Origin of the sequence: Hymenobacter crusticola (assembly GCF_002154225.1) — a bacterium.
Lineage (GTDB): Bacteria > Bacteroidota > Bacteroidia > Cytophagales > Hymenobacteraceae > Hymenobacter > Hymenobacter crusticola.
This window is the reverse complement of record NZ_MTSE01000003.1, coordinates 57,672-742,075: the sequence shown is the minus strand read 5'-3', so window position 1 is coordinate 742,075 and position 684,404 is coordinate 57,672. Positions and strand designations below refer to the sequence as shown.

Below are 684,404 nucleotides of genomic sequence, written 5' to 3'. Positions count from 1 at the left end.
GCCGTTCCGGGTGGGACGGCTTTTTTTGTGCCATCCCGTAACCTAGGTAGGCATGGTGGTTGGGGTCGTGTTTGGCGGGGCTTGTAGCGGTGGTTCGTCGGCGAGTAGCTCGGCGCTGGTGGCAGCATCGGGGGCTATTGTTTTCCAAGCGGTTTGCTTAAGCTCGTCGAGGCGTTGCAAGGCCTCGGCCACGGTCGCATTGGCTTTGACTTTATCGAAGAAGCCCGTTTTGTTTCCAGCACGCACAAGAGCCTCCAAGGCAAACGGCAGAATCCAGCCGATGACATTGGTGGCGAGTGCACCGCGCAGGCCAAGGCGAAGCAACATGCGAGCCGCCATCCGCTCTAGCAATAGCGCCTTCACCGCGGGTACCGCTTTGTTGGACAGAAAATCAGCTACCAACTGGATATTCCCTTTCTGAACTTCGGCGCGCAACACCTCCTGCGCCGCATCGAGGGCATTCTGCGCAGTTTTGCGGAACAGACGGCCTGTTTGCCAGGCGGCTAGCCCAGTAGCATGAGCCGCAGTGCGCAGGGAAGGCAAAAGAAATGGCTTTTTCATGGATATAGATCGAAAAGCAATAAGCGCTAGGGGCAGCTAGGCTCAGCCCTTATAAACGGGAACGGACAGAGCTAGGCTACATTTTGCTAGGTAAAAGCTCAACTTACTGAAAGAGCAAACGTATTGCTAAAAAAGTGTAACGATTTATGAAACAGCTTCTTCTCTGTTTAATGTCGCTGCTATACATCGCAACCGGCATCAACCACTTTGTGCATCCTTCTTTCTACGAAGCCATCATGCCGTCCTGGATGCCTTGGCACGGGCCGCTGGTGTTGCTGAGTGGCCTCTGCGAAGTGTTTCTGGGGCTGTTTCTATTGCCAATTGCGACCCGGCGTCTTTCGGCGAGTCTAATCATCCTAATGCTGATCGTCTTCCTACCCGTGCACGTTCAAATGCTGGTAGACGCTTGGCACAGCCAGAGCCCTAACCTATGGGTACACATCCTGCGCATTCCTTTGCAGTTTGTCTTGATCTGGTGGGCCAAGCAGTATACGCGGCAAACGGGCGTATTTTATGAAGCAAGCGCCGTGGCCAAGGCCTAGGGAGCAGCTTACTATTCCCCTCATGAAAGCAGTCGTAGTAACGCAGCCGGGCGGGCCGGAAGTCTTGCAGGTGCAAGAAACTCCAATCCTCGCGCCGGCCTCCAACCAGCTAGTGATAAAAGTGCACGCGGCCGGTGTAAATCGGCCGGACGTGTTTTTACGCAAGGGCAAATATGGCGGTGCGCCCACAAAGCCGGGGCTAGTGCTAGGATTAGAAATTGCCGGCGAAGTTGCGGAAATTGGCACGGCCGTGACCCGCTGGCGGCCAGGAGATGCGGTGTGCGCCTTGGTTGCGGAAGGCGGCTACGCCGAATACACGGTGGTCGATGCGCGTCACTGCTTGCCTGTGCCCGCCGGGTGGAGCTTCGAAGAGGCGGCCTCCTTGCCCGAAACGGTATTTACTGTGTGGCACAATGTGTTTCAGAAAGGCCAACTCAAAAGCGGCGAAAATTTCCTGGTGCACGGTGGTAGCAGCGGCATTGGTATCACGGCCATTCAGCTAGCTGTGGCCCTAGGGGCAAAAGTGTTTGCCACGGCGGGCAGCGACGAAAAGTGCCAGGCCTGCGAAAAGCTAGGTGCCACGCGTTGTATCAACTACAACACCCACGACTTTGAGGCGGAGCTAAAAGACGAAGGCCTGGATGTCATTCTGGATATGATTGGCGGCGACTACATCGCCAAAAACATTCGGTTGCTACGCCCTGATGGGCGGCTGGAGTTTATTAATGCTATGCAGGGCCCCACCGCCGAAATTAACGTGATGGATATTATGGCGCGCCGCCTCACGATCAGCGGCAGCACCCTGCGCCCGCGCAGCGCCGACTTTAAAGCCGCGCTAGCTGCTGACATTGAACAGCATGTGTGGCCATTGCTAGCAGCGGGTGCATTTAAACCGATGATTCATAAAGTGTTTCCACTAGCCGAGGCAGCCGAGGCGCACCGCCTCATGGAAAGCAGCGCGCACATTGGCAAGATCATGCTGCGGATATAGCGACCCAGCGTACCACGTCACTCTATCCACAGTGGTCTTCGATTACTTAGCCTACCTAGCCCGTTCGTTCGACGGGATAAGGCAATAAGTTGCGTCCTTACGCAGCCAGGAAATCGGGGATGACCTTCAAGCAAACAGGAGCTTGCAATTCGATGTTAACCCCAGTGGGCGTGAGCTTGCCCGTTTTGCTATCGACGTGGTAAGTGGCGATGTTGTTGGTGTTCTGGTTGCCAACCAAAGCTAGGCGGCCGCTTGGGTCGAGAGTGAAGTTGCGGGGGTATTTCCCTTGCGTATCAGCGTGCTGCACAAGCGTGAGCTTGCCGCTTTTTTGATCGATGGCATAAACCACGATGCTGTTGTGGCCCCGGTTTGAGCCATAGAGGAATTTGCCGTTGGGCGAGACGTGAATATCAGCGCAATAACTCTCGCCTGTATACCCAGCCGGAAGGGCCGATAAGGTTTGTAGCTCAACGAAAGTGCCTTTGGCCGCATCGTAGGCGAGCGCCGTGACGGTGGAGTTGAGCTCATTAATTAGGTACGCCCACCGATTATTGGAGTGGAATGTGAGATGGCGTGGACCGGCACCAGGCGCTGTGGTGAAAGCCGTAATGGCGTTTGTCGAAAATTTGCCATTGGCCGGATCCAATGGATACGCTAGCACCTTATCGATACCTAGGTCGACGGCTAGGCCAAACTTATTGCGCGGGTCGGCGAAGAAGCAGTGAGCGTGCGGATTGCTCTGGTTTTTGTGCGGGCCCGAGCCTGTGTGCTGCACAGTGGTAGCCGGCGCGCCGAGCTGACCATTGGCCTGCACGGGCAACGAGCAAATGCTGCCGCCAGCGTAGTTAGCTACCAGTATCTCTTTATTGGTGTGGTCGAGGCTGATGTAGCAAGGGCCGGGGCCGAAAGATGACTGCTCGTTGAGCAGCGTTAAGCCACCCGTCTTTTTATCAATGCTATAGGCGCGAATGGAGCCGCTTTTGCCACCCTGGTATTCGTTGGTTTCGTTGACCGTGTACAGGAAACGCTGCTGTGGGTCGAGCGTGAAATACGTTGGGTTTGCTCCGGCTTTCGTGGCCCCAACGCGGGTGAGGATACCCGTCGTGGCATTGAGGCGGTAGAGAAAAATGCTTTCAGCGTCGGGTTGGGAAAAGGTGCCCACGTACACCAGATACGTTTGTTCTTGCTTCGCCAAGGCAGCGGCCTGCGCCGCAAATGGCAGAGCTGCCACACCTAGGCCTGTTAATTTTAAAAAGTTGCGGCGCGAATAGGAAGGTTGGCTCATACAGAAGTAGGAAAATTGGCTTGCGTAAGGATTGGCAATATAGCTAGCTCCCTTTTAGAATGCATGTGCCCGTTTCGATGCCCCCAGTGCCTAACTATTGTGTTGCGGCCAGCCACGGCCACGTACCGGCCCGTCGTCCTCGACAGCCAACCAGCTGCTAGTAGAACAAGCTGCTAGAACGGTTCTCGTACCCCTAGCTCGTGCTGCTGAATGCAACAATACCGTTCAGCCGCGCTTAAACGCGGCGTGTTCGACGGCGGGCGAAACATAAGCTTCACCTTGCACCCTATCTAGCTGCGGCCTAATCCTTGTACCTTTGCTCTCAACCGCAACTTTAGCCCGCTGCCGCTGGTTTTTAGCATATGAACAAGACGTATTGCCCTAGCCTCACCGAGTACAAACGCCGCCTCAGCCGGGAAGTTAAAATCGGGGATGTGCCCATGGGCGGACTCAACCCGATTCGGGTGCAGAGCATGACCACCGTTGATACGATGGACACCCTAGGTTCGGTGGAGCAAACCTTGCGCATGGTCGAAGCCGGCTGCGAATACGTGCGCATCACGGCGCCCAGCGTGAAGGAGGCACAGAACCTGCTCGAAATCAAGAAGGAGCTGCGCAAGCGGGGCTGCAACGTGCCGCTTATCGCCGACATTCACTTCACGCCCAACGCCGCCGAACTCGCCGCGCGCATCGTGGAAAAAGTGCGCGTGAACCCCGGCAACTACGCCGACAAGAAGAAGTTCGACATCATTGAGTACACCGATGCTAGCTACGCTGCTGAGGTCGAGCGTATTCGGGAACGGTTTCGGCCACTGGTGCAGATTTGCAAGCAGTACGGCACCGCCATGCGCATCGGCACGAACCACGGCTCCCTGTCCGACCGGATTTTGTCGCGCTACGGCGATACGCCGCTGGGCATGGTGGAGTCGGCGCTGGAGTTTTTGCGGCTGTGCGAGGAAGAAAACTACTACGACGTGGTGTTGAGCATGAAGGCCAGCAACACGCAGGTGATGGTGCAAGCCTACCGCCTGCTGGTGCAAAAGCTTGACGAAGAAGGCCTGCAACCGTACCCGCTGCACTTAGGTGTCACGGAAGCCGGCGAAGCCGAAGACGGCCGCATCAAGAGTGCCGTGGGCATCGGAACGCTGCTGGAAGACGGCATCGGCGACACCGTGCGCGTGTCGCTCACCGAAGCGCCCGAAGCTGAAGCACCCGTGGCCAAAATGCTGATTGACCGCTACACGAACCGCGCCGCCGAAACCAAGCCGATGGCGCCGGTAGTCGGGGAGGAGCCGATTGACCCGTTCCAGTACTTCCGCCGCTACACCCGCGAGGTGCTGAACCTAGGTGGCCAGAACGTGCCGCGCGTCATTGTTGATTTGTCGCGCCTGCCCTCGGTGGAGTACGCCGACCTGCGCTGCGCCGGGCATTTGTATTCGGCCTTCCTGGATAAGTTTCAGATGAACGACCTAGGTGCCGACTACCTGTACAGCGGTCAGCGCCCGGTGCCATTTATGCTGCCCAATGGCCTCAAGGAAATCGTGGATTACAGCGCCTGGCTCGATGCCGGCCAGCGGGCTGAGCACTTTCCGGCCCTCGCGCCCGCTGAGTACGCCGTAGCCGCCGCCCGCCACCCGCAGCTGAACTTCGTGTTTCACACCCTAGGTTCGCTCACGCCCGCGGCCTTGGATCAGCTCCGCGCCGACAGCACCGCCGTGGTGATTCTGCACACCGACAATGCCCACGCCATGCCCGAAATCCGGCGGGCGTTCTTCGAACTGATTAATGCCGGCGTAAGTTGCCCGGTGATTATCAAGCGCGAATACCCGGCGCTGCAAGCCGAGCAAACCCAACTCTACGCCGCCACCGATGTAGGTGGCCTGCTCCTCGACGGCCTCGGCGACGGGGTGGTACTGAGCACCGAGCTGCTCCCCGAGCGCAGCAAAGACGAGTGGCTCATCACCCTCGACCAGCTCAACCAGCTCAGCTTCGGCATCTTGCAAGCCGCCCGCACGCGCATGAGCAAGACCGAGTACATCAGCTGCCCGAGCTGCGGCCGTACCCTGTTCGACCTCCAGGAAACCACCGCCATGATCCGCAAGCGCACCGACCACCTGAAGGGCGTAAAAATCGGCATCATGGGCTGCATCGTGAACGGTCCCGGCGAAATGGCCGACGCCGACTACGGCTACGTGGGCGTGGGCAAAGGCAAAATAGCTCTCTACCGCGGCCAGGAAGTCATCAAGAAATCCGTCCCTGAAGCGCAAGCTGTGGATGACTTAATTGAGCTGATGCGCGAGGATGGCAAGTGGATTGAGCCAGTGAAGTTGGAAGAGCCGGTAGGAGCGTAACTATCTTGAAGAAGATAAAGAAATGGGATTGAACATCACAGTTCAATCCCATTTCTTTGCTTTGTCAAATGTATAATATGTTAGACTTCTTTCTAATTGATGACAGTCAACCTAAGCCAAACCGAAACTCTAAACTAGAGCATATCGGAGGTATTGAGGATGAATTATTTTATCAATTACGGAGTGAGAGTATAATTGACTCTTGGTTTGATTATTACAGCGACTTTCGTTGGGGAAGCGAGATTGTGGCTCGTATATTTTTGAAGTTACAACAGAGGCCCAAATCAGCAACTTTACAGAAAGAAGAGAAGGCGTTTTCTACTATTCTGCAAAAGGCTATTGATGCGAAATCAGGAGTGCTGGCCTTTGGTGATTAGGGCAAATTGTTGATTGATATGTAGAAAATATGGAAGCTAGAGCAATTGATATACTAAAGAAAATAAGTAGCTTAGTCTTTGAAGCAAAGTGCTTTAGTAGGCTTAAAACAATTTATGATTCGGAGCCTGAATCTTGAAAAAAAGAAATAGGATTTCCAAGTTTAAACTACATCGAAATCAATGGTCCAGTTCATATTAGCGAAGTAGAATGGTTTGATATTGATCCGGTCCAAATAGAGCATGTCGGAAGATTAGTAAAGCCTAGAATCGTTAATCATCAAGTTAGTTTGTCTTCTGCTTTGGAGAAAATAGATGTGAATTATATTATTGTTGATGGTTTAATTAGAGTATATGTAAGAGAGCTAGATGGCAATTAAAAGAAATGCTTGTTAAGTAATAAAAACAGTTCATTTTTGCTTTAAGTATACCTGCCATATCCTATAGCTTACATGATACTATTCTTCAACAATTCGATTTCGATCCTACACGTGGTCGTTTGGTGGTGATAGTTTGGGAGAAGATAGTAGATAGTACAAGCATTATTTGGCGGCAACTGACTATTTTAGGTATTAGGAATATTAAAGAAGTTGAGCGATACCCAAAGAGAACTGATGCTACCTTTAGTAAAAGAAAACGCAGAGAGCTAGGCTACCGGATAGAGGGGTTGAAGTACTGTGATAAACCTAAGTCTGAGATAAGGAACTTGTACCTGTCATTAGATATTGACCATTTAGGTATACTGATGATAAACTGTGCAAAGTTTACCCTTCAAGTTATAGATAGTAGAGACGTAGAAGTTAAAACATAACCGCCTCTCATCCGTCTACCAAACTATGAAGATCAAAGCTATTGTAACCGGCGCGACCGGTATGGTGGGAGAGGGAGTGCTGCACGAATGCCTGAACCACCCCGAGGTGGAGCAGGTGCTAGCCATTAGCCGCAAGCCGAGCGGCGTGACACACCCGAAGCTGCGCGAAATCGTGCACGCTGATTTCCAGAATCTGACACCGATTCAGGATCAACTTACCGGCTATGACGCCTGCTTTTTCTGCCTAGGTGTGTCGTCGGTGGGCATGAAGCAGCCGGAGTACCGTCGCCTGACTTACGACCTCACCCTGCACTTTGCCGAAACGCTGCTACCCCGCAACCCCGACCTCACGTTCTGCTACGTGTCGGGCGCTGGCACCGATAGTACGGGGCACGGTCGCAGCATGTGGGCCCGCGTGAAAGGCCAGACGGAGAACAAGTTGCTGGAGCTAGGTTTTCGCCAGGCCTACATGTTCCGACCCGGTTTTATGAAGGCGACGCCGGGCCTAAAGAACGTGCTGCCCATGTATAAGTACATCAACTGGCTGTACCCGATCCTTCGCAAAGTCACGCCGCAATACGTATCTACGCTGCAAGAGCTAGGGTTGGCCATGATCAATGCCGCGCGCAAAGGCTACCCAAAGCCGGTGCTCGAGGTACCAGATATTGTGACGCTGGCCAAAGGCTAGGTGCCTGAGGTACCTAGCCCAAGTGGTAGCTGTTATGGAGTGAAGATTAGTATGAAAGGGCGCTTGCTGACACTGCCAGAGCTAAGCTTAGTGCTCTTTGTGCTGCGCGAAAACCCGGCTGCGGAGAAGTTTCTTACGTGGCTGCCTACCACTGAGGTGCACGACCTAGCCGATGGCGGTATGGGCAGCTTACGGTTTGTGAGCGACAAGGAAGGTCGGCGCTTAGGGCGAAAAATAGCAGAAACCCAGTTCCTGGACGAGGATGGTGTGCCGGTATTAGTGTCGCTTTATCTCGACCAAGAAGGTGCGCTCTATGAGCTAGATAGCTGGAAAACAGATTACTCGCCCTTAAAGCGCATACCGCTTTTCTGAGCTAGCTTCGCGTTACTGGCACTTCTCTTTGCGTCGCGTGTCGATGATGTGGGCGATTTTCCAGCCGTCGGGATACTTCACCAGCTGAAAAGAGTTGTAGCCGCAGTGGCTGAACTTGCTGCCTAGGTAGAACTGGTAGGGCGTCCAGACGCTGGCTAGGTTGGCGTCGAGGAGCACCCGCTCGAAGGTGATGCGCTCGTCCCACACCTCCGCGTGCGGCGTACCGACGGCTTTCAGGAAGGCGTAGGTCTGCTCGACGCCGAGTTGCGTGGTACCGTTGCGGTTGCTGATGGTGTGCAAGACCACCCCCGGAGCTAGGGTACTGCGTACCAATGTACTGTCGCCGCGCCGCATGCCATCGAAGAACGTCGTGACCGTCTTCTTAACTGCTTCGGTTTCGCGGGGAGAGGCTGGCTGCTGGGCAAATGCGGCACTGCATGGAACAAGCACAAGCAGGAGTTTTTTCATAGACCTAGGTGTGGCGCCGGAGGCTAGCGGCAAACAAGTATAATGCAAAAAGCGGAAGCCATTAGGCCTCCGCTTTGCAGTAGAGTGACAAGAACAGGGCGACAGGTTACTGCCGCGCCACCCGGTAGATCACGCCGTTGGTATCATCCGACACGAGCAGCGAACCGTCGCGGTTCACGGCCAGCCCGACTAAGCGGGCGAAGTGGGAGCGGTCATTGTTCACCAAAAAACCCGTCAGAAAATCATCGAAACGAACTGGCTGCCCGTTTTCGAAGTGCACGCGCACCACTTTGTAGCCCGAGGGTTTGCTGCGGTTCCAGGAACCACGCATGGCCACAAAGGCATCGTTCTGATACTCAGCCGGGAATTGGGAGGCCGTGTAGAAGACCATGGCCATGGGGGCAGAGTGAGCTTGGTAGGTTAAGGTAGGTTTGGTGGTTTTGGCCGCGTATTCCGCGTACGTCATGTTGTCGGGCCGGTCGCCGGGGTTATACTTACCCTCGCCGTAGATGTAGGGCCAACCGTAGTCGGCACCCTGCGTGATTTTGTTTAGCTCCTCTTTTTGCTCGTCGTCGCCAAGCCAGTCAATGCCGTGGTCCATGCCCCAGAATTCTCGCGTTTGGGGGTGCCAGCCAAAGCCGATGGTATTGCGCAGCCCTTTGGCAAAAATGCGCCGACCAGAGCCGTCGGGGTTAGCGACCAGCATGGTAGCTAGCTCGGGGTTGGGCTCGGGGCAGGAGTTGCAGGTGCTGCCCACCGACAGGTAAAGCTGTCCGTCGGGGCCGAAGGCTAGGGTGCGGTTGGGGTGCTGGCCGCCGTCTGGGAGGTCATTGAGCAGCTGACGCGGGGCACTCAGGGTGCCATCCATGTTGATGTCGGCTACATACAACTCCTTCACCGCTACAATGTAAAGCTTGCTGCCTTGCACAGCTAGGCCGTGGGCCTGCTTAATCGTCGCCACTACCTGCTTGCGTTCTGCCACACCGTCGTTGTTGGTGTCCTGCAACAGAGTCACCGTGCCCGCATCCCGATCCGAAACGTACACATGACCGGCGCTGGTTACGGCCATAATACGCGGTTTACCAATGCCTTCCGCAAACTTATTCACCGCGAAGCCCGCGGGTACTTTCAACTGCTCCACGTTGGTTGTGGTGGCCGACGTGAGAGCCGGATAGAAGACGTAGCCTTTGATCTGGGCCGACGTAGGCGTTTCATCCGTTTCGGGAATGACGGTTTCAAAGTCGTCCTCGTCGCTGTCTTTGTCGCAGGCAGTCAGGCCGCCCAGCGACAATAGTAAGGCTAGGGTAAGTTTCGTCCAGGTTTTCATAGGCAGGTAAACGGTTTGGATAAGATGGGTTAAGCGGAAGCGTAGATCGGCTAATCAACTTCATCTATTATTCATCTAAACACGTTAACGGCTACTGCTTACTTTGGTTAGAACAAGGTTGGGGCGAAAAGCCGACGCAAACATCTCAACAAATTGTGCCGCCAAGTCCAGTGTGGCTACCCTCGCGGCGGCTGGAATATCATTAAAATTATGGGCTACCATCCGAGAGGAAGGAGACAGAAAGTAAATTTGTACTCTTGGAAGCGGCTGTGAGCCGGTCTTTCGCTTTTGTTTTGCTCGTACCACCCATGGAAATTCGTCGCACGTTCGACATACTGACGCACCTCACCACCCGCGCCCCGCAAGCTAACTGCTTAGTAGCCAAAACAAACGGTAAGTGGCAGCCGCTAAGCGCCCAGCAGGTACAGGAGCAAGCCAACCTCGTGAGCCTAGGTCTGCGCCAGCTCGGCGTAGAGGCTGGCGACAAGGTGGCGATTATCTCCGCCAACCGCCCCGAGTGGATGCTGGCCGATTTTGGCATTGCGCAGCTCGGCGCCGTGAGCGTGCCCATGTACCCCACTATCACGGTGGATGACTACCGCCACATCTTCACCGACGCAGGGGTGAAAGTGGTGCTGGTGTCTGATCAGAAGCTGCTGGCGCGCGTGCACAAGGCCACCGAGGAGCTCCCCGAAGCGCCCGAGCACGTCTTCACCTTCGAAAAGATAGTGGGCACCCGTCACTTCGGCGAACTGTTGTCAATGGGTAAGCTAGGTAGCTTGGAAGAGCTGGAAGCGGAAAAGGCTGCCGTGCAGCCCGATGATCTGCTCACGCTCATCTACACCTCCGGCACCACGGGCCGCCCCAAGGGCGTGATGCTGTCGCACGACAATGTGCTCAGCAACTGCCGCGACCTAACCAGCTATCTGCCGTTGCCGGCGCAATCGAAGGCACTGAGCTTCTTGCCCTTGTCGCACGTGTTTGAGCGCACTGCTACCTTTCTCTACCTCATCCTAGGCTTCTCAATCTACTATGCCGAGAGCGTGGAGCGCATCGCCGACAACTTGCGCGAAGTGCAGCCGCAGGTATTTACCACCGTGCCGCGCCTGCTGGAGAAGATCTACGACAAGATCGTGGCTACGGGCTCGAAGCTGACCGGCGTGAAGAAAAGCCTGTTTTTCTGGGCCTTAAACCTAGGGTTGAAATACGACACGCAGAAGGACCTAGGTTTCTTCTATAACAAACAGCTCGCGCTTGCCAATAAGCTCATCTTCAGCAAGTGGCGCGAGGCGATGGGCGGTAAAGTAGAGTTCATTGTATCGGGGGGCGGGGCGCTGCAACCACGCTTGGCGCGGGTATTCTGGGCGGCGGGCATTCGGGTGATGGAAGGCTACGGCCTCACCGAAACCTCGCCCGTTATTGCTGCTTGTCGCCCTGAGCCGGAGAACAACTACATCGGCACCGTAGGCCCGGTGCTGCCCCACGTGGAAGTGCAGATTGCCCCCGACGGCGAAATTCTGACCCGCTCGGCCTCGGTGATGAAAGGCTACTATAATCGCCCCGACCTTACGGCCGAAGCCATCGACGCCGAGGGCTGGTTCCATACCGGCGACATCGGTGAGTTTGTGGAAGGGCGCTTCCTGAAAATTACCGACCGCAAAAAGGAGATGTTTAAGACGTCGAATGGCAAGTATATCGCCCCGCAAGTCATTGAATCGAAGCTCTCGGAGTCGCCGCTGATTGAGCAGGTGATGGTGGTGGGGGAAAACCAGAAGTTTGCGTCGGCGCTGCTAGTGCCGGCCTTTGCCGAGCTGCGCGCCTGGGCCGAAAGCCACGGCCTGCCCACCAACCTTTCCGACGCGGCCCTGACGGCGCACGCGCAAGTACAGAAGCTATACGAGGGGCTGGTGCAGCAGTACAATGCCAGCTTCGCCACGTGGGAACAGGTTAAAAAGGTAGTGCTACTGCCGAATCTTTGGAGCATCGAAACCGGTGAGCTGACCCCAACAATGAAGGTGAAGCGCAAAGTGGTGACCGCCAATAACTTGCCGCGTATTGAGGCGTTGTACAACTAGCAATAAAAAGCTAGGTCGAGGCTAGAAGCTAAGCTCTCTTCCTTAGTGCAAGCAGGGGTTGGGGTGGTTTCAGTCGTTGGATGAGTAGCCAGCTTTCGTTTCTTAGCTTCAGCTGAACCACCTCAGCTTCTGCTGGCAATAAGGAGGCGGAGCTTGCTCGCTTCAGCTAAAATTAGCTAATAGTAATAGCTAAATTCGGTGATCTATTTAGCTTTCCAGCAAATCTTTCCGACCTTGCTGGTGTTATAAATGCGTACTAAAAGTCAACTGACATGAACGGCCGCAACCTGTTTAACCTCGGTGAAGTGTTTGGCTACTTCTTCCGCAAGCACGACCCAAACCGCAAAACCAACTTCAACCTGCGGACCATGCACTTCATCAACAAGCTCTCCATGAGCATGTTCCTGGTGTGCCTACTGGTGATGCTGTACCGCTTATTCACGCGCTAACAGCTGGTTGAAGCTTTCTGATTGATTATTCCTTGTTTCTAAAACGCCGGCCGCAAGTCGGCGTTCTGTTTATGAACATCGAAGACCTGCGCGACTATTGCCTCCTGAAGCTTGGCGTAACCGAAGACATGCCTTTCGGGGAAAGCACGCTTGTATTCCGGGTGGGCAGTAAGATCTTCTTACTCACCGACGTAAATACCTACGCAAGCGTCAACCTGAAGTGTGACCCGGAGCGCGCCACCCAACTCCGCGACGAGTTTGACTACGTGCTGCCGGGCTTTCACATGAATAAGAAGCACTGGAACACCGTGATCATCGGTACCGGCGTCACCGACCGGCAGCTTAAAGAGTGGGTTGACCACTCCTACGATCTGGTGCTGGCTTCGCTGCCAAAAGCCCAACGGGCTGCACTTGAGCAAGAGCCAGGGTAGTAATATGTTGCGTGCACATAGATAGAGTACTGCTTCAGGACTGGCCCGCGCCAGTCCTGCTTTTTTTCGTGGCCTTATGAGAAGCGCTGCGGGTCACTAATCCTTGACCATTCAAGGCGTTGGAGGGAAGCATAAGGTGGAGCGCTGTAACCTAGCTAAGAGGTTATTTCCTGCGCATAGCACCGCGGTTTTTAAAAATGCAGCATTTTTGGCTATCAACGGCTTACCTACCCAGAAGCGTCGCACCTAGTTAGAAAGCCCATTTGTTGCATCTCCACCGTTTCTTATGAAAAAAAGCATACTCGTGCTGTGGCTTTGTTGTGTTTCACTGCTAGGTTTCTCTCAGTCGCCACAGCGGTTTTTTCCGAAGGAGCTGCTGACGCAGATCGGGGTGTATTACTACCCCGAGCATTGGGATGAAAGCCAGTGGGAACGGGACATCAAAAAGATTGCCGACCTAGGTTTCGAGTACATCCACGTGGGCGAGTTTGCCTGGGTGTTTATGGAACCTCGTAAGGGTAACTATGACTTTCGGTGGTTAGATAAGGTGGTGGACCTAGCGGGTAAGTACAAGCTGAAGGTCATTATGTGCACGCCGACATCTACGCCGCCCGCGTGGCTTACGCAGAAGCACCCCGGGATTTTTATCCGCAACAGCGAAGGGCAGACGGCCTTCCACGGCTCCCGCGACAACTACTCGACTTCCAGCGACGTGTACTGGAAATATACCGCCCAAATCGTGGCAGCGCTGGGCAAGCGCTACGGTCAGGATGCCCGCGTGATGGGCTGGCAGCTCGATAACGAACCTGCTCGTTCCGTGGACTTTAGCCCAGCCTCTCAGAAGAAATTTCGGGGGTGGCTTCAGAAAAAATACGGCAGCATCGGCGCCTTAAATGAGGCGTGGGGCACGAAGTTCTGGAGCATGGTCTACAACGACTTCGACCAAATCAGCATTCCGAATCCGCGGCTACAGTACGGACCTAGCCCGCACGCTGTGCTCGATTCGCGGCGCTTCTCGGCTGATCAACTGGCGGCCTTCCTCGACTTTCAGGCCCAAACTCTGCGCAAGTACATCGGGAAGGAACAGTGGATCATGACCAACTACACCAGCCTCCGCAACGACCCCGACTACGATCCGCAACGCACGAAAAATCTGGACTTTACGTGCTACACGAACTATCCGGTGCACGGTACTGGCGAGATGCTAGGCGACAAGGGCTTTCGGGTGGGCTCGATGGCCACGCTGGCGTTTATGAACGATTACTACCGGATGGTGCGCGGCGTGTACGGCGTGATGGAGTTGCAGCCGGGCCAGGTAAACTGGGGCAGCATCAACCCGCAGCCAGAGCCGGGCGCGGTGCGTATGTGGCTCTGGCACACCTTTATGGGCGGCACAGCCCTGAACTGCACCTACCGTTTCCGGCAGCCTCTCTACGGCTCGGAACTGTACCACTACGGCATTGTGAATACCGACGGCGTGACGCCTACGCGCGGTGGGCTGGAGTTTTCCCAGTACATCAGCGAGGTGAAAGAGCTGCGCAAACTCTACAAACCAAACCAAACGCCGCCCGCTAGCTATACCAACCGCCGCACGGCCGTGCTGATGAGCATAGAGAACCTCTGGGACCAGAATATTCAACGGCAAACTTCGCAGTGGCAGCCCTACGACCACGTCACGAAGTACTTCAAGGTGGTAAAATCCCTGGGGGCGCCCGTTGACTTTGTAACGGAGCAATCGGATTGGTCGGCCTACAAGGTCTTGATAGTGCCTGCTTATCAACTGGTTGACAACGTGCTGATAGCCAAGATTCAGCAATTCGCCGACAACGGTGGTCAGGTGGTGTTGAGCTGCCGCACGGGGCAAAAGGACAAGAACGGCCACCTGTGGCAAGCTAGGTGGGCGGAGCCGATTTATAAGCTAATCGGGGGTGAAGTGGAGTTCTTTGACCTAATGATGCCCGACACCGAAGGCCAAGTTTCCTTCGCCGGTACTTCCTACCAATGGAATAACTGGGGCGACGTGCTCCGCCCTAGCCCCGGCACGCAGGTACTCGCCACCTACACGAATCAGTTTTACAAGGGTAGCGCTGCCGTTTCACAAACCAAGCAAGGGAAAGGTACCGTCACCTACATCGGGGTCGATACCGACAGCGGGGAGCTAGAGAAAGCGGTGCTGCAACAAGTATATCAACGTGTTGGCATTCAGACGACTGACTACCCCGCCGGTGTTAACGTAGAATACCGTGACGGCTTTTGGGTGGCAGTCAATTATTCTTCCAAGCCGTACACGCTGCCGTTGCCCGCAACTAGCCGGATTCTGGTGGGCGAGAAAGTGTTGCCTAGCCCTGGGGTTACGGTTTGGATGGAATAACCTTGTCGTTAGAGGTTTAGCGCTACACTGCCGCGGATAAGCGTCGGCCTAGGTTGCGCAGTGGCTGCTCCAGCAGCTTCCAAGAGAGGCCAGACACCACCAACAAGAGCAGAAACATAGTTGCCAGGGCCGCAAACGAATTTTCCCAAGCCATGATGCGCGCGTATTGGGTGCCATTGGTTATCCGCAAGCCTATCTGATGCAGTGCGCGGTGCAATACGACTGGCATGAAGAGATGGTACAGATACACGGAATAGCTAATGCGCCCTAGGAATACTAGCGGGGGGAAGGTGGCGAATTTTCGCAGCAGCGTGTTTTGCAAACCTAGCAAGGCGCCTAGCAAAGCGGCTGCGCTTAGGGCCAGCAAACTCGGACCGAAAGCAACTGTGGAGAGATAAAAAGTCGAAAAGGCGAGCGTAACATACAGTAGAAAAAGTATGCTGCTGATAACCAAAAGGTAAGGCCCGGAAGAGCGGAAGGATTGAACAACAAGGCTCAGCAAAGCGCCCACGGCAAATAAGTCCAAAGAGGCGGGAAGGAGCACTAGCGCGTAGGAAGTACCACTCATATACACCAGCAACCAGCGGCCCAGAGGACCTAGCACTACTAGCCCGCTTAACAGCCACGCGAGGTACCGTGGTGGCATCAGCATGATCAGGAGCGGCCATATCAGATAGAACTGTTCTTCAACAGCTAGGGTCCAAAAATGGCCGGTTCCTTCTCCCCACGCCTGTTCCCGAAAAACCAGGAAGTTGGTTGCTTGCAGCAAGAACCAAGGTAATTTGCTGCGTACATAGCTCAAGTTGAGCAGCCAAGCAATAAGAACGGCGGCGTAATAGGCGGGAAAGATGCGGAAGGTACGCCGAAGGTAAAAGGTCTTAATACCTGTTGAGAACGTGCTAGTTAGCCGTGCGTGCCTCAAAATAGTAGTAATAAGAAAGCCACTAAGGACAAAAAAGCCGGTAACACCGATGGCGCCCGTATCTAGTCGGCCCGTGAGGCTAGGTTGCCAATGTTGCGCAATGACTAATAAAACGGCAACTGCGCGAAATGAATCAAGCTCCGGCCGATAGGGTAAGGCAGTCTGCCGGGAAGAAGAGGACATCCTAGGTAGAGTAAAGAAAATAGAAACGCCTTGTTGACCCAACGGACGGCATCAAGTCACTTAAAATCAAAAAGCTCAGCTAGCCCGTTCCTGGCTAAGATGGAACGGAATAGCCGAGCTTTTGAAAAGTTAATTCAGACTACAGCACCACGTTCACCATACGGCCGGGTACTACAATCACTTTCTTCGGCGTCTTGCCTTCGCCAAACTTCTCAAATACTTCAGAGGCAAGTACTTCCTTCTCAATTTCGCTCGTAGGAGCATTAGCCGCGAAGGTCATCTTCCCGCGCATCTTGCCGTTGAAGGCAATCGGGTATTCCACCGTGGCTTCTTCCAAGTATTCCTCCTTGAACTCGGGGAAGCTAGCTTCGCTGATGCTGCCCGGTGCGTGACCTAGCTCAGCCCAAAGCTCTTCGGCCAAGTGCGGGGCGTAGGGCGACACGACCACCGTGAGGGGCTCCAGGATGGCGCGCTTGTGGCAGTTCAGGGCTGTTAGCTCGTTCACGCAGATCATGAACGTGCTGACCGACGTGTTAAACGAGAACTTATCAATGTCTTCGGCGGCCTTGCGGATGGCTTTGTGCAAGGCCTTTAGCTCGGCAGGAGCGGGTGCTTCGTCGGTTACGGCTAGGTTGCCGTCTTCGGGGTGGAAGAGACGCCAGAGCTTCTTCAAGAAACCCGACACGCCGCTCATACCGCTGGTATTCCAGGGCTTGAACTGCTCCAGTGGACCTAGGAACATTTCGTAGAGGCGCAGCGCGTCGGCGCCGTATTGACCAACTAGAACGTCAGGGTTAACGACGTTGAACTTGTTCTTCGACATCTTCTCGACTTCGGTGCCGCAAACGTACGTGCCGTTGTCTTCCATGACGAATTCAGCGTTTGTGTAATCAGGACGCCACTTGCGAAAAGCTTCTTGATCGAGCACATCATTATCTACGATGCTGACATCAACGTGAAGCGGCGTAGTGTCATACTGACCTTTTTTGCTCAGCGTCACAAATTGATTGGTGCCGTTGATACGATACACAAAGTTCGACCGACCTAGGATCATTCCCTGATTAATCAGCTTCTGGAATGGCTCGTGGCCACTCACCAGACCTAGGTCTTTCAGGAACAGGTACCAAAAGCGGGAGTACAACAAGTGACCCGTGGCGTGCTCGGCGCCGCCCATGTAGAGGTCTACGGTCTTCCAGTACTCCTCGGCTTCTTGGCCCACAAACCGCTCTTGGTTATGCGGGTCCATATAGCGCAGGTAGTACCACGACGAGCCCGCCCAGCCGGGCATGGTGCTTAGCTCATATTCATACTTGCCCTCGTACTTCCAATCTTGCGCGCGCCCCAGAGGCGGCTCGCCAGTTTCGGTGGGCTTGTACTCATCGATTTCGGGCAACACCAGCGGCAGTTCCGATTCGGGCAAGCCATAGGCGGTGCCGTCTTTGTAATAAATCGGAATAGGCTCGCCCCAGTAGCGCTGGCGCCCAAAGATGGCGTCGCGCACACGGAAGTTCACCTTACCTTTACCTAGGCCGCGCTCTTCGAGCCAGCCAATCAGCTTGGTGGTAGCTTCCTTGTAGCCTAGCCCATCGATGATACCCGAGTTGATAAAGCGGCCTTCCTTAGTAGGGTCGGCTTCTTTTTCGATATCCTTTTGGGCGTCGAGCACCTGGATGATCGGCAAGCCGAAGTGCTTGGCGAAGTTCCAGTCGCGCTGGTCGCCGCTAGGCACGGCCATCACGGCGCCGGTGCCGTAGCCCGCCAATACGTAGTCGGCCAGCCAGATCGGCACGGGTTCGTTAGTAAGCGGGTTGAGGCAGTAGCTGCCCGTAAACACGCCCGATACGGTTTTCACGTCGGCCATCCGGTCGCGCTCCGAGCGGTGCTTGCTCTGCGCAATGTAGGATTCCACAGCTTCGCGCTGCTCCGGTGTGGTGAGCTGCTCGACCAGTTCGTGCTCCGGCGCCAGCACCATAAACGTCGCTCCGTAAATGGTGTCGACGCGGGTGGTGTACACCTTAATATTTTGGCTGGCATCGTTTTGCAGCGGGAACACCACTTCGGCGCCCACCGAGCGGCCGATCCAGTTACGTTGCATTTCCTTAACCGCCTCGGGCCAATCGATGGTGTCGAGGCCCGTGAGCAAGCGGTCGGCGTAGGCAGTGATGCGCAAGTTCCACTGCGGCATCAACCGACGTTCCACGGGGAACCCTCCGCGCTCCGACACGCCGTCTTTCACTTCGTCATTGGAGAGTACCGTACCTAGGGCTGCGCACCAGTTAACGTAAGTATCTGACTGATAAGCTAAACGATAAGCAAGCAGCGTCGCCATTTGCTCCGGCTCCGATTTGGCTTTCCACTCCTCAGCCGTGAAGCTAGGCCGCTCTTCGTCATCACCAGCAGCACGCACACCGGCATTGCCGCTTTGCTCAAACTGGGCGATAAGCGTTTCGATGGGCTCGGCGCGGTCGGTGTCGAGATTGTACCACGCGTTGAATAGCTTCAGGAAAATCCACTGCGTCCATTTATAGTAGGCAGGGTCGGAGGTGCGAACTTCCCGGCTCCAGTCGTAGCTGAAACCTAGGCTGTTCAACTGTTTGATATAGGTGTCAATGTTCTTCTCCGTGGTGAGGGCCGGGTGCTGGCCCGTCTGGATGGCGTACTGCTCAGCGGGGAGGCCAAACGAGTCGAAACCCATGGGATGCAGCACGTGATAGCCTTGTAGGCGCTTGTAGCGCGACACAATATCGGAGGCAATGTAGCCGAGCGGGTGACCCACGTGCAGCCCCGCGCCCGATGGGTAGGGGAACATGTCGAGTACGTAATACTTGGGCTTACCCGACTGGTTGTCAGCTTTAAAGGTATTATGCTCTTTCCAGTGGGCTTGCCACTTTTTCTCAATTTCCTCGGGACGATAACCGGGCATAAGCAATGGGGATAGTGCGACTTTTTGAACGGACGAAATTACAGAAATGCTGGGAAGGACTGTCGATTAGTAAAATCAGGTGCTTCTTGTCAAGCCCAAAAGGCCGAAACGACCAGCTCCCTTATTTAAGGAAAGGAACTAGTCTTCGTTCTTAGCTTGCTAGCGTCAGGGCTTGCAGTGGATTTTTGCCGTCCCAAGTACCTTCGCTCTTTACCACCCGAAACCGCGCAAATAGCTCCTCACTGTACCAGCCTTCCTGCCGAGTGCGCTGAATGACTTCGCGGTGCAGCTCGCCGCGGTAAGCATACTGCTGCATCGCCTGCGCCGATTCCCAAATGCTGAACGTCGCCTGCCGGATGATGGGCAGTTCGCCGAGCCCGATGGAAGCCAGCACACCCGGCGCGTGCGCCACGGCGGCGCTAGTGGGGGCCACGTACTTCCAGAACCTAGGGGTCTTGCGCAAGCGGATGGAAGCTCGCGTGAGCACCGCCACTGGGCCGTCAGCATCGGAAAGGTCTGGTTTATAGTTGAATGGGTTAACGCCGTCCCACAGGCCGTGCGACTTTAGCGGGGCTAGGTCGGCCGTCCAGATTTCGGTGCTGCGCTGCTGGTACTCTTGCCACAGCGAATGCGCACTGAAAAACGCTGCTGCCGCGGCCTCCGATTCCCAAACAGCCATCATGCCGTAGCGGAGCAAGTTAGGGCGCAGGCCAAAGCCATTGTCGGCGCCGCTGCCGAGCAGCTTAAAGAAACCTAGCTCTGGTACCCGGCGCAACGGTTGCTGCGAAGTGCCCATCTGGGCTAGGCCCCAGCGTTTCTGACCCGGTTTAAGGCCGAAAATGGAAAGTGTGGTATGCAAGAGAATACGCTAAAGAAAGAGGTGGAGCGCGAAGCTCCTGCTTTGCGCCTCGTTGAACTATAATCGTCGGGTACTACCTAGGCGAGTCGCTCAGCGATACGCGAAGCAAGAGTTTCGCGCTGTAGCTAGCAACAAAAAAGGGCCGGAATTGCTTCCCGCCCTTTTTAGCTCAAGTGCAACAACCTTATTTAGGTGTCACTTGCACGTGTTCGTCGCCGGTGGGCTGGTACCGCTCGCCGGTGGCTACCGCTTTCACGTAGCCGAAGGCATTTACTAGTACGTTGCTAGGCTGGTCCCATACTTCGCCGCGCTCGATGTCAATTTTGAGCAGCGAGATATTGGGGTCATCGGAGCCCTTAGGAAACCAAGAGCGTAGGCTCTCACTCCATAGGTCTTTGATTTTTGTGCGGTCGTTGACAACAGTGGCCGTGCCCGAAATTGACACGTACAGGTTGTCGCTGGGGCTAGAATAACCTAGGTTCACGTGCCGTTCCTGCTGTACTTCGTCGATTTTAGCGGAATCACGCTCGGTGAAGAACCACAGGGTGCCGTCTTCTTCGGGCTTGTGGGTGTACATCGGGCGGCTATGCAACTGGCCGTTGGTTTCGGCCGTGGTCAGCATGGCAATTTTGATGTCTTTGATTCTATCAATCAGCTTGGTAACATCGTTACTTTGGGCGACTTGCTCTGCCATAGTGGTAGGTGCTAGTAAGGGTTTTAGTGGTAAGGGAGAGTAGACAGAAATACGGTGGAGCCGGCCGAAGGTTCTGTTTTCGGGTTTTCGGCGTACCTTCCGAGTCCATGAATTTCTTAGCGCACCTGTTGCTCTCTGGTTCGCCCGCCGCCCTCGAGTACGCCGATGTCGTGGTGGGGAACTTCGCCGCCGAGGCCGTGCGGGGCCGTGCCGGACTGTTGGCTTACCCGCCCGCCGTGCAGCGCGGCATCCGTTTGCACCGTCTCATCGACTCGTTTACGGACGCGCACCCCGTTGTGCGGCGCACCACCGCCCGCCTGCGCGAAGCGGGCCTCGGGAAGTGGGCCGGCGTGGTGTCCGACGTCGGTTACGACCATCTGCTGGCCCGCAACTTTGCCCGCTACCATGATGATGCTAATGAGCCATTGCCGGCCTTTGCGCAGCGCCTTTACGCCCTATTACAAGCCCGCCGCCACGAGTTGCCGGAGCAGTTGCAATCCATGTTTCAGTACATGCGCCGCGACGATTGGCTGACGGGTTATGCCAAGAAAGAGGGCTTCGAACGAGCCTTGCTAGGTCTGAGCCGCCGCGCACCAAATGGCGCCGTACTAGCAACGGGCGCCGCGGCATTCCTAGCCGAGCTACCCGCGTACGACGCTGATTTTCGGGAGTTCTGGCCGGAGCTGCGGGCGGCAGTAGGGGTTGAGCTAGCCTCGCGCTAGCTCGTGCTCAATTGGAAAGTGGCAAACTCAACAACCATCACCACCAGCTGGCACGAGCATAACCTGGTTGAGCGCCGCTTTGTGTTGGCGCCAGTCGGGCATAAACTGGTCCATAAAGCCCCAAAAACGGGCGTTGTGCAGCCGCTCGTGCAAATGCACTAGTTCGTGTACTACCACGTATTCCAGGCAGGGGAGTGGTTGCTTGATCAGCTCTAGGTTAAGCCAAATGCGCTTGGCTTGGATATTACACGTGCCCCAGCGCGTTTTCATCTGCTTAATAGCCCAAGTCTTTGCCTGCGCCCCAACGATAGGCTCCCATTTAGCAACCAGCGCAGGCAGCTGATCTTTTAATTGCGCCCGATACCAAGTAGCCAGCACTTGCTGACGCTGCCCGGCGGTGCTTTCCGCCGGCACGTACAGGCCCAAACGTTGCTCCGCTTCGCAAAGCTCAACCCTAGGGCGCCCGGCGGTTGAGTGAACTTGCAGCTCGTAGCTGCGGCCTTGATACAAATGCTTTTCGCCCGATTCGTAGCGCAGAGCCGCTGGCTGAGGCCGTGCTGCAAACTTGGCTTGGTGCCGGCGAATCCAAGCTTGGCGGTCCAACACAAACTGCGTGATGGAGGCCGTGGATAGCCGCGTCGGAGCCGCCACGCGTATGCGCCCATCCGGCGCGTACACGGTCAGGCGTAAGGAGCGGATGTTTTTACGAACGACTTCAATGGTTAAGTCTTCGACCTGCAAAATAGGCATGGAACGGGGCGGGTAAGCTAGCGTTAGCCGCACGAAGGTAGGAGAGGTGCAAGAAACAGCGGCGCTTTTTCCGGACCTAGGTTCTGGTGAGTGGCAGTAGCAACAGGCAATATGACCACACTTCAAAGCGCAAAAGAGCCGCTTTACACAAGGATCTGCACCGTTCGAATAATGACAATCGGGCGCAAGCGAGGTGCGAGGCAAGTTTGCACGCACTGGGCAAGAAGCGTTAACCCTAGCTCGCTAGTGGCTAAACGGCTTGCTTCCGGTGAAAAGGCTAAAGTTGAAAAAGAGCGCGCTACGTTAAAGCTGCAACGATAACGGAAGCGGAAAGGGCGTGTTGCTGGTGAACACAGGGCAGTCGGTACTACGTGGTGAGCTGGTGCACAGGCACCCTGGTGCGTTTATTCTTAAACGCACACATGCCTCGGCTCTTTTTCAACAGCCGCATTTGATTGACCTAGGGAGTGTGGTCAGTCGCCAAGGCGCGGATTTTTAGGCGTTGGCAGGGCCGTTTTTCACTTACTATTTAAAACAGAAAACGGGGCTAGGTGGCCCCGTTTTCGTTTCAGCCCGAACGCAGTTTTCGATGATGGCTGCTTTCGTCGTGCATGTGACCGTGGTCGAGCGCTGCCCGCGAGGCGTCGCGTGCGTCTTCTGGTTTGCCGTTGAAGTTCGTCTGCACCGTGTCTGTTCCTGCGACTTCATAAGCAAGCTGTCGAGAGAAGGAACTAGGTAAGCTTTTGTAAATCAGAAACTTTTTCTTGGATAAAAAGACAAGGACGTTATTTTTTATCTTAGATTAATCCCGGGATTATCCCTTGCCGAATCCAGGCTATGACGCTCGAAACGCACTGCTAGTGGCATCCGAGCGGCTAGTAGTTCCGCTGCTTTAGTAGCGCCCTTATCTAACTCGACCGATCCTACACTATTTATTCCTGCTATGGCTGATTTTACCCACTATTTTCCAACGCTGCTCGCCCATGAAGGGGGCTATTGCCACGATCTGCAAGACCCCGGCGGCGAAACTTACAAAGGCATTGCCCGCGTCTCGAACCCGAAATGGTCTGGCTGGCCAACTGTCGACGCGGTAAAAGCCCGTGCAGCCTTGCCGACGCCAGTGCCGCGCGCCGGGTGGCGGGCGTTGAGCAAAGCCCTGGAAGCCGAGGCCACGCTGAACGCGTTGATAATGAGCTTCTACAAAGCGTCGTACTGGAACCCGCTGAGCCTAGATGCGGTCCTTTCGCAGTGCGTGGCCGAACAGCTCGCCGATCATGGCGTGAATGCGGGCACCGCCCGACCAGCCAAAATGCTGCAATACTTGCTCGCCACCGAATTCGGCGTAAAGCTGGTCGTTGATGGGCAGGTGGGGTCGGTTCCCCGAATCGACACCGGTATCGACGTAGTGGGCCAACCAGCTTGCGTTGTCGTTCTTGCGGCGGTTCCACGCTGAGAAGTACGTGTAGGGACCAATTGGCAGCAAGAAGCCTGTGTTTTCATCGTTAGCCTGCCAGCGGTTAGCCTGCTGGATGAAGTCCTGCGCAATGCGCACATCTTCGGCTTCTTGGCTCGCCCATTGGGCTAGGTGACCCCAGTTTCGAATCAGGCTTTCGTGGGTGATGTCCAGCACTGCTTCGGGTGGCAGCACGGCGCTATCGTCCTCATCTTCGCTGATGAAAGGCGAAAGAAACGTGGTGCCAGGCTGGCGGAAAGGCCGCAGAATGCGGCACACCACCGGCCAAGGCAATGCTTCGTCGTTGAGAATGGCGGTGATTTCGGCACCGGTCAGGCGGTTGCGGACCACGCGCTGGCCATCCGTGCGGGTGAGTACGCGGAAGGTCTGTTCAATGACGCGCTCGGCCATGCCCAGCGGCAGCGCGGGCTGAAAAGCCTGGTTGTAACGGTCGTTGGCTTCGTAGTAGAGCTGGTTGGCGTGGGCATCCAGCACGTTGCGCAGGGAAGGGCTCATTAGCAGAAACTCCTGCTGCTGGGACGAAAGGCTAGCCCGCCACTGCTCAAACCTAGCCTGGTCGGCGAGAGGCAATTCGTCGCTCAGACCGCCCACCATGGCGTAGTGAATCAGGTCCATTTCCTCGCGGCCCTGGTCGGCGGCTAGCCAGATGCGGCGCAGGGCGTGCTGCAACACCGGCAGTTGGTCTTGCCCGTAGCGAATATCATAAAGCAGGCGCTGCACGAGCCGCTCGCTGATGCGGTTGCCACTGAGCAACGCCGGCTCCTTGATTACCTCCACAAACTCGTGGCGCAGCAGCCTAGGTACGAAGTACTGACTCGTGCCGATTTGCTCAATCAACCCCTGGAACTCCGCGCACTGCCCCACAAAGTCGGAGCGCATGGTGCAGACGATGTAGATGGGCAAGTTTTCGGCTTGGGCCAGTCGCGTGGTTTCCAACAGCAGGTTCACTACCGTCTGGGCCGCCGTGTTTGGCTCGTCGCCGCTGTAGTTTTCGGGGTTAGTAAAAAACTCCTCAAACTGATCGACAATCAGTAGCAGGTTAGCGGCTTGTAGCTGATGTTGCCGCTGCTCGGCCACGGGAAGGCTAGCGGGCAGCTCTGCCGGGGGGCAAAGAGAAGAGGCCTGGTAGAGCTGCACCAGCGACGAGAAGCCCTGACCTAGCTCCGTTTCGACGGCCGCCGCGCTGCCTTCCAGTTGGAGTGTGGTAGCTAGCGCCTGCGCCATGTTGCGTAGGGGGCTGCGCTCGGGCCGGAAGGTAGCTACGGCCCAGTTGCTGTAGCGTCCCCGCAGAAAGCCAGACCTTACTTCGGGCACCAGGCCCGCAAAAACCAGCGACGATTTACCGTCGCCTGAGGCGCCCGTAATCATCACGAAGCGCTTTTCACTCAGCAAGGCTAAGCATTTCTCCACATGGGTTTCGCGCCCCCGAAAGTAAATAGCTTCTTCCTCGGTGAAGGTACGCAGGCCCGTATAGGGGCAAATGGGTTCGTCAGGGCCGAACAAGAAAGGTTCGGGTTCATAGGGCGGCGCCATCTAGCTACGACCGAGCGTCTACCTGCTGAAAGATGCGCCGGACTTCCTCGCTCACCCCTTGGTGCGGCTGAATGCAGGAAATAACCCGCGGAGCTTTGAAGGTCCGTAATCGGTTGTGCACGGGCTCGTCTTCGCCCACAAACAAGATAGGCGTGGAAGAACCCGCCCCGCCCACTAGGCGCCAGATCTGCTTCACGAAGGGCAGGGCCCAGTCGGCGCTGTGCTTGAAGTACACCACCGCCAGCTTGCTTTTCGGAATCGTTCGAACGGTTATTTCCTTGTATAAATCTTCGCTATTGGGCTCAATAATGAGGAGTTCCAGGGGAATTTCTTCGCTAAGTCGGTCGGTAATCTCGTTGGCCTCTTCACTGTCTAACTGGTTATATACAAAGAAGATATCCGTTTCTTTGTCGAGGTGGAGCGGTGGGGGACTGGCTTGCGAGAGGGTGCTGCGCAGGTCTTGCACCAGCTGCATGGCGCTCAGGGCACTCGTAAACGTGCACCGCTCCGTCAGCTCATTGCGAATGTTGTTCACGAAGGTTTTTTGGGCGGGTTTTACCGCCAAGGCTTCGTCCGGACAGTACCAGATAAATTGCCGAAACGCGGGGCGGGTGGCAGCTAAGCGTCGGGCTTCCTGGTAGGCAAACATGGGAAAAGAGCAATCTTCCTCTTCCTCGAAACGACGGCCGAACTCGTTGCCCAGCAGGTGCACCGCGCACGTGGCCGCCGCCGCTGCTTCCTGCGTACGCACCCGAAATTCTTCCTCATCCAGAGGACAATCGGTGCTGGGCACCACCTGTAAGCCGGCCTTCGTACAGACGAGCGCCAACTCCTCACGCCGGGCAGCTAGCTCTTTGGAGGTCCAGGCCAGAAACACCACGGGCCCCGCTGACGGTGGCGGGGGGAGCGACGGGGCAGCAGCCGGCACTGCCACGGGAAAAGTGGTCGTCGGCGTGGGCAGGGGCAGGATGGAAGGTGCCCCGAAGACCGCCGGGGAAACAAACGGCGCGGGCTGCTTAACAGCCGCTACCAACTCTTTGATGGCGTTGGCTACCTTGTTGATCTGGTTGCGGTAGAGCAGCCCCCCGGTTGGGCGCGGCAGTTCATCGTCTTTGGCGCGCAGCGGCCGGTTCACCCCTAGGTCTTCGTACACAAAATCGATGGTGCGCAGGTGCCCGCCAAGCGTGGTTTCGAGCAGGTGTACGTCGCTCGAATCGAGGTTGTGGATGCGCAGGGGCAGAATGCGGCACCCAACGTTGCCACTAGGCAGGCGCAGGTAGAGCCCCAGCCGGTCGTGGCTGGCCTGCTGGTGAAAGGGCAAAAACTCGTGCTTCCAGGAAAACCGCTCCGTATCGCAGTACGTCTGCGAAATCAGCGGTATCAAGATGAAGGCGCGGAGTCGGTGTTCTAGGCTAGGTGCCACCAGCGCAGTATCGCTCAGCCCGTCGCGCAGATTTTTGTCGAAATAAATGCTTAAGCGTTCCTTGATAGTTGCCGCTAGTTCTTCCTGTAAGCGCGTCACAAACTCGGTTACCCAACCGTCGAAGAGGTTGTCGTTATGCCGGTAGCTAATAAAGATATCGTATTCAAAGTCAGGAAGCAGGGAAGCTATAAGATGGATAGATCGGATGAGAAAGCGGCTGATAAAAATAAGTAACTGCTTAAACCAAATGTACCACCTGTCCAAGATTAAATAGCATTGTTCTGAGCTTAATTAGCGGACAAAGGCAGGCAGTGACATTAGTAAATAGCTAGCAGACGCCCGCACCAGCTAGGCTTGCCGAACTAGCTAAAACAAAAAACGGGGCCATAAAGCCCCGTTTTTTCGTAGAACAACGTGCAAGTGCTTAGTGGTTGTGGCCGCCTTCGCCGTGCACGTGGCCGTGGTCGAGCTCTTCCTGCGTGGCGTCGCGCACGCCTTCTACTTTACCATCAAAGTGCATCACCATGCCGGCCAGGGGGTGGTTGAAGTCCATTTGTACCGTGTCGGCGCCAATTTCCACGATTTTGCCTTGCATGTGGTTGCCTTCGTTATCGGCCATGGGCAGGAAGTTACCCACTTGCAGCATCTCCTCATCAACCTTGCCGTCGATTTCGAATACCTGCTTTGGGATGCTTACCACGGCCTGCTGATCGTAGTCGCCGTAGGCTTGGTCGGGGGTGAGGGAGAAGCTGAACGCGTCGCCGGCACCTTTGCCGTCTAGTTGATTTTCAAACTCCTCGGGTAGGCCGCTGTGGCCAAAGATGAACACCATGGGTGCATCGGCTTCGGCTGATTCTACCAGTACTTTCTCTTGGTTTTCGTCCGTCACGCTCAGGTCGTAAGTGATGGTGACGACTTTGTTGGGGCTGATCTGGGCCATGCTACAGGGGTGGACGGGGTGTCCGTTTTTTGGGTGTCGGATTAGTAATTAGGATAGCTAGTTACGGAAATAACCCGGAAAAGGACGGAAGGAGCTAGCAAAGGTGTACAAATTAAGTGCTTGTGACGAGCCATATGCAAGATTTTGGCATTAGCCTAACTGCTTTACCTTCTATGCGTTAAGCTGAGCATTAAAATTTGGTTAAACCGTTGCCTTGTGTGGCGCCAAACCTCACTTCTACTCGCACACCTGTATGAATCCTAAATTTCTTCCGTTGCTTATCGGCGGCGCATTGCTGGCTAGCTGCCAGCAAAATTCAACCAAGACCGAAGCCAACACTTCCCTTTCCGCCGATTCTACCGCCACCACCAAAGCGGCCGCTGATACCATGGGCGTGCCCGCTGATAGCATCCCGACCGTCGGCAGCCCCAAGCTGCTCTTTAAGCTTCCTGAAAAGTATAATACCCCCGACGGCCTAGCCTTAGCGCCCAACGGTAACGTACTGCTTTCCATACCAAACCTAGCTAATAACAGCTACCCAGCGGCCATCCTAGAAATAGTCGGCGACTCCGCCAAGCCGTACATCACCAACCTGCCCGTGGAGCCCACCACCAAGAAAGCAGCCCCTATGGATCTAGCTTTTGGGCCCGATGGTAACCTGTACTACGCTGAAAACCAATACGAAAACAGTAAGAAATTCGTGTCGCGGCTGATGCGGGTGCGCATGCAAAACGGTAAGCCCGGCCCTATCGAAACGGCCGTAGACAGCTTCGCGCTGGCCAACGCGGTGGTATGGAAGGGCAACAAACTCTACGTGACCGACAGCCAGTGGGATATGGCCGACAACGACAAAGGCAGCGCCGTGCTGGTCTTCACCCTCGACGAGCTGAAAAGAGCGAAAGGCCCTATTCACCTCAAGCCCAAAACCAAAGACCCGCACGTGCTGACCATGTTCACAACGAAGGTGAACGAAACCGGCGTGGACAACGGTGCTGATGGACTTGATTACGACAGCCAAGGCAACTTCTACACCGGCTCCTTCGGCGACGGTACCTTCTATAAAATGACGATGAAGCCCGACGGCACACTGGCGAAACAGGAAGCACTGCCACTCAAAGGCGACAAAATCACCTGTATCGACGGCCTCGTTATCGACCGTGCCTCGGACAAAGCGTACATCACGGGTGCTCGTCAGAACGCCATTTTTGTCGTTAATCTGAAAGACAACACCGTAACGACCCTAGCTCAAAACCCCGATACCGATGGTGCCGGCGGTAAGCTCGATCAACCCGCCGAAGTGCTGCTGAAAGGCAAACGTCTTTACATTTCCGACTACGATAATCCTGTGAAGCACTTCGTAAATACGAAGTCGGACGCACCGCACACGGAGTCGTACATTGATCTGAAGTAAGATTCTTGCTCTTACCAGGAACCAACAAGCCAGCTACGATGAATAGCTGGCTTGTTGGTTTCTGGTTGAAAGACGAATATACTTACTAAGTATTTGACTGCTTGATTCTTTCTAGGCCTATTGAAAGAAGCTTATCTTATTTCTATGCGCATTCCCTCAAGTAATTTGCTATCTATGTTTTTAGGTTTGGTCTTAACACAATGTCATTCCGAGCCCTCCACAACTCCCATTTCCACTGTTGAAGATCGAGCTAGTGCAGTTGAATCTTCGAATAAGGAGACTTTTCCCAGCCCTTGGCAGGATTCTTTTATCGGTCCTTGGCAGGTTGGACGTAGTAGCGAAAACGATGAATCTGAAATGCTTGTCCCGGACCCAAGCACTCCATATCAAGACGTAAAGCTGATAAATGTTGATAGTCAATCAGTTATATATACGGCAACCATGCCCGTCAAAAAAACACCCAACGGCATGTTGAGCTTGCGGGTCGAACTGAATCCGCGAAAACATTCTATCGAAAAGCTCACCTTGCTGCATACAAGACAAAACCAACTGCATACCGTAAAGCAGATTGGCAATGGGGTAGGGCATTACGATGCTACAAATCAGCGCTACTATGTAAATGTAGCCTATCAGGAAATTCTAGAATTTTCAGATAGGCTAAACTATAATAGCTACCTGCAGGAAATTGATTGCTGGGTTTCTACCCAAACCAATACAGCAGCGATTAGGCATGTTAAGTTTATCGAGCAGTGAACCACCCCTGTATCCATTGCTTACATGACAAACCAGAAAAGACTACTGCATTTCCCAAGCCGTACGGTAAGCGCCAATGCTCTCCACATAATCCAGAAATGCCTTGTAGAAATCGTGGCGACCTAGGGTGCTGGAGTCGCCGACGATGAGGAGCTTGCGGCGGGCGCGGGTCATAGCCACGTTCATGCGACGAATGTCGGAGAGGAAGCCGATGTCGCCGGTATCGTTGGAGCGCGTCATGGTGATGCAGATGATGTCGCGCTCTTGACCTTGGAAGGAATCGACCGTACCGACTGAGAGTAGGCGGTGGGTTACCATTTCGGCTAGCTCGGGTACTTCTTCTACTCTGTCTTTCAAGTAGTTGATCTGGGCGCGATACGGTGCAATGACGCCCACCGTGAGTAAGTCGGTGAGGTGGTCTTCGGGTACGTACACGCTCAGCAGTTCCGAGAGGCGGCGCAGCAGCAGGTCGGCTTCCTCGGGGTTGGCCACCGAGCGGCTTTCGGGAATACCTAGCTCCTGGAAGCCGAAACCGGCCGTGTCCAAGAACTCCACGGCTAGGTCGGGGGCGAAGCGCAAGTCGTAGTCGGCTAGGTCGGCGTGGCGCACGCTTTCGTGGGCAATGAGCTTGCCGTCGTAGAACTGCTCGGAGCTAAACTCCATGATCTGCTCGTGCATACGGTATTGCACCGTGAGCATGCGGGCAGAGTCGGGCTGGCGCGTGATGCACTTTTCGAACAGCGTTTCGCGCAGACCGTCGCGGGCGGCTTGCTCACTTTTCACGGTGGGCGGCAGCTGTTGGTGGTCGCCGGCCAGCACCACGCGGTTGCCCTTCGTGATGGGAATCCAGCAGCCGGGCTCCAATGCTTGCGCGGCCTCGTCGATGAACACCGTTTCGTAAGTAAGGTGCCGAATAGCACGGTTGCCGGCGCCCACGAGCGTACAGGTCAGGACCTGCACTTTGTCGAGCAGGTCTTCGGTGATGTAGCGCTCTAGGTTGTCGGAATCTTGCAGTATCTGGTGGGCTTGCTCTTTCAGCATGCGGCGCTGTTCGCGCTCCTCCCAGCCAAAATGGCGCTTGAACTTGCCGGCCATTTCGCGGTACTGCTCAGCCGTTTGCCGCATCGATTTCAGCTCCGGGTAGCTTTTGTGCGCCATAATCTGAGCGTCGAGCGTGTGTTCCAGCAGCAAATCTGACACCCGCGAGGGGTTGCCCATGCGAATCACATTTACGCCGCGCTCGGCTAGCTTCTCGGTGAGCAAATCCACGGCGGTGTTGCTCGGGGCGCACACCAGCACGCGCCGCTCGCGCCGGATGGTTTCCAGAATTGCCTGCACCAGCGTGGTCGTTTTGCCCGTGCCGGGCGGACCGTGGATGATGGCTACGTCCTTGGCCGCCAGCACGTGGCGCACGGCCGCCAATTGCGACTCGTTCAGGGGGCTAGGGTAGTAGAGTGTGGCTTCGCTTTCGTCTTTGAAGCGGGCCGGCTTGCCACCGAGCAGAATGTCGCGCAGCTCGGCGAGGCGGTTTTCGTAGGCGCCCATTACCTTCTGCAAGGCGTGCTCCATCTCGCGGTAGCTCACCTCATCGAACGTCAGGTCGACGCCTAGCTTGCCTTCATCGACCCAATCGGGGAGATCTTCTTTGTTGGTGGCCAGCAGGATCTTATTGCGACGCACGGCCGTAATCACGCCGTTGAGCGTAGGGCGGTCGGTGGCGGCGCGGTTCGGAATGTTGCCGAAGAGGGCGGCGTTGCGGCCAACTTGGAACAAGTGCAGGCTGTTTTGACTGGCCGGGCGCTCTAGCTCTAGCACCAGCTTTCCGCCGAAGCCAATTTCTTCTTTGGTGATTTTAACAGGATACCAGGTCAGGCCGCGGTGCTGCCGCTCGGCAATACTGGTTTTGGCACTCTTGATCTTGAACTGCTCCAGGTCTTCTTGCTGCTCCAGCTTCAGGAGCGCCTGGACTTTGCGCAGTTCTTTCTCTAGCGCGTAGGGGTCGGTATACGTAGGTTGTTCAGGCAAAATGGTACTCGTTATCGGATCGTTGGTAACAACGAAAACGGCAAAAGGGTGGCCGAAGGTCGGGGAGATTTTTAGAATGATAGCTAGTTATCTGCCAACTATGCGTATCAGGTATTTGGTCAACTCGTCCAAGTTCTGGAAGACAGGGCAAGCAGCAGATCTAAATACTTGCAAAGCGGCATCACTATCTACGTGCATATCCAGCTGATAACCCTCTTCGTCAAAATCTAAATGATCAAGTAAAGTCGGTGCTCTTTCCTCAATTATAAAAGCGGTTAAATCAACTAAAGAGAGCAATCCTTCAGCCGCACCGTATTTATCAAATAAAGCTTTGTACGATGAAAAGGCTGGGGAAGAGAAGTCTGCTATGACTTGATACATCTGTTCCGGAGAACCACGCGCTGCACCGTTTACAAAATGTACTTCAAAAGGAAAGCAGTTAATCATATAATTTGTAAAGAATAAAATTTCCGCAAAGCTAGCCTAGCATCTCAGCCGTAGCGTAATGTGCAAAAATGCCTTTCACGGCACGTTTTTGAACAACCATCCCCTCGCTACATGCTTCGTCTTACCTCCGCATTGCCGCTGGCCTTGGTGCTGCTAGCCGCCTGCAACAGCCATCCGGAAAACGCCCAAACCACAACCCAAGCTGCCGCACAAGACTCTTCGGCCGCGGCACCCGCCGATACCACCAATAGCCTCAGCGCGAGCAAGCTGGAAGATGTTTACCAAGCCGATACCATTTGGAACGGCGTGGCCGTGTCCGACAATGGCCGGGCTTTTGTGCTGTTCCCGCACAACGAAGGCAGCGCTGGTACGCGCATCGGAGAGATAAAGAACGGCAAAGCAGTGCCGTACCCAAATCAAAACTGGAACAACTGGAAGCTAGGTGCCGACGCCAAGCAGAAGTTTGTGCGGGCCAATTCCTTACGCTTTGGTCCCGACGGAAACCTGTGGGTTATTGATACGGGCACGCCCAAATCGGATGCCGCGCCGGTACCAAACGGCCCCAAGCTGCTCGCCTTCGACATCAAAACCAACAAGCTGGTGCGCTCCATTCCGCTGGATGCCTATGCCAAGCCTAAGAGCTTCGTGGATGATTTGCGCTTCCACGCCGACAAAATTTACGTGACCGATGCCGGCGCGCCCGCTCTCATCGTGCTCGATACCAAAACCGGCAAAGGCCGCCGCGTGCTCGAAAACGACACCAGCACCACCGCCCGCCGCCCGATGTATGGCGAGGGCAAAAGGATGGTGAAGCCCACCGGCGAAGATGTAGCGCTGCACGCCGACCAGATGGAAGTGTCGCCCGACGGCAACTACTACTACTGGCAAAGCGCGGCCGGACCCATGTACCGCCTCGAAACGCGCCTGCTCGACGACCCAAACGTATCGAGCGCCGACCTAGCCAAGCAAGTGAAGTACTTCTACAACTCGCCCACCACCGGCGGTACCGCCATCGATGCCAACGGCAACATTTACCTCAACGACTGCAACCACAAGCGTCTGCTGAAGATTTCGCCCGAAGGCCAAGCCACCACCCTCCTGCAAGATGACCGCCTCGTTTGGGCCGATGCCATGTGGATTGACAACAAAGGCAACCTCTGGATTCCGGCCGCCCAAATCAACCGCTCCGCCGGCATGCAGCAGGGGAAGGAGACAGTACAGTTCCCAGTGCACATCTACAAGCTAGCCCTAGGGCTGAAGCCACTGCGGAATTAAGAATACGATGGATATAAATCAGCCCGTCATGTCGACCAACGGAGACATGACGGGCTGATTTTTATGCTTTTACAAGAATGGCTGCAACTCCTTCCCCTGAATAGCCGCGGCCATTAGCTCGGGAAACTTATCCGGCGTGCAGGCAAAGCTAGGGATGCCCATGGCTGCTAGCTTCTCGGCCATGTGCCGGTCGAAGCTGGGGGCGCCTTCGTCGCTGAGGGCTAGGAGCACCACGAACGTGACGCCGGCGGCTCTGAGTGCGGCGGCGCGCCTGAGCAGCTCAGCCGAGTTGCCGCCCTCGTATAAGTCGCTGATGAGCACCAGGATGGTATCGGTGGGGCGGGTGATGAGCTGCTGGCAGTAGGTGAGGGCCCGGTTGATGTCGGTGCCGCCGCCGAGTTGGATGCCAAACAGTAAATCCACGGGGTCTTGCAGATCCTGGGTGAGGTCGGCCACGGCCGTGTCGAATACCACCATGTGGGTGCGCACGGCTTTCAGCGACGCCAGCACCGCCCCAAATACGCCCGCGTATACCACCGACGAGGCCATCGAGCCGCTCTGGTCTACGCACAGCACAATCTCCTTGAGCGCCTGCCCGCGCTTGCCGTAGCCGACGAGCTTTTCCGGGATAATCGTCTTGTAGCTAGGTTGGTAGTGCTTCAAGTTGGCCCGGATAGTAGCCGCCCAGTTGATTTCGTGGTAGCGCGGCCTAGGGTTGCGCACGGCCCGGCTCAGGGCACCTTGCACCGCTTGGCGGAGCGGGTTGGCGAGGCGCTTTTCCAAGTCCTGCACCACCCGCTGCACCACCTCGCGGGCTGTGTGCTTCACTTTGGCCGGCATCACGCGCCCCAACGACATCAGCAAGCCCACCAAGTGCACATCGGCCTGCACCGTGCGCAGGATTTCGGGTTCCAGCAGCATCTGGTTCAGGCCGAGCCGCTCCATGGCATCCTTCTGCATCACGGCCACCACTGAGGAGGGAAAGTACTGGCGAATGTCGCCGAGCCAGCGCGACACGCGGGGCGAAGAACCTCCTAACCCCGCGCCGCGCTCCTTGCTTTCCTGGTCGTAGAGGGCGGTGAGCACCTCGTCCATGCGCCCGTAGTCAACCGACATAGCAATTTGATTGTCTGCGTCGGCAGGCGAGCCGAGCACGAGTTTCCAGCGGGCAGGGTTAGACATGAGAATAAGCTAGGTATGAGCGCCTTGTGGCGAAGAAAAACTAAACCGGCAATGTGACGATAAACTCCGTGAAGTGGCCTTCCTGCGTAGTGATGCTGATGGTGCCGCCGTGCCCTTTGGTGATGATGTCGTGGCTCAGCGACAAGCCTAGCCCGGTGCCAACCCCCACGGGCTTGGTAGTGAAAAAGGGCTGAAAGGCTTTCTGTCGCACGGTTTCGCTCATGCCCGTGCCGTTGTCGCGAATACGAATTTCGATTTGCTGGGCTTGTTGCTTGGCGCTCACCCAAACCGTGGGCTCGTAGTCAGGGCTGGCCGTCTGGGCGCGTTGCTGCACGGCGTGGAAGGCGTTCGTGAACAAGTTGAGGAACACGCGTCCCATGTCCTGGGGGACTAAGTTGACCACGGCAAGATCGGGGGCTAGGTCAAGCGTAAGCGTGGCGTGAAACGCCGGGTCATCGCCCTGCACGCCGCGGTACGCTAGCTTGAGGTGCTCGCCGATCAACGAGTTCAGGTCGGTGGGCTGCCGATGGGTGGTGCCGGAGCGCGAGTGTTCGAGCATGTCCTTGATGATAGACGATGCCCGCAAGCCATGCTGACTGATTTCCTGCAAATTCTGCTTCAGCCCCGCCACAATTTCCTGCTCCAGCTCATCAGACTGCGCATTCTTGGTCTTGCCGGTGGGCTGCTGCATGTCGTCGAGCATCTTGGTGCTCACTTCCGCAAAGCGCTTCATGAAGTTGAGCGGATTTTGTAGTTCGTGGGCAATGCCAGCGGAAAGCTCCCCCACAAAGGCCCACTTTTCCGCCGCCACCAGCTGGGTTTGGGCTTGACGGAGCTGCGTGAGCGTGCGGGTATTGGTTCGCAACTGATAATAAAGGACTACGCCTAAGCCCGATATCAAGACCACGGCACCTAGGGCAACCAGCAGAAGGGCGTTGCGCTGTTGTAGGCGCAGCGTCTGGAGGGCATGTGCTTGGCGCAGGCTGACAAACTTTGCGTTTTGGGCCTGTTCTGTTCGTTCGCCCTCATATTGAGCAATGTTGAAGGCATCTTGAACCCGGTTCACCGAGTCCGACAAAGCTAGGTACGTGCGAGTGTAGTGCTGCACCTGGGCGGGCTGCTGACGAGCGTCATAAAAGCGAATGAGCTGCTGCAAACACTTCGGGCGCAGCATGTTCAGGTTGGTGGCCAAGGCTTTTTTGTACGATAACCGCCAGTGTTCTTCGGCCCGCCGGAAGTCCCCGACGGTTTCGTAGTACTGGGCCCACGCTTCATCCAGCATGAATTCGCCCGGCCGGCCGGCAATCAGCAGGTGCAGCGAATCGGAGAGCTGTTGGGCTCGGCGTAGCAAGGGCATTGCCTGCTGGGCCTGCCCCGAGTGAATCAGCACCGTAGCCTTTTGCACGAGGCCATATGCCCTGTACAGCGCCCCATCGGCCGAGTCGCGCTGGGCCGCCTGCAACGCTAGATCGGCGTAATACTGCGCTTGTGCCAGCTTGTTTTGGCGCATATGTAGCTTACAAAGGGAATTGAGCGTGTAAAAACGCCGTAGTCCTTCCAGGTGATAGCGGTTTTCGAGCGCCATGGCCTGGTTCAAATATTCCGTGGCTTTGTGCAGGTTACCCCACTCGCCATAGGTGTCGCCGGCCACCATGAGCTCGTTGGTGTAGAGCGCGCGGTCGAACTGCTTGAACAAGTCTGCCGCATGTAGGTAGTGGCTGATGGCCTGGTTGAAGTTGCCTTGGTGGCGGTATGAACTCGCTAGCACCAGGTAGCAAGCGGCCGCGTTTTCATCGGCGCCGTGCAGGTTATAGTAGGCCAACTTACGCCGAAAGTACGCGAAGCGCGCCTCGGGCTGGTGCATACGGTTGTAGAGTGGCGCTAGGTCGATGAGCAGGCGCGGAATGGGTCGATGCTCTTGGTCGAACATGGTAACTGCCTGGTGCAAAAGCACCATGGCTTCGGGATCGTGCCCAGCTTGCACCCACAAGCCCACGCCCTGGCGCAGCAACTGATACGGCCTGCTGTCGAAGAGTTGGAATTGCTGATTTAAGGTCAGCAGCTCGTCGAGCAACGGCAGGGCCTGTTTGCGGCGGCGCGCTTCGGTGAGTTCGGTGATATCAAGTAGGTGCACCAGCGTGCGCAGGCGGGCTTCCGGCGCGTGCAGCCGCGGCAGGGCGTGATGAAGCGAGTCGTAATCCGTGTTCCAGTAGCGGTTGGCCCGGAGCGGAACGCTCAGGCTCAACGCCAACAGCAACAGAAAAAAGGAGAGCAAATAGGGGCGCACAAGAAACGAAGAACAAGCAACGAGGAGCCTTCCGCAAGGCTCCTGACCGGATGGCATTCCAACGGCCGACATCAAATTTACCAAGTCCTAGGATAGAAGCTGCTTCCTAGGTACTCATCACGGCATTATAAAGTGCTTGCCGTTGAGTTTATTCCTAGTAACTCCCGCAGCACCGGCAGCACGCGCAGTCCACGCGCCAAGTCGAGGTCTAGGTCCTGTTGCCGTACCACGGCCGGACCGCCCACTGCTAGGGCTAGCACCTGTTGGCGCTCGGGGCGGCTAAAATCGGCAAAAGAGCGGCGCAACAGAGGCACAGTTTCCTGAAATACTGTCTCCTCCAACCCGGAGAGCCACGCGTCGAGCAGGTCAAAAAGCACGCGGTTGTGGATGAGCAGCAGGCCGCTGCCGCGCAGAAACCCCTCGATCCAGGCTGTGGCATACTCGGTAGGCTGCGCCGGCGCCAACGCGAGGCCGAGCAACGTAGCGGTGTCGTCGGAGGCTAGCTGCTGGGCGTCGAAGAGCAGGCGGGTGGCCGCCCCGGCGAGCAAGCCGCTGCTAGCGGGCTGCTGGGCAATGGTGTGCAGCGCGGCGTACCAATCGGTTTGTTGGGCTTCGTCGGGCAGCAGGCGAATGGCCTGGTGGGCACCTTCGATGCGCTCCAAAAGCTGCCGGGCCGCGTCGGCATCGAGGCCAGTGCAGGCTAGGGGCAAAGAGATGCACAGGCGCGGCACCAGGTGGTGCACTACCTGCGCCACTTGGGCGCCTTCGGTGCGGCGCACGTTGCCGTAGCGCAGCACGTTCACCAGCGGGGGCAAGGCCGTGAGCAAGTGCACCACGTCGCGGGTGCCGGCGCTCAGGGTTTCGAGGCGGGCTACCAGCGCGGGCAGGGCCGGACCTAGGTCGGCGCGCAAGGCTTCTTCTAGCAGTTGGCTGATCTGGCCTAGGTCGGTAGCTTCCTGGGCACGGTGAGCGGCCGCCCCGCTGGCCGCGGCCAAAATGGTGTTGCCCCAACGGCTGGCTTCCAGCACGCCGAGTACCATTTCGGGGCGCCATTGCAGCTCCCACACTTCGTGGAAAGTGCCGCTCTTGCCCTGCACGCGTTGCGGCTGACCCCACCGAATATTGAGCAGTTGCAAGCGATGCAGCAAGTGGCTCCGACCTAGGTCGAGGTCCTTGCGCAAGTCCAGGGTCAGCGTTTTGCTGACCGCTTCGGGCTTGAGGCGCAGGGACTTTTGTTGCAATGCTAGGTCTTGCTGCAAAGGAGAAGCGGGCAGTTCCTCCGGAACTTCGCCTAGCTTTTCGCCAATCACCAGCCGTTGGTGTACCAAGTGCAGCGCCTCCGCGTAGCCGCCCCCGAAGATGGACACGGCCGCTTCTTCCAACTCCGCAATGCCCGGCAAAGCTAGCCCACGCACGGCGGCCAGCGCTTCCGCCAGCCGTACGCCCTCAATGGCGTGCGCCGACGACGCATCGATTTGTTGCTCCCGCAGTAGGTGCGCCGCCCGCACCATCCAATGCGTCACGACCCGGTCGTGGGGCTCGGCAAACAGCAGCTCGTACCAAGCCGGCGAGAGCACGCCTGCCCCGTAGCCCGACTGAAAAGCCAGCCGCTCGTAGGTCCAGGGGACCCAGGTGGCTTCGGTGGGCACTTTCTTGAGGCCCTTGAGGCGGGCTTTGTCGTCCTTGGCGTAGCGCGGTAGTTCCTCGGCGCGCAGTACGGGCGCGTGCCAGGCCCCGCACACCACGGCCACGCGCTGGTAGCCCTGCTTGATCGTATTGCGCAGGGTTTCGCGCATATAGGCTTCGCGCAGCAAGGTTTCCTCCGATTCGGGCTGGGCCAGCTCCTCGCGCAACGCCGTCATCATCGATAACACCACTTCGAAGGTGTCAGCGTGGCCGGTGCTGTACTCAATGCGGGCTTCCCACCACCGTTCGCCGTCGGCGTAGCCGTCGAGGCGGGCGAGGTGGGCAATGGGGTCGTGCCGGAACTCGGCTTCGGGCTCTTGTTCCTGGTTTTCAGGAGACAACGGGCTAGCCTCCAACGCTTCTGGTTCTGCTTCTTCCTCGCTAGGGCTAGGTGCTCCGTCTTCCCTTTGCAGAAGCTCACGCGGGGCCGCGCCAGGCACGTGCTCCACCGTATCGGGCAGGGCAAAGCGCAAGGCCATCGGCAGATCGAAGCAGCGCAGGTGGGCGCCGTGCTGCGCGCACCACTGCACCGCCTGCCACTCGGGCGAGAAGTGAGCGAAAGGCAGAAAGGTGGCCTGCGCGTGCTGCTTGGGGTTGTAGAGGAGCAGGGCCACGGGCGGTTTTAGCTCCGGGTTGGCCGCTAGGGCTAGGGCTTTCTCGCCGTCGGCGGGGCATTCGAGCAGCACGATATCGGGCTGGTAGGCGTCCAGCGCTTTTAGAAGGCTGGCGGTGCTGCCGGGCCCGTGGTGGCGGATACCGTAGAGGTGGAGGTCGGAAGACAAATTTTTCTAATTTAACTAGTGAAATAATTATGGCCTATTGAATGACAGGTAGATGGTATAACTGAATAGCTAACTTTATTTCTCTGTTTTTATCTTCGTTCACATGAAAACGATAGTTAAACCAATTCTCTTCTGCTCTAGCTAGTGTTTCTAAATAGTTAGAGTGTTTAGGTGTTTCAGTATCAACTTTCTTCAGAATAGAAGAAAAATCTTTTTGTTTGACGAAAACAATAACTGAAGCTTTTGTGTCTCTCCAAGTGAGGTACCCTAGCAGTTGTGAAATAGTCGATAGAAAGTTCTTCTCGCCGCTCCAAAACTTGCATTCAGCAATAAATACAACAGAGCTATTATACCGGAGTTGTATATCTGTTTTTCCTGATTTGTTAAAAGTTTCTCCGCTTGCACTTCCAAATTCGAAATTTGGGTCTAGTGTCATAAGAATGTGGTCCCTCAAATCCTCCTCGCCTTTGTCTTTATAGACGCTAGGCATTCTTTCGAAATTTTTGCCAACATCATTTATTAGCTTTAGAATCTTGATGTAGTTATCATTATCTAAAGTAGGCTCGGGTTTAAAACCTGTTTCATGCACAATAGGTCTAACTATTATCTTTTCCCTGAGTTGTGGGTTGGGTACAGAGAAAGTTGCTGCGACATCGTCTCGTTTCCTTATGGGTATTCCTAACGAAGAAAGAAGATTATTTTTGTTTAAAAATTTCTTCTTTCTTTCACTTAAGTAAGAACGCACTTGTTCCTTAAGTGATAAATTAAATTGCTGTATATTATTCCTTAATAAATTGTAATTAGGATGTATGCCCTCAACTTCTTGGTCGAATTTTCTTCTTATTTCTGCGGGGTCATTCGAGAAATTGATAAATTCTGCAACTATAGCTTCGGTTGTTATACCAAAATGACCACCACTTCCGCCAACATAGTATTCATTTGCTGGTCTATATTTTAACAACGTAGTTTCACCCGTACATGGAATGAAGAATTGAATAACTTCTTTCCTGTACCTTTTTCCTTGTATTACATAATAATCCATCGGAAAATATTCGGCTGGAATATCATCTTCGTAGCTATCAGCATTCACATGGTCAAAGTGTATCTCAGGAGTATCAATTTTGTGATTGTTTGTTAGGTAATCTATGTAGGTGCTTTCATTGACATTTAGAATATATGTTTCGCTTTCATTCTCTATAGTTGATTGTATTCTTTTATAAATCTGTTGAAATAGTTCATTTATGCTTTCTCCTGTAAAAAGTTTGGGTGTTCGGTTATGATGCATATAGATGTCTTAAAAGAGTCTGTATATAAAAAAGAACTTTACTCCACCACCTCCCGGCACGCCCGGTACAAATCCTTCCAGCCATCCCGCTCTTTCACCACGGTTTCGAGGTATTCCAGCCACACCACGCGGTCTTGCACGGGGTCTTTGATCACAGCGCCGGTGAGGCCGGCGGCTAGGTCGGCGGCTTGCAGGGTGCCGTCGCCGAAGTAGGCGGCCAGGGCCAGGCCGCTGTTCAGCACCGAAATAGCCTCGCCGGTGCTGAGCGTGCCGCTGGGGCTTTTGAGCTTGGTTTTGCCGTTTTCGGTCACGCCCGAGCGCAGTTCGCGGAAGATGGTCACGAGGCGGCTGATCTGCTCCAGGGCCGCAGTGGTGGGCGGCAATTGCAGGGCGCGGCCGGTTTTCTCTACTCGCGAGTGCACAATCTGTACTTCCTCAGCCACGGAAGTAGGTAGGGGCAGCACCACCGTGTTGAAGCGACGACGCAGGGCGCTGCTGAGTTCGTTCACGCCTTTGTCGCGGTCGTTGGCGGTGGCTATCACGTTGAAGCCGCGCGTGGCCTGTACCTCGGTCGCTAGCTCGGGCACAGGCAACACCTTCTCGGAGAGCACCGTGATGAGCGTATCCTGCACATCGGAGGGGATGCGCGTGAGTTCTTCCACCCGCACCAGACTGCCTTCCTGCATGCCTTTGAGTAGGGGTGAGGGCACCAGCGCCCCCGCCGACGGCCCTTCGGCAATCAGGCGGGCGTAGTTCCAAGAGTAGCGAATGGCATCTTCGGAAGTACCGGCCGTGCCCTGGATGAGCAGGTTGGAGTGCCCGCTGATGGCCGCCGTCAGGTGCTCCGATACCCAGCTTTTGGCGGTGCCGGGTACGCCGAGCAGCAGCAGGGCGCGGTCGGTGGCGAGAGTGGCCACGGCAATTTCCATGAGGCGCCGCTGCCCGATGTATTTGGGCTCAATCTCGAAGCCGTTATCTAGCTTGCCGCCAAGTAAATAGGTCACCACCGCCCAGGGCGAGAGTTTCCAGTTGGGCGGCTTGGGGCGGTCGTCGAGGGCGGTAAGGGCAGCGAGTTCTTCGGCGTATTGCACCTCAACGTGCGGGCGCAGGATTTCGGAGGAAGGATTGAGCGACATGAAAAAGCTAGGAGAGTGGATATGTTATTATTTGTCATCGTGCTTCATTAGAAGGTCATGTCGACTAACGGGAGACCTCTCGCATGCCATGGTAACTTCTAAAAGCTAGGTTTACTTTGGCAACATCAGCACGCGAGAGGTCTCTCCTTGGTCGACATGACGTTCTCTGTAGTCGTTCAGCGATGAGACTTCAACTATTGCGTCTCTACATCGTTCAACTATCGGGGGCGGGTGATTCGGTGAGGGTTTCGTGGAGCTGTTGGCGAAAGTAGAGGGCGCTGAGGAACTGCTCGGCGGCGGTATTCACCGAAGAATCTAGCTGGCCTAGGCTGCGCAAGGTGGTGGCACAACGGGCGTATTCGCTGGGCGGCACCACGAGCTGCATGTGGCGCAGGAGCTGCGTGAGCCGGTACGTAAGAAGGTACTGCTGATTGCTGGGAGCAACGGTCAGGGTGTTCTCAATGATTTCCAACGCTTTGTGCGTAAGTGCTTCCGGCCAAGGACCGGGCAAATCCAAGAGCAGGCTTTCCCAGCGCGCTTCGGGCTGGGTGAAGCGTGGGTGGCGCGGCAAGTGCGCCATGAGCAGTTGCGTGACTTGCGCGAGGCCAACTACCTCCGTGGCATCGGTGGCAGTGAGGAATGGCATGGAGTCGTGGGTGAGCTGCAAACGGAGGTAGGCTAGGGCCCAGGCCTCGGAGCGGTGCAGCAGCAGCCCTTGCTTCCAGGCCGGCAGCAGCAAGGACGCCCATTCCTTGTCGGTAGCTAATTCTAGCAAGTCGGTGGGGGCGATGTTCCAGTGCGCCGACCACCGCTCGGGCGGAATCAGGGAGAGGAGTTGCCCAAGCCACGCTGCTTTTTCGCCGGCGTATCGGTTATCTTTCTGCTCAATACCATCGGCCTGCCACTCTGCCGACCAGGTATCAGGCAACGAACCTTCCAGCTTCTTGCGACCTAGCAGCGGCTTTTTTAACTCCAAATACGGCACTGCTCGCTGCCATAGCCGCTCCACCAAGGCGTTGCCAGGCGTGCGCACCAACAAGAGTGCTACCGTTTGGCGTACTTCCTTGCTTTTCGACCCTAGGTATTGCTCCAGCAAGGGCGCGTCGGCGGCGCTCAGGGCCGGCGCTAGGGCGGCGAGCAGCGCGGCTTGGGTTTTGGCTGGCTCTTGGGCCAAGGTGGCAGCGAGTAGCGCCCGGGCTTGGTCAGGGTCTTGGCGGTGAAGGGCTTGCAGGTAGTTTTGCCGTTGGCGCAACTTGCCCGTTTCCCAATCTGCAGCATCGGGTGTGGCCGCAGACGCCAGCAACGGTTGCCACTCGGAGTTGAGACGCACCAGCCACAATCCGCGCTGACCTAGCACTGCCGCCGTGGGCGCGTGCAGCTCGGGGCGGGTGCGGGCGTAGTTGAGCAGCGGGACGAGCTGTTGGTGGGGCACGCGGCGCCCGGCCTGCGCCAAGCTTACCAAATAGTCGGCTAGCATCGCCGGGTAGCGGTCATTGAGCAGCTGCCCCAGCGCCTCCCGGCCGTTCAGGCCCAGGGTTGGGATTGTTTCGGGCGGGGCAGGCGACACGTCGGGGGCGGTGGCGTCTAGTGCTTTGAGGCCCGCTTTGCGCACCAAGCCCAAGGAGCCAGCCGCTAACAGGGCGTGTTTTTCAACGGCTTCGGGGGCGGGCAGATCGGCTAAGCTAGGTACGGTTTCGCCGCTTTGGCGCGTGCCGAGCAAGGCCACGCGCAGCAATTGCTGCCAGTCGGTTTGGAGGTTCATACAGAAACGGCGGTTGTGGCCGTCACCGGAGCGGACCAGTACGAAATCGGGAAAAAAGCGCGGCCGTTCCATTCGCCAAAAACTGTTAGCGGGTACCCGCCGCTAATAGCGAGCAACTGCCAGGCGAGCTCAGGGTCGCAGCGCAGGGGCAGCTGTAGCCCTTCGGTGGGGTGGTACAGGATGGGCTGCTCATTGGGGCCAAATTGAGGAACCACGCCGTTCAGCGTCACGGGCCACTCGCGCAGCCAGGGAAGTTGGCTGAGCGCGGTAGCATAGGCATCGAGCAAATCTTGAACAGAACTGCCACCGGGCCTAGCTTGCGGCCGAGTACCGCTGAATGCCCAAGCACCCGTCGAGACGGCGCGGAGCGGGCAGGCGCTCGGGTAAAAAGCTAGGTCGCCTTTGTAGGTGCCAGTCGGTACGAGCGCCGTGGCAAAGGCTTGACCGCCAAAGGAAAACTCCAGCACAAAAGCGTAGCGATTGGTATGCTGCCCCCACAGCCAAGTGCGGCGAGACAGCAGTCGCTCTTCTTCCTTCGTGACCTGTCCCACCACTAGCCACGTATCCGCCACGGGGGGCTGCTGGGCCTGTATATCCTCCTTTTTGAGGTTGATACCGACGAGCTGAAGCACATCTTGTTGAAGCTCAGCAGGTAGTTGTTCGAGTCGCAGGAAGGCGCGCACTAGCAGGTACAGTTCGCCAAGGCGAGCCAGCAGCCGCTCCGGCCAATCGAGGCTGGCATAGCGTAGCGTGGCTAGCTCGCGCAGCACCGCGGCAAGGCCTGGTAATTGGTCGTCGACGAGGCGGGCGGCTTGGTTTTCCCAGAAGGTGCGCGGCTGATTTTCGGTCTGGGCTAGCCCCGCGCTGATGAGGTCTTGCAGCCACACTAGCAGCTCGCTCGCGCCGCGCTGCATGCGTTGCAAGCGCGCCTCGCTAACCAAAGCAGCACTCTCCGGCTCGGCCGCGTTGGCGGGATCAGCGGAGCTAGGTATTGCCGTTTCGGGTGCGGGAGCCTTGGCGGCGGGTGCTGGCGCGGCTTTTTTGCTTTGGGTTTGCTGTCGCTTTTCAAGCCATTCGGCCAACCACGGCGGCGGCGTAGCACCCGTGAAAAGCCCGGTTTGGCGAGCCAATAGCAGAAGCAGCCCTGCGCCGTGCTTGCACGGAAATACCCGGCTTGGGCAAGAGCACTTAAAGGCCGGCTCTGTGAGGTCGATGCCGACTTGGTAGGGCTTGGAGCCGCTGCCGGCGCACTCGCCCCAGGCGGCACTATCGGTCTGGCCTAGGTTGCTCCACTTGGGAGGCTTGGCTAAATCAAGGCCTCGCTTGAGCGTGCCGGCGTCGGTCACCAGCGCACGTACTTGTTCTTCCGTCCAGATCAACTCGAAAGGGCCGCTTGCGGCGTAAGGGTCAGCGATGTTCTCGGCCCTTAAAGTACTGGTTGAGGCTTAAAAAGCAAGCTAAAAATATTAGAAATAAATGCTAAATATTGTAGTAATAAGATGCTCAGTAAGTTAGTTTCTCGCGTGGAAGGTGGCTTGCTAAGTGGGGTAGCTTATTGCGCTAGTTGGGCAAAATGTTAGACGATGCAGCGGCTTAATGATTGAAGTATCCTTCGTGGATAGCTTGAGTTAACATGACCTAGAGCAACTTAAGTAAACAGCGGCAGCAACGTAGAGACGCAACATCTTGCATCTCTACATCGAACGACCTAGGTAAATGACCTCAGCAACGAGCAGACGCGAAGTGTCGCGTCTCTACAAGTGGTTAACGAAACGGTGGATAACAGGCTTATGACGTTACTGTAGACCACACGCTGGGCCTAGGTCGCAAACGTGGCGTTGCAGTTTTGACATTGGTACAAGGTCGTGCCGGCGTAAAACAGACGTTTCCACCACCTCACGCGGACGGCAGGCAAAGTATCCACGGAGCCACAACGCGGACAGCGGTGCGGATTTATGGCGGTGCGCTGACGCTCAAATTCGGCTACAATCGCCTGAGCTGCTTCTACTTCGTCTTCCTCAATGAGTAACTGATAATATAGCCCGTCGCCGAAGGGAAAGGAAGGCGGACCGGCTGTTTTGACTAACGCAATGATTTCCGCTTCGCGCAGGTCGTTGTACAGGGTCACGGCCTCGGCGTACGTCAGGTAATCGGCGGCGGGAATGAGCATACCAAGCTAGGGGAGGTGCTGATAGCCAGAGCGCTAGCCCCGCCGGGCACGGCGCACGGGCAGCTGCTGGCGCAGCCGATACACGTACAACAACAGCCCCGCACTGAGCAAGGCCAACGCTACCGCAATCAGCTCGCGGCTGGTGCGGGTGGCATCGGCGTCGGCGAGCTGCTGCTGCGCGTCCGCTAGTTTCTTTTGGCGCTGTTTGTCGCGTATCTCCAGATTCTGAATCTGGTTTTGCAGGTCGTAAAACCGTTCGCGCGTCGACGATTGGTCGCCGTGGGCTAGGCTGGCTTGGCGCTCGGCCTGCGTTTTCTCGGCCACAATGTTCGCGGTGCGCCGAATGCCGCTTTCTTTCACCGCCTGAATTAGCTCGCTGTCTTTGCGGATAATGCCTTTCAGGGCATCTACTACCTCTTGCAGATCTTTCTTGCTGGGCTTATTGCCGAAGAGACTATTGCGCTGAGCATTAGCTTCTTCGTATTGGTGCACCAAGGTTTCCCGTTCCTGGATAAGGCGGGGCAGCGGGTCGGTAGCGGGCGTGGGTTGCTGAAGCAGAAGGGCGAGAACCAGGAATTTCATACGGCAAAATACGATGGAGAGCTTNCAGAAGGGCGAGAACCAGGAATTTCATACGGCAAAATACGATGGAGAGCTTGTCATTTCGACCAGCGGGAGAAATCTCGCGTGCAATGCTAACTCTATTCAGCCGGAAGTTAGCACCACAACGTCAGCACGCGAGATTTCTCCCGCTGGTCGAAATGACGGGCGTTTTTGGGGTGCCTAGCTTAGATAAGGCTAAGCTCTTCCTTCTCAGTTCTAAGCTCTTAGTTCTAACGTTACCCACCTAGCACTGGCACCTGTTCTCGAATTGCGCGGGGCTTGTGCTTATAGAAGAACAAAATCAGCAGCGGCAACAGCGTCAGCTCGGCCACCACGCCGAAGAGCAGCGTCAGGCCGATGAGCACGCCCACGTAGAAGGTGCCGTCGAAGCGGGAGAAGATGAGCGTGGAAAACCCGCCCACCAGAATCAACGACGTGACAATGACGGCTTTGCCGGCCATGAGGTAGGTTTTGCGCACCGCCCGAAACACGGTCGGCTCCTGCAAGAGCGTGAGTTTCAGCTTGCTGATAAAGTGAATGGTGTCGTCGACGGCAATGCCAAAGGCAATGGTGAAGATGATGCTGGTGCTCACCTTCATGGCCACGCCACAGGCCCCCATCACGCCTGCCACCACGATGATGGGCACGAGGTTGGGCACAATCACGACCACCGTCATGCGCAGCGACCGGAATAAGGCCAGCACAATAAGCACCACCATCACGATGTCGATACTCATGCCCTGGATCATGTTCAGGGTGAGGTTTTCGTTGTTTTTGTCGATCAGGTTGGCCGAGCCGGTCAGGCGGGTGCGCAGCACGGCGGGGTCGATTTGCTGACGCAAGAACTGGCGCAGACCTAGGTTCAGGGCATCGGCGCGGATGCTGCCCACGTCGGGCATGCGGCCAGTAAGGCGACCCTCGCTGCCGTCGGGCACCACCAGCGCCCGAAACTCTGGCTTCTTGCGGAATAGCTTGACTTTGTTAACGATGCGCCGCAGCTCAGCTTCCGAATCGGGCAAGCGGTACTCCTCCACGCCACCACCATTCAGCGCCTTGCGCACCGATTTGATGATGGTGACAGGAGAGGCGGCTACGCGCAAGTCGTACTCTTTCTTCAAGTAATTCTCGGTGCGCTCAATCTGTTGCAGCACGGCTAGGTCGTAGAGGCTGCGGCCTGGCGCGGGCTGCAAGGCTAGCTCGAAGGGGCGCACGCCAGCGAAGCGCTGGTCGAAAAAGCGGAAGTCCTGCTTCACCGGGTCGCCGTCGGAGAGGTCGTCGAGCAGGGCCGAGTTGATGCGGATTTGCATGGCAAAAAAGATCGAGCCCGCCAGGATGAGGCCCGCCGTGGTGAACACTAGCCGGCGCCGCACCAGCACCCACCGAAACAACCGACCTAGCACTCCGTCCCAACTGTGGCCGTCCTCGCGCGGCACCCGCAGCTGGGGTTTGCGCAACAGAATCAGCAACGCCGGCAGCAGCGTAAAGGACAGCACAAAGGCCAGCAGCACCGATATGCCCGTGAACAAACCGAAGTTGTGGATGGGCTTGATCGTGCTGGTCATCAGCGTAAAAAAACCGATGCTAGTGGTCAAAGCCGACAACCCCGAGCCGAAGCCTGATTCCTTGATGGTCGTTATTAGTGCGTCCTTTTTGTTAGCGCCGTAGCCTAGCTCGGTCACGTAGCGCGTGATAATGTGGATGGTATCGGACATGCCCACCACGAACATCATCACCGGCAGTAAGGCCGTCATTAAGTCGATGCTGATGCCGCAGGCCGCCATCAAACCGAGTCCCCACAGAATAGCGCCGAGCACTACCACCAGCGGCAGTACCACGCCCCACCACGTTCGGAAGGTAAACCACAGCAGCCCCGTCACCAGCACCACCGACAGCGACATAAACACGACCAGCTCCCACTGTAAGCGGTCCACAAACACCGATTGGGCGACTAGCCGGCCAGCCAGGTGATAGTCGGTTTCGGCAAAACCTAGCTTTTCGAGCTGCCCTCGGAGGCTGGTGAGCAACGAGTCGCCGGCCGGTTTTTTCAGCTCCGGCGACGTCTGGAGCAATACCGTGACGGCGCGGGCGTCGCGGGCAAACAGGTTGTCGACCAGCCCCGGTGTGCGGTAAATCAGGGCCGAATCGTCGGCTAGCCGCGCGGGCTCGGTGGGGTGGAGGTAGGGGAGGTTGAACACGCCAAGCCCTTCCACCACCGGGTTGGTGGCGGTAGTAGGCGACACCACGTGCAACACGTGGCGCTGGCGCTGCGCAAAACGCGTGAGCGAATCGACGCGCTGCAAAAACGGCGCATTGAACACCGTGCGACCCGCCGGCGCCTCTAGGCCGAGCAGTACAAAGTCGTTGTCGTTGCCGAAGCGCGCCGAGTACTTTTCGTAATAGGCTAGGTCGGGGTCGCCGGCGGGGTAGAAGTCGTTGAAATTATAGTTGAAGCGCAGGTGCGCCACGTGGTACACGCTCACGGCCGAGAGCAGGCCCAAAAGGCAGAGCGTGAGGTAGCTAAGTTTACGAAGCGGCATAGAAGCACGGACGAGCGTCCGCGGGTAGGTTCTGTGTAGCGCGGCCTTTGTCGTCCGCGTCTGATAACGACCAAGCGCGGACGATAAAGTCTGCGCTACTTACCCTAGCTTTTTGTACTTTAGGGCAGCGTGAAGCCAACCACGCCCGTTCCGCTTTTGTTTCACCTCACCTTCTTTGTTATAGTTATGAAAAACGCTTTGCTTGCCCTCACGCTATTCGCCTTTGTTGGCACCGCTTCCGCCCACGATGGCAAAGACGATAAAGCCAAAAAGGCCAAGAAAGAAACCTGCTCTGCCGAAATGAAGGCCCATTGCGCCATGGCTGGCAGCCCCGCCGGCGTACCCGCTTGCTGCGCCAAGAAAAGCACCAAAACCGCCTCGGTGAAAACGACCGCCCCGACGGCTACAGCTGCGCAGAAGTCGTTGTAAGAACCCCACGCTTATTCCTCAAAGGCCCTATCATGTTATTGATAGGGCCTTTCTGTTTCTGCTGAAATCAAAGGAACGGGTACTTCGCTATGCCAATCCAACTCAGCAGCCTTTCGTGCTTGCGGCCGTAACCAAGTGTCGGACTCCGGCGGTGCGTTTAATATGAGCGAATAAACGAATAGCTGGTGCTGGCAAGCAGATTGGTGCTTGACTATCAAGGCAATAAGATGAGTAGACAAGCGCTGATATACCTAGGCCGCAGGTTTTGCTTTAGTTGCTTAATAACACCCCTGTAGCCATTTCTGTACTTTTACCGCATGAGCACTAGCCTTTCTCCCCCCATCGATGTGAAGTTGAACGGCTTTACGGTGTACGAGAAAAACGTTACGCTGCAGGAGATGGCACAGCCACGGCTTGCTGCGCAGGTATTCAGCCGGCGCGACTATTACAAGGTGCTGTTGCTGGAGAGCAAGTGTCTGATTCACTACGCGCACCAAAGCCTGGAGTTGGACGGGCAGTACCTGTTCTTTACTAATCCGCACATTCCGTATTCGCTGGAAATGCGCACGGACCAGCTGCACGCCTACGCCTGCTTGTTTACCGAGGAGTTTGTGAAAGCCGCCGACCGGTCGGAAAGCCTGCAACAGTCGCCGTTGTTCCGAATTGGCAGCACCCCGCTGTTTAAGCTCCCGGCCTCACAAGCGGACTACGTACGGAGTATCTTTCAAAAGATGCTGACCGAACAGGAAGGAGACTATCCATTCAAGGGCGACCTGATTCGCACGTATGTGCAGCTGCTCATTCACGAAGCGCTGCACCTACAGCCAGCAGATACGGTTTTTCAGCCGAAGAATGCCGCGACCCGCATCACGTCGCTCTTTCTGGAATTGCTGGAGCGCCAGTTTCCGATTGAGCCTCCAACGCAGCAGCTGCCGCTGAAAACGCCGCAGGAATTTGCCGACCGGCTGGCCGTGCACGTCAATCACCTCAACAAAGCCGTGAAGGAGGTGACCGGCAAGCCGACTAGCGCCCACATTGCCGGCCGCATCCTGGACGAGGCCAAGGCGCTGCTCCAGCACACCGACTGGAGCGTCGCCAGTATTGGTTATTGCCTAGGCTTCGAGTATCCTACCTACTTCCAGAACTTCTTTAAGAAGCACACTGGCATTACGCCCCTGTCACTCCGCCGCAAGGCTTGAGGAAGGCTAGCGTACCCCGCTGGCCCGCCGACATACGCTAGCCGATTGGGTGAGGGCGGCGGTTGGGAAAGGATGGACATGGCGTGTTTCGTATACTTTTTCGATTGATTTCAGTTACCCGACCGGTGGAAAAGGCCCGGAGCTTTGCGTCTGTCTTTTATCAAGCAAAATGAGTCAGATGGAAAGTAACCACAATCAGTACCAAGACCTCGCCGGCAAAACGGCGTTGGTAACGGGCGGTACCAAAGGCATTGGCAAAGCCATTGCCGACAAGTTAAGTCAAGCAGGAGCCCGGGTGATTATTACCGCCCGCCAGCAGCCCGAGGAAACCAACTTGGCCCATCATTTCATCGAAGCCGATCTAACCCAGCCGCAACAGGTAGACCAGCTAGCCCAAGCCATCCACGAAACGTTTGGCGGCCTTGATATTCTGATCGACAATATTGGCGGCGTGACCGCGCCCGGTGGGGGCTTTAGTAGCTTAACGGACCAAGACTGGGAGCAGGAGTTGCAGTTTAACTTACTAGCTACCATTCGGTTGGACCGCGCGCTGTTACCCCGCATCCTGGAGAAAAAAAGCGGGGTGATCATTCACATTTCGTCGGTGGCTGGGGTAAAGCCCGTGTGGTATCACAATTTGGCGTATGCTGTGTCAAAAGCGGGGCTAAATGCTTATAGCAAAGCTCTGTCGAATGAGCTGGCACCCAAAGGTATACGCGTGCTGACTGTATCCCCCGGGGCAACCAACACGCCCCTGATGCAGGGACTCGTTCAGAATTTTGCGGCCACCTCCGGCCTAAGTGCGGAGGAAGCCTTTCAACGGATGGCGGCGCAAGCAGGCGGCATCCCCATGGGGCGAATGGCAGAACCGGAGGAAGTCGCTTCGCTGGTGCATTTTCTGGTTTCCCCAGCAGCGTCCTACTTGACGGGTGCCAACTATTTGATTGATGGGGGTACTGTGCCCGTGGTATAAAACTGCTTAAGGGACAAACGCAGGAAGGTCGACCTTGGGTCGAGGCGCAGGATTACCACACCATGACCACCTACGCGCAGGTGTTGGCTGAACTCTTTAGTGTCATCGACTTACAATATCTGAAGCAGCACCTCACCTAGCCTAATTACAAAGTCCGCCTGCGCAATCAGGCGGGCTTTTTTGTGCTTGCTCTGCCTGTCGTGTTTCGTTCGCCTACTCCGTATGAGTGGAAGAAAAAGAACCTTAACGAAAGCAGCCCGTTACCGGTAAGAGTACCTAGCCTCCTAGGACCAACTACACTCCGCACCGATCCATGAAAAATACACCACCCGTTCCCGAAAACCTATCCGCCGCTGATGTAGACCGCATCATGGAAATGGGCTGGGAAGATCGGACGCCGTTTGAGGCCATTGAAGCGCAATTTGGCTTACCCGAGAAAGGCGTTATCACGCTGATGCGCAAGATGATGAAGCCTTCCTCTTTCAAGATGTGGCGCGAGCGGATGGCCGGACGCCGGACCAAGCACGTGGCGCTGCGGGCCGAAGGAATGGACGAATTCAAATCGAACCAACAGCGGGCTATTTCCTTGAATAAAATCAGCAAGCGGTAACCTAGCTTGCACAACACGCTTTTTGCGTTGCCGAAAAGCCTTTCCTCCGTCGGAGGAAAGGCTTTTTCTATTTCTCCATTTGCTGCTACCTAGGCCTGTTGGGCTCTAGACAACGCTATATAAGCCACCGCTCCAATGGTATCGGGTTATACAATTAATGCATCTGCTGTAACTTCTGCATCCTGGGTGAGTGTCCCGCTGAAATAACCTAGCTCCACTCCCTTATGAAGCGTCTTGCTACCCTTGCCGGGCTTTTGGCCTTGTTCCTTCAAGTTGCGCTCGGTCAATCGGCCAACGGCGTAGCCAATGCCAAGCGGAACGCCCAAGTTGATACCGTACTTCAACGGTTGGGGCGTGGGTTCATGGCCCAGCCCGCACGAGTCGGACTATCGGTTGGTATCATCAAAGACGGCCAAACGTACTTCTACAATTTCGGCGAGGTCGAAAAAGGGAAAGGCCAGGCCCCAACTCAGCGTACAGTCTACGAAATTGCCTCCATCAGCAAAACCTTCGCTAGCCTGCTCTTGGCGCAGGCCATTATCGAGCAACGGGTAAAAGCGACGGATGACATTCGAAAGTATCTAGGACCTACTTACGCCAACCTAGCCTACCAGGGCCAGCCGATCCGGCTGATTCATTTAGCCAACACCACCTCTGCGCTGCCCGATAACCTGCCGGACTTAACGGCCTTTTACAAGCAGGTAAATCCTGATTCGGTGGCTGTGGTGGCGAACCGGAAGCTGAAGAACTACACCAAGCAAAACTTCTACGAAGATCTGCGTCGCGTGAAGCCCGATACAATTCCGGGCGTGGTGCCGCGTCATTCCAACGTCGCCACGCAACTGTTGGCCTACATTCTGGAAGGCGTGTATCAGGCTCCGTATCAGGAGTTGCTGGCCAAGTACATCGAAAAGCCCTGCGGTATGCAAGATGCCCATGCCTTCGAAACCGAGGCTAGCTTGTTGGCGACGGGCTATAACGAGAACGGGAGCCACATGGCTAATCAGTCGATAGCCACTATGCAAGCGTCGGGTGGCTTGCGCTACAGTGTGGCCAACATGGTAAAATATCTGCACTACCAGCTCAACGAGCGGACGAAAGCAGTAGCCCTAACGCATCAGCCGACGTGGGGAACTCCTGAGGGAGAAGCTATTGGCTATAATTGGAACATCGCCAAAACCGTGGATAGCAAACGCACGCTGTTTCACTCGGGTGGCTCCTTCGGGTTTGCGAGCCATTGCGCCTTCTACCCGGAGCTAGGTTTGGGGATTGTGCTGCTGACAAACGAATCAGACCGCAACACGCAAGCTAGCCTCTACGATTTGTCGGACCAGATCGTGCAGGGCATCTACGGAACCCCCGCGGCGCTAAAAGCTTTTCAGCAACAGCTACTTGCGCAGAAGTATGAGCAAGCCGCCGCCATCTACAAAGCAGTGAAGGCAGAGCACCGCGAATTTTATTTGCCGGAGGAATACGTGAACGAATGGGGCTACAAGCTAGCGCGGGCCGGAAAAACGCAGCCCGCTATTGCGCTGTTTAAGCTGAATGCGGTGCTATACCCCAAGAGCTGGAATACCTACGATAGCCTAGGCGAAGCCTACGAAATAGCTGGTAATAAGCCGCTTGCCGTGGCAAACTACCAACGTTCCTTAACCCTCAATCCGAAGAACGCGGGAGCCGTAGAGCACCTGAAGAAGCTAGGCCAGACGACTAGCAAGTGACAAGTAGGGTAGAGGCTGCTCTAACTTCTTTCTTTACTTTTGGGGCCAGACACCCATCGGCCCATGCAACAATACCTCGACCTCGTCCGCCAGATTCTCGATCATGGCACCCAAAAAACCGACCGCACTGGCACCGGTACGCTCAGCATCTTCGGGCCGCAATTGCGCTTCAACCTAGCCGATGGCTTCCCGCTGGTAACCACCAAAAAGGTGCACCTGAAAAGCATCATCCACGAGCTGCTGTGGTTCCTGAAAGGCGACACCAACATTGCCTACCTGAAAGAGCACGGCGTGAAGATCTGGGACGAGTGGGCCGATGCCAACGGCGAGCTAGGTCCGGTGTACGGCAAGCAGTGGCGCAACTGGCCCAAGCCCGACGGCTCTCACGTTGATCAGATCAGCGAGGTAGTGCGCCAATTGCGGCAGTCGCCCGACTCGCGGCGCATCCTGGTTAGCGCCTGGAATGTGGCCGAGCTCGACCAGATGGCGCTCATGCCCTGCCACGCATTGTTCCAATTTTATGTGGCCGATGGAAAACTTTCTTGCCAGCTCTATCAGCGCTCCGCCGACATCTTTCTGGGCGTGCCGTTCAACATTGCCAGCTACGCCCTGCTCACCCTCATGATGGCTCAAGTGACGGACCTAGCACCTGGCGAATTCATCTGGACGGGCGGCGATACGCATTTGTACTCTAATCACTTAGAGCAGGCCACGCTTCAGCTTACTCGCGAGCCGCGCCCGCTGCCTCAAATGCACCTGAACCCCGCCGTGAAGGATATTTTCGGCTTTCAGTACGACGATTTTAAGCTGGACAATTACGACCCGTGGCCGGCTATTAAGGCGCCAGTAGCGGTGTAAATTAGTACTGTCTATACTTAGGTATAACTTTATTGCGTTAAACTAGTAGGAAAGTAAGTAACCTATGCCCTTCCAAACCACCTTAACGTCTGCTAAAGTTATGCTCTCAGAAGCACTACCAGCAACACCACCCAGCCCTATTCGATTCGTACTCGTCGGCGCTTTGCTGCTTGCTGCGCCGGCATGCTTCGCCCAAAATTCTTTCAACCGCTGGGTGCCACCCACGCCAGCCTCTGCATCTGAGCCCACAACCGTCCGGCGGGGTAGCGTCGCGTTGAAAGCAAAAGCGCGGGAGGAAGAAAAGGCCAAATCTGTGGCCGAGCGTCGCGAGAAAGATTCACTGCAACTAGCGAGCGGTCAATCCGTAACGCTGCGGCGCGGCCTAGGCCAGCGGCTCCGCCAAACTTCTTACAGCAAAGAGGACGCGGGCTTCTACGATTTTACCTGGGAGCACTTGCAGTATCCGCCCACGGCACTGCGAGCCGGCCTGACCGGGCAAGTAATGGTGCGCCTGGAAGTAGGTCCTGATGGTGACGTAACAAATACGGTGATAACGAGCGATGATATCCACCAGAGTGGTAAGCCCGAAAAAGGTGCCTCTGCCACGGCCGGACGGGAAGCCATGCGCAGCAACGCCCAAAAACTGTTGTATGGGTTGCGCTTCGAGCCTGCTCCCTCCACAACGCAAGAAGAAGTGCCCGTTCGCTACGTGATGCAGTAATTTTGAATAACTAGGATGAGCGCCGGCGAGGTAAAAGTGCGTATAAATTACCACATTTACCTCGCCGGCGTTCCTCTGCCTAGCCTAGTGAGGCATTGTCAGGCACGCTGCCGTCCTGCGCTTCTCGAAGAGTAGAATTTTGTCTAAATTTGTAGTAAATTTTTCCGGTAAGAATGCAATCAATGCCTCTAGTTGGCTGTTGTAAACATTCGAAACAGTCATCACCCGGAATGTGTTGGCGTGAGTAGGAGTAGTCCCATTTAGTAAGCGAGAAGGTATGAAAAAGTGGTTTTACGCTCTGGTAACCTTATTACTAGCTGCACCTGCCGTGCAAGCGCAGAATAGCTTTAATATCTGGACGGCTGCACCAGCGGCTCCCATCACCCCACTGCACAAAAAGGCACGGCCCGCGAAGCCAGCGCCGGTAGTTGAAGCGGCGCCAGCACCCGCTAAACCGGCTGCGGAAGAGCCGCTCGTCAAGCAGTCGAAGCTGATCAAGCGCGGCCTGACGCAGCGCATGCACGAGCACAAGCCCTTGGCCGAAGATAGCGTGTCGATGGTGTTCTTTCGGGAGAACAGCCGCTACCCCATAGCCGCGCAAAAAGCTGGTGCAGAGGGTAGTGTGGTCATAAAGCTTGAAATCAAGCCAGACGGGGAAGTAAGCAAGACATCGGTTGTCGTTTTGCAGCCAAAAGTAGTGGCTGGGCGCACAAACGTGGTGCCAGTGGCTGCCATGCAGTCGTTGGCTGACGAGGCGCAGCGCATCTTTCGCATGTTGCGTTTCGAGCCTGCTCAGCGTACCTCAGTGGAAGAGCTGACAGCTAGCTTCTCCCTGAACTAGAACACTTCTGAGTAGTACCTTGCCAAGATCCGGTTGCGATTTCGCAGACGAAGAGTAAAAAATTACTCGCTAATATTCAGTAATTTATATGTTTATATAAATATTTTTTGTTCATACTAAATCCAACCGAGATGGATACAGAGTATGTATAGGAAATATTATTGCTACTCCTATGACGGCCTCTTTCACTTCCGATCCTTCTGCTAAATCATTAGCTACTTCAGCGACAAGCAAGTTATCGCGGCAGCACCGCGCCTGGATTGCTTTGTATTCGCTGTATTCTGGCGAATGGAACCTAGCAGATGCTTTGCGCCTGAATGAAGTGACCGAGGCCGACCTCGCTGAGTTTGAAGCGAGCTGGATGCGCTTGCGCTTCCGCCACATGACCACGTCGATAGTCGCTTAATGACTAGTATACTAGTCTAGTTGCCGCAACGCAACATGGAAGGCTGCATTAACTAGCCTCCCAGCTTTGCAAGGCTTGCAGCAAGGTGTGCTGCTCTGAGTCGAGCGCCACGCCTGCCACGTGAGTTAGTGGGCGTAAAGTAGCCACGTTGGCGGTGAAAGCGGCCTCCGCTTCTAGCAGTGCACGGGGTTGGTAGAAGCCCTCCAAACACGGAAGGCCGTGGGCTTGTGCAACTGCTAGCAGATGGGCTCGCCGCACGCCACCCACGCACCCAGTCGCTAGCGCTGGGGTGTACAGATGCCCATCCCGAAGCCAGAAAATGGCCGCGGCCCCAGCCTCCGCGACATGCCCCGCCGGATCTAGTAGCAATAGTTCATCCAGGCCGCGGCGCTGCCGCTCTTGGCCGGCCAGCACATACATTAGGGCATTAGGACCTTTGCAGAAGGCCCAGGCCGAGGGCTGGGTTCGAACAGTTTGGGCAAAATCTGCTTGGGCAGCAGAACCCGAAGTCGGCGCAAAAGGCTGCGCTGTCACTACATAGTCTGCGGTGTCCGTTTCGGGTGTGTAGAGGCCACTGCCACTGCGCCACACTTGCAGCCGTACGCGTGCTTGCACTAGGGCGCTAGCTGTTATGAGCTGGCTGAGCAAGGCTGTCAGCGAAGCTAGGTCGCGCAACGGGGCGGGCAGATCTAGCCCCAAAACCGCCGCTGCTTGCTGCATCCGGGCCAGGTGGTGCACGCCGTACCGAATGCCGTCACTGGCCCAGATCATGGTTTCGAAAAAGCCGTCGTTGAAATACAAGCCGCGGTTGGGTAGCGTTAAGTTGAACGCTTGCTGCGCCACCAAACGACCATTGTGCAGAACGTACATAGGCTAGCTTAACACGTACTTTTTGCCCGGCAGTGACTTCACCACGCTCTGAAACTCTAACCCGAGCAATAGAGAAGCAACTTGGTGCACGGGCAGTTGGGCCTTCCAAGCGAGGTTGTCAAGGTGCTCTTCACGATTAGGCGCTACTTGCAACACCGTGATGATGGCAAACTCTTCCGCGGTGAAATCGGCGGGGTCATAGGTAGGAGCGGGGCTGAACTTGCCTAGGTGATGCAGCGCTTCATCCCAATTAAGCAGCTCCTCTAGGTCCTTCGGCTCGGCGTAAAGCGCAGCTTTGTTGCTCTTGATGAGGTGGTTACAGCCTTCCGAGGTTGGGTTGCTGAGATTGCCCGGCACAGCCAGCACGTCTTTGTTGTAACTCAGCGCAATTTCGGCCGTGATGAGCGCGCCGCCTTTTTTGGCGGCTTCCACGACCACGGTGCCGTCGGCCAGCCCGGCGATGATGCGGTTACGCGCTGGAAAGTTGTAGCGGTCGGGTTGGGTGCCGAAAGGAAATTCCGTGAGTAAGCCGCCCTGCTCGCGCATCTTTTCGGCGGTTTTACGGTGAGGCGCCGGATAGATAATATCCAGCCCAGTAGCCATAACGCCGATCGTAGCTAGCCCTTCCTGCAAGGCAGCTCGGTGCGCCGCAATGTCGATGCCGTACGCTAGGCCACTGATTACGAGTGGCTGGTGCGGCACCAGTCCTTTCACAATGCGCTCGGTTTGCTCGCGGCCGTAGTCCGTGGCTTGGCGCGTGCCCACGAGCGCTACGGTCTTCGGATAGTTCAGGTCGCTAGTGCCTTGGTAATAGAGTAAGGCAGGTGCATCCGGAATTTGCTTGAGGCGACTCGGGTACGCTTTGCTCGTGTAAAAGAGCAGTTGCACGCCGTCTTTCTCCGCTTTCCTTAGCGTGTCTTCGGCTCTGCGCAAAGCATTAGTGCGCTCGGCTCCCGTGAGATTCGCAACCGTAGTTGGCCCCACGCCTGGGATCTTGCGCAGCTTGCCCGGCGGTAGGTGCAGCACGTTCTTGGCCGAGCCGCCGTAGCTCATGAGTTGCCGCGTGAGCTGCGGTCCGATACCGGGAAATAAGGTGAGGGCGACTTCGTAGAGTAACGTATCGTTGAGGGTAGAAATAGACATTGTAGAACGAAGCGCAGAGAATTCGATGCTTCTTTTAAGGATAGAATAAGAAGGGTAGAGTGTACTTAATTACCCCATGCAAATAATGGCGCAGGTTCGAGCCGATGAAAGCAGCCCGCATTACTTGTTAGTCTTCTTCAATTATCGACTGTCCTTGTGATTGGTCTCCCGAAGTCCACTGCCAGTTTTCATGAAGCCTTATTTTGCCGTTTGGCAATACTTCAGGCCGTGAGTTGCAGGTGCCTGTCATCAAATCACCGCTGACATTTATCTGGTGATAAGCCATCGTAATATTTCCGGCTTCGTCTACTAGGCCGATCAAATGCCCCTGTACTATTTTTCCGCCTGAGTACTCAGAGGTCAGGATATTACCGGCTTGTTTGTACTGAAAGACGGTATCAGCTGACGTTTCTCCGTTTTCAGTATTGCTGATTGCTCGAAATACTCTGTTGTTATAGTTTATCCTCATCCCAGCAGTGTGTGGTTGACGGTGAGTAGCAAGAAGGGGCAAAGGATTCAGTGGAGCCTCTCCGGTAGGCAACCTAGCTTTGCTGCTCCTTGCTGCGCTCGTCAATTTCTTTCTTCAAGCTCACCAAGAAGCCGCGCATCCGTTCCAGGCTCTGAATCACGTCAATCTTCTCCTTGAGCTGCGGGCCTTTCTGCTTGAGCATGTCGCGGGCGCCGGGGATGGTGTAGCCGCGCTCCTTCACCAAGTGGTAGATGGTGCGGAACGTGTCGATGTCCTGCGGGGTGTAGAGGCGGTTGCCCTTCTTGCTTTTGCGGGGGCGTAGCTCATCAAACTCCGTCTCCCAGAAGCGAATCAGCGACGGTGCCACGTTGAACTGCGCTGCTACCTCGCCGATGGTGAAGTACTGCTTTTCAATTTCGTGCTCTTTGTAGGGCATGGAGAGAAGAGGCGTAGAGGAGGAGAAAGGCTCCTCGCAAAGTTAAACTCAAAACACGGGCCTGCTTGCAAGGCGAATGCTAGACTAAGCCCGCACTGCGAACCACTACCCGAACGAGACTACTTGATCTTGAACTTCTTACTGACCTCGTCATAAATCATCAGGAGGTCGTTGGACTTGCCTTGCTTATCAAAAATCTGCTCCCAGGTATTCAGCGGCTCCCAAATGAAAGTACCTAATCCTTTGTTGTTAGGCAGGTTGAAGGCCACCTCATTCACCTCGCGTTTGCGCTCCGAGTATTCGACTACCACCACATCTTGCGGGTAGCGCTCGGCTAGGTCGGTGAGGTTGCGCTGCAAGTCGGGGATAGTGCGGTGCCACTGCGGGTAGTACGATTCCCCGATAACGTCGAACTGCACGCCGCGCTTTTGCATGTTACCCAGCCAGTACACCGATTGCTCGTTCTGGCCACCGAGGGCAATGTGCATCATTACCAAGCTGGTGGGGGTGGTTTCGCGCACGGCGGCCACGCCCGCCTTCAGCAGCTCAGCTAGGTTATCGAGGCGGGCCACACTGTCGGCGCTGTGAATGTCGCCGTCGGGCCAGAGCAGGCCGTGGTTGATTTCGTTGCCCACTTGCACCATGTCGGGCGAGGTGCCCTGGGCCTTCAGCGAGAGCAGCACGTCGCGGGTGTAGTCGTGCACGGCTTGGGTGAGCTGGGCGCCGTGCAGGTCTTTCCACGCCTCGGGCTTGAACTGCTTCTGCGGATCGGCCCAGGTGTCGCTATAGTGGAAGTCGAGCAGGAACTTCAGGCCCGCTTTCTTGATGCGCTTAGCCATCTGCTGGGTGTGGGCTAGGTCGCAAAAGCCTTTCTGGGGCGAGTAGCCACTATCGGCCGCCGGATTGTTGAAGATTCGCAGTCGAATGTAATTGAAGCCATGATCTTTGAGAATTTCAATGGCATCTTTGGGCTTGCCCTTGTCCGAGAAAGTTATGCCCCGTGCTTCTAGTTGCGGCAGAAAGGAAATATCCGCGCCCAGCATTTTGCCGATCTTCTTTTTAGGCTTAGGCACAGGTGTTATTTGCTTATAATGAAGCGGTTGCCTCGCGGCATGCAAGGTGAAGCCGAGCAGCACCAACAGCATACTAAGGAGCAGCTGCGGCCTCCAGCGGGCAAGAATGGCAACGCGGCGCTGGGAAAAAAAAGATTTCATGAACAAGGGCGAAAGTTAGCTAGGCAACCGGGGCATAACTCCGCTCCGACTTCGGAACGAAGTGGCTACCTTTGCAGATATGCCTTTACAGCCTGTTTATTTGGGTTCCTAAAGTCGCAAAGTAGCCAAAATTGCCGTCGGTGCCAATCCGACGCTGCGTTCTTCCCCCTTCCTCATGTCCCGACCGACTGCCGCTCACATTCGCCAGCAATTCCTCGATTTCTTCGCTTCGAAAGGCCACCATATCGTGCCCTCGGCGCCGCTAGTGGTAAAAGACGACCCCACGCTGCTGTTCATCAACAGCGGCATGGCCCCGTTCAAAGACTATTTCCTGGGCAACAAGCCTGCGCCGTACAAGCGTCTCGTTGACACGCAAAAGTGTCTGCGCGTGTCGGGCAAGCACAACGACTTGGAAGAGGTAGGCTACGACACCTACCACCATACCTTGTTCGAGATGCTAGGTAACTGGTCCTTTGGTGATTACTTCAAGAAGGAAGCTATTGCCTGGGCCTGGGAGCTGCTGACCGAAGTGTACAAGCTGCCCAAAGACCGCCTCTACGTAACCTACTTCGAAGGCGACCAAGGCGATAACCTTACGGCTGACACGGAAACGCAAGACCTGTGGCGCCAGTACACCACCGACGACCGGATTCTGCCCGGCAACAAGAAGGACAACTTCTGGGAGATGGGCGACACCGGTCCCTGTGGTCCGTGCACCGAAATCCATATCGACCTGCGCAGCGAGGAAGAAGTAGCCCAGAAGCCTGGCCGCGAGCTGATCAACGCCGACCACCCGCAAGTGGTGGAAATCTGGAACAACGTGTTCATGGAGTTTCAGCGCCTAGCTGATAAGTCGCTCATAAAACTGCCTCAGCAACACGTCGATACCGGCATGGGCTTCGAGCGTTTGATGATGGCCGTGTCGGGCGTGAAGTCGAACTACGACACCGACGTTTTTCAGCCGCTCATTCAGTTCATTGCCCAGGAAGCCGGCGTGGAATACCACGGCACGTCGCCCGCCACGGTGAACGACCAACCTGCCACCGAGGACGAACGCACCGATATTGCCATCCGCGTTATTGCCGACCATATCCGGGCCATCAGCTTTACCATCTCGGATGGGCAGCTGCCGAGCAACGTGAAGGCTGGCTACGTAATTCGTCGCATCCTGCGCCGCGCCGTGCGCTACGCGTTTTCGTCGCTCGCGCAGAAGCAGCCTTTCCTCTACAAGATTGTGCCGGTGCTGGCCGACCAGATGGCCGGTATTTTCCCCGAGTTAAAGCAACAGCAGCAGTTTGTGCAGCGCGTGATTGAGGAAGAGGAAATTGCCTTCCTGAAAACCCTAGAAACGGGCCTGCGCCGCATTGATGCGCTCGAGGAAACCTTTAAAAGCCAAGATAATACCATCGACGGTAAGGCCGCTTTCGAACTTTCCGACACTTTCGGCTTCCCACTTGACCTTACGGCCCTTATTGCCCGCGAAAAGGGCTTGACAGTAGACGAAGAAGGTTTTAAGAAAGAGCTAGAAGCGCAGAAAGCTAGGTCGCGCAACGCCCAAGAGGCCGAGCAGAGCGACTGGACCATCGTGAACGCCGACGACGAGCAGCCAACTTTCGTCGGCTACGACCTCGAAGAAGCGCCGGCCCGCATCCTGCGCTACCGCAAACTGACGCAGAAAGGCAAAACCGAGTACCAAGTGGTGCTCGACCAAACGCCGTTCTACGCTGAGTCGGGCGGACAGATTGGCGACACGGGCTACATCGAGTCGGGCCTGTCGAAAGTGCGCGTGATTGACACGAAGAAGGAAAACAACCTTATCGTGCACACCGTTCTCGACCTGCCCGATGCTGAGGACCTAGGTGGCGAGTTCTTCGCCCGTATCGACCACGCCCGCCGCGAGTTGATTCGCAAGAACCATACGGCCACGCACTTGCTGCAAGCCGCGCTGCGCGAAGTGGTAGGCAGCCACGTGGCCCAGAAAGGCTCGTTGGTGAACGACAAGCTCCTGCGCTTCGACTTCTCGCACTTCACCAAAGTAACCGACGACCAGTTGCGCCAAGTGGAAACGCTCGTGAACCAGCGCATCCGGCAGCAAATCCCGCTCGACGAGCGCCGCAACGTACCGATCGACGAAGCCAAAAACCTAGGTGCTACGGCGTTGTTCGGCGAGAAGTACGGCGAGTTCGTGCGCGTTATCACCTTCGATCCTAACTTCTCGGTGGAGCTCTGCGGTGGTACCCACGTGCGCACTACCGGTGACATTGGCTTCTTCAAAATAACGGCGGAAAGTGCCGTGGGTGCCGGCGTGCGCCGCATCGAAGCCGTGACGGCGGAGGCTGCGGAGAACTTCGTGCAAGCGCAGCTCGACCAACTCACGGCCGTGCGCGAAGCCCTCGGCAACCCACAGCATTTGCTGACGAGCATCCAGAAGCTGAGCGAGGAAAACACCACGTTGCGCAAGCAGCTAGAGCAATTTGAACTGCAAAACGTAACGGCGCAGAAGGAGCAGCTAGCTGCCCAGGCGAAAGACGTGCACGGCGTTAAGTTCTTGGCGGCCAAGGTGAACGTGTCGTCGGCCGACTTGCTCAAGAAGCTAGCCTACGATCTGCGTCAAGCGGTACCTAGCCTCGTGGCCGTACTCGGCGCTGAAATTGACGGCAAGCCGCAACTGGCTGTGATGCTGGACGACGAAGTTGCCAAAGCTGGTAAGCTCAACGCTTCGACGCTAGTGCGCGAGCTGGCGAAGGAAATTCAGGGTGGGGGCGGTGGTCAGCCGTTCTTTGCTACTGCTGGCGGTAAGAACGCGGCTGGCCTGGATGCTGCTATTGCCAAGGCGGAAGAATCAGTGAGCAAGAGCCTTGCATAAATTAAAATAAGATCAAAGTAGAAGGCTAGTTCCTTCATCTAGCAAGCGTTAGGTGAAGAAGCTAGCCTTCTACTTTTTCAAACCTTTGGATAGCTCCTTCACGAGATAGATATTGCTTCTCTAATACTAGATTATTCTATGAATAACTTTGAGAGGTTACTGTTGGGTTTTGGAATGTGCATGCCTCTGTTCTGCAAGGCACAAGTAATACCCCAGTCTAGGGTGGTTTACTATGATAAGAAAGGCGACGAAGTATTATCGCGCCAGCAGGCCGCTCGCTGGTCGCAGCTAGTGTATCGGGACAGCGTAGGTGGCGTAGTACGGAATTATGCCGCCCCCAGCGGGCGTCTCACCGACTCCACACAGTTCGCCCACATTCGCAAGCACATTGAACACGGTACAGCAGTACATTTTCGGGAAAATGGGGCTGTATGGTATCGGGAACAATACAGTAATGATTCTTTGCGCCAACGAGTTGTGTACCACGTAGGTGGCAAGTTGAAGCGGCGAGAGGAGTACGACAAGCGAGGAAACCGCACGGTAGAAGAATGCTTTAAAGAAAATGGAGAGTCAGCCAAATTCTTCGAATTCTCGCAAATGCCTACTTATCCAGGAGGCGTTAATGCGTTATTGCGCGATATTTCCGAAAATACTCGGTACCCAGCAGGCGCTTTACGGGGTGCTACGCAAGGGAAGGTATTGGTAGGTTTTACGGTAGACAAAACAGGACACGTTCGCGATGTGAATACCAAAAGCAACATGCCAGCCTCGTTGCGAAAAGCTGCCGTGCAAGCGGTGGAGAGGTTGCCGAAAACTTTAACTCCAGGTACGCAAGATGGAGAGCCAGTGGAGGTGCATTTTGTCGTGCCCGTAACTTTCTCCATCAGATAGGTTTATGATATGAGAGCCAGCCTATTGAATGCGTGAAGCTAGGCTAACCTCTCTTTTCAAAAAAAAGCCTACCTTTTCCAGTAAAGCCAGGCACTTATGGAACTGCACCGCATCTCCGACGTCGTAACGGCCATCGACACCATTGTGCAAACCTGCGAGCAGACGCAGAACCGAGCGGGGTACTTTGCCGCTTTGTATAAGCGCATGACGATGGCCGTAGCGGAAGGTATTAGGGCTGGGGCATTTGAAGACGGTGCCCGCATGGAACAGCTGGACATCGTGTTTGCCCGGCGCTACCTAGAGGCCTGGCAGGCGTACGGTCAGAAAGCCGCGTGCAGCGCCTCGTGGAAATACGCATTTGACGGCTGCCTTAATCAGTCACTTACCGTCATTCAGCAACTGGTGCTCGGCATCAACACGCATATCAACCTAGACCTAGCTATTGCCGCCGCAGTTGTCGCGCCGGGCTCGCAAATCAAGGCGCTGAAGAACGATTTCGACCGCATCAACGACGTGATTACCTCCTTGATGGACGATATTCAGAAGTGCTTGGAGGAAGTATGGCTGCCTATGCGCTGGCTTACTCGCGTGGCGGCTACCCAACAAGCCAGCGTGCTCAACTTCAGCATCGGGGTGGCCCGCAAAACCGCTTGGGCCAATGCCACGTTGCTGGCCAATATGAACCATCAGCAGCAACGCGCGCACATTGCTACAATGGATACAATGGTGTATAACTTAGCTCGCAAAATCATCAATCCTGGGCTAGGTCCGCAACTAGTATTAAGCCTAATTCGCCGGACGGAGTACGAGGATACCGCCCGCACTATCCGGCTGATTGATACGACGGTGGTTAACTAATCTAGGTGTGCCAATAGTTAAAGCCTCGCTTTTCAATACAGTTATAAAGGCTTATAAACCATTTGCATAACCGTGGCGTTAACTCGGTTAATGTTGCTTATTGATCTTTGGGCACATAGGGTAATTTCTACATACAACGGCCTCGCCTTTTGAAAGGAGTTTGCATATTGGGGTATCTTGCTTTTCTATTAAGAAAAATAAAAGCGCGCTAGCCTTACCTTAGCACCCAAAATCAACGAAATCTGCTGATTCAGCGGAACTCTGTGATTCAAACCATATGGACGAAACGATCAAAGCTAAATACCAGCCCGTTATCGGTCTGGAAGTACACGCGCAATTGCTCACGCACAGCAAAATGTACTCATCGGATGAGAATGAGTACGGCGCCCTGCCTAACAACAACCTGAGTGTAATTACCCTAGGCCACCCCGGCACGCTTCCCCGCGTGAACCGCACGGCCGTGGACTACGCCATTAAGATGGGCCTGGCTACGAACTGCCAGATCACGCGCAACAACATTTTTGCCCGTAAGAATTACTTCTATCCCGACCTTCCCAAGGGGTACCAAATCACGCAGGATAAAACACCAATCTGCACCGCCGGTCACGTCGATATTCGTCTGCCCGATGGCACCGAAAAGAAGATTGGCCTGACGCGCATTCACATGGAGGAAGACGCGGGCAAGTCGATGCACTTGGCCGGCGAGGTGGAAACCCTCGTGGACCTGAACCGCGCCGGTGTGCCGCTCATCGAAATCGTATCGGAGCCGGACATTCGCAACGCCGACGAAGCCTACGCTTATCTGGTAGAAATCAAGAAGTTGGTGGAGTACCTAGGGGTTTGCGACGGCAACATGGAGGAAGGCTCTCTGCGCTGCGACGCCAACATCTCGGTGATGCTGAAGGATGCCAAGCAATTCGGGATGAAAGTGGAGGTGAAAAACATGAACTCCTTCCGCAACGTGCAGCGCGCCATCGACCACGAAATCGAGCGCCAGATTGCTATTTTGGAAGCTGGTGAGGAAATAACGAGCGAAACGCGCGGCTTCGACGCGGCCAGTGGCACTACTAACGGGCAGCGGAGCAAGGAGACGATGAACGATTATCGTTACTTCCCCGAGCCTGACCTCACGCCTGTGATCATCGACGACGCGTGGCTGCACCGCGTGCAGGCGGAGTTGCCAGCGTTGCCTCAGCAGCTCTATGCCCGCTTCACCGGTGAGCTAGGTCTGTCGGACTACGACGCCAACGTGCTCATCGACCAGAAGGAAGTGGCTCTGTTCTTCGACGAGCTCAGCCGCCTGACTACCAACGCTAAGGCCGCGGCCAACTGGGTGCAAGGCCCTCTGAAATCGTACCTGAACGAGCGCGCCGTGACGATGGAAGATTTTCCGCTCACCGCTCAGCACCTAGCTGATATTATTAAGCTCATTGATGAGAACAAAGTAAGCCATTCGGTAGCGGCCAAACAGTTGTTCCCATACTTGCTCGAAAACCCAACGCAAACGGCCGCCGCCGCGGCGGAGTCGCAAGGGTTATTGCAGCAGTCGGATGCCGGCGCGTTGGAGGCCTTGATTCAGCAGGTGCTCGACGCCAACCCAGCAAAGGTAGCCGAGTACCGAGCGGGCAAAAAGTCGCTTACGGGCATGTTTATGGGTGAGCTGATGAAGCTTACGGGTGGTAAAGCCGACCCCAAAGCAGCAAACCAACTACTACGTCAGAAACTAGATGCAGCGTAAGCCAATCAACTAAAAAGGCACTGAATACGAAAGCACAGGTTACTTAAAGTAGCCTGTGCTTTTTATTTATACCTTTCTCAAAACCAAATTATTATACTTATGCTACTAAAAATCTATTCGTCGTTGGCTGCCTTGGGGGCTGGAATGTTTTGTGCTGCTAATGGGCTAGGCAATGTCATGGGTGCGCCCGATGCTAGCTCAGCCACAGGGTATGAGTTACGTGGCACCTTGCTGAATGCGCCCGCAGGAACCAAGGTATTGATAAGCGATACGCGAGAAGGCCACCTTATACATTTAGATTCGGCTTATGCCGATGCGCAAGGCCAGTTTGTACTACGCGGACAAGTAGCGGAACCTGCTCTTTATCGTCTGACTGTAGGCGAAAAGAAGATGCTGTTCCCGCTAATGGTTCCGTTGGAGAACGGCGTGCAGTTGCGGCTAACTGGCGATGTTGTCCAACTGTCTAACTCTTATTGGCTTGAAGGATCAGCAGCAGCGGCGACATTGCTTCAATTTAGGGCTGCGCAAACCCAAGCTAGCTTCTACTATGTCAGTGCGATGCAAGAAAAGCGGCTTAAGGAGGGGATAGCTACGAGCCTAAAATCCAGTGACTTGCCGAAACCCGATGAGGGTTTGATGCAGATCAGCCGGGATGTTGCCACTGCCGCGAGGAAGAAGCTGATTCAGCAGCATCCCGATTCGTATGTTGCTGCTTTCGAGACAACCCTATTGATGCGGGATGGGAAACAGCGGGCGTTTACCGATTCTATGACCACTGCTTTTGAACGGACCTTACCGGCATCGCGCTACACCAAGATGCTAGCTAACTACCAGCAAAAGACGGCAACTACGACAGTTGGTCAGCTAGCGCCGGAAATTAAGCTAGCGGCCCCTGACGGAAAGAAAGTCGCCTTGTCGTCCTTGCGGGGTAAGTATGTGCTGGTTGACTTCTGGGCGAGCTGGTGCGGCCCTTGCCGGCAAGAAAACCCCAACGTCATTAAGCTATACCAGAAATACAAGGACAAGGGCTTTGAAATCTACAGCGTTTCCCTAGATGACTCGCGAGAAAAGTGGGTGAAAGCCATTGCTGCTGATGGCTTGCCCTGGAAGCAAGTGTCTGATTTGCAAGGCTGGAAAAGCGCGGCAGGAACCGCCTACGGGGTGGATGCTATTCCGCAAACCTTTCTACTTGACCCCAAAGGGCACATTGTAGCTAGAAATTTACGTGGCGCTGACCTAGAGGCCAAAATTGCTTCATTGTTGCGTTGACCAACTTAAAACAGCCAGGAACTAAGAGGCATTTTCTGCGTTGTAGAAATAATCATTGGCAAAGCAGAACACTACATTTTTCAGTTCCTGCCAAAATCGGCAACTTGCAACTTTAAATTCTGACCTTTGCACACTGATTTGCCGGTCCCTAGCTGGCCAATCCACCTGAGATGAAGCACAACATGAAAAGCATTCTGCTATTTGGCGCCCTGTTGGGCATGGTCAATGCTTGTAATAAAGCTACCCCGCCTAGTAGCTCAACCAGTGGCGGCTACGAAGTAAGCGGGGAGTTGACCAACGCACCCGCTGGCACGAAAGTGTACCTAGCCGAGCTAGGGGAAAACCAATTTCTCACCCGCGATACTGCGACGGTCGACGACAAAGGCCGCTTTACGCTTAAGGGCACTGCACCTGAGGCCAGCGTGTACCAGGTGAAGCTGAACGATGCTAACCAGGTGCTTTTGATGTTGAGCAATGGCAGCAACATCCAACTTAGTGGTGATGCCCAAAAGCTAGGTACTTCCTACTCGGTGCAAGGGTCCAAGGATTCTGAGCTTATGCAGCAGCTCACGCGTATTATGCAAAGCTCCAAAACGGCTATGAGCAAGCTGGAGCAGCGCTACGAGCAAGCCGCGCAGAGTGGCAAAACCGATTCGCTACAGAAAATTCAGGCAACAGCCTTTGCTATTCAGGCGCAGAACACCAAAGCTACCAAGCAGCTCGTGCGGCAGAACCCCAATTCGGTGGTTTCGGCATTCGTGGTAGGTAATCTATTGAACCCCGACGAAGAATTTACCTTCGCCGACTCGATGGCCACGCAGTTCCGGAAAAACTTGCCCGATTCGCGCTACACCAAGATCTTGGCCGCCAAGCTAGACCCCTTGCGCTCTACGGCCGTGGGGGTGGTAGCACCCGAAATCAAGCTTGCCTCCCCCGATGGCAAAGAAGTCGCCTTATCGTCGCTGCGGGGTAAGTACGTGCTGGTTGACTTCTGGGCGAGCTGGTGCAGACCTTGCCGCCAAGAAAACCCCAACGTGGTGCGCATGTACAACAAGTTCAAGGACAAAGGCTTCGCCATTTACAGTGTCTCCTTTGACCAGGACCGTGATAAGTGGCTCAAAGCCATTGAGAGTGACAAGCTCTCTTGGACTCAGGTATCAGATTTGAAAGGCTGGGAAAGCGCCGCTGGGCAAACCTATGGCGTGAAAGCCATTCCACAGACGGTATTGCTCGACCCACAGGGGCGCATTATCGCTAAGAACCTGCGTGGCCCCGAACTGGAGGCGAAGCTAGCTTCACTGATACCTGGCGCGTAGGTTCCAGAGCTTTCGTTTGTCGGCGCCAACGCCTACTTGTTGAAAGTGGGCGTTAGTAGAACCCCAGCAAGACGATACATCGATAGCTTTCACGATCAAAGTTATAGCCCGAGCCCTAGCGGGGCGACACCGAAGCTAGGTGTTGCCCCACTAGGGCTCGGGTCGTTCTTGCGTAATTTTTCTTCTACTATTCTGCCCTGCTGGGGCTGCCGTCAATAGCCCTAAGTCCTAGAAACCTAGCGCAGAAACATTCGCTGCATGGCTTGCCAGAGCAGCTTCTTGCGGCTGTTATCTTCTTCAATTAGCTCAATCTCCGCGGCCGGCAAATAGGCGACGTCGTTGACCAGCAATACCGGTTCGTAAAGCTGCGTTTTGTAGACGGCTACATCAAGCAGGTTTTTTCCGAAACCAATAATTTGCTTGGCGGCCAACGTTTGGCGTAAGGTGCTGAGTGCTACCGGTAAATGTGACTCCACATTAATCAGTACTACATCTTCTACAATCAGCCGAATAGCTTTTAGAACGTTGTTTAGGAACACGTTCTTGGGCAAGCGCTGAAACCGCACCGGATCTAAGCGCACCAGAATGATCAGTCCATTTGGATTGCTGCCGAGGGTAGAAAATGGCGTGCTAGCTACCGGCGAAGAGGTGGCGGTAGGTTGGCGTGGAGCACTGGGCACCGGCGCTGGCGGAGGCGTGGGCACTGGTGAAGGTTCGGGCGCTTGCTTTGGCGCCGGCGTTGGGCTCGACTGTAGGTTCAAGCCGGCTAGCGAGGGTAGCTTGCTTGGCGCTGGTGGTACGACCGGTGGAGTTGGTTTTGGAGTAGGAGCCGCAACTGTTGCCACAGGGCTAGGTTGCGGGGTGGCTACAACTGGTAGCGGAACAATGGGCGGCACGGCCGCTGCTACCACAGGCGCAACCGGAGCCAATAACTCCGTAGCCGGCTCTTCTACCACGTAGAGCGACGTGTTAGTGTAGAACGTTGAGAAAAAGGCTAAAGCGGCCTGCTGATCCACGGAATACAGAGTTTATTCGAGTTCAAAAAGAGCTTTTAGCTCGTTGGCGTCGCGGGGATGTAGCCGTCCGGCGAGCACTAGGCGCAACTGACGCCGACGTAATGCACCTTCGTATAAGTTGACTTCGTTCTCAGTTTCCGGAACGGCCTCTGGCACATCAATCGGGCGGCCCGACTGATCCACGGCCACGAAGGTAAAGAACGCCTCGTTCGACTTGAACTTGGTGCCATTAGGCACATCCTCCGACCAGGCCTCAATGTGCACTTCCATCGACGAGCTGAACGCCCGTGTAACTTGCGCCTGCAAAGTAATTACGCTACCTAGCTTGATGCCTGCCTGAAAGGACACGTTATCCACGGAAGCCGTAACGACAATGCGGTTGGAATGGCGTTGGGCGGAAATAGCGGCAGCAATGTCCATCAGGTGCATCATGCGGCCGCCCATCAGGTTGTTGAGCGTATTGGTATCGTTGGGCAGCACCAACTCGGTCATAATTACGAACGAGTCTTTAACGGGCTTCTGTTTGCGCATTCAGGTGAGAGTTATTCAGCAGAGAAAAGAGAGGCAAAGATAGGGGAGTTCGGTTTCAGAGAATCGTCTTCTAAAAAGTACTAAGCCGGTAGCAATTAGGAGTAGCTCGTCCAGTTGTATCATATTGGGTGAGCTCTGGTAACACTTGTTGCGTCAATCAGCTTCTCCGTAAAATAGCGTTTTAAGGCACTAGGATGTCCCAAAAAGTATAGTGCAATTCGTTGTCTGTCCATTGCGCAACAGTTGGATCATTAGTTCACTTGGTTCCTGTTCAACCCACAAGAAGAACGCTAGTCTATAGCCGCTGCCATCTTTGCATATACTGACAGTGCCTCGTAAGCAGAAGCTGGCGGAGTAGTTAAATGGCCAGGATATAAACGAACTGCTTCAGCAACTCAAGAGGCTTGTAGCCGATCTTGATGAAAGCTCAGATCAATGACGGCTTGATAGTCTTCAGCAAATCAACACATTACTTGATTGATGAACTAAGATGAAGGTGCTGCATCGCATCGTTCCGAAAAGTTTGAGCGTGTTCAGTAGCCTCACCCTTGCCACCCTGCTTTCCCCAGCAGCGGTACGAAGCGAAACTCCTCAAACACTTCCCGCGAAAACTCCGTCTCGGTTTCGCGCACTACGCGCATCATACGCTGCACCTGCGCATCGCCAACCGGAATAACCAACGCCCCGCCAACACGCAACTGGTGCAGCAGCGTTCGGGGAATGTTGGGCGAGCCGGCCGTAACCAGGATCTTGTCGAAAGGAGCGTGGTTGGGCAGGCCCAAGGAACCGTCGCCGCAGAAGAGGTGGGCCGACTGGTGCATGCCAGCTAACCGGCGCCCGGCGCGCTCAAACAGGACCGGTTGGTACTCAATGCTGTAGACGTGAGGCGTAAGCTGAAGCAACACACAACACTGGTAGCCCGAACCCGTCCCGATTTCTAGCACCCGCTCGTGCCGAGCTAGGTCCAGCAGTTGGGTTTGGTAAGCCACTGTGTAGGGCTGGGAAATGGTCTGACCTTCCCCGATAGGAAACGCTTTGTCCTGGTAAGCGTGCTCTTGAAAAGCAGATTCAAAAAACAAATGGCGCGGTACGGTAGCCAGAGCGGCCAGCACCCGCTCGTCGTGGATGCCTTTGCGGCGAAGCTCGGCCACCAACGTGCGCCGCAACCCGCGGTGGCGGTAACTATCAGCGTGCATGTGGGAAGAGTGGAAAGGGCATTGTCGGGTTCCGGTTTATTGCCCTACCTTTGCGACGGTGCAAGGCGGACGAAAAAGGCCCGCAGCGCAGCACCAGCCGCGAAATTACGGCTTCCATCTCACAAATCAACTTGCCTGCCGGGAGTAGCCGGCCGGGCTGCTACCACCCTTGATCCGTACCTTCCAAAAACTGAAGCTAATAGGCGCCGATTTCGGAGCGGCGCTGTTGGCCTGGATTTGCTTCTTTTTGCTGCGCAAGTACTTGCTCAGCGAATTAATGGACGGGTACCACTTCACGGAAAGCGCCTTCTTCTTCCTGGCGGGCTCGTCCGTGATGATTGCGGTGTTCTGGACGGTGCTGTACGTGCTGATCGGGGAGTACCAGAATATTTTCCGCAAGTCGCGCCTAGCGGAAATCATTCGGCTAGGTCGGGTTTCGGCAATCGGCGCCATCATCATTTTCTTTGTCCTGCTGCTGGATGACGAGGGTGTGAAGAATTACCAGCTTTATTATAAGACCATTACGGCTTATTTTCTGCTGCACTTCTCCATCACGGCTATTTTGCGCACCTGGGCTGTTTCGAGCGTACAGAAACTAGTGTACAGGGGCGACATTTCCTTTAATACGCTGCTAGTGGGCTCCAATGCCCTGGCCCGCGACACCTACCACGAACTACAGCGCACTGGACGCCACCTCGGGCTGAAGCTCATCGGCTTCGCGCCTGTCGGTGACACCGTCGACCCGGAGCTAGCGGCGGAGCTGCCGGCGCGTGGGTCTTACCTACGGCTCCCCGCCCTGATTCGGGTGCTGAAAATTGAGCAGGTCGTCATTAGCATCGAGCCCAGTGAGCACCGCATGATCCAGGAGATCTTAACCTTGCTCGAAGGCACACCCGTGCGCGTAAGTATTCTGCCGGACTTGTATCAGATGCTGCTAGGGTCGGTGAAGGTGAACCATTTGTTTGGAACTCCACTCATCGAGATTAAGCATGATTTGTTACCTCTGTGGCAAGAAGTCACCAAGCGGGTCTTCGACGTGGTGCTGTCGGCGCTGTTTCTGGTTTTCGCCTGGCCTGTCTATGCCTTCACGGCCATCATGGTGAAGCTTTCCTCGCCGGGGCCGGTGTTCTACTCGCAAGAGCGCATTGGACGGCACGGTGTGCCTTTTCGCATCGTTAAGTTTCGCTCGATGTACGTGGATGCTGAGCAAATGGGACCTGCCCTCAGCTCCGACCACGATCCGCGCATTACTTCGTGGGGCCGCTTTATGCGTAAGGTCCGGCTCGATGAATTGCCGCAGTTCTGGAACGTGCTAAAGGGTGACATGAGCCTTGTTGGTCCGCGCCCCGAGCGGCAGTTCTTCATCGACCAGATTGTGAAAGTAGCGCCTCATTATCGCCACCTGCACCGGGTGCGCCCCGGCCTTACGAGCCTAGGTCAGGTGAAATACGGCTACGCCGAGACCGTCCCGCAGATGGTGGAGCGCCTCAAGTTCGACATTCTCTACATCGAGAACATGAGCCTGGCCATGGACTTCCGCGTGTTCCTTTACACGCTGAAAATTATTTTGGAAGGAAGAGGAAAATAGTCATTTACCATCTACCATTTAGCTTCTAACAGTTGTTGTGTTTCCACAAGGAGCAGAAGCCTGTCAGAATTGTTAAATGGTAACTGTTAACTATTAACTGAAAAATGTTCACCGGAATTATAGAAGCCCTAGGTACCGTAACGGACGTGCGCACTGAGGGTACCAACCGCCACTTTACCATTGCTTCGCCTTTCGCGGCGGAGCTGCAAATCGACCAGAGTGTGGCGCATAATGGTGTGTGCCTGACAGTCGTAGCCGTTGACGAAGCGGCTGGAACGCACGTGGTGACGGCTATCGACGAGACGTTGCAGAAAACTAATCTAGGTCATTGGGCGCCCGGCAAGCGCGTGAACTTGGAGCGTTGCCTCTCGGCCAATGGCCGTTTCGATGGGCACATCGTGCAAGGCCACGTCGACCTGACGGCCGTGTGCCAAAGCGTAGAAGATCAAAACGGCAGCTGGCTCTATAGCTTCCGTTATGAGCCGGGCCCCGGTCGCGTGACGGTGGAGAAAGGTTCGATCTGCATCAACGGCACCAGCCTCACCTGCTTCAATAGCACCGACGATAGCTTCTCGGTCGCCATCATTCCCTACACCTACGAGCACACCACCTTCCAGGACCTAGCTCCCGGCGACACGGTGAATTTGGAATTTGATATCGTAGGTAAGTACGTGGCAAAATTGTTGGGTAAATAGCTAAACTGATTGGCAGGAGTTGCGTAGCAAGTAGAAGATCAACTTGTTACTGCCATGTCTAAGTCTAAGCGAGAACTAATCGAGCCCACGCCCGGCGACAAGCGCTACGTGCGGCGCAATGCCCGCGGCCAATTTACTAGCGAAGTAGACCTACACCGCTCTCTCTCGGGCGACGACCGGGTTAACTCTAAGATAACCAGCAAACCAGGCCAGGGTGACCGGGGAGATGGGCACACGGGCGGGCGTAAACCCACGCGCTAACGTATGTCGACTACAGGAAAGCCGCTGCTACGCTACGTAACAGCGGCTTTCTTGTGAATACTTAGCTCAAGTTTGAGTCTGTATCTTTTCAGATGCCAACTAACGTCGATGGGTATTCTAATTTATTACCTCGGCGGATGAAGAGAACAAAACAGGCGCCTTATCGGAAGCCAGTTTCTGCGCAGAGGCTGTTGTAGCTTGCCGAAGCAGGCGAAGAATAGACTGCGTTTCCAGAGTCGTTGGAGCTACGAAATAGAACCTAGGTTCTTGCCGTGCGTGGATTCCACAAGGTTAGGCCACCACCGAGCGGCCCCAAGGCGGTAGAGAGTAGCCGAAAACCAAGCTAGCAAGCTGCCCAATGTGGCGCCAGCTAGCACGTCGGAGGGGTAGTGGGCAGCGAGGTACATGCGGCTGTACGACACCAGAATAGCCCATACCAGCAATAGCACATTCGCTACCCAATAACGGCGTGGCAACACAAGCCACAGGAATACGACCAGCGCAAAAGAATTCGCTGCGTGCGACGACAAAAAGCCAAACTGCCCACCGCAGCCGTTCGCTAAGTTCAGTGAGGCCGATAGCATGGGGTCGTGGCAGGGGCGCAGCCGGGCGAAATATGGCTTAAAGAACCGGCTTGATATAGCGTCGGCTAGGCCCACACTTACACCCAGCAGCGGCAGCAGTAGCAGCGCCCGTTGCCGGTAAAAGTAGCTGAGCACTATTAGGATAACAAAGTACGCTGGAAACCAAACGAAGCGCTCTGAGAAAAACACCATCCACTTATCCAGCAGCGGTGAATGATGGTTGTTGGCAGCTACTAAGAGCCAGCGGTCCAGGGCTTTTAACGACTCAATCAAGGGTAGTGAAATTCTCGGCGGGTAAGGTAGCCCAGTTCACGCCTTTGCGTAGCCAGGCTAGGGTGGTCGCCTCGGGCGAGCCGGGCGCGGGCTGAAGGTTGTAATGCCACTCGCAGCGCGGGGGCAGGCTCATCAGGATACTCTCGGTGCGCCCGCCGGTCTCTAAGCCAAAGCGCGTGCCACGGTCAAATGCTAGGTTAAACTCGGCGTAGCGGGCGCGCCGTACCAACTGCCATTTCTCCTCCGCTTCTCCAAAAGGAAGGGCTTGATTTTGGCGCATCAGCTCCGTATAAATCGGCCCAAATGCGTCGCCCACGTCCCGCACGAAGGCAAATAGCTGCTCGGCAGTTCCTTCTTTGCCAACGGTCAGGCGGTCGAAGAAGATGCCGCCCACGCCGCGGGTTTCCTGGCGATGGGGCAAGAAGAAGTAGTCGTCGGCCCACGCCTTGAAGCGTGGGTAATAGCCAGAATCATGGCGCGCGCACACCGCTTGCAACTGCTCATGGAACCAGCGAGCCTGCCGCTCGTCCACGTAGATGGGCGTCAGGTCGATGCCGCCGCCAAACCACGCTTCCCCGTTGCCGGCCTCGAAGTAGCGCACATTCATATGAACGATTGGCACGCGAGGGCTACGCGGGTGCATCACCACCGACACGCCCGTGGCGAAGAATGCCGGGTTAGGCATCAGCAGCACCTTGGCCGCTTGGGCGCTCATCTCGCCGTGCACAGCCGAAAAACCTACGCCGCCTTTCTCCAGCACGGCGCCGCCTTCCAGCACGCGTGAGGTACCGCCACCGCCACCGGGCCGCTCCCACACATCGGCCTGAAAGCTAGCTTGGCCATCGGCCGCCTCTAGCTGGGCGCACAAGCGACGCTGAAAATCACGCATCCAGTCTTCAACGGTAGCACGCAGGCCAGAAGCAGGAGCGAGGGAAGGCGAGGAGGTAGGGTATTCCACGGCGGGGCTAGTAGGTGTTATGGGAAAGTGCGCGAGCTAAGAGCAACGAAGTTAGGCCAGCATCCAAAAAGACGCAGTACGAACGTTGTAGGGCTCCAAGCCACCCGGTATTAACCGCTCACGCACCGAAGCAGCGTGGCAAGTACCCGCAAAATTACGCAGAAAACGCCGCTGCTCGCTGATAATAGCGGGGAAGCCGTAAATTCGTTCCGTTCTATTTCCGTCGATGTCCACCCCATCTAATCCTCCTTTCGAGTCCAGTTTTACGCCGCAGCCTGCTGCCCGACTCGCCGAAGCACCCGACCGCAACACACTCCTGCGGGCTTATCGCCTCATGCGCACGGCCGCCGAGCTAGCTCATCTTTATGAAGAGAATAAGGCCGTTACGGGCCGCTACGTGCACGCCACCGCCCGGGGCCACGAGGCCATTCAGCTAGCCGCGGCTTTTCACCTGCGCCCCACCGACTACGCCGCGCCCTACTACCGCGACGATGCCTTGCTGCTGGGCCTTGGCCTGACGCCTTACGAGCTCATGCTTCAGCTTATGGCCAAGGGCAATGATCCTTTTTCCGGCGGCCGCACCTACTACGGCCACCCTGCGTTGCGCCGTTCTGGCTTTCCTCTCATTCCGCACCAAAGCTCCGCCACGGGTATGCAAGCCATTCCGGCCACGGGCATGGCGCACGGACTGAAGTATTTGGAAAGCCAGGGGCTGAGAAGTGTTGGGCTGGAAACGCTAAATGCTGAGTTGGATCTTACCTCAAATGCGACACCTAATCATTCACTTAGCGCTTCCTATTCAGCGCCTGCCACTTCCCCCGTGGTGCTGTGTTCCATCGGCGACGGGGCCATGACGGAGGGAGAGGTGTCGGAGGCCTTGCAGATGGCGGTGCTGCATCAGTTGCCCATCATTTATTTGGTGCAGGATAATGACTGGGGTATTTCGGCCACGAGCCGCGAGATGCGCGCCATGGATGCGTATGAGTTTGCTGCGGGGTTCAAAGGCCTGCACCGCTTGCGCGTGGATGGGGCCGACTTCAACAATAGCTACGTGGTACTGGCCAAGGCCTTCGAGTACGTGCGCCGCACCCGTGGACCGGTGCTCGTGCACGCCAAGTGCCCGCTGCTCGGCCACCACACCAGCGGCGTGCGCCGCGAGTGGTACCGCGGCGACAACCTAGCTGCCCACGTGCTGCTCGATCCGCTGCCGCGCCTGCACCAGCATCTGCTGCACCTAGGTATCAGCGAAGCCGAACTGCAACAGCTGACGGAGGAAGTGCGGGCGTTAGTAGCGACCGACTTCCAACGCGCCCAAGCCGCGCCCGGCCCTGACCCTGCCACCTTCGCCGACCACGAGTTTGCCCCGCCCGCCGTTACCGAAGAAGCCGGGGAGCGCACCCCTAATGGCGCGGCGAAAGTGCTCATGGTGGATGCCGCCCTGCACGCCGTGGATGAGATCTTAAGTGAATTTCCAGAGGCGTTGCTCTACGGTCAGGATGTGGGTGGTGAGCTAGGAGGAGTGTTCCGCGAAGCTGCTTTGCTGGCTAAGAAGTACGGCGACACCCGCGTGTTCAACACGCCCATTCAGGAAGCGTACATCGTGGGTTCGACGGCGGGCATGTCGGCGGTGGGAGCCAAGGCCATCGTGGAAATTCAGTTTGCCGATTATATCTGGCCGGGCTTGAACCAGTTGGTGGAAGAACTGAGCAAATCGTGCTACCTAACCAACGGGCAATTTCCGGTGCAGTCCTTGATCCGGGTGCCAGTTGGCGCTTATGGCGGCGGCGGGCCCTACCATTCGGGCTCGGTAGAGAGCACATTGCTCACGATTCGGGGCATTAAGGTGGTATACCCCAGCAACGCCGCCGACATGAAAGGCCTGTTGCGGGCGGCGTTCCTCGACCCAAACCCCGTGGTGCTGCTGGAGCATAAAGGGTTGTATTGGAGCAAAGTACCGGGCACGGAAGACGCCAAAACCATCGAGCCGGCGGCTGGCTACGTGATTCCTCTGGGCAAGGCTGCCATTGCTCAAGCTGCCGACCCAGAGCAACTCCGTCGCGGTGCTACCTGCGTGGTGATTACTTACGGAATGGGCGTCTACTGGGCCAAAACGGCTAGCCGGGCTTTTGCCGGACAAGTGGAGGTTCTGGACTTGCGTACCCTCAACCCGCTCGACTTCGACGCGGTGGAAATGGCTGTACGCATTCACAGCAAAGTGCTGGTGCTCACCGAGGAGCCACTCATGAACTCTTTTGCCGAGTCGCTGGCCGGCCGCATTCAGCGCACTTGCTTCTGGGAACTCGATGCGCCCGTGTTCATGCTTGGGGCAGCCAACCTGCCTGCCATTGCCCTCAACGTTGACCTAGAGCGCCAAATGTTGCCCACAGCTGAAAAAGTAGCTGCCGCCTTGGACGAGCTGTTAAAGTTTTGATAGGTAACTAGCTAATGGCTGACTTGTTGAATAGCTAAATGGTGCGCTAGGAATAGAGCTCAACCATTTAGCTATTCAACAAGTCAGCCATTCAACCTAGAATGGATACCCAATACCTAGGTTGAAAGCCGTGGGGGAGTCCTGGTTGATGTTGTTGGGGTTGCCGCTACGCAAGCTGAACTTACGCAATACCCAGTTGCTGCCTTCGGCGGAGGGGTCGTAGACCTTGGTGGCAATATCCAAGCGCAGAATCAGGAAGGTGAAATCCAGGCGAATGCCGATGCCGGAGCCCACGGCAAACTGCTTGTAGAACTGATTGATCTTGAATTCGGCGCCTTGCCGAAACTCGTTTTTCTGCAAGCTCCACACGTTGCCGAAGTCCGTGAAAAGCGCGCCCTTAATGAAGCTATACACCGGGAACCGGTACTCAAGGTTCCCTTCTAGCAAGACCTCACCAGGCTGCTCTACGTTGTAGTTGCGAAGCAGCACCGACTGTCCATCTTGCTCTACGTTGTACTTGGTCGCATAACTGCCCGGACCTAGGCGTCGGGGCCGCCAAGCGCGTACACTGGAAGCACCGCCGGCAAAAAAGTATTTGTCGTAGGGAATGATGTACTGCTGAATCTTTGTGGTTTCACCTGTTTCCGGATTAGTGCGGTCAACAGTTGTGCTGCTCAGCGCGTGCGCAACGCCCCCGTTGAAGCGATACACGAAGAAGGATTGCGGAGCTAGCTTTATATAACGTCGGTAATCGACGGCCAGCCGCGCGAAGTTGTACACCTGAATATTCCGGTCGTTGAGTATTCCTTGATACAAGGACCGCGTTAATCCTCCTATTTCTGCAAAGAGGCGGTAGTAGCGGGCATCGCGCGTTTGGTTGAAGTCGTTGGAGTTGTAGAGTGAGGTAGCGTTCATACTCGGTACGAACTGCTGCGTGAAGCTACGGATAAGCGGGCTGCCGGTCAGGGCCAGCGAATCAAGTTGCTTCTGAAAATAAGGTGCAATCCGGCTGGCGTTGACCAAGCTCAAATCGACTGGGGTCAGCACGTATTGATGGTAGGCGGAGCGCTGCCAGATATAATCGTAGGTGCCCTCCAGGTTGGTGCGCGTGTACTCGGGGCGCCGCACGTAGGTATAGGTGCCGTTGAAGCGCGTTTTCGGGTTGTAGCGCGTCAGGTAGCGGTTCGGTTGCCACGGCACCAGGAATTGTGGCAGAATCAGGCTGACGTTTGCTCCTAGCTGCGTCGTTAGAACGGGGCTGCCAGTAAGGCGGTTATATTGGCCCTCGAAACCTGCCCTGACCCCTAGCTCTAGTACCTCTGCTCCCCCAAACACGTTACGAATCTTGAGGCGAACGTTCGTAAATGGCCCTAGCAAGGTCGATACGTACGTAGCGCCTAGCTCTGTCGTTTCCTGGTACTTTTTCGTCGGGGAGGCATTGATAAACGCATCAAGCTGCCGAGTGGTGGTGTCGCCTTCGGTGGTGCGTACCCGGCGGTAGCTCACCGTGTTGAAGCGGAAAATGTCGAGGTCGGCGAGCTGACGCTGGGTAAGAATGGTATTCTGAAGATTATAGCGCTGGTTGGGCCGAATCGCAAGCTTGCGGTCCAAGACCTTCGTGCTAAAGCGGTGCTTGTAAGCTAGGTAGCGCACCGAGTCGCGCACAATCGTGTCGCGCGTAACGCCGAAGCGTGTAACCCCGGCATCCGTCAGGAAGTTAACGTCGCGGATCGTATAGATATGGTGGGGCTCATTCGGGCCGGGATTAGTAATGAACGTGCGTAGGCGCACCGTGCCAGGCGTATAGCTGGTATCGGCTTCTAGGGTGATGTATTGGGAGCGAAAATCGTAGTAGCCCGAGTTCTTGAGTAACGTTTCGAGGCGGGAGCGCTCCTGCCCAATTACTTCCTCGTTGTAGCGGTCGTGCAGGCGCAGCAGCGAGGCCGCCTGATTGGCCAGCACGAGGTGGGCCACCGCCGAATCGGCAATGTCGTAGTCGAGGCGCTCGTAGGTGAAGGGTTTCCCTTCCGTTACGTGCAGCGTAACCGTTACCTGTCGATCTTCCACGGTATCGGTGGCCGATACGTGGCTGCGAAAAAAGCCTTGTGATTTTAGAAAAGTGCTGATTTGCTGCACTGTAGCGCGCGTGCGGGCGGTGTCGTATACCACTGGGGCCTCCCCAATACGCATAATGGCGTTGCCCTTGTCCAAGGCGAGCTGGTGGCGCTGCACGTGTTGCTCGCGCTTGGTCAGCAGCTTGCCAACCTTCACCGAATCGGGGCGGGCAGCCTGAATTTTAGCGTCGAACTTGCGCTGGTCTTTGTTGATCTCCCGGCGAATACGAACCGAGTCGTAGAACAGCGTACCAAACTGGTAGATACCTAGCTTGGGCAGCGGAAACTTGGAATTAGGCTTCTGCTGGTACAGGGCTTCGAGGCGTTCCTCACTGGCTTGCTTCACGCCTTCCAGCTTGACTTTGCTCAGCAAGTTCTGCCCCGGCCGAAGCAGGCGAATAGGCGAGCAGCCGACCAGCAACACCAAGGCCAGCCCGGTGAGAAGCCCGCGCCAGTCTGCCTGGGAAGAAATAACCCGCGCCCAACGGATCGAAAAAGGCAAGTTTGGTTTCAAAAGGAGTAGCGAAATACGTGCGCGTGCTGTACCGGCAATGGCACAGGCTCCGACCCGGCGTTTTTCTGCTGAACGCAGCAAGCGCGCTGGGCAGGTGCTAAGTTCCGAGATTTTGTTGAACCCTGCCGCAATACTCTTGCCAGGTGAGCCATGAACTTTCGAGGAGTAAAGCCCCTAGGGTAGTGCAATGGTTATATAGCGTATATTAGGCAGGGCGGCTGGCTAAACGATAGTCAGCGCGATGCCTTGCTCTTCCAGCCGTTTTGCGTCTTGGTCGGCAATGCCTTTGTCGGTAATGACGCGGTGAATCTGATCCAGGCCACAAATACGACCGAAGCCACGCTTGCCAAACTTAGAAGAGTCGGCCAACACGATCGTTTCTTGGGCCGCGCGCATCATGGCCTGGTTTAGGCGAGCCTCGCTGATGTTGGTAGTCGTCAGGCCAAAGTCTAGGTCGAGACCATCCACGCCCAAAAATAACTTGCTGCACGACACATCGGCCAGCACCTGCTCGGCGTGGGGGCCAGTGACGGAAGACGAGCTATGGCGCAGATAACCACCTAGCTGCATTACTTCAATCTCGGGGCGCTGCACGAGTTCCAGTCCCACATTGAGCGCCGAGGTAATGACCGTCAGGGGTAAGTGCGGTGGAATAGCCCGGGCCAGCGCAACCAGCGTAGTGCCTGAGGCCATAATGACGGCCTCTTGCGCGCCGAGTAGCTGCGCCGCCGCGTGCGCAATACCTAGCTTTTCCTCCACGTTGAGTCGCTCTTTCTCATTCACCGGCCGATCCTTGATATACGGATTTTCGAGGGCCGCGCCGCCGTGGGTGCGGAAAAGCAAGCCTTTCTCTTCCAGCAGCCTCAGGTCCTTTCGAATCGTGACGGCCGAGACATTCAGCGCCTCGCAGAGGTCTGGAACTTCTACGTGCTTTTGCTCCTGCAAGCGCTGCAGAATGAGTTGGTGCCGTTTCATGCTAGGAGGATTCATCGGGTAAAAGTATCCAATTCGGCTTTGCCAACACCACTTTACACCTGGCCTATAGTTACTAGAGGTGCATGGAACTAAGCAGCGAGACACTCTTCCGCACGAAACCTGGTGCGAAACAATACGAAACTTATCAGGTGGAGTACCTCCTTCCTAAGAAACATCATTCCATCGTTGTATAATCTTCTAAGTGAGTATTAAGCAGTAGAAAGTGAAAAAAGCAAAATGAAACTTGTTTCGTTTAGTTTCGTTTTACATCTTTATAACAGCAAATGAAATTAATTAAAACAGATTAACGCTATGCGCAACGATAAGCCAACCGTTTCCTTTCGCCGCGAAGCTCTTTTGCAGCAGTTGGAAAGCCAGTTCACGTGGGATCTGATCGTGATTGGGGGCGGCGCAACGGGCCTAGGGGTAGCGCTGGACGCCATCAGCCGGGGCTACAAGACGCTGCTGTTGGAGCAAGTTGACTATGCCAAGGGTACTTCTAGCCGCAGCACCAAGCTGGTGCATGGCGGGGTGCGCTACCTAGCTCAGGGCGACATTGCCTTGGTGCGCGAAGCCTTGTATGAGCGCGGCTTGCTTCTCAAAAATGCGCCACACTTAGTTAAAAACCAAGACTTTATCATTCCGAACTACGAGTGGTGGGGCGGGGCATTCTATACCATTGGCCTCACCATGTACGATTTGCTGGCGGGCAAGCTAAGCCTAGGTTCCTCCGTGCATCTGAGTAAAAAAGAAACCGTGCAGCGCCTCCGCAACATCAAAACGGAAGGGCTCAAAGGGGGCGTGCTCTACCACGATGGACAGTTCGATGATGCGCGCCTAGCCATCAACCTTGCCCAAACGGCCATCGAACAGGGTGGCACGCTGCTCAACCATTTCGACGTACGGGGCTTGCTGAAGGATGCGCACGGCAACATTTCGGGCGTACGAGCGGCCGACCAGGAAACCGGCATCACCTACGAACTGCCCGCCAAAGCAATCGTGAATGCTACTGGTATTTTTGTCGATGAAATCCTGCAGATGGATAAGCCCGGTGCCAAGAAGCTGGTGCGACCAAGCCAGGGCGTGCATATTGTGCTCGACAAGTCCTTTTTGCCCGGCGACGACGCTATCATGATTCCAAAGACCGACGACGGTCGGGTGCTCTTCGCCGTGCCGTGGCACAACCGCGTGGTGCTCGGTACCACCGACACGCCCCTGAACGAGCACAGCCAGGAGCCGAAAGCCTTGGAAGAGGAAATCGAGTTCATCCTGCGCACGGCTGCTCGTTACCTCACCCGTGCCCCGAAGCGTAGCGATGCGCTCAGCATTTTCGCTGGCTTGCGCCCGTTGGCGGCACCACAGGGCGATTCGGCCAAAACCAAGGAGATTTCGCGCAGCCACAAGATTCTGGTTTCGGAAGCAGGGCTCATCACCATCACTGGCGGCAAATGGACCACCTACCGCCGCATGGGCCAAGACACGGTTGATAAGGCTATTGCCCTCGGGAAACTGCCTGCGGCGACAAGCCAAACGGCTCACCTAGCTATCCACGGCGCCCAAGAAACCACCGACCGCAGCAACCACCTCTACGTGTACGGCACCGATCAGCCCGCTTTGCAGCAACTCATGGCCGCCCAGCCGGAGCTAGCCGAGAAGCTAGATGAATCGTTGGAGTTCCTGAAGGCCGAAGTGGTGTGGGCGGCCCGCTACGAAATGGCCCGCACCGTGGAAGACGTGTTAGCGCGCCGGGTACGGGTGCTGTTTCTGGATGCCGAAGCTGCTATTCGGATGGCTCCAGAGGTAGCCGCATTGCTCGCGCAGGAGCTAGGCCACGATGCCCGTTGGGAGCAGGAACAAGTGACGCAGTTTCGCGCTTTGGCGCAAAACTACTTACTCCAGCCGCAGCCCCAACCTGTCCTCGTCACAGAAAAAGCGTAGCCGCTTTTTCTTCCGTGTATATTACCGCAAACGTTTTAGTTTTAAGCCCCACCAAGTAGCTGAGCAGGTGAGTAGCTGAGTAAACCGTTGAACGTCATTACTCATTCACTCACCTGCTCAGCTACTTGGAGCGAAGCTACTTAGCCACTCAGTTACTCTCTATGCAGCAGTTCATCCTCGCCCTCGACCAGGGCACGACCAGCTCCCGCGCCATTCTCTTCGATCAGAAGGGACACATCGTTTCGCAGGCGCAGAAGGAATTCACGCAGATCTTTCCCAAGCCAGGGTGGGTGGAGCATGATCCGCTGGAAATCTGGTCGACGCAGGCAGGTGTGGCGGCGGAGGCCACGGTGAAGACCGGGCACAACGGGAGCAACATCGCCGCCATTGGCATCACCAACCAGCGTGAGACGGTGGTAGTATGGAACCGCAAAACAGGCAAGCCGGTGTACAATGCTATTGTGTGGCAAGACCGTCGCACGGCCGAGTACTGCGACCAGTTGCGGGCGGAAGGGCAAGAGGAAATGATTCGGAACAAGACAGGCTTGTTGCTCGACGCTTATTTCTCGGCCAGCAAAGTGCGCTGGATCCTGGATAACGTGAAGGGCGCCCGCAAGAAGGCCGAAGCTGGTAAGCTAGCTTTTGGCACCGTGGATAGTTGGCTGATCTGGAACTTCACCCAGGGCGAATTGCACGTCACCGACGTGACCAACGCCTCGCGCACCATGCTCTTTAACATTCATTCTTTGACCTGGGACGACGAACTGCTGGCCCTGTTCGACATTCCGCGCAGTATGTTGCCCGAGGTGCGGCAGTCGAGCGAGGTATACGGCGAAACCAAAACAACCATTTTTGCCTCCAAAATCCCGATTGCCGGCATTGCCGGCGACCAGCAGGCGGCCTTGTTCGGGCAACAATGCATTAACCCAGGCATGGTAAAAAGCACCTACGGTACCGGCTGCTTCATGCTGATGAACATCGGTCCGGAACCCAGGGCTTCGCAAAATAACCTGCTGACTACCCTGGCCTGGAAGATTGATGGCAAGGTGCAGTACGCGCTAGAAGGCAGCATTTTCATTGCCGGGGCCGTAGTGCAGTGGCTGCGCGACAACCTCGGGATCATCAAAACCTCATCGCAGGTCGAGCAGCTAGCCAAGCAAGTCAGTAGCTCGGAGGGCGTGTACTTCGTGCCGGCGTTTGCTGGCCTAGGGGCGCCGCACTGGGACCCCTACGCACGCGGCGTGATCTTCGGCATGTCGCGCGCTACCAAAGCGGCGCACATTGCCCGGGCCGCTCTGGAAGCCATTGCCTACCAAACCCGCGACGTGCTCAAAGCCATGGAAGCCGACTCCGGCCTGCCCATCGCCGAGTTGCGCGTCGACGGTGGTGCAACCATCAACGAAATGCTGATGCAGTTTCAGGCCGACGTGCTGAATACCAAAGTAGTACGGCCACGCATGGCCGAAACCACCGCGCTTGGGGCCGCCTACCTAGCGGGCCTAGCTGTCGGCTACTGGAAAAGCTTCGCCGAGATTCAAGCCCTAGGTCATTCAGAAACAACCTACAACCCCAAGGCCAACCGGGCTGGTATTGACGAAGGACTCGAGAACTGGGACCGGGCTGTGCGCGCGTTGCAGGTGTGGTCGAAAGTGCCGCAGCCGGCATCCAAGCTTGCCCCCGTAGCGCCCGAACCCATGGTAGAATCCGCAACGGCCGATGTGCAATGATGAGTCCTGTTGTCGCAGAGTTCATCGGTACGGCAGTGCTGATTTTGTTGGGGGATGGGGTGGTGGCCAACGTGGTGCTGACTGATACGAAAGGTCATAACAGCGGCTGGATGGTAATCACCACGGCTTGGGCCTTGGCGGTTTTTGTGGGCGTAGTGATTGCCGGCCCTGCTAGCGGGGCCCATCTGAGTCCGGCCGTAACGGTGGGGCTGGCCGTGGCGGGTAAGTTCGCCTGGGCGCTGGTACCTAAGTATATAGGCGCGCAGCTTGCGGGCGGTTTCGTAGGTGCCGTGCTCGTGTGGGTGCTCTACAAAGACCACTTCGACCGCACCGCAGAAGCGGGGTTAAAGCTAGCCGTGTTCTGCACTGGCCCTGCCATCCGCAACCATCCGCTCAACTTGCTAAATGAAGTCATTGGCACTTTGGTGCTGGTGCTGGCCGTGTTTTACATTGCTGGAGCCGAAATCACGCCGACCCATACCCCCGTCGGACTGGGCTCAGTAGGGGCCTTGCCGGTGGCCCTGGTGGTGTGGGTGATTGGGCTGGGCTTGGGGGGCACTACGGGCTACGCGATAAACCCCGCCCGCGACCTAGCTCCGCGCCTAGCCCACGCGCTGCTCCCGATCCGCGGGAAAGGCTCGAGTGAATGGGGCTACGCCTGGATACCGGTAGTTGGCCCACTGATGGGAGCCGTGCTGGCGGCGGTGCTATATGGGCAGCTATAAGGCCTCAACCTAAATGCAGGCTCAGTACCTAGGTAGCGCGATGAGCTACTCAGAGTAATGTTTAGCAATGGATTGATAACCTATATGTCAGGAAAGCGAAAGCCCCGCCTAGGATTCCTAGGCGGGGCTTTCGCTTTCCTGACAAGAAGCTTTATCGGGGCGGTTAGTCAGGAAACTGGTTGCGGAAAGCAAATTCAGCTAGCGCCTTGCGTTTGCGTTGTGCCGTTTCGCGGGTGCGGAAAGGCTCATCCAATTGGTCGGGAGTTCCCACATACCCTAGGGCAATGAAGGCAACTGGCTCCAAGCCTTCGGGGAGGTTGAACACCTCGCGGGTACGAGCGATGTCGAAACCGCCTAGTACGTGGCCGTGCAAACCTAGGGCCGTGGCTTCTAGAAACAAGTTGGCGTTGGCGGCCCCCACGTCGTGCATAGCGGTGCGGTTCGGCTGCCCGTTATCGTAGTGCGTTTTCACGAGCGAGAGCATCAACACAGGAGCATGCTTAGCCCAAGCTTGGTTAGCTGGCAACAAGCAGCTTACCAAGCGTTCAAAAGCTTCCGTGTCTGCTTTGTGGGCGTAGATATAACGCCAAGGCTGCTCGTTCATGGCGCTAAAGGCCCAGGAGGCAGCTTCCAACACTTGCTCCAACGCTTCTGGCGCTACCGGTTGCGCCGAAAAGGCACGCGGGCTCCAGCGTTGACGGATCAGTTCGTGCACGGGATATGAAGTGGATGTTTCCATATTAAAAAGAGGCCCCAAATGGTGAAGGGCTGCTAAGTAAACCGTGATTTCTAAAGGAGAAGTGATGCACTAAGGAATCACTAGGCAAATATAATGTATATACATTAAATGTACATACATAGTTTCGTGTTATATGAAATATTTTTCTGGAAACTGCGCTACATGGCTTGTGTTTGCAGAAATCCTAGCCTCTATCGGTCCTTTTCGCGTAGAGAGCAGAAGCAAGTGTTCTGCTTGTCTTGATTCTCTTTTCCTCTTACGTTCATGCTGAAACGAGATTTTCTGAAAAACGGGCTGCTAACCATGGCAGGTGCCTTGTTGAGTCCAGCCATATTTGCTCGCGTCCACGACGAGCAGCTTTTGCGCGAAGCCCGCGCCACACCCATTGCCGACGGTCCATTTACCTTGCCGGCCTTGCCTTATGCCTTTAATGCCCTGGAGCCGCACATCGACGCGCGCACCATGGAAATTCACCACGACGCCCACCACAAAACCTACGTTTCGAAGCTGAACGAGGCCGTGACGGGCAAGCCCGAGGAAAAAATGAGCCTAGCTCAGCTGCTCGCCTCAGCCAGCAAGCAGCCCGATGTCATTCGTAATAATGCTGGGGGCCACTGGAATCACTCGTTTTTTTGGCAGCTACTCGCTCCGAAAGCCGGCGGCAAGCCTACGGGCGAACTAGCCACGGCCATCAACAAGGATTTTGGCTCCTTCGAGAAATTCAACGAAGAATTTACCAAGGCCGCTACGGGGCGCTTCGGCTCCGGTTGGGCCTGGCTCATCTACGATTCCAAAGCCAGCAAGCTAGCCGTTACCAGTACGCCCAACCAGGATAATCCGCTCATGGACCTGCCGGGTATCCAGCGCGGTACGCCGGTGCTTGGCCTTGATGTGTGGGAACACGCCTATTATCTCAAGTACCAAAATAAGCGTCCCGACTACGTGAAAGCCTACTGGAACGTAGTAAACTGGTCGGAGGCTGGCAAGCGCTACGAAGCCGCCAAAAAGGCCTAGCCGCCTTGCCGAAATTCACCAAACCGCTCTGATTAATCTCCTCAGGAGGTAGTCGGGGCGGTTTGTTGTATAAGCCACTAGCGAACTAGAAGGCTTTTGAACGCTATGGCGGACACAAACGTCGTCGTTCTTTAGCTGATCAATAAGGAAGAAATAGTACCTTTAGGCTTACGTCTGGTGTTTTCCTGTTCAATAGGGCAAGGTAAAACGGTAGCCTGCGTTCCTCAGGTTGTTCCGCGTATTCACCTTATCCAGCCTGGTTTGATCGAGGCTATTTCTTGTTTTTTGCCCATGATCCGATCTGTGCTAGTAGCTAGTGGCAGCTGCATTCCTGACCTTATTGTTTCTAACGAAGATTTTAGTGCGACTCGCTTTTTTAGTGCTACTGGCACGCTGATCGAGCAGGCGCCTGCAATAACGCTAGAGCGCTTTCAGGCCATTACTGGCATCCGCGAGCGGCGTTACGCGCGCCCCGAGCAAAACGCCTCCGACCTAGGTTGGCTAGCGGCCGACGAAACATTGCTAAGCTCTGGTATCGACCGCGAAAGCCTCGACTATATCATTGTCGCGCACAATTTTGGCGACGTTGCCGAGGGCAGCAACCGGGTAGATTTGGTGCCTTCGCTGGCGTCGCGCATCAAAGCGCGCCTCGGTATTCAGAATCCCAACTGCGTAGCCTATGACCTCGCTTTTGGCTGTCCCGGCTGGCTAGAGGCTCTCATTCAAGCCAACTATTACATCCGCTCGGGTGATGCGCGCCGCTGCCTAGTGATTGGCACCGAAACCTTGTCGCGCGTGGTAGACCCGCACGACCGCGACACGATGCTATTTAGCGATGGGAGCGGAGCGGTGATTCTGGAAGCTAGCACGGCCGACAACGTCGGCATTTTGGCTCATCACACCCAAACCTACGCCTACGAGTATGCCGGGCTGCTGAGCATGGGCAAATCGTACGCGCCTACGCAGAGCGAGAGCCCCGATCGGTTTATGAAAATGCAGGGCCGCAAGCTGTATGAGTTTGCCCTGCAACACGTGCCGATGGTAGTGAAAACCGCCCTCGACAAAGCGCAAGTTCCGCTCACGCAAGTTAAAAAAGTGCTGCTGCATCAAGCCAACGAGAAGATGGACGTGGCCATCTTGCAGCGCCTGTTTCAGCTCTATGGGGAAGCTAGCCCTAACCTGGACTTAATGCCCATGACCATTGGGTGGCTTGGGAATAGCTCTGTCGCGACGCTGCCTACGCTGATCGACTTACTACAGAAAGAGCAGTTGGCCGACCACCGGTTGGAAGCCGGCGACCTTGTGGTGCTAGCTTCGGTGGGCGCAGGCATGAACATCAACGCAGTTGTATACCAATACTAAGCAACGCGTTGCGGCGGTTCGATTGTAGATTTGCTGGGCTTTGCTTTAGCTGCTCTTTTGCTTGCCCCTTTATTTATGCTCTCCAAAGCTCAGAAAACCCGCGTAGAACAACTAAAACAGAAAAAGTACCGGCTGCGGCATGAGGCCTTCCTGGTGGAAGGAGGCAAAAGCGTGCGCGAGCTGCTGGGTTCGGCCCTCTCCACCGAGCGCCTCTTTCTGACCCCGGAGTTTGCCGAAAAGATCCGGGCTGAAGTGCCCCGGGGAGTGCCGGTGGAGCTGTTATCGGAGGAGGAGCTAACGCGCCTCGGCACACTAAGCACGAACACCACGGCCCTGGCCATTGCCCAGCTGCCGCCAGAAACGCCCCTGACGCCCACTGCAGGTACGCTGCTGCTTGCCCTCGATCAAGTACGCGACCCTGGCAACCTAGGTACGCTGATTCGGCTGGCCGATTGGTATGGCCTGGCTGGGGTAGTGTGCTCTGATACCTGCGCCGACCCCTGGGCCCCCAAAACGGTGGCGGCAACCATGGGCTCCTTCACCCGCGTGCCCGTGTGGCAGCGCGAGCTGCCCGCCTGGCTCGATTCCTTGCCCGCAGAATGGCCGCGCTACGGTGCCCACCTCGAAGGCGACAATGTTCACCGCTTGGACTTGCGCCCGAATGGGGTACTCATCATGGGCAGCGAGTCGCACGGACCTAGGCCCGAGGTACTAGAGCGGCTCACGCAGCGCCTCTTTATTCCTGGCGCGGGTGGCGCTGAAAGCCTAAACGTGGCCGTATCGGCGGCGATTCTACTAGATAACTTTCACCGGACGCTATAAGAAGTTGGGGCTAGCTACTACAGTAGCTAGCCCCAACTTCTTATTCGTGCACGATGCGTCGTTGCTCGCGGTGCGCTCCTTGCTGCACCTCTAGTAAGTAGAGCCCAGCAGGCCAGCGCGCGGCCTCCGGCAAGGAGAAGGTGTTAGTACCGGGCTCCAAAGTAATAGTGCGTTGCAATAGTTGATGGCCCGTCGTATTCACCAGTCGAAGCACGGCTAATTCGGTTTGCTCGGCTTGCACAATAACGGTTAGGCTAGTGGCGAAGGGGCTAGGGTACGCTTGTACGGCGGTGGTGCTTGCCTTCGCTTGCGTGGCCAATGCGCGGATAGGAGAGTAGGTAGTTGTTTCATCTTTGTCAACCTGCCGCAAGCGGTAGTACACGGTAGCGCCTTCGTGCGATGTGAAAAGCGGATCGAGGTACTGATAGGCGTACTGCGTGCTGCTAGTGCCTTGGGCCGCTACCTGACCCGTGGTGGCAAATGTGAGCCCGTCGCGGCTCGTTTCGATGGCAAAGTAAGCGCTATTGTGCTCCGACGCCGTGATCCACGACAAACGTGCCTGTTTACCGCTCACGCGCACGTCAAACGAAACCAGTTCAACGGGCAGGGGCGTTGCCGCGGCAGCATCCCGGTAGTCGGTCAGGTTGTTCTTATTCGCGTCGGGAATATTGGAAACGGCCGCGTAATCATTACCCCCATTGGTTGGGTCCATCAAATCAACTAGGCCGTCCTTGTCCGTATCGTGGTAGTAGCTGGAAGTAACATCCAAGAAATCAGGATAGCGGTTGTTGTTTGCGTCTTGTAGCCATGCGGGTAGCCCTTGGCTATTCAAGTTCGTCCACGGATAATAAGTTGCTACGCCACTGAAGGCCGCTGCTCTCGTCTGGTAGTCGTCTTGCGATTTACCGTTGCTATTGTCATCAAACCCTTCGCTCCAATCCAGAAAAGCGTCGCCATCGGCGTTGGTATCCAGGAAATCGGGCTTCCCATCATTATCTGTGTCAAGCACAGGTGATGCAGTGCTGGCGCTGTTCTGCGGCCGACCTTGCGTATCGACACTGTTGGTCAGCCGCCCGGCTTCGGTGCCGGTGCGTTGGTAGTTCTGGGAGGCTGCTAGCGCCGCCGGGGTCTGGCCACCACTTGCTTCTAATGCATCTGTAATGCCGTCATTATCAGCATCTAGGTCTAGCTGATTGATCAAGCCATCGCCGTCGAGGTCGAGGCTAGCTACCACGCTGTAGGCGTTTAAAGGTCCAAAGTCGCTATCCTGGTAATTAACGATGCCGTCGTTGTCAGCGTCGCCAGTAGCATCCACATTGCTAGCTTCTATCACGTCGGCAATGCCATCATTATCATCGTCTAGGTCCACTGTATCGAGGTAGCCATCGTCGTCTGAGTCGAGCGTAAACGTGAGGTTACAGATGCTATGCTCTTCCCCATATAAGGTGCCTGAGGATGCCGTAAAGCCCCAGTAAACCATTGGGTTGCCAGCAAATAGATTGTTTACCAGGTTGTTTTCTGTGTAGGTTAGGTGCGGCGTAGTTGCCCCGTCAAAATATACCTGTAAGGTCTGAGTACCTTTCGTCCACACAATCTTCACCGGATGATACTTGCCATCCGTAATTTTTGCTCCGTTTGCATACGCTTGCACCGGACCCGCTACGGGCTTGTTGATGTCCTTGCTTCGGCTCTGGTTGATCTCAAAAATAGCGAGGTGATCTTGAGCGATGTCATTTACGGTCGTGCCGTTATTATAGGTGTCAAACTCCACAGCCAACACCGGGGTTGCCCCGCCAATCCCTAGGTTTTGTCCGCCTCCCGCTGCAAGGCTTGTCCCGGCAACATCGCGTTGTAACGCAAATGTCATCCCGTCGCTACCACCGCGCGAACCAAAGTAAGCGTTGAACTGAACGGTGAACGATGTATTGAGGCTAACCAGCTGCTTACGCCACACTGAGCCATCATTTCCATCGTTGATGGGGTTGATGGTAAAACTGCTGCCTACCCCTGAACAACTTGTATTTGCCCTAGCCGTCTTGTTGAATTGGTAATCGGTATCTCCTGGTGGCAACCAGAATAGCGTGGCCGAATTGCGTTGCGAGTCGCTTTGTGGCACTGCTACTAGTTCAGTAGGCCCTACAGCTGGCGTGGCATTTCCCACTACGCTCAGACCGAGCAAAGTGCTGATAAAGGCCAACTTGCGGCCTGATGTAGAAAAAAACATTGTCGATTTGCAAACAGATGTGACAACTTAGTGCAGGAAGGGCGGAGAGGGTTGAGTAGCATTATAGAAGCTACCCTTGTTTTATGTATATACATATATTAACCAATGCAAAAGTACAATACTTCATGTATAATTACATGTACATACATATGATTATGCAGGTATTTGCTGATAACCGCGTTGAACGATTATCGCACTGCGCTGAACAAGATCAATTAATCGATGAACTTCAATAGGACGGAATAGTGCGTTCAGGCTAACCTAGTGAAGTTGCGTGAATAGGAAGAAGGCCAGCAGGCTAGGGTTGGATAAGAGATAAATAAGCTTAGTTGTAAGCTATTTTCATCCATACTCTTTCTAAGCGACCCAACATAGGGTCGGAAATAGAGTTGATAATTTTGATCGTAATTTCCTTTTCTGAACGATTTCTATCGGTCCGGTTTTCTTATACCTTTTACTTGCGTTTTGTAAGCATCGTGTCTTCGCCCTTTCGTATTGACTTGCAAGCACTTATTACTTTCCCACAGCTATGAACCCCGAACCCGAACAACCAAACCACGACGAGGCGCGGCGAACGTTCCTCAAACAGTCGTCGCTGCTCACGGCCCTCGCTTTTACGCCAGGCCCCGTGCTGCAAGCGGCGGCGGCTGAAATAGACGAGAAAGTAGCCGCCGTATTCGAAAAGATACCTGTACGGCTGGATATCAATGGACACAAGCATAAATTGTCCATTGAGCCGCGCACTACACTGCTCGACCTTTTGCGCGAACAGCTTGGCCTAACCGGCACCAAAAAAGGCTGCGACTACGGCCAATGCGGCGCTTGCACCGTGCACATTGACGGCAAGCGTGTAAACTCCTGCCTAACCTTCGCTGTGATGCAGGAAGGCAAGGAAATCACGACCATCGAAGGCCTAGCTAAGGGCGACGACCTGCACCCCATGCAAGAAGCCTTCATCAAGCACGATGGCTTTCAGTGCGGCTACTGCACGCCCGGGCAGATCATGTCGGCTGTGGCTTGCGTGCGCGAAGGCCACGCCGGTTCGGAAGACGAGATTCGGGAGTTTATGAGCGGCAATATCTGCCGGTGCGGGGCTTATTCGAACATCGTGGCGGCCATTCAGGAAGTAAAAGGAGGAGGGCAGAAGGTATGAACCAGTTCCAGTACATGCGGCCTACCAAGCAGAAGGCCGCAATTGATGCCCTCGCCAAAGATCCTAATGCCAAGATCATTGCCGGCGGTACTAACCTGATTGATTTGATGAAGCGCGGGGTGATGACGCCGCTCAAGTTAATTGATATCAACAAGCTGCCGCTCAACAAAATAGAGCACGAAGGCAACAGCACGCGGATCGGGGCGTTGGCGTTGAATGGGGCTGTGGCTGAGGATAAGCTCGTCCTGGAAAAGCAGCCGCTACTTGCGCAGGCGCTCAACGCGGGTGCTTCAGCGCAGCTGCGCAACATGGCTACCGTTGGCGGCAACATGCTGCAACGCACGCGCTGCCATTATTTCTACGACACGGCGTTGCCCTGCAACAAGCGAGAGCCAGGCTCTGGCTGTGGCGCGCTAGAAGGCTATAACCGCATGCACGCCATCTTCGGCTTCTCGGACAAGTGCATTGCCGTGCACCCCTCCGACATGAGCGTGGCCCTTGTAGCCCTCGACGCCACCGTGCTGGTGAGCGGCCCCAAAGGTGACCGGCGGATTCCCTTCGCCGAGTTTCACCGCCTGCCCGGCGACACCCCTCAGCAAGATACAAACCTAGCTCAGGGTGAGTTGGTTACGGCTGTGGAGATTCCGGATGCGGCATTCACCAAGCATGTGCACTACCTAAAAGTGCGTGAGCGGGCTAGCTATGCCTTTGCCTTGGTGTCGGTAGCCGCGGCGCTCAGCATCGACAACAATACTATTAAGGACGCTCGCCTCGCTATGGGCGGGGTTGCGCATAAGCCATGGCGCCTCACGGAAGCCGAAAAGGCCCTGATTGGCAAGCCGGCGACGGAAGAAACGTTCCGCCAAGCCGCCGAGGTGGCCATGCGCGGTGCTAAAGCCTTCAAGTACAACGCGTATAAGCTTAAGTTGGCACCCAACTCTATCGTGCAAGCGCTCAAAACAGCAGCGGCGGTTGCCTAATCCCTACGTTCCAAGACCTTACGATGAGCGAACAACTTCAGAAAAGTCAGAGCGGCGCCATTGGCGAGCCGATGAACCGGGTGGATGGGCGGCTGAAAGTAACGGGGGCCGCTAAGTACTCTGCTGAGTATGAGCTGCCTAACCTGGTACACGCCGTGCTGGTGGGCAGCACCATTGCCAAGGGTAGCATTAAAAATATTGAAACGCGCCAGGCCGAACGGGCGCCAGGCGTGCTAGCCGTTATTACCCACCTAAACTCCCCCAAGGTGCCCGGTTTTGCCGAGCGCGACCACCCCGCCGAGCCACCCACGGCTGGGCAGCCTTTGCGTGTTTTTCACGACAACAAAGTGGTTTTTAACGACCAGCCCATTGCTGTAGTGGTAGCCGACACGCTCGAGCGGGCCCGCTACGCGGCGTCGTTGGTGAAAGCGCAATACGACCAAGACAAACACCAGACGAATCTGGAAGCCAACCTAGGTCAGGGCTACCTGCCTGCCCAAGCCAAAAAGAATCCCAAGTCGCCGCTGGCGGACTACCAGCGCGGCGAGGCTGATGCCTACAAAAACGGTGCTACCAAGCTAGAAGCCGAATATGTGATTCCGTCGGAGATGCACAACCCAATGGAGCTGCAATCCATCATTGCGCACTGGGAAGCCCCCGACCGGCTTACGGTGTACGATAAGACGCAGGCCGTCATTGGTACGCAACGTGCGTTTGCCAAAGATTGGGGCATCCCGGAAGCCAACGTGAAGGTCATTGCCACGTTTGTGGGCGGCGCCTTCGGTAACGGCTTGCACAACTGGCCCCACGAAACAGCCGCCATCATTGCCGCTAAGAAAGTAGGCCGTCCGGTGAAGCTGGTGCTAACGCGGGAGCAGATGTTTACGATGGTAGGCTACCGGCCCTACACGTGGCAGAAGATTGGGATGAGCGCCACGCCCGACGGCAAGCTGACGGCCATCACGCACGAGTCGGTGGGGCAAACCTCTACTTACGAGCAGTTTACGGAATCGACGTTGCAGCAGACGCGGATGATGTACACGGCGCCCAACGTAACCACGCGCTACCGCATTGCCTCCCTCGACGTGAGCACGCCGGTTTGGATGCGCGGCCCTGGCGAAGCAACTGGTGCCTTCGCGCTCGAATCGGCCATGGATGAAATGGCCCACGCGTTGAACCTCGACCCCCTGGAATTTCGCCTACGCAACTACACCGACACGGACCCCGACAACGGCAAGCCTTGGTCGACAAAGTACTTGAAAGAGTGCTTCCAGATGGGGGCGGAGCGCATTGGCTGGAGCAACCGCAAGCAACAACCTGGCTCAGTGAAAAGCGGTGAGTGGCTGGTCGGCTACGGCATGGGCGTGGGCACATTCGGCGCGCACCGCGGCTCGGCCAAGATGAAAGCTATCCTAACCAAAAAAGGCACGGTGGTGCTGCAAAGTGCTACCACTGACATCGGGCCGGGCACGGGCACGGCCATGGTGCAAATTGCCGCTACGACCCTAGGTTTGCCACCGGAAAAGATTACTTTTCAACTGGGCAATTCGACTTTTCCCACGGCACCATCGCAGGGTGGTTCTTCTACCGTGAATACGGTAGGCGCCGCGGTGCAGGATGCCTGTATCGCGTTGCGGGAGAAGCTGCATCAGCTTGCTGCGGCCACGCCCAATGGGCAGGTTTTCAGCGCGGCCAAACCGGAAGACATCGTTATCATGGAAGGCCACCTGAGCCTAGCTAATGACAAGCTAGCCAAAGCCGCCTACTCTGATCTGCTCCGGCAAAACAACGAAGCCGAAGTCGAAGTCACCATCGAGTCGAAGCCGGGCGGCAGCGACCGAGATAAGTATTCGATGTATTCGTACTCGGTGCACTTTGTGCAGGTGCATGTGCAGCCACTGACAGGCGAAGTACGAGTGAAGAAAGTTATTTCCTGCGCCGATGCGGGCACCATTGTTAACCAAAAAACTGCGGGCAACCAGATGATGGGCGGCGCCGTGGGCGGCATTGGCATGGCCCTGACGGAAGGCGCTGTAATCGACGACCGGTATGGCCGCTACGTGACCAAGGACCTAGCCGATTACCACGTGCCCGTTCACGCCGACGCGCCCAACATGGAGTTTGCCTTCGTAAACAAACCGGATCCGCACGTGAATGCGCTCGGCACCAAGGGCATTGGCGAAATCGCCATCATCGGTATGGCGCCCGCCATTGCCAATGCGGTGTTCAACGCCACCGGCAAACGCATTCGTGAGTTGCCCATCACGCCGGATAAGCTGATTTAAAAGCTAGCTTTTAATTTTAGCCCTAGGTATTAAGCAAAAAGCCTTTCCTCAGCAATGAGGAAAGGCTTTTTGCTTTTGTGCTTAACTCCTAAGTTACCAACACTTCATATCGCGCATTACCGGGGCGCCAGCGCGTTTGGCCTTTGCCAAACGCTTGGTACGCTCTTACAAGAAGGTGATGCCGAAGCTCAGCGTTTGAGCCTGAGGGCCGCGGTTTTCTTTAAACAGATCGTTGAGATTATACTTCACGAACAGATCCAAGCCGCGCACGCCGATGATGCCTTGCAGGCCATACTGGAAATCTTCGAGGTTGTAGCTGCCGCGGTCTTTGTCTTTCTTGGTGCTGCCGTCGCGGTCGTACTTGAGTTTGGTGTGGCTGCTGAGGCGGTAGCCCACGAAACCGCCGGCGCTGAGGCGGAACGATTCGTGCCCTTTCTTATCGCGGAAGTACAGTTGAGCCATCAAGGGCAAGTTGAGCGTGGTGGTAGCTAGCTTGCTTTTTTGCAGGTTCAGCGTCGATTCGCGGTTGATGTATGACATAGAGTCGTTCGCAAACAGGCGGGCGTTGTTATCGAACATGTAGTTGTTGAAGGCAATTTCGGGGCCCGACACGAGGTACAGCGGGCTACCCACAGCGCCCAAGCGCCAGGAGTGCCGCCACTGGAAGCTGATGTAGCGGGAGCCAAGGGGCCGCAGTGCATAGTCGTACGTGTTAGGAGCGGTTGCGCCACGGTTCACCAACGTATTCAGGCCTAGGTCCATGGTGAAGTTGCTGTGGTGGACGCGGTTGAAGCGTGCTTCCGACTTGGCTTTGCGCACCGAGTCGCGGTTGCTAGTGTCCATGCGGCCTACGTGCACTTTCACGTTGTCGCTGCTTCCATCCTCGTCGACTACAACCCCAAAAGAAGGCCCGAGGCGCACTTCGACGTGGTCGTTGCTGGAACCCGCTGAACGAGAGTTGCGCACCGTCACCCGGATTTGCTCAGGCATGGCCTTGCCGGGCTGGTCTTTGGCGGGGTAGAACTCCATCGTCACCTGCCCGTTTTTCGAGTTTTTGCCGGCCGTTTCGGCTTGGGTGATGTACGTGTCAAGCAGGATCATGAGCGAATCAAGCTTGTAGTTGCGTAGTTGGCGCAGCTGCTCTTTGTTCTTGACAAATAGGGTCATCACCGCTTGGTTGGGTAGTTTCACAACGATCGTATCGGTGAAGCTAGGTGAGGTCGTCCGGGCAAAGGCGGGCGCGGCCAGCGTGGTCAGAAGCAAAAAAGCCAGCAGCGAGAAAAAGCGTTTCATGACAGAAGTGTTGAGTGTTAAATAGTAAGTGTGAACTGACAAGGCGGCTGTTGGCCGTGAGCCTGTCGCTCGGACTTCTTAGTATGGAAATCAGTTGTTTGCTGCGTAGTTGAGCAAGGCAACCGATTATGGGTGCGGCGCGGTGGTATAAGATTCCACTTGGGCCGTAATGATTTCAGGAATGGCCACCTTGGGTAGGTTGATCTGGCGCCCATCGAGCACCACATTGCCTACTTTTTTGCCAGCCTTCAAAAGCAAGTTGCCAATGCCTTTGCGATGACCAGTTTCCGTGTCGGCGGCGTAGGCCGTGGCACCTGGCATGACATTGTTGTGGCGAACTTCCACAATTATAGGCCCCGATGGCGCGGCCGCAGCCACCAAGGCAGGAGTAGGAGTCGGCTCAGCGGTAGGTAGGGTCGCGGGGACAACCACCGGGCGTTCCGGATGCGCAACGGCGGGTGTCTTAGCGGCCACAGCCTGAACTGGCGCCGAACTGGTAAGAATGGACTTAGGTGTAGTAGAGCGGGCGGGCGGGGTGGTATAAGCCACGGCGCGGCGCGAGCGAGGTGTAGTTTCCGCGGGCCGTTCGGTGTGCACTTCCCGGGTCGGTCCCTGCGTAGAAGCAACCGCGGCGGCTAGCCCTTCCGAACCTGCTTCTGACTCCTTAGATGCGGTTTCTGCGGGGGCGGTTGCCTGAATAGTTAACCGATTGGATGATTTTTTTTCGATTTGTGGCTGGGTGTTCGAAGTGGCTAGCTCTTGGGTTTCGGTGCTTAGGCCAGGGCCGCGCAGTAGCCAGCCGGCACCTACTACAAGCAGCAGCGCTATCACGGCAGCCGCGGCATATAGCCACATCACCGGCCGCTTTTTGGCGGGTTGCAACTCCTCTTCCAGTTGGGCCCAGAGGTGGGCAGGCGGGGTGGGCGCGTGGTGCTGCAGCTTCTCGCGAAACAGCTTATCAATATCTTCCGGTTGCATAATATTCTTTGGGTGAGGAGGTGGAGCCCGACGCCCGCGCGTTGGCGACGGCGAGGCGGCGCTGGAGCATTGCCCGCGCCTTACTCAACTGCGATTTGGAGGTGCCCTCCGAAATGCCTAGCAGCTCGGCAATTTCGGGGTGAGAATAGCCCTCTAGCGCGTAGAGGTTGAACACCGTACGGTAGCCCGCGGGGAGTTCGGCCAAAATAGCCATCATGTCGGCCGCATTGAGCTGACTCTCTGCCTCGGCGGGGGTGATGGCTAGGTCGGTGGGGTAGTCGTCGATGGCTAGGTGCAGGGGCTCCTTGCGGCGGAGCTGTCCCAGCGCCTCGTTGACCATAATCCGGCGAATCCACCCCTCAAAGCTGCCCTCGTGCCGGTATTGGTCCAAGGCCCGAAACACTTTTACGAACCCCCCGAGCATGGCCGCTTCCGCGTCTTCCCGGTGGCGTAAGTAACGCATGCACACACCCAGCATCAAGCCCGCAAACTGCTCGTAAAGCAGCTTTTGAGCCCGCCCGCTGCCTTGGCGGCAAGCAGCAATGAGGTCAGCTTCAGTCACGGGTGTAAAGGTTTTGGCGATAATTGGGCGTTTGGTAGGGTAGATGGAGGAGTTGGGAGAACGGTTGCCTAGAAAGCGAAAATAAATTTCCCGCAGCGGGCGTGGTGTTCGCGCAGAAGGCGCAGAACTCAACGATTCGTACCGTTAGAATTCTGCGCCTTCTGTGCGAACACCGCGTCCGCTGCGGGAACCGGCATTGAAAATAAACTAGTAATTACCTACCGAGAGCATGACCAGCGTGCAGGCCTCCTCAGTGCGGATACCCTTCTCCTGCGCCATCTTTTCCAACTCCTCATTCTCGGTGCCCGGATTGAAGATGATGCGCTTAGGCTTAAGATCCAAAATGTAGTCGTACCAAGCAGGCTGGTTCTGCGGGCCCACGTAGAGCGTCACGGTATCCACGCTCTCTTCGGTTGGGCGGTCGGTATGGATATCTAGGCCTGCTACTTGACCCTTGCGAATACCTACGGGTACCACTTCATGGCCATAGTTCTTGAGCATATTTACGGCGCGGAAGGAGTAGCGGGCAGGATTGTCGCTGGCGCCGATGACAACGGTCTTTTTCATAGGGAGCTATAAGCTGCTAGCTTTTGGCTAGTAGCTTTTTCAGTTAAATTTAAAAACAAGTCTTCAGTACTAGTACGAGAAAACATCAGCTAATAGCTAAAGTTGCCATCGCCTCGGCGCACCGTTCACCATCCATCGCCGCCGACACGATACCGCCGGCGTAGCCGGCGCCTTCTCCGCACGGAAACAGGCCTTTGATTTTGGGGTGTTGCAGCGTATCTCGGTCGCGTGGGATGCGCACAGGGGCAGACGTACGGCTTTCCACGCCCACGATCTGGGCAGCATTGGTGGCGTAGCCGGGAATCTTTTTGCCGAAGTCGCGAAAGCCCTGGCGTAGGCGCTCAGCCAGCCCGGCGCCGAGCACGTCGTCCATACGCACAGGCACGAGGCCAGGCTGGTAGGAAGTTTCGAGCAACTCAGGCGAGATTTTGTTTTTCAGGAAATCACCGAGCCGTTGGGCCGGGGCGAGTTGCGTGTTGCCGGCTATGGCGCAGGCTCGCTGCTCAATTTCTTGCTGCAAGCGCAGCCCCGCGAGTGGGCCGTGCTGGGCTAGGTCCATGTCCTCCAGCTCAATGGCTGCCACAATACCCGAATTGGCAAAGCGCGAGTCGCGGCGGGAGGGCGACATGCCGTTGACCACCACTTCGCCCGGCGCCGTAGCGGCCGGCACGATAAAGCCACCCGGACACATGCAGAACGAAAACACGCCCCGCTGCTTGCCTTTCCACTGGGTTTGGTGTACCAGCGAGTACGAAGCCGCTGGCAGTTGGCCTCGGTCGGCGCGGCGGTACTGAGCCTGATCGATAAGGGCTTGTGGGTGTTCGACCCGGACGCCGAGGGCAAAGGGCTTGGCTTCAATTAGTACACCACGCCGGTGTAGCAGCTCGTAAATGTCGCGGGCCGAGTGACCCGTAGCCAGGATCACGCCGTCAGCCTCAATGGCCTCGCCGCTAGCCGTGACTACGCCCCGCAGGTGCTGTTGCTCTAAAAGTAGGTCCGTCACGCGCGTGTCGAAGCGCACTTCACCGCCTGCCTGCCGCACCGAGTCGCGCAGGGCCGCCACGACGAGCGGCAGCTTGTTGGTGCCAATGTGCGGGTGCGCATCAACCAGAATTTCGGGCGTGGCCCCGTGCTGTACCAGAATGCGCAGAATCCGCTGGATATCGCCGCGCTTCGTGGAGCGGGTGTATAGCTTGCCGTCGGAATACGTGCCCGCGCCGCCTTCCCCGAAACAATAGTTTGAGTCGGGATGCACGATGTGCTCTTTGTTAAGCGCCGCTAGGTCGCGCCGGCGGGTACGTACGTCTTTGCCGCGCTCCACCACAATGGGCTTGATACCTAGCTCGATGGCGCGCAAGGCCGCAAAAAGGCCCGCCGGGCCCGCACCCACAATCAGCACGCTACGCCGGGCCTGACTTACATCGGGGTAGTGAAACCAGGGACCAAAAATATCGCGGGGGGGCGGCGTTAGCCACACGTCGGCGCGGAGGCGTACGAGCGGCTGCCGGCCGCGCGCGTCGATGGAGCGACGCTTCAAGTGAACAAAATCTGCTTGACCAGGCTGGAAGCCGGCCGCGTGTAGCAGCGCCCGGTAGCGGGCAAACTCGTCGTAGGCTACTTCCGGCGGAAGCAGCACTTCAATTTCTTTTTTATCAAACATGTGATGGGTGAAAGGGAGTTAACCTTTAGACCAAGTGCTTACAGGTACTAAGCAGACACAAAAATAGGTGCTGTAGTTCGGCGGCTCCGCTAGGTACGTGGCTTGTATTACTGCACCACGAGCGTATCAACAATGAAGCGTGAAGTATCAGTCAGAAACTGAAGGTAATACGTACCAGCCCGTGTTGCACGGAACGTGTAGTCAGCCTGAATAGTGGGCTTGGTTTGAGCGCAAACACAACCGTCGTAGCTGATCTTAGAGGCAATTTGCACCGTGTCACCTACGCTCGCCTCAACGAAGCTGTCGAACTTGCCGCAGCTATTATCCGCTTGCAAAAGCACAGCAAATTTTGCCTCCTGGTTCACCCGGACTGTTTTGGGCCCATCTACCTGCCTGGCAAATGTAACAGCAGTGACCTTGCAGGAATTTTCAGAATTCAAACTACATCCCCCTAGTAAAAGGCAGCTAAGTAGCAGTGCTGGATACCTCATTTCTATAGAACAAAAGAGTTTATAGATGAGGAGGCAAGGTACGACAGTTTGGTTGCATAGGAGAAGGAAAGCCTAGCCTCAACTGTAAACGACGTGCCTAGGTGGACCATTAAACAATGGCTAAAAAGAGTCATAAAGAAGATACACTTGCTGATTGCAAGGCAGAATTGGTAAGTGACTCAGGATGGAAATGTTGATTTATAAATTTTTGTTTTTCAGATGTTTACAATAAAAATAGACCCTTTTGGCTAAGTATGAAGAATTTTTTTTATAAAAAAAATTAAGATTTAAATTAAAATTATTCAATTTTGGGTTAGTGTAGCAGGAAGTAGAGCAGAAGGCAGATAAAATGAGTTTGTGTCAGCGTGTCAGCAACGGTTTTCTGTGTGCAAATCGGAATTGGTAATTCCCACGCAGAGCGCCGTGGGCAACAGTATTTTATGTTTTACTCCTCCTATGCTTTACGAAAAATTCATACCCGCTAATGGGGTTACTGCGTTTCTGCCGGTAAGTTCACTAACTACCGATGCTACTATAGTAAAAAAAACAACTGTAGATAGCCAGCAGTCAGGACCTAGCACTCAGTCCAAATGGTTTGGCGGCCTCAATAGCATTCGCTTTGTACTGGCGTTTATCGTGGTCTTGTCGCACTTAGGTAATCCTATTGCAATTGCCTTGCGGCACTCCAATCTAAAATTACTTCAATACGTAGGAATGCTACTAGGCGTTTCCTTTGTGGGAGTATCAGCGGTTATTGCTTTTTTTGTTATATCAGGCTTTGTTATTCATTATCCGAATAGGAATGGTATTCGAGATGTGAAACTATTTTATGTAAAAAGGCTTGTTCGTGTTTTAGTGCCACTTCTAGTCATTATGTTAGCAGGAATGCCTTTTGGCAATCCGGAGCGTGCTGTAGTATGGAGTTTATACTGCGAATTAATTTATTATGCTATTTACCCAACGTTGGCCAAGATTAATACAGCTTGGAGAGTTAAGTTGATCTTTGCATTTATAGTAGCGGCTATTTTAATTGGAACGGTAGGTCAGCCAGATCTAGTATCTATGCTTGCGCAGTCAGACCGAGGCTACATGGGAGATCTTTGGCGCTTTGGATTCAAACTTACGTGGTTGGTAGGGCTGCCTTACTGGCTATTAGGCGTAATGATGGCAGAAAAGATAGACTTTGTGCAGCAACGAGTATCGACCCAACGAATATGGTTGTGGCGGATTGGATTGTACGCTGCTACTGTTGTTTGCTGCACGCTGCGTTTCCACAGCTTTGTGCCTTACTCACTGTCTATGCTAATCATGGCGGCTCCAATTGCAAAATGGTTAGAGCAGGAAATAATTTATTATAGAACCAAGCAACCTACAGCTTGGCTGGAGAATTTTGGAAAATTCTCGTATTCGCTTTATTTATGCCATCCATTAATTATAACTGCGTTGTTAACTTTCGTTCCGTTAACTGTTTATTCTTACCTAGGTTATTTAATGGTGTGCGTAGTAGGAGCTTACCTATTTTATCTACTACTAGAAAAGCCCTCGCACTTACTAGCCGAAAAATTAGCGGGCTCCTTAAAGAAAATGTAAGAATTTATAAGCGTGAGGACGCATACAAAGGTGCAGCTTCATGCAGAGGGAAATCTAAATTTCCCGAACGGCCAGGGTATAAACAAACGGGGCTGCACCACTGGTGCAGCCCCGTTTGTTTATACCCTGGGCTGTATATTACTTATTGCGCTTAGCGCGCTGATATTGCACGGGCCATTCCAGGTCGACGCCTAGCTCTTGGGCGGCGTGCAGCGGAAAGTAGGGGTCGCGCAACAGCTCGCGGGCCATCAGAATCAGGTCGGCTTGGTTATTAGCCAGAATATCTTCGGCTTGCTGGGCGGTAGTAATGATGCCCACGGCGCCCGTCGGAATGTTGGCTTCCTGCTTGACGCGCGCGGCAAATTCTACTTGGTAGCCTGGCCCTACGGGAATCTGGGCTTGGGGTACGTTGCCGCCGGTAGACGTGTCGATTAGGTCGATCTGCTTGTCCTTGAGCACCTTTGCGAGCTTAACGGAATCCTCGATGGTCCAGCCGCCTTCCGTCCAGTCGGTGGCTGAGATGCGCACCAGCAGCGGATACTCGGCGGGCCAGGTTTCGCGCACAGCGTCAATGATTTCGAGCAGGAGGCGAATCCGGTTGTCAAAAGAGCCACCGTAGTTATCGGTGCGCTGGTTGCTCAGCGGCGAGTAAAACTCGTGCAGTAAATAGCCGTGGGCCGCGTGAATCTCAATGACTTTAAAGCCAGCCTCCAAAGAACGCCGGGTTGCTTCACGGAAGTCATGGAGCACCTTCTGGATGCCCGCTTGGTCGAGCGCCACCGGCTGCGGATACGTGGGGGAGAAGGGAACCGCGCTCGGCGCGACGGTTTGCCAACCTTGCTCTGCTGGCACGGCGCCCTCACCCTTCCAGGGGCTAAAGGTGCTGGCTTTGCGGCCAGCGTGGGCGAGCTGAATACCGGGCACCGAGCCGTGCGCTTCTAGAAAAGAGGTGATGCGGCGTAGGCCTTCAATGTGCTCATCCTTCCAAATACCTAGGTCGTCGGGGGTGATGCGGGCTTCGGGCGATACGGCTGTTGCTTCGAAAAGGATGAGCCCGGCGCCGCCTACTGCCCGGCTTCCGAGGTGAACCAAATGCCAATCGTTGGCGAAGCCGTCCTGACTGGAATATTCGCACATAGGCGAAACGACGATTCTGTTTTTGAGCTCAAGGCCGCGCAGGCGAAGCGGACTAAAAAGTTGTACTGCCATGAATAGAGTGTCTGGTAAAGGCTGATGGATCGTCGTGCAGACGAACAGCATGCTGCCATGTAGTACCAGTCTGCGCCGCGAAAGTTTCCAGTGCTCAGCTCGCAGCAGGGCCGCGCATTGCTAGGCGCCGCAAAGCCAGTAGAACGATATCCAGCGCAGAAGTGGAGAAAATAAGATACTTTGAGCAATAAAATCAGCCAGTTGGCTTTTTACTCGCACATCCTTCTTTCTCCCAACACCCTTATGAAAAACCTGCTTTCCAAACGCCTCGCTACCAGCCTAGGGTTAGCGTTGTTCCTGTGTGCGGCGGCTACTACTGCGAGCCACGCTCAAAACACCAACATGCAGACCACCAAAGCGCCAGAAGACAAGTCGAAGCGCCCGAGCCCGCCGGCCAAAGCCACGGCTACCGTTGGTGGTGCCACCGTGACCATTGATTACAGTCGCCCTTCGGTAAAAGGCCGCAAGATATTCGGTGAACTAGAGCCGTACGGCAAGGTGTGGCGCACCGGCGCCAACGAAGCCACCATCTTTGAGGTCAGCAAAGACGTGAAGATCGAAGGCCAGACCCTAGCCGCCGGAAAATACGGCCTGTTCACCATTCCCGGCGAAACGGAGTGGACCATCATCTTCAACAAAACCGCCAACCAGTGGGGCGCTTTCAAGTACGACGCTAGCCAAGATGCGCTGCGCGTGAAGGTGAAGCCCAAGAAGACGGCTCAGCCTACGGAAGTCTTCACCATCAACCTCGACAAGTCGGGGAAGGTGGCCATGATGTGGGAGAATACAGAAGTCGACTTTACGGTGAGTAGCAGCGGCAAATCAACCATGTAGCTGCCGCGCTAGCCTAGCTTTTTTCTCTTAGCCCTGGCCACAGTCGTCCTGTTTCGTTAGCGAAGCAGAACGGCTGTGGCTAGGGCTTTTCAATTTGAGAAAGTTGCATGAATTAAAATTACTGGTACTATAAAGGGCTCGAATAGGATATAATACGGAGAAAAATTAGCTTTAAGGTATCTACTTTTTGATGAGTTACCAGCTGATGCAGGCGATGATTTTCGGATATACAATTCCTCAAGCTGGGTGTTCCTCGGTGTCGCTACGGCGGCTTTTTTTATTTCCACCCAACCCGTTCTCCTACCTATTCCCTTTCTACTTATGTTATTACATCGTACCTCTTCTTCCTATCCGTTACCCTTGTCTGCCCGACTTTCGATTGCCGGGCGCGTAGGCGCCTTCTTGCTGTTGCTGGCAACGAGTGCCCAGGCTCAGATGCCGACACTGACGAGTTTTTCGCCTGCGCGCAACGCCCGTGCGGCGGTGCGCACCACCAACGTAACGGCGACGTTCGGGCAAACACTCGGCAATACTGCCAGTACCCAACAAGCGCTGAAAGTCTTTAGCCAGCAGGCTGGGGGGCAAAAATCAGGCGCTACGACGGTGAGCGGTAATACGCTCTCCTTCAACCCAACTACCGATTTTAAGGCGGGTGAAACGGTACTGGCTACCGTGACTACCGGCGTACAGAGTGGCGGCGGGCAAAACCTAGCTACCGCCCAAGTTCTTCAGTTTACCACCGCCGTGACGCCTAGCCCTGGTACCTTCGGAGGCGGCTCCACTGTACCAGTGGGGATTGACACACGAGGCGTGGCGGTGGGCGACATCGACGGCGACGGTGACTTGGACCTAGCCACCCCTAGCTTTGGAGTAGCAAGCGGAAGCGTGAGCGTGCGTCGCAACAACGGCAGCGGTACCTTCTCGGGCAGCGAGGAAGTTACTGTGGGGCCATACGCCCGTAGCGTAGCCTTTGGCGACGTGGATGGCGACGGCGACCTCGACCTTGTAACGGCAAATGGCACCAGCGGCGCGGCTGTGAGTATTCGGCTGAACAATGGCAGCGGCACCTTCTCGGGAAGCCAGAACATTGCCTTGAACCGGGAAATGAACGACGTCGCCCTGGGTGACGTGGATGGCGACGGTGACTTGGATATTGTGGTGGCAGGGCCGGTTGGCATTGTGATTATGATTCGCAACCAAGGTGGGGGCACCTTCACCGGTATCAGCAGCTTTTTATCGACTACTAGTGACATCTACAGCCTCGTTTTAGGCGACGTAGATAGCGACGGGGACCTCGACTTCATTGCCAATGGCTACACTACCGACCGCACCGTTACGCCAGGGCAAGTGCGGATCGGATTCAATGATGGCACTGGCACCTTTGCCCCGGCGGCCCCTATTCTGGTTGGACTGTTTTCGCAAGGCGTAAGTGCTGGCGACCTCGACGGCGATGGTGACCTGGATCTTGCCGTTGCCAACCGGGGGAGCAACACAGTCAGTTTTCTCTTGAATAACGGCAGTGGCACCTTCACGAGCGGGGGCGAAATAGCGGTAGTAGACGTAGGAAGCGTATCGTTAAACGACGTGGACGGCGACGGCGACCTGGACCTACTAGCTGGCAACCTCTTGAGTCCTTACCAGGTAAGTGTGCGCCTCAACAACGGCACGGGTAGTTTCTCGGGCAGTCAGCAGGTGAGTGTTGATAGTAGTTCCTCGCGCCTCGCGCTCGGCGACCTAGATGGCGACGGTGACCTAGATCTGCTGGCGGCCGGTGGCAGCAGCGTGAGCGTGCGCCTAAATCGTAGCCAGCCCGTGCTGGCGAGCTTGTCGGTTAACGCGGGAGCGGTGGGCAGCAGTGTGGTGCTGACTGGCTCAGCTTTCACCGGGGCAACCAGCGTTACCTTCAACGGGGTGGCGGCTACGAGCTTTGTTGTCAATTCGGCCACGCAAATCACCGCCACGGTGCCCGCGGGTGCAACCACGGGGCCTGTGGTGGTCACCACACCGGAAGGAACCAGCAACGGTTTGCCGTTTACGGTGAGTGCGGCACCCATCGTGACGGCTGTGTCGCCCGCGCGCAACGCACCCTCCGCGCCGGGCACGTCGGCAGTTTCGGTAACCTACAACCAAGCCTTGAGTGACAATGCCGCCACTCGGCAGGCTTTGAGAGTGTTCAGTCAGCAGGCTGGTGGCAAAAAGAGTGGTATGGCTACTGTGTCTGGCAACTCCATTGTCTTTGCACCTAGCACGGCGTTCAGACCCGGCGAGACAGTGTTTGCAACGGCGACCGCTGCGGCACGAAGCAGCACAGGCGTAGCCGCCACGCCGCACGTGTTTCAGTTTACGACCGCCACCGCGCCGGCCACGGGCGTATTTCGTGGTTCCGAAGTTAGCGTGGGAACAGGCCCCGAAAACGTCGCCGTAGGCGATGTAGACGGCGACGGTGACCTAGATCTGGTAACTCGCGGCAGTGGCAACACGGCTACGTTACAACTTAATACGGGTGCGGGCGTCTTTGCTACGAGCTCCGTGGTAAACCTAGGGGGTGCGCCCGCTGACCTAGCTTTTGGCGATGTAGACGCCGACGGGGACTTGGACCTGCTCACGTTGAACTCCAACAGAACGGTCAGCGTGCGCCTCAACAATGGCAGCGGGACCTTCTCGGGTACGCAGGAAATTGTCCTCATTGGTAACCCAAGTCCAGAAGCTCTGTCGTTGGCAATCGGCGACGTGGATGGCGACGGTGACCTCGACCTGCTTGCTTCATGCAGCTCGCCGAGCAGCGTAACCGATACGCGCGGCACCGTCTACGTGCGGTTCAACAATGGCACAGGGACGTTTACGGGGGAGGCGGTGCTGGATGTAAATGTGCCCGTGAGTATCGCGCTCGGCGACATCGACGGCGACGGCGACTTAGATCTGCTGGCGCCCTTCTTCGGGAGCGGGCGCGTCTTCGGCAGTTTCGTGGTGCCTCGCCTCAATGACGGGACGGGCAACTTTAGCGAAGTGGGAACCCTGACGAACTTAGACTACTTCCCAGCAGGGGTGGCCCTGGGCGACCTTGACCGCGACGGTGACCTCGATCTGGTAACGGCCAATCGGTCCAGCACCGTCAGTGTCCGCCTCAACAACGGTGGCGGAGTTTTCACGGGTAGCGGAAATCTGCCGAGCAACGAGGCCGCCCGCGTAACGCTGGGCGACGTAGATGGCGACGGCGACCTGGACCTACTCGTAACCAGTTTGGCCAATGCCGTGAACGTGCATCTAAACAACGGTATGGGTGGCTTTGGAGCAGCACAATTGGTGGCAGTTGGCACGAACCCCCTAGGCATTGCTACCGGCGACCTAGATGGCAACAGAACCCTGGATTTTCTGACGGCAAACAGCGTGAGCAATACGGTGAGCGTGCGCCTAAACCAAGCCGCGGCTACATCGGCGCTGGCTGTAACGGCGCTGAGCCCGACCCGCAACGCCCGCTCGGCCCCACGCGCCACCGATGTAGCCGTGACCTTCAACCAAGCCCTGAGCACCGGCGCCGCCACGCAGCAAGCGCTGAAGGTGTTTAGTGCGCAAGCTGGCGGCAAGAAAGTCGGCACCGCGACCGTGAGCGGCAGCACGCTCATACTGAATCCCGCCACCGACTTTAAAGCTGGTGAAACAGTATTTGCTACGCTCACCACGGCCGCGCAGAGCAGCAGTGGGGCTAGCCTAGCCGTACCGCAGGTGTTCCAGTTTACCGCGGCTACCAGCCCGAGCAACGGTAGCTTTGGCGGCGGCTCCGACCCCACGGTTGGCACCACGCCGTTGAACGTAACTACCGGTGATGTGGATGGCGACGGTGACCTAGACTTGTTCACCGCGAACGTGAACACCAATACCGTATCCATTCGCCTCAACAATGGGGCGGCAGGCTTCGCGGGCAGTCAGGAAATAAGTGTGGGACGCGGGCCCTCCCAAGTCGTGCTGGGTGACGTGGACGGTGACGGCGACCTCGACCTAGCTACGGCCAACAGCCGCACCATCTTTCCTGGCACCATCAGCGTGCGCCTGAACAATGGGCAAGGAAGCTTCAGCGGTACTACGGAAGTAGCGGTGGGCGATACGCCGCATGCCGTAGCGCTGGCCGACGTGGATGGCGACGGTGACCTGGACCTGCTCGCCGCGAACTACACGGCTGGCTCTGGCAATACAAGCACCGTGAGCGTACGTCTGAACAATGGGCTAGGTGCATTCAGCGGCACCCAGGACGTAAGCATCGGCACACGCCCCTTAAGTATTGCCGTGGGCGACGTTGACGCTGATGGGGACTTGGATTTCGTAACGGCCAACTCCAATCAACTTACGGCCAGCGTGCGCCTCAACGATGGCAACGGCACCTTCAGCGGCAGCACCGATGTGACGGTGGGGCCAAACCCCGAAGGCGTGGCCTTGGGAGATCTTGACGGTGACGGCGACCTGGATCTAGTCGTTGCTAATGGTGATGCTGGGCGTCTACGCGTGCTGCCGAACGCCGGCAATGGCACGTTTGCTGCCGGGCAGGAAGTCGTTGTTGGAACCTTGCCGCATGGCGTGGTGCTGGGCGACGTAGATGGGGACGGCGACCTAGACCTAGCCACGGCTAACAACGGCTACGACGCGGGTAGCACCGTGAGCGTGCGTCTCAACAATGGCAGTGGCAGCTTTGGCGGCGCGCAGGAAGTGAACCTAGGGGCCGCCCCCTCGGGCTTGGCCCTGGCCGACCTCGATGGCGACGGCGACCTAGACTTGCTCACCGCCAATAGCAGCAGCAACACCGTGAGCGTGCGCCTCAACCAAAATGCGGTTCGTGGTGTGCTGGCGGCATCAGCGGCGCTCATCGAGCAAGTGAGCGTGTTCCCCAACCCGGCCCATGCCACAACGCAATTGCTACTGCCAGCAAGTTTGACGGCCCAACCCATGCAGGTACGCGTGCTCAACTCCATGGGGCAAGTGGTATGGGAGCAGCAGCTGACGGCCCGCCAGACGACTGCCACCACTCAATTGGTATTAGGCAAACTCCCAACGGGCGTGTATAGCCTGCGCCTAGGTACCGCCGCGGGCGTAATTACCAAACGCTTGCTAGTCGAGTAAGCCACAACGAGTACACCAGCAGCCGGTCCCGTCAGCAACCCGCCGACGGGACCGGTTTGTTTAAGCGCCTGACATAACTACAGTTGATTCGTTCAGCAGCTTGCCGGTCAGCCGCAAAAAGGCGCCGAGCTGAGCGAGATTCACAGATGCAAATTGTGCAGTAGATTGCATCAAGGCGCTACCTAGCTTCGACCCCAAAGCCTATCTGAAAAACGTGGCCCTGGTACCTGCCTCTTGCTCACGCTAACTCGCCTTGCGCATGCTTCACATCGTTCGAACCTCGTCCGACAACCCCGATTTTCGCCAACTGGTGCAACTACTCGACCAAGATCTACAGGTACGCGACGGCGCCGAACACACGTTTTACGCGCAGTTTAACAAGGTAGACGCCATTCGGCACGCCATCGTCGCCTACCAGGGAGAGGAGCCCGTTGGCTGCGGGGCCTTCAAGGAATTCACCGAAGAACTCGTCGAAATTAAGCGCATGTTTGTGCTGCCCACGCGGCGCGGCCAAGGCGTTGCTGCTGCCGTGCTGGCCGAGCTGGAAGGCTGGGCGCAGGAGCTCGGCTACCGCGGCTGCGTGCTGGAAACGGGTAAGAAACAGCCCGAAGCTATTCGTCTCTACGAGAAGTCTGGCTACCAATACATTCCAAACTACGGGCAATACATTGGCGTGGAAAACAGCGTGTGTTTGCAGAAAGACCTAGGCCCGTCCGATGCCGCAGGCCGGATGCTGATTTAGCTGTCATTCCGCGTCGTGCGAAGAATGACAGCTAAATTGGTAGTTCGTCATTTGTCCTTAAGAGCAGTATTGCCTTACCGCTTCTCCAAAATACTCTCTACCCAACCCTTACCCCAATCTTCCAGCTCCTGGTCGCTCCAGAGCTGGGGGTAGAAAATGCGCTTCTGAAATTTGGGAGGTAGGTATTTCTTCCAGTTGGTGCCACCCGTAGCGGGCACGTCGTCTGGGTCGCGCTGGAGGTAGCGCACGGCCGATTTGAAGTGCATCAAGGGCCAATTGACGTTCACGTTCACATCCAACTGCTTGAGCTGGCGGAGCAGGCGCGGATGCTGACGCTCTTCGTCGGGCAGGCGCTGCACCACGTTCCAGAGGTTGCGGTTCTTGTATTCGGCGGCGTGAGCTGTAAGTTGGGTCGTGTATTTTTCCTCAAACTGAGTGAGCGTGAGAGCCTTTGCGCCCGTTTCTTCCACCGTCGCGCCGGCTTTCCAGTAGATGCAGCCCATGAGCTCGTCGTAGGCAGCGGCTTCGCCCAGCAAGCGGCGCTTTTCCTTATCAACCAAGTTATCGAGCGAGGTGCTGGCAATTTCGATCATACGATACTGCACGCTCTGGAAGCCCGACGCCGGCATCAGGGCCATGCGAAATTGCAGGAACTGCTGCTTGTCCATGCCGTCCACCATCACGTCGAACGAGTCGATCAGGTTCTCGAAGTAGCGGTTGACGCGGCCCACGCGCAGCACAATTTCGGCCATGGTGGGCTGCTGCAAGGCCCCAAGCTGCTCGTACTCACATAAACAGAGCTTGAAGTACAACTCCGTGATTTGGTGGTACATAATGAAAATGCGCTCGTCGGGAATTTGGGTGAGGGGACGCTGCAAGCTCAGTAGCGTGTCCAGCTCAATGTAGTCCCAATAGTTGACGTAGTCGGCGTAGTAAAGCCCCTCTAAGTAGGCACCTAGGTCCTGCCCATCAGCTGTATATTTTGCCTGCAGGCGACGGAGTTGGGCAAGTACTTCGGGCGAAAATTCGGAAGCAGATTCAGACATGAGCAAGCAAAGCGGAAAAGGAGCTAGTAGCGCGGACCGTAGGCAGGCGGTAATCAAGCGTCAGCTTCGTGCGCCGTTGGGCGAGGAGCCGGCAACCTAGGTGAAAAGGACAACGACGGTACGTAGGCAAGCTGGGTAAAAATAGGGCAGCAATACGCGAAGCTGGCGCTTCGCGCGACAACCACGCTGCAAAGAACGAAAAACCCGCTAAATCGGGCCCAGCAGGCAACCCAAACCCGTCGGCGAGCATCTACAAAACAGCCGTGCTACAGGGCGTTGCCTTTCCCTGCGAATCCAATACCTTTACTGCGTTTATGGCGGAGAAAAGCAGCATTTTTGATATGATCGGGCCGGTGATGATTGGGCCTAGCTCCTCGCACACGGCCGGCGTGGTGCGCATCGCGCGTGCGGCCATCCGCATCCTAGGGTCGCTGCCCACCCATGCCGTTATTACATTCTACAACTCGTTTGCCCGCACCTACGAAGGCCACGGCTCCGACCGCGCCATTGTGGCCGGCCTGCTCGGCTATGCCACCGACGACAAGCGCATCCGCGACGCCTTCGACCACGCTAAGGAAGTCGGCCTCCACTACACGTTTCAGAGCGTAGGCAATGCCTCCACCATGCACCCCAACACCATCAAGCTGCAACTGCGCGATGAGCGCACGGGGCAGACGGCGGAAGTAATTGGGCAGAGCCGGGGTGGGGGCGTCATTCGCATTGTGGAAGTCGACGGCTTTCCGGCCGACTTCTCGGCCTCGCTGCACACACTTATCGTGGATGCCGACGACCGGCGCGGCTCCATTGCCTTTATTGCCTCCGTCATTGCCCACGACGACTGCAACATTGCCACTATGTTTGTCTCGCGCAAAGGCAAGCACGACGTGGCCCGGCAGTTCATCGAAATGGACTCAGGCATCAAAGACATTACCCTAGCTTACTTGCGCCAGCTGAGCTGGGTGCACCGCGTTACCTATATTCCTAACATTGATTTATAGTTGCATTTAGCCCATGAAACAAACTTCTACTTTGCTGGCTCGCTCCCTGGTGAGGGCGAGCATTAGCTTGGGGCTAGGGTTGGCCGTGAGCACGGCCGTCGCCCAAACGGCGCCACCCACGCAGCCACCAGCCGGTACGATGCAAACGGCCCCCGCCGGCGCCTGGACCTTGCAGCGCGCCGTGGACTATGCGCTGGAGCACAACCTGACGGTGCGTCAGAACCAGCTGACGGCGGAAACCAACAGCGCCATCTTGCGTCAGAGCAAGGCGGCCCAACTGCCCACAGCCAACCTCAATGGCTCGCAGACGTGGAACTACGGACGTAGCGTGAACCCGCTGACGTACGAGTTCCAGAACCAGACCACGCGCTCCAACAATTTCTCCGGCATTGCGCAAGTCGTGCTGTTTCAAGGCTTTCAGCTGCGCAATACCATCAAGCGCAACACGCTGGATTACCAGGCTAGCCTCGGTGACATTGAAAAAGCTCGCAACGACTTGTCGCTCAACGTTGCGTCGCAGTTTCTGCAATTGGTACTGAGCGAAGAGCTAGTTCGTACCAATCAGCTAAAAGTCAACAGCGACGTGCAGCAGGTTGAGCGCACGCGCAAATTGCTGAAGGCCGGCAGTGTGGCAGAAAGCAATCTGCTCGATCTTCAGGCGCAGCAGGCTACCGACGAGTTGAATGTCATTACGGCTCAGAACCAGCGCGACATTGCTCGTTTGCAGCTTACCCAGCTCATGAACTTAGATGCTGCTGGACAAGCGGCGTTTCAGGTTGAAGTTCCGAACCTGCCGGACCCCGATGAGCAGGCACCGCTCAGCGAAGACCCCAATGCAACGTATCAAACCGCCCTCACGTTGCTGCCCGAAATCAAAGCCGCCGACCTGCGCGTGAGCAGTGCCAAGTCGACCGTCGACATTGCCCGCGGCGGGTATATGCCGCGTTTGAGCTTCGGGGCCAGCATTTTTTCGGGCTATTCTTCATCCCCAATTACTACTTTTGGTAGTGATTCCACAGCCCGGCGAACTACCTTCTTCGTTGAGAATCCCGCGACGCCCGGCTCCATTACCCCGCTCAATGTGGTGACCTACCAGCGCACTCAAACTGTGACCTCGCGGGGCTACTGGGACCAGCTTAACCAGAACCTAGGTCGGCAGTTGCAGTTCAACCTGAACATTCCGATCCTGAACGGCTTGCAGGTGCGCACCAACGTGCAACGCTCACTCATCAACGTGCAGCAGGCCCAACTCAACGCCGAGCAAACCCGCCTAAACCTGCGCCAGAGCATTCAGCAGGCCTACGCCGACGCCGTTGCCGCCCAGCGCAAGTTTGGAGCTGCCCGCCGGCAAGTAGAAGCGCAAACTACCTCGTACCGTAACGCCGAAATTCGCTTCAACAACGGCTTGTTGAACGGCACTGAGTTCAACATCACCAAGAACAACCTCACGGCCGCCGAGTCGACCATGATTCAAGCCAAGTATGAGTTCATCTTCCGGCGCAAAGTGCTGGACTTCTACCAAGGCAAACCGCTCACTTTGTAAGAAGTAGCCAAGTGATTGTGTAATGGAGGAATGACGTTCATCGACTTACTCCGTTACGCAATCAACTTGGCTACTCCTTATTCAATTACTCTGTTGCTCAGTTACTCTTACGTATGAAAAATAACCGCTTACTCTACATTCTGTTGGGGATTATTATTGTGGGGCTAGGGGGCTTTGTCGTGGCCAAGAAAAAGGGGCTCGTGGGGCGGGCGGCCGGCACGGAAGTGATTGTTGCCAAAGTCGCGCCGGTCAACATCGTAGAGAAGGTAAGTGCGTCGGGGAAGGTGCAGCCGGAAACGGAAGTAAAAATCTCTCCCGACGTATCCGGCGAAATCATTGAACTGTACGTGGCTGAGGGTGACTCCGTCAGGAAAGGGCAGTTGCTGCTGCGCATTCGGCCCGATAACTACCAGGCCATGGTCAGCCAGCAATCGGCGGTGGTGGGTACCCAGCGTGCCAACGTAGGCCAGACCCAAGCCCGCTTGCAGCAGCTGATTGCCAGCGCCAAACAAACCGAGCTGACTTACCGCCGCAATGCCTCGCTCTACAAGCAAAAAGTGATTTCGCAGTCCGACTACGAAGCTAGCCAAGCGGCTTACAACGCCTCGCAAGAAGAGTTGAACAGCGCCCGCGCCAGCATCAAAGCGGCCCAAAGCAGCGTCACCAGCGCCCAAGCCGCCTTGGAGGAAGCCCGTAAGAACTTGAACAAGACCACCATCTACGCACCCGTGAGCGGCACCGTGAGCAAGCTCAACGTGGAGAAAGGTGAGCGGGTAGTAGGCACGTCGCAGATGGCGGGTACCGAAATTATGCGCATCGCCAACCTCAACTCCATGGAGGTGCGCGTGAACGTGAACGAAAACGATATCATCAACGTGCACCTAGGTGACTCGGTCGACGTGGAAGTGGACAGCTATGCCAACCAGGACGAGAAGTTTCGCGGCCTCGTAACCAGCATTGCCAACACCGCCAAAGATGCACTCACCGCCGAAGCCGTAACCGAGTTTGAGGTGCGCATCCGCTTGCTGCCCGAGTCGTACCGCCACTTGCTGCGCACCATTAACGGCCGCACCGTCGTGCCGTTTCGACCCGGCATGACGGCCTCCGTCGACATCATCACCGACCGTAAGAGCAACGTGCTCAGCGTGCCGCTCGCTGCCGTCACGACTCGCTCGGATAGTGCTGCTACCAAGGCGAATCAGCCCGACGGCGGACCGGACGCTAACGCAGGCCCGGCTGCCGCAACCGACAAGGTAGCTCCCAAAGTGCAGGTGCAGGAAGTGGTATTCGTGGTGCGCAACGGCAAAGCGATGATGGTGCCCGTGAAAACCGGCATCAGCGACTTCGCCAACATCGAGATTCGCAGCGGCTTGCAAGCTGGCGAACAAGTGGTAAGCGGACCATTCCGGGCTGTGGCCAAAAGCCTCAAAAACGGCGGCGCTGTGGTGGTAAAAGATGAGAAGACCATCAACAAAGCCGCCCTGAAAGAACAAGACGACGACAATACCTAGGTCTGCGAATAAGTGACAAACAAAAAGCCTTTCTCCCCAAGAGAAAGGCTTTTTGCGTGAAAGGGCTGCTGGCTATTGCTTCGTGTACGTGTAGGTTTCGGTGTACGTAACACCGTTAATCACGCGGTTCGTCTTGAGTTTTAATAGGTTATTGTCAAGGTCCAGCACGTTGTAGGTGTTTTCCTTATAACCAGGAAATTGAGTAGCCAGAACAGTTTCGTCGCTACGAAGCGCCCAGGTGCCTGTGAGCGTCTGTTCGTCGTTGGCGTTGCACTTGGTGGTACCTTCCCCAAACTGGTACACGTTCGGCTTGGCGAAGTGGAGCACGTCGTCGAGGGTGCATTCGTCGACGTAGGGAAATAAGTTGGTGATCTGCTTGCCCTGTATGGTGCGGGCCGGGCTAGTGGTCAGCGCCGACAGCATCCAATCCTTGTCGATAAGCAACTCAGTTTTGGTAGCAGGTTTTACGTCCTCTTTGTCCTTGTTGGTCTCGCAGGACGACAAAAGGAGTGTGGTGGTGAGGAGCGAGCAGAGGGCAATGGAAAACTTATTCATGGAAGGAGGTTGGATAAAAGAGTTGTTGTGACGTGCTGGAAAAGTGATGCAAGTTTACGGGGCAACTATCTGTATAACATAGCTTTAAGTGGACATGAATATGTGATTGATTTTGCCAGAGGCTTGCTGCTTAGTCGCTTTTTGTATTGCGCGCATCACATGTACATGTAGCCTGGGAGGCTGCCCGTTGCGGTCATCCTGGGTGGTAGGGCAAAGCGAATTCCTGTCAACTGCCCACCTAGGTTGAGCAAGTGCTTTTTGGTGAAAGGATAAGCTTGTCGGTCGGTTCGGGAGGGTTCTTCATTCCGCGTTGCTGCGTTCGGGATGACGGGGAAATCGTACTTTAGCCGCCGTATTTTGCCCGCCCTGCCCGTTTTTCCCAAATCCATGCACAAAATCGCCATGCTTGGCGGTGGCTCCTGGGCCACTGCGCTTACCAAAATAGTGTCTGAAAACGGTAGCCACGTGGGCTGGTGGCTGCGCAGCAAAGACGACGTGCAGCACTTGCTGCGCACCCGCCACAACCCGCGCTACTTGTCCTCGGTGGCTTTCGATCTGGCGCGCGTGCAGCCCGCTACCGACCTAGCCGACGTGGTAGCCGAAGCCGATTGGTTGGTGCTGGCCGTGCCAGCCGCATTCGTGCAGCCGGTGCTCGACAAGCTCGACCGCGATGCTCTGAAAAATAAGCGCATCATTTCGGCCATCAAAGGCATGATTCCGGAGAAGAACGTGCTAGTGACTGACTACGTGGCCCAGCGGTTCCGCCTCGCGCCCGAGCAGCTTGGGGTGGTAGCCGGGCCATGCCACGCCGAGGAGGTGGCCCTGGAAAAACAAAGCTACCTGACCATCGGTAGTCCCGATGTGGAGCTAGCCGAGACGTTCTGCCAACTCCTGCGCAACCGCTACGTGAAGGCCCACCCCAGCGCCGACCTGGACGGCATTGAGTATTGCGCCGTTATGAAAAATATCATCGCCTTGACCTGCGGCATTGCCCACGGCCTCGGCTACGGCGACAACTTCCAGGCTGTGCTGGTGAGCAACGCCGTGCAGGAAATACGCCGCTTCTTGCACGCGCTCAGTCCCTTGCCGCGCGACTTGTCGGCCTCGGCGTACCTAGGTGATTTGCTTGTGACGGCCTACTCGCAGTTTTCGCGCAACCGCACCTTCGGCAACATGGTGGGCCGGGGCTACTCCGTGAAGTCGGCGCAGATGGAAATGAACATGGTAGCCGAGGGCTACTACGCCGTCAAGAGCATTCATGATCTGAATAAGAAGCTCAAGGAGTTCATGCCCATCACCGACGCGGCGTATCGGGTGCTGTACGAGAAGGTAGCGCCGGCCGTGGAGATTGAGCTGTTGAAGGAGAAGTTTCGATAGATAATCACAGGGTATTACAATACAACCGCAGTCACAACTATCACACATGCCACAAAAATTATCAAAAAAGGTGCAGCCTTCTCTGCACCAGAATCGAGGTCAAAGTGCTGAGGATTCTGTGCGTCATAAAACAGCGTGACACGCTCACCTACATAAAAGGTAGGTATAGACATGCCGAAATTTCCAGTGACCTTCACAACATCTCCGTCTGTAGTGATGAATTGAATTACTGGTAAGACGACAGAGCGTGTATTGCCGTTAGTCCATGTTTTTCCAACTATTATTCCTTGTGCCTTTATACCTTTCAGAAAGAGCCTGCGCGAACGTCGTATGACCTTTAACGAGTGAATAGTTGCTAATGAAGCTACTAGAATAAACCAGAATACAATAATTAAATCCATCGCATAAATCTAATGTTTACAAGGTAGTATTCTATGCCCTGGATTCTCCTCGCCCTACTCACGGCCTTCTGCCTAGCCCTTTATAACTTCTTCATCAAGCTAGCCTCCAGCCATCTGCCCGCCGCGGTAGGCGCCGTGGTGCTGCAACTCGTAGCCGCTGCCCTAGGTGCGGCGTGGCTGCTGAAGCTGAAGCTGCAAGAGCAGCCGCTGCCCATCACCAACAAGGGCTTGCTGCTGGCGGCGCTGGCTGGGCTGGGAGTGGGGCTAGCGGAGATTCTGACGTTCGTGGTATTTGGCCGCGGTGTGCCGTCGTCGGTGGGCACGCCCGTGATTGTGGGCGGCTCGGTGCTGCTCACGGCCGTGCTGGGGCTTACCGTGGCGCGCGAAACGCTCACGCTGCCACAAGGCCTAGGGTTGCTGCTGATTGTGGCTGGTATTGCGCTGCTAGCGCGTGGGCACTAGTCGCCCGATACTACATTAACAACTTTCGGCACTCCATTGACGATGTGAGGAGTGGGACGCAACGGCCAAACACGCCTAATCGTCTATACATTTGCCAAAACCTAGCCTAGCTCGAACGGGTTGCAACAGGCTCGCGGCCAAAAGTGGCGCGGCTTGTGTGGGTAGGCGCCAGCCAAATTTTCTGTTATATGCTTTCTGTTTCAGCACCAGCGTACGTTCCAAAGCGCACTCATCGGCTTGCCGTGGGCGCCATGTTTTTCCTATTGGGTCTGTGTTTCGCCAGTTGGGCCTCGCGCATCCCCAGCATTCAGCAGAAGCTAGGTTTCTCCGATGCCGTGCTGGGACTGGTGCTATTTGCCATGCCGGTCGGGCTGATGGTGTCGCTGCCCATTGCCGGGTGGCTGATTGCCAAGGAGGGCAGCCGCAAGGTGATTGTTGCGGCGCTGCTGCTCTATTCGGTCACGCTCGTAGGGCTAGGCTGGGCGCAAAACTTGGTGCAGCTAAGCGTTTGCCTGTTCGTGTTTGGCTTTGCCAGCAACACCGCTAACATCTCCGTCAACACCCAGGCGGTGGGCGTGGAGGCGCTGTACGGCAAGTCCATCATGGCGTCGTTTCACGGGCTTTGGAGCTTGGCGGGCTTTGCGGGCGCGGCCATCGGCACGTTTATGAATGGACTGGGCATTGTGCCGGGGCAACACTTCATCCTGATTATGGCGACTGGCGTGGCGGGCGCGGCCATTTGCTCGCGGTACCTATTGTCTGAAGATCATAACGTTAACCCCGATCAGCCCATCTTCGTCAAGCCCGATAAAGGACTACTGACCCTAGGTCTGATTGCTTTTTTCTCCCTGATCTGCGAAGGGGCGATGTTCGACTGGAGCGGGGTGTACTTCAAGAAAATCGTGCAGCCAGGACCGGCGCTGGTGGGAGCCGGCTTCACCGCATTCATGAGCACCATGGCGCTCGGTCGGTTCGGGGCTGATTGGTTTAAAGACCGGTTCGGACTGCGCCGCACCTTGCAGCTGAGTGGCGCCCTCACGGCCGGCGGCTTGTTGCTGGCTGTGGCGGTTCCTGTATTTGCTACGGCGGTGCTAGGCTTCTTTTTGGTAGGCTTCGGGGTGTCGTCGGTGGTGCCGTTGGTGTACAGCGCGGCGGGCAAGAGCAAAACCATGTCGCCGGGCTCGGCGCTGGCAGCCGTTTCGACCATTGGCTTTTTGGGCTTCCTGCTAGGTCCGCCGATGATTGGTTTGGTGGCCGGCGCGACCAGTCTGCGGGTGTCGTTTATCCTGGTGGCTATCATGGGAATGGCTACGGCAACCGTGGCAACGAAAGCAAAGCTGTAACAATTCGCTTCTATCGTTGTCTGTCATCCGGAGTGTGCTGTTGCGTAAGCAGCCCGCTCCGGATGATTTTTTTAGCCATATAGTAACTAGCAAACTCCCACATGAAGCGCATTACCGAGCAGGACATTCAGGGCATGGAGAAAGTATTTCGCCTGAACCTGATCAACTCTATTACCGGCTACAAGCCGGCCAACCTGATCGGAACGGCGGGCACTGATGGGGAGACCAATTTGGCCATTTTCAGTTCCGTGGTGCACCTAGGTTCTAATCCCCCGTTCATCGGCATGTTCACGCGGCCGACTACAGTGCCCCGCCACACCTATGAGAACATTAAAGCCACAGGGCGCTACACCATCAACCACGTGCAGGCTAGCTTCGTGGCGCAGGCGCACTACACCTCCGCCGACTTCCCCCGCGAAGAATCGGAGTTTACCGCCTGTGGCCTCACGCCCGAATACCTAAATGGCTTCTCCGCGCCTTACGTGCAGGAAAGCCAGATCAAAATGGGCTTGGAGCTGGTGGAAGAAGTCTCGGTGCAAGCCACGGGAACCATTATGCTAGTGGGCAAAGTCATCGACCTGTATCTTCCCGAAAACCTGCTGCGCCCCGACGGCACAGTGGATCTGAATGGCGCTGGCGACGTAGCCATTTCTGGGCTGGACGCCTACCATACGGTGCAAGAGCTAGCCGCCTACGAATATGCCCGCGCTGGGCAGGGGCCGCGCGAGAAAACTAAGTGATTGCTAAGTAATTGACAGCGTAACGGTTACTTGGCGGCGGTGCGCACGGCGCGCTTGGTGGCTGCTTGTTGCCAGGTGCCGATGCGGCGCAGCGCAAACTCGCCTTCCTTGCCGGGCACGGCCTGCAGGTTGGGCACGGTCCCTGTTGCTGCTGCGCACTCAACAAAATTGGGCTGGCGAAAACTCGGTCGCAAGTCTAGGCTCGCTTCTCCGGTGACGGTACGGAGGCTGAGCCGCCATGGCCCCGATTGGTGGTGCAAGCGCAACGCCAGCTGCGCGTTAGCCTTCAGGCTATCCTGTGGCACCCCATTAAGCAGCACCAGCGCCGGCAGCCCCACTTTGGCGCCCTCGAAGCGGTACAAAACCACCTTGGCAGAGTCGGCTACCGGGCCGCTCACCTGCGTTAGGTTGGTGGCGTTGAACACGTTGCCATTCGTGATATCCACGGTAAACTCGTGTTCGTACGCGTGCGTCATGGCCGCCGAAAGTGCTATTCCTACGGCCGCGCCAAGCAAGCCACCGGCTCCGATAAAGAGCGGCCCCGGCTGCACGGAATATACGCGGAAAGAGAGCAGGTTGCCGCGTCGCTCTAGCGGAAAATAAGTATTCTGGTAACGAATAAAAACGTGGTTTCCATCCGAAAAGCCCCACGTATCGGCGGGTAGCGGGCGTTGCTTGCCGGTAGCATCCGTGATGTAGGGGCGCACCCGGTAGGTGCCGGCTAGGCTGCCTTCGGTATTGGCTGTCGTTTCCACTTCGAAGGGCAGCGTATGGTCCGGGGTGTTGTCGCGGAAATCGTGAAAGGTGCGGTAGCGGCCCTTATTGATGACTTCGGCTTCCAGCACCGGATACACGGTGCCGCTAGGAGCTAGGGTGGCAGTGCTGGTTAATTGTGCCCAAGTAACTAACGGAGCTTCTGGGTTAGCCGTGCCTGGGAGGCTTAGCTGCTCCAGGCTCTTTTGCATGGCGGCCACCAAGTTACTGGCGTGAAAGCTCGTAACGTCCAGTCCGCCTCGGCTGGCCGAGCCCATGGCACCACCGAGCCGGCGGTAATGCCCGGTGGGTAGGAGCTCATACCACTCAAAAGTGCATTGGGCCTTTCCCACTTCGGAGTTGTAGGTAATGGTTTCGGCAACGCGCATGGCTGTGATACGCAAAACTACCGGCCGATCGGTGGGGCGAGCAGGCAGCTGCCGCGTCAGGTATTCGTGCAGGTAAGGAGCGGCCTGCCCCGCTAATACTACTTCCACGGGGCGGTTTAACACGCCTATATGCACCTGCCCCAGCGTTGTGGTGTCGGGGCGGGCATCTACTACTTTCTGCACGTAGAAGCCGCGGTCGGGAAGTGCCAAGGTTTGCTTGTGCAGCTCGACTACGTGAGCTTTTTGCGCCTTGAGCGGCAGCGCTAGGCCTAGGCTCATAAAAAACAGAAAAGGCAAGCGATATAAAGTAATCATAGTATAGAGATACGCTAACGCCAGCCCACAGCGAAATTAGCGCCAAGAGGTGGCGAAACAGACTGCCTGCGCAGAGAAAGTTGCGTGGCTTGCCAGTGCACTTCTCTTAGCTCTGGTCGTTCATTCTGCCGCCAAGCACGTATCAGGCTTCAAACCATAACCGGAACAATACACTATGGCCGCCTGGGGACCTTACAACTTCGACAACGACGACGCCACCAATTTTGCGGGCGATTTTATGAATACGGGCAGCGAAGTAATGCTGCTGGAAGCCCTCGTGGCAGCGGCCGAAGAGGAAGCACACGTGGAAGCCGAGACGGCGCTACCGGCGCTAGCGGCCGCTGAGATTGTGGCCGCCTGGCGCGGTCATCCCGGCACCGATTTTCTGCCTGGCTTGCTGCCTATGGTGCAGCGCCTAGATATCAGCGACGACGAAGAGTTGGTAGAGCTAGCCCAGCAGGCTGTGGAAGCCATCTTGAAAGACTCGGAGCCCCGCGACATGTGGACTGAAAACAAGCAGCTTGACACTTGGGAAGCCGCTCAAAAGGACTTGCTTGCTAGGTTGGATGCTGAGCCAAACCCGTAACCCAACGTTTGCAAGAGTTTCAGTAGTAAAAAAGGACTACCGAATTCTGTAGTTTAACTAGTTGAGCAGCAGTACTGAGTATATAATAAAGGCTGTCATGCTGAGCTATTCGCAGCATGACAGCCTTTGTCATTTGACCCTGCCCAGATAGCTTCGCTAACCACCCTAGGTTGCTACGCACAGGAGCCTTAGGCGAGTGGCTGGAGCACCTAGCTGCTAGCGTTTTAGGACATTAAACGCAGCAAAATCTCCTTTGCCAGTTTCTTGGTGCGGGAGTACGGGCTGACGTTGGCTCAGAACCCGCTTGCCGTCGACGTAAAAGCAGTACTTCAGCTCTGGCTGATCCGTCTTTAAGTGCAGAACCCAGCCTTGGGGCGTTTTCTGGGCAAAACGCAAGAAATTGTATTCGCCTCTGATTTCTACGACGACGGCTTGCGCGTGCGGGAACCCGGCCAGCGTGAGGCTTACGCCAGCGGGCTCTTGCTCTAGCAAATTACGCAGGAGGGCCGCGGTTTTCCAGCTAGGTTTTTTCACCGCTTCCAGTACGTGGATTGCTGCTTGGTAATGCCCCTGAGTGGCCAAAACTTCTGCCTTCGTAAACTGAAATTCAGTGCTGTCGAGCCGGGGATTAACTGCTCTATACTGCTCCCAGATAGGAAATAGCACGCTTGCCTGTGCGAAATCCTTCTCCATGTAGAAGTAATTCAGGAACGTTAGGCGCAGAGCGGATTCACGTTCTTCATTGCTCAGCTGGCTGGTGCGCAGAAATTGCTCGACAACGGCTGCACGGGGCTGGTTGTGGAGCAGCTTCGTGAGCGTGAGGCTGGCATTTTGCGGGAATTGGTTGGCTAGCAGGATACTTTTTCGACCCTGCTGCAGCAACGTGTGAATGTTAGTGTGCCAAGGCGTACGGTAGTCCTCGGCCAAATAAAACCAGATGTCGCCGGTAGCTAGGTTGTGAATGTTTGTGTAAACCGTGGTGGTGAACTCCCGCCAGGAGGTTTCCTGCGCAATTTGCACGAGGCTCTGCTGACTGACGCCTTGCGCAGCAAGCAGGCGCTGCGCAATGGGGTAGCGCCAGCAGGTTTGTTTTGCGGGGCCCTCGCACACGTTGAAATTAGTGGAAGTGAGCTGCCGCGTAGCCCGCAAGATGGTGTCGGGGGAGATGACGGCTAGGTTGCCCTGCCGATCAGCTAGGTGCACCTGCACGTCGCCCATGTCGGGCATATAGTAGGTATCCCACAAAGCCAGAAACTGCGGTACCGATTGGCAGCGTTGCAGCAGGTACACCAGCATAGAACCGTGCGGAAACGGTTGGCGGCCGCGGCGGAGCTTATACACTTGCGGCGGCAAAGCATTGATGTCGAAAAAAACGCCAGCCTCATTCGCGCCGCCTTGGATGCCACTCTCGGGCGAGCCGTAAGTAAAGGTGATGTAGCCTAGGGTATTTTTATCCGTGGCCGGATAGACGTTTACATAGGTAGAGGCCGTGTGAAAAAAATCTTCGTTGTTCATGGCCCACGTCTGCCCGTGCCGATCTGTGCCGGAAACAATCGTGCAGGCGGCGGCTGGCAGGCACCACAGCAGTGGGATTAGGAACAATAGCCTGGTTCTCATAGAATAAGCGTAAGAAGCTAACCGATCAGCAAAGTACATGATTGATAAGCAGATTGCTACTTGCTGTTATTCTAGGCCAATGCGTTTGGCTAGCTAAATGCTACACGGCGGCTAGGCTTGGCACCTCGTTTAGGCCAAACCCTAGTTTCACCAGCTCTTCCCACACCCGGTGCACGGGCAAGCCCATCACGTTGAAGTAGGAGCCTTCTAACCGCGTCACGGCGACCATGCCGATCCAATCTTGCGCGCCGTAAGCACCGGCTTTATCGAAAGGCTTGTATTGCTGCACGTAAAACTCGATTTCGGCTGGGGAGAGGGCCCGAAAGTAAACGCGAGTTTGATCGGAAAACACCACGCGCTGGCCCTCGCCAGTGAGCAGACACACCCCCGTGTACACGTCGTGGACGCGGCCTTGCAGGCGCGTAAGCATCTGAATGGCTTCGGCCGCGTCAGCAGGTTTGTTCAGCACATCATCGTCGAGGCACACGATGGTGTCGGCGGTGAGCACCACCTCATCGGGGGCTAGGGCGGCGCGGTATGCTTCGGCTTTGTGGGCGGCTAGGTACTCCGCTACTTCGGCGCGCACCAGATGAGCCGGGAAGCTTTCGTCTACTTCCTGCAAACGAATCTCGTAGGGCAGACCTAGGTCGGAGAGGAGCTGCCGCCGGCGCGGGGAGTTAGAAGCCAGAACTAAACGCATTGGAGAAAGGAGTTGTCGGCTTCTGCGTCGCGGATGCTCGTGAACAGGAAGCCAACGATAGTTTTGGGATAAAAGAACGTGGATTTGGGCGGCATCACGGCGCCGGAGTGGCACACGCGCTCCACTTCGTCCATAGTTACTTCGTTGGTAATGAAGGCGGCCCGCGCCGCGCTGCGGTCTACCTGAGCCAGGCATTCGGAGAAACTGCGCACATAAGCTACCCCAGGCCAGTTGCGTTGCGCTTCCGGCCCCACGATGCCCAGCACCCGCTCCAGCACAAAGTAGTGCAGCACCGTCAGATCGAGCGCCTTCACCTGCGCTGTTGTTTCCCAGGTAAGTTGGGCGTGCACCTCAGGCCGTAGTCGCAGCTTATAGGCCTGCCCACCTAGGTACAAGCCGAAGGCCCAGGTCTTGCCTGCAATAACTTCGGGCAAGGCATACGCATCGTCCTGCGCGAGCACCAGGAAGAACTCACCGAGGCGCTGCAAAAAGGCTTCGTCGGTGAGTTGGCCGGGCAGTTCTAGCAGCAGCCGATGCGTCGGTAGAATGCGCAGATCATCGGCTGCCGCATTCGTTAGGTACATCAAGTGGTAATTCCAGGGCTCATAACCAGTAGCCTTTGAATCAGCTGCTTGTCTGGCCTGACGATAGGCTAAAGACGCTTCGTAACGGTGGTGGCCATCGGCTAGAATCACTTGCTTTTCGGCCAGCAGCGCCTGGAATTTGCGGATAACTGTCCGGTCTTGGATCACGGCTAGCACGTCGCGGACGCCTTGGTAGTCTTCCGTTTGGTAGAGCGGGTCCTGCACAGCTTCGTCCATGTAGTACTCCAGCTCGAAGGCTTCGTCGCGGTACAGGCCGTGGGTCGCGCTGCTTTGCATCTGCGTGCGCGCCAGCAGCTCAGCCCGGTCATTGACCGACACCGGCAGCGTATTCTCGTGGCGTAGCACTACGTTTTCCTCCCAGGCATACGCGCGGATGTGGCACATAAAACCCTTTCGACAGTATTCGCGCGCGCTGCCGGGCAGCCGAAAGTATTGATAGTATACGTACAGGCCCGGCAGCGCGTCTTGCAGCAGCACGTCTGCCTTCTGCCACTCGGTGAGGCGGCGTAGGGCGGCGCCTGCCGCGTCTTCTCCCTGCGGCACCGACACGTGAATGCTATTGAGCGGATTATTATAAAGTGCCGCCCGCTGCTTAGATGACACTACATCAAACAAGGGAGAAACGTATGAGTCAATCGTCGGGCTAAGCGCTGGGCTATAGCGCCAGCCGCGTACAGGTCGAATTTCAGCCACAGAAGCTTATTTAGTAAGTAACATTTACCGATCTTCAGCATGGACCATTGGATCAATTAAGCGCAGACGCGAAGCGCACTTGCTTCTGTTCGCCTCTGCCAATCAAGGTGCCATTACCTTGGGACACGATCAATGGTAGAAGGTAAATGACTACGGGGCCAAGCGGCTGCGGCGCCAGCCAGCCCCATCTTTCTCGTACAAAATTCGGTCGTGGAGGCGGCTCGGGCGGCCCTGCCAAAACTCGACGCGGGTGGGGCGCAGGAGGTAGCCGCCCCAGTGCGGCGGGCGGGGAAGTGGGTCTTGCCCAGCAAACTGTGCTTCTAGATCCTTTTCACGCGCTTCTAGCTCCTCGCGGCTGCCGATCACCTGGCTTTGGGGCGAAGCCCAGGCACCTAGCTGACTGCCGCGTGGCCGGCTTTGAAAATACGCGTCTGAGGTAGCGGCGGCGGCTTTTTCCACTTTTCCTTCTACTCGCACCTGCCGCTCCAGGCCCGGCCAGAAGAAGTTGAGCGCTGCCAGCGCATCATGGGCTAGCTCCTGGCCCTTGCGGCTGTCATAATTGGTATAAAACAGAAAGCCCGCATCGTCGGGTAAGCCTTTCAGGAGCACTACACGGGTAGAAGGCTGGCCATCAGCGCCCACGGTCGCTAGGGTCATGGCGGTGGGTTCGTCGAGGTGAGCAGCCAAGGCTTCATCGAGCCAGGTGCGAAACTGCTGGACAGCATCCGGGGCCACCTCGCTTTCAGTGAGCGTCCGCTGCGCGTACGTTTTGCGTAGATCGGCTAGTTGTTGGTCGTTGGTCATGAAGCAAATCGTGTTGAGCAGGTAACCAATAGCCCGTCGTATGGTTTGAGAGCCACTTGCTGGGCCTTTTCCCGCCGTTAGCAAAGCAATAATTGCGCAACGGCAACGGTTGTAGAGCGGACGCAAGGTAGCATAATGTACGGGTGTCGGGAACCTGCAACTACTCAACCGACGTAAGACACTTGTAAAGAAGCTGCGTAAACGACAGAGGGGCAGAGCAGCTAGGCACTTCCCTAGGTCGATGTTATGTAGCTGCTTTGTAGCCCGCGCAAGTGCTCGTGATGCAAGTGGATCATTGGTGTTTGTTAACTGATAAAGAAGAATTGCTCCATGAAATCAGGTAGCCTCCTCATATCACAGCCCTTTCTGGGCGACCCTAATTTTGAGCGCACCGTTATTTTGTTGTGCCGTCATTCCGAAGAAGAAGGATCTTTCGGGCTTGTGCTCAACCGCCCAACCAACCTTCAGCTTGGCGACGTGCTCGAGTTGCCCGACGGCGAGGCTTCGCCTGCCGCTCACCTGCCGCTCGGCCTAGGTGGGCCAGTGCAGCCAGATACGTTGCACTACCTGCACCGTCGCGCCGATATCCCAGATGCAGTAGCTGTTGGGCAAGATGTTTACTGGGGTGGCGACTTCCAAGTGTTACTCGGTTTGCTGCTCAGTGGCGAGCTAGCCGCCGATGATGTGCGTCTGTACGTTGGCTACTCGGGCTGGACGGCCGGGCAGCTCACCGACGAGGTAGGGGAAAATGTTTGGATTGTGCACCCCAATGCTGCGGGGAAAGTATTTACTTTGGATAATGATGCCTTCTGGCAATCCATCCTACGCGAAAAAGGCGGCCGTTACCGTGTTTTGTCCAACTATCCCGTGGACCCACGCCTGAACTAATCATATTTGTCGCCCCGCTTTCCACTGTCCGCTGCTTACCTTGCGGGCCATTCTGCTGAATCATGGTACCTGAAAACGAAAACACTGCCCCCAATCACTCCGATCCCGCCTCGGAGTCGCCGATGAGCATTCTGGAGCGTCGCCTCGCTGAGATCCAATCCAAACAAGATCCGGCGGCCGCTGCTCCAGCTCCGCCCGATCAGGAGCCTGCGCCTGCCAATATTCCGGCCGAAACGACGGCTGCTGCCCCAGCCACGGCTCCTGAGGATATCACGGAGCGCCCGGCCCAAGGTGTCCCGGCTCCTCCTGCTGGCGAGCCTGCCGACGCTGGTACGGCCGAAGCACATGCGGAGCCTTCTAACGCCGTGATTGGGGAGGAGCCTGCCTCCATCAGCGCACCGGCTTCGGAGCCGTTGGCTCGCGCCGAAAACCACTACGGCGCTCAAAACCCGGGGGTACTCAGTGCTCACGCTGAAGAGGGTACGCCCATCACGCCAGAAACCGAAGCCCTGACAGCTAGTTCTCAGTCTGTAACGGAAGAGCAACCAGCAACATCGCCCGAGCCCGAAGCGCTTACCGGCGTTGCGGGTGAAGATACCCCGGCTACGGCTCCTGACGCGCCAGCTACGACCACGCTACCTGCCTATTCATTGGCCTCAGCCGAGGACATCGAAAACGCGCCAGTCGACCTAGCTGCCCTTCCAACTTCCGACAACGAAGGGGCTGCCGAGGCCGCTGCGGAGCTGCACCACGCCCAAGGCGCTGCAGAAGAGGAAGATGATTACGTCCCTGAAACGGCCGCCCCCGACTTCGCAAAGCTGGATGTAGCCGCTCAGGCCGATTACCTGCTAGGTCTGCTTCGTCGGCCCGATGCCCGCCAGAACCGCAAGCAAATTTTTGACTTAAACCGGCAATACGAACAAGCCATCGGCAACGAGCGCAACGCCGCGCGCCAGCGCTTTACGGCCGAAGGAGGCGAAGCTGAAGGGTTTGTTTTTCAAAACCCGAATGGCTACCAGGAGGTAACGAAAGCCCTGCAGGATTTCCGGGAAAGCCGCGCCCGCGACGCTAAAGCGGAGGACGAGCAGCGCGCCCGCAACCTAGCGCACAAGCAGCACTTACTTTCTCAGCTCCGCCTGCTGGTAGAATCGTCCGAAACCAAAGACAGTTCGGCTCGCATCAAGGCCTTGCAGAACGATTGGAAAGTAACGGGGCCCGTTCCGCAGAAGGACGCACAAGAACTGTGGAACAGCTACCACGCTCTGCTCGATATTTATTATAACAACCGCGGTCTATTCTTCGAGATGAAGGAGCTGGACCGCCGCCGCAACCTCGAAGCCAAAGAAGCGCTGATTCAGCGTGCGGAGGCGCTGAATCAGCAAAGCAGCATCAACAAAGCCTTGCAGGAGCTTCGGCAGTTGCACGAGGAGTGGAAACACGTCGGGCCGGTGCCCAACGAGCAGCGGGAGCCAATCTGGAACCGTTTCTTGCAGGCATCGGAGAAGGTGCACAACCGTAAGAAAGAGTTTGTGGATGTGCGCACGGCGCAGGAAAATGCGAACCTGGGTCGTAAATCGGCTTTACTGGAGCAGATCAAGCCCTTTGCCGACTTCCACACCGAGCGCGTGAACGAATGGCGCTCCAAAACCGACGAGTTGCAAAAGCTTAAGGAAGACTGGGATGCCGCCGGCCTCGTGCCCCGCGACAAAGCCGAGCAAATGAACAAGCAGTTCTGGTCGGCTTACAAAGGCTTCTTCCAGCACAAAAACCAGTTCTTTAAAGCGCTTGATGAGGAGAAGAATGCTAACCTAAAGCGCAAGCTAGAGCTGTGCGAGCAAGCTGAAGCAGCGCTGCAAAATCCGAATTGGGAAGAGGGCCGTGAAATCGTAATTCGCTTGCAGAAGGAGTGGAAGCTAATTGGCCGAGTACCCGAGAAGCAGTCTGACAAAGTATGGAACCGCTTCCGCACGGCTTGTGATGCTTTCTTCGACCGGAAAAACCAAGAGGCTAAGCAGCGCGAGCAGCAAGCCCAGCAAGTTTCCAGCGAGCAGGCGGCTCACCTCGACCGTCTGTCAGATGCCCTTTCGGCCCTCGACGCGGACAACCCCGGTACGCTGGAAGGCTTCCGGCAACACGTAGCCGACTGGCGAGCCTTCGAAAGCGCTGCGGCAGCACCCCGCGGTGCTGCTGAGCGAGCCGAAGAGAAGTTCCAGACTTTGATGGGCAAGTACCTCGATACGGTTCCTGGGCTTGCCTACGCCGAGCGCAACGACTTATTGTTCCAGTTGCAGGTGGAGCGCCTGAAAGCTAGCCCTGATTCGCAGCAGCAGCTGTACAAGAAGGAGCAGGGCTTACGGCGAGAAATCAACGAACTCGAAAACGACATTTCTACCCTGCAAACTAACCTCGACTTCTTTGCTCGGTCGAAAAACGCCGATCAGCTCCGTGCTGAATACCAAGGCCGAATCGATGAGGCTAAGACGCGTATCGAAGGGTTGAAAAAGCAGCTAAAGGTAGTTCGCAGCTAAAATTTCATTTGTGCCCAGCGAAAAGAGGCACCTAGCGCAGCTAGGTGCCTCTTTTTTTTAATGTGTTAACCTTTTCAAAATCAGGGCTCAGGCTTCACAAGGCTGTTTATCTGTATAAAAAAAGCACGGTACGAATTGCGAAATAAAATTCCTTCACTAGTTTTGCACCACCAATTCGCCTCCGTAGCTCAGCTGGTAGAGCAACTGACTTGTAATCAGTAGGTCGCTGGTTCGATCCCGGCCGGGGGCTCTTAGGTATTTAAACCCACTGTAAATCAAGTATTTACAGTGGGTTTTTGTTTGTGCGCCAATCGGTGTTGCTTTTTAAGCTCTTTCCTGTTGCTTGCTCAGCGGTATCCTCAAGCAGCAGGAAGCGCCCGGAAATAGGCTTCTGCTTGCGCGTATCCTTTCCGAAGCATGGCTTGCATAGCTGCTGGTTGGAACGTCAACCCGCCTGGGCCACCTTCGTCTAACCTAGCTTGAGGTCGGATGTCGTGAATCTTAGTGACTGCGGTGTGCGCGAAAGGATTGCTAGGCTGCGCTAATGCCTGCTCCACGATGGTTGGTGCTACGCCACGTGCCAGGAGCGTATGACGAACAGCCTGTAGATACTGATTGCCCTGCTCATAGAGCTCAGCCAAGCGGTAGTCGTTGGCGCCTACGTCTTCACTGAACAAATCAACGGTGCGCTCTAGGACCTGAATGGCTTTTGTCTTCTGGGTACTATCAGCTGGTGTCTGCTGAGGATTAAGTGTAATAGCAATGATCGTTTCCGCCCCGTGATCTACGGCCGCCTGCAGGGGGGTAGCTTCCCGTACCCCGCCATCCACGTACTGACGGATGGGTACGGCGCCCGGCCGCACCTCTACAGGCTGCATAAAAACGGGTTGGCAACAAGAAGCTAGCATGGCCCGACGTAAATCCGTTACATTTTGGATCTGCTCCACATCATAATGCGTAGTGCTAGCTACAGGCTGCGTACTCCAGTAAACCAAGCGTTCGGTCTGCAAGCAGACCGTAGCCAAGAACACCGGAATAGTTCGTAAGCGCTCGTAATGCGCTTGCGTCAGCAGCGTGTCAATTTGCTTTTTTAAGGGTGTCGCATCGTGCACGGATATGCCGGTCACTAGATTGGCAATACCTCCTAGCTTAACCAAATCGTCTTGCTTGAGTGTGGTATACAGCCGTTCAAGCAGCGCTAGCTCACCACAAGCCGCTAAGGGAGCGATGAGCGAACCCGTGCTGGTGCCGCAGTAAAGCGCGAACGATTCCAGCGGCTGTACGTGCTGCTGAATATATTGGAGTGCCCCCACAGCGAAGGCTCCTTTTGAACCCCCACCACTAATCACTAAAGCTGTTTTGGCCATAACGCATTTACAAAGTCTGGGGCGGTGATTTATAGAATAGATTGTACGTTAAGGCGAGTTGACCATAGATAGTAGGTGTGCGCACGTCCCGGTGGAGCTTCAGCACAATTCCTAAGAGGTTGCTGGTTTCTAGGCCGACACCCGCACCTACTAACTGCCGCCAATGTTCGGTGGGCGTATAAACTAGAGGTAAATACTCCGCTAGGATATGCAAATGAAAGGAGCTAGCAAGCAGAACTGGGGGGCCTTGGAACACTTTCAACGTCAGCCGGCTGCCAGCTAGCCCACCGAGTTGGTAGCCTGGATGGAATGCACCGACCGGGACGCCCACCCGCAGCCGTCCGGGCACGAGCGTCCACTGCGGAACGAACTGCGCAGTCGCTAGGTAACGTTCGGGGCCTCCTCGCGGTCGATTAAAACCTTGCCCTACTTCAACCATCAGAGCCGTTCCTCTCGGTATATCTTGCCCGATAACGCGAGTGGTAAGTATGCTCAAAAATCCAAGTAGAAGTACGTATCGCATGCTGGTAGGCATTCGGTTTATGGGTTAAACGAGAGCAGTACAAACGCACGGTAGGATCGATGGTTTCCTCAAGGTTGGCCGTATAAAAATGATCTAGGCTTGCCGTTGGTTTGCTCAGGAGGTAAAGTATACGTAAGTGGTAATAGCCTGTAGGGCCAGGCCAAGCTGCATTTGTGGCGTCTTTTAGCTTGAGACTATGAAAAAACTATTCTTTGTTATGGGTTGCCTGCTGGTGCTGAGTAGCCCACCAGTACTGGCGCAAGCTCCACAAGAGCCGGCGGCTATCACTGTACATGTGCAGGAGTACGGAATCCGGCTGTATATTACCACGGCGAGTGGAGGTGTGGTATCAGAGCCCCAAATGCTAATGACCGAAAAAAAGCAGTCGTTTGCCCAACTGGTGGCGCAGGAGTATCAAAAGCTGCTCAGCGCCTACACGCAACGCGGCTACGTGCTGCAAGGCATCATTCCCGGTAAGCAGGATGGTAACGAGAGCAACAGTACCCTGCTCTTTGTCAAGCCACTGAAGCCCTAGCCTTCCAACGATTTGCTATTGATTGGCCTCAATATAGGAGAGGATGTGTAATAAACAACTGACAGCTAGATAGCTAAGCCTTACAAACAGATGAATGTCGTTGAGTAAAATATCATGGGCTATTTCTTTTGTCTTCAAATGCTGAAGCAGAATTAAAACACCTGGCCCACTGCATTATGCTCGAAGTTCAACGACTTCATTTGCAGAATAATTAAGCTGTTTCAGGACGAGGCACGGGCTGAGCGGGTGTAATAACTTAATGTTTTGGTAAACGCCAGCATGGCAAGCAGCCGCGCGTGGTGCGCTTCATTTGTGGACTCGTACGAAGAGACCAGATGATGAGCGCAACCTGCTGGGAAGCCATCCGCAACGATTCCGAGCAGGCCTACAAGGAGCTGTTCGCGGCTTATTGGCAACCTAGCTTCACGGCCGCTTACCGCCTCTTGCGCGACCGAGACGCCGCCGAAGATATCGTGCAGGAAGTGTTTGCCGCCCTCTGGACGCGGCGCAAAACCCTGCTCGTGCACAACCCCGAAGCATTTATCCGGCAGATGGTCAAGAACCAGGTATTCACCGTGTTGTCGCGACGGAAGCTGTCGGAGCACAATGTGGAGGTGCTGGAAAACTGCCTGTTCGACCACTCGCCGGAGGAAAGCTACATGCAGCAGGAAACCTTGGCGGAGCTGGAAAGTGCCGTGGCCGCGCTGCCCGCCAAGTGCCGGGAAGTGTTTGAACTGCGTCGCTTCGACGGGCTGAGCGCCAGCAGCATTGCCGAGCAATTAAACATTTCCATTCGCACCGTCGAAAACCACCTCTACCATGCGCTGAATCTGCTGAAAAAGCAGCTGTACAGCGTTATGATTTTATTATTTATCGACGGTCTTTTTTAACGAATCCATAATGGGTTGCGACTAAGTAGAAACGCCGGGTGCGGATACTTAGAGACGAAGCAACCCCTATGAATCGACAACAGTATTGGCGGCGGCAATTCGCCCGCTACGTGCAAGGCTGGGCTGGCGCCCAGGAGCAGGAAGTGCTCAACCGCTTCTTCGAGCAGCAGGCCGCCGACTCCGCCGGCGTCTGGAGCGAGCTAGGGGAAGAGCCTGCGCACGTGCAAGCCCGCATCCGGACCGCCCTCGACCAACGACTCGCGGCGGAGAAACCTGCCAAGCGTTGGCAGCCGCTTTTGAAGCTAGCTGCCGCCGTAGCGCTACTGGCTGGGGCAACGGTGTGGTTTAGCCAGCGGCGTCCGGCAGCGTCTGGAGAGCTGGCCCAACAAGTAATCAGCGCCGCCAAGGGGCAGCGCAAGCGCATCGTGCTGCCCGACGGCACGCGCATTCTGCTCAACAGTGACAGTCGGTTGCGCTGGCAGCCCACCGCCTACAAGGGGCGGCAGCGCGTGGTGTACCTGGAAGGGGAGGCCTTTTTCGACGTGTACCACGACGAGCGGCGGCCTTTCCGCGTGGTTACGCCGCGCCTGACCACGCGGGTGCTCGGCACCTCATTCAACGTGAACACCCACGACCGGCACTACGCCGTGGCGGTGGCCACCGGGGCGGTGCGCGTGACGGCCCGTCGCTCACACAAGCCGCTGCTCCTACGGGCCCGCGAGCAAGCTAGGTTAGATGTGACTACCAACCAACTGCAACCCGCCCAGCAGTCCGCCACCGACGCCTACGCCTGGGTGAACCACGTGCTCGTGTTCGACAACTCGCCCGTCAGCCAAGTGGCCGCCCGCTTGGAGCGCTGGTATAACGTGCCCATTCACTACGACGCGGCCCTGGGCGGCCAGCACATTCGGGCGCGCTACGAGCGTGAATCGCTGCCGCACGTGCTTCAGAGCCTAGCCTTCAGCCTCGGCTGCACCTGCGCACAGGCGCCCGATGGTTCCTGGCGGCTGCGCTCCACTTCTTCTCGCACCCTCTAACGCACAATACCTTATGCAAAACCAACTACCCAAAAAACGCAGTGGCCGCAGGCGCCAATTGGCCGGGGCGGTGCTGGCACTCAGCTGCGCTGGTCAGGCTCAGGCCCAGGAAGCTAGCGCGCTCAACCTAGCTTTTAATAACGCGAAGTTGCCGCAGGTTTTTCAGGCCATTGAAGCCAAATCTGGCTACCATTTCGCCTACGCCGAAGCCCTCACGCGCCTGCCCGGCACCTACTCCCTGAACGTGCAAAACGCCAACATCGACGGCGTGTTGGCCGACTTGGAGGCCCAAGGCAACGTGAAGTTCCGGCGCGACCACCAGACCATTTCGGTGCAGGTGCGCCCCGAGGTGAAGAAGCCCGCCAAAGTGGCTGAGCGCCCTATCAACGGCAAGGTAAAGGACAAAAGCGGCCAGTCGCTTCCGGGCGTAACAGTGATTTTGAAAGGCACCAACAACGGCACCGTGACCGATACGGAAGGCAACTTCCAACTGACGGTGACCGAGCCGGAGCAGGCCGTGCTGGTGTTTTCCTTCGTGGGCTACGAAACCCGGGAGCTGCGCGTGGCTGACCAAGCTAGCTTCGACATCACCTTGAGCGACGCTGCCCAGGGCCTGGATGAAGTGGTGGTAATCGGCTACGGCACGGCCAAGCGCGAGAACATCACGACGGCCGTGAGCACGCTGCCCAACCCCGAGAAGATTGCCCAGCGCCCCATTTCCAACGTGCAGGACATGCTGCAAGGCAACGTGGCCGGCGTGACGGTGCTGCAAAACGGCGGCGACCCATCGGCCACGGCGCGCGTCGTGATTCGGGGGGCGGGCACGCTCAACAGCGAATCGCCCTTGTATGTGGTGGACGGCATGCCGTACTACGGCGGCCCCTTGAACCCCAACGACATAGCGAGCATCACGGTGCTGAAAGATGCGGCGGCAGCCGCCATCTACGGGGCCCAAGCCGCTTCGGGCGTTATTGTCGTGACGACCAAGAGCGGCAAGTCGGGCACGCCCCGCGTGACCATCGACACGTACCAAGGGTGGCAGACGGCTTACAAGCTGCCGCACGCCCTGAACGCCGCCGAGCAAGCTGCCGCCTACAACCAAGCCGCCGACAACGCCGGCGTTGGTCGCCCCGCCGCCCACGATGCCACCAAGAACCCGTGGGGCCAAGTGACGCGCACCGATTGGATGGACGAAATCTTCCGCACGGGCAGCATTTATAACCTGAACGCCACCGTGAGCGGCGGCAACGACCGGGGCCGCTTCCTGACTTCGTTCGGCTACCACAACCGCGAAGGCCTGCTGCTCAATACCAACCTGAAGCGCTACACGCTGCGCCTGAAGTCGGACTACGACATCAGCCCCAAGATTACGGTGGGCCAGAACGTGTACATCAACCAAACCAACGCCCGCGGCACCAACACCAGCAACAGCTACTCGGGTAGCATCATCAACGCCATTTACATGCCCTCGGCGGCGCCCGTGCGCAACCCCGACGGGACGTTTGGCGGCGTGACGCCGATGGCTCCGGCGCCGGAGTTTCAATTTGCCGGCGCCTACGGCGACGTCTACAACCCGGTGGCTTTGCTGAAGCGCCCCACGGTGAGCAGCCCGCTGCTTAACCTCAATGGCATTGGCTACGTGGAATATAACCCACTGGCTAACCTGAAGTTCCGTAGCAGCTTCAGCCTCGACTTGCAGCGCGAATCCTACAAGCGTTTCGATCCGCGCATTCCGGAGCCGGGCCGCGCCAACACCATGAACTACCTGACCCAGAACCAGACCGACCGCAACCGCTGGATTTGGGACAACCAGGTGAGTTACCAGAAAAGCCTCGGCAAGCACTTTTTCGACCTCACGGCCGTGTACTCGGCCCAACGCACCAACTACGAGTACTACTCGGTGCAGGCCCAGAACTTTGACCGCGAAGACGACTGGTACCAATACATCGGCAACGCTAAGGAGTTTGTGCAGCGCCCCGGCAGCGACGTGTGGCAGGATGCCCTTACCTCGGCTATCGGCCGCCTCACCTACAGCTACGCCGACCGCTACTTCCTGACGGCTAGTTTGCGCCGCGACCAAACCTCGCGTTTGTCGCGCTTCAACTCCGACTACTTCCCGGCCGTATCGGGTGCCTGGAAAATCTCTTCGGAGCCTTTCTTCAACCTAAAAGGCGTGCAGACGCTGAAGCTGCGCGGCTCGTGGGGACAGATCGGCAACATCCAGTCAGTGGCCTACTACGCCTACAACGTGCCGCTCGTGACGGGGCAATCGTACCTAGGCAGCACGCCAGCCTACAGCACCGGCTACTACATCAACAAGCAGTCGAATCCCGATTTGAAGTGGGAGCGTTCGGAGACCTTCGACGCCGGGCTCGACCTAGGTTTGCTGGACAACCGCCTCACCATCACGGCTGATTACTTCCAGAAGTACACCCGCGGACTGATCTTGGCCGTGGCGCCGAACACCAGCGCTGGGGTAGGCGAAGGCGCTACCTCCAACGTGGGCACCGTGCTGAACAAGGGCTTTGAGCTAGGTGTCGGCTACAACGACCAAGTGGGCGACTTGCGCTACCAAGTGAACGGCAACGTTGCCACGCTGAAAAACCGCGTGGAAGACCTCGATGGCTACGGCAGCGACTTTATTCAGCACACGGATAACGTGCGCACCCAGCTGTATCCATATCGCTCGGCGCCGGGGCAGCCGCTGTACGCGTATTACCTGATTCCGAACGAAGGATTGTTCCGCTCGGCGCAGGAAGTGGCGGCTTATACCAACGGCGAAGGCAAGCTAATTCAGCCCAATGCCAAGCCCGGCGACCTGAAGTTCCGCGACGTGAACGGCGACGGCAAAATCGACGACAACGACCGGGTGTATAGGGGCAACGCCATGCCCAAGCTCACCTACGGCCTCACCCTCGGTGGGCAGTGGAAAGGCTTCGATATAAGCATGTTTTGGCAGGGCGTGAGTGGCGTGAAGCTTTTCAACGGCTACAAGTTCTCGACCTACAACGCCGGCCTGCAAGGCTACAACCTCGATAGTCGCGTGCTCGGCACCTGGACGCCCGAAAACCCGAACGCCGACATTCCGCGCCTCTCCACGGCCGACGCAAACCAGAACTTCAGCCGCGTATCGGACTGGTACTTGGAAAACGGCTCCTACCTGCGCCTGAAAAACCTGACCATCGGCTACACGCTGCCCCCTAGCTTCACCGACCGCGTGCGTACCGGCACCAGCCTGCGCTTCTACGCCACCGTGGAGAACCTAGCCACCTTCACCAAGTACTCCGGCCTCGACCCCGAAGTAGGCGGCATCGGCCTCGACGTGGGCTCTTACCCCTTGCCCCGCACCTTTACCGTCGGCCTCAACCTAGGTTTATAATCATTTAACAGTTGTTCTAGCAAGAGCGCCTCACCCCCCGGCCCCCTCTCCGAAAAGGAGAGGGGGAGCCGAACGATTGGTTCTCACTCCTAATCTAGCCTCTAGTCTAGTAAACAAAACACAATGCGCCACCGTGGCTCCCCCTCTCCTTTTCGGAGAGGGGGCCGGGGGGTGAGGCGGCCACCAGAACGATTCTAAAACCGAAAACCCATGAAATCGAAATACACCACCTTGCTGCTGGCGGCTTGGCTGCTCGGCTCGGCTACTAGCTGCCAAGACGACTTCACCGACTTGGAGCCCCAGGGCACCATCACGAATGCCAACTTCTGGAAGTCGGATGCCGACGCGCTGGCGGCTTCCAACGGCCTGTACACCTACATGAAGGACGACGATATGTTTGGGCGCGGCTTTTTCTGGCTCATTAACGCCTCCGACGACATGGTGACGGGGCGCGTGCGCGCCACGGCCGCCAACGTGCGCAACTTCACCGCCACCGGCAACGAGGGCGACACCAACAAGATGTACGGCTACTCGTACCGCGTTATTCGGCGCTGCAACGAAATTCTGAAGAACGTGCCGGCCATGAACATCAGCGAGAGCCTCAAAAACCGGGTGCTGGGCGAAGCCTATTTCATGCGGGCTTTCACGTACTTCCACATTGCCACCCGCTACGGCGACCAGCGCGCCGGCGTGCCCATCGTGACGGTGGCCAACATGGACCAGAACATCTTTCCCCGCCCCGCCAGCGTGGTTGAGAATTACCAGCTGATGGAGGAGGATTTCAAGAAAGCCGCCGAACTGCTGCCCCTCGTCACGACCTACGCCCCCGCCGACCTAGGTCGGGCGCACAAAGACGCGGCCCTGGCGTATCTCACCAAAACCTACGCCTTCTGGGCGCAATACGACAAGAGTAAGTGGGCCGAAGCTGAGAAAGCCGCCGATGCCGTAGCTAGCTCCGGCTCGGGGCGGGCGCTTCTCAACACTGGCAACGCGCAGCAGGACTTCCACAGCGTGTTCACCATCCCGAACAACTGGTCGACGGAGTACATCTGGTCGGTGGTGTCGGGCAAGCAGGATGGCAGCATTCTGCCCGGCGTGCTGCTCGAAAACAAGGGTTGGGGCCTTTACAACGGTTGGGGCTACTTCCAACCCACCCTGGATCTATACGAGGAGTATGAGGCCAATGACCCGCGCCGCAAAGCCACCATCCTCACCTTCGGCGACGAGTTTCAGTACCTAGGGGCCACCAAGCGCTATTCGTCGACTAACTCGCTCACGGGCTTCCAGTTCAGCAAATACATGCAGCCCTACGAAACGCCCGTCACCGACCACCTGAACGCCAACGGCGACAAGCCCACCACCGACCTGAACGTGCCACTCATGCGCTACGCCGAGGTGCTGCTGCTGAAGGCCGAAGCCCAGATTATGCAGGGCAAAAACGGTGACGCGGCCCTGAACGCCGTGCGCCGCCGGGCGGGCCTAGCCCCCAAAACCGGCGCCACCCTCGCCGACCTCAAGCATGAGCGTCGCGTGGAGCTAGCCGGTGAGTTTGCTGACCGCCACGCCGACCTCGTCCGTTGGGGCGATGCCCAAGCTACCTACGCCAAGCCCCAGCGCGGCCGCGACTACGCCGACAAATCCAACCCCAGCTCGACCTTTAAAGTGGTGGAAGTGTGGCCCGCCCGCACCTTCAACCCCGCCATTCACCACGTGTGGCCCATCCCGCCCACTGACCTAGCCAACTCCAAAATCGCCCAAAACCAAGGGTGGTAGGTACCAGAACGATGTAGAGACGCAATACTTTGCGTCTCCCGTTGAACGACTGGCATCAGAATAATTCGATTCTGAATCACGCAAGGTAAACAACGTCAGCAACGAGGAGACGCAAAGTATTGCGTTTCTACATCGTTCAAACTTCATTACGCTTATGACCAAAACCATCCGCGCCACCCTCGCTATTCTGCTGCTGAGCGCCGCCAGCACCCAGGCCCAAACAACCGTCACCCTAGCGCCGCCCTTGGAGCAAGGCCACTCCCACAATGACTACTGGCGCCCGCACCCGCTCACTGACGCCTTGCAGCTAGGTTTTAAAAGCGTGGAAGCGGATGTGTTCTTAGTAGATACCACCTTGCAAGTTGGCCACGACCGAGCCTCGTTGCGGCCCGAGAAGACGCTGCAAGCTATGTATCTGGAGCCCATGCGCCAGGTGTTGCGCGCTAAGAAGACGTTGTACACCAAGCCCGCGGAACTGTGGCTGTACATCGATTTTAAGAACGACGGCCCAGGCACTTACGCCCAGCTGCAACGCGTGCTGGCTCGCTACCAGGCTATTCTTTCCACGCCCAAACAGCCGCGGCAAGGCGGCGTGAAGGTGATTTTGAGCGGTGGCTACCCGCGCCAGGAAGTGCTAGCCGATGCGCAGCGCCTCGTGTACCTTGATGGGTCGTTGCAGGACTTGCAAGCGGGCGCTAGCTCCAAGCAATTCCCGGCGGTGAACGGCGACTGGCAACAGTCTTTCAAATGGAACGGCGAAGGCCCGATACCCGCCGCCGAAGCCGCTCGCCTGCGCCAGTGGAACGACCTAGCCTTGCGCAACGGCCAGAAGATTCGCTTCTGGAACTTACCCGCCAAGAACCCCGCTCACCTGCAAGCCATATGGCGCGAATTGCTGCGCTACCCCGCCGTGCTGGTGGGCGCCGATGAGCTAGCCGAGCTAAAGAAAACCATTGATACCCATGCAAAAAGCTAACCTAGCCCTGGGCTTGCTGCTCGGCGGCTTATGGGCTTGTTCGTCACCTAGGTCGGCCGCGCCCTCCCGGAGCGCCGTCATTGAGGCCATCAAGCACACGCCCGATCCTAGCCCCGCCGCGCCCGTACCCTTGTACAAGACAGAATACCAAGCGCCCACTGCCTACCAAGTGCCGCCCTTGGCGCCGTATAGCGGGCCCAAGAAGCCGCTCAAGAACATCATCCTGATGATCGGGGATGGGATGGGGCCGACGCAGGTAACGGGCGGGCTCATTGCCAATCAAGGCAAGCTGTTTATGCAGCAGGCCCAGGCCACGGGCTTTTCTATCACCCACAACCAGTACGGCAAAATCACCGATTCGGCGGCCAGCGCCACGGCCATGGCGACGGGGCACAAAACTTACAACGGCGCCATCGGCATGGATTCGCTGGGGCACCAGTTTCGCTCCATCATGTGGGATGCGCGGGAGCATGGCAAATCCACGGGCCTCGTGGTAGCTTGTGAGCTGCCCGACGCCACGCCCGCCTGTTTTGCCGTGACGCACCCCGACCGCAACCAGCCCGAAGCCATTGCCGCCAAGTACCTCGACGCACCCATCGACTTTATGTACGCCGGCGGCCTCAAGTTCTTCGCCCAGCGCCAAGACCACGTGAACCTGCTGAAGCAGTGGGAAGCAAAAGGCTACCAAGTAGTTACTTCGCCAGCGGCCGTACCCTCCATTACTAGCCCGAAAGCCGTGGCCCTGCTCGCCGACACCGGTCCGCCCGCCATAGCCGAGCGCACAGCCGCCTACATGAACCTAGGCGTCGATAAGGCCCTGGAGGTGCTGAGCAAAAACAAGCAGGGCTTCTTCCTGATGATTGAAGGCTCACAGATCGACGACGCCGGCCACTTCAACAACACGACCCAAAACGTGCAAGAAGTCCTCGACTTCGACCAACAAGTAGGGAAGGCCTTCCGGTTTGCGGCCGCCAACGGCGAAACCCTCGTCATCGTAACGGCCGACCACGAAACCGGCGGCTACAGCATCATTGATGGGGGTATTCCAGAGAAGAAAGTAGTGGCCAAGTTCGCCACCAATAAGCATTCGGCCGTGATGGTGCCGGTATTTGCCTATGGTAACAGCAGCGAATTATTTACCGGTATGTATGAAAATACCGATATCTATTATCGAATAAAGAAAGCGCTTGGCTGGCCAGAGCAAAAAACGCAGTAATAATAAGTTGGTTGTTATACTTATAGTAGACAGCAACACAAAATACTTTATAGTTTGATAACAACAATTACGTTGTACAAATAATCACTACCTAGATATTTGCGCAAATCTATTATCACCATCATACCTTAAACTATTTTGTATGCGCGTAACTTTTAACCCCTTGATGGCGCTTGCTTGCGCGGGCGTTTTGTTATTTTCCTCCTGTGAAAAGCAGGATGGTATGCAGCCAGAAAATTCAGTCCTAGGTAGCGCAGACAGTACGCACGATGCCGTGGCGTATAGCCTGACCAACTGGATGAGCTCCGTCAGCTCGACGGTGTCGTTGTCGCAGCTCAGCATCCCGGGCACCCACGATTCGGGGGCGCTGTATGAGCCGGTTTCGGGTACGGCTAAGTGCCAAAACCTGACCATCGCCCAGCAGCTCAACGCGGGCGTGCGCTTCCTGGATGTGCGCTGCCGCCACATCGACAACGGCTTTGCCATTCACCACGGCGCCATCTACCAAAACCTGAACTTCGCTGATGTGCGCAACGCTTGCTTGGCGTTCCTGAATGCCAACCCCACGGAGTGTATCATCATGTCAATCAAGGAGGAACACACGCCCAGCAACAACACCCGCACCTTCGAGCAGACGCTGGACACGTACCTGCGCGAAAACCCCGATAAGTGGTACCTAGGTGCCTCGGTGCCGGCCCTGAGCCAGGTGCGCGGCAAGATTGTGCTGCTCCGTCGCTTCAGCGCGGCCGCTACGCCCAAGGGCATCGACGCCACCGCCTGGCTCGACAACACCACCTTCGACATCAACACGGCCGCGGCCACGCTGCGCGTGCAGGACCAGTACAAAGTGTCGGACAACGCGGCGAAGTGGACGGCCATGACCCAGCTGTTCAGCGCCGCCAAGGCCGCCGCCCCCGGCCGCCTGTACATTAACTACGCCAGCGGCTACAAGCCGGGCCTATTCGGCATCCCAAATATTAACACGGTTGCCAACGATATTAATTCGCGGCTTTCTACCTTCTTCGGCGCGCAAACGACTGGTCATTATGGCATCGTGCCGATGGATTTTGCTGATGCTAATCGCAGTAATTTAATTGTGAAAACAAATTATTAGCGCAAGTATCATTTTAAATTATTACCTATTTACTTAAGAGTTAAGCAATAGGATAACTTAGGCGTAACCAACAGATAATATGCTCCTTCTACCTTAGTCGGACTAAACTAAATAGTCCTGGTATGTCGGAGAAAAATACTAAGAAATTAAACCGTCGGGCGTTCCTTAAAAACACGGCGCTGCTTTCCGGCAGTGTCGCGCTGCTGCCCACCGTCCTAACCAGCTGCGACGACGATGGCGACCTGCCCGGCTTGCCAGGTTCCTTTGGCTTCTTGGAAGGCGTAGCGAGCTTCGATCCGTCGCAAAGCAGCGTCATTCTCTGGTCGCGCTACACGCCGCTGCTTACGGAGGCCGGCGATGCTGCCATCCGGTGGGAAGTGGCTGAAAACAGGGCATTTTCGCCGGTGCTTAAAAGCGGCAGCTTATCGGCTTCCGCCGCGAACGACTACACGCTCAGCGTCGACGTGACCGGGCTGACGCCCAATAAAAAGTACTTCTACCGCTTCCAGAACGAACTGAGCCAGGTAAAATCGGTGGTGGGCGAAACACTTACCTTGCCGGCGGCTGGGCAGGTGAGCAGCGTCAAGCTGGCGGTCGTTTCGTGCGCTAACTACCAGACGGGCCTGTTCAATGTGTACGGCGCCGTGGCTGAGTCGGAGGCGGATGTGGTAGTGCACCTAGGGGACTACATCTACGAGTACGGGCGCGGAGAGTACGGCGCCAATCCTGCTACGGCGGCGCTGAACCGGGGCCATTTGCCGACGGTGGAAGTAATTAGCTTGCAGGATTATCGCATCCGCTATAAGCAATATCGCAGCGACAAACAGCTCCAGAAAGCGCACCAGCTCAAGCCGTTCATTTGCGTGTGGGACGACCACGAACTCGCCAATAATGCCTACATCGACGGGGCCGAAAATCACCAACCCAACGAGGGAAGTTTCTCGCAGCGCAAGCAGAACGCCCAGCAAGCGTGGCACGAGTACCTGCCCGCGCGCGTGGCAAGCAAAGACAAGATTTTCCGCCGCTTCGACCTAGGTGGTTTGGCCAACCTGCTCATGCTGGACACCCGCTTGCTGGGGCGCGACAAGCAGCTCGATTATGCCGACTACTACGGATCCGGCAACGTGTTTAACGCGGCTGCCTTCGCCGCGGCTTGGCTCAACCCGAATCGCAGCATGCTCGGCACAGAGCAGCGCGCCTGGCTAGCTTCCGCTTTGGCTAGCAGCTCCGCCAAGTGGCAAGTGCTTGGTTCGCAGGTATTGATGGGCAAGATGTACCTCCCGGCCGAGTTGTTGGCTCTCGTGGCTCAGCTTGCTTCTGGTGGTGCTACGCCGGCACTCCTCGCTCAGTACACGGCCCTCGCTACGGCACTGATCGCCATCAAGATCCGGCTTCAGCAGGGCGACCCCACGGTGACACCCGCTGAGCGCGCCCGCGTCGAGACGGTGCTGCCTTACAACCTAGATGCCTGGGATGGCTACCCCGCCGAGCGCGAGAAGCTCTACGCGGCGGCTACCGGCAAGAAGTTGATTTCTATAGCCGGGGATACGCACAATGCCTGGTACAACGACCTAACTGATGCCAGCGGCCGCAAAGTAGGGGCTGAGTTTGCCTGCTCTTCCGTCACGTCGCCGGGCTTCGAGGCCCTGTTTGGAGGCAACACGGCCGCGGCCCAGAGCTTTGCCCAATCCAATCAGCTGCTGATCAATGACCTCAACTACCTCGATGCTTCTCAGCGGGGCTACGTGCTGGCTGAATTCACGGCGACTACTGCTACCTCGCAGTGGCGCTACGTGGCTAGCATCACGGCCGAAAGTACGACCACAACCACCGGTAAAGTCGTGAGCGAGGCCTAGCGCAGAGCATAGTAGCTCCGCGGGGCGAAACCGTAATGCTTTTTGTCGGACAGCCCAGCATGCCCTGATTTCATCAGCATGCTGGGCTGTTTTATTTAGGCGTCAGCAACTTACGAGAGTGGCTACACGAGCATAATGGAATGATAACTTTTGGTAGATAAGCTCACCTGTTGTGCCCAGTTACCTTTGATGCCGGTTTGCTGCGCAGCGTAGTATTTAGCGCGCTGCGCTTGTTGTTAAAGTCGTCATTTCCCGTGCCTACGCTCGCCAAACGCTTCCTTACCTTTCCTTGTCCTACGCAATGTTCTTTGGTATATGCTCTGCGGTGGACCGTCTTTCCCGAAGGGGCATTTTCACAAGTGCCCGTAAGTGAGTGGCTACGGCTGCTGCGCTTAGTGGATCCATTAATCCAGATTAGTAACAGTGGGCTAGAAACCTGTCAGATTAAAGAAGGCCGCGGGCTGCTACTGCTACTGCTAAATCAGTACTTAGACGTGCGCTAAGCCGGCGCGCAACGCGCCTCATGATGCGATGAGCATCCTTGCCCGAGCGGCCCGATTTACTACCTAGCTCCGCGTTTTCTCGCTAGTTGACTAGGGAAGCGCAGGGCTAGGTGCCACGGGCTGACGGGGTGTTTTAGTATTGCATAGGCCTGCCTACCAAGGCTGTATAAGAGCTAGCTTGTGCTTGAATACCTGATCAATTGCTCCGTAGAATAGGCAAACAAAAAAGGAGCGACACGAGTGTCGCTCCTTTTGAGAAGGGCCAACCTGCTCCAGGCATTAGAGCTTGATTGTCCGTTTAGAAACTACCTGACCATTGATGGTGACCGTAGCGATGTAGAGGCCCGCTTTCAGGTGCGTACCGTCGATGGCTACTGAGTGGGTACCGGTCTTATAGGCTCGCTCCCCGACCACCGTCTGTACTTTCTGGCCCGTTTCGGTGAATAGCTCTACGCTCACGGGCGCGGGCTGCTTCACCTCGAAGGAAACACTGAACTTATCGTTGAACGGTACCGGGAACAATGCCAGTTGGGTATCCGCTTGCGTTTGGGCGCCTGCCCGCACCCCTAGGGGCGTGCCGAAGTCCGTCAGCTTCAGGAAGTCAGCCATGAGTGGCGTCAGGGCCGTGTTGTCGAGTAACCCGCGGCCAACCAGCTGCTGCGCGTGCGTGCCGGTGTTATCGTCGGCGCCCACCCAGATGTCCTGGGGCGTGTGGTTGCCCGCCGTGCCCGACTGCGCGGTGCCGTTGCCATTGGTGAGCGGGTTGGAGGCATACGACACTACAATGCGCTTACCGGTAGGGGAGGCCGGGGTCGGATAATCCTTGCCCTGGAAGCTAGTCATCACGTACTCCGGAAACCAGCCGTTGGCGCCGCCGTCGCCGCGCACGAGGTTGGTGGGGGTAGCGTAGCCTGCTTCAGCCGCCACGGACTTCGTGATCTGGCCGGCGTAGGTGCGGATTTTGGTGCCCGTGCCGCTGGCGTTGGCCTCGTCGTGTAGGCCCGTTACGGCAAAGCCGCCGCATTCGTGGTCGGAGGTCGAAAGCAGCAGCGTGCGGCCGCCGGCGGGGGTAGCCAGCAAAGCGCGGCCCTCGGCTACGGCATAATCAAAGGCCAGTACTTCCTTGATCATGTAGTCGGAGCCGTACACGTTGGTGGTGCGCGGCGAGCTAGGGGTGGCCGCTACGCCCGCGTCGCCGGTGCCTACGTAGGTGGGCCGGTCGGCATCTACCACAAACTGGTTGGTGGCGCCCGTGCCGGCGACTACCGAGATGCCGCCCGTGTTGGAGTGCTCTAGGTGGTCGATGCGCCCGGCCTCTACCATCAGGAAAAAGCCTTTGCCGTTGCTTTTGGCCTGCAACACCTGGATGGCCATTTTCGTCATTTCAGCTAGTGATGGCTCCCAGGCGGCGCTGGTCTGGCGGTCCTGCTCGTAGCTAGCGTGCGACGCATTGAACAGGCCGAGCAGCTTCTTGCCGCCAGGGCCAAATTGCGACAGATCTAGGTTGTTGAGCGCGTCGCGGCTGTTGACGTACTTATAGTTGCGCTGCTGCACGGCGTAGTCAACCAAATCGACATTGTCGGCGCGGGTGCCGCTGAGTGCCACGGCCGTGCCGCCGTTCGTAATAGGGTTGCCCGCGGCATCCACCACCGCTTTGTAAGGGCTGGCGGCGGTGCGGGGCAGGAAGTGGCGCGCACCGCCCCCCAGCAGCACGTCTAGCTCCACGCCCACTTTGGGGGTGGGCAACTGCCAGTCGCGGGTAGCGTTGTAGCGGTAGCTAGCCGTTGGGCTAGCGTTGAAGATGGCCTCGTATTGCGCCTGCGTGGAGGCAATGTACTGTGCCGCAATGTAGTCTTCTAGGTCGCGGAACCAGATGTGGCTGGCGAAGGCGGCCGGCGTTGCGTGCGTGATGCGGGCCGTCGAGACTAACCCTACCGCGTAGCCTTGTTTTTTGGCTGCCTCCAGAATCGTCTCGATGGCCTGCCCATTCGCGGGGTTCAGGGCAATGACCTCGTTGTCTTGCTTGCCATTTTTGCCGCAGGCGTACACCGAAGCGCCGGGCGCCGAGTCCGTAATCCAGGAGTTCAGCGAGTGGGTCGTCACTGTGGCGTTGTACTTAAGCTTGTCGAGGGCGAGCACCTGAAAGCCGGCATCGGAGGTAAAACGCTTACCGTCTTTGCCTTGGCCTAGGGCCATGCGAGTCGCCGTTTTGGGGGCTAGGCCAAATCCATCACCGATGTAGATGATGACGTTGTTGGCCGTAGACGACTGCGCAACCGCCGGCGAGCACCCCGCGACGAACAGGAGGCAATTAATAAGTAAAGGTTTGATTTTCATGTGATTTGGTAGTGTGATGAGGGGTAAGTTTTGACTACCAAATTTGACGGCCTACTATAACTAAGGAGTTATGGGCGGGTTACGCATTTGTTAACGATTGGCACTATCCTGGTAAGTTTGTTAACATAAACATGACAACTCGCTGGCAAGCTAGGTGCTTACCTTTGCGGAAAAGAGGGGAACGTCTGTTCGCGCACTGCATGATGCCACGATTACGTCAATCACTCCGAGCCTTGCGGGTGGGGCTGCTGCTACTCGCGGGAAGCCTACCCCTGCGTGCCCAAACCCGTTACCCCGTCGCGGGCAACGAAAAGCCAGTTGCGCTACTCCAGCAGAAGAAGGACACCTATCTGGTAACCCAGCAAAGCGTGTTTCGGCTTGAGCACAAGCAGTTTGTTCGCAAGTATCAAAGTACGGCACCCATTCAGTGCGCAGTAAGCACCGATACGGTGCTTTGGCTAGGTACCCAGCGCGGGGCCATGCGCTTGAACACGCACCACTTCAAGGCCCGTTCGCAGACGCTACCCACCTCAGCCCCCGACGCAAGCATTACCACGCTCTTCCAGGATGCCACGGGCAGCGTGTGGCTAGGTGCCGCCGGCGAAGGGGCGTTTTGCTACGCGCAAGGAGCTGTGCGCAAAGAGCTTAGCATTCCGTCCGTCAACACTGGCTTGGCTACGGCCGACAGCTCCGTGTGGATCGGAACGAACATCGGCTTGAACCGCTGGCACCGCCAGCAGTGGACGCGCTACAACGAAGAGGGCGTTGCCAACCACGAGATTCCCGACAACATCGTGGAAAAGCTTTTGCTCGATACCAAAGGCAACCTGTGGGTGTTTATGTCGGCCGGCATCAGTGTGTTTTCCGGCGATGCTCAGCAGCAAGCCGCCGAGCATCTGCCTACCGTCACATTTATCGGTAAGCCTGGCAATGAGGTATATAGCGTGGCGTACCTAAATGGGCTAGGACATGTATTTGCCACGGCCATGGGCCTGCTGCTGTTACCCGCTGAGCCCGCCGGCCACTTCGAAAGCCTGGAGCCCACCACCGACCAGGTGGCGCCCAAGCAGTTGCTGGTGCCGCTGCCATCGTCCGTTGCTGGCACGCCCAAAGCATCTTCTGCTCAACTGATTCGGGTAGATGAGAAGCAGCGGGTGTGGTTGGCAAGCGCCGGTGAAGTATCGGTCTGGACGGCCAAGGCATTCCACCATCTCCTGCCGCCGAAAGCGGCGCCGACGCTTCGCGCTCAAAAGTGATGAGCTGCCTAGCTTCTCACTAGGCAGAGAATCTGTTCTTTCCTCACGTTCCGCAGGACGCTCAGCGCTTGTCCGCGCTAGGGTCAGCTTGTATTGCCTTATGTTCCGAAAGTCCCTGCTTGCCGCCGTTGTTTTATTTTCTGCCAATACATTAGGAGTAGCCCAAAGCCGTCAGACCCCGAAGCTCATCGTGGGAATTATGGTCGACCAAATGCGGCCCGACTATCTCACGCGCTTCAACGACCAGTTTGGGGAGGATGGCTTTAAGCGTCTGCTGCGGGAAGGGTTTCAGTGCCGCAACACCCACTACAACTACGTGCCGACGGTGACGGGTCCCGGCCACAGCTCCGTGTACACGGGCACCACGCCCCGTTATCACGGCATCATCGGCAACTCCTGGTACGACCGGCGCCTGCACCGCGACGTGTACTGCACCGACGATACCACTGTGCAGCTCGTGGGCACGCCGAAGGGCATGGGCGTATCGGCGCGCAACCAGCTCAGTACCACTCTCGGCGACGAGATGAAGATGGTGTCGAACGGGCGCAGCAACGTACTAGCGTTGTCGCTGAAAGATCGGGCCTCGGCGCTGCCAGCCGGGCACATGGCCGATGGGGCCTTCTGGTTCGACGTCAGTACCGGCAACTTCATTTCCAGCACGTACTACATGCCCGAGTTGCCGGCCTGGGTGCGCGAGTTCAACGCCCAAAAGAAACCTGACTTCTACCGCCAGCAAACCTGGACGCCCCTGCGCGCCGCGCAAGCCTACCAGAACAGCGTAGCCGATTCTAATAACTACGAGCGGATTTTCAAGGGCAAGACGGCCGCTACGTTTCCCTACGACCTAGCCAAGCTAGCACCCCTGAACCCACCGGCGTACGAAACCGTCTATGCTTCGCCCTTCGGCAACACCTTGCTGACGGACCTCACCCTGGCGGCCCTGGCGCACACCGACCTAGGTCGGGACGACGTGCCGGATTTGCTGGCCCTGAGCTATTCCAGCCCAGATGCCGTGGGGCACACCTTTGGCCCGCTTTCCAAGGAAGAAAACGACTTGTACCTGCGCCTGGACCTCGAGATTGCGCGCCTGCTACAGGCACTCGACAAGACGGTGGGCAAAGGCAACTACACCATCTTCTTAACGGCCGACCATGGCGCCACGGAAGTGCCCAACTATTTGGCGGAGCACCACGCGCCAAGCGGTGCCCAGTCGCACACTACGCTCAACCAAAAGGCCGCCGCTTACCTAAACGAGCAGCTAGGTCCCGACCAATGGATTGAGGTAGAACGCGGCAATATGTACTACCTCAACCGCCCGCTTATTGCGCGGCGGAAGCTGGAGCTAGGCCGGGTGCAGCAATTGCTAGCTGATTTTCTCCGTGACCAAGAAGGGGTTGCTCAGGCCAATACCACCACGCAGCTGCTGGAAAATAGCTACTCAACCTACCTCGAAACCAAGCTGCAAAATGGCCTCTACTACAAGCGTTTCGGTGATGTGCGCTACGAGCTGGAGCCTGGCTGGGGCTGGGATATGGGCGTAGGAGCGGGCCACGGTTCGGCCTACGCCTACGATAGCCACGTCCCTTTGCTGTGGTTTGGGGCTGGCGTCACGCCCGGCGTCAGCTATCAGTACCACGCCATCACCGACATTGCTCCCACGGCGGCCATGCTGGTCAATAGCAAGCTCCCAAGTGCCTGCACGGGTCAGCCCATTGTGGAAGTGCTCAGTACAGCAGCGCCCAAAAAGCGGCGGAAGTAAGCGGCTGCCTAGCTGCAACGAGCAGAACGGCATATAGCTAGGCAGGTTCTTTTACTGAAAAGGCTTCGAGGACGTCATGCTGAGCCGGCCGACGCATCTAACTTCTTCTCTCTTGGAGAAGGTTGGCGGTGAAGTTCAACGAAGCGCTAGAGATGCGTCGGCCGACTCAGCGCGATAAATAGTATAGGGCATAGCACATAATTAATCAGAGTAACTGCACAGTGGTAGTTGAATTAATAATTAATTCAACTAATTGTAATTCATGATGCTCTCTAGTTTGCTAATTAAGTTTATAAAAACCCTCTACCTTGATGGTATCTGCTGTGATAAATTATACAGTTGCAGGAATAATTAAATTATTTATCAATTAAATCAGATTGATAATATGTCATTAATATTTAGGTAATAGCTAGGTCATTGCTTTGCACCAGTATTAAAAATACTAGGCAAAAGCCAATGAAAAAACACTACCCCACTCAACGTTCGACAATTGTCTCGAAGAAGTTGCACCAGCGGCTACTAGTATGGCTGGTGTTGCTGACTTTGTCGACTAGTGCCTATGCACAGCAACTGGTAAAAGGCACGGTAACCGACGACAAAAATGCGCCGCTGCCCGGCGCCACCGTGCGCCTGAAAGACTCCAACAAGGCGGTAGCCGCCGGAGGCGACGGCGCGTACAGCATCGCCGTAAACACTCCGGCGGACGTGCTGGTGTTTTCTGCCATCGGTACCGTCGCGAAAGAAGTGACCGTTGGCAACCAGACGGTGATCAACGTGGCCCTGGCCGGCGATGCCAAGCAGCTCAGCGACGTCGTCGTGATTGGCTACGGCACCTCCACCCGCCAGGACATCACCGGCTCCGTGACGACGATAAAGTCGGAAGATTTCAACCAGGGCGTGCTCACGACCCCGGCCCAACTGCTTCAGGGGAAGGTTGCTGGCCTGAACATAACCAAGAGCGGCGACCCCAACCAGCGCCCGTCAGTGGTGCTGCGCGGCCCCTCTACCATCCGCACGGTGAACGGAGGCGTGACCGAGCCTTTTTACGTAATCGACGGGGTACCAGGCGCTTCCATTGACCTGCTAGCCCCCGACGATATTGCCAGCATCGAGGTGCTGAAAGATGCTTCCTCCACGGCTATTTACGGGGCTCGGGCCGCGAACGGCGTTATTATCATCACGACCAAAAAGTCGAAAGCCGGACAAACTAGGCTCACCTACAGTGCCTACGGCGCGGTGGAGAAAGTATCCAAGCAGATTGATGTGCTGAGCGGGGATGAGCTGCGCAAGTACCTGGCCGACAACAACGTGAAGCCGCTGGCCAACCCCACCGACGACGACGGCTCGAACACAGACTGGCAGGACCTCGTGCAGCGCACCAGCTACTCCATGAACCATAACCTGTCGTTTGGGGCCGCCGCCAACAACACCGACTACGGCGCCAGCGCCAACTACCTGAAGAACAACGGTATTCTGCGCCGTACTTCCTTGGAGCGCATCATCATCCGGGGCTACCTCAACCAGCGCTTCTTCAACAACCGCCTGAAGCTAGGTCTCAACTTCATCAACAGCACCACCAACCAGAATGACATTCCGCAGACGAACGTGCTGGCCGGGATGCTGTTTTACTTGCCCACGGTGAGCCCCTTCAACCCCGATGGCACCTACAAGGAAAACTACACCCGCACGGGCAGTGGCCCCCTGAACCCCCTCTCGCTCGTTGATAACAACACGTACGTAACCAAGGACAACAAAACCTTGATCAACGGGCTCGTTCAGGTCGACATTCTCAAGGGCTTGAAGTTCACGCTATCGGGCTCCACGCAGAAGACCCAGAACAACTTCAGCAGCTACCTCAACAGCAAGTCGGGCCTGGCGGTAAACCTCGGTGGGGTGGCCCGCCGCAACCAGTACATGACGGTGAACGACGTGCTGGAGTCGTACTTCAACTACGACCGCGACCTAGGTAAGCACAGCATTAAGCTGCTAGCCGGCTACTCCTACCAGCAGGACCGCACCAACGACGGGTTTGGCATCACAACCCAGAACTTTGCCAACGACGCGCTCAGCTACAACAACTTATACCTGTCGAACCCGGCTTCGCTGTCGCAGGTTGCCTTCACCAACAACCCCATTTCCACGCTCCGCCTGATCTCGCAGTACGGCCGCGTGCAGTACCAATATGGCGACCGGTACCTAGCCCAGGCCTCGATTCGGCGAGATGGTTCGTCGGCGTTCGGGGTGAATAACCGCTACGGCTACTTCCCGACGGTGGCCGTGGGTTGGCGCCTGATCAACGAGAAGTTCATGCAAGATCTGTCGGCCTTCACCGACTTAAAACTACGGGCGGGTTACGGCGTATCGGGCAACAGCCAGGGCTTCGATGCCTTTTCGGCCCTGCTCATCTACGGCACGCCGCCCGGCAGCAGCAAGTACCTGAACAACGGCACCATCGCCAACGTGGTAAACGCCGTGCGCAACGAAAACCCCAACTTGAAGTGGGAAAGCACCGCCACCACCAACATCGGCGTCGATTTTGGCCTGCTCAATAACCGGGTGAGTGGCTCGGTGGATTACTACATCAAGAAAACCAGCGACTTAATCAACGACGCGCTGCCGGTGTCGTCCACGCAGTTTCAGTACACCACCTACACCGCCAACGTGGGCCGCATGACCAACAAAGGCATTGAGGTGGCCCTGAACGTGGTGCCGGTTCAGACAGGTAGTTTCCGCTGGACTTCTTCGCTCAACTTCTCGCACAACAAAAACAACATCGACAACCTGTCGTCGGGGCAGTTTACCATTCCCTACATCCAAACGGCGCAGCTCGGGGGCAAAGGGCAGTCGGGTAACTACAGCCAGATCGTGCAGCCTGGGTCGCCGCTCGGCACCTTCCTGCTGTGGCACTACATCGGGAAGAACGAGGCCGGGGTGAGCACCTACCAGAAGGCCGACGGCTCCATCACGGCCACCCAGCCGCTCACCACCGACCAGCGCTACGCGGGCAGCGCCCAGCCCACCTTAATTTATGGCTGGAACAACAGCTTCAGCTTTAAAGGCTTCGATTTGAATTTCTTGGTACGCGGCGTAACGGGCAATAAAATTCTGAATGCAACTCTCGCTTCGCTGAATAATCCGGCCGATTCCAAATTTCAAAATATACCTAGGTTTACCCTGGGCGAGTCGTTCAATGACATCAACGGTTATTTAATATCCGACCGTTTTTTGGAAAGCGGCTCTTATTTACGCTTGGATAACGCCACGCTTGGCTACACCATTAAGCCCAAGGTGCAAAGCGTAAAAGCAATTCGCCTGTACGTGACGGGAAATAATATTTTCCTGCTCACAAAATATCGTGGCATCGACCCCGAAATAAATATTGGTGGCTTGACGCCGGGTATCGACAATAATAATTTCTACCCGAAAACCCGGACGTTTATTCTGGGCTTGAACGCTTCGTTCTAAAAACTCGCTGCTTGCTGAACCTAGGTTGTATGAAAAATAAAGTATTGCTTTTCATGGGAAGCTTGCTGGCGCTCGTCAGCAGCTCCTGCGAGTTAGACGTGCCCGTCGAGTCGCAATTTGTAGAAGCCAATTTCCCGAAAACCCTATCGGACTACAATGCGTCGGTGGGCGCCATTTACGCCAACTTGTCGTCGAGCTACGCGGTGCCCTACTGGCGCATGCAGGAGCTAGCGACCGATGAGGCCATCATCCCGGCCCGCGACGGCAACTTCGACGACGGCGGACAGTACCGGCAGCTGCACTACCACACCTGGACGCCCGACCACCCCAACGTGCTCGGCATCTGGCAGTGGGCCTACAGCGGCATCCTGACCTGCAACCGCCTGCTGCCCATCACGAACAATTTCGGATTCAACGCCACTGAGCTGAATGCGAGGGTGGCCGAAATCCGGGCCATGCGGGCCCTGTACTATTACTTTTTGATGGACCTGTACGGCAACGTGCCCATCGTGACGGAGTACCCCGTGAACGATCCGCCGGCCACCCAGCAGCGGGCGGAGGTTTACAAGTTCATCGAAACGGAGTTGCTGGACGTGGTGCAGCTGCTGCCCGCCAAAACGAACTCCCTGGCGACCAACACCCAGCAGTATGGCCGCCCGACCAAAGGGATGGTGTTTGCGCTGCTGGCCAAGATGTACCTCAACTCGGAAGTGTACGTGGGCACGCCGCGCTACCCCGACGTGGTGCGCATGGCCGATAGCGTGCAGAGCAACCGCAACTACAGCCTCGACGCGCGCTACCGCGACATTTTCCTGCCCAACAACGGCCCGCAGATCAACGAGACGATCTTCGCGATTCCGTACGACCAGCAGATTCCTGGCAACCAGTTCACGCGCTTCGGTTTCTTCTACTACATCACGCAGGCCTACGGCTTCAACGTGGGCCTGAGCATTGCCATGAGCAGCACGCCCGAGTTCTACAACCGCTTCAACCTGCCCGGTGACTTCCGCACCAAGACCTGGCTTTCGGGCCCCCAGTTTGCGCCCGACGGCAACGGCGGCTTCACCTCGCAACCGCTCTACTATCCCGGCACAACCAACCAAGTCGTCATCAATCCGGTGCTGACGCTGGTGCCGCCCAAGCCCATGGACCTAGGCAACACCCAAGCTAGCCAAGCCCAAGGCGTGCGCTCCATCAAATTCTACCCGGACCCCACCATCATCCAGTCTACGCGCCTGAACAGCAACGACGTGCCTGTGTTTCGCCTCGCCGACGTGATGCTGATGAAAGCGGAAGCCATTCTGCGCGGGGCCACGGCCACCACGGTGAACGGCGAACTGCAAACGCCCTTGGTGCTGGTCAACAAGATCCGGACGCGCGCCGGGGCGCAAACCGCCGGGGCCATCAGTCTGAATGGAATACTAGACGAGCGGGCCAGGGAGCTGTACTGGGAAGGCTGGCGCCGCAACGACCTAATCCGGTTCGGGCAATTTGAGGTGGAGTATCCGCTGCCCAATGATTTTCTGAAAATGGATAAAAGCACGTCTCGCCGCCTGTACCCTGTGCCCACCAACGAGCTGAAGCTAAACCCAAATCTGAAGCAAAACGAAGGCTATTAAGAAGGCAGAAAGCTAGGTCTAGGACCTAGCTTTCTTTCTAATTATGATTCTAGAATTTACTCAACCAAAAAATGAAGGTTCTGTCGCTTTTCGGGCTACTTGCACTGTCCTCTTTTGTTTCCTCTTCCAAAGAAGATGAGTTGACCATCAATAAGATGCAGGTGATTGGCTCCCACAACAGCTACAAGCAGCCCATTGATCCTAAGCTGTTCAGCCTCTTGCAGAAAAGCGATTCGGCGAGCATGAGCCGGATCGACTACAGCCACGTGTCGCTGACGGAGCAGTTGGCGCTGGGGCTAGGCAACCTGGAAATTGACGTGTACGCCGACGCGCAAGGAGGGAAGTATGCTCACCCCAAAGGCCTCGATTGGGCGCCCGGCCAACCGCCCTACGATGCAGAGGGCGTGATGAAGCAGCCGGGCTTTAAAGTGTTTCACATTCAGGATATTGACTTTCGCAGCAACTGCCCCACGTTTAAGCTGTGCTTGCAGGAGCTCAAGCGCTGGTCGGTAGCGCACCCCGATCATCCGCCCGTGTACATCACCATGAACGCCAAGAGTGAGCCCATCAACAAGCCAGGCTTCACGGTGCCGGAGCCGTTCACCGCCGCCGTATTCGACCAGCTCGACCAGGAAATTTTGGACAACCTAGGGCGGGAGTACGTGCTGATGCCCGACCAGGTCCGGGGCAAGTACGCCACCCTGGAAAGTGCCGTGCTGCACCAGAACTGGCCCACGCTCAAACAGGCGCGGGGCAAGTACGTGTTCATTTTGGATGAAGTGGGGGAGAAAAGAGCTGCTTACATCACCGGGCACCCCTCCTTGAAGGGCCGCGTGCTCTTCACCAATTCGGCGCCCGGCACGCCCGAGGCCGCTATCCATATCCTCAACAACGCCAAGCAAGAGCAGGCCGCCATCCGGGCGCTGGTGCAGAAGGGCTATATCATCCGCACGCGCGCCGACAGCGACACGCAGGAGGCACGCCGCAACGACAAAAGTAGCTTTGAGGCGGCCATGCAATCTGGCGCCCAAATCATCAGCACCGATTTCTACCGCAAAAGCACCCACTTCAAATCCGACTACGCGGTGAGCTTTCCGGGCGGCAAGTACATGCGAGTAGACCCGGTATTTGAGAAAAACAGCGCTGGCAAACAGCAATAGGCAGAGCATGCGAACCGTAGTGCACTGTCTGTTAGCGGGTTTCCTAGGTCTGGCGTTGGCCCGCGGGGCGGCCGCGCAATCCCTTACCATCACGAAGAAAGGCCACATCCCGGCCGATAGCTTGTTTAAGCTGGTGTACGTGCCCATCGACGTGCCAGCCGGCACGGCAGCGCTGCGGGTGAAGGAAACGTACTCGCAGCAAGGCAAAAACGTCTTGAACCTAGGTATCTACGGGCCGGAAGGGCACGCGCTAGGCAACACGGCCGGGTTTCGGGGCTGGTCGGGCGGGGCCAAAACGGAGTTTTTCCTCAACGCCCAGGAGGCCTCCACGGGCTACATACCGGGCAAGATTAAGCCCGGCACTTGGTACATCTTGATTTATCCCTCCACCATTTTGCCCGCGGGAATTGATTGGGAGCTCGCCGTGTCGTTGGTGCCGGGCGCCGACAAGCCGCCTTACCAGCCGCAGTTCGCGCCGGCCGCAGTAAACAACCGACCCGGCTGGTACCGTGGCGACTTGCATATGCACACGCTCCACTCCGACGGCAAGCGCACCCAGCAGGAGCTGGTAAATGAAGCCGTGGCCCAGAAGCTGGATTTCATCATTTCAACGGAGCACAACACCAACAGCGCCAACCTAGGTTGGGGCAAGTACGCGCCCAAAGACCTGCTCATCATCAACGGGGAGGAAGTCACGACCACGGCGTTCGGCCACTGGAATGCCCTTGGCCTAGGTGCCACCACGCTCATCGACTGGCGCTACACGCCCCAACAGCAGGTCGTGACGAAGTACCTCGCGCAGGTGCACGCCGACAGTGGCCTGGCCATTATCAACCACGCTTTCTACACGAAGGATAGCACCAATGGCTTCGGCTTCGACGTGCGGGCATTTGATGGCATAGAAGTGTGGAATGGCAAGTGGGACAACCTAGATGAGCTAGCCCTGCGCTGGTGGGACGGCCTCTTGCGGGCCGGTACCGCCAAGCTCGCCGTGGCCGACAGCGATACGCACACCGCGGCGCCTTCCCCCAACCAGCTGGGCCGGCCGCAAACGGTGGTGAAAGCCAAGAGTTTGTCGCGGAGCGGTATCATGCAAGGACTCAGGGCGGGCAAAGCCTACCTCGTGGCCGATCAGGCTATTACCCTAGCCCTGACGGCCAAAGCCGGCCGAGCAACGGCAGAAATCGGAGACAAGTTGCCGGCGGCCGGCCAGGACGTGCAGCTCACGGTTTCCCTCCGGAATGCGCCGGCCGGAGTCGTTACGCTGCACGGCGATAAGGGCGAAGTAGCGCCCAAGAAAGTGGCCACGGGCAGTACGGCCGTGCTGCGCTGGATTATCAAAGCCGGTGCCACCAAGTACGTGCGGGTGGAAGTACGCACGCCGCAGGGCGACATGATTGCCCTCACAAATCCTATCTGGCTGACCTAGCTTGGCCGCAGGCAAGCCCAAACGAAGTACGGGCGGTTACTCGCCTTCATAACACCATGTTTAAGAACACCCGAAACCTATCCCTGCTGCTGGGCATCGCCTGGACGGCCAGCCTGATGAGTATGACCAGCTGCCGCAGCCCTGCCGTGCTAAGTCAATCGACCAAGCGCCCCGCTGCGGTGGGTGCCCCGCTGCCTATTGCCAGCCTCACCCAAGGCGTGTGGCTCAAGGGCGACTTGCATGTGCATTCCCGGCATAGCACGGAGTCGACCAACAACCCTATTGCCAAGATCATCGCCTTTTCCAAGGCGGTTGGTATCGATTATCTCTGCATCACCGACCACGACAACCACGTCAAGGGCGACGTCGCGCATCATACCTGGGCTGATCCGGAGTTCACCTCCGATGCGGTGCTGCTGCTGTACGGCGCCGAATGGACCACCACGCGCGGCCACGGCAATGTGTTCTCCGCCAAGCCCTATGATCATCAGCGGTTGTATGATGTGCGCGATCAGCGCGACGTAGCAATTGGCGCCGTGAAGAAAGACCTAGGTATTCACCTGTCGGCCAACCATCCGAGCGGGAAAGACCATTTCGGCTATTCTTATGACATGCTCGAATCGCTGGAAGTGTGGAATTCAGTGCTGTGGGCGAACAACGCGAATGCCATCATGATTTGGGACGATATGCTCTCCTCGGGGCGCAAGCTGACGGGCCGGGGCGGTAGCGACGCGCATCATGGCGTCCCCGACACCCCCGACAAAACAACGGAGAACAGCAAGCAAGCGAAGGCAAACTACGTGGGTACCCCAACGACTTGGGTGTTTGCCACCGCCCGTACGTCGCAAGCTGTAGTCGATGCCCTCACGAACGGGCGGGTTTCGGTTAGCACAAACCCCTTTGCCCCGCGGGTCGAGTTCTACGCCGACCTCGACCAAGATGGCACCATGGACATGATGATGGGCGACAACACCAAGGCCACGGGCCAGGCCGTCAAGTTCCGGGTGCAGTTAACCGGCAACACCGTTTCCGAAGGGGCTTATACAGTCAGCGTGGTGAAGAATGGCGGTAAGCTCGGTACCTTCCCCGCAACCGGCCCGACGCCCACTGCCGAGTTCACGGATACGCCCGCAACCGATGGCCGGACCTACTACCGGGTTGTAGTCGAAGGGCCACCAACGGCCTACCCGCAGGTTCCCGAATCAGCCGCGCTAAGCGGCAACATGGTGGGCCTTTCGAACCCGATCTACTTCAATTTCGACCCAAATTTTTGATCACGGCTGCGCACCAAAATACGTGCGCAGTGGCAGCACGAACTACACTGAAAGGCAAGCGCTAAGGACGAAGTTTAGTGAAAACCAACTTGGTACGGCACGCCGGGTTTGATGATGATGGAGGCTTGAGCCGCTGATTGCAGCCAGCAATCAGGGCTAGCTTCTTGTGCTTTCGCTTGGGGAAGGCTTGCTAGGTCGTGTTTTTCAAGGGGCGGTGTAACACCCAGAAAGTGACGAGCCCGAGCGCTCCTACCCCTACGCAGACCCCGAACCAGAGCAGGATATTGTAGTGGTCTGTAAGCGCCCGATAACCCGCTGTGTACAGAAAAAGCACTAGGCCCACCACCTCCCACACGCTGTGTTCAGAAACGGCGGCAGCCGGCAGGCTAAGCACAGGTTGATTGACCACGACGCGCAGTCTGTTCCAGTCCCAGACGAGGAGCCCTAGGGTGGCCAGCAGCATGGCTCCGGTAATGACGTGGGTATAGCCAAACGCGTACGAAATCGTAATCACGTAAATGTTGGCTATAACAGGCAAGAACAGCAGCGCACCCAGCAAGGCGTAGCGCTGGGTCATGAGCAGCAAGCCGGCCACCAGCTGAGCGACGCCCAGAAACTGCCAATACAGCCCCGATTGGTACATCGTCTCGAAGAAGTGCTGCGGGCTATGAAAAGGAGACCCCGCTCCCGGTACCATCGTGAAGCGTTGGCCTTTGATCTTTACCACACTGGCAAACACGAAAGTGCCCCCAAGTAAGTAGCGCGTATAAATAACGGCGAGTTGTAGCCCTATATGTTGCTTCCAAGCCAATAGCTGCCTCATCGTGAATGCGGGGTGGGAAAAGGAGCAGCAAAGTAGCGCTAAAAGGCAGGACAATCAACGGCGCTAGTTACGGCGCCTCACGCTTTACGTAGATACCTGAGCCGTCGAAGAATTGCTTGTTGGTGAGCTGCCCACCGAGCTCCGGGCTTATCAGGGTAAAGGTTTGCGCGAATGCGCTGGTGCTTAGCAAAGCCGATGCAGCCAGGGTTGCTGCCATATTCTTCATCGGTTGGGTTAGCACTGTTGATGCATGGCGTTTGAACAGCACAAAATTACCTGGACCCGTAAGGCCGAATCATCGCAAAAAGGCCAAAAAGTGTTGCTGAAAGTTCAATTGTACTGCCCATTGTTTTGGGCATAATGCTAGGCTGAAAGCAGGCGCAGCACAAGGCTACTGCTTTCTCTATCCCCAAATATTTAGCAGGACAGCGAAGCGCTTATGGCAGTACTGCCGGTTTTTGCGCTAGCAAGTAGGCAATCCGTTCCTGCTGGTGCAAGGTGTCGGCCCGCAGGGTCAGGGCTTTACCCGTGAAGCATTGGTACGTCACGGCAGGGTGGCCGGCAGCTCCCGGCTCTATGCGCAGCAGTTCGAGCGATTGTAGTGCGCCGGGAATGCGGGCCCCAAACCAGTTGGGGTCGGCTTGCTGCCGCCAGGTGACCAGGGCTAGAACTTCGCCCGGCTGCGCGGCGCTGGTGCCCCCTAGGGCAGCTTGGCGGGCTAAGTCGTTGCCGTACAAGGTAGCCGTGGTAGCCTGCCGGCGGTTGACGAATGTGGAAAGAACCCGTAGGTCTAGCTTATTGAAATCGAAGGAGGCAGGTAACGAGGCGGCTTCGTTGAGTTGGCCGGCTGGCACCTGTGGCTGGCTACAGGCGCTCAATGCCAGCAGGCCCACGAGGGCGATGGTCGGGACTTGCATGCGGGCTAGTGCTTGAGGGGTTGGGTAAATACGAAGTCGTTGTTCTTCATCGGCTGGTGGCAATGAATGCACTCGGTGGTGAAGAGGGCGTCTTTGCCGTAGGGCACCAGCTCCGGCGTTTTGAATCGCGCCCAGCCCCAGCCTTTAGTAGCGGCGTACTTCTGGTCATCCTTGAGCATGTATTCTACCTGCTTGAAGGCGCCGGGGCGCACGTTGCCCTGGGCATCGGCTAGCTGGTCCCAGGCCACTTTGGCGAAGGCCGTGCCGTTGGGCCAGGGGTTGATGTGCTTGTCGCGAATGGCTTTGACGGCCACCGCGTTGCCAAATACCACGCGCATCGTGCCGTTGTCAAAACGCTCGGTGGTGCTGATGGCCTGCCAGTTTTTGTAGTCGGGCAGGTAGGCGATGCCGTTGGGTGCGACGGGAACAGTGGCAGGCACGGCCTGAGTTGGTTGCCAGTGCCGGTACTGCCGGTCGGCCGCGTTGCGTTTGGCCGTATCAGCGGGCGGGTTCTTGGCTAGGCTCGCCACGTACTGCTTGAGCACGGTCACGTCCTGGGCCGACAGCTTGGCCGCTGGGTGTACCAGGGTGTAGTCGGTGCGCGGCATGGCCCCCGCAATGATTTGATTGACCGACTCCCAGAGCTTCGCTTTCTGATCGGCAGGAGGTAGGCTTTGCCAGGTGGAAAAATTCAACCCCGCCCGGCCTTCCTGCACGTGGTCGGCGACCTGCCAGGACACGGGCGCGACTTTATCGAACCAGCGCAGGTTGGTTTGGTTGGAGTGGCAGTCGTAACACGCGCGCTGCACGATGCTTTTTACAGCCACCGGCGCCTGAAAATCGCCCGTCACGGGCGGGTTTTCCAGCGGCGGATGTATAAACTGGATGCTCACGAAGGCAGCCCCAAACAGAGCGCCGGCGGGCAACAATAATCGACGGAAGCTGGCCGCTGCGCTCATCTTAAGCTGGCAGGTAAAGTGGTGTTTGACATAGAGTTCCTAGCGTATGGCTGTTAACCAGGTAAGAGGGAGAGCAGCCTAGGGGCAGGCAGAGGTACTGCTCAAAAACGTCAACAGCTTGCTGGATTTCTACCAGTTCCTTTACCTAGATGGTATACGACCGCCTTTGCAACTGCTTGACAGTCAAACTTACGGACAGCGGTAAGGAGCTGCTAGGCCCCGTTGGTCAGTTGGCCTTATGCGGCTCTGAACTGGCCTTACTAGTCCTTTTTGGACGCTGATGCTGGCTAAGCCGATAACAGAAGAATACCCTAGGTGGCTATTAAAAATCCTCGTCGAGCGAGAAGGTATTGGCAGCGCGCGTGCTCATGACGCCGGCTTTCTGGTAGTCGCCCACGCGCTTCTCGAAGAAGTTGGTTTTGCCCTGCACCGAAATCATTTCCATGAAGTCGAAGGGGTTAGCCGCGTTATAAATCTTAGCGCACCCGAGCGACACCAGCAGCCGGTCGGCTACAAACTCGATGTACTGCGACATGGTGCGCGCATTCATGCCGATGAGGCTCACGGGCAGCGCCTCCGTCACAAACTCCTGCTCGATAAGGACTGCATCGCGGATGATTTCCTGCACCTGGGCTTCAGGCAATTTGTTTTGCAAGTAGCTGTAAAGCAAGCAGGCAAAGTCACAGTGGAGCCCTTCATCGCGTGCAATCAGCTCGTTGCTGAACGTGAGGCCGGGCATCAAGCCGCGCTTTTTGAGCCAAAAGATGGAGCAGAACGAGCCCGAGAAGAAGATGCCTTCCACGGCGGCGAAGGCAATGAGGCGCTCGGCAAAGTTCTCGGAGTTAATCCAGGTCAAGGCCCACTGGCCTTTGCGCTGCACGGCGGGCACCGTTTCGAGGGCGTTGAAGAGGTAGTCCTTCTCCTTGGGGTCTTTGATGTAGGTATCAATCAGCAGCGAATAGGTCTCACTGTGAATGTTTTCCATCATAATCTGGAAGCCATAGAAGCAGCGCGCCTCGGGCATCTGCACTTCCTGCATGAAGTTGATGGCCAGGTTTTCATTCACGATGCCATCGGAGGCCGCGAAGAAAGCTAGCACATGCTTGATGAAATGGCGCTCATTGTCATGCAGGCCGTTCCAGTCTTGCTGGTCCTGGCCTAGGTCGATTTCTTCGGCAGCCCAGAACGAGGCTTCAGCTTTCTTGTAGAACTCCCACACCTGCGGGTTTTGGATGGGGAAAAGGACAAAGCGGTTGGGGTTTTCGGCAAGTAGAGGCTCCATTTTGGTCGCTATATAAAGGGGATATTTACTAGGCTGGCAGCCCAGCAATAGGGGTAGTAAAGGTCGAAGCCGTGACCAAGCGTTGAGCGGTGGCCACGGCTTCGCTACCTAGGTTGTGGCGCTACTCGCTCCAGGGGGAGTTGAGCACCAGGTCGCAGAAATTGGAGCTCGTGTAGCCGGGGATGAAGCGCTCGGCCACGTCGGCCTTGATGTTGCCGAAAGTCGTTTCGGGCTTGTGAGCAAAGCCGCCGAAGAACGTTTGTAAGATGTTGTCTTTGAAGCCCGTGCGTGGGAACGCCACCAGCACTTCCTGGCGCTGCTCGGCCGAGAGGTGCTCGTAGCCGTCACCCATCACGTCGAGGCCTACGCCCGAATACAGCAGGGCCACTTCGGGCTCTTTCCACTCGGCCACGCCGATGGTGGTGTGCAGGGCAATGGCGTCCCACACGACCTGCGCATCGTGGGCCGGGATGCCGTGCGACTGCAAGAAGCTGCGCGCCGCGTCGGCCCCGTCGACCTCAAAGCGCTTGTGCTTGCTGCAATAGTGCTTCGTCAGGCCTAGGTCGTGAAAAACGGCACTCACATAGAGCAGTTCCGGGTCAAAACTGACCTTAGCCCGCTCGCCGTTCAGCACGCCGTACACGAACACGCGCAGCGAATGGTTGTAGAGAAACTCGGTGCCGTGGTCGAGCAGCAGCTCGGTGGCCTGCTGAGCCAGGGCAGAATCGGGCAGGCGCACGCCAGCGACGTGCGTTAAAGTGGTCTTAGCCATCAGGTTAAAAGGAAAATGAGGTGAATTGAAAAGGCAAGCAGGTGCCAACCCACTCGTAAGTGGAGCAGGGCGTGGTCGTAAGCTGAGGGGTAGGAGGGGGCGCTACCCTAGGCTGCGCGGCCGAGCAGGCGCTGAAGCTGGCGCGGGTCGCGGAAGCCGCAGCGCTCGGCAATGGCTTGGCGCGTCAGGCTGGAAGTAGCCACGAGCGTGCGGGCTGCCTCGGTACGGATTTTGGTCGAGAAATCGTTGATGGTCAGCCCGGTGTGCTGGCGAAACAGGCGCGTGAGGTTACGTGGGCTGCTGTTGGCTACTTCGGCTAGCACTTCGAGGGTCGGGTTTTCGGCTAGGTGGTCGAGCAGGTAATCCTGGGCTAGGTGCACGCCGGGGTGCAGGTGGTTGCGATGGTCGAGGTACACGCTCACTTGCCCGTGCAGGCCGTTGCGGCGGTAATAGAGCACCAGCCGGCGGCTGACTTTGTAGGTCAAGAGGGGCCCAAAACGCTCTTCGACGAGGGCCAGCGCTAGGTCGATGCCCGCCGCAATGCCGGCGCTGGAGTACACGCCCCGGTCGTGCACAAAGAGCCGGTCGGCCAGCACCCGGCTCTCGGGGAAGGCCTGTTGCAAGGCGCCCACCTGCTGCCAGTGGGTGGTGCAGGACCGCCCATTTAGCAGGCCCGCTGCGCCCAATAAAAAAGCGCCCGTGCACACCGAACACAGTCTTACCCCCCGCTCGGGCAGGGCCTGCAGCCAAGCGTAGAACTCCGGATAATCATCGGCCGTCGTCGGCAATGCCGCATCGGCTAGGCCGGGCACGAGGACCAAGTCACCGGCGTGGAGCATCATCGTCGAAAAGTGAGGCACCGTCGCAAACGCCAGCCCGGCCGAACTGCCCGCCTGCGCTTGGTACTGCACGTAAGCTAGCTCCACGGGGGCTCCTTGGGCGCGGGCTTCCTCAAACACCTGGACGGGCCCGGCCAAATCCAGCAGGGTACATTGATCAGGGATAACAAAGACGATAGTGGCCATAAGCGAGCGATGAGGATACAAATGTCCGATCTTCAGTCGCTGCACCCAAGGTCAATAGTCGGACATTTTCGGCCAACCTCTTCCTAGCTAGCAGCTCTTGAGTTCTTGGGGGTAGTTCCTTCACCTGTTAGCTATGGCGCACGATTCTGTATACAAAAGCCAGCAACTTGGTACTAATCGTGGCCCTTATGGTCGGATGGAACATCCTATCTACGCCAGGCGTAGTAACTGCACCCTCCTCCATCAGTTCGGCGGTCCCAGAGGCACTGGAATTCGCAAATGGGCTAGCTTCATCGGATAACTTTGGGCTTACGGCGGGCACGGTGGATAGGGTATTTTACACCACCAAATCGCCCAAACTCCTTGGTTGTTCCTAGCTTTAGGCAGTGGGGCTAGGCTCATGGTCTTGACCCGCAGCCGCTGGGGGAGTGGCCAACGCCCCGCACTGGCTGCACCTGTACCGAGGGCAGGACCGTTTAATAACTAATTGTCGCATGAAAATAGAAGACGCCATCCAACAGCCCCAGTTCACTAATGCGCAGCAACGGGCGGGGATGAACGTGATTTTTACGGCTAACTGGCTTTCTAACCAGTATGCCGCGGCCCTGAAACCAATTGGCTTATCCTTGCAGCAGCTCAACGTGCTGACTATTCTGAAAGGTCAACCGGGCCACACGGCTCCGGTTAACTTGATCCGAGACCGTCTCATTGACCGCATGCCCAATGTATCGCGGCTGCTAAACAAGCTTATGGAGAAAGGCCTGGTACAAAAAGACCGCACCCTGTCCGACCAGCGGGTGGTCCACATTAGGCTGACTGCCCAGGGGGAGCAGGTTGCCGAGCAAGGCAGGACCCTTTTTCAATCCGTGGCCTATTCGCTGACCGATGACCAGGCTCAGTTGCTCAACGATTTACTGACACAGTTGCAAAGCTGATTTTTTTCGCTAATTATAATCCATGGACTATAAACCCATGGATATGTTTCAACATCACACCAGACACCAGATGCTCCAGACCAACGTGATTATCCTGAAAACCCGGCCCGTTGGGCTGCCGAAGGTGAGTGACTTCCAACTCACAACCGAAGAAGTACCCGCCTTGCGCGCCGGCGAAGTTTTGCTAAAAGCAGTTTATATCTCCGTCGACCCGTACCTGCGCGGTAAGATGTCGGGCACCAAGGTGCCCCGCTTTGAGGTAGGGCAAGCCATTGCTTCTAAGGTAATTGCCGAAGTGGTGGACTCGAACAATGACAACTTTAGTCAGGGAGAATTTGTCAGCCACTACCTCGACTGGAAGGAGTATCAGCTATCTGACGGCATGGGCCTGGTAAAAGTCGATGCAACGGCCGCACCCCTGACTACAGCCCTAGGGGTGTTGGGAATTACGGGCCTCTCTGCCTACTTCGCGCTGCTCGATATTGGCCAGCCCAAAGTCGGCGAGACGCTGGTAGTGTCGGGGGCTGCCGGGGCCGTGGGCAGCATTGCCGGCCAGCTTGGCAAGCTAATGGGCTGCCGCGTGGTAGGCCTGGTAGGCACGGACGAAAAAGCGGCGCTCATCACGAGCAAGTTTGGGTTTGATGAGGCCATCAACTACCGCACTACGCCCGACCTACCAGCCGCCCTCGCCGCGGCGTGCCCCCAAGGCGTCGATATCTACTTTGATAACGTGGGCGGCCCCATTTCTGACGCCGTACTGGCCAGCCTCAACCCCTACGGTCGCGTGGCTGCGTGCGGGGCCATCGCCAACTATAATGATACCGAACCCGCGTTGAGCCCCAGCATGCTACCCCTGGTAGTATACAAGTTTCTAACCATTCGCGGCTTCCTGATTGCCGACTACGCCGCCCGGTTTCCGGAGGGCTTGGCCCAACTGGCCTTATGGCTCAAGCAAGGCAAGCTGACCTATGCCGAAACCATCGTGCAGGGCTTTGACCGGCTGCCGGAGGCCTTTATTGGATTGTTTGCGGGGCAAAACGAAGGCAAAATGATTGTCAAAATCTAGATTCAATCTAGACCTAACCCTGGTGCTACTGCAATGTAGACAAGCGAACTACCCGCTCCTTAAGTAGAATTTCCGGATCCACGCGCCGCGGCTTCATCGGAATGGGCTGGCTAGGCGGCTGGGGCTGCATCCAGGCGGCGTACTGGTCGGTCACAGGTTGGCCGCTCAAGGCGTGTAGCCGCGCCAGCAGGTGGGCGTCGTTTTGGTGAAAATCGTCTAGTGTCAGTTGGCCGGCCTCATAATAGGAGCGTATCAGTCCACGTAAAAAACGGTTGGCCGATTGGCTTTGCGCGCCCGCAAAATAGTGTTCGGTGAGGTAAGCGTACTGTTGGCTAAACCAGCAGGCGTGTTCAGCGCTGCTGACGACGATACGGCCTTCGTGCACACGCAGGCCATCCAAAAACCAGGCAACATCGCCGGCTGAGAGCATACCTAGCTGGCGCAAGTCGCGCAGCGTGTAGTCGATGCGGTCGGCCGCTAGGTCGGGTAGGGGCTGCTCGAGCAGGCTATACTGGTCGAGGTCGAGAAAATCCTGGTAGCGAAAGTGGTAGCGGGCCAGCGCCGCCTGAATCTCAGGGTGCGCCAGTACTGCTTCGTAGCGCTGCTCGTGGTAGTCCTCGCCAGCCAACTCCAGCACGTAGTCAATTAGGTGCGAGAAAGCCGTGTGCGACACATCATGCAGCAAGCCTGCGAGCTGTTCGCGCAAGCTGCCCCCAGGCGCCCAATGAGCAGCATTACGCCCACCGAGTGGTCGAAGCGCGTGTGATGAATAGCGGGATTAGCTAGCACGATGGCCCCACCCTGGCGAATGCCACGCAGCCGCTGAATGGGAGCCGTGTGCAGCAGGTCGGTGATGGCGGCGGGTAGTTCCACGGGGCCATAGAGCGTATCCTCGTAGTGCATCGTTAGCGGAATTAAGAGTTGCCGAGCGGACAAAGGTCTGGATAGTTACCTGTTGGGGTTAGGATTGGGTACGTGAAAACGGTGGTGGCACGTGCTGCCGCGACGTTAATCTGTATCACAACTTCCTCCTTTTGTATCAGACTAGCCCCTGCCTGCTGCCGGAATTTTGTGTCATCACCTCACCCCCTAAAAACTAGATGGCAAAGACAATCTTCATCACCGGCGCTTCCCGCGGATTTGGCAAAATTTGGGCGGAAGCCTTTTTAAAACGTGGCGATAAAGTGGCTGCTACTTCTCGCAACGTAACCGGCCTGCAAGACCTAGCCGATGCGTATGGCGCCGCCTTCCTACCCCTGGCCCTCGACATCACCGACCGCGCGCAGTGCCTGGCTGCCGTGCAGCAAGCCCACAACCAGTTCGGCGCGCTCGACGTGGTGATAAACAACGCAGGCTACGGGTTATTCGGAGCCGTAGAGGAGCTAAGCGAGCAGGCCGTGCACGACATCATCGACGCTAACCTCCTAGGTACGCTCTGGGTAACACAGGCGGCCCTGCCTATCATGCGGGCCCAAGGTAGCGGGCGTATCATTCAGCTGTCCAGCGTGTTAGGTATTACCAGCTCGCCGGGCTCCAGCATCTACAGCGCCACCAAATTTGCTGTGGAGGGCCTGAGTGAAGCCCTCTACCACGAAGTCAAAGGCTTCGGCATTCATGTCACGCTAGTCGAGCCCAACGTCTTCAAAACAGACTTTGGTGGTGCCTCCGCCGTGCACAGCCAAGCTATTGCCGCCTACGACCAGGTGAAAGCCTCGCTCTATGCCCTGCCCGCTTTCCAGCCCGACAACTACGGCGAGCCGCTGGCGACCGTGCCCGCCATCCTGAAGCTGGTTGATGCCGAGAACCCGCCGCTACGCCTGTTTATGGGGCGGGCCGCCTACCCCTGGGCGCAGCAAGTGTACGCCGAGCGCCTCGCCAGTTGGGCCGAGTGGCAGCCCGTGGCCGAGCAGGCGCACGGCTAGGGCAACTAACTCTAGCTGGAGCACTTTGTACGCGCGAAAACGGCTTCTATTCTGACCTAGGGTAGGAGCCGTTTTTGCTATCTTTCATCTATTGGCCTGTTACGGACCCCGACCATGAAGCACTTTAAAAGCATCAGCGAGTTTCACCGCGCCTGTGGGTATCCGCCGCCCGCGCATCCGTTGTTGAGTTTGCTCACGTGCCAGCAGCTGCTCCACTGCTCGTTTGGCGAGGCGCCGCTCACTACGGATTTCTATATGATAAGCTTTCGCAAAATGAAGGCTGGCGGCCGGTTCCTGTACGGCAAAACCAACTACGACCACGAGGCGGGCGCACTCTCCTTTGTAAAGCCTCGGCAGGTAATGGAAATCATGGACTTGCAGCTCATCGAAATGGCCTTCGTGGTCATCATTCACGAAGACTACCTGCTCGGGCACGCCCTGCACGGCGAGATAAAGAAGTACAGCTTCTTCGACTACGAAGTCAACGAGGCCCTGCACCTAGCTCCGCGCGAGGAGCAGATACTCTGGGAACTGTACCACCAAATTGGCTTCGAATACGGCAACAACCAGGACGAGTACAGCCGCGACATCATCCTGACGCACCTAGCGTCGATGCTCAAGTACTCGCAACGCTTCTACAAGCGCCAGTTTCTTAACCGCGCCCACCTCTCGGGCAGCATGGTGGCCCGGTTTACGGACTTGCTGACAGCTTATTTTGAGCAGGGGCAACTCCAAGAACAGGGGTTGCCAACGGTGAAATACCTAGCCGATAAATTGAACACCTCACCCCGCTACCTCACCGACTTGCTCAAGCAGGAAACGGGTAAAACGGCGCTCGACCACCTCCATTTGTTCCTGCTGGGCGAAGCCAAAAACCTGCTCATCAGCACCGACAACACCATTGCCCAAACCGCCTACCAACTTGGCTTCGAAAACCCGCCCTACTTCACGCGGCTCTTCAAAAAGGTAGTCGGCCTCACGCCGCACGAGTACCGTGCCCAGTTCCTGAATTGAATATTCAGCCTTTGCTGACGACCTAGGGTAAGGTTAGGCGTGCAAACACTGCGTGTGATTAAGACACGTTCAGTAAATCTTCACCTGTACTGGCGGACGTTTGCTCGCGTGCTGTATTCGCAGTAAGCACGGCGTTAAACTGGTGGGCTTCCTGCTAGGCTTTCACCGGGCCGACGCGTTGCAGCCGCGCTATTTCATTTCCCAGCTCAACTACCGGGGCCTCAGCCTAGGTAAGAAGTTGATGCAAAAATTTCTCGCCTTTATGTACGCAAAACACGACCAGGAGCCCTACCTCTGGACCGCCCGGGAGCAAAGGACAGCCATTGCCTTACACCACCGCTGTGGGTTTCAGCTAACCGAGGAAAAGAACTCGGTGGCTTTTGATAAAGAACTTGTCGAGCAGCGCTACGACCTGCTGCTAACTGCCTCAAGGGGATTCTAGTCATGCTTAAAACTTGGCATCTTGCGGCCTTCGACGGGTTAGAATTTGTGCAGTCGGCGGGCATCACGCAGGCGCTACCCCCTCATTTTCACGAAGCGTACTCTATTGGCCTAGCCACCCATGGCGTGCAGCGCCTGCACACGGAAGCGCAAAATCTGCTGGCCGGCCCCGGCTCGCTGCTGCTCGCTAGCCCCTACCAAGTGCTAGCGCACGCCCCGCTGCCCGGCACCGAATGGGCGCACAAGATGCTGCACATCAGCCCCGATGCTATCCGTTACTGGCAGCGCCAAGGCTACATCCCGCGCCAGCACGCGCTAACGTTTGCCGCTCCGGTTGCCGACTTTCCGGCCTGGGCAGCCCGCTACGAAGCCCTGCACCAGCAGGCCGGCTCGCTCTCGGAGGCGGCCCTAGGGCAGCTGCTCGGGGCGCTATTTACCGCGTCCTCCGACGACGCGCTGCCCACGCCCGCGCCGCTGCGCCAACTGGTGCAGGACGTGCAGGACTACCTGCACGAAGCTCGCCAGCACAAGCTTTCGCTGGAGGCGCTAGCTCAGCGTTTTGGCCTGGATAAGTATAAGCTGATTCGCTTGTTCAGCCGCTTCACGGGCGTGACACCAAATAAGTACCTCACCATTCTGCGCGTCGAGCAAGCCAAAAATCTGCTTGCAGCCGGCCACCCGCTGGTCGATGTGGCCTTGGAAGCCGGCTTCTACGACCAGAGCCATTTCGCCCGCTATTTCCAAGCCTATACGGGCCTGACGCCGGGCAGCTACCAGGCCAATTGCAATATTGTACAAGACTAAGCGGTCCGTCCGCTCGGAAGTTTGTGCTGCATTAGCCAGTACGCCACGCTAGGTGCTGCCCCGTCAAAAAGGCCCTTCTAGGACCGTGGGCACCCTGGCCGGTGGCCTGGCACTTACGAGCAGTTTAGTAGATATGAAGCAGTCTTTTTGGTTTTTCGGCGCGCACGTCAGCATTCTGGCTGATGAGCAAGCCACCAACGGGTTATACGACCTCGTTGAGGGCGATTTTGCGGCCGGCTCCGCTACCCCCTGGCACGTGCACCAGGCCTACGCCGAGGAAATCTACGCGCTTAGCGGCGAGCTAACGGTACTCACCAAAGGCCGGGCCACGGTGCTGCGGGCAGGGGAGAAGGCCGTGGTGCCGCCCGGCGTGGCGCACCGGGTAGTCGGCTTTTCGGCCGGCACCGCCCGCGCCCTCACCATTGCCTCGCCCAGCGGCTTTGCCCGCCTCATCAAGACCCTGGGCGTGTCCGCCGAAGTGGGCAGCAAGCCCGCCGGCGCCCCCAGCCTAATAAAAGCCGCCCAAGCCATGGCCGCCGTCGGCGACGAAGTGCTAGGCGTGCCTGGCTTCCTAATGGGGGTAGCCAAGTGGTGCGATGACTTCATCGCCAAGGCTGCCTAAGGCCACCCTATCATCAGTTTTCACCATTTATTTTTTACAGACCACCTCATGCAACAGGCATTTTGGCTTCTAGGCACGCATGTGCAAATCTTGGCCGACCACAAAGACACGTCGGGCCGCTACGACCTAATCGAAGGCACGTTCCTACCGAACGTAGCTACCCCCCTGCACCGTCACACCACCTACTCCGAGCAGCTCTACGTGCTGGAAGGCGAGTTTATGGTACACACCGAATCGGGCGTGGTGGTGCTGAAGCCCTGCGACAGTTATTACATCCCACAGGGCACGGCGCATGCCGTGGTAAGCGGACCGGCCGGCGCCCGCGGACTCGTCGTGGCGTCGCCCAGCGGCTTTGCGCGGCTCATTCAGGAGGCCGGCACCCCCGCCGAGTCTAGCAGTGTTCCGCCTACCACCCCGCCCAATATGGAAGCTTTCGGCCGGGCTTCGCAGGAAATAGGCGACGAGCTGGTAGGTCCGCCGCCAGCGGTAGGGTAGTACCCTCGCTAGCCAGTACAAAAAGGGCTGCCGTTGCGTAACGGCAGCCCTTATCTAGGGGTGCACAAAAGCTGGGTGAACTCGTGGCGAGAGAGTACTACGCTTATCTAACTAGCTAGATGGACTTTGCGCGCTGTTTAACAAGGCCGAACCTAGGTGCTATGGGGTACTCAATACGCCGACTTACCTGCAAAATAGCCAACTTACTTCCCAGCGGTCCGCAGCGCCTCTTCGGCTGACCCGTGAGGTAACGGCCCCTGCGTGCGGAAGGCACTCTCGGATAAACCCTAAAGCTGGAGGCGCAAAATGACGCATGACAGCAAATAGGAACGACTGAGTACAATTGAGGTACTATGTGCCGGTTGAAAGCAGTAGACGCTACCAAAATATGTTGTGCTAATACTTTGATAAATAAGTAATTAATTCTTTGGCTGCGCCAGATAAGAGGCTTACTTTTAAGAAGTTCAACTAAGCTGTTTATGCGCCAGCCGACTAGCTTCTCTTATTCTGCCGCTACCAGCCGGGGCAGTGCAGCGCGTGCGGGCACAGGCAGCCTGCGCAACCCGCTACAGGCACAAATAGACCGCAGCCCCCGACAGGTAAGCCAGCGGCAAAAAGTAGCTGGCCTGCACCAGATGACGCTGCAGCGCAAAGGCGGCCTGCCTGATAATCTGCGGGCCTCTATGGAAAAGCTTTCCGGCCTGTCGCTCGATGGCGTGAAGGTGCACTACAACTCCCGCAAGCCGGCGCAAGTAAACGCCCACGCCTACGCCCAAGGCACCGACATCTACCTAGGTCCCGGCCAAGAGCGGCATCTGCCGCACGAAGCCTGGCATGTGGTACAACAAAAGCAGGGCCGCGTGCGCCCCACTATGCAGGTAAATGGCATGGCCGTGAACGACAACCCTAGCCTGGAGCGCGAAGCCGACCTTATGGGCATGCGCGCCAGTCGCTGACCCTGCCCCATATCGGCTTACTTCCTACCCTAGCCCATGCCCCCGATGAAAAAGCAAGCGTCGCCCGTTCCCACTCCCCGCGCCGCCGCGCTGTCGCAGTCGGCTAGCCAGTATGCGGCGGGGGCTGCCTCCGCTTGGCAAAACATTGCCGGCAACAGTTCCCGCTTGGCCGATGCCAACCGCCGTGCTAACGGGCCTGGCTACGCTCCCCTAGCTCCCGGGCAGGCTGCCCCGCCGGAAGCACCCAATCGCCGCCTCACTGCCCCCAGTCGTACTACACGGGCCCCTGGGCAGCGGCCCGAGCCGCAAGAAACCATTCGGCAGGTAGGCTGGCGCGAAGTAGACCGAGCCGTGGGCATGAGTACAAAGCGTAAGTACAACCTGTTTGGTATTGGGTTTGGGCCGAAGGTGCCGGTGTTTGAGACCGAGAAAGTGAAGTTGCCGGTGTACCAGGAAACCGACCGAAACAAGCGCTACTACGCTGCGGTGAAGCAGGAGAACGTGGCCCGCATCAAGCGTGAGGGTTTTGAGCCGGAGTTTGGCGCCATTAGCGCTGCCGCACCAAAAACTGTCGGGCAGTTTAATTCCCAGGGCCACATTTACTTCTTCAGTAATGAAATCAGCGCCAGGGATTATGGGCAGAAAAATATCGATGGAGATTACGCCGTGGTGGAATTCGTGATGCCCGAGTATCAGGAGTGCATGCCTAATTCCGAAGGCGAATTTAGCGCCGCCAAGTTATACACGGCACAAAGCATTGCAGCAGGGTGCATCACACGAATAAAGTAAAGCATAAAGAAAGATGAAAACGTACGCCAAACTAAGCCAGTCTACTACTCGTTCGCAGGCCAGTACACTGCAAGCAAAGCGTAGCCAGAATAGTAACGCTATCATTAACAATCGCCCTGGTAGTGCCCGACAGCGCCAGTTACAAACTATTGTCGCTGGGCAATCAATTCAGCAAAAACAATGGGGTGCCCGCATGAACAAGATGACTGCTCCTGCTCAACTAATGTTATGTGGTGAGGCGGTTACGGATAGCAACGTGGCACCGCTGGCTAAGTGGCAGCATAATGAAAATACTACTGTTCGGCTCGAAGCAGGGAAAGATGATGTAGGTGCTGACAGGAGTTGGAAATTGATTTTAGCAGTGAATGGTACTGATAAGGGCACTATCAGTCTTTTTTATCGCGCAAACGAAAAAACATTCAAGCCTGATAATCTGGAAGTACCAAGCTCTAGTGATAGGGATAAAGGCTATGGGATGATACTAAGTAAGTATGCGATTAAGGCAATAAATGATGTTGATGATATAAAGGCAATTAGAATACAGTCAAGTAAATTAGAGTTGAATTTGATGAATCCCATCAGCGCGTACATATCTATGAAGGAACTGTTTTCCTTCTATAATGGGCCCGAGTCTGAGGAACACGCGTCTGGACTTGACGGACAAGTAGATATTGGGCAAGCGGCACTCGCTACTTTCAAGAGTAGCGGTGAAAAATCAAAAGGATTTGATGTGGAGAAGTTTCCTTTATTCTGGGCTAAACTGGTTTCACTAGCAGAAAACAACAACGTAATATTCCATAATGCGGCGCTTAATGATAGAAATTACACTAAAGAAAACGCATTGGCAATGCTCCAGCTCATGGCAAGGGCCAACATAAGAGCCGTAAAGGGATTTGGTCTCAACGTAGAAGCTAGTATGAACCCATCAACACAGACGGTAAATACTGACATGGTAGATTTGGCGCTAATGTAGAGGCTGGTATGAACAACCTTTGCGTAAAATTCTGATAAGTAATATCAAGCTCACCAGCCGGACTAGGATTAAACAACGCTTACTACCATTGGTGGCTTACTACCGCCTCTCCGTCTCTTTTTCCACTTCCTCTAGGGTCTTTCCTTCCTTATAAAACTCCTTCTTCAACCCCGTCAGAATATCATCTTGCTTAATAGCCCGCTTATTCTGCGCCGCCGCCAGCACGCAAAAGCGTAGCACGTTAACAATAGCCCCACCCGCGATGCTGTACTTCTCGGCCAGGGTCTCAAAGTCGACGTCTTTGGCCAGGTCGTAGGGACCACTAAAGGCTTGCTTCCACAGTCGCGCCCGACGCGTAGCATTAGGAGCCGGGAAGTGAATGATGGATTGAAAGCGCCGAGCAAAGGCGTCGTCGATGTTGTCTTTCAGGTTGGTGGCTAGGATAATGACGCCTGGAAAATCTTCGATGCGCTGGAGCAGGTAGGCTACTTCCTGGTTGGCGTGGCGGTCGTTGGAGGAATTGGTTTCGGAGCGCTTGCCGAATAGGGCGTCGGCCTCGTCGAAGAAGAGTATCCAGCGGCGGTTCTGGGCCATGTCGAATACGCGGCCTAGGTTCTTTTCCGTTTCGCCGATGTACTTCGACACCACCATCGAGAGGTCAATCTTGTAGACATCGAGGCCAGTAGAGTGGCCCAGCAGGCCGGCCGTGAGCGATTTGCCCGTGCCGGGTGGGCCGTAGAACAGCGCGCGGTAGCCGGGCTTAAGGTACTTTTTAAGGTGGGCATCGCCCAGGATGGTATCGCCGTGTTCAATCCAGGCCTTTATTTCCATGATTTCGCTCATAATCTGGAAATCCACTACTAGGTCGTCCCACTGCATGGTGGTGCGCACTAGGCTGGCCGGAAAGTCGGGGCTAAAGTTGGGCTTGCTCTGCTCACCGGTCGTGAGGTAGGCCACGTAGTCGGGGGTGAGGGCCAGCGGGCCGCTGAGGGCGGGCTCTTCCGCCTCGGCCACGCCCAGCTGTAAAATGTTCCGCCGAAACAGGGCCGACTCGTGCAGCAGGTGGGTTTGGAGGCTGATGCGCCGGGGTAGGTCGTCGCCGGCCAGCAGGAACAGGGCTGTTTCGCCGGTGGGCAGAAAGCCGCCGTGGTTCTTGCCTTTTATTCCTCCAAACTCGGTGAAGCCTCGGTCGTAGGCGGTGTTGCGCACGAAGAAGTAGTCCAGCAGCTGCGGCCGCACGTGGGGCGCCAGCGCCAGTATCATCACCAGCCGGTCGGCTAGGTCTAGGCTGTGTTCGCGCACTAGTTGGGCGTAGGGGGAGGTGTCGGCGCTGAGTTCGGGCAGGGGTACTTCCTCAATGCTTTCGTAGTCGCAATCCGTCTGGAAGTACAGCTTGAGGCGGGTATCAATGATGAGCTCTAGCCAGACCAGCTCGGCGTGAATGGTCTGGCTGTTCGCCTCAATAGCCGATGATTCCATAGGGATAGATTTGACAGGTAGTACTGGATGGATGAAACAGTTGCCAGCCTAGTTTTCAACCAGAACGGTCGTGCTTCATCTGGCGTCCGACTATCGGAGCATTGCTACTGCTTCATTGAGCTAGCATCACAACGACTGCACATACCTCGGCATGACAACACCACTGCGGTAGAGATGCTTCAACAAGCCGACGTCAGATGAAGCATGACTCTTATAGAGAAATTTACAACAGGAGTAAGCTAGCTATGCTCAGCGTATTCTATGTTGCTGATAGATCCTTTTGCACCTGTTTGATGTGTTGCTGTAGATGTCGAATGCGGCGACGGTTTTGCCAGTACGCCCAGCCGTAACCTAGGCCGAAGCTAGCTAACAGCAACACCGCTATTTCCGTGATGGCCACGTAAGGGTCGAGCGGATTCATGGGTGTGGGGTGGAGTAGGTTACATGATTAGATCAGTGAGGGCACCCCGGCGCAGTTGTTCCTGAAAGGTGCGCAGGTCCTGCCAGCGGTTGGCCGCCGCTAGGCGGGCCTGTGCAGGCCATGTGGCGGGGTCGTAGAGGTAGTTCACGGGGCCGTTTTCGGTGAGCAGGAGCTGGATGGTCCAGGTAGATACCTGCCCTAGCTGGCTGAACGTGTGAATACCGTTTTGCTGGAGCAGGTGCTTCACCGCCGTCGTGATGCCGAGTATTTCTTCTAGGTCGTTGCTGCCGTTCTGCTCGTTCTGCAGGAGCGGCGCTACCAGCGGCTCCTGCCGTTTGGCCAGTTGCTGCTGTAGCTTCTGCGCTAGCTGTTGCTGCCGCTGCCGGAAAACGGCTTGCCCGACGCCGTAGGCAAATAAGGCGGTGCCAAGTAGCATCAAAACATGCAGTGGCGTAGCGTAGGGAAGGTGATGCGGGTTCAGGTCAAACATGAGCACTAGGGGCGAAGCGCAAGGGAGACGCGCCGATTCGCCAGACGCCCTGCTGGCGTCCGGTTGGGTGCAATGGGGCTTGCGGCCCCGCGCTGTACCATCTGAATTTGCGCGGCCCGAACACCTAGCGTAAGTAGGCGCGCTTTGACCTCAGTGGCCCGGGCCAGCGCCATGTCCAGGTTCCAGGCCATCAATCCGAGCGAATCGGTGTGCGCAGTGGTCAGCAGCAAGGCCTTGGGGTGCGCGCGCAGGTAAGCCGCTGCTGCCGTCACAAAGCGTTCAGTATGCGGTGTGTGTAGGTAATGAATACTGCCTAGGGGAAAATACAACTCCATCGGGCGCCATAGCGTGCTGTAGCGCTGCGCGTTGGCTAGCTGCTGCACCGTAACGGGCGCCGCGGCTAGTGGTAGCGCGCCCGGATCGAGCGAGAATATTAGTGCGTTCGTTGAGTCGTCTGCAAATCGGAGCGCATCGTCGCGTCGGCTGCGGAGGTGCAACTGTCTGGGGAGGGCACCTAGCTTTTGCAGATAAGCTGCCACTGCTCCCGCGCGCGCCCGACCTAGGTCGGGCACAATGGTAGCCACGGCTTCGCTACCGGCATACGCTCCGGTTATGGTTAGCTCATCGCCTGGGTGCGCGCGCAAGTAAGCAGCAGCCCGCGCCAGCGAAGGAACGGCCGACGGCGCTAGCACTAGGTCGTTGCGGGCAAACAAAGCCCCCGGCAGCAGCAACTGCCACCGAGGACCCTTCATGACCTGAACAGGCGCTAATCGGGCCGTTTCGGGCCAGCCGATACGCTTGATGTATACCACGTGCGTCACGACTGACCCGCTTACCCAAAAGCCTAGCAACCACCACAGCAGTGCTTTACTCATGCAAGTGAAAAACCAAGCGAATGGATAGTGGCCACGCTAGCTACCGCCTAGCTCGTTGTAGGCCACTTGTTAATGAGCGTGGCGGCCCCAACGGTTATTTCTTCGGCGGAGATATTAAAGGAGCACGAGAACTCGCTACCGCCTTGCATATCGAAAGCCTCCGAATAACTCGTGATATAGCCCTTCTTGAACGATATCGTCCGAAATACCCCCTCGGTTTGCGCCGTCGTAATCTTGATTGTGCCGTCACCAAACGGCTTATTCTGCGCATTAATCATCGCTTCGACTAGCTTCGACTCAGAGGTTGTGGAGGCAGTAAGTGCGATTTGTCCTCCGTAGACCATGGAGGAGGGCCGGCCGTCGGCGCTGGTGTCGCGGCTAAATGAGATGCTGCAAGAAGTAATTTGATAAGGCTCGCCCGGTACACCTGTCAGTACCGCTTGAAATTTTTCCTGTGCCATGAGCTAAACGTATTCGATTGATTTGGATGAGAGCTTGGAGAGGTAACTGCTTGTTGACGCTACGCGCACAGCGCTTAGGCTTCGCTGTAGTCGGAAGACCACGCTGGGCTGTCTACATCATCGCCCTTGCGTCCATCCAACCGAATGACAAAGCTCTTGGCCGGGAAATAAGGAGTGATGCGGATATCTAGGTAGATCTGGTCCTTGATCTTATCGTCGCGCTCAAAACGCACAATTTTGAACTTCTCAATCAACTTGGAAGGGCCCTTCACGCTATCCAGGAAGTTGACAATCTGCCCGCGCAAGTCGGCCTCTATTTGGGAGTTCCAGTTTTCAAACGCCCGGCGGTTGAGGAAATCAAACAGCACCTTCACGATGTAGTCGAACACGCGCACCACCGAGTACGTCTTTAGGCCAATATTGTCGCCGTTGAACAGCGTTTTGGCCGAGAAGGCCATCACCTTGCCGTACTCGTTAATCATGGGCACTAGCCCAAGCCGCTCTAGGCTCGACAACTCACTTTTCATCAGGGGGAAGCGCACGCCGTCAACTTCGTTCATGCTGCCGTGCTTCTTGCCGGCCGTCACCTGCGACATCAGGGTGTAGTAAATCTTACCACCTAGGGCTGGGGACGGTGGCACGAACAAATCCTCTTCCTCGCCTACGTCGGCCACTTTGCCCCGGCCCGCCAGCCAGTTACAGGCCATAATCACGTTGGAGCGGTACAGGTCGCCGCCAGTGAGGTTGGCCGCGCTGAAGAGCTCAATGGTATCTTCCGAGCTTTCCAGGTCGGCAAAGTCCGTGATGAGCATCACTTTATTAGCGTGCGCCACCTTGGCCCATTTCTCCAGGATGCTGTTGCTGCGCATGAAGCCCGGCACAATCAGCAAGGAATAGTTACCGCGCAGGTCAAGGCGGTCGTAGTTCTGCTTGAACTCCGCCGCGACCTTGTCAATGAAGATTGGGTTATCGAGGTCGGTGAGCTGATCCAACGACGCATTCAAGATGGTCACATTGGGTACTTTCTCCACCTCCGTATTCTTGTAAAACAGCGACAAGGCCCGGTAGCTACGCTCTAGGTTGCGAGAAGTAGTGAGCGCGCGCAGTAGGTTTTTGCGCAACAGCGAATCGGCTAGCTCGGCCTTCTCCTCGGTTTTGGCGAGCATCTCGGTCTGGTCGGCGCTCGATTCAAGTAGGTCAATCCAGAGGTTGAGTTTCTGCTTCAGCATCGACCGGTCGAGCTGCTTCGACTCGTCGGTCATGAAAATATTTTTGCGGGCTTTGCGCTCGGGGCTGATGTTCTGCACCCCATCAATAAAGCTTTCCATGAAGGAAAAGCCGCCGTAGGGAGCTAGGGCACTAAGGCCAGGTAAGGGCGCAGGGGCGGTAAGGGTGGCGAGTTCCGCCCCGTTATTCTTTTGAGTTGCCATGTAAATACGTGAAAAAAGATAGTTCTGCTAGGATAGGATTACGCTTGCTCGTTTTCTTCTAATTCTTGCACAAGGGCCTTTAAAGCTTCTAACAGGGCCGTTTTGGCTTCGGGGTTGTCCAGCGCTGTTTGCAGGATGCGGTGTCCTTTCAGGCGCCGGCTGATTTGGGTGTACTCGTTATACTGCCCATCGAGCAGGCGCAGAAAGGGGCTCTGCATGCTCAGGCTTTTGGCCTTGAAGTCGGCTACGCTGCCAAACTGTAGCGTTTCTTTCACCGACGCGCCATTTTCGTCTTCAAATTCGACTTCTACGCTCGGCTTAAACTGGTCAAAAACTTCCTCTACCGTCTTGAGCTTATAGACGAATTCTGGTGAAACGGGCTCCTTATCAGTGAGCTGGAGCGCCAACAAGGACCGGTTGAAGGCAATGGCGTTGATACCTTCGGAGGCCTCGGGTTTAATTTCATTTCCGCCAATTTCAAATTCAAACATAAATGGTATGGTTAAAAGGTTCGGGGTCAACGAATTAGCAAATAGGAACTAGACACTCGAATCAGGGCGGAGATACTGGATAACAGGGCAATAAATTAAAGTATTTGCGACTAACTAACTACCTAATACATAATTATTTCTGCAAGAAACTGGGTTTATTCAACGCTCCTAAGAAAGTTCAATTTCTTCCAGTGGTTCCTCCCGAATATTCCACGTAAGCTCGTCACTGCTGGACCACTCCACGAGTAGCTCCTGGCCCGCGGCTAGCTCCCCGGCGATGATCATGCGGGAGATGGGCCGCCGCAGCCGATTGCGGATCACGCCGGCCAGGGGACGGGCGCCGTACTGGGGCGAATAACCGCTGTACGCTAGCTGCTGCCGGGCCTCCGCACTCACGCTCAGCTGAATGCCTAGGTGGTGCAGGCTGTCGATAAGATGCTGAAGCTGAATGTCGAAGATGCGAAGCACGTGCTGCTCGCTGATCGGGCCGAACGGGACAATCTCGGTGATGCGCGCCAGAAACTCGGGCCGGAAGCTGCCGCTCATGCGCTCCATGAGCTGCTGAGAGCTAGGAATGTGGCCGCGCCGAAATTGCTCGCTAACCCACTCGCTACCAATGTTAGAGGTGAAGATGAGCAGGGCGTTCGAGAAGTCACCTTCCTTGCCGAGCTTGTCGTGCAGGCGCCCTTCGTCCATGATTTGCAGAAACACGTCGAAGATGGAGGCGTGCGCCTTCTCAATCTCGTCGAACAAGACCACCGCATAGGGTTGCTGACGGATGCGGTTGACCAGCAACCCGCCCTCTTCGTAACCGACGTAGCCGGGCGGGGCGCCGTAGAGCAAGGCGGCAGCGTGCTCTTCTTTGAACTCCGACATGTCGAAGCGAATCATGGCGCGTTCGTCGTTGAACAGAAAGTCGGCTAGGGACTTCGACAGCTCCGTTTTGCCGGTTCCGGTAGGACCTAGCAGGAAGAACGTGCCGATCGGATGCCCCGCCTTTTGCAGCCCACTCCGCGACTCCAGAATTGCATCCGACAGTGCTTTGAGGGCGTGGTCTTGCCCTACAACGCGCTGGCGCAGGTGGTCTTCAATGGCCAGCAGCTTCTCCTTTTCACGCTCCTGCACGCGCCCCATCGGGATGCCGGTTTTGTAAGCCACCACGGCGGCTAAGTCGGTTTTGGTGACGTGTTTCTGGCGGGCGCGGGCTAGGTCGTGCAGAAAGTTTAGCTTCTCGGTCAGATAAGCGAGGTAAGCCTCCGGTGTCACGAGTTCCGCTGGGTCGAGGCTAGGTTGCCACTGGCCCATCAGCACCGGGTTGGTCTGGTGCTGTAGTTGCTGGTCGAGCCACTGGTATTCTTCCAGGCGCTCGGTGGGCGTGAGTTCGGCAATCACGCATTCGTTGAGGGTTTGCCGGAACGTAGTCAGGTCGGTACCCGCAATTTCCGTTACGGTGCGAATGGCGGCCATCGTACGGTCCAGCAGGTCCAGGGCGGCGTCGGGTAGGCGCCGGTCTTTCACGTAGCGCTTGGCCAGCCGCACGCACTCTGGCACTACATCGTCGGCCACGGTGAGTTGGTGGTGCTGCTCGTAGGCCATGACTAAGCCATGCAGCATGCGCTCCGCTACTTTCACGCTAGGCTCCTCAATATCAAGCAGCTCGAAGCGGCGGCTCAGGGCTTGGTCGGGCTCGATCAGCTTGCGGTACTCGTCGCGGGTGGTGGCCCCCAGCAAAATCAGCTCCCCGCGGGCTAGCTCAGGCTTCAGCAGGTTGGCGGCGCCGCTGCCGGCCGTGCCCTTCGGGTCCAGCAACACGTGAATCTCATCGATAAACAAGATGCAGCGCTCGAATTTTTTGACTTCTTTCAGGACGTTCTTGAGCCGGTCTTCTATCTCGCCCTTGTAGGAGGCGCCCGCTACTAATGCGCTGGGGTCGAGTTCGAGCAGCACGGCATCCTTCAGCCAGTAAGGCACTGGTCCGGTAATGAGTTGCTGCGCCAAGCCATCAATTAGGGCGGTTTTGCCCACGCCAGGGTCGCCCGTCAGAATGACGTTGGGCTTGCTGCGGCGACCTAGGATTTCCATGATCAGGCGCAGTTCCCGCTCCCGGCCAATGATGGGGTCGAAGCGACCCTCCCGGGCCAGCGCAGTTTTGTCGCGGCAATATTTCTGCAAGACGCCCTCTAGGCTAGGCCCGGCCGGGGCTGTGCTAGTGCCCGCCGCAGCGGCGTCGGAGAGTTCTTGCGGGGTTGAGTCAGAGCCGGTAGGCGCTAGGTCGCGCAGGAAATTTGCTAGCAGGTCGCGCTCCTGTAAGGGCAAGGACCGGAGCTGCTCGGGCGGAAAGCCCACATTCGGCTTCGTCAGGGCGGCCAGCACGCAAATGGGGTGGAGCTGATCGAGGCCCAGCCGGACCCGAATAAAGTTGGCTTCTTCCAGCACGCGGGCTACCGAGTCATCCCCGAGCAGCTCGGTGGGTGCAAACGCCACGCGCGGCAGGTCTTCGATGCGCACTTCCGCCCATTCGCGCAAATACGCCACGTCTTTGCGCAGAGTCTTGAGCAGGGCGGTGCCCGGCGTATCATTTTGCAGCAGCGCCCGCATCAGGTGCGCGGCGGTGTAACGCTCGTTGCGGTACTCGCGCGCCAGGGCCCGGGCTATGTGCAACGCGTCTTGAATTCCATCGGGCAATAAGACGCTCGGTATCATGGGCTTGAATAAAGTAGCTAAGAATAAGAGTTACCGAAATAGATCCTCCCGCAACCAGTAGTAGGTGTTGCCATTGGAGGTTAAGCGGCAATTCGGCGTGGTCGGTACCCGCTGGTACCTGTCGCGCTGTGCGCGTAGCAGGGCCAGCAATTGCAAAAAGGTTTCCTGGGGCAGGCGGCTCGGTTGGTTTAGGTCCGCCATTCGAAGTTGATTGAGCAGAGGGTGACGGACCGGTAAGCCCAGCAGCTGGCTGATCGGGGAGCTGAGGCGCGCGGTATCGGGCAGAGCGGAGCCGGTGTGCTTGCTCAGCTGCCGAAAGCGGCTTAGCAACTGCCGACGCGCTGCTGCTTGGGTCGGCTTGAGCGCATCTGCTGCTAGCAAGGTAAGCCATTGCCCGAGAACATCATAGGTGTCTGGGGTTACTAATCGTAATTGCCGAAAGCCAGTAGAAGAGCCAGACGAACCAGTGCGAACTTGGTCGAAGAAAGGGTAGGCGCGCAGCTCAAAGGCCGCAGGCGTTAACGTGGGCATTGGTGCTTCCCTTCGGGTCATAAAGGCGCGACTCACCGGCGGGCTGAAGCGGCTACGCAGAGGCAACATGGCCGCAAATGTTCGTTCGAGTGCAACCTGCGTTTGCCGCGTATCAAAGCGCATTTGCACCAGTAAGCTGTCCGTAATCGATTGGAGCAGGCTGATCGGCAAGGTTTTACTTTTGGTGGGGAAAAGCACCCAGCCCGGAACCATGCTCTGCTTGGGAAAAGCGAGACGATACACGTTTTGGGCGCCTAGTTGCAAGTCGTACACGGGCCTAGGCACCACTTGAGTCGGATTGACCAGCCGGTCTTGCTTTGCTTTGGCCTCCTCCAGGGCCGACTGAAAAACAAGTTGTTGCGACTGCAATACGAAGCTGTTGGCGAGGGTGTCGGCTGGCGCGGACACCTGAAAGGAGAGCAGCCTAGCTTCCGAGCGTTGCATACCCGTGCGGATAGCCTTGGCCTGCACCACACTGCTCGCGTCGCCGTTGATGCCAACCAAAAGCACCACGTTGTTTTCGCCGGGATGGTCAGATAGGATCGTCAAGGCTTGTTCGAGCCCCGCACGCATGGGTTGGGAAACACCTGCTGGGGCAGCGGCGTCATCCGGTTTTAAGCGGCTAAATCGATCAACGGCACGACCTAGGTCGTGCGTTAGCGGCTGAGTGGTAATGTGATTGACACGGGCCCCGCCTGGCGTAGCAGCCGGAACCCGATGGTAGAATACAGCACCTAAGCGAATCGGTGCGTCTTGATTTTGTGCTTGCAACCGGCTGATGGTGGCTTGCGCTGTCGCCACTAACTCGCCCCAAAAAGGCCGCATCGCTCGGCTATCCTCCACCACATATAGCAGGTTGTAAGCGCGTGAACGAGTCTGCCAGTTCATCATTTGCTGCTGCGTGATGCGCTGGCCGTTTGCGTTCAGCACGTAGCTATCGGAGGCAAGCAAAGGCGTGAGCAGTCCTAGGTGCCAGAGCGCCAATTGATTCGGGTAAGCTCTGTAGTTGAGCACCGGACATCGGCCAGCACCGGACCACGGCACCGTCGGGAAGGCGGAGGCAAAATCTAGCGAGTCGGGCTTATTGAGCGACGCAGTGGCTGGGGAAGCAGAAAGCGGCCGGGCGGCGCGACTAGCCGCCACGGAATCCGCTTCCACAAACCAGCCCTGACCTAGGCGTTGCAACGCCGCCACCGGCGCCCAACCGAGCAGCGCCGTGGCCGCACTGTCGGCCGCAAACCAGTCGGCTTTGCCCACCAAGGCTTCGGTGCCAGAGTCAGATAGCTTATAGACGTACGCTAGGTCATACAGCTTCAGGCGCGTCGCGAGCGGTGAAGCTAGGTTCGGGCCCGCGAACAGGCGCAGGCTGTCGTGACTTAAATAGTGGGTGACATCCGATAACACTTTCGTACTGGCCAGCGCCGGGCAATAAAGGGCCGGCGTTGTGCCTAAGGAGTCAGCAGGTGCTTGGCTGGCCAGTAGAAAGTGGTTTTGGGGCGCCCACCCAACGTACTGAGCGGCTTTGCGGCTTTTAAGCAAACGACGGGCGTAGAGCGTTCCGACTTTCAGCGCCGGGTCGTAGCGCACCAGCTTCAAGAAACCGTTCCGTTCTGCCAGCACGTAGAAGGCATCCCGGAACTGCACTTTCTGGAAGCGCGTGGCCAAGCTAGCTTGCCGGTACGTGGAGTTGTTGTCGCGGTCGGAGTACACCACCCAGGGCGCCTTCGCCTTAGGGGCTCGTTGGCTAGGTTGGGCCTTAAGGAACGCGAGCAGCGGCACTTGCGCCCAACTAGTACTACTTGGCAGCAAGGCTAGCAACACCCCGAGCAGGCAGATGATCTTGCCCATACCTATTCGCCTTTGTGCTGCGTGACCAGGAGCTTGGTAATGCACTGCGTAACGGTATCAGGTTCTACCGCTACCGCGTCAATAGTCCAGCCAGGGTCGAATTGCAGGTTCATGCAGTAGGAATAAAAATCGTTGGGTGGAAGGCTGCCCGCCACCACCAGCGTGTTGGGCTTGCCGCAGAAATAGCGCTTAAGCAAATAGGCATACTGCTGATTCACTTGATGGCCGTTGGCAATGCGCTGCAAACGCCACTGGATGTCGTGCGTACGCTTTCCGGCCGCCTGATCCACGGGCTTCACAAACGGCCGGAAGTGGGGCAGAATGTGAATCCGCTGCTTTAGCGGCTTCATGGTCGCGTCCGTATTGAGGGTGACCGTGTACCAGCCGGGTTTGGTGTAGGTGTAAAAAGCAGTCGGATCGTGTGAGTCAACCTGATTCGTTTCGCCAAACTCCCACGCAAAGCTCCGGACCGGGGCACCGGTAGTCTGAAACGTTAGGCGTTGTCCCTCGTGGCCAACCGTATCTGCCAGAAGCCGAACGAAAGGCGCGGGCGGTGCCGGGCGGGGAAGAACCTGCACGGTAAACTGGCTCGACACCGAGTCGTGCGAGGCCGTATCGGTTACCGTGAGCCGAATTAGGTGCGTACCGGGTGTCTTGTAATGAAACGTGTCCTGCTGCTGCGCCGAGGTAGAGCCTTGTCCGAATTGCCAATGCCACTTGGTGGCCCCAGCCGTGCTGTCGGCAACGTATAGCGGCTCGCCGACGGCGAGGCCCAGCGGATGAACTTGGGCTTGCAGAACCATCGTACTGCTATGCTGATGAAGCAGCAGGAGCAGCCCACCAGTCAGGGCGAAGGTGCCACCCGTCAGAAGCCATTTGCGTTGCATGCTGCGTGCTTAAGGCTGCGTGGAAGAAGTGGACCGTTGTATCGTTTGGGTAGCCGGTCCAGGGGTAGGCGCGGGTTGCAAGCTGATCAAGCATTCTTCTAACTCTTTGGTAAACAGCTCGGAGTTCGTCTGTTTGCTGGCCAGAATTTTTTTGTCGTCATACATCATCTGGTAAAAGTCAGCCGCCTGCTCGAAGGCTTTGAAAAACAGCAGCGAGTCCTTGGCTACCTTGTCAGCGGCCCGAAACAGTTGCAGAGTGTCGATTGAGTACATCTGGCGAACCTCGGCAATCTGGGTTTTGATGTCACCTTCCACAAAACTGGCCTTGACACCGGGCTGGTAAGCGGCAATAGCGAGGTAGGTCGAATCGAGCAGATACAAATGCTGTTGTTGCTTCTCAAAAAGCTGTTGGTTACGCTTTATTTCAACGGATAAAGACCGCGCGTTTGCTACCGGAAGCCCGTAGGCGTGGTACAAGCCCCAGCTAGCAAGACCCGTGAGCAGCAAGGTGGCCAGCAGCAAGTAGAAGAATAGGATTTGCCGTTCGCTAAAGCGTAGCCCGAGGATCGTGAGCATAAGAAGTTACTTTGTTTGTGCGTGCCTTTTGCAATCCTCTACTTCCTGTTGCTTGTCTTTAATCTGGGCATCCACTTCCCGAATGGAGGCTTTCAGCAGCAGCATCTCATCCACATACCGGGTAAGCTTGCGATACACCTCGTGGGGGCGCCGCTCAAAAAGCTTCGCCGCTAATTCCGCTTTCAATTCTTCGTTTTCACGGACAATTCGCGCTTCCAGGCTCGCCGGGGAGCCAACCAATTTCGGGTTGAGGGCGCGCAGGTCGTGGTAAAGTAGATCGGTTTTTTGCGCCATGGCCCGCTGCGTGAACAGTGCGTCCTGGTACTGGATTTGGTCGGCACGGAGGAGGGCTAGCTGCTTGGCCGCCGTCTGGATGAAGGCAAAGGCGGTGAACACCAAAATACCTAGCAGTAACAGAAAATGCCCTAGGAAGCGCCAGTAAGCCCTAGTAATAGCTTTTGCGTTAAGTAGCTTCATTTATAGATAATTACTAGATCTACTGCTCGGTTTTGCCTAAGTTAGAAGCTTTCCCGACTACCTGTATCTGCTCTGATGTTACCACCCGATTCTGCTGCTTCTCGGCCGGCGTACTTACTCAACCAGCTGGAACTGGATTACCGCTCCGAAGTAGTAGCGGCTGAGCTGCTGGCCAGCGAAAACGGGGAGGCGCTACCGTTGGCTAGGTTTGTTTTCAACCCGCTGGGACCCACTACCCGGCCCTACGCCACTGATTTTACACCGCCCCAATTTCTGGCGGCCGAAGGGAGCGAGGCACCGTATTGGCGCCTCGACATACCCCGCGAGGGGCTGTACGATCAGCTGCCGCCGTTCCTGTTTCACCCCATCCAGCCTACCCAAGGCAATGCTACCGATGCCGAGCTGCTGCTGGAGCAGGTGCAGCAGGCGCACGCAGTGGAGCAGGAAACCCGGCAGTTTTTTCTGCCCTTCGATACCGAGCTGCACTACCTGCGCGTGCTGCGCTGCTGGCAGGAGCGCCAACACGACCACCTCGAATACGCGCCGGCACTGCTAGCGCAGTTTGCCGAAGGGTGGCCTATTTTGCGCCGCCTCGATGCCGCCCGGGCTAGCCTGTTTATCCAGTGCTTGCCTCTTATTCATCAGCTACGCGGCAACTTACCTTGGCTGGAGCAGTTGCTGGCTATCTTCTTCGGCGTACCCGCCCGGTTCGAAACCGAGCGACCTAGCTTGCAGCATACCACCAACGAGCCTACGTTGCGCCTGGGGCAGTCCCGGCTCGGGATTGATGCCATTGCGGGCAGCGCCGTCGATGAGGGCTACGATGCCATTTACCTGCACCTAGGTCCTGTGCCGGAAGCGCGCACGGCTGAGTTTTTACCGCACGGAGCCGCGCGGTCCTTATTAGGGGAAGTGCTGGCTTACTTCGTGCCGGCTACCGCCGAAGTCATTCCGTTCATCACGATCGAACGGGCCACCTCTGCGCACTCGCAGCCAGCGACGAGCTATTTGGGTTATAATAGCTATCTGTAAGCGGGAGCATGCCGGTGCAAAGGCAGTGGGTATCATAGTAAGCACGAGAGATAGGGTTGATAAGGGATGGACCTAGGTTCATTATTCAAATTGTACATGCATACTTAGGCCGGCTCCAACCGAATGATGCGGTAGGGGCTGACTTGGCCAGACCGACTGACTAGCTTGGTTTTCAGGCCTGCGCAGAGTACTTCCCAGTCGGCTTCGCGCAGCATGCAGTCGGGGGCGGGGGTCAGGCACACATCAATCGTGCGGATAAAGCCTTGCTTGGCCGAGTCGCCTACCATCACGCCCCGCCGAATGCTGACGTCCGTAAGCAGATGGCCTAGCTCCACCAGCACAAACGACCGGATGTCCTCACTCGTGACGAGGCGTTCGTGGCTCATCAGCGCGTACCGGTAGGCTTCTAGCTGGCTGGCAGCTCCGCGCCGGTTCTGGCCCCCCGTGCTAGTGGTCAGCAAGATAGACTCGGAACCTAGGAGGTAGGTGATGTCGTAGGGCTGCAAGGCCGTGCCGGCTTGCAGGTTGTTGCCGTATTCGCAATCGGTTGTCCAGTAGCTTACTTCGAGCGTATCAGCTTCCTCATAGGGCTGCACCAAGAGGTAGTGGGGCAGCTCGCGCACGGCCCCTTCTTGCTGCGTGAGTAGGCGCTCCAGTTGGTTGATTTGCTGGGTAAGGCGCTGGGCTTCCAGCTGTACCGTGTCGTGACCGTAGGCCGCAAACGCTACGGATTCGTCCCGCAGTACTTCCAGCAGGTAGTGAAGCTGCTCGCGGGCATCGCGCGCGTCGAAACGCTCGATACCGCTGCGCCGCACCGAGTAAGAGCCGCTAGCCACCTGATCGGCTTGGCGAAGCGGGTGCGCCGTAAACACCCGATTGCGGCTGTCTAGCAGCGTCCGCACCGTCAGGAAGGTTTCCATTTGGCCCACCGGCAAAGGCAGGATGTTGTGCATCACGCGGGTACGGTACGTGAGCCGGCGCAGGCGCCGGTTCATTACGGGCAAGGCATTGAGCCGCACGGTAAGCTGGCTCAAAACCGTTTCGTTGAAGTTGGCGGGCAGCGTTACCTGCAACCACAGCATGGGCTCAGCCCGCAGAAGCTCAAGCGTCTCCGGTGAGAAGTGCTCCGCAAATGTGGCTGGATAGCCACTAGTAAGCGCTGCTAGGTCGATGTTGCCCGTCCGCCGCAGGTGCATAAACCGGTTGTGGTACGTGTTCTTCACGTCTTGCTCCAGCAGCTGGTCGATGCTGTAGCCCGCCAGCAATTGGCGCGGGTCGTCCGCCAGTGGGTTGTTTTCGCCAGGCTGCGGATCGTAGCATAGGCCCGGGCGCATGTCTAGCGGCTGACTGTTGAGCGACCAGTGGCTCAGGTGCAACAGGTTGAACAACGTTTCTGCCTCCAGCACGTGCGGCAGCTCTAGGTAGAATCCGAGCCGATCTAGCGAGGTGATATCGGGGTGCAGCGCTACGCCAAGCCAGAAAGTATGCGCCGGCAGCTTGCGGTCTTGACCGGTGAAGCCTTCGGGTAATTTGCCCAGGGCTGGGTCCAAGCGGAACAGGGTTTCGCCCGCCGCTAGCCACGCCACGCGGCCCTGGAAAAGCTTAACCGTGTCGACGGCACTCAGGAAAAGGTCGTGGCGCGTATCAAGTTCCCCGTAGGGCTTGGAGGCAAACCGCTTCGTGTAGAACAGGCTTTCCGTCGGGGCTATGTAGGCAACTGGGTCGGCGGGTTGCACCTGCACCACCGCGTGCGCCGGGCGAGGCACCGTCAGCAAGTCCGGCGTCAGCAAGCTAGCTAGCCGGTCGAGCAAGCCCGCTTCCGAATCAATGAACTCTTGGCTGAGCTTGTTCAACTCACTGGCCAGAGCATCCATCACCAGGCGCACGAAGGGGTCAAGGCTCTGCAAGTTCTTCACCCCCCACAAGTGCATGATGTGCTGGGCCATTCGCTGCCGAATAGCATCCAGGGTAAACTGCTTGCGCTTGTCTTGGAAGGGCATACGGGCGGTATAAGCCGTTAGGGAGTAAGCTGACCTAGCTGAAGCTGCGTCGCGTAGGCAAAGGCCTCGTCGGTGAGCTGCACAACGCCACGCACGCTGATGTTGGCCCGCCGTCGCGCCGCCGTTGGCTGCGGCCCATTCGGCTGCGGCGTCACCGCAAGGAAGTCGACCTGCACGCTTACCTCGCGCAAGCGCGGCTCGTGCCGGCGAATAGAAGCGAGCAGCGAGCGGGTTAGCGACTCTTCCCAACCAGCTAGGTTGATGTCATTATCGAACTCAATTTCCCAGATAGCACACCCAAAGTCGGGCGCACTCCGCAGCTCGCCAGGCCGCGTGTGCAGCATCAGGTGCAAGAACTGCGCAATGGAGGCCGCCAACGAGCAAGTAGCATGCTCGTCGCCAAGGCGTGCTGCGGGGGCAGGGCGGTTGAAGGGTGCGGCTGCTGGTTGCCGATTCATCAGCTTACCGACCTGCATGGGGTATTTGTAGAACAGATGGCTCATACCGGCGGCTGAACTAGTCGAGTAGGCTCCAGTTGCGCGTGGTCAGGGTGGGGCGACTAGGGGCTTCCTCCCGGATCAGGATGTTTTCTTTGTGCTGCCCGATGTACTCAAGGCCGCTGAGCCGCGCCCACAGCTTGACCATAACCGCCAAGAAGTCCTCCACGGTTTGCATCGACGCGCCGATATTATGGTGGGTGTAGGTCATCTCTACTAGGCTCAGCAATATGCTCTCGAAGTAATTCGGGGTCACATCCGTCCACTCGTAGAAGTAGTTCAGTAGCTCCTCCTTATCCTTGGCGGGCATGCAGTACAAGCCCGTGTACACCATGCTAGCTAGGTTGTTGAAGTAGTCGAGCAGGTGCACCGGCGGGTGCTGGTAGTCGAGGCTGCGGTAGTTGAAAAAGATCTGGCAGAGATAGTCGAGCACCTTCGTGCAAAGCGCTTCGAGGTTGCGACTGATGGTAGACGCCTGCTGGCGGTCGTAGATCTTGCGAACAATCTTGTAAGAGTTGATTTGTAGCTGATTGAGCTGATAGCCAAAGTCCTTGTAGTACTTCATCAGCCGGCTGTGGCTATTCATGGAAGTGCAGGGTGGAATGAAGTTCTCATCCACCACGTAGCGGCCTTCCCGTAGCATGATGCGTCCAATGGTCAGGAAATGAGCCCCTAGCTCATCAGCATTGATCTGGGCGGTATGCACCACCTTCAGATCGTAGTACGAGTCGGTGAAGGGGTGCCGCATAGGCGACTCCTCCGGGTCCGGCGTACCAAGCGGCACTCTTTTGAAAGGGTTTACCGTGAGGATGATGTCATAGCTAGCGCGCTTAGCTTCTTCCACCGTCGCGTCTACCTGAAAAGCGGCTCGCAAGGCGCTGTATTTAGCCGACTCCGGGTTTATCACAATGCGGCAGCCGCCCGCCGTAATGGCATTGCAGCGTGCCAGCCGAACCTCCACGCTATTGCCTATCTTCTCCAGCAGCTCAATTTCGCTGGATACCGTCGCGCCTTTGACGGGCGGCAGCAAGCCAAAATTATAATCCGTCAGAAACAACGACGCGGTGTCGCGCACTAAGTCCTGGACCTGCAAGTCCGTGTCGAGGAAATGCTGCTGGGAGAGCTTCATGCCATCGACCCAGTTCACGGCAAAGTAATTTTTAGCGACTAGCATATAAGTTGGATTTAGCTCTCCTCCACGCGTTTAGCCACGATCAGGCAGCGTTCATTCAAGTAGTTGTGGGCAATGCTCAGGTCTGCGTCGATGTAGCGCCGCAGGCGAAAAGGGGAGGCGCGTACGTAGTAAAACAGCCAGCCGTATTCCGTTGCGTCGGCCGTCGTTGTGAGAATCGGATCGTGGGGAAACTTGTAGTTGTAGTCGTCGATGAACTTCTGAAACCAGACGCCAAAGGGCAGCTCCTGCGCCGCCCGGGCTTTTACTTTCACTGGCGCTTCCGTAATGCCGGGCCGCTTGCGCAGCTCCACTTCCAGAATCATCAAGTGGAAATGATCAATGTCATCCAACACAACTTCCGGCGCTGGCCGTGGGTAGTGCCACACTTTGCGAATCTCATTCGGGATGGCAACGAGCGCCTCAAACGTTTGAAAAAACAGCAGCGGAACAACAAAAGGCAGCACGCAGGTAGCGGCCCACAGCCCGTACGGTAGCGAGCTGAATAGATTGAAAATCAGGCTAAAGCAATAGCCTCCTAGCAAAAGGATTAAGCTCGTTAGTAAGTAGGTAAAAGGGAGTTCGGTGCGCCGGTCCTCGCCGAGCACCTTATCGAGCTGGCGCAAATAGAGTACCCCGATGCCGAAGAAGATGGCTTGCATCAGGACGTAATACCAAGGAATAAACCAGAGGTAGATCAGCCCGAAGAGCCCGGCCAACGCCATCGGCAACGCGAAAACCAGCACCATTACCACCACTTGGCGGCCACTGAGTAAGCCCTTTTTCTGATTAATAGCTACCAGCGCCACTAGCACGACCAAGGCTAGGATAGGCAGCAGCAAGTAGTGCAGGAAGAAATGATCAGGTAGTGTTTTCGGCACTGGAATACGGGATAATAACTAATAGCGTAAATAGAAAGTATCAAGTAATAAGTAGGCTTTTCCCTATTCTCTCGAAAAGGTAAGAAATAAGCCTGCGTAAATACTAATTATTTAGAACCAGCTTTTTACCTAGGTTATCCGCCGATGATAACGGTCGGAAAACCCGCGACAATAGAGCCGCCGTGCGCGGTCAGGTCCCCTAGGCGAGCGGCCGGCATGCCGCCGATTAGCACGGTCGCCGAGCCTTTGATGATGGTGTCGGGCGGACCCACGCAGGTCAGCAAATCCCCCACAATGGCGGCGGGCATTTTGCCAATCAGCACAGTCGGGCAACCGGGTCCCACAATCGGCCCGCCAACGTGCGGAATGGGCGGAACAGCGGGCGTTTGCATGGGGCAAGTATGCATATCAGTGAGGCGGGCGGCAGGTGGCATGGTATAAATGGCTTGACGTAAAGACGGGTAGTGTATTAATGACTAGCCTATTAGCTGGGCAAGACGCAGGCGGAGGGCTTGCCGTTCGGGCGCTGTATTTAGACGCTGGAGGTACACCTTTCCTAGTGCCTGAATGGAAGACCTAGGACGTTGATCGGGTGGCTGGCGTTCGGCAAACTGCAACGCTCGTTGGTAAGAAGCTACTGCCGCCCGGTGCTGCCCCGCTTGCTCGAAGGCTACGCCAAGTTGCCGGGCTGCTTCCACGCCGAGCATGTGGGCACCTAAGTGTTCGGCCCGGTCGACGGCTTGCTGAAGCAGCGCGATACTTTTTGCCGTTTGACCTCGCTGTTGCCAGGTAGCCGCCGCACCTAGCCACGCCTGAATACTCAGCAGCCCCGCCGCCGTGTCGCCGAGGGCAAAAGCAACTTCACTCCGCTCGGAAGCCTGCACGAACCGCAAGCGCGCCTCATCGGGTTGGCGACCAGCGAGAAAGTAATTGGCCACCGTGAGCCACACCGTCATTTCGGCGAACAGCAACCCCTCGCTCTGACAAGTGCGCAGACAAGCAGCCGCGCAGGCTTCAACCGCCTTCGAGTCGAGGTGGGCAACAGCTTCGCTAAGCTGGTGAAATTGCTGCTGAAAAGAAGAATCGGAGCTAGCAGCCTTGGTAGCTAGGTCGGCCAGCAGGTTGTCCATCGACACGGCTGGCGTAGCCGTGTGCACCACACCGGGAAACCAACGCGCGAGCCGCTGCAACGGCACTTTTTCCGCATCTTCCAGCACAATAAAGCGCTGCCGGCCCACGCTGGCAAGGCTCGTGCGCAGGGCGTCTTCGGTGCCTGCCCACGTTTCGGGCGCGCTCAAGTCAAGCCAGATAACGGCCGCTGGTAAGCTAGCTTGCTGCTCGCGTATTGCGGCCCAGTCCCAGGCCAGGGCATTGCAGACCGGTGCTTCCGGCCCGCTACTTAGCCCAAGTAGGTAATCGTGCAGCAGAGGTCGGTTGGCTTCAGTTGTCAGCCAGCGGCTTAGGCGCAGCGACGGGGCCTGGTAGAAGGCTTGCCAGTGGCTGACCAACGGCAGCTGCGCGACGACGATAGGCTGGGGGCTAGGGTGCACGGCCTTCTAATTAATCATAACCACCGAGCCCTTTACCGTCGTGATGCCTGAGCTTTCCAGCGTGGCCATGCCCGTGCCCGCTACCTTCACCGTGGCAGCTGACGCCTTTAGCTCCGCATCGGCCTTCACTTCGACGGCCGCCCCGCTGATGGCCGTTTTGGCGGTTCCTTTGATTGTGACGTTGTCGCCGGTAATCGCAATTTTGGGCGCATCGAGCGTGATTTCCTGGGTGGCTTTCAGGACGAGGCTCTTGCTGGCGTTGAGCGTAATGGTACCTTGCCCATTATCCACTACGATGGTAATCAGGTTTTTGTCGTCAACTTGCAGGTGCAGCTCATGCTTGGTTTGGGTATCCAAAAACGTGATGGTCGTACCGCTGCTGACGCTAAGGTGATGCTCTTTGGCCGGATCAGCTACCGCGGCGTTTTTGCCGTGTGGCATGGCCCCGAATACGAAAGGCCGTTCGGGGTCACCGTTTTGGAAGCCAACCATCACTTGGTCTTCTACCTCCGGTACGAACAGGAAGCCCCGACTTTTCTCCTGTTTTGCGTCCAGGCCATAATGTGGCGCTAGCACGCGTAGCCAGGGCGTCTTTTCTGAGGTTTTCATCCATTGCAGCTGCACCTGGACCCGACCTAGCTTTTTAGGGTCCTTATTGTCCATCACTTTGCCAAGCTGCGGCGCGCACACTGGGCGCTCAAGCGGCCCCGGGGGCATTACCTTCACGGTGGCCGGAATAGCTTGAAAGTGATTCCGGTAGCGTTGTGCTTTGTCAATGTGGTGGGTTACTTCAATGACGTTGAAGTCGCCCAGGGGAGCGCCAGAGCGTTGGTCACTGATGCGCACCGTCGTGCCTACGGAGATACCTGGCACCTCCGAATCGCCGGCTACATAGCTGCTATCGGCCCCGAAGGAAGCACTGCGGTTGCTCGCGAACTGCTTGACATCTGCCGCCGCTAATGACCGCCGGTAGCCAAGTTGTGCGTTTTCTGCCGGGGCCACAAAAAGCGACGCATTGGCCGTACCCTGGGCAGCGGCCTCGGTATCATCAGCGGAGAAATAGTCGTAGTGGCTGACAAACTGTGGGGCGGTCCGTGTGCCCGACCGCAGATTACTCATATCCAACCCGAACGTCAATGGGACGGGAGTACCACCCGGCGTGGTCGTGAAATGCAGCTTTACGCCATCATAATAAAACCAGGCGCCATAGTCGTAGGCTAGGCGGCGCAGAAAATTCCAGTAGGTTTCGCGGTAGCGCACCGCATAGGGGATGACATGGCTAGGCCCGAGGGGTGCGCTTACTTCTTTAGGAGAGGAATAGGCACTTAGGCAATTGGTTACCAAGTCCTTCACGCTCATTTCAGTGTAGAGGCTTATTCCTGGCACGGTGGCTAGCTTGTACGGCAGCCCGTATCCTCGCACGATCATCGAGCCCAAGAAGGCTTGGTCGTGCTGCACCAGCTCTGCTTCCGTGATGACGCCGTTGAAGGTTAGCTTCGCCGTGGCGGAGTCTATGCTTTCAATCTTGATGCTGATGTTCTTACCGGCTAGCTCCTGTATTGCGCTCGATTTGAACGTGAAGCTCGCTTCTACCTGCTCGTACTCAAATGCTACTTCAAACTGGTGCTGCGTGTGAATCGATTGGCTGATAGAAAGCGTTTGGAACGTGGTAAGAGTGGTTCCTTCGATTGAAATAGTAGTCTTGTGGTTGGCATAAGATGGCATAGAACACGGCGAATAGTAGTAGATACTCCTCCCGCAGCCTACCTGACGTGAGGTTGATAAATCCACCATCAAGTACTACTAATTCTACGGCATATACTATGCATTCTGATGACTATCTTCTATTGGACAAAGCAGCTAGTGCTACAATACTTGTTCTTCAGAGCGAGCTACGGAAATGAGTGCGGAATGCGTTGCGGGAAATGATCTTGCCCTAGCTGACTGGCGAATAGGAAAGCAATGCCCGTGAGGCCAGTGTTGTCGGGCGGTTACCGGTCAAATTATACAAGTTATAAGAAAGATTCCGTACCAATTTCGGCCTTTCCCGGTCGTTCCTTTGTTGTAATACGATGTCTCTTTTCGTTGCGCCAGCACGAGGCATCGTATGCTACGGAGAATACCAGTATGGAAGCCCCTTTCAAAACCGAAACCCTGGATATTGAAGGCATGACTTGCGCCTCGTGCGCCGCCTTCGTCGAAAAATCGCTCAGCCGCACGCCTGGCGTGCAGCGCGCCGTGGTCAACTTCGCCACCGAAAAAGCCACCATCGACTACTCGCCTGCGGAAGCTAGCCCGGCAACCCTGAAGGAGGCCGTGGTGCAGGCCGGCTACGGGGTGGTGGAGCGTGCCCCCGATACCAGCGCCGCCGAGCGCAACGCCGAACTTGACCGCCAGAAGGCAGCCGCTTACCAGCAGCTCAAGCGTCGCTTTTGGGTTGCCGCCGGGCTAGCTATGCTAATCATGCCCTTGAGCATGCTCATGCTCTGGCCTGCCCTGGGGCAGCACGTGAACATGCAGTGGCTTAACTACGTGTTGCTAGTGCTGACCCTGCCGGTGCTCTTTTACAGCGGCCGCGAGTTTTATACCTCCGCCTGGAACGGCTTCCGGCACCGCGCCGCCAACATGGATACGCTGATTACCGTGGGCACCGGCGCGGCGTTTCTCTACAGCGTGGCAGCCACGGTAGCCCCTCGCTTTTTCACCAGCCGGGGCCTCATGCCCGAGGTGTACTACGACACCACTGCCACCATCATCGCCCTAATTCTGCTGGGCAAGGTCTTGGAGCTGCGCGCCAAAACGCAGACCTCGGCTGCTATGCGGGCGCTCATGGGCTTGCAAGCCAAAACCGCGCGCGTGGTGCGCCCTGGTGGGCAGGAAGTAGACGTGCCCATCGACCAAGTGCAGCTCGGCGACCTAGTAGTGGTGCGCCCGGGAGAGAAGGTGGCTACCGATGGCATTGTTCAAGAAGGCTACTCTGCCGTCGATGAGGCCATGCTCACGGGCGAAAGCCTGCCGGTGACAAAGAAAACGGGCGACCCGGTTTTTGGCGCTACGCTGAACAAAACGGGCTCTTTTCGCTTCAAGGTGACAAAAGTGGGTGCCGATACTATGCTCGCCCAAATCGTGAAGCTGGTAGAAGATGCCCAAGGTAGCCGCGCCCCCATTCAGCGTCTGGCCGATAAGGTCAGCGCCATCTTCGTGCCTACGGTGGTCGTTATTGCCATCCTCACGTTCGTGCTGTGGTTCGACCTAGCTCCCGTAGAGGTCCGCCTGCCGCTGGCGCTGGTCAATTTCGTGGCGGTGCTAATCATTGCCTGCCCCTGCGCGCTAGGGCTGGCCACGCCCACGGCCATCATGGTCAGCACGGGCAAAGGTGCCGAGCACGGCGTGCTGATTCGCAACGCGGAAGCGCTGGAAAAAGCCTACCAGGTGAATACGGTGCTGCTAGATAAAACGGGCACCATCACCCGCGGCGAACCCGCCGTAACCGACGTACGAGCGCTGGGCCAGGATGAGCGCCAACTCCTGCAGCTAGTAGCCGCCGTGGAGCGGCAGTCGGAGCACCCCTTGGCCGAGGCAGTGGTGCGCCACGCTGCTGCCCAGGGGCTAGCTTCCGTAGCAGCTACTGACTTTCGGGCGGTGGAAGGCAAAGGCGCGGCAGCTACGGTGCAAGGGCAGACGGTGCTCGTCGGCAACCACCGCTTGCTAGCCGACGCGGGCATCCTCCTCTCGGCGGCGCTTACCCAGCAAGCGGAGCAGCTGCTCGCCCAGGCCAAGACCGTGCTCTATGTGGCCGTGGCCGGCCAAGCGGTCGGGCTGATCGGGGTGGCCGATACGGTGCGCGAGACGTCGGCGGCGGCCATCAGGCAACTGCAAGACCTAGGTATTGAGGTCGTAATGATGACCGGCGATAATCCGCAGACGGCCGCGCAAGTGGCCCGGCAAGTGGGCATCACACGTTACTTCGCCGAGGTGTTGCCGCAGGATAAAGCTAGCCAGGTGAAGGCCTTGCAAGCTGAAGGCCGTACCGTGGCCATGGTCGGTGATGGCATCAACGACGCTCCGGCATTGGCCCAGGCAGACGTAGGACTGGCCATTGGTGCCGGCACCGACGTGGCCATGGAAGCGGCCAGCATCACGCTCATGCGCTCTGACCTAGGGGGCGTAGTCACGGCCATTGCGCTTTCCCGCCAAACCATTCGCACCATTAAGCAGAACCTGTTTTTTGCTTTTATCTACAACGCGTTGGGCATTCCGGTCGCGGCCGGCCTGCTGTACCCGCTGTTCGGCGTGCTGCTGTCGCCCATGCTGGCGGCCGCGGCTATGGCACTCAGTTCCGTTTCGGTGTTGACGAACTCGTTGCGTCTGCGCGCTTTTTCTCCCCGTTAATACGTACGCCGCTATGGACACGACCGCAATACTGGTGACGGGGGCAGGGCTAGCTTTGGCCGCCTTCGTTGTGTGGTACTTCTTTTTCTCGGCGCGACCAACGGTCAGCGCAGTAACTGCCGTTGGCGGCGTGCAAGCAGTAGCCATTACCGTGAAAGGTGGCTACTCACCCAACGTAATCGAGGTGGAGCGCGGCAAGCCTGTGCAGCTGAGCTTCTACCGCGCCGAAGAAAACAGCTGCTCAGAAGAACTCTTGTTGCCCGCCTTCAACATCCGCCGGGACTTGCCGGCGTTCAAGACTACCCTGGTAGAGCTGCCGCCGCAGCAGGCGGGTACGTTTGACTTTACCTGTGGCATGGGCATGCTACGCGGGCGTCTGGTCGTTACGTAAACGGCTAATCAACCAAACAACACCCGCCAAGAATACCAGCTTGTGTAGCTCCCGCCCGGCGCGGGCTAGTATTTATCGTGGTAGCAGTACAATAAACTCCAGGCCGCCACGGCAGTACCAACAACAAGCAGCGCTGTAAAGCCAAACAAGTTTGTTAAGAGAAAGAAAATAAATAACCCAAATACAAGCCGTAAATAATACGTCATGCGCTGCCCTAGCCAGTAGAGCAGATTACGAAATAATAAGGTGACGCTTAGTAATAAACACGCCCCGATCAGGCCCGTACTAAATTCGCTCGCTACCAGAAACCATACTAGTTCAGGAAGCAACAATAAGCTACATAAAGCTACCTGTTGGCCGTATACTTGCCACTGGCTATGCGGAAAGTTGCGCGCGAAACGCAGATAGAACAACTCAAACTCACGCGATTGGTAGAGCAGAATTATATGTGCTAGCGCAATACACAGGCTTATAATGCCAAGGAGTCGCAGATCCGAACGGGAATCTGAAAACACGTTGAAAATGAGCGTAATGCTGACTAACGATACGAGTTTGGTGATAGCATAAGCAGCACGCTTTTTTGTGATGACCTCGTATAAAAATAAACTAAACAAAGGCTTTGGCCATCCCTTTATCCACCCTGCTTTAGCCACCCCGGATGGCGTTTCAATTAAATTATTATTAAGTATCTGGGTATAGTACGAAGCATTAGCTACGATAAGAATAAGTAAATAAACAGGTATTGTTAAAGGAATGAGCCAATAGTCAAAAATGAGCCCTACTAGCACCGCATAGAGACCTAAAATAATAATGGGCAAGGATAGGACGAGTTGAACAATAGACCAAGATTGCACCTGCTGCTTGAAACTCAGGGCATTCGTACTGTAAAATAAAAACTGCACATCTACGCCTTTCAGCCGCCTAGCTACGTACCGCCGGCTTTTCAAGCTATAGAGAAAGAAAAGGTTGAAAAGAATTACCACGCCCAGTGGCTCGCTGACCGTAGAGATAACCAGCTTTAATGCCGTCTGAATAAGTTGCTCTGGGGTCAGATGTGTTTGATTCAGAACATTCGTATAAAAGAAATTAATGAATATAAGTACGAACAGCGATAATAATAAGCCCGTGTTTTCCCGGTAAAAACCATTGGCTATTATTTTAAATAGTACTCGGGTGACAGGTTTCTTCACGAGGTGTGCCGGATTGTATTATGCTCAACTACTATTTCCCGCACAATTGGTAAAATATCGCCCTCAAATGCTTGGTGCGACGACAACAAGAACATCGTTTCCTGCTGTTGGTAATGGTTGGCAATCCAGGAATACAAAATAGGAAGGGATGCCGCGTCAAGGGTTGTTAGTGGCTCATCCAGTAGGATACAACTAGGTCGTCCTAGGAAGGCCAAAACCAGGGAAAGTTTCTTAAGCATGCCACTCGAATACGTGCTGATTGGATCGTTTATGTATGCGTTCATCTGCATACTTTCCACGTAATTATCCTCCTGGCGATGCGGGGCGTTTTTAGCTGATTTAAATAATTGAATAAGTTCAGCCCCGGTCAAGAAATCGGGAAATATAGGTTCGGCTTCGGCGAAGTTTACCGCGCTGCGATACGCTACCGACTGTTTTTTACTATTTAGCTGCTGATTTAAAATAATATCGCCCTCATACGAGATTAAACCGGCTGTTGCTTTTAAAAAAGTGCTCTTGCCCGAGCCATTAACGCCGCGAAGCCAATAAACGCCTGGGGTAATTGTGAAGTCGTCGATTTGCAGAATGGGATGATGATTGTATGACTTTCTAAACGCATTAACTTGTAGCATCTACAAAAAGGATAAACGGTCGGCCGATCCGTGCTAACGGAAAACAACAAGGCTTATTTCCTGCTCTATTCTCAAATAACACGAAAAGGATGACCCGTAGCGGTCGGTAAGCCAAGCTGCGCTTGGGACAGCTAGGTGCAGCACACACCCACGGGGCGGCAAATCGACTATTCAATAAGGCAAGAAAGCCCGTTCTACCTAGGGTAAAACGGGCTTTCTTGCAGGAGGAGCGCACGTACGAGCTATAGCTTGTCCATCTGCACGGCGGTAGTGCCGCTTAAGTACGGCGTGTAGCTCACGCCGCTGCCAATACCCTTGGCGTCCAGCGTTACCGATTGGTTGGTTTGCCCATCGATGATGAATACCACCGCTAGGGCGCTGCTCAGTGGCGGGCGCGGGCTGCTTGTGCGCGTAACGTTCTTGAAGGCAATGGTCGCCGTGACGACATCAGCGTTGCTAAAGGTGCCGATGTTGTAGGTTTTATCGGCTGTATCGATGTACTGGTCAGCGGCTTGTGGGCCTTCCTGCGATTTGCCACCCGCCACCAGCTGGGACGTTACCTGAAGCTCAGCACCGAGGCCTGCCAAATCACGCCCGGCTACGCGTACGGATACCACGTGCGTCTTAACCGGGATAGGATCATCGTTTTTATTGTCTTTGCCGCAGCTTGCCAAGACGAGCGAAGACATAACGAGTAGATAGCGAAGAGAAGCAAGTGTTTTCATCCGACTAAGATGGGGAGAAACCACGATTTTTTAAGCCGTACGGGAGGCAGGGCCGCTACCATACCTAGCATAAAGTGCCAACTGGAAGCTTCACGACCGTAGCAGCACGGGCTCTCCCTAGCTGCTTTCGTAGCGGTTGAGCAGGCGCCGGGTGCGCTCGGGCAAGTCGTAGGCGTCGAGAAGCACGAAGCCGTCCAGGGCATTGGTAAACGCTGGGTCTAGGTTGAAGCCCACGAAGCGCGCATTCTGCTGCAAGTAGTGGCGCAACAGCACGGGGACGCCCATCCCGCCGGGCTCCAGACTAGCCACTAGCTTATTGAGAGCCTGCACATCGTCGAGGCCGGTTTGCAGCACTGCCACGGGCTCTTGCTTGTCGAGCGGCTGGTAGCGGAACTGCTTGCGGGGCCGCACATAGGCTGCCGTTTCGGCGTCAAAGCAGTGCCGGCGGATAAAGTCAATCATGACGGCCTTCGAGACCGGCTGAAAGCGGTTGCTAATGCTCACCGGGCCAATTAAATAGCGGTACTCGGGGTGCATACCTAGGTACAGCGCAATGCCCTTCCACAACAAAGCCAGGGGCAAGGGTTGCCGCTGATACTCGGCCCGGATAAAGGACCGACCTAGCTCCAGCGACTGCCGCAACAGCGGGCACAGGGCCCGCTTCAGCTTAAACAGGGAGTGCAGGTAAAAGCCCCGCCGGCCGTGCTGTCGTAAGATGCTCCGCCCGTGCCCTAGCCGGTAGGCACCCACCACGCAGCGCTGCTGCCGGTCGTAGAGAAACAGGTGCCGGTAGTAGGTATCGTACGCGTCTAGGTCGCACGGCTGCTGGGTGCCTTCGCCCTCGCCGCGAAACGTGAGCTCGCGCAAACGGCTGATTTCGCGCAGCACGTTCGGAATTTCCTTGCTCTTGGCCACGTAAACCTCCCACCGTTGGTACTGAAGCAGGTGTCGGCCGGGGCGTAGAGCCGCCAGATCGGCCGCCACCAGGGCGGGGTCGGTTTCGGCAATGACGGGCGGCGCCAATGGCGCTGCCGCGCCGGCGTCGCTCGGGGTGGCGGCGCCGCTGAGGGCGTGCACGCGGGCCCGCAGATACGTCAGGCGCTCGGCGGCTGGGAGGCCGTGCAGCTCAGCGGCCGCTATGGGCGTGCCAATACGCACCCGCACGGTGGTACCGCGTTTGTTGAGCAACTCGGCGGGCAAGCGCGCCGTGCGCAGAAAGCGGTGAACCAGCCCCAGCCAACTGAAGGAAGTGCTGTTTTGCCCACTAAGCCAAACGGGTACCACGGGCAGGCGGGTAGCAGTAAGCAAGCGCCCGGCGGTGGGGTGCCACACCGACTCGGTTACGCCCTGAAAGAGGCCGGGCCGGTGGGCTACTTCGCCCGCCGGAAACAGCAGCAGCGGAATGTCATTGTGCAGAAAGCGAAGCAAGCGCCGCAGGCCCGGTACGTTGCGGCCGGGTTCCTGCGCATCGGGTTGCACCAGCACAAACTGCTCCCCCAGTTGGGGCAGGAGCGGGGCCAAGAGCTCATTGACCGCCACCCGCAGGTCGGGGCGCGCCTGGCCCAGGACGTGCAGAAGCACCAAGCCGTCGAGCAGGCCGCAGGGGTGGTTGGCCAGGGCAAGGAAGGCGCCCATGGGCGGCAAGCGGCGTAGTTCGGCGGGAGTGTACTGAACGCAGATAGCTAGCTTATCGAGAATAGCCGCCACAAACTCCAGCCCCGTGAGGTGCTGGGCTTGCGCGTAGAGTTGGTGCAGCTCCCGCAGCTGCGCAAAGTGCTGCACCGCCGACCGCAGCGGGCCCGCCGAAAGCGCCAAGGCGGAAGGTAAAGGTAAATCGAATTCAGCTAGCCGGTTCATAAGCATGCCCTACAAGAGACGTAGCCAAACATCCTCATCGAATATTACTTCATCATGACCCGGTTGTTATAAAATAGTGTATCGTTGCTGAGCTAAACATTTTAGGCATGAAGTATTACCGCAGTATGTTCGCCGGCGCCCTGGTGCTGCTCGGAGCTAGCTTCCGCGTGAGCACGCCGGGGCAGGCCCAGGTAGCGCCCTATGATCTGGTCATCAACCACGCCAACGTGATAGACGTGGTAGCGGGCCGCGTGCGCCCCGATCAGGTGGTGGCTATCCGCGGCGACGTTATTCGGCTGGTGGAGAAGGCCAGCGCGAAAAAGTACGCGGCCACGCGCTACCTCGACGCTAAAGGCCAGTACCTGATACCTGGCCTTTGGGACATGCACGTGCACTTTCGAGGCGGCGATAGTTTGCGGCAAGCCAACCAGAACCTGCTGCCGCTGTACCTAGCCCACGGCATCACGACGGTGCGCGACGCGGGCGGCGACCTCACGCCCGCCATTTTCCGGTGGCGGCGCGCGATGCAGGCGGGCACGCTGGCCGGGCCGCGCATCTTCACCTCGGGTCCCAAGATCGACGGGATGCAGGCCTACTGGCCCGGTTCCTTAGAGGTCGAAACCCCCGCCCAGATTGCCAAGGCCCTCGATTCGTTGCAGGCGCTGAAGGTAGATTACGTCAAAATTTACGACAGTAAAATCTCGGGCGAGGCGTACCTGAACGTTATTGCCGCCGCCGAAAAGCGCGGAATGAAAACCACGGGCCACATGCCGTATTCCGTGAAGCTAGGCGACGCCGTAGCACGCGGCCTGGATGCCACCGAGCACCTGTACTACGTGTTCAAGGCATGCTCCGGCAAGGAAGACAGCCTGACGAACCTGGTCCGGAAAAGCCTGACGACGAGCAAGCCGCTGGGGCTGTTTGCCATGCTGCCCGCCGTGGAAGCCACCTACGACCCCGCCGCGGCAAACCGCATCTTCAAGCTGATGGCTGATCATAAGACGGCCGCCGTGCCGACCCTTTTCATTGGCAAGACGCTGGCCGAGCTACCCGACACCGACCACTCCCGCGACACGATGCTGGCGTACATCGACCCCAAAATTCAGGCTACGTACACGCGCCGCCTCAGCAGCGCCAAGGGCCAATCGGCGGAAGCCAACCAGTTTCGTAAGAAGTTAGAAACCCGCTTCATGAGCTTGGTACCGCGAATGCAGGCGGCAGGGGTAATGGTGCTAGCCGGCTCGGATAGTGGAGCGTTCAACTCGTTTACGTACCCGGGAGCTTCGCTCGTGGGCGAGCTGGAAATGCTCGTGCAAGCGGGCCTCACCCCGGCGCAGGCGTTGCGAGCCGCTACCATCAACGGGGCTAGGTTTATGGGCGTCGAAGGCACGGCGGGCACCATCGCAACTGGCAAAAATGCCGATCTGGTGCTGCTAGCGCAAAACCCGCTAACCGACATTCGCCACATCCGCACCCTCAACACGGTGGTGTCCCGCGGCAAGCCGTATTCGCGCCAGGACTTGGCGGCCATGCTGCAAGCCATCAAGCACAAATAATAACCGCCGGCAGAGCGCATCTCGTGTGCGATTGAGCTAGAACGTCGTGCTTGCTGAGCTGGCAACCTAGCTTGGCCTAGCTTCTTTGCGCGTAGAAGTCGCGCCGCAGCTGAATCAGCAGCGTCTCGGCGGCTTCGGCATTGGGGGCGTCGGGGAGCGTGGAGGTGGCAAAAGCCGCTTCCACTTGCGCAACTAGTGCTTCGGCTTTGCTCACCAATTCATCGTACTCAAACTCGCCGCGGCGGATCTGGAGCAGAAACTCCCGGTCGGGGCGGCGGACGTGAAGCTGACCGGTGGTGGCAATTTCCAGGGCGGTGTGCAGAAGCCGGAACACGTGCAGCATGTTTTTGGCGTCATAGTTTTTGCCGTGCTGTATGGTGTTCTGGTAGCGCTCGGCATTGCGCTTGGCTACCCAATCCCAGTACTCGCGGTAGGCGCGGCAGTAGGTGCTGTAGCCATTGCGGTTGAAGGACAGATAGGCTACGGGCGCTTCCCCCTTGGGCACGGCCGACAGCTGCACCTCCTGCGACGTATGAGGGTCGCGCACTAGCCCGCGGTATCCTAGCTCGCCCGTTGCCGATGGGTCCACAAACAACGCGTACAGGTCCGGCAGATGGGGCACGTTGGCCAGGCCGCACTGCGCGGCAATGTACCCTTGGCGCGCCAGCCACGTCGCCACCGGCTGCGCCCCGGCCCCGCTGGTGACGTAGCAGAAGTCCAACACCGATTTGCGGGCCGGCGGCTCGGGGTTGTTGATCTTTTTGTTCAAGCCCTTGGCCTTGCGAATTTGCGCTACGGCGTACTCGGCGAAGGTGTGGCGGCAGAGCTTGGAGAGAAATTGCTCGGGCCGCAGGCGCGCAAACAACGGATGACGGTAGCGCACGCAGTCGGCCGGCGACGCTAGGATTTCCAGGGCCGTGGGGTTGTTCTTGAGCAGCAGTTCCACGAAGCGTCGTAGCTCGTAGTACACCTCGTCGTTGGTGGCATTGGCTAGCTGCGGCGTGTAGCTCAGGCCGAAGAAAGCCGGCTCAGGCAGCACAAATACGCCCTTCAGATCGGTGTCGGAGTGGGGCAGCTCGGTGCCATAGGCGCGGCTGCCACTGATGGCTTCGAAGAGAAGAGTGGCGTGATCAATCATAGGGATAAAGGTAGCGCGAAGCGCTGGTTTCGCGCGTTAGCTGAGCGGTTGGTACCTAGGTTGTTTGCGCAGAAGCCCGCTCTTCGTACCTCGTCGAAGAACCAAGCTGAGGGTTCGTGGCCGCCCTTATCGTTCAACGAGAGGCAAGAGCCGGAGCTTCACGCTACTGCGCAAACGACGCCCGTAGCAGCTGCCGGAAGAGCGAGTCCAGGGCAGAATTCGAGCTGGCTTGGTGCGCAACGGGCAGCGTATCACGGGCCGCCAAGCTGGCTTCGTATTCTTGCCGCAGGAAGCCAACCAGCGCCTCCGGCCTAGGTATTGTGGTCTTCTCGTCGGCAGTAGCCTTGCGCGCTAGCAGCTCGTCAACTACGTAGTGAAGTTCTGGCGGCAGCTCTGCGCGCAGCGAGTCAAACTCCATCGGAGGTACTGTGTGGCGCGTTCGAATCCAGTGCGCAGCGAGTGCCGAGCGCAATGCGTAAAACAGCTTTTTGAGCCGCACCTGCTCCGCTAACAACTCCTCTTCCACGCCACGACGTACCAGCCCTAGGTAGTGGTGCAGCCCGGCCCGCGGGTTGAACGCCGCCGGTACCAGGGGCCGCAGGCAGGCCCGGAAATCCAGCGCTTCGTGGTACACGACGGGTGACTGAAGCCACTCCAGCAGCGCCGCATTCGAGTTGCGCAACAGTTTCAGGGCTTTGCGCAGCTCCCAGCCCCCTAGGTCGAGCTCGTTGTCGATAGGGAAATTGAGCGTGTCGGGTCCGTCATCGAGGGCTAGGTACCAGTCGGGCTGGTGCACGTAGATGAAGCGCACATCATAGTCGGAGTCGGGCGAGGGGAAGCCCCACGCCCGACTGCCCGATTCGCAGGTGTACAGAATGCGGATGGGGTGGGTTGCTTCGAGCTGGGTAAGCGCGGCTTGGATGCGGGCGAGCATAAGAGGCAAGAAAGGAGTGTCGCAAAGAAAAGCGCTCTGGGCAGAAGCTAGGCACTACTTTTAGCTTAATTTGTCAGCCCCGACCGACCTACTTCCCCTCAAAAGAATGTCCAAAGGACGCCTCGAAGCCTTCAGTGATGGAGTGTTAGCCATTATCATCACCATTATGGTGCTGGAAATCAAGGTGCCGCACGGTGCCGATTTCCCAGCTCTTAAGCCGCTGCTGCCCATCGTGCTCAGCTACATTCTGAGCTTCATCTACGTGGGCATCTACTGGAATAATCATCACATGATGCTCACGTCCATCGACCGGATCAGCGGCGGTATTCTATGGGCCAACTTGCACCTGTTGTTCTGGCTTTCCCTCACGCCCTTCGCCACCGGCTGGATGGGGGAGAATCATTTTGCTCCCGCTACGCTAGCCGTGTATGGGTTTGTGCTGCTAATGTGCGCGATAGCCTACTGGGTTTTGCAACGAGTTACCATCAACGCCAATGGGCCCGACTGCGTGCTAGCCTACGCCGTGGGGCGCGACGTGAAAGGAAAGATTTCACCGGTGCTCTACAGCCTAGGCATGGCGGCAAGCTTCTGGAATCCGTGGGTTGCGGGCGCCTTTTACGTGGGCGTTGCCTTGATGTGGTTGGTGCCGGATCGGCGCATTGAACGTTCGCTAAGGATGTCAAAGTAAGCGCTTGGAAGTTGGATGAGTAAGAACGTGTTAACGCAGCTGTTTCGAATCAGAAACTACCCCTGGCTCTACCATACGACGCGCGGAATTCATCTGGCAGGTAGCTAGCTCCCTCGCTATAGGATGGGTCACACTAAATAGCGTCAAAGCCAGTTCAACTATTCCACTTAAACTAGCTATACAAAAAAACTTATGAGTAGTCAGGTGTTCCTGAATGTATTTAAGCGTAACTGGCATTTCTTGGTACTCCTTTTTGTGCTTTTAGATAGTAGCTATTCTTACTGGCAGCACTTGCACGTAGCACTGGACGGTGACCTAGCAGCTCTAGTTCTGCCGGCTCCCTGGTATCAGCAGGTGCTACGGGACCCTTTGGGGTTGCATGTGCTGCTCCGACATGAAGTGTATGCTGCGCCTAATCGGTTCTTTGCGCATTTGCTGCTGTCGAGCTATTTCAAGAACGTACCCTTACTGCTACAACGTTGGTTTAGTCCCATTGATAGCGTCTATCAAGCGTGTGCTTGGCTGAAAATAGTTGTTCAGGTCTTGCTTGTTTACCTGCTAGGTGTCTACATCAGTGGCCATAAGAATGTGCTGAACAAGTCCTTCTTGGCCGCTGTGATATTGATTGTGCCCATTTTTCAGACAGCAGGTTTCAATAACCAGATGGGCGTTATTGATAAATCCGTCACCTATACTGTGTTTTACGCAGTACCACTTGGGTTGCTACTAGCCTTCTTTTTGCCGTTTTACCGGGCTGCTTTCAACAAAACGCCTCTCACCATTTCTGCTGTTGGGTTGGGCTTGCTGCTACTACTGGCAGTGGTACTATCCCTAAATGGTCCGTTGGTACCCGGCGTAGTAGTACTGATCTGCCCATGGGCGCTGTGGATGGTGGGGCGTCGCAACGCGGTGGCAAATTCGAACGTGCCCTTGTACGCCAAAATACGTGGCGCAATAAGCAGTATCCCTTGGGCTATGTTGCTGTGTTTCGGACTGATTAGCGCGTTTTGTCTATACTCGCTTTACCTAGGACAGAGCAATGCCGAAAACCTGACCGGTGGCACTATATCCTTGTTGGAGCGATATAGTCGGCTACCCCTAGGTATCTACGAGCAACTGCGCATAAAGCTAGGTTTGCCTCTGTTGCTGCTAATTGTTTGGTTGAATGTCTACCTCATTAAGCGGCAGCCAACTACCCCCGAAGGGCAAAGGCTGCTTACTGTTGCCAAATGGCTGGGATGGTTTGCGCTGGCGTACATCCTGCTACTCCCACTTGGTGGTTACCGTCCGTACCGGTATTACATCCTGCGGCGAGATGTTATCATTCCCATTGTGCTAGGCTTGATCTATTTCTACGGGATATCAACCTATTACTTGATGACTCATCTGTCAGGAGTGTACCGCTCACGTTACCAGATTGGTGTCGTCGCCTACTTGGTAGTTTTTATGATTGCAGATAAGCCTATTGTAAGTGATAATAATGCTTGTGAAAAAGAGATGTTGAGCAAATTGGCGCAGGCACCAGAAAGGATTGTTCGCATGCCCGACAACTGCACTATCATGTCGTGGTCAATTATAACGAACCAGGCTGATTCGGAAGTGAATTCGGACTTGCTCTATTTCTGGCACGTCACGAAGGAAAAAAAGCTGTACTACCAGCAGCCCAATACTTGGTAATTAAGCTTCTGGCGTGTATCATGCCTTTTGCCGTTCGACTCTTTTCTGTTTTCACGCACCTAGCTTTGGTGTGCCTACCGTGCTTATTGCTGCTGGGCATTACCGGCGCAGCAGCGAGGCAACAGAAAGCTAGCTTTCTGCATAATAAAAAACGCCTCCTGCGCACGGCAGGAGGCGTTTTTGTTATGAGTGGAGCTAGGGTACTCTAGCGAACAACGGCCGTGTCGCCGGTTTCGGGAGCCATATCGGCGGCTGCGCTGTCAGTGGCGCTTTCTACAGCGTCGCCAGCTTTCTCAGTAGCGTTGGCAGCATCCGTAGCAGCACTTTCAGCGGTATTTTCAGCGTTTTCTTGCGTCTTCTCGGAGCAAGAAGTCAGGGCCAAAGGAGCGAAAGCAGCAAGAATCACGAGCGATTTGAAAGAGAATTTCATACTAGGTAATTGATTATTGGTGAATGGTTTTGCCTTCTATACACCAGGCGAGAAAAGGTAACCCGCTCGGCGCTATTTAACTGCCAGGGCGCTGGCAACCGTATAACGCTAGCAACACCCTAACTGGGCGTGTGCCTGCGCGTTGCTACTGCCCCGCCAGCAGCGACACGTGCCGGTGCCCCCGTGCGTTTATATGGCTGATTACTTGATAAGTAAGTGGAGCGCCAGTAGCTGGCTCCTGGCAGGAGCATTGCTGCTACCAGCCTGCTCCGATTTTCCCAAAGACCCCGAGAAAACCCTGAAAAGAGTGGAGAACGGCACGCTGGTGGTAGGGTACTCTGAGAATCCACCGTGGGTTGTTCAGGGGAATCCGGAACCGACCGGTATCGAGCCGGCGCTGGTAAAAGCCTTTGCTCAAACCCTGCACGCCCGCGTGCGGTGGCGCAAGGGCACCGAACAAACGCTGTTTGAAGACTTGGAAAAGCGGAAGATCGATCTGCTGATAGCGGGCCTGACCGATGAAAGTCCGTGGAAGAATGAAAAGGCAGGTTTCACCCGCTCGTTTGTGGAACACCGGAAAAAGAAACACGTCATGGCGGCTATCCAAGGCGAAAACGCCTTCGTCATGCGCCTGGAAGAGTTTCTGTACCAGCGGGAAGCCGCTATAGCCCAGCGCACGCAGCCATGAAAAAGCTAGCCCGGTTTGAGTTCCCGCCCGAGTTGGTGCCGGATTTTAAGAAAGCCAAGCGCCTGGAGTGGATTAGCATTGCCTACTTCATCTCGTCGGTCCTGGTGATTTTTCTGACCATGGGCAACTCGCAGACGATGAAAACGGCTTGGTACGACGACGTGCTGAGCCTCACGCCGCCCATTGCCTTTCAGGTGGCGTCGCGGGTGTTCATGAAGACGCCGAACAAGGATTTTCCCTACGGCTACCACCGCGTGGTAAACATTGCCTATTTGTGCAGCGCAGTGGCGTTGTTTGCCCTCGGCGCCTTCCTGGTGATTGACTCTACGATATCACTCGTAAAAACGGAGCACCCTACCATTGGCATCGTCGTCATTGGCGGGCACCCGATTTGGCTTGGGTATCTGATGATTGCGGCCCTAATGTGGAGCACTATTCCCTCGGTGATCCTAGGTCGGAAAAAGCTGCCGCTGGCTCAGCACCTGCACGAGAAGAACCTGTACACCGATGCCGACATGAACAAAGCCGATTGGATGTCGGGCTTCGCTGCGATGCTAGGCATTGTGGGCATTGGGCTGGGCTGGTGGTGGGCCGATTCCGCGGCGGCGCTGCTCATCTCCGTGGATATCGTGCACGATGGCTTCACCAACCTGAAGCAGGCCGTGTTTGATTTGATGGATCAGACCCCGAAAACAGTATCCGGGCAGCAGTCTGATCCGCTGCTGGACCAGGTGCGCGACGTGCTGGCGAGCCAATCCTGGATCAAGGATTTTTCCTTTCGCATGCGCGAAAACGGGCATATCTACCTAGGGGAAGGCTTTGTGGTGCCCGTCCAGGAAGAAAACCTGACCCAGCATATTGCCAATACCGCCCAAACTATTGAGCAGCTAAACTGGCGCATCCAAGAGTTTGTCATTACCCCCGTGCCGGAGTTGCCGGATGACGAAAGTGCCTAGCATGGTGCGGCGATAGTTCAAGGCGAGACAGGTACCTAGCTAGACATCGGGTGCATACAAGCTAGCTGGTATTGGCTGTGTTAAATATCTAATGAGCAACTATTTAGATTTAGCAAGCTAGGTGCTCAAGCCGTTGCTAGTACCTACTTTAAACAGCCAAACTGTGCAGAGCCGATAAAAACGCTGTAGTATTGGAGAACAACTTCTTCTCCATTTGTCGGTCCGAAAGGGATACGACACGGCGATTTTTCTATGATTCTTTCTACGCGTTTTTCGCTCGCCCTAGGGCGAGTGGTTCCCGTTGGGTTGCTCGGCCTAGCATTGGTCGGTTGCCAAAGCCAATCTTCCTCCAAAGCGGCTTCCACGTCAGCTACTACGACCGAAGCTACGGCCACAGCGCCGACTGCCACTGCTGCCTCTACCATCACCGCCGCGACCATCAGCCGGTATTTGCAGGCTGTTTCGTCGGATGAGATGCAAGGCCGTAAGCCATTCACGGTGGGTGAGGAGCGCGCCACCAAGTACCTAGCCGATCAGTTTCAAAAGCTAGGTTTGAAGCCTGGCCCCGACGGCAGTTACTTCCAGCCGGTGCCCATGGTCGAAATCACGGGCACGCCCTCGGCCACGATGCAGATCAGGGGCAACGGCCAGAACCTAGCTTTCCAGTACAAAACCGACTTCGTGGCTTTCACCCAGCGCGAGCAGCCGCAGGTGGCCGTCACCAATTCGCCCTTGGTGTTTGCCGGCTACGGCGTAGTAGCGCCCGAGTACAAGTGGGACGACTACGCCGGCCTCGACGTGAAGGGCAAAACCGTGGTGGTGCTGGTGAATGACCCCGGCAACGCCGGCAACGACACTACGTTCTTCAAGGGCAAGGCCATGACTTACTATGGCCGCTGGACCTACAAATACGAGGAAGCCGCCCGCCACGGGGCCGCCGGTCTGCTCATCGTGCACGATACCAAGCCCGCCGCTTACCCCTGGTCGGTGGTGCTGAGCGGGGCCATCAGCCCGAAGCTGCGCGCCCAACTACCCGACAAAGGGGCCAGCAAGTGCGCCCTAGAAGGCTGGCTGACGCTGGACGCGGCCAAGAAGCTGTTTCAGGCCGCTGGCCAAAACTACGACCAGCTTTACGCCGCGGCTAATAAGCCCGGCTTCAAAGCTAGGCCGCTCGGCGACCTCACGCTGACGGCGAGCATTCAGAACAAGCTCCGCCGCCAAACCTCGAAAAACGTGCTGGCCGTGCTGCCCGGCACCACGCGCGCTAACGAGTACATCATCTACTCGGCCCACTGGGACCACTTTGGCGTGGGCAAAACCATTGCCGGCGACTCCATCTACAACGGCGCCGTGGACGATGGCACCGGCCTAGCCGCCCTGCTCAGCATCGCCGAAGCCTTCCAGAAAGCTAAAGAGAAACCCGCCCGCAGCCTCGTGTTCCTGGCCGTGACGGGCGAGGAGCAGGGCCTGCTCGGCTCGGCCTACTACGCTCAGCATCCGCCATTTCCGCTGAATAAGACCGTGGCCGACTTGAACATGGACATGCTCTGGCCCTACGGCGAGATGAAAGACCTCACGGTTATCGGCTACGGCCAGTCGGAACTGGAGGAGTACGCCCGCGCCGCCGCTAAGGAGCAAGACCGCTACGTGCTGCCCGACCAAACGCCCGAAACCGGCATGTTCTACCGCTCCGACCACTTTAGCTTCGCCCACGTGGGCGTGCCCTCGCTCTACGCCAGCGGTGGCTACGAAAGCCGCACCCGCGGCAAAGAGTACATTGCCCAGCAGCGCCAGCAGTTCACCAGCGAGCATTACCACAAGCCCTCCGACCAGCTAGACCCCAGCTGGGACCTAGCTGGCATCGCCCAAGATGCGCAGCTGTACTACCGCGTGGGCCAGCGCCTAGCGGGCGAAACGACGTTTCCGCAGTGGAAAGCGGGTTCGGAGTTTAAGGAAGCGCGGGACAAGAGTTTGGTGGGGCATTAAGAGCTCACATTATGATAGCCTTGTGTCCGAATCAATAAGTCAGTTTTACCTCTAGCTACTTTCGAGAAACGGTAAAACAAGCTACACCATAGCATCAGGATTAAGCGAGATAAAATATGATCGATTTTACAAGCATTAGTTGTATTATATATAAATTCAGGTAAGTACATGACAAAAACAGAATTAGTAGAAAAACTAAAGGAGCAAGATCTTATTCAACATTGGGAAAGTATCAAGGCGGTAAGTCGTCCTTGTGTACGACTACAGCTTGTTTCCGAAGCTGAGGAAGATATTCCGCTGGGTTGTTCTAAAATAGGGGGTAAGCCTGATCTTCCTGCGCCCTATTCTTGGCAGAATGAACAAGCCAATTTAAACCAACAAGGCGCGCCATTATCATTTGTTGCCCAGATAAACCTAGCTGAGATCTCCACCTATGATGAACAAGCTTTGCTCCCTAAACAGGGTATGTTGTATTTTTTCTTCTCGGCAGATCAGGAGGCGTGGGGATACGATAGCAAGAGCAAAGGCAAGTTCAATGTCATGTATTACGATGGAGAAATAAGTGGCTTGAGACGTTTAGAATTTCCGAAAGAGCTAGAGAATTATGCCCGCTTTGACCCTTGCATAGCAGTGCCGCAACAGGAAATTAGTCTGCCTTCTTGGGAAACTAACTTGCTGGAATTCATGACAGAGGCAGAACAGGATGTATTTTTTGAGATAGAGGAAGAAGACTCTATTAATAAGATGCTAGGCTATGCTGATCCAGTACAAAATGACATGGAGCTGGAATGTGAGCTAGTCACCAACGGGATATACTATGGTGACCCAGCAGGCTATGATGCTGCTAGGGCTGCAGAACTTGAACCTAATGCAGTCGATTGGCGCCTCTTGCTACAAGTTGATAGTAACGAGGAATGCAGTATGATGTGGGGGGATGTGGGGCGGATATATTTCTGGATCAAAGAACAAGATCTATTAGCCAAGAACTTTGATAAGTGTTGGGTCATCCTGCAATGCTGCTAAAAACAGGGCTAAGTGGAATACGCTTAGCCCTGTTTTTAGTGTACTGTTTTACTACCTATCAAGACAACCCTCCGCCCAGAACCAGCATCTGTGCGGCATGAAGAAACTTGGATTACTCGTGCTTTTTCTCGTCGCTTCGCACGCGGCCAACTGCCAAGCTGTTGCTACTTCGCTACCCGATTCTGTTAAGACATTCCTCGATAAAAGCTTGACGCTACTGGAGACGTATTCGCTGGAACGCGCCTCCGTCGACTGGCCCCAGCTGCGCCAGACGGTGTATCAGAAAGCGCAGGGCGCTCAGTCGGTGCGCGACTTGTTGCCGATCTATTCGTATGTGTTTGAGCAGCTGAAAGATGACCACGGCTGGCTTACCTACCAGGGCAAAACGTACAAATGGCGTAACCCGGCGCGCCCTGTTTACCCCAATGCCGTCGTGAAGGCAGCGCTGGCAAAGAAGCCTAGCCTGCAAGTGAAGATGCTGCCGGGTGCTATTGGCTACATTCAACTGCCCGGCATCAACGCTGGTGGTAGCCTCCAACAGATGCGCGACGCGGCCAAGGTGGTGCAAGACTCGCTCTGCCGCATTAACCCAGACAAGGCCCGCGCTTGGGTTATCGACCTGCGCCTCAACGACGGTGGGGCCATGGCGCCCATGCTAGCTGGCCTTGCGCCCTTGCTCGGCGATGGATACCTAGGTGGCTTCGTCGATAAAGATGGCAAGCCCGACCAGCAATGGTATCTGCGCCAGGGTAATTTTTACCTGGACACGCTGCAAGTGACGACCTTGCAAAACCGCTGTCCTGTTCGGAAGACCAACAAACCCATTGCCGTGCTGCTCAGCGGCCTAACGGCTAGCTCCGGCGAAATCGTGGCTATTAGCCTCAAAGGTCGGCCCAGTACGCGCTTCTTTGGTGAGCCCACGTACGGTGCCACCACCGCCAACGAGAGCTACCGCATCAGCGGTACCGCTTACCTCACCATTGCCGGCACGCAGGAAACCGACCGCAACCGGGTCGTGTACCGTTCCAACGTTGCCCCCGACGTGCTTATCACCGGCGGCGACAACTTCAGCGACCTAGGGAAGGATGCCAAAGTAGCCGCCGCTTTAAAGTGGCTAAAGAAAGCAAAGTGACTACAGCTAGGCATGGTAAGCAACTAGCTGGAGCTGTGGGTGCTAGCGTACTTCGGCGAGCGTTCGAAGCTCCGCCAGTGGAAATAACACCTCTTTACTTCTTCACCTAGGTGGCTGGCTTGGCAAAATCAAACGTAGCCTGGGCGTCGTACGTGTCGCTAGATTGCGCATAAGCGCAGCAATAGCTAGGGATAAGGCGGCTGGGAAATGACCAGCTTTTTAGTAATCTTACTTGCTTGTGAAACATTAGCAACTTAAGGTTACCGAAGGGCCGTATGATACTTTATCGGATTAGTGTATGTGCTTTCATATTAAGCTGTATGGCGGTGGCGCCTGCCGCAGCCCAATCGCAGTCCATCACGGAGGAGCTAGGCCGGCTTTATGGGAGCGGGCAGCTAGACGCGGCAATTTCCCTGGGCGATAAGGAGCTCCGTGCTCACGGCGAGCAGAACGGAATCAGCATGTTTGTGGGGCGAGCGTACGCCGACAAACAACAGTTTCAGACGGCCATTCCTTACCTGAGCAAGAGCCTAGCTTCCGCGAGCAGCTCGGCCGATGTGAAGGCTTGGAGTGAAGCCTACCTAGGTACCTGCTACTACGCCTTGCAGGAGTACCCAAAAGCCAAGCAGGCCTTCGAGCAAGTGGTTGCCGCGGCGGCCACCAAAAATGTGACGGCTTATGCGACCAAACGGCTAGGCATGCTGCGCGCCCAGGAAATGGCGGCCGACTGGAAGCTAATCGAGACGGCACACTTTCGCTTTCATGTGCAAGCGCCCGAAAACCTAGGGGTTGCGCCCGAAGCGTATGCAGCGGCGCATGAGCAGGCTTTTGAGACGGAGAATCGCTTTTTTCGGGCGACGCTGCCACGTAAAATAGAGTATTATGTGTGGGATGAGCGCGCCGCCGCCATTCAGGTTTTAAGCCAAAACCTAGGCTTCACCGTGCCAGAGTTGCTTACTACGCATGCCGTAAAGAACCAGACCAAAGGCCACGAAACCGCCCACATGCTCGTGGCGTACGGCCTGCGCCCTAGCCCGCAAAGCCGCCTCATCAACGAAGGCATTGCCGTGTGCTTCGACCAAACCAGCCGCAACCGCTTGCAGGAAGCTCGTCAAGCGACTGGCGGCACCGTCGACATCTGGAAGATGTGGGAGCAGCCCCAGAGTTACTCCGATGAGCAGCTTTACCCCGTTGGCGGCGCGCTGCTGGAATACCTGCTGGCCCACAGCTCCGAAGCCGACGTAAAGCAACTGCTTCGGGAGCAAACCCCGCAACTCGGACGCAAGCTGTTCAGCAAGCAAATTGCGGAATTTGAAAAGGAGCTAGCGAAGCCCGACCCGGCGCTGGCTAAGGCGGCCTCCTTGCCGAACACCACGCTGGCTACCCCTGTAAAGCTCACCGCGGCAGCCGTAAATGCGGCGGTGGAGCGCAACAACACGGCTGATAAGTTCTACAAGGTCTTGATCTTGGTAAACGGTGTGCCCGTGACAGGAACGCAGCTACAGCAGATCAACCCGCAGAAAATTCGCGACGTGAAAGTGCTGAAGACCAAAGAAGAACTGCAAGCCTATACGGAAGTGGAGCTGAACGGTATTGTGCTGGTGCAGGTGGAAAGCTAAGCGCTGTGCATGAGGCTCTGGTAGAAAGAGCATGCAGGACTATATAAACGGTGCTGCCTGCCTGGCGCTACGAAATGAAGCGCCGGACAGGCAGCAAATCAGAAAGAGGGGGCGTTGTAGGGCTACAGTTGGCTGACCAGCTCGCGCCACGCTTCTTGCTCGGGAATGCCGGGCTTCCGCTTGCCGAAGAACAACAGTAAGTTGCGGCCTTGCACGTCGTATAATTCAATAGAGTGCACCAGCCCTTCAGTCGTTGGTTTTTTCACCAGCCACGTTTCGGCTATGTCTTCCAACTTCAGGTGCAGGTTGAAGTCGGGGTCGAGCACGTTGAACCAGGGGCCGGTGGCTACTAAGCGCCTCACCGGGCCGGTGTGAATCTGGATGCAGCCACGGCTGGCGACGAACAGCATAATATTCAGCTCCGAAGCCGCCGCCGCTTCCAACCCGCGCACGATGGCATCGTTGTCGAGGCGCTGCACCAGCTCGGGCGGACCTAGGCGCAGGGCCTGGGTGCGGCTCACCCCAAACTGGCGGAGTAACCCGAAAAAGTCGTGGGTGTCCTGCAAGGCCCGCCAGCCTTCGCGAAAACCGGCTACGTCGATGTCGGCGTCGGGCGTTTCGGGGGCGGAGGTTGGGGTGGGCTGCATAGCTAAGTCGCCGGATTGCTCGGCGGCGCGGTAGCGGCTCACTAGCGCGTCGTGGGCCGCGGCGTTGCTGTCTTCGGTGAGGTAGATTTTATGCACGGCTTCCCCATCGGCGGCGAAAAACTGCAAGCTGCGGCGGCCGTTTTCATCCACAGCAAAGCCGAACTGCCAGTGGCTCATAAACAGGCGCAAGTCAATGTCGTCGCCCAGCACCAGGCCCATGGCGCCTTTGATGGAGACTTTCTGGTAAGGTCCTTTCCGCTCGTGCACCACGCTGTCGTTGCGCGTGAGGGCCATTACCCGACCTAGGGTCGGCACTTCGGCGAGCAGCGCGGCAAAGTCGTCGGTGAGGCGCACCACGGGTGCGTCGGGCTGGCCGGTGCACTGGGTGGCGAGCAACTCGGCCTCGCTGCTGCCAAGCTGGCGGGCGGCGTCGCGGATGCGGGTTTTGGGGTTGTCGAGCTTAAACTGGGTCCAGCGCTCAGCGAGCGAGGTGGCGGTGGAGGGCAGATCGGTGATGGCCATAAGCAAAGGAAGAATGAGAAAGCGAAAGAAGGTACGAAGCCAGCGACTAGAACGCCGCTTAGCGCGGCACGGGCACGATGAGCGGAAAGCCCAGGCTAGGGTGGGCGAGTAGCTCCACCGAGATGTCAAACGCGTGCTGGATGTGGTCGGGCGTGAGCACCTGGGCGGGCGGACCATACGCTACCGTTTCGCCCTGGCGCAGCAGCAGGACTTGGTCGGCGTACTGGGCAGCTAGGTTGAGGTCGTGGAGCACGGCAATTACGCCGAAGCCACGCTTCACAAGGGCTTTGGCCACGGCCAGCGTGTGGTGCTGGTGGTTGAGGTCGAGGCCGGTGAGCGGTTCATCGAGTAGGAGAAAACCACCCTCAGCTTCCCACACTTGAGCCAGTACCCGAGCGAGCTGGGTCCGCTGCTGTTCGCCGCCCGAAAGCGTGGGGTAGCTCCGCTCAGCTAGGTCGCTCAGCCCCACGGTAGCCAGGGCCTGCTGCACCACAGCGTGGTCGTGGGCGCTAGGCTGCCCGCGAAAGTATGGGTAGCGCCCCATCAGCACCAGCTCGCGCACCTTGAACGCCAGCGACAGGGTGTGCTGCTGGGTGAGCACGGCGCGGTGGCGCGCTAGCTCGGCGGCGGGAATATTGGCTAGCAGCTGATTGTCAAACCACAACTCTCCCCAGCTCGGCGTAAGGTCGCCGCTGAGCAGGCGCAGCAGCGTGGATTTGCCGGCGCCATTGGCCCCCACCACGGCGAGCAGCTCACCCGGCCAGGCGGCAAACGACACATCCCGCAGCAACGACTTGCGGCCGACTTGGTAACTCAGGTGTTGGACGTTGAACATGGCTTTTAGTAGGGAGTACTTTGTATTGGGTAATGAGATAAGTGCTGCTGAGCTGGTCGAAGCAGCTTCGTTGCCCGGTGTAGAGACGCAACATGTTGCGTCTCAATCGTTGCTGATGTTGCGTACCTAGGCCGTTCTAGGAGGGTCGTTCAACGAGGAGACGCAACATGTTGCGTCTCTACATTTTCCTGGCGTCCGCAACGAAGCGGTAAAGATGCTTCGACCAGTTCAGCAGGACGCTCTAGAAATCTTAAACACACTCAGGCATTGATTTTTAGAAAGCTTGCCTACATCAGCCGTTGCCGTTTCTCGCGCAGCAGAATCCAAAGGAATACCGGCGTACCAAGCAAGGCCGTCAGGATACCAATAGGCAGCTCGGCCGGCGCGACAACGGTGCGCGCTAGAGTGTCGGCTAGGGTCAAAACCAACGCCCCACCTAGCGCGGCGCCGGGCAGTACCACGCGGTGGTCGGGGCCGGCCGCCAGGCGAACCAGGTGCGGCACCACTAAGCCCAGAAACCCAATGCTGCCCGCCACGGCCACCGATGTGCCCACGGCCAGCGTCGCCAGCACGATGAGCTGACGCTTCAGGCTCGTGACCGGCAAACCTAGGTGCGCGGCTTGATCTTCGCCCAAAGCCAATAAATTCAGTTGTTTACCTAGGCGCGGCAGCAGCAACAAGGGCAATGCAAGCAAGGGCAACACGCCTAGCACCGTAAGCCAACTGGCACCGCCTAGGCTACCCAAACCCCAAAACGTGATGCTGCGCAGCTGCTCGTCGGTGGCGGCGTAGGTGAGTAGGCCCGTTAGGGCGCCGGCGAGGGCGTTGACGGCGATACCGGCGAGCAGCATGGTGGCAACCACGGCCCGGCCCGCTTCCTTCGAGAGTTGATACACCAGTAGCGTCGTGCCGCAAGCCCCGGCGAAAGCGGCCACGGCGAGCGTGTAAAAACCTAGCCATTCGCGCAGCGCCGACAGTAGCGTCACCTCCAGCACAATCGTCGTGACGGCGGCCAGTGAGGCCCCGGCCGACACGCCAATCAGCCCCGGATCAGCCAACGGATTGCGAAACAGCCCCTGCATGGCCGCGCCCGCCAGCCCCAACGCCGCCCCGATGAGCACGCCCAAGCACACCCGCGGCAACCGAATGGCCCACAGCACCGCCTCTTGCTGCGGCTCGAAGGCTAGCCCGCTGCTCAAACCTAGCTTGTGGAGCAGAATGCCTACCACCGCCGGTACCGGAATGCGCACGGCGCCCGCGCCCGCGCTGACCAGCACGGCGACCACCAACAGCCCGACTAAAAGAGGCAGTAACAAGCGTCGGCCCAACTCCACCGGGGGCGGAGCGAGTGGGGCAGTGGTCGTGGGAGAAGGAAGCGCGGCGACAGCAGGCATGGAAAGAAGGAAGAGGGTGGAGCGATGGTGCGCGGACGTTGTCGTTCGCGCCTAGGAATAAATGCGGGTGCGGCGTGTCAAGCGCGGACGACAACGTCCACGCTTGCTAGCTTACTGACTCAGCTGGCGGGCCAGCTCGGAAGTGGCAAGGCCGAGGCGGGGCCCAAAGCCGGAGAGCAGTTGCCCGTCCATTTCCACCACGCGGCCGGTGCGGCCGGCAGTTGTTTGGGCAATGCCGGGCACTTTCAGCAGGCCCGCTTTGCCGCCTAGGCTTTCCAGGCCGCTGTCGAAGAGCAGCAGCACGTCGGGGTTGGCGGCAACCAGGGCTTCGGCCGTGAGCGGCTTGAAGTCGGTGAAACCCGTAGCGGCGTTCTGCCCACCAGCCAGGCCAATAACTTTTTCCAGCGGCGTGCCCTGGCCGGCCACCATCATGGTGCCGGTGCCGCGGGCATAAATGAAGAGGACCTTGGGGGTTTTGGCCGGTTTGTGGGCCTTGGCTAGGTCGGCATCGAGCTGCTTAATCAGCACGGGCACTTTCGCCGACGCCTGAAATGCCGCGGCGACCTGCTGAATCAGCTTTTTGGTGCCCGCCACTGAGTACTCCTGCGCAAACAGCTGCACCGTCACGCCCGCTGACTTCAGCTGGCTAGCCACCTCCGGCTTCAACGATTCGGTGGTGCCCACCACGATGGTTGGGGACAGGGCCAGTACGCCTTCGGCCGAAATGTTGCGGTTGTGGCCCACTTTGGGCAGCTTAGTCAGGGCAGCCGGGTAAGTGCTGGTCACGTCGACGCCCACCACGTGGCTTTGCAGCCCGAGCTGGCAGAGAATTTCGCTGATAGTGCCGTTGAGCGACACGATGCGCGTTGCGGGTGCGGCCATGCTGCGGAGCCCGGTGAGGAGCAAGAGCAGAAGCAGGCCGGCTTTGGGTAGAAAAAAAGAGCGCGTTTTCATACGAGGAAAAAAGAATGGTGACCGGTAGTGCCGGCAGCGGGTAATCGGCGGCGTAGGCTAGGTGTGTCGTAGCGCCGCAGAGTACCCGTGCCGGGCTTTACGGGGGGTTATTGCAGGTTGCGGCTGCCGTCAGCTTGGTACATATAGCGGAAAGAATAGTAGCCGCTAGGCGTGCTGAGCGTCGGCGCGGTGGGCGACTCTTTGTAGTAGCTGGTAACTTCCATCTTGGCGTATTTGCCAGTGGCCGTGCGGATTACCAGCACGCGTCCGGCAATGGGCGTCACGAGGTGGGTGGTTTGGTCGTAGTTGTACCAGCCGTTGCCAGAGCCCGTCGGAACGGCTTTGGTGGTGGCCGCATCCTTGGCAAAATCAGTTTCGGGGACTGTCTTTAGCTCGTTGAAGAGGCCAGAATACACCTGAGCGCCACCTTGGCCGGGGCCGCTGGTGCCTCCGTTGGTCAGGATGGTCGTGCTGCGGAAAGCCACGTCCCACTTGGTGCTGGCCGAGTCGGTGTAGGGCACTTCCTTGTTGTCGGCGAGGCTGTAGAAGGTGTAGTGCTTGGCCGTGCCGGGCTGGCCGGTGCTGGTGGTTGCAGCCGGTTGCGGGGCTAGGCTGCTGACGGTTTTGGTTTCCAGCGCGGGCGTCACGGTTTCCTCGTTATCGTTGTCGTCGTTGCAGGCCGTGAGGCTCAAAGACGAAGCGGCTAGGAAGGCGAGGGCAGGGCGGAGAAACAGGTGTTTCATGGAAGGAGTGAAGAGAAAAGTGATTGACGGATTATTCGTTGCGCTGAGTAGCACGGACGCTGTCGTCCGCGTAGGAGAACCAGTGTGTGAGCCGGAGCCCTCTAGGTGCGGACGACAGCGTCCGCGCTACAGCCGCTTAGCGCGTTTTGCCGAGCGCTAGGGTGAGGCTAGCATAGGCAAGGCGACCGGGCAGGGAGCTGATGTAAGTTGGGTTGGTGTAGCCGAGCACGTTGTCGAGGCCGGCTTGCAGCGTGAGGCGCTGGCGGAAGGTTTTGGCCGCGGCTATGTTCACGAGCCAATAGCCGGGCACGCACTCGTTAGCGGCGTCCAGGATGGCGTTGCCGTTCGTGTCGCCGAAGCCGTAGCGGCCCCGGTAAATCCCCCGCAGGCTAGCCGACCAGCCGGCCTTTGGGTTTTCGTAGAACGCTTTGAGATTGAAGGAGTGACGCGAGCGGTTGTACAGCCCGCCGTAGTCCTGCGGTTGCACGCGCTCGGTTTGCTGCGTGTGCGGGTCTTTGCGAAACACTTCGCCGGCTTCGATGCGGTTGATGACCGACTTATCCTTGGCAAACAGCAGCTGGTAGCCGCCGCTCAGCGTCAGGTCAGGCCGCAATTGGTAGCGAGCGTCTACCTCCGCGCCCTGGGTGAAGGCCCGCGTCACGTTGCGGTAGGAGTACACCGATTGCCCGTTGGTTTTCAGCGCCACCACGGCCGTCTCGATCAGGTGGCGCAGGTCGTTGCGGAAGGCGTTGGCGGTGAATTGCAGCTTCGCCGTCGGGTCGAGTTGCACCCCTAGGTTATAGGCTAGGGAGTTTTCGGCGGTGAGGCCGCTGGCTTGGGCGAGCACCGCGTCGTAGATCACCGGCTGCCCGGTATCGGGGTCGGTTGCGAGTTGCCCTTGCGCGGCAAGCTGGGCTACTTTCGCCTGCACCTGATTAGTGCCGAACACGCTGTAGCCAACCGTCGGATTGGAGAAGTTCAGGTACAGCTGCCGGAAGTCGGGCGCCCGGTAACCCCGCCCCGCTGACCCTCGCACCGCCAGCCACGAGCGCAGCTGATACCGGGCCGAAAGCTTCGGGCTCAGCTGCCCCGCGTACTGGCTGTGGCCATCGTAGCGCACCCCCGTCACCAGGTTCAGGCGCGGCGTGGGCGACCAGTCGTGTTGGGCAAATACGTAGTGCGCGCGTAGCTGCTGGCGCTGGTCGTAGCGCGTGGCTTCCACGGCTTCGAGCACGTAGCCGGCGCCGGTGGTGAGCACCTGAGTGGGCCGAAGCTGCCAATCGAGCTGCACTTCGGGCCGGGTGAAGGTCTGGTTGAAATACGTGGCGTCGTAGGGGCTGCCGTCGGCGCGGTAGGTGTAGTCTTCGCGGGTGCGGTAGCCGCTGTGATAAAAGCGGGCCGTGGCAAATACCTTGTCGGAAAAGCGGTGGGTGAGCACCGGATTTAGGTTGTAGTCGTGCTGACGCGATTGGTAGCGCACCACAGCCGCTTCGCCCGTTTCGCCGGTCACGCGCAGGTCGCTTTGCTGGCTTTCCGTGTAGTAGCGGCCGCTCAGGCTCAGTGTCGTATGTGTACCTAGCTGGTAGCTCAGGCGGCCTTGGGCGGTGTAGCTGGCAAAAGGCGGTACGGTCGGGCTTTCTGCGCTTCTAAGCGTATAGCCGGCTGAGCTGTAGCGGTTCACGAACAGTGTGAAACCTAGCTTTTTGCCTTTCGCGTTGAAGGTGCCCCCTAGGTCGGCCGTGCGGTTGGTGCCGTAGCGCAGGCGGATGTTGCCGCTTGTGCCCGGTTGCGGTTTCTGGGTGATGATGTTCACCACGCCCGCCAGCGCCTCCGAGCCCCACAGCGCCGAGGCCGGGCCCTTCACCACTTCCACCCGCTGAATATTGCCCACCGCCACGCGGGAGAGTTCGAGCGTGCCAGCTGTGCGCCCAATCAGCGGCTCGCCGTCCACCAAAATTAGGGTGTACTCGGGGTTAAGCCCTTGCAACTGAATGCCCTGGCCGTGGTCGTTGACGGTGGTAAGGCCGGTTTGCTCACGCAGCACGTCGCCTAAGCGCAAAGCGCCCATGGCCTTTATCTGCGGCTGACTGACGACCAGCACCGGAATTGGCACCTCGGTAATGCTGCGCTCCGTGCGGGTAGCCGTTACGACCACTTCGCTGAGCTGCCGCGGCTGCAACCGCAACGTGCTGTCCTGCTGGGCTGCCGGCACTTGAGCCAGCGCTTGCGTCAGCACGAAAGTCGGGCAGCTAAGCAGAAAGCAAAAGGAGAAGCGGTACATACAGGGAGGAGCAGGTTTTGGCGTAGAGCGCGGGTGAGGACATACAGGATAGTCTTGCCGTTGCGCTCTTTGTTGTTTAGATAAGTTCTAAACAGTGCTCAAATGTATGAGCTCGTCTCTAGGCTCCAAACTTTATTTAGAATAATTTTAAATAAAATTGCTATTGCTCGATTCTGGCGTTTACCTTCGCCTCACTGATTCTACTTCACCACCTGTTCACGGTTTGCGAATCGCGAATTCTGAACTCCTAGCCCCGTTTTTGCCATGCGCAAGCACAACGGTATGCGGCCTCAGGATGTGGTAGTTCTGCTGAAAATCTCAACACTAGCTACGACTCCTTGGCAGGGCAAAGACCTCGCTGCCGCCTTATTCATCAGCCCCGCCGAAATTTCCGACGCCCTGCGCCGCTGCCAGTACGCCCGACTGCTGCACCCCGACGGGCGCACGGTGCACCAGCGGGCGTTGCTCACCTTTCTATTCTACGGATTGCCGTTTGTGTTTCCGGCGCATCCTGGCGGCATCGTGCAGGGCACGCCCACCGCGCACAGCGCCGTGCCCGCCGTGCAAGGTGAGGGCTCCCGCTTGCCCTACGTGTGGCCGAATCCCGATGGGAAAGACGCCTTGCAGGGCCTAGCCGTTGAGCCGCTTTATCCTAGCCTGCCACAGGTGGCCGCCCACGACGCCGCCTGCCACGAACTGTTTGCGCTGGTTGATGTGCTGCGCTTGGGTGAGCAGCCGCAGCGCCAAGCAGCTAGGCTGCTGCTTCGAGAGCGGCTGCTGGCCACGTAGCGCGAGCTGTGTAGTCCGGGCAGGATACATTAGAGTTAATATCCCATCCTAGATAGGCCAGATCCGCAAAAAAATCGTCATTTCAACCAGCGGGCGAAATCTCGCGTGCGGTTGTTGTAATGGCAACCAGGCGACTACACGCGAGATTTCGCCCGCTGGTCGAAATGACAGCCCAGTAGGAGCAGTGCTTAATAAAGCCCAAGCTAGGTAAGTGCGGGTGCGGACTACATAGTAGTCACTACATCAGTCGCTAGCAGTTCATGGTTGATAAGGGCGCCGGCGGTAGTGCCACCCGCTACAGCAATACTGACAGTTCGCATCATCGTGGTAGCGTCGCCGGCGGCGTAGATGCCTGGTACGCTGGTTTTCTGCATCGCATCGACTACGATACGTCCTACCTCGTTGTGGTCGCAACCCAGAAGACTAGGTAAAGCGCAGTGTTGCTCAAATTCGGGGCGGGCATAAAAGGCGGTGAGCGGCACCTGTCGATCATCGGCTAGCCTGATGTGCGTGAGGTAGCCATTTTGGTGAATGATTTCCTGCACGGGCGTTTCCTCTACGGCAATCTGGCGGGCGACGAGTTGCGCGCGTTGCTCGGGCGAAAAGCTAGCTTCGCCGTTGGTAAAGATGGTCAGCTGATCGGTCCAGTTGCGGATGAGTTGGCTCCACTCCATCGCGACGGGGCCGTTGGTGAGCATGCCGGTTGGTTGGCCGCGGTACTCGTAGCCGTGGCAGTAGGGGCAGTGAATCACCGAGATACCCCAACTTTCCGCAAAACCCGGAATGGCCGGCATCAGGTCGCGCACGCCGGTGGCAAACAGTAGCTTGCGCGCCAGCACCGTCGTGCCCGAGTCAGTCGTGATGGTAAAGTGGTTGTCTTCGCCCGATGCGGCTACGGCGGCTTCGCTACGAAATTGCACGGTAGGATAGGCGAGTACCTGGGCTTTGGCTTGCGCCGCAATCGCGGCCGGCGTGCTGCCGTCCTGGGTTAAGAAGTTGTGGGAGTGCGGCGTCTGGTGGTTGCAAGGCTTGCCCGTATCTAGCACCAGCACCCGTCGAATCGCGCGGCCCAGCGCCATTGCCGCCGACAATCCCGCGTAGCTCCCACCGACGATAACCACATCAAACTGTTCTTGCTTTTCCATAGTAAGGAATCTTTGTATGTCGCAAACGTAAGTCAAATGTCTCAAAAACGAGACAATCTAGGGCAAAAAAATATCAGAGGCCAATGCCTTTGCTAAACGAAAACCACGCGAACTGCTTAAGACTGTTCTTGGCCACCGATCCAAAAGCATCGGCGTTGATGGTAGCCGCTACCACGCCGCTAAACAGCATCATCACCCACTCAGCCGTGATATGGGGGCTGATAGCGCCTTGTTCCTGGAGCTTCGCAATGACGGCTCGGTAACGGCTGAACATGGCATCGTACTCCGCGCACTCAGCATTGTGCGTCGAATGTTGGTGCTCGGGACGAGTGTGCAGCTTGCTGAAAAAGGAATACTTCGCTCCGCACTCCACGCCCGCGTACAGCATGCGTTCGAGCTGCGTGAGTGGGTTATCGGAGCTATCCAGGGCCGCGGTCATGGCGAGGTTGCAGCTGCGCCGCATCTCTTGCTCGCAGCTAGCCAACAATTCTTCGCGTCCTTTGAAGTAGCGGTGCAGGGTCCGCCGGGTGACGTCCGCCTTTTCCGCTACTTTTTCCAGCGGCGCCGAGTAGTCCTCGTTGAACACGAGAATAGCGGCCTCGACGATATGTTGCTGGGTATTTTGCATGCTCTAGTACTGCAAAGCTAGGTAAAAAGTCTCAAATGTGAGACTTTTTCAACGCAAATGTACTGGCAAGTAGTTTCTCCGCATCTCGTTTTTAGCATACCGCTCCCCGCGGTTTGGCGACTGGCCCATGCGGATGCACTAACACCGAGAGCAACCTAGGCTTGTTGCGAGGAGATTACCTTTGCTCGAAACCCTATTTCTCCTTCCCGCCCCATGGAACATGTCCTTGACAATCCTATCTGGAACGCCTTAACGACCGGCAACGAGCACCTAGCTGTGGGCAATGGCCAGGCGCGCTACCTGCCGAAGGACATCGGCGCCTTCGCGGGCCTATCTAATTACTCAGAAAGCGCTTTCGCCAGCTTACATGAAATAGCCCCTGATGGCGCGCCCACCGTCCTTTTCACAGCGGGTGCCGTTAGTATTCCGACAGGTTGGAAGATTCTCGTGCAGAAGGATTTGTTACAGATGGTGTATCCGCAACCGGCTGCCCCCGCGCTTGGCCATTCGGAGCTAGTGGCTTTACACAACCAAGATATACCCGCCATGATAGCCCTCACCGCCCTGACCAATCCCGGCCCGTTTCTGACCCGCACGATCGAGTTTGGGAGCTACTACGGCATCTTCCGAGATGGGCAGCTAGTGGCCATGGCCGGGCAGCGCCTGCAACCGACGCCCTACACCGAAATAAGTGCGGTGTGTACGCACCCCAATTACCTCGGAAAAGGCTATGCTAACCAACTGCTCCGGCACCAGATAGGCCTGATTCTCGCCGCCGGGCGCATTCCGTTTCTGCACGTCTTTGCCGATAACACCAATGCCTGGGGCTTGTACGAAAAGCTAGGTTTTCAAACCCGCAAGCAACTGCAGGTGTACGTGCTCGAAAAGCAGGTGTAGTGATAGCAACACTTACTTAATGCCGGCTTATACATCCACCTCTAGGAGCTAGATCCCGAGCTTGATAAACGCAACAAACAACGCGGTGCTTGGGTATGGACGTAAAAGCATGCTTGCGAATGCCTTGCCTTCAAGGCAAAACGATAACCGACTTCTCCTGCACCTGCTAGAGCATAGTGCGGCTAGGCTTATTTCCATGCCCATGAAAAGATCAACCATCCTTTTGCTTTCAGTCCTTAGCAGCATCGGACAACTTGTGGGTAGTGGGTGTACGCCGCAGCAAAGTGCTGAGGAGAGAAATCAGGACGAGCATAACGAAGATTTTACCAGCACCCCTTCTACAGCCCAAGTACCCAGGAGCACTTCTTCCTCCGAAATGGGGAATTTTGTGGTGGCCTCCAAGGCGGCAACCCCGGCGGTGGTGCACATCAAAACCAGCTACCAAACCGCAGAAGCTGAAGAGGACTATGATCCTTACTATGGGTATCCGACGCAGCGGGGTGTGGCCACGGCTTCTGGCTCGGGAGTGTTGATTTCTAGCAATGGCTACATCGCTACCAATAACCACGTTGTTGAAAACGCGTCAACCATTCAGGTGATTTTGCCCGACAAACGGCAGTTTTCAGCCAAGTTGATTGGCCGTGACCCCAACACAGACCTTGCGCTACTAAAAATTGATTCCGACAAGCTGCCGAGTATTAAACTCGGCAACTCCGATGACGTGCAGGTGGGTGAATGGGTAGTGGCCGTTGGCTATCCTTTCTCGCTGAATACGACCGTGACGGCCGGTATCGTTAGTGCGAAGGCTAGAAGTATCGGGATCATCAACCGACCTAGCAGCAATCAGCTAGGCGGTAGTGCGGAGCCAGCTGGTAATAGGGGAGTGGAATCTTTCATTCAAACCGATGCGGCTATCAACCCAGGCAATAGCGGCGGGGCGCTGGTGAATACCAGTGGCGAGCTGATCGGTATTAACTCGGCTATTGCTTCGCAAACTGGAAGTTATGCCGGTTATGCGTTTGCCATTCCGGTTAACCTAGCCAAGAAGATCTTAGGAGATCTGCGAAAATACGGTTCGGTACAGCGTGGGGTGCTAGGTGTCGCGTTTCCCTCGCCGACCGATGAAGCACAGTATTTACAACAACAAGGTCTGCAGCCGGGAGCCGTGCAGGGCGTGTACATCACGGGGGTGCAGGGCAACAGTGCCGCCGCGGCTGCGGGCTTACGCGCCGGCGATGTTATCCAGCGTATTGATGACGTGACGCTGAATTCGTCGGCCGAGTTTTCGGAACGCATTGCCCGGCACCGACCCGGTGACGTCGTCAAGCTGACTTATTTGCGTAACAACAGCCCGCAATCCGTATCGGTCACCTTGAAAGGCGAAAACACCACGGCCACCGCAAAAAACGAGGTGGCGCTTGAGCGCATCTACGACCAACTCGGGGCTAGCTTTGCGCCGCTGCCTAGCGCGCTGAAGCAACGGCTCAGCTTACGCGCCGGCGTGTTGGTGACGCAGGTGCAGGAGGGCGGCTTCTTTGATCAGGTAGGCGTACCAAGTGGCACCATCATCGCCTTCATCAATGGTAAGCCCGTGAATACACCCCAGGACGTTGACGCGGCCTTGCTCGCTGCCCAGCGAGGTACCATCCAAATTTTGGCTATTGCTCCAGATGGCTCAAGAGTCGCCTTCGATTTTTCGCTGGGTACTTAAAAGCTACCAAGCAAGCAAGTACCTAGCAACACCCTAGTTTCTGGGTGGCAAAAGCTAGGGTGTCGCTAGGTATCTTTATCTTGGGGTAGCGCAGGTACGAGCAGTGCATCTCCGCTTTGAAGAATGCTACATGCTGCTCATAACGAACGCAGGGGTGTGTAGTGCAGCTACAACCTAGGGTCTACTGCCTCACTCTCCAGCGCCAGCACGCCAAATACACACTGGTGCACCGCTCGTAAGGGCTGGCCCGCCACGAAGCGTTCCAGGCCTTCTACGCCCAGGGTGAACTCTCGTAAAGCTAGGTTGCGCTTGGCTTTCACGGACCGTTCGCGTAGGCGCTCTAGGTTGCCAGGGAGCAGGTAATCGGGGCCGTAGATGATGCGCAGGTACTCGCGCCCGCGGCACTTGAGGGCGGGCTGCACAAGGTTGCGGCCACTGGGAATGAAGTCGTAAGGCTTCACGACCATGCCTTCGCCGCCGCTTGCGGTGAGGTCGAGCCACCACTGGGTGGCGGCTTCCACGTCGGCTAGGTCTTGCAGGTGCACTACGCGGTAGGGTGTGGCGCGGAGCAAGCCTTCGTCGGCGAGGCAGATGGCGCGCAGGGTTTCCATGTGCCAGGCATGATCTTTCTCAAAGTAGGTGTGACCTTCAGTGGCGAGCAGGTGGAAGGGAGCCAGGCGCAAATCGGCCAGGCTTTCCACCGGCCAGCAGTAGCGGCGGTATGCGTCGGCGTATTGCTCAGCGGCCGTTTGCCGGGCCGTGGTGCGAGCTAGCAATGTCTCAATACCGTCGAGGCCGCGGGAGCTAGCTTGGGTGAGCACGGCGGCGGCTTCGGGTAGTGCGGCGGTGGCGGCGGCGGCTACGGCGGCGTATTGGTCTTTGATTAGCTGCTGCGCTTTGGCTGACCACGGCAGCAGCTCGGCATCAAGGCAGAGCCAATCGGTATGGAACTGCTCCCAGAAACCAGATTTCGTGAGGGCTTCTTGCAGGCGAGCTAGGAAAGCGGCTTCCAGGGTTGAATCGTTGAAGAAGTTGCGGCCCGTGCGCGTGTAGCAGCGGCCAGGTCCTTCCCCAATGACGCCAAAGCGTCGCTGCGCGGCTTCTTCGTCGCGGGCTAATACCACCACCACGCGGCTGCCCATATGCTTTTCCTCGCACACCACGCGCTCCACGCCCTGGCGGCGAAAGTAGTCGAAGGCTTCAGCGGGATGCTCCAGCATATCAGGCAGGGCGCTGGTTTCTGAGGGCGACATGGTGGGCGGCAGGTACAGCAGCCACTTTGGGTTCAGGGCGAAGCGCGACATCACCTCCAAAGCGGCCACGGCATTTTCCTCCCGGATGGTCACCGATGGCAGCAAGCGCGTCTTGATAATCTGCTTGCCCGTCACGTCGCGAATGTCGAGTACATCATCGTGCTGCTGTTGGGCCGTGAGTTGGCTGTTGGCTTCCTGGCCTTGATTAGCAGCTTCCGCTAATTGACGCAGGTAGTCGAGCGGGCGCACCGGTTCGCAGTATACTTGGGCGGCGGGCACGCTGACTAGCTCGCGCTCGGGGTAGCGCAACGCCGTGAGCCGACCACCAAACACGCAGCCGGTGTCAATGTCAATGGTATTGTTGAGCCATTCGGGCGCGGGCACGGGCGTGTGACCGTACACCACCATGGCGCGGCCGCGGTACTCAGCGGCCCAGTTGTAGCGCACAGGCAGGCCAAACTCGTCGATTTCGCCCGTGGTTTCGCCGTAGAGGGCAAAGGCGCGCACGGCCCCCGACCCGCGCCCCTGCATTTCCTCGCGCATACCAGCGTGAGCCACCACTAGCTTGCTGCCATCGAGCACGTAGTGGCTCACGAGGCCATCGAGGAACTGCCGCACTTGGTTCTTGAACGTGTCCGACTCATTGGCGAGCTGCGCTAGGGTTTCGGCAAAGCCGTGCTGCTCGTTCACGTGCTTGCCGTGGAGGTGGCGCAGCAGCTTGATGTCGTGGTTGCCGGGTACGCACAACGCTAGGCCCTCCTGCACCATGTGCATGACTAGGCGCAGCACGGCGGGCGAATCGGGGCCGCGGTCCACCAAGTCGCCTAGGAACAGCGCCCGGCGGCCAGCGGGTGCCGTCACACGCATGCCTAGGTCGCGGGCATCCTGGGTGGCATCCGTTTCGATGGTGTAGCCCAGGGTGGTGAGCAGCTGTACCAGCTCCTGGTAGCAGCCGTGCACGTCGCCGATGATATCGAACGGGCCGGTGTCTTGTTTGCGGTTGCTGTAGAGCGGGTCGCGCACAATGGCCTGCACCGCGTCGATTTCCTCGGTATTGTGCAGGTGGTAGATGTGGCGGAAGCCTTCCTGCTTCAGAAATTTGAGGCTGCGGCGCAGCTGCTGGCGCTGCTGCGGTACCACGTGCCGCCCTAGGTGCTGGCGCTCAGCACGGGCGCGGTTGCGGTTTTCGGCCACGTAATCGGGCACGTCGAGGATAATGGCGGCGGGCAGCACGTGGTACTCGCGGGCCAACTGGATCAGACTCTTGCGGGCTTCGGGCTGCACGTTGGTGGCATCGACCACGGTGAGCAGGCCGCGCTTGAGGCGCACGCCGACTAGGTAGTGCAGCAACGCAAAGGCATCGGGCGTGGCCGTTTGGTCGTTCTCGTTATCCGAAACCAGCCCCCGGCAGTGGTCCGACGACACGATTTCGGTTAACTTAAATAAACGGCGGGCAAACGTACTCTTCCCCGAGCCGGAAGTGCCGATGAGCAAAACCAGGGAAAGTTCGGGAAGCTTAAGGGTGGTAAGCGGCATAGAAGCGGTAACGTGTAATTTCGCCTAGATGATTAAACTTTATCTGGATATCGACGGGGTACTGCTGACGGCCAAACATACGCAAGCTGCTGTTGGCGTCGACGCGTTTGTTGATTTTGTTACGAGTCAATTTGATTGTTATTGGCTGACAACCCATTGCAAAGGCGACAGCGCCACCGCCTTACGCTATGTCGCGCAGTTTTTAGAACCTACTACTGTTGAGAAGCTCAGAAAAGCAGTTCAGCCAACCAACTGGGATACGCTAAAAACCGAAGCCATTGACATGCGCTCTGCTTTCTACTGGCTAGATGATCGCCCTCTGCCAGTAGAAGTAGCACAGCTGCGCGCGCGTGGTGTCCAAAGCAGATTGCTTTTGTAGAGCTTAATCGGGCGGATGAGCTTCTGCAAGTTCGCTCAAAATTGCGGCGGCTGATCAAAGAACAGTAGTGGCGTTGGGAATCCGTACGAGGGTTTTATTCGTTTGAGAGAAAATAGCTAGCGCATAAACCTCGAATGAATTACACTACGGAAGATTTAGCGGAAATTGTTTGTAAGAAGCTGGAAAATGCTAAAACGGATTATCCGCATCCCAGCGAAGGAATATTAAGGAAATTGTTTGCCGATTTATTTTTCGCCAGTCTCAAAACCGAGGAGGGGCAGCTTACGCGCGTGACCATTACGCTAATTGATCCGAACGACCCAGATCCTAGCCCGCCGGAGCGTATTGTCGCGCATCGCTGGAATTATATCAACTTCGAGGAGCGAATTCCTTTTACGGTTAAGAATTTAGTGAAGCTCTCGAAAGCGGCCGATCCGTTGAGCTCGTCGTTGGCGGTGTATTACGAAAATAACTCGCTTTTTATTTGGGGCATGGTGGATCAGGCAATTCACTACCAGAGCTTCCTCAACTACGAAGGTGACTCCGAGCCAGAACAACCCGGCCTTTTCCAAGCGACTATTGCCGACGTCGGTAATATCTACGTCATGTTTGATTACGAGCTGATTGCAACGCTCAAGCAAAACGTGCTAATTAGTAATTATATTGATGTCTTTCGGCAAGGCCCCGTCAATGGTATTCTGAAGAAAAGCGCGGAACTCTACAAAAAGCAGATTAGAAGCTACCTGCAAAAGGAGTTCCCAAGCGAAAAGCTAGAAGAGTGGGAGAAATACACCGAAGACTCTATCAGTGAGGCCATTTCGCGTATTTTGCTGGTTATGCAAGAGTACCAGCACGGGGGCGCTTTCCTCATAACGAGTAATCCGAAGCGCTCAGAGCTAAGTATTAAACATGCGCTGTCCTATGATCGATTATTTAATACGATTACGAATAATATAAAATTAGAAGCAGCAAATTATATGTACACCAATACTATTGTTACTGACTATCTAGAACCTGAAAAAGATACTATCCCAACGGTACACTACTTAAAAGAAAATATTGCAGACTACGAGAAGAAGGAGGCAAGCGACGAGTTGAAAGGCACCATTCGGTTTATTGGTTCTTTGTCGTGTATCGATGGCTTAGTTGTATTTTCTCCCGACCTGAAAGTAAAAGGCTTCGGCGCGGTTATAAAAGTTAAAACGTTGCCAGAACAAGTATTTGTTTCCAAAACGGCGACTGCCGCTCCAGGTGCGCTAGCCCCTATTACGCCCGATCATTTTGGTACCCGTCACCGCTCGATGTTCTCGTACTGTTGGAATAATAAAGGCAGCTTGGGGTTTGTGGTATCGCAGGATGGCGATATTAGAGCGATTACGCGGGTGGAGGATAAATTAATTATGTGGGAGAATATTAAGGTGCAGCGCTTTATTAAAAGCGAAAAGCTCAGCCGCTCCATGCGGTTTAGCATTCGCAAATAAACCCTTTAGGTATAGGCTAGCTTATTGCTCGAAAATGGCTAGCTGGGAAGGAGCGCCTACCACCGCATCCTCCGGACCTAGGTTGTCTACCCGGGCGCGGTAGCCGTGCCGCTCGGCTACGCCAGCGACCCACTCAGCAAACTGCGCCCGCGTCCACTCGAAGCGGTGGTCGGCGTGGCGGAATTCGCCGGCGGAGAGCTGTTCGTAGCGCTGGTTGTAGTCGGCGTTGGGTGTGGTAACGAGTACGGCGATGGGTCGGGCGCGGGCAAATACCACTTGCTCAAACGCGGCGAGCCGGCTTTCATCGAGGTGCTCAATGACTTCTACCACGGCTGCTACGTCGTAGCCCACCAGGCGCGGGTCGTGGTAGAGCAGGGAGCCTTGCGTGAGGGTGAGCCGTTCGCGCTGGCGCGGGGGCATCTCGGCTACGTGCAATCGCTCTTGGGCCCGTTGCAGCTCCTGCCACGAGACATCCAGGGCTAAAATGTGCTCAATCTGCGGGTTTTTCAGCAGGCGGCGCACCAGCTTCCCTTCCCCGCACCCTAGGTCTAGCACGCGCTTCGCCCCGAGCTGGCTGATGGTTTCGGCCACCCGGTCGAGGCGCAAGTCGTGCAGGTTCTGCTTTTCCCGGGCGGGTGCAGTGGTGCTAGCCGATGGGGCGGCTACATCTAGACCAGTCGTTGCCGTTTCTTCCGAGGTCAGCGGCGGCACGTCATCCGTGAGAGCTTCTTCGCCTTCCAGCAGGCGTTCGAGCGTCGGGTTCACGTACTGAGCTAGGTTGCGTAAGTAGCGGCGCGTAATAAACTCCCGCTCGGGGTGCTGGGGCAGCCAGGTCGCGCCGCGGTGGAGTAGTTTCTCCGCTTCGGCTTCGTTGATCCAGTAGTGCTTGTCGCCGCGGTCGAGCACGGGGATAAGCACGTAGAGGTGGGAGAGCAGGTCGCGCAGGCGCAGGGCCGGGTGGCGCAGGCGCAGGGTAAAATAGCGGCTGTTGCCCCAGGCGGGCACCGTGGGGTCGAGCAGGTGGGCTTCTGTTTCTACGGCGTAGCCCAGGGGCGCAAATAGTTTTTGCAGTTGCTCGGCGCTGGCGGCGGGCATCACGGCCACGGTGGCTTCCAGAGGCAGCAACGTGTCGGGTAGCTCGGGGCGGTCTTTGCACGTGCCGTTCATCGCCGTGTTGAAGGCTTTGCTCATCGCAGTGCTCAGGAAGGAGGAAGCCACGTAGGGCCGGTCATTCACGTACTGCTCCAAGGCAAACCCTTCACCCGCCGGGCCGCGGTGGTTGCGTACCAAGGCAATCGGGTCGATGTCGAGCAGCAGGGCGGCGGTGCAGCGCGCGGGGCTAGCTTCGGGGTAGAAGATATGAGCCTGCCCAGCCGAAATATCGATGGATTGCAGCCGGGCCGGATTCTTGTGTAACAGATACCCTAGGTCGGTAGCGGGCTGGTGGGTAGTGGTGATGGTGAGCAGCATTACTGGATAAAAATAATAGAATAGGAAGTCTTCCGCCTGTGGGTCGCCACAAGATACGGAAGTCGGAAACGTGAAAAGTTGGGCCCGAAGAATACCCGGGCGGCTACCTTTGGCCCAACAACCTTCTGCGAAGGGGCAAGTATATGGCCTTATTTTCTATAGTGTGTGCTCTGAATTTTACTCGATGAAGTTCCCTGTTTCCCTGGCCAAGCTGCTGGTTCTGGGTTTGGGTTTGCGCGTAGCGGCCCCGCAAAGCAGTTACGCGCAAACCACCGATAAGAAAACGGCAATCAGCGTATATGGCAGTACGTTACAGTACCACGGCGACCTAGGTTCGGAGTGGTTTACCCGGAATAAAGTGGAATATGGTGCGGGCATTACCCTTGACCGTTACCTGACCAAGGGGCTGGACCTAGGCCTGGCGCTGAGCTACGGCCAGCTGAAGTTCAACGCTGATCCGCCCAAAAACGAGCAGTTTTACTCGGACGGTAAAGCCCTGCGGGGGTTCGCGGCCGATGTGGTGAACGTGGGGCTGCCCCTTAAACTCAGGTTAAACAACGGCACCTGGGCCCTGAAGGAAGACGCATTTTTTGCCCCGTACCTGCTGGTGCAGCCTGGCGTGTTCCTGGCCCGCACCAGCCGGCGCTTCACCGATCCGGCTGCATCTACCGCTACTGCCGCCGTCGATCTTTACGCCTTCGACGTGATGGGCGCGGCCGGTATCAAGTTGCAGTTCTCGCCTGGCTTCGCCGTCTTTGTGCAAACGGGCCAGCACTATCCGCTCACAGATCGGGTTGATGGCGTGGCCCTGCCCGGGAGCAAGCGTAGCGACCGGTATTTGCAGCACATGGCGGGCCTAGCTTTCAGCCTAGGTAAGGTAAAGGACGAAGACCACGACGGCGTGCCCGACCGCAAAGACAAGTGCGCCGGCACTCCGCAAGGCGTTGCTGTAAACTCAAACGGCTGCCCGCTCGATGGTGACGGCGACGGCGTGCCAGATTACCAGGATAAGTGCCCCACCGAAAAAGGCCTAGCTACTCTGGAGGGCTGCCCCGACCGCGACGGCGACGGTATCACCGATAGCGAAGATAAGTGCCCCGAGTTGCCGGGGCGCATTCAGCGGCAAGGTTGCCCTGATACGGACGGCGACGGCGTCATCGACCCCAACGATAAATGCCCCCGCACGCCCGCTGATACGCCTGTGGATGCCAACGGCTGCCCCCTCGACCGCGACGGCGACGGGGTACCCGACCGCACCGACCGTTGTCCTGACCGGCCCGGTTCGGCGGCCAACCACGGCTGCCCCGACGTGAAAGCCCGTCCTAGGTATGGCCTCCCACCCGGGCGCCCTTGGCCAGTCACGCCGGCTAAGCCTGTTCTCACGCCAGCCGGGCGCGTGCCAGTGGTACCCGGCCGGAAGTTACCCTTGCGTCGGTGGCCCACGGGCAAGGCTGCACCAGCCAAGAAATGGCCGGCCCCAAAAGGGGTAGTCCCGGTGAAAAAAAGCCCGGTGCCGCTTCGCAAGCCGGTTCCGAAGAAGTAGGTAGCGCTTCGCATGTAGCTACGCAAAAGGGCAAGCCGAATAGGCTTGCCCTTTTGCGTGAGGTGCTATTAAAAGTTACTGGCGAAAGTGCTGTCTTCGTGCCAGCAAACAAGAGGGCTAGGTAGCCTACAGCCTACGGGGGCACGCTACCTAGCTTTTGCGAAACTATTGAAAAGGAGATGCTAGCCTAGTTCAACCATACCGTGTACAGCAGTTCGAAGCGGTGCGGAGCGTAAGCATTGTAGTAGGGCGCTTCGCCGTGAAAACCCAGGACGTGGACCAGCGGCATGCCCTCCAAGTGCGATTCAACAACCCGTACCGGGTAGAACTGACCTTCTTCGGGCCAGTCGCCCGCGTGGTTGCCCGGGCGTTGGCTCGCATCCAGGCAGCGGGCATACTCAATAAAAGGCGCGTGGCGCGTGGCTTCTGCGAGCGTGAGGTTGGCTACTTCGTGTGGCATAAGGTGAAGATATAGAATTTCGTCGGATAGCAATGGCAGCGCGAGCGTAGGGGCAACGGCTGGTTTACGGCCTAACAAGCTAGGCCCCCCCGAACGGTTCCCTGCAAGTGGCGAATGCACGAAATACGGAGGTAGCCACTAAGGGCAACGGCGAGGGCATGAGAAAGCGACCCTAGGAGACGCTAAATACGACCGTATTTAGCTGCGAGAGGCTAGAAGATCGGGCTAGGAACTATCCCGGGAGAATCCTTTTTGACCGGAAAAAAGTGGCTCTTATCTGTCGTCTTTACTTATATGACTAAAATCATTTTATTTATTATAATATGGATAGTAGTATACTTAAATTTGATTTTTGGATTAGCTCCTCTATCAGCCCGGTGCCGAGATGGAGGCAGTTTACTGCGCGCGCACCACCCGAGTTCACACCTTTTTGCCCCTTTTCATGCCCTCATTCGAAATAGGCGACTTAGTGCGCCTAAAAGCCGATGACAGTGGTGAGCTATTACAAGTAATGCTCATTGACCCCACTGTCGAAAAATCCATTAAGTGTTTGCCGTATGCACAATTGCACCAAGGCCTTCGCGGATTTCTCTCATTCTCCGACCATTATCCTGATGAGTTGGAGCCCGGAATGCTCCCCGGTAACTAAAAAAGGCCCGTCTGCAAGACGGGCCTTTTTGTTGAGCAGTTGTTTAGGACGTACCTAGAACGCTATAAAAAGAAATCTCGCGCACCATAGTAAGTTCTTACGTTCAGTAGTAAGGCCTAAGGCCCGCGCATTGCACTGATCAACTAAGCCGCACAGAGCAGCCAATAGTGATGAGTTGCGTCAAAAACTTTTAACTTTTTAAAGGGTAATCACTCCTCTAATATAACTAATTAAGGCTCAGTAAATGTCACAAATAGGGCGTTAAAAATATTGTGTTATTAGCTCTAAAAGCTTGATAGTAACTGTTTCGAGAGTTTCATATTGGAATAATCTATAATTAATAGAAGAATAATAGTGGTCACAAATACACATAGCTAGGTATTGATCAGCTTGGCAGGCGGGGCTACATTTGAACACTAATCTAGCTCCTGCCCACTCGATATGACTACTACATACACTACCGCTCCGAGTGCTTTGTCCTCCCAGCAAAGTATGCTCTCCGTGTTGGCGCTCCTGTTAGTTGCGCCCAGCGTACTGAAGCCCACTAAAGCATAACACGTTTTCCCTTTATACTTTATAATAGAAGGCATCGGCGCTGTAGAGCGCACGCCGGAGAATCCTCCCGCTGGCGAACGACCAACGTCTGGTGCTTTGTGATTGACGCCCTGGCTCCGCTATCCGCGAGCCAAAACCTACTTACCATACCACACAAAACCCCGCTGCCCTATAGGATAGCGGGGTTTTGTCGTTTTACTGAAACGTAGCGTTCTAAGCTAGGTCAGGTTAGGGCATCAGCACCTTGTCAATTACATGAATTACGCCGTTGCTTTGGAGCACGTCGTAGGTCGAGATAGTCGATACGTTGCCTTTCTCATCCTGCAGCACAATGTTTTTGGGGCCGTTCATCATGGCTTTCAGCGTGCCGCCGCTCACGGTTTTGAGGGAAGCAGTGCCGCTACCTGCCTTGATAGCCGCCATGATCTTATCTGAGGTCATGTTGCCAGCTACCACGTGGTAAGTTAGGATCTTGGTTAGCGTGGCTTTGCTCTCCGGTTTTACCAGCGTCTCGACCGTGCCGGCAGGCAATGCGCTGAAGGCAGCGTTGGTGGGGGCAAACACGGTGAACGGGCCTTTCCCTTGCAGGGTCTCTACTAAGCCTGCGGCTTTCACGGCGGCTACCAGCGTAGTGTGATCTTTCGAATTAACGGCGTTTTCAACAATCGTTTTGCTCGGGTACATTGCCTCGCCACCCACCATCACGGTGCCGGGTGTCATCTTGGCCTGGGCGCTGGCCGACTGTACTGTGGTGGCGCCGAGCAGGGCAACAAAAGCGAGAGCAGAGAGAGACTTTTTCATAAAAGAGGGGGAAGAAGGATTAGGAGTAAGTTGCCGGCATTTACGCCACAGCTCAACCGTGTGGATTTATAGCGGGCCGAAAATATTTTCGACCCGCTAGATAGCAGTGCTATCATCGGCCTCAGAAAGTCCTCATCTTCATACACCTACCTTGCAACGTGCTGGCGGCTTTTTTTCGAGTATAGGCTAGCCGTAATGACGTTGTAAGAGGGTGTTACCTTTGCTTTGGCACCTTCATGATGGTAAATTTTGGTTCATGCACATAGTCGAGATTACGACCCCGGCGCAGGCTCGAGAATTTTTAGAGTTCCCGGTGCGGCTGTATAGAAAAGACCCGAACTACATTCGTCCGCTTAACCAGGATGTGGAGGCAGTTTTTGATCCGGGCAAGAATAAGTTATTCCAGAAAGGGGAGTGCACGCGCTGGCTATTGCTGGACGAGCAAAACCGCACGATCGGGCGCGTAGCGGCTTTTTACAACCGGGAAACTGCCTTCCCACCCGAAACCGATGTGCCTGCTTCCAGTAAAATCGACGCCTTCCGCGGCGCTGGGGCCATGGGCTTCTTTGAGTGCCTCGACGACCTAGCAGCGGCTACGATGTTATTTGATACGTGCCGCGAGTGGCTGGCGCAGCGCGGCCTTACCATGATGGATGGCCCCGTCAACTTCGGTGACCGGGACCGGTGGTGGGGCTTGGTGACCGAAAACTTCGGTTCTCCTATCTACGGGGCTAACTATAATCCGCCGTATTACGAAAAGCTCTTCCGGAACTACGGATTTGAGACGTTCTACCGGCAGATTTCGTATTACCGAACAGTCAATGAGCAGCTACGCCCGGCTGTGCTAGCGCGGGCAGAGCGCATTGTGAAGGATACACGCTACCATTTTCGGCACATGCGCAAAAGGAAATGGGCCCGTTACGCGGAAGACCTACGCACCATTTACAACAAAGCGTGGGTGAAGCACAGCGGAGTGAAACCGATGACCTCGGAGACGGCCCGCAAAATGATGCGTTCCATGCTCGACATCCTGGATGAGCGCATCATCTGGTTTGGCTATTATGATGGGGAACCAGTGGCCTTTTACATCAATCTCCCTGAAATCAATGAAATTATCCGTCACCTTAATGGCAAGCTAGGTTGGTGGCAGAAGATCAGGTTTAAATACTATCAGTGGCGGGGTACGGTGGAAACCATGTTCGGCGTTGTGTTTGGCGTGGTGCCCGAACATCAGCGTAAAGGGGTAGAGGCCGCGTTGGTGTATGCCACGGCGCAGCTCGTGCAGAAACCAGGGGCCGTGCCCTACAAGCAAACTGTGATGAACTGGATCGGCGACTTTAATCCGAAGATGATGGCGGTGGCGGAATTGGTTGGGGGGCGTCCCTGGCGGACCCACGAAACGTTGCGTTATTTGTTCGACCGCACGCGTGAATTTCAGCGGCATCCGGTTATTGATTAACTTGCCCAAATGTATAATATTACGTATTGCAACAAATGAATAAAAATAGGCAAATCATGCTTAGCAAGTTCTTAAGCAAATACTTACGGCACGAACCGGAAACAATAGGCTTAGAGCTAAGGGAAGGAGGCTGGATACCTGTTGCAGAATTGCTAGAAGCTTGTACGCGTCAGGGTCAGCCGTTGACCCATTTGGAGCTATCTGAAATTGTTACTACTAGCGATAAGAAACGCTTTGCTTTCGATGCTACTGGCACACTCATTCGGGCGCAGCAAGGCCACAGTGTGCCGGTCGATTTGCAGCTAGCCCCGGCAGTGCCACCAGCTGTGTTATATCACGGTACGGTAGCGGCGGCGTTGCCCGCCATTTGGCAAGAGGGGTTGCAGAAGATGAGCCGGCACCATGTGCATCTTTCCCCTGATGTAGAAACTGCGCGGCGGGTAGGAGCACGGCGTGGTAAGCCGGTGCTGTTGGCAATTGATGCGGCGGCTTTGCACAGCGCTGGTTCTGTATTGTACGAGTCAGGCAATGGCGTTTGGCTGGTAGATCAGGTGCCGTCGGCCTTCTTGCGGGAGCTAGCGGACTAACCGAGGTCTAGGTTGGTGTCCCATCTAGTTCTTGAGTCGTGGGTCAAATGGATGAGGCTCCACGGAAATGACTTTGAGTTGGGCATGAGCAGGGTGCAGCGGATTGAACAAGTAATTCCACTCCGTTGGTGAGTGTGCCGATGGCACGCGCATCAGCCAGTACTGCGCTTGCTCGATCCACTCGCGGGTGATAAGCGCTAGCTCCTGCGGATAAGGCATTGCCGCCCAATTTGGTGGCAGATCGGTTACTGCTACTGTCTTTACGGTAGCGTCGGTGGGAACTTCTAGCGTCAGGGCAAAATAGTTTTTGGGTAGCGTCGAGGCATTGGCTAGCACTTCTAACTTGGCTAGCGAAAGGTGCTCGGAAGTGTACAGAATCCGCGTGCCTTGCTCGTGCCAACGGCCGTTGTGAAAGAGGCCGCCCTGGCCCGTTATATCCAGAATATAGGGGTGCTTGCCCAACCGGTATAGGCGCATACGCCGGCGTTAGGAATAAATACCGTACTGAATACGACCTAGCAGGTCGCGTACTTGGTCGCGCCCGATGGCGGAGGTGAGCAGGTCCTTCGGCCGGATACCCCCTAGGGCCACGTTGTCGGTTTCGAGCCAGTGCCGAAAGTCGTCTTCCTCTTCGAATACCTCCAGTCCCTTGGCCATCACGGCGGAAAGCTGGATCGTTTTTTCGGCCTCGTCGCGGGTCAGGGCGCGCTTGTTTTGTTCGCGCCGGGCGAGGGTGCTTTCCGAAATAGCGAGTAGTTCGCTGATTTCCTTATTGGAAAACTGCATACGGCGCTGCAACGTGCGCACCGCCTGCACCGAAAGGCCCTTTACGGCTACCATCAATAGATCCAACTCGTTGTGCACCAATTGGGGAATAACGTTGCCGCCGCCCATCAGCTCGACCATGGTAGCAACTGGCGTTTTACGAATGGCTGTCATTTGCGTGTTTTAAAACTGTCATTTGAAGGCAATATACGGAACAACGTGGAATCTATGACGAAAGATTCCTGCTGGCTTTAAGCGCTTACCCCAAAGGCTGTTATTCTGATAACCAAAAAGCCCTGCGGACTACAGCTAGTCAGACCATGCACCTAGGTTTTAAAAGGAGCAACCCTAGGTCCGTTTCATTTCTATCGCGTTGTTTTGCGGCGTGGCGACTCGCTTGTCTGTTTTATCGTCGTCACTGTATGTACGCTTATGGAAGCTCAAGAACTCATTACGCGCACGGCCGACTTTGTCCGTGAAAAGTTTTTACACGAAGGCTCTGGGCACGACTGGGAGCACATCCGGCGGGTGTGGCAAACAAGCCGGGGCTTGGCCACCCGCGTGCCCGGTGCCGATCCACTCGTGACGGAGCTAGGTGCCCTGCTGCACGACGTGGCCGATTGGAAATTCCACGGCGGCGATGAGGAAGCTGGTCCGCGCGAGGCTCGACGTTGGCTTTTGAGCCTCGGCACGCAGGAAGAAGTCATTCAGCGCGTGGAGACAATCATCCGCGAAATCAGCTTTAAAGGGCTAGGGGTGCCCACGCCCATGAGCACGCCGGAAGGGGAGGTGGTACAGGATGCCGACCGCCTCGATGCTATTGGGGCCATTGGGGTGGCGCGGGCTTTTGCCTACGGCGGGCATAAAGGCCGCCCCCTACACGACCCGAGCGTGCCGCCGGTGCAGCACGATTCTTTTGAGAGCTACAAGAAGAATACTGGCCCGACGATTAATCATTTCTACGAGAAATTGCTGCACCTACGCGACCGGCTGCACACCCCCGCGGCCCGCGAAATAGCTGATGAACGGCAGCAGTTTATGCAGGCATTTCTGGCGCAGTTTCTCCGGGAGTGGGAAGGGGAGGATGTGAGGTGAGTAGAATAGCTATTGAGTGATTTCGATTTATATAACTTTATTTTTATACTAGTGAACTATTACGTTTTAAGAGTACGACTTGCTGACTACTGGTGTTCTTGCCAAGCAAACGCTTCTACAATTGCAATAAACAGCTTCAGGGCTAGGTGAATAGCCTAGCCCTGAAGCTGTTATCCTGCTTCCATGGTGTCTCTCTACGCCATGCTTGACAACGCAAATGACTTACCTTCGGTGGAGCGCTTCCGCCAATACTACAAGGCGATGCCTGTTTCGTTGCAAAAGAGCTTCGACGGTCGGAGATTAGATAAGGCGCTGGCCGTAAACGAGAGCCGCAATCTGAACAACCAGCACTTTGTAGGCAGCTACGTCCGGGGCCTAGCCGGTAAGACGCCAGCAGGTGAGCAACTGGACGCAGAACAAATTTTGAAACGGAACAAGCTAACACTGGTCGAGTTTTGGGCCAGTTGGTGTGGCCCCTGCCGCATGGAAATGCCCAAGTACTACAGCCTGTACAAACAGTATAACAGCCGGGGCTTCGGCATGGTCGGCGTCTCGCTGGATATCAACTATAACAAATGGGTACAAGCCATTGGCGAGGATAGCCTGCGGATCCATCATCTGTCCGAACTGAAAGGAACCAGCGGGGAGGATATAAAACGCTTTGCCATCACCGGCATACCAGCTAATCTGCTCTTGGATGGTAGCGGCAGAATTGTGGCCGTCGATATCTCTTTCCCCAAGCTGCAAAAGAAATTGCAACAAGCCCTGTAATGAAAGGCTTCCTTGGGGCAGACTTTCTTGGTAGGTAGGCTAATCATAACTAGGCAATATTGGACACCCGGCCCGGCTTTTGCGCAGGGTGCGCGTTGCTTCCCTACCTTTGACGCTTGATGAACTTACGCTTACTCCTAACCCGGTTGGTATTGCCGCTTACCGTTCTGCTGACGGCAGCTTCCTGCCGGACGTGCCCCATTGCTTCTTGCCACACACGTAAGGTGCATTTGCACGATGGCGCTAAGTATCGAGGGCAGCCGCTGTGGAAAAAACAGAACCCCGCTATTGGGGAAAAAATCAAAGTACACAGCCAAAAAACGGACCGCCACAAGACGGATAAAAGCAAGTCGTTGAAGTAGCCCAGAGCTAGGCAAAATCGGGGTTTTTTCGTATCTTGCGGGCTTCTCGCAGTACTTAATTCACCGGTGCCGAAAGCTCCTTCGTTGGGGCCTAGGCCGACTCAGATTTCTCTATGGCGGAAGGCGAAAAGATCATTCCGATTAACATTGAAGACGAGATGCGTGGCGCCTACATCGATTACTCGATGTCGGTCATCATCTCCCGGGCCCTGCCCGACGTGCGCGACGGCCTGAAGCCCGTGCACCGGCGCGTGCTCTACGGCATGAGCGAGCTGGGCGTATCTTATAACAAATCTTACAAAAAGAGTGCCCGTATCGTAGGGGAGGTGCTGGGTAAGTATCACCCCCACGGCGATTCCTCGGTGTATGACACCATGGTGCGTATGGCCCAGGATTGGAGCCTACGCTACCCACTTGTTGACGGGCAGGGTAACTTTGGTAGCGTCGACGGCGACTCGCCGGCGGCGATGCGTTACACGGAAGCGCGCCTGAAGCGTCTGGCCGATGAGCTCATGGGCGACCTAGACAAGGAGACGGTTGACTTTCAACCCAACTTTGACGACTCGCTGGAAGAGCCCAGCGTAATGCCCGCTAAGTTTCCGAACCTGCTGGTGAACGGCACCTCCGGCATTGCCGTGGGCATGGCCACCAACATGGCTCCGCATAACCTGACGGAAGTTGTGAACGGTATCATTGCTTACCTCGACAACACTGATATCACCATTCCCGAACTGATGGAGTATATCACCGCGCCGGACTTTCCGACGGGTGGTACGATCTACGGCTACGAGGGAGTAAAGCAAGCCTTTGAAACCGGTCGCGGCCGCATTGTAGTGCGCGCCAAAGCGCACTATGAAACCACGCCCACCGGCAAAGAGCAGATCGTCATCACCGAAATTCCCTACATGGTGAACAAGGCGTCGATGATCGAGAAAACGGCGGCGCTCATCAACGAGAAGCGTATCGAAGGCATCGCCGACTTGCGTGATGAGTCGGACCGCGACGGGATGCGCATCGTGTACGACCTGAAGCGTGACGCCATGCCCAACGTGGTGCTTAACCAGCTCTATAAGTACACGCAGCTGCAATCGTCCTTTGGGGTCAACAACGTGGCGCTGGTGAAAGGCCGGCCCATGACGCTGAACCTGCGCGACTTGATTCAGCACTTCGTGGAGCACCGCGAAGAGGTAGTGGTGCGCCGCACTCGTTTCGAGCTAGCCGAAGCTCAAAAGCGAGCCCACATCCTGGAAGGTCTGCTCATTGCACTCGACCATTTGGACGAGGTAATTGCCTTGATTCGTGGTTCCCGCGACCCAGAAATTGCCCGCACGGAGCTCATCGACCGCTTCAAGCTGAGTGAAGTACAGGCCCGCGCCATTCTGGACATGCGTTTGCAGCGCCTTACCGGCCTGGAGCGCGACAAAATCGTGAAGGAGTACGACGAACTCACGCGCCTGATTGATCACCTCAACGACGTGCTGGCTTCGCCGGAGTTGCAGCGGCAAATTATCAAGGACGAACTGAACGATATTCGGGAGCGCTACGGGGATGCCCGCCGCACAATGATCGAATACGCCGGCGGCGACTTCTCAATGGAAGATATGATCGCCGACGAGAGCATGGTAATTACCATCTCCAGTGAAGGCTACATCAAGCGTACGCCGCTGGATGAGTACCGCTCGCAAGGGCGTGGCGGGGTTGGTTCGCGCGGGGCTTCTTCTAAGCAGGACGACTTTACTGAGCACCTGTTTGTGGCCACCACCCACGAATACTTATTGTTCTTCACTGAGCTAGGTCGAGTATTCTGGCTTAAAGTGTACGAGGTGCCGGAAGGAGGGAAGAACGCCAAAGGCCGCCCGATCCAGAACCTTATCGAGATTCCGCGGGAAGACAATGTGCGTTCCGTCTTGAACGTGCGTGGCCTGCGCGACCCCGATTACTTGGAGAACACCTACCTAATGTTCTGCACTGAGCAAGGCACCGTGAAAAAAACGCCGCTGGAGGCGTATTCACGTCCGCGGACGGCTGGTATCAATGCGATTACCATCAACGAAGGCGACCGGTTGCTCGACGTACAGCTCACGACTGGCAACAGCGAAGTCGTCGTCGCGTTGCGTTCGGGCCGGGCGGTGCGCTTCCCCGAGGGTAAAGTGCGCTCCATGGGCCGCAGTGCCGCCGGGGTACGCGGTATTACCCTGACCGATGACAACGATCGGGTCGTGGGGATGGTTTGCATTTCGGATACGAGCCAGGAACTGCTGGTGGTGTCGGAAAACGGATACGGCAAACGCTCGGAGCTGGAAGAATACCGAATCACCAACCGCGGTGGTAAAGGCGTTCAGGCCATGAAAGTCACGGAGAAAACCGGGGCGCTAGTGGCCATCAAAGACGTAAACGACGGCGATGATCTGATGATCATCAACAAATCGGGGATTATGATTCGCTTGCGGGTGGCCGACCTCCGCACGATTGGCCGGGCTACGCAGGGCGTACGACTTCTCAAGATTAACGAGGGCGATGAAATCTCGTCGGTGGCGAAAGTTGCGGCCGAGGAAAAGGATGCAGACGCGGAAGGTGCGGACCTAGCCCCAACTGGTGACGGCCCGGATGCAACGCCCGACGCCGACGTAGCCGCGCTCACCGACCCAGACGCTCTGAGCGCAAACTAGTAGCGATAAGGAGTATTTCGGGGATTGGTAGTAGTATTGCAGGATCAAACCTGTCGGCTGCCAATCCCCAGCTTCTCCGACGCAACGTTCTATCAGCTGAACTAAACCGGCGATTATTCCCGTTAGAGCAGCAATTTCCACTCACTTCACCTGTTCTTCAGTCACAACCTCATGAAGAAGATTATTCTGACCCTGGCCGCTGCGGCCGCTTTACACACCGCCTCGGCTCAGAACTCAGCCGTCACAAACGCGCAGCTTTTTGAAAAGCAAGGCACCTTGGACAAGGCGCGTACTGAGATTGACAAAGCCATCACCAACGAGAAAACCTCTGGCAAAGCCAAAACCTGGTACACTCGTGGTGAGATTTACGAAGGAATTGCTGGTAGCCCCATCTATAAGAAAACGGTAACGGACGTCGACCCAACTAAGGTTGCTATCGAGTCTTACAAGAAAGCTGTTGAAGTAGAGGGCAAAGACAGTGAGTTTGGCAAGCAAGCAACGACTAAGCTAGAAGGCTTGAACAAAAATGCCTACGGCATGGCGCTCAACGCTGGCGTAGAAAGCTACAATGCCAAGAACTTTGACGAGGCTATTAAGTCGTACCGGCAGGCCCAGGCGTATATGCCACAGGATACCACGGCCTATGTATACGCGGCTTATGCCGCAGAAGGCAAACAAGACTATAGTGTCGCGAAAGAAGAGTACAACAAGCTGCTAGCTATTCCGAACTACAAAGCTTCGCCGCAAGTTTATGAGCGCCTACTACAAATCGCTCGTCAGGAAAAAAACGATGCGGATGCTTCCAAAGTATTGCAGCAAGCTTTGCAGGCTTATCCAAATCGCAAGTCTTTTGTGCTGGAAGATCTGAACCAACTGATCAGCTCGGGCCAGGATAAGCAAGCCATCGACAAGCTTAACCACGCCATTGAGCTGGACCCGCAGAACTCGAATCTTTATACGGTGCGTGGTTCGGTGTATGACAAGCTGAAGCAGCCCGAACAAGCGCTGGCTTCGTACCAGAAAGCTGTTGACGTAGATCCTAAGAATTTTGATGCGCAGTTTAACGTTGGAGTATATTACTTCAACAAAGGCGCAGATATTCTTAAAAGCGTTAACAAAATGAGCCTAGCTACATACCAGAAGCAAGGCAAAGCCAAAGAAACGGAAGCTAAGAAATACGTACAGCAAGCGGTGCCGTACTTCGAAGCAGCTCTGGCCGCTAACCCGAATGATCGCGCGACAATGGGTGCTCTGCAGAAAGCTTACACGCAGCTAGGCCGCACGTCGGAAGCAGAGAAGATGAACGCAAAAATGAGCTCCGCAAAATAATACGGCTGCCAACAGCTAGGAGTGAAGAAAAAGGACCCGTGCAGCTTGCACGGGTCCTTTTTTGAAAAGTCTACTTAACATAATATAAATTATAAGACAAATGGACGGTTTTGGAAAAGCAGGCATCGGTGGCTCTTTTTCATAGTTGAGTTGGTAATAGTAGGTTTGAAGTTTAGTCATACAGTTTGCTACAAAAGTTGTGGACGTCATATAAGGTGATTTACTAAATCATTCATTTCTTAGAAAGAACGTTGTGCTATTTGGTGGCTGGTGTGTAGACACGTTGCTAGAAACTTAGTAGCAGATTCAGTAGCATCTTCAAGTGCAGAACGCCTGAAGCTTGTGGACGTTTCTCTGTAAGCCTCTTCATGCGGTGCGCTATTAGTTAAGTTGGCTGAGCGATCGTCCCAGTTCAGCACAAAGTATTAATGGCTGTTGAAGTGTATTGTGTAGCTCAAATGATGAGACGGGCGAAGAATTATAGACAAAGATTGTCTGCTCAATAACTCAATCAAAAACGGGTGTAGTGCCGATGCCTCTATTGGAAGCGCTATAGAGGCGCTGTGTCTAACGTCTGAAATAAGGCCTTTGTTGGTTCATTAGAGAGCAGCTGGTGAGTTACAGAAGCCTCTACACTTTAAAAAAGGGGCTCCACTCCTGCCCCTAGCCTTCGGTCCCGCCATGTATGATTGGTACTATTTATACTATATAATTAAAGTGGATAGTTAATTATTCATGAGGTAATGAATAAGCAGCAATACAAAGTATAAAAAAGTACAAAAAATATATATACTTTCATACTTTTTTATACTTTTTACCACTAATATGTACTTTTATTATTTATACTCGTATACTTGCATACCCTTTTACCTCTAATACTACTTCACGTATGCCAAAGACAATAGACTACCCACGAACAAGTTATACTGGTGCTTGGGAAGTAGCAGAAATAGTAGATGATACTGGTGGTAAATGCGCTATTGATACTTGCGCACGCAAGCTAAATCGTAAGGTTAGTGGCTCATTCAAGGCCATCATCGGCTCTGCGGTTAAGTTTGGCTTAGTAACCAGTAAGCGTGAACTGCTAACCACAACTAACTTGTTTCGCCGCATCAAACATGCTTATGACAAGCAAGAAGAGAAGATATACCATCGGGAAGCCTTTTTGAATCCTCCCTTATTCACGCAGATCTGTCGGAAGTTTCGTAACCGAGAACTTCCCATCCACATGTTCGACGTGATTCTAATTCGCGAGTTTGGAGTAGAAGAGATAAACGCTCAGACCGTATCGAAAGCATTTGTCGATGGCGCGCGAATGGTAGGCATTCTCGACGAGCGCAATATTGTAGCAGATATTGATCAACTAGCGGCCCAACAAGCACCCCGTCGGGAGCTAGCAAGCACCGAGATGCCGCTGAATGCTTTCAAGCCACCTCTAGCTGCTGCTGGTGTTGGTACAAACGCACTTAACAACGCCAACGACAGTGGCAGTGTATTGCCACCAGACCAGTCATCCCCAATCGTACCTACTTCCTTGCCACCACTCGCGAGCCCTAGTCCTACCACTAACGCTGGTTTTGTACCACCGTTAAGGGGTCGTGATGCGATATCCAGCCTATTTGGCTTAGATACAGACGATATGGATGAAGATGATACATCTAGCAAGCCATCCTCCGATGCAGTAATAACGACTCCACAAGCGCAGTCTGTTTCAAAGGAACTCACGAGTACCTCGGCAAACACAAACATAACTGGAGAAACAACGACTAGCGTCACCAATCCGCCTGTTAGACCATCGGATAGGGCCAGCACCACAGCTGTTACGCGCAGTGAGAACCTAGAGAGCAACAGAACTAGTACCTATTCAGTGCACATTGTGGGTCCTGGTATTGATTCCAACCTCATGATCCAGGACACTGATGACCTGGATATCGTAAATATTTTGCTGGAGAAGATCCGGAAACAATTAAATCGCTGATTAATCAGCACCTAACAACAAAAAGACTGGGTGGTCACTCCTATTACAAGAGCGACCACCCAGTCTTTTTTAAGGTTGTTTAACTATTATGTTAAGCAGAATTTCTACCGTTGCTTCACCAGCGAGATATACCATAGCCCGTCTTTCCGTTCGCGGCCTAGGTAAAAGCTATCTACTAAGTCAACCTGCAACTGCTGCTGCCAGCGGGCGGGCAATTCGTCAAGGCGGCGCTTGTCAGAGAACACGGCGAGCGGTATACGTTGCAGAGGCAACGAATCAGTAGGCAAATGCCAAAGCGGGACTGCCCTACCAGCTGCCCATACCTGCTTTACGTGCATTTCCTGTAGGCTGTACCATGGCCGTCCGGCGATGGACGGGAGTTGCCGCACATCCCGAAAATGGCGTAAGCCAGGCTCCTGGCGCCGGGCTTCCCAAAGCGGATAAGCTGGTAGCAGCAACGTAATCAGCAGTGCTGCCAGCGTAAGCGACCCTGCGACCAGTACGGTGGGCCGTAGTTGCTGCCCGGCTCCTCGGATCGCCCATACGGCTAGGCCGCCACACAAAACGACTCCCGCGCCGAAGCGCGCGGTTGCCGGTCCAAAGCCAGGCAGCTTGGCCGCTAGCATTGCCACGGGTACGGCCACGCAAACCAGCGTAAATATCCCAACCCAAAACCGCAGCACACGCCGGTCGGTGCGGGTTGCTTGCTGCTGCGCGAAAGCCGTTTCCCAATACCGCAGCATCCCAGTTGCCAGCAAAGCCAGTGGAGGCAATAAGGGCAGCATATACCGCTCCTTTTTCTCTGGCACTAGACTCAGCAGCACCAAGGAGGCTAGTAGCCAGCCCAGCGCCAAGGCATAAGGTAAAAACGGCAGCAACCGCCGCCGGGCATACGGCACGGCCAAGGAGGCTAAAGCCGCCACGACCCAGATGCCGCTGAACACAAAGAAATTCCAGTAGTACCATGGCGGCTGCACGTGCCGCTCACGCCAGGCCGTTACTTCGGTTTGTGCCACCGCCAGCGCGGCTGGTTGCACGTGATAAAGAATATAGAGTGGCCAGGCACACCCCACTCCCAAGGCTACTACCGCCGCCAATAATGCTCCACGGCCGTGCGTGCGCACGCTAGCACGGGCCTCATTCAGGCGGGAGGCGTAACACCCTACAAACGGAAGCAAGCCTGCGTAGAGCGCGACGGGGCCTTTACTGAGAATGGACAACCCCAGCAGCAGCCCAGCACCAGCAAAGCTAGCATAACCGGCCCCCATGCTCCGCCAGCCTCGCACCAGCAGCCATAAGGCCCCAACCAAAAAGCTATTAGCAAAAATATCCCACTGCCCTTCACGCCCGGTGGTCATGATGAGCAAACTACTTGCTAGTACCAGGGCACTGAGCCACGCTGTGCGGCCGGGTGCCTCTTGTTCAGCCGCGCGGTCGGCCGTCAATTCGCGCACGAGCCCCCAGAAGAAAAGCACCAACAGCGTCGCCATGATGCCCGCTGGTAAACGCAACCACGCTAGGTTCTCCGTGGGGCCCACCACTGTTTGCACCGCTGCCACGGCCCAGGTTGGTAGTGGCGGCTTAGCCAGACGCAACTCCTGGTTCATGGTGGGGATAAGCCAGGAACCACCCGCCACCATTTCGCGCGCGGCCACAAAGTTGCGCGATTCCATCAGGCTAACCTCGGGGGCCGAGCCGTGCACAAAAAAACTAAAGCCACATACGGCTAGCACCGACGCTAGCCGCGTTAAAGCCCGGTTTCGGGCTAGTAGTTGTCTGAGGAACACAAGAAAAACAGCTAAAACACGCACCGTCGTTACCTAACGACTGCTGGCAGCAAGTAACAATAAAAATCCGCAGGCAAGCCCCCTTCGCTTCATGCCCTACTCCTACTCTTGCGGAAGCCGGCGACCTAGCTGCGCCAGCAACTCGGGCACATTGTCTACTTCAATGGCATCGGGGCGGCAGCTTACTAAACGCGCAACTGCCTTCGGCGAACGCCCCCCAAAGACGATGACTTGAAAGCCAGCCGCCCGGGCTCGCCCCGACCGCTCGGGGGTAATAACATCTTTGCTGACAACTACCGCCTGCACTTTTTGCTGGATAGCCGTTTGTAACCCTTTCTCAAAATCCTTGGTGATTTCCAATCCCAGCGGCACAGCGGGTAGTTGCTGGCGCAAGGCCACAACGGTTTTCTTGTTCATGGACAAGATCAATAATCGCTCCGGCGGCAGCGAAGACGTGCGCAGCAAGCGTGCCAGCGCCCGAACAAGTACCGGCGAGCGGGAGGGTGAAGTAGCCGCGGCGCAGTTATCGTCCTCATGTAAGTCCAGGTGAATGATCGGCGCATTAGGGCCGTGTGGCAGCGCCTCTAGCACGGTTTGCAACCGCATCAGGTGCTCGTCGTGAAAAAGATCATAGACCAGCCCCCCCCGGTAGGCGAGCGTCTCCAGCTCAGCAGCCGTGTACTGACTCACGCAGCCTTCCCCGGTCGACATCGAATTCAAGGTTGGATCGTGGTAGATAAACGGCACACTGTCGCGGCTTAAGCGGACGTCGATTTCGACGCCGTCGGCGCCGCGGGCCAGTGCCCGCTGCAAACCCGCCAGACTACTCGGGGGCAGCGGATTGAAGGGATTGAGGGGCGTAAAAAACCCGGAACCCGCATGTCCAATGACCGTAATAGCCGGTCTTTGCAAGGTAGGGGCTTCAGGGACGGCCCGCGTTAAAACGTGTACATACCCCCCGACCCCAGCCAGTGCCAGCAGTCCTACTGCCCAAAATGTATTCTTTCTTGCCATAAATCACCCCGTTTTAGCTTCGTGTTGCAACGAGGCCAAAGGCTGCATGTGCCTTAAACCAGATCTACCATGAGATGGTTATTTACCATTACCTTTGGCGCCCCGCCCCCGGCGGATTTTCTTTTCCAGTGCTTCCCCTTTGTTTATGCCTTCTGTTCTGGTCACTGGCTGCGCGGGCTTTATTGGCTCGCACGTCTGCCAACGGCTCCTTGCTGATGGGTACCGCGTTGTCGGCTTGGATAACTTTGATCCTTTCTACGACCGTACCCTCAAATTGGCCAACATGGCCGATTTCGCCCAGCATCCTAGGTTCAGCTTCCACGAAGTAGAACTGCAACGCGGTGCCGAGTCGCTAGCCGATGCCCTGCCCGCTGACCCCATTGACCTGGTCGTGCACTTGGCAGCCAAGGCAGGCGTGGGCCCCTCGGTACGACAGCCCATTGCCTACCTAGAAAACAACGTCATTGGCACTACCCACTTGCTGGAGTGGATGCGCCAGCGCGGCATCTCCAAGCTCTTTTTCGCCTCGTCGTCGTCGGTGTACGGCAACACGCCCGAGCGTCCCTTCCGCGAGGATATGCCCCTGCTGCAAGCGTGCATTTCCCCATATGCGGCCTCTAAGCTAGCCGGCGAACAACTCACCGCCACCTACCACCACCTCTACCAGCTCGACGTTATCAACGCGCGCTTTTTTACGGTGTACGGCCCGCGCCAGCGCCCCGACCTAGCTATTCACAAGTTTGTGCGCCTGCTGCGGGCGGGCCAACCCATTCCGGTGTTCGGCGACGGGACGACGGCGCGCGACTATACCTACGTGGCCGACACCGTCGACGGCATTGCCCGGGGCGTGCAGTACTTACTCACCCACACGGACGTGTACCAGACCATCAACCTAGGGAATAACAACCCCGTCACGCTGCTCGACCTGATTCAGGCCATCGGGACGGCCGTGGGTGTGACGCCCGAGCTGCAGTTTCAGCCCATGCAGGCCGGCGACGTCGACGTGACCTACGCCGATATTAGCAAAGCGCACCAACTGCTCGGTTACGCCCCCCAAACGTCGCTGGCCGACGGCCTGGCTCAGTTTGTGGCCTGGGAACGTGCCCACGCGGCTGTAGCGGAATAACGACTAGGTACCTTAAAAAGCAAGGGCCCCGACTTTCATCGGGGCCCTTGCTTTTAGTGCTTTACTTCTTCGTTTTCGATTTCTTCGATCTTCAGCCGCTTAATCTCGCGCCGGAGCAGCACCACGTTGCGGGCGTACACCACAAGGCCCGGCACATTCCCCAGGATCAAGACAATATCGACCGGGCGCCGCAATACCGCATACATCAGAATTAGCGCCGAGCCGACCAGACTCACCCCCCAAAAACCTAGGGGCAGCACCGACTCCCCCTTACGCTCGGAATACAGCCATTGATAGACAAAGCGCAGCAGAAAAATAGTCTGCCCAACGGCGCCGAGGACCAACACCCCCCGCGGAATGCGATTGTTGAGCATGTTTTGCAAGCTAAAAAACGACGTTCCCGTTACAAACCACGCCAGCGTCGCCAGCGGAAACAGGTAGGCCCCGGCGCGAAAGAACCCGTTAAGCTTGCGCCACTCGCCCAGCAGTTGCAGGTTGCGAATGTAGATACCGTAGCTGATGAGCTGTGCCCCTAGGATAATGGGGTCGTGGCGCAGCATGCCGTACACGATCATCAGAAACGACGAGACGAGGCTGATTTGCCAAAACAAGGTGGGTACCAGCACACGCTTGGCCCGCTCGCTCTGAATCCATTGCAGAATGATGCGGCTGGAAAACAGCAGTTGCGAGGTGAGCCCAATGGCATTGGCCACCCAGATACTATCTAGCTTCATATAGTAGCAGCCCTCTCCTTACGCGGCCGGCGTGGCGTTGCCCCCGCGTTGCTGCTCCCCGATTTCGTAGTTTTTCCAGCGCGAGCGAATCCAGCGGAACCCGAACGTATCCACCAGCGGCTTCCAGGCCCGGTTCCAGAGGTTGTACTTGGCCGTGCCGGCAAAGCGCGGGAAGTGCTGCACCGGAATCTGCTTCACCTTGCCGCCTTGCAGCTGCACCAAGGCCCCCAGGAAGCGGTGCATGCCGTGGAAGAGCGGAATACGGCGCGCGTACTCAATTTTGATGATCTTCAGCGGGCAGCCAGTGTCCTGAATGCCGTCGTTGATGAGGGTGCGGCGGACGGTGTTGGCAATCTTCGAGGAGAGTTTCTTGACCACCGTATCCTGGCGCTTGGCCCGGATGCCGTTGACCATGTCGAACTGCGGGAAAAACTCGAAGAAACGCAGAAAATCGAGCGGCGTGGTCTGGATATCGGAGTCGATGTAGCCCAGCAGCGTGGAGCGGCAATGGTCGATGCCCGCCTTGATGGCCGTGCTCAGGCCGCTATTTTTGGCAAGGGAAATAAACTCGTAGCGGCCGTCCTGCCGGCAGATGTCGCGCAGAATGGGCAGGGAGTTATCCGTGGAGCCGTCGTTGACGAACAGCACGGTGGTGGCTACGGGGGTTTTCTCCAGAAACTTATTCATTTCCACCACAAACTGCGGCAGGCTTTCTTCCTCGTTGTACACGGGGACCAGCACAGTGAGGGATTGGGTAGCGAGGTAAGCGTCGGCGGTGGTTGGCGTGGGCATAGAAGCTAGGCAAATCGGGGCGCAAGGTAGCGAGAAAACCCGGCACTGATGGCGTAGGCCTAGCTTCTCATTGGGTGGCACCCTTCGGGCTTGGTTGCCTCGCGGCCAGTGCGGCCGGCGCTAGCTCTGCCAGCACTGGCCGCGAGGCTAGCGCACGTAGCACCAGGCTAGGTGGTGCAAGGCGGGCGAAAGCACAACGGCAAGGCAAGAGCGAAGAAGTTAGTCCAGAAGGTATTCGGTCAATTTATAGCCAGGTATCGCTAGGAACACTCCTGCCCAGGATGCGGAAACGTCACGGTGAACGTGCTGCCTTCCCCAGGTTGGCTGCGCACCTCGATGCGCCCCCCGGCGTGTTCCACCATGCGCTTGACCATGTACAAGCCCACGCCGGCCCCTTCTACGTGCGGATGGTAGCGGCGGAACAAACTAAACAGCTCCGTTTGCCGGGTCAGGTCCATGCCTAGGCCGTTGTCGCGGACGGCCAGTTTTGCTTCCTGCGCTTCGCACCAACAGCGCAGGTGCACAGTGGGCACCCGGTCGGGGGCGCAGTACTTGAGCGCGTTGCTGAGCAGATTATACACCACCGCACGCAGCGTTTTGGCCGGTACCCGCACGGCTGGGCACTCGGCCACATCCACCGTCACCTGTGCCCGGGCCGCGGCCACCAGCGGGGCTAGGTCCAACTCGACGTCCGTCACGATGCTTGTCACTTCCGCGGCGTCGAGCGGTTCGGTTTCGGTGCCGGGCAGCAGGTGAGTGATTTCGGTGAGGTAGCCCAGCGTGGCGCGGAACCGCCCCACCGCCTCCTGCATCAAGCGCAGTACGTGGCGGGCCGTATCGTTCCAGTGGCCAGCGGCGGTTTCTTCCTGCAAGACCGCCAGCAACCCCTCCAGGTTGGTGAGGGGGGCTTTCAGGTCGTGCGAAGCCGTGTACACGAACGTATCCAGGTCGGCGTTGGTGCGCAGGAGCTGGGCGTTGACCTGCTGCAACTCGGCGGCGAGGGCCTCCGTTTGCTGCCGGCTCTCCTCCACGCGTTGCCGCGCTTCCACCTGGTCGGTGACGTCGAGCACCAGCGTGTAGAAGCCGACCACGGCGCCGTCGTGGACGTCGGGGATGTAACTGGTTCGGATGTGCTTGGTAAAATCGGCGCGGTAGCGCATGGTGGCCTCAAAGTCGACCCGCTCGCCGGCCAGCGCCTGCTCCATGTAGCCGCTGGTGGCGGCGTACGCAGCGTCCCCCACGATAGCGCGCACCGGCTGCCCTAGCAGCGTGGACGGGGCGCGGTGGAACCACCCGCGGTAGGCTTCGTTGGCAAACTGGTACCGCCGTTCCCGGTCGAGGTAGCCGATCAGCACCGGCAGCGCATCCGTCACCAGCTGCAACTGCCGGCGGCCGGCTTCCACCGCCTGCCGGGCCTGCACCAGCTCCGTGACTTCGTAGAGGAACACGGCCACGCCAACGATGCGGTTCTGCTCGCGGTAGGCCTGGTAGGTGAAGTTGAAGTACCGTTGCTGCTGGGGGCGGTCTGGGTGCGGGGCCACGGGCAGCGCGACTTCCAGGCCCTGGCGCGTTTCGCCCGTTTGGTACACGTGGTCTAGCCGGCCCATGACCCCGCGGCCAAACGCGTCGGGGTAGGCAGCGGCCACCGTGCGGCCGCGCAGGCTTTCCCCCGGAAACAGGCCCGCGAACGTTGGGTTGAAGTAGTCGATCTGGTGGTCCGGTTCGCGCAGCAGCACAATGGCGGCCGGGTCCTGCTCAAAAATGCGATACAGATCCTGCCGCTGCCGGGCCCGCTGCTCGGCGGCGGCTAGCAGTTGGGCCTGCAAGGCTTCCGTGTGCTGGCGGCGCAGCACCCGTTCTGTCTCGTCAAAGCCGAACAACACCAAGCCGTCGATGGCGCCGCTCTCGTCGTAGCGCGCCTGGTAAATAAAGTCAAAGTAGCGCGCCTGAGGTTGCCCATCCGGGCCCGCGAAGGGAATGGGAAACTCGTAGCCCTCGAAGGTAACGCCCGTCTGGTAGACGTTGCGCAACACCTCACCCAAGCGAGTATGCAACAGCTCGGGCAGGGCTTCCCTCACCGGCCGACCGAGCAGCGCCCGATCGGGAAACAACGCTTGGTAGTTGGCGTTGAGCAGCTGAAAGACCAGTTCCGGCCCGTCGAGCAAGGCAATGGCGGCCGGCGCCTCCTGCACGAGCCGGGCCAAGCGGTGTGTTTGCTGGGCCAGTTGTTGGGTGCGCTCCTGCACGCGCGCGTCGAGCTGCTGCGTTAGTTGCTCTAATTGGCGCCGGGCTTCCACTTGCTCCGTGACTTCCGTACCCACATTAACGACGCCTAGCAGCTCGCCCTGGGAATCGTAGATGGGTTGGCACACGAAATTATAGTAGCGGGCGACCATCTCACCGTCTTGCAGAATGAAGGCGGGGGCCTCCGTGCCAATGTACGCCTCCCGCGTGTGCAGAACGGCGCGGATCATCTCGTCGAAGCCCTGGCCCCGCAGTTCAGGGACGCCTTCCAGCAGCGCCTGGCCGAGCACCTGCTCGGGCGTCCGGCCCCACAACGCCGCCATCCGCTCGTTCACGGCGGCCACGCGTACCGCTTCACCTTGAAACAAGGCAATGCCCACCGGCGCCTGCGTCAACAGCGCCTGCAATTGCGCCCGTTCGCGCTCAGCGACCTGCACGGCAACTGTCAGTTCCTGGTTCAGGCGCTCGGTTTCGGCCTGGGCTTCCCGCTCCCGCGCCTGACTCGCGCGCAAAGCCTGCTCGACGGGCGTGCGCGGGTGGTAGTTGGTGTCGGTAAAATTGACCACTAACAGGTCGCCGCTCCGCTGGGTTGTCAGCAGGAAGTACCCGTCCAGGCCGTCGGCTTGGTAGAGCGTCTCGTTGCGCTGGGCCTCACCGGTGAGGAACGCCTGGCGGCATTTGGCAAATACGCCATCTTCCACGGCAGTAGGAAACAGCGTGAGCAGGGACGCGGTGGGCACTTCGGGCTGCCGCAGCATCTGCTGGCCGGCGGGGTTCAGGTACACCCAGGCAAAGTCGGTCAGGCGGTTGTCGTCCGAGTAGAGCGGCCGCAGCAGTGCCACGGCCGTAAGCGAAATATCGAGCAGCGTATCAAGTAGCGCTACCGACCGTTCAGGCAAGGGAAGTGTAGGCATGGCAGGTAGAAAACGGCCTGCAAAATAAACGCTTCAACCCGCACACACACAAGCTATTTGCCGGCACTAACCGGAAGATGAAGCCAAGCTAGGGTAACGGTTTTCCTCCCACGGCACGGGCCAGCGGCGGCCAGCCAAGCGGCCCTAAACGACGAACGCGCCAGCGGCGCGTTCTATCTTACTTATTTTACTTAGTTCAACCCTACCTGCTTCAGGGCCACCGAGTGCCACTTGGCAAAGGCCTGCCATTGCCGCCGCCAGTAGGTGTAGTCGCCCAGCACGCAAATCACCTTGTCGCCTTTGAAGTAGATGCGGGTCTTGGCTTCCTGGTTTTTCCAGTCGATGGGGCCAGCCTCGTCCGGCTCCATGTCTTCTACATTTTCCCAGAGAAAGGAACGGGGCGTTTCGTGTTGTTGGCCTAGCATATCTTGCCAGAACCGCATAGCATGTGCGACGGGGGAAGGAAACATAGTAGCCGATATGAAAATGAGTAAGCAAGCCAACAGGAGCCTAGACTCAGCTGTAAGCAATATAATTACATCCTTTCAAAAAGCCAACCAATTATAAAACTCTATATGATTTAAGCCCTTCTTTAATGATCTTCTATCTAGTTAAGTATTTCACAGGAAAATCAGCAACATAGTTGATCAATTGGTAGCTATATCATAAAGCTACATCTTGTTTTCGTCAGTTATTTTACTTCAAAAATACCAAAGCATATAACGAATCAACCCGGCAGTACTATGTAGAAAAGAGCCAACGCACCAGACCTAGCTAGGTATCGGGGTGTTGGCGGCAGCTCAGCTGTCTTCCCGCCGCACGCCCGCCGAAATAGTGGTGTGGCGCTGGCGCAACACGGCCACAATATCCTCCAACGTAAGGTTAGAGGCCGCCAGCAACACCAGCAAATGGTACAGCAAATCAGCGGCTTCCCCTTTCAGACCTTCCACGTTGCCCCCAACCGCATCAATCACGGTTTCGACGGCCTCCTCCCCTACTTTCTGGGCGATTTTGGGCATGCCCTTGCGGAACAAGGAAGCCGTGTAGGATTTGGGGTCTTCCTCCGGGAAGTCGCGGCGGCGCTGCACCAGGCGCTCCAGTTCGGCCAGGAAGCCTACCGGGGCTGTGGGTAAAGCCGTTTGCGCGGGCTGCTCGAAGCAGCTGGTCGTGCCGCGGTGGCAGGTAGGCCCGTCGGGAATGGCGCGGATGAGCACGGCGTCGCCGTCGCAATCCTCGTGCGTGCTGACCACCCGCAGGAAGTTGCCAGAGGTTTCACCCTTGGTCCAGAGGCGGTTTTTGGAACGGGAAAAGAACGTGACGCGGCCTTCGCGTTGGGTTTTCTCCCAGGCTTCTTCGTTCACGTAGCCCACCATCAGCACCTGTCCGGTGGCCGCATCCTGCACCACAGCGGGCAGCAGGCCATTCATCTTTTCAAAATCGAGTGTCATCAGACTTCCTTATCGTATTTACTAACTCACCTAGGTTTAGCCATCAGGCGGAGCTGGTCGAAGCATCTCTCCCGCAGTAATAACATCGTTGGCGGCACAGATGCTTCGACCAACTCCGCCTGATGGTTAGACCTAGGTCATTACGCGGCGCTACAGTCGCACCGGGATGCCATCGGCCCGCAGGTGCTGCTTCAGCTCCGCAATGCCGATTTCGCCGAAGTGAAAGATGCTAGCAGCGAGGCCCGCGTCGGCGTTGGCTTGCTGAAAGACGGCCGTGAAATCCTGCTTGCTGCCGGCTCCGCCCGAGGCCACCACGGGCACGGAAACAGCCCGGGACACTGCACCGGTCAGATCCAGCGCAAAGCCGTCTTTGGTGCCGTCGTTGCTCATGGAAGTCAGCAGAATCTCCCCGGCACCGCGCTCGGCCACCTCGCGCGACCATTCTACCGCATCGTGGCCGGTGTTATGGGTGCCGGCGCGGGTGTATACCTGCCAGCCGTTTTCCACAGTGTAGCGCGCATCCACGGCCACCACAATGCACTGTGAGCCGAAACGACGCGCTAGCTCGTCGATCAGCTCCGGGCGGTGCAGCGCGGCCGAATTGATGCTTACTTTATCGGCGCCGTTGAGCAGCAAGGCTTCCACGTCGGCCACCGTGCCGATGCCGCCCCCCACGGTGAAGGGAATATCTAGCTCGCGGGCCACGTCGCGCACCAGCGCCACCAAGGTAGTTCGCTTCTGGTTCGTGGCCGTGATGTCAAGAAACACGAGTTCGTCGGCGCCTTCGCGGGCGTAGCGGGAAGCAAGGGCCACGGGGTCACCGGCGTCGCGCAAGCCTTCAAAGCGCACCCCTTTCACGGTGCGGCCGTCTTTCACGTCGAGGCAGGGAATAATGCGTTTGGTTAGCATTTGATTCGAGATGTAGCGCGAAGCACAGGCTTCGCGCATCGTTGAACGATAATCGCTGCATCGCCTCAAACCCGGCGAGCAACGACGCGCGAAGCACAGGCTAGGCTACTGCCCTCCTGCTGTTCGCGCCGCCTATTTGGCTACAGAAACTTCTTCAGCTCTTCCAGCTTAATGGTGCCCTCGTAGATGGCCTTGCCGATGATAGCGCCGTACAAGCCGGCCTCGGCTAAGGCTTCTACGTCGGCCAGGGTGGTCACGCCGCCGCTGGCGACGAGTTGGGCCGCCGGAAACTGCGCGCGCAGCGCCTGGTAGCTTTCCAGCGCGGGCCCTTGCAACTTGCCATCCTTGCTCACGTCGGTGCACACGAACGTGGTGGCGCCAGCCCCTAGGTACTCGCCAATAAACTCGGCCAGCGTCCGCTCACTTTGCTCGGCCCAGGCATTGATGGAAATATGATTATTCCGAAAGTCAGCGCCCACGATAATCTTCTCCGCCCCGAAGGTTTGGAGCCAGTTACGCACCGTTTCGGGCTCACGCACGGCAATGCTGCCCGCCGTGATTTGGGCGGCACCGGCGTCGAATGCTTGGCGCACCGCGTCCTCACTTTGCAAGCCGCCGCCGAAGTCGATGGTCAGTTGAGTCTGGCGGGCAATGCGCTCCAGCACCGGCAAATTCACTGGGCGCTTGGCCCGGGCACCGTCGAGGTCCACCAGGTGCAAGCGACGCACGCCGTGCTGTTCGAAGCGTTGAGCTACGGCCAGCGGGTCGTTGTCGTAGGTGGTTTGCTGGGCAAAGTCCCCTTCCGTTAGCCGCACGCACTGGCCGTTTATTAGATCAATAGCGGGTATTATTTCCATGTTGATTTAGAACGTAGAGTTTAGATCCTAGAGCTTAGAGAATTTAAGTAAGCCTAGCACAAAGTCTCACTGCTAGGTTCTAAGCTCTAACTTCTAAGCCCTCTACTTACAGCTTCAAAAAGTTCTCTAGAATGCGCGTGCCGACGGGGCCGCTCTTCTCGGTGTGAAACTGCACAGCGTAGAAATTCCGGTGCTGCACGGCGGCGCTGAACGGCGCGGGGTACTCGGCCTCGGCAATGGTGTACTCACCAACCGGGGCGTAGTAGCTGTGCACGAAGTACACGTAATCCTCGGCTTGCAGGCCCTCGAACAGCGGGGACCGGAGGCGCTGCAAGGTGTTCCAGCCCATGTGCGGCACCTTATGCTGAGCGTCGGCGGGGAAGCGTTTCACCTCGAAGGGCAGGATGTTCAGTAGGTCGGTGTCGTTCTCCTCGCTGTGCGTGCCGAGCAGTTGCATGCCCAGGCAAATACCTAGGAAGGGCTGCGTTAGGGTGGGCAGCAATTGGTCGAGACCTTGGGCACGCAGCTCGCTCATAGCAGAGGCCGCTTCGCCTTCACCAGGGAACAAAATCTTATCGGCCCGCCGAATTACTTCCTCGTCGGAGGTCAGGGTAGCCTGTACACCTAGGCGTTCTAGGGCAAACAAAACCGACTGCACATTGCCGCCTTTGTAATCAATAACCGCTATTTCCATTTGAGAAATAATCGATGTTTATTCATTTGTTAATAAGCTCAGCTACCTTTTGCCCTTCTTCTTTGCAAGCATCTAGACGCTGTGCGCAACGCAACAAAGAAACCAATAAGACGAATCAAGGAGCTGGTAATCAGACCAAATAGTCTTTATCCATTTGTTAAAACAAATGGATAAAGACTATAAAATACCTTTGGTACTAGGTATCTCCATCTTCGCCGCATCGCGCACCAGCGCCATCTTAATAGACTTCGCTACTGCTTTGAAAATAGCTTCGATCTTGTGGTGTTCGTTCTGGCCTTCGCACTTAATGTTGAGGTTGCAACGGGCGGCGTCGGAGAAGCTCTTGAAGAAATGGTAAAACAGTTCGGTGGGCATATCGCCTACTCGCTCGCGCTTAAACTCCGCTTCCCACACCAGCCACGGCCGGCCCGAAAAGTCGATGGCAGCTTGGGCCAGGGCGTCGTCCATGGGCAGTAAAAAACCGTAGCGCGCCAGGCCCCGCTTATCGCCGAGGGCTTGCGTGAAGGCTTCGCCCAAGGCTATGGCTGTATCCTCAATGGTGTGGTGCTCGTCGATGTGCAGGTCGCCTTGCACGTCGATTTTCATGTCGACGCCCGAGTGCTTGCTGAGCTGGTCGAGCATGTGGTCGAAGAAACCTAGGCCGGTGTGCATGGCGGGGCGGCCGGCGCCGTCGAGGTTCAGCTCCACGCGGATCTTGGTTTCGTTTGTGTCGCGCTGCACCACGGCCCGGCGAGCGGGCAACCGCAGGAACTGAAAAATGTCAGCCCAACTCGTCGTGGTAAGCGCGGCGCGCGGGTCAGCTTCTTCGCGCAGCAAAATCGACTGGCACCCTAGGTTCTGGGCGAGCTCCACGTCGGTGAGCCGGTCGCCGATGACGAAGGAGTTTTGCAGGTCATAGCCGGCCGCCGAATCTAGGTACTCGGTGAGCATGCCGATGCCGGGCTTGCGGGTTGGCCGGTTCTCGTGGGGGAAGCTGCGGTCGATGTGCTCACGCACAAACTCCACTCCTTCCCCGCGCAGAATGTCGAGCATCAGCTTGTGGGCGGGCCAGAAGGTATCTTCCGGAAAGCTATCGGTACCGAGGCCGTCTTGGTTGCTCACCAGCACCAGCTCATAATCTAGCTCACTGGCAATGCGGGCGAGGTTACAAATGGCGCCCGGCAGAAACTGAAATTTATCCGGCGTCAGCGCGTCAATCTGCTGGCTCGGTTGCGGCTCAATCAGGATGGTGCCGTCGCGGTCTATAAAGAGGACTTTTTTCATAAGAAGCGCGAATGGAATAGTTCGCGTGGTAGGCTGCAAGCGCGAAGCTACGGCTTCGCTTTTTGATAGGCGGCACACGGCCGAATTTTCTCGAAGCAGGTTGTCCTTCCGAACTGCGCGAGGAATCTGAGTTTACATCCCGGAGAATAACCTAGGTTCTTTTACCTAGATTCCTCGCGGCGCTCGGAAGGACAAACGACAAGCTAGCTTTCCTCCTCCTGCTGCTGGTCCAGCAAGGTTTGGATGAACGAAGCATACGTTTCGCCGAACGGCAACTCCAAATCGATTTTCAGCCGGCGGCGAGCGGTATGCACGGTTTCCTGGGTGAGCGGGTTGAAGCCGGGTTTGGCGTAGGTTTCCCAGTACAACCCTACGCCGCGTTTTTGCCAAGCGGGCAAGTTGTTGTAGTTGATACCTTTTGCGAACAACAAATCGTGCTTGGCCGCGGTGCCTAGCCCGAGGACTTGCCCCGTTGCCTCCGCCACCGAATGACCTTGCTTGCGCAGCATCCAGTAACAATGAGCGTTCAGCGCATTGCGGCCGGCATCTTCCTGGCGCCACCGAAAGTAATCGATGACATCTTGCTCGCGCGGCAACTGGGAAATGCGGCAGTCGAACACGCCGATGGCACCTAGCTTCAGGGAAAATGCCGCCGAGGCTTCGCCGGCCAAGATGGAGTTGTACTTGCGCAGCTTCCGGCCGAAGGTATTTTCCTCGGGATGCAACAACAAGGAAATTTCGTCACTCTGCGTGTAGCCGTACAAAATGCGGAAGCCGCAGCCGAGCAAGTGCGTGACGGTGGCCGTCATCAGCTCGCGCATGCGTTCGTCGAACGGCGCTTCAAACGGGTGAACTTCCTTGGTCAGACGCGTGAAGCCGCGCCCATCCAGGCGAGCCACCAGATAAAGGCCCGGCAGAGCACAATGGTCGTGGGCCGTTTCAAACACGCGCATCCGCGTATCTAGCTCGTCAAATTTCATCTTGCCAGTCGGTAACTGTAAATTCCTGATCCGCGCCGATGCGCACGAAGTACAACCGGTCAAATCCTTCCGCGCGGCTTGGCGGCTCCAACCGGTTGCGCGTGCCCTTGATGCCGCGGTCCGGTACCTGTCGCTCGGGTGGGCGCTGCTGGTTGCGCACCAAGGCTTCGGCGGCTATCGACTGAAAGAAGTAGCCGACCACCTCAAACCCCGCCGCCCGCGCCGGCTCGATGTACGCAGCGCGCTCGGCGCGAGTCGGGTTGGTGTTGTCAATGACGCAGCGCATCTTGGTTTCGAGGCACAACTCGAGCATTCGCCGCTCCCGGTGGCGCGTGCGCAACAGGTCCATACTGATGCGCACGTGCGAATGGAAGAACTGGCGCTGGTAAAACGTCGACTTCCCCGTTGCCTGAATGCCGCAGAACACCACGAGTTGCATACCTAGGTTCAGCCCTCGTACTGCTGAAGCGCCGCCAGCAAGGCGTCGTTTTCCTCGGGGCTGCCCACCGTCAGGCGCAAGCAGCCGGCGCAGCCGGGCTGGGTCGTGCGGTTACGCACCACGATGCCTTTTTCCAGCAAGTAGTCGTACACGGCCGTGGCATCGGGACGGAAGCGGGCGAGCAGGAAGTTGGCATCCGAGGGGAAAACTTCTTTCACGATGCTCACCGCCGGCAAACGCTCGGCCAGCCAGTCGCGGCCTTTCAGCAGCTCCGTACGCATGGCTTCGAAACGCTCTGCATCTTGCAAAGCCGCCAGCGCATGCTGCTGCGTGGCCTCCGATATATTATAAGGAGGCTTGATCTTATTGAGGTAACTGATGATTTCGGGCGAGGCGAACGCCATGCCGAGGCGCAAACCGGCGAGGCCCCACGCTTTGGAGAAGGTTTGCATCACCACCAAGTTCGGAAACTCGGCTAGGCGCGTGGTCCAGCTTAGCGCGGTGGTGAAGTCGGCGTAGGCTTCATCCACAATGACCAAGCCGCCGAACCCACGCAGAATTTCTTCCACGGCTTCGGCGTGGAGCAGGTTGCCGGTTGGGTTGTTGGGCGAGCAAATGAACACCAGCTTGGCCTGCGACGCGTTTACTTGCGCGACGATTTCAGACGACAACTGAAAGTCGGCGGTGAGCGGCAGGCGCTCCACGGCCACGTCGTTGAGGTTGGCGGCTACCTCGTACATGCCGTAGGTTGGCGGCAAGATCAGAATGCTGTCTTGACCGGGCACGCAGGTCAGGCGCACGAGCAAATCGATGGCTTCGTCGGAGCCATTACCTAGGAAAATCTGCTCGGTCGCCACGCCTTTCAGCGGCGCCAAGGCCGCTTTCACGGCCCGCTGGTGCGGATCGGGGTACCGGTTGAAGCGCTCCGGGCCGGCGCTGCCGAGGCTATTTTCGTTGGCGTCGAGCATGACGCGGGCTTCCCCCTCAAATTCGTCGCGGGCGGAAGAGTACGGTTTCATGGCCCGTACATTCGGGCGGACTAGGCTTTCAAGATCAAATAACATTTCGTTTCTCATGTAACATCTACCATTTAACAAGGGCTGACGAAGCGGTGGGCAAGCCGCCAAAGCTAGGTCGCGCCTTTTGGAGCGGGACCCTAGCTAGCCCTAGCTATGCAGCATTCTGGTTTTCATTGTACGTTACTTGTTAAATGATCAATGTTAGCGGTTCACCGAAATGGACTCTAAGCGCAAAGTCACGGCGCGGGCGTGGGCGTGCAAGCCTTCGGCTTCGGCCATCGTTTCCACTACCGGCCCCACGTGCAGCAAGCCTTCGGGCGTAATGCGTTGAAAGGTGATTTTCTTCAGAAACGAATCGAGCGACACGCCACTATAGTTGCGGGCGTAACCGCCGGTGGGCAAGGTGTGGTTCGTGCCCGAGGCGTAGTCGCCGGCGGCTTCCGGCGTGAGGTGGCCGAGGAACACGGAGCCGGCGCTGGTCACGCCCCCGGCCAGTGCCTCTGGGTCCTGCACCGACAGAATAAGGTGTTCGGGCGCGTACTGATTAGAGAAGAACAGCATTTCCTCCGGCGTGCGCAGCAAGATGGCGCGGCTCTCGGCCAAGGCGCGGGCGGCAACGTCGCGGCGTGGCAACTCGGCTAGCTGGCGTTCTACCTCGGCTGTTACCAGCGGCAGCAACTCCACCGAATCGGTCAAGAGCAGCACTTGCGAATCCGGGCCGTGTTCGGCTTGGCTAAGCAAATCGGCGGCAACGAAGGCTGGATTGGCCGTGCGGTCGGCAATAACCAGCACCTCCGACGGACCGGCCGGCATGTCGATGGCTACGCCGTGCTGGGTGGCGAGTTGCTTGGCGGCCGTCACGTAGCGGTTGCCGGGCCCGAAGATTTTATCCACGGCCGGCACGCTCTCGGTGCCCCCCGCTAAAGCCGCAACAGCTTGCGCCCCGCCGGCTTTCACAATCGTTTGAATGCCGAGCAGTTGGGCCGTAAACAGAATCACCGGGTTTACCGAGCCATCTTTCTGGGGTGGCGTCGTTAGCACCACTTCCGGACAAGCAGCCAACCGGGCCGGTACCCCGAGCATTAATAAGGTGCTGAACAACGGCGCCGAACCGCCCGGAATGTACAAGCCCACCCGCTGCACCGGTACCGACTTACGCCAGCACGTCACGCCCGGCATGGTTTCAACCCTAGGTTCTTCCGTGCGCTGGGTGGCGTGAAACTTCCACAAGTTGGCGTGGGCCTGCCGGATAGCCGTTTGCAGTTCGGCCGGTACTTGCGCCTCGGCGGCCGCCAGCTCTTCGGGTGTTACGCGCAGCTCGGTGAGCGTGGCGCCGTCGAGTTCGGCGGCGTACTGGCGCAGGGCCTCGTCGCCGCGCTGGCGCACGTCGTCAAAGATCTGGCGCACGCGCTCTTCTACCTGGCGGGCTTCGCCGGCCGCGGCGCGCTGCTGGAGCGCGGGCCACTCAGCTGAAACAGGGTATTGAAAAACTTGCATAAGCGTGACTGCAGGACGGAGCAACTAAGTAAGGGCGTGAATGAGGTCGGTCAACGATAACAACTCACGCAAGCACTCAGCTACTCCGTCATCTCTTAGCTGATCATTTTCTCGATGGGGAGTACTAGGATGCCTTCGGCGCCCACGGCTTTGAGCTGGTCGGTGACATGCCAGAAGTCGTCTTCGTTCACCACGGACTGCACCGACACCCAGCCTTCTTCGGCGAGCTTGGTAACGGTGGGCGACTTGATGCCGGGCAATAAAGCTTTCACCTGGTCGAGGGCCGCAACGGGCGCATTCAATATAATGTACTTGTTGCGGCGGGCGCGGCGCACGGCTTGCATGCGGAAACGCAGTTGCTCCAGCAGGTGCTGCTTTTCAGTGTTCAGATTCTGGTTGGCGATGAGCACGGCTTCGGAGCGAAATACGGTTTCCACCTCGCGCAGCCCGTTGCCCAGCAGCGTGGAGCCCGACGACACGATGTCGCAGATAGCGTCGGCTAGGCCAATGCTGGGGGCAATTTCCACCGAGCCGCTGATGGTGTGCAACTGTGCCTGCACCCCCTCGCCGGTTAGGTAGCGACCTAGGATTTCGGGATAGGAAGTCGCGATGTTCTTACCCTGCAAACTCGCTACGGAGCTGTATTCCGCCCCGCGCGGTACGGCCAGTGACAACCGGCACTTGCTGAACCCAAGGGCTTCGACCTCCAACTTGGGGAAGCCGGCTTCCACCAACACGTTCTGGCCCACAATACCAAGGTCGGCCACGCCGTCCTGCACGTAGCCGGGAATGTCGTCGTCGCGCAGGAACAGGATTTCAAGCGGAAAATTAGTGGCTTCGGTCTTGAGCTTGTAGGTGCTGCTAACGAACGAAATACCGCACTCACGAATCAGATTCAGGGAATCTTCGCTTAGGCGGCCCGACTTCTGGATGGCCAGACGGATCATGGGGTAAGAGTTGAAGGTTGAGGGTTGAATGTTGACTTGGCTTCAGAACCGCTCAACACTCGGAATACAAGAAGGATAATGGGGGAGCGTGTGGCCGTAAGGGCAAAACGGCCGGGGCCGCCTTTTCGGGCGACCAGGGAAGCTAGGTAACTTCCCCGCGGGGGCAATATGATTGTGTGCTTCCTCTAGAAAGAGGAATGATGTCCGTGCTCATGATGGTGCGGCGCGCGCAGGTCGCTGGCAGCCGTGCCCACGGCGGGGGCGGCCCAAAAACCAGGAGTGCGAAAAAGAGGCGCGGCGAGAGACATAGGACTGAATTGCGCAGCAAAAGTAAGCGCTCAGCCGAGGCTAGAAAATTTTTCCTTCAAAAAATTACGCGGAAAGCGGATATTTGTCGTTTTCTAGCCCATCGGGCTGATTTCTGGCGTCCTTGGTTCTTACGAGTTAGCGGCATTGCGCGGCGGCTCATCCTCACCTACTTGCGTTTGCCCATGTTGTTTTCTCGTCTGCTTGCTGGTTGTTGTCTGGGCTTCACGTTAGTTGGCGTGCCGGCCCTCGCGCAGACTCCGGCGCCCCTGCCCACCCAGCAGCCCCAGGGCGTGCAGCTTCCCTTACCCCAGGCGAGTCCCCATGTTGTCTTGCAGCAAAATATTGGCCTAGCTACCGTCACCGTCGACTACCATGCGCCCGGCGTGAAAGGCCGGCCCGTGTGGGGCCAGCTGGTTCCGTGGGAGGAAGTGTGGCGGGCGGGCGCCAACGAAAACACCCTACTGACCTTCTCCGACACGCTCACGGTAAACGGGCAAGTAGTACCGCCCGGAAAATATTCGTTCTACGTACTGCCCCACGCCGAGCGCGATTGGGAGCTGATCCTGAACCGCATCACCACGCACTGGGGCAACGAGGGCTACGACCCCAAGGACGACCTGGTGCGCTTACCCATTGCCTCGGAGCAGGCGCCCTTCCACGAAACCCTCCTGTACTGGTTTTCGGACGTGGTGCCCGCCGGCGGCAAGCTCAACCTAACCTGGGAGAAACGCACGGTGAGCCTGCTCATTGAGAGTGATGTGCACGGCAAAGTACTGACGGGCATCACCCAAACGCTCACCCAGAACCCAAATAACTGGCAGCTCTTAGCCCAAGCGGCCGAGTACCTAGTGCAAAATAACATTCAGGCCGAGCTAGCCCTGCGCTACATTAACGAATCGATCCGCCTGCACGATGTGTACAGCAACAACTGGATCAAGGCCCGACTCTTAGCTTCGCAGAAAGATTACACCACCGCCATCGAATACGGTCGTAAAGCCCTCAAAATGGGTGATAAAAGCGACATCACCTTCAAAAACCAACTCGCTGATATGCGCGTCCGCCTGACGGAGTGGCAAGGCAAAGCGTACTAAAAGAAGCGCTGAAAGAGGAGAGCCGGGAACATTGACTTTGTACGGATTATAGTCCAAACAAAAGTCAACGTTCCCGGCTCTCCTCTTTCAGCGCTTTGCTTTAAAACCTAGCTATTACCCGCAGATTCACGACCCGCTGCGACAAGTAGTTGGGCACGGAATACGTGACGGCGTTGATGTCCTGCACGTAGCTGTAGCCACCCACGTTGTTGGCGGCTAGCACGTTGAGGATTTCCAAACCCAACCACAAGCTTTCGAACTGCCCGGCCCGGCGGCTAGCTTCGGGGCTGTTGCTGAGGGCAATAACCTTGGAGAAACCTAGGTCCACGCGCTTGTAGGAGCGGCTAAGTTTGCTCGTGCCGCGCTGCTCGGGTACGTCGGGGGGCGAGAACGGCAGGCCCGACCCAAACACCAGGTTCACGTAGCCGCGCACCGACGGGTTGTTGGGCAGGTGATCTTGGAAAAACACCCCTAGGTTCACGCGTTGGTCGGTGGGGCGGCGAATGTAGCCCTTGGGCTCCTTCCCGATGGGGTTATTCTGGGCATCAAACCTAGTGATAGAATCTCCCACCAGGTTTTCACGGGTAGACTGCACCCCGAGGCTAAACCACGACTCGGCGCCCTTCACGAACTCCCCCGCCAAGCGGCCTTCGAGCCCGGCGGCGTACGCCTTGGCGTTGTTCTGGGCAAAGTAGCGCAGCCGCACGTTGTCCACGTCGTAGGGCACCACGTCGGTGAGGTACTTGTAGTAGGCTTCACCCGTAAACTTGAAGTCGCGGCCAGCTTTGTTTTTAAAGCGGATTTCATTACCCACAATAAAATGCAGGGAGCGTTGCGCCCGTAGCTCGGGGTTGAGTTGCGCTTGCTGCACAAATACTCCTTGCGCGTCGCGGCTACCAATCTGATTGCGCAGTTCGCGGTAGAACGGCGGCTGGTTGTATACGCCCGTGGCAAACTTATAAGACACATTGGGCCGACGACGCGGCGTGAAGGCATACTGCACCCGCGGACTCACGGTCAGTTGCCGGTTCACGGTCCAGTAGTTGGCCCGCACGCCGTAGGTCAGCGTGTGCAGCGAGTCGAGGTCGATGGTATGCTGCGCGTAGCCTTGGTAGCGGTAGCTCGCCAGATTCAAATCGGAGCGCAGCAACGAGCGCCGACGGTCGGGCACGTAGTCGGCCGAGTCGATGAAGCTGTATTCGTCAAGCGTGTCGTGAATCTTTTCGCGGCCACCTTTCACGCCCCAGCGCACGGTATGCTGGCGACCAGGCGTCCAGCGCCCCCGCGCTTCCAGCGTGGCAATGCGCGCCGTGAGGTTGTTGCGCGAGTGGTCGAAGCGTGACCCTACGTCGCGTTGGCGCACGGCTTGGTTGTAATCCTCGGAATTTGGGTCCCGGTTGATGTCGGCGAAGGTGTAGGCCGCTTCCACATCGCGGTACTCAAACTCGCGCGAAATTAGGGCGCTGGCCAGCAGTTCCCCTTGCAGGTTTGGGGTAAAGTTGTGGCGCAGATTCAGCCCCCCCTGGTAGGTGTCGTACTGCATCCGCTCCCGGCCGGTGTAGCCGATAAACACCCGCGTTAGCTGGTTGGTGGCCGTGCTGAACGTTGCCTGCCCCGTTTCGGGTGTGAAGCGGTAGTCGTTGTGGGCGAAGGTGGTGAGCAGCCCGAGGGTGGTGCGCTCCAGGTTATCCCGCGGGCCGAGGGCTAGGTTGATATTCGCTTGCCCGTCGTAGAACGTCGGGTTGTAGCCGCCGCGCGCCTGCTTCAGCGAGTTGAGCACGTACTGGGCATTCTTGTAGCGAATACCGGCCAGGTAACTCACGCGCTTGTTGGCCGAGGCCGCGCCCACGTGCGCCGTACCGCCCACGAGGCTCGCCGTCGCGGAAGCTTCGAACTTAACCGGGCGCTTATAATCAATGCTCAGCACCGAGGACAGCTTATCGCCATACTTAGGCTGCCAGCCACCCGTCGAAAATTCAATCTTGCTGACGAGGTCCGGGTTCACGAAGCTCAACCCTTCCTGCTGGGCCGCCGTCACGAGGAAGGGCCGGTAGATCTCGAACCCGTTCACGTACACCAGGTTCTCTTCGTAGTTGCCACCCCGCACCGAGTAAGTACTCGTCAGTTCGTTGTTGGCCACCACGCCGGGCAGCGTGGTCAGGATCTTGTTGAAGTCGCCAAAGGCCGAGGGGATTTCCTTGGCCGCGCGCGGATCCAGGTGCGTGACGCTGACTTGCTCGCGGGTGTCGGCCTCGTCGGAGCGACCCCGCACGACTACGTTGTTGAGGCGATTATCAGTGGCTAGGGTAATCACTAGGTTTTGAGCCGCCGCCACGTTCAACGGCAGCCGCTGGCTTTGAAAACCTACGCGCCGTGCAATAAGCACCAGCGGCTTAGCCCCCGCGGGGGGCCGGGCCACGGTGAAAGAAAAACGGCCACCTGCGTCGGTGGTGGCGCCGCCGGGTTGGCCCTCCACGCCTACCACTACCAGCTCCAGCGGCTGGCCGCCCGCATCGCGCACGGCCCCGGCCACGAGCGCCCTGGCTACCTGTTGGGCTACCGCGGCTGGCAGAGGGGCCAGCAAGAACAGCAGGCCGAGCACCGACAACGGCTTTTTCACGCCACTACGATATAGGTGCTGCATTAGCCTTTTCCTTGTTCCGCTGCGCCGATGCTAGCCGACAAGTGGGCCCGCATATTGGCTAAGGTAGCCACTGGTCCTTCGGGCGAGTTGAAGACAAAGCTCCCGGCCACGAGCACATCCGCACCGGCTTCCACCAAGGCGGCCGCGTTATCGAGCGTCACGCCGCCGTCGACCTCAATTAGGGCCGACGAGCCGCAATCGTCGAGCAGTTCCTTCAGGGCCGCCACTTTACGCAGCGTATTGGGAATAAACGTTTGCCCACCAAAGCCGGGGTTTACCGACATAATGAGCACTAGATCTAGATCGGCGGCAATATCTTCTAGCAGCCCCACGGGCGTATGCGGGTTGAGCGCGACGCCGGCCCGGCAACCTAGGTGCTTGATTTGCTGCACCACCCGGTGCAGGTGCGGACAGGCCTCGTAGTGCACAGTGATACTTGCCGCGCCGGCGTCGCGGAAGGCAGCTAGGTAGTTTTGCGGCTCCTCAATCATGAGGTGTACATCAAAGGGTTGCCGGGCGTGCCGGTGCACGGCTTGCAGCACGCCTGGGCCAAAGGAGATATTCGGCACGAAGCGGCCATCCATCACGTCATAATGCAGCCAGTCGGCGGCGCTGTCCGCTAGGCGCTCTACTTCCGCTTGCAGGTTGCCGTAATCGGCAGCGAGCAGCGAAGGAGCGAGCAACGGCGCCATACGGCGAGTAGTAGTATCATTCATAGCACGAAAATAAGCAGTTGCTCGTTGCCGGTTTGCAACAAATTCACGGGCCTTGGCGCGTAGCTACCCTATTGCAAGTTTTGCAGGGGCGCCTAAGTTCTTCAATGGCCATGTCGCTAACGCTGCGTGTCCCCTAGCATTGTGAGCTTTAGCCATAAAAAAGCAGAAGCCTCTTGCGAAGCTTCTGCTTTTAGTAGTCACCCAGGTGCGAGGCACTCCAGCGGCGCCTACAGTTTCAGGAAGCGGGCGGCGCGCGGCGCAGCGTTGGTTGCCTGCACCGTACAGTTGTACACGCCTTGGGTAAGCGTCCCGGTTTGCAGCGTCACGCTGGCCGCGGCGGAAGCCCGTACTTGCTGCTCGGCCACCAGCGCCCCGCGCCCATCATAGATGCGCACGAACAAGGTCTTGCGTTGCAGTTCTGTTGGTAATACCAGCGTTAAGGCCTCGCCGGCGCTCGGGTTGGGGTACACAGCTAGCTGAGGCTGAGCCGAAGCGCGGCCTTTTGTGGCCAGCGGCGTATTGGGGTTCGCCAAATTATAGGCCCGGACAAAATCGGGAATGCCAAAACCTAGGCTGTTATCGGGAGCATTTACCTGCGTGCCGGAGCGCTTCAGATAAAAGATTACTTGCTGAGCCGTGAGCCGCGGGTTGGCCTGCCAAAAGTCGGCGGCCATGCCCGCCAAGATGGGGCACGAGAAAGAAGTGCCGCTGTTGCGCACGGAAGTACCGGTGGCCGAAATAACCGCCGCCGATGTACCGAGCGCCGCCAAATCCGGCTTGATGCGGCCATCGGCCGTGGGGCCGAAGGAGCTGAAAGAAGAGCGCACCATGGCCGATGTTACCGAGCCCACGCTAATAATAGAGTCGGCATCGGCGGGGGCTCCGATGTAGCGCCAGGCACCGGCGCCATCGTTACCGGCCGAATTACACACCAGCATGCCGACGCGGGCGGCAACAGTTGCGGCCCGCGACACGATGGTGGTGCGGCCGTTCATATCAGCGTAGGTATGACTCAGAGCCGTGTTGTCGAAGGTAGTGTAGCCCAAAGACGAGCTGATGACGTCGACCCCGGCCGAATCGGCGTACTCGGCGGCAATCAGCCAGTTAGCTTCTTCCACGGGGCTTTCCGTATCCGTGTCCTCCGTGATGAGCAGCCGGTACGTCGCGTTGGGCGCCGTCCCGATAAACAACCCGGTCTGGTTGGCGCCCATGGTTGACAACGTATTGGTACCGTGGCTACTGCGCGTGTACACCGCGGTGTTCTTCTCCACAAAGTTGAACACACTGGCAATACGGTTTTCGTTGCGGAGCGCCGCGAAGGGTGAAGCCGTGTTCACCCCCGGAAATCCTCCGTCGAACACAGCAATCTGTATGCCTTCTCCCCGGAAGCCCGCGTCGTGCGCACGCACGGCCCCGATCATATTGGCCTGCACGTAGGCATTGCCATAATCAGCGGGAACGGCGGCGACCGACGCCGTTGTAGCGGCTACGCTTTCTTCTAGCTCTTCTTTTATAATACCCGATTCGGTATCGGTGAGGTTCAGCACCTGGCTGCTGCGCACGAAGGGCAGCGCATTCAGGGTGGCTAGCACGCTTTCGTCGCAGGATACCACGGCGGCGTTGAACCACCGCGAGGTGTACCAGAGCTGCACGCCGGCCACGGCCTTCACTTGGGCAGCGTAGCTGGGGTTCACGGGCAGGTCGCGGGGCAGCACGGCGATGCCTTGCTTGGTGCGCCGCGCAATGGCCCGCGCCGACAAGTACGCCTGCGGCTGCGCCGTGCTGTAGGGCGAGTTGGCCTTGTCCTTAAAGTAAATCAAATACTTGTGCACGGCGGTGGGTTCTACCCGCGCAACAGGCGGCGCGGCAGCACCCACAGCAGGCGCCAAAGCCCCCAGCCAGAGTCCGGAGGATACGAGAAGCGTAGAAATTTGCATAAGATGGTGATTGGTTGGCGGTTAAATATAGCTCCCAATTCGAGATTACCTCTACTACGTAGACTTTTAAATCCGCCGCCATGTTTTCCGCCATCAGCACAAAAAAAGTGGCTGGTCATCGCCAGCCACTTTCCTTTCCTATAATACTTCTTTCTGCTGCTTACAAACGCCCGGACTCCACCAGCGTTTCTGAGCGCACCCGACCTAGGTAGATGTAGGCCTTATTGGGAGAACAGTTGCCGGAGGCCGGGCAATACTGGTAGCGCCGCCGCACTCGGTACACCAGGCCCATATCGCGGGCGTATACCTGCCGGTACTTCGCAACCTGCCGGATGCCGTCGTCGATAATTTGCCCGTAGGAATTTACCCCGCTGTCTTCCGTCGTGACGGTTTGCTCGTAGTGCAGCGTCTTGCCGCTGGTGGTTATGTCGAACGGTTGGCCCGCCCGCTTGTAGCTACGGTTTTGAAACGTCACCGTATCCAGCGTGTTGTAAGCATCTCGGTTCCAAGAGGTTCCTTCCTGCACTGGAAACACTAGCTCCACCGTCCGGCGATTGTTGCGGGTCAGCAGCACCGTTTGCACCGAAGGGTTTACCAGCATCACGCTATCATCCTGCCAGGCATCGGTGGTGGCGTTGCGCTTGGAGCGCACCACGCGGTAGGCTAGCTGCCCGGCCGCATCGGTGAAGCTTTCCGCAACTCGCTCCCGAAACTGAAACCGCGTCACCCCAATCACATTGTTGTTCCAGGTGCTATCAATAACGTTGTAAGTGCGGTACGTCCCCACCTCCACGGGGTAATATTCGGTGCCGGCTTCCAGGCCCGGCTCCGTTTCGGTTTTGCACGCCGTCATGGCCAGGGCTAGCAGGCTCGCGCCCACGAAGCCGCCACGCAATACAGAAGAAAAAGTAAACCGTTGGGGCATAGAAGAAATTCTAACTAGAAGGCTCAACGGCCCAGGAGCTACCCCCTAGGCCATTGAGTAATCTATATAAATCAGACCGTCAGCGCAGTAGCGCCCGTCGTGGCAACGGGAACCTCGCCAATAACGTGCCGTTCTATCCAGCCGCCGCCGAGCACGTCGTTGCCCTCGTAGAAGACGGCGGCCTGCCCGGGTGTGATGGCGTGCACGGGCTGCTCGAAGTACACGTGAACTTTGTCGCCGATCTGCTCCAGAAACGCGGGTGCTCCGTCGTGGTTGTAGCGAATCTTGGTGACGCTGGGCACTAAGCCGCGACCTTCCAGCGAAGCGTATTTGCCTAGGTTTAGCTTGCCCACCACGGTTTGGGAGCTTGCTAGCTCGTCGTAGTTGCCGAGCACCACTTGGTTTGTTTCGGGCCGAATCTCCGTTACGTAGACCGGGAAGCCTAGGGCAATACCTAGCCCCTTGCGCTGCCCGATGGTGTAGAATGGGTAGCCTTCGTGCTTGCCCACCACGGTGCCGTCGCGCAGGATGAACTCGCCCCCGGCCACGCGGGCTTCCAGCCCTTCCACGCGGCGGCGCAGGAAGCCGCGGTAGTCGTTATCGGGGATAAAGCAGATTTCGTAACTCTCGGGCTTGTTCACGAGCGCCGTGAAGCCCCGCCGCCGCGCTTCGTCGTAAATTTCCGTTTTGCGCATGCCGCCTAGCGGAAACAAGGTGCGCGCCAAGCTAGCCTGCGAGATGCCCCACAAGGCATAGCTCTGATCTTTGTTTTCGTCGAGGCCTTTGCTAATTACGTAGCGGCCGTCTTCTAGGCGCACGTTGGCGTAGTGGCCCGTGGCAATAAACTCGCAGCCGAGTTGATCAGCGCGGCGCAACAGGGCGTCCCATTTGATGTGGGTGTTGCAGAGCACGCACGGGTTCGGCGTGCGCCCAGCCAGGTACTCGTCGGTGAAGTTGTTGATGACAAAGTCGCCGAACTCGTCGCGGATGTCGATGATGTAGTGCGGGAAGCCTAGCTCCACGGCAATGGCCCGCGCGTCGTTAATGGAATCGAGCGAGCAGCAGCCCGTCTCTTTCTTGGAACCACCCGCCGAAGCGTAGTCCCAGGTTTTCATGGTCATGCCGACTACTTCGTAGCCTTGCTCGTGCAGCAGTACCGCTGCCACCGAGCTGTCGATACCGCCGCTCATCGCGACAAGCACCCGTCCTTTGGTCGTATTCATAGAAGTTGGAAAAACGCCCGGAAGTCCAAAGTTTCCGGCCGCAGTAGAAGACCCACCAAAATTGTTTTAACGCGCAAACCGAAGAAATCCAGCAGAAAGCAATTGCTCTTTCGTGCTTTGTTCAAAACGCTTTTAGTAGGAAGATGACAACGCAACGCCGACTGCGTTGGTGCCCTGTTTACACAGCAAAGTTAACGCAACACCAGCAAATGACTTCACTTAAATACTGCTTGGCCAGGCAAGCACGACTCGCGCCAAGGCGACACGAAACGCAAGCAGCGAACAAGACCTAGGTAGCTGTTCAAAAAAGCTAGGCAGCGTGCCTAACAAGCCGTGCGTAGGCGCCCCGAAGCTGAAACCAGCCGTTTCGCCGGCTGATGCACCCACGCAGCAAAAAGCCCTTGCTGTGGAGCAAGGGCTTTTCGGGTCGATGGTAGTAGCTAGTATTCTTTAGCTAATGGTATCCGTGCTAGAAGCCGTGGCCGGTAGAGCAGGGCTACCGGCGGGCTTGCGCTTAACGAAAGCAGCCGGCCGGTTAGCTCGCGGGCGAGCATGCGTAAGTGCAACGCTTGCCGCAAGTTCTACGGGCGCGGCGTCGGCGGCCAGGGTAGCTTTAAGTTGCTGCTTGCGCTGCTTAATTAGCTCTTTCGCCAAGCGACGCACGGTTTTCGTCAGGGCTTTGGGTGGAGTAGCTTCTGCGTCCAGCACGGGCTCCAGCTGCGGCGCGAGCAACGTCAGAAGCTCTGCGGTGAGGGCCTGGTGCTCGGCTTTCGCGGCGGCTTTGGCCGCTTGCTTAGCCTGCTGACGCTGTTCGCGGGTCAACTGCTTGGCTAGCTTGTCGAGCGTACCGGTCAGGGATTTAGTAGGCGTGTGCTCCGCGAGGTAGGGCTGCAACCGCTCGGTGAGGTCGGCAGCAACGGCTTGCTGGTGAACTTTCGCTTTCATAGAAGTTTGACGAGATTAGAAAAGAGGTAAGCTGTTCAACCTCGGCTTAGGGAGTAGCACAGAACAATTCAGGCTACCAAGCTGGCTAGGCACAATACGCGACAAGCAGATCGTCGCAAAATAGAGTGGCTGCCGGCTCCACCAGGTGAATCAGGTTACCGCAAAGTTAAGACTTCTCGGCAGCAAGCTCGACGAAGACAGCACTTTTCAATGTTAAGTTTTCACCCTGGCAAGTCCGCCGCCGGCAACCTACGCAAACTGGTAGCTCCTTACGTGTCAGGTCGATGCGTAATACAGCGACGCTTAGCACGCTTTGTCCCGAAAACACAAAGGCCCCGGCGTTACAGCGCCGGGGCCTAGCTAGTTGCTAATAATGTGACACAATAGCCTTAGTACTCACACTGTCTTTTGCACTGCAAAATTGCAGCTTAGGTGTTACCTGAATATGACCCAAGAGTTATGATTAAGCATCGGGCCAACTGGTGCTAGAGCCGCTGAAAGATGGGGTACAGCGTCGTGCGCCTAGTCCGTTGGTCGTAGACTGTCACGGGTATTCGCGTGGAAATTCGGGCTGCTAAGCTAGCTCAACCGTGTAGAGTTTACACAGGCTTCATCTTGGACGGGAAGTTGGTCACATTCAAGCAACATACCACTTGTACTTTGCCGCACTTTTCTTTCACGTTCTCTCTACTGTATGAAGGCCAAACATCTACCTATTCTGTGGGCTGCTAACGCGTTGATTGCTAGCACTTTGTTTCTCGTCTCTTGCCAAGACGACGGTGAGTTGCCAAGCCTGTTTTCGTACCCTGCGTTTGCCGAGGCCAGTAACCCCAGAGTACTTTCCACGGCTCCCAACGGCACGACGATTTACGGGGGTGGCTTTGGCTCGTCCCTCGTTGCCGACCCGCGTGACCCCAAAGTCTTTTACTTGCTCACCGACCGCGGCCCCAACACGGCTGGCACGGCGGCCAACTCCATCATCCTGGGCAAAGCTGATTTCACTCCGCAGATTGGCAAGTTTCGGGTGGTGGGCAAAAGCCTGGTCCTGGAGCAAACCATTCTGCTGAAAAATGCGGCTGGTCAGGCGCTTACCGGCTTGCCGAACCCGAGTGGGCAGGGCAGCACCGGCGAAAACGCCTTTGATCTGAATGGGCAGCCGCTGGCTCCCGACCCCGAGGGCCTCGACTCCGAAGGCTTGGTGCTAGCCGCCGACGGCACCTTTTGGGTGAGCGACGAGTATGGTCCCCACCTCACCCACTTCGACGCCACCGGCCGCACCCTAGAGCGCATCAATCCTTTTGGGACTGGCACGGGCGGCCGCACGCTGCCCCGCGTGCTAGCCCGCCGGCGCCCCAACCGCGGTATGGAAGGCCTCACCATCACCCCCGACGGCAAAACCCTGGTGGGCCTGATGCAGTCTCCTTTGTATAACCCCTCTTCGGCCGCGGTTTCTGGCTCGACGGTGCTGCGGGTCGTGACGTTTGACATTGCCACGGGGGCTACCAAGCAGTACGCCTACCTAATGGAAAATGCCAGCCTAACCGGGTGCAGCGAAATTGCGGCCATTACCAACACCACGTTCCTAGCTTTGGAGCGCGATGGCAATTACGGCGGCAGCCCCACGGCGCCGGCCACGTTCAAGCGCGTGTATAAGTTCGACCTAGCCGGCGCCACTGACCTTTCCGACCCAAGCAACGCCGCCACGGGCAAGCTCTATAATGGCCTGACCGTGGAGCAGTTGAAAGACAAAACCGGCTTGCAGAACGCTGGCGTGGTACCAGTCACCAAAACCCTGGTGTTCGACCTGCTAACCGATATTTCGCCCGTGTACCCTCACGATAAAGCCGAAGGCCTCGCCTTGTTGCCCGACAATCAGCTCGCTATATCCAACGACGACGACTTTGGTGTGATCGACAACGGCCAGAACGGTTTTGCCCCGAAAACGCTGCCGGCTACCGGGCAAGTCGACAAAAACCGCATCTACTTTGTGAAGCTGAAAACGCCGCTGAAGTAACTAAAAACCAACGAAGCGAAGCGCGACCGGCGTGAGTTTAACGACTCACTCTGGTCGCGCTTTCTTTTACAAAACGCTTGTTGGCCTTCCCGCAGCTGACGCAGCAGTTTCATAATCAATAGGTAACCTAGGGGCAACACCGCTGTACGCCGAAAAACACACCTTTGTCTTCGGAAAACACCACACTATTCCCGGCCTCCCGAAGCCCCGTACGCAGCGTCGATGCTGCCCGAGCTACTGTCGCGCATTGTCGCCTTTCGCCCCACGCCACGACGGCAAGTTGGTTTTCACCTGTTATTCTTTTCTTGTGCCTGCCCCTTCCACGCACAACACCTTACAACGCTGGCAACTGCAAACAGCCTTGAGCTTGTTTGTGGGCTACAGCGCGTATTACTTGTGCCGCTCCAACCTAGCTATTGCCGCCCCCTTGCTCATTCGTGAGTTTGGCGGGCGCGGCCTGAACAAGGAAGTGCTGGGACAAATTGCCTCGGTGGGCGTTCTGTTCTACGCGGCAGGCAAAGTCGTCAACGGCGTATTAGGCGACTTTTTGGGCGGAAAAAAGGTCTTTTTGCTAGGCATGGTGGGGGCGGTGGCCGCTACGGTAGCCTTTGGCCTAGGGCAGGGCGTAGCTGTGTTTTTTGGAGCTTGGGCCCTCAACCGGCTGGTGCAATCCATGGGGTGGGCCGGGCTAGTCAAGACCACAGCCAACTGGTTTTCCTACCAGTCCTACGGCAAGATTATGGGGCTGCTGAGCCTGAGCTACTTATTCGGAGATATTGTAGCGAAGCTGCTGCTGGGGCAACTGTTGGCGGCGGGGCTCGGGTGGCGCAGCTTGTTCATGGCGGGGGCGGGCCTTCTGGCGCTGGTAGCCTTAGTCAACTGGTTTACCCTAAAACGTAGCCCGGAAAGCGTAGGAGTAGCAGCCCCACCGGTTAGTCCCGAAAACCTCTTTGGCAGCGCCGATCCGACGACCGAACAGCCTGCTTCTCTCCGTGCCTTGCTACGGCCCTACTTTCGCAGCCCGGCCTTCCTGCTGATGCTCGCCATGTCGTTCGGGCTAACGGCCGTGCGGGAAGCGTTCAGTTTTTGGCTGCCCACTTACCTGGTGGAGGCCGCGCACCTTACCGAAAGCACCGCCTCGCGGTGTAGCGCGCTGTACTCCGTGTTCGGCATGGTTTCCATTCTGGGGGCCGGCTACGTCTCTGATGCGTGGCTGCGCGGCCAGCGCGGGCTGCTCATCCTGGTGGCGTGCGTACTTCTGCTCCCGGTGCTGCTCCTGATGACCCAACCCGTGGACAACAGCACTTGGCCACTGCTGCTTACCTCCCTCACCGGCTTGCTCTTGCTCGGCCCCTACTCCTTCCTGGCCGGCGCCATGTCCTTGGATGCTGGTGGGCGGCAAGGCGCCGCTACCGCCTCAGGCCTCGTCGATGCAGTGGGCTACGTGGGCGGCACCCTCGCTTTGTGGCTCACGGGCCGACTGGCGGAGTACCAAGGCTGGGGCAGCGCCTTTCTGGCCCTAGCCCTGCTGGCGGGCGGTACGGCGGTGGCTGCCTTGGTTTTCTACCGCACCCAGGAGCAGCAGCCAACGCCTACGTTAGCCCTAGAATAGCTAGCCAGTTGTTTACTTATATGAAATAGCAGGTCACAATTAGGTAACGATTTTATAACGAATCGGCGATCTGTTTTTACGTGGCAAATAAGTCCTTTGTCAAAGCATTATAGTACAACAGAGCTCCTTATCCTGTTCTGAGCTTCTTAGAGCTTCCTTCCCACCCTTCGCGAAGCCGCCCTTCCTCGCACGCCGCTTTTTTGCCTTCTATGCAACAGTCTGGCCAGTAGCAGCTCGCCTAGCTCGCCGCGCTGGTCGTTGCTTGGCCTCGCACCACCCGCGAGGGCCTAGCCCCCTCACTTACCTTACCCTCAAGCCCTCAGATGACCTCCGGTACTGACAATCCGCGCGATACGGTGGAGCACCTTTTTGCGCTCTATCAGGAGCACGGCAGCGAAGATTACATCGGCGAGCCGGTGTCGCAGCTCGAACACATGTGGCAGGCGGCCGCCCTGGCCGAGGCTGAAGGCTACGACGACGAAGTGGTGCTGGCCGCTTTTTTCCACGACCTAGGCCACCTGTGCGCCGCGCAAGAGGAAGCCGACTCCATGGCAGGCTTTGGGGCCGTGAATCACGAAAAGCTCGGCGCCGACTACCTGCGGGCCTGTGGCTTCTCCGAGCGCATGGCGCAGCTGGTCGAGAGCCACGTGGTAGCCAAGCGCTACTTAACCTTTAAATACCCCCACTACCTGCGTCAGCTTTCCCCGGCTAGCCTAGCCACCCTAGCCTTCCAGGGCGGTGTGATGACACCCAGCGAAGCAGCTGCGTTCGAGCAAAACCCTGACGCCGACATCATTATCCAACTGCGCCGTTGGGACGACTTGGCGAAAGAAGAAGGCTTACCTACCGGCGACCTAGCTCATTTCAAGGACATGGCCCTCAGGCATTTAACTACTCAGCTAGCCTAAGCCCAGGCTCCGAGCCACTGAGCTAACCCCTACCCGATCTTCCACTTCTCTACCTCCTATATGAAACTACTTTACAGGCAGTTCCACGTGCTCTTCCTGGTGCTGATGCTCGGGTTGGTGCCCCAGCTGCTCCTCGCCCAAACAACCATCAGCGGCGTCGTAAAAGACGAGCAGCAACAAGCGTTGCCCGGCGTGAGCGTTATCGTAAAAGGCACCACCAAGGGCACCACGACCGACAGCGACGGGCGGTTTGTGCTCGGGGCTAGCCCCTCTGAGGTGCTGGTGTTCCACTTCGTGGGCTCGGTACCGCAGGAAGTACCCGTAGGCGACCAAAAAACCTTCACCATCACCCTGCGCAACGACAACAAGCAGCTCGACGAAGTGGTGGTGACGGCCCTCGGCGTGAAAAAGGAAACCCGCCGCATCGGGTACGCGGTGCAGGAAGTGAACGGCGAAGACCTCGTGCGAGCCCGCGACCCCAACCCTATTACCGGTCTCACGGGCAAGGTTGCGGGTCTTTCGGTAGGGCCGTCGGCAGAGCTGCTGCGGGCACCGAGCGTGGCTATTCGGGGCAACTCGGTGTCCTTGTACGTGGTGGATGGCTTCCCGATTGATACCGACACCTGGAACATCAGCCCCGACGACATCGAAACCTACACCGTGCTGAAAGGCCCCGCCGCGGCGGCCCTCTACGGCAACCGCGCCCAGAACGGCGCCATCCTGATTACGACCAAGAAAGGCAGCAAAAACAAGAAGGGCTTCACGGTGGAGCTGAACAGCAGCAACGTGCTGCAGACTGGCTTCCTGACCTTCCCCCGCTTGCAGGACCAGTACGGCGCGGGCGAAAACACCCAATATCAATTCGTGGACGGCAAGGGCGGCGCGCCCGGCGGCGTGGACGGTGACTACGACGTGTGGGGCCCCTTCTTCGCGGGCCAGCTGATTCCGCAGTACGATTCGCCCATCGTGAACGGGGTGCGCCAGGGCACGCCCTACGTCGCGCGCGGCAAAGACAACCTGAAAAACTTAATGCGCAACGGTTTTCAGACGAACAACAACATCGCGCTCAGCGCCAACGGCGACAACTACACCACGCGCTTTTCGGTGTCGCAGCAGCACCAGCAGAGCTACATTCCGAACAACGACCTGAACATCGTCAACTTCAACCTGTACGGCGGGTTCAACCCGAGCCCGCGGTTTAAGGTGGAAGCTAATCTGAACTTCAACCGCCAGTTCACCGACAACTTCCCCGACGTCGACTACGGCCCCAATAGCCTGATTTACAGCACCGGCATCTGGACGGGCGCCGACTGGGACGTGAATGCCCCGGATATTCGCGGCATTTGGCAGCCGGGCAAAGTCGGTACGCAGTCGGTGTTTGCTGAGTACCAGCGCTACCACAACCCCTGGCTGATGGTGGAGAAATGGACCCGCGGCCACTACAAAAACGATATCTACGGCTACCTGACCGGCAATTACAAGATCGACGACCACCTCAGCGCCACGCTGCGCACCCAGATCAGCACCTACAACTTGCTGCGCACGGAGAAGATGCCGTATTCAGCCCACCCTTACGGCCGCGAAGGCAACCAGGGCGACTACCGCGAAGACCGTCGCAACTTGTTCGACAACAACGCCGAAGGCTTCCTGAACTTCAACTACGACCTAGGTGCTTCGAAATTCCTGAACCTCTCGGGTCTGGTGGGCGGCAACGTTCGCAACTTCACCTACAACTCCAACTGGACCTCGACCGACTACCTGAACGTGCCCGAAGTGTACGCCTTCAGCAACTCCCAAAACCCGGTGCAGTCCACGAGCTTCGCCTCCCAGATGCGGGTGCTGAGCGCCTACTACTCTCTGGACGCTACCCTAGGTAGGTACGCCACCATTTCCACCACGGGCCGCGTGGATAAGTCCTCGGCGTTCCAGCAACCCACCACGTATTACTACCCCAGCGTGTCGCTGGCCACGGTGGTATCCGACTACGTGGGGCTGCCGACGGCCATTTCCTTCCTGAAGCTGCGCGCTTCTTACGCCAACGTGCGCGCCGATGCTACGTCGGCTACCATCGGGCCGGCACCGTTTAACTCCATCACGGCGCTGGGCGGCAGCACGGGCAACTCCCTCTTTACCAATCCGCTCGGCTACGGCACCACGTATGCGTCGCCCTACAACGGGCCGGATTATTCGCTGCAATCTTTCTACTCCACGAGCAAGCCCTACAACAACCAAACGGCGGGCTACGGCACCAACAACCTGTTTCAGCAGAACCTGAAGACGACAACTCGCGTGAACTACGAGCAAGGGTTTGACATCAAATTCCTGCAGAACCGCCTAGGTCTGAGTGCCACCGCCTTCCAGTACGTGGACGGCCCCCGGGTGCTAGCTAACGCCATTTCATCGGCTACCGGTTACACCATTGAGTATATCAACGCGCTGAAAACCAAGAAGACCGGCTACGAGCTGAGCCTGAGCGGTTCGCCTATTCAGAACGCGAACGGCTTTGGCTGGGACGTGCTCGTGAACTGGGCCACCTACAAGGAAGTGTACAAGGAGCTGCCCGCGGGACAGAGCGTGTACCAAACCTTTTTCGCCGAGGGCGACCGGACCGACAAGCTCTACAGCACCGCCTTTGTGCGCTCCCCCGATGGGCAAATCATCAACGACGCGGCCGGCAAGCCGCTCATCAACCCTGTGCGGCAGAACCTAGGCAACCTGAACGCCGACTTTAACTGGAGCATCTACAACAAGCTGTACTACAAGTCCTTGAGCCTAGGTTTCCAATTCGACGGGGCCGTGGGTGGCGTGACTACCGACTACATGCACAACAAAACCATGCGCGGTGGCCGCAACATCGAAACGGTGCAAGGTGCCCTCGGTGATGCTCGCTACCAAGATTGGGTGAACTACGGCAAAACGGGCTACAACGGCACCTACGTGGGCGAAGGGGTGGTGATTTCGAACGGCGCTAAGATCAACTACGATTCGCAAACGGGTCGCATCCTGAACCCTGACGAGCTGCAATTTGCGCCCAACAAACAAGTCACGTTCGTGCAGCCCTACGTGAGCCAGTACTACAACGCCGACGAAGCCAACCTGATGAGCAAAACCTTCGGCAAGCTCCGCGAGGTGACCATCACCTACGACCTGCCGCGCAAGTGGCTCGAAAACACGTTTGTGCAGCGCATTTCGGTGTCGGCCATCGGGCGCAATCTGCTCTATTTCTATGGCGACAAGCGCTTCAAAGACGTGGACCTCGACCAGTACAACCTAGGTACCTCGGCCACGGGCTTGCAGTCGCCCACGGTGCGCAGCTACGGCCTGAACCTGAACGCTACCTTCTAACGCAAAACCGCCTTTTAGGATGAAAACTATCGTCAAAACGTGTTTCCTGCCGGTTCTGCTCGCCTTGGCCACTACCGGCTGCAACAAGGATTACGAAGAGCTGACCGTCAACGAGAACAAGCCCAACAGCGTGCCCGCTTCGCTGCTGCTTAACGGCATTCTCAACGATGCTTTTGAAGCGCCCAACGGCCAGTACGAAGCCTGGGACCAGTATTACCTGAACAACTACGACTACTACGGCAACAACCGCTACGACTTCGGCGGCGGCACCATCTACTACACCACGCTCAAGAACGTGGGCCTGATGGAAAGCCAGGCGCGCACCGCGGGCCTCGAGGCCGTGAACCCCTATGAGGCGCTGGGCAACTTCTTCCGGGCCTATCTGTTCACCCGCATGAGCCTGGAAATGGGCGACATCCCGCAGTCGCAGGCGCTGCAAGGACTGGCAACCCTCACCCCCGCCTACGACGCCCAGAAAGATATTTTCACCCAGTCTTTCGCGTGGCTGGAAAGCGCCAACACGGACCTAGCTAGCCTTATTGCCGGCGGCACCACCACCGTGACGGGTGACATTTACTTTAACGGTGACCTCAAGAAGTGGCAAAAGGTGGTGAACACCTTGCGCCTGCGCCTGCTACTTTCCTTGAGCAAGAAGACGGGCGATTCAGACCTAGCCCTTGCCTCACAGTTCGCATCCATCGTGAACAACCCCACGAAGTACCCGCTGCTGCAGGGCAACGCCGACAACATGCAGTACGTGTACGTGGCGCCTACAAACCTCTACCCCAACAACAACCGCAACTTCGGGCAGGACGGCTCACGCAAGAACATGTCGGCCACTTACGTGGGTCTGCTCACGCGCCTCAAGGACCCGCGGGTGTACCTGACCTGCGAGCCCGCCCGCTACTACGTGGATAATCTGAAGCAAAGCGCCACCGATTACGCCTCCTTCGTGGGGGCTGATGCGGGCCTCGACCTAGGGGAGATGTACAACAACGCCGGCCAGCAGAAATACTCCTTTTTGAACCGTAAGCGCTATTTCTCCACCCTCACCGGTGAGCCGAGCATTCAGATTGGCTACCCCGAGCTGTGCTTCAACATCGCCGAGGCCATCAACCGCGGCTGGGTGACCGGCAACGCCGAGAGCTACTACACGGCGGGCATTCAGGCGTCGATGCAGTACTACGGCATTCCGGCCAACGGCAACGTAACGGCCTCTTTTTACCGCCCCGGCTCCACCGACGTGACCAGCGCCGCGAACTACGACACCTACACTGTGCCGTTCAGCTTCAGCGACTACTACGCCCAGCCCACCGTGAAATACGCGGGCGGCACCACCGGCCTAACCCAAATTGTGCAGCAGAAATACCTAGCCTTGTTCCGCCACTCGGGCCTGGAGGCGTACTACAACTACCGTCGCACCGGCGTGCCCACCTTCACCACCGGGCCGGGCACCGGTAATAGTGGCCGCATTGCGCTGCGCTTCCAGTATCCGACCTCGGAACGAACGGCTAATACCGCTAATTATCAGAACGCTCTACAGCGGCAGTTCGGCGGAAATGACGATATTAACGGGGTGATGTATCAGCTGAAATAGCCGTTGACTGGTCGTTTTACTCCACCTTTCCAACCTGATTATCTTCTATGTATGCGTCTACTAAAAACCTTGCTGCTACCCCTGCTGGGCGCGGCGTGCCTACAGCAAGCAGCCGCCCAGGCCAGCAAGCCGCGCACCGAGAACGTGGTACTCATTACCCTGGACGGCATGCGCTGGCAGGAAGTATTTGGCGGCGCCGACACTACGCTATTCAAGCAGAGCAAGCACTATTATTCCGATCGAGCGTCGCTGCAAAAGATCTTTGGGCAATCTTCCGCTGAGCAACGCCGCCAGGCTCTCATGCCGTTTCTGTGGAGCATCGTGGCGAAGCAGGGCCAAGTGTACGGCAACCGGAACCTCGGTAGCTTGGTGAACGTGACCAACAACCAGTGGTTTTCCTACCCTGGCTACAACGAAATCTTGACCGGCGCCGCCGACAACGCCCGCATCCACAGCAACGACCCCATCCCGAACCCCAACGAAACGGTGCTGGAAGTGTTGAACAAGCAGCCCGCTTTCAAGGGGAAAGTGGCGGCGTTTGGCTCGTGGCAGGTGTTTCCGGCCATCCTCAACGAGCAGCGCAGCGGCCTGCCCGTCAACGCGGGCCCCGACCAAGCTACGGGTCCTGGCATCTCGGCCCAAGAGCAACTGCTCAACCAGATGATGGCCGCCACCCCGAGCCCATTCGGCGACGAGCGCCTCGACTCATTCACGGGCCAGTACGCGCTGGAATACGTGAAGCGCAAGAAACCTAGGGTGCTGTTCGTGAGCTTCGGCGACACCGACGAGTTTGCCCACGAGGGCGAGTACGGCGCCTACCTACACTCGGCCCACTACACCGATCGGCTCATCCAGCAGCTGTGGGAGTACCTGCAAACCGACCCGCAGTACAAAGGCAAAACGACCCTGCTCATCACCACCGACCACGGTCGCGGGGCCGCCGCGGAGGGCAAGTGGCGCGACCACGGCGCCAAAATCCCCGGCGCCGACCAGATCTGGATGGCGGCCATCGGCCCCGATACTGCGCCCACCGGTGAAGCCCACACGGGTCAGCTCTACCAAAACCAAGTAGCCGCTACCGTGGCCCAGTTGCTCGGGGCCCCATTCACGCCGCCCTCCTCGGGCGGCGCCAGCATCAGCCCGATTGTAGGGAAGAGCAAAGCGGTGGGCAAAAACTAGTAAATCCAAGCTTAGAACTAGAAAACTAGAGCTAGTTCCCCTCCTTTTTTAAGGAGGGGTTAGGGGTGGTCAGACTAGAGCTATAATGCTAGAACTAGTATCGTTCAACGACCTTTACCACCCCTAGCCCCTCCTTAAAAAAGGAGGGGAACTAGCGCCTAGCTTTTAGTACAACATAGTGAGTAACAATTCATGAAAAAGTACTTTTTGCTCCTGCTCAGCACCCTAGGGTCGCACCTGCTGAGCGCGCAGCAACCCAGCCGCAAGGTGGTGTTTATCATCGCCGACGGCATTCCGGCCGACGTAATCGAGAAAGCCGCCACCCCCAACATCAAGAAGATAGCCGCTGACGGCACCTACCTGCGGGCGCACGTGGGCGGCGACCTAGGCACTTATACCGAGACGCCCACCATCTCGGCGCCCGGCTACAACGACCTGCTCACCGGTACCTGGGGCTACAAGCACAACGTGTGGGACAACGCTATTAAAGACCCAAACTACCACTACAAGACCATCTTCCGTCTGCTAAAAGATCAGCAACCGCAGAAGAAGACGGCCATTTTTTCGACTTGGCTCGACAACCGCACCAAGCTCTTGGGCGAAGGCCTGCCCGCCACCGATAATCTGCAAGTAGACTACAAGTTCGACGGCTACGAACTCGACACCGTCGCCTTCCCCCACGACAAGCAGAGCCTTTACACCCACGCCATCGACGATAAAGTGGTCAGCGAAGCCGCCAAGTGCCTCAAAGCCAACGGCCCGGATTTGTCGTGGGTGTACCTAGAGCACACCGACGACATGGGCCACCGCCACGGCGACAGTGAGCAGCTGCAACGGGCCGTCGGCTACCTCGATGAGCAGGTAGGCCAGATCTGGGAGGCGCTCAACTACCGCCAGAAAACCTACAAAGAAGAGTGGCTGCTGATCCTCACCACCGACCACGGCCGCGACGCCCAAACCGGCAAAAACCACGGCCGCCAATCGGAGCGGGAACGCACCACGTGGCTAGTGCTCAGCGATAAAAACACGAATGCCTACGCGCGGAATTTGCAACCTAGCATCGTCGATATTCTGCCGACCATTGCCCGCTTCATGCAGCTGACCTTACCGGCTACCACCAACCGCGAGCTAGACGGGGTGCCGCTCACCGGCCCAATATCCTTGGCCGCCCCGCAAGTGCAGCTGGATGGCGACAAACTACGCGTCAGTTGGAAAGACCTAGCTGCGAGCAAGTCGGAAAAGGTGAAGGTGTGGCTCGCCACGACCAACAACTTTAAGCAAGGCGGCACCGATACTTATACGTTGGTCGGTACCGTGCCAGCAGGCCAACAGTCGTTCACCATCAATCGCAGCGGCAAGCCTTCTGCTTTCTACAAAGTCGTGCTGGAAGGTGAGCACAATATGGTGAACCGTTGGCTGATGCCAAAGTGAAATACAGAGGGAGGAACGCTTTGGCAGTCAAAACGCTCCGCCTTTCTTGGTTTACTTGAACGTCATGCTTCGATAAGCCCCGCATGCCTGACAGAACAGTTGTTTTTACACTAAGGCCAACTGCGCCTGCAAGTGACGCGTTAATTCGACGAGTGAATCGAACAAGCCATCATTCGGATACGGCGCTAGCTGCTCCCGTGTGTGCGTGCCGTTGGTGAGACCTAAGCTGCGGGCGCAGCCCGCGCGGCGGCCCGACTCCAAGTCCGAAGGTGTGTCGCCCACATTCCAGACGTGCTGCAGATCGGTGATACCGAAGACTTGCATGGCTCTCTGAATCATTAATGGGGCGGGCCGGCCTTCGGCTACCTCGTCGCTGGTAATGGATAAGTCAATGATGGATTGCGTATTACCTCTGCGCTGCCCATCTAGTCCTACATCCCACCCCAAGCGACCTAGGATAATATCGGTGACTGCGCGGTAAAAGCCTGTGGTAAGGACAATCCGGATGTTCTGGCTTTTCAGGAAAGCAAACAGCTCCAGGCAACCCTCGGTGGGTACCACCTCCTGGGTGCGATAGTGCGCCTCCAGAATGTCGCGAAACTCCCGGTAGCTGTCCTCCACCCGCACCGGCAGCAGGTTCGCGCCGGCGGCACCTAGCTGCTCCTGCCATAATAGCTCAAACACGGCCCGTTTGGCCTGCCCTTGCACGGCCAAAATACGTTCGGGCGACGCTCGCAAACCAGTGGCGGCGGCAGCTTGCGCGAAGCAAGCTTCTACCTCGTGCAAGTCGCGGACGGTGGTGCCGGCCATATCCAGCACGATGAGTTGTAAAGGAGCCATAACACCTCAAAGAATAGTTAACTTATATGAAACAAATATAAGCTCCTATCTTGCGCGTGGGCATTTCGGCTGTCATGTTTCTGTTATCTTTTCCGTCTGTTCTTTTCCCGCATGAAGCACGATAAGCTAAGTTTAATTGGTCAGCGCATCCAGGAGTTGCGCAAAGCAAAAAAGATGAGCTTGCGCGAGCTAGCCAAGCGCAGCGACCTCTCGGCCGGGCTACTCTCTAAGATTGAGAACTTCCGGACCGTACCTTCGCTTTCGGTGCTCATTGCCATTGCCAACGCCCTGGAAGTCGATGTATCGGTGCTGGTAAAGAACATCAACGGCGAAACGGCGGCGCCTTACTTGCTGGTGCGCGCGGAAGAAGGCCAACTGGAAAAGCGCGAAGACTCTAAGGGCCTGCTGTACAAATACCTGTTGTCGCAAGACCTAGCCACCTACAGCTTGCGCGTCAACGAAGTGCTGATTGGCCCCCACACGTACCGCAAGCCACTCTCCACGAATGCTTTGGAGCTCATTCACGTGCTGGAAGGTACCGTGCAATATGGTTTCAAGGAAGGTGAAGTGCCCCTAGCTCCTGGCGACACGCTCTACTTCGACGGCATTCAGGCGCACTCGGTCCGCAACGACACCGAGCAGACTGCCCGCCTGTTCAAAGTCTACTTACTGCGCCATAACGAGTAAGCCCCTTCAACTAGGCCGTCATGCTGCGCTGGTCGAAGCATGACCGTTCTTTATTCAGCCGATTTGGATAAGATTTTAGCCCCGTTCAGCTAGAGCCCTAGCTTGTTCAGTGGCATGGCTAGCTCTTAAAAATAACGTATTCGTAACCAGCAGCCGTGTTTCATACTGGTTAACATTCTGTAGGTTTAGCGACTGATATAGCTAGCTGGGCAGCCATGAACAACACATACGATCTGATTATCGTGGGGGCAGGAGCCCTAGGTACCTTTCACGCTTATTTCGCCCTGCAACGCGGGCTGCGGGTGCTATTGCTGGAAAAAGACGCTCAACCGATGGAAGCCACGGTGCGCAACTTCGGGCAGATTATTCCGTCGGGCATGTCCGAGGATGAGTGGTTCGACTACGCCCGTGTGAGCCTTGCTACGTACCAAGCCATTCAGGCGGAATACGACATTTCCATACGGCCCAACGGCTCCCTGTACCTGGCTTCCTCACCGATGGAAATGCAGGTACTAGAAGAAAAGCACGACCGCTATAAGGCACTTGGCTATGCCTCGCGAGTGCTCACGGCCGCGCAGTGCCGGCAGCGGCTGCCCGCCGTTCGCGCCGATTATTGCGCCGGCGGCCTCTTGTTCGAGCAGGAAGTCACGGCCGAGCCCGATCAGATGATTCACCGGCTGCTGGCGTACCTAGTAGCACGCTGGAACCTAGCTTATCGGCCTGCCACGCCGGTGCGCGAGGTGACGGCTGGCTCCGCCAGCTGTGAGGTAGTCGACACCCTAGGTCGGCGCTACGCGGCGGCGCAGGTGCTGGTATGCAGCGGCCGCGACTTTAAGTTTCTGTTCCCGGAAGTATTTGCCGCGAGCGACTTGCAACTGTGTAAGTTACAGATGCTGGCTACCTATCCTTTGCCCCAAGTTCACCTACCCGGCTCTATCCTGACGGGCTTATCCATCCGACGCTACTACGCCTTCAAAAGCTGTCCCTCCTTTTCGCTCCTGCGCCCCGAAGAAGTTGACCCGGAGCTGCGCCAATGGGGCATTCACCTGCTGTTCAAGCAGGCCGTTGATGGCTCCATCATCATCGGCGACACCCACGAGTACGCCGACCTAGCAGCCTCCGACTCCCTGGACTTCAACAACCGGGATGCGCTCATCCAGTTGATGCTCAGCGAAGCCCAACGCATCCTCGACCTCCCGGATTGGCGCATGCAGCGCGCCTGGAATGGCTATTATACCCAGAGCAAGTCGCAGGAGATTTTCCTGCATTCCCCCGATCCGCGCATTCAGATCATCACCGGCATCGGCGGCAAAGGGATGACCACGGCTTGCGGTTTTGCCCAGCACAACGTGGGCCAGCTCGGCCTAGGTCGCTTGCAGCCGCTGGTGAACTAACGGCACCTTTATCAACCAAGAAGTACCGATTCCTGACCGCCGCGGCGAAGGCTGGCGAAGCGTGCAGAGACTAGCTAGTTGTCTTGCCAACCAGGGCACGGAAGCGGTGCCCGGCTAGTGCGCGAACGTAGATTCCTCACGCAAATAGAATGACAGCCGTACTTTTCCCCAATATTTGTACCCGCATTCCTTTGCGGTCTGTCACAACCTAGTTTGCGCAGGCTCTACGTTCCTCCGTTTTCTTTTCTCATGGCTCTTATTATTCCCGTGCTCGTGCGCGGCATCAACAACCTTTCAGACGCCCGCTACTGCGCTGGCATGGGCGCCGACGGCCTGATCTTCACCCTCGACCCTAGCTTGCCCGGCGCCGTCGATGTGGCTACCGTGAAAGAGCTAGCCGGCTGGGTCGCCGGCGTGGAGCTGATTGGGGAATTTGGTGCAACGATGCCGGTCTCAGAAATTAACCGGCTTGTGGAAGAGTGCGGCTTGCAGCGGGTAGCTTTGCGGCAACTCCCTGCTAGCCCACTCAGCGTGCCAGTGCTGTTGCACGTGCCATTATATTCTCTGCTCGACAACCGATTGACAGAGGACGTTCTCGCGCAGTACGCCACCTTATTTCCCGCTGGCTTTGGCCTAACTACCACACTCGAGGCTTCCTTACCGGCGGACCTTTTACCAACGCTAGCCTCCCTAAGCCAGCGCGCTATGCTATGGCTCCGCGGCGCCATCACGCCTGACAGCGTGCGTACTTTGCTGGAACAAGTACAGCCCGCCGGCCTCGTACTAGAAGGCGGCGACGAAATCAAAACTGGCCTGCGCGACTTCACGGAGCTAGAAGCCGTGTTTGAAGCGCTGGAGGAAGAATAAGCGCGCACCCTGTGCGCATAGAAAAGCCTGCGGGCGCCAAGCTACAGTGTTTGGCGCCCGCAGGCTTTGTGCTTTCCTAGGTTTTTGAACGCGACCTAGGTCAGCGTGAACTGCACGTATTTAATCGGAATGCCCTCAGCCCGGAAGCGACGCTCGTAGTGCGTCTGGATGTCTTCGGCGTGGGGCAACAGCTCGGGCGTGGCGTACAGGTCTTTTGTGTGCGCCAGCACGGTAGCGCCGGGGCGTTGCTGTACGGTTTCGAGGGTGAAGTCGAACAGCGGCTCGTTGTCAGTTTTGAGGTGCACCAAGCCGCCGGGGCGCAGCACTTGCTGGTAGAGGTTGAGGAAGCGCGGCGAAGTCAGGCGGCGCTTGATGTCCCGGTCGCGGGGGCGCGGGTCGGGGAAGGTAACCCAGATTTCACTCAGCTCGCCGGGCGCAAAATGGTGGAGCAGCGTTTCGGCGCGGGTGCGCACGAAGCCTACGTTGGTCAGCCCTAGCTCCTCGGCGCGGGTGCTGCCAATCCAGATTCGGTCACCCTTAATATCAAGCCCGAGGAAGTTGCGCTCCGGGTAGCGCGCGGCCAGGCCCACGGTGTAGTCGCCTTTGCCGCAGCCCATTTCCAGGGTAATCGGATTCTCGTTATGAAAGAACTCCTGCTGCCAGCGGCCACCTAGCTGCTCGTAGGTGGGCTTGCCGGGCTCTACAATATCGGCGCGCTCCGCGTTGTGGGCAAAGCGCTGCAATTTCACTCGACTCAAGGGTATTAACTGGTTAAATGGTTGATTGTTGATGGCTGACTAGTGAGGTCCTGGGTTTCTGCGTGAACCTTTGCGTCCGCTGCGGGTGAAGTCGTCTTTACGCGTACAGCTCCTCTACTTCGGCTACTACAAAGGTACTACCACCAATAAACACCACATCATCTGGGCCAGCTGCTTCCCGCGCCGCTCGCACCGCCGCCGGCACCGGACCATGCACGTCGCCGTGCAGCCCCACCGCGCCCGCCTGCTTTGCTAGCTCTAGGGCAGGCAAAGCGCGGGGAATATCTGCCTGGCAGAAATAATAAATGGCGTCGGTGGGCAGCAGCGTGAGCATCTTACTCACGTCTTTGTCGTTCACCACGCCCAGCACAAAATGCAGGCGCTGGCGCGGAATCCGGGAGAGTTGCGCCGTCACGAATCGCAAGCCCGCTTCGTTGTGCCCCGTATCGCAGACGACCAACGGCCGCCGACCTAGGATGGTCCAACGACCACGGAATCCGGTGAGGCGGCGCACGTCGCGCAGGCCCACGCGCACGGCCGCCTCCGGCAGTTGGAAGCCTTGCCGCCGCAGCTCATCAATAACGGCTAGCACGCCCGGCAGGTTCAGGCGCTGGTAGTCACCCACCAGACCTAGGTCCACGTCCTCCAAAGACGGCACACCCAAACGCGTGATACGCAGCCGCTGCATGGCTACATCGGGGCGAGTTGGCATGGCTTCTTCGGCGTGGTAGAGCACATCGGCAAATACCAGCGGCGCTCGTTCTGCGCGCGCTTTTTGCTCGAACACCGCCACTACTTCTTCCTGACGCTGGCTTACCACCACGGGCACGCCGGGCTTAATGATACCGGCTTTTTCCGCTGCAATTTCGGGCAGTGTGTTGCCGAGGAGCGCTTGGTGGTCGAAGCTAATATTCGTGATAAGCGACACGAGCGGCGTGATGATATTGGTAGAATCCAGCCTGCCTCCTAGCCCAACCTCCACGATGGCAATGTCCACTTGCTGCTCGGCAAAATACGAATACGCCAGCGCCACGCACATCTCAAAAAACGACGGCTGCACCTGCTCAAACAGCGGGCGCCACTTTGCCACCCATTGTACCAAGTAATCTGGGGCTAGGTCCTGCCCATCTATCTTGATGCGTTCGGTAAACTCGCGTAGATGTGGCGAGGTGTACAAACCTACCCGGTAGCCGGCGGCCTGCAACACGGCGGCTAGCAGGTTGGAGCTACTGCCCTTGCCATTGGTGCCCGCCACGTGCACCGCCCGGAACTTACGTTCTGGGTGCCCCATCGCTTCGGCCAATGCCTCAGTATTAGCCAAGCCGGGCTTGAATCCGGCCGCGCCCACGCGCTGAAACATCGGCAGCTGTTGGTAGAGGTAAGCGAGAGTTTCGGCGTAGTTCATCGGTAGAATTTAGAGCGTAGCTAACGTCTGATCTGACTTGCTGGCTAAGCGCTGGAAGGGAGACCCAGAGCCTAGGTTTTGCGGGATAAGACAACGCCGCCGACCGGAAGACCAGTCGGCGGCGCTGCAAAAGTAAGTAGTCTGCTTTAATGGGAGCCGATTACGTAGACAATGGTGCCCGTAGCACCACCCGACCCAGACGCCACCCGCTTGAAGGTGGCTTTGCGCTGCACCATGTCGCGGTAGAAGTTGGCGACTGGCGGCGAAACCGTGGTGGATACCACCGTTACATTGTCCACGTTGCCTTCCTCATCGATCTTAATGCGGAGCACCACGCGGCCACTTTCGCTGGAAGGGTCTGTGTCGCGCGGGCGGTTTTCAAAGGCCCAACCGGGCATGTTCAAAGCGCCATTGCCCGAGCCAGGACTGCTGCCACTCCCCCCGCTGCCGGGTTTGCCATACAAAGCCTTGGCTTCGAGTGAACCGTTGGGGTCACCTTGGTCGCCCACGGTGCCGGGCCGGTCGCCATTGTTATTGCCGGTAGGCGTGTTGCTGGTACCGTTCACTCCGTTGCCACCACCATTTGCCGTCCCGCGCGGCGTGTACAGCGTGCGGGGTTTCTCCACGGGTTTGGGCGGGGCGGGGGTTTCGGCTACTACGGGCCGAGTTTCGCGCACCACCTCTTTCGGCGGTGCCGATTTCTCCACGGGCGGCACTTTCACGGGAGCTTCCTCCGCTTCGCTGGTCACAACCTTTTCGTCGGCGGGGGGCGTGCGCACTGCTGGCTGCGGCGTAGCAGCTGCCACGGCCTTGGGTTGCGGGTTGGGATTAGCGGCCGGTGGACGACTATCCTCCCGGTTCTTGGAATCGTTGGCGGGCGCTAGGCTCTGGATGTCGCCGGAGCCTGCTTCGTCGACGCCGTAGTTTAACTCCACGCCATCGCCACCTAGAGTATCGAGTGGCGGATCGGGCCCTTTAAAAACTGTAAAAATGAATACCGCCGCCAGCGCCAGGTGGATAATCACCGTGCCGATCATGGCTTCGCGGCGGTGCTCTTCGCGGTATTCCATTCGTTTTTGCTTGGTTGGGTTGGGATATTGGCGTTAGTGTGTCTTGCTTAAGGCCAGTAGCGTAGCGTTGGAAACCTAGGTCGCAACCGTCAGCCCGGAGCCATTCCTTAGGCTTTTTGCTGGGCCTGGGTGGCCATCACCATCTTAATCTTGAGTCGGTTGCCAATTTCCAAGATGTCTACCAGCTTCTGCACGTTCAAGGAAGCATCTACGCGCAGCACGGCGGTAGGGCTTTCCAAGCCTTGTACCTTTTGCGCGAGTGCCGCCTCTAACGATTCGGAGGTCACGGGCTGTTTGTCCAGGAAATACTGCCCTGCCGCATTCACCGAGATAGTGATCGGCTGCTTCATGGCTTGCTTGCCGGAGCGGGCATTTGGCAGCATGAGCTTGATAATATTAGGGTTCACCATCGTCGAAACGATCAGGAAGAACAGCATCAGGAAAAACATGATGTCGTTCATCGAGCTGGTCTCTACGTGCGAGGAAAGCTTACGACGCCGGGAAAGGTTCATGACGAGTAACTAAGTAAGGAAGTAACGGAGTAGCGGAGTAACCGAGTGGTGCCGTTCAGCAATTTACTCAGTTACTCCGCTACTCCGTTACTCGACAACGCTAGTTGTCCTGAAGAATGTCCATGAATTCAATAGCCGAGTTTTCCATGCGAAAAACCAGGCGCTCGACCATGATGCTGAGCCAGTGGTACCCTACGTGGGCAATAATACCAACGATCAGGCCGGCCGCGGAGGTAACCATCTTGGTGTACAAACCGCCCGAAATCTGAGCGATACCGAAGTCGCCGGTAGTGCTGATGGCGTAAAAAATCTTGATAACGCCGATGATGGTACCCACGAACCCAAGCATGGGCGCGATACCAGCAATGATGCCGAGGATGCTGATGTTTTTCTCTAACCTAGCTACCTCCACCTTGCCTACGTTTTCTACGCTAGCCTCAATGTCTTTGAGGGGCAAGCCAATGCGGCGAATGCCTTTCTCGATCATGCGGGCCAGTGGCGAAGGATTCTGAGCGCAGAGTAGCTTGGCTCCTTGCAGATCTCCTTTTACCATCAGCCCGCGAATACCCGCCATGAATGAATCAGGATTTACGGCCGCGCGACGAATGGTGATGTAGCGCTCAATGATAACGTAGATGGAAACAAACGAGAGCAGGAAGATGGGAACCATGATCCAGCCACCCTGCAAAATCAAATCGATAAGCGACAAGCCGGGTGCGGCCGCGGTAGCTTGGGCGTTGGCTGCCGCTGCGGCAGTATCAGCGGGAGCCGTAGTAGCAGCGGTGGTAATCTGCAATAAGAAAGAGGTCATGCTAATACTTGAGAATCCAAATAGAACCTAAGCGCTTCCGCAAAATTTCGGCCTGCCGGTCAGCGGAAGTACGGTCGGGAAAGTCAGCAACGGAAAGCTTGTACTGCCGGCCACCTGGCTTTGGCAAAATAACACGGGCGAGCTTGCCGAGGCGTACCAGCGCCTGACGACCTTTCTCAGCACCAGCCAGGCTTCGGTAGCTGCCCGCAATGATATAATAACGGCCCGTTGGCGCTTTAATTGTCGAGCTAGCATCTTCCTTTATGGTGGAAACTTCTGCCTTCTCCCAACCTGGTGCGGGCTTCTTGGCTTTCGCTGCAGCCTTCGGCACGGATTGCTTCGGGGGAACGGTCGCAATGGTCTTCTCTACGGCAGCAGTTGGTACAACAGCTGGTACCTTTACGGCTGCTGGTGCGGGCGTTTCTACAACGGGCGTGCTTGTCACGTTTGCGGCCGGAGCCACAGTGTTCCAATCATCGTTCGCTAGCGCAGCCTGTTGCCGCGCAATGATTTTCTTGGCAGCCACGGGCGCTAAGTGCGCGGGAGCAGCTTGCTCTTGCCCTGCCCCTAGCGAAAAGTTTTCGGGCAAGTAACCTTGGCGCAGCGCAAACAAATAGTTGGCCCCTACAGCCAGCGCAACAGCTATGACGGCTGCGGCCGCTTTGAATAATTTCGTCTGGCGGCGCGAACGACCAGCGGCGAGCAGCGGCGCGGCGGCTTGTCGCTCGCGGGCTAGCAGCGCATCGGTAGCCCGCACCGGGCGCGAAATTAATTCGGGCAGACCGTAGCTGGCAGGCAGTAGGTTTTGGGTGCCCGTGTACTCGAACTCGACGCCTCGCCCCACTGCCCGGCGCAAATAGCCGACCCCTACTAGCTCCACGCGACGGTTGCTGGCTAGCTCCTCTTCCATGCGCTGCACGGCGGCGTGCACTTGCTCGCGGGCCTGGGCCGTCGTGAGATTGGTGGCGCGGCTAATAGCATCCACCAGCAAGCCATCGTTGCGGGTCAGGGCCTGGTTGAAGGCCACACGCTTGGTAGGCGGAACGAGGGTATGCCGCACGGGATGAATCTGCGCCGGGGCGTACTCGGCAATGAGCCCGCCGAAATCCGGAATGATGACGCAGTCATGGTCCCGAAGTAAGGTGCGGATTGGTTCGGAAAGATTCATTCAGTTGAGTTGCAAGTGGAGCGAAAAGGTAATCTGTCGATGAGCAGCGGCTTGGATGATTAAAAGCTGCGACTGCATGGCCTAGGAGTCAGGCCATTTAGCCGCAGCTTTAGTAGCACTTAGCATGCGTGCGCATGAAACGAGTTTACCGCATCAAAAATCGTAGGTTACGCCCGCTAATACGTTGAATCCTTTCACTGGGTAGTTCAAGAATCGCTCGTACTTACGGCCGAGAAGGTTATTGCCTAAGGCAAAGATGGATAGTTTTTCTAAAATACGGTAATCGGCGCGCAGGTTCAGGTCAATGACGGAGTCCGTGGGACGTATTATTTCCCGGTAAGCTACCAGTTGCGGCTGGTACTGGAAGCCCGTGCCGTAGCTGGCGCTATAGGTGTACAGCTCGGCGCCGAGCAGCAGTTTGCTGTACATATTGTAGCTAGCAAATAGCGTGCTTTGGAAGGCGGGTCGGTGAAAAGCTTTGGCTAGGCTGTGCACTTTGTAGCCGTTATAGTCAGCTTTGAAGCCAATGCGAAACTGTTCGGTAGCGTTATAAATCGCCTCGCCGTGGATATTTAGCAGCTGCGTCGCTTTTCGGTCGTACACCAAATTGAAGCGCGTCGAGTCGCCGCGGTACAACGGGTTGTTCAGGGAGCCCGGCGCCAGGTAGCCGGCATTGTTGTAGAAATACAGGTTTCGGTCGTTGCTCAGGGTCACTTTGGCATTCAGCTCCAGGGCGCGCACCGGTGTGGAGTTGAACCCAAAGTACAGCGTGGGGCCCCGGTGCGTATCGGCTACGCGCTGATTGGAACCTAGCCAGGGGTTCTCCGTGGTCAGGTCGTAGAGGGTAACCCGCTGCAAGCCGCCGCCCAGGCCACCAAAAATCACAAACTTATCTTCCGCTACGGTGTAGCCCAAGCGCACGGCCGGATAGACGTTGAACTGACTTGCCGTGCCCACGGTGTCGCCGGTGTAACCCACGGTTGCCCCAATCGAAACGGCTAGACGGTTGAGCGTTACTTCGTAAGCGGGCGTAAACTGCACAAAAGGCCGGCTCACGGTACCAAACGAATCCTTCTGCGAGATAAAGGACACATCGCCATTAATGGCCACGCGGCCTTTCTCGCCGAGCGCGTAACCGGAACGTAGCGTGGCGTAAATGTTGTTCTCGCGGGCGGCAAACCGATCCTTCCAGAAATTATACCCAATACCTAGGTCGAACTGAAACGGTGCATCGGCAGCCCGGTTACGCACGTACACCTTGGCCGCTACCCGCGTGAACGTTTGCTTGATGCTATCGGCCTCCGGGGGCAAGCGCAAGGTTTCACGGTTGTAGCCGTAAAAGTTGTACCGTTCACGACCAAAGGTAAGCTTGCCGCCAATGGTCACGGGGCCATTGTAGGTTTCGCCGTTCAACCCTAGGCTGGTCTGACTGGAGCCAGAGTTTCGCTTGTCGACGGGCCCATTGGCGGAAGAGATATGGCTGAAATCGAGGCCGTAGGCGCCGGCCGTACTGCGCGTATTGTGCAGGTAAGCTTTGCCGTACAGGGACCCATAATTACCAATTGCGCCCTTCACATAGTTGCCCGTTTGCGGGGCTAGCTCTTCCTGCCGAATGGTCAGGACGCGCACAGATGGGTTGAGCAAGTCGGCGGGCAGGCGGTAATCCGGGTAGGTATACGCTGGCTTTTGGATCTGCTTGGCGGGCGCCTCAACCTTGATTTTATCGAAGTTGCGCGTGGCTTCCGGCAGTTCATTCACCCGCTCTTTCACGATTTCAATTTCGGCATCTTCAATCTTGCCGCCGGTGCGTTGTGCCCACCCCCGATGAGGTGCAGCAGCCAGCAACAGCGCGGCGAAGGCGAGGCAGTGAGGCGAGCGAAATGGTATCATGTAGTGCTTAGTGCTTGGTGCCTAGCTTAGGTGCCGGGCGCCAACTGTTGATTGTCTGTTTTACTTCTAGCTAAGGCGGACGCTCGGTCTACTCCTCCGAGCCTTCCGACGTAGGCGGCGGCGCTACGGGCGTCGCCGTGGAGTCGGCGGGTGCCGTCTGGGTGGGCTCCGCGGGCGTGGGTTGCAGTGAGTTGCGCGGCGTCTTGCTGCCCGCCGGGGTTTTCGGCGTTGTTGCCGGCTTCGTGGTCGAGGCCTTGGGTTGCGCCGGTGTTGCCTTCGGCGTGGTAGCAGGCGTCGCGGGGGCGTCGGCGGGCAAGGCGGCTAGGCGCTGCTTGGCTCCGTCGATTATCTCCGCCACCGGAAACTTGTTGTCGATGATGGAGTTCAGCGTCGCCCGCGCCTGGAACGTCTCGCCCTGCGCTGTGTAGATGTCGGCAATCAGCAGGAACGAGCGACCCTGCCACAAGTCGTAGTTGGACGCATTGTTCTTGAAGGCGGCATCCAAGGCTTCTGGGTACTTCTTCTGCTCGAAAAGTATTTGAGCCAGCAAGTACTGCGCTTCCGCGCCGTTTTCGTCGGTGGCGGCGCTGGCGGCGGTAGTCAGCTCCGTCACGGCCTGGTCGAGGTTAGCGGCTTTGTAACTCGCCTTGCCTAGGTAGAGCAGCGCGGCGTTGGTAGCATTGAGCGAGGCACTACCTAGGGCCCGGAGTTCTTCGGCCACGCGGCGGGTGCCGGCGTAGTCGCCACTCTCGAAGTAGCTCTTCATGAGACCAATACCGGCGTTGGCGACCTCGCGCTTGTTCTGCGACACTTCGCGCAAGCGGGTGTAATACTTGATGGCCTCCGGATAGTTCTTGTTCTCAAACTCAAGGTCGGCCACACGACCTACGGCGCGGTTCACAAACTCACTCTTGCCCTCTTCCACCACGGCGCGCATGCGCGGCAGGGCTTCGGCCTTGTTGCCTAGCTTTAGGTAGGAGTCGGCTAGGTAGTAGCGCCCATCCGTAGCCAGCGCGTTATCGGAGTGCTGCTTGATGTAGGCATCCAGGCGGGGAATGGCTTGCTGATACTTCTCTGCCAAGTACAACGACTTCGCCGACTCAAACTCCACAGTTTCGGTGGCTTTGCTGTCGGGATTCTGCTGCTTGTACTGGGCTAGATACTGGTCGAACTCTTCTGGGCGGCCGAGCGCAGCTAGGCTCTGCTGCAAGCTGTAGATGGCGCTGCTGGCCGACTTAGTGCGCGGATACCGCGTGAGCACCTGCTTGAAGTCAGCCACGGCTTTATCATGTTGATCGAGGTTGGCGTAGGCTACGCCCCGCTTCTGCAACGCCTGCGGAATCAGAGCGCTGTTTGGGCGGTTGTCAATCAGCTTCGTGAAGCCGGCCACGGCGGGTTGAAAGTTGCCGGCCTCAAACTCAAACTGCGCCTGCTGGTACACGGCATCGTCGGCGTAGCGCGACTGTGGGGCCGTTTTCAGTAGGGTGTTCAGCGCATTGGCGGCCTCATCTCGGCGGCCCATCAGTCCGAGGGTGACGCTCTTTTGATAATAAGCATAGTCCTTATCGGGCGCGTTTGCCTGAATGACTTTATCGTACAGCTCCAGGGCCTGCGGGTAGTTCTTGCCGATGTAGTACGTGTCCGCTAGGCGTAGCGTCACATCGTAGTAGTTCGGGTCGGCGGGTTTGGCTACGGGGTCCTTCAGCCAAGCTTGAAATTGAGTGCGGGCGCGGTCGTACTGCTTGGTGTTGTAGTACGCATACCCTAGGCCGTAGCGGGCCTTTTGATCGAAATCCGTTTCGGCTGCGGAGCCGCTGCGGGCCGTGCGCGCGGCCGCCGTGTAGCTCTGAATAGCCTCAGGGTATTTCTGCCCAACACTATAAATCTCCCCTTTTAGCACCTGCGCAGCGGCGCGTAAGGCATCATCCTGCGGGTACTTCAGGCTCTTATCGAGCAAGGGCAGCGCCTGGGTAAACTGGCTGTTGTTGTAGAAAGTAGCCGCCTGCAAATAGGCCACGCGCTGATACGTACCGTTCAGCTTGGTGCTACGGTCGTCCAGGTTATCGAGGTAGGTAAGCGCCTGGGTGTAGTCGGAGGAGTTTAGGAAACTCTCGCTGAGCAGATCATCGGCGGCCGCCCGGTTTTTGGAGCGCGGATACTTTTTGCTGAAGTCTTTCAGGGTCGCAACGACCTCGGGCGTGTTACCTAGATCGGCGTTTACCTGGGCATACTTGAGGGTTGCGTTTTCGCTGATGTTCTTGTCAAACGTCTGCTTGCGGGCCGCGTCGAAGGCATTCAGCGCGGGCTGCTTCTGGCCCGTTTGCAAGTAACTCAGCCCTAGGTGGTAGGCAGCGTTCTGTCCCAGCGAATCGCGGCGAGCGGCTACGGTTTTCAAGCTACCGATGGCGCCTTTGTAGTCGCCCATCTTGTAGTTGGCGTAGCCGATCTTGTACTGCACCGCGGGCTCCATTTTCTTGCGCCCGGCCGCATACTGGTCGAAGTATTTGGCCGCCGACTTATAGTCGTTTTTCTGGTAGTAGGCGTCGCCGACCAGCAGTTGTATCTCGTCGGCACTCTGGGGCGGTGGGATTTGAGCTAGGGCTTTGGTGCCGTAGTCAATCAGCCCATCGAAGTTGCCTTCTTTGTAGTAAATCTGGCTCATCACGGCCGGTACTACGGGGCGGTAAGCATCGTTTTGCTCGGCAATAGTGAGGTCTTGGCGGGCGCCCGTGTAGTCGCCGGCGCGGTAAGCTAGGTAGCCGGCGTAGTAGCTGCTGGCGTAGCGGTACTGGTGCTCACCCTGCTTGTTGCGATCGAAGAGCAGCTTGGCTTTATCGAACTCCTTTTGGGCAAAATAACTGTAGGCTAGCTTGAATTCCGACTCAGCCCGCTGCTCGTTAGAGAGGTTATCGCCCTCCACCCGCTGGAGGTAATCGGTGGCTTTGGCGTAATCCTTTTTGTCGAAGTAAAACTTACCGAGCTCAAAAAAAGCCGCCGCCGCCTTGGGGTGAGTCGGGTTATTGGCGGCAAACGCCAGCACCTCGCCTTCGGCGGCCGGATGCAGCAGGTACAAGCCCGACACGGCGTAGTAATACTCAGCGTCGGGGTTTCGGTCCCGCTCGTCGCCCGTGCGGCGCTGCGTTATTTCCCGGTAGTTCTGAAAGGCTTGCTGGGCGGCGCCGTACTTGCCGCGGTCAAAGAGTTCGAGACCTTCCTGAAACAGGCGTTCATCGCTGGCGAAAACCTGGGTTTGCTGGGCGAGGGCGGCCACGGGAGCCGCGGTGCTAAGCGTGGCGGCCAAGGCGAGCCGGGGAATTAACTTCATTGCGGGGCGTTACGGAAAAGGGCAGCGGAAGCCCAGAATCAACTCAAAAGTAACGAAAAAGCTGTGGCAGTGATGGCAATACCTGCTTTTTACACAGTAGAACGCAGTAAATAGCCGCATTGGTATGTTGCTACCTAGTTTGTAACGCCTGCACTGAAGTATTGCCAACCCCCTACTTTCTGCCTCAACCAGCGCCGGATCATTCCCTACCACCGTGGCTAAACGCAAAAAAGCCGCCGCTGAAGTCAGCGGCGGCTTTTCGCGCTATATATATAAGGAGTAGGCGCTAGCTTTTACTCGTGGCGAAGCGCTTAGTGCTTGATGGATATTTTCTGCACCTGACGCTCACCATTGGCGCCTACCAGTGAGAGCTGATACATCCCATTGGCGGCGTTCTGCATCTCGACGGGCAGCTGATTGAACCCTGCCTGCACCTGTAGCTTCTGCTCCTTCACCACCCGACCTAGGTTGTCGGTGAGCGTGAGCGTAGCAGCCTGGGCTACCGTTGAGGTGAACTCAAGGGTGAAGGCGCCTTCGCTTGGGTTGGGGTACACGCTCAGCGCAGTACCACTACCTTGGGCCGAGTTGGTCGTTAGTACGCCACGGCTGGAGGTTGCCGTCAGGCTGCTGCCGTTGATGCGGCGCATCATGGAGCCCGACACTGCCTGCCGGCCCTGGCCCGGAGCTTCGTAAGCGAGGCTCAACACCTGACCACCACCCTGCTGTAGATACGTAACCGTGAAGGCGTGGGTACCAGCCTGGAGACCAATGGTACCCGACTGCCACTTGCTAGCGTCATGCAGGCCATCGTTGTTCACGACCAGCGTTGAGCCGATCAGCAGCTGCGTGCCATCGTCGGAGCTCGTGTAGAACGTGTACTGACCGTCCGTCGGTACGGTGATGTAACCCGTGTAGCGGATAGCGTAGCCGTAGTCGCGCTGACGAGGATCCAGGCCGGGTGCGCCCAGCGTACCCGATTTCACTACGCTCAGGCCGTCGAAGTTGGGCAGCGAATTCCAGAAGCCCTCGTAGTATTTGTAATCGATACCAGACACCGTACCTGCGGGGTTTTCCGGCACGCGCAAGTTGGAAGTGGTAAGCGTGGGGTTGCTAGACGTCGTGGTCCGCTTCAGCGCCGAGGCCGGAATTACTTGCTTCGCGAAGTTCGGTCCGGCGTAGCTCACGTTCAGGGTTTGCCCCCCAACGCCTTGTGCGTAGGCAATGGTGATGGCGTGCGTACCGGCCTGCAAGCCAATGGTGCCCGACTTTTCGATGTAACCGTGGGTGCCATCGTTATCGACTACTTGCGTGGAGCCGATGTAGAGCTTCGAGCCGTCGTCGGAACCGGTGGTGAAGGTGTACAAACCGTCGGTCGGTACGGTCACGTAGCCCGTGTACTGCAAGCCGTAGTTGAAGTCGCGCTGACGACCGTCTAGGTTTGGAATAGCCGCGGTGCCTGTGCTAACCGGCGTCAGGTTGTTGAAGTTGGGCACCTGGGGCCAGAAGCCTTCGTAGTATTTGAAGTCCAGCCCACTGACCGTATTGGCGGGGTTCTCTGGTGCACGCAGAGACGTGCTAGGGGTTGTCCCGGAAGCCGTCCGAACCAGCGCCGAGCTTGGAATAGCTTGCTTGGTGATGTTCGGACCTAGGTAGCTCACATTCAACGTCTGGTTGCCGGCGCCTTGCAAGAACAGCACCGTGATAGCATGGGTACCAGCTTTGAGACCGATGGTGCCCGACTGCTCGCGGTATTCGTGCAGACCGTCGTTATCGACTACCTGCGTGGAGCCGATGTAGAGTTCGGAGCCGTCGTCGGAACCGGTGAAGAAAGTATAGCGGCCGTCGGTGGGTACGGTGATGTAGCCCGTGTACTGCACTACATAGCTGTAGTCGCGCTGGCGCATGCCTAGGTCGAAGGACGTTGTCACGCCGGCTTTCACGGCATTAACGCTGTTCATATCTGGGAAGCTGCTCCAGTAACCTTCGTAGTACTTATAATCCAACCCGTTGGTAGTGTTGCTCGGGTTTTCTGGATCGCGCAAGTCACCGCTAGAAGCTACGATTGTTGAGCGGCGCAAGGCAGAAGCGGGCACCGCCTGCTTCGAGATGTTCGGTCCTACGTAGCTCACGTCCAGGCTCTGGCCGCCGGTACCTTGTAGGTACGATACGGTGAAGGCGTGGGTACCAGCCTTCAGACCAATGGTGCCCGATTTCTCCACGTAGCCGTGCAATCCGTCGTTATCGACTACCTGCGTCGAGCCGATGTACAGCTTCGAGCCGTCGTCGGAGCCAGTGAAGAAGGTGTACTGACCATCGGTCGGCACCGTGATGAAGCCCGTGTATTGCAGGGCATAGTTTGTATTGCGCTGACGAGGCGTTAGCTCGAAAGCATTTGTTGTGCCCGTCTTAGTAGCCGCCAATGCGCTGAAGTCTGGAATGGTGCTCCAAGAGCCTTCCACGTACTTGTAGTCGAGACCCGCCGTCGTGGCCGTTGGATTTTCAGGGTTACGTAGGCCGCTCGTGCTGCGGCGCAACACGGCTTTAGTCACTAGCTGCTTTTGCACGCCTGGTCCCAGGTAAGACACATCCACTACCTGGCTACCTGCGCTCTGCCAGTACTCCATGCTAAAGGCGTGAGTGCCAGCTTTCAGGCCGATAGTACCCGAAGCTTCTTTCTCCTCGTGCGGACCGTCATTGTCGAGCACCATGGTCGAACCAATGTAAACCCTTGAGCCGTCGTCAGAGTTAGAGAAGAAGGTGTACTGGCCATCGGCCGGTACCGTGATAAAGCCCGAGTAGCGAATGAGGTAGCTGTAGTCGCGCTGCCGCACCCCTAGGTCAAACGAGTTGACCGTGCCGCTCTTCACGGGGCTGATCGAGTTTACGTCTGGCATCCGGTTCCAGAAGCCTTCGTAGTAATTGTAGGTCAAGCCCTCTTCCGTGTTGTCGGGATTTTCGGGCGTGCGCAGCGATGCTACCGTGGAGCCGAGGCAAGAGGCCGTGCCGACCGACGTATGGGTGACGCCCGTGATGCGGTTATCCTGCATCAGGTTGGGCGTATTGATCAGCGTCGTATTGCACACTAGCGTACCGTACGAACCAGAGTTCAGGTACACGGCGTTGGCGCAATTGATGGCCGTGTTATTCTGGAAGATAGAACCCAAAACGGCCGGAATCTTCTCGTCATTGTAACGGCTACCGCCCTGCTGGAACTGGAGGAAGTTCAGGTAACCTTCTGGGTACGAATCGTCTACGATAGCAGGTACGTTGGGCGTATGCGCCGTTAGGGTGTTGCCCCGTACTTCTAGGTTAATTACGGCCGTACCAAAGGTGTTGGCTTGCAAGTGCTGAACGGCGTGCACCCCGATGAATACGCCATTGGAGCCATCGGTACCGCTCACGTTGTTTCCCACAATCTGGTTGTTGAACATGGGCACAAACTGCTGATAACCAGCCGTTCCTTGGAAAGGCGTTAGGTCGATAGAGCCGCTGTTCGTCAGCGTGTTGTTGACGATGGCCACTTGCGACGTAGCATTTTGGTACAGCGTGATTCCCCGGCGGTTGCCTTCGAACGTGTTGCCTTCTACCAGCCAGTTGCGCGAGCCCCAGTTGAAAATAGCGTAGCGGCTGCCCGAGCTAGGTACTACGTCCCACGCCCGGTCGAGCGTCAGGGCGTTGCCGTTGCGGCTTACGATATTGCGAACCTGTCCGGCGCCGTTGCCGCTAACAATAGCCACGACGGGCTTCCGCTGGGCTTGGCCCCACCATTTACCATTGTCCTGGAGCATGTTGCCCCAAGCAGCAGTCACTGTACCAGCATCTTCGTCGGAACGACCGCCGCCGCTGCCGCCACCTTCCGCGATGATGGCTTCTCCGTCGTTGGAGTTCTGCGCCGGGCCGTTGATTACCTTGAACAGGTTGTTCATCACGGCAACGTTCTGGGCAAAGTTGAGGATCAACACGTGGTTGACCAGGTAGCTAGGATAACGGGCGCTACCGTTGCGGTAGATGCGGTTGTTCTCAAATACGCCTTCGTGGACGCCGTTCAGGTTCAAGCCGTCGACGGCGTACGTGAAGTTGTTGTTGGCCACAACGAAGTTGGTGCACCCGTTCAGCTGTATTGGGCCGTGGTAACCGGCTTTGTCGTCAACACCTTGCGTGAAATCCGAGTTGGCAATCACGAGTTTGTTGGAGTTGGCCCACCAGAGCCAGTCGCCCTGACCTAGGTCGAAGCGGATGCGTTGCATAAACACCTCCGTGCCTTGGCCCGTCATATTCTGAATCCAGAAACCCGACTCGTTCACGTTTTGTAGGCTCAAATCGGCCAATCCCCCTTGCTGCGTGTCGCCCCAAATCAGGCCCCACTTATCAGCGCTGGGCCAGCCGTAGCCGTACTTAATCGTTGTCTGGTCTTTGCCCGCACCTCGTACTACCACGCGGTTGCGCATAATCAGGCTACCACCGCCGCCAGGAGCTAGCTTATAGGTGCCTGCTGGCAGGTAAACCACTCCCCCACCGTCGTTCGCCGCTTTGTCGATGGCGCCCTGCACGGCATCCCAGTCGTTGTCGGAGCCATTACCCGACGCTTTTTTGCTCAGGCGACCATCGGTTTTTACGTTATATACGTTGCCGTAATAGTTGATTTTTGGAGCCCAGCCAACGCCGAGGTTGAAGTAGTCGGCACCCCCGTTGATTCCTTTAACGGTCTGCTCAACCGTGGTTTCTGCTCCGCGGCCGTTGCTCACGACTACTTGGTAGGTAACGCCGGCTTGCAGCGAAGTGGGCGCGTTGAATGCTAGCGTATACGCATCACTTTGGCTGGCATCTACTTGGGCGTCGCCGCCGCCTGAGCCGACGAAGCGAACCTGGGCACCACCCCCACCGAGCTGTAGATTTCGCCCGAAGAGGCGCATCCGGCCGCCCGGTGCCACTTCCGGCGAATCGAAATGATGGCCTTGGGCCTGGTTTACGTAAACACGCGGGCTGGTTTGGCCATTGTCGTCTACCCAGACCTGGTACATATTAACGCCTACGTTGCTAGGCACTTGCACCGTAGCCTGTCCTGCCATTTGAGTGAGGATAGGTACGGCTACCGGTGACGACGAGCCCGCCGTGAGGTACACCTTGGCGGTAGCGCTAAAGTTACCTTGCAAACTAATGGCTTCGCCTGGTTGAGCCGAAGGGCTCGCATTGAAAATTACGGTTTGGGCCCACGCACCTGGTGAGAAGCCGTAGCTGCCCAGCAGCGTAAGCCATGATACAAGGAAAGTAAAGCGGTTCTTCATGCAATTTTGGTTACAGATGAGTGTTGCTTCAAAACAAATTGAGCACGCGGCTAAAATTTTCCGCAGTAGGACTCTGTGACCCGAATGTCAAACCGAAATTTTTTAGTACCTAAATTTGAAATATGAAAATATGTGTTATCGGCAACTAAAATAATTCATAAAATTTATGTATTTTATTAGAAAAGTTATATCATAATTTTAATCCAACAGATGTTTGAAATGTGAAATTTAGGTGCAATAATAAGCTGATTAGTAACTAAATATGAATATTTAAATTATATTATTATACCGTATATTCAAGTAAAAACCAGTTAAATGCCAATTAAGTGCAATCAAAAAAAGGGCATATACATTGCATAAGTCATGCCGAAGTTTGGTTTGTTCCGCGACTCTTTTTTTGATAGAAAAAACCCTTCCTACCTACAGTGCAATGCGTTTTTGCACTTTACCAGAATTGATTTTTCCTAGCTCCTTTAGTAGCACGGAAATAGTCAAAACTAATCCGATAGATGCTGCGTATAACCTACGTTTTGCTGCGCCCAATAAAAGCCAAGAGCCTTTAAAACGTTACTTTCTCGCCCTTCTTAGCAGCCTTAGCCCCGCAAACCTTTGCAATGGCGCGCAGATGCTGGAAACTCGGTTCTTAAAGTACCGAGTCGCGAGTTAGCAAGCCCACAGAAGTGCAATTAGTAGCGAATATTCCAGGTTGGGTGCGCTCCTTGAAATCAAAAAAAATGAGCCTGTGCACGGCACCCGAACAACACAAACCTAACGTCTGTTGCTGTTCGGGCACTGTGCACAGGCTTAAAGTCTTATTACCAACCTGGCAATAATTTAACCTTGCATTAATATACTCGGCAGATTATCAGCTAGTAATAGCTTACTCCGACCTTAGAAGGCCCTTTATTCTACAATTAGGCGCTTGACGAGCATTCCTTGGGTAGTACCTAGGCAGATGCTATACGCACCTGGCGCAAGGGCGGTAAGCGTTAGCTCAGGGCTGCTGGCGGCTTGCTGAGCTGTCCAATTTTGCTCGCTAACTAGTTGCCCAAGCGGGTTGAGGACTCGTACGTGTACTCCCTGCCGTGCAAAGCTAGCGGGTATGAGTAGGCGTACGCTCGCGTGCGCTGGGTTGGGGTATAAGCTTACTTGGCTGGCAAGAGCAGTAGTAGTTGCCGTACCTAGGATTTGCTCCTTACGCTGGTTCAGGCGCACACTCACCGTCTTTCCCTCGTAGCTCGCGGCCACCACGTCCAACGTGCCATTGCCATCGAGGTCGGCCAGGGCTAGGTTTTGGGCCGCATAGCTGACACTTACTTCCTGCGTACCATTAAAGACCCCGTGGCTATCGTTGAGGCGCACACTCACGGTACTCATGCTATTACTGGCCGTGAGCAGGTCTAGGTCGCCGTCCCCATCAATGTCGCCGAGAACCAAGCTGTTGGGGTAAGCTCCGACGGCTACAACTTGACCCTCGTCGAAATTTCCGCCCCCCGTATTAAGGCGCACATGTACGTGGCCCTCCTGGATATTAGCCGTGAGTAGATCTAGGTCACCGTCGCCATCCACGTCGCTCAGCTGCACCCGGTAGGGTACGTTTTCGGCTAGCTCCTGCGTGCCGCTGAAAAGGCCTAGGCCATCATTAAAGCGCACACTCACTGAGTTGCTCACCTGGTTGCCCACGAGCAGGTCCAAGTCGCCGTCGGCGTCGATGTCGCCCACGGCCAGGCTGGCGGGGTAGTTCCCTACTGCCACGTCTTGCTTGCGGCTAAAAAACCCGCGGCCGTCGTTGAGCAGCACACTCACCGTGCTGGTCACGTTGGCGCTGGCCCCGTTGGCAACCAGCAGGTCTAGGTCGGCGTCGCCATCCACGTCGCCCAGAGCAATTGCCGTCAGGTTATCTTTTACGTACACCGCCTGTCCGGTGCTGCTAAAGGTGCCGGCCCCGTTGTTGAGGCATACGCTTACGGTACCACTGGCGTAGTTGGTGGTGAGCAGGTCGAGGTCACCATCGCCATCCACATCGCCCAGCACTACACTGTTGGGGTAATCCCCTACCGCAACCCGCTGGGAGCCAGCAAAATGGCCCGTGCCATCGTTCAGGCGTACACTTACCGCGTTGTTGGCGCCTTCAGCCACGAGCAGGTCTAGGTCGCCGTCCCCATCCACGTCGCCCACGGTCTGGGCCGTAACGTTGGTGCCGAGGGTCACTTCAGTACGGCCACTGAATACGCCGGGGCTCGGTATGGTTGCCGTTGTGAACTGAAAAACTTGGGGCGTGGCCGGCGTGTTTGTTGTGCTCTGGGCAGCGGCGGTGAGCGTAGCAAAGACTGTTTCGCCGGCTCTGAATTTTGTGGTAGGCGCAAACGTCAGGGTACTACCGCCTACGTTGGCCGTCCCTGTTTTTACTCCTCCTGCCTGTTGGCTAAACACTTTAAGGGCCGTTTGGGTAGCAAGCGCTTGGCTCAGGGACTGGTTGAAGGCCAGAACGACGGGCGTCGTTAGGGTCGTGGCCAAGGCATTGCGTGCTGGCGCGGTCGGACTCACCGTTAAGCTCACAACAAAAGGCATCTCGTTGCTCACCCCAGCAGCATTGGCTACCCGCACAACACCAGTCGTAGCACCCGCGGGCACAACGGCCGTGAGCTGCGTAGCAGAAACAACAATTACCTGGGTAGCAGTCACGCCTCCAAAGGTAACTGTGCTAGTGGGCGTGAAGTAAGTACCCTTAAGGCTGATACTGCCTCCCACCGGGGCGGCCGCCTTGGGCCCGGCGCTAAGAAGCGTGGGAGCAGGCAAGTGCTGGTTGAAACGCACACTGATGGCACTACTACCGCTAATGGCCGTAGCTAGGTCGAGGTCCCCGTCGCCGTCCAGGTCACCCAATGCAGCCCCAACGGCCCCAGTTCCAACAGCTACTTCCTGCGCACCGCTGAAGCTGCCTAGCCCGTTATTGAGCCGTACGCTTACGGTATTGCCCGTGCCGGCGCCGTAGTTGGCCGTTACCAGATCCAAGTCGCCATCCCCGTCGATGTCGCCGAGCTTCAGGCTAGGTCCCGCCCCTACTATCACTTCTTGCGTGCCGCTGAAAGAGCCAAAGCCATCATTGAGGCGTACGCTCACTGTGCCGTTGAAGTCGCTGCTATTGTTGCTGGTAAGCAAGTCAAGATCCCCGTCGTTATCTAGGTCGCCCAACACCAGAGTTGTCGCCACGCCGCCGACAGTTGCCGTTTGCACGACGGGGAAGCTCGCCTTTCCGTTGTTCAGACGAATGGTTACTACGTCGGCGCGCGTCACCAGCAGATCTAGGTCACCATCCGCGTCCACATCGCCTAGCACCACGTCGTTGGCGGGCCCGCCCACAACAGTACCTGCATTAAAGTGACCCTGTCCATCGTTTAGGTGTACGGTCAAGGTGCCATTGGTGCTGCTGTTGCTGGCCGCTACCAGGTCTAGGTCGCCGTCGCCGTCTAGGTCGCCGGTCGTCAGGCGCGTCAGGTTAGCACTGACGGCCACATCCGAGCCCGCGCTGAAGTGACCTTTGCCATCGTTTAGGCGCACGCTCACGCTGCCGGGCAGCGGCAGCCGCACGCCGTAGTTGGCCGTGAGCAAATCCAGGTCCCCGTCACTATCCACGTCGGCCAGCACGACTTGGTCGGGCTGGTTGCCGACCGCTACCGTCTGGTTGCCACTGAATACACCCCGCCCATCGTTCAGGCGCACACTTACAGTATTGGCGCTCGGGTTGGCCGTGAGCAAATCTAGGTCGCCGTCACTATCCACGTCGCCCATTACCACATTGTGCGGCGCGCTGGGCAGCAACACTTCCTGATTACCGCTGAAAGTGCCTGGCCCGTGGCCCGTGGCCGTCGTAAACTGGAATACCTGCGGCCGGGCAAGGGCTCCACCCGTGCTACTTTGGGCCGCGGTTGTGAGCGTAATTCCTACTGTTTCACCGGGGCTGAAACTCGTGCTAGGTTTGAAGCTGAGCGTGCTGCCGCTCACCACACCTGTCCCCGCCTTCTTACCACTGGCTACTCCGCCAAATACGTGCAGGGCTTGCTGCGTAGCCAAACCCGTATGCAGCGCTTGTTGAAAGCGCACTACAACGGAAGTAGCGCACGGCGCCGCCAAGGCGTTGCGCCCGGGCTCCAAGCCAGCCACGGCCAGCGTCTGCGCCTGTCCCGAATGGATTAGTCCCGCGCTTACGATACCAATTGTGCTTACAGTACGTGCAAACGTGGCACCCACACATAGCAAACGGCGAGTAGTAGTGGCGGCACTCATATCAATGTAGAAATAAACGACTAGGGAAAAGCATTAAATCAGGCTAATGCTAGTGGTCTTCAGCGGAGTAGTACCCTCGGACGAAAATGGAGAAGGCTGGCTGAAAAGGCTGGCAGTAGGATGAATTGATGATACAAATGTAGTAATTACTATATATATACGCATATCGTCTTTGTATTATCATACGTATTTTACAATATTCTTTATAAAGTACCAGTTTCAGTGCTTCATCTGTTGCTACCTATTCCTGATGAGCTATTTTTCACGGCGCTAAGAGCAGATGGTACACGCTGTACTAGCTCTTAGCTACCGCGCCGAAATGCCTCCCCTCGCTAGGTTGCCCGGCACAAAAAAGGCTTACAACCGCTTGTAAGCCTTTTTGAAGCTGGTTTATCTACGCTTTACGCTCACGGATCTACGACTACATCAACCCGCACATTGAGGGCGCTACTAAAGCCGACATTCAGCCGGATCATAACGCCTCCATTGTAAGGAGCAACGTTGTAAACCAGCATGGGCGCATTGCCAATAAACCGGTTCTGGTTCGGATCGGTGTTGTACTCACTGATGGACGCCACCACCCGTGAGCTGGAGCGGATGTTTGGGTGGCCACAGTTCAGAACAACCGTTCCGGACCCGCGCCAGGTATAATAGGTGGAGAACGAGGCGGCGCTTAGTTCGGACGCCCCTTTTTTGGCCGTTTCAGGCTCGCCGGATTTGGCGGTTTCAATTTTTGCGGGCAAGTTGCTCCCAGCCTTAATGACTTCGGGGACAACCGCTTTGGCTTCTAGTGTTTCCATAGAATTCTTACAATGAGAGGATTAAAGATGAGTTGCACTGTGGGCCGGCTGCGGTAACCAAACCCGTTATTCTTCACTTAGCGAGGTAGATAAATCCAACTATAGAGGCAGGAAGCTGGCAGCACCCTACCTGGTAGTGCTATTGTGCAGGCAGAGGCGAGCCGCTTACACTTCCACTATCACTCCTAGGGTGTGGGTCTCGGGGCTAAACCAAGGGTCGCCCATTACCACGTTGACCGTGGCTTGCCCAGGCTGAAGGGCCCGCAGCAGCACGGTGCCGGGAGCCCCCATGGGCGACAAAACGGTGCCGGCCGCCTGCAGCAGGCCAGGCTGATAGGCGCCGAGCATTTCCAGTACGTCATCCCCTGTTTGCACGTAGCCCCCACTCGCTTGCAACACGAGCACGTCGCCGGGGCTAAGCGTGATTTGCGAGGGCAGTTCCGGCAAGCTCTGGGTATCGATCAGTCGGGCCATGGGACGGGAGAAGAGTGGCTTCAATGGTAGCGTCGCGCTCAGCATCCGGTACATCCTCCGCTTCGTCCCAATCCGTTGTATCCACGGCTAGCTCGAGGTGGTCGGCCAGGGCTGGTTCGGGCGTTAAGCCAAGCAACGGCTTGGGATAAATCTTCCCAGCGAAGGCATAATCGGTCGTGTTGATATCCACGCCTCCCGTGATGGGTTTGCCGTCTTTGGTGATGGAGCCCGGCAGCTGATAACACATAATAGAGGTTTGGTCGGCGGGCGTGCCCATGATGGACTGGTCGTTGAGCGGGGTCAGCACCTGTGCATCGACGGTGGCTTTATCCCAGCCCTGGGTTTTTAGGAAGTAGAGGTAGGCTTTCTGCGGGTCGATGCGGCTTACCAGCTCCTTGCGCATGTGTTCGTGCGGAAAGCCCAGGGTGTGCCCCGTCTCGTGACGCACCACGCGTCTGAACTCCGACTCAGGGGTGTTCATGGTGAAGCCTTGCAGGTTCATGGTGGGCCGATTTTTCGGAATCAGCGTGATGTCGGTACCTAGGTACGACCAGTAGCCTCCGGCCCCGCGCGCGATGCGCACCGTGCCCACGCCCGTCGTTTCTACAAAGGAGATGCACGTGGTTTTGGCCCAGGCGTTCATATGGCTCACGATGCGTGCCCGCAGATCAGCCGGCGTGGCTTCCATGAAGCTGACCGTGAGCCGACGCGGAGAGGGGCCCCAGTACTTACTCACTACTATCGTCAGGAATTGCGGGTGAAAATCGGTCGGCGCTTTCAGCTCCGCCAGCCGCCCCAGCACGGGACCATTCACGGGGTTCACCCGCCTGGCCGTTTCGGCGGCTAGCTTTGCCAGCCGCGGCGGCACCGATTTGATGCTGCACCCTAGCTGCTCCGGCGGCAGGCCTTCATCGGCGCTAGGCTCTTCCTTGGGGCTTGCGGCTAACGGGCCCTCCTTGCCGGTGATGCAGCTCAGTACTCCCTCGATTTTTAGGAGAGCCTCGCGCAGCTGCCTTTCATGGTCGTTCTTCTCTTTCATGCTGCTAACTAATAATCGTATTGTTTGCTAATGATTTGATGATGAGAAGTTACCCTTATTTCGAGCCCACGTCAATCGCATATTGATGTGGTTAGCTGCGGCCGGGTTCAGCTTACTAGTCGCTGCAATAGCTGTTACTTGCCTAGGTTTTATTCTGCTTCTTTCCTACCTGCCCCACGTTCTTGGCTCATTCCATTCCTACCTATGTTCCGGAAGGCTATTTGCGGCACTTCATGCCAGCACCCGGACCTTTACAGTCTTTATTATCGGCGCAAGCCGAGCAGTTCTTTATTGTGCCCGTGGAGCAGATGTATCCGCTCTTCCCGCAGGCGTTGCCGCCAGCCCGGTCTACGGCGCACTCATGCGTTTACCTGACCTCTGGCTCTGCTCGCATGAGCATTGGCCCCGATGCGTACACAATCGGGCCGCACGAAGCCTTATTGGTGCGAGCTGGGCAAGTTTATTCCTTTGGGCCGGGCGATGTCAACACGGGGTACGTCTGCCATTTTCACGACGATTTTCTGGTGAGCAGCGAAAGCCGTGAGACGTCCATGGTATTTAGTTTTCTGCACTCCTGGGGCAGCCCCGTTATTTCGCTGGGCCCGGACAATGGCTTGTTTGCCGGGCAAGTGCTGGGGCGGCTGCGCGCCGAATACCAGCTGCATCAGCTCCGCCACCCCGAGCTGGTGCGGGCTTACCTTCTAGCCTTGCTGCACGAGTTGCACCGGGCCTACGCGACCAACGAGCCTGCGTCGCTCAGCACTGCCGCGGTTATCACTAACCGCTTCAAGCAGCTCCTAGCTAGCTCCCTGGCCACGACGCACCGGGTGAGCGACTACGCCGACCAGCTGCACATCACGCCCAATCACCTAAGCAAATGCGTGCGGAGCGTAACGGGAAAGGCCCCAGCGCGGTGGATTGAGGAGAGTATCGTACTGGAAGCCAAGGTGCTGCTGTTTCAAACGGCATGGAGCGTGGGAGAAGTTGCCCTGGCCGTCGGCATCCCCGATGCATCGTACTTCAGCCGGCTGTTCAAAAAGCACGTTGGCGTAACCCCACTGACGTTTCGCAAACGGATAGAATTGTCCTGATTTCGGCTTGGTACGTGCTAACGCTGCACTGCGCCAGGTTGGACCTTTGCCAGCACAATCAACGCCAACCGTATGCTTTCTTATTCTTTTCCTGCTGTGCACTTGCTGGATGCCGCCACGGCCGTAGTTGTGGCAGGTGTTTTCATTGCTCTTGCGTCGTTGCTGCGGGAGCCAGCTCGCCAACGTTTCATGGCCATCCTAGTGGCCGGGGCGGGGGCGGCACATCTCAACGGTGGCCTAGGTGGCTGGGAGTTCGCCTTCGCAGCACTAATGACGTACTGCGCTTACCGCGGTCTGCAGCAGTACGCCTTCATCGGGGTAGCCTGGTTGCTGCACACGGCCTGGGACGTGGCTCATCATTTCTACGGTACGCCCATCATAGCCTTTGTGCCCACCTCTTCGGCACAGTGCGCTATCTGCGACGCCCTGCTTGCCACTTGGTTTTTCAACCAAGCACCGTCCGTCTACGGCTGGTTTCAGCGGGCTCCCCATCGCTTAGCGTAGCAACGATGTATGCGCTTTTACTTACGCTGCACTCCCTGTTTCGGTGGGTGGTGCTAGCGGGCTTGCTGCTCGGCCTAGGTCGGGCGTACCGGGGGTGGCTAGGTCGTCGGGCGTTTACCCGGCTCGACAATACCGTGCGGCACACCGTTGCCACGCTGGCCCACGTGCAGCTGATGCTCGGGTACGGACTCTACTTCGCGAGTCCGCTAGTGCAGGCCTTTCACCTGCGCGACACGGAGCACGCACCTACGGCCCTGTTTTTTGGCTTTCAACACGTAGCCACCATGACGGTAGCCATTGTGGTACTCACTATCGGTTCGGCCCTGGCCAAGCGCCGCACAACCAGCGAGGAGCAATTTCGCACGATGGCCCTGTGGTTCACGGCCGCACTGCTGCTGATACTGCTCGCTATTCCGTGGCCGTTTTCCCCTTTCGCCAGTCGTCCTTATTTCCGCTTCTAACCTGCTGCTATGTTCTCTTCTCCTATCCAGCGCCTCCGCCTGCTTGGCTTTTGCGAGGGTGCCTCCTTGCTGCTGTTGGTCGGTGTGGCCGTACCGCTGAAATATTTTTACAGCGACCCAACGCTTGTGCGGGCTCTCGGGCCTGTACACGGCTTGTTGTTTCTGCTCTTCGTGCTCAATACGCTGCGGGTTGGGGTCGAATACCAGTGGCGCTTTGCCACCACTACTTGGAAAGTCCTGCTGGCCTGCGTTATCCCATTCGGCACCTTCTACGTGGACCGCAAGATTCTGGCGCCCATGCAGCGCAAAGAGCACGACAAGCAAGCCTTTATTAAAAAGCCAAGCTAGGTCACTGGTACGCTTTGCTTCTTCGCCGTAGCCGCCTACCCGGCTACCGCGCTCAGCGGCACCGGATGCAAAATCAAAAACACCAATTCCCGCAGAATCTCACCATCCGTCATGGAGCCGCTCTCGATGCCTTTGCTTTGCAAATCGGCGCGGCGGAGCAGGTGGATAATATCGCGGGTGCGCTCGGCGCTGTAGTTGCGCTGCGCCAGCTGGTAGTCCTTCTGGGCGAAGCTGTTGGCAATACCTAGCTTCTTGTAATCGGCATCGGAGGGGTTAGCATGCTGATGCAGCACCAGCAGCTTCGTAAAAAAGCCGAAGAGCAGCGTCAGGTTCGGGATAAGCGGATTGGCTTTCGGGTTGGCTTCGAAATAGAGCAGGATGCGGTTGGCTTTCAGTACGTCGCGCTGCACGAGGGCCCGCTGTAGCTCAAAGATGTTGTACTCCTTGCTGATGCCCACCAGCCGCTGCACCAAGTCTTCGTCGATGGACTGGCCCGGCTTCAGGTTGAGCAGCAGCTTATCCACCTCATTCGTGAGCCGACCTAGGTCGGAGCCAATGTATTCGGCCAGCATGGCCACGGCCTGCCCCGTGATCTGCTGCTGTCGGCTGCGCACGTAGCTCGTGAGCCAGGCCGGCACCTGGTTGTCATAAATCTTCTTACTGGTGAGCACCACGGCCTTGTCGGCCAGCAGCTTGCCTAGCTTTTTGCGCGAGTCGAGGGTTTTGTTTTTGTAGCCCAACACGAGCACCGTGCTAGTCAGCGGATTTTTGAGGTAAGCTTCCAAAAATGGCCACGCTTTCTCGCTCTCTAGGTCGGCGATACCCTGCGCTTCCTTCACAATGACCACTGAGCGCTCGGCCATCATCGGGAAGCGGCGCGCTTGCCCGAGGATGGTGGCTACGTCCGTATCCTTGCCGTAGAGCACCACCTGGTTGAAGCCCCGTTCGTGCTCGGGCAGCACTGTTTGCTCCAGGGTGCTGGTCACCAAATCAATATAGTAGGGCTCCTCCCCTTGCAGGAAGTACACGGGCGCAAACTGCCGCTGGCGCAGCTGCTGCAGAATTTCGTCGGCGGAAAGAGTCAAGAGAGTAACTGAGTAGCTGAGTAACTGAGTAAGGCGCTGAACAAAGCATCCACACTCCGATAAGCAAAGGTATCATTGCAGCTTTTACCTTTGTTACCGAAAAGGTCTGGCGAATGGTTTCTTTCGCCTACTCAGTTACTCAGTTACTCAGCTACTCAGTGAATTTACTCGACGAACTCCGCTGGCGCGGAATGTTTCACGATATGATGCCCGGCACGGCCGAGCACTTAGCCGCCAACCAGCCAATTACCGGCTATATCGGCTTCGACCCGACAGCACCCTCGTTGCACATTGGCAACCTAGCTACTATTATGCTGCTGGTGCACTTGCAGCGCGCCGGGCACCGCCCGATGGCGCTCGTAGGCGGGGCCACGGGTATGATTGGGGACCCCTCGGGCAAGTCGGCCGAACGTAACCTGCTGGATGAAACCACGCTGCGCGCCAACCAAGAAGGCATCCGCAAGCAGCTGGAGAAGTTTATTGAGTTCAACGACTCGCCCACGGGCGCGCTCATCGTCAACAACTACGACTGGTTCAAGGATTTTGGTTTCCTGCAATTCCTGCGCGATGTGGGCAAGCACCTCACCGTGAACTACATGATGGCCAAGGACTCGGTAAAGCGCCGCATCAGTGGCAATGAGGACTCCGGCGCGGAAGGCTTGAGCTACACCGAGTTTACCTACCAGCTACTGCAAGGCTACGACTTTTTCCACCTCTACCAGAACCTAGGGTGCACCCTGCAAATGGGGGCCTCCGACCAGTGGGGCAACATCACCACCGGTACTGAGCTGATCCGCCGCCTCACCAACGGCGAAGGCAAAGCCTACGCCCTCACCGGCCAGCTTATCACCAAAGCCGACGGCACGAAATACGGCAAGAGCGAAACTGGCACCGTGTGGCTCGACCCCACCATGACCTCGCCCTACCAGTTCTACCAGTTCTTCTTGAATGCCGCCGACGCCGACGTGCCCCGCCTCATCCGGGTATTTACGCTGCGCAGCCAGGAAGAAATTGAAGCCCTAGAAGCCGAGCACGCCCAGGCTCCGCACCTACGCATTCTGCAGAAAGCCCTGGCCCAAGACGTAACGACCCGCGTACACTCCGCCGAAGCCTATGAGGCCGCGTTGGCAGCTTCGCAGGTCTTGTTTGGCGGGGGCGACCTAGCTAGCCTCGACGAAGCGACGCTGCTCGACGTATTTGTCGGCGTGCCGCACCTGCGCTTGCCCCGCGCCGAAACAACCGACCTGAACGTTTCCGTGCTGCTCAGCGAAGCTACCAATCAAGCTATTCTGCCCTCACGGGGAGAGGTTCGCAAGCTCATCAAAGCCAATGGCCTCAGTGTGAACGGCAACAAGCTTACCTCCCCAGAAGCGTCCGTAACGGAGCTGTCCTTGCTCCACGACAAGTATCTGGTCGTCAAGAAGGGCCGCAAAGACTACTACCTAGTCGAGCTTACCTAAACCACGGACTCCGACTACTTTGTCTGGTTTCTGCGAATTTTGTAAACGTACAGAGCATAGCGGTGCATAATAAATAAAAAAGCCTCACCAGTTGGTGAGGCTTTTTGCGTAGATATCGTCCACAAAATCCGCGGAATCCGAAAAATCCGTCGAATCCGTGGTCCCGATTACTTTTTCTTTGCAGCAGGTGCTTTTTTGGCGGCGGCAGGAGCAGCAGCTTTCTTCGCTGGAGCGGCTTTCGGAGCGGCTTCCTCGCCACCCGAGCTGTTCTTCATGTCTTGCACTTCAGCACGGATCTGCTGAGCCATATTCTTCAACTCCTGCATGCCCTTGCGTACACGGGTACCAGCGGCGGAGTTCTGCTTGTCGTAGAACTTCTCGAAGTCGCCTTCCAGTGACATTACAAGGTCCTTGAGTTTACCAAAATTGTTCATTTGCGGGGGGTTGTTGGGTGTGAAACAATGCTTTTGTCGGGGCCTAATATACTGGGATTTCAAATACAAGCAACTCTTAAACTTTTTTTTAAAAGCGCGTATCTAGCCCGTAAAGGGCGATTTTACCCACTTAGCACCTAGCTTACCCCCCGCCCCTTGCTCATTACTCAATTGGAATTATACAAAAAACGCCAGCAACCTAGGCAGGTGCTGGCGTTTGAATACACAGTAGTTCGAGTACGGCGGAGCGCTACACGCTCACCTGGTTTTTGGAGTACAAGCCCTTGTCCAGTTTGGCTGCAATGGCTTCAAAAGCCGTAATTGTTTCCCGCACATCTTCCAAGGTGTGCGAAGCTGTCGGAATCAAGCGGAGCATGATCACGCCCTTCGGAACAACCGGATATACCACGATAGAGCAGAAAATACCGTGATTTTCACGCAAATCGAAGGTAATTTGGGTAGCGTCGGGGATTTCGCCGTTCAAAAACACAGGCGTAACCGGCGACTCGGTAGTACCGATGTTGAAGCCTTTCTCGCGCAAACCGCTCTGCAGGGCCCGCACAACGGTCCAGAGATTTTCCTTTAGCTCCGGCTGAGTGCGTAGCAGTTCTAACCGCTTTAGCGCGCCCACTACTAATGGCATGGGCAACGATTTGGCGAAAATCTGGCTCCGCATATTGTAACGCAAATATTCAATTACGTTTTCCGGGCCAGCGACGAAGGCACCGATGCTCGCCATAGACTTTGCAAACGTCGAAAAATAGAGGTCAATGCCGTCTTGCGCGCCCTGTTCCTCGCCCGTTCCGGCGCCTGTAGCGCCCATGGTGCCGAAGCCGTGGGCATCATCCACGAACAAACGGAACTGATATTTCTCCTTTAAGGCCACAATATCCTTGAGCTTGCCCATGTTGCCCGACATGCCAAACACGCCCTCAGTAATTACCAAGATACCGCCGCCCGTTTCGTTGGTCATACGGGTAGCGCGCTGGAGTTGGGTTTCCAGCTTCTCCATGTCGTTGTGTGGGTACACGAAGCGCTTGCCCGCGTGCAGGCGTACGCCGTCGATGATGCAGGCGTGCGACTCAGCGTCGTACACAATCACATCGTGGCGGTTCACAATGGCGTCAATAATCGATACAACACCTTGGTAGCCGAAATTAAGCAGCATGCACTCTGGCTTCTTCACGAAATCAGCCAGCTCGCTTTCAAGTTGCTCGTGCAGGTTGGAGTTACCGCTCATGATGCGCGCGCCCATGGGCAGCGCCATGCCGTATTGGGCTGCACCGTCTACGTCGGCCTTGCGCACCTCCGGGTGGTTAGCCAGACCTAGGTAATTATTCAGGCTCCAGGTGAGAACCTCTTTACCGCGGAAAATCATGCGGGGCTTAATTTCACCTTCCAGCTTAGGAAATGTGAAATAGCCGTGCGCGTAGTGCGAGTGGCTGCCCAACGGGCCGCGGTTGGAGGCAATCTTGTCAAAAAGATCCACGGAGGAACAAGTTAGATGTGAATGTAAAACGGGCTAGATAGTGAGGCTTCTAACCACTCCGCCAACCATAAGGTTATGCGAAAATGTTTTCAAAGTTATGTAAAAGCCGCAAAGGTAACCGCCCGCTGCGTGGCTTCCAAGTTGCCCTTGGGAGACTAGGTCGATGAAAACGACCGCTCCATCTAATTGCCAGCAGCTCGCGACCCGGCGCCCCAGTTACTGTTCTTGGGGGCGCCTATCGTAGGGCGTACACTTTTCTCTCTTACAAGTACGCATATTTGCGCTTCTACTGCCTAGCTAATTTCCACCCATGAAAGAAATAAAAAAGCTGCTGGTTGCGAATCGGGGCGAAATTGCGCTCCGCGTACTGCGCTCGGCCCGGGAGATGGGCCTGCAAACGGTAGCCATTTACAGCGAGGCCGACCGCAACGCCTTGCACGTGCGCTACGCCGACGAGGCCGTGTGTGTGGGCCCACCCGCCTCTGCCGAGAGCTACTTGCGCGGCGACAAAATCCTTGAAGTGTGTCGCCAGCTTGGCGTCGATGCCATTCACCCCGGCTACGGCTTCCTATCGGAAAATGCCCACTTTGCCCGCCAAGTGCAGCAAGCAGGTCTGGTCTTCGTTGGGCCTTCGCCGGAGGCCATGGAGCTGATGGGCTCGAAGCTCGCGGCCAAGCAGGCCGTTTCGCAGTATGGTATCCCGATGGTTCCGGGTACTGAGGAGGCCATTTCCGACGTGGAGGCCGCCAAGCAGGTTGCCCGCGAAGTAGGCTTTCCAATTCTGATCAAAGCCTCAGCCGGCGGCGGTGGCAAAGGCATGCGCGTCGTGAATGCCGAAACTGAGTTTGAGGAACAGATGCAGCTAGCTGTGTCCGAGGCTACTAGTGCTTTCGGCGATGGTGCTGTCTTTATAGAAAAGTACATCGGCGCGCCACGCCACATCGAGATTCAGGTGCTCGGGGACGAGCACGGCTCAATCCTGCACTTGTTTGAGCGCGAGTGCTCTATTCAGCGGCGCCACCAGAAGGTTATAGAGGAGGCACCCTCCTCGGTGCTTACGCCGGAACTGCGCGCCGCCATGGGCCAGTGTGCCGTTGATGTGGCCCGCGCCTGCAACTACACGGGTGCCGGCACAGTGGAATTTTTGCTGGACGAAAACCACAACTTTTATTTCCTGGAAATGAATACCCGCCTCCAGGTCGAGCACCCCGTTACGGAGCAGATAACGGGCCTCGATCTGGTGAAGGAGCAAATCAAGGTGGCGCAAGGGCTGCCGCTCAGCTTTGGGCAAGCCGACCTCAAGATTCAGGGCCACGCCTTGGAGTTGCGGGTATATGCCGAAGACCCCGCCAACAATTTCCTGCCCGACATTGGCACGCTCACCACGTACGTGCGCCCGCAAGGCCCCGGCGTCCGCGTCGACGACGGGTTTGAGCAGGGCATGGATATTCCCATCTATTACGACCCAATGATTGCCAAGCTCGTCACCTTCGGGCAAGATCGCACCGAGGCCATTGCCCGCATGCTGCGCGCCATCGACGAGTATCAGATTACGGGCATCCAGACGACGCTGCCATTTGGGCGTTTTGTGCTACAACACCCAGCTTTCGTAAGCGGTCAATTTGATACTAACTTTATCCGCGACCATTTCACTCCGGCCGACCTAGCTCCGGCTCCCGACGAAGAAACGCTCAAGCTCGCGGCCGTATTCACGGCGATGCTGCTAGAAACGAAGAAGCCACAAGCCACTCCCGCCGAAAGTGAGCCTGCCGGCACCTCCTCGGCCTGGCGCCGCAATCGGCTTGGTCTGCGCTGATAGCAGGAGCAAGCGAAATACAAAAAGTTACTGTGCTTATTATGAAAACGTTGAGCTAACTTGCTACGCGTAAAGAGCGGCCTTCTTACGTTAAATAAGAAGGTCGTTTTTCGTTATAGGCGCGGCAGGCCCGGGGTAAGTACTCAACAGCAGAACTCCTATTCTTTTTGACAGGACTTTTCCCATTATGATAATGCATTAACCCTAGGCCTATCTGGCGTTACATTTGATACCGTATCACTAAACGCGTTAGCACTTTCACCACTCTAGCGCCGGAATAACTTCTCCGCTGAGTTGCAGCACAGACACGTGAGTAGGCTTGCTGCAACTCAGCGTTCAGGAGTAACACTGGCACCGCACGTCAGTTCGTGAGCTTGTGGCTGTGTGGGGGCAAGTGTCCCTCCCTGGTTCCTGAGTTGAGTAGCTAGGCAGGTACGAACAAAGTGACTATGCTGATTTTTACATGCTTACCAGAGGTTTCCTATGTCTATGCTTCCCGCTGACGATGCTTGTGTCGCGCAGTTAGCAGTTGAAAAATCCCGCCGCGTACAAGCCGAAGCTGCCCTAACGGCCGCCGAAGTTCGCATTGCTGCCCTCGAACAGCAGCTAGCTACTACCAGGAGCGCAGCGCAGCGGCATCACCATCAGTTAGTTGCTTTTGCGCGGCACTCACGTACCGGCTTGGCCTTGGTTGATCAGGAAGGGCGCATTGAGTTTATCAATGAGTCATTTCGGGAATTATTCGACTTGGCACCAGAACCGGCAACGGCAGAAACCTACCCACCTACCCCACCGCACACGGCCTCCATCGCGGATGCTTTGCAAGCCTCTGCTACGTTTGGAACTCGTGGCTACGCGCAACACCAATCCGGCCAAACTGCGCTTCTAGGAGAGCTTACATTAGCCGCTGGCCGCGTGATAGAAATTGACTACCTGGTTCCGAACCAGCCCCAGGCCGGGCGTCTCATTTGCTGCCGGGAAGTGACGGAACATTATCAGCAAGAGACGCAGCTGCGCACGCTAGCCTATATTCTTGAGCAGCACCCGAACCCGATCTTGCGGCTTACCAGCACAGGCGAGGTGCTTTACGCCAATACCGCCGCCGCTCCGCTCACCCACCTCTTGACGGCCGATGAGCAAGATGCTGCCCGCCAGCAGCTATTGACCTTAGTCCGGGAGGCCCTCACGACGGAAGGCTCTCATGAGCGGGAGCTAGCATTAGCGGAGCAGTATTATTTGATTACGGTACTAGCCGAGTCAACCGAAGCATACGTTACGCTCTACCTAACCGATATCACGGCGCGGCGGCAGGCCGAACAAGAACTAGCCAACCAGCGCACCTTCTACGAGATGGTGCTAGAGCAGGTACCGGCGGGCGTGGCCGTCTTCGACGCCGAGCATCGCTACTTGTTCGTGAACCCTGTACTAGAGCCTGATCCGGCGGTACGCGCTTGGCTCATTGGCAAAAATAACTTCGAGGCGTGTGCCTACCGGCAGCGCCCTTACGACATAGCTGAGCAGCGGCAGAATCACTTTTTGCAAACGCTGCGCGAGCGGCAGGAAGTAACGTGGGAGGAAACTATTCCGCATGCCCTGCTAGGTAGGCGGCGTTTGCTGCGTTGCTACCGCCCCATTATGGCCCCCGATGGGGCAGTGCAGCTCATTATCAGTTCGGGACTCGATATTACCGAGAGTCATCAGGCCAAAATGCAGGTGGCCGAACAGCGACTCTTCATGCAGCAATTAGTGGATACCATTCCGAGTATGCTGTGTGTGCTGAACTCGGCAGAGAATATCTCTTTCTCCAACGCTGCCTTCCGCAACTTCTTTCAGCGTAGCCCCTTGAGCTCCGCTGATCAGCATAAGGAGACACCGGAGTACAAGCAATTTGTGGCCTGGAACCGCCAGGTCTTGGAGCAGCAATGCGTTATCACGGCCGAGTTGCCGCTGCCGTTGCAGGGGGGAGAAATTCGGTATTTCCAGATGGACAAACGGCCGTTACGCCAGCCAGACGGCTCGGTGTCTGTACTCACGCTGCACACGGACATCACCGATTTCAAGCGCTTGCGTCAGCAGGCAGAGCGTCGCGAAAAGCAATACTACGACCTCGTCTATTACTCACAAGCCCTGATCTGCACGCACGATCTACAGGGCACTATTCTGTCGGTTAACCCGGCTATCGAACGATTGCTGGGAGCTCCCGCCAACCGTTTGGTTGGCAGAAACCTTCGCGATGCCTTGCCACCAGAGCACCGCGCCGACTTCGACGCCTACCTAAACGGCGCTAGTCAGCCGCAACCAAGCGTGATGACCATTCTGACGACTAAAGGCGAAAAGCGTTACTTACATTACTACACGTATCAAGTTACGGAAGCCGGCCAAGAATCTTATGTAGTTGCCTCGGGCTACGACATCACACCCGGCGTGCGGGCCGAGCGGGCACTCCAACAAGCCAAGAAAGAAGCCGAAGAAAACGCCCGGGCTAAAGAATCCTTCTTGGCCCGTATGAGCCACGAAATCCGAACGCCACTGAATGGGGTGCTAGGTATGGCGGCCCTTCTGGCTAAAACGCCGCTGAGCCAGACGCAGCAGGAGTACCTAACCACCATGGAGCAAGCCGGTCAGCATTTGCTGGCCTTGGTCAACGATGTGCTCGACATGGCCAAAATCACCACCCAACATTTGCAGCTCGAACAAGCGGCTTTCGACCCAAACGTGGTATTGCAAGGCGTGCGGCAAACGTTGGCGAACCTAGCAGAGCACAAAGGGTTGCGCCTGACGACGGAGTACCTGCCCGATAGTTCACCCGCTGTGCTTGGCGACGCGTATCGCCTGCGGCAGGTTTTGCTCAACTTGGTCAGCAACGCTATTAAGTTTACGGAGCAAGGTACTGTGCACCTAGGTGTCGCCATTCAGCAAGAAACACCGCAGGCGCTCATGCTCCGCTTTTGGGTCCAGGACACGGGCATTGGGATTTCCCAGGAGCAGCAAGAATCAATTTTCGATGCCTTCACCCAGGCTAGTAGCGAAATCAGCCGCCGCTTTGGCGGGACGGGGCTAGGCCTGGCCATCAGCCAGCAACTGGTGCAACACATGGGCGGCACGCTGGCCTTGTGCAGCGCGCCGGACCAGGGCAGTACCTTTTCCTTCACCCTTACACTGCCCTGGGCCGACGTCCTGGCCCCAACACTCAAGCAATTGCCCGCCAACGAAGTAGTGAACTACGAAGCATTGCGCGGCCTGCACGTATTGCTGGCGGAAGACAATCTGGTAAACCAGTGGATTGCCGTTGTGATGCTCGAGCACTGGGGCGTGCGCGTGGAGGCCGTTGGCACGGGCACCGATGCCCTAGCCCGGCTTCAAACCACACACTACGATGCGGCTATCCTCGACATTCAAATGCCGGGCCTGAGCGGCGTGGAGGTAGCTACGGCCATTCGGCAGCAACCGAACCCAGCGCACGTTGCCATCCCACTGATTGCCTTAACAGCCAACGCATTCGAAGCTGATCTGACAAAGTACCTGGCGGCTGGCATGAGTGCCTGCCTGACCAAACCCTTCGAGGAGGCGGCGCTCGGCCAACTCCTGATTCAGCTCACAAAAGAGCAATTCAGGGCCAGCGAGTAACAGGCCTAGGTCGATAGAAGGTAAGTAGTGGGCAGTTGTGCGGCCTAGGTTACATCATCAACTTGTAGCCTAGGCCGCGCACATTTACAATTTGTAGCTGCGGATCGTGGCGGAGATACCGCCGCAGCCGGGTGATAAAAACATCGAGGCTTCGGCCGTTGAAGAAATTGTCGTCGCCCCATAGGCTTTGCAGCACGGTGGCCCGCTTTAGCACTTGGTTGCGCTGGTCGTAGAGGCAGCGAAGGAGCTCGGCTTCGCGGTGGGTCAAGACCTTCGCCTGCCCCTGATGGTACAGGCGCTGCTTCGCATGATCAAACTGGTATTGGCCGATAATCAGGATGGCTGGCGCGGCCACTACGGGCGCGGCCTGACCGAGTCGCGCTTTGATGCGCACAATCAGCTCATCAAGGCTGAAAGGCTTCTTCAGATAATCGTTGCCACCTAGCTCGAAGCCGCGCACCACGTCGGCCGACTGCGAGCGGGCCGTGAGGAAAAGAATAGGCACCGTGGTATTTTCCCGCCTAATCAGCTTGGCCAGCGTGAAGCCGTCAAGATGCGGCATCATCACGTCCGTCACCACCATGTCGGGACATTGCTGCTGAAACAGGGCGAAGCCCTCTTGCCCATCGGCAGCGTAGCGCACCGTGAACCCACGCACTTCCAGGCTATCTTTCACAATCATCCCTAGCGCAAGTTCGTCTTCAATAAGTAAGATAGTGGGCATAGAACTCTTAAAGCAAGAATTTAGAAGCCAGGAAGTGCGGCGGGGCGAGTGTTACAACGAATGCGGCTCATGCTAATAGGTTGGCAGCCATAATGAAAACTCGCTGCCGCTGTTCGGGGCACTGCGCACGGCTACTTGGCCGCCGTGGCGCTCTATCACTTGGCGCACATAATACAGCCCGAGGCCAAAGCCTTTGACGGGGTGCAAATTGCCGGTAGGCACGCGGAAAAACTGATCAAAGATGTTAGGCTGATAGCTTTGTGGGATACCGATGCCGTTGTCATGCACAGCAAGCCACCAGCCATTTTCGTCATGGCTGCCACGAATGTCAATTGTTACTTCTTGCTCACCTGAGTACTTAATCGCATTGTCAATCACGTTGTTGATCACATTGCGCACGTGCAGCCTGTCCATCAGCACGGAGTCCGTCGGGGCAATATCTACTGTAAAGTGCACGGGTTTGGTTGCTTTCATTTGATAATGCGTTACCAATTCCTGCACCAGCTCAGCAGGATGCACAGATTCAAGTTTGAGAGCTAGATCCTGCCGCTCCTCTACGGCAATATTGAGCACCTTTTCTACCAAATCGGACAAGCGCTGTAGTTCATTACTAGCTATTTTTAAGTAGGCTTTTCCCCTATTCGGGTCGTTCAGGGCACCGAAGTTCTGCAACGCTTCTACCGCAGCCGACACCGTGGCTAACGGGGTCTTTAGCTCGTGGGTCATGTTGTTGATGAAGTCATTTTTGACGTCGGCTAGCTTTTTCTGGCGGAAAATGGTGTTCAGCATCAGCACGAAGCAGCCGGTAGTGAGACCAAGTAGTGCCACCGAGCCAGCCAGCAGCCCTCCCATACGCCGCAAGATCTGGAAGGAGGGCGTCCGGAAGGCAGCCTGCACATTCCAACCACTGCGCGGATGTAGCATTGTGAGCGGCACTAGTTGTGAACGCAGCCCATACTCGGCCGGGGCCTCCATTTTGGGGCCATAACCATCAGTGGGACGCGCTAAGTCTAGGGTATCTAGTACAAAGTCGGCTTCGGTGTCCCGGCTGTGCAGCTCGGCGTAGTAGTTAGCTTTCAACTGACCTAGGTCGATCGTGGGTACTGGAACAGGACCTGGCTTTAACATCTGGATGCGCCGAATAATGAATTTCTCAAAATTGGCAGCGCTTCGGGTAGCGATATCGTTAGAACTATGCTTTAGTGCACCAAACTGATTTGAAGGGTTTCCTTTAAGTGAATGCTGATCGGTTACGCGTTTCTCATCGGGACGTGCGTCATATGGAAGCCTCGATAGCTGAAGCTGCTGCCGCAGCACCACGGCCCGTAGCGCTTCGTTGGTCGTGCGCACAAATTGGCTGGAGGCTAGCTCGTAGGTGTTATAAAGCCAGTAGACCTGAAACCCATTGATGCCCAAGATACACAGTGCTATCAGCCAGAAAATAGAACGGATGCGTGTTTTCATGAGGCAAGGCGAGTGGGAAGGGATACCTAGGCCGAAAGTACGGCCCAGCTCACGTGCCGACGAATGCGTTAACACTCTTTAACACAATATAACAGTGCTTTACAAGCGGCTTGCGGTGTTTTGGAGCAGTCAATACTCCTAACGCAGCGCCCACATAGAATTACTCTTGCTCCTACTCGCCTACATCGACCTGCTTACCGCTACCGTGGAGCAAGCACTTACTTCCAGCCGCATTCAAGACTAAGTTGCCCCATGGATCTTTCTTAAATGCATATTCTCTAGCGGGCACTAGGTGAAGCCCGACAGCCCCAACTTCCCCGTCGACCTACACTACACGCACAACATCGCCTACACTTACTTCTAGGACATACGTAGTTATGCGCTCATCCTCCATTCTCTGCTGAGCTCTGCCTGTGATCTGCGCCAATTTGATAAATGAATAGATTTTTATAAACTCACAAGCAATATTAATGACATATCATTATAATTAACACAGCATTTATTTACTCAGCTCTTGGGGCTGACCTGAGGCCAAGCTAGGTATCATTATAGTCAGCCTTAAGGCACTCTTCACAAAGGGCAGGCGCGTTCCTTTACACCTATCACAAAAATCAAACACCCTGCTAATTGGCATATACGAATTCGTTCGTATGTTTACCACGAAAGCTTTCGTATTAAGTCAACCTCCCTTTCTCGCCAGCTTGTTGACTCTGCAGAACGAGGATGAAACAAGACTCCAACTACACTTCTACAATTAACTAGCTTCCTTATGGCTCTTGCGCTCATCTGCTCAAGTCTATCATGATGATATATCATCATTATATCCGAAGCTACTCTCGCTCAATTACCTAGCCTCTTGCTCCATTCTTCCACTTACAGCAGTTACATCTCAACCTCTTACGCTCATGAAATGCACCGATTTGACCACTACACAGTGCGGCTTGCTTGTGCTCCTTTTCTTTGCTGCTACGCGAGGCGTGCAGGCGCAGGCCGATGTGCGCGGCGCCGTTCAAACGGACGCGGGTACACCCATTGACTACGCGACCCTCACCCTACACCACGCGGATGACTCAGCGGTGGTAAAAACCGAGTTCAGCGATGCCAAGGGCTTGTTTCAATTTGAGCGCGCGGCCGCTGGGCGCTACCTGCTTTCAGCAGCGCAAGTAGGCTTCCGGCGGCAGTGGTCGAAGCCGTTTGAAGTGGCCGGCACTCCGATCAACCTGCCCGCCCTTACCCTGGCTAGCAACACAGCTACGCAGCTGAAGGAAGTAACCGTGGTCGGGCAGAAACCCGTGTACGAGCGTCTCGCCGACCGCACCGTCGTGAACGTAGAGGGCTCGACGCTAGCGGCCGGCAACACGTCCCTAGATGTGCTGCGTCGCTCGCCGGGCGTGACCATCGACAGCAACGATAACCTAGCTTTGCGGGGCAAACAAGGCTTGCTGGTGCTCATTGACGGCAAGCGCCAGCCCATGACCGGCACCGAGCTAGCCGACTACCTACGTACCCTGCCGGCTGAGCAGCTCAAGAACATCGAGCTCATTACGAACCCGCCCGCCAAGTACGATGCGCAAGGCGGCGCGGGCATCATTGCTATCAACCTTAAGAAAGACCAACGCCAAGGCACCAATGGCACGGCCAACCTGAGCTACGGGCGCAGCCAGTACAACAAGTACACCGCCGGGCTGAGCGTAAATCATCGTAAGGACAAGAGTAACTTATTCAGCTCCTACACCTACTCCGACCGGGAGGGCATTGCCAAGCTTACCATTCACCGCGACTTTTACACTCGTCTGGTGGGTGGCGAGCGGCAGCCCATCAGCATTACAGACCAAGACAACCGCTTGCCCACACACAACATTTCGCACACCGGGCGGCTCGGGTTTGATTACAACCTATCGAAGCGCACGACGGTAGGCGCGGTTGTGAACGGGCAAACGGCGCACATCACGGCGGATGGCACCAACGTTTCGGTGCTGCAAGATCTGCTGCGGGGCTCCACGCAGGCCTATAACTCGACCAACTACCTCAAGCGCAGCTTCCCCAACTTGTCGGGTAACGTCAACTTTCGCCACACATTCGAGGATTCGCTTGGCACCCGCGAGCTCACGGCCGACGCCGATTATGCCCGCTACCGCAGCACCCGCGAGCAGTTACTGCAAACCTACAGCGCTACCCAGCCCACCACGGCGACCAGCAGCGACCAGCTGGGCTGGCTGACTATTCAGTCGGCGAAGGTGGACTACACGCACCCGCTGAGCAAGGCGCTGCGCCTGGAAGCGGGTGCCAAAACCAGCTTGGTGACGGCCGACAACGACTTGCAGTTCTTCACCGATGGGCAGCTCGACCTAGGTCGTTCCAATCGTTTTCGTTACGACGAGAATATTAACGCGGGCTACTTCAACCTGAACTACACCCAACCCAAGCTGACGCTGCAAGTAGGCCTGCGGGGTGAGCAGACCAACGCCGTGGGCAAGCAAGACCGCGAGGTGGAGTTCCAAGACTTTTCGCGCCATTATTTCCAGCTGTTTCCCAGTGCGGCCCTGAAGCGCACCTTCTCGGAGCAACACGAAACCAGCCTCTCGCTCAGCCGCCGCATCGACCGGCCCTCCTACCGCCAGCTCAACCCGTTCCGCGAAATCATTGACAAAACCACCTTCGGCAGCGGCAACCCCACCTTGCGCCCTCAAACCAGCTACAACCTAGAGCTCACGCATACTTTCCAGCAGAAATACAGCCTAGGTCTGAGCTACAGCCTCACCAGCCAGCCGCTCATCGGAGTGGTGCAGCCCGAAACGGACAGCACCGTCGTGTCGACGACCCGCAATTTGCGCCAGCAGCATTACTACGCCCTCACCTTCACGGCGCCGGTGGAAGTGGCCAAGTGGTGGACGATCTACAACAACGCCGTGGTTTTTTACACGCGCTTCAAGGGCGACCTAGCGGGCACGAACCTCAACCGGGGCGGGGCGTCGTTTCAGCTTACGTCCAATCACACATTTACTATTGGCAAAGGCTGGAGCGCCGAGTTAAATGGCAATTATCAGTCGCGGGAAGTGTACGCCTTCTTAGTGCAGCGCCCCTTGGGCGAGGTCAGCGCGGGCGTGCAGAAGAGCTTGTGGAACCGCAAGGCAACGGTGAAGCTGAACGTAACCGACATTTTCTTCACCCAGCCTGCGCGCGCCACTTCCACCTACGACACCTATGTGGAGCGTTTCTACCAACGCCGCGATTCGCGCGTGGCAACCCTAGCGTTTAGCTACCGTTTTGGCAACGAGAAGCTAGCTCCTACCAAACGGCGGCAGAGTGGCGCGGAGGACGAAAAACGCCGCGCGGGCTAAGGTAACTCCCTGCTTTCTAGCATAAATTTCGTACTTTCTGTTATGAAAAGCCCTGCCCTCCTTCCTTTCCGGTTAGTGCCTTGGCTGCTGGGCGGCCTCGGGTTGCTGGCCGCGCCGCGCACGAGCCTAGGGCAGCTAGCGCCCGACCAGCAGCTAGCCAAGCAAGCCTTTGCTGAGCTAGAGGCCGCAAGTCAGCACGACGGCGGCAAGCTCTGGGGCACTCCGCTGTACGGCCCGCTGCTGCTGGTAACGGCGGACTCACGACGGATTGTGGCGAATGCGCCCGATTCGGCGGGGGTGTTGCACGAGGCAGCGGGCTTGTACGAGGGTGAGTTGCCGGCAGCCGTCAACGTGGCCAATACGGCCGTGCAGTGGGCGGGGCGCCGATGGGCGATGGTGCAACTGCCCTTGCCAGCGGACCCCTCTGAGCGGGTAAGCTTGTTGGCGCATGAATCTTTTCACCGGTTGCAGCCCCAACTACAGCTTACGTCACCGGAGGCCGACAACGCGCACCTAGACGAGGCGCCTGCCCGCGCTTACTTGCAGCTAGAGTTAGCCGCTTTGCGCCGGGCCTTGCTGGCGCAGTCACGGCGCTCGACGACTGCGCACCTGCGAGCAGCCCTCGCCTTCCGGGCTTATCGCCGCAGCCTGTACCCAAACGCAACTGCCGCCGAAAACCAGCTGGAGCTCAACGAAGGCTTGGCCGAATATACCGGCTTGGTGCTGAGTGAACGGCCTGCAACTGAGGCAGGAGCCTACTTGCGGCAGAGCTTGCTTGACTTTCCACAGACCCCGTCGTTCGTGCGCTCTTTTGCGTATCAAACGGTACCCGTCTACGGCTACTTATTGCGCAAGCGTACTCCCGACTGGAACCGCGGCATCAGCAACCAGACCGACCTGACCAATCTGTTCACGACGAGCTTGGGCGTGGCAATGCCGCGCAACCTAGCTTCCTGGACGGCCAGCGCGTTGTCGCGCTACGGTGGCAAGGCCATTCTGGCGCAAGAAGCGGAGCGGGAGCAGCAACGGCAGCAGCAGCTCACCGCTTATCGGCGCCAGTTCGTGGAGGAGCCGCACCTGATCATTCCGCTCCGGCAACTGAACATCGCTTTCGACCCGCGCACCGCGCAGCCGCTTGCCGAAGCCGGTACCATCTACTCCACCCTGCGTGTAACCGATTCTTGGGGTATACTAACGGTGGAAGAAGGCGCGTTACTAGGACCTAAGCAGGACCAAGTAAGCGTCGGCTATCCTGCCGCGATGCAGGCTAGGTCGGTGACGGGCCCTGGCTACACGCTACAGCTGAACGAAGGTTGGCAAGTAGTGAAAGAAGCTGATTCGGGAAACTACGTGCTGTTGCCAGTGCCAACGCAGCCATAGTCTGCTTATCACTTAGGGCGCCAGCACAAAAAGGGCTCGGAAACCTTGCCGTCACGTGCTACCTAGCTTCAGCGACCTTGCCCTCAGATTTCAGTTAACAAAAAATAAATCCTTCCTGGCTGTAACGTTTCGACTTTTGAGCGGTACCCACCGCATCGCTGCCCTCTTACACCGACCCAGAAGGCTTTATTCTGGCCGCTCTAGTCTACTCGTGTGAGGCTAATCTGCCTTCGCCGGCACCCTACTCCCGTTCTCAGCCTTTGCCTTGCATTATCTTCATTCCTAGGTACATAGCTTTACATTTTACTTGTACGAATAAATTCGTAAAAAACATGCATCCTTCCGCAACCTTGCTTGTCTTTGTTTTATATAGGCAACCACTCAAGCGAACGAAGCATCTATCCAAGCAGCTGACGCAATAGCACGCCCGTTGCTATTGCATCCTGAACCTCACCAGAGGGATTAACGCGTAAGCACAGCGCATGTGCGGTTTCAAGCAGCAGTTCGGCGCTGTTGCTCGCTCCCACCGGGAGCCACCTTGCAGCAGGTGGAGCCGCGGCCGTATTCTCTTCCTTTCTCTTTTTTTTATTGTTCTCTCAGCGCTCCACCGCATGAGTTACCAGGCTCTTATTGCCGATAGCGAGCTAGCTACGCGCCAATCAATTCGTTTCTACCTGGAGCAAGCTGCTGGCTTCCAGGTAGCCGCAGAAGCCTCTACCGGCCCGGAGGCCCTCACCGCCTTGCTGCACCACCGCCCCGATGTCGTGTTCGTGAACCTGCACCTGCCCCGCCTCGATGGCTTCAGCGTGCTCCGCGAAATCTGGCCGTATTTTCAGCCCCAAGTCGTGTTCCTTTCCGCCTCCGACCAGCCCATGCTACTCGCGCTGGAAGAAAGCGGCGTGCCGTACCTGCCCAAGCCGTTCACCGAATTACAGTTTCATCAAACGCTCTGCCACGTGAAAACAAACCTAGCCCAACCCCAGTCCCAGGAGACCATCGACATGCTCATGCGTTTGCTGGTGAGCGAAGAGCCTCCTACGAAGCCTACCTACCTGAAACGCATGCTGGTGAAGGACAACCATAAGCTGTTCTTTATCAAGGCCGAGGATATTTTATATTTCGACGCCGATGGCAACTATATCACGCTGCACACGCTCAAGCGCAACTACACGCTCTACGAGAGCCTGACGCAGCTAGAGCAGCGCCTCGACCCGGCCGATTTCACGCGCATCAACCGCTCCTACATCGTTAACCTAAACTACGTGGAGGAGCTAGAGTGCTACTTCAACGGCGAGTACTTGGTGAAGCTCACCGGCGGCCACACCTTGAAGTGGACCCGCTTCTACCGCGACAACGTGAAGACCTTCCTGGCAAAAAACCGCTAGCTATTCGTTGGCTAAAGCAACAGCTATAAGCCCTGATTACAACTTAATTGTTCTTACCCAAACTCTCTGGAAATGCCCTACTCTTGCGATTAGGGCATTTCCAGAGAGTTTGGGCATGATGCCTATTGATGAACTCAACTGAAACCTAGCCTATTGCCTACCGGAGGCGGTAGCTGCCGCTTCTTGCAGCAGGTATTCGGCCGTGTAGCGCGGTTGATAGCCAAGTACTCGTTGGGCTTTGTCGATGCTGTACACCCGGTCGATGCTCGCGGGCCAGACCCAACCTAGGCGCGCATACACGTCAGCGGCTTGCGGAAGGCGGTGCCGGATAACGGCGGCCGGGTTGTGGCGCAGCTGCGTTACATCTTCGGGCTGGAACGGACTGCCCGCCGAAATATTGAATGTGTCGAAACCGGCCAAGGCGTGTTCCAGCGCCAGCAGTAGGCCGAGCGCCCCATCCCGCTCGTCTAGCCCCCGGTAGAGGCGATGATTCAGCGTTAGATTTGGGGGTTCGGGCAAGAACCGCGACACGCGCAGCACGGCCGTCTGAACGTTTTCTTTGTCGAAGAAATCTCGGCACAACGCTTCGGCGGCTTGTTTGGTGATATCGTAGATGTCGCGTGGCTGCGGTACCAATTGCTCATCCACCCACACGGCTTGGTCTGGATGCACCATCGCTTGGCCGTAAATAGACGTAGTGCTGGTGTAGAGCAGCTTTGGAATACCGTGGGCCACGCAGGCGTTGAGCAGATGCAGCGTGCCTTCGATGTTGGTACGGACAAACTCCAGACGGGGCACGTGTAGGTCGTAGTGCTTGCCGTGCAACGCGGCGTTGTGAATAATTGCGCCAACCCCGCGGGTGAGTTCCTGCACGGCGTCGGCATCCCGAATATCGAGTAGTGCATCTGTGGTCGGGGCCGGCATAAGGTCCGCGCCGATTACCGTGTACCCTTTCGCGCGCAGCAGCAAAACCGTCTCACGGCCCAGTCGGCCCGACGAGCCGGTGACGAGTACAGGGCGAGTAGTAAACATAGAACAAGAGCACTTGATGGCGGGACAAAGTACCGCAACAACATCCCATAAAAAAGCACCACCTGTTCGGGCGGTGCTTTCCAGTAGATTCAGTCGTTCAAAAAGTGTCTAGAAGCTAAGAAAGAACGTCATGCTGAGCTTGCCGAAGCATCTCGCCTGCCAAAGTAGATTCGGTTACTACTGCGGGCGAGATGCTTCGGCAAGCTCAGCATGACGGTTAAAGGGTTTCCTTAATAGCGTCCATTCGCCCAAACAACTGCTAATTTAATACCCCGGATTTTGGGCTAGGTTGGGGTTGTTTTGCAGATCCACTTGCGGGATGGGCAGCACCACGCGGTTGTCGCCGTACGGGATGGTTGGGGTGGTGCTGTGCGCGGGGATAGGCAGGCGGTTGCGGAGCAGGTCGTAGTAGCGGTGGCCTTCAAAAGCTAGCTCCAGCCGCCGCTCCAACAAAATGGCGTTGATCAAGGCCGGCGCGTCGGTGAAGCTACCGAGGGTGTAAGCGGGCGTGCCAGCCCCTTTGGAGCGGTTGCGCACTTGGTTCAGCAGGTCCACGGCTTCTTGGGTGCGGCCGGTGGTTTTGGCTAGGGCCTCAGCGCGGTTCAGCAGCACCTCGGGGTAGCGCACGATGGGCACCCAGTCGCCGGTGGTTTTGTACTTGCCTGTGTACGGGATGTTGCTGGACACCGTCACCAGATTCGTGCGGCGCTTATCGTCGGTGGGAAATTGCGACGTAGGAATGGCCACGTAGGGCGAGATGGTGATGTCGCCGCGCCCCGTGGGGCTATAATGCTGGCCGATGGCGTTGTTCGTATTGGGGTTATCACTCGTGTTCATGGCCACCGAGAAGATGGACTCCGGCGTGTTATAAGGCGGCAAAAACGTGGTAGCGGGGTCCGGGTTCAGCGCGTACAACCCCGAGCCGATAACGGAGCTAGCTAGCGTAGCGGCCTGCGCGTAGTTGCCTTGGTACAAGTACACCCGCGACAATAAGGCTTGCGCCGCACCCTTTGTAGCCCGGGCCACATTCGCAAAATCGGGGTCGTCGTAAGAGCTAGGCAGTCCGTTGACGGCGTCGGTTAAGTCGCTGACGATTTGCGTGTACACATCGCGCACCGAGGAGCGCGACAGCCGCTGTGAAGCCTCATACGCCGAGGCCGCATTGGGCGCCGTGAGCTGAATCGGGATACCTAGGTGCGAGGCATCGGGCGTAAAGTTGTAGGGCTGGGCGAAGAGGTTCACCAGGTGGAACATGGTCAGGGCGCGGATAAACTTGGCCTCGCCCCGGTACTGCGCTCCTAGCTCTGCCGATACCAGCCCCGCATTCGGCTCGAAATTCTGCAGGAAGAAGTTGGCCGCGTAGATGGTGCGGTAGCCGCCAGTCCAGCCGTTGGTTATCTGAATATCGTTGGCCAGCGCCGAGAAGCTCGCAATGGGATTGAAGTACGGCGACGGATCGGTGTCGTCGGAGCGCACATCGCTGTAAATCAAGGCGCGGCCGCCCAGAAACTCCGGGTTTTGTAGGGCATCGTACATACCCAGGGCCGCCTTTTCGATGCGGTCGGGCGTGCTGAAGGTTTCTTCGGGCGTGAGGCTGGCGGGTGGCTCTTGGTTGAGCACGTCGCAACCTAGGGTGAGGAGCAGCAGCAGGGCCGCCGCCCCTTTCCACACAAAAGTTAGGGTTTTCATCGTCGTCATGGCGGGCTAGAGGCTGAGGTTAAGACCAACGGTGTAGCTGCGGGCTTGTGGCACGGACCGGTTGTCGACGCCAAAAGCGATGTTGCCGTTGGTGCCCTGGGTCGTGTTGTTGCGGTTGGAGTTCACCTCCGGGTCGGTGCCGTTGTAGCCGGTTAGCACAAACACGTTCTGCACCAGCGCGTACACGCGCACGTTGCTGAGCTTGAAGCGCTCCAACACGGGCTTGGGCAGGCTATACCCTAGGCTAAGCTGCCGCAGGCGCAAGAAGTCCCCTTTCTCCAGCCAACGTGTTGAAGCCTGGGTTGATACGTTATCCTGGAGCACCAACTTCTGCACGTTAGTCTGGTCGCCGGGTTTCTGCCAGCGGTCCAGAATTTCGGTGAGGTTATTATTGTAATACGTAGTAAGCAAACCGGCGCGGGTGGCATTGTAGAGCATGTTGCCGCCGCTGTATTGCAGGAAAACACCTAGCTCCAAGCCTTTGTAGGAAAGCGTGTTATCGAAGCCGCCGTACCAGGTCGGGTAGCCGCTCTTGCTGGTGTACTTGTAATCAGAGGTGCTGATGGGCGTGGTAGCCGTGCCATCGGCCGTCAGCCACTGCCGGGCCACGGCGTCGTACTGCTTCACGTTGCCGCCCGCATCCAGAAACTGCGCGTTACCATTGGCGGGGTTCACGCCGGCCCAGCGCGGCAGAAAGAACACGCCTAGCTGCCGACCCACGCTGGCGCGCTGGTTGCTCGCTACTACGTCGTTGGGGTTGGCGGCCTGTCCTTCGGGCACTGGCAAGTTGGTAGCAAGTGTGGTAATGCGGTTTTTTATGGCCGTGAAGTTGAGCGCCGATGTCCAGCGGAAGCCGGTGCTGCTCTGTACGTTGGTGGTGTTCAGCGTAGCTTCTAGGCCGCGGTTGTACATCGAGCCGATGTTCTTGGTCACCACCGTGCGCACGTAGTCCACGGAGTTCGGAATGCCCGTGGTGCGCAGGGCGGGCGCGTCTAGAATCAGGTCGGTGATGTTGTTATTGAAGTAATCTAGGGTCAGGCCAACGCGGTTAGACAGCACCGAGGCATCCAAGCCAATATCGAGCTTCTTCGACTTCTCCCAAGCTAGGTCGGGGTTGCCAACCTGCGTGATGCTCAAGCCATTGATGTCGGCATATTGCCCGGCCCCGATCTGCGTGCGGGCGGCGTAGGGCAGCAAGCCGTTAGAGTTGCCCACCACGCCGTAGCTGGCGCGCAGCTTCAGGTCGTTTATAACCGTGAGGCCTTTCAGAAACTCTTCCTCCGAGAGGCGCCACCCCACCGAGCCGCCGGGGAAGTAGCCGCGCCGGTTGTTTTCACCGAAGCGTGAGTCAGCATCGGCGCGGAAGCTGGCCGAGGCGTAGTACTTATTGCCGAAGGAGTAGTTGACGCGGGCTAGGTAGGAATCAAACCCTTGGGTGTAGCGCGAGCCGTCGGGTTGAAGAGGCTCGGTGAACAAGCCCGACAAGATCTCCCGGAACTTAGGATCGGCGAAATTGGCGGCGTATGAACCGATCTGCCGCTGTTTTTCCAGCTGGTATTCTACCCCCACGGTTACGTCGAGGTTGTGATCGGCGCCGAAGGTGCGGGTGTAGTTGGCGTAGTTGGCCCAGTTCCAGAGGTTTTGCCGCAAGTCATTATCCTGCACCAGCCCCGAGCCGAGCGCCCGACCTAGGCCCGACAGGCGCGGGTCGCTGTACTGGTCCTCGAAGTTCTGGAGGTAGTCGATGCCAAAGCGCGTCGTGATCTTCAGGCCCGTAACCGGCTCAATGGTAGCGTAGCCGTTGGCCAAAAGGCGCTGGGAGGTATTGTCGTTGCGCTGGTAGGCTAGCACGGCGCTGGGGTGGTTCACCGCGTTCAGACGGAAGGTGCGGTAAAATGGGTACGCGGTGCCATCAATGGTGAACACGTCGCCCCCTAGGTTGCCGAACGAATCGAGAAAGTAGTTGCCGCTGGCGTCGCGCACCGGGAAAATGGGCGAGGCATTGTAGCCCGACACCGTCGCGCCAGCTAGGTACCCATCGGTCAGTACGCCGTTGTTCAGCGTTTGCGAGTAGCTGGAGCTGATGCCTGCTTTTAACCATTTGACGGGCTGCAAATCCAGGTTGAGGCGGACGGAGCCGCGGCGCAAGCGGTTGGCGACCAGCACGCCTTTTTGGTCGGTCCAGTCGCCGGAGCCGTAGTAGCTAGCTTTATCCGTACCGCCCGACATCGACACCTGGTAGTTCTGCGAGAAGCCGCGGCGGAATAACTCGTCGAGCCAGTCGGTACGGTCGGGCTGGCCGTCGCCGTTCAAATCCACGTCGCGGGCAATGACGGAGTTGGGCGTGCCCGGCCCGAAGCGGTTCAGCGCCTTCTCGTTCTGGATCAAGATAAACTGGTCACCGTTCAGCAGCTTGGGCCGGCGCACGGTTTCGTTCATGCCCACGTAGGAGTTGAGCGAAATGTGGTTCTGGCCCGACTTGCCGCGTTTGGTGGTCACGATAATCACGCCGTTGGCCGCCCGCGAGCCGTAGATAGCCGCCGCCGACGCATCCTTCAGCACGTCCACCGACTCGATATCGTTGGGGTTGATGTCGGCGAGGGTGTTGTAGCGCGTGCCGTTGCCGGAGTTAAACTGGTTGGCGTTTTCCAGTGAGTTGGTCGGCACGCCATCCACCACGATGAGCGGCTGGGAGCTGTTGCTGATGGAGTTGGCTCCGCGAATCCGAATAGAAACGCCCTCGGCTAGGGTCCCGCTGGCGTTGGTGATCTGCACGCCCGCGGCGCGGCCCGTCAGGGCTTGGTCGAAGCTCTGCACCGGTTGATTCAGCAGCTTTTCCTCCGATATTTTGGCCGCCGAGCCCGTGATATCCTTCACATCCTGAGAGCCGCCGTAGCCCGTCACCACCACTTCTTTCAGTTGCTGGGCGTCGGTGGCGAGCAGCACATTGATTTGGTTGGCTACCCCGATTACCCGCTCTTGGTTCACGTAGCCAATCGAGCTAAAGGCGAGGGTGCCATTCCCCTCGGGCACGGTGAGGCTGTAGCGCCCGTCGGCGTCGGTCGAGACGCCGTTGGTAGTTCCTTTAAGCAGCACCGTAACGCCCGGCAGCCCCTGCCCCGACTGACTGTCGGTGACACGGCCCGTGATAGTTCGGCTTTGCGCCAGTACTTGATGCACCACACTGAAGATGAGCAAGAAGCTCATAAGTAGGCTTGTTTTCATGTAGCAATAGGCAGAGTGAAGGATAGCAGTAGTCCGCCGTTCAGAATTTGACGGTTGGGCAAGGAAGGCACTTGTTTTTCGGGAAGCACGCCTTATTGTACAAGCTGCCTACGCGGCTATGCAAAGCGTTTTTTTTCTGATGCAGAAAGCCAACTAGCTGAACAATAGCACCTAGCTCGTTGGCACTAAGGCGACGCGCCGCCGTCTGGTTTTCGTGGGCTCTTTGGTCCTACTCACTTTCAGCCATCAAACGGGCAGCTCACACCAGGAAACCTTCACTTCACACAATAGCCATTGAAGCAAGCCCTGGCAGCTGATTGTATAGCGACAGATTTCGGCTGTGCGGCGTCGCTTGGGCGTCGGTGGCTCTGGTCTAAGACGCTAAACTTCTGGGTGCTATGAACACGAACGAACACGGGCTAAGCCACTGGGCCGGAGCACCGCAGGTGCTGCTGACTTTCCTTCGAGTGCTACTTCGGCGCAGCCAACAGCTGCGGTGCCGGGCCAGCAGACTGCTCTGCTTGTGCCTGCTACTCAGCGTGCCCGGTCTAGCCGCAGACCCAGACCAGCCGGGCGAGCCAGGGCGCAGCATCAATTACGCCCAGAAGATGCCTTTCCGCTTCAAGCGCGCCAAGTTGCAGCGGGTCACCATCTCGTATGAACTCCAGAACGACCTGATAGTGATTTCGGCTAAGCTCAACGGCCTAGGTCCGTTCAACTTTCTGCTTGACACCGGCGCGGCTTCTTCCCTCATCACCGACCCCAAGGTGAGCGAGCTACTAGGCCTGCAACCCGATTCGAAAGCCTATAGCTTGGCGGGCGTGGGCCAAAAAGCGCCCATCACGGCTTACCGTACCAAGCCGGTACGCGTGGATATTGCAGGTATTGAAGCGCCTACTTTCTCCTTCATTGCCGTCACGGAAGATGTGCTAGACCTAGCTAGCCTGATGGGTACGCCGGTGCACGGCATTTTGGGCTACGACCTATTTCGCAGCTTCGTCGTGACCATTCAGCCGCGGGTCGGGCGCATTACCTTCTCGGATCCTACGCTGCAAGCGCCGCTCAAAGGCGAAGGCTGGACAAGCTTGCCTATCCTGATAGAAGACGCTAAGCCCTATCTCACCACGACCATCCACCTAGCGGATTCGACAACGGTGCCCATTAAGCTGGTGCTGGACACGGGCGCGGGCCACGCCTTGTCGCTGGAAACCTCCTCCGACCCACGCCTGCACCTGCCAACACGCCGGTTGCGCACCGAACTTGGGCGCAGCTTGAGCGGCACCATCACGGGCTACCTAGGTCGCGTGCCAGCCCTGCAGCTTGGCAGCTACCAGATTCAGTCGTTGCTCACGTCGTTTCCTGATTCGAGCAATTTTGCCCACCGTATTCAGATCCCGCGCAACGGCACCCTAGGTTTTGACGCCCTACGCCGGTTCAACATCGTCATTGATTACCCGCACAACCAGTTGTTGCTTCGGCCCAATAGCATGCATAAGCGCGCCTTCGAGTACGACATGAGTGGCGCCCAACTGCTTGCTACTGGCCCTGAGTATCGCAGGTTCCTTATCACGAGCATCGCGCCCAACTCCTCGGCTGCCGCCGCGGGTCTGAAGCCTCATGATGAGCTCGTTTCGATCGGCATTAAGCCCGCTGAAGGCTTCACCCTGGCGCAGATCAACCAACTCTTCCAATCCGGCGACGGCCGAGCCGTTTCCTTGATCGTGCGCCGACCTGATGGCGAGCTGTTTCGCACCTCAATGCGTTTGAAGCGGCGCATCTGACCAAAGCTGCTCACAACTGAAACAAAACGCCCGAGAAACAGGCTATTAGTAGTTTCTCGGGCGTTTTGTTGTAAAATCTTGCCTAACCTAACCTAGCTAACAACTCTTCCACCTGCCGCTCCAGGCGATTTACGCGCTCCTCAATGGTCGAGGGCGGCCGCAGGTGCGTGGTGAAGTTGGCTTTCACCTCCCAAATTTCGAGAGCCTGCTCCAAGGCAAACTCCTCGCTGCCGTAGTCGGGGTTATCGGCGCGCAGCTTCAGCACCTTGTCGGAAAGGCGCTGGGACAGCCGCCGCACCAACAAGCCCCGCTGCGTCACGAAGGCGTATACCCGGTGCACCCGCAAGCTAGGGGCGGCACTATCCACGCCCTGGCACAGCACAACGTCTTGGTGACGCAAGCCTTGCTGCTGATGCTGCATTTCGGCGCCCACAATCTCGAAAGCGCGCGTGCTCGGCCCGAGTTGGCGCGGAAACGTCAGCACCGGCAACGTGCTAAGAAAGGCCGAGTCATGGTGGTGCACGACGTATTCCATGCGCCGGTCGGCCGGCACGAAGAGCGTAGAAATCAATTGCGGCGCCGGCAGCACAGGGGCCGCGACAACCGGTACCTCCGCCGGTTGCTCAGGCTGTTTGAATATGTCGAAGTGATACAGCTCATTTACGGTCAGCTCTTTTGTTATGAGCAAGTCTACAGACAAGCCAAAATGATGAGCAATCTGAATTAGCGTCTCCATCTTGGGTTCCGAACGGCCTTCTTCGTAAGCACCTACGCTAGGTCTAGCCAGGCCAAAAAGCTCCGCAAATGCCGCCTGGCTAAGCTTTTTCACCGTTCTTATCTTACGAATGTTTTTACCGACAAACGACATCGTGCAGATTATTTTTCGCTCAAGCTTTGAGCATATATAGTTTTTACTTACTCTTGTAGAGCAAATCTACAGGATAAATACAGATCATTTTTTGACGGCCGCTATTTTTTTGAGCAACTACCCAAACGCTCTCTTCACAATGTTTTTCAGCGTTGTTTCTTCGCTTCTATAGTATGGCCACATCCTACTTTACTACAATCCAGACCTATTTACTCGAACTAGATTTTGATATCCGCCGTGTGGATGCGGCCAACAACGTGCTGGTAGTGAGCAAGCCGGAGCTCGGCATTGACCATCTGGTGCTAGGGTGCGGCGACCCGCTGCTGATCATGGAGCAGTATTTACTGGACCTGCCGGAGCCTAGCTGCGAGGTGTACCAGCGTTTGCTTCAGAAGAACCGCGACATCATTCACGGGGCTTTCGCACTTGATGAAACGGGCCGCAAAGTCATCTTCCGCGACACACTGCAGCTAGAGCACCTCGACCGGCCCGAATTGGAGGCCGTAATCAATTCCTTGGCGCTTTTGCTTAGCGAGTTCAGCGACGAGCTCATTCAGTTTTCCAAAGGTTAATTCGTCATTCTCACCTAGGCTCGGGGCAGCGGCTGCGGGCTATTTCTACTACCTGCTATGAACCTCTTCAACCGCCTCTTCAAGATTGGGCAAGCGGAAGCCCATTCGGCCGTCAACCAGCTCGAAGACCCGATCAAAATGACGGAGCAAAGCCTGCGCGACCTGCGCCAAGACCTTGACAAAGCTCTGCACGCGTTGGCCGAAGTAAAAGCCCTAGCTATCCGGGCCCGCAACCAAGCCGATGCCGAGCACGCCCGCGCCCTCGACTACGAAAACAAAGCGGTGTTGCTGCTTCAGAAAGCTCAGCGCCAGGAAATTGCCAGCGCCGAAGCCGACCGCCTAGCTGGCGAAGCCCTGCTCAAGAAAACGCAACACGAAGCGCACCACACCCGCGCTACCACTGAGCAGCAGCAGTTTGAAGGCACGGCCCAGCAGCTCGACCAGAACGTGCAGCAGCTCAAGCAGACCATTAGCCAGTGGGAAAACGAGTTGAAAACCCTGAAAGCCCGCGTGACGGTGAGCACCGCCACCAAAACCATCAATCAACAGCTCGCCCAAATCGATTCGTCGGGCACGGTGGCGTTGCTCGAGCGCATGAAGGAGAAGGTTGCCGCCGAAGAAGCGCTAGCCGAATCGTACGGTCAAATCGCCCAGGAAAACCGCAGCGTCGATCAGGAGATTGACAAGGCACTCGGCCTAGAAGGTTCGGGCAAAGCCAGTGATGAACTGAAAGCCCTCAAAGCCAAGCTAGGCTTGGAATAGATTGATAACCAGCACACCACATTACCGTCGCTCGCATCCGACACCCCACTTCTTTTTGTTGGTCGCCTTTCCCGCATGACTGAACTTCTCCGCGCGGCCGTTTTACCTCCCAACCTGCTTCCCACCGGGCTGCTGGTTTTTGTTCTGCTTTACTGGCTCACGGTAATTGTGGGCCTGCTCGATTTCAAAAGTCTCGACCTCGACACCAGCCACGACTTCGACGGGCCGCACCACGGGCACGCCGCCAGCCCCGACGGTATAGGAGTTTCCTGGCTGAACCATGTGCTCGGCTTCTTTAACCTAGGGCGCGTGCCGTTGATGGTATTTGTCAGCTTTGTGGCGCTGCCGCTGTGGGTGGGTAGCATCCTGCTGAACTACTCGCTCGGCAACACGGCCCTGCTCCCAGGGCTGTTGTTGTTAGTGCCGCTTTTTGCAGGAAGCCTACTGCTGGCCAAGGTGCTGACTACGCCTTTTGTGCGCCTGTTCAATGCCTTAGAGAAGAACCACGACTCGGGCGCCCAACCGCTGGGCAAGGTGTGCACGGTACTACTTCCCACCACGCGCGAGCGGCTGGGCCAAGCCAGTGTGAAGTTGCTCAATGGCGCCCCGCTCATACTAAACGTGCGCGCCGCGTCGGCCGCCGCTGAGTTGCGCAAAGGCGACTCGGCCCTAGTTATCGACTACGACGCCGAGCAACGCTGCTACCTTATCGAGCCTTACGAGCTAGCCTAGCCCTTGGCTCCGGTTTGCTATAAAGCTAGCCTCGGCCCGAAACTTGCCTTTCCGTCTGGCCGCCCCTAGCTTCTCTACACGGTCAGTTGGCTCCTAGAACGGCCTTTTACCCCTGCTTTATTTCTTCATTTGATTCTACTCCTACTCCATACTTTCATGTTAGAACAACTATCGTTGGCGGTGATTATCATCCTCGCCGTCCTCCTACTAGGTTTCATTGCCATTGTGGCGCGCATGTACCAAAAAGCCGTGCAAGGCGAGGCGCTGGTGCGCACGGGCATGGGCGATACCAAAGTGTCGTTTAGCGGCATCTTCGTGGTGCCGGTGCTGCACAAGCTAGAGGTAATGGATATTAAGCTCAAAACCATCGTTATTTCTCGGGCCGGCTCCGAAGGCTTGGTTTGCAAAGACAATATGCGCGCCGACGTGAAGGTGAACTTCTTCGTGCGCGTCAACAAAACCCACGACGACGTGCTCAACGTGGCCCAGAGCATCGGCGCTCATCGCGCCTCCGACCCCGCGGCCCTCGAAAATCTCTTCGACGCGAAGTTTTCGGAAGCCCTCAAAACCGTAGGCAAGCACTTCGATTTCATTGAGTTGTACAATTCGCGCGAGCAATTCAAGCAGGAAATACTGCGCATCATCGGCACCGACTTGAACGGCTACGTGCTCGACGACTGCGCCATCGACTACCTAGAGCAAACCCCGCTCACCTCGCTCAACCAAGACAACATCTTGGACGCCGAAGGCATCAAGAAAATCATTGCCCTTACTTCGGAGCAGAAGATTCAGGCCAATTCCATTCAGCGGGAGCAGCAGAAAACGATTAAGAAGCAAGACGTTGAAGCCCAGGAAACCATCTTACAGCTGGAGAAACAGCTGATAGAAAACCAGGAAAAGCAGAAGCGCGAAATTGCCAACATCAAAGCTCGCGAGTTGGCGGAGGCGGAGAAAGTACAGCAGGAAGAACGCCTCAAATCGGAAAAAGCGCGCATTGCCACGGAAGAGGAAGTGCGCATTGCCGAGCAGAACCGCGACCGGCAAGTGCTGGTAGCCGAGCGCAACAAGCAGCGCACCGACGCCGTGGAAACCGAACGCGTTGCGCAGGCCAAAGCTCTCGAAGCCAACGAGCGGGAGCGAATTGTGGCCCTAGCCCAGATCGAGAAAGAGAAGGCGCTGGAGGAAGAGAAAAAGAATATTCAGACGATCATTCGGGAGCGAATCACGGTGGAGAAAGCCACGGTGGTCGAAGAGGAAAGAATTAAAGACACCCGCGCCCAAGCGCAAGCCGACCGCGAAAAGCTGGTGGCCGTTACGGCGGCCAAGCAGCAGGCCGAGGCTGCCACGGTGAGCTTGGTCGGCAATGCCGACATGGAAAAGCAAGCCGCTGAGTTCCGCGCCAAGCAGGCTCTGATTGATGCCGAAGCGGAAAAAGCTGCTTCCGAATTTAAAGCGCAAGCCATTCGCACCCTAGCCGAAGCTGAAGCTAGCAAAGCCGCTGCCGTGGGCCTGGCCGAAGCGCAGGTGATGCAAGCCAAAGCCACTGCCCGCCAGAAAGAAGGCGAAACGCAAGCCACCGTGCTACAGCTCACTGCTGCGGCTGAAGCCCAGGCCATTCAGGCCAAAGCCGGCGCCCAAGCCGAAGCCGACGAGAAGCTAGGTTTGGTAGCGGCGAAAGTAAACCGCGAAAAAGGACTCGCCGACGCCGACATCATTCAGGCCCGCGCCGATGCCGAGCAGAAAAAAGGCTTGGCCGAAGCCGCCGTGTCGGAGCAGAAGTTTGCGGTAGAAGCCAAGGGCATTGAAGCCAAGGCCGACGCCATGAAGAAGCTCGACGGCGTGGGCAAAGACCACGAGGAGTTCAAGCTGCGCCTCGACAAAGAGAAGTCGGTGGAGCTGGCCCAAATCAGCATTCAGAAAGACATTGCCGCCTCGCAAGCCGATGTTATTGGTGAAGCCCTCAAAGCCGCCAAAATTGACATTGTGGGTGGCGAAACGATGTTCTTCGACCAGATCATCGGCTCGATTACCAAGGGCAAGATGGTGGACCGCACCGTGCACAACTCCGAGGTGCTCGGTACCGTGAAGGACGCCTTCTTCTCGCTCGACGGCAACGGCGGGGGTGACTTCAAAACCAACCTGCGCCGCTTCGTGGATCAGTTCGGCCTCAGCAGCGAGGAAGTCAAAAACCTCAGCGTCTCGGCCTTGCTGCTGAAAATGATGAACAAAGCTAGCGACGACGCCACCCGCAGCACCATCACGCAGCTAGCCAGCACTGCCACCGCCCTAGGCATCAGCGACAAGCCCGCGAAGATGCTGGAGCTGAAATAAGGTTAACTATCCTGGCTAGAGCTAGAAAACTAGTTCCCCTCCTCAGATGAGGAGGGGTTGGGGGTGGTTGACCCACGCATCTGAACGACCTACTAACTCTAGTTTTTAGTTCTAGTGTTTCAACCACCTCTAACCCCTCCTCATCTGAGGAGGGGAACTAGCTCTAACACTATACTACTGTGGCCAATACTGCTCATATCCATAACCTAGGCTATCAGAAAGAAACTCGCCGCACACTCCGCAGCAACCTCACTCCTGCTGAAGCACTACTTTGGAAAGCGTTACAGCGCGGTCAGTTAGCCGGTCGCAAGTTTCGGCGCCAGCATGGCATTGGGCCATATATCGTGGATTTTTACTGCTCGGCGGAAAAGCTGGTAATCGAGTTAGATGGTGCTGGGCATTTTACAGCCAGTGGCGAGGCGCAGGATGCGGAGCGGGATGCTGACCTGCAAAAGCTAGGTTTTCAAGTGCTACGGTTTGAAAACAAACTCGTGCTACAGGATATCAACAGCATCCTGGCAGCTATTGAGGCGACTTTTCATTGTATCGTTCGGCCATTATCAACCACCCCTAGCCCCTCCTCATCTGAGGAGAGGAACTAGTTTCTAGTCATAGCTCTAGCGAATGCTCGGGCTGCTTATATGGAACAAACTACCCAACTCGAAACCGGCACCTACGAAATCCTGCGCAACCGTCTGGTCAAGAGTAGTACCGACTTGCGTCAGCGCTTGGATATTCTTAATCAGGAACGTAAGCAGGTGTTTGGGGCCGTCGATACGCGTCTGATCGGTACGGGCCGCATTACCACCGAAAACAACTGTGTGCCCTGGGATATGGTGCCGGTGGGGCAACGGTTCATCTTTGGGTACAACGTGGTGCTCGGGTTGAAGGCAGAGCCGGACCTAGCCGACGTGTTTGGGGTGTACGAGTACCAGGAACATGACTTTCGGCCGCTCGGGCTAGAGCTGTTGCAACACCCGCAGTTCTTGGAGGAGTTTCGCAATCTGTACCGCTACTACAAGAACACGCAGTTTGTGAAGTTTGCCGTCATTGGCGCGCACCTGTTCATGGTGTTTCGGGTGGGCAAGAGCAGCACCGACGTGAAGACGTTTAAGTGGCTCGTGCAGGGCGACCAGCTTACCTATCTCGACAACCGCTCCGACCATGAGTACACCTTCCCGCCCCAGCACGAATTTCAGTGGAAGCGCGCCACGCGTGACATGCAGCGCGGCGGCAAGCACCCCCACATCAGCATCGAAGACAAGGTGTTCGTGGAAACCATCGGCGGCGACCTGACCATCAAAGTTGAGGACAACACCACTACCGGGCAAGGTATTTTGGCTGAGCCTGTCGACGACAAAGATCAGTCGCTCGACGACTCAGAAATCTACTATGCGGTTGTTGGCAACCTCATTCTGCTCAAGATTCGGCCGTACCAAGAGCAGCAGTACCGCTACTTTATTTTCAACTACAAGCTCAAAACGGCCCAGCGCCTCGATGCGCTGGCGGAGGCGTGCGTGCTGCTGCCCGACGGGCAGGGCATCATCTTTCCCCACGGCTTTTACCTGCAAACGGGCGACAACAAGCTCTTCGACAATGCTCTGCGCGACATGCTGTTTGAGAAGCGCCTCGCTTCGCCCAACGGAGAAGATTTCCTTTACGTCTTCTACCAGAAGGAAGCCGGCACGTACCTGCTGCTGAGTTACAACCGCATTGCCCAGCGCGTCGACAACCCGATTGTGTGCCACGGCTACGCGCTGTTTGAAAACGGGGAGCTGTGCTACTTCCGCGCCGACGATGAGCCCAAGAAGCACCACGCCGTCCAGATCTGGCAGACGCCCTACACCGCCCCCGATTTTGAGCTGCCGGTCACGTCCGATTCGTACCTGTATAAGCTAGGCAACAAGGAGATTGTGCGGGCCATGAGTGAGGTGCAGGAGGTGCTAACACTCACCAGCAAAGACGACTCCTACGCCGGGCTCTACCTCGACCTCATCCGCCAAACAACTGCCCTCACGGATGCGTACCACTGGCTGCGCGAGTCAGCGGCCCAAAACCTAGCTGAGCCGCTGAGCGAAATCCGCCAGACGGCCACGGCGGCCGTGGAGGAGTTTGAGAAGGTGCAGCGCATTCGCAAAAACACGGCTCAGCAAACCCAGGAAGTTTTCCAAAAAGCCGATGAGCTGACGGCCCATATTCGCCGGGCCGCGCCCGATACCGTCACGGAGTTTGTGCAACTACTGGGCGAGCTGCGTGCAGTCCGCGGGCAAGTAATTTCCTTGAAGGAGCTGCGCTACGTGGAACTGCCCGCCGTGGAGCAGCACGCCGCCTCGCTCGATACGCTCAGCAAAGAGGTAGCCACCCAAACGGTGGAGTTTCTGCTAAAGCCCGACGCGCTTGCGCCTTACAGCCAGCGCGTGCAGGCCATTGCCGACAGCGTGGAGCAAGTGCAGAAAACGGTGGAAGCCGACCAACGCGAGCAGGAAACTGCCGCCGTAGCGCTGGAGTTGGAGCTGCTGATTGAGGTCGTGAGCAACTTGCCCATCCCCGACCCAACCCAAACCACGGCCATCATCGACAACATTTCCACGGTGTATGCCCGCTTCAACCAGATTCGGGCGGCCCTGAAAAGGCGGCGGCAAGCCCTGGCCGGCACCGAGGCGCAAGCCGAATTTACGGCCCAGCTGAAGCTGCTGGAGCAGGCCCTGACCAACTACCTCGACCTAGCCGACACGCCCGCCAAGTGCGACGAGTACCTCACCAAGCTCATGGTACAGCTAGAGGAGCTGGAAGGAAAATTCCCCGATTTCGACCAGTTTCTGAGCCAGCTAACCAGTCGGCGCGAGCAGGTGGTAGAAGCGTTTGAAGCCAAGAAAGTAGCCTTAATCGCGGCCCGTAACCAACGCGCTACGGCCCTGCTGCAAAGCGCCGAGCGTCTGCTGAAAGCGGTGCAGAGCCGCGTGAGTCGCCTGGAATCGGTGGCCGACATCAACGGATATTTTGCCGCCGATGTAATGGTGGAGAAGGTGCGCCAGACCGCCCAGGAGCTGCTCAACCTAGGTGACTCCGTGAAGGCCGACGACGTGCAGAGCCGCCTAAAAACCGTGCGCGAAGATGCCGTGCGCCAGCTCCGCGACCGGGCCGATTTGTTTGCCGACGGTGGCCAGACGATCAGGTTTGGTCCTCACGCCTTTACCGTCAATACCCAACCCCTGGACCTAACAATAGTGCTGCGCGACGGTGACTTGCACTTTCATCTCACCGGCACCAACTTCTTCCAGAAAGTGGACAACCCAGCCGTGTTGGCGGCTCGCGGGGTGTGGGAGCAAACGGCCGTGTCGGAAAACCAGGAGGTGTACCGGGCTGAATACCTAGCTTGGCGCATCCTGCAAGCGGCGCAGCACCCCGCTCCCGCCGATCTGGATGCGGGTCGGCCCGCCGTGCTGTCCATTTCTGACCTAGCCCATTTGAGCCAGGCGGAGCTGCTCGCGTATGTGCAACAGTTTATGGCTCCGCGCTATCAGGAAGGCTACCTGAAAGGAGTGCACGACCACGATGCGGCGCTGTTGCTTGCGGCCTTGGTGCGCCTCACCCGTAGCGCCGACTTGCTTCGCTACCCCGCCGACACGCGCGCCGCTGCTAGCTTGTTTTGGCTGCGCTTTGCCGACCCCGACCAACGGACGCACTGGGAGCGGCAGTTGCGGGGCATCGGCGTGCTACTCCAGGTTTTTCCCGAGTCGCAGGAGTTTGATGCGCTTAAAGCGGAGCTACAGGCGGCCGTGGAAAGCTTTGCGCAAGCCACGGGCTTGTTTACCCTAGGTCAGGTGCTCGAAGCGGGCGACTATCTGTTTCACGAGCTAACCCACACTGGCAACTTCATTATCGCCGCGGAGGCAGCGGAGTTGTACCAGCAGTTCCAGAAGTCCTTGCAGGGGCGGCAGGCGACGGAGTTGTTTCAGCAGTCAGTCGTTGGCTTGCAAGATCAGCCCGCGGCTCAGCTGCTGCTGATTCGGCAATGGTTGCAAGCGTACTTACGCCAGGCGCCCGCGGCTACTACGTTGGCAGATTTTTGCAACGAATGCGCCGTGTTGCTGCTTACCAACACCTATGAGGCGGCACGGGTGGTGCACACTCCGTTGCGCGAAACGCTAACCGGCTTGCAGGGCACGCACCCACGGATTGCGACAAACAACGAAAACCCCGCGGCAGTCAGCGAATACCACCTTAATTTCCCCGATTTCCGGCGGCGCTTGCTGCACTACGACCAAAGTACGGTTCCGCAATTTGAGGCCTTCCAGGAGCTAAAGAAGCAGATGCTAGCCCAAGCCGCTGCCGACCTGCGCCTCGAAGATTTTCGCCCGCGTGTGCTCACCTCCTTCGTACGCAACCGCCTCATCGACCAAGTATATCTCCCCCTGATCGGGGCGAACCTAGCCAAGCAGATCGGGACAGCCGGCGAGGGCAAGCGCACCGACCTGATGGGCCTGCTGCTGCTCATTTCGCCGCCGGGCTATGGCAAAACCACCTTGCTGGAGTACGTGGCCAACCGCCTAGGGCTCATTTTTATGAAGATCAACGGCCCGGCTATCGGGCACGCCGTCACCAGCGTCGATCCGGCGCAAGCGCCTAATGCGGGTGCACGGCAGGAGCTAGAAAAGCTGAACCTAGCTTTCGAAATGGGCGACAACGTGATGATCTACCTCGACGACATTCAGCATTGCCACCCTGAGTTCTTGCAGAAGTTCATTTCCCTCTGCGACGCCCAGCGCAAGATTGAGGGCGTGTACCAGGGCCGGGCGCGCACCTATGACTTCCGCGGCCGTAAGGTGTGCGTGGTGATGGCCGGCAACCCCTACACGGAGAGCGGCGAGGTATTTCGCATCCCCGACATGCTCGCCAACCGCGCCGACATTTACAACCTAGGGGACATTCTCACGGCGGGTTCCGAAGAAGCGTTCCGCCTCTCCTACCTCGAAAACGCCCTTACCAGCAACACGGCCCTCGCTCGCCTAGCCACCCAGAGTCCCCAAGACGTGCCCGCCCTCATCCGCCTTGCTGAAACTGGCCAAGCCGATGGCCTCAGCTTCGAAGGCAACCACGCTCCCGAGGAGCTGAATGAATACGTGGCCGTGCTGCAAAAACTGGTGCGCCTGCGCGACGTAGTGGCCCGCGTAAACGCCGCCTACATCGCCAGCGCTGCCCAGGCCGACGCCTACCGCACCGAGCCGCCGTTTAAACTCCAAGGCTCCTACCGCAACATGAACAAGCTGGCCGAAAAAGTGCGTCCCGTGATGAATGCACAAGAAATTGAGCAGCTGCTAGCCTCCCACTACGAGGGCGAAGCTCAAACCCTGACCAGCGCCACCGAAGCCAACCTGCTCAAGCTGCGCGAACTGCTTGGCTGGCTCACCCCCGCAGAAGAAAACCGGTGGCAGGAAATTAAAACCACTTTCCGCGAGAACTTGCGCAACTCCGGCGCCGGCCAGCTCCTGCAAATGCTGGACAAGCTAGAAAGCATTGCCGGTGGTTTGAGCGGTATCCGGGAGGCGCTGAAAGGCGAGCGAAAGTAGCGTCAGATTAAGCAATTAGCGCAGTACCGCAGAATTGCGCCCCACAGCGGTACAACAAAAAAAGCCCCGGCAGCTGCCAGGGCTTTTTGCATAAAAGGGAGTCTGCTTGGTTGGGCTAGGTCTGAAACTACACTAAGCCCATCATACCGTGCTATATAAGAAACCTGACTCTTTAATCTCAATCAGAACCGAGGGCCTGCGTGCGACAAAGAAGGCCTGATAGCACTGCTACGGATGGCCATTACCACCGGCGGCCCCGTAGATCTGGCCCGTGGCGTAGCTGGCGCCTGGGTCGGCTAGCTGCACGTAGATGGAGCCTAGCTCGGCGGGTTGGCCGGGTCGACCGAGGGGCGTATCCCCTCCAAATTTTTGCAGCTTTTCGGGCGTAGAGCCGCCTGTTACTTGCAAGGGTGTCCAGATGGGGCCCGGTGCTACACCATTGACCCGGATGCCCTTCGGCCCGAGCTGCTTGGCAAGCGACCGAACAAAGTTGGTCGTGGCGGCCTTTGTTTGGGCGTAGTCGTAGAGGTCAGCCGAGGGGTCGGTGGCCTGCTCGGAGGTCGTGCCAATGATAACGGCGCCGGGCTTCAGGTGCGGTAGCGCGGCTTTGATAATCCAGAACGGCGCGTAGATGTTGGTCTTTATCGTCCAGTCGAATTGCTCGGTAGAGATGTCGAGGATAGACTTGTTACTTTGCTGCCGCGCCGCGTTGCTGACCACAATATCGAGTCCACCTAGCTGACGCACAGCTTCTTCTACCATCCGCTTGCAAAATGCTTCCTCGCGTAAGTCGCCGGGAATAGCCACGGCCTTTTGCCCGGCTGCTTTGATTAGGTCCACCACTTCCTTGGCATCAGCTTCTTCGGCCGGCAAGTAATTGATGGCAACGTCGGCGCCTTCGCGCGCATAGGCAATGGCAGCAGCGCGGCCCATGCCGGAGTCGCCGCCCGTAATTAGCGCTTTGCGGCCCTTCAAGCGGCCCGAGCCTTTGTAGCTTTTTTCGCCGTGGTCGGGGCGCGGTTGCATCTGGCTTGTTAGGCCAGGCCAAGGCTGCTCCTGCACCTTAAAAGGCGGTTTGGGGTAAGCGGTAGTCGGATCTTTCAACGGCTCAGCAGCGGCGGAGTCAACGGCTCCTTCAGCGGATAGTACGGGACTTACGGCAGCAACAGCCAAGCTAGCACCAAGGCCACTAAGCACTTGGCGGCGACTGAATTTATTTTCTTCTTCCATACTGCCATCCAACGCGTCCCATGGCTTTTAGTTAGTATATTTTTCCAGCCAGCGCGTAGGGAGGAGCTTGTTTGCAGGACGCTCCGCAGCCCTCCATTCGTTGCACTTCGACCGGTTGCATAAGGTCTAGCTATCCGCTTGCCTGAAGTAGTGCATTGGGACAGACCAGAAGCTGGGTGAGGGGTGTGAATGAGAACGTTAAATCGATTTAGCAACAGTAGTTGGCGAATTTCTTTATTTGTCGATCTTCGGGACGCTCTACCTACCCTCGCTAGCCTGTCATTGAGATGGATAGCTGCCGACGGTAGTTTCTACTTGCTTGCCTTCCCACCAAAGCCCTTTGTATGGTTGCCCTTGCCCGCTACGTATGGCCGCTCGCCGCGGCGCTGTTTGCCGCTCTCTCCTCCTACTCGACAACCGCCGCGCCGCCTAGCCCTGCTACTGCTACTGCTACTGCTACTGCTACTGCTACTGCTACTGCGCCGGCGGCTTTTCAGGAAGGCGCTTTTCACACCCTTCCCTTGGGCGCTATCAAACCCGCGGGCTGGCTCAAACGTCAACTTCAAATCCAGGCTGATGGGTTGAGCGGGCACCTCGATGAGTTTTGGCCCGACCTAGGTCCGAACAGCGCGTGGCTCGGCGGCTCGGGGGAAGGCTGGGAACGGGGCCCCTACTACCTCGACGGCTTGGTGCCGCTGGCCTACTTGCTCGACGACCCTGGCCTGAAAGCCAAAGCGCAGAAGTGGATCGACTGGACCCTGCAAAGCCAACGCCCCGACGGAGGCATCGGGCCGGCCAAGAACAAGGATTGGTGGCCCAACATGCTGATGCTGAAATGCCTCATGCAGTACCAGGAAGCCACCAACGATGCGCGCGTGCTCCCACTGATGGAGCGCTACTTCGCCTACCAGAACAGTCAGCTGGCCGCTACTCCGCTGCACGAGTGGGCCAAGTACCGCTGGGCCGAAGAGCTACTGCCCATCCGCTGGACGTACGAAAAAACCAAGAACCCGCAGCTGCTCACGCTGGCGGCGCAGCTCGCCCAACAGGGCTACAACTGGCAGCAGCTATACGCCAACTTCCCCTTCACCACCCCTACCAGCACGGAGAGCCTAGGTTTGAAGGGCGGCTTGTCGGAGACGTCGTTGCAGGCCCACGGCGTGAACAATGCAATGGCCCTGAAAATGCCCGTGCTCTGGGGCATGACCGGCGGCACCGAAGCCGACCGGCAGAGCATTTACCAGCAGTTGCGCATGCTCGACCAGTACCACGGGCTGCCCAACGGCATGTACAGCGGCGACGAGCACTTTTCGGGCCGCAACCCCTCGCAGGGCATCGAGCTGTGCGCGGTGGTGGAAGCGCAGTATTCGTACGAGGAGCTGCTAGCGCTGCTCGGCGACCCTAGCTTTGGCGACCGACTGGAGAAAATCACCTTCAACGCCCTGCCCGCCACCTTCGACCCCACGATGTGGGCGCACCAATACGACCAGCAACCCAACCAAGTGCTGGTGAGCAAAGCCAAGCGCCCCTGGTCGACCAACGGCGACGACTCCAACGTGTTTGGGCTGGAGCCGTGGTTTGGCTGCTGCACCGCCAACATGCACCAGGGCTGGCCCAAGTTCACCTCCCACCTCTGGATGGCCTCGCCCGACGGCGGGCTGGTGGCAGCGGCGTACGCGCCCAACAACGTCACGGCGCCTGTGCGCGGCGGCGAGACGATTACCATTCGAGAAGACACCGATTATCCGTTCCGGGAAACCATTCGCTTCACCGTCGAAAAAGCGGCTAAACAGCCTTTTGCGCTACGCTTGCGCATTCCGGCTTGGGCCACGAAGGCGACCGTAACCGTCAACGGCAAACCGGCGAAGGCGCCCAAAGCGGGCACTTTCTATGTAGTGGAGCAAGCCTGGAAAGCCAACGATGTAGTGGAATTGCGCCTGCCCATGGAGGTGCGCGTGCCGGCGGGGTTCAACCAGTCGGTATCGGTGGAGCGCGGGCCGCTGGTGTACTCCCTGAAGCTCGGGGAAAGCTGGTCGAAGCTGCGCGACCGGCCCACCGCCGCCGATGATTACGAGGTGCAGGCCACCACGCCCTGGAACTACGGCTTGCTGCTAGGTGCCAAGCCCACGGCCGCCTTCAAGGTGCAGGAAAAACCGACCACGGGCGTTGTGTTTTCGCCCGCGGAGGCCCCCGTGGAACTGCGCGTATCCGGGGTGCGGCTGCCTCAGTGGGAGCTAGCCCAGAACTCGGCGGGTCCGGTGCCTGCGAGTCCAGTGACGCGGCCCGCCGGAGCCCAGCCCGAAACCCTCACGCTGATTCCGTATGGAGCAGCCAAGCTGCGCGTTACCTCGTTTCCGGTGGTGAAGTGAGCCGCGCAACAATATGCCCGCCCGATAAACAGAAGCGGCCATTCCTTGCTTGGAATGGCCGCTTCTGTTTGTTATGGCTCTACTGCTGATCTAGTACTGAACCTAGCTTTTCTTCGCTGGCTCGGCTTTGCGGGCGGCGCGGACCTGCTCGGCGGCAATGCGTTGTAGGCGCACCGCGTCCTCGGGCGCGATACCTAGGTCGGCGGCGGCTTGCTCCTTAGCGCCAAGCTTGCGTGGGTCTTGGCCGGTGATTTCGGCAAACAGCACGCAGGCATTCAGGTAGGAGCCCCAGTTGCTGGGGTGGTAGTTGTCGGCGCCCCACAGGTTTACTTTGCCGGCTTCGGGGCTATAGGGATTGCGCACAGCCACGCCCTCCTGGATGGCCCGCAGCCACGCATCACCGGCGGGGGCCACGCCGGCGATGTGGCCGTTTCGCTTCGCCAAACTGTAGTAGCCGCGGTGCAGATCTTGGGTCATGGAGTCGACGGGCAGACCGCTGTAGGCTTTGCCCTCGGGGTACGTTTGGTCGGCGCGGGCCCAGGTTTCGTAGAGGTACACCTTGGCCTTGGGGTTGCGCGCGTGCACGGTTTGCTCCAGGCGGGTGCCGTATTCCTGGAACAGATCGGGGTGGCCGGTGCGACGGGCCGGCAGCGTCCACATGCTGTGCTCTTGCAACACCACCGCATCCCAACCTGGCCTATCGACTACGGCGCGGACGCTGTCGTAGTGAAACTTGAGCGGCATGCCACTAATCGATTCTAAATGAACCTCGTATGCCATACCTGCTTCATCCGTAAGTTTCTTGAAAATGGCCGGAATACCACCCCACGGCCCACCCCGCTCGTGGCGCGGACTACGCTCGGGCACGGCCGCGTTTTCGTCAACGATGCTGCCCGTATTATACTTCAGCACCGACTGAAAATGCCCGTGAAAGAAGCTGTTGCCCACGAACAAAATCACGACGGGCTTTTTCGCGGTGGCTTTAGCCGTTGCTTTGGTTGCCGGTGAGGTTTGCGCGGTAGCCAGCGTAGCAAGACCTAGCCCCAGACCTAGCAAGGCTAAGCGTCGTACCGTATTGAGCAAGTGTAGTGGCATTTGCAGGAACAGAAATGGTTGTGTTTGAACTGCATTATTAAGAGGCTATCCGAATAGGCAGAAACAATACCCGGAACGTCATTTCGACCAGCAGGAGAAATGACGATAGAGACCTAGCTCCGTCGAAAACTACTTACCAGCTTCCATCAAGCTGATGGCATAGCCGCCGCCGGGGGCGCAGTACTGGCTCAGCTTGGTCTTGTTGGTCACGTTGGCCTTGCGGATCTGGTAGGCCTGCGGGTTCTTCTCGTAGTGCGCGTTCTTGGCGTCGGCGTAGATGGTGGCCACGTACTTTTTGCCGGGGTCGAGGAAACCTAGGTCAATTTTGGAGGTGCGGCCCTGCTCGTCGCAGGTGCTACCCACAAACCAGCTGCTTTTGCCTTTGGCTTTGCGGGCGTAGGTGATGTAGTCGCCGGGCTCCGCTTCCAGCACTTTCGTGTCATCCCAATCGACGGCCACGTCCTTGATGAACTGGAAGGCATCGAGGTGCTGGTTGTAGGTTTCGGGTAGGTCGGCGGCCATTTGCAGGGGGCTGTACATGGTCACGTACAAGGCGAGCTGTCGAGCTAAGGTACTGTGCACAAAGGAAGTATTCTGCGGATTGTAGGCACTCACCTTGGTTTGAAAGATGCCGGGCGTGTAGTCCATCGGGCCGCCAATGAGGCGGGTGAAAGGCAGAATGGTGGTGTGGTCTGCGTTGTTGCCGCCGAAGGCCTCGTACTCGGTGCCGCGGGCGGCTTCGTTGCCGATCAGGTTAGGGTAGGTGCGCGCCAGGCCCGTGGGGCGCACGGCTTCGTGGCCGTTCACCATGATCTTGTGCTCGGCGGCTTTCTCCAGCACGTACTGGTAGTGGTTGTTCACCCACTGGTCGTAGTGGTGGTGGCCCAGCGGCACGATATCGCCCACGTAGCCGGTTTTCACGGCGTTGTAGCCGTACTTATTCATGAACTGGAACGCATCTTCCAAATGACGCTCGTAGTTGCGCACCGAGCCGGAGGTTTCGTGGTGCATGATGAGCTTCACGTTTTTGCTGGCGGCGTAGCGGTTCAGCTCGGCCACGTCGAAGTCTGGGTAGGGCGTCACGAAGTCGAACACGTAGTCTTTGTGCTTGCCAAACCAGTCTTCCCAGCCCGTGTTCCAGCCTTCCACTAGCACCGCGTCGAAGCCATGTTTAGCGGCAAAGTCGATGTACTCCTTTACGTGGGCAGTGGTGGCGCCGTGCGTGCCGTTAGGCTTCACCTTGGCGTAGTCAACGGAATCGAGCTTGATATTTTCCAAGTTGGTGTACGACCATGTGCTTTTGCCCGTAATCATTTCCCACCACACGCCCACGTACTTCACGGGCTTAATCCAAGACACGTCTTGGTACTTGGTGGGCTCGTTCAGGTTCAGCACCAGCTTCGACTCCAGGATGGCCCCGGCCCGGTCGCTGACGATGAGGGTGCGCCAGGGCGAGTTGGCGGGCGTCTGAATCAGACCCTTGTCGCCCACCGCGTCGGGCGTTAGGTGCGAGGTCAGCACAAAGTTCTTATCATCAAGCTCTAAGTGCATAGCCGAGTAGTCGATCAGGGCGGCTTCGTGGAGGTTGATATAGAGGCCATCCTTGCTCTTGAGCATGAGCGGGGTTTGCACACCGGTGGGCGAGAAGGGCGTCTGCGAGGCGTTCGGCGTGGTGGCTGCCTTCATCAGTCCGCGCACCTGCGAGAGGTTGCTCGTAACGGTGCTGTACTCCTGGGTATCGTAGTCGCCGGGCAGCCAGAAAGCCTTGTGGTCGCCGGTGAGGGCAAACTCGGTGCGCTCTTCCTTGATGGTGAAGTAGTCGAGCTTAGGCTGGCGCGGAAACTCGTAGCGGAACCCGAGGCCATCGTCGTAGAGGCGGAAGCGCACGCGAATGGTACGCTGGGTTTCGGCTTGGGTAAGCGTGACGGCTAGCTCGTTATAGTGGTTGCGGATGCTTTTCACCTCGCCCCACACCGGCTGCCACGTCTCGTCGAAGCTGCGCTGCTGGGTATCGGCCACGGTGAAGCCGCGCAGTAAGGCTGGCGCGTTTTTCAGTTCCAGCCCTAGCTTGCTGGGCTTGAGTACAGGGCGGCCCTTGTAGGTAAGCTGATAGGTAGGCACGCCGCCGTTTTGCAGGGCAAATTGCAGGGCTAGCTGGTTGTTGGGAGATTTGATTTCCTGCGCGTTAGCAACTTGCCAGAGCAAACACAGGCAGAGAAAAGCAAGGGTGCGGCGAGCCTTTTGACGCAGCGGCTCGGTGGAGAATAGGTTGTGCTTCATGGGTGGAACGGGCACGTGATAAAAAACGACAACGGCGCAACCCCGCCTTGCGGCAGGATTGCGCCGTAAACCGCGGCAAGATACTCCAGCGGCAGCGAATAGTACTTAACCCGGCTGCCCTATCACGCCTCGCATACGCATAACGCGCACGCTACCAAACTCCAACCTAGCCTACCACACCAAGCTGAACTTTATGCCTAGCTCCGGCACTGGCCAAAAAGACCGGCGACCAACGTCGGCCATAATCTGCAAATTCCACAGGCCGGCGCCGGCGTACGCATCCAGTAGCCCGTGGCCGCCGAGCCGGCGCTGCATACCCCAGAGGGCAGTTAAGGAGGAATACTGATAGTCGAAAGCCCGGTAATCTCGCTCGTACTACCAGCAACCGACTGTTTGCAGGGCTAGGTAGTTGCCCACAAAAGGCCCCGTGGCGCGGCCGTGCTGCCGGCGCTTGCGCTGGTTATAGTAGTGGCGCACGCCCGCATCATAGCCGAGCGAGTTCAGCCCAATAGGCCGGTCAGGGCGAAATATATCGCGCTCATCCCCAAACAGATAAATTCCACTGAACCCGCTGGCATACAGGCTCCAGCTCCGGCTGAACTGGTACTCCACGCCGGGCACCGCGGGCACTATCAAGCCCCCAGAGCCAATCAAAAAACCCCGGGTTGGGCCCGTACCGAGTTTGAGCATAACCGATCTTTTGGCAGCTGGGGCCTCTAGGGAGTCGGGAGGCGTGGCTGTATTGGTTTGGGCAACCGCGGGAAGGAGCAGGCTCATTACTAGCCCGCTAATCAGCAAGAATAAACGATAAGTCATTGGGTAGGAGAGTATAAAACTGCCGCTTAGCTGGAGTCTCAGGGTTTGTTTACAAGCTTGACTGCAATGCGCTGGTCGCGGTTGGCTAGCTCCCAAGCGGTGTAGAAAATTAGTTGCGTGCGCCGGGCGAGCAGCGGAAACTCAATCTTCGTGAGGTCGTCGGTGGGCTGGTGGTAGTCGGCGTGGTCGCCGGTGGTGTAGAAGATGACCGGAATGCCATGTTTGGCAAAGTGGTAGTGGTCGGAGCGGTAATACACTTGCTCGGGGTCGTCGGGGGCGTTGTAGCGGTAGTCGAGGGCTAGCTTCGTGTACTGCTCGTTGGCGGCTTCGCTGATGGCGTGCAGTTCTGCGGACCGCTTGTTGGAACCCACCACGTCGAGGTAAGGCTGGTCGGGACGGTGCTGGTCGTCGGTGCGGCCGATCATGTCGATGTTCAGGTCAGCGATGGTGCTGGCGAGCGGAAACACCGGGTGCTCCGTATAATATTCCGAACCGAGCAGGCCTTTCTCTTCGCCCGTAAAAGCCAGAAACAACACACTGCGGCGCGGGCCGTGGCCGTCTTTACTGGCTTGAACAAAAGCTTGAGCAATAGTTAGCAAAGCCGCTGTTCCTGAGCCATTATCATCAGCCCCATTATACACCTGGCCTTCCCACGTACCTAGGTGGTCGTAGTGGGCCGACACGACCAGTACTTCTTCTTTCCGGTCGGTGCCTTCTAGGTAGCCGAGCACGTTTTCCGTGGGTACTCGCTGCTGCACCCGCGGCGCCCGGATGCGCAGCGCAGCCACCCGAAACGACGCCGCAACAGGCCCCGTTACCGTGCTGGCAGCCTGCTGATACGCTTGCAGTCCGGCCGCCGTAGTGCCGAGCAAAGCACACCCCACCGCCGGCGACACCAAAAACGAAGCCGTCGTAGTTGCCTCAGTTTGCGCTTCCGCGGTAGGCAGCGTCATGCGGCCCTTCACGATGTAGGGCTTGAAGCGAATCAGGGCCGCCGTGAAATCCGCTTGATCCGGGTAGATGAAGAAAATGCTGCGGGCACCTTTGGCCGCGGCCACGCTAAGTTTGGCCCGCGAGTTAATGCTCCACCGACTCGGTTTGCCAGGTGCGCCAAACCTAGGTTTTCCGGTAATATCCAGCGGCTCACCAAGCAGGGCAATAAGGTCTTTGCCGCGCACGTCGAGGCTGGCGTAATCGGAGTAGCCCGCCTGCTCAATGCCGTAGCCCACGAACACCGGCTGCACCGTAGTTTCCTGGAAAAAAGGCGAGTCGCCGCTGGCGTAGAAGTCTTCGAGCCAGTGGAACGACTGCGCCCCGATTTGCAGCTTCATGTGGCCGGCGTCCCACACGCTGCGCTCCACCCAAAAGCGCTGCACGGGCTCGTTGGGCAATGGGTCATCGAGGCAAGGGTCGTAGAGTCGGTATAGGTTGTCGCGGCCGGGCACGGGGGCACTCAGCCCTAGCTTTTGGAACTGCACGGCTAGGTAGTCGGCGGCTAGGCGGCCGCCCTGCTCGCCGGTTTCGCGGCCCTGGTAGGCATCAGAAGCTAGCTCGGTGAGGTGCCGCCGCAGCACTTCCGGGGTGATGCGGCGGGCGTACTGCGTGGGGAGGTCATCGGCGGGAAGCGCTTGGGCCCGTGCTACGTGACTGAGCACCAACAGCAGCGCCAACGCGCGTAAGACAACGGAAAACATAGCGAATTAGGTGTTGCCCTTTTGCAATGAATTCATGCGCAAGCAGCACGTAGCCTGGCGTGGTGTGCAACACCAAGCTACTTTAGGCTTTGCTTTATATACTTAACTGCGAGTTACTATATATCTGCTACTTATCACGCACGAACCGCACTGGGATATGGGGCATTGTGCCAGTGCTGCTACCCGGCGCATACGACACAATGGCGGCGAGCGTGGTGTTGGTCATCTGCACGATTTTGAAGGTGATGGGCCAGTTAGTGCTCGGGTCGCGGTCGGCGGTCCAGTAGATGCAGTTGGAGCCTTCGCCGTGCGGGTTGGCCGTGGGGTCCGTCACCCGGATATTGGCAGGGATGCCATTGAAGCCGTTCTTGTTGGTGGAGTAGCCGTCCTCGCGCCGCCAGCCGGTGGTGGCCATTAGTTGCCCAAGGGCCTGGGTCGTTTGCAAGTTGTCCGCCGACCAATTGTACTGCAGCGTCACACCTTGCGAGGCAAGCAGCTTTTCGTAGTCGGCTCTGGTGGGGATGCGCCAGCCCGTGGGCACGGGGATGCTACCTAGGTCGGCAGCCTTCACAAACGTACCGTAGTGCGGCTTGTCAGAATCTTTGATGCCGCCGGGGCCGGCGTAGTTCATCGTGGTCCATTCCTGCCCGCCGATGGTGGCGGTGGCGTAGTACAAGTCGCCAATCTTGACGTAGGAGCCGGTAATGGGCGGGGTGGGTGAAGGTACGGAAGGCGGCGCAGGCGCATTGGGATTTACCTTCTCGTACTCGGCGGAAACTGGAATAGAACCATCCAGGCGTTTGCAGGTCAGGTAGTTGGTGCCGGTGGCAAATGACGTGGCCTCGGGGCTTTGCCAGGCGGTGCGGTAGGTGCGCATGTCGCTCTCGGCAATGGGCACTTCCTCGCTCGGTTTGCCCTGGTCGTACACGCGCATCACGCCGCGCTGGGCATAGAAGGTCAGGGTGCGGGGCGTGCTGCTAGGCTTATACTCCACCGTGCCGGTGATTTTGTAGAAGCGCATGCGCGTCTTGCCATTCAGATCCACCGAAAAGGTGTGGTACTCCACGGCGTTCTTGCCGTCTTTGGTGAATACCATGGTGCGGAAGTCGCGGAAACCTAGCTCCCCGAGCACGGTGCCTTCGTCCCAGTAAGTGGTTAGCGGCTTCTTGTTGTCCTTGGCAAACCAGGTGCCCACAAACTCGTTGGGCAGGGTGGAATAAGGCGTTTCGATGGGGGTGCCGGGCGTCGGGGTGGGCGGCGTCGGCTCCTCCACGGGCGGCTTAGGCTCTACGGGGTCTTCTTTGCAACCGGAGAGGGTGTTGGTGAGGCCAAGCGCGAGCAAGGCGCAGGTTAGGAAGGTTTTCATAGCTTGGTTGGGGGCATGAAGGGTTGTTCTAGACTTGAGAAGAGTATCCTTCGTGTCGGGCGGCGCTAGCCGAAGCCTCTCTTGCTTCGTTGCACAAGCGCGCTGATTATCATTGCCGGAGCGCTGCTTCGGCCAGCGCCGCCCGACACGCGAGTTGAAGCCGCAGCTTAGTGGCTGGCGTAGTGAATGTTACTCCACTGCAACCACTCGCCGCTGTTGTCGTCGTAGTAGATGCCGTACCAGTCGCCGCGGCTGGGGCTGTTGGCACTGCCGTTCCCGTTGGAGTCGCCGCCGCGGCTGTCGTCTTTGTAGGAAGTGAAGGTCACGCCGGCCCCGTTACCGTTGATGAGCTGCGCGGGGCTCAGGCGGCAGGTGATTTCGCGCTCGGGCAGCCACTTCACCGTCACGTTGTTGCCGAGGCGCAACGTGTGGCTAGTGGGCAAGTCGATGCTTTGAATGTTCGCGTAAGCCACCTCGGTTTCGCCCCAGCTTACACTCGGCTTCGACACGTTGGTATTCCAGTAGGTGATGATGCCCTGGTACTGGTTCTTCTCACTAGCGTTGGCCGGGTTGTGGAAGGTGTTGGAGTCGTCGAGGTCGAAGCTGGAGGTGATAGAAAGCGCCCGGATGTTGTCGTAGAACACGTTGTTCTGCACCACGGTCCCTTGTTTCGCGTAGCTCGCGTCGAGGGCAGCGGCTTCGAGCACGTTCGTATCGGCCCCGTTGCGGGCGAAGGTGCAGTTCGTCACGCTCGCGGCGCTAAATGGCAAACCGAGCACGACGCCGTTTCGGCCCCCGTAGTAGAATTGGCAATGGTCGAGGGCCGAACCCGAAATTCCGTCGAGCAGCACGGCGTACCAATCCTTTTTGGCTGGGGCCGTGGCGCTGGCGTCGTGGTTCGTATCACCGCCGTGCGCGTCGTCTTTGTAGGAGGTAAATACAATGGGCTGGGCGCTGGTAGCGCGGGCCAGCAGTTCGCTGCCGCCGCCAAAATGCATTTGGGCATCTGGTAGTTGCTTGATAATCACGCCGGCACCTAGGGTCAGGCGCGCGTCCCAGTGCGTCGACTCCAGCACGTACGACACCTCCGTCTCGGCCCAGGTCAGCGCCGTCGACTTGCCTGGCGTGTCGTCAACCCAAATACCTTGGTAGTCATTTTTCTGACTGGCGTTCTGCGGGTTCTGGAAGGAGTTGGAGTTGTCGAGCGAAAACAGGTTGGTGATGCGCAGCGGTACTTCGTTGTCGAAGAAGGTATTGTCTTCGATGATGGTGCCAGCCAGTGCCGCCCCAGCGGCCAGCGCACCTACTTTGCTCGTCGAGCCGCCGCTATTGTGGGCGAAGGTGCAGTTGCGTATGGTGGCCGCGACGCCGTCTACTCCGAGCGTGTAGCTGGCGCTGCCCGTGTCGCTGCCGCCGTACAAAAACTGGCAATAGGCTAGCTGGGCATTGTTGCCGCTGTTCAGGTTGATGTGGCGCCAGTCTTTGCGAGCTGGCGAGGTGGCGCCGCGGTCGGCGTTGGTGTCGCCGCCGTGCGCATCATCCTTGCTGGAGGTGAAGTAAATGGGCTGGGCCATCGTGCCGACGGCGGCTAGGCTCCCTCCGGTGCGCAGTTGCAGCCCGCCGTTGGGGGCAAACTTGACCACCGTGCCCGGCTGGATGGTCAGGGCATCACTCACCCAAACTTCGCCCGTCACGACGTACACGTTGCATGGCTTCCAGGTGGTGGGCACCGTGATGTGGCTGGTTACCTGCACGATCTGGGAAGTGCAGCCCGAAGCCACTCCTACCGTGATGCGCTGGCTGGTCGTGTCGGAAGCGCTGCCGTTGAGGGCCTTGAGCTTCACGCGGTACACGCCGGCTTGGGCGTAGGTATGGGCAAATTCTGCTTCGGCTTGGGCGCCTGTGGTTTGGTCGCCAAAATCCCAGGCGTAGGTGGTGGCGTTCTGGGAGGTATTTTTGAAGGTAACCGGGCAGTTCGTTTGGCAGGCGCCACCCGCGAAGGTGAAAGCCGCCTTGGGCTTGGGTGCCGGGTCTTCATCGTCGTCGTCACAGGAAGCTAGGCTGAGGGTAGCCAGGGCGGCCAGCACGAGCGGTACGCTGTAAAAGGAGCGTTGCATAAGAACAGAATGAAGTGTAGAAAGGACTTGTAGCAGCACAAGCAGCCCGCCATACTCCCGGCGGCACCTAGCACATAGACTTAGCTCTGATAGCTAAGCAGTTGATAGTGCCTTCCGCGCTGAGCAGCGTCGGCTACCGGGGAGCAGCAAGGCTGTTTGTTGCTCCAAAATTGGCGGCCCCTTTCCCTCACCCCAATGCTCACTTACATGAACTGGCAATACCGCTACCCGAACTGCAAGAAGCTCTACCTGAATTGCTAGCCCCTAGCTTCAAAAGCAAAGCGCCGCGCCCTGTGAAAGGACGCGGCGCTTTGCGTAATCTGAAACAGGAGCAACAACAACGTCGCTCTACCAGAAGGTCATGGCTCCCGCTGGTCGACAGGACGTTTTGATTACTATCTATTATTCAATACCTTATACTTATCACCTACCCCTGACTATACTTACGGAGGGCGACAATGAACTGATCGACGGCCTCTTCGGGCGTGGCCCACGAGGTTATCAGGCGGATGGCCGCTTGCTGCGCGTCCACCTGCTTCCAAACGTAAAACCCGAACTCGTCTTTGAGCTGGTCGATAACCGTGTTGGGTAGAATGGGGAAAATCTGGTTGGTTTCGGAAACGGTCAGCATCTCATAGCCTAGCTCCTGCACCACGCGGGCAATTTTCTGGGCCATGGCGTTGGCGTGCGCGGCCAGCTCAAACAGCAATCCGTTCTGCAAAAGCGTGGCGAACTGCACCCCGAGCACCCGGCCTTTGGCGAGCAGGGCGCCGCGCTGCTTGAGATGGTACTTGAAATCGGGCTGTAAGGCGGGGTTGTTTATCACGATGGCCTCGCCGAGCAGGGCGCCGCACTTGGTACCTCCTAGGTAGAACGCATCGGTGAGTTGGGCAATGTCGGCCAGCGTCAGGTCCGGAGTAGCAGCCAGGGCCATGGGCAGGCGGGCGCCGTCGAGGTAGAGCAGCAGGCCGTTGGCTCGGCAGTACTCCGATAGGGTCGTCAGCTCGGCCTTGGTGTAGGTGGTGCCGATTTCGGTGGAATTAGAAATGTACACCACCCGCGGCTTCACCGTGTGGTAGGGCGGCGACTTTTGAAGCAATGGCGCTATATCTTCGGGTCGGAGCTTGCCGTCGGGTGTGGCGGCGACTTCAATCTTGTGCCCGGTAGCCTCAATGGCGCCCGCCTCGTGCACGAAAATATGGCCGGTTTGGGCGGCAATAACCGACTCGTAGGATTTCAGAAAAGCGTTCAGCACGAGCAGGTTGGCGATGGTACCGCCGTGCACGAAATGCACATCCGCCGCTGGGTTGTTGAGTTGGGCGCGCAGCAATTCAATGGCGTGGACGGAATACTCATCGAAGCCGTAGCCCACCTGCTGCGACAAGTTGGTGCGCGTCAGCGCTTCTAGGATGGCGGGGTGGCAGCCTTCGGTGTAATCGTTGGTGAACAGAATCATAGATATTCGCTTGCGAAAGAATAAGCCCTACCGGACTTCGCGGACCGAGCAGGCTAGGTAACAGGTAAGCGGGGTTATGAACAGCGGATTGCTCAAAGAGTTGCGCTCATGTGCTATCTACGCCGGCAAAGCTAGCCTTAACGGCGGCAGCACAATGGTTTTTCGGGCCACGATTCAGCCAGATTTTTCTACAATTCAGTTGGTGTTTTTACCAGTTGATGTATTCCAACCTAGGTGCCGCAGAAGTAAGCGCCGAATTTCAGGTCGTTACTTGATTCGTTTTAACGCTTCAACTACTCTGGCTTATGTTTAGCGCTGCCTCTTTCCTCTTGGTCGTTCGTCGTTTGCTACTCGTGGGAGTACGTCTGGCTTTTCTACAGGTCGTATCGCTCAACTGGCAGTCGGAGCCGGTTCTTACTTGTTCGCCCTACGCGGCCAAGTTGCAGCGGCAGCTTACGTTCGTTACGTGGGTTTTCTGGGGACTAACAGCAATATTCGCGTTGATAATCACCTTTTTACCCGCGACCTAAGATTGTTCTTGCGGGGCGCCTCACTCCCCGCTCCCCTCTCCGAAAAGGTAATGCGCATAAAGCATTTGCGGGGGAGCCATTCGTCTGAGGTGTCGAGTGAAAAGGGTTGCCAGGTTGAGTTGAGAAGATCACTCAACACTGAAAACCTAGCACTTCTCACTTCTTAGGTCAGGCTCCCCCGCAAATGCTTTATGCGCATTACCTTTTCGGAGAGGGCCGGGAGTGAGGCGCTCTTCCGCACAACTATATAAATCCACATGCAATCCATCGACAAAATAGCCTGGCTGCACCTGGAAGAAGGCGAAGTGCTAAGCACGCGCAGCCGCGGCAAAGACCGCTACTACTTCCCCGGCGGCAAACGCGAGCCAGGCGAAACCGACGCTCAAACGCTGCTGCGCGAAATCGAGGAAGAGCTGACCGTAGCACTCGACCCGGCTAGCTTGCTGCACGCGGGCACATTTGAGGCCCAGGCCCACGGGCACCCGGCGGGCGTGATGGTGCGCATGACCTGCTACCTCGCCCGCTACCAAGGCACGCTGCAACCCGCCGCCGAAATCGAAGAGTTGGCCTGGCTGACTTACAAAGACCGCCACCGAGTATCGGCCGTTGATCAAATCATTTTTGACTGGTTGAAGGAACGCGGCTTGCTGACCGACTAGGCTAGGGCTTGCATTTCATACAGGCTTTTTCCCAATTCAGTCGGCACTTGCGGCAATTCACGCGAGGACCATACCGTGCGGCGGCTTCTGCCTTTTATTTTTACAGAACACCTGATAAGCGGCCTGTTGTATGCCCAAGCTCCCGCGTGCTGTATTGGCGTTCTGGAATAAGGTTCGACCGAAAACCGTGCTGGGTCGGATGTACCTGTACACCACGCCGTGGGGCATTCCTTTTTACGGCTACGTGTACTGGGGCGAGACCTACCTGCACTCGGGGCGCGTCTTTGTGCTAGGCACCTGGCTCTTTATAGTGCTCAACGTGCTGTGCGTGGCGGGCGGTTCATACCTCACTACGCTGACCGTGAAGTGGTTCCCCGAGCCCCAGCAGGCGCCCCAGCGCGTCGGCACAAATTTGTTGCTGCTCGTCCTGTTCATTGTGGTGGGCACCCGCCAAACCATGTGGCTTATGGACGCTGTGCACCTGTTTGGCTACCATTACCGACCTAGGCAGGACTTCTGGGTGCTCGTGTCGGTGGCGGTGGTGTACGTGCTAATAGCGGCCCTGGGCGAAGTGGTGTACACGGTTTCGCAGTGGCAGAGCACCCAGCTAGAGGCCCAGCAGCTCGCTAAGCAGCAAGTGCAGGCTCAGCTCGACGAGGTGAAGCAACAGGTGAACCCGCATTTCTTGTTCAACAGCCTCAACTCGCTGTCGGTACTCATTGGCGAAGACCCTAAGCAGGCCGAGCGCTTCGTGGATGAAATGGCTAAGGTGTACCGCTACTTGCTGCAAGCCCACCGCACTACCCAGCTCACCACGCCCGCGGGCCTCACCACGCTCGATGCCGAGCTGCGCTTTCTGCAATCGTACGCCTACCTGCTGCGCACGCGCTACGGCGCTGGCATTGAGCTGACTATTCAGGCCGCGGAGGCGGACCGCACCAGCGGCCTGCTGCCGCTCACGCTCCAAACCTTGGTCGATAACGCCATTCGCCACAACGTCGTCTCGACGGCCAAGCCCTTGCGCATTGATATTCAAACCACCTCGGCGGGCCTCTTGCGAGTGCGCAACACGCGCCAGAAACGCTCGGTGCGGGTGCCCATCAACCGCGAAGGCCTCTCCACGCTTCAGTCGCGCTACCACCTGCTCACGGGTCCCGACCGGATTCGGGTCGAGGCTGATGAGCAGCAGTTTAGTGTCTCCGTGCAACTGGTTCCTCTCTAATGCGCCCCTCCTCTAGCCTAGCTTTTCTGCCCTCGGCGTTGCGCTTTAGCTCCCAAAGCCGGTGGCTGTATATGCTTATTATTCCTTGGCTCGTACCCCTGCTCAGCTACTTTTTGGTAGGCCGCGCCTACTGGCAGCACCTAGGTTCTTTTCTCGGCACCACCTTTCTGGTGTGGTTGCTGGCGAGCCTGTGGCTGTGGAGCCTCGACCAAGCTACCAACGCAGTAACGCGGCGCTTTCCGGGCCTCGACCAAACCGCTATGCGCGTGGTGGTTATTGCCCTCACTAGCGCGGTGCTTTCGGCAGGATTCCTGGCCGGTACGGCCGGGCTGTTTGCGTACGTGCAGCCATTCGGCTCCGCCCTAACCTTTGCAAAAATCACGGCGGGCTTCGGGGTACTGCCGGGGCTCCGCACGTGGTTGTCGGAGGTCATCGGCATTCCTCTTTCTGAGCGTTTTGTTTCGCTGCTGGTGTTTGTCGTCGACTTCGTCATCATTCTGCTGCTGGCCATGGTGTACGAAATCGTCTACTCCCTAAACCGGTGGAAGGAAAGCCGGCTCAACATCGAGCACCTGCGCAAAGTCAGCCTGCAAGGGCAGCTGCAAAGCCTCAAAAACCAGATCAACCCGCACTTCCTCTTCAACAGCCTCAACTCCCTCTCCTCCCTCATTGCCGACGAACCTACTCAGGCCGAGCGGTTTGTGGATGAAATGGCCAAGGTGTACCGCTACTTACTGCAAACCAACGAGCAAGAACTCACCCCGCTGGCCGTTGAGCTGAACTTCATCAATTCGTATTATCACCTGCTCAAAACCCGGCACGGCGCCGGCTTGCAGCTCGACGTGCAAGTTGCCGAGAAGTACCTAGCCCATCAGCTGCCGCCCCTCACCTTGCAGATGCTGGTGGAAAATGCCGTGAAGCACAACGTGATTCTGACCAACCGGCCGCTGCGCATCGAAATCAAAACCACGCCCACCGGCAGCCTGCGGGTGAGCAACAACTTGCAGCGCAAGACCACCCGCGTGGAATCCAACCACGTGGGCTTGCACAACATTACGGCCCGCTACCAGCTGCTGGCCCAAACTGCGCCCGCCATCGAAGCCGGTCCCGAACAGTTCGTCATTCTCCTGCCCCTGCTATCCTAAGTTCCGTCGCGCCCATGAATATCCTAATTGTCGAAGACGAAGAGCTGGCCGTGCGCAAGCTCACGCGTCTCTTGCACGAAGTAGAACCCACCCTCACCATAGCCGGGGTCACGGTCAGTATTCAGCAAACGGTGGAGTGGATGGAACAGCAGCGGGCCGCCCACCAACCCGAGCCCGACCTTATCTTCATGGATATTGAGCTAGCCGATGGGCAGAGCTTCGAGATTTTTGAACGGGTGGAGGTCTACAGCAAGGTCGTGTTTACTACCTCCTACGACGAATACGCCCTGCAAGCCTTTAAGGTCAATAGCATCGACTACCTGCTCAAACCCGTGCAGCGCGAAGACCTCACGCGCAGCCTCAAAAAATACCACGACCTCACCGGCCAGCGCCCCGCCGACCTCGCCCAGCTGCCGATCAACTTGGAGAAAGTGCTGCTGAGTTGGCAGGCCCAGCAGCAGCCCAAGTCGTACCGGAAGCGCTTTTTGGTGCGGCAGGGCCAGCGGCTAGTATCCGTGGAGGTGGGCGACATTGCCTACTTCTACTCCGATGAGCGGTTCAGCTTTTTCCGCTGCCACTCGGGCCAAAAGTACCTGGTCGACTACACCATGGACGAGCTAGCCGACAGCCTCGACCCGGAGCTGTTCAGCCGCATTAGCCGCGGCCTCATCGTGACGCACCAGGCGGTGGAGCAGATGCAGCCCTACTTCGGCAACCGCCTTGCCCTCACGCTCGCGCCCGCCTTCGAGAAGGAAGCCTTGGTGAGCCGCGAGAAAGTGAGCGACTTCAAGAAGTGGATGGGCAGGTAGCCGGGCTAGCTATTTGCCTCCTTCTTAGCCCCGGCACGCGTTGCGTGCCGGGGCTTTTTGTTGCCGGTCCGGCGCGGCGACCTAGGCGTCCGACCGGCAGGCGACTACTTACGATTCAAGCGCGGATTGTCCCAGTTCAGCAAGCGGTATTTGCAGTTCAGCAAGCTGTTCTTTTTCAAGGAGTAAGACGCCCACAACTTTGATCCACCAAACCGGCTGCGCTACCCAACAGACCTAGGTTCAGCCCTAGGCTGCGGCCCTGCCGGGTGCCCGTTTTCTTTCCTAACCTCCTCTTCTTTTCCAAACTATGAAACGCTTGTTTGAAAACCCCCAAATTGGTGACCGGATCTTTTTTAAGAAGTTTGCCCACGAGCCGGGTGAAAACATTACCATTATCGACGTATCCCTGAAGCCTGGCGGCGGCAATGCGTTGCACTATCACTACACCTACGACGAGCACTTCGAATGCTTGGAAGGTGAGCTAAGCTTAGAAGTCGACAAGCAAATCATTGTGCTTCGGCCCGGCGAAAAGGCCGTGGCTCCGAGCAAGTCGGTGCACCGCTTCTTCAATCAAAGCGCCGACTACAACCGCTTCCGTGTGACGGTGGCGCCGGGGCAGCCGGGCCTGGAGCAGATGTTGCAAATTGTGTACGGCCTAGCTTCCGATGGCTTGCTGAAGCCCAATGGGACACCTAGAAAGTTCTGGCACATGGGCACCATTGTGGCACTGTCGGACACCAACTTAGCGGGCATTTTCAGCTTGTTGCAGCCCCTGTTAGCGCGCAGTGCCCGCCGCGCCATGGCCGATGGGCGCTTTGCCCGCGAGTTGCAGCCTTACACCGAGCTAGCGGCTGAGTTGCAAGAAGCGCTGTAAGGAGATCTTTATCACGAAGCCCACCACTCATAGGCCCAGCCAATCCCCTTCAACTTAGCTTATTTATCGGTTACTTAGCCCAATGAAAACGATAGCCGATTTGCTGCTGCTCGGTGACCCGCGGCTTTACGAAACGTGTGCCCCCGTGCTGGAAGCTGACCTCCCGCAGGTGGCTGGCTGGGTAGCCGATTTGCACGCGGTAATGGAGGATATTCGGGCCACGTACCACTTTGGCCGGGGCATCGCCGCCCCGCAGCTAGGTATCATGAAGCGCCTTGTGTACCTGAATGTTGACCGGCCCATGGTGTTGCTTAACCCAGCGTTAGTAGAACTCAGCGACGCTACCTTTACTCTCTGGGACGACTGCATGAGCTTCCCAAACTTACTAGTGCAAGTCCAACGCCACGAGGGCCTCACCGTGCGCTACCGCGACGAACAGTGGCAGGAACAAACCTGGCGGATAGACGATAAAAACCTAGCCGAGCTCCTCCAGCACGAGTGCGACCACCTCGACGGCATCCTGTGCACCATGCGCGCCCTTGATGCCCAGTCCTTTAAGTGGCGCCCAACTCCAAAAGCTGACTAGCCTAGCACAAAACGCCCGCGGCCCAATGCCCAAAAGCTAGCTTATGGCGTACGCATTACGCCCTGCGTTAAGGTTTTGATGCGGCATAGCCACGAGCCGGAAGCTAGGTACAGCGTGTGGCCATCGTCGCCCCAAGCGCAGTTGGCTACCACCTCGCCCGTATCAATCGTACCAAGGTGTTGCCCTTGTGGGGAGAGCACCACTACGCCCCCCACGCCCGCAGCCCACACGTTGCCCTGACGATCAACTTTTAAGCCGTCGGGCACTTCCTTGAACCGTACTTTTGGCAACGTGCTCATGTCGAAGAACACACGACCCGCTCCTAGCTTGCCGTTCGAGCGCACATCATAGGCCATAATCACGGGGCGCAGCGAGTCGGCATTTGAGACGTAAAGCGTACGACCGTCAGAGGTAAAAGCGAGGCCGTTGGCTTTGCTCAGCTCGGTGATTTCTTGCGTTACCTTGCCGTCGGGCGCCAGTCGGTATACGCCGCTCACGCTGATTTCGCGAAGCGGATCTTTGTCTTGCTTAGGCAGGCCAAATGGCGGATCAGTGAAGTAAATATGGGCCGTAGTCGGATGAGCTAGCACATCGTTCGGGCTGTTGTAGCGCTTGCCTTGGTAGTTGTCGGAGAGGGTACGTTTGCCGCTTTTACCGGCAAGCGGTAGGCTCGCTACGCGCCGGTCGCCGTGCTCGCAGATAAGCAAATTGCCGCGGCCATCCAGGGCTAGGCCGTTGCTGCCGGGCTCCTTGCTGTAGGGCATGCGGCCGGTGTAGCCGTTCTGCTCTAAAAACTTTGACAGGCCGTTCTTTGCCGACCACCGGTAAATCGTCTGCTCCTTGGTGTCGGAGAACAATAACATGCTGCTGTCGGATACCCACACGGGCCCTTCGATGTGGTCGAAGCCGGCTGCTACGACTTCGATTTTGGCATCGGGAGCAAGTACCTGGTCTAATGCTGGAGCTTGCCGCACGACGCGACCAGTAGTAGTGAACGAGGCAGTTTGGGCATAACCGGGGCCCGCTACCACACACAGCAAGAAACTAATAAACAGGGCAATAACACGCATAACAGACCTAGGTTAGCGGGCTGCGCCGGTCTGGCTGCCCGGCTATTTTACCCACCGCATAGGGTGAAGGTTGCTTCCGGCTAGCCCAACCTTCGCCGGAACCCGGGCGTAGGCACAGGCTAGCTACCGCACCACTGCGGCAGTTGTTTGGCTGCCAACAGCCTTCTTTCTGCATGAAAAACATCCTTTTATTCTTCTTCGTTGGCGGCATGCTCGCTAATGCACCGGCTTTTGCCCAATCAGCGGAAGTGCCGCTGGAAGAAGTAGCGCAGTTTGGGCGGCACCAGCCCATTGGCGTGGCCGTATCGCAACAGGGGCGCATCTTCGTGACGTTTCCCAAAAAGAAAAAGGACTTCGACTACTCGCTGGCCGAAATCGTGAACGGGCAGCGCCGGCCCTACCCCGATGCCACCTGGAACCAGTGGGACTCGACCCAAGCCTCCACGCGCTTCGTGAACGTGCAGGCTTTGTTTGTGGACCAGAATGACGCCCTCTGGGTACTCGACCCGGCCAACCCCGAGGATGAAGCCCCAGCAATAACCGGCATCAAGCTGCTGAAAATCAACCTAGCTACAAACAAAGTAGAGCGTATCTACCGGTTTGAGGATTTACCCCGGGAGCGGTCGGGCCTCAACGACGTACGCGTGGATGTGAAAGCACAGGTCGCTTACCTCTCCGACCCCAAGCTCGCCGCTATTGTGGTGCTGGACCTGCGCACGGGCAAGAGCCGATTGGTGCTGCAAGGCCACAAATCGGTGATGGCCGCGCCGGGCTTCGTGCTGCGCATTGATGGCAAAGAAGTGAAAGACAAAAATGGCAAGCCCTTTAGCAGCAACGTCAACGGCATTGCCCTCACGCACGATTATCGCTACTTCTACTACCGAGCCATCAATCAAACCAAGCTCTACCGCATCGAAACGCAGTACTTGCGCGACGCGGCGCTGCCGCCCGCCGAAGTAGCCAAGCACGTAGAAGAAGTAGGCGAAACCGGCATTTCGCACGGCATGATTGCCGACCAGGCCGGCAACGTATACCTCACCGACTCACCCAACCACGCCGTGCGCCGCGTGACCCCAGCGGGCAAGCTCGAAACCGTAGCCAAAGATGGCCGCCTGCACTGGCCCGATTCCTTTGGCCTAGGTCCGGATGGCTACCTCTACCTCACAGCCGCCCAAATCAACCGTACGGCTAAGTGGAACAACGGCCAAGATTTAGTCGAATACCCTTTCCGGCTCTACCGCATGAAGCTACGGTAAGCTCTTTTTGACAACTACTCTCTAGCGCCAACGTTCACAACACCTGCTTACCTATTATGCTTTCTGATGCACCGCACCCTTGAACTTTCCATTCCGCCGACGGCCACCGACGCGCTCCAACAAGAGCTAGCTTCGCTGGATGAAGTCATTGGCCTAAGTTTGCAGCGCGGTGCTTCGCTTAAGCCCGTCGGCGACATTCTACTTGTGCACGTGCTCAACCGTGGCGCCGATGAGGTGCTGCGCCGGGCGCGGGCGGCCGTGTCAAAACCGGAGGAGCTGAGTGTGGTGACCAGTGAAGCATCCAGCTTCATTTCGCCCGCCGACCACCACGCCGTCGACGACGACCGCGACGAAGCCATTTGGGAAGAAATGGAAAGTGGCCTCCGCCATCAGGGCCGTATTACTACCAATTATTTACTGCTGATGGGCCTGGGCGGCATTATTGCTGCCATTGGCTTGGTGTCGGAACCGGTGCCACAGGCGGTAGCGTTTGTGGCGTCGGCCATCATCGCGCCCGGCTTCGACCCCATGACGAAAGTACCCCTAGGTTTGGTGCTGCGCCATTGGAAGCTGATTTGGCATGGTCTCAAATCAGCTTTTGTGGGGTATGCCGTTCTTATTGCGGCGGCGGCCGCTACCATGGCTACGCTGGTAGCAACAGGCGAAACTGATGTTACCACACTAACTACCAATAGCGAAGTACAACACTTGCTTCACCCAAAACTACCGGAGCTGCTGGTGGCGGCAGCTGGGGCGTTATCGGGCGTGGTAATGCTGGCGGCCTTTCGAAGGAGCTTCCAAGCCGGTCCGCTGATTGCTATGGCCTTCATTCCAGCGGCGGCACTTATCGGCGCGGGCTTAGTCGTGGGGCGTCCCGACCTAGCCACGGAGGGCCTAGAGCGGTTCGGGGCTGACTGGGGCTTTATCGTAGGGTTGGGTGTACCGTTTTTATGGCTAAAGCAACGCTTTCTGCATCGTCGGCAGCCACTGGTGTAGCGTATTTGCCTCTACTCTGCTAGCCATAAAAAAGGCCCTCACGTGAGGGTCTTTTTTATGTGGAATAGGGTGCACTAGGGCTACGACAGCAAGTCGTGGGCGCTCTTCCAGGCAAGCTGCGGGTAGCGACCATTGTCAAGCGGCTCGTTTTGCACGCTCATCATGCTCAGCATGTACTGCATCTGCTGCCAAACTGGGTAAAGCTCCTGCTCGCCCTCGGGGTGAGCCGCGCGGGCCTGCTGGATGCGCAAACCTAGCTCGTCGCGGCTGCCTAGGCGAACCAGCTCAAACGGCGTTTTGCGCCCCGCAGTGGCCACGGCGGCTAGTTCAGCTGGACTGATTTGAAAGCTAGCAATCCGCAAGAACCGAGGCGTATGCGCATCCAAGGCGGCCGCGGCCGTAAAGGCGGCAGTATCGTCCATGGTGGTGAAGTCGATGCGCCAATCGGCATCCCCCCAATAGCTCACGCACTTTTGTTTGAAGTCGAGCAGCGTCACGCCGTATTGCAGCAAGTCGGCAAAGGCCCCGTTGAGCACCGACGTGCTAGCAATAGGCGCTTGATCCAGTCGCGCCCGAAACTCGCGGCGCAAATCGAAGTTGCGGTTGTCGCCGGCTGGCAGCTTAGTGAAGTCGCTCGAAAAGTCGGAAGGAATGAAGCGCGGCACGCCTGCCGCCACGGCCGCCGTTAACAACGCAGTTTGCGTATCGACAATCACGTCGCGGAGACCTTGCAGCACCGATACCACGCAAGCGGCCCCTTGGCACGCCCGCGTGAGCTGGGCCACATCGGTCATGTCGACGGTGATAAGCTGCGCGCCTTGCTCGGTGAGCTGGGTTACTTTCGCCGGCTCGGCCTCGGCGCGGACCAGTGCGCGGACGGCGGCGCCCTGCGCCAATAAATTCTTGATCAGGCGGCCACCTAGGTTGCCGGTACCGCCCGCGACTACTATTGTCTGTTGCATGCGCTTGCTGCTGAGAATGCTGTGCGTGAAAACTCAACCCATCCGTTGAGTTGAAGTGCAGGCAAAGGTCTGGCAACGGACCGCGACGGGCTCATCAATGCTTGCTCTCTTCTTACAGATTCTTGCTGTCTTCGCCGGGCTTATCCACGCCGGGCAATATGCGCGAGCCTAGCCCCTCTCCGACGGTTTTTGCTTCTGCTTTTACCTCATGCTAGGTCTTCGCTATTGAGAGCGTCGACAGTCTTCAAGAGGCATTCGGAGCCAGCCATACAGGGGCGCTTTAAACGGCCAGATTACGCCAAATGTTCGTTTCAGCCCTGGTTTGGCCCAAATCATAACAGCAACATCGCACAGCCTTAATACTGCCTTTACACCCCGAAGGAACCTTTGCGCATCCAAATTCACCCCTTTTCTATACCAATGCGCAAAAGCTCTATTCTCTTTCCTATTTGTTGCATCGCGCTCAGCCCGCACCTCGGTTTTGGTCAGTCGACCGATGCCTCTATCGCGGGGCGCGTAGTCGACGAAAAAGGCATTATGCTGCCGGGTGTTACCATTGTGGTGCGCAACGAAGCCACCGGTTTCCAGACGAGCACCATTACCAACAACGACGGACAGTATTTCTTGCGGCAGCTGCCTTTGGGCAAGCCGTATACGGTGCGGGCCAGCTACATCGGCTCGACCACGCAGGTCAAGAACGAGCTAGCTCTGAACCTAGGTGATAAGCTGGCCGTCGACTTTAAGATGCAGCCCTCGACCGTGGGGCTGAACGAAGTGGTGGTGCGCGGCAACGCCCTGAACAGCCGCGTCGACCGCCTGGGCAGCAGCACGGCCATCACCGACCAAACCATCCGGCAGATTCCGACCCTGAACCGCAGCTTCACCAACCTAGCTTCGCTGGCGCCCACCTCCAACGGGGGCAGCGTGAGCGGGCAGCTCGCCTCCTCCACCAACTACCTCATCGACGGCGTAAGCGCCCGTAACAACCTGACTTCCGGCGCCGTAGGCAACGGACCATACTCGCTTTCCTTGGAAGCCATTCGTGAGTTTGAGGTGGCCACCAACGTGTACGACGTGACCCAGGGCCGGCAGGGCGGCGGCACCATCAGCGCCGTGACGAAGTCGGGCACCAATACCTTCACGGGCTCCGTGTTCGATTACTACCGCGCCGACTTCCTGGCGAGTCCCTACGACATTCGGGGGAACCGCCGCACCCAGAATTTCACCACCAACCAGTACGGCTTCAGCCTCGGCGGACCGATCATCAAGGACAAGCTCCACTTCTTCACCGCCCTCGACCGGCAGGATCAGTCGGCACCGTTCTTTATTGCCGACATTAAATCGGACGCCGATGCGAATGCCCTCGGCATCAGCAAAGGCGCTTTGGATACGGTGGTAACCATTGCCCGCAACAAATACGGCGTGAGCAATGCCAAGCAAACCGGCGAATTTGGCCGTAAGACGCTCGCCAACACCTTCTTCGCCCGCCTCGATTGGCAGATCAACGAGAAGAACCGCCTAACGCTACGCAACAACTACAGCGACTGGGACAACCCCAACAGCACCGACGACAATTCGGCTATCAACCTCTACGAGGTGTACGGCAATTTTAAGTCGCGGGAGAACAGCACTTTGGCCTCGCTGCGCACCCAGTTCACGCCTAACCTCTTGAACGAGCTGAAGGTGCAGTACCAAACCGTGAAGCGCGACTACACGCCCAACGATGAACTGCCCGCGGCCAACATTCCGCGCGCCATCGTGACGGTGCGCTCCCGCCTGCCCAACGGCCGCCAGGGCAGCACGTCGGTGCAGCTCGGCGGGCAGCGTTTTACGCCCGAAAACAACCTGGAAAACCAGATTCAGCTGGTAAACACCACCTACCTGACCAAGGGCCGCTACAACTTCACCTTCGGTACTGACAATACGCTTACCTACCTCGACACCTACATTTCGAGCGAGCAGAATGGGCGCTTCGTGTTCAACAGCTTGCAGGAGTTCGACAACCTGAACCCCTCGCGCTACGCCCGGGAAGTGCCGCTGCAAGGCATTCCGTCGGTACAACAATGGGTGCTGAACACCTCGTTGTTTGGGCAGATGCAGTACAACCCGCTGCCGCACGTGGAGGCTATCCTAGGGTTGCGCTGGGACATGACCAGTTACCTGACGGCTGGCGCTTACAACCCCGTGGTGCAAGAGGCCCTAGGTCTGCGCACTGATAACAACCCCACCGACTGGAACAACATCCAGCCCCGCGTACAATTGACCTGGGACGTGAAGGGGGAGCGCAAGAGCATTATTCGCCTCGGTGGCGGCATCTTCTCGGCTAACCCCGTGAACTACGCCCAGGTGAACAACATCCAGAACAGCGGCACCAAGGTGGCTTCCATCGACGTGACGCGGCCCTCGACGGGCACGAACCCGGTGCCCCGTCCCGACTTCCCCGCCTACCGCGCCGACCCGAACACAGCGCCCGGCCTGATTCCGGGCGTACCCTATGTGTCGACCATCAACCTGAACAACAAAGACCTGCAGGTTCCGAACATCTACAAAGCCAACCTTAGCTTGAACCAGATGGTGAGCAGCTGGCTGCGGGTGGGCGCGAACTTCCTGGTTTCCTACACCAAGGACAACTACGTGTACCTCGACCGCAACTTGGTCGATCAGCCGTACTTCACGCTCAGCAACGAAGCAGGCCGGGGCGTGTTTGTGCCGGCCAACACCATTACTACGGCGGGTATCACCAACAACGTGCTAGGTCGCAAGACGCAGGCCGTGGGCCGCACGCTGGAGTTCACCAACGGGGCTAAATCGTACCAGGCGGCCGTGGTGGTCGATGCCGAAGCGCGCTACTTCCGCGACGGTTTCTTCAACGCGAGCTACACCTGGAACTCGACCCGCGACAACACGTCCTACAACGGCAACGTGGCCAACACCTCTACGTTCCGCCCCATCAAGTCGGACCCGCGCAGCCTGAGCGAAATCAACTATTCGGACAACCAGTTCCGCCACAAAGTGGTGTTCTTCGGCACCACGCCCACGGTGAAAGGCTTCGCCCTGAGCGGCCGCTTTACCGGCATCGGTGGCACGCGCTACTCGCTCACGGTGGATGCCGATATCAACGGTGATTTCGTGGGCGGCCCCGGCACCGACAACGACCTAGCTTTCGTGTTCGACCCGAACAGCCCCGAAACTGACCCGGCCGTGGCGGCGTCCATGCAGAAGGTGCTCGACAACCCCGACAACCGCGCCAAGGACTATATCCGTCGCAGCCTAGGCTCCATCGCCGACCGCAACGGCGGCGTGAACCCCTTCTCCGGCACCTTCGACGTGCGCCTCCAAAAAACCTTTAAGACGTTCAAAACGCAGGCCCTCACCTTCAGCGTCGACGTGTTCAACTTTGCCAACCTGCTCAATAAGGACTGGGGCGTGAACTACAACCTAGGTCAGCAGAACCTGATGTCCGTCTCGGGTTTCAACCAAAACACGCGCCGCTACACCTACCGCGTGAACGAGAACGTGGGCACTACCAACCAGAACGGCACGCCCTACCAGATTCAGCTCGGCGCCCGCTATTCGTTCTAAATCCGCTTTCTAGAGCGTCATGCTGAGCTTGTCGAAGCATTTCTACCGCAGTGGTAAACATACTACCTAGCACAACGAAGCGGTAGAGATGCTTCGACAAGCTCAGCATGACGCTCTACTGAGTTTCTAACCCTAGCTTCTCCACAACCATGAAATCTTTCCTTACTACCCTAGGCCTAGGTCTGAGCCTCACGCTTTCCTCCTTCGGCCAGGCGGCCAAACACGTCGTACTCATCAGCATTGATGGCTTCCGCCCTGATTTCTACCGCGAAGCCAAGTGGCCCACGCCCAACTTGCAGCGCATGGCTGCGCAGGGCACTTCGGCTAACGGCGTGCGCGGAGTGTTTCCGAGCGTGACGTATCCGTCGCACACGACGCTGATTACGGGCGTCGCGCCGGCCCAGCACGGTATTTACTACAACTCCCCTTTCGAGCCCGACGGCGCTACGGGGCGCTGGTACTGGGAGGAAAGCCTGATCAAAACGCCCACCTTGTGGGACGCCGTGCACCAGGCGGGGCTGAAGTCGGCGTCGGTGCAGTGGCCCGTGTCGGTAGGCGCCCCCATTGACTACAACGTGCCGGAGTTTTGGTCGCTTGATAAGAACGTGGACCGCCTCACGCCGATTCGTCAGCAGACGACGCCCAAGGGCTTGTTCGAGGAAATTGAGCTGAACGCTACGGGCAAGCTCACCGCCCGCGACATGAGCAGCGACTACGTGAGCGAAGACGAAAACGACAGCCGTATTGCCGCCTACCTGCTCGAAACCTACAAGCCGGCCCTGCTGACCTGGCACGTATTCGGCGTCGACCACGCTGAGCACCAGGATGGCCGCGACGGGGAGCACGTGCGCCGGGCCCTCGCCACCGCCGATTGGGCCGTAGGTAACGTGTTAGAAGCACTGGCGAAGGCCGGCATTGACAAAGAAACGGCCGTCATCGTCACCGGCGACCATGGTTTCGTAGACATCAACACCACCCTAGCTCCGAACGTGGTGCTCGCCCAAAACGGTTTGTACAACGCCGAAAAAGGCAACTGGAAGGCGCAGTTTCACACCTCGGGCGCCGCGGCTTTCTTGATGCTAAAAGACAAAAAGGACAAGAAAACCACCGCGCAAGTGCGCGCCCTGCTCGCCAAGCTACCCGCCGACCAGCAGAAGCTATTCCGGGTGGTAGAGCGCGCCGAGCTCGACCAAATCGGCGCCGACCCGAACGCAGTACTGGCCCTCGCCCCGGCCCTGGGCGTGTCGATGAGTGCAGCGCGGGAAGGCAACCTAGTGCGGCCCGGTAAAGGCGGCACCCACGGCTTCTTCCCCGACAACGACCAAATTAAGACCGGCTTCATTGGTTTCGGCCCAGGCTTCGAGGCCGGGAAAGTTATTCCGCAGATGCGTCTGCAAGACGTAGCGCCACGCGCAGCCAGCTTGCTAGGTCTCTCCTGGCCCACAACCAGCAAAGCGGAATCCAAAACTACCACGAGCCAACTTACTGACAATAAAACCAATAGAGACAAATAGCTAGCAAGCCCGACGGAGCGACCGTTTTGCTAATGTAGTGCTGCGCTGAGACTGATTAGTCATGCACCACCACTTCTTAAGTTGATATGCATTGCTTCACTCAACCTGTGGCAGGTAGCTGAGCTTGGCATTGATCTGCAAACTGGCTGAGCTAGGTTTTCACAAGGCCGTCTTCTCTTCTATTGGTTGAGAGGACGGCTTTTTAGTATTGCCACGGTGAGTGCTAGCGCCGTGCTGAGGGTCGTGGCCCTGTGCTACTCACGGTACAGAAAACGCCATCTGTTTCTGGCACGCAGCTGCCTCTTACTTAGGAGGCGAGGAACAGGATAATAATTGAGGCAACTACCAAAAGAAATGCGCATCTTTTTGGCGTTTGTCGCTCTTATCTACTATCTGTTCATGAAAAAACCCACTACCAAAACAACATTTGCCAAGGCAGGAGCTAGTGTGCTGGCGTTGCTAAGCCTAGCCTTCTCCCCTGCCCAAGGTCAAAAACCCACCCTAACCCTAGACCTTACGAAGCCAGGAGTTGCGGTAAGCCCTCTGCTTTACGGCTTAATGACCGAGGAAATCAACCACTCCTACGACGGGGGGTTATACGCCGAGCTTATCAGCAACCGCACTTTTAAGGATAACCCCGCCGCGCCCGATGGCTGGAGTCTCGTGCAGGAAGGCGCAGGCTCGAAAGGCGCCATCAAGCTAATGGCCGCTACCCTAGACAACGTGCCTTACCCCGAACGCCGCCACGCCATCAACGAGGCGTTGACCACTTGCCTGCGCCTGACCGTGGAGAAAGCCGACGGCCGCGTTGGCGTCGCCAACGAAGGGTATTGGGGTATTCCTGTGAAGCCCGCTACTACCTACCAAGCTTCTTTCTACTTGAAAGGCTCCGGCAGCGTCCCCCCACCCCGGCAACGTCCTGGCCAGCCTACGACGCCCACCGAGCCCGTGATTGAAGACCAAACCGCCGGCCCTATCCAAGTAAGGATCGAGAGCAACGACGGCAAAACCGTGTACGCCACCGGCACTGTCAACCTGGAGAAAAGCCTCTATTGGAAAAAGTATAACCTAGCCCTCACCACCGGCGCCAACGTGAAACCCACGAAAGACGCTCGGTTCGTTATTTCCACCAACCGCCCAGGACTCTATTATTTCAACCTCGTTTCGCTGTTTCCGCCCACGTATAATAACCGACCCAACGGCAACCGGTCGGACCTGATGCAGATGATGGTGGACATGAAGCCAAAGTTTTTGCGGTTTCCGGGTGGCAACTACCTGGAAGGCCCTCTAATTACCGACGCCTTTCCCTGGAAAACGACCCTAGGCCCATTGGAAAGCCGGCCGGGCCACCGAGGTTCCTGGGGCTACCGCGCCTCCGATGGCATGGGGCTGCTGGAGTTTCTGACTTGGTGCGAAGACATCAAAGCTGAGCCGTTGCTGGGCGTGTACGCTGGCTATTCCTTGAATGGAGACCATATCGATGCCGGGCCGCTGCTGAAGCCCCACGTGGAAGATGCCCTGAACGAAATCGAGTACGTGATGGGCGACGTCTCTACCTACTGGGGTGCCAAGCGCGCCGCCGACGGTCACCCGGCGCCCTTCAAGCTCACGTACATCGAGATTGGCAACGAAGACTGGTTTGACCGCAGCAACAGCTACGACGGCCGCTTCAACCAGTTCCGGACGGCTATTGAGGCCAAATACCCACAGCTGCATTGCATTTCGACCATCGCCGACGCGCAGTTCCCAAACATGAAGGTAACGAGCGGCAAAAAGCCGGAAATCTTGGACGAGCACTACTACCGCAACTCCTGGGACATGTGGCAAAACGCGTCGCAGTACGACAGCTATGACCGCAGCGGCCCCAAAATCTTCGTAGGCGAGTGGGCCACACGCGAGGGCATTCCGACCACCAACCTCAACGCCGCGCTGGGCGACGCCGCCTGGATGACCGGCATGGAGCGCAACGCCGACCTCATTATTATGTCGTGCTACGCTCCTTTGTTTGTGAACGTTAATACGGCCACTGCCACCGCCAAAAAGGCCTGGCAGTGGGATTCGGACTTGATTGGCTACGATGCCCTGACCAGCTACGGCTCGCCCTCTTACTACGTCCAGAAGCTGTTCAGCGAGTACCTAGGTACCGAAACCGTGCCTACGACGGGAGCCAACATTCCGATGCGTGAGCGGCCCCGCACCAAGCGCGATAGCACCGAGGGCACCACGCCGAAGCCCGTGCCCTCCTTATTCTACGCCGCCACGAAGGACGCTAAAACCGGCGCGGTTTACCTGAAACTAGTGAACACCACGGGCCAGAAGCAACCCATTGACATCAACCTAACGGGCACCGCCAAGGTAGCGCCTTCGGCAACGCTAGTGGTGCTCAAAGGCACTAAGCCAGAAGACACGAACTCCATCACGGAGCCGAAAAAGATTATGCCGGTCACTTCCAAAATCAAGCGAGTAGCGCCCCGCTTCACCCGGACGCTGGATCCGTATTCGGTCACCGTTTTGCAGCTGCAAACCGGTACCTAGGTTCCGCAAGTGCGGCGGCAACATTCTGCCGCTAGTGTACGCCCCGGCTACTAAGTTCATAAACGCCCTATCTAGGTTGAACCTAGGTAGGGCGTTTGTTTAGGTTAATACCTAGCTAGTAAGCTAGGTCACTAACGGCAGTTAGCACAATAGTTATAACATCCTGGCATTTCCATTGAGGCTCAGCACAGTGCAGGAGAGTTCTGCTGAGATGATCTGACTCTTTTACCCTACACACTGCTTGCTGACTGGCGCAACCGGCTCGGTCAATTTCCGCCCTGCTCGCCTCCTCGGCAAGCCTCCGCTCTTCTCAAACCCCACCAAAACAAACTTTTCTAGCAGATGAGAACAAACGTTCTACGCTGTGCGCGTGCCCTAAAGGGGGGTACGCTAGCCCTTGGCTTATTGGCCGGCACCCAGGTGGCTACCCAGGCCCAAACCCTAGCCTTCCCCGGTGCGGGCGGCTTTGGTCGCTTCGCCACCGGCGCGCGGGGCGTCGCGACTCCTACGGTGTGCGTCGTGACCAACCTCAACGACAGTGGCCCAGGCTCCTTTCGCGATGCGGTGAGCAAGCCGGGGCGCTTTGTGGTGTTTGCCGTGGGTGGCATCATCAACCTAGCTTCCAACGTGAGCGTGGCCCCGAACATTACCATTGCGGGGCAAACGGCGCCCGGCGACGGTATCGTCACCTTCAACAAACGCGTGACGTTCACGGGGGCGAGCAACACAATTTGCCGGTTCTTCCGCATTCGGCTGGGTGCCACCGGCAACCAAGGAAATGACGCGTGCGGCCTAGCCAACGGCTCCAACATGATTTTCGACCACATGTCGTTCACCTGGGGCATGGACGAAGTCTTCTCCATTAACTGGGATGGCAACGGCACGGCCCCCGACAACATCACCGTTCAAAACTCCATTATCGGACAGGGCTTGCACCGCGCCAACCACTCCGCCGGCGGCTTGATTCAGACGCCCGACGGCGGCAAGGTCAGCTTAGTGGGCAACCTTTACATCAGCAACAAGACGCGCAACCCCAAAGTGAAGGGCGTCAACGAGTTTGTGAACAACGTGGTGTACGACTGGGGCAACGGCAACCGCCTCGGCGACAATATGAACTACGGCTGGTCGGCCGACGCCTACATCATGGGCGGCTCGGCCGGCGTATCAGAGGTGAACATCATCAATAATTACTTTGTGGGTGGCCCGCTGACGACGCCCACACTGCAAACCCCTTTCTCGCGGGGCACTGGCACGTTCAACCTGTTTGGGGCGGGCAACTACTTCGATAACAACAAGAACGGCGCCCTCGACGGCACTGTGGTGCCCTACGATACCCTAGGGTATCCTGGCATTGCACCTACGGGTTTCAAAACGCAGCCTTTCGCCTACCCCACGGCCCTACCTAAGCTAACGGCCGCACAGGCCTACCAGCACGTCATCGACAGCGTAGGCACCATCTACCCACGCCGCGACCAAGTTGATAACCTCATGATTGAGGAGGTAAAGTCGAAGGGGACCAAGGGTTTGTACGTGTACAACGAAACGGACCTACCCTTCGCCAACGGTGGTTTAGGAGTGGTGTTCAACGCCCCCGCCCGCCAAGATACCGACAACGACGGCCTACCCGACGCGTGGGAAGATGCCAACGGGCTGAACAAGAACAACCCCGCCGACGCGGTAGCCTACAGCAGAACTAGTCCTCAGTACCTCAACATTGAAGTGTATATCAACAGCATTATCAAGACGCCGGCCCCGGACTTTGTGAAGCATCCTACCGGCATCACGCTCACGGCTACCACCGTGGAAGTACCTGCACCGAGCAGCAAAGTAGTGGTGAACTGGACCGATAACTCCGACAACGAGCAGTACTTCGTGCTAGAACGCTCCACTGATGGTATCGCCTTCACCGACCTCAGTCACCCGGCTGCCAACGCCACCACCTACACCGACCAAGCGGGCCTAGTGCCCAACCAGACGTACTACTACCGCCTGAAAGCGGTGGGCGCCACCGGTTCCTCGGCCTTCAGCGCGCCGGTTTCGGTCAAAACGCCCCCCTCACCCTCAGCTCCGACGGTGACCAACACCCCCACGCCCGCCGACAACTTCCAGTATGCCGAGGTGACAGATGGCAAACTGACGCTGAAATGGCTCGGGGCTACCAACACGGTGACCTACGTGGTGAAGTTTGGTACGGACCCGGCCGCGCTAACAACCCGCGCCCAACTGCCCTACTCCGCCGCTCCTTCCTACGAGGTGAGCGGGCTTTCGGAAAATACCACCTACTACTGGCGCGTAGATGCCGTGAATGATCGTGGGACGGCGGAGGGTACGCTCTGGTCCTTCCGTACTACGCAGTACATTGCCCCTCAACTAGTTGGCCACTGGGGCTTCGACGAAGTGGAAGGCACCCAGATTCTAGACCAATCGAGCTACAACAATACCGGCGTGCTAGGTCTGGACGACGATGATGCTAGCATCCGCATTCCGGGCAAGGTATTCAATGCCCTCGACTTTGCCACCGCCCGCCCGGATATGTACGTGGTGCGAATCCCTCACCAAGATCAGCTCTATCTCGACCAGCAGTCTTTCTCCCTGTCTTTTTGGATGAAAGCTAGCGCGGCCCAACTGCCTCAGGACAACAATACTAGCGCTTACCTGCTTTGCAAAGGCTCTATCACGCGCAATGCTACCACCGGCGCCACTGGCAAGCGCTTCAACATCGAGTTCAAGAACAAGCAGCTGCGTTTCGCCATCGACGACGACAAGAACAAGGACGAGTTGCAAGCTACCGGCGCCCCCTTCTTCACCGGCGACTGGGTGCACGTAGCTGCCCTGCGTGACGTGCCCAACAAAAAGCTCCAGCTGTATCTGAATGGCGTATTTGTGAAAGAAACAACTACCAAAGCCCTAGGTATCGGCGAAGCCAGTGCCTTGATCGTGGGCAACATCGGGGAGCTAGAGTTTCTCTCAACCGCTAACCAACCCGCTCCTTATAAAGGCGCATTGGATGAGCTGAAGGTTTTCAACTTCGCCCTTACGCCCGCGCAAATTTCTCAGTTAGCAGCTGGCCTACCGCTCGCTGCGCGCAATGCTAGCAAGGCCAATCAGCAGCTGCTCGAAGCATTTCCTAATCCGTTTGCCGGGCAGGCCACGCTTCGCTTCCGCGCCCCCGCTACGGGTGCGGCTCAGTTGCACGTGTTCAACAGCCTAGGGCAACGCATAGCCACTCTATTCGACGGCACCGTGCAGGCCGGCCGCGACTATAGCTTCACGATGGATGCCGCTAGCCTCGCCAAAGGCCTGTACATCGGCCGCCTGACTACTAATGGCACGGTGGTCACGCAACGCCTCCTACTGAAGTAGCCATCACAAGAAGACTACAACGAGAAAGGAGGCGCTGACGAGAGTCAGCGCCTCCTTTCTCGTTGTAGTAGACTGTATCAGACCTAGCCAGGTCGGCCTGCTTCAGCAAGATGGTAGCCAAGCGCAACGCCACACGGCCGTCCCTACTAAATGGTAATACTCTTGGGCACGCCTAGGGCCGCAGGTATAAACGCCGAAGCTCGTCGCCAACTACTTGGGGGTTGCTTTTCGTGCTGGGGCGGGCGTAGAGGTAGAGTAGGCAGTTGGGACCGGCACCACCGGGGTAACATTCGTGTAGTTAGTTCCCCCAAAAGCTTGCACCATATCCCAATCGACCGTTTCGGTTGTCACCCCGTGCTGGTCCTCGACTAAATAGCTAGACTTGACGTAGCCGGTATAATTCTGGGCTTGTATCTCACTCCAACCGTCGGAACGCACGTCGCGCACTTGCACCCGGCTCGCACCACCTAGCTTGGCAATTGCTGGACTTGTGGCATTCGGTTGCGTCCGTACAGTCAGGGACGAGGCGTTGACATAGCGATAAGGAAGCGTGGATTGCGTCGCCAGCACCAGGTCAGCCTGATCGGCTTGTTGGGCGGGAACGGTAAACGGCAGCAGACACAGCAGCCAGAACAGCACACGGGTTTTCATTTGAACTAAAAGGAAGGAGTGGCGCGTACCCGCCTAACCCAACTGTTGTGCCAACAGGAAGACGACACCAAGAAAGTTCGCTTTGCCTGGGTTGCTCACACCTAGCTTACTTATACCCTAGCGTTATTTACCGGTGACTAGGCTCGGCGCACATCCCTACAGCCCAACGAGTTTCGCATTACTGGCCTTATCTGTATACCGATCCGTCATACTCCCGCTCCCACAGGCTTATCCTATTAGAAGCCCTTTTTCCGGTCGAAAGGGCTACACCTCAAATAGTAAATAAGTAAAGATCAGCAGCAAACGGGCGTAGTGAAATAGCACAGGAATAGGAAAATACAGATTTTGTATATCAATATATAAATCTTACTATTGTAGCTACTTATTTCTAGTCCTGTAACCGATGCTTGTTTCTGTTGTGTCCCCCCTTTCTACCACACCTTTTCTGCCAGCGACCAATCCATTAACCTTAACGGACGCAGCGCCTTCCTTGCAACGTTGGCAACGCAGTCACCTGCGCCGCCAACACGCCCAGCTCCAGGCACAAGCCCCCTCAACTAGAAATGGCCGCGGGCGACTCGCCTGAATAAATGTGGCAGTAAGCACGTAAAATAACTACTCAACAACTTGGCCCTATATACTTCCTGTACAGTCTGCTCACCGCATATTAGCGAAACCTAGGTTAAGCGTTATGACACCATCTTACCCAGTAGAGGAGTCGAAGTTCGCTAGGATGCATGAGATGGCAGTAGTCCTATGGCGAGTTGCGTGTACTAGACAACTACGGCAAAACTGCTCCCCTGTGCAGGTTGCATAATTCCCCAACAACAATTTATAACAGACTAAAAAAGCTCCCTAAGAGGTGGCCGTGTGATACATCAGCACCGAAACAAAAGCCGTGTAGCGGGTAGCATCGCTCCCGAACGGTCCGGGCCGTGCGCCAGCCGCCTCATAGGCAACAATCTGCGTGCTGATGCTAGATATGCGCCAGTGCATGCCTTGCCACGGCTCCAGCAGCTTGTTCAGTGCGATGCTATCTACCGCTGCCCCAGGGGCACTACCCAGTGCCGCTTTCACCGGCACCTGGAATATTTCGATCCGTTGCTCCATTTCCATACTGATCTTACTACTCGTTGTGCCTTGATAAGATACACCTTTCTCAGTAACTCGTTGTAAACTTATGGCTTCCGCTTTCAAGACAACTTCAGCAGAAAAAGCAGCGAACGGGCTGCGAGAACATTGCAAGCTTGATCGTGCTATGTGGTTTTTGATTGCTGTAACGAAGCAAGGAGCTCTGCATTAGGCTATCTGCAAGTACTCTTCTTATCACGCAACACAAGCCCTTGCAACCTTTTTTTCACCAGCAGGCTCTTGCCAGTAGTCCTTCACTTCTATACGTACCTACTTGTGCTGAAACGCTTACTGCTCGCCCCGCTCGCCCTACTGACTATGTACTGTACCACGGGCCCCATAGATGAACCTGAGCCCGAACCAGCTATTTGTCCTATGGCCCCAGGTGTCGTTGGCTTGGTGCGCTACGGGCAAGGGGATTGTATGCCTCTGATTAACGAGCAAGGGCGGGTGTATAGCCCCTACACGGGGGAGCTATACTTTATTCGCAAAGCGGCCTTAGATCAACTTGGCACTGGCAACTTTGAGCAACTGCGCGCCACCAGTCTGCATTATTCGCTGCAGGAGGGTCACTTAGCCGCGGAGGTGCCAGCTGGCACCTATGTGGTGATGCCAACGGGGGTGTACCGCTATGAGCCTGCCAATACCATCACAGTGATAACAGGACAGGTTTTGCAGCAAGACTTCAAATTTTGGAAGTGCTTGGTATATTAGGGAGCACTGCTAGTTGACCGAGTTTCAATTTAGAAAGCCCCTCTACACGGAGGGGCTTTTTGATTGGTAATGTTTTTAGGCGTGCTAGCGGCTGATTTGCGCGCGATTCTCAATATGCACGCGTAGTTGGATAGAAGCTATTACTGCTCCTAGTCTTACTAAATTCGGACACACCTGAAGGCATTGTTGCTGGCGAAACAAACGACTTACAAGCTTAAGTCCACGGTTAGTATAATTGGCAAAGTATTAGCATATACTAATATTAGCCATGAAAAATTTATCTCTACTTCGGTATACCCTCTACTTATTCGTTCTTCCTCTTGTGAGCTGCTCCAACAAGGACGAGGATGCTAGCCCAATGAGCACCTCGCATAATGTTGCAGTGCATGTAACAGGAGAAAATCTATTGCCTAAGCTTGGTGCGAATTTGCAGATTTACGCAACTCAGCGGCGAGATGGGGTCGTCACATCTACCCTTATCGCTCAGAAGAACTACACGGGCAGCATTGATACTACCTATACACTCGGCACGTTGGCGGGTATGAATGCCCTACATACAGATGCTGTTAGCGTGCGCACCTTGTTTCTAGGATGTGGCGCGGGTGGCTATATCCCGCCAGCGGACTCAAAACTCACTGCCAGTATTATAGTGGATGGCAAGACGACGATGAGTGTTACGCTTGATCAAAGCCAAAAAGGCACCTACGTGACCAATGACTTGTTTCTAACGGGCTCTATCTTGCAAGAACTGCACAAGTTGTAGTAAATATCCGGCCCTGAGAGGTAGCAAACTATTTATCAGGTGCTACTACTGGTAACGGGGCTTTTGATCAATATTCATAGTCCTTCACAAACTCCTATAGCGAGACAAAAGCACTAATTTACTTATCTGCTGGCGCCATACATCTACTATGCCTAGCGCCAGCAGATAAGTATAAGGCTATTTACCTCCTTTTTAATTCAGCAATCATCTAAACCAGCTTACCTCGCTGTTGCTAGAATTGGTATCACGACATTATTATTGGCCTTCAAAATGGCAGCGTCGCACTCGCTATGTAAGGCATATAATGTCAACTTCGGCGCTTGGTTGATTTGCTCACGGCCTTGACGTTATTGCTTTTATTAGGATTCCCTTCTGCTTCGTGGCCTCTTCCTCAGAGGTAATACTTAGACTCGGGCTAAATCTCCGAACTGCAGCGCCTTTAGTATACACCAAACGATTCTCACCGTCGTTTGTATCGGTTCATGCTAGGCTGTAAAAAGCTCCCCGCTGGGGCACACGCACCAATACAGCTTTTTTCTAGCTCGTGTACGATACCCGCGCGCTTCAACCACCAACAGCTAGGTCGTCATCAATGTCTCATCGATGCCGCACCATTAAGCGCACCAGCGTAGTGCGCTTTAGGCGGAAAGCTGGCGGTGAAAATGTAATTGTAATAAGTAGTTAACCTTCTCCTCGGTCAAGGGCTTGCTCATCAGCCCATCAATCTCCAACTCATCCAGCCGTAGTAAATCGCGACTGTCCATAGCCGTGGTTAGCATAATCACCACCGTCGGTTGTGGCTGCGCGTGTCGACGTGGCTGGTAAGCTTCCAAGAACTGCATACCGCTCATGCCTGGCATGCTCACGTCTAGCAAGAGCAAAGAGGGAGGAGTATTCGTTTGGTCAAGCCACGCTAGCGACTCGACGCCCGACTCTGCGATGTGGAGTTGCTCAGCTACATGTAAGCGCTCTAAAAGGCGTTTGTTAAGAAAGTTGCCCGCTGCATCGTCATCGACGAGCAGCACACTAGTTAGTTTTTCCATGTGATATAGAACACTTTTCCATGCTGTTGGTGGCCATTTAGCAGCAACTGGGCGACTAGAAAAAGCGTGCCACTCTCCTCTCTACGGCTAAGAATACCTTGTACTCGTCTACTGAAAGCATTGCAGCGGCGCGGCTAGCCGCTCAAGAAAATGGAGCACCCTTACTACCACATTTTCACAAGGCAATGAAGCGATTATCTAAGTATTGGAGCACAGGCCTTTAGATCTTAAAAGTTACTCGACCATACCTAAAACCTGCGACAGCACGGCGAGAATTAGTTCTTGACCATCCACTGTTCTTCTATTGGGTATATGTGCAGGTAGGTTACGCACAACGCTTACCTATATTTCAGTGCTCTCCGTCAGCACAGTTGTCCTACACCAGGCGCGACCATTGCTCTTTAGCGGGTGTAGCACTAGCGTAAGTTAGTATAACCTCTCGGCTTGAGATCAGTATCTCACCTCGTAAATTTTCTAGATAACAACTAGCTTAAACGGTCCCACCATGCACTTCTTCGTCGAATGGTGACTGAGAAGGTGCTTGAAACGGTAGACACCGATAGTAGCGCCTCGTCTGACGGCAGCCATTAGACAGGTGCAATCTACTTCGGCCATAAAATACGTTGCCAAGTCAACGTTTAAACAGGGAAGGATATAGAGAAAAGAAGGGTGCAGAAGAGCCAGCAATACATGTTTTATCAGTCGATGCGAACTAGAATAAACCGGTGTCCGCTGCTTCACTTAGTCAAGTGACTGCTGGGTAGTAGCGCGTCGGGCCTCTAATTGAGCGGCTTGATAGCGGGTCATTTGCGCCTTACTGCGCACAACCAGTCGCAAAACCGGTTCATACTTGGTTTCTCCTTGCACGAGGTTATAGGCCATGTGGACACGCTCCCCGTTCCACTCCACTTCTGTAGGTGCCTCAGCTGAGTGCGTTCCGGGGCCATACACTTCCTGCAGGGACTGACAAAAGGCAGCAATATTCTTGGTGCCTTTGAGCGTCACAGTAATGGCCGCTAACGAGTTCTTGTAGAATGTATACTGAATCGTCTGTAGGGTAGTGGTGCCTAGCGTCAGTCCCTCAATGCTACCGGTGTAGCAACTCACATCTGCTCCTTCAACTGGACTACAATTTAAGCTAGTTAAATGCTGAAACGTGTTCCATTCGCGTTCGAATGTAGCACCCAAAAAGCCATTTTGTTCATCTAAGGTCGCTGGAGTGCCTTGTGCATAGATTCGGCTGTTGAGCAGGAAAAGGAACGTCAACGTTAGAAAATACCGTACAGTAGAGAGTGGCATAGGAAATTGATAATAGACCACTACTCGTGTAAGCAATTCTGTGCCAGTTTTAGCAAGGAAGCTGCTACCCAATCAAGAAACGCGTTCTACTTCGTTCTTTTCTGCGACGTCCGCATGCGACTAGCCTTGGTACGCTCTCAGTAGGCTGGCCACCGTCAAAGCCTCCCATGTGGCTATGGCCGTCAATCAGACGGTAGAAGTTACCAATACCCACTTCTCTTATCTCAAAGCACATATGTAGGCCGCCATAATCAGGAAAATGCCCTCAATACCGCGTAGTTATTCTATCCACTGCGCAAAGCCGGTGAGTTGACACCCTAGCATAAAGTTGCGTGCTCCTAATGACAGTGTCTTTGAAAAGCAATTTATTTTTCTTGGAGAAAGCGCAGCACCTTACCAACAAGTTTCAGAATAAAGGGCTGATACTTCACTCGTAGTAATGCTCCCACTCTGTTCTTAATGGCAATTCTCCCAGGAGCAGACATCTTATCGACTGTTATCTTCATATAGGTCATGAAGCTTTTTGTCCCCTAAAGTGTCCCCTGGAAAAACGAAAACGGCCTTCCTGGATTAGGAAGGCCGTTTCTTGTAGCGGGGACGAGAGTTGAACTCGTGACCTCAGGGTTATGAATCCTGTGCTCTAACCAACTGAGCTACCCCGCCGCGTTTGGTGCCGCAAAGGTAGGCACAAGATTTAACCTTGTGCAAGCGTTGTAGAAAAAAAAGATGTGTATATTGGTTGCAGCCATTAAAAACCCTCCGCTGATGGCTACACCTATTTTGCCTTTTGCCGCACTTGTCGCTTTACTTATGCCGCTCTCTGCTACTCGTACGAAGCACCGTTTCATGGTAGAATATTCGGTCAATGCTTCACCCAAGATATTGTATCCGTACCTAGCTTCGCCTTCTGGACTAGCCCAATGGTTTTGCCAAGAAGTACGCCTCGAAGAAAACCAACGCTACAACTTCATCTGGGACAATCAATCTCACTTCGCCGAGCTTAATTCGCACCGCACTAACCGCTCGGTGCGTTTTGTGTTTTTAGACCAGGAGAAACGGTCAATGCCCGACGCCAACTACCTCGACTTTACTATTGAAGAATCGCAGCTTACGCAGGAAGTATTTTTGCGCGTGCTGGATTATTCAGATGAAACCGATGACATCGAACTTCAGGAAATGTGGGATGGTTTAGTGCAACAGCTACGCGAGCTGGTTGGCGGCTAGGTTTTCTATTAATTCCGCAGAAACGGGCGCGAAACGAACCGTACCTTCGTTTCGCATTTATGCTTAGCACGCCAAGCGCCGCTTACGGGTAACGCGTGTCCGATTCTCATGAAAAAACTTGATAAGTTAATTCTAAAGGCTTTCGCTGGGCCTTTCTTTCTCACCTTCGCGGTCGTGCAGTTCATTCTGCTCACCCAATACATGCTCAAATACTTAGATGATCTGGTCGGCAAAGACTTAGGTATCGGGGTAATTGGGCAGTTGCTATTTTTTTTCAGCGTGCTGATGGTGCCTATCTCGCTCCCATTAGCTGTGCTCCTTTCTTCGCTCATGACCTATGGGCAGCTAGGTGAGCACCACGAGCTAACGGCTATTAAGAGTTCGGGCATCTCACTCACCCGCATCCTGCGCCCGGTGATGATCGTCAGCGTGTTCTTATCCGTGTTTGCATTCTGGTTTAATGATACCATTGTACCCAAAGCTAACCTAGGAGCCTACAGTTTGCTCTGGGATGTGCGTCAGCAGAAGCTAGCTCTGGATATCCGACCGGGTGTGTTCTACAACGGTATACCAGGCTATACCATCAAAGTGAACCAGAAGCTAGGCAAAGATGGTGACATCTTGATGGGGGTCATGATTTATGACCATACCAACGGCCGGGGCAACTCTACCATGATTCTGGCCGACTCCGGGCGCATGTTCACGCGCTTCAATGGGCAGTATTTAGGCTTTGAACTGTTTCGTGGACAAACCTTCGTGGAGCAACCCGATACGCGCGATCGGTCGGGAGCTAGTTTTTACCGCCAGGCTTTCTCGCGCAACATGATTACGTTTTCGCTAGCCTCCTTCGATTTGAATCGTACTAGGACAGAACTCTTTGCGGAAAACCGGATGATGAAAAATATTCCGCAATTAGTGAAAGCGGCTGACTCTTTGCACAGCCGCCTAGCGCTGCAGCGTCGTAGTGTAATCCAGCAGCTAAACCCCTACTATACCTACCTGCGCCTCGATACTACGGGGCAGGCGTCTAATCGCCGAACCGAAAGCTTGCAGGTGCCTATTACCCGTCTACCGGCCTTGCAGGTTGGTATTATTCAGCAAGCCGCCAACCGAGCCCGCAACGTTCGCTCTTTTGTGGGCACATCGGGCGAGCAGCTCAGTAACTTAGGAAAAGACGCGAGTGGCTTCCGAATCGAGATTTTTCGTAAGTACACCCAGTCAGCAGCTATTCTGGTTATGTTCCTTATTGGGGCACCGCTTGGCGCTATCATCAAGAAAGGAGGTCTTGGGGTACCTATCCTCATTGCCATTTTGTTCTTCATCATCTACTACGTCATCTCTATTATCGGGGAGAAGCAAGGCCGAGAAGGCATTATCCCAGTAGGCCTAGGTATGTGGATGGCAGACTGTATCTTACTTCCTATTGGTTTGTTTTTCCTCTACCAAGCTCGCAATGACTCAGGATTGCTGGAAGTGGATTTCTGGCGCCGCCTTCCAGCAAAGATCCGGTGGCCTTTCCGCGGGTACCGCCGGGGGTGATTTTTAATCACCAATTGCCCGCTATCAAATTGCTATAGTAAAGCTGGGTAGATGCGACTAACTGGCAACTGGTAACTAAAAATCTGTTATCTTTGCATCCACCCCGAAATGCGGGTTGTAAATTTTCTTTTTTCACGCTTAATCCAAGACGGGGAAACCTATCTGCCGATGAAACTCACTACCGAAGCAAAACAGGCTATTTTCGAGAAGAACAGCCTGGCTAAATCTGCCAACGATACCGGTTCGGCTGAATCGCAAATTGCACTGTTCACTCACCGTATCAACCACCTGACTGAACACCTCAAGGTGAACAAGAAGGATTTCTCGACTCGTTTGGGCCTGCTCAAACTTGTTGGTAAGCGCCGCCGTCTGCTCGATTACTTGCAGCACCGCGAAATCAACCGCTACCGCGCCATTATCAAGGAGTTGGGCATTCGTAAGTAAGCTCACCCGCTGGAGTAGGGAGCCCTCACTGAGGGTTCCCTACTCTTTTTTTATGCAGAGTAGCCACCTTTTTGGCCTGTTCTGCTGTTCTATTTTTAAAGAAAGTAGAAGTACCTAGAGTAAAGCGGCGCTGCTACAGGCCCGTTTTGTTGGCTGCTCGCCCGCTGTCGCTGTTCCAAGCAAACTGAAGATGCCTAATTACAACGCTATTACCAAATCTATTACCCTACCCGACGGCCGACTTATTACCATCGAGACTGGCAAGCTAGCTAAGCAAGCTGATGGTTCGGTTGTCGTACGCCTGGGTGATGCTATGCTGCTGGCAACGGTGGTGTCGCAACCTAGCCAGCGCGAGGGAGTAGATTTTCTGCCACTTTCGGTAGATTATCAAGAAAAGTTCGGTTCTGCTGGTAAGATCCCTGGTTCTTTCCAACGCCGTGAGGGTCGCCTATCCGACTACGAAATTCTCGTGTCGCGCTTGGTAGACCGTATCCTGCGGCCTATGTTCCCGAAAGACTATCATTACGAAGTGCAAGTAATGATCAGTCTAATTTCGGCTGATAAAGAAGTACAACCTGACGCCTTGGCAGCTTTAGCAGCCTCGGCCGCCCTTTCGATATCGGATATTCCGTTTGCGGGCCCAATTTCGGAAGTACGAGTTGCCCGCATCGACGGTAAACTTCAGATCAATCCTAAAACTGCTGACATCGCTCGCGCTGATATTGATCTGATTGTGGGTGCCACTCTCGACTCGGTAGCTATGGTGGAAGGTGAAATGAGCGAGGTAAGTGAAGAGGAAATGGTGGAAGCCATTGCTGTCGCCCACGAAGCCATTAAAGAGCAGGTTCGCGTACAGCAAGAACTTGCCGCCGCTGTTGAGAAAGCAGCGACAAAACGTGAGTATCCTCAGTACGAAGAAAACGATGAACTGAAGCAGCGCATCACCGAAGGTATCTACCAGAAAGCCTACGAGATTGCCCGTTCTGGCAACGCAAGCAAAGAGGGTCGTAAAGCCGGTTTCAGCGAAGTAAAGAAAGCGTTCTTAACCACGTTGTTGGAAGAGCAGCCTGAGTTGGACATGAAGATGTTCAGCCGCTACTACTCCTCGGCTGAGAAGAAAGCTATTCGTGATATGATGATCAAGGAGCGTGTACGCTTGGATGGTCGTCAGCTCGAGGAAATCCGCCCAATTTGGAGCGAAGTAAACTACTTGCCAGGTGCCCACGGCTCGGCCGTGTTTACCCGCGGTGAAACGCAGTCTTTGACCACGGTAACCCTAGGTACCAAACTCGACGAGCAAATTATTGATTCGGCGATGTTTTCGGGCTACAGCAAATTCATGTTGCATTACAACTTCCCGGCGTTTTCGACGGGTGAAGTAAAGCCTAGCCGTGGTCCTGGTCGTCGTGAAATTGGTCATGGCAACCTAGCCTTGCGTTCGTTAAAGAAAGTGCTACCTGCTGAGGAAGAGAATCCTTATACCATTCGTATCGTGTCAGACATTTTAGAGTCGAATGGCTCTAGCTCGATGGCCACGGTTTGTGCCGGTTCACTGGCGCTGATGGATGCTGGTATCAAGGTGAAATCGGCCGTTGCAGGTATTGCGATGGGGTTGGTGCAAGACAAAGAGACCAAGGAGTATGCCGTATTAAGCGACATCCTTGGTGACGAGGATCATCTAGGTGATATGGACTTCAAGGTAACGGGTACTGAAAAAGGTATCACTGCTTGCCAGATGGACATTAAAATTCAAAACTTGTCGTTTGACATTTTGACCAAAGCGCTGCATCAAGCCCGCGCGGGCCGTTTGCATATCCTAGGTGAAATGGCTAAGACAATCAGCGCTCCTGCTGCCGATTTGAAGCCTCATACGCCTCGCTCGCACAAGATGCTCATCGACAAGGAGTACATCGGTGCCGTAATCGGACCAGGTGGTAAGGTGATCCAGCAGATTCAAAAAGACACGAACGCGACGGTTATCATCGAGGAAAAAGATGAAAAAGGTCACGTAAGTATTTTCGCCTCCAACCAACCCGATATGGAAGCCGCTATCGGCCGCATTCGGGCTATTGCGGCGCAGCCAGAGGTTGGCGAAACTTACAAAGGCAAGGTGCGTAGCATCCAACCTTACGGAGCCTTCGTAGAAATAATGCCTGGCAAGGATGGCTTGTTGCACATCTCGGAAGTTGGCCATGAGCGCCTCAACAGCCTTGAGGGAGTACTTGAAGTCGGCCAGGAAATTGACGTGAAGCTGCTTGACATCGATAAGAAAACCGGCAAATACCGACTCTCGCGGAAAGCGTTGCTCCCTAAACCGGAGCGCACTGCCGCTGACAACGGTGCTGCCTAGGTCTACTAAGTCGAACTTTCGTGGATGCCGGTGCGTTGATTTCAACTGACCGGCATCCATGAGAAGGTTGCTACAGCCAAATGTTTAACTTTTATCGAATTATCATTCTTTCGCGCCCGCAATGAGACAGCTTAAGATCAGCAAGCAGATCACCAACCGCGAAAGCCAATCGCTGGATAAATATTTACAGGAGATTGGCAAGGTAGACCTGCTCACTCCCGACGAGGAGGTAACGCTGGCGCAGCGTATTAAAGAAGGCGACCAACAAGCCCTGGAAAAGCTGACGAAAGCCAACCTACGTTTTGTTGTGTCGGTAGCTAAGCAGTATCAAAACCAAGGTCTTTCGCTGGGCGACTTGATCAATGAAGGCAACCTAGGCCTGATCAAGGCAGCTAAGCGTTTTGACGAAACCCGCGGCTTTAAGTTTATTTCTTATGCCGTATGGTGGATTCGTCAATCGATTCTGCAAGCACTAGCCGAACAGTCGCGTATTGTGCGTCTGCCGTTGAACCGCGTAGGTTCTTTGAATAAGATTTCTAAGTCGTTTTCCGAACTAGAGCAAAAATTCGAGCGGGAACCCTCGCCTGAGGAAATTGCGGAAGTACTGGAGCTTACTACTTCCGAAGTGGTTGATACCCTGAAGATTTCAGGTCGTCACGTTTCAGTCGATGCTCCCTTCGTGCAAGGTGAGGAAAACCGCTTGCTCGACGTACTGGAGAACGAGGACGAAGAATCGCCCGATATGGGCCTGATGAACGACTCGCTCCGGAAGGAAGTACAACGTGCGCTTTCTACGCTCACAAAGCGTGAAGCAGACGTCATTACGCTATACTTCGGTCTGAACGGTGAGCATTCGCTTACGTTAGAGGAAATCGGCGAGAAGTTTAACTTGACCCGTGAGCGAGTACGCCAAATCAAAGAGAAGGCCATCCGCCGTTTGCGTCACACTTCGCGCTCCAAGGCGCTGAAGCCCTACCTCGGATAAGTTTACTACTTGTCCACTCTCAAAAACCCCAGCCCAGTCGTTGGGGTTTTTTATTGCCAAACGGTTATCTATTCTTCGGACACTTCGTCAGGTACTAGCATAGGCATAGTTACTGCTTTGTACCCGGAGAAACAGATTTCCACGCCACTACTTAGTGGCGTTTACCTTTGCACCCTTATTCAAAAGCAACACTGCTTTTACAAAGCAAATGGAGACTACCCCTGAACACGTTAAGTGTCTGATCATTGGCTCGGGCCCAGCTGGCTACACAGCGGCCATTTACGCAGCCCGCGCCAATATGAAACCCGTTATGTACCAGGGTTTGCAGCCTGGTGGCCAATTAACCATCACCAATGACGTTGAAAACTTTCCGGGCTACCCCACCGGCGTGATGGGTCCGGAAATGATGGAAGACCTGAAAAAGCAAGCAGAGCGCTTTGGTACCGACATTCGTTATGGCCTTGCTACGGCCGTCGAATTTTCGGGTCATCCACATAAAGTGACTATTGATGAGCGGAAAGAAATAACAGCGGATACGGTTATTATCGCTACTGGAGCTTCGGCAAAATGGCTAGGCCTAGAGTCGGAAGCGCGGCTGAATGGCTCGGGTGTATCGGCGTGTGCAGTCTGCGACGGGTTCTTCTACCGCGGTCAAGAAGTAGCCATTGTAGGCGCCGGCGATACGGCAGCTGAAGAAGCTACTTATCTCTCCAACCTTTGCGCAAAGGTGTACATGATCGTGCGGAAAGGCGAGATGCGGGCCTCGAAAATCATGCAGAAACGTGTAGTAGATAATCCTAAAATTGAGGTGCTGTGGAATAGTGTCACAGACGAGATTCTGGGCGAACATGCCGTAGAAGCCGTGCGGGTTAAGAACACCTTGAATCACGAGACACGTGATATTCCTGTGAAAGGTTTCTTCGTAGCTATCGGACACGAACCTAACTCGAAGATTTTTCAGCCTTACTTGCATCACGACGAGCAAGGCTATTTGAAAACTATTCCGGGTTCGGCCAAAACGAACGTGGATGGCGTGTTTGCCTGTGGCGACGTGCAGGATTACACCTACCGCCAGGCCGTAACAGCCGCTGGTTCGGGCTGCATGGCGGCCTTGGATGCCGAGCGCTATCTAGCAGCACTTGGCGAACACTAAACTAAGAGTAACTGAGTACTTAAGTAGCTGAGCAATGACGTTTAACGCATTACTCAGCTACTCACTCGCTCTTTACTCAGCTTCTCGATTATTCAATTACTCTTTTTGCCCTTGCTAGATTCGTTGAAATATGGGCTGGTGCTACTGTTGATGGGGTTGTTGCTAGCTCCGAAGCATGTAGAAGCCCAGCGTCGCAAAGCTACCCAACCCAAAGCCAAAGCTGGTGCCGCTGGCAAGCGTTCCGATTTTTTTCGTATCAAATCGCCTTCCATTCGCTACGTGCGGCCGGATACGACTATTCTAATTGAAACGCAGGATTTACCAGATGACAACTCCGACGCGGCAAAGTCTATCTTTTTCAATCCGGCTAAAAAGCTGTCTATTGTGAGCGAAGATACTTCTACGCTCAACGAAGGCGGCCAGCACATTGTAGAGATGTCGGATGAGGTATTGATTGATAGCTCCTGGATTAAAGTAGCAGGCTACTACGCTATTTGGGACACACACAATATCAACCCCTACCGGGTCGATGGGCGCCGCATTCGGGATACGCTCACCTTACACCTTACGGATCCGCCGCGGCAGCGCTATGCCCGCATGCCGCTGAATACCACGCCTACTACCTCCGGCTTTGGCTTTAGAGGCTACCGCTGGCACTATGGCACCGACCTCGACCTAGAAACTGGCGACTCCGTGCGTGCCGCTTTTGACGGCGTAGTGCGCATTTCGAAGTGGGATGGCTCTGGCTATGGCAATTATCTTCTGGTACGCCACTACAATGGTATCGAGACCCTTTATGGGCACTTGAGTAAGCCCCTCGTGACGCCTGGCACCTTCGTGAAGGCTGGGCAGGTCATTGGCTTAGGTGGTAACACAGGTAGGAGTACGGGCTCACACTTGCATTTCGAAGTGCGGTATGAGGGAAATCCAATCAACCCGACGGAGATGTATGACTTTCCCGACTATAAGTTATGGAAAGACAATTTTCAGATTACGTCTTCCCTGTTCAACTACTATAGCCGTGCCCTACGCAGCCGCTCGGGTAGCCGTAATAGCGCGGCAGCCCGTCCATCGGCGGCCCGTCGTACGGTCACGCACCGCATCCGAGGCGGTGATACTTTGTCGGAAATAGCAGAGCGGTATGGTGTGTCGGTTAGTAAGCTAAAACAGCTAAACAAAGGCACCTCTACCCTGCGACCAGGCCGCACATTGCGCATTAAGTAGAAGTAAATAGCTAAGTGGCTAAAGGTTTAGAACTGCTGTTAGCCATTGAACCCAGTAAACTCATCATGAAACTCGACATTCTCGCTATTGCTTCCCACCCCGACGACGCGGAGCTAGGTTGCGTTGGAACCTTGCTAAGTGCGGCGGCACAAGGCAAAAAAATTGGGATTGTTGATCTGACACGAGGTGAGCTTGGCACGCGAGGCACACCCGAGATACGGGCCGCAGAAGCAGCAGCTTCAGCGCAAATCCTAGGCTTACACGCCCGGGAGAACCTAGGGTTACCGGATGGTTTTTTTCGCAACGACCAGGAGCATCAATTGCCTATTATCGCGGCCGTACGCCGCTACCAGCCCGAGATTGTACTGCTTAACGCCCTGCATGACCGCCACCCAGACCATGGCCGGGGTTCGCAGCTAGCTTCGGAAGCTTGCTTTTTAGCTGGCCTGCGCATGATCGAAACCTTGGATACAGATGGGCAGCCCCAGGCGGCTTGGCGACCCAAGCAAGTCTATCATTATATCCAAGACCGCCAGATTGCGCCAGATTTGGTAGTGGATATCACTCCGCACTGGGAAACCAAGCTGGCCTCCATACGTGCTTTCCGCACGCAGTTTCACGATCCGGAAAGTACTAGCAGCGAGCCTCAAACCTATATTTCAGGCGCTAATTTTTTCAACTTTCTGGAAGCGCGCGCGCGGGAGATGGGGCACATCATTGGGGTAGATTTTGGCGAAGGCTTCACCGCAGAACGAGCCCTAGGGGTGCGGGATTTGAGCGCTCTGCTCTAGCTAACCTCTGCCTAGCGCACTTACCCAAGCGGCCACGAAAACCACCTATTACAGGTGCTTTTCGTGGCCGCTTGGGTAAGTGCGCTTATGTGGAATACGCCTAGCCTGACGATAATATATTGAGACACGGACCTAGGAAGTATTTTTGAAGGGTACCCGACCAAACTCCTCGCTGCCTTTTCGCGTACGATTTTGCTAACCATTGTACTTACCTAGCTCTCATGAAAACGCCTTTCCTGCTCGCCAGTTTGCTGGCTTGCTCTACGCTCCTACACGCGCAAACGACGCCCACAAATACGTCTTCTCCCGCTAGCACTACGTCGACTTCAACCTCTGTATCGGGGACTAAGAATGTGCGCGCTGACCGCGCCGATGCGCCAAAAGCTCCCGGCATCGAGGCCCAAACGACAACACCCACCACAACGACGCGGAGTACAACGACAAAGGCAACCTCTACCAAGACGGCTGACAAACGCAAAACGACCTCTTCTGCTCCCAAACCATAACCTTTTAGCGCCAAGCCTATGCCCTTATTCAAAACAGGTGACGTTGTTCACCTAGCTTCCGGCGGACCTAGCATGACCGTGGTAACTGCTGATGAGGAAACAGTACGTTGCACGTACTTTGACCAGGAAGGTAATTTGTACGGCAACCCCGATGGCATTCCTTTTCAATCGGAACTGTTGCGCGCCGGTAGTGCCCCTTCTCCCGATGAAAGCGAGGAACGAGAGAATACCAAGTTTGGCTACGCGTAGTGCTTCATTAGTACTCTCTACGCGCACTCAATCTAACCCAAGAAACCACAGAGGCCCCATTGCACTGTAGCAACGGGGCCTCTGTGGTTTCTTAGTTTTGTTGTAGAGCTCAGCTATTTGCCCGCGCTTTGTAGTTCGACGACCTCTTTGGAATCGTGGCGCACAAGCGGCCGGATGATGATACGCGTACCCCGTTCGTAGGTGAAGAGGCGATACACCCAGTTGCTCAACACAATCAGCTTGCTACGGAAACCGATGAGGTAGTAGATGTGCACGAATAGCCACGCCACCCATGCAATAAAGCCACCTAGGCTCTTGTTGCCAGGCAAGTCGGCGACGGCGCGGGCGCGGCCCACGATAGCCAGCGAACCTTTATCGAAGTAATCGAAATCTTTCCACGCTTCGCCTTTACGCTGGCGTACCAGGTTTTTGGCGAGGTGCGCGCCTTGCTGCAAAGCAGGCTGGGCCACCTGTGGGTGCCCTTTAGGCCACTTATCAGTCTTCATAAGGGCAATATCGCCGATAGCAAAGATGTCCTCGAAGCCGGCGATTTGGTTGTAGGCATTCACCAAGTAACGACCACGCTCTAGCGAACTAGCTGGTAGCCCTTCGATGGTAGCGCCCGTTACCCCGGCTGCCCACACCAAAGTTTGGGTCAGAATCTGCTCGCCGTCTTTGAAGGTTACTACCTCGCCGTCGTAAGTTGACACCAGCTTGTTGAGCTTGATGTTCACCCCTAGCTTTTCCAGATCCTGATGGGCGCGCTTACTGGAAGCAGGCGACAGGGGCGGCAACACCCGGTCGAGGCCATCGACTAGGTAGATGTTCATCTCACTGAAGTCCAGGCCAGGGTAGTCTTTGGGTAGAATGTGCTGCCGCATCTCGGCTAGCGAACCAGCCAATTCAACGCCTGTAGGGCCAGCACCGGCAATTACGATGTTGAGCAGACCTTGACGAGTTTGCTTATCGCGGGTCATGCTTGCTTGCTCGAACGATTGGAGCAGTTGGCTCCGTAGGTTGACGGCATCAGAAAGCTGTTTGAGCGGGAAGGATTTCTGCTCTATTTGCTTGTTGCCGAAGTAGTTAGATTGAGTACCAGTGGCAATTACCAAGTAGTCGTACTTGATGCTACCGATGAGGGTATTTACCGTTTTACCAACTGGGTCGATGTCCGTGACGCGCACGAACCGGAAGTGAAAGTCTTTCCGGTCGTCAAAGAGCTTGCGGATTGGCTCGGCAATCGACTCGGGCTCCAAGCCGGCAGTGGCCACTTGGTAGAGCAGCGGCCAGAATCCATAATAGTTCTGCTTGCTGAGCATCACCACCTGAAAATCTTGTTCCGGCAAATACTTCACGAGGTTCACGCCCCCGAAGCCACCACCAATCACCACAACCCGTGGTTTGATAGTGTCCGGAATATTCAGCGAAAGTTTGTTCATTTCCAGCATAAGCAGCAGGCATCAGCGTCAAGCCAGGCAGCAAGGTCTTGCTGCCACCACCCTAGGGGCGGAAAAATGGCTTTTCAGGTTAAGTAAAAGTTGAGAAGGCGCGAAATTAGTTACGGAATTGATGGGACGAGCCTTTGTCCAAAATACCCCTACGTTTTTTAGGGGGTAATAGGTTAATGTAGACTGAAAATCTGCTTAACCCTAGCTCGGCTGTAACCCTGAATTGTTTATGGTCGCTCTATTTCACACGTTTGCCAGCGCGGCGAAAGTCTTCCAAAGAAAACTACGCCACGCTGGCAAGACAACAAATGATGGAGCGAATTGATTACATCGGCCGCGCTTCCGTTCCGCCCCCGCCCAGGGCCCGGTAGAGGTCAATAAGCAACAAAAACTGCTCGCGGCGGGTGTTCGTCAGGTTTAGCTCAGCTTCTAGCACGCTGCGTTGCGCCGTAATTACTTCCAGATACGATGCATAGCTAGCCCCGTAAAGGTCATTCGAGATGGACACGGCCTTGTTCAGGGCAATTACTTCTTGCTGCTGCAACTCATACATCTGCCGATAATTATCAATGCCGCGCAAATTGGTAACCACTTCCTCAAAGCCCGTCTGCACAGCTTTTTGGTAGTTGAGGTATGCTTCCCGCTGTTCGGCGGCGGAGCGGCGGTAATCGGCTTTCAGCACATTGCGGTTCAGGATGGGGCCAGCGAGCCCTCCTACTAGCCCGTACGTCAGGGAAGCAGGCGTATTAAACAGCACCGAGGCGTTGTAAGAGTTCAGACCTAGGTAGGGCGTGAGCGTGAAAGAAGGCAGAAATGCGGCGCGGGCGGCATCCACATCGGCGCGGGTGGCGAGGAGTTCGCGCTCGGCCTGCTGCACATCGGGCCGACGCAGCAGCATGGAGGCCGGAATACCCGCCGATATTTGCGGCGGCAGGGGCTGCTCACCAATGGGCTTGCCCCGCGTGATAGGCTGCGGGTACCGGCCTAGCAGGCGGTTTAGCTCATTTTCGGTAGCAACGATGCGCTGCTGGGCCTCTACTTGTAAGCTGCGCGTGCGCAATAGCTGGGCCGTGAACTGCTGCACCGCTAGCTCCGTAGCCCGTCCACCTAGCTTCTGGATCTTAATAATCTCGACGGCGCGCTCCTGCAAGGCGCGGTTTTTTCCGAGCACTACCAGCTCGTTGTCGAGAGCTAGCAGGCTGTAGTAGAGCCGGGCCACTTGCGCCACCAAGGACGTCTGCACCAGCTGCCGGCCCTTATCGGAAGCTAGCAGGCGGGCCACGGCGGCCTTGCGGCGGTTGCGCAGCTTGCCCCACAAGTCAATCTCCCAGGAACTGCGCAGGCCCAGGAAGAAGTCGGGCGTGGGCGTGGGAATGCGCTGCTTGCCCTCAATGTTATTGGATAAGTTCGTATCGTAGTTGCCAATGCCGTTCATGGTGTAGTTACCAAACCGGTCGACGCCGGCGGAACCCACCGCATTCACGGTGGGCAGCAGGGCGCCGCGTGCCACCAGCACGTTGGCGCGGGCCATTTCAACGCGCTGCACGGCAATACCTAGGTCGGGGTTCGCCTGCAAGGCCGAGTCTATAAGACTCACCAGATTTGGATCGGCGAAGAAGCGCCGCCAAGATTGATCGGCAATGCTCACAGAATCGGCGGCGCTGCTAAAGCTAGCGGGCATGGGCGCCGCTTTGGGAAGCGCTACGGGCTCCACGGAGCGGCAGCTACTGACCAGCAACAGCCCCGCTACAGCGGCTAGCAGATGACGACGTAATTCCAAGGTCAACCTATTCATAACAGCGTAAATTCTATTGGGAAGCGAGATTCGTGTACCTAGGTCCGACGGCTGAGCGCCATCGGGCTGGCAGGCTAGCCTAGCTTATTGCCTTAAGCCGTGGCGTGCACCGGCTCGTGGGTTTCGATTTCGATTGGTTCTTCTTCGGTTTTCTCCTGCTTGCCGGAGCGCGAAAACAGCACGTAGAGCCCCGGAATAAGCACCACACCGAACAACGTACCGATAAACATGCCCCCCGCCGCGGCCGTCCCGATGGAGCGGTTGCCGAGGGCACCCGCGCCGGAAGCAATGGTCAGCGGAATCAAGCCGGCGATGAAGGCAAAGGAGGTCATCAGGATGGGGCGCAGCCGCGAGTAGCCACCCTGCACCGCCGCTTCCAGCGCCGAAAGGCCCTCTTCCTTGCGCTTGAGCACCGCAAACTCGATGATGAGAATGGCGTTTTTGCCGAGCAAGCCAATGAGCATCACCAGCGACACCTGGGCGTAGATGTTGTTTTCTAGCCCTAGCAATTTCAAGAAGAGGAACGCCCCGAAAATGCCCGTGGGCAAGCTCAGAATAACGGGCAGCGGCAGCAAGAAGCTTTCGTATTGGGCGGCCAGCAGCAAATACACGAACAGCAGCACCACGCCGAACACGTATAGCGCCTGGTCGCCGGAAAGCACCTGCTCCCGCGTCATGCCCGACCACTCGAAGCTGTAGCCGCGGGGTAGTTCCTTGGCCGCCACTTGCTGCACGGTGTTAATCACGTCGCCGGAGCTGTAGCCGGGGGCGGCGTCGCCGTTGAGCATGGCGGAGGTGTACATGTTATAGCGCGTGAGCTGCTCGGGGCCGTACACGCGCTCCAGGCGCACGAAGGTGGAGAACGGCACCATCTCGCCTCGGTCATTTTTCACGTACATCCGCAGCACGTCTTCGGGCTTGGTACGGAAGCTAGGTGCCGCCTGCACCATCACCTTGTACATCTGGCCGAAGCGGATGAAGTTGGAAGCGTAAAACGAGCCCATCAGCGTTTGGAGCGTGCTCATGGCCTTGTCTACCGTCACGCCCTTCTTGGCGGCCTGGTCCTGATCGATGTGGATCATGTACTGCGGAAAGTTAGGGTCGAAGCTGGTGAAGGCGCTACCCACGGCCGGCGTTTTACTCAGCGCTTCGATGAAGTGGTTCGTCACCTCGGCTGTTTTTTGCAAGTCGCCGCGGCCAGTGCGGTCGAGTAAGCGCAGCTCGAAGCCGCTGGAGTTACCAAAACCCGGCACCGTAGGCGGCGGAAAGAATTGGATATCGGCGTCGGTGATGTGCTTGGTTTTGGCTTCGAGTTGGGCAATGAGGTCCGTCACCGATTCTTTGCGGTCGTCCCAGGCTTTCAGGTTGATCATGCCCATGCCGTAGGAAGCACCGGCTACTTCGTTGGTAAGGCTATAGCCCGCCAGCGTCGACACCGACTCGACCGGACCTAGCCCTTTGGCTACTTGGTTGATCTGATCGAGCACGCGCTCGGTACGCTCCACGGTAGCGCCGGGCGGCGTAGTCACGTTCACGTAAATCATGCCCTGGTCTTCCGTTGGGATAAAGCCGCTGGGCAGAATGGTGCTCATGCCATAGGTAGCCGCGAAGAAGAACACCAGCAGACCTAGGGTGATGAGGCGGCGGCTCGCAATGAGGTGCACCAGACGCTGGTAGCCGCTCGCCAACGACTCGTAGCGGCGGTTGAAGCCAGCAAAGAAGCGGCCGACAATACCGTTGTTTTGCTCGCCGGCGTGCACCGGCTTCAGCAGCAAGGCACACAAAGCTGGCGTGAGCGTAAGCGCGTTAATTCCGGAAATGACGATGGAAATAGCTAGGGTCAGGGAGAACTGACGATAGAACACGCCCACTGGACCATCCATGAATGATACCGGCACAAATACTGCCGACATCACCAGCGTAATGGCCACGATGGCGCCCCCGATTTCGCCCATAGCTTCAAGGGTGGCATCCATGGCCGAGAGGTGCTTTTCGTGCATCTTGGCGTGCACCGCTTCCACCACCACAATAGCGTTATCGACCACAATACCGATGGCGAGCACCAGCGCAAACAGCGTGAGCAGATTGATGCTAAACCCTAGCAACTGCATGAAGAACAGCGTCCCGATGAGCGCTACCGGCACCGCCAGCGCCGGAATCAGCGTCGAGCGCCAGTCTTGCAAGAACAGATATACTACGATGAACACCAGCACGAAGGCTTCGAGCAACGTCCGCAGTACTTCGTGGATACTCGCGTCGAGGAAGCGCGACACGTCGTAGGATACGTTGTAGGTCATGCCGGGCGGGAAAGACGTTTGCTTCAGCTCGGCCATGCGGGCTTTCACATTCTTAATAACATCGGAAGCATTGGAGCCGGGGCGCTGCTTGAGCATGATGGCGGCCGACGGACGGCCGTTGATCTTCGACACCATGCCGTAGCTCAGTACGCCGAACTCCACGTTGGCCACGTCTTTCAGGCGCAGCACCGAGCCATCGGGGTTGGCGCGCACCACAATGTTTTCGTACTGCTTCGGCTCAAACAGTTTACCCGTGTAGCGGAGCACGTACTGCAACACTTGCGCTGCCTGGCCCGAGCTTTCCCCCGATTTACCCGGCGCGGCCTCCACGTTTTGGTTGCGAATAGCTTCCACCACTTCGTCGGCCGCCACGTTGTAAGCCACCATGCGGTCGGGCTGAAGCCACACCCGCATCGAGTACTCGCGCGAGCCCATAATTTCGGCGAAGCCCACCCCATCGATGCGCTTGAGCTCCTGCAACACGTTGATGTCGGCGAAGTTGTAGATGAACTTCTCCCCTACTTTCGGGTCGTCGCTCATCACGTTGAGGTATAGCAGCATGCTGTTTACCTCTTTTTCCGTGCTTACACCCGCCTTGATCACTTCTTCGGGCAGCTCGTCAATCACCGTTTGCACGCGGTTCTGCACGTTTACGGCAGCTAGGTCGGGGTCGGTGCCCACCTGGAAGAAGATGGTAATGAGCGTGATACCGCTGTTACTCGATACCGACGACAGGTAGGTCATGCCGGGCACGCCGTTGATGGCGCGCTCCAGGGGCGTGGCCACGGCTTTGGCGCACACTTCAGCGTTGGCGCCCGTGTAGCGCGCCGTCACGGTTACGGAAGGCGGCACAATGTCGGGGAACTGCGTGATGGGCAACGACACCAGCGCCAACAGACCTAGGAAGGTGATGAACAGCGAAATGACCAGCGAAAGCACCGGCCGGCGAATGAACAGGTTAAGCATAACTTATAAGCTGGTAGCCTTTAGCTAGTCGCTATTAGCTTTTGGAAGGAAGGGAAACGGCAGCGGCAGATAGGGGCAAAAGTTAGCAGCTACTAGCCAGTAGCTGGCAGCCGAATACTGCCTACCTAGCATCCGCCAACAGATCATCCATGGTCACGTAGCGGGGCTGGATTTTGGTGCCTTCGCGTAAGTCCTGCACGCCTTCGTACACGATTTTTTGGCCGGGCTTCAGACCGCTTTTCACCACGTAGAAATCGGAAAGGCGTGTTTGGGGCACGAAAGCCTGCATCTTCACCTTGTTGGCGCTATCGACCACGAACACGTAGTTTTTGTCCTGAATCTCGAACACCGCCTTTTGGGGCACCAACACCACATTATGGATGGGATTCGTCAGGCGCACCCGGCCGGTGGCGCCGTGCTTGAGCAGCTTGTCGGGGTTCGGGAATTGTGCCCGGAAGGCTATCGAGCCTGTGCTTTCGTCAAACTCACTTTCCTGGGTTTGGATCTTCCCGGGGTACGAATACGGGGTGCCATCGGCGAGCAACAGTGACACGTCGAGGCTGCCCGGGCGGGTACCGTTCTGCTGGCGCGACTTGGCGTACTCTAGGTATTCCTTTTCAGCCACGTTGAAATAAGCGTACACTGCGCCGGCATCGGAAACGGTGGTGAGCAAGGTGCCATCGGCAATCAGGCTACCCGCTTTCAGCGGCATCCGGTCGACTAGGCCATCAAAAGGCGCCCGCACCATGGTGTAGGATACATTCAGGGCCGCCGTGTTGCGCAACGACTGGGCCTCGGCGACACTGGCTTGCGCGGCCTTCAGCTTCGACTGCGCCACGGCTAGCTCACTGGGCGAGATGATGTCCTTATCGACCAGCATTTTCACCCGGTCGAGCTCCAGTTGAATGACCCGAGCCTGGGCCTGGGCATTGTTGTAGGCGGCCTTGGCCTTCGCTACTTGCGAGCGAAATTCGGCGTCGTTGATGCGAAACAGCAGCTGCCCCTTCTTCACCGCTTGCCCCTCATCCACGTAGATCTGCTCCAGAAAACCAGGTACCCTAGCGCGCAGCTCCACGTTGCGCACCGACTGAATATCAGCCACGTAATCGTGGTGCAGCACAGTGTCGCTGGCAACAAGCTCGGTTACGGGCAGCGCGGGCGCGGCGGCCGTTTTCTGGGTATCAGCTTGGCTTTTCTCGGCGCAGCCCGCCAGGGTGACACCAAAGAGGGAAACGACAACCCAGGCAAGCTGGGAAAAACGAGGGAGGGGCATACAATGTGAAAATGAGCGTGCGTGGCGCATGGCGCGACTTGGTTATGAATTAATTGTACTGCTGATCAGACCCTAGCTTTGTCACTCGATAGAGACGAGCCTATCGGGCGCACGAAGCAGTGGCCGCGCGTTGCGGGCTTGGGTTTGTAGGCTATCGGTGCGCAGGTGGTCCGCTTGGCAGCGGGCGAGCATGGTGCGCATCAGGCGCAGCTCTTCTGCCAAGGAGGCGTCCTCATCGTCGTCTTCCTCATCCTCGTCTCGCACTGCCGCTGACTGCCTCGGCGACACCTCTTTGTAGCGCGAGGCAACCAAGTAGAAGTTGAAGCCCGTGGACAGAAAAAGGGCAACGATTAACAGCCAAATCAGTACCGAGTAGCGGTTGTCTTTTTGCATCGGTTCACGCGTTGGTGTGCTGCAAAGGACCTACCCCGACATTAAAACGGTCTGAGAAGAGGATTAGAAAAGATTAAGAAAACGCTAATAGTGGCGATTAAGACCACCGCTAAAGACAAAGCGCTCCTACTTATTCCAAGGAGGAGCGCTTCTAATTCCAGCGCTAGCTTGTTTCTAGCGCTCTTCCGCCGCTGGCAGCCGAACGGTGGCGGTCGTTCCCTCACCTGGCTTGGATTGCAGGAACAGCTGCCCCGCGTGCAGCTGAATAATCTTGCGGGTGATGGGCAACCCTAGGCCGTAGCCGGGCATTTGCTTGCCGGTTTCACCACGGTACAGCGGCTCAAATACGCGCCGCAGCTCTTCCTCGCTCATTCCCAGGCCCGTGTCTGTAATTTGCAGCACTAGCTTCCGTGGCGTATCGTAGCCAAGCGTAACGCGAACCTCAGCGTGCGAATACTTGCAGGCGTTGTCGAGTAAGTTGAGCACGGCCGTGGTGAGCAGTTGGGCGTTGCCGCGCACCATGAACATATCCTCCACCGACTCGGGTAGAAACCCGAAGTCTAGCCGGATAGCGTAGTGCTGGTATTTGGTAGAGCAGGCCGCAATAGCTTGGGTCACGCACTCATCGAAGCGCACGGGCAGGCGCCGAAAGGAGGTATCATCGGCTTTGGCGAGGGCTAGCAGCCCATTGGTCAGCTCGATAACATGCCGGATTTCCTCGATGGCCGAGTTAATACTATGCTTAGCGTCGGCTAGGTCGGTGTCGTAGGCGGCGGAGGTTTCCAGGGTACCGAGCAAGTTGGCCAGCGGCGTGCGCAGCTCGTGCGAGGCGTGCGACAGAAAGCTTTTCTGCGACTCAAAGGCTAGCTCTAAGCCACTGAGCATCTGATTGAAGGTAATGGCGAGCCGCGCAATTTCGTCGCGGCGGTTGCCCTCGTGCACGCGCAGGCTGAGGTTACTTGCCGTGATACCTTCTACTTCGGTCACGATGCGCGAAATCGGCTGCAACGACTGCTCCACGAAGTACCAGCCAGCCAGGATGATGAGCACCAGCGTACCTAGGTTGCCGACCAGCAGAATCAGCCGCAGCTTTTCAAACTCGCGCCCCCCAAACTCGTCCCAGCCCGACACGAATAGGTAGTAGGATTGTCCTTTGTGGCGATACAGCACCCCAGCCGTTTCGAGCTTCCCTACTTGGAAATGCACGGGCTTTTTACTCGTAATCTTCTCTAAGTAAGCTCCTTCGGGCAAGGTGCGTTTGTCCGATGCGGTGGTGTACAGCAGGCGTCCATCCTGGTTGTAGATGCTGATGCGCTCGTCGTGCATCGTGAGCAGATCTTTGCGATGGAAGCTGCGCAGCTTGTTCTCCGCCAGATTCCCGCGCCTGATCAGAATGCTGCCAATAAGCAAAGCCTTGGCCTCTAGCCGGTGGTAATAGCGCTGCTCCCGCGACAGGGCGCTGTAGTAGTACACAAACGCAGACAGGCACAGTTGAATGGCCACCACCAGCAACGTAAACCGCAAAATCAGCTTGTTCCGAATCAGCACGAAAGAGTAACGGAATAGTTAAGTAACTGCGTAAAAAAGTAGCTGATTAATAACATAACAGAGTACTGACGTTCAACAACTTACTTCAGTATTCAGTTACATTCCACGGTCTAGCCTTCGCGCATCACGTAGCCCATGCCCACCACAGTATGAATGAGCTTGGTATCGTAGCCTTTATCGAGCTTTTTGCGCAAGTAGCTCACGTACACGTCGATGACGTTGGTGTTGGTGTCGAAATTCAGCTCCCACACCTTCTCGGCAATGTCTACGCGTGAAATGACTTTGCCGCGGTTGAGCAACAGGTATTCCAGCAGGGCATACTCCTTGGTGGTCAGGTCGATGCGCTGTCCACCGCGGGTCACTACTTTTGACTCTAGGTTCAACTCTAGGTCGGCGATGCGTAGGATGCGCTTTACGCCGGCCGCTTCCGTCGTGCGCTTGAGCAGCACGCGCACGCGCAGCAGCAACTCCTTGAATTCAAAAGGCTTAACCAGGTAATCGTCGGTACCGGCCTCAAAGCCCGTTACCTTATCATCGAGGCTGTCGAGGGCGGTGAGCAGTAGCACGGGCACCAGCGGGTCGTCGGCCCGAATCTGCCGGCACAGCTCGAAGCCGTTGACGTAAGGCAAGTTCACGTCGAGGATGATCAGCTCGTAGTGGTTCTGGCGCAACAACGATTGGCCCATCCGCCCGTCGAAGGCTACCTCTATTTCGTAGCCTTCGTTTTCAAACCCTTTCTTAATGAAAGACGCCAGCTTGGGCTCGTCCTCAACCAATAGCAATTTCATACTCGACCTCCGGTGATGCTTCTATGTACCGAGAAAAGCTAGGTTAGTTGCGGCGTAGAGGAGACGGAGCAGGCTGCGCTAGTCGAAGCATCTCTTCTGCTTTGTTGCAAAAGCTTTGTGCTTAGCACCATAGAAAAGATACTACGACCAGCTCAGCCTCCTAACACGCATAAGGCGCTCCGGGCCAGACAGCGTGTTATCCAACCCTAGGCCGCAGCTTCTGAACCCAAAATCTCGTTGATGCTGGCGAGCTCTTCGGGGCTGAATTGGGTGTTTTCCAGGCAGCGCAGCGAGTCGGCTAGCTGCTCGGGCTTGCTCGCCCCGATGAGCACAGAAGTCACACGCTCATCTTTCAGGATCCAGGCCAGTGCCATTTGGGCCAGGCTCTGGTTGCGCGCTTTAGCGATGTCATTTAGCCGCTGAATCTGCGAAATACGCTCCGGCGTTAGTTGACTCTCGGGCAGCGAACCTAGGTTTTTAGCCACGCGCGAGTCATTCGGAATGCCGCGCAGGTACTTATCGGTGAGCAGGCCTTGGGCTAGCGGCGAGAAGGGAATGCAGCCTACCCCCTCCTCTTCCAGCAAGTCCAGCAGCCCGCCTTCTACCCAGCGCTCAAACATCGAGTACTTGGGCTGATGGATCAGGCAGGGCGTACCAAGCTCACGCAAAATCCGGAAGGCTTCGGCGGCTTCTTTGGGGCGGTAGTTGGAGAGGCCCACGTACAAGGCCTTGCCCTGCCGCACAATTAGATCCAGGGCGCCCATGGTTTCTGCCAGCGGCGTTTCCGGGTCGGGGCGGTGGTGGTAGAAAATGTCCACGTAGTCCAGGCCCATGCGCTTCAGGCTCTGGTCGAGGCTACTCACCAGGTACTTCTTCGAGCCCCAGTCGCCGTAGGGGCCCTCCCACATCGTGTAGCCCGCCTTGCTGGAGATGATTAGCTCGTCGCGGTGGGCGCGAAACTCTTCTTTTAGCACCTTCCCAAACGTCTCCTCTGCCGAACCCGGCGACGGGCCGTAGTTGTTGGCGAGGTCGAAGTGGGTGATGCCGCTATCGAAGGCTAGGGTAAGAATGCGGCGGGCGTTGGCCAGCACATCCACGTCGCCGAAGTTCTGCCAGAGCCCCAGCGAAACGGCGGGCAATTTTATTCCACTGCGGCCGCAGCGGCGGTATTCCATGTGTTGGTAGCGGGCGGGATTGGCTAAGTAAGTCATCGAGGGGTTTGGGTTGGGGGTTTCCCGGCCCGATGCCGCAGGCGTCGGACTGGGCCGTGACGAATTGGGTGGTAAGATAAGGACCCAAGCCAGATTCAACAGGACCTTGCGCTTTTACTAGCTGCTGGTGCCTTTATCCCTACAGCCTATTTCTTACTTTTGGGAACCTAGCTTTTTCTCAAACCCTCCTTCCACGCATGAGCCTGTTCGACACCTATGCTCATCTGGCTCTGGATAGCAACAACACGCTGGGCTTCTTTCTGTAACCTGTAAGCCGTCGACTCCGGCCCGTGAACGACCCCGAAATTCGCACCCTGCTCTACCCATTACTGCACGACGGCGTGTACGTAGATGAGCTCCCTACTGGCACCACCCGCGCCGATGTCGTGCACATCACATCCACGTTCATGCACTGCTACGAGCTGAAGGGCGACGCCGACACGCTCAAACGGGTGCTGCCCCAGCTCAAGTGCTACGGCGTGGTGTACGACTTCGTAACGTTCGTCGTGACGGAGAAGCACGTGGAGAAACTCCTGCCCATGCTTCCCGAGTGGGTGGGCGTGCTCGTGGCCACCACCGAGGGCGTACGCACCCACCGACCGGCACGCTACAACTCAACCGTGGAGCGGCCCCACTTGGCAGGCTTGCTGCTGCGCGAGGAAGTGCAGCAATACCTTATGGCCCTAGGGCTGAAGGGCGCCAGCCAACTGCGGCGGCGGGAGCTGTTTCGCATCCTCGCCCAGTCGCACTCTATTCCGCTTTCGGGGCTCGCGCAGTTTGTGCGCGAACGGCTAATTGCGCGTATGCCCCAGCGCCTCCAGCACCGCGCTGAGCGCAAGGCCGAGCGGGAACGACTAGCCAAGCGTAGGCGCAAGCGGAAGCACAAAAAGGCTACTCCTCTTACCAAACGCCTGTAGCTACTCGGCTCGTACACTGCCAATTGCTTTCCTGGGCTAGGTTCCCTTATCTTCCCGAGAACTTACACTAGCAGCAACCTAGGCATGCGTAGAAACTATCTGGTATTTCTTCTGCTCCTGCTAGGCGTGGGCGGGCAAGTACAGGCTCAAAGCGGCTGCCCCGACCCTAGGGCAACCAATTATACTGCCGGGGCCGTCGTCAACGATGGCTCGTGCCAATACGCCCTCACCCCGACCACGCTGCTTACCAAGGCGCAGCTGCCGAGAGAAGTGACTGAAAGCTCCGGCCTGCAGTACTCCGACCAGCGCCTGTGGACCTTCAATGACAGCGGCAACGAGCCCCTGCTCTACCGCCTCGACCCCGACCTAGGTACCCTTCAGCAGCAAGTGCGCATCAGCAACTTCAGCAACGTCGATTGGGAAGACATTGCCGCCGACGCGCAGTACCTCTACCTCGGCGACTTCGGCAACAACAACGGCGACCGGCGCGACTTGCGCATCCTACGCGTGCGCAAAGCCAGTATCGGCACCAGCGCCAGCGAAACGGTAACTGCCGAAGCCATCCAGTTCAGCTACCCCGACCAGACGAACTTCACCCCCGGCACCAACAACCACAACTTCGACTGCGAAGCATTTTTCTTTGCCAACGACTCGTTGCACCTGTTCACGAAGAATTGGGCCGACTTGAAGACCACGTACTACACGGTACCCGCCACGCCCGGCACCCACGTTGCCCGCCGCCGGGCTAGCTTCAACGTGAACGGGCTGATAACCGCCGCCGACCTCAACGCCAACGGCACCGAAGCTAGCCTGCTCGGCTACAATGCCACAAACGGCACTACCTTTCTGTGGCTGCTGTTCGATTTTCCCACCAACGGTTTTCTGCGCGGCAACAAGCGGAGAATTGAGCTGCCAAACGCTCTGAGCATTGGGCAAGCAGAAGGGCTAGCTTTCACCAGCCGCTACCAGCTGTTGCTGTCGAATGAGCAGGTGATGGTTGGGGCATTTACCATTCCGGCGCGGCTCTACGAACTGAATGCGATGCAGTGGCTAGCTCCCTCCACCCCAACGGCCAACAAGCAGCCCCTAGAGAGTAGCTTCACGGTCTTCCCCAACCCGGCCGACCACACATTATGGATTCGAAGCGCAGATGCGTTTGCGGCCGGCACGCGCCTTGTGCTGCAAGATCTCCACGGCCGTACTGTTCTTGCCCGGTCGCTGGGCCCAGGGCGCCAGGAGCAGCTTGACCTTCAGGGTATTGCCAGCGGCATTTATCAACTGAGCGTACGGTCCGATAAAGGGGTTGCCTTTCGGAAGGTTATCGTGCAGTAAGGCACCTAGGTGTAGGCGGCTTCTCCCGTATGTAAGCCTTGGTTACCTTCTTATCGATGTCGGCTTGGCTGTAGCCGGCTTCCCGAAACAGGCTAGGGTATACTCCTGTGTAAAAGGCTCCTTTTTGGGCTAACGCCCCTTGCTTGGGGGCTTTGTGCCGGCACGTTTGCAAGGCCAATACATCCTAGGAAGAGCAGCAGGGCCCGCGCTTGCTATGCGAAAGAAGGGTAAGGAGTAGGTTCATTCGTTGAGAAACTGGAGGAATTTGTAGTTGGCGTTCTGCGCTGGTTATTCGCTTGGTGACCAGGTCCGGGAGGTTGTGCGCCTAGGGCTAAGTTTGTGCTATGAAGCTGTGCCGCGCTGGTAGCGGCCAAGCAGGAGAAGTTCAGCTAGGCCGCTCTTCTCCTGCTTGACACGCGAGCATATCCCCGGCAAATGCGGCCGGTGCCGGCACTACTTTTCACAAGCACACGCACTAGTAGGAGGCAGCCTTAACGCTGCCCCACACTGTTTTTTGTCTCGGTTGGGGTCGTCTTACGCCCCGAAGAACTTTCCGGTGGACCTAGGTAGCTCGGCTTTACGCCACCCTGGTCGACCACCAATTTTTCGAGCACCACGGCAGGGTCGACGCGCCAGAACTTCAGCACATGTTCACCGGGCTTGCTGAGCGTGTGTTGCGAGGTTTTCAGGATAATATTTTCCGCTACCGCTTTTTCCCAGGGCCTGTTGCCATTATCAGCGACCATGCCGGTATGCAGATTAATAATCTGTGGGGCCTCATCATCGAAGGATACGGCATAACGTAGCCCTTCCCCACTGGCAAAGTTCAAGGTCGGGGCTAGGTAGGCTTGCACCGTTACGGGGCCAGCCTTGGCGAGCGTGACGCGGTACTCCAGGTGCGGACTCATGCCGCCTGGTGCAGTCGTCGGCCCGACCGTTACCGGGAACGTGGTCACGGCGCCCGCCGTGCGACCCAGGTCGGGCAGACGCTGCCAAGTGATGCCACTGCCATTTACCGGTTGGGCATAGTGCTCGGCGTCAATCGAGACGTACTGGTTACTGGTGGACGAAGCTAGTGCAGTTGGCTCCTTGGTAGCCGTGGTTTTGTCCGCTGCTAAGGTCACCACATCCGGCATTTTATCCGCATTCGGTTGTTGCCAGTAGGTATAGCCGATGTGCGTCTGGTCCATCATGTGGTTCCACTTGCCGCCAGCTAGGGCATGATAACGGTTCTTAATTTCCGTGTCTTTGGCAAATAAAACTTTGACTTTCTCAGCTAGCTCGTTTGTATTGGCTTGGTTGGTTTTGGCAGCCTCACGGTTGCGAGCGACGGTGTAGTACAGCTCGTTGAGATTGGCACAGGCCTGCACGGGGTGCAACACGAGTTCATAATAAGCATCTTGGACAGCAGGAGCTAGCTTCTGGTTAATGGCTTCAGCGCGGCTCAGCAGCTGTTGGTATTCGCTCACAACGGTAGCCCACTCGCCCGTCTCTAAACTGTACGTATTGGCGTCGAGCAGTTCGGGTTTGCGACGGGCGTTGTACTTGGCGTATTTGGCCAGAATGTCGGCAATATCGACGGCGTGCTTCTCCCCAAACTGCTGGTTAGCCCATTGCCGGGTGTAGGCTGCTACCTGATCGGCCTTGATGTTGTCGGGGTTCCAGGCGTAATCCAGGAAGAAGCTGATGGGCAATTCCATTGGCTTCAAGTCGCCCACGTTCACAATCCAGATCTGGTTGACGCCATACTCGTAGGCTAGGTGCATCTGCTCCCAAATGCGTGGCAGCGGGTTTGTGTTCAGCCATTTGTAGTTGCGTGGGCCACCCACATAATCGAAGTGATAGTAGATGCCATAGCCACCTTTGCGCGGCTTGTCACCTAGCTTCGGCAGCTTACGAATATTGCCCCAGTTGTCGTCGCAGAGCAGTAGGGTAACGTCGTCGGGCACGCGCATGCCTTTGTCGTAGTAGTCCTGCACCTCTTTGTAGAGGGCCCACATTTGCGGGGTTTGCTCGGCGGGCTTGCCGGTCGTTTCGGCAATGATCTTGCGCTGATCGGCCACGATTTTTTCTAGCAACGCAATGTTGCTGCCTTCCGACATCGGCTCGTCGCCGTCGCCGCGCATCCCCACGGTCACCACGTTTTCGCGGGTGCCCATGCGCTTCATGCCGCCGCGCCAAAACTCCTGCAACACCTCCGGGTTGGTCTGGTAGTTCCAAGCACCTTTGCCGTAGCGGCGCCACTCGTCGTGGGCGCGCGTCAGGGGCTCGTGGTGCGAGGTGCCCATCACAATGCCGTACTCATCGGCCAGCACCGGGTTTTGCGGGTCGTCGTCGCTGAAGGCATTACCCCACATGGCAGGCCACAGGTAGTTGCCCTTCAGGCGCAGAATCAGCTCGAACATGTGCGTGTACATCTTCGAGTTGACACCGCCAAACTTCTCCTTCGCCCAACCCGATAGGGCCGGCGCTTCGTCGTTGATGAAGATGCCCCGATATTTCACCTTGGGCTCGCCCTGGGTATGCCGCCCCGCCGAAACGTACAGCGCCTTTTGCGGCTGCGTCGGCACGTCGGCCCACCAGTACCACGGCGACACGCCTATTTCTTTGGAAAGGTCATAGATCCCGTAGATGGTGCCGCGCTTGTCGCTGCCGGCAATAACCAACGCGCGCTCAACGCCCGGCATGGGCTTCTCCACGATCTGCTCTACAAACACCTCCCACTTGCCAGCTACGCCTGACACGTCGAGCTTTTTGTCGCGCACCAACTGGTCGATGAGCGGACTCTTGCCGATGGTACCGACCAGCACGATTTCTTTACCGGCAGGAGCTTTATCGGTGGTGAGCGTGGGCGTGACGTTCGTCACGCGGTGGATGTCGGCTTGTAAATCTTTGGCGGCGCGCAGTACGCCGGGCCAGTCGCTGGCGCTAGCGTAGAGGGGCGCGGCTTTGCCGGCAGCTTCCAGCGTGAAGCTAGCTTTTTGCTTTTTCGACGTGACGTACGACGTGCCATCAAGGGCCCACGCCGATTGCCCGGCGCTTATTACAAAGCCTGTGGCCAGGAACAAGGCCACAACCCTAGGCCGGGAGAACAACCGGCCGATACGTAACATAACCATACTGGAAGTGTATTAACGTTTGTTCTTCGCCGTTTGCACGACGGCTTGGAAAGCGGGCTTGGGCTGGTAGTTGCGGTCGAACAACAGCGGATAGCTGGTGCGGCCTCTGATGGGCCAGTCGTTCAGCCAAGAGTCGGCATCGGTCACGCCCCACAGCGTGATGCGGTCGATAACGTCGCGGTGCTTGTGAAACAGAGCGAAGATATCAGCGTAACGCTTGGTGAGTTTCTGCTGTACCGAATCGGGCAGGCCCGTGGTATACACGTTGTATTTGGCGTCGGCTGAGAAGGTCTCAGCAATGTCGGCACCCTGGCGCCGGCTGGGGTTCGGCAGCACGTCGATGTCCAGCTCCGTGAAGTTCACGTGTACCCCTAGGTTTGAGAAGGCCACTAAGCTCGCCTCAATTTGCTCGATGCTCGGCTTGGTCAGGCCATAATGGCCCTGCATACCAATGGCGGCCACTTTGATGCCTTTGGCTTGCAAGCCCTTCACGAGCTTGATTACGCCTTCCCGCTTTTCGGGACGGTAGAGGCTATAGTCGTTGTAGTAGAGCTCGGCCTTGGGGTCAGCTTTGTGGGCGTACTCGAAGGCTTTGGCGGCGAAGTCTTCGCCCAAGATTTCCAGCCACTTGGTTTTGCGCAAGTCGCCTTGTTGGTCATCGATGGCTTCATTTACTACGTCCCAGCCCCCAATCTTGCCTTTGTAACGGCCGACCACCGTGTTGATGTGTTCTTCCAGGCGCTTGAGCAGCACTTCTCGGCTGGCGGGTTTGCCCGTCTCATCCTCAAATACCCACTTGGGTGTTTGCTGGTGCCACATGAGCGTGTGCCCGATGATAAACATCTTGTTCTGCTGCCCGAAGGCCACATAGTCGTCGGCGGGCTTGAAGTTGTACTGGTTCGGCTGCGGGTGCACTGAGCCCCACTTGAGCAAGTTTTCCGGGCTGATGGTGTTGAATTGCTTTTTGATCAGCGCCGTGGACTTAGCATCCTGACCGCTGATCTGGCGGTAGTTGAGCGCCGCGCCCACGTAGAAATCATCCTTAAACGCATCTTTCAACGTGGGCTCGGTCTTCTGTACAAAACCTAGGGCTACGCCAGCCAGCGCAATATAGAGCAGGGAATTTTTTGTTTTCATATGTTGAGTTCGATTACGAAGATCATGACCTAGCTTCTTCGAATAGGCTGCAAAAAACAACTCCCCATAACTGACCGCCTAGCAGCCAATTATGGGGAGTTGCCCTCATCCTAAACCTAGATATATTGGTTGATGATGTTTTCCAACCACTCCTGCTTGCCGCTCTTCTGTTGGGGCTCGCCGTTTTCGAAGGCATACGTGCGCAGGTCTTCCAGCGTCAGTTGGCCGTCTTCGAATGCCTTGCCCTGGCCGCTGTCGAACGAAGCGTAGCGCTGCTGGCGGAACTGCTTGTAGGGCGACTTCTCCAGGATGTCGTTGGCGATTACCAAAGCGCGGGCGAAGGTATCCATGCCGCCGATGTGGGCCACGAAGATGTCCTCTAGGTCGGTCGAGTTACGGCGCGTTTTGGCGTCGAAGTTGATACCACCGGGCTTGATGCCGCCGTGCTCCAGAATAATGAGCATCGACTCGGTCAGCTCGTTAAGGTTGTTGGGGAACTGGTCTGTGTCCCAACCGTTCTGGTAGTCGCCGCGGTTAGCGTCGATTGAGCCGAGCAGGTTGGCATCGGCGGCTACTTGCAGCTCGTGCTGGAAGGTGTGGCCGGCCAAGGTGGCGTGGTTCACTTCCAAGTTCAGTTGGAAATCGTTCTCCAGGCCATGCTCCTTGAGGAAGCCAATGACGGTAGCCGCATCGAAGTCATACTGGTGCTTGGTGGGCTCGGCTGGCTTGGGCTCAATGAAGAACTTGCCTTGGAAGCCTTGCTTGCGCGCATAGTCGCGCGCCATGGTTAGGAAGCGGCCCATGTGAGCGAGTTCACGCTTCATGTTGGTGTTCAGCAGGGTCATGTAACCTTCGCGGCCACCCCAGAACACGTAGTTCTCGCCGCCTAGGGCGATGGTAGCGTCTAGCGCGTTTTTCACCTGCGTACCAGCGAAAGCGAGGGCGCCAAACTCGGGGTTGGTGCTAGCGCCGTTCATATAGCGCGGGTTAGAGAAGACGTTGGCCGTGCCCCATAGAAGCTTCACGCCGCTCTCGGCTTGGTGCTCTTTGAGGTAGTCCACAATCGACTGAAGGTTGCGCTCATACTCCTGTAGCGAGGAGCCTTCGTCCACCAGGTCAATATCGTGGAAGCAATAATACGGCGTGCCGATCTTGGTGAAGAACTCGAACGCCGCATCGGCCTTGTCCTTCGCCCGACCTAGGATGTCGCCTTGTGCGTCCCAGGGGAAAAGCTTGGTGCCGGGGCCGAATGGGTCGCCGCCGGTGCCAGTGAAGGTATGCCAATACGCCGTGGCGAAGCGCAGGTGCTCCTTCATGGTTTTGCCAGCTACGATGCGGTTCTCATCATACCATTTGAACGCCAGCGGGTTGTCCGACTCCCGGCCTTCGAATTGAATAGTACCGATGCCTTTGAAGAACTCGGTTTTGCTCAGAGTGATTGACATAAGTGTATGTAGTTGGGTGAGTTGATTTTTAATGATTGACCTAGGTGTAGCTTACCCCGTATAGACCGCGCTGTGCACGAGCTAGGCGCCGACTACACTTGTTCACACTAGCTTACTAGGCTAGGGTCAGTTTGCTATCCGTTTGCTTCTGCGTAGCTGGGTCGAGTACCGTTTGCGTCAGTACGTCTTTCCAGCGGGCATAGGCTGCTTGATATTTTTCTTGCAGCTCAGGCGTTGGGGCTAGGGTTAGCATACGCTCCAAACCTACGAAGGCTTCGGCCGGGCTAGCGTACACGCCTGCGCCAACGCCCGCACCGCGTGCGGCCCCTTGGGCGGCATCGGTATTATATAGCTCTAGCTCCACGTTGCCACTGTTCACAAACGCCTCGCGGAACAAGGGGCTCAGGAACATATTAGCATTACCGGCGCGCACCTTCTGCACCTGCACTCCCGACTCGCGCATGATGTCCATGCCGTAGTTCAAGGCGTACACAATGCCTTCTTGGGCCGCCCGCAGCACATGCGCCTGCGAGTGAATGTTGAAGTTGATACCCGACAAGCTAGCATCGGTCAACTGATTTTCCAGCACGCGCTCGGCGCCATTGCCGAAGGGCAGGAAGACAAGGCCCTCCGCTCCTACTGGCGCCTGGGCAGCTAGCTCATTCATCTGGTCGTAAGGCATTTCGCCCACCAGTTTGCGCAGCCAACTGTTCAAGATACCGGTGCCATTCACACACAGCAACACGCCGTTGCGCGGCGCTTCGGCCGTATTATTAACGTGTACGAAGGTATTGACGCGCGACTTCGAATCGGCGGTGGCGGTTTCGTTGATGCCATATACTACGCCCGAAGTGCCAGCTGTTGCGGCAATTTCACCGGGCTGCAATACATTCAAGGAGAAGGCATTGTTGGGCTGGTCGCCGGCGCGGTAGCTGATGGGCGTGCCCGCGTGCAGACCTAGCTCCTGCGCCGCTTCCGCTGTCAGTTCGCCTTGCACCGAGAAGGTATCAACTACTTCGGGCAGCAGTTCATTGCTGATACCGTAATAATCGAGCAGATCCTGCGCTACGGCTTGCTGCTTGAAGTTCCAGAACACGCCTTCCGACAACCCCGAGATGGTAGTTTGCAGGTTGCCGGTCATCTTGAAGGCGATGAAGTCACCGGGCAGCTGAATTTTGTAAATCTGAGCAAAAAGCTCGGGCTCGTTGTCTTTCACCCACTTCAGCTTAGAAGCCGTGAAGTTACCGGGCGAGTTGAGGAAGTTGGTTAGGCAAAACTCCTCTCCTAGCTGCGTAAACGCCTGGTTACCTAGGCCTACGGCCCGGCTGTCGCACCAGATGATGGCGGGACGTAGCACTTTGCCTGCCTTGTCAATTAGCACGAGACCGTGCATCTGGTAGGTGATGCCGATGCCGGCTACCAGCGACGTATCAAAGCCATAGCTTTCTTTCAACTGATGTGTAGCATTGATAGCCTCTTGCCACCAGCGTTCCGGGCGTTGCTCGGCCCAGTTGGGAAACGCCACCTCAATTTCCATTTCTTTTTTGGGCGACATGGCCGTGGCGAGGGCTTTGCCGGTTTCAGCCGCGAGCAACGTGACCTTTACCGAGGAGCTACCAATGTCGTACCCGAGCAAGTATTTCATACTAGATTGTAGGGCGCCTCAACGCCAACGGTTAATTGGGTGGTTGGAGTGGATCAGAATTCTCACTTACAAAAGAATTGCATTAAAAAAGTACAATAATAACTCCCTTTAAAAAGCAACATACGGCAGCAGGTGAGTCTATTGTTCTCTCATAATACGCCTTGAAGGTAGCAGGTCTAAGTCATTCCTAAAACCTTTGCAATCGTATATAGATGCATTATTTAAAGCAAAAACTATCGGAAACGGTTTCGGAAACGGTTTCGATAGGTAAGCAGAACAAGTATTCTTTCGTTTTTCCTTCAGTTGATTTTTCTTAGAAAAATCAAACCCAAAACCAACTTCCCCTAAATACCCATATTCTACCTCCAGGGTTCAAGTTTTTTATTCTTCAGCGCAACGAACAGGCTTGCTCTAGGCGCGCGGTGCTCCTTATTTCTGTCCAGTTTTTTCCTTGCACAAGCTTTTTTGCCCTGGCTAAAATTGCCGCCCTAAGTCCCATTACGAGCGCATATAAAAGCAACTCTTGCGCCTGCTCGTTGAAGGACGGACCTAGAACGACCTAGGCAAACAACGTCAGCAACGAGCAGGCGCAAGAGGTTGCGTCGCTCTACCTATCGTGCGGCTAATGTGGCCATGGCAGCTTTGGTAGCACCTAGGTCCTGGCTCCGCTGCGTGGGCAGTGAGCCGCCTACCCATACCTTCACCGGGCCAGATGGCGCCACGGCTTCACCCTTCTCGTTGATGAGGGCAAGCTGCTCGGGCGTAAGCGTAAACTTAACAGTAGTGCTAGCGCCAGGTTGAAGTTTTACCCGCTTAAAGCTTTTTAGAGCGTACAAAGGCGTCTGGCTGCCTTTAGCAGCCGTGTGCGTGAGGTAAAGTTGCACAACCTCTTCGCCTTCCATCTTCCCGGTGTTGGTGATAGTAGCTTCTACTTCTACAGGCTTGTTTTTAACAATCTTCTTAGTGGACAGCTTCACGCTCGGGTACTCAAACTTAGCGTAACTCAAGCCGTAACCAAACGGATACATCGGTTCGGCTTCCAAGTAGCGGTAGGTACGGCCCTTCATACCGTAGCTCTCGTAGGCAGGCAGTTGATCGAGCGACTTGGGGAAGGTGATGGGCAGCTTGCCCGAGGGCGAGGCTTTGCCGAAAATGAGGTCAGCCACGGCATTGCCGCCTTCCTCGCCGGGGTACCAGGTCAGCAATACGGCGTCGGCTAGCTCGTGCACTTCGGCTAGGTTCATAGGGCTGCCACCCGTTACCACGGCAATGATGGGCGTTTTGCTGCCTTGGCGCAGTTTTTTCAAGAAGTCAATTTGGTTCTTCGGGAGGTTATAATCGAGCCGGTCGCCGGCGTGAGCCGAGGCAATAGATTCGCCTTCTTCTCCTTCCAATACGCCTGTAATACCCATCACCACGATGATGGCATTGGTTTGCTTGGCCTCGCCTGTGGTCCAGTCGATGGGGTTAATGTTGGGGCGGTCGAGCAGGGCACCTTGCTTATACTCGATCTGGCTGCCGGGCTGCACCGCCCCTACCAAACCTTCCAAAATGGTGCTCATCTGGCCGTTGACGCCGTAGTAGTTACCTAGCAGCGCCTCCACACTAGTAGCATTGGGGCCCGTCACGAAGTACTTGCCTAAGTCGGGGCGCAGCGGCAGTACCCCGTTGTTCTTGAGCAACACCATTGACTTGAGCGCCACCTCCTTGGCGAGGGCGCGGTGCGCGGTGCTGTTCACCACTTCCGGACCGAGCCGATCATAGGGTGTGGCATTTTGCCCGTCGAACAAACCTAGCTTGAAGCGCGTGCGCAGCAAAATAGCGAGGGCACTATCAATCTGGCTTTCCTTGATCAAGCCCTGGCGTACGGCATCAGGCAGCTTGGTGTAGGTGTCGCCGCAGTTCAACTCTACGCCACGCTGAAGCGCCAGCGCGGCGGCTTCGGTTTTATTCTTGACTACTTTATGCCCTTCGTAAAGGTCGTCGAGGGCACCGCAGTCGCTTACCACGTGCCCCCGAAATTTCCATTCTTTGCGCAGCACATCTTGCAGCAGGAAGGTATTGCCGCAGCACGGCTCGCCATTGGTGCTGTTGTAGGCGCACATGACGGCTTCCACGTTCCCCTCCTTCACCAACGCCTTGAACGCAGGCAAGTAGGTTTCGCGCAAATCCTGGGGAGAGGCTTGGGCGTTGAACTCGTGGCGCAGCTTCTCAGGGCCGCTGTGCACAGCGTAGTGCTTGGCGCAGGCGGCCACTTTCAGGTACTTGGGGTCGTTGCCCTGTAAGCCTTTCACAAATGCCACCCCGATCCGCGAGGTGAGTGTTGGGTCTTCGCCATAGGTTTCCTGGCCCCGTCCCCAGCGCGGATCGCGGAAGATGTTGATGTTAGGCGTCCAGAACGTGAGCCCTCCATATTTCACGTAGTGGTTTTTGGCAATGGCGGCGTTGTACACAGCCCGCGCCTCGTCGGAAATGGCCGTGGCTTCGCGCAGGGCTAGGTCGTCGTCGAACGTTGCCCCTAGCCCAATAGCTTGCGGGAACACCGTGGCGGGCGCCGAGCGACCCACGCCGTGCAGAGCTTCGTTCCACCAGCTATACGCTGGAATGTTCAGTCGTTGGATAGCCGGACTCTGGTCGAGCATCTGGCTTACCTTTTCTTCCAAGGTGAGCTTCGCTATCAAGTCGCTGACGCGCGCATTGAGCGGCTGGTTGGGATTAAGGTACAGCGCTTGTTGTTGTCCCTGAACATTTTGTAGGCTCAGCCAAGCCAAAGCAGACGAAAGCAGTAGGCGTTTGTGCATGCGGAGGTAACTAAAAGAACGCGAATTAAATTGGTTGTGGAGGCAGGAGCAATGATGCGGATAAACGAAAATGACCTAGGGTTAGGTCTCTGAGTAGCCCAGGGAGTTGAACCCTGGGCTAGAGAGGGAAGCGATATTGAAATGACAACCTAGCTTTTTGGCGCCGATACTTCGGCTTGGAAGGTCGAAGCTGGCAGGCCTTCCTTGTTGTAGAGCTTAGTGCCTTCGGGGTTGTCGGCCCAGGCGTAGCGCACAGATACGGGATTTGCTACCTGGTCACTCCAGACGACTACCTTGTTGCCTTCTATCTTGGCATTGGCCCACACGTACTTTTTATCGGCACCGGCTACGGCAAAGTACTTCAACTCGCCATCACCTTTGGCAACCAGACCACTACCGGCACTGGAGAACGTGAGCGTTACTTTATTGCCATTCACCTGCAAGCTTTGATACAAGGGCCCGGAGGCTACTACATTCTTTTCGGCGTACGCCACTTTCTCAGCAGCCAAGGCCAGACGATGCCCGACGGTTTGCTTGTCGAGCGGGTGAATGTCGTTCCACTCGCCCACGTCCAGCAGCACCGCCATACCTGTGTTCGGCACAGCCAGCGTGCGACGCTGCGCGTCGCGCAAGGCCGCCCAGCCACTTTCGCTAGGCTCCTTTTTCACCGCCATGAAGTTCGGCAGTTGCGCATAGATGAAGGGTAGCGCCGGCTTTTGCATTTGCTTCCGCCAATCGTTGATAAGACTGGTGAGCAGCGCCTGGTAATCCTCCGGGTGCCCCGCGTTCGACTCCCCCTGATACCAGAGCACGCCTTTTACGGCGTACGGAATTACCGGTGCAATCATGCCATTGTATAGGCCGCCGGGTTGATACTGGAAGGTGGTAGTGCCCGGCGTGGGCTGCATAGTAGCACCTAGCTTGTACTGCCAAGGGCCGCGCAGATCAATGGTCTGTCCGCCAGCCGTAAGCTGGTAGGTTTTGTCCATAGTAAAGCCGCCACGCCCCCCGTTGCTGATGAGGCGCACCACAATCACGTTTTTGCCCGCCTTGAGCACGCCCGGCTTAAAGTCGTACTTGCGCGGCGGGTATTGGTAACCAGTAGTACCCACCAGCTGGCCGTTGATGTAGGTAGAGTCGGCATCGACCAACGTACCTAGCTCTAGGCGAGCGGGCTGACCTACCATAGCAGCTGGCACGTCTATTTCTTTGCGGAACCATAAAACGCCATTCACGGGCCCAAGCGGCGTCTGGTTGGCCCAGTAGCCAGGCACGTTCATGGTAGCCCAGCCGCTGGCATTGTAGTCAGCCGCCGACCACTTAGGCTGGCCGGGCGCCTCACCTAGGTCGGTTTGATGCAGACGCTTGTACCACTCGGCCACGGCTGCGCCTTCGCGCTGCTTGATACCCGCTACCAGCGTGCTGTCTTTGTACTTGGCGCCCTGCTGCTCATAGGCAGGAAACTGCTTCAGGGCGTCGGCACTCAACCAGGCTTCGGCCGGGGAGCCGCCCACCGCATCCTTGATGATGCCCACGGGCACCTGATACTTGGCGCTGATTTCTTTGGCGAAGAAATAGGCTACGGCCGAAAATTGCAGAATGCTCTGCGGATCGGCGGCCACCCAGGACCCGCCCGTTACGTCGGATTTTGGCCCACTGAAGGCATAGGTCAACGGCACGTTGAACTGCCGGATGCGTGGGTTGTTGGCCTGGGCAACTTCCTGCGGGTACTTATCGCGCACGCGGCTCATGGGCGTTTCCATGTTCGACTGCCCCGAGCACAGCCACACGTCCCCTACTAACACATCTTTAACGGTGAGGCGGTTGGTGCCGGCAATTTCCATCTGGAACGGACCGCCCGCTTTCTGGGCGGGCAAACTAACGCGCCACTTACCATCGGTGCCAGTAGTGGCGTGGTAGGTTTTGCCGTTGAAGGTCAGCGTGACCTTTTCCCCTGGTGCGGCCCAGCCCCAGATACCTAGGTTGGTGTCGCGCTGCAATACCATTCCGTCGCTCACGAGGCGCGGTAGGCGCACATCGGCCGCGCTAGGTTGCGCAGAAAGAAGCAGGCCGCCGGTTATGGCTAATAGAAAAAAACGCGCGGTCCGTACGTTGCGGACTGGCGCTGTGCTATTTAGGTTGTTGTTCATGCGTCCTCTGGCACTAGTAAGCGTAAAGTTTAACTCGCTGAATACTATATTCTTCGCCGGGTATCCGTACGTGGCGGCCCTGGTGGTCCTCGTCGCCGTTCATGCGGCGGCCAGCTACCCACTTCTCCCCTTCAAAATGGCCTTCATCGACACTCACGTAGCCAGCGCGCTTGCCTTTGGCAATCGGCTCGCAGGTCAGCACGATGCCCGTGCCCACGACGTAAAACTCATCGGGCGCCACCGCAATGATGAGGCCGCCGCCCGGCGACCAGCTGGGCTTTTTAGCTCCCAATGACCACCCTAGGGTATATTCGTGCTTGGCGGTGAGGCGATAGTTACCGAGCGTAGTGGTGCGAGCGGCCGAGTCCTTCTCCAACAGGAAGCCGCGCACCTGGTTTTGAGGCTGGTGCTTAGCTACTAGAAAGCTTACTTGCTGTATCAGCTCGTAAGCCTTGCCAATGGGTGCGCCTTTCAGCGTATCGCTCCCTTCAATGGCAAAAGGAGAAAATGAGAGACAGTTGTAGTTGCCAAAGGCAAAGAGTGCCTTCGCCGCTACTCCATCCTCGAAGCGGATTTCAGGAATGAATAGTGGATTTGCACCGCGCGTATAGAGGTCGCACCAGTGCTGAAAGTTTGGGTTGTAGAAGTCTGGAGCTAGGATGTCGATAGCGGGGGCACCAGCTAGCCATACATCCATGATGTGCGGCAGCGGTCCGGCGCTCGGGTATTTGCCGGGCACTACGCCCGGCCGGTTCAGGGCCGCATTCACGTACATAGGCAGCGGGTAAGCCGCTTTGCCGGCTGCGGCCACTGCATTGGTATAGGTGGCGTAGAACCAAGCCATGAAAATCTCGTCGGTAGCTAGGCCTTTGCCGAATACTTCTTCCCAGGTGCCTTTGGTTCTGGAACCCTGGCGCTGCCAAACAGCCGCAAATTCCGGTTTCAGGCTTTTCCGCTCGCGCTGCATGTAGGTAAGCAGTTGGGTCGGTACCTGCTGCTTGAAGGCAGCATTGGCGCGCTCATCGTAGCTGCGGGCCGTGGGCAGCATACCTATCTCGTTTTCCACTTGCACCGTTACCACGGTGTGCTGCTGACCGTCAGCCTCTTTTAAGTGTTGCATGAGGCGCACGAACGCCTTACGGTCGGCTTCTAGGTTGCGCGGCTCGAAAGGCGTCATAATCTCCTGCGCTACGCCTTTATCATCTTCCACCCGTGGAAATCGCTTTAAGTCCGTTTTTACCCAGGCTGGCGCGTAGCACGACATACTGTTCTTCCAAGCGCCGAACCACAGCAGCACCAGCTTCATGTTGTTCTTGCGAGCATCGCGCACTAAGTCGTCGACCAGCGTAAAATCGAACTTGCCTTCTGTGGGTTCCATCAGCTCCCAATACACAGGCGCAATGACGGTATTCAGGTTCATGGCCTTCAGCTTGGGCCAGAAAGGCTGCATGTAAGCAGTACTGGAAGCCGTGGAGTTACCTAGCTCCCCGCCGAGCACAAAGAAGGGTTTGTTATCAACCAGCAGTTGGGTGCTGGTGCCGTTCTTCACGAGGCGCGGCGTGCCGCTAGTGGCAGTTGGCTGCGCCTTGGTCACCACTACGCTTAGAAAAAGCAGATAAAACAGCAGGTATCTGGTTCTCATCAAACTATAATAACTTTTGTACAAAATGACGGTATGTGTGGGCGGAACGAGCTAGCTACTATGATGCAGCCAAAAAGCGGAACGGCCAGCATAACTGGCCGTTCCTGAGGAAATAAGAGCAATTTAGTACCCCGTATTCTGGGTGATTTTGCCACCAGTACGGTCAATTTCCGTCTGTGGAATAGGGCGCAATACGTGGTAATCTTTGATATTTATGGCAGCGTTGGAGCCATAAATACCTGTGGCAAGACGTGTAATAGGCGGGTTGTAAAGCTTTACTCGCTCTATCAGCTTACCGGTGCGCTTTAGGTCATACCAACGCGTCAGTTCACCACATAGCTCGCGTGCACGCTCATCTAGGATAAAGTCGATATTTATCCGGTTGGCAGTGATTTCCATTTGCGTGGCTTTGCCGGGCGCCGCTGCCCGCCGCCGCACTACGTTAATGTAGTCGCGAGCCTGGGCAGAATTGCCGAGGTAAAAGTAGGCTTCGGCCGCAATCAGATACGTTTCAGCTAGGCGATATACGATATTCGGACGAGTCGAGAAACCTTGAAACGACGTACGATTCCGGGAGTCAAACTTGTTGAGGGTAGGAAAGAACTCCGTGGTGTATTGGCTCGGTTGGAAAACCCGGTACGTGACAGGTTTGCGGTTAGCAATGCGCGTTAGGACGGCCGCTGGTAGCTCACGACCAGGATACCAAATAGAGGTATCGCCTACTACTGCGCTAGCGTTTCCCCCGTTGGCACCAGGCGAGTTAACTAGATAAACCGTCGTGAACCACTTGCTATAACGAGCGTCTGTGGTGCGCAACTGGGTTTGTATTTCCAACGCGTTACCATTGGCGTCACGCAGGATATAAGCGTCTTCCAGGTAGTGCGTTAAGCTATGCCGAGCAAATGGACGACCGTAATTAATATCACGGGTCATGTTCGGCAAAATATCATAGCGGCTGCGGAAGTTGAAGGCCGCTATATTCTCTCCACCAAAAGCAAAACCGTCAATGCGAGAAAAGCTGGCGTCCCCGTTGAATTGCGCATTAAAGATAACTTCCTTGCCGTTTTCATTGCCTTCAGTAAATACGGTAGCTGGGTCAGCTTCTAGACCCAAACCGTAGCGGCTTTGGTTGTCAATGAGTTCTTTGGCAAACTTGGCGGCATTTGCGTAGTCGTCGCCTTGCTTAGCCGTCGAGGTAGCCCGCTCCAGATATACCTTCGCCAGCGTGTGCAGGGACGTGGCGCGCGTTACGCGGCCAGGTTGGGCAGGCTTGTCGGCAATGTTATTCATAGCGTCCGTGAGGTCCGCAATAATGGCATTGTACACCTCTGCTTGCGGCGCCCGGCTGATATCTTTGGTGGGTGCGTCAATGAAGCTCAGCATCAGCGGCACGTCGCCGAAGTGCCGTACTAGCAGAAAGTAATAGGTTGCCCGCAACAGTTTTGTTTCTGCCACCAGCTGCTTCAAACGGGCCGGATCCATGCCTTGCACCGTGGCAGAATATTGCAACACACCATTCGCGTTGTTGATCTGCTGATAGCACACCTGCCAAAGGAAGGAGGTAGACGTCGCGTTGGCTGGGGTAAGGTCGTTGGGATTATAGTCGTTCAGCCCGCTACTAGACGAAATGCCATTGGTCCACAGGTCAGTTCCGGCCTCCGTGGAGAAAAATGCTGCGTCGTTGCCATAGATCTGCCGCAGGCCCGAATACACTCCTGTTACTCCTGCTTCTATGCCTTGGGGCGTCCCTAAGAAGCTAGGAGTTGTTATCGATTGTGGGTTTTCGTCCAGAATGTCCTTGTTGCAACTCGCACCAGCGAAGAGCAAGGAGGTTCCTAACGTGACTATTACTAGTTTTTTCATATACAAATAGCGCAATGCGCTGAAAAGTTAAAGGGGGTATTGACCAACTGATAAATGAGGGGGTGTCTGAGTAACCGAGTGCTCCAGGCAGTATGTTTCTTACCCACTCACCCAGTTACTCAGCTACTTCGTCCTGCTTAGAAGCCCAGGTTGAGGCCTACAATGAAGGACCGCGTGAAAGGATAGTTCACGCCGTTACCACCAGACGTGCCACCGCTCGTGTTGTTGGGGTTACCGCCCGTGAAGGCAATACCGCCAGGTTGGCTAGCGTCGAGGCGGGTTGAATAAGATAAGGCATCCGGGTCGATGGCTTTGTTAGCCTTGAAGAACGGATCCTTTGCCCAGAGCAGGGGGTTTTGAACTTGCACGTAAACGCGTGCATTGCTCATGAAAGCTCGCTTCGCCCAAGCGGTTGGCAGTGCATAGCCTAGGTCAATGCTACGCACTTTGATGAAGGTACCGTTCCGGTAGGCCAGGGTCTGTCCGTAGGTGGGCCACTCGGTTGCACGCGAAGACTGGTCGGGCTGCGGATATTCGTTGCTGGGGTTGGTGGCCGTCCAGTAGTTAAGGTTCACCTGGTTGCGACGTCCCGTGTTGGTGGTGAAGTAGTTCGGCCCGAACAAGGTCGGATCGACCACCGTCGCCCCAACGCGGGTCAGCGCCACCAGCGTCAGGTCGAAGCCTTTGTACTTGAAGCGGTTGGTCAGACCGGCCTCAAACTTGGGCTGGCGGCTGCCCACAATCACGCGGTCATTGGAGTTGATCACGCCGTTGTTGTCCACATCAGCCACCTTGATCTGGCCGGGCTTGGAGTTGTACTTCTTGGCCTCATCGGCTTCCGACGTCTGCCAGATGCCCAGCTTCTTGTAATCATAGAACACATATAAGGGCTGGCCGATGAAGCGCTGGTTGCCGATGTCGCTGAGCTTGCTGCCGCTGGCATCGTTTAAGCCCAGGTCCAACACCTTCTCCCGGTTCACGGTAAAGTTCCAGTCCGTGCTCCATTCGAAGCCGCTGCCAGTACGCACGTTCACCGTGGAGAGCGACACTTCGATACCGCGGTTTTGGGTCTGGCCCACGTTGCGCACGTAAGAGCTATAGCCGCTGGCCGTTGGTAGCGCGTCGGGCAGCAATAGGTCGCTGGTACGCTGCTGGTACACTTCCACCGAACCCGTGATACGGTTTTGCAGGAAGCCGAAGTCTAAGCCAAAGTTGGTCGTGGTTGTGTACTCCCAGCCTAGGTTGCCGTTCGGGATGCTGTTCGGCACTACGCCTACTGCGCCAGTCGCGCCGTAGTTATAGTAGCCGTTGCCGATGCCCGAGCCCAGTGCCCCGAGGGTCTGGTAGGGGTTCACCGCTGTGCTACCCACGCGGCCTAAGCTAGCCCGGAATTTCAAGTTGCTAAGCCACGCCTGATCTTGCAGGAACGACTCGTTGGCAATATTCCACGCTACGGCAGCAGAAGGGAAAGCTTTGTACTTGTTGCCTGGCGCCAAACGCGACGAGCCATCAACGCGCACGGTTAAGGTAGCCGAGTAGCGGTTATCAAAGGCGTAGTTCGCACGGCCCATGTAGGAGATGATATCCCACCGCTGCTGACTGCTGCTAGCCGAGCTAGGTGTACCAGCACCTAGGTTATTGTATAGCTGGTAGTTCGCTAACAAGTTACGAGCCCCAACACTAGAGTTGTCGAAGCGGTATCCTTGCCAGCTGTACAAGCCCGTAAAGTTCACATCGTGCTTACCAAAGCTGCGGTTATACGTCAGGATGTTCTCGGTGAGCAGGTTGAAAGCCAAGTTAGATGACCGCGAAGCCGTGCTCTGTCCGCCGCCGTTTTGCGGGGTGTACGAAGCGTAGAAGGTGCCGTTGTTCTCGGAGCGCACATCCAGACCTAGGTTCAAGCGGTAGTCTAAGCCTTTCAGAATGTTTACCTGCCCGTATAGGCTGTTGAAGGTACGTATCCGGCGGCTCTGGTCTTTGTGTGCGTTATCGGCATACAAGGTGAGCGGGTTCGATCCGGCAGTATCGCCGTTTGGGTACAGAACTAGGTTGCCGTTGGCATCCGTGGTAGAAGCAAGCGGACTAGTCGTCAGAATCTGATTCAGAATACCGACGTTCGGATCATCCGATACGTTGAACGTGTTCAGCGTGTTCACGCCCACTTTCACCCGTTTGCCGATTTGCTGGTCGAGCGTACCACGCAGCGAATAACGCTGATAACGCTGTACGGGAGTGATACCCGTTTCGTCGTAGTAGCCCAGCGAGGTTGAATATTGGGTTTGGTCTGTACCACCCGACACGCCAACGACATGGTTTTGGATGTGCCCCTTTTGGAAGAGCAGCTTCTGGTAGTCGGTGGTGCGGCCAGCAGCGTAGTTGGCCCGTTCGTCGTTCGTTAGGAACGTAGTAGCCGTGTTGGGGTCGTAGTTCGCGTTCTGAGCGCGGTAGGCTTCGAGGCGGTAGTTGTAGTACTCCTGCCCGTTTTGCAAATCATAAAGGCCATACGCCTTTTTCGTGCCGTAGTAGCCACTGTAGGTAGCGCGCGGAGCACCTGACTTACCGCGTCGGGTGGTAATCAGGATAACGCCATTAGCACCACGAGCGCCGTAGATAGCCGTGGAGGAAGCATCTTTCAGCACTTCCAGCGACGTAATATCGTCCGGGTTCAGGTCATTGAGGCTACCGTCAAAGGGTACGCCGTCTACTACCAGCAGCGGGTCGTTGCTACCCGAGATAGAACGGTTGCCCCGGATACGAATAACCGGGCTCTGACCGGGTGTGGTGCTGGAGTTGGAAATCGTAACGCCGGCCGCACGACCCTGCAGGGCCTGGCCAACGTTAGCCACTGGTACATCGCGCAGTTGCTCTTCGGTAACCGACGAAATAGCGCCCGTTACCTGGCTCTTCTTCTGCACGCCATAGCCGACGACCTGTACTTCATTCAGGGCGGTGGTTTCGGTAGCCAGCTTCACGTCGAGCGAAGTGCGGCTGCCTACCACAACTTCCTGCTTCACGAAGCCAATAGAGCTGATAACTAAGACTGTATTATCGCTGGGCACTGCCAGGCTAAAGTTACCGTTAGTGTCGGTGCCAGTACCCTGAGTTGTGCCTTTCACAACAACGGTAACACCAGCAAGACCTTCGCCATTCGTGCCCGTAACCCGCCCCGTTACAGTGCGGCCCGTTTGGGCCATCACCAATGTGGGGGTGAGGCCGAGTAATGATAAAACTACTGCGCCGCGCGCCACTGGTTGCCCAAAGCGGAGCAAAGCAGCATATAGAGGTGCTTTCATAATAGGTGGGAAATGTTTTGTGGAAAAAACTCTTTGTGGGAAAACGCTGGGGAATTTTAAAAACCGATGGAGTTGCCACCGTCGACCGGCAGCGAGGCACCCGTGATGTAGCGGGCAGCATCGGAGGCTAGGAACACGGCCGCGTGGCCAATATCTTCGGGCTTGCCGAACTTACCCATGGGCGTGCGGCGCATGGCTCGGTCGCGGCGTTCAGGGTCGTTGTTCATGGCAGTGCGGCTCATTTCGGTTTCGATGAAGCCTGGGGCAATGGCATTCACCCGCACATTAGCGCCCGAAAACTCCGAGGCTAACACTTTTACCATGCCTTCCACCGCTGATTTGGAAGCAGCGTAGGCCACTACCCGATCGATACCGTAGTAGGCTGCCATCGACGAAATCATCAGAATCACGCCACTCTTCCGGGCTACCATCTGCTTGGCGCAAGCTCGGGTGAGGGCAAACACCGAGTTTAGGTTGGTGTGGATAATGCGGCTGAACTCCTCATCGGTTACTTCCAACGCGGGCTTTTTCATGTTGATGCCGGCGTTATTTACCAAAATATCCAACGGCCCCCACGAATCCTCGATATGCTTCACTAGGCCATCGAGCGAACCTAGGTCGCACACGTCGTTGACGAGGTATTCGGCTGAGTCGCCCAGTCCAGCTACGGCATCTTTCAAGGGCTGCTCGCGCCGGCCGGTAATGACCACATGAGCCCCCGCCTGCACCATACAGCGGGCAATTTCCAGCCCAATGCCGCTACCACCGCCCGTAATTAGGGCCAGCTTTCCCTCCAACGAGAAGGGATTCTGCTGCGTCAGGGTATCGGTGAGGTTCGTATGAGTTTCTACGTGCTCCATGTTTGTTGGTAGACTGTTTAAGTATCTGTTGATCAGAAGTTCACTTTCTTGTTCTGCCTTAGCGCAGAAGCCGTACAAAACCTAGATTCGCCTACTGGCGCCTACACAAGCTAGGTGACAGTAGTTCTTAGTAAAAGCTAGGTTTGTATCCGTAAGCTTGCCGTAGGACGGCGGATTTACCGCATTTGGTAGATGTCGACAATCTGCTTCACAGCCTCCAGCGAGCGTTCGGGTGGGGCAAATGGCGCTGGGATAGGTTGCTTGGCGTACGTTTGGAAGTAGAGCACGCAGGCATCGCGCCACCAAATAGCCTCTTTGCGCTGGGTTTGGAGGCGAGCTGCTACATCAGCATGTAGAGCTGGGTCTATCGCTGGCTTCACTTGGGTCCATTGCTGCTGCATCCACGTCACCGAGTCGGCCCCAGTATAGTAGCGGTAGCAGAGCTCATTCCACAGGGTGCGGCCGGTGCTGAGCTGTTGCTTCCAGGGCACGTGGTGAAACCACAGCAGGTAGTTAAGTGGGCACGTTTGTGGGTTCCCCCACGCCTGCTGCACTTCGGGCTTGTACAGGCTGAGAGCGTTACTGCCCTTGGCGGTGCGGTCGAAACCTAGGCCAATCGAATCTGCTTTGTGGTAGTAAACAGCCGTCCAGTCGGGACGGGCACTTTTGGCTAGCCAGGGCTCAGGGCCGTAATGGATGCTCTGCCCCATGATATGGTGCAAACCCAGCGGCATAGTATAGCGCACATATATATCGCGCGATTTCACCATCATATTTGTGATAGTAGTCACCGCCTTAGGCTCGTTCGTCAGCGTCATGCGGGTCCACTCCTTGGCAATGACAGCTGAGGACAGCGTGTGATCCCAAGCTAGGCGGCCGTAGGCGTACCAGTTGGCTTGCCCCATCGGATGCCCAGTCCAGTTGCGATCGGAGCCAATGTTGGCCACGCCAGCAATGCCACTGATCTGGTGGTTATCGACGCTACCATCCACTACTTTAGCTACTGTAGAGCCTTTGCCTTTCGCGTACGTATCCGTTTCCAAGCACTCCTTAATGAGCGGACCCAGATATACCATGTGCGTAGCAAACCCTAGGTACTCCTGCGTGAGCTGTACTTCCAGCACTAGCGGCGTGCTAGGCATGGCCCCAAACAGCGGGTGAAACGGCTCCCGCGCCATAAAGTCGATCGGGCCATTTTTCACCTGTACTAGTGCTTTCGTCGCAAACTTGCCGTCTAGGGGCTTGAACTCTTCATACGCCTCCTTGAACCGGTCGCCGTTGGAGTTGGCCTTGTACACGAAAGCCCGCCACATCACAATACCATCGTGCTGACCTAGGGCTTCGGCCAGCATGTTAGCGCCCTCGGCATGGTTGCGGCCGTAGTCTTGCGGACCAGGTTCCCCCTCCGAGTTAGCTTTTACTAAAAAGCCGCCAAAGTCCGGAATAGTCTTGTAGATTTCATTGGTCTTGTCGGTCCACCAACGGCGTACATTCGGGTCGAGCGGATCGGAAGTAGCTAAGCCACCTAAGGTTTTGGGTGCGGCCCAAAACACCGACAAATACACCCGGATGCCGTAGCGTCGAAACACACTGGCTAAGGCTGCTACTTTGCGCAAGTACTCTGGCGTCAGGTACCGGGCACTGGCATTCACGTTGTTGATTACTACTCCGTTGATACCAATTGAAGCATTGGCACGGGCATAATCGAGGTAGCGTGGATCGAGCAATTCCGGCAACTCATACCACTTCCAGATTGATGAACCCGCATAGCCGCGCTCTACCGTACCATTAGGATTATCCCAATGGTTTAGCATGCGGTATTCGATTTTAGGGCTGCTCGTAAGAGCTAGGTTGGTAAGCGGCTGCTGGGTTTGAAGCTGACGCAACAGGGCAAACGTGCCGTAGAGCACGGCCGCGTCCGTTGGACCCGCCACGACGATGTTTCCCTTCTCGGAAAAAACCCGGTAACCCTCCTTATTTAGCTTTGCAGACCGATCGTTTGCGGTAACGTTTGCAGATGAAGTAACGCGTAAAAGGATGCCACCTTGTTTTTTTGCGGCCCCTGCTGTTACCGAAACCGTCTGTCCTAATAGCCCTTTCAAGCCAAGTTGTAATTCTTTAACAGCTGATTGCAGCACCGGTGAGGAAGTGCCTTCGACAGCCACAAATTGAGCGGCTTGTTGGTAAGCTTTGCGCTGCGCAGCATCTGGCAGCAGGTCGTACTTCAGCCACAACCGGTACCCATCGTCGGCCACGCTGCGCTGCGCGCCAAGAATAAGCAACAGGAAGAATAGCGTACGAAGCACGGGCGTAGAACGTAAAAGCACTGAACTAGTAATTGGTAGCAGTCATGAATTCGGCGGGCGCTGCATCAGTAGCCAAAGCACGGCGGATACCTAGCTCCAACCCGCGCAACTCGGCCAAGCCCCGCAGACGACCAATGGCCGAATAGCCGGGATACGTTTTCTTATGCAGGTCGTCGAGCATCTGGTGGCCGTGGTCGGGGCGCATCGGAATGGATGAGTTACCGCTGCTCTCTTGTTGGCGGCGTTGCTCTTCCAGCACCAACTCACGCACCACAGCGTACATGTCTACGTCGCCGGTCAGATGGTCAGCTTCGTGGAAGTTGCGCGGGTTTTCCTCGCGCTTAGTAGCGCGCAGATGAACAAAATGGATGCGCTGACCTATGCGCCGCACAATGCCGGGCAGATCATTATCGGACCGCACACCTAATGAGCCTGTGCAGTAGGTGATGCCATTGGCTGGGGCGTCGTAGGCAGCCATCAGTTCCGCCAAATCAGCCTCAGTGCTTACTACACGAGGCAGCCCTAGCAGCGGATAGGGCGGATCATCAGGGTGAATGCAAAGGTTTATCCCCACCTCGGTGGCGACGGGGCCTACTTCCCTAATAAAGTGAAACAGATTCTCTTTCAGTGCATGGCGATCAATAGCAGCGTACTGATCCAGCAACGACTGGAAACCTGCTAGTTCAAACGCTTCTTCGGAGCCGGGCAGCCCTAACAACACCGTGTTTGTCAGTTCAGCTAGTTGGTCTACGCTCATGCCGCTAAACTGCTGCTGGGCAGCCGCAATGACCTCTGGCTCATAATCAACTTCGGCGCCGGGACGCTTTAGGATGAATAGATCAAACAGGGCGAAATCCTGCCACACAAAGCGTAACGCTCGCGAGCCATCGGGCAGCTCGTAGTTTATGTTGGTGCGCGACCAATCCAGCACGGGCATAAAGTTGTAGCACACCGTTTGGATGCCGCAAAGTGCTAGGTTCCGGATTGACTGCTTGTAGTTCTCTATGTATTCCGCGCGCGAAGGCAGACCCTTTTTTATGTCTTCGTGAACGGGTAGACTTTCTACGACCGCCCAGTGCAAGGGCGAAAATTTATTATTGTCCGCCTCGACAAGTTGCTGACGCAATTTGATGTCTTCTACCGACCACACGGCACCGACAGGGAGTTGGTGCAGTGCCGTCACCACGCCCGTACATCCCGCTTGGCGAATAGCAAACAAAGACACTGGATCATTTGGCCCAAACCAGCGCATAGTATGCAGCATACCCTATTGTATTATTAAAAAAATGCAATTCAACTGCCGTTTACTATTCAAGACATATCCTGCTTAAAGCAGACTATTGAAGAGCAGACGGGGTGATTTCTTCTTCGAAGATAAGTGAGTAGTTAGCTCAAAAACGAATACTAAAACGTTTCCGAAACATCAAAAGTAAAACAAAAATATCACAACCGTTTCCGGAAACGGTTGTGATAGGTAAAATAAAGAATAATTTTATGAAAAAAAATTAGAAGATTATCTTCGAATAATCAAAAGAAGCTTTCCAGGAGGTTTGTGTGTAACTTCGTCTAACTTATTGATAATACAATCCCTATATGATCAAGTGCACAAAGTGCGGACTTGCCGACGGTGTTATGCGCGCTGGCTTCATCCGAGGGCGTCAACGCTTCTTTTGCAAAGTCTGTGATTACCATTTTACTGACGTCAAAACAGCGCCTGTACCGGAGCGCAAACGTCACCAGACAACGATCGGCGACGTTGCGAAAGCGCTAGGGGTAGCTTCCTCAACGGTGTCGCGCGCCCTAAACGGGCACACGGACATTAGTCCTACCACGCGGCAGGCTATTCTGGAAGTTGCCCGACAGCTTGACTACCAACCTAGCTTGCTGGCCCAGAGCTTGAAGCGCAGCGAAACGCACACCATTGGGGTGATTATCCCCGATATCGAGCGGCCTTTCTTTGCAACGGCGGTTAGTGGTATCCAGCAGGTAGCGGCCGAAGAAGGCTACCGGGTAATGATTTGTCAGTCGAAGGAGTCGTATCAGACGGAAGTGAGCAACGTGCAAGCGCTCATTGCCAGTCGCGTAGATGGGCTCTTGATCTGCCACTCCCGCGAAACGGAGAACTTCGACCACGTGAAGCAAGACGCCTGCCGCGGTATCCCGATCGTTCACTTCGACCGGGTGTGCGACGAGGTAAATAGCGCCAAGGTAATCTTGGACGACTGGGACGGCGCCTTTGCCGTGACGGAACATCTGATTCAGGAAGGGTGCCGCCGTATTGCCATCCTGGCGGGGCCGGAGTCGTTGTTAATCAGCAAGAACCGCAAGGCAGGCTACTTGAGCGCGTTGCGTAAGCACGGCTTGCCAGTGGAAGGCGAGTACCAAACCCATATTAACTTCCGTACTGAGTCAGCCGTAGCTGCTTTGGATACTTGGCTAGCTCTTCCAAAGCCACCTGATGCTATTTTTGCCATCAATTACACCAATGCCATCGACTTAATCCAGTCGTTGAAACAGCGTGGATTACACGTGCCGGAGGATATTGCCGTAGTTGGTTTCGGGGATGAGTTTATGGCTTCCATGATTGAGCCGGGCTTAACCACAGTCAATCTTCACCCCTACCGAATTGGGCAGCAAGCCGCTCGCCTTTTTTTGGAACAAGTACGACAAAAAGATGATTTTCAACCGCGTACGTTTGTTATTTCTGGTGACTTGGTCATTCGAAAGTCGTCGTTGAAGGGTCGTGGCTCCGAGTTTACGTTGAGCATCTAACCCTAGCCCTTGCCCTGGTTTAGACCTATCAACTGCAAGTTTGGCTATAGCTGTTTTACCAGTAAATTTTCGAGCATAACATCGCTTTTGTGTAGCGGAAATCAAGTATCTTAGACGAAACCTGATACTTTTTTCCTCTTGCTCAAGTTCCTTCTCAACCATCAAGAAGTAAGCACTTCGCTGCCCACGGGTACCGTGCTGCTCGACTACATCCGCTACGACCAGCACCTGAAAGGTACCAAGATTGGGTGCCGGGAGGGGGACTGCGGGGCGTGCACGGTGCTGGTGGGCGAGCTTGTAGGCGACCAGTTGCGCTACCGTTCTTTTACCTCCTGCCTTACCCCGCTCGGCAACTTGCAAGGCAAGCATGTAGTAACGGTGGAAGGCATTAACCAGCAGGGGCTCAACCCTATCCAGCAGGCCATGGTGGATGAATCGGCAACACAGTGCGGGTTTTGCACGCCGGGCTTCGTGATGTCGTTGGCGGGTTTTTGCTTAAGTGAGAAAGAGGCTACTTGCCAGAATGCTGTGGCGGCCGTGGATGGTAACATCTGCCGCTGCACGGGCTACAAGTCTATTGAACGGGCGGCGGCGCGCGTGGCCCATTTGCTGGAAGCGCGTAACGGCGAAGAGCCTGCCACCTTCGTCGCGCAACAGCAGATTTTACCCGAATATTTTGCAGGCATCAAACCTAGGTTGCAGGCCCTAGCGGGGGAAGCTAACTCCAATGGATATGGGCCAGACGCTATGCCGCAGTTTGTGGGCGGCGGCACCGACCTGTACGTGCAGAAGCACGAAACCATGCGGGAGCTCGCTGCACAGTTCCTCTTCGACCACCCTAGCTTGCAAGGAGTCACGCAGCAAGGCAACCGCTGCGTGATTGGCGGTGCAGCTACCGTAACGGACCTAGCCGAATCGGCGGTGCTGCGCGAGTACTTCCCCGAGTTCCGCAGCTTCTTGCGGCTGGTATCGTCCACGCCCATCCGCAACATGGCCACGGTGGCGGGCAATTTCGTCAACGCCTCCCCTATCGGCGACCTGACAATCATGTCCTTGGCCCTAAATGCGCAACTGGTGCTCAGCGATGGCAACACAACGCGTGAGGTGCCGTTGCGGGAGTTTTACCAGGGCTATAAGCAGTTAGCTAAAACACCGCAGGAAAATATTACGGCCATCTGGTTTGAGCTGCCGGACGCGCGTACCACGTTCAACTTCGAGAAAGTCAGCAAGCGTACGCACCTCGATATTGCCAGTGTCAATTCGGCTTGCCGGCTGACGGTTACGAACGGCTTCATCACGGCGGCTAGCCTTTCCGCGGGTGGCGTTGGCCCGACCCCTAGGTTGCTGCCCAAGGCCTCGGCTTTTCTGGTGGGCAAGGAAGTTTCGGAAGCGTTGATCCAAGAAACCGCGGAGCTAGCTCAGACGGAGATTTCGCCCATCAGCGACGCTCGTGGTACCGAGACCTACAAGCGCCTCTTGCTTAGCCAATTGCTAAAAGCACACTTTCTCGCCTTGTTTCCGCAGCTAAACGCGGCAGAGTTGCTGCGGTAGGCTCGTGCAGAGACACCTACTGATGTCTCGTTGTTAAACGACCTACTAGACAAGCGACAACAGCGCAATACACGCAAGGCAAACAACACTGGCAACGATTGAGACACCAGTGGGTGCCCTTACCCTTCGATTTCAGCAGCATATGAAGAACATAGATTCCAGCAACCACGTCAAGGGGCAGTCGCTCTACTTGGACGATATTCTGCTGGTCGCCGGAACGTTGTTTGGCGCGGCGTTCGTTTCGCCCATCGCCCATGGGCACATTGAGCAACTGCACCTAGGTGAAGCGCTGCAGCAGCCAGGCGTAGTGCGCATCTTCACGCACCAAGATATTACCGGCGAAAACCAGATTGGCGGCATTATTCCCGATGAGCCGCTGCTAGCCGACCACGAGGTGGACTTTTGCGGAATGCCCATCGCCTTCGTGGTCGCCACTTCGGATCATGCCGCGCGCGCTGCCGTGCGCAAGATTAAGGTCGACATTACGCCGCTACCAGTAATTACTGATCCGCGCGTGGCACACGCGCAAGGGGAACTCATTGTGCCGCCCCGCACTTTTAAGCTAGGTGCCCCCGAGCTCACCTGGGACCAGTGCGAATACGTGGTGGAAGGCTCGGCTGATAGCAACGGGCAGGAGCACCTATACATCGAAACGCAGTGTGCCTATGCCATTCCGCAGGAGAATGGGGAGTTAAAAATTTACTCTTCCACGCAGAGCCCCACGGCCAGTCAGCGTACGGCGGCACGGGTGCTCGGCGTGCCTATGCACCAGGTGGAAGTTGATGTAATTCGCTTGGGCGGCGGCTTTGGTGGCAAGGAAGACCAGGCCAACGCCTGGGTGGCGCTGTGCGCCCTAGCCGCACATCACCTAGGTAAGCCTGTGAAGTACGTGCTCGACCGCCTCGAAGACATGCAGATGACCGGCAAGCGTCACCCGTATTCTTCTGACTTCAAAATCGGGCTAGATAAAGACCTGAACATCCTAGCCTACGAGGTAGACTTCTACCAGAACGCTGGGGCCGCGGCCGACCTTTCGCCGGCCATTATGGAGCGCACGCTGTTTCACACCACCAGCACCTACTTTATCCCGAATGTGCGCGCCACGGCTTACAGCTGCCGTACGCACTTGCCACCAAATACCGCTTTCCGGGGCTTCGGCGGACCGCAAGCTAAATTTGTAATGGAGTCGGCTATTGCCAAAGTGGCCGAGGAGCTAGGGATTGATGCCTGCATCATTCAAAAGAAAAACCTGAATAACACCGGCGACGAATTTCCGTTTGGACAAAAAGCGGTGAGCGAGGCGCACGCCTGCTGGCATAAGGCAGAAAGCCTGTACGAGGTGGAAAAATTGCGGCAAGAGGTACAACACTTTAACGCCAACAACACTCTGTTTAAGAAGGGCTTGTCGTTCATGCCAATCTGTTTTGGCATTTCCTTCACCAACACCTCCATGAACCAAGCGAGGGCCTTGGTGCACGTCTATTACGACGGCAGCGTGAAGGTGAGCACCGGAGCCGTAGAAATGGGCCAGGGCGTGAATACCAAGATGTTGCAGGTAGCCGCGCAGGTATTCTCGATCAGCCCGGCAAAGGTGCGCATGCAAACCACCAGCACCAATCGCATTGCTAACACCTCGCCTTCTGCCGCCAGCGCCACCGCCGACCTCAACGGTAAAGCTGTGCAGCTTGCCTGTGATGCCATCGTAGAACGACTGAAACGCGTAGCTGCGGAGGAGCTGCAAGTGCCCGAAACTGCTATTGAGCTGAAGAACGAACAAGTGCTGCTGCACGGCCAGCCAACGGTGCTAGACTGGAAAAAGCTGGTCACAGCGGCTTTCCTGAAGCGCGTTAGCCTCTCGGAGCACGCGCACTACGCCACCCCAGAGGTGCACTTCGACAAGAAGACTGAGAAGGGGCACCCGTTTGCTTACCACGTCTATGGCACGGCCATCACCGTTGCCACCGTCGACTGCGTGCGCGGCACGTACACCGTAGATGCAGTGAAGGTGGTGCACGACTTCGGCCACAGCATGAACCCTACTATCGACCGTGGGCAAATTGAAGGTGGCATAGTGCAAGGCATCGGTTGGATGACGCTAGAGGAGCTGATCTACGACCAAACGGGCCGCTTGCGCTCCAATACCTTATCGACTTATAAGATCCCGGATATCTACTCAGTGCCCAAGGAAATAGCCATCAACGCACTGGACACCGACAAAGACAACCTAGCTATTCTGCGCTCCAAGGCGGTGGGCGAGCCGCCGTTTATGTACGGCATCGGGACGTATTTCGCCCTGCGCAACGCTATCAAAGCCTTCAACCCTGCTTCTCCCCTCGCCTTCGACGCTCCCATGACTCCGGAAAAGGTGTTGCTGGGCCTGTATCCGCCGTCGAGCGCGGGCGCTACTACCTTGCATGAAAAGAGCCTTAGCCACGTGGCAACTTCTTAGCGAAAGTCTGCGGCGGGGCGAGCCAGCGGTGCTGCTGTACGTGGTGCAGAGTGCTGGCAGCAGTCCGGGCCGGCAGGGCTTCATAATGGCGGTGAATGCGGCGGGCGACATGCAGGGCTCCATTGGAGGCGGTATCATGGAGCACAAGCTGGTGCAGCTCGCCCGCGAACGGCTCGCGCAACCAGCTTTGCCACCTAGCTTGCACCGCCAGATTCACAACAAAACCGCCCCGAAAGATCAGAGCGGCATGATCTGCTCCGGCGAGCAAACCATTCTGCTTTACCCAGTGCAGCCGTCTGATGCTGACGCTGTGCAACAGATTGTAGCTGCTTTGGAACACGAGCAAGCCGGCGTACTCACCTTAGCGCCCACAACCGGGCTAGCTTTTGAACGGAATCAAAAGCCAGGGCAGGCAGATTACGGCTTTACGCAGGAGTCGGCGGAAGGCTGGCTCTACCGGGAAAAGCTAGGGTATCAGAATCAGTTGCACATCATTGGCGGTGGGCACTGTGCGCTAGCGTTTGCCCGCCTTATGCATACACTCGACTTTCATATTCAGCTCTACGAAGATCGACCTGCGCTTAATACCTTCTTAACCAACGCTTATACGCACGCCAAAAACGTTGTGAGCAGCTACAGCGACCTAGCTTCGCTGGTGCCCGAAGGCGACGGCCAATACGTGGTGATCATGACCTTTGGCTACCGCACCGACGACGTGGCGCTCCGGGCTTTGCTCAGTAAAAACGTATCGTTTTTGGGCGTGCTCGGCAGTAAAAAGAAGATCGAGAAGATGCTAGGTGACTACCGGGCTGAAGGGATTCCGCCGGAGCAACTGGAACGACTGCACGCGCCGGTGGGCTTGCCCATCAAAAGCCAGACGCCAGAAGAAATAGCCATCAGCATTGCCGCGCAGATCATTGCAGTAAAGAACAAGGCGCAAGCGCGGATTTTGTAATTCGTGCTTGCGTCTTGTTCTCTTATATTGCCAGGCGCGGACTACAAAGTCTGCGCTACATGCGCCTTTTATGCTTCGTAAATCTTTACTAATTCTCTTGTTTCCGGTGCTGGCGGCCTGCACGCGCCCGGCTGCTTCCCCCGATACCGCTAGTTCCAAACCTTACTATCCTGGTGCTGATGCTAGCTGGAAGCACCAACATCCAACGGTGGCTGGCTTCGATTCTGCTCGTTTGGCTGAGGCTGTGGCCTTCGCTAAAACACAGGAAACAACTCAAATGACGCCCAACTTCTCCACCCAGGAGGAGATTTTCGGGAAACTGCTCGGACCCATGCCTACGAGTCGCGCCGCCACGAACGGCCTGATTCTGCGGCACGGCTACATCGTGGCCGAGTGGGGTGACACCCAGCAGGCCGACCCAACTTATAGCGCCGCCAAGAGCGTTCTGTCTACCATTCTCGGCCTGACGATTGACCGCGGCATGATCAAGAACATCCAGGAGCCGGTGGCCAACTATATTCACGACGGCGGCTACGATTCGGAGCAAAACCGTAAGGTGACCTGGGAATATCATGCACGCCAAACTAGCGAGTGGGAAGGTGAGCTGTGGGGCAAAAACGCCAACTTCATTGGCCACGAAGCTTTTGGCAAAGGCGAGCGGAAGCCACGCGCCCTCCAAGCGCCGGGCACCTACTACGAGTATAATGACGTGCGCATCAACCGCCTAGCTCTGTCGCTGCTGCGGCTATGGAAACGCCCCTTGCCCGACGTGTTAAAAACCGAAATCATGGATCCCATTGGCGCTTCAAACTCCTGGCGCTGGGTGCCTTACCCTAATGCCGTGGCGACGGTTGACGGAAAGCAACTCCCCTCGGTAAGCGGCGGCACACGTTGGGGCGGCGGCCTGTGGATCAACGCCCGCGACGAAGCTAGGTTCGGCTACCTGATACTGCGGCAAGGCCGCTGGGGGAAGAAACAAATTGTGTCCTCCAACTGGATCAAGCAAGCCACCCTACCAGGCCCCGTCGGTCCTGACTATGGCTATTTGTGGTGGCTCAACACCACTCAGAAAGCCTGGCCCGATGCACCGGCCAATAGCTTTGCGGCCCTAGGTGCCGGTTCGAACACCATTTGGGTTGACCCCACGCACGACATTGTCATTGTGTGGCGCTGGCACAACGGCAGCCCCAACGACCTCATCAAACGCGTGCTAGGGGCGTTGAAGTCCTAGGTTGCTTGTCCTCCCAAGCCTTGCGAGGAAAAACAGTAACACATTTACTCCCGCACCACCGTGCCGGTGATGTAGCCAAACGGCTCATCCGTGGCCATAAAAACCTCATTCTTGTTTTCCATCCCAAACTGCTCTAGGTTGAAGGGAATGTGGTGCTTATTAGGCATGATGAGGCTAACTTCCTTCACCACGTCATTTGCCAGTAGAATTTGCTCACCGATAGCATACAGGGTTTGCTGCACCGAAAGGCTCTTGTGATGGGCAAACGTGTGGAGCAGCGACGTGCGGATCTTGTGGTAGGTGGCTTCAAAATCAAGGTCGGTGGTAGTATACTCCCACGTGGCCTCGCACTTGGTGGCTAGGATGCGGTCGGAGGTTTCTTTCAAGACCGTGTATTGATCTTTGATGTAATTCTCAAAGCCGGAGTCAGTCGTTTTTAGGAGCAATAAATCTTGCAGACCGGAAGAAACCTGCGCGCCAGCGGCTGTTTGCGTGATAAGGGTACGGCGCTTTTCGGTGCTGCCGCCGGTGAAAGAATGCGTGTGCGCCGCTCCGTCGAAAGCCATGCGCTGCCAGGTGTGCTCAAGAATCTCAATTCTGGCTTTGCTGACCTGTGGGTTATTACTGATGAAATGATTCGCTAGGTGAAGGCCAAACTCCTCAATGGTGTTGGTGAAATGCTCTTTGGCTAGCACATACACCGTATTTTTTTGGGTATCGGTGGGTAAAATCTTAGCATTGTCGCCGAGGGTGTGCGCGGTGTCAAAGTCGCCCTCCAAGGCCACATTCACCGACACCTGGCGAAACTCGTGGTGGTCGGCGTGCCGGATGATTTTGGACAGGTTGACCGCGTTTTTGCCGTAGGCATTGGTTCCCAATTTTATATTCATCTTGTTCAGCTTTCTTTTGAGGCGAGGCTTACAATCTAGAGAAAAACCGCACACCACATGCCCGAATTAGCCATAAAAAGTACGCGCACGATCACGCCAACGGGTTTGCAAGCAGCCTTGGTTCTACTAGCAGACGGCCGCATTGCGGATGTAATGCCCATCGACACGGTAGTGGATTGTCCCGTGCTCGACGTGCAAGACCTCGCTCTGCTACCCGGCGTCATCGACCCGCACGTGCACATCAACGAGCCGGGCCGCACCGAGTGGGAAGGCTTTAACACGGCCACCCGCGCCGCTTTGGCCGGCGGCCTCACCACGCTCGTGGACATGCCCCTGAACTCGGCCCCCGTGACAACTTCCGTGGCGAATCTGGAGCAAAAGCTAGCTGCCACGCGCGGGCAACTGCACACTAATTGTGGTTTTTGGGGCGGCATCGTGCCTGGCAATGCGGGCGAAGTGGAAGGGCTGATTGCCCGCGGCGTGCTTGGTTTCAAAGCCTTCCTGACGCACTCCGGCATCGACGATTTCCCGAACGCCACCGAGCAAGACTTGCGGCAAGTGATGCCCATCCTAGCGCGGCATGGCTTGCCGCTGCTGGTGCACTGCGAACTAACCACGGATGATAACACCTGGAAGCTTAGCGACAAACGCTCCTACCAGAACTACCTAGCTTCCCGACCAAAAAGCTGGGAAGACGAAGCCGTGGCTCTCATGATTCGGCTGTGCGAGGAGTACAACTGCCCTACGCATATTGTGCACTTATCATCATCTAATTCCATTGCGCCGATTGCTGCTGCCAAAGCCAACGGCTTGCCACTCACGGTCGAAACGGGCCAACATTATCTTTTCTTCAGCGCCGAAGACATCCAGGATGGCCAAACGCAATTCAAGTGCGCCCCACCGATTCGGGAGAGGGCCAACAACGACCAGCTCTGGGATGCCCTGCAAGCCGGCATCATCGACTTTGTAGCTACCGACCACTCCCCTGCGCCGCCCGATTTGAAACAGCTCGAAAGCGGCGACTTCACGACGGCCTGGGGCGGTATTGCCTCCTTACAGCTCGCCTTGCCCGTGCTCTGGACGGCCGCCCAGCCACGCGGCGCCACCCTTTCCGACCTAGCGCGGTGGCTGAGCGAGAACCCAGCGAAGCTGATCGGGCAAGCGCACTGCAAAGGCAAAATCGCGAAAGGTTATGATGCGGACCTCGTTGTGCTAAATGCCAATCAATCCTTTCGGGTAACGGCCGACCTGATTCACCACAAACACAATGTGTCGCCTTATATTGGTCAGGAGCTACGCGGTGTGGTGGAGCATACCTTTTTGAAAGGCAAGTCTGTGTACCAACGCCCGACATTCGCGCAGCTCCACCAAGGCGAAATCATTACCCGTTAGCCGCTGGCGTCAGTTCGCGCAGCAGCCCGTTGAACAACTCAGCGCCCGCTGCGCGAACCAGCACCTATACCTAAATACGAAGTGAATACCTACGAAACCCGTGCCGCGCGCATCATGCAGCGCATTCAAGAGCTAGCTACCATCAGCGAAAACGAGCAGGGTGTGACGCGCACTTTCGGCACACCGGCATTTCTAGCTGGCCGCGCCCTGGTGCAACGCTGGATGGAAGCCGCCGGCTTAGCCGTGCGCGTCGACAGCATCGGCAACCTGCGCGCCCGATTCGTGAGCCCGAACCCTGCGGCCAAGACCTTCGTGCTGGCTTCCCATATCGATACGGTGGTGAATGCGGGCAAATTCGACGGTCCGCTCGGGGTGCTACTCGGGCTGGATATGCTGGAGCAGCTAGTGCAGCAGCAAGCCCAGCTACCCTTTCACATCGAGCTGATTGCCTTCAGCGACGAGGAAGGCGTGCGCTATCATACCACCTACCTAGGTAGCAAAGTGGTGACCGGCGCCTTTGACCAAAGCTTGCTGCACCGACGAGATGCCAAGGGCATAACACTCGCGGACGCCATCACCACCATGGGTGGCAACGTCGAGCAGCTAGCTTCCGACGCTATGCCGGCGGCCGATTGGCTCGGGTACTTTGAGGTGCACATCGAGCAAGGGCCGGTACTCTGGGAGCGGGATATTCCGGTAGCGGTGGTCACGGCTATTGCCGGGCAGCAGCGCGTAGAAGTCACGTTCCGGGGCATGGCCGGCCACGCGGGCACCGTGCCCATGAATATGCGCCAAGATGCCTTGGCTGGCGTAGCGGAGTTTGTACTGGCGGTGGAGCACTTTGGCCTCGTGCACAAGGAAACTATTGTTGCCACCGTGGGCAAGCTCGACATACGCAACGCCGCCAGCAACGTGATTCCCGGCGAGGTGACGTGCAGCCTCGACCTGCGTAGCGCCGACCCCACCCGCCTAGCTTCCGCCTACGACGCGTTGCGTGCCCAAACTGAAGCCATTGCACGCCGCCGCAACCTAGGCCTGCATTGGGACCTCATCCAGTACACCGCCCCTATCACGTGCGACGCTGGCCTGAACAACCTGCTCGCCCAGGCCATTACCGAATCCGGCTACGAAGTTGTGCCATTGGTGAGCGGGGCTGGCCACGATGCGGTACCCATTTCGGCCGTATCGCGCGCTACGATGCTATTTGTGCGTTGCTTTAAAGGCATCAGTCACAATCCGCTGGAGAACGTGGAGGAGCGCGACCTTGCCGCCACCCTGCAGGTGGTCGACCGCTTTCTTTCCTCAGTCATTTCCTTTTAATTGTCGTTCCGAGCTAAGCGAAGAAACTGATTTACCGACCTAGGTCATGTGCTCAGATTCCTTGTTTACCTCAGAATGACATTCCTCTGCTATCTTATTTCATGGAAATTTCCGCTCTCACTCGTTCCGTTGTCAAGCGCAACCACGCCGTCATTGCCCCAGATGGCTACGTCAACAGCAACGTACCTGGCTGGACTAACTGCACCGTCAACGTTATCATCAACGAGCAGATGGGTGCACGCCTGTCCCAGACCATCATCAGCCTGCGCGACGGCGGCCGGCTGGAAGGCAAGACCCTAGCTTCGCAAATCTTCTTCTACGTGGTGGAAGGCCAGATTGAAGTGAACGTATCGGGCGAGCAAAAGACGCTGACGCAGAACCAGTTTATATACGTGCCAGTCGGAAAGGAATACTTGTTTCAAAACCCTACGGAAGGTACCCAGCTTCTCACCTTCCACAAAGTATATGAGCCACTGGAAGGCTACGCCGTGCCGGGTGTCGTTTTTGGTGAGAAGGATGATAGCAAAGCCCCCATTTTCATGAACGACGAGGCCTTGCGCATCCAGGAGCTGCTGCCGAACGAGCTAGGTTTCGACATGGCCGTGAACATCTTCACCTACGACCTAGGTGGTCACCTGCCCATGGTCGAAACGCACATCATGGAGCACGGCTTGCTTTATCTGCAAGGCCAAGCCGTGTACATGCTCGATCAGGAGTGGTACCCCGTCAAGAAGGGCGACTCGATCTGGATGGCGCCTTACTGCCAGCAGTGGGCCACGACCATGGGCAAAGAGCCTTCGGTATACATCTACTACAAGAACGTCAACCGCTTCCCGACGGTGGTGTAGCTGAAGAACAATGACCCTCGCCGAACTCAACCGACTCGACAAACCCACCCTAGCGCTTACCCTCGGCAAATGCTGCGGCGCCATGGCCTGGATAGAAGACATGTGCCAGATCTTCCCCGTAGCAGATGAACACACCCTGTTTACCCAAGCCCGCGACATTTGGTACAACCTAGGCGAAAGTGACTGGCTCGAAGCCTTTACCCACCACCCCAAAATTGGCGATATCAACTCCTTAAAAGAAAAGTTTGCCAGCACCCGCGCTTGGGCCTCTGGCGAGCAAGGTGCCGTGCAGCAAGCGTCTCAACAAGTGCTGGAGGACCTCGCCGAAGGCAACCGAGCCTACGAGGAGAAGTTCGGCTACATCTTCATTGTGTGTGCCACGGGCAAGTCGGCGGCAGAAATGCTAGCCTTGTTGCAAGCTAGGCTGCTAAACTCGCCCACGGAGGAAATCAAGATTGCGATGGGCGAGCAAGCCAAAATCACTCAAATTCGTCTGGAGAAATTGCTAGCCGCATGAGCCAACTCACCACCCACATTCTGGATACAACCCGCGGCAAACCGGCGCAAGGCGTTTCCATCATTCTATACAGCCAGCACGAAGACACCTGGCAAGAGCTAGCCCGCGGCACTACCAACCAAGATGGCCGCATCACAGACCTTTTACCCAAAGAACAGCTCCTTGCCTTTGGCACCTATAAGCTAAAATTTCTCACGCAGGCATACTTCGATCAGCTAGGGACGAACACATTTTACCCTCTCGTGGAAATTATCTTCTCGGTTCAGACGCAAGAGCACTACCACGTGCCTTTATTGTTGAACCCCTTCGGCTACTCTACCTACCGCGGCTCCTGAACAAGGTAGAGACACACTAGTTGGAGCCTCCACGTTGACCCAACCGACCTAGGGTAACCTAGGTAAACAACATCAGCAACGAGAAGACGCAAGCTATTGCGTCTCTACATTCCTCCCTCCGCATGAAGCTCAGCATACAAGATTCTGATAAAGAACAACTTCTAGATCAATTAGGCGTTGCCAACCTTAAATTCCAGCAAACCTATCCCGGCGATAAGCCCGACCGCCAACCCGTGCACACCGTGTACGGCGGAGCCAATCTGTTCAAGGCCGACACCTGCGTGCGGATGGGCGATATTGCCCTGAACAACCTCCGCACCTACGCGCCCAACTTCGCGGAGCTAGCTAGGGTGCTGCAACTCAAGAACTACGAGCACCTGCCGACGCTAGAAAAAGACATTGCCGACCTAGCCGCCCGGCTCGACGCGATGACCGAAGCGGAGCGTAAAAAAGAGCACGCGTGGCTAGCTTATTCAGTCTATAATAAGATGGTGAAGAAGCTCAAGACGGAGCCGGTCGAAGACTTCCGCATTGACTTCGAAGATGGCTTCGGCAACCGCCCCGACGCGGAGGAAGATGCCACCGCCGTGCAAGCCGCTAGCGAAGTGGCCGTGGGCATGCAGAACGGTACCCTCTCTCCTTTTATCGGCATTCGTATCAAACCGTTCACGGAGGATTTGAAGGCCCGCGGCGTGCGTACGCTCGATATCTTCCTGACCACGCTCTTGGAGAAAACCGGCGGCAAGCTGCCTAACAACTTCGTGGTGATGCTGCCCAAAGTGACTATTCCGGAGCAGATGACTACGATGGTGCGCCTGTTTGAGCTGCTGGAGAAAGCCAACAACCTAGCTCCGGGCACCTTGCGCATGGAGACGATGGTGGAAGCCACCCAAATCATCATGGATGAGGAAGGCCGCAATCCACTTATGCGCATCATTCGGGCGAGTGAAGGCCGGTGCATTGCCGCGCACTTTGGCACCTACGACTACACGGCCTCGGCGGGCATCACGGCCAAGTACCAGACCATGGCGCACCCCGTCTGCGACTTCGCCCACCACATGACCAAAGTGGCCCTCGGCGGCACCGGCATCTTCCTCTCCGACGGCGCTACCAACGTGATGCCCATTGGTCCGCACCGGGGTGAGCACCTCAGCTTCGAGCAGCAAAAGGAAAACCGCGACTCGGTGCACAACGCGTGGCGCCAGGGATTTCACCATACCACCCACTCACTCATCAACGGCCTCTACCAAGGCTGGGACCTGAACCCGGCTCAACTGCCCATGCGCTACGCCGCCACCTACAACTTCTTCCTGAGCAGCTACGACGACGCCGTGTTTCGCCTTAAAACCTTCGTGGAGCGCGCCGCCATTTCCACCCTCACCGGCGACATTTTCGACGACGCGGCTACGGGCCAGGGATTACTCAACTTCTTCCTGAAAGCGCTGAACTGCGGCGCCATCACGGAAGAAGAAATTGTAGCCACAGGGCTTACCAAGGAAGAAATTAACACCCGTTCCTTCTTTCGCATTCTGGAAGGGCGGCGCCAAAAAACGGCATAAAGCACCACAGGAACGTACCACGGCGCGTTCGTCGTTGCACAATAAACTGGGCAAGTTTGCTTAGTTGGTGCAGACCACGAACGCGCCGTAGCGCGTGTTCCTACCCTATTTTTTCTTTACAATGCAACTGCTTGACGCCGTAAAAGCACCCATAACCAAAACCCCACTCCCCAAAGCGAGCTTACCCTGGATTCAAGTGGCGCCCGACGCGCCGTACTTTATCACCGAAGAAGGCCAAAACTGGACGCCCATCGGGCAGAACGACGCCATTACCTGGCCGGACTTTGCCGGTTTATTCCGACGCAAAAACCTGGCGGCCGTGGAAGGACACCTCGCTTGGCTCGCGGGCCATGGGGTGAACTGCTTGCGTTTTATGCTAGAGTACTGCCAAACCGAAAATCGCTACCTCGAGCGGCCAGCAGGGCAGTTTCAGCCGAATATGGTACGCCTCTGGGACGACCTGTTTGCCCTCTGCGAGCAGTACGGCATGCGCGTGCTACTTACGCCCTACGACACATTCTGGATGTGGATTCGCTGGCATAAACACCCGTACAACCAAGCCAACGGCGGCCCATGTTCCGACCGGCGGCGGTGGCTGCTGTGCCCTGCTACCCTAGCCGCCATTAAGAACCGGCTGACCTTTGCCACCGAACGCTGGGGCGGCAGCGGGGCACTATTTGCCTGGGACCTGTGGAACGAAATTCACCCAAACCACGCTGGCAACAGCACCGCCGCGTTCTACGACTTCATCAGCGAAATCAGCAGCCACTTGCGAGCGGTGGAGATGCAATGTCACGGCCGCACGCACCCCCAAACCGTGTCCTTATTCGGCCCCGTGCTGCACGACCATCCGGGCGTAACGGACGTCATCTTTCGGCATCCGCAGCTAGACTTCGCCTCGACTCACTTCTACGACGCAGCTACTATCGACAACCCTAAGGATACCATTAGCTCGGCTATTTGCACCGGTGCGCTGGTGCGCGAAGCGCTAGACCACTTGCACATACCTAGGCCCTTCTTCGATAGTGAACACGGCCCGATTCACACCTTCAAGGATCGTCGCCGCACCCTGCCGGCACCGTTCGATGACGAGTATTTTCGCCATATGCAATGGGCACACCTAGCTTCGGGCGCCGCTGGTGGGGGCATGCGTTGGCCAAACCGTCACCCCCATGTGCTGACCCACGGTATGCGCGCCGCCCAGCGCCGCCTAGCTAGCTTTGTCAACCTGATTGACTGGTCGCGGTTTCGGCGGCGCAACCTCAACCAGGAGTTGCAGCTTTCGACCGCTGCTTTTGCTAAGTTCGCCTGCGGCGACGCCGAGCAAGCCGTGGTGTGGCTCTTGCGGCAAGACAGCACGACTAAGCGGCCAGGCACCATCATGAAAAACGCGAAACCCGTTCCTGTTCAGTTGACCGTACCCGGCCTACACGCTGGAAGGTACGTTGTCCATTTATGGGATACACTAGCCGGTAAGGAGCTAGGTCAGTTGCATGCAGAAACCTTCGACAACAGCCTAACTATCGACCTGCCACCCATCCGAGCCGACCTGGCGTTGGCCATTATTAAGTCGTAGAACCAGCGCTATGGCGTGTTTGGTGTCGGCTCGCCTAGGCTATGAGTGCTGCCCAGCGCCTTGTTGACTAGGAGCGTGCCGTGGTGCGCTCTTACCGTCTTTTTGCCAACTAACCTAAAACACAAACGGCTGTCATTCCGAACTAGGAACGACAGCCGTTTGTGTTTTCATCAATAAGCTAGCTTCTATTGCTTGCTTTTGCCGTCTTTACCGTTCTGCAAAGCCAGCACCGTTGTGCCAAGCACAGCTGCCATGGCAACCCCGGCCAGAACTGGGTGAATGGTGGCGCGGGTGTACAGGCTCTTGCTCATCACGTAGCCAGGGTGGTCACCACGCACATGGCCATCGTAGCTAGGTTGGTGAAGCGAGCCAGCGGGGTTGCGTGGTGCCTCGTCTCGGGCTTGCAGCTTCATCGTTACCTTCTCATTGACAAAGTCCATGAAGCTTGGTACGTTTTTATTCAAGCTGCTCATCATTTTCCCACCCCCACCAATATAAATGTCACGCTCGGGATGAGCTGCGGCGTGCAAAATGGCCACGGCCACTTCCTCTGGTTGGTACACGGGTGGCGGCAGCTTCGGCTCCTTATCCATGTAGTTTTTGGCATGCTGCGGAAAAGGCGTATTGATAGCCGACGGCTTGATGAGCGTCACCGAAACTGGCGCTTTCTCCTCTTCCAACTCAATACGCAATGCATCGGTGAAGCCCTTGATAGCGTGCTTGCTGGCCGAATACATGCCCTGCAAAGGGAAGGCAATGTCCGAAGCCACGCTCCCTAGGTTAATAAGCGCGCCACCGTGTTGTTTCAGATGTTTTACAGCTTCTAAAGAACCGTATACAACGCCCCAAAAGTTAGTGTCGAACATGCGGCGGCTGTCTTCGTGCGTCACCTCCTCTAGGCGCCCCCAGATGGAAGCGGCTGCGTCGTTAACCCACGTATCGAAGCCGCCGAACTGCGTTTTCGCGGTTTGGGAAATGCGTTCAATGTCCTCAACATTCCCCACATCAGCCACGACAACAGCGACCTTGCCGCCGTTGCTGCGGATTTCTTCCGCTATGCGGTCTAGGTCTTCGCCGCTACGAGCGGCCAGCACCACGTTGGCGCCTTTCTTGGCGGCCCCTTTGGCCGTGGCCAAGCCGATGCCACTGGTGGCACCGGTAATAACAATCGTCTGCTGATTGAGTGGTTTTAATTTGGTTGCCATTTGCTTGGTAGATCTGGTTGTGCAATCGTGCCAGGCAGGCCTGCCGGTCTACTTCGCACTTCCCTGTTCAACGCTTCCGGGTCAGAACAGTTACTGTTCAGCTAGAGCTTGAGTCGCTTAATGCTGCTTTTAGCGTCGGTTGAGTTTGCATAACAGCAATTGCCTTGAAACAGCTTTGCGCAAAATAGCCTAGGCTAGTTCCTGCGTTTCAGGAGCTAGCCTAGGCTATCAATAAATCAGAAAAAGGCCTTTTACTGCAACTTACGCAGGGCTAACAAGCACAGCGCCACCGAGCCCGCGACGCGAATCTGCCCGTTGAGCACCATTTCCTCTACTTCGGCAAGTGGCACGCGTAGCACTTCGATGTTCTCAGTTTCGTCAAGATCTTGCGCAGCCACTTGGCGGGCGTTGCGCGCCAGAAAGAAGTAAATACGATTCGTGTCTTTCGTAGGGTTATCCATCACTTCCAACACTTGCTCGATGCTTTCTGGCGCGTAGCCAGTTTCCTCCAGCAGTTCACGTTTGGCAGCCTCGATGGGCAAGTTTTCGCCCTCATCGATAACGCCACCGGGCAACTCAATCAGTATCTCGCCAGCTGCATGCTTGTACTGCCGCACAAATAACACATGGTTGTCATCGGTTAGGGCAAAGGTGAGTGCTACGTTGCGCCGCACGCTGACAAAGTAGTCGTCGAGTACTTGACCAGTAGGCAGCTCTACATGGTCGCGCCGTAAGGTGTACCACTTGTGATCAAAAACGATATCTGATTTCAGCGTCTTCCAACGCGCTATGTCATTTGACATGAGAAGATGAGTATTTGGTAATGGCACTAAGATATAAGGAGCCGAAGGTAAACCGAAGCTCGAAAGAGCTAAAGATGATATTAACTATTGAAAAAATTTAAATATTCCTTGATTTTAACAAGGTCAACTACCTACTATCAAACCAAGAAAAATGCTAACTAACTGCAAGTATATATTTTATAGGATTATTTTTTTTATACAAAATCCATTACTTAAATATGTTCGTACATTCAATTCCCAAGCACGGAATTAGAGTCTAATTTTAGGAAAACAAACATGCTTCTTTTCCCAATTACAACCCAGATATCCTCGCATTCACCTAGTATCACTGGGAGTTGATCGAAACAAAAACATAGTATTTTATCGATTTACTACCTTTGAATCACAATAAACGCAGAAACACTTCCTCACATACTCTTTTTTAGTAGTATCCCCTTCTTCTTCTCGCACTCTCTATTTGCACTTTCCCAAAATGAAACTCAACGCTTCCCCCTTCCACGCTACTACCGGTCAACTTCTTCCTGCTTACCGTGACGCTTATTTGCGCGGCGACCTATCTAGCAAAAATACAGAGCTCGTAGACGCCTATATTAAAGCCAATAGCCAACAAGCTGACGCTACACTGCGCCGCTTTCACGAAATGAAGAACCTCGGCCACGACGTGAAAGCAGTAGGCTGGGTACAACGGCAGTTTGACCTGATTCGCACCGAGCCTCAGCGCTTCCGTCAACGCGCTGCCACAATGGTAGTAGGTGCTGCACTAGTGGGTAGCGCCGTATTTGCCGGCTCCAGCCGCCCAACAACTGCCGAAGCGACGGCTCCCGTTGTCGCCCCGATGGCTGCTACTGAAACCGAAGCTTCTGCCAGCTTGCTGCGCGTGGCTACCGTACGTGGCCGCATCCTTGATGAAGAAGGTAAACCGCTGGTAGGCGCAACCGTACTTCAGAAAGGCAGCTTCTACGGCGTGAGTACCGATGCCAAAGGCGAATACACACTGCGCGTGCCTGCTAACCAGCCTGTGACCCTACAATACGGTTATGGTGGCTACGCCGATGAAGAAGTAAAAGTAAAAGGTGGCACCACCGAAAACATGACCCTCGTACCTCGCACAGAAGAGGCGAAAGTGAAAAAGCATCGCTGGTTCATCTTTTAAGAATGCGCGCTAGCTGATTAGCTATTCACATCCTAACTAATCAGTACAGCCAGATATAAAGAGGAACAGGCCCTGAGAAATCTCAGGGCCTGTTCCTCTTTATATCTGGTGTAAGTATGTAAACCACATGTGGGTGTCATTCTAGCTTCGTAGTAAAGGCGCTACCCGCGTACCGAGCAAGTCGATGGCTTCCAGCAGTCTGGTATGCGGCAACGTAGCAACATCCATTTGAAACGTCACCCGCGTGATACCCCCTAGGGCTTCGCTGTGGCGTCGAATTTTATCTGCTACTTCTTCCGGATTGCCTACTAGCAGCGCGCCGAGTGAACCAGCTTGTGCATCAAATTGGGCGCGAGTAACGGGAAGCCCGCCCCGCTCCCGCGCTCGACTAGAGAAAGTGTGCGCGTACCCCGGGTAGAATTCCTCTCTAGCTTGTTCAGTCGTTTCGGCCACGTACCCGAGCGAGTGCAAACCCACCGGTAACTGCTCAGGTGAATAACCAGCTCGGCGGCCAGCCTCCCGGTACAGATCAACTAACGGACGAAAACGGTGGGTGTCGCCACCGATAATTGCTACCATCAATGGTAACCCTAGCGTCCCTGCCCGTGCGAAAGATTGGGGCGTACCACCTACGCCTAGCCAAATTGGCAGAGGCTGCTGCACGGGCCTAGGATAAATACCTTGTCCATTCAAAGCAGGACGAAACTTGCCTTTCCACTGCACACGCTCCTGCTCCCGAATAGTGAGTAGCAGCTCTAACTTCTCAGTGAACAGCGCGTCATAATCATCTAGGTTGAAGCCAAAGAGTGGAAAGGCTTCGATGGACGAACCCCGACCTACTACCATTTCAGCCCGACCTTGTGAGATTAGGTCGAGGGTAGCAAACTCCTGAAACACGCGTACCGGGTCGGCAGCACTGAGTACAGTTACGGCGCTAGTCAGCCGGATGCGTTTGGTACGGGCCGCAGCGGCAGCGAGGATAACCGCTGTAGCTGAGTCCAAGTATTCTGGGCGATGATGCTCGCCAATACCGAAAACATCGAGCCCTGCTTGGTCCGCCCGCTCAATACGTTCCAAAAGCTGCGCTATTGCTTCTGCGCCACTGAGGGTAGTGCCGGTGCCATTATCCAGTAGGGTTGCAGCAGCAAAGCTATCTATTCCAACTTGCATAAAATTCGCTATTAAAGAGTAGTGACCAACGGTTGAGGCTGACACTTTGAGTATTCCTATTCTTTACGCTTTCGGGCATGGTGCTCTATCAATTTATCCCAGCAAGCCATAAGTGTTGCGGCCGGTTTCGTTGCTGCGACTTATGTAACTGTTCAGCTACCTCGCAAATGTACAGTTCATACCCGTTTTCCTGGCTTCGCTTAAGATCTGACAAGCAGTTGGCGCATTAGCATTTAGCCCATATTCATTAATAAAACGCTGGTGTTAGTAGCAGGTAACAAAGACACTACCGCATAGCTAGGTTACAGGCTAGAAACAGATGAACTAAATAGCTCGCCCAACTATGCTGGGTTATGACGTTAAGTTACATCTGCTGTGTTATGACCAATCTTTTAAATTAGCCGTTGGGCGGCTGTTAGAAGTAACTTCACTAGCCTTTTAAACTATTAACTGGGTTTTCAGTCATATCACCAAGTTGCTCATGGATGCCAACGAGTTACGCAAGGTATTTGCAGGCTTCTTACTTCTACTTTATTATAATGGCTACATTTTACGCTCAACCTACTAAGACTCCACACTTTACGAATGTAGTAGGTAATATCTATTACGCTTCTCAAGGCTATATACAGTTACAATGGAATGCTGAGCGAATCCACCTTTCTGATTTACAAGCGTTTTATGAACAAGCACTTACGCTATTAGATAGTACTAGCTGTCGAAAGATCTTATCTGAACACGGCCAACGTCAGCCTTTAGCAGCAGCGGCTCAACATTGGCTTGCCCACGAATGGATTCCACGTGCAATGAAGCAGGTGCGCGTGGAGTATTGTGCTATCGTAGATGGAAGCAACCCTATGCACCGACTATCAACCCAAACGGTAATTACGGACGCACCTGCTGAGTTTGTCTTCAAGCGCTTTACTACCATTGGCGAAGCAGAAGCTTGGCTAAGTAGCTTGCCCAATTAGCAGGCTTTGGAAATGGGATATATTATTCCTAATCTAATAGACAGCTTTCTCTTTCTGGAATATAGTAGTAGCTTCTTTTCGCAGCAAGGCATAAAAAAACCGCTCGGCAGAAACTGCCGAGCGGTTTTTATTTTAGCATAAGCTAAAAAACTTATTTGATCTTTTCCACAATACCACGGAAAGCTTCCGGGTGATTGAGAGCTAGGTCAGCTAGTACTTTACGGTTTAAGTCGATGCCAGCTTTTTTCAAGCCACCCATGAATTGCGAGTAAGACAAACCATGCTCACGAGCGCCGGCATTGATACGTTGGATCCACAAAGCACGGAACTCGCGCTTCTTGGTTTTCCGGTCGCGATAGGCATAAAGCAAGCCCTTCTCGACAGCGTTTTTAGCAACGGTCCAAACATTTTTGCGACGGCCGAAATAGCCCTTCGCCAACTTCATTACTTTTTTGCGACGGTGGCGTGAGGCCACGTGATTCACACTTCTTGGCATAACCTATTTTTTTTGGCAACCGGTGACAGGTTTGTCTTGTAGACCGGGTGCCTGGTTTGAAAAAATGAACAACTAAATTACTTATCATTAAGTAATTAACTGTATGCAAACAGTTAACCTCTAATGCTTAGCTTTTTAGATATTCAGCATATCCTTTACGCGGTTCATGTCGGCCGAGCTCACTAGAGTAACGTGCGTGAGGGCACGCTTCTGCTTAGTGGTCTTTTTCGTGAGGATGTGGCTTTTGAAGGCGTGCTTCCGCTTCACCTTGCCCGAGCCGGTGAGCGTAAAACGCTTCTTAGCACCGGATTTCGTCTTTACTTTTGGCATTGTGGTATATATTGAAAAAAGAAAATGCTGTTGGATTAAGCTAACACAAGGAGCCAGGCAATTCTACTGGGCCTCCTTCGGTTGAGCTTCCTTCGGCGCTGGAGTTCCCTCTTTGGGAGCGGCAGCTTTCGGCTTTGCGGCTATGGCTACTTTGGGTGCCAAGTACAAGAACATGCGTTTGCCTTCCAGTTTAGGAAGTTGCTCTACTTTGGCTAATTCCTCAAGGGCTTGCGCAAATTTGAGCAGCAGAATTTCGCCGCGTTCTTTGAACACGATTGAGCGGCCTACAAAGTGCACGTAAGCTTTAATCTTAGCGCCTTCTTTGAGAAATTCTTGTGCATGTTTGAGCTTGAAGGCAAAGTCGTGTTCATCGGTGTTAGGACCGAAACGAATTTCTTTCACTACCACTTTTGTGGCTTTAGCCTTCATTTCGCGGGTGCGTTTCTTCTGCTCGTACTTAAATTTCGAGTAGTCGATAATACGGCACACCGGCGGTACGGCAGTGGGCGAAATTTCTACTAGATCAAGGTTTTGCTCCTGTGCCATGCGACGAGCTTGGTCAACAGAATAAATACCTTGTTCGACATTTTCACCTACTAGGCGTACTTCACGAGCCGTAATCTTCTGGTTGATTTTAAACGGCTCCTCCACCTGAGTACGGGGAACGTAGCGACGATTCGGGGTTGCTATGGGTTGGGTCTCCTTATAAAAGTGAGCGAATAATTTTCTTTCTGTGGCCAGAGCTATGGCGTAACCATGTCTCTAATCAGCGGGCAAATATCCGGCTTTTTTTGAATCTAAAAAAGCCGCTATATAAAATTGTCTTACAACCTAGGGGATAGGTTTGCCTTCAAATGTAATGAGTTAGCGCTATAAGACAACTTCAAAGCAAGCCTGCCGTCTGCCTGTAAGTACAAACGGCAGGTTTGCTGTTTTGTTAGATTTTATTTGAAATACCTTGCGTGTTTTCGCAAACTACTTAGCTCCACCTAAATCAGGCCACAACTTTTCCCTCCATCATGTCGGCGACTTGGCCTTGAAAGCTGCGTACAAAGGCATCAACGGGCATGCTGCCTACGTCTCCCTCTCCATGCTTGCGCACCGAGACGATACCATTTTCTTGTTCTTTCTCCCCCACAATAAGCATGTAAGGCACCTTTGCAATCTCCGCGTCGCGAATCTTACGCCCTATTTTCTCGTCGCGGTTGTCAATAGAGCCACGTAACTCGGCCGATTGGAGACGGTCGAATACTTGCTGGGCATAATCTTGGTACTTCTCCGAAATCGGTAAAACCGCAAACTGCTCAGGCGAAAGCCACAATGGAAAATTGCCAGCGCAGTGTTCAATGAGTACGGCCACAAAACGCTCAAGTGAGCCAAAGGGCGCCCGGTGAATCATAACGGGACGCTGCCGGGAGTTGTCAGAGGCTACATACTCCAACTCGAAACGCTCAGGCAAGTTATAATCTACCTGAATGGTACCAAGTTGCCACTTGCGGCCTAGAGCGTCACGCACCATGAAGTCGAGCTTGGGGCCGTAGAAGGCTGCTTCCCCTAACTCCGTCACGGTATTGAGGCCCTTTTCAGCGGCGGCTTCCTGAATAGCAGCTTCGGCACGAGCCCAGTTCTCGTCAGACCCAATATATTTAGCTTTGTTCTCGGGGTCGCGGAGGGAAATCTGCGCCGTGAAGTCAGGGAAGTCCAGGGCCTTCAGCACGTACAGCACAATGTCGATTACCTTCAGGAACTCCTCCTTTACTTGGTCGGGTCGGCAGAAGATGTGAGCATCATCCTGCGTAAAGCCCCGCACGCGGGTCAGGCCGTGCAACTCACCACTCTGCTCGTAGCGATACACGGTACCAAACTCGGCCAACCGCAACGGCAAGTCGCGGTACGAGCGAGGCTTGGTCTTATAGATTTCGCAGTGGTGCGGGCAGTTCATGGGCTTAAGCATAAACTCCTCCCCAGGGTTTGGGGTCTTAATGGGCTGGAACGAGTCGGCGCCGTACTTTTCGTAGTGGCCGCTGGTTACGTACAGCTCTTTAGATCCAATATTGGGCGTCACGACGGGAAGGTAGCCGGCTTTTACCTGAGCGCGGCGCAGGAACTGCTCCAGTCGCTCGCGTAAGGCTGTGCCTTTAGGCAGCCACAAGGGTAGCCCCGCTCCTACCTTCTCCGAAAACGCGAATAGCTCTAATTCCTTACCTAGCTTGCGGTGGTCGCGGCGCTTGGCTTCTTCCAGCTTCTCCAAGTACTCGCTCAGTTCCTTCGCTTTTGGAAACGTGATGCCGTAGATGCGCGTGAGCTGCTTGTTTTTCTCGTCGCCACGCCAGTAAGCGCCAGCCACGTTCAGCAGTTTTACCGCTTTGATGGGGCTGGTATCAGGAATGTGTGGGCCACGGCACAGGTCTGTGAAGTCGCCTTGACTGTAGAATGTGATGGAGCCGTCATCGAGGCGCTCCAGCAGGTCTAGCTTGTACGGGTCGGCCTTTTCGGTGAAGTAGGCAATGGCATCGGCCTTGCTTACCTCCCGGCGCTCGTACTGACTTTTTTTCTTCGCCAGCTCTAGCATCTTAGCCTCAATCTTGGGGAAATCATCCGTCGAAATTGTGCGTCCTTCCCCGAGGTCGATATCGTAGTAGAAGCCATTTTCTATAGACGGTCCGATGCCTAGCTTCACGCCGGGATACAGAGCCTCCAAGGCTTCCGCCAGCAAGTGAGCAGAAGAGTGCCAGAACGTAGCCTTGCCAGCTGGGTCGTTCCAGGTTAGAATTTCTACCTTGGCATTTTCAGTAATGAGGCGACCTAGGTCACGAACTTCGCCATTCACACGCACACTCAAGGCGTTGCGGGCCAAACCTTCACTGATGCTGGCGGCCACATCATAGCCCGACACGCCGGGCTCAAATTGGCGCACGGAGCCGTCGGGAAGCGTAATATCAATCATATTGAGAGGGAGCTAAAAAACAGCACGTGCCCGCAAGTTAGCAGCTTGCGGATAAATTATGAGGAAGCAAGTTGTTCCCATCACAATGGAGACTCACTTCCCTACTATGGCAACAACATAAATGGCCTTCGAAATTCCCTAACCCTTACTCCTGTGGCGGCGCCGGTTCCGTGGCATTATCGTCGGCTTGGGCTAGCGTATCGCTCTGCTGTCGTCGCACTTTGTCTTTCACTTTCCACACCTTATAGGTCCAGTGCCGGTTGCCGGGGTTTTCGACCACTAAAAGACGGTATTGTGCCAAGGCTTCTGCTTGCCGTCCGAGGCTCTCATAACTTTCGGCTAGCATCTGCCGAGCATCCGGCAAGCGAGGAGCGCGCCGCAGGGCACGCTGCAAGTGCGGTACCACGGCTGCGTACTGATGTCGTTGGTACGCGGCCAGGGCCAGTCGGTAATCGGCACGGTATAAGGTGGTATCCAGTTGCACGGCCCGCCCATAACAGCGTTGCGCACTATCCGGCTGACTTTGCAACTCAAATTGGCGGCCATAGTCGTACCACAACGACGCGTAACGCGGGGCTACGCGCAGGCCGCGTAGCGAGTAAGTCATTGCTTGGAGAGGCTGGCGGTTGGCGTTATAGAGAAAAGCTAGCTGGTGCAGAATCTCGGGCTGCCTTGGCTCACGTGCTAAGCTGGCACGCAAGTAGTCGAGCGCCTGCACCGTATCAGCTACTGCAGCGTACGCCAGTCCTTTATAGAAAAGCGCAGCTGCATGTTCGGGCTCTTGGCGGAGCGTGCGGTCGAGTTGGTCGAGTGCCTCTTCGTAATGACGCAACGCCAAATTCGCTTCCCCAACCAGCAAGTTTAGCTCTGGCGATGAGAAACCCCGTTGGGCAGCAATTTCCGCCGCTTCAAGCGCTGAAGCTAGCCGATTTTGTCCGCGCAGGATGCGCGCTTTAGTGAAGTAAAACTCGCCTTCTTCATCATCAAGATCAATGGCCCGGTTGATATCTTCGAGGGCGGTGCCAAACTGCGCCGCCGCCAGCCGGAAACTTGCTCGCCGGGCGTAAAGCGCAGCATTTTGGGGTTGGCGCGCAATGGCCCCTTCCAACTCCTGAGCTTGTAGCTGCGGTCCACTTTGCACGGTAGCTAGGTTGATCATCCGATCGGGGCGCTCCGCGGGCGTACGCTCACAAGCCGTAGCCAAAACAGCACTTACCAGCAGCAACCATATACGAGAACGTGGAGAAGCCACTGTGCCGCGTTAAAGCGTGATAAAATTTCAGTAAAGATAACTTTTCCCAAGGGGTTTGCCAGACGCGAAGCCTTCCGTCGTGCCCAACCTAGGTGCACTGGCTCAGTTCCTCTTCAGGCTGACGGTGTCTGCTTGTTGCATGCGCTTGATTTCTGGCGGTATCTCGTCGCTGATAAGCTGGTGTTTGCGCAGGGCCCGGCGCCGGAGTTGTTGTAGCAGAATCCGACTTCGCCGACTCGTTTCCAGTTCTTCGCTCGTTGCTGGCGTGATCCGCAGTGCTTCCTGCAAAATAGTGCGGGCGTTGGTGTACTGTCCCTGGTTGCGATACACCCTAGCTAGGTCATAGCAAAACTGAATGCGCTTGGGGTCTAGTTCGTGAGCGCGCCGTAGTGCATCGATGGCTTTGCGGCTACCAGCGCCGCTCGGCTTACCGCCCAAAAACAATCGACTAAAAATACGCTCGAAGAAGTTGTAATGGTCAACCCGGTAGTGCCAGCGCCCGAGCAGCTGCCAGGCATCGGCCCAGTCGGGGCGGCGCGCTACAGCCCGGAACACGTATGGCTTCATCTCGCGGTAAGCTATCAGGTACTGGCGCGTACCGAATAGTGTTGCTTGGTTGGCCATGGTGAAAGCCGTCGCATAGTTTGCCTCGCCGCCCTCCGGGTCAACTACTAAGGCTCGGTTGGCGTAGAGGCGTGCTGCCGCGTAGTAAGCTGCTTTTCGCGTTTCATCTGTGTAGCGCGCGCCAATACGGACGCTGAGCACGGCGGCCGACCAAAGCGCCTCATAGTTTCCGGGCGCTTTGCTGAGCACTTGCTCATACTTGGCTAGAGCTTCCGACTCGCGATAGCTGTTTTTTAACGAGCGTGCTTCTGCCAAGACCTTGGGAATATCTACCACTGCGGAGCTAGCTGGCGCTTGCTGACTTGGCACTGCCGCCTGTGTTTGGGCAAAAGCCAGACGCGTGCTACCGAACAGCAGCGCGAGCAGGAAGAGCAAACGAGAGTAGCGCAACGGCATAAGAGAAGGACTGCCGATCAAAAAAAATAACCGACGGCTAAGCTAGGTCTGCAAGCCCCAGAGACGTAAAAAGAGCCCTGGCTTCTTCACCAGGGCTCTTTTACGCGTTTAGAACAACTTAAGCTGCGACTTTGGCCGTCGTAGCAGCGCTTGGGATTGAGCCACTTCCTCGGCCGTAACCGTGACTTCCGTAGACTCGGTTGGCTCTAACTCTGGCTCCGGCGTTGCGGTAGCCGGCGTAACGCGTGGAATAGTAGCTGGCCCGCGCCGCTTGGCTACTTCCCGGCGCTCCGGTTCGGGACCTTCGTCAGTCAGCAAGGCTACCGCATGAATCTTGAAGTAGTTAAGCTTATTGCCCATCGCTTTCCAGCCTTTCACGTCGATAAACTCGTGCAAATGAATAGCTTCGGCCTCCTTGTCGGCTTTCTTATCACGCTGCAGCTTTATTTCCACGCGGGGCTCCGTGAAGCAAGTAGCACAGATCAGCTTCGATCCTTTGGTCTCGGAAATAAAGATAAAGCGCTTGTCTAGCGTGCTCGTTTCGATCTTGAACCGTTTCACGTAGTACGTCTTCGTCTCGCCTTCCACATATACCGCACTGATCACCGTCTCGGGTTCCAGCTTGCGCATGAGCACAATATTGGGTACGTCGAAGTGGTGGGCCGGATCCGGCGACTTGAGTTCGTAGGTACCGTCTTTGTGCACCAGCAGAATGGTGTGGTCGGTATCGAAGGCACCTAGGTAGCGGCCATGGCCTGCGTTGTTAAGACGACCGGTTACTTCGTCGAAGAACGTTTCGCGGCCACCGAGGGTCGAGTCACCGCGGCTCTTTTGCGTAATCTTCTTAATTAGCTGCTTAGTCACGATGTTGCCCATCGAGCCTTTGCCTTTGATAGCTAGCTCCGCAAAGTCAAAGTCAAATTGTTTCACGCGGGCCGGCGCCTTATCGGACAGCTGTATCGTTACAATCTCCGACTCCGAGTTGGGGTTAGCCGTGAGGTAGAGCGTCTTCGTACCTTTCGTGCCTTTGGTGAGGTCGTAGGTTTTGTCGCGGGTGATGCCCGTCACGAGGAAGCGCTTGGCGAAGCTGATGCCCGAGGCGCCATCCTGATAGATCATGTTATACACCAGCCGGTCGTCGTTCTTGTTGTAGACGCCGACGTGCAGGATGTCCTTGCCCACGAAGGTCTTCTCCGCAATTCTAGTCACCATAAAGGACCCGTCGCGGCGAATGGCAATGATATCGTCGAGGTCGGAGCAGTCGCAAACCGCTATAGCTTTTTCATCTTTCTTCAGCCCATAACCCACGAAACCGTCCTGGTAGTTGACGTAGAGCTTCTGGTTGGCCACCGCTACTTTTTGAGCCGTCACCACATCGAAGGTACGTAGCTGGGTTTTCCGCTCGCGGTTTTGACCGTACTTCTTCAGCAAACCTTCGAAGTAGTTGATGGCGTAGCGCGTGATGTTAGCTAGGTGGTCAGCCACTTCGGCGAGTTCGGCTTCCAGGCGCTGAATGTACTCCTCAGCCTTGAACGAGTCGAACTTCGAAATACGCTTGATGCGAATCTCCGTCAGGCGAGTAAGGTCTTCTTCCGTGATGGCGCGGCGCAGCACCAAGCGCGTATCGTTGGCCTTGGCTTTCTCGCCGTCGATGCGCACGAATTTTTTTAAGCCCGCATCAATGGTGGCCAGAATGTCTTCCCAAGTTTCGCACTCCTCGATCTTGCGGTAGATGCGATTCTCAATAAAAATTTTCTCTAGCGAAGCCGAGTGCCATTTCTCCCGCAGCTCGTCGCGCTGAATTTCTAGCTCACGCTCCAGCAGGCGCACCGTTTTCTGAGTGCTCAGCCGCAGCATGTCTTCTACGCCCACGAAGTGCGGTTTATCTTCGATGATCACGCACGTGTTGGGCGAGATGCTGATTTCGCAATCGGTGAAGGCGTAGAGCGCGTCCATGGTTAGGTCCGGCGACACACCTGTGGGCAGGTGCACCTGAATCTCCACCTCGGCAGCCGTGTTGTCTACGACCTTCTTAATTTTGATTTTGTTGGCTTCTGAGGCTTTCACGATGCTCTCCATCAGCGCCGTTGTGGTGGTGCCGTACGGAATATCGCGAATCACGAGCATGGTCTTATCGAACTTCTCGATGGTGGCGCGCAACCGCAACTTCGCACCCCGCAGGCCGCCGTTGTAGTTGCTAACGTCGCAGAGGCCACCAGTCGGAAAATCGGGGTACAGCTCGAAAGGTCGGTTGCGCAGCACGTCGATGCTAGCCTTGCACAACTCGCGGAAGTTGTGGGGCATAATCTTGGTGCTCAGACCCACAGCAATACCTTCCACGCCCTGGGCTAGCAACAGCGGAAACTTCACGGGCAGCGTCACGGGCTCGCGCTTGCGGCCATCGTAGCTAAGCTGCCATTCCGTAATGTCAGGGTTGAACACCACATCCAACGCAAACTTGCTTAGGCGGGCCTCAATATAACGCGGGGCCGCGGCCGAGTCGCCGGTGCGGATGTCACCCCAGTTGCCTTGGTGGTCGATCAGCAGGTCTTTCTGACCTAGGTTCACAATGGCATCGCCAATCGACGCATCCCCGTGGGGGTGATACTGCATCGTCTGGCCAATGATGTTGGCCACCTTGTTTAGGCGACCGTCATCCATTTCCTTCATAGCGTGCAGAATGCGCCGCTGTACGGGCTTCAGGCCATCTTCAATGGCTGGCACGGCACGCTCCAGAATTACGTAGCTAGCATAGTCCAGAAACCAGTTCTGGTACATGCCGTTCACGCTGGCAATGTCGTGGATGGTTTCGCCCGGGGCAAACGTAGCTTCCTCTTCGGGCGCGGCCGTCGCCGGCTCCTCGTCCATGAGGGCCTCTATTTCCACCGACGACTCAGCCAGCAGCTCGCCGGTTTCACTTACCACAAGCTGCGCTTCTTCGACATCACCGGCTTCTTGCGCCGGCGTAGCTGGCTCAGACCCAAACTCAAAGGAGTCGCCGGCACCGAACAGGTTGGGGTCTTCTTCGTGGTTGGGGTCCTGGGGGTTGTTCTCTTCTGACATAAGGGGTGTGGCCGCTGCCACGGTTACTGTTCTTGTACCTCTCTCCCACGGCTAGCTCGCCTGCTCTCCTATGACACAGGACAACCGACGAGCTGGCGTAGAAGGCTTCTTCAATATGCACTGCCTACAAGCTAAGCAGTAAAATTCACTTCTAAGCTAGGTCTGCCTCCGCCACTTCCTCTACGGGCAGCACATCGGAGGTAATCAGATCTTTCTCTAAACGCAGGTTTTCGATGATGAATTCCTGACGGGCAGGCGTGTTCTTGCCCATGTAATAAGTCAGCAGCTTCTGAATGCTGCGGTCTGATTGCAGAATCACCGGCTCCAAGCGAATATTGTCACCGATAAACCGCCCGAACTCATCAGGTGAAATCTCTCCTAGCCCTTTAAAACGGGTGATTTCAGGGTTGCGACCTAGCTTTCGCATGGCTTCCTGCTTTTCGCGCTCATCGTAGCAGTAGATCGTCGTTTTCTTATTGCGCACGCGAAACAAGGGCGTTTCCAGAATGTACACATGGCCGTTGCGCACCAAGTCGGGGAAGAACTGCAGGAAGAAAGTGAGTAGCAGCAAGCGAATGTGCATGCCGTCCACGTCGGCGTCGGTGGCAATCACGACGCGGTTGTAGCGCAGCCCTTCCAAACCTTCCTCAATGTTGAGCGCGTGCTGGAGCAGATTCAGCTCTTCGTTCTCGTACACGATCTTCTTCTTCATGCCGAAGCAGTTCAGCGGCTTGCCGCGCAGCGAGAACACCGCCTCAGTTTCCACGTTGCGGCTCTTGGTGATGCTGCCCGAAGCCGAGTCACCCTCGGTGATGAAGAGCGTAGTCAGGGCTTCTTTTTCGACGTCTTTGCTGCCCTCGCCAAAGTGGAAACGGCAGTCGCGCAGCTTGCGGTTGTGCAGGCTAGCTTTTTTAGCACGCTGATTAGCTAGCTTTTTCACGCCGGCCATATCCTTCCGCTCCCGCTCACTCCGCTCAATGCGTTTCTGCAACGCTTCTTTAGTTTCGGGATTTTTGTGCAGGTAGTTGTCGAGGTGCTCCTTCACGAAGTCCACTACAAAGTTGCGCACCGTGGCCCCATCGGGCTCCATCAGAATGGAGCCTAGCTTGGTCTTAGTCTGCGACTCAAAAACCGGTTCCTGCACCCGAATAGCAATAGCGCCCACGATGCTGGCGCGGATGTCGGAAGCATCGTAGTCCTTTTTATAGAACTCCCGCAAGGTTTTTACCACCCCTTCGCGGAAAGCAGCTAGGTGCGTACCACCCTGCGTCGTGTTCTGGCCGTTCACGAACGAGTAGTATTCCTCACCGTAGTCGTTGCCGTGGGTTAGCGCGATTTCAATGTCCTCACCCATGAGGCGAATAATCGGATAGTTGATCGTCTCTGGGTCGGTTTTACGCTCCAATAGATCTTGCAACCCTCTCTCGGAGTGGTACTTCTGACCGTTGAAATTGATGGTCAGGCCTGCGTTCAAATAGGCGTAGTTCCAAAGCTGGCTTTCGAGAAACTCCGTCTTGAACTTGAAGTTGCGGAAGATGGCTGGGTCCGGCTCGAAGGCCATCATGGTGCCATTCCGCTGCGAGGTCTTCACGGGCTTTGGGTCGCTTACGAGCTGCCCCGCCTGAAACTCAGCCGCCTTCATGATGCCCTCACGCACGCTCTGCACCACGAAGTTGGAGCTTAACGCATTCACGGCTTTCGTACCTACCCCGTTCAGGCCCACCGATTTCTGGAAGACCTTGGAATCGTACTTGCCACCCGTGTTGATCTTGCTCACTACATCCACCACCTTACCCAGCGGAATGCCGCGGCCATAATCCCGCACCACCACGCGCTGGTTGTCGATGATTTTGATGTCGATGGTGCGGCCGTAGCCCATCATATGCTCGTCGATGGAGTTATCGATAACTTCCTTCACAAGGATGTAAATGCCGTCGTCGGGCGATGAACCGTCGCCTAGCTTACCGATGTACATGCCCGGGCGCAACCGGATGTGCTCGCGCCAGTCCAAGGAGCGGATGCTGTCTTCGGTGTACGCGTGCGGAGCCTGAGGTAGTTGTTCGTCAGCCATCAGAAAATGCTAAATCAAATTTGAGGTAAAATAACGCAGAAAATCGGCTTTTTCCCGGCCGCCTTCGTAAAGGCGGACCAAAGGGCAAGCTTAAGAGTAGAGGCTTGCGCCAATGACTAATATTCTTGGCAAATCTTCTCTCTCAAACCCTTCTCCTATTTTCATAGTTCACCAAAAACAACCAAATATAGCCCAAACTCGGCTATTCCCCTCACTCCCTGCCTCTAATTTTTTTAGCCAATGCTGCCAACTCCTAACAATTTTAACACGCCGCGCCACTCTCAACCACCTATTGAGATCAAGCAATCAGCTGTCGTTCATTACACCTTTCTGCTAATTGGACTTTCGCTGCTTGTATTTGTACTGCACCGGCTCGACGATATCCTGCTCCCCATCTTCTTCTCGGGCTTATTGGCGGTGCTGCTGCTGCCGCTGTGCCGTAAGTTTGAAAGCTGGGGCTTTCCGCGCATCCTAGCTATTGTTTGCTGCCTGTTGCTGGTTATTCTGCTGATTGTGGGCCTAGTCTACATTTTCGGCTCGCAAATCGTCCAGTTTCGCGACGAGTTGCCCATTCTGCAAGAGCGCCTAGCTCAGTATTTCGACCAGACGCAACAATTGCTGAGCCGCCGGTTTGGGTTTGAGCCCATGAGCAAAGACCAAATCATTGATCAGTCTCTGGATTCGCTGAAGACGCGGGCAGGCGGTTGGCTCGGTACCACGCTCAACACAACGACTTCAGTGCTTAGTGTCGTGACGCTGATTCCAATCTACATTTTCTGCTTGCTGTACTACCGCGACCATATTCGGCAGTTTATGTTCCGCTTCGTAGCTCCCGATAAGCGAACTTCGGTACTACACACCATTGATAGCATCCAGACGGTAATTCAGGCTTATATCTCTGGCTTGCTGACGGTTATCGTGATTGTAGCCGTATTGAATGCCATTGGACTGCTCGCGCTACAAGTAAAGTTTGCCATCTTCTTTGCCGTGTTTGCTTCGGTACTGGCGGTTATTCCGTACATCGGCATTTTCATCGGGGCGGCACTGCCTACGCTCATTACGTTAGTAGAAACCGGCTCTCCCCTGCGGGCCGCAGGCGTTCTAGGCGTGTTCTTGGTGGTACAGTTCCTGGAAGGCAACTTCATCACCCCTACGATTACTGGCTCGAAGGTGAGCATCAACCCCATGGCCGCCATCATTGCCCTGATCCTAGGGGGCGAGTTGTGGGGCACTCCCGGTATGATTTTGAGCATTCCGCTCACGGCCGTGCTGAAAGTAATCTTCGACGCTTCCAAATCGACGGAGCCCTGGGGCTTCTTGTTAGGTGATATCTCCGACGGCGAGGACACCAAAAAGGACAAATCAGACGATAAGCCCGGATTTTTTGCCCGGATTTGGCAGCGGATTCGCGGCGAGCATGTAACCCCAAGTACACGCCGTTAGTATAAGCCCTAACAGCGCAGCTTTATGAGGCTGAGCTACTTTCTGAAACGAACTCTTTTTTATAACACCCAACCAAAATGGCTATCAACGAATCAACTGCCCGCGCTTACAATGACCTTGTAGAAATCAACGAAACTGGTGCTAAAGGCTACCAGGAAGCTGCTGAAGGCGTAAGCAACCCCCAACTGAAATCGGAGCTGGCGCAGTTCAGCCAACAGCGCGCCCAGTTTGCGTCGGAGCTAAAGCAGCACGCTAGCCAGTACGGCATCAGCCCTGCAAGCGAAAGCACGATTGAAGGTGCCCTGACCGACGCAGCAGCAGCATTGCACCGCGGCTGGATCAACCTGAAATCAGCCGTAACCGGCCAAGACGATAACGCTATCCTAGGCGAGTGCGAAACAGGTGATGCTACTGCCCTAGAAGCCTACGAGCAAGCCCTGAAGGCTGCTGACCTGCCCGCCGAAGCTAAATCGGTAATTCAGCAGCAGCACGGCCAAATCCTGGCTACCAAAAACAAAATTACGGCGCTGAAGCACTAGTCTTCAATCAACTGTATTACTAAAAACGGCTTGCTTCGGCAGGCCGTTTTTTTTGTGCCCGCCCTATGCAGCACTGTTTGGCAAACTTATTTACCTGAAGCCCTACCGTTTTGCCCGCGGTGCAACCTTCCGGCCGGCTATCTTTGTTAGTAATACCTAGCCTTATTTTTCGCCTTTGCTACTGCTTCGCTTTTGTACGCTATAGTTGACTTGGAAACCACCGGTGGGCAGCCAACCCAGGACCGGATTACGGAAGTTGCCATTTTTATTCACGACGGCACCCAAGTCGTGGATCAATTTTCGACGCTCCTGAATCCAGGGCGGCCTATTCCTTTTTTTATCACCCAGCTCACGGGTATCACCGACGATATGGTGCGTGATGCCCCGAGATTTCACGAGGTAGCGCGCAAGATTGTGGAGCTGACGGAGGGTTGCGTTTTTGTGGCGCACAACGTCCGCTTCGACTATTCTTTCCTGAAAAAAGAGTTTGCCGACCTGGGGTACAACTACTCGCGCAAAACGCTGTGTACGGTGCGCCTAAGCCGCTCCCTGATTCCAGGCCAGCCTAGCTACAGCTTAGGTAAACTGTGCCAAAACATCGGGATTCCATTGGAGGGGCGGCACCGCGCGGCCGGGGATGCGGCAGCCACGACCGTCCTCTTCGACCGCCTACTCAAGATCACGCAACAGGAAGAAGCCCTCAGCAACCCCAATACTACGGCCGCCGAAACCCTGGCAGCGGTGGATGCTACGGCGCCAAGTGGCCGCAAGCCCACCAAGCAACCTAGCCCCAAGCGCGTTGCGGCCGTGCAAGAGGCAATTAAAACCGCCTTACTGCCGCCTAACATTACGCCAGAAAAGGTCGCTTCTCTGCCGCAGGAAGCTGGCGTATACTACTTTCATAACGAGCAGGGCGAAGTCATTTACGTAGGCAAGAGCATCAACATCTATAAGCGTATTCAGCAGCACTTTGCCGTTGATTACAAATCGCGCAAGAGCCTAGAGTTCAAGAACTCTATCTCCGATATTACGTGGGAACTTACAGGTTCAGAGCTAGTAGCGCTCCTCTACGAATCGCACGAGATTAAGCGCTTGAAGCCACTGTACAACCGACAGCAGCGACGCTCGGTATTTCCGGCCGGTATCTTCCTGCGCACTGATGAGCAAGGCTACAAGCGCCTGTATTACGGCCGTGCCGACGACCACGCCGTTTCACACCCGCTCATTGCCCTCACCAACCAGTTTAAGGCGAAAGGCTTTTTGTTTCATAAAGTTGCCAAGTTCAACCTATGCCAAAAGCTGTGCGACCTATACAAAACCCAAGGGGCTTGCTTCGACTACCAGGTACACCGCTGCAAGGGCGCATGCCTAGGTTTGGAGGCTCCGGAGGAATACAATAAGCGCGTTGAAGAAGCCATTGAGTCGTTCACGTATGAGCACAGTTCGTTTGTGGTAATTGGCCGGGGCCGCACGGAGTTGGAGAAAACGGTCGTGGTAGTGGAGCACGGTCGCTACCTAGGTTTTGGCTACGTAGATACAGAGACGTTTTCGGCGCGAAAGCTCGCCGATTTCAAGGAGATTATCACGCGCTACAACGACAACAAGGATGTGCAGCAGATTATTCGTCAGTACCTGCGCACTAAGCATAAGGATAAAGTCAAGATCTTCAAATAGCTAGCTTTCATGAAGAGCTATTCAGTGCCTTTGGCGTCTTGCCAAAGGCATTTTCTTTTTGTGAGCTACGCATAAGCTCATCCCAAACTGGTAAATTGCTTACCTATACAGCGCCGCTGTGCCGCCCTCCTACTGCCTGTTTGCACATTCCTGTCTTTCAACATTAATGTGTTCTTTTCAAGCGTTTTAATGCCTGATTTACGTTACCCAATTCACGAGTCTCTCTTTTTTCACAACAGTCTGGCGAGTATCATTGCGCATAACCTAGGCTACGTGCGTATTGAGTGGCATCCAACGCTGGTCCGTACCTCGGATCTGCGCGAAGCCTACGAGCATGTTTTGTTGCTGCTAAAGGACTCCGGTATCACCAAAGTACTATCTGACCATCAGCTGCTTGCGGCTATCATGCCCGATGATCAGTATTGGCTGGTTAATAACTGGGTGCCCCGCGCCGTGCGGGAAGGTGGCTATTCCCGTTGTGCCATCATCCAGGCATACGACGTTATCAGCCACCTCGCGACGCTAAAAGTCACGAACTCATTGGCTACCCCTCTGGCGGTGAATTATTTTGACGACCAGCGTCAGGCTGAGGGTTGGCTCCTGCAGGCCTAGCCAGGCTAAGATTAGAACAAGCGGTGGCGCAATAGCCACCCCGCTGCATCAAACTCTTCTGCCCGAGGCTTGTAAGCTTCCACCTTTATTTTTTTGGGCATAACTCGAACCGTGTTGCCGTCGCCGCTGTCGTACACGGTGATGTTTGCTAAGCTAGCTTTTGTGTGCGTCGCGTGCTGCTGAATCGTATCCTGTCCGGCCCCGTCATAAATGCTAAGGGCAATGCGAGCGTCGGGCACGCTTTGTAGATCGAACACATCGGCCCCACCTAGGCCAAACAGCTTGATAGAGCGTGTCTCTCGGGCGTCGAACGTGCGCTGGTTGAGCAAGCTATCGGGTCGGCTGTCGCGCATGGCGTACACCTGCACCCGCAGCTGCCACCTGCTCTGAGCAGTTACGACGAACCGCTCTGCCTGATCGGTGCCGGGCAGCTCCATATCGCGGGCGAGCAGCTCGTAGAACTTTGCCGCAACGGCTGGCAACTGCTCACGCCGCTGGCGCAGCTTAGCGTCAAACTCCGGCCCAACCAAGTTATAAACCTGCTGAGGCCATACTTGCAGCGCCTGCCGAATAACGCCATCAGAAAGCTGCTGCCGCATAGAGTCGGCTACTTGCTGGAAATCGTTGGCCGTAAGGTAGGCAAGCAACGACTTGTCCATGGGCAGGGCGGCACGGTTCAGGCCCTCCACGTTTTGCAGCTTAATTTTACCGTGAAAACTCTGGTAGTTGGTTTTAAACCAACTGATAATGCGCGTTAGTACGCCATCATCAAACTTGAAAAAGGCATGGTCCCGGTCGCGCGGAATGGCCCGGTACACCGTGCCACCGGCCGCCGGAAAGCTAGCCCAGCGCCACTGGTCTTCGCGCCGGCTCCAGTCGCCGAGCCACATATCGAACAAGCGCGCCCGCAGGTACTGGCGCGCATCCACGCGGTAGCGCTGGCTGTAGATTAGGTTGGTAAAAGCTTTGCGCGAGCTTTCCACCCGTGCCGAGCGGCCGAAATTGGGGCTGTCGCGTTGGTTGCCATCGGGGCGTTCTTCCAGCAGGTATAGCGCGTTGGCGAAGCTCTGCCGAAAGTTGCCCAGGGCTGGATCATCGGGCAGCCACACCAAGCGCGGATTGGTGTAGTATACACCCGCTGCTTTGGCTAGCGGCGGCACAATGTAGGCCCCGTATGGATTGATGACGCTGGTCTGATCTTTCATCAGGTTGGCAATCATTCCTTTCTGAAACTGGGCAGGCAGCGCCTTGGTGGCGTCTTTGTCGACGGAGCGCAACACATATTCCAGGTCATCGCGCGTCACCAGACGCAGGTTTTTTGTCTGAAAGCTTCCGCCTTCGCGCACTGGGGTGAAGCCACCGGGAATAGCCGTGCGCAAGTTAATCACCCGGGCCTCGACCGGCACAGCCCACACCTTCCGGTAGTGTTTGCCCCAGAAGAACCGGTGCATAGCCCCGCGCAGATACTGCGGGCCAGCCGCTACGTGCACCGTTGAGTCGGCCGCGATGGTGGGCGGCGGGCCAGTGGGAGTTGCAGGCGCGGAGCAGGAGACGCACAGCAACCCGCACGATAGAACTTTCACGCGGGAGCTACACCAGAAATAAGACACAAGGGCAACTATCATAACAATGCGACCTACAGGCCGGGCGCCACACGGGCGGCCGACCTTATAGCGCAAACTAGGGGGTAGCGGTTGTGCTGTTATCTTTTATCGGCGGGTTTCGTTCAAGCACCTAGGTTGTGCTTTCTCCCCACTACATGGTTGTTCGCGTACTTCTCCTCCTGATATGTTGGCTATTTGTTGCGGGCTGTGCCCGACAACGCTTTTTTCAAACGGATGCCCGGCTACCAGGCGCTGCCCCGCTTGCCGCCACGGCCGATAGCGCCCGCGTGACTGCCGGTCGGCATTACCGGGCTCATGTGCTGCACAGGGTTTTCTTCGGCCGACACTACCGCCATGTGTGGACCACGCCCGTGACGGTGCCCGTGCTCAATCCGCAGACGGCAGTACCCGGTGGCTTACAGGCCGGCAAGCTAGGTGGCGGCTTTCAGAGCACCAGCATGACCTTGCTTGGCCGTAATGACCGCGAATATGCTCTGCGGACCCTCGACAAAGACCCTTACAAAACCTTACCTAAAACGCTGCAAAAAACCTTTGTACTCGACCTAGTGCGCGATGCTACCTCGGCCATTAACCCATACGGCGCGTTTGTGGTGCCGCCGCTGGCCGAAGCCGCTGGGGTGCTGCACACCACACCTCAGTTGTTCTATATCCGAGCCGACGAAAAGGGACTAGGCGAGAATGCGCCAAAATTTCAAGGGAAATTAGCTTTGCTCGAAGAGAAATTTGATGGCAAAAGCAACCTCACGCCTGCTTTTGGCAATGCTCAGGACTTGGAAGACAGCGACGACGTGCTGCGGATGCGCTACCAAAATCCTGACCATCAATTCGATCAGCTAGCTTTTGCACGCGCCCGCCTACTCGACATTTGGCTCGGTGACTGGGACCGGCACGAGGGCCAGTGGCAATGGGCCGTGTATGCCCAACAAGACCGCACCCTTTACCGCCCCATCCCGAAAGACCGAGACCAGGTTTTTTACCGCTTCGACGACGGGCTGGTGCCGTGGCTTGTGAGCCGCCCGTTTATTGTGGGCAAACTGCGTACTTTTAAGCCGCACTACGAAAGCATCGACGGGCTAGTCAAGAATGCCCGCTTCATCGACGAACGGGCCCTCAATGAGCTTACTAGCGTTCAATTCCAAAAGCTAGCTCTTGATTTGCAAAGCCGGCTTACCGATGATGCCATCGAAAAAGCGTTGCGCCGCCTGCCCCCACCTATTTACCAGCTAGAAGGTGCACGCACGGCAGCAGCATTGCGTACCCGCCGGGCCTCACTTCCGGTAGCAGCGCGCGCTTACTACCGGCTGCTAGCCCGCCAAGTAACGGTAGTGGGCACCGACCAAGCGGAGCGGTTTGTCGTGCAGCGCCTCACCGACTCCACTACCCAAGTACAGGTGTATGCAACAGCTAATAAGCTTATGTATGCGCGTACTTTCCGCAGCACCGAAACCAAGCTCATCACGCTACATGGCCTCGGGGGCGAAGACACATTTGAAGTAAGCGGCGACGTAACGCACGGCATTCGCATCAATATTTTTGGCGGGCCAAACCGCGATGAGGTCAAAGACAGTTCACACGTGCGCCACAGCCGCAAAAAGACGTTTTACTACGATACGCGCAGTGGCAACACGTTAGAAGCTGGACCTAGCACCCGCGACCGAACCCGCAAAGGCGTCGAAGCCCACACCTACGACCGAGAGGGCGATTAGAAGGTAGCTGAGTGACTGAGTAATAGCATGCAAAGATTACGTAGTCACTCAGCTACTCAATCACTCTATACCGATTCTAGCATTTCCAGCACCATGTGTTCGGTGGGAGTTAGCAGATCATTTTCTTTGGGGTCGATGTCGTGTTTGCGCAGGTAATCGATGAGCCTGTCTGAGTTGAACAGCTCTACCACCTGGGGGTGAATGTAGTACTTGCTACAAACGGTGGGCGTGTTGCCAAGGCCAGTGGCCACTTCTTTCACGGCACGCTTCAGCACTTTAGCTTTCGGCAGGTCCGGCTCTTCGTTAATCACTAGTTCTAGGCACTCCACCATCTTCACGGTGCCACCCCAGGTCCGGAAGTCCTTCGCCGATAAGCTCATGCCGGTTACGTCGTGCAGGTACTGGTTCACATCGCCCGATTCTAGCTCCGCACGGTGACCGTCGGCATCATAGTATTGAAACAAGTGCTGACCCGGAATTTCTTTACACTTCTGTACTAAGCGGGCTAGCTTACGGTCGTGCAGGGTTACGTCGTGGGGCACACCTTTTTTACCGATAAAGGAAAACCGTACCGAGTCCCCTTCCACCTTCACGTGCCGATCGCGCAACGTGGTCAGGCCATAGCTCTTGTTCTTCTTGGCGTACTCGCGGTTGCCCACCCGAATAAATGACTGATCCATCAGGTTCAGTACTAGCGCTATCACTTTTTGCTTGTCCAGCTGGGGGCGCTTCAAGTCCTTCTGAATCTGCTGGCGTAGCGCGGGCAGCTTCTCGCCGAACGCCCGCAAACGGCTGAACTTAGTGAGGCTGCGGGCCGCATCCCAAGCCGAGTGATATAAGTATTGCTTGCGCCCTTTGGCATCGCGCCCAGTCACTTGCAAGTGCGTGTTAGCAGAAGGCGAAATCCACACCTCGGTCCAGGCGGGTGGAATAACGAAGCTGTGAATTCGCTCCATAACTTTCTCATTGCTAACGGATTGGCCTTTAGCATCTAGGTACGTAAACGTGCCATCGGGGCCGGGCTGCCGGGTGAGACCGGGTTTGGTATCGGGGAGGTAACGGAGCCCCGCTAGCTCGGCTTGGCGGGCTGGGTCTTTGTAGAGCTCGTGCGCTTCTTCGAGCGGATCAAGCAGCTTCTTTTTCGTTTTTGGGCGTGGGTGCGTGGCAGCAACAGACATAGTAGCGTGAGTCTTCAACAACGGCTGCTGGGTGGCAGCACGGGTGGTTTTTCCTCTACGTAGATGAGCTAGGAAAGTCGCGCTCTATTCCCAGCCTAGCCTTGCACGGGCGCAATGATCCTCTGTCTATTTTCGTTAGATAGTCGCGACAATATAACCAAAATTGAATATCTATCGTAAGCGGCCCACACCCGGTTCTGGCACCGTTTTTTCTTTCTTTTTGCTGTTCTATTCACCTTTCCACACCTGCTTTTCTTATGCAGCGCCCCTTTTTGCAGCTCTTTTTTCTCCTCTCTTTAGTCGCCGTTTTTACCACTGGCGCTACTACTCCGCACCAAGGCTTTTCACTATTTTCTATCGAGGATGACAAAGCCCTAGGTGACCAAGTTGCGGCTCAGACCGATTCTACGTACCGCGCTAAAGGCCAACTCCTCGACCGTAACAGCAAGAACGCCCGCGCTTACCAACTCCTCGATGGCGTGGTGAACCGGGTGCTCAACAGCGGCCAAATCACCTACCGCAAGCAGTTTCCCTGGGACGTAAAAATCATCAAGGATGACGCCACGCAAAACGCCTTTGCCACCCCTGGCGGCCACATCTATGTTTTCTCCGGCCTCATCAAATACCTCGATCAAGAAGATCAGCTGGCGGGTGTAATCGGCCACGAAATTGCCCACGCCGACCGTCGCCACTCCATCAAATCGTTGCAGAAGCAATACGGCGTGAGCTTCTTATTGAGCATAGCCCTGGGCAAAAATCCCGGTCAACTGGCTCAGATAGCCGCCGGCCTAGGGCAGCTCAAATTCAGCCGTGACTACGAGCGTGAGGCCGATGCTTACTCGGTAGCTTACCTAAAAGCCACTAACTATTATTCTTGCGATGGCACCGCGGGCTTCTTCATTAAAGCCGAGAAAGCAGGTCAGTCGAACCCACCAGAGTTCCTGAGCACCCACCCCAATCCCGGTTCCCGCATCGCCAATATTCAAGCGAAAGCCAAGCAGCTAGGTTGCACCGGCCGGACCTCCTCAAACGCCAACCTAACGGAGCTAAAAAAGCTGCTCTAACCGGCGTGCAAGTCAATCGGGTTATTCCGTTGCGCTCCTTTCTTCCTACTTACCTTTCTAGCTCCTTTTCAATTTTATGGTACACCTCCTGCGTAAGCCTTGGCTCCTATTCTCCCTGGCTACGTCATTATTGGGCGCTGCCGCTTGCTCCGGCGACGGCGACAACGTAGTACTTTTCTCCATCGAAGACGACAAAGCCCTTGGTGACAAAGTTGCCGCCGAAACTGATTCCACCTACCGTGCGAAAGGCCAGCTCTTGGAGCGCACAAACAACGCCCGCGCTTACCAGCTGCTCGACCCTATCGTGACCCGGGTGTTAAACAACGGACAACTTGCGCACCGCAACGATTTCCCTTGGGACGTAAAAATCATCAAGGATGACGCCACGCAAAACGCCTTTGCCACCCCTGGCGGCCACATTTACGTTTTCTCCGGCCTCATTAAGTTCTTGGATAACGAAAGCCAACTGGCAGGCGTGCTCGGCCACGAAATTGCCCACGCCGACCGCCGGCATACCTCGAAGCAGCTACAGCAACAGTACGGTATCTCCTTGTTGCTGAGCCTTGTGCTAGGAGAGAACCCCAACCAGCTCGCCCAAATTGCCACCGGCCTAGGGCAGCTCAAGTTCAGCCGCGACTTTGAGCGCGAAGCTGATGACTACTCGGTTGTATATCTTAATAACACAAGCTACTCGTGCGACGGCACGGCTGGCTTCTTTAGCAAGGCCCAAAGCACCGGCCAGCAAAACCCACCAGAGTTCCTGAGTACCCACCCCGACCCAGGCGCCCGCATTGAGGCCATCACGGCCAAAGCTGCAAGCCTAGGTTGTACTGGCCGCACCGTCGATAACGCGTCGTTTCTGGAGCTGCAAAAGGCTCTGTAACCTTCTGTAAAGTCTCTTTCAACGGCGCCCGCTACATGTGTAGCGGGCGCCGTTGTTTTTGGGCGTGCCGTAACATTACCGTTGAGGCCTCTCGTATCTTCCGGTACTACCGTTCTTTCTTGCCAACTATGCCTCTTCTCGACAAACTAAACGACTGGGCTGAGCGCGCCGATGACCTAGTACTTCAGATGCGTGCCCGGCTTGGGTTGTTGCACCCCTTGCAAATAGTGCCTTACCGCAGCTACGGTACCCCTTCCCGCCTTTACGTGAAGGGCCGCTTGCTCACCGACAAAGGCATTGGTGAACCCTCGGCCGACGACTCCCGCTGGCAGAACTTGCTGAACATGTACCGGCGTTTCGAGAGCAACGAAATTCCCGATGCGCAGCTTCTGATTCGGCCTGCGGATGGCTCCGAACACCCCATTGTGACCGACGAGGAAGGCTACTTTACGCTCAACTTGGAGCCCTCGGTGTTGGGCGAGCCGATTGATTATCTGTGGTATGCTGTGGATATAGACCTGAAGGCTACCCCCGAGCCTATTCCTACTCCGCCCGGCGTACGTGCTCAAGCGCGGGTGCTCATTCCGCCCGCCGACGCAGAATACGGTATCATCAGCGACCTCGACGATACCGTCATCCAAACTTCCGCCACGGATTTGTTGCGCATGGCTCGCACGGTGCTGCTGCGCAATGCCCACTCGCGGCTGCCTTTCAAGGGTGTAGCTGAGTTTTACCGCGCGTTGCAGCTAGGGCGGAATGGGAAGCGCAACAACCCCTTTTTCTACGTGAGTAGCAGCCCTTGGAACCTGTATGACTTGCTGGAAGACTTCTTGGCGCTGAACGAAATTCCGGCCGGCCCCATTCTGCTGCGTGACATGGCCGTGAGCCGTAAGCGCAGCGACCGGCACGTTAACCCTCACCACGGCCACAAGCTCAAGGAGATAGAGAATCTGCTGCTTACGTATCCGAAGCTCCCGTTTGTCCTTATTGGCGACAGTGGGCAGGAAGACGCCAATATCTACCGGGAAGTGGTGCAACGCCACCCAAACCGCATCCTAGCTATCTACATCCGCGATATCATGCGCCCCGACCGGGCAATGCTCGTGGAGAAAGTAGCCGAGGATTTACTTGATGATGAGCATAAGGTAGAAATGCTGCTGGTGCAAGATACTGTGCAAGCTGCCGAACACGCGGCTCGTACCGGCCTTATCTTCAACGAAGCTATTCCGGCTATCGAGCAGGATAAGCAGAAGGATGAGCAAGCCTAAGTATTTCTATCAACTTTTTCACGCGGCCCGCTAGGTGTTCCTAGCGGGCCGCGTGGCTTATAGGCCTTGGCATTATAAAAACACCCTTTGTATAATCTTAAAGCAAGAAATTATCAGCATCATAATTCCCCTAACCAATTGTATTCTAGCGAATAGTTATTATCTATAACGTACCAATTCATCTAAAATAAATATCTTTTTATGCAAAGCTTTATTGCCTCTATCCGGCCGTGGTGCATAGCCTCTTTTCTGCTCGCCACGGGCTTCTCTCCTACGTATGCGCAAGGCCAATTGCCGGCGGGCGTTACGAAGGTAACTTCCGTGGAAGGCATCACGGAATATCAGCTCAACAATGGGTTGCGAGTGCTGCTCTTTCCGGATGCATCGAAGCCCACGATGACCGTGAATGTCACGTATTTGGTAGGGTCGCGGCACGAAGGCTATGGGGAAACCGGCATGGCGCACTTGCTGGAGCACATGGTATTCAAGGGCTCGACCAACCACAAGAACATCACGCAGGAACTAACTGAGCACGGGGCCCGCCCCAACGGCACCACTTGGTACGACCGCACCAATTACTTCGAGACGTTCTCGGCAACCGACGAGAATCTTAACTGGGCCCTCAGCCTGGAATCCGACCGGATGGTGAACAGCTTCATCAGTAAAACGGACCTAGCCACGGAGTTTTCGGTAGTTCGCAACGAGTTCGAAATGGGTGAGAACTCCCCGCAGAGCGTGCTGATGGAACGGGTGCTCTCTTCTGCGTATTTGTGGCATAACTACGGCAAATCAACCATCGGCTCGAAAGAAGATATCGAGCGCGTACCGATTGACAACCTGCAAGCTTTCTACAAGCGTTTCTACCAGCCCGACAACGCTGTGCTCGTTGTGGCGGGCAAAATTGATGAGCCGAAAACGCTGAAACTCATTAGCCAATACTTCGGGGCTATTCCGAAGCCAACCCGTCAGCTTTCTGCCTCCTACACAACCGAGCCAACCCAGGACGGCGAACGAAGCGTAACACTACGACGCGTGGGCGATACGCAAGGCCTAGCCGTAGCCTACCACACGCCGGCCGGCCCGCACCCCGACTACGCAACCCTCGACGTGCTCATGGATGTGTTGACCAACGAGCCCTCGGGCCGCCTGTACAAGGCGCTCGTCGACAAGAAGAAGGTGGCGTACACGTATGGTTGGACGCCCGCTTTACACGACCCTGGCTTTGCGTTCTTTTACGCGGAGGTGCGCAAAGAACAGTCGCTAGACTCGGCCCGCACGGCCATGCTTGGCACCCTAGATGCTGTGACGCGCCAAGCCCCCACGCCTGAAGAGGTAGAACGCGCCAAAACCAAGCTTTTGAGCGGGATTGACATGATGTTCAAGAACACGGAGCGCGTGGGCTTAGACCTAAGTGAATGGATTGCGGCCGGCGACTGGCGCCTGGTGTTTCTGTACCGTGATAACATCCGCAAGGTAAAACCCGCTGATGTGCAGCGCGTTGCTGGGGCCTACCTAAAACCTTCAAACCGCACGGTCGGGCTTTTCATCCCGGATCAGAAGCCTGAGCGGGCCGAGATTCCCGCCACGCCGGATGTGGCAGCGCTGGTCAAAAACTACAAGGGAGAAAAAGTAGTGGCGGCGGGCGAAGCCTTCGATGTATCGCCGGCCAACATTGAGGCGCGCACGAAGCGGGAGCAGGAAAAAGATATTAAGTACGCCACCCTGACCAAGAGCACCCGTGGCAACAGCGTGAACGTGCAACTCACCCTGCGCTATGGCGACGAGAAAAGCTTAACTAACAAGCCAGTAGTAGCTAGCATGACTGCTTCCATGCTGGAGCGCGGCACCAAAACGCGCTCTTATCAGCAGATCAAGGACGAGCTAGACAAGCTGAAGTCGCGCGCTTACGTGTACGGCGGCACCCAAACAGCCTCAGTGGTCGTGGAAACGGCCAAGGAAAACCTGCCGGCGGTGATGAAAGTGGTAACCGATTACCTCAAGAATCCGTCGTTCCCCGAAGCAGAGTTTAATAAGCTGAAGGAAGAACGTCTGGCGGGTCTGGAATCGCAAAAGCAAGAGCCCCAAGCCATTGCCTTCAACACTAGTCAGCGGCTGCTCAACCCACATCCGAAAGGCCACCCACTCTATGTGATGACCTTCGACGAAGAGATTGAAGCCCTCAAAGCGCTAACGCTAAACGAGGTAAAGCAATTCTACAAGGATTTCTACGGGGCCGACCATGCAACCCTAGCCGTAGTCGGCGCCAGCGACGAAGCCACCGTGCGCACGCTCGTCAAGAACGACTTTGCCAAGTGGAAAGCTAGCAAGCCTTACACGCGCATTGCCCGCACGTACCAAGACATCAAGTCGGGTAACCAAGCGGTGCAAACCAGCGATAAAGCCAACGCCGTGTACGTGGCGGGGCTCAACCTGCCCATGCGCGACGATGACCCTGACTACCCGGCGCTCGTGCTGGGCAACTACCTGTTTGGTGGCGGTTTCCTGAACTCGCGGCTCGCTACGCGGGTGCGGCAAAAGGAAGGCATCAGCTACGGCATTGCCTCAATGGTAGGGGCCGACCCGCGCGACAAGCTAGCTTCGTACACCGTTTACGCCATTTATAACCCCGAAAACAAGGACCGGCTGAACAAGGCTATTCAGGAAGAATTTGCCCGCATGACGAAGGAAGGCTTTTCGGCCGACGAAGTGAAAGCGGCCAAAAGTGGTTACTTGCAAAACCGGTCCGTGTCGCGCGCGCAAGATAACGTACTGTCGAGCCGCTTAGACACTTACCTGGATTTGAACCGCACGTTTGCCTGGGATGCCGAATTTGAAAAGAAGGTGCAGGCCCTAACTCCCGAGCAAGTGAACAACGCCGTGAAGAAATACCTTGATTATAATAAACTTGTATTCGTGGAAGCCGGCGACTTCGAAAAAGCGGCTAAAAAGAAAGCCGAACCCAAAACGGCGGAGCCCGCCTCTTACCAAGCCACAGCCCCGAAAAAGCCCTAGGGTTGGTCCTGCTTCGCAACTACAAACGAAAGAGCTTCCGCCTTGGCGGAAGCTCTTTCGTTTGTAACCTAGGTAGGTGGCCTGAGAGTGCCCCCATTTTTCCGGCGGCGCAGCTAGCTTGAATGATCAGCTATAATCACCCAGCGGCCTTCTATCCGGCGGAACACCAGCAGGAAATGACCTTCTAAGTCGCCGGCGGTAGGGCGCGTGAGGTGCCAGCGGCCAACCACCTGCGCGACTTCAGCGCCGAGCGGCGTGATGTGCAGGTTGGAAAACGCAAGCTGCCCCATCGCCGAAGCATCGGGGTAGTTACGCCGGTAGTTGTCGAGGGTGGGCTGCCAGCCGTAGGTGAGGCCGCGCTTGCCGATGAACACCAGCGAGTCGGAGTGCCAGTAGCCCTGCATGAAGCCCGTGACGTCGCCGCGGTTCCATGCCGCAGTTTGCGTCGCTAGCACCTGGTTGATGGCTTGCCGGCTCGCTGCTGAGCGCTGGGCTTGGACACTGGTAGCGAACAGCACCAGACTGATAACAAGTACACCTAGCTTCATGCGCATGTGGAAAAGGAAAAAGGGTTGGTTATTCGGCTACTAGCTCTCGCACGTAGGCGGTACCACCTAGCCGCCGCATGTTGCGCAGCACGCGCTGCTGCTTGGCCCGCGCCACAGGCCCTGGATTGCTGGCGCGGAAGCGCAGCGGGTTGGGCAGCACACCGGCGAGCAACGCCGCTTCGGCGGGCGTGATGCGGTCGGCAGATTTATGAAAGTAGCGCTGGGCCGCTGCCTCTACCCCAAAGGTGCAATCGCCCATTTCGGCTACGCTCAGGTACATTTCCATGATGCGGCGTTTGTTCCAAAGCAATTCGATGAGCACGGTGAAGTAGGCTTCGGCTGCTTTACGAATGTAGCTGCGCCCCTGCCACAGAAATACGTTTTTGGCTACTTGCTGCGAAATGGTGCTGCCGCCACGCAGCTTTTTACCCCCATTCAGGTTGTATTTGGCTGCCTCCAAGAGCGCGTTGCCATCGAAGCCGTGGTGGAGGAGAAAGCGCTGGTCTTCGGCCGCAATGAGGGCGAGCGGCACCTGGGGAGCTACTTCATCTAGGCGCCGAAAGCGGTAACGGATACGCCGGTCGTCCTCCTGAATACCGTAGTAGCCTTTGCCAACGGGCGCGTGGGCGCGGCGCTCCAGCATCAGGAACGTAGCCGGCGGCGACACCCACCGGTAGATCAAGACCCAGGCAATAGAAGTCAGAAACAATGCTGCCACCACTTGCAGGAGGATGCGCTGGGCAAGCTGCCAATACCGTTTAAAATCTGTTGACACTGCGAAGGAAACGAACCGTAGAAAGCGAGCCACCATGGGCTCGTGGGCAAAAGTAGCAGATTTGCTTCCGCCACTTGAGCACTGTACAGCTTTTTGCGGTACTTTTCCTGCGTCTTCTTCTCACTTATCATGCCCCGCACCCTCGCCCTGTTCCCGCTCAACCTCGTCGTTTTTCCTGGCGAAAAGCTTAACCTGCACATCTTCGAGCCCCGCTACCGTCAACTCGTGCGCGACTGCATTGAGACTGGTATCACGTTCGGGATTCCGCCCTACATCAATGAGAATGTGAGTGAGCTAGGAACGGAGGTACGCCTACTGAACGTGGAAAAAACCTACCCCAACGGCGAAATGGATATTCGCACCCAGGGAGTGAGCGTGTTCCGGATTCGCGACTTTTACCGGCAGGCACCCGGCAAGCTGTACGCAGCTGCCCGCATCGAAGAAATTACCGACGATACCACCGAAGATGCCTTGCTTAAGCCGCGCATCACGGAATACGTGCGCCAGCTCTACGAAGCCTTAGGCTTGCGGCGGCTCTTCCTCGACCTAGCTCCTAACTACCGGATTTATGAAATTGCCCACCACCTAGGTTTCACCCAGGAGCAAGAGTACCAGCTTCTAGCGGCGACAAGCGAAAGTGAGCGGCAAGAGATTGTACTAGAGCACTTGGAAAGCATTCTGCCGGTGGTAGTAGAAACGGAGCGCCTGAAGGAACGCGTCCGTCTGAATGGCCACTTCAAAAACCTAACACCTCCTAATTTTTAAGAGCTAGCCCAGGGGCTCTCCGAAGAATTAGGCAAGTTGATAGCAGTGTTGGCGGCAGCTTCGTATAAGAGGTAAAAGCCTACTGCGTTGCCTAGCTATCTTTTTTATTTACTGCTACTTCCCTTCGGGGTGCTGGTACTGTGGCTCGCGTACAACTACGCGCAGGAGCGGCGCTACCGGCGTCAGCCATACGTGGCACCTAGCCTGCGCGACTGGGCAGACCGCCACCCCGCTCCCAACCTAGCCCTGCGCCACCGCATTGCGTTGGTGGGCGACCTAGGTGCCGTGGCTACTAATGGCACTGATCCTGTGCTCAACCTTTTGCAAGCCTGGCTTCGGGAAGCCGACGCGGCCAGTACCGTCGTGCTGCTCGGTGATAATGTGTACCCAACGGGGTTGCCTGCCGAAGATGCTCCCGGCCGAGCTGCGGCCGAACACCGCCTAAACGTTCAGCTGGATACGCTACGCAATTACGCTGGCCGCATCGTTTACCTGAGCGGCAACCATGACTGGAACAAAGGTCGCCGCGACGGTTATCAGTACTTGCTGCGACAAGAAGCGTATGTACGCCAGCATCTGCCTACTGCTCACTACCTACCCCCAAATGGTTGCCCTGGCCCTGTCACGCTACAACTCGCTGACAACCTGCTACTAGTGGTGCTCAATACGCAGTGGTGGGTGCAACACGGGCCTCGCCCCCTCGGTGACCTGCACGGTTGCACCGCCTCCGATTCGAAAACGCCGTTCCAGCAGTTGCACAAGATCCTGGAGCAGAACCGCCACCAACAGATTGTGGTAGCAGGGCATCATCCGCTGTACTCCAACGCCCTGCACGGGGGCAAGTTCACGGCTAAGCAGCACGTTTTTCCGCTCACTACGGTCTACAAGAAAGCCTACGTTCCGCTGCCAATTATTGGCTCGCTGTTGCCGCTCTACCGCAAAGTGGTCGGCGCCGAAGAGGATATGGCCCACCCCCGCTACCGCAAAATGCGGCGACGACTTTTAAAGGTGCTGCAGCAGTTTCCGAACATTATCTATGCGGCTGGCCACGACCATAACTTGCAGTATTTTCACTACAAAAATGGTCATTATCTAGTGAGTGGCTCAGGCAGCAAAACGGCCTTTGTGCAGAAAGGCGGCCGCGCCACCTTCATCCACGAACACAAAGGCTTTTTCGGGCTCGACTTTTACCAAAACGGGGAAGTGTGGCTACGCACCCTAGAACCAACGGATGCTACCACCCCGAGCCCCGAAGTATTTCGCCAACAGCTCGTTGGGGCAGCTGCTACCACTACTGTTCCTCCGGCTGTGGCACGGGCGTCAGCACCCGCAGGCTCCGCGGATGTATAACGACGTCGATAGGCGTAGGTAGCTCAATGGGTTCCCCGTCAACCTGTGCGAGTACCTGCTGTTGCCCCGGCACCGAGATGCTCGCGCGCCGACAACGCATGCGGCGCGTGTACGCGGAGGCATCGAACGCATTGGTATACAACTGGTACAAAATACCGATTCCGGCCGTTACCGGAAATGGCTCGATGAGGCAAACTTCGAACTCGCCGTCATCCAAGTCACTATCGGGGTTGATTACCACATTGCTGCCGAAGGTGTTTGCATTGGCAATGGTCAGCATAAAGGCCGGGCCTTCGTACGTTTCGCGGTCGGTTTCGATACGATAGGTGCACGGCTCGTAGTTCATGTATTCCTGCATGGCAATACGGATGTACGCGCCCGGCCCGCGGGTGTCACCGCTGCAAAACCGCTCCACGACCAGCGCATTGAAACCTAGGTCGGCGAGGTGGGCGGAGAAGTGCCCACCCACTTCCATTGTATCAATTTCGCGTACCTGGTAGTCCCAAATCAGTTGGCGTGCCTCCTCCAACTCTTGCGGAATACCTAGGTCCTTCGAAAGGCCATTACCCGAACCTAGGGGCAGTATCCCCAACAACAGGTCGTTGTCGAGTAAGGCCTCGGCGACGAGCTTCACGGTGCCGTCACCGCCCGCCGCAAATACCGCATCATAGGTCTGCTCGGCCAGATGAGTGCGCAGCTTGTGCAGGTCGTCTTCGCCAGTCGTGTGGAAGAAAGCAGCTGAGCGGCCCCGCTCCGTGCAAAAAGCAGTGAGCTGGTCTTCTAGGTCGCCTTTATCGATGTCGCCCGAAACGGGGTTTAACACGAAAAGCAGTCGGCGCAAAATGGTATTTTGGGGCATACTGGTGCTAGTGAAAATAATGAGCGTACGCTAGGTAAGCTAGCTCGTCAGATTAAACGCAACGTGGCCGAAAGTTTCTCCCGGCCACGTGCATTCTTTTCTTTCTAATCGTCTGGTTTACTGCTTTAGTCCTGCTGGCACGCCGCCAGGATAATCGGCAGCAATTTCTCTCTGCAGCTCCTGGATGCGGTTGCCTGGATTGGGGTGCGTGCTCAGGAATTCGGGGGTTCGGCCGCTGCCTCCTTCCCGCTGCAACACTTCCATTACTTTAATCATAGACCGTGGATCGTAGCCAGCCGGCACCGTGAAGTCGACGGCTAGCTTATCGGCTTCTAGCTCGTCTTGCCGGCCGTAGCGTAGGTTGAGCAACTTAGCGACCATTGCGGCTACCGCGGCGTTAGCTATCGTGCCGGGCCGGTCGGGGTCGTAGCTGGCAATAGCGGCGGCCCCCGTCAGGCCTTGCGTGAGCTGCGACTTAGCAACTTGCTCGGCGGAATGCCGGCCTACTACGTGTCCAATTTCGTGCGCCAGTACGCCGGCCACTTCCCCTTCCGAGCTTAGCTTTTTGAGCAGCCCTGCCGTGATAAACACTTGCCCACCTGGTAGAGCGAAGGCGTTGATCGTGTTTTCATCGGCTAGCAAGTGAAACTGAAATTTGTAGGGCGTCTGGCCCGCTTTGGTGCTTTGCACCACTTTTTGCCCGATGCGCTCTACGGCTGCGCCAGCGGCTTTGTCGGGATGAATACCGCCGTATTGCTGAGCCATTTCGGGCGCCGCCTGCAAGCCCAGTGCAATTTCTTGGGTGGGCGACATAGAGACGTGCTGCACTTCACCGGTCACTTCATTTTTGGAGCGGTTGCAGTAATAGGTGGCGAAAGAGAAGGCGGCCATCACCAACGCAATCAAATAGCGAAGATTTCCTCTCATGGTAAAAGAGACATTAAAATGGGGAACAGGGAGAGACAAAACAGCTTGTATAGGGCTGTCGGGCTTGTAACGCGCCTCCGCAAGTAGGGTTGCCTTGCATTTAAGGCAGCCAAAATATGAAAGTTCACGTATTAGACTTAGTTAATATTACACCTACCCTCTCCCCTTTCTCTTCTCCAACTCAACTCCTTCATCATGAATCAGAAACGCACCTTCGGTTCTTTACTCACCCTTCTCGGCATCCTTGGCATTATCTACGGCGCGCTCGGCTTTATGCAAATCGCCGGCCTAGGTCTGAGCAAGATGAACTCGCTCGTCCCCTTTGCCGTGGGCCTGATTTTCTTCTTTGCTGGCATCAACCTCGTCAAGACTACCAGCGACCGAGCCTAGCCTCTAGCCAAGCTCGACGGCTTCGGGCCCGCACTGTTGGCGCGTGCACATCTTGGTCAGTCAACCTACTTCCTGCCTTGCAGCTCAACCAGCTTCGGTCCGGTGGATCGAAGCTGGTTTTATGCTCGCTCTGCTCTTCATTTTCAACAGTCTACCTGCACTAGCCAAGCTTCATCACTTTTTAACATTGGTAAAAAGAAACGCCAGGCTAGCCCCCGACCTTTGCCGCTGTACATTTCTGTTTTGCTATGCATTGGTTGTTTTTAGTACTGGCTGGGTTAGCCGAAGTTGGCTTTGCCTTCTGCTTAGGGAAGGCCAAATTGGCTACTGACTCGCAGGCAGTGTGGTGGTACGTGGCCTTCGTAAGCTTCGCCGCGTTGAGCTTTTATCTACTCAACCTCAGCTTGGTGCAAGTGCCACTGGGCACCGCATACGCGGTCTGGACGGGCATTGGGGCGGCTGGTGCCGCCGTAGTAGGCGTCTTGGCCTTTGGCGACCCGCTAACCGGACCGCGCTTGTTCTTCCTAATTACCCTAATTGGCTCCGTCTTAGGCTTAAAGGCTGTTTCCCATTAGGTGGCTTGCCCTTTTTTCAACTGTGCGCGCACGCGGCTTAAGGTGACCTGGGTAATACCTAGGTAAGAGGCAATGTGCCCCAGCGGCACCCGTTGCAGTAGATGCGGACTCTGCAACAGCAGGTCGGCGTAGCGCTCTGCGGCGGTGCGAAACTGACGGGCTATGAGCTGTTGCTCGGTTTGTAGCCACACCCGCTCTACCATAGCTCGTCCCCAATTAGCTAGGTGCACATCCGTTTGATACAGCTGCCGGAGTGCGTGCATATTAAGGCGAAACAGGCCGCTATCTTCCAGCAGTTCGATGATTTCATAGCTCACAGCTTGCTCAGTGTAGCTGCGTATCGAGACGATTACGGCGCCTTCGTCGGAAAACCAAAAGGTAACTTCCCGATCTGCTCGCTGGGCGTAAGCGCGGGCAAGGCCATGCTGCAACACGTAAATGTGCTGGGCTACTTGATCGTCCCGGAACAGGCGGGTGCCCTTCGGCAATTCTATGTACTCCGCCAAAGCCAAGATCTTCGCCAGCGAGGTACCTGGCAGCGGATACGTGGTTTGTAGAATGTCAGTTAAGGTCATACGCAGGTGTACTGTAGCAGCAGCTTCCTTAATCACAATAATAGTTCGCATAACGATGGAACCCGTCATCACCCGCAAAGTCGGTCCGCAAGACGTAGCTCAGCTGCAACAGATTGGCCGACAGACCTTTTTTGAAACGTTTGCCGCCAGCAACTCTGAGGAGAACATGCGTACCTATTTGGCCGAAGGGTTTTCTGCCGAAAAGCTGCTGACCGAGCTGCAAAATCCCAATTCGGTCTTCTACTTCGCCGAACTAAACAACGCTGTTATTGGGTACCTGAAAGTAAACACTGGGTCGGCCCAAACGGAGCGACAAGAAGGCAACGCGCTGGAAATTGAGCGGATTTACGTGCTACAAGCTTATCACGGCCAGAAAGTCGCACAAGCATTATATGACCAGGCAATGCAGCTAGCCACAGCCGCCCAGGCTGATTATGTGTGGCTAGGAGTGTGGGAGGAGAATCCGCGCGCAATCCGCTTCTATCAGAAAAACGGTTTTATCGCGTTCGACCAGCACGTATTCAAGCTAGGTGATGATGAGCAAACTGACATCCTGATGAAAAAGCCTTTAGCAGAGCGCTTGTAGCGTTTCGAACGGTGAATCTAGGCTACTAGCTAGGTCCAACGAGCCCAAACGTTACGCAAGTCACCAAAAAACAAAACGCTCCGAGCTTTGGGCCGGAGCGTTTATAAGAACGTTGAGTGTACTTAACGAAGTCGTGCTTTAGCTCACGGGCATGCCCTTGCTGCGCGCGAAACCGAGCAACGCGCCGTCAAGCTGAAGCCAATCGGAGTTATAACCAGCATTGGCTGGCCCGTGAATATAGATAGCGCTGCCCCCTTTAATGACCTTGATTATCTCGGAACTGAGGTTGGTAGGCAAAGCTGGGCAGCCTTGGCTCCGGCCGAGGCGGCCGTGCTGCTGCACAAAGGCTTCGCTTACATATTCGGCGCCGTGTACCACAATGGAGCGGTCGTGCGCGTTGGTATTATAGCTCGGATCAAGGCCGTGCAGCTTCAACGACAGGCCGTGCTTGCCCTGGTACGTGCGGCCCGTACGGTAAAAACCTAGGCTGCTCATCTCGGAGCCCTCTACGTTGGAAAACTTCTCGGCAAACTCTTCGCCCGTGTTCTTACCATGCGCCACCAAGGTATTAAACAGCAGGTGCTGCCGCTGCAAGTCAATCACCCACAGGCGTTTCGTGCGGCTGGAGCGACTAAAATCAATGACCGTCAGCACTTGTTTATCAGCCGATACGGCTCCCTGGCGCTGCAAGCTATAGTACCCGAGCAACGCTTCCCGAAATACGGTGAGCGGCAGCCCCGTCGCTATCAAGTTTGCCTGTACGTACGTAAGTGCCGCGTTTTGCTCGAAAGCAGCTAGGTACATCGCACGGCGCGTAGCATCGGTGATAATGGGGACACCGGCTGCTTTAGGCGCCCGGTGCAGGGCAGCGGCGCTAGGAGCGGCACTCACTGGCAGCAAGAAGGTGCTGCAGAAAAGCAAGAAGCTGGCAATCGTAATCGGAGCTTTAGTCATTGGCTACAGGTAGGTCAACGGGGCAGTGAATGAGTCGAAAACGGTGTACCACAGGGGCGGCCATTACAAATCTAGTACTTTCGTCTTACTTACGCCCTAAAAAATCGCGTACCATTTCCTCAACGTCAGCGGCGGCTGACTCCCCCGTATGCTTGCTCGTCGTTCTTGTAGTTGCCTGCCACTTAGCCTTTTCCTCTCTGCCACGACGCTGCTTTTGGCGGCGTGCGGCCACTCTCTGCCTGATTTTCCCGACTTCGACGCGGCTACTTGGCGGCGCGATTCCTTTGGGTGTCAAAAGCAGCGGGCTCGCTTGCTACCTATTCTCGAAAAGCACCGCGCCGAGCTGTTTGGGGCCCGCACCAACGCTATTGATGCTTTCCTAGGCCGCCCCGATGGTGCCGAGCTCGACGAGCAAACCGAGAAGACTTATTTCTACTACATCGAGCCGGGGCCGCAGTGCGAGCGAGGGCACGCTCGTTCGGCTGCCAACAAGCTGCTAATTCACTTTGGCGCTACTGGCACAGTTACCGAGATTCGGTACGAGCGCCCTTTGAAGTAACCCAGGTTTTAGTGTCCCTTCTCGTCACGACAAAGCAAAAGGCGCTGCCGATAACTCGACAGCGCCTTTTGGTTGGGAGAGAGTACTGAGGGGCTAGCCTACCCCGTTTTCTTTGGAAGCGGTCTTGCTAGGCTTCGTGTCGCGCAAAAACTCGTCATGGTAAAGGCTCAACTGATTAGGGGTCAGAATGCGGCTGCACTCGGCTTCGTACTGACCTTCCAGCTCGTTGAGCTTTGCATTGCGCTTGATGATATCGGTATACTGCCACTCAATTTCCTCAATAGCAGTCAGTTTGGTCTGGTTTACCGCCCGGAGCTGCACGTATTGGCCTTCATTGAGGTGCAGTTTGTTGGCCATCTGCCGCGTTAGGGCGTCTACCGTTTCGGCGGGAGGTGCACTCGAAACCGCCCGTTCCGCACGCCAATCGTTCATTTGAGCTGCCGCCGAGCTTACCAAGGCAACTAGTAAAGCAAGAGTAAGAAAGAGCGCTTTCATGAAGGTGTGAACTAAGAGGGAATCAGTAGCTGTTGGCCGCACTGCTCAAAAACCAGGCAAAACTTGCCGTTCAGCTTTCTCGCGTGCTTTATATAATACAAACTTATATTACATATGTTTAATAAGCAAATAAGTACAGTGCTTTTTTACAGATTATATTCATACAATTTATAAATATATTCCACAAATAGCCTTTAGACGTAAAAAAGCCAGTTCTGAGGTAGAACTGGCTTTCAAGCATGCGGGAACGTGAAGCTTATTCGATGCCCTCGATGGGCTTATGGTCGGGGCTCTTGAAATATTGCATGGCCACCAATGAAATAATGACACCGCCGAGGGTACCCATTAGGATAATGGCCAGGAAAGCCATCAGGGCCGACAAATCGTAGCCAAACAAGTCACGCGCGTGGCTAAGATCTAGTAGGTTGGGCCGGATGGCACTCATAATAATAAAGAAGAACCCTAGCACGATGCTGGCCACCATAGCCGTAACTGCACCGGTGCCCATGCCCTGCAGGTAAGCGAGCCGGCCATCTTTCGAACGCTTGAAGTTGGCAATGGCCATTGCAATACCGGCCGAGATAATAACCAGGTTGAAGCCGCCTGCTTCGAGCCGGTCGAAGAAACCAGCAAAGACAGCAATCAGGGTGTACACGATCATCGCACCAGCGGTGAGAAGACCGTAGCGGAAACCATTTCTTTCGGGGGTAAGTTGAGCGTCGCTCATAGCAGATCAGGAAAAGTTTTGGTAGTGGATCAAAAGGAGCATGGCGGAACTGCCTTGCAACTATTCTGTGTTAGATAACACCCAGAGCAGCGGGCATTTCCACTTTGGTTTTTCTATACTCTTTTCTGCATGCTGATGTTGTCCAGGCTGACGTATTTTTTTGTGATGGCAGCACACAACCGCGCTTTTTGCAAAATCAAGCTCCTGAGAATGAGCCCTCAAGTTTTCTAAAAAGTTTGCTTTTCCTGGCTTTACTCGGCTCTGGTTAGCTGCCACCCATGGCATTTTGCGTATTTTTGCGCGCCACGACAGCTAGGTTCACTTCCTTATAACTAGTTGACATCTCGTTTCCCCGCATTTTTCTGCTATGATCAGCACCTCCAACGTGAGTCTGCGCTATGGTAAGCGCGTTTTGTTTGAAGACGTTACGATTAAATTTCTGCCCGGCAACGTGTACGGCCTCATCGGGGCCAACGGTGCCGGCAAGTCAACTTTCCTGAAGATTCTATCAGGTGAGATTGAAGCCAACACGGGTTCCGTGGATATGCCGAAGGGCGCTCGCCTTTCGGTTTTGAAGCAGAACCAGTTTGAGTACGACAACTACCCAGTGCTCCAGACCGTGATTATGGGCCATACGCGCCTGTGGAAGGTAATGGAGGAAAAGGACGCCATCTACGCCAAGCCCGATTTCTCGGACGCGGACGGTGAGCGGGCTGCGGAGCTAGAAGGCGAATTTGCTGACTTAGAGGGCTGGAATGCCGACTACGAAGCTGCTGAGCTGCTAAGTGGCCTAGGCATTGGCGAAGACAAGCACTACACTCTGATGGCCGACCTCGGTACCTCCGACAAGGTTCGGGTGCTGCTGGCGCAGGCCCTGTTTGGCAACCCCGACGTGCTGCTGCTCGACGAGCCTACCAACGGTCTCGACGCCGAAACCGTGTTGTGGTTGGAGAACTTCCTTGACTCGTTCCAAAACACGGTAATCGTGGTGAGCCACGACCGCCACTTCCTCGATGCGGTGTGTAACTACATGGCCGACCTCGATTTTTCGAAAATCACGATGTATCCCGGCAACTACTCGTTCTGGTACGAGTCGTCGCAGCTGGCTTTACGTCAGCGCCAGGAGGTCAACAAAAAGACTGAAGACAAGCGGAAAGAACTGGAAGAGTTTGTTCGCCGCTTCTCGGCCAACGCTTCTAAATCGAAGCAGGCTACTTCGCGCCAGAAGCTACTGCAAAAGCTGACGCTGGAGGAGATTAAGCCTTCGTCGCGCAAGTACCCATACATCGCCTTCAAGGCGGAGCGCGAAGCGGGCAACCAGTTGCTGACGGTGGAGAACCTAGCTGCCTCGGTAGATGGCCATCCTATCTTCCGCAATGTGTCGTTCTCGCTGGACAAAGGTGACAAAATAGCCATCGTAGGCCGCGACGACCGGGCTGCTTCCCTCCTCTTCGATATTCTGTTCGAGCAGATTAAAGCCGAGAAAGGCTCCTTTAAGTGGGGCACCACCATCACGCCTAGCTATTTCCCGAAGGAAAACTCTGAGTTCTTCGATACTGACCTGAACCTAGTAGATTGGCTGCGGCAGTACTCCACGGAAAAGGACGAAAGCTTTATTCGTGGCTTCCTAGGCCGGATGCTGTTTTCGGGCGAGGAGTCGCAGAAGAAGTCCAACGTGCTGAGTGGAGGTGAGAAAGTGCGCTGCATGCTTTCCAAGATGATGATGGAAGCCGGCAACGTGCTCGTGCTCGACGACCCGACGAACCACCTGGATCTAGAAAGCATCCAAGCGCTGAACAACTCACTTCGCGACTTTAGCGGCACGCTCATCTTCGCTTCACACGACTTGCAGTTTATTGACACTGTGGCGAATCGCATCATTGAGCTTACGCCGGAAGGCATCCTGGATCGACGGATGACGTACGAAGAATACCTAGCTGATGAGCAAATAAAAGCGCAACGCCAGCGCATGTACCAACTCGTGTCATAAGCACGTTGTAGCTGTCTATGAAACGTCTTCTTTCTGTGCTAGCCCTTGCGGGGGCTAGCCTGCTAGCAGCTCCGGGGGCGGCTCTAGCTCAAACGGACACTACCTCCACGAAGCCCCAATTAAATACGGCACCTCCCGGTGCCAAACCGCAGCTGAACACGGCGCCTCCGGGCAGCACGGCTCCTTCTTATCCTTCATACGAGAAAAAGGCGCCGCGTCCGGCCGTGCCCGTACCAGTTCCGCCGCCCATCGACGAGCCGCTGCCTTCGCAGCAAACGCGCCCCTCCAAAGACAACCCTTCGGGGTTGAGCTTTCCGAAAGGCACGTCTTCTGCTGAGCAACCGAAGCCAGTGTACAAATACTTTGTATACAGCAACTTTGGCTTGGGCTACAACAGCTACTACGGATACGGGCAGTTCAGCGCCAGCATTGCGCCGGCCATTGGCTACCGCGTCACTGATAAACTATCATTCGGGCCAGGCATTACGTACGCCTACAATAACTACTCGTACGCAGCTGGATACCTTGGTCCTAACTCGCCTAAGATCAACGGTGGCTTTAGTAACCTAGGCTTCAAGTTCTTTGGTCAGTACATGGTTTATAACCAGTTCTTTATCCATGCTGAGTATGAGGTAACCCAGGCCCAACTGCCGGTGGTAGATCAGAATGGTTTTCCTGTCTTGGATCAAAGAGGCAACCTCTTTAAATACAAGACCACCGTTTATACACCGCTGGCAGGTGTAGGCTACCGGCAGCAGTTCAGTGATCGAGCCGCCGCCGACATTGTACTCCTGTACAACTTCAACGACGGTTATCAGGATATTTATGGTCAGCCCGTCATTCGCTTTAGCTTCTTGTACAACCTAGGCAAATAGCCCTAGCCCTGTAGCAAAGGCACAAAAAAAGGAGCTACCCTTATGGGGTAGCTCCTTTTTGTTTTTCAGATAGTAGCATCAAACTGATGCATCAGCTTTGAGCAGAGGGCTAGGTTATACCGTGCCGCCGCGAATCAAGCGCAGCACAATAGCGATAATAGCCAGCACGAGTAGAATGTGGATTAGGTTGCCGCTGGCAATGCCAGTGCCTAATACGCCAAAGAAGCCCAGCGCCCAGATGATGATGAGAATGACGGCGATGATATACAGCAAATTACCCATGGTGTTTGGAAGTGTTTGATGATGGAAAGGGGGAGAGAAACCTTTCGCCTCATACCAAGTTGCTCCTCACAGAAGCGCTTAGTGCGACGATTTGATGGTTTGTACGCTACGGTATTTCAAAAGGATATAGTTGGATTAAATTATTATCGTTGTAAAGCCCTCTTTTCCTTTTAAAAACCCGTTTGCAGCTTATACAAGCCGTTTTTCGCGGATACGTTTTTTTATTGGCTTCGGATTTTGAGACCCTAATTTCGCACGTATCCGCAGACGAGTTTTCGTCTTAGCTTTGCTGCTAGTACCACCCCGCGCACGCAAGTGCGGCTATAGTTCCACCCAAATTTCTTCTCACATGTTTAACGTCGCCGTCATTGGCTCCGGTACCATGGGCAATGGTATTGCCCACGTTTTCGCGCAGCACGGCTTTCCCGTCGCCCTCATCGACATCAACCAGCCGGCCCTGGATAAGGCGCTCGGCACTATCGGCAAAAACCTCGACCGTCAAGTAACCAAAGGCAGCCTCACCGCCGACGATAAAGCCGCTACGCTCGGCCGCCTTACCCCCTACACCACCCTAGCCGACGGCGTGCGCAACGCACAACTGGTCGTGGAGGCCGCCACCGAGAATATTGACCTGAAGCTCAAGATCTTCCGCGACCTAGATCAGCACGCGCCCCAAGACGCCATCCTAGCTTCCAACACGTCCTCTATTTCTATCACGCAGATTGCGGCCGTTACGCAACGGCCGGCGCAAGTCATCGGCATGCACTTCATGAACCCGGTGCCGGTGATGCAGCTCGTGGAAGTCATTCGCGGCTACGCTACCTCCGACGCCGTGACGACCCAGGTGATGGACCTAGCCCGGCAGCTCAGCAAAACGCCGGTGGAGGTGAATGACTACCCCGGCTTCGTGGCCAACCGCATTCTGATGCCCATGATCAACGAGGCCATTTACACCTTGTTTGAGGGCGTGGCGGGCGTGGCCGAAATTGATACGGTGATGAAGCTAGGCATGGCTCATCCCATGGGCCCCTTGCAGCTCGCCGACTTCATCGGGCTAGACGTGTGTCTCGCTATTTTAAAAGTTTTACACGAAGGATTGGGCAACCCTAAATACGCACCCTGCCCTTTACTCGTAAATATGGTCGCGGCGGGTCGTTTGGGTGTGAAGTCAGGAGAAGGCTTCTACTCCTGGGGGCACGGCACGAAGGACTTGGTGCTGGCTGAGCGGTTCCGCAAGTAGTCGTTTGTTAGTCGGATGCTGACGCATCGGGCAGGCAAGCACCTTGGGGTTGATGATAAGAATCTGACGCCTCGAACCTTAGCCCGAATACCCGTTCATAGTTGAGCTTTTTAAACTTTTTCGCCTGAAATATCCTTGTATTCGTATGGTAAAGCTTTTAATGGCCATGCTGCTGACGCTCGGCCTTTCATCGGTCAGTTTCGCACAGGGTAAGGCTGTCACTAAACCTGTAACCTCAACTAAGAACATGGAATTAGCAACATTCGGTGCCGGCTGCTTCTGGTGCACAGAAGCCGTTTTTCAGGATCTAGAAGGCGTCGAGAAAGTAGAATCGGGCTACGCCGGTGGGCGCATCGCCAACCCTACGTATAAGGAAGTATGCTCGGGGCTCACGGGCCACGCCGAGGTGATCAACATCACTTACGACCCAAGCAAAATCAGCTTCGAGGAGTTGCTGGAAGTGTTCTGGAAAACCCACGACCCCACCACACTCAACCGCCAGGGCAACGACGTAGGTACTCAGTATCGCTCGGTAGTGTACTACCACAACGACGAGCAGAAACGCCTCACCGAGGAATATAAGAAGAAGCTCAACGACGCTCACGCTTTCCCGAACCCCGTTGTGACGGAAATCACCGCCGCTCCTACCTTCTACAAGGCCGAAAACTACCACCAGGACTACTATAACCTGAACGGCACCCAGCCTTACTGCCAGTTTGTAGTGAAGCCCAAAGTGGATAAAGTACGCGCCGTGTTTGGCGACAAGCTGAAAAAGTCGGCTACCGCAGCGAAGTAATCTGAACCACGGATTCGGTCGGATTTTTCGGATTCCACGGATTTTGTGGACGATTGAATAACAAAGAGGCCACCCGTTTGGGTGGCCTCTTTTGTTTAGGTTTGTTGGCTAGCTTTTTCGGGCGGCTAGCTTTTTATCGTGCCCGCGGTGGGTGGCCTCGAAGATGAGCGGGAAGATGAATAGCGTCAGGACGGTGGAGGTTACCAGGCCGCCGATGACGACGATGGCCAGGGGCTTTTGCGTTTGAGAGCCAATACCAGTGCTGAGGGCAGCCGGAAACAAGCCAATGGCGGCCATCATGGCGGTCATGAGCACGGGGCGAATCCGACTCGTGACGCCTTCGTAGATGGCCGTATCGAGTGGTAGCTTCTTGAGCAGGTTCTGTTTGAAGACGGTAATGAGAATTACGCCGTCCTGGATACAGATACCAAACAAAGCAATAAAGCCAATGCCCGCCGAAATGCTGAAGTTGGTGTCGGTGAGGAGTAGCGCCGCAATGCCGCCGGTGATGGCGAAGGGCACGTTCAGCAGTACCAGTCCGGCATCCTTCATATTACCGAACAGCACAAACAGAATAAAGAAAATCAGCAGGAGCGAGATGGGCACTACCTGCGCCAAGCGCTGGGTGGCACGCTGCTGGTTTTCGAAGTCGCCGGCCCAAGAGTAGGAATAGCCTCGGGGTAGCGGCACGGCCCCGTTTACCTTGGCCTGCGCTTCCTCGATGGTGCTGCCCATGTCGCGGCCGCGCACCGAGAACTTGACGGCAATAAAGCGCTCCGTGTTGTCGCGGAAGATGAGCGAAGGCCCGGTGAGCGTGCTGATGGTCGCAATTTCGCGCAGCGGGATCTTCGTATCATTCATCGTTGGCACCATCAGGCGGCCGATTTCCTCCTCGGTTTTGCGAAACTCGGGCAGGTAGCGCACCCGGATGCTGAAGCGCCGCTCGCCGTCGTAGAACTGCGAGGCCTCTTTCCCCCCAATGGCCATTTCGACCACGGCGTTGGCGTCGGCGGGGCTTACGCCGTAGCGGGCCATGCGCCGCTCGCTCAGGTCGATGCGCAACTCGGGCTGGCCCACGGCGTGCACAATACCTAGGTCGGCAATGCCTTCCACGGTGCTGAGCTCTTTGTACACGGCATCGGCTTTCTGCTCCAGAAAATTAAGGTCGTCGCCGAAGACTTTTACTGCAATGGAGCCCTTAACCCCCGATACAGCCTCCTCCACGTTATCCTGAATGGGCTGCGAGAAGTTGAACACCACACTTGGGAACACACTCAGCGCCCGCTGCATACTATCGATAAGGGCAGCGCGGTAAACCGGGTTCTTCATTTCCGGCGTGTGCTTGGTATCTACGTGAAACTCCACGTTGTAGAAGCCCGTCGGGTCGGTGCCGTCGTTGGGGCGCCCGGTTTGGCTCATCACCTGCTTTACTTGCCGAAACGAAAGCAGCTTTTCGCGCATTTGGTTGCTCATCGCCACCGATTTATCCAGCGAAATGCTCATGGGCAGCGAAGCACGCACGTAGAGCGAGCCTTCGTCGAGCTGGGGCAAAAATTCGGAACCTAACAATCGGAAGGCGCCGATGCCTACCACCAGCCACACGCCCGCCACCAGCAGGCTGATGGCCTTGTTGCGGTACACCCGGCGGAAAATGAACAACGAACCCCGCGTGACGAAATCCACGAAGTAGTTGTGCTTCTCGCGCACGTTCTTCTTCAGCATAATGCTGGCCAGCACCGGCACCAGCGTCAGCGTGAAAATCAGGGCGCCGAGCAGGGCAAAACCTAGGGTCCAGGCCAGCGGCGAGAACATTTTGCCTTCCACCTTCTCGAAGGAAAAAATGGGCAGCAAAGCGGTGATAATGATGAGCTTGGCGGTGAAAATGGTTTTACCCATCTCAGTGCCGGTCTTGCGAATGAGGCCTAGCTTGGCGAGCTTGTTGAACTTCTCCATGCCCACCTTGTGCGCCTTATGGTCGAGGGCGACAAAGAGCCCTTCCACCATCACCACGGCCCCGTCCACGATAATGCCGAAGTCGATAGCGCCCATACTTAGCAGGTTGGCACTCATCCCCTTCAGTCGCAGGCAGATAAAGGCAAACAGCAGCGCCAACGGAATCACCACCGACACGGTGAGGGTCGTACGCCAGTCGGCCATGAATAGGAACACGACCACCGTCACCAGCAGAATACCCTCCATCAGGTTGTGCAGCACGGTATCGGTGGCGAAGTTGATGAGCACTTCGCGGTCGTAGAACAGCTTGATCTTGACGTCGCCGGGCAGAATCTTTTCGTTGAGCTCGGTGATTTTGGTTTTGATCCGGGCAATGACCTCCGACGGGTTTTCGCCCTTGCGCATCACCACAATGCCTTCCACCACGTCGTTGTGGTGGTCGAGGCCCACCTGACCTAGGCGGGGCAGCGCCGACTCGTGCACCTCGGCCACGTTGCGCACCAGCAGCGGCGTGCCGTTGATGTTCTTGATGATGATGTTGCTGATGTCGTCGAGCTTGGTGAGCAGGCTGATGCCGCGCACCACGTAGGCCTCGCCGTTTTTCTCAATCACGTCGCCGCCCACGTTGATGTTGGAGCGCGACACGGCCTCGTACACGTCCAGGGGCGTGATGTCGTAGGCTTGCAGGCGCCGCGGGTTGATGCTCAGCTCGAAGCTCTTGACCTCGCCGCCGAAGCTGTTCACGTCGGCCACGCCGGCTACGGCTTTCAGACGGCGCTCAATTACCCAGTCCTGCAAGGTTTTCAGCTCGCGCACGTCGCGGGTTTTGCTCGTGAGCGTGTAGCGGAAGATTTCGCCGGTCGGGCCGTAGGGCGGCTGCACTTCGGGCTCGACGCCCTCGGGCAGGGCGGCGCCCGGTAGCAGGTTGTTCACCTGCACCCGGGCGTAGGCATCATCTACGTCGTCGTCGAAGATGACCTTCACCACCGACAGCCCAAAGAGCGTGGTGGAGCGGATGTTGTTCTTTTTCTGGGCCGGGTTGAGGGCTACCTCGATGGGCAAGGTGATGAACTTCTCAATCTCCTCAGCCGAGCGGCCCGGCCACTGCGTGATGATGGTCACCTGCGTGTTCGTTACGTCCGGAAACGCATCGATGGCCGTGTGCTTATAGCTGTACACACCCGCGATAATCGCCAGCCCCGTGCAGAAAAACACGAAGTAGCGGTTGCGCAGCGAGAAACCTAGGATACCTTGAATGAACTTATGCATATGTGAGGGCTAAACAGGGCGCCAGAACTGGAAAGCAAAGGCTATAGGGTGGCTTCCCTCCTAGTAGTGAGGAGGATAGCTGGGAGCCATGAAACTCGAGGGAGCGGCAAGCATTAGTGCCAGGAACCAGAAGCTGAGCTGAATAATGTGCTCCTTTCCTCCCTTCTCAAAAAGGAGCCTAGCTAGCTTCTGGCCCTGGACTTTGTATCAGGGTCTCCCGTAGGAGGCCTAGGCTATTTATTCAGCGCGTGGTAGAGCAGCAGCGGGTTGTTGCTCACGACCCGCTCACCGGGCTTCAGCCCCGTGCGGATGTAGGTGACGCCATTGGCGCTGGTACCGGGCGTCACGGGCCGGGTTTCGATGTTGTTGCGGTCGTGGAAGACCAAGATGAAATTGCGGCTGCGCTCAAACACCAGCGCCGACGAGGGCACGCTCAGCATCACCGAGTCGGTGAGGGACGTGACGGTCACGTTGGCAAACATCTCGGGCTTAAGCCGATTTTCGGGGTTCGCCAAACGAATGCGCACGCGCATAACTTTGCTTTCGGGGTCGAGGGCGCTGTAGGTGTTGTCAATTTTGCCTTGGTACACCTTGCCAGGAAAAGCGAGGGTGGTGATGGTGGCCGCTTGGCCGGGCTGCACGCGGGCAATGTCGTCTTCGAATACGCTAGCCGTCACCCACACCGATTTCAGGTCCGAGATGGTGAACATGGTTTGGTCGTTGTCGGGGCGGATAAGGGTGCGCGGGTTCACCGCTTTTTCCACCACAAAGCCCGCTTCGGGCGCTTTCACTTGGTAGCGAGCCGCATTACTGCCGCCGCGCGTGCCGTAGATGCTGCCCACTGCCCGGTTGCGCTGCACCTCAGCACGGGCTTTGAGCACTTCCTGCTTGGCTTCTTCATACTCGCGCTCCGATGCTAGGCCACCTTGGTAAAGCTCCTTGGTGCTGGCCAGCGCCCGCTCAGCCGTGGCCAGCGTCGCGTTGGCCGCCGCCGATTCGTTGCGGAAGCCAGCAATGTCGGAGCTTTCGAGTTCGGCCAGCACCTGCCCGGCTTGCACGTATTGGCCTAGGCCCGCGTTTACTTTCGTCACGATGCCGCTCACCAGCGGAAACACCTTGTTGACGTGCTCTTCATCGTAGGCAATTTTGCCGGTGAGCTTCAGCTCGTCGCGCACGGGTGCGCGGCGCACCGTATCCAGCTGAATGCGGTTTAGCAAGGAGTCGGTGAGCACAAACGACGGCTCTTTCACCACCACTTCTTGGGATGCCTCGTGGCAGCCGCTCAGGCCTAGGTTGAGGATGGCCAAGACGGCGCTCAGGCGGCCGACCGCAAGCCAGCGCCCAGCCAGGCAATTTATGGAGAATAGTGGTCGACGGCTAAAAGCAAATAACCACATAGAATGTATGGTTGAGGGTTAGAATAAAGGATGCGTAATGCTACCCGGTCCAAGGCCGGGAGCAGTTGAGTTAAATCGAAGCCTAGGTAGGTTACCAGGCAAACACCCGGCGCCCTAGGCGCTGGTTGAGGTTCTCGAAGGCGTTGAGCTGCTCGGCGCGGGCATCGTTGAGCTGCACCATGTTGTCTTTGTAAGACTCCAGAAAGTCCAGGAACTCCAGCGTGCTGATGGCTTTGCGCTGGTAGCTGGTCAGTACGCCCTCGAAGAGTTTGTTGAAATCGGTGAAGTAGGCGCTGGGGAAACTGCTGGCTAGGCGCTCGGCCTCGGCCGCTTTGGCGTAGGCTTCGGCTACCTCGGTTTCGACTTGGGTAGCTTGCTGGTTTAGGGCCTGCTCGCTGGCTTTGATCTGCGCCTCCGCCGATTTGATGTTGCCCTGGTTGCGGTTGAACAACGGCAGCGGCACGCCGACGGTGAGGCCTGTGTAGTTCTTACCTACCGCCCCGTTGAAGTCGTATAGGCCGCCCACCGTGAGGTCGGGCACGGCTAGGGCCTTCTGCACCCGCAGGTTCTGCTGCTCCTGCCGGTTGACGGCCTCCGCTGCGCGCAGGTCGGGCCGGCTTTCGCGGGCAATTTCCAGGGCTTGGGCCAGCGGCAAGCTTTCGAGGCGCAAGCTGTTGGCGGTGGCCGCACGCAACACAGGTTGCAGGGTGCGCGGCGGACGGTTGCCAAGCAGCAGGTTTAGTGCCGCTTGGTACTCGCTGATGTCATTCGCTAGCTCTTTCCGTTCACTTTCCAGCGAAAACAGTGCGGCTTTCAGGCGCACCACTTCTTTCAGCGACACGTTGCCCTTATCGAGCTGAGCTTGGTAGATGGTGAGCGTGCGTTGTAGGGCCTCGCGCTGGCGCTGGTACACGCTTAGCGTTTGCTGGTCGTAGTAGAGCTTCACGAAGTTGCTGCGCAGCTCGTAGTGCAGCGTGCGCACCAGGTCATTGAAGTTGTGCCCTTCTATCTCCGTACCGATGCGCTGGTACTCCACGTTCTTGCGGCGCTTGCCCCCCAGCAAAATCAGTTGCTGGTAGGTGGCCACCCACTGCTTGCGGTCTTCGTTGGTTTCGAAAAAGCGGTGGTTGTACGGGTTGTAGACGTTGCGCTCCAGGGACACCTCAGGGTTATCAAACAACCTAGCCTGCACCTCCAGCGCCTGCGCCGCCGTCACGTTGAACTTCTGCGCCAGCAGCTGAAAGTTGGTATTCAGAAACTGCTGCTCAGCTTCCGCCAGGGTTAGGCGCAGCGTATCGGTGGGTAGCGGCGCGGCTATCGGCGTCGTTAGAGTAGGCGGCGTAGTTTGGGCAACCGCCGGCGTAGATGCTGACGCTAAAATCAATAAAGCACTAACTAACAAGTAGGTACGCATGAGTTACGGGATATTCCGGATTGGTCATGCAAAGGTACCGTGGCCTAAAAGGGAAGAAATTATAGGGTTATTAGAAGTGTATTAGATTAGGATTAGAAGCCACGCGCTAGGCTAGGTAGCAGACGCTGCATGCGCATCGGCGGCTTCCCTTGTCGCTCAGCGGTGCCCGCAACAGCTTCCTAGCCGGCCAGCGGCAGCACCACCCGCATGGTAGTACCCTTGCGCACCTCCGAATCGATTTCCAGCTCGCCGCCGTGCAGGGAGATAATCTTGATGGCCAGGGGCAACCCGACGCCAAACCCGCTAAAGTCGAGGGCGTTGCTCGCACGAAAAAACGTTTGACGGATGTGCGGCAAGTCCTCGGGGGCAATACCGATGCCTTGGTCGATGATACAGAGCACCAAGCGCTTACCATCGTAGTTGAGGGTGCACACCACCGGCTTGTTGTCTGAAAACTTGCAGGCGTTGTTGAGCAGGTTGGTCAGGGCCAGGCGCAACAGGTTTCGGTCGCCAGGAAGTGTGAGTTGCTCGGCATCATCGGGTAGCTCTCCTACCTGAATCGACAGGCTACAGCCGGGCTGTACCAGGGTCATTTCCTCGCAGGCCTCGTACAAAACCTCGTCTAGCCGAAGCGTGCCGCCCATGGGTAGCGTGGCTTCGTCGGCGTTGAGCTGCGCGAGTTGGAGCAGGCGGTTGGTGATGTCCTTAAGCTTTTGCGCTTCCGCCAGCGACGATTGCAGCGCCTCCTGGTACATTTCGGCGGAGCGCGGCCGGTTCAGGATGATGTCCATCTCCCCGATCATAGCCGTGAGCGGCGTGCGCAGCTCGTGCGAGGCATTGGCAATGAAGCTTTGCTGCTGCTGAAACGCCGCCTCTAGGCGCTGAATCATCAGGTTGAAGGTTTCGGCTAGCTCCGTCAGCTCGTCGTGGCCGGTGCCCACGGGCACGCGCAAGTGCAAGCCCGAAGCGCCGATGCGCTGGGCGTGCTGCACCACGTGGCGCACCGGTTCCAGGGCGCTTTTGGCAAACAACCGACCTAGGCCAAAGCTCAGTGCCAAGCCTGTGACTAGCACGCCGCCCATCACTAGGCGCAGGTAGGCCAGCCGCTCCCACCCGCCCACGTACACGGCCGATACTAAGATGCGGAAGTCGCCTTGGTTGTCGTGGTACAGGATGCCCACCGTTTGCCGGTCGCCCTGCCGTAGCACAATTTGCGGTTGCCGCAGCAGCCGCGGCAATAGGTTCGGCGGAAAGCGTTGCAGCGGCTCCTTCGTGAAGCGGGGCTTCCCTTGGCCGTCGTAGATACCTAGGTACTCGCCGGGTAGCTCGTGGATGAAGCGCTGGCGGGCTTTTTCAGTAGCTGTTCGGCTCCGCTCGTCGGCTTCCAGAAACAGGGCCGCCGCGAGTTGGGCCCGCTCCAGCAGGCGCTGGGCAAACACGCGTTCGGTGCTCTGCTCGGCTAGGTAGTAGATCACGCCGAAGCTGCCGAGCAGCAGCAGCGCAACCAGCAGCGTAAACTGCAGGGCTAGCTTGTTGCGAATACTCATGCGCCTGGCTCGTCGCGTAGTACATACCCCATCCCGATTACCGTCTGAATCAGGGGGTAATCGAAGGGCTTGTCGATCTTGTTGCGCAGGTAGTTGATGTACACATCCACTACGTTGGTGCCCGTGTCGAAATTCAGCGTCCAGACTTTTTCGGCAATGAGGGGCCGCGAGAGCACCTCGTTTTTGTGCAGCAGCAACAGCTCTAGCAGGGCAAACTCGCGGGCTGTGAGATTAATCAACTGCCCGGCGCGTCGCACCACTTTTGTCTGCGGGTTCAACTCCAAGTCAGCCGCCACTAATTCCGCCGGGCTAGCCCGGGTGGCCCGCCGCGCCAGGGCCTGTACCCGTGCTAGCAGTTCGCGGAAGGCAAACGGTTTCACCACGTAATCGTCGGCGCCGAGCTGAAAGGCTTCCACTTTGTTGTCGGTGGTGCCGAGGGCCGTGAGCATTAGAATAGGCACGGTGGCGTCGCGGCGGCGGATAAGCGTGCACAGCTCGTAGCCGTTGAGATAAGGCAGTCCCACATCGAGTATGATTACATCGTAACTATTGCTCAAGGCTAGGTGCTGGCCAATCTTCCCATCGTAGGCCACATCTACTTCGTAGCCCTCTTCCTCGAAGCCCATTTTCAGGGTGGCCACTACCTTTAACTCGTCCTCTACCAGGAGAATTTTCATAGACTACTATCTGACGGTACACGCATATATTCACTACGTACAACCAGCCCTGACCCGTCATCTACCAAGCTAGGTTGCTGAGACAAAGGTAGCTCCGCCGGTAGCCGACTGATGTTAGAAGGGCATTAGAGTCTGAACCACGGATTCGGTCGGATTAGTCGGATTTTGTGGATTTTGTGGACGTACTTCTGCACTGCGGTTCATCCGGATTAATCGGGTTGGGTGGCCTTTCAGATCTGCGCTTTGTAGCGCTCCAAACAACAAGAGGCATCCCAATTGGGATGCCTCTTGTTGTTTGAAAGTCGTGCTCTGTTTGGGAGCCGTCCACAAAATCCGTGAAATCCGACTAATCCGACCGAATCCGTGGTTCAGACGGCTACGTCGTTCTCGCGCAGGGCGTCGTTGAGCGACGTCTTCAGGTCGGTGCTGGCCTTGCGCTGACCGATGATGAGAGCGCACGGTACGTGGAACTCACCTGCCGGGAATTGCTTGGCGTACGAACCCGGAATAACCACCGAGCGCGCGGGCACTATGCCGCGGTACTCCTTGGGCTCGGGTCCCGTCACGTCGATGATCTTGGTGCTACCCGTGATGGTCACGCCGGCGCCAATTACAGCTTCTTTGCCGATGTGGCAACCTTCTACTAGGATGCTACGCGAGCCAATGAAAGCGCCATCTTCCACAATCACCGGAGCCGCTTGCACGGGCTCCAGCACGCCGCCGATGCCCACGCCGCCGCTCAGGTGGACGCCTTTACCAATCTGCGCGCACGAGCCCACGGTCGCCCAGGTGTCGACCATCGTGCCCTCGCCCACATAGGCGCCAATGTTGGTGTAGCTCGGCATCAGGATAACGCCAGAAGCTAGGTAAGCGCCGTAGCGGGCCGTTGCGGGCGGCACCACGCGCACGCCTTGGCTGGCGTAGTCGGTCTTGAGGCGCATTTTGTCGCGGTACTCAAAAGGCTTCAGCTCAATGGTTTCCATCTGCTGAATAGGAAAGTACAGGATGACGGCTTTCTTCACCCAGTCATTTACCTGCCACTCGCCTTCTTTGCCCTCGATGGGCTGCGCTACGCGCAAACGGCCTTTGTCGAGCTCTTCGATAACGGCGTGAATGGCGTCGGTGGTGGTGGCTTGCTGAAGCAGGCTGCGGTCATTCCAGGCCGCTTCAATAATGCTTTGGAGGTCGGTGTTCATGAGAAATCTTACACAAGACGAAATGAACGGCAAAGCTAGCACGTCTGGTCGTACTTCCCCGCCCAATCTCACCCCAACCGCCGCAAACCTAGGTTGGCACCTTGCCAATCACGGGTTCGAGCCAGGCTCACACGTCGAGGTGCTGGAGCAGACGGCTCAGGTCGCGGGCGGGCTCTTTGCGGTGAATGTTGCGCCGATGGGTGTTCACCGTATGGCGGCTCACGCACAGCCGATCGGCGATTTCCGCTGAACTAAGCCCCTCCAATACCAGATCGAGCACTTGCTGCTCGCGGCGACTTAAGTCGGTTTCGGTGCGTTGAACTCGTTGCGTAAGCCAAGCGGCAAAGCCAGGATGGCTGCCATGAAAGCGTACCTCGTGGGTACGCTTGTGATGCGTGATATCGGTGTAAACGCCTCCAATTACTACTGGGGTCCCCTCCGCGTCGAGCTGCAACACAAAGCTTTGGCGTAACACCCGCACGTAATGTCCCGCTCGGTGGCGCAGCCGGTAATCGACGCTAAACACTTGATCGTGGCAGGCAGGACCTAGCTCCTGCGAAAACTCGGCGGCCAGTGCCGTAGCGTGCGCCACCAGCGGGGCATCGTCGGGGTGCAGGCGCTCGTACAGGTCCTCCATGCTGAACGCGTGGGGCTCGATGCCCAGCACTAGCTCCACGCCGGCGCCGATAAAGACGGTTTGCTGCGCCCGTACATCATAAGCCAGCAGGAACTGCTTGTTGAGCAAGTACTCAGTCACGGCCCGAGCAGCGTCGGCGGCCGACTGCCTGGGCTGCTCCCTATCGCCCTCAGGGTGGATCGTGCGCCATGCATCCCGCACAACCCCAAGGGCCGGTGTGTAAGAATTCGCCATTCGGAAGCTCTCGTTAGCTAAGCGTATAAAATATGTTATACACTACTCGTAAAAGTGCTGATAATAAAAGGGTAACGTGTGAAAATTACTTAAAAATGGGTATTGGTTATGATACCTATTTTAAAAGAATTTTAACGCACTAGAGCCTCCTCGTGATGAAGCGAGTCGAGCCAAACGAGGGGGCTTCGGGTAGGCTAGGTCGGCCCAGTTTATCACGCTATAACTCGTATCCAAAAGCACATCCATTCTTCCACATATTCACGCTACTGCCATGAGAAAAGCTCTACTAAAGCACATGTTATTCTGCTGCCTATCACTACTTGGTCTGGCAAGCATCGCAGCCCTGCCGGCCCAGGCCCAGAAGGTACAAGACGAACTATTCTGGACGACCTTTCACAAAACGCCTAGCGTGATGCTAAAGCCCAAATACGCTACTTACTCGGTAGAATATGACCTAGGCAACCTGGTGATGAACGTGAGTACCCGGCCCGTTTTGCAAGGCCTTACTTACCAGAAGTCCGACGGCAACCTGCTGCTGCGCCTCACGGCGAAGAACCTGTACGTGACCGGACGCAAGCTTAATCAGAGTAGCACCCGCAACAGCTACGAGGTGTTTTACACCCTCAACTACAGCGGGGAGTTTGGCTATGAGCTGCGCGACCCCAAAACCGACGAAATACTCGCTGACTACCGTAAAACGGAGGGGGTCATGAACACGCAATCCTTCACAAACATGCGTGATTTGGAAGCTTATATGAACAATGCCTTTGCAGGCGAGAAAAGCCGGCAACTGCTAGAATCTATGATGCGGCGCGCTGATTTCGCTTTGAATCCCCACGACTATAAAGCGGGCCTGACCCTCAACACAGTAGAAGGCACAGCGCCGGCCTACGCAGACATCAACAAAACAACGAACGAGCTCAAAGCCTTGCTCGACGGCAAGGCGCCCGTGGACAAAGCGAAGGTACAAGCCTTATCCACTACCTGGACCCAGCACTTGGCCCGCGCTAATTGGGAAGACAAGAAAAGCGAGATCAACAAGCGCATTGCTAGTGCCTTACTAGAGAACCTGTGCGTGGCTTCGCTGCTGATTGAAGACTACCCGAAGCTAGGCGACTATGCAGCCGAGTACATGAAGCACAACGCCGGGATGTTCAGCAAGCCGCCCTACTTCGAAACGGACCTGAGCTATGGAGGCACGGCCGTAGCTCCGCCCCCGACCATTGTGCTGGGCAGAAATGTTCAAAGCCGCATGAACGTGTACTACGATGATTTGGTGGCGGATGTGATGCCCCGCAAATAGTCATCCGCCACCCTGCTCCAGCCTCTGTTCGCTATGGCTTACTCGTCAGCTAGCGCTCATACGCTAGGTCGGCCGGTTTATTCTGGGCGACTGTTCCGACTAGTTGCGTTGCTTTTTTTGCTGTTCCTGGGGCACTTCACCTCGGCTCAGCAAGGCTCGGCCACGCCGCCTGCGCCCAATGATTTGCACTGGTGCCGCCCCGAGGCGCTGAGCAAGCCGGGTGCTGATCTTATTGGAAAGCTAGCGGGCCTACAGGTGGCCCGTACGGGCGCGATTACGCCGGAAGTTCGGCTTATTTATTTGGTACCGAGCGACCGAACCATCAACCCGGTTTATGCCGGTGCCATTGCCAATGCAGCCCGCGACCTGCGGCGCTGGTACCAGCAGCAACTCGGCAACACGAAAACCTTCACCCTGCACTCGCCCGTGGTCGAGACGTATCAGACTACGCACCCAGTTTCCTGGTACCAAACAAACCCCAATGGCTCGACCTTCGCCCAATTCTACTACAATGCGGCCCAGGATGTTTTTGCGCTCACCGGCGGCACTTACTACGACCCCAACTACGTGTACGCCATCTACATCGACGCCGAATCAACCTGTGGTCAATGCGGCGGGTGCGGCGGTGGCGGGGTATTGGTCGTTAACTCCAACGACTTGCGCGGACTCGTGGGCCAACCAGCCATCCGCATGTGCCCCAATGAGCCGGAGCCGGTGCAGTACCCGCCCTGCCGGTGGGTGGGCGGCCTAGGCCACGAGCTAGGTCATGCTTTCGGCTTACCCCATCCGCCCGGTTGCGACGAAGGCCAGAGCACTTGCGACTACAACGACCTGATGTGGCTGGGCTACATTCCGTACCCCGCTACTTACCTGCGCGCTAGTGAGCAGGCCACGCTAAACCAAAGTCCTTTCTTCACGGCGCAAAGCCCCGCCAGTGGCCCCACTTCTTGCAATATTCTATTGGCAGCGCACTCGTCGGAGCCGCTGGCAGAATTAAGTCTGAGTCCAAACCCAGCCCGCACAAGCGTTACGGTGCAGCTTCCCGCCAGGCCCGGCGCCACCCAAGCTACCCTCACACTGATCGACGCTCTTGGGCGCACGGTACGCACTCAGGCGGGAGCCTTATCGGCTGGGGGCTTGCGTCAGGAGCTAGCCCTGTCGGGGTTAGCCCAAGGGATGTATGTCGTACACGTGCAAGTGGGTGCGGCGCACGGCGTACGCCGCCTGCTTGTTGAGTGACAAGTGCGTACCGCACGGCAGGCGGCCTCCTGTTGAAGGGGGTATGCTTCCGCCGATACACCTAGCCGGGAGGCGCTACCGTAGTAGCACTTCCCGGCTTTTATGTTGGCAGAGAAAGTTCGGTGGTAACTTAGCCACCCGTTTTGGTTCTGTTAAACCTACCTAGCTTCTTTGGCCGCAACCATGGCGCCTTCCTCCTTGCTCCTGGCTTCCGTGCTGAAACCCTTGGACGACACGCGCATGTTCGGCAAGTTTGGGCGCACCTTGGCAAGTAGGCCCGAGCTAACGGTGCACGTGGCCGGGCGGCGGGCACCTAGGCCTGCCAATGCCCCTGCAAATCTGCAGACGCACGAACTGCTGGCCGGCTCACGCCTGAGCCTAGGCCGGCTAGCAGCCCAATGGCGCTATTGGCAGCTGTTGCGCCAGTTGAAACCAAGGTTGGTAATCGTACACGCGCCGGAATTATTGCCGCTCACGCTGCTATGGCGTGGCCTAGGTCGGGGCCGCAGCTTCCTCTACGACGTGCGCGAGAACTACGCCCTCAACATTCAGACCCAACAAGTGTACCCTAGCTGGGTGCGTCGGACGTTGGCGGGGCTAGTGCGCTGGGTGGAAACTGCCGCCGCCGGGCGCGCGGCCAAGCTTATTCTAGCGGAACGCAGCTACGCCGACGAGCTGCCATTTGCCACGCCCGCGCATACAGTGGTGCTGGAAAACAAGTACGAGCCGCAGCCGGGCGAACCGGTAGCTTGCGCGAACCGCTCGCTGCCGGTAGTGGGGGAACCGCTTCGCTTGTTGTTTTCGGGCACTATTTCGAAGCTGAACGGGGTGTACGAGGCCGTTGCGTTTGCCAGCGCATTGCGTAGTGCTTGGCCGCAAGTAGAACTAACGATTATTGGTTTTTGCCAGCAGCCGGAGGAACAACGCTACCTGCGCGAAATCGCCGTAACACATAGTAGCTGGCTTCGGGTGGTTGGCGGCGATACGCTTGTTTCGCACCGCGACATCGTGCGCGAAATTGGGCGGAGCCATCTTGGGCTGCTGCCTTACCGTCCGCACCCTAGCTCCTGGGACTGCATCCCCACTAAGCTCTACGAATACCTAGCCTCCGGCCTGCCCGTGTTAATTCCGAAAAACCCGCTGTGGCAAGAACTGGTACGTCGGTATAAAGCGGGGGCCACTGTTCCGTTCGCCGAAGGGTTTCCTCCTAGCGGCATAGCTGATTTCTTGGCCGGGCGCGCATTTTATCCCGATGGTATCCCGCAGGAAGCCTTCTGGCAAACAGAAACAGCGAAATTGTGGCAAATAGTGGATTCTCTGCCGTAACTCCCGACCTTTGCCGCCCGCTTGTCACCCAAAAGCCAATTGTTGTTTACTTTCTGTAGTTTCGACTGACTTTCCTCCCTATTCCACCCGCCCAACGAACCTAGCTTATGTCCTCTCTCCGTTATTCCGAAATTGCTGGCGTCGGCCATTACGTTCCCGACCGTGTAGTCCGCAACGCGGACATTGAACAACTTATGGAAACCTCCGACGCGTGGATTCAGGAGCGGACCGGCATTCAGGAGCGCCGCTGGTTTACGGAGGGCGTTGATACTACTTCCAACATGGGCGCCAAAGCCGCGCAGCGCGCCCTCGACGCGGCCGGCCTCACCCCCGACGACGTGCAACTCATCGTATTCGCGACCCTGTCGCCCGATTACGTGTTTCCCGGCTCGGGCGTGCTGTTGCAGCGCGAAATGGGCATGAAAGGCACCACCCCCGCCTTCGACGTGCGCAACCAGTGCTCCGGCTTCATTTACTCCCTCTCGATGGCCGACCAGTTCATCAAGACGGGCATGTACGATACAGTGCTGGTCGTGGGCTCCGAGATTCACTCCTCGGGCTTGGATAAATCGACGCGTGGCCGCGCCGTGTCCGTTATTTTTGGGGATGGCGCCGGTGCCGTGGTACTGCGGCCCAGCACCCGGGAGGGTCACGGTATCCTGAGCACGCACCTGCACTCCCAGGGCGAGCACGCCGAGGAGCTGATCGTGAAAGAGCCTGGCTCGAACCGCGAAAACCGTGTACAGGTAGCCATTGAAAATGAGCCCGACATGTACCCATACATGAACGGCCAAAACGTGTTTAAGCACGCCGTGGTGCGCTTCCCACAGGTCATCAAGGAAGCCCTCGACCAGAACGGCTACCAGCCTCAGGACATCGATATGCTCATTCCGCACCAAGCCAACTTGCGCATCACGCAGTACGTGCAGCAGAAGATGGGCCTCACGGACGACAAAATCTTCAGCAATATTCAGCGTTATGGCAACACCACGGCCGCTTCCATCCCAATTGCGTTGAGCGAAGCCGTACAGGAAGGCCGCGTTAAGCCCGGCGACCTGGTGTGCCTAGCGGCCTTTGGTTCGGGCTTCACCTGGGCTTCTGCTTTAATTAAGTGGTAACCTCGGTGGTAAGCCTTGTCAGCACGTCATGCTGAGCGTACCGAAGCATCTTTACTGCCAAAGTAAATCTAATTACCACTGCGCGGTAGAGATGCTTCGGCACGCTCAGCATGACGTTTTAGTTTTACACAGAAAGAAATGCCTAGCCACACCGAGGAAAATTATTTAAAGGCCATCTATAAGCTTTCAGAGGCGGAGCCCGGCACCGAGGTCAGCACCAACCGCATTGCGGACGTGCTGCAAACGCGGGCGGCCTCGGTGACGGATATGCTGCGCCGCCTCGGGGAAAAAGGCCTGCTACACTACCAACGCTACCGCGGCGTATCGCTCACGCGCGAAGGCCAACAGGTGGCCCTGCTCACCATCCGGAAGCACCGGCTGTGGGAAGTATTTTTGGTGCAGAAGCTAGGGTTTAGCTGGGATGAGGTGCACGATGTAGCCGAGGAAATGGAGCACCTCCAGTCGCCGCTACTCATTAGCCGCCTCGATGAGTTTCTGGGCTTTCCTCAAATCGACCCCCATGGCGACCCCATTCCAACGGAAGACGGCAACATGCGGCGGCCTCCCAACCGCCTGCTCGCTGACCTCAATCCTGGCGACTGCGGCACCTTGGTAGCAGTCCGAAACACCTCGCCGCAGTTTCTCCAATACCTTGATAAGGCAGGGCTAGGCTTAGGTACTCGTATTGAAGTATTGGACAAAGCCATGTTCGATAACTCGCTGGAAATCAGAGTAGACAAACAACGCAAGACGTTAATATCAGCCGAGGTAAGCCGCAATCTTTTTGTGGCGTAGCGAGGCAATTGGCGCAGCCTTGATCAGCCGATAGAACCTCTGCCTGGCAGCCTGTTGTTCTACCTTACGCGGGGCGAAGCTTCGCGCTACTGGCTGCTTACCTTTGCGGCGTTCATTCCCTATTAGCTGTGGCTGCTTTCTTACCTCCTGTTCTTTCCGATACCATTGTGGCGCTGTCCACACCGCCGGGCGCGGGGGCAATCGCCCTTGTGCGCCTCTCGGGCCCGAAGGCCGTTGCCCTCACCGACGAAGTATTTGCCGGCAAGCTTCTGCGCGACCAGCCCGGCCACACCCTCCACTATGGCACCATCCGCGACGGGGAGCGGATCTTGGATGAGGTGGTTGTTTCCCTTTTCCGGGCGCCCCACTCGTACACCCGAGAAGATGTAGTGGAAATCAGCTGCCACGGCTCTGATTACATCGTGCAGCAACTCCTAGGCTTGCTGACCCGGCGTGGTGCCCGCTTAGCGGAAGCCGGCGAGTTCACGAAGCGTGCCTTTCTGCACGGTGCCTTCGACCTGGCCCAAGCCGAAGCTGTAGCGGACCTGATTGCCGCCGACTCGGCCTTGTCGCACCAAGTGGCCATGCAGCAAATGCGTGGTGGTTTCTCGCAGGAGCTGCGCGCCTTGCGGGCGAGGTTGGTGCAGTTCGCAGCCTTGCTGGAACTAGAGTTGGACTTCGGCGAAGAAGACGTGGAGTTTGCCGACCGCACAGGTTTGGTAGCGCTTCTGCAAGAAGTACAGGCGCTGGTGCGGCGCTTGTTGCGCTCCTTTGAGCTAGGCAACGTCATCAAGAACGGCGTGACTACGGTTATTGCTGGCAAGCCCAACGCGGGCAAATCAACGTTGCTCAACGCCCTGCTCAATGAGGAGCGCGCCATCGTTTCGGCCGTGGCTGGCACCACCCGCGACCTGATTGAGGACGAAGTAAGTCTTGACGGAATTCGCTTCCGGTTCGTGGATACGGCCGGCTTGCGCGAAACTACCGACGTGGTGGAATCCATTGGCGTGGAGCGTACGCGCAAGCGCGTACAGCAGGCCGCTTTGCTCATCTATCTCGTTGATATTACGGATAGTACTCCTTATGAAGTTAAAGTAGAACTAGAGGCGCTAACTCCTGATCAGCGGATTCCAACGTTGATTGTTGGCAACAAGCTAGACCTAGCTTCGGCGGCGCAAATTGACAGCTTCCGCAGTCAACCAAACACGGTGCTCGTCGCTGCTGCCCGTGGTGATGGTATGGAGGAGTTGCAAAACGCCCTACTCGCCCGGGTTCGGGGCGAAGGGCTCGACCAAACGGGCGCTACAACCATCGTTACGAACCTACGGCACGTCCGCAGCCTCGAGGCTACGGCGGCGGCATTGGATGCCGTGCTGGTGGGACTAAGCATGGGCACGGGCACGGAGTTGGTAGCGGCCGACTTACGCCAAGCCCTGGCGGCGCTGGGCGAAATCACCGGCGAAATATCTTCCGACGATTTGCTGACCAGCATCTTCACGCAGTTCTGCATTGGCAAGTAAAAGGCCCCTAGCCTCCAGGGCACCTGCTGACTGCCAGCAGGCCGAAGCACAACAGTAACCCTGGGTATGCGTAGAACAGAACTAGCTTCTTACTCTTGTTCTCACTTACCCATGAAAGCGCTACTTATCCTACTCGGTTGCGTCGCCACGACGACTTTTACCGCCTGCTCACAAGAGAAATCTTCCGCTATGGAGCAAGCCGCTGATCTACCTGCTGGTACCACGGTAAAAGGCGCGGACGGCAGCAAGATCAAGAAGCAAGCAGACGGCGACATCAAGGTCAAAGATGCCGAAGGCAACGTCGTCAAGCGAGACGCCGACGATGGCACAGTGAAAACAAAAACGGCCAACTAAGCACAGGCTTCAACTGCTACCTAGCTTCCTGTATTAGCGGTGTTGCTCGTAGCGAATGGGCAGCACCGCACTGCGCAGCGCATCAAGTTCTGGCGCTGTCAGGGCTGGTGCTTTTGCTACCCAAAGTGCTTCTTGCAGCTGCTCATCGGTGCGGATACCGAGCACGGCCGAAGCTACTACTGACGACGCCAACGCAACCCGCACGGCTACTTCCGCCGCAGTCCGCCCCGCCCCGGCTATTTCTTTAACAGCGGTTGCTGCTTTCGCTACTTGCTCTGGGCTATGACCTAGGTATTCCTTCGCTGGCTTGCCAAGTAACAGCCCTTGCGCATAGCTCCCGCGCGCCAGCACACTAATTTGGTGTTCCTGCAACAAAGCCAGGCTACTTTCTTCCGGGCGGCGGTCGAGCAGGCTATACTGCATCATCACGCTCACAATGTTGGAGCGTTGCACGTATTCCCGAATCACATTGGGCCGAATAGAAGAAATGCCGTAGTACCGAATCTTGCCCTGCTGCACGAGTTGCTCAAAGGCCTCCATTGTCTCGTCAAGCGGGTCGTCGAGCGTGCCGCCGTGCAGTTGATAGAGGTCAATGTAGTCTGTTTGAAGGCGCTGTAAGCTTTTGTCGACGGCTTGCAAGATGTAGCTTTTACTAGCATTCCAATCCCAGCCGCTGCCATCGGGGCGCCATTGGTTCCCAACTTTGGTAGCTAGGACCACCTTGTCGCGCTGGCCCTGGAAAGCTTTGCCTACGATCACCTCGTTTGCGCCTTGCTGGTAGAGGTCGGCAGTATCGAAGTAGTTGATGCCATTGTCCAGCGCGTGGTGCAGCAGCCGAGCATTGGCGGCGTGGTCTTCCCCCAGCGACATGCAGCCGAAGCTTATTTCGCTGACGCGTAGATCAGACTTTCCGAGTAGGTTATACTTCATTTGTTCTAAGCAGCCAGTACTAGCTTGGTGTACTGGCCCCATCCCCTGCGAGTTGTCCTGACCTAGGTATTTTGCGCCTAGCTCAATCTGCTGGCTACGGCTGTGGGGGTCTGATCCGTGTCGTAGCCCAAACCATCCAAATCATCTGTGCGACTATACCAGCAGGCGCGTATCACGCTGAAAACTACTGCCAGTATTTTTCCTCCCCTAGGCAGCCTACTTCAGCAGTGCGTGTCAGTACGAGTGCGATACAGTCGAAACGTTTTCAGAAGTCTTACAGCTAGATGGAAGTTTCTCTTGTGCTTCGCTGCCGCCTGCGTTAAGATTAGCCCTATCTTGCCGCATAGCAAGTTTTGAACGTACAAACAACAACCCCGCTCAGCTTGTAGTATAGTATTCAAATCGTCTTTGACTTTTGGCCTTACGGCTAATTCTTTAGTTTCGCCTCATCACCACCTCCAACTATCCCCTATGGCAGAGTCTGCTGAAATTATCCTGGACGGAAAGACCTACTCCTTTCCGGTCACAGAAGGCACTGAGCACGAGAAGGCAATTGATATTGCTAAGCTGCGTGATCAGTCCGGCTACGTAACCCTCGACTCGGGCTACAAGAACACGGGCGCTACGAAGAGTGCCATCACATTTCTCGATGGCGAGGAAGGGATTCTACGCTACCGGGGCTATCCTATCGAGCAGCTCGCGGAGAAGTCAAGCTTCCTGGAAGTAGCCTACCTGCTGATCTATGGCGCTCTGCCTACCCAATCGGAGCTGGATAGCTTCAGCTACAACATTACCATGCATAGCCTCGTGCACGAGGATATGCGCAAAATCTTCGACGGGTTTCCGAGCAGCACTCACCCCATGGCCATCCTCTCGAGCCTGGTTTGCGCACTCACAGGCTTTTACCCAAAGAGCATCGACCCGGTTCAGAGCAAGGAAGAAATTGACCTGAACATCTACCGTTTGATGGCGAAAATCTCGACCATCGCGGCCTGGACGTATAAGAACCAAATGGGTCACCCGCTGAACTATCCGCGCAACGACCTCGACTACTGCTCGAACTTCCTGTACATGATGTTCAGCTTCCCCACCGAGCAGTACAAAGTAAATCCGGTGGTGGCGCGTGCCTTGAACAAGCTCCTCATCCTGCACGCCGACCACGAGCAAAACTGCTCTACCTCGACGGTACGTTTGGTAGGTTCGTCCAATGCTAGCCTCTACGGCTCGGTATCAGCCGGCATCAACGCCCTGTGGGGCCCGCTGCATGGTGGTGCCAACCAAGAGGTGATTGAGATGCTGGAAGCCATTCAGCGCGACGGTGGCGACACGCAGAAGTTCGTGGACAAGGCCAAAGACAAGAACGATTCGTTCCGTCTCATGGGCTTCGGCCACCGCGTGTATAAAAACTTCGACCCGCGCGCCAAGATCATCAAGGTAACCGCCGACGAAGTGTTGAAGGAGCTAGGTGTTAATGACCCACTGCTAACCATTGCACAAGAGTTGGAGCAAGCTGCCCTCACCGATCCATATTTCGTTGAGCGCAAGCTGTATCCGAACGTTGACTTCTACTCGGGCATCATCTACAAAGCCCTTGGCATTCCAACGCAGATGTTCACCGTGCTCTTCGCCATGGGTCGCCTACCCGGCTGGATCGCCCAGTGGAAAGAGATGCGCGAAAACAAGGAGCCAATCGGCCGTCCCCGTCAAATCTACACCGGCGCCACCGAGCGCGACTACGTAGAAATTGGTCAGCGCTAGTTTGCCATTGGTTAGACCACAAAAAAAGCCCGCTAGTTGCGGGCTTTTTTTGTGCACCTAGGTTCTTCTAGCCTAGTGGATGGAAAGTGCCGTCATCGTCGACTTAGCCTGGTTGTAGGCGGTCATTTGGTTAGGCCATAGGATAGCGGCCATGTCCCATTCATAATGCATCTGCACTTCGGCCATGCGCTCGTCGAGCGTGGTAGGGTCGCTGGCGTATTGGTTCTTTAGCTCAGCCACGGCCGTAAGCATTTGCAGGTTAAGCTTCCGAACTTTCACGTACTGTCCTTCGCTCAGCTTCACTTTGCTGGCGATCTGCCGGGTCATGGTGGTGGCGCGGTTGGTAACATTGTCGTTGCCCTGTCCGGCTTGGGTGGCAAGCGGAGCACTCAGGCTCAATAGAAGCCCTAGGGCGCAGTAGCTTTTTTTCATGGTGGTGGAAGTTTAGAGTGGGAAGTGAAAGAAAGTGAAGACCAACTGTGCAACGCTCCTGGCGAGCTTCGAAACCATTGCCTCCGAAACCATCTGTATTTGCATTACACAGTTAAATATATAATAAGTTAAGTATAATTAAAAGAATTATCACTATTTTTTCATGTATAGATTTTATTCAATCGTTGAGCTTATTTTTATAGAGCCGGTTTGGGGATCTTTTGCTGTCTATGAACTTTGTGACCAACCTTCTCTCTTTTTACCCTAACAAAGAAAGCTAGCTTCTAGCTGGCTAAAGAGACCAGCTAGAAGCTAGCTTTTTTTGTTAGGAGTGGGAGCTATTTCGTGGGGTTAATCAGGGCAGTCATGCTACTCCGTGCTTGTTGGTACAAGCTAAGCTGAGCGGGCCGTAGTAGTTCTAGCAAAGCGGCGTTGTAGCGGGTCTGGGTAGCGGCTAGGTGCAGGTCTAAAGTAGCTTGATCGGCAGCATACTCATTTTTTAGGCCCTCTACTTCGTTTAACATCTGCTCATTGAGCTGCTTTACCTTCACGTATTGCCCTTCCTCCAGATTCACTCTAGCGGCCAGCGCACGGGCCATGCTTACAGCGCGGGCGTGAATGGAAGGCGGATTGTCGGAGGAAGTTCGGTCGGTATCACCACCTGCGCTGTGCAGGGTAAATACGGTAATCGCCAGGAGACAAAGTTTTAGCATAATAGTAAGTGTTGGAATGCTGTAGTGAAATCAAGGTAATGGGTGAATAAAAATGCTTGCCTACCAATAGATGAAATGTGTATTCTTTGCTAAACGCTATTGGCTAAGCATCAGCAAATGTATCAATTCATATTTAACAATAATATTAATTTTTATAACTATTCTAATTCGTTACTTTCACTAGATCATCTAATGTTTCTCATTATCAACCTTTCTATAGTCCAATCAGAAAGGAATACTATAAATAAAAAAGTCCCGATGATGTACATCATCGGGACTGTTGTTGGGTGAGCTAACTGAGCGAGCTATAGAATTCGCAGCTCAATACGCCTGTTCTGTTGGCGGTGAGCCTCCGAATCGTTTGGCGCAAGCGGCTTCGTTTCACCGTAGCCTTTGAAGCGCAACCTAGCTTCGGGCAAGCCCTGTTTGACGAGGTAGTTGTACACAGAGCGGGCCCGGTTCTGCGACAAAGCCATGTTGTCGGCATCAGCGCCTACATCATCCGTATGGCCTGATATCTCGACTTGAATTTCGCGGTATTGCTGCATGAACTGAATCAGCCGGTTTAGCTCCGTCTGCGACTTCCGCTTCAGCTCATACTGGTTTGTATCGAAGAACAAATTGTTGAGCACAATGCTGCGACCGGCCCGCACTGGCTCCAGGTAGATGTCGAGCGTGAGCGGGTCGAAATTGCGTTTGTCGGTGTAGTCGAAGCTTAAGCTCTTCATCAGGTACTTGTCGGCGGCGGCGTACATGGCGTACTGCCGGCCTTCGTTGAGCACCACGGTGTAATCGCCTACTTCGGGGTCAGAGGTCACAAACTGAGTAAGCTCATCAGAATTAAGATCATAGAGCTGCACATCCGCCTTGATGGGCTTCTTCGTGATGGCATCGAACACCCGCCCTTGGGTGTAAGTGCTAGTTTCGCGGGCCTGCACCTGCTTGGGCACTTCAAACCCAAACAACTCTACTGGTCGGTCGCGGTCCGACTTCGCACCTGGCTCGTTGGCCCGCGAGCGGGAGCAGAAACCGCGTTTATTATCCGAGGTGATAAAAAGTGAAGCTTCGTTCTCGAAGGTATTAAGCGGATACCCTAGGTTCTGCGGCGTACTCCATTTGCTACTGCCTTCCAGCTCGCACCGGTACACATCGAGTCCGCCCATGCCCACCAAGCCATCAGTCACGTAGTAGAGCGTGGTGCCGCTAGCGTGAATGAACGGGGCCATGTCTTTGCCTGACGTGTTCACGGGAGCCCCTAGGTTACGCGCTACGCTCCACGTACCATCGGGCTGCAACGTCGTTACGTAAATATCTTCTTGGCCTAGGCCACCGCGCCGGTCAGAGGTAAAGTACAGCGTGCGCCCGTCGGCTGACAACGTAGGTTGCGAGTCCCAGGCCGGCGAGTTCACGTTGCGACCTAGGTTCAAGGGTTTGCTCCAATTGTTGCCCGTGCGACGCGAGATATATAGGTCGCAGGTACCAAGCGAACCGGGCCGATCACACGATACAAACACCAGCGTTTTGCCATCGCCCGAAATCGTGGCGGCGCCTTCGTTATAAGCTGTATTAATGATGGGGGAAATAGAAACCGGTGCCCCAAAGCCTCCATCCTTTTCCTGCCGGCTGATGTACAGGTCTTCGCCGTTATCAACTTTCAATCGCCCGGTGAAGAGCAAGAACCGATTGTCGGCCGTAAGCGCCGGAAAGTACTGATACCGAAAGTTATTGAGCGGCTCACCTAAACGAGTAGGTGTTATGCCGATGGGGTTGGCCATGGCCTTGGCAGCAAACTCACAGTTTAGCAATTGGCGCTGAGCCCGGGGTTGGTAGCGTTGCACCTTAGGCGCCACTTTCAAATACTTCTTATAGCTGTCGGCGGCCGTTGTATAGTCGCCAAATGACATAGCTAGCTCACCCAACGTGTAATAGTCGGTTGCACGTGCCGGATCAAGCGAGGCCTTCGATAAGCCGTCCCGGTAGGCCTCAAAGGCAGCTTGGTTCTCGCCCATGGCCTTCAGTAAAGAGCCTTTTTTAATGAACGGCTCCGGCAACGACGGAAACTTCTCATTGAGCTGGGTCAGTGTCTCAATAGCCTTCGGAAAATCGCGAGCAGTAGATTGCTCCTGCGCTTTCTCCCACAGGTTGTTTGCCTTCGTGTTCGTAGACGCAAGTTTGGCTTGCGCCTGAGCCAACGTGGGTGATAAAACTGCTAAGGATAGCAGTAAGGAAGCAGAAAGCAAACGGCGCATGTAGTAGCAGAAGACCTACGGAATGTCGAGAAATTTGTGAGTCTGCAAGGAAACTTGCCACTGGGGGTGCTCCTTCACATAGTCGACAATGAGCGGCATCATGGCGGTGGCTTTGCTCCACTCGGGCTGTAAGTATAAGCGGGTATGCTCGCCCACCTGTGCGGCATGCTGCTCGGCCCAGGCGAAATCACTCTTATTGAAGACAATGATCTTCAACTCATTTGCCTGTTGGAGCACTTGGGGCAGTGGCGCTTTGAATTTTTTGGGCGACACGCAAATCCAATCCCATTGCCCGGTAAGCGGATAGGCACCGGAGGTTTCAATCCACGTTTGGCAACCGGCCTCTTTGAGCGCACCAGTAAGGGCTGTGAGGTCGTGCATGAGCGGTTCTCCGCCGGTAATCACGACGTTGCGGCCTGGGTACGCCGTAACAGCCGTTACCATATCGGTAATGGCTACGCGTGGGTGCTGGTCTGCATCCCACGACTCTTTCACGTCGCACCACACGCAGCCTACGTCGCAGCCACCTAGGCGCAGAAAGTAGGCCGCCCGGCCAGTATTGTATCCCTCGCCCTGAATTGTGTAGAACTGCTCCATGAGGGGCAGGGCCACGGCCGTCGTGGGCTCAACAGACGGCGCAAGTATAGAAAGTGAGTGTAGCAAAGCGAAAAAACTAATAGAGCCAACTATTCGTGATACAACAACCGGACCGCAAAAAAAGTCCGCCGTTAGCTGATAGTTAGACCTTAAAAGTACTAGAACGGCCGGAATCTTTGCAGAATCCGGCCATTCAATTCGCTTTTAGCGTGGATAAACTTCGCCTTTCGCCGCGCGCAATGTATTGCGGAGCAGCATGGCAATAGTCATGGGACCAACGCCACCGGGTACGGGAGTAATATAGCTAGCCTTAGGCGCCACTTCCGCAAAGTTGACGTCGCCCTTCAGCACAAAGCCCGACTTGCGGTTAGCATCCTCCACCCGCGTCGTGCCAACGTCGATAACCACGGCACCGGGCCGCACCATGTCGGCCGTCACAAACTCCGGCTTGCCCAGAGCGGCTACTACGATGTCGGCTTGCTGCACGATGCTGGCTAGGTCTTTCGTACGCGAGTGGCATAAAGTAACAGTACAGTTACCAGGCTCTAAGTTTTTGGCAAGCAGAATGCTAACGGGCGTGCCCACAATGTTACTGCGACCGATTACTACGCAATGCTTGCCGCTGGTTTTGATGTTGTAGCGAGCCAGCAGCTCCACAATACCCGAAGGCGTAGCGGGCAATAACGCCGGCAAACCGGCCACCATCCGGCCTAGGTTCATGGGGTGAAAACCATCGACGTCCTTCTCCGGCCGAATAGTTTCAATCACCTTATCTGGGTCGATGTGCTTGGGCAACGGCAGCTGCACAATGAAGCCGTCTATTTCCGGATCCTGATTTAGCTCCTCTACCTTTGCCAACAACTCTGCTTCGGTGATATCATCTTCGTAGCGGAGCAGCGTGGAGCCAAAGCCTACTCGCTCGCAGGCCAGCACTTTGTTGCGCACGTACGTTTCAGAACCACCGTCGTGGCCGACGAGAATGGCCGCTAGGTGCGGCACTTTCTGGCCGGCAGCTTTCAGCGAGTCTACTTCGGCGGCAATTTCAACTTTAATGTCCTCGGCGGTTTTCTTACCGTCGATGAGCTGGTAGGGAGTCGGTTCGGGGGCAGTGGTCATGCGGTATTCCTTTATGCGTGTGGTTCTTGTTTGTGCTTGTCTTCGTAGGCAGCAATAGCGGTGGCACCAGCAGCCATAATAGCTTTTTCCATGGCGGGCCAATCGTCCCTCCAGCGAAACTTGCGCTCTTGTCCTTTGCGGATTTTTTCTAGCTGTGCTTCGTTCGTACAGTTCTTGGTGAGGTTCTCGGACATGGTTTTGAAGTTGTCATAGCACGCCGTGTCAAGAAGTGTATGAGGTGAAAAGGAAAAAGAAGTTACAATGAGCGCAAAAAAAACGCGCCCGGCTAGGGCGCGTTTTGGGTTAATCGATTTTTAGTACGGCGAGGAAGGCTTCCTGCGGGATTTCGACGGAGCCCACTTGGCGCATCCGCTTCTTTCCTTCTTTCTGCTTTTCAAGCAATTTGCGTTTCCGCGAGATGTCACCGCCGTAGCACTTGGCAATTACGTTCTTGCGCAGGGCTTTCACGGTTTCGCGGGCAATAATCTTTTGCCCGATACTCGCCTGAATGGCAATTTCGAACATCTGGCGGGGCAGCAATTCGCGGAGTTTTTCGCAGAGGCGCCGACCCCAGTCGTAGCTCTTGGAGCGGTGCACGATGGCCGACAGCGCGTCGACCTTCTCGCCGTTGAGCATGATGTCGAGCTTCACCATGTCCGACTGGCGGAAGCCGATCAGCTCGTAATCGAGCGAGGCGTAGCCGCGGCTGATGGTTTTGAGCTTGTCGAAGAAGTCGAACACGATTTCCGACAGCGGCAGCTCGAAGTTCAGCTCTACCCGCTCGGAAGTCAGGTAGCTCTGGCCCTTGATGATGCCGCGCTTGTCCATGCACAGCGTGATGATAGCACCTACATACTCCGAAGCCGTGATGATCTGGGCTTTGATGAACGGCTCCTCGATGTACTTCATGTTGTTCGGCTCCGGCATCTCCGACGGCGCGTTCACAATCATAAGCTGATCTTTGGTGCCGATGGCGTGGAACTGCACCGAGGGCACGGTGGTAATCACCGTCATGTTGAACTCCCGCTCCAGGCGCTCCTGCACGATTTCCATGTGCAGCATACCCAGGAAGCCACAACGAAAACCGAAGCCTAGGGCCGCTGAAGTTTCGGGTTCCCACACGAGGGCGGCATCGTTGAGCTGAAGCTTTTCCATGCTGGCGCGCAGCTCCTCATACTCGCTGGTCTCGACGGGGTAGATACCCGCGAATACCATCGGCTTCACATCCTCGAAGCCGTGAATGGCTTCTTTAGTTGGGTTGATAACGTTGGTAATCGTATCCCCAACCTTTACCTCGCGAGCTTCTTTAATACCTGAAATCAAGTAGCCCACATTACCAGCCGACATTTCGGGGCGGGGTTCCTGATTCAACCCTAGGATACCAATTTCGTCGGCGCCGTATTCTTTGCCGGTCGCCATGAAGCGGAGCTTGTCGCCCTTGCGCATGGTACCGTTCTTGATGCGGAACAGAACCTCGATACCCCGGTATGAGTTGAATACCGAGTCGAAAATCAGCGCTTGCAGTGGCGCCTGTGGATCGCCTTGAGGGGCCGGAATCCGGTCGCAGATGGCGTTCAGGATGTTCTCGATGCCGATGCCTGCTTTGCCGGAAGCGTGAATGATTTCGTCCCGGTCGCAGCCAATGAGGTCCACGATTTCGTCGGACACTTCCTCGGGCATGGAGTGCGGGAGGTCAATTTTATTCAGGACCGGAATGATGGTCAGGTCGGAGCCGATAGCTAGGTAGAGGTTCGATATCGTCTGAGCCTCAATACCTTGCGAGGAATCTACGATGAGTAGGGCACCTTCGCAGGCGGCGATGCTACGGCTTACTTCGTAGCTAAAGTCAACGTGGCCAGGCGTATCAATCAGGTTGAGCGTATACTGCTCGCCCTTGTAGTGATACTGCATCTGGATGGCGTGGCTCTTGATAGTGATGCCCCGCTCCCGCTCCAGGTCCATGTTGTCGAGCAGCTGGGCTTGCATATCGCGCTTCGCTACCGTCTGGGTGAATTCCAGTAGGCGGTCGGCCAGGGTGCTCTTACCGTGGTCGATGTGAGCAATGATGCAGAAATTGCGGATGTTCTTCACTAGAGGCGGTTTTTTCCAACCGCGAAGATAATCAAATCGGCTGGGAAAAGCTAGGTCGATGGCTAGCGGAATGCAGGAACGTGTTACAACACTCGTCGTTACACGACTCGCGTGCGCCCGTCCGGCGTCCTAGGGTGTTGAGCCGGAGGACGGTCGCTTAATCCTACGCATCACGCATATTTTATGGTGATTCTGCGGAATAGCTCAGCAGCGCGGCCGGGTTTTGCGTTAAGCCTTCCAAACGGATATTACCTCATGAAGCAAGCCACCCCGCTGGAAGATTACGGTCTAATTGGCAACCTACACACCGTGGCGCTGGTCTCGAAAGCCGGCGTTCTGGATTATTTACCTTTTACCCGCTTCGACTCTCCTACCATCTTTGCGGCCTTGCTGGATGCGGATAAGGGCGGGTCGTGGAGCCTGCAACCTGTGGGGGCTGATGTACGAAGCAAACAGCTTTACCTGCCCGACACTGGCGTGCTGATAACTCGTTTTTTCACGGGGGACGGCATTGCAGAGCTCACCGATTTTATGCCGGTGAAGCGCCACGAGCAAAACTGCGCTGTGGTACGCAGCCTACGCGTTATAAAAGGCACCATGGAGTTTAAGATGCGCTGTGCTCCCCGCTTCGATTACGCTCGCACCAAGCATACGATTCAGCCACAGGAAGATAGCAGCTTATTGTTTCGCAGCTGCGGCCCCGATGGCTTCCAATTCCGGCTGCTCGGCAATCAGCCGTTTGATACCACGGAGGCCGGCGATGCAACGGGTAGCTGGCAGCTCGAAGCCGGCGACACGGCTAGCTTCGTCATCGAGGCCACGCCCGTGGATGATCCTAGCTTTATTGCCCGCGACCTAGCTCATTATACGGAGGTGGCTTTCCACGATACGCTCACCTTCTGGCGCGATTGGGTGGAGAGTAGCACTTACACGGGGCGTTGGCGCGAGATAATGCTGCGCTCGGCCATCACGCTAAAGCTGCTCACCTCGCTGGAACATGGTTCTACAGTAGCCGCGGCCACGTTTAGCCTACCTGAGTGCATCGGTGGCGACCGGAACTGGGACTACCGCTTTACCTGGATTCGGGATGCGGCTTTCACGATGTATGCTTTTCTGCGCCTAGGTTTTACGCAGGAATCCAAGGATTTCTTACGCTGGATTATGGATCGCTGCGAGCAGCTTGCCAACGCTGGTGACTTACAACTGATGTACGCCGTGGACGGCAGCTCCGACTTGCCCGAGCTGGAGCTAGATCACCTCAGCGGCTACCGCGACTCGAAGCCGGTGCGCATCGGCAACGGGGCTGCTCAACAGTTTCAGTTGGACATTTACGGAGAGCTGCTCGATACTATTTACCTCTACAATAAGTACGGGGGCCGCATCACGTATGCCTTCTGGCAGCATATCACGCGGCTGGTCGATTTTGTGGCGGAGAACTGGCAGCGTCCTGACCACGGTATTTGGGAGGTGCGCGACCAAGAACGACAATTCTTATCGGGCAAAATGATGTCTTGGGTGGCCCTAGACCGCGCCATCAGCATCGCCCGCGACCGGTCGTTTCCGGCGCCGCTGGCGGAGTGGCACCGCGTGCGCGACGAGATTTACAAGGAAGTGTACGACCACTATTGGAGTGAGGAAAAGCAAGCCTTTGTGCAGTACAAAGGAAGTAACGTGCTCGATGCTAGCGTGCTGCTCTTGCCACTCATCCGCATGTTTAGCCCCGTGGAGCCACGCTGGCAAAGCACGATGCGGGCCATTGAGAAAGAGTTACTACTCGACTCCCTCATTTTCCGCTACCACACCGACGGCGGTGCCACTGACGGCCTTACTGGGGAAGAAGGCACCTTCACCATGTGCTCGTTTTGGTACATCGAGAATCTATCGCGGGGCGGTGATGTGGACAAAGCTAGGTTGCTCTTCGAGAAGCTGCTTGGCTTTGCGAGCCCCTTAGGTCTGTACTCTGAACAGATTGGGCCACAAGGCGAGCAGATTGGCAACTATCCTCAAGCCTTCACGCACCTAACGCTGATCAGCGCTGCCTTCCAGCTGAACCGCGACTTGGATGCCCGCCAAAAAGGCCAGCACGGTGGGCATCAGTTTGTGTAGGCTAGATTGCCTGAATAGCTTTCCTCCCTTCGTCAAGCTCAAGTAAAGTATGTAGGCTCGTATAGTAAGCTCAACCTTAACTGAAAAATAGTTCAGGCGTAAGCAGTACCTAGACATACGCTTTTCCCCTCACTCAATCTCTCCTATCCATGAGCACCGAACTGAATCCTCAAGCTGTAAAGTTTGCCAAGAAGCTAATCGAAGAAGGCAAGATCAAAAACGACGAAGGCCAGTGGGGCGAACATAACCCCGACTCCGACGAGGAAAACAAGTTTCTCGAAAAACACGAAATTGAGGAGTACGGCAACTGGCACCTAGGCCTGGACAGCGATAAAGGCGAAGACACCAAAGGCCGCTACAAGTTTCCCTATGGCGACTTCAAAACTGTGCACCGTGATGGCCTAATTGCTGCCAAAGAGCGCGCCGCCCAACAAGGTTACACCGACATCGAAAAGGCCGCTGACGAGCTGTTGCAGACGCTAGAACAGAAGGCTTCCTAAACTTCGAACTGCGTCTTCTAATGAGCTAGAAGCAACAACGGCCGGGCTGCGTTTGTAACGCAGCCCGGCCGTTGTTGCTTCTAGCTTTACTTAAACCGCTGCTTTAATCAGCTTACGGAACAGGTTCAATACGAGCGGCAAATCCACCGTCTGGCACCATCGTCAGTTTGATGGTTTCGCCGGCCTTAATGGGTTGCACTATCTTTTTATAATCCATGGCTTGCACATCGGCGTTTACACCATCTTTCAGCAGCGTGATTTGGTAAGCCCCTCCTTGCGACAAGAAATCGGTAGGCAATGTTAGCTCGTGGGCTTTCTCGGCGGTCATGCCACCTAGGTACCACGTTTTACCTTTGCGCTTGGCCGTCACGATGTAGTCGCCGACGGAGGCTTCCAGGATGCGCGTTTCATCCCACGTGACGGGCACGGAGGTGATAAACGACGTAATTTCAGGCTCGCGCAGGTAGTTGAAGGGGTTATCGGCGAGCATTTGCAAACCGCTTTCAAATACGATGTACATCGCCAACTGGTGCCCACGTGTGCCGATGCTCATGGTGTTCACCCAGTTGGGGCGGTAGTCCTTGGGGTGGGCTGAGCGCATGGCGCCCGGCGTGTAGTCCATTGGCCCCACGGCGTTGCGCAAGAAGGGCAGGAACAGGTTGTTCTTGGGCGTGGCTAGGCCCCCGCCGATGTTCTGCTCCATCCCAATTACGCCCTCGTAGGACAACACATTGGGGTATGCCACCTCTAAGCCAGCCGGCTTGAATGCGCCGTGAAAATCGACCAAAATGTGGTGCTTGGCGGCCTCTTTCGCCACGCGGGTGTAGTAGTTCACCATCCACTGGTCGCTGCGGTCCATGAAGTCGATCTTCATGCCGGCAATGCCCCACTTCTCCAGCGTTTCAAACACGTCGAAGTGGTTCTGCACGGCTAGCCACGTAAACCACAGGATAATCTTGACGTTCTTGGTCTTGCCGTAAGCTATCAGCTCTTGCAAGTTGATCGTGGGGTTTGGCTCAAAAGGATTGAGGGTGGTTTTGGCCCACCCCTCGTCCATGATGATGTAAGGAATACCAAACTTAGAGGCGAAGTCGATGTAGTACTTATACGTATCCTGGTTGTAGCCCGATTTGAAATCGACGCCGTACACGTAGGCGTTGTGCCACCACTCCCACGTTACCTGGCCGGGCTTAATCCACTGCGTATCTTTCAGCTGGTTGGGCGTGCTGAGCTTGTACACCATCTGATTGGCAGCTAGTTGCGCGTCGTTGTCGGTTATCACCAAAAAGCGCCACGGAAACGAGCGGTTGCCAGCCGTCTTGGCTAGGTAGGGCGCTTCCTTCTCAATCTTCAGGCTTCGGTCGCCGTCGGGGCCGAAGGCTAGCGGCGCTTTCGGGAAGATGGCATCGATGCTTTGGTCGCCGCTGGCTTTCACGAATAAGGCCGGATAGTCGTACAGGTCGGCTTCCGACAGTAGTAGTTTCGTTTTGCCAGTAGCGAACAGGATGGGCAACACACTCATCTTCTGCTTATCTACTTTGCCTAGGTCCTGGCGCTTGTAAAGGATTTCGTAGGACGTTTTGAAGCTGCCGGTTTCGAGGTACGACGTCTCGACGGGCGCGGCAAACTGCAGGTGTACGTCCTCGCTGTTCACCACCACTGAGTCCTTTTTATTGGTGATAAAGCGGTAGGCGATGCCGTCGTCATAGGCCCGAAACTCGACGCTGAAGTCGTTCTTAAAGTCGAGCCGCAGTTGGTTGTAGTTATTGGTTACGGTGCTGTTCTTGAGCGGCACCACCGGGCGCGACGTGGTATTGACAGTCGTAAACGACTTCTTGCGCAACTGTGGCTTCTCTCCTAGCGGTTGATTGGCTAGGTTGAGTTGCAAATAGCTCTTGTTAAGTAAGGTACTCCCATTCAGTGCTACCGAGTAGCTTAAACGATTTTGCAAATCGACCGAAATTTTAATTCGCTTGTTGGGGGAAAGCAAGTCGATGGGCGCGCTGAGCAGACGGGCGGAGACCAGCAGGAACCCGCAGGTAAACAAAAGCTTTGTTTTCATTCGTTGGTGGGCATTTGGGATGGCACCCGCACTCAGTGACATTGAAACGGGCGCCTTAAGATAGGCGCCCGTTTGGCTTAATACTACAATTTATAGAACATCATGCTGAGCTTGCCGAAGCATCTCTACCGTAATAGCAAACCTGAACGATAGAGTTGCTTTAGGAGTAGAGGCGCTTCGGCAGGCTTAGCATGAGCTGAAACTTAACTACTTGCTTTGCAGCAGATGAGCGCGCATGAATTCGGCAAACACGTTGTAGTCGGATGAAATGATGCCGTGGCCGCCGTCGTGCATGTAATAGCTCAGGGTTTGTCCAACCGGTTGGCTAGGTGCGGGCATGGGCCCAGCGGGTACGCCCTGCTGACCAAGCAGCTTGTAGACGGGCGTAGCGGCTGTTGCCGACAGAAACTCGCCTTTCGGGTCGCTCCAGTAATCGGTGCTGCCAGTTTGCAAGAGCAAAGGTCGCGGCGCCACCAAGGCCACCAGCATGTGCGAATCCATGGGCGCGTCGGTGCGGTTGGCGAGCTTCTGATAGTTCTCGCAGAACTGGTACGGATACCGGGTAGGCGCCACCAGGTGCGCAATGGTTTCGCCGTAATTACGCCGTGCCAGGGCCGCGCCGCCCTCGCCAGAAACGCTGGCAATCGTCAGGGCAAACCTAGGGTCGTTGGCGCCAGTCCAGAGTACCGTTTTGCCCAGCCGCGAGGCGCCAAGCAGTGCTACTCGTTTGCTGTCCACAGCTCTGTCGGTTTCGAAGTAGTCCAAGGCGCGGCTCAGACCCCAGCTCCACGCCGCCACGGCACCCCACTCGTCGGGCGCGAATTTCTCCTGCCCGGCTTTCAGGTAAAGACTGCGTACGCCGTACTTGATGCCGCCATCAAAATCAGGCTCAATGTCGCCGTAGTACACGGAGGCCACGCCGATGCCTTTATCTAGGAACGGCTCGACTGTGAGCTTCATAAAGCCATTCGGGTTGTAGGCGGGCGCGGGTACTTTTTGCTTGTCTTTGTTCCAATATTGCCCCTGCCGCACGCCTGGGTCGTTGATGAGCATGGAATTAGGCATGAAGTTGATGTTGAGCAGCAGCGGCACCGGCTTGGTGGTGTTGGCCGGCAAATACACCAGCAAGTCCATCTTCGGGCCGTCGTTGCGCTCGGAGAAGTACACCGTCACCTGCTTGCGAGTGGCTTTGCCGTTGAGGGCCGGCGTGCCTTTGTCGAACACCTCGAAGCGCAGCTTTTGGGGCTTGCCGGGCGCACGACCGTACACGTTCTGCTCAAACCACGTCCTGATTTCCGGGCGGCGCTGCTTGGTCCAGGTCGCAGCATCGGTCACCTTTTTGCCGTTGGCAAGCACCAGCGGGTCGGGCAGCGTGTAGGTGCCTACCAAGTCCTCGTTGTAGTTCACCGGAATACCGGCCACCACGTCCGGCGGCTTGTTGGCTACGGGTGCTTGCGCCTGAGCGGGCGCTTGTGGTTGTGTCTGTGTTGGCGTCGGCGTCTGAGCTAGCAACCCATTGGGTAACAAGCTAAAAGCGGCACAGCTCAGAACAGCAGAGAAGAAAGAAGCCGGCTTCATTTGGTTTGCATGGTTAAGGATTGTGGTTTCCCGTTGGGGCTATCTGCTTTCTCGACGGCCATGATGCGAACAGGACCTAGCAGCCCGGAACGACCTAGCTCATATTGCCCACCAAAAGGAGCCGTGTAAGAATCCAGCACTTTCTTCTCAGGGCCCGCGAGCTTATCCCCCATCAGGCGGTTGGTCCACTCGTTGGTTACTTGAATTTCCACTTGGTTTTTGCCGGGCTTGAGGAGGCTGGTTACGTCGGCTTGGAAGGGCGCCTTCCAGAGCAATTCTACTTTCTGCCCGTTCACGGTCACCTCCGCTATGTCGCCGACGCTACCTAGGTCGAGCATGATTTTGCGCCCGTCGTGAAACCACTTTTTATTGGCTTCCAAGGTTTTGTGATACGTCGCTGTGCCGGAGAAATACTTGATGTCAGCATCCGCATTATCCGTCCAGGAAGCTAGCTGCGGGAACGTTGCCTCGGCCGGGGCACCTAGCTTGGGGGCAAACGTCACCTGCCACGGTCCTGCTACCGTGAGTAGTGTCGACTCGACAGGCACCGGCGCCGCGGCCCGAGCCGTAGCAGATGTCGCATGGTTGAACACCACAAACACCGTTTCACGCTCTTTCAAATGCAGCGGCACCGTAGTTTGCCCGCCGCTGATGGTGTAGCCAGCTGGTTCCATTTGGCCGGTAGCCGAATGCCAGAGCGCTACGTCTTTGCCACTCACCCGAAACTGCGCCTTGAGGTCTTGGGTGCTATCGGAGCGGTTGACTACGTAATACACATCAGCGTCGCCCACGCGGCGATGAATCCAGGGCACTTGGCTACCTAGGGGTCGGCTGCACTCCACGTCGGGCGTGAGGCCAGCTAGCGGCATTACTTGCGCCAGTGGCAAGCCCCACACAATCTGACCTTTGCCGTAGCGGCGCTTCGTGCGGCTTCGGCCATCTAGGTCACCCCACACGTCACTGGCAATTTCCTGAAGCTCCGGATCGGAGCTAGGATACGCGGTCAGGCCGGGCGCTTTCACCGGCTTCGGGCCGACTACCGTGGCGCCACCTTGCACCAGCTCGCGCACCTTGCGCAGCACAGGCAAGGTCATTTGCTCGATTTCGGGTAGCACGAGCACGCCGTAGCTCATGCCGTCGGGCAGCACGAGGCGGCCTTTGTCGTTCACCGTCATGCGGGTAATCAATGCGTCGGCGTTGATATAGTCGAACGCATAACCTTCGGGCAGAGCCGGTTGCAAACCCGCGCCCCAGAACGGCATCGTTGAGGGGGCGCCTTCGTTGAGCAGGTAGGCCACATCAGCCACGTACTGGCCCTGTTGCAACATAAAGGTGTTGCGAGCTAGGTAGGTCATGAGCGGCTTGGCTTGCTCGGCCCAGGTGATGTTGCGGTTCAGGTGGGTACCCACCATCGTGTTGCCGGGCTTGGTATCGAGGGGCTGGTGGGCGGAGGTATGGAACACCAAGCGGTTGATACCCTGCGTAAACCAATAGTCACTGATCTTCTTCAGCGTGTACGGCGACTCGAAGTTGCCGCCTGTAAATGACTCCGCTGCTATCAGGTTCTTGCCGTACACGTGGCCCGACGAGGCTGCCCCGCGCACGTCCTCGTAGTACATGCTCGACGGGTGCAAGTCCTTCACCCAAAACTCGCCCATCGGGATGTCGACGTACTTCTTATAAAGGAGGGCATCTTCAATGGTTTCCAGCGACACGCCGCCCGCTTCGCCGTAGGTCTGAATGCCCTGCTTGTGCAGATAATCGGTGACGGTGCCGTAGTGGTTCTCGGCGAACATGTCCACGAGGGTGCGACGGAAGTCCCACAGCACCCGGTCGCTGATTTCGGCGCTGCCTACTACCCTACCGGCCAGCACTGGCAAGTAGGGCGTGAGGTCGTAACCACGGCGCTTCTGAAACTCAGGCAGCATCTCGTCGGTCCAGTTCTGAATGCCGGCTTCCCAGCTGTCCATCAGCATGTAACGCAGACTTTTGCCGTAGAGCGGACCTAGGGCTTGCCGCAACGGTTCGGTGTAGCCATGCATGTAAGCCTCAGTATGTTTGCGGCTGAGCTTGTCGACTTCGAGCCCATTAGCAGCAGGCACAGCGGGCCGGTTTCGAGCACCCGTGAGCGAGTAACCCATGCGCAAAATCGTCCACTTGCCGGGCGGCACCTGCCAGGTTAGTGTGCCGTCGGGCTGCATTTTTGAGGTCAGCACCACCACGTTCGTGGGGCTGATGGTAGCGGGCGCGGACACCGGCGGCGTGGCCGTCGATTCATATTCAAACAAGAAGTTGAACCCAGCTTTGTCTTCCCAACGATTCACCCTAGCTCCGGCGTGCAGCTGAAACTCATTGAGGGCGTAGCTGCTGTCGGGCTGAGCGGCCGCTTCCGAAATTACCTCGGCGGGCTTCATGGGCGCGCCGCTCAGCTCCAGGCGGTAGTAGCGGGCGGTGGTCGTCGGAATAGAAAAGGTGCGGACGGTGCCGCCCCGGTAGCCTTGCTTGCCCGGCAATGCCGTAAGCGTGGTAAACTGCTTGCCATCGGAGCTAGCTTGCAAGCGCCCGAACGGAATGCCGCGCGTGCCGGCCACGGTAAACGCCTGGACTTTCGTGGGTTGTTTGAAGCTGTACTGCACCCAAGCCGTGCCGCGCTTTTCCGTGGGCTTCACGACCAAGGACGTGTTCAGATCATCATCCAGCAGCGCTTTGGCATCGATGGCGCCAGCGTTGGTCGTCACTGTTGGCTGTAGGCGCGACTCGTCGGCTTCGGCTGTAGGCGTGCGGTAGGCAATAACGGCGGTTTCGCCGTAGAAGCCAGTTGCGGGGCTGTTTTTGCTGCGAGCTAGGTTGCGAATTGCCCCTTCCACGGAGGGCGGCTGTGGTAGTTTCCCTTTGAACGCCTTACCGCCTTCCACCTGCAACTCGCTCCACACCAGCTTCTTCATGGCCTGTTCGGGTTTCACCCAGGGCGCACCCGTGAGGCTCCAACCGGGTGAGGTGAACATGGTCATTTCCAGACCTAACCTATCGGCTTCGGCGGCGGTGTGCTTCACGGCATCAAGCCACGCGGGCGTGCCGAACACGATTTTTTCGTTCACGGTTTGTCCGCCACCGGCCCCTACATCGGCAAGCTGAAAGCCCGCAATGCCCGAGCGCTTCATCCACTCTAGGTCCTTGGTAATGCCCTCTTTGCTAATGTTGCTGTTGGTCCAGTGCCACCAGGTGCGGGGCCAAGCGGCTTCGGGCGGATTCTTGAAACCCTGCTCCAGCGAAGCCCCGGCATCCTGCGCCCAGGTGGTGAGCGGCAGCGCCGTAAAAGCTAGGCCTACCAAGACCTGCGGCTTGGGCCAGCGACGAAAAACAACCATATGCTTTGTGTTGTGGGAATAGTTTGGTGCGGGTCGTAAGTGTAGGAGAAAGGCAATCCTGAGCCTCCCTGGTCCGTCATGTTGTGTTCAGGTAGGTGCCTCACCCCCGACCCCTCTCCGAAAAGGAGAGGGGAGCCAAGAGGCAATGAGCAATGTAGAATGAGTAATTGATCATTGACAACTGCTCATTCTCTTCTGGCTCCCCTCTCCTTTTTGGAGAGGGGGCCGGGAGGTGAGGCGCCCACCTGAACATTACTTTTAATACCCAGGATTCTGCGTGATCTTGTTCGGATTCAGGTTCACCTGGTAGCGCGGAATCGGGAAGAGCTGCTCATAGGCTTGCACCGAGTTGCCGCTGCCGATTTCATCATTGGACAAGCCGCTGGCAAAGTGCGCATTCATCACGGTGAGCAGGCGGCCCGTGCGCAGCAGGTCGAACCAGCGGTGGCCTTCGTTGTAGAGTTCGAGGCGTCGCTCCTGCTCAATAGCCAGGCGCGTAGCGCTCTGGTTGGTGCGCAAGTTATCGGGAGTTGTGAGGCCGGCGCGGGTGCGCACTTGCTGAAGATAGGTGAAGGCCGCGGCGGTGTTACCTAGCTCGTTTTGCACCTCAGCATACATCAGCAACACGTCGGCGTAACGCAACTCGATCCAGTCGTTGCCGGAGTCCACGGTGGTGGTCATGCCTTTGTCGAAGTACTTGGTGGTGAAGTTGTACGCGCGCCGCGAGCCGGTCAGGCGGTTGATCGTCGTCTTGCGGGTATCGGTGGCGGTGAAAAGGTTGTACAGCTCGTCGGTGATGAGGAAGGTACCCACCCCACGCACCAATACACCCTTGCCAATATCCTCATTGGCAAAGGCATACTGCACAAACGGATTACCCTGCACCGGATCAAAGCCGCGGGCGTACTGCACCGCGAAGATGACTTCAGCGTTGTTGGGCTGGGCCGCGTCGAACACATCGGTGTAGTTGGTCAGCAGGCGGTAAGTACCGGAGTTGATGACTTCCAGCAGCTTCGGGCTAGCATCGCCGTAGCGCTTCAGCGTGAGGTACACCTTAGCAAGCACCCCCTTTGCCGCCCCGCGCGTAGCCCGCCCAATATCAGTATTTTGGGTGTAGGTGGCAGGCAGCTGCTCAGCATCCTTCAAGTCGGCAATGATCTGCTCATATACTTGCGCTACCGGCGTGCGGCCGAATTCGTAGGCTTCCTGGCTCGTTTTGATGTCCTTCAGCACCAGCGGCACGTCGCCGTAGATGCGCACCAAGTTGAAGTACATCAAGGCCCGCAAAAACTTGGCTTCGTTGATGTAGCGCAGCTTGGTATCGTCGTTCATCGGGATGTTGCCGATGTTATCGAGCACCAAATTGCAGCGCGAGATGGTGGCGTACGAGCGGTTCCACATCTCGCTCACGATGCCATTGTCGGCCACTACGTTCGACTCATTAATGGTGATGTGGTCGGTAGAGTTGTTGAACTTGCTGTTGTACACGTCATCGGAAGCTAGGTCACCGAAGGCAAACTTGTAGCGGTACGATTCGCGTAGGGTGAAATAGGCGTCGTTCAGCACCTGCCGCACGCTGGTTTCGTCGGTGTAGAAGGTGCTCTCGGCAGGTTGGTCCAGCGGGGTGCGGTCGAAGTAGTCGTCCTTACAGGCAGCTAGGCACACGGCAAGGGTGAGGGCGGAAAGAAGTTTGGCCGTTTTCATTGCCTTAGAAGGTTAGGTTCAAGCCCAAAGAGATGTTGCGCGAAATTGGGTAGGTGCCATTGTCCACGCCGCTGTTGGTGGGGTTGTCGGTGGCGTTGTTGGTGGTGGCGCCGTTTGCCTGCGGGTTGCGAAAACCACCGGCTTTGGTGAAGGTGTAGATGTTCTGCCCGGTGGCGTAGAGGCGCAGTCGCTGCACGTGGATCTTCTCGGAGAGCACTGCTGGCAGGGTGTAGCCGAGCGTGATGTTACGGATGCGCAAAAAGCTAGCATCGTAGAGGTAGCGGGTGCTGGCGGCAATGTCGGAGGAGAGGTTGGTGGTGCCGGCCCGGTGAAACTTACCGTTGCCGGGGTCCGACTCCGAGCGCCACCGCTCCAACGACTGCTTCGAGCCGTTTTCCAGCCACCGACCTAGGGCCAGCGGTAGTTCCTGACTCCGGTAGATTTCGCCGCCGTAGGCACCATCGAGCAGGATGTTCAAGTCGAAATTGCTGTAGGTAAAGGTGTTGCCGAAGCCATACACAAAGTCGGGCTGGTAGTTGCCGGCGCGCACTTGGTCGTCGGCGGTGATGCGACCATCGGGCACGCCGCCGGGGCCGCTCACGTCGCGGTAGCGCAAATCCCCGATGCCCTGCGAACCTAGCTTCGGATAAGTATCGACGTCGTTTTGGTTGTTGAAGGTACCCTCCACGAGGTACAGGTAGAAGTCGCCCATGGGCCGGCCCACGTAGTTGCGCACTACGCCTTGGTTAGCAAGTTGCGTTTGGCCGCTGGCCAGGCTCATGATCTGGTTGCGGTTAAAAGAGATGTTGAAGTTGGTGTTCCACTTCAGCTTCCCGTCGATGTTGAGCGTGTTCAGGGTGACTTCCAGGCCGCGGTTGCGCACGTTGCCCACGTTCTGAATCACGGAAGCCGCCTTGCCGTTAATGCTCGGAATATCAGCCGACAAGATGATGTTGCTGTTGCGGTTGTATAGGTCCACCGACAGTCCGATGCGGTCGTTCAGAAAACCTAGGTCGAGGCCGGCGTCAAACTGTTTGTTCTTCTCCCACCCGAGGTCGAGGTTCGAGAAACCGCTGGGCCGGAAGGCTACCACCTGGGCGTCGGTAGTGCCGAAATTGTAGGCCTCGCGCTGCATGGTAGCAATCCAGGGGTAATAGCCGGGCAGTTGATCGTTGCCGGTTTCGCCGTAGCTCGCCCGAATTTTCAGCATCGACACCGCTTTGTTTTCCGCCAAGAAGCTTTCCTCGCTCACGTTCCAACCCGCTGATACGGATGGAAACACGCCAGCACGATTCGTCGGTCCGAAGCGGCTCGACCGGTCGCGGCGCAACGAGCCCGAAAGCAGGTAACGCCCTTTGTAGTTATAGTTGAGGCGCCCAAACACGGCATCGAACACGTACTCGCGTCGCTCCGAAGCACCCTTGTTCAGCACCGCGCCCTGCACGTTTTTCACGCTGGAGTTCACGAACGCCACCGGGTTGTCGCGGTCGGTGCGGGGCTCCAGGGTCACGTAGAAGTCGTTCTGGCGCGACACGTCATAACCTAGGAGGGCCGTGAAGTTGTGGTCTTGGTGCAGGGAAAAATCGTAGGTCGCCGTGTTCGACCAGTACCAGTTGATGTTGGTCGTGTTATTGCGGCGGGCCCGGATCTGCGCTAGGTTGGGCGTGGAAATGTTGCCCGTGTTACCGTTGCCGCGGGCTAGAAACGGCTCCACAAACCACTCCTCCCGCTCGGCTACCAAGCCCACGTTCATGCGGGAGTTCAGCTTTAGTCCTTCAATGGGTTCGTACTCCAGGTAGGCGTTGCCTGTCTGACGGAACGAGTAGAAAAAGTCCTTGTTGGCATCAAGCTTCACCAATGGGTTCGACAGCTCGTCGTTGAAGATGGTCTTCATCTCCGGGTCTTGCGTTATCACGAAGTAGTCGCCGTTGGGCCGCCACACCGGCAGAATAGGCGGCATAGTCAAGGCCTCGGCCAAGATGCCATCGACGCCGGTGGAGGTATTGCCGCCGGTGGTTTGCTGCACCCGGCGCTGGGTGTACGACGGTTGCAGGTTCACTCCTACCCGCACTTTGTTGGTCAGGTCGGCGTCGAGGCTAGCCCGCAGGTTGTAGCGCTTCAGGAAAGTGTTTTTCAACGTGCCTTGCTGATCAATGTACCCACCCGACACCGAGAAGCGTACTTTGTCGCTGCCGCCAGTGGCGCTGAGTTGGTAGTTTTGAAAGGGCGCCGCACGGAATATCACGTCTTGCCAATCGGTGTTGGCCCAGCGCTCCGGCTGGTTTAGGAAGGCTGGGATAGGGCGATTTTGGTAAGCTAAGCCTTCCTTGGCCATATCTACAAACTCCTGCCCATTCAACAGATCGTAGCGGTGCATCACCGTCTCGACGCCGGCGGTGGCGTTCAGGGAAAACGTTGTCTTACCCGACTTGCCGCGCTTGGTTGTCACGATGATAACCCCGTTGCCAGCCCGCGAGCCGTAGATAGCTGCCGACGCTGCATCCTTCAAAATGTCAATGCTTTCAATATCCTGGGGCGAGATAGAGTTGAAAAGCGTACCGTCGTTCGTGGGATAGCCGTCGATAACGTAGAGCGGACTGTTGCCGCTGGTGATGGAGCCGGCGCCCCGAATCCGGATGGCGGGCGGATCACCCGGTGCCCCGCTCGTCTGCTGCAATTGCACCCCCGACACCTGACCTACTAGCGCCTGTGTGGGGTTCGTGACGGGCAAATTGGCGACTTGGTCCCCTTTCACACTGGAAATGGCCGTCGTGACGGTGCGCTTGCTTTGGGTACCGTAGCCAACTACTACGACTTCCTTGAGCGCCTGCGTGTCTTCGGAGAGCCGGATGTTTAAAGCCGTGCTAGCTTCCGTCACGGGAACTTCCTGCCTGATAAAGCCGACGGAACTGATAACCAAGATGCTACCGGGTGGCACACTCAGCGTAAACCGGCCATCAGCATCGGTGCTGGTGCCGGTGGTGGTGCCTTTTACTACCACGGTTACCCCGGGCAGCGGCTGGCCGTTGCTTTGCGTGATGCGGCCCGACACGGGGAAGTCGCGCCGAGTAGAAACGTTTGCAGAAGAAAGCAGATCTACGGAAACGTTTGCGGGAATAGCGCTCGTTGACTTCACGGGCAGCACGATATAGTACTTCGCACGCGTTTTTTCGAAGCGTAATCCTACTTGTGACAAGACCGCTTTGAGCTTGGCATCCAGGCTACCATCGGCTTCTTGTGGCACCACTACTTTGTCGCCGACTAAGTCGGTGTCGTAGCCGATGGAGGCGCCGTATTGAGTTTCCCATTGCGCCAATAGCTGCTTGAGCGAGATAGAAGTGGGTTGTCGGGCCACTTGCTGAGTGGAGGCCAACAGTTGCGCGGACGCAGACGAGGCCAAGGGGGGCAGGCAAAGTACGCACACCGTCAGTGAAGCCGCGCGCGCCCAACTGCCGCCAGAACAGCAGGTAAGATTTCTTTTCATAGGGATTGGTGGGAAGAATGATCAGAAAGAATGATTCGATTTTGCTCGTGACGTACGGTCAGCTGAAAGCTCTTTTCTAGCAACTGAAGCAGCGCTTCTAGGTCGCCCACCGAAAAAGTACCGGAGATCTTGCGCTGGTTGAGCGTCGGATTTTCGACTACCACGGCCACCCCGTAAGTGTCGCTCAGACGGGTCGCCACTTCGGCCACCGTCGTGCCGTCGAATACTAGCTTGTCGTCTTTCCAGGCGGCGTACGGGGCCGTGTTTACTGCTTTGTGCAACACGTGGCGCGGCTGCGCGTCCCAGGTTTCGACTAGCTCGCCGGGCTTGAGCACCACATCTTGGCTGCGGGTGCTATCCGTGAAGTCGACCTTCACCTTGCCCGAGAGCAGCACGACCCTAGCCTGCTCGTGCCGCCGGTACACGGTGAACTTGGTGCCGAGCACCTCCACCTTGAAGCCCGCCGTGGTGCGCACCACGAAGCGACGGTGGTCAGGCGTATGCTTCACGGCGAAGTACGCTTCGCCATCGAGCCACACCTCCCGCTCGCTTGCCTGCCCTAGGTCGGCGGCGTAGCGCAGCGTCGAGTGGCTGTTGAGCGTGACAGTGGAGCCATCTGGGAGCTGCACCACGCGGGTTTGGCCGTAGGGCGTGGTGAGTTGGGTGAGCGGTGGCATGGCGTGCTGAGTTTGCCAGAGCCAACTGCCGCCCGCTGCTACACCAATCAGCACCGCAGCGGCAGCGGCCCAACGTCGCCAAGATGGGCTGCGCTTCGATTCTTCCGCCTCGGTATGGGTGGGCGCTAGACCTAGCTGCTGCAGCAGCGCGGCCTGCATGTCGTCGAAATCCGGCGTGTCCTGCGTGAGCCCTTGTTCGTGCTCCAGCAAGTGCGCGTATCGTTCCATCCAGTGCTGCGCCAACAGCGCATTGGTAGGCTGGGCCAGCCACGCCAGCACGGCACGCGTTTCCGCGGGGGAAGACTCGCGCCGCAGATACCGCAAATACGCTTCGAAATCGACCGGAGTAGGCATAAGGCTAGGGTATTCCCTCTACTACAAACGACACCCGAGCCAGTGCCAACCCCTACTCAGCTTTTGGAAAAATTTTATTTATAGCAAAACACGGCTGTTATTAGCCGCTAGGCCGGATTTGTAAGCCGGTTCTTGGGAGCTGCGAAATTGCAATCTGCTACCTTGAGCTAGGTACTCCCTACTACCTTAAAGAACACCTAGCTAGCACCTACACGGGCCCGACCAAAACTCATGAGAGTGCAGGAGAGTGCAGGTAATCTTTTAAAACTACTTTAGTGAAGCGTTGCCGAAGTAGCTGGCAACACCGCCGGCTTAGCCGACAGCGTGCTCTGGGTTTCCCTCTACTTATTCGCTCCCAGTGAAGCTTACGAAGAACTTTCCCGAAGATGTAGGTACCGCTACGCCGGACGACGAGCGGCAGTGGTTTCAAATGCTGTTCAAGCAACACGCCTCGGGCCTGTACCACCTAGCCTACAACCACCTTCGCGCGCGCGCCGAAGCACAGGAGATTGTGCAAGACTGCTTTTTGAAGTTCTGGGAAAAGCGCCACGAAGTAGGCCGCGATGCCACGGCGGCGAAAGGCTACCTCTACAAATCGGCTTATCACGCCATTCTGAACCAAGTGCGGCGGCGCCACTATTGGGTGTATGAAGAGTGCCCCGACGACTTGGTGGTGGACCCCGAGCCGCAAAGCAGTGGCTTGGAATACGAACAGCTCCAAGATTTGTACAACACTGCCCTCGCCCAACTGCCGGTGAAGCGGCGCCAGATCTTTGCCATGAGCCGGCAGCAAGGCCTATCAAACGCCAAGATTGCCCAGGAGCTAAATATCTCCATCAAAACCGTGGAAAATCAGATGACCCAGGCGCTGAAGTTTCTGCGTCACTACTTTTTGGCGCATGGCGTGCTGCTGGAGTTTATGCTGCTGCTTTCCGTGGCAGCTTTCATCTAACGTTTGGCTAGCAGCACGGTCGTTTGCATCACCTAGCCTAGACACCGCAAACGCTGTCAGGATTGCCACATCTTTCCTCGTAGTTCACCAATCGATTCGAAGTCTTCGGCGTCGGACCGGTACCGTTGCGGTGGCCTGCTCTGCCTAAGCAGCTGGTCTTGCTCTAATGAACTGTGTTGACGGCATTTATGGTAACCAGGCGGGCACCTAGGGCGACAGACTGGCGAGCAGCGCGCTGCTTCGGTGCCGTACTTGGGTAAACGCACGCAGGCGTTTTGTTTTTTAGGATACATTTACACGCATTGCTTACCAACCACAACCCTCCTATTCTCATGAGTATCACGTTAGCACAAGCTGAACAAGCCATCAACGCCGCCAAGCAGAAATCAACTGAGCTAGGTGTCAAAATGAACATAGCCGTGGTAGATGCTGGCGCCAACCTCACGGCCTTCGCCCGCATGGACGACGCTTGGCTTGGCTCAGTGGATATTGCCATGCGCAAGGCCCGCACCGCCCGCTTCTTCGACATGCCCACCGGCAACCTAGGTCAGGCCTCGCAGCCCGGCGGCTCCCTCTATAACATTGAGCACTCCAACGGCGGCCTCATCACCTTCCCCGGCGGCTTGCCCATCAAGGATGGTAGCGGCAAGATCATCGGTGCCATTGGGGTATCGGGTGATACCGTGGAGAACGACCACACCGTCGCGCAAGCCGGCGTGGATGCGTTGTCATAGCTTCCCAAACTGCCCCTACTTTAAACAAGAATACCAGACCTAGGTCCGGCGTTCTTGTTTAAAGTACCAGTGCTTCGCTCTGGGGCACCCCGCTGCTAGGCTCCTTGCCCCAGCAGCCGCATAAAGGCGCCGTCCATGACGTAGGTAGAGCCAGACACGTAGTCCGAATCGGGGGAGGCCAGGAACAAGGCTAGCTTGGCAATTTCCTCAGGCTTGCCGGCCCGCTTCATCGGAATCTTCTGCGCTTGCTCGTCGCGAAACTTGGGGTCGTCGAGGGCCTTTTGGTTCATCGGCGTCAGGATCATGCCGGGGGCGATGTTGTTCACATTGATGCCTTGTTCGGCCAGTTCCAGCGCCAGCGTGCGGGTCAGGTTGCGCAGGCCGCCTTTGGCCGCGCAGTAGTCGGCCGTGTTCGGCGACACCACCTCTTCGTGGATAGACGTCACGTTGATGATCTTGCCCTTGCCACCCTGCGCCAAGCGGTGCTTGGCAAACAAGCGGGCTAGGTAAAACGGCCCGAACAAATCGGTGCGAATCGTTTTCTCAAACTCAGCGGGTTCCATTTCCACCACCGGTTTGTGGGCCCCGCTCACGCCGGCATTATTCACGAGGATATCGAGGGTGCCAAATCGGTCGAGGCTTTGGGTAAATAGTTGCTCGGCCTGCTGGGCGTCGCTCACGTCGGTTTGCACTACCAAGGCCTGCTGGCCAGCCTCTTCCACGGCCTGGCGGGTGTGCTCGGCGCCGTCTTGGTCGGTGTGGTACACAATCACCACGTCGGCCCCTTCCCGGGCAAACTCAATGGCCGTGGCTTGGCCAATACCCGAATCTGAACCGGTCACGAGGGCTACTTTGCCTGCTAGCTTTTTCATTAGAACCTAGGGTTGAAATAATGTAGAATGCAGCCGGTCAATGGTTACGTTGAGTACTGACCCGTTGCGTTAAATCACCCTTCCCAAACGGGATGCAAGGTAGAAGGTTAGGCGGCCACGGTTGCTTCTGATGGCAGTACTGCAGGCAGGGTTTTCCACTGGCCGCTAGCACGTGTCCATCCTACAAGTAGGTACGCCTTCTTACCACTTCAGCCGCAGTTCATTCAACAACAAAAAGGCACCCATTTCGGGTGTCCTTCTTCACTTCGCAAGACAACCTTATACTTCCTGACCGCCCTATTGCTATTGTGGCTCCTGCTATCATGGCTTCTGCAACTGCACCCCAGCGGGCAGCAGCTTGCGCGCTAAAACCTAGGTCACTCCAGGGTCTTGATTTTGAAGTTCTTGTACTCAATTTTCATGGGCGGCCCCACGTGTACCTGCACGCCGATCCAGCCGCTCAGCTTGCGGTTGGCGGCATCATCGTCGGTCACGTCGGACATGAGCACGTCGTTGATGTAGTGCTGTAGATGGTTGCCTTTCACCACCAAGTGCACCCGGTTCCAGTCGCCGGCTTTGATGTGCTGCTGCAGGGCCGCGCGGCCGCCCCCTAGGCTGTCGAGCACTTGTGGGGGCTGGCCTTCCACGAGACGCACGCGCTGCCCACGCAAAGCCAGGAACTTGCGGCCCCGTTCCTCATAGTTCTGCCCGGCGTAGCGGTTGCGGCCGTCGAGGTCGGCCTGGTAGCCTTGCAGGGCGTAGGGCAGATCGGGCACCTCTTCGCTGCGGTAGTTGATGCCACTGTTGCCAAGGGCCGAAATTCGGTAATCAACCAACAATTCGAAGTCGCGGGGCTGCCCGCCGCGCCAGATAATGAAGGTGTTGCGCTTTAAGATGGTAGCCGGCGTAACTTCCCCCACCAGCACGCCGTCGCGCACGTGCCAATACGTGGTATCGTATTCCCAGCCGCGCAGGGTCTTGCCGTCAAAAATAGCCTGGTAGCCTTTCTCCGCCCGCGGCGTTTTGGGGGCAGTAGCACAGCTCATGGTCAGGAGCAAGCTGTTCGCTAGCAGAAGGAATACGGGAGTTTTCATACGGCAAGGAAGCGGATATACCGCGCATTTCAAGGCAGCCATGATGAACATCTCCGTTAGCGCAGCCCACCAAAGCCCGCAGGGCATAGCGAGAGATAGCACTTTTAAGCCTTACAATGCGCCAGGCTAAACCCCGCGAAGCATCGCTACCACAGAGGGTATCTTATTTACTTTGACCGTACTAAATGCCTCGACTGGCGGGCACCAGCTGAAGTGTGGCGGTCTTTTGCGCCTGGGCGGCGGAGTTGAGGTGCCCCAAGCTAGGTTGATGATGTTCTCGCCGCAGGCATCGTAGAGCAGGCGCAAAACCATAATGCCCGACTGCCCAATCCGAGGCAGGGTGGTCAACAGTTCGAGCGGCAACGCTGCCTCACCGGGCAGCTCGAAGGCCGGGGGAATCGTCATGCAAGCGTCAAGATAAGCCGGAAGGCCGTCAAAGATCCTTTACCTCAACCGTACTGGCTTTGACAGAGTTGCCGCCCGCGGAGCAGCTACACGCAGGTTGCGCTGGCGAGGTAATTTAGCATCCCGAAAGGTTCATCGCTTTCTTACCTAGGCCTTGGCGGGCAAAAATGCGTACTGCTAGTTTCACCAACCTACTTCCCCTCGGTAGCATGATGTTCAAGTACCTACTCACCTTTTGCCTGCTGATGGCAGCATCCGGAGCCACTTTCGCCCAAAAAGCCCCCTTGCGCGTGGGTATCGTGGGCCTTACGCACGCGCACGTGCATGGCATTCTAGGTCGCAAAGGCCACGATGATCTTCAGATCGTCGGGATTGTGGAGCCCAACCGGGACCTAGCCCAACGCTATTCAAAGCAATACGGCTACTCCATGAACATCGTGTACAAGACCACGGACGAAATGCTAGCAGCCACCAAGCCCGAGGTTGTTACGGCCTTTGGGAGCATCTACGAGCACCTGGCCGTCGTGCAGGCGTGCGCCCCGAAGGGCGTCCACGTCATGGTAGAGAAGCCCCTAGCCGTGAGTCTGGACCACGCTCGCAAGATGGAGGCCCTGGCCAAAAAGCACCACATTCAGCTGCTCACCAACTATGAAACGACGTGGTACCCCACCAATCACGAGGCCTACGATTTGCTAAAAAAAGGCACGGTGGGCCCGCTGAGCCAGGTGGTTGTGCACGATGGGCACCGCGGCCCGAAGAACATAGGCGTCAACAAGGAGTTCTTGGATTGGCTGACCGACCCCGTACAAAACGGCGGCGGTGCCCTCATCGACTTCGGCTGCTACGGCGTGAACCTGATGACGTGGCTGCAAGACGGCAAACGCCCCACCACTGTGACGGCCGTCACGCAGCAGCTTCAGCCCGAGAACAACCCGAAAGTTGACGACGAATCGACCATCCTACTCACCTACGACAACGCCAAAGCCACGATTCAAGGCTCCTGGAACTGGCCTATTGGCCGCAAAGACATGGAGGTTTACGGCAAAACGGGCGTCATCTATGCCGACAATAAGAACGACCTGCGCGTGCGCCACGCCGAAGGCTACGACCAGTACAAGGAAGAGAAGCGCCACCTCGAAGACCGCCAAGCCCCGTACGATGACCCATTCACGTTTCTGGTGGGCGTGGTGCGCAATGAAATAACGCTCAAACCCTACGACCTTTCCTCGCTGGAAAACAACATGATTGTAGTGGAAATCCTGGAAGCTGCCCGAGAAAGTGCTAAAACGTATAAAAGCGTGACCCTAGGCAAATAGAGGCCACTGAATTGCGACCCATGCACTTTCCCTACCAAGACTTACCGCCCTCGTTGCGCCTCCGTTACGAGCTTGTAGACGGGTCGAATGTGCAGGCTTATTTGCCGCTGTTTGCTGGCGACCCCTCGCCTTTTGTCGATCAGCGCTTCAAGCACCAAGCTAGGTTGGCAGTATACGCCGAGGAGTTGCTTACCGACCTGCGTCACTCTTGCAAGCGCGGGGCCTGCGACTGGCTCGTGCGCCGACGCACCGATTTGCAGCCGGTGGGCGTCGTGCACCTCTACAACTTAAGCCACGAGGTAATTGCTGGGCGCATTCCGTATTGCGCCGTCGGCTATGCGTTGGCAGCGCCATTTCGCCGACAAGGATATGGGCAAGAAGCGCTCAATCAATTGCTTACGCAGGCGGCCCAGTTGTTCGGACGCACCGAAGTGCGGGCGCTGTCGGCTGTCGAGAACCTAGCTTCCCAGGCCCTGCTACAACGTTGTGGCTTTACGCTGCTGGAAGAACGTGCTGCCGCCTACAGGCGAGGCGCTGTGCGGCTGTGGCAGCGGCCATTGTTGTCCTCGGATCAGGAGCCGAGCGCGCTTCGCGGAGCCGGCAAATAGCTAAAATTCAGGCTTCTCGGTGAAGATATATTGCCCATATCTCAGTTGAGCCTGACAAACCTGCGTTACTACCTTATTCAACAGCTATTAACCAGAAACCATGTCTCATCAGCCAACGATTACGCCACAAGAGATGCAGCTGCTCGTAGCAAAGCTAGGTTTCGAGGTACCCCAAGAATATACGACCTACCTAGCCCACGAGAACCGGAACTTCATCAAAATAGACAAGCTTGCCTACCTCTGCGGCGTAGATGAGCTACTTCCCTACAATGCCGGCTACAACGCCGAGGAACAATACCCCGGCTATTTCCTCATCGGCTCAGATGGCTCTTTGGATGCGTTTGCTATCGAGAAGGCCACCCAGCACTTTGTGTTGTTTCCTTTCATTCAAGCAGAGCACGAGGAAGTTACGCTACTCGCTCAAACGTGGAAGGAGTTCTTGCACCACATCCATACCGCTGTCGTGTAAAGCCTCGCCCTAACGGCAACAACACACTTTTACAACGTGTTATGCCCTGCAAACCACCTAGTTTCGGTACCTAGCTTTTGCTAATTGACAATGCACAACACCCGGTAGTCGGTCGGCGTCATGCCCTCCATCTGGCGGAACATGCGGGTGAAGTAGTTCAGGTTATTGAAGCCTGCCTTAAAGCAAATTTCGGTGATGCTGAGCGCCGAGTTTTTCAGGCATTTCTTCGCCAGACGCATGCGCTCTTTGATAATGTAGTCGATGGGCGACAGGCCAAACTCTTGCTTAAAGGCGCGGTAGAAATTAGGCTTGCTCATGTACACCTTAGCACTCAGGTCGTCGACGCTGATCTTCTCGGCTATGTTTTCCTTGATGTAGTGCAGGATGTGCGCAAACCGATTTGAGGTAGCCAGCACCGCTACATTATGCTCTTTCTCATGCAGGCTCTGCACCTGCATGATGCGCAGCAACAGCTCCTTTACCGTGAAATCGGCTAGGATGTCTTTGTTCTGCGAGTCGCCAAACCCGATGCGCACCAGCTTGTAAATAAGCGCCGTTACCTCTTCATCATTATAGAAGTAGTGCTGATTGAAGCCGAAAGTCCACTTCTCGGCCTCGGTCTTAGGATAGTGCTCGTTCAGGTAGTTCACTGTGTCGATGATTTGCAGCCGGTCGATGGCGAGGGCCACGCACTGGGTCGGGTTTTCGTCGGAGGCCTCCGGGAAGTCTATCACCATTTTTAGGTTGGGCGGCACCACCATCGTGTTGCCAGGCAGGTAGTTGAACTCCTCCTGGTTGAAGAGGTGCATTACCTTCTTGCCGCGCAGCATGTTGGTGAGCACCAAGTCGCTGTACGACTGCTCAACCTGGGCACTTTGCAGGTGCGTTTCGAGGATGCTGAGCTCATACTTTTCGAGGGTTTGCACCCGGCGATGATCAATCAGGGTGGCAAGGTCCTGCGCTTTGGTGAGTGGGATGCGAGGAAGCAAATCAGTTACGGTCATTACGGAAATAGGCAACAAGCAATCCGCGAGGATTGGGGTGGTAAGTACAGGATGGATTACGAGCAAAAACAGGCTAGCCCCACCCGGCTAGGCATGTTTGATAGGATAGTGCCACCGATTGATATCATTCTGCAAAGGCCTCCTTTTTGGCTGCCCTAGCTTTGCAGCGCAATCGTCGGAGTACTTCGCAGCGCGCCGGCATGCCGTCCATCTACCAGGCCTTTTTGCCTGGCCACGCAACCCACCACCTTGATGAGCACCACCACGTCTGATAAGCTGAGCCTTGTCTTACAAGACAATTTGCAGGTCATCCTTCAGGAAAATCAACAACTAGCTCAGAAGCTCGACTTGGCGGCGGCGGTGGCCGTAATCCCACTTCTTCAACACGCCGAGCGCGTTTTTGTTGTCGGCGCGGGCCGCACGGGGCTAGCCCTGAAGGCCGCCGCTATGCGCCTGATGCACCTAGGTCTGACGGTGTTTGTCGTCGGCGAAACCACCACGCCCGCCATCAAGGCTGGCGACTTGCTGCTAGCCGGCTCCGGCTCCGGCACGACCAGCACCATCGTGAAGGCAGCTGAAAAGGCGGTGGCAGCGGGCGCCCAAGTCGTGGCCATCTCCACTACCACCGCGTCGCCGCTGGCAGACCTAGCCACGCAAGTGGTTGTGCTGCCCGCCGCCCAGAAGCAAGACCACGGCGGCGAAATCTCCAAGCAATACGCCGGCAGCTTGTTCGAGCAAGGTGTGCTGCTGCTCCTCGATGCCCTTTTCCAAACGCTATGGGGCCTCGATGGCACCCCGGCCGAAGAACTCTGGAAGCGCCACGCCAATCTGGAATAACCCTGGCTGGCAATTCTTTACCTATTTCCTCTCCCCTCAAAACCAACCCATAACATGGCTAAATTACAAGTTGCAATCGACCTCCTGACCACCAAAGACGCCTTGGCCCTTGCCGAGAAAGTAGCGCCCTACGTGGATATCATTGAGCTAGGTACGCCCCTCATCAAAAGCGAAGGCCTAGCTGTCATCACGGCGATGAAGCAAGCCCATCCCGACAAATTGGTGTTTGCCGACTTCAAAACCGCTGACACCGGCGAGCTAGAAGCCGACATGGCCTTCAAAGCCGGCGCTGACCTCGTTACCATCCTAGGTGCCGTAGACAACGCCACCGTTATCGGAGCCGTGAAGGCCGCCAAAGCCCACAACAAAGGCGTGGTAGTAGACACCATTGGCGTAACCGACCGCGTAAAGCGTGCCCAAGAAGTATCGGCTTTAGGGGTTGAATTTGTGGAGCTGCACGCTGGCCTCGATGAGCAAGCCCAAGCCGGCTACTCCATCCAAGTTCTGATCGATGAAGCCACGCGCGCCGGTGTTCCGGTTTCCATCGCGGGCGGTGTCAACCTGAGCAACATTGCGGCCGTGAAGCAAGCAGGCGTGGCCGTAGCTGTAGCCGGTGGTGCTATCTACGGCGCCGCCGACCCAGCCGCCGCCGCCAAGGAACTGCGCGAGGCATTCGACGCCGCGTAACGCTGACGGTGCCTTGAGGGCACCTAGGTTTTCAAACTTGCAAAAAAGCTCCGGCCGTTGGCCGGAGCTTTTTTGTTGGCCTTATAGCTCGATGCAACGCCTGAGTGGGTCGCAGACCTCCTATCGGAGTTCACTCATTTAGTATCTGCGTATGCTGTATCTCCGGCTCTGGCTTACTGGCCTGCTTGTATTCTCCCTGTTTATCTCCTTCCCTGCCCGTGCGCAGTCCATCTCAACGGGCAAGATCACAACTCCTACCGGTGCCCCGGTAGCCTATGCGTCAGCAGGGGTCAAGGGCAAACCCCTCGGGACAGTAGCAGCTGCAGACGGCACTTTTTCGCTTTCCGCTTTTGCGCCCGCTGCTCCTACAGATACCGTCATTGTATCATGCGTAGGGTACCAGTCGCGTCAGATGTTAATGAGTCAGTTACGGCAACAACCAGCGGTACAGCTTCTTCCAATGGCAACTCAGCTCCAGGAAGTAGTAGTGCATAGCAAGCCCCCTAAGCGTACAATCCTAGGCCATAACAGCTGGAGCCTGTTTACTAGTCTTAACTTCTACACGACCAAAGACACAGTGCCCCACGACCGCCTCGGTCGGGAAGTAGGCTTGCTCATGAAAATCAAACAGCCTGTTCGCTTGGAGAGCTTTCATTTGTTTGTGTTCAACAGTGACTTCTCATCCGTAACGTTTCGCCTCACGATCTACGCCGTGGCAAACGGTCAACCGCAAGCTCCTTTATTGCAGAAGGACGTCATTTTTGAGGTAGCCGGGCGGCAGCACGGGTGGCGGGAGGTTGATTTGCGGCCTTACGCTATCGAATTGGCTGGACACCAAGATGTCGTAGCATCCGTGCAATGGCTACAAAGCACGACCGACCAACCCACCAGCAAATACTTCGGAATAGCCACCCACTTGTCGCCCTTTCACAGTACTTTCTTGCGGGATAAAAGCCAGGAAAGCTGGCGCAAGATGGGAGCAAATACGAGTCTGTATTTCACGGCTTGGGCTTACCCAGAGTAGATCCTAACGCGGATTACAAATCCGGCCGAGCAACGACCGTTGTCTGAAGCTTCTTGTTGTCTTGTAGCTTAACCTAGCACTTTGTTACACCTAGGTCCACGTCACTAAAACGCCGAGCTAACGCCTAGCGTTTAGGCATTACAGCCAAACTAGTATCTTTCTGCTATGGTTCCTTCCTTCTCCGAACACAGTCTGGTATTGCGCGGCCCGTATCTGGAAAAGATGACGGATGACGAGTTCTTCGACTTCTGCCAGCAACACCCCGAGTTGCGCATTGAGCGCACTGCTAACCACGAAATCCTGATTATGTCGCCCACCGGCAGCCACTCCGGCAAACGCAATGCTCGTCTTAATGGGCAGTTATATAATTGGTTCATGACCTGTCCACAGCTAGGAGAGGTTTTTGACTCCAGCACCGGCTTCACCTTGCCCGATAGTTCCGTCAAGTCGCCCGACGCATCTTGGGTAGCGGCCGAAAAATGGAACAGCCTGACGCTAGAGCAGCAAAGTCGCTACGCGCCGCTTTGCCCTGACTTCATCGTAGAGCTAGCTTCTGATTCCGATGATGTAAAGGAATTACAGAAGAAGATGCTTGATTGGCAGCACAATGGCGCCCGCCTAGCTTGGCTCATCGCCCCGAAAACGGAAACGGTCTATATCTACCGCGCCGGCCAGCCGGAGCCGGAAGTGGTGCAAGGGTTTGACCAGGAGCTTTCGGGAGAAGACGTGCTACCGGGGTTCCGATTGCGGCTGGCGGAGTTGCGGTAAGTACGGCTCAGCTAGCAGTTGGAACAGGTAAGTTCAGCGCAATTATGAATAGCATGATTATCAAGATTAATACCCATCCATTAGTAATCTCGTCACCTAGGTAATCTGTGTAAGAGCGGTGCTTACGTTGCAATAAGCCCCGAAAAAGGGCCCAGCGGATTGTTCCGCCAATCCACTGGAAAAGAATTTCTATAATGATTTCACCGATAAACTCTGCCATATCACCTAAATTACGTACGGCTAATATATACCTATTTACATTGTTTATTACTATCTCTTTGTAGAGCTAAATGGGATATTTCGCAATAGACAATAGGCAATTTGAATTAGTGGTTGCTAGCAACGTCGGTACACGAGATGGTATGAGCTGGGAGCTTTGGGATAATATCAAAGGAGAGTGGTTCCTGTTAGTCGAATTATTCAGGAATGACGCTTCTAAGAAGATTGCCTTTTCAGCCTTTTACAAAGTAGATATTCCCTTTTCGGCTTTAGAAGTTCTTCTAAATAACTTTAATAGCAATGGAGGCAAAGAATTTCATGACTAACTCTGAGGAAGTATCTTAAGTCAAGCCAAGCTAGATTGATTACCAACTCAATACGCCCCGCGCCTACCCAGCCGGGGCTTTTTCGTACCTTAGAGTCACCCGAACGGTGTAGAGACGCAATACTTTGCGTCTCGTCGTTGCTGATGTTGTTTGTCCTGAACGGCGCGACCTAGGTCGTTAGCTACGCTGATCTTCGATTCAACGACAAGACGCAAAGTATTGCGTCTCTACATCGTTCTATTACCACCCAACGCTACCCCACCCCACTATGCAACCCACCCCAGTTGCCCCTTACAAACCCCAGAACCATATCCGCATCGTGACGGCGGCCGCTTTGTTCGACGGCCACGATGCGGCCATTAATGTGATGCGCCGCATCATCCAGAGCAGCGGCGCCGAAGTAATTCACCTGGGGCATAACCGCGCCGTACAGGAAATCGTCGATTGCGCGGTGCAGGAAGATGCCCAGGCCATTGCCATTACCAGCTACCAGGGCGGCCACAATGAGTACTTCAAGTACATGCACGACCTGCTGAAGGAACGCGGCGCGGGCCACGTGAAGATCTTCGGTGGCGGGGGCGGCGTGATTCTGCCTACCGAGATTGAGGAGCTGCACGCCTACGGCATTGAGCGCCTCTACTCCCCCGACGACGGCCGTGCCCTCGGTCTGCAAGGCATGATCAACGACTTGCTCCAGCGCTGCGACTTCCCCACGGGCCAAAACCTGAACGGCGAAGTGACGCACGTAAAAGAGAAAGACGCCCGCAGCATCGGCCGCCTGATTTCGGCCGCCGAAAACTTCCCTGATGAGTTTGAGCGGGTGAAAGGCCAGCTGATTGCCGATTTCCAGCAGTCAGAAAGGGGTTCTGACCAGCGTATTGATTCCGACGACCAGAAGAAAGCGCCTATCCTAGGTATTACCGGGACGGGTGGTGCGGGCAAATCTTCGTTGGTGGATGAACTGGTGCGGCGCTTCCTGATGGACTTCCCCGACAAAACCATTGCAATCATCTCCGTCGACCCAAGCAAGCGTAAGACCGGCGGCGCCTTGCTCGGCGACCGGATTCGGATGAACGCCATCAACTCGCCGCGGGTGTACATGCGCAGCCTCGCCACGCGCCAGAGCAACCTAGCCCTGAGCCGCTACGTGCAAGACGCCGTAGACGTAGTGCGCGCCGCCGAGTTCGACCTCATCATTCTGGAAACCAGCGGCATTGGCCAGTCCGACACCGAAATCATCGAGCACTCCGATGCTAGCCTCTACGTGATGACGCCCGAATACGGCGCGGCCACGCAGCTGGAAAAGATCGACATGCTCGACTTCGCCGACGTCATTGCCCTAAACAAATTCGATAAGCGCGGTGCCCTCGACGCCCTGCGCGACGTACGCAAGCAGTACCAGCGCAACCACCAGCTCTGGGACCAGCCCCTGGACGAGATGCCGGTGTTCGGCACCATCGCCTCGCAGTTCAACGACCCCGGCATGAACCGGCTCTACCGTGCTATCCTGAGCATGCTGGAGCAAAAAACCGGGCTAGCTTTCGCCTCCCACCTCGAAACCAGCAAAGAGGACTCGGAGAAGATCTACATCATTCCGCCGCACCGCACGCGGTATTTATCTGAAATCGCCGAAACCAACCGTAGCTATGATCTTTGGGTTCAGAAACAATCCGAGGTTGCCCAGCATCTTTTCGGGCTCTCCCAATCAATTGACGCCGTCCGAAGCCTCCAAACCGGAGGACATGGCGGCGGGAACAGCAGCGACGGACCCCAGGCCGGAGAACTCGTCGCCGGTCTGGAGAAAACCTTCGCGGAAATCAAGCTCCGGCTGGACGGCCAGAACTGGAAACTCCTGGAAACCTGGCCGCAGAAAGTAAAAGCCTACCGCGACCCGGAGTTCATCTTTAAGGTGCGCGACAAGGAAATTCGCATCCAGACGCACTCCGAAAGCCTGTCGCACCTCCAGATTCCGAAGGTGAGCCTGCCCCGCTACACGGCTTGGGGCGACTTGCTGAAGTGGCAGTTGCAGGAGAACGTGCCCGGCGAGTTTCCCTACACGGCCGGTGTGTTCCCCTTTAAGCGCGAGGGCGAAGACCCCACCCGCATGTTTGCCGGCGAAGGCGGCCCCGAGCGCACCAACCGCCGCTTCCACTACGTATCGGCTGGTTTGCCCGCCAAGCGCTTAAGCACGGCGTTCGACTCCGTCACGCTCTACGGCGAAGACCCCGACGTGCGCCCCGACATCTACGGCAAAATCGGCAACGCCGGCGTGAGCATCGCCTGCCTCGACGACGCCAAGAAGCTTTACTCTGGCTTCAACCTAGCTGCCCCCGCCACGTCGGTTTCCCTGACGATCAACGGGCCAGCCGCCATGCTCGCGGCGTTTTTTATGAATGCCGCCATCGACCAGCAGTGCGAGCTGTATATCAAGGAGTACGGGCTGGAAGACGAAATCAACCAGAAGATTGACGCCCTATATCAGCAGTACGGTCAGCCCCGCCCCCGCTACCAGGGCGAGCTGCCCCAGGGCAACGACGGCCTAGGCCTAATGCTACTTGGCGTGACCGGCGACCAAGTGCTGCCCCCGGACGTGTACCAACAGATCAAAGCGCGCACGCTCAGCCAAGTGCGCGGCACCGTGCAGGCCGACATTCTGAAGGAAGACCAAGCCCAGAACACCTGCATCTTCAGCACCGAGTTTGCCCTGCGCCTCATGGGCGACGTGCAGGAGTACTTCATCCAGGAGAAGGTGCGCAACTTCTACTCGGTGAGTATCAGCGGCTACCACATTGCCGAGGCGGGTGCTAATCCCATCACGCAGCTAGCCCTCACGCTCTCCAACGGCTTCACCTTCGTAGAATACTACGTGAGTCGCGGCATGGACGTGAACGACTTCGCGCCCAATCTCTCGTTCTTCTTCTCCAACGGCATCGACCCCGAGTACGCCGTCATTGGCCGGGTGGCGCGTCGCATTTGGGCCAAGGCCATGAAGCTGAAGTACGGCGCCAACGCCCGCTCGCAGATGTTGAAGTACCACATCCAGACCAGCGGCCGCAGCCTGCACGCCCAGGAAATCGACTTCAACGACATCCGCACCACGTTGCAGGCCCTCTACGCCATCTACGACAACTGCAACTCCTTGCATACCAACGCCTACGATGAGGCCATTACCACGCCCACCGAAGAATCGGTGCGCCGAGCCATGGCCATTCAGCTCATCATCAACCGCGAGCTAGGTCTGGCCAAAAACGAAAACCCGCTCCAAGGCTCCTTCATCATCGAGGAACTAACTGATCTGGTGGAAGAAGCGGTATTGCTGGAATTCGACCGCATCACCGACCGTGGTGGCGTGCTGGGCGCCATGGAAACCATGTACCAGCGCGGCAAGATCCAGGAGGAAAGCCTCTACTACGAAACGCTGAAGCACACGGGCGAGTACCCCATCATCGGCGTGAATACCTTCCTCTCCTCCAAAGGCTCGCCCACCATCATCCCCGCCGAGGTGATCCGCGCCACGGAAACCGAAAAGCAGTACCAGATCGACATGCTAGGATTGCTCCACACCCGCAACGCCACCGAAGCCCCGCAGCGCCTAAAGCAACTGCAACAAGTAGCCGTGCAAAACGGCAACCTGTTCGCCGAGCTGATGGACACCGTGAAGTTCTGCTCGCTCGGGCAGATTACGAATGCGCTGTTTGAGGTTGGCGGGCAGTATCGGCGGAATATGTAAATCGGATTTGATTTAGGAATTAGAAAAAGGTGTGCATCATCTGATAGCACACCTTTTTACCTCTAAGCGGAATGTAGATGATTTTCTTAAATAATCTTGAGATTAGCGGTGCTAACTATCCATCCTGGGACACTATTCCAGATGAAGTCTGGCAGGGCATTCTCAACAATTTTATATTCAAAATATCTGATAGCTTCGCTTTCATGGGTGTTTCTAAGAAAGCAGATTTGTTTCCTAATGGATTGTCTTACTTCAATAACTGGAAACTTGATATTATCGAACTAATTGAAGTTGAAGATGACATAGTCTGTAGATTTCAACTTAATGAAAGCTGTAAATCAAAGCTTTTGGAATACGAATTTGCAGTCCACAGTTTCAAAAGCAAACAGTTTAGTAATTACTACGAATTTGATCAATTATACTTTTTTAGTGGCAACCGATTAGTTGTAAATTATATAAATCACGAGTCCATGCTCGATTTCATTGACCTTAATGAAACCGAGATAAAATTCATTGAAGGCTTAGAGCCTCATATCAAGAAATTTTTGATTGATCCTTCTGTCCTCACCGTAGCTCTCGAAGCTGCAAAAATGAAGTAACCCTGACTGGCGCAAGTTTAGCGTAGCGTAACTCATGCCTAGCTTTTGGGTGGAGGTTACACCCTCTAACTGGCGCGAGTTTATAACTCGTGCCTAGCTTTAGGTGGAGGTTGTACCTCCACTGCCGCGCGAGCGGCAAGCCCGTGTTGTGCAGTTTGTTCAACTAGCAACAACGATTTCGTTCTGACGTGGGAGGCACAGCCTCCCGGCAAGATTGGCACGAGTTACGCTGCGCTAAACTCGCGCCAGGTGTTCAGCTACGTTAGTTGCGCATTCTGTTGCTTCCTTGCTAGCATGAGCACGAAGTACAAGATCCACGATTCCCAGCAGCTTTACTTTGTCAGCTTTGCAACCGTTAACTGGATTGATGTCTTCACGCGGCGGCTCTACAATGACATCTTCGTGGACAGCTTGCGCTATTGCCAGCAACACAAAGGGCTAGAACTTTACGCGTGGTGCCTAATGACAAACCATGCCCACCTAATTATCAGTAGCGAGCAGGATAACTTATCCTCCATCTTGCGCGACCTAAAGCGGCATACATCCAAAACGATTCTGCAAGCTATTCAGGAGAACATGCAGGAAAGCCGCCGGGAGTGGATGCTGTGGATGTTTGAGCGCGCTGGGCAGCGTAATTCCCACAATGAGCATTACCAATTCTGGCAGCAAGACAACCATCCCATTGAGTTGCATTCCAACGAGCTACGCCGCCAGCGCCTCGACTACTTACACCGCAACCCGGTGGTAGCCGGCTTCGTGGATACTCCGGAAGATTTTCTCTATAGTAGCGCCCGCAGCTATGCCGGGCAGTCTGGCTTATTGGAAGTACTTCTCATTGGCTGAATGGCCTCGTTGATTCTAACTAGCGCGAATTCAGAGAGTAGCTACAAGGAAATTCGTTTTAGAAGCCTTGCCGCGCCAACGGCAAACTGATAGCGACCCGCCTAGCGCCAAACCAGTTACCTTGGAGCATGAAAATTCCAGAAAAGCCACCCGTGGCTGCTCCCGTAACGCTGGTTCGAGCCTTTGGCGTAGTTAGTGGCACGTTGCTGGTGGCAGGTATCGTGGTTGGGTCCGGTGTTTTCAAGAAGATTGTGCCGCTGGCGCAGAGCGGCTTGAGCGCGGAGTGGATTCTGGCCGCCTGGATGGTGGCGGGCCTGATTACCATCTGCGGTGCCCTGAACCTGTCGGGTATGGCTTCGCTCACCGAAGAATCGGGCGGCATCTACGAGTACCTGCGGCTGTCGTTTGGCAATTTCGCGTCGTTCCTGTTCGGGTGGACGGATTTTGCCATCATCGGTTCTGCTTCGGTGGCGGCGCTGGCCTTCATTTTCGCCCAATCTATCAACGCGTTGATGCCCCTGCCCAACCCGGCCCAAGCCTGGGCGCACCTCTCCATCGGCCAGCTAATTTACCCCTTCGCCGACTCGGGCATCAAGTTCCTGGCCATCGGCACCACGGCGGCCCTCACCTGGGTAAACTACCGTGGGGTGAGCGGCAGCGGACGGCTCAGCAACATCTTCACGGCGGCCAAAATCGGGGGTATTCTGCTGCTCATCTTCGCGGGCTTGTTTCTGGCTTCGCCAAACTCTGGCAACACGTCGGCGGCGGTAGTGCCCACGCAAAGCGTGTCGCTGGCCAGTGCCTTTTTTGGCGCCTTGCTCAGCGTGTTCTGGGCCTACGACGGCTGGGTAGACCTCTCCTTTGTCACGGGCGAAATCAAAAACCCGCGCCGCAATGTGCCCCGCGCCATCGTTGGCGGAGTCAGCATAGCCATTGTGCTGTACGTGCTGGTCAACTACGTGTATCTGCGCACGTTGCCCCTGGCCCAGCTGGCGGCGGTAGGCCCAAACGAAATCGGGGCGTCCGTGGTGGCGGAGGCCTTGCTGGGCAAGTGGGGCAAAACGGGCGTCACAGTCTTGATTCTGGTGAGCGTGTTCGGCACACTTAACGCGGTGCTGCTCTCGCACACCCGCGTGCACTTCCGCATGGCGCAGGAAGGCTTTTTCTTCCGTTCGGCCGCGACGGTGCACCCCCGCTACCGCACGCCCTACCGCGCCCTGGCTTACACCCTAACGTGGAGCAGCCTGCTCATTATCTCCGGCACCTTCGAGCGCCTAACTGACCTGGTTATTTTTGCTACCTTCCTCTTTTATGGCTTGCTGGCCGTGGCCGTGGTGAAAATGAAACGGCAAGGCCGCATTCCAGGCCCGGTGCCCGGCTTTCCGTTCGTGCAAATCGTGCTCATCCTGTTTGCCCTCACCTTCACTGGCCACACACTGGTTACGCAGCCTACCCAGTCGCTCTTGGGCTTCGGCCTGATTCTGACCGGCCTCCCGTTTTTCGTGTACTTCCGTCGGCGGCAAACACGCGCCTAACAAACAAGTGGCCTACCTCCAACTAGCGCGAGTTTAGATCTCGTACCTAGCTTTTAGGTGGAGGTTGCACCTCCATTGCCACATCAGCGGCAAGCTGATGCCGCCCGGCTTGTTCATCTAGCAACAATAATTGCGTTCAGACACAGGAGCCGCAACACTCTAGCAGAAGTTCTATCGATTCAATAAGCTGTATAGCAACGCGCAAGCCATTAACAACAGAAAAGCCATCCATCCATACCCACTCCAACTTCTATCAAGCTTACACAACTTATCATCATCAAGGCACCATTTGAACCTCCTTCGCTCATTCTGAACATGAGCGATAAAAGAATGATAATTCCGTGTTTCGAAGGAGGTGATTTTTATATCCTTTTCGTTGGAACGCTTTATATACGTTTGCTTGCCTCGATAAACATTAAAATCTCTAAAATCATGCGACGAGTTAATTGAAAGCTTTCTCTCTTCTATTGCTTCAATATCTACTAATTCTATTCTGCGCTTTTGCAGCAAAATAGGCTGTTTAATTATCAAAGCTTTATTAGTCAAAACGAAGCTCCGCATAGTAATTAATACAAAAATCGACACACTTGTAAATGCAATAAATCCGCCAGTAAGTAGCCAAAATATAATAGTACCTATAGCTTTATCTGTTTCATCGGTAATATACCATGGTGATGTAAGAAGGATATAGCTGAAACAGCCACACAACACAGCACCTCCTACTACAAATCCTATATAAAGCGGGCTTATTTTAGATTTGTACACTATCTGCTCCACTCCTTTATAATTTCAATTTTAGGTTTTAACTGGCGTGAGTTATACTGCGCTAAACTCGCGCCAAGTGTGCCATCTAGAGCAACCTAGGTGACGTTTGTCGTTCTAACACACATTCACACTCGCTCCAAGTTGTCCGGTCGCAGCACGTAGCACCGCAATTCAGGCACGACGGGGTCGGTGGGTGTGAAGCCTACGCGTGTCAGGAGCCGCTGCGAGGCGCCATTATCGGGCTCAGTGTAGGCCTCGATTTGCTGCAAGGCTAGCTGCTCGAAGCCAAACACGCACGCCGCCCGTACGGCTTCGGTCATCAGCCCACGGCTGCGGTAGTCAGAGCGCAGTACGTAGCCGATTTCGCCATGAGCGTCGGCAAAGCCGCGGTAGAATCCGCAGGTACCCACCAGCGTATTAGTGTTAGCTAGCGCGACGGCCCAGTGAATCGTCTGGCCGTTGTGGTAATCCTGCTCAATGTGGGCTAGCATACGCTCTGCCTGTTCACGCGTGGCAGCGGGTTGCCCGTCGTAGAACGTAATTGGCTGCACGGCGTCGAGGTCGGCAGGCACGAGGGCACGCAACCGCAACTGGGCCGTGCGCAGCTCTGGAAAAAAGGGAAAGACATCGGGGCGCATAAGGCGTAAACTACGCAAAAAGCTCAGCTATCCTAACGGCGTTGACTCTACCTAGCGCGGCACAGCTCCTGCTAGCTATGCATGAATATCGTTCTGTTGCTCACATATTTATGTGATTGATACTATCCTGTTAGCAGCCGTTCTTTACTTTGAGTTGGCACGCGTACTTCCCTTTGATAGAATCCAAGTTTTCAGGTCGCTAAATCGCAAAGCATAGGAGCTTTAGCGCCTTGCCCTTGAACAAGAAGGTTTCTCTTTTAGGAATGCAGCCAACGGTCTTCTTTCCAAACCATTACGGCCCTCAAATGAAGCTTCTTGCCCTCACTACTCTTTCGAGTCTATGCTTAGCCCACGTTGCGCTGGGCCAACAACCGCTCGCCGCAACCAAAGCAAAAACGTCTGCCCCGGTTACTGCCGTAGCCACTGAGCAACCCGGCGCGGCTGACGAATTCCATAAGATGCTGGCGCGGTCGAACGGTGCATGGACCGGTCAGGCCACGATGACGTTTTCCCCGGATGCTCCCCCGATGACGAGTACCTCTACCCTAATCAATCACATGGCGATGGGTGGGCTCTACCAAGTCTCGGAGATTACCTACGTGATTATGGGTAAGCCCATTACCGGGATTCGGGTAACGGGCTACGACGCCAACAAAAAGATCTTTACCCGCGCCATGATCCAAGATGGCGGCAACGGAGTAGCGATGGAAGGCCCCTGGGACGCCGCCTCGAAAACCATGACGTTTCGCTACCAACAGATGAATAACGCCACCGGTAAAGCAGCGGATATGAAGGAAGTCTATACCATCGTAGACGCAAATACCGAGGTGCTCGAAATCTATCGGGTAGACCCACAAACCGGCCAGGAATCGAAGATCCTGCATGTGAAGTGGACCCGGAACCAGTAGAACCAAAGAGCGTTCGTCTGGCGCGAGTTCAGCATTCCTCACATAATAGGGTGTTATAACACATGCCTCGCTTCAGATAAAGGTTAGGCATCCACTGCCGTGATTGCGGCAAGCCTGTGCTGCGCCACTTAGAGCAACCTAGGTGTCATTTCTATTTAGGTAGGCCCTACTCAGTTTCATAAGTAGGCGCAACAAGCTCATGCGTACTATCTAGCAATAAATTCACACCTTAGCGAAGAAAAAACGAAACAGCACTCCACCTACGCACTTGTCGCTGGAGCTTCTCATGGCTCCCTGCCAGAGCTTCTTCCTAAAAGCCGCCCACCTTTTTACAAACCAGCGTACATGAAGCAGAAGCTTTCCTTTTTCCCTGTGGTACTCGCGACGGTCCTGCTGGGTAGCTGCTCCGACAACAAAACGCAGGATGTAGCGGCTACGAGCGATACGTCGGCGCCGGCGGCCACTAGCGCTACTGCCGGAGACTCTGGCCGGGTGAGTGGCACGCCTTGCGATATCAAGCTAGCTAACATCCACTTTACCAAGGCCATCAATGGGGCCGACACCTTAACAAAGGTTGATAAGAATGGGCGGATGGCTTTCCGGGTCGGCGCCAAGAAGGACTTTTTCAGTGACCCCAACGACGGCAAGCTGTCGAACAACACAGCTCCCATTCTGCTGGCGAAAGTAGACAACACCAAGCCGTTTACGCTGGTTGCGAAGGTCTTCCCAGGCTTCACAGCAAAAGGGCTTTACAATGCCGGCGTGCTCTATATTTACTCCACCGATAGCTTCTGGCAGAAGCACTGCTTCGAGCAGGATGAGCGCGGCAACCATCGCATCGTGACGGTGCGCACCATGGGTACCTCCGACGATAACAACCACGACATAGTGAAAAGCCCGTCGGCGTACATGAAGATTTCGTCGGATACGCGCACGGTAGCGAGCTACTATTCGCTCGACAACAAGAACTGGCAAATGGTACGGCTTTACAAAAACAATTACCCCGCCGCAATCTGGGTAGGGGTAAGCGCGCAGTGCCCCGTTGATACGGGCACCGTCAGCCATTTTGAGCAGATAAGCCTAACGCAAAATAGCGTAACTGATTTTCGCTTAGGAAATTAGCTGACTTTTTAGCTGCATTTCGACCTGAACTAATGTGGGTGTAATACCGCGTAGTTTGTGCCAGCTCTGGCTACACGCTATAGCCCCGTTACTCTTCTCCACTGGTTGACGGCGCCTAAGTAGCAGAACTACCCAGGTGCCGCCAACCTTGAGTTGCGCCTACCGGCTATTGCAGAAAGTTCAGGACAGCCTCTACTACTTGGGCGGGTTTCTCTTCGAACATATAATGTCCACTATCGAGTAGTCCGATTACCTCCAGGTTTTCAGCTACATAAGGGAGCCCCATGCGCATGTTATTGTAGGCCACGTAGCTCCCGATGCCCAATACCGGCATAGTCAGGCGGGGGTAGGTGGTGGCGTCCTCCATGTCTTGATTGAAGGTTTGGTACCAGGCATTGGCGGCCCGGATGTTCTCGGGTTGGTTGTACGCCGCCGCATACACCTGCCGGTCAAACTCCGTCATGTGGCGCTCATCGATCATGACGTAGCGAAAGAGCCAGTCGAGCACGTAGCGGAAGCGGCCGGCCAGCAGTTGTTCGGGCAACTCTTTGATCTGGTTGAACGACATCCACCACATGTAGGGGTTGTTGCCGTCCATCTTGGCCTCGAAGGTGCCAGGGGCGGGCAGCATGCTCATGTGCCGCATGCCTTCGCTAGGGTACCCCCCATCGGCTAGAATTACTTTGGTTATGGCTTCGGGGTAGTTGAAGGCAAAACTCATGGCTACCATGCCCCCGATGTCATGACCTAGCAGCGCTACTTTCGGTAGGCCAAGCAGTTGCGTTAACGCATACACATCCTGCGCCATGGTTTTTTTGTCGTAACCGGAGCTAGGTTTGTCGGAAGTGCCCATGCCCCGGATGTCTAGGATAATGACGCGGTAGTGCTGGGCCAATTGGGTGGCTATGGGGTGGTAGGAGTACCAGGTTTGGGGCCAACCGGGTAAGCAAATGAGCGGTTTGCCGCTACCGCCTTCCACGTAGTGAAGCCGAATGCCGTTGACGGTTACGTAGTGGTTGGTGAAGCCAGGAAGCTTCTTCACTAGCTCCTCGTCTGAGTAGAGGTCTAGGTTTGCTGCCGATGTAACGTCGCTTGATTGGGCGTGCTGGGTGCCTTCGGTTGGTGCAATAGGAGTATGCATAAGAAATTGGTTGGGGGTGAAAGCAGTAGTTCGCTGCTTATTTGCGTGCTGCAAAGTTCCCCGTAACCGCTCCGGCCGGCTGCCCGATTCCTGCTGACTTCTTACAAATTCTTGCTTACTCGAAAAGCTGTAGCTAGGTGCGCTGAAACTCACGCGGACTTTGCCCAACCGCTCGTTTGAACGCGGCTGAAAAATGGGCGGGCGAGGCAAAACCTAGCGCATCGCTAATAGCGGCAATGGGCAATCCACCGGCGCGCAGCAGTTGGCGGGCCCGCTTGATTTTCCAGTCGAGCACGTATTGGTAGGGCGAACGGCCGGTAGTCAGCTTGAAGCGCCGGGCAAAGTGAAAGACGCTCAGGTTTGCTAGGTCGGCCAGCGCCGCCAGCGTGATGGTTTGCTCCGCCGAGGCTTCCACGTAGGAATCGATGCGCGCCAGCACCGCCGCCGACAACCGAGCCCCGGTGCCCGCAATGCGTCGCTCGTACGTGGCGTGATGCTCAATAAGATGGTACCCTAGCGTGTTCACCAACGACTCCGCGTAGAGCAGCCCGAGCGCATGCTCGCGCCCGGCCGCCGCCAGCAGTTGCCGACTTAGGTAAGGCAACAGGCCGTCCTCAAACCGAAACCGTTCGCGCAGGTTGAAATGCACCAAGTCGAGGCTTTGGCGGGCGCGGGTTTCCAGCCACTCGGGGTCTAGGTGCACGTGGATGACGTCGGCCGGCCCGTCCCAGGCGGAAGGTCCGTATTCTCCGGCCGGATACAGGCCCGCGTCGTTGCACCGAAACAGCCCCTCCTCCGCCCTATTTCCGCTTGGGCGGTGGGAGCGTACCGCCTGCGCTGCCTGGTGAATAAGCAGCAGGTGTTGGGCATGAAAATGCGCGGGCACTCCGCCGGGCTCCAACTGGTAGCGCTCCACCCGCAGCCCCGGCCATGCCTGCGCCGCGCTAGTTTCCACGGCGGGCAGGTCGTACAGCTCGGAAGTGTAGGTAGAGTAGTTCATAGGAAGCAAGCAGATGTACCGAGTAACCTTAGTAGCCGCCAGATGTTCTGCTTGCGTGGTTTCTTGGAGCTTCGATGACTTCTACCCAACCTCCATTAGCGCGGGTTGGGCAATTAGATAAGTTAAGCGGCTATCAAAAATAGACTGTCGGCGCAGGTTTGGTTTCGGCATGGTTTGAGTGGCGACGAGCTAGGTTCATCGAAAAGTATGAACCGAAGACCGGTAATTACCTAGCTTTACCTCATGCGTATAGCTTTTACTATTTGTAAAACAACTTTACTCGGATTACTCTTGTTGCTGGCCGCCTGCTCTTCCCCCGATCAGCAGCAAGACCAACCCGCTCAGAGCGAACGGGAAGAATACACCCGGCGCCGCGTGGTGGTATCCGACTCGCTATTCCGAGGCCGCGTGCTCGACCGGAATGACTCCGTGCTGGTAGCTACCCGCGCGCAATACCTGTTGAAGCTGCCGCGCCGCGTACTCGACACCCTCGCTCTGGGCCAGCTCTTGGGTTGGGACTCCACCACCGTTCGGCAGCGCATTGCCGATGCCCTCCCCTACGGCAAAGGCCAATTTGGCTACCCGGTTCAACTTCGCCTCACGGCCGCCGAAGTCAAGCGCGTGCAGCGCGACAGCAGTGCTACAGTGCCCAACCTCACTCTTATCACGCGCCGCCAACGCACGTACACTACCGACGCGGGTGCCCCCGTACTAGGTTACCTAAGTTCGGAGGCGCAGATCTTCTACCGGCAAGCCAAGCGCTACCGGCGCGGCCGCTTTTACCGGCTACGCAGCGGTGGCGTCGAGAGCTACTACAACGGCCTGCTCAACGGCCACCATGGCTACTTGCACCCGCTAGTAGATAAGCAGGGCAAGGAACATGGAACTTGGGCAAAAGACACGGCTTTCCTGCAAGGTCAAGACCTGCACCTGACCCTCGATGTGAAGCTACAAGCCTACGCCGAGAAGCTGATGGGCGGCCGCCGAGGCTACTTGGTGGCCCTAGACCCACGCACCGGCGAGATTCTATGCTCCGTGTCAGCGCCGGTGTATAAGGCATCCACCATCACGGCGCCCGACCAGGCCAGGATACGCACCGAGTTGCTACAAAGCGAAGACATGCCGCTGCTGAACCGGCCAGCTATGTTGGCCAACCCGCCCGGCTCCGTCTTTAAGCTAGTGAATGCCGCGGTAGCGTTGCAGCTAGGTGCTATCAGCCCTACTACGGGCTTCCGCTGCGACCAGTCGCTGGTTAGTTGCGTGCACCACCATCCCTCGGCCAAAAGCCTGACGATGGGTCTGAAGTACAGCTGCAACCCCTATTTCTACCAGGTGATGCAGAACCTGATCGACCGCATGTCTGACAGCCTAGCCGTGGATACGGTAGCCGAGCGCCACACCAACCTAGCTATTTGGTGCCGCTATGTCCGGTCGTTTGGACTGGACTCGGTGCTGGGAGTGGACGTACCTCGTGAAGCGCCGGGCTTTTTGCCTACGCCGGCTTATTACGACAAGGCCCGCCGCACAACAAATTGGACGTACCGCTCCATTTACTCGCTTAGCATCGGGCAAGGAGAAATTAACCTGACGGGTCTGCAAATGGCCAACATGGCGGCCATCATTGCCAACAGAGGCTGGTATTACACCCCTCACCTGGTGCGCAGCGTTGGGAAGAGCGGGCCACTGCCGCGCTTCACTGAAAAGCACCGCACCCTCATCGATAGCGCCAATTTTGCTGCACTAGTACCTGGCATGGTAGCCGTGATGCAGCGCGGCGGCACCGCCGACGCCTCCAGCCTAGCCGACGTGGGCATCACAGTAGCAGGCAAAACGGGTACCGTCCAAAACGACGAGGGTGACGACCACGCTGCCTTCGTCGGTTTCGCCCCAGCCGATAATCCTAAGATTGCGGTAGCTGTATACCTCGAAAATGGAGGCTTTGGGGCTACGGCAGCGGCGCCTTGTGCAGTGATGGTAATGGAAAAGTACCTGCGCGGCAGTATTGCGCCAAAACGCAAGCGGTGGGAAAAGCGCATTCAAAACCGTGCGCGAAACGGGTACTAAGTTAGCCCCGCTTCGTATGCGACGCCTCCCTAGCTTGTACTAGCCTTGTGCGTCGGCTTTACCTTGGGTTATGTACCCTAGCCTTCCATTAGGATCAAGTTTTCTTACACAAAATACTTGAGGGCATAGTATAATTTTTTTCCAAGCTACCTTCTCATCTACTCAGCTTTATCAAACATTGCTACCTCAATTATTGCTAATTCCAAATAACAATAGAGAGCGGCAACAAATTTTGCCAGCGTTTAATCCTAAAAAATACTTAGCCAGTAAGCGGCACCGGCTACAGTCTATCTACTCAACGGTTTTGTTTTGGAGGGGATGTGGCCGGCGCCGCTTACTGGCTTTTCTGTTGGCTGAGCGACCCAGAAACTGCTGCCCTCTTCAACAGTTTTTGCTAAGCCTGACAACCTAAATAGCTCGCGAGAACTTCAATTATCAAGACGTTTCATATACGCTCTTGCTTGCTTAACAACGTTTTATTATTTGCCAGTCAGTAGTTGAATGGCATAAATAATGGTAGAGGGAATAGCTGCGGCTCTGGAGAAAGTGCAATTACTGCACTGAGCTTATTACCATTTGCACTATTCCTTTATAACCTAATGAAACAGCTTTTTACCCTACCACATCCAGCAAAAACTACGTGTCGTTCCCCTCATATTCTTCGCCGAGTTGGAACGCTTTTAGGTTTGTACACTTTGCTATCGGTACCTGCCTTTGCTCAGTTTCCCCGCGTTGAGTCGTTTAAAAATAACTCGGCATCTGGCTTCACGCTTGGCGGCACCGCCGTACTAACGGGTAATGGCACGACTGATGCTGGCGGTGCGGGGTACCTCCGCTTGACCAGCAACGCCAACAACCAAGCTGGTTTTGCCGTTGATGACAATGCCTTTCCAGCTCCGCAAGGTTTTCGGATTTCGTTCGAGTTTTTTTCGTACGGCACAACGACGACAACAGGAGCTGATGGATTTAGCGTATTTCTGATTGATGGTTCAACAACTACTTTTCGCATAGGAGCGACCGGTGGTTCTTTGGGGTACGCGCAAAAAACAGTTACTCCTGCTGCGGCAGGGGTATCCAATGGCTACATCGGTATTGGCATTGACGAGTTTGGTAACTTCTCTAACTCAACGGAAGGCCGCAATGGGGGGCCTGGTCAAATATCAAATTCTGTTGCTATTCGAGGAGCAGGCAATGGTTCTAGTACAACTGATTACCCTTACTTAACCGGTACGAGCACCAGCCTGCCATTTAACCTCGCGGTAAGTACTGTCCGCGCCCAGAGTGGCAATGCCGACTATCGACGTGCCTTTATCGACGTAACTCCCGTTAATACCAACGGTGTTATCACCTACCGTATAACAGTCCGCATCCAGCACGGCAGCGTTGTTACTACGGCAGTAAATAGTTATACAGTTCAAAGCCCCCCTAGTACATTGCGCATTGGCTTTGCTGGTTCTACGGGTAGCTTCAACAACTATCACGAGATTCGCAACCTGTCTATTGTGCAGGTTCCTTACGCCAACGAAGACCGGTTTGGCACCGTTTATAACCAAGCAGGTTTCTTCAACGTCCTCACCAACGATGCGGCCCCTGGTAGCAGCCTGGATGTTGCTTCCGTTGATTTAGACCCGAACACGGCTGGTCAGCAGAAAAGTTATACCGTTGCCGATAAGGGAACCTTTACGGTGGATGACCAAGGGGTGGTCACGTTCAATCCAGTGGGTACGTTTGCCGGCATCGTAACGATTCCGTACACAGTGAAGAACATTCTGGGTGATGAATCATTACCAGCCAATATCACGGTAGTGGTAGCTGGTTCTGATATTGCCACTAGCGTGAGTGGTCCAACCTCCACAAACCCAGGCACGCGTGTTACTTATACCGTAGGCACCACCAACCTCGGCACGGAAATGGGGGTCAACGTAGTTCCTACGTTCACCATCCCGAAGGGCCTGGACCCAAATAATGTTACCATCAACGGCGCAGCGGCGGGTTCGGCCTACAACAGCACTACCGGCGTAGTATCACTGCCAACTATTGCTTCGCTAGCTAGTGGCGCTTCTGGGGATAACAATACGGTTACGTTCACGGCGCCTACTATTGGCTCTTACCCGTTAGTCACTAACTACACGGCCTCCTCTGCTGACCCGGTAGCCAGCAACAACTCCGCGCAACTCACACTGATGGTGAGCGGCTTAAGCTCTGTGTCTACCATCTGCGGGACACCGGGTAAAGACGGGGTGGGCACTCTGTCTGGCGGCACCGCTGGCCCTAACACGTACTATCCTGGCAGCAGCGCAGGCTCCTCGGGCTCGGCAAGCACCATTACGTTTGGTGCCATCCGCACTGGAACGGGCACTAGCGCTACCGCATTTAGTGCCGGCGACTTGATACTGGTTATGCAGATGCAAGGGGCCACGATGGACGTGACGACTAATGCGGGCACATATGGCAGCACGACTGACGTAAAAGCTGGGCAATATGAATATGCCCAGGTAGCTAGTGTATCAGGCAATACCATTACGCTTACCCGGGCGCTGAGCAATACGTACACTAACAACGCTAGCGCTAGTCAATACTTCCAAGTAGTACGCATACCGCAATACTCTAGCCTCACGCTTTCGGGCACTACAACTGGTGCCGCCTGGAATGGCACGACGGGTGGTATATTGGCAGTAGACGTAGCTGGCGTAGTTACACTTTCCAACAACGCCATCCTCGATATGAACGGCAAAGGCTACCGCGGAGGAGGAGGCCAGAGTTACACAGGTGGCACAGGTCGCACTAATACGGATGTACGCTCCACGCCTAGCATAGCCCACGGCTTAAAGGGCGAAGGCCTAGCGGGTACGCCTGATTTCGTGTACGACGGTTCGGCTGTTGCGGCTACTTCCAGATCTTACCCCAGCGGCAGCACTGCCCTAGGAGCTCCTGCCAACGGCGGCGGCGGCGGCACAGATTACCTTCCAACCGCTAACAACGGCAATGCCGGCGGCGGCGGCGGCGGCAACGCAGGAGCAGGTGGCACAGGCGGCTATGGCTACAACAATACGACTGCCCCTGTGACTAATCAGGTTCGGGCACAAGGCGCCAAAGCGTCTGGGGGCACAACAACCCAGTTCTTCATGGGCGGCGGCGGCGGTGCTGGCTCCACCAACGACGGAACGGCAGTAGCCCCCAACGCCAGCGGAGCTCCAGGCGGTGGCATTATCCTGCTGCGCTCCGGTAATATCGTCCGTCAGAGCGGCAACACGACGGCTACGCTGACCTTGACTGCTAACGGCGACGACGCACCATTGGCAAACAGTGCGCCTTCTGGTGAAATGCTTGACCGCTTCGGCGGCGGCGGCGGTGGGGGTGGCGGCACAGTCGCTGTTATTGCGACCTTACCGAATGGCTCGGCAGCAACTCTATCATCATTGGTGATTGCTAGCGCGGTAGGAGGCATAGGCAGTAACTCAGGATATTTTGCCCCCTCAAACACCGAGACTCGTGGTTTTGGACCCGGCGGCGGCGGCGGCGGCGGATTCATTTTCTCCAGTGCAGCACTTAATAGCAGTATTGTGACGGCTGGCGCGGGCGGTATCACCCGTTCAGGCACAGGCACTAGCTCTAGTACAACCAACGTCAGCTTTGGTGCCGCGGCGGGCAGCATCGGTGCAACAGCAAACAATACTACCCAAGCTAACACTAACATCGTTGGCGGCGCGGGTGCCTGCGCACCGGCTCTGACGGCAGCCCTGAGCACTTCTACACCAAACGTGACGCGCTCTAGCAATGGTGTTAACCCAGCTATGTACACGTTGAACATTTCGAACACGGGTGGTGCGGTGCAAGGCTTGTCTACGACGGTAGCCATGCCTGCGGGCTTGTTCTTCTACGACAATGTCAACTCCACAACGGTCGTGACGCTGGTGAACGCTGACGGCACCAGCTCTACTGTTAGCCCTAGCTCGTACGGCATTAATACCTCAACGGCTAATGCGCCTCAGTTCTCGGGCCTGAATCTACCAGCGGGCGCTTCCTTACGCATCTCTTTCCGGGCGGCTATTGCTTCGGCGGCCGTTACTGGCACCGCTTACCAAGCGGGTGCTACCGTTTCGTATATCGACCCGACTCGTACAACGGCTAACGCCACGACCACTCCGGGCAGTGCCATGGGCGACGGCAGCACGGCTCCTGGCCGCAACTACCTTAGCGCCAGCAGCACGGCAGAAGACGTAACCATTGTGCGTCCACTACCCGTATCGTTGGTGCGCTTCAGCGCCGCCGCGAAGGAGGCTGATGCCGTGCTGAGCTGGACAACGGCGCAAGAAAAGGACAACGCCCGCTTCGAGGTAGAACGCTCTGCAGATGGCATTATCTTTCAAGTAATTGGTACTCGCGCCGGTCAAGGCACAGTTAGCACCTCTACCTCGTATCAATATACTGACCTAGGAGCAGCACGCCTAGGGAACGTGGTGTACTATCGCTTGCGGCAAATAGACCTGGATGGTACCTCCGCCTGGAGCCCCGTGCAGGCCGTGCGTTTCCATGGTGCTCAGCCAAGCCGCGCAGACCTAGCGTTGTTCCCGAACCCAACCGAGAGCACCACGACGCTGGATCTGACCTTGCTGCCTACTAGCACATATCAGGTAACCTTGACCGACTTAGTAGGCCGCAGCTTGCAGCACTACCAGTTAGAGGGCGGCCAGTTGCATACGCTGAACACCCAGATTCTGCCCGCAGGCGCTTACCTAGTAGAGGTGCGCAATGCCTCCGTAAAACTGGTGCAAAAGCTGGTGAAGCAGTAACGCTGACCCAACATTTGGGCACCTAAGTCCCCCTAGCGGCTAGTGGCTTGAAGTAGCCCCGTGTCGCTCACCAACCAGCCCGTGCCGCAGTGTGGCACGGGCTGGTTGCGTTTAGTAGATAGTCACCGATGCTTTCAGACGGTGCCCTCCGGCTCAATGCGCGCAGACAGATGCCCGCAGCGTCTTATTTCATCACTGAACAAAGCCAACCCTAAAGTGGTAGAGCATATAGTTTTGCGACATACCTAGCTACCATACACCTGCTCATGCCCTCTACCATCACCATCGCCCAGAACTCTAGCCATCCGCTAACCGTCAACCGCCTCGGCTACGGTACCATGCGCCTGACTGGCCCCGAAGTATGGGGCGAACCCGCCAACCGCTCCGAAGCCTTACAGATTCTGCGCACTGCCATAGAAAGCGGCGTAAACTTCATCGACACTGCCGACTATTACGGCGAAGACGTGACTAACCGCCTCATTCGAGAGGCGCTCTACCCCTACTCAGCCGACCTTGTTATCTGTACCAAAGTAGGCGCCACCCGCCGCCCCGACAAAAGCTGGGTTCCTTTCAACACACCTGAAAACTTGCGCACCAGCATCGACAATAACTTGCGCACCCTTGGGCAGGAGCAGATTCAACTGGTGCACCTGCGCCTCATGGGCTACGAGGGGGTATCGCTGGAGGAGCAGCTAGGTGCCATGTTCGAAATGCAGCGCGAAGGCAAGATTCTGCACGTAGGCCTGAGCAACGTGACCCGCGCGGAGTTAGAGGTTGGCTTGAAGCTCGGTCCCATTGCTACGGTAGAAAATATGTACAGCTACGCGCAGCGCACCACCCTTACGCACGCCCACGGCCACAACCCCGGCGGAGAGGAAGTACTGGACCTCTGTGAGCAACACGGCATTGCGCTCATTCCTTTCTTTTCGCTGCTGCACGCCTTACCTAAACAGCTAGATAATATCACCGAGATAGCCCGCCGCCACAACGCTACACCCGCGCAAATCAACCTAGCTTGGCTCTTGCACCACTCGCCCTGGCTGCTGCCTATTCCCGGCACGTCGTCGCTGGCGCACTTGCGCGAAAACCTAGCCGCGGCCGATATTTGCCTGAGCGCCGAAGACATGACCTACCTAGGTTAGGGCGGGCCGCCAACAAGCTAAAAGACCGCTAGATTAGGCGGAAGAGAAGTTTATCTATTGTTAAATCTATTTAATTATCAATACAGTAGAGACGCTTCACTTCCGCTCAGCCTGAGGCTCTAACGCTGTTATCCCGCTCACGGCAGGTAGTATGGAAACAGAGCTAGTAGCCTTGAGCCCTAGTTAAGCAGGCCCGGCAAGACAATTTTTCTCGATAAAATTAGTTTTGCCAAATGATTTGCATGTTCAACCGCTGAAGCTGTTTTTGAGTAAGATGAAACCTAGCCACTGGCTTAGCTTGGTGTTTCTATTATTGGTGGGCTCCGTGAGAGCCCAATCGCTGGCGGGCATTTGGCAGGGCGTGGAAACGGATACTGACCAGCCGGGCGCCTCCTGGCCGTCGGTGATGCGGGTGCAGAGCGGCAAGGGCACCGGCTTATTCGGGGTGCTGTACCAGGAGGCCACGGGGCGGCCGGGCGTTACGGTCACGTTCCAAATACAGGCCACCCGTACGGCCCGCGGAATGCGCCTCGAACACGGACGCAAACTGGACGAAACCGGAGCTAATCCCTTCAGCTACTGGTGCGAAGGCATTATCATCTTCACCTACGACTCCACCCTAGAAAAGCTAACGGGCCGCGCGGAGTACGACCCCGTTGGCCGCTGTGACAAAGGTACGTATACGCTCTACCGCGTCAAGTTGAAATCGGCGGCTACCGTGCCGGCAGGCGCCGCCACCACGATCCGGGTTTCGGGCCGCGATGTGCGCTGGTACGCCGACGCGGAGCTGAAGCAGCCAGTGACCAGCGGCAACGAGTACCGCACCAAACTCAGTAAAACCACTACCTTTTACCTGACTCAGGGATACTACCCCACCCGCGAAGGAGCGGTGGTGCCTGTCACAGTGAAGGTTAGCGGCACCGTAGCGAAAGCAGAACCCAAGCCTACACCCGCCCCCGCAGTGGCCCCAACTCCGGTCGATACGGCCCGCGCCACCCTTACTCCTCCTGCCACCGATACAACTCGTTCGGCGCCCGCACCGATTCTGTCGGATAAGTCCGTGGTCTTGCCGACGGTGCTGTTCAAGCAAGGCACCCCAGAGTTGCTAACTGATGCTATGCCGGCCCTGACGCAGCTAGCGGCCGAACTCCGTACCCGCCCCACTCTGCGGCTGCAAGTGGCCGGCCACACCGACCGGATCGGGGAATCCAAGAAAAACCAAGCGCTATCGGAGCAGCGCGCCGAAGCGGTGAAAGCTTATCTGGTGCAAGCTGGTATTGCCGCCGAGCGCATCAGTACCATCGGCTACGGCGACTCACGCCCGCTCTATCCGTCGCCGGATGTTCGGAACCGTCGGGTGGAAGTGTCGGAAGTGCGGTAGGACGGCTTGCCGCAAACTGGTTAGCGCTAGCTCGGCCCCCGCTAGCCTTACCTATACGCTAGTTCTTATCACTCTTACTCCTACCCTATGCTCATCGAAACGCTTAGCACCTTATTCACCCGCGACCTGAACAAACTGAAGCAGGAAATCAGTCTCTATAAAACGGAGCCGGTAATTTGGCATTTCGAAAAGGATATAGCTAACTCAGCAGGCAATCTTTGCCTGCACCTGGTCGGGAACCTCAAGACGTATATTGGGGCGGAGCTAGGGCGGCATTCCTACGTCAGAAACAGAGAGCTGGAATTCTCTGCCAAGGATGTACCGAGAGCGGAACTGGTCCGCGGTGTTGAAGAGACCATCGTCGTGGTGAACGACGCGCTTGCCAACCTAACGGAAGACGACTTGAAGGCAGAATACCCCCTTCTGGTGCTCAACCAAAAAACGTCGACGGAATACTTCCTAATCCATCTAGTCGCTCACCTTTCCTACCACCTAGGTCAGATAAACTACCACCGACGACTGCTAGACGTGTAAAAGCGGTGCGGCTATCAGCACTCGTAGTTGGCGTGCTTTCAGGTGAGGTAACTAGCACCTAGCTTTGAGCAGCTTTCTATTGCTAGGCTCTTCTATCGACTTATCTAAAAATACGCTGATGACCTCACCCTATACCCTAGACCGGCTCATCGCTGATTACGCAAAGGGCATACGTCCAGAGTACCTTTTCTTCTGGGGGCACCAGCCAAGCAAAAGCGGCGTGCTCACTTCCTCCTGCTTTAGCCAATGGTGGAAATCCCCTTTTGTGGTTGATATGGTACACTACAAAACTGCGGAGCACTGGATGATGGCACAAAAAGCGCTTCTCTTTCACGATATAGCCGTTTTCAAGAAGGTAATAGAAGCCAAATCGCCGGGGGAGGCAAAGGCCCTAGGTCGACAAGTACAGAACTTTGACGAGGCTCTTTGGCTGGAAAAGCGGTTTGAGATTGTAGTAGCCGGCTGCTTGCACAAGTTCGGCCAAGCCAGTGATCTACAAGAATTTCTTTTGAATACGAAGAATCAAGTATTGGTAGAGGCTAGCCCCGTTGATAAAATATGGGGTATCGGCCTCGCCGCTGACGATGAAAAAGTCGAAAACCCAATGCGCTGGAACGGCTTGAACTTGCTAGGCTTCGCGCTGATGGAAGCCAGAGACAGACTGACAGAAAGCGGAAGCTAACCTACTACTAGGGTTTGCGTTCAAATCCGGGAAGGCGCCACTCCGTACATCTTCTTGAAGGCGAAGGAGAAGTGCGACAAATCTTCAAATCCGACTTCCAAGTATGCCTCGGAGGGTGCTTTGCCTTTTTCTTTAATCAGGTAATGCGCCTCTTGCAACCGGCGCTGCTGGAGCCAGCGGCTAGGCGGTAAGTGAAAGATCTTTTCAAAATCCCGCTTGAAGGTAGCTAGGCTCCGTCCCGTGAGATAGGCAAACCGCCGCAGCTGCACGTTGAAGTGGAAGTTTCGGTTCATGAAAGCTTCCAGGTCGAGCTTACCGGGCTCGGCAAAATCAAATAGCACGTCCTTCAGCTCCGGGTTTGACTTGAGCAGCAGCATAATCGCCTCGTGCACCTTGAGCGCCAGCAAGGCTTCGTTGCCGGGTTCTGCTAGCTGCTCATAGGGCTGCAACGAGTCGAAGTAACTCTTATAGAATGGGGTAAGCGGCAGCTCTACAATGGCCGCGCCGGCGGGATGCTTCTCGGCGTGATAGCCATACTCGAGGCTGAACCGGCGCAGCGCTTCTTGGTCGAGCGTGACGGATACTGACTTAAACTGGCCCTGCGCTGGCAACTGCTTGCTGAACTTCACCAGCCGGTTGCGCTTGTGGAGCCGCAACGACCCTTCGCCGAAAGTCTGCGCGTTGTCGCCGTCGTTGGTCACGATTGCGCCGGCGAGCTGGTAGCTAAGGATGTGCTCGGACACAAACTGCTCCCCTTCCCGACTCGCAGCGAAGTAGCAGGAATACAGGATTTGTGGCCGCGGTTGTATCATGAGCTTAGGCATATAGATTCGTACTGACGGTTACAATGTAGACACGCTTAGCCTCAACGAGGCGCCATCGTTGGTAGAAAAAAGTGTGTACGAACGACCTAGCCCCCGCAGGAGCTAGGTCCCTCGATTTATCACGTTCGTTTAGCAAGAGAGCTGCGGCCCTCTGCAGCGCGGCTGATGCTACTTTCCAAAAGCGTTACCGCTTCTGTAAGACTTCCCTATCTCCGTCTCCAGGAAGTTCTCCGCGTCATCTGCATCGGTGCTCACGCTAATGGGCAGCCACCGCTCTAGCTCGGCTTTGCGGTCGGCGTCGGCTTGCTGCAGGAAGGCCACGGCTTCGCTGCCCAGCACCAAATGCACGGGCGGGGCGGGGTGCTCGACTAGATCAATCAGCACGGCGGCGGCTTTGTGGGGGTCGCCCATTGGTACAAACTTGCCGCTGGCGAAGTACTCGGCGCGGTGGTTGACGATGTCGTAGCCTTCTATGGCCGGCGCGTAGCTCATGGAAGCACCAGCCCAATCGGTGCGGAAGCCACCTGGCTCTACCGACGTGACGTGAATGCCGAGGGGCGCCACTTCTTTGGCCACAGCTTCGGTGAAGCCACTCAAGCCAAACTTAGCAGCCTGATAAATAGAAATCCCGGCGTTGCCAATTCGCCCACCAATGGAGCTAATCTGCAGGATACGTCCCGCGCGTTGCTGGCGCAAGTACGGCAACACGGCGCGCGTCACGGCAATAGGGGCATACAGGTTGGTTTCGAGCTGGCTGCGTACTTGTTCCTCCGTGTAGGCTTCGGCGGCGCCGGTAATTCCGAAACCAGCGTTATTCACGACCACATCAAGGCGGCCAAAGTGCGCCACGGCTTCGGCTACCACTTGCTGTATCTGCGCAGCATTGGTGACATCTAGGGCCAAAGGCAGAATCTGGCTGCCATATTGCGTGACGAGCGAAGCAAGCTGTTCGGGCTGGCGCGCAGTAGCCACAACCCGCCCCCCACGCGCCAGTACTGCTTCGGTTAGGGTGCGACCTAGGCCACGGGCGCTACCCGTAATAAACCATACGTTATCCATGTTTTTCGAGCATTAAGTTCAGAACAAAGGTCCGGCAGAAACGTGGGGGCTTCTTTGTTGTACGGCTCAGAGTTCGTTTGTTGATAAGCTCATTAAGCAGAGTACCTAGGTCCTCGCGCTAGCATTGTTAGTGGCCTTACTGGGGTCAGCGGCAATATTCGTCTCGGCCAGCCTGTCCCATACCCAACCTAGGCAATCAGGCACTACCTTGTGCCACGCTTGTACCAATCAGGCCTGAGCGCTACTCTACCATTTACTAGCCAGCCCCCATCTTGTGAATCCCACCAAGCTCCTCACCCTAACCGCTACATTGCTGCTCGCGGGCCAAGCACCTAGCTTTGCCCAAACCTCTAGCACTTGGAACAACAGACAGTGCGCTGTGGTGCTGACCTACGACGACGCCATCGACGTCGACCTTGACAATGCTATACCAGCACTCGACTCTGTGCGGCTCCGGGGCACGTTTTACTTGATCGGCTCCTCGCCGGTGGTGACCAAGCGGCTGCCAGCGTGGCGCCAGGCAGCCCAGCGCGGGCACGAGCTAGGTAACCACGCCCTGATGCACCCCTGCGACGGGACCCTCCCCGGCCGCGGCTTCGTCACACCCGACAATGATCTGAGCAAGTACACCGTGAGCCGGGCAGTGAGTGAGGCGAGGGTAAATAATACCTTACTTAAGGCCATTGATGGCAAAACTGCCCGCACCTTCGCCTATCCGTGCGGCGACCTAACCATCGGCGGCGTTAAGTTCTACGACCAGCTCAAAAACGACTTTGTGGCGGCGCGCGGTGTAACCGGCGGCTTGCAAAAGCCCGCCGAAGTCGACCTTACTAACATCGACAGCTACATGATCAACGGGCAATCGGGGGAGTACCTGATCGACCTCGTCAAGAAAGCCCAACAGTCACACACGTTGCTGGTGTTTTTGTTTCACGGCGTGGGTGGCGGCCACAGCCTGAACGTGGACCTGAAAGCCCACCGTGCGCTGTTGCGCTACCTAAAGGCACACGAAAAAGACATTTGGGTGGCTCCTATGGTGGAGGTAGCCGAAAAGATCAAGGCCTACCAACAAGGTTCGACTTCAAAATAGGCCTGCGGAACGGAAGGTAGTCGCTACGGAGCTTTCGTCTCTGGCGTGAATTTAGCCTTATACAGGTTGTGCTATATTCTGGTAAAAGCTTCTTGGTCAGGCCGAGGATAGATATACCTGTCTTATTAGCTACAAGCTAGCTCAAATCCCTCCTTCCGTATCACCTTCTATGAATCGTCCGCTACCTCTATCAACAACAAAGATCCTGTTTTGGGCGCTTGCCCTCGCCTTGCCGCTACAAGGCTGCAATGCTTTATTTGGCAAAGAAGTATCGCGCTTGCCCGTGAACGTCGTGAGCACAGCGGGCCACGAAGTAGTTCGGGAAGCCACGCTGAAGCTGCAAAAGGACGACGAAGTTTCCCTGTGGTCGGAGATGGATATGGCCTACGACGGGGAGGCCCCGCTGCGGTTTCAACTACTTATTCTGAAGAATGGCGCTGCCTTTCAGGAGCTAGAAATCAACCCTACCGACAAACACATTACGGTAGGTGAGCTCAAAACATCCATCAACGGCAGAATCAACTGGAGCTTTTCGGGTAAAAACGGCGAAATCACGGTGCCTGAAAACGCCAACTACACCTTCAAAGCGCGGTTGGTGGCAGCCAATAACCCTACTTTACAAATCAAAAAAGCAGAGCTCGTGCTAAAGAAGTAACGCTGCCTTCCTTCAGTCATACATGCGCAAGGCCTGCAAGAGGTCGGATACGAGATCCGGCTTCTTGCAGGCCTTGCGCGCGAAAAGAAACGCCGGAAACAGCGACCTAGCCTTCCTTGCCGTTCGTCTGGTCACTGTCGCCGTAGTCGCCGCGAATGCCGCTGCCGTCACCCATATTTTCCTGGGTGCTTACGGTGCCTGTTTCGGGGTTGTCTTTGGCGCGCTCCGTGGAGTCGCGGTATTGCTGCGCGCCGTCGCCGGCACCGTCGGCCACGGTAGCATCGGCATTCTTGGCGCTTTCGTTGGTATTGTTAGCAGGCTCGATGCGGCCTTGTTCTTCGTCTTGCTCGGAGGGAGTGGAGGGCGTGTTCATGCGAAAGGAAGGTTAAAAGGTAGGACCGACTGGTTTGTTTTGGTTAGCAAACGCCGGCTAGTTTGGTGGAAGGATGGGAGGTTTTGCCATCTATACGGCGCTAGCTGCCCAGCGGTTAAAAACTTACGCTGACGCTTCCTTTTGCCTAGCAACACAACCTAGGTCCAGAAAGCTGCAAGCGCTGCTATCTTGCTACGGTATGACCTAGGTATCACTGGATACGATGATGCAGCAGAATTGCTAGAGAAAGTTACCACGCCGTTTTGCCAAACGTGAGCAGATACAGTTTGTTCTGCTAAAAGCCTAGCTCCTCAACCGCTTGCGGCTAGATAACACTCTTTTAATTTTCCGCTAGTATCTTTGCGCCAGCTCATTGTCTTCCCTCCTTACCTAGCTTGGTTATGAAAAAGAGTGCCGCCGTCCTTTCTTCGCTCCTACTGGTTGGGAGTTTGGTTTATTTGGCCGCGCAAGTGCTGGATTTGAGCCTGCTCTTTGACCTGCGCGATGAGGACGACGAAGTTCATTACGGCTAATGAGTGGCGCACACCGCTATCTAGTCCCCTTTTTTTACAGCAACGGGCTTCCCTTTTGATGGAGCCCGTTTTGTTTTTATAGCCGAAGAAAGAAGGTTTTGGAAATCGGGTGTTACTATTGCGGGCCGAAAAATGCACATCCATTCCAACGATTTTTCGGTATTGCCTGGTAGTAGCCGCCAACGAAGCGGCTCTTATTCCTTTTTCTTTTCCTTATGAACCTGAGCAGCCACCAAGAGCAAATCAGCTACATCATCGGGCGTGACCTCGCCCGTAACTTCTCGCAGCAAGGCCTAGAGCTTGACATCGACGTGCTAGCGGCGAGCCTAAAAGAGGCCTTGGCCGGTCAGCCGAGCCGCCTCACCCAGGAGCAAATGGAAGCAGCCATGCGCAAGCTCCAAGAACAATTTGAAGAAAACGAACCTCAAGAAGACACGAACGTGAGCAGCAACAACAAAGCCGAAGGCGAAGCCTTCCTCGCCGAAAATCAAAACAAGCCAGGCGTAACGACGCTACCCAGCGGCCTGCAGTACGAAGTCTTGACCGAAGGCACAGGCAAAAAGCCTACGCCCCGCTCGTCGGTCACGACGCACTACCACGGTACCCTGATCGACGGCAAGGTGTTCGACAGCAGCTACCAGCGCGGCCAGCCCGCTACCTTTGGCGTAAACCAAGTAATTGCTGGCTGGACAGAAGCCCTCCAGCTCATGCCTGAGGGTTCGAAGTGGCGCCTCTACATCCCCTCCGACCTAGCATACGGTAAGCGCGGTGCGGGCCGTGATATCGGTCCCGACTCGGCGCTCATCTTCGACGTGGAGTTATTGAAAGTGAATAACTGAATCGCCGATTCTGCCGCCTCGACCACTACGGTAACGACCCCACCTAACTGGGTTCGTACCACCACGGCCGAGGCGGCCCCTTCGGTAGCTAAGCCGGTGCTGGCACCTCCTATACCAGTGCTCCCTGCCCCAGCCGAAGCCTCTGCTCCGCCACCTAGCCCTGCCCCCCGACCCTTGCCTACGTTGCGCAGCGACGACGGCCGGGTGGTACTTACGGCCAGCAGCATAACCGTCAACGGCACCGCCTTTAGCTTTTTAGAGCTGGAAGCCGTTGAGCTCACGCCTGTGCGCTGGTTGCTATGGTACTTGTTGGGTAGCTTCACGCTGGCGGGCTTTGCCATTGCGTTCCTACAAAACTGGCTGCGGACGATGCCCGCCATGGTAGGTTTGGCTGCTGGAGCCTTGCTGTTAGCTTACGGCCGACGCGGTACAAACCGATTGCGGTTGCATCGTTTGGGCCGCGAGGCGACGCACTTTGCGTTGCCCGGAGAGCTGGCGCAGTGGCAAAAGCTAGCCGCCGAAGCTAATCGCCGCATCCGGCGCGCCCACGATGAAGCAGCCGCGGCAGCCGCTACTTTACTCCTCGACGACTCCACCCTTGGGCAGCCCGATTCTGGCACTTTTCCCACCTCAAATGTGTAAGACTGCGGAGTGTTCCGTCTAGGTCGATTGCTTCACCTTTAGGCACTTTTCCCCCTCTTTCTACTTTTACTCATTCATGGACGCCAAACACAAGCACACCGCTGTTTCAACCGCTGGTCTGCTCATTGCCCTCGGCATCATCTATGGCGATATTGGTACCTCGCCCCTGTATGTGATGTCGGCTATTTTGAAGGGCGCCAAGGTGCCCGATGTAATTGACCGTGACCTCGTACTAGGAGCCATCTCCTGTGTGCTCTGGACGTTGACGCTGCAAACGACAGTCAAGTATGTGTTGCTCACGCTCAACGCCGATAACAACGGCGAGGGTGGTATTTTTTCGCTGTACACCCTGGTGCGGCGGCGTGGGGCTTGGCTCTCGGCCGTGGCTATCATTGGCGGCTCGGCCCTACTAGCCGACGGCGTAATTACGCCGCCGATTTCAGTGTCGTCGGCCATTGAAGGACTACGCGCCATTTATCCGAATATCCCAACTGTCCCTATTGTCATTGGCATTATTGCGGGCTTGTTCTTGGTGCAAAGCTTTGGAACCCAGATCATCGGCAAGGCCTTCGGACCGATCATGTTCATCTGGTTTTCGATGCTTGGCACCCTGGGTGTGCTCTGGATAGCACAGAATCCGGTTATTCTCAAGGCGGCTAACCCCTACTATGCTTATGAGTTGCTAACGCAATATCCCAGCGGCTTTTGGTTGCTAGGTTCGGTGTTTTTGTGCACCACGGGGGCTGAGGCCTTGTACTCCGACCTAGGTCACTGCGGCAAGGGCAACATCCGCATCAGTTGGATGTTCGTCAAAACCACGCTCATTCTCAACTACTTCGGTCAGGGCGCTTGGCTGCTGAGCCACGTAAACGAGCCCTTAGCTGGTCGCAACCCATTCTATGCGCTCATGCCGTCTTGGTTTCTGCTCATCGGCATTATCATCGCCACGGTAGCTGCCATTATTGCCTCTCAGGCCCTGATCACTGGTTCCTTCACGCTTGTGGCCGAGGCTATCCGCCTGAATATGTGGCCGAAGGTGAAGCTCAACTATCCTACCGATGTGAAAGGGCAGCTTTACGTACCGAGCATGAACCGCCTGCTCCTATTGGGCTGCATTGGCATCGTACTTTACTTCCGGGAGTCGGCTAACATGGATGCGGCCTACGGGCTAGCCATCACCCTCACCATGCTCATGACCACGATCTTGCTGACGGTGTGGCTGCGCGCCAGACGCGTACCGCTCCCCATAGTCGTGTTGTTTGCCCTTACTTATGCCGTTATCGAGGGCTCCTTCTTGGTGGCGAACTTGGTTAAGTTCCCACACGGCGGTTGGGTGTCGCTAGCTATTGGTACCGTGCTAGTTGGGGTGATGTATACGTGGCTGCGGGCGTACTTCATCAAGAAGCGCCTCACGGAATTCGTCAAGATCGAGCCTTATATGGAGGCGCTCAAGCAACTCAGCGACGACGACTCCATTCCGAAGTATTCTACCCACCTCGTCTTCATGACTTCGGCCGAACGTGCTTCCGAGATTGAGTCGAAGATCATTTACTCTATTTTTCAGAAGCGCCCAAAACGGGCTGACATCTATTGGTTTGTGCACGTCGATACCACCGACGAGCCCTACACGATGGAATACAAAGTGGTAGAGCTAGCTCCCGACGATGCCTTCCGAATCACGTTCCGCCTCGGTTTCCGCGTGGAGCAGCGCATCAATCTGTACTTCCGCAAGGTGGTAGAAGACTTGGTGCGCAACAAGGAAGTGGACATCACCTCGCGCTACGAATCGCTCAGCCGCCAGCACGTTACCGGCGACTTCCGCTTCGTAGTGCTAGAGAAGTTTTTGTCGGTTGAGAATGAATTCCCCGTTGTCGAGAAGCTTGTCATGCAGGCTTACTTCTACATCAAGCAGTTCATTGCTTCCGAAGACAAGTACTTTGGTCTAGATACTAGCTCTGTAAAAGTGGAGAAAGTACCCCTGGTAATTACGCCGGTGCGCGACGTTGCCCTGAAGCGGGTTTCATAACATCTAGCTGCTTGCACCTAGGTTGACTAACAACCCACAAAAAAGCCTCGCCCATAGTGGGTGAGGCTTTTTTGTGGGTTGTTAGTCGGTTATTGCTGAAACTTAAGCCATTTACGCAGAATGTTTAGCTGGGCTTCGGTGGGATTAGGTGCTTGCTCGATGCGGTAGCGTTTAGCAGGGTTAGCGAGCAGCGGAAACCGCAGCTCCGTCGGTTGCCCTTCGCGGTTGACCAGCAAGCGTATTTCGCTTCCCACAGGGCGGTCGGCGAGCAGCTTGTTCACGTCTTCCGTGATGCGCACGCCGTCGAGCGTCAGGAGTTCATCATTTACGCTTAGGCCACCTTTCCAGGCGCTACCGTCGCGCACTACCCCGGTCACCACGTAACGGCCACCGCTGGGCGTACCAGCCGCGCTCAAGCTCACGCCCGTAGCTGCAACGCTAGCGCCGAGCGACACGCCCGTGGCTTGGGCCGTGTTCAGCGTGAGGCCAGCGTAACCTAGCACCGTATTGTAGTCTAAGGTTTGGGCGCCGTACACGCGAGTCCGGAAAAATTCATCGAAGCGCTGGCCTGCCACTTTGGCCACGGCATCCTGAAACTCTTCATCCGTGAAGCCGCGCTTACGCTTTTGGTAATACTCTGCGTAGAGGTAGCGCATCACGTCATCGAAGCGCTTCTCGCCTTTCGTAGCATTTAGCACCATCAAATCGAGCTGCCCAACGATAAGTTGCCCTTTGTCGTAGTAGCTCACGCCTGTATTGTCTGAGTTTTCGTTGGGGCGGTACTGCTTGATCCAGGCGTCGAAGCTCGATTCGGCGGCCGATTGCAGCTTGTTACCAGGCAAGTTCTCGACCCGCGTGATGGTGTTGCTCAGGGCTGCTAGGTAGTTTTCGGGCGTCGTGAAGCCAGCGCGTTGCACAATCTGGTCGCCGAAGTAGCTGGTGCCCCCTTCGCTCAGCCACAGCATGTGCGTGTAGTTCTCGGCGTCGTAGTTGAATGGACCTAGGACGATGGGCCGAATGCGCTTCACGTTCCAGAGGTGAAAGTATTCGTGCCCTACCAACCCGAGGAAGCGCTTCATGCCGGCTTCAGAGCTATACGAGTTGCGCGACACCGACAGGGTCGTGGAGTACAAGTGCTCCAGGCCACCAGTGCCCCGCTCCAAGTTGTGCACGATGAATACGTAACGATCGAGGGGATTTTGACCGACTACCTTGTGGGCTTCCTCGCACACCCGCTTCATGTTGTTGAGCAGCGTGGCCTCATCGTACACGGCGTTGCCGTACATAGCGACCGTATGCGGCGTGCCATTGGCCACAAACGACAGCACCTTGTGGGTCCCGATTTCAATGGGCGAGTCGGCTAATTCGTCGTAGTTGGTGGAAGCAAACGTGAAGGCCGCGCCACCAGCAACCGGCTTCAGGCTAGTGGATACTTGCGTCCAACCTGTGGCGGGCTGTACCACGAGGGTGCTAGGCAGCATTTTTTCCTCGGCCGGATACATGAACACGCTCGTGCCGTTCAGGTAGCCGTGCGAGGCATCAACGAAGCTGGTTCGCACGCTCAGCTCAAACGCGTACACTTTGTAGCGCACCGTGAAGCTCTTGGCCTTGGGGTGGTACACGCGCCACGTGTTCTTGTCAACTTTGTCGGTGCGAAGCGCTTGGCCGCTGGCTTGGGCCGTGAACCCTTCGACGTTCTTGGCAAACTCACGCACCAAGTAAGAACCCGGCGCCCACACGGGCATTTTCACATCGGTGTACGGTTTGCCAAAACCGCCGAAGGCCATTTCAACTTCAAAATAGTGCGTTTGGGGCGCTGGCATGGATAAGGTGTAGCGCAACGTAGGCGCTGCCAGCGCGAGGCTAGCGTGGCTTAACACTAACACCAGGGCCGCAAACAGCAGCAGGCGTAAACGAGAAAGGGGCATGAAAAAATAAATTGGTGATTTACGGAGTTGATTCACGAAGCTAGGCTCCTTCTTTCGACCCGGAAAAAGCATAGAGGTTGCAAGGTAAGACTTCGTTTAGCGCACTTTTCACCCGTAGCACGCTTTTCGTTTCGTTCTCCGCCCGGAACCCGGTACCGAGCTCAACCGTTAAGGCAAGCACCACACCCCATTCCCTGTTTGCTGCTAATTTCGCTGTATGCGCTACGTTTGGATCACCTTTATGAGCCTAGCTCTCCTGTTGTTAGGGCTTATCGGTTGGCAACACCGGCAGCCCGACCATCAGCAGACCAGCTTGGCGCAAGCTAGCCAGCCGCTGCCCGCCCACATGGTAGCATACGTAATACCTCGCCCTAGCTCGCGCACTGATAGCATCATCTCGTTTGCGATGCGCCAGATGGGCTCACCGTACACTTATGCAGGCACCTCACCCGTCAGCGGCTTCGATTGCTCGGGCTTTGTAATGTACGTATACGGGCATTTTGGCATCGAAACGCCGCACTCGACGGCGCAGCTTATTCACGCGGGCCGGGCAGTGCCGCGCAGCCAAGCTCGCAAAGGCGACATCGTCGTGTTTACGGGCACGGCGGCTACTTCTACCACGCCTGGCCACGCGGGCATCGTCATTTCGGAGCCCGGTGAACCAATTCGGTTTGTGCATGCCTCCTCCGCCCGCCGCGACTCCGGCGTTAAGATCAGCGAAGTAAGCGGCACCGATTACGAGCGCCGCTTCCTGGGAGTGCGTAGAGTCATTGAGTAGCAAAGCAACAGCCGAAGACAAAACGCAAGCAGCGGAGTAGCTACCTAGGTTCGTTTAAACTTAGGTAGCTACCCCGCTGCTTGCGTTTTGCTTATAAAAAGCGATACCCGGTCTGCCTGTGCAAAACCTCACTGGGAGGCTGCTGGGCGGACCGGGTATCTAATCCTTCAAATCTTACCAAGCGACGAGTCTGGGGTGCAGCCCCGCCATCTTTGGAGGTAAGACCATGCCGTAATGCGGGAAAGAGCCACTGTGGTAGCTAGCTCCGCGCGAAAGCTGTTGTTAAGCGCGTCCGGCGGTGAAGCGGACTACATTCGACAGGCTTGGCAGGATTTGGTTGGGACTACTAGACATTTTGTACCTCCTTTCTTTACGTTCGACATCTCCCCATCCGTGTTACCCAGCACCTTAGGGCTTGCTTGGATGGGGCCGTAGCACTCACTACTGGTTGGTAAAGTTAAAAGCCAGCCGGATGGTTCAAAATAAAAAACCCATTTTTTAACCCCGCGCCGCCATTTAGCTGGCAGTACCTTGACTATCAATTAGTTTTTCTTTCTAAAGATTTTGTCATTTTCTAAAAAGACCCTTTCCGAGCCCTGTGACCTAGGTCATAACGTTGCTTGCTTCACACATCAAATAGTTGAAAGCGCACCGATTTAGAAGTTTTGGAGTATCTTTTTCCCACAAAACCCACTCACCACTCCGTTACCATGATAAAAACCTTGTTCCTCTGGTTGGCGCTGCTACTAGGCTTTACAGGAATGGCTACCGCTCAAAAGCTTTCGCCGGTTGGCACCTGGACCAACGCCGATAAGAAGGCTACGTTCGAGATTTATAAGTGTGGCGACAAGCTTTGCGGCAAAATCACGACGGTGGCCGTCCCAAACGACCCCGCTACGGGCAAACCGAAAGTTGATAAAAACAACCCCGAACCCAAACTTCGCTCCCAGCCGCTGCTCGGGTTAGTATTCATGCGGGACTTTGCCTACGATAGCGAGAACAAGTGGGACGATGGCAAGATCTACGATCCGGAAAACGGCAAGACCTACTCCTGCTACATGAAAGTGTTGGATGCTAACCGCATGGAAGTGAAAGGCTACATTGGCTTCTCCATGATTGGCCGCTCGCAGACTTGGACGCGGGTGAAATAAGCTAGTTTTCAGCCCATAAAAAAAGCGACACTTTCGTGAAAGCGCCGCTTTTTTTATGATATTTACGTCTGTAAATCAAGCAACTACAAGCTAATAGATAGCTTCAATCCGGTAAGGCTTGCCCCGGAAGGTGTACGTTTGCCCGACGCGGCTCTTGGCCATCGCTTGGTACATGGGCGAGAAGGCAGAAATGGCAAAATACTTTTCGCCTTCCACGGCTATTTCACCGAGACTCACGGCAATATAAAAGCGTTGGGCGTCCGTCACGACGATAGTGCCGAGGCTAGGTTCATCGTGTGCGGTGTGAGTTTTGGGCAAACGCTGTAGTACCTGCAGGCTGCTGAGGGCTTCATCGAGCTGCCGCGCGTACAAGTCGCGCTGAATCTGGCAGGCCTCCCGAAACGACTCAAATTTGTCTTCAATAGCGCCTTTGCTTTCGTTGGCGCTTTCCTGCACGTCTAGCATCGCTTGCCGGGCGGTGTCAGCCTTTTGCTGCTGCACCCGACGGCATTCTGCTAGTAGTCGTTGTTTAAGTGTCGTGCGTTCGTTGGTGGTCATGGTATGGCATGAGTGGGATTAGAACGGAAAGAAAAGATAAGGTCAGCGCGAACGAAGATGCAGCGGGATAGAAAAACTATTTCAGGCGGCTAGTGTTTGTCCTTCAAGCAGTACCCTCAGCCTTGTTCAAGTTTTTCGACCATCTTTTCTCTCAGCGCTCCTCCCCATCCAAGAGCGAATGGCAACCGCTGGTACGCACAGTGGCGGAGGAGCGCGCCCATGCCCAATGGCTGGCGCAGCAAGTATACCTCAATTGGGCGGGCCCTTATTTCAAGGCATACCATTTCTGCAAAGCTCACATTACCAACGGCCAAGGGCTACGGGTGCAGTTGTTGCAGGAAGCCGGCCGGCAGGGTGCAGTATTTTTCTACGACCCTAGCATTGGGCCCGGAAACTTTCGGCACTTCTTCGACTTTTTGCGCGACCGGGTGCTGGCGCTGGGTTATAACCTTTCTACCTCTGATCAGCGCACGCATCGCCAACCGCGTTACACCGAAACTATTTACAAGCACTTTCTGAAGCCGCCGCCCAAGGATTGTTCCGAAACGGGGCGCTGCAATCAACTCTTTGGAACAGTGTCCATTGACTTAGTTACGATTAATAAGCAGCCTGGCTTTATTCGCTTCCTTAGCAACCCGTACCAAGACGCCATTTTCACGACCGCGCATTCATTTGACGAGCTCATGGAACAGGTGCTGAACTTGCCACCCGCCCCGGCCGAGGTCCAAGCGAAGATCAAGCAGTACGCTAAAGGCTAGCTTTTTCCAAGCTAGCCTTTAGCGAGATAAGCTACTCCCGAATGAAGCGTGCGCGCATCACTTCACCCGCCGTTGTAGTGAAGCGCAGCAAGTAAAGTCCCGAAGCTAGGTGGCGCGTATCGAGCTGTTTTTGCTCAGGGCGCAGTGGCTGCTGTAGCACCAAATGCCCTGTTGCATCCACCACCTCTATAATAGTGGTTACGCGACCTAGGCCTAGGTCCGGCAGTTGCAGAACGTCCTGGCAGGGATTGGGATACACGTGTATTTGAGTGGCTCGGGTCAGCGTCTTGTTAGCCAGCACCAGTCCGTTGTCACGCTGAATAGTGCCCACGCCATTGAGGACCCATTGGTCAGGGTCCAGCTCAATCGAGCTTATTGCCTTCATTGCCGACACGCTAAAAGAAGCTACTGGCTGCCCTTGGCGCAGGCGAACTACTTGGCTGGTACCATCGGCGTAGTTGACTTTGTAATCGAGGTCGGTGTCGAAGAAAGGCGTGACCGTGGGAGCGGTGGCGGTTTCGGTGGTTTGCAGGTAGAGGCTAGCACCTACCTGGTTCCAGCGCACGCTGAAAACAGGATAGCCTTGCCCTATAAACCATTGCTGAAAAAAGTAAGTCAGTGAACGGCCCGCTTCTGCCTCAAAGACCCGCTGCAAGTCGCTCGTGCGGGCGGTGCGCCCAGCGTACGTGGCTTGATAGGTACGCAGGGCACGAAAGAACTTAGTGTCGTCGTTGAGCAGGTAGCGCAGCATGTGTACCACAGCCGCCCCTTTCTTGTAGCTCAGCGCCGAGTTGAAAATTCGATTAGTATTCGTGGTATCCGTTACGCGCACGCTGCCGTTATTGCTCATCGCACTGCTGTGCGCCTGGTCCATCCACAGGCGGGCATTGTTAGGTATAAAGCGCTGATAAGAAAGATATTCTCCGTAGGAAGCAAAGCCTTCATTGAGCCAAACGTCCTGCCACGAAGCGCACGTTACGTTGTCGCCGAACCACTGATGGAATAGCTCGTGCGCGGTGAGCGTGAAGGTAAAGCCGTCCTGGGTCGTCATGGTTTGGTGCTCCATTCCGCCTCCTAGCGGGGCCATGCTATGCCCGTACTTTTCGTTGGCAAATGGGTACAGTCCTACCAAGGCCGAGTAGTTTTCGATAAAGCCTGGGGTGCGGTCTATCTCCGTTTTGTAATCTGCTAAAGCGGCTTGGTTATACAGGTAGTTGACGATGGGAATGCTAGGTCCGCCCGCTGGATTAGCGTAATTCACGTACTCCACGTACGGCCCCACCGCCACCGAAATCAAGTAGTAGTCAATAGGGTGCCGTGACTTCCACTCATAGCGGCTCATGCTATTAGGCAGTGGCGTAATGCGCTCCAGCACGCCGTTGGAACCTACCCGGTTAGGATTAGTCGTTGTCACCCACACATCGGAAGAGTCGGCTTTATCAGTAAGCACTTGCTTGCAGGGCCACCACTCATACGCGCCAAACGGCTCACTTAAGCTCCAAGTCACATTCACATTGTAAGGAGCGCGGCGTCCCGTATTAAGCGCGTCGCCGATGGCCGAGCCACCAGTATTGCTGTTAGGCGCCGTGCCCCGGTAGTAAACCAGGGCATTGAACACGGAGTTGCCTAGCACTGGGGTAGCTAATTTGGCCGTCACGTCGCCCGCCTGGCGGAGCACGCCCGGCGAGCGGCGCCCATTCACCACCACCGAATCGATGGTGAAGGTAGGGTACAGCTCAAACGCCAGCGAGTCGAGAGACTGACCAGCGCGGGCTTGCAGCCGCACCACGCCGCCCACCGCGCGCGAGTTATTTTCCAGCTTAATATCCAGCTTGTAATAGCTCACGTCGTAACGCTCCATCTTCTGTCGGTGCCGCACCGTGGCCGCGGGGGCGAGCTGCGCGGTGGCCTGCCGGGCCGTCGCGCAGCGCTGCGCCGCATCAACGCAGTCGTTGGTCAATAAAGCGGCGCTAGGAGCCTGTCCTCGCACCGAGGAAGCTAGCAGGAACAGACTGGCAACAAGCGAATAGTAGAAACGATACATAGGCACGACTGACGGAGTAGTTGAATAACGAGGAAAGATAAATGAATCGTAGCTACTTACCATTTTTTCATCACGCCATTTGGGGCTTGCCATTTCACCTTATTGCTTATCTTTCGAAAGAAGCTATTCCTCTGTTAACCTGCCACCTATGCCCAAACACTACTCTTCTCTCTTTCTCCACCGCTTCCTTCTTATACTTCCGCTGCTTATGCTGGCGCGCCTTAGCCAGGCAACGCACATTGTGGGAGGCGAGCTAGATCTACAATACAAATCGGGCAGCACCTACACGCTCACCCTGAATTTGTACTTCGATGCGGTGAACGGCAGCGCCGGTGCCCTAGATAATGAGCTTACAGCAAGCGTTTTCGAGAAGACTACCAACAAGCGCATGTTCAATGTGTCGCTGCCACTTGTCAACAACTCGTTTGTGTCGTACACCAATCCGGCTTGTACCCGCAACGATCTAAGCACGCGGCGGCTTGTGTACACCCGCGACGTGCAGCTGCCAGCGGCCACATATATCAACCCCACGGGCTACTACGTAGCGGTGGAGCGCTGCTGCCGCAACAACGTGATTGGCAACATTGCCAATCCGGGCGGAGCCGGGCAAACCTTCTACCTGGAGTTTCCGGCCGTTGTGCGCAACGGAAAGGCCTTCGTGAACTCGACACCGCGCATCTTCCCGCCCCTGAGCGACTATGCCTGCCGGGGAGAGCTGTTCTACTACAACTTTGGGGGCCAAGATGTCGACGGCGATTCGCTGGTGTATGAGCTCGTAACGCCGCTGAACGGCCACTCCAGCAGCGGCAACTCCAAGCCCAGCCAAGCAGAGCCCGTCCCCTATGACCCCATTACGTGGCTGTCGGGGCGGAGCGAGCAAAACCAGATTCCGGGCACGCCTACTCTGTCGATCGGCCGCACAACGGGCCGGCTCGAAGTGCGGCCCACCCAGCTTGGACTGTTCGTATTCGGCATTAAGTGCAGCGAGTACCGCAACAAAGAAAAGATTGGTGAGGTGCGCCGCGATTTTCAACTGAAAGTCATTCCGTGTTCTACCAACGCCGACCCCACGGTGCAAGTGATTATGCCGAATACGCGTAACACCTACCAACCCGGCCGCGACACGCTGAAGCTGCAAGCTGGCAGCAACCGCTGCATCAACTTGCGCTTCACCGACCCCGACCCCGCCTCGAACCTAACGATGTCGTTGAGCCCCGTGAACTTCACGGGGGTACTACCCACGTTCACGACCGTCCGAGGGATGGTGCACGCTCCTGGCGCCCCCGATACGCTGGTTTCTCAGCTTTGCTTTCCTACCTGCTTCGATACGAAAGGCAAGGTGTATCTGCTCGATGTAATTGTGGCGGACGATGGCTGTAGCCTGCCTAAGCGCGATACGGTGCGCGTGGCCTTCACCTCCAAGCCCGACCCAAACTCAGGGCCCACGTTAACCACGACCGCCGACCCGACTACGCCCTTGCGAGTGCGCCTAGGTGACCTCGTCACGTTTGACGTTATTGGCAACGACCCCGACAACGACCCTATCACGCTGGCCATGGCGGGCCGCGATTTTACACCCGCGAATATAGGCGCTCAGTTTACCGTAACGCCGGGCACCAATCCGAGCCGGGCGCGCTTCTCCTGGCGTGTCGATTGTGCTGCCGTTGCGGCGGGCAAGACGTTGTATGAGTTTGTATTCACAGCCACGGCGACGCCGTGCACCGAGCGCCAGGTAACAACCCTAGTGGTACCCATGCAAATTGAGTACGTAAATGCGCCGCCGGTGCTTGCCTCTACCCTTCCGCCTATCGACCTAGCCACGAACACCGTTTCGGTTGTGCGCCGCCCCCTAGGCAGCACCTACGAAGCCACCCTGACGGGCCTCGATAGCGACCAAGATGCGCTTGTGCTGGCGGCAACCGGCAACGGGTTCGACCTAGCAGAGGTTGGGATGAGCTTCGTTCCGGTGAATGGTAAAGGGCAAGCGACGGCTACTTTCCGTTGGGACCCTTCTTGTGAAGCTGTAACCCGCGGCGGATTGGAAGTAAACTTCACGCTACGCGAAACCAGTTGCGTACCCAAGACCATTTCGCGCACGGTGCGCTTCGAGGTGTTTAGTACCGACACGCTAACGTTCCTGCCCGCCAATATCTTCACCCCAAACGGCGACAAGAAGAACGACTTTTTTGAGCTACCTAGCTTGCCTCCAGATTTTTGTGGCTCGCTGCTGAGCAGCATTAAGATCTTCAGCCGCTGGGGCAACGAAGTGTACCGCACCACCAACCGTGATTTGCACTGGGATGGCGGCGGCTTGCCAGCGGGCGTCTACTACTACCTCATCGAATACACCGATAAGAAACGATTCCGGGGCACCGTCACCATTGCCCCCTAGCTTAGGAGCTTGGTTACAGCTTTGTTAATAGCAGCAAAAAGGCCCTGACGTATATCGTCAGGGCCTTTTTGCTGTAGCAGTTGCGGTTCTTCGCTAGTACAGAAACAAGAAAACAACAAACAACCCGAGCCATAGCACATCGATAAAGTGCCAATACACCGTGAGCATGCGCAATTGCAGGCGACGGTAAGGATTACGAATGTAGACCAAGGTGCGCACCGCGTCGCGCGAGGCGTGTAAGGTGCGCAGCAGGAGCACGAGCAAGAAGATGATACCGCCTAGCACGTGCACAATATGCAGCCCCGAAATCAGGTAGATGTAGGTGTAGCTCGCGTCGCCGTCTTCCCCAGAAAACAAAGCACCTTGCGCATCTAGCTCGCGCCAACCAGCTATTTGCAAGCCCATAAAGATGGCTCCCAACATCATCGTAGCCCCTAGGCAACGAGCTAGGTTGCCCATGTCGTCTTGCTGGTAGATGCGGCGTGCTTGGTTGACGGTATAGCTGCTTACCAATAACACAATGGTGCTGATGGAGAAGTAGCGGGGGAAAGAATGCAGCCCCGAAGGCAACGCGCTGAAGTAACGAGTGTGCGAGTAGGCGCCAACCAAAATGATGAAGAGCACCGTGATTCCTACCATGCTCAAGTACAAAAGCATCAGCAGGGGCGACATACGCTCCATGCGGGCAAAAGCGGAGGGCGTCCGACGAGCCCCAACCTTGTTACGTTCTTTATCAGAATTCATTAGTGGGAATGACAGCAGTGTGTTTTGGCAAACCATTCTAAGCCCCTTTAGTTCCGCGCTTTCCGTTTGCCTGGGTAAAGTGTGCCATAGACCAAGGTACACAAAAAAACCAGCGTGGTACCGCTCCTTTTTTAGCGGAAAATACTATTATCCACCGCCTTGAGGATGGCCCGGTACCTAGCTCCCACGGAAGAACGACCCAATTTTACCGAGCACGGCGTGAAACGTAATTTTGGGACTGCGACCTGCGCCAAATGTTACGTGCGTTTTGCCGGCCACACGCAGCTCCAGCACCAGCTCCAGCTGCCGAGCTAAGTCATTGAGCTGCTGCAACGGGTCGAAGCCTTTGGGGGCCTTGGGCTTGTCGGAACTACCGCCAGGTGGGCCACTGGTAAGCGTATCGAACACGCGCTGGTTCGGGAAATTGACAATCAGGTAGCCACCCGAGCCCGCTATCTGAATGTCTTCGTTGTTGTAAGAAAGTACCAGGCGCGCGTCTATTTCCAGGCCACTAGCCAAGGCGCGAGCCGGCAGCCGCCGCAGATGTCGACCCAGACGAGATACCCGTGGCGGGGCCTTCTCCGCGCGTTTTGATGCGCAAGGAGCCGTTTAGCCGCCACGTAGCAGGCGCAGCGTTAGGGTTTTGCGCGTTGGGCACTTGCAGCTCTATCTGGTCGAAGGCGCAGGTGAGCTCCACACCACCGGAAAGCTTGGAAAGTAACGAAGCCGCCGTATCGGCCCAAGAAGAAGCAGGTTGAGAAGTAGCGTCAGCCATAGAAGTAAATGGTAAATGAGAGTACAAGTGTACAGAAGAAACGTGTCTGCCAGGCGCAAGTTGCGCAGTTACCCTAGCCCTAGCCTTTCAGACCCGCACAGCCACCGACAACATTAAGGGAGAAAACAGCCAGAATCAACCATAGTTCAGCTACCGAAAAGAGGATCTTTCCAGAATCCAATCTGCGCATTATTCGTAATAGTCCTATATAGTTTGTCCTTTTCTTTCCACACATGATCTGCCTTGCCCTTTTCCGCCCGTTCCTTCTTGGGGTTTTCGCTTATCTGCCCCTAGCTTCTGCCCTGGCCCAAACCGCTAGTCCTACCCCGCTGACATCGGCGGCCGCGCCGGGCGGTTGTGTTCACCCCTTTGGCCTGGATGACAACACAGAGTACGTGTACCAACTTCTTGATCATAACGGAAAAAGCCAAGGTCTTATTCGCAACCGCGTCGTAAGCCTAGGCTCCGAAACGAACAAGAAGCAGACGATTACCACCAATACCGTTCTGATCAAGAGTGGCATTTATGACACCAAAAGCCGGCTGGTGCACTCCCAAGACCTTACTTACCGCTGCCGCCAGGATACGAGTTTTACAGATGGCTTAGGCGAGCTCAGCTTCGAGAGCTTACGCCGCTTTCGCGACCGGCGGCTGGCCTTCGCCCCCGTACCGCTCGCTTGGCCCAACCAGCCGACCGTAGGCAGCGAGTTGCCCGGCGGGGGCGTAACGGTAGACGTGAGTAGTTCCGTCGTGGATATTGCTAAAGTTTTCTCCAAAGTGCAAAAACGTCGCGTGACCGGTGACCTTAGCCCGATTACCACGCCAGCCGGAACGTTTTCGTGCTATAAAATTGAGTCGGAGCGCGAGGCAGGTACCCTAGCCCACGTCGATATGCTGCTGCGCACCGTCAACAAAGTGGTCGACTATTACTCACCTAACGTGGGCATTGTGAAGACGGAAGTGTACGGCAAGAATGGGAAGCTGGAGCAAACCCGGGTGCTGACTGAGCGCAACCTAGGTGGCAAAACCAACCAGAGCGCCGCGCAGAAGAAAGTCAAAGTGAAGTTCAAAGAGTAGTCACGCCATGACGGCTAGCTAGTTAGCTTTTTTGTTATCTCAACAGCCCTAACGGCTGCAAACGGCTGCCTAACCTAGGTGGCCGTTTTTCGTTGGAATACCTACGGGTACCTACATCCCTTCACTATTTTGCCGGTCCCGAATACCTTTGCGCGCTATGCCAACTACCGAAGCCATTCAGCAGCAGATTCAGGACCTCACCGAGCGTCTGCACCATCTAAACTACCAATACTACCAGCGCGATATTTCCGAGGTACCCGACCAGGAATTTGACCGCCTGCTTGCCGAGTTGCAAGACCTAGAAAAGCAGTATCCTGCGTTTGCACTGCCCAATTCCCCAACCCAACGTGTGGGCGGCACCATCACCAAACAGTTTCCGACGGCCCTGCACCGCTACCCCATGCTTTCGCTGGGCAATACGTATTCTGAGGCCGACTTGCGTGAGTTCGACGACCGGGTACGGCGTACCCTCGGCGACGATTTTGCTTATGTGTGTGAGTTAAAATTCGACGGGGTAGCCATGAGCCTTACCTACGAAAATGGCCAGCTCACCCAGGGCGTCACGCGCGGCGACGGCACCCGCGGCGACGTCGTCACGAACAACGTGCGCACTATTAAGAACCTACCTTTGCACCTGCGGGCTGCCTCCAACCAGCCCCCGGAGTTTGAGGTGCGTGGGGAAGTATTTATGCCACTGCCCGTTTTTGCGGAGCTAAACGCTGAGCGCGAGGAAAATGGCGAAGCCCTGCTTGCCAACCCCCGCAACGCTGCTAGTGGTGCTCTTAAGCTCCAGGACTCTGCCTTGGTAGCAGCCCGGCGTCTGCGCTTCTTCGCGTACAGCTTCTTGAGTAATACTCGCGGGACTTTCGCCACTCATAGCGAATCGCTTAACGCTTTGCACGCCTGGGGCCTGCCGGTATCCGACACGTGGCGCTTATGCCATTCGCTAGACGAGGTGCTAGCTTTTGTACATGAGTGGGATAAGAAGCGCTTTACGTTGCCGGTCGCTACCGATGGCATTGTCATTAAGGTTGATGATTTCCGGCAACAAGAGGTGCTAGGATACACGGCCAAAAGTCCTCGCTGGGCTATTGCCTATAAGTACCCGGCGGAAAAAGCTCGCACTCGCCTCAACAAAATCGAGTACAACGTAGGCCGCACCGGGGCCGTTACGCCCGTGGCTCAGCTCGATCCGGTACCACTAGCTGGTACGGTGGTAAAACGGGCTTCCGTACACAATGCCAACCAAATTGCCGCCCTCGATTTGCGCCTGAACGACATGGTGTACGTGGAGAAAGGCGGCGAAATTATTCCTAAGATTACGGGCGTTGATCTATCGGCGCGGCCAGCTGATAGCCAGCCCATTCAATATCCAACAGAATGCCCTAGCTGCGGCACGCCGCTCATCCGGCCGGAGGGCGAAGCACACTTCCGCTGCCCCAACGAGCGTGGTTGCCCACCGCAGCTTAAGGCCAAGCTGGAGCACTACGTATCGCGCAAAGCCCTGAACATTGACGGGCTGGGTGCCGAAACCGTAGGCCGCTTCTTCGACCTAGGGCTGGTACAAACGCCTGCCGACATCTACGACTTGCCCCAACGGCGTACCGAGCTGGTACAGCTCGAACGCCTGGGCGAAAAGTCTATTCAAAACATGCTCACCGGTATTGAAGCCAGCAAGCAAGTCCCGTTCGATCGGGTACTGTTTGGCCTAGGTATCCGCTACGTGGGTGAGACGGTGGCTGAAAAGCTAGTGAACCACTACCGCACCATCGACGCCATGATGGCCGCTTCTATGACCGAACTGGCGGCCGTGTCGGAGGTAGGGGGCGTTATTGCGGAGTCAGTAGCGGCTTGGTTTCAAGATGACGCCAACTGCCAGCTCATCGAGCGGCTGCGGGCTGCTGGTGTACAGTTGATCCTGACGGGCGAGCCCCCAAAAGCCTTGAGTGATCGGCTCGCTGGCCTCACGTTTGTTCTCTCTGGCGTCTTTGAGCAGCATAGCCGCGACGAGCTGCAACAACTTATTCAGCAGAACGGCGGGAAGGTCACAGGGTCTATCAGCAAGAAACTCAGCTACCTAGTAGCCGGTGATAAAATGGGGCCTTCCAAACGCGAAAAAGCCACGGAACTAAAGGTACCTATCATCAGTGAAACTGACTTGCTCGCAATGATTCCGGCTACGGAAGATACTACTAGTGAGTTGGTTGATGACATTTTGCATTAGTCGAAATAGTGCTTAGGCAGCAAAGGAGCATAGGTCACTTTACGAGTATGACGAAACCGCAACCGTTTGCATAAAATTACTGCAACCGTTTGCAGAATAAAAAAATGCCCTTACCTTAGTGCCCACTAACCAGCCGCCCATGTGCGCGGCGCTCCAACCGTGAGTCAGGCCGGCTTCCACCCGGGCCCGTCTACTAACCTCCCACCCAACTTCCCACCCTTTGGCTCACGGTTGCAGCGCTGCGCTCAGGCGCAGCGTTTTGCGTAGTTTTACTCCATGAAACTTCTGCACCTCCTCTCCTTAGCGAGCATTGCACTTTCCTTAGCCGGTTGCTCACAAGCCCAAACGACGCCCATTGCGGCGCCAGCTACTACGGCTCAGCTCTTACAACAACCTGACGTAGTGGTACTGGATGTGCGCACTCCCACCGAGTACGCTAGCGGCCACTTGCAAAGCGCCCGTAACCTTGATTTTAAGGCTACGGACTTCTCCACCCAAATTGCTCACCTAGATACTGCTAAGACGTACGTACTCTATTGTGCCTCTGGCAACCGTAGTGGCAAGGCGGGCGCACTTATGCAACAGCAAGGGTTTCGCAAAGTGGTGAATGCAGGTGGCTTCAAGACGCTAAAAGAGAGCGGCTTGAAAACTGAGTAACTCATTACCTAGCCCAACCAAGCGGGGCCCGTCCGTAGAGAACGATTTATTCTCTACGGACGGGCCCCGCTTGGTTGGGCTAGATAGCTTAAAAGCTGTTAACTATGCTATTGTGCAGCGTTCTGGGCGACCAATAACCGCTAGCAATGAGGCGGCGTACCGTATAAAGAGGATCCTGCTGGTCACGCTTTTCCGACAGCACGAACGCCGACACAAACCCGCGCTTCTTAAGCTCCGGAATAGCTTCGGGATTCCACAGCCCGAATGGATAAGCGAAATACTTGATAGGCTTGCCAGTAATTTCCTCTAGCTGCTTGGTAGGCTTATCAATTTGCGTTGCCCAATCATCGCCCTTGTATTTTTTCACGTTGTGGTGGTCCCACGTGTGGGAGCCAATCACGTTGCCTGCATCGGCAAGTTCTTTTACTTGGGCCCGACTCATATAATGTGGCCGGCCAAGCGATACAGTCATCACGAAGTACACAGCCTTAAAGCCGTATTTGTCCAGTTCGGGCTTGGCGACAGTAAATTGGTCTAGGTCTGTGTCGTCGAAAGTCAGCATCACCGGCTTGCTGGGGAGCGGCGCCCCAGTCGCTAGGTAGGCATACAGCTGATCGGGCAAAACGCTGTGATACCCACTGTCAGCCAACATCTTGATTTGCTGACGGAAAGTTTCGACCGGCACAATGTAGTCTTTAGCCCGGCGTGAATCGCGCGGACGCCAGTCTCGAATCTGATGGTAGCACAAGATTGGGACTTGCTCTCGACCATAAATAGTAGCTGCCGGGGCAATTTTGCTGGCCGGAATGTTCGTCGGGTCAAGTGCCTTTTCTGCTACCACGGGCTTCTTCGCCTCAAGATTGGTAACAGGACCTTTGTCGGCAACCTCAGTTGCCGCCGCAGATTTGGTTTCGCACGAGGAGAGCGTGAAGGCAGTTGCTAGGGAGGCAGCAACTGTAAGCGAAGCGATACGGAACGAATACATAGACAGGAAATGCCGGTTTGGGAGATAAAAACCGGGTATTTTAAAGAAAGCAAAGCCTAGGCCAAGCAACCACACCAATGGAGTTTGTACCTTCGCCTTCGCCTTTCCAGGCTCAAAGCAACAGCTTTTTCTTACATGGACCAATTCCGCGGTACGGGCATCGCACTCGTCACACCCTTCACCCCCACCCCTGACCACGCGGTAGACTACGTAGCCTTGCGGCGTCTACTCGATTTTACGATTGATGGTGGCATCGAATACCTCGTTATTAACGGCACTACTGCCGAGTCGCCCACGGTGACGGCTGAGGAGAAAACCGAGATTCTGCGCGTCGTAAAAGAGCATGTAGCCGGCCGAGTACCCCTTGTGTATGGTATCGGCGGCAACGACACGTTGGGCGTAGAGGCCCAGCTACGTACCACCGACCTAGCGGGCATTGCCGCTATTCTCTCCGTAAGTCCTGCCTACAACAAACCATCGCAGCAGGGCATTATCCAGCATTTCCTGCGCCTAGCGGATGCTTCTCCGGTACCGGTTATGCTGTACAACGTGCCCGGCCGGACCAGTTCTAACATGACCGCCGACACGACGCTACGCCTCGCCCAGCACGATAACATCATTGGTATTAAGGAAGCAAGCGGCAATCTGGAGCAGTGCATGGTCATTGCGGCGCGCAAGCCCGATAACTTCTTGCTCATCAGCGGCGACGACCTGTTGACCGCCCCCATGATTTCCTTCGGGGCAGTGGGGGTTATCAGCGTGCTGGGTAATGCGTTTCCCGAGCGCATGGGTCAAATGACGCGTCATGCGCTAGCAGGCAACTTTGCCGAAGCAAGCAAGCTTCTTTATGAGTTCTTGCCTCTTAATCCACTGATGTATGAGGAAAGCAACCCTGTGGGCGTAAAAGCGGTCCTCGAAGCCTTGGGCTTATGTTCCGCCGCCGCCCGCCTTCCTCTGTTGGAAGCCTCCGGCGGTTTGAAAGAGCGCATTCAGAAGCTGCTGTAGCAACTTGTAAGTACGCTAACAGCTATCTCAAAAAAAGCCCAAAACAAGAAGCGTGACACATTCTTTCGCATGTCACGCTTCTTGTTTTGGGCTTTTAATTTGTTCTTTTTGAGACTAAGCAGGTGTGCTCATCTTCTCCTGCATATCGATCAAGCGACCTAGCACTTTACCGTAAGCTAGTGTAGCCAAAGCCACGGCTGGGTGGTTTTTTTTGCGCAAATCGTAGTTGTCCTGAGTGAAATCGGCCCAGTTCCAGGTGTTCAGGTGTACACGGCCTACTGATACACTAGGCTCGTGGATCTGGGTCGTGTGCCACCACTTCGTCGGGAACAAGATCGTTTCGCCCTCCTCGACCGTAACCCGTATCGACTTCGCTTTTTTAAAGAGCGGAAACTTCTCGTAATTAGGATTAAAGATATCTACCTGCGATACTTTTTTATTTTCCTCCTTTGGATACATGTACGCTACCTGGTCCGGGGAGTATAGGATAAAGTCTTTGGCGCCGTAGAGCTGCGTTATTTGGGTGTGCAAAAACAAAGCATCTACGTGCAAGTAAGGAAAGCTAGCCCCGTTGCCGCCCAGAAAGAGCTCGTATACTTCGGTGCCGCGCAGCATGAGTTTCGGCAATAAAGGGTGCTTGATGCGGTCAGACTTCCCGAAAACTATTTCGGGTTTTAGTTCATCCATCAACTCCGGGAAGTACCGCTCGATATTCAAATTGCAAGGGTAGGGTGCCGGGTTAGCAGGGCTCGAAACCATAATCCGGTCTACTACTTCGGCTACGGTGTAGGATTGGCCTTTTATCTCCTTCGTTAGGTGGCCGTAGGTCTTCTTAAAAAACGCCGGGGTAAACTTTCCCATGGCTCCCCACTTCCGGGCAACATCCGTCAGCACCACCGGGATGCCGGGCTCAATGTACTCCGCTAATAGCTCCCGGTGCGAGAGGTTGCTGCGCTTGTCAATAGAAGTCAAGTGGGAGTAAGCAGACTGCTTCTGCGCCGTTAGGGTAGACATACTAGATGAGTAAAGAATGATTAGCAGAGGAAGTAGTAACCAATCGGTTATTACGACATAAATATATTATAATATTAATATTTATAAAAATCCGTATACCTCTTTTCAACAAAAAGTTTTTAGCGCACTACCAACCGCTTGCTAGCACGTCGGCGACGTGCAGCGTACGGATGGGTTTGTCGTAGCGTCGGATGTAAGCATCTAGGTGCATCAGGCAACTCGTGTCGGTGCTCACAAGGTATTCAGCGCCGGTAGCTAGCGCATTTTCAACCTTTTGCTCGGCCATTGCCACAGAAATAGCTTCAAACTTCACAGCGAAGGTGCCACCAAAGCCGCAACACGTTTCGTTTTCCAGCATCTCTAGCCGCTCCAGCCCTTGCACACTATCTAGCAACGTACGGGGCGCCTCTTTGATACCGCACTCGCGCAGCGCGGCACAGGAATCGTGATACGTATACTTACCCGTAAGCTGCGCCCCTTCGATGCGCTTCACCCCTAACACATCGACCAAAAACTCGGTCATTTCAAAAATGCGGCGCTGCACGCCAAAGTAGCGGTTTTGGTCTTTTGTGCCTTCGAATAACTCGGCATAAGAGCCGCGCACCATGCCCACGCAGGAGGCTGAGGGGCTCACGATGTAGCGACCAGGCTCGTTGGGAAAGTCATTGAGAAACTTGGTTGCTACCTGGCAGCTTTCTGCTTTGTAACCAGCGTTGTAAGCGGGCTGCCCGCAGCATGTTTGGTTGCCATTGTAGTGCACTTCGCAGCCCACTGCCTCCAGTACCTTCACCATGTTCATGGCCGTTTGGGGAAAGAGCTGGTCTACGAAGCAAGGAATGAAGAGGTCAACGTCCGGCATTTGCAGTTACTAGTAATCAAGTTAGAAAAGAGCCAGACTTCCGCTTAGTTAGCGTGGCCTAGCGTGGTAAAAACGAAAGCGAAGATACAGGTTCGTCACGTGGCAACTCTATGCGGGAAGGGCAAAGTGAAACAGCTTGCTAGCGGCGCTACGGGCTTCCGCCAACGCTAGCTGCTCTATGGCTAAAGCTACTCCTTGCTCCTCGAAGTAGGCGATCAAGTGCTCGGTAGGCATGTTACCGGTGAGCGTGTCGGCAGCCATTGGACAGCCCCCAATGCCTCCGATGGCGCCGTCGAAGCGCCGACAACCAGCTGCGTAGGCGGCTTCTACCTTTTCGCGCCACGTATCGGGAGTAGTGTGCAGGTGCGCGCCGAACTCTACCTGCGGGAATGCAGGAATAAGCTGGCGAAATAAGGGCGTGATGAGCGCAGGCGAAGAAACCCCAACCGTATCCGACAAGGCCACAATGCGCACGTCCATGGCCGCTAGGGCGTGCGTGAATTCGGCTACCACTTCCGGTCCCCACGGGTCGCCGTAGGGATTACCAAAACCCATCGATAAGTACGTAACCAAGGTTTTGCCGCGCTGCATACACACGTTTTGTATCTCCCCTAACTCGGCCATGGCTTCGGCCATCGTCTTGTTGGTATTACGCAGCTGGAAGGTTTCGGACACGGATAGCGGGAAACCTAGGTACTGGATAGCGGGAAACTCAGCCGCCGTTTGGGCGCCCCGCAAATTGGCGACGATGGCCAGTAGCTGCGTGCGCGTGGCAGTTAGATCGAGGCCGGCCAACACCTCTGCAGTATCGCGCAGTTGCGGAATCGCTTTGGGCGACACGAAGCTGCCAAAATCAAGCGTATCGAAACCAACGCGGAGCAAGGCATTGAGATACGCTATTTTTTTGGCGGTCGGGATGAACTCGGGTAAACCCTGCATGGCATCGCGGGGGCATTCGATAAGCTTCATAGGGCGCGCTACTTAGGCAGAAACAAACTGAGTCAAACCCCAACTTACGACATTGTTGGCAGCTGAGCCATCGGGTAGACCTGTTCTTATTCACCTAGTCACCTTGTGCAGCGCAAGCCTTTGCGTAGGTGCCAAGTCGGCAAAGCACGATTATTTCCTTCCTCTTGGCTAGCAAGCAGATCGAACTAGTAACGATGGCAGCGGGTTTAAATAGTATCGCTTTCCTGTTTTACGCTCTATGCCCATCAAGCCGCTGCGCGCTTTTTTTCCTTTTGTTTTCTTGCTTCTTCTGCTTTCAGCCTGTGGTAAACAGCAAACGCTGCAAGCCATTTTTCAGAAGTCTACGCCACATGATACTTATGCGCGCCGCCTGCGACAGGCCGGCCTCGATCAGACAGCCCTAGGTCGGGATTGGCTGGCCGCCGCGGACCGGGCCTTGCACGACTCGCTGGTCGTGACCTTGCCGTTCACAGAAACTGGTCTTTTTCGGGCCGACCGGGCGACGGCCGCTGCTTACCGCTACAGCGTCCGGGCCGGTGAAACGGTGCGCATCAGTTTGCAACTCACGGCTGGTACCGACGCTCACGTTTTTCTTGATGCTTTTGAGCTGAGCCCCGACCGCAACGCCCCGCGCTTGCTTGCCTCGGCCGACACGGCGGACCTAGCTTTTAACTACGTGGCCGAAGACGACCAGCAACATTTGCTGCGCGTCCAGCCCGAATTGTTGCGCAATGGCCGCTATACGTTGAGCATCCGCCGCGAGCCGTCGTTGGGTTTCCCAGTGCAGGGCAAAACGGATGCAGCCGTGGGGAGCTTTTGGGGCATGGAGCGCGATGGGGGTGCCCGCCGCCACGAGGGCATCGACATCTTCGCCAAGCGTGGCACTCCTGTAGTGGCCGCTGCCCCGGGTCTTATCACGCGCACGGGCGTCACCAACCTAGGTGGCAATGTCGTATGGCTCGCCGATGCGGAGCACGGGCAGCACCTCTACTACGCCCACCTTGATAAGCAACTTGTGCAGCCCGGCCAAACGGTACGCCGCGGCGACACGCTTGGACTTGTAGGCAACACAGGCAATGCACGAACCACCTCCCCTCACCTGCATTTTGGCATTTACCGCGCCGGCCGAGGCGCGGTCGATCCGTTTCCGTTCGTGCGGCACGCCGACGCGTCGCCAGCAGCCCCGCGCACAGCCCCCGAACGCCTAGGTCAGTGGGTGCGGGTACGCGGGAAGTACACTGATTTGCGGCGGAGCCCTACCACTCGGGGGCGCACGGCGGCTACCCTAGCCCACGACACACCTTTGCTAGTAGTGGGCTCGCAAGCCGACTGGTACCGCGTCGAGCGCCCCGATGGCCGCGTAGGGTACGTGACGGCGCGCTCGGTAGTACCCGCTGGCACCACTCCCCTGCGTCGGGACACTCTTGCCGTCGCCACCGATCTGTACGCGCAGCCCGCCGCTGATGCCGTGCCGCTCGACACGTTGCCGGCCCGCACGAACATAGCGGTGTTGGGCGAATTCGCAGGCTTCCGGCTGGTGCGCAGCGCCAATGGGGTAGTTGGCTGGCTTATTCCACAAATGCTAAAATCTTAGTACCAGACTTCACCCGATATTCATGCGCAACTTCGTATCTTTTCGGTGGTGATTGGTATTAGTAAGCGCGGCGTAGCATTATCCTGAATGCTACGCCGCGTTCTTTTTAGCTACCTACGGCGTTATTTCGGTTCGCTTTGCTTTTCAGCTTGGGCATAGCCGCATCGAACCAACAAAAAAGCCCGCTTGCTGCGGGCTTTTTTTGCTTATAACCTAGGACTGCGTGTAACCTTAATCAGCAATAATCACTGCTTTTTGCAGCGTCTTGGCGTACGCAATACGGCGCTCTTTGCCGCCAGCGGCTATATAATCAAACCCGACGGCTTTGGTGTCGGCATGCACAGCGGACCAGGCTTTCGTATCTACGTTGGTGGGCGGAACGGCTGCGCGTGGAATAGCCGGCTGGGTAAAATGATCTTCGTGAAAGAAGTTGTTCATCGCTTTCAAGATGGCAATTTCTTTGTCGCGAACGGTAGCCGCTTGCGGGTCATCTAGGTCGCTAGCTTTCAGCAGGGCCGTTGCCGGAATCACTTCTTTGCGGATCGTGTCCCCGGTGCTAGTCAGAATAACTAAGCTAGCTTGGGCGCTCACAATCTTGCTGCCTTGCAGTACCAACACAAACTGGTCTTTGGCTTTGGTACTGGTGAAATAGTGCTGTGCATTTACCTTACTCAGCACACTCCGGCTGGTAATGCGGTTGCCAGCCGTGGGATTATAAGTCTTCTGAGATGCTTTGCCAGTCCCTACTTCTCGCTCGGTTGTGATACAAGAAGTCATTTGCAATAACAGCGCAAATGCCATAGGGAGGATAAGTTTTTTCATAGTTGGGTAGTGCGCAATGGTCAATAGTGGTCTGGCAGGTAGAGCCGCGAGTAGCTGCTACCTTAGCATCGGAGCCAATTTTGTACCAAAATGTGCATATTGATCTTACTATAGGTAAATATTGGCTCCTATTCGGTGGTTTCACGCTGAGCTAAAACCATCCTAGCTCCAGCCCCACCGTCCAGCGCGGAAGTTCCGGGTAGCGGCTCTGGGCGGCGCCCGCAAAGGTGGAGGACAACCGGTAGCGGCCAGTAACGGCGTAGCGCCCCGAGCCTAGGCGCAGTCCCACTCCGTAGGGCCACCGCTGCACGTAGCGGAGGCCGCGCTCCGTTACTTGCCGCTTCTTAGCAGTTGCCGTAGCCGCTTCCAGGTAATAATGCGAGGAGCCCATCACCCAACCGCCCCAACCCAGCAAGTCGACGTAGCGACCGATGGCATTGCCGCGCCGACCGGCACTTAAGCGCACAAATGCTTCACCCTGCAACTGCGACAAGGTAATGTGTTCCCGCTCGTAGCGCGTAGCTGTGGGTACCGTCTTTTGGTCGTTTTGCTTCAAGTAGTATCCGAGCCGAGCGTAGCGCAAATCCAGCCCCAGCGCCAGCGCTTGATGGAGCCGAAGCTTGTTGCGCCACCCCACCTGAAGCTCGCCAGACCGCCCAAACTGCAAGTCGACGCCGGGCCCCGAAGCTCGCCCAACGGCGGCGGCGTATCCTAGGTACAGATGGCTGAAATAGGTCCGGTTTGGGCCGGAGCTCGTGGGCAGGGTATCCTGCGCCACATCGGCCTGCAATAGCACGCGCTGCGCCTGGGCCATAGGCGCACCTAGCAGGGGCAAAATGGCTAGGCCGGAGAGTAATAGCCACTTTCTCATGGCCGTAAGTAGCTTTGCGTGTAACCCCGATAATGCACCCGAACCTGGTCGCCAGGCTGTAGTAGCCGCAACGGAATGCGCAGCACGGCGCGCTGCGTCACGTCGCGCACTTCGTAGCTACGCAGCACCCCGCGTTGGTCGGCTAAGTGCCAGTACAGATAGCGAGGGGGCGTGAGTGCTAACGGCGACGAATCTTCGACGAGCATGGTAGCGTCGGGGGCGCGGAGTGGCTGCTCACGGCCTACGGCGGGCACGTTGTCAGCGGCATTATCGGGCGAAACGGCCACCACCGAATCAGCATATAGCGGTAGCGTATGGGCCGGCACGAAAGATGCCGCAGGCCGGATAATCACAGCGAGCATGCTATCCTGCCGCACGAAGTCAAAAGAAGGAGCCGCTTCGACAACCGAACGGCCCACCTTAGTGACAAAGAACGAAGCCTGCGGCGTGCCGTAACCATGAGCATAATCATAGTATGGGTACAATGTAGCCGATTCCTGAAGCTTACCAAACAGCTCCATAACCGACAGCTTACGGTTCTGTTGCCACACGCAAGCCGCGAAGCCAGCAACCAGCGGGCTCGAGAACGAGGTGCCCTGCGTACGCACATACCCGCCGCCCGGTGCCGCCGCCAGCACCGTCCCGAAAGCGACAACGTTAGGCTTGAGCCGGCCAGCTGCCGGGCCATAGCTACTGAAATCGATGTGCAAGTACGTATCTGGGTCGAGGCCCCCAACGGCTAGCACCGAGTCGCCGTCGGCGGGCGTCCCGATGGTGTGCCAGTCATCGTCGCCGTCGTTGCCAGCGGCGTTGACAACCAAGATGCCTTTGCGAGCCGCTAACTCGGCGGCCCGCGCAACCAAGCTGGTGCGGCCGTTCATCTGCTCCGGGAAGTAGCGCCGGTTGGTGTAGCCCAAAGAGGAGTTGATGATGTCGGCGCCGTTGCGGTCGGCCCACTCCACGGCGGCCAGCCAGGCTTCTTCCTCCACGTATAGCTCGCGGTAGAGGCGCTCGGTACGGGCGAGAAGAAACTCCGCTTGGGGCGCTAGCCCTAGGGGCGTACCATCAGGCAGCACGCCAGCAATGCAGGACAGCACTTCAGTACCGTGCCGGCCGCTGGCAAACACCGATGTATGCTCCCGCACGAAGTTGTGCGTGGCCACAATGCGTTTGTCGCGCAGCAGCTGCTGAAAAGCCGGATGGCGGTCGACACCAAGAAAGCCTACGTCGAAGATGGCAATGCGCAAGCCCTGCCCGGCAAGCCCCGCCTTCGTGAAAGCAGCGGCACCTAGGCTCGCCGTTTGGCGGCGGGCAAGCTGACGGTCGGCGGCGGTTATTTCTTTTTCTCCCGGCTCGGGCGCATCGTCGCGGCTGGCGGGAGCTAGGTCGATGGGCGTGCGCGCTACTACGGCTCGGACGCCGGGCAGCCGCTGCAGCGCAACAGCTTGCGCGGGCGTGGCTTGGCAAGCCACAGCATTGAACCAACGGCTCACGTAGGTGACGGTATCGGCTAGGTTTTGTACGCTGCGTACGTAATCGGGGCGCACAGGAAAGTCGGTGCTGTCGGCGGCCGGCAGGTGCTGGCGCCGCCGACGGGCCTGGGCTTGGGGCACGAAGTAAGTAGCAGGCTGCAAGCGCATGCCCGCTTTATCGCGCAGAAAAACCCAATAATGCACCCTAGCAGCCCCAGGAGCCTGCGCCTGCGCTGCTACCGTACCGAGGAGCAGCAAACTGGCTGGCAGGCTACGCTGTAAGCAAGTAAAAAAACGGAGTAAACTACGCAAACGGCAAATGCAGAAGAATGAGCGACCAGGAAGACGGCTGCAAGTAGGGCAGCTTTGCGCAGATAACAAGCAATGTTGCCGCTCAGCGGTACGCTTCCGTCCGCTGATAGTTGCTCCAGACCCTAGCAGCACAGGATAAGCTAGGCTAGTAGGCGCTGTAGAACGCTATACTTCCAGCGCTCGGACACTCTACTAGCTTACTATGTAGCCGGGTAGTTGATAAAAAATTTCCACCGAGATATCTTTTATTACGAAAACTTCGTAGTATTACTAAAACTTCGTAGTATTACGAAAACATCGTAATTACAATGGAACGACTAACACAACCCGAGGAAGATGCCATGCAAGTGCTATGGCAGCTCGACGGTGGTTTCGTGAAAGACGTGCTGGAACACCTCCCCACTCCGGCGCCGCCCTACACCACCCTAGCTTCCACCATCCGTAATCTAGAGCGCAAAGGCTACGTGCAAGGCACCAAGCTCGGCAACTCCTACCGCTACGCGCCGCTGGTGCGGGCCGAGGACTACCGCCGCACGTTTATGAGCAGCTTCGTGAGCGACTATTTCCGCAACTCCTACAAAGAGCTGGTTTCTTTCTTTGCCAAAGAGCAGAAAATCAGCGCCGATGAGTTGCAGGAGATCATTCGGATGATTGAGCAAGACAAACCGAAGTAGCGATGCCAGCCTTACTCGTGTATTTGCTGCAAGTGAATGGAGCCTTGCTGCTGTTTTGCGCAGCGTATTACTTAGTACTGCGCCGGCTCACGTTCTACGGGCTCAACCGCTGGTTTCTGCTGTTTGCGCTTGGGTTTGCCGTGGCCTACCCTTTCGTGGACGTTGTGGCGGTACTGCAGTGGTTTCGCCAGCCCCTTCCCACTCCGCTCTTGCCGGCCACTTGGACACCGCTGGTACTCCCGCGCCCGCAAGCCTTGGAGGCTAGCTACTGGAATATCGTGCTGGTTGTCTACGGGCTAGGCACTGGAGTGCTACTGACGCGCTTGCTGTTGCAGCTAGCTTCACTTTACCAGGTGCACCAACGCTCTCGGCCGGCGCGGTGGCAAGGCTTAGCTTTTCGGCACGTAGCGGAACCTGTCAGTCCCTTCTCCTTTTGGCAAACAATTTACCTGAGCCCCGACCAGCACACCGCGGCCGAGTTTCCAGCGATTTTTCGCCACGAGCAGGTGCACGTGCAGCAATGGCATACGCTGGATGTGTTGGTTGCCCAGCTCGTGCAGGCCATTTGCTGGTGCAACCCGGCTGCGTGGTGGTTGCGCCGCGCCGTGCAAGACAACCTCGAATTTATTACCGACCGCGCCGTGCTGCGCACCGGTCTGCTCGATGCCAAAACCTACCAGTACAACCTTCTTAAAATCAGCAGGCTAGCTCCGACTGCGGCGCTTGCCAATCATTTCACATTTTGCACCCTTAAAAGCCGTATCCTCATGATGAACAAACAACGCTCCTCGTCGGTGAGTCTGCTCGCCTACGCTCTTCTGGTACCTAGCCTAATCGTGATAACAGTCAATTGCTCGAAGCCGCAGGTAGAACCTAGCTCCGCTTCTACCCAACCAACGACGGTAGACATTAGCCAGGCCGCTAAAGCGAAACGTGAAGTCAAGCTGCCAGATAACATGATCTACTTCGTAGACGGCAGAGAAAGTGACAAAAGCGAAGTAGCCAACCTAGCCCCGGAGCTTATTGAAAGCATGAACGTATTCAAGGGGCAAGAAGCACAGAAGCTTTTCGGCGTCGAAACGGCTGGCGTTATCAGCATCATCACGAAGGCGAATAAAGACTCGGAAGCAGTTAAGCGTTTTAAGCAACACTATAACCTCTCAACAACTACACAAGGCACTGATAACACCAAAGCGAGCAACACGAAAGCGAGCTTCTTGCCAAACACCTTGGTAATGGGAGCCTTCACCCCAAAATGCTGAAGCCTTGGACGTGAAGAGCATCAATAAACGATAATAGTGGAAGGACAAAAAGCCATTGGCCAGTGTGGCGAGCAGGGTAAGAATGGGGTTATCCTCGTGACGACCATGTAAAAAGCCATCGTATTAAAACTCAAATAGAAGAGCGGAAACATGTTGTTTCCGCTTTTTTCTTGTCCGGGCACGCGCTGTTCTTTTGCTTTTAGCCCTTGGGAAGGCAGGTAAGCCCAGGTGAATCCTGTTACTTTTGCCCCGCCTCAGCTCGACAACGCTTAAACCAGGCGCGTCGTTTGAGGGCGCACAAGATGTCTTACCTCTTTACTCGTTCTTCCTATGAACCTACCCTTCTCCCGCACCGTGCTGACAGCTATGCTGGGCGTTGGCCTATTAAGCACGGGCACTTCCTGCGTTTCCTCCAAGAAGTACAAAGCGCTGCAAGCCCAGTATTCGGACCTGACCAGCGCCCGCGACCAGCTGCAAGCTCAGAAAACGGCCCTGGAGCAGCAGAGTGCCCAAACCGAAGAGGCGCTGAAAGCGAGTTTGCAGAGTAAAAATCAGCAGGTTAGCCAGCTCAATTCTAGCCTAGGTGCCACCCAAGAAGACCTGAAAGCCAAGGAAGCCCGCATCGCCGAAATGCAGCGCATCCTCGACCAAAAAGACGCGGCGGTGAAAGCTTTGCGCCAAAAGGTAGGCGACGCCCTACTAGGATTCAATGCCAACGACCTAACCGTGAACGTGAAAAACGGCAAGGTGTACGTTTCGCTTTCCGAGCAGCTCCTGTTCAAATCGGGCTCCACGAAGGTTGACCCGAAAGGTGTGGATGCGCTGGGCAAGCTCGCGGAGGCTCTTAAAGGTAACCAAGATGTGAACGTGCTGGTGGAAGGCCACACCGACAACGTGCCGATTGCCCGCATTGCGGGGATGAAAGACAACTGGGACCTAAGCGTGCTGCGCGCCACCGAAATCACGCGCATCCTGACGCAAGCCGGCTTGCCCTCCACCCAGGTAACGCCCTCGGGCCGTTCGCAGTACTCGCCGGTAGCCGCCAACGACAACCCCACGAACAAGGCCCTAAACCGCCGCACGGAAATTATTTTGACGCCCAAACTGGATGAGCTCTTCCAGATTTTGGAGGCAAACTAACGCTAGGTACCGCGCCATCTAAGCTGTTTGACCAGCTAGCTGCGGAACTTTTGCCCTTAGCCACTGTTTTGGAAGTGCATACCATGCAAGCCTCCCGGTTGCTCTGGCAGCAGAGCGCCGGAATTGCAAAGCCCAACTACCTAGGTAGTTGGGCTTTTTTGTTTGTGGTGAATTTTGCCAAGCGGCAACGACTGTCGCTACACCGCCGGATACACTTGTCCAGTTTGGGCGCCGAGCACGCTTTTCAGATAGGCTCTCACCACCACGTCCATCTTGGCTAGGGCGTGACCGGGGAAATCAGGCAGCATCGCCGCTGAGTCTTCCACCAAGCCGGGGCTCACAGCGTTGATGCGGACATTGTTTTCCAGCTCAATAGCGGCTGCTCGCACAAAGGCATTAACGGCGGCATTGACGGTGGTCAGGTTGGCGCCGTTGCGGATCGGGTCATCCGACAAGATACCCGACGACAGCGTGAAGGAGCCTTTGGGCCTGATGTAATGCTGCCCGATGAGCACGAGGTTAATTTGCCCTAATAGTTTGTTGTTGAGTCCTTTTTGAAAATCAGCGGCCGTCATATTGGCTAACGGCCCGAAGTGCGCCCCACCCGCGGTACTGATCAGCGCATCGAACGCGCCGATCTGCTTGTACATGGCCTCAATGGATTCTGACGAGGTGATATCGGCCTGCACATCACCGCTCTTCGACCCGACCTTTACTAGCTCATGGTCGTTTTCGAGCGTGGCCGTTACCTTTTTGCCAATGGTGCCCGTAGCACCGACGAGAATAATTTTCATGGTGTATGAATAAGTAACAAGACGAATGATCCAAACGCTTGGGCCGAACGCGCCACAGCCCGCTCAATTGTTACACGTTGTTTATCAGACGTTCTGGCAACCAAGATAAGGCAACTTAGCAAGCCAGATAATACTACGCCATGGTGCAGGTGCACTTCTATCCTAGCACAAAGGTAGCTTTGGGCTGCCACTGCTGCCCATTGTGGCGAAAGAGCGTGAAGTTCTGCACGACGAAGCTAGCCTCGTACGACCGCGTGGCGAAAAGCTGACGTAGCTCCGGCACTTGCGCCGGCGGCAAGTCGCGGGTAGCGAGGGTGAGATGCGGCGTAAACGGACGATTTTCGCGGGGCACTTCGGGCAAGTGGGTGGCGCACCAATCGGTAAGTGTTGCGTGCAAGGCTTTCAGCGCCATTGCTTCGCTCACGTGCACAAACAGCGTTCGGTTGCCAAACCAAGCAAAGTTGTGCAAGCCAACTGTGAGCGGCTGTTGCGTGGCGGCAAACTCCGCCAGCACAGCCGCGCACCTAGCTTCAAAGGCATCGGGCTGGCGTGTGGGCGGAATGAGGGTGATGTGCGGGGGCAGTCGCACGGCGTTGCGGCTACCGGTGAGCCGGTTTACCTCCTGCTTCATCGCCCACGTTTCCGAAAACGCCGGCTCCGGGGGCAACAAGGCAACTAAATAGAGTGTGTTCACTGGCTATTGCTTTACGATTCTACATAAAAAACCCGCCTGTCCTCTCGCTCTACGTTGTTGGCGGGATAACAGGCGGATTTACCAGAGGAAGCTGCTTACAGACCGTATTTGCTCATCAAGTAGATCAGGGCGGCCATGCTGGCGCCACCTAGCTCCAGCTCGCGACGGTTTACCTTATCGAACGTATCGGCGGCGGTGTGGTGGATGTCGAAGTAGCGCTGGTCGTCGCACTCGTAGCCGATGAGGGCTTTCACCTGCTCTTTCAGCGGGCCAATATCCGTGCCGCCGTGGCCGGGGCCAATTTCCTCACTCTTGTAAGGCGCAAACAGCGGGCTCCATTGCTGCACCTTCTTCACCACTTCCGGCGAGCCTTCTATTCCGAAGCCACGCGGCGTGAAGCCGCCCCCATCCGACTCCATGGCGGCGAGGTGCTTCTCGTTGGCGGCTTTGGCTAGCTCGGCGTATTTGTTGCCGCCGCGGGTGCCATTCTCCTCGTTCATGAATAGTACTGCCCGCACCGTGCGCTCGGGGCGCAGGCCCGTTGCCTTCAGCAGGCGTAGTACTTCCATGCTTTGCACGCAGCCGGTGCCGTCGTCGTGGGCACCCTGGGCTAGGTCCCACGAGTCGAGGTGGCCCCCAACGCTGATGATTTCATCGGGGTACTTTGAGCCTTTGATTTCCCCGATTACGTTGTACGATTTCACCTCTGGTAACTGCTGGCAGCCCATTTCTAGCTCCACCGTCAGGCCGGGGTCGGCTTTGAGGAGTTGGCTGAGTTCGTCGGCATCGTTGGTGCTGAGCGCGGCGGCGGGTACTTTCTTTACCTGCTCGTCGTAGCTCATAGTGCCGGTATGCGGAAAGTCATCGTGGGCCAAGGACAATGACCGAACCAGCGCCCCGATGGCACCTCGCTTGGCTGCTTCGATGGCCCCGCGCCGCCGCTGGTCGCCCGCGTCGCCGTACGCCCGACCCGTCTCGATGAAGGTGGGGTTCATGGGGCGGTTGTAGAAGATGAACTTGCCTTTGACCTTATCATCGGGCATGGCCGCTAGCTCCTGCCAGCTATCCACTTCCACAACCCCAGCCTGCATTTTACCATTGGTTCCGACAGAGCCACCTAACGCACAAACATTCAACGCTATACCTTTGCCTTTGGCGGGCTTGATCTGCGCTTTCTCTTTGGGGCCGCGCACCCAGTGCGGCACCATTACTTCCTGCAAATACACCCGGTCGAGCCCTAGCTTCTCCATGGTTACCTTGCCCCACTGCACGGCTTTCTCCGCCTGCGGCGAACCACTCAGGCGGCCGCCAATAGTGCCCGTGAGCTGGCGCAAGTTTTCGTAGCTCTGCCCGCGTAGCAGCGCTTCGTCGTAGATCTTGCGGATGTTGGTAGAATCGATTTTCGTACCCGTTTGGGCCGATACGGAAGTGGCAGTTGTAACCAAAGCTAGCCCAGCCAGAGCAAGCCAACGCGGAGCAAAATGCATCATTCAGGTAAGATTGAGGAAAGAAAACCGCCACGCAGAAGCCGGCGCGGCACGGCTAAGTACAATGAAAGCGAACCTAGGTTGCACGCCTAGCAGCTAGTACCCGCTAACGAGCCACCCGCGACGAAGTCAGCGCCTGGTACACCAGTGTCCGAAACCTATCTTGAAGGCTGCTGCTGCTATTAGGGGACTTTTGGGTGTAGAGCAGGGCCACAATGCCTTCTTTCGGATCGACCCAGTAGGTGGTGCCGAAGATGCCACCCCACCCAAACGCCCCCTCCGACTCGCCCAAACGCCCCGTTGTTTTGGTGGTCGTCAGGCTGAAACCTAGGCCAAATTTGTTGCCTCCGCCCTGTTCTACCTCGCCTATCTGGTTGATAGTCATCAAGCGCACGGTAGTCGGGCTCAGCAAGCGGCGGCCATTATATTCGCCGCCGTTCAGCATCATTTGCAGGAAGATGGCGTAGTCTTGAATGGTGGACGACAACCCCGCCCCGCCCGAGAAGTACGTACCCTTGGTTTTCGGATAATCAGGCACAGGCGTAATGCCGTCGTGCATGCCCATCTTGATGGTGTGACGCGTGGCATCTTCGGTGTAGAGCGTAGCCAACCGCGCTTGCTTGGCAGCGGGGAGGTAGAAGTAGGTGTCCTTCATGCCGAGTGGCTCGAAGATGCGCTGCCGAAAGTACTCGTCGAGCGACTGTCCGGAAAGCACCTCGATTAGGTAGCCCAGCACGTCTACGCTCAAGCCGTAGGTAAACCGCTCGCCCGGTTGGTGCTCTAGTGGCAGCGGCCCTAGGGCATTCATGGCCGTTGCCAGTGAACCACTCGGCGTACCTATTCCACTAGGAACGTGTGCTTTGGCGTAGATAGCCTTGCTTTCTTTGCTGCCAATAACGGCATAGCCGATACCCGACGTGTGGGTAAGCAATTGGCGAATCGTGACCGGCCGCTTGGCCGGCACGGTGGTGTAGCTAGAGTCTTTTTCGTTGAAGGTAGCCAGCACCTTCTGATTGGCAAAAGCAGGAATGTACTTCGAAATGGGGTCATCAAGCAGAAAGCGGCCTTCTTCGTAGAGCATCATCACCCCCAGGCTGGTAATGGCTTTGGTTTGGGAAGCTATGCGCATGATGGCATCACGCTGCAAGGGCGTTTTCGCGGCCACATCATCCACGCCGAAAGCCTTGTTGTACACCACTTTGCCATCGCGCACAATGTAGGCAATGGCGCCGGGCACTAGGTTTTGCGACGTGTATTCTTGCAGTACCCGGTCGAGGCGCTGGAGGCGGTCAGTGCTCATGCCCACCGTCTCGGGCTTAGCCTCCTTCAGAACGGGTAAGGTGCTTTGCTGCGCGAACGTGAGCTGGCAGCTAAGTGCTAGCAGAAAGACGGTAGCGGTTGTTTTCATTCGAAGGATGGTTGTGAGGGGCTTTGCGGAAATAGTAGGCGGTAGTTGAGTTGAATGGCCTTGAATGCACATTTCGGCCAGATGACGAAACTGACCGAGTGAGCATATTATCGAACAACTCCTAGCGGACAAGCGAAAGTGATTTTGTGTTAATGCAAGAGAAAAATTATATATCTTTCTCTTATTACGCACCTATCTAAAGTGCACAAGAATAATACTGACACATTCGGTAACATTTAGCAACAAGTATTCAGTAAGTATCGCTAAATAACTATCAACTACCCTCGCACTTGCAAAATGCGCTTTGTCAAAAATTTGCGCACAGGTTCGTCATACAACTTTAAGCACAGATAAGCTAGTAGTATAGACCCCACAACAAGTGCTATGGCACCGGGCAGCGATTGTTCGAATGTCAAGTTTTCATTTTTAACCCAAGCATAATATAAATAGATAAAGGGATAATGCACCATATAAAGCGGATAAGAAATATCACCTAAGACCTTGCATAGCCGAATAGTTAACTTATCCGTAGTCTTTCCTGAAGCTCCTACATAAACAAGCAAAGGAAAGATAATAGCAAAGCAAATTGTATCATATAACCCGTTCATCCACAAGTTATCACTACCGCCAACTCGAGGTATTGCTGATACAATAATAACAGTTAGGCTGCCGATCCAAAAAGCACCTTTCACATTGGTAGGTTTGAATACACGGGCCAGGAGCAAACCTGCTGAGAATGAAAAAAGCAGCCGTAAAGAACCACCAAGTATATTATCTTCTGTGAGAGAAAATCCGACGCATATATCGCCGTACGGGCCCCAAATGGCAAATGCTGCCAATCCACAACCAGCGCAGAAAACGAGTACAGAAAGTACTTTGGTAGGAAGCTTACGAATAAAGAATGCATAAAGAAAGGTACCGATATACTCAAAAAATAAAGACCAGCTCGGACCATTCAGCGGGAACATTTCTCCAACTCCTCTAATTTCAAACCCGGGGGTTGCCGGAATCAAACAAGCATTTATAAAAGTAGCGACCAATAACCTAGGTGCAGATACTTTTGAAACGTCCCAGGTAGCGCAACCTTGAAAGTAGAACATAATAGCGCCGATGATAGCACCAACAACGACCATCGGATGCAAGCGAATAAATCTACGCTTGATAAAATCTGTTATTGTCATGGTGTTCCATCGATCATCATAAGCATAGCCAACAACAAAACCGGACAGAATAAAAAAGAAATCGACTGCTAAATATCCGTGGTTAATTTTTTGATCTATATGGCTAGTCGCATAGGCTTCGAATAGATGAAAACATACAACTGTTACTGCCGCTATTCCGCGTAAACCATCGAGTATATTATAATGCGGTTTCGAGTCTGCGAATGCAGCAGAAGCCTCATTTTTTGGTATTGGCATTTCCTTTATCATAACGTATTAGTAGAACCAACTCAGAATTTTAGTACGAAATTGGTAAAAGCTTTTTTGGTATCTCCCGCTGCTTGCCCGGGTTTATTGTCTACCCGCTGAAAGGAGCGGATTTATCGTTCGTCTTGGCACCTACGCTAGGAAATCTTCTGGCGTAGTTGCCCGCGTTGCGAGTGGAAAGTATGCCCGTAATCCAACCTAGCAGCACTGAGCTAACCGTACGAATCTACCGCCTAGCTCCGTAGCGCGTCACCCCGATGGTTCCCGTGCCTTCGGCTGGCAGGTGAATCTCGAATAGGTAATCATAGCGCTCATCGGCAATTTCACGCATGGGACGGGTTACGCCGAATGCTTCGATGAGCGGCAAGAGAGTATTGGAATGACCTACCACTACCACTTTTTTGTTGGCATACTCGCGCCGGATCAGATCCGCTAACCTAGCAGGATCTTTGGCGTCGTAGCTCATGGGCGTGAGTTGGAGGGCAGCCTCCAGCGGCGCCAGGGTTTCGCGGGTGCGACGCGTATCGGTGGTAAAGAGCGCCACGGGACTACGCGGGGCGAGGGAGTCGCGCAGGGCAATGGCGCGCTGCCGACCAGCCGGCGTGAGTGACGGATCGTTGAGGCCCGGTGTCAGGTCCTTTTCGGCGTGACGCACCAGGTAAATAGTGGTAGCTGGCTTAGCAATAGTTTCTGGCTGCCGACCTAGGTTGCAGGCCGTGAGTACCCAAAGACAGAAGCAAGAAAGCAGTAAGGAAATGCGCATAGCAAATGGGATGGGGTTAGAGCAGTTTTAAAAGTAGGCATCGGCTCCAGTCGAGCAGTTGGGGTCGCCTGACCAGCAGAAGCTCTATTTCGGTTATTTCAAGGTTAGAATCTGTTTTAGCTCGGCGTCGCTCACGGTGAGCAAGCCCACTTTGGGTAGGCGCTGGGTGAGGATGCGCCAATTGGGCTCCTGCTTGAAAATAGGACGCAGCAAGGCTATAGCGGCAGGCACTTGCTGCTTGTTAGCCAGCGAAATGGCATGCCAGTACTTCATTTCCAGGTTATTTGGGAACATCTTCTCCGCCGCTTGATATTCGCGAATGGCGCCGGGCACGTCGTTTTTCTCCACGGCTAGGTCGCCGGCGTTCATGTGCTCGTAGGCGCGGTGCAGGCTGAGCAAACGGCGCAGCTCCTTCAGCGGCACGTCGTTATCATCCACCCGCAAGTCGATGAGGCGGTCGGCCCAGGGGCCTTCGGTGGCTTTGCCGCGCACGACCAGTAGCGCCGCCGACTGTCGGCCGCGAATGTCGCCCCCGGCTATTTGGGCCGCGTCGAGGGCGGCAAGTACCCGTTCAGCTAGGGGCAAGTTGGCATTCTGCTCGTAAGCTTTGGCCATGGCCGCGGGCACGGTGCTATTCAGCATCATGTTGGCCTGCACCGAAAACTGCGTGCCCTTCACGTGGCTAGCTTCGTCGACGCACTTTTTGCCGGTATGGGTGGCCACGTTGCCTTGGGCATCCAGAATAGCGACTTGGCGCACGTCGCGGCCTTCGTCGTTGGCGAGCAGCTCGTCGAGGACTTGCTGAGCCATTTTGCCGCTCTTCAGCAGCGCTAGCCCGCGCGGGCCAAAGGATTTATTTGTAAAGGACTGCGTGGCCACGACGCCCACTCCTGCCTCACCCCAGCTCACAGATGTACCCACTGAGAACCAGTGACTTTGCACGGCCACGGCCATGTCGCCGGTGGCAGGGTCGCGCGCAACGATGGAGAAGGTATGGGCTAACGGCTCGGTGGCGGAGTAAACACTAGTCGTCTGAGCAAAAGCAAGTTGGGTGAAACCTAGCAGTAAGCTAGCCAACAGGACGGGTAAGCGTTTTAGGAACATAGAACGAAGAACTTGGAATGAATCGGGCCCTCAAGATAAAGCCAAACCAACATCTGCGGTGCCCAAGCTCGCTGATTCGACGTATCCGGCTTACCTTACCAACCTCTACTGTTCGGCTTTTCTATCTGTGTCTTCTCCCCATTCCCCCGTCCCCACGATTCGCGTGCGCAATCTCAGCAAGCGTTACGGCGACCTAGCCGTGGTGCAAGATATCAGCCTGGAGCTAGCCCAGGGCGAAACGCTGGTGCTGCTCGGCCCGAGTGGCTGCGGCAAAACGACGTTGCTCAAGATGCTCAACCGCCTGATTGAGCCGTCCAGTGGTAGCGTGGAAGTTAATGGCCAGGATGTGCGCACCCAACGCCCCGAACAGCTGCGGCGCGGCATGGGCTATGTGATTCAGCAAGTTGGCCTGCTGCCCCATTATACAGTGGCCGACAACATTGGCATCGTGCCCCGCTTGCTTGGCCATGCACCAGCTGCTATTGCCCAGCGTACGGAGGCGCTGCTTACCCGCCTCCACTTGCCGGCTGAGCGCTTTGCGCACCAGTATCCACAGCAGCTTTCTGGCGGCCAGCAGCAGCGCGTCGGCCTGGCTAGGGCGCTAGCAGCCGATCCGCCCATTATTCTCCTGGATGAGCCCTTTGGTGCCCTCGACCCCATCACGCGGGCTAGCATCCGCCGCGAGTTTCGGGAGCTGGATGAGTTGCGCCGCAAAACTGTCGTGCTCGTTACCCACGACGTAGTCGAAGCATTTGAGCTAGCCGACCGCATTGCCCTGCTTGACGGCGGCCGGATTCAGCAGCTTGGCACGCCCCGCGAGTTGCTTTTCCAACCAGCTAATGACTTTGTACGGCGCTTTTTCGCGGCCGAAAGGCTAGGGCTGCAACTGCGCACGCTGCGGCTGCTAGATATATTACCGTTTCTGCCTGAAGCACAAACTCAGCGCAACGCGGCCAACACCGTCGAAACTCTGCTGGCATCTGCTACAGTCCAAGAAGCATTGGAAAGCTTAACGAACGGTGCGCCTGCAACGGCAGGTTCCTCGGCTCTTACCGCCGCATCGAAGCCAACGAATAACGCACAGGAACAAGTACTTTCCATTAGTACTGACGCTTTAGACACAGCATCTTATCAACTTGACTTACCGCAGCTTATGACTGCATTCGGCAAAGCTTTACAACAAGAGGAAACAGCTTGGAAACGTTAAAAGAACTTTTTACCTTCTGGCAAGCGCAGGCTAGTAAGCTAGGTCAGCAAACCCTCGAACACATTGGGCTAACGGCGGCTTCCCTACTGCTGGCGGTGCTCGTGGGCGTGCCCCTAGGGTTGCTGCTTACCCGCCGGCCGCGCTGGGCACCGGCCGTGCTGGGCTTCACGGGCGTGCTTCAAACTATCCCCAGTATCGCACTGCTCGGCTTCCTAATCCCAGTTCTCGGCATTGGGCCTGGGCCTGCCATCTTCGCGCTGTTCTTGTACTCGCTGCTGCCCATCATTCGCAATACGCTGGCGGGCGTGCAAGGCGTGAGCCCGGCGGTGGTAGAAGCGGCTCGGGGCCTAGGCCTCACTGATGGACAGGTGCTGCGCCGCGTAGAATTGCCACTGGCGTTGCCAGTCCTGTTCGCCGGAGTCCGCACAGCCACGGTGATCAACGTTGGCGTGGCTACGCTGGCGGCCTACATTGCTGCGGGTGGCCTAGGTGAGTTCATCTTTGGTGGCATTGCCCTGAACAACCCCGCCATGATCTTGGCGGGTGCTATTCCGGCCGCAGGGCTAGCATTGGCTTTCGACGCAGCGCTGGCTGGCTTACAACGCTTGAGTGCACGCAAGCTGGTGCGCGTAGGTGGTGCACTGCTGGTATTGCTCCCACTGCTGAGCGGATTGTACCTGCTGCCTCGCGCAACGGGCAAACTGCTGGCGGGCTTTAGCCCCGAGTTCGTGGGCCGCGCCGACGGCTTACCCGGCGTGCGCAGCACCTACCACCTGGAAGTGCCCAACGTGGTGATTGCGCCCGCCTTGGTGTACGAAGCCGCGCACCACAAGGACGTTGACGTAATCGACGGCTATTCCACCGATGGCCGCATCAAAGCCTACAACCTACGCGTGCTCCGCGACGACCGCCGCGCCTTCCCTCCTTACTTCGCCGCGCCCGTGGTGCGCCAGCGTGTGCTAGCCGAACACCCCGAACTCCAGCCGGTGCTGGAAAAGCTAGCCGGCCAAATCAACGACTCCGTGATGACGGAGCTCAACTACCGCGTCGATTATCTGCACGAAGCACCTCGCGCCGTCGCCCTCGAATTTCTGCGCAAACGCGGCTTGTGGCGCGCTCCGCAACCTGTCCGTGGCGCGACCATCGTGCTAGGTTCCAAAATCTTTTCTGAGCAGTACATCTTGGCCGAGATGTACGCGGCGCTCATCCGGGGCTATACCAGTCTGGATGTCGCTACCAAAACCGGACTAGGCGGCACCAGCATCTGCTTCGAAGCGCTCCGCAACGGCGCTATTGACCTGTATCCTGAATACACAGGCACCGGTTTGCTCGTGTTGCTCCAGCCATCCCCCGCCACCCTCGACTCCCTACACGGCGACCCGAAAGCCGTGTACCAATACGTGCAGCAAGACTTTCGTCGCCGCTATGGCTTAGAGTGGCTTGCTCCAATTGGCTTCAACAATACGTATGCCTTGCTCATGCGGCAGCAACAAGCCGCGCAGCTAGGTATTGCATCGGTGTCAGATTTGAGTAGGTATTTGCGGAAGTAGGCAGCTAGCAAGCCTTTCTGCTACTATAGCTACAGCCCAGACTTACAGTTCGATACCTAGCATAATGAACTGTTAGCTTATCTACCTCGTGTTTCTTGACAAAGAATAGCTTACCCTGCAAATTCGTAAAATCCTCAACTGCAAACCTTTGGCTCTCAAAATATACTTTCAAAACAGCTCCTAGCAACGGTGCCAACGAACGAGCATCTCTGATTTCGCCCGAAACAAGTCCTGTGTTGAAGATGACAAGCTCAGCTGAAGTCCTTGCTCTGCTATACACCGATCGGGCCTACCCTTGCCATAAGGAGGAATCCAGTTCCTAATTAGTCGATTACAAGACCTGCTATTACACTCGAATTTAGCCAAAGTCACTCATAAATACCTATCTAACAACCCGATATGACTAAACCTAGCCATATCATCACGCCAGGTTTTATGCTTCAGGAAGCAAACCATTTTCTCTTGTAGCCCTATTACACTACCTCCACCTCGCACGGCACGGCGTAGCCACTTAGCGCCTGCCTAATAGAACTAGCCGCGTCGGCGCCACCAGTGGCTTTCACCGCCGCCACTAACCCTAGCTTCTTATCCTCGCGCACGGAAATATTGCTGACGTTTAGACCAGAAACCTTCCCTAGCTCCTGCTCATATATTCGGCAGATTTCCTGCTTCACCAGCACCGGCTTCAAGATTTTACCAATAGCCGTGAGGGGAAATTCCGCGGCGATGTGAATATGCTTGGGCACAGCGGCTCGCTCGGGAATGTTGGCTTCGGCGAAGGCCAGTAACTCAGCTGCTGTTGCCTGTTGCCCCGTTTTCAACATCACGTAAGCTACTGGCAGCTCGCCAGCATCTTTATCGGGGCTGCCAATGGCGGCGGCCAGGGCTACGGCGGGGTGTTGCGCCAAGGCTTCCTCAATGATTTTGGGGTCGATGTTGTGTCCGCCCCGGATGATGAGTTCCTTCTTGCGGCCAGTGATGAAGAAATACCCTCGCTCGTCCTGCCGGCCTAGGTCGCCGGTGTTGTAGAAGTCCCCGCGGCCATCCTCCGTATCCACCCAAATGCCTTTGTTGTGCTCGGGTTGCAAGTAGCCTTGGAATATATTAGCACCACGCACCACGATAACGCCGCTTTCATTCACGGCCGCGTCGCGCTGATACGCGCCGGTTTGCTCATCCAACACCACCACTTTTACCTCTTGGTAGGGCACGCGCAGCCCGATAGAGCCCGGCACCGGCTCCCCTCCCAGCGGCGTTACGCTGCTGATGCACGAGCCTTCTGTGAAGCCGTAGCCCTCCGACACGCGCAGCCCCGTGCGGCGCTCAAACTCGCGAATGACCTCCACCGGCATCGGCGCCGCCCCACAGATAGCGTAACGCAACGAGCTTACGTCGCGCTTACTAATGGGAAGCTCAAGCAACCGCGTGAAGATAGTTGGCACCCCACTGAACAACGACAGCCGGTAATGCTCCACCAATTGCCAGAAGTTGGTTAAGATACCTGGGCCACGGTAGCCGGCCGGGCTACCCAGCACCAGCGTGTGCCCCAACGACCACGGAATGCTGCCCGTCACGACCACGCCATTCACGTGAAAGAGCGGTAACCCGCAGAAAAACACCAACTTCTCTGTGCTGTCGCCTAGCAGCTGAGAAGCGCTGTAGGTGATGACCGTCAGGTTGTGGTGGGTGAGTGGGGCTAGCTTCGGCGTGCCCGTAGTGCCGCCTGTGTGGAAATAGCAGGCCGTATCGGTGGGGGCAATCTGACGGCCTGCTATAAGCCGATCGTCGGGCTGCTGGCGCAGCAACTGGTTGAAATCTACTACCCGTTTGCCCGGTAACGCTGGCTGGCCTTTGCCTAAGCGCGTCGCGCCAACCGCCAACCGCTGCACCAGCGATAGGTACGGCAGCATGTCGACGGTTACAATGGTTTCAAGGCTAGGTACTAGTGCGGCTACTGCCTCCACTTTTTGCCAGATATCGGTTTTAGGGAAAGCGCGTAGCGTAACGAGCACCTTAGTACCTGCCGCATTCAGAATCTCCGCAATCTGGCTAGGTTCCAGCAGCGGATTAATGGGATTAACAATGCCAGCCGCTTGTCCACCCCAAAGCGTAAAAGTCGTTTCGGGCAGGTTTGGCAGCACATACGATACTACGTCGGTGGCGCCAACTCCTATAGTATGGAACAGATTAGCCGCCTGATAAAAATGCCTGAGCAAGTCAGCGTAGTTAAAGTCGACCGACTCAGTAGGCTTTTCTCCGTTGAATACGAAACGCAAGGCAGTTGCCTGCGGATTGAGCATGGCGCCGCGCCGAAGCATTTCAAAGGTATTCGGCGCAAGAGGCCGGGCACTCAGCGGCACTTGTTCGATGGCGGCAATATCGGCGAGGGACTGATAACCAGGCATAGGGTAGCGACAAAATCAAAAGGAGCAGAACGAAATAACTCATTCTGCTCCAAATTCTTCGAGTTGCCGCCGAAAAGCTAGGTTTTTATTCTTTGTTGATCAGCGTCGCTGATGCTTGTGCGGCTGGTAGCAACAATACCTCCGCCACGTTCACGTGTGGCGGCCGGGTTACCATGAACTGAATGACGTCCGCTACGTCTTCGGCGCGCAACGGTTCGTACCCTTGGTACACTTTCGCGGCCCGCTCGTTGTCGCCCTTGAAGCGCACCTCCGAAAACTCTGTTTCCACGGCGCCTGGGTTTACCTCTGCCACTCTAATGTGATGAGGCAGCAAATCAATCCGCATGCCTTTGGTCAGCGCGGCCACGGCCGCTTTCGAAGCGCAATACACGTTGCCATTCGCGTAAACTTCCTGACCGGCAATCGAACCGATATTGATGATGTGCCCCTGCTTGCGTTGCGTCATCCCAGGTAACAGCGCGCGGCTCACGTTCAGCAAGCCTTTCACGTTGCCATCCAGCATCATGTCCCAATCGTTTGGGTCACCGTCCTGGATAGGTGCTAGGCCGTGTGCATTGCCCGCGTTATTCACTAGTACATCAATTATTTGGAATTCGGCAGGCAAGCTAGCAACGGCCGTTTCTACGGCGGCGCGGTCGCGCACATCGAACGTCAGAACGTGTACCGGTGTGGGAGCAAGTTGCTGGGCTAGGTCTTGAAGCCGTTCGGCCCGGCGTCCGGTCACTACTAATTGAAAACCAGCCTTAGCTAAAGCAACAGCTGTGGCGCGGCCTATCCCGGACGAAGCACCCGTAATGAAAGCAGTTTTGGTCATGGGTTATCCTATTAAATGGCTGGATGCTTCGATAGTGGCCAGTTCAACAACTCGTCAGCGTACCAGTAAATCATTCAGCCATTTAGCTCTTTTATTCAAACGTCAGATACAGCGTTACAGTATTACTAGTGAGTCGTTGCAAACTGTTGCTGTAGACATCCGTGCCAGGCAGAAGCAAGTTCTTCAGACCACTAGAAAAGCGAAGCTCCGGGGCAAACTTGAATAAGGGGTAGAACAGGTCTAGCCCCACGCCGTATTCCAAGGTTAGGTCTGTATCATCGGCGCGCAGTTTGAAGAGTTCAGGATTCTTGCGTCGATTGCCTACGTTGAAGCTAGGTCGGATACCACCTACCACATACACACGCGTGTTACGCCGCCTTTGTGAGTGGAGCTTAAACAACACAGGTAAATCGATCTGCGTAGAGCCAATCTCCTGCGTAACAATAGTATCCTGCCCCGAATACCCTTGATTGGTAAACTCAATTCGGCGTGATAAAAAGCTAACCCCTGGCGTGAAACGTAGCGTCAGATAGTCGGCCAAGCGCACATCGCCGACAAAACCCACCGAAAAGCCTGGACTAACCAAAGCATTTGCAGAAATCCCCTGGCCGCTGTTAATGGCCTGGATGTAACTCGCTGACTGCTGAATCTGGAAGCGCGAAAAATTTGGCGCTAGATAGAAGCCTGGGTGAAACCACTTGTCGTCATAGCCCGGCAGGTTATCCGTGGTAATGGACTTCACGTGGCCGCTTTTGGTGCGGCTCGACTTGGTACGGCTTTTATTCTGGGCATGGCTCGGAAGCGCAACAACAGCCGCCGCGAGGGCTGCGAAGGCGAAGCGCGTTATTTTTGAGCGGTGTAGATAGAGCTGATGCCGAACGTAAGAGGTTGCCATGCGGGGTTTTTAAAGCCAACTTGCGCCAAGATGGAAAGAAAAGCGGGGCCATCCGGAAAAGCCTGCACCGATTCGGGCAGGTAGGTATAGGCCGCGCGGTCTTTAGAAATTAGTTTACCGAACACCGGCAGGATATGCCGGAAATAGAAATTGTAAGCCTGCTTTAGCGGAAAAGCCGTGGGTTTGGAGAACTCCAGAATAACCACTTTCCCACCAGGGCGTAGCACCCGCTGCATCTCAGCGAGTCCCTTTTTGAGGTTTTCAAAGTTACGTACTCCAAACGAAGCTGTTACTGCATCGAAGTGATTATCGGGAAAAGGCAAATTCTCCGAATCTCCTAGCTCTAAGTGGATGCGGTTCGAAAGCCCTTTTTCGGCTAGCTTACGCCGACCTACATCCAGCATGCCTTCCGAAATATCGACGCCCGTTATTTGAGCGTCGGGCGATGCAGCACGCAACGTTTCAATGGCAAAATCGGCAGTACCCGTTGCAATATCCAGAATGAGGGCTGGCCGTAGCTGCTTAAGCTCACCTACTGCCTTACGACGCCAGTAGATGTCGGTGCCTACGCTCAAGAAATGATTCAGAAAGTCATATTTCCCAGCTATGCTGTTAAACATTTGGGCTACCTGCGTTTTTTTGCCGGCAGCGTCGTCTTTGTAGGGTACAACGGTCATACTTCTGAAGCCAAGAACGAAGAATGGATGGGCTAATTGTTCAAACATAACGCCTTGCCCTCGATTATGTTGAAAAAAAACGGGCCGGACGCAATGCCCGGCCCGTTGGAAGCGCATGTGAGCTGGCTTAGTCGTTGTCAGTCTTCACTTTAGTTTTTTCGCCGTTAGCGTCTTTTGCCTTCGAGTCAATCGTTCCGTTTTTGGTTTTGGTCTTTGCCTCTTCGCCCTGAGGGCCTTTGGCTTTCACTTTTACCTTGTCAGAATTCTCGTCGACTTTGGTTTTTATCTTCGTCCCGTCTGCCTGCTTTATCTTGGTCTTGCCAGGTTGCAGCGGTGCCGTCGTGGTCGTCAGAGTAGAGCTGCTAGCGGGTGCTACGCTCGACGAAGTACTCATATTTCCGGTGCTTGACGACACTGGGTTGATCGTCGGGGCCGTTTCCCCCTCCTTTAGAATCACTCGGAACTCTACGCGACGATTCAGTTGCATGTTCTCCGGCGAATCGTTGGGAGCAGCCGGACGACGTTCGCCGTAGCTTACCGTCACTAGCCGCGCATCCGACACACCTTTCTTCAGAAGGTACTTGTAGGCAGCCGTGGAGCGGTTGTCGCCTAGCTCCATGTTGTACTCGTCGGTGTTGCGCGAATCGCAGTGACCTTCTACCGAAACGTTCAGGCCGGGATTGGCTTTCAGTATTTTAGCGATGTTGTCTAGCTCCGAGATAGACTCCGGCCGCAGGTTATACTTGTCGGTATCGAAATAGATCTTCTTGAACGCATACGCCGATTGGCTGGTCGTATCAACATACGGTACGTAGAAGTTTTTGGTAATCGACGTCGAATCATTGGTCGAAATCGGCACTGCCAACTCTACTGTGGTGATGTTCTGGCCATCTTTCGATACTGCTACTTGGTACGTCCGGCCCGAAAGCACGCTCACCCCGTAGTCCCCCGTCTCAGGCTTGGTCACGTCACGGTAGCTCAGCGCAGTTTTGTCGGCCTGCGTACCCGAGAACACCAACTCTACACCCGGAATTACGGAGCTACTGTCGCGGGCACTAAACACCTTGCCCCGAATATTGATGTTCTTGATGTAGTTGATTGTGTAGATATCCTTTTCTCCGTAGCCCCCAATGCGGTAGCTGGACAAATAAGCATAGCTACCATCTGGGCTCAGTCGATAGTAAATGTCATCATCAGGCGTGTTGATAGGGTAACCCATGTTTTCAGGCCGGCCCCACTTACGTCCTACCGAATCCCATTGCGACTTAAAGATGTCGTAGCCACCCATAGTATTATGGCCGCGCGAGCTGAAATACAGCGTCTTGCCATCGCGGCTCAGGTACGGACTATCGTCGTCGTATTTAGTGTTGATGGCATTACCTAGGGTCTTGGCTTGTCCCCAATCACCACCTGGCTGCCGCGTCGCGTAGTACAGGTCCAGCGTGCCGTCTTCCGAGTACTTACCCGTCGAGAAGTAAATTGTTAAACCATCGGGCGTGATGTAGGCGTCGCCTTCATACGCTTTTGAGTTGATGTTGCCATTCAACTTCTTGGGAGGCGCCCAATCGCCACCACTCTTTTCAGAGTAGAAAATGTCGCCATTCTCGTCCTGTCGGTACATCAGCAGCTTTGTGTCGTTATCGAACAGCTGCGTTGAAGCATCGTGGCCTTTGCCGTTCAGCACGCCACTTAAGGAGCGAGGCTTCTGCCATTCGTCCTCGTCGATGCGCTGGGTTTCGAAGATATCTTCGTAGTACTCCCCGTCAGAAGCGATGTTGCCGCCCTTTTTAGAATTTGCATTGCCTGCGCCCGTTACGTTCTCCCCGCGAGACGTGAACAGCAGCAGTTTATCATCGGTAGAGATAACCGGACTATGCTCTGAGTATTGCGTGTTGACGGTCGGGCCTAGGTTCTTTACAAAAATATCCTTGGGGCTGTTGAACTGCACCTTGGCATTTTTGCTGTGCTGAATCAGCTGAGCCAATTCGGCTTTGCGGGTATCCGTCTTCTTCTTGAGCGTAGCATTGTAGGCCTGGAAGTGTGTGATAGCCTCATCGAAGTTATAGTTGAGGTGGTCTACGCGCCCAAGCCAGTATTCTACATCTTTCGACACCTTCGGCTTCAGCCGCTGCGCCTTATAGATATAGTCACTTGCCTTCTCCTTATCAAAGGACATGTAGGCGATACCGGCTCGAAATAATGCCTGGGCGTTATTCGGCTCCTTGGCCAACACTTGCTCGTAGTAAGGGATGGAGGCCCGGTAGTTCTCTTGGTCGAAGAACTTGTTTGCGGTCTTTAGCTGCTTGCGCGTGCTCTGGGCCAGCGCTGGCTGGGCCATAGCTGCGCCCAGCGCTAAGGCGCAAGAGGCTTTCAATAACCTTCTGACTAAGTTGTCCATTGTTAGCGAGGAGTTTGAAAATAAGCGGTTACAAAGAAGGGGCCAACAGAAAAAAGTCTACTGTCCCTTCTAGAAATGCGTTTTATACTGAAAACCAGTTCTAGGGTTGAGGCAAACAGGAGAATGTTTGGGGTAATAATAGCACAGAATCACTTTCTCAACTATCCCCTAGCTTGCATACTAGTGATGAAAATGAGACGATATAATAGGCAAAGATATAAATTTCATAATACAATCTTTCTAGCATCCTATTAAAGTATGTTGGACACTATACCTAGGTAGAATACAATACGGCATAGCAGAAGCCTTGCCGTATTTACCCACCAAGCCGCGCAAATATAGCGCTACAACATTAACAACAAGGGTATTATTCGAAATTTATGTCCTCGACGGCCTTTCTGTTTCTTCTACCTTTGCCCGTAATAACTAGATTTCTTGTCTATGATCATTCGCGAAGCAAAGTTTGTAATGAGTAACTCGCGAGTCGAGCAATGCCCACCCCCTACGTTACCCGAGTACGCTTTTATTGGCCGTTCCAACGTGGGCAAGTCTTCTCTAATTAATATGCTGACGGGGCAGAATGGCTTAGCAAAAACCTCGTCGCTGCCAGGTAAAACGCAATTGATCAATCACTTCTTAATTAACGACCAGTGGTTCCTAGTCGACTTACCTGGCTACGGTTATGCGAAGGTGAGCAAAGAATCGAGGGCACAATGGGGCAAGATGATTAATTATTACTTGCGTAAGCGTGAAAACCTAGCTTGTGTGTTCGTATTGATCGATTCACGCCATGCCCCGCTCGCGCCTGATTTAGAATTTATTGAGATGCTGGGCACGGAAGGCATCCCCTTCGTGTTGGTATTTACCAAGGCCGATAAGATGTCGGGCAGCCGGGCGCACCAGAACGTGACAAGTTACTTAGCTAAGCTCCAGGAGACCTGGGACGAGCTACCGCGGCACTTTGTCACTTCCGCGGCCGAAAAGACGGGACGAGATGAGATCTTAAACTTTATCGAAGACGTAAACCGACAATTGGCTCAGGCGGCTGAGAATTCTTAAATTGGCCTTCTAATTGCCTTCTTTCATTGTATTTTTCCTTTTGCTTCTTCTCTTTTTTCGTTCTCACAACATGAAAAGAATCACGTTTGCGTTGGCTTTCGGTTTGTTAGCGGCTGCAGCCCCGGCTTTTGCACAGAAAGCTAACCCTAAGTCGCCGGCGCCTACGCCTGAAACAACTCCAGCTACTGAAGCTGCCGCGCCGGCTCCTGGCCATGTTGGCAAATCTATTCCCGTGGCCGAATATTACGAGGGTGGTCAGGAAGCCATGTATGCTTTCATCGAGAAAGAGCTGAAGTATCCGATCTTGGCTAAGCGCAACCGCATTCAGGGCACCTGCATCGTGAGCTTCACGCTGAATACCGACGGTACGCTGTCGGGCGTGAAGCTGGTGAAAGGCGTTGGTGGGGGCTGCGGTGAAGAGGCTTTGCGCGTAGCAAAGCTGCTTCAATTCAAAAAGCCCGACTATGCCATCCTGACGAGCTTGCCCATTGTCTTTAAGCTGTAAGCTAGCTTTGCCGCGGCAGTGACGTCTTCTCTCCTACCTTTGTATCCTTGACCAACTTTCTTTTTCCATGCCTTACGACCTGAAGGAAATTGCCGCCATTAGCGGAATGCCCGGTCTTTACCGCTTAGTGCGTCCAACGCGCGCTGGCGTCATCATCGAATCGCTCGATGAGCGCGGTACGCGCTCAGTAGCATCGGCTCGCAACAAAGTTTCGCTCCTGCAAGAGATTTCTATCTACACCGAAGATTACGATCAGACGGTACCGCTGACGGAAGTATTTGATCGGGTATACCAGAAATATGGCACTAACCTGCCCCTAACCAACAAGTCGAACGACCAGGACTTGGTAGCCTTCATGGGCGAAATCATCCCTGACTACGACCGGCAGCGCGTATACTTGTCCGACATCAAGAAACTGGTGACGTGGTATCACGCCGTCAGCAACCGTTTGGAGTACCAAGAAGCCACTACGGACACGGAAGACGCCGGTACCCAACAAGAACAGCCAGCAGCCGACGAAGCACTCAGTACCGCTGGCATTATCCCGACGGAAGCTGACGCAGCTGCAACGGCAAACCCAGAAGCTACTGACAAGAGCGCGTAAGCTCAACGAAAAGCTAGCCCCTAAAACCAGCAGGCCGCTTGACTGATCAAGCGGCCTGCTGGTTTTAGGGGCTATTTCATTACTAATATCTAGCTATTCGCAACTGGTTCCTTGGAGTATTCTGCAGCCAGAAACTCCTCCACTTTTTCCACCAAATCCTTGGAGCCCACAAATAGCGGGCAACGGTCGTGTAAGCCCGTGGGCTCGATTTCCATAGTTCGCGTGTAGCCGTTACTGGATTTGCCACCGGCTTGCTCTACAATGAAAGCCAACGGATTGCACTCATACAACAGGCGCAACTTACCGCTCGGCGACTTTTGGGTGGGCGGATAGATATAAATGCCGCCTTTCAGCAGGTTACGATGGAAGTCGGCGACCAAGGAGCCGATGTAGCGTGCTGAGTAGCTTTGCTGCTTGCAATAAGCAATGAAAGAAGCCAGCCCAGCGGAGAAAGAATCGGCGCTGCCTTCGTTGATGGAATATACTGAGCCGCTAGCTGGAATGGTGATGTTTGGGTGCGAGAGGAAGAATTCGCCCAATGAAGGCTCATATGTAAAGCCGTTTACGCCATTGCCAGTGGTATACACTAGCATGGTGCTAGAGCCATAAATTACATAGCCCGCTGCCACCTGATGCGTACCTCTTTGGAGACAATCCTGCTCATTGCCTACGGTACCGGTCGGCGAGATACGCCGGTAGATGCTAAAGATCGTACCGATGCTCACGTTAACGTCGATGTTAGAGGAGCCATCCAGCGGGTCCATCGCAACCACGTACTTGCCCTGGTTGTTGCCGGTCTGGATTACTTCTTCGTCTTCTTCCGATACAATGGTGCAGACCTCGCCACCATTGCGCAATGCCCGGATGAAGCGAATATTGGCTACTACATCTAGCTTTTGCTGGTCTTCGCCTTGTACGTTGCGGTTGCCGTAAGCGCCCGCAATATCAATTAGACCAGAGCGATTAATTTCACGATTAACAATCTTCGTAGCTAAAGCAATATCGCGCAGCAGTTGAGAGAGTTCACCCGTTGCATAGGGAAAATCCTCCTGCTTGCGCATAATAAAACGGTCGAGAGTAGTACCAACAGGCAGCGCCAGTGAGTTGTGATCCATAAAAAAGTAAAGAAATGAGCAGTAGGTCTATGGTCAAAAGTAAGCTTTTTCGGCTTTCAACAATAGAACTTTGCCATATAACGATAGAGATTTTACCGAGAAAGAAAGTGAGGCAGGCCCATTTAAGAATGACTACCCAGCCCAATCAAAACCGAGTTTTATTCCCGAAAACAAAAAGGCACTAAGCTCGACAAGCATCTTGTATTGGTTAAATGCTAAGTGGGCACAACGCGTGCTGACACAGGGGCCAACTGTTTTGCTGCATGCACGGTATAAGGCAAGTAGGCGGAAAGCCCTCTGCTTTGTTGCTGCCTGTTGTGTGCTGCGTATTCGGCTTGTTCGAGGTGCGCACGCAACGCCTGACAAGCGGCAAACTTAGACCTAGGCAAGCCGCTTACTTCACTTATTTGCCTTCTCTCATCTCATTTCCCTGATTATCATGGCCGTTCTCGTTGGTAAACGTGCTCCATCTTTCCGCGCTAAAGCCGTTATCGACGGCCACATTGAAGATGAATTTTCGCTCGACCGCTACCTAGGTAAGAAGCACGTCCTCTTTTACTTTTACCCCTCCGACTTTTCGGCTATTTGCCCCACGGAAGTTCTAGCGTTTCAAGACCGGCTTGCCGAATTTGAGGCCAAAAATGTGGCCGTGGTCGGCTGCTCCACCGATTCGCACAATGCGCACCTAGCTTGGTATCAAATCCCGCGTAACCAAGGTGGTATTGCGGGTGTTACGTACCCACTGGTAGCGGATGCCACCAAGACTATTTCGGCCAACTACGATGTGCTAGGTGGTCATTATGACTACAACGATGCGGGCGAAATGGTGTTCGTTGGCTCACCTGTCGCTTATCGCGGCTTGTTCCTGATTGATAAGGATGGCATTGTACGTCATCAGGTCGTAAACGACCGGCCCCTAGGCCGTAGCATCGATGAAGCGTTGCGCATGGTAGCAGCCTTGCAGTTTTATGAAACCAACGGAGAGGCTTGCCCCGTCGACTGGAAAGAGCCGACTCCGCAAGGCGCCCTCCGATAATATCACCTGCTTAATGGCGTCTCAAAGAAGCTCTAGCGCTAGGCGTTAGAGCTTCTTTAGGTTAGGTAGGGCGGCAAACACGTACTTTTGCATTCTCAACCAATAAGCTCTTCGCTCCCGCTCTTGTTAGCAGTCTACAATATTGCACTCCGTCTGTACGCCTTGCTGCTGCGGTTGGTGGCTCCTTTCAATTCAAAAGCCGCCCAGTGGGTAGCTGGCCGGCGCGGTTTGCTAGCGCATATTCAGGGTACAGTTCGCAACGAAACGGCTCCTCTCGTTTGGTTTCACTGCGCTTCCCTGGGTGAGTTCGAGCAAGGCCGCCCCTTAATGGAAGCCGTAGCGCAACAGTACCCGACGCATAAGATCGTCTTGACGTTCTTTTCCCCCTCTGGCTACAGCGTGCGAAAGAACTGGCCAGACGCGCACTACGTGTTTTACTTGCCGCTCGACACAGCAGCTAACGCACAGGCTTTCTTAGAGGCAGTGCAGCCTAGGTTGGCTGTCTTCGTAAAGTATGAGTTCTGGTATCATTTTCTATCTGCGTTGCACCGTCGGCAGGTGCCAACTATTTGCGTCTCTGCTATTTTCCGCCCCGACCAAGCTTTTTTTAAACCCTGGGGCAGCCTATTCCGGCGCATTCTTGAAAGCTTCACGCACATTTTCACCCAGAATGAGGCCTCGGCGGAGTTGCTGCGCGGCATTGGCATCCGGCAGGTAAGTGTTGCCGGCGACACGCGGTTTGACACGGTGGTTGGTACTGCGGCCGCTCCCCCTAGGTCGTTGCCATTGCTAGAGGCATTTGTGGCAGATCAAGCGCCAGTGCTGGTGGTGGGCAGTAGCTGGCCAGACGATATTTCGGTAGTAGCCCCACCGCTGCGGCATATGGTGGCGGCTGGCATTACGCTACGCGTGATAGTAGCGCCGCACGAGCTTCATGAATCGGGCTTGCGGCAGCTCGAAGCTATGGTGCCTGGGCGAGCCGTGCGCTATTCGGCCGCGCAGCCCGACACGGTAGCGCAGGCTAGCATCCTGATTATTGACTCTATTGGTTTGCTGCGCGAGCTCTACCGCTACGGCTCTATTGCTTACGTGGGTGGCGCCTTCGGCAAAGGGCTCCACAATACCCTAGAAGCCGCCGTATTTGGACTGCCGCTGGTATTTGGCCCACGCTATGAGAAATTTCAGGAAGCGCAGGATTTGGTGGCACTAGGCAGTGCCCGTTCCGTAGAGACTAGCGCCCACCTAGAAGGCGTATTGCGCGAGTGGCTGATGGACAACCCGTTGCGTCAACGTGCAGGTATTACCAACCGGCAATATGTGCTCGATCATGCGGGCGCTACGGCCGCTATTATGGCGGCGCTACCGCTGGCGAGTAACAGGATGACTAACTAAAGAGCGTCATGTCGTTCAACATCTCACTCCGCTATTGTGCTCTTCAATCACTCCATTACGCAGTCACTCCGTTGCTCAATTACTCTTTATGACCGGCATCGTTATTAAATCTACCGGCTCGTGGTACTTGGTGCGCGACCTAGCGACGGGACTGTTGCACCGCTGTCGGCTGCGGGGCAAGTTCAAGCAAAAAGGGTTGAAGGTAAGCAATCCGCTGGCCGTGGGCGACCAGGTGGACTTTACAGTGGAAGAACAAACGGAAGGTGCGGGCGTCATTCACCACATCGAGCCGCGGCGTAACTATATCATTCGGCGCTCGGTGCACAAAACGGAACACGCCCACATTGTAGCCGCCAACCTCGACCAGGCCCTGCTGGTGGTCACGCTGGTGTCGCCGGCTACGTCGTTTGGATTCATCGACCGGTTCTTGGTAACTGCCGAGGCGTATAGTATTCCCGTCACGCTCATCTTCAACAAAGCCGACCTCCACGACGAAGATTTGGCTGATTATCAGCAGCAAATTCAAAAGATGTACAAACGCACTGGCTACCCTAGCTTGCTGGCGGCCGCACGCACCGGCGAAGGAGTAGCCGAAATCGACGCGCTGCTGGATGGCAAGGTGACGTTGCTCTCGGGGCACTCAGGCGTGGGCAAGAGTACGCTCATTAATGCGCTAGTTCCCGACCTCGATCTGAAGACTGCCGAAATCAGCGGGTTCTCGGATAAAGGTGTGCACACCACTACGTTTGCCGAAATGTTGGAAGTTCGGCCTGGCACGTATATCATTGATACGCCAGGCATTAAAGAGCTAGGTTTGGTGGACATTCCGCCCGCTCAACTCGGACATTTTTTCCCTGAAATACGCGCATTGCTCAACCAGTGTCGTTACCACAACTGTACCCACGTGCACGAGCCCGGCTGCGCCGTACGCGAGGCCGTGGAAAAAGGCAAAATTGCCTTGCCCCGCTACGATAGCTACCTCAGCATGCTGAACGAGGAGGATAACCGACATTAATGGCCATGGTACACAGCTTCTTGTTTGCTCCCTTCTCCGATCCGGCGCGCCAGGAGCAGCTGGCAGCTGTTGAAAACGCCTTCCGCGCCGAAGCAGCTACGCCGACTACTCTCCTACTCGGCAACCTCGGGGCCATTGGTGCGCCGCCCGTCGACGCAGTAATACTGCAACCAGGCCGAATTGCGCTGCTGGTGCTAGTGCCGCAGAGTGGGCATTTGCGCGTACCGGCGCTAGCCTATGGCGCGTGGCGCCTCAACGACCAACCCATACCTAGCTTCGGAGAAGCCGACAACCCGTTCGCTTTTTACCAGCATCACAAGGATTCGCTTCTCGCCTGGCTTAGCGCCCAACTCAACCTAGCTCCGACAGCGTTGCCGCCGCTTGCGGGCTTGGTCGTGCTGCTTGCGCCGGTTACCTATGGCTCCGAGGTAGAAAATCAACTAAGTAGCCAAGCGGCCGCGCACGATTTTCAGCTTGTAAATGACTTGCGGCAGTTGCCGCGGCGTTTGCGGCAATTGCCGCCTACTAGCGGAGCCCCGACCGAAGCGGCGCTGGAAGCGTGGTCCACCCGGCTAGCCGCCCAGCAGGCAATGGCCGAGCCGGAGTTTTATGCTGACGATGAAGAACCTAGCTATGGTTTTTGGGAGCAGAAAGCCCGCCAGTTGTGGCAATGGCTAGGCGCCGCCGACGTTCCCGCCGACCCACCCTACGGAACGGCCGCAGACCCTCGACAGCTTGAAGCTCTGCGGCAGGAGCTACAGCGGGAGCTTCAGCAGCAACAACAAGCGGCGCACGCCCGGGAAGCCACGCGTGAGCAAGAACTTGTGCAATTGCGCCAACAACTAGCACAAACCCCCACTTACCAGCAAGCTGCTCAGCAAGAGCGGGCCGAGCTGGAAGAAACATTACGAGTCGCTCGGGCCGAGTCGGCGGCGCGCAACCAGGAACTAGATGCACGTATTCAGCAGCTTGGTCAGCTCATTGAGCAGCTTCGAACGCAAGCCGCTGCCCCAGTGGTGGCACTGCCACCTAGCTTAGCAGTGTCGCCAGCTATACCAGCGCAGCCCAAGCCGATCCGCAAGGCAGTTTCCACCGCGAGCCCTAGGCCTGCTCACGTGCACTTACGTCTGACACGGGTAGCCTTCGTGGTAGGCGTGTTGCTGTGCCTCGGACTCGGCGGCTGGGCAGTGGTGCGCCTGTCGAAACACTACTTAGCCACCCGCAAACCCAAACGCGAGCAAATTACCCGCGTAGCACGGCCAGCGCAAAACGACCCAATGCAAGGGTACTCTGACGCAGCAACGCTCACGTCGCAAGCACTAGACTCTACAATGGAGCAGGACGAAAGACAAGATGAACCGTTGGTTGTGCCAGATCAGGATGAACCCGTGGTTGTCCATGATTCGGAGCTTATTATGCAGGTTACCAGCGACAGCGCCGCCAAGGCATCCGAGCGGGAAGAAGAAGCTCCGGCCCCGGATTCTATTCCGCAGTAAGCTAGCTAGTTCAGCTCTAGGCTGCGTATACTGAGCATTTTGCTTTTCTGCTAAACTTTTATGGCTGAACAAATTGCTTTCCTAGGTCTCGGCAACATGGGCGTAGCCATGGCCACGAACCTGCTCAGAGCAGGTCACTCGCTCAGCGTGTATAACCGCACCACCAGCAAAGCCGATTCGCTGAAAGCGCTAGGTGCTACCGTCGCCGCGACGCCGGCCGAAGCTGCCCAAGACGCCTCCATCGTTTTCACGATGGTGACCGATGACGCGGCGCTGGACACCATCACCACAGGCCCCGATGGTTTGCTCAGCGGCCTCGCGCCAGGAGCAGTGCACGTATCCTGTAGTACAGTCGCGCCCGACACCAACCGTCGTCTCGCCGCAGCCCACCAGCAGCGTGGCTCGGTGCTGGTAGCCATGCCCGTCTTTGGTAAGCCCGACGCAGCCGAAGCCAGCAAGCTCTGGCTTGCCACGGCAGGCCCGACTGGTGCGAAGGAAAAGCTCCACCCGTTCTTAGATCCGCTTGGTCAGGGCGTGTACGACTTTGGCGAAGACCCCGGTGCGGCGAACCTAGTTAAGCTCTGTGGCAACTTCATGCTAGGTGCTGCCATCGAAGCCATGGCCGAAGCCTACACCCTAGCCCAGAAAAGCGGCCTTGAGCGGCAGCAGGTGCACGAGTTTTTCAGCAACACTCTCTTCAATTGCCCGGTGTACAAAAATTACGGCCAGCTCATCGCCAGCCAGCACTACCAGCCCGTTGGGGCCGAGCCACGTATTATTCGCAAGGATTTAAAGCTGGTTTTGCACGAAGCCCAGGAGCAGATTGTGCCCATGCCCTTTGCTACTATCATTTTTGACCAGCTTTCGGCAACGGTTGCTCGGGGTCGTGACAACATCGACTGGGCCGGCTTTGCGCAGCTCGCAGCCGACAACGCTGGCCTAGGGCAACAAGGGTAAGCCCACAAGGAACGCAAAACAGAAACTATAACCCTGTGAAACAGACAAGCCCGGCTCTTGGGCCGGGCTTGTCTGTAAGGAAGGAAAGAGCTAGCTACTCCGTTTCAGCCGGTGGCATCAATACCGTGTCGATGATGTGCGTGACGCCGTTGCTAGACACGACGTCGGGCGTGGTTACAGTGGCATTGTTGATCATCACTTTGCCATCCTTCACTGCCACTTTGATTTTCTCGCCGTTCACGGTCGTCAGCTCCTGCCCATCGCGCAGGTCAGCGGCCAGCAAGCGGCTAGCAATGACGTGGTAGGTTAGCAGGCCTTTGAGCTTGTCTTTGCTTTCGGGGCGCATAAGGCCAGCCAGAGCTCCTTTGGGCAACTTATCGAAGGCGGCGTTGGTAGGCGCAAACACGGTGTAAGGCCCGGCGCCGCTCAGCGTACCATCGAGGCCAGCCGCTTGTACGGCTTTTACCAACGTGGTCATGCCTTGGGCTTGCACGGCATTCTGCACAATGCTTCTGTCGGGCGTCATGGCTACGCCATCAACCATTACCCCGTCGGCTTTGCCCATGCGGGCGGAATCAGTGGGCATATTGGCCGAGTCGGCCACACTCATGGTAGAACCGGGCTCCTGTGCTGTGGTGTCGGCGCCTTTGTTGTCGCCGCCGCAGCTAGCGAGGGTGGTGGCTAAGATGCTCGCACCGAGCAGGAAATAAGACGTAGTGCGAAAGGTCTGCTTCATGGAAAAAGGGGAGTTGGCAAGCTGAATAAGGGGGTACGTAAGTAACAGGCGAAAGTAAGACGCCTCTGCTCCTGCCGCAACCTACGCACCTACCGCACTTCTGGATGCCGTGGGCTAGCCGAATTGGTTACCTTTGCCCCGTTTCCGTTGGTTAAGCGCGGAAATTCTACTTCTCCCACCTACAACTTTCTAGACATGAAAACCGCTGAAATTCACACCAGCAAAGGCGTAATGAAGCTGGAGTTCTTCGAAGAGGACGCTCCGAACACCGTTAAGAACTTCACCGACCTAGCCCAAAAAGGCTTCTACGACGGCACTAAGTTTCACCGTGTCATCCCGAACTTCATGATTCAGGGCGGCGACCCGAATACCAAGCCCGACGCGAAAGGCATGCCAGGCACGGGTGGCCCCGGCTACAAAATCAAATGCGAAACCTCGGGCAACAACCAGTACCACGACCGCGGCGTGATTAGCATGGCGCACGCTGGCAAAGACACCGGTGGCTCACAGTTCTTCATCGTGCACAACCGCCAGAACACCGCTCACCTCGACCGGGTACACACGGTGTTCGGTAAAGTGGTAGAAGGCGAAGACGTGATTGATCAGATCCGTCAGAACGATGAAATTGAGAAGATCGTCGTAAGCGAAAGCTAGGTCTGGTTTCTCACTAGCACCTCCTAAAAACCCCGCTGGCATGCTTCCAGCGGGGTTTTTCTCTTTATTAGGAACTTGAGCTAGTGAAACGCGTAAGTATCAGTAGACTATATAGCCTGAAATGATGCTTAGAAAAACACCTATCCTTGCACTCGTATTTTTTGGAGCTAGCCTGCAAAGCTGCTCTTTGTTCCGCTCCGATGTCAATTCTGAAAACCCTGCTGTAGCTGCACAAGCACAACGGGTAGAATCCTTGAAAAGCCAAGTGGGTGATCAGGAGCGCCTCGTTGACGATGCCAAATCACGCGTTGATGCGGAGAAAGACCGTCTTAAAGCCCTGAAGTATCAACTGAAGGGCGCCCAACAGAATCTAAAAGGCCGGAAGCTCGAAGCTAAAAGCTAGCACTAAGCTCGTTATTAATCCCCAAGCGAAACCAAAATGCCCCACGCACCTTCCGGCGCGTGGGGCATTTTGATAAAGGCACTGACCACTTACCGACGACGGCCGCGGGGCTTCTCGTCCTCATCCTCGTCGTCATCGTCGCCGCCGAAGCTAGGCATGGTGAACATCGAGCTGAGTAGGTCTTTGAACTGGGTGCCGGCCGTCACGCGGTTGCGCGAGATCAGGCTGTGTTCGGCCAAGCCGTGCAGGCAGAACTCCATTAGGAAGTACGTTGTCTCCTTGTCCTCGTTGGGATGCAGGAACGTGACGATGTTGCGCAGACCGGGCACCTGGTCGAGGGCCTTTTGGTAGTCCTTATCGGAGCCATCATTGAGCACGTCGACGGTGTTGCCAGCGCCAAACCAGTCCTGCACCTCCTTATACGGGTTCGGAATGTTCTTCTTTTTCTTCTGCTTGTCGGGATCAGGGAAGTAGTTCAGGAACAGGGTGCGGATAGCCTTGCCCATGAGCTTTTCGGCCACAATGCCGGCTCCCTCCTGCTCACCTTCGTACACCAGCTCCACTTTACCCGTAAGGGCAGGCACGGCAGCCAGAAAATCGGCGATACGGATATACGTTTTCTTCTCCCCGTTGATCAGCGCACGGCGCTCAGCGGCGCTGATCAAGCTTTCGTAAGCGGCAATGGTTAAGCGAGCCGACACGCCGCTTTTGGCGTCTACAAACTCAGAACCGCGGGCTTCCACGGCTACCTGCTCCACTAGGTCGCTCACGATTTCGTTGGTGGTCACCATGCCTTTCTGCTCTTCTTTAATGCGAGCTTCTTGCTTGGTGATGCGCTTGCCAATCTCAATCGACTTGGGATAGTGCGTGATAATCTGGGAGTCGATGCGGTCCTTGAGCGGCGTCACGATGGAGCCACGGTTGGTGTAGTCCTCGGGGTTGGCGGTGAACACAAATTGAATGTCCAGCGGCAAGCGCACCTTGAAACCGCGAATCTGGATGTCGCCTTCTTGTAAGATATTGAACAGCGACACCTGAATGCGGGCCTGCAAGTCGGGCAACTCGTTGATCACGAAGATGCCACGGTGCGACCTAGGTATCAGGCCGAAGTGAATCACGCGCTCATCGGAGTACGGCAGCTTTAGCGTAGCCGCTTTAATGGGGTCAGCATCGCCGATCAGGTCAGCTACCGACACGTCGGGGGTAGCCAGCTTTTCGGTGTAGCGGTCCGAGCGGTGCAGCCACGATACGGGCGTCGCGTCGCCTTTCTCGGCAATAAGGTTTTTGGCGTAAATAGACAGCGGTTGTAGCGGATCGTCGTTTAGTTCCGAGCCTTCCACCACCGGAATATATTCGTCGAGCAGGTCCACCATCAGGCGGGCGATGCGGGTCTTGGCCTGCCCACGCAAGCCAAGCAGGTTGATGTGGTGCATGCTCAAAATAGCGCGCTGCAAGTCAGGAATGACGGTTTCTTCGTAGCCGTAAATGCCCGGAAACACTTCTTCTTTGCGCTGGAGCTTGGCAATCAGGTTGTCGCGTAGTTCCTGCTTCACCGAGCGGGGCTGATAGCCGGACTTCTTCAGTTCGCCTAGGGTACGGATGTTGGTTGGGGTCATATAAGAGGGAAGGTAGTCTGCCAGATGGAAAGATGAGCAAAGGTCAGGAAGCAGACAACTATGAAATAACTGTCTAACCCCATCATTGGTTCGGCGGCAAGAACGGTGAACAGGTGAAAATCCTAGCTTTTGTTGTTCACTTACCAATCTGCGCCACTCACATACATATGTGATGCCTGCCGGTTGCAGTAGGCATACGGAACCTATAGTATTGTAGCTGAAAAACTTAGCTCCAATACTGCATGAAAAAATTCTTCAAAGTACTAGGCACGGCGCTCGGTATCGTGGTACTCGCGGTCGTTGGTTTTGTTGTATGGGTGCAGGCGCGCGGTATTCCCTCCTACGAGAAGCCCCCAACGCCCACCATGGCCGTGGCCGCCACGCCAGAGCGCCTAGAAATGGGCCGTTCGCTCGTGCTGGCGAGTTGCACCGACTGCCACCTAAACAAGCAGACAAACCGGCTTTCAGGCCAGCAAATGCTGGATGTTCCCCAGGAATTTGGGAAGCTCTATTCGGCTAATATCACCCAGGATAAAGACCATGGCATCGGCAACTGGACGGATGGCGAGGTTATTACGCTCCTACGCACCGGTATTGGGCGCGATGGGCGCTACCGCATCATTATGCCGCACTTCGTGCATATGTCGGATGAAGACGTGAACAGCATTGTGGCCTTCCTGCGCTCCGACCACTCGTGGGTGAAGGCCGACCCAGCGCCCACTCACGCGCAAGAACCTAGCTTGCTAGTTAAAGCATTGGCGAACACCGTGATGAAGCCAACGCCCATGCCCACGCAGCCCGTGGTAGCACCTGTCGCCACCGACCAGCTAGCGTACGGCCGCTACCTCATCGTAGGCCGCTACCAGTGTTACGACTGCCACAGCAAGGATTTTAAAACCAATAACGCCCTCGAACCCGAAAAATCGGAGGGCTACCTAGGGGGCGGCAACCACTTCCTGGACGCTAACGGCAAAGACATCGTATCGCGCAACCTCACCGGCGACCCCGAAACCGGCATTGGCCACTGGAACGCGGGCGACTTCTCAAAAGCAGTGAAGTTCGGGATGTCGCCCAACGGACCTTTGCGTGCGCCCATGCCGAAATATTCGACTATGAGCGACGAAGACGCGGCGGCCATTTTCGCTTATCTTCAAACTATTCCTAAAATCAAGAACGCCACCCCGGAAGATCAAGGCACCGTGGCAGTTAAGTAGAAAGCGCTAGTCTATTTTATCGTTGTCAAAGGATCATCAACTGACCTAGGTTTCTGATTTCTTTATTGCCTCCTATGAAGCGTCTATCCCTGACCCTATGCTCTTGCCTGTTCGCCTTCATAAGCCGGGCGCAAACGCCGGTTGCGCAGTGGCACCACCTCGATCCGACCGCCGACCACGTGATGGGCATTAGTACAGATCGGGCGTATGAGCTGCTTCGACAGCTAGGGATTCGGCCGCCCGCTCAACCGCTGATCGTGGCCGTTATCGACGGCGGCGTAGATACGGCGCACGCCGATTTGAAAGCAGTGCTGTGGCACAATCCGCGCGAAATTGCGGGCAACGGCCGCGACGACGACCACAACGGCTACGCCGACGATGTGTACGGCTGGAACTACACGGGTGGCAAAGACGGCCGCAATGTATTTCACGATCAGAAAGAGGAAACGCGCCTCTACGCCCGCCTGCGACCTCGCTATGAAGGCAAGACCCTAGCCCAGGTGCCCGCGGCACAACAAACAGAATTCCGTTTGTACGAGCGGGCCAAAGCCGCTTATACCACGAAGCGCGCCGAAGCCGAAACCGCCTACCAGCGCGATTCGCAGCAGCTAGCCGAAGACATAGCCAACACCGCCACGCTCAAGAAAGCATACGGCGTACCAGTACTCGACTCCGCCTTGCTCCGCCACTCGCCCTCCGCTGATACGACCCTGACCAAGCTAGCGAGCTTATTCTACCGCATTACGAGCCGGATGCATCAGCCCAACGCCGACTCCGTGCTGAACTACTACCGCCATTACAACGCTGAACTGAAAGATCGGCTGGATTACGCCTATAATCTGGCTTATGATCCGCGCCCCATCATCGGCGACCATATTCAGGATCTTCGCGAACGAGCCTACGGCAACGCTGACCTAGCCACCAGCCTCGCTGACCATGGAACCAAGCACGGCACGCACTGCGCGGGCATCATCGCGGCCGACCGCACCAACGAGCTAGGTGGGAAAGGCGTTGCGGACCACGTGCGCCTCCTGTCCGTGCGCTGCATCCCCGATGGAGATGAGCGCGACAAGGATGTGGCCAACGCCATCCGGTATGCCGTCGACAATGGCGCCAAGGTTATCAGCATGAGCTTTGGCAAATACTTTTCGCCGGAGAAAGCCGCCGTAGATGAGGCCATGCGCTACGCCAACACCAAGGGCGTGCTGCTCGTGCACGCCGCCGGCAACGACCACCTCGACACCGACCAGACCGTTCAGTATCCTCAGGGCCGCTACCTCAATGGCCAGCAAATCCCGAACCTGATAACCGTAGGAGCCAACGCCCGCGCCAACGACGAGCACCTAGTAGCTCCTTTTTCCAACTACGGCCGCCAATCAGTTGACGTGTTTGCCCCCGGCGTGGAAATCATGTCGACGGTGCCTAGCAGTGCCTATGGGCCTTTGAGCGGTACTAGCATGGCCGCGCCAACGGTAGCTGGGGTTGCGGCGGTGCTGAAAACGTACTTCCCCCAACTCAGCCCCGCCGATTTGAAGCGTATTATTCTGCAATCGGCGGTGCCTTGTCATACGCAGGTGCTAAAGCCCGGCACGAAAGAGCGGGTTGATTTTGCCACGCTCTCCCGCACTGGCGGCATCGTCAATCTGTATGAAGCCGTTAAGCTAGCTAGCACCCAACCTAGTCCGAAGCACCAGGCGAAAGCACACGCTAGCAAGTAGCGCTGCATACTTCCCCTTGTTTGTTACTTTCCCGCAATACTTACGGCCGTTGCGCCAGGGCCTGTTCGAGTGCCACCACCGTCTCCTTTCCGGCTGATGGGCGTGGCGCTGAGCCCTGCCGAATCTTGCCGTCGCGGCCGATAATCCAGTAACTCGGAAAGCCTCCTACCCCATAGTTTGCCGAGGCTTTGTACCCGCCGGGGTCGATGAGATGGACGCTGTTTGGGCCGGTGAGCGGGTGGCGGACCAGAGCTTTCTGCCAATCGTCGGCTTTGCGGTCGACGGAGATGTAGAGGAACACCACATCCTTGCCCAGAAATTGCTTTTTCAGCTTCACGGCCGCGGGTGCTTCGGCGATGCACGGCGCGCAGCTGCTGTACCAAAAGTCGAGGTACACGACTTCGCCGCGAAAATCCTGCAACGACACGCGCTTGCCGCTAGCATCTTGTAGGCTGAAGGCTGGAGCTAGGTCGCCGAGATGCAAATTTGCAGAGGCTTTCAGGACGTAACGTACACGTCTCGCAGCTGTAGAATCACGGTTGTGTATTTTAAATAAGGCTAGCATAGCAAAGGCCGCCTGCTGGTTAGTCACTAAGTGTCTTCGTAATTGGTTGTGGAGCATGTCACCTATCACTTGGTCACGCGTCTGGGTGTCACCAAAATCAACGGTAGCTTGAGCAAAAATTCGTTCGGCGGCACTTGCCTCAGCAGGTAATAACCCATTTGGCGGCAGCAACTGTGCATATTGATACGCCTCTATCAAATCCCCTGTAGCTAGCCTTATACTTAACTCACTGCCATAGCTAAGGGATGATAATGGCAACTTATTAAGTGGATCGAGAAAGTCGGCAGGTAATGTAGGGGACCGTTTTGTGGTGTACTTTACATAGTGCACATAGTTCAACAAAGAACTGGCCCGTTGTAGATCTAATACTTGTTGACGAATACGAACAAACTCAGTAGGTAAGGGCTCGCGGACACCATAACTATTCATGAACTCAAGCTGTTGCTGCCGCCGTACATCAACTTTACGTTTGTACTCAGCTGGTAAGTCTTTAATGCATAATCTCTCTGGAAGAGAATCACGGCTATTATCGAAGCGTAGATGTGTTTGAGCTAGGTAATTGTTGGCAAAGCTGCCACGGCCCGAAAAAGTAACTGTTTTGTAAAAAAACCGACTGTCGGCTTTCACATTCACCGAATCACCTGGCTGAAGAAAAACAATCATCGAGCAGTTGCCAGGCCCGTTGAATTGTCCATCAACGAAGCTATTTACTCCTTGCAAGACTAATCTAAATTTGCCTTCGTCATCTAGCAAAGCCATCTTGATCTCAGGGATCTGAATTCCTTTTCGCGCCACCCACACAGAATCACCTTTGCGTGCATGTAGAATTTGTCCCGTGACAACGATAGTAGAAGGCGGGGCAGGCTTAACGGGTGCTGTCGTCTGCGTTCTAACAGGCGGCTTAGCAGTAGAGCAGGCCGTCAACGCAGCCACAAGAATTAACAATAAGTTACGCATAGCTAGGTAGATAAGGATATAAACAAAAAGCCGCAGAAGTAACGAGACTTCTGCGGCTTTCTATATAGCGCAATGTGTTCTTATTCAGTGTAACAGCTTACTACAGGCTCTTGCGGCGGTTCTTCTTGTAGTCCTCGAAGATCAGGTGACCTAGGCCTTGCAGGCTGCTGTAGTAGGCTTTGCCTTGGTTCACCTCCGTAAATTCTTCCACAAACTGCTTCAGATAGGGGTCGGAGGCAATCATGAAGGTGGTGATGGGCACTTTCAGGCGGCGGGCCGAAGCAGCTAGGTTCAGCGTTTTGTTCACCACTTTCCGGTCGAGGCCAAAGCTGTTTTTGTAGTAGCCGTTGCCTTCTTTGAGGCAGGTTGGCTTGCCATCCGTAATCATAAAGATCTGCTTATTAGGCGTTTTGCGTTTACGCAGCAAATCCAAAGCTAGCTCCAGGCCGGCCACGGTGTTGGTATGATACGGGCCTACTTCCAAGTATGGCAGGTCTTTCACCTTGATTTCCCAAGCGTCGTTGCCGAACACAATTACGTCGAGGAAGTCTTTGGGATACTTCTGCTTCACCAATTCGGCTAGGGCCATGGCTACTTTTTTGGCGGGCGTGATACGGTCCTCACCATACAAAATCATCGAGTGCGAGATGTCAATCATCAACACCGTGCTGGTCTGTGACTTGTGCTCGTTTTCGCGCACTTCCAAGTCGCCTTCCGCTAGCATAAACTCGTCGGTGAGGCCGTGGTTCAGCTGGGCATTGCGGATAGATTCCGTCATTGAAATCTGATCCAGCGAGTCGCCGAAGCGGAACTCACGCATGTCGGTGCTCATCTCGTCGCCCTGACCGGTGTGGGGCGTACGGTGGTTGCCGGTATTGCTCTTTTTGAGCTTGCCGAAGATTTCCTCTAGCGCGCTTTTGCGGATGTTTTGCTCGCTCTTAGCCGTAATCTGGAAGGAACCCTTTTTCTGGGGGTCTTCGTCGATGTAGCCTTTCTTCTGCAGATCCTCGATAAAGTTGCCCATACCGTAATCATCGTTGGTCAGGCCGTACTGTTTATCGAGCTGCGAGAGCCAAGACAGGGCCTCCGACACGTCGCCCGACGTGATGGTAACCAGCTGCATAAATAGTTTAAAAAGAGAGTCAAAGCCCTTCTCAGGCGACTCCTCAGGCACAAAATCTCGGAAACGAAAGCCAGCAGACATAAGACAGGGATTAGGCTAGGAGAACAACGGACGGGTGAAGTTGGTTTATCGGTACTGGTTTTTGAGGCGCGGCCGGAACAATAGTCCGCTTGTCAGAACGTCATTCCGAGCGTAGCGAGGAATCTCGCGTGTGGTCGTTGCACTGGTCCATCTGCCGATTGACATTGCTACTGCACGCAAGATGTATCTCCTTGGTCGACATGCTGTTCTAGAAAAGTGTACGAGACGCTTCGGCAAGCGCAGCAAACAGCCTGAGAGCCCACTATCAATACCCACAACACCACCCTTATGAAAGCAATCTGGAACAACACCGTCGTGGCCGACAGCAAAGACACCATTGTCGTCGAAAATAATCATTATTTCCCGGCTGACTCTATCAACCGCGAATATTACGAGGATAGCATCGCCCACACGAGCTGCCCTTGGAAAGGCCGCGCCAGCTACTACTCCTTGCGCGTGAACGGCGAGCTAAACAAGGATGCGGCCTGGTTTTACCCTGAGGCGAAGGATGCCGCCAAGCACATCGAAGGCCGGGTGGCCTTTTGGAAAGGCGTGCAAATCGTGCCGTAAAGCTAGCTTGTAGCGCAAAGCCTGCGTTTCGCGTTTCATTGAACAATCTTGCACACTCCTTGTGTAGAGCCTATGCGTCCGTCAGGACCTAGGTACAAGTCGTTCGAGGGTACGAGAAGCCCAGGCTTTGCACTACTGGTGTGCTACGCTAGGTGCAACCTCAAGCGCCAAGGGGCGTTAGTGCTGCTGTTGGCTACTACGCCAACCTAGCTTTTCTACTGCCTCTCCTTGTTATGAAATTACCTGTTCCGCACCTATTTTCTGCCACCCTTCTGCTAGCATTGGCTAGCTTTTCTGCCTGCGATACCCAACGTTCTGTTACGGAAAGTGCCGATCCTAGGAATTCCCTCCGCAGCAGCACCGCCACCGAAGCCCCAGCGGCTACACCACCCGTTTCCACAACGGCCGTCAGCTATCACAAGGCCGTTACGGCAGGTGCCCATCGCTTTGTGGTCGAAACCAAGGGGGAAGGCAGCCAGCGGCAACTGGTTCTCAGCGCGGCAGAAAGCGGCCGTGACCCCATTTCGAATACGCAGCCGCTCAACGGCACCGTAACCGACGTAGTGGCGACCAACCTCAACGATGATAAATCGCCTGAACTGCTCGTCTTCGTTTCTGATGCGGGGAGCGGTTCTTACGGACAGCTAGTGGCCTACAGTTTCGCGAACCAAGGCCGTCAGTCGCTCACCCTCCCCGACCTGACCAGCGCGGCAGCCGAAGGCTATCAGGGACAAGATGTGTTCAAGGTGCAGGGCCAGGAGTTGCTCCGCTCCTTCCCGCTCTACAAGCCCGCCGACCCAAACTGCTGCCCCAGCGGCGGCACGCGCACCGTACGCTACAAGCTTCCTGAAGCAGGCGTCGCTTTTCAACAAGTCTCTTTCGCCGACCAAGCGAAAAAATAAGCACGCGGATCTACCGTCGCAACGCGGCCTTATATCGATCCACTCTTCCATCAACAACGACCTAGCCCTAGCGGGGCGACACCTAGGCTAGGTGCCACCCCACTAGGGCTAGGTCGTTGTTGATGGTTTTCTGCCAGCATAGCATTGCGCTACGGCTAGCTTTGCTAGCGAATTCCGTTAGGCGGCTTTAGTCAATCCACTTGAACTTGTACTCCAGCTTCGGCACTGGCATGCGGTCGGCTACCCGACGTAGGCGATTAGGCAGCGCCACGATATAGTCGCGGGCTTTCTCAGCGGCCTCGTTTAACCCAGTCACCTTTTCCACTTTCCAGTCGCTGATCAAGTCTTCCAGAATATCGGTATAATCCTGGCTGGTGTACACACCTAGGCGCTGGGCGGCATCGGTGAAGTGGCCGAACGTTTTGCCCATTTCCACCCCTAGCTCGCGCATGTAGTGGGCGGGCATCACAATTTTCTTGCGCATCATGTCTTCGAAAGCCAACATCATTTCCGAGGGATCTAGCTCAAAGATCTTGTCGACGAAGGTTTTGTACACGCGGGCGTGACGGGCTTCGTCGCCGGCAATCATGCCGCAAATTTTGGAAAGCTGCGCATCACCGGCTTTACGGGCCAAGGTGCCTACGCGGCGGTGCGAGATGTTGGTAGCAGCTTCCTGGTAGCTGGTGTACACAAACGAGCGATAGGGGTCGCGGCCCGTCCCTAGGTCGAAACCGTCGGCAATGAGGTACTGGGTGCTGTTCTCAAACTCGCGCATGTTCACGCGGCCGGTCAGGTAGAGGTAGCGGTTGAGCAGGTCGCCGTGGCGGTTTTCCTCGGCCGTCCAACCCCGAATCCACTGGCCCCAGCCGTTGCGGTGGTCGTCGCGGTCGAGGTTTTCGAGGTCGTGAAACCACGATTCGTAGTTAGGCAGCGCTTCTTCAGTAATAGTGTCGCCGATAAGGACGGCCAGCAAATCATAGCTCAAGCCTTGGGCCCGTTCGCGCAGCAGCTTCACTTCCTGGAAAAACACATCTGTATCAAGCCGGGAGTCAGGCAAAAAATCGGATGGCTGCCAGTTGTCTTCAACTTTTTTCAGGAAGGAGTCCATGTTCTCTCGAATGAATGATTCGAGCGACTGGAGCACCTCGGCGCGAGAAGCTAGGGCGGTGGAGAGCATAACGACGGGAGAAGATCTAATGAAAAAGGAACCCAAAGGTACGGCACCCATACCCAGGGATACGTGAGTTGTTTGGCAGGTAGGCTAAATAAAATTTTGGCTTTTCCACTTATTTCATCGTTTTCACACCCACTTGGTATAGCTGAGGGAGCAACGTATCAGAACTAAACGGAGGGTCAGCCTGAAAGTGCCAAGTGAGTTGTCTAGGTGCCGTTCGCACCGTTAAATAAGAACCCAGGAAGCGCGCCATCTCGGGAGTAAGCAGCCACACCACATGGGGGCGTTGGGCGAGGCGTTGTAGGGACACAGCAAAGTCGCGCGTGCCAGTGAGTTGCTGGCGCAGGGCACCCGAAGAAGGATCGAGCGTCGGCCAACCGGCTAGGCTAAGCACCGGCTGCTGGCTGACGCTGTACGTTTTAAAAGGCGATAAGCTTTTGTAAGCCGCCTCCAAATTAGCAGTCACGATCAGCTGGTTTGCCGCCGAGCGCCTAACCTGCGTTAGGTACGTTTCGTGGGCAGCCTGTTCCTGCCGCAGCACTTGTACGCGGTGCACGGTTTTATAACCGTACAAAACCAGCACCGCTACTGTACCAACGGCAACTACGCGCAAAAAGTGTATTGGCCGTTTTATTTGTGGAGCTGCAAGTACATAGGCTAGGTTGCTCAACCACCACAAATCCATCAGGGGCAGCCCAAGCCGCGGTGGTAATTTTAGTACTACGCCTAGGCCCAAGAGTAAGGCTCCGTACGCCAGCTGTACCAACCAGAAAAGGAGTTGTTTATTGCGCCGCCACACCAGCCAGCAAAGCGCCACTTGCCCGAGGAGTACTGGAAAGTAGTCCCGGACCAACAGCCCCACGAGTGTTTGTAGCTTGCCGGGTGCTTCATGCCGCAAGAAGTAGCGCACATCGAGGTGCATAGCCCGCTGAAACAGCGCCTCATTTACCACTAGCGAGTCGCCGAGTACCCAGTGACTTACCGCTTGCACGCCTAAGCTATCGGCCGCGGTAGGAGGCGCGGGGCGGTAGAGCTGGTAATCGTTGCGGTTGGATTTGAGCACGTCGAGGGTACGGTACGTGGCCGTGGCCGGCGCGCGGGCCAACGAGAGGCCGGCGCTACTCACCGCCAGGAGGGCTACTGCCACAGCTAGCAGCCGGAGCCCAAGCCTCCCTCCTAGCCACCACCCCCCCGGCGCTGCAGCTAACAGGCCTAGGCCGGCCGCGCTAGGTCGGATTAGCCACGCTAGTCCTAGCATCAGCAGCCCCAGCGCTACAACTGGTTTTTGGCGCACGTGCTGCGCCGCCAGTAGCAACCCCGTACCGCTCAGCAGCACCGGAACTCGACTATAGTTGAACCACAAGCTATGTTCTAGCCACGCTAGCCCAAAAAACACTATTAGCCCCCCCATTAGCCAAGTCAGGGGCACACGTTGGTGCAAGAGCTTCCAAAGCACCGCAAAGCCAGCCGCCGTAGCTAGGTAAAGCAAGCCGTAGAGGAACAAACCGTACCAAGGCCACGCTGGTGCTATCTGATACAACCACGCCAGAAACCGGGCAATGCCGTGAAAATACAAGTGCAGATCCGTAACCGGTGCGGCCGCCGAAGCGCCCCGTATCAGCTGCGTAATAGCAAGGTCATCGTTGGTTTCGTAGTAGCTACCTAGCCCGCTGCTCCCAGCCAACAGTAGTAAGGCGGGTAACACTACTACGCAAAAGGGCCGGGCAAATTTCAAGCGGGTAGCAAATACAAGAGCACGGCAGAAAGGTCGCTAAAGAAAAAGCAACACCCAATTTTACGCACAAAGCATTTTTGCGCTCCAAATCCTGGTTTTCCAGCCAAGCGCCATGTACTTAGCTACTACGCCCCAAATTCTTCTACCTAATTACTGTCGAGTTCGGTGAAGCGATGAATAGCTACGTCTTTGGGAACGCAACAACAACTAAATACAAATTCTAGGATATAAAAATACTCCCCCTCCCGAAAGTTGACCATTACCGTGATAATTGTCATATAATCAGGTTGCTCCCAAAAGGCAAAAAGTAATCTAATCCAACTTTTACCTAGGCACTCACATGTTGAAATTATCATTAAATAGGCCCTTATTCACCACAGGCACAATAGTTGCCTACTCGTCGTAGCTGCCGGTTGTGCTACGTATACCGACAAGTAACAAAACTACCGCTTCGATCAATATGAAATAAAATGATTATATAATTATACTTTTCAACTACAAAGCTTAATTTTATCCTCATATCCTTACAGCTTACCCGCAGCAACCTCTATTATATTTGTCCAACTTCGTCTCACTTTACGCTACATACTATTGCATACTTATACAATAACCGATTTTGAGGGTGAATTCGATATCCGTATTTCCCTGCTAGGTGCGCGCTACAAGGCCACCTATTATGGCCCGCACGAGGACAAGTTAGATTGCATTCGGCCGGCCGGGGATTATCCGAGCTTAATCAAGAATATTCACCGGGCGGTTGCTGCCTGCAAGGGTATCCCAACCGCTCCGCCCTGCCGCACCATTAATATGGCCGAATGGGTTCGAGCAGCTAGCTGTTCGGATGTCTGGGCTGTTCAATCAACGGCCAATGGCTAAAAGGCACTTCGTGCTCCTCAGCTTCTTTTTTCGAAATAATTAGCAAAGGCTCCCTGACAAGCAGGGAGCCTTTTTTATTGCCCGGCCGCACCATATTATGCCAAGCACTTACCGCTTCTCCCACACTAAAGGGGGTACACGAACCTAGCCTCACCCCGCGAATCACGCTAAATGCTTGCTTTGCACTTGTGAATCGCTCCTTGCTCCGTCTGCCCCCCTATGCGCTGGTATTTGCCAGCCTGTTCACCCTCGTCTACTTCTTCCTGACGCACGAGGGACTTTACGCTATTGATGATCATTTTTATTCCCGCTACGCCTATCAGCTTGCTACGGGCACCTTCCACCTAGGTCCCGATCCGCGCGGCTTGTTGCACGATCCGCTGCACGAGCGGGTGCTCATCTTCGCGCCGGTCGCGCTGCTTTACCGCTGGTTCGGCGTAGATATTATCACCACCACCCTCTGGCCGCTGCTGTGCACGCTGGGCTGCCTCGTGCTCTTCTGGGTGCTTTACCATCGGCGCGAGCCGCTAGCCGCTGCGGCAGCCATACTGTTGCTAGGTCTCCATTATTTTTCGCTCAACCTCAGCAACTACCTTTACCCCGATAACATCCTGATGTTTTGGTGCCTAGCTAGCGCTGCCGCTTTGCTGGTTGGGCGCCGCGCCGCACGCGCACCTAGCATTTGGGGGGCAAGCTTCGCGCTACTCACGTTTGCGGCGTTGCTGAGCAAAGAAACCATCGTCTACTATTTTCCTTTCTACGCTTTCCTTCTTTTCCGCGACTTATTGGCCCGGCATAACTACCGATTCTGGGGCGTGGCAGTAGGTACGGGCGTGCTTCTTTTAGCTGGCTACCTAGTTATCTACCAGTTCTATACAAATGATGCGCTGTACCGTATTCATCTCATCGAGCGCACGAATGAGTTTTTGAAGGAAGGTAACTACCTGGTGGGCAACCGGGACGCCCTAGTGGCGCGCATTACGTGGCAACCACTGGAGTTCTTTCTCAGTACCGGGCTCGGGGGCGTGCTAGCATTAGCGGTGGCTGCACTACTGAGCAAGCGGCCAGCTTCAGACACAGATACTGGCTTTTGGCTAGGCTTATCTTTCACAACACTAGCCTTTTACTGGCTGGGTAGCACCTCACTAACCCACTACAACCCCATTACCCTGCTCCCGCGTATGACGACGCCTTTGCTGCCACCGCTGTGCCTAGCGGCTGGCTTTGGGCTACGCAACTTCGTGCAAACGGGTCGTGGGGGCTGGCTGCTGGGCGGCGCGCTGCTCGCGGCCGCCGCCTGGGTCCGTAGCAGCGTGTCGTTGGTTTACGCGGGGTTGAGCCTTTACTTCTTCGTGGCAGCATGGTGGGCGGGCCCGGCCAAAAGAGCGACGGGCACTGTAGCATTTGCGAGCCTAGCCTTGCTTGCAGTTGGGCTCTGCACGGCTATTCGCCCCGTGTACTTTATGCGCAAACCCAGCGTTTTGTCCCACTTCGACCAGAACCGCATCTTTCGCCAACACCTACAAGCCCCGGCACGCGGCGTGGTATTCGTCGATGATTTTCTGATTGATAATTACGATTTCTACTACAGCTATCAGGTGCCACCGGGCCTCACGTTCCGTCGCTATACCGCCGCCGATTCGGTGCAGCTAGGGCCTGGTCAGCATGCGTGGCTGCTCCTCAATCGCAGCACGCTCACCAACGATGAGCTGACGCGCAAACTCATCCGCTACTCGGAGCAAGACGTGCTGGCGCGCTTCCCAAAGCGGCGTACTATAGCGGAAGCGGGCAAAGTAACCCTATACGAGGTGCGATAGCGCAGGCGTGATGGCGCGAATTGCCTTTCGCGGAGCTAGCTTTTAGGGAGCCCCCGAATGCTAGCCGCTACTTTGGCGTATTTGCTTAGTAGCTGATCTAACAATTGAGGCTGAGCAACTTGCTTCAACAAGCTGTACAGCGCTTCTGCTTCGCGGAAGTTACGCCAGCGCACCGCTTGGCGCATTTCCCAGCGCAGCCGAATAGTTAAGGCGGCGCGCTCGGCGGGGGTACGACACAACGCCAGTGCTTTCCGGCAGACCTGAATGGTGGAAGCCAGAAACGGGTCGTTGGGCCGGTACCCGCGGCGCGACATCGACGTGGGATGCAGGCGTTTGCGGGTGGTCACCTCATCAAAAAAGTAGAACTGCCAGTTGCGGGCCGCACGCACCCAGAAGTCAAAGTCCTCGTAGGCCAGTTGTTCATCGTAGCCACCTAGGTCGTCGAGCACGGTGCGGCGCATGAGCATGGTGGGCGTGCTGATGAAGTACCGGGCGAGCACATCGGCAAAAACGTCGCCGCTGGCTGGCTGCGGGACTAATTGCCCCTCGGCCGTGCGCCGGTAATGATAGCGCACTAACTGGGAGCGTTCGTCGATTAGTTCAGCATCGGAATACACCACGCCGTACCGCGCCCCAAGCTTTTGAAAGGCAGCTATTTGCTGTGAGACACGCTCGGGTAGCAGAACATCATCGGTAGCAAAATCCAGGAGAAATTCGCCCCTCGACTGGCGATAAGCCCGGTTGAAAGCGGCGCAATTGCCAACGTTCTGTGGGAGCAGCAGTAGCTGCCAGGCCGGGTTAGCCGCCGCATAACGGGTTAGGATGCCGGCGCTGGCATCGGTGCTGGCATCATCGACGAGGATGACTTCTAGATTGGGGTACGTCTGGGCTAGGATGGAGTCCAGGGCTTCGGGCAGAAACGGCGCATGGTTGTAGCACAACGCCACGATGGTGACTAGTGGCGGAGCTTTTCCCTCTGCGGATAGAGCCGTATACCAGTGCGTTGCTGCCATGCCTTAAGCCCGCCAATAACGCCGGAAGTATGCTCCGCACCCGACCAGGAGCACCCCGAACCGTACCGCGTGCGCTAACGGCACACCTACCAAGCCGTAGCGCGGTATCAGCACCGCCAGCAAGCCCGCGTACAATGCCGCCGAGCCCGCTTGCACGGCTACGTAGCGCCCCACGCGAGCCTGCGCCATGAGCAAAAACAGCAACATCCAGGTCAGAAACTTCGCCCAATCGCCTACCAGTTGGGGTCCTACCAAATAGCGAGCGGCCACAAAATGCGTATCAAATAACACCATCAGCAGCCAGTCGCGCAGTAGAAATAGCAGACCTAGCCCCGCCGCAGAGGCTACTGCCACCAACAGAAGTACCGTGCGCACGTAACTCCGCAGGGCTAGAGGTTGGCCCATTAGCGCTGCCAAACGCGGATAGTACACGCTACTCATCAGCGCCGAGAACACCATTGTGTAGTTATCCGACAGCTTCGTAACGGCTTGCCACAGATCGACTTTCGCCAACGGAAACCGCTGAATGAGCGCGCTCCGCAGGGCAAAGCTTACAGCGTAGCTGAACAGCAGCACACTCACGGCCATTACCAGAAATTGCCCTAGCTGACGCACTGCCACCCAGCTGACGCGGCCGCGCAACCTCGGTAACAGGCCCTGCTGATGGGCTAGCCAAAAACCGGGCGCTGCCACTAGCCCTTGCCCCAACAGATACGCCAGCAACGCCCGCTGAGCGCCTTGCCCACTCACTAGCGCCCCGGCTGCGGCCCCCGCGCCGAGCACCGCTACGGCGACCGTCAGCCCGATGTAGGCGCGCAGCTTGCCAGCCGCGAGCAGCACCGCTACCCAATAGGCTTGTACCATCAGCAGCGCCACGCCCACAACAAACAACGCCACCCATTCCCAGCCCACGTGAAACGCCCCTAGCAGTGGCGCTGGTGCTAGTAGTAGCACCCCGATACCGAGCAGCAACGCGCCCGCATTTAGCACTATCCCGGCGCCCAACCAAGCCCTATACCGTCGGCCTGTGGGAGGTAATGGAGCTAGGTATTTGATGACGCCTACTTGTACTCCGTCGCTGGGCAGGGCGGTGAACAGGGCCAGCAGGTTTTGGAAGTGCGCCAGCAGCGTGAGCGCACCGGGGCCGCCATACAGCGCCATGAGCTTATTAAGAACCAAAGCGCCGGCCGTCCGGGCACCGACGGCTACACCCGTCCCAAACGAATTCTGCACGAACCGTTTCAGCACCGCGCCCCGGGTTTCGGACGATGCAGTAGAAGTAACGTTGGAGAGCGGCGGCATGCGGACAGAACCTTATAACGCCCACGCAAACGTCAGCTTCAAGCTCAGCACGCCACCTAGGTGTCGTTTGAATTGCAGCAAGGAATGATTGGGTCCTTCTGGCAGCGTGGACGTACCTAGGTCGAGCAAGCGCATGCCGTTGGCGTGGGCAAAGGAGTATAAGCCTTCGTTAAGCAGCACCACCGGACTGAACACGTTGTACGCCAGCGGGCTAGCTGGGTAGAAGTTATAGAGAAGCTGACCATTGACGCGAATTGCCACCGTAAGGGCTGCCCAGTCGCCCTTGTTGTCGCGCACCGAGAACAGGAAGTGGTCCTGCGGAAACAGGCGAAATAGCTCTTGCAAACGCTCCAAGCTTAAGCTCAGGGTTTGGCCCTTTTCCGCCCGGCATTGCTGCAAAAACGCGTAGGCAAGTGGCAGCAGCAAAGGCGGCTCCTGCTCAAACTGAAACCCCGCCCGCCGGCACTTCTGCAACCGGCGCCGCTCCGAGGGATGCAGCCGGGCTTCAAAACCTAGGTCTGTTAGCTCCAAATGGTTGTTCAGTTCGGCCAGCGCGACGTGCGCCCCGAGCTGCGTGAAAGCTTGAGTAAGCAAGGTGCTCGCCATTGGATCGTAGGCGAAAGGATAGCACCGCACCTGCACCTGTTGCACGCCATGTTCTTGCAGCACTAGCCCAACTTGCTGTAAAAAGGCTAGTACCACTGCGGAAGTGATACCTTCCGCGAGCTGCACCGATCCAAAAGGCGCTTGCCAAGGGCTGTAAGCGGTGCGCGTATCAGCTTCGATAAACACTTGAAAGCTAGCGATGATAGCAGTCTGCCGGGCATCTTCCAAGTAAAAGCGCAGCTGCTCGCCGGGGTGTCGTTGCAAGGCCACGTGCGCTGGCGTGAGGTACAAGAACGGCTCGAAAGCCAACGGCTGCGTTGGTGCGTGTGGTGCGTCGCCCGTAATACAGCGCACTGCGTAGCGGCCGCCATCAAGCGCGAGGGGAAGCAAACGGGCAGCAGCAGAGGACGACAAGGCGGGCATGGAAAAGACGTACGAAAAGCGAAATTACAAGTAAATACGCCACGCGTCGGGACGAGGGCACCATATGAGCCCGTATTGACCGATTAGCTTTGCTAAACGGAAGCCTCACCAAGACGTTTGCACAACAGTAGTCAACGCGCAGGGGGGCTTTTCACGTACGTACTTGTGCTCTGCTATCTAGCTTTCCCCTTATGATTGTTGATCCAACCTCTGAAGAACCGGTCGACGCCGAGGTAGATGAATCCCTCGACTCGCTGCGCGGCATCACCGACCGCGACGCTACTCGCCAGGCGCGCGAGCAGCTGGTGGGTGAGCGACCTGGTACGCTCCAGGTGCGCGAAAATTCCCTCAAGCCACGCCTTTTCCTGATTTCTTACGACGAAAAGTTTATTAAGGAACAGGAGTTTGCCAATTACGCCGCCCTTCGCTCCTACTACGAAGCCCACCCGCAACTACAACACTGGCTTGATGTGCGCGGCTACAACGACCTCGCGTTGATGGAGCAGCTGATGCACGACTTCAACCTGCCAGCCTTGCAAATGGAAGATGTACTGGGTGATTACCAACGGGCCAAGGTAGACGTGTTCGACGACGACCGGCTGTTTCTGGTGTCGCGCATGACGGACTTCACGCCCAACTGTGACATCGACGACGACCAGCTTTCCATTTTCACGGGCTCCAACTTCATCATCTCCTTTCAGGATGACTATGAGGATTGCTTGGAATCGGTGCGCAACCGCATCCGCTCGGGTAAGAGTCAGATTTTGCGTAGCTCCCCGCTCTACCTAGCGTACGCCCTCACCGACGTGGTGCTCGATCACTACTACCCGACCATGGCGGCCATCGGCGACTACATTGAGTCGCTGGAAGATGATATTTTTCGGGGGCGACCCAATCGGCGGCTGCTCGCCCGCATCTTACGCATCAAGAAGGACATCACGCGCTTTCGCCGCCTAGTGTACCCTGAGCGCGACAAGATTGCGGAGCTCCTGCGCCTACCCGATGATGTGCTGCCCGAGAACATTAAGCTTTTTTATCGCGACTGCTACGACCACGCCATCCAGGCCCTGGACCTAGCCGAAAGCTACCGCGAATCCATCAGCAGCCTCGTGGATCTGTACCTCTCCAGTCAGAGCAACCGCATGAACGAGGTCATGAAAGTGCTGACTATCATCAGCAGCATTTTCATTCCGCTGAGCTTTGTGGTGGGTTTGTACGGCATGAACTTTCAGCACGAGGACGAACACGGCCACCTCATGCCGATGAACATGCCGGAGCTCTACAGCCCCGTCGGCTACCCCATCACCATCGGTGTATTGGTCATCATTGTAACCATTCAGCTCGTGTACTTTTACCGCAAAGGCTGGCTTCGCAACGACTAGAAAGTAATTGAGTAGCTGAGTGACTGAGTACTTGCTCCGTACCTTGTTCGGCCATATTCCTCAGTCACTCAGTCATTCTTAAAAGCCGTGCGGCGCAATTCCGTGTCTAGGACGCGGTAGAGCTGGTACGTACTTGTGGTTGGCTCATAAGTTATATCAACGCCAGGTACGCTGCTGTCAAATGGCTGACCAGTGAGGAGCCGCCCCTGTCCATCGTAGAGGTAGACTTTGCGCGGGCCAGGTTCAGTGAGCGCAAACACGCGTCGGCCGCTGCCAAAATCAAAATATTGCACCGGCTTGGTGCCCGATGTCACGAAGGTTTGAGTGAGTACCTGACGGCCGCTAGGCTCAAACAAAGCAAGCTTGCCCCCATCTTCGCGCACGACTACATAGCTGCGCTGACGCTGGTCGGGCACTAAACGGAAGCTACTGGTACGGCTCCAAGTAGCCACCCGGCCCCGGCTTACCACGTCGCCGCTGAGGTTGAAACTTACCCGCTCACCGTGCTGCGTCACCACGGTAAGGCGGCTGCGGCGCAGCGTAGGCCCGGCTTCCACAAATGCCGTTGAATTGAGTCGCGCGCCTACACTGATCGGGAAGCCCGGATATACGCTGCCCTGCTGGTCGAAGGCATAGATGTACCCGTTTTCAAGGGGCACTACTATCACATCGCGCCCGCCTATGACCAGGTAGCTAGGCAGGCCGGCTAGGCTGAAATCGAGGCGCTTCGGCTGCCAGCCTGTAAAGGCATTGCCATTGACGTCGTACAAGAACAGATTGCCCCCGCCGCCTGTGACCAGCAAGCGCGTGGCACCGTTGCCAGCAGGCGAAGGCGTCAGGGAGGTAGCTTGCACCGTGTCCGGCAGATTCAGCGGGAAGTTAGCTGCCTCTCGCCCCTGCTCATCGAGCAAGTGTAGGCGGTCGGGCGTCGCTAAGAGCAGCCCGGTGCCGTCGGCCAAAGGCAGGCGCCGCAGCGGCCCGACCAGTGACCCCGGCAGCGAATCGGACCACGCCACCGCATTATCGGGCGTTATGTAGTGCAGCACACGGGCGGCATCTTGCACCAATACCCCTGGCGTGCGGGCACCCGTCACCGGTACCAAGGCAGGCACACTGGTCAGAGGCGTTTTGAAGGTGAGTAGCATGCCCGTTTCACTCTGCGTTTGAGCACGGGCTACCACGGTACCCGTGGCCGGATGCCGCAAAACCAATTGCGTGAAATACTGGGCGCCGCGCTCAGCTTCGTTAGCGGCCGGTACAAACTGCCAGGCAATCTGCGGAAACCGCTTTACCAGAGACTCGTTGCGCAGCAGGCCCGCGCGGCGGTCTTCCACCAAGGCCCGGAGCAGCACATTCCAGCTGTTGCGCGTATCCACGATAATGTTGAGACGTGCCTGCGGCTGCATGTCTTGCAAAAACGCTACCTGCGTTGGAGAGCGGCTCCACACTTCGCCCGCAACTACGTCGGTGAGCCATAGGCGCAACGCGGCGGCATCTTCGCCGAACGCTAGGTAGTTGCCTACTTGCACGACTGCTGGCATTCCGAACCCCGCAAAGGCAGTGCCTAGCAGCCGCGCCGGCAACTCCGCCACGCCGGTCTGATGAATTTGGTAGGGCCCAACTCGCTCAAATGAAGGAGTAGTTCCGGTGGCCCGGCGCAACTGCCCCAGTAAAGTAGCTATCTGAGTTGGGTTGGGGCAATACGCCAACGCCAACTTGGCCGGGCTTTGCCGTGGCGAAGCAGAGGCTAGGTAGCACAAAGCTACTTCTTGGCTGAGCGAAGCGGCCAAGCTATCGACTAGCGGCGCCATACGCCGCGTCACGGAATCGGCTAAGGCGGACGGCGGCGTGCGCAGGGGCGCCACGGAGCCTAGCCCTAGGTGCACCAGCACCGCCGTCCGGATGGATAGCACCTCGGCCATCCGCAGCCGCTGGGCGGGCTGGCCCCGTAGCTTTTCGTGCAACGATCCGCGGGCAGTTTCGGGATTGGCAAACCCATTGAACAGCACTTTATTGCCTACGAGCTTCATCTCCAGTTGCCCGCTACTGCTCAGACTGGCGAAGGTGGTCATGTTCGGCGTCAGGTCGGCGCGAAAGAACAGCGCCAAAAACTGCGGCAAGCGCCGGTAATTCATCAGCAGCGTGGCATCCACGTCTTTGAGCTGCATGAAATCCGTATTCTGGAAATCGGCGGCGACGGTGGGCAGGCCTGGGTGCTCCAGCCGCCGCACAACGGCTTCCACCAGGCCAGCATTGGCACTCAGCAGCAGGTGATTCCGGTAGTTGTAGAAGGTCATGCCCTCCCCCGTGCTCTGCACCCGAATGTCGGTGAGCGTTTCGCCGTGGTAGTCGCGCGTGGTCACGCGGTAATCTGGGTCACGCCCTAGGGCGTCAACGAGCGTCCGTACTTGCCGGTACTCGCGCACCGTCCGGATTGGCACCTGAAACAGCACATCGAAGGAGCTAGGGCTAGTAACGTGCACCGACGTCAGCACGGTCTTGGTGCCCAAAAAGCGCAGCAAGCTGTTGCGGGTTCCCGTGAGGCTATCGACCAGGGTGGCGTCGTCTTCCAGCTGCTGAAAGTAACGCACGCCCGTTAGGTTGTCCCAGAGCTGCGTTTCCTTGAGGTGGCGCACCAGCGTCGGATGATCGTGGGTGGCCAGCACCAGCACCGCGTCATCGGGCACTAGCGTCCAGGGGTCGACGGGAACAAGGGCTACGGTGCGCCGATAATACACGTAGGAACCGAGGGCCGAAACCAACAGCAACCCAACCAGAAACACCAGTAGCTTATTCGACATTCAGGGGTGGTAAGCGTAGAACAGGACGGCAAAGGTAGCTATTCGGGTCCGCGCGCTGTAAGGTTTCGGGACGCTGCAACCACCTAGCTCTTGCCTGGTAGCTCCTTCTTACGTGCATTGCTGCCGAGTTGCTCATTTTTGCCGGCTCGTGCTCACATTTATATGTGATTGACAAGGGGTTAGCGGTGCCTGTATCTTTACCAACAGGTTATCTGCTCCTATCCCCGTTACCTCCTCTACTCCACAGGTCGCTCACACACCAGCGGCCTCCTTGCCCCGCCAACAGCCTTATCACCGCTCGCCGCGTGGCCCTCTCTCCCTTTTCTGAAGTACCAGCCGCCCGGCCTACCTAGGTATTGTCGTCCGCCGGGCGCTGGGCCAGTGCCCCTCGTTCAGACGATACGCTTTGCATCGTCGCGTTCACCCCGCCTGACCTAGGTGGGCCTTTTCCTCTTTCCCTTTTGGCAGTTCCGTCTTGCCCAGCGCTTAGTGCCGGGCCTAGGTCTGCTACGCCGTGCGCCGTTCATCTTCCCCCAAACCTAATTCTTCATCCTTATGAAAAAGACTGAAAAGCAACTTCTCGAAACCCTGGCCAAGATTGCCAAGCTCGCTAGCTCCGTCACCGAAAACGACGACAGCACCACGTCAAGCGACCATAGCAGCAACGAAGCGCCCACGGCGGAAGCTCCGGCGGCCGCGCAGGTTGGCTGCTCGATCAAGGAAGTGCCCGAACGGCTGCGCGCCAAAGCCGCCGAGATGGCAACGCGCATCAACCCCGTCAATGCGCCTTCCCTAACGGCCTTCAACGCCCTAGGTCCGGAAGCAGCGGCGGCGGTATTGGACCCGCAGTTTCTGACGCTGCTCACCACCAAGTACTGGGGGCCGTCGGTGCGCGTACTGTCGGTCAGTTTCATGGAAGCCACGCCAGCTGATCTGCGGGCGCGCATTGTACGACATATGAATGCCTGGAGCACCTCGTGCGGCATTTCCTTCCGTGAAACGACCAGCATTGGCCAGATTCGGATTTCGCGGGCGGGCAGCGGCTACTGGTCGTACCTAGGTACCGATGTGCTGCTGATTCCGAAAAACAAGCCCACGATGAACCTGCAAGGCTTCAGCATGAGCACGCCTGAATCGGAATACCGGCGTGTGGTGCGCCACGAAACCGGCCACACGCTGGGCTTCCCGCACGAACACATGCGGCAGGAACTGATTACGCGCATCGACCCACAAAAGGCGTACGCCTACTTCCTGAAAACGCAGGGTTGGAACAAAGCCACCGTTGATGCCCAAGTACTGACGCCGCTGAAAGCCTCCGAAATCGCCGGTACGGCCGCCGATCAGACGTCCATTATGTGCTACCAGCTGCCCGGCTCCATTACCAAAGACGGCAAGCCCATCATAGGAGGCGTGGATATCAACCTGTTGGATTACGCCTTCGCTGCCAAGATTTACCCCAAAGCTGGTTCCCAGACGGCTGCTTCCTCCCAAGCAGCGCAATCGGCAAGTGTGAATGACTGGGCCCCCGAGGAAGATGTAACCGACGAAGCCGTGCTGGAAGAGGCGCAAGCTACCCTGGTTGCCGAGGCAGCCCCCAGCGCCATGGGCGAGGATCTTGATACCTACAGCGCCAGTTCAAACGGCGTGGCCGCGGGGGTATAAGTGCCGTCGTTGTGCCTAGGCCAACCTAGCTTTCGCTGCCTAAACCGCTCATCGTTACCAGCCTATCTTTAATCAATCATCACGATGCCAGACCATAAATCCAAAGTTCTCGACCAAGGCGCGGTAGATACGGCGCTGCACGTTGACCGGCCGGGGCCGATGCCGGGCGCCGCGCCCGTGACGGATAGTGTGACCCAAATTCTCAGCGCCGGACCGGTGGGCTCCAAGCTGAATATTGCCGTGCTAGGCGACGGTTTTGCCGCCGCCGACCAGGATGCCTACAACCTGAAAGTGCAACAGCTCCTGATCGATGGCGTGTTTGGGCACGACTACTTCTACGAAGACAATCAGGCGTTTAACATCTTCCGGGTGAACCTGATTTCCAATGCTTCGGGGGTTAGCACCCGCGTGTACGATGAGCACGGCACCCACGACAACCCCAAGGACGACACTATCGTCAGCACGACCATGAAGGACACCGCCCTGAAGTACATCTTCAGCGGCTCGTGGGCCCACTGCTGGCTGGAAGGCACGGCCGACACCGCGGCGCTGGTGCAGGCAGCGCTCAACAAGTGGGTGCCCGACTACGATTTGGTCGTCATTCTCCTGAATGACCCGCGTTACGGCGGCTGCGGGGGTGGGGGCTTTCAGGTGGTGCCGCTGGGTATCGGCTGGGAAGTGCTGGCCCACGAGTTTGGCCACGGCACAGGCGGCCTAGCCGACGAGTATTGCACCAGCAACGTGTACTCGGGAGGTGAGCCAGGCGCCGTCAACGTGACCATCAACACGAACCGAAACACGCTGAAATGGCGCAATTTCGTCAACCCTAGCACTCCTATCCCGACCGGCACGGGCCAGTGCTCCGGCTACACGGCCGGCGCAAAACCCGCCGGCTGGAGCGACTCGCAGGACGTAGGCTTGTTTGAGGGTGGTGGCGCCAATGGCCGGGGCATGTACCGGCCCGTTATCAATTGCCGCATGAACGGCAACTCGCCCGAGTTCTGCCCGATTTGCTACACCACCCTCAAAAACAAGATGCACCCCTACACCGGGCGCACCTTCCTGAAGTGCTACGCCGGCGACTTCAACGGGGATGGCAAGAGCGACCTGCTCATGCACAACGGCAACTCCATCATGATCTGCCGCTCCAACGGCGCGCAGCTCGACGTGGTGTTCAGCGCTGTGGAACGAGTGCCGGGCTCGTGGCAATTCAAGCCTAATGACCGCTTCTACATCGGCGACTTCAACGGCGACGGCAAAGACGAGGTAGCGGTGTTCAACGGCTCCGACTGGGGTATGGAATACCTAGGTCTGCTGGCCGATGACGGCAAAAACGGCCTCAAACTGATTGCCCGCTACGACAACACGATGCCGAACTGGGACTTCAAGAAAGACGACCAGTTCTTCGTGGCCGACTTCAACGGCGACGGCAAAAAAGACCTCATCGTGTTCAACGGCACCAACTGGAGCATGCCCTACCTAGGGATGCTGCAATGCTCGGGCACGGGCTTCAGCCTCGTGCGGCGCTACGACGGTAACTTTGCTGGCTGGCAAATGACAGCCGGCGACAAGTTCTACGTAGGCGACTTCGACGGCGACGGCAAGCAGGACCTCTACGTGTTCAACGGCGATAACTGGTCGATTCCGTACCTGGCCATGCACCGCAGCACCGGCAACGCCTACACGATGGTGAAGCGCTACGACGCCAACCTAGCCGGCTGGAACATGACCAAGGGCGACAAGTTTTACCCCGGCGACTTCAACGGCGACGGCAAAACGGACCTGTACGTGTTCAACGGGGAAAACTGGAGCATAGCGTACCTCGCCATGATGGCCTCCAACGGTGCGGCCGTTTCGATGACGCGGCGCTACGACGGCAACGCGCCGGGTTGGCAGATGCGCAAAAACGATCAGCACTACGTAGCCGAAATCAGCGGCGACAACAAAGCGGATCTGTTCGTGTACAACGCCACCGACTGGGGCAAGGAGTACCTCGGCACCATGATTTCGGACGGCGCCAACCTAGCCTGCGCCTGGAAGGAAGATTGGGTCGGCGAGTGGAACCTAGGCTCCGTAGACCGTTTCATCCCCTGCAACTTTGAGGGAGCAGCTGGCAAGCGCGACTTGTTTGTGCACAATCAGAACTGGTTCGGCATGATCAAAGCTACGCCCACGCTGACGCTGCAGAAGCTTTATTACAAGTATATTCACAACTACCGCTACGGCCGGAACTGGTAAGCAAGGAGGTGTACGATGAACAGAAAATCAATCCGCGGTATTTACGCTAAACCCATGGACGCCACCGCCCGTCCGATTATCGAAAACGCCAAGCTGCCCACCATGACCGATGCCGTGGCCCCGATGCAGCAAGCGCCCGCCCGCGACGCCAACTCCCGCCTGATGGATGATGCGCAGCCGCCCCTGATCGACGCCTCGAAGCCCACAATGGGCGCCTTCACCGTGGACCAGCCCGGCCCTATCCGCGTGATACCGCGTGTACTGCCAGACCAAGAACCTAGGCTAACGCGCGCCGCGCCCGACACTTCGTACGTGGTGCTACGGATGCGCGTGCAAGACGGTAAATTGGCCGTTATCGGTTCCAAACGCGTGGATGGGCCCTTGCTGGCCGAAGAAGAAATCGTGCAGGATGGCCTGACCTACGAAGCCCTACTCGACGATAAGCGCTTGAGCCTAGGCTCAGTACCGGATTTCGGCGAGCAGCGCAGCTACCCGCGCCCCGGCACCACCGAACACTACGTCACGGTGCTACCTAGCTTCGACTTTAACCTGCGTGTACCCAGCGACCGAATCAGCTTGCAGGATCTACCGAAGCTGAAAATCTCGCTCTACCGCTTCAAAGTGCCGGTGCCCGATCTGAAGCTAGGTTCGCAGCCCCTACGCGCTCAGCTTGCCCAAGAGGTACGCGTGGTGGCGGAGCTGAACGGCATTCAGTTAGCCAAGCTTCCGAGCAACGTGCAGGAAGTAGTGCAGCGAGCCTTCACGCGCTGAGGCACTTATCTGCCGGCCCCCGACCGGCAGATGCGACCTAGGTGCCAGTTGTTCAACGATACGCGAAGCTGCGCTTCCGTGCTATAAGCGCTGCCTTTTCCAAGCTCCACTAAGCCACGCGGCTTGGTGGAGCTTTGTTTTTGTTGTGGTTGCCGCCCGCGTTGTAGTATCTTCCGCGCTGACAAAACCTCTACTCTCACCGCGTATGCCCGAAGAACAAGGCCACTTTCAGCGTGCCATTACCCTTTTTGATGCCGTTATGCTCGTTACGGGCGGCATGATTGGGTCCGGTATTTTCATTGTATCATCGGGTATTGCCCGGCAGGTTGGGTCGGCCGGTTGGCTGCTCGTAGTGTGGCTACTCACCGGCTTTATTACGCTGGCAGCCGCAGTAAGCTACGGGGAGCTAGCTGCCATGTTTCCCAAAGTAGGCGGGCAATATGTGTACCTGCGCGAAGCTTACAACAAGCTCGTGGCCTTCCTTTATGGCTGGACGCTGTTTCTTGTGATCCAAACGGGGGTTATTGCCGCCGTCGCCGTCGCATTCGCGCGCTTCACGGGCGTGCTACTGCCGTGGTTTAGCGAAACCAACGTGCTCTTCCAAGTAGGCCCGCTGGCTCTGCCCTTCCGCGATACGCCCTACACATTTCAATTTACCACGGTGCAGTTGCTGGCTATTGCCCTGATTGTGGGCCTCACGGCCATCAACACGCGCGGGGTACGCACGGGCAAGCTCATCCAAAATATCTTTGGCTCGACGAAGCTCATTGCCCTCTTCGGTCTGATCGTGCTAGGTTTTGCCATCGGCGTTAACGCAGAAGCTGTTTCGGCTAATTTCCATCACATGTGGGATGCCGCCCGCCACACCGCCGGTCAGCCGACGGTACCGCTTTCCAGTTCGGCGCTCGTGCTGGCCATTGGCATGGGCATGGTTGGTTCCCTGTTCAGCTCCGATTCCTGGAATAACATTGGTTTTTCGGGTGATGAAGTCGTGAATCCGCAGCGCACCATCGTGCTGAGCATGGCCATCGGTACGGCCATCGTGACGGCGTTGTACTTGCTCATCAACCTCATGTACCTCATGGTGCTGCCCTTGCAAGGCGACCCGCAGGCTACTACCCTCGCCGGGCGCGGCCTGATGTACGCCACCAACGACCTCGTGGCCACGGCCGTTGCGGAGAGCTTCCTAGGCCCAGTAGGCGCCTACGTACTCGCCGTGCTGATCATGATTAGCACCTTCAGCTGCGACAACGGCACGATCCTGTCGGGGGCGCGGGCGTACTATGCTATGGCCAAGGATGGGGTTTTCTTCCCAGCCATGGCCCGGCTCAACAAGGCTGGCGTGCCGGGTGTGGCGCTGTGGGTGCAGTGCGCCTGGGGTTGCCTACTCTGCCTCTCCGGCTCCTACGGCCAGCTTCTCGACTACGTAATGTTCTCAGTGGTGCTGTTTTACGTCATCACTATCATCGGCATCTTCGTGCTGCGCCGTACCCGTCCCGACGCCCCACGTCCGTACCGCGCCGCTGGCTACCCCATCATTCCGCTGCTGTACGTGGCTCTGGCGTCCAGCTTCTGCCTTATCCTGCTTACCCAACCCGAAACGGCTGACTTCTCCCGTCGGGGCCTCATCCTAGTTGCGCTCGGCGTGCCCGTATACTTTCTGTTCGGCCGGCGATTTGCCCGCAACACGGAGTCGTAACTGGAACTGGCTAGTTATCATCTTCCCCTACACAGCACCGGCCGCTCCTATACTAGGAGCGGCCGGTGCGTTTTTTAAGCTGTTGCAGCTTCGTAAGTGCTTGCGATACCTAGGCTTGCTGCGTGGGCCGGTCGGTGTTGATATTGTTAGGAGTTTCCTGCGGCCCGTCGGCTTCTTTCTCGCCGAACTCTTGGGCGTGGCTACGCACGGAATGGTCTAGTTCGTAGCTACCTTCAGCCTCAAAGCCAGGGCCTTGCGCCTGCTCACCAGCATTTTCGTGGTCGTTGCCACCCTGCGGCGAAGTTTCGCTGCCCCCAATGTGCAAGTTTTCGAGCTGGTCTTTTTGGTTGCTGCGTTCAGTGTAGCCCCGAGCACCGGTGTTACGCTGGGCCGAAGGGTCATTGCTTTCCTTGCCGTTGCTTTCCTGTTGCTGCACCTTCTTGTGCTGCTCTAGGTTCTCGTTCTTGGCAATGTCTTCTTTGATATTGGCGTTTTCGTTTTGGTTATCGTCGTTGTTGTCGAAAAGACTATCGAGTATCATCAGTTTTGAAAGTTAGGAGGTGGATGGTATGCGTGGCTTATCTTGCTTACGGTAGGCTGGGGTAAGAGTTGTAGAACACACCGTTCGCCTTCGACAAAGCCATTAGCCAGTACTTGTCCCGGCGTAGATTGGTATAGCGGCCGTTTGCTGGTCAGCCACCCTCCTAGTTGAAATAGCGTACACGGCAAGCACCTAGGTCCACCCGTGGCCCTTACCTCTCCCCGACTTATCTTTGTGCCTT

General features: G+C 56.3%; 550 protein-coding genes, 2 tRNA genes and 3 pseudogenes. 275 read left to right on the top strand and 280 right to left on the bottom strand.

Annotated features, from left to right (window positions below; translation table 11 throughout):
- Positions 1 to 42: 42 nt before the first annotated feature.
- Positions 43 to 561 carry a hypothetical protein gene (locus BXP70_RS09350; RefSeq protein WP_086593757.1) on the bottom strand — a complete coding sequence of 173 codons (519 nt, stop codon included), beginning with the start codon at positions 559 to 561 and terminating at the stop codon, positions 43 to 45.
- Positions 562 to 731: 170 nt separating this feature from the next.
- Between BXP70_RS09350 and BXP70_RS09345 the strand changes: the two genes are divergently transcribed.
- Together BXP70_RS09345 and BXP70_RS09340 are read left to right on the top strand one after the other, a co-directional pair.
- The gene (locus BXP70_RS09345; RefSeq protein WP_086593756.1) at positions 732 to 1,103 is read left to right on the top strand and encodes a DoxX family protein; all 372 of its coding nucleotides are present in this window, start codon (positions 732 to 734) and stop codon (positions 1,101 to 1,103) included.
- A gap of 22 nt (positions 1,104 to 1,125) precedes the next feature.
- Positions 1,126 to 2,094 (top strand): NAD(P)H-quinone oxidoreductase, encoded by a 969-nt coding sequence (locus BXP70_RS09340; RefSeq protein ID WP_086593755.1) that lies wholly within the window; start codon positions 1,126 to 1,128, stop codon positions 2,092 to 2,094.
- A gap of 97 nt (positions 2,095 to 2,191) precedes the next feature.
- On the opposite strand, the gene BXP70_RS09335 is transcribed toward BXP70_RS09340, so the two are convergent.
- On the bottom strand, positions 2,192 to 3,379 hold the full coding sequence (locus BXP70_RS09335; protein WP_086593754.1) for a lactonase family protein: 1,188 nt from the start codon (positions 3,377 to 3,379) through the stop codon (positions 2,192 to 2,194).
- Between the two features lie 362 nt (positions 3,380 to 3,741).
- Between BXP70_RS09335 and ispG the strand changes: the two genes are divergently transcribed.
- From ispG to BXP70_RS09310, 5 genes are all read left to right on the top strand, one after another.
- Positions 3,742 to 5,730, top strand: a complete 1,989-nt coding sequence (gene ispG, locus BXP70_RS09330; protein ID WP_086593753.1) for a (E)-4-hydroxy-3-methylbut-2-enyl-diphosphate synthase — start codon at positions 3,742 to 3,744, stop codon at positions 5,728 to 5,730.
- A 68-nt stretch (positions 5,731 to 5,798) separates the two neighbouring features.
- Positions 5,799 to 6,107, top strand: coding sequence for a hypothetical protein (locus BXP70_RS09325; RefSeq protein WP_086593752.1), 309 nt, complete (start codon positions 5,799 to 5,801; stop codon positions 6,105 to 6,107).
- Positions 6,108 to 6,253: 146 nt separating this feature from the next.
- Positions 6,254 to 6,484 (top strand): DUF6678 family protein, encoded by a 231-nt coding sequence (locus BXP70_RS31020; protein WP_394334982.1) that lies wholly within the window; start codon positions 6,254 to 6,256, stop codon positions 6,482 to 6,484.
- A gap of 456 nt (positions 6,485 to 6,940) precedes the next feature.
- Positions 6,941 to 7,603 (top strand): NAD-dependent epimerase/dehydratase family protein, encoded by a 663-nt coding sequence (locus BXP70_RS09315; RefSeq protein ID WP_086593750.1) that lies wholly within the window; start codon positions 6,941 to 6,943, stop codon positions 7,601 to 7,603.
- Positions 7,604 to 7,654: 51 nt separating this feature from the next.
- Positions 7,655 to 7,975 carry a DUF6984 family protein gene (locus tag BXP70_RS09310; RefSeq protein WP_086593749.1) on the top strand — a complete coding sequence of 107 codons (321 nt, stop codon included), beginning with the start codon at positions 7,655 to 7,657 and terminating at the stop codon, positions 7,973 to 7,975.
- Positions 7,976 to 7,987: 12 nt separating this feature from the next.
- Here BXP70_RS09310 and BXP70_RS09305 read toward each other — a convergent pair whose 3' ends face one another.
- Together BXP70_RS09305 and BXP70_RS09300 are read right to left on the bottom strand one after the other, a co-directional pair.
- The gene (locus tag BXP70_RS09305) at positions 7,988 to 8,443 is read right to left on the bottom strand and encodes a nuclear transport factor 2 family protein (RefSeq protein ID WP_086593748.1); all 456 of its coding nucleotides are present in this window, start codon (positions 8,441 to 8,443) and stop codon (positions 7,988 to 7,990) included.
- A gap of 106 nt (positions 8,444 to 8,549) precedes the next feature.
- Positions 8,550 to 9,770 (bottom strand): PQQ-dependent sugar dehydrogenase, encoded by a 1,221-nt coding sequence (locus BXP70_RS09300; protein ID WP_086593747.1) that lies wholly within the window; start codon positions 9,768 to 9,770, stop codon positions 8,550 to 8,552.
- A gap of 308 nt (positions 9,771 to 10,078) precedes the next feature.
- Between BXP70_RS09300 and BXP70_RS09295 the strand changes: the two genes are divergently transcribed.
- The 4 genes from BXP70_RS09295 (at position 10,079) to BXP70_RS09285 (ending at position 15,096) form a co-directional block, all read left to right on the top strand.
- Complete coding sequence (locus tag BXP70_RS09295) at positions 10,079 to 11,845, top strand: AMP-dependent synthetase/ligase (protein ID WP_086593746.1); 1,767 nt, start codon at positions 10,079 to 10,081, stop codon at positions 11,843 to 11,845.
- A gap of 272 nt (positions 11,846 to 12,117) precedes the next feature.
- Positions 12,118 to 12,294: a DUF6728 family protein gene (locus BXP70_RS29870; protein WP_179197637.1), complete on the top strand. Its 177-nt coding sequence runs from the start codon at positions 12,118 to 12,120 to the stop codon at positions 12,292 to 12,294.
- A gap of 71 nt (positions 12,295 to 12,365) precedes the next feature.
- A complete protein-coding gene (locus tag BXP70_RS09290; RefSeq protein ID WP_086593804.1) occupies positions 12,366 to 12,725 on the top strand; it encodes an MmcQ/YjbR family DNA-binding protein in 360 nt (119 codons plus the stop codon).
- A gap of 286 nt (positions 12,726 to 13,011) precedes the next feature.
- Positions 13,012 to 15,096, top strand: a complete 2,085-nt coding sequence (locus tag BXP70_RS09285; RefSeq protein WP_086593745.1) for a beta-galactosidase — start codon at positions 13,012 to 13,014, stop codon at positions 15,094 to 15,096.
- A 22-nt stretch (positions 15,097 to 15,118) separates the two neighbouring features.
- Here BXP70_RS09285 and BXP70_RS09280 read toward each other — a convergent pair whose 3' ends face one another.
- The 4 genes from BXP70_RS09280 to BXP70_RS09265 form a co-directional block, all read right to left on the bottom strand.
- Complete coding sequence (locus BXP70_RS09280; RefSeq protein WP_086593744.1) at positions 15,119 to 16,201, bottom strand: acyltransferase family protein; 1,083 nt, start codon at positions 16,199 to 16,201, stop codon at positions 15,119 to 15,121.
- 139 nt (positions 16,202 to 16,340) lie between these two features.
- Positions 16,341 to 19,124: a leucine--tRNA ligase gene (gene leuS, locus BXP70_RS09275; protein WP_086593743.1), complete on the bottom strand. Its 2,784-nt coding sequence runs from the start codon at positions 19,122 to 19,124 to the stop codon at positions 16,341 to 16,343.
- 151 nt (positions 19,125 to 19,275) lie between these two features.
- The gene (locus BXP70_RS09270; protein ID WP_245849580.1) at positions 19,276 to 19,983 is read right to left on the bottom strand and encodes a spheroidene monooxygenase; all 708 of its coding nucleotides are present in this window, start codon (positions 19,981 to 19,983) and stop codon (positions 19,276 to 19,278) included.
- A 184-nt stretch (positions 19,984 to 20,167) separates the two neighbouring features.
- The gene (locus BXP70_RS09265; protein ID WP_086593741.1) at positions 20,168 to 20,677 is read right to left on the bottom strand and encodes a pyridoxamine 5'-phosphate oxidase family protein; all 510 of its coding nucleotides are present in this window, start codon (positions 20,675 to 20,677) and stop codon (positions 20,168 to 20,170) included.
- Positions 20,678 to 20,784: 107 nt separating this feature from the next.
- Here BXP70_RS09265 and BXP70_RS09260 point away from each other — a divergent pair, with 107 nt between their 5' ends.
- Complete coding sequence (locus BXP70_RS09260; protein ID WP_086593740.1) at positions 20,785 to 21,399, top strand: acyl carrier protein phosphodiesterase; 615 nt, start codon at positions 20,785 to 20,787, stop codon at positions 21,397 to 21,399.
- A gap of 27 nt (positions 21,400 to 21,426) precedes the next feature.
- On the opposite strand, the gene BXP70_RS09255 is transcribed toward BXP70_RS09260, so the two are convergent.
- On the bottom strand, positions 21,427 to 22,149 hold the full coding sequence (locus tag BXP70_RS09255; RefSeq protein ID WP_086593739.1) for a M48 family metallopeptidase: 723 nt from the start codon (positions 22,147 to 22,149) through the stop codon (positions 21,427 to 21,429).
- A gap of 943 nt (positions 22,150 to 23,092) precedes the next feature.
- Between BXP70_RS09255 and BXP70_RS31015 the strand changes: the two are divergent.
- A pseudogene (locus tag BXP70_RS31015) lies at positions 23,093 to 23,380 on the top strand (glycosyl hydrolase 108 family protein); the annotation flags it as partial.
- Here the strand turns inward: BXP70_RS31015 and BXP70_RS30540 are convergent.
- From BXP70_RS30540 to BXP70_RS09240, 3 genes are all read right to left on the bottom strand, one after another.
- Positions 23,378 to 25,156 (bottom strand): nSTAND1 domain-containing NTPase, encoded by a 1,779-nt coding sequence (locus BXP70_RS30540; protein ID WP_245849579.1) that lies wholly within the window; start codon positions 25,154 to 25,156, stop codon positions 23,378 to 23,380. The pseudogene BXP70_RS31015 and the gene BXP70_RS30540 sit on opposite strands and share 3 nt — an antisense overlap.
- A 4-nt stretch (positions 25,157 to 25,160) precedes the next feature.
- Complete coding sequence (locus BXP70_RS09245; RefSeq protein WP_086593737.1) at positions 25,161 to 26,843, bottom strand: hypothetical protein; 1,683 nt, start codon at positions 26,841 to 26,843, stop codon at positions 25,161 to 25,163.
- A 160-nt stretch (positions 26,844 to 27,003) separates the two neighbouring features.
- Positions 27,004 to 27,519, bottom strand: a complete 516-nt coding sequence (locus tag BXP70_RS09240) for an FKBP-type peptidyl-prolyl cis-trans isomerase (RefSeq protein ID WP_086593736.1) — start codon at positions 27,517 to 27,519, stop codon at positions 27,004 to 27,006.
- A gap of 253 nt (positions 27,520 to 27,772) precedes the next feature.
- Between BXP70_RS09240 and BXP70_RS09235 the strand changes: the two genes are divergently transcribed.
- Both BXP70_RS09235 and BXP70_RS29425 read left to right on the top strand, forming a co-directional pair.
- Positions 27,773 to 28,930, top strand: coding sequence for an SMP-30/gluconolactonase/LRE family protein (locus tag BXP70_RS09235; RefSeq protein WP_086593735.1), 1,158 nt, complete (start codon positions 27,773 to 27,775; stop codon positions 28,928 to 28,930).
- A 144-nt stretch (positions 28,931 to 29,074) separates the two neighbouring features.
- Positions 29,075 to 29,683 (top strand): hypothetical protein, encoded by a 609-nt coding sequence (locus tag BXP70_RS29425; RefSeq protein ID WP_143436431.1) that lies wholly within the window; start codon positions 29,075 to 29,077, stop codon positions 29,681 to 29,683.
- A gap of 42 nt (positions 29,684 to 29,725) precedes the next feature.
- On the opposite strand, the gene BXP70_RS09225 is transcribed toward BXP70_RS29425, so the two are convergent.
- Both BXP70_RS09225 and BXP70_RS09220 read right to left on the bottom strand, forming a co-directional pair.
- Entirely contained in the window at positions 29,726 to 31,708 is a 1,983-nt protein-coding gene (locus BXP70_RS09225) for an AAA domain-containing protein (protein WP_086593733.1), read from the bottom strand.
- Positions 31,709 to 31,795: 87 nt separating this feature from the next.
- Positions 31,796 to 32,155, bottom strand: a complete 360-nt coding sequence (locus tag BXP70_RS09220; RefSeq protein ID WP_086593732.1) for a hypothetical protein — start codon at positions 32,153 to 32,155, stop codon at positions 31,796 to 31,798.
- A 111-nt stretch (positions 32,156 to 32,266) separates the two neighbouring features.
- Here BXP70_RS09220 and BXP70_RS09215 point away from each other — a divergent pair, with 111 nt between their 5' ends.
- Positions 32,267 to 33,430: an SMP-30/gluconolactonase/LRE family protein gene (locus BXP70_RS09215; RefSeq protein WP_086593731.1), complete on the top strand. Its 1,164-nt coding sequence runs from the start codon at positions 32,267 to 32,269 to the stop codon at positions 33,428 to 33,430.
- 69 nt (positions 33,431 to 33,499) lie between these two features.
- On the opposite strand, the gene BXP70_RS09210 is transcribed toward BXP70_RS09215, so the two are convergent.
- The 10 genes from BXP70_RS09210 to BXP70_RS09165 form a co-directional block, all read right to left on the bottom strand.
- Positions 33,500 to 34,612: a VWA domain-containing protein gene (locus BXP70_RS09210; protein WP_086593730.1), complete on the bottom strand. Its 1,113-nt coding sequence runs from the start codon at positions 34,610 to 34,612 to the stop codon at positions 33,500 to 33,502.
- 40 nt (positions 34,613 to 34,652) lie between these two features.
- A complete protein-coding gene (locus BXP70_RS09205) occupies positions 34,653 to 36,899 on the bottom strand; it encodes an ATP-binding protein (protein ID WP_179197636.1) in 2,247 nt (748 codons plus the stop codon).
- Between the two features lie 125 nt (positions 36,900 to 37,024).
- A complete protein-coding gene (locus tag BXP70_RS09200) occupies positions 37,025 to 39,367 on the bottom strand; it encodes a DUF5682 family protein (RefSeq protein ID WP_086593728.1) in 2,343 nt (780 codons plus the stop codon).
- A 34-nt stretch (positions 39,368 to 39,401) separates the two neighbouring features.
- Positions 39,402 to 40,652, bottom strand: coding sequence for a hypothetical protein (locus BXP70_RS09195; RefSeq protein ID WP_086593727.1), 1,251 nt, complete (start codon positions 40,650 to 40,652; stop codon positions 39,402 to 39,404).
- 38 nt (positions 40,653 to 40,690) lie between these two features.
- Positions 40,691 to 41,788 carry an ATP-binding protein gene (locus BXP70_RS09190; RefSeq protein WP_086593726.1) on the bottom strand — a complete coding sequence of 366 codons (1,098 nt, stop codon included), beginning with the start codon at positions 41,786 to 41,788 and terminating at the stop codon, positions 40,691 to 40,693.
- Between the two features lie 214 nt (positions 41,789 to 42,002).
- Complete coding sequence (locus BXP70_RS09185; RefSeq protein WP_086593725.1) at positions 42,003 to 43,550, bottom strand: DUF5691 domain-containing protein; 1,548 nt, start codon at positions 43,548 to 43,550, stop codon at positions 42,003 to 42,005.
- The gene (locus tag BXP70_RS09180; RefSeq protein WP_086593724.1) at positions 43,547 to 44,929 is read right to left on the bottom strand and encodes a hypothetical protein; all 1,383 of its coding nucleotides are present in this window, start codon (positions 44,927 to 44,929) and stop codon (positions 43,547 to 43,549) included. Before BXP70_RS09180 ends, BXP70_RS09185 begins: the two co-directional genes overlap by 4 nt.
- 440 nt (positions 44,930 to 45,369) lie before the next feature.
- Positions 45,370 to 45,720, bottom strand: coding sequence for a hypothetical protein (locus tag BXP70_RS09175; protein WP_086593723.1), 351 nt, complete (start codon positions 45,718 to 45,720; stop codon positions 45,370 to 45,372).
- Between the two features lie 33 nt (positions 45,721 to 45,753).
- Positions 45,754 to 46,302, bottom strand: coding sequence for a hypothetical protein (locus tag BXP70_RS09170; RefSeq protein WP_086593722.1), 549 nt, complete (start codon positions 46,300 to 46,302; stop codon positions 45,754 to 45,756).
- 257 nt (positions 46,303 to 46,559) lie between these two features.
- Positions 46,560 to 48,860: an efflux RND transporter permease subunit gene (locus BXP70_RS09165; protein WP_086593721.1), complete on the bottom strand. Its 2,301-nt coding sequence runs from the start codon at positions 48,858 to 48,860 to the stop codon at positions 46,560 to 46,562.
- Between the two features lie 186 nt (positions 48,861 to 49,046).
- Here BXP70_RS09165 and BXP70_RS09160 point away from each other — a divergent pair, with 186 nt between their 5' ends.
- The 9 genes from BXP70_RS09160 (at position 49,047) to BXP70_RS09120 (ending at position 56,618) form a co-directional block, all read left to right on the top strand.
- Positions 49,047 to 49,289, top strand: a complete 243-nt coding sequence (locus BXP70_RS09160; protein ID WP_143436430.1) for a hypothetical protein — start codon at positions 49,047 to 49,049, stop codon at positions 49,287 to 49,289.
- 317 nt (positions 49,290 to 49,606) lie between these two features.
- Complete coding sequence (locus BXP70_RS09155; protein ID WP_086593719.1) at positions 49,607 to 50,488, top strand: helix-turn-helix domain-containing protein; 882 nt, start codon at positions 49,607 to 49,609, stop codon at positions 50,486 to 50,488.
- Positions 50,489 to 50,666: 178 nt separating this feature from the next.
- A complete protein-coding gene (locus BXP70_RS09150) occupies positions 50,667 to 51,461 on the top strand; it encodes an SDR family oxidoreductase (protein ID WP_086593718.1) in 795 nt (264 codons plus the stop codon).
- A 313-nt stretch (positions 51,462 to 51,774) separates the two neighbouring features.
- Entirely contained in the window at positions 51,775 to 52,071 is a 297-nt protein-coding gene (locus BXP70_RS09145) for a TIGR03643 family protein (protein ID WP_086593717.1), read from the top strand.
- Positions 52,072 to 52,295: 224 nt separating this feature from the next.
- Positions 52,296 to 53,792, top strand: a complete 1,497-nt coding sequence (locus BXP70_RS09140) for a serine hydrolase domain-containing protein (protein ID WP_086593716.1) — start codon at positions 52,296 to 52,298, stop codon at positions 53,790 to 53,792.
- A gap of 63 nt (positions 53,793 to 53,855) precedes the next feature.
- Complete coding sequence (locus tag BXP70_RS09135; RefSeq protein ID WP_086593715.1) at positions 53,856 to 54,650, top strand: thymidylate synthase; 795 nt, start codon at positions 53,856 to 53,858, stop codon at positions 54,648 to 54,650.
- A 100-nt stretch (positions 54,651 to 54,750) separates the two neighbouring features.
- Entirely contained in the window at positions 54,751 to 55,371 is a 621-nt protein-coding gene (locus BXP70_RS09130; RefSeq protein WP_218779761.1) for an energy transducer TonB, read from the top strand.
- Positions 55,372 to 55,648: 277 nt separating this feature from the next.
- Positions 55,649 to 56,212 carry an energy transducer TonB gene (locus tag BXP70_RS09125; RefSeq protein WP_086593713.1) on the top strand — a complete coding sequence of 188 codons (564 nt, stop codon included), beginning with the start codon at positions 55,649 to 55,651 and terminating at the stop codon, positions 56,210 to 56,212.
- Positions 56,213 to 56,384: 172 nt separating this feature from the next.
- Positions 56,385 to 56,618: a hypothetical protein gene (locus tag BXP70_RS09120; RefSeq protein ID WP_086593712.1), complete on the top strand. Its 234-nt coding sequence runs from the start codon at positions 56,385 to 56,387 to the stop codon at positions 56,616 to 56,618.
- 48 nt (positions 56,619 to 56,666) lie between these two features.
- Here BXP70_RS09120 and BXP70_RS09115 read toward each other — a convergent pair whose 3' ends face one another.
- The 5 genes from BXP70_RS09115 to BXP70_RS09095 all read right to left on the bottom strand — a co-directional run bounded on the left by BXP70_RS09115 (position 56,667) and on the right by BXP70_RS09095 (position 60,750).
- Positions 56,667 to 57,488 carry an aminotransferase class IV gene (locus BXP70_RS09115; RefSeq protein ID WP_086593711.1) on the bottom strand — a complete coding sequence of 274 codons (822 nt, stop codon included), beginning with the start codon at positions 57,486 to 57,488 and terminating at the stop codon, positions 56,667 to 56,669.
- Between the two features lie 3 nt (positions 57,489 to 57,491).
- On the bottom strand, positions 57,492 to 58,631 hold the full coding sequence (gene dprA, locus BXP70_RS09110) for a DNA-processing protein DprA (protein ID WP_086593710.1): 1,140 nt from the start codon (positions 58,629 to 58,631) through the stop codon (positions 57,492 to 57,494).
- A gap of 127 nt (positions 58,632 to 58,758) precedes the next feature.
- Positions 58,759 to 59,100: a n-acetylglutamate synthase gene (locus tag BXP70_RS09105; protein WP_086593709.1), complete on the bottom strand. Its 342-nt coding sequence runs from the start codon at positions 59,098 to 59,100 to the stop codon at positions 58,759 to 58,761.
- A gap of 73 nt (positions 59,101 to 59,173) precedes the next feature.
- Positions 59,174 to 59,536, bottom strand: a complete 363-nt coding sequence (locus tag BXP70_RS09100) for a MerR family transcriptional regulator (protein WP_086593708.1) — start codon at positions 59,534 to 59,536, stop codon at positions 59,174 to 59,176.
- 119 nt (positions 59,537 to 59,655) lie between these two features.
- On the bottom strand, positions 59,656 to 60,750 hold the full coding sequence (locus BXP70_RS09095) for a glycoside hydrolase family 53 protein (protein WP_086593707.1): 1,095 nt from the start codon (positions 60,748 to 60,750) through the stop codon (positions 59,656 to 59,658).
- 175 nt (positions 60,751 to 60,925) lie between these two features.
- Between BXP70_RS09095 and alaS the strand changes: the two genes are divergently transcribed.
- From alaS to BXP70_RS09065, 6 genes are all read left to right on the top strand, one after another.
- Positions 60,926 to 63,616: an alanine--tRNA ligase gene (gene alaS / locus BXP70_RS09090; protein ID WP_086593706.1), complete on the top strand. Its 2,691-nt coding sequence runs from the start codon at positions 60,926 to 60,928 to the stop codon at positions 63,614 to 63,616.
- Positions 63,617 to 63,754: 138 nt separating this feature from the next.
- The gene (locus BXP70_RS09085; RefSeq protein WP_086593705.1) at positions 63,755 to 64,507 is read left to right on the top strand and encodes an energy transducer TonB; all 753 of its coding nucleotides are present in this window, start codon (positions 63,755 to 63,757) and stop codon (positions 64,505 to 64,507) included.
- A gap of 96 nt (positions 64,508 to 64,603) precedes the next feature.
- Complete coding sequence (locus tag BXP70_RS09080; protein ID WP_086593704.1) at positions 64,604 to 65,365, top strand: DUF5995 family protein; 762 nt, start codon at positions 64,604 to 64,606, stop codon at positions 65,363 to 65,365.
- A 277-nt stretch (positions 65,366 to 65,642) separates the two neighbouring features.
- Positions 65,643 to 67,103 carry an Asp-tRNA(Asn)/Glu-tRNA(Gln) amidotransferase subunit GatB gene (gene gatB, locus BXP70_RS09075; RefSeq protein ID WP_086593703.1) on the top strand — a complete coding sequence of 487 codons (1,461 nt, stop codon included), beginning with the start codon at positions 65,643 to 65,645 and terminating at the stop codon, positions 67,101 to 67,103.
- A gap of 99 nt (positions 67,104 to 67,202) precedes the next feature.
- Entirely contained in the window at positions 67,203 to 68,372 is a 1,170-nt protein-coding gene (locus tag BXP70_RS09070) for a TlpA disulfide reductase family protein (RefSeq protein WP_245849573.1), read from the top strand.
- 182 nt (positions 68,373 to 68,554) lie between these two features.
- Positions 68,555 to 69,688: a TlpA disulfide reductase family protein gene (locus tag BXP70_RS09065; RefSeq protein WP_218779760.1), complete on the top strand. Its 1,134-nt coding sequence runs from the start codon at positions 68,555 to 68,557 to the stop codon at positions 69,686 to 69,688.
- A 236-nt stretch (positions 69,689 to 69,924) separates the two neighbouring features.
- On the opposite strand, the gene BXP70_RS09060 is transcribed toward BXP70_RS09065, so the two are convergent.
- From BXP70_RS09060 to BXP70_RS09050, 3 genes are all read right to left on the bottom strand, one after another.
- On the bottom strand, positions 69,925 to 70,704 hold the full coding sequence (locus BXP70_RS09060) for a hypothetical protein (protein WP_086593701.1): 780 nt from the start codon (positions 70,702 to 70,704) through the stop codon (positions 69,925 to 69,927).
- A gap of 12 nt (positions 70,705 to 70,716) precedes the next feature.
- A complete protein-coding gene (locus BXP70_RS09055; protein WP_086593700.1) occupies positions 70,717 to 71,235 on the bottom strand; it encodes an acyl-CoA thioesterase in 519 nt (172 codons plus the stop codon).
- A gap of 542 nt (positions 71,236 to 71,777) precedes the next feature.
- Complete coding sequence (locus tag BXP70_RS09050; RefSeq protein ID WP_086593699.1) at positions 71,778 to 72,431, bottom strand: protein-L-isoaspartate(D-aspartate) O-methyltransferase; 654 nt, start codon at positions 72,429 to 72,431, stop codon at positions 71,778 to 71,780.
- 169 nt (positions 72,432 to 72,600) lie between these two features.
- Between BXP70_RS09050 and BXP70_RS09045 the strand changes: the two genes are divergently transcribed.
- The 3 genes from BXP70_RS09045 to BXP70_RS09035 all read left to right on the top strand — a co-directional run bounded on the left by BXP70_RS09045 (position 72,601) and on the right by BXP70_RS09035 (position 74,975).
- Positions 72,601 to 74,019 carry a sugar transferase gene (locus BXP70_RS09045; RefSeq protein ID WP_245849571.1) on the top strand — a complete coding sequence of 473 codons (1,419 nt, stop codon included), beginning with the start codon at positions 72,601 to 72,603 and terminating at the stop codon, positions 74,017 to 74,019.
- 104 nt (positions 74,020 to 74,123) lie between these two features.
- A complete protein-coding gene (locus tag BXP70_RS09040) occupies positions 74,124 to 74,714 on the top strand; it encodes a riboflavin synthase (protein ID WP_086593698.1) in 591 nt (196 codons plus the stop codon).
- 54 nt (positions 74,715 to 74,768) lie between these two features.
- On the top strand, positions 74,769 to 74,975 hold the full coding sequence (locus BXP70_RS09035; RefSeq protein WP_086593697.1) for a hypothetical protein: 207 nt from the start codon (positions 74,769 to 74,771) through the stop codon (positions 74,973 to 74,975).
- A 245-nt stretch (positions 74,976 to 75,220) separates the two neighbouring features.
- Here the strand turns inward: BXP70_RS09035 and BXP70_RS09030 are convergent, their stop codons facing one another.
- Complete coding sequence (locus BXP70_RS09030) at positions 75,221 to 75,832, bottom strand: phosphatase PAP2 family protein (RefSeq protein WP_086593696.1); 612 nt, start codon at positions 75,830 to 75,832, stop codon at positions 75,221 to 75,223.
- Positions 75,825 to 76,790 (bottom strand): oxygen-dependent coproporphyrinogen oxidase, encoded by a 966-nt coding sequence (hemF, locus tag BXP70_RS09025; RefSeq protein WP_394334981.1) that lies wholly within the window; start codon positions 76,788 to 76,790, stop codon positions 75,825 to 75,827. The genes BXP70_RS09030 and hemF overlap by 8 nt, the downstream gene beginning before the upstream one ends.
- Positions 76,791 to 77,016: 226 nt before the next feature.
- Here hemF and BXP70_RS09020 point away from each other — a divergent pair, with 226 nt between their 5' ends.
- Positions 77,017 to 79,221, top strand: a complete 2,205-nt coding sequence (locus BXP70_RS09020) for an alpha-ketoacid dehydrogenase subunit alpha/beta (protein ID WP_086593694.1) — start codon at positions 77,017 to 77,019, stop codon at positions 79,219 to 79,221.
- Between the two features lie 96 nt (positions 79,222 to 79,317).
- On the opposite strand, the gene tamL is transcribed toward BXP70_RS09020, so the two are convergent.
- On the bottom strand, positions 79,318 to 81,849 hold the full coding sequence (tamL, locus tag BXP70_RS09015; protein ID WP_086593693.1) for a translocation and assembly module lipoprotein TamL: 2,532 nt from the start codon (positions 81,847 to 81,849) through the stop codon (positions 79,318 to 79,320).
- A gap of 222 nt (positions 81,850 to 82,071) precedes the next feature.
- Positions 82,072 to 82,839, bottom strand: coding sequence for a DeoR/GlpR family DNA-binding transcription regulator (locus BXP70_RS09010; RefSeq protein WP_245849569.1), 768 nt, complete (start codon positions 82,837 to 82,839; stop codon positions 82,072 to 82,074).
- 297 nt (positions 82,840 to 83,136) lie between these two features.
- On the opposite strand from BXP70_RS09010, the gene BXP70_RS09005 reads away from it, so the two are divergent.
- The 3 genes from BXP70_RS09005 to BXP70_RS08995 all read left to right on the top strand — a co-directional run bounded on the left by BXP70_RS09005 (position 83,137) and on the right by BXP70_RS08995 (position 87,214).
- On the top strand, positions 83,137 to 84,762 hold the full coding sequence (locus tag BXP70_RS09005; protein ID WP_086593691.1) for a glycerol-3-phosphate dehydrogenase/oxidase: 1,626 nt from the start codon (positions 83,137 to 83,139) through the stop codon (positions 84,760 to 84,762).
- Between the two features lie 161 nt (positions 84,763 to 84,923).
- The gene (gene glpK / locus BXP70_RS09000; RefSeq protein WP_086593690.1) at positions 84,924 to 86,489 is read left to right on the top strand and encodes a glycerol kinase GlpK; all 1,566 of its coding nucleotides are present in this window, start codon (positions 84,924 to 84,926) and stop codon (positions 86,487 to 86,489) included.
- Positions 86,489 to 87,214: an MIP/aquaporin family protein gene (locus BXP70_RS08995; RefSeq protein WP_086593689.1), complete on the top strand. Its 726-nt coding sequence runs from the start codon at positions 86,489 to 86,491 to the stop codon at positions 87,212 to 87,214. The genes glpK and BXP70_RS08995 overlap by 1 nt, the downstream gene beginning before the upstream one ends.
- Positions 87,215 to 87,377: 163 nt before the next feature.
- On the opposite strand, the gene BXP70_RS08990 is transcribed toward BXP70_RS08995, so the two are convergent.
- Complete coding sequence (locus BXP70_RS08990; protein ID WP_086593688.1) at positions 87,378 to 87,953, bottom strand: nitroreductase family protein; 576 nt, start codon at positions 87,951 to 87,953, stop codon at positions 87,378 to 87,380.
- Between the two features lie 264 nt (positions 87,954 to 88,217).
- Between BXP70_RS08990 and BXP70_RS08985 the strand changes: the two genes are divergently transcribed.
- From BXP70_RS08985 to BXP70_RS08975, 3 genes are all read left to right on the top strand, one after another.
- On the top strand, positions 88,218 to 88,967 hold the full coding sequence (locus BXP70_RS08985; RefSeq protein ID WP_086593687.1) for a superoxide dismutase: 750 nt from the start codon (positions 88,218 to 88,220) through the stop codon (positions 88,965 to 88,967).
- Between the two features lie 291 nt (positions 88,968 to 89,258).
- The gene (locus BXP70_RS08980; RefSeq protein ID WP_086593801.1) at positions 89,259 to 90,329 is read left to right on the top strand and encodes a 3-oxoacyl-ACP synthase III family protein; all 1,071 of its coding nucleotides are present in this window, start codon (positions 89,259 to 89,261) and stop codon (positions 90,327 to 90,329) included.
- Positions 90,330 to 90,404: 75 nt separating this feature from the next.
- Positions 90,405 to 91,151: a TrmH family RNA methyltransferase gene (locus BXP70_RS08975; protein WP_086593800.1), complete on the top strand. Its 747-nt coding sequence runs from the start codon at positions 90,405 to 90,407 to the stop codon at positions 91,149 to 91,151.
- A 40-nt stretch (positions 91,152 to 91,191) separates the two neighbouring features.
- Here the strand turns inward: BXP70_RS08975 and BXP70_RS08970 are convergent, their stop codons facing one another.
- Complete coding sequence (locus BXP70_RS08970; protein ID WP_086593686.1) at positions 91,192 to 93,375, bottom strand: lectin-like domain-containing protein; 2,184 nt, start codon at positions 93,373 to 93,375, stop codon at positions 91,192 to 91,194.
- A gap of 529 nt (positions 93,376 to 93,904) precedes the next feature.
- On the opposite strand from BXP70_RS08970, the gene BXP70_RS08965 reads away from it, so the two are divergent.
- From BXP70_RS08965 to BXP70_RS08955, 3 genes are read left to right on the top strand one after another with little or no spacing between them, the layout of a single operon-like run.
- A complete protein-coding gene (locus BXP70_RS08965) occupies positions 93,905 to 94,528 on the top strand; it encodes a (2Fe-2S)-binding protein (RefSeq protein ID WP_086593685.1) in 624 nt (207 codons plus the stop codon).
- Positions 94,525 to 95,508: an FAD binding domain-containing protein gene (locus BXP70_RS08960; RefSeq protein ID WP_086593684.1), complete on the top strand. Its 984-nt coding sequence runs from the start codon at positions 94,525 to 94,527 to the stop codon at positions 95,506 to 95,508. Before BXP70_RS08965 ends, BXP70_RS08960 begins: the two co-directional genes overlap by 4 nt.
- A 23-nt stretch (positions 95,509 to 95,531) precedes the next feature.
- On the top strand, positions 95,532 to 97,793 hold the full coding sequence (locus tag BXP70_RS08955) for a xanthine dehydrogenase family protein molybdopterin-binding subunit (RefSeq protein ID WP_086593683.1): 2,262 nt from the start codon (positions 95,532 to 95,534) through the stop codon (positions 97,791 to 97,793).
- 165 nt (positions 97,794 to 97,958) lie between these two features.
- On the opposite strand, the gene BXP70_RS08950 is transcribed toward BXP70_RS08955, so the two are convergent.
- From BXP70_RS08950 to BXP70_RS08925, 6 genes are all read right to left on the bottom strand, one after another.
- Positions 97,959 to 99,086: an outer membrane beta-barrel protein gene (locus tag BXP70_RS08950; protein ID WP_086593682.1), complete on the bottom strand. Its 1,128-nt coding sequence runs from the start codon at positions 99,084 to 99,086 to the stop codon at positions 97,959 to 97,961.
- Positions 99,087 to 99,212: 126 nt separating this feature from the next.
- A complete protein-coding gene (locus BXP70_RS08945) occupies positions 99,213 to 100,064 on the bottom strand; it encodes a hypothetical protein (protein ID WP_086593681.1) in 852 nt (283 codons plus the stop codon).
- A complete protein-coding gene (locus tag BXP70_RS08940; RefSeq protein ID WP_086593799.1) occupies positions 100,045 to 100,626 on the bottom strand; it encodes an RNA polymerase sigma factor in 582 nt (193 codons plus the stop codon). Before BXP70_RS08940 ends, BXP70_RS08945 begins: the two co-directional genes overlap by 20 nt.
- Positions 100,627 to 100,833: 207 nt before the next feature.
- On the bottom strand, positions 100,834 to 101,193 hold the full coding sequence (locus tag BXP70_RS08935) for a CoA-binding protein (RefSeq protein WP_086593680.1): 360 nt from the start codon (positions 101,191 to 101,193) through the stop codon (positions 100,834 to 100,836).
- An 85-nt stretch (positions 101,194 to 101,278) separates the two neighbouring features.
- On the bottom strand, positions 101,279 to 102,853 hold the full coding sequence (locus BXP70_RS08930; RefSeq protein ID WP_086593679.1) for an NAD(P)/FAD-dependent oxidoreductase: 1,575 nt from the start codon (positions 102,851 to 102,853) through the stop codon (positions 101,279 to 101,281).
- A 107-nt stretch (positions 102,854 to 102,960) separates the two neighbouring features.
- Complete coding sequence (locus tag BXP70_RS08925) at positions 102,961 to 103,293, bottom strand: hypothetical protein (RefSeq protein ID WP_143436429.1); 333 nt, start codon at positions 103,291 to 103,293, stop codon at positions 102,961 to 102,963.
- Positions 103,294 to 103,800: 507 nt separating this feature from the next.
- Between BXP70_RS08925 and BXP70_RS08920 the strand changes: the two genes are divergently transcribed.
- Positions 103,801 to 104,934, top strand: a complete 1,134-nt coding sequence (locus BXP70_RS08920; RefSeq protein WP_086593677.1) for an acyltransferase family protein — start codon at positions 103,801 to 103,803, stop codon at positions 104,932 to 104,934.
- Positions 104,935 to 105,072: 138 nt separating this feature from the next.
- On the opposite strand, the gene namA is transcribed toward BXP70_RS08920, so the two are convergent.
- Complete coding sequence (gene namA / locus BXP70_RS08915) at positions 105,073 to 106,143, bottom strand: NADPH dehydrogenase NamA (RefSeq protein WP_086593676.1); 1,071 nt, start codon at positions 106,141 to 106,143, stop codon at positions 105,073 to 105,075.
- A gap of 243 nt (positions 106,144 to 106,386) precedes the next feature.
- On the opposite strand from namA, the gene BXP70_RS08910 reads away from it, so the two are divergent.
- The 3 genes from BXP70_RS08910 to BXP70_RS08900 all read left to right on the top strand — a co-directional run bounded on the left by BXP70_RS08910 (position 106,387) and on the right by BXP70_RS08900 (position 112,828).
- Positions 106,387 to 106,977: a DUF2911 domain-containing protein gene (locus BXP70_RS08910; RefSeq protein ID WP_245849567.1), complete on the top strand. Its 591-nt coding sequence runs from the start codon at positions 106,387 to 106,389 to the stop codon at positions 106,975 to 106,977.
- A gap of 360 nt (positions 106,978 to 107,337) precedes the next feature.
- Positions 107,338 to 112,086 carry an FG-GAP-like repeat-containing protein gene (locus BXP70_RS08905; protein WP_179197634.1) on the top strand — a complete coding sequence of 1,583 codons (4,749 nt, stop codon included), beginning with the start codon at positions 107,338 to 107,340 and terminating at the stop codon, positions 112,084 to 112,086.
- A 259-nt stretch (positions 112,087 to 112,345) separates the two neighbouring features.
- Entirely contained in the window at positions 112,346 to 112,828 is a 483-nt protein-coding gene (locus tag BXP70_RS08900) for a GNAT family N-acetyltransferase (protein ID WP_086593674.1), read from the top strand.
- 74 nt (positions 112,829 to 112,902) lie between these two features.
- Here BXP70_RS08900 and BXP70_RS08895 read toward each other — a convergent pair whose 3' ends face one another.
- Positions 112,903 to 113,874, bottom strand: coding sequence for a tryptophan 2,3-dioxygenase family protein (locus BXP70_RS08895; protein ID WP_086593673.1), 972 nt, complete (start codon positions 113,872 to 113,874; stop codon positions 112,903 to 112,905).
- 314 nt (positions 113,875 to 114,188) lie between these two features.
- Between BXP70_RS08895 and sdaAB the strand changes: the two genes are divergently transcribed.
- The 3 genes from sdaAB to BXP70_RS08875 all read left to right on the top strand — a co-directional run bounded on the left by sdaAB (position 114,189) and on the right by BXP70_RS08875 (position 117,926).
- Positions 114,189 to 114,872 carry an L-serine ammonia-lyase, iron-sulfur-dependent subunit beta gene (gene sdaAB / locus BXP70_RS08885; protein WP_086593797.1) on the top strand — a complete coding sequence of 228 codons (684 nt, stop codon included), beginning with the start codon at positions 114,189 to 114,191 and terminating at the stop codon, positions 114,870 to 114,872.
- Positions 114,873 to 114,885: 13 nt separating this feature from the next.
- Positions 114,886 to 116,415, top strand: coding sequence for a TolC family protein (locus BXP70_RS08880; protein WP_086593671.1), 1,530 nt, complete (start codon positions 114,886 to 114,888; stop codon positions 116,413 to 116,415).
- Positions 116,416 to 116,528: 113 nt separating this feature from the next.
- Entirely contained in the window at positions 116,529 to 117,926 is a 1,398-nt protein-coding gene (locus BXP70_RS08875; protein WP_086593670.1) for an efflux RND transporter periplasmic adaptor subunit, read from the top strand.
- Positions 117,927 to 117,998: 72 nt separating this feature from the next.
- On the opposite strand, the gene BXP70_RS08870 is transcribed toward BXP70_RS08875, so the two are convergent.
- Together BXP70_RS08870 and BXP70_RS08865 are read right to left on the bottom strand one after the other, a co-directional pair.
- The gene (locus BXP70_RS08870) at positions 117,999 to 118,481 is read right to left on the bottom strand and encodes a hypothetical protein (RefSeq protein ID WP_086593669.1); all 483 of its coding nucleotides are present in this window, start codon (positions 118,479 to 118,481) and stop codon (positions 117,999 to 118,001) included.
- A gap of 155 nt (positions 118,482 to 118,636) precedes the next feature.
- The gene (locus BXP70_RS08865; RefSeq protein ID WP_086593668.1) at positions 118,637 to 118,870 is read right to left on the bottom strand and encodes a hypothetical protein; all 234 of its coding nucleotides are present in this window, start codon (positions 118,868 to 118,870) and stop codon (positions 118,637 to 118,639) included.
- Here BXP70_RS08865 and BXP70_RS08860 point away from each other — a divergent pair.
- Positions 118,869 to 119,858 (top strand): NAD(P)H-dependent glycerol-3-phosphate dehydrogenase, encoded by a 990-nt coding sequence (locus BXP70_RS08860; RefSeq protein ID WP_086593667.1) that lies wholly within the window; start codon positions 118,869 to 118,871, stop codon positions 119,856 to 119,858. The genes BXP70_RS08865 and BXP70_RS08860 overlap by 2 nt on opposite strands.
- 14 nt (positions 119,859 to 119,872) lie before the next feature.
- Here the strand turns inward: BXP70_RS08860 and BXP70_RS08855 are convergent, their stop codons facing one another.
- A complete protein-coding gene (locus BXP70_RS08855) occupies positions 119,873 to 120,259 on the bottom strand; it encodes a DUF3592 domain-containing protein (protein ID WP_086593666.1) in 387 nt (128 codons plus the stop codon).
- 33 nt (positions 120,260 to 120,292) lie between these two features.
- Here BXP70_RS08855 and BXP70_RS08850 point away from each other — a divergent pair, with 33 nt between their 5' ends.
- The 3 genes from BXP70_RS08850 (at position 120,293) to BXP70_RS08840 (ending at position 122,804) form a co-directional block, all read left to right on the top strand.
- On the top strand, positions 120,293 to 120,721 hold the full coding sequence (locus tag BXP70_RS08850; RefSeq protein ID WP_086593665.1) for an EamA family transporter: 429 nt from the start codon (positions 120,293 to 120,295) through the stop codon (positions 120,719 to 120,721).
- A gap of 188 nt (positions 120,722 to 120,909) precedes the next feature.
- Complete coding sequence (locus BXP70_RS08845; RefSeq protein WP_086593796.1) at positions 120,910 to 122,064, top strand: MFS transporter; 1,155 nt, start codon at positions 120,910 to 120,912, stop codon at positions 122,062 to 122,064.
- Positions 122,065 to 122,165: 101 nt separating this feature from the next.
- Positions 122,166 to 122,804, top strand: coding sequence for a flavin reductase family protein (locus BXP70_RS08840; RefSeq protein WP_086593664.1), 639 nt, complete (start codon positions 122,166 to 122,168; stop codon positions 122,802 to 122,804).
- A gap of 26 nt (positions 122,805 to 122,830) precedes the next feature.
- On the opposite strand, the gene BXP70_RS08835 is transcribed toward BXP70_RS08840, so the two are convergent.
- Positions 122,831 to 124,261 (bottom strand): hypothetical protein, encoded by a 1,431-nt coding sequence (locus tag BXP70_RS08835; RefSeq protein ID WP_086593663.1) that lies wholly within the window; start codon positions 124,259 to 124,261, stop codon positions 122,831 to 122,833.
- A gap of 175 nt (positions 124,262 to 124,436) precedes the next feature.
- On the opposite strand from BXP70_RS08835, the gene BXP70_RS08830 reads away from it, so the two are divergent.
- Entirely contained in the window at positions 124,437 to 124,847 is a 411-nt protein-coding gene (locus BXP70_RS08830) for a DUF4259 domain-containing protein (protein WP_086593662.1), read from the top strand.
- Between the two features lie 216 nt (positions 124,848 to 125,063).
- Here the strand turns inward: BXP70_RS08830 and BXP70_RS08825 are convergent, their stop codons facing one another.
- The 4 genes from BXP70_RS08825 to pdxH form a co-directional block, all read right to left on the bottom strand.
- Positions 125,064 to 126,464 carry a carcinine hydrolase/isopenicillin-N N-acyltransferase family protein gene (locus tag BXP70_RS08825; RefSeq protein ID WP_179197633.1) on the bottom strand — a complete coding sequence of 467 codons (1,401 nt, stop codon included), beginning with the start codon at positions 126,462 to 126,464 and terminating at the stop codon, positions 125,064 to 125,066.
- A gap of 100 nt (positions 126,465 to 126,564) precedes the next feature.
- Complete coding sequence (locus tag BXP70_RS08820) at positions 126,565 to 127,164, bottom strand: Maf-like protein (RefSeq protein ID WP_086593660.1); 600 nt, start codon at positions 127,162 to 127,164, stop codon at positions 126,565 to 126,567.
- Positions 127,155 to 128,462 (bottom strand): DUF1015 domain-containing protein, encoded by a 1,308-nt coding sequence (locus tag BXP70_RS08815; protein ID WP_086593659.1) that lies wholly within the window; start codon positions 128,460 to 128,462, stop codon positions 127,155 to 127,157. The genes BXP70_RS08820 and BXP70_RS08815 overlap by 10 nt, the downstream gene beginning before the upstream one ends.
- A 150-nt stretch (positions 128,463 to 128,612) precedes the next feature.
- Positions 128,613 to 129,266: a pyridoxamine 5'-phosphate oxidase gene (gene pdxH / locus BXP70_RS08810; RefSeq protein WP_086593795.1), complete on the bottom strand. Its 654-nt coding sequence runs from the start codon at positions 129,264 to 129,266 to the stop codon at positions 128,613 to 128,615.
- 330 nt (positions 129,267 to 129,596) lie between these two features.
- On the opposite strand from pdxH, the gene BXP70_RS08805 reads away from it, so the two are divergent.
- The 3 genes from BXP70_RS08805 to BXP70_RS08795 all read left to right on the top strand — a co-directional run bounded on the left by BXP70_RS08805 (position 129,597) and on the right by BXP70_RS08795 (position 132,932).
- Positions 129,597 to 130,154, top strand: coding sequence for a YqgE/AlgH family protein (locus tag BXP70_RS08805; protein ID WP_086593658.1), 558 nt, complete (start codon positions 129,597 to 129,599; stop codon positions 130,152 to 130,154).
- Positions 130,155 to 130,216: 62 nt separating this feature from the next.
- Positions 130,217 to 132,682: a DUF349 domain-containing protein gene (locus tag BXP70_RS08800; protein WP_086593657.1), complete on the top strand. Its 2,466-nt coding sequence runs from the start codon at positions 130,217 to 130,219 to the stop codon at positions 132,680 to 132,682.
- Positions 132,683 to 132,859: 177 nt separating this feature from the next.
- Positions 132,860 to 132,932 (top strand) — tRNA-Thr (locus BXP70_RS08795).
- Between the two features lie 109 nt (positions 132,933 to 133,041).
- Here BXP70_RS08795 and BXP70_RS08790 read toward each other — a convergent pair.
- Together BXP70_RS08790 and BXP70_RS08785 are read right to left on the bottom strand one after the other, a co-directional pair.
- Complete coding sequence (locus BXP70_RS08790) at positions 133,042 to 134,049, bottom strand: patatin-like phospholipase family protein (RefSeq protein ID WP_086593656.1); 1,008 nt, start codon at positions 134,047 to 134,049, stop codon at positions 133,042 to 133,044.
- 7 nt (positions 134,050 to 134,056) lie between these two features.
- Complete coding sequence (locus BXP70_RS08785; protein ID WP_143436428.1) at positions 134,057 to 134,545, bottom strand: hypothetical protein; 489 nt, start codon at positions 134,543 to 134,545, stop codon at positions 134,057 to 134,059.
- Between the two features lie 223 nt (positions 134,546 to 134,768).
- Between BXP70_RS08785 and BXP70_RS08780 the strand changes: the two genes are divergently transcribed.
- The 9 genes from BXP70_RS08780 to BXP70_RS08740 all read left to right on the top strand — a co-directional run bounded on the left by BXP70_RS08780 (position 134,769) and on the right by BXP70_RS08740 (position 147,348).
- Complete coding sequence (locus tag BXP70_RS08780; RefSeq protein WP_086593654.1) at positions 134,769 to 135,107, top strand: hypothetical protein; 339 nt, start codon at positions 134,769 to 134,771, stop codon at positions 135,105 to 135,107.
- Positions 135,108 to 135,442: 335 nt separating this feature from the next.
- A complete protein-coding gene (locus BXP70_RS08775) occupies positions 135,443 to 135,997 on the top strand; it encodes an RNA polymerase sigma factor (RefSeq protein WP_086593653.1) in 555 nt (184 codons plus the stop codon).
- A 68-nt stretch (positions 135,998 to 136,065) separates the two neighbouring features.
- Positions 136,066 to 137,034, top strand: coding sequence for a FecR family protein (locus tag BXP70_RS08770; protein WP_086593652.1), 969 nt, complete (start codon positions 136,066 to 136,068; stop codon positions 137,032 to 137,034).
- A 13-nt stretch (positions 137,035 to 137,047) separates the two neighbouring features.
- A complete protein-coding gene (locus tag BXP70_RS08765; RefSeq protein WP_086593651.1) occupies positions 137,048 to 140,413 on the top strand; it encodes a SusC/RagA family TonB-linked outer membrane protein in 3,366 nt (1,121 codons plus the stop codon).
- 210 nt (positions 140,414 to 140,623) lie between these two features.
- Positions 140,624 to 142,186, top strand: coding sequence for a RagB/SusD family nutrient uptake outer membrane protein (locus BXP70_RS08760; protein WP_086593650.1), 1,563 nt, complete (start codon positions 140,624 to 140,626; stop codon positions 142,184 to 142,186).
- 154 nt (positions 142,187 to 142,340) lie between these two features.
- Positions 142,341 to 143,162, top strand: coding sequence for a PI-PLC domain-containing protein (locus BXP70_RS08755; RefSeq protein WP_086593649.1), 822 nt, complete (start codon positions 142,341 to 142,343; stop codon positions 143,160 to 143,162).
- Positions 143,149 to 144,378, top strand: coding sequence for an alkaline phosphatase (locus BXP70_RS08750; RefSeq protein WP_086593648.1), 1,230 nt, complete (start codon positions 143,149 to 143,151; stop codon positions 144,376 to 144,378). Before BXP70_RS08755 ends, BXP70_RS08750 begins: the two co-directional genes overlap by 14 nt.
- Before the next feature lie 142 nt (positions 144,379 to 144,520).
- Positions 144,521 to 145,492, top strand: coding sequence for a phosphatidylinositol-specific phospholipase C (locus BXP70_RS08745; RefSeq protein WP_179197631.1), 972 nt, complete (start codon positions 144,521 to 144,523; stop codon positions 145,490 to 145,492).
- A 122-nt stretch (positions 145,493 to 145,614) separates the two neighbouring features.
- Positions 145,615 to 147,348: an alkaline phosphatase D family protein gene (locus BXP70_RS08740; RefSeq protein ID WP_086593647.1), complete on the top strand. Its 1,734-nt coding sequence runs from the start codon at positions 145,615 to 145,617 to the stop codon at positions 147,346 to 147,348.
- Positions 147,349 to 148,130: 782 nt separating this feature from the next.
- Here the strand turns inward: BXP70_RS08740 and BXP70_RS08730 are convergent.
- Positions 148,131 to 150,188 (bottom strand): alkaline phosphatase, encoded by a 2,058-nt coding sequence (locus BXP70_RS08730; protein ID WP_086593645.1) that lies wholly within the window; start codon positions 150,186 to 150,188, stop codon positions 148,131 to 148,133.
- A gap of 200 nt (positions 150,189 to 150,388) precedes the next feature.
- On the opposite strand from BXP70_RS08730, the gene BXP70_RS29420 reads away from it, so the two are divergent.
- The 7 genes from BXP70_RS29420 to BXP70_RS08700 all read left to right on the top strand — a co-directional run bounded on the left by BXP70_RS29420 (position 150,389) and on the right by BXP70_RS08700 (position 162,150).
- Positions 150,389 to 151,444: a hypothetical protein gene (locus tag BXP70_RS29420; protein ID WP_143436427.1), complete on the top strand. Its 1,056-nt coding sequence runs from the start codon at positions 150,389 to 150,391 to the stop codon at positions 151,442 to 151,444.
- Positions 151,445 to 151,544: 100 nt separating this feature from the next.
- Positions 151,545 to 153,203 carry an alkaline phosphatase PafA gene (gene pafA, locus BXP70_RS08725; RefSeq protein WP_179197630.1) on the top strand — a complete coding sequence of 553 codons (1,659 nt, stop codon included), beginning with the start codon at positions 151,545 to 151,547 and terminating at the stop codon, positions 153,201 to 153,203.
- A 456-nt stretch (positions 153,204 to 153,659) separates the two neighbouring features.
- On the top strand, positions 153,660 to 156,668 hold the full coding sequence (locus BXP70_RS08720; RefSeq protein WP_086593643.1) for a SusC/RagA family TonB-linked outer membrane protein: 3,009 nt from the start codon (positions 153,660 to 153,662) through the stop codon (positions 156,666 to 156,668).
- Positions 156,669 to 156,697: 29 nt separating this feature from the next.
- Positions 156,698 to 158,287, top strand: coding sequence for a RagB/SusD family nutrient uptake outer membrane protein (locus BXP70_RS08715; protein ID WP_218779759.1), 1,590 nt, complete (start codon positions 156,698 to 156,700; stop codon positions 158,285 to 158,287).
- Between the two features lie 71 nt (positions 158,288 to 158,358).
- On the top strand, positions 158,359 to 159,447 hold the full coding sequence (locus BXP70_RS08710) for a phosphatidylinositol-specific phospholipase C1-like protein (RefSeq protein ID WP_086593642.1): 1,089 nt from the start codon (positions 158,359 to 158,361) through the stop codon (positions 159,445 to 159,447).
- Positions 159,448 to 159,454: 7 nt separating this feature from the next.
- A complete protein-coding gene (locus BXP70_RS08705; RefSeq protein WP_086593641.1) occupies positions 159,455 to 160,876 on the top strand; it encodes a CehA/McbA family metallohydrolase in 1,422 nt (473 codons plus the stop codon).
- 56 nt (positions 160,877 to 160,932) lie between these two features.
- The gene (locus BXP70_RS08700; RefSeq protein ID WP_086593640.1) at positions 160,933 to 162,150 is read left to right on the top strand and encodes a CehA/McbA family metallohydrolase; all 1,218 of its coding nucleotides are present in this window, start codon (positions 160,933 to 160,935) and stop codon (positions 162,148 to 162,150) included.
- A 190-nt stretch (positions 162,151 to 162,340) separates the two neighbouring features.
- On the opposite strand, the gene BXP70_RS08695 is transcribed toward BXP70_RS08700, so the two are convergent.
- The 7 genes from BXP70_RS08695 to BXP70_RS08670 form a co-directional block, all read right to left on the bottom strand.
- Positions 162,341 to 162,973 carry a hypothetical protein gene (locus BXP70_RS08695; RefSeq protein ID WP_086593639.1) on the bottom strand — a complete coding sequence of 211 codons (633 nt, stop codon included), beginning with the start codon at positions 162,971 to 162,973 and terminating at the stop codon, positions 162,341 to 162,343.
- A gap of 67 nt (positions 162,974 to 163,040) precedes the next feature.
- Positions 163,041 to 163,190: a hypothetical protein gene (locus BXP70_RS29860; protein WP_179197629.1), complete on the bottom strand. Its 150-nt coding sequence runs from the start codon at positions 163,188 to 163,190 to the stop codon at positions 163,041 to 163,043.
- 220 nt (positions 163,191 to 163,410) lie between these two features.
- The gene (locus BXP70_RS08690) at positions 163,411 to 163,890 is read right to left on the bottom strand and encodes a hypothetical protein (protein ID WP_086593638.1); all 480 of its coding nucleotides are present in this window, start codon (positions 163,888 to 163,890) and stop codon (positions 163,411 to 163,413) included.
- A gap of 5 nt (positions 163,891 to 163,895) precedes the next feature.
- Positions 163,896 to 164,849 (bottom strand): heme-binding domain-containing protein, encoded by a 954-nt coding sequence (locus BXP70_RS08685; RefSeq protein ID WP_086593637.1) that lies wholly within the window; start codon positions 164,847 to 164,849, stop codon positions 163,896 to 163,898.
- Between the two features lie 322 nt (positions 164,850 to 165,171).
- A complete protein-coding gene (locus BXP70_RS08680; protein WP_086593636.1) occupies positions 165,172 to 166,131 on the bottom strand; it encodes a ribonucleoside-diphosphate reductase small subunit in 960 nt (319 codons plus the stop codon).
- A gap of 121 nt (positions 166,132 to 166,252) precedes the next feature.
- A complete protein-coding gene (locus BXP70_RS08675) occupies positions 166,253 to 166,903 on the bottom strand; it encodes an HD domain-containing protein (RefSeq protein WP_086593635.1) in 651 nt (216 codons plus the stop codon).
- Between the two features lie 107 nt (positions 166,904 to 167,010).
- Positions 167,011 to 167,928 (bottom strand): GlxA family transcriptional regulator, encoded by a 918-nt coding sequence (locus BXP70_RS08670; RefSeq protein ID WP_086593634.1) that lies wholly within the window; start codon positions 167,926 to 167,928, stop codon positions 167,011 to 167,013.
- A gap of 494 nt (positions 167,929 to 168,422) precedes the next feature.
- Here BXP70_RS08670 and BXP70_RS08665 point away from each other — a divergent pair, with 494 nt between their 5' ends.
- Positions 168,423 to 168,863, top strand: coding sequence for a MarR family winged helix-turn-helix transcriptional regulator (locus tag BXP70_RS08665; RefSeq protein ID WP_086593633.1), 441 nt, complete (start codon positions 168,423 to 168,425; stop codon positions 168,861 to 168,863).
- A 22-nt stretch (positions 168,864 to 168,885) separates the two neighbouring features.
- A complete protein-coding gene (locus tag BXP70_RS08660) occupies positions 168,886 to 169,929 on the top strand; it encodes an NADP-dependent oxidoreductase (protein WP_245849565.1) in 1,044 nt (347 codons plus the stop codon).
- Between the two features lie 25 nt (positions 169,930 to 169,954).
- On the opposite strand, the gene BXP70_RS08655 is transcribed toward BXP70_RS08660, so the two are convergent.
- Together BXP70_RS08655 and BXP70_RS08650 are read right to left on the bottom strand one after the other, a co-directional pair.
- Positions 169,955 to 170,635, bottom strand: coding sequence for an HD domain-containing protein (locus BXP70_RS08655; RefSeq protein WP_143436426.1), 681 nt, complete (start codon positions 170,633 to 170,635; stop codon positions 169,955 to 169,957).
- Positions 170,575 to 170,832, bottom strand: coding sequence for a hypothetical protein (locus BXP70_RS08650; RefSeq protein WP_086593630.1), 258 nt, complete (start codon positions 170,830 to 170,832; stop codon positions 170,575 to 170,577). The genes BXP70_RS08655 and BXP70_RS08650 overlap by 61 nt, the downstream gene beginning before the upstream one ends.
- A 197-nt stretch (positions 170,833 to 171,029) precedes the next feature.
- Between BXP70_RS08650 and BXP70_RS08645 the strand changes: the two genes are divergently transcribed.
- The 9 genes from BXP70_RS08645 (at position 171,030) to BXP70_RS08605 (ending at position 177,945) form a co-directional block, all read left to right on the top strand.
- The gene (locus BXP70_RS08645) at positions 171,030 to 171,851 is read left to right on the top strand and encodes an SDR family NAD(P)-dependent oxidoreductase (RefSeq protein ID WP_086593629.1); all 822 of its coding nucleotides are present in this window, start codon (positions 171,030 to 171,032) and stop codon (positions 171,849 to 171,851) included.
- A gap of 114 nt (positions 171,852 to 171,965) precedes the next feature.
- The gene (locus BXP70_RS08640; RefSeq protein WP_086593628.1) at positions 171,966 to 172,865 is read left to right on the top strand and encodes a helix-turn-helix domain-containing protein; all 900 of its coding nucleotides are present in this window, start codon (positions 171,966 to 171,968) and stop codon (positions 172,863 to 172,865) included.
- A 100-nt stretch (positions 172,866 to 172,965) separates the two neighbouring features.
- Complete coding sequence (locus tag BXP70_RS08635) at positions 172,966 to 173,307, top strand: GNAT family N-acetyltransferase (protein WP_262490752.1); 342 nt, start codon at positions 172,966 to 172,968, stop codon at positions 173,305 to 173,307.
- A gap of 2 nt (positions 173,308 to 173,309) precedes the next feature.
- Positions 173,310 to 174,110, top strand: coding sequence for a helix-turn-helix transcriptional regulator (locus BXP70_RS08630; RefSeq protein ID WP_086593626.1), 801 nt, complete (start codon positions 173,310 to 173,312; stop codon positions 174,108 to 174,110).
- A 133-nt stretch (positions 174,111 to 174,243) separates the two neighbouring features.
- A complete protein-coding gene (locus tag BXP70_RS08625) occupies positions 174,244 to 174,732 on the top strand; it encodes a cupin domain-containing protein (RefSeq protein WP_143436424.1) in 489 nt (162 codons plus the stop codon).
- 48 nt (positions 174,733 to 174,780) lie between these two features.
- Positions 174,781 to 175,227: a cupin domain-containing protein gene (locus BXP70_RS08620; RefSeq protein ID WP_086593624.1), complete on the top strand. Its 447-nt coding sequence runs from the start codon at positions 174,781 to 174,783 to the stop codon at positions 175,225 to 175,227.
- Between the two features lie 479 nt (positions 175,228 to 175,706).
- Positions 175,707 to 176,183, top strand: coding sequence for an eCIS core domain-containing protein (locus tag BXP70_RS08615; protein ID WP_086593623.1), 477 nt, complete (start codon positions 175,707 to 175,709; stop codon positions 176,181 to 176,183).
- 45 nt (positions 176,184 to 176,228) lie between these two features.
- The gene (locus BXP70_RS08610; protein ID WP_086593622.1) at positions 176,229 to 176,972 is read left to right on the top strand and encodes a hypothetical protein; all 744 of its coding nucleotides are present in this window, start codon (positions 176,229 to 176,231) and stop codon (positions 176,970 to 176,972) included.
- Positions 176,973 to 176,985: 13 nt separating this feature from the next.
- Positions 176,986 to 177,945 carry a hypothetical protein gene (locus BXP70_RS08605; protein ID WP_086593621.1) on the top strand — a complete coding sequence of 320 codons (960 nt, stop codon included), beginning with the start codon at positions 176,986 to 176,988 and terminating at the stop codon, positions 177,943 to 177,945.
- A gap of 99 nt (positions 177,946 to 178,044) precedes the next feature.
- Here BXP70_RS08605 and BXP70_RS08600 read toward each other — a convergent pair whose 3' ends face one another.
- The 12 genes from BXP70_RS08600 to tssO (BXP70_RS08550) form a co-directional block, all read right to left on the bottom strand.
- The gene (locus BXP70_RS08600) at positions 178,045 to 179,424 is read right to left on the bottom strand and encodes an ATP-binding protein (protein WP_086593620.1); all 1,380 of its coding nucleotides are present in this window, start codon (positions 179,422 to 179,424) and stop codon (positions 178,045 to 178,047) included.
- A 259-nt stretch (positions 179,425 to 179,683) separates the two neighbouring features.
- Entirely contained in the window at positions 179,684 to 179,845 is a 162-nt protein-coding gene (locus BXP70_RS29415) for a LapA family protein (protein ID WP_143436423.1), read from the bottom strand.
- A gap of 19 nt (positions 179,846 to 179,864) precedes the next feature.
- Positions 179,865 to 180,335: a hypothetical protein gene (locus tag BXP70_RS08595; RefSeq protein WP_086593619.1), complete on the bottom strand. Its 471-nt coding sequence runs from the start codon at positions 180,333 to 180,335 to the stop codon at positions 179,865 to 179,867.
- Between the two features lie 5 nt (positions 180,336 to 180,340).
- Positions 180,341 to 181,210 carry an OmpA family protein gene (locus tag BXP70_RS08590; protein WP_086593618.1) on the bottom strand — a complete coding sequence of 290 codons (870 nt, stop codon included), beginning with the start codon at positions 181,208 to 181,210 and terminating at the stop codon, positions 180,341 to 180,343.
- A 47-nt stretch (positions 181,211 to 181,257) separates the two neighbouring features.
- Positions 181,258 to 181,671 carry a type VI secretion system tube protein TssD gene (tssD, locus tag BXP70_RS08585; RefSeq protein WP_086593617.1) on the bottom strand — a complete coding sequence of 138 codons (414 nt, stop codon included), beginning with the start codon at positions 181,669 to 181,671 and terminating at the stop codon, positions 181,258 to 181,260.
- Positions 181,672 to 181,745: 74 nt separating this feature from the next.
- The gene (locus BXP70_RS08580; RefSeq protein WP_086593616.1) at positions 181,746 to 183,101 is read right to left on the bottom strand and encodes a DUF5458 family protein; all 1,356 of its coding nucleotides are present in this window, start codon (positions 183,099 to 183,101) and stop codon (positions 181,746 to 181,748) included.
- A 38-nt stretch (positions 183,102 to 183,139) separates the two neighbouring features.
- Positions 183,140 to 183,592: a hypothetical protein gene (locus BXP70_RS08575; RefSeq protein WP_086593615.1), complete on the bottom strand. Its 453-nt coding sequence runs from the start codon at positions 183,590 to 183,592 to the stop codon at positions 183,140 to 183,142.
- A gap of 168 nt (positions 183,593 to 183,760) precedes the next feature.
- Positions 183,761 to 186,295 carry an ATP-dependent Clp protease ATP-binding subunit gene (locus BXP70_RS08570; RefSeq protein WP_179197628.1) on the bottom strand — a complete coding sequence of 845 codons (2,535 nt, stop codon included), beginning with the start codon at positions 186,293 to 186,295 and terminating at the stop codon, positions 183,761 to 183,763.
- Between the two features lie 30 nt (positions 186,296 to 186,325).
- A complete protein-coding gene (gene tssR, locus BXP70_RS08565) occupies positions 186,326 to 188,674 on the bottom strand; it encodes a type VI secretion system protein TssR domain-containing protein (RefSeq protein ID WP_086593614.1) in 2,349 nt (782 codons plus the stop codon).
- Between the two features lie 2 nt (positions 188,675 to 188,676).
- Positions 188,677 to 189,561 (bottom strand): PKD domain-containing protein, encoded by an 885-nt coding sequence (locus BXP70_RS08560; RefSeq protein ID WP_086593613.1) that lies wholly within the window; start codon positions 189,559 to 189,561, stop codon positions 188,677 to 188,679.
- A gap of 9 nt (positions 189,562 to 189,570) precedes the next feature.
- Positions 189,571 to 190,137: a type VI secretion system TssO gene (gene tssO / locus BXP70_RS08555; RefSeq protein ID WP_086593612.1), complete on the bottom strand. Its 567-nt coding sequence runs from the start codon at positions 190,135 to 190,137 to the stop codon at positions 189,571 to 189,573.
- A gap of 6 nt (positions 190,138 to 190,143) precedes the next feature.
- Entirely contained in the window at positions 190,144 to 190,614 is a 471-nt protein-coding gene (gene tssO, locus BXP70_RS08550) for a type VI secretion system TssO (protein WP_086593611.1), read from the bottom strand.
- 75 nt (positions 190,615 to 190,689) lie between these two features.
- Here tssO (BXP70_RS08550) and BXP70_RS08545 point away from each other — a divergent pair, with 75 nt between their 5' ends.
- Positions 190,690 to 191,646: a type VI secretion system baseplate subunit TssG gene (locus BXP70_RS08545; protein ID WP_086593610.1), complete on the top strand. Its 957-nt coding sequence runs from the start codon at positions 190,690 to 190,692 to the stop codon at positions 191,644 to 191,646.
- 104 nt (positions 191,647 to 191,750) lie between these two features.
- On the opposite strand, the gene BXP70_RS08540 is transcribed toward BXP70_RS08545, so the two are convergent.
- The 7 genes from BXP70_RS08540 to BXP70_RS08510 all read right to left on the bottom strand — a co-directional run bounded on the left by BXP70_RS08540 (position 191,751) and on the right by BXP70_RS08510 (position 199,470).
- The gene (locus BXP70_RS08540) at positions 191,751 to 193,646 is read right to left on the bottom strand and encodes a type VI secretion system baseplate subunit TssF (RefSeq protein ID WP_086593609.1); all 1,896 of its coding nucleotides are present in this window, start codon (positions 193,644 to 193,646) and stop codon (positions 191,751 to 191,753) included.
- A 17-nt stretch (positions 193,647 to 193,663) separates the two neighbouring features.
- On the bottom strand, positions 193,664 to 194,149 hold the full coding sequence (locus BXP70_RS08535; protein WP_086593608.1) for a GPW/gp25 family protein: 486 nt from the start codon (positions 194,147 to 194,149) through the stop codon (positions 193,664 to 193,666).
- Between the two features lie 13 nt (positions 194,150 to 194,162).
- Positions 194,163 to 195,317: a type VI secretion system baseplate subunit TssK gene (locus BXP70_RS08530; RefSeq protein ID WP_086593607.1), complete on the bottom strand. Its 1,155-nt coding sequence runs from the start codon at positions 195,315 to 195,317 to the stop codon at positions 194,163 to 194,165.
- An 11-nt stretch (positions 195,318 to 195,328) separates the two neighbouring features.
- Entirely contained in the window at positions 195,329 to 196,195 is an 867-nt protein-coding gene (locus tag BXP70_RS08525; RefSeq protein ID WP_143436422.1) for a TssN family type VI secretion system protein, read from the bottom strand.
- A gap of 134 nt (positions 196,196 to 196,329) precedes the next feature.
- Entirely contained in the window at positions 196,330 to 196,629 is a 300-nt protein-coding gene (locus BXP70_RS08520; protein WP_086593605.1) for a PAAR domain-containing protein, read from the bottom strand.
- Between the two features lie 42 nt (positions 196,630 to 196,671).
- Positions 196,672 to 197,745 (bottom strand): tetratricopeptide repeat protein, encoded by a 1,074-nt coding sequence (locus tag BXP70_RS08515; RefSeq protein WP_143436421.1) that lies wholly within the window; start codon positions 197,743 to 197,745, stop codon positions 196,672 to 196,674.
- A gap of 6 nt (positions 197,746 to 197,751) precedes the next feature.
- Complete coding sequence (locus BXP70_RS08510) at positions 197,752 to 199,470, bottom strand: type VI secretion system Vgr family protein (RefSeq protein ID WP_179197627.1); 1,719 nt, start codon at positions 199,468 to 199,470, stop codon at positions 197,752 to 197,754.
- 402 nt (positions 199,471 to 199,872) lie between these two features.
- On the opposite strand from BXP70_RS08510, the gene BXP70_RS08505 reads away from it, so the two are divergent.
- Positions 199,873 to 202,137, top strand: a complete 2,265-nt coding sequence (locus BXP70_RS08505; protein ID WP_086593602.1) for a heavy metal translocating P-type ATPase — start codon at positions 199,873 to 199,875, stop codon at positions 202,135 to 202,137.
- A 13-nt stretch (positions 202,138 to 202,150) separates the two neighbouring features.
- Positions 202,151 to 202,528 (top strand): cupredoxin domain-containing protein, encoded by a 378-nt coding sequence (locus BXP70_RS08500; protein ID WP_086593601.1) that lies wholly within the window; start codon positions 202,151 to 202,153, stop codon positions 202,526 to 202,528.
- Between the two features lie 65 nt (positions 202,529 to 202,593).
- Here the strand turns inward: BXP70_RS08500 and BXP70_RS08495 are convergent, their stop codons facing one another.
- The 4 genes from BXP70_RS08495 to BXP70_RS08480 all read right to left on the bottom strand — a co-directional run bounded on the left by BXP70_RS08495 (position 202,594) and on the right by BXP70_RS08480 (position 206,890).
- Positions 202,594 to 203,718, bottom strand: coding sequence for a hypothetical protein (locus tag BXP70_RS08495; RefSeq protein ID WP_086593600.1), 1,125 nt, complete (start codon positions 203,716 to 203,718; stop codon positions 202,594 to 202,596).
- A complete protein-coding gene (locus BXP70_RS08490; RefSeq protein WP_086593599.1) occupies positions 203,715 to 204,350 on the bottom strand; it encodes an ABC transporter ATP-binding protein in 636 nt (211 codons plus the stop codon). The genes BXP70_RS08495 and BXP70_RS08490 overlap by 4 nt, the downstream gene beginning before the upstream one ends.
- A 242-nt stretch (positions 204,351 to 204,592) precedes the next feature.
- On the bottom strand, positions 204,593 to 205,039 hold the full coding sequence (locus BXP70_RS08485) for a hypothetical protein (protein ID WP_086593598.1): 447 nt from the start codon (positions 205,037 to 205,039) through the stop codon (positions 204,593 to 204,595).
- A 153-nt stretch (positions 205,040 to 205,192) separates the two neighbouring features.
- Complete coding sequence (locus BXP70_RS08480; RefSeq protein WP_179197626.1) at positions 205,193 to 206,890, bottom strand: lysophospholipid acyltransferase family protein; 1,698 nt, start codon at positions 206,888 to 206,890, stop codon at positions 205,193 to 205,195.
- A 149-nt stretch (positions 206,891 to 207,039) separates the two neighbouring features.
- Here BXP70_RS08480 and BXP70_RS08475 point away from each other — a divergent pair, with 149 nt between their 5' ends.
- A complete protein-coding gene (locus BXP70_RS08475; protein WP_086593596.1) occupies positions 207,040 to 208,488 on the top strand; it encodes an amidohydrolase family protein in 1,449 nt (482 codons plus the stop codon).
- Positions 208,489 to 208,564: 76 nt separating this feature from the next.
- On the opposite strand, the gene BXP70_RS08470 is transcribed toward BXP70_RS08475, so the two are convergent.
- Both BXP70_RS08470 and BXP70_RS08465 read right to left on the bottom strand, forming a co-directional pair.
- On the bottom strand, positions 208,565 to 209,626 hold the full coding sequence (locus BXP70_RS08470; RefSeq protein WP_086593595.1) for a DNA polymerase beta superfamily protein: 1,062 nt from the start codon (positions 209,624 to 209,626) through the stop codon (positions 208,565 to 208,567).
- 163 nt (positions 209,627 to 209,789) lie between these two features.
- Positions 209,790 to 210,560, bottom strand: a complete 771-nt coding sequence (locus BXP70_RS08465; RefSeq protein WP_086593594.1) for a nucleotidyltransferase domain-containing protein — start codon at positions 210,558 to 210,560, stop codon at positions 209,790 to 209,792.
- A 106-nt stretch (positions 210,561 to 210,666) separates the two neighbouring features.
- Between BXP70_RS08465 and BXP70_RS08460 the strand changes: the two genes are divergently transcribed.
- Both BXP70_RS08460 and BXP70_RS08455 read left to right on the top strand, forming a co-directional pair.
- Positions 210,667 to 211,248, top strand: a complete 582-nt coding sequence (locus BXP70_RS08460; protein ID WP_086593593.1) for a TMEM175 family protein — start codon at positions 210,667 to 210,669, stop codon at positions 211,246 to 211,248.
- A gap of 255 nt (positions 211,249 to 211,503) precedes the next feature.
- Positions 211,504 to 212,925 (top strand): hypothetical protein, encoded by a 1,422-nt coding sequence (locus BXP70_RS08455; RefSeq protein ID WP_143436420.1) that lies wholly within the window; start codon positions 211,504 to 211,506, stop codon positions 212,923 to 212,925.
- A gap of 205 nt (positions 212,926 to 213,130) precedes the next feature.
- On the opposite strand, the gene BXP70_RS08445 is transcribed toward BXP70_RS08455, so the two are convergent.
- On the bottom strand, positions 213,131 to 213,355 hold the full coding sequence (locus BXP70_RS08445; protein ID WP_086593590.1) for a hypothetical protein: 225 nt from the start codon (positions 213,353 to 213,355) through the stop codon (positions 213,131 to 213,133).
- Positions 213,356 to 213,548: 193 nt separating this feature from the next.
- On the opposite strand from BXP70_RS08445, the gene BXP70_RS08440 reads away from it, so the two are divergent.
- From BXP70_RS08440 to BXP70_RS08415, 6 genes are all read left to right on the top strand, one after another.
- The gene (locus tag BXP70_RS08440) at positions 213,549 to 214,043 is read left to right on the top strand and encodes a transporter substrate-binding domain-containing protein (protein WP_086593589.1); all 495 of its coding nucleotides are present in this window, start codon (positions 213,549 to 213,551) and stop codon (positions 214,041 to 214,043) included.
- Positions 214,040 to 214,999, top strand: a complete 960-nt coding sequence (locus BXP70_RS08435; protein ID WP_086593588.1) for a cation transporter — start codon at positions 214,040 to 214,042, stop codon at positions 214,997 to 214,999. The genes BXP70_RS08440 and BXP70_RS08435 overlap by 4 nt, the downstream gene beginning before the upstream one ends.
- A gap of 252 nt (positions 215,000 to 215,251) precedes the next feature.
- The gene (locus BXP70_RS08430) at positions 215,252 to 216,985 is read left to right on the top strand and encodes a M28 family metallopeptidase (RefSeq protein WP_086593587.1); all 1,734 of its coding nucleotides are present in this window, start codon (positions 215,252 to 215,254) and stop codon (positions 216,983 to 216,985) included.
- 168 nt (positions 216,986 to 217,153) lie between these two features.
- Positions 217,154 to 218,008, top strand: coding sequence for a YwqG family protein (locus BXP70_RS08425; RefSeq protein WP_086593586.1), 855 nt, complete (start codon positions 217,154 to 217,156; stop codon positions 218,006 to 218,008).
- Positions 218,009 to 218,105: 97 nt separating this feature from the next.
- Positions 218,106 to 219,140: a S41 family peptidase gene (locus BXP70_RS08420; protein WP_086593585.1), complete on the top strand. Its 1,035-nt coding sequence runs from the start codon at positions 218,106 to 218,108 to the stop codon at positions 219,138 to 219,140.
- A 320-nt stretch (positions 219,141 to 219,460) separates the two neighbouring features.
- Complete coding sequence (locus tag BXP70_RS08415) at positions 219,461 to 220,759, top strand: tetratricopeptide repeat protein (protein ID WP_086593584.1); 1,299 nt, start codon at positions 219,461 to 219,463, stop codon at positions 220,757 to 220,759.
- A gap of 122 nt (positions 220,760 to 220,881) precedes the next feature.
- Here BXP70_RS08415 and BXP70_RS08410 read toward each other — a convergent pair whose 3' ends face one another.
- The 6 genes from BXP70_RS08410 to BXP70_RS08385 all read right to left on the bottom strand — a co-directional run bounded on the left by BXP70_RS08410 (position 220,882) and on the right by BXP70_RS08385 (position 228,135).
- The gene (locus BXP70_RS08410; RefSeq protein ID WP_086593583.1) at positions 220,882 to 221,928 is read right to left on the bottom strand and encodes a hemin-degrading factor; all 1,047 of its coding nucleotides are present in this window, start codon (positions 221,926 to 221,928) and stop codon (positions 220,882 to 220,884) included.
- A gap of 58 nt (positions 221,929 to 221,986) precedes the next feature.
- Positions 221,987 to 222,763: a heme ABC transporter ATP-binding protein gene (locus BXP70_RS08405; protein WP_086593582.1), complete on the bottom strand. Its 777-nt coding sequence runs from the start codon at positions 222,761 to 222,763 to the stop codon at positions 221,987 to 221,989.
- Between the two features lie 287 nt (positions 222,764 to 223,050).
- A complete protein-coding gene (locus BXP70_RS08400) occupies positions 223,051 to 224,157 on the bottom strand; it encodes a FecCD family ABC transporter permease (RefSeq protein WP_086593581.1) in 1,107 nt (368 codons plus the stop codon).
- A 111-nt stretch (positions 224,158 to 224,268) separates the two neighbouring features.
- Positions 224,269 to 225,111 carry a heme/hemin ABC transporter substrate-binding protein gene (locus BXP70_RS08395; protein ID WP_086593580.1) on the bottom strand — a complete coding sequence of 281 codons (843 nt, stop codon included), beginning with the start codon at positions 225,109 to 225,111 and terminating at the stop codon, positions 224,269 to 224,271.
- Positions 225,112 to 225,218: 107 nt separating this feature from the next.
- A complete protein-coding gene (locus BXP70_RS08390; protein WP_086593579.1) occupies positions 225,219 to 225,854 on the bottom strand; it encodes an HmuY family protein in 636 nt (211 codons plus the stop codon).
- A 136-nt stretch (positions 225,855 to 225,990) separates the two neighbouring features.
- Positions 225,991 to 228,135 (bottom strand): TonB-dependent receptor plug domain-containing protein, encoded by a 2,145-nt coding sequence (locus BXP70_RS08385; protein WP_086593578.1) that lies wholly within the window; start codon positions 228,133 to 228,135, stop codon positions 225,991 to 225,993.
- A 264-nt stretch (positions 228,136 to 228,399) separates the two neighbouring features.
- Between BXP70_RS08385 and BXP70_RS08380 the strand changes: the two genes are divergently transcribed.
- Positions 228,400 to 228,924 (top strand): hypothetical protein, encoded by a 525-nt coding sequence (locus tag BXP70_RS08380; RefSeq protein WP_086593577.1) that lies wholly within the window; start codon positions 228,400 to 228,402, stop codon positions 228,922 to 228,924.
- Between the two features lie 224 nt (positions 228,925 to 229,148).
- On the opposite strand, the gene BXP70_RS08375 is transcribed toward BXP70_RS08380, so the two are convergent.
- Both BXP70_RS08375 and BXP70_RS08370 read right to left on the bottom strand, forming a co-directional pair.
- On the bottom strand, positions 229,149 to 230,069 hold the full coding sequence (locus tag BXP70_RS08375; RefSeq protein ID WP_086593576.1) for an NAD(P)/FAD-dependent oxidoreductase: 921 nt from the start codon (positions 230,067 to 230,069) through the stop codon (positions 229,149 to 229,151).
- Positions 230,070 to 230,142: 73 nt separating this feature from the next.
- Positions 230,143 to 230,697, bottom strand: a complete 555-nt coding sequence (locus BXP70_RS08370) for a TetR/AcrR family transcriptional regulator (protein WP_086593575.1) — start codon at positions 230,695 to 230,697, stop codon at positions 230,143 to 230,145.
- 213 nt (positions 230,698 to 230,910) lie between these two features.
- Between BXP70_RS08370 and BXP70_RS08365 the strand changes: the two genes are divergently transcribed.
- A complete protein-coding gene (locus tag BXP70_RS08365) occupies positions 230,911 to 231,594 on the top strand; it encodes a GNAT family N-acetyltransferase (RefSeq protein WP_086593574.1) in 684 nt (227 codons plus the stop codon).
- A gap of 376 nt (positions 231,595 to 231,970) precedes the next feature.
- Entirely contained in the window at positions 231,971 to 233,305 is a 1,335-nt protein-coding gene (locus BXP70_RS08360) for a trypsin-like peptidase domain-containing protein (protein WP_218779758.1), read from the top strand.
- Positions 233,306 to 233,472: 167 nt separating this feature from the next.
- Here BXP70_RS08360 and BXP70_RS08355 read toward each other — a convergent pair whose 3' ends face one another.
- A complete protein-coding gene (locus BXP70_RS08355) occupies positions 233,473 to 236,094 on the bottom strand; it encodes a polynucleotide kinase-phosphatase (RefSeq protein WP_086593573.1) in 2,622 nt (873 codons plus the stop codon).
- A 28-nt stretch (positions 236,095 to 236,122) separates the two neighbouring features.
- On the opposite strand from BXP70_RS08355, the gene BXP70_RS08350 reads away from it, so the two are divergent.
- Both BXP70_RS08350 and BXP70_RS08345 read left to right on the top strand, forming a co-directional pair.
- Positions 236,123 to 236,473: a hypothetical protein gene (locus tag BXP70_RS08350; protein ID WP_086593572.1), complete on the top strand. Its 351-nt coding sequence runs from the start codon at positions 236,123 to 236,125 to the stop codon at positions 236,471 to 236,473.
- Between the two features lie 134 nt (positions 236,474 to 236,607).
- Entirely contained in the window at positions 236,608 to 237,954 is a 1,347-nt protein-coding gene (locus tag BXP70_RS08345; protein WP_086593571.1) for a putative sensor domain DACNV-containing protein, read from the top strand.
- A gap of 21 nt (positions 237,955 to 237,975) precedes the next feature.
- On the opposite strand, the gene BXP70_RS08340 is transcribed toward BXP70_RS08345, so the two are convergent.
- Positions 237,976 to 239,424, bottom strand: a complete 1,449-nt coding sequence (locus tag BXP70_RS08340; protein ID WP_086593570.1) for a 3' terminal RNA ribose 2'-O-methyltransferase Hen1 — start codon at positions 239,422 to 239,424, stop codon at positions 237,976 to 237,978.
- A 184-nt stretch (positions 239,425 to 239,608) separates the two neighbouring features.
- Between BXP70_RS08340 and BXP70_RS30920 the strand changes: the two genes are divergently transcribed.
- Positions 239,609 to 240,967 carry a thrombospondin type 3 repeat-containing protein gene (locus tag BXP70_RS30920; RefSeq protein WP_086593569.1) on the top strand — a complete coding sequence of 453 codons (1,359 nt, stop codon included), beginning with the start codon at positions 239,609 to 239,611 and terminating at the stop codon, positions 240,965 to 240,967.
- A gap of 187 nt (positions 240,968 to 241,154) precedes the next feature.
- On the opposite strand, the gene BXP70_RS08330 is transcribed toward BXP70_RS30920, so the two are convergent.
- Together BXP70_RS08330 and BXP70_RS08320 are read right to left on the bottom strand one after the other, a co-directional pair.
- Positions 241,155 to 241,427, bottom strand: coding sequence for a hypothetical protein (locus BXP70_RS08330; protein WP_143436419.1), 273 nt, complete (start codon positions 241,425 to 241,427; stop codon positions 241,155 to 241,157).
- A gap of 1,432 nt (positions 241,428 to 242,859) precedes the next feature.
- Positions 242,860 to 243,432: a fasciclin domain-containing protein gene (locus BXP70_RS08320; protein WP_086593566.1), complete on the bottom strand. Its 573-nt coding sequence runs from the start codon at positions 243,430 to 243,432 to the stop codon at positions 242,860 to 242,862.
- A 256-nt stretch (positions 243,433 to 243,688) separates the two neighbouring features.
- On the opposite strand from BXP70_RS08320, the gene BXP70_RS08315 reads away from it, so the two are divergent.
- Both BXP70_RS08315 and BXP70_RS08310 read left to right on the top strand, forming a co-directional pair.
- Entirely contained in the window at positions 243,689 to 244,891 is a 1,203-nt protein-coding gene (locus BXP70_RS08315; RefSeq protein ID WP_086593790.1) for a hypothetical protein, read from the top strand.
- A gap of 35 nt (positions 244,892 to 244,926) precedes the next feature.
- Positions 244,927 to 245,478, top strand: coding sequence for an RNA 2'-phosphotransferase (locus tag BXP70_RS08310; protein WP_086593565.1), 552 nt, complete (start codon positions 244,927 to 244,929; stop codon positions 245,476 to 245,478).
- A 24-nt stretch (positions 245,479 to 245,502) separates the two neighbouring features.
- On the opposite strand, the gene BXP70_RS08305 is transcribed toward BXP70_RS08310, so the two are convergent.
- Together BXP70_RS08305 and parS are read right to left on the bottom strand one after the other, a co-directional pair.
- The gene (locus BXP70_RS08305; protein ID WP_086593564.1) at positions 245,503 to 245,955 is read right to left on the bottom strand and encodes an RES family NAD+ phosphorylase; all 453 of its coding nucleotides are present in this window, start codon (positions 245,953 to 245,955) and stop codon (positions 245,503 to 245,505) included.
- Between the two features lie 9 nt (positions 245,956 to 245,964).
- Positions 245,965 to 246,417, bottom strand: coding sequence for a type II RES/Xre toxin-antitoxin system antitoxin (gene parS / locus BXP70_RS08300; RefSeq protein WP_086593563.1), 453 nt, complete (start codon positions 246,415 to 246,417; stop codon positions 245,965 to 245,967).
- Between the two features lie 258 nt (positions 246,418 to 246,675).
- On the opposite strand from parS, the gene BXP70_RS08295 reads away from it, so the two are divergent.
- The 6 genes from BXP70_RS08295 (at position 246,676) to BXP70_RS08270 (ending at position 254,447) form a co-directional block, all read left to right on the top strand.
- Complete coding sequence (locus BXP70_RS08295; RefSeq protein ID WP_086593562.1) at positions 246,676 to 247,338, top strand: HD domain-containing protein; 663 nt, start codon at positions 246,676 to 246,678, stop codon at positions 247,336 to 247,338.
- Positions 247,339 to 247,521: 183 nt separating this feature from the next.
- Complete coding sequence (locus tag BXP70_RS08290) at positions 247,522 to 248,109, top strand: TlpA family protein disulfide reductase (protein WP_086593561.1); 588 nt, start codon at positions 247,522 to 247,524, stop codon at positions 248,107 to 248,109.
- Positions 248,110 to 248,228: 119 nt separating this feature from the next.
- Positions 248,229 to 248,471 carry a hypothetical protein gene (locus tag BXP70_RS08285; RefSeq protein WP_086593560.1) on the top strand — a complete coding sequence of 81 codons (243 nt, stop codon included), beginning with the start codon at positions 248,229 to 248,231 and terminating at the stop codon, positions 248,469 to 248,471.
- A gap of 113 nt (positions 248,472 to 248,584) precedes the next feature.
- The gene (gyrA, locus tag BXP70_RS08280; RefSeq protein WP_086593559.1) at positions 248,585 to 251,140 is read left to right on the top strand and encodes a DNA gyrase subunit A; all 2,556 of its coding nucleotides are present in this window, start codon (positions 248,585 to 248,587) and stop codon (positions 251,138 to 251,140) included.
- 171 nt (positions 251,141 to 251,311) lie between these two features.
- On the top strand, positions 251,312 to 252,469 hold the full coding sequence (locus BXP70_RS08275; RefSeq protein ID WP_086593558.1) for a tetratricopeptide repeat protein: 1,158 nt from the start codon (positions 251,312 to 251,314) through the stop codon (positions 252,467 to 252,469).
- Positions 252,470 to 253,358: 889 nt separating this feature from the next.
- Positions 253,359 to 254,447: a hypothetical protein gene (locus tag BXP70_RS08270; RefSeq protein WP_086593557.1), complete on the top strand. Its 1,089-nt coding sequence runs from the start codon at positions 253,359 to 253,361 to the stop codon at positions 254,445 to 254,447.
- Positions 254,448 to 254,551: 104 nt separating this feature from the next.
- Here BXP70_RS08270 and BXP70_RS08265 read toward each other — a convergent pair whose 3' ends face one another.
- Positions 254,552 to 256,234: an ArnT family glycosyltransferase gene (locus tag BXP70_RS08265; RefSeq protein ID WP_179197625.1), complete on the bottom strand. Its 1,683-nt coding sequence runs from the start codon at positions 256,232 to 256,234 to the stop codon at positions 254,552 to 254,554.
- Between the two features lie 102 nt (positions 256,235 to 256,336).
- On the bottom strand, positions 256,337 to 257,248 hold the full coding sequence (locus tag BXP70_RS08260) for a glycerophosphodiester phosphodiesterase (RefSeq protein WP_086593555.1): 912 nt from the start codon (positions 257,246 to 257,248) through the stop codon (positions 256,337 to 256,339).
- A gap of 145 nt (positions 257,249 to 257,393) precedes the next feature.
- On the opposite strand from BXP70_RS08260, the gene BXP70_RS08255 reads away from it, so the two are divergent.
- Positions 257,394 to 258,374 (top strand): GDP-mannose 4,6-dehydratase, encoded by a 981-nt coding sequence (locus BXP70_RS08255; protein WP_086593554.1) that lies wholly within the window; start codon positions 257,394 to 257,396, stop codon positions 258,372 to 258,374.
- Between the two features lie 53 nt (positions 258,375 to 258,427).
- Here BXP70_RS08255 and BXP70_RS08250 read toward each other — a convergent pair whose 3' ends face one another.
- From BXP70_RS08250 to BXP70_RS30790, 15 genes are all read right to left on the bottom strand, one after another.
- A complete protein-coding gene (locus tag BXP70_RS08250) occupies positions 258,428 to 259,108 on the bottom strand; it encodes a lipid-A-disaccharide synthase N-terminal domain-containing protein (protein WP_086593553.1) in 681 nt (226 codons plus the stop codon).
- Positions 259,109 to 259,126: 18 nt separating this feature from the next.
- On the bottom strand, positions 259,127 to 259,900 hold the full coding sequence (locus BXP70_RS08245) for a glycosyltransferase (protein WP_086593552.1): 774 nt from the start codon (positions 259,898 to 259,900) through the stop codon (positions 259,127 to 259,129).
- 260 nt (positions 259,901 to 260,160) lie between these two features.
- Positions 260,161 to 263,058 (bottom strand): PAS domain-containing protein, encoded by a 2,898-nt coding sequence (locus BXP70_RS08240; RefSeq protein ID WP_086593551.1) that lies wholly within the window; start codon positions 263,056 to 263,058, stop codon positions 260,161 to 260,163.
- Positions 263,059 to 263,249: 191 nt separating this feature from the next.
- Positions 263,250 to 263,528 carry a hypothetical protein gene (locus BXP70_RS08235; protein WP_143436417.1) on the bottom strand — a complete coding sequence of 93 codons (279 nt, stop codon included), beginning with the start codon at positions 263,526 to 263,528 and terminating at the stop codon, positions 263,250 to 263,252.
- Positions 263,529 to 263,858: 330 nt separating this feature from the next.
- On the bottom strand, positions 263,859 to 264,506 hold the full coding sequence (gene hisIE, locus BXP70_RS08230) for a bifunctional phosphoribosyl-AMP cyclohydrolase/phosphoribosyl-ATP diphosphatase HisIE (protein WP_086593549.1): 648 nt from the start codon (positions 264,504 to 264,506) through the stop codon (positions 263,859 to 263,861).
- Between the two features lie 150 nt (positions 264,507 to 264,656).
- Positions 264,657 to 265,415, bottom strand: coding sequence for an imidazole glycerol phosphate synthase subunit HisF (hisF, locus tag BXP70_RS08225; protein ID WP_086593789.1), 759 nt, complete (start codon positions 265,413 to 265,415; stop codon positions 264,657 to 264,659).
- A gap of 140 nt (positions 265,416 to 265,555) precedes the next feature.
- Positions 265,556 to 266,272: a 1-(5-phosphoribosyl)-5-[(5-phosphoribosylamino)methylideneamino]imidazole-4-carboxamide isomerase gene (gene hisA, locus BXP70_RS08220; protein ID WP_086593548.1), complete on the bottom strand. Its 717-nt coding sequence runs from the start codon at positions 266,270 to 266,272 to the stop codon at positions 265,556 to 265,558.
- A 106-nt stretch (positions 266,273 to 266,378) separates the two neighbouring features.
- Positions 266,379 to 266,966, bottom strand: coding sequence for an imidazole glycerol phosphate synthase subunit HisH (hisH, locus tag BXP70_RS08215; RefSeq protein WP_086593547.1), 588 nt, complete (start codon positions 266,964 to 266,966; stop codon positions 266,379 to 266,381).
- A gap of 177 nt (positions 266,967 to 267,143) precedes the next feature.
- A complete protein-coding gene (gene hisB, locus BXP70_RS08210; protein WP_086593788.1) occupies positions 267,144 to 268,250 on the bottom strand; it encodes a bifunctional histidinol-phosphatase/imidazoleglycerol-phosphate dehydratase HisB in 1,107 nt (368 codons plus the stop codon).
- 203 nt (positions 268,251 to 268,453) lie between these two features.
- The gene (locus BXP70_RS08205; protein ID WP_086593546.1) at positions 268,454 to 269,230 is read right to left on the bottom strand and encodes a tRNA(His) guanylyltransferase Thg1 family protein; all 777 of its coding nucleotides are present in this window, start codon (positions 269,228 to 269,230) and stop codon (positions 268,454 to 268,456) included.
- Positions 269,220 to 269,669: an ATP-binding protein gene (locus BXP70_RS08200; protein ID WP_086593545.1), complete on the bottom strand. Its 450-nt coding sequence runs from the start codon at positions 269,667 to 269,669 to the stop codon at positions 269,220 to 269,222. The genes BXP70_RS08205 and BXP70_RS08200 overlap by 11 nt, the downstream gene beginning before the upstream one ends.
- 8 nt (positions 269,670 to 269,677) lie before the next feature.
- Positions 269,678 to 270,733, bottom strand: a complete 1,056-nt coding sequence (gene hisC, locus BXP70_RS08195) for a histidinol-phosphate transaminase (RefSeq protein WP_086593544.1) — start codon at positions 270,731 to 270,733, stop codon at positions 269,678 to 269,680.
- A gap of 156 nt (positions 270,734 to 270,889) precedes the next feature.
- Positions 270,890 to 272,185, bottom strand: coding sequence for a histidinol dehydrogenase (hisD, locus tag BXP70_RS08190; RefSeq protein ID WP_086593543.1), 1,296 nt, complete (start codon positions 272,183 to 272,185; stop codon positions 270,890 to 270,892).
- A gap of 95 nt (positions 272,186 to 272,280) precedes the next feature.
- Complete coding sequence (gene hisG / locus BXP70_RS08185) at positions 272,281 to 273,132, bottom strand: ATP phosphoribosyltransferase (protein WP_086593542.1); 852 nt, start codon at positions 273,130 to 273,132, stop codon at positions 272,281 to 272,283.
- Between the two features lie 185 nt (positions 273,133 to 273,317).
- Complete coding sequence (locus BXP70_RS30790) at positions 273,318 to 273,440, bottom strand: hypothetical protein (RefSeq protein WP_262490751.1); 123 nt, start codon at positions 273,438 to 273,440, stop codon at positions 273,318 to 273,320.
- A 183-nt stretch (positions 273,441 to 273,623) separates the two neighbouring features.
- Between BXP70_RS30790 and BXP70_RS08180 the strand changes: the two genes are divergently transcribed.
- Positions 273,624 to 274,532, top strand: coding sequence for a DUF2911 domain-containing protein (locus BXP70_RS08180; protein ID WP_179197624.1), 909 nt, complete (start codon positions 273,624 to 273,626; stop codon positions 274,530 to 274,532).
- 100 nt (positions 274,533 to 274,632) lie between these two features.
- Here BXP70_RS08180 and BXP70_RS08175 read toward each other — a convergent pair whose 3' ends face one another.
- The 6 genes from BXP70_RS08175 to BXP70_RS08150 form a co-directional block, all read right to left on the bottom strand.
- Entirely contained in the window at positions 274,633 to 277,176 is a 2,544-nt protein-coding gene (locus tag BXP70_RS08175; RefSeq protein WP_086593540.1) for a TonB-dependent receptor, read from the bottom strand.
- Positions 277,176 to 277,868: a ribulose-phosphate 3-epimerase gene (gene rpe, locus BXP70_RS08170; protein WP_086593539.1), complete on the bottom strand. Its 693-nt coding sequence runs from the start codon at positions 277,866 to 277,868 to the stop codon at positions 277,176 to 277,178. The genes BXP70_RS08175 and rpe overlap by 1 nt, the downstream gene beginning before the upstream one ends.
- Positions 277,869 to 278,119: 251 nt before the next feature.
- On the bottom strand, positions 278,120 to 279,829 hold the full coding sequence (locus BXP70_RS08165; protein WP_086593538.1) for a S8 family serine peptidase: 1,710 nt from the start codon (positions 279,827 to 279,829) through the stop codon (positions 278,120 to 278,122).
- A gap of 160 nt (positions 279,830 to 279,989) precedes the next feature.
- A complete protein-coding gene (locus tag BXP70_RS08160) occupies positions 279,990 to 280,754 on the bottom strand; it encodes a hypothetical protein (protein WP_086593537.1) in 765 nt (254 codons plus the stop codon).
- Positions 280,755 to 280,825: 71 nt separating this feature from the next.
- Positions 280,826 to 281,977 carry a tRNA 2-thiouridine(34) synthase MnmA gene (gene mnmA / locus BXP70_RS08155; RefSeq protein WP_086593536.1) on the bottom strand — a complete coding sequence of 384 codons (1,152 nt, stop codon included), beginning with the start codon at positions 281,975 to 281,977 and terminating at the stop codon, positions 280,826 to 280,828.
- Between the two features lie 450 nt (positions 281,978 to 282,427).
- Entirely contained in the window at positions 282,428 to 282,922 is a 495-nt protein-coding gene (locus BXP70_RS08150; RefSeq protein ID WP_086593535.1) for a hypothetical protein, read from the bottom strand.
- Positions 282,923 to 283,616: 694 nt separating this feature from the next.
- Here BXP70_RS08150 and BXP70_RS08145 point away from each other — a divergent pair.
- The 7 genes from BXP70_RS08145 to BXP70_RS08115 all read left to right on the top strand — a co-directional run bounded on the left by BXP70_RS08145 (position 283,617) and on the right by BXP70_RS08115 (position 295,008).
- Entirely contained in the window at positions 283,617 to 284,936 is a 1,320-nt protein-coding gene (locus BXP70_RS08145) for an esterase-like activity of phytase family protein (protein ID WP_086593534.1), read from the top strand.
- Positions 284,937 to 285,243: 307 nt separating this feature from the next.
- Positions 285,244 to 286,548 (top strand): MFS transporter, encoded by a 1,305-nt coding sequence (locus tag BXP70_RS08140; protein WP_179197623.1) that lies wholly within the window; start codon positions 285,244 to 285,246, stop codon positions 286,546 to 286,548.
- 323 nt (positions 286,549 to 286,871) lie between these two features.
- The gene (locus BXP70_RS08135; RefSeq protein ID WP_086593532.1) at positions 286,872 to 287,456 is read left to right on the top strand and encodes a phosphonate degradation HD-domain oxygenase; all 585 of its coding nucleotides are present in this window, start codon (positions 286,872 to 286,874) and stop codon (positions 287,454 to 287,456) included.
- A gap of 60 nt (positions 287,457 to 287,516) precedes the next feature.
- Positions 287,517 to 290,801 (top strand): SusC/RagA family TonB-linked outer membrane protein, encoded by a 3,285-nt coding sequence (locus tag BXP70_RS08130; RefSeq protein ID WP_086593531.1) that lies wholly within the window; start codon positions 287,517 to 287,519, stop codon positions 290,799 to 290,801.
- 19 nt (positions 290,802 to 290,820) lie between these two features.
- Complete coding sequence (locus BXP70_RS08125; protein ID WP_086593530.1) at positions 290,821 to 292,398, top strand: SusD/RagB family nutrient-binding outer membrane lipoprotein; 1,578 nt, start codon at positions 290,821 to 290,823, stop codon at positions 292,396 to 292,398.
- A 51-nt stretch (positions 292,399 to 292,449) separates the two neighbouring features.
- Positions 292,450 to 293,577: a sulfatase-like hydrolase/transferase gene (locus BXP70_RS08120; RefSeq protein WP_086593529.1), complete on the top strand. Its 1,128-nt coding sequence runs from the start codon at positions 292,450 to 292,452 to the stop codon at positions 293,575 to 293,577.
- Between the two features lie 192 nt (positions 293,578 to 293,769).
- Positions 293,770 to 295,008 carry an alkaline phosphatase family protein gene (locus BXP70_RS08115; protein ID WP_086593528.1) on the top strand — a complete coding sequence of 413 codons (1,239 nt, stop codon included), beginning with the start codon at positions 293,770 to 293,772 and terminating at the stop codon, positions 295,006 to 295,008.
- A gap of 105 nt (positions 295,009 to 295,113) precedes the next feature.
- Here the strand turns inward: BXP70_RS08115 and BXP70_RS08110 are convergent, their stop codons facing one another.
- Entirely contained in the window at positions 295,114 to 295,848 is a 735-nt protein-coding gene (locus tag BXP70_RS08110; protein ID WP_086593527.1) for an HAD family hydrolase, read from the bottom strand.
- 111 nt (positions 295,849 to 295,959) lie between these two features.
- On the opposite strand from BXP70_RS08110, the gene BXP70_RS08105 reads away from it, so the two are divergent.
- From BXP70_RS08105 to BXP70_RS08095, 3 genes are all read left to right on the top strand, one after another.
- A complete protein-coding gene (locus BXP70_RS08105) occupies positions 295,960 to 296,535 on the top strand; it encodes a helix-turn-helix domain-containing protein (RefSeq protein ID WP_086593526.1) in 576 nt (191 codons plus the stop codon).
- 215 nt (positions 296,536 to 296,750) lie between these two features.
- Positions 296,751 to 297,929 (top strand): TIGR03364 family FAD-dependent oxidoreductase, encoded by a 1,179-nt coding sequence (locus BXP70_RS08100; RefSeq protein WP_086593525.1) that lies wholly within the window; start codon positions 296,751 to 296,753, stop codon positions 297,927 to 297,929.
- A 249-nt stretch (positions 297,930 to 298,178) separates the two neighbouring features.
- Entirely contained in the window at positions 298,179 to 298,796 is a 618-nt protein-coding gene (locus tag BXP70_RS08095) for a beta/alpha barrel domain-containing protein (RefSeq protein ID WP_086593524.1), read from the top strand.
- Positions 298,797 to 298,891: 95 nt separating this feature from the next.
- Here the strand turns inward: BXP70_RS08095 and trmB are convergent, their stop codons facing one another.
- The 13 genes from trmB to BXP70_RS08030 form a co-directional block, all read right to left on the bottom strand.
- Positions 298,892 to 299,554 (bottom strand): tRNA (guanosine(46)-N7)-methyltransferase TrmB, encoded by a 663-nt coding sequence (trmB, locus tag BXP70_RS08090; protein ID WP_086593523.1) that lies wholly within the window; start codon positions 299,552 to 299,554, stop codon positions 298,892 to 298,894.
- Between the two features lie 97 nt (positions 299,555 to 299,651).
- Positions 299,652 to 300,959 (bottom strand): bifunctional folylpolyglutamate synthase/dihydrofolate synthase, encoded by a 1,308-nt coding sequence (locus BXP70_RS08085; protein ID WP_086593522.1) that lies wholly within the window; start codon positions 300,957 to 300,959, stop codon positions 299,652 to 299,654.
- A gap of 146 nt (positions 300,960 to 301,105) precedes the next feature.
- On the bottom strand, positions 301,106 to 302,029 hold the full coding sequence (locus BXP70_RS08080; protein WP_086593521.1) for a TonB C-terminal domain-containing protein: 924 nt from the start codon (positions 302,027 to 302,029) through the stop codon (positions 301,106 to 301,108).
- 107 nt (positions 302,030 to 302,136) lie between these two features.
- On the bottom strand, positions 302,137 to 302,541 hold the full coding sequence (locus BXP70_RS08075; protein ID WP_086593520.1) for an ExbD/TolR family protein: 405 nt from the start codon (positions 302,539 to 302,541) through the stop codon (positions 302,137 to 302,139).
- Positions 302,542 to 302,641: 100 nt separating this feature from the next.
- A complete protein-coding gene (locus BXP70_RS08070) occupies positions 302,642 to 303,352 on the bottom strand; it encodes a MotA/TolQ/ExbB proton channel family protein (RefSeq protein ID WP_086593519.1) in 711 nt (236 codons plus the stop codon).
- A 1-nt stretch (position 303,353) separates the two neighbouring features.
- A complete protein-coding gene (locus tag BXP70_RS08065) occupies positions 303,354 to 304,520 on the bottom strand; it encodes an HU domain-containing protein (protein WP_086593518.1) in 1,167 nt (388 codons plus the stop codon).
- Between the two features lie 153 nt (positions 304,521 to 304,673).
- Positions 304,674 to 306,410: a TonB-dependent receptor gene (locus tag BXP70_RS08060; protein ID WP_086593517.1), complete on the bottom strand. Its 1,737-nt coding sequence runs from the start codon at positions 306,408 to 306,410 to the stop codon at positions 304,674 to 304,676.
- An 88-nt stretch (positions 306,411 to 306,498) separates the two neighbouring features.
- The gene (locus tag BXP70_RS08055) at positions 306,499 to 309,735 is read right to left on the bottom strand and encodes a tetratricopeptide repeat protein (protein ID WP_086593516.1); all 3,237 of its coding nucleotides are present in this window, start codon (positions 309,733 to 309,735) and stop codon (positions 306,499 to 306,501) included.
- A 311-nt stretch (positions 309,736 to 310,046) separates the two neighbouring features.
- A complete protein-coding gene (locus tag BXP70_RS08050) occupies positions 310,047 to 315,020 on the bottom strand; it encodes a PA14 domain-containing protein (protein ID WP_086593515.1) in 4,974 nt (1,657 codons plus the stop codon).
- 903 nt (positions 315,021 to 315,923) lie between these two features.
- Positions 315,924 to 319,307, bottom strand: a complete 3,384-nt coding sequence (locus BXP70_RS08045; RefSeq protein WP_086593514.1) for an FG-GAP-like repeat-containing protein — start codon at positions 319,305 to 319,307, stop codon at positions 315,924 to 315,926.
- A 407-nt stretch (positions 319,308 to 319,714) separates the two neighbouring features.
- On the bottom strand, positions 319,715 to 320,107 hold the full coding sequence (locus tag BXP70_RS08040) for a hypothetical protein (RefSeq protein WP_086593513.1): 393 nt from the start codon (positions 320,105 to 320,107) through the stop codon (positions 319,715 to 319,717).
- 165 nt (positions 320,108 to 320,272) lie between these two features.
- Positions 320,273 to 320,581 carry a hypothetical protein gene (locus BXP70_RS08035; RefSeq protein ID WP_143436416.1) on the bottom strand — a complete coding sequence of 103 codons (309 nt, stop codon included), beginning with the start codon at positions 320,579 to 320,581 and terminating at the stop codon, positions 320,273 to 320,275.
- Positions 320,523 to 321,620 carry a M12 family metallopeptidase gene (locus BXP70_RS08030; RefSeq protein WP_086593511.1) on the bottom strand — a complete coding sequence of 366 codons (1,098 nt, stop codon included), beginning with the start codon at positions 321,618 to 321,620 and terminating at the stop codon, positions 320,523 to 320,525. The genes BXP70_RS08035 and BXP70_RS08030 overlap by 59 nt, the downstream gene beginning before the upstream one ends.
- 182 nt (positions 321,621 to 321,802) lie before the next feature.
- Between BXP70_RS08030 and BXP70_RS08025 the strand changes: the two genes are divergently transcribed.
- The 4 genes from BXP70_RS08025 (at position 321,803) to BXP70_RS08010 (ending at position 324,024) form a co-directional block, all read left to right on the top strand.
- Positions 321,803 to 322,711: a helix-turn-helix domain-containing protein gene (locus BXP70_RS08025; RefSeq protein WP_086593510.1), complete on the top strand. Its 909-nt coding sequence runs from the start codon at positions 321,803 to 321,805 to the stop codon at positions 322,709 to 322,711.
- Between the two features lie 72 nt (positions 322,712 to 322,783).
- Positions 322,784 to 323,215, top strand: coding sequence for a DUF6010 family protein (locus BXP70_RS08020; protein ID WP_086593509.1), 432 nt, complete (start codon positions 322,784 to 322,786; stop codon positions 323,213 to 323,215).
- Positions 323,216 to 323,220: 5 nt separating this feature from the next.
- A complete protein-coding gene (locus BXP70_RS08015; RefSeq protein WP_086593508.1) occupies positions 323,221 to 323,676 on the top strand; it encodes a hypothetical protein in 456 nt (151 codons plus the stop codon).
- Between the two features lie 9 nt (positions 323,677 to 323,685).
- Entirely contained in the window at positions 323,686 to 324,024 is a 339-nt protein-coding gene (locus BXP70_RS08010; RefSeq protein ID WP_086593507.1) for a DUF3817 domain-containing protein, read from the top strand.
- Between the two features lie 35 nt (positions 324,025 to 324,059).
- Here the strand turns inward: BXP70_RS08010 and holA are convergent, their stop codons facing one another.
- Entirely contained in the window at positions 324,060 to 325,109 is a 1,050-nt protein-coding gene (gene holA, locus BXP70_RS08005) for a DNA polymerase III subunit delta (protein WP_086593506.1), read from the bottom strand.
- A gap of 158 nt (positions 325,110 to 325,267) precedes the next feature.
- Between holA and tyrS the strand changes: the two genes are divergently transcribed.
- Positions 325,268 to 326,569 (top strand): tyrosine--tRNA ligase, encoded by a 1,302-nt coding sequence (gene tyrS / locus BXP70_RS08000; protein WP_086593787.1) that lies wholly within the window; start codon positions 325,268 to 325,270, stop codon positions 326,567 to 326,569.
- A gap of 260 nt (positions 326,570 to 326,829) precedes the next feature.
- Here the strand turns inward: tyrS and BXP70_RS07995 are convergent.
- A pseudogene (locus BXP70_RS07995) lies at positions 326,830 to 327,003 on the bottom strand (histone H1); the annotation flags it as partial.
- A 250-nt stretch (positions 327,004 to 327,253) separates the two neighbouring features.
- Positions 327,254 to 328,492 (bottom strand): aminotransferase class I/II-fold pyridoxal phosphate-dependent enzyme, encoded by a 1,239-nt coding sequence (locus BXP70_RS07990; protein WP_086593504.1) that lies wholly within the window; start codon positions 328,490 to 328,492, stop codon positions 327,254 to 327,256.
- Positions 328,493 to 328,802: 310 nt separating this feature from the next.
- Here BXP70_RS07990 and accC point away from each other — a divergent pair, with 310 nt between their 5' ends.
- Both accC and BXP70_RS07980 read left to right on the top strand, forming a co-directional pair.
- Positions 328,803 to 330,308, top strand: a complete 1,506-nt coding sequence (gene accC, locus BXP70_RS07985; protein WP_086593503.1) for an acetyl-CoA carboxylase biotin carboxylase subunit — start codon at positions 328,803 to 328,805, stop codon at positions 330,306 to 330,308.
- A gap of 483 nt (positions 330,309 to 330,791) precedes the next feature.
- Positions 330,792 to 333,935, top strand: coding sequence for a PAS domain-containing protein (locus BXP70_RS07980; RefSeq protein WP_086593502.1), 3,144 nt, complete (start codon positions 330,792 to 330,794; stop codon positions 333,933 to 333,935).
- 49 nt (positions 333,936 to 333,984) lie between these two features.
- Here BXP70_RS07980 and BXP70_RS07975 read toward each other — a convergent pair whose 3' ends face one another.
- Both BXP70_RS07975 and BXP70_RS07970 read right to left on the bottom strand, forming a co-directional pair.
- Entirely contained in the window at positions 333,985 to 334,659 is a 675-nt protein-coding gene (locus tag BXP70_RS07975) for a response regulator transcription factor (protein WP_086593501.1), read from the bottom strand.
- Between the two features lie 72 nt (positions 334,660 to 334,731).
- Positions 334,732 to 336,123, bottom strand: a complete 1,392-nt coding sequence (locus BXP70_RS07970) for a sensor histidine kinase (protein ID WP_086593500.1) — start codon at positions 336,121 to 336,123, stop codon at positions 334,732 to 334,734.
- A gap of 905 nt (positions 336,124 to 337,028) precedes the next feature.
- On the opposite strand from BXP70_RS07970, the gene BXP70_RS07965 reads away from it, so the two are divergent.
- From BXP70_RS07965 to BXP70_RS07955, 3 genes are all read left to right on the top strand, one after another.
- A complete protein-coding gene (locus BXP70_RS07965; RefSeq protein ID WP_086593499.1) occupies positions 337,029 to 339,464 on the top strand; it encodes an outer membrane beta-barrel protein in 2,436 nt (811 codons plus the stop codon).
- Between the two features lie 42 nt (positions 339,465 to 339,506).
- Positions 339,507 to 340,844: a hypothetical protein gene (locus BXP70_RS07960; RefSeq protein WP_086593498.1), complete on the top strand. Its 1,338-nt coding sequence runs from the start codon at positions 339,507 to 339,509 to the stop codon at positions 340,842 to 340,844.
- Between the two features lie 611 nt (positions 340,845 to 341,455).
- Entirely contained in the window at positions 341,456 to 342,229 is a 774-nt protein-coding gene (locus BXP70_RS07955) for a LytR/AlgR family response regulator transcription factor (RefSeq protein ID WP_179197622.1), read from the top strand.
- A gap of 150 nt (positions 342,230 to 342,379) precedes the next feature.
- On the opposite strand, the gene BXP70_RS07950 is transcribed toward BXP70_RS07955, so the two are convergent.
- From BXP70_RS07950 to BXP70_RS07940, 3 genes are all read right to left on the bottom strand, one after another.
- On the bottom strand, positions 342,380 to 343,261 hold the full coding sequence (locus BXP70_RS07950; protein ID WP_086593496.1) for an NAD-dependent epimerase/dehydratase family protein: 882 nt from the start codon (positions 343,259 to 343,261) through the stop codon (positions 342,380 to 342,382).
- 264 nt (positions 343,262 to 343,525) lie between these two features.
- Positions 343,526 to 344,950, bottom strand: coding sequence for a RagB/SusD family nutrient uptake outer membrane protein (locus tag BXP70_RS07945; protein WP_179197621.1), 1,425 nt, complete (start codon positions 344,948 to 344,950; stop codon positions 343,526 to 343,528).
- Positions 344,951 to 344,965: 15 nt separating this feature from the next.
- A complete protein-coding gene (locus BXP70_RS07940) occupies positions 344,966 to 348,184 on the bottom strand; it encodes a SusC/RagA family TonB-linked outer membrane protein (RefSeq protein ID WP_086593494.1) in 3,219 nt (1,072 codons plus the stop codon).
- Between the two features lie 398 nt (positions 348,185 to 348,582).
- On the opposite strand from BXP70_RS07940, the gene BXP70_RS07935 reads away from it, so the two are divergent.
- Positions 348,583 to 349,965, top strand: a complete 1,383-nt coding sequence (locus BXP70_RS07935; RefSeq protein WP_086593493.1) for an aspartyl protease family protein — start codon at positions 348,583 to 348,585, stop codon at positions 349,963 to 349,965.
- Positions 349,966 to 350,047: 82 nt separating this feature from the next.
- Here the strand turns inward: BXP70_RS07935 and BXP70_RS07930 are convergent, their stop codons facing one another.
- On the bottom strand, positions 350,048 to 350,833 hold the full coding sequence (locus tag BXP70_RS07930; RefSeq protein ID WP_086593492.1) for an XRE family transcriptional regulator: 786 nt from the start codon (positions 350,831 to 350,833) through the stop codon (positions 350,048 to 350,050).
- Positions 350,834 to 351,006: 173 nt separating this feature from the next.
- Between BXP70_RS07930 and BXP70_RS07925 the strand changes: the two genes are divergently transcribed.
- The 6 genes from BXP70_RS07925 to BXP70_RS07900 all read left to right on the top strand — a co-directional run bounded on the left by BXP70_RS07925 (position 351,007) and on the right by BXP70_RS07900 (position 360,800).
- Positions 351,007 to 351,405 carry a CesT family type III secretion system chaperone gene (locus tag BXP70_RS07925; RefSeq protein WP_086593786.1) on the top strand — a complete coding sequence of 133 codons (399 nt, stop codon included), beginning with the start codon at positions 351,007 to 351,009 and terminating at the stop codon, positions 351,403 to 351,405.
- A 57-nt stretch (positions 351,406 to 351,462) separates the two neighbouring features.
- Positions 351,463 to 352,167, top strand: a complete 705-nt coding sequence (locus BXP70_RS07920; RefSeq protein ID WP_086593491.1) for a PspA/IM30 family protein — start codon at positions 351,463 to 351,465, stop codon at positions 352,165 to 352,167.
- Positions 352,168 to 352,242: 75 nt separating this feature from the next.
- On the top strand, positions 352,243 to 352,899 hold the full coding sequence (locus tag BXP70_RS07915) for an OB-fold-containig protein (RefSeq protein ID WP_086593490.1): 657 nt from the start codon (positions 352,243 to 352,245) through the stop codon (positions 352,897 to 352,899).
- A gap of 156 nt (positions 352,900 to 353,055) precedes the next feature.
- Positions 353,056 to 355,230, top strand: a complete 2,175-nt coding sequence (locus BXP70_RS07910) for a flotillin family protein (protein ID WP_179197620.1) — start codon at positions 353,056 to 353,058, stop codon at positions 355,228 to 355,230.
- Positions 355,231 to 355,409: 179 nt separating this feature from the next.
- Entirely contained in the window at positions 355,410 to 355,832 is a 423-nt protein-coding gene (locus BXP70_RS07905) for an endonuclease domain-containing protein (protein WP_086593489.1), read from the top strand.
- 39 nt (positions 355,833 to 355,871) lie between these two features.
- On the top strand, positions 355,872 to 360,800 hold the full coding sequence (locus BXP70_RS07900; protein ID WP_086593488.1) for a DNA repair ATPase: 4,929 nt from the start codon (positions 355,872 to 355,874) through the stop codon (positions 360,798 to 360,800).
- A 228-nt stretch (positions 360,801 to 361,028) separates the two neighbouring features.
- On the opposite strand, the gene BXP70_RS07895 is transcribed toward BXP70_RS07900, so the two are convergent.
- A complete protein-coding gene (locus tag BXP70_RS07895) occupies positions 361,029 to 362,030 on the bottom strand; it encodes an SDR family oxidoreductase (RefSeq protein ID WP_086593487.1) in 1,002 nt (333 codons plus the stop codon).
- Between the two features lie 344 nt (positions 362,031 to 362,374).
- Here BXP70_RS07895 and BXP70_RS07890 point away from each other — a divergent pair, with 344 nt between their 5' ends.
- Entirely contained in the window at positions 362,375 to 364,399 is a 2,025-nt protein-coding gene (locus BXP70_RS07890; RefSeq protein ID WP_086593486.1) for a glycoside hydrolase family protein, read from the top strand.
- Between the two features lie 102 nt (positions 364,400 to 364,501).
- On the opposite strand, the gene BXP70_RS07885 is transcribed toward BXP70_RS07890, so the two are convergent.
- The 8 genes from BXP70_RS07885 to BXP70_RS07855 all read right to left on the bottom strand — a co-directional run bounded on the left by BXP70_RS07885 (position 364,502) and on the right by BXP70_RS07855 (position 375,223).
- The gene (locus BXP70_RS07885) at positions 364,502 to 365,494 is read right to left on the bottom strand and encodes a DUF4886 domain-containing protein (protein ID WP_086593485.1); all 993 of its coding nucleotides are present in this window, start codon (positions 365,492 to 365,494) and stop codon (positions 364,502 to 364,504) included.
- Positions 365,495 to 365,623: 129 nt separating this feature from the next.
- Positions 365,624 to 367,774, bottom strand: a complete 2,151-nt coding sequence (locus tag BXP70_RS07880) for a glycoside hydrolase family 97 protein (protein WP_086593484.1) — start codon at positions 367,772 to 367,774, stop codon at positions 365,624 to 365,626.
- Between the two features lie 171 nt (positions 367,775 to 367,945).
- On the bottom strand, positions 367,946 to 368,089 hold the full coding sequence (locus tag BXP70_RS29855; protein WP_179197619.1) for a hypothetical protein: 144 nt from the start codon (positions 368,087 to 368,089) through the stop codon (positions 367,946 to 367,948).
- 60 nt (positions 368,090 to 368,149) lie between these two features.
- A complete protein-coding gene (locus BXP70_RS07875) occupies positions 368,150 to 368,590 on the bottom strand; it encodes a hypothetical protein (protein ID WP_086593483.1) in 441 nt (146 codons plus the stop codon).
- A 38-nt stretch (positions 368,591 to 368,628) separates the two neighbouring features.
- The gene (locus BXP70_RS07870) at positions 368,629 to 370,284 is read right to left on the bottom strand and encodes a M28 family peptidase (protein WP_086593482.1); all 1,656 of its coding nucleotides are present in this window, start codon (positions 370,282 to 370,284) and stop codon (positions 368,629 to 368,631) included.
- A 127-nt stretch (positions 370,285 to 370,411) separates the two neighbouring features.
- Positions 370,412 to 371,650, bottom strand: a complete 1,239-nt coding sequence (locus BXP70_RS07865) for an FISUMP domain-containing protein (RefSeq protein ID WP_086593481.1) — start codon at positions 371,648 to 371,650, stop codon at positions 370,412 to 370,414.
- A gap of 167 nt (positions 371,651 to 371,817) precedes the next feature.
- Positions 371,818 to 373,767, bottom strand: coding sequence for a PKD domain-containing protein (locus BXP70_RS07860; protein ID WP_086593480.1), 1,950 nt, complete (start codon positions 373,765 to 373,767; stop codon positions 371,818 to 371,820).
- Positions 373,768 to 374,194: 427 nt separating this feature from the next.
- A complete protein-coding gene (locus BXP70_RS07855; protein WP_086593479.1) occupies positions 374,195 to 375,223 on the bottom strand; it encodes a threonine aldolase family protein in 1,029 nt (342 codons plus the stop codon).
- Positions 375,224 to 375,528: 305 nt separating this feature from the next.
- Between BXP70_RS07855 and BXP70_RS07850 the strand changes: the two genes are divergently transcribed.
- The 7 genes from BXP70_RS07850 (at position 375,529) to BXP70_RS07820 (ending at position 381,048) form a co-directional block, all read left to right on the top strand.
- Positions 375,529 to 375,753 (top strand): hypothetical protein, encoded by a 225-nt coding sequence (locus BXP70_RS07850; RefSeq protein WP_086593478.1) that lies wholly within the window; start codon positions 375,529 to 375,531, stop codon positions 375,751 to 375,753.
- A 257-nt stretch (positions 375,754 to 376,010) separates the two neighbouring features.
- On the top strand, positions 376,011 to 376,412 hold the full coding sequence (locus tag BXP70_RS07845; protein WP_086593477.1) for an NUDIX hydrolase: 402 nt from the start codon (positions 376,011 to 376,013) through the stop codon (positions 376,410 to 376,412).
- A 130-nt stretch (positions 376,413 to 376,542) separates the two neighbouring features.
- Entirely contained in the window at positions 376,543 to 377,634 is a 1,092-nt protein-coding gene (locus BXP70_RS07840; protein ID WP_086593476.1) for a sensor histidine kinase, read from the top strand.
- Entirely contained in the window at positions 377,634 to 378,779 is a 1,146-nt protein-coding gene (locus BXP70_RS07835) for a sensor histidine kinase (RefSeq protein WP_086593475.1), read from the top strand. Before BXP70_RS07840 ends, BXP70_RS07835 begins: the two co-directional genes overlap by 1 nt.
- A gap of 14 nt (positions 378,780 to 378,793) precedes the next feature.
- Positions 378,794 to 379,588 (top strand): LytR/AlgR family response regulator transcription factor, encoded by a 795-nt coding sequence (locus tag BXP70_RS07830; RefSeq protein ID WP_086593474.1) that lies wholly within the window; start codon positions 378,794 to 378,796, stop codon positions 379,586 to 379,588.
- 307 nt (positions 379,589 to 379,895) lie between these two features.
- Positions 379,896 to 380,462 (top strand): cupin domain-containing protein, encoded by a 567-nt coding sequence (locus BXP70_RS07825; RefSeq protein WP_086593473.1) that lies wholly within the window; start codon positions 379,896 to 379,898, stop codon positions 380,460 to 380,462.
- 82 nt (positions 380,463 to 380,544) lie between these two features.
- Complete coding sequence (locus BXP70_RS07820; protein WP_086593472.1) at positions 380,545 to 381,048, top strand: peptide deformylase; 504 nt, start codon at positions 380,545 to 380,547, stop codon at positions 381,046 to 381,048.
- Between the two features lie 41 nt (positions 381,049 to 381,089).
- On the opposite strand, the gene BXP70_RS07815 is transcribed toward BXP70_RS07820, so the two are convergent.
- Positions 381,090 to 382,118, bottom strand: coding sequence for an SMP-30/gluconolactonase/LRE family protein (locus BXP70_RS07815; RefSeq protein WP_086593471.1), 1,029 nt, complete (start codon positions 382,116 to 382,118; stop codon positions 381,090 to 381,092).
- A gap of 173 nt (positions 382,119 to 382,291) precedes the next feature.
- Here BXP70_RS07815 and BXP70_RS07810 point away from each other — a divergent pair, with 173 nt between their 5' ends.
- Together BXP70_RS07810 and BXP70_RS07805 are read left to right on the top strand one after the other, a co-directional pair.
- Positions 382,292 to 383,374: an SMP-30/gluconolactonase/LRE family protein gene (locus BXP70_RS07810; RefSeq protein ID WP_086593470.1), complete on the top strand. Its 1,083-nt coding sequence runs from the start codon at positions 382,292 to 382,294 to the stop codon at positions 383,372 to 383,374.
- Positions 383,375 to 383,440: 66 nt separating this feature from the next.
- Positions 383,441 to 384,370, top strand: coding sequence for a DUF389 domain-containing protein (locus BXP70_RS07805; RefSeq protein ID WP_086593469.1), 930 nt, complete (start codon positions 383,441 to 383,443; stop codon positions 384,368 to 384,370).
- A gap of 80 nt (positions 384,371 to 384,450) precedes the next feature.
- Here the strand turns inward: BXP70_RS07805 and BXP70_RS07800 are convergent, their stop codons facing one another.
- A complete protein-coding gene (locus BXP70_RS07800) occupies positions 384,451 to 385,332 on the bottom strand; it encodes an NmrA family NAD(P)-binding protein (protein WP_086593468.1) in 882 nt (293 codons plus the stop codon).
- A 420-nt stretch (positions 385,333 to 385,752) separates the two neighbouring features.
- Between BXP70_RS07800 and BXP70_RS07795 the strand changes: the two genes are divergently transcribed.
- The 4 genes from BXP70_RS07795 to BXP70_RS07780 all read left to right on the top strand — a co-directional run bounded on the left by BXP70_RS07795 (position 385,753) and on the right by BXP70_RS07780 (position 396,326).
- Positions 385,753 to 388,914 carry a TonB-dependent receptor gene (locus BXP70_RS07795; RefSeq protein WP_086593467.1) on the top strand — a complete coding sequence of 1,054 codons (3,162 nt, stop codon included), beginning with the start codon at positions 385,753 to 385,755 and terminating at the stop codon, positions 388,912 to 388,914.
- Positions 388,915 to 389,063: 149 nt separating this feature from the next.
- Positions 389,064 to 390,428, top strand: coding sequence for an alkaline phosphatase family protein (locus BXP70_RS07790; RefSeq protein WP_086593466.1), 1,365 nt, complete (start codon positions 389,064 to 389,066; stop codon positions 390,426 to 390,428).
- 399 nt (positions 390,429 to 390,827) lie between these two features.
- On the top strand, positions 390,828 to 392,963 hold the full coding sequence (locus tag BXP70_RS07785) for an alpha-L-arabinofuranosidase C-terminal domain-containing protein (protein ID WP_086593784.1): 2,136 nt from the start codon (positions 390,828 to 390,830) through the stop codon (positions 392,961 to 392,963).
- Positions 392,964 to 393,305: 342 nt separating this feature from the next.
- Positions 393,306 to 396,326, top strand: coding sequence for a LamG-like jellyroll fold domain-containing protein (locus tag BXP70_RS07780; RefSeq protein WP_143436415.1), 3,021 nt, complete (start codon positions 393,306 to 393,308; stop codon positions 396,324 to 396,326).
- A 210-nt stretch (positions 396,327 to 396,536) separates the two neighbouring features.
- Here BXP70_RS07780 and BXP70_RS07775 read toward each other — a convergent pair whose 3' ends face one another.
- Positions 396,537 to 396,977 carry an SH3 domain-containing protein gene (locus BXP70_RS07775; RefSeq protein WP_086593464.1) on the bottom strand — a complete coding sequence of 147 codons (441 nt, stop codon included), beginning with the start codon at positions 396,975 to 396,977 and terminating at the stop codon, positions 396,537 to 396,539.
- 855 nt (positions 396,978 to 397,832) lie between these two features.
- Positions 397,833 to 398,087 (bottom strand): hypothetical protein, encoded by a 255-nt coding sequence (locus BXP70_RS07770; RefSeq protein WP_143436414.1) that lies wholly within the window; start codon positions 398,085 to 398,087, stop codon positions 397,833 to 397,835.
- A 297-nt stretch (positions 398,088 to 398,384) separates the two neighbouring features.
- Between BXP70_RS07770 and BXP70_RS07765 the strand changes: the two genes are divergently transcribed.
- The gene (locus tag BXP70_RS07765) at positions 398,385 to 398,822 is read left to right on the top strand and encodes a hypothetical protein (protein ID WP_143436413.1); all 438 of its coding nucleotides are present in this window, start codon (positions 398,385 to 398,387) and stop codon (positions 398,820 to 398,822) included.
- A gap of 268 nt (positions 398,823 to 399,090) precedes the next feature.
- Complete coding sequence (locus BXP70_RS07760; RefSeq protein WP_086593461.1) at positions 399,091 to 399,585, top strand: hypothetical protein; 495 nt, start codon at positions 399,091 to 399,093, stop codon at positions 399,583 to 399,585.
- Between the two features lie 638 nt (positions 399,586 to 400,223).
- On the opposite strand, the gene BXP70_RS07755 is transcribed toward BXP70_RS07760, so the two are convergent.
- The 3 genes from BXP70_RS07755 to BXP70_RS07745 form a co-directional block, all read right to left on the bottom strand.
- Positions 400,224 to 400,628, bottom strand: a complete 405-nt coding sequence (locus tag BXP70_RS07755) for a response regulator (protein WP_086593460.1) — start codon at positions 400,626 to 400,628, stop codon at positions 400,224 to 400,226.
- A 741-nt stretch (positions 400,629 to 401,369) separates the two neighbouring features.
- On the bottom strand, positions 401,370 to 401,927 hold the full coding sequence (locus BXP70_RS07750) for a hypothetical protein (protein ID WP_143436412.1): 558 nt from the start codon (positions 401,925 to 401,927) through the stop codon (positions 401,370 to 401,372).
- A 589-nt stretch (positions 401,928 to 402,516) separates the two neighbouring features.
- Positions 402,517 to 402,590: transfer RNA gene (locus BXP70_RS07745), tRNA-Met, on the bottom strand.
- A 102-nt stretch (positions 402,591 to 402,692) separates the two neighbouring features.
- On the opposite strand from BXP70_RS07745, the gene BXP70_RS07740 reads away from it, so the two are divergent.
- From BXP70_RS07740 to BXP70_RS07695, 10 genes are all read left to right on the top strand, one after another.
- On the top strand, positions 402,693 to 403,151 hold the full coding sequence (locus BXP70_RS07740) for an START-like domain-containing protein (protein WP_245849560.1): 459 nt from the start codon (positions 402,693 to 402,695) through the stop codon (positions 403,149 to 403,151).
- Positions 403,152 to 403,259: 108 nt separating this feature from the next.
- The gene (locus tag BXP70_RS07735; protein ID WP_086593458.1) at positions 403,260 to 404,690 is read left to right on the top strand and encodes an LptF/LptG family permease; all 1,431 of its coding nucleotides are present in this window, start codon (positions 403,260 to 403,262) and stop codon (positions 404,688 to 404,690) included.
- A gap of 168 nt (positions 404,691 to 404,858) precedes the next feature.
- Positions 404,859 to 405,134 (top strand): 30S ribosomal protein S15, encoded by a 276-nt coding sequence (gene rpsO / locus BXP70_RS07730; protein ID WP_086593457.1) that lies wholly within the window; start codon positions 404,859 to 404,861, stop codon positions 405,132 to 405,134.
- 190 nt (positions 405,135 to 405,324) lie between these two features.
- Entirely contained in the window at positions 405,325 to 407,484 is a 2,160-nt protein-coding gene (pnp, locus tag BXP70_RS07725) for a polyribonucleotide nucleotidyltransferase (RefSeq protein WP_086593456.1), read from the top strand.
- 121 nt (positions 407,485 to 407,605) lie between these two features.
- The gene (locus BXP70_RS07720) at positions 407,606 to 408,469 is read left to right on the top strand and encodes a sigma-70 family RNA polymerase sigma factor (RefSeq protein ID WP_044513580.1); all 864 of its coding nucleotides are present in this window, start codon (positions 407,606 to 407,608) and stop codon (positions 408,467 to 408,469) included.
- Between the two features lie 208 nt (positions 408,470 to 408,677).
- On the top strand, positions 408,678 to 409,622 hold the full coding sequence (trxB, locus tag BXP70_RS07715; RefSeq protein WP_086593782.1) for a thioredoxin-disulfide reductase: 945 nt from the start codon (positions 408,678 to 408,680) through the stop codon (positions 409,620 to 409,622).
- Between the two features lie 111 nt (positions 409,623 to 409,733).
- A complete protein-coding gene (locus BXP70_RS30915; RefSeq protein WP_317044462.1) occupies positions 409,734 to 410,846 on the top strand; it encodes a M23 family metallopeptidase in 1,113 nt (370 codons plus the stop codon).
- Between the two features lie 65 nt (positions 410,847 to 410,911).
- Positions 410,912 to 411,637: a bacillithiol biosynthesis deacetylase BshB1 gene (bshB1, locus tag BXP70_RS07705; RefSeq protein ID WP_086593780.1), complete on the top strand. Its 726-nt coding sequence runs from the start codon at positions 410,912 to 410,914 to the stop codon at positions 411,635 to 411,637.
- Between the two features lie 221 nt (positions 411,638 to 411,858).
- Positions 411,859 to 412,143 carry a hypothetical protein gene (locus BXP70_RS29410; protein ID WP_143436411.1) on the top strand — a complete coding sequence of 95 codons (285 nt, stop codon included), beginning with the start codon at positions 411,859 to 411,861 and terminating at the stop codon, positions 412,141 to 412,143.
- A gap of 18 nt (positions 412,144 to 412,161) precedes the next feature.
- The gene (locus tag BXP70_RS07695; RefSeq protein WP_086593454.1) at positions 412,162 to 412,392 is read left to right on the top strand and encodes a DUF2158 domain-containing protein; all 231 of its coding nucleotides are present in this window, start codon (positions 412,162 to 412,164) and stop codon (positions 412,390 to 412,392) included.
- Between the two features lie 113 nt (positions 412,393 to 412,505).
- On the opposite strand, the gene BXP70_RS07690 is transcribed toward BXP70_RS07695, so the two are convergent.
- The 8 genes from BXP70_RS07690 to mgrA form a co-directional block, all read right to left on the bottom strand.
- Complete coding sequence (locus BXP70_RS07690) at positions 412,506 to 413,840, bottom strand: NAD(P)/FAD-dependent oxidoreductase (RefSeq protein WP_086593453.1); 1,335 nt, start codon at positions 413,838 to 413,840, stop codon at positions 412,506 to 412,508.
- Between the two features lie 325 nt (positions 413,841 to 414,165).
- Positions 414,166 to 415,635 carry an efflux transporter outer membrane subunit gene (locus BXP70_RS07685; protein WP_086593452.1) on the bottom strand — a complete coding sequence of 490 codons (1,470 nt, stop codon included), beginning with the start codon at positions 415,633 to 415,635 and terminating at the stop codon, positions 414,166 to 414,168.
- A gap of 92 nt (positions 415,636 to 415,727) precedes the next feature.
- Positions 415,728 to 418,898: an efflux RND transporter permease subunit gene (locus BXP70_RS07680; protein ID WP_086593451.1), complete on the bottom strand. Its 3,171-nt coding sequence runs from the start codon at positions 418,896 to 418,898 to the stop codon at positions 415,728 to 415,730.
- A 121-nt stretch (positions 418,899 to 419,019) separates the two neighbouring features.
- The gene (locus BXP70_RS07675) at positions 419,020 to 420,171 is read right to left on the bottom strand and encodes an efflux RND transporter periplasmic adaptor subunit (RefSeq protein ID WP_086593450.1); all 1,152 of its coding nucleotides are present in this window, start codon (positions 420,169 to 420,171) and stop codon (positions 419,020 to 419,022) included.
- An 81-nt stretch (positions 420,172 to 420,252) separates the two neighbouring features.
- On the bottom strand, positions 420,253 to 420,564 hold the full coding sequence (locus tag BXP70_RS07670) for a hypothetical protein (protein WP_086593449.1): 312 nt from the start codon (positions 420,562 to 420,564) through the stop codon (positions 420,253 to 420,255).
- 174 nt (positions 420,565 to 420,738) lie between these two features.
- Positions 420,739 to 422,112: a sensor histidine kinase gene (locus tag BXP70_RS07665; protein WP_086593448.1), complete on the bottom strand. Its 1,374-nt coding sequence runs from the start codon at positions 422,110 to 422,112 to the stop codon at positions 420,739 to 420,741.
- A gap of 110 nt (positions 422,113 to 422,222) precedes the next feature.
- Positions 422,223 to 422,900: a response regulator gene (locus tag BXP70_RS07660; RefSeq protein WP_086593447.1), complete on the bottom strand. Its 678-nt coding sequence runs from the start codon at positions 422,898 to 422,900 to the stop codon at positions 422,223 to 422,225.
- A 206-nt stretch (positions 422,901 to 423,106) separates the two neighbouring features.
- Positions 423,107 to 424,111: an L-glyceraldehyde 3-phosphate reductase gene (gene mgrA, locus BXP70_RS07655; protein WP_086593446.1), complete on the bottom strand. Its 1,005-nt coding sequence runs from the start codon at positions 424,109 to 424,111 to the stop codon at positions 423,107 to 423,109.
- 290 nt (positions 424,112 to 424,401) lie between these two features.
- Here mgrA and BXP70_RS07650 point away from each other — a divergent pair, with 290 nt between their 5' ends.
- Positions 424,402 to 425,028 carry a sce7726 family protein gene (locus BXP70_RS07650; RefSeq protein ID WP_086593445.1) on the top strand — a complete coding sequence of 209 codons (627 nt, stop codon included), beginning with the start codon at positions 424,402 to 424,404 and terminating at the stop codon, positions 425,026 to 425,028.
- 84 nt (positions 425,029 to 425,112) lie between these two features.
- Positions 425,113 to 426,360, top strand: coding sequence for a T9SS type A sorting domain-containing protein (locus BXP70_RS07645; protein ID WP_086593444.1), 1,248 nt, complete (start codon positions 425,113 to 425,115; stop codon positions 426,358 to 426,360).
- A gap of 491 nt (positions 426,361 to 426,851) precedes the next feature.
- Here the strand turns inward: BXP70_RS07645 and BXP70_RS07640 are convergent, their stop codons facing one another.
- From BXP70_RS07640 to uxuA, 12 genes are all read right to left on the bottom strand, one after another.
- A complete protein-coding gene (locus tag BXP70_RS07640) occupies positions 426,852 to 429,479 on the bottom strand; it encodes a glycosyl hydrolase 115 family protein (RefSeq protein WP_245849558.1) in 2,628 nt (875 codons plus the stop codon).
- A gap of 12 nt (positions 429,480 to 429,491) precedes the next feature.
- A complete protein-coding gene (locus BXP70_RS07635) occupies positions 429,492 to 430,616 on the bottom strand; it encodes an endo-1,4-beta-xylanase (protein ID WP_086593442.1) in 1,125 nt (374 codons plus the stop codon).
- Between the two features lie 116 nt (positions 430,617 to 430,732).
- On the bottom strand, positions 430,733 to 432,061 hold the full coding sequence (gene xylA, locus BXP70_RS07630; RefSeq protein WP_086593441.1) for a xylose isomerase: 1,329 nt from the start codon (positions 432,059 to 432,061) through the stop codon (positions 430,733 to 430,735).
- A 115-nt stretch (positions 432,062 to 432,176) separates the two neighbouring features.
- Complete coding sequence (locus tag BXP70_RS07625; RefSeq protein WP_086593440.1) at positions 432,177 to 433,706, bottom strand: xylulokinase; 1,530 nt, start codon at positions 433,704 to 433,706, stop codon at positions 432,177 to 432,179.
- Positions 433,707 to 434,317: 611 nt separating this feature from the next.
- A complete protein-coding gene (locus BXP70_RS07620; RefSeq protein WP_086593439.1) occupies positions 434,318 to 436,507 on the bottom strand; it encodes a glycoside hydrolase family 3 N-terminal domain-containing protein in 2,190 nt (729 codons plus the stop codon).
- Between the two features lie 149 nt (positions 436,508 to 436,656).
- Positions 436,657 to 438,657 (bottom strand): sialate O-acetylesterase, encoded by a 2,001-nt coding sequence (locus BXP70_RS07615; RefSeq protein WP_086593438.1) that lies wholly within the window; start codon positions 438,655 to 438,657, stop codon positions 436,657 to 436,659.
- Between the two features lie 13 nt (positions 438,658 to 438,670).
- Positions 438,671 to 440,299: a GH35 family beta-galactosidase gene (locus BXP70_RS07610; RefSeq protein ID WP_086593437.1), complete on the bottom strand. Its 1,629-nt coding sequence runs from the start codon at positions 440,297 to 440,299 to the stop codon at positions 438,671 to 438,673.
- Between the two features lie 123 nt (positions 440,300 to 440,422).
- Positions 440,423 to 442,162 carry a RagB/SusD family nutrient uptake outer membrane protein gene (locus BXP70_RS07605; protein ID WP_143436410.1) on the bottom strand — a complete coding sequence of 580 codons (1,740 nt, stop codon included), beginning with the start codon at positions 442,160 to 442,162 and terminating at the stop codon, positions 440,423 to 440,425.
- A gap of 137 nt (positions 442,163 to 442,299) precedes the next feature.
- On the bottom strand, positions 442,300 to 445,455 hold the full coding sequence (locus BXP70_RS07600; protein WP_086593435.1) for a SusC/RagA family TonB-linked outer membrane protein: 3,156 nt from the start codon (positions 445,453 to 445,455) through the stop codon (positions 442,300 to 442,302).
- Positions 445,456 to 445,511: 56 nt separating this feature from the next.
- Positions 445,512 to 446,315: an SDR family NAD(P)-dependent oxidoreductase gene (locus BXP70_RS07595; RefSeq protein ID WP_086593434.1), complete on the bottom strand. Its 804-nt coding sequence runs from the start codon at positions 446,313 to 446,315 to the stop codon at positions 445,512 to 445,514.
- Between the two features lie 176 nt (positions 446,316 to 446,491).
- Positions 446,492 to 448,621: an alpha-glucuronidase family glycosyl hydrolase gene (locus tag BXP70_RS07590; RefSeq protein ID WP_245849556.1), complete on the bottom strand. Its 2,130-nt coding sequence runs from the start codon at positions 448,619 to 448,621 to the stop codon at positions 446,492 to 446,494.
- A 25-nt stretch (positions 448,622 to 448,646) separates the two neighbouring features.
- Positions 448,647 to 449,885, bottom strand: a complete 1,239-nt coding sequence (gene uxuA / locus BXP70_RS07585) for a mannonate dehydratase (RefSeq protein ID WP_245849554.1) — start codon at positions 449,883 to 449,885, stop codon at positions 448,647 to 448,649.
- Between the two features lie 329 nt (positions 449,886 to 450,214).
- Between uxuA and BXP70_RS07580 the strand changes: the two genes are divergently transcribed.
- From BXP70_RS07580 to BXP70_RS07560, 5 genes are all read left to right on the top strand, one after another.
- Complete coding sequence (locus BXP70_RS07580; protein WP_086593433.1) at positions 450,215 to 451,393, top strand: LacI family DNA-binding transcriptional regulator; 1,179 nt, start codon at positions 450,215 to 450,217, stop codon at positions 451,391 to 451,393.
- A 138-nt stretch (positions 451,394 to 451,531) separates the two neighbouring features.
- Positions 451,532 to 452,944 carry an FAD binding domain-containing protein gene (locus tag BXP70_RS07575; RefSeq protein WP_086593432.1) on the top strand — a complete coding sequence of 471 codons (1,413 nt, stop codon included), beginning with the start codon at positions 451,532 to 451,534 and terminating at the stop codon, positions 452,942 to 452,944.
- Positions 452,945 to 453,086: 142 nt separating this feature from the next.
- Entirely contained in the window at positions 453,087 to 455,393 is a 2,307-nt protein-coding gene (locus BXP70_RS07570; RefSeq protein ID WP_086593431.1) for a xanthine dehydrogenase molybdopterin binding subunit, read from the top strand.
- Positions 455,359 to 456,348 (top strand): XdhC family protein, encoded by a 990-nt coding sequence (locus BXP70_RS07565; RefSeq protein ID WP_086593430.1) that lies wholly within the window; start codon positions 455,359 to 455,361, stop codon positions 456,346 to 456,348. Before BXP70_RS07570 ends, BXP70_RS07565 begins: the two co-directional genes overlap by 35 nt.
- A gap of 70 nt (positions 456,349 to 456,418) precedes the next feature.
- Complete coding sequence (locus tag BXP70_RS07560; RefSeq protein ID WP_086593429.1) at positions 456,419 to 457,579, top strand: serine hydrolase domain-containing protein; 1,161 nt, start codon at positions 456,419 to 456,421, stop codon at positions 457,577 to 457,579.
- A gap of 44 nt (positions 457,580 to 457,623) precedes the next feature.
- Here BXP70_RS07560 and pucL read toward each other — a convergent pair whose 3' ends face one another.
- Positions 457,624 to 458,469 (bottom strand): factor-independent urate hydroxylase, encoded by an 846-nt coding sequence (gene pucL, locus BXP70_RS07555; RefSeq protein ID WP_086593428.1) that lies wholly within the window; start codon positions 458,467 to 458,469, stop codon positions 457,624 to 457,626.
- 57 nt (positions 458,470 to 458,526) lie between these two features.
- Here pucL and allB point away from each other — a divergent pair, with 57 nt between their 5' ends.
- The 7 genes from allB (at position 458,527) to BXP70_RS07520 (ending at position 466,016) form a co-directional block, all read left to right on the top strand.
- The gene (gene allB / locus BXP70_RS07550) at positions 458,527 to 459,861 is read left to right on the top strand and encodes an allantoinase AllB (protein ID WP_086593427.1); all 1,335 of its coding nucleotides are present in this window, start codon (positions 458,527 to 458,529) and stop codon (positions 459,859 to 459,861) included.
- A gap of 81 nt (positions 459,862 to 459,942) precedes the next feature.
- Positions 459,943 to 461,181: an allantoate amidohydrolase gene (locus BXP70_RS07545; protein ID WP_086593426.1), complete on the top strand. Its 1,239-nt coding sequence runs from the start codon at positions 459,943 to 459,945 to the stop codon at positions 461,179 to 461,181.
- Between the two features lie 101 nt (positions 461,182 to 461,282).
- Positions 461,283 to 462,029: a (S)-ureidoglycine aminohydrolase gene (gene allE, locus BXP70_RS07540; RefSeq protein ID WP_086593425.1), complete on the top strand. Its 747-nt coding sequence runs from the start codon at positions 461,283 to 461,285 to the stop codon at positions 462,027 to 462,029.
- A 10-nt stretch (positions 462,030 to 462,039) separates the two neighbouring features.
- Positions 462,040 to 462,546 carry a 2-oxo-4-hydroxy-4-carboxy-5-ureidoimidazoline decarboxylase gene (gene uraD / locus BXP70_RS07535; RefSeq protein WP_086593424.1) on the top strand — a complete coding sequence of 169 codons (507 nt, stop codon included), beginning with the start codon at positions 462,040 to 462,042 and terminating at the stop codon, positions 462,544 to 462,546.
- Complete coding sequence (gene uraH, locus BXP70_RS07530) at positions 462,543 to 462,881, top strand: hydroxyisourate hydrolase (RefSeq protein ID WP_086593423.1); 339 nt, start codon at positions 462,543 to 462,545, stop codon at positions 462,879 to 462,881. The genes uraD and uraH overlap by 4 nt, the downstream gene beginning before the upstream one ends.
- A 122-nt stretch (positions 462,882 to 463,003) precedes the next feature.
- Positions 463,004 to 464,440 carry a DUF6986 family protein gene (locus BXP70_RS07525; RefSeq protein WP_086593422.1) on the top strand — a complete coding sequence of 479 codons (1,437 nt, stop codon included), beginning with the start codon at positions 463,004 to 463,006 and terminating at the stop codon, positions 464,438 to 464,440.
- 121 nt (positions 464,441 to 464,561) lie between these two features.
- Positions 464,562 to 466,016, top strand: coding sequence for a glycoside hydrolase 5 family protein (locus BXP70_RS07520; RefSeq protein WP_245849553.1), 1,455 nt, complete (start codon positions 464,562 to 464,564; stop codon positions 466,014 to 466,016).
- 185 nt (positions 466,017 to 466,201) lie between these two features.
- Here BXP70_RS07520 and BXP70_RS07515 read toward each other — a convergent pair whose 3' ends face one another.
- Complete coding sequence (locus BXP70_RS07515) at positions 466,202 to 467,221, bottom strand: SDR family oxidoreductase (RefSeq protein WP_086593421.1); 1,020 nt, start codon at positions 467,219 to 467,221, stop codon at positions 466,202 to 466,204.
- 251 nt (positions 467,222 to 467,472) lie between these two features.
- Entirely contained in the window at positions 467,473 to 468,024 is a 552-nt protein-coding gene (locus BXP70_RS07510; RefSeq protein ID WP_086593420.1) for an NUDIX hydrolase, read from the bottom strand.
- A gap of 472 nt (positions 468,025 to 468,496) precedes the next feature.
- Between BXP70_RS07510 and BXP70_RS07505 the strand changes: the two genes are divergently transcribed.
- Positions 468,497 to 469,177, top strand: a complete 681-nt coding sequence (locus tag BXP70_RS07505; protein ID WP_143436409.1) for a carboxypeptidase-like regulatory domain-containing protein — start codon at positions 468,497 to 468,499, stop codon at positions 469,175 to 469,177.
- Positions 469,178 to 469,318: 141 nt separating this feature from the next.
- Here BXP70_RS07505 and BXP70_RS07500 read toward each other — a convergent pair whose 3' ends face one another.
- Entirely contained in the window at positions 469,319 to 470,347 is a 1,029-nt protein-coding gene (locus BXP70_RS07500) for an LLM class flavin-dependent oxidoreductase (RefSeq protein ID WP_086593418.1), read from the bottom strand.
- Positions 470,348 to 470,886: 539 nt separating this feature from the next.
- Here BXP70_RS07500 and BXP70_RS29405 point away from each other — a divergent pair.
- Positions 470,887 to 471,315: a hypothetical protein gene (locus BXP70_RS29405; RefSeq protein WP_143436408.1), complete on the top strand. Its 429-nt coding sequence runs from the start codon at positions 470,887 to 470,889 to the stop codon at positions 471,313 to 471,315.
- A gap of 151 nt (positions 471,316 to 471,466) precedes the next feature.
- Here the strand turns inward: BXP70_RS29405 and rplT are convergent, their stop codons facing one another.
- The 8 genes from rplT to BXP70_RS07460 all read right to left on the bottom strand — a co-directional run bounded on the left by rplT (position 471,467) and on the right by BXP70_RS07460 (position 482,494).
- Entirely contained in the window at positions 471,467 to 471,811 is a 345-nt protein-coding gene (rplT, locus tag BXP70_RS07495; RefSeq protein ID WP_086593417.1) for a 50S ribosomal protein L20, read from the bottom strand.
- A 135-nt stretch (positions 471,812 to 471,946) separates the two neighbouring features.
- Positions 471,947 to 472,141 (bottom strand): 50S ribosomal protein L35, encoded by a 195-nt coding sequence (gene rpmI / locus BXP70_RS07490; RefSeq protein ID WP_086593416.1) that lies wholly within the window; start codon positions 472,139 to 472,141, stop codon positions 471,947 to 471,949.
- Between the two features lie 63 nt (positions 472,142 to 472,204).
- A complete protein-coding gene (gene infC, locus BXP70_RS07485) occupies positions 472,205 to 472,831 on the bottom strand; it encodes a translation initiation factor IF-3 (protein WP_086593415.1) in 627 nt (208 codons plus the stop codon).
- A gap of 304 nt (positions 472,832 to 473,135) precedes the next feature.
- A complete protein-coding gene (gene thrS, locus BXP70_RS07480) occupies positions 473,136 to 475,088 on the bottom strand; it encodes a threonine--tRNA ligase (RefSeq protein ID WP_086593414.1) in 1,953 nt (650 codons plus the stop codon).
- A gap of 145 nt (positions 475,089 to 475,233) precedes the next feature.
- Positions 475,234 to 476,340, bottom strand: a complete 1,107-nt coding sequence (locus tag BXP70_RS07475; RefSeq protein ID WP_143436407.1) for a tetratricopeptide repeat protein — start codon at positions 476,338 to 476,340, stop codon at positions 475,234 to 475,236.
- A gap of 102 nt (positions 476,341 to 476,442) precedes the next feature.
- A complete protein-coding gene (locus BXP70_RS07470) occupies positions 476,443 to 477,360 on the bottom strand; it encodes a tetratricopeptide repeat protein (RefSeq protein WP_086593412.1) in 918 nt (305 codons plus the stop codon).
- A gap of 108 nt (positions 477,361 to 477,468) precedes the next feature.
- Positions 477,469 to 480,228 carry a DNA gyrase/topoisomerase IV subunit A gene (locus BXP70_RS07465; RefSeq protein ID WP_086593776.1) on the bottom strand — a complete coding sequence of 920 codons (2,760 nt, stop codon included), beginning with the start codon at positions 480,226 to 480,228 and terminating at the stop codon, positions 477,469 to 477,471.
- Positions 480,229 to 480,574: 346 nt separating this feature from the next.
- Positions 480,575 to 482,494: a DNA topoisomerase IV subunit B gene (locus tag BXP70_RS07460; RefSeq protein WP_086593411.1), complete on the bottom strand. Its 1,920-nt coding sequence runs from the start codon at positions 482,492 to 482,494 to the stop codon at positions 480,575 to 480,577.
- Positions 482,495 to 482,734: 240 nt separating this feature from the next.
- On the opposite strand from BXP70_RS07460, the gene BXP70_RS07455 reads away from it, so the two are divergent.
- The 4 genes from BXP70_RS07455 (at position 482,735) to BXP70_RS07440 (ending at position 486,762) form a co-directional block, all read left to right on the top strand.
- Complete coding sequence (locus tag BXP70_RS07455) at positions 482,735 to 483,937, top strand: AI-2E family transporter (protein WP_086593410.1); 1,203 nt, start codon at positions 482,735 to 482,737, stop codon at positions 483,935 to 483,937.
- Between the two features lie 77 nt (positions 483,938 to 484,014).
- Complete coding sequence (locus BXP70_RS07450) at positions 484,015 to 484,476, top strand: ferritin-like domain-containing protein (RefSeq protein WP_086593409.1); 462 nt, start codon at positions 484,015 to 484,017, stop codon at positions 484,474 to 484,476.
- A 192-nt stretch (positions 484,477 to 484,668) separates the two neighbouring features.
- Entirely contained in the window at positions 484,669 to 486,150 is a 1,482-nt protein-coding gene (locus BXP70_RS07445; RefSeq protein ID WP_086593408.1) for an exonuclease domain-containing protein, read from the top strand.
- A 189-nt stretch (positions 486,151 to 486,339) separates the two neighbouring features.
- Positions 486,340 to 486,762, top strand: coding sequence for a hypothetical protein (locus BXP70_RS07440; RefSeq protein WP_086593407.1), 423 nt, complete (start codon positions 486,340 to 486,342; stop codon positions 486,760 to 486,762).
- Between the two features lie 11 nt (positions 486,763 to 486,773).
- Here BXP70_RS07440 and BXP70_RS07435 read toward each other — a convergent pair whose 3' ends face one another.
- Positions 486,774 to 488,345, bottom strand: coding sequence for a hypothetical protein (locus tag BXP70_RS07435; protein WP_143436406.1), 1,572 nt, complete (start codon positions 488,343 to 488,345; stop codon positions 486,774 to 486,776).
- A 176-nt stretch (positions 488,346 to 488,521) separates the two neighbouring features.
- On the opposite strand from BXP70_RS07435, the gene BXP70_RS07430 reads away from it, so the two are divergent.
- On the top strand, positions 488,522 to 490,093 hold the full coding sequence (locus tag BXP70_RS07430) for a hypothetical protein (RefSeq protein WP_143436405.1): 1,572 nt from the start codon (positions 488,522 to 488,524) through the stop codon (positions 490,091 to 490,093).
- A 65-nt stretch (positions 490,094 to 490,158) separates the two neighbouring features.
- Here the strand turns inward: BXP70_RS07430 and BXP70_RS07425 are convergent, their stop codons facing one another.
- A complete protein-coding gene (locus BXP70_RS07425) occupies positions 490,159 to 491,271 on the bottom strand; it encodes a DNA topoisomerase IB (protein ID WP_086593404.1) in 1,113 nt (370 codons plus the stop codon).
- Between the two features lie 257 nt (positions 491,272 to 491,528).
- On the opposite strand from BXP70_RS07425, the gene BXP70_RS07420 reads away from it, so the two are divergent.
- From BXP70_RS07420 to BXP70_RS07405, 4 genes are all read left to right on the top strand, one after another.
- Complete coding sequence (locus BXP70_RS07420) at positions 491,529 to 492,335, top strand: M48 family metalloprotease (RefSeq protein ID WP_086593403.1); 807 nt, start codon at positions 491,529 to 491,531, stop codon at positions 492,333 to 492,335.
- A 76-nt stretch (positions 492,336 to 492,411) separates the two neighbouring features.
- Positions 492,412 to 493,218 carry a M48 family metalloprotease gene (locus tag BXP70_RS07415; RefSeq protein ID WP_086593402.1) on the top strand — a complete coding sequence of 269 codons (807 nt, stop codon included), beginning with the start codon at positions 492,412 to 492,414 and terminating at the stop codon, positions 493,216 to 493,218.
- Between the two features lie 128 nt (positions 493,219 to 493,346).
- Positions 493,347 to 494,486, top strand: a complete 1,140-nt coding sequence (locus tag BXP70_RS07410) for an App1 family protein (protein WP_086593401.1) — start codon at positions 493,347 to 493,349, stop codon at positions 494,484 to 494,486.
- 201 nt (positions 494,487 to 494,687) lie between these two features.
- Positions 494,688 to 497,498 (top strand): M16 family metallopeptidase, encoded by a 2,811-nt coding sequence (locus BXP70_RS07405; protein WP_086593400.1) that lies wholly within the window; start codon positions 494,688 to 494,690, stop codon positions 497,496 to 497,498.
- 113 nt (positions 497,499 to 497,611) lie between these two features.
- Here the strand turns inward: BXP70_RS07405 and BXP70_RS07400 are convergent, their stop codons facing one another.
- Positions 497,612 to 498,052, bottom strand: coding sequence for a YybH family protein (locus BXP70_RS07400; RefSeq protein ID WP_317044461.1), 441 nt, complete (start codon positions 498,050 to 498,052; stop codon positions 497,612 to 497,614).
- A 22-nt stretch (positions 498,053 to 498,074) separates the two neighbouring features.
- On the bottom strand, positions 498,075 to 498,821 hold the full coding sequence (gene mtgA / locus BXP70_RS07395; RefSeq protein ID WP_245849551.1) for a monofunctional biosynthetic peptidoglycan transglycosylase: 747 nt from the start codon (positions 498,819 to 498,821) through the stop codon (positions 498,075 to 498,077).
- A gap of 129 nt (positions 498,822 to 498,950) precedes the next feature.
- On the opposite strand from mtgA, the gene BXP70_RS07390 reads away from it, so the two are divergent.
- Both BXP70_RS07390 and BXP70_RS07385 read left to right on the top strand, forming a co-directional pair.
- A complete protein-coding gene (locus BXP70_RS07390; protein WP_086593398.1) occupies positions 498,951 to 499,586 on the top strand; it encodes an LON peptidase substrate-binding domain-containing protein in 636 nt (211 codons plus the stop codon).
- Positions 499,587 to 499,715: 129 nt separating this feature from the next.
- Positions 499,716 to 500,936, top strand: a complete 1,221-nt coding sequence (locus BXP70_RS07385; RefSeq protein WP_245849550.1) for a metallophosphoesterase — start codon at positions 499,716 to 499,718, stop codon at positions 500,934 to 500,936.
- Here BXP70_RS07385 and BXP70_RS07380 read toward each other — a convergent pair.
- Together BXP70_RS07380 and BXP70_RS07375 are read right to left on the bottom strand one after the other, a co-directional pair.
- The gene (locus tag BXP70_RS07380) at positions 500,878 to 501,795 is read right to left on the bottom strand and encodes a diacylglycerol/lipid kinase family protein (RefSeq protein ID WP_179197618.1); all 918 of its coding nucleotides are present in this window, start codon (positions 501,793 to 501,795) and stop codon (positions 500,878 to 500,880) included. The two genes, BXP70_RS07385 and BXP70_RS07380, sit on opposite strands and share 59 nt — an antisense overlap.
- A gap of 117 nt (positions 501,796 to 501,912) precedes the next feature.
- Positions 501,913 to 502,722 (bottom strand): M48 family metallopeptidase, encoded by an 810-nt coding sequence (locus tag BXP70_RS07375; protein WP_086593396.1) that lies wholly within the window; start codon positions 502,720 to 502,722, stop codon positions 501,913 to 501,915.
- A 195-nt stretch (positions 502,723 to 502,917) separates the two neighbouring features.
- Between BXP70_RS07375 and BXP70_RS07370 the strand changes: the two genes are divergently transcribed.
- Both BXP70_RS07370 and BXP70_RS07365 read left to right on the top strand, forming a co-directional pair.
- Entirely contained in the window at positions 502,918 to 503,112 is a 195-nt protein-coding gene (locus BXP70_RS07370; protein WP_086593395.1) for a hypothetical protein, read from the top strand.
- Positions 503,113 to 503,360: 248 nt separating this feature from the next.
- Positions 503,361 to 503,687, top strand: a complete 327-nt coding sequence (locus BXP70_RS07365) for a DMT family transporter (protein ID WP_086593394.1) — start codon at positions 503,361 to 503,363, stop codon at positions 503,685 to 503,687.
- Here the strand turns inward: BXP70_RS07365 and BXP70_RS07360 are convergent.
- On the bottom strand, positions 503,684 to 504,313 hold the full coding sequence (locus tag BXP70_RS07360; protein ID WP_179197617.1) for a Crp/Fnr family transcriptional regulator: 630 nt from the start codon (positions 504,311 to 504,313) through the stop codon (positions 503,684 to 503,686). The genes BXP70_RS07365 and BXP70_RS07360 overlap by 4 nt on opposite strands.
- A gap of 4 nt (positions 504,314 to 504,317) precedes the next feature.
- Here BXP70_RS07360 and BXP70_RS07355 point away from each other — a divergent pair, with 4 nt between their 5' ends.
- Positions 504,318 to 504,848, top strand: a complete 531-nt coding sequence (locus BXP70_RS07355; RefSeq protein WP_086593392.1) for a GNAT family N-acetyltransferase — start codon at positions 504,318 to 504,320, stop codon at positions 504,846 to 504,848.
- A 138-nt stretch (positions 504,849 to 504,986) separates the two neighbouring features.
- Here BXP70_RS07355 and BXP70_RS07350 read toward each other — a convergent pair whose 3' ends face one another.
- Positions 504,987 to 505,802: a murein L,D-transpeptidase catalytic domain family protein gene (locus BXP70_RS07350; protein ID WP_218779756.1), complete on the bottom strand. Its 816-nt coding sequence runs from the start codon at positions 505,800 to 505,802 to the stop codon at positions 504,987 to 504,989.
- A 148-nt stretch (positions 505,803 to 505,950) separates the two neighbouring features.
- Here BXP70_RS07350 and BXP70_RS07345 point away from each other — a divergent pair, with 148 nt between their 5' ends.
- Entirely contained in the window at positions 505,951 to 506,361 is a 411-nt protein-coding gene (locus BXP70_RS07345; RefSeq protein ID WP_143436404.1) for a hypothetical protein, read from the top strand.
- A 93-nt stretch (positions 506,362 to 506,454) separates the two neighbouring features.
- Here the strand turns inward: BXP70_RS07345 and BXP70_RS07340 are convergent, their stop codons facing one another.
- Entirely contained in the window at positions 506,455 to 506,856 is a 402-nt protein-coding gene (locus BXP70_RS07340; RefSeq protein WP_086593390.1) for a hypothetical protein, read from the bottom strand.
- A 256-nt stretch (positions 506,857 to 507,112) separates the two neighbouring features.
- On the bottom strand, positions 507,113 to 507,583 hold the full coding sequence (locus tag BXP70_RS07335) for a DUF4199 domain-containing protein (protein ID WP_086593389.1): 471 nt from the start codon (positions 507,581 to 507,583) through the stop codon (positions 507,113 to 507,115).
- A gap of 367 nt (positions 507,584 to 507,950) precedes the next feature.
- Here BXP70_RS07335 and BXP70_RS07330 point away from each other — a divergent pair, with 367 nt between their 5' ends.
- Both BXP70_RS07330 and BXP70_RS07325 read left to right on the top strand, forming a co-directional pair.
- A complete protein-coding gene (locus BXP70_RS07330) occupies positions 507,951 to 509,573 on the top strand; it encodes an ABC-F family ATP-binding cassette domain-containing protein (RefSeq protein ID WP_086593388.1) in 1,623 nt (540 codons plus the stop codon).
- Between the two features lie 17 nt (positions 509,574 to 509,590).
- Positions 509,591 to 510,448 (top strand): hypothetical protein, encoded by an 858-nt coding sequence (locus tag BXP70_RS07325; protein ID WP_143436403.1) that lies wholly within the window; start codon positions 509,591 to 509,593, stop codon positions 510,446 to 510,448.
- Positions 510,449 to 510,562: 114 nt separating this feature from the next.
- Here BXP70_RS07325 and BXP70_RS29400 read toward each other — a convergent pair whose 3' ends face one another.
- Entirely contained in the window at positions 510,563 to 510,730 is a 168-nt protein-coding gene (locus BXP70_RS29400) for a lmo0937 family membrane protein (RefSeq protein ID WP_143436402.1), read from the bottom strand.
- 349 nt (positions 510,731 to 511,079) lie between these two features.
- Between BXP70_RS29400 and BXP70_RS07320 the strand changes: the two genes are divergently transcribed.
- Both BXP70_RS07320 and msrA read left to right on the top strand, forming a co-directional pair.
- Positions 511,080 to 511,970 (top strand): 3-hydroxyacyl-CoA dehydrogenase family protein, encoded by an 891-nt coding sequence (locus tag BXP70_RS07320; protein WP_086593386.1) that lies wholly within the window; start codon positions 511,080 to 511,082, stop codon positions 511,968 to 511,970.
- A gap of 247 nt (positions 511,971 to 512,217) precedes the next feature.
- Positions 512,218 to 512,766 (top strand): peptide-methionine (S)-S-oxide reductase MsrA, encoded by a 549-nt coding sequence (msrA, locus tag BXP70_RS07315; protein WP_086593385.1) that lies wholly within the window; start codon positions 512,218 to 512,220, stop codon positions 512,764 to 512,766.
- A gap of 108 nt (positions 512,767 to 512,874) precedes the next feature.
- On the opposite strand, the gene BXP70_RS07310 is transcribed toward msrA, so the two are convergent.
- The 7 genes from BXP70_RS07310 to BXP70_RS07280 form a co-directional block, all read right to left on the bottom strand.
- Complete coding sequence (locus BXP70_RS07310; RefSeq protein ID WP_086593384.1) at positions 512,875 to 515,988, bottom strand: efflux RND transporter permease subunit; 3,114 nt, start codon at positions 515,986 to 515,988, stop codon at positions 512,875 to 512,877.
- Positions 515,989 to 516,221: 233 nt separating this feature from the next.
- Positions 516,222 to 517,385: an efflux RND transporter periplasmic adaptor subunit gene (locus BXP70_RS07305; protein ID WP_086593383.1), complete on the bottom strand. Its 1,164-nt coding sequence runs from the start codon at positions 517,383 to 517,385 to the stop codon at positions 516,222 to 516,224.
- A gap of 91 nt (positions 517,386 to 517,476) precedes the next feature.
- Complete coding sequence (locus tag BXP70_RS07300; protein WP_086593382.1) at positions 517,477 to 518,799, bottom strand: TolC family protein; 1,323 nt, start codon at positions 518,797 to 518,799, stop codon at positions 517,477 to 517,479.
- A 179-nt stretch (positions 518,800 to 518,978) separates the two neighbouring features.
- Positions 518,979 to 520,346 (bottom strand): sensor histidine kinase, encoded by a 1,368-nt coding sequence (locus BXP70_RS07295; protein WP_086593381.1) that lies wholly within the window; start codon positions 520,344 to 520,346, stop codon positions 518,979 to 518,981.
- Complete coding sequence (locus BXP70_RS07290) at positions 520,343 to 521,023, bottom strand: response regulator transcription factor (RefSeq protein WP_086593380.1); 681 nt, start codon at positions 521,021 to 521,023, stop codon at positions 520,343 to 520,345. The genes BXP70_RS07295 and BXP70_RS07290 overlap by 4 nt, the downstream gene beginning before the upstream one ends.
- Positions 521,024 to 521,391: 368 nt before the next feature.
- Entirely contained in the window at positions 521,392 to 522,219 is an 828-nt protein-coding gene (locus tag BXP70_RS07285) for a 2,3,4,5-tetrahydropyridine-2,6-dicarboxylate N-succinyltransferase (RefSeq protein WP_086593379.1), read from the bottom strand.
- A 127-nt stretch (positions 522,220 to 522,346) separates the two neighbouring features.
- The gene (locus tag BXP70_RS07280; protein WP_086593378.1) at positions 522,347 to 523,090 is read right to left on the bottom strand and encodes a helix-turn-helix transcriptional regulator; all 744 of its coding nucleotides are present in this window, start codon (positions 523,088 to 523,090) and stop codon (positions 522,347 to 522,349) included.
- A gap of 271 nt (positions 523,091 to 523,361) precedes the next feature.
- Between BXP70_RS07280 and BXP70_RS07275 the strand changes: the two genes are divergently transcribed.
- The 7 genes from BXP70_RS07275 to BXP70_RS07245 all read left to right on the top strand — a co-directional run bounded on the left by BXP70_RS07275 (position 523,362) and on the right by BXP70_RS07245 (position 530,745).
- Positions 523,362 to 524,393 (top strand): hypothetical protein, encoded by a 1,032-nt coding sequence (locus BXP70_RS07275; RefSeq protein WP_143436401.1) that lies wholly within the window; start codon positions 523,362 to 523,364, stop codon positions 524,391 to 524,393.
- Between the two features lie 33 nt (positions 524,394 to 524,426).
- Positions 524,427 to 525,632 (top strand): T9SS type A sorting domain-containing protein, encoded by a 1,206-nt coding sequence (locus tag BXP70_RS07270; protein WP_086593376.1) that lies wholly within the window; start codon positions 524,427 to 524,429, stop codon positions 525,630 to 525,632.
- A 183-nt stretch (positions 525,633 to 525,815) separates the two neighbouring features.
- Positions 525,816 to 526,958 (top strand): glycosyltransferase family protein, encoded by a 1,143-nt coding sequence (locus BXP70_RS07265; RefSeq protein WP_086593375.1) that lies wholly within the window; start codon positions 525,816 to 525,818, stop codon positions 526,956 to 526,958.
- Between the two features lie 107 nt (positions 526,959 to 527,065).
- Positions 527,066 to 528,076, top strand: a complete 1,011-nt coding sequence (locus tag BXP70_RS07260; RefSeq protein ID WP_086593374.1) for a 3-oxoacyl-ACP synthase III family protein — start codon at positions 527,066 to 527,068, stop codon at positions 528,074 to 528,076.
- Between the two features lie 138 nt (positions 528,077 to 528,214).
- A complete protein-coding gene (locus BXP70_RS07255) occupies positions 528,215 to 528,871 on the top strand; it encodes a metal-dependent transcriptional regulator (protein ID WP_086593373.1) in 657 nt (218 codons plus the stop codon).
- Between the two features lie 128 nt (positions 528,872 to 528,999).
- Positions 529,000 to 530,391, top strand: coding sequence for a tRNA uridine-5-carboxymethylaminomethyl(34) synthesis GTPase MnmE (gene mnmE / locus BXP70_RS07250; RefSeq protein ID WP_086593372.1), 1,392 nt, complete (start codon positions 529,000 to 529,002; stop codon positions 530,389 to 530,391).
- A 111-nt stretch (positions 530,392 to 530,502) separates the two neighbouring features.
- Positions 530,503 to 530,745, top strand: coding sequence for a hypothetical protein (locus BXP70_RS07245; RefSeq protein WP_086593371.1), 243 nt, complete (start codon positions 530,503 to 530,505; stop codon positions 530,743 to 530,745).
- Between the two features lie 33 nt (positions 530,746 to 530,778).
- Here the strand turns inward: BXP70_RS07245 and BXP70_RS07240 are convergent, their stop codons facing one another.
- The gene (locus BXP70_RS07240; protein WP_086593370.1) at positions 530,779 to 531,675 is read right to left on the bottom strand and encodes an aldo/keto reductase; all 897 of its coding nucleotides are present in this window, start codon (positions 531,673 to 531,675) and stop codon (positions 530,779 to 530,781) included.
- Positions 531,676 to 532,146: 471 nt separating this feature from the next.
- On the opposite strand from BXP70_RS07240, the gene BXP70_RS07235 reads away from it, so the two are divergent.
- Positions 532,147 to 533,433, top strand: coding sequence for a citrate synthase (locus BXP70_RS07235; RefSeq protein WP_086593369.1), 1,287 nt, complete (start codon positions 532,147 to 532,149; stop codon positions 533,431 to 533,433).
- A 72-nt stretch (positions 533,434 to 533,505) separates the two neighbouring features.
- Here the strand turns inward: BXP70_RS07235 and BXP70_RS07230 are convergent, their stop codons facing one another.
- From BXP70_RS07230 to lepA, 7 genes are all read right to left on the bottom strand, one after another.
- Positions 533,506 to 533,865 (bottom strand): hypothetical protein, encoded by a 360-nt coding sequence (locus tag BXP70_RS07230; RefSeq protein WP_086593368.1) that lies wholly within the window; start codon positions 533,863 to 533,865, stop codon positions 533,506 to 533,508.
- A 338-nt stretch (positions 533,866 to 534,203) separates the two neighbouring features.
- A complete protein-coding gene (locus tag BXP70_RS07225) occupies positions 534,204 to 534,578 on the bottom strand; it encodes a hypothetical protein (RefSeq protein WP_086593367.1) in 375 nt (124 codons plus the stop codon).
- A 305-nt stretch (positions 534,579 to 534,883) separates the two neighbouring features.
- Positions 534,884 to 536,827, bottom strand: coding sequence for an OmpA family protein (locus BXP70_RS07215; protein ID WP_086593365.1), 1,944 nt, complete (start codon positions 536,825 to 536,827; stop codon positions 534,884 to 534,886).
- 15 nt (positions 536,828 to 536,842) lie between these two features.
- Positions 536,843 to 537,424 carry a 7-carboxy-7-deazaguanine synthase QueE gene (locus tag BXP70_RS07210; RefSeq protein WP_086593364.1) on the bottom strand — a complete coding sequence of 194 codons (582 nt, stop codon included), beginning with the start codon at positions 537,422 to 537,424 and terminating at the stop codon, positions 536,843 to 536,845.
- A gap of 204 nt (positions 537,425 to 537,628) precedes the next feature.
- Complete coding sequence (locus tag BXP70_RS07205; RefSeq protein WP_086593363.1) at positions 537,629 to 538,540, bottom strand: bifunctional 5,10-methylenetetrahydrofolate dehydrogenase/5,10-methenyltetrahydrofolate cyclohydrolase; 912 nt, start codon at positions 538,538 to 538,540, stop codon at positions 537,629 to 537,631.
- Between the two features lie 11 nt (positions 538,541 to 538,551).
- Positions 538,552 to 538,734 (bottom strand): hypothetical protein, encoded by a 183-nt coding sequence (locus BXP70_RS07200; RefSeq protein WP_086593362.1) that lies wholly within the window; start codon positions 538,732 to 538,734, stop codon positions 538,552 to 538,554.
- A 109-nt stretch (positions 538,735 to 538,843) separates the two neighbouring features.
- The gene (gene lepA, locus BXP70_RS07195; RefSeq protein WP_086593361.1) at positions 538,844 to 540,631 is read right to left on the bottom strand and encodes a translation elongation factor 4; all 1,788 of its coding nucleotides are present in this window, start codon (positions 540,629 to 540,631) and stop codon (positions 538,844 to 538,846) included.
- 255 nt (positions 540,632 to 540,886) lie between these two features.
- Here lepA and BXP70_RS07190 point away from each other — a divergent pair, with 255 nt between their 5' ends.
- Together BXP70_RS07190 and BXP70_RS07185 are read left to right on the top strand one after the other, a co-directional pair.
- On the top strand, positions 540,887 to 542,737 hold the full coding sequence (locus BXP70_RS07190) for a glycoside hydrolase family 15 protein (RefSeq protein ID WP_086593360.1): 1,851 nt from the start codon (positions 540,887 to 540,889) through the stop codon (positions 542,735 to 542,737).
- Between the two features lie 149 nt (positions 542,738 to 542,886).
- Positions 542,887 to 543,237 (top strand): hypothetical protein, encoded by a 351-nt coding sequence (locus BXP70_RS07185; protein ID WP_086593359.1) that lies wholly within the window; start codon positions 542,887 to 542,889, stop codon positions 543,235 to 543,237.
- 112 nt (positions 543,238 to 543,349) lie between these two features.
- On the opposite strand, the gene BXP70_RS07180 is transcribed toward BXP70_RS07185, so the two are convergent.
- The 6 genes from BXP70_RS07180 to BXP70_RS07155 all read right to left on the bottom strand — a co-directional run bounded on the left by BXP70_RS07180 (position 543,350) and on the right by BXP70_RS07155 (position 556,464).
- Positions 543,350 to 545,299 carry a glycoside hydrolase family 97 protein gene (locus tag BXP70_RS07180; protein WP_086593358.1) on the bottom strand — a complete coding sequence of 650 codons (1,950 nt, stop codon included), beginning with the start codon at positions 545,297 to 545,299 and terminating at the stop codon, positions 543,350 to 543,352.
- 207 nt (positions 545,300 to 545,506) lie between these two features.
- The gene (locus BXP70_RS07175; protein WP_179197616.1) at positions 545,507 to 546,877 is read right to left on the bottom strand and encodes an alpha/beta hydrolase family protein; all 1,371 of its coding nucleotides are present in this window, start codon (positions 546,875 to 546,877) and stop codon (positions 545,507 to 545,509) included.
- Positions 546,874 to 550,245, bottom strand: coding sequence for a glycosyl hydrolase (locus tag BXP70_RS07170; RefSeq protein WP_086593357.1), 3,372 nt, complete (start codon positions 550,243 to 550,245; stop codon positions 546,874 to 546,876). Before BXP70_RS07170 ends, BXP70_RS07175 begins: the two co-directional genes overlap by 4 nt.
- Positions 550,246 to 550,503: 258 nt before the next feature.
- Positions 550,504 to 551,949: a RagB/SusD family nutrient uptake outer membrane protein gene (locus BXP70_RS07165; RefSeq protein WP_086593356.1), complete on the bottom strand. Its 1,446-nt coding sequence runs from the start codon at positions 551,947 to 551,949 to the stop codon at positions 550,504 to 550,506.
- 4 nt (positions 551,950 to 551,953) lie between these two features.
- Positions 551,954 to 555,433, bottom strand: coding sequence for a SusC/RagA family TonB-linked outer membrane protein (locus BXP70_RS07160; protein WP_086593355.1), 3,480 nt, complete (start codon positions 555,431 to 555,433; stop codon positions 551,954 to 551,956).
- A complete protein-coding gene (locus tag BXP70_RS07155) occupies positions 555,430 to 556,464 on the bottom strand; it encodes a FecR family protein (RefSeq protein WP_086593354.1) in 1,035 nt (344 codons plus the stop codon). The genes BXP70_RS07160 and BXP70_RS07155 overlap by 4 nt, the downstream gene beginning before the upstream one ends.
- 358 nt (positions 556,465 to 556,822) lie before the next feature.
- On the opposite strand from BXP70_RS07155, the gene BXP70_RS07150 reads away from it, so the two are divergent.
- Positions 556,823 to 557,416 carry an RNA polymerase sigma-70 factor gene (locus BXP70_RS07150; protein WP_086593353.1) on the top strand — a complete coding sequence of 198 codons (594 nt, stop codon included), beginning with the start codon at positions 556,823 to 556,825 and terminating at the stop codon, positions 557,414 to 557,416.
- A 332-nt stretch (positions 557,417 to 557,748) separates the two neighbouring features.
- Positions 557,749 to 558,150, top strand: coding sequence for a GlcG/HbpS family heme-binding protein (locus BXP70_RS07145; protein ID WP_086593352.1), 402 nt, complete (start codon positions 557,749 to 557,751; stop codon positions 558,148 to 558,150).
- A gap of 95 nt (positions 558,151 to 558,245) precedes the next feature.
- On the opposite strand, the gene BXP70_RS07140 is transcribed toward BXP70_RS07145, so the two are convergent.
- The 3 genes from BXP70_RS07140 to BXP70_RS29395 all read right to left on the bottom strand — a co-directional run bounded on the left by BXP70_RS07140 (position 558,246) and on the right by BXP70_RS29395 (position 560,521).
- Positions 558,246 to 559,022, bottom strand: a complete 777-nt coding sequence (locus BXP70_RS07140) for an SDR family NAD(P)-dependent oxidoreductase (RefSeq protein ID WP_086593351.1) — start codon at positions 559,020 to 559,022, stop codon at positions 558,246 to 558,248.
- 377 nt (positions 559,023 to 559,399) lie between these two features.
- Positions 559,400 to 560,116 carry a 3-keto-disaccharide hydrolase gene (locus BXP70_RS07135; RefSeq protein WP_086593772.1) on the bottom strand — a complete coding sequence of 239 codons (717 nt, stop codon included), beginning with the start codon at positions 560,114 to 560,116 and terminating at the stop codon, positions 559,400 to 559,402.
- A gap of 126 nt (positions 560,117 to 560,242) precedes the next feature.
- Complete coding sequence (locus tag BXP70_RS29395) at positions 560,243 to 560,521, bottom strand: hypothetical protein (protein WP_143436400.1); 279 nt, start codon at positions 560,519 to 560,521, stop codon at positions 560,243 to 560,245.
- A 245-nt stretch (positions 560,522 to 560,766) separates the two neighbouring features.
- Here BXP70_RS29395 and BXP70_RS07130 point away from each other — a divergent pair, with 245 nt between their 5' ends.
- From BXP70_RS07130 to BXP70_RS07120, 3 genes are all read left to right on the top strand, one after another.
- Positions 560,767 to 561,837 carry a Gfo/Idh/MocA family protein gene (locus BXP70_RS07130; protein ID WP_245849549.1) on the top strand — a complete coding sequence of 357 codons (1,071 nt, stop codon included), beginning with the start codon at positions 560,767 to 560,769 and terminating at the stop codon, positions 561,835 to 561,837.
- Between the two features lie 20 nt (positions 561,838 to 561,857).
- Positions 561,858 to 562,445 carry a GNAT family N-acetyltransferase gene (locus BXP70_RS07125; RefSeq protein WP_086593350.1) on the top strand — a complete coding sequence of 196 codons (588 nt, stop codon included), beginning with the start codon at positions 561,858 to 561,860 and terminating at the stop codon, positions 562,443 to 562,445.
- Between the two features lie 100 nt (positions 562,446 to 562,545).
- The gene (locus tag BXP70_RS07120; protein WP_086593349.1) at positions 562,546 to 562,914 is read left to right on the top strand and encodes an SMI1/KNR4 family protein; all 369 of its coding nucleotides are present in this window, start codon (positions 562,546 to 562,548) and stop codon (positions 562,912 to 562,914) included.
- Positions 562,915 to 562,994: 80 nt separating this feature from the next.
- On the opposite strand, the gene BXP70_RS07115 is transcribed toward BXP70_RS07120, so the two are convergent.
- On the bottom strand, positions 562,995 to 563,918 hold the full coding sequence (locus BXP70_RS07115; RefSeq protein WP_086593348.1) for an AraC family transcriptional regulator: 924 nt from the start codon (positions 563,916 to 563,918) through the stop codon (positions 562,995 to 562,997).
- A gap of 252 nt (positions 563,919 to 564,170) precedes the next feature.
- Here BXP70_RS07115 and hxlB point away from each other — a divergent pair, with 252 nt between their 5' ends.
- The 9 genes from hxlB to BXP70_RS07065 all read left to right on the top strand — a co-directional run bounded on the left by hxlB (position 564,171) and on the right by BXP70_RS07065 (position 574,486).
- Complete coding sequence (hxlB, locus tag BXP70_RS07110; protein WP_086593347.1) at positions 564,171 to 564,755, top strand: 6-phospho-3-hexuloisomerase; 585 nt, start codon at positions 564,171 to 564,173, stop codon at positions 564,753 to 564,755.
- 54 nt (positions 564,756 to 564,809) lie between these two features.
- Complete coding sequence (gene hxlA, locus BXP70_RS07105) at positions 564,810 to 565,442, top strand: 3-hexulose-6-phosphate synthase (RefSeq protein WP_086593346.1); 633 nt, start codon at positions 564,810 to 564,812, stop codon at positions 565,440 to 565,442.
- Positions 565,443 to 565,593: 151 nt separating this feature from the next.
- The gene (locus BXP70_RS07100) at positions 565,594 to 566,466 is read left to right on the top strand and encodes a carboxypeptidase-like regulatory domain-containing protein (protein ID WP_086593345.1); all 873 of its coding nucleotides are present in this window, start codon (positions 565,594 to 565,596) and stop codon (positions 566,464 to 566,466) included.
- A gap of 165 nt (positions 566,467 to 566,631) precedes the next feature.
- Positions 566,632 to 567,234 carry a Uma2 family endonuclease gene (locus BXP70_RS07095; protein WP_218779755.1) on the top strand — a complete coding sequence of 201 codons (603 nt, stop codon included), beginning with the start codon at positions 566,632 to 566,634 and terminating at the stop codon, positions 567,232 to 567,234.
- A gap of 290 nt (positions 567,235 to 567,524) precedes the next feature.
- The gene (locus BXP70_RS07085; protein WP_086593343.1) at positions 567,525 to 567,779 is read left to right on the top strand and encodes a hypothetical protein; all 255 of its coding nucleotides are present in this window, start codon (positions 567,525 to 567,527) and stop codon (positions 567,777 to 567,779) included.
- Between the two features lie 268 nt (positions 567,780 to 568,047).
- Positions 568,048 to 571,509 carry a methylmalonyl-CoA mutase family protein gene (locus tag BXP70_RS07080; RefSeq protein WP_086593342.1) on the top strand — a complete coding sequence of 1,154 codons (3,462 nt, stop codon included), beginning with the start codon at positions 568,048 to 568,050 and terminating at the stop codon, positions 571,507 to 571,509.
- Positions 571,510 to 571,586: 77 nt separating this feature from the next.
- Positions 571,587 to 572,108: a hypothetical protein gene (locus tag BXP70_RS07075; protein ID WP_086593341.1), complete on the top strand. Its 522-nt coding sequence runs from the start codon at positions 571,587 to 571,589 to the stop codon at positions 572,106 to 572,108.
- A 294-nt stretch (positions 572,109 to 572,402) separates the two neighbouring features.
- Positions 572,403 to 572,951: an REP-associated tyrosine transposase gene (locus tag BXP70_RS07070; RefSeq protein ID WP_086593340.1), complete on the top strand. Its 549-nt coding sequence runs from the start codon at positions 572,403 to 572,405 to the stop codon at positions 572,949 to 572,951.
- Between the two features lie 128 nt (positions 572,952 to 573,079).
- A complete protein-coding gene (locus BXP70_RS07065) occupies positions 573,080 to 574,486 on the top strand; it encodes an APC family permease (RefSeq protein ID WP_086593339.1) in 1,407 nt (468 codons plus the stop codon).
- 171 nt (positions 574,487 to 574,657) lie between these two features.
- Here the strand turns inward: BXP70_RS07065 and BXP70_RS07060 are convergent, their stop codons facing one another.
- Together BXP70_RS07060 and BXP70_RS07055 are read right to left on the bottom strand one after the other, a co-directional pair.
- The gene (locus BXP70_RS07060; protein WP_218779754.1) at positions 574,658 to 575,251 is read right to left on the bottom strand and encodes a hypothetical protein; all 594 of its coding nucleotides are present in this window, start codon (positions 575,249 to 575,251) and stop codon (positions 574,658 to 574,660) included.
- Between the two features lie 125 nt (positions 575,252 to 575,376).
- Positions 575,377 to 575,889: a GNAT family N-acetyltransferase gene (locus BXP70_RS07055; RefSeq protein WP_086593337.1), complete on the bottom strand. Its 513-nt coding sequence runs from the start codon at positions 575,887 to 575,889 to the stop codon at positions 575,377 to 575,379.
- 305 nt (positions 575,890 to 576,194) lie between these two features.
- Between BXP70_RS07055 and BXP70_RS07050 the strand changes: the two genes are divergently transcribed.
- Together BXP70_RS07050 and BXP70_RS07045 are read left to right on the top strand one after the other, a co-directional pair.
- Entirely contained in the window at positions 576,195 to 576,797 is a 603-nt protein-coding gene (locus tag BXP70_RS07050; protein ID WP_179197615.1) for a DUF1579 family protein, read from the top strand.
- Positions 576,798 to 577,142: 345 nt separating this feature from the next.
- Entirely contained in the window at positions 577,143 to 577,919 is a 777-nt protein-coding gene (locus tag BXP70_RS07045; RefSeq protein ID WP_086593335.1) for a DUF1349 domain-containing protein, read from the top strand.
- A gap of 166 nt (positions 577,920 to 578,085) precedes the next feature.
- On the opposite strand, the gene BXP70_RS07040 is transcribed toward BXP70_RS07045, so the two are convergent.
- Positions 578,086 to 579,060: an alpha/beta fold hydrolase gene (locus BXP70_RS07040; RefSeq protein WP_086593334.1), complete on the bottom strand. Its 975-nt coding sequence runs from the start codon at positions 579,058 to 579,060 to the stop codon at positions 578,086 to 578,088.
- 133 nt (positions 579,061 to 579,193) lie between these two features.
- On the bottom strand, positions 579,194 to 580,060 hold the full coding sequence (locus BXP70_RS07035) for a helix-turn-helix transcriptional regulator (protein ID WP_086593333.1): 867 nt from the start codon (positions 580,058 to 580,060) through the stop codon (positions 579,194 to 579,196).
- Positions 580,061 to 580,303: 243 nt separating this feature from the next.
- On the opposite strand from BXP70_RS07035, the gene BXP70_RS07030 reads away from it, so the two are divergent.
- The 6 genes from BXP70_RS07030 to BXP70_RS07005 all read left to right on the top strand — a co-directional run bounded on the left by BXP70_RS07030 (position 580,304) and on the right by BXP70_RS07005 (position 590,656).
- Positions 580,304 to 582,124 (top strand): peptidoglycan D,D-transpeptidase FtsI family protein, encoded by a 1,821-nt coding sequence (locus BXP70_RS07030; RefSeq protein WP_086593332.1) that lies wholly within the window; start codon positions 580,304 to 580,306, stop codon positions 582,122 to 582,124.
- 686 nt (positions 582,125 to 582,810) lie between these two features.
- Complete coding sequence (locus BXP70_RS07025; RefSeq protein WP_218779753.1) at positions 582,811 to 586,917, top strand: T9SS type A sorting domain-containing protein; 4,107 nt, start codon at positions 582,811 to 582,813, stop codon at positions 586,915 to 586,917.
- 266 nt (positions 586,918 to 587,183) lie between these two features.
- The gene (locus tag BXP70_RS07020) at positions 587,184 to 588,059 is read left to right on the top strand and encodes an aldo/keto reductase (protein WP_086593330.1); all 876 of its coding nucleotides are present in this window, start codon (positions 587,184 to 587,186) and stop codon (positions 588,057 to 588,059) included.
- Between the two features lie 274 nt (positions 588,060 to 588,333).
- The gene (locus BXP70_RS07015; protein WP_086593329.1) at positions 588,334 to 589,440 is read left to right on the top strand and encodes an OmpA family protein; all 1,107 of its coding nucleotides are present in this window, start codon (positions 588,334 to 588,336) and stop codon (positions 589,438 to 589,440) included.
- Positions 589,441 to 589,527: 87 nt separating this feature from the next.
- Positions 589,528 to 589,974, top strand: a complete 447-nt coding sequence (locus tag BXP70_RS07010; RefSeq protein WP_086593328.1) for a DinB family protein — start codon at positions 589,528 to 589,530, stop codon at positions 589,972 to 589,974.
- Between the two features lie 118 nt (positions 589,975 to 590,092).
- Complete coding sequence (locus tag BXP70_RS07005) at positions 590,093 to 590,656, top strand: NADAR family protein (protein ID WP_086593769.1); 564 nt, start codon at positions 590,093 to 590,095, stop codon at positions 590,654 to 590,656.
- A 20-nt stretch (positions 590,657 to 590,676) separates the two neighbouring features.
- Here BXP70_RS07005 and BXP70_RS07000 read toward each other — a convergent pair whose 3' ends face one another.
- Complete coding sequence (locus BXP70_RS07000; RefSeq protein ID WP_179197614.1) at positions 590,677 to 591,468, bottom strand: helix-turn-helix domain-containing protein; 792 nt, start codon at positions 591,466 to 591,468, stop codon at positions 590,677 to 590,679.
- 180 nt (positions 591,469 to 591,648) lie between these two features.
- A complete protein-coding gene (locus BXP70_RS06995) occupies positions 591,649 to 592,539 on the bottom strand; it encodes an oxidoreductase (protein WP_086593326.1) in 891 nt (296 codons plus the stop codon).
- 274 nt (positions 592,540 to 592,813) lie between these two features.
- Here BXP70_RS06995 and BXP70_RS06990 point away from each other — a divergent pair, with 274 nt between their 5' ends.
- Positions 592,814 to 593,629 (top strand): polysaccharide deacetylase family protein, encoded by an 816-nt coding sequence (locus BXP70_RS06990; protein WP_086593325.1) that lies wholly within the window; start codon positions 592,814 to 592,816, stop codon positions 593,627 to 593,629.
- Between the two features lie 169 nt (positions 593,630 to 593,798).
- Positions 593,799 to 594,284: a hypothetical protein gene (locus BXP70_RS06985; protein WP_086593324.1), complete on the top strand. Its 486-nt coding sequence runs from the start codon at positions 593,799 to 593,801 to the stop codon at positions 594,282 to 594,284.
- Between the two features lie 106 nt (positions 594,285 to 594,390).
- Here the strand turns inward: BXP70_RS06985 and BXP70_RS06980 are convergent, their stop codons facing one another.
- Complete coding sequence (locus BXP70_RS06980) at positions 594,391 to 594,657, bottom strand: hypothetical protein (RefSeq protein ID WP_086593323.1); 267 nt, start codon at positions 594,655 to 594,657, stop codon at positions 594,391 to 594,393.
- A gap of 401 nt (positions 594,658 to 595,058) precedes the next feature.
- Here BXP70_RS06980 and BXP70_RS30785 point away from each other — a divergent pair, with 401 nt between their 5' ends.
- The 4 genes from BXP70_RS30785 (at position 595,059) to BXP70_RS06965 (ending at position 598,697) form a co-directional block, all read left to right on the top strand.
- Positions 595,059 to 595,190 carry a hypothetical protein gene (locus BXP70_RS30785; RefSeq protein WP_262490750.1) on the top strand — a complete coding sequence of 44 codons (132 nt, stop codon included), beginning with the start codon at positions 595,059 to 595,061 and terminating at the stop codon, positions 595,188 to 595,190.
- Positions 595,191 to 595,405: 215 nt separating this feature from the next.
- Entirely contained in the window at positions 595,406 to 596,029 is a 624-nt protein-coding gene (locus tag BXP70_RS06975) for an FKBP-type peptidyl-prolyl cis-trans isomerase (protein ID WP_086593322.1), read from the top strand.
- 117 nt (positions 596,030 to 596,146) lie between these two features.
- Positions 596,147 to 596,671 carry a hypothetical protein gene (locus BXP70_RS06970; protein ID WP_143436397.1) on the top strand — a complete coding sequence of 175 codons (525 nt, stop codon included), beginning with the start codon at positions 596,147 to 596,149 and terminating at the stop codon, positions 596,669 to 596,671.
- Positions 596,672 to 596,747: 76 nt separating this feature from the next.
- On the top strand, positions 596,748 to 598,697 hold the full coding sequence (locus BXP70_RS06965) for a KUP/HAK/KT family potassium transporter (protein ID WP_086593320.1): 1,950 nt from the start codon (positions 596,748 to 596,750) through the stop codon (positions 598,695 to 598,697).
- Positions 598,698 to 598,786: 89 nt separating this feature from the next.
- Here BXP70_RS06965 and BXP70_RS06960 read toward each other — a convergent pair whose 3' ends face one another.
- Complete coding sequence (locus tag BXP70_RS06960; protein ID WP_245849548.1) at positions 598,787 to 600,625, bottom strand: M61 family metallopeptidase; 1,839 nt, start codon at positions 600,623 to 600,625, stop codon at positions 598,787 to 598,789.
- 217 nt (positions 600,626 to 600,842) lie between these two features.
- Here BXP70_RS06960 and BXP70_RS06955 point away from each other — a divergent pair, with 217 nt between their 5' ends.
- The gene (locus BXP70_RS06955; RefSeq protein WP_086593319.1) at positions 600,843 to 601,403 is read left to right on the top strand and encodes a C40 family peptidase; all 561 of its coding nucleotides are present in this window, start codon (positions 600,843 to 600,845) and stop codon (positions 601,401 to 601,403) included.
- A 710-nt stretch (positions 601,404 to 602,113) separates the two neighbouring features.
- A complete protein-coding gene (locus BXP70_RS06950) occupies positions 602,114 to 602,554 on the top strand; it encodes a DUF2147 domain-containing protein (RefSeq protein ID WP_086593318.1) in 441 nt (146 codons plus the stop codon).
- 90 nt (positions 602,555 to 602,644) lie between these two features.
- Here the strand turns inward: BXP70_RS06950 and BXP70_RS06945 are convergent, their stop codons facing one another.
- Entirely contained in the window at positions 602,645 to 603,112 is a 468-nt protein-coding gene (locus BXP70_RS06945; protein WP_086593317.1) for a hypothetical protein, read from the bottom strand.
- Positions 603,113 to 603,234: 122 nt separating this feature from the next.
- Between BXP70_RS06945 and BXP70_RS06940 the strand changes: the two genes are divergently transcribed.
- Positions 603,235 to 603,870, top strand: a complete 636-nt coding sequence (locus BXP70_RS06940) for a hypothetical protein (protein WP_086593316.1) — start codon at positions 603,235 to 603,237, stop codon at positions 603,868 to 603,870.
- A 31-nt stretch (positions 603,871 to 603,901) separates the two neighbouring features.
- On the opposite strand, the gene BXP70_RS06935 is transcribed toward BXP70_RS06940, so the two are convergent.
- A complete protein-coding gene (locus tag BXP70_RS06935) occupies positions 603,902 to 605,914 on the bottom strand; it encodes a M1 family aminopeptidase (protein ID WP_179197613.1) in 2,013 nt (670 codons plus the stop codon).
- Between the two features lie 208 nt (positions 605,915 to 606,122).
- Between BXP70_RS06935 and BXP70_RS06930 the strand changes: the two genes are divergently transcribed.
- Entirely contained in the window at positions 606,123 to 608,306 is a 2,184-nt protein-coding gene (locus tag BXP70_RS06930; protein WP_179197612.1) for a gliding motility-associated C-terminal domain-containing protein, read from the top strand.
- Positions 608,307 to 608,399: 93 nt separating this feature from the next.
- Here the strand turns inward: BXP70_RS06930 and BXP70_RS06925 are convergent, their stop codons facing one another.
- From BXP70_RS06925 to BXP70_RS06915, 3 genes are all read right to left on the bottom strand, one after another.
- Positions 608,400 to 609,050 carry a cytochrome c oxidase subunit 3 gene (locus BXP70_RS06925; protein ID WP_086593313.1) on the bottom strand — a complete coding sequence of 217 codons (651 nt, stop codon included), beginning with the start codon at positions 609,048 to 609,050 and terminating at the stop codon, positions 608,400 to 608,402.
- Between the two features lie 177 nt (positions 609,051 to 609,227).
- Positions 609,228 to 609,569 (bottom strand): hypothetical protein, encoded by a 342-nt coding sequence (locus tag BXP70_RS06920; protein ID WP_086593312.1) that lies wholly within the window; start codon positions 609,567 to 609,569, stop codon positions 609,228 to 609,230.
- A complete protein-coding gene (locus BXP70_RS06915; protein ID WP_086593311.1) occupies positions 609,562 to 609,825 on the bottom strand; it encodes a hypothetical protein in 264 nt (87 codons plus the stop codon). Before BXP70_RS06915 ends, BXP70_RS06920 begins: the two co-directional genes overlap by 8 nt.
- 233 nt (positions 609,826 to 610,058) lie before the next feature.
- Here BXP70_RS06915 and BXP70_RS06910 point away from each other — a divergent pair, with 233 nt between their 5' ends.
- The 3 genes from BXP70_RS06910 to BXP70_RS06900 all read left to right on the top strand — a co-directional run bounded on the left by BXP70_RS06910 (position 610,059) and on the right by BXP70_RS06900 (position 613,782).
- Positions 610,059 to 610,901: a TapB family protein gene (locus BXP70_RS06910; protein WP_086593310.1), complete on the top strand. Its 843-nt coding sequence runs from the start codon at positions 610,059 to 610,061 to the stop codon at positions 610,899 to 610,901.
- A 157-nt stretch (positions 610,902 to 611,058) separates the two neighbouring features.
- The gene (gene ligA / locus BXP70_RS06905) at positions 611,059 to 613,125 is read left to right on the top strand and encodes an NAD-dependent DNA ligase LigA (protein ID WP_086593309.1); all 2,067 of its coding nucleotides are present in this window, start codon (positions 611,059 to 611,061) and stop codon (positions 613,123 to 613,125) included.
- Between the two features lie 276 nt (positions 613,126 to 613,401).
- Positions 613,402 to 613,782 carry a rhodanese-like domain-containing protein gene (locus BXP70_RS06900; RefSeq protein WP_086593308.1) on the top strand — a complete coding sequence of 127 codons (381 nt, stop codon included), beginning with the start codon at positions 613,402 to 613,404 and terminating at the stop codon, positions 613,780 to 613,782.
- Between the two features lie 88 nt (positions 613,783 to 613,870).
- Here BXP70_RS06900 and BXP70_RS06895 read toward each other — a convergent pair whose 3' ends face one another.
- Entirely contained in the window at positions 613,871 to 614,767 is an 897-nt protein-coding gene (locus BXP70_RS06895; protein ID WP_086593767.1) for a polysaccharide deacetylase family protein, read from the bottom strand.
- Positions 614,768 to 614,902: 135 nt separating this feature from the next.
- Here BXP70_RS06895 and dapA point away from each other — a divergent pair, with 135 nt between their 5' ends.
- Positions 614,903 to 615,772: a 4-hydroxy-tetrahydrodipicolinate synthase gene (gene dapA, locus BXP70_RS06890; RefSeq protein ID WP_086593307.1), complete on the top strand. Its 870-nt coding sequence runs from the start codon at positions 614,903 to 614,905 to the stop codon at positions 615,770 to 615,772.
- A gap of 114 nt (positions 615,773 to 615,886) precedes the next feature.
- Here dapA and BXP70_RS06885 read toward each other — a convergent pair whose 3' ends face one another.
- The 3 genes from BXP70_RS06885 to BXP70_RS06875 form a co-directional block, all read right to left on the bottom strand.
- Positions 615,887 to 616,786 (bottom strand): cupin-like domain-containing protein, encoded by a 900-nt coding sequence (locus tag BXP70_RS06885; RefSeq protein WP_086593306.1) that lies wholly within the window; start codon positions 616,784 to 616,786, stop codon positions 615,887 to 615,889.
- A gap of 127 nt (positions 616,787 to 616,913) precedes the next feature.
- A complete protein-coding gene (locus tag BXP70_RS06880) occupies positions 616,914 to 617,645 on the bottom strand; it encodes a (Fe-S)-binding protein (protein ID WP_086593305.1) in 732 nt (243 codons plus the stop codon).
- A 108-nt stretch (positions 617,646 to 617,753) separates the two neighbouring features.
- Complete coding sequence (locus tag BXP70_RS06875; protein ID WP_086593304.1) at positions 617,754 to 618,614, bottom strand: hydroxymethylglutaryl-CoA lyase; 861 nt, start codon at positions 618,612 to 618,614, stop codon at positions 617,754 to 617,756.
- Positions 618,615 to 618,852: 238 nt separating this feature from the next.
- On the opposite strand from BXP70_RS06875, the gene BXP70_RS06870 reads away from it, so the two are divergent.
- A complete protein-coding gene (locus BXP70_RS06870) occupies positions 618,853 to 620,208 on the top strand; it encodes a M23 family metallopeptidase (RefSeq protein WP_086593303.1) in 1,356 nt (451 codons plus the stop codon).
- A 231-nt stretch (positions 620,209 to 620,439) separates the two neighbouring features.
- Here BXP70_RS06870 and BXP70_RS06865 read toward each other — a convergent pair whose 3' ends face one another.
- The 3 genes from BXP70_RS06865 to BXP70_RS06855 form a co-directional block, all read right to left on the bottom strand.
- Positions 620,440 to 621,030, bottom strand: coding sequence for a hypothetical protein (locus BXP70_RS06865; RefSeq protein WP_143436396.1), 591 nt, complete (start codon positions 621,028 to 621,030; stop codon positions 620,440 to 620,442).
- Between the two features lie 151 nt (positions 621,031 to 621,181).
- The gene (locus tag BXP70_RS06860) at positions 621,182 to 621,901 is read right to left on the bottom strand and encodes a hypothetical protein (protein ID WP_086593301.1); all 720 of its coding nucleotides are present in this window, start codon (positions 621,899 to 621,901) and stop codon (positions 621,182 to 621,184) included.
- Positions 621,898 to 623,685: a S8 family serine peptidase gene (locus tag BXP70_RS06855; RefSeq protein WP_143436395.1), complete on the bottom strand. Its 1,788-nt coding sequence runs from the start codon at positions 623,683 to 623,685 to the stop codon at positions 621,898 to 621,900. Before BXP70_RS06855 ends, BXP70_RS06860 begins: the two co-directional genes overlap by 4 nt.
- A 308-nt stretch (positions 623,686 to 623,993) precedes the next feature.
- On the opposite strand from BXP70_RS06855, the gene BXP70_RS06850 reads away from it, so the two are divergent.
- From BXP70_RS06850 to BXP70_RS06840, 3 genes are all read left to right on the top strand, one after another.
- Positions 623,994 to 624,359 carry a BlaI/MecI/CopY family transcriptional regulator gene (locus BXP70_RS06850; protein ID WP_086593299.1) on the top strand — a complete coding sequence of 122 codons (366 nt, stop codon included), beginning with the start codon at positions 623,994 to 623,996 and terminating at the stop codon, positions 624,357 to 624,359.
- A 2-nt stretch (positions 624,360 to 624,361) separates the two neighbouring features.
- A complete protein-coding gene (locus tag BXP70_RS06845) occupies positions 624,362 to 625,621 on the top strand; it encodes a M56 family metallopeptidase (RefSeq protein WP_086593298.1) in 1,260 nt (419 codons plus the stop codon).
- A 330-nt stretch (positions 625,622 to 625,951) separates the two neighbouring features.
- The gene (locus BXP70_RS06840; RefSeq protein ID WP_086593297.1) at positions 625,952 to 626,761 is read left to right on the top strand and encodes an OmpA family protein; all 810 of its coding nucleotides are present in this window, start codon (positions 625,952 to 625,954) and stop codon (positions 626,759 to 626,761) included.
- Positions 626,762 to 626,958: 197 nt separating this feature from the next.
- Here the strand turns inward: BXP70_RS06840 and BXP70_RS06835 are convergent.
- From BXP70_RS06835 to BXP70_RS06805, 7 genes and pseudogenes are all read right to left on the bottom strand, one after another.
- Positions 626,959 to 627,600: pseudogene (locus BXP70_RS06835) on the bottom strand (short chain dehydrogenase); the annotation flags it as partial.
- 112 nt (positions 627,601 to 627,712) lie between these two features.
- Entirely contained in the window at positions 627,713 to 628,249 is a 537-nt protein-coding gene (locus BXP70_RS06830) for a 2'-5' RNA ligase family protein (protein WP_143436394.1), read from the bottom strand.
- Positions 628,250 to 628,344: 95 nt separating this feature from the next.
- Positions 628,345 to 629,736: a M20/M25/M40 family metallo-hydrolase gene (locus BXP70_RS06825; RefSeq protein WP_086593766.1), complete on the bottom strand. Its 1,392-nt coding sequence runs from the start codon at positions 629,734 to 629,736 to the stop codon at positions 628,345 to 628,347.
- A gap of 106 nt (positions 629,737 to 629,842) precedes the next feature.
- Complete coding sequence (locus BXP70_RS06820; protein ID WP_086593294.1) at positions 629,843 to 631,144, bottom strand: serine hydrolase domain-containing protein; 1,302 nt, start codon at positions 631,142 to 631,144, stop codon at positions 629,843 to 629,845.
- Between the two features lie 278 nt (positions 631,145 to 631,422).
- Complete coding sequence (locus tag BXP70_RS06815) at positions 631,423 to 632,574, bottom strand: acyltransferase family protein (protein WP_245849545.1); 1,152 nt, start codon at positions 632,572 to 632,574, stop codon at positions 631,423 to 631,425.
- Between the two features lie 223 nt (positions 632,575 to 632,797).
- Entirely contained in the window at positions 632,798 to 633,334 is a 537-nt protein-coding gene (locus BXP70_RS06810) for a histidine phosphatase family protein (RefSeq protein ID WP_086593293.1), read from the bottom strand.
- Positions 633,335 to 633,427: 93 nt separating this feature from the next.
- The gene (locus tag BXP70_RS06805) at positions 633,428 to 634,438 is read right to left on the bottom strand and encodes a DUF1028 domain-containing protein (protein WP_086593292.1); all 1,011 of its coding nucleotides are present in this window, start codon (positions 634,436 to 634,438) and stop codon (positions 633,428 to 633,430) included.
- Positions 634,439 to 634,565: 127 nt separating this feature from the next.
- Here BXP70_RS06805 and BXP70_RS06800 point away from each other — a divergent pair, with 127 nt between their 5' ends.
- Both BXP70_RS06800 and BXP70_RS06795 read left to right on the top strand, forming a co-directional pair.
- Complete coding sequence (locus BXP70_RS06800) at positions 634,566 to 635,645, top strand: ABC transporter ATP-binding protein (protein ID WP_245849543.1); 1,080 nt, start codon at positions 634,566 to 634,568, stop codon at positions 635,643 to 635,645.
- Positions 635,633 to 637,195, top strand: a complete 1,563-nt coding sequence (locus BXP70_RS06795) for an ABC transporter permease/substrate-binding protein (RefSeq protein WP_086593291.1) — start codon at positions 635,633 to 635,635, stop codon at positions 637,193 to 637,195. The genes BXP70_RS06800 and BXP70_RS06795 overlap by 13 nt, the downstream gene beginning before the upstream one ends.
- A 473-nt stretch (positions 637,196 to 637,668) precedes the next feature.
- On the opposite strand, the gene BXP70_RS06790 is transcribed toward BXP70_RS06795, so the two are convergent.
- The 5 genes from BXP70_RS06790 to BXP70_RS06770 all read right to left on the bottom strand — a co-directional run bounded on the left by BXP70_RS06790 (position 637,669) and on the right by BXP70_RS06770 (position 644,405).
- Complete coding sequence (locus BXP70_RS06790) at positions 637,669 to 639,600, bottom strand: acyl-CoA synthetase (protein WP_086593290.1); 1,932 nt, start codon at positions 639,598 to 639,600, stop codon at positions 637,669 to 637,671.
- Between the two features lie 85 nt (positions 639,601 to 639,685).
- Positions 639,686 to 640,435, bottom strand: coding sequence for an SDR family NAD(P)-dependent oxidoreductase (locus BXP70_RS06785; protein ID WP_086593289.1), 750 nt, complete (start codon positions 640,433 to 640,435; stop codon positions 639,686 to 639,688).
- 91 nt (positions 640,436 to 640,526) lie between these two features.
- Positions 640,527 to 641,330 carry a type IX secretion/gliding motility protein PorT/SprT gene (porT, locus tag BXP70_RS06780; RefSeq protein ID WP_086593288.1) on the bottom strand — a complete coding sequence of 268 codons (804 nt, stop codon included), beginning with the start codon at positions 641,328 to 641,330 and terminating at the stop codon, positions 640,527 to 640,529.
- Positions 641,279 to 642,007, bottom strand: a complete 729-nt coding sequence (gene ubiE, locus BXP70_RS06775; protein WP_086593287.1) for a bifunctional demethylmenaquinone methyltransferase/2-methoxy-6-polyprenyl-1,4-benzoquinol methylase UbiE — start codon at positions 642,005 to 642,007, stop codon at positions 641,279 to 641,281. The genes porT and ubiE overlap by 52 nt, the downstream gene beginning before the upstream one ends.
- Positions 642,008 to 642,134: 127 nt before the next feature.
- On the bottom strand, positions 642,135 to 644,405 hold the full coding sequence (locus BXP70_RS06770) for an OmpA family protein (protein ID WP_245849542.1): 2,271 nt from the start codon (positions 644,403 to 644,405) through the stop codon (positions 642,135 to 642,137).
- A gap of 441 nt (positions 644,406 to 644,846) precedes the next feature.
- Between BXP70_RS06770 and yihA the strand changes: the two genes are divergently transcribed.
- The 3 genes from yihA (at position 644,847) to BXP70_RS06755 (ending at position 646,573) form a co-directional block, all read left to right on the top strand.
- Positions 644,847 to 645,464: a ribosome biogenesis GTP-binding protein YihA/YsxC gene (gene yihA, locus BXP70_RS06765; RefSeq protein WP_086593285.1), complete on the top strand. Its 618-nt coding sequence runs from the start codon at positions 644,847 to 644,849 to the stop codon at positions 645,462 to 645,464.
- 70 nt (positions 645,465 to 645,534) lie between these two features.
- Positions 645,535 to 645,969, top strand: a complete 435-nt coding sequence (locus BXP70_RS06760; protein ID WP_086593284.1) for an energy transducer TonB — start codon at positions 645,535 to 645,537, stop codon at positions 645,967 to 645,969.
- A gap of 67 nt (positions 645,970 to 646,036) precedes the next feature.
- Positions 646,037 to 646,573, top strand: a complete 537-nt coding sequence (locus tag BXP70_RS06755; RefSeq protein WP_086593283.1) for a DUF5606 family protein — start codon at positions 646,037 to 646,039, stop codon at positions 646,571 to 646,573.
- Positions 646,574 to 646,662: 89 nt separating this feature from the next.
- On the opposite strand, the gene fbp is transcribed toward BXP70_RS06755, so the two are convergent.
- Positions 646,663 to 647,688, bottom strand: a complete 1,026-nt coding sequence (fbp, locus tag BXP70_RS06750) for a class 1 fructose-bisphosphatase (protein WP_086593282.1) — start codon at positions 647,686 to 647,688, stop codon at positions 646,663 to 646,665.
- Between the two features lie 439 nt (positions 647,689 to 648,127).
- Between fbp and BXP70_RS06745 the strand changes: the two genes are divergently transcribed.
- The 5 genes from BXP70_RS06745 to BXP70_RS06725 all read left to right on the top strand — a co-directional run bounded on the left by BXP70_RS06745 (position 648,128) and on the right by BXP70_RS06725 (position 653,584).
- Positions 648,128 to 648,724 carry a peroxiredoxin gene (locus tag BXP70_RS06745; protein ID WP_086593281.1) on the top strand — a complete coding sequence of 199 codons (597 nt, stop codon included), beginning with the start codon at positions 648,128 to 648,130 and terminating at the stop codon, positions 648,722 to 648,724.
- Between the two features lie 123 nt (positions 648,725 to 648,847).
- On the top strand, positions 648,848 to 650,116 hold the full coding sequence (locus BXP70_RS06740) for a 3-deoxy-D-manno-octulosonic acid transferase (protein WP_086593280.1): 1,269 nt from the start codon (positions 648,848 to 648,850) through the stop codon (positions 650,114 to 650,116).
- Positions 650,117 to 650,204: 88 nt separating this feature from the next.
- Positions 650,205 to 651,131 (top strand): ribosome small subunit-dependent GTPase A, encoded by a 927-nt coding sequence (gene rsgA / locus BXP70_RS06735; RefSeq protein WP_086593279.1) that lies wholly within the window; start codon positions 650,205 to 650,207, stop codon positions 651,129 to 651,131.
- Between the two features lie 5 nt (positions 651,132 to 651,136).
- Positions 651,137 to 652,627 (top strand): hypothetical protein, encoded by a 1,491-nt coding sequence (locus tag BXP70_RS06730; RefSeq protein ID WP_143436393.1) that lies wholly within the window; start codon positions 651,137 to 651,139, stop codon positions 652,625 to 652,627.
- Positions 652,628 to 652,687: 60 nt separating this feature from the next.
- A complete protein-coding gene (locus tag BXP70_RS06725) occupies positions 652,688 to 653,584 on the top strand; it encodes an NAD(P)-dependent oxidoreductase (RefSeq protein ID WP_086593277.1) in 897 nt (298 codons plus the stop codon).
- A gap of 94 nt (positions 653,585 to 653,678) precedes the next feature.
- Here the strand turns inward: BXP70_RS06725 and BXP70_RS06720 are convergent, their stop codons facing one another.
- The gene (locus BXP70_RS06720) at positions 653,679 to 654,320 is read right to left on the bottom strand and encodes a fasciclin domain-containing protein (RefSeq protein ID WP_086593276.1); all 642 of its coding nucleotides are present in this window, start codon (positions 654,318 to 654,320) and stop codon (positions 653,679 to 653,681) included.
- Positions 654,321 to 654,515: 195 nt separating this feature from the next.
- On the opposite strand from BXP70_RS06720, the gene BXP70_RS06715 reads away from it, so the two are divergent.
- Both BXP70_RS06715 and BXP70_RS06710 read left to right on the top strand, forming a co-directional pair.
- Complete coding sequence (locus BXP70_RS06715; RefSeq protein ID WP_086593763.1) at positions 654,516 to 654,974, top strand: peptidylprolyl isomerase; 459 nt, start codon at positions 654,516 to 654,518, stop codon at positions 654,972 to 654,974.
- A 187-nt stretch (positions 654,975 to 655,161) separates the two neighbouring features.
- The gene (locus tag BXP70_RS06710) at positions 655,162 to 655,377 is read left to right on the top strand and encodes a hypothetical protein (protein WP_086593275.1); all 216 of its coding nucleotides are present in this window, start codon (positions 655,162 to 655,164) and stop codon (positions 655,375 to 655,377) included.
- Between the two features lie 89 nt (positions 655,378 to 655,466).
- Here BXP70_RS06710 and BXP70_RS06705 read toward each other — a convergent pair whose 3' ends face one another.
- Complete coding sequence (locus tag BXP70_RS06705) at positions 655,467 to 656,993, bottom strand: sigma 54-interacting transcriptional regulator (protein WP_086593274.1); 1,527 nt, start codon at positions 656,991 to 656,993, stop codon at positions 655,467 to 655,469.
- Between the two features lie 242 nt (positions 656,994 to 657,235).
- On the opposite strand from BXP70_RS06705, the gene BXP70_RS06700 reads away from it, so the two are divergent.
- Both BXP70_RS06700 and BXP70_RS06695 read left to right on the top strand, forming a co-directional pair.
- Positions 657,236 to 658,207: a c-type cytochrome gene (locus tag BXP70_RS06700; RefSeq protein WP_086593273.1), complete on the top strand. Its 972-nt coding sequence runs from the start codon at positions 657,236 to 657,238 to the stop codon at positions 658,205 to 658,207.
- Positions 658,208 to 658,281: 74 nt separating this feature from the next.
- Complete coding sequence (locus BXP70_RS06695; RefSeq protein WP_086593272.1) at positions 658,282 to 659,925, top strand: S8 family peptidase; 1,644 nt, start codon at positions 658,282 to 658,284, stop codon at positions 659,923 to 659,925.
- Between the two features lie 40 nt (positions 659,926 to 659,965).
- On the opposite strand, the gene BXP70_RS30320 is transcribed toward BXP70_RS06695, so the two are convergent.
- The gene (locus BXP70_RS30320) at positions 659,966 to 661,249 is read right to left on the bottom strand and encodes a TlpA family protein disulfide reductase (protein WP_218779752.1); all 1,284 of its coding nucleotides are present in this window, start codon (positions 661,247 to 661,249) and stop codon (positions 659,966 to 659,968) included.
- Between the two features lie 298 nt (positions 661,250 to 661,547).
- Positions 661,548 to 662,651, bottom strand: a complete 1,104-nt coding sequence (locus BXP70_RS06685) for a vWA domain-containing protein (RefSeq protein ID WP_086593270.1) — start codon at positions 662,649 to 662,651, stop codon at positions 661,548 to 661,550.
- 288 nt (positions 662,652 to 662,939) lie between these two features.
- Here BXP70_RS06685 and BXP70_RS06680 point away from each other — a divergent pair, with 288 nt between their 5' ends.
- Together BXP70_RS06680 and BXP70_RS06675 are read left to right on the top strand one after the other, a co-directional pair.
- The gene (locus BXP70_RS06680) at positions 662,940 to 663,221 is read left to right on the top strand and encodes a DUF427 domain-containing protein (protein ID WP_086593269.1); all 282 of its coding nucleotides are present in this window, start codon (positions 662,940 to 662,942) and stop codon (positions 663,219 to 663,221) included.
- Between the two features lie 233 nt (positions 663,222 to 663,454).
- Positions 663,455 to 664,123 (top strand): PliI family lysozyme inhibitor of I-type lysozyme, encoded by a 669-nt coding sequence (locus BXP70_RS06675; RefSeq protein WP_086593268.1) that lies wholly within the window; start codon positions 663,455 to 663,457, stop codon positions 664,121 to 664,123.
- A gap of 187 nt (positions 664,124 to 664,310) precedes the next feature.
- On the opposite strand, the gene BXP70_RS06670 is transcribed toward BXP70_RS06675, so the two are convergent.
- The gene (locus tag BXP70_RS06670) at positions 664,311 to 665,300 is read right to left on the bottom strand and encodes an acyl-ACP desaturase (protein WP_086593762.1); all 990 of its coding nucleotides are present in this window, start codon (positions 665,298 to 665,300) and stop codon (positions 664,311 to 664,313) included.
- Between the two features lie 109 nt (positions 665,301 to 665,409).
- The gene (locus BXP70_RS06665) at positions 665,410 to 666,981 is read right to left on the bottom strand and encodes a hypothetical protein (protein ID WP_218779751.1); all 1,572 of its coding nucleotides are present in this window, start codon (positions 666,979 to 666,981) and stop codon (positions 665,410 to 665,412) included.
- Positions 666,982 to 667,623: 642 nt separating this feature from the next.
- Here BXP70_RS06665 and BXP70_RS29390 point away from each other — a divergent pair.
- Positions 667,624 to 667,908 carry a hypothetical protein gene (locus BXP70_RS29390; protein WP_143436392.1) on the top strand — a complete coding sequence of 95 codons (285 nt, stop codon included), beginning with the start codon at positions 667,624 to 667,626 and terminating at the stop codon, positions 667,906 to 667,908.
- A gap of 188 nt (positions 667,909 to 668,096) precedes the next feature.
- Complete coding sequence (locus BXP70_RS06660; RefSeq protein ID WP_086593266.1) at positions 668,097 to 669,725, top strand: hypothetical protein; 1,629 nt, start codon at positions 668,097 to 668,099, stop codon at positions 669,723 to 669,725.
- Positions 669,726 to 669,760: 35 nt separating this feature from the next.
- On the opposite strand, the gene BXP70_RS06655 is transcribed toward BXP70_RS06660, so the two are convergent.
- From BXP70_RS06655 to BXP70_RS06645, 3 genes are read right to left on the bottom strand one after another with little or no spacing between them, the layout of a single operon-like run.
- Positions 669,761 to 670,738, bottom strand: coding sequence for a glycosyltransferase family 2 protein (locus BXP70_RS06655; RefSeq protein ID WP_086593265.1), 978 nt, complete (start codon positions 670,736 to 670,738; stop codon positions 669,761 to 669,763).
- A gap of 3 nt (positions 670,739 to 670,741) precedes the next feature.
- Positions 670,742 to 672,040 carry an MATE family efflux transporter gene (locus BXP70_RS06650; protein WP_086593264.1) on the bottom strand — a complete coding sequence of 433 codons (1,299 nt, stop codon included), beginning with the start codon at positions 672,038 to 672,040 and terminating at the stop codon, positions 670,742 to 670,744.
- Positions 672,041 to 672,052: 12 nt separating this feature from the next.
- Entirely contained in the window at positions 672,053 to 673,069 is a 1,017-nt protein-coding gene (locus tag BXP70_RS06645) for a hypothetical protein (RefSeq protein WP_086593263.1), read from the bottom strand.
- 191 nt (positions 673,070 to 673,260) lie between these two features.
- Here BXP70_RS06645 and corA point away from each other — a divergent pair, with 191 nt between their 5' ends.
- Positions 673,261 to 674,451 carry a magnesium/cobalt transporter CorA gene (gene corA, locus BXP70_RS06640; RefSeq protein ID WP_086593262.1) on the top strand — a complete coding sequence of 397 codons (1,191 nt, stop codon included), beginning with the start codon at positions 673,261 to 673,263 and terminating at the stop codon, positions 674,449 to 674,451.
- Between the two features lie 68 nt (positions 674,452 to 674,519).
- On the opposite strand, the gene BXP70_RS06635 is transcribed toward corA, so the two are convergent.
- Complete coding sequence (locus tag BXP70_RS06635; protein ID WP_086593261.1) at positions 674,520 to 677,252, bottom strand: PQQ-like beta-propeller repeat protein; 2,733 nt, start codon at positions 677,250 to 677,252, stop codon at positions 674,520 to 674,522.
- A 555-nt stretch (positions 677,253 to 677,807) separates the two neighbouring features.
- Between BXP70_RS06635 and BXP70_RS06630 the strand changes: the two genes are divergently transcribed.
- The 4 genes from BXP70_RS06630 to BXP70_RS06615 all read left to right on the top strand — a co-directional run bounded on the left by BXP70_RS06630 (position 677,808) and on the right by BXP70_RS06615 (position 683,622).
- Positions 677,808 to 678,914, top strand: a complete 1,107-nt coding sequence (locus tag BXP70_RS06630; protein ID WP_086593260.1) for a M12 family metallopeptidase — start codon at positions 677,808 to 677,810, stop codon at positions 678,912 to 678,914.
- An 84-nt stretch (positions 678,915 to 678,998) separates the two neighbouring features.
- The gene (locus BXP70_RS06625; protein WP_086593259.1) at positions 678,999 to 681,152 is read left to right on the top strand and encodes a M64 family metallopeptidase; all 2,154 of its coding nucleotides are present in this window, start codon (positions 678,999 to 679,001) and stop codon (positions 681,150 to 681,152) included.
- Between the two features lie 15 nt (positions 681,153 to 681,167).
- A complete protein-coding gene (locus tag BXP70_RS06620; RefSeq protein ID WP_143436391.1) occupies positions 681,168 to 681,923 on the top strand; it encodes a hypothetical protein in 756 nt (251 codons plus the stop codon).
- Between the two features lie 205 nt (positions 681,924 to 682,128).
- On the top strand, positions 682,129 to 683,622 hold the full coding sequence (locus BXP70_RS06615; RefSeq protein WP_086593257.1) for an APC family permease: 1,494 nt from the start codon (positions 682,129 to 682,131) through the stop codon (positions 683,620 to 683,622).
- A 109-nt stretch (positions 683,623 to 683,731) separates the two neighbouring features.
- On the opposite strand, the gene BXP70_RS06610 is transcribed toward BXP70_RS06615, so the two are convergent.
- Positions 683,732 to 684,163, bottom strand: a complete 432-nt coding sequence (locus tag BXP70_RS06610) for a hypothetical protein (protein ID WP_086593256.1) — start codon at positions 684,161 to 684,163, stop codon at positions 683,732 to 683,734.
- Between the last annotated feature and the right edge of the window lie 241 nt (positions 684,164 to 684,404).

Coding starts and splice junctions, on each gene's coding strand:
- BXP70_RS08570 (WP_179197628.1), bottom strand. CDS start 186,295: ATGATACCGAGCGTCTTATTGCCCGATGGAATTCAAGACGCGTTGCAC.
- BXP70_RS08390 (WP_086593579.1), bottom strand. CDS start 225,854: ATGAAACACCTGTTTCTCCGCCCTGCCCTCGCCTTCCTAGCCGCTTCG.
- BXP70_RS08065 (WP_086593518.1), bottom strand. CDS start 304,520: ATGAATCTTTCCGAACCAATCCGCACCTTACTTCGGGACCATGACTGC.
- BXP70_RS06745 (WP_086593281.1), top strand. CDS start 648,128: ATGGCCGTTCTCGTTGGTAAACGTGCTCCATCTTTCCGCGCTAAAGCC.
- BXP70_RS07785 (WP_086593784.1), top strand. CDS start 390,828: ATGAAAAAACCCACTACCAAAACAACATTTGCCAAGGCAGGAGCTAGT.
- sdaAB (WP_086593797.1), top strand. CDS start 114,189: ATGGCGGAGAAAAGCAGCATTTTTGATATGATCGGGCCGGTGATGATT.
- BXP70_RS07030 (WP_086593332.1), top strand. CDS start 580,304: ATGCGTATAGCTTTTACTATTTGTAAAACAACTTTACTCGGATTACTC.
- BXP70_RS08470 (WP_086593595.1), bottom strand. CDS start 209,626: ATGATTGATCACGCCACTCTTCTCTTCGAAGCCATCAGTGGCAGCCGC.
- BXP70_RS07265 (WP_086593375.1), top strand. CDS start 525,816: ATGGCGCCTTCCTCCTTGCTCCTGGCTTCCGTGCTGAAACCCTTGGAC.
- BXP70_RS07625 (WP_086593440.1), bottom strand. CDS start 433,706: ATGAAATACTTGCTCGGGTACGACATTGGTAGCTCCTCGGTAAAGGTC.
- BXP70_RS08855 (WP_086593666.1), bottom strand. CDS start 120,259: ATGGATTTAATTATTGTATTCTGGTTTATTCTAGTAGCTTCATTAGCA.
- rpe (WP_086593539.1), bottom strand. CDS start 277,868: ATGGCGCCGTTGCTCGCTCCTTCGCTGCTCGCTGCCGATTACGGCAAC.
- BXP70_RS07695 (WP_086593454.1), top strand. CDS start 412,162: ATGCCCTTATTCAAAACAGGTGACGTTGTTCACCTAGCTTCCGGCGGA.
- BXP70_RS08095 (WP_086593524.1), top strand. CDS start 298,179: ATGGCTCTTATTATTCCCGTGCTCGTGCGCGGCATCAACAACCTTTCA.
- BXP70_RS29395 (WP_143436400.1), bottom strand. CDS start 560,521: ATGACGATTCCCCCGGCCTTCGAGCTGCCCGGTGAGGCAGCGTTGCCG.
- BXP70_RS06720 (WP_086593276.1), bottom strand. CDS start 654,320: ATGAAGCAGACCTTTCGCACTACGTCTTATTTCCTGCTCGGTGCGAGC.
- BXP70_RS08245 (WP_086593552.1), bottom strand. CDS start 259,900: ATGCCCACGCCAACCACCGCCGACGCTTACCTCGCTACCCAATCCCTC.
- BXP70_RS08695 (WP_086593639.1), bottom strand. CDS start 162,973: ATGAGGCAGCTATTGGCTTGGAAGCAACATATAGGGCTACAACTCGCC.
- BXP70_RS09350 (WP_086593757.1), bottom strand. CDS start 561: ATGAAAAAGCCATTTCTTTTGCCTTCCCTGCGCACTGCGGCTCATGCT.
- BXP70_RS06715 (WP_086593763.1), top strand. CDS start 654,516: ATGAAAACCGCTGAAATTCACACCAGCAAAGGCGTAATGAAGCTGGAG.
- BXP70_RS08350 (WP_086593572.1), top strand. CDS start 236,123: ATGATTAAACTTTATCTGGATATCGACGGGGTACTGCTGACGGCCAAA.
- BXP70_RS08740 (WP_086593647.1), top strand. CDS start 145,615: ATGTCGGAGAAAAATACTAAGAAATTAAACCGTCGGGCGTTCCTTAAA.
- BXP70_RS08640 (WP_086593628.1), top strand. CDS start 171,966: ATGAAGCACTTTAAAAGCATCAGCGAGTTTCACCGCGCCTGTGGGTAT.
- BXP70_RS07520 (WP_245849553.1), top strand. CDS start 464,562: ATGCAACTGCTTGACGCCGTAAAAGCACCCATAACCAAAACCCCACTC.
- BXP70_RS07085 (WP_086593343.1), top strand. CDS start 567,525: ATGGGATATTTCGCAATAGACAATAGGCAATTTGAATTAGTGGTTGCT.
- BXP70_RS08770 (WP_086593652.1), top strand. CDS start 136,066: ATGAATCGACAACAGTATTGGCGGCGGCAATTCGCCCGCTACGTGCAA.
- BXP70_RS08445 (WP_086593590.1), bottom strand. CDS start 213,355: ATGAAATTCTCTTTCAAATCGCTCGTGATTCTTGCTGCTTTCGCTCCT.
- BXP70_RS08520 (WP_086593605.1), bottom strand. CDS start 196,629: ATGCCACCTGCCGCCCGCCTCACTGATATGCATACTTGCCCCATGCAA.
- hisD (WP_086593543.1), bottom strand. CDS start 272,185: ATGCAAGTTTTTCAATACCCTGTTTCAGCTGAGTGGCCCGCGCTCCAG.
- gyrA (WP_086593559.1), top strand. CDS start 248,585: ATGGCGGAAGGCGAAAAGATCATTCCGATTAACATTGAAGACGAGATG.
- BXP70_RS07610 (WP_086593437.1), bottom strand. CDS start 440,299: ATGAGAACCAGATACCTGCTGTTTTATCTGCTTTTTCTAAGCGTAGTG.
- BXP70_RS06820 (WP_086593294.1), bottom strand. CDS start 631,144: ATGAAAACAACCGCTACCGTCTTTCTGCTAGCACTTAGCTGCCAGCTC.
- BXP70_RS07660 (WP_086593447.1), bottom strand. CDS start 422,900: ATGAAATTGCTATTGGTTGAGGACGAGCCCAAGCTGGCGTCTTTCATT.
- BXP70_RS08165 (WP_086593538.1), bottom strand. CDS start 279,829: ATGCAAATTTCTACGCTTCTCGTATCCTCCGGACTCTGGCTGGGGGCT.
- BXP70_RS08050 (WP_086593515.1), bottom strand. CDS start 315,020: ATGAAGAACCGCTTTACTTTCCTTGTATCATGGCTTACGCTGCTGGGC.
- BXP70_RS06895 (WP_086593767.1), bottom strand. CDS start 614,767: ATGTATTCGTTCCGTATCGCTTCGCTTACAGTTGCTGCCTCCCTAGCA.
- BXP70_RS09055 (WP_086593700.1), bottom strand. CDS start 71,235: ATGCGCAAACAGAAGCCCGTTAAAGACTCGTTCGTAATTATGACCGAG.
- BXP70_RS08030 (WP_086593511.1), bottom strand. CDS start 321,620: ATGAAAGAGAAGAACGACCATGAAAGGCAGCTGCGCGAGGCTCTCCTA.
- BXP70_RS06955 (WP_086593319.1), top strand. CDS start 600,843: ATGCGCTACGTTTGGATCACCTTTATGAGCCTAGCTCTCCTGTTGTTA.
- BXP70_RS07235 (WP_086593369.1), top strand. CDS start 532,147: ATGGCAGAGTCTGCTGAAATTATCCTGGACGGAAAGACCTACTCCTTT.
- BXP70_RS08290 (WP_086593561.1), top strand. CDS start 247,522: ATGGTGTCTCTCTACGCCATGCTTGACAACGCAAATGACTTACCTTCG.
- hisF (WP_086593789.1), bottom strand. CDS start 265,415: ATGCTAACCAAACGCATTATTCCCTGCCTCGACGTGAAAGACGGCCGC.
- BXP70_RS07950 (WP_086593496.1), bottom strand. CDS start 343,261: ATGTTTACTACTCGCCCTGTACTCGTCACCGGCTCGTCGGGCCGACTG.
- BXP70_RS07305 (WP_086593383.1), bottom strand. CDS start 517,385: ATGTGGTTATTTGCTTTTAGCCGTCGACCACTATTCTCCATAAATTGC.
- BXP70_RS08365 (WP_086593574.1), top strand. CDS start 230,911: ATGGAACATGTCCTTGACAATCCTATCTGGAACGCCTTAACGACCGGC.
- BXP70_RS07850 (WP_086593478.1), top strand. CDS start 375,529: ATGTTTAGCGCTGCCTCTTTCCTCTTGGTCGTTCGTCGTTTGCTACTC.
- BXP70_RS06785 (WP_086593289.1), bottom strand. CDS start 640,435: ATGACCAAAACTGCTTTCATTACGGGTGCTTCGTCCGGGATAGGCCGC.
- BXP70_RS07200 (WP_086593362.1), bottom strand. CDS start 538,734: ATGTCCGAGAACCTCACCAAGAACTGTACGAACGAAGCACAGCTAGAA.
- gatB (WP_086593703.1), top strand. CDS start 65,643: ATGGACGAAACGATCAAAGCTAAATACCAGCCCGTTATCGGTCTGGAA.
- BXP70_RS08910 (WP_245849567.1), top strand. CDS start 106,387: ATGAAAAACCTGCTTTCCAAACGCCTCGCTACCAGCCTAGGGTTAGCG.
- BXP70_RS08845 (WP_086593796.1), top strand. CDS start 120,910: ATGCTTTCTGTTTCAGCACCAGCGTACGTTCCAAAGCGCACTCATCGG.
- BXP70_RS08895 (WP_086593673.1), bottom strand. CDS start 113,874: ATGTCTGAATCTGCTTCCGAATTTTCGCCCGAAGTACTTGCCCAACTC.
- fbp (WP_086593282.1), bottom strand. CDS start 647,688: ATGGATCACAACTCACTGGCGCTGCCTGTTGGTACTACTCTCGACCGT.
- thrS (WP_086593414.1), bottom strand. CDS start 475,088: ATGATTGATATTACGCTTCCCGACGGCTCCGTGCGCCAATTTGAGCCC.
- BXP70_RS07460 (WP_086593411.1), bottom strand. CDS start 482,494: ATGGCTGACGAACAACTACCTCAGGCTCCGCACGCGTACACCGAAGAC.
- BXP70_RS08825 (WP_179197633.1), bottom strand. CDS start 126,464: ATGAGAACCAGGCTATTGTTCCTAATCCCACTGCTGTGGTGCCTGCCA.
- BXP70_RS07455 (WP_086593410.1), top strand. CDS start 482,735: ATGCTGCCAACTCCTAACAATTTTAACACGCCGCGCCACTCTCAACCA.
- BXP70_RS29870 (WP_179197637.1), top strand. CDS start 12,118: ATGAACGGCCGCAACCTGTTTAACCTCGGTGAAGTGTTTGGCTACTTC.
- BXP70_RS07230 (WP_086593368.1), bottom strand. CDS start 533,865: ATGAAAAAAAGCTACTGCGCCCTAGGGCTTCTATTGAGCCTGAGTGCT.
- BXP70_RS07845 (WP_086593477.1), top strand. CDS start 376,011: ATGCAATCCATCGACAAAATAGCCTGGCTGCACCTGGAAGAAGGCGAA.
- BXP70_RS07880 (WP_086593484.1), bottom strand. CDS start 367,774: ATGAAGCACAACCTATTCTCCACCGAGCCGCTGCGTCAAAAGGCTCGC.
- BXP70_RS08990 (WP_086593688.1), bottom strand. CDS start 87,953: ATGGAAACATCCACTTCATATCCCGTGCACGAACTGATCCGTCAACGC.
- BXP70_RS08650 (WP_086593630.1), bottom strand. CDS start 170,832: ATGCACTACGAGGATACGCTCTATGGCCCCGTGGAACTACCCGCCGCC.
- BXP70_RS09005 (WP_086593691.1), top strand. CDS start 83,137: ATGCGCAACGATAAGCCAACCGTTTCCTTTCGCCGCGAAGCTCTTTTG.
- BXP70_RS08630 (WP_086593626.1), top strand. CDS start 173,310: ATGCTTAAAACTTGGCATCTTGCGGCCTTCGACGGGTTAGAATTTGTG.
- parS (WP_086593563.1), bottom strand. CDS start 246,417: ATGACAGCCATTCGTAAAACGCCAGTTGCTACCATGGTCGAGCTGATG.
- BXP70_RS07500 (WP_086593418.1), bottom strand. CDS start 470,347: ATGCAAGTTGGAATAGATAGCTTTGCTGCTGCAACCCTACTGGATAAT.
- BXP70_RS07960 (WP_086593498.1), top strand. CDS start 339,507: ATGAAAAGCCCTGCCCTCCTTCCTTTCCGGTTAGTGCCTTGGCTGCTG.
- BXP70_RS07285 (WP_086593379.1), bottom strand. CDS start 522,219: ATGAACACCGACCTCCAAAGCATTATTGAAGCGGCCTGGAATGACCGC.
- BXP70_RS06810 (WP_086593293.1), bottom strand. CDS start 633,334: ATGCGCATTTCCTTACTGCTTTCTTGCTTCTGTCTTTGGGTACTCACG.
- BXP70_RS06925 (WP_086593313.1), bottom strand. CDS start 609,050: ATGAATTCTGATAAAGAACGTAACAAGGTTGGGGCTCGTCGGACGCCC.
- BXP70_RS07935 (WP_086593493.1), top strand. CDS start 348,583: ATGAACACGAACGAACACGGGCTAAGCCACTGGGCCGGAGCACCGCAG.
- BXP70_RS07350 (WP_218779756.1), bottom strand. CDS start 505,802: ATGACTAAAGCTCCGATTACGATTGCCAGCTTCTTGCTTTTCTGCAGC.
- BXP70_RS06865 (WP_143436396.1), bottom strand. CDS start 621,030: ATGAAAAAACTTATCCTCCCTATGGCATTTGCGCTGTTATTGCAAATG.
- BXP70_RS06875 (WP_086593304.1), bottom strand. CDS start 618,614: ATGAAGCTTATCGAATGCCCCCGCGATGCCATGCAGGGTTTACCCGAG.
- ubiE (WP_086593287.1), bottom strand. CDS start 642,007: ATGACCGTTGTACCCTACAAAGACGACGCTGCCGGCAAAAAAACGCAG.
- BXP70_RS07925 (WP_086593786.1), top strand. CDS start 351,007: ATGGCCACATCCTACTTTACTACAATCCAGACCTATTTACTCGAACTA.
- BXP70_RS07335 (WP_086593389.1), bottom strand. CDS start 507,583: ATGAGCGACGCTCAACTTACCCCCGAAAGAAATGGTTTCCGCTACGGT.
- BXP70_RS08485 (WP_086593598.1), bottom strand. CDS start 205,039: ATGTCTTCGCTCGTCTTGGCAAGCTGCGGCAAAGACAATAAAAACGAT.
- BXP70_RS07360 (WP_179197617.1), bottom strand. CDS start 504,313: ATGCGAACTATTATTGTGATTAAGGAAGCTGCTGCTACAGTACACCTG.
- BXP70_RS09300 (WP_086593747.1), bottom strand. CDS start 9,770: ATGAAAACCTGGACGAAACTTACCCTAGCCTTACTATTGTCGCTGGGC.
- mnmA (WP_086593536.1), bottom strand. CDS start 281,977: ATGAATACGACCAAAGGACGGGTGCTTGTCGCGATGAGCGGCGGTATC.
- BXP70_RS07210 (WP_086593364.1), bottom strand. CDS start 537,424: ATGGAGCAGTTCTACACAATTCAGGGCGAGGGATACAATACTGGCCGG.
- BXP70_RS07345 (WP_143436404.1), top strand. CDS start 505,951: ATGCTTGCTCGTCGTTCTTGTAGTTGCCTGCCACTTAGCCTTTTCCTC.
- tssO (WP_086593612.1), bottom strand. CDS start 190,137: ATGCTCACGATCCTCGGGCTACGCTTTAGCGAACGGCAAATCCTATTC.
- BXP70_RS07620 (WP_086593439.1), bottom strand. CDS start 436,507: ATGCACAAACGCCTACTGCTTTCGTCTGCTTTGGCTTGGCTGAGCCTA.
- BXP70_RS07595 (WP_086593434.1), bottom strand. CDS start 446,315: ATGGAGCACGTAGAAACTCATACGAACCTCACCGATACCCTGACGCAG.
- BXP70_RS09050 (WP_086593699.1), bottom strand. CDS start 72,431: ATGCACGCTGATAGTTACCGCCACCGCGGGTTGCGGCGCACGTTGGTG.
- BXP70_RS07170 (WP_086593357.1), bottom strand. CDS start 550,245: ATGGTTGTTTTTCGTCGCTGGCCCAAGCCGCAGGTCTTGGTAGGCCTA.
- BXP70_RS29860 (WP_179197629.1), bottom strand. CDS start 163,190: ATGGCAGCAACCCTGGCTGCATCGGCTTTGCTAAGCACCAGCGCATTC.
- BXP70_RS08545 (WP_086593610.1), top strand. CDS start 190,690: ATGTTACCACCCGATTCTGCTGCTTCTCGGCCGGCGTACTTACTCAAC.
- BXP70_RS06930 (WP_179197612.1), top strand. CDS start 606,123: ATGCTGGCGCGCCTTAGCCAGGCAACGCACATTGTGGGAGGCGAGCTA.
- BXP70_RS07100 (WP_086593345.1), top strand. CDS start 565,594: ATGCTGTATCTCCGGCTCTGGCTTACTGGCCTGCTTGTATTCTCCCTG.
- BXP70_RS07020 (WP_086593330.1), top strand. CDS start 587,184: ATGCCCTCTACCATCACCATCGCCCAGAACTCTAGCCATCCGCTAACC.
- BXP70_RS07430 (WP_143436405.1), top strand. CDS start 488,522: ATGGTTGTTCGCGTACTTCTCCTCCTGATATGTTGGCTATTTGTTGCG.
- BXP70_RS07300 (WP_086593382.1), bottom strand. CDS start 518,799: ATGCGTACCTACTTGTTAGTTAGTGCTTTATTGATTTTAGCGTCAGCA.
- BXP70_RS08385 (WP_086593578.1), bottom strand. CDS start 228,135: ATGTACCGCTTCTCCTTTTGCTTTCTGCTTAGCTGCCCGACTTTCGTG.
- BXP70_RS29405 (WP_143436408.1), top strand. CDS start 470,887: ATGGCTACATTTTACGCTCAACCTACTAAGACTCCACACTTTACGAAT.
- BXP70_RS09210 (WP_086593730.1), bottom strand. CDS start 34,612: ATGTCTAACCCTGCCCGCTGGAAACTCGTGCTCGGCTCGCCTGCCGAC.
- BXP70_RS08935 (WP_086593680.1), bottom strand. CDS start 101,193: ATGAAAAAGACCGTTGTCATCGGCGCCAGCGACAATCCTGCCCGCTAC.
- BXP70_RS07645 (WP_086593444.1), top strand. CDS start 425,113: ATGCGTAGAAACTATCTGGTATTTCTTCTGCTCCTGCTAGGCGTGGGC.
- BXP70_RS09065 (WP_218779760.1), top strand. CDS start 68,555: ATGAAAAGCATTCTGCTATTTGGCGCCCTGTTGGGCATGGTCAATGCT.
- BXP70_RS09235 (WP_086593735.1), top strand. CDS start 27,773: ATGAATCCTAAATTTCTTCCGTTGCTTATCGGCGGCGCATTGCTGGCT.
- BXP70_RS29420 (WP_143436427.1), top strand. CDS start 150,389: ATGATGCCACGATTACGTCAATCACTCCGAGCCTTGCGGGTGGGGCTG.
- BXP70_RS07035 (WP_086593333.1), bottom strand. CDS start 580,060: ATGAACTACTCTACCTACACTTCCGAGCTGTACGACCTGCCCGCCGTG.
- BXP70_RS08985 (WP_086593687.1), top strand. CDS start 88,218: ATGCTGAAACGAGATTTTCTGAAAAACGGGCTGCTAACCATGGCAGGT.
- BXP70_RS07050 (WP_179197615.1), top strand. CDS start 576,195: ATGAAGCTTCTTGCCCTCACTACTCTTTCGAGTCTATGCTTAGCCCAC.
- trxB (WP_086593782.1), top strand. CDS start 408,678: ATGGAGACTACCCCTGAACACGTTAAGTGTCTGATCATTGGCTCGGGC.
- BXP70_RS07045 (WP_086593335.1), top strand. CDS start 577,143: ATGAAGCAGAAGCTTTCCTTTTTCCCTGTGGTACTCGCGACGGTCCTG.
- BXP70_RS07415 (WP_086593402.1), top strand. CDS start 492,412: ATGGTACACCTCCTGCGTAAGCCTTGGCTCCTATTCTCCCTGGCTACG.
- BXP70_RS07770 (WP_143436414.1), bottom strand. CDS start 398,087: ATGGAGCAACGGATCGAAATATTCCAGGTGCCGGTGAAAGCGGCACTG.
- BXP70_RS07870 (WP_086593482.1), bottom strand. CDS start 370,284: ATGTTTTCCGTTGTCTTACGCGCGTTGGCGCTGCTGTTGGTGCTCAGT.
- dprA (WP_086593710.1), bottom strand. CDS start 58,631: ATGTCTATTTCTACCCTCAACGATACGTTACTCTACGAAGTCGCCCTC.
- BXP70_RS07225 (WP_086593367.1), bottom strand. CDS start 534,578: ATGCTAAAACTTTGTCTCCTGGCGATTACCGTATTTACCCTGCACAGC.
- BXP70_RS07675 (WP_086593450.1), bottom strand. CDS start 420,171: ATGCCCCTCCCTCGTTTTTCCCAGCTTGCCTGGGTTGTCGTTTCCCTC.
- BXP70_RS06915 (WP_086593311.1), bottom strand. CDS start 609,825: ATGGCTGACGCTACTTCTCAACCTGCTTCTTCTTGGGCCGATACGGCG.
- BXP70_RS08820 (WP_086593660.1), bottom strand. CDS start 127,164: ATGCGTTTAGTTCTGGCTTCTAACTCCCCGCGCCGGCGGCAGCTCCTC.
- BXP70_RS07410 (WP_086593401.1), top strand. CDS start 493,347: ATGCCTCTTCTCGACAAACTAAACGACTGGGCTGAGCGCGCCGATGAC.
- BXP70_RS08395 (WP_086593580.1), bottom strand. CDS start 225,111: ATGAAAACGCGCTCTTTTTTTCTACCCAAAGCCGGCCTGCTTCTGCTC.
- BXP70_RS08310 (WP_086593565.1), top strand. CDS start 244,927: ATGAATAAAAATAGGCAAATCATGCTTAGCAAGTTCTTAAGCAAATAC.
- BXP70_RS07955 (WP_179197622.1), top strand. CDS start 341,456: ATGAGTTACCAGGCTCTTATTGCCGATAGCGAGCTAGCTACGCGCCAA.
- BXP70_RS06675 (WP_086593268.1), top strand. CDS start 663,455: ATGAAATTACCTGTTCCGCACCTATTTTCTGCCACCCTTCTGCTAGCA.
- BXP70_RS07145 (WP_086593352.1), top strand. CDS start 557,749: ATGAGTATCACGTTAGCACAAGCTGAACAAGCCATCAACGCCGCCAAG.
- pafA (WP_179197630.1), top strand. CDS start 151,545: ATGTTCCGAAAGTCCCTGCTTGCCGCCGTTGTTTTATTTTCTGCCAAT.
- BXP70_RS06770 (WP_245849542.1), bottom strand. CDS start 644,405: ATGGACAACTTAGTCAGAAGGTTATTGAAAGCCTCTTGCGCCTTAGCG.
- BXP70_RS08755 (WP_086593649.1), top strand. CDS start 142,341: ATGACCAAAACCATCCGCGCCACCCTCGCTATTCTGCTGCTGAGCGCC.
- dapA (WP_086593307.1), top strand. CDS start 614,903: ATGGACCAATTCCGCGGTACGGGCATCGCACTCGTCACACCCTTCACC.
- BXP70_RS09170 (WP_086593722.1), bottom strand. CDS start 46,302: ATGAAATTCCTGGTTCTCGCCCTTCTGCTTCAGCAACCCACGCCCGCT.
- BXP70_RS08100 (WP_086593525.1), top strand. CDS start 296,751: ATGAACAACACATACGATCTGATTATCGTGGGGGCAGGAGCCCTAGGT.
- hxlB (WP_086593347.1), top strand. CDS start 564,171: ATGAGCACCACCACGTCTGATAAGCTGAGCCTTGTCTTACAAGACAAT.
- BXP70_RS08285 (WP_086593560.1), top strand. CDS start 248,229: ATGAACTTACGCTTACTCCTAACCCGGTTGGTATTGCCGCTTACCGTT.
- BXP70_RS07070 (WP_086593340.1), top strand. CDS start 572,403: ATGAGCACGAAGTACAAGATCCACGATTCCCAGCAGCTTTACTTTGTC.
- BXP70_RS07525 (WP_086593422.1), top strand. CDS start 463,004: ATGAAGCTCAGCATACAAGATTCTGATAAAGAACAACTTCTAGATCAA.
- BXP70_RS09305 (WP_086593748.1), bottom strand. CDS start 8,443: ATGAAAAAACTCCTGCTTGTGCTTGTTCCATGCAGTGCCGCATTTGCC.
- BXP70_RS07640 (WP_245849558.1), bottom strand. CDS start 429,479: ATGGTTATGTTACGTATCGGCCGGTTGTTCTCCCGGCCTAGGGTTGTG.
- hxlA (WP_086593346.1), top strand. CDS start 564,810: ATGGCTAAATTACAAGTTGCAATCGACCTCCTGACCACCAAAGACGCC.
- BXP70_RS09070 (WP_245849573.1), top strand. CDS start 67,203: ATGCTACTAAAAATCTATTCGTCGTTGGCTGCCTTGGGGGCTGGAATG.
- BXP70_RS07185 (WP_086593359.1), top strand. CDS start 542,887: ATGAGCACCGAACTGAATCCTCAAGCTGTAAAGTTTGCCAAGAAGCTA.
- BXP70_RS08850 (WP_086593665.1), top strand. CDS start 120,293: ATGCCCTGGATTCTCCTCGCCCTACTCACGGCCTTCTGCCTAGCCCTT.
- BXP70_RS08575 (WP_086593615.1), bottom strand. CDS start 183,592: ATGTTTGAATTTGAAATTGGCGGAAATGAAATTAAACCCGAGGCCTCC.
- BXP70_RS07835 (WP_086593475.1), top strand. CDS start 377,634: ATGCGCCCCTCCTCTAGCCTAGCTTTTCTGCCCTCGGCGTTGCGCTTT.
- BXP70_RS07980 (WP_086593502.1), top strand. CDS start 330,792: ATGTCTATGCTTCCCGCTGACGATGCTTGTGTCGCGCAGTTAGCAGTT.
- BXP70_RS07120 (WP_086593349.1), top strand. CDS start 562,546: ATGTCTCATCAGCCAACGATTACGCCACAAGAGATGCAGCTGCTCGTA.
- BXP70_RS07000 (WP_179197614.1), bottom strand. CDS start 591,468: ATGATACAACCGCGGCCACAAATCCTGTATTCCTGCTACTTCGCTGCG.
- BXP70_RS08130 (WP_086593531.1), top strand. CDS start 287,517: ATGAAACTACTTTACAGGCAGTTCCACGTGCTCTTCCTGGTGCTGATG.
- BXP70_RS08840 (WP_086593664.1), top strand. CDS start 122,166: ATGAAGCGCATTACCGAGCAGGACATTCAGGGCATGGAGAAAGTATTT.
- BXP70_RS07165 (WP_086593356.1), bottom strand. CDS start 551,949: ATGAAAACGGCCAAACTTCTTTCCGCCCTCACCCTTGCCGTGTGCCTA.
- BXP70_RS08705 (WP_086593641.1), top strand. CDS start 159,455: ATGCGAACCGTAGTGCACTGTCTGTTAGCGGGTTTCCTAGGTCTGGCG.
- BXP70_RS07130 (WP_245849549.1), top strand. CDS start 560,767: ATGGCAGCATCCGGAGCCACTTTCGCCCAAAAAGCCCCCTTGCGCGTG.
- BXP70_RS09160 (WP_143436430.1), top strand. CDS start 49,047: ATGAAAAACGCTTTGCTTGCCCTCACGCTATTCGCCTTTGTTGGCACC.
- BXP70_RS06850 (WP_086593299.1), top strand. CDS start 623,994: ATGGAACGACTAACACAACCCGAGGAAGATGCCATGCAAGTGCTATGG.
- BXP70_RS07755 (WP_086593460.1), bottom strand. CDS start 400,628: ATGGAAAAACTAACTAGTGTGCTGCTCGTCGATGACGATGCAGCGGGC.
- BXP70_RS08965 (WP_086593685.1), top strand. CDS start 93,905: ATGAACCCCGAACCCGAACAACCAAACCACGACGAGGCGCGGCGAACG.
- BXP70_RS07635 (WP_086593442.1), bottom strand. CDS start 430,616: ATGAAAACAAAAAATTCCCTGCTCTATATTGCGCTGGCTGGCGTAGCC.
- BXP70_RS06730 (WP_143436393.1), top strand. CDS start 651,137: ATGGTACACAGCTTCTTGTTTGCTCCCTTCTCCGATCCGGCGCGCCAG.
- BXP70_RS08835 (WP_086593663.1), bottom strand. CDS start 124,261: ATGATTACTTTATATCGCTTGCCTTTTCTGTTTTTTATGAGCCTAGGC.
- BXP70_RS07290 (WP_086593380.1), bottom strand. CDS start 521,023: ATGAAAATTCTCCTGGTAGAGGACGAGTTAAAGGTAGTGGCCACCCTG.
- BXP70_RS07375 (WP_086593396.1), bottom strand. CDS start 502,722: ATGAGAGGAAATCTTCGCTATTTGATTGCGTTGGTGATGGCCGCCTTC.
- BXP70_RS08660 (WP_245849565.1), top strand. CDS start 168,886: ATGGACTATAAACCCATGGATATGTTTCAACATCACACCAGACACCAG.
- ligA (WP_086593309.1), top strand. CDS start 611,059: ATGCCAACTACCGAAGCCATTCAGCAGCAGATTCAGGACCTCACCGAG.
- BXP70_RS09215 (WP_086593731.1), top strand. CDS start 32,267: ATGCTTCGTCTTACCTCCGCATTGCCGCTGGCCTTGGTGCTGCTAGCC.
- BXP70_RS08145 (WP_086593534.1), top strand. CDS start 283,617: ATGAAGGCCAAACATCTACCTATTCTGTGGGCTGCTAACGCGTTGATT.
- BXP70_RS07240 (WP_086593370.1), bottom strand. CDS start 531,675: ATGAAGTATAACCTACTCGGAAAGTCTGATCTACGCGTCAGCGAAATA.
- BXP70_RS07010 (WP_086593328.1), top strand. CDS start 589,528: ATGCTCATCGAAACGCTTAGCACCTTATTCACCCGCGACCTGAACAAA.
- BXP70_RS09220 (WP_086593732.1), bottom strand. CDS start 32,155: ATGATTAACTGCTTTCCTTTTGAAGTACATTTTGTAAACGGTGCAGCG.
- BXP70_RS08180 (WP_179197624.1), top strand. CDS start 273,624: ATGTTGTTTTCTCGTCTGCTTGCTGGTTGTTGTCTGGGCTTCACGTTA.
- BXP70_RS07580 (WP_086593433.1), top strand. CDS start 450,215: ATGATCAAGTGCACAAAGTGCGGACTTGCCGACGGTGTTATGCGCGCT.
- BXP70_RS08620 (WP_086593624.1), top strand. CDS start 174,781: ATGCAACAGGCATTTTGGCTTCTAGGCACGCATGTGCAAATCTTGGCC.
- BXP70_RS06825 (WP_086593766.1), bottom strand. CDS start 629,736: ATGCATTTTGCTCCGCGTTGGCTTGCTCTGGCTGGGCTAGCTTTGGTT.
- BXP70_RS06950 (WP_086593318.1), top strand. CDS start 602,114: ATGATAAAAACCTTGTTCCTCTGGTTGGCGCTGCTACTAGGCTTTACA.
- BXP70_RS07080 (WP_086593342.1), top strand. CDS start 568,048: ATGCAACCCACCCCAGTTGCCCCTTACAAACCCCAGAACCATATCCGC.
- ispG (WP_086593753.1), top strand. CDS start 3,742: ATGAACAAGACGTATTGCCCTAGCCTCACCGAGTACAAACGCCGCCTC.
- BXP70_RS07040 (WP_086593334.1), bottom strand. CDS start 579,060: ATGCATACTCCTATTGCACCAACCGAAGGCACCCAGCACGCCCAATCA.
- BXP70_RS08235 (WP_143436417.1), bottom strand. CDS start 263,528: ATGTTTCCTTCCCCCGTCGCACATGCTATGCGGTTCTGGCAAGATATG.
- tssO (WP_086593611.1), bottom strand. CDS start 190,614: ATGAAGCTACTTAACGCAAAAGCTATTACTAGGGCTTACTGGCGCTTC.
- BXP70_RS08780 (WP_086593654.1), top strand. CDS start 134,769: ATGAAAAAACTATTCTTTGTTATGGGTTGCCTGCTGGTGCTGAGTAGC.
- BXP70_RS07605 (WP_143436410.1), bottom strand. CDS start 442,162: ATGAAAAAACTAGTAATAGTCACGTTAGGAACCTCCTTGCTCTTCGCT.
- BXP70_RS08830 (WP_086593662.1), top strand. CDS start 124,437: ATGGCCGCCTGGGGACCTTACAACTTCGACAACGACGACGCCACCAAT.
- alaS (WP_086593706.1), top strand. CDS start 60,926: ATGTCCCGACCGACTGCCGCTCACATTCGCCAGCAATTCCTCGATTTC.
- BXP70_RS09040 (WP_086593698.1), top strand. CDS start 74,124: ATGTTCACCGGAATTATAGAAGCCCTAGGTACCGTAACGGACGTGCGC.
- BXP70_RS06845 (WP_086593298.1), top strand. CDS start 624,362: ATGCCAGCCTTACTCGTGTATTTGCTGCAAGTGAATGGAGCCTTGCTG.
- BXP70_RS07805 (WP_086593469.1), top strand. CDS start 383,441: ATGCACCGCACCCTTGAACTTTCCATTCCGCCGACGGCCACCGACGCG.
- BXP70_RS08080 (WP_086593521.1), bottom strand. CDS start 302,029: ATGGAATACCGCGAAGAGCACCGCCGCGAAGCCATGATCGGCACGGTG.
- BXP70_RS30540 (WP_245849579.1), bottom strand. CDS start 25,156: ATGGCGCCGCCCTATGAACCCGAACCTTTCTTGTTCGGCCCTGACGAA.
- BXP70_RS08870 (WP_086593669.1), bottom strand. CDS start 118,481: ATGAATAAGTTTTCCATTGCCCTCTGCTCGCTCCTCACCACCACACTC.
- hisC (WP_086593544.1), bottom strand. CDS start 270,733: ATGTTATTTGATCTTGAAAGCCTAGTCCGCCCGAATGTACGGGCCATG.
- BXP70_RS07890 (WP_086593486.1), top strand. CDS start 362,375: ATGGTTGCCCTTGCCCGCTACGTATGGCCGCTCGCCGCGGCGCTGTTT.
- BXP70_RS08070 (WP_086593519.1), bottom strand. CDS start 303,352: ATGACCTCTTTCTTATTGCAGATTACCACCGCTGCTACTACGGCTCCC.
- rpsO (WP_086593457.1), top strand. CDS start 404,859: ATGAAACTCACTACCGAAGCAAAACAGGCTATTTTCGAGAAGAACAGC.
- BXP70_RS07690 (WP_086593453.1), bottom strand. CDS start 413,840: ATGCTGGAAATGAACAAACTTTCGCTGAATATTCCGGACACTATCAAA.
- BXP70_RS08490 (WP_086593599.1), bottom strand. CDS start 204,350: ATGCTACAAGTTAATGCGTTTAGAAAGTCATACAATCATCATCCCATT.
- BXP70_RS08865 (WP_086593668.1), bottom strand. CDS start 118,870: ATGGATTTGGGAAAAACGGGCAGGGCGGGCAAAATACGGCGGCTAAAG.
- BXP70_RS07390 (WP_086593398.1), top strand. CDS start 498,951: ATGCCCCGCACCCTCGCCCTGTTCCCGCTCAACCTCGTCGTTTTTCCT.
- BXP70_RS08020 (WP_086593509.1), top strand. CDS start 322,784: ATGCTTTCTTATTCTTTTCCTGCTGTGCACTTGCTGGATGCCGCCACG.
- BXP70_RS08975 (WP_086593800.1), top strand. CDS start 90,405: ATGCTCTCCAAAGCTCAGAAAACCCGCGTAGAACAACTAAAACAGAAA.
- BXP70_RS07330 (WP_086593388.1), top strand. CDS start 507,951: ATGATCAGCACCTCCAACGTGAGTCTGCGCTATGGTAAGCGCGTTTTG.
- BXP70_RS30920 (WP_086593569.1), top strand. CDS start 239,609: ATGAAGTTCCCTGTTTCCCTGGCCAAGCTGCTGGTTCTGGGTTTGGGT.
- BXP70_RS29410 (WP_143436411.1), top strand. CDS start 411,859: ATGAAAACGCCTTTCCTGCTCGCCAGTTTGCTGGCTTGCTCTACGCTC.
- BXP70_RS07920 (WP_086593491.1), top strand. CDS start 351,463: ATGAACCTCTTCAACCGCCTCTTCAAGATTGGGCAAGCGGAAGCCCAT.
- BXP70_RS06945 (WP_086593317.1), bottom strand. CDS start 603,112: ATGACCACCAACGAACGCACGACACTTAAACAACGACTACTAGCAGAA.
- BXP70_RS08605 (WP_086593621.1), top strand. CDS start 176,986: ATGAAAACGTACGCCAAACTAAGCCAGTCTACTACTCGTTCGCAGGCC.
- BXP70_RS08645 (WP_086593629.1), top strand. CDS start 171,030: ATGGCAAAGACAATCTTCATCACCGGCGCTTCCCGCGGATTTGGCAAA.
- accC (WP_086593503.1), top strand. CDS start 328,803: ATGAAAGAAATAAAAAAGCTGCTGGTTGCGAATCGGGGCGAAATTGCG.
- BXP70_RS08255 (WP_086593554.1), top strand. CDS start 257,394: ATGCCTTCTGTTCTGGTCACTGGCTGCGCGGGCTTTATTGGCTCGCAC.
- BXP70_RS07670 (WP_086593449.1), bottom strand. CDS start 420,564: ATGCAAAAAGACAACCGCTACTCGGTACTGATTTGGCTGTTAATCGTT.
- BXP70_RS07830 (WP_086593474.1), top strand. CDS start 378,794: ATGAATATCCTAATTGTCGAAGACGAAGAGCTGGCCGTGCGCAAGCTC.
- BXP70_RS08305 (WP_086593564.1), bottom strand. CDS start 245,955: ATGCGCCTATACCGGTTGGGCAAGCACCCCTATATTCTGGATATAACG.
- BXP70_RS08950 (WP_086593682.1), bottom strand. CDS start 99,086: ATGAAACGCTTTTTCTCGCTGCTGGCTTTTTTGCTTCTGACCACGCTG.
- BXP70_RS07075 (WP_086593341.1), top strand. CDS start 571,587: ATGATTTTCTTAAATAATCTTGAGATTAGCGGTGCTAACTATCCATCC.
- pdxH (WP_086593795.1), bottom strand. CDS start 129,266: ATGACCAACGACCAACAACTAGCCGATCTACGCAAAACGTACGCGCAG.
- namA (WP_086593676.1), bottom strand. CDS start 106,143: ATGGCAGTACAACTTTTTAGTCCGCTTCGCCTGCGCGGCCTTGAGCTC.
- BXP70_RS08435 (WP_086593588.1), top strand. CDS start 214,040: ATGAAAAAGCTAGCCCGGTTTGAGTTCCCGCCCGAGTTGGTGCCGGAT.
- BXP70_RS06695 (WP_086593272.1), top strand. CDS start 658,282: ATGAAGCGTCTATCCCTGACCCTATGCTCTTGCCTGTTCGCCTTCATA.
- BXP70_RS07095 (WP_218779755.1), top strand. CDS start 566,632: ATGGTTCCTTCCTTCTCCGAACACAGTCTGGTATTGCGCGGCCCGTAT.
- BXP70_RS07400 (WP_317044461.1), bottom strand. CDS start 498,052: ATGCGCATGAAGCTAGGTGTACTTGTTATCAGTCTGGTGCTGTTCGCT.
- BXP70_RS07405 (WP_086593400.1), top strand. CDS start 494,688: ATGCAAAGCTTTATTGCCTCTATCCGGCCGTGGTGCATAGCCTCTTTT.
- BXP70_RS06645 (WP_086593263.1), bottom strand. CDS start 673,069: ATGCCCGCCTTGTCGTCCTCTGCTGCTGCCCGTTTGCTTCCCCTCGCG.
- BXP70_RS06985 (WP_086593324.1), top strand. CDS start 593,799: ATGAATCGTCCGCTACCTCTATCAACAACAAAGATCCTGTTTTGGGCG.
- BXP70_RS08790 (WP_086593656.1), bottom strand. CDS start 134,049: ATGGCCAAAACAGCTTTAGTGATTAGTGGTGGGGGTTCAAAAGGAGCC.
- BXP70_RS29855 (WP_179197619.1), bottom strand. CDS start 368,089: ATGCAGCGCCGGCTCGGCGGCCACGGGCTACTGGATGCGTACGCCGGC.
- BXP70_RS07270 (WP_086593376.1), top strand. CDS start 524,427: ATGGCTTACTCGTCAGCTAGCGCTCATACGCTAGGTCGGCCGGTTTAT.
- BXP70_RS07810 (WP_086593470.1), top strand. CDS start 382,292: ATGAAAAACATCCTTTTATTCTTCTTCGTTGGCGGCATGCTCGCTAAT.
- BXP70_RS07320 (WP_086593386.1), top strand. CDS start 511,080: ATGTTTAACGTCGCCGTCATTGGCTCCGGTACCATGGGCAATGGTATT.
- rplT (WP_086593417.1), bottom strand. CDS start 471,811: ATGCCAAGAAGTGTGAATCACGTGGCCTCACGCCACCGTCGCAAAAAA.
- BXP70_RS08430 (WP_086593587.1), top strand. CDS start 215,252: ATGATTCTTTCTACGCGTTTTTCGCTCGCCCTAGGGCGAGTGGTTCCC.
- BXP70_RS07140 (WP_086593351.1), bottom strand. CDS start 559,022: ATGAAAAAGCTAGCAGGCAAAGTAGCCCTCGTGACCGGTTCAGATTCG.
- BXP70_RS30785 (WP_262490750.1), top strand. CDS start 595,059: ATGAAAAAGAGTGCCGCCGTCCTTTCTTCGCTCCTACTGGTTGGGAGT.
- BXP70_RS07615 (WP_086593438.1), bottom strand. CDS start 438,657: ATGAACAACAACCTAAATAGCACAGCGCCAGTCCGCAACGTACGGACC.
- BXP70_RS08375 (WP_086593576.1), bottom strand. CDS start 230,069: ATGGAAAAGCAAGAACAGTTTGATGTGGTTATCGTCGGTGGGAGCTAC.
- BXP70_RS06680 (WP_086593269.1), top strand. CDS start 662,940: ATGAAAGCAATCTGGAACAACACCGTCGTGGCCGACAGCAAAGACACC.
- msrA (WP_086593385.1), top strand. CDS start 512,218: ATGGAATTAGCAACATTCGGTGCCGGCTGCTTCTGGTGCACAGAAGCC.
- BXP70_RS09125 (WP_086593713.1), top strand. CDS start 55,649: ATGAAAAAGTGGTTTTACGCTCTGGTAACCTTATTACTAGCTGCACCT.
- BXP70_RS08715 (WP_218779759.1), top strand. CDS start 156,698: ATGAAAAATAAAGTATTGCTTTTCATGGGAAGCTTGCTGGCGCTCGTC.
- BXP70_RS08595 (WP_086593619.1), bottom strand. CDS start 180,335: ATGTTTGACCTGAACCCGCATCACCTTCCCTACGCTACGCCACTGCAT.
- hisG (WP_086593542.1), bottom strand. CDS start 273,132: ATGATCCGTCTGGCCATCCAGAAGTCGGGCCGCCTAAGCGAAGATTCC.
- BXP70_RS08955 (WP_086593683.1), top strand. CDS start 95,532: ATGAGCGAACAACTTCAGAAAAGTCAGAGCGGCGCCATTGGCGAGCCG.
- BXP70_RS07425 (WP_086593404.1), bottom strand. CDS start 491,271: ATGTCTGTTGCTGCCACGCACCCACGCCCAAAAACGAAAAAGAAGCTG.
- BXP70_RS08380 (WP_086593577.1), top strand. CDS start 228,400: ATGCGCAAGCACAACGGTATGCGGCCTCAGGATGTGGTAGTTCTGCTG.
- BXP70_RS06870 (WP_086593303.1), top strand. CDS start 618,853: ATGCCCATCAAGCCGCTGCGCGCTTTTTTTCCTTTTGTTTTCTTGCTT.
- BXP70_RS06880 (WP_086593305.1), bottom strand. CDS start 617,645: ATGCCGGACGTTGACCTCTTCATTCCTTGCTTCGTAGACCAGCTCTTT.
- BXP70_RS07505 (WP_143436409.1), top strand. CDS start 468,497: ATGAAACTCAACGCTTCCCCCTTCCACGCTACTACCGGTCAACTTCTT.
- BXP70_RS08720 (WP_086593643.1), top strand. CDS start 153,660: ATGAAAAAACACTACCCCACTCAACGTTCGACAATTGTCTCGAAGAAG.
- BXP70_RS07515 (WP_086593421.1), bottom strand. CDS start 467,221: ATGGCAACCAAATTAAAACCACTCAATCAGCAGACGATTGTTATTACC.
- BXP70_RS08250 (WP_086593553.1), bottom strand. CDS start 259,108: ATGAAGCTAGATAGTATCTGGGTGGCCAATGCCATTGGGCTCACCTCG.
- BXP70_RS07680 (WP_086593451.1), bottom strand. CDS start 418,898: ATGCTTAACCTGTTCATTCGCCGGCCGGTGCTTTCGCTGGTCATTTCG.
- BXP70_RS06900 (WP_086593308.1), top strand. CDS start 613,402: ATGAAACTTCTGCACCTCCTCTCCTTAGCGAGCATTGCACTTTCCTTA.
- BXP70_RS09080 (WP_086593704.1), top strand. CDS start 64,604: ATGGAACTGCACCGCATCTCCGACGTCGTAACGGCCATCGACACCATT.
- BXP70_RS08540 (WP_086593609.1), bottom strand. CDS start 193,646: ATGCCCTTCCAAGACAAGCGCAAGCAGTTTACCCTGGATGCTATTCGG.
- BXP70_RS09100 (WP_086593708.1), bottom strand. CDS start 59,536: ATGCCCTACAAAGAGCACGAAATTGAAAAGCAGTACTTCACCATCGGC.
- BXP70_RS08750 (WP_086593648.1), top strand. CDS start 143,149: ATGCAAAAAGCTAACCTAGCCCTGGGCTTGCTGCTCGGCGGCTTATGG.
- BXP70_RS29400 (WP_143436402.1), bottom strand. CDS start 510,730: ATGGGTAATTTGCTGTATATCATCGCCGTCATTCTCATCATCATCTGG.
- BXP70_RS07600 (WP_086593435.1), bottom strand. CDS start 445,455: ATGAAAGCACCTCTATATGCTGCTTTGCTCCGCTTTGGGCAACCAGTG.
- BXP70_RS08685 (WP_086593637.1), bottom strand. CDS start 164,849: ATGAGCGCAGCGGCCAGCTTCCGTCGATTATTGTTGCCCGCCGGCGCT.
- BXP70_RS06725 (WP_086593277.1), top strand. CDS start 652,688: ATGGCTGAACAAATTGCTTTCCTAGGTCTCGGCAACATGGGCGTAGCC.
- BXP70_RS07205 (WP_086593363.1), bottom strand. CDS start 538,540: ATGACCACTGCCCCCGAACCGACTCCCTACCAGCTCATCGACGGTAAG.
- BXP70_RS07570 (WP_086593431.1), top strand. CDS start 453,087: ATGAAGAACATAGATTCCAGCAACCACGTCAAGGGGCAGTCGCTCTAC.
- BXP70_RS08110 (WP_086593527.1), bottom strand. CDS start 295,848: ATGGCTCCTTTACAACTCATCGTGCTGGATATGGCCGGCACCACCGTC.
- BXP70_RS08260 (WP_086593555.1), bottom strand. CDS start 257,248: ATGGCAAGAAAGAATACATTTTGGGCAGTAGGACTGCTGGCACTGGCT.
- BXP70_RS07245 (WP_086593371.1), top strand. CDS start 530,503: ATGAAAGCGCTACTTATCCTACTCGGTTGCGTCGCCACGACGACTTTT.
- BXP70_RS08800 (WP_086593657.1), top strand. CDS start 130,217: ATGGTACCTGAAAACGAAAACACTGCCCCCAATCACTCCGATCCCGCC.
- BXP70_RS08035 (WP_143436416.1), bottom strand. CDS start 320,581: ATGGCCCGACTGATCGATACCCAGAGCTTGCCGGAACTGCCCTCGCAA.
- BXP70_RS09165 (WP_086593721.1), bottom strand. CDS start 48,860: ATGCCGCTTCGTAAACTTAGCTACCTCACGCTCTGCCTTTTGGGCCTG.
- BXP70_RS08355 (WP_086593573.1), bottom strand. CDS start 236,094: ATGCCGCTTACCACCCTTAAGCTTCCCGAACTTTCCCTGGTTTTGCTC.
- BXP70_RS07015 (WP_086593329.1), top strand. CDS start 588,334: ATGAAACCTAGCCACTGGCTTAGCTTGGTGTTTCTATTATTGGTGGGC.
- BXP70_RS09255 (WP_086593739.1), bottom strand. CDS start 22,149: ATGCCTATTTTGCAGGTCGAAGACTTAACCATTGAAGTCGTTCGTAAA.
- BXP70_RS30790 (WP_262490751.1), bottom strand. CDS start 273,440: ATGTCTCTCGCCGCGCCTCTTTTTCGCACTCCTGGTTTTTGGGCCGCC.
- BXP70_RS08075 (WP_086593520.1), bottom strand. CDS start 302,541: ATGAACCTTTCCCGGCGTCGTAAGCTTTCCTCGCACGTAGAGACCAGC.
- bshB1 (WP_086593780.1), top strand. CDS start 410,912: ATGAAACTCGACATTCTCGCTATTGCTTCCCACCCCGACGACGCGGAG.
- BXP70_RS08535 (WP_086593608.1), bottom strand. CDS start 194,149: ATGAGCCATCTGTTCTACAAATACCCCATGCAGGTCGGTAAGCTGATG.
- BXP70_RS06960 (WP_245849548.1), bottom strand. CDS start 600,625: ATGCCCCTTTCTCGTTTACGCCTGCTGCTGTTTGCGGCCCTGGTGTTA.
- BXP70_RS08510 (WP_179197627.1), bottom strand. CDS start 199,470: ATGCCATCTTATGCCAACCACAAGACTACTATTTCAATCGAAGGAACC.
- BXP70_RS07855 (WP_086593479.1), bottom strand. CDS start 375,223: ATGATTCTGTTCACCAACGATTACACCGAAGGCTGCCACCCCGCCATC.
- BXP70_RS07135 (WP_086593772.1), bottom strand. CDS start 560,116: ATGAAAACTCCCGTATTCCTTCTGCTAGCGAACAGCTTGCTCCTGACC.
- BXP70_RS09345 (WP_086593756.1), top strand. CDS start 732: ATGTCGCTGCTATACATCGCAACCGGCATCAACCACTTTGTGCATCCT.
- BXP70_RS07275 (WP_143436401.1), top strand. CDS start 523,362: ATGAGAAAAGCTCTACTAAAGCACATGTTATTCTGCTGCCTATCACTA.
- BXP70_RS06975 (WP_086593322.1), top strand. CDS start 595,406: ATGAACCTGAGCAGCCACCAAGAGCAAATCAGCTACATCATCGGGCGT.
- BXP70_RS06860 (WP_086593301.1), bottom strand. CDS start 621,901: ATGAGAAAGTGGCTATTACTCTCCGGCCTAGCCATTTTGCCCCTGCTA.
- BXP70_RS09325 (WP_086593752.1), top strand. CDS start 5,799: ATGTATAATATGTTAGACTTCTTTCTAATTGATGACAGTCAACCTAAG.
- BXP70_RS06615 (WP_086593257.1), top strand. CDS start 682,129: ATGCCCGAAGAACAAGGCCACTTTCAGCGTGCCATTACCCTTTTTGAT.
- BXP70_RS07975 (WP_086593501.1), bottom strand. CDS start 334,659: ATGCCCACTATCTTACTTATTGAAGACGAACTTGCGCTAGGGATGATT.
- BXP70_RS08055 (WP_086593516.1), bottom strand. CDS start 309,735: ATGAAGTTAATTCCCCGGCTCGCCTTGGCCGCCACGCTTAGCACCGCG.
- BXP70_RS06705 (WP_086593274.1), bottom strand. CDS start 656,993: ATGACCCCAACCAACATCCGTACCCTAGGCGAACTGAAGAAGTCCGGC.
- uraD (WP_086593424.1), top strand. CDS start 462,040: ATGACCCTCGCCGAACTCAACCGACTCGACAAACCCACCCTAGCGCTT.
- BXP70_RS09115 (WP_086593711.1), bottom strand. CDS start 57,488: ATGTACGTTCTGCACAATGGTCGTTTGGTGGCGCAGCAAGCGTTCAAC.
- BXP70_RS06935 (WP_179197613.1), bottom strand. CDS start 605,914: ATGTATCGTTTCTACTATTCGCTTGTTGCCAGTCTGTTCCTGCTAGCT.
- BXP70_RS08295 (WP_086593562.1), top strand. CDS start 246,676: ATGGAAGCTCAAGAACTCATTACGCGCACGGCCGACTTTGTCCGTGAA.
- BXP70_RS07740 (WP_245849560.1), top strand. CDS start 402,693: ATGGCTACACCTATTTTGCCTTTTGCCGCACTTGTCGCTTTACTTATG.
- BXP70_RS07860 (WP_086593480.1), bottom strand. CDS start 373,767: ATGCAACGCTCCTTTTACAGCGTACCGCTCGTGCTGGCCGCCCTGGCT.
- BXP70_RS07875 (WP_086593483.1), bottom strand. CDS start 368,590: ATGACTTATCGTTTATTCTTGCTGATTAGCGGGCTAGTAATGAGCCTG.
- BXP70_RS07965 (WP_086593499.1), top strand. CDS start 337,029: ATGAAATGCACCGATTTGACCACTACACAGTGCGGCTTGCTTGTGCTC.
- BXP70_RS07910 (WP_179197620.1), top strand. CDS start 353,056: ATGTTAGAACAACTATCGTTGGCGGTGATTATCATCCTCGCCGTCCTC.
- BXP70_RS08440 (WP_086593589.1), top strand. CDS start 213,549: ATGGCTGATTACTTGATAAGTAAGTGGAGCGCCAGTAGCTGGCTCCTG.
- uxuA (WP_245849554.1), bottom strand. CDS start 449,885: ATGCTGCATACTATGCGCTGGTTTGGGCCAAATGATCCAGTGTCTTTG.
- BXP70_RS07470 (WP_086593412.1), bottom strand. CDS start 477,360: ATGCCGTTGCGCTACTCTCGTTTGCTCTTCCTGCTCGCGCTGCTGTTC.
- hisB (WP_086593788.1), bottom strand. CDS start 268,250: ATGAAAAAAGTCCTCTTTATAGACCGCGACGGCACCATCCTGATTGAG.
- BXP70_RS09140 (WP_086593716.1), top strand. CDS start 52,296: ATGAAGCGTCTTGCTACCCTTGCCGGGCTTTTGGCCTTGTTCCTTCAA.
- BXP70_RS06610 (WP_086593256.1), bottom strand. CDS start 684,163: ATGATACTCGATAGTCTTTTCGACAACAACGACGATAACCAAAACGAA.
- BXP70_RS07560 (WP_086593429.1), top strand. CDS start 456,419: ATGCTTCGTAAATCTTTACTAATTCTCTTGTTTCCGGTGCTGGCGGCC.
- hisH (WP_086593547.1), bottom strand. CDS start 266,966: ATGGAAATAGCGGTTATTGATTACAAAGGCGGCAATGTGCAGTCGGTT.
- BXP70_RS08920 (WP_086593677.1), top strand. CDS start 103,801: ATGCTTTACGAAAAATTCATACCCGCTAATGGGGTTACTGCGTTTCTG.
- BXP70_RS08665 (WP_086593633.1), top strand. CDS start 168,423: ATGAAAATAGAAGACGCCATCCAACAGCCCCAGTTCACTAATGCGCAG.
- yihA (WP_086593285.1), top strand. CDS start 644,847: ATGATCATTCGCGAAGCAAAGTTTGTAATGAGTAACTCGCGAGTCGAG.
- leuS (WP_086593743.1), bottom strand. CDS start 19,124: ATGCCCGGTTATCGTCCCGAGGAAATTGAGAAAAAGTGGCAAGCCCAC.
- BXP70_RS07355 (WP_086593392.1), top strand. CDS start 504,318: ATGGAACCCGTCATCACCCGCAAAGTCGGTCCGCAAGACGTAGCTCAG.
- BXP70_RS08175 (WP_086593540.1), bottom strand. CDS start 277,176: ATGCAGCACCTATATCGTAGTGGCGTGAAAAAGCCGTTGTCGGTGCTC.
- BXP70_RS06760 (WP_086593284.1), top strand. CDS start 645,535: ATGAAAAGAATCACGTTTGCGTTGGCTTTCGGTTTGTTAGCGGCTGCA.
- BXP70_RS09260 (WP_086593740.1), top strand. CDS start 20,785: ATGAATTTCTTAGCGCACCTGTTGCTCTCTGGTTCGCCCGCCGCCCTC.
- hisA (WP_086593548.1), bottom strand. CDS start 266,272: ATGGAAATAATACCCGCTATTGATCTAATAAACGGCCAGTGCGTGCGG.
- BXP70_RS08465 (WP_086593594.1), bottom strand. CDS start 210,560: ATGCTCGCCCGCATCCAAGCCGCGCTTACCCAGCTCGAAGCAACCCAC.
- BXP70_RS08015 (WP_086593508.1), top strand. CDS start 323,221: ATGTATGCGCTTTTACTTACGCTGCACTCCCTGTTTCGGTGGGTGGTG.
- BXP70_RS08405 (WP_086593582.1), bottom strand. CDS start 222,763: ATGTTCAACGTCCAACACCTGAGTTACCAAGTCGGCCGCAAGTCGTTG.
- BXP70_RS07065 (WP_086593339.1), top strand. CDS start 573,080: ATGAAAATTCCAGAAAAGCCACCCGTGGCTGCTCCCGTAACGCTGGTT.
- BXP70_RS08360 (WP_218779758.1), top strand. CDS start 231,971: ATGGGGAATTTTGTGGTGGCCTCCAAGGCGGCAACCCCGGCGGTGGTG.
- glpK (WP_086593690.1), top strand. CDS start 84,924: ATGCAGCAGTTCATCCTCGCCCTCGACCAGGGCACGACCAGCTCCCGC.
- BXP70_RS07945 (WP_179197621.1), bottom strand. CDS start 344,950: ATGAAAACCCTAACTTTTGTGTGGAAAGGGGCGGCGGCCCTGCTGCTG.
- BXP70_RS06630 (WP_086593260.1), top strand. CDS start 677,808: ATGAAAAAGACTGAAAAGCAACTTCTCGAAACCCTGGCCAAGATTGCC.
- BXP70_RS08670 (WP_086593634.1), bottom strand. CDS start 167,928: ATGGCCACTATCGTCTTTGTTATCCCTGATCAATGTACCCTGCTGGAT.
- BXP70_RS08160 (WP_086593537.1), bottom strand. CDS start 280,754: ATGCCCCAACGGTTTACTTTTTCTTCTGTATTGCGTGGCGGCTTCGTG.
- BXP70_RS09310 (WP_086593749.1), top strand. CDS start 7,655: ATGAAAGGGCGCTTGCTGACACTGCCAGAGCTAAGCTTAGTGCTCTTT.
- BXP70_RS06885 (WP_086593306.1), bottom strand. CDS start 616,786: ATGTCTACCCTAACGGCGCAGAAGCAGTCTGCTTACTCCCACTTGACT.
- BXP70_RS06965 (WP_086593320.1), top strand. CDS start 596,748: ATGGACGCCAAACACAAGCACACCGCTGTTTCAACCGCTGGTCTGCTC.
- BXP70_RS08200 (WP_086593545.1), bottom strand. CDS start 269,669: ATGCAACTCGTGGTGTTCTGCGGCATTCAGGCAACGGGGAAGTCGACG.
- BXP70_RS07900 (WP_086593488.1), top strand. CDS start 355,872: ATGGAACAAACTACCCAACTCGAAACCGGCACCTACGAAATCCTGCGC.
- BXP70_RS07820 (WP_086593472.1), top strand. CDS start 380,545: ATGAAAACGATAGCCGATTTGCTGCTGCTCGGTGACCCGCGGCTTTAC.
- BXP70_RS29425 (WP_143436431.1), top strand. CDS start 29,075: ATGCGCATTCCCTCAAGTAATTTGCTATCTATGTTTTTAGGTTTGGTC.
- BXP70_RS07465 (WP_086593776.1), bottom strand. CDS start 480,228: ATGGACGAGGAGCCGGCGACGGCCGCGCCCGAAGAGGAAGCTACGTTT.
- BXP70_RS08060 (WP_086593517.1), bottom strand. CDS start 306,410: ATGATACCATTTCGCTCGCCTCACTGCCTCGCCTTCGCCGCGCTGTTG.
- BXP70_RS09280 (WP_086593744.1), bottom strand. CDS start 16,201: ATGTCCTCTTCTTCCCGGCAGACTGCCTTACCCTATCGGCCGGAGCTT.
- pnp (WP_086593456.1), top strand. CDS start 405,325: ATGCCTAATTACAACGCTATTACCAAATCTATTACCCTACCCGACGGC.
- BXP70_RS07750 (WP_143436412.1), bottom strand. CDS start 401,927: ATGCCACTCTCTACTGTACGGTATTTTCTAACGTTGACGTTCCTTTTC.
- BXP70_RS08970 (WP_086593686.1), bottom strand. CDS start 93,375: ATGTTTTTTTCTACATCAGGCCGCAAGTTGGCCTTTATCAGCACTTTG.
- allE (WP_086593425.1), top strand. CDS start 461,283: ATGGAAATTTCCGCTCTCACTCGTTCCGTTGTCAAGCGCAACCACGCC.
- BXP70_RS08710 (WP_086593642.1), top strand. CDS start 158,359: ATGAAGGTTCTGTCGCTTTTCGGGCTACTTGCACTGTCCTCTTTTGTT.
- BXP70_RS09150 (WP_086593718.1), top strand. CDS start 50,667: ATGGAAAGTAACCACAATCAGTACCAAGACCTCGCCGGCAAAACGGCG.
- BXP70_RS08680 (WP_086593636.1), bottom strand. CDS start 166,131: ATGGAGCCTCTACTTGCCGAAAACCCCAACCGCTTTGTCCTTTTCCCC.
- BXP70_RS06620 (WP_143436391.1), top strand. CDS start 681,168: ATGAACAGAAAATCAATCCGCGGTATTTACGCTAAACCCATGGACGCC.
- uraH (WP_086593423.1), top strand. CDS start 462,543: ATGAGCCAACTCACCACCCACATTCTGGATACAACCCGCGGCAAACCG.
- BXP70_RS06840 (WP_086593297.1), top strand. CDS start 625,952: ATGAACCTACCCTTCTCCCGCACCGTGCTGACAGCTATGCTGGGCGTT.
- BXP70_RS06700 (WP_086593273.1), top strand. CDS start 657,236: ATGAAAAAATTCTTCAAAGTACTAGGCACGGCGCTCGGTATCGTGGTA.
- BXP70_RS06670 (WP_086593762.1), bottom strand. CDS start 665,300: ATGCTCTCCACCGCCCTAGCTTCTCGCGCCGAGGTGCTCCAGTCGCTC.
- BXP70_RS08610 (WP_086593622.1), top strand. CDS start 176,229: ATGAAAAAGCAAGCGTCGCCCGTTCCCACTCCCCGCGCCGCCGCGCTG.
- BXP70_RS06910 (WP_086593310.1), top strand. CDS start 610,059: ATGATCTGCCTTGCCCTTTTCCGCCCGTTCCTTCTTGGGGTTTTCGCT.
- BXP70_RS07175 (WP_179197616.1), bottom strand. CDS start 546,877: ATGAAGCCGGCTTCTTTCTTCTCTGCTGTTCTGAGCTGTGCCGCTTTT.
- BXP70_RS08205 (WP_086593546.1), bottom strand. CDS start 269,230: ATGAAATTTGACGAGCTAGATACGCGGATGCGCGTGTTTGAAACGGCC.
- tssR (WP_086593614.1), bottom strand. CDS start 188,674: ATGGGCAAGATCATCTGCCTGCTCGGGGTGTTGCTAGCCTTGCTGCCA.
- BXP70_RS09315 (WP_086593750.1), top strand. CDS start 6,941: ATGAAGATCAAAGCTATTGTAACCGGCGCGACCGGTATGGTGGGAGAG.
- BXP70_RS07565 (WP_086593430.1), top strand. CDS start 455,359: ATGAAAAGAGCCTTAGCCACGTGGCAACTTCTTAGCGAAAGTCTGCGG.
- BXP70_RS07760 (WP_086593461.1), top strand. CDS start 399,091: ATGAAAAATTTATCTCTACTTCGGTATACCCTCTACTTATTCGTTCTT.
- corA (WP_086593262.1), top strand. CDS start 673,261: ATGATTGTTGATCCAACCTCTGAAGAACCGGTCGACGCCGAGGTAGAT.
- BXP70_RS08420 (WP_086593585.1), top strand. CDS start 218,106: ATGAAGAAACTTGGATTACTCGTGCTTTTTCTCGTCGCTTCGCACGCG.
- BXP70_RS07125 (WP_086593350.1), top strand. CDS start 561,858: ATGCACTTTCCCTACCAAGACTTACCGCCCTCGTTGCGCCTCCGTTAC.
- BXP70_RS06995 (WP_086593326.1), bottom strand. CDS start 592,539: ATGGATAACGTATGGTTTATTACGGGTAGCGCCCGTGGCCTAGGTCGC.
- BXP70_RS07685 (WP_086593452.1), bottom strand. CDS start 415,635: ATGAATAGGTTGACCTTGGAATTACGTCGTCATCTGCTAGCCGCTGTA.
- BXP70_RS08270 (WP_086593557.1), top strand. CDS start 253,359: ATGCCAAAGACAATAGACTACCCACGAACAAGTTATACTGGTGCTTGG.
- BXP70_RS08135 (WP_086593532.1), top strand. CDS start 286,872: ATGACCTCCGGTACTGACAATCCGCGCGATACGGTGGAGCACCTTTTT.
- BXP70_RS09285 (WP_086593745.1), top strand. CDS start 13,012: ATGAAAAAAAGCATACTCGTGCTGTGGCTTTGTTGTGTTTCACTGCTA.
- BXP70_RS08505 (WP_086593602.1), top strand. CDS start 199,873: ATGGAAGCCCCTTTCAAAACCGAAACCCTGGATATTGAAGGCATGACT.
- BXP70_RS08040 (WP_086593513.1), bottom strand. CDS start 320,107: ATGGAAACACTAGAAGCCAAAGCGGTTGTCCCCGAAGTCATTAAGGCT.
- BXP70_RS06625 (WP_086593259.1), top strand. CDS start 678,999: ATGCCAGACCATAAATCCAAAGTTCTCGACCAAGGCGCGGTAGATACG.
- BXP70_RS06755 (WP_086593283.1), top strand. CDS start 646,037: ATGCCTTACGACCTGAAGGAAATTGCCGCCATTAGCGGAATGCCCGGT.
- BXP70_RS07895 (WP_086593487.1), bottom strand. CDS start 362,030: ATGGAAGAAGAAAATAAATTCAGTCGCCGCCAAGTGCTTAGTGGCCTT.
- BXP70_RS09190 (WP_086593726.1), bottom strand. CDS start 41,788: ATGTCGCTCAATCCTTCCTCCGAAATCCTGCGCCCGCACGTTGAGGTG.
- BXP70_RS06980 (WP_086593323.1), bottom strand. CDS start 594,657: ATGAACACGCCCTCCACTCCCTCCGAGCAAGACGAAGAACAAGGCCGC.
- BXP70_RS09340 (WP_086593755.1), top strand. CDS start 1,126: ATGAAAGCAGTCGTAGTAACGCAGCCGGGCGGGCCGGAAGTCTTGCAG.
- BXP70_RS07795 (WP_086593467.1), top strand. CDS start 385,753: ATGCGCAAAAGCTCTATTCTCTTTCCTATTTGTTGCATCGCGCTCAGC.
- BXP70_RS09265 (WP_086593741.1), bottom strand. CDS start 20,677: ATGGCAGAGCAAGTCGCCCAAAGTAACGATGTTACCAAGCTGATTGAT.
- BXP70_RS07190 (WP_086593360.1), top strand. CDS start 540,887: ATGAAGCAAGCCACCCCGCTGGAAGATTACGGTCTAATTGGCAACCTA.
- BXP70_RS07370 (WP_086593395.1), top strand. CDS start 502,918: ATGAATCAGAAACGCACCTTCGGTTCTTTACTCACCCTTCTCGGCATC.
- BXP70_RS07115 (WP_086593348.1), bottom strand. CDS start 563,918: ATGACCGTAACTGATTTGCTTCCTCGCATCCCACTCACCAAAGCGCAG.
- BXP70_RS08930 (WP_086593679.1), bottom strand. CDS start 102,853: ATGTTTGATAAAAAAGAAATTGAAGTGCTGCTTCCGCCGGAAGTAGCC.
- rsgA (WP_086593279.1), top strand. CDS start 650,205: ATGACCGGCATCGTTATTAAATCTACCGGCTCGTGGTACTTGGTGCGC.
- BXP70_RS07325 (WP_143436403.1), top strand. CDS start 509,591: ATGAAACGTCTTCTTTCTGTGCTAGCCCTTGCGGGGGCTAGCCTGCTA.
- BXP70_RS07780 (WP_143436415.1), top strand. CDS start 393,306: ATGAGAACAAACGTTCTACGCTGTGCGCGTGCCCTAAAGGGGGGTACG.
- BXP70_RS08775 (WP_086593653.1), top strand. CDS start 135,443: ATGATGAGCGCAACCTGCTGGGAAGCCATCCGCAACGATTCCGAGCAG.
- BXP70_RS08120 (WP_086593529.1), top strand. CDS start 292,450: ATGCGTCTACTAAAAACCTTGCTGCTACCCCTGCTGGGCGCGGCGTGC.
- BXP70_RS06650 (WP_086593264.1), bottom strand. CDS start 672,040: ATGCCGCCGCTCTCCAACGTTACTTCTACTGCATCGTCCGAAACCCGG.
- BXP70_RS08690 (WP_086593638.1), bottom strand. CDS start 163,890: ATGCAAGTCCCGACCATCGCCCTCGTGGGCCTGCTGGCATTGAGCGCC.
- BXP70_RS07775 (WP_086593464.1), bottom strand. CDS start 396,977: ATGAAAACCCGTGTGCTGTTCTGGCTGCTGTGTCTGCTGCCGTTTACC.
- BXP70_RS08960 (WP_086593684.1), top strand. CDS start 94,525: ATGAACCAGTTCCAGTACATGCGGCCTACCAAGCAGAAGGCCGCAATT.
- BXP70_RS06805 (WP_086593292.1), bottom strand. CDS start 634,438: ATGTTCCTAAAACGCTTACCCGTCCTGTTGGCTAGCTTACTGCTAGGT.
- BXP70_RS07970 (WP_086593500.1), bottom strand. CDS start 336,123: ATGAAAACACGCATCCGTTCTATTTTCTGGCTGATAGCACTGTGTATC.
- BXP70_RS09335 (WP_086593754.1), bottom strand. CDS start 3,379: ATGAGCCAACCTTCCTATTCGCGCCGCAACTTTTTAAAATTAACAGGC.
- BXP70_RS07180 (WP_086593358.1), bottom strand. CDS start 545,299: ATGAAAACAAAGCTTTTGTTTACCTGCGGGTTCCTGCTGGTCTCCGCC.
- tssD (WP_086593617.1), bottom strand. CDS start 181,671: ATGGCACAGGAAAAATTTCAAGCGGTACTGACAGGTGTACCGGGCGAG.
- BXP70_RS08945 (WP_086593681.1), bottom strand. CDS start 100,064: ATGCAACCGGAAGATATTGATAAGCTGTTTCGCGAGAAGCTGCAGCAC.
- BXP70_RS08085 (WP_086593522.1), bottom strand. CDS start 300,959: ATGAACTACGCCGAAACTCTCGCTTACCTCTACCAACAGCTGCCGATG.
- BXP70_RS08150 (WP_086593535.1), bottom strand. CDS start 282,922: ATGAAAGCGAAAGTTCACCAGCAAGCCGTTGCTGCCGACCTCACCGAG.
- BXP70_RS07510 (WP_086593420.1), bottom strand. CDS start 468,024: ATGTCAAATGACATAGCGCGTTGGAAGACGCTGAAATCAGATATCGTT.
- BXP70_RS09240 (WP_086593736.1), bottom strand. CDS start 27,519: ATGGCCCAGATCAGCCCCAACAAAGTCGTCACCATCACTTACGACCTG.
- xylA (WP_086593441.1), bottom strand. CDS start 432,061: ATGTCAATCACTCTGAGCAAAACCGAGTTCTTCAAAGGCATCGGTACT.
- BXP70_RS09155 (WP_086593719.1), top strand. CDS start 49,607: ATGAGCACTAGCCTTTCTCCCCCCATCGATGTGAAGTTGAACGGCTTT.
- BXP70_RS07340 (WP_086593390.1), bottom strand. CDS start 506,856: ATGAAAGCGCTCTTTCTTACTCTTGCTTTACTAGTTGCCTTGGTAAGC.
- BXP70_RS08995 (WP_086593689.1), top strand. CDS start 86,489: ATGAGTCCTGTTGTCGCAGAGTTCATCGGTACGGCAGTGCTGATTTTG.
- BXP70_RS08580 (WP_086593616.1), bottom strand. CDS start 183,101: ATGGCAACTCAAAAGAATAACGGGGCGGAACTCGCCACCCTTACCGCC.
- BXP70_RS09175 (WP_086593723.1), bottom strand. CDS start 45,720: ATGCTCATTCCCGCCGCCGATTACCTGACGTACGCCGAGGCCGTGACC.
- BXP70_RS09195 (WP_086593727.1), bottom strand. CDS start 40,652: ATGCATCATAACCGAACACCCAAACTTTTTACAGGAGAAAGCATAAAT.
- BXP70_RS30320 (WP_218779752.1), bottom strand. CDS start 661,249: ATGGCTTTGCTAGATGACGAAGGCAAATTTAGATTAGTCTTGCAAGGA.
- BXP70_RS08675 (WP_086593635.1), bottom strand. CDS start 166,903: ATGGCTAAGACCACTTTAACGCACGTCGCTGGCGTGCGCCTGCCCGAT.
- BXP70_RS06790 (WP_086593290.1), bottom strand. CDS start 639,600: ATGCCTGGTTATCAGTCCCTCGCCGATATTGCCGCCATCGAACAAGTG.
- BXP70_RS09010 (WP_245849569.1), bottom strand. CDS start 82,839: ATGAATCCTCCTAGCATGAAACGGCACCAACTCATTCTGCAGCGCTTG.
- BXP70_RS09290 (WP_086593804.1), top strand. CDS start 12,366: ATGAACATCGAAGACCTGCGCGACTATTGCCTCCTGAAGCTTGGCGTA.
- BXP70_RS29415 (WP_143436423.1), bottom strand. CDS start 179,845: ATGAATCCGCTCGACCCTTACGTGGCCATCACGGAAATAGCGGTGTTG.
- BXP70_RS07815 (WP_086593471.1), bottom strand. CDS start 382,118: ATGCGTGTTATTGCCCTGTTTATTAGTTTCTTGCTGTGTGTGGTAGCG.
- BXP70_RS08880 (WP_086593671.1), top strand. CDS start 114,886: ATGAAACAAACTTCTACTTTGCTGGCTCGCTCCCTGGTGAGGGCGAGC.
- BXP70_RS09035 (WP_086593697.1), top strand. CDS start 74,769: ATGTCTAAGTCTAAGCGAGAACTAATCGAGCCCACGCCCGGCGACAAG.
- BXP70_RS08860 (WP_086593667.1), top strand. CDS start 118,869: ATGCACAAAATCGCCATGCTTGGCGGTGGCTCCTGGGCCACTGCGCTT.
- BXP70_RS09105 (WP_086593709.1), bottom strand. CDS start 59,100: ATGAGGATAAACTATAACAACAGAGTATTTCGAGCAATCAGCAATACT.
- BXP70_RS08275 (WP_086593558.1), top strand. CDS start 251,312: ATGAAGAAGATTATTCTGACCCTGGCCGCTGCGGCCGCTTTACACACC.
- BXP70_RS07160 (WP_086593355.1), bottom strand. CDS start 555,433: ATGAAAAGAAATCTTACCTGCTGTTCTGGCGGCAGTTGGGCGCGCGCG.
- BXP70_RS07055 (WP_086593337.1), bottom strand. CDS start 575,889: ATGCGCCCCGATGTCTTTCCCTTTTTTCCAGAGCTGCGCACGGCCCAG.
- BXP70_RS07310 (WP_086593384.1), bottom strand. CDS start 515,988: ATGCATAAGTTCATTCAAGGTATCCTAGGTTTCTCGCTGCGCAACCGC.
- BXP70_RS07915 (WP_086593490.1), top strand. CDS start 352,243: ATGACTGAACTTCTCCGCGCGGCCGTTTTACCTCCCAACCTGCTTCCC.
- BXP70_RS08400 (WP_086593581.1), bottom strand. CDS start 224,157: ATGCCTGCTGTCGCCGCGCTTCCTTCTCCCACGACCACTGCCCCACTC.
- BXP70_RS07790 (WP_086593466.1), top strand. CDS start 389,064: ATGAAATCTTTCCTTACTACCCTAGGCCTAGGTCTGAGCCTCACGCTT.
- BXP70_RS06655 (WP_086593265.1), bottom strand. CDS start 670,738: ATGGCAGCAACGCACTGGTATACGGCTCTATCCGCAGAGGGAAAAGCT.
- rpmI (WP_086593416.1), bottom strand. CDS start 472,141: ATGCCAAAAGTAAAGACGAAATCCGGTGCTAAGAAGCGTTTTACGCTC.
- BXP70_RS09130 (WP_218779761.1), top strand. CDS start 54,751: ATGCTCTCAGAAGCACTACCAGCAACACCACCCAGCCCTATTCGATTC.
- BXP70_RS08745 (WP_179197631.1), top strand. CDS start 144,521: ATGCGCGTAACTTTTAACCCCTTGATGGCGCTTGCTTGCGCGGGCGTT.
- BXP70_RS09185 (WP_086593725.1), bottom strand. CDS start 43,550: ATGAACCTCCAAACCGACTGGCAGCAATTGCTGCGCGTGGCCTTGCTC.
- BXP70_RS08760 (WP_086593650.1), top strand. CDS start 140,624: ATGAAATCGAAATACACCACCTTGCTGCTGGCGGCTTGGCTGCTCGGC.
- BXP70_RS09145 (WP_086593717.1), top strand. CDS start 51,775: ATGAAAAATACACCACCCGTTCCCGAAAACCTATCCGCCGCTGATGTA.
- BXP70_RS08320 (WP_086593566.1), bottom strand. CDS start 243,432: ATGAAAAAGTCTCTCTCTGCTCTCGCTTTTGTTGCCCTGCTCGGCGCC.
- BXP70_RS07940 (WP_086593494.1), bottom strand. CDS start 348,184: ATGAAAACAAGCCTACTTATGAGCTTCTTGCTCATCTTCAGTGTGGTG.
- BXP70_RS07280 (WP_086593378.1), bottom strand. CDS start 523,090: ATGGCGAATTCTTACACACCGGCCCTTGGGGTTGTGCGGGATGCATGG.
- BXP70_RS08500 (WP_086593601.1), top strand. CDS start 202,151: ATGGACACGACCGCAATACTGGTGACGGGGGCAGGGCTAGCTTTGGCC.
- BXP70_RS08240 (WP_086593551.1), bottom strand. CDS start 263,058: ATGCCTACACTTCCCTTGCCTGAACGGTCGGTAGCGCTACTTGATACG.
- BXP70_RS08345 (WP_086593571.1), top strand. CDS start 236,608: ATGAATTACACTACGGAAGATTTAGCGGAAATTGTTTGTAAGAAGCTG.
- BXP70_RS08805 (WP_086593658.1), top strand. CDS start 129,597: ATGAAATCAGGTAGCCTCCTCATATCACAGCCCTTTCTGGGCGACCCT.
- BXP70_RS09135 (WP_086593715.1), top strand. CDS start 53,856: ATGCAACAATACCTCGACCTCGTCCGCCAGATTCTCGATCATGGCACC.
- BXP70_RS08765 (WP_086593651.1), top strand. CDS start 137,048: ATGCAAAACCAACTACCCAAAAAACGCAGTGGCCGCAGGCGCCAATTG.
- BXP70_RS07885 (WP_086593485.1), bottom strand. CDS start 365,494: ATGCCACTACACTTGCTCAATACGGTACGACGCTTAGCCTTGCTAGGT.
- BXP70_RS08980 (WP_086593801.1), top strand. CDS start 89,259: ATGATCCGATCTGTGCTAGTAGCTAGTGGCAGCTGCATTCCTGACCTT.
- BXP70_RS09020 (WP_086593694.1), top strand. CDS start 77,017: ATGTCCACCCCATCTAATCCTCCTTTCGAGTCCAGTTTTACGCCGCAG.
- BXP70_RS07865 (WP_086593481.1), bottom strand. CDS start 371,650: ATGAAAACCTTCCTAACCTGCGCCTTGCTCGCGCTTGGCCTCACCAAC.
- BXP70_RS08315 (WP_086593790.1), top strand. CDS start 243,689: ATGCACATAGTCGAGATTACGACCCCGGCGCAGGCTCGAGAATTTTTA.
- BXP70_RS08625 (WP_143436424.1), top strand. CDS start 174,244: ATGAAGCAGTCTTTTTGGTTTTTCGGCGCGCACGTCAGCATTCTGGCT.
- BXP70_RS08875 (WP_086593670.1), top strand. CDS start 116,529: ATGAAAAATAACCGCTTACTCTACATTCTGTTGGGGATTATTATTGTG.
- BXP70_RS08730 (WP_086593645.1), bottom strand. CDS start 150,188: ATGAAAATCAAACCTTTACTTATTAATTGCCTCCTGTTCGTCGCGGGG.
- BXP70_RS07840 (WP_086593476.1), top strand. CDS start 376,543: ATGCCCAAGCTCCCGCGTGCTGTATTGGCGTTCTGGAATAAGGTTCGA.
- BXP70_RS08900 (WP_086593674.1), top strand. CDS start 112,346: ATGCTTCACATCGTTCGAACCTCGTCCGACAACCCCGATTTTCGCCAA.
- BXP70_RS08010 (WP_086593507.1), top strand. CDS start 323,686: ATGTTCTCTTCTCCTATCCAGCGCCTCCGCCTGCTTGGCTTTTGCGAG.
- BXP70_RS09120 (WP_086593712.1), top strand. CDS start 56,385: ATGACGGCCTCTTTCACTTCCGATCCTTCTGCTAAATCATTAGCTACT.
- BXP70_RS07255 (WP_086593373.1), top strand. CDS start 528,215: ATGCCTAGCCACACCGAGGAAAATTATTTAAAGGCCATCTATAAGCTT.
- BXP70_RS07260 (WP_086593374.1), top strand. CDS start 527,066: ATGTCCTCTCTCCGTTATTCCGAAATTGCTGGCGTCGGCCATTACGTT.
- BXP70_RS07420 (WP_086593403.1), top strand. CDS start 491,529: ATGCAGCGCCCCTTTTTGCAGCTCTTTTTTCTCCTCTCTTTAGTCGCC.
- BXP70_RS08600 (WP_086593620.1), bottom strand. CDS start 179,424: ATGGAATCATCGGCTATTGAGGCGAACAGCCAGACCATTCACGCCGAG.
- BXP70_RS06635 (WP_086593261.1), bottom strand. CDS start 677,252: ATGTCGAATAAGCTACTGGTGTTTCTGGTTGGGTTGCTGTTGGTTTCG.
- BXP70_RS08115 (WP_086593528.1), top strand. CDS start 293,770: ATGAAAAAGTACTTTTTGCTCCTGCTCAGCACCCTAGGGTCGCACCTG.
- BXP70_RS08410 (WP_086593583.1), bottom strand. CDS start 221,928: ATGGCCATCACCGATCTGCCCTCCACCGCCACCTCGCTCGCTGAGCGC.
- BXP70_RS08475 (WP_086593596.1), top strand. CDS start 207,040: ATGAAGTATTACCGCAGTATGTTCGCCGGCGCCCTGGTGCTGCTCGGA.
- BXP70_RS08330 (WP_143436419.1), bottom strand. CDS start 241,427: ATGCCACACGAAGTAGCCAACCTCACGCTCGCAGAAGCCACGCGCCAC.
- BXP70_RS08590 (WP_086593618.1), bottom strand. CDS start 181,210: ATGAGTAAAGCACTGCTGTGGTGGTTGCTAGGCTTTTGGGTAAGCGGG.
- BXP70_RS07365 (WP_086593394.1), top strand. CDS start 503,361: ATGCATTGGTTGTTTTTAGTACTGGCTGGGTTAGCCGAAGTTGGCTTT.
- mgrA (WP_086593446.1), bottom strand. CDS start 424,111: ATGACTTACTTAGCCAATCCCGCCCGCTACCAACACATGGAATACCGC.
- BXP70_RS06815 (WP_245849545.1), bottom strand. CDS start 632,574: ATGATAAAGGAAATGCCAATACCAAAAAATGAGGCTTCTGCTGCATTC.
- pucL (WP_086593428.1), bottom strand. CDS start 458,469: ATGAATATAAAATTGGGAACCAATGCCTACGGCAAAAACGCGGTCAAC.
- BXP70_RS07735 (WP_086593458.1), top strand. CDS start 403,260: ATGAAAAAACTTGATAAGTTAATTCTAAAGGCTTTCGCTGGGCCTTTC.
- BXP70_RS09295 (WP_086593746.1), top strand. CDS start 10,079: ATGGAAATTCGTCGCACGTTCGACATACTGACGCACCTCACCACCCGC.
- BXP70_RS09085 (WP_086593705.1), top strand. CDS start 63,755: ATGAATAACTTTGAGAGGTTACTGTTGGGTTTTGGAATGTGCATGCCT.
- BXP70_RS07295 (WP_086593381.1), bottom strand. CDS start 520,346: ATGAGTATTCGCAACAAGCTAGCCCTGCAGTTTACGCTGCTGGTTGCG.
- BXP70_RS08105 (WP_086593526.1), top strand. CDS start 295,960: ATGAAGCACGATAAGCTAAGTTTAATTGGTCAGCGCATCCAGGAGTTG.
- BXP70_RS07800 (WP_086593468.1), bottom strand. CDS start 385,332: ATGCAACAGACAATAGTAGTCGCGGGCGGTACCGGCAACCTAGGTGGC.
- BXP70_RS07215 (WP_086593365.1), bottom strand. CDS start 536,827: ATGCGCCGTTTGCTTTCTGCTTCCTTACTGCTATCCTTAGCAGTTTTA.
- BXP70_RS08530 (WP_086593607.1), bottom strand. CDS start 195,317: ATGCTAGTCGCTAAAAATTACTTTGCCGTGAACTGGGTCGATGGCATG.
- hisIE (WP_086593549.1), bottom strand. CDS start 264,506: ATGACACTCGATTTTGAAAAGATGAATGGCCTGCTGCCCGCTGTGGTG.
- allB (WP_086593427.1), top strand. CDS start 458,527: ATGCCCGAATTAGCCATAAAAAGTACGCGCACGATCACGCCAACGGGT.
- BXP70_RS08700 (WP_086593640.1), top strand. CDS start 160,933: ATGTTTAAGAACACCCGAAACCTATCCCTGCTGCTGGGCATCGCCTGG.
- BXP70_RS09095 (WP_086593707.1), bottom strand. CDS start 60,750: ATGAAATCTTTTTTTTCCCAGCGCCGCGTTGCCATTCTTGCCCGCTGG.
- BXP70_RS07380 (WP_179197618.1), bottom strand. CDS start 501,795: ATGCCCCAAAATACCATTTTGCGCCGACTGCTTTTCGTGTTAAACCCC.
- porT (WP_086593288.1), bottom strand. CDS start 641,330: ATGGCAACCTCTTACGTTCGGCATCAGCTCTATCTACACCGCTCAAAA.
- BXP70_RS07440 (WP_086593407.1), top strand. CDS start 486,340: ATGCCTGATTTACGTTACCCAATTCACGAGTCTCTCTTTTTTCACAAC.
- BXP70_RS07720 (WP_044513580.1), top strand. CDS start 407,606: ATGAGACAGCTTAAGATCAGCAAGCAGATCACCAACCGCGAAAGCCAA.
- BXP70_RS08415 (WP_086593584.1), top strand. CDS start 219,461: ATGGCGGTGGCGCCTGCCGCAGCCCAATCGCAGTCCATCACGGAGGAG.
- BXP70_RS08370 (WP_086593575.1), bottom strand. CDS start 230,697: ATGCAAAATACCCAGCAACATATCGTCGAGGCCGCTATTCTCGTGTTC.
- BXP70_RS07155 (WP_086593354.1), bottom strand. CDS start 556,464: ATGCCTACTCCGGTCGATTTCGAAGCGTATTTGCGGTATCTGCGGCGC.
- BXP70_RS08045 (WP_086593514.1), bottom strand. CDS start 319,307: ATGAGTGCCGCCACTACTACTCGCCGTTTGCTATGTGTGGGTGCCACG.
- BXP70_RS08125 (WP_086593530.1), top strand. CDS start 290,821: ATGAAAACTATCGTCAAAACGTGTTTCCTGCCGGTTCTGCTCGCCTTG.
- BXP70_RS08460 (WP_086593593.1), top strand. CDS start 210,667: ATGTCCAAAGGACGCCTCGAAGCCTTCAGTGATGGAGTGTTAGCCATT.
- BXP70_RS08340 (WP_086593570.1), bottom strand. CDS start 239,424: ATGCTGCTCACCATCACCACTACCCACCAGCCCGCTACCGACCTAGGG.
- BXP70_RS07825 (WP_086593473.1), top strand. CDS start 379,896: ATGAAACGCTTGTTTGAAAACCCCCAAATTGGTGACCGGATCTTTTTT.
- BXP70_RS08425 (WP_086593586.1), top strand. CDS start 217,154: ATGACAAAAACAGAATTAGTAGAAAAACTAAAGGAGCAAGATCTTATT.
- BXP70_RS08560 (WP_086593613.1), bottom strand. CDS start 189,561: ATGCAACGCAAATGGCTTCTGACGGGTGGCACCTTCGCCCTGACTGGT.
- BXP70_RS08615 (WP_086593623.1), top strand. CDS start 175,707: ATGCGCCAGCCGACTAGCTTCTCTTATTCTGCCGCTACCAGCCGGGGC.
- BXP70_RS07005 (WP_086593769.1), top strand. CDS start 590,093: ATGACCTCACCCTATACCCTAGACCGGCTCATCGCTGATTACGCAAAG.
- BXP70_RS06685 (WP_086593270.1), bottom strand. CDS start 662,651: ATGTCTGCTGGCTTTCGTTTCCGAGATTTTGTGCCTGAGGAGTCGCCT.
- BXP70_RS07450 (WP_086593409.1), top strand. CDS start 484,015: ATGGCTATCAACGAATCAACTGCCCGCGCTTACAATGACCTTGTAGAA.
- BXP70_RS07930 (WP_086593492.1), bottom strand. CDS start 350,833: ATGTCGTTTGTCGGTAAAAACATTCGTAAGATAAGAACGGTGAAAAAG.